Genomic DNA, 922,746 nt, shown 5'->3' with positions numbered 1-922,746 from the left:
AAATTCCGTGAAGTAACTGAAAAGATTTCAAAAATGCCACCACCAACGAATTTAATGGTAATTTGGCTTGATTTTGAAGAAGGAAAAGATTCATATAAAGCAGAATCTGCAAAACCGAATCCGAAGTTTTTATCAGCAGCAACAGTAAGCCAAGTATTTAACCAAGCTGAAGTATCTATCGTAGGTGGAAACTTTACAGTTGAAAGTGCGAAAGAACTTTCATCTTTATTAAATGCAGGTGCACTTCCTGTTGATTTAAAAGAAATGTATTCAACATCTGTTGGAGCGAAATTTGGTCAACAAGCATTAGAGCAAACGATTTTCGCTAGTGCGATCGGTATTGCTATTATCTTCTTATTCATGCTTGTATTCTACCGTTTACCAGGGCTTGTAGCGGTTATTATGTTAGGTTTATACATTTTCGTTACATTACTTGTCTTTAACTGGATGCATGCAGTTCTTACGTTACCGGGTATTGCGGCATTAGTGCTCGGGGTTGGTATCGCAGTTGATGCGAATATCATTACGTACGAGAGATTGAAGGAAGAGCTTAAAATTGGTAAGTCGATGATGTCAGCATTCCGTGCTGGTAACCATCGTTCATTAGCGACAATTTTAGATGCGAACATTACAACAATTGCAGCAGCTGGTGTATTATTCGCTTACGGTAATAGCTCTGTAAAAGGATTCGCAACAAGTTTAATCGTAAGTATTTTAGTTGGTTTCATTACGAACGTATTCGGTACTCGTTTCTTACTAGGTTTACTTGTAAAGAGCCGTTACTTTGATAAGAAACTATCTTACTTTGGTGTTAAGGAAAAGGATATTATTCCATTAACAAAAGGTGTAGTACATCCACCGACGAGATTTGATCGTATTAACTTCGTAAATATCGGTCATAAATTTTTCTTATTCTCAATTGTAGTTGTAATTGCTGGGGCAATTATATTACCGATTTTCAAAATGAATCTTGGTATTGACTTTGCAAGTGGTACACGTATCGACTTGCAATCAAAACAAGCAACTACTGTTTCTAATGTTCATAAAGATTTGAAAGAATTGAACATCGATGTGAAGGAAGAAGATATTGTACCGACCGGAGATGACAATAAAGGTTTCGCAGTTCGTACAGTAGGTGTTCTATCGAAAGATGAAATTGCGAAAACAAAAACATTCTTCCACGATAAATACGGTACAGATCCGAATGTAAGTACAGTTTCGCCGACAATCGGTAAAGAGATTGCACGAAATGCATTTATCGCAGTACTAATTGCTTCTGCAGTAATCGTTTTATACGTAAGTATTCGTTTCCGTCTTACGTACGCAGTATCTGCAGTAATCGCATTATTACATGATGCATTCGTTATGATTGTTGTATTTAGTCTTTTCCAGATAGAGGTAGACTTAACGTTTATCGCTGCGGTATTAACGATTATTGGTTACTCTATCAATGACTCGATTGTTACGTTTGATAGAAACCGTGAGTTATACAAACAGAAAAAACGAGTTCGCGACATAAAAGATTTAGAAGAAATCGTAAACTCAAGTATTCGTCAAACAATTGGTCGTTCAATTAATACAGTGTTAACAGTGTTATTCCCAGTAATCACACTACTTATTTTCGGTAGTGAATCACTGCGTAACTTCTCACTTGCATTATTAATTGGATTAGTTGTAGGTACGTACTCTTCTATTTTCGTTGCTTCTCAAATTTGGTTAATGCTTGAAAACCGTCGTTTGAAAAAGGGCAAAAACAAGAAGAAGGTTGAGAAAGAAGAACCTGAACCGCAAGTATAAAAAAGATGATGTCTCATTATGAGGCATCTCTTTTTTCGTTTGTGGATACAATAAGATAGCAACTTTTGAAAGAATGAAATGGAATAAAGTGGTGATGTTATCGCTGATTTTGTTAAAATAAAGTGAAACTTTAATAAGTGGGGGTTTTGTTCATCCCTACTTATTATTAGCCCTCACCAATCGGGCTTTTACGGGCAGTTGATCTCCCACCTAACTTCCTTGTATTTGCCGGATTTTGAGGTGGGGGGCTTACTGCCCGCAAATAGCGGGATAAAAAGATAGGTTAAGAAAAGAAGGGATTTCAATTATGGAAAAAGATGAACGTTTTAAACAGGCCGAGTTTGGTGCTATTGTCGGAATCGTTGGTAATATTATATTAGCGATTGTAAAAGCGGTAATTGGTTATATTGGAAACAGTAAGGCACTGTTAGCGGATGCAGTGCATTCTGGATCAGATGTAATTGGCTCGTTAGCTGTACTTTTTGGATTACGAGCGGCAAAGCAACCGCCTGATGAAGATCATCCGTATGGTCATGGTAAAGCGGAATCGATTTCAGCGATTATTGTTGCGGTATTATTATTTATTGTTGGAATAGAGATAGCGATTTCGTCTATAAAAGCTTTTTCACAAGATTTGGAACCACCAAAAGGAATTACGATTTTTGCAGTTATTCTTTCGATTGTAGTGAAAGAAGGGATGTTTCAGTATAAATATCGATTAGGGAAGAGGATAAATAGTGCTGCAATTATTGCAAATGCATATGAACATCGTTCGGATGTGTTTTCTTCAATTGCAGCTTTAATCGGCATTTGTGCAGCTATTATCGGCGGTAAGTTAGGTATAGATTGGCTTGTATATGCCGATCCAATTGCGGGATTATTTGTTTCAATTCTCGTTGCTAAGATGGCATGGAGTATTGGAGCAGAAGCTATTCATGCAACGCTCGATCATGTTCTGCATGAAGAAGATGTTGTTCCGCTTAGGGAGGCAGTTTTTCAAGTGGAAGGTGTGAAAAAAATCGGCTCTTTATATGCAAGAGAACATGGCCACTATGTTATTGTCGATATTAAAGTATCTGTAGATCCATATATCACTGTAGAAGAAGGGCACCGCATCGGAAAACATGTAAAAGAAAAACTTATGAAACAAGATAACGTACAAAACGTTTTTGTACATATTAATCCGTATTCTCCAAATTAAACATAACAGATATTTAATTATATAGATATCGAATCGTAGTTTGCATTATATTGTCACCCCTTAATCTGTCTTGTATAATGGATAGGTTAAGGGGTGATTTCGTGTTACAACCGAAGACGCGTTGGAAAGAAAAAGAATATAATGAGGAACTAGTGAGTGAATTAGCAAATAAATTGCAACTATCACCTCTTGTGACTTCATTATTTCTTGGCAGAGGCTTAAATACAGAAGATAAGATTGTAGACTTTTTAAATACAGCAGATCAAGAATTTCATGATCCATTTTTACTTGAAGGAATGGATCGGACTGTAGAACGTGTGAAAAAAGCTATTGAAAATGGAGAACAAATATTAATATTTGGCGATTACGATGCGGACGGAGTAAGTAGTACGACTGTGTTATATCTTGCTCTCAAAGAATTAGGTGCAGAAGTAGAGTTTTATATTCCAAATCGTTTTACTGAAGGCTATGGGCCAAATGAAGAAGCGTTTCGTTGGGCGCACAGTGCAGGGTTCTCACTAATTATTACTGTCGATACTGGTATCGCAGCGGTACATGAAGCGAAGGTAGCGAAGGAACTTGGAATAGATCTTATTATTACAGATCATCATGAGCCACCACCAGAATTACCAGAGGCACTTGCGATTATTCACCCGAAATTAGAAGGCGGTGTTTATCCGTTTCATTATTTAGCGGGTGTTGGTGTTGCATTTAAAGTTGCACATGCACTTTTGGGCCGTGTGCCAGAGCATTTGTTGGAAATTGCAGTAATCGGTACGGTAGCCGATTTAGTATCGCTTCATGGTGAAAATAGATTGTTAGTACAGCGTGGACTGAAGCATATGCGAATGACTCGGAATATCGGTTTAAAGGCGTTATTTAAAGTTGCTAACGTTTCGCAAAGCGAAATTACAGAAGAAAGCATCGGGTTCGCACTCGCACCTCGTATTAATGCAGTTGGTCGTTTGGAAGATGCAACACCTGCTGTACACCTTTTATTATCAGAAGATCCAGAGGAAGCGAAAGAGCTAGCTGAAGAAATTGATGAGCTGAACAAACTTCGAAAAGATATTGTAAAGCAAATTACTGAAGAAGCTATCGCTGAAGTCGAAAATAATTTCCCGCCAGAAGAAAATAAAGTATTAGTCCTTGCAAAAGAAGGTTGGAATCCAGGGGTAATTGGAATTGTCGCTTCTAAGTTAGTTGAACGTTTTTATCGTCCAACGATTGTATTAAGCATTGATCCTCATAAAGAAACAGCAAAGGGATCGGCTCGTAGTATTGCAGGATTTGATTTGTTTGCAAACCTTTCAGATTGCCGTGAATTGTTACCGCATTTCGGAGGTCATCCGATGGCAGCGGGAATGACGCTTAATATGAATGATGTGGATGAATTAAGACGCAGGTTAAATGAGCAAGCAGATGTAATTTTAACAGCAGAAGATTTTATTCCGATTACAGCAGTGGATGCATTTTGTAAAGTAGAGGATGTAACGCTTGCCGCGATTGAGGATATGCAAAAGTTAGCGCCATTTGGCGTAGGAAATCCGAAACCGCGTATTGCGGTGAAAGATGCCGAATTAGAAAGTATCCGTGCAATTGGATCTGATGGTTCGCATTTAAAAATGGCTCTTCGTGATGGACAAGCAACACTGGACACGATTGGATTTGGATTTGGTACTTATGCGAAAGAAATCTCTCCAGTTGCGAAGGTTTCTGTAGTAGGAGAAGTGTCCATTAATGAATGGAATAACTTTAAAAAGCCGCAATTAATGGTGCAAGATATTGCTGTAGAGGCATGGCAATTATTTGACTGGCGTAGTATGCGTAATGTAGAAGCAAATTTAGCAGAACTTCCGAAAGAAAAAATAACATTGGTGTATTTTTCTGAAGAGGTATTGAATAAATTTTCTTTAGAAGGCTATAAAGAACAGCTCGTGCATGCATCAGAGGTAGCTCATTTTGATGATCAATACATTGTGCTACTTGATTTGCCGAAAGGAACAGATGAATTAGGTGATGTATTTAAGGCTGGATTCCCAGCTCGAATTTACACGCTATTTTATCAAGAGAATAATCATTTATTTAGTACGGTCCCAACGAGGGAACATTTTAAATGGTACTATTCTTTCTTAAGCCAAAAAACACCATTTTCTTTAAGGCAATATGGGGAACAACTGTGTCGTCATAAAGGTTGGTCAAAAGATACAGTAAATTTCATGACACAGGTGTTTTTTGAGTTAGAATTTGTTACAATAAAAGACGGTGTCATTTTTATGGCAGACAAAAAACAAAAGCGTGATTTAATTGAATCGAACACATATCGTGAGAAAATGAACCACTTACAATTAGAGAAAGAATTGGTTTATAGCACATATCAGCAACTATATACATGGTTTGAAACGATTCGTGATCATAAATAAGTAGAACAGTTAGGGTAAAGGATTTGTATTTACAAACCTTTTATATCTGAGGAGGATTCAGAAATATGGATTTCAAGCAACATATCGCAATTGTACCAGATTATCCGAAAGAAGGTATTGTGTTTAAAGACATTACACCTTTAATGAACGACGGAAAAGCATATAAAGCAGCAACAGATGCAATCGTTGAGTATGCAAATAAAAGAGACATTGATGTTGTAGTAGGACCAGAAGCGCGTGGTTTTATTATTGGTTGCCCAGTTTCTTATGCATTAGAAGTAGGTTTCGCACCAGTTCGTAAATTAGGAAAATTACCACGTGAAGTAATTACAGTTGACTACGGTAAAGAATATGGAACGGATGTTTTAACAATCCATAAAGATGCAATTAAGCCCGGCCAACGTGTATTAATTACAGATGACTTATTAGCTACAGGTGGAACAATCGAAGCGACAATTAAACTAGTTGAAGAACTTGGTGGAGTTGTAGCAGGAATTGCATTTTTAGTAGAGCTTACTTACTTAGATGGTCGTAAAATGTTAGATGGTTACGATGTATTAGTATTAGAAAAATACTAATCATTATATAGGTGAAACTACGGTGATAAAAAAGTACCCGTGAATCTCTTGGAGAGGAGCGGGTACTTTTGTATAATTGCACAAAAAAACATGGTGAAATGTCAGTAAAATCTTTTCCTTTTCACAATTCACAATCATTGGGTTATAATGATAGAATATAATTTATTCTATTCAATAAAGATAAAGTCAATTTTCAATAAAAGGTGATTCGATGGCAAATGAGCAAGTACTAACAGCTGAACAGGTACTCGAGAAAGCAAGTCAATATTTAGCGGATGAAGATATTGAGCTAGTGGCACGTGCCTATGAATATGCGCGTGATGCACATAGCGAACAATATAGAAAATCGGGTGAACCATATATTATTCACCCAATTCAAGTTGCAGGTATTTTAGTTGATTTACACATGGATCCGGCTACAGTATCGGCAGGTTTCTTACATGATGTAGTGGAAGACACAGAAATTACATTAGAAGACATTGAACGGGAATTTAATAAAGAAATCGCTATGCTTGTCGATGGTGTTACAAAGCTTGGAAAGATTAAATACAAATCCCATGAGCAGCAACAAGCAGAAAACCATCGCAAAATGTTTATTGCAATGGCTCAAGATATTCGAGTTATTTTAATTAAACTAGCTGATCGTCTTCATAACATGCGTACATTGAAACATTTGCCTCAAGAGAAGCAGCGTCGCATTGCAAATGAAACGTTAGAAATCTTTGCACCTTTAGCACATAGACTCGGAATTAGTACTATTAAATGGGAGTTAGAGGATACTTCACTTCGCTATTTAAACCCGCAGCAATATTATCGTATTGTGAATTTAATGAAGCGTAAACGTGCAGAGCGTGAAGAATATTTAGATGAAGTAATGACTGGCATTCGCGAGAAATTAAAAGAGGTTTCAATTCAACCTGAGATTTCTGGAAGACCAAAACATATTTACAGTATTTATCGTAAAATGGCATTGCAAAATAAACAATTCAATGAAATTTACGATTTACTAGCTGTACGTGTCGTTGTGAATAGTATTAAAGATTGCTATGCGGTGCTTGGAATTATTCATACGTGCTGGAAACCAATGCCAGGTCGTTTTAAAGATTATATTGCAATGCCGAAAGCAAATTTATATCAATCTCTTCATACGACTGTAATTGGACCAAAAGGTGATCCGCTAGAAGTGCAAATTCGTACGAAAGAAATGCATGAGATTGCAGAATTCGGAATCGCGGCACATTGGGCGTATAAAGAAGGTAAAGCAGCAGAAACAACGGGTACATTAGAGAAGAAACTAACTTGGTTCCGTCAAATATTAGAATGGCAAAATGAAGCTTCTAATGCAGAAGAATTTATGGAGTCATTAAAAATTGATTTATTCTCTGACATGGTATTCGTCTTTACACCAAAAGGCGATGTAATGGAATTACCACTTGGCTCTGTTCCAATTGATTTTTCGTATCGTGTCCATTCGGAAATTGGAAACAAGACAATTGGTGCAAAAGTAAATGGGAAAATGGTGACGCTTGATTATAAGTTGAAAACTGGTGACATCATTGAAATTTTAACATCGAAACATTCGTATGGTCCAAGTCAAGATTGGGTAAAGCTTGCTCAAACATCTCATGCGAAAAATAAAATACGTCAATTCTTTAAGAAACAACGTAGAGATGAAAATATTGAAAAAGGCCGTGAACTTGTTGAAAAAGAAGTGCGTGGCTTAGAGTATGAGATGAAAGAAGTATTAGCGCTTGATAATTTAAAACGTGTCGCTGAGAAGTTTAACTTTGCAAATGAAGAAGATATGTTTGCAGCAGTTGGATATAACGGAATTACAGCAGCGCAAATTGTTACGCGACTAACGGACAAGTTCCGTAAACAACGTGAAGAAGAAGACATCGTTGAAGTTAAAGAAGTTCGTAAACCGATGAAAATTCGAAAATGGGATTCTGGTGTAAAGGTAAGTGGTGCAGATAATTTGTTAATTCGTTTATCAAAATGCTGTAACCCAGTTCCAGGCGATGATATCGTTGGGTATATTACGAAAGGTCGAGGCGTATCAATTCACCGTTGCGATTGCGTCAATGTGCATACAGAAGAAGCGGTGGAGCGTTTATTAGAAGTAGATTGGGAAGGTAGTCCTGAAAAAGAAATTGAGTACAATGTTGATATTGAAATTTCAGGCTATGATCGTCGTGGTTTATTGAATGAAGTATTACAAGCTGTTACAGAAACGAAGACGTATATCTCAGCTGTTTCTGGTAGAAGTGATCGTAATAAGATGGCAACGATTAACATGTCGATTTCTATTCGAAACTTACAACACTTGAAAAAAGTAGTAGAGCGCATTAAACGCGTTCCAGAAATTTATGCCGTACGACGCATGATGCATTAATAGGGAGTGTAGAAAAGATGAGAGTTGTTTTACAACGATCAAAGGAAGCGTCTGTCACAGTAGATGGCGAGATTGTAGGACAAATTCCATTCGGTTTAACATTACTAGTTGGCATTACGCATGAAGATACAGAAAAAGATGCAACTTATATCGCAGAAAAAATTGCAAACCTACGTATTTTTGAAGATGAGAGCGGAAAGATGAACCACTCTGTACTTGATATGAAGGGACAAGTTCTATCTATTTCGCAATTTACATTATACGGAGATTGCCGTAAAGGAAGACGTCCAAACTTTATGGATGCTGCGAAACCTGATTATGCAGAACATTTATATGATTTCTTTAATGAAGAAGTTCGTAAACAAGGACTGCATGTGGAGACAGGACAGTTCGGAGCAATGATGGACGTTTCTTTAATCAATGATGGTCCGGTGACCTTAATTGTAGAAAGTAAATAGTGTTGCCGGGGAAGAGAGGATTATAGGTCCTCTCTTTTTTCATACATTGTTGTATGTTTTGTTCATTTATCCCGCTATTTGTGGGAGATCCACTGCTCGTAAAAGCCTGATTAGTGAGGGCTAATAATGAGTGGCGATGGACAAAACCCCTATTCATTAAAGTTTCACTTTATTTGGAATCAATAGCTGTTTCGGTTATGTATAACTCTTTCATCAATATGGAACAATAAAAAGTAAAACATCTATATTGAATGTGAGGGATATACGTATGCGTATGAATGAAAAAGGGCATTCTGTTACAAATGGTGCAAATCAACTGTTTAACGTAAATTTTCATGATTTTATTTCAAAAGAGCAAAACAATACTTCAATGGAGCTCGCTTCTGAGTTTGGGATTTCTCTTCAAGATGTAAAGCGTCTAAAGAAGCAGATTGAGCGCTCTTAGAGTACTTGACAATCCTACTCAACAAACGTATAGTAATTTTATATTTACATATGAATATAACCGTTGATAGAGAAGAGTAAATGAGACACACATGGAAAGAGAAGAAATGTCTTAGGCTGAAAACATTTCTGCATGATGACTGATTGAATGACACTCTAGAGGTTTCAACTTGAACGGCATATATGCTTAGTAGAGATGAACGCAAATTTAAGCGTTATTAAAAAAGTGGAAGCATACGTGCTTCAATTAGGGTGGCACCACGGGTATAATACTCTCGTCCCTACTGTTCAAACAGTAGAGGCGGGAGTTTTTTTATTTTTATTAAGATTAAAACAATTTGAGGAGGAACTGAATATGTCTATTCAAATCCCACGCGGAACGCAAGATATTCTTCCAGGTAGCGTTGAGTTATGGCAGTATATCGAAGGGCAAGCACGCGAAATTTGCCGTCGTTACAATTATAAAGAAATTCGTACACCAATTTTTGAACACACTGAGCTATTTTTACGTGGTGTTGGTGATACGACAGATATCGTACAAAAAGAAATGTACTCATTCCAAGATCGTGGAGAGCGTAGTTTAACATTACGTCCAGAAGGTACTGCACCTGTTGTACGTTCTTACGTTGAAAACAAAATGTTCGGTGATGCAACACAACCAACAAAATTATACTATATCGGCCAAATGTTCCGTTATGAAAGACCACAAGCAGGTCGCTATCGTCAATTCGTACAATTCGGTATTGAAGCAATTGGTAGTAACGATCCAGCAATTGATGCAGAAGTAATTGCACTTGCTGTAGAGTTTTACCGCGGCATGGGCTTGAAAAATATTAAAGTTGTATTAAACAGCTTAGGTGATGCAGCGAGCCGTCAAGCGCACCGTGATGCGTTAATCGCACACTTCGAGCCACGTATCGGTGAGTTCTGTTCTGACTGCCAATCTCGTTTAGAAAAGAACCCTCTTCGTATTTTAGATTGTAAGAAGGACCGTAACCATGAATTAATGGGAACAGCACCATCTATTACAGAATACTTAAACGAAGATTCAGCAGTATACTACGACAAAGTACAAGAACTACTAACGATGATGGATGTTCCATTTGAGAAAGATCCGAATTTAGTACGTGGTTTAGACTACTACCAACACACTGTTTTTGAAATTATGAGTGAGGCAGAAGGTTTCGGTGCTATCACAACATTAAGTGGCGGTGGCCGTTATAACGGACTTGTACAAGAAATCGGTGGACCGGAAATGCCAGGTATCGGTTTTGCGATGAGTATTGAGCGTTTAATTATGGCGCTGAAGGCTGAAAATATTGAGTTACCAATTGAACATAGTATTGATTGTTACGTTGTAGCACTTGGTGAAAAAGCGAAAGACCGTGCTGCAAAAGTTGCGTTCGATCTTCGTAAAGCTGGATTATCAGTTGAAAAAGATTATTTAGATCGCAAAATGAAAGCACAATTTAAATCTGCAGATCGTTTAAATGCGAAATACGTAGCTGTATTAGGGGAAGATGAGCTAGATAAAGGCATCATTAACTTAAAAGATATGGCAACAGGCGGACAAGAAGAAGTAGCGTTAGATGTATTTGCTTCATATGTAGCAGAGAAATTAATATAGGGGGAACTTAAAGTGGCTGAAAGAACACATGCATGCGGAAAAGTAACAGTAGAAGCGGTTGGACAAACAGTTCAATTAAAAGGTTGGGTACAAAAACGCCGTGATTTAGGTGGATTAATCTTTATCGACTTACGTGACCGTACAGGTATCGTACAAGTTGTATTTAATCCAGAAACATCAAAAGAAGCGTTAGAAGTAGCAGAAACGATTCGTAGCGAATACGTATTGCACGTAGAAGGTACAGTTGTTGAACGTGGTGAAGGCGCAATTAATGATAATATGGCAACTGGTCGTATTGAAGTACAAGCATCGAAAGTAAATGTATTAAACGCAGCGAAAACAACGCCAATCATTATTGCTGATGATACAGATGCATCAGAAGATGTGCGTTTAAAATATCGTTACTTAGACTTACGTCGTCCTGCAATGTTTAACACATTCAAAATGCGTCATGACGTAACGAAAACAATTCGTAACTTCTTAGATACAGAAGAGTTCTTAGAAGTTGAAACACCAATTTTAACGAAGAGCACGCCAGAAGGAGCTCGCGACTATTTAGTACCAAGCCGTGTGCATGATGGTGAATTTTATGCATTACCTCAATCTCCGCAGCTATTTAAACAGCTTCTTATGGTCGGTGGATTTGAGCGTTACTATCAAGTAGCACGTTGTTTCCGTGACGAAGATTTACGTGCGGACCGTCAACCGGAATTCACGCAAATTGATATCGAGGCATCATTCTTAACACAAGATGAAATTTTAGAAATGATGGAGCGTATGATGACGAAAGTCATGAAGGATGCAAAAGGTGTAGAAGTTAGTGCACCATTCCCTCGTATGAAATATGCTGATGCAATGGCTCGCTTTGGTTCTGATAAGCCGGATACACGCTTTGAAATGGAACTAAAAGACCTATCTGAATTTGCAGTAGGTTGTGGATTTAAAGTATTTACAAGTGCTGTAGAAAACGGCGGACAAGTAAAAGCGATTAACGCAAAAGGTGCAGCGAGCAAATACTCTCGTAAAGACATCGATGCATTAACTGAATTCGCCAAAGTATACGGTGCAAAAGGTCTAGCTTGGCTTAAAGTTGAAGAAGACGGCTTAAAAGGACCGATTGCGAAATTCTTCGGTGAAGAAGAGGCAAACGTGTTAATGAGTACATTAGAAGCGGATGCTGGTGACTTATTACTATTCGTAGCAGATAAGAAAAGTGTTGTTGCAGATAGCTTAGGTGCACTTCGTTTACGTCTAGGTAAAGAACTTGAGTTAATTGACGAAAGTAAATTTAACTTCCTATGGGTAACTGATTGGCCACTTCTTGAGTACGATGAAGATGCAGATCGTTACTTCGCAGCTCACCACCCATTCACAATGCCATTCCGTGAAGACGTTGAGTTATTAGAAACAGCACCAGAAAAAGCACGTGCACAAGCATATGACCTTGTATTAAACGGTTATGAGCTTGGTGGTGGATCACTTCGTATTTACGAGCGTGACGTACAAGAAAAAATGTTCAAAGCACTTGGATTCTCACAAGAAGAAGCACAAGAACAATTCGGATTCTTATTAGAAGCATTCGAATACGGTACACCACCACACGGCGGAATCGCATTAGGTTTAGACCGTCTTGTTATGTTACTTGCAGGTCGTACGAACCTTCGTGATACAATTGCATTCCCGAAAACAGCAAGCGCAAGCTGCTTATTAACAGAAGCGCCAAGCCCAGTTGCAGAAGCTCAGCTTGAAGAGCTAAGCTTAAAATTGAGCTTGAAAGAAGAGAAGTAAGAATAGAGTCTAGATGGTTATACTAACCCCATCTAGGCTTTTTTTATAGAGGTTGTTTAAAAAGTCCGGTTTACATTATGTTTTCCTTGTTTGAAATATGTATTTTTAGGAATTCTATAACTTTTTCTATACAAATAGTCGGAAAAAGGCTAGAATACATGGTAGACCATTTTTGTAATAGGAGTGTAGAGCTGAATGTTACATCAATTTTCACGTAATGAATTAGCCTTTGGAAAAGAAGGCCTTGAAATATTAAAAAATAGTACAGTCGGTATTTTAGGTATTGGCGGCGTAGGATCATTTTCGGCAGAAGCGTTAGCACGTTCTGGCGTAGGACGTCTTGTATTAGTTGACAAAGATGTTGTAGATATTACAAACGTAAACCGTCAAATTCACGCGTTAGTATCTACTGTAGGACGTTCAAAAGTAGAATTAATGAAAGAGCGTATTGCAGATATTAATCCAGAGTGTGAAGTAATTGGACTAGAGATGTTTTATACAGATGAAACATATGAAGAGTTCTTTAAACACGGTTTAGATTTCGTAGTAGATGCATCTGATACGATTACGTTCAAAATTCATTTAATTAAACAATGTTTACGTCGTAAAATCAAAATTATCTCATGTATGGGTGCGGCAAATAAAATGGACCCAACTCGTTTCCGTATTGCGGACATTTCTAAAACACATACAGATCCAATTGCGAAAGTAATTCGTACGAAGCTTCGTAAAGATGGTATTAAAAAAGGTGTAAAAGTTGTCTTCTCTGACGAAAACCCAATCGTAATTCGTGAAGAAGTACGTAAAGAAATCGTACCAGACGAAAATGCAAAAATTCGTAAAGCGAAATTACCACCTTCTTCAAATGCGTTCGTACCATCTGTGGCTGGTTTAATTATGGCAAGTCACGTTGTACGTGAGCGTATTAAAAACGTAGAAGTGAAGCGTGTAGGGCAAGAATAAAAAGGAAGCATATATCGTTTAGGATATATGCTTTTTGTATGTTTTAAAGAAATGTCGATGTCGAATCGTTAATATAATTTCATTTACTGTGGTGCTTTTTCACTAAGGGAAAATAAACAGGGATGTCACTTAGTTGAAAAAGTGGCATCCCTGTTTTTAGTTTTCTGCAGAATATATAATATCTAAATTTCCATTTTGATCGGTTTTGAAAATCGGAGCAATTTGCTCTTCTTGTTCTTCGACCGAAACAAGTTTTCGAGCACGATCCATAATTCTAACAAGCATTGCATAATCTTCTTCGATTGCTTGTTGTTTTTTTGTGAGAACAGCTAATTTTGCTTCAAGTTCATTATTCATTTTTTGCAGGGAAGTGAGCTGATCTTGTAATACGTCATTTTCAGTTTGTAACTTTGCGAGTGAAGGGTTATTGTGCTCCAAGTTTTGCAAAAATGAGATGACATTTTGCATTGTAAGATCTTGTTTATTTGGGACAATATCTTCTGAAAACTCGGCATCGATTACGAGCTGCCGAGTTTGTGTGAACTGCTCTTTTTCTATTTTAGCTTCCGAACGCTTTAATTCTTTACGTTGTTTTTTTGCGATTTGCACCGCATCTTCATAATATGGTCTTACTTCAGCATTCCATCTAAAGCCACAAGCTGCTGAAGTTCGGTTTAATGTATCACCAACTTCATCGAATGCTTTTATTTGTGTACTTCCGCTGCGAATATGTCGTAAAACAGTTGCTGCTAAAAGGAGATCGTCTTCTTTTGTCCATGCATCTTGACGTGTTTTCATAAGCGAACCCTCCGTAATGGTGACGTTTTCGCTTATATTACCCTTTATTCTTCGTTTTATGCGAACTTTGTAATCTTTCATAAACAGTAGAAAGTACTTGTTCAAATTTTCCTGTCGTTTTCGGTTTATAATATTGCTTGTTTTTAATTTTATCAGGTAAGTATTGTTGTTGTACCCAACCGTTTGGGTGATCGTGTGGATATAAGTATCCGATGCCTCTTCCTAACGATTCGGCTCCTTTATAATGACTATCTTTTAAATGACTTGGAATATCGCCTGTTTGGCCATTACGTAAATCGTGTAGTGCGGCATCGAGTGCTTTATAGGCCGAGTTTGATTTCGGTGATAGACAAAGTTCAATAACAGCATTTGCAAGTGGTATGCGTGCCTCTGGGAAGCCGACCCGTTCAGCTGATTCAATCGCTGCAAGTGTACGTTGTCCAGCTTGTGGGCTAGCAAGTCCGATATCTTCATATGCCATAATAAGCAGACGTCTACCGATGCTTTGTAAGTCACCAGCTTCAATAAGACGTGCTAAATAATGAAGTGCGGCGTTCACATCACTTCCGCGTACTGATTTTTGAAAAGCAGATAAAACGTCATAGTGAGCATCGCCACCTTTGTCGTGAACGAAACTCTTTTTCTGTAAGCATTCTTCTGCGATTTCAAGTGTAATTTCCGCGGCTTTGTCGTCAGTTGTAAAGCTAGATAAAACAGCTAGTTCAAGTGCATTATAAGCTGAGCGCATATCTCCGCCTGACGCATTTGCAAAGTGATGTAATGCTTCATCCGTAACAGTTACATCATATTCCCCAAGCCCTTTTTCTTTATCTTCAAGCGCTCGTTTTAAGCCAATTAAAATATCATCTTCTGTTAATGCGTGTAATTCGAAGATTTGACAACGACTTCGAATAGCAGAATTAATAGCATGGAACGGATTGCTTGTCGTTGCACCAATTAAAGTAAGAAGTCCGCTTTCTAAATGGGGTAATAGAAAGTCTTGCTTCGCTTTATCTAGCCTATGAACTTCATCCAAAATTAAAACGAGGTGCCGATGCATCTTCGCTTCCTGTACGACAACTTCCATATCTTTTTTATTATGAGTAACAGCGTTTAAGAGGCGAAACAGGGTTCCAGTACTTCCTGCAATTGCGCTAGCGATTGATGTTTTTCCTGTGCCTGGAGGACCGTATAAAATCATTGATTGAAAATGATTTGCTTGGACCATACGCCATAAAATCTTGCCTTCACCAACTAAATGCTGTTGTCCGATAATTTCTTGAATATTTGTAGGGCGCATTCGATGTGCGAGTGGTTGTTTCATTTGACCCTCTCCCTTAATGTATAATCTCATTCTATCGTACCATTTTTTTTGATGAAATTTGAAATAGGATGCTGTTTTGTGGGGGGGATTAATATGAATATTCCTATTTTTCTTTCAATTGTAATAATTTCCGAGTTTTTCAATGTGATTTTATGTTATCATTTTGATACACAAGTTGAAATTTCTTATAATACTATATTATGCTATAATTTCATAGGATTTTAAATTGTGTTCTTTTATAAAGTGAAACTTTAATTAGTGGGGGTTTTGTTCATCCCCCACCTAACTTCTTTGCTCCAGCCGAATTTTGAGGTGGGAGTTTTACTGCCCGCAAATAGCGGGATAAATAAGATATAACCAATAGAAGTGAAAATTTGAAATGAGGTGCAAATAGATGAAGATTTCAACGAAAGGCCGCTACGGCTTAACAATTATGATCGACCTTGCAAAAAAGTTTGGTGAAGGCCCAATTTCATTAAAATCAATTGCACAGGCACATGACCTATCTGAGCATTACTTAGAGCAATTAATTTCACCACTTCGTAACGCTCGTCTTGTAAAGAGTACGCGTGGTGCATATGGCGGATATGTATTATCTGATCAGCCAGTCAACATTACAGCTGGAGATGTAATACGTGTACTAGAGGGTCCAATTAGTGTTGTAGAAATGATAGAAGAAGAAGAACCAGCACAACGCCAATTATGGATGCGTGTTCGTGATGCAGTGCAAGAAGTATTAGATAGTACAACTTTAGAAGATTTAGTACGTTATGAGGAAGAAAATCACGGGGGCTATATGTTTTACATTTAATTCCTTGTGAAACGATTTGGAAAGAAGGAGATTTAATGGAACGCATTTACTTAGATCATGCTGCGACATCTCCGACTCACCCAGAAGTGGTCGAAAAGATGATTCCATATATGACAGAAACATTTGGAAACCCGTCTAGTATTCACTTTTATGGGCGTCAAACGCGCCATGCGGTAGATGAGGCGAGACGTGTGTGTGCACGTAGCATTCACGCGAGTCCAAATGAAATTATATTCACGAGCGGTGGTACAGAAGCTGATAATTTAGCACTTATAGGTGTAGCGCGTGCGAATCGTCATAAAGGTAACCACGTTATTACAACGCAAATTGAACATCATGCGATTTTGCATACGTGTGAATTGTTAGAGCGTGAAGGATTTGAAGTGACGTATTTACCTGTTGATGAAACAGGGCGTGTTCAAGTTTCTGACATACAAAAGGCACTAACGGAAGAGACGATTCTTGTATCTATTATGTTCGGGAATAATGAAGTAGGGACAATACAGCCAATTGTGGAAATAGGTAAGCTGTTAAAAGAGCATCAAGCTTATTTCCACACAGATGCTGTACAAGCTTACGGTTTAATAGAAATAGATGTGAAAGAGTTTGGTATTGATTTATTATCGATTTCCGCTCACAAAATTAACGGCCCAAAAGGTGTAGGGTTCCTATATGCTGGTGCAAATGTGAAATTTGAACCGTTATTAATAGGCGGAGAGCAAGAAAGAAAACGTCGTGCTGGTACTGAAAATGTACCTAGTATTGTTGGACTTCAACATGCAGTTTCGCTAGCTGAAAAAACTCGTGAGCAAAAAAATGCCCAATATGAAGAGTTTAAAGATATAATGGTATCTGTCTTCAAAAATGAGGACATTCATTTCGAGGTAAACGGAGACTTGGAATATCGCTTACCACATGTGTTTAATATAAGTTTTACAGGAATGAATATTGAACCGTTTCTTGTAAACCTAGACTTAGCTGGTATTGCAGTATCAAGTGGTTCTGCTTGTACAGCTGGTTCGATTGATCCATCACATGTATTAGTGGCGATGTTCGGAAAAGAATCCGATCAAATACGTTCATCCGTACGCTTTAGTTTCGGACTTGGAAATACGAAAGAGCAAATTGAAAAAGCGGCGTACGAAACAGTGAAAATCGTGAAGCGATTAACACAAAATTAGCATGGGAGGTGACATGATGAACAAACTACCTCAAGAAACACGCGTTGTCATCGGGATGTCCGGTGGCGTCGATTCATCTGTAGCAGCTCTTTTATTAAAAGAGCAGGGTTATGATGTAATCGGAATTTTTATGAAAAACTGGGATGATACAGATGCAAATGGTGTCTGCACAGCAACAGAAGATTACAATGATGTAATTGAAGTGTGTAACCAAATCGGCATTCCGTATTATGCAGTAAACTTTGAAAAACAATACTGGGATAAAGTATTCACGTACTTTTTAGATGAGTACCGAGCTGGTCGTACACCAAACCCAGATGTAATGTGTAACAAAGAAATTAAATTTAAAGCATTTTTAGAGCATGCAATTGCACTTGGTGCTGATTATGTAGCAACAGGTCATTATGCACGCGTTGCTTATATGGACGGCGAATATAAAATGCTTCGTGGCGTTGATGACAATAAAGATCAAACATATTTCTTAAATCAATTAAGCCAAGAGCAACTATCAAAAACAATGTTCCCATTAGGTGAATTAAAGAAACCACAAATTCGCGAAATGGCGACAGAAGCTGGTTTAGCGACAGCGGCGAAGAAAGATAGTACTGGTATTTGCTTCATCGGTGAGCGTAACTTTAAAGATTTCTTAAGTAACTATTTACCGGCGCAACCAGGTGTGATGCAAACATTATCTGGTGAAGTGAAAGGGAAACATGATGGTTTAATGTATTATACAATTGGACAACGTCATGGCCTTGGTATTGGTGGTAATGGTGATCCGTGGTTTGCTGTGGGGAAAAACTTGAAAGAAAACATTTTATATGTTGATCAAGGATTCCATAACGAACTTCTATATGGTGATGAAGTTATTGCTACGAATGTAGGCTGGGTAAGTAATAAAGCGAAGGAAAAAGAATTTACGTGTACAGCGAAATTCCGTTATCGTCAAGCAGACAATAAAGTAACGGTTCAAATCGTTGATGAAAATACAGTTCGTATTCTTTGTGATGAGCCAATTCGTGCGATTACGCCAGGCCAAGCAGTTGTTTTCTATGATGGAGATGAGTGCTTAGGCGGCGCTACAATTGATGAAGTATATCATAGTGGTAAGAAATTAGATTATTTAGGATAACACGAGAAGCCTCTGCCGATTAGCGGTTAGAGGTTTCTTTTACATAAAGCGAATTTTTGTTCGCTTGGAAAATACATTCTTTGTTATAATTTGTTGTAGAGGTGAAGGATATGTCAAACAAACTTGAAACAGGTATTAAATATATGCAAGAAGGAAACTGGGAAGAAGCAGCTGAAAATTTCACAGAAGCAATCGAAGAAAACCCGAAAGATGCGCTTGGATACATTAACTTTGCGAATTTATTAGATGTATTAGGTGATAGTGAGCGAGCAATTTTATTTTATAAACGTGCATTAGAATTAGATGGTAAATCTGCGGCTGCTTATTATGGCTTAGGAAACGTATATTACGGTCAAGAGCAATTTGCAGAGGCGAAGGCTGTATTTGAACAAGCGATGCAAGTGGGATTACAATCAGCTGACGTAACATTTATGTTAGGTATCACACATGTGCAACTTGGAAATGATCGTCTTGCACTTCCATTTTTACAAAGAGCGACGGAATTAGATGAAGGCGATGTAGAAGCTGTTTTCCAATGCGGACTTTGCTTCGCACGACTAGAACATATTCAAGAGGCAAAACCTTATTTTGAAAAGGTGTTAGAAATGGATGAAGAGCATGCAGATGCGTATTATAATTTAGGTGTTGCGTACGTATTCGAGGAGAATAACGAGAAAGCTCTTACTTTATTTAAGAAAGCGACTGAAATTCAAGCAGACCACTTTTTAGCTGGTAATGGTATTCGTTTATTAGAGCAAGAAGCTGAATAAAGTGAAATTATAGTTTAATGCGCAGTTACCCCTCATCTAAAGATTGTGAAAGAGGTGGGGGATGTACTGCTCATTAAAGTGAAAAGAACTCGGAAAGGAGAGGAAATATGGGAAATCAACATGCAATGGATTTGTTTGAGGAAGAAAAAAAATTTATAAAAGCGCAAGTTCTTCATACCATTTTCCACAACGAAGAAAACCTCTATTCCGTTGTCAGTATGAAAGTCATTGAAACGAATGAAACATACGACGAAAAAAAAGTAATGATAAACGGTCATTTTCCCCGTATGCATGAAGATGAAGTGTTTACATTAACAGGTCATTTTAAAGACCACCCAAAGTATGGAAAACAATATTTAGTTGAAACGTTTAAAAAAGAATTGCCACAAACAAAAGCAGGTATGGTGCAATATTTAGCGAGCGATTTATTTAAAGGGATTGGAAAGCGTACAGCCGAAAAAATCGTGGACCATCTTGGTGAGCATGCGATTTCTAAAATTATGGATGATCCGGATGCGTTAAGTGGTGTTGTAAACAAGCAAAAAGCGCAGGAAATATATGAGACGATTATTGAGCATCAAGGGCTCGAGAAAGTGATGAGTTTTTTAAATGGTTACGGTTTTGGAACAAAACTTTCTATTAAAATTTATCAGCAATATAAAGAGATGACATTAGAAGTGATTCGTAATAATCCGTATAAACTTATTGAAGAAGTGGACGGAATTGGATTTGGAAGAGCAGATGATATAGGGCGTGCAATCGGAATAACGGGCAATCACGACGACCGTGTACGTGCAGGGTGTTTTTATACGTTAGAGAATATTTCATTACAACTCGGTCACGTGTATATGGAAAAAGGTCAGCTTGTAAGAGAAACGATGTCACTTTTAAATAATCAAGAAGGCGGAGTGACTGAGGAAGATATTGTAGGCTGCGTTGAAATGATGCAAGGTGAAGGGAAAGTCATCATAGAAGAAGAGCGTGTGTATTTAGCTTCGTTATTTTACTCTGAAAAAGGCGTTGTAAAGTCCATTCGCAGGCTTATGAATCAAGAGGAAACCCCTGCATTTCCTGAAGCAGAAGTGTTAAAGACATTAGGTGAAATTGAAGAACAGCTAAAGGTACAGTATGCACCGCTTCAGCAAGAAGCAGTTCAAACTGCACTTCATAAGCCGATGATGTTATTAACAGGTGGACCAGGAACGGGGAAAACTACAGTTATTAAAGGAATTGTTGAAATGTATGCGTCGCTTCACGGGCTATCACTAAATCTAAATGAATATAGTGATGACAATCCATTTCCAATACTATTAACGGCTCCAACAGGAAGAGCAGCGAAGCGAATGAGTGAATCGACGGGGCTTCCGGCGTGCACGATTCATCGCCTGCTTGGATGGACGCCAGAAGGGTCTTTCCAGCGCAATGAAACAGACCCTGTTCAAGGGAAGCTCCTTATTATTGATGAGTTTTCGATGGTAGATATTTGGCTGGCAAATCAATTGTTTAAATCCTTGCCGACGAACATCCAAGTAATCGTTGTAGGTGATGAAGACCAATTACCATCGGTAGGACCTGGACAAGTGTTGAAAGATTTATTTAATGCAGGTGCCATTCCAACGGTAAAACTCACAGAAATTTATCGTCAGGCAGAAGGTTCGTCTGTTATTCAGCTTGCCCATGCGATAAAAGACGGGACGCTCCCGCCAGATTTAGCACAAAATAAAAAAGATCGTTCATTTATCAGCTGTGCAGGTGCTCAAATTGTTGAGGTTGTTAAAAAGGTTTGTGAAAATGCTAAGACAAAAGGCTTTAGTGCAAGAGATGTACAAGTATTGGCACCAATGTATCGCGGACCAGCAGGTATTAATGTGTTAAATGAAGCTCTTCAAGAAGTGTTTAATCCGAAAAAAGAAAAGAGTAAAGAAATTGCCTACGGTGACGTTGTATACCGCAGAGGTGATAAAGTACTTCAATTAGTCAATCAGCCGGAAAGCCAAGTGTTTAATGGTGATATTGGAGAAATTGTTTCAGTATTTTATGCGAAAGAAAATGTCGAGCAACAAGATATGATTATCGTTTCATTTGATGGAATTGAAGTAACATATACAAAGCCGGATTTAAATCAAATTACGCATGCCTATTGCTGCTCGATTCATAAATCGCAAGGTAGTGAATTCCCAATAGTTATTATGCCGATTGTAAAGAGCTACTACCGTATGTTACGTCGTAATTTAATTTACACGGGTATTACAAGGAGTAAGAAATTCCTTATTATTTGCGGGGAGGAAGCAGCGTTTCAATCCGGTGTAAATCGCCTTGATGATGCAATGCGTCAAACGACTTTAGCTGGCCGATTGCAAGAATCACAAGGAGAAGTGCAGATGGTGACGGTTAATGGTGAAGAAATGGACGTGGAAAACATTTCACCGTATGATTTCATGTAACAAGGTGAAATTATATAGTGAAACTTTCAAACGTATAACGTTGAAAGGCTCTAGCAATGTATAAATGAATGCAGTTTGGACATAATGGCGAATAGAATCTGGGAGACTGTAAGGAGATGAAAGCCATATGTTCAGTTGTCCAAATTGCAAAGGGAAAGACATCGGAAAAATAGGTGTCAACCAATTTTATTGCTGGAATTGTTATATCGAATTATCGGTTTCAAAGGGGAAAATCCATACACATCAAGTAGAGGAAGATGGTTCATTAAGCTCTCTTGATGATTTATTTGATGATAATGAAAGAACGATCGGATAACGAAAAGGGGGATTTACTTTGAATCTACGCAATTCATTAATCGCATTAGGTGTTGGAGCTGCAGCATATCAATATGCTCGCAAACAAGATGTATTCTCAAAACGCAATGTGAAAAAAGCACGTAAGATGATTAAGTCTTATTTATAAGGCGTAAAAAACTCCCTTCATGATAAGGGAGTTTTTTTATGCGCTTGTATGCAAATATAAAAGTCCGATTTCAGAGAAGAGATAAGATAAACCGTAGCATCCAACGCCAAGCATTCCATAATGCCATAAGTGCTTAGCTCTTTCCTTTCGCGAGGAACGAATAAAGAAGCCTTTCCAAATACCAAACCCGATACAAATCCATTCAAGAAGCATAAAAAGTGCGGATAATGCAAGCATAAATAAGATCATTATGAGCCCTCCTGATTATATTTTGACATTTTGTATTTTCAGGGGTGGTTGTCCTTATTATGTTAAATATATGTACGTCTTTAAAAAACAGTATGGTCTGTATAAAAAGATTTTAAAACTTTTGCACATAACCTAACCTATTTATTTTCAAAATAAAGGTGGAGGAGGTTTTTCGTGTGAAGAATCTTAAAATCATTTGGATATATCGTTTAGGATTATTGTTACTCGTTTTTCTTTGTTTGCTCGTCTTTTTAAAAATCAAGCCACTATGGGCGCCGATTATTTTTGTATTTAAAGTGGCGATCACACCGTTCTTTATTGCTTGTTTTATTGCTTATTTATTACACCCTTTAATTGAAAAAATCCATAAGGAAGGAATGCCACGCACACTTGCTATTTTGCTCATTTATATTCTTTTCTTTGGCGGAATTGGCTATGGAATTTATAAAGGAACGCCAGTTGTTATTAAACAGTTACAAGAAATTAATGAACAATTTCCGCAGTTTACAAAAATGTACGATTCTTGGATGGATGGAGTTACAGAACAAACAGCGAATTTCCCATCATTTATTCATGAAAAGGTGAAACAAATTTTTGGTGGTGTAGAAACGAAGATTCAAGCGCTTTTAAATAAAGTCATGAGCACAGCTCGTGGTGTACTGGATTCATTGCTCATTATTTTCTTAATTCCGTTCATTGTATTTTACATATTAAAAGATTACGGTGAGTTTTATCATATTTTTTGGAAACTAGTTCCGAGTAAGTGGCGTAGTACGGGTCAAATGCTTGCGAAAGAAATTGATAAGTCACTCGGAAGTTATATTCGAGGACAGTTATTTGTTTGCTTAGTATTAGGAGGAGTATCTGTTCTTTCTTTTTGGTTTATCGGTATGAAATATCCGTTATTACTCGGTATTATTATTGGGGTAACGGATATAATCCCGTACTTTGGTCCTATTTTAGGGGCGATTCCGACGTTGATGATTGCAGCAACGGTATCAACGAGTTTACTCATTAAGGCGGGAATTACGATTGCTATTTTGCAATTTTTGGAAAGTAACATTTTATCGCCTTACATCGTTGGTAAGTCGCTTCGTATGCATCCTGTGATTATTATGTTTGCATTACTAGTAGGGGGAGAAGTTGCGGGGATTGTAGGATTACTAATATCGGTTCCTATTTTAGCGGTCATTCGGACAGTGGTCGTTCATGTGAGGCCTCTTTGGAAAAAAGAAGATGTGTAATATGATAGCCCTCTACTTATAAAAGTAGAGGGCTATCATTATTTAGAGAGTTGCTCGTGTATTTGTTGAACGAGAGAGCTTATATCATTTGTTTGAATATGTTTTATTTTTTTCCATTCATTATCGTACATAAATATAATTTGATTGCTGAAAAGACGCTTTTGCTCTTTTAGATTAGAAATGTTTGCAAAAGAGTACTCTTCAAATATTGGGTTCTTACTTACATCTGGTCCATAAAAGAAGAGCCGTTTGTTCGTTAAAATTAACAGTCCTGGTCTTGCGACGGAACGATATATAAATATATTTAATGAGCATGCTGCATAAAAAAGGATTTTTTCATCAGTTGTTAACATTTCTTTAGCTTGATTCAATAAGGTTGTCATTGTAATCGCTCCTTTATTGTTAATAATTTAATTATAACAAATAATGTAATATTTAGAAATTTGCATAAAGTATTTTTTGAGAGGAGATTCCTATTTAGTAATAAATGCATAATATATTTAAAGGCTGTTAAGAATGAATAGTAGAATAACTATGATTAATAAGCAATTGATACAATATAAATGATTATCTACATTGACAAACTTAAGAGAATTCTATTATATTTAGTCATATAATACATTAAATCAATGACGGAACAAGTACGTTACAGTCCATTTGTAGAGAGAAGCTTCCACTGGCTGAAAGGAGCTTTAAATGAAGGGTAACAGAAAGCTAATCCTGAGAGCAGCTAATCACTGCCGTCTTGCCACGTTACGGCACCATGAGGTGATGAATTGATTGTTATAATAATCAATTCATAATTAGGGTGGTATCGCGAGTTAACTCTCGTCCCTTTTATTAGGGGCGGGAGTTTTTTATATTTAAGGAGGAAAATACAATGAAACAACTAACAGGCGCACAAATTCGTCAAATGTTTTTAGACTTTTTCCAAGAAAAAGGACATGCAGTAGAACCAAGTGCATCACTAGTTCCTCATGAAGATCCATCTCTGTTATGGATTAATAGTGGTGTAGCGACATTAAAGAAATATTTTGATGGTCGTGTAATCCCGCAAAATCCACGTATTACAAATGCACAAAAATCAATTCGTACAAACGATATTGAAAACGTTGGGAAAACGGCTCGTCACCATACATTCTTTGAAATGTTAGGGAACTTCTCAATCGGTGATTACTTCAAAGAAGAAGCAATTACTTGGGCTTGGGAATTTCTAACGAGCGACAAATGGATCGGATTCGATAAAGAATTACTATCTGTTACAATTCATCCGGAAGATGAAGAAGCATTCACAATTTGGAATGAGAAAATGGGTGTTCCAAAAGAACGCATCATCCGTTTAGAAGAAAACTTCTGGGATATCGGTGAAGGACCAAGTGGACCGAATACAGAAATTTTCTATGACCGCGGTGAATCTTACGGTAATGACTTTAGTGACCCAGAATTATATCCGGGCGGAGAAAACGAGCGTTACTTAGAAGTATGGAACCTTGTATTCTCTCAATTTAACCATAATCCAGACGGTTCATATACGCCACTTCCTAAGAAAAACATCGATACAGGAATGGGGCTAGAGCGTATGACATCTATCGTTCAAGATGTACCTACGAACTTTGATACAGACCTATTCATGCCGATGATTGGTGCAACAGAATCAATTTCTGGTGAGAAATATCGTAATGGCGATTTAGAAAAAGATATGGCGTTTAAAGTAATTGCTGACCATATCCGTACAGTAACATTCGCTGTTGGTGACGGTGCTCTTCCATCTAACGAAGGCCGTGGTTATGTATTACGTCGTTTATTACGCCGTGCTGTTCGTTATTCTAAGAAATTAAACATCAACCGTCCGTTCATGTTTGAATTAGTACCGGTTGTTGGAGAAGTAATGAAAGACTTCTATCCAGAAGTACTTGAAAAGAAAGATTTCATCGCAAAAGTTGTGAAGAATGAAGAAGAGCGTTTCCATGAAACACTTCATGATGGTGAATCAATTTTAGCTGAAGTAATTGCAAAAGCGAAAGAAGAAAAAACAACTGTTATTTCTGGCGTAGATGCGTTCCGCCTATACGACACGTACGGTTTCCCAATTGAGTTAACAGAAGAATATGCAGAAGAAGCTGGTATGACAGTTGATCAAGCGGGCTTTGAAAATGAAATGGAGAAACAACGTGAGCGTGCACGTGCTGCTCGTCAAGACGTTGATTCTATGCAAGTTCAAGGCGGTGTACTTGGTGAAGTTAAAGTAGCGAGCGAATTCGTTGGTTACGGTACAGTTGCAACAGAAAGTAACGTTGTTGCCCTGGTGAAAAATGGTGAGTATACAGATAGCTTACAAGCAGGTGAAGAAGGACAATTAATGCTTGATGTAACGCCATTCTACGCTGAGAGCGGTGGGCAAATTGCAGACCGTGGTTACCTTCTTGCTGACGGCGTGAAAGTTGTTGTAAAAGACGTACAAAAAGCACCAAATGGTCAAAACTTACACAAAGTAGTTGTGGAAGAAGGTACATTAACGAAAGAAGCGGCTGTAAAAGCTCTTATCGATACGAAAAACCGTAGTAGCGTTGTGAAAAACCATACAGCAACTCACTTACTGCACCAAGCATTAAAAGATATACTTGGAACGCATGTTAACCAAGCTGGTTCTCTTGTAACATCTGAACGTTTACGTTTTGACTTCTCTCACTTCGGTCAAGTACAAGCTGATGAATTAGAAAAAATTGAGCGTATCGTAAACGAAAAAATTTGGGAAAGTATTGATGTTGCGATTTCTCAAAAAGCAATCGAAGAAGCGAAAGAAATGGGCGCAATGGCATTATTCGGTGAAAAATACGGTGATGTTGTACGCGTTGTGCAAGTAGGCGATTACAGCTTAGAGCTTTGCGGTGGTTGTCACGTTGATAACACAGCTTCTATCGGTATTTTCAAAATCGTTGCTGAGTCTGGTATCGGTGCAGGAACTCGTCGTATTGAGGCGGTAACTGGTAAGTCCGCATACGAATTAATGAACGATCAAGTAGGTTTATTAAAAGAAGCAGCAGGAAAAATGAAAACAAATCCAAAAGATATTTTAACAAGAGTTGATGGTTTATTTACTGAAGTAAAACAACTTCAAAAAGAAAACGAATCTCTTGCTGCGAAATTGAGCAATATCGAAGCTGGAAACTTAACTGATTCAGTAATGACAGTTGATGGCGTGAACGTATTAGCGGCGAAAGTAAATGTTGCAGATATGAACAACTTACGTACAATGATGGATGACCTTAAAAATAAATTAGAGTCTGCAGTTGTTGTATTAGCGTCTGTAAATGACGATAAGGTAAACATTTTAGCTGGCGTAACGAAAGATTTAATTAGTCAAGGTTACCATGCGGGTAAACTTGTGAAAGAAGTAGCTTCTCGTTGTGGAGGCGGCGGTGGTGGCCGTCCTGATATGGCACAAGCAGGCGGTAAAAACCCAGCGCAAGTAGAGGAAGCTTTAGCGTTTGTACAAGAGTACGTTAAATCTGTTTCAAAATAAAGAGATAGTAGTGTACAATGGTAGGGAGAGGAGAAGTTCTTCTCCCTATACTTACTACTTACAAGTGAGGTGCTTGAAATGGACGGTTTTGATAAGACAATGAAGTTTAGCATTCAAGATGAAAAACAGAGTGTCCATGTAAATGATGTACTTTTAACTGTGTATGATGCACTTCAAGAAAAAGGTTATAATCCGATTAACCAAATCGTCGGTTATTTATTAAGTGGAGATCCAGCATACATACCTCGCCATAAAGATGCACGAAGCATCGTTCGCAAGCTTGAACGTGATGAGATAATTGAAGAGCTTGTGAAGTCTTACTTGAAACATCATCGTGAGGAGTAGTTTATGCGGATATTAGGTTTAGATGTTGGTACTAAAACAGTCGGTGTTGCAATGAGCGATGAAATGGGCTGGACAGCACAAGGGCTGGAAACAATCAGGATTAACGAAGAACGAGGCCACTTTGGTTTTGACCGTATTTCTGAGTTGGTAAAACAGTACAATGTGGACAAAATAGTAGTAGGTTTACCTAAAAATATGAATGGTACAATCGGCCCTCGTGGTGAAGCGTGCCAGCAATTTGCAGAAAACCTGCGAAATCTGTTACAATTAGAAGTTGTAATGTGGGACGAGCGTTTGTCGACGATGGCAGCGGAACGTCTGCTCATTTCAGCTGATGTGAGCCGTAAGAAGCGAAAACAGGTAATCGATAAGATGGCTGCAGTCGTGATCTTACAAGGATTTTTAGATAGTAAATAAGAGGTGACCAAAATGGAAGAAAATCAAATTACAATTGTAGACGAAAAAGGAAACGAACATTTATGTGAAATTATTTTCACTTTTGATGCTGAAAAATTCGGCAAAAAATCTTATGTAGTCTTCTCTCCAATCGGTGAAGTAGACGAAGATGGAGACCAAATCTTCGATGCAATGGCATATGAGCAAAGTGAAGAAGAGGGTGGAACATTACTTTCAATTGAATCTGAAGAAGAGTGGGAAATGGTACAAGAAATGTTTAACACTCTTGCTGATGAGCAAGAAGAAGAATAGTAATGGATAAAAAGGCGAACTGTGTACACAGTTCGCCTTTTTTGTATTCATATGCAAAATGACAGATTTTTTGTCGAAACTACTTAATTGTTTATAGTATAATAAGACGGGTTGTATGAAAAAAGGCTTTAAATAAGTAGCTGTCACCGATTATTTAGAAATGATTGGTTTTGCTTTATGTTTGTAGGGCATTGTATAGAGGAAGTGTATACGGTCTACAATTGAATAAGGAGGAAGAATTTTGGTAGAGAATCAAGTGAAGAAGAAGCGTAGACGCATTTTTTTAATTTTGATTATCGCACTGCTTTTAGTTTGTGGATCAGTCTATGCGTATATTTCATCTGCATTAGGGCCAGTTGATAGTGGAAATAAAAAAGAGATTGAGGTAGAGATTCCAAAGGGGTCATCTACAAGTAAAATCGGTGAGATTTTAGAAGAAAAAGGTGCTGTGAAAAGCAGTACAGTTTTTAGTTTTTATACGAAATTTAAGTCGAAAAGCTTACAAGCAGGTACATATTTATTAAATCCTTCGATGAGCGCCAACGATGTCATTGAACAAATGTCATCTGGCAACGTACATCGTCCGGCTCTTTATAAAGTGACGATTAAAGAAGGGGCGCAAGTAACTGAAATTGCTGAAGTGATTGCGGCAGAATTAAAGTGGAATAAAGATGAGGTTGTGCGTCAATTAAACGATAAAGCATTTATCCAAAAAATGCAGCAAAAGTATCCGAAGCTATTAACGGATAAAATTTTTGATAGTAACATTAAATATCCACTAGAAGGATACTTATATCCAGCAACGTATTCTTTCTATAAAAAGGATACAAAATTAGAAGAAATTGTAATCCCGATGCTTGAGAAAACAAATGCAATTATTGTTCAAAATGAGGCGAAAATGAAAGCGAAGAACTGGGATGTTCATCAACTTCTCACGTTGTCTTCACTTATTGAAGAAGAGGCTACTGGCTTTACTGATCGCCAAAAAATCTCTAGTGTTTTCTATAATCGTTTAGCGAAAGGTATGCCGCTTCAAACGGATCCGACGGTATTATACGCGCTTGGAAAGCATAAACAACGTGTATTATACGAAGACTTGAAAGTAAACTCACCGTACAATACGTATGTTGTGAAAGGGTTGCCGGTTGGACCGATTGCAAACTCTGGTAAACATTCAGTGGAAGCAGCGTTAGATCCTGCGCAAACAGATTATTATTATTTCTTAGCTGCACCAAGTGGTGAAGTGTATTATGCGAAAACATTAGAAGAACATAATGCATTAAAGCAAAAATACATTACGAAAAAACAGTGAAATGGGGAGGGATAGCGAAAAGGGTCGCATATCCCTCTTTTTTGTGGTAAAATATATCGGGTTAAAAACTGGCAGAAGAATCGTTTTTAATATCAAAACGGGACGTACAAGCTAAGGGTGAAACTGGCTTGTATTTTTATTGCATTCTATGTGTGAAAAGACAAAGGTTGACGCGTCATAGAGGCACTTCTCCATGTAAATAAGGAGGACCAATTATGGAGGATACAGTTAACGAGTACCTATTATCATTTATTGATCCAAAAGATAAATTAATTCTTGAAATGGAAGAGTATGCAACTGAAAACCATGTGCCGATTATGGATCGACTTGGAATGGAATTTATGCTGCAATTTTTACGTTTAATTGGACCGGAAAGTATTTTAGAACTTGGAACAGCAATCGGTTATTCTAGTATTCGTATGATGCAAGCTATTCCGAACTCTCGCATTGTGACAGTAGAGCGCAATCGTGAACGATATGAAAAGGCACTTGAATATATAGAATGTTCCTCGGTAACAGACCGTATTTCTGTTATTTACGGTGATGCTTTAGAAACGGGCGAACAAGTGAAAGAACATGGAACATTTGATGTTATTTTTATTGATGCAGCGAAAGGGCAGTATCGTCGCTTTTTTGACTTATACGAACCGTTATTAAATCCTGGTGGCGTTATTATTTCAGATAACGTTATGTACCATGGTCTTGTGACGACAAAAGAGAAAATTGAAAATAGACGTACCCGTGGTTTGATTCGTCGTATTAAGACGTACAATGAATGGCTTATGAATCATGAAGGATATGATACAACGATTTTCCCAATTGGCGATGGAGTGGCTGTAAGTAAAAAGAGAGGGTGACAAAAGTATGAAGAAACCTGAATTGTTAGTAACGTCTAGAGCGGTGGCGGATATTGAACCTCTTGCGAAAGCAGGGGCAGATGCAGTAATGGTTGGTGAACAAAAGTTTGGTTTACGTTTGGCAGGAGAGTTTTCACGTGAAGATGTGAAACAAGCTGTAAACATTGCGCATGAAAATGGTGTGAAAGTATACGTTGCAATGAATGCGATGTTCCACAATGATAAAGTAGAAGAATTAACGGACTATGTTGCCTTTTTAAATGAGGTAAATGTAGATGCGATTGTTTTCGGAGATCCAGCGGTATTAATGGCTGTTCGTGAAGTTGCACCAAATATGCAACTTCACTGGAATACAGAAACGACAGCAACAAACTGGTTTACTTGTAACTATTGGGGGCAAAGAGGAGCGAAACGCGCTGTATTAGCTCGTGAGCTTAGCTTAGATGAAATTGCTGAATTAAAAGAAAATGCTGAAGTGGAACTTGAAGTACAAATTCACGGTATGACTTGCATGTTCCAATCGAAGCGTTCACTAGTAGGAAACTACTTTGAGTATCAAGGGCGTAATCTCGACATCGAAAAGAAAAAGTATGAAGAGAATATGTTCTTATACGACCCGGAACGTAATAACAAATATCCAATTTATGAAGATGAAAATGGTACTCACATTATGAGTCCGAATGATATTTGTTTCATCGATGAGTTAGAGGAACTAATCGATGCTGAAGTCGATAGCTTAAAAATTGATGGTGTCCTAAAAAGTTCTGAGTACATTATTGAGGTAACGAAGAAATATCGTAAGGCGATTGATTTATGTGTAGAAGATCGTGATGCGTATTATGACGTGAAAGATGATTTATTTAAAGAGATAGAAGAAATACAACCGGTAAATCGTCCGTTAGATACAGGATTCTTCTTTAAAGAAACGGTTTACTAAACGAGGAGGGTGTAGGAAATGACTGTACAAGAAATTTCACGAGTGATCGATGGCAAACGCGTTATTGTGAAAAAACCTGAACTGTTAATCCCTGCGGGTAACTTAGAAAAATTAAAAGTAGCTATCCATTATGGGGCAGATGCTGTATATTTAGGTGGACAAGAATTTGGTCTTCGTTCTAATGCAGGTAACTTTACGCTGGAAGACATGGCAGAAGGCGTTGAATTTGCAAAGAAATATGGAGCAAAAATATACGTAACAACAAATATTTTTGCACATAATGAAAATATGGATGGGCTAGAGGAATATTTAAAAGGGATTGAAAAAGCTGGCGTAACGGGAATTATCGTTGCCGATCCGCTTATTATTGAGACATGTAAACGTGTGGCGCCTTCTGTTGAGGTGCATTTAAGTACACAACAATCACTATCCAACTGGAAAGCAGCACAGTATTGGAAAGAAGAAGGTTTACATCGTCTTGTATTAGCTCGTGAAGCAAGCTATGAAGAAATGAAAGAAATTAAAGAAAAAGTTGATGTTGAAATTGAAGCATTCGTCCATGGTGCAATGTGTATCGCGTATTCAGGGAGATGTACATTAAGTAACCATATGACAGCGCGTGACTCTAACCGTGGTGGTTGTTGTCAATCTTGCCGCTGGGATTATGATTTAGTTCAAACGGTATCACAACATAAAGATGCAAAAGAGCTTCCTCTATTCCAAGAAGAAGATGCTCACTTTGCGATGAGCCCAAAAGATTTAAATTTAATCTTATCAATTCCGAAAATGATTGAAATTGGAATTGATAGCTTAAAAGTTGAAGGACGTATGAAATCTATCCATTACGTAGCGACTGTAGCAACTGTATATCGTAAAGTAATTGATGCGTATTGTGCGGATCCGGATAACTTTGAGTTTAAACAAGAATGGTTAGATGAACTTGATAAATGTGCAAATCGTGATACAGCTCCTGCATTCTTTGAAGGGGTTCCAGGACATCAAGAGCAAATGTTTGGAAATCATAGTAAGAAAACAACGTATGATTTTGCTGGTTTAGTGTTAGATTATAATGAAGAAACGGGCATCGTAACGCTTGAGCAACGTAATCACTTCAAACCAGGACATGAAGTGGAGTTCTTTGGGCCAGAAATAGAAAACTTTACGCAGACGGTGGAGAAAATTTGGGATGAGGATGGAAACGAATTAGATGCAGCGAGACATCCGTTGCAAATCGTGAAATTCAAAGTGGATCAACCAGTGTATGTGAATAATATGATGCGCAAAAACATACTTCAATAAGAAAGAGTGGTAGTCGAATGGGGACGAATAAGCCTGTTGTAATTGGAATCGCTGGTGGTTCAGGATCAGGAAAAACAAGTGTAACGAAAGCGATTTTTGACCATTTTAAAGGTCATTCCATTTTAATCTTGGAGCAAGATTATTATTACAAAGATCAAAGCCATTTACCAATGGAAGAACGTTTAAAAACAAATTACGATCATCCGTTAGCGTTTGATAATGATTTGTTAATTGACCATTTGCAGCAGTTGCTTGCATATGAGCAAGTGGAAAAGCCTATATATGACTATACATTGCATACGCGTTCAGAAAAAATTATTCCAGTTGAGCCGAAAGATGTAATCATTTTAGAAGGAATTCTTATTTTAGAAGACCCACGTCTTTGTGAGTTAATGGATATTAAGGTGTTCGTTGATACAGATGCAGACCTTCGTATTTTACGCCGCATGCAGCGCGATATTGAAGAGCGCGGTCGTACAATGGATTCAGTTATCGACCAATACGTAAACGTTGTACGTCCAATGCATAATCAATTTATTGAGCCTTCTAAGAAATTCGCGGATATTATTATCCCTGAAGGTGGACAAAACCATGTTGCAATTGATATTATGGTTACAAAAATTGCAACAATTCTTGAACAAAAAGTAAATTTGTAATAGCATAGTAAAAGATATACGATAGGAAGGGATTTTTTCCCTTCTTATCGAATACAATGAAACATGAAACCTCACCTACCAATAGGTGAGGGCATATTTATATCAACTTTCCATACATACCTTCTTTATATAAGGAAGAATTGGAGAATAAGGGGTTGTATGTGACAACTCCACTAGTGCTACGTGTGCTAGAAACCTCCGCTATATAAGCGGAGGAGTTTTCATATGGAACTCCTCTTTTTTTCGGGGGATTGGTATATAAAAGGAGTGGAAAACATGGCAACAGAAAAAACATACCCTATGACGCAAGAGGGTAAGCAAAAACTAGAGAACGAAGTTGAACAATTAAAAACAGTAAGACGTAAAGAAGTTGTAGAGCGTATTAAGATCGCACGTAGCTTCGGAGATCTTTCTGAGAACTCTGAGTACGATGCAGCGAAAGATGAGCAAGCATTCGTAGAAGGACGTATTACACAACTTGAAAACATGATTCGTAATGCGGTTATCATTGAAGACAATGGTGAAGAGTCTACAGTTGTAACATTAGGTAAAACAGTAATATTTAAAGAGTTACCAGGTGGAGACGAAGAAGCGTACATAATCGTAGGTAGCGCAGAAGCCGATCCATTTGAAGGGAGAATTTCTAACGATTCTCCAATCGCAAAAAGCTTATTAGGTAAGCAAATTGGTGAGAAGGTAGCAATCCAAACACCAGGTGGAGAAATGCAAGTAGAGATTATCTCTGTAAAATAACGTAAAAAATCACTCGTGTAAAAACGAGTGATTTTTTATTTGTATAAAAGGTGAAACACCTCGTCTAAACTACAATAGACGAGGTGTTTTTTATGAAAATGAAACGGAGAATTATAATTGTTTTAATTTGTTTTATGGGTGTGATTTTTTTATTACTTTGTCGTTTAATCCAAATACAGATTATAGATACGGAATCATTTACTGACCGAAATATCAATCTGATTGAAAAAAGTGTTACGCAACGAACACAATCACTTACAGTAGATAATGGAAGAGGGCATTTTACAGATCGAAATGGTAAGGAAATTGGTGAAGAGAAATATCCAGTCTTAATTGTTTTTCCATTTTTACAAATAAAAAATGACATGTTAGAGAAAATTGCGCATATCATTGGTGTGTCGAGACAAGAGATAAGACTGCAAATGAAAAATAAGAATCAAGCATTTATATTACGAAGGGAGAATACCCCATTTCAATTAACGCTCGAGCAGATGAAGAAGGTAAATGAATTAGATATTTTAGGTATTGTAGCAGCAGAAGTTCGACTGAAGCAAATGGGAGAGGCAGATCATTTAATTGGTGATGTGGGAGAGAATGAACAGGAATTTCAAAAGCGTTATGGAGAAATGAAAAAAACTTCGAAACAAACGCCAATTGGTATTTCTGGATTACAACAATCATTTGATGAATTTTTACTGACTGATGGAGAAGCGAAAGTACTATATCAAGTGGATCGACAAGGAGAACCGATTTTTGGGAAGCAGGCGAAATACACTTCACCAGGAAATCCATTTTATCCAGTTACTATTCAAACAACAATACATAAAACGTTGCAACGACGAGCAGAGAAGATTATAGATGAAAACGGAATAAAAAAAGGTGGGTTAGTATTACTAGACATAAAGAATAGTGAAGTTGTAGCAATGGTAAGTAGGCCTTCTTTACAGATGAATGATAGGAGGATATATAAAGCTACACTTGAAAATCAAATGTTAATTCCTCATTTTCCGGGGTCTGTTTTTAAAACAGTAGTTGCAGCAGCAGGAATTGATGAGAATTTGGTGCGGTTTAATCGTACATTTAACTGTAATACGGATTTATACGGTGAAAATCTTCCACAAGTTATGATGGGGTCATTAAACTTTAAGGAAAGCTTTGCTAGAAGCTGTAATCGAACGTTTGCCGTATTAGGTGGTGAACTAATGCAAAAGGATAGGGAAGTGTTAGAAACGTATTTAGAGGCCTTAGGAGCACGTGAGAAGGTAGGTTGGAAAGGTTCGGTATTTCATACACCAGAATTTGAGCAATTGCCAGAAGAAAAGAGTGCTATTATTTGGGGAAGCGAAGAAAATAAAGATAGTAGAAAAGCGATTGCTCAAACGATGGTCGGACAAAAAGATGTACGTGTGTCACCTCTAGCTATAGCGAATATGATGGCGACAATTGCTAGAGGTGGAGAGAAGATGGAAGTGAAAGCTGTGAAAAAAATAGTGTATAAAAATGGAACCGATTTTTTTACATTTGAAAATCATAAATTAAATGGGAAACAGCTTTCTTATGAAACGATGAAAAAATTACAACAGTTGTTAAGAGCCGTTGTAACGATGGAGAAAGGAACGGGAACCGCATTCCGTTCGTTGCCACTAACTGTCGCTGGAAAATCTGGGACGGCACAAACAGGAAAAGGAGAGAGGGTGAATCGCTGGTTTGCAGGTTATTTTCCATATGAAAACCCAAGATATGCTTTAGTTGTAGTTGATATAGAAACAGATAGTAATGAAAATGTAGTCACACCAGTTTTTGCAGAAATGGTAGAGGCAATTCATCAATTAGAAATTGAAAAGTAATCTTGCAATTATTTATGAAATGTTTTCATTTCGTGAAAATATTATTGTAAATGTTCAACCTTTCTAGATTTAATGTTACAATAGCAAGTATGAAAAACTGCATGGAGGTTTGAAGAATGGCAGGAGGATCTAGATTCCAACAGAAACAACAAAAACGTCGTCAAAACGGTGTTTTAAATATTGCAATCGCTATTGTATTAGTAGCAGTAGCTATTGTAGCATATCAATTGTTTGTTCCTGACACAAAAGAGCAAGCGTCTTCTAATGATAAAAAGGTAGCTCAGCAAACAACAAAAGAGAATAAAGCTGAGAAAGCTAAAGGTAAAGAAGAGCCGAAGAAGAATGAGCAAGATAAGACAGAGGCTAAGAAGAAGGAAGAAGAAGAGAAGCAAAAGGCTGAGGAAGAAAAGAAAAAAGCTGAAGAAGAAGCGAAAGCTAACGAGAAAGCACCAGCTGAAAAAACACAGTCACAGGCAACAGATGCTTATACGAAATCTTCTTGGAAGCCAGTAGGTACAGAGCAAGGTGCAACACCTGCGATGACGTTTAAAAAAGGTACAGCAGATTGGAATGAGATGAATCAAGCGATTTCAGCTGCAATTGACGTTCCAGTAAATCAATTAGTTATCCATAGAATTGGAAATAACGGTAAGAATAAAGCTTACGGTAACGTACAAGATAAACAATCAGGTAAAAAATATTATGTGAATATTGATTGGGTAGACAATGAGGGCTGGAAACCAGTACTCGTTCAAACTCTAAACTAAAAAAAGAGAGGCTCTTAAGAGCCTCTCTTTTTTTAGTTAGCGTAATTTCTTTAATTTAAAATGAACAACCGCACTATAATAAGGTCTTTTGCTTTCAGGATCCATAATCATTTGGTGAGAAATATGATGAACTTCGAGCATAAGTGCTTTATTATTATCAATTTGTTCGTTAATTTTTTTTTCTAGAGAAACTAAGTTTGCAGCCTCGAAAAATTCTACTTTATCTTCTAACATTTCAAAGGTAAATGACACGAAGATGCCCCCTCTCCTATGATAATCACCTATAGTGTAACAAAGAAAAGAAGGAAATACTACGTACATTTCAATTGACATTTTTAGAAAGAGAGAATATCATACTGATAAAACCGATAAGAAAAAGGGGAATTTTTATGGGAACAGAATTTAATGGTTTATTTGATGAATGGGCTCATACGTACGACTCATTTGTACAAGGCGAAGATATACAATATAAAGAAGTTTTCGCCCATTATGAGGACATTTTAGAGGATGTAGTTAACAAGTCATTTGGCAACGTATTAGAATTTGGTGTTGGTACTGGCAATTTAACAAATAAATTATTACTTGCTGGTCGCACAGTTTACGGTATAGAACCGTCACGCGAAATGCGTACTATTGCAAAAGAGAAATTACCAAAAGAATTTTCAATTACAGAGGGTGATTTTCTTTCATTTGAAGTCCCAAATTCAATCGATACTATTGTGAGCACTTACGCATTTCATCATTTAATAGATGAAGAAAAAGACGTAGCAATTGCGAAGTATAGTCAATTGCTAAACAAAGGTGGTAAAATAGTGTTTGCTGATACGATATTTGCAGATCAAGATGCATATGATAAAACTGTCGAAGTAGCAAAACAAAGAGGTTTTCATCAGTTAGCAAACGATTTGCAAACAGAATACTATACACGTATTCCGATCATGCAATCTATTTTTGAAAACAATGGCTTCCACGTAACGTTTACGAGATTAAATCATTTCGTTTGGGTAATGGAGGCAACTAAGCAATAGAAAGAGGGATTAGATTGAGAATTGCTGTAATTGGAGCAATGGAAGAAGAAGTACGTATTTTACGTGACAAACTAGAACAAGCAGAAACAGAAACTGTTGCAGGTTGTGAATTTACGAAAGGGCTATTGGCAGGAAATGAAGTAATCTTGCTAAAGTCTGGTATTGGTAAAGTAAATGCAGCGATGTCAACGACAATTTTATTAGAAAAATATAAGCCTGAAAAAGTAATTAATACTGGTTCAGCTGGTGGATTCCATCACTCTCTAAATGTTGGTGATGTAGTTATTTCAACAGAAGTTCGTCACCATGACGTAGATGTAACAGCATTTAACTACGAATATGGTCAAGTGCCAGGAATGCCACCTGGATTTAAAGCTGATGAGGCATTAGTTGCATTAGCTGAGAAATGTATGCAGGCAGAAGAAAATATTCAAGTCGTAAAAGGTATGATTGCAACAGGTGATTCATTTATGAGTGATCCGAACCGTGTTGCAGCAATTCGTGATAAATTTAAAGATCTTTATGCAGTAGAAATGGAAGCAGCAGCTGTTGCGCAAGTATGCCACCAATATGAAGTTCCGTTTGTTATTATTCGTGCACTTTCTGATATTGCTGGTAAAGAATCAAATGTTTCATTTGATCAATTTTTAGATCAAGCAGCTCTTCATTCTACAAACTTTATCGTAAAAGTACTAGAAGAGTTAAAGTAATGTAACAAAAAGGCAACTGTCTCATATAAAGAAAATACATACAGTTGCCTTTTCTTTATTGGCAAATAAGGGGGAGAACACGATGAATGTATATCGTGGAGTTCATGAGTTGATTGGCCATACACCAATCGTAGAAATTACTCGTTTTTCACTTCCGAAAGGAGTCCGTTTATTTGCAAAGCTTGAATTTTACAACCCAGGCGGAAGCGTTAAGGATCGTTTAGGAAGAGAATTAATTGAAGATGCGCTAGAAAAAGGGCTTGTTGCAGAGGGCGGAACAATTATTGAACCGACGGCTGGAAATACCGGCATTGGACTGGCACTTGCAGCGTTAGAACATGATTTACGCGTTATTGTTTGTGTACCAGAGAAATTTAGTATTGAAAAACAAGAAATAATGAAAGCACTAGGTGCAAAGGTCGTGCATACACCGACTGAGCAAGGAATGACCGGCGCAATTGCAAAGGCAAAAGAATTAGTAAATGAAATACCGAATTCATACTCTCCAAGTCAGTTTGCGAATGAAGCAAACCCTCGTGCTTATTTCAAAACATTAGGTCCTGAACTTTGGGATGCATTGAATGGAGAAATTAACATATTTGTTGCAGGGGCAGGAACTGGCGGTACGTTTATGGGAACTGCGTCTTATTTAAAAGAGAAAAACATTGATATTAAGACGGTTATTGTAGAACCAGAAGGATCTATTTTAAATGGTGGTAAAGCTGGTTCACATGAAACAGAAGGGATTGGTCTTGAATTCATCCCGCCATTTTTAAAAACATCTTATTTTGATGAAATTCATACAATTTCTGATCGACATGCATTTTTACGAGTGAAAGAGTTAGCGCAAAAAGAAGGCCTTCTCGTTGGAAGCTCTTCAGGAGCGGCATTTCATGCAAGCTTACTTGAGGCAGAAAACGCAGCACCAGGTACGAATATTGTAACGATTTTTCCTGATAGTAGTGAGCGCTATTTAAGTAAAGACATATACAAAGGATGGGAATAAAAAATGAGAGCAAAGACAAAGTTAATTCATGGTATTCGCATAGGAGAACCTTCAACTGGATCTGTAAACGTGCCGATATATCAAACGAGTACGTACAAACAAGAAGCAGTTGGTAAGCATCAAGGATATGAATATTCACGAACAGGTAATCCAACTCGTTCAGCTTTAGAAGAAATGATTGCAGTGTTAGAAAATGGTCATGCTGGATTTGCATTTGGTTCAGGGATGGCAGCTATTACAGCAACTATTATGCTATTCTCAAAAGGAGATCACGTCATTTTAACAGATGATGTTTATGGCGGTACGTATCGCGTTATTACAAAAGTACTAAACCGTTTCGGCATTGAGCATACATTTGTAGATACAACAAACCTAGAGGAAGTTGTAGAAGCAATTCGCCCAAATACGAAAGCGATTTATGTGGAAACACCAACGAATCCATTACTGAAAATTACTGATATTAAGAAAATATCCGCTCTTGCTAAAGAAAACGATTTATTAACAATTATTGATAACACATTCATGACGCCATATTGGCAGTCGCCAATTTCTTTAGGAGCAGACATTGTACTTCATAGTGCAACGAAATATTTAGGTGGGCATAGTGATGTAGTTGCAGGCCTAGTAGCTGTAAATAGCCCGCAACTAGCAGAAGACCTTCATTTCGTACAAAACTCAACAGGAGGTATTCTTGGACCACAAGACAGCTTCTTACTACTTCGTGGTTTAAAAACATTAGGAATTCGTATGGAGGAGCATGAAATAAATTCACGCGCAATTGCTGAGTTTTTAAATAACCATCCGAAAGTAAATAAAGTATATTATCCAGGTCTTGAATCACATCAAAATCATGAATTAGCAAAAGAACAGGCGAACGGATTTGGTGCAATCATCTCATTCGATGTAGATAGTGAAGAAACATTAAATAGAATACTTGAGAAGTTACAGTACTTTACACTTGCTGAAAGCTTAGGAGCAGTAGAAAGTTTAATTTCGATTCCATCACAAATGACACATGCATCAATCCCAGCAGATCGCCGTAAAGAATTAGGAATTACAGATACATTAATTCGAATCTCTGTTGGTATTGAAGATGGAGAAGATTTAATTGAAGATTTGGCACAAGCACTAGCATAATAAAAATGCACTGCTAATATAGAGCAGTGCATTTTATTATATTGATTTGTGAAATATTTCACAAATTAGACATACACAAATGAAATGATTTCATGTATATTGAATTCATGAAATGTTATTCACGAACAAACTTGTAAAATGTTTCACAATCAATGGGATTCATGTAGGAAGGTAACTCTATTTTTTTACGCTAATCGGGACTTTTTATGACCTATAGGGACTTATAAAGTCCAGAATAGCAGAATAGGAGGAAATTTACATGGTAGTCAAAGAGAAAGTTGTAAATGAAATGCAAGAGGTAAAAGAGATGATTGATACGTTAGTAGATAACGGTCAAAAAGCTTTACAAGCATTAGAAAGTTTTACACAAGAGCAAATTGACAACATTGTTCATGAAATGGCGCTTGCGGGTGTCGATCAACATATGCCGCTTGCGAAGTTGGCTGTTGAAGAAACGGGCCGTGGCGTATATGAAGATAAATGCATTAAAAATATTTTTGCCACTGAATATATTTGGCATAGTATAAAGAAAGATAAAACGGTAGGAATTATTCATGAAGATCCTCATGAAGAAATAATAGAAATCGCAGAACCTGTCGGTGTAGTAGCTGGGGTAACGCCAGTAACGAACCCAACATCGACAACAATGTTTAAAGCATTAATCGCGATAAAAACGAGAAATCCAATTATTTTCGCATTTCATCCTTCTGCACAAAACTGTTCCGTTGCAGCGGCAAAAACAGTATATGATGCAGCAGTGAAAGCTGGTGCACCAAAGCATTGTATTCAATGGATTGAAAGACCTTCTGTGGAAGCAACGAAACAATTAATGAACCATGATGGTGTCGCACTCGTTCTAGCAACTGGAGGGGCTGGTATGGTGAAATCGGCTTATTCTACTGGTAAACCGGCGCTAGGTGTAGGGCCAGGTAATGTACCATGTTATATAGAGAAATCGGCACATGTAAAACGTGCTGTTAATGATTTGATTTTATCGAAAACATTTGATAACGGTATGATTTGTGCGTCAGAACAAGCTATCATTGTAGATAAGGAAATCTATAATGATGTTAAAGCAGAAATGATTGCAAATAATTGTTATTTTGTAACAGAGGAAGAGAGAAAGAAATTAGAAAAGCTTGTTATTAATGAAAATACATGTGCAGTAAATAGTGATATTGTTGGGAAATCAGCACAGTATATTGCTGAATTAGTAGGAATTACTGTACCTGAACATACAAAAATGCTTGTAGCTGAAATTAAAGGCATCGGAGCAGCGTATCCACTATCTCGTGAGAAACTGAGCCCAGTGTTAGCTTGTGTAAAAGCAAATTCATTAGAAGAAGGATTTATATATTGCGAAGAAATGTTAGAGCTTGGTGGCCTAGGGCATTCAGCGGTTATCCATTCTACAAATAAAGAAGTACAAAAACAATTTGGGTTACGTATGAAAGCCTGCCGTCTCATTGTAAATGCACCTTCATCACAAGGTGGAATTGGTGATATATATAATGGATTTATTCCATCACTTACGCTTGGTTGTGGCTCCTACGGGAAAAACTCAGTTTCCCAAAACGTAACGGCGACTCATTTATTAAATATAAAAAGGTTGGCAAATAGAAAAAAGAATATGCAGTGGTTCAAATTACCACCCAAAATTTATTTTGAAAAACATGCGACAGCATATTTAGCAAACATGCCTAACATTTCCCGCGCATTTATTGTAACGGATCCAGGGATGGTTGAGCACGGTTATGTAGATACAGTTACGCACTATTTACGTAAGCATACAAATGATGTGAAAGTTGAAGTTTTCTTTGAAGTTGAGCCAGATCCATCAGATGAAACTGTATTTAAAGGTGCGGACATGATGAAAAGCTTTAAACCAGATGTAATTATCGCGCTTGGTGGCGGTTCAGCTATGGATGCAGCAAAAGGGATGTGGCTATTCTATGAGCACCCAGAAACGACATTCTATGGAATAAAACAGAAGTTTTTAGATATAAGAAAACGTACATGTAAGTATCCAAGCTTGGGAAATAAAGCACAATTTGTTGCCATTCCAACAACATCAGGGACGGGATCAGAAGTGACGCCATTTGCGGTTATTACAGATAAGAAAAATAATATTAAATACCCGCTTGCGGATTATGAATTAACACCAGATGTAGCGATTGTTGATCCGCAATTTGTAATGACAGTACCACCTCATGTGACGGCAGATACTGGTATGGACGTATTAACACATGCAATTGAAGCGTATGTGTCTGTTCTGGCAAATGACTATACTGATGGTTTAGCATTAAAAGCAATTGATCTCGTATTTAAATATTTACCGAGAGCATATAAAGATGGAAATGATGAAGAAGCACGAGAAAAAATGCATAATGCTTCCGCAATCGCAGGGATGGCATTTGCAAATGCTTTCCTAGGTATTAATCATAGTTTAGCACATAAAATTGGACCGGAATTCCATATTCCGCATGGACGTGCGAATGCAATTCTTATGCCGCACGTAGTTCGCTATAATGCTATTAAGCCAAGAAAACACGCATTGTTCCCAAAATATGAGCACTTTGTGGCTGATGAACGCTATGCACATATTGCGAGAATGCTCGGGCTTCCAGCAAGCTCAACAGCGGAAGGTGTGGAATCACTCGTCCAAGCAATTATTGAGCTTGGAAAAAGCTTAAATATAAATATGAGTATTGCAGGACAAGGAGTTGCTAAAGACCAATTTGAAGGGGTTGTTGGATTATTAGCAGAAAGAGCTTTTGAAGATCAATGTACAACAGCTAATCCAAAATTACCGCTCATTTCAGAGCTGAAAGAAATCTATATGGAAGCATATAAAGGCGTATAATAGATAAAAAAGAGCCGCGAGTAAGCGGCTCTTTTTTACTTTGGAAAACATCTCCCAGATTGGTTCTATTTACTTGTCTTTAAGCTTGATAGAATGTGATAAAGTGAGGATGGGAGTGATAAGCAGATGAAAGAATTACAAGAAAAAATAGCAGATTATACCCGGTTTGCACAAGTACTTTTAGCTATAAGTACATTTTTAATGATCGGTTTATTAATTCCAAGTGGAATAAAAAGTATGGTACAGTCTTTTGTTATGATGGGGAGTATTATTGTATTTTTAGTTCTTGCTTTTTTCTTCTTTAAGCGTGTTAGAACGATGCGTGATCAATTAGAGGAGAGCGAATATGAAGAAAATTGTTAAATAGGGCGCTACGAAAAGAAGAAATCTTTTTGTAGCGTTTTTTCATTTTTGTAGAAAATGTATGCGTTTCATATTGACAATGATAATCCTTATCAATTAAAGTAGAATAGTAGTTAATGATTATTATTATCAATTAGAGGTGAAAGAATGAACAAATCTATTACGCTGTTCACAGCGATCTTATCTATTTTTTTCTTATTAATAGGTTGCAGTGCAAAAGAAAACGAAAAAGCATCCGCAACAAAAACAGACAAAGGAACAGACAAAATCGAAATTACCGATCTCTCAGACAGAAAGATAACATTCAATAAAGTTCCTGAAAGTTTTGCTACGTTGAGTATGGGAGACATGGATATTATTCATGCTTTAGGTGGAAAAATAGTAGGTCGTCCGGATACAAAATTAACTCTCCCAGAGGAATTAAAGAAAGCACAAGTAATCGGGAATGCACATCAACCGAATTTTGAGCAAATTGCTAGTTTAAAACCGGATGTACTTGTTGCTAACAATGGATTCCAAAAGAACATTCCAACGGTCGAAGGACAAGGAACAAAAGTAATCATTTCTTCAGCCAACTCTGTAAAAGATATTCAAAAGGGTATTGAAATGTATGGAACAGTAATGAAGAAAGAAGATAAAGCAAAAGAGCTTAACAAAAAAATTAATGATCAAATGAAGAAATATGAGAAAAAGAGTGACGTTAAAGCGTTGCTAGTTTATGGAGCACCAGGCACTTATTTAGCAGCATTACCAACATCTCTATCAGGGGATATTTTAGAAAAAACAGGCGGGAAAAATATCGCAGCTAGTTTTCCAGAAATGAAAGAGTATCCGCAATATGCACAGCTAAGTGTAGAACGTATTATTGAAGCAAATCCAGATGTGATTTATTTAATTACACATGGAGATCCCAATAGTGTGAAAAAAGCATTTGAAGGCGAAATGATGAAAAATGAAGCATGGAAAAATTTAGATGCAGTAAAACAAAATCGTGTAGTTATTTTACCACCAGATTTATTTGGATCAAATCCTGGGACAAAAGTTACAGAAGCGATGGACTTTATGTATAAAAGTATACAAGATGTAAGGAAATGATAAGTATGGAGAGTAGTGAAATATTAAGAGAAAAGGAACATCCTTTTGCGAGAAAAAGGTGGATAATAACAGTTACTTTAGTCGTATTAACTGTTCTAGGTCTTTTTTATGGCCTTTTTGCAGGGAGCTTATCTTTTTCTTTACGAGACATTATAGAAGGTATACAAGATGAAGGTTCGACAGTTCATCGAATTGTATGGGATCTTCGTATACCGAGAGTGCTCGTTGGTTTTATAGTAGGAACGTGTTTAGCTGCATCAGGAGCATTATTGCAAGGGGTTATGAGAAATCCTCTTGCAGATCCTGGAATTATCGGAGTTTCATCAGGAGCAGGTCTTGTAGCAATTATAATCATGATTTTATTTCCTCAACATATGGCATTCTTACCACTAGGAGCGTTTTTAGGAGCTTTTATTACAGCAATGGTCATTTACGCACTATCATGGCAAAAGGGGGCGCCACCTTCACGAATTGTATTAGTAGGTGTTTCAATAAACGCATTAATTGGTGCAGCGACTTCAGCGCTAATGTTATTACATAGCGACAAAGTACAATCAGTTTTACCGTGGTTAGCTGGTGGTATTGGTGGTGTTAGTTGGGCACATTTAAATATGATTATTTACTATGCGATATTCGCTATTATATTAGCTTTCTTCGGTATTAAACATATTCGAGTATTAATGCTTGGGGATGAAATGGCAAAATTATTAGGGTATAACGTGGAAAGAAGTCGATTTTATTTAATAGTAGTAAGTACAATGTTAGCTGGAATAGCAGTTAGTGTTTCTGGTCTTATTGGATTTGTCGGTCTTGTTGTACCGCATATGTTACGTTTATTAGTTGGAAATGACTATAAATATTTACTGCCATTATCATGCCTTGGCGGTGGGATATTACTTGTTTTTGCGGATGCGATAGCTCGAAGTTGGTTCGATCCAATCGAATTGCCTGTTGGTATTTTATTGTCCTTCTTAGGTGGTCCGTTCTTCTTATATTTAATCCATAGAGGAGGAAAACAACGTGATTTCCGTTAACAAAGTGTTTTACGCACATTCTGAAAGATTTCAAATGCAAAATATGAATGTACATATTAAAGCTGGAGAAATCGTTAGTTTAATCGGCCCGAATGGATCGGGGAAATCTACTTTGCTTCGTTTAATAGCACGGCTACTTAAACAAAGCGAAGGAGACATCATTTTAGATGGGGAAAATATTTATACGATGAAGAGTGCAGATGTAGCGAAGCAATTAGCGATGTTACCACAAATGCACGATCATCAATTAGATTTAACAGTGAAAGAACTAATAGAGTTCGGAAGAGGTCCTCATAAATCATGGAGTAGTCGCTTAAATAAAGAAGATGAAGAAATTGTTGATTGGGCATTGTCTGTTACAAAGCTTGAAGGGTATGAATATCGTCTTTTACAATCCTTATCAGGAGGAGAAAGGCAACGTGCTTGGATTGCAATGACGCTTGCACAACGCACAAATGTCTTACTATTAGATGAACCAACAACCTTTTTAGATATCGTCCATCAGTTAGAAGTAATGGAACTTGTTAAACGATTAAACGAAGAGTTTGGTATGACGATTGTAATGGTTTTACATGATATTAATCAAGCGGCTCAATATAGCGATCGTTTACTCGTATTAAAACAAGGGAAGATTCAGTATGATGGCGTACCAGAAGAAGTACTATGTCATCAAATGTTTCAGCGTGTATTTGGAATTGAAGTTGATATATTCCAAGGGAGTGACAAGCCATTTTTTACACCGAAACGAATTTGTGAAAAGGGAGAAGAGAGATGCAAACAGACGAGCGTATTACCACTGAGTTAGTAAGAGAATTTGTTATGGCAGCTCACGGAGATCTAGAAAGAGTACAGGAGCTTTTGGCCGAATCATCGAGCTTACTTCATGCTTCTTATAATTGGGGTGGCTCAGATTGGGAAAGTGCCTTAGGAGCAGCGGCCCATGTAGGCCGTAAAGATATTGCTCTTTATTTACTGGAAAAGGGAGCTCGGATGGATATTTTTGCAGCAGCTATGCTGGGTGAACTTGAAGTCGTACAAGCCATTTTAGTAGCACAACCAGAAGCATTACGTGCATCTGGCCCACATGGCATCTCTCTTCTTCAACATGCACGAATGGGTGGAGAAAAAGCTCAGCGTGTATTTGAGTACTTAACAGTGCTTTCTTAATGACCGCAAAGTTCTTATGTGCGGTAAACTTTCCACTCAAAGGATTGGAAGGTTTACCGCCCGTTAGAACGGGATAAGTATCTAGTATATTTGAAAATCCTACACCCCCTCAATTGTAGTTTTCTTTATACTAGTTATGATATGGATGCAGTAGACACTCTTTTGTCTACTGCTTTTTTTTGATATAATACACTTTTATAAGATTGAATTTTCTTTCTTTTTGGTAACTTTCTTGATATGAATTATTCAACACTTACGTAGTTTGAAATATGTTGTTATGTAATGAGGTTCAAAATGATGGGAGTGAATAAAAGAGTGTTCCATACAGATCGCTTACAATTTCGCAAATATACAATGGATGATTTACCATTTTATGCTTCTTTATGGGGGGATGAGAAGGTAATGCGCTATATTGGAAATGGAACGTTAAAAACATTTATGCAATGTAAAAAAAGTTTGGAGGAGAGGGTACTTCCAAATTATAAAAATGGTCTCGGTTTATTTGTAATGATTGAAAAGGAAACAGGGATAAGAATTGGTCATGCAGGACTTGTCAAGCAGAAGGTAGATGGAAAAGAGGAAATTGAGATTGGCTATTGGCTACTTCCTAAATATTGGGGGAAAGGGTATGCGAAAGAGGCTGCGGCGGCTTTTCGAGACTATGGTTTTCAAGCATTACAAATGAATAAATTAATTTCACTTATTAATCCGAACCACCCAGCTTCAATATTTGTTGCTAGAAAAACAGGGCTTAGTTATGAGAAAACAACTTCATTTCATGAGATGGAAGTTCTCGTTTATTCCATTAAGCGGGTTGGATGAAAAAAGGTGAATTGCATTTTTTGGAGAATGGTATATAAAAAATAAAGGGAGGGATTACATGTATATTTATCATAATGGATTAATTATTCGTGAAGGAACGAATGGAGTGCCAGCATATGCGATTAAGACATTATTTGAAGATGCTGGCTGGAGTAATGATAATATCCCTTCTTGGCAAATTGAAAAGTTTACGATTGCATTTGAAAATTCAACATGGGCTTTCACAATTTGGGATGAAGAAGAAATGGTCGCGATGGTTAGAGTGATTTCTGATCAAATCATGGTTGCTAACATAGTAAATTTAGTTGTGAAGTGTGAGTATAGGGGGAAAGGGTTAGGTAAGAAACTTGTAGCTCTTTGTTTACAAAAGCTTCCGCATGGCGATTGGTTTGCGCATACGTCCGCTAACAATTTTGATTTTTATAGAAGTTGTGATTTTGAAGTAAGAGAGTTATCAAGAAATGGAACATGTGCGTACTATGGGTATCAAGTGGCCAAAGAGGAAGGGCATCGATAACTTATAAGGTAATAAAGAAAAAGGATTGCTATTTTAATAATATAAACTGAACTGAGACTCATTTTGTGATAAAATAAAAGAAAATTCAGTTTATTAAACGGGGGATAAAAATGAATGTAAAAGTTGGGGATATATTTAAATACGAAAGAAGATTTACCGAGGAAGAAGTTTTTGAATTTGCAAATATTACAGGCGATAAAGGTAGACATCATATGGAATATGATGAGAATGGAAGATTAATGGTCCATGGTTTATTGACTGCTAGCATTGGGACGAAAGTAGGCGAAGAGTTACATTACATAGCGAGGGAATTAGTAAGTGAGTTTATTAGACCAGTTTTTACAGGGGATACGGTTACTTGTGAATTAACTTTAACAAATATTGAGCAAATGGAAGGATATAAAAAAGTTTCAATTGAGTCAGTTTATCGCAATCAACATGAAAAGACCGTACTAGTTGGGACGAGTTATGGAATTATAAGGGGATAAAAAAGAAGCCTGTTACGAAACAGGCTTCTTTTTTATCGTTTAGTAAACACGTTTTCGATTTTCCGCATGACTAGAGATAAGTAATAATGCAGATTCTTCACCTATATTGCGAACAATATGAGGAACGCATGCATTCCAAGAGAAAGAATCACCTTCTTCTACAATCGCAATATCTTCTCCATGTTGAACTTCTAGTTTTCCGCGTAATACAAGATGACACTCTTCACCTTCATGAGCATTTGGTGAGTTTTCTTTCGGGAATCCGGCAGAAATTTCTACTAGAGATAGGCGGAGACCACCTTGCTCCGCAACATGCTCAATTCTTTGTTCATCTTTTCCATACACACTGTATTTACGCTCTTCTTTTTTTACAATTTTCAAACGATCTTTTTGTTCTAACAATAAATATGGAAGGGGGACATTTAAAAAATTAGCGATCATTTCTAAAGTTGGGATAGATGGTGATGTTTTATTGTTTTCAACCTGACTCATAAAGCCTTTAGAAAGACCTGTTCCTTCACAAATTTGGGCAATCGTAATTCCTCTACGTTGACGAATTTCACGAATCGCAGAACCGATATTCATAAAATCATGCTCCTTTTTGTAAACAACTATTTGTATCATAGCAAAAAAAAAATATTTTTTCTCATGAAAAATGAATTGACGAATAAAAATAATTAGTGTATGTTTTGTAATGTAAATAAAAGTTTTGTATAACAAAACTATAAAGGAGAGAAAGAAATGAATCAACATATTGGTAACTTAATTATTCGTATCGTGTTAGGGGTAACGTTCTTTATGCACGGTTTAACAAAATTCCAATCAGGAATTGACAATATTGCAGGGTGGTTTACAAGCATTGGTTTACCAGGAGGACTTGCATACGGTGTAGCAACAGTTGAATTAGTTGGAGGTCTATTGTTAATTCTAGGTTTAGGCGTAAGGTATATTGGCTTATTATTTGCACTTGTTATGGTTGGAGCGATTGTGAAAGTAAAATGGTCAGCTGGTTTGTTAGGAGACGGGAAAAATCCTGGATTTGAGTTAGAACTTGCATTATTAGCGATGGGTGCTTACTTATTTGTTGCGAAAGCTAATGGTTTTGTAGATAATTTCTTAAAAGAGAAAATGTTAAAGAAGAATTAATTAAAATGGGGGTATAACAAAATGGGCTTTCCACTTCATCCCGAAACAACACTTGGGGTTGTTCATTTATATGTATCAAATTTAAAGAAATCGCTAGAGTTTTATACAGAAGTATTGCGTATGAAGGTACTGGAAGAAAAAAGTACAATCGTTACGTTTGGTAATGAGGACAATGAGCCACTTCTCATAATAGAAGAAAAGGAAGACGCTCTTCCGAAGCAAAGAGGTCGAACTGGTTTATATCACTATGCAATTTTATTACCAAACAGACAAGACTTAGCAAATATTCTTCGTCATTTTGTTGAGAGAGTACACCCATTACATGGTGGGGCTGACCATTACTTTAGTGAAGCTCTTTATTTAGCTGATCCAGATGGAAACGGGATTGAAATTTATCATGATCGCCAAAAAGAAGTTTGGCATGATGAAAATGGAGAGCTACCATTTGTTAGTAACCCGTTAGACGGCGAAGGATTATTACAGCAAGGAAGTACATGGAATGGGTTCCCGGCTGGTACTGTGATGGGGCACATTCATTTACATGTAGCTGACTTAGAAGAAGCGAAACATTTCTATGTTGATGGCCTTGGTTTTGATGTAACGATTCCAGCTCGTAATGGAGCGTTGTTCGTATCAGCAGGTGGTTATCATCACCATGTCGGTTTAAATACATGGCAGGGTGAAGGTATACCACCACAAATGCCAAATTCCGTTGGTTTGAAATATTTCACAATTGTACTAGCAGATGAAAAACAAAAAGAGCAAGTGTGTGAAAGTTTAAAATATATTGGCGTAGTTGCTACGTATAAAGATGGAATATTACAGGCCAAGGATCCGTTTGGACATTGTATACATTTTAAAGTGAAAGGAGAAGCCTAAAAAGGCTTCTCTTTTTTCACTTTCTTATAATAGCTTTTTCATTTTGTAAAAATAGTTCATCAAATTGCTTTGCAAGGTCAAAATCTAGTTTCGTTAAACCTTTTGCATTCCATGATGACAAAGTAATAATGACTGCTTTATACTGGATAAGGATAAATGGGTGGTGATTATGTTCTTCTGATAGTTTGGCGGCTTCAGAGACAAATTCGACTCCTTTTAAGTAGTCGGAAAACATATATTTTCTTTCAATCCATTTTTCATCTTTCACTGTCCATTTATCCAGCTTTGTTAATTCCTCTTGTACTTCTTCATTAGTTAATCGTAGCATCATTTTTCACATCCTTTACCTGCAGTAACGCAAGACCATTGTTAATAAGACGTGTTACAGATTCTTCAGTTGTGAAAGTAGAAAGTTGTTGTAATAATGCTGCTGATGCTTCGTGTCCTTTGTTATGTTCTAAAAGCAATTCTAAAATTTCAAGACGAAGCAACCATTCTTTCGGATGAAATTTATTTAATACTTCTTGAATAGCTATTAATTGATCAGTATGAGTATCGTGTAAAATACTATCGTTACGTATATCTCGAACTGTTTGATACATACGTTCAAGCTTATTCAGTACAAGTGGATCAGGCGTTTCTTGTACTTCTTCATTCATCGGGAAAAATGCAGCCGCATCTGCCGCTCCTGGGAATACAGAAGTGATTTGTGAGCCGACAGCCATATCAAATGCTCCCCATGAAGGATCAAATAATAAGCGATCTTTATGAGTAACTGCACAATTTATAAAGGAGATAAGAGCAATTTTTTTATCATTTTTTACAATGTCTGTTACTGTTCCTTTTACATGAATGCCACTTGCAAAAGTAAAATCTGCACTGCTTCCAATTGTAATGCCTAATGATTGTAATTGTTCTTCTGTACAATTTTCTAATGCAATATCTCCATCTAGTAATCCGATTGGTGTCCCGAATCCATCGCTGTGCACAGATGTAGAATGATTTGCTAGTTGTTTATTATGAATTGCTAATGCAGTTGGTGAGCTTGTTCGTGTGTAAATAACTTCACCAGTATCATTTTTAATTGTCTCTGTAAATGTACCCGTAATTTGTAATCCACTACTTAGCTCAGTTGTAGCATGATTTTCGGAGCGGATTGCTTTTTCTAATCCTTCTGTTCCACCTGTTTTAAATGCCATCGTTGTAGAGAACTGCTCAAGGGCCTCAGTCAATTCTTCAAATGATTCACAAACAAATAGCTGTGGTTGCATTTTTGTTACATCATAAGTTGTCCCGGTGCAAGCTTCAATTGAGAATGGGACTTTCTTTACAGCGTTTGTTAAGCAATGCTTACTTTCACCGACAGAGGAAAGGAGACCAGCACCGTAAATTTTCGGATCATTTATATTGCCTATTAAGCCGTATTCCACTGTCCACCAGAATAAACGTGAAATTTGTTCTGCTTCTGATAAACCAGAAACTAAGTTTTGTTTTTCGATTACAGCATTTTCAGCAACTGTAACTTCTTCAGGTGTAGAAGTAGGGCTTTCTTTTACGATCGTTAATGTACGAACGGCTTCAAAAGCATCATGTTCTTCTTTTGTGGAGAAAGCTTTCGCTCCAATTTGTCCAAAGCGTTTCACATATTTTGCATATGTAGAATCAAGCAAAATCGGTGCGTGGCCTGCAGCTTCATGAACGATATCAGGAGCGGGTGTATACTCGATATTTTCTACTTTACGAATATCTGTTGCGATTGGTAGTAATCCATGCCCCTGAAAATCGAAGAATGCGACGCCGGGAATAAGTCCGTCAATCGTTACGGCACCCCAGCCGCTTGGTGCTAAACAGTCATTCATTTCTTCTACTTTTGGAATTGCATCTATATTAATACCAGATGATTGTAGTCCGTTAACATAGGATGGATGAGCAACATCTTTTAAGAAGCTATGGTTTTGTCTCATAATGTAACGCCAAACAGCGTGATTCACCGGTGTGTATTGATCATAATGCTGTGTGGATACGAATGGTTTTAAATGTGATGGAATTTCTTTTTTCTTTGTCATTTAGACGTCCTCCTTTTTCTCTATAAAAATGAATACCAGTTTTGTATAGCTTGTACCACCTCCTTTCAGAATTGTAAGCGCTTATAAAATTTTATCATAACATTCGAAATTCTTTAACAACTGTTTGCGTGAGAAATAGAAAAATCCCCTATCGGAAAATCCGATAGGGGCGAAAAAATCGCGGTACCACCCTATTTGTAAGTGAAAATATACTTACATCTCAACTAATGATAACGGAAAAATCCCGTCTTTTCCTTCATGCATAAAAGCACTACGAAAAAGAAGCTCCAGAATTGTAATTCGTACTTATATATGTGCTAATTCCCACCGACCATTAGCTCTCTGAAACAGGGATACAAGATACTACTGCGATTCTTTCAACGCGTATATATGAAGTTATTTAAAAGGGAAGGACGCAAAAAAGCCCCTATCGGAAAATCCGATAGGGACGATAAAAATCGCGGTACCACCCTATTTGTAAACAATTAATTGTTTACCACTTACTTTAAGATAACGGAAAGATCCGTCTTTCTCTTCATGCATAAAAAGCATTACGGGAAAGAAGCTCCAGAATTGTAATTCACGCTTGTATATGTACTGATTCGCACCAACCATCAGTTCTCTGAGACAGGGATATAAGTCGCTACTAGTATTCCTTCAAAGCCGATATATAATTCGTTCAACTAAACTATGTTTTGTATTATAAAACTATATTTAAAAGCTTGTCAACAATAATTTTATTATTTCACTTCTAAATCGACGTTTAAATTAGATTTATTTCCAGCTGCATCGGTTGCTACAATATGAATTGTATTCTTTCCTTGTTGTAATTGACTACGATCGAAATAAATTTCATAGTTTTTCTCCCAAGGATTTAGGTATGCACTTTCCCATGCTCCATTTCCGTTAATTTCATACTGTATCGTTACGGGATGTCCTGGAGCAACCCATCCGGATTCTGCCATCCAATCCAAAAGTATATCATCTACTTTACCTCTAATTACGAGGTTTTCTTGATCTACTTCAGACGATAATTTCGGTGCAGTACGATCGACAAACACAGCTCCTGTCTGTTTCGTTTCTCCACCAGAGTTAGAAGCAACAGCTTCGATTTGGTATAAGCCATCAGGTAGAGGAGATCCGTCGGTTTTCGTACCATTCCATTTGAAAGATTTATAACCAGGTGTTTCGTTTTTACCTTGATGTATCATGCCTTGATATGTTACACGGTCTTTCGTAATTAAATTAGCGTGAAATGTTACATCCTCCACTGGTGTAACTAAATAGTAATTGATCAGGTTGTCATCTAGTATTCCATCATTATTTGGACTAAAAGTAGAATTAACGATTTCAAGACCATCAATACGTTTGTATTCTTTCGGATCAATGCTAAACGTAAATGGAATACGCATTTCTTCAGTCTTACCTTGCTCTTTCACATATAGATTTCCCGTATATACACCTTGTGGTAAGGAGCTATCTACATTAATAGTAAAAGGCTTTTCGATGTTACTATTAGGTTTCACACTAATAGAAGAAGAGAAAGAAGTCTGGACTTTTGTTTTTGTATCTAGTAATTCAATGCGAGTTGAAAAGTTTTTCTTTTTGTTAGAAAGATTTTGTAATGTAATATTTTGTGTTAACTTCACTTTGCCGCTATTAGGTTTAATAAGACCGAAACTTACATTGTTAGGTTTCACTAATGCATCTGTTTGGGCTGCTTTTGGAATGTTAATTAAACCAGATCCTTGTGCCATGACAGGATATGTATTTTCATTGACATCCTTTAATGTTTTTGCAGTGTTGGCAAGAGCTGCTTTCAATTGTTCTGTCGTCCAATCAGGATGCATTTGACGCAGCAGGGCAACGGCTCCCGCCACTTGTGGCGCAGCCATACTTGTTCCGTTGTGAGATTCATAGCCACCTCTCGGCACTGTACTAGTAATTTGTACTCCAGGTGCAACAATATCAGGCTTTATTAGCCAACTACCTTGTGATGGTCCTCTTGAACTAAAGTTACCAATAAGTTCTGTTTGCTTTGGTTGTCCAATTTTTATATTTTTCTTTCGTTTTGTAATTAAAGTTTTTAACTCTTCGCCATTTGTATTTGATAGTTGCATAACTGGAAGAGCTACATCTTCACGTACAAAATATTCGGGCATAAGATTAATTTCTTTTTCGTTAGAAATTAGTAGCACGCCAAGAGCGCCAGCTTGTTTCGCTTGTTCTGCTTTTACTAACGTGCTTGAAGTTCCTTGTAAAACAAGGGCGAACTTACCTTTCACATCTTGTTTAGCGTAATCACTTGAATTACCGTAGCCAACATATACAAGCTGAGCATCGTTGCCTACTTGGAAATCTGATTTTGATAACGGTAATCCTTGGTAAGATTTATTGGAACCAGCTACTTGGAATGTTGGAAATGGAATAGAAACAGTAGATGCACCAACAGAGATGACACTACTTGCGTTACCAGGAGCGTCAACAGACCAAGGTTTTGGTCCATCATTTCCATTTGAGACGACTGCAGTAACACCAAGTTTTGCTGCGCGTTCTAACGTCATTGTTACAGGTTGATCAGGTACATTCAAATCTTGACCAAGAGATAGATTTAAAACATCGGCACCATCTTGAATAGCTCGCTCAATACCTTGAATAATATCATCGGTCGTACCGGTACCACCATCATTCATGACACGGTAAGCGAGTATAGAAGCATTCGGAGCAATCCCCTTTATTTTTCCGTTACCCGCAATAATTCCAGCAACATGGGTACCGTGGACATTTCCATCCATCGGATCATTATCTTCATCGACTGTATCATAGCCACCGATATAATTTGCTTGTAAATCAGGATGGGTATAGTCGACACCTGAATCGATAATAGCGACTTTCATCCCTTTCCCATCAAGGGGTATACCAGTTGGATCTTTTAAATTCCAAGCTTCAGGTGCACCAACTGTAGGGCCTCCTACGTTTGGTGTTTCTTGATCTGCTAGGCTTTTTGACGTTTCATGTAATTTATATGTTAAGTTCGGATAAATTGCTTTTACTTCAGGTAAAGAAGCTAGAGCGGCAATTTGATCCCCTGGGATAGAAATAGAAAATCCAGAAAATAACGTACTATACGTTTCTTTTATGGTTGCTTTCGGTGCTTTTTCTTTTATTTTCTTTGTTGTATCCTCTTGTGCTTTTTTTAGTTGTGCATGGTATGATTGCACATTGCTATTTTGTAGGTCCGGAGCATGTTGAATGTTACTTTGTGAAGCGAGTGGAGCATGTTGCAATTCTACAATAACTGAAATTTCTTTTGATGTTTTTGTTTCAACATTTTGCGCGATTTTGTTTTCTCCCCATTGTTCAATATTTGCTTTTAAATGTGGACTAAATTGCTTCTCTTTTTGCAGTGATTCAGCATGGGCGCTTAATGCTCCAAAGCTCGAAAAGACGAGCGCCATACTTAATAGTGTTGATGTAGTTTTCTTCATTGAAACTCCCCCTAATAAAAGTGCTAATTTTCCGAAAATAAATATTGCATTTTTATCGTTAATTATAGGTACGGATGTTGGCTAAACTATCCATTCGACATAATTCATACCAATCCTCTTTGAATTGAAAATTTCTTGGGAAATTTTTTGGGATTATGTCGAATAGCTAAAATTTGCATATAGTAAGCGGAATATGAGGAATGCTAAAGGGGAAAATGGGGGTGCTACATGAAAAGGTTTATAGTAAGTGGAATCGTGATTTTGTTCCTTTTTTTCTGTTCAAGTTCTATTACTAGCGCAGAAAACAATGGAGTGAAAGTTGCCTTTATTCGTAATCATAATCTATGGATTAAAGTCGGTGAAAAAGAAAAACAAATTACAAAAGGAGAGTACATAACAGGGCCGAAATGGTCACATAATGGAGAATGGCTTGCATATGCAAAAGGAAAGAAGCGAAACCACTTTGAACTGTATCGGCTAAAAGATGGAAAGAAAGTTAGACCATCTCAATCAGAAGCATCGAATTATCAATGGTCACCAACAGAGAATATAATTGCATTTGTATTTGCACGCACATTAAATACATTTGATGTTGAAAAAAAGAAAGCAGATTTTGAAAACGTAGCTAATGGTGTAGGTGACTATGCATGGTATCCTGATGGTAAGAAGTTTCTTGTATCATCAGAAGCGTACTTGCTTCCAACAGGATGGACAGGTGCTCAGTTATATGAAATACAAAAGGATGCAAATATGAATCCTCATAAGATGAAGCATTTATATGCACTACCGAATGAGCATGATGACTTTTTGGCATTAGTTGGAAGTGGATTTAATTGGTCGTCAGATCAAAAATGGATTTCGTTTTTGGCAGTACCAACAGCTTCTTTGTCAGCTGATAGTAATACCCTTTGCTTAATTCGATCAGACGGCAGTCGTTTTGAAACAGTAGATCAAATGTTATTAAACACACAATGGTTCAAATGGGCGCCATCAAAAAATATATTAGCCTATATTGAAGGAAGCGGGAGAGTTGCTTTAGAGAATAAGCATTTAAAAATAAAAGAATTGCCGGCTCTCCAGCAAAATACATTTACTCCAAAAGGCTATGTTGATTGGGATTTCACATGGAAGAACGAGAATGTAATTATCGTTTCAAGGGCAAAGGAAGCAGAGCTATCGGTCCCTCTAGAAAAAAGGCCACTACCATCTTTATATGAAATAAATAGTACAACAGATGAACAACATCAAATTACAAAGCCATCCAATAGCCAAGGCGATTATAACCCTATTTTTAGTAAGAAAAGCAACCAATTAATGTGGCTCCGTTCAAATCGTAAGAAAGCTGATGTATGGCTTGCTCATAACGATGGAAAACATGAAAAGAAATGGATTGAAAATATAGATGTACCAGAGTGGTATTATGAGAAATGGAATTGGGAAGATGTCGTTTCGGTTAAAGACGAGTAAAAAAACCTGCCTGAAATATAATTTCCAGGTAGGTTTTTCAATGTTATTTATGTGTTTTATTTGGCTTTTTTTTCGCAGGGTTTCCGTTCCCTTGGCGCTTTCTATTTTGTTCATCTTTTGCTTGTTTTTCATGTAATGTATCTAAAAAGTCATTTGAGTTACTCATTTTTATATCTCTCCTTTTTTCATTGCGTCCTAGTTACTATAACCATTTAGGAGGATAATCATGAGATAAAAGTTAAGCGCTTAGTTTTCTTCGGTAGTATAAGTAAAATAGTCCATACGTAATGAATAACATAAGTAAAACTTGTAACTCTACATTTTCTTTTAAAATAGTTGCGACAGAAGATGGTAAGTAAGGTGATGTATCGCTCGTTCCTAAACCTAACCATTTGTTTAAGAGGTTAATGATACAAAATATGAAAACACCGGACCAGCTTGCGATAATTGCTTTTTGTTTAATTTTTGTTTCACGCTCATCATCTGTAATCCAAGGATTAGCAGTTTTATCACTATTAAAAAAGCCATTTATGTATCCCCATATGATCATTCCCATAAAGACGATAATCCATTTCATATTTGTAATCCTCCTCTTCTTGTAAAAAATATTTTACATATATAATTGTAATATTTTCCAAATGTTGATGTCAAACACTTTTTACATTCTACTTTTTAAAATAGCAGGAGTAAAGAAAAAAATAGGGAAGAAATATGTGAGAACATTTTCTAGTGAGAGGAAGAGGAGAATGAAACTTATTTTTGTTCGGCATGGTGAAGGTGAACATACGAAAGATTTACCATTAAGTTTACAAGCAGTGAATCCGCCATTGACGGGCGTGGGAAAGAAGCAGGCTGAATTGCTTCAGTGCGATGTACCATTACAAGAAAAGGATATATTAATCGCTAGTCCTACACTTCGAACTTTACAAACTGCGACAATATGGAGTGCGGAAGTTGCTTGTCAAAAAATTGTTCACCCATATATATCCCCGCGAATTTTTCCTTATCGGGAATCCGCCAAAACATTACCGTGCGATCAATTGTTAGATCGAAAGATAATACAAAACTTATTTCCACATTTTTCATTAGAAGAAAGTAGAAATGAATTGTTATGGAATGAGGGAGTCAATATCATCTTGGAGATGGAATTTCAGCAAATAGTAGATGAATTTCTGCACTGGTGCTATCAGTTAAAAGCAGAAAAAATTTGTATCGTTGCACACGATGGAACAATTACAGCGTATAGGCAATATTTACAGAAAGTCGCTTTAACTAGAGCTGATTTTTTGAAAGAAACGGGTATATATGAAATGGACTTATAGGAGAGGAAATTTGTAATGGAAGAGTTAGGAGAAGATGTGTACGACTTAAATGAGCCGAGAGTATACTTTAGCGTAGCGGAAATTAAGTGATATGCAAAATTGCATATTACACATATTGTAAATGATTGGTATAAGTTTTTGGGGGTGAAACTAGTAGAATCCTTTTTATATAGTGGTGTAAAATCATATGTTGGATTGATAGATTATGTAGATGGAAATGTAGCACTTATGTTTACAATACGCCTATTTTACGGGTTTATTAACCATGACAAAACGTTAGAATAAGTTGTTCGAGAAGCGAGATTAACCGATGAGGAGACATGTACATTTGGAGTATATAAACAATATGAAACGGATTTATTCTATATTCGAATGAATGCGTTTCACATTTAACTCACAGTTTTTTTACATTTTCTTCAATGAAAATGATTATCACATGTGGTATGATATGTTCAAGTTTTTACAGGTAATAAAAGTTACTATATAAACGTTAGTATGTAATGTTTTTTATGTATGTCACAAATTATTCACGATTAACGTTTTAAAAGTAAGTAACTAATGTTATTATATTATCTGTAACTGAATTAATTACAACTTTAGGAGGAAGATATGATTATTCAATTTTTAAGAGAAAACAAAGCAGTTTCTTTTGTATTAGCGATAATTCGAGTGTATCTTGGTTACACATGGGTAATGGCTGGAATCGGTAAACTACAAGGGAAAGGCTTCGATGCAACTGGTTATTTACAAGGTGCAATTGAAAAATCTAAAGGAGCACAACCAGCTGTTCAATCTTGGTGGGCATCATTTTTACAAGATTTTGCAATTCCAAACGTTGATTTATTTAATACACTTGTGACGTGGGGAGAAATTTTAGTCGGAATTGGTTTAATTGTAGGCTGTTTAACAAAAACAGCGGTCTTTTTCGGTCTTGTAATGAACTTTTCCTATATGTTTAGTGGGTCAATTGGTGTGAACCCTGAAATGGTTATTTTATCCATGTTCGTTCTTGTTTCTGGTATGAATGCTGGAAAACTTGGAATTGATGGCTTAGTTATTCCAAAAGTACTAGGATCAAAAATTCAAAAACGCCAAAAGCAAGCTGCTTAATATATGAAAACGGGTATCTCAAAAGGAGATACCCGTTTATTTTTCAGCACTTATAGGATTTTTCTCGAAGAAATCTTTTACATACCCTACAAACTCTTGTGGCTCTTGACGAAATGGAGCATGATAACCTTTTTCAATAATATGGAAAGTGCTATTTTTTAAGAATTGATGATAAGTTTCTCCTTCTTTCCAAGAAACGCTACTATCATTTCTTCCCCATATAATTAAAGTTGGTTGCTTGATTTCAGTTGCATTGATTTGAAGACGCCTAGGCCATAATTTCATTTTATTATAATGCTCTTCATCATTACGCTTGAATTTAACTTTGCTCTCATCATAATCTGCAATAGAAGAAACGGCACTTAAATCAGTCGATAACTTTGGTTTTGGTGAACCTTGTTTATTAACGAACGTATGAGGGCCGCCTGTAGCATCAGTTAAAATAAGGTGGGTAACCGCTTCGGGGTATAAATATGTTAAATTAAGAGAAATTTCTCCGCCCATAGAATGTCCCAGTATTGCGAATGAGTTATACCCTAATTTTTTCATTAACTTATAATACAAATTTGCATGAGTTGGGAAAGAATAATAAAAATCCATCGGTTTAGAGGAACGTCCGAATCCTAAAGCATCAACAGAAATAATCGTATGATCTTTTGCTAAATCTGAGTAAACCTTTTGAAAACCATTGGATGATCCTCCAAATCCATGGATCATAAGTAAAGGTGGTTTTTCATCACCAATCTTTTTAAAGTAAATCGTTTGACCATCTATCTCTACCATTTTTTCCTCGGTAGCTAGTTTCGCTGTAATTGTATTTTTAACTTGTTTTACTTGTTCTACTGGCTTTTCTGCTGCACTACATCCTACTAATAGTGTAAGAGTAAGACAACCTACCATAAAATAGCTAAATCGCTTCAATTAGGTGTCCCCTTTCTAACATAACGCTGCATCTATCATAGCAAATAGTATATTACGATTTCCAGGAAGTTGATTACCATTCTTTATCATAAGAGGTGAAAGGAGCGTTTCCTGGAAATTTTCTGTTTGAAGAAATTGACGGAAAATGAATTGTGAGTGCGGAACATCAATGCGTATTGTCCCATTCCACGAGTTGCAAATTATTTCTAATAACTGAATAGCGTCTTTTTCTTTTTTTGAAATAAGTGGAGTGATACATAGTACATCTCCTTTTTGTATGCATAAAGCAAAAGCATCTATTTGATTATCCCGCTCTATTTTAAAGGAGTAAGTTGCTCTCGATAGTAGTGATAAATAAAGCTTAGAACGATCTGCACCAGTCGCAGTTTGATCAAGAAAAATGAGAGATTGAAGATCGGCTTGCTGAATTTGTTTTATGGGAAAAGAATTTGTACTTATATGAGCCGCTTGTTTTTCGAAACGATGAATTGTTGTTATTGATTGAAATCCATAAGATACATATAAGGATTCACCAGCTTTTGTTGCAATGAGTGTAATAGGGAGCGATGGATAAGTTACTTTTAAGCTATTGTTTAACAAAATACGGCCAATTCCTTTTCTTTGAAAATCAGGATGCACGATTAACATACCGATAGAAGAAAATCCAGGGGCAAACGAAAAGACCCCGCCCGCTGCAATAAGTTTATTCTCATGTACATAGCCAAAAATTGTGCCAATGGAAAGGTACATATGGAATTGCTCTTTCATAAAACTCGCATGCTGTAACCACCCAACTGATTCGCAAAGAGAGAGTAAGGCTGGAATGGAAGATTCGTCTAGTTTTACTGTTTTCATAAAGTTCACCATATTTCTATTTAAATTAGAAAAAATAAGAATAATATTAAGAAATGTAAAATAATAGGTTCGTATTAAAAGAAATCCAACATGTTTATATTTATCTTTGTAAAGGGGAGTATGCTTGATATGAAAAGACAAACTTATACAAATTATAACTTAAATTTACATAAGTTAACAAAAAATTTACATATAACTCATTTTCTCTTAACAGTCTTCTATTAAATTTGATAGTGGGAAATGAATAACCTAATTAGGGGGACAAGACAGTGAAAAAGTTTGTAAAAAAAGCATGGCCATTTGCAGTTGTGGCGTCGTTAGCAGTTACTTCGGTAGCAACATGGAATTTTACGCGTTCTAGTGAGGTTAATGCAGATGAGAACGGAAACAATGCAAAAATTAAAAATGTCATTGTATTAATTGGGGACGGTATGGGGCCTTCATATATGACAGCTCATCGTTATATGAAAGATAATCCAAAAACATTTGAGATGGAATCTACAGAATTTGATAAGCATCTTGTAGGAACACAAAAAACATATCCAGAAGATGAACATGAAAATATTACAGACTCTGCATCGGCAGCTACTGCGATGTCAGCAGGTATAAAAACATATAACGCAGCTATTGCAGTAGATAATGATAAAGCTGAAGTGAAAACAGTATTGGAGCAAGCGAAAGAAAAAGGGAAGTCAACGGGACTCGTTGCAACTTCTGAAATTACGCATGCAACACCAGCTGCATTCGGTGCACATGATATTAGTCGTAAAAATATGGACGCAATTGCAAATGATTACTTTGATGAAAAAATTAAAGGTAAGCATAAAATAGATGTTATGCTTGGCGGGGGCGTAAAGAACTTTGTTAGAAAAGACCGCAATCTTACAGAAGAATTTAAGAAGTCTGGTTATAGTTATGTAACAGATCGTAATCAATTATTAAATGATAAAAGCGATCAAGTTCTTGGCTTATTTGCACCAGGTGGTTTAGACAAAATGATTGACCGTACTGACAAAACACCTTCATTAGAAGATATGACAAATGCAGCGATTGAGCGCTTGAACAAAAATAAAGACGGTTTCTTCTTAATGGTCGAAGGTAGTCAAATTGATTGGGCTGGACATGATAATGATATTGTCGGTGCAATGAGTGAAATGGAAGACTTCGAAAAAGCGTTTAAAGCAGCAATTGAGTTTGCGAAAAAAGATAAGAACACATTAGTTGTTGCAACTGCAGACCATGCTACTGGCGGATTATCTTTAGGTGCGAATGGTGAGTATAACTTTAAAGTAGATCCGATTAAAGCTGCGAAACGTACGCCAGACTTTATGGCAAATGAGATTGTAAAAGGTGCAAATGTAGAAGAAACATTGAAAAAGTATATTGATCTACAATTAACACCAGAAGAAATTAAAGCTGTAAATGATATAGCTCCATCAAAAGATGTAACAAAGATTGATAATGCAATTGAAGATATCTTCAATAAGCGTTCGGTTACAGGTTGGACAACGGGTGGACATACAGGTGAAGATGTGAACGTATATGCATTCGGACCAGGTAAATACTTATTCTCTGGCGTTCAAGAGAATACAAATATAGCTAAACGTGTCTTTGACATCGTTGGCGGTGGCGATCCGAATAAAGGAAGACGCTAATTATAAATGAAAGTGAGGCGAAATGCCTCACTTTTCTTTTTAGGAGATGGAAAGATGAGCGTTTTTTTAGGGAAATTAAGATTCCTTCTAGTATTCGTATTATTGCTAGTTGGATGTCAATCTCAAGAGAATAATATAGAACAAAAATCTGCTGGGAAAACTGAGGAAAAGGTACATATAACGAAAGAAGAAGAGAAATCCATTCAAGATGTTATTGAGGCATTTGTACGGACAACGAATGAAAAAAATCTTGCTGAACATATGGAGTTATTTTCAAAGAAGATGCCTAGTGCTGAAGACTTAAAAACACAAAAGGAAGCGGCATTTCAAAAGGGAAATAAGAAAATAGAGTTAGAACATATGAATATGAAAGCTCTTAAAGGTGGGCTTGTTATTGTTGAAACGGAGGAAAAAGAAGTAGATGGAGGGGTTACTCTTCAGAAGAAAATGCAGTACGCACTTGGAAAAGAAGAAGAAGGGTGGAAGATTGAAGAGGTTCGTACGATAGAGAAGAAATAAAGTGAAACTTTAATCAGTGGGAGTCTTACTGCCCGCAAATAGCGGGATAAAAAGGTTCTCATAGGAGAGAACCTTTTAAAGTGGTAATAAAATTTGATTTGAACATGCTTCAATGTCATCAATATCTTGACGGATTGTTGCCATCTTATTATCGAGGTCTTCAGCTTTCATAGCAGCGTCATGTAGTTCATCTTTCAAATAGTCAGGTATATTTCCTTCATATTTGTAGTAAAGCTTATGTTCTAAACTTGCCCAAAAGTCCATGGCAAGTGTACGTAATTGAATTTCTGCAAAGACATCTTTCGTACCAGAATTTAGGGACAATGGATATTTAATAATCATATGCAAACTTTTATAGCCATTTCCTTTTGGATTAGCAATATAATCTTTTACTTCTACAATTTCCATATCTCCACGATTTTCAATAACTTCTTTTAAATGATAAATATCTTCTACAAAGCAACATGTAATACGGATGCCAATAATATCTTGTAATTGTGTTTGAGCATTTTCAACTGTTGGTGATAAGTTTTTACGCTCAAGCTTCCTAATGATACTTTCGGGTTGTTTAAGTCTTGTTTTTATATGTTCAAACGGGTTGTAGTCTTCTAAAAATTGAGCTTCCCGGTTCATAATTTCAAATTTAGTTTTTAACTCTTCTAAAGCGAATGTATAAGGTAATACAAAAGCTTTCCAGTAGTTAACTGTTGATTGGTTATATTCCATTTATATACACACCTTTTCTTATTTACAAGTGAAGTTGTTATTATACTAAACACCAAATCATGTAGGCGCAAGCAGCAAATGATGAGATCATAAAGCGATATTTAGTTTTCATCTTTTCAACCCCTTTCAAATGAAATTATATATGAATAAACGTCATTGTTAGTAATTTCACTATGTACAATTCCTATAGTAATAGATTCATGTGAAATTCGTATGAACTAATTGTTTCAGCTTTTTGTCTTTTTGCTAATGGTTTTTGGTTTTGTTTGTTATAATTACCTTAAATTGTAATAAAGGAGAGGGTATGATGAATCCAAAAGATAAAGCAAGAAAAGAGAAAGTGGCTCATATTATTGAAATTCCAGATGAATATAGGCTTGTTGTAGATGATCAAGAAGGAGTGGATGATCCTCATCATTTATTATGGTGGGGGCATAAAGAGGATGAGGAGAAACAGATACAAATTTCATTAAATAGGTATACTGGTAATTTATTTGAATTCAGGATAGATGATGAAAATTATTTTTCGAGTGATAAAGAAGCGATAGAGGAGAATAAGGCAAGAGAGATTGCAAATGTATTTATAAAAAAACATGTGGAAGAAGGATTAGAATTTTATACATATGTGTCAGTTAAGGATGACTGGCGTGGTTGGAAAGAAATAAATTATATGCAGGAAGTGAATGGATATCCATTGCCGAATACAGGATGTGTTGTGCGAATCCATCCTTCAGGTAATGTTGTGCATTTTCATTACAATGGACAAAAAGCTATAGAGAAAAAACCGTTATGGCCAATTGAAATTGTTGAGGAGAACGTCGTTTTAGAAACTTTGAGAGCTAGACAAGATATGAGACTTGTATTTGTGGATTTAACACATTCTTCATGTAAATATGAAAATGGTGAGGAAGTAAAAGGCTATCATCTTGTATATGAACCAGAACCTAGTCATGCGTTTATTGATGCAAGTACAGGTAAAGATTTGTTTGACCCAGATCATTATAAATTGCCTCCAACTGTAGCTGTTGAAAAACCGAAAAAAGGTAGTCAACAAGATGATATATTCGATTTATTTGACTGGGATAAAGAAAGTTTTACAAAAGTGGCTGAGACAGAAAATGAAGATGGAATAAGGATGAAATTTGTTTCGAAAGAGGAATTACAAAAACAGAAAGAAGAAAAGAATCCATATTTAATGAATGAATTCTTTAAAAAGCATTTACCGATGTTAAAATATAATAATTTAGTTGGCATTACGATTGATAAATCAACCAATGAATTAATTGGTTTTATAAAACTGGCAGACGATAAAGAAGTAAAACAAATACTGTCTAGAGAGGAATGTTTACAAAAAGCACTTCAATTTTTAGAACATGTTATTCCAGATGTTACACAATATCTTCGCCTTTGGGATGAACGTGACGAAGATGAAGGGATTGAAAGATTTGTCTTTTCAGTATATGTGAATGAAATTCCGGTAGAGTATAGGGAATTCATGGTCAACATTAATACAGAAAATGGTGCTGTGATGCACTACTCGGGAAAACCTAGCAATATAATAGAAGAGTTACTTGCACATGAAACAGCACCAAAAGTAACAAAAGAAAAAGCGTTAGAAATATATAAAGAGGTCATTCGAGTAAAATTAGAATGGTGTATAGATCATGATGCAGAGGAAATGAAATATAAACTGCTGTATAAACAAACGAGGAGTGAAAATCATAAAGAATCCGTCGATTGTAGTCGGAAAATTCGTTACATAGATGCGCAGACTGGAGAGAAAATTTGGAGTGAATATTAGTAAAAGCCAATCGATACATTTCGATTGGCTTTTACTATGTTTATAGAAAAATTTAATGATTAGCGTTGAGTGATTTAAGAATGCCATTAAGTTAAGAGTTCCATATTTACATCGTACAGACACAAACAACCTCATGCCCACATACACATAGTAAAGACCACTATTTTGGCGGAGGTGAAAGGTTTGAGTCTATTCGCCGCAATTGGATATATGGTTCGAGAAGTGTTTGTATTTGTTTCTTATGTGAAGAACAATGCGTTCCCGCAGCCGTTATCATCAGATGATGAGAGAAAGTACTTAGAGTTAATGGAGCAAGGTGATGCTCAAGCGAGAAATCTTTTAATTGAACATAATTTACGGCTTGTAGCTCATATTGTTAAGAAATTCGAAAACACTGGTGAAGATGCAGAAGATTTAATTTCAATTGGTACCATTGGGCTTATTAAAGCGATTGAAAGCTATTCAGCAGGGAAAGGAACTAAGCTTGCAACATATGCAGCACGCTGTATCGAAAATGAAATTTTGATGCATTTACGTGTGCTAAAGAAAACGAAAAAAGACGTTTCACTTCATGATCCGATTGGGCAAGATAAAGAGGGTAATGAAATATCACTTATTGATATATTAAAATCAGAATCTGAAGATGTAATTGATATGATTCAGCTTAGTATGGAGTTAGAAAAAATTAAAGAGTATATCGATATTTTGGACGAACGAGAGAAAGAAGTAATTGTGAAGCGTTTTGGACTTGGGCTTGATAAAGAGAAAACACAGAGGGAGATTGCGAAGGCACTCGGTATTTCAAGAAGCTACGTATCGCGAATTGAAAAGCGTGCTTTAATGAAAATGTTCCATGAATTTGTGCGGGCTGAGAAAGAGAAAAAAGCAAAAGAATAATGTGTATTGTAAGCAGCTACACTTTAAAAGTGGCTGCTTTTCTTTCGGGAAAACGGAAAGAAAACGAGCTGTTCTAAGAAGAAATACATGTTCACTGTTGAAAATGGCGGGTTCTATCTGTAATATTAGAAGGTGCTAAACAATTTAAGAATAAAAATTATACTTAGTTTTTCTTCGTGTATAACGAGACGGCTCCATTCTATATGTGGGAATAAGAACCAATTTTACATATGATATAGAGAGAAAAGAAGGGGAAACTAAAGTTATAGGCTGATTAGGAGGTTTCGTAATTTGCGACGGACATTATATCGACTTATGATCGAACTTACAAATGGTCGTTTTACTTCTTATATATTACGTAAATTTGCACAATCTCGTTTGAGCTCTATCATTATTCCATCGTATGTGAAAGTTTTTCAAATTAATCAAGATGAGATGGAAAAGGGTTTGAAGGAATATGGAACATTGCATGATTTATTTACACGTAGGCTAAAAGAAGGAAAGCGTAGTATTGATACTGATGCATCGAGTATCGTTAGTCCTGTTGATGGTGTTTTTGCTGATCAAGGTCCTATTGAGGATACAAAAACATTCGATATAAAAGGAAAGCGTTATTCAATTGTGGATATGCTAGGTAATGAAGAGCGTGCAAAGCGATATGCAGGCGGTACATATATGGTGATTTATTTGAGTCCAAGTCATTATCATCGCATTCATAGCCCGCTTTCTGGCTCTGTGACTGAAAGATTTGTACTCGGTAGAAAATCATATCCGGTAAATGCAGCGGGTATGGAGTATGGGAAAGAACCATTGTCAAAAAATTATCGCTCTGTTACAGAAGTAAATAGTGACGGCGAACATATGGCACTTGTAAAAGTAGGTGCTATGTTTGTTAATAGTATCGAGCTCCTTCATGAAAGAAGTACTGTTCAAAAAGGTGAAGAGATGGCATACTTTACATTTGGCTCAACAGTTGTTTTATTATTTGAAAAAGATATGATTAAAGCAGTGCAGGAATTGACAAGTGGGCAAGAGCTGCGTCTTGGTGAAAAAATTGCAACCCGAGTATCTCATAAGTAAAGAAAAGGTTTTATAATATACTTATGAAGCTCTAATTAAGAAATGTGGACAAAGATGCTTAATGAAGAAATCCCCTAGATGGGAGTACTTGTTTATTCGAGAGCCATCGCAGGATGGCTCTTTTTACAGGTCAATCAGCAATCTATATGTACTCAAGAAGATTTGACGAGCTTGTCCTCTAACGAGCGTCTAATAATTTCTTGTTTTATAAGTAAAATGAAGTCGGGATTTAATTTTAGTTCTTTTGCTTTATAATAAGACTCAGTGAGTAAATCAGTAGATAACTGTTCCATATGTTTTGTTTTCAAGGTGAGTCACCTCCTAATAATATAAGGATTGATTCGTTGTTGCATTTAATGTACCAAAAAAATATGACAGTCACAAACAAGAGGTTATCCACATAACTCAGTGGATAAAATGTGGATAGATTGTTAGTAAATTCCAAATTGACTGAAAAATTAACGTGGAAAGTGTGTACAAGTTTATCCACAGGTTATCTATCGAAAAATGTTGTCGAAAAATTTTATGAAAAATCCTCAAAGAGGTGAAAGAAATTGAAGTTATTTTTACCAAATGAATATGTGAAAAATATATATCATATTCAACCAGAAGATTTGAAAAAACGTGGAATTAAAGGAGTTATTACGGATTTAGATAACACTTTAATTGAATGGGATCGTCCAAACGCAACGCCACAGCTTGAAGAGTGGTTTTTGAAAATGAAAGAAAATGATATTCAAGTAACGGTCGTTTCAAATAACAACGAGCAACGCGTTAAAGACTTCGCTGACCCATTAGGTATTCCGTTTATTCATAGTGCGCGCAAACCGTTTGTTCGCGCATTTAAGCGTGCGATACATGAGATGCACCTGCAGCCAGATGAAGTTGTAGTAATTGGAGATCAGTTACTAACGGATGTGCTCGGCGGAAATCGTGTGGGACTTCATACAATTTTAGTTGTACCGGTAGCGCAAACGGACGGATTGGTGACACGATTTAATCGGAAAATTGAACGAAGAATTATGAGAAACATGAAGAAAAAAGGCTTAATTAACTGGGAGGAATAAAGTTTGACTGAAACAATTAAATGTATTGGTTGCGGTGTAGAAATTCAAACAGAAAATAAAAATGAAGTAGGATACGCTCCTGTATCATCTTTAGAAAAAGAACAAGTAATTTGCCAACGTTGTTTTCGTTTGAAACATTATAACGAAATTCAAGATGTATCTTTAACAGATGATGATTTCCTTCGTATTTTGAACGGAATTGGACAATCAGACGCACTAGTGGTTAAAATCGTAGATATTTTCGATTTCAATGGTAGCTGGTTACCGGGCTTACATCGTTTTGTAGGGAACAATAAAGTATTACTTGTAGGGAATAAGGCTGACTTAATTCCAAAGTCAGTTAAGCATGATAAAGTAAAACATTGGATGCGCTATAGTGCAAAGCAACTTGGTTTAAAACCAGAAGATGTCTTTTTAATTAGTGCAGCTAAAGGACAAGGAATCGCTGAACTTGCTGATGCAATTGAGCATTACCGCGAGGGTAAAGATGTTTATGTTGTTGGATGTACGAATGTTGGTAAATCAACATTTATTAATCGTATGATTAAAGAGTTTAGTGATGAGACTGAGAATGTAATTACAACATCACATTTCCCAGGAACAACGCTTGATTTAATTGATATCCCATTAGACGAAACGTCATCTTTATACGATACACCAGGTATTATTAATCATCATCAAATGGCGCATTATGTTGGGAAACAAAGCTTAAAGCTTATTACACCGACTACAGAAGTTAAGCCAATGGTATTCCAATTAAATGAAGAACAAACATTATTCTTTGGTGGATTAGCACGATTTGATTATGTAAGTGGGGGCCGTCGTGCATTCACTTGTCATTTCTCAAACCGTTTAACAATCCATCGTACAAAGCTTGAAAAGGCTGATGAATTGTACGAAAAACACGCTGGAGAATTATTGAATCCACCGACACCAGAAGAATTAGAAAATATGCCTAAGTTTGTGAAATATGAATTTAATATTCGTGAGCCGAAAACGGATGTTGTATTCTCTGGATTGGGCTGGGTTACTGTAAATGAATCAGGAGCGAAAATTGTTGCTCATGTACCAAAAGGAGTAAGTGTTTCATTACGTAAATCTTTAATTTAATATGGAGAGGGATTTATGAAACAATTATATGGTGTAATCGGAAATCCAATTGGACATTCATTATCACCCGTTATGCATAACGATGCATTTGAACACTTGAATATGGATGCCCATTACCATGCGTTTCTTGTAGAAGAAGAAGCGCTAGGGGAAGCAGTAAAAGGTTTGAAAGCATTAGGTATTTCAGGATTTAATGTAACGACTCCGCACAAAGTTGCAATTATGGAGTACTTGGATGAGATTGCCCCGTTAGCAAGGCAAATCGGTGCGGTAAATACAGTAGTTCATCGAGATGGAAAATTGATTGGGTATAATACAGATGGAATTGGTTTTGTTCGTGCCCTGCAGTCAATTAGTGAAGATCCACTTCAAGAGAAACGTATTTTATTAATCGGTGCAGGTGGTGCTAGCCGAGCTATTTACTTCTCGCTTGCCGATGTAGGTGTGAAAGAAATTGATATTGCTAATCGTACGAGAGATAAGGCGAAAAACCTTATCTCTGGGTGCATGGCAAATGTTAATTCGCATGCTCTATCGTTAGAATGTGCAGCAGAAAATCAAGGGGAATATGATATTATCATCCAAACAACAACGATAGGTATGCATCCACATGTTGAGTATACGCCGCTGGAAATTCGTTCATTGAAACAAGGAACGATTGTTTCTGATATTATTTATAATCCATTTGAGACGAAAATTTTAGGCGATGCGAAAGAACAAGGTGCAATAATTCAAAATGGAATCGATATGTTCGTTTATCAAGGTGCGCTTGCGTTTGAAATGTGGACAGGGTGTGTGCCGAATATTGATAGAATGAAACAATTAGTAATGAGAGAGCTTGGAGGCTAATTATATGTTAACAGGAAAACAAAAAAGATTTTTACGTGCAAAGGCACATCATTTAACACCGATTTTTCAAGTTGGAAAAGGTGGCGTGAATGAAAATATGGTGAAACAAATTGGAGAAGCATTAGAAGTTCGTGAACTATTTAAAGTGAGCGTATTACAAAACTGTGAATTTGATCGTAGTGAAGTTGCAGAAGAGCTTGCACAAGGTGCACGAGCTGAAATCGTTCAAGTAATCGGAAGCACAATTGTTTTATACAAAGAATCAAGAGAAAATAAGCAGATTAAGCTTCCTCGATAAAAGATATACGTGAGTTATTTCGTAATGGACGCTTGATATGTAGAAAGCGAAACCAATTGAACTTTTATTAACAGTGGGCTCTCTTCGAATTTGTATGGGGAGAGTTGCTGTATGTAAAAGGAAGGAGCGTTTCTTTTGAGAAAAATTGGCATTATTGGTGGCACGTTTGATCCACCTCATAATGGGCATTTGTTAATTGCAAATGAAGTGTATCATGCTTTAGGGTTGGAAGAGGTATGGTTTTTGCCGAATCAAGTTCCACCGCACAAGCAAGGACGTAACATTACGAGTGTGAAAAGTCGATTAAATATGCTGCAAATAGCGATTGAGGAAGAAGCATACTTTTCAATTTGTTTAGAAGAGCTAGACAGAGAAGGCCCATCTTATACGTACGATACTATGGTACAATTAACGGAGAAGTATCCGGATGTGCAGTTTCACTTTATTATTGGCGGAGACATGGTTGAGTATTTGCCGAAGTGGTATAACATTGAAAAGTTACTTAAGCTTGTGACTTTCGTTGGAGTTGCAAGACCAGGTTATACATTACATACGCCTTATGATATCGTAAAAGTGGAAATTCCGGAGTTTGCAGTTTCTTCTTCTCTGTTACGTGAGAGATATATGACGAAGAAAACGTGCAAATATTTACTCCCCGAAAAAGTACAGGTATATATCGAGAGGAATGGGTTGTATGAATCGTGAGGAAGCACTTAGTATTGTCAAACAACAAATGCATGAAAAACGTTATATACACACGGTTGGTGTAATGGAAACAGCGATTGAACTTGCCCGATTATATGGTGTAGATGAGAAAAAGGCAGAGACGGCTGCTATATTTCACGATTATGCAAAATGTAGAGCGATTCCAGAAATGGAAGAGATTATTAAGGGAGAAGCTTTGCCAAAGGATCTACTGCACTATAACAAAGAGTTATGGCATGCACCTGTTGGGGCATACTTAGTAGAAAAAGAAGTAGGCATTACTGATCCTGAAATTCTACAAGCTATTACATATCATACAAGTGGTCATGAAAAAATGACAATGTTAGATAAAGTTATTTATGTAGCAGATTACATTGAACCAGGACGTAAGTTTCCTGGTGTGGAAGAAGCGAGGAAACTCGCATATAAAGATATAAATCAAGCTTTACTGTTTGCTTTAAAGCGAACAATTCAATTTTTAATGGAAAAAGATCAAACGATTTATCCATTAACATTCCAAACATACAATGAAGTTATCAAGGAGGAAATTAATAAATGAAAGATAAAGAGTTATTAGTATTAGCGGCAAAAGCAGCTGATGATAAAAGAGCAGAAGATATGGTTGTACTAAATATGCAAGGTATTTCACCGATTGCAGACTATTTTATTATTTGTCACGGAAATTCAGACAAGCAAGTACAAGCAATTGCACGTGAAATTAAAGCGAAGGCACATGAGTTCGAAATTAACGTACAACGTATGGAAGGCTTTGATGAAGCGCGTTGGGTTTTAGTAGACCTTGGTGATGTGGTTGCTCATGTATTCCATAAAGATGAGCGTAATCACTATAATTTAGAGCGTCTATGGGGCGATGTGCCGCGTGAAGATATTGCAGATGAGCTAGATCAATGAAATACGAACAATTTGCTTTGCTGTATGACGAACTGATGAATGATGTCCCTTATGATAAATGGGTGGAATTCACAGAGGAAAGTTTACAACAGGCATCTATGAAAGAGGCAAGAATCCTTGACGTAGCATGTGGAACTGGTAACGTAACACTTCCGCTTGTGCGAAAAGGTTATGACTTAATTGGTGTAGATCTTTCGGAAGAAATGTTAACTGTCGCGCAGCAAAAATTGGGGGGAGAAGGCTATTTTATTCCTTTTTACCAACAAGACATGAGAGAACTCGATGTTCCTGGTGAATTTGATTGTGTGACAATCTTTTGTGACTCATTAAATTATGTATTGCAAGAAGATGGAGTGCAAGAAACATTTAGAAGAGTTTTCCACCATTTACGTCAGGATGGCTTGTTTTTATTCGATGTACACTCTTTATATAAAATACATCACGTATTTCAAAATGAAACATATACAGTGAACGGCGAAGAAATATCACTTATTTGGAACTGCTTCCCTGGAGAAGAATCAGATAGTGTGGAACATGATTTGACATTCTTTGTACAAGATTCAGAAGAAGATGTGTATCATCGTTTTGACGAATGTCACGTGCAACGTGCGTATTCAGTTGAAGTGTTAACAAAATGGCTTGAAGAAGCTGGGTTTACAGTGCTTCGCGTCACAGGTGACTTTGAACGAATTGAAGTGACAGAACAAACAGAGCGCATCTTTTTTATGGCGAAGAAGAATGGATAAAAGAAAAGCAACCGATAAGGTTGCTTTTGTTTTATAGAAAAGATGTAGTTTTAGTTCTAGAAAAATAAAAAGATGATATGTGTAAAGTGTAAAAATGCTAGTTTTAGTGAAAATGTAGTATGAAAAAGATAAGTATTAATAAAAAGGGTTTGGGATTACGATGGCGTATTTATTATGTGTGTTTATTGAATTGCTGCTCAACGCATTTTAAATCTTCATCAAATTTCTCATGTGTCCGTTCGATTAATTTATGAAACATATCCCCAACGTGCTCTTCTAAAATACGAATACCTTCTCCTGTAACACCGCCTTTAACGCATACCTTTTCTTGTAAAGTAGGTAATGTGAAAATTTCTTTTTCAAGTAATTTCCCCATTCCAATGACCATTTCACTTACTAAAGTAGTGGCTTCTTCATGTGTAATATTTGTTTTATCTACAGCAGCGTTAATGAAGCATTGTAATAAATAACTAAAAAAAGCAGGGCCGCAGCTTGCTATATCAGATGAAACGCGCGTTATATCTTCTTCTATAACAAGGGGAGTAGAAATGTTTTTGAATAGACGAAGTAGTTTTTGTTGCCATTCTAGAGAGCAGCTATTTCCAAATGTAAATAGTGATGCGCCGGATAAGGCGCGGTTTGTGATGCTTGGAATGATACGAGCGACGTGGCAAGGTATAAGTGTTTCTAATTGTGATGGAGATATGGGGCTTGTGATAGAAACTAAGCAATCTTCGTCTGAAAAATGGTCAGCGTATTTTTGTAGAATAGGGTATATATCTATCGGTTTTACGCAAATGAAAATAAGCTGGGATTGTTCGATTACCTCTTGGATTGTTTTGGCTATATGAACAGAAGGGTATTTTTCTTTTATATGATATGCTTTGGCAGGCGTCCGATTAATAATAGTAAGGCACGAAGGTTTGACAGCACGGGTTTCTAAAAATGCATCGATTAGTATACTCCCCATGTTCCCTGTCCCTATAATTCCTATGTTCAATGTTTCATCCCTCCTTCGTAACAGCTTTCTCCTAAACAATATGAATGATGTTATAAATTTATGATTAGAGGTGTAAAATGATGTGGGATTTTCCGAAAAAATGGTTGGGATTAGTGGTTATTATTGGCACTTTGATTTTTCTTTTTTTCTGGAAAACGAATCAGCAAACAGAGCGATCGCTCGTTACAACGGAAGTTCAAGTGAAAGATGTGGAGAAAAAAAGTAAACCGAAAGTATTGGATGCAAAGGAGCAGAAAAAAATAATTATAATTGATGTGAAAGGGGCGGTTTTTAAAGAGGGTGTGTATGAAATGAAGGAAGGGGACCGGGTGAAGGAGGCGGTTGAAAAAGCTGGTGGTTTGTTGCCGGATGCAGATGTGAAAAAAGTGAATTTGGCGCAAATGGTCCAAGACCAAATGCTTCTTTATGTTCCTAACAAGAATGAGCCAGTGCAAGAAGGGGCTACTTTTTCAAAAAGCGAGGGTAAAGTGCAAATAAATACAGCTTCTAAAGAGCAACTTGAAAAAATAACAGGCATTGGTTCTCGGAAAGCGGAAAGTATTTTGAAATATCGAGAAGAACATGGTCTGTTTCAGAAAATAGAAGATTTATTAGAAATTGATGGGATTGGTGCGAAGTCTTTAGAGAAAATAAAAGATCAAATTATTATTCCATAAAAGATTGACGAAGTTTTTCTTTTTTCGCTACACTACAAGTAGACAAAAAAGAAGGTGAAAAATATGGAACGAATTTCATGGGATCAATATTTTATGACGCAAAGCCATCTACTATCTTTACGTAGTACATGTACAAGGCTTGCGGTAGGAGCGACAATCGTTCGTGATAAACGAATTATTGCTGGTGGATATAACGGTTCAATTAAAGGTGGTGTGCATTGTATAGACGATGGTTGCTATGTCATTGATAATCATTGCGTTCGTACAATTCATGCTGAAATGAATGCTTTATTGCAATGTGCGAAATTTGGTGCAAAAACAGAGGAAGCGGAAATTTATGTCACACATTTTCCTTGTTTGCAGTGCTGTAAGGCGATTATTCAAAGTGGTGTTACAGCGGTTTATTATGCACAGGACTATAAAAATCATCCGTATGCCGTAGAGTTATTTGAACAAGCGAGTGTAACAGTAAAGCACGTTCCGCTAGAATACGATATTACATCGCTAGAGGAACAAGAGCGTCATTTACAGCTAAAGGAATTATTCGCAGCTTTAGAAAAAGATAATTTATCAATGGAAGAATTACAGCGTGTATTCACTAAAGCGAAAATGATGCTATAAGGAGTGAGTATGAGTTGAATGGGCAATGGGGCTATGTTGCAATCTCGTTTATAATTGGGATTGCAATTACCTTTTCCGCATCGCATTTGTTGGCTGCTTGTTGTTTCGTTTGTTATGTTTTATTTTGTTTGTATCGTACTTCGCGTAAAACCTTCATATTTTGTATAATAGCGTGTTTTAGTGGCGTTATGTACACCACGTATGTTCAGAGTCTAAATAAGCCGCTAGGGGAGTCCTATGAAGTTACACGAGGGGTCGTGCAAAATACACCTCTAATTAATGGGGATCGTCTCTCTTTTCAAATTGAAGATCAGAATAAAAACTTAGTGCAGTTAAATTATAAAATACAATCTGCTTCGGAAAAGAAGCAGTTGCAACAATTACATGTAGGTATATCGTGTACATTTAAAGGGGAGGTGAAAGAACCACAAACTGCCCGGAATTTTCATGTTTTTGATTATCGTAATTATTTATATCAGCAAAAAATACATTTTATATTTGATGTGACATACATTTCTGAATGTCACAAAACATCGTTGTCACTCGTGCAATGGATTTTCCTTCTCAGGCAACAAACAATCTCGAAAGTTACAGAAATGTTCCCGGAACAATCAGGTGCATTTATGAACGCATTATTATTTGGAGATCGACAACAAATGACGTTTGAAGTAGAAGAGCAATATCAACAATTTGGTCTTATACATTTGTTAGCAATTTCAGGATCGCATATCGTACTATTAATGGTTATAATGTATTTTGTTTTGCTAAGAAGTGGTGTGACGAAAGAGACAGCAACAGTATGCCTTATAGTTTGCATTCCTCTGTATATGATCATAGCTGGGGCGTCGCCATCTGTTGTGAGGGCTTCTATAACAGGAGTTTTATTATTGGTAGCTTTCATGTGCTCTGTTCGCTTATCTAGTCTAGACGCCTTAAGTATAACAGCTATATGTATGCTTATATACGATCCGTATCTTATTTTCAACATTGGATTTCAATTCTCATTTGTAGGTAGTTTTTCTTTACTACTATCTGCGCCGATATTATTAGGGCGTAGTAATGGGATAGTTCGAAATTCTATTTACATTTCTATAATTTCACAGCTCGCTAGTACCCCCATCTTGTTATATCATTTTGGTTATTTTTCTCCTTATAGCATTTTCCTCAATCTTATATATGTTCCTTTTCTATCCATTATTGTATTGCCGTGTAGCATCATTATTCTTATATGTATGCCGGTTATTCCATTTTTCGCAAAAGGAATTGCATATGTACTTTCACTATGTTTAACCATTTCTAATGATTTTCTAAGTTACTGTGAAAGTTTCCCTTTCATCCGACTTACTTTTGGTCAAACTACTTTATTTCTTGTGGCTATATATTGTTTTAGTATCGTTAGTATATTTGTGATTTGGGAAAGGGTAATAACGAAAAAAAATTTGTGCATAGTTGTGGGTGTGTTTCTTTTTATTAGTACTTGTCATTATGTATATCCATATTTTCGCGAAAGTGGGAGTGTTACATTTCTTGATGTTGGACAGGGAGATGCGATATTAATTCGTCTTCCATACGATAAAGAGGTTTATCTTATTGATACAGGAGGAGCCCTTCCTGTCAAGAAGGAAGCGTGGCAACAGAAAAAGCATGAATTTTCTGTTGGGCATGATATTCTTGTTCCTTTTTTACAAAAAGAAGGTATAAAAACGATTGATAAATTAATTGTAACGCACGGAGATGCGGATCATATAGGTGCTGCGCTGGATTTGCTGTCATCTATTATTGTAAAAGAAGTTGTATTTGGGAGAAAGGAACAAGATGCTGTATTGGAAAAAGTGGTGAAGAAAAAGGCGTTAGAAAAGAGCATGAAGATAAGTGTAGTAGGAGAAGGGGAAGGTTGGAGGGTAAATGAAGCGGAATTTTTCGTATTAGCTCCAAAGGGGAAAGAAAAGGGAGAAAATGACTCTTCGATTGTACTATGGGCCAGACTAGGGGGACTAACATGGCTATTTACGGGTGATCTAGAAGAAGAAGGAGAAAAGTTTATAGTATCAACATATCCTGATTTGCGGGCTAATATTTTAAAAGTTGCCCACCATGGGAGTAAAACATCGTCTACAGATCCATTTTTAAGCCTTGTACAGCCTGCTGTAGCGATTATTTCTGTGGGGGAGCGTAATAGGTATGGGCACCCGCATAAGGAAGTTATAGAGCGTTTTAAGAAGATGGGTATTGATATATGGCGTACGGATAAGCAAGGTGCTATTTCCTATGTTTTTAATGGAGAAAAAGGAACCTTTCAAAGTAAAATCACATATGATGAAACACATAGAAGATGAAAAAAAGAAGACTGCCGTTAAGCAGCAGCCTTTAAGAACCGATGAATTTAATAACAGTTGCAATAATGAAAAGTGTTGCGAAAAAACCAAATGAGACGATAAATCCTACCCCTGAATCAATAGCGTCATTGCGTTTACTTTGAACGTTTTGTTCAAAATCATTCATTTAGAATCCCTCCCCAACATTCCATTTTAGTATAAAATATTGTCAGAAAAAAATCTACAATTTCCATATGAAGTGAAATAGAGTATTTGTATACTTTTTCTAGTTAGTTAAGTAGCGTGAATTTTTCATTTCCAATCATGTTAACAGTTGGCACTTATACTAAGATTATTATTGTAAATAATAAAGGGAAGGTGATTACCGCACACCAATAAGAAATCCGGGGCTTATTGCGTGGCGTTTTATATAAATAAAGGGGCGGGTTATAAAGACCGTCCCTTTGTACTTGTAAAACAAAAGCTAGGGCATTAGTATAAATATATATTGCTAAGTTAGGGAGTAGGAAAAAATATGAGTGATATACATAAGAAGATTAAAAAGAAACAGTTCGCTCCGTTGTATGTACTGTATGGAACGGAAGCTTATTTTATAAATGAAACGATAAAGCTTATTACAACGGAAGCGCTTGAAGAGGAAGATCGAGAGTTTAATGTTGTGACATACGATTTGGAAGAAGCGTATTTAGAAGATGTAGTTGAGGATGCGCATACGCTTCCTTTTTTTGGAGAGCGTAAAGTTATATTAATAAAATCACCACTATTTTTAACGGCACAAAAAGAAAAATTAGAACAAAATATAAAAATTTTAGAAGAATATATTGGGGAGCCATCTCCTTTTTCTATTCTTGTTTTTGTTGCGCCTTATGAAAAATTAGACGAACGAAAAAAAATTACAAAACTATTAAAGAAAACAGCGGATGTAATAGAAGCAAATGCGATGCAAGTGCAGGATGTTCAGAAGTGGATTGTTTCTCGTGCGGATGAGGTGCATGTGCATATTGATAATGCAGCTGTTAGTTTATTGTTAGAGCTTGTGGGAAGTAATGTAACAATGTTGGCGAAGGAAATGGACAAGTTAACGTTATACGTCGGTATGGGCGGAGAAATTACGCCAAAACTTGTCACGGAACTTGTGCCGAAATCTGTTGAGCAAAACGTGTTTGCTTTAACAGAAAAAGTGGTGAAAAAAGATATCGCTGGTGCGATGCAAATTTTAGACGGATTATTTACACAGCAGGAAGAACCGATTAAACTGCTCGCTTTATTAGTAAGTCAGTTCCGCTTGCTGCATCAAGTGAAAGAGTTGCAACAGCGTGGTTACGGACAAAATCAAATCGCGTCCCATATTGGTGTACATCCGTACCGGGTAAAGTTGGCGATGAATCAAACGAAGTTTTTCTCTTTTGAAGAATTAAAAAAAGTTATTATAGAATTGGCGGAAGCTGATTATAGTATGAAGACTGGAAAGATGGATAAGAAACTTGTGCTTGAGTTTTTCTTAATGCGGTTAAATCATATGTAGTGACACAAAAAAGTTCACGTACTTAGTACGTGAACTTTTTTAAACGCCTTACGCGTTTACTTGTTTCGCTAAGCGAGATTTTTGACGAGCTGCAGCGTTTTGGTGGATAAGACCTTTACGAGCTGCTTTGTCAAGTTTTTTAGAAGCAGTTTTGAAAGCTTCTTTAGCATTTTCAAGATCGTTATTAGTAACTAAAGTTTCTACAGTTTTAACAGCAGTACGCATGTCAGACTTGATAGAAGCGTTATGTGAACGACGCTCTTCGCTAAGTTTAGCGCGTTTGATAGCAGATTTGATGTTTGCCATACTTTTCACCTCCCTGGTGCAATCGAATGACTCGATTCTTACATAGAACAAGTGATATTTTATCAAACGGTGAAGAGAATTGCAATAGTATATCAATGAAATTTCACGTAAAGGAAAGAATGACCTAATATAACTTGGGGAAATCTAACGATATTTACTATGAATTACGGAGGAGATACGATGAAAGAACCATTAGATTTAAGTAAATATAGTGTTAGAACTGACCTTGCTGTAGAGGCGCACCAAATGCTACAAGAGCGCCAAGAAGAACAAAAAGGGATACAGGGAGTTATTGTAAAAGAGAGGGAAGAAGAGGGAGTTACAATTACAAAAGTAACTATTGATGAAATTGCATCTGAGTCGATGGGGAAAAAACCTGGAAGTTATTTAACTCTTGAGGTGCAAGGTATACGACAACAAGATACGGAACTTCAGCAAAAGGTAGAGCGTATTTTTGCAAAAGAATTTTCTTATTTCTTAGAAGAGGTTGGAGTTTCAAAAGAAGCGAGTTGTTTAATCGTAGGTCTTGGGAATTGGAATGTAACGCCGGATGCACTCGGACCGATAGTTGTAGAGAACGTATTGGTGACGAGACATTTGTTTAAATTGCAGCCTGAAAGTGTGGAAGAGGGGTTTAGACCTGTTAGTGCCATTCGTCCAGGGGTAATGGGAATTACAGGGATTGAAACGAGCGATGTCATTTACGGAATTATTGAGAAGACAAAACCAGACTTTGTCATCGCAATTGATGCATTAGCTGCGCGTTCTATTGAACGAGTAAATAGTACGATACAAATTTCTGATACAGGAATTCATCCAGGATCTGGTGTTGGGAATAAGCGTAAGGAACTAAGTAAAGAAACATTAGGTATTCCTGTTATTGCAATTGGTGTGCCAACTGTGGTAGATGCTGTTTCGATTACGAGTGATACAATTGATTTTATTTTGAAACATTTTGGCCGGGAACTGAAAGAAGGAAACAAACCGTCACGCTCTTTATTGCCAGCAGGTTTTACATTTGGAGAAAAGAAAAAATTAACAGAAGAAGATATGCCAGATGAAAAGAGTCGAAATATGTTTTTAGGAGCTATTGGTACGTTAGAAGAAGAAGAAAAGAGAAAGTTAATTTATGAAGTGTTATCTCCTCTTGGTCATAATTTAATGGTAACTCCAAAAGAAGTAGATGCGTTTATTGAGGATATGGCAAATGTAATAGCCAGTGGTTTAAATGCAGCGCTGCATCATCAGATTGATCAGGATAATACAGGGGCATATACACATTGATGGAAAGAGGCAGAAATAGCTTGAGTCAATTTACGCTGTTATGTATATGCGGTACAGTCTTATGTTTGCTTATGATGATAGCTGGAGTGGGACTCGCTAATCATGGTCTAAAAAGTATGAAGGGATATCGTCAGCTGTCATATGAACAAATTGCTCATATGACAGGAACAGAAGGCGCTGGGGCTGAATCGGAAATTTCGGGAGAGACGTTTTCGGCTATTGAAAAACAAAAACAGTTAGAAAGCTTAAGAAGTTTTAATGTTGTAGAAGGTATCGGTATGGCGATAGCAAGTGTTGCTCGTGATATGACAAAGTTTGGAACGGATATAGTTGTTGGGGCAATAAAAGGAATTTTTAGTTAAGGGTAGCGGGAAGGATGGTTGTCTTATGTTTGTAAGAGAGCTGTCTTTTAATTTGAAAAAGGTTTGTCTCTTATGGTTTGTTCGCATAAGATATAGATAGAGTGATTTGTATTGTAAGCAGCACGAGTTTTCATTGAATCTTTGCTGCTCTATTGATATAATCAGTGCTAGTGTATATTGGCGAGACTATTAGGAGTTGAGAACATAGATGAATAAAGAAGAAAGAGCAAAAAGACAGTCCAAAATTCGTAACTTCTCCATCATTGCTCACATTGACCACGGGAAATCAACGTTGGCAGACCGTATTTTGGAGAAAACAAACGCGTTGGCACAGCGCGAAATGAAGGCGCAATTGCTTGACTCTATGGAGTTGGAGCGTGAGCGTGGTATTACAATTAAATTAAATGCAGTACAACTAACGTATAAAGCGAAAGACGGTGAAGAGTATATTCTTCACTTAATCGATACTCCAGGACACGTCGACTTTACGTACGAAGTATCTCGTAGTTTAGCGGCTTGTGAAGGTGCAATTCTTGTAGTGGATGCAGCGCAAGGAATTGAGGCGCAAACATTAGCGAACGTATATTTAGCGCTTGATAATAATTTAGAAATTTTACCAGTTATTAATAAAATCGACTTACCAAGTGCAGACCCAGAACGCGTACGTCAAGAGGTAGAAGATGTAATTGGTTTAGATGCATCGGAAGCTGTACTTGCTTCAGCGAAAGCTGGCATTGGTATTGAAGAAATTTTAGAACAAATCGTTGAAAAGGTACCAGCTCCAACAGGTGATTCAGAAGAGCCGTTACAATGTATGATTTTCGATTCTTTATATGATCCGTACCGTGGTGTAATTGCATATATCCGTGTTGTAAATGGAACGGTAAAAGTTGGCGATAAAGTACGTATGATGGCAACTGGAAAAGAATTTGAAGTAACAGAAGTAGGTGTGTTTACACCGAAAACGACGCAACGTGACGAGTTAACAGTAGGTGATGTAGGTTTCTTGGCAGCATCTATTAAAAATGTAGGTGATACACGCGTAGGTGATACGATCACACATGCGAAACGTCCGGCTGCAGAGCCGTTAAAAGGGTATCGAAAATTAAACCCAATGGTATTCTGTGGTTTATATCCAATCGATTCTGCACGTTATAACGACTTACGTGATGCGTTAGAAAAACTAGAATTGAATGATTCTGCTCTTGAATTTGAGCCTGAAACATCTCAAGCTTTAGGTTTTGGTTTCCGTTGTGGTTTCTTAGGGCTTCTTCACATGGAGATTATTCAAGAACGTATTGAACGTGAATTCAAGATTGACTTAATTACAACAGCGCCAAGTGTTATTTATAAAGTGTATTTAACAAACGGTGAAGATTTTATTGTTGATAATCCATCTAATATGCCAGATCCACAGACTATCGATCGTGTAGAAGAGCCGTTTGTGAAGGCTGCAATTATGGTTCCGAATGACTATGTTGGAGCTGTAATGGAAATTTGCCAAGGGAAACGTGGAACGTTTATTGATATGCAATATTTAGATGAAACACGTGTTACATTGACATATGAAATCCCGTTATCAGAAATCGTATATGATTTCTTCGATCAATTGAAATCAAATACGAAAGGATATGCATCATTTGACTACGAGTTAATTGGTTATAAACCATCTAAACTTGTGAAAATGGATATTCTTTTAAATAATGAACAAGTGGATGCTTTATCATTTATTGTACATCGTGATTCAGCGTATGACCGTGGTAAAGTAATTGTAGAGAAATTAAAGAAATTAATTCCAAGACAACAGTTTGAAGTGCCAATTCAGGCGACTATCGGAAATAAAGTTGTATCTCGTTCTACAATTAAGGCGATGCGTAAAAACGTACTTGCAAAATGTTACGGTGGTGACATTTCTCGTAAGCGTAAACTTCTTGATAAGCAAAAAGAAGGTAAAAAACGTATGAAGTCTGTTGGTTCTGTAGAAGTGCCGCAAGAAGCATTCATGGCTGTACTGAAAATGGATGATAACTAATGGAGTGAACTATAATTAGTGGGGATTTTTCTATTCTTCGCTAATTATTAGCCCGCACCAATCGTGATAAAAGTAGAAGCCGTTCGTTCGGCTTCTTTTTTATATGCTACTTTTTAGACATCTTAGCATCTCTCATTTACAATAGTGAGAGAGCTTTTTAGTGATTGATATAGAGTTAGGAGACTATTAATGTCCGAAAATATTCGAAAAGATATTCGAGAGAAAATACAAAAAGGTAATTTTAATTGCGAAAAGGAACTGACGCTTTCTATAATTAGTGGGAAGTGGAAAGTTGTGATATTGTGGCACTTAGGTGTGGAAGGTCCGCATCGTTTTAGTGAATTGCAACGTCTGTTCCCGAGCATTTCTCATAAAGTGTTGTCAAATCAATTGAAAGAGTTAATGGAGGACGGGATTGTTGATCGAACGGTATACCCGGAAATTCCTCCGCGTGTTGAGTACTATATGACGGAATTAGGTATGTCGCTTTTACCGATCGTTGAAATGATGTATGATTGGGGAAAAATGCGAATGGAACAAATCCGTAATACAGTAGAGAAGTAAAGAATCCTCCGGAGTGCGGAGGTTTTCTTTTTAGAAAGGTAGGAGTTATATTTGGTACAAGCTGCATATATTCATATTCCATTTTGTCAGCATATTTGTCACTATTGTGATTTTAATAAAGTATTTATTGAACGCCAACCGGTTGATCAATACTTACAATATTTAGAGAAAGAAATAATAAATACGGTTCAAAAAGTACCGTTTGAAAGTATGAAAACGATTTTTGTTGGCGGAGGAACTCCGACAGCTTTAAATATGGAGCAAACAAAAAAACTACTCGACATCATTAACCGTCGTTTGCGTCCATTTGCGCCGAATTGTGAATTAACATTTGAAGCGAATCCAGGTGATTTACCGAAAGAGAAGTTGAACGTATTGCTAGAAGGTGGAGTAAACCGAATTAGTTTTGGTGTGCAAACGTTTCGTGATGAGCTACTTGAGAAGATTGGACGCAGGCATACGAGAGAAGATGCATTCGTAGCAATTCGAGAAGCGCAGGAAGTTGGTTTTACAAATATTAATGTAGATTTAATTTATGCTCTGCCAGGACAGACGATAGAAGATGTAAAGGAAACATTAGACATTGCCTTTACGCTTGGTGTACAACATTTCTCGGCATATTCCTTAATTGTGGAACCGAAAACCGTATTTTATAACTTAATGAATAAAGGGAAATTAAGACTTCCAGGTGAAGACCATGAAGCGAAAATGTACGAAATGGTAATGGATGAAATGGAGAAACATGGTTATAACCAGTATGAGATTAGTAACTTCTCAAAAGGTAATAATGAAAGTAGACATAATCTCACATACTGGAATAATGAAGAGTATTATGGATTTGGAGCTGGAGCGCATAGCTATGTGAACGGGGAACGAATTCAAAATGTAGGTCCGCTCAAGCAATATTTCACTAAAATTGATGAGACAGGATTTCCATATTTAGATGTTCATCCAGTGACAGAGAAAGAAAAAATGGAAGAAGAGTTGTTCTTAGGACTTCGAAAAACAAAAGGTGTTTCTAAGTTAGAATTCCAAAAGAAATTTAATGTGGAGATGGACCATGTTTTTGCAAAGCAGTTACAAAGTAATCAAGAACAAGGATTACTTGAAAACAGAGATGGACATGTTTGTTTAACGAGGAAAGGGAAACTATTAGGGAATGAAGTATTCCAGTCATTTTTGATTGATTAATTAAATGTGCCATAAGCGTGAAAAATTTTTGTTATTTCGTGACGTTTCCGTTGACAATTGAATGTCAATTTTGGTAAGTTATTAATAGATTTAGCACTCGAAGACAAAGAGTGCTAACAGAGGTGATGATGAGATGCTTACGGAACGTCAGCTCTTAATTTTACAAACAATTGTTGATGACTTTATTGGATCAGCGCAACCAGTTGGTTCGAGGACGTTGGCTAAGAAAGATGAAATTACGTTTAGTTCAGCTACTATTCGAAATGAAATGGCTGATTTAGAAGAATTAGGATTTATTGAAAAAACGCATAGTTCTTCTGGGCGTGTTCCTTCTGAAAAAGGATACCGATTTTATGTAGACCATCTTTTAGCGCCGCAAAACTTACCGACCGATGAAATTGTACAAATTAAAGATTTATTTGCTGAAAGAATTTTTGAAGCAGAAAAAATTGCACAACAATCAGCTCAAATTTTATCAGAGCTTACGAATTATACGGCCATTGTTCTTGGTCCCAAATTGAGCACAAATAAACTTAAAAATGTACAAATTGTACCGCTTGATCGTCAAACAGCAGTCGCTATTATTGTAACAGATACAGGGCATGTGCAAAGTAAAACGATTACCGTTCCGGAATCTGTTGATTTATCAGATTTAGAAAAAATGGTTAATATTTTAAATGAAAAGCTATCTGGTATACCTATGGCAGAACTTCATAATAAAATCTTTAAAGAGATTGTTACAGTCTTGCGTGGGTATGTTCATAATTACGATAGTGCAATAAAAATGTTAGATGGTACATTTCAAGTCCCTTTATCGGAAAAGATATACTTTGGAGGAAAAGCAAATATGCTTTCGCAACCAGAGTTCCATGACATTCACAAAGTAAGATCTTTGCTGACGATGATTGATAATGAGGCTGCGTTTTATGACATTTTGCGTCATAAACAAGTCGGAATTCAAGTGAAAATTGGTAGAGAAAATTCTTCTACGGCAATGGAGGATTGCAGTTTGATTTCTGCAACGTATTCGATTGGAGAAGAGCAACTTGGAACAATTGCAATTTTAGGTCCGACGAGAATGCAATACTCTCGTGTAATTAGTTTACTGCAGTTATTTACAAGACAATTTACAGACGGACTTAAAAAGTAAATGAGAGTAATACATTCGCTCAAGTGATGAAATTTTCATTGCTGTGTGTAATATATAATGCTTAGGTAATCATGCTAAGCATGATACCTAATACCTTTTAAGGAGGTGAAAATTGTGGAAGAGCGTAACGAACAAGTGGTAGAAGAAGTGAAAGAAGCGCAAGTTGAAGAAGCTGTCACGCCAGAAAACAGTGAAAAAACTGTAGAAGAAAAAAGTGAGGCTGCTCTTTTACAAGAAAAAGTAGATGAGTTACAAGCGAAACTAACGGAAACGGAAGGTCGCACATTACGTCTACAAGCTGATTTTGAAAATTATAAGCGCCGTGTCCAAATGGATAAACAGGCTGCTGATAAATATAGAGCACAAAGTCTAGTTTCAGATATTTTGCCAGCTCTTGATAATTTTGAAAGAGCGATGCAAGTGGAAGCGACTGACGAGCAAACGAAATCCTTGTTACAAGGTATGGAAATGGTGCATCGTCAATTGCTAGAAGCGTTGACTAAAGAAGGTGTTGAAGCGATTGAAGCTGTTGGTAAACAGTTTGATCCGAATGAACACCAAGCTATTATGCAAGTGGAAGACAGTGAATTTGAATCAAACGCGGTAGTTGAAGAATTCCAAAAAGGTTATAAACTAAAAGACCGTGTGATTCGCCCATCAATGGTAAAAGTAAATCAATAATTTACATAAAAGTAGGAGGATTCGCCATGAGTAAAATTATCGGTATTGACTTAGGTACAACAAACTCTTGTGTAGCTGTTATGGAAGGTGGAGAACCAAAGGTTATCCCAAATCCAGAAGGAAACCGTACAACACCTTCTGTTGTAGCTTTCAAAAATGAAGAGCGTCAAGTTGGGGAAGTTGCGAAGCGTCAAGCAATTACAAACCCAAATACAATCATGTCTGTTAAACGTCATATGGGTACAGACTACAAAGTAGAAGTTGAAGGTAAAGATTTTACACCTCAAGAAATTTCTGCAATCATTTTACAAAACTTAAAAGCTTCTGCTGAAGCATACTTAGGTGAAACAGTAACGAAAGCTGTTATTACAGTACCTGCATACTTCAACGATGCAGAGCGTCAAGCAACGAAAGATGCTGGTCGTATCGCTGGTTTAGAAGTTGAGCGTATCATTAACGAACCAACAGCCGCAGCACTTGCTTACGGTTTAGAAAAACAAGATGAAGAGCAAAAAATCTTAGTATATGACTTAGGTGGCGGTACATTTGATGTATCTATCCTTGAGTTAGCAGACGGCACATTCGAAGTTATTTCAACTGCTGGTGACAACCGTCTTGGTGGAGATGACTTTGACCAAGTTATCATCGATCATTTAGTAGCTGAATTCAAAAAAGAAAATAGCATTGATTTAAGCCAAGATAAAATGGCACTTCAACGTCTGAAAGATGCAGCTGAAAAAGCGAAGAAAGATCTTTCTGGTGTAACACAAACACAAATTTCATTACCATTCATTAGTGCTGGAGCTGCTGGCCCATTACACTTAGAATTAACGTTAACAAGAGCTAAATTCGAAGAAATTTCAGCTGGTCTTGTTGAAAGAACATTAGAGCCAACTCGTCGTGCATTAAAAGACGCTGGTTTTGCTCCAAGCGAATTAGATAAAGTTATCCTTGTTGGTGGATCTACTCGTATCCCAGCTGTACAAGAAGCAATTAAACGTGAAACTGGTAAAGAGCCATACAAAGGTGTAAACCCAGATGAAGTTGTAGCATTAGGTGCTGCAGTTCAAGGTGGCGTACTTACTGGTGATGTAGAGGGCGTTCTATTATTAGACGTAACTCCACTCTCTTTAGGTATCGAAACTATGGGCGGTGTGTTCACGAAACTAATCGAGCGTAACACTACAATTCCGACAAGTAAGTCACAAGTATTCTCAACAGCTGCTGATAACCAACCAGCGGTAGACATTCACGTACTACAAGGTGAGCGTCCAATGTCAGCTGACAACAAAACGTTAGGTCGTTTCCAATTAACAGACCTTCCGCCAGCACCACGTGGAATTCCACAAATCGAAGTAACATTCGATATTGATGCGAACGGTATCGTTAACGTACGTGCAAAAGACTTAGGAACAAGCAAAGAGCAAACTATTACAATCCAATCTTCTTCAGGTCTTTCTGATGAAGAAGTAGATCGTATGGTACAAGAAGCTGAATCAAATGCTGATGCTGACCAAAAACGTAAGGAAGAAGTTGAACTTCGTAACGAAGCTGACCAACTTGTATTCCAAACAGACAAAGTTGTAAAAGATTTAGAAGGTAAAGTAGATGCAGCTGAAGTAGCGAAAGCAACGGAAGCGAAAGAAGCATTACAAGCGGCAATCGAGAAAAACGAACTTGAAGAAATCCGTGTGAAAAAAGATGCTCTTCAAGAAATCGTACAACAATTAACTGTTAAATTATACGAGCAAGCTCAAGCGGCTGCAGGGCAAGCAGAAGGTGCACAAGGAGCACAAGACGCTGGCGCGAAAAAAGATAATGTAGTAGACGCTGAGTTTGAAGAAGTAAAAGAAGACAAGTAATACAGTGAAATAAAATAAGTAAGATGACAAAAAGTCAAAGTCAAGCGTGCCTTGGCTTTGGCTTTTTTCACGAATAAGAAGAAATGTGTGAGGATCTTAAGTTTTTTATTTTGCATACTGTAAGTGAGGAAACTTTGTTGCAAAGCACTTTCTTTCGGTGTTAAAATTACGTTTATGTGAAAGATTCGGGGGTTGCAAATTTATGAATAAACGAGACTATTATGAGGTCCTTGGACTTAGCCAGGGCGCTTCAAAAGATGAAATTAAAAAAGCGTATCGTCGTTTGGCTAAAAAATATCATCCAGACGTAAGTAAAGAAGAAAATGCAATTGAAAAGTTTAAAGAAGTACAAGAGGCATACGAAGTATTGAGCGATGATCAAAAGCGTGCGCAGTATGATCAATTTGGTCACGCTGGTCCGAATCAAGGTTTCGGTGGCGGAGGAGACTTCGGCGGTGGCTTCGGTTTCGAAGATATCTTTAGTTCATTCTTTGGCGGTGGCGGCAGACGTCGTGATCCAAATGCTCCACGTCAAGGTGCTGATTTACAATATCAAGTTACTTTAGAGTTTGAAGAAGCTATTTTTGGTAAAGAATTAAACGTTGAGATTCCAGTGGAGGATCCATGTGATACTTGTAAGGGTAGTGGAGCAAAACCAGGGACTTCAAAAGAAACATGTAAACATTGTTCAGGATCAGGGCAAGTAAGTGTAGAACAAAATACACCATTTGGGCGTATTGTAAACCGTCAAGCTTGTGGACATTGTTCAGGAACAGGTCAAATGATTAAAGAGAAATGTACGACATGCCATGGTTCTGGTAAAGTTCGTAAACGTAAAAAAATCAATGTTAAAATTCCAGCGGGTATCGATAATGGTCAACAAATTCGTGTATCTGGAAAAGGTGAAGCAGGCGTAAATGGCGGACCGGCAGGTGACTTATATGTTGTTGTTCATGTGAGAAATCATGAATTCTTTGAACGCGAAGGGGATCACATTATTTGCGAAATGCCAATAACATTTGCGCAAATGGCACTTGGTGCGGAAGTAGAAGTTCCTACCGTTCATGGCAAAGTGAAGCTGAAAATTCCAGCTGGAACACAAACAGGAACAGAATTCCGCTTAAAAGGAAAAGGTGCTCCGAACGTACGTGGATATGGTCAAGGAGATCAATATGTAGTCGTTCGTGTTGTTGTGCCGACGAAATTAACTTCACATCAAAAAGATTTATTGCGTGAATTTGCAGGGCAAGAAGAGCAGGATGATAGCTTATTCAGAAAGCTTAAACGTGCTTTCAAAGGGGAATAATGGAAATAAAAAATGGAGTTGGTAAATTGTGAAATGGTCAGAAATTAGTATTCATACAACAGAAGAAGCAGTAGAAGCTGTCTCTCATATTTTGCATGAAGCAGGCGCTAGCGGGGTTGCGATTGAGGACCCAGCGGAGTTGACGAAAGAGCGCAAGCAACAATACGGTGAGATTTATGCACTTAACCCAGATGAATATCCAAGTGAGGGTGTTTTGGTAAAAGCATATTTCCCACAAACGGATTCTTTAAACGAAACGGTTGCAGGTGTAAAATCATCTATTGATGCACTACCATCTTTCGACATCGAAATTGGTAAAGGAACTATTACAATTAATGAAGTCGATGAGGAAGATTGGGCTACTGCTTGGAAGAAGTATTATCATCCAGTTCAAATTTCTGATACATTCACAATTGTGCCGACGTGGGAAGAGTATACACCGTCTTCTCCAGATGAAAAAATTATTGAATTAGATCCAGGTATGGCGTTTGGTACAGGGACACATCCAACAACGACGATGTGTATTCGTGCGTTAGAAAAAACGGTTCACCCAGGTGATACTGTGATTGATGTGGGGACAGGTTCGGGGGTACTTAGTATTGCTGCGGCAAAATTAGGTGCGGCTTCTGTTCAAGCGTATGATTTAGACCCAGTTGCAGTTGAAAGTGCAGAAATGAATGTGCGCTTAAATAAAACAGATGACATTGTCAATGTTGGACAGAATAGTCTATTAGAAGGTATTGAAGGTCCGGTTGATTTAATCGTAGCAAATTTACTAGCGGAAATCATTCTTCTATTCCCTGAAGATGCAGCGAGAGTTGTGAAGCCAGGTGGATTATTTATTACATCTGGTATTATTGGGGCGAAAGAAAAAGTAATTTCTGAAGCGTTAGAAACAGCTGGATTTTCAATTGAAGAAGTACTTCGAATGGAAGATTGGGTAGCAATTATTGCACGAAATGCGTAATATAGATTTTAGTCTATAAAGAACAGGGGAGTCTCTCACCGTATAAGGTGAGGGACTTACCGTTTGTTATATGAAAATGATAACGTTTCGTTCTTTTCGTAAGTGTTGACTTACGAAAGGAACGAAACTCTACTAAGGTGATTATATGCAACGTTATTTTGTAGAAGAGAAATATGTAAATGAGACAAGTATTCGCATAATGGGTGATGATGTCCATCATATCGCAAGAGTGATGCGTATGTCAGCTGGTGACCACATTTATTGCTGTGTAAATGGTAAAACAGCAGAGTGTTCAATTGCTGAAATTACCAGTGAATTTGTGGATACCACTATTGTAGAATGGGTAGAGGCGTCAAGCGAACTTCCTGTGTTCGTGACGATTGCAAGTGGACTGCCGAAAGGAGACAAGCTAGAGTTAATTTTTCAAAAAGGAACTGAGCTTGGGGCAGCTGCATTTTTACCATTTCAAGCATCTCGATCTATTGTAAAGTGGGATGCGAAAAAAGCAGATAAAAAAGTTGAGCGTTTGAAAAAAATTGTAAAAGAAGCTGCGGAACAATCGCATAGAAGTGAAATTCCAGAAGTACACGTTCCCTCATCATTTAAACAACTGCTGTCGATGAGTAGCGAGTATGATGTTTGTCTTGTTGCGTATGAGGAAGAAGCGAAACAAGGTGAGAAATCTAATTTTGCGAAAGCTTTAGCGACAATTAAACCAGGCCAAAAGCTGCTGATTGTATTTGGACCAGAAGGCGGTTTAGCGGAGGAAGAGATAACCGCACTTCGTGAACATAAATTTGTACCATGTAGTTTAGGACCAAGAATTTTAAGAACAGAAACGGCTCCGCTTTATGCGTTAAGTGCCGCTTCTTATCATTTTGAATTGATGGGGTGATAATCAATGGCAACTGTTGCGTTCCACACGTTAGGTTGTAAAGTAAACCACTATGAAACAGAAGCGATTTGGCAATTGTTTAAACAAGGTGGTTATGAAAGAACTGAATATGAAAAAAAATCTGATGTATACGTTATTAACACATGTACAGTAACGAATACTGGAGATAAAAAAAGCCGTCAAGTAATTAGACGTGCTGTACGTCAAAATCCAGATGCGGTAATTTGTGTAACGGGATGTTATGCACAAACATCTCCAGCGGAAATTATGGCGATTCCAGGTGTAGATATTGTTGTTGGTACGCAAGATCGTGAGAAGATGTTAGGATACATCGAAGAATTCCGTAAAGAGCGTCAACCAATTAATGCTGTCCGCAATATTATGAAAGCACGTGTATATGAAGAGCTCGATGTACCATATTTCACGGACCGTACACGTGCATCTTTAAAAATACAAGAAGGTTGTAATAACTTCTGTACATTTTGCATCATTCCTTGGGCGCGTGGTTTAATGCGTTCTCGTGATGGAAAAGAAGTTATTAAACAAGCGCAGCAATTAGTAGATGCGGGCTATAAAGAAATCGTATTAACAGGTATTCATACAGGTGGGTACGGTGAAGATATAAAAGAGTATAACTTAGCTGGATTACTGCGCGATATGGAAGCGGAAGTAGGCGGATTGAAACGCCTTCGTATTTCTTCTATTGAGGCGAGTCAAATTTCTGATGAAGTAATTGAAGTGTTAGATAAATCAGAAGTAGTTGTACGTCATTTGCATATTCCATTACAGTCAGGATCTAATACTGTATTGAAACGTATGCGCCGTAAGTATACGATGGAATTTTTCCAAGAGCGTTTAGATCGTTTGAAAGAAGCGTTACCAGGTCTTGCGATTACATCAGACGTAATTGTTGGATTTCCAGGCGAAACAGAAGAGGAATTCATGGAAACGTACAATTTCATTAAAGAGAATCGTTTCTCTGAATTACACGTTTTCCCTTATTCGAAACGTACAGGTACTCCAGCAGCACGTATGGAAGATCAAGTTCCTGAAGACGTGAAGAACGATCGTGTTCACCGTCTAATTGAGCTATCAAATCAATTAGCGAAAGAGTATGCTTCTAGATTTGAAGGTGAAGTACTTGAAATCATTCCGGAAGAGACATTTAAAGATGGTGACCGTGAAGGTTTATATGTAGGTTATACAGATAACTACTTAAAAATTGTGTTTGAAGGATCTGAAGAATTGATTGGTAAGCTAGTAAAAGTGAAAATTACAAAAGCTGGTTATCCATATAACGAAGCGCAGTTTGTTCGTGTTCTTGAAGATGATGTAAAAAAAGAATCAGCAAGCGCATAAAATGAAACTTTAATCAGTGGGGGATTTTGTTCATTCACGCTGATTATCAGCCTGACCCCACCTAAGTTTTTTGCTTTCGCTGAATTTTGAGGTGGGGGTCTTACTGTCCTGGCAAATAGCGGGATAAAAAGCATGCAAACGGAAATAATTTGCATGCTTTCTTTTTTTTTGGGGAGAAGTTAAGTACTGAAAAGGCAGGTACGTTGAATGAGTAGTTATTTAATGCTTTCTTGTATTAAAAAAGGTGTAATGATAAAAAATATAGTTGTCTTCAGGGGAAAAGGATAATAGCTATCTACATAGCTTTTGAACAGGTAAGGGCATCTATTCTTCTTTTATTCTGCCAAATAGTTGACCTGAAGTGATAAAATGTATTATAATCGTAAAAGACATGCTGAAGAAGGGTTTCTTTTTGCATGCTGAAATTAGTATGTAAGTGTGATGTTTCGGAGGGAGGGAAAGAGAATGTCAAAAACAGTCGTTCGTAAAAACGAGTCTTTGGAGGATGCACTTCGCCGTTTTAAAAGATCGGTTTCTAAAACTGGTACACTTGCTGAAGCAAGAAAGCGCGAGTTTTATGAAAAGCCAAGTGTAAAACGTAAGAAGAAATCTGAAGCGGCAAGAAAGCGTAAGTTCTAAGAGAGGGTGTAAGTTATGAGTCTTCTCGGTCGTTTAAACGATGATATGAAACAAGCGATGAAGAATAAACAAAAAGAAAAATTAACCGTTATTCGTATGGTTAAGGCTGCTTTACAAAATGAAGGTATTAAACTGCAACATACTCTTACTGAAGAAGAGGAATTAACAGTTTTAGCTCGTGAAGTAAAACAGTATAAGGACTCCCTCCTTGAATTTAAAAAAGCTGGTCGTGAAGACCTTGTTGATAAACTGCAAAGTGAAATTCAGATTTTAAGCGCATATTTGCCGGAGCAATTAACGGAAGAAGAACTAGCGGATATAATTAAGCAAGTTATTTCTGAAGTTGGTGCTACATCTAAAGCAGATATGGGTAAAGTGATGACTGCTGTTATGCCGAAAGTAAAAGGTAAAACAGACGGATCACTTGTGAATAAGCTGGTTATCCAGCTATTAGCATAAAAAAGCGTCTCATTTCGTATGAGACGTTTTTTTATGCTTTTTTCAGTTTGGACGTGATATTACAAGCTCTTTTTTCATACATATGGGATGAGAGGGGGTCTTTTGAGATGAAAAAAATAGAACAAATGAAGAATTGGTTAACGAAGCAAATAGACCTGCCAGTGGATGTGTTAATGGATCTACCTCGGATCACGCTTGTTGGGCAAGTACATATCTATATAGAAAATCATCGAGGATTATTAGTGTTTTCAGATAAAGAGGTAAGATTGCTATTGAAACATGGTCAATTATTAATTAAAGGTCAATCCTTTGTTATTAAAACAATCCTTCCAGAAGAACTGTTGCTTGAAGGGATTATTGAACAAGTGACGTTTTTAGAAAATGAAAAGAAAGAGGAGTGAGGAGAAACTTCCGTTTGTGGAGTTTTTCTTCGTTACCTTGTATTAACAGGCGGTAACGTTCTGGCCTCAATATTCGGTTCGTACAAAGAGGATAGGTGGGAATTGAGTTCCACGTAAAAAATTGGCTCGTGAAGGTTAATTATTAGTGAGGATCAAGGAATCTGCTAATTAAAATTTTAGTACGAGCTAGTTTGATAATCGAATTGAAAAGTAGTGTATCTACTTTTAGAAAGGTAGTGGAGATAGTCGATGAAAAATAAATGGTTTATAAAATGGCTTGGGTATGTAAAGGTGCGAATTGAAGGTAGAGGAGCGGAACGCTTTGTTAACGAGTGTGTGCGGAAGAAATTACTCGTTTGGGATGTAAAGAAGATAGCTGATGAAACGTTAGTTTTTTGTATGTTATTACGAGATGTGAAAAAGATAAAACCAATTTATAGAAAAAATGAATGTAAATTATATTTTATTGGACGTTACGGTTTTCCTTTTTGGAATAAGCGTGTAATTAAAAATAGTGGATTTTTAATTGGGTTTTTAATATTTTTTTTCGGAATGATCGCATTGTCAAATATGGTGTGGAAAATTGAAATTACAGGAGCAAAACCTGAAACGGAATATATATTGATGAAAGAATTGGACAAAATGGGTATAAAAAAAGGTAAATTACAATTCCAAATGCCGAGTGTAGAAGATGTTCAACGTCATTTGACAGACAATATTAATGCGATTACTTGGGCGGGATTAGAAATAAGAGGGACAACATATCATTTTAAGATTGTTGAAAAAAATGAACCGAAAAAAGAAAGTGAACAACAGCCACAAAACTTAGTAGCAAAAAAAGAAGGGATTATTACAAAAACATTTGTGGAAGTTGGGAAGCCGGTTGTCATGAAAAATGACCATGTAGAAAAGGGGCAACTTCTCGTATCCGGGATGTATGGTAATGAGGAGAATCCGACAGTTGTTTCGGCTAAAGGGATTGTATATGGAGAAACGTGGTATAAATCTGAGGTGGATGTTCCGTTAAAGACACAATTTCAAGTGTATACTGGTAATTCATACAATGAACATTTCCTTAAATTTGGGAGTACTAAAATAAAAATATGGGGATTTCTAAAGGATAAGTATAAGCGCTCTCGTACTGAAAGTGTAAAACATGATGTGAAATTATTTGGATTTACATTACCAATTGCATACGAGAAAGATATTGTACGAGAAGAGGAAGAAGCGAACCGAGAATATACCGAAAAACAAGCAATGAAAGTAGCGAAAGAGATGGCAGAAAAAGAACTGAAGAAAAAATTGGATGAACATGCTATGATTGTAAGTGATAACATTTTGAGTAAAGAGGTTGAGGCGGATCACCTAAAGGTCACATTACATTATACAGTGATTGAAAATATTGCAGAGCCACAACCAATATCTGAATCCGATATTCAAGGAGACTGAGTAATGGCAGAACAATTAGTAGAAATGAACCAACAATTGGAAAATCCCAACGAAGCAATCGCTCTTTTTGGGGTAAATGATGCTCATTTAAAAGTAATTGAACGAGAACTTAGTGTATCGATTGTGACTAGAGGAGAATCTGTTCGTGTATCTGGGGCAGATGAAACTGTGGTGCTCGTAGAAAAAATCTTACAACAGTTACTTGTTGTTATCCGTAAAGGTGTATCAATTTTGGAAAGAGATGTTGCGTATGCGATTCAGCTTGGGCAACAAGGGAAAATTGCTCAATTCGAAGAATTATATGAAGAGGAAATTTTTAAAACGGCAAAAGGTAAATCCATTCGTGTGAAAACGATGGGGCAAAGACGATATATTCATGCAATGAAAAAGAATGATATTGTATTTGGGATAGGACCTGCTGGGACAGGAAAAACATACTTAGCCGTAGTAATGGCTGTGAGAGCTTTAAAGCAAGGGTATGTAAAGAAAATTATTTTAACAAGACCTGCTGTAGAAGCTGGAGAGAGCTTAGGGTTTTTACCAGGTGATTTGAAAGAAAAAGTAGATCCGTATTTACGTCCACTATATGATGCGTTACATGATATTCTTGGACAAGAATATACACAACGTATGATGGAACGTGGTGTAATTGAAATTGCACCTCTTGCTTATATGAGAGGGCGTACTCTTGATGATTCATTTGTTATATTAGATGAGGCGCAAAATACAACTGGTGTTCAAATAAAAATGTTTTTAACACGATTAGGTTTTAGTTCTAAAATGGTTATTACGGGGGATCCCTCACAGCTAGACTTGCCAAAAGGGGTAAAGTCAGGTCTTTCTATTGCTGCTAATATTTTATCTGGTGTATCAGGTCTTTCGTTCATAACACTGGAACAAACAGACGTTGTGAGACACCCATTAGTGCAACGTATTATTGAGGCATATGATAAAATGGAATGATCCTATTTGTCAGGATCATTTCTTTTTGTATGATAAGGTTGGCGAATGACATATTTTTTACTATCATTAAAGACGAGGGAAATAAACTATAGGTGATAGTGGATAAAAATGTTGTCCAAAAAGTATCGTTACCTAGAAGAAATGAAAGCTATAAATAGTTTCACTTTATTTCTGGAGAGGAGAAGGTATTGAAATCATGTCAAGATCTCAAGAAATTTCTAAGTGGTTTCGTAATTTACAACATTCGAAAAAACTAAGTTGGATTTCTTACGTTTTATTAGGGGCAGTGCTGTTTTTTGCACTTATGAATAATGTAAAACCAGAGCAATTAGATGTTACAACATATTCTATTGCGAAAAAAACAATCCATTCTCCTATTAAAATTGAAGATAAAGTTACAACGGACAAAAAGAAAAAAGAAGCCGCTACAAAAGTTGAAGATCAATATACATATAAAAGTGAGTATAAACAAAATAAAGTGGATATTGTGAATGACGTCTTTGCTAAAGTAGATGAAGTGATACAAGAGATTAAAGCGGTTGGACCGGATGAGCAAAAAAAGATTACTGATGCTGAAAAATTGGACAAGTTGAAAAAAAAATTGCCTACTGATTTAACGAAAGAATTATCTGATTCAAACTTACTAAACTTAATTAATGCGGATTCGAACCAATTAGTATTAGCGAAAGATGCAACAGTTACAGCTATTAATAGTATCATGACTGAGCATGTTAAAATGGATGAATTGAAGGATGCGAAGGAACGATATGTAAGTGAGATGAATAGTGTTAATGTTGATAATGGTTTAAAGGAATCTATTAAGGCGTTAGGGAAATATGCGATTTCTGCAAACTATTTTTATGATCCGACCTTAACAAAAGAGAAGAGAAAAGCGGAAGAAGATTTAGTTCCACCTGTTTATATTCTTCAAGGGCAAGTCCTTGTTAGAGAAGGTGAAACGATTTCAAGTGATATGTACAATCAGTTGAAATTAGTTGGCCTGTTAGAAAAAGGGAACAGTTTTCAACCCTATGTTGGGTTAGCGGTACTCATTGGTGTGCTATTGTACTTTATGCATAAGCAGTTTGAAGTGTTTTTACAGCGGAAAAGAGAAGATAGGCCGTATGTCTTAGCGTATATTACAATTTTGTCTATCACGATTGTTTTAATGAAAATCATTAGTTTGTTTCAAAAGCTTGAGTATGCAGGAATCGCGTATGTTGTTCCAGTTGCAATGGGAACAATACTTGTAAAATTAATGATTGGTGATCGATTTGTATTTTTAACGAGTATGATCTTTTCTGTATGCGGAAGTATTATGTTTAATGAAGGTGTAACGAGTACACTGAATTATAGTGTGGGGATTTATGTTTTATTAAGTTCATTATCAGTTAGTATTTTCTTGAGAGAAAAAAATCGTCGTACGATGATTTTACAAGCTGGTATACTCGTTTCTGTATTAAATGTAGTCGTATTAGCGGCTTTGCTATTATTACGTAACGGGAATTTTTCGCCTCTTGAAATTGGGGTGCAATTATTAATGGCTGCTGTTTCGGGTATTATCTCTTCTGTTCTAGCTATGGGGATTTTACCGTATTTAGAAAGTGGTCTTGGGATTGTATCGAGTATGAAATTGATGGAACTTTCAAGTCCGAATCACCCGCTTTTGCGTAAAATTTTATTAGAAGCACCAGGTACATATCACCATAGTGTAATGGTAGCTAATCTCTCAGAAGCTGCTTGTGAAGCAGTTGGAGCAAATGGAGTATTAGCGCGTGTAGGGGCGTATTATCATGATGTAGGGAAAACGGTACAACCACAGTTTTTTATTGAAAACCAAATGGGTATTGAAAACCCGCATGATAGATTAGACCCTGTAACGAGCAAAGATATTATAATTGCTCATGTAACCGATGGGGTGAGAATGTTAGAAGAACACCATATACCTCAAGAAATTATCGATATTGCTGGTCAGCATCATGGTACAACGTTACTTAAATATTTTTATTATAATGCGATTAAAGAAGATAAAGAGAAATATACGGAGGAAATGTTCCGCTATCCAGGATCAAAAGCAACTTCTAAAGAGTCGGCGATCGTTGGTATTGCTGATAGTGTGGAAGCGGCGGTACGTTCGATGAACCATCCAACACCAGATCAGATTAATAATTTAGTGCAAAGTATTATTAAAGATCGCCTGCAAGATGGTCAATTTAGTGAATGTGATTTGACATTTAAGGAACTACAAATCGTTGGAAAAACGTTATGTGAAACGTTAAATGGTATTTTCCATTCCCGTATTACATATCCGGAACCGCCGGAAGAAAAGGAGAAAGAATGAGTTTATTAATTGATTTTATTGATGAAACAGAAGAAGTGAAAGACGAATATATAAGTTTGATTCGAGGTTTAGTAGAGAAAGCAGCCCAAATGGAGAACATAGAAGAAGGTGCAGAATTATCGGTTACATTTGTAGATAATGAACGTATTCGTGAAATAAACCGTGATTACCGAGATAAGGATCAGCCTACGGACGTTATTTCTTTTGCTATGGAAGAAATGGGAGAAGGCGAAATGGAAATTGTCGGTGCAGAGATGCCGCGTATGTTAGGAGATCTTATTATTTCTATTCCAAGAGCAAAAGAACAAGCTGAAGAATATGGACATTCTTTTGATCGAGAACTTGGGTTTTTAGCACTACATGGCTTTTTGCATTTGCTTGGTTATGATCATATCACAGAAGAAGATGAGAAAGAAATGTTTGGAAGACAAAAAGAAATTTTAGAGGCCTTTGGATTAGGACGATGAAAACAGGAAAACTTTTAGATAGTTTTGGATATGCTATAGCTGGTATATACTTTTGTCTTCGTCATGAACGAAATATGAAAATTCATTATTTAGCCGCAGTCATCGTTATATGCTGCGGCTTTTATTTCCATATTACAACAATGGAATGGATTGTCGTACTTATTGTGATAGGGATTGTAATGAGTTTAGAGATGGTGAATACGGCTATTGAAAAAACAGTAGACTTAGCAACCACCGATATTCATCCGGTTGCAAAAATTGCAAAGGATGTTGCAGCAGGGGCAGTTTTATTATTTGCAATTATAGCTGCTGTAATTGGTGCTATTATCTTTTTACCGTATATGGTATAGTTGCATTCCGAAGCTTTTATTAAGCTTTGGGAGCGCCGTGAAGGCCTTTAATGAAAGAGTGTATCTATTCACATCTATGAACGGAAAGGATGCGGGAATATGAATAGCAAACAATTAATTCAAGAAGCAACCGAAGCGCGTAAACGAGCGTACGTACCATATTCTAAATTTCAAGTAGGTGCAGCTTTACTAACTCAGGATGGAAAAATATATCGTGGATGTAATGTTGAAAATGCATCATATGGTTTATGTAACTGTGCAGAACGAACAGCTTTATTTAAGGCAATTTCTGAAGGGGATAACGAGTTTGTAGCTATTGCAGTCGTAGCGGATACAAAGCGTCCAGTACCTCCTTGTGGAGCATGTCGACAAGTTATGATAGAATTATGTAAACAGGATACGAAAGTATACCTATCAAACTTACATGGTGATGTTCAAGAGACAACAGTCGGAGAATTGTTACCAGGAGCATTTTTAGCGGAGGATTTACATGAATAGAAAAGGTTATAAATCAGGTTTTGTCTCTATTATTGGCAGACCGAATGTTGGGAAATCTACATTTTTAAATCGTATTATTGGCCAAAAAATTGCCATTATGAGCGATAAGCCACAAACAACTCGTAATAAAATTCAAGGTGTATATACAGAAAATGATTCACAAGTAGTTTTCATTGATACACCAGGAATACATAAACCTAAACATAAACTAGGCGATTTCATGGTGAAGATGGCTCAAACGACATTAAAAGAAGTTGATATTGTTTTGTTTATGGTCAATGCAACTGAAGGATATGGTCGTGGTGAGGAATTTATTATTGAGAAATTACAAGAAACGAAACAACCGGTATTTTTGGTAATTAATAAAATTGACCAACTTCATCCAGAGCAATTGCTGGAGTTGATTGATCAATATCGTAAATTATATGAGTTCGCGGAGATTGTGCCAATTTCTGCATTGGACGGTAATAACGTTGAAGCGTTAATCGGAGCAATTAAAAAGTATTTACCAGAAGGACCGCAATATTACCCGGATAATCAAGTAACGGATCATCCAGAGCGATTTATTATTTCAGAGCTTATTCGTGAAAAAGTATTACATTTAACACGTGAAGAAGTACCGCATTCTGTAGCGGTTGTTATTGATGCAATTCAAAAGCGTGAGGGCGGAGCGGTTTATATAAACGCAACGATTGTTGTTGAACGTGCATCACAAAAAGGAATTATTATAGGTAAGCAAGGGAAGATGTTAAAAGAAGTCGGTAAGAGAGCTCGTTTTGACATTGAAGCACTTCTTGGTTCTAAAGTATTTTTAGAAGTATGGGTGAAAGTGCAAAAAGATTGGCGTAATAAGATGTCACAGCTTCGTGACCTTGGTTTCCGTGAAGACGAGTATTAATATGAAGTAAAGTTGTGATCAGTGGATGTTTTGTTCATCCGCTGATTATTGGTTTTTATGAACCTTGATAAATTAGGAAAAATTTTTCTCACATGAAAATGAACAAAATGGGTCAACTTAATAACAACAAAAGAAATTGGTTTATAGGCTACGCTTATTGAGAAAGGTGGATTCTTATGCTAGATTTTACCTGGAAGTTTTTCTCCAAAACAGGAAGCATTGAAACGTATTTGCTTTTGAAAGAAATGGAAAAAGACGTAAACGATGAGATGGATCAACATGAAGAGGAGTTAGCGCATCTAGACTCTCCAATTTCTTGACCCGTTTTGTTCAAACCTTGGATGGTGACGAACATGTTTCAAAAAGTTGAGGGCATTGTTATCCGTACGACAGATTACGGAGAAACAAATAAGATTGTTACAATATACTCGCGGGAATTTGGTAAGGTAAGTGCAATGGCAAGAGGGGCGAAAAAGCCGAAGAGTCGGTTAGCAGCTATTTCGCAACTTATGACACATGGTCATTTTCTTATTCAAATGGGATCTGGACTTGGAACTTTGCAACAAGGCGAGATTATTTCATCTATGAAAGAAATTCGCGAGGATATATTTTTAACTGCTTATGCATCATTTATTATTGAATTAACCGATAAAGCAACAGAAGATAAGAAGCATAATCCGTATTTATTTGAAATGTTATATCAAACGTTGCATTATATGTGTGAGGGTGTTGATCCAGAAGTATTATCATTAATTTATCAAACGAAAATGCTTCCGGTATTAGGGATGCGCCCGTACTTTGATACATGTGCTATTTGTCATCAAGAAACAGATTTTGTCGCCTTCTCTGTCCGGGAAGGCGGTTTTCTGTGCTCGCGTCATGCGGAGCAAGATCCGTATCGTATTCCGGTGGGAGAGGCTGTTCATAAATTATTACGTCTCTTTTTTCACTTTGATTTACACCGGCTCGGTAATGTATCGGTGAAGGATAGTACAAAAAAACAAATGCGCACAGTATTGAATACATATTATGACGAATATTGTGGGATTTATTTGAAAACAAGGCGTTTCTTGGAACAACTTGATAAGTTTCAAATATAAAAAGGGCCGTATACGGTCCTTTTTACATACTTTCTTTTTCGAATAGCATATTTAGTATATAATATTTAAGAGATAGTATAACTTTTTTCGTTGTGCATTAAAGGTGGTGATTATCATAGAGCTGAATAAACGGCAAGAGCATATCATTCAGATTGTAAAAGATCACGGTCCTATTACAGGGGAGTCAATTGCTGGGCAATTGGGTTTAACACGTGCAACGCTAAGACCAGACTTAGCAATTTTAACGATGGCTGGTTATTTAGAAGCGCGTCCACGTGTAGGTTATTTTTATACGGGTAAAACCGGGGGACAGCTATTATCTGAAGCTGTTAAGAAAATTAAAGTGCAAGATTATCAATCTAGACCGGCTGTAATTGATAAAAATGTATCAGTATACGATGCAATCTGTACTATGTTTCTAGAGGACGTTGGTACATTATTTGTTGTAGATCAAGCTACTTTATTAGTTGGCGTTGTATCTCGTAAAGATTTATTACGAGCTAGCTTAGGAAAGCAGGATTTAACCTCTCTTCCGGTTAATATTATCATGACAAGGATGCCAAACATTGCGATGTGTCGCAGGGAGGATTCTTTATATGATATTGCGATGGAATTAATAGAAAGACAGATTGATGCGATGCCGGTTGTGAAGGATACGAAACAAGGTTTAGAAGTGATTGGACGAATTACAAAAACAAATATTACACGTGCGTTTGTAAATTTAGTAAATAACGAATAAGTGTAATTTGTTTAAAGTGAGGTAATGTAATGGATAATAAAATCGTATATGTCGTATCTGACTCTGTAGGAGAAACGGCTGATTTGGTTGTTAGAGCGGCAATGGGACAGTTCCCATTCGCTCCTGATATTAGGCGTGTACCGTATGTAGAAGATACAGGGACATTAAAAGAAGTAATCTCGATTGCCAAGAGCAATCAAGCGCTTATTTGTTTTACGTTAGTAAAGCCTGATATGCGTCAATATTTATTGGCAGAAGCGGCAAAAGAAGGAGTAGAGGCATACGATATTATCGGACCTCTTATCGATCAAATTGAAGAAATTACAGGGCAAGTACCAAGGTATGAGCCAGGTGTCGTTCGAAGATTAGATGAAGAGTACTTTAAAAAAATTGAAGCGATTGAATTTGCAGTTAAGTATGATGATGGTAGGGATGCACGTGGTATTTTAAAAGCTGATATCGTGTTGATTGGAATTTCACGTACATCAAAAACACCACTTTCACAATATTTAGCGCATAACAAACGTTTGAAAGTTGCTAATGTACCACTTGTACCGGAAGTGGATCCGCCTGAGGAATTATATCAAGTGGCAAAAGAGAAATGTTTCGGTTTGAAAATTATACCAGATAAGTTAAATCATATTCGAAAAGAACGATTGAAATCACTTGGATTAAGTGATGGAGCAACATATGCAAATATTAATCGTATTCAAGAAGAAATTGATCATTTTGAGGAAGTAATTAGTAAAATAAATTGTCAAGTGATTGATGTATCAAATAAGGCAATTGAAGAAACAGCAAATATTATTGTGAATGCAGTGCAAAACCAAAAAATGTTTTAGCACATTTACCAAAGGTGAATGTGCTTTTTTCGCTCGTGAGAAGGCGTTAGAGGAAGATGCGAAGTAGAGCATGAACTTTTGGCTTAGTAATAGAATATAGCGGAATGGTTATACTTATATTCTTCTGTTTTTTAATTATGCTAAAGGAACGATTTCGTTATCTTTAAGTGTAAGATGAAAATTAAAGGGATATGTAGCGTAGTTGAAGAAAATATATTATAATAAAAAATTGTGATAAAAACCTATATTTTACGTTTAGACTTTAATTTTTCAGAATAAACTAGGGATAGGATTTTCGAAAAAGACATGTATTTACGTTAAATCGACAAAATCTAGACAAGAAAACGCACATTATGGAAGGATTCACAGAAGGGATGTAGAATACAGAAATATGCAAAACATCAGATAAGATATTATTTGATGCAGATGCGTATCCCGTGAAGAATGCAATTGTGCAAGTTGGAACAAAATTTTATGTCGAAATTTTGTTTGTCGTATCCTATGCTCATCGTTCAAGAAAACAGCAAGGTAATTGGGTCTATGTAGATTCTGAGCAAGATGAAGTTGACTGTTATATTTATTAACATGCAAAAGCTACAGATCTCATGATCATACAGGCTATAGTGCTTCTTGCTAGTCTTCTTGTGAAAAAGGAGTATATGTATTGTCTCCAGGAGATACATTTGTAACAGATGAGCAAATGTATACAATTTTATATAGTAGTATGTATCTGCGAATTTACGTAGACTGGGGACTTATACGAAAGGTCCAAAATCGTTTACACAATGTGATCGACAGTACTTTCTAACAAATTTAGAAAAATATTGTCGAATTATAAAGGAATCTTTTAATTTATATCGAATACAAAATACGACACGGAGATGGAGTTATGGGGAACAGAATTCCTGAAGAAGTTGTTGAACAGATTCGGACATCATCCGATATTGTAGAAGTGATTGGTGAGTATGTTCAACTTAGAAAGCAGGGGCGTAACTATTTCGGCCTTTGTCCATTTCATGGTGAGAATTCTCCTTCATTCTCTGTTTCATCTGATAAGCAAATTTTTCATTGTTTCGGATGTGGAGAAGGTGGAAATGTATTTTCTTTTCTTATGAAAATGGAAGGACTTGCTTTCACAGAGGCTGTTCAAAAGCTTGGCGAAAGAAATGGAATTGCAGTTGCAGAATATAAATCAGGGCAAGGACAACAACAACAAGAAGACATATCTGATGACACTGTCATCATGCAACAGGCTCATGAACTTTTGAAAAAGTATTATCATCATTTATTAGTAAATACAGAAGAAGGAAATGAAGCACTTTCATATTTATTAAAACGTGGTATTACAAAAGAGATGATTGAGAAATTTGAAATTGGTTATGCATCACAAGCTTGGGATGCAGCAACGAAAATTTTACAAAAAAGAGGTTTGTCGCTATCTAGTATGGAACAGGCTGGCCTTCTTGTAAGAAGTGAGAAGGATGGCAGTCATTATGACCGCTTCCGCGGAAGAGTTATGTTTCCGATTTATACTTTACAAGGTAAGGTGATAGCGTTTAGTGGAAGGGCATTAGGCGATGACACTCCGAAATATTTGAATAGTCCTGAAACACCGATTTTTTACAAAAGTAAGCTGTTGTATAATTTCCACCAAGCAAGGCCGTTTATTAGAAAACGTGGGCAGGTTGTCCTTTTTGAAGGTTATGCCGATGTACTAGCCGCGGTGAAAAGTGGTGTGGAAGAAGCTGTTGCGACAATGGGAACAGCTTTAACTGAAGAACAAGCGAAACTTCTGCGACGTAACGTTGAAACTGTTGTTCTTTGCTATGATGGTGATAAAGCAGGGCGAGAAGCGACGATGAAAGCAGGGCAATTACTATTGCAAGTTGGTTGCCAAGTGAAAGTTACATCCTTGCCAGATAAGCTTGACCCTGATGAATATGTGCAACAATATGGGACAACCGCTTTTGAAAATCTTGTGAAATCAAGTATAAGTTTTGTTGGTTTCAAAATAAATTATTTGCGTTTAGGGAAAAATTTGCAAGATGAGTCTGGCAAAGAAGAATATGTAAAAAGTGTTTTAAAAGAGTTATCATTGCTACAGGATGCGATGCAGGCGGAATCATATTTAAAATCATTATCGCAAGAATTTTCGTATTCAATGGAAACACTTTTGAATCAATTGCACCAATATCGCAAAGAACAAAAGGTACAGCAAAAACAAATAAAGCAGGTTTCTAAGCCATCTCAAATTGTTCAAACGAAACCGAAATTAACAGGTTTTGAAAGGGCAGAAAGAGAAATTATTTACCATATGTTGCAAAGTGCAGAAGTGACAGTGCGTATGGAACCTCATATAGAAGATTTTTATACAGAAGAACATAAAGGGATTTTATATGAACTATACGCATATTATGAAAAGGGAAATGAACCTTCAGTCGGAACATTTTTAAGTTGGCTCTCTGATGAAAAGTTGAAAAATATTATTACTGATATTTCGACGGATGAATTTATTAATCCAGAGTACACAGAAGAAGCGTTACAAGGTCATTTGGAGGCGCTAAGACGCCATAAAGAAAAACTTGAAAAGATGGAAATTATCTTTAAAGTAAAACAAATGGAAAAAACAGATCCTGTAGAGGCTGCTAAATATTATGTGGCATATTTACAAAGTCAAAAAGCAAGAAAATAGCTTTTTCGATAAAGTTTTAGTATAATGAATGTTTGTATCTCGCGTAAGGAGGGGAACAGATGGCTGATAAACCAGCTCGTTCTAAACAAATTGAAACTGAAATGACCCTTGAGCAAGTGAAAGAACAACTCACTGAGCTCGGAAAAAAACGTGGCGTTCTTACATATGAAGAGATTGCAGAACGCATGAATGGATTTGAAATTGAATCCGATCAAATGGATGAATACTATGAATATTTAGGTGAACAAGGGATTGACTTAGTTGGTGACAATGACAACGACGAAGGTCCTAATAATCGTCAAATTACAAAAACGGAAGAAGAATTTGACCTTAATGATTTAAGTGTGCCGCCAGGTGTGAAAATCAATGACCCTGTTCGTATGTACTTAAAAGAAATTGGTCGTGTAGACTTACTATCTGCTGAAGAAGAAATTCGACTTGCGACACGTATTGAAGAAGGCGATGAAGAAGCAAAACGCCGTCTTGCAGAAGCAAACTTACGTCTTGTAGTAAGTATTGCAAAGCGTTACGTGGGCCGTGGTATGCTTTTCTTAGACTTAATCCAAGAAGGAAATATGGGTCTAATTAAGGCAGTTGAAAAGTTCGACTACCGTAAAGGTTTTAAATTTAGTACGTATGCAACTTGGTGGATTCGCCAAGCTATTACACGTGCGATTGCAGACCAAGCGCGAACAATTCGTATTCCAGTTCATATGGTTGAAACAATTAATAAGTTAATCCGTGTACAACGTCAATTATTACAAGATCTAGGACGCGAACCATCTCCTGAAGAGATTGGTGAAGAAATGGATCTTGCTCCAGAAAAAGTACGCGAAATCTTAAAGATTGCACAGGAGCCAGTTTCTCTTGAAACACCAATTGGTGAAGAAGACGACTCCCATTTAGGTGACTTTATCGAAGATCAAGAAGCAACATCGCCTGCGGACCATGCAGCGTATGAATTGCTAAAAGAACAATTAGAAGATGTGTTAGATACACTAACAGATCGTGAAGAAAATGTTCTGCGTCTTCGTTTTGGTTTAGATGATGGACGAACTCGTACGCTTGAAGAAGTTGGGAAAGTATTCGGCGTAACGAGAGAACGTATTCGTCAAATTGAAGCGAAAGCACTTCGCAAATTAAGACATCCAAGCCGTAGTAAGCGTCTTAAGGATTTCTTAGAATAGGCTACCTTTAAGTTTACTTCACTTTTGTGAAGTAAACTTTTTTGTTTTGTTAATTTTTGTTAAAATTTAGCTATCGGCAACGATTACAATTTCTTGTAATTTATTTTACAGAATTGTCTTTTGATTTGCAAATGCTCATTTTTCGATTTTTCGATTTATTTTGTTTATTATATACAAAATAATATGTAGAAAAGTAAAAAATATGATGAGAAACGTTAGTAATTATCGAAATAATATGCGATATAATAGTGAAAATCAATAAAATGAATTTACGGAATATTTTTAACAAGTAGTAGTTTGCTCTTTTCTGATAGGGCGTTTTCAAGTACAATATAAATGACTGAATCATCTAACTATTTAGCGGTATAGAGGGGGGAGAAGAGATATGAAACGTAATCCGTTGATTCCGTTCGCTCTTATTGCAGCATTAGGTATTATCGTTATGTTTGTATTTTCATTTCAGGGGCTAAATAAATCTAAAGAGTTAGCTGATGCAAAAAATGGTGGGAAACCAGCACAAACAGCATCAAAGCCAGAGGATATTGTAAAGCAAAGCTGTACGAGCTGTCATGGTGATCAGTTACAAGGAGCGGTAGGCCCTAATTTACAAAAAATTGGTGGGAAACTTTCAAAAGATGAAATTAAAGAAGTTATTTCAAAAGGAAAAGGAAATATGCCGCCAAATATAGTTCCAGCTGATCAAGCGGCAAAAGTAGCTGATTGGTTATCGAAGAAAAAATAAAGTATAGAAAAACAAGCCTTTTGCTTTTTGCAAAAGGCTTGTTTTTCTATACTATCTAAAATACGATTAGTAATAGAGAATTGAAGTATTGTTATGGACTTGCAACAACTACTATAAATTCATTATCATGGAGACAGACTGAGAAGAGAAGGAGTAATGGAAATACATGAATGAAGTAAAGCTTTCGAAACGATTAGAAGAAGTTGTGAGGGAGATTCCGGTAGGCTCTACAGTAGCTGATATTGGATCGGATCATGCGTATTTACCGTGTTATACAATTATAAATAATATTGCTACAAAAGCAGTTGCAGGAGAGGTTGTAGATGGACCGTTTCGCTCTGCACAAGCAACTGTAGCTGAAAGTGGCTTACAAGATAAAGTAGACGTTCGTAAAGGGAATGGATTAGCTGTTATAGTGCCAGGAGAAGTAGATGTTATTACGATTGCTGGTATGGGTGGAGCGTTAATTCGTGACATTTTAGAAAGTGGTAAAGAAAAATTAGAAGGTGTAACACGTTTAATCTTACAGCCGAATATTGCAGCACACCATATCCGTGAATGGTTTATTGAAAATGGATGGGAGCTTATCCGTGAGAAAATTGTAATAGAAGACGGAAAGATTTACGAGATTTTAGTCGGAGAGCGAGGAGATACTGCAGTACCTTACTCTGAAAATAAACAAGCTGAATTGTTTATGGGTCCATTTTTAATAAAAGAAAAAAGTGAAGCTTTTGTTGAAAAGTGGGAAGGGGAATTGAAAAACTTCCAAAATATTTTAAAACAGTTAGAACGTGCAGCAGAGTCTGAAGAGACAAAAGCGAAGCGTGCAGAAGTAGAAGCGAAAATGAAAATGATAGGAGAGGTTTTATCATGAGTAAAATTCCGAATGGTCATGAAATTATTTCTTTGTTTGAAGGTATGTATCCGAAGCATTTAGCGATGGAAGGGGATAAGATTGGCTTACAGATTGGAGCGCTTAATAAACCTGTCCAGCACGTATTAATCGCGTTAGATGTAACTGAGGAAGTTGTGGACGAGGCGATCCAATTAGGAGCGAATATCATTATAGCGCACCATCCTTTAATCTTTAATCCATTAAAAGCGATTCATACAGATAAGGCGTACGGAAGAATTATTGAAACGTGTATTAAAAATGATATTGCGGTTTATGCCGCACATACAAATGTAGATATTGCTAAGGGCGGGGTAAATGATTTACTTGCTGATGCGTTAGGGTTACAAAATACAGAAGTATTAGCTCCTACATATGCAGAAGAAATGAAAAAAATTGTTGTATTTGTTCCAGTAACCCATGCAGAAGAAGTGCGCAAAGCTCTTGGAGATGCGGATGCAGGTCATATCGGTAATTATAGCCACTGTACGTTCGGTAGCGAAGGGGTAGGTACGTTTATCCCTCAAGAAGGTACAAATCCTTATATCGGAGAAACTGGGCAGTTAGAACGTGTGGAAGAGATACGTGTCGAAACGATTATTCCAGCTTCATTACAAAGAAAGGTTATTAAAGCGATGTTGGCAGCCCATCCATATGAAGAAGTGGCATATGATGTATATCCGCTTGATAATAAAGGTGAAACATTAGGTCTTGGTAAAATAGGGTATTTACAAGAAGAAATGACGCTTGAGCAGTTTGCTTTACATGTGAAACAATCATTACATGTAAAGGGTGCAAGAGTTGTTGGAAAGTTAGATGATAAGGTGCGTAAAGTAGCTGTACTTGGTGGTGACGGTAATAAATATATAAACCAAGCGAAATTTAAAGGAGCAGATGTATATGTAACAGGTGATATGTATTATCATGTTGCTCACGATGCGATGATGATTGGTTTAAATATAGTCGATCCAGGACATAACGTTGAAAAAGTAATGAAGCAAGGTGTACAAAAACAATTGCAAGAAAAAGTAGATGTGAAGAAATTCAATGTACACATTCACGCTTCGCAGTTACATACAGATCCATTCACATTTGTATAAGAAAAATAAAAACCGTTGCTCATGTAGGCAACGGTTTTTATTATTGTTCTTTTTTCACTTTTACACGAGGTAGTATCTTTTGAAGTGGTACTTTTCGAATTCTTTCCCATGTAGCTGGATTCATTGGGTCATATTGATCTAAGAAAGCAATAACTTCTTTTGTAATTGGCGTTGGAGTAGAAGCACCTGCTGTAACAGCTACGTTTTCTACACCTTGTAGCCATTCTAATTGGATTTCACTTACGTCTGCAACGCGGTATGCTGTCGTACCAGCGATTTCTTGTGATACTTGTGCTAAACGGTTTGAGTTGTTACTTTTCGGATCACCGACAACAATTGTTAAATCTGCAACATCAGCTTGTTTAGCGACAGCTTCTTGGCGAACTTGAGTTGCTAAACAAATTTCCTTGTGGAATTCTGCTGTTGGGAATTTTTTCTGAATGTCCTCCATTAAATGTTGAACATCCCATTGACTCATTGTTGTTTGATTCGTAACTAAAATTTTATCCGTTGGAATTTCTAGTGTTTTTAAATCATCAGCTTTTTCGATAAGGTGAACGATATCAGGTGCGATACCAACTGCGCCTTCTGGTTCTGGATGATTTTTTTTGCCGATATAAATGACATGGTATCCTTCAGCTTTCTTTGCTTCGATAAGGTCATGTGTTTTTGTAACATCTGGACAAGTTGCATCAATTGTCGTTAAACCTTTTTCTTTTGCACGTTGTTTAACTTCTGGAGAAACACCGTGTGCAGTGAAAATAACAGTACCAGAATCGATTTTATCTAAAATTTCTAATCGACTTGGACCGTCTAATGTAATGATGCCATCCTCTTCGAAAGCATCTGTGACATGCTTATTGTGAACAATCATACCTAAAATATAAATGGGTCTCGGTAATGATTTATCTAATGCGGCGTTACGTGCAATAACCATTGCGTCAACAACACCGTAGCAATAACCACGAGGGGAAATTTTAACAATCTTCATGTGAGTAATCCTCTCCTTCTAAACAAGGGATACTTTTGTGCATAGTCCATTACATTATAAAGGAGGAGTGGATAGAAAACAAAGGATTGTTACACATATAGTTTTGGTTTTGTTGCTGATTGTTGAACGGGTTCTTTCGGAACCTCTTTTTCTATTACCGGTTCAAGCACTATTTTTTTTCGTTTCCTTTTTGGAGGTGGAGGAGGTGGAGTTGCTACCTCAACCTGTTCTGTTGCATCTTCAGTTTGATTTTCTTCCGTACTTTTTCCAGAGGTGAGGATTTTAACAATGCTTGGTAGACTACGCATAATGGGACCGTACTGTTCGACAACAGGACCGACAGATTGCACGACTTGAGATACTTTTTCGATATTATTTATCATATTAGTTGGGTTCGAAATTAAATTTGAAAAAAAACTACCGATGCCGCTGCTAGATGCCGCTGCAGTTGTAGCTGACGCAGCACCACGTGTATCATTTGATTCATACATTTGAGGTGGTATCATCTGCTCTGGATATTGCTGCATGTATGGCTGATATTGTTGTGTATATTGTTGTTGGTATGGCTGTTGCTGTTGATATTGGGGCGGCGGTTGTTGGTGCATCATCGGTGGCCCTTCCATTTGTCGATAAGGAGGGACCATTTGCATGAAAGGTTCGGTTGGATCGTGTTTTTTAAAGAGTTTAGCAAGGAAACCTTTCTTTTTTTGAGCCATCGGTGGTAGTTGTGGAATCGGATATGGTGTGTAAGATTGTTGTCCTCGATTCGGATACATTTGTCTTATAGGGGATTTCGGAAACATGTGGGAAATCCTCCTTTCTTCAGTTAGGTATATACACATACAATATGCAATGGAAGGAAAGAAGGTTAGTTTTTGAGATAAAAACCTAAACTAAAGATGGATTTTACTTGTAGATTTCGATATAATGTAGACTTGACTGATTTGTGCGCAGTAGAAATTTTAGAAAGAAGGTGTAACTTATGACACTACAAACTTTTACACAGTATGATTTTAAACCATTTTTAATAGATGCAGTTCGTGAACTACGCTTTACAGAGCCAACAGGAATTCAAAAGAAAATTTTCCCGGTCGTGAAAAAAGGTGTGAGTATAATTGGACAATCCCAAACTGGTTCTGGGAAAACACATGCATACTTACTTCCTACATTAAACAGAATTGATGCAAGTCGTGAAGAGGTACAACTTGTTATTACAGCGCCTACTCGTGAGTTAGCACAACAAATTTACGAAGAAATTGTGAAACTAACAAAGTTCTGTGCAGAAGATCAAATGATTACAGCACGCTGTTTAATTGGTGGAACTGATAAACAACGATCAATTGAAAAGTTGAAAAAACAACCTCATATTGTAGTTGGAACGCCAGGACGTATTAAAGATTTAGTAGAAGAAAAGGCGCTATTTGTTTATAAAGCGGATACTATTATTGTCGATGAAGCGGACTTAATGCTTGATATGGGATTCATTCAAGATGTAGATAAAATTGCGGCACGTATGCCTAAAAATCTGCAAATGTTAGTTTTCTCTGCAACAATTCCTCAAAAATTAAAACCATTTTTGAAGAAATATATGGAGAATCCAGAACATATTCATATTAATCCGAAGCAAGTTGCAGCAGGAAATATTGATCATTACCTTGTGCCTTCAAGACACCGTAATAAAACTGAATTAGTGAAAAATATGCTACTTCAATTTAAACCATATTTAGCAATTGTCTTTACAAACACAAAGAAGAAGGCTGACGAAGTAGCCGATGGATTAGCAGAACGTGGATTAAAAGTAGGGCGTATACACGGTGATTTATCACCACGTGATCGTAGAAAAATGATGAAACAAGTTCGTGATTTAGAGTTCCAATACATTGTCGCAACAGATTTGGCGGCACGCGGTATTGATATTGAAGGAATTAGCCATGTTATTAACTATGAACTTCCACCAGATTTAGATTTCTTCGTTCACCGTGTTGGAAGAACTGCACGTGCGGGTCATTCAGGTATTGCAGTGACGATTTATGATCCAGCAAATGAAGAAGCGTTAGATAGTTTGGAAAAACAACGTCATATCGAGTTTAAACATGTAGATTTACGCGGAGATGAATGGGCGGATTTAGGTGACCGTCGTCGTCGTAAGAGCCGTAAAAAACCAAGTGATGGACTAGATGTTATGGCAACAAAAGTTGTTAAGAAGCCGAAAAAAGTAAAACCAAACTATAAACGAAAACTTGCAACAGAACGTGACAAAGTGAAGAAAAAATATAGCAATAAAAAAAGATAAGGGATTTCCCTTATTTTTTTTATTTCACTGCTTGAGAGAAAGTCGATTAATGTAGACTAATAATTAGTGAGGGGTAGAAAAAACGTTGACTAAAGTTTCGCTTTATTGGGTTAATTTAAGTATAGAGTTCAGATTGTTTGAATAGTCCGTTTAATTTATGTAGTGCCTTTTGTGTGAACAAACAATTCGCTACATATTTCTACAAATTATGCTATCATTATATCTATTGTATATTGAAGAGGTGATTGTATGTTAAAGATTGGATCTCATGTTTCTATGAGTGGTAAGAAAATGTTATTAGCAGCAAGTGAAGAGGCTGTTTCATACGGTGCAACGACGTTTATGATTTATACAGGTGCACCGCAAAATACACGAAGAAAACCAATTGAAGAATTGAACATAGAAGCAGGAAGAAAACATATGGAACTAAACGGTATTGAAGAAATTATCGTACATGCGCCATACATTATTAATCTTGGGAATACGACGAAGCCAGAAACATTCCAATTAGGTGTAGACTTCCTTCGCATGGAAATTGAAAGAACATCGGCATTAGGTGTAGCGAAACAAATCGTTCTTCACCCAGGTGCGCACGTTGGTGCAGGAGCAGATGCTGGTATTCAACAAATTATTAAAGGGCTTAATGAAGTATTAACGCCAGAGCAGACGGTTAACATTGCGTTAGAAACGATGGCAGGAAAGGGAACGGAATGCGGTCGTAGCTTTGAAGAAATTGCGAAAATTATTGATGGTGTGAAATATAATGAAAAACTATCTGTATGTTTTGATACGTGTCATACGCATGATGCAGGTTATGACCTTGTAAATGATTTTGACGGTGTGTTAAACGAATTTGATAAAATTGTTGGGATAAATCGTTTACAAGTACTTCATATTAACGATAGCAAAAATGTACGCGGAGCTGGAAAAGACCGTCATGAAAATATTGGTTTTGGTCATATTGGCTATAAGGCATTGCATCAAATTGTGCATCACCCACAACTTACGCACGTACCAAAAATTCTTGAAACGCCGTATGTAGGTGAAGATAAAAAAGATAAGAAGCCACCATATAAATTAGAAATCGAAATGCTGAAAAATGGTACTTTTGATGAAGGAATTCTTGAAAAAATTAAAGAGCAATAAGGAGGGGATTTTCCCCTCCTTATTTTAATAGCTGCTGAAATAAAATATTTACTTGTTGGGCAGTGGCAGGAGTAGTTACTTTAGCGATTTGTTTTAACAAATCTAGTCGCTCGGTATTATCGTAAATGTTAATGTTTTTCCCTTTCATAAGTAAAACGATTTTATCAGCTTGTGCAGTTGTTATTGGAACTTCGTATTCTTTACTATATTTCAATAGTTCTTTTGTAGAAATATGGTTTAATTTTTTGTTCACAATTTGTTTAATGAGGTTCATCGTGTTGTCCTCCTTCACACGTTCTTCTATCGAAATATATGTAAGCATAGCTTGTACATATTCGTATCAAGGTGCATTTTTTCAATGGGAAAAAGAAGCTTATGTTATAATATAAGAACAAAACTATAGATAAAGAGTATAAGGAGGACTTATGGAAAAAAAGCAACATCGAAAAGAAAGTGTTATTCATCTTGTATATCGTTTAGTTATGATTGTCTTTGGGGCAGCGTGTGCGGCGGTAGCGATTGAACTGTTTTTAATGCCAAATAAAATTATTGATGGTGGAATTATTGGTATTTCTCTTATATTAGATTATCTTACTCCTAATATTTGGTGGTTAAGCTTTTCTACTTTAGTTGTTATCCTCAACATTCCTTTTATGTACTCCGGGTATAAGCAAATTGGAAAAACATTCATGTTATCTTCAGCATTTGGAATTGTAGCTTTAGCATTTATTGAATCAACGTTGCATGCTATCCCGCCATTTACAACAGAGCCGATTTTAGCAACAGTTTTCGGCGGTCTTATTTTAGGGATTGGTGTAGGACTTGTTATTCGTCATGGTGGATCGTTAGACGGGACCGAGATTATGGGAATTCTATTAACGAAGAAATTACCGTTTTCTGTTGGTGAATTCGTAATGTTTGTGAACTTATTCATTTTTGCATGGGCAGCATTTGTTTTTGGTGTTGAACAAGCGATGTATTCTGTTATGACGTACTATATCGCATTCAAAACAATTGATACGGTAATTCAAGGATTAGACGAAACGAAAGCAGTTTTAATAGTATCGGATCAATATGAGGAAGTATCAAATGCGATTTTACACCGCCTTGGTCGTGGAACAACAAAACTTGTTGCTAAAGGTGGCTATACAGATAAAGAAAAAGAAGTTATTTATGCAGTTGTAACACGTCTGGAAGTGACGAAGTTAAAATCAATTGTGCATGAAATTGATGAAAACGCATTTGTTACGATTATGAATACACAAGAGACAAATGGTGGTAAGTTTAAATCAGCAATTCACTAAAAAGTTAATTGTAATATCTTTTGAAAGCAGAGAATTATTCTCTGCTTTTTGTTATAATAATAAGGTTTCTTGAAATAAAGAATATATTTTAGGCAGATTGGTTTACAACTATAATAAGCTGTACTATAATTCAAATAGAGATAAATCGGAATCATTCTGAATTAAAATAGGTGAGATGCTATGAATAATATATTGGAAATAGAAGGATTAACGTTTCGGTATGAAGATCGCAACGTGTTAGAAGATATTAATTTGCAAGTTCCGAAGGGAGCTTTTTTAGGTTTAGTTGGACCGAATGGTTCAGGGAAATCGACTTTACTTAAATGCTTATTGGGTGTTTTAAAACCAAAGCAAGGAAGTATTAGATTGTTTGGCATTGATAGTAAGAAATTTAAAGAGTGGAATAAAGTTGGTTATGTATCCCAAAAGGCAAGTAGCTTTAACTCAGGTTTCCCGGCAACTGTTTTCGAGGTTGTTTCAATGGGGCTCGTTTCGAAAAAAGGGCTTTTTCGCTTTTTTACGAAAGACGATAATGCGAAAGTAGAAAAAGCGATTGCTGATGTAGGTATGAGCGAGTTTCGAGGTCGCAACATTGGAGAACTTTCTGGTGGACAACAACAGCGTGTATTTATTGCTCGTGCACTTGTAAGTGATCCGGAATTGCTTATTTTGGACGAGCCTACTGTTGGGATTGATGTGAAAAATGTGGCAAGTTTTTATGAGATACTAGAGGATTTAAACAAAAGATTGGGAATTACGTTAATTCTTGTTACGCACGATATGGGTGCTGTAACAGAGAAGGTGACGCATGTTGCATGTTTGAATCAGCATTTACATTTCCATGGGAATGTAGAGAAATTCCGAGAGTTAGAAGATGCAGAAATGTCGATTTTATATGGACATCATGTTCATCGCTTAGAACATGAACATGGGCATCACGGGAGGATATAATGATACAGGATTTTTTACAATATGATTTTTTACGTAATTCCTTATACGCTGGTATTTTAATAGGGCTTGTCGCACCACTTATCGGCGTGTTCGTTGTAATTCGCCGCATGTCGCTTATTGCGGATGCATTAAGTCATGTGACGTTATCAGGAATTGCAGCGAGTTTATTACTTGAAAAGACAATCTTTACCGGTGGGTTTTTAAACCCTTTATATATGGGGATGTTTTTTTCAATCGGTGGAGCATTGCTAATTGAAAAATTACGTACTGTATATAAACATTATCAAGAGTTAGCAATCCCGATTATACTTTCAGCAGGGATGGGGATTGGAGTTATCTTCATCTCACTTGCTAATGGATTCAATACGGATTTATTTAGTTATTTATTTGGTAGTGTAAGTGCTGTAACAAGTGCGGATTTAATTATTATTGGTATAGTAGCAATTGTTGTTATTGCGACGATTGTTTTATTATACAAAGAGTTGTTTTTACTATCATTTGATGAGGAATACGCTGTATCAACCGGTTTAAGTGCAAAGTGGATTCACTTTATCTTCATTATATTAGTTGCTCTTGTAATTGCGGTATCAATGCGTGTTGTAGGTGTTCTTCTCGTATCATCTTTAATGACGTTACCAGTTGCAGCAAGTATTCGTATTGCAAAAGGATTTAAACAAACAATTTTCTTTTCCATTTTATTTGGTGAAATTGCAGTAATTGGTGGAATGTTTGCTTCGTATCAACTTGATTTAGCTCCAGGTGGTACAATTGTTATGATAGCGGTTCTTATTTTAATTGGTGCAATTTTATGGAAAAAGAAAAAAACTGCATAAAGTAGGGATAGGTATGAATCTAACAGAAGCTTTACGCCTAATGAAGGAAAAGGGATACAAACATACAGGGAAAAGGGAAGAAATGCTGAGATTATTCGCAGCTCATAATCGTTATTTAACTGCGAAAGATGTTTTAGAGCATATGAAGGGTGATTATCCAGGACTTAGTTTTGATACGATTTATCGTAACTTAACGGTTTTTGCTGAAGTCGGTGTTTTAGAGAAAACGGAATTAAATGGTGAAAAGCATTTCCGTTTTACATGCTCCATTATGGAACATCATCATCATTTCATTTGTTTAGATTGTGGTGGTACAAAAGAGATTAATTCCTGCCCGATGGATTTTATGAATAAAGATTTTAAAGGTTATGAGGTAACGGGGCATAAGTTTGAAATATATGGTCGTTGCCCAAAATGTGCAAAATGAGAGGGCTCGTCAGTTATATAACTGACGAGTTTTTAATTTGAATGTAAAAAAAGGTTGCTCACAAAAATTGTGGCAACCTTCTTTTTATTGTTCTTGTTTTTCTTTTTGTTTTTCTTTTTCTCGTTCGGCAGCCATTTCAGCAGCGATTACATCAATTTCTTTTTTCAGTTCTTCTACCATTGTTTCTTCTGGTACTTTACGAACGACTTGCCCTTTACGGAATAATAAACCTTCTCCGCGTGCACCGGCAATACCGATGTCAGCTTCACGAGCTTCACCAGGACCGTTTACGGCACAGCCGAGTACTGCAACCTTAATTGGAACTTTAAGTGTGGAGATGTATTCTTCGACTTCATTAGCAATGCTAATTAGGTCGATTTCAATACGACCACAAGTTGGACAAGAAATAAGTGTTGCGGCATTAGATGCAAGACCGAATGATTTTAATAGTTCACGTGCAACTTTTACTTCTTCAACTGGATCAGCGCTTAAAGAGATACGAAGTGTATTTCCGATGCCTTTACTTAAAATTGCTCCAAGACCGGCGGCGCTTTTTACAGTCCCAGCAAACAATGTTCCTGATTCTGTAATACCTAAATGTAATGGATAATCAAAAGCGCGAGCAGCTTTTTCGTATGCTTCAATTGCTAAGTTAACATCAGAGGCTTTCATTGATACGATAATATCGTGGAAATCTAAGTCCTCTAAAATTTTAATATGGTGCAGTGCGCTCTCGACCATACCATCAGCAGTTGGATATCCATACTTTTCTAAAATATGACGTTCTAATGAGCCGGCATTTACACCGATACGGATTGGAATGCCACGCTCTTTCGCTGCATTTACAACAGCTTCTACTTTATGGCGACGTCCAATGTTACCTGGATTGATACGTACTTTATCAATGCCGCCTTCGATTGCTTTTAAAGCAAGGCGGTAATCAAAATGAATATCAGCAACAAGTGGAATGTTGATTTGTTTTTTAATATCAGCAATAGCATTTGCTGCGCGTTCGTCTGGAACAGCAACACGAACAACTTGACAGCCAGCTTCTTCTAAACGTTTAATTTCAGCAACTGTAGCCTCAACATCATGCGTTTTTGTTGTCGTCATACTTTGTATAATTAATTCATTGTTACCGCCAATTGTTAAATTACCGACTTTAACTGGACGTGTTTTTGTGCGTTGAGTCATTTCATTCACGAATTGATCGCTCTCCTTATAAAAGAAGTTTCTTATTTTAGTCCCTTACATCAATGCTAGTATGTGTGAGAAAGGGCTATAGAAACCAAAGTACTCGGTTTCACTTTTACTATTGTATCAGCGCCTTTATGTAATTGACAAGGATTAAGTGATTGCTTATTGATATAAGGGGAATTTATAAGACTTTCCAACTTGGATTTTTGTAGCAGATGTATTTTTATTTAATTGCTTAAAATCATCAATTACTTTTTCAATAGAAGGAATTTTTTTCTTATTAATCGCTTCTGTAATAGAAAGAACTGTATCGCCAGTTTTTACTTCGATTGCTTTATAAGCTGTATCCGTTTCTTTTTCTGTTTCTTTCTCTTTATTTTGTTTTGTATCTGTATTTTCTTTTTTTATCGTTTGGGCAGCAGATGTTTTTTTGTATGAACTTAACATCGGTAAAGTACCGATTTTTATGTCGTAATAAAATATATAACCGAGGACAAGCACGAATAAGAGTACACCTAATCTCTTCATATCCTTCACTCCTTTGCTAGGAATATATGCTTGTCCAAAAAAAAAATGCCTATTTAGGCATTTTTTTATAGTTCTTGTTTTTCTTTCGGCTTTGGAACTTCTTTAATTGTTAAGTATAGAACGATTAAAACAACTGCAATGTAAATGAATGTTGCGCCAGGTACGTTTATTTTGCATAAATCCATAATCATAAAGAAGATTGTTGGAATTGTGTAGCTGTAAGCAGTTAATGTCCAAACTTGTTTATAAGATAATTTGCGTTGACCGCTCATCGCAGAACCGATGAAGGCAAGCAATGTAACTCCTACAAAGGTAATAAATAATTGGAACAAGTACAGTAAGAACCCAATAACGAATAATAAGATTGGATAAATACTGTCAAATAACGAAATGAAATCTTGTAAATCTTTTTTCTCAAGAGATGCGCCTAATAAGTCATTATAGGAGTATGTTTGTGTTTGACCATTCCCCATGGAGACTACTTTATCTTTTAAAACAAATAAACCTGTTTTATTTTGATATTTTTCTAAGTCTGTTGAATTTGGATCAAATACGAAAAGGGCATTTCCATCTTCTTTTTCGATAGGTTGATCAATATCAGCTGTTAGCTCGCCATTTTCAATTTTAAAATCAGGTAAATCTTTTTCGATTACTTTATTTACCATGTTAACACCATCTTGAATAACGCTACCGTACAAGAAAGTTCTTGGAATAGTAGTGATTAGGCAAAGAAGCATAATATACAAAATGGTTTTACCGATTTTTTGAAAACGGAAAAGCGCCATATCTTTAGGCGAATATACGCTTTTTGCTAGCTGTTTAAAAATGGACATAGATTCACTTCCTTTATGTATGTATAAAATCATTGTAACGTACGAATCTAGAGAAGCTCAAGATATATTATATTTACATATAGTAGAGAGGACTGAATTCCTTCTTATTAATTTACTTCTTTTAGTAGAGAAAAATACAATTGACACTTTTCTTTCGTATATGGTAAATTTATCTTACATTTTTCAAACGATATATCCGATTGGAATTTAGTTATTTTTAATGGTACATACATAATCGTGGACCCTTAGCTCAGTTGGTTAGAGCAGACGGCTCATAACCGTCCGGTCGTAGGTTCGAGTCCTACAGGGTCCATATCCATTTCATATGTTTATTATGTCAGCAGGAAGCTTCCTTGTAGAAGGAAGCTTTTTTTCGGAAAATATGAGCATTTTAATTGAAAAGAAGTGGGAATTTTGCTACTTTAATGATAGCAAGACAAAGCGATTTATTTGTTTGCACCCTATGGCAATTAGGGTAGAATGAAGTTGTATGTCACTTAAGTGACAATACATAAACCGGGAGGAATATAACAATGGCAAAACACGAATTACCAAATTTACCTTATGCGTATGATGCTTTAGAACCTCACTTTGATAAAGAAACAATGAACATCCATCATACAAAACATCACAACACGTATATTACAAACTTAAACGCTGCTTTAGAAGGTCATGCAGAATTAGCTGACAAAAGCGTTGAAGAATTAGTTGCAAACTTAAACGAAGTACCTGAAGCAATCCGTACAGCAGTACGTAACAATGGTGGCGGACATGCTAACCATACATTCTTCTGGACAATCCTATCTCCAAACGGCGGGGGACAACCAGTAGGCGAACTTGCAACTGCGATTGAAGCGAAATTCGGTAGCTTCGATGCATTCAAAGCAGAATTCGCAAAAGCTGGCGCAACTCGCTTCGGTTCTGGTTGGGCTTGGTTAGTAGTAAACAATGGTGAGTTAGAAGTAACAAGCACTCCAAACCAAGATTCTCCTCTAACTGAAGGTAAAACTCCAGTTATCGGTTTAGATGTTTGGGAGCATGCTTACTACTTAAATTACCAAAACCGTCGTCCTGACTACATCGGTGCATTCTGGAACGTTGTAGATTGGAACGTTGCTGAAAAACTTTACCAAGAAGCAAAATAATTAAAGTTAATACAGCTAGAAAAAAGCTAGGGGGTTTTCTCCTAGCTTTTTTCTATGTTCTCCTTTTACATAATTGAGCTTGTCTTTGGAAGACTAGAATATGAAGTAAAGGAGAGTTGTGTATGAAGTGGAAACATGTAATCGGTGATGTTGAAGTGAATCGGGATTTAGTATTATTGCTCGTTATAGGAGGTTTATACACGCTCGCAATTTCTTTATCGAATACGTTTGTAAACATTTATTTATGGAAGCAAACACAAAATTATGTGAATCTGGGCTTGTATAATTTGGCCAGCGTTGTATTGCAGCCTCTAACATTTCTTGTGGGCGGGAAATTAGCGAAACGTATTGATCGCTCGATTTTATTGAGAATCGGTGTAGGCACGTTAGCTGTTTTTTTTATCGTCGTTTTAGTAGCGGGAAAAAGTGCATCTCACTATATTTTATTAATGGGAGCCCTTTTAGGAGTTGGTTACGGTTTTTATTGGCTCGCTTTTAACTTGTTAACATTTGAGATTACAGAACCAGAAACAAGAGATTTTTTTAACGGTTTTCTAGGACTTCTTACATCGTTCTCTGGAATGATTGGACCGATAGCAGCAGGATATACAATTTCACGTATGGAAAAATGGAGTGGTTATACTGTCGTTTTCTTCCTCTCGTTAATGCTATTTGCGGTTGCAGTCGTTCTAAGCTTTTTTTTATCGAAGAGGGAATGTGAAGGACGCTATGAAATTGTGCAAGTATTGAAAGAGCGGCAAGTTGATGAAAACTGGGGAAGAATTACGCGCGCTCATTTCTTCCAAGGTTTGAGAGAGGGAACGTTTATTTTCGTTATTTCGGTATATGTCTATTTAGCATCTGGTAGCGAGTTAGCACTAGGGAAATATAGTTTAGTGAATTCTGCAGTATCATTTGTATGCTATTATTTAGTTGCTCGTATGTTAAAGAAAGAATGGCGAAAAAAAGCAATTTTACTTGGCGGTATTATTTTATACGCGGTTGTATTTTTAGTTATTTTTAATGTTACATATACGAAATTACTTATTTATGCAGCATGTATTGCGGTTGCATATCCTATTTTACTCGTTCCGTACGGCTCCATGACATACGATGTAATTGGTAGAGCAAAACAGGCGAGAGAATGGCGTGTAGAATATATAGTGGTCAGGGAATTATGGTTAAATGCTGGAAGAATTTGTTCCATTTTAAGTTTTTTATGTGCTGTCATATTTTTTCCGCCTGAAAAAAGTTTACCTTTCTTACTATGTATTTTAGGAGCTGGACATTTCCTTATTTATTTTGCAGTTAAAAATGTCAAATATGATGAGGGGAATGTGAACAAAACCAGTGTTGTAGCGCAAGGGAGCACACAGAATCAAACTGAACCAGAAGGTTAACTTATCGCGTGTTTTATGCTAGAATAGAAAAAGATGTAAGACAGCAGTGAGGGCACCTGTATGAAGGTGTCCCTTTCACATTACATAGCTGTTGGTAGAGGGGGTTTGTATGAGCAAGAAGCAGAAAAAGAACCAGACAAAGAAAAAAAACCACGTTCCCTTTCGGTTAAACGTGTTGTTTTTTTGCGTGTTTTTAATGTTCTCCGCGGTTATTGTAAGGCTTGGATACGTACAAATTGTTCGTGGTGAGGAATATAAAAATGAAGTTGAGAAAAAAGAAAATTCAACGATAAGCAATCCTGTACCACGCGGGAAAATATTTGATCGTAATGGAGAAGCGGTCGTAGATAATGAGCCTATTCGTACAATTACATTTACAAAAATGAAGGGATCAACTGCAGCAGATCGCTTAGAAACGGCGAAAAAGTTAGCAGATTTAATTGAAGTCCCAACAGATAAGTTAACAGATCGCGATAAGAAAGATTATTGGCTTGCTTTACATAAAGAAGAAGCAGAAGCAAAAATCACAAAAAAAGATCGTGAAGATTTTAAAGCGAATAAAATTGAAGATAAAGAACTAGATGAACGTCAACGAAATCGTGTAACAGAAGAAGAGATTAATCAATTGTCAGCAAAAGATTTAGAAATATTGGCGATCAAAAGTAAGATGGAAAGCGGATATGCAATGACGCCGCAAATCGTTAAAAAAGGTGCAACAGAAGAAGAATACGCGATTATTAGTGAAAATTTGGCAAAATTGCCAGGTGTAGATACAAATGTCGACTGGGAACGAAAATATAAGTATGATGATATGTTCCGAAGTGTACTTGGTGGTGTAACTTCTTCTGATGAAGGGTTACCGAGAGAAAGATTAGATTACTATCTTGTTCGTGATTATAATCGTAATGATCGCGTAGGAAAAAGTTACCTTGAGCAACAGTACGAAGATAGTTTACACGGCACAAAAGCTGAAGTTAGAAATGTTACAGATAAAGATGGTAATATTTTAGAAACTATTAATGTGTCACAAGGACAACGAGGTAACGACCTGAATTTAACAATCGATATGGAATTACAAAAGCGCGTAGAAGAAATTCTTACGAAAAACTTAATGAGATTTAAAGGGAGCGAACCTCTTTTAGACCGTGCATTCGTTGTAATGATGAACCCGAAAAATGGTGAAGTTTTATCTATGGCGGGGAAACAATTAGTGGATAAAGACGGCGAAACGAAAGTAGAAGATTTTGCATTAGGAACGATGACGAGTTCGTATCCGATGGGTTCAACTGTAAAAGGTGCGACAGTACTTACGGGATATCAAACTGGCGCGATTCAACCTGGATCTGTACAGTTAGATGAACCAATTAAATTAAAAGGTACACAAACAAAATCATCATGGAAAACGATGGGATACATTAATGACCTGACAGCGTTAAAAATGTCTTCAAACGTTTATATGTTTAAAACAGCGATGAATATCGCTGGGGTTCCATATGTGCGAGGCGGTACGTTAGATATACCACAAAAATCATATGATACTATGCGTTACTATTTCGGTCAATTTGGACTTGGTGTAAAAACTGGCATTGATTTACCGAATGAAACGGCTGGACAAAGAGGTAGAACAGATCAGATACCAGGTTTCTTATTAGATTTATCAATTGGACAGTATGATACGTATACACCACTTCAATTAGCACAATATATTTCGACGATTGCGAATGGTGGATATCGTATGCAACCGCAAGTTGTAAAGGAAATACGTCAGCCATCGGCGAAGCCAGAGGAAGTTGGAAAAGTTGTTCAATCAATGGAACCGAAAGTATTAAATCGCATTGATATGCCTGAATCGCAAATTAAACGTGTACAAGAAGGATTTAGACAAGTGTATAACGATACAGGTGGTACAGCTACAAAATACTTTGCAGGCGCACCATATAAAGCAGCTGGGAAAACAGGTACAGCTCAAACTGTATATGGCGGAGATAAAGAGATTGGTAGAAATGCAAAAGGTGAGCGTCGTGAAACATATAATTTAACATTAGTAGGTTATGCGCCACTTGAAGATCCAGAAGTAGCATTTTCTGTTGTTGTACCATGGGTACATGATGATAAAACAGGAATTAACGGATATATTGGTCGTGAAATTATGGATGCTTATTTTGAGTTAAAACAACAAGCAATAACTGGTGAAGCTCCAAAAGATGAAAAAGAGAAAAAAAATAAAAATCAAGATGATGAATAAAAAAGTTGTAAAAAAAGCACACTATCTGAAAAGATAGTGTGCTTTTTTTTATGCCTTACGCATATGGTTTAGTAAATGTGGACAAGCATAAAATATTGAAAAAACATGTAGTTTCAAAAACGATGAACACAACAAGATTAGTGCATACGCTCTAAGTTTGTCTTGTGTGATAGGCGATAGCAGTTTTATCCCGCGTTTGAGGGCGGTAAAACTCCCACCTCAAAATTCAGCTGGAGCAAAGAAGTTAGGTGGGAGCCCTGCTGCCCGTAAACGCCCGATTGGTGAGGGCTAATAATCAGTGGGGGGATGAACAAAACCCCCACTGATTAAAGTTTCGCTTTATGGATGATTAGAAAATTTCCTGCATCTAAAGTACAAAAGTGAAAATAAAGTTTGTGTATACAGTTGTTTTTGTGGGACTTTACAAAACTTTTACAAATAATTAAAACCGAATTAATAGTTTAGCAGTATTCTTATATCTGTAATCCTGTTATTTCCGGTTACTTCTAGGAGGAAGAACACGTGAAATGGATGAGCGCATCGATTAAAGTTTTGACATTATCGACATGTTTCCTTTGTTTTAATATGTCTACTGCATTCGCTACAAATGAAATGGGAGAAGTGAGAGTTGATGGATCCTCAACGGTTTTCCCCATTATAGAGGCAGTAGCAGAGGAATATACAAAGGCCCATCCAAACGTGAAAATTTCTATTAGTATTTCTGGGACAGGGGGAGGATTTAATCGTTTCAGTAAAGGAGAAGTAGATATAAACAATGCTTCGAGATTGATGAAACCGGTAGAAGAAAATGCAATGCAGAAAAAATTCATTCAATTTACACCATTTGAGGTTGCTTATGACGGTCTAACGATTGTTGTGAATCGTCAAAATACGTGGGTAAACAATATGACGATAGACGAGTTACGTCTATTATGGAGTGAAAATGGAAGATTGAAACGATGGTCACAAATTCATTCATCATGGCCTCGTGAACAAGTTAAATTTTATGCGCCAGGCGTAGACTCTGGTACTTATGATTATTTCCAAAATGTTGTCTTACAAAATAATCGCCTTGTAAAAACGGTTTCTTTGTCTGAAGACGATCAAGTTATTATGCAAGGGGTAATGAATGATAAAAATGCCATTGCTTTTGTAGGATATGCTTATTATATGGCCAATCGAGATAAGGTAAAAGCAATACAGGTGGATGGTGTATTTCCAACGAAAGAGACCATTCAGTCGGGTACGTATAAGCCATTATCTAGGCCGCTATTTACGTATGTGAATCATGCATCTATCAGAAATAAAATTAATGTAGCAAATTATGTTGAGTTTATGATTAAGCATGTTGGAAGCCTTGCTGAAGAGGTCGGATATGTAAAATTACCAAAAGAAAAATATAATGAACAGCTGCGAATGTTAACAGAAATAAAAAGGTAATGTCAGGGTGGAAAGGGGTTTTCATCTTTGGCTCATAATGACAAAAGTCAAATTACATTTTCTGTACAACATTTGATTGAGAGAAATACAAATAGAAGAAAAAAAACGCAGCGAATCAATCGAATTGTTCCGTTAATACTAAAAGCCATTGCTAGCGTGTCCATTGTAACGACACTTGGAATTATTATTACGTTGGCAAATGAAACAATCATGTTTTTTCAAAAGATATCATTGTATTCTTTTTTGACAGAGAAGGAATGGTTACCTTTTTTTGAAGATCCAAAATTCGGTATATTACCACTTATATGTGGAACAATCCTTGTAACAGCAATTGCCATGTTCGTAGCAATTCCTATTGGTTTAGGTTGTGCCGTGTTTTTAAGCGAATACGCTTCGAATGGCGCTCGGAAAATATTAAAACCGTTGTTAGAGCTACTAGCAGGCATCCCGACAATTGTATATGGTTTTTTCGCGTTAACAGTTGTCACACCACTTTTACAACGGGTTATACCAGATTTGCAGTTTTTTAATGCTATTAGTCCAGGTATTGTTATAGGGTTTATGATGATACCGACGATTGCGTCTCTCTCTGAAGATGCGATGAGAGCTGTAGCGAAAGGAATTAAAGAAGCCTCATTAGCGCTAGGAGCAACTCGTTTTGAGATGGTAAAACAAGTGGTGTTTCCATCGGCTTTTACGGGCATAATGGCAGCGATTATATTAGCAGCTTCCAGGGCAATTGGTGAAACGATGATTGTTGTTATTGCAGCTGGATCAACACCTAATGTATCGATAGATCCGACTCATTCTATTCAAACATTAACAGCCTATATTGTACAAGTGAGTTTAGGTGATGCTCCGCACGGAACGATTACTTATTACAGCATGTATGCTGTAGGTGCAACGTTATTTATGTTTACTTTTATTATGAATATCATTTCGCAATATATTATGCGCCGTTTTAGGAGGGTGACATAATATGCGAATGTTAAACCATAAGAACATACAAGAAAATATGGCATCTCGTTTTTTAAAGGATCGGATTTACAAGTGTTTGTTTTATATAGCAATTTTGTTTTCAGTAGTAATACTTTTTATATTGCTTTTTCAAATTTTTGAAAAAGGTATAAGTTATCTTTCAATAGATTTCTTTACAAACTTCGCCTCACGTAATCCGAGAGAAGCTGGGATTGTCGCTGCTTTGTCAGGGACAATACTATTTATGAGCATTGTTATACCAGTCTCTTTTATATTTGGAGTCGGAACAGCTCTTTATTTAGAGCATTATGCGAAGGAGTCCGTTTTTAAAAAGTTAATTGAATTAAATAATCAAACATTAGCAGGGGTACCTTCCGTTGTGTTTGGTTTACTCGGGTTAACTATTTTCGTATACGCTCTCCATTTGGGAGAGAGCATAATGGCAGCGGCACTGACGATGAGTTTACTCGTCTTACCAACTGTTGTTGTAGCTAGTCAAGAAGCGATTAGAACTGTGCCGAGCTCATTACTAGAGGCTTCTTACGGATTAGGTGCTACGAAATGGCAAACGATGTATCGAATTGTATTGCCAGTCGCTTTGCCAGGGATTGTAACGGGATGTACGTTAGCGGTATCGAGAGCAATTGGTGAGGCAGCACCATTATTAGTTATTGGGGCCCTTGCCTTTGCAAATTATGTTCCGTTCAGTATGTTTGATAGATTTACGGTTTTACCAATTCAAATTTTTAATTGGATGAGTAGACCACAAGAAGAATTTCAGTATGTAGCAGCAGCTGGGATGATTGTTTTGCTAGGATTGTTGCTCTTTATAAATATATTTGTCTTATGGTTACGAAATCGAAAATAAGTTGGAAGTGGATGAAAGGGGAATTCAAATGGTAGCAACAGTAGTAAATGTACAGGTGAAAAATGAGAAAAAGATTGAGACAGCACCAAAAAAAATAGTATTTGATACGAAAAATTTAAATTTATGGTACGGAGAAGACCATGCTTTAAAAGATATCAACTTAAGTATTCATGAGAATGAAGTAACAGCGATTATCGGTCCGAGTGGTTGTGGGAAATCAACATACTTAAAAACGCTAAATCGTATGGTAGAGTTAGTGCCTATCGTTCGAACTACGGGCGTTATCGAATATAGAGAACGAAACATATTTGATAAATCATATCCGGTTGAAGAATTACGTACGCATGTGGGTATGGTGTTCCAAAAGCCAAATCCATTCCCAAAATCTATTTATGAAAATGTAGCATATGGTCCGAAAATCCATGGTGTTCGTGACAAAAAAACACTTGATGAAATTGTTGAAAATAGCTTGCGCGGCGCAGCTATTTGGGATGAGTTAAAAGATCGTTTGCATGATAATGCATACGGTTTATCTGGTGGTCAGCAACAACGTCTATGCATTGCACGCTGCTTAGCGATTGAGCCAGACGTAATTTTAATGGATGAGCCAACATCGGCGCTAGATCCAATTTCAACATCAAAAGTAGAAGAATTAATTCAGGAGTTAAAGAAAGATTTTAGTATTGTTATCGTAACGCACAACATGCAACAAGCAGCACGAATTTCAGATAAAACTGCTTTCTTCTTAAGTGGAGAAGTTGTGGAATATACAGATACGAACAAATTATTTACAACACCTGCAGATAAGCGTACAGAAGACTACATTACAGGACGATTTGGTTGATATCGCTAGCAAGGCTAAGAGTAAATGCCCTCTTAACAGAGGGCATTTCTCATTTTCACCTCATTTTAAATAGGGGAGTAATATTTCTCTTTTCTCAAGGCTTAATAAACATACAAGAGGCTGGGGAGGGGATTTATATAAAAGGGCACATAATATTGAGGGGGAAGAAACAATGGTAAGAGAACAGTTTCAATGTGATTTAAAAACGTTACAGCAAAAGGTGATCGAGCTTGGTGAGTTAGCAAGTGGAGCTTTATTGATTGCTATGGAAGGTCTTCACAACAGGGATGTAGAGAAAGCGTTAGAAGTCATTGATGGGGATTATCGCATGGATAATTTAGAAGAGGAAATAAATGACCTTGCGCTTATGCTTATTACAAAGCAGCAGCCTGTAGCAAGTGATTTAAGAAGAATTTTCATTTCAATTAAAACAGCGACAGATTTAGAACGTATTGCAGACCATGCTGTTAATATTGCGAAATCAACAATTCGTCTTGGTGAAAAAGAAGTGGTTGTTAGTTTGCATAATCTTGAGGAAATGTTTGAGATTGCTCATAAGATGTTAAATTTAGCATTAGAAGCATATGAGCAAGAAAATTTAACTTTTGCTAAACAAATTGCTGAAATGGATGATTCAGTTGATGAAATTTATGGGAAGGCGATTCGTGAATTTATTTCATCTATCCCTGGACAACCAGAAGCGATTACACAAATTACACAACTATCCTTTGTTGCAAGATATATTGAGCGTGTAGCAGACCATGTTACAAATATTGCCGAGAATGTATTTTATGTAGTAAAAGGAAAGCATTATTTATTGAATGAGTAGGGGGAAAAGTAGGTGATGAGAAATCACCTGCTTTTTTTAGTCAAAACATGACAAAAAAAGCTCGTTGTTTCCTTTAGTCTATGATGATAAGATGTATCATAATTAATGGGAAAATAAGTACATATATGTTAGTTACGTCTTATTAATTATTTTACCAAGTTAATGGTAAGCGCTTTCTTTTTGACGGGAGTTAAAAGGTACATTTATTTATAAAGTGAGGCTTTAATTAGTGGGGCTGTCTCTCGCTGATTGTTAGAGCATATCAAACCGGACTTTTACTGCAGTTAATGTGGGGTAAATGATATACGGAGTTCTTGAACATTATATAAGTGGAGGCTGAAGTATATGAAGGGGGTTATTTTAGCTGGAGGAAAAGGGAGACGCCTTAGACCATTAACATGTAATACTCCAAAACCGATGTTACCATTGTTAGAAAAACCAGTTCTTGAATATAATATTGAATTATTACGTCAGCATGGTATTCGTGAAATTGCAATTACAGTTCAATATATGAGTACTGCCATTAAGCAATACTTTGGTGATGGTAGTAAGTGGGGAGTTAACTTGTATTATTTTGAAGATTCTCCTCCGCTTGGAACAGCAGGGAGTATTAAGCAAGCGGAAAGTTTTTTAGATGAAACATTTGTTGTTATTAGTGGGGATGCACTAACTGACTTTCAATTATCAGAAGGAATTGCATTTCATGAACAGAAGAAGAGAATGGTAACGATGTTTGTGAAAGAAGTAGAAAACCCACTTTCATTTGGGTTAGTTGTAATGAATAAAGAACAAGAAATTATACGATATATAGAAAAGCCGAGCTGGAATGAGGTAGTTTCTAATATTGTGAATACAGGTATTTATATAATGGAGCCAGAAATCTTTTCTTACATACCATCCATGGAATTTTCGGATTTCAGTCATGATGTGTTTCCGTTATTGGCAAATAAAAATGCTTTATTTGCATATTTATCAGAAGACTATTGGCTAGATATTGGTACATTTGATCAATATCGGCAAGCTCAATTCGATTTGTTGACGAAAAAATTGAAGGTGCCTATTCCATATACAGAAGTATTACCAATGGTGTGGATGGGAGAAGGTGTAACGATAGGAAAAGGGACGAAAATTCATGGTCCTTCTTTTATTGGGGGAGGAGCAATGATTGGTGCAGGGGCTGTAATTGAACCGTACTCTATTATCGGGAAAAATAGTATCGTTTCAAGTTATTCTCATCTTCAAAAAAGCATCATTTTTGCAAACTCTCATATAGGGAAAAATTGTGAGTTGTTAGAAACAACAATAGGAGATCATACAATGGTCGAAGATGATGTTACACTTTTTCAAAAAAGTATTGTAGCGGATCATTGTCATATAGGGAAAAGTACAGTAATTAAGCAAAAAGGAAAAATATGGCCATATAAGGAGATAGATAGTCATTCGATAGTAGGTTCTGCCGGTGTTAAAGAGAGTGAAAAGAGTGCAGGATGGTTACAAAAAAGCCGGATTGTAGGAAGGGGTAATGTTGAAATTACTCCTCAATTTATTGTGAAAGTTGCAATGGCTTATGGATCTCTTTTTGCTAAAGGAGAGAGTATATTGATTGGAAGTCAGGAAAATATAGAAACAACTTCCTTTAAAAATTTATTCCTCCATGCCATTCATGGCAGCGGGATTCATACGATGGAATGTAAAGAAATGAATGAATCGCTTTTTCAGTATGCCATTCATAATTTGCAATGTGCAGGTGGAGTTTTCGTTCAAGTGGAAAGCGAAAGAGGAATTGTTATACAACTGTATGGCAAGGAGGGCTCGTTTTTAACGTATAAGCAGCAAAAAGCGATAGAACAAGTATATATGTCTGAGTCGTTTTATTACGCTTCTGAGAAAGAAATGGGGCGAAATAAGCTAGTTCACGTTTCTGTAAATAATTATGTAGAAGCTGTGTTAGAGCGTATTGATATTAAAACGATACAAAAACAGAAGTTTCATCTTCTTATTAATAAGAGAAATGATATGTTACAACATTTACTTATGATCTTTCTACAAAGGCTTGGATGCACAGTTACATGGATTTACGCGAGTGAACAAAAAGATCATGTGAAAGCTCTGATGAAATCGAGTAAAGCAAATATGGCGCTTATGTTTTCTGAATACGGAAATCGCTTCGAATTATATGACACTCACAGTAATATTTACCAAGGAACTGATTTTGAAGAAGTAGATATTCCAGATTTATTACTCGAATCAGCAGATAATGTTTACCCAATGTCTTTGAAATTAGGGGAATGTTATCTCCTCTTTTATATGCATAACGAAAAAAACTCTTTTCAATTAAGATGGAAACGAGATATTTTATATCGAATTGGAAAATTATTCGAATTAATAGCGTTGCAAGGAAAAACATTACTTAGCATAGCAGAGCAATCACCGCCACTGTATCTACTTTATGATGAAGTTGTATGTTCATGGAAGGAAAAAGGGAAAGTAATGAGGAAATTATTGGCCGATATGGAAAGAAAAGAAGAAGGTATATTTGAAGGGATACAGTTCAAATATACCGAAAAAGAGTGGTCTTATATCGTTTCTGATACAAAACAACCAAAAATTTTGGTGTATTCACATGCTAGAAACCCAGTAATAGCAAGGGAAAATATGAAAAATCTTATAGAAAAAATTAGACAATATCAAAAGGTGTAGAATTTTTATTTTAAAAGTGGTATTATAGTATAGTCTGATTTAAGTTATTAGTGACTGGAGGGAAATAAGAATGCGTGTGAATATTACTCTAGCATGTACAGAATGCGGAGATCGTAACTATATCTCAAAGAAAAATAAACGTAACAACGCTGAGCGTATCGAGCTTAAAAAGTATTGCAAGCGTGACAAGAAGTCTACGTTACACCGTGAAACAAAGTAAGCAGTGGGAATATTTTCCTACTGTTTCTTTTTTTTATGCGATTCCTACGTAAAAGTGATACACTATCTTCGTAGAGTAAAGTGTCACTGCAAGGGGGAAAAGTGTGTGAAAGAAGAGAAAATACGTTTACGCAAACAAATAATAGAACACATGAATTCTTTATCTGAAGAACAGTATACAACTTTATCGGAACAAATTGCAGTTTCGGTGTATGGACAAAAAGAGTGGGTTGAAGCTAAAACAATTGGAATCACTCTCTCGATGGAGCATGAAGTGAATACATATCCGATTATCGAAAAAGCTTGGGAAGAAGGAAAGAAAATTGTTGTTCCGAAGTGTAATAAAGGGACAAGAACGATGTCTTTTCGACAAATTAGTAATTTAAATCAATTAGAAACAGTATATATGAATTTACGTGAACCGATTCCAGCACTTACGGAAGAAGTGAATGCGTGTGAAATTGATCTTCTTATCGTGCCAGGAGTAGCTTATACACGCCGAGGAGAACGGATTGGATATGGCGGTGGCTACTATGATCGTTATCTCGTGCACTATAAAGGGAAAACGCTATCATTAGCTTATGATTTTCAAATTGTAAAACATATTCCGGTAGAGCCATTTGATAAAAATGTAGAAAAAATTATTACAGAAAAAGGAACAATGGTTATAAATGGGCTTGTATAGACAAATAAAAATTGACGAGACTTTTTCTTCTTGATTATAATAAAATATGTGAACGTTTTCTTATTATAATTTTTTTATAGTAAGTGAGCATAAAGGGTGATGAAATGATATCCATTTATGATATTCAGCAATTGCTAAAGAAATTTGGCACGATTATTTATACGGGTGATCGAATCGCTGATTTACAATTAATGCAAGATGAATTGCGTGAATTAAATCAATCACAGCTAATCGATCCACAAGACTATCAAACAGCTTTATTTTTGTTGAAGCAAGAAATTCAAAAAGAGATAAATAAGAAATAGATAAAGGTAGGTACGTAACATGGAAGAGAAATGGTTAGTTGGTGTTGACCTTGGTGGTACAACGATTAAATTAGCATTTATTAATGTGTACGGTGAAATTTTACATAAGTGGGAAATCCCTACGAATACAAATGAACAAGGAAAACATATTACACTTGATGTAGCGAAAGCTATTGATAAAAAGTTAGAAGAATTAGGTGAATTAAAAAGTAAGCTAATTGGTATTGGTATGGGAGCTCCTGGTCCTGTACATGTGGCATCTGGAATGATTTATGAAGCGGTTAATTTAGGATGGAAAAACTATCCGTTAAAAGATTTACTAGAAGTAGAAACGGGATTACCTGTTGTTATTGATAATGATGCAAACTTAGCGGCGCTTGGTGAAATGTGGAAAGGTGCCGGTGAAGGAGCAAAAGATTTAATTTGTATGACACTTGGCACTGGTGTTGGTGGTGGTGTTATCGCCAATGGTGAGATTGTACATGGTATAAGCGGTGCTGCTGGTGAGATTGGACATATTACGGTTGTTACAGAGAACGCTTTTCCATGTAATTGCGGGAAGTCGGGTTGTTTAGAAACGGTAGCCTCTGCAACAGGTATTGTGCGTGTTGCTATGCAACAAATACAAGAGACAGCTAAAGAAAGTGTTTTACGTTCTATGTTAGCAGAAGAAGGGCTTATTACATCAAAAGATGTGTTTGAAGCGCTTGGACAAGGTGACGAACTAGCAGGTGAAGTAGTGGAAAAAGTAGCTTCTTATTTAGGATTAGCTGTAGCGAACCTTGCTAGTACGTTGAACCCAGAGAAAATCGTAATTGGTGGTGGCGTATCTAAAGCTGGAGACGCACTATTAGAGCCAATTCAACGTTATTTCGAGCAATATGCTTTCTCTCGTGCTGTAAAGAGCACAAAGTTAGCAATTGCAATACTTGGTAATGATGCAGGTGTAATTGGAGGAGCGTGGCTTGTAAAAAAGCACAAATACGAGGCGAAGATGATATAAGTTGTGAATAATGAAAAGAGGAAGGGGCCCCCTTCCTCTTTTTATGCAAGATCTTGTTGGAGAATAAAAATGTAAATGGATTAAGCTGTTGGTGGGTACCCATTATATAGAACAGTCATGATTGTAAACCATCCGAAAACAAGTACGGTTGCAATAGCGAAGCCGCCCGCGAATAAGTTTTTTTCGCGAAGTGTTCTAAGCGTAGCAAATACAGCTAACAGAGTGACTAGCGTAAAAATAATAACAAGGCCCATACAATATCCTCCTCTGTCTACTCATTCCTTAGAATGAGTTTTTAGAATATTTACTCTTTTATATTGTACATGTTTTAAAAATGATTGTCGAGATAACACGCCTTCTTTTCCTAAGAGAAAGAAATGTTGTATCATTAAAAGTAAATTAAATAACTGGAGGAGATTTTCATATGAAATGGATACAAATGCCTTTAGGCCCATTACAAACAAATGCTTATATTTTAACGAATGATCAAAATGAGTGTATTATTTTTGATCCTGGTCATGAAGGAGAGAAACTTGTTACATATTTACAGGAAGCGCAGTTAAAGCCACTTGCGGTTTTATTAACACATGCTCACTTTGATCATATTGGTGCTGTTGATGCCGTGAGAGACGCTTTTCATATTCCGGTATACGTACACAAAGAAGAAGCGGATTGGTTAGGAGATGCAACTGTGAATGGCTCGCAAATTTTTATGATGAACCGCAGTATTACAGCGAAACCAGCAGATCATATTATCGATGCAGAGGGTACATTAACGATTGGTTCTTTTAGTTTTGAAATTTTTGAGACACCAGGACATTCTCCAGGAAGTATTTCTTATTACAGTAAAGCAGCGAATGCTGTATTTTCTGGTGATGTATTATTCCAAATGAGCATCGGAAGAACAGATTTGCCTGGCGGAAGCTTTGCTGAATTAATTGGAAGTATTGAAGAGAAGCTATTTGTATTACCAGATGAAACAGCAGTGCTATGTGGACACGGTCCAGAAACAAGTATTGGATTTGAAAAAGAAAATAATCCATTTTTACAATAAGGAGTCATTATGGGGATGGAGCTCATTTTAAGAGAATGGATGGAAAAAGAAAAGGATCATTCGATTTCATATAGTACGTATATGAACCTCGCATTATATGCAGAGGGACATGGGTATTATATGAGAGAACGTGAAAAAATTGGCAGACGGGGAGATTTTTTTACGAGTAGCAATGTATCCTCTGTATTTGCGAAGACTTTTGCTAAGTTTTTTATTCGGCTTGTTGAAAAGGGAGAAGTTTCTCCAAATATTTGTGAGATTGGTGGGGGAACAGGAAAGTTTGCCTATGATGTTTTACAAGAATGGAAACAATTATCTCCGGAAACCTTTATCAATTTAAACTATTCAATTATTGAAGTGAGCCCTTTTCATAGAAGATTGCAGCAGGAGAGGCTTTGCTCAGTTGATAATGTATCCTATTATACATCTTATATTGAAATGGGAGAGTCTTTCGAAGGAATTATTTTTTCGAATGAATTATTTGATTCGTTTCCTGTTGAAATAGTTGAGAAAAGAAATGGAATTTTGTATGAAGTACGTATCACGTATACAGATGAGGGGAACCTTACAGAAATATTTAGACCGATTGAGAAAAGAATCGGTCGTTACTTATTGAAATATAACATTCATATTGCGGAGGGACAGCGCTTTGAAGTGCCTATTGCAATGGAAGAGTATATAGAAGAGATTACGAAATGGTTTCAGAAAGGTATATGTATTACAGTTGATTATGGATATACAAAAGAAGAATGGATGCATCCTGCACATCAAGAAGGAAGTTTACGAGGATACTATCAGCATGAGCTAATACGGAATCCTCTAGAGCATCCAGGTGAAATGGATCTTACGACTCATATTCATTGGGATGAGCTGAAGGAGATTTTTAGCCTCCAAGGAATGGGTGCAGTATGGCATAAGAAGCAATCTGAATTTTTGTTAGCGGCAGGAATATTAGAACAGCTTACGAGTCATCAAGATACGAATCCATTTTCTGAAACTCAAAAACGAAATCGAGCAGTTCGTTCTATGATTTTGAACGGAGGCTTAGGAAGTGCTTTTGATGTTGTTATACATACGAAAGATATGAAGAATTTACATTTGAATCAATATTTAACAATATGAAAAAAAACAAGACACAGTATAATTCTGTGTCTTGTTTTTTAATACGACTTATGTAGTATTATATATTTCCTCTCATGATATATATTTATATTAAAGATATGAGATGAAAAATATAGAATACGTTCTTTTTCTCCGTCTATTAGTCCCTAACCTAATAATACGCGAACGAGTTGAATAATTGTTTCATTTTCTACTTTGTAGTAAATTTCTAATCCTTTTCTTTCACTAGAAACGATTTTAGCACTTTTTAACTTTGCTAAATGCTGTGAAATTGTAGATTGTGGCATGTTTAAGCCTGTGTACATTGTAGAAACATTGCTTGGGCCACGTTCAATTAATCCTTTTACAATACATAAGCGAACAGGATGAGCAAGCACTTTCAATAATTCTGCATTGCTTTCATATAGTTCTATTTCTTTTTGAAAGGTTTCTAACATGTTCTTTTCCACCTCCGTGTGAGCTGTTATACCATACTATACATACCAAAAATTTAAAGAAAAGAAAATAGTTGTTGCAGAAAAAGAGTCCTAAAGTAAAGAAATTGTAAGAAAAGAGACCCTGATGTAAATAAAATAGATAAATTAGCACAGTTTTGTAAAATGACATTTTTGGGTGAAAATTTTGATGCGTTTCAAAAATTGAAAGATATAGATATATTCGTAACACAATTTTATCATGATTTTCTTATTCTTTCAAATGAATATACAAAATTTTTAAAATAATATGACAAAGGAATTATAATGTTATATATAGAATATAAAACAGGTTAAAAGAAGTTGATTATAATCAGCTTCTTTATAATGGTGATAATGAAATATTTGAGTGTAGCTGATAAATCTTAGAATGATCAAACCATTAGTCATTTATTCTAGAGTTAATCTTGTATCAATTTTAAAAATCTGTGATTCCATATATTCTCATAAAAATTAATTGTCTCTTTTGCGGACATAAATGGATTATTTAATGTAGAGGTTGTTTTCTGTACCATGAAGTTTTTGTATCCTAGTCCATGGGCAAATTTAATCGTAGCATCCATACAGTACTCTGTTTGGGCACCACAAAATTCAATATGATGTACAGATAATTGGTCTAAAATCTCTTTTAAGTTCGTTTTATAAAATGAATTTGCATGTGTTTTTCTTACAAAAAAATCTTGTTCTTGAACATCTAGATCGGTATGAATAGCCCAAAGTTCTTTTTCGGGTACCAAATCATCATCACAATGTTGAACAAAAATGATTGGTTTATTTGATTTTCTGTATGAAGAAATTCTTTTATTTACTTTTGTAAGTAAATTTTGTAAATCGAATAAATGCTCTTCGCTATAACATACCCCATTTTGTAAATCGATAACGATTAAAATATCTGCACAAGTATCCATTATTTTTACCCCTTTTTTATTTCTTAATATATCAATTAATCCATTACTTGGAAATAGATAATGCATTTTTATTTTTTTATGGACTATAACAGAAAGAGAAACATTAAAATGAATATGCTAGACAGCATAAAAAGAAGATATAAAAACTTGATTTCATATCTTCTTTTCTCTCTATGCATTAATAGGTTCTTCGACATAAGAAAGAGCATTTTCGAAATCGGATATTAAATCGTTAACATTTTCAAGACCAACCGATAAACGAAGTAATGAATTGGAAATCCCTCTTTCATCACGTGCTTCCTGTGATAAAGCTGCATGTGACATTTTTGCTGGATATGAAAGAATAGATTCAACAGCTCCTAGACTAACCGCAAAAACGGGTAGTTTAACTTTTGATAAAAATTGGCGCAGTGCATCTTCGGATTGTAAGGTGAAAGATAAAACAGCCCCAGCTGATGTTGCTTGAGTTTGTTGAATACTATAGCCAAGATGTGATTGTAATCCAGGGTAATAGACATTTTGAACTTTAGAGTGCTCTTGTAAATAATGTGCGATTTTGTTGGCACCTGCAGCTGAATGTTCGAGACGTACATGCAATGTTTTAATGCCGCGAAGCACGAGAGAACAATCTTGCGGTCCTAAAATAGCGCCGAATGCATTTTGTAAAAATCCAAGTTTTTGAGCGAGTTCGGCATCTTTTACAACTGCTAATCCGGCAGTAACATCACTATGACCGGCAATGAATTTTGTGGCACTATGAAGAACGACATCGGCGCCAAGGTCAAGTGGCTTCTGGAATAGTGGTGTCAAAAATGTATTATCAACAAATGTAAGAGCACCAATAGATTTTGCGAGTTTAGAAACCTCGCGAATATCTGTCACTTTTAAAAGTGGGTTAGATGGTGTTTCTACATAAAAGAGCTTCGTATTCGGTTTGATATTTTGTTTTATTGCCTCTAAATTGGTCATATCAACAAATGTATGTGAAACACCGTAACGAGAGAGAACTTCAGTTATAATTCGGTAAGTGCCTCCATATACATCTTCTGAAATAAGAACATGGTCACCTTGTGAAAGAAGGAGAAATGCAGTAGAAATGGCTGCAATGCCTGATGCAAAGGCAAATCCTTTTGTCCCGCCTTCTAATAAAGCAATGATATCTTCAAGAGCTTCACGTGTTGGATTTCCAGATCTACTATAGTCATACTTTCCAAAAGCATCTACATCAAACTGATGGAATGTTGATGTGTTATAGATGGGAACGTTAACAGCTCCTGTGTGTGAGTCATGCTTGTATTGATTATGCAGTAAAAGCGTATCTATGGAATAACTCATATTCTTACACCTTCTTTTACAAGTTTAATTGCTTGCTTTAAGTCTTGAATTAAGTCGTTGCTATTTTCGATGCCGACTGAAAAACGGAGAAGACGATTACAAACACCACGTGCTGTTCGAACATCTTCTGGAATGTCGGCATGAGTTTGCGTTGCTGGATAAGTCATTAAACTTTCGACACCGCCAAGACTTTCAGCAAATGTAATTAAGGATAAAGATTGTAAGAAAGGATTAATCCAAGTTTCATCTTGAAGGCGAAATGAAATCATACCACCTCTTCCTGGATAAAATACATCTGTCACACCATCTTCATCATTTAAATAAGCAACAATTGCATGAGCGTTTTCTTCATGCTGTTTCATGCGAAGTGCTAAAGTCTTCATGCCTCGAATTAATAGCCATGAATCAAACGGGCTTAAGACAGCACCAGAGGCATTATGATAATGAGCAAGCTCCTCGCAAAGAGATTTCCCTTTCGCAACGACAAGTCCGCTTAGTACATCGTTATGACCGCCTAAATATTTAGTTGCGCTATGAAGGACGATGTTCGCACCTTCTGTTAATGGTTGCTGTATATAAGGTGTATAGAACGTGTTATCTACAATAAGAAGTAGTCCGTGCCTTTTCGCTACACTTGCTACACTTACGATATCAGTTACTTGCATTAATGGATTAGTCGATGTTTCTATGAAAATAGCCTTCGTTTGAGATGTGATTGCTTGCTCAATTTGTTTAATAGATTGTGTATCTACGTATCTACATCGAATATTCCACTTGTCTTCATGTTCGGAAAATAGACGATATGTTCCCCCGTATAAGTCTTCAGATACGATAAGCTCATCTCCGGAACGGAATAGTGAAAGGACAAGGAGAACAGCCGCCATTCCTGAACTACAGGCATACCCTTGCTCACCGCTTTCTAAGTCTGCAATTGCCTGTTCTAAAAGACCGCGAGTCGGATTTCCAGTTCTTGAATAGTCAAAGCCAGTAGATTTACCAATTCCTTCGTGACGATAAGCAGTTGAGAAATAAACAGGTGGATTAACAGTTCCTGTTGTAGTTTCGCTACGGTTCCCAATTTGTGCTAGTTTTGTTTCGATTGTTGACATGTGAAAATTCCCCCTTTTTAAAGTGAACGACTAAGTGAAAATAAAAAAAGCCTTCTAAGAAGAAGGCTTTCGGATTGAATAGAGTCTTCTTCTCATCTGTCAAATCTTTCACAATTTGCTGGAATTAGCACCTTATTAACGAATGAATGTTAATGGTTGCTGAGGCGTCAAAGGGCCAGTCCCTCTACCTCTCTAGATAAGAATGTTCGTATGAAATTTTATTATGGTTTTAACTTTACAACAAAAGATAATTGAATTGCAACTTTATTTTAAATAATTTTTATTTTTCCGCAAGTGTCATTGACTTTTATTTTAGTGCGTGCTAAATTTATAAAAAATTAACAAACATTGTTAAAAGGGGAACGTATTTCCTTTTAGCTACATAAATAAAATAATAAAGACAAACTCTTATTGAGAGCGGTGGAGGGAAAGGCCCTGTGAAACCCGGCAACCTTCAAACTAAATGTTTGAAACGGTGCTAAAACCTGCAAAACGTGTGTTTTGCATAATAAGAGGAGGAACAATTATGTCCCCCTCTTCAAAGTGAAGAGGGGGTTTTTATATTGATAGAAATGAGGGAGATTCGTGAAATTACTAGATTTATTATCAAAAGGAATTGTAATAGGTGATGGTGCGGTTGGAACGTTATTACATTCGCATGGTTTACAAAGTAGTTTTGAAGAATTGAATTTGTCTGATCCGGACTTAATTATATCGATCCATAAACAATATGTAGCTGCTGGAGCGGATGTTATTCAAACGAATACGTATGGTGCGAATGAAGCGAAACTCCGCATGTATGGTCTAGAGAATCAAGTTGTCCAAATTAATAAAGCGGCAGTGAATATTGCGAAAGCATCAGTAACAGATCGGAATGCAATTTTAGGGACAATTGGAGGTATGAAACATATTGGTGCTGTTACAACGACTGATATAGAGCGAGAATTTATGTTACTTGAGCAGGCAGGTGCTTTACTAGAAGAACAGGTTGATGGATTACTATTAGAAACTTTTTATGATGAATTTGAATTATTGCATGCCGTTAAAGTATTGCGTAAACAAACGAGTATTCCGATTGTTGCTCAGTTAGCGTTACATGAGGCAGGTACGACTCAAAATGGGAATGATGTCAATGAAATATTAAAACAGCTTTTGGATTACGGTGCCAATGTTGTTGGATTGAACTGTCAATTAGGGCCACTTCATATGACGGAAGCTTTCAAAATGATATCGATTCCTCAAAATGGCTATTTATCAGCATATCCGAATGCAGGTCTCCCGAATTATGTGGAAGGGCGTTACGTATATGAGGGAAGTCCAGCGTATTTTGAAGAGATGACACCGAAATTTATTGAACAAGGTATTCGTTTATTAGGTGGTTGTTGTGGTACTACCCCGGAACATATTGAAGGAATGAAACGTGCTATTGCAAATGTTGCACCTGTAATAGCAAAGGAGACGATTCAAAGGCCTAAAGTGGTCCATACACATGAGAAGCGTTCGAGAGCTCATGTTACTTTAGCAGAAAAGGCAAAGAAACAAACGACAGTTGTAGTGGAATTAGATCCACCGAAAACGTTAGACACGCAGCGTTTTTTTGAAGGGGCAAGAGCACTGAAAAGGGCTGGAGCGGATGCTATTACTCTAGCAGATAATTCATTAGCATCTCCTCGTGTTTCGAATATGGCTATGGGTGCACTATTAACGAAGCATGATATTCCAGTATTGACGCATTTAACGTGTAGAGACCATAACGTCATTGGACTACAGTCTCACTTACTTGGATTATCAGCATTAGGTATGGAGGAAGTGCTAGCTTTAACTGGTGATCCAGCGCGCGTTGGTGATTTCCCAGGTGCAACTTCTGTATATGATTTGTCATCGATAGAGCTCATTAAAATGATTAAAGAGATGAACGACGGTCGCTCTATTTTAGGGAAATCAATTGGTCCGGCAACAAGATTTTCTGTCGGAGGTGCATTCAATCCTCATGTAAGGCATTTAAAAGCAGCGGTCAAGCGAATGGAACGAAAAATTGATGCTGGTGCTGAATATTTCTTAACGCAGCCGATATATGATGTTGCTTTAATAGAAGAAGTATATGAAGCGACAAAGTATTTGGAACAACCTATCTTTATTGGAATTATGCCGTTAGTAAGTAAGCGGAACGCAGATTTTCTTCATTTTGAAGTGCCGGGTATTACTCTCCCTGAAGAGATAAGACAAAGAATGGATGGACATGAAACGAAAGAGGCAGCCATAGAGGAAGGGATTCGTATTTCACAAGAGTTGATCGATGCGGCGATGAAATACTTTAACGGTATTTATCTTATTACACCGTTTTTAAAATATGAAATTACAGAACATCTCGTGAAATATGTGAGAGAAAAGCAAGAAGTGAAAGAAGGTATTAATTGATGAAACGAATAGAAGAGAGATTACAACATGAAATTTTAATATTAGATGGTGCAATGGGAACGATGATCCAGCAAGAAGACTTAACAGCGGAAGATTTTGGAGGAGAAGAATACGAAGGTTGTAATGAATATTTAGTAAAAACAAGACCGGATGTTATTTTAAATATTCATAAAGTCTACATTGAAGCTGGAGCAGATATTATTGAAACGAATACGTTTGGTGCAACAAATATTGTATTAAGTGATTATGCATTGTCTCATTTAGATGAAGAGTTAAACGAAAGGGCAGCGCTTTTGGCGAAGCAAGCGGTTAAAGAAAGTGGGAAAGAAGTGTATGTTGCGGGAGCGATGGGACCAACGACGAAAGCGATTAGTGTTACAGGTGGTGTGACTTTTGAAGAGTTAATTGAAGCCTATACAAGGCAAGCGAGAGGACTATTAAGAGGAGAAGTTGATGTATTACTCGTTGAAACGAGTCAAGATATGCGTAATGTGAAAGCTGCGTACATTGGAATTCAATCGGCGTTTGAAGAACTAAACAAAATAGTACCTATTATGATTTCTGGAACAATTGAACCGATGGGAACGACTTTAGCGGGTCAAACGATCGAAGCCTTTTATTTATCGGTAGAGCATATGAAGCCATTATCGGTTGGATTAAACTGTGCTACTGGTCCAGAATTTATGAGGGAACATATACGTTCCCTATCTGATTTATCGGAGTGTTATATTTCGTGTTATCCAAACGCTGGTCTTCCTGATGAAGATGGGCATTATCACGAATCTCCAGCGTCACTTGCTGAAAAAGTAAAACGTTTTGCTGAAGAAGGATGGATTAATATTATTGGTGGTTGTTGTGGCACAACACCAGAACATATACGTGTAATGAAATCGGCGCTTGCCTCGATTAATCCTCGTGAGCATCATGAAAGGGTTGGACATGGAATTAGTGGACTAGAAGCGTTGCAATACGATGATTCTATGAGGCCTTTATTTGTTGGAGAAAGGACGAATGTAATTGGATCGCGTAAGTTTAAAAGATTAGTAGCAGAAGGGAAATTTGAAGAGGCTGCTGAAGTGGCAAGAGCGCAAGTGAAGAAAAATGCTCATATTATTGATATTTGTATGGCAGACCCTGATCGTGATGAAATAGAAGATATGGAAAGATTCTTGGCAGAAGTTACGAAAGTGTTAAAAGTACCGATTATGATTGATTCAACAGATGAAAATGTTATGGCGAAAGCTCTTACTTATATTCAAGGAAAAGGTGTTATCAATTCTATTAATTTAGAGGATGGAGAAGAACGTTTTGAAAAAGTGACACCCCTTCTTCGGAAATACGGTGCTGCGATAGTTGTAGGGACAATTGATGAAGATGGTATGGCAGTTAGTGCAGAAAGAAAGATAGAGATTGCTAAAAGAAGCTATGAATTACTAACGAAAAAGTATGGTATACGCCCATCTGATATTATTTTTGATGCGCTTGTGTTTCCTGTAGGAACAGGTGATGAAGAATATATAGGTTCAGCGGCAGCGACTATAGAAGGAATTCGTCTTATTAAAGAAGCGTTACCAGAATGTTTAACGATTCTAGGTGTGAGTAATATATCTTTTGGTTTACCACCAGCTGGACGTGAAGTATTAAACTCTGTCTTTCTATATCATGCAACGAAAGCAGGATTAGATTATGCGATTGTTAATACGGAAAAATTAGAACGCTATGCGTTAATTCCAGAGGAAGAAAAACGTCTTGCGGATGCATTATTATTTGAAACGACGAAAGAGACGTTAGAAAAATTTACAAACTTTTATCGTGTTGCCAAAAAGAAAGATGTCGTTATACAAGAAACGCTAACACTTGATGAACGACTGGCAAATTATATTGTAGAAGGTACGAAGCAAGGACTACAAGAAGATCTAAGTCTCGCGCTTACAGAAGGACGAAAACCTCTGGATATTATTAACGGGCCGCTTATGACAGGAATGGATGAGGTGGGGCGATTATTTAATGGTAATGAGCTTATCGTTGCTGAAGTATTGCAAAGTGCTGAAAGTATGAAAGCTGCCGTAAGTTATTTAGAGCCACATATGGAATCTAGTGAGAGTGCAAAAAAAGGGAAAGTATTATTAGCGACTGTTAAAGGAGACGTACATGATATTGGGAAAAACCTTGTTGAAATTATTTTATCAAATAACGGATATGAAATTATTAATTTAGGAATTAATGTTCGTTCGGATCGAATTGTTCAAGAAGTACAAGAAAAGAAACCTGATATTATTGGCCTTTCTGGTTTGTTAGTAAAATCAGCGCAACAAATGGTAACGACTGCTGAAGATTTAAAAGCAGCGAATATTGATATTCCAATTGTTGTAGGTGGTGCAGCACTAACGAGGAAATTTACAGATAATCGTATTTCTCCATCTTATAAAGGGCTCGTATGTTATGCAAGTGATGCAATGACAGGTCTTGATATTATTAACAAATTACAAAAAGAAGAAGAACGTGAAAAGATGAAGCGAGATAAAAAGGAACGCCATCTTCATATTGTGAAACAAGAGGAGAAAAAAATAGAAATTCCCGCAGTTATTGAGCCGTTGCCAAAAGCAACTGTTATGATACCAGATTCGACGAAACGAGTTGTATTACGGGATATTCCTGTCCTTCATCTTGCACCGTTTTTAAATAGACAAATGTTAATTGGACACCATCTTGGGTTAAAAGGAAACGTAAAAAAACTCTTGCAAGAAGGGGATAAAAGAGCACATGAGCTAAATGATTTAATTGATGAATTATTACAAGAAGGACAATCTTGGTTACGCCCAAAAGCGGTGTATCAATTTTTCCCGGCGCAAAGTGATGGACAAAATATAATTATATACGATCCGGAAGATCACACACGTATTATAGAGCGATTTGAATTTCCGAGACAAGGGAAAGCACCATACCGTACTTTAGGAGATTATATACGCCCGATTGGAGATGAGATGGATTATGTCGCTTTCTTATCTGTTACCGTTGGAGAAGGGGTTCGAGATATTGCAGAGGAATGGAAGGCGAAGGGAGATTATTTACGCAGTCATGCGATTCAGTCGTTAGCACTTGAATTAGCAGAAGGACTTGCTGAAAAAACACATATGCTCATTCGTGATCGTTGGGGAATTCCAGATTCACCTGAACTGACGATGGAAGAGAGATTCCGTACAAAATATAGAGGAATACGCGTATCATTTGGTTATCCAGCATGCCCAGAACTTGCTGATCAAGAAAAATTATTTCGCTTAATTCATCCAGAAAAAATAGGTATTTCATTAACAGAAGGATTTATGATGGAGCCAGAAGCGTCTGTAACGGCTATGGTATTTTCTCACCCTGAGGCAAGGTATTTTAGTGTACTATAGTGTAGAAGGGGGAGACGTATGAAAAAAATAGTCTTTACAGGTGGCGGTTCGGCCGGGCATGTAACACCTAATTTAGCAATTATTCCACATTTACAAAAGCAGAACTGGGATATCTCTTATATTGGTTCTCATCAAGGGATTGAGAAAACGATTATAGAAAAAGAAGGAATCCCATACCATAGTATTGCAAGCGGGAAGTTACGTCGTTATTTTGATTTGAAAAATATAAAAGATCCTTTTCTCGTGATGAAGGGTGTTATGGATGCGTACGTAACAATTCGTAAACTAAAACCGGATGTTATTTTTTCAAAAGGTGGTTTCGTATCCGTACCAGTCGTAATAGGAGGGTGGCTAAATAGGGTGCCAGTTTTATTACATGAATCTGATATGACACCTGGACTAGCAAATAAAATTGCGCTCCGTTTTGCCTCGAAAATATTTGTTACATTTGAAGAAGCAGCGAAACATTTACCGAAAGAAAAAGTAATATATACAGGATCGCCTGTACGTGAAGACGTACTAAGAGGAAATCTTGAAAAAGGTTTAAAGTTTCTAGGGTTTTCCCGGAAGAAATCAGTTATTACTGTTATGGGAGGAAGTTTAGGCGCAAAGAAAATTAATGAAACGGTTCGATCGGCACTTCTAGATCTTCTGAAAAATTATCAAATTGTGCATCTTTGCGGAAAAGGAAATCTTGATGAATCCTTACAAAATAAAGAAGGATATAGACAATTTGAATATGTACATGAAGAGTTGCCGGATATATTAGCAGCAACAGATTTTGTTATTTCACGTGCGGGATCCAACGCGATTTTTGAATTTTTAACAATGCAAAAGCCGATGGTTTTAATTCCGTTATCGAAATTTGCAAGCCGTGGAGATCAAATTTTAAATGCTGAATCCTTTAAAAGACAAGGGTATGCATCGGTATTATATGAAGAGGATGTAACGGTGAACTCACTTATAAAGCATATAGAAGAGCTATCTCATAATAATGAGACGTATAAAACAGCATTAAAAAAATATAATGGAAAAGAAGCGATTAAAACTATCATTCAACATATTTCAGAGGCATGATTAAACAATCATGTCTTTTTTAGTAGGATGAAAGATTCCAAGAATTGATATTTTTATGTTACAATAAAGTGAAATTTTAATCAGTGGGGGGTTCATCCCCACTGATTATTAGTTGAACCAATCGGGCTTTTACGGGCAGTTAATCCCACACCTAACTTCTTTGTTTTCGTTGAATTTTGAGGTGGGGGTCTTACTGCCCGTTAATGCGGGGTAACAAATGGTTAATAGGGAAATTCCAATTGATTAAGCGTGAAAATACGAATGGATTAGGAGTGACTGTGTTGGAGCTAAGTCTCTATGAAAATACTGCACTTATTATATGCTTTGTGTTGTACGTTGGTAGTGTTATTGTTTATATTTCACGGAAATTTTCACAAGAACGAGAGCTTGAAAAATCAGAAATAACAGCTGAACTAGAAATGTTAGCTGATGAAAGTTATAAAAAACAAAAAATAAAAGAAGATCATGAGGCACCCCATCATTGAAACGCAAATAAGTTCTAAGGATGGGGATTTTTTTGAAAAAATCCCATTAACGCTAAAAAAGGAGTTTCCCCATACATATTTAAGGAGTGAATATAAATGAAATTTTATATTGCTTCAGGATTTCAAAATAAACATCTTGTTCGTTTCGTATCAAGCCAGTTGAAAGAAGTGGGATGGCAGCATACATATGATTGGACGAAAAATGAAAGAGCAACCAATAGAGAACAATTGCAAAAGATTGGTGAAGAAGAACAAGAAGCGATACGAGAAGCTGATGTTTTCTTACTCATACTAGAGGGTGGGAATGGAAGTCATACAGAATTAGGGATAGCAATTGCTTTAGAAAAGAAAATTTATATATATCACAAGGGCAATGAGTTGCAAACGACATTCTACCATTTACGAGAAGTTGATATTTTCGAAGGAGAAATTGAGGGGCTTGTCTCATATATATTAAATAAAGTGGAATGTTAGACGTGGGAATGCAGCGAGAAATATTTCTTGCAAAAAAAGAGTGAAGGTTACCATTAGGCTATTTTGGGCACAGTTATTATAAGTAAAACATATAAAGGAGTTATAAATATGAAATTAGAAAATGGATGGGAAACAAGTTTTTTAGAGGTTGTACAAAACAGTGAATTTAAGAAAGATGCAATTCTTAGTCAATTGCTTTTTGCGGATAGTGAAGAAGTAGAAGAGCTTGTTGATGATTACGGTTATGAAGAGATTATTGAACGCGAACATGATGATGAGTTAGCAGGAATTTTAGGAGAAGAACTTTTCAGTGAGCTGGAGCGAAACTTATTCTTATCTCCACAGCCAGAAGAAAAACTTATTTCATTCGTAAATGGATTAGGTTTTCATGTGTTAGATTGGATTGTGCTTCTTGAAACAGAATTTGGCATTGATAGCGCAAACTTCACATCGGATGCAGTGAAAATGTTAGAAAAGCGCTTTAGACAGTTTCCCTATATAGAAGAGAAGACAATTTTTGATATGACGTTTGAAGAAGCGATGGGTGTATTAGAATCTGTTACAGGATTACAGCTGAAGGGGAAAATGAACGTATAATGAAAAAGAACGTGATAGCTTCACGTTCTTTTTTTTTTACATAATAATAATTTTATCATCTAGCTTTGTTTGTCCAGTAAGAAGTGCATTTAAATACTCTACTTTTCGTATGCAAGCTTGTATATGTCTTTCAACCTCTTGTAACTCTGCTTGGTGATGCGTTTCAATTGGATGAATTTGTACGTTAAATTTTTCGAATTGACTACTATATGTTATTTCTGCATAGCCGCTCATAATATCGGTTTCGTTATGAAATAAAAATTGCTTCGTTTCTTCACAGAATGATACATCCTGAAAGCCATATACTTTTAATGCTTCAATTACTTTGTTAATCATGTTTGTATTCATTTTTTAACCCTCTTTACGAAGTTCTACTTTTATATTATAACATAAAAAATTACGTAGAAAGCGCTTCCAAGTGTATTTTATTATAAACTTTACGTTTCAATCATAAAAATGAAACAAAGAAAAAATAATTGTAAAGAAGGAAGGACTCTTTTATTGTTTCGTCATATATATAGAGAAATAGTGCAATGAAAGGAAATTTTCCGAGGTGGAGATTGTATTTCCAATTTGAGCGCAGTAAAAGAGGTGAGAATCTTGAACTTTGATATTGTAGGACAAAAAGCATATATAAAAGATGGGCCGCATCGGAACCGAATTGGAACTGTAAAGAAAAATGAAAAACAATTAGAATCCCATTTTGCTATTGTAATTGGAGAACAAAGTATTGATGTAGAGCTAAAGGATATCGTGTTAGTTGGAGTAGATGTAGGACAATTTCATAAATGGTGCGAGCAAAATGGTTATTTGTGAAAGGGACGGGCTGTGAGATAATGAAATATATTTGAGAAAAGAGAATATGTTATTATATTCTCTTTTTCTATGTGTGGGGATACGGAAATGAAGTATAAAGAACAAGAGTTTACATTGGAGTTGAAAGAGAACATTAAAGGTATGGAAAAGGAAATCGAGCGAATATCACTTGGATTTTTTAAAGCGTATTCGCATTTATACATAGGGAAAAATATGAAATTAGATATGGGATTTGAAAGAGAAAAAGAGAATCCCTTTGAAATAGGATATTATTCATCAGTTTCTATAGCGATATTAGATGAAGAAGGAGAGATGATTGAATTTTACATTATTCCAATTTGGAGATGCGAAAATACTTTTTTAGGGATGCCAACTCAGTCGAGAGTTTGGGGGAGTAAGAAAGTAGGGGAACTTGTTGATGAATCTTGTTATGAGATTGAGGAAGAGTTAAAAGAGCAACTAGAAGAATACTTGGAGTGATAACTTTCAAGAGAAGATGTATAGAGATGGAACATAATAAAAAAGACGCTAACAGTATAAATTGTTAGCGTCCTTTTTTATTATGAAGCAATCTCACCAGTTTTTACATCATCTTGATTGTACGTATCCTGATCTAATTCACCAAGCCATTTACTAGAAATAAGACCAGCTGTCATAGAACCACTTACGTTAAGAGCTGTACGACCCATATCGATTAATGGTTCAACTGAGATAACAAGAGCGACAATGCCGATTGGTAAGTTCATTGTAGATAGTACGATTAACGCTGCGAATGTTGCACCGCCACCAACACCGGCAACACCGAATGAGCTAATAGCAACGACAGCGATTAAAGTTAAAATGAATTGTGGTTGTAATGGATCAATTCCTACAGTTGGAGCGACCATCATAGCAAGCATTGCTGGATAAATACCTGCGCAACCGTTTTGACCGATAGATACCCCAAAGGATGCAGCGAAGTTAGCGATTCCTTCAGAAATACCAAGCTTTTCTTTTTGAGCTTCAATATTTAATGGCATTGCACCAGCACTAGAGCGAGATGTAAATGCAAATGTTAATACAGGGAACACTTTTTTCAAATATTGAATTGGATTTAAACCAGATAATGCGATTAATAATAAGTGAATGATAAACATTACGATAAGAGCTACGTAAGATGCTAACACGAAGTTACCAAGTTTTAAAATAGCGTTAATATCGCTACCAGCAACTGTCTTTGCCATAAGAGCTAATACGCCGTATGGAGTAAGACGTAAAATTAATGTTACCATACGCATTACGATTGCATATACAGCATCAAGCATTTTCTTAAATAGCTCTGCTTGTTCTGGATATTTTCGTTTTACACCTATAAAGGCAATCCCGATAAAGGCTGCAAATATTACAACAGAAATTGTTGATGTTGGACGAGCACCTGTTAAATCAAGAAAAGGATTCGTAGGCAACAGTTCTAACAATTTGTCTGGAATTGTTGTCTTTTCAATAGAAGTAAATCTTTCTTCTACTAATTTCAGACGAGCAGATTCTGCATCACCTTGTTGTAATCCTGTTGCTGATACATCAAATCCTGCGCTTGCAGCTATACCGACAGCTGCGGCAATTCCTGTAGTAAGAATTAAAATTCCGATAATAAGACCACTGATTTTACCAAGGTTTTTCGTTAATTGTAATTTTGTAAATGCTGAAATAATAGATACTAAAATAAGTGGCATAACGATCATTTGAAGTAATTTCACATAACCGTTACCAATTAAACTAAACCAGGTATTTGATTCGATAATTACTTTAGAAGTAGGTTCATAAATAAATTGTAATATAAGACCAAAGATAATTCCGACTCCTAAAGCAGTAAATACACGTTTATTAAAAGATACATGCTTACGTTGCATATAATACAATACGCCAACTAAAATGAGCATGACTGTGATGTTAATCCCGACAAGCAGTGTATTCATGTTGATTCCCCCTAATTCCAATGTGTTATATAGAATATAAGGTAATAAAACCTATAAGTCAACTAGGGAATTGCGGAATTAAAAAAAGATGGCAATTTGCCATCTCTTAATGCCCAGCTCCAGGGACAAGTAAAAATGTTGTGTACCATGTAAATCCGATGAAGAAAACGGTTAAATATGCCCCGAATACGTATATATACATACGCTCTGTTAATTTTAAATAACTTAAAAGTACGAAGAATCCTGTTTGTCCTAAAAATAGTAGTGCGGTCGAATGCATATCCCCTACGTAAAACATAACCGAGAAAATTCCAGTCCAAAAGCCGAGAACGCGAAACATGCGCTCCATGCCATCTCCCTCCTTTTCTAAAAAAAGTAAAACCTCTTTTCATTATAGTTTATTTTTCTAACTATTGTAAATATTCATTCATATAAAAAAAGAAGCCAATTATAATATTGACTTCTTCTTAGTTGAAAAACTAAATTTGAACTTTATCCCGCATTAACGGGCAGTAAAACCCCCACCTCAAAATTCGGCAAAATGCGAGGAAGTTAGGTGGGAGATAACTGCCCGTAAAAGCCCGATTGGTGCGGGCTAATAATCAGTGGGGGAAGAACACCCCCCACTGATTAAAGTTTCACTTTATAGTTACAAGATTTGCATCCATCTAGTAGACTATCGTTTCGTGTTAATTCCACGTTCGGGAATAGGATTTCAAAAATCCCCTTCATCATATCTCCGTGCATATTACAAATTTCAGTCGGATGATGCGCAGCAACTTCTTTAAATGGACAATTGTGTACATCATAGAAAATTTTTGTGCCATCTGTACTTAATTCAAAAGCAGGAGATAAGCCAGCTGTTGAGAATGCTTCTTTTGCGATTAGCATTTTTTGTTCTATCGTCAATGCTTCTGCACTTACATTTAAGCGATGCATATGTTGTTGCATTAATTCTTTGCCGAATTGTTTCCCTGTTTCATATAGCGCTTTTTCACCAGCACTACCTAAGCTTAGCAGTGAATTAAATGCTATCTGCGCTAATAATTGATAATCGCGAAATGGGAATTGTAACTGGATGACATCTTGAGACAAGACGTATAGTCTGCTTGGTCTGCCGCCTTTCCCAGTTTTTTTTGTTTCTGATTTGAGCATATTAACATCTTCTAATTTAGATAAATGTAAACGCGCTACGTTTGGATGAATGTTAAACTCATCTGCAATTTCTTGTACAGTTACGTAATTATGTTTTTGCGAAATATATTTATAAATATAATAACGAGTAGGGTCAGATAATACACCTGTAATTTTTAAAGCTTGTTCCATGAGGATCTCCACCTTTATCACTTTATCCAAGATATTAACATTATAATACAGATAAACTTCTATATAGGTAATTTCAGACAATAATTCGGAAATTGTTCATAATTTCACAAACATATTTTTCCTTTTTCTCTTAGTGAAAATACAAAATCTCTAATTTTTCTTGTGCATTTTTTTATGATATATACATAGTGAGGAGGGAAACTTGATGAATAGTGTCGAGCTTTTTGCAAATATGATTATGAAAGAAGCTTGTAGGGTGCGAGCATCGGACTTACATATTGTGCCCAGGCAGAAGGATGTGGCGATTCAATTACGTATTGGAAAAGATTTAATTACGAAACGGTGTATTGAGAAAGAATTTGGAGAAAAGCTTGTTTCAAACTTTAAATTTTTAGCATCAATGGATATAGGAGAGAGGAGAAAACCTCAAAATGGTTCGTTGTACTTACAAATTGATGGACAAGAAGTGTATTTACGCCTTTCAACACTTCCAACAGTATATCAAGAAAGTCTCGTTATTCGCCTCCATTTACAAGCATCTGTACAGCCACTGTCTCATCTTTCGTTATTTCCAAGTTCAGCGGAAAAATTACTCTCTTTTTTAAAGCATTCTCATGGGTTACTCGTATTTACTGGGCCAACTGGTTCTGGAAAAACAACAACAATGTATGCGTTATTAGAAGTAGCTAGAAAATGGCAAACACGTCGCATTATTACACTGGAAGATCCAGTTGAGCAAAGAAAAGACGGTTTATTACAAATTCAAATAAATGAAAAAGCTGGTATCACATATAAAACGGGATTAAAGGCTATTTTGCGTCATGATCCAGATATTATTTTAGTTGGCGAAATTCGTGATGAAGAAACAGCAAAAGTAGCTGTAAGGGCCAGTTTGACGGGACATTTAGTAATGACAACCTTGCATACAAATGATGCGAAAGGAGCGATACTGCGATTTATGGATTATGGTATTACAAGGCAAGAAATTGAACAATCATTATTAGCAGTAGCTGCTCAGCGGCTCGTCGAATTAAAATGTCCATTTTGCAGAGGGAAGTGTGCAACTTTGTGTAAATCAATGAGGAAAGTGAGACAGGCAAGCATTTATGAACTGTTATATGGATATGAATTAAAACAAGCGATTAAAGAAGCAAGTGGAGAACATGTTACGTATCACTATAAAACGTTGGAAGCGTCGGTTCGAAAAGGGTATGCTTTAGGCTTTTTAGAAGAAGATGTATATGTTTAAGAGAAAATGGAGTTTAAGTGATCAAGCATTATTATGTAAAAGATTAAGTGATTTATTAGAGAAAGGTTACTCACTTTTGCAGGCGTTAGAATTTTTGCAGTTGCAACTACCATTAGGGAAGAAATTACAGTTACAGCGTATGATCGAGGGATTGAAAAATGGACAAAGTTTGCACGCTTCTTTTCACCAATTAATGTTTCACTCTGAGATGTTAAGTTATTTGTTTTATGCAGAGCGACATGGTGACATTTCTTTTGCTTTGCAACAAGGGAGCGTACTTCTTTACAAGAAAGATAAATATAGGAAAGATATGATGAAAGTAATGCGATATCCTATGTTTTTATCATTTTTTTTAATGATTATGCTTTCTGTTTTTAACCTCATTTTATTGCCTCAGTTTGAAATGATGTATAGTTCTTTACGTTCTACAGCACCACCACTTACGGAGCAAATTTTAGTTGCAATTAAATTATTACCCTACTTCATTTATATGATTTTTTTTATCGTTATAATGGGATTTAGTTTATATATATTTTATTTCCGAAAACTTCCGCCTACTCAAAAGGTAAAGATTATGATCCGTATTCCCCTTATGAAAACATTTCTTATTTTAAATCATTCGCATTATTTTTCCACTCAATTAAGTGGTTTATTACACGGTGGATTGTCGGTACACGAAGCATTAACAATAATGATGAAGCAAAAGTATCATCCGTTCTTTCAGTATGAAGCAGACCGAATTGAGCGGCAATTAATTGCAGGGGAACCGTTACAATCTATTATTGATAAAAGCGGTTATTACGAGAAAGAACTTTCTTATATCATTACGCATGGACAAGCAAACGGTAATTTAGCAAATGAGCTTGGTGATTACAGTGAGCTCATTATTGAAAAGGTAGAACAAAAAATTAAACGTATGTTATTTGTGATTCAACCCATTTTATTTACATGTCTTGGGGTTATAGTCATTTTGATGTACTTAGCGATGATTATGCCGATGTTTCAAATGATGAATTCTATATAGGGGGCATTTACATGCAGAATGAGGAGGGTTTTACTCTTTTAGAAATGTTATTAGTTATGGTTGTCATAACTGTATTATTACTATTAATTATTCCAAATGTAGTTACACAGCGCTCATCCGTCCAAGGAAAAGGATGTGCAGCCTATGTGAAATCTATAGAAGCACAAATACAAGCATATCACTTGCAACATAATAAGATTCCATCAATAGAGGAACTTGAAACAGGAAAGTATATTACTTCAAAAACTTGCCCGAAAGGTGAACCAATCCATATTTCCGATGATGGTACGGTATCAGCTGGGAAATCGTGAAGCAAAAAGGTTTTACTCTTTTAGAAATGCTACTTGTCTTATTTGCTATTTCTGTACTGAGTGTTGTTACGCATTTTAACGTTACTTCATTACATGAAAAACAAAAAGTTGAGCAGTTTTTGAAACAGTTTTCAAATGATATTTTGTATATGCAGCAGTTGGCGATTAAGCGTCAACAACATTATACGTTACGCTGGTTTAAAGGGAAACAGATGTATTATATTTCGGAATCGGAGACAGACCTTTTAATTGTTAAGAGAGAATATGATAAAGATGTCCAAATGGATTTGCATACCTTTCCAAATCCAATGACATATAATCCGAGCGGGAATATTAATAGGGGTGGTACGATTTTACTTTCCTATCGAGGGTATAAATATGAGATTGTATTTCAGCTTGGAAGAGGGAGATTTACGTATCGTGAAGTGTCAAAAAGGATCAGTAATGGTTGAAATGGTTGTAGCGTTAAGTTTAATGATGATGGCGGCATCGTTATTGCTCCCGCAAACATTATTAATTATGCAAGAAAGAAAAAATATAAAAATGAGCTATAAAGCATTAATATTATTAAAAAAAGAAGCGGCCTTATTTAAGTATGAGAATGAGGAAAAGCGAGTAAAAGAGCAAGTCATAAAAGGAATTGTATATTACACATATTGGAGAGGAGATGAAGTTTGTACGATGTGGAAAGATATGAGAGGAAAAGCGATGGAGCAATGCCTTTATGCAAAGGAAAAATAAAAAAGAAGCGGGATTTACATTAATAGAAATGATTGCATGTTTGTTGCTTTTATCAATGTTCTTTTTACTTTTACCGCGTCTTCATATTATGGGGATAGAAAATACACATTCAAAAGGATTAAATGACTGGGAGTGGGATGTGTTTTTAGGACAAATGCAATTAGAGTTTCGTGAAGTATTAAGTGGGAGGAAGATAGAGCTAGAAAACGGTGGGAATATTTTACGCTTCCAACTTCGTAATGGTGATCAGGTGACGTATGAAAAGTTGAATAGTAATTTAATAAGAAAAGTAAATATGCGCGGAAGGGAATTTATATTACAAAGGATTGAAGCGATTTCGTATAAATTAACACCTCATTTGTTATATATATATGTGAAAGATATAAGTGGTGAAATATATGAAGGCGTGGCTGTGCGCTATAGTGAAATTGAGATAGAAACATGAGAAAACAAGATGGATTTGCAATGCCAGGAACAATTATTTTTCTTATTTTATTCATTTCTTTTTTGATGTACGAAACGAATATGTTACTTTCGGATAAAAAATTTTATTCTGAAATAGAACAAAGTTTTTTCATGGAGGAACTTGTTGATCGCGCTATTTCAGATATAAAAAGAGAGTTACAGCAAAAAGAAAAAGAGGATGTTTTTTTATTTCAGTATGAAAGAGGAGAAGTGAGTGGAAAGTACGTCTTTGAAAATGATGTTATTATCATTTCGTTGCAATGTGTTACAAAACAGAGAGTTTTCTATACAGTGAGCTTTCGGTATAGGGAAAAGGATAATAAAATATTTGATTGGGTAGAAGGATAATATGTAAAATATATGGAGAAGAACCATGAGTTTCTATTGTGGAGGGAGTCAATTTCTTTGAGGAAAGGGATAAGAATAATGGTCAAAAGTTTAAATTTTCTCAAAAAAGAGAAAGGTAGAAAGAATATGATATATTCATGCTATCCAATCATTTTTTTCTAGGGAGATAAGGAAATGACAAATAACAATCAAATAGGTGAAAATAAGGAACAAACTATTTTTGATCATAAAGGAAATACGATTATGACAGAGGATAGGGAAATACAAATTATTTCAAAATTCGAAGAACCTCTTATTGTCGTATTAGCAAATGTATTAAGTGATGAAGAGTGCGATGAATTAATTGAATTGTCTAAAAGTAAGATGGAACGTTCTAAAGTTGGTTCATCACGTGATGTAAATGATATTCGAACAAGTAGTGGTGCATTTTTGGAAGAGAATGAACTAACTTCGAAGATTGAAAAACGAATTTCATCTATCACGAATGTTCCTGTAGCGCATGGAGAAGGATTGCACATTTTAAATTATGAAGTAGATCAAGAATATAAAGCGCACTATGATTATTTTGCGGAACATAGTAGATCAGCTGCTAATAATCGTATAAGTACTCTTGTGATGTACTTAAATGATGTAGAAGAAGGCGGAGAAACATTCTTTCCGAAATTAAATCTTTCTGTACACCCTAGAAAGGGAATGGCAGTATACTTTGAGTACTTTTATCAAGATCAATCACTAAATGAGCTTACGTTACATGGAGGGGCACCTGTTACGAAGGGCGAGAAATGGATTGCAACGCAGTGGGTGAGAAGAGGTACTTATAAGTAAAAGTGAGCCAGCTTGTTTGATTACGAGAAAATAGTGAGTATGTTACGTTTTGTTCTTCATAGTATAAGAAGAACAAAACGTTTTTTTATTAAATAAAGTAACATCTTTCGTTATAATAACAAATAATAACGGATGATTGAGAGGAACGAAAATGAAATCTATATACATAACCGGCTATATGGGAGTCGGGAAAACAACAATTGGAAAAGCGTTAAGTAAAGAACTCCATATGGAAGTTGTAGATACAGATCAAAAAATCGAAGAGCAGAAAGAGAAAGAGATTCGGTATATTTTTGCAGAAGAAGGCGAAATGGCTTTTCGTGAATATGAAAGTGAAATGTTACGTTCATTACCGGTTCAGAATGTAATTATGACAACTGGTGGAGGGATTATTGAACGAGAGGAAAATCGAAAGTGGATGAAGGAAAATGGAACTGTTGTGTATTTATATTGCGATCCACATGTAATTGCAGAAAGGCTTCGTGAAGATACGACACGTCCACTATTTCAGAAGAAAGATATAGATGCATTTATAACGAAATTTGAATCGCGCCGAGCTTATTATGAAGAGGCTGATATTCATATCGATACGACAAATAAGTCGGTAAAGCAAATTATGAATGAATTAAAGCAAAAGATTAATGAATAAAAAAGTGGACATACTAATCAAGTAGAGGTGATGATAATATGTCTACTAATGATTATGTACGCTTTGTGACACAGCAATTTGTGTCATATATGGATGCTCCAAAAGAGGATCGAAAACAACAGAAACAACAACGTCGTGCGGAGAAAGAGCCATTCTTAAATAAATGGTTTGGTGTTATGCCACTGAGCGCTGCTTTGTTTTATCGAAATGTAAAAAATAAAAGAAAAAAATCAAGCTAACTTTTTCGTAATATGTCTGGCAAAATAAAGATCCCCTAGTGCAACAAGCTGCTAGGGGATCTTTATTTATTGTTGCACAGATTCTTTTTCTTCAGTAACCGCATGTATCTTATTATTTACCCATACAAACCCTATTCCGATGCAAATAGAAATACCCCAGCCAACAGCGGTCATAATAGCTCTCATTTCACCATATCCATCTACACCGAAAACAGAGATGAAATAGATTTTCAAGAAGCTTTTTAATATAAATTGAAGGCCGAAAAATAGCGTTAAATATTGCAGTGCTGGATATATACGACTATCACGATAAAGCTCACGACTTTTATCACGATCATGACCTTGCAGTGCTGAAATATCCGCTGCGAAATATAACATAAGTGGTTTTTTTATAAAGATTGTACATATAACGATGCAGCCAAGTACGATATGATAATATGCATCATTCCATAGCATTCGTTCCGCTGATCCAGATATTAAGTCTACCGTTGTATTAGAAATGAGTGTAATTAAAATAAAGAACCCTGTAACGTTAAACTGTTTTTCTTTTTTAAAGGTATACAGTGTATAAATAATCCCCGGAACAGAGGAAATTAACATTGCGTAATAAGGATCGATATAAGGTTTTGCAAATTTCCAAATGAGGAATGGGAATACGAGATAAAAGACAAGATCTAATATAGCTTTTTTATTTTGATTCATACAAATCCTCCTTAAGTCATACATATATTTTATAATATAATTTCTGAAAATTGTATAAGGTTTAATAAAAAAAAGAAAAGTAGATGATTAGTAGATTAAAAAAATTGTCCCTAGCGTAGTAAGTTTTTTTAGTATATAATAAAGGAAACGCTTTCATTTTTTGATTTGTTCACAAAATGGATAGAAAATCACATATTTACTATTGATATGTTACTTTATAATGAAACTAATTAAATATACATGCATACAATATTGTGAAATAAATAACATAAATAATCTATATAAATGTAAACGTTATCAAAAGAGAGGTGGAGACAATGAGTAAATTTTTCTTCAATCATAATCCAGCAACATTAGAGGATGGAAGACTGGTTAAGTATGCTGAAATTATTTATGGAGAAGGTGGCCGTTCTGTATTAGAAAATTTAATGGTGAAGGCATCTATCAGATTACGTGATCGTTATCCGAATAAATCTGACGAACAGATCTCGAACCTCGTAAATCAAGGCATCCATGATATGTTTCAAAAATACGTGAATGAGTAAGAGCAGCTACTGGCTGCTCTTATTTTTTTGTATAAGGATTGTGCCTCTAGCTGAAAATAAAGATGCATTTTGAAACATGCAAAAAGGAGGCGAAAAAGATGAGTAATGGAATTGGTCGTTCAAAAGAGAATCTTCCAACTGATGCAAACCATGTAAGTGCAAAGGATCGTGCATATCAGAAACGTATGACAGAGAAAAAACAGCAAGGGCGTAATGAAGATAGAGAATAGGCTGGGAACATATCTTAAAGAAAGCTCCTTCAATCTGAAGGAGCTTTCTTTAAGATAGAAAATGATTTGCGGTAACATAAAAGAGACCACCGTTTATAATTTGTATTGTAATGCGTGGTTCGTATTGTTCTTGTAATGCTTGCTTTTCAATTTCATAGCTTTCTGGAAGTTCATCGCTATCTTCGTAAAATCGATTTAAAAGGTCTAAATCGTGATTCCAACGCACTCTCGCTTCTTTTGCCCACGTGTGGTCATCTTCAGCGATTATACTTTTTAAAGCATCCTCTATACGTTGTAAGCCACTTTGTGGCTTAATGATAGGTGAGAGGGTAAAACAAAAGTCAGGTATTTTCGGTGTGAGTTTGATCTCTGCTAAAGTGTCATGAAAGTTTGCAATCATTGTCCCGGAAATAAGATGAATACCGATGGAATGAAGTATGTCTTTTTTTCGGTCGCATTGATAAGATACTTTTATATTTACACCAAGCCAAGGATGAAGGGGGGTATGAGTTGCCCCGCTATGTTTCACTTCCTCATATAAACGTATGTATGAACCTAGTTCTTTTGTTGTTTCAAATATTTGATGCAAACGGGGTGAACCGTAATGAATAAGTTCACCGTCGTTTTCTTCGTTTTCTGGATTTGTAATAAGAGTAAGGCGCATCGGGTTCGGAACGCCTCCTGTTTTTTCAAGATAGTGCCAATAGAAAGGGCGGTTCATTAATAATTTATCCATTTCAATTGTTAACTGCACGTCTAATAGGTGAGGGGAACGTTCTAAAATTTCGCAGTTATTCGCCTCAAAAAAGTTATATAAGTAATTATGAATTTCATTTTGCTGCATAGTCTTGCACCTCTGCTTCATTGCGCTTCGCAAAATCGATAATAGATGTTAAATTTTCCATCTTGATTCGAATTTCACCTTCGCTTTTTGAATGCGCGAAAATTTCTTGAATATGCGCATCAATATTTTTCATGTTGATTCTCGTTAAAATTTCATCGAGTTCACCGATTACACGTTCAAATAAATTAATTTTTTCATATAGTAGTTTTAAAATGTGCTCTTCAACAGTGTGCTTTGTTGCTAAGTTATAAATATGAACATCATTTTTTTGTCCAAGACGGTGAATACGTCCAATCCTTTGCTCGAGTCGCATTGGATTCCACGGTAAGTCGTAATTAATCATATGGCTACAAAATTGTAAGTTAATTCCTTCACCACCAGCTTCGGTCGCAATTAATACTTGGGCATGATTTTGGAAAAGCTCCTTCATCCAATCTTTCTTCCCGCGCTTAAATCCACCGCGAAATGGAACAGAGGAAATGCCATGTTGTTGTAAGAACCATTGTAAATACATTTGTGAAGCTCTATATTCAGTGAAGATAATGACTTTATCGTCAACTTCTTTTATAAGCTCTAGTGCTTTATTTGCTTTGGAGTTGAACGGAATATGATTAATTTTGTCCATCAGCACATCAATATGTGGGTCCTTTATGTAGTGCTCATTTTCTTTCTGTCTTTTTTCTACATGTTTTTTTAGTGAATAGTAAACAGCTTCACGACTACTACATGCTTCCCGTTTTAAAGTTAAGGATGAGAAAGCAGATGTGACGGCATCTTGTCCACGCCAATTTTCAATTTCATTATACAAAGCTTGTTCTTCTTCATTGAATTCAACGAAGATTGTTCGTACATGCCTCTTCGGCCAATCAATGCCAGTGTTATTGCGTCTATTTCGAACCATTACTTTATTGATAAGAGCTTTTAAATCTTCATCGGATTCAGTGGAACGATTTTTGGAAGCGTAATATTCTTCAAAATTAGATTGATTGCCTAAATGACCTGGTTTTAATAAAGAAACGAGGTTGAAGATTTCATCGATTTTATTTTGAACAGGAGTTGCAGTTAGTAATAAACAAAACTTCTTTTTTAATCGCTGTGCAAATTCATAGTTTTTTGTTTTATTATTTTTTAGTTTATGTGCTTCATCGATAATAATAAGGTCATACTCTAGGTTTAAAACGATATCGCGATGCGGTGAACGTTTCGCAGTATCGATTGATGAAACGATGACATCAGCTTGTTCCCAAGAATAACTTTTCTTTTGAGCGACCGCAGGAATAAAAAATTTTGTGTTTAGTTCATACGCCCACTGAGATACGAGAGAAGCTGGAACGAGAATGAGTACCTTTTTTACAAGTCCTCGAACCATATATTCTTTTAAAATAAGTCCAGCTTCAATCGTTTTTCCAAGTCCGACTTCGTCTGCTAGAATCGCTTTACCATTCATTTGTTCAATGACATTTTGAGCGACCTCTAATTGATGTGGAAGCGGCGTGAAATGTGATAAATGTTTCGGTGCTTGCAATCCATCAAAAGTAGGGACGAGTAACGATTTCTCTGTTTTATAAGCTAAATGATATAAATCCCAATTTGTCCAAGGACCATCTTCATCAATTCTTTTTAAAAAATTGTTTTGCCACGTTCGATCTACGGAAATATCGACATTCATTAAGACTCTCCCACCTTTTATAAACTAAAGTGATTATTTAAAAAATCTTTATTATAAGCCTCGTAATAAGGCGCTATCACAATTACTAAAAGTTAAAGAATAGGCAATGATAAAGGGCTAAATTTCAAAATTTGTATTTAATAAGATTAAGAATGAAAAATTCTAAATTATTTTTTATGCTAGAATATTGATGAAATATAGCGAATAATGTTAGGATAATGGTGTGAAATGTGTGGAATCTTTCGTATTTTATCCAAGAAAGTAACTTTTTATTTACGCTTTCATAAAAAAATATACTGAGATTCCGTATAACCTTATCTTTTCAGAATGAAAATGTTTAGATATGGGAAGCAACTTTTATTGATTTGTCAGAGCATAAGGGGGAAAGAGCATGATTACATTACAACGTACACCGTTATTTGATGTATACGCGAAGTATGGTGGGAAAACAGTCGACTTCGGTGGTTGGGAATTACCAGTTCAATTTTCAAGCATTAAAGAGGAACATGAAGCTGTACGTACAGGAGCAGGTTTGTTCGATGTATCTCATATGGGAGAAGTAGAGGTAAAAGGTGTAGATAGTTTAGCATTTTTACAACGTGTTGTTACAAATGACGTATCTACCTTAAAGGTAGGGGGCGCACAATATACAGCTATGTGCTATGAAAATGGTGGCACAGTAGATGACTTATTAATCTACAAACGTGGTGAAGAAGACTATTTATTAGTAATCAATGCATCAAATATCGAGAAAGATTACGAATGGTTAGCTAGCCATGTAATTGGCGATGCGAAAGTAGTCAATGTTTCTAGTGAAGTTGCGCAGCTTGCAATTCAAGGACCAAAAGCAGAAGGCATTTTACAAAAAGTTGTGTCAGAAGATTTGAAAGAAATTAAGTTCTTTAAATTTAAAAATAATATTCTTGTAGATGGAATTCCTGCACTTGTATCTCGTACAGGTTACACAGGTGAAGATGGATTCGAAATTTACTGTAAGAGTGAAGATGCAGCAAAACTTTGGGAGAAACTTCTTGAAGTGGGAGCAGAAGAGGGCTTAAAACCATGTGGCTTAGGTGCTCGTGATACACTTCGCTTCGAAGCAACACTTCCGTTATACGGACAAGAGTTATCAAAAGATATTACACCGATTGAAGCGGGAATTGGCTTTGCGGTAAAACCAAATAAAGAAGCAGATTTCTTTGGAAAAGAAACGTTAAAAGAGCAAAAAGAAAACGGTGCATCTCGTAAATTAGTCGGCATCGAAGTAATCGAACGCGGTATTCCTCGTACGCATTACCCTGTATTGATAGGAGAAGAAAAAATCGGGGAAGTAACGAGTGGTACACAATCTCCAACGTTAAAGAAAAGCATTGGTTTAGCACTAATTGATGTAAAATACGCAGCAGTTGATACAGAAGTAGAAATTGAAATTCGTAATAAACGCGTCAAAGCAGTAGTTGTTCCAACACCATTTTATAAACGTTCAAAGTAACGGGGAGAGGGGTAGATTTCATGTTGCATCGTTATCTTCCAATGACAGAAGAAGACAAAAAAGAAATGTTACAAACGATCGGCGTTCAAACGATCGACGAATTATTCTCTGATATTCCAGAGAGTGTTCGTTTTAAAGGGGATTTAAAAATTAAAGAAGCAAAATCAGAGCCAGAGCTGTTAAAAGAGTTATCTCAAATGGCTAGTAAAAATGCTAATTTAAAAGAATATGCTTCTTTCTTAGGAGCAGGTGTATACGATCATTACGCTCCAGTAATTGTTGATCATGTTATTTCTCGTTCAGAGTTTTATACAGCTTACACACCATACCAACCAGAAATTTCACAAGGGGAATTACAAGCAATTTTTGAATTCCAAACAATGATTTGTGAATTAACAGGAATGGATGTAGCAAACTCTTCTATGTATGACGGAGGTACAGCTTTAGCTGAAGCGGCAATGCTAGCAGCTGGTCATACTCGCAAAAAGAAAATTCTTGTTTCAGCGGCAGTTCATCCAGAATCAAGAGCGGTACTTGAAACATATGCAAAAGGTCAAAATCTTGAAGTTGTTGAAATTGATCATAAAAACGGTGTAACAGATTTAGAAGTATTACAAAGTGAAGTAGATGATACAGTTGCTTGTGTAATCGTTCAATATCCAAACTTCTTCGGACAAGTGGAAAAGTTAGCTGATATCGAAAAAATCGTTCATCAACAAAAATCATTATTTATCGTTTCTTCAAATCCATTATCATTAGGCGCATTAACACCGCCAGGAAAATTCGGTGCTGATGTTGTAATCGGTGATGCACAACCATTCGGTATCCCAACGCAGTTTGGTGGACCGCACTGTGGTTACTTTGCAACAACGAAAGCATTTATGCGTAAAATTCCAGGACGTCTTGTCGGACAAACTGTAGATTCAGATGGTAAACGTGGATTTGTATTAACGTTACAAGCACGTGAACAGCATATTCGTCGTGATAAAGCGACGTCTAACATTTGTTCAAACCAAGCGTTAAATGCATTAGCAGCTTCTGTTGCAATGACGGCACTTGGCAAACAAGGTGTAAAAGAAATGGCACGTCAAAACATTTCTAAAGCACAATATGCAAAACGTCAATTTGAAGCGAAAGGTTTCACAGTAACGTTCGCTGGACCATTCTTTAATGAATTTGTTGTAGATTGTAAACGTCCAGTTAAAGAAATAAATGATGTATTAATACAAAAGAATATTATCGGTGGTTACGACCTAGGCCGTGATTATAAAGAGCATGAAAACCATATGCTTGTAGCGGTAACAGAGCTTCGTACAAAAGAGGAAATTGACACACTTGTAAACGAAATGGGGGCTATCCAATGAAGAACCAAGACCAAGCACTTATTTTTGAAGTGACTAAAGAAGGACGCGTAGGATATAGCTTACCCAAATTAGATGTAGAAGAAGTAAAATTAGAAGATGTGTTTGAGAGTGATTATATTCGAGTAGAAGATGCAGAGCTTCCAGAAGTATCTGAACTTGATATTATGCGCCATTACACAGCGCTTTCAAACCGTAACCACGGTGTGGATTCTGGATTCTATCCACTTGGGTCTTGTACGATGAAATATAATCCGAAAATTAATGAAAACGTAGCTCGTTTCGCAGGCTTTGCAAATATTCATCCACTTCAAGATGAAAAAACAGTGCAAGGTGCAATGGAATTAATGTATGACTTACAAGAACATTTAATTGAAATTACAGGTATGGATACTGTTACGTTACAACCAGCAGCTGGTGCACACGGAGAATGGACAGGATTAATGTTGATTCGTGCATATCATGAAGCGAACGGTGACTTTAACCGTACGAAAGTAATTGTTCCTGACTCTGCTCACGGAACAAACCCGGCGTCTGCAACAGTAGCTGGTTTTGAAACAATTACGGTGAAATCAAATGAACATGGTCTTGTTGACTTAGATGATTTAAAACGTGTTGTAAACGAAGAAACAGCAGCACTTATGTTAACAAATCCAAATACATTAGGCCTATTCGAAGAAAATATTTTAGAAATGGCAGAAATCGTCCATAACGCAGGCGGTAAATTATACTATGATGGTGCAAACTTAAATGCGGTATTAAGCCAAGCACGCCCAGGAGATATGGGATTTGACGTTGTGCATTTAAATCTTCATAAAACATTTACAGGTCCGCATGGCGGCGGTGGCCCAGGTTCTGGTCCAGTAGGTGTGAAAGCTGATTTAATTCCGTACTTACCAAAACCGATTTTAGAGAAAACAGAAAATGGCTATCACTTCAACTATGATCGTCCAGAAGCAATTGGGCGTGTGAAACCATTCTATGGTAACTTCGGAATTAACGTTCGTGCATACACATATATTCGTTCTATGGGCCCAGATGGCTTGCGTGCAGTAACTGAGTATGCTGTATTAAATGCGAACTATATGATGAGAAGATTAGCACCATTCTATGATCTTCCGTTCGATAGACATTGCAAGCATGAATTTGTATTATCAGGTCGTCGTCAAAAGAAACTTGGTGTACGTACATTAGATATTGCAAAACGTCTGCTTGATTTCGGTTACCATCCACCAACAATTTACTTCCCATTAAATGTGGAAGAATGTATTATGATTGAGCCAACAGAAACAGAATCAAAAGAAACATTAGATGGTTTCATTGATAAGATGATTCAAATTGCTAAAGAGGTAGAAGAAAATCCAGAAGTTGTACAAGAAGCACCACATACAACAGTAATAAAACGTTTAGATGAAACATTGGCTGCTCGTAAACCAGTTTTACGTTATGAAAAGCTAGCACCTGTACAAGTGTGATTGCAAAAAAAGAACTCGCTACATGCGGGTTCTTTTTTTTGCAACATTGGTGCAGCTAGAATGAAAAAAATGTTAAAAATTTATATTTTTTGTTTCATATTGCTGTAAAGATGCGGTTTTATAGGTGATTTTGTTGAAAAAGTCGGTTTGATAAAAGTATTTATTTTTGTTAGAATTTTATTGAAATTAAGAAGATGTGATGAGGTAGAAATTACTCATTTTTATGTATATGTGAAAAAACGAGCAAGACGGGGGTGGAAGCGTGGGATATCGATGTTATAGAATGGTATACCATTTAGAAAATGGAGAAACAATTAAAGATGTAAAAGAATTTTGTTACCGAGACCAAGGGAAAGTGTTAGAAAGAGTAGCACACCGTGTAATGGATAATAGAGAAGTGACAGCGATTGATAAACAAGGAACAATCATTTCAATAGCGTGTGAGGACATTGTAAAGGTAGAACTTGATTACATAACAGAAAGTTAACCTTGAGTCATATCGAATTATTCGATACAATATACTGTTGAATGGTGAAGAGAGAAGAGAGGAGTTTATCATGGGTAATACACGACACTTTTATATGTTTATTTTAGCGTTTGTTCTTGTTGTGGCGTTAACGATTTATTTAATTGTTGATAGCAGCTGGTACAATACAGTTCATCCAGCATTCCTTCTTTTTATGTATGTAGGAATTGCGGTTGTTAGTTTCGGAATGAGAGACGAAATGTTAGATCGCTTTGAAAAGTGATACATATACGAAAGACCAACAGGAAAATGTTGGTCTTTTTTTCTTGCCAAAAATAGGATACTGTGTATATACTGTATATATAAGGTATACACAGTATGTACACACACTGGAGGAAAACATGAATATTATTATTTCGAATTCTTCCCAAGACCCTATTTATGTGCAAATAAGAAAACAATTAAGCCAGCTTATTTTAAATGGTGGTTTAAAGGGTGGAGACCAATTACCGTCTATTCGTAGCTTAGCGAAGGAATTACAAGTTAGTGTAATTACAACGAAGCGTGCGTACGAGGAGCTTGAAAAAGAAGGATATATAGAAACTGTTGCTGGGAAAGGGACTTATGTTTCACGTAAAAATAATGAACTACTAAAAGAACAAAGGCTTCGTTTATTGGAAAGTAAAGCGGAAGAGATTGTGAATGAAAGTAAAGCGTTGCAGCTTTCACTGGAAGAGTTGCAAAAAATGATTGCGTGTTTATACGAGGGGGAATAAGAGATGTTAGAGCTAAAAAACGTTTGTAAAACTTATCAAGATTTCTCAGTGGAAAATGTAAGTTTTACATTGCCACGTGGATATATTATGGGATTTATCGGACCGAATGGAGCTGGGAAAAGTACGACGATCAAAATGATTATGAATTTAATCAGAAAAGAGAGCGGTGATATAAAAATTTTTGGTAAGGACAATAAGAAAGCCGAAAAGGAAATAAAACAAAATATCGGTTTTGTATATGATGAAAATCATTATTACGAAGATTTAACGTGTGAGCAAATGAAACGGATTATTGCACCGTTATATAAAAAGTGGGACGAAAAGCAGTATCAATCGTATATGCAGAGATTACAAGTTCCAAAGTCTAAAAAAATTAAAGAGTTATCCAAAGGGATGAAAATGAAATTTGCGATTGCAATCGCACTGTCACACCATGCGGAATTCATTATTATGGATGAACCAACAGCAGGATTAGACCCAGTTGTTCGAAGTGAATTACTTGATATGCTGCAAGAAATTGTAATGGAAGATGAAGTATCTGTATTATTCTCAACACACATTACAACAGACTTAGAGCGCATCGCGGATTATATTACGTTCATCAACGATGGAGAAATTATATTTACTGGTGAGAAAGATGAATTAATGGAGAATTACGTAATCGTAAAGGGAAACAATGATTTATTAGATCGAGAAGGAAAAGAACTATTTGTTGGCTTACGCAAAAATAAATTTGGTTTCGAAGGTTTAGCGAAGGATAAACAAGCAATTATCGATTGGTTTGGAAATGAGGTTGTATTAGAAAATCCTACATTAGATGATATTATCGTTTACACCGCGAAAGGGAGAGGTGCCTATGCGTCAGCTCATATATAAAGATTTGTTCTTTTTTCGGGTAACGTGGTTAGTGAATTTTGTTATGCCTCTTTTGTTATTTATGTTAGAGCCAAGTGGTGAATTGTTATTTCCGATGAGTTGTCTATTTATAACCCTTTCCTCGGTTATGACGTTAATCTATATGGATGAAAGGAATAAAAGTGACATTGTTATAAATAGTTTACCGTTAAGTCGAAAGGATATCATAATTGCTAGATATATTTCCTGTGCGATATTTATTGTAGGTGGGATAGTCTCAACTATGTTAGTTGTTTTTCTTATAAGAGGTGTCGCTGTTATTGATGATATCGGTGTATACCATCCTAATTTGTATATTGAAATTCCGTGGTATGGAGTAGTAAATGGGGCTGTTTACGCTTTGGTTTTTGTTGCGGCTTTTTTTCCTAGTTATTACGGAACCAAATCAAAGGTAGCAAGAAGTATCTTGTCAGGAGCATCGATGGCAGTAGCTGGAATTGCATGGATATTTATAGGGGATGGACTGAACGCAACAGCACCTTCATTCATTGAGTGGATTATGAATCCATCACATCATAGCTTATTTATAGTTGGAGGAATTATATTAGCTAGTGTATATATCGCTTCTATGTTTCTAACAATTAAAATTTATGGATCGCGTGATTTATAGAGAGGAGAATTCATATGAAACAGTTGATTTTAAAGGAGTTTTTCTTACATAAGAAGATGTTTCCTTTCTATTTTTTAATACCTATTTTCTCTGTTTTTAGGAATCCCGTCCAACCAATGGGGATTGCAATAGGATTATTTATAACATGTAGTACGATTATATATATTTCTTTTTATCATGAAGAGAAAAGTAAAGCAGAAAAAGTATTAGTGAGTTTGCCTATAACGAGAAAAGAGATAGTTATAGCTAAATATATTTCAAGCTCATTATTTATTATGACTGGTTTAAGTACAACTTTTATAGTCGTAATATTAGGAAATATTTTATTGAACAGAGACATAGCTATTCCTGGATATGCAATATTTTCAGCAATAGTAGCAACTTTGATCTATTGTGTTGTAACGATACCTGCTAATTACGTTGGAGGATATAAAGCTACTTCTGTTTTGAATGTTATTATGGTTTTGCCTTTAACGGGTATGATTGGCCTTATGTGCAATGTTTTTGGTGATAAAATAATTATGTTAAAAGTACTTCAATCTCAAGAGGCTACACTAGCAATGATTGTTCTTGGTATCGGAGTATTAGTAAGTATAGTCATATCAATGTTTCTCTCAATGAAAATGTTTCAGGAGGCAGAGTTATAGAAGGGACATTTTCATATTAGGAGGTGTAATACATGATCAAGCAATTAATTTTAAAAGATTTCATCATTCAATGGAAATTTTTAATTTGGTACATACTGTATCCTATTCTCTTTTATATGGCTTTAACAGATACGGAAAATCTATTCATAATTATGTCAGTAATTATTACAATTGGGGCAACAGTAAAAACATTTGAAGCAGATAGTAAAAATGAGAGTGAAGTTATAGTAAGTAGTTTGCCAATATTCAGGAAACAAATCGTGTATGCGAAATATATAGTAGCAATTATTATTCTTTTTATAAGCGTAACGGTCGGTTGTTTCACGATGGGAATGAAGAATGGGGTTAACCTATTTGAATTTATTGAAACGACAATGGTTGCTAGTATTAGCTTTATTTTAGTGTATTTAAGCTTTGTTTTACCGATATCGTTTTGGCTAGGGTATAAAAAAACTATTTTTATTACGCTTTTCATACTAATAGCACCGATAGCAATCTGTTCTATGTTCTTTCAAATCAACCTAGAACAAATTCAACTATATAACAGCGTGTTATTCGTTAGTTCAATTTGCATGTTCATAGTATCTATCTTCGTTTCAGTGAAATTGTATGAGAAGAGAGAATTTTAAAAGGTGCCTCGTAAAAGGCACCTTCTTCAATAACGGCAATACGAGAGCAAAAGTTTATAAACAGAAAGGCTATTAGGCACATCTTTCGGAGTATGTAATATAAAGCTGAAAACGATAACGAAAATGAGAAAGAGGAAAAATAAAAATAGGATCTGCTTATGTATAGAATTTTGCATATAACCCACTCCTTTTTTAGGTAGTATGTCCAAAAGAAAGAAGGATATGAAAAATTTTAGGAGGGAGAATGATGAACAAAAGAAAATGGTTATATAGAATAGGAGTACTTTTATTTTCAATAGGTCTCACATTAGCAAATTTTTACTCAGATATACCACCGCTACTTCCTAGTTTGCATAAAGGGATTGGTATGAGTGTTGTCATAGTTGGTCTGCTTTGTCTTATCGCATCAAATTTCTATAGAAAATCTAAATAGACATAAAAAAGGACAGTTACTTCTTTTCAGAAGAACTGTCCTTTTTAAATAACTTGTTCCAAAGCTTGGCGATGCTCCATATAATTACGATAGTAATGGAGGCAATAATTGACCAAACGATAGATGCAATTTCAAGTGCCATGTTAGGAAGGAATGTAAGAATGGATATTACTTTATGAAACAACCATTCTATTATATGAAAACTTATTTGCAATAGAATGATAATCCCGAGTGTGATCCATGTTAAGATTTGTTTTCCTTTTTCTTTCCACATGACATTCACCTCACGTTAGCCTAATAGTTTTAAGCCAACAGCACCGCATAGAATGCAGCTTAAGAAGGCAAGGCGGCGCCAATCCGCTGACTCGCGGAAAATAAGAATACCTAGAAGTGCACTTCCAGCAGTTCCGATTCCAGTCCAAATTGCGTAAGCAGTTCCCATCGGTAATGTGTTCATCGCAAGTGATAAGAAGAAGAAACTTACGCCGAAGTTAGCGATTAAAATAACTTTTGGTGCCCAGCCTTTCTTTTCAGTGGCTACTTTCATAAAGAGTACACCAACAATTTCACAAATACCAGCTAGAATTAAAAATACCCAAGCCATTTTATGCAGCCTCCTTCGATTCTTTTTCTTCTGTTACTCGTTTTAAGCCGATTACTCCGAAGAAGATTAAACCAATTAATAATACTTTTACGATAGAGAAAGGTTCTCCGAAGATGAAAATCTCTGTAAGAACGATTCCACCAGCTCCAATTCCTGTAAAGACTGCGTATACAGTGCCGACAGGTAAATCTTTATATGCTCTAAATAATAAGACGAAACTAATTGTAATTAATAGAGCAACACCAGCCCACTCAAGTGGTGCCTCCGCTTTTTTAAGTCCAATAACCCAAAAGATTTCAATAATACCAGCTATGATTACATAAATCCATGCCATATGTCATTTCTCCTTCCTACCAGTCGTTAGGTAAAGGGCTTAAAAACGACGCATTGCAAAGGAGCAATCCGTCAGTTTGAAAGTCCGCGCCAAAATACTTTCCAAGAAGCTTCTAAACGTGTCTCAAAACGATTTAAACCTGCGTATAGTAGTTCAACCATAAGGCCGTCAAGTAAGCATAAAAAAGCCTCCAAAGCGTCTTTTACTTCAATGTTATGCAGTTCATCTTGTTCGCTTGCTCTTTTAAACACAGGGAATAAAAGTTTTCCGACATTTTCAATGTGTACATTCGCTTTATCAATAATTTGTTCGCGAAATGCATCCGGCGGAAAATAAGAAGTTCGTAACCAAAACATTGATTCTTCACTTTCACCAAATCGTTTTGCATAGCCTTTTAACAAATTTAAGAGCAATTCTTCAGTAGACGATTTTGAAAAATTTTCGATATCGCCTGTGAAGCTTTGCAAATCTTTTTGAAGAGCGGATTCCAAGCATGTAAAATATAGCTCTTCTTTTCCTTTAAAGTGTGCGTAAATCGATGGTTTTTTAATCCCAACTTCTTGAGCAATATTTGCTAATGAAGTTCCTTCATAGCCGTAGCGTGCGAAATGAGAAAGTGCTACAGCTTTAATGCGGTTTGCTGTCATTTTCATCCCCTACCTACCGTTCGTTAGGTTCATTATATGAGATAAAAAATATAAAGTCAATAGGTGAAGAACTGAAAAAAGAGTGCTATGGTTGGCACTCTTTTCTAGACTGTTTTTCGCTCAATTAAATGGAATGAAAGTTCTTCTGAGTTTCCAATAATGTGTTCGTTTTGTATCTGTTTATGAAATAAAGAAAAAGCACGTGATCCCATTGTCAGCCCGGGATGCTCAATAGTTGTAATTTCTAATGCTTTTGAAATTTCATGGTTATCAAATCCCAGGATAGCGAGGTCTTCAGGTATGCGAATGCCATGTTTTTTTGCCTCTGTTAATAAACCAGCAGCTACTTGATCGTTCGCTGTGAAAATAGCGGTTGGACGATTTTTCATGTTTAAAATACGATGAAGTATTTTTGCCCCGTCCTGCATCGTATAACATTGATGAAAAACCCAATCAGGGTGCACTGTTTTTCCTTCTTGACGAAGAGTATCGGCGAAAGCTTTTTCACGATCGAGTGAATTAGCACTTGTTTTTCTTGCTAAACAAATGCCGATTTTTTCATGACCTTTACTGAGTAAATAGGAAGTACCAAGGCGGAATCCTTCGTAATGATCTACATAGACAGATGAAATGAGGGGGTGTTTCATTTTTTCACATGAAATAATAGGGGCAAATTTTGCGAACGGTTCAATTTGTTCCCATGAACTCGTGCGAGAGCAAATAATCATCCCGTCAAATTGCTTCATTTTCATCATTTCAAGAACGCGAATTTCTTCAATACTATCGTAATTCGTTTGGCATAAATTAATATGATATCCAGCTGCTAACGCTTCGTTTCCGATTCCTTCAATGATCGTGCTAAAGTACGGAAGATTAATAAAAGGTAGCATAACGCCAATTGTATATGTTTTACCCTTTATTAAATGGATAGCATTTATATTTTTTGCATAGTTCAATTCTTCAACTGCATCTAAAACACGCTTACGTTTTTCCTCTTTTACGTAAGGATGATTATTAAGGACACGAGAAACAGTTGATATAGATACACCAGCAGTTTTTGCAATTTGTTTTATATTGGCCATATGTATCACCTCTTTCCTTAATTATAAGGGGAAAATGATAAGAATGAAAAAAATCTTGACCTGAAAAGCTTTTCACAATCTATGTTATAAGCATGACTTCTGTTGTTCGCGTAACCTTTTTATTTGGGCGTAAGAATAGTGGGGTCTTTTTTGTATGTCTGCAAAGAATTTTTGTCAGAATGTGTGAGAATAACGTGGAAAGTTTTCGGAGGAGGCGTTTGATAACGAAGCGAATAGTAGAGAGTATAAACGCTTCACTCGTTAAGAGAGCGGTATGAAAGGGCGGAAACAAATTGAAAAAAGGAATCATTTGTTTCGTGTTTTCTAGTGTAATACTTAGCTCATGTTCATTTCAGCAAACGATGCAAGAAGAAAAAACATTTGTAGGAACAACAGGAGGGGCTAAGGACCGTGTTACTGATCCGATTCCGCTAAAGGAACTTCCAAAATATTTTCCGGCGAAGTTTAAAGTTCCAACGTTTTTACCTTATGACATTACGAGTGATGTGCAGGGAGAGGTAAGAACGATGGGAAAGAAGAATGCTGTCTTAACGATTAAATATAAGCAACAAGAGAAAGGAAGGCACGATTATATAGAATTAACAGTGGCCAACTTTTCTTACAGTTTTCCATACCTCGTAGAAGAAAATCGATTTCAAGAACAAATGAAATTGAATAATGGAGCACCTGCTTATTTTAAAAATAAGGATGATTACGAGCGAGGGGACGAATTTGCTACGCTTATATGGAAAGAGAAGGGGATTGAATATCAGCTATTATATCGTAATGTAGATGAGAAAGATGAAGATGTGATTAAACAAAATCTACTGTACATTGCGAACAATATGGAATAAAAAACTAGCTGTATCGTGCAGCTAGTTTTTGTATGTTATTTCTTTTTAATTTTGCCTGACCAAGATTTAAATCCACCTTTTAATTGGTAGAAATCTGTGTAGCCTTGTTTTTTTAAGTATTGAGCTGCACGACCTGTACGGAATCCGCTTTGGCAATATAAATAAACCGGTTGATCTTGGCGAAGTTCTTTGTGGCGAAGGCGAATTTGTGATAATGGAATGTTACGCGCACCTAAAATATGTCCCGCGTTAAATTCATCTGCTTCGCGAATATCGATAAGCTGTGCTTTACGGTAGCCAGCGCGAAATTCTTCTTCTGAAAGTGTTTTAATTAATTTTTTCTGATAGAAATACATCCATACAGTGTAGCCGATGAATGCTGCAATTGCGGCTAGTATAATAATCAAGTTTGTTGACACGATTCTATCGCTCCCTTTTTTCTTATCCTACTTTCAATATTATAATGCCCATATGTATTTATGCAACAGATTCATTTGTATATAAGAAGAAATTTCGTATTCTTTCACAAATTTTGTCGAATTTGGTAGACTAGAGAATGTGAAAAATAATTGGTTATATGAGGTGCAGGATGGGAAAAGAAAAATGGTGTTATATTAACTCTGGTCAATGTTCACCAGCATTTAATATGGCGTTAGATGAATGTTTATTAAATTGGCAAAGTGAAAAGAAAATGCCACCAACAATTCGTTTTTACGAATGGGAAGTACCAACATTAACAGTCGGGTATTTCCAGCGTGTTGAAAAAGATATAAATATGGATGTAGTTAACGAAAAAAAATATGGATTCGTTCGTCGTCAAACAGGCGGCAGGGGTGTACTACATGATAAAGAATTAACGTACAGTGTTATTGTGTCTGAAGATCATCCGGATATGCCAAAAACAGTTACAGAAGCATACCGCGTTATTTCGCAAGGCTTATTAGACGGTTTTAAGGCATTAGGATTAGAAGCGTATTATGCAGTTCCGAAAACAGAAGAGGATCGTGAGAATTTAAAAAATCCGCGTTCAGGAGTATGTTTTGATGCACCATCTTGGTATGAAATTGTAGTTGAAGGAAGAAAAATCGCAGGTAGTGCTCAAACACGTCAAAAAGGTGTTATCTTACAGCACGGTTCTATTCCGTTAGAAATAGATTTAGATGAGTTATACGATCTATTTTTATTCCCGAATGAACGTGTAAAAGAGCGTATGAAAAACATGTTTTCTTCTAAAGCGGTAGCGATTAATGAGTTGACAGACCGTACATTTACGATTGAACAGTTAATTAAAGCGTTTGAAACTGGATTTGAAAAAGGTTTAGATATAGAGCTTGTGCCGTATGAACTAACAGAAGAACAGCTTCATGAAGTTCAAACTTTAGCAAAAGAGAAGTATGAAAGTAATGAATGGAATTATAAAAAATAAGGAGATGGCGACCGCCATCTCCTTATTTTTATAGTAAATTAAGTACTTTTTCTACTTTGATTCCTTTATCTTGTAAAGAACGAAGGCGATTTACAACGTCCATAATTTCTTTGTCGAATGTAACGCTAATACCTTGGCTTTGTAGCTCTTTTTTTAATCCTTCAATAGAATCATCTATGTCGATGCCAAGCTCGTAATCTTGACAAACTTCAATTGTCTTTTTCACAAGTTTAACATAATTTTCTTGTAGTTTTGTATTTGTTTCAGTCAAAGCAGGTTGCTTCGGTTTTGCAGGAGTAACCGGTGCTGTCTCTTGCTTTGTAACTGGAGTAGGTACTGCTTTTTTCACAGGTGCTGGAGTAGATAGTTCTACAGCTGCTTCAACACTTACTGACTTCGGCGTTGGTACCGGAGTAGGCTTAGGTGTTATAGCGGGTGTTTCTACACGCATAACAGGTTTAGGAGCGGGTGTAACTGCTTTAGGAGCCTCTACAACTACTTCTTTGTTCGGAGTAGCTTCTACAACTGTTTCTTCTTGCTCAGCAGCTTCTTTATTTTCTTTGCTCCACATAACGCGTTCAATTTCTAGAGAAACATTGTTCTTATTCATCGCTGTTAATGTAACTTTACCAACTTCCGCGTTCCCAGTGAAATCAACAATTTTATAAATAACACTCTTGTTCCAATCCACGTTTCCGCTCAAAAATAATTCTTCGTTACATTTCGGCGTTAAGCCCTCGATTTTAATTTCTGCGTTTACACCGTTTTCACTGTATACCATAATTAGCGAAGCATTTACATCTTCGTCTGCTAACATTAGTTCACGTACCATTTTGCCGGTGCGTACTTGCGTTTTCTTCTTAACTGACATCTAATTTCTCCTCTCAAAAATTCAGTAATAATAAAAAAATCGTATAACGAAAAATAATTGCTCACGAAGATTTATGATACCGATAATAAAAGCATCACGTCAACAATTAACTTTAATTATTTTGCATTTTTCTTATTTTCTTTATGAAATTTTTCAATTTGTAAAATTAGACAGAAGAAAAACAGCCTTTTGAAAGGCTGTTAAAATTTAGATGTTTTATATAAAAATTTGTACAGAATATAAAAAGAAAGTGTAACAAGAGCACCTTGCCAAATAGACAAATTATAAAATAAGTATGGTTGTGTTTTAAAAAATACGTTTGAAAAAACTGATAAGATAAAAGGTATAAACACTGATAATAAGAGGAGTGCTTTTTGTTTCCAGGAAACCAGTATTGTAAAAGAAAAACGTCTAAATAACGAAAAAGTTATGAAAGCACCAATTGTTAAAACGATAGCAGATAATATTGTTCCAGGAATACTAAGTGGAATTCCTGAAGTGTTTGTATCTGTAAATAGTTTTTGCATAAGAGTAGTAAATGTATCGTATCCAATTTGAATAGCTAATAATAAACTAACTGCAAATCCAATAACGGTAGCTTGTTGGAAAGAATTTTGATGCTCTGAAGAGTTAATCAATTCGTCGCAGTAAGCTTTTAAATCTTCTCCGAAAATATCATGTGCATTTTTACCATCTTCTTGGGCTTCTAAAAGATGATCCAATATTTCTAAAAGCAGTTCTTCCATTTGCTTTTGCGGAACGCTAGTAAAGCGTAAATAAATAAGCATATCACCATAAGCAGCTTCGTTTTCAGGTGTTAATAATTTTCTTTTTTCATTGTTTAACTTAACCATTTCTTTTTCGGTCATAACCTCGTTACTCCTTTTTAAATTCTAAGTATTCTTTTTTGAAGAAAAGTTTATATAGTGCATAGCAAGAGATGGCAAGTAAAGCGCCAATCCAAGGTGAAATTTGCAAAGTAGTATAGGGCTTTTTTATAAATGAAAAGGAAATACCGATTAATAGTATCCATAGGCTATGGCGTATTAAAAAACTTCCTATATGCCTCCAAATAGTTGTTGTGTTTTTAAATAAATCAGTGTTAATAAAATCGAAAATAAAACGTATCATAAGATGTACCGACAAGATAAATGCGAGCAGATAAATGAAATCAATGTGTACAAATTTAAAACGTGCTTCATTTGAAAATAAGGGAAATACCAATGCAATTACGGAAGAAATAGCAAAGTATATTGCTAACAGGTAACTAGTTATAAATAAAGGAATCGATAATTGTTCCCATAAACTTTGCTTCGGTAGAGCAGCAATTAGCTCGTCACAGTACGCCTGTAAGTCGTCGCCAAAAATATCGTAAGCACTTTTTTCTTCTTGCTGGGCTTCAATAAGGTGATCTAGAATTTCAATTAGCAGTTCTTCTGCTTGGTACTCTGGCACTTTAGCTAGGCGGATGTATATTAACATGTCACTATAGGTGGTTTCATTTTCTGCATTTAATAATTTACGCTTTTGATTATTTAATTCGATTAAATCTTGCGCCTTCATCCCTATCACTCCCCTTGTAATAAGTTATTTATCGTCGTTGAAACCATTCCCCAACTTTTTTTAAATTCTTCAAGCTGTTCTAATCCTTTATCGGTTACGTGATAATATTTTCGTTTTGGACCGAGTGAGGAAGCTTTTAATGTTCCTTCAATAAGTTTCTCTTTTTGCATGCGTAACAATAAAGGATAGATGCTTCCTTCACTTACGAATGTAAAGCCGTGTTTATTTAATTTTGTACTTAGTTCATATCCGTACACTTCTTCTTGTGAAATGATATATAGAATGCAACCTTCTAGTACACCTTTTAACATTTGGCTGTGCATGATTTCACCACCTTTTATCCAGGTAACTTGCGTTGCAAGGTAGCTGTTATCTAAATTATAACAGTCAGTAACTTGCAACGCAAGTTACTGAAGTGGAAAACTTTAATCTGTGTTAATTTTCATGTGCTTCCCATACTAACGAGAGGAGGGAAGCACATGAAACCATTTATGCCAAAACTCGTTTACTTTGAACCGAGGGCACTCGAATATCCGCTTGGAAAAGAGCTTTATGAGAAGTTTACGAAGATGGGATTAGAAATTCGTGAAACGACATCACACAATCAAATTAGAAATTTTCCAGGGGAAAATGAATTGCAAAAGTATCGTAATGCAAAAGCAACACTTGTCGTTGGGGTGAGGAAGACGTTAAAGTTCGATACATCAAAACCTTCAGCTGAATATGCAATTCCGCTTGCAACAGGGTGTATGGGACATTGTCATTATTGTTATTTGCAAACGACACTTGGGAGTAAACCTTACGTAAGGGTGTATGTGAATCTAGATGAAATCTTTGAGAAGGCAAAGCAATATATGGATGAAAGGGCCCCTGAAATAACAAGATTTGAAGCTGCGTGTACATCAGACATCGTTGGAATTGATCATTTGACACATGCATTAAAGCGGGCGATAGAGTTTATCGGAGAAAGTGAACATGGACGTTTACGTTTCGTTACGAAATATTCGCATGTTGATCATTTATTAGATGCAAAGCATAATGGGAAAACGCGTTTTCGATTTAGTATTAATTCACGTTATGTGATTAAAAATTTTGAACCAGGGACATCGCCATTTGAAGAGCGAATTGAGGCTGCTCGTAAAGTAGCGGGGGCTAATTATCCTCTTGGCTTTATTGTTGCGCCAATTTATATGCATGAAGGGTGGGAAGAAGGGTACCGTGAATTGTTTGAACGATTGTACAATGAGTTAAAAGACATGACGATACCAAATTTAACGTTCGAATTAATTCAACATCGTTTTACGAAACCAGCCAAAAAAGTCATTCAAGAACGTTATCCGAATACGAAACTTGAAATGGATGAAGAGAAGCGGAAATATAAATGGGGACGATACGGTATTGGGAAATATGTATATCAAAAGGATGATGCAGAAGTATTGGAAGAAACAATACGAGGTTATATATATGAGTATTTTCCCGATGCAGAAATTCAATATTTTACATAAGGGGAATCTGGATTCTTTTTTTGTTTTATATATTTAGGCTCGTTTCCACCTTGTCACGTTATTCTTTCTGGTGTATCATTTTATTGATTGCTTCGTACGGAATAAGCAAAATGAAATTGGATGGAGGAAACCGATGCCTACCCCTAGTATGGAAGATTATATTGAACAAATTTATTTGTTGATTGATGAAAAGGGTTATGCCCGTGTATCTGATATTGCTGAAGCGCTTAGTGTACATCCATCCTCTGTAACAAAAATGGTACAAAAATTAGACAAAGACGAATATCTAATTTATGAAAAATATAGAGGGCTTGTATTAACATCAAAAGGTAAAAAAATCGGAGAACGTCTCGTATATCGTCATGAATTGTTAGAACAGTTTATGCGCATTATCGGTGTGGATGAAAGCAAAATTTATAATGATGTAGAAGGAATTGAACATCATTTAAGTTGGGAATCAATTGACCGTATCGGTGATTTAGTACAATACTTTGAACAAGATGAAGTTCGAGTAGAAACACTTCGTGGTGTTCAAAAAGCAAATGAAGAGAAAAGTAATTAAGGGGAACGTGTGGCGTTTCCTTTTTTATTTCAATCGAAAAGGACGGGAGAATCATGAAAGCGATTATTTTTGATTTTGATGGATTAATTGTGGACACAGAAACAATATGGTTTCACTCTTTCAGAGATGCTGTTCGTGAATACGGCAGCGAGTTACCTTTAGAGGAATTTGCGAAATGTATTGGAACGACAGATGAAGTGCTTTATGCATATTTAAAAGAGCAATTAAAAGAAAAGTTTAATGAGCATACATTAAAGGAAAAAGTAACAGCTTTACATAAAGAAAAAATGAAAATACCGAAAGCACGTGACGGTGTAAAAGAATATTTAGAAGAAGCGAAAGAACTTGGATTAAAAATCGCATTAGCCTCTAGCTCATCTAGAGAGTGGGTCGTTCTTTTTTTAGAAGAGTTACAGATTAGAGAGTATTTTGAAGTGATTAAAACGAGAGAAGATGTCGAGAAAGTAAAACCAGATCCAGCTCTTTATAAAGTTGCGATAGAAGAATTAGGAGTTGAACCATCGGAAGCTGTTGTATTTGAAGATTCATTAAATGGATTGAAAGCAGCAATTGCAGCAGGATTAAAATGTGTCGTCGTACCTAATGATGTGACAAGAAATTTACAATTTGAAAACCATCACCTTCGTATCGAAAGTATGAAAGATAAAAGTTTGAAAGAAGTACTTCAACATATAAAGTGAAACTTTAATCAGTCGGGGCTTTTCTCATCCCCACTGATTATTTGCCCATACTAATTGAGATAAAAAAGACCGTATTTCCTAAAAGGAAGCACGGTCTTTCTTTTTGTTTTTTTTACCTTCAATGACAGTTAAATGAGATTGTTTTCTTTTTCTTTTCAACGATGGAGAATTACCCTTTTTCCCCTTGTCATCAGAAGCATTTCGTTTCAAGAAAGAATTACTTAGGGGTGCTACATTTTGTTTCCCGTGTTTGCGGTTCGATTGTTTCGCTGCACGCTTATATGAGCTTTGCGAATTTGCAGAACCACTAGAGTTTGTAAACATTTTGTAGAGTAAGTAAAAGATACCGACGACAGCTAACATGATACCAATGTTTTTCAATACTCCCATTGGATCTGTAATAACAGATGAAACAAGGCCGAATATTGCTAATCCGATAATAAGCACAAATATAGCGAATGTAAACGAACGACCGTTCATAAGGGACACCTCCTAAAAACATATATTAAAATTAGTATATTAACGATGAGGAAAGGAGTTGAACACCATTTTTAAATAATTATTGTTTGTTTTCTAAACGTAATAATTCTTCAAACGATGCGATTGCAACTTCCGCTTGATCATCTGTTGGTTCTTTCGTTGTTAATAGTTGCAGCCATAATCCTGGATATCCAAGTACTCGCAAAACAGGGACATCTCGTAATCGATTGGTAAATTGTAATACTTCAAAAGAAATGCCGAGAACAACTGGAATTAATAAAATTCTGTTTACTACCCTTGCCCAAAGTGGATCTGTAGGAACTAGGAAATAAACAAACATTCCAATAATGACTGTAAATATTATAAAGCTACTGCCACAGCGATAATGGAGGCGAGTTTGCTTTTGAACATTTTCTACAGTCAGTGGAAGGTTATTCTCGTAAGCATTGATTACTTTATGTTCCGCACCGTGGTACTGAAATACCCGCTTAATAAGTGGGGTTAAAGAAATGAAGTATATATAGCTCAATAATAGCATGAGCTTAATGACACTTTCGACAATGATTTGCCCTGTATGAGATGGGAAAATCGGTCTCGTTAATTCAGCTAAAAGTGCAGGAACTGCTGTGAAAATTACTTTACCGAATATGAACGATAAAACGCCAACTGCTGCAACTCCTAATACCATCGTTAATTTTGATTGTTCTTCTTTTTTATTTGCAAGTTGTTCATCTTCTTCTGGGTGGACATCAAATCGTTCTGAAGCAAAGTTTAAATGTTTCGCTCCATTCGCACTTGCATCCACAATAGCGGCAATACCTCGTAAAAATGGAATTTTCTTTAGTAGAGATAATGCTTTATTACGAACGCGTGGTAAACGATAAAATTCAATCGATTTATCTTTACGACGAACCGCTGTAACAGTATATTCTCTACCGCCAAACATAACTCCTTCTATAACTGCCTGCCCGCCATATATTTGTTTTGACTCTTCTGCCATGTTAACACCAACCTGTATTTGTTTCTCTCTTATGTAGAAAAAGAGGCAATTGTCATACTTGGTTTTGTCATCTTGAAATAAGACAATCACCGAGTTTCCTTTATTTTATCGACAAATACAGGCAGATGACAAGGGAAAATGTTACGAGAGTCGGACATTTCTTATTCTTTTTATAGACAAATTTTGCAGGATTTAAACATGCCTCAAAATAGTTTCGGGCATACTAGTGAGCGGAGGTGTCAATGTGAATCAAGAACAATCAACAATAAGAAACTTTGTACAAATTGGTTTATTTGGTGGCTTATTTTGGGGAGGTATATGGTATTTCCTTCATATATTCTCATTTACAGAAGCTGGACCTAACTATTTACTTTTACCGTTTGCATTTGGAGATTGGAAAGAAGGGGTTTGGGGAAATGTACTAGGTATCGTTTGTATGGGACTTCTTTCAATTTTAGTGGCATTTCTCTATAAAGCCCTTTTTAAAAAGTTTGAAGGAGTATTCCCTGGCGTACTATACGGTTTGTTTTGGTGGGCATTATTATTTTTGGGGATGGGGCTAATGGCACCTGTTATTAAAAGTGCACTCCATTTACCGAAAGAAACAATTGTAACGACAATATGTATCTTTATATTATATGGTGTTTTTATTTCGTATTCTGTGGCATTCGAATCGAATAATACAAATAGAGGAGAAGGGGTCGAGAAGACAAACTATTCAAATAAGTGATTCCTATGTTAAAATGTCGTATAGACATTTTTTAATATTAAGGAGTTTTAAGAAAATGAAAAAGTTACTCCTCGTAAATGGTCCTAACCTAAATCGCCTTGGCGTTAGGGAAGTAAATGTATACGGAAAAGGAACGTTAGCGACGCTTGAAACAGATATGAAACACGAAGCAGAGAAAATGGGAGTGGAGTTAGAATGTTTCCAATCGAATCATGAAGGTGCTATTATCGATCGTCTTCATGAGGCTGAAGATATATATGAAGGGATCATTTTAAATCCTGGAGCATTTACGCATTATAGCTATGCGATTCGAGATGCAATTGCGAGCATTTCGATTCCTGTTATTGAAGTACATATTTCTAACATTCACCAGCGTGAATCGTTCCGTCACGAATCTGTGACGGCGGCTGTTTGTGCGGGACAAATTGTTGGATTTGGTTTTTATGGCTATAAGTTAGCGTTATTTGCATTAATGGAGAAATTGAGGGAGGCATAAAGTAATGGAAAAGATCGAGAGATTAAGAAGTGCGTTTGATGAGGCTGGTATTGACGGTATCGTATTAACGAATGAACATAGCCGTAGATATATGGCGAATTTCACAGGAACAGCTGGTGTTGTACTAATTTCAAAAGAGCGTGCTCTATTTATTACAGATTTCCGTTATGTAGAGCAAGCTAGTAAGCAAGCGGTTGGATACGAAATAGTGCAGCATGCAGGATTAATTCTTGATGAAGTTGCGAAACAAGTTAAAGAACTTGGAATTCAAAAGCTAGGATTTGAGCAAGATACTCTTACATATAGCTCTTACGTAACGCATAATGAAGCGATCGAAGCTGAATTCATCCCAACTTCTGGGCTTGTAGAAAAGTTACGCTTGATAAAGACTGATTCAGAGATTAAGATATTAAAGGAAGCTGCACAGATTGCAGATGCTGCCTTTGAGCATATTCTATCATTCATTCGCCCGGGAGTATCTGAAATTGAAGTGTCAAATGAACTTGAATTTTTCATGAGAAAACAAGGAGCAACATCTTCTTCGTTTGATATTATCGTTGCTTCAGGTCTTCGTTCGGCATTACCGCACGGCGTGGCATCTGAAAAAGTGATAGAAAAAGGAGATTTCGTTACATTAGACTTCGGCGCTTATTACAAAGGATATTGCTCTGATATTACTCGTACGATTGCAGTCGGTGAACCATCTGATAAATTAAAAGAAATTTATAATATTGTTTTAGAAGCACAACTACGTGGTGTGAACGGTATTAAAGCTGGTTTAACGGGTCGTGAGGCTGATGCATTAACGCGTGATTACATAACGGAAAAAGGATATGGTGAATACTTCGGACACTCTACTGGTCATGGAATCGGTCTTGAAATCCATGAAGCACCAGGTTTAGCGTTCCGTTCTGATACAGTACTTGAACCAGGTATGGCTGTAACAGTAGAACCAGGTATTTATATTCCAGGTGTTGGCGGGGTACGTATTGAAGATGATATCATTGTAACAAGTGAAGGTAATGAAGTAATAACGAAATCACCAAAAGAACTTATTATTTTGTAATACACAGGAGGATTTTTTTACATGATTTCAGTAAACGATTTTCGTACAGGTTTAACAATTTCAGTGGACAATGCCCTTTGGCAAGTAATGGATTTCCAACACGTAAAGCCAGGTAAAGGTGCTGCATTCGTTCGCTCTAAACTACGTAACCTTCGCACAGGATCTGTTCAAGAGAAAACATTCCGTGCAGGTGAAAAAGTAGAAAAAGCACACATCGAAAACCGTCGTATGCAATACTTATACGCGAGCGGTGAGTCTCACGTATTTATGGATAACGAAACTTATGAGCAAATCGAACTTGGTGAAAACCAAATCGAGCGCGAATTAAAATTCTTAAAAGAAAACATGGGAGTATCTATTATGACATACCAAGATGAAATACTTGGTGTTGAACTTCCGAACACAGTTGAATTAAAAGTTGCAGAAACAGAGCCTGGTATTAAAGGTGACACAGCTTCTAACGTAACAAAACCAGCTAAATTAGAAACTGGTCTTGTTGTACAAGTACCAATCTTCATTAACGAAGGCGAAATGCTTATCATCAACACTGGTGAAGGTAAATACGTTTCTCGTGCATAGTAGAAAAGCACTCGTGATTATCACGAGTGCTTTTTTTATAGGAAATAGGGCAGATAGTAAATTGCAGTTATAGCAAAACTAACTGTGACGAGTGAAAGGGTACCCATAATATATGGAGTCAAAACAATTTGAAACGGGCGTATTTCACCAGTTTCAATACCGGTAAAAGTTTTATTCGTTGCATGATCCATATTGTTATTTCTAAAGGTACTCATAATAATTAACCACGTAATTGCAAATATTGCTAGACTGCCAAGGAAAAAGCTCTCCATAAATGACCAGCCGACCATTTTTGAAAAAAGATAAATAATAGCTAATTCTACTACAATTGTTAAACTAATTTTCAATCCTTTCATATTTTCCCCCCTCATTTTGTACTTCCAACCAATTTGAAAATTTTTCGCATGATACAACATGCAGTACGCAAGGTGATTTTACTTCTTTCTCCAAAGCAGCGTGTACGTCTGGAAATTGTTTTTCCACATGTAATGAAATGTAAGATAGTTTCTCTTGTGCTTTTAAAGAGCGAATGTTATTCGTTTTAGCACCGGCAAATACGTATGTAAGTTGCAAGTCTAAAAAAGCGATTTTAAAGATCTCTTTTTTCGCAGATTCGTTATATCCTCTTCCCCAATATTGATAGCCGAGCCAACTTCCAATATGTGAGTGCTTTTGTTCGTAATTAATATGTTTAAGTGTCGTGAGGCCAATTATTTCATTTTCCTCACTTACAATCACTCTTGATAAGGAGTGTTTTTTTCGTTCCTCTCCAATTGCAAAAAGAATGAACGCCTTTGTATCTTCCACTGATTCTACTTTTATCCCTAATGCATTTTTTACATGTGGATTGCTGGATAGCTCAAAAAGCACATTTGCATATCGTAAATCGAGTGGTAGTAAAGTAACTTGCTTCATCATCTATGCTCCTTTTCTATTAAATATACCATATATTAATGAGAATATTCAGTTTTCTATAAAGTCGATAGAGAAAAATTATGTTTTTACTTCTGAAATAGACAACCTCTGCATATGGTTGTACAAATATATTCTTTTTCAGAATAAGGAAGTAGTAACTGTTATGGGAGAAGGTGGGAGAATGAAACAGTGGCTAGCGGCAATGGAAACATCCGTGCTTGTTATGGGGTTACTTCGGTTGTTTTCAGGAAGCGCGGAAATATTCGCCGCTCTGCTTATGCTTTACGTGAATGATGCGAAGAAAGCATTGTTTATAAATGGTATGTTGGCGTTTGTTGGACCGACCGTATTAATTTTAACAATGACAATTGGCATAGCGAGTGTAGCAAGTGAGATTTCTTTCTTGAAACTCTTTTTTCTAGCACTTGGAATTGGCTGCATTTTTATCGCGTTGTTGAAATAGTAAGTCGAGTATAGTGGGGAGAAGCTTATGAAAGAAGTATTAGAAGTTTTACCGAAAACGATGAAACAGTTAGTTGAAGGCTGTAAACAATACGATACTCTAGAGGAAATTCGCGTTCGAATTGGAAGGCCACTAGAGTGTATCGCACATGGAGAAGTGTTTTTCTATGACTATATCGCTACAGCGGAAGATGCGATCCATTTATTGAATAAATTAAGCCAATTCTCAATTTATACGATGGAAGAGGAATTGAAACGTGGATATGTGACACTACGAGGAGGACATAGAATTGGCCTAGCTGGAAAAGTCATTACAGAAAAAAGTGCAGTGAAAATGATTCGGGATGTCTCTTCTTTTAATATTCGTATTGCCCGTCAAAAAATAGGGATTGCTGAGCCGCTTCTGCCATATCTTTATGAATCGCGATGGTTAAACACGATGGTAATTGGCCCACCGCAAACGGGGAAAACAACACTTTTAAGAGATGTAGCACGCTGTATGAGTCAAGGTGTAAGTGCTTCGAAAATTCCTTCATGTAAAGTGGGGATTGTTGATGAACGATCAGAAATTGCGGGTTGTGTGAAAGGAATCCCACAATATGACTTTGGCGTGCGAGTAGATGTATTAGACGCTTGTCCAAAAGCTGAAGGAATGATGATGATGATTCGTTCTATGAGCCCAGACATATTAATCGTAGATGAAATTGGACGTAAAGAAGATAGTGAAGCGATTATGGAGGCGGTACATGCAGGTGTTCAGCTTTTTATAAGTGCACATGGATTTTCTTATGATGACGTTGTGAAACGTCCATCGTTACAGGCGGTGCTGGAACTTGGTGTATTTGATAGGTTTGTGGAATTATCAAAAGCGAGAGGGCCAGGAACAGTTATGCAAGTGAAAGATAGAGATGGAAAACCAGTATTATCCCATAGAAAGGTTCAAGGCGTATGGTGAAAATATTTGGTGCGGTATTAATAGTTGCTGTTAGCACTTTTTTCGGATTTTCATACGCTAAAAGGTACAGTGAGAGACCGCGGCAACTTAGGTTATTGAAGGCAGCATTGCAATCATTAGAAGCTGAAATTATGTATGGACACACGCCGTTATCTGAGGCTGCAGAGCGTTTAGTCAAACAAATGCCGAAGCCGTTAAATTGGATATTTCAAAGCTTTTCGAAACGGCTAGAGGACGGGGAGCAAACAGTTAGAGAAGCTTGGATTGATAGTTTGAAGGAGAACTGGACGTTAACGGCGTTTAAACAAACCGAGTATGAAATCTTACAACAATTTGGTGAAACACTTGGACAACATGATCGTGAATCACAGCAAAAACATATTCGCTTATGTATTACACATTTGGAGAGAGAAGAAGGAGAAGCGAAAGCATTACAACTACAATATGAAAAAATGATAAAGAGTTTAGGGGTACTAGCAGGGCTACTTATCGTAATTTTACTGCTATAGGGGGGAGAAAGGCGATGTCCATTGATGTTGGATTAATATTTCAAATCGCCGGAATCGGCATTGTTTTAGCTTTCATTCATACTGTACTAAAAGAATTAAAGCGAGAGGATATTGCAAATTGGGTTATCCTTGTCGGTTTTGTCGTTATTTTGTTTCATGTTGCATTTTTAATTAATACTCTATTCGACAAGATTAAAAGTGTCTTTCTCTTCCAGTAAAGGAGGCGGTTCGAATCGAAATTATACAAATTGTCGGATTAGGCCTCGTTGCTACATTTTTAGCTGCTGTTTTAAATCAGCATAAGTCTAGTATTACATCGTTATTTATTGTGTTCATTGGTAGCATGATGTTTCTTCTCTTAATCGATCAAATTCATTCTATTTTACAAATGATTGAGAGAGTGGCGAGTGAAGCGAAGGTTAGCAACGTATATGTAGAAACGTTATTGAAAATTATAGGGATTGCTTATATCGCTGAGTTTGGTGCGCAAATTACAAAGGATGCTGGTCAAGGTGCAATCGCTTCGAAAATTGAATTAGCTGGGAAAATCTTAATTCTCGTCATGGCAATTCCTATTTTGACGGTTGTAATTGAAACAATTCTCGGTTTTTTACCTACGGGATAAGGGGGAGTGAATGTTGAGGAAGTTTGGAGCTAAGCTATTATTTGCTTGCTTCCTTTTCTTTTCTTTACCGATTGTTGTACAAGCTTCTCCTATAGAAACAAACGTCGTTGATCAACAATTGGATAAGCTCGGAATTGAAGATGTGAAGCAATTTTGGGACGGGCTTGTTACAAAGTATGGAGGCTATTTACCAGAGAGTCAAAAAGGAAGCTTTATGGAGTTTGTAAAGGGAGAAAAAGAGTTCTCCATAAAAGAGTGGATGATAGGTCTACTAAAATATTTATTTCATGAGCTTGTTGCAAATGGAAAGTTACTTGGAACGCTCATTATGCTCACGATTTTCAGTGCATTGTTGCAATCGTTGCAATCTGCTTTTTCAAAGAGTAGCGTGAGTAAAATCGCTGATGCAGTCGTATACATGGTACTTATTATTTTCGCTTTAAATAGTTTTTATGTCGTCATGACATATGCAAGAGAGACGATACAAACAATGGTAGATTTCATACTAGCGTTATTACCAATTTTACTCGCACTCATAGCAACAGGCGGCGGTGTTGTTTCTGTATCGTTTTTTCATCCGATTATCATTTTCTTAATGAATACGAGTGGGCTTCTTATGAACTATATCGTTCTACCACTTTTATTACTTGCAACTATATTAAGTATTGTAAGCACGATGAGTGATCAATATAAAGTTACGAAATTGTCCAAGCTTTTGCAAAACGTTAGTGTTGGGATTATTGGTATCTTTTTGACGGTTTTTTTAGGCGTATTATCTGTACAGGGAACAGCGTCAGCCGTTGCTGATGGTATAGCTGTGAAAACGGCTAAATTTGTAACAGGAAACTTCATTCCTGTAGTAGGAAGGATGTTTACTGAGGCGGCGGATACTGTTATTAGTGCATCTGGATTATTAAAAAACACAGTCGGAATTATCGGGCTCGTTATTTTATGCTTAATTGTCGCTTTCCCAGCGATTCAAATTTTTTGTATCGCGTTTATTTATAAATTCGCAGCAGCAGTATTGCAACCGGTAGGCGGAGGAGCAATTATTCAATGTTTAGATATCATTGGACGAAGTATCATTTACGTATTTGCTTGCTTAGCTATCGTATCATTTATGTTCTTTTTAAGTATCACAATTATTATTGCTGCCGGGAACATTACTCTCATGATGCGGTAGGAGGTGAAGAGTATGCAATTTGTTACAGAGTGGATTAGAAATATTATCGTTTTTTTACTCTTAGCGACAATGCTTCATCTTATTCTTCCAAATTCAAATTTGCAAAAGTACGTTAAATTCGTTGTAAGTCTATTGTTAGTCGTATTAATTTTAACGCCTCTATTTAAGTTGTTACAAACAGATGTAAATGAAGTTATCGCAAATTTCAATGAGGAAAAGTACGTAGCAGATGGATCTGTAAAAAATTCGATAGATTCGAAGAAAAAAGAAATACAAGCTCTAACACGTGCATATAGTTTAGAAGAGATGGCTACCAAAATGAAAAAAGACGTAGGAAAAGAGTTTGAGAAAAAGTATGGTATGACAGTCTCTGAAATACAAATAGTCGCAGTGGAACATGCAGAAGAAGTAAAGTCAGCGAAAGATATTCAATCTGTTGTTGTGACGTTGAAAGAAAAAGAACGTAGTAAAAATGATGCAATCGAAACAGTAAAGCCAATTGAAATTAATATGAAAGAACCTCCAAAAAAAATAGAAGAAACGAATGTAGAAATGAAAGATTTCTTTTCAAGCAGGTGGCAACTAGAGGATAAACAAATCCAAGTTCAGATGGAAGGGAGGACAGGTAGCGTAAATGGACAATAAAGATAAAAATTCGAGGTTCTCATTTTTTCGAAACTTATTAAATGGGGATGGAAAAGAAAGTAATGAGAAGGGGAAAAAGGTAACACCTAAGTTTTTGCTTGTCCTACTCATACTTGGGATTGCGCTTATGTTTTCTAGTAATTTCTTATCACCTAAAAAAGAAGAAGTGCCTGTGTTTAAAGAAAAGACAAGTCAAAGCCAAGATAAAGATGTACCAACTTTCGGTCAAAAAAACAATGATAATATGTCAAATGTAGAAAAATACGAAAAAGCGTATGAACAAGAATTGAAAGCTTCTTTAGAAGAGATAGCCGGAGTAAAAGATGTAACTATTAAAGTGAACTTAGATTCATCTGAAGAAAAAATACTCGAGAAAAATACAGTAAAACGTTCACAAACGACAGGTGAAACTGATAAAGCAGGCGGGAAAAGGGAAGTAGAAGACGAGTCTCTTGATGAAAAGACAGTCATTATACGTGAAGGTGATAAAGAAACTCCAATTGTTTTGCGAACAGAGAAACCGAAAGTACGAGGTGTTCTGGTCGTAGCAAAGGGAGTGGATAATATACAAATAAAAGCAATGGTAAAAGAAGCTGTGACGCGATTATTAGATGTACCAGCTCATCGCGTTTCAGTATCACCGAAAAATTGATAGGGAGGAAATAAAGTGTTAAAAAAACAAACGGTTTGGCTATTAACGATGTTAAGTTTAGTGGTTGTACTATCTGTTTATTACGTAACAACTCCTGATAAAATGAATACAGCAGCACCGGCAACGGGTGAAAAGATGGGACAAGAAAAGCAAGGTGTTGATAAAGCAGTTACAAAAGAAACAACGAAAGAAACTACAAATAAAGAGACAACAAAAGAAAATACAAGCAAGGAAACTACAAATAAAGAAACAGACAAAAAAGAAACAAGTAAAAAAGAGGCTAGCGTAACAGTTCAATCAAGCGATGAGAATTTTACAGCGCTACGTATGCAAATGGAAGATCAGCGTAGTGTAGAGAAAGAAAAGTTACAAAATGTAATGAAGTCATCAAAATCTTCAGCAGAAGAAAAGAGTAAAGCGAAAGATAATCTTGATGCAATCACTACGATGGAAACGAAGCAACAATTACTTGAGACAGTGATTAAATCTCAAGGCGGATATAAGGATGCTCTTGTAAGAGCTGATGGAACGGACATTAAAGTAACAGTTAAATCGGCAAAGCATTCACAAAAAGAAGCGAATAAAATTATTCAGCTCGTAAGAAGTGAAGGTGGTTCAAAAGATGTAGGTGTGAAATTTGATCCATCAGTAAAATAAATTGAAATTATAATAGGTGTTGCTGCTTCAAATTAGATAAAAGAATAATAGAAAAAAGCTATCGTTTTCGATAGCTTTTTTCTATTTCATCTTTGCAGTTGTATTTAGTATTTTCAATTGGAAACGGGGAAATACGCTGTGAGTAAAAGATTAATGGTTCGTGATGATGGTGATTAGTTTTTCCAGATTTGACGTGAATGAAGAGGACCAATGTCCAAATCACTACGGCAGGCAAGAACAGGATGAGCCATATCATATGTCCGCACCTCACTACAATAAATTTGCTACACTTTGAACATACTATTCTTTTATGAAGGAAGAATGAACGGCGCGTAAACAAAAAAATAATATTTGGTAAAAATATGTTTTTTTACCGTAGATAAAATGAAGAATGCTGAGGGAATTACGTTTTTACACTTTGCAGTTTTGAAAAAGTAAAGAATGTTTTTTAGGAAGTGGTCTTGCCAATTTCGTGTGAAACTTGGTATTATTACTAGGTAATAATTTTTTAGTGGAATAATATTTTTACAGGAATTTCGATTTATAATAAAGAAATATAAATTGGAATGTTTAAAAAATTTAGCGTAAGATGGGAATAGTAAATATTTCTATTAGTAAATGTCATAGGAATAAATTTTCTAATAGAATGCATCGTATTTTTACAGTAAATCAGTTTGATGCCAATCTGTAAAAACGGGACAAACAAGAGTATGGGAGTGGATTTTACATGTTTAAAATTCAAGAAGTTCGTGAATTAATTAAATTAATTGATAGCTCTAATATTGATGAATTTGAATACAAAAAAGACGGTACAACAATCAAAATGAAAAAACGTGGTAATGAAGTAGTTACTGTGCAAGCACCGGTAACGAAACAGGTAGTACAGCCAGCAGCATCTGTCGAAGTAGAAACAGCAGTAGCGGCAGCGCAAGTAGAAGCGCCAAAACAAGAAGAGAAGACAGCTGTTCAAAATGAAAACCTACATAAAATCACATCACCGATGGTAGGGACATTTTATTCCTCTTCTTCGCCTGATACACCTCAATATGTAAGTGTTGGGGACAGAGTATCGAAAGATTCTATCGTATGTATTGTTGAGGCTATGAAATTATTTAACGAAATTGACGCAGATGTAGAGGGCGAAATTGTTGAAATTCTTGTTAATAATGGACAGCTTGTTGAGTATGGACAACCGCTATTTCTTGTAAAAGCGTAATAAGGGAGTCTTTGTGATGATAAAAAAAGTATTAATAGCCAATCGTGGGGAAATTGCTGTACGAATTATTCGTGCTTGTAAAGAAATGGATATTGAAACAGTTGCAATTTATTCAGAAGCAGACAAAGAGTCACTTCATGTGCAAATTGCAGATGAAGCGTATTGTGTTGGACCAACGATTTCAAAAGAAAGCTATTTAAATTTGACGAACATTATTAGTGTTGCGAAATTAACAGGTTGTGATGCAATTCATCCGGGATATGGATTTTTAGCAGAGAATGCAGATTTTGCAGAATTATGCCGTGAGTGTAACTTGATTTTTATCGGTCCAAGCCCAGAAGCCATTTCAAAGATGGGCACAAAAGACGTTGCACGTGATACAATGAAAGAAGCAGGGGTTCCGATTGTACCAGGTTCACAAGGGATTATTAAAAATACCGAAGAAGCGATCGAGCTTGCTAATCAACTTGGATATCCAGTTATCATTAAAGCGACTGCAGGTGGCGGCGGAAAAGGTATTCGTGTTGCGCGCCATGAAGAAGAGCTTGTAAAAGGAATTCAAATTACACAGCAAGAAGCCAGTACCGCTTTTGGGAACCCTGGTGTATACTTGGAGAAGTACGTTGAAGATTTCCGCCATGTTGAGATTCAAATAATGGCAGATACACATGGAAATGCCATTCATTTGGGAGAGCGTGATTGTACAATTCAGCGCCGTCTGCAAAAACTATTAGAAGAAAGTCCATCACCTGCACTTGATGAGAATATTCGCAAGCAAATGGGTGAGGCAGCAGTTAAAGCGGCGGTAGCGGTTGATTATACAGGTGCTGGTACGGTTGAGTTTATTTATGAATATAAAACGAAAAGCTTTTATTTCATGGAGATGAATACGAGAATCCAAGTTGAACATCCAGTTACTGAAATGGTAACAGGGATGGATTTAATTAAAGAACAAATTCTTGTTGCTTCTGGAGAAAAGTTATCGTTACAGCAAGAAGAAGTACAATTTAATGGTTGGGCAATGGAATGTCGAATTAATGCGGAAAACCCTGCCAAAAAATTTATGCCATCTCCAGGTAAAGTAGAAATGTACTTACCACCAGGCGGATTTGGTATTCGCGTCGATTCAGCTGTATATCCGGGATATTCAATACCACCTTTCTATGATTCGATGGTTGCTAAATTAATTGTTCACGGAAAAACACGTGAAGAGGCAATTGCAAAAATGAAGCGAGCGCTCAGTGAGTTTGTCATTGAAGGCGTACATACAACAATCCCGTTCCATTTGCAATTGCTAGAGCATCCTGATTTTGTAAAAGGTGAGTTTAACACGAAATTTTTGGAAGAGCATGAACTTGTGACGCAGTGATACATTAAAGGAGGTTTTTTTCATGGCTGAACATATGTTAGATATGGGTCAAGATACAACTCTTGGAAAAGTAGAAATTGCACCAGAAGTAATCGAAGTAATTGCAGGTATTGCAGCTGCTGAAGTAGAAGGTGTAGCGGCAATGCGTGGTAATTTTGCTACAGATGTTGTTGAGAAGTTAGGTAAGAAAAATCATGGTAAAGGTGTAAAGGTTGAATTAGCAAACGAAGATATTATTGTTGACCTTTATGTTGTGATGTATTTTGGTGTAGCGATTCCGGTTGTTGCACAAAAAATTCAAGACAATATTCGCCAAGCACTCTTTACAATGACAGGACTTGAGCCAAAAGAAGTGAACGTTCACATCGTTGGCGTAACATTCGAAACACAAAAAACAGAAATCGAACCAGTGTAAGAGTGGAAAAAGGTGCCTAGTAAAATAGGCATCTTTTTTATCGTTTCATTTCTTCACAAATTAAAACCCTCTAATTATTATACTATTTCAAAAAAAAAGAAAAATAAAACGGTATGTTTCATTTTTCCAAAAAACGTACATTGTGATAAGATATGGAACTTGAAGTTAATCTTTTTATTATTTTTCAGCCTTGTACCCCGTGTGTGAAACGATAAATTGTGTTATTATCATTGTATTATAAGGTTGGAAAATCAATGAAAACTGCAAGAGTAAGTGAATTGACGGCTTATAAATTATAATAATATAACAAAACATAAGGAAAGACTTGAAGTATAAAGGAGAGTTACAATGAAACGTAGGACGGCTAGAGAAAGAGCAATGCAAGCATTATACCAAATGGATATTACAGGTGAATTAGAACCGAAAGTAGCGGTGGAAAATACGCTAGATGAAGGCGAAGAAACAAATGAGTTTCTAGAATCACTTGTTGTAGGATTTGTAGACAACAAAGAAGAGATTGACGCAGCAATTCGTCAAAATTTAAAAAAGTGGAAGCTTGAGCGTATTAGTATTGTTGATCGCAGTATTTTACGTGTAGCTGTGTGTGAGATGAAATACATGGAAGAAATTCCGCACAATGTAACAATTAACGAAGCAATTGAAATCGCAAAAACATTTGGGGATGAGGAATCTCGTCGTTTTATTAACGGCGTTTTATCTAATATAAAAGATACACTGTAATTTCTTTAAGGGGGAAACTTAAAATGGTAGCAGTAATCATCAAAGGAAATGAAGTTGCGGAGAAAAAACGAGCACAATTAAAAGAAAAAGTTGTGAAGTTAAAAGAGCAAGGGATTGTACCAGGATTAGCAGTTATTTTAGTTGGAGAAGATCCAGCATCTCGTTCTTATGTAAAAGGAAAAGAAAAAGGCTGTGAGCAAGTAGGAATCTATTCAGAGCTAATAGAACTTCCTGAAACGATTACTGAGGAGCGTTTGCTTGCTGAAATCGATCGCTTAAATGGAGACGACCGCATTAATGGCATATTGGTACAATTACCTTTACCAAAACATATTGAAGAAAAAGCTATCATTGAAAGAATTTCACCGGAAAAGGATGTAGATGGATTTCACCCAATCAGCGTAGGACGTATGATGACGGGACAAGACACATTCCTTCCATGTACACCGCATGGCATTTTAGAATTAGTAAAAGAAACGAATCTTGATATTTCTGGAAAGCATGTTGTTGTAATTGGAAGAAGTAATATTGTTGGTAAACCAGTGGGGCAACTGTTTTTAAATGAAAATGCAACTGTCACATATTGTCATTCTAAGACGCAAAATATAAAAGAATTATCGAAGTTAGCTGATATTTTAATCGTAGCCGTTGGACGACCGAAAATGGTAACAGCTGACTATATTAAAGAGGGTGCGGTTGTAATTGATGTTGGTGTTAACCGTTTAGAAACAGGCAAACTTTGTGGTGATGTTGATTTTGACAATGTATTAGACGTTGCAGGTTACATTACGCCTGTGCCAAAAGGAGTCGGCCCAATGACTATTACAATGCTTCTTCACAACACTGTGGAGTCTGCAAAGCGTGCAGGTGTTGTTTGTCAATAATTTGAATCGGCTATGAGGAGAGAGAAATGGAGAAACAATATTTAACCGTTACAGCATTAACACGCTATATTAAAACAAAAATAGAGTATGATCCGCATTTACAGTCTGTTTGGTTAAAAGGAGAAATTTCCAACTTTAAATATCATAGTCGTGGTCATATGTATTTTACATTGAAAGATGAAAATGCAAGAATTGCAGCGGTTATGTTTGCGGGTCATAATCGTAACATTAAATTCAGACCGGAAAATGGAATGAAAGTACTTGTAAAAGGAAAGATTTCTGTTTATGAGGCGAGTGGTTCTTATCAAATTTATATTCAAGACATGCAGCCTGACGGAATTGGAAACTTGCATTTAGCTTATGAGCAATTAAAAGTTCGTTTAGAGGAAGAGGGCTTGTTTTCTCAAGTTTATAAAAAAATAATTCCTCCGTATGCTAAAACAATAGGTGTAATCACGTCGCCAACAGGAGCAGCAATTCGCGATATTATAACAACAATTAAACGTCGTTATCCAATTGGAAATGTTATTGTGTTTCCTGTACTTGTACAAGGGGAGTCAGCAGCTCCCTCGATTGTACAAGCAATTCGTACAGCGAATGAAATGGGAGATATTGATGTTTTAATTGTTGGGCGTGGTGGAGGCTCTATTGAAGAATTATGGGCCTTTAATGAGGAAGTAGTTGCAAGAGAAATTTTCACAAGTGAGATTCCGATTATTTCGGCTGTAGGCCATGAAACAGATTTTACAATCGCAGATTTTGTCGCGGATTTACGTGCACCAACACCGACTGCAGCAGCTGAGTTGGCGGTACCTAATACTATAGAGTTACAAGAAAAGGTATTACAAAGAACTCTGAGATTGCAAAGAGCAATGAGAGAGAGAGTACATAAAAAAGAAGAAAAACTGCAAGTGTTACAAAAATCTTATGCGTTCCGTTATCCAAGGCAAGTGTACGAGCAAAAAGAAGAGCAGTTAGACAGGGCTCTTGAACAACTTGTTTTAGCGAAAGAGCGTTATATAGATAAAAAAGTAAATCAATTAAAGCAACTTTCATTTTATTTAGAAAAGCACCACCCATCTCAAAAAATTATACAAACGAAAACGGCAATTGAAACGTTGCAAAAGCAGTTGCAACGTGAAATGCAAACATTACTTCAAACGAAGGAGTTCGTATTTGTGAGAGCGGCTCAAAAGCTTGAGGTATTAAGCCCGCTTAAAGTAATGATGAGAGGGTATGGGCTTGTATACGATGAAGAGAAACAAGTATTAAAAAGCGTGAAAGATGTTAGCCTTGGAGATGCTGTTTCGGTTCAATTACAAGATGGAATACTAGATTGTAGTGTATCAAGCATAGAGGAGCGTGAATTGAATAATGGAAAATAAGTTAAGCTTTGAAGAAGCAATTTCGCAGCTTGAGCATCTCGTTTCTAAGCTTGAACAAGGTGATGTACCTTTAGAGGAAGCAATTTCTTATTTTAAGGAAGGCATGGAATTATCTAAGCTTTGTGATGAGAAATTGAAAGATGTACAAGAACAAATGGCAGTTATCCTTGGGGAAGATGGAGAGCTTAAACCGTTTACTGCTTTAGGAGATGAAGCATAGTGACACATATAGCTTTTGATGCTTTTTTGAAAGAGAGTAAAACTTTCGTAGAAGAAAAGCTTGTAAGCTATGCAAATGAATTACAATGTCCAAATGTGCTTCGTGAAGCGATGGCATATTCTTTGGAAGCGGGTGGGAAACGTCTCCGCCCGTTACTTTTATTTGCAACGTTACAAGCGTTTGGGAAAGAAAGAAATCTTGGAGTGGGTGCAGCTTGTGCCCTTGAAATGATTCATACATATTCGTTAATTCATGATGATTTACCTTGTATGGATGATGATGATCTAAGACGAGGAAAGCCTACAAATCATAAAGTATTTGGTGAAGCAATGGCAGTTTTAGCGGGAGATGGTTTGTTGACATATGCTTTTCAAGTTATTATGGCATATGAGCAAAAAGAAATCTCTGCTGAAAAAAAAGTAAGACTTGTACTTGAGCTTGCGAAAGCAGCAGGACCTGAAGGAATGGTTGCTGGACAAGTGGCAGATATGGAAGCTGAAGGAAAACGACTTACAATTAATGAATTAGAGTACATTCATAATCATAAGACAGGTAAACTGCTTGAGTTTGCTGTACTTGCAGGCGCGATACTTTCTGATGCTACAGAAGAGCAAGAAGAGAAGTTACTTGCATTTGCGAAATATATCGGTCTAGCTTTCCAAATTAGAGATGATATTTTGGATGTAGAAGGAACAGAAGAAGAGATTGGAAAACCGATTGGTAGTGATGCTTCCAACGAGAAGAGCACATATACGACGTTATTTACTGTAGATAGAGCAAAATCTATTTTAGAGGAGAAAATTGCAAAAGCAAAAGATTCTATTAGCTCCTTACAATTACAAGATGAATATTTACTATCTATTTGTGATTTAATCGCAAAACGTAATAACTAATATAACAGCGTTTCCATTTGTTGAGTCATTCATCATTTTATGATATAAATGTAGGAAAAGGTTTTTCTTTTCTTGTTATTGGCAAAAATATATGTAGATTACATTGCCGTTATCACTTCGTGTTAGCGGCTATTTTTTTCATCACGTAAAGAAATATGATGTATAATATGATAAGTGAAAAAATGGAAGTGTTTTCTGAAAGCAGGACAAGATAAAAAGAATAGAAAAGATAATTTCTTGTGTTGTGTAAATGTTTCTTATAATATTTGACATGTTGACAGATTATGAAATGAAAGTGAGTGATCCATGTGGATCTAACGCAAATTCAAAACCCTAGTTTTTTGAAAGATATGTCTATCAGTGAACTAGAGGGGTTGAGTGAGGATATTCGTAAGTTTTTAATTGAAGAGCTCTCTCAAACAGGTGGACATATTGCACCTAATTTAGGTGTAGTAGAACTCACAATTGCTCTGCATAAATTATTTGATAGTCCGAAAGATAAGTTTTTATGGGACGTAGGACATCAATCCTATGTACATAAAATTTTAACAGGGCGTGCGAAAGAATTCGGCACATTAAGGCAATACCAAGGTCTATGTGGTTTTCCAAAACGCTGTGAGAGTGAGCATGATGTTTGGGAAACTGGTCATAGTTCAACGTCGTTATCTGCTGCAATGGGAATGGCTCTAGCACGTGATTTAAAGAAAACGGAAGAATACGTTATACCAATCATTGGCGATGGTGCATTAACAGGCGGAATGGCTTTAGAGGCATTGAACCACATTGGGCATGAAAAAACGGACATGATTGTTATTTTGAATGACAATGAAATGTCAATTGCACCAAACGTCGGTGCACTTCATAATGTACTTGGTCGTTTACGTACCGCAGGGAAGTACCATTGGGTAAAAGATGAACTAGAGTATATATTGAAGAAAATCCCAGCAGTCGGCGGGAAAGTTGCTGCGACAGCAGAGAAAATAAAAGATAGTCTAAAATATTTACTAGTATCAGGCGTCTTTTTTGAAGAATTAGGCTTTACATATTTAGGTCCGGTCGATGGGCATGATTATGAAAAGTTATTCGAAACGTTGCAATATGCAAAGAAAACAAAAGGCCCAGTACTTGTTCATGTTATTACGAAAAAAGGAAAAGGTTATAAACCAGCTGAAAGTGACGTTATTGGAACTTGGCATGGAACAGGATCGTATAAAATTGAGTCAGGTGACTTCGTTAAACCGAAAGAAGTTGCACCAGCATGGAGTGCTGTTGTTAGTGAAACAGTGCTTAAGCTAGCGAGAACGGATGAACGTATCGTTGCAATTACGCCTGCAATGCCTGTTGGATCGAAACTTGAGAAATTCCAAAAAGAATTTCCGGATCGCATGATTGATGTAGGTATTGCAGAGCAGCATGCTACAACAATGGCAGCTGGTATGGCAACACAAGGGATGAAGCCGTTCTTAGCAATTTATTCAACATTTTTACAAAGAGCATATGACCAAGTTGTTCATGATATTTGTCGCCAGAATTTAAACGTTTTTATTGGAATAGATCGCTCTGGATTAGTAGGAGCAGACGGTGAAACGCATCAAGGTGTATTTGACATCGCGTTTTTACGTCACTTGCCGAATATGGTGCTTATGATGCCGAAAGATGAAAATGAAGGTCAACATTTAGTATATACAGCGATGCAATACGAAGATGGGCCGATTGCTTTACGTTATGCACGCGGAAATGGACTTGGCGTTCAAATGGATGAAGAATTAAAGGCGATTCCAATCGGTACATGGGAAACGTTAAAAGAAGGCACACAAGCAGCAATTTTAACGTTTGGTACGACAATCCCGATGGCAATGGAAGCAGCTGAGCGTCTTGAACAAGCTGGAATATCAGTGAAAGTAGTGAATGCTCGCTTTATTAAGCCGATGGACGAAGCATATTTACATGAGCTTTTAGGGAAAAATATACCGATTTTAACGATTGAAGAGGCTTGTTTAATCGGTGGCTTTGGAACGGGAGTAGTTGAATTTGCTTCTGAGAACGGATACCATAGTGCTTTAATTGAACGAATGGGTATTCCTGATCGCTTCATAGAGCATGGTAGTGTAACAAAACTGTTAGAAGAAATTGGTTTAACAACAGATGCTGTTGTAGACCGTATTCATACAATGATTCCATCAAAACAAAAAAGGGCGTAACAAATGAGCGTAAAAAAAGAAAGAGTAGATGTACTATTAGTAGAGCGAGGGCTTATAGAAACGCGTGAGAAGGCTAAACGTGCTGTTATGGCAGGTCTTGTATATGCGAATGAAATGAGACTCGATAAGCCAGGGGAGAAAATCTCACAAGATACGGAGATTACGGTGAAAGGGCAAGTCATGCCGTATGTAAGCCGTGGTGGTTATAAGCTTGAAAAGGCATTAGAAACATTTCAACTTGATTTACAAGATAAGGTTATGATAGATATTGGTTCATCAACTGGTGGTTTTACAGACTGTGCGCTTCAAAATGGGGCGAAGTTATCCTACGCATTAGATGTAGGATATAATCAACTTGCGTGGAAATTGCGTCAAGATGAGCGTGTTGTTGTGATGGAACGAACGAACTTCCGTTACGTGACACCGGCAGATTTAGAGCGTGGTTTACCGCAGTTTGCAAGTATTGATGTTTCATTTATATCATTAAGGCTTATATTGCCGGTTTTAAAAACAATGCTTATGCCAAATGGTGATGTAGCTGCATTGATTAAACCTCAGTTTGAAGCTGGACGAGAACAAGTCGGGAAAAAAGGCATTGTTCGTGATAGAAAAGTACATGAAGCTGTCGTGGAAATGATTGTCGATTTTGCTCTTAAGGAAGGCTATAATATCGAAGGTTTAACATTCTCACCAATTACAGGCGGGGATGGAAATATTGAATTTTTAATTCATCTAAAGTGGCACGGTGAGCGTGAGAATGGCGAAAATCATTCTCCGGTTTCTATTGAGCAAGTTGTTACAGAAGCACATGATGTTCTAAAACAAAAAGGGAAAGGGGAATAACATATGTTGTTCCTCTTTTTGTTGTAATCGTATAATGATTGTAAAAACAATTGTGTACAAGTAATGGATTATACGGTAACATAAATAAATGAAGTATACCAATGTTTAAACTATGGTAAGAGATAGTGTGAGGTGCAAATGTATGAATAAAGGTCAGCGCCATATTAAAATCAGGGAAATTATTGCTAACAAAGAAATTGAAACACAAGATGAACTAGTTGATATTTTACGTAATGTGGGGTTTAATGTAACGCAAGCAACAGTATCGCGCGATATTAAAGAACTGCACTTAGTGAAGGTGCCATTACATGATGGCCGCTATAAATATAGCTTGCCAGCAGATCAACGATTTAATCCGTTGCAAAAATTAAAACGAAATCTAGTGGATTCATTTGTAAAATTAGACACGGCAGGACATATGCTTGTGCTAAAAACATTGCCTGGTAACGCTCATTCACTTGGGGCACTCATTGATCATTTAGAGTGGGATGAGATTGTCGGAACCATTTGTGGTGATGATACTTGCTTAATTATTTGCCGTACACCTGAAGATACAGGTGTTGTCTCTGATCGTTTCTTAAATATGCTTTAACAGAAAAATCTTGTTTACTTTCCTCTGTAAAGTGGAAAGTAAACAAGATATTTTTATTGGCGAAAAATACGGATTTTCAAATACAATACATTATTTTTTTTGAATGAAGTTAGAAAATAGGTGGATTGACCCGTAAAACGAATGTTTGGTACAATGGAGCGGGTTAGAAGAGTAATTTATACATACAAACATATAGTATAACTATTTGAATGAAGAATACTGAGAAAAGCCCTTAATAGGGGATTAGTTTATAACGAGGTGAATGGGGCATTGTTATCGGAATTATCGATCAGAAACTTTGCTATTATTGAGGCATTAAATATTTCTTTTCAAAAAGGTTTAACCGTTTTAAGTGGTGAAACAGGAGCTGGAAAATCCATTATTATTGATGCAATTAGTTTGCTTGTTGGTGGCCGTGGTTCAGCAGAATTTGTTCGATATGGAACAGAAAAGGCTGAGATAGAAGGCTTATTCTATGTAGAAGATGACAAACATCCATGTATCGCAAAGGCAGAAGAGTTAGATATAGAAATAGAAGATGGCATGATTATTTTGAAGCGTGACATCGCTGCGAACGGAAAAAGTGTCTGTCGTGTAAATGGGAAACTTGTTACACTCAGCATATTAAAAGAGATTGGAAAAACGCTAGTTGATATTCATGGACAGCATGAAACACAAGATTTAATGAATGAAGAGCGTCATATGTTTATGCTTGATCATTTTGATGGAAATCGCATTGTTAAACAATTGGGCATATATCAAAATGTATATACAGACTACGAGAAGTTAAAAAAACAGCTGAAATCTTTAAGTGAAAATGAACAACAAATGGCCCATCGTCTAGATTTAATTCAATTCCAACATGAAGAAATTCGTAAGGCGGATTTAAAAATGGATGAAGAATATGAATTGACTGAGGAACGATTAAAAATCTCCAATTTTGAAAAGATTTATAAAGCATTAGGAGATGCGTATCGTTCGTTAAGTGGAGACGGACAGGGATTGGATCACGTAAGAAATGCAATGGGACAAATGGAGAGTATTACGCACTTAGATGAAGCGTATCAAGAAAATCATGATTCTATTGCAAATAGTTATTACTTATTAGAAGAAGTTGCATACCAGCTTAGAGAAAAATTAGATATGATGGAATATGATCCGAAACGTCTAGATGAAATTGAAACACGTTTGAATGAAATCCGTATGTTAAAGAGAAAGTATGGAAATACTGTAGAAGAGATTTTAGCGTATGCTGATAAAATTGAACAAGAAATTTTTACGATTGAAAATAAAGACGTACATATTGAAACGACGAGAAAGCAGTTAACGAAATTAGAAGGTGTTATTGTAAAAGAAGCAACGTTGTTAAGTACTATGCGTCATGAGCTTGCAGATCATCTTACAAGCGCTATTCATCAAGAATTAAAAGAACTATATATGGAAAAAACGAAATTTGAAGTGAGAATTATGAAGAGGGTAGGAAATGTAGAAGAACCTCTCGTGGAAGGAACACCGGTAAAACTTACGGCGGATGGCTACGATCATGTGGAATTTTATATTTCAACGAATCCGGGTGAACCGTTAAAGCCACTTTCAAAGGTCGCTTCTGGCGGAGAGTTATCTCGTATTATTTTAGCTTTAAAAAGCATTTTTTCTAAGCATCAAGGTGTTGCATCTGTTATTTTTGATGAAGTGGATACGGGTGTGAGTGGTCGGGTTGCACAGGCTATTGCGGAAAAAATTTATCGTGTATCAGTAAACTCGCAAGTACTTTGTATTACGCACTTACCTCAAGTAGCTTCAATGGCGGACTCTCATTTATTTATTAGAAAACAAGTGGCGAATGATCGTACGATTACATCGGTTACTGTGTTAAGTACGGATGAAAAAGTAACAGAAATTGCTCGAATGATTTCTGGTGTTGAAATTACAGATTTAACGACAGAGCATGCGAAAGAGTTACTTACGCAAGCGCATCATTTCAAACAGACAGCAGAGGCTATCCAGTAATGGATAGCTTTTTTTTCTCAAATGACGATTTCTTAATTCTTCCGGTTATAAATAAAGCGCTGCAAGGAGAGATTAAAAAGTGAAGCCAAGAGGCTGAATGTGGGGTAGGAGCGAGGAGAGTGAACAAATTGAAATTAGAAAGATTTCGAAAAATAATAGGTCTTTGTCTCCTTGTTTCTCTAGTTTTTATTGGATGTTTTAAACCGCTTCGAACGTTTATTTCATCTCCGAAGCAACTTGTTGTTTTTGAAGGACAACAATCAGAAATAGCATCATTACCAGTTTTTAAGGCTGCATCTACAAATCGTAATGTATTTACTGTAAGTTCAAATGAACAAGAACTTATGGTAAATTCTCACCAAAATGGTGAAGCTGATATGGTGTTTCAACTTGCTGGTTTTCCAGTGAAAAAAGTAAATGTGAAAGTATTAAAAGATTTTAAAGTTATTCCAGGTGGACAATCGATTGGTGTAAAATTGAACACAAAAGGTGTACTTGTTGTAGGCCATCATTTAATTCAAACTGAAAAGGGTAAAGTATCTCCTGGTGAAACAGCTGGTGTACAGATTGGAGATATGATTACTGAAATCAATGGTAAAACAATTGAAAGAATGAGTGATGTAGCACCATTTATTCATAATAGTGGAGAAACAGGTGAACCGCTTAATCTTGTTTTATTAAGAGATGGAAAATATATTCGTGCTAAGCTAACACCACAAAAAGACAATGGTGAATCCTCTTACCGAATTGGACTGTATATTCGTGATTCAGCAGCTGGTATCGGAACGATGACATTCGTACATCCAGATTCCATGAAATATGGAGCGCTTGGTCATGTAATTTCCGATAATGATACAAAAAAGCCAATTCAAGTAGAAGATGGACAAATTATGCGTTCGACAGTAACGTCTATTGAAAGAGGAAGTCACGGGAACCCGGGAGAAAAATTAGCAAGATTTTCACCGGATCGTGAAGTGATTGGTAATATTACAATAAATAGCCCGTATGGTATTTTTGGGAAATTAAACACAGATATGACAAACGGCATAATGGATAAAGCAATGCCTATCGCATTATCCCATCAAGTAAAAGAAGGGCCAGCGAAAATATTAACAGTTATTGATCAAGATAAGGTGGAAGCGTTTGATATTGAAGTTGTTAGTACGGTACCACAAAAGTTCCCGGCTACAAAAGGTATGGTTATAAAAGTGACAGATAAACGTTTACTAGCAAAAACGGGTGGTATTGTACAAGGAATGAGTGGAAGTCCGATTGTACAAAATGGGAAAGTAATTGGTGCGGTTACACATGTATTTGTAAATGATCCAACGTCAGGATACGGTGTTCATATTGAATGGATGTTACATGAGGCTGGAATTAATATTTATGATCAAGAGAAAAAAGCGAGCTAATACATATTAGCTCGCTTTTCTTTTGAAAAATTCGTTGAAATTTTGTAAAAGCTCCGCAAGAGCTGTTTTTTGTTGTAAGATATAAGCAAAGGGTTGAACGTTTCGCTGTAATTCTATGATGGAATGTGTTGCGAAAGTAAAAAAATGAACGATAAACATATTTTTTTGTGATTTTATCGGAAAGTAAGAAACTTTAAAGGGAATTTTCACACAATTGTCGAACAATTCATGTAGCCTAGAAGCTTACACATGTCGGAAGAATCGATTCGGTAAGGGAGGAAAAACTGTGGAGAAAATTAAAGTATGTCTTGTGGATGATAATAAAGAATTGGTATCGATGCTAGAGAGTTATGTTGCTGCCCAAGATGATATGGAAGTTATCGGAATTGCTTACAATGGTCAAGAATGTTTAAACTTATTGAAAGAAAAGCAGCCTGATATACTCGTTTTAGACATTATTATGCCACATTTAGATGGTCTAGCTGTGCTAGAGAAAATGCGACATATTGAAAGGTTAAGACAACCTAGCGTTATTATGTTGACAGCATTCGGACAAGAAGATGTGACGAAAAAAGCGGTTGATTTAGGGGCATCATATTTCATATTAAAACCATTTGATATGGAGAATTTAACAAGTCATATTCGTCAAGTTAGTGGTAAGGAAAGTGCTACTATTAAACGTCCATTACCATCTTTCCGATCAGCAACAACGATCGATGGAAAACCGAAAAACTTAGATGCGAGTATTACAAGTATCATTCATGAAATTGGTGTACCCGCTCATATTAAAGGGTACATGTACTTACGAGAAGCAATCTCTATGGTGTACAATGATATCGAATTACTAGGATCTATTACGAAAGTATTATATCCAGATATTGCAAAGAAATATAATACAACAGCAAGCCGTGTCGAGCGCGCAATCCGTCACGCAATTGAAGTAGCTTGGAGCCGTGGGAATATTGATTCTATTTCGTCCTTATTTGGTTATACTGTATCCATGTCAAAAGCAAAACCTACGAATTCTGAGTTCATCGCAATGGTTGCGGATAAGCTAAGACTTGAACATAAGGCTAGCTGAGAGGAAAAGTAGTAAGGGATTTAAGTTTTAGTAGAGCTTAATAATTCTTGAAATTTATACTCGATATCAATTTTAAAACCAATAAACTTTTATTTAATGACCAATGAATTTTAGAATTCGTTGGTCTTTTTATTTTGTTGAGAAAAAGAGGGAGAAGTGATATCGATTTTATCAAAATTATTTGGGTAGATAAAAAGGGTTGTTTGATATTATGGAAAATAAAACCTGTTTTTAGTAATATTACATATAAGTGAGTTTTTTAAGGTAATTAAATAGGTATACAGAGGGAGAAGGAAAATGAAAAACAAAATATTAACTTGGCTAGGAATAGTAGCAGCTATGGGAGTTCTTGCTGTTGCAGTTACATTTGGAATGTTAGAGCTTGCCGATAATCCAGTAGATAAAGAAGTGAGTGCTCAAATAGATAAAAAAGAAGACCCAACGATAGTAGGTAGAGAGGTAGATGGAGTCTTTGTTGATGTGTATGTTACTGAAAATTCTACTGAAAGCGAAGTCATTACAGCGATGTATCACATGACTCATCAAAAAGTAGTGGCAGAACGAAAATCGGGATCCATCCCAATGATTCAAAATAACGCTGAAAAATTAAAAAAAATCATAAATAAGAGTAGTTTTGCGAAGAAAAATGAGCTTGTAGCAATTGCTGATAGATGGGCGAAAAAAGATTTTAGTAAAATTGTAGAAGATCACAATTTTTTCTCGGATGCTCAAGAGGGTAATGTTTGTAAAGCCACTAGAGCGATGGATGCGGTAGAAGAGCAACATTATATTTTAACTACATTCGGGGAGGAAAAAGCGAAAGAACTATACGAATCAGGGGATACTCCGCACATTCAATAAAAAATAATATGAAGGGCTTCTAGTTTTTTTATTACCTTGCTTTAAGGGGGCAATGGTGACTTGTGAATAAATATTCTGCTTTCTTTATGACTTGTAACAAAAAAGAAGATATATAATTCATTATTAAATGATGAAGTAAAGGCTAAATCGCATCGTAGTACATCTGTTAAAGGATTTTAGCGGGGAAGTCATCCATGATATAATAGATAATAATAAAAAGCCCTGCAAAACAGGACTATATTATTCTTCGTCTTTATTTTGTTTTTCTAATTCAACTAACTTTTGGATTAAAATATGCTGTGGCATATGCATAAGTTGTTCAAGTGGAACACCTAACGCTTTTGATAGGCGGACTGCAGTGTCTGGAGAAATTTGTAATGGTCTCATAGAAGTACCTCCTTTTTCGTATAGTATAGCATAAGATTGGGGGAGTGAGGATGACTCTTATATTTGCGCATCGTGGTGCGGCGGGAACGTATCCGGAAAATACAATGATTTCATTTGAAGCAGCAGAGGCTTTCGGGGCAGATGGAATTGAACTCGATGTTCAATTCACGAAAGATGGAAAAGTTGTCGTTATTCATGATGAAACGGTGGATCGGACAACAAATGGAAAAGGTGCGGTTCGAAATTATTTATATGAGGATTTATGTAAGTTGGATGCGAGTTATAAATTCGGTGACAAAGTAGGTTTTTGCAAAATACCTCTTCTAGAAGAGGTGTTAGAATGGCTCGCAAAAACGAAATTGCTACTCAATATTGAACTGAAAAATAATAAAATCCCATACAGAGGTTTAGAAGAAGAGGTTATAACACTTGTACGTAAGTTTAGTCTAGAGGATCGGATTGTGTTTTCTTCTTTTAATCACTACAGTATGAAGCGATGTCATATGATGGCTCCTGATATTCAAACAGCTATTTTGTATCGTGAAGGTTTGCATAGCCCGTGGGCATATGCAAAAAAGATGGGTGCTACTGCAGTACATCCGAATTATCGTTATCTTCAAGATGCTATCGCTGAATTAACGATGGGAAGTGGTGTGGAGGTTCGTCCTTACACGATAAATGAAGAAACGCTTATGCGTAAATATTTTGATATGAATATATCAGCGATTATTACTGATTATCCTGAAACAGCAAGAACTTTATTACCGATAAAAAAATGAGACCTAATATAATGGTCTCATTTTTTATTTATGATATGTGAAAACTTTGTTTTATCTTCTGAAGCGTGCTTGTACTTTATTTCTCTTACGATCTCTGTGTAAGACGAAGCCGCCGAAGATATAAAACCCGAGTGCGAAGCAAAGAGCGCCGATTAAAAATTGTAACCATAATATAGGGATTGGGGAGAACAAAATCCCAAATACAGTATCTCTCATTAGTTTAATACCAAGCACGGCTAATGAAATGGGGATGAGTGCTAATAATAGAGCGAGGTAACGCTGCATACATAACGCTCCTTTTCAGATTATTTTGTGTATTTTAATGATGTTATATGGAATGGGGGTTTGTCAAGAGGTTGCTGAACGAGTAAGATAAGAATGTGAAAAATTTTGCAGAGATACTTCGAGAGGAAGTGTAATGTATGAAACAAAATGTGTTAATTGTTGGAGCAGGTGAAGGTGGGAGTACACTGCTGAGTCTGTTGCAAAATTCGAATATATTTCAAATTATAGGAGTTATTGATAGTAATCCAATTGCGAAAGGATTACAAATCGCAAAGGAATATGGGGTTCCGATTGGTGATAGTGTAACTCCGTTTCTTTCTATGCATATTGATGTAATGTTTGATATGACAGGTGATTATGATTTACATAAAGTTTTATTGGGAAGCAAGCATAAAGACACCCTTCTTATACCAGGGGATATTGCAAAAATTGTTACGAGACTAGCGCATGAGAAGGAAAGCTTAATTGGAAAGCTAGAAGAACAGACGCAACAAGGGAATTTAATTTTAAATTCAACGCATGACGGTATGATTGTTATAGACCAAGAGGGACAAGTTCGTCTGTTTAATAAAAGCGCAGAGCGTATTACTGGATATAAAAAAGAGGAAGCAATAGGGAAATATATTTTAGAAGTTATTCCAACGAGTAAGTTGCTTCGTATTATACGCACGAAAAAAATAGAAGTGAATCATGAACTGACGTTAGAGAATGAAAAAAAGATTATTACAACGCGTATTCCGATATTAAAAGAAGGTGGAGAGGTTCAAGGGGCGTTTGCGATTTTTAAAGACATTACAGAAGTTGTAGATTTAGCGGAAGAAGTTACAGACTTAAAAGAAATTCAAACGCTACTTGAGGCGATTATTAACTCATCTGAGGAAGCAATTTCGGTTGTTGATGAGAAAGGAAGAGGACTAGTTATAAACCCTGCTTATACGAAGTTAACGGGTTTGACTGAAGAAGAAATTATTGGGAAGCCGGCTACAACTGATATTGTGGAAGGTGAAAGTATGCATATGAAAGTACTTCGGACGCGCCGAGCGGTACGAGGAATACATATGAAGATTGGGCAAAAAAAGCGAGATGTAATTGTAAACGTAGCACCGGTTATTGTCGATGGAATATTGAAAGGGAGCGTCGGGGTAATTCGCGATGTATCAGAAATTCAAAAGTTAACAAATGAATTGAATAGGGCAAGACAAATTATTCGAACGTTAGAAGCAAAATATTCATTTGATGATATTGTTGGTGATTCAGATGAAACGACGGCAGCTATTGAACAAGCAAAACTTGGAGCGAATACACCGGCAACAGTATTGCTTAGAGGGGAGTCTGGTACGGGGAAAGAGTTATTTGCACACGCTATTCATAACAGTAGTAATCGAAAATACAATAAGTTTGTACGAGTAAACTGTGCTGCTATTTCTGAGACCTTATTAGAAAGTGAATTATTCGGTTATGAGGAAGGCGCGTTTTCTGGAGCGAAAAGAGGCGGGAAACGAGGATTCTTTGAAGAAGCGAATAATGGAAGTGTTTTTTTAGATGAAATCGGAGAGTTATCTGCAAATACGCAAGCGAAGCTCCTTCGTGTGCTACAAGAAAAAGAAATTGTGAAAGTAGGGGGAACGAAAGCGATACCTATTAATGTCCGAGTAATTGCAGCAACACATGTGAATTTAGAAAAGGGCATTCTAGAAGGAGAGTTCAGAGAGGACTTATATTATCGTTTAAATAAAATCCCGATTCAAATTCCTTCCCTTCGTCAGCGTAAAGGAGATATACCAGCGATTGCAGAAAGGTTAATTCAAAAAATTAATCAAGATTATGGTCGTAATGTAGAAGGACTCACCGATTCAGCCGTTTCGTATTTGCAATCATATGAATGGCCAGGGAATGTTAGGGAACTTGAAAATATTTTAGGACGAGCTATTATCTTTATGAATTATAACGAAATATATATTGATGTACATCATTTACCGCCTTTACATAAAGAAGAACAAGTAGAGACGAAACAAAATAATTTATTACCTGAATTAGAAGAGAAGGCCCTTGAACACCTAGTGACAGAATTTGAGGGGAATATTATCCGTGAATATTTAGAGAAATTTGATGGGAACAAAACGAAGACTGCAAAAGCGTTAGGAATTTCAGTTCGAAACTTATATTACAAGCTAGAAAAGTATGACTGCGCAAAAAATAGCATGCAATAAATTGCATACCGTGCAATTTATTGCATGGTATACAAAAAGCGACAAAACGAGACAGAATATTTCGTTGTTTTTCAAAGTATTGATTTTACTGCATTTTGAATGCGTTTTCATTATTGGTAAGACCACTTTTGAAAGTTGGCACGGTATTTGCTTAATGAATAGACGAGGGACGACGGAAAGGGTTGATTACAAAATATGAAGTTAGAACACTTAATTGATCAAGCAGCAGGACAGCCTAAAAAAACTGTGGCTGTAGCAGTAGCTGAAGATCATGAAGTAATTGAAGCTGTAGCGAAAGCAATCAAGTTACAGCTAGCTCAATTTCGTCTATATGGAAATCAAGAGAAAATAATAGGGATGCTACAAGAGCATGGGTTACAAACTTCAGAACATATTGAAGTGATTGCAGCAGCGTCAAGTGCTGAGGCTGCAGAACTTTCTGTTAAATCTGTAAGCAATGGCGAAGCAGATGTGCTAATGAAGGGGAACATCCCAACAGCAAATATTTTGAAAGCTGTATTAAATAAAGAGTGGGGACTTCGTAAGGGCAGCGTGCTTTCACATGTTGCAGCGTTTGAAGTTCCAAATTACGATCGTCTTATTTTTGTTACAGACGCAGCGATGAACATTGCACCTGATGTAACACAAAAAGCTGCTATTATACAAAATACTGTAGAAGTTGCCCAGGCAATAGGAATTGATTTGCCAAAGGTAGCGCCAATTGCAGCGGTAGAGGTTGTTAATCCTGCGATGCAAGCGACAATTGATGCAGCGATGTTAACTCAAATGAATCGCCGCGGACAAATTAAAAATTGTGTCGTTGATGGACCACTTGCTTTAGATAATGCAGTATCACAAATTGCAGTAGAACATAAAGGCATAGTAAGTGATGTAGCAGGTAAGGCAGACATTTTACTCGTCCCAACGATTGAAGCTGGAAATGTGCTATATAAATCACTCGTCTACTTTGCAAATGCAAAGGTAGGAGCGATGATTGCTGGCGCTAAAGCACCGATTGTTTTAACATCACGTGCTGATTCAGCAGAAACAAAAGTATATTCATTAGCATTGGCAGTTGCGACTGCTTCAAAATAAACCAAATAGGGTAAAACAATTAGGGGGAAACGACAATGACATTAGAAATCTTCGAATACTTAGAAAAATATGATTATGAGCAAGTGGTATTTTGTCAAGATAAAGAATCTGGTTTAAAAGCAATCATTGCAATCCATGATACAACACTTGGACCAGCTCTTGGTGGAACAAGAATGTGGACATATGATTCTGAAGAAGCGGCGATTGAAGATGCATTGCGTCTTGCAAAAGGGATGACATACAAAAATGCAGCAGCTGGTTTAAACTTAGGTGGTGCAAAAACAGTAATTATCGGTGATCCACGTAAAGATAAAAGCGAAGCGATGTTCCGTGCATTAGGACGCTACATTCAAGGACTAAACGGACGTTACATTACAGCTGAAGATGTTGGTACAACAGTAGATGATATGGATATTATCCATGAGGAAACTGATTTTGTAACAGGGATTTCACCATCATTCGGTTCTTCTGGTAACCCATCTCCAGTAACTGCATACGGTGTTTACCGTGGTATGAAAGCAGCTGCAAAAGAAGCATTTGGTACAGATAACCTAGAAGGAAGAGTAATTTCTATTCAAGGTGTTGGTAATGTAGCATATCACCTATGCAAACATTTACACGCTGAAGGAGCAAAATTAATCGTTACAGATATTAATAAAGAAGCTGTACAACGTGCAGTAGAAGAATTCGGTGCAACAGCAGTTGAGCCAAATGAAATTTACGGTGTTGAATGTGATATTTACGCACCATGTGCATTAGGCGCAACAGTTAATGATGAAACTATTCCACAACTTAAAGCAAAAGTAATCGCAGGTTCTGCAAATAACCAATTAAAAGAAGATCGTCACGGCGACCTTATTCATGAAATGGGTATTGTATACGCACCAGACTATGTTATTAATGCAGGTGGCGTAATTAACGTAGCAGACGAATTATATGGATACAATAGAGAACGTGCATTAAAACGTGTTGAGTCTATTTATGACACAATTGCAAAAGTAATCGAAATTTCAAAACGCGATGGCATAGCAACTTATGTTGCAGCAGATCGTCTAGCTGAAGAGCGCATTGCAAGCTTGAAAAACTCTCGTAGCACATACTTACGCAACGGTCACGACATTATTAGCCGTCGCTAATCATTCATATATAACTTTTACAAAAGGTGTGGTTACCTCTTATGAGGTTTCCACTTCCTTTTAAATTTATTAGTGGAGGTAGCAACATTGTCTGTAAATCGAATTCTTGTTATTAACCCAGGTAGTACATCCACAAAGATTGGTGTTTTTGATAATGAAAGACCCGTTCTAGAAGAAACTATTCGTCATGACGTAGAACAGATTGGAAAATATAAGCGAATTATCGACCAATATGAGTTTCGTAAAGAAACGATTTTAGAAGTTCTACATTCTCATGGTATTAACATTTCAAAATTAAACGCTGTTTGTGGGCGTGGTGGATTACTTCGTCCAATCGAAGGCGGTACGTATACAGTAAACGATGCGATGTTAGAAGATTTAAAAAATGGGTTTAGCGGTCATCACGCTTCAAACCTTGGAGGCATTTTAGCATATGAAATCGCTTCTGGATTAAACATTCCTGCATTCATTGTGGATCCTGTCGTTGTAGATGAAATGGAACCGATTGCTCGTATTAGCGGTATTGCTGGTATGGAACGTAAAAGTATTTTCCATGCATTAAACCAAAAAGCGGTTGCTCGTAAAGTAGCAGATGAATTAAATCACAAATATGAGGATTTAAATTTATTAGTTACACATATGGGTGGTGGTATTACAGTTGGTGCTCATAAAAAAGGAAAAGTTATCGATGTTAATAATGGCTTAAACGGAGAAGGACCATTTAGTCCAGAGCGTGCTGGTACAGTACCAGTAGGACAATTAGTTGAAATGTGTTTTTCTGGTGAGTATTACCGAGACGAAATGGTTAAAAAACTTGTCGGACAAGGTGGACTTGTAAGTCTTATCGGTACAAACGATGCAATTAAAGTAGAACAAATGGTTGAAAAAGGTGATCCTGAAGCAACCCTTATTTATAAAGCAATGGCGTATCAAGTTGCAAAAGAGATTGGCGGAGCTAGTGCTGTACTTCACGGGAAAATCGATGCAATCGTATTAACTGGTGGACTTGCGTACAGTAAAATTCTTGTCGATGAAATAAAAGAACGTGTTCACTGGATTGCAGATGTTATCGTACATCCAGGAGAAGATGAATTACAAGCGTTAGCAGAAGGAGCACTTCGTGTATTACGTGAAGAAGAAGCTCCAAAAGAATATATTGTACGAGAAAAACAAACAGTAGCTAGGGGTTGAGATAATGGCAAGAGAATATGATTTAGTCATCGTTGGCGGCGGTACTGGTGGATATGTTGCTGCTATTCGTGCATCACAACTAGGGTTAAAAACTGCACTTGTTGAAAAAGAAAATCTTGGTGGTACTTGTTTACACAAAGGATGTATTCCTAGTAAAGCTCTTTTACGTAGTGCGGAAGTATACGCAACTGCTAAAAAAGGAGAAGAGTTCGGAGTTATTGCAAGTAATGTAGAACTAAACTTTGCTAAAGTACAAGAGCGTAAAGAGAAGATTGTAACGCAGCTTCACAAAGGCGTTCAGCATTTAATGAAACAAGGTAAAATTGATGTGTTTGAAGGTATTGGCCGTATTCTTGGCCCATCTATTTTCTCTCCAATGCCAGGTACAATTTCAGTTGAACTTGCAAGTGGAGAAGAGAATGAAATGTTAATTCCAAAAAATGTACTTGTTGCAACAGGTTCTCGTCCAAATTCATTACCAGGATTAGAGTTAGACGGAGAGTATGTAATGTCTTCGGATCATGCCCTAAAAATGGAAACGCTTCCTAGCTCAATCATTATCGTTGGTGGCGGTGTAATTGGTATTGAGTGGGCATCTATGCTTGCTGACTTCGGTGTAGAAGTTACTGTATTAGAATATGCGAAAAACATATTACCACTAGAAGATAATGACGTTTCAAAAGAAATGCAACGTCTATTCAAGAAAAAAGGTATTAAAGTGGTAACTGGTGCAAAAGTATTACCAGAAACATTGGTAAAAGATAATGGAGTAACAATTCAAGCTGAACATAACGGTGAGAACAAAGCATTTAAAGCAGAAAAAATGCTTGTATCTGTAGGAAGACAAGCGAATACGCAAAATATGGGCTTAGAGAACACAGATATTGTTGTGGAAAAAGGATACATTCAAACAAATGAGTTTTATCAAACGAAGGAATCTCATATTTACGCAATTGGAGATGTAATCGGTGGCTTGCAACTTGCTCACGTTGCTTCTCATGAAGGAATTGTTGCAGTAGAACATATCGCTGGTAAAGAAGTTGCACCAATTGATTATTCTATGGTATCAAAATGCGTATATAGTAGTCCAGAAGTTGCTTCTGTCGGCTTAACAGAACAAGAAGCAAAAGAAAAAGGCTATAAGTTAAAAGTAGGTAAGTTCTCATTCCGTGCAATCGGAAAGGCACTTGTATACGGAGAATCAGACGGTTTTGTAAAACTTGTAGTTGATGAAGAAACAAATGACATTCTCGGTGTTCATATGATCGGACCACATGTAACAGATATGATTTCTGAAGCTGGTCTTGCAAGAGTACTTGATGCAACACCTTGGGAAGTAGCACATACAATTCATCCGCATCCATCATTATCTGAGGCGATTGGTGAAGCTGCACTTGCTGTAGATGGAAGAGCGTTACACGCATAAAAATGTGGATTTAGGAGGTTATGAAAAATGGCAGAAGTAAAAGAAAAGCGCCATGAAGAGCTTGGCTTAAGTGATGAGCAAGTATTAGAAATGTTCCGTACGATGTTACTTGCACGTAAAATTGACGAACGTATGTGGTTATTAAACCGTGCAGGTAAAATTCCATTCGTAATTTCTTGTCAAGGACAAGAGGCTGCACAAGTTGGAGCGGCGTTCGCTCTTGATAGAGAGAAAGATTATGCATTACCATACTACCGTGATATGGGTGTTGTACTAGCGTTTGGTATGACAGCTAAAGAGCTTATGTTGTCTGCTTTCGCAAAAGCTGGAGATCCAAACTCTGGTGGTCGTCAAATGCCTGGTCACTTCGGTCAAAAGAAAAATCGTATTGTTACAGGCTCATCACCAGTAACAACGCAAGTACCACATGCAGTTGGTATTGCACTAGCTGGAAAAATGGAGAAGAAAGATTTAGTAACGTTCGTTACATTCGGAGAAGGCTCTTCAAACCAAGGTGACTTCCATGAAGGAGCAAACTTTGCTGGTGTACACAAACTACCTGTTATTTTCATGTGTGAAAATAATAAATACGCAATCTCTATTCCAGTTGAAAAACAATTAGCATGTAAAAACGTATCAGACCGTGCAATTGGTTACGGTATGCCTGGATATACAATAGACGGAAACGATCCGCTTGCAGTATATAAAGCTGTAAAAGAGGCAGCAAACCGCGGCCGTCGTGGTGAAGGCCCAACTTTAATTGAAACAGTATCATATCGTTTAACAGCACATTCTAGTGACGACGATGATCGTGTTTATCGTGATAAAGAAGAAGTAGAAGAAGCAAAGAAAAAAGATTCAATTATAACATTTGCAGCTTATTTAAAAGAAGCTGGCGTGTTAACTGAGGAATTTGAAAAACAAATGTTAGACGAAATTATGCATATCGTAAATGAAGCAACAGAATATGCAGAAAATGCTCCGTATGCAGCACCTGAAGATGCATTGAAGCACGTATACGCAGAATAGGGGGGAACGTTTCATGGCTGTAATGTCTTATATTGATGCTATTACATTAGCAATGCGCGAAGAAATGGAACGCGATGAGAAAGTATTTGTTTTAGGTGAAGATGTTGGTAAAAAAGGTGGCGTATTTAAAGCGACACACGGATTATATGATCAATTTGGTGAAGATCGTGCGCTTGATGCACCGCTTGCAGAATCTGCAATTGCTGGGGTAGCAATTGGTGCGGCAATGTATGGTATGCGTCCAATCGCTGAAATGCAGTTTGCTGATTTCATCATGCCAGCAGTAAACCAAATTGTTTCTGAGGCAGCAAAAATTCGTTATCGTTCTAATAACGATTGGACTTGTCCAGTTACAATTCGTGCGCCATTTGGCGGCGGTGTTCACGGTGCATTGTATCATTCACAATCTGTAGAAGCGATGTTTGCAAACCAACCAGGTTTAAAAATTGTTATCCCTTCTACACCATATGATGCAAAAGGCTTATTAAAAGCTGCAATTCGTGATGAAGATCCAGTATTATTCTTTGAGCATAAGCGTGCATATCGCTTAATTAAAGGTGAAGTGCCAGAAGATGACTATGTATTACCAATCGGAAAAGCAGATGTAAAACGCGAAGGTGATGATATTACTGTTATCACTTACGGATTATGTGTTCACTTTGCTCTTCAAGCAGCTGAAAAGTTAGCACAAGATGGAATCTCTGCACACATTCTTGATTTAAGAACGGTATATCCGTTAGATAAAGAAGCAATTATTGAAGCGGCTTCTAAAACAGGTAAAGTTCTTCTTGTAACAGAAGACAATAAAGAAGGAAGTATTATAAGTGAAGTGGCAGCTATTATCGCTGAAAACTGTCTGTTTGATTTAGATGCGCCAATCGCACGTCTTGCAGGTCCAGATGTTCCAGCAATGCCATATGCACCAACAATGGAAAAATTCTTTATGGTAAATCCAGATAAAGTTGAAAAAGCAATGCGTGAACTTGCGGAATTTTAATCGGGGGGACTATACATGGCTGTAGAAAATATCACAATGCCTCAGCTCGGGGAGAGCGTTACAGAGGGTACAATTAGTAAATGGCTCGTTAATGTTGGCGATCACGTAAACAAGTATGATCCGCTTGCAGAAGTAATGACTGATAAAGTAAATGCTGAAGTGCCATCTTCTTTCACTGGTATTGTGAAAGAATTAATCGCTGGTGAAGGTGAGACGTTAGCTGTAGGTGAAGTAGTTTGTGTTATTCAAGTAGAAGGCGCAGATGAAGTAGCAGCGACAGCTGTTGAGGAAAAAACAAAAGAAGAACCAAAGGCAGAAGTAGCTACGCCTGAAAAAGCACCGAAAGCAAAACAACCAACTGATGGAAAACCACGTTTTTCACCAGCTGTTTTAAAACTTGCAGGTGAGCATAATGTTGATTTAGATTTAGTAGAAGGTACGGGAGCAAATGGCCGTATCACTCGTAAAGATATTTTAAAGCTGGTGGAATCTGGAAATATTCCGCAAGCAGGTGCGAAGAAAGAGGAAGCGGTAGCAGTAGTAGAAGCGCGTCCAGAAGCACCAAAAGCAGCGCCAGTAGCACAAAAAGTAGAAGCTGTAAAACCAGTTTCTGTACCAACAATGCCTGGCGATATCGAAATTCCAGTAACAGGTGTGCGTAAAGCAATTGCAGCGAACATGTTACGTAGTAAACACGAAGCGCCACATGCTTGGATGATGATTGAAGTAGATGTGACAAACCTTGTGTCATACCGTAATTCAATTAAAGGTGATTTCAAAAAGCGCGAAGGCTTTAATTTAACGTTCTTTGCTTTCTTCGTAAAAGCAGTAGCGCAAGCGTTAAAAGAGTATCCTCAAATCAATTCAATGTGGGCTGGCGATAAGATCGTTCAGAAGAAAGATATTAACCTTTCTATCGCTGTTGCAACAGAGGACGAACTATTTGTACCAGTAATTAAACACGCGGATGAGAAGACGATTAAAGGTATCGCTCGTGAAATTACAGAGCTTGCAGGAAAAGTACGTACGAAATCGTTAAAAGCGGACGAAATGCAAGGTGGAACATTTACAATTAATAACACAGGATCATTCGGTTCTGTTCAATCTATGGGTATTATTAATTACCCACAAGCGGCTATTTTACAAGTTGAATCAATTGTAAAACGCCCAGTAATTATGGATAATGGTATGTTCGGTGCTCGCGACATGGTTAACTTATGTTTATCACTTGATCACCGTGTACTAGATGGCTTAATTTGTGGTAAGTTCTTAGGACGTGTAAAAGAAATTTTAGAAAATACGTCAGAAAATAATACATCTGTATATTAATAAAAAGCTCGCTTATGCGAGCTTTTTATCATCTTATTTCTTCATTTGCATCCTACTATATGTACAACACTTTTCCCGGCAATCTTACAATGAACGAGTATGTATTAGAAATTTACGAAAATACATTGCTGATATATGGTATATAGATATAAAATAAGAAAAGAATAATTTTTTTGGCAAATCTTACTGACGAAACTGTAGTATAATATATTGTATTGTATGAAAAAGAGAGTTATTCTATATAAGTGTTTTATAGATAATGTGTAATCAGTCGTCAAAACATGAAGAATGTTGACTCCTGGTTTTTTATTTTGCTGTAACAATGTTTCAGGAGGATGTCATGAAAAGAAGTACCGAGTTTCTAAAAAGTTTAGATGTAAAATTAATATTAATTTTGTTTGCATTATGTGTTACGAGTATAGCTGCTATATATAGCAGTCAGCAAACTGGACAATATGGGGCTGAGAATTTTGCTCTGAAACAAGGTGTTAACTACATAATTGGGATTGTAATGTTACTTCTTGTTGCAAGTGTTGATTCAGATCAGCTACAAAAACTATCTTGGCCATTGTATATTGCTACATTTGCTTCGATTATTTTGTTGAAGATATTACCAGTTTCAAACTTTACACCTGAAATACTTGGGGCGAAAAGATGGTTTAGGTTTCCGGTAATTGGATCTATTCAACCGTCGGAGTTTTTCAAAATTGCACTGGTTATGTTAGTAGCAAATTTAGCAGTAAAGCATAATGCACAGTATATGGTTCGAACATTTAAAACAGACCTAATATTAATAGGAAAGGTAATGTTAGTAGCTATTCCTCCTACGGCTGTTGTATATAGCCAACCGGATACAGGTATGGTATTCTTATATGCTGCTGCAATTGCATGTATTTTATTTATGTCAGGTATTCAGAAGAAATTGATAGCGTTATGTACAACTATTCCGGTGACCATAGTATCGGCGTTAATATTTATTTACGTAAGGTATGAGGATTTCTTCTTTAATAATTTAGTTATGTTACTAAAACCTCACCAACGATCACGTATTTTAGGTTGGTTAGATCCATTTGAACATACAGATCAAGGTTATCAAACACAGCAATCGATTTTAGCTGTAGGTAGTGGCGGTATGGAAGGGAAAGGATTTGGCGAAGGGAACGTCTATATCCCTGAGAAGCATACTGACTTTATTTTTGCTACAATTGCCGAAGAAGGTGGATTTATCGTAGCAGCGTTAGTTGTATTCTTATTCTTATTACTACTATATCGAACAATTATTATCGGTTATTCTGCTGATAATTTATTCGGTACATTATTATGTGCTGGATCAATTGGGATATTAACGGTTCAAATATTCCAAAACATCGGTATGATCGTTGGATTAATGCCTGTAAAAGGGATTGCATTACCGTTCTTATCATATGGGGGAAGTTCCTTGTTCTCGAATATGATTATGATGGGTCTCATATTATCCGTACGAAAAACGTATAAAAAGTATATGTTTTCTGTTAAGTAAAAAAGCTGATTCGTTTAAAAACGAATCAGCTTTTTTACATATATGCTCTTAAACGTTGCAAACTAAAACAAAGTAGCAGTTTGAGATGGGTAAGGAGTGCAAAGTGATGCATATGCATATTTTTGAAGGGGCACGGCATCTTTCTAATAGTGAATGGGTTATTCGGGCTATCATAGCATACATATTTTTAATATTAGTTGCGAAAGCGATGGGGCAAAGGTCCATCGCGCAACTTCGTTTTTTAGATGTTGTATTAGTGTTATTGCTTGGTGGGAATATTTCTAACGCATTATCTGATGAAAAAGTGGGATTACTCGGCTCGATGATTACAACGTTCATACTCGTTGTACTTCACATTATAAGCTCAGTCTTAATGTTGAAATGGGATAGATGGAGACGCTTTTTAGAGCCAGCACCTATTATTCTTATACATAATGGTTCCATTGATTTTAGCAATTTGAAAAAAGCGAGAATTACGGTGGAATATTTATTTTCGGAACTTCGTATGCGAAATGTGAGCGATATTCAAACGATTAAATTAGCATTGTGGGAAGCGAATGGTGTTGTTTCTATATTCCGGTATCCAGAATATGAAGCAGTTTCGCGGCTTGATCTGAAAGTGGCGGGAAGAAGATCTCCAATTTCTTTTGTATTAGTAAAGGACGGGAGGATTCAGCAAGATGTTCTAGCTTTAGTAGGAAAAACAGAAGAGTGGGCGAGAGAATTTCTAGAGAAGAATGCAGAAATTGAATCCATTATGTTAGCTACAGTAGATGAAGCACATAAAATAAATATTTTGTTAAAAAAATGAAAAATATACGCATTTTGTCGTTTCATACATATGATACAATAGTGTGGACAACGAAAAAGGAGGCGATACGATGGGATATGTAGAAGAATTACGAAAAATAGTTGGTCATCGCCCTTTAATTTTAGTTGGTGCTGTTGTACTCGTTATAAATGAAAGTGGATATGTATTATTACAGCAAAGAACAGAGCCGTACGGAAAATGGGGGTTGCCTGGCGGGCTAATGGAGCTTGGTGAATCACCAGAAGAAACAGCTTACCGTGAAGTATATGAAGAGACAGGAATAGAAGTAAAGAACCTCCGATTAATCAATGTATTTTCTGGAGCGAACTATTTTTCAAAATTAACAAACGGTGATGAGTTTCAATCCGTAACGACAGCCTATTATACCGATGAATACGAAGGGAATTTTGTTATGAATAAAGAAGAAGCGGTTCAGCTTAAATTCTTCCCGGTAACAGAGCTACCTGATTATATTGTAGGATCGCATAAAAAAATGATTGCGGAATATATGAAAATTATGGAAAAGTGACAAAAAGGTGTTAGAGCAAGGGCTCTAACACCTTTTCTATGCCTAAATACAAGTAAACTTACTTGTATTTCATAAACATTAACTGGTAAGATACAAATAGATAGTTTTAGAGGAGGGAAAAGATTGATTAATTTTAACTTTTTTATGAATGATGTTGTCCGCCAAGCGCGTGAAGAGATTGTCTCTGCTGGATATACAGAATTGACGACGCCGGAAGCAGTAGAAGAAGCGTTTAAAAGAAATGGAACAACACTTGTAATGGTAAACTCTGTATGTGGTTGTGCAGGTGGTATTGCTCGTCCTGCTGCTGCGCATTCCGTACATTATGATAAACGTCCTAACCATCTTGTAACGGTGTTTGCAGGTCAAGATAAAGAAGCAACAGCAACAGCTCGTGAATATTTCGAAGGATATCCACCTTCTTCTCCATCATTCGCTTTATTAAAAGATGGAAAAATTGTAACGATGGTAGAACGTCATGAAATTGAAGGTCATGAACCAATGCAAGTTATTGCAAAACTACAATCTTATTTCGAAGAGAATTGTGAAGAACTATAAATACAAGCGAAAAGGCGGTACGTCCACAATGAAGTGGATGTACCGCCTTTTTTATTTAGTTTTTAAAATAATTAAACATGCAGGAAGTTGTTGTTTTATGCATGTTTTCATGCATTAACAACAGCTTTAATGCTGTTTTTTTATTTATTTTTATTTTAAATATTGCATAAAAATGAAAGTGCTGATACAATACAAACATCGAATAAATATTCTATTAAACTTTTAAATATACATTATTAGGGGGAAGAAAGATGAAGAAGTTGTTATCAATATCGTTTGCACTTATTTTAATTGTAAGTATATTCAGTGCTTGTAGTAATGGGGAAGAAAAGGCTACTGGAAAAAATAAAAAAGTACTCGTTATGGGGACGTCAGCAGACTATAAACCGTATGAATACGTAGAAGCTTCAAAAAGTGATGAAATTATCGGCTTTGATGTTGATATTGCCAAATATATCGGAAAAGAACTTGGATACGAAGTGAAAGTGAAAGACATGGATTTCGGCGGATTATTAGCATCTCTTAATTCAGGAAAAGTTGATTTCGTTATGGCGGGTATGACGCCAACTGCAGAGCGTAAAAATAATGCTGATTTCACAGATATATATTTTGTTGCAAAAAATATGATCGTTTCAAAAAAGGGCTCTAATATTAAATCGTTAGAAGATTTAAAAGGGAAAAAAGTAGGAGTACAAACAGGATCAATTCAAGAAGAAAAGGCAAAAGAATTTCAGAAACAAGTCGATTTCAAAGCTGAGGGACGTGACCGTATACCAGAAATCGTACAAGAAATTAAAGCTGGTCGTTTTGACGCTGCAATTATAGAAGACACAGTTGCAAAAAATTATTTAGAAAAAATGAAAGAGCTACAAGGAATTGAAATTCAAGAAGCACCAGAAGAAGTAGGTGCAGCAATTGCTCTTCCGAAAAATAGTGATAAAACAGAAGAATTTAATAAAGTAATTAAGAAAATGCAAGAAAATGGAGAAATGGATAAATTAGTGAAGAAATGGTTTGGCAGCGGAAAATAAGCTGCCTTTCACTTTTCTGTGAGGGGAATGAAAAGGATGAATCTAGATTTTTCGGCAATTACGCCTTCAATACCATATATATTAAAGGGATTAGAAGTTACATTAAAAATTGTAGCTGCATCAGCTGTGGTAGGATTTATTTTAGGAACGTTATTAGCACTTTGCAAAATTGCTAGAATACGAGTATTAAATATTGCAGCAGATATTTATACGTCAATATTTCGTGGCACACCGCTAGTATTACAATTAATGATTATTTATTTCGGTGTTCCGCAAATGATGGGTTATGAGATACCGGCCTTTTTAGCAGCTGTACTTGCATTTAGCTTAAATTCAGGTGCATATATGTCAGAAGTAATTCGTGCCGGCATTCAAGCAGTCGATAAAGGACAAACAGAAGCAGCAATGGCTTTAGGTATTCCGTACAGTAAAATGATGAGAAATATTATTTTTCCTCAAGCTTTAAAAAATATATTACCAGCACTTGTGAATGAGTTTGCGACACTTACGAAAGAGTCGGCTGTAGTAACCGTAATAGGAGCGACTGATTTAATGCGCCGTGCTTATATTGTAGGTGGTGAAACATTTAAATATCTTGAGCCATTACTTTTTGTTGGACTTATTTATTATATATTAGTAATTATTCTTACATTAGTCGGGAAAGCCATTGAAGGGAGAATGAAGAAAAGTGATTAAAATTGACAACCTTCATAAATCATTTGGGAAAAATGAAGTATTAAAAGGAATTACAACAACGATTGAGAAAGGAGAGGTTGTTGCAATTATTGGACCGTCTGGATCTGGAAAGTCAACGTTTTTACGCTGTATGAATGTATTAGAAGCGCCGACAGATGGTCACATTTGGATTGGAACGGAAGAAGTAACGAATCCGAAAACAAATATTATGCACGTTCGTGAAAATGTCGGAATGGTATTTCAACATTTTCACTTATTCCCTCATATGACTGTATTAGAAAATATTACGTATGCTCCTATCAATGTAAAAGAAGTAACGAAGCAAGAAGCTGAAAAAAAAGCTGAGAAACTTCTAGAAAAAGTGGGGTTATTAGATAAGAAAGATGCATATCCAAATCGTCTTTCAGGAGGACAAAAGCAACGTGTAGCAATTGCAAGAGCGTTAGCGATGGAACCGGAAGTTATGTTATTTGATGAACCTACCTCTGCGCTAGATCCAGAAATGGTGAAAGAAGTGTTAGAAGTTATGAAATCATTAGTTACGACAGGAATGACGATGGCAATCGTTACACATGAAATGGGATTTGCAAAAGAAGTAGCAGACCGTGTTCTCTTTTTAGATGGTGGAAAGCTCGTAGAAGATAGTAATCCGGAAGAGTTTTTTACAGCACCAAAAAGTGACCGTGCAAAAGAATTTTTGCAAAAGATATTGTAATATGTGAAGGGTACGTGAATAATAGGTAGAAAAGGATGACATTGCGTCATCCTTTTTTTATACTATTTTTAAATACATTTATACATATAGGAGTAATGATATGTTTAAAATTGGATATAGAACAGTGAAAACAGCGCTTGGAACGGGAGCGGCAGTTTTTATTGCTCAGTTATTAGGATTAGAATTTTATAGTTCAGCTGGTATTTTAGTCATTTTATGTGTGCAAAATACGAAACGAAAATCCGTTCAAGTATCGTTGCACCGTTTTTTAGCTTGTGTATTATCGATGGTATTTGCGTTTTGTATTTTTGAAACGATTGGTTATACACCACTAGCGATTAGCGTATTACTGCTTACCTTTATTCCAACTGCAGTTATGTGCAAAATTCAAGAAGGGATTGTCACGAGTTCGGTTATCGTTATGCATCTGTATTCATTAAAGCAAATTACATGGTCTATAGTTGGTAATGAAATTGCTATATTAACGATTGGAATTAGTGTCGCTTTATTAGTAAACATGTACATGCCAAGCAGTGAGAATAAACTGAAAGAGTATCAAGGAAAAATAGAAGAGCATTTCAGAACGATTTTGTTTGAAATGGTCGTTTATTTACGGAATCGAGATAGTAATTGGAGTGGGGCCGAATTAATTGAAACAGAAATGATGCTGAAAGAAGCGAAAGATTTATCATTTAAAAAACTTGAGAATGAATTTATGCGTGAAGATGACTATTATTATCGGTATTTTGATATGCGTATGCAACAATTTGAAATTTTGGAGCGCATGATACCATTAGCTGCATCACTATCTTGGACGTATGAACAAGCTGATATGATTGCAGACGTAATTGAAAATATAGGGAATTCTATTCGACCTGAAAGTACAGGGGTCATTTCGTTAAGACAACTTCAAGAAATGCGAGAAGTATTTAGAGAAATGCCTTTACCAGTCTCGCGAGAAGAATTTGAAATACGTGCAAAACTTGTTCAACTTGTTTATGAGATGGAGCAATATTTACTCATTAAAAGTCGTTTTAAGGGAAAGGATAATATAAAAGAACTTATTTAGAAGGTAGGAACTATATATGCCGTATCTTCTTTCTTTATTATTATGTCTTTCTCTATCACCGATCTGGCCTCTTGGTGATAACCCACGTGCTGGAGATCCTTTTATAATTGTAAATAAAGCAACGAATAAACTAGCTTACATCGATGATGGGAAGATCCAAAAGGTTTTTCCAGTAGCGACAGGGAAAACAAATGAATTAACCCCAGAAGGAACTTTTGACATTGTATTGAAGGCGAAGGATCCCTATTATATTGCGAAGGATATTCCTGGGGGCTCTCCAAAAAATCCACTTGGATCGAGGTGGATGGGATTTAATGCAAGAGGAACGGATGGAAGTAAGTATGGGATACACGGGACAAACCAGCCTAGTTCAATTGGAAAATATATTTCGCAAGGATGTATAAGAATGAAGAAACATGATGTGGAATATTTGTTTGATCGTATTCCAATTGGAACGAAAGTATCGATTGTGAAATCGAAAAAAACATTTCAGCAATTGGCGAAGGAAAAAGGGGCCATAGTATTTGGAAAAGTCAACGAAACGGTTGGCTTTTTCTTTTATTATAAGTTGTCTTGACATGTGTACATAACCATGCGTTAATGAGAATATATAAAGATAATTGAGTAAAGGGGTTGCTCATATGTATTTAAATCCAAAAATTTCTTACATGCAGTTTTGTGTTGGTTTTCTATTTGTTATTACATTCATATTGGCAACTTTTAATATATGTTCTTACGTTGTAGCGATTGTATTTATGGCATTACTCAATCTTACTTTTGTTATTGGGGCATTTCAGCAGAAACAATATACAAGTTTTGTAATAGCACTTGTAATGGCCTTTTCCTTTAGCATTGTAGCAATTGTAATATATATAAAATAAAATGTTCATTACAAGATAGACTATCTCGATTTCGAGATGGTCTATTTTGTATGTGTAAGCAGTAAAAAAAGGACGAGTGAATCGTCCTTTTTACCAAAACATACTTGCGCCAGTAAGTAATGTTGTTACAAGCATAGAAATTAGCATTATATAAACCATAATTTTTTGAGCTTTTTTATGCATCGTTAAACCTCCTTGCAAATCAGTACAATTTCATTGTAACGAGAAATGAAATTGTGGACAAGGGGAGAGAAAGGACAAAATTCGGGAAGGGGGTGCAAAATATTACAGGAAATTTGAGCATACGTAGAGAATATGTTAAAAGATAGATTATTAATTTTTTTTTATGCAAGCTGAAGAATGGAGATACAATGATGAAAATATACGAGACAGATCGTTTACATTTAAGAGAAATTGATGAGTCGTATGCGGAAAAAGTTCTTCAATATTACGACAAAAATCGTGAATTTTTAAAAGCGTGGGAAGAGTATAGACCGGAGGGGTTTTTCACGTTAGATTATCAAAAGAAAAAGTTACAAAAGGATAGAAAAGAGTTCGCGGAAGGCAAGATTATCAGGCTTTGGATTTTTAAAAAGGGTGATGATACAAAAATTATTGGATGTATTTCATTTAATCTAATTGTTCGCGGAATTTATCAATCTTGTGTACTCGGTTATAAATTAGATAAGGAAGAATTGAATAAAGGTTACACAACAGAAGCGCTTAGAAAAGCAATTCAAGTTACCTTTGAAGAATTTCATTTACATCGTATAGAAGCACCAATTATGCCACGAAATTTAGCATCTATACAAGTAGTGACGAAGATAGGATTTCAATATGAAGGTGTATCTCGAAAAATGCTAATGGTAAATGGCATCTGGGAAGATCATATGCGCTGGGTATTGTTAAACGAGTAATAGAAGGCAGATGGGTATCTAGATGTGTTAACCATCTGTTTTTTGTCTTGTATTTCGAAACTTTTGCGAAATTCTGTTATAATTAATGTTGTTATATACATAATGGTAGTGCAGGAGGCGCAGTCTTATGATTAATCAAGAACGTTTAGTAAATGAATTTATGGAATTAGTACAAGTAGATTCTGAAACAAAATTTGAAGCAGAAATTTGCAAAGTGTTAACAGAGAAATTTACTGCTTTAGGTGTAGAAGTATTTGAGGATGACACGATGGGTGTGACTGGTCATGGTGCAGGTAACTTAATTTGTACTTTACCAGCAACAAAAGACGGTGTTGATACAATTTATTTCACTTCTCATATGGATACAGTAGTTCCTGGTAATGGAATTAAGCCTTCTATTAAAGATGGATATATCGTATCAGATGGTACTACAATTTTAGGAGCCGATGACAAAGCTGGATTAGCATCTATGTTTGAAGCAATTCGTGTCTTAAAAGAGAAAAACATTCCTCATGGTAAAATTGAATTTATTATTACAGTTGGAGAAGAATCTGGTCTTATTGGCGCAAAAGCGTTAGATCGCGAGCGCATTACAGCAAAATATGGTTATGCATTAGATAGTGATGGAAAAGTTGGTGAAATTGTAGTTGCAGCGCCAACACAAGCGAAAGTGAATGCGATTATTCGCGGGAAAACAGCTCATGCTGGCGTAGCACCAGAAAAAGGTGTATCTGCAATTACTATCGCAGCAAAAGCAATCGCAAAGATGCCACTTGGTCGTATCGATTCTGAAACAACTGCAAATATTGGACGTTTTGAAGGTGGTACACAAACAAATATCGTTTGCGATCATGTTCAAATCTTTGCAGAAGCTCGTTCTTTAATAAATGAGAAAATGGAAGCACAAGTTGCAAAAATGAAAGAAGCATTTGAAACAACTGCAAAAGAAATGGGTGGTCATGCAGACGTTGAAGTAAACGTTATGTATCCAGGATTTAAGTTTGCTGCTGGCGATCACGTTGTAGAAGTTGCGAAACGTGCAGCTCAAAACATTGGTCGTACGCCTTCTCTTCACCAAAGTGGTGGCGGAAGTGATGCGAACGTAATCGCAGGACATGGTATCCCAACAGTTAACTTAGCAGTTGGTTATGAAGAAATTCATACAACAAATGAAAAAATTCCTGTTGAAGAATTAGCGAAAACAGCAGAATTAGTTGTAGCTATTATCGAAGAAGTAGCGAAGTAAGTAATAAAGTCAAAAAGACGTGTGAACCAATTATGGTTTACACGTCTTTTTTTATTTTGATTCAATTGCTTTCACAAGGCGGATAAGCCAATATAAGAAGACCCACGGAAGTACATAAGTTGTTGCAAAACGTATGAAATGAGAGAAGATTCCTAAAGCGTAAATGTTAATGTTAAAAAGGGGAAGTAACAAATAATTAATCGCAAGGATTACTATAATAATAATAAATACATAATTGAGTTTATTATGTTGTTTCATAACGATTCACCTCATTTACAATAATATCCATTTGTTACGTACAGTATAGCAAAGAATAGATAGAGAAAAGCCAATAATTATTATAACGTGTAAAGAAATTTGATATAATGAAGGAACGAATGTTCTTTAAGGGGTGAGTAGTATGCGAGAAATGTATCCGAAAAATGGACGTGTTATTTTACATGTAGATATGAATTGTTTTTTCGCATCTGTCGAAATTGCTCATGACCCATCATTACAAGGAAAGCCATTAGCGATTGCGGGGAATGAAAAAGAGAGAAAAGGGATTATCATAACATGTAGTTATGAGGCGAGAGAATATGGAATACGTACGACGATGCCTCTATGGGAAGCGAAGCGATTATGCCCGCAATTAGTTGTGAGGCACCCTAATTTTACATTATATCGAGAAGCTTCATTTCAAATGTTTCAAATTCTTTCCCGTTTTACAGAAAAAATACAACCGTTTTCTATAGATGAAGGGTATTTAGATATTACAGATTGCTATGCGCTCGGTTCGCCTCTTGAAATAGCGAAGATGATTCAACAAGCGTTACTAACAGAGTTACAGCTTCCATGTAGCATTGGGATTGCCCCAAACCTTTTCCTAGCAAAGACTGCTTCAGATATGAAAAAACCTCTTGGAATTACAGTACTTCGAAAACGTGATATCCCAGAAATTATTTGGCCACGATCAGTTGCAGAGATGCATGGAATCGGAGAGAAAACAGCTGAAAAACTAAAAGACATTCATATACATACAATTGAACAGTTAGCAAAAGGAGACGAGCATATCATTCGCGCTAAAATTGGAAAGCACGGTGTTGATTTACAAAAACGTGCAAAAGGTATGGATGACAGGGAAGTTGATCCGAATCAAATGGGACAACATAAAAGCGTTGGAAATTCGATGACTTTCTCAAAGGATATGGACGAAGAAAAAGAATTACTTGATATGTTAGAAAGATTATCGAAATCAGTAAGCAAAAGGCTACAAAAACGAACTCTCGTTAGTTATAACATTCAAATTATGATTAAATACCATGATCGTCGCACGGTAACACGGAGTAAACAATTGAAAAATGCAATATGGGAAGAACGGGTTATTTTCCAAGCAGCATCACGTTTATGGAAGCAACACTGGGATGGTGATTCTGTTCGTCTGTTAGGTGTTACAGCTACTGAATTAGAGTGGAAGACAGAATCAGTGAAACAGTTAGATTTGTTTTCATTCGAAGAAGATGCGAAAGAAGAGCCGTTACTTGCTGTTATTGATCAAATTAATGAAAAGTATGGAACACCTCTTTTACAGAGAGGTAGTCAATTATTGCGTAAGCAAGAAAAGTCGTTTCAGCAAAAATTAGAAAATAAGTTTATGTAGAAGGTTTTAGAGATTTAAACCCTTCTTTTTTAGATGGAAGAGAGGGTCCAGCCATTCGATGTCTCCATTGTCTTTCCATTCCGATGCAAGCTCCTACAATAATTGCTATAAATAACCTTAATACGATGTCATACCATATCATCATGGTTACCTCCATACATATAAGTACATGTTATATTTTTTGAGAATGAGTGAGAAATACCCACTCATTCTCATTTTTACAACCAGCTGTGGAATTTTTTAATATAAAGCTTTTTCAGGAATTGTGTTAAGAAAGCATAACCTAATAATATTCCTATGAGCCACGGGAAGTAGCTTAGTGGTAATGCTTGTAAACCAATTGCTGCACCAAGTGGTGAGAATGGAATGTAAATTCCGATTGCCATAATACAAGCGGTTAATATAAGAACTGGTATTGATGCTGTACTTTGAATGAACGGAATTTTCTGTGTTCTAATCATATGGACAATTAATGTTTGAGTTAGCAACCCAACGACAAACCAACCAGATTGGAATAGCGATTGTTCTCCAGGTGTATTTGCACCGAACACATTCCACATGACAACGAATGTGATAATATCGAATATAGAGCTAATTGGACCGATGCAAATAATGAAGTTACGCAAGTTTGCAGTATCCCATTTTCTAGGCTTCTCTAGAAATTCCTTATCCATTTTATCCCATGGAATTGAAAGCTGTGAAATATCATAAAGTAAGTTTTGAATTAAGAGATGAATTGCAAGCATCGGTAAAAATGGAATGAAAGCACTTGCCACTAATACACTAAATACATTTCCAAAGTTAGAGCTAGCTGTCATTTTTATATATTTTAAAATATTGCCGAAAGTAGTGCGTCCTTCTAAAATACCTGCTTCTAATATAGTTAAACTTTTTTCAAGTAAAATAATATCGGAAGATTCTTTTGCAATGTCAGTAGCAGTATCAACAGATATTCCAACATCAGCATCACGTAGTGCAACGGCATCGTTAATACCATCCCCCATATAACCTACAGTATGACCATTACCTTGCAATACGCGAATGATGCGGGACTTTTGCATTGGATTTAGTTTTGCGAACACTGTTGTTTCTTCTGCCAGTGTTGCTAATGTTTTATCTGGTAAAGAATCAATTTCGTAACCGAGGACAGGCTCACCTATATTTAATCCCACTTCTTTACAAACTTTTTTTGTAACAATTTCGTTATCGCCTGTTAAGATTTTCACTTGTACGCCATGTTTTTGCAATGCTTGAATTGCAGAAGCAGCAGATGGTTTAGGTGGATCTAAAAAGCCGATATATCCAGTAAGGATCATAGTGGATTCATCTTGTACTGCATAAGCTTTATGATAAGGTTTGTTATCGTTCTTGTATGCTACAGCGATGACACGCATTCCTTCACTATTTAAAGTTTCGCTGAGATGTTTTACATTTACTCTCATTTCTTCAGTGAGAGGGACAATTTGTCCATCAACTTCAGTGTAGTTACAAATTGATAAAATTTCTTCTACGGCACCTTTACAAACCATTGTATGTTCACCTAAAATATTTTTCACGATGACAGACATGCGACGCCGAGCAAAATCGAATGGAATTTCATCTAGCTTTTGAAAAGCTGATGGATCAAATTTATGGTTCTCCTCTGTATGTTCAATAACAGCTTTATCTATTAAATTTTTCAATCCAGTTTGATAGAAGCTATTTAAATAGGCAAAGTGTAATACACGATCGCATTCATTTCCGTTAGGATCTAAATGACGAACTAGGACAACTTTATCTTCTGTTAAAGTTCCAGTTTTATCTGTGCAAAGAATGTTCATAGCACCTAAGTTTTGAATTGAGTTGAGCTGTTTTACAATTACTTTTTGTTTAGACATGTTCACGGCGCCTTTAGCTAAATTAGCAGTTACAATCATTGGCAGCATTTCAGGTGTAAGGCCAACTGCAACAGCAATAGCAAAGAAGAAAGCTTCTTGCCAATCTCCTTTTGTGAATCCATTAATGAGAAGGACAATGGGTGCCATAATAAGCATGAATGTGATTAAGAGCCAACTTACTTTGTTTACGCCTTTATCAAAGTTTGTTTCTGCACGTTTTCCGATAACCTTTTTTGCTAAAGAGCCGAAATACGTATCCGTACTAGTTGAAACAACAACAGCTTTTGCGCTACCGCTAACAATATTTGTACCCATAAAGCAAAGGTTTTCCATATCGAGCGGATTGTAATTTTTTTTCATGTTTTTCGGTAATATATGTTTATTTTCCGTATGGTAGCAGTTTTCGTATTTTTCTACAGGAAGTGCTTCCCCGGTTAAAGAAGACTGATTAACAAATAAATCTTTTGCGGATAAAATACGCACATCAGCTGGCACGATATCACCAGCTGAAAGTGAAATAATATCGCCAGGTACAAGTTCTTCAATTGGAATTTCTGTTGTGTAATTTCGATTTAAATTTGTTACGTTTTTTGTTTCGTGTACAAATCCATCTATTCTAAAGACACTCGCAGTTGTTCGAACCATAGCCTTTAACTTATCCGCCGCTTTCTGAGAGCGGAATTCTTGTGAAAAGCGAATCGTTGCACTTAGCAGTACCATTACAGATACGACAATTGTTCCTTGTATATCATCTGTGAAAAAAGAGAGTGCTCCAAGAGCTAACAAAACAAAAATAAATGGATTTTTAAATGCCAGCAGAAATTGAATGTACCACGGCAATGTTTTATTATGAGCGATTTCGTTCGGACCATATAAAGAAAGTCTACGAGACGCTTCTTGTTTAGAGAGTCCATCTTGTGTTGTTTCTAAGAGTTTTAACGCAGAGTTTACATCCTGTGTTGCAACTTCCACTAATAATTCGTTATTTGCTTTCATGCTATCTTGATCGTAAGCATGCTTCGTTTCTTGTTTTTGTAAATTTAACATTGGTAGTTCCTCCTTTTCATGAAGGAGGAAACAATCTGTTACTCGACTATTTTAAACAGGGAGGAACAGCTTCTTTCCTACCTACATGATGAAATATAAATGTAAAACATATGGGTATCTGGGCCGAATCATCACTTGACACTGTTCCTCACCTCCATACAATTTAATAGTTTCTGAATATGCTATGTTTGTTTCATAGTAGGGTGCATAAAGATATAAAAAAGACCTTTACTCAAAACGAGTAAAGGTCTGAATTCATAGTCAAAAAGAGTCAACAACAAAGACTGTTAGTAAACATAGATAAAAACAGTTTTTGTGTATGACAAAACATACGCACCTCTCCCTCGTTGAGTTTTAGCACTGTATAGCATAGGTACTGAAACCAGCTACGTTAAGAAAGGCCTTCATTCCGACCTTTCCTGTTGACCCATTGGCGTCTCTCGACATTTTTGGGCAGCAGCGTTTCTCTATACAGGAGCCTCACCTAACAGAGACCATATTCAATTACACGTTGAATATTAGCACTGTAAAATCGTAGTGTCAATATCTTTTTAATCTGTTTTTTTGAAAAATCAAATAGATTTATGATGGCTATATAGTAGGAAATAAGCGGAGTTTTTTGAAATAAGGCGGGAAAATAAATACTTTAATGAACATAAATAAAAAGCACTGATTACAGTGCTTTTTATTATAGATTATGAGATTGTAGGATTTTCAAAAATAACAATTTCTGAGTTACTTGTTGTTGAAACGCGTTGTGCGTAATATGTTAAAGCTGAAGAAATATATGTTGGTAACGTCTCATTTGTATGTGATGTTGTATATTCATGGATTAATTCTTTTAAAGTCGTCCATTCTAATTGTGCTGGGTGATCAGAAACGAAAGAACTTACCCAGCGATCAAATGAAGATGAAAAATCAGTTTGTAAACGAAATACTTCTTTCATAATAAAACGCTCCCTTAAAATGTAGTACAATCATTTTACCACAAAATACGAACGATAGCTAAATTTTTTAAGTATAATGTTCGTGTTATATAGTTGTCTAGATGATTGGTTATACAAATTCAATTTGCCATTTGAAATAACATTCCGTAAGATGAAAGATAGATTATATAAAGAGCTGGAGGAAAGAAAGTGGAATTTGTATTTTTAGGGACTGGTGCAGGTGTTCCTTCAAAAGGAAGGAATGTTTCAGCAATTGCTTTGCAGTTGTTAGAAGAACGAGGACAGACTTGGTTATTTGACTGTGGCGAGGCGACGCAACATCAAATACTACATACGTCTGTACGTCCACGCCGCATTGAAAAAATATTTATTACGCATTTACATGGCGATCATATTTTTGGATTGCCGGGTTTATTGGGTAGCCGTTCGTTTCAAGGTGGAACAACAAAATTAACAGTGTACGGACCAAAAGGAATTAAACAATTTATTGAAGTGGCATTATTAGTAAGTACGACACATGTTAAATATCCACTTGAAATCGTTGAGATTACGGAAGAAGGTATTGTGTTTGAGGATAATGAATTTTGTGTAGAAACAAAAAGGTTATCACATGGAATTGAATGCTTCGGATATCGAATTGTAGAGAAAGATATACAGGGAGCTCTTTTAGTGGATAAGTTACTGGGAATGGGTGTGAAACCTGGTCCAGTTTTTAAACGCTTAAAAGATGGTGAAGTAGTTGAATTAGAGAATGGCACAGTGTTAGATGGAAAAGATTTTATTGGCCCGCCTCAAAAAGGAAGAGTTATTACAATTTTAGGCGATACACGATATTGCGAAGCGAGTAGAGAGCTTGCGCAAGATGCTGACGTACTTGTTCATGAAGCGACTTTTGCGGCAGAAGATGAACAACAAGCGTATGATTATTTTCATTCCACATCTAAGCAAGCTGCGAGTATTGCACTTCAGGCAAATGCAAAACGCTTAATATTGACTCATATTAGTTCTCGTTATCAAGGAGATACATATAAGGAATTATTGAAAGAGGCAAGAGAGCTATTTTCTAATACAGAAATAGCTACGGATTTAAAATCATTTCCAGTAGAAAGATAATAATGTTGTGAAAAAATGGTGACGATAGGTTGCCATTTTTTTTATTTCTAAAAAAAATTAAAAATAAAACTGTTATCATTTTATTTTTATATAGGATGACACAGAAAGTTTTAATGATGTGAAGATATAGGATAAAAATACATAATGCCGATTATTTAGAAAAACTGTTATATAAGTCAGACGACATACGAGTGGTACAAGTAGCGAAAATGGATTTTTATTCAGAACTTTTAAAATTCATTAAAAGTAAGCGTTTTATTAAAAACAAGCTATAATGAGGGCAGATTATAATTTATCCCGCATTAACGGGCAGTAAGACTCCCACCTCAGAATTCGGTGAATGCGAGGAAGTTAGGTGGGAGATAACTGCCCGTAAAAGCCCGATTGGTTCAACTAATAATCAGTGGGGGATGGACAAAACCCCCACTGATTAAAGTTTCACTTTATTGTAGGCTACATGCGTTTTAGCCATTTGTCATAACAAGTGAAGTTGACTAAATCGTGAGAGAGCAACATGGAAATTATAATAGGAAGGATATTACTATTATTTGTACTAAGTCTTTTTTTCCTTTTTAGCTTTAAAATATCAAAAGGTATGAAAGCAATGGGAGTTTCACTTGTTTATGCTATGCTTGTAAGGGGTTCTGTGTTAAACTTTGGATTGCTACCAGACTTTATTGTGGACTATCTTATATTATTTTTAAATGCAGGTAATGCTAAGTTTCTTATTTATTATTATAACTGGTATTATTTCAGGATATATTGCTTCACTGTTATTCAAAAACTATCCAATTCTTACAGCGGAACAAATTCGTGGTACGACTGGAACAGCAACCGATTCGGTAGCTTAATAGAATAGTAAATAATTTTTTCATAGAGGTTTAGGGGGAGTTATGATGAAGTATCGCTCAGTGTTTGATATTATTGGTCCGGTTATGATTGGTCCATCAAGTTCACATACAGCAGGTGCGGCAAGAATGGGGCAAGTTGCTCGTCAGCTGTTTCGTCATGAACCAGAGAGAGTTAGCATTTCATTATATGGTTCATTTGCAAAAACATACCGTGGTCACGGTACGGATGTAGCGCTAATCGGTGGAATACTAGGATTTGAAACAGATGATTTACGTATTCCAAGTGCGTTAGATATTGCAAAAGAACGCGGGATTGAAGTGGAATTCATTGAAGAAGATGCAAATGCTCCGCATCCAAATACAGCGAAAATTCGTCTGTATAAAGGTGAAGAGGAAATTGAAGTTGTTGCTTGCTCAATTGGTGGCGGTAAAATTGAAGTTGTAGAATTAAACGGATTCGATCTTCAATTAACAGGCACGAGTCCAGCACTACTTATTGTAAATAACGATCGCTTTGGTGCTATCGCAGCTGTAGCTTCAATCCTTGCTAAGCATGAGATTAACATAAGTACAATGAGTGTTTCTCGTAAAGAAAAAGGAAGAAGAGCGCTTATGGTCATTGAAACAGATGAATTATTAGCAGATGAAGTAATTGCGGAAATAAATGGGCAACAAAATATTTGTCAAGTAACTATTATGGATTAATTGCAGGGGGGACACACCATGTTTCGGAACGCAGCGGAACTAGTGGCGCAAGCTAAAGAGCAAAATGTAAAAATCGCAGAAATTATGATTCAATGTGAAATGCAAACAAGAAATATCTCACGTGAAGAAGTAATTGCTGGAATGGAAAAGAACTTAGTCGTGATGGAACAAGCAGTAGAACGCGGTATTCGTGGTGTAAAATCACCGACTGGTTTAACTGGCGGGGATGCTGTGAAAGTCCAAGCGTATATGCAGAGTGGAAAAGGTTTATCTGGAGATACGATTTTGGACGCAGTGAGTAAAGCTGTTGCGACAAATGAAGTAAATGCGGCGATGGGAATTATTTGTGCAACACCAACAGCAGGATCTGCTGGAACAGTGCCAGGTGTACTGTTTGCACTGCAAGAAAAATTACAGCCGACACGCGAAGAAATGATTGAATTTTTATTTACAGCAGGAGCTTTCGGTATGGTTGTTGCGAATAATGCTTGTATTTCTGGCGCGGCAGGAGGTTGCCAAGCTGAAGTAGGTTCAGCAAGTGGAATGGCAGCTGCAGCAGCAGTTGAGATGGCTGGTGGAACACAAGATCAAGCAGCTACAGCGATGGCGATTTCATTAAAGAATATGCTTGGTTTAGTATGTGATCCTGTTGCAGGGCTTGTAGAAGTACCTTGTGTAAAACGTAATGCAGCAGGAGCTGCGAATGCCATGATTTCAGCTGATTTATCATTAGCTGGTGTAACTAGTACAATTCCATGTGATGAAGTCATTGAGGCGATGTTTAGAATTGGACAAACGATGCCAGTAGCACTTCGTGAGACAGCAGAAGGTGGCCTTGCAGCAACACCGACAGGTCGTCGTTTGCAAGAAGAGATTTTTGGTAAGAGTAATAACTAAAACCATAGCATATGATTAAAGTAAAAACGGAGCTCAAATAAAGTTGAGCTCCGTTTTTTATTTTTCTTTTGCTATTTCTTCTAATGTTTTTCCAAGATCGTGTGATCGTTTCGTTGCTTGTGTAATACATGAGATTAATGCTTGTTGAAAATTATGCTCCTTTAATACTTCAATACCTGCTTCAGTTGTTCCGCCAGGAGAAGTAATTTCTTTTCGCAAAATAGAAGGGTGTTTTTCGCTTGCTTTTAGCATTTCAGCAGAACCAATCATCGTCTGAAGAATAAGAGATTTTGCAACATCTTCTTTTAAACCAATTTTTTTTGCTGCCTCTTCCAGTGCCTCTACCACGTAATAAATATAAGCTGGTCCACTTCCAGATAATGCAGTGATAGCATGCATATCTTCTTCTTCTACAACAGAGACGAGACCAATCGTTTCAAATAAAGATGTTGCAGTACGAATATGTTCCTCCGTTGTGTGTTCTGAAGGTGAGATAGCGGTAGCGGATTTTAAAATGGCTGCAGATGTATTTGGCATTGCACGAATAATCGGAACGTCTTTTTGAAGTAGGTTTCTAATTGAATGAGTAGAAACACCTGCTAATAACGAAATAATAAGCAAGTCATTATTTATGTATTCTTTAAGAGGAATAACCGCTTCTGCGACATCTTTTGGCTTCATAGCTAGAAAAAGAATGTTTGCATCAGCAAGTAATTCCTTTTTATTATGTGTACCTTTGACACCGTATTTTTTATGTAACTCCTGTAATCTTGTCTCGTTAGAACGATTACTTACAGTGACGTGTTCTCCCTTAACAACATTTGCGTTTAATAAGCCACCAATAATCGCTTCGGCAATAGAGCCTGCACCGAGAAAGGAAATGTTTTGCATAGACATGATGTGCCTCCTTTAAATTTGGTTAGAAATACTTATAAATGTACATACATTCGTTTTTTTATGGAAAAGACCTCTTTTTATCTGAAAATAATGACAAATTTATAGGGAAGTTGTAAACTGAAGAGGTATTCATTTTTGAACCGGAAAAAGACAGGGGGGCTAAGCATGACGGCGATTCATCGAATGGAGATTCCTGTTCCATTTGCAGTTGAGACAGTGAATGTGTTTTTAGTTGAGGGAGAAACATTAACGTTAATTGATACAGGGACAAATACAGAAGAAGCAAAGAAAGCACTAGAAAGTCAATTAGGTGCATTAGGATATAAGATAGAAGATATTGAAACGGTAGTGATTACGCATCACCATGCGGATCATTGCGGACTTTTAAATACATTTTCTGAAAAAGTAAAGATTATCGGACATCCTTGGAATGAACCGTGGATTACACAGAATGCTGAATTTTTAAAGAGGTATCATGAATTTTTTAAAGAGACAGCCTTGCAGTTCGGCGTTCCAGCAGTATTTCTGAATGGTGAGGCGTTATTGACGACGAAGACACTTAAATATTCTTGTAATAGATCGTTAACACATACCGTGAGAGAGGGAGATCGTATAGATTCGTTACCTGGATTTACAGTGATTGAAACCCCGGGTCATGCTTCCACTCATATTTCATTATATAGAGAATCTGATGGAATATTAATTGGTGGGGATGCTCTCATTAGTCATATTTCTTCAAATCCAATATTAGAACCACCATATGAAGGGCAAACAGAAAGAGCGCATCCCTTATTGCAGTACAATCAAACGTTAAAACGTTTAAGTGAAATGAATATTTCACGGATTTTATCAGGGCATGGGGAAGATGTTATGAATGTGAAACAACTTATTGAAACAAGATTACAAAAGCAAGAGACACGTGCTTTTAAAGTGCTTGAACTATTAAAGGAAAAGCCAATGACAGCATTTGAGGTGTGTGTAAAACTATTTCCGGTATTATATAAAGAGCAATTACCACTTACTATCTCAGAAACTGTTGGACAATTAGACTTTTTAGCATATAATCAACAGGTGATGATTGATGAATCTTCACAACAATTGATTTATTATGCAAAGTAGGTGACAGCAATGACGGGACGTTTACAAGAAAAAGTAATCGTCATTACAGGTGCTTCTAGTGGAATTGGAGAGCAAGTCGCAATGCAGGTTGCAGAGCAAGGGGCGACGCCGGTATTAATGGCTCGAACAGAAGAGAAGCTACAAGCATTAGCAGACAAAATTAAAGTAACTTATAATACGCCTTGCTATTACTATGTATTAGATGTAAGTGAAGAAACGAAAGTACAATCTGTTTTTTCAAAGGTATTACAAGAAGTAGGACGTATTGATATATTGGTAAATAATGCTGGGTTTGGTATTTTTAAAACGTTTGAAGATGCTTCAATGGATGAAGTAAAGGATATGTTTCAAGTAAATGTATTTGGATTAGTAGCTTGTACGAAAGCGGTATTACCTAATATGGTAAAAAGGAACGAAGGACAAATTATTAATATTGCTTCATTGGCTGGAAAAATTGCAACTCCGAAGTCGAGTGCTTATGCAGCAACAAAACACGCTGTATTAGGATTTACGAATAGTTTACGTATGGAGTTATCTAACACAAATGTGTATGTAACAGCAATTAACCCAGGACCGATAGAAACGAACTTTTTTGAAATAGCCGATCAATCAGGTACATATGTGAAAAATATGGGACGTTACATGTTAAAACCAACATATGTAGCAGAAAAAATCGTAAAGGCGATGCAAACGAAAAAACGTGAAGTAAACTTGCCGAAGTGGATGGGAATGGGGCCAAAGCTCTACGCATTATTCCCAGGTTTATTTGAACGCGTTGCAGGCAAATCATTAAGTAAAAAATAGGAGATTTCCATATGGAAATCTCCTATTTTTTATTTTCCAGTCACATAATCGTAAACGATATCCTCAACAGCCTCGTATACATCAATTTCAGTATTTGAATGAATTATCATTTGAATATGTTTAATTAGCATTTCCTGATCCTCTTTTGAAACAGGATTACATTGATATTGCCGAAAACTTTTTATAATCATTTTCTCAATTAATTTTTTATTCATGTTTTTCCCCGCCTGTATGTATACATGTATTGTTTTATTGTACTTGAAGTGAAATGAAAATACTACTATGCAATATTTTTGCATAAAAATCCACTTGTGTATATTGCTTTTATAGCGAGAATAATATTTTGAAGTTTTTTAAAATTATAAATATTTAATTGACTTTATAATTATGCAATATTATAATCAAACTTAATTTAAAGAATAGATATGAGGAGGAGCTTATGAAAGTCGCAATTATTGGAGCAACTGGATATGGAGGTATTGAGTTAATTCGGTTATTAGAGCAACATCCATATTTTTCGATAGCATCTCTCCATTCTTTTTCACAAGTTGGTGAATTTATAACAAATGTATACCCGCATTTTCGAAATGTTCTTGTCCATACGTTACAAGAAATTGATGCGGAGAAAATAGAGAAGGAAGCTGAAATTGTATTTTTAGCAACCCCAGCGGGAGTATCGGCAGAGTTAACACCAAAATTATTGGCAGTAGGTTTAAAAGTAATTGACCTATCTGGAGACTTTCGTATGATAGATCCCTCGTCATATGAATTGTGGTATAAAAGGCCAGCTGCACAGGAAGAACTTCTTAGGAAAGCAGTATATGGATTAAGTGAATGGAAAAGGCCTGAGATCCAAAATGCAAATTTAATTGCAAACCCAGGATGTTTTGCTACAGCTGCATTATTAGCGGTAGCGCCGTTAGTACGTAGCGGCATGATTGAAGAAGCTTCGATTATTATTGATGCGAAATCAGGAGTATCTGGAGCGGGCAAAACGCCAACAACAATGACTCACTTTCCTGAGTTATACGATAACTTACACATTTATAAAGTTAATCAGCATCAGCACGTTCCTGAGATTGAGCAAATGCTTGCAGAGTGGAATCGTGAAACGAGGCCAATCACGTTTAGTACACATTTAATACCGATATCACGAGGGATTATGATTACACTTTATGCGAAAGTGAAAAAGGAAATGAAAATAGAGCAACTTCAAAAGTTGTATGAAGAAACGTATGAATACTCAGCTTTCGTTCGAGTTCGCTCGCAAGGAGAATTTCCAAGTCCGAAAGAAGTAAGGGGCTCAAATTATTGTGATATTGGGATAGCTTACGATGAAAGAACAGAAAAAGTTACGGTCGTTTCTGTTATAGACAATATGATGAAAGGTGCGGCAGGGCAAGCAGTTCAAAATGCAAATTTATTAGCGGGACTAGAAGAGACAACGGGTTTACAGCATATGCCGCTTTATCCATAAGGGGGAAATTATGATTAAAGCATCGTCTATTACAAAATTAGCAAATGGTTCAATTGTTACACCAAAAGGCTTTTTGGCAATCGGTACTGCAAATGGTCTGAAAAAGGTGAAAAAGGATATGGGTGCAATCGTTTGTGAGGTGCCAGCATCATGTGCCGCTGTGTATACAACAAATCAAATACAAGCAGCGCCGTTGCAAGTAACGAAGGATAGCATAGCAGCAGAAGGGAAATTACAAGCAATTGTTGTAAATAGCGGCAATGCAAATGCTTGTACGGGGATGAAAGGATTGCAAGATGCTTATGAGATGCGAACATTAGGAGCGGAACACTTTGGAATAAAAGAAAAGTACGTCGCAGTCGCTTCAACAGGTGTAATTGGAGTACCTTTACCGATGGATATCATTCGAAAGGGAATTGAATCTCTTGTGCCAACAAAGGAAGTAAGTGAAGCTTATTCTTTTTGTGAAGCAATTTTAACGACAGATCTTATAACGAAAGAAACTTGCTATGAGATGATAATTGATGGGAAAGCAGTGATCATTGCTGGGGTCGCAAAAGGATCAGGGATGATCAAACCGAATATGGCAACGATGCTTAGTTTTATTACAACAGACGCCAATATAGAGCATGAAGTATTGCAAACAGCATTATCACAAATTACGAATCATACGTTTAATCAAATTACGGTGGACGGAGATACTTCTACAAATGATATGGTCATCGCTATGGCAAGTGGATTATCAGAAACGAAAACGATGAATATGGAACATGAAGACTGGGAAACTTTCGTAGTTGCTTTACAAAAGGTATGTGAAGATTTAGCGAAAAAAATTGCACAAGATGGTGAAGGTGCTACGAAGTTAATAGAAGTAAACGTGTTAGGGGCTAGAACAAATGAAGAAGCAAAGAAAATTGCAAAACAAATAGTCGGTTCCAGTCTTGTGAAAACAGCGATATACGGTGAGGACCCAAATTGGGGACGAATTATTAGTAGTACTGGACAGAGTGAAGTAATTATTAACCCAAATACAATTGATATCACTCTTCAATCTATCGCCGTATTAAAAAATAGTGAGCCTCAAATGTTTTCTGAAGAGGAAATGACAAAGAAATTACAAGAACATGAAATAAAAATTGATGTGTGTTTACATTTAGGAGATGAAACGGGATCAGCTTGGGGCTGCGACTTAAGTTATGAATATGTGAAAATAAATGCTTGTTATCGTACATAAGGAGAGAGAAGATGAGTGATTATATTGTAGTTAAATGTGGCGGTAGCATGTTGAATCGATTAAATAGTGTCTTTTTTGATTGTATAAAGAAATTGCAAAATAAGTATAAGGTTGTTATTGTCCATGGCGGTGGCCCAGAAATTGATGCCAAGTTAGAAGACTCTAATATCGAGATAGAAAAGAAAGATGGATTAAGAGTAACACCAAAAGAGGTTATGGATGTTGTTCAAATGGTGCTATGCGGAAGTACGAATAAAAAATTCGTAATGAATTTACAAAAACATGATTTACTTGCGGTGGGGCTTTCAGGATGTGACGGTAATTTACTTCAAGTTCAACCTGTTGGCGAAGCGATAGGATATGTAGGAGAAGTAAGTTATGTAGAAACAGCCCTATTGAAAGGGTTGATAGATATGAATTATATTCCTGTCATTGCCCCTATTGGGATAAATGGTAATGAGGTTTATAACATAAATGCAGATACCGCTGCAGCTGGAATTGCAGCCGCACTATCCGCAAAAGAACTCATTTTTATAACGGACGTAGATGGAGTATTACACGAAGGAAGATTGGTAAAGAAAACGGATGAATATGAAATTCTTACTTTTATAGAACAAGGCGTCATTACAGGTGGAATGATTCCGAAAGTACAGGCGGCACTTACATCGTTAAAAATGGGAGTGGAAAAGGCTAGTATCGTAAATGGTACAAAGGATTTTACTGAGGTTACAGGAGAGTGTGTTGGAACTACGGTAACAAAAGGAGTGAGTATCGTATGACAAACCATCTTTTTCAAACATATGGAAGAAGAGAAATTGAATTTCTAAAGGGCAATGGGGCTAAAGTTATTGATAAAAGTGGTGAGCAATATTTAGATTTCACTTCTGGTATTGGAGTATGTAACTTAGGACATTGTCATCCTACGGTTGTAAAGGCAGTAGAAAAGCAACTTAGAAATATATGGCATATATCTAACTTATTTACGAACTCCCTACAAGAAGAGGTCGCATCATTATTAACAGAAGATACAGCATTAGATCATGTGTTTTTTTGTAATAGCGGGGCGGAGGCAAATGAAGCGGCTTTAAAGCTAGCACGTAAGCATACTGGAAAATCTCTCGTAGTAACATGTGAGCAATCTTTCCACGGGAGAACATTTGGAACGATGAGTGCAACAGGGCAAGATAAAGTGAAAGAAGGATTCGGTCCATTACTTCCGTCTTTTTTACATATACCATTTAACGACATACGAGCATTAGAGGAAGTAATGAATGAAGAAGTTGCGGCGGTAATGGTAGAAGTTATTCAAGGAGAAGGAGGAGTAATATTAGCTGATCCATCCTTTTTGAAGGAAATTGAAAAACTATGTAATCAGTACAATGCTCTTTTTATTATAGATGAAGTACAAACTGGAATAGGCAGAACAGGAACACTATTCGCTTATGAGCAAATGGGAATAGTTCCTGATATCGTTACCATCGCAAAGGCGCTTGGGAATGGTATTCCAGTTGGAGCGATGATTGGCCGAAAAGAACTAGGTTCTTCTTTTACTGCCGGGTCACACGGTTCAACTTTCGGTGGGAATTATATTGCTATGACTGCAGCGAAAGAAGTATTGCAATTCATTAAGGAGCAATCGTTTTTTAAAGAGGTACAGGAAAAGGGCGAGTACGTATTAAAGAAATTGCAAGAAGAATTACGACACGTTGAATGTGTTCAAAATATTCGTGGTAAGGGACTTATGATTGGAATCGAATGCAAGCATGAGGTTGCAAATGTCATAGAACAACTAGAAAAAGCAGGACTTCTCGTATTACAAGCAGGGCCTAATGTTATAAGACTACTACCACCACTTATTGTAACGAATGAAGAGCTAGAACAGGCAATATATATGATAAAAAGAGTGGTTTGTACAAAAAATGCATCAATAATATAAGGGGGAAATTTCATGTCAACTGTACAAGTACCGAAATTAAATACGAAAGATCTTTTAACGTTAGAAGAATTGACGCAAGAAGAAATCATTTCTTTAATTGAGTTCGCTATATATTTAAAAAAGAACAAGCAGGAGCCTTTATTACAAGGGAAAATATTAGGTCTCATTTTTGATAAACATTCAACCCGTACTCGCGTTTCTTTTGAAGCAGGAATGGTACAGCTCGGAGGACATGGAATGTTTTTAAGTGGAAAAGAGATGCAAATTGGTAGAGGAGAAACGGTGTCAGATACTGCGAAAGTACTATCTCATTATATTGATGGAATTATGATACGCACATTTTCGCATGCGGATGTAGAGGAGCTTGCAAAAGAGTCCAGTATCCCAGTTATTAACGGTTTAACTGATGATCATCATCCTTGCCAAGCATTGGCAGATTTAATGACGATATATGAAGAAGTTCATACGTTTAAAGGAGTTAAATTAGCTTATGTAGGTGATGGGAATAATGTATGTCATTCACTATTGCTAGCGAGTGCAAAAGTCGGAATGAATATGACTGTTGCAACTCCTGTAGGGTATGAGCCGAATGAAGAAATTGTTAAAAAAGCATTAGCGATTGCTGATGAAACAGGGGCTGAAATTGAAATTTTGCATAATCCTGAATTAGCGGTAAGTGGAGCAGATTTTATTTATACTGACGTTTGGATGAGTATGGGCCAAGAAGGAGAAGCAGAAAAATATACTTTATTCCAGCCTTTCCAAGTAAATAAAGAGCTTGTTATACATGCAAAGCAAACATATCGTTTCCTGCACTGCCTGCCCGCTCATCGTGAAGAAGAAGTAACTGGAGAGATTATAGATGGGCCACAGTCTATCGTTTTTGAGCAAGCTGGTAACAGGTTGCACGCGCAAAAAGCTTTATTAGTGAGTTTATTTAAAAATATAGAAGAGCCTTCCTAAAAGGGAGGTTTTTTTATATGGAAATGTCGGATGTATATTTAGTTAATTATCTCTATATCATTTATAATAAAAAGAGCAAACTAAATTTGTTTTTCATATCATGTAAGGACATACTAGATAAAAAAATATAGTTAAAGAGATGATGAATTTGAAAACAACTAAGAAAACATATTCGTTTTTTCAGCGGATGTGGAGAATATTAAAGTTTCAATATTTTAAGTTGCTTCGATCGCCAGAAGGAGCAAAGAAAGTGTCGCTAGGTTTTGCTATTGGATTTGGTTTAGAAATGTTGGTGATTTATACGGCATCGCTCGTATATTTAATATTTTATCCAATTGTAAGGTTAGCAAAGGGATCTTTTCCAGCCGCAGTCATTGGTAATATTATTGGGAAAATATCGTTTCTCCCAGTATTTTTATTTCCGTTTGCTTATGCGCTAGGAAAAATGATTTACCCATTTCATGTACAGAAAATACATCATGAACCATTTACGATATCAGATTTGTTTTCGAGCCATATTTTTACGATGTTAAAGAGCTTATTACAGAGTGAAGTATATGTATTAATTGGTATGACGATAATAGGAATTGTGTGTGGGGTAATTTCATATTTCGTTGTGCATTATTTATATGAAAAGAATCGTAAGTTACGTTTGAAGAAAAGAAAGAAACAAGTGAGAGAACCACTTGTTCAAATATAAAGAATGTCACATTCATTTTCTCCTTTGAATATGTTTAAGAAAAAGGGGGAGAGAATGAATGTATTATTATTACGTACCGCAAGTATACCCATATGTAAATTATTATCCGGTTTATGATATGAGTAGACAATACGAGTTATATCGACAACAACAATTACAGCAAATACCACAAATACCACAACAACAGCCTACGCAAGAACAAAAACCATATTTAACGACATGGCCGTATTCAAATGTATACTATGGTAATTATTACGAATCATAAAGCTGCTTCTATTTAGAAGCAGCTTTATGCGTTTGTTTTCAAAATTAAATTTTGAATGGTTTTAAGAGAATAAATGAGCTTTTCACGCTCTTCCTCAGATAATGTTTGAAAATTTTCTTTTAGTTTGCCTAAAATGAATTGCTGATACTGACTTACTAACACTTTCCCTTCAGTTGTTAGGGAAATTAAAATGACCCTTCGATCTTTTTCGCTATAATGACGCTCTATTAGCTCTTCTTGAATAAGTTTGTTTAATAGAGGGGTCATGTTAGGCCGTGAAATCGCTAGCCGCTTGCCAATTTCTGAAACTGCTAATGTACCATTTTCATGCAAAAGCAGTAACACTTGCGTATGCGATGGCGGCATATGTCTTTGAGAAGAAAACTCTCCAGGAAGCATAAATTTGCGATAAAAAAGAGGCACTAGCGAAAGAAGATGATCAACAATACGTTCCCACTCGCGTGATTCCATATAACGGCCCCCTTCCACTATCATTGTAACAAAAAAGACAAGGTATAAAAATAGAATTGTTTCATGGTAGCCTTAATATTTGTAGGATAACACTTGCTTTGTAAATGTATTGGCAATAATCGCATAACCGTTATCATTTGGGTGTACTTGGTCAAATAGTAACTCTTTTTTATCATTCGATATTAATTTGCGAATTGGTAAAACGATCGACGGTTGATGTGCTTTTGAAATAGAATAAATAGAATCATTCCAACCGTCTAAAAACATATCTGCATAACTTGCGATGGAGTCCTCTAGTTGTAAAGGGTTATAGAGTTCAGAGAGAATGAGTAAAGCATTCGGATTTTGATCTCGAACGGTCTTTACAATATTTTTTACATCCGTTTCAAAACGGGCTTTTTCTTTATTTAACATTTTAATACCATCTATAACACCTACATCACGATTTAAGCGGAATAAATTATTTCCTCCAATACTAATAGTAATGATATTTGCTTCCCTAATTTTTTGTTGAACATCTTCTGATTGAACTTTTTTTACGAGACGATCTGTAGTAAGACCGTTTATCCCAAGGTTTTCTACTGTAATTGGTTTGTGAATTTGTGTTTCTATTTGTCTAGAAGCTAATTCGGCAAATCCCCCTTGTGTAGATCCATATCCTTTTGCAAGTGAATCACCTAATACGAGGTGATAAAAAGAGTCATTCGTTTGCTTATAAATCCAACTGGGAGCAGATGTTTTTTCTGCTTTTCCTTCAGTTTCTTTTTGTTCTATCTCATCGTTCTTTTCAAAATTAGAACAAGAAATGATTAGAAGGAGGAGACAAACAATTGTTAAGATGATTTTTTTCATAAATTCATCCTCCTTGTAATTGGTAATTGTATCATATTCAGCAGTATAAGCAATGTAAGGGCATATTATATATTTATGAAAAATTCACAATAACTTTACAGAAAATTTGTAGAAGTATGTCAAAAAATATTGACGGTATGAAAGAACTTTAGATATGATAATGTCAGATAAGGTGAAAATCATCGCTCTAATAGAAGAAAAAGGTATGTGATTAGGGACTGATAGAGATTCATTTCATTATTTTGGGGTAATTGTATAAGGGGGATCTTTTGTGAAAAAGTCAAAAAAAATGCTAGCTGGAGCAACACTTGCTATTGGCGTTATAGCACCGCAAGTGTTGCCGACAACAGCTCATGCAGAGGAAAAAGCTGGGGAGAGTACAGTTAACTTACGAATTTTAGAAACATCAGATATTCACGTTAACTTAATGAATTACGATTATTATCAAACGAAAACAGATAATAAAGTAGGTCTCGTGCAAACTGCAACACTTGTGAATAAAGCACGTGAAGAAGCGAAGAACTCTGTCTTATTTGATGATGGGGATGCATTACAAGGGACACCGCTTGGAGATTATGTAGCGAATAAAATAAATGATCCGAAGAAGCCTGTGGATCCTAGTTATACACATCCATTATATCGTGTAATGAATTTAATGAAGTATGACGTCATCTCTCTTGGGAATCATGAATTTAACTACGGTTTAGACTATTTAAACAAAGTAATTAGTAAAACAGAGTTCCCGGTTATTAACTCGAACGTCTATAAGGATGATAAAGATAATAATGAAGAGAACGACCAAAACTACTTTAAACCATATCATGTTTTTGAAAAAGAAGTAGAAGATGAATCAGGTCAAAAACAAAAAGTGAAAATTGGCGTAATGGGATTTGTTCCACCTCAAGTTATGAACTGGGATAAAGCGAATTTAGAAGGAAAAGTGAAAGCGAAAGATATTGTTGATACAGCGGAAAAGTTAGTTCCAGAAATGAAGGCGCAAGGTGCGGACGTTATTGTTGCATTAGCCCATTCAGGTGTCGATAAGAGCGGCCGTAGCCCCAAAATGGAAAATGCTTCATATTATTTAACAGAGGTTCCTGGTGTAGATGCAGTATTAATGGGACATTCACATACTGAAGTGAAGGATGTATTTAATGGTGTTCCTGTTGTAATGCCTGGTGTTTTTGGAAGTAACTTAGGTATTATTGATATGCAATTGAAAAAGGTAAACGGAAAATGGGAAGTACAAAAAGAGCAATCGAATCCGCAACTTCGTCCGATTGCTGATAGTAAAGGGAACCCATTAGTACAATCTGATCAAAGATTAGTTAATGAAATTAAGGATGATCATCAAGCGACAATTGATTATGTGAATACAGCTGTAGGAAAAACGACAGCGCCAATTAATAGTTATTTCTCATTAGTACAAGATGATCCTTCTGTACAACTTGTGACAAATGCACAAAAATGGTATGTAGAAAAGCTATTCGCTGAAAACGGACAATATAGTAAATATAAAGGAATTCCAGTATTATCTGCAGGAGCACCATTTAAAGCGGGTGGCCGAAACGGTGCTACATATTATACGGATATTCCAGCAGGGACGTTAGCAATTAAAAACGTAGCGGATTTATATGTATATCCAAATACGTTATATGCTGTAAAAGTAAACGGGGCACAAGTAAAAGAATGGCTTGAAATGTCTGCTGGTCAGTTTAATAAAATTGATCCAGCGAAAACAGAAGAGCAGCCACTAGTAAATATAGGTTATCCTACATATAATTTTGATATTTTAGATGGTCTAAAATACGAAATTGACGTGACGCAACCAGCGAAATACGATAAAGATGGTAAAGTTGTAAATGGAAATACGAATCGTATTGTAAATATGACGTATGAAGGTAAGCCTGTAGCTGACAATCAAGAGTTCATCGTAGCTACAAATAACTATCGTGGAAGTAGCCAAACGTTCCCTGGTGTAAGTAAAGGGGAAGTTGTATACCAATCACAAGATGAAACACGTCAAATCATTGTGAAATATATGCAAGAAACACCAATTATTGATCCAGCAGCAGATCAAAACTGGACATTTAAGCCGATTGTTGCAGATAAATTAAATACAACATTTGATTCTTCACCAAATGCACAAAACCATATAAAGAAAGATGGAAAGATATCATATGTTGGACCATCTGAAAATGAATTTGCTAAATATGCAATTGATATAACGAAGAAGAATGATGATAAGGAAACTGGTGGAGAGAATCCAACGATACCGCCAACAGGTGAAGGCAATAACGGAGAGAATCCAACGACACCACCAACAGGTGAAGGCAATAACGGAGAGAATCCAACAACACCGCCAACAGGTGAAGGCAATAACGGAGAAAATCCAACGACACCACCAACAGGTGAAGGCAATAATGGAAATGAACCAAAACAAGATGGAAATAATACAGGATCTGGACAAACTACAACGGATAATCAAAACTCAAAAGAAACAACAACTGTAAGTGAAAATAAAGAAGAACGTGATTTACCGAAAACAGGTACAAGTGTTGCTTCTACAATTGGAGCAGGTTTGGCGTTTGTTGGAGCGGGATTACTTCTGTTATTTAGAAGAAAGAAAGCGAATAGATAGTACAGTATTGTAAAAAGGATTACCGTAATCGGTAATCCTTTTTTCCGTATATATTATGAAACTGGTACTGCTTTTTCTTTCTTCCATGAAAGGCCAAATCCAGTAAAGCCGACGATAATCGTTAAGACTGGGCAAGCTAAACAGAAGATTGCGTATGGAAGGTAATCGAATGTTGGAACGCTAAGGACGTTTGTTAAGAATACGCCACTTACACCCCATGGTACGAGCGGGTTAATAACTGTACCTGCATCTTCTAATACGCGTGATAAATTACGACGTTCTAAACCGACTTCATCGTATTTGTTAGCGAATGCTTGTCCTGTTAAAACGATTGATAAGTATTGTTCGCCAAGTAGGAAGTTTACACCAATTGCAGTTGAAGCAGTAGAAATAATTAAGCGTGTGCTATTTTTTACAAAGCTAGAGATAATATTCATCAGCTGCGCTATAATACCCATTCCTTGTAATAATCCTCCCATACAAAGAGCTAGGAAAATAAGAGCAATCGACATCATCATACTTTGTAGACCACCGCGAGATAGTAAGCTATCAATGTCTTTAATACCAGTTTTAGAAACGTAGCCGTCTTGCATAATTTTCATTAAATCAGCTAAAGAAGTGCTAGGTTTAAAAATAAAGAGAATAATAATTCCTACAACAATTCCTGCAAGCAATGTTGGAACTGCTGGAACCTTTTTAAATGCGAATAGGAACAGTAATAAAATTGGAATAAGTGTAACGATAGAAATCGTTGTGTTTTTTTCTAACGTGCTAATAAAGTTTGTGAAGTCAACGTCTCCACTAATACCGCTTCCTAAAATGAAAAATGCGATAAAAGCAATAATGAAAGCAGGAACTGTTGTCCAAAGCATGTTGCGAATATGCTCAAATAAATCTACACCCGTTACAGCAGGAGCTAAGTTTGTTGTATCAGATAAAGGAGACATTTTATCTCCAAAGAATGCGCCAGAAATAATTGCACCAGCGATTAGAGCTGGATCGTATCCGAGAGCACTACCCATACCCATAAAGGCAAGTCCTACAGTTGCGGCAGTTGTAAAGGCACTACCGATACTTGTTCCAACAATTGCACAAACTACAAAAACAGTTGGAACGAAAATTTTAGGAGATACAATCTGGAAGCCGTATACCATTAAAGTTGGAATTGTTCCAGCAGCGATCCAAACACTAATTAATACGCCTACAAGTAAGAAAATAAAAATAGATGGAATACCAGCTGAAATACTACTGATCATCCCTTTTTCCATAGTAGACCAAGAGATTTTTTTCATAAATCCAAATGCTAATAAAAGAACGATACCAAATAAAATTGGGATGTGTGGTGAAACTTCTAATTGGATAACACTAAAGCCAATACAGAAAAAGATAAATAATGTTAAAAGAACAGATTCAATTTTTGAAACCATTGTTTTTCCCTCCTAAGTAATCTAAAATAGCTCTTTTTTATATAAAATTCGCCAATATTGTATATTTCCTTCTAAAATTTAGAATTTTGTGACAAATTACCGGTAATTGTCAACATCTCAATATGATACGGAAATGATTGGATAAAAAAACGCCCCTGCATATAATTATGCAGGGACGAAGAAATCGCGGTACCACCCTAGCTTGTGAAAGGAATGTATCACAAAATAAAGGGTCATATGATATGCGCTCATAAAATAAAAACGCCCCTGCAATATATGCAGGGACGAAAAATTCGCGGTACCACCCTAAATTGTGAAACAGTTTCATTTCACCACTCTTTAGACATAACGGTCTAAACCGTCTTTCACTACTCCTCACGTTTCGTAAAAGAAGCTCCAGGGGGTAATTCATAAATCGCTCTGTACTGGTTCGCACCGACCACCAGCTCTCTGAAATCAGAAAACGAAATACTACTAAATCCTATCAACGCCGATTCATATGATGTTAGTTAAATTTTTATCATATATTCATCATACATGTCAATAAAAACATTCGATATTTTTTTAGGGAAATAAAGGAGAAATGTTTTTCATACTGTAAAAATGTGCGTTATAATGAATTTGAAAGGGGAGGAAAGAGTGAAGAAAAAAATAATTCTTTTTACCACCTTACTAGTCGTTGGCGGAAGTGCTGGAATTTACACAGCTTTTGCAGCTGAATCAGAGCAGTCGAAACAAAAGCAAATACAGCAGTCAGAAGTGAAGAAAGTGAAAGAAACTGAAGAGAAGAAATCGATGGAAAAAGCAGCTACGAAACTAGGAGTTTCTACTGAGGGGAAAACAAAAGAAGAGGTTACAAAAGAAGTAGATACCGCTAGATTTGAGCAGCGCCATGATTTGTTAATTGAGCATGCTAAGCAACTTGGAATTGATACAGAAGGAAAAAAAGATGAAGAGATTATTTTAGAAATTGGAAAGATACAACATGGAAAGTAGAACAACTTATCGTACGATAGGTTGTTCTTTTTTGAGAACTATTTGATTTAAAAATAATTGACAGTCATTTGTTTTTAATGTTAACTATATTTATAAATAAGTTAACATTAGGGGTGACAATTGTGGCTGTTAATAGTAACACGAGTGAAAAATCGTTTTATACATATGAAGAATTATCGAAGAAGAATAAAGATTACGTATGGCACCCATTTACACAAATGAAAGATTATTTAGAAGAAGATCCTGTCATTATTGAACGTGGAGAGGGAAGAAAGCTATACGATGTAAATGGAAATGAATATTGGGACGGTGTTTCATCTATTTGGTTAAATGTTCATGGGCATCAAGTACCAGAACTTGATGAGGCAATTCGCGAGCAATTAAATAAAATTGCTCATTCTACTATGCTAGGACTTGCTAACGTTCCATCTATTTTATTAGCAGAAAAAATAATTGAAGTTGTACCAGAAGGTTTGAAGAAAGTATTCTATTCAGACTCTGGTTCTAGCGCCGTTGAAATTGCAATTAAGATGGCTTTTCAATATTGGCAGCATAAAGGAAAACCGAAAAAACAAAGATTTGTTACATTAAAAGAAGCATATCACGGTGATACGATAGGTGCTGTTTCAGTAGGAGCAATAGACTTGTTTCACCAAGTGTATAGTTCACTATTATTTGAGGCAATTAAAATGCCGTATCCATATACATATCGTTCTCCTTATGGAGATAATAAGGAACAAATTGTAAAGAAACATTTAGAAGAAATGGAAGAAATGCTACAAGAAAAACATGAAGAAGTAGCAGCTATTATTGTGGAGCCATTAATGCAAGGTGCTGGTGGGATGATTACAATGCCAAAAGGATACTTAAAAGGGCTTCGCGATTTATGTACAAAATACAATGTATTATTTATTACAGATGAGGTAGCGACTGGATTTGGGCGTACCGGGAAAATGTTTGCATGTGAACACGAGGATGTAACGCCAGACATTTTAACAGCCGGAAAAGGTTTAACAGGTGGTTATTTACCGGTGGCAATTACGGTAACGACAGATGAAATTTATAATGCCTTTTTAGGAGGCTATGAAGAACAAAAAACGTTTTTCCATGGTCATAGTTATACAGGGAATCCGTTAGGGTGTGCCGTAGCAATTGCAAATTTAGAACTATATGAAAAAACTAATTTAATAGAAGCTGTTGCGCATAAAGCAGAATATGTAGCGGCACAATTAGAAGCTCTTAATGAATATAAGCACGTAGGAGATATTCGTCAGTGTGGGCTAATGGTTGGTATTGAACTTGTGAAGAATAAGGAAATGAAAGAATCGTTTGAATGGACAGAAAGAGTCGGTGTTCAAGTATGTAAACGTTCAAGAGAGCTGGGCATGATTTTGCGACCACTCGGTAATACGATTGTATTTATGCCTCCTCTTGCATCTACGGTGGCTGAGATTGATGAGATGTTACGCATTTTATATAAAGCAATCTCGGATGTTACGGAGGGAGAGTAATGAGTGGTTTCTTTATAACAGCAACGGATACAGAAGTTGGCAAAACGGTAGTGACAGGAGCATTGGCAGGTATATTTCGAGAGCGTGGATATAATGTTGGTGTATATAAACCGTTGCAAAGTGGACATGTTGCATCAAATCCTGAGGGTGATGCAGCAAGATTAAAAGCATTATCGGGTGTACCGACAGAAGAAGATGAAATTTGTCCTTATTCCATTGAAGAACCACTTGCTCCGAGACTTGCCATGAAAAGAGCTGGAAGGACAGTAACGTTAAAAGAAATTACTGATCACTATAATGAACTACTAAAAAAGTTTAATAGCCTATTTGTAGAAGGGGCTGGTGGGCTTGCAGTTCCATATACAGAAGATGCTTTAGTGATTGATTTTGCAAAAGAATTACAGCTTCCTCTTATTGTAGTAGCGCGTCCTACGCTTGGGACAGTTAATCATACTATTTTAACAATTTCTTATGCAAAAGCACATGGATTAAAAGTAGCAGGTGTAATTTTATCTGGATGTAAAGGATATGAAAAAGAAAGAGTGCAAGAAAATAAAATAATGATTGAGGAGTTAAGTGGCGTGCCGGTTTTAGGGTTATTACCATTCCTTGAAGGAGAGTTTACAAAGGAAGAATTATTAGGGGCGGCAAAAGAGCATATTATGATTTCAAAATTAGAGGAGCTCATCCAAAATGAATCAAATGTGGTACACGCATCTTCAATCTAAAGTAGAACAATTAAAGGAGCAAGGGCAGTATCGTAATTTACATGTAACAGAGAAAGCGGAAGAGACATGGCTTATTCGAAATAAGAAAAAGATGCTAAATTTAGCATCGAATAATTATTTAGGATTAGCTGGAGATGAAAGGTTGAACGAAGCTGCTATTGCCTGCACGAGAAAATATGGAACTGGAGCGACAGCATCTCGTCTCGTTGTAGGAAATTATCCATTGTATGAAGAGGTTGAGAAAATTATATGCAACTGGAAAGGTACTGAAAGAGCATTAATTGTAAATAGTGGGTATACAGCAAATGTAGGTGCTATATCTGCTTTAGCCTGTCGTCACGATATGGTTTTTAGTGATAAATTAAATCACGCAAGTATTGTTGATGGAATTATATTAAGCGGAGCAGAGCATAAAAGATATCGTCATAATGATTTGGATCATTTAGAAAAGATGTTGCAAATAGCGTCACCAGAAAAGAGAAAATTAATCGTAACAGATACTGTTTTTAGTATGGATGGAGATATTGCATATTTGAGAGGCTTAGTTCAGCTGAAAGAGAAATACGGGGCAATCATTATAGTTGATGAAGCACATGCAAGTGGAATATATGGAATCGGTGGAGCTGGACTATCTCATATAGAAAAAGATATCGCTCAAAAAATTGATATACATATGGGGACGTTTAGTAAGGCTTTAGGGTGTTATGGTGCGTATTTAACGGGTGATTCCATTTATATAGAGTATTTACAAAATATGATGAGAAGCTTGATTTTTACTACAGCTTTACCACCAGGAACATTAGGGGCGATCCGAAAAGCAATTGAAATTGTGAAAGAAGATAACGAAAGAAGAGAGCGACTTATAGAGAATGGTGCATATTTCAGGACGCATTTACAAGAAGCTGGTTTTGATATTGGGAATAGCTCAACTCATATTGTACCGATTGTAGTTGGGTCAAATGAAAATACTTTACGGTTTAGTGAAAGGTTACAAGAGGTAGGTATCGCAGCCATTGCAATTCGTCCGCCGACTGTTCCGGTTGGTAGTTCTCGAGTCCGTTTTGCAGTTACGTCACAACATACAATAGCCGATTTAAAATGGGCTATTCAGCATATTATACGCATTGGTAAAGAAGAGGGGTTTTTAGTATGAAAGAGCTAAAGCTTATTTTTATTCCAGGATGGGGAATGGAAGAAGATGTTTGGACTTTGGTTCTGCCGTATTTTAAAGGATATTCTGTTCAATGTATAGATTGGCGTAACGTGAAAGAACAAAGTGAATTTGCGGGGCGAATAATAGATATAGCGCAGGATGAAAATGTAATTTTAGTTGGATGGTCACTAGGAGCGTTAGCGGCAGTACAAGCTTATAAAAAGATTAAGGCCCAAGGTATGGTACTAATTGGTGGTACCGCTAAATTTACCAATACAAGTGACTATACAAGTGGATGGAATTCCTTGCATATAGAACGTATGAAAAAGAATTTAACGAGAAAAAAAGAAGATACTTTGAAGCGTTTCTATGAAAATATGTTTACAAAAAGTGAGCTGAGGGAGAATACGAGTTTTGAAGAGATTGCGCAGAAGTTTAAAGGAGACTCGATTCAGTCTTTACAATTAGGCTTAGATTATTTAATAGAAACAGATATGAGAAATGAAGTAATAGATATGAAAGCCCCGCTGTTACTCCTTCATGGAGAGCAGGATGTAATATGTCCATTGTCTGCAGCCCATAGTATGGCGAATAATACGAATGCCAATCTAAAAGTAGTAAGCGGTGCTGGGCATGCATTATGTGTAACGAATTTTGAATATTGCGCAAATGAAATTATTCAATTTGTAGAGGGGATACGACATGATCAACAAAACGTTACTGCAAAAACGGTTTAACGGGGCGGCTATATCCTACGATCAATATGCAAATGTACAAAAAAAGATGGCGCATTCGTTACTTTCTACATTGAAGGAACGATATAGTGAAACATCATCGATACGTATTTTAGAACTTGGATGCGGGACAGGATATGTAACAGAGCAATTATCAAATTTATTTCCGAAAGCTCATATTACAGCTGTGGATTTTGCTGATGAGATGATTGCAGTCGCGAAAACTAGAAAAAGTTTGGAAAATGTGATGTTTCGATGTGAAGATATTGAACAATTAAAATTAGAAAATCCATATGATGTCATCATTTCAAATGCTACATTTCAATGGCTTAATGATTTAAAAGAGACAGTGAAAAATTTATTTAACTATTTGTCTGAAGAAGGAATATTATTATTTTCCACGTTTGGTAATACGACTTTTCAAGAATTGCATACGTCTTTTCAGCGTGCTAAGAAAGAAAAGGGGATACACAATTGTACTTCAATAGGACAACGATTCGTTTCGAAAGAACAGTTAGTGAATATATGCAAAAATCCATTAGGAAATGTACATGTTTCTGAAACGTGTTACATAGAAAGCTTTACAGAAGTTAGGGAGTTTCTACATTCTATTCGAAAAGTAGGGGCAACCAATAGTAATGAAGAGTCTTACTGTCAAAGCCCTTCACTCTTTCGTACGATGCTTCGTATATACGAAAGAGACTTCACGGGAAAAGAAGGGATAATGGCAACATATCATGCTTTATTTACGTATATAACAAAAGAGGGGAAGAGATGAAATGAAACAAGTACAAACAAAAAGGGATTGGAAAAAACTTGCATACGACGTAGTAGAAGAGAAAATGATTACGAAAGAAGATGCAATTGCAATATTAGAAGCTGATGATACAGAGGTTTTAGAAATTATGAATGCAGCTTACATCATTCGCCATCATCATTTTGGTAAGAAAGTAAAGTTGAACATGATTATAAATACGAAATCTGGATTATGTCCTGAAGATTGCGGGTATTGTTCACAGTCTATTATTTCAGAAGCACCGATTGATAAGTATGCATGGTTAACACAAGAGAAAATTGTTGAAGGAGCGCACGAAGCAATTCGTCGTAAAGCAGGTACATATTGTATTGTTGCATCTGGTCGTCGTCCGACGAATAAAGAAGTAAATCACGTTATTGGAGCAGTTAAGGAAATTCGTGAAACGACAGATTTAAAAATTTGCTGTTGTTTAGGATTTTTAAATGAAGATCAAGCAGGTCAGTTAGCAGAAGCTGGTGTGCATCGTTATAATCACAATTTAAATACGCATGCCAACAATTATGATAGCATTTGTTCAACGCATACGTATGACGATCGTGTTGATACAGTCCAAAAAGCGAAGCAAGCCGGTATTTCTCCATGCTCTGGAGCAATTTTCGGAATGGGAGAAACGATTGAACAGCGCGCTGAAATTGCATTTGAATTACAACGTTTAGATGCAGATTCTATTCCATGTAATTTCCTTGTTGCTGTAAAGGGTACTCCGCTTGAAGGACAAAAAGAATTAACACCTGTAGAATGTTTAAAAGTGCTGGCGATGATGCGTTTTGTAAATCCAACAAAAGAAATTCGTATTTCAGGTGGTCGAGAACTTAATTTACGTTCTGTACAGCCACTTGGTTTATTTGCAGCAAACTCTATCTTTGTCGGGGACTATTTAACAACAGCTGGACAAGAGCCGACTGCGGACTGGGGTATGATTGAAGATTTAGGATTTGAGATTGAAGAATGTGCGCTATAAGATAGATGAAAAGCAAACTCTTTAAAGGGTTTGCTTTTTTTGTAAATAAAATGTAATAAAAGTCCATTAACGCTTGATAGTAGTCACTTTTGGACGAGAAAAATAATTTTGTGGACGAATTTTCCAAGCCCTAATTGTACATAGTAAAAATGTAATTTATATCGGGTTGGAGGATTTTACATGTACAAATACATATTAACTATTATGACCTGTCTGATTTTAATAAAAGCGATAAGTGCTGATCCAGTTAAGGCGGCTGAAAATCCTGAACAAAAAGAAATGCAACAAAGAATTGAACAGCATTTTCGAACGAAAGCTGAACATTTTGGGCTTGAAACAGAAGGAAAAGATTTAAAAGAAGTGAGGAAGGAAATTTCTATTATAGAAGAAGCGGAAAAGAGAGAAAATGTGTGGAGAACAGCACAAGCTCTTCGTATAAAAACAGAAGGAAAAACGATGGATGAATTAATAGAAGATGTACGAAAAAAGGTGAGAAAATAAAAAAAGAGGCCGTAGCCTCTTTTTTAAGCCCATTGTTTTGATAAATGAGCCATTTCGATCGCAGCAACTGCCGATTCATATCCTTTATTACCAGCTTTTGTACCTGCACGTTCAATCGCTTGTTCAATTGTTTCTGTCGTTAATACACCGAAAATAACTGGAATGTCCGTTTGTAGTGATAAAGACGCAACACCTTTTGCTACTTCATTACAAACGTAATCGTAATGTGTTGTAGCACCGCGAATTACTGTACCTAATGTAATAACAGCATCATATTTTCCGCTATTGGCCATCTTTTTAGCGATTAAAGGAATTTCAAATGCACCAGGAACCCATGCAACATCAATATCATTCTCTTCTACACCGTGACGCTTTAATCCATCTAAAGCTCCGCCAAGTAACTTACTTGTAATAAACTCATTAAAACGTCCAACAACAACCCCAACTTTTAATCCTGTACCAACTAAATGACCTTCGAATACCATAATGTATCTCTCCCTTAATTATAAGTTTAGTAAATGTCCTAATTTGCTTGCTTTCGTTTGTAAATACGTTTTATTTTCTTCTTTTGTTGGCATTTGCAACGGTACACGCTCGGTTACTTCTAAATCGTAACCTTGTAAGCCAGCAATTTTTCGTGGATTATTCGTTAATAATCGTAAACTTTGTAAGCCTAAATCTTTTAAAATTTGAGCGCCAATACCGTAATCACGAAGATCAGCTGGGAACCCAAGTTTTTCATTTGCTTCTACAGTATCTAACCCTTCTTCTTGTAACTTATAAGCGCGAAGCTTATTCAGAAGGCCAATTCCTCGTCCTTCTTGTCTCATATAGAGAAGAACACCTTTTCCTTCACGCTCAATTTGAGCAAGTGCAGCATGTAGCTGTGGTCCGCAATCACAGCGGCACGAACCAAATACATCTCCTGTTAAGCATTCTGAATGAACGCGTACAAGTACAGGTTCGCCTGTTGAAATATCACCTTTTACGAGCGCGATATGTTCTTTCATATCTAATGAGTTAGAATAGCCAATTGCATGGAAAGTACCGAAATCTGTAGGTAATGTAATTTCCACTTCTCTCGTCACAAGTGTTTCGTGATGGCGGCGATAAGCAATTAAATCTTCTATTGTAATCATTTTTATATCAAATTGTTTTGCGCACTCTAGTAAATCAGGTACACGTGCCATCGTACCGTCCTCATTTATAATTTCGCAAATGACTCCAGCTGGTTCTGCTCCGCAAAGTTTGGCTAAATCGACAGCGGCTTCTGTATGACCAGCACGGCGCAGTACACCGCCTTCTTTCGCAATTAATGGAAAGATATGTCCAGGGCGATTGAAATCAGCGCCTTTTGATGCAGGGTTTAACAATTCTTGTATCGTAGTTGCACGTTCATGAGCGCTAATCCCTGTTGTTGTAGAAACATGATCAATGCTCACTGTAAACGCAGTGTGATGTGAATCTGTATTATGAGATACCATTGGTTCTAACTGTAGACGTTCTGCGTACTCCTCCGTAATGGGTACACAAACGAGACCACGACCGTGTGTAATCATAAAATTAATCGTTTCTGGTGTAATGTACTCTGCTAAAGCAATAAAATCGCCTTCATTTTCTCGGTTTTCATCATCACATACGATAACAACTTTTCCTTGTTTTAAATCTTCTAGAGCTTCTTCAATACGATGAAACATTGTGCTTCCTCCTTATAGAAATCCGTTTTCTTGTAAAAAGCTTTCGGTCATTGAACCAGTTCTTTTTGCGGGCTTTGAGATAAAGCGTTCAATATATTTTCCAATCATGTCACACTCAATGTTTACGATGTCCCCGGCTTTTTTTTCTCCGATTATAGACTCGCTTACTGTGTGGGGGATGAGTGAAATTATAATTGAAGATTCGTCTATATCAAATATTGTTAAGCTAGTGCCATCAACAGCAACGGATCCTTTATGCAAACAATAGCGTAGTAATTCATCAGAAATTGCTATTTTGTAATAGATGGCATTGTAATGTTGTTTTTTAGTTAAAATCGTACCGATGCCATCGATATGTCCGGTGACGAAATGTCCACCGAATCGTCCGTTCGCAGCCATCGCCCGTTCTAAATTCACTTTGGCACTTGGCTTTAGCATACGAAGTGATGTTGCTTTCATTGTTTCAGGCATTGCGTCGACAGTGAATGAAGTAGTCGTAAAAGTAGTTACTGTTAAGCAAATGCCGTTAACTGCGATACTATCACCCAATTTGACATCCGATAAAATTTGCTTTGCGCTAATAGTTAGCTTCATTGCTTCACCACTTTGAGTCATGCTTGATATCGTTCCTAACTCTTCTACGATTCCTGTAAACATTCCGTCACCTCGCTTTTTAAGGTTGCAACAATTTTTATATCATTACCGATTTGTTTCATCTCTTGAATTGTTAAGGAAAGTGCATCTTGTAACTTCGAAAAACCAGCTCCGCCAAATAAGGTGGGGGCATCTTTTCCACCAATTAATTTCGGGCTTATATAGGTCACGATTTCATTAAAACTATTTGTTTTTAAGAAGTTTGCATGCACCGTTTGACCACCTTCAACGAACAGAGAAAGAATTTGTTTCTCACCGAGTAGGGATAGGACATCTTGTATTTCAATTTGCTGTGTTTTCATTTGGAATACAGCTATATTGTTAGATTCATAAGACGCTATTTTCTCTTTGCTTACATCCTTACCGACAATAATCCATGTCGGAGTTAAGCCATCTGTTATGACATGAGAAGATGGCGGCGTTCGTAAGTGGGTATCTAAAATAACGCGTATAGGATGTTTACCTCCGTTTGGAATTCGTGTTGTTAAGTGTGGATTGTCAGTTAGAACTGTATTCACACCGACTAGGATAGCATCATGTATATGACGATATTGGTGAACGTCAGCGCGTGCTTCTTCGCCTGTAATCCACTTACTTTCACCGGTTACAGTTGCTGTTTTTCCATCTAAGCTCATTGCTGTTTTTATTGTTACAAAGGGACGTTTCGTTTTCATATAGTGAAAAAAGTATCGATTTAATAAAGTGGCTTCCGCCCCAAGAACACCAGTAGTTACCTTGATTCCAGCTTCTTCCAATATTCTTTTTCCATTGCCGGAAACGAGTGGATTGCAATCAAGAGTAGCAATTACAACACGCTGAACTCCTTTTTCAATGAGTAATTCACAGCAAGGGGGTGTTTTTCCAAAATGGCTACACGGTTCAAGTGTTACATAAACGGTAGCGTCTTTTGCTCTTTCACCAGCCATGTGAAGAGCATGAACTTCAGCATGTTCTTCACCAGCACGCATGTGGGCACCCATTCCAACGATTTTCCCATCTTTAACAACAACGGCACCAACCATAGGATTTGGGCTTGTTTGTCCCGATGTTCCTTGTGCTAACTGCAAGGCAATCCTCATATATTCTTGATCTGTCATTCTTTTCACCTCTCCTGAAAAAATCAAAAAACCCCAAGGATTTTATATCCTTGGGGTTTGGGAGACGTGATTTCTAGAAATATAGTTCGAATACGAAAGTATAGGAAAGAAACCTAACGATGACTGATATTTTGGCATAAGGAAAAAACCTAGCAAAATATCAAATTCTTTCAACGCTAGTCGTATCTTTTTATTTCAGTATAGAAACATAACTATACAAAATAAAACATATATAAAGATTCAAAATGAAAATTTTAAAATATGCATACTGAAATAAAAGTGTATTCGCTATATAAAATTACTAGAAAACATATCCTTCTCCCATCCAGACTATACTGTCGGCCCTAGAGTTTCACTAGATCCACCGTTTTCGCGTTGAAAACGGGTCACGGACTTAGAAGCTATCGCTTCATCACCGCCGGTTGGGAATTTCACCCGACCCCGAAGGATGTTGTTTGCTCACATTATAGCACAAAAAAGAAAAAAGCATAGTAAAAAATGTTCGAATGTGAAGAATTGTTTGAAAATACATGCCGATTTGAATGGGGACGAAAGTAATAGAAATGTTGAAAGGGGAAGGGCTGTATAGGCTTTGATCAAAAGAAAAAACATACACAAATAAATGTGCATGCTCTTTAAATATTTATTCTGCCTCTGGTGCTCTAACAACAGACTCGAATTTGCCTTTATGCGAAGCATCGCAATAAGGCATGTTTTTTGATAAACCACAACGACATAAAGAAAATGCTGGTTTTGCTGGGAATACATTCCCTTGTGAGTCAACTAATTCCACGTCCCCTGTAACGCGAAAAGAGCCATTATCATTCACTTTAATTTGTACTTTTGCCAACGTTATCCCTCCTTTCCAAACGCTTACTCTCATCATATAATTAGGGAGAGTACTTGACAATATAAAAAGAGCACTTTGTTTGAGAGAGAAGAGAGTGTTATAATAGTTTTTATAACTGACTAGAGTAAGGTGACGAAAGATGGATAAAAAATTACACACACTACAAAATATTGCAAATGAGCGCACATGGGCATCATTTTTGAATGATAATCATCCATATAGTTTACTTCATTGGTCAATCGCAGGTGTAGGACAAGAACCGAAAGATGTTTGGTTACTTCAAGATGAGGTAACTTTTCAAACGACGGAATTCCCAACGCTAGACGAGGCAGTAAAGTGGATTTCTGAAAATATGGAACAAGTTACAGACGTTTTAGCGCAGTAAAAAAACAGGCTTATGCAAGCCTGTTTTTTGTTTCTTTTACATATGTGTTTAAAAATTGATCGATGGCATCTTCGTACTCTTCTTTATTTTCATTATAAGAGCAAGCGTGTGCACCATGTTCTGCAATATAAAGCTGTTTATTATTTTCTTTCGCTTCATAAAGTGATTTCGTCATATCAGATAAAATATAGTCATCATCTTTACTATGAATAAAGAGAACCGGATTGTTAATATTTTTTATACAATCAATTGGTGAAACTTCACGAATTGTATAGCCATCACGAACTTTTAAAAAGGCATTTGCTAAAGGTAATAAAGGCCATTTTGGCAAATGAAACTCAACTTTCAAACGATGTTGTAACTGTCCATAAAAATCAGAGAAAGGACAATCAGCAATATAAAAATCAGCACCATCTTCTACAAGTCCTGCATATTGAAGAAGAGTTGCAGCACCCATAGACTCACCATGAATTCCGAGTGTAATATTCGTTCCGAAACGATCTTTTAGCCAGTCAACTACTGACTTTAAATCATGTTTTTCATAATAGCCATAACTTGTTGTTTTACCACCGGTTTTACCATGACGGCGATGATCATAAATAAATACGTTATATCCTCTATTTAAAAATAAGTTTGCATATTTAACGGAATTCATTTTATTTACAGTCACACCGTGGCAAAAAATCATAAATTTATTGGAATGACCAGCTGGCATGTAATATCCGTGAAGTTCGTATCCGAATTGAGAAGGGATGTGAACCTCTTCTTTTTGAATAGCCTTAAAATCGTCCAAATGAAAATGCTTTTTCGTTTCGCGTTCTAAAACTTCTTCCTCTGTTTTTTTCTTCAAGTACATAACTTTATTTGTAAAGAAAATCCCAATCGCAGTTAGTGCACCTAGTATAGTAAACAATGCTGTAAAAAAACGTTTCATACTTTACCTCATCCTCCAAATACCTCTACATGTGATACACTAACATTGTATCACAATGATGTGAAAAGGGGAGAAATTGTGTATGGTTCATATACAAAAAATCACACCAGAAATGAAAGAAGCAATTCAGGATTTTATGTGTGAAAACTGGGGAAGCTCAATGATGGTCTCGCGAGGCAGAGTACATCAATTAGAAGAATTACCTGGTTTTATTGCACTTAGAAATAACAGAATAGTGGGAATTATAACATGTAAAGTGATAGAAAACATGTGTGAAATTGTATCGTTAAATAGTTTTGAGGAAGGGAAGGGGATTGGTACAAAACTGGTGGATTGTGTATTGCGAGTGGCAAAAGAGAACGAATGTAAAAAAGTGTGGCTTATTACGACGAATGATAATATGAACGCACTTCGTTTTTATCAAAAACGTAACTTCATGATGACAAACTTGTATATTGATGCGGTAAAGGAAGCACGAAAAATAAAGAAAGAAATTCCGTTTATTGGTTATGATAATATCGCGATTTCACATGAAATTCAGCTGGAGTATATTTTCTGAGTAGAGTGGAAATTGTGTAACAATTTTCAGAAATATAAAACAATAACCTTGACGAATGTTATATTTTGGTTTAATTTAAAATTGTAATCTATTACCATATTAAGGGGTGACGATGTGGCAACTATACGTGATGTTGCAAAATTGGCCGGTGTTTCAGTTGCAACCGTTTCAAGAGTCATTAACGAAAAAGGATATGTCCATGAAGATACGGTGAAACAAGTAAAAAAAGCAATTGAAGAATTACATTATAGACCGAATGCTACAGCAAAGCCTTTATTTAAACAACCTTCAACGGTGATTGCATTACTTGTAGATAATTTGCATAATCCATCATACATCACTTTGCTCCGTTTCGTTGAGGAAATAGCATACAAAGAAGGGTATCAAGTAATAGTTTGTAATATAGAAAATAAGAATAGATACATAGATATGTTGGAGCAAAATAACATTGCAGGCGTTATAATGACGAAATCTGTTTTTCGAAGTATAGGAGAAATCTCACTTCCTTTCGCTGTGCTTGAAGAACGACAATCTCTTATGAGCTATTATGAAAGTGGACAGAAAGCTGTTTCTTTATTAAAAGAGAAAGGCTGCCAGTTTCTTGCTTATATCGGTGAGGGAGTAGAGAGTGAAGAAATGGAAGAGCATGTGGCAGGATTTCTAGATACTGCTTGGAAAGAAGGACTTTCTTATCGAGAGGAAATTGTACAAGGGTATACGAATCAACAGTTTCTTGAATTGTTACAAAAGCATCCATACATAGATGGGGTTGTAGCTTCAAGTGATAAGGTCGCTATTGAGCTAATCAGGGCGGCGAAAACTCTTAATATTCATATACCAGGTAAGTTACAAATCATTGGATTTAACGGGAGTGTAGAGGGTGAATGGATAAGTCCATCATTAACGACGATTGGAAGTTATATCGAAGAAAATGGGGAAATAGCTTTTCAACAGTTAATAGGAAAAATAAAGAAGAAACAAGTGCGACAAGAAGAAGTGGAAACAGAATTTAGGTGCATTGAGAGAGAAACAACAAAGTAAAAGGTGCGTTTTTAAAACGCACCTTTTATAGTGTAATTGCGGCAATAAAGCCGGATATAAGTAACGGTATATTATAGTGTAGAAATGTTGGGACACATGTATCCCATATATGATGGTGCTGACCATCAGCATTTAAACCGGACGTTGGTCCAAGTGTACTATCAGATGCTGGAGAACCTGCATCACCAAGTGCACCAGCTGTACCGATAATTGCGATTGTAGCCATGGGACTAAATCCGAGCTGGACGCATAATGGTACGAAAATTGTTGTTAAGATTGGGATGGTTGAAAAGGAAGAGCCAATTCCCATCGTAACGAGAAGTCCAATAATGAGCATAAGAAATGCAGCAAGCGGTTTATTATTTCCGATTATATGTGCACTCGTTTGCACAAGAGATTCAACATGTCCAGTTTTTCGAAGAACAGCGCCAAATCCAGCGGCAGAAATCATAACAAATCCGATAAAGGACATCATACGCATTCCACTCGTTAAAATAGCATCGGCTTCTTTAAGAGGGAGGCTACCGCTAACTGATAAGACGATAATACCTGCTAAAGCACCAAAAATCATTGATTCTGTTGCTAATTGCACAGTTAATGTAGCGAGTATTGATAATAAACCCAAAGTAATGCTTCTTTTCGTATAGGGAACGATTTCATTCTGTGCAGAATGAATTTGTTCTGTTTCATATGTACGTGGTTTTCGGTATGTAATGAAAACCGCTACACATAATCCGATAATCATACCGATTGCTGGAATAGTCATCGCTTTTGGAATAAGTGCGACATCAAATGTAAGACCGCTTTGCGCAGCATTTGTTTGCAATACGTCATGATAAATTTTTCCGAACCCTGCTGGAACCCACATGTAAGGGGTAATTAACCCAAATGTAATAAGACATGTTACAAGCCTACGATCCACCCTCAGCTCATTTAATACTTTTAAAAGTGCTGGAATTAAGATTGGGATGAAGGCGATATGAACAGGGATAATATTTTGTGAGAAACAAGCCATTGTTAAAATGATAAATAATATAAGTATTTTAGAATAGACTTGTTTTTTCGTGTCTTGTTCGTTGCCGATCCATTTTAAAGCTGATTGGATCATTGCATCAGGAAGTCCTGTTTTTGAAAGGGAAATAGCAAATCCACCGAGCATTGCGTAGCTTAATGCGATAGGAGCACTGTTCCCAAGACCGGCTGTAAAAGTACTAATTGTTTCTGAAATACCGAGTCCGCCGATAAGTCCGCCTGTTAAAGCTCCAACGATAATGGCGACAATGACTTGGACACGTAACAAACTAAGCAGTAGCATGACTGCTACTGCGATGAGTACAGCGTTCATAATAAATGTAATCTCCCTAATTTTTATTCTGTTAAGGCAAGCAAGTGTTTGTAGTGACATATACTTGCGACATATCATTATAAAATGTTTTCTATGAAATGTAAAAGCGCCTTTTGTTATTAATGTTGAAAAGATAGTTCTTGTTTAATTGATTGTAAAGATTTAGCGAATAACTCAGGCTCTTCTAAATCTGGAGAATGTGCCGAGTTTGGAAACCAAATCATCTTTTTAATAGGAGCTTGAATGATATCGCAATATTGTTGAACGAGTGCATAAGGAGTTTGATAATCATAGCGACCAGAACAAAAATAAACAGGAATAGATAAACTTGAAATAGATGAAAAGAAATCGATTGTCAGCATCTCTTCCCATAAAACTCCGGATTTTAAATTTCCTGCGAGAAATTTGAACCAATCTAATAGCGTATATTCAGGAGAAAAGAAGCCTTTTCGTATGAAAGAAAAGGAAGATCCATTTTGGATTGCTCCTCCGAATGTACCAAGCCACTTTCTTTGAATAATGAGGCGTCTCGTATCTAAAAAGGGTGGTTTCCCTAATTTTAAAAGAGAAGCTAATGCCTTTTTATGGTCATGTTTTTTGGCAGAGCTAATTAAATGTTGATATAGTAATTCTTCATTTTGCTTCATATGTACGATTTGACCGATGCCGATGTATGCTTCTATATATTCGGGACATTGATTAGCGATTTGTAGTCCGATAATACTTCCCCAAGAATGACCTGCGAGAAATAGTTTTTGCTTATTAAAGCGTTTGAGAAGATATTGAATAACCTTTTTTGCATCTGAAAAAAATTGATCAATCGTAAGATTTGTTTGGATGTCCCGCCATAAAAAGGATTTACCTGCCCCTCGCTGATCCCAATTAATAACGATAAAGTGCTTTTCTAACTCTTTTTGAAAATGGCGAATAAAGCCGATTTGTGCCATACCAGGGCCGCCGTGACAGCATAATAAAATAGGCTGTTCCACGTTTTGACCGCGTATAAGGAGAGATTGTTTCCGGTCATTAATCATAACGCTTTCTATCGTAGCGATACTGTTAGGGATTAGTTGCTTTTTTTCGTTGTAAAACTGAGGGGTATGGCTACGAAAAAGCATATGTAGACCTCCTTTTCTTAAATGGTATGAATCGCACAGGCTCTTTCTTTTGCATATACTACTAGAAAATCATTGTATCATAACATACTGGTTTGATTTCAAGTTTAGGCGATTAAGAGAGGAGGGAGAATGTGACGATTGGAGAAATTATTGATTCTTTAAATAGACGCGAATCAATCGCTATTATAGCGAAACGGCTTGAAATGAGCCCATATACATTATCAAAGAAATTAAGGGTGATTGGATATGAATATGATGGAGAGCAGAAAAAACGTATCTTTATAGGTGATGGCGAAGAGCCACGTCATTTGCAAATCCAAGAAGCTACTGCCCTTCAATATGCAAAAACAGACTATCAATTACTAATTTATGAACAATTACAAAGCATTTATGAATTGCTAAGAAAAAGAGAAGAAGTAAGTGTTCAAATTATAAGTAAGAGCACAGAGAAAAAGAAACGAACCTTTTCGATTAATATAGAAGTATTAGCAAGACTAGATGTTATATCGGAATCAAAAGGGATTCAAAAGTCTAAAATTGTAGAAGAAGCACTACAGGAATTTTTGCAACGGTATGATGTTAATCATGAAACGTATCCAGAGAAATAAAAGAAAGGATACTATGTTCCATATAAGAGCGTGTATCCTTTCTTTTATTTCATTTTTTGTTTTGTTTCGAAAAGTAATATAGGAACCAAACGGCATGATTTTGTTCATCAGCTGCTGCGCGCCGAAATGTTTCTTTCACTTGTTGATTTGTCGTTTCGTCAGCAATTTCTAAGTAAAAATCAACTGTTCGTTGCTCATCTTGCCGAATTTCAAGGATTTGAGTTCGTTCATTTATGTCTGGAGCTAAAGTAGCTAATCTAGCATAAAAATGAATGGCGCTATATTCTCCATTAATTGCTTTCTCAATACTACGAATGTGTTTGTCGATACAATGTATCGTCATTGTTTGATAGAAATACATACAAATTTCCCCATTATAGTTTTCTATATACTACGAAGAAACAAGGGGCTATGTGCGTATCCTTTACTGCACTAGAAAAATGACAATACGTATGACTCTAAAAGAAGAAGCTCCTTGCATATAAAAGGAGCTTCTTCTTTCGAGTGTCACGCACTAGTTTGAATAGTATTTAATTGTTTTTTTGAATACGTCCATCAATAATCGGCTGAATTGGTTCTTTCACTTGTTTTACATAATCGACTAATGCTTCAAAATCGTTTGGACCAGTTTCAGCATTTTTTCCATTTTTAAAGGATACGAATCCATCGCCGCCAGAAGCTAGGAAAGCATTTGCAACTACGCTATACGTTTTAGAGGGAACTAATTCTTCACCATTTGTTAAACGGATATTCGTAACCTTTTCGTTATTTGGTTTGTTTGCATCCCAAGTGTATTGAATACCTGAAATTTGAAGCATTCTCGTTGCTCCTTTTTGCCATTGTTGATTTAATATATCACGAATATCTTGACCTGTTAGATCTACTTTAATTAATTGGTTTCCGAAAGGCTGAATGCCGTATAATTCGCCCCATGTAATATCTCCAGCGTCTAGATCATTACGAATTCCACCAGGATTCATAAGAGCGATTTGTGTTTGCATAGTTTGGCGCTGGGCATCCGCAACTAAATTTCCAAGTGTAGATTCACCAGCATCGTTTTGTTTACGGTCGATAGGTGCTGTAGATTTTCCGACTACTTCATTTACAAGAGGTGCGATTTTTTCTTTATATTGATCTAACTTTTGTTTTACTTGTTTATCAGGCTCTACACCTTCATGGTACGTTGTAATAACTTCAGCTTTTTTCTTCATAATATCTTTTGTTTTTCTATCAATCGTTACATCTACATCAGAGAAAGCCATCCCGTAAGAGTTCGCTTGCACGATAAGTTTATTATTTACAGTACCATTTACGTACGTATGACTATGTCCGCCGAAAATAACATCAACTTCGGGATCTGTTTCATTTGCAATTCGAGTGAGGTCTCCATTTGTTACACCAGACTCATCAGTTGTTCCGCCGACATGTGCAAGGACTACGATAGATTTAACGCCGAGACGCTTTAATTGTTGTGTGGATTTATTAATAGCCTCTACTTCATCAGTGATTTCTACATTTTTAAGCATAGTAGGCATAACGACATTCGGTGTATCCGTTGTAACAACTCCAATGAACCCTACAGGAACTCCGTCAACCATTTTTACAGTGAATGGTGGTAAAAATAAGCGGCCAGTTGATTTATTATAGAAGTTTGCAGCGACATAAGGGAAGTTTGCTCCTTTGAAATTCCCTGTTTTTTCGTGATATCCACCGTAAATGAGGCGTTTCATTTCATCGATACCTTCATCAAATTCATGGTTTCCGATTGTACCAACATCAAACTTTAAGTCATTTAAAAATTCAATTGTTGGTTCGTCTTGTAATAATGCGGAAACTGGTGGGCTGGCTCCGACAATATCACCGGCATGTACGAGAAGTGTATTAGGGTTTTGTTTTTTGCGTTCTTTTAAATAAGTAGCTAAATAATCAGCGCCACCAGCTTCTTTATTGTTAACTTTTTTTACAGTATCTAGTTGACCATGTAAATCATTAATACCAAGCATTTGTACGTCTATGTATCGGTTTTGTTCGGCAGGAGTCTGAGATGGAGGAGCGGCGAATACGCTTGAAAAAGTAATAGTACTTAAAACAGCAACAGCAGGAATAATTTTTTTCCACATAATTAATTTCTCCTTTTTTTTATAATCTGACATCATACGACATAATTTTAATAGATTAATAGGATTATATCTATAGTTAAATTTAGTTTTTTCGAAAAATTAACATATTTACAAAAAATGAATAATAGAGAATGTGAGAGTAATGAACCTTTTTTATTGTCGATTTCGCCGTGTATCCTCTATAATGGAGAAAAAAGTAAAAGGTGAGTAGTATGAAGAAAAAGAAGCAAAGACAAACACAAAGACACTCTCAAATGAATCAACCAGAGAAAGAATCACTTACACTAGGTGATCAATTGAACGATTCGTTAATGCAACAATTAAAGAATAAGAAAAAAGAGTTGCAAGTGAGAGAAGAGAAAAAAGAGGCAGCAGAACAAGAAAGAAAGCGTAAGGAACAAAAAGAACGTGAAAAGAATAAATCATTTGAAGAACTGTTAAGTGAAAGTAGCCTTACTTGGAAAGACTTTAAATAATAAAAAGATGATCAGTGAAATGCCGCTGATCATTTTTTTGACGAGTTTGTAAGAAAAGGGGAGTTAGAATGAGGGAAATTGTAGTCGTTCCGTATGAAAATCATTGGAGTGAGAAATTCCAAATGGAAGCCGAAAGATTAAAATCGGCGATGCCAGAAATGGTGAAAGTCCATCATATTGGAAGTACGTCAGTGCCAGGACTGGCAGCTAAACCTATTATAGATATGATTATGGAAGTAGAGAGTATCGACAGAGTAGATCATTGGAATGAACGTTTTAAAGAGCTTGGTTACATCGTAAAAGGGGAAAATGGTATTTCAAGACGTCGTTATTTTATTCATGGGACTGAGGAAAAACGCTCGTATCATTTGCACGTATTTGAAAAAGGGAATCCTGAGATAGTAAGGCATTTATCGTTTCGTGATTACATGATGGCTCATTGCGAAGAAGCAGAGGCATATGCAAATTTAAAGAAAGAACTAGCGGAAAAATATACATATGATGGCACGATGTATACGGAAGGAAAAAATGAGTTTGTACGTAATGTTGATGAAAAAGCGAAAGAATGGAAAGGAAATAACGTGAATGACTGAGTTCACGTTATTTTTTAAAATGTGTATAAAAGTATTATGTAAACTGTACGTATGTTTTGACTTTTTGGATGAATCTTGTTGAAATAAAGTGGTGGTTTATAAAAATGTAACAATGAAAGGGAGAACGAGTGTGCATATTCCAACAACTACACTTCATAATGGTGTGAAAATGCCGATGATTGGTCTAGGCGTTTATAAAGCGAAAGAAGGCAACGAGGTTAAACAAGCAGTAAAAACAGCATTAGAATTTGGATACCGTTCGATTGATACAGCAACTGTATATGAAAATGAAAGCGGTGTCGGAGAAGCGGTTCGTGAATCAGGGATTCCGAGAGAAGACATATTTATTACAACAAAAGTTTGGAACGACGATCAAGGATACGAGGAAACACTTGAGGCGTTTGAAAAAAGCTTAAAGAAATTACAAATGGACTATGTAGATTTATATTTAATACATTGGCCAATAAGAGGGAAGTATGTCGATACGTACCGAGCGCTAGAAAAATTGTATGAAGAAGGTAAAGTGCGCGCGATTGGTGTTTCTAATTTTCATAAACATCATTTAGAACTGTTATTACCAAATTGTAAAGTGAAGCCGATGGTCAACCAAGTGGAACTTCATCCGATGTTAGCGCAATTTGAATTGCGTGATTTCTGTCAAGGTGAGCATATTCAAATGGAAGCGTGGAGTCCTTTAATGAGAGGCGGCGAAGTATTCCAGCATCCAATTATTCAGGCTATTTCTAAAAAATATGAAAAGTCACCTGCACAAGTTATATTAAGGTGGGATATTCAAAGTGGGATTGTGACTATTCCTAAATCTGTTACGCCATCTCGTATTAAAGAGAACTTTACTATTTTTGATTTCTCATTAACTGAAGAAGAGATGGATCAAATTAATACGTTAAATCGTAATTTACATGTAGGAACGAATCCTGATAAATATGATACGTTATAAAAAAAGACTGCCGCCTAGTGTTGGGGGCAGTCTTTTGCTTTTATCGGTATCAATATTTTAGCGATGCAAAGCATATGAATCATACTTAACAATCTTTTGAAGTTGTACATATTCTTCTTTTGTTAAAGATAACTGTTGGCTAGCTTGTATATTTTCTTGCAATTGTTGAATAGAGCTTGCACCAGGTATAACAGCTGCAACAGTTTCGTTATGTAAGCAATATTGAATAGCCGTTCCTGTTAAAGAGCTTTCTCCGATTATTTCTTTTACACTCGCGAGTGTCGAATATAACTCATCGTAAGAATAAGAGAGGTAATCTTTTTCTTTTACTCTTTCTATCTTTCTTGCATTATTGTTAGTTAAAATCCCTTTTGCAAGTGGTCCGCGAGCAATAACGCTAATTTGCTGTTCATTAAGAAGCGGGAACCATTCTTCAGGGCGACGATTTAAAAGGCTGTATTCCATTAATATGCTAACGATATTTGATCGTTTTGCATACTCACGAATGACATTTGGACGTATAGAAGAGATACCATAATGACGAATAATCCCTTCTTTTTTTAATTCTTCAAAGGCTTCAACTGTTTCATCTATAGGATCTTCAATCGTCCCGCCATGCAGTTGATATAAATCAATATAATCTGTTTGAAGTCTACGTAAACTCTCTTTTACTTCGGCCTTTATATAAGCTTTAGAAGGATCCCAAGACCAACCGTTTTTTTCTTCTGTCCATCGATTTCCAACCTTTGTTGTAAGAACAATTTGGTCACGTTTTCCTTTCAGAGCTTTTCCAACAAATTCTTCATTTAATCCATAATCGTATAAGTCCGCTGTATCAAAAAAATTAATTCCTAAATCGATTGCCTCATCGATAATACGCATAGCTTCAGCCTCAGATGCACCGAGAGACATACAGCCAAATCCAATTTCCGTAACATATAAATCTGAGTTTCCTAATTGACGTTTTTTCATAGGTCAACCTCCTTACCTTTATTGTACGAAAGGGGAAGGAGGTTGACAAACGTTTACTTTTTGCCCCGCATTAACTGCCCGTAAAAGCCCGATTGGTTCAACTAATAATCAGAGGGGATGCCCCCCTCTGATTAAAGTTTCACTTTATTTGCTGTAATCCACTCTTGTACAGTTGTATACTCTTTTCCATATTGTTTTAGCTTATGACGAATTTGCCATGCTTTGCCGACTAAAGTGACGCGATTTGGTAAAATGTAAACTTTCATTTCTATCACGCTCCTTTCAATGTGGTAAAATGTATGAAGAACGATTAGGAAATAGAACAGGGAGATGAAGTAGTATGAGTAATCTTGCAGAAAGAACAGTAAAAACTGAACCGATTTTTGATGGTAGAGTTATAAAAGTTCGTGTTGATGATGTAGTATTACCAAATGGAGAAATGAGTAAACGTGAAATCGTAAATCACCCTGGGGCAGTTGCTATTATTGCTATTACTGATGAGGGGAAAATTGTACTCGTTGAGCAGTATCGTAAAGCTCTCGAAAAGGCAATTGTGGAAATTCCTGCTGGGAAGTTAGAACCTGGGGAAAAGCCAGAGGTAACAGCAGTTCGTGAATTAGAAGAAGAAACAGGATATGTATGTGAAAATATGGAGCTTATTACATCTTTCTATACATCACCTGGTTTTGCAGATGAGATTTTATATGTATATAAAGCGACAGGATTAAAACAAAAAGAAAATAAAGCAGCTTTAGATGAAGATGAATTTGTGGAATTAATGGAAGTGTCATTAGAAGAAGCGATTGATCTTATGAAAGACCTTCGCATACATGATGCTAAAACGATGTTTGCAGTACAATATTTACAATTACAAAAATAAACACTCGCCTAAGGCGAGTGTTTTTAGTTGATTTTTGCATATACACGTGCATCGCGTAAGCTGCCATCGGGTGCTAGGAAATCATTTTCCATTGTACCTTCTAAAATAAATTCTAGACGTTCTGCTAAGTTACATGCATTTATATTTGTTGCATCAGTACGAATTTCAATTCTTCTAGCACCTAGTTTATCAAATGCAAATTGAATCGCACCTTTAATGGCTTCTGTCATATAGCCATGCTTTGTATAAGCGCTATGTAGCCAAAAGTGAAGTGAAAACTTTGGAATATCCCAGTTTTCAGGCTTGAGCGTAATAGCTCCGATGAATGTACCAGATACTTTATCGTATAAGTGGAAATCAAGTGTTTCACGAAGTAAAAACTGTCCGTGAGCTTCGCGAACAATTTCTTCAGCACGTTCTTCTGTTTCAGCTGTAATTGGCATCCATGGTAATAAGTCTTCTAGCGAAGCTTGGATTGCTTCATATACTTCTGTGCCATCACCTGGAAACGGCTTACGTACTTGCAAGCGCTCAGTTTGAAATAATGTTGGAAAATCTAATAATAATGGTTTCAAGAGAAATCCCTCCTATTCTCTACTTTTTAGTTTAGCAAAGTAGAGCGGAATTTCAATGCTAATTCGTCATACTTTTTTTCTTTCTTTCATACATTTTTAGTAAGAGTGTGAACGGAGGGAAGGAAAATGTGGCGAAAAACGTGGCAAGACCGTTTAATGTCTCACATACAGGAAAATTCTTCACTATATATATTTAATGCGGTTTTATTACTGATGGGAGTAATATTTGGAGCGATTCTTGTGAATAGTTTACAAATAAACCAAAAGCAAGATTTATCATTTTATTTACAGCGTTTTTTTGGACAAGTTTCTAAAGGAGAATTTGCTGTCGCAGGCGAAATGTTTCGAGAAAGTTACTTTTCGCAATTAAAATATATCGGTTTTATTTGGATTTTGGGGATTTCAATTATTGGGTTGCCGCTCATTTTTATCTTACTATTTTTAAAAGGGGTAGTTGTTGGATTTACAGTAGGTTTTTTAGTAAGTCAGCACGGATGGAATGGACTATTATTAGCATTTGTATCTGTATTGCCACAAAATTTAATTATAATTCCTGTATTTCTCGTAATGACAACAATTGCTGCAAGCTTTTCCTTACGCATGATTAGGCATCAATTTATTCGGAAAATAACTGAGCCACTATTACCGTTATTAATTCGCTATACATGCTTTTTTCTCGTGATTGGAGCGGTATTAGCTATTGCTTCCAGTGTCGAAGTGTATGCATCACCAGTTTTAATGAAAGAAGTTGTGGAGGCTATTAACAAACAATAAATACTTTTTGAGAATAATTATCAATTTGTTTTTATTGTTTTTCTTTTGACAGGAGCCCTTCTTCTGATATAATGGTGTAAGAGTGGCGAGGAGGGAGTAGTACCGAATGGAAGAAAGAATTGAACGAATTAAGAAGCAATTACATGCAGCGAGCTATAAATTGACACCACAACGTGAAGCAACAGTTCGTGTGCTGCTAGAAAATGAAGAAGATCATTTAAGCGCAGAAGATGTATACCTCCTTGTAAAAGAAAAGTCGCCAGAGATCGGATTAGCAACCGTTTATCGAACTTTAGAGTTATTGTCTGAGTTGAAAGTTGTCGATAAAATTAACTTTGGAGACGGTGTTTCGCGTTATGACTTACGCCAAGAAGGTGCACAGCGTTTCCATCATCATTTAATCTGTACACAATGCGGTGCTGTACAAGAAATACAAGAAGATTTACTTGGTGAAGTGGAGAATAAAGTGGAACGAGACTGGAGCTTTAAGGTGAAAGATCATCGTTTAACATTCCATGGGATTTGTAAAAATTGTCAAGAAAATGAAACGGATGAAAAATAACCTTTTCCTATTTAACTAGGAAGAGGTTTTTTATTTGAATAAGGTATAAATTGGTGAAAGCTTGGCATATGTTGTAATAACTTATATTTTGGAGGAATTTACAATGCGCCGAGCTTTAAAATTAACTTTTGATGGGATGAAAGTATTTTTATTATTTACAAGTTGTACGATTTTGTTTTATTTCGCTATACTATGGATAAATGAAGAATATGAAAGTTACCATCGTTATGAAAAGCCAAAAGAAGAGACTGTAGAAAAAGTATCAGGGAATGAGGAGCCGGAAAAGGATGCTTTCGTAAATAGAATGATGTTTTTCTATGAAAATGGGGAGTAGTGTAGATTGGAAGATCAATTAAAAGATTTTATTCATTATATGATTGTTGAAAAAGGTTTAGCGAAAAATACAGTTGTATCTTATGAACGCGATTTAAAAAGCTATGTGAAGTATTTGCAAAATGTAGAACAAACGAAGACGTTTCATGAAGTGACACGCTTGCATATTGTTAACTTTTTGCAGCATTTAAAAGAAAACGGGAAATCTTCAAAAACATTGGCGCGTCATATTGCATCGATTCGTTCGTTTCATCAATTTTTACTTCGTGAACGAGCAGTGGAGCATGACCCATCGGTACATATTGAAACGCCACAAGGGGAACGGAAATTACCAAAAGTATTATCAATCGACGAAGTGGAAGCATTACTTCAAACACCGAAAACGGCAAGTGCTTTTGGGATTCGTGATAAGGCAATGTTAGAGTTGTTGTATGCAACAGGACTTCGTGTTTCAGAATTAATTGCATTAAATTTAGAAGATGTGCACTTAACGATGGGATTTGTTCGCTGTATCGGGAAAGGGAACAAAGAAAGAATTATTCCACTAGGAAGCTTAGCGACAGAAGCGATTCAAAAGTATATTGAAAAAGGAAGAAGAGAATTGATGGGTAAAAAAGCAGTAGATGCGCTCTTTTTAAACCATCATGGTAATCGATTATCGAGACAGGGATTTTGGAAAATTTTAAAACGGCTAGCGAAAGAAGCGAATATTGCAAAAGAGCTTACACCGCATACGTTGCGTCACTCTTTTGCTACGCATCTATTAGAAAATGGGGCAGATTTGCGTGCTGTACAGGAAATGCTTGGACATGCAGATATTTCGACGACACAAATTTATACGCACGTTTCAAAAACTAGATTAAAAGATGTATATAAACAGTTTCACCCGAGAGCATAGTCACTATGCTCTTTTTTCATAGATTAAGAAGAGTGAACCATTTCACAGAAACTTCACAAACATTTCGTACATTGTTTTCAGCAGAAGACTAGAATATTACAATGTATTTCCTCTATACTAAGGAAAGTATGAAGGAGGAAATGAAGATGAAAAAACTTATTATTACATTATTTATCGCGATGCTAGCATTGGCTGGCTGTAATACAAACAAAGAAGAACCGAAAAAAGGACAGAAACTTGAAGGTATAGACGTAGCGGTTCAAACGAATCCGAAAGAAATTAAACCTGGTGAAAAAACAGAAGTACAAGCACTTGTTACACAAGGAAAAGAAAGAGTAACGGATGCTGATGACGTAAAGTTTGAGATTTGGAAAGATGGCGACGAGAAACACGAGATGTTAGATGGTAAGCATAAAGGAAAAGGTGTTTATGCAGTAGAGAAAACATTTGAAACTGATGGAGTATATCATATTATTCCTCATACAAATGCACGTGATATACACGTTATGCCAGAACACAAAGTTGCTGTAGGGAATGCGAAAGTAGAAGATGCGAAAAAAGAAAGTGGTGATCATAATGCAGGACACGGTGATCATAAAAGTGACACAATGATTCATCTTATGGCCGGTGACATAAAAGCAAATGCTGAATCAACAATGAAAGTCCATTTAAAACAAAAAGAAGAAGCGTTAACTGGTGCTGAAGTACAACTTGAGATTTGGAAAGACGGCGTTGAAAAACACGAATTTATTCCGGCGAAAGAAGGGAATAAAGGGGAGTATGAAAGTAAACATACTTTCAAAGAGAATGGTGCTTATAAAGTGAAAGTTCATGTAAGAAAAGGTGAACTACATGAACATAAAGAAGAAACAGTAGAAGTAAAATAAAAAGTAGCTCTTTAGAGCTGCTTTTTATTTTTATATTAGGAAATATGTTATAAAATGATTAGCACTTCTTTGCAGAATGGATTACAATAGAAGGGTAAAGAAAATGAGAAATTCTACGAAAATGTATTAAAAAGAAAGCGTAAACATGGTATGATATCAATATCAGATGTCTGACATCTGACTTAGAAAAAACTAGAAATTTTTTTGATTCGTTTGAAAGTAAAACGAAAAAGTTAGAGACTGGTTTAAAGCAGTACTGTTTGATAATGAGGACGAAAGATAATTCCCATTGATAACAGTTTCACTTTATAGCGTTTTGAACATACTACAAGAAGTAGAACTGAACATATAGGAGGTTGCAGTTATGAATAAATATAAACGTATTTTCCTAGTCGTAATGGACTCTGTGGGAATCGGTGAAGCACCAGATGCTGAGCAGTTTGGTGATTTAGGTTCTGATACAATTGGTCATATCGCTGAACATATGAATGGATTACACATGCCAAACATGGTGAAATTAGGCCTTGGTAATATTCGTGAAATGAAAGGAATCTCTAAAGTAGAGAAACCGCTTGGATATTATACAAAAATGCAAGAGAAATCTACAGGTAAAGATACAATGACAGGTCACTGGGAAATCATGGGCCTTTACATTGATACACCATTCCAAGTGTTTCCTGAAGGATTCCCGAAAGAATTACTTGATGAATTAGAAGAAAAGACAGGTCGTAAAATTATCGGTAATAAACCAGCCTCTGGAACAGAGGTACTTGTTGAGCTTGGTCAAGAACAAATGGAAACAGGTTCTTTAATTGTTTACACTTCTGCTGATAGTGTATTACAGATCGCAGCTCATGAAGAAGTAGTACCACTTGAAGAGCTATATAAAATTTGTAAAATCGCACGTGAATTAACATTAGATGAGAAGTACATGGTAGGGCGTGTTATTGCTCGTCCGTTTGTTGGAGAGCCAGGAAACTTCACACGTACACCAAATCGTCATGACTATGCGTTAAAACCATTTGGTCGCACAGTAATGAATGAACTTAAAGATAGCGATTATGATGTAATTGCTATTGGTAAAATTGCTGACATTTATGATGGAGAAGGTGTAACTGAATCACTTCGTACGAAATCAAATATGGATGGAATGGACAAGCTTGTAGATACATTAAATATGGACTTTACAGGTATTAGCTTCTTAAACTTAGTTGACTTTGATGCCTTATTTGGTCATCGTCGTGACCCACAAGGGTACGGAGAAGCATTGCAAGAATATGACGCACGTCTTCCAGAAGTATTCGAAAAACTAAAAGAAGATGATCTATTATTAATTACAGCAGACCATGGTAATGATCCAGTACATCCTGGTACTGATCATACACGTGAATATGTACCGTTATTAGCATATAGCCCAAGCATGAAAGAAGGCGGACAAGAGTTATCACTTCGTCAAACATTTGCTGATATTGGTGCAACTGTAGCAGAAAACTTTAATGTTAAAATGCCAGAACATGGAACAAGCTTCTTAAACGAGCTAAAGAAATAGGGGGATAAACAGATGAATCGTGAACTAATTACAAAATCAGCTTCATACTTAAAAGAGAAATTTCAAGAGACACCACAAGTAGGACTAATCCTTGGATCTGGACTAGGTGTATTAGCAGATGAAATCGAGAACGCAGTAACAGTACCATACAGTGAAATCCCTGAATTCCCAGTTTCAACTGTAGAAGGACATGCAGGTCAACTTGTATTCGGTACACTTCAAGGTGTAACAGTAGTAGCAATGCAAGGACGTTTCCATTTCTACGAAGGATACGATATGCAAAAAGTAACATTCCCAGTTCGTGTTATGAAAGAACTAGGTGTAGAAACAGTTGTTGTAACGAACGCAGCTGGTGGTGTAAATACATCATTTGAACCAGGCGATCTTATGTTAATTTCAGACCATATTAACTTCATGGGTACGAACCCATTAATCGGACCAAATGATTCTGAAATGGGTGTACGTTTCCCTGATATGTCTACATCATATACGCCAGAACTTCGCGAAATGGCGAAACAAGTTGCAGCAGATTTAAATATTAAAGTACAAGAAGGTGTATATGTTGGAATGACAGGTCCTGTATATGAAACACCTGCTGAAATTCGTATGCTTCGTACACTTGGCGGAGATGCAGTTGGTATGTCAACAGTACCGGAAGTAATTGTAGCTCGTCATGCAGGTATGAAAGTACTAGGTATTTCTTGTATTTCAAATATGGCAGCTGGTATTTTAGATCAACCACTTCATCACGATGAAGTAATTGAAACGACAGAACGTGTTAAAGCTAATTTCTTAGCATTAGTAAAAGCAATTGTAAAACAAATGAAGGGGTGACTTCACAATGAGAATGGTGGACCTAATTGCAAAAAAACGTGATGGACATGCATTAACGACAGAAGAAATTAACTTTATCGTTGAAGGATATACAAATGGTAGTATTCCAGATTATCAAATGAGTTCACTTGCAATGACAATTTTCTTCCAAGATATGAATGATCAAGAACGTGCAGATTTAACGATGGCAATGGTAAATAGCGGTGATACAATTGACTTATCAGCCATTGAAGGGGTAAAAGTAGATAAGCATTCAACGGGTGGAGTTGGTGATACAACGACACTTGTATTAGGTCCATTAGTAGCTGCTTTAGGTGTACCAGTTGCGAAAATGTCTGGACGAGGTCTAGGACATACGGGTGGTACAATTGATAAATTAGAAGCAGTACCAGGATTCCATGTGGAAATTGAAAATGATGAATTCATGCGTCTTGTAAATGAAAATAAAATCGCTGTTATTGGTCAAAGTGGAAACTTAACACCTGCTGATAAAAAGTTATATGCGCTTCGTGATGTAACTGCAACAGTAAATTCAATTCCTCTTATCGCTAGCTCAATTATGAGTAAGAAAATTGCTGCTGGTGCAGATGCAATTGTTCTTGATGTAAAAACTGGAGCAGGCGCGTTTATGAAAACGGATGAAGATGCAAAGCGTTTAGCAGAAGCAATGGTACGCATCGGTAATAACGTTGGTCGTAATACGATGGCGGTTATTTCTGATATGAGTCAGCCGCTTGGTGAAGCAATTGGTAATGCATTAGAAGTACAAGAAGCAATTGATACATTACAAGGTAAGGGACCGAAAGATTTAGAAGAGTTATGTTTAACACTTGGAAGTCAGATGGTGTACCTTGCTGGACAAGCTTCATCTTTAGAAGATGCACGTGAAAAGTTAATTGAAGTAATGAACAATGGTAAAGCGCTAGAATCATTTAAAACGTTCTTATCGGCGCAAGGCGGCGATGCATCTGTTGTTGATGATCCTTCTAAATTGCCACAAGCACAATTTAAAATTGAAGTGGAAGCGAAAGAAGACGGTTACGTATCGGAAATCGTTGCAGATGAAATCGGAACAGCAGCAATGCTTTTAGGAGCAGGGCGTGCAACGAAAGAGTCTGAAATTGATTTAGCAGTTGGTCTAATGCTTCGCAAAAAAGTAGGCGATAGCGTGAAAAAAGGTGACTCTCTTGTTACAATTTACGCAAACCGCGAAAATGTTGAAGACGTAAAAGCGAAAATTTATGAGAACATGAAAATCGCTAAAGATCACGTAGATGCACCAACTTTAGTACACGGTATTGTAACGAAGTAATAAAGTGAAACTTTAATCAGTGGGGGCTTTATCCCCACTGATTATTAGCCTTCACCAATCGGGCATTTACGGGCAGCCCGACCCAGACCTAACTTCTTTGCTTTCGCTGAATTTTGAGGTAGGGGTCTTACTGCCCGCAAATAGCGGGATAAAAAAAGCTGAGGAGATTTCTCCTTGGCTTTTTTTACTATTTTTTGTTTATAATAGTAATGGGTGAAATTATGATTAGAATTTGTGCAATAACGAAAAAAAATGAAGTTTTATATGATGTTTCGCTAGAAGAAACGAAAAAAGAGAACATCATATGGTATTGGCTTGATTTATATAAGCCAACGAAAGAGGAGTATACATATATTTTACAAGATCACTTCAAGTTCCATCCCCTTGCAATTGAAGATTGTGTAGAGTATGTACAGAGACCAAAGGTAGATTTTTATGATGGATATAACTTTTTAGTTCTTCATGCATTCGGAGAAGACGGATTAGAACCGCATGAAATCGATTTATTTATTAGTGATCGATATATAGTCTCTTTCCATTTCTCTCATAATAATGCGATTGAAAGAGTATGGAAAACGCTCGGTGAAAAGAAACGTATTAAGAAGAGTCCTTTGCATGTAGCACATACAATTATTGACCAAATTGTAGATGATTATTTCGCACCTGTTTATTACATCGAAGACCATTTAAATGCAATTGATGATAATTTAACGGGTGAGACAGCAGGAAGTGTGCTAGAAGAAGTATTTGATATTCGTGCAGATTTATCTAAGCTAAGGCGTACAATTATTCCGATGCGTGATTTATTGTATCGTATATTAAATTCAACACGTTTTTACGGTATAAGCGATCATGAAATTTATTTTAAAGATATACATGATCATTTGCTTAAACTGACAGAGATGATTGAAGCGAGCCGTGAATTAACAGCAGATATTCGAGATAGTTACTTTTCGTTGAATTCCCACCATATGAACAATATTATGAAAACATTAACTGTTTTCTCAACTATTTTCATGCCGTTAACATTTATTGCAGGGGTATACGGCATGAACTTCGCACATATGCCAGAGCTTGGCGGGAAGTATAGTTATTTTATTTGCTTAATTTTAATGGCATTAATTGGCGGTGGAATGATGGCTTGGTTTTATAAAAAAGGTTGGTTTAAGTAAAAAAACACCGAGGATTTCCTCGGTGTTTTTTTCTTAGCCAATAGCGTGTAATACGAACATGGCTAAGAATAAGCATGTAATAATATACATGGACGGTGCGACTTCTTTACGCTTTCCAAGTGCAACTTTCAAGATAGGATAAGCAATAAATCCGAACGCAATGCCATCAGCGATACTATATGTGAGCGGGATCATAACGATAATTAAAAACGCTGGAAATCCTTCTGAAAAGTCGTTCAGAGGAATTTGTTGAATGCTTGTAATCATCAGCCCGCCAATAATAATTAAGATTGGTGCAATGGCACTGTCAGGAATTATTTTGACAAACGGAAGCGCAAACAGTGATGCGAAGAATAACAACCCTGTAACGATAGACGTCAGACCTGTCTTTCCGCCTGCAGTAATACCTGCGGCACTCTCTACTGTTGAAACGGTAGGGCTTGTGCCAAATAGACCACATGTCATTGCTGAAATTGCATTTGCTTGGTAAGCACGTGGGAATTTACGATCATCTTCTAATAAACCATGTAAAAGTCCCATGTTCTCAAAAATAAGCACCATGCTTAAGGAGAATGTTGCAATCCAAAATGGCAAGGAAGAAAGTTTCCCAAATGACATAGCTCCAAACACATCGCCATAATTAGCGAATGAAAACGAACTATTTCCCATTTGACTCGTATCAACAAGACCAAACAGCCATGCAATACCAGTTCCAATTGCAATCGTCCATAAAAAGCTTCCACGTACGTTACGCGCAAATAGTACAAGTGCGACAATAAGAGTAAGTAGTGTGGCAAGAACGACAGGACTACTTAATTTTCCCATTGCAACAGCAGTATTAGGATGCGAAACGACTAAACCACCTTTTTGCAAGCCGATGAAAGCTAAAAACAACCCGATACCGACAGTGATCGCTTCCTTTAATGACTTTGGAATCGATACCGAAAGCACGCGAGCAATCGGTGTAAAAGCAGCAATTGCAAAAATAATACCGGCGATAAAAACAGCTGCCAATGCTTCTTGCCAAGTTAAACCGAGCGTATGCACAGCAGTGTACGTGAAGAATGCATTTACACCCATGCCAGGGACAAGAATAGCAGGTGCATTTGCCCAAAATGCCATGAGTAGACATCCGACAAATGAACTAAAAACAGTTGCCAAAATTCCTGCCTCAAGAGGAATGCCGGCATCTGATAAGATTGACGCATTTACAATCATAATATAAACAATTGTGAAAAATGACGTGACTCCAGCTAAAACTTCTTGTTTTGGTGATGTTTGGTGTAAGTCTAATTTAAATGTTCTTTCAAGTATTCCTTTCATGTTAAACCTTCTTTTTCATATCCCTCTCCCACCCGTGATATCTCTTATGTAAGAGCTCACCGTCCTTTATTATATCAGAACATCATGTTTTTACAACAACGAAAATGATAACGGTTACTTATAAATGAGTTTATTTATAAATACGTAAAAATTGCCCGGATAGATGAAATGATTTCTAGTTCTCCTGATTGAATGGGCGGAGCTGCTTGCGCATGCAAAGTAGCATATGATGAGATCTCCCGTGGTAATTGGGCAGATTCTTCAACGAGTGAGAGGGGAACAGGATTAATATTTAAATTGTAGGTACTCGCAATTGTACGAGCTTTGTCTACTGCTTGGTGCAGAGCTTGAATGAGAGCTTGCTCATAATATTTATTTGGATGAGATATTCGAAAACGTAATCCTTTTGCTACGTTTGCACCATTTGTAACGGCTATATCATATACTTCCCCTGCTTTTTGCACATTTAAAACGGTAATTTCATACAAATGCTCCACACGGTAGCCTTGTAGTAATGCTTTATCATTTACATATTCGTATTGAGGAGTAATTGTATAAGAAATGGTTTCTATATCTTTATCGGCAATACCTAGCTGTTTGAGTGCATCAAGCAATTGTTTCGATTGCACTGCATTTTCTTCTTGCGCCTGTTTTACATTTTTACTATCTGTTCGAATGCCCAGTGTTAATATGACAACATTTGGTTTTGCCTTTATAATGCCTTCTCCTTGTACAGTAATAGTAGCTTCTTTACCAGTATTCGTCGTACGGATATTATGTAAATACGGATTCATTCCACTTTGCATTTATGCTCACCATCCTTTTTTATATGTATATGTGTGAACAAAAAAGAAAATCTTATGAAAAAAGTTACATAAATGAGAATGTTGAGGGAAGAAAGCATATACAATATAGGTATTTATAGATTATAATATGTGTAAATATGATAAAAAAGGGACGAGGCTAGTGAACGAAAATAGAGAAACACTGATTTTAGATCTATCTGCATCATTTCGAAAGATGATACGTTTATTACAAAATGATATTAATACACGTTTTTCAGAGCATATGCCATATAATGAATTCTCTGTATTACGTGCGTTATTTTTAAAAAGTCCACAGATGGCTTCGCAAATTGCGAGTGAAGTAAACGTAACCTCCAGTCATATTACAGCTGTAACAGATCGTCTCGTGCGAAAAGGGTTTGTTGAAAGAAAACGTTCAAATTCGGACCGTCGTATCGTATACTTAGAAATTACTGAAAACGGACGAGAAGTAACTGAAAAGCTTGAAGCTGTGCGTAAAGAATATTATAAAGAGAAATTTAAAGGTTGGAGCGACCAAGAGATAGAAATGGTTTTAGAACTATTTGGCCGCGTATTATAATAAATGAGGATAGGAAGCGAGAGCTTTCCTATCCTTTTTCTTTTGAATAAAAATATTTTGAAACTCCGATACTTTAATTAAACAGATCGGAGGAAAGATTATGAAATATATTGCTGCACTTACCATTTTACTTGGAAGTTTTTTCTGCTTTCATACATTCATGTACGCTGATAGCCCTATCCAAGTGGTGCAAAAAGAAGTGAAGTACATTGAGAATGATAATACCGTCTTGTATTCGAAATTATGGGTTCGTTCTATGCAAAACGCAGTATTATTTCATCATAGCGATAATGTTCGTAATCAGGACACTTTGCGTAATGTAACAAGTTCATCGCTCGTTAAAGCGAAGCAATTACCATTTAAGAAAGCATCAATGTACATTCCAAGATTATCGCAATACGTATCAAAAGCAGGGAAAGAAAATATTCAAGTGCACTACATTGCGGTGCACTATAATGTGAAAAAAGAAAATGCGTATCAATTAAATGGCATGAACTATTTTCTGCAAGTATTTGTGAAAGAGCGCGGCGAATGGAAAATTGCTGAAAGTGTAGTCGCGCCGACAGAGCAAATTGTGCAAAACGGTGATGGGTTTGGGATGAAAGAAGAGATGGTGTATGGGGATAGGAGAGAGAATGTAAAATAACCTCCTTTTGAGAGGAGGTTATTTCGTATGAAGTAAAAATTTTTTATTTATCAAATAGTGAAGTATTACATAGCCAAATAGTCCTATTATTATGAACCCAGCGTAATAACTTAATAGCGGATCGTTTTTTCCACCTGTTATCCGGCCTCCTAATAGAGCAAAACATATTGTAACACAAGGTATAAATAGTCGATGTAGTTTAGTGAATAATAATATTTTACCGTTATTTTCATTAGGAGTCCGATTATACAAAAATACTCCTAATGGTAAAAGAATGAGAATATATAGAATCGGAGTGATAAGCTTCCAGATGGGCTGGAATTGATGCTGCTCCTTAACGGATTCTTTTAAATTATTAATGTCTACTTCCTTTACTTCTGGATTAAATGTATAAGATATATAAGTATTATTAGTAGGTGCAAAAACTTCAATATTCTCTATATATGATGCATAATTCGCTTTCTTAAGGAAAAATTCAGTTGTAGATACATTTGTGTGAATCCAAGCAAAATGAAACAGTAACATGCCTATTCCAGATGGTAATATAATGAAAATTAAGCTTAATATACTATGCGAAATGACATTGCCAGCAATTGTTCCGATAAAAATAGCTATTGTAAAAATCGCAATCCATGTAATGGTAACATAACATAATAATGTACCCATTGGCCCGAAAGATTGGTATTGGCTAAAAAGATTAATCTTTAGGATGAAATAAATTAAGATGCCATTAAGACTCATTATGAATAGAATTGCGATTGTCCCGAACAGCCACTTAGAAAGAAAAAGCTCTTTTCTCGTGAATGGCATTGCAAATAACAGATAGTCTGTTTGATTTTGTCTCTTCCAACTGATTAATGAACAGGCGAGTAATATGAAAATTGGAATGAAGGGGATGATAAGAGTATCCCCATTTAAACTATAGTAGAAATAGCCAGCTTCGTTTGGTTGAACCTGTAAATCATTAAAGTAGCTAATAGGTAAAAACCAAAAACTACTACAAGCAAAGAGTAAAAGAATGTACTTACTTTGCTTGTAATGATGGAGCCATAAAGCTTTATGAAACATGTAATCCCTCCAGTACAAAATTGTGATAATGATGAGTTTATTTAGCGTTCCAAGAGAACTTCCATTTCAATAGTTTGGATAGAAGAAAATAGCTAATTATGCTTGCCCCAAAAAATCCAATGTAAAAATTAAGTAATGATTTGTCTCCCCTTAAGACTAAACCACCAACTATTCCTATAACGAAAATACCAATGCTCATAATTATTTTTTGTAACTTCGGATATAGGAGGAAGTTTCCATTTAGCTCATTGACTGAACGAACATATAAATATATACCGAGTGGTAATAAAATAATGATATATGTGATAGGTGCAATCAATAATTTTGCTGAAGGGATTTTTGTAAAGTTTGGTTCATTATGACGCACTCCATCTGGATCGGTATAGGCACTATGTGGATCATAATCAAATCTAATACGAAAATCTTCTGCTGGACCAGAAATACGTATGTTTTCTAAGAAATGGTTCATATTATTACTGTTCTCATGAAAATCTATATTTGAGTGAACAGCGATGACTCCTGAGACTAGAGATGGAAGTAACAATGGAAACATGAATATAGCTGCAGTGAGAAGTCCCTGCGAGATAATATGCCCTGTAATTGTTCCAATACATAATGCAAGTGTATAAATAGCGATTAATACAATTAACATATATATAAAATAAGAATGGAATGGGGAAAATACTTGATATTTATTATGAAAAGTTATCTCTTTCATAATAGCAAATAGACCCCAGTTTATACTGACAACTGCTACAATGTTACAAATACCAAACAACCATTTCGTCATAAAAAAGTGTGAGCGTTTAAAAGGCAGAGACCAAAGAAAATCAATGGAGTTATTTTGTCTTTCCCATCCGATTAACGTACAAGCTAAAATGATAAGTGCAACACCTTGGAATATAACAGGATCCATTAGTGATAAACCAAACTGGTAGTGATATGTATAGTTGTCTTCTTTTGGCATCGTTAGAAAGTGTTGTTGTTCAATAGCTGCCATATAGTATTTGTATGACAAATTGTAGAAGCTAACGAACCAAAACAACCACACAACATATTTACTTTGTTGATATGTTCTTAGCCATAGTGCTTTTTGAAACATAGGCCCCCTCCTTTAAAAAACTTTATAATTTGTTAGACGTGATAGTACAACATAAGTAATGATTCCAGCGAGAAGCAAACTGATGTAATAGTTAAGTAAGAAATTAAATTGATTTATTTTATAGCCACCTAGTAATGCAAAATAAATGGTTGTCCCCCATATCCATATTCGTAAATGTTTTTGGAAAATAAATATCTTTTGACTATTTTCATTTGGAGAACGTTTGTATAAATATGTGCCAAGTATTAAGTAAAATATTGTATAGAAAATAGGGACTAACATGGATTTAGCCGAATAGTACCTATAAGATGCTGGATCTCTTAAAGTGGTTGAATCGTTTTCTTTTTCACGTGATTTTGGATCATAATCGTAATAAATAGAAAAATTATATATTGGTGCAACTATATTTGTTTTATTATTTATTTCAGAAAGACTTTCATATAAGGAAGAATTTCTATTATTCTGAGCATCTAAATGATTTATTGTAAAATTGTATAGTAATGAAATAAATGTAAGACCCATTAGTAACCAAGGAATACAAAAAACGATTTGTGAAACAACGCTTCCAGTAAAGGCACCAATACATAATGCAGCTGTATATACTGCAACATATGAAACAATTGCATAAAGAAAGTATCGATGAAATGGTTCGAATGATTGATAATCCAAATGAATTGTTGTTCTATAAATAAAGTACATAACAATCCAGTTTACAAGAAGAGACCCCACAATCCAGAATGAACCGAAAGCCCATTTAGATAAGAAAACATCTTTTCTTTTAAATGGCATTGTCATAAGTAGTGCATTAGACTGGTTGCTACGTTCCCATCCTATTAATAGACAAGCAATAGAAATAATAAGAATAGTTATCGAAAAACTATTACCTGTATTTGACGAAAAAACATAATCATAATAGAACGTTCCCTTTTCATGTAATTTATAATAATTAGCAAGTTGTTGCTGAGCTGCTTTATAGTATCCGAAAGATAGAAGATAAAGAGTATAAAAGAAGAACAGTAGTACAGCATATTTCCCACGCTTCCAATTCCACATCCACAACGCCTTATGAAACATACCCATCCTCCTCAAGTGTCGTAACGAAGACATCTTCAAGTGACATTGATAATTCTTCAATGAGTATTGGTTGCTCTTTATAAAACTTCTCCAGTGTTGTAGCCACATTTTCCTCAATTAAGATTGTATATACTTTTCCTGTTTGGTTTAATATTTTAATATTGCTTAAGTTTTCTAGTTTTTGAGGTAATGAACGTTCATAAGCAACTTGTATTTTGGCAAATCGTGATTTTGCATCATCTAGTGATGTAATAGAATCTACTGTATGTCCTTTTAAAATAATGATTGTATCGGCAATTTTTTCAACTTCATCTAAATGGTGAGTGGAGATGAAAATTGTAATTTCTTTTTCTGCTACTTCTTCAACGAGAAATTGTAGAATCTGTCTTTTGACGATAGGATCAAGTCCGTTTGTCGGTTCATCTAAAATGACATATTCTGCTTTTGCAGCGAAAGCTAAAATGATCGCAAGCAGTGCTTTCATTCCTTTTGAGTAACTACGAATACGTTTGTTTGGTAAATTAAAACGTTCTAATATTTCATAAAAATATTGTTCATCAAATGCTGTATAAACCGCTTTATAAAACTTTACGATTTCTTTTACTGTATATCCGTTCAGTATGTTAGTAGAGTCTGGAACGTATACAACTTTTTGTTTAATTTCAGGATGCATATGAACATCTGTATTCTCATATGTAACAGTTCCTTCATCGGGGTCTAAAATGCCGACCATCGTTCGTAATAAAGTTGTTTTCCCCGCACCGTTTCTTCCGAGCAATCCGACGATACTACCTTTTTGTAATGTGAAAGAAACATCGTCTAAAATCGTTTGGTTATCAATTGTTTTCTTCAAGTTTGTCACTTTCAACATCTGTATTTCCTCCAATCTCTTTATAGTATGAATCTATCCAATCGTGAATTTTATCTTTCGTAATCCCAAGATAAGAGGCTTCTAGTAATAATTGATGAAATTGCTTTTCAACCATAGCGATTTTCCTTTCGTCTAATGTTGGGGTAATCGATTGGGCTACAAATGTTCCTTTTCCTCGTAATGTTTCAATAATCCCTTGTCGCTCTAATTCTTGATAAGCTTTACTTACTGTATTTGGATTTATAACGAGCAAAGAAGCAAGCTCGCGTACAGAAGGAAGTTTATCACTTGGAGCTAACATATTTTTTAGTACGAGCTCTTTTATATTTTGAACAATTTGTTCCCATATCGGAGTGTTGCTTCTTGGATCAAGTTGAATATGCAAGAGCAATGTCTCCTTCCTGATGAGTATTAAGTGTACTACTACGTGTAATACACTTAATACAATATAGGCAAGGAATTTATTTGTCAACTGAAAATAATAGAAAAATATGGTATTAAAAATGTATAAATTGGAAAAAATAAGTTTGATATAGAATGGAGGGTTAGTCATGAAGCGAGTTTTTGGAATACTTGTTTGTTTCATGTTATTGCTTTCTGGTACTTCAGTTAGTTTCGCACAATCTGAGAAAACGAAGCAGGAAAAAACAGAAGAAACCACGCCGAAGTTAGCGGAACAAGCGTCATCAGCGATCGTAATTGAGCAAGATACAGGTAAAGTTTTGTTTGATAAAAATCCGAATGAAAAGTTACCACCTGCTAGTATGACAAAGATTATGACAATGCTATTAATTATGGAACAAGTTGAAAAAGGAAAACTAAAACTAAACGATAAAGTTAGAGCGAGTGAACACGCAGCTTCAATGGGCGGATCACAAATTTTTCTAGAACCTGGGGAAGAGATGACTGTAAATGAAATGTTAAAGGGCATTGCAATTGCATCTGGAAATGATGCATCGGTTGCAGTAGCTGAGCATATCGCTGGTTCAGAAGAAGGTTTCGTAAATATGATGAACAAAAAAGCGAAAGATCTAGGATTGAAAAATACACATTTTCAAAATCCGACAGGTCTTCCAGCGAAAGATCATTATTCTACAGCGAATGATATGGCTATTATGGCGAAAGAGTTGATGAAGTATCCACTTATTCGAAAATACACAGGTAAATATGAAGACTATTTACGTGAAAATACGGATAAGAAGTTTTGGCTTGTTAATACGAATAAGCTAGTACGTTTTTATCCTGGAGTAGATGGAGTGAAAACAGGCTTTACGAAAGAAGCGAAATATTGTTTAACGGCATCGGCTGAGAAAAATGGTATGCGTGTTATTTCAGTTGTAATGGGAGCACCTACATCAAAAGAGCGGAACAATCAAGTAACGAAGCTTCTTGATTATGCATTTGGACAATACATGACAAAGAAATTATATACACGTGGTGAGAAAATTAAGACTGTACAAGTAGGAAAAGGTAAGGAAGAAAAAGTAGATTTAGTTGCGTCAGACAATGTGTCTCTTCTTATGAAGAAGGGCGAAAATATGGACAAAGTTAAACAAGAAGTGATTGCTGAAAAGAAAGTGAAGGCACCGATTAAAAAAGGTGATGCACTTGGCACACTTGTTATTAAAAGAGATAAAGATGTTTTATTAAAACAAACAATTGTAGCGAAAGAAGATGTTGAGGCAGCGAGCTGGTGGGAGTTATTTAAAAGAAGTTTTGGGATGTTTTCAACATCAAAATAGCGGCGGAAATTTTGATGTTTTTCTGTTCGTATTTACTGAAATAATTGCTGAAAGGTTTCACTTTATGACGAAATAGTTCTTCTTTTGTCAGTAGGAAGGATTCTGATTTTATATCACGAAAATCTTATGTTAATGAGTAAAGTTTGAGCATAAGGAGGAAATCGTGTGAGTCTTTCCATGCATTTAGAAGTAAAACGTGACGTCTTATGTGTGAGGCTAGAGGGCGAGTTAGATCATCATACTGCTGAAGAGTTGCGAACGAAAGTCACAGATATGATTGAGACACATGGTGTTCATCATATTATTTTGAGCCTAGAGAACTTAACATTTATGGATAGTTCTGGTTTAGGCGTTATATTAGGCCGATATAAACATGTAAAGGGATTAGGTGGAGAGATGGTTGTCTGTGCAATTTCACCGCCCGTTAAACGTTTATTTGAAATGTCAGGTCTATTCAAAATTGTTCGTTTAGAAGAAAGTGAAGCGCATGCGCTCGCGACGTTGGGGGTGGCGTAGATGAGAAATGAAATGAACCTTCAATTTTCAGCGTTAAGCCAGAATGAATCATTCGCTCGTGTTACGGTAGCTGCTTTTATTGCGCAATTAGACCCGACGATGGAAGAACTAACAGAGATTAAAACAGTTGTGTCAGAAGCGGTTACAAATGCAATTATTCATGGGTATGAAGGAAATGCAGAAGGTGTTGTTTATATTTCAGTGATTTTGGAAGAAGCGATGGTGAAACTCACGATTCGAGATGAAGGGATTGGTATCTTTAACTTAGATGAAGCAAGACAACCCCTTTTTACAACTAAACCTGAATTAGAGCGTTCCGGAATGGGATTTACTATCATGGAAAATTTTATGGATGAAGTAGAAGTTATTTCAAACGAATCTTTCGGGACAACAATCCATTTGACAAAATACTTATCAAATAGTAACGCTCTATGCAATTAAGGAGAATAGCCAATGGACATAGAGGTCAGAAATGAGAAGAAGAAACCTCAGTTAAAGGACCACGAGCTAAAAGCGTTAATTCAAAAAAGTCAAGATGGAGATCAACAAGCGAGAGATACAATCGTTCAAAGTAATATGCGTCTCGTATGGTCGGTTGTACAGCGATTTCTTAATCGAGGATACGAACCAGACGATTTATTTCAAATTGGATGTATTGGACTCTTAAAATCGGTAGATAAATTTGATTTATCTTTCGACGTGAAATTTTCAACATATGCAGTTCCAATGATTATCGGTGAAATACAACGATTTTTACGTGACGATGGATCAGTGAAAGTAAGTAGATCTTTAAAAGAAACAGGAAACAAAGTCCGAAAGATGAGAGACGAGCTTTCGAAAGAATTTGGAAGGGCTCCAACGATTAATGAGGTAGCACAGGCTCTTGAACTAACGCCGGAAGAAGTTGTTCTGGCGCAAGAAGCGAGTCGTGCTCCTTCGTCGATACATGAAACTGTGTATGAAAACGACGGAGATCCAATTACTATTTTAGATCAAATTGCAGATCAATCGGAAACGAAATGGTTTGATAAAATTGCTTTAAAAGAAGCAATTAGAGAATTGGATGAACGAGAAAGGCTAATTGTGTATTTGCGCTATTATAAAGACCAAACCCAATCAGAAGTAGCGGAGCGAATAGGCATTTCGCAAGTACAAGTTTCAAGACTTGAAAAGAAAATATTAAAACAGATGAAAGATCGAATAGATGAATAGCTATCTATTCGATTTTTTTGTTGTAACGTATGGTTGGTCGATAGCGGCAGCATTCCTTCTAGTCGCGTTAGTTATTGGTCTGAAAAAATGGAATGCACAAATACATTCAGACTCTGTCCAGCTTGAAAAAGAATGGAAGGACCGAGGTGTTTCATGATGAGTGGATCAGTAATTATGATGATGGTTATAGGTATGGTAGTCATTTGGGGAGGACTTGCATTAAGTATTGCAAATTTATTTAAGAAAAAGGCATAAGCTAAAAACATCTGTACCGAAATGGTACAGATGTTTTTTTATGAAAAAATTGTATTAGAAAAAATTCCAATAACCATACTACAACTACGAGGAAGAGTGAAGGGGTGAATGAAAATTGGAACAAACGATTTATATTAAAATGCGCAATCGCTTAAAAGTGTCTCCTACGTATGAAGTAAAGCTGAGCGATGTTGCTCAACTTGCCGGAGATTCTTTTGTAGTTGAGTTGTTACAAAATGAAATAGTCTACAAAATAACAGCGCATGATAAAACACATGTTGTAATTGATGTTATGAAAGTGATTGAGATTATTCAACAAAAAGCGGCTCACATACAAATTAATTTACTTGGTTCTGGACAAACTCTTGTTGAAATTATATACGAAAAAAAGAAAGTGCATCCGGTTTTCTTCGGACTTGTATGGTTGTTACTTTTCATTGGAGCGGCCCTTGCGATCATTTATTTCCATGAAGATGTAAGTATGCAACAAGTACACCAACGGTTATATTACATGATTACTGGAGAATTTAAGGCGCAACCACTTTTATTTCAAATTCCTTATTCATTAGGTCTTGGATTAGGTATGGTCTTATTTTTTAATCATGTATTTCAAAAGAGAATTAATGAAGAGCCGAGCCCGTTAGAAGTTGAGATGTTTCAATATCAGCAGTCGCTTGATCAATATGTAATTGTTCATGAAAACAAGGATAATATGAAACAGATTGCTGATGATTGAGTGTGCATTTGTTGTATTAATTGGCTTAGCTGGAGGAATTGCAGTAGGTAGCGGATATGTCGCGTTTTTAGCTGTACTTGGTATAATCCCTCGTTTAGCTCAATTAACGAGAAGTGGAAAGCATATTCAATACTTTGAGTGGGCGGTCATTGCAGGTACTTTAACAGGGGCTTGGTGTAGTTTGAAAAATATTACATTTCAAACGTCACAATATTGGCTTGTTATATTAGGGATATTTTGTGGCACATTCATTGGAATGCTCGCTGCGGCGTTAACGGAAGTGTTAAACGTTTTACCTATTTTAGCGAAACGAGTAAGGGTAGAGGAGAAAATTATTGTTTTACTCGTTGCTCTTGTACTTGGGAAAGTAATAGGCTCGTTGTTTCACTGGATTTATTTCGTAAAGTAGGAGGCAATATATATGGCAGGGCGAAAATTGAAGGACGATTACATAAATAAAGTGAAGGAGTACCATCCAAAACCGAACTATTTCATAAATTGTGTGAAGGCATTTCTTGTTGGTGGACTCATTTGTACGGTAGGAGAAGTGTTGATGAAATTTTATATACATTACTTTCACTTTAGTGAGAAAGAGGCAGGAAACCCTACAGTTGCAACTCTTGTTTTACTATCAGCGATTTTAACAGGGTGTGGTGTATATGATAAAATCGGGCAGTTTTCTGGAGCGGGATCAGCAGTACCAGTTACTGGATTTGCGAATTCTATGGCGAGTGCCGCACTAGAGCATAGGAGTGAAGGGATTGTTCTAGGAATCGCTACTAACATGTTTAAGCTTGCAGGAAGTGTCATTGTATTTGGAGTCGTCGGTGCATACATTATCGGGTTAATAAGATATACATTTCAAATTTTAATGTCTTAAAGGAGGGGTGGGTATGAGATTGACAGGAAAACAAACGTGGGTATTTCAAAATGATATCTTCGTGAATGCAACTGGTACTGCTGTCGGTCCGAAAGAAGCTGAAGGCCCTCTTGGAAAGGATTTTGATATTTCATATTCTGACTTACATTGCGGAGAGGAAAACTGGGAACTTGCTGAACGAAGGTTAATGTCAGACTCAATTCAACAAGCGATGCAAAAAGGGAATATAAAAAAATCGCAAATTGATTTCTTTTTAGCGGGAGATTTATTAAACCAAACAGTGACAGCAAATTATGTTGCTCGTGAGTATGGTATTCCTTTTTTAGGGATGTTCAGCGCTTGTGCGACGTCAATGGAAACTTTGGCGATTGGATCAGCTTTTATAGATGGTGGATTTGCGAATCGTATTTTAGCTACAGTAAGTAGTCATAATGCGACGGCTGAAAGACAATTTCGTTCCCCGACAGAATACGGAGGACAAAAGCCAGGGACAGCAAACTCAACTGTTACCGGAGCAGGGTCAATATTAATTAGCAATGAGGAGAGTGCAATTAAAATAACAGCAGCAACAATTGGTAAAGTGCAAGATTTAGGAATTGCTAATCCTTTAGATATGGGATCAGCGATGGCACCAGCTGCTGCTCATACAATTCAACAACATTTTGAAGATTTGAGAAGAAGTGCAGCTGATTATGATCTTATTGTTACTGGTGATTTATCGGCTGTTGGGACACCAATTGCGAAACAACTTTTACTTGAGGAAGGGTATGATTTGGGGAATGTATACAATGATTGTGGATTAATGATTTACAATTCAAATCAAGAAGAAGTGTTTGCAGGGGGCAGTGGTTGTGCTTGTTCAGCTGTTGTAACATACGGCCATTTATTGCGTGAAATGCAAAAAGGGAATTTACAAAGAATTTTTGTCGTTGCAACTGGAGCTCTATTAAGTCCCATGATGATACAACAGAAGGAAACGATTCCAACGATTGCGCATGGTGTTGTGTTTGAAAGCGTTAAAGGAGAGTGAATTGTGGATTTTATATATGCATTTCTTGTAGGAGGAGCTATTTGTGTAATTGGACAAGTGTTGCTAGATTTCGCAAAGTTAACACCGGCACATTTAATGGCAACTTTTGTAGTCGCCGGAGCTATTTTAGACGGATTCGGATTGTACGATAAGCTTATAAAATTTGCAGGTGCTGGGGCAACAGTCCCTATTACAAGTTTTGGACACTCACTATTGCACGGGGCAATGCATGCGGCAGAAAAACATGGATATTTAGGAATTGGAATCGGTATGTTTAGCTTAACGTCTGCGGGGATTTCAGCAGCGATATTATTTTCATTTTTTGTTGCACTTATATGTAAACCGAAAGGATAAATCAAATGAGACGAAGGGTTGTTTTGGTCACAGATGGAGATGAATATGCAAAGCGGACAATTGAGCTGTTAACAAAGGAATTTGGGGGGAGGTGTATTTCAGCATCGCAAAGTAATCCGACCAAATTGACAGGGAAGAAAGTTGTTGAGCTTATTATGCAAACGCCATATGACCCTGTATTTGTCATGTTTGATGACAGCGGATTTATAGGAGAAGGATCTGGTGAAAAGGCGTTAAAGTATGTCGCAACACATAAACAAGTTGATGTACTCGGTATTTTAGCAGTAGCATCTAATACACATCATTGGGAATGGGCGCGTGTAGATGTAAGTGTAGATCGGAATGGGAATTTGACAGAATATGGCGTTGATAAATTTGGACTCCCAGATGGTGAAATTGGCAGGATTAGTGGGGATACGATTTATTGTTTAGATGGTCTGAATGTTCCTGTCATAGTGGGGGTCGGTGATATTGGCAAGATGTGCGGAAATGATGAATGGGAGAGAGGATCACCTATTACTAGAAAGGCGATTCAATTAATTTTGGAAAGGAGTGGCTTTTATGACGAAGCCTAAAAAAGTGAATATCCCGATTTCATCTTTTTTAAGTGATAATGAAAATTATTTAAAGCAAACAGTTGGACTTGGTGTTACATACGATGTTGGTATTCGTAAATTTAAAATTTTAAATAAAGAAATTGGTGTGTTATTTGTAAATGGACTTTGTGATACGAATTATATTATCCCTATTTTAGAAGAAGCGGTGGATACAAATGAAATAAGGGATGTAGAAGAAGATACAGTAAAGCTTTTAGAGAATCGTTTAATTCATCAACAAGTAAGTAAAGTAAAAACGATGGATGATGTAATGCTCCAAGTATTATCAGGACTCATTGTTATATTTGTGGAAGGTGAAACTGAAGCGTTCGCAATAGATGTTCGTAGTTATCCGGGCCGGACACCGACAGAACCAGATACAGAAAAGGTAGTGCGTGGTGCAAGGGATGGATTTGTTGAAAATATCGTTGTAAATACAGCGTTAATTCGTAGAAGAATACGCGATCCACGTCTTCGAAATGAAATGATTCGAGTAGGGGATAGATCGCAAACGGATATTTGTATTACATATGTACAAGATGTTGCAAATCCGGATTTAGTGAAGATTATAAAACAAGAATTAAATAATATTGAAGTAGATGGGATTACGATGGCGGATAAAACGGTAGAAGAATTTGTAGTGAAACAAGGTTATAATCCATTCCCGCTTATCCGATACACAGAGAGACCAGATGTAGCAGCAAATCATCTGTTAGAAGGACATGTGTTAGTACTCGTTGATACATCACCAAGTGCTATGATCACTCCAACAACATATTTTCACCATTTACAGCATGCAGAAGAGTTTAGACAAAATCCAGCTGTAGGTACATTTTTACGTTGGGTACGTTTTTTAGGTGTTATATTTTCGCTATTCTTACTGCCATTTTGGCTAGTTTTTGTTTTTGATCCGACTCTTTTACCGGAAAGTCTTGCTTTCATTGGACCAAATAAGATGACGCATTTACCGATTTTATTACAAATTTTGATGGCGGAAGTCGGACTCGAATTTTTAAGAATGGCTGCCATTCATACACCGACATCATTGTCGTCGGCAGCAGGATTAATTTCTGCCATATTAATTGGTCAAATTGCAATTGATGTAGGTTTGTTTGTACCAGAAGTTATTTTGTACGTAGCAGTTTCTATGATTGGAGCATACGCTACGCCAAGTTATGAACTAGGGCTTGGGAATAAGATAGGAAAATTGTTTGTCATTATTTTAACAGGCATATTTCATGAAATGGGATTTGTCATTGGAATGACGATATTGATTCTATTTTTAACATCTATAAAAAGCTTGCAAACACCGTATTTATGGCCGTTTTTACCGTTTGATTGGGGCGCGTTAACGAAAATTTTACTTCGTCCAACTATGTCTAGTTTAAAGGTTCGTCCAAGTATTGTAAGACCTCAAAATGTGCGAAGACAAAAATAAGCGGGATTATGCTCCGCTTATTTTTTATTGAAAATTTATTATTTTTTTAACAAAAATCAAACATTTTTTTTGTACAATTAGAGTAGATATTGTGTATGGAAGGGGAAGAGGACATGATTAAACTATTTGTAAGTGATTTAGATGATACACTCGTTTACAATATGAATGATATGCAAAAAGAAGATGAACGAGCGCTTTGTTGGCTAGCTGAAAACGGGACAAATATTTGTTTTGCCTCTGGCCGTTTTACTCACCGAATTGATGAGGCGGTAAAAAGGTTTTCGTTCCCGTATTACACAACTAGTTTAAATGGAGCGACAATGATACTACCGGATGGAAAAGTATTTCATGAATCGAGTTTTGAAGATGGGGTTGCCCAGGAAATATATCGATATATACATAAAAAGGGACTAGCAGATATTGTTTGTGCAAATGAGCAGCGATATACAAAAAGGAAGAATGAACATCACCATACTTTTGAAGAGTATATGGGAGTGCATATTGCTGAAATCGAAGAGTTAGAAGAGGAATTTGGGAAGACTGTACATCCTGCGAAATTATTTGTTTTTGGCGAAGAAGAAAAAATTGTAGCATTAGATCAAGAGTTGAGAGATACATTTCATAGCGAAGCGGAAGTCTTTATATCGGGTAAGCGATATGTTGACATTATGCCAAGAGGTGTAAGTAAAGGAAGCGCTCTGAAGCGATTAATGGAACATTTACAAATTGAAGCAAATGAAGTTGCATGTATTGGAGATTCTTTCAATGATATTTCTATGTTTGAAGTAACCCCGCACTCCTTCACCCTCCATCATGCTCATCCGTATGTGAAGGAGAAATCAAATTATGTTGTCCGTTCGGTTGAAGAAGCTATTATGAAATTACCGTTACTTGTATAAAAAAGAAGCTCGTCACTGGCGAGCTTCTTTTTTACTTGAATAAAGATTTAACGAAATCAATGATACTAGAGAAGAAATCTTTTACTTTATCTAGGAAACTTTGCCCTTCTTCAGATCCTAAGAAGGCAGACACATGGTCTTTTGCTTTCTCTAATTGGCTACCAACTTGGTTCCAATCGATATTAAGATTTTTCATTTTATCAAATAACGCTACTAGGCTATCCAACTGTTCATCTGTTAATGTAATACCGAGTTGATCAGCAATTTTTTTAATTAATGTACGTAAATCTTCAGTTGTTTTTGGCTGTTCTTTTGCAATTTCTTCTTTAATTTTTGCAACAAGTTGAACTGCTTTTTCTTCGCCGATTTTATCACCAAGCTGGGCTGTTTGTACCATTTCTTCATTGGCTACTTTTTTTACTTCTTCAGGAATGGCTTTGTTTGATGTTGTTTCATAGGCCTTCATTAAACCTGTTAAAGCAGCAGTTCCTGAAACTTTAAATGGTGCAGTAATTTGAATCTCTGCATCTTTCACACCTGCTGTAATAAGTGCATTTGTGTACATTGCATCTGTTATCGAATTAATGTTTTTTGAGCGTACAATGAGACCTGACCCTGGTTTTGTGTATGTAATCATAGAAGAGGAAATAGCTCTCGTACCAATTTGCGCTTTTGGAACGATGCCCTCTAGAAATTTATGTTCTTCCGCATTAGATACAGTAATAATTTGTGCATCTTTTGGTGCTTTCATTTCTTTCAAAAGATCTTGTTTCTGTTGTTCAGATAAGTTTTCTCCTAGTGTAACAATTGATTCTCCCTCAATGATGTCTGCAAATGAAGCTGTTGGCATAATAAATACGGCTACAGCTAATAGCAGAGCTAGTAATTTCGTTTTCACGAAAAATCGCTCCCTTTCTCTTTCTTAAATTTTCGGGCAACACAGTTATTATAGTATATTTTTCTTATTTGTCACCTAGCTTCTTCCACATTTCAAAAAAGAAGTATGCAGATTGTCGGATTCTTTTTGTTTCTCGTCATGAATATGGTAATATAGTGCTGAGATAGTTGAAAGGAGACATATACATATGAAAACTTTAGGATACATATTAATGGAAAATGGCGAAAAAATCGATTTAGAATTTTTCCCAGAAGAGGCACCAAAAACAGTAGAAAACTTTAAAAAATTAGCAGAGCAAGGATTTTATGATGGTGTGACATTCCACCGCGTTATTCCTGGCTTCGTAAGCCAAGGTGGAGACCCAACAGGCACAGGAGCAGGTGGCCCAGGTTACTCTATCCCATGTGAAACTGATGGAAATCCTCATAGACATCTTGTTGGCTCACTTTCTATGGCACATGCTGGCCGTAATACAGGTGGTAGCCAATTCTTTGTTGTTCATGAGCCACAACCGCATTTAGATGGCGTACATACTGTATTCGGTAAAGCAACAAGCGGTATTGAAACAGTATTAAACATGCGTCAAGGCGATGTAATGAAAGAAGTTAAAGTTTGGGAAGAATAAGTTACGAGAAAAGGAGAGCGATTTTGCTCTCTTTTTTTATTTCCTATAAACAGGGTTGGTATATATTTTAAAGTATATGACACAAATAGGACGGCTACTAACGTTAAATTATATTGTTCATGAGAACACACTTTTAACAAAATACATAGGATGGAGTACGAATTATATGCTTCAATAAATGTATTTCTCTTAACATATTGCTTTTAGTAGAACTACTTTGTTCAAAAGTGGTTAATAAGTGAAATGTGATGAGAAAGGGATTTTCCTTTTAGTTCCTATATAGTATTGTCTCTTTTTTGAGCGGTGTAATAGAAAGAAATAGCGTGGAAACATATATTTGACTTTCTTCTTAACGCTTTGTATGATTATCAAGTTGTTTCAGCCCCTTCTCACTCTGGTAAAAATATTGTAGAATGAATGTGATATGAAAAGAGTGATTGAGGGGATAAATAGTTTGTAACTTTTGTAAGAAGGGATAAGGGTTATGTTAATTCGTTTTAAAAAAAGTTATGAAAAAATTGCAATGGGGCTTCTTTCATTTATGCCAACTGAAAAAGATGTAAAAACATTACAATTGACAATGAAAGAATATGAAGCGAAAGAGGATTGGCAATTGTATTTGTGGAAACAAAATGAAGATTTTGTTGGGATAATGGGGATTATAAAAAAAGAAGATCAGGTATTGGAAATTCAGCATTTGAGCGTGAATCCGTCTCACCGTCATATGGGGATTGGGACGAAGATGGTTCAAGAGCTTAAGAGTAAATTTCTTGAGTTTACAATTTGCGGAAATGAGCAAACAGCAAGTTTTTGCAAAAAGTGTAAAGAGCTTGAACAAAATATACATTCATGAAAGCAGGGATAAGTAGTTTATTATCTCTGCTTTCTTTTTTGTAGTTGCTCGTGTCGCTCAGAAATGACTTCTGTTCGATCACGCAATGTGTGCTTACTTATGATGTATTCACCAGGAATGACGTTCACATCTTTCCAAGAGAGGTTTTGTTTCTTACATAACTGTATGCATTGTTTTTCTAACGATACGTCTAACAATGGTAAAAATAACGGCGCAAAAATTTCCTTTTTGTGGATAGAGTGTAATCTTTCATTTAATAAGAACACAAGTTGTTTATGATCTATTCCTAATTGATGTAAAGATGTACTGTTCTTTTCTAAAAGTGCTATTGCGCTTTTTATCATCTTCTCTGCACCATTCCAGTTGGATCGTCTGTGATGGTATAAGGAAACAGCAATTTGAATGAGACCGACTAAGTAATTGTCGCGTTCTCCTCTAGGTTTTAATTTCCAATACTCTTCTAATATTTCATGACATTCAAAATAATCATAGTCTCCGTGAAAATGAATTAAAAATTGTATGTACTCGGTAGGATACATTTTATTCGCTCCTGTCTAACGGTTATATGTACAGTTTATCATAGAAATATTAACAATAAGCGACTAGGGAAATATCCCTAGTCGCTTTATTGCGTCCTATTAGCAGAAGCAAGCTGCTCCTACAATGATTAGTAAAATGAACAGTACAACAAGTAATGCGAACCCACCGCTAAAACCGCAATCAACGTGACCCATAGTTTTTTGACCTCCTACATTGTTCTTACTACATTGTTATCATATGAAGCGGTGGGCATTATGACATGGGCATAGGTCTATTTTTAATTAAATTTCTTAAAAAGGTTGGATAGAACATGAGTATGCTCTATACTTATGGTGTTATAGAAAAAATGTGGTGGGATGCTTTGTGCAGTATAATTTTAAAGTAGAGGCTTTTGAAGGGCCTTTAGATCTATTGTTACACTTAATAAATCGTTACGAAATTGATATATATAATATTCCTGTAGCGAAAATTACAGAGCAATATCTATCTTATGTCCATACGATGAAAGAATTACAATTAGATGTTGCCAGTGAGTATTTAGTAATGGCTGCAACGTTATTACAAATTAAAAGTAAAATGTTGTTACCGAAACAAGAAGAAGATGTACCTGATAACGGTGAAGACTTTATAGATGATCCTCGTCAAGAATTGATGGAGAGGTTAATTGAATATAAGAAATATAAGCAAGTTGCTACTGAGTTAAAAGAAAGAGAACAAGAAAGAGCACAGCTATATACACGTCCGCCAATTGATTTTACATCATTTCAACAAGAAGAGGAGACAAGCTTACCTCTTGATGTTACGTTATATGATATGTTAGCGGCATTTCAAAAGCTAATGCGTCGTAAAAAAGCAAAAACCCCCGTAACAACGCGAATTACTCGCCAAGAAATACCAATTGCACAGCGAATGACTGATATTCTACAACAGTTAGAAGTAAGAGGCGGTCGTCAAAGCTTTTATGATTTGTTTGCTGATGAAGAACGTGAAATAATGGTTGTAACATTTTTAGCGGTTCTTGAGCTAATGAAAAATCAACAAATCATAATTGAGCAGGAACATAATTTTGATGAAATTTTCGTATCAAGCTCTAATAAATCCGTATAGAGTTGATGTGAAGATGGGATAGAAATATTTTATCTCATGTTAGGTTTTAATGTATCGTTTGGAACGAGAGAAGAAATATTGAACCGAACGCATTTACTGTGATTCGGTTTTTTTATGTGTGTTTTTTATGGGAAATAGGAGAAAGGAGTTCGTAAAATGGATAGAAAAGAACAAAAATCGATTATTGAAGGGCTTTTATTTGTTGCAGGTGACGAAGGGATTTATCCGGAACAGATAGCTAAAGTTCTGGAAGTTGAAGTGGAAGAAGTAATAAACAGTATAGAGGAAATGCAAAAAGAATGCGAAGGATCGAATCGCGGTTTGCAAATTGTACAATATGCAAAAGTGTATCGTTTTGCAACAAAGAAAGAACATGCTTCGTACTATCAAAAATTAATAGATACTCCAACCGCGGCTTCACTTTCTCAAGCAGCTCTTGAAACGTTGGCAATCGTTGCGTACCGTCAACCGATTACAAGGACAGAAATGGAAGAGATTAGAGGTGTGAAAACGGACAAGGCATTACAAACGTTAGTTTCACACTTACTTATAAAAGAAACGGGAAGAGCGGAAGGACCAGGGCGCCCTATTTTATACGGAACGACGAAAGAATTTTTAGATACGTTTGGATTGAAAACATTAGATGATTTACCACCTCTTTCGGAAGAAAATGAACAAATGAATGAAGCAGATTTGTTCTTTGGTTCTTTACAGGAATTATCAAAATAAAAGCTTAGCATTTTGCTAAGCTTTTTTTGTATATCAATTACAGAGCGTGCCATACTAAATGAAAAAAGGAGACGAGTTATGAAAGGTGTACGGAGTATTCTATTGTTGGTTTCTGTTTTATTATGTTTTTCGTTAAACAGCGCATCGGCTAAAAGATATATGATGTCTATTCATACTGCGTCTTCTATACATATGCATCGGCAACATTTTGGTAAAATGAAAGTGAGTTTTTTAAAAGTTGGACAAGGTGATGCGACACTTATTACATTGCCAAATGGTCAAACGATGTTAATAGATGGGGGCCCTTATGAAGCGGGAGAGGTTATTATTCAAAAACTAATTGAAAAAGGAATTAATCATTTAGATGTGATTGTAAGTACTCATCCTGATATGGACCATATAGGGGGGCTTATTCCAATTGTAGAACAAATGCCGGTTTCACTCGTATTAGATAGTGGAAAAACATATAGTTCATTTACTTATCATACGTATCGGAATAATATTAAAAAAAGGGGTATACCTTTCATTTCAGTGAAGGAAGGACAATATATACCGTTAGATCCACATGTTTCTATACAAGTATTAAACAATGGTAAATCGAAAGACGAGAATAACGAGTCCTCAATTGTGTTAAAGATTCGATATGGTAAAGCGGACTTTTTATTAATGGGTGATGCTGATATACGGACGGAAAATGAAATATTAAAGCGATTTGATGTACATGCAGATGTATTAAAAGTTGGGCATCATGGCTCGTATACTTCAACGAGTGAAACATTCTTAAAAAAAGTAGATCCACAATTCGCTATTCTTTCGTACGGGAGTAGAAATCCGTATGGGCATCCTCATCAGAGTGTAGTAAGACGATTAAAACAGCGTGGTATAATGATATATGGAACAAACAAGCGAACTGTGGAAATAGAAACAGATGGTGAACATATTACTATGGGGGCAAGCGGTCTTATGCCATTACTTAAGTAACTAATTATATTAAGAGATTATTATCCATTTTGGTAAAAATGGATAATATATATTAGAATGAAAAAGAAATCAATTTCCTTTTTTCGCTGAACGAAGAGGAAATTTCATTAGAATGTATAGACAACTACTTGTGTGTATATTAAGATGGAATTAGGCGAATAAGGTAATAATAATAAGTAGGTATTTCATGGGAAAGGGTCGATGAAAATGAAAACGCAAGTTGTCATCAATGCCGAAATTTATACAGGTAAAGAAGTAGTGGGAAACGGATTTATTCGTTACACAGAAACAGTTAAAGAAATTGGTTTGATGGCTCAATATGTATCACAAGAAAATGAAACTGTGTTAGATGTGGCAGGAAAGATTGTGATTCCAGGTATGATTGATGTTCATATTCATGGTGGATACGATATTGATGCGATGGATGCAAATAGCGATGGATTAGTAACTCTTGGTAAAGAAATGTTAAAAGAAGGAGTTACAACTTACTTCCCAACAACAATGACACAAGCTCCAGAAGCGATTGAAGCGGCGCTAAGTGCTGCGAAGGAAGCGAAAGACAAAGGAGCACATTTCGAATATATTCACTTAGAAGGACCATATGTTTCAAAAAAACGTGCGGGTGCACAACCACTTGAACATATTGTTCCTGCGAGTATCGAGCAATTTAAACAATGGCAGGAAGCAAGCGGTAATCTAATTAAATTAGTAACATATGCACCGGAAGAAGAAGGTGCGTTAGAGTTTGAACAGTATCTTGCTGAAACAGGTGTTGTTGGCACAATGGGGCATACAGATGCAATTGATGCACAACTGAAAAATAGAAACATTACACATGCAACACATTTATACAATCAAATGCGTGGATTACATCATCGTGAACCAGGAGTTGTTGGTCATGTGTTATTAAATCCAGATGTAATGGTTGAAGTAATTACAGATGGTATTCACATTCACCCTGATATGGTGAAATTAGCATATAAATTAAAAGGACCGAAAAAAGTAAGTGTCATTACAGATGCAATGCGTGCAAAAGGTCTTGAAGAAGGATTATATGAGCTTGGCGGACAGCCAGTACATGTAAAAGATGGCAGTGCCCGATTAGAAGATGGAACGTTAGCTGGTAGTATTTTAAAAATGGATCAAGCTTTCCGAAATGTAATTGAATTTACAGGATGTTCAATCGAGGAGGCAGTGTTAATGACATCAGTTAACCAAGCAGAAGAATTTGGATTAAATAATAAAGGCGCGTTAGCGGTAGGTAAAGATGCAGACTTTGTTGTTATGACTGAAGAATTACATGTATATGATACGGTTCGTTTAGGAATTCATATGAAGGAAGGGAAGTAATTAGATGAATATTCTTGTTGTAAAAACTCCAGAAGAATTAGCAGAAGCAGGTTATAAGTTAATTAAAGAGGTTGTAAAATCAAAAGAAAATCCAACTTTAGGAATGGCTACAGGAAGCTCTCCATTAGGTATTTATGCAGAAATGCGAAAAAATAAACTTGATACAAGTCATGCAACCACTGTAAACTTAGATGAGTACGTAAATTTACCACACGAAGATAAAAACAGCTATCACTATTTCATGCAAGAACAGTTGTTTGATCATCTTCCATTTAAACAAACTTATGTACCGAATGGGATGGCAAGTGATTTAGAGGAAGAGTGCAAGCGTTATGAAGGCATTCTAGTAGCTAACCCAGTTGACTTACAGATTCTTGGAATCGGTGAAAACGGTCACATCGGATTTAATGAGCCAGGAACACCATTTAATTCTCCAACTAACATTGTAGAATTAACAGAATCTACACGCCAAGCAAACCTTCGCTTCTTTGAAAATGAAGAAGATGTGCCGACTCATGCGATTACAATGGGAATTGGAAGTATTATGAAAGCGAAACAAATTCTACTTGTTGCTATGGGATCTAAAAAGGCAGAAGCTATTAAAGAATTATTGCAAGGTGAATGTAGTGAGGCGTGTCCTGCTACAGTTTTACAACGTCATCCGAATGTAACCGTAATCGCAGATCCAGAAGCTCTATCTTTATGCAGTGAGGCGATTGCTGATGAACATCGACAAGTATTCACCATTTCCGATTTATTATCAGATTCAAGAGTGGGTGAAACAGCTAATTGAGGAAGGCGAATGGAAGCCGGGAGATAAAATTCCATCTGAGAATGAACTTTGTGATAAGTTCGAAGTGAGTCGTATGACAATCAGACAGGCGATTAATAACTTAGTGGAACAAGGTTATTTATACCGGAAACGTGGGATTGGAACGTTCGTCCAACTTCCGAAAGTGGAGCAAAAGTTGCAAGGAATGACGGGATTCACAGAAGATATGATATCTCGTGGTATGAAGCCGAGCAGCCAGTTATTAAGTTTCCGCCTAGTTCCAGCTACTGCTAAAATAGCAGACCGGCTGAGAATACAAGAGGGAGAATCGGTTTATGAAGTGAGGCGTACGCGCTTAGCTGATGACGAACCGATTGCATTTGAGACGACATATTTGTCGCCAACTCTTGTGAAAGATATTAACGAAGAAATATTACAACAATCTTTATATGAACATTTAGAGAAAAAACTGGGCTTTAAGCTTGTTCGCGCTACTCAATCAATTGAAGCTTCAATTGCAACGGATAATGAAGCTGAACATCTGCATATTCCTAAAAAGGCGCCTGTACTTGTAATGCGTCAATGGTCATATTCAGAAGGTGAGTTACCGTTAGAGTATGTGAAATGTATTTATCGTGGGGATCGTTACAAGTTTATTACGAACATCGCACGTAACAAGTAATATATTTCAGTTTGTGAAGTACAGTGAACTTTGATGTTTTCAACATGTAAAGAAATAAAAATACGACTCATCCTTATAAGGATCGAGTCGTATTTTTATTTGCTTCTTCATTATAAACAAGTACTTGGTTAACGGCATCTTTGACAGCATCTACTACATAGTGAGCGTGCTCTTTTACCGCATCATCAGCTTGAGACATAGCAAAACTATGAGGAGTTAAGGAAAACATTGGAATATCATTGTAAGAATCCCCTATGCATGCAACCTCCTCTGGTTGTATTTGAAACTCTTGTAATAAAACAGAAATAGCAGAACCTTTACTAATATTTGGTGGCATTACATCTAAACATTGTTCAGCTGAAATGAAAGTACTAACTTTTCCATGGAATTTTTCATCGATCTTTTTTTGAAGGAGTTGTAAGTTTTCCTTTGTTCCACCGATAGAAATTTTATTTGGAAAAATTGTATCATCGATTTTCTGTAATAAATTTGGTTCTTCAACAGAAGTCATTGCTACTTGTTTTTCGAGTTCATGAATAAAAGGTGTCTTTTCTTCAATATAGTAATTATGCTCATCACTTACATAACGGAAATAAGGGTCTTGATTTGTCATAGCTAGTAAATCAGGAAGAATGCTGGAATCAAAATTTGCGGATAATAGTTGCTTATTTTCATTAGTGTATACAAACACACCATTTACACTAATACGATGGAAATTTGTATTTACAGCTTTCATTAAGTCTGCGATTTCATTATCAAGTCGTCCAGAAGCGAAGCAAAGAATAACATTTTGCTCAGCAAGACTGCGAAGTGCCGCAACATCCTGTTCATCAATCAGACCTCCATGCTGCATCATTGTACCGTCAATATCACTTACAAACATTTTAATCATGTTGCTATCTCCTTTCTATGTACAGTTGCTCTTACATTATACGTATCATATACAAACATGTCTAAAAAATGAATTTTTATCAAATGGTAGATGTTTTACATTGACGACAAAGAAGAATGTTCTGTAACATAAAAGTAGGCTATTTAAGTACGAGGGTGGTGTTATATGAGTAATTATCTAGAAATTAAAAAAGTTTTAAATAATAATGTCATCATTGCTAGCCATCCTGAACACGAGGAAGTAGTAGTGATCGGTAAAGGAATTGGATTTGGAAAAAAGGCTGAAGATGTGTTGGAGCAAGAACAAATTGAGAAAATGTTTGTTTTAAAAAATGAACGTGATCGAGAACAATACAAACTTTTAGTGCCGCATGTGAGTGAAAAGCTAATTGAATTGATGAATGATATTATGTTATACATTCAAGAAAAAGCGGAGTCTCCATTAAATGAACATATTCATATCGCTTTAACAGATCATATTTCTTTTGCAATTAAAAGGCTGAAACAAGGACTTACAATAGATAATCCTTTTTTAGTTGAAACGAAAATGCTATATCCAGAGGAATATGAAATTGCTGAAGGAGTTGTGAAACTTTTAAATTCTCGTTTGCAAATTACATTACCAGAAGGAGAAGTTGGCTTTATCGCACTCCATATTTATAGCTCGCTTACAAACTCTGATTTATCTTCTGTTAATCAAAATTCTCGTCTTATTGCACAACTTGTGTCTTTAATTGAGACAAACCTACAAATTACATTAGACCAAGAAAGCATTCATTATTTACGCCTTATTCGCCATTTACAATATGCTATTGAACGGGTGAAAAAAGGAGAAAAAGTAGAAGAAGCACAAAGTTTTGCTGATTTATTAAAATTAGAATATCCAGTTTGTTACAATTTGGCGTGGAAGCTAGTCAAAGTAATGCAGAACGAATTACAACTTCCTGTTTATGAAGCGGAGAGTATTTATTTAACGATGCATTTACAACGATTAGTGAAAGCAGAACATGTGTAAAAAGACATATATTTTTGTCTAAAATGAAAACGTTAAAAAAAATGATTGAATCGCTTACAATAGTTATGTATAATAACTATTGCAAAGTTATACAAAATTCGACAAACACATTAAGGTAAATAACGAAAACGTTTGCTTTAATTATAGTGAACTTATACGTAATCCTATTTTTGACACGTGTTACTGATTCGATCAGGCATGAGTGGAGAAAAGTTGGGAATGTAAGCTAAAGAAAGGGACATACTACCCTTTGTATAGCTATCGTTCTATCTTTTTTTTCCTCATGCCTTTTTGGCGTTTGTCGAAAAGTATCAATATAGATAAGAGAGGAAGGGTTTCCATGTTTAAGAAGATCTTTGGTGTTCTTCAAAAAGTCGGAAAAGCGCTTATGCTTCCAGTAGCGATTTTACCGGCAGCAGGTATTTTACTTGGATTTGGTAATGCATTTCAAAATCCACAACTAACAAATGTTATCCCTGCTTTAAAAGCAGATTGGTTCGTAATGGTTGCAAAAATTATGGAACAATCTGGCGATATTATTTTCGCTAACCTTGCGCTATTATTCGCAGTTGGGGTAGCGATCGGTTTAGCTGGTGGAGACGGAGTAGCTGGTTTAGCAGCGTTCGTCGGATACTTAATTATGAACAAAACGATGAGTGTGTTCTTAGAAGTAGATAAACTAGTGAAAGTAACAAGCACTGGAACAGATCCAGTGAAAATTGGATTTTCAGATCCAGCATATGCAAACGTATTAGGAATTCCAACGCTGCAAACAGGAGTGTTTGGTGGTATTATCGTCGGGATAGTAGCGGCATATTGTTATAATAAATACTTCAACATTGAATTACCATCATACTTAGGTTTCTTTGCAGGTAAGCGTTTCGTACCAATCGCAACTGCAACATTCTCTTTAGTGGTAGGTATTATCATGTGCTTCATTTGGCCATACATTCAGGGTGGCTTAAATACGTTCTCACATCAAATGATTGATGCAAATAGAACGATAGCAGCATTTATATTCGGTTTAATCGAACGTTCATTAATTCCATTTGGATTACATCATATTTTCTATTCACCGTTCTGGTTCGAATTCGGTCAGTATACAAATGCAGCTGGCGAATTAATCCGTGGTGACCAAAAAATCTTTATGGCACAGTTAAAAGACGGCGTAGAATTGACAGCAGGTACATTTACAACTGGTAAGTATCCGTTCATGATGTTCGGTCTTCCAGCAGCAGCTTTAGCAATGTACCATGAAGCACGTCCGGAAAATAAAAAATTAGCAGCTGGTATTTTAGGATCTGCTGCATTAACATCTTTCTTAACAGGTATTACAGAACCGCTTGAATTTTCATTCTTATTCGTAGCACCAGTATTATTCGGAATTCATGCAGTATTCGCTGGTCTATCATTTATGACAATGCAAATTTTAGGTGTTAAAATTGGTATGACATTCTCTGGTGGTTTAATTGACTTCATATTATTCGGTGTACTACCAGGTCGTACGGCATGGTGGTGGGTAATTATTGTTGGTCTTGTACTAGCAGTTATTTACTACTTCGGATTCCGTTTCGCAATCCGTAAATGGAACTTAAAAACACCTGGTCGTGAAGTAGCGAATGCTAATGAAGGCGCAGGGAAAACAGAAGCAGGAGAACTTCCACGTGAAGTATTAGTAGCACTTGGTGGTAAAGAAAATATTGCTTCGTTAGATGCTTGTATTACTCGTTTACGCGTTCAAGTTAACGAACAAAAAGATGTAAATAAAGACCGCTTAAAAGAGCTTGGAGCAGCCGGTGTACTTGAAGTTGGAAATAACATTCAAGCTATTTTCGGACCGAAATCTGACACATTAAAATCACAAATTCATGATATTATGTCAGGTCGTACACCTCATGTTGAAAAAGAAGCGCCTGTAAAAGTGGAAGAAGCTCCTCAACAGGTTGATGAAAATGAAACAATCGTTTCACCAATTGAAGGGAAAATCTTACCGATTACAGAAGTACCTGACCAAGTATTCTCAGGGAAAATGATGGGAGATGGATTTGCGATTGAGCCAACAGAAGGAACAGTAGTTTCTCCGGTTAATGGTGAGATTGTAAATGTATTCCCTACAAAACATGCGATTGGTATTCAGTCTGAAGGCGGAAAAGAAATTTTAATCCACTTCGGTATTGATACTGTAAAATTAAATGGTGAAGGCTTTGAAGCGCTTGTAGCACAAGGTGATAAAGTGAAGCAAGGACAACCATTATTAAAAGTAGATCTTGCATTTGTAAAAGAAAATGCACCATCTATTATTACACCAATCGTCTTTACGAATTTACAACAAGGGCAACAAGTCGAATTGAAAAAAGATGGAAATGTTAAGAAGGGCGAAAACGCTATTATTGACATTCAGTAGGAATTTGACGCAAAATGTTTATAATTATAATAGGCGATGTGGTTGACCGAACATCGCCTATTATATACAATAGATGATGTAGTACTCACGTCTATACAACTAAAAAAATAATGTATTTGAAGGAGATAAATTATCATGGAAAAAATCTTTAAAGTAACTAGCGACTCAGGAATTCATGCTCGTCCAGCAACTCTACTTGTAAACACTGCAAGCAAATTTGGTTCTGACATCAACTTAGAGTATAACGGAAAAAACGTTAACTTAAAATCAATCATGGGTGTTATGTCTTTAGGAATTCAACAAGGCGCGGAAATTAAGGTCACTGCAAATGGTGATGATGCAGCTCAAGCACTAGCAGCTATCGAAGAAACTATGAAAAACGAAGGATTAGGAGAATAATGACTCTTAACATTCAAGGGATCGCTGCATCAAGTGGGATTGCTATTGCAAAGGCTTTCAGACTTGAGAATCCTGAATTTAACATTGAAAAGAAATCAATTACAAACGAAGCTGCTGAAATTGCACGCTTAGACGCTGCGCTTGAGAAAGCAAAATCTGAACTAGAAGCTATTAAGGACCACGCTTTTGCTGAGCTAGGTGCTGATAAAGCTGCTATCTTTGAAGCACATTTATTAGTATTAAATGATCCGGAATTAGTAAATCCAGTAAAAGATAAAGTAAATAGCGAAAAAGTAAATGCTGAATTTGCAATGGATGAAGTTGCATCAATGTTTATTTCTATGTTTGAAAACATGGATAACGAATACATGAAAGAACGTGCTGCGGATATTCGCGACGTAACAAAACGTGTTCTTGCGCATTTACTAGGAATTAACTTCTCAAACCCTGGTACAATTTCTGAAGAAGTAATCATCATTGCTGAAGATTTAACACCATCTGATACAGCTCAGTTAAACCGTAAGTATGCAAAAGGTTTCACAACTGATATCGGTGGACGTACATCTCACTCTGCAATTATGGCTCGTTCTATGGAAATTCCGGCTGTTGTTGGTACGAAGGTTGTTATGGAGAAAATCCAAAACGGCGATATCGTAATCATTGACGGTTTAGATGGAGAAGTAATTGTAAACCCATCTGAAGAAACTCTTCGTTCTTTTGAAGAAAAGAAAGCGAAATTTGAAGAGCAAAAAGCTGTATGGGCAAAATTAAAAGACCAAGCAACTGTAACAAGTGATGGACATCACGTTGAGCTTGTTGCTAATATCGGAACACCAAATGATGTACAAGGTATTATCGATAATGGCGGAGAAGGCGTTGGTTTATACCGTACAGAATTCTTATACATGGGCCGTGACAATCTTCCAACAGAAGAAGAGCAGTTCGAAGCGTATAAAGCAGTTCTTGAAGGTGTAAAAGAAGATCAACCAGTCGTTGTTCGTACACTTGACATCGGTGGAGATAAAGAGCTTCCATACTTACATTTACCAAAAGAAATGAACCCATTCTTAGGATACCGTGCAATTCGCTTATGTCTTGATGAGCAAGATGTGTTCCGTACACAACTTCGTGCATTACTTCGTGCTAGCGTATACGGTAACTTAAAAATTATGTTCCCAATGATTGCAACTCTTGATGAGTTCCGTCAAGCGAAAGCAATCTTATTAGAAGAGAAAGAAAGACTTGTTCAAGCGGGTACAACTGTTTCTGATTCTATTGAAGTTGGTATGATGGTTGAAATTCCAGCTTCAGCAGTATTAGCAGATCAGTTCGCAAAAGAAGTTGATTTCTTCTCTATCGGAACAAATGACTTAATCCAATACACAATGGCTGCAGACCGTATGAACGAACAAGTAGCTTACTTATACCAACCATATAACCCATCTATTTTACGTCTTGTAAAAATGGTTATCGATGCTGCTCATAAAGAGGGCAAATGGGCTGGTATGTGTGGTGAGATGGCGGGAGATTCACTTGCTATCCCATTATTATTAGGCTTAGGTTTAGATGAGTTCAGTATGAGTGCAACATCTATTCTTCCTGCAAGAACACAACTAAGCAAGTTGTCAAAAGCAGAAATGGAAACATTAGCAGAAAAAGCATTAATGATGTCAACTGCTGAAGAAGTTGTTGAATTAGTTAAAAGCATATAATAGTAAAAAAACCTGAGTCGATTCGAAATCGATCTCAGGTTTTTTTGCTACATATACCTTAGGTGATTTTATTGTTTAAACTTATCTTAAAGAGCAATTGCGATAACATCTTCTGGGCAAACACGTAAAATCCCTTCAAATCTATCGTCATTACGATTGTTTCCATTCTTATCATCTTTGTTGTTGTCTTTGTCGTCATCTCTTCTTAATGCAGAGAATAGAGCAATACCGTTACAGAACCCCTCAAAAACTAAATTGCGGAATGTTCCATTTCCTTTTAGTTTAAGAAGCGAAATCTCAGTGCCTATAGAAAGATGTGCAAGTACGTTACATACAGCAGCTCGTTGTGGTCTAACTTCTTCTCTCTCTTTCTCGCGATGTTCGCGATGGTCACACTCTCTTTCACGATGATGACAGTCTCTAAAGTTATCACAGCATCCAAATGATCCAAACATAATCCTCATCACCCCCTTCACACTTATAATCTATGTAAGTTCGGTAGTCGGTGACTGGACAGATAATGAAAATTTTTCTAGGGGATTTTCTCATTTTAAATGACTAGATGGGTATTTAGTATGGAATGATGTTTAAAATAGGGGAAATATCACAAAAAAATGTAAAGACCACCTCAATGAAATAAATTAGGTAGCCTTTACACTTTTTTGCTTTTATATAAAACGATGATATATACAGGAAGAGCTAGGAGTAGTGGTGCAATGGATCGTGCAGTGTGTTTTTCTGCTTCTAATTGTAACGCTTCTTCTTTTGGGAATTGTAACACTGATATGTTTGCAGCATCGCCAATAAAATATAGCAGTAGTACAGTTACTATGTAACTTAAAAGTGCGATAAAGCTTCCGTATGAACTCAATGAAAATCCCTCTCTTGTTATCTATTTGTTATCATTGTATCACAATTGTAACAAAAATACACGGTTATATTTCAATGCTTTAACAAATTTCGACACAAAACGCCATATTTGTTTATAGTGATAGCGTAAAAATTACAATTTCTCTATGTGTAGATGTCGAATAATACATTGTAATATTACGGATGTGTGACAGAATATAAAAAAACGAAGGTAATGAAATTACCTTCGTTTTTATTATTTCGCCCATTCACTTACTTGTTCTACGCTCATGCGCGGTGCAGGGTGACCTTTTAAAGTGGATTCACCAATTGTAATAAGCATAATTGGTACGTAACGAGATGAAACATTAAATTCTTCCATTAGTGCTTGTGGGTTGAAACCACCAATTGCGCAAGTATCCCAGCCAGTTGCTTTAGCAGCAAGCATAAGTTGCATTGCTGCTAAAGCAGCATTTGAAAAGGCAGCATCTCGTGGGTATTGCTCACGAGTATATGCAGATTCAATATTTTTAGCTAAGCGCTCTTTTGCGTCTGCTTTCATAAATCCTTGTTCTACAATTGGACCGTAAACAGGTTCAACATTTTTATATGCCTCTAAATCACCTAAAATAGCGACTACGGCAGAAGCATCAAGAATTTGTTGTTGGTTATAGGCAATTGGGTGTAATCGTTTTTGTACATCTTCGCCTTGGAAAACAAGGAATTTCCAGTGTTGCAAGTTCCAAGCAGAAGGTGCTTGCGCAGCTGCTTTTAAAATTTCATGTAACTCTGTAGATGAAATTTCTTTTTCAGGGTTGAATGCACGTGTAGATGTGCGTTCATATAAAACGTTAAAAAAGTCATTGTTTGTCATTATATATCCTCCAAATTACATATCAACTTAATATAAAATAAATGTAATATACTCTACTTACATTTTGTAAGTTATTGAATTTAAGAATATAATACCTTTATTTTAATTGTCAAGTTTTAAATAGTAAGGCAGGGCATTCATACAAACGATACAATTCATATAATCATACACTAAAAAAGGAATTTCCAGAGCAGATAAGCGAAGATAACATTCTCAATTAGCTTGTTAATATGAGTTCCTCATAATTCTTTATAAAATGATTGTGAGGAATTCAGTAGAACAAGATATATGAAGTGAGTGAAGACTAGTGATGAACATACTACATTTTTTATTAGAGAATACTGTTTTCCAAAATGTATTACAAGATCTTCAGTTGAATGTCCTTTATATAGAAGATGGATGTACACATCAACAAACGATAGAAAACGTCCATCCAAAATGTATGTTTATAGCAAATAGTTTTGAAGAAGGAGAAATATTGTTTCATAGAACTAGACCACATATTGTAATTATGTATGTAACAGATTTTGCTCAAATAAAATATATAAAGAATATATATGATTCACGGAGTACATTCATTATCATTTGGGATCAACAGATAAACAATGAGTTTGCAGATTTACTACTGTTAGGAATACGTAATATTGTTATAGCACCAGTAACCCCACAAGTGGTACTAGAGGAAGTGAATAAGAGTTTATATCAACTTTCTTTAGTGCGGCAAGTAGGTTTACAACAAGAATTACTTCAAACGATGTTTGATTTTCAAAATGATTTATTATTTATAGTAGAAGATGATGAGATTGTTGATTGTAACACGAATTTTTTACAATTCTTCGGACATGATAATTTATTTACGTATCGTGAAAAACATTTAGTGTTTGCAGAACATCTTATTAGAGAGAACGGATATTATTCGACGACTCACGATATAACATGGCTGGATGATACTTTATCAAATGGAAGAAGAATTAAAATGTATAATTATGAAGGAGAAGCATTTACTTTTCTATTACGTGCGACACCATTACCAGAAGACTTATCACGATTTATAGTAAAATGCACAGAGATTACAGAATTAGATGAAATCTATCAAGAGCAAGAAAGATTGGCTATGATAGATTCATTGACAGAAATATATAATCGCTTGAAATTCCAACAAATATTGGAGACAGAGTGGGAGAATGTATTACGTAATGATGAAAAAGTTGCACTTATTTTGTTTGATATAGATAATTTTAAATCAGTAAATGACACATATGGTCATGATTTTGGCGATTTAGCATTAGTACAACTTGCAGATCTTATGAAATCTAAAGTTGAAGATCAACATGTATTTGCAAGATGGGGAGGAGAGGAATTTATAATATTAGTGACAAATACGGTAGAAAAAGAAGCGTTTCAAGTTGCGGAATCATTGCGATTTTTCATTGAAACAAAGCATTTCTCTGGAATTTCGAAATTAACAGCGAGTTTTGGAGTTGCGTTATATGAGCAAGGGATTACAAGAGAAGAGTTAATGCAAAGAGCGGATATTGCGTTATATGAAGCGAAAAAAAATGGGAAAAATCAAGTATGTATATATAGAAAAGAAAAAATGTGATTTTTCGCAACAAATTGTTGCGATTTTTTTTTATTACTTGATAATAGAATATGGGGGCCATTTTAACCGAGAAGCCCCCACTTCAAGTAAGCTCGCAAGAGAGACTAAGTGGTGGGTAGTTCACATGAAGTAATTACGGAGGAACAATATGATAAAAAAAATAATGGTTATGGCTTCACTGTCTGCTGTAGTTTGCGGCGGAGTATACTATTTTCTCTATAGTCCCGATTCAAAGGAACAAGCAGTATTAACAACAAAGGTAACTCCTGCTATTGAGTCAGAGGTACAGGATAATATAGAAGAAGTACAAAAAATTGATTATGCTAGTATATCTCAAAAGTTAAATCAGTATTTAGTAGGAAAGCAATTTAATGGGACAGTTTTGGTGACAGATAAAGAGCATGTTATATTGAATAAAGGATATGGATATGCTGATGTTCAAAATAAAATAGAAAATACGCCTCAAACAAAATATCGTATCGGTTCTATTACGAAAACAGTTGTTGCTACATCCATTCTACAGTTACAAGAACAAGGGAAGTTAAATATCCAAGATAATGTAAATAAATACATTCCTTCATTTCCAGCAGATAAACACATCACGTTATATCACTTATTAACGCATACATCTGGTTTACCGGAAAATGGGGAAGGGAAGGTTAATGTAGCTTCACGTATAAATTTAGTAACTTGGATTGGAAGTCAAAAATTAGAGTTTCCACCAGGAACAGGTTGGAAGTATACGGATTATAATTATATGGTGCTCGCTTATATTATAGAAAATATAACGAAAAAGCCTTTAGGAGACTATGTAAAAGAAAATATATTTACAAAGGCCGAGATGCATGAATCAGGTATGGGAAATATGGTGCCTGGAGATAAAAACTTCACGAAGGGGTATGTGAAGAAAGATCAAGAGCTTGTACTAGCACAAAAATTAGGAATGGACTGGTTATATGGATCGGGTGAGATGTATACGACAGTAGGGGATATGAAAAAATTAGATGAAGCGATTATAAATGGAAAGCTTCTTTCTGAACAAAGTATACAAGCGATGTTTACACCTTCACAAGAAAGAAAATATGCATTTAGTTTTTACATATATCCAGATTATTTCCATAACCATGGTGTACTATCTGGTTGGAACACTTTCAATAATTTTAATAAAGAAAAAGGAACTTTTGTTATTTTATTTTCAAATGTGAAAAATAGTATGGATGATGATTTTAATAAAGAGTTCCGAAAGATGGTAAATGATTTATTAGAACAAAGGGGATGAGAAGATGGAAAATAAAAATTTATCAATAGGTTTCATTGGTATTGGTGTAATGGGAAAAAGTATGGTACATCATTTAATGCAAGGCGGTCATAAAGTATATGTATATAATAGAACGAAAGCGAAGGCAGCTTCTTTAGTGCAAGAGGGTGCGACTTGGTGTTATACACCGAAAGCGTTAGTAAAGCAAGTTGATGTTGTTATGACGATGGTTGGTTATCCTCATGATGTAGAAGAAGTGTACTTTGGGATTGATGGAATTTTAGAACATGCAAATGAAGGTACGATAGCAATTGACTTTACAACATCTACACCAACATTGGCAAAACGTATTAATGAAGTTGCGAAAAGCAAGAATATATATACATTAGATGCACCAGTATCTGGCGGGGACATTGGGGCTAAAGAAGCAAGACTAGCAATTATGGTCGGTGGAGAGAACAGAATATATGATATTTGCTTACCTCTATTTGAAAAACTAGGAACAAATATTCAGTTGCAAGGCCCTGCTGGGAGTGGACAACATACAAAAATGTGCAATCAAATAGCAATTGCTTCTAACATGATAGGAGTATGTGAAGCGGTAGCATATGCGAAAAAGGCTGGACTTAATGCAGATAAAGTATTAGAGAGTATTTCGACAGGAGCAGCAGGTAGCTGGTCATTAAGTAATTTAGCTCCTCGAATGTTAAAAGGAGATTTTGAACCTGGCTTTTATGTAAAGCATTTTATGAAAGATATGAAGATTGCTTTAGATGAAGCTGAAAAATTACAATTACCAGTACCGGGTTTAACCCTAGCGAAGGAATTGTATGAAGAGCTAATCGCAGATGGAAAAGAGAATAGCGGAACACAAGTATTATACAAAAAGTATATAAGGGGGTAAATGGAATGGATCTCCAAAAGTTTGACGAGATGATTGATGCTGTGCAGCGAGCAACTTGTGTACAGATTAATGATAAGCAAAAAGAAGCTTTTAAACAAAAATACGATTTTGGACCAGATTTTGAATATGGAAGAGATGAGAAAGGGCATTATGTTATCCGAAGCTCGAAAAAGATGTTAGAGGAAATGGAGTTTTATTTGGCATTGAAATATGATCGAGATGGAATTGTCCTTTATATGCATGCTGAGATTGAAGGGACATGTCATGTATCCGTTAGCTACAGTGAAGATGCACTTCATTTGCAAGAATTGTTTCAATTTCTAGAAGAAAATAAATAAAAAGTCCTCATTTGAGGACTTTTTATTTATTTAGGCAGGCATAATATTTAAGTTGGATAATTTATCCCGCTATTTGTGGGCAGTAAAACTCCCACTGATTAAAGTTTCACTTTATAGGCTGGAAGCGCGGCGGCATCGTTCAATTGGGAATGGAATAACTTGGGCAATGTGATTAGGGCCGAGCTGTTTCGCGCGAGCATGGCGTAGTATATAAAATGCGCACAGAATAGAAACAGGAATAGCACCATATAAACCGAAAAATAAAGCGCTTACACATGATGCGACAAAACCTAAAACACCAACTTCTAATTCTTCCATAATAGCTCCTAAAATGACAGGAATAGCTCCGCATGTAACTCCTAGTATAAGTGCGATAAGTAAACTCATGATTATCCCCCTCTGTTTGCAATATTCTTTTCCTTCTTATTAGTTGTAGTATATCATACGTAAAACAGAATTTTCAGAAAAATTTCAAAAAAAGTTCAATAAATGTTCAAAAAAAATTCCGAAATATACTTGATAAAGTGGAATTGTGATTCGAGATATTTGATTTAAACAAACGAAAGGGAAAAATCATTTCAGTAAATAAAAAATCAGGCTTACTTCAATGTTATGAAATAAGCCTGGTCCATAGGAGGATGTATATATGTAGAGTGAATAAAAGGTTGGAAAAGGGGTTCCAAGTTCTTTTATTCAACTAGCTACCTTAATAAATTGGAACCCAACCTTCTGTTGTAACAAAAATACGAATAGCTACAACTTGGCGATCATCTTGTAAGGTGAAATAGTGTCTTGCATTTTCAGGCACAGATATAAGATCACCAGGCTCGAGTTCAACGTCAAAGAATCGACCATCTTTTCCTTCAATAGCGAAGATGCCATGACCGCTGACAATAAAGCGAACTTCATCGTCAGTATGATGGTGTTCTTTTTGGAAATTAATTAATAACTCGTCAAGGTTAGGTGTGCTATTTGAAAGTGAAATCACATCATATGCTTTATAACCTCTGCGCTCTGAAACATCAGCAATTTCTTTTGAAAACAACGTTAATATTTCAGCTTTGTTTTCATCTGTTAAGGAGTAATTTTCTTTTAAATGAGTAGGAAGTTTAGAAATATTCCATTTCTTATATAAAACATCTTCTCCTTGTAGAAAGTTTGATACTGCTACTTCATTTTCAATACGAGTATTTTCCTCATGAATACGAATTTGCGCCATTAGAAACGCCTCCTTGAATTGATAATAATTTTATATGAAATTGGAATAAAAACTCATAAGCTTCTAATCTTTTTTTTGCATCAAAGCTATCACGGCCCCATACGGTAATGCCATGGTTTCGAATTAATACTGCTCCTGAATCTCCTTGTATATGCTTTCGGAATTTCTCTCCAAGCGTCGGGATATGAGCATCATTTTCGATAATAGGAATGTTAATCGTTGCACCTTCTTCCCAAATATCAAGAGCTTTAATAATCTCTTGATTTTGAAGGGTGACTGCATCACTATACAAATTTGTGATGACATTGTTATCAGTTGTATGAACATGAAGTACGCACCCGGCGTTCGTATTGTTATAAATATGTGTATGCAATATTGTTTCTGCCGAAGGGCGTAACTCAGTTTCTAAAACGGGAACTCCTTGATGATTTACTAATAAAAAATCATCTGGAGTGGTTTTGGTTTTATCTTTGCCACTTGCTGTAATAAGAAAAGTAAGGGGATCATGACTGACTTTTATAGAAATATTTCCACTCGTTGCTGGAAACCAATTCCGAGTTGTTAATTCTTTTTTAATTTCACTTAAGTCATACCATTGACGAAAAAGTTGTTTCATAATTTCACCTCCAACAAATGTTTTAGTTCAGCTAGAACATCGTGAAATGTTTCAAACGGTGTATAAGCAATACGATTTTCTTCACACTGTGTAATAAGGAAGTCACGGGCGAATACTTTATCTGCTTGTTTTGTTGCTTGTAAATCAGTAATAGAATCTCCAATCACAATATGAAAATCATCTTTAGAGCTTAGTTCACGAATTAATGATGATTTACAGAGACCACAACTATGCTGACATTGCTCGTCACAAGGGTGCGGCCATTTCACTTCAACAAATTCTCCTGAAAAGTCAGTTGCATTACAATAAATTTGTTCTTTAGGGATTATTTCTTGTAAGAGTGGATAGACGAAGAAATCCATTCCACCTGATATAACGTAAAAGGAAATGTTATTTTCATTAATGAATTGTATGAATTCATGAAAACCTGTACGGATTTCAGCAGTTTCTTGTAAAAACTGAATAATATCATCGTGTAGATTAATAGGTATTAATCGAAATAATTGAGAAACACCTTCTTGAATAGAAAGTTCTTGCGATAAAATTTTTTGCTTTATTTCCTCTGCTTCTGGTGGTGCGAATTTTTCCATAATGGACATGATATTATCGTTATTTGTAATCGTACCATCGAAATCACAAAATACTTGAATACTCATAATTTCACCTCATGAGAAGGATTTCCCCATATTTGTAGTGCGCTATGCAAATTTATTTCATCCACTTCATGGAGTGGTTTACCTTGTAAAGTAGCTTCAATTGCAGCACGGAAAGCTTTGCCACCACCTTGAGCTCCATTTGGATGCCCATGAATCCCGCCGCCGGCATTAATAACAACATCCTTACCAAAATCTCGTAAAATAAAGGGAACGAAACCAGGATGAATTCCAGCAGATGGAACAGAAAAACTTTTCTTGAAATAGTGGTCTTCCTCAGTTAATGCTTCTGTAATGAGAAGAGCTTCCTCTTTTTCTAATGCAACGTTGCCGTATGGTGATGGGAATAAAGAGAAATCAGCACCAGCGTAACGTAGTAATTTTCCAAGTAGTAATGGAGAAGAGAAACCGTATAGTTTCGATGATGAATATGCACCACTTACAGCAGGGTGTGCCATAATAGGAATTGGAATTTCATCGTCTTCTACAAGTGCTTGCAGTACATCTAATCCATAAGAAAATACATTAAATAAAAGAATGTCTGCTCCAGCTACCACCGCACGTTTCGCGTTTTCTTTTAAATCATAAGTTCGACCTGTTAAATTTACTGCGTATAAAGTTTTATGCCCGTAAGTTTCGTATACAGATTGTAAAACTTCTTTCCCAGATTCAATTCTTTTTATAAGTGGTGTTAATGAGTTTTCGAATAAAATTTCATCATCTTTTACAATATCTACGCCTCCAATTGCCTGATCGCGTAGTTGAGTTTTTAAATATCCAATATTCCGTCCTATCATCCCTTTGAAAATACTCATTAGAAGAGGTCGATCTTGAACTTGTAAAAGGTTTCGGATGCCTTCAATTCCAAATTTTGGTCCAGGGAACTGTTTCTTTAATTCGTCTGAGAATGTTAAATCAATTAGTTTAATTTCTCCATCTAACGAAAGTTTTCCAAATGTTGTTGTCAAAATGGCTGGTAAGTCAGGGCTAAAGTTCAGCGATGGATAATGAATTTTAATGAGTCCACGTGATACTTTTTTGCCAAGGTAAGAGTTAATATGTTCTTGTTCGTCTAACGCTTCAATATGAATGACATTGCCTTTATGTTGTTTTAATTGTTCTTGTAATAAGTGTGGTAAATGAGTCCATGAACCAATTGTTAAACCGATTGCAATTTGTTCTGCTTTCTTTTCTAAGTTGTGAGAATCATCGTGGATTAAATATGTCGCTATAATTCCGCTCATTGTTATACCCTCCTAGTTAAATAAAAAAACCTCTCAGCTAAGGAGAGGTTTTTTTACAACCAGCTCCTTATCTGTCAGCGTAACGCTGCGAGAATTAGCACCGTGTCTACAATTGTAGATCGGTTGCCGGGTTTCGTCGGGCTCGTCCCTCCACCTGCTCTTGATAAGAAGTATTTAGAAATGTTTAAATTTTTAAGATAACTGAATTTTGTCAGATATTTTTTATGTTGTCAATGACTTTTTGAAAAAATTTAATTTATCAATTCGATTAATTGCTTCTCGTAATCTATCTTCTGTATGCAAGAGACCAACACGGACATACCCTTCGCCGTGCTCACCAAATCCAACACCAGGAGCAACTGCAACGTGTGCTTTTTCTAGTAAAATGTCAGAAAATTGCTCAGATGTATATCCTCTTGGAACAGGAAGCCATGCAAAGAATGATCCTGTTGGAATGTTTACTTTCCAACCAATTGAGTGACAAGCTGAAATAAGAGCATTTCTCCGAGATTCATAACTATTAACAAGATCTACCACACAAGACTGCGAGCCTAATAGTGCTTCGCGGGCAGCATCTTGAACTGCACCAAAAATACTAACATACATATGATCTTGCAATAGGTTAATAGTTTCGATGACACTTTCATTTCCTACTGCAAAAGCAATACGCCATCCAGCCATATTGAAAGTTTTCGATAAAGTGTAAATCTCAATACCTGTATCTTTAGCGCCGTCTGCTTGCAAGAAACTAACAGGCTTTTGACCATCGAATCCGATAGCACCGTAAGCAAAATCGTGAACAACTAATATATTATGTTTATTAGCAAAATGAATGGTTGCATCAAAAAAATCTTTTGATGCAGTAGCGCCGGTAGGGTTATTTGGATAGTTTAAAAACATTAACTTTGCTCGCTCCGCAACAGAGTCATCAATTTTTGTATAATCCGGTAAAAAATTATTTTCTGCAATAAGCGGCATTGTTTCAAATTGTGCTTTTGCTAAAGCAACTCCTGATAAATAATCTGGATAGCCTGGATCTGGAACGAGAATAGTATCACCAGGGTTTGTAAAACAAACTGGTAATTCTACTAATCCAGCCTTTCCGCCAAACAAAATAGCAACTTCAGTTTTTGGATTTACTACTACATCATATTCACGTTGATAGAATGTTGCCACGGCTTCTTTTAAGCTTTCGTGTCCGCGAAATGGCGGATATTTATGATGAATGGTCTTTTCAGCAGCATCTTGTAAAGCTTTAACGATATGCTGCGGTGTTGGTTGATCTGGATTACCTTGACCTAGATTAATAACATCGTGACCAGCTGCAACGACTTTGTTAACTTTTGCAACAAGTGAAGCGAAAAATTGTGTTGGCAATGATGTTACTATCTCAGAAGGTTGAAATGATTTCATACTTTCCACCTCTTTTGAAAGTTGTTACAATTCTAGTGACAAATGATATAATCTTTCCAGTATTTTGTAAAGAAAAAAATGAGAATGGGGCTGAAAAAATGAAAGTCGCATGTATTCAAATGGATATTGTCTTTGGAGATGTAGAGAAAAATATTGAGAACGCTAAAAAAAAAATAAGTGAAGCGATGAAAGAAAGACCAGATGTTATCGTCTTACCAGAACTATGGACAACAGGATATGATTTAACGAGACTTTCTGAAATTGCAGATACGGATGGATTAGAAACGAAAGAAAAGTTGAAAGAATGGTCGAAGCAATATGGTGTACATATTGTTGGTGGTTCCATAGCAAAGCAAACAGAGCAAGGGGTTACAAATACAATGTATGTTGTAAACAATGAAGGGAATCTAGTCAATGAATATAGTAAAGTACATTTATTTCAGCTGATGGATGAACATAAATATTTAATTGCTGGTAATGAGACAGGTGAATTTAAGTTAGATGATGTAGAGTGTGCTGGTACAATTTGTTATGATATTCGTTTTCCAGAGTGGATGCGCGTTCATACTGCTAAAGGTGCAAAAGTTTTATTTGTTGTAGCAGAATGGCCATTAGTACGTTTAGCACATTGGCGTTTGCTTTTACAGGCGAGAGCAGTTGAAAATCAGTGTTATGTTGTTGCGTGCAATAGAGCAGGAAAGGATCCGAATAATGAGTTTGCAGGTCATTCTCTAATTGTGGATCCTTGGGGTGAAGTTGTGGTAGAGGCAAATGAAGAGGAATCAATTTTATTTGGAGAACTTAAATTCGAGAAAATTAAAGAGGTACGTAAAGGAATTCCAGTTTTTGCAGATCGTCGTCCAGAATTATACAAATAAAATGTTGACAAGTGATTTTTATTCTTGGTATAGTCTTCATCATAAAGTTAAAAATTCTAAAAATTATAAAACTCTTATCAAGAGCAGGTGGAGGGATTTGGCCCGATGAAGCCCAGCAACCGACCGTAATACCATTGTGAAATGGGGCGTTTATGACGCCAAAAGGCACGGTGCTAATTCCAGCAGAAAGTAAACTTTCTGGCAGATAAGAGGGGAGAAGATAAACTTCAAACCTCTTTCTTTGTGGAAAGGGGTTTTTCTATTTTAGAAAAACCTCTGAATGAAAAGGAGGAGAAGACGATGGGATATTATTCATTAACTGAAACAACAGCTATACAATATGCGAAAGAACACGGTTATTTTGAAAAGAAAGCAAATGTAGTTTGTCATGAAATTGGAGATGGAAATTTAAATTACGTGTTCAAATTAGATGGTGGAGAGAAGTCTATTATAATAAAACAAGCACTGCCATATGCGAAAGTAGTTGGTGAGAGCTGGCCACTGTCTATAAAAAGAGCGACGATTGAAAGTAAAGCATTACAAATTTTTGCGAAGTATGTGCCAGATTATGTTCCGGTAGTGTACAGTCATGATGAAGAGTTAGCAGTTACAGTAATAGAAGACTTATCAAGACTAACAATTACAAGAAAAGGATTAATAGATGGAGAAGGATATCCACTTTTATCCCAGCATATCGGTCGTTTTCTAGCACATGTTTTGTTTTATACTTCAGATTTCGGTTTACAGTCAGAAGAGAAAAGGGTACTAGAAGGTACATTTGTAAATCCAGACCTTAGTAAAATTACAGAAGATTTAGTTTTTACCGATCCATTTGGACATTATGATACGAATGATTATGAGTCAGATTTACAGTCAGTGATTGATGAACTTTGGAGTGACAAAACTTTAAAACTAAAAGTAGCACAATATAAATATAAGTTTTTAACGAGAAAAGAAGCGCTTATTCATGGTGATTTACATACTGGTAGTATTTTTTCATCACCTTCTGAAACGAAAGTGATCGATCCAGAATTTGCAACGTACGGTCCATTTGGGTTTGATATCGGTCAATTTATTGCAAATCTATTATTAAATGCTTTATCTAGAGAAGAAGAAAAGAGAAGTGTACTATTTTTCCATATAGAAAAGACATGGAGTTATTTTGTAGAAAACTTTACGAAGTTATGGATTGGAGAAGGTGTAGAAGCATATACGAAAGAAAAACAATGGTTACCAATTATTTTGCAAAATATCTTTACTGATGCCGTCGGATTTGCCGGATGTGAACTGATTCGTAGAACAATTGGCTTAGCTCATGTAGCGGATTTAGATGGGATAGCAAATAAAGAAAATAGAATTCAAGCTAAAAAACAAGCGTTATCCTTAGGTAGAGAACTAATAAAATATGAAGCCAAGGGTGCTGATATTCAACTGTTTCGAACATTATTTCAACAGACAGTTGGAGGCGTAAAAGCATGAGTACAATTATTACTATTCCGAGATCTGTAAGTTGGAAAGGCGATGCAATTGCAGTATTAAATCAAACAAAGTTGCCGCATGTCACTGAATACAAAACATTAACGAATATTGAAGATGTATGGAAAAGTATCATTATGTTAGAAGTACGAGGAGCGCCTGCAATTGGAATTGTAGCTGCGTTTGGTTTGGCGCTTGCGGCAAAGAAATACGATGCTATAAATATCTATGAGTTTCAGAAGAAGTTTAATAGAGATTGTAACTATTTAGGAACATCACGCCCGACAGCAGTCAATTTATTTTGGGCAATCGATCGTATGAGAGAATCTATTCGAGAGATTACTACAATAAAAGAAGCTCAAAAAATATTAGAAGAAGAAGCGCTTCATATTCAGCAAGAGGATGAAATGGTGTGCCGAAGTATTGGAGAACATGCTTTAACATGTTTTAAAGACGGTGATAAAATTTTAACAATTTGTAACGCTGGAAGTATTGCGACTGCTAGATATGGAACAGCATTAGCCCCATTTTATATTGGGAAAGAGAAGGGTGTGCGTTTACATGCGTATGCGTGTGAAACGAGGCCGGTTTTACAAGGTGGTCGTTTAACGACATGGGAATTGAAACAAGCAGACATTAATGTAACGCTTATTACGGATAATACTGCAGCACATGCAATTCGAACGAAAGAAATTAATGCGATTATCGTAGGGGCAGATCGAATCGTTGAAAACGGTGATACTGCTAATAAAATAGGAACATTAAATTTAGCTATATTAGCAAAGTATTTCGGTATCCCATTTTACGTTGCAGCACCGTTATCTACATTTGATACTACGAAACAAACAGGTGCTGAAATTGTCATTGAAGAAAGAGATGAAACAGAAGTTACGAAAATTTTTGGGAAACAAGTGGCGCCACTTGGAACGCCTGTATTTAACCCTGCATTTGATGTAACACCGCATGAATTAATTACGGGGATTATTACTGAGAAAGGTATTTTACGTGGAGATTATAAGCAAAAAATTACATCATTATTTGAAAAAATAAGCTAACTGCTCAGTCGCTATATAAAAAAACGGTAGAAAAGCATGTTTTTAAATGGTCGAGAGGGACTGGCTATGTATAGGAGCGGTAAGTGCCTGTTCCTACCACGCGCAACGTTTTAAAACAAAGAAAGGTAGCAAGGTGTAGGACCATTTGTATCTTCATGGTAGCAATCTATATGCTGAAAAATGAAATGTATGGCTGAGTAGTTAAAAAACAAGCTAATAAAAAATAGCTTGTTTTTTATGCCTTAAGTCTTCGTTTCCTCTTATTTATGTAATGAAGGGAGGAGAGAAAGATGGAAGAGTGGATCGGGATGATAGGTAATGTGGGCTTTCCAATTGTTGTAACGCTATATTTACTACATCGCATTGAAAGTAAATTAGACGGAGTGATTGTAGCAATTGAGAAGCTCCCTAAACAATTACTAAAGTAGGAAGATCCTCGCGATAGAAAGTAAAATAAAGTTTGCTCGCGAAGAGCAAACTTTATTTTTTATCCCGCATTAACGGGCAGTAAAAGCCCGATTGGTGAAGGCTAATAATTAGTGGGGATGAACAAAACCCCCACTGATTAAAGTTTCACTTTATTGAGCAGTATAACCACCATCGATAACGACAGCTTGACCAGTTATACCTTTTGCTTTTTCACTCGCTAAAAACATAGCATAATCAGCAATTTCTTGTACTTGTAGCAAACGCTTCTGTGGTACAAGAGGATAAATGACATCTTCTAAAACATTTTCAAGTGGTACATTTCGCGTAGTTGCTAAGTCTTGTAGTTGATTTCGTACAAGAGGGGTATCAACATATCCGGGACAAAGAGCATTTACAGTAATTCCATGAGTTGCTCCCTCTAAAGCAGCAACTTTTGTTAATCCAATTACACCATGTTTCGCACTATTATAGGCAGCTTTTCCAGCGAATCCAACAAGTCCGTTAATCGAAGCAACATTAATAATACGACCATATTTTTGCTTTTTCATAATCGGAAAGGCATGTTTGATGGCGATAAATGGAGCGATTTGCATAATTTTAATAAGAAGCTCGAATTTATCAGTTGGAAAATCTTCAATCGGTGAAACATGTTGCATTCCTGCGTTGTTAATTAATACATCTAATGAACCGAAATGACGAACTGTTTGAGAAAGTGCTGCTGTAATTTCTTCTTCAGATGTAACGTCACATTTTAAACCAATGGCTTGATAGCCTTCTTTTTGCAATTGTTCAGCAGCTTCTTTTGCACGATCTTCAAGGCGATCACTAATGACAACTTTCGCACCTTCTTTTGCGAAAGCACTTCCCATTTCATAACCAATACCGCTCGCAGCACCTGTTAAAAAGACAACTCGATTTGTAACCATGATGAAAAACACTCCTTCATAATAAAAGTTCTCTTATTGCTCTATTTAGAGAGGTGATAATAAAATCCCTGCAAACATTTGGAAAAATATCTTTAGCTATCTTGTTTTGCAAAATAGTCTCTGCTATACTATTTTGTAAAGCAAGGTACTTACGCTTATCTATCTTGTAAAACAAGATAGCAGGAGGATTTCAATTATGTCGACAAGTCAAATGCTGAAAGGGATTTTAGAAGGATGCTTACTTGCTATTATTTCTGAAGGTGAAATATACGGTTATGAAATGAGTGAAAGATTAGCGAAGTATGGTTTTACAATGGCGAGTGAGGGAAGTATTTATCCGTTATTAATACGAATGCAAAAGGAAGGGTTAATAACAAGTGTAATGAAGGAATCTCCATCTGGCCCAAAGCGAAAATATTATACATTAACAGAAAAAGGTGAGGAAGCACTGGATGAATTTATGGATCGCTGGGAAGCGATGCAAAGTAGTGTAGAGCGTCTACTTGAAGGGAAGGGGAGAAAAAAATAATGTTATCAAATGAAGCGCGAAATTTTTTATTAGATATGAGATTATTTTTAACTGCAAAGAGTGTGAAAAAAAGCGATATTGAAAGCTTTTTAGAAGATGCAGAGTTGCATTTAATAGAAGGTGAGGGTGAAGGGAAAAGTGTAGAAGATATTTTCGGAAGTTCACCGAAAGAATATGCGAATGAACTTGTAAAAGTGATGGAAAGGGATAGAAAGGAAAATTGGAAGCAAATTGGTTTTACGGTAATGAATATCGTATCGTTTTGGTTTATTGCTTCTATCTTAATAGTGAATAACGGAATTCTACAGATTTCACTTATTCAGTGTATTGGCTATAGCTTTACATTGATCGTAGCTGTAATGGGTCCAAATTTTCTGCTTCGTAAAATGACATTTGTAACAAGTTTTACAAAAACGTGGTTTTCCATGTGGTTTTTAGTCATGATTGCGCCAATGTTTTTATTAGGAGCAGTTCCGATATTAGATATGATATATCCTACAACGATGTTTACGTTGACTCTAGTCCAAAGTTATATATTAGCTGGAGGGATCTTTATCCTCACGGTAGCTATAAATATATATTTTGAAGGATGGTTTAAAAATTTATATTTAATTATTCCGCTTTCTATTATGTTAGTTTTTAAAACGTTCACATCGGAAGATCTCGTGCCAATGTTATTTCAAATTATATGTTTATACGGAAGTTTGTTTATTTTAATCTTCCTTGAAATTATGATGAAGGCAAATAGAAGAGAAACGGTTAAATAAGGGAGGGGGGAATGGGATGCTTTCTCAAGAGTCACGAGATTTTCTGGCAAATACAAGTACTTATTTAACAGCAAAAGGGATAAGTGAAAAAGATATTGAATCCTTTTTAGAAGATGCAGAATTGCATTTAACTGAAGGTGAAAAAAGGGGCAAGAGTGTAGAGGATATATTTGGTGATTCACCAAAGGAATATGCAAATCAACTTGTAAAAGAAATGCAAGTTGATTATAAACGGAATTTAGGATGGCTAGCTACAGCTATTATGAGCATATTATGCTATTGGGCTGTTCCAGATCTTTTATTTCGAAATTTAAATGAGCCTTATACCATTTCTTTAATAGGGTTGATTGGATATCCGATTATCTTAGTGTTAATGATTGTGGGAGGAATTTTATTTTTAAGAGGTGCTAGTTTTCAAAGGAGTATGTTGAAAAAGGGTTTACTGCTATTTGGAGCAGTAATACTTACTTATTTACCAGTATTAATAATGTTTTTAAAAGATTGGTATAGTTTTCCTTCCTATGAAGTCCCTCAATTAGGAAGATATTTAATTGGAGGGGTTATGCTAGTGATAACAACGATTGTGAATGTTCGGTCTCTTGGTTGGAGTGGTTTGTTTGTGTTAGGAATTCCAATTTTTATGATAGTGATGGTTGAACAACTAGTAAGAGTATTTTTCTAATGAGAAGCTCTAGAAATAAAAGAAGAGGATGAGCATATATGTAAATCATACTTATATGTATATTAACTATTATGTTTCTAGGATTAATGACTTTAGGAATTTATACTGCCTTCACCAAAAGAGCATAATGAATATTTTAAACATCACGATATATTTTATTCTTCAGTTTAATAGGAAAGTGGCTGCTCTGGATATACAAAAAATTATTTCCAAAGAAATACTATATTTTGATTTTTAGAAGGATTATGCTTAGGTGTATAGTGTATCCTTTGCAGCCGAAATCTGGTTTGTTGATTTGAATATATTGTTTTAAACAGTAACAATATCGTTACTGTTTTTTTCTTTGTAATAAAGGACTTTGTAAAGAGAGCGCTTTTTGTTCATTTGTTAATAATGAATTGATGTGAACGTTATTAGGGCTAGGGACTATAGGGTACATAAGGTTCGATGGTGAATGGTGATGTTCAGAACCGGTTGGAGAGTGGGGATCTGCGTGCGTAAGTTTTCCATGAATTCGTCTTGTAAATAAAATATGACCAATTTCGTGAGCGAGGGTGTATATATTTTTCATTGGAGCAGCTGAGTTTGTTAAAACGATGTAACCAGTAAGTTGTTGTTGTTTCGCTAGAGAGTAAGCGCAAGCGATTACTGCGGTTTCTTTGAAATAATCACTACCAATATAACAAATATAAAGGTCGCATTCAGGAGCTTCGTTAACACAAGTTTGAAAAAAAGATGATAATTTTTCCTGACTTTGAATGGAGTTTTTATAACTAATTTCCCGATTAGAAAAACGGAAAAGGTCGTTTAGTACAATTACTTCTTTAATTTTAAATGTAATGGGATGCCAAATTGATTCTGCAACTGCTAAATCTTTTGCAATACGGTCGTCAGAAATATCTGCGCCTGGAGTAATGCAAACACATATATTAACGTATGAATTCATAAGGAACACCTCAAATGAAAAAATTCTTTCTATAATATATGTGGGGGAAAGGTCCTATGTATGGATAAACGCCTTGTTTATTACACGAATATATAGACTATAAGTCGAAAAAATTTCATAGTTCTATAACGTAGTATGGTCTGCTTTTTGATATAGTAAAGAAAAGGGGGAGAATATATGTATACATTAAAAATCGTTTCAGACAGAGAAGCTCTGTATCAATTTGCGAGCTATGTAAGAGTTGTGCAAGGGGTTGAAGATGTATATGTGGAGGTGGGAGAACCTTTATATGAACATCCATTAATGAAGTTTTATGTACATATTACAATTGAAGAAACATATGATCAGCATAAAGCATTGCAAGAAATAGCTAGATTAGTAGAATTAGGGCGTTTTACATATGTCCATTATCATAATGAGGAAATTGAAGAAGCTTTTGAAGTTGTAAAATACGAAAGCTTTAAAAAATAACGGTAAAAAAAGGAAGCGGAAGCTTCCTTTTTTATTGAAAATTACAGCAACAAAAGGAAGAGAATTTTGTTATGATAAGGAAGGATGAGGAAAGGAGAGTTTACATATTGGGGTATATTGAAGAGTTACGCAAAGTAGTTGGTACGAGACCACTTATTTTAGTAGGATCAGCAATTATTATATTAAATGATAATCAAGAAGTATTGCTTCAATATCGTTCAGATACATATGATTGGGGTGTGCCTGGCGGGGCAATGGAACTGGGAGAAACGACAGAAGAAACTGCTCGTAGAGAATTATTCGAGGAGACGGGACTAAGTGCAAAAATAATGCAATTTCTTGGTGTTCTTTCAGGAAAGGAAGTTTATTTCCGTTATCCAAATGGAGATGAAATTTTTAATGTGATTCATCTGTATCAGGCACATCATGTAGGCGGAGAATTAAAGCTCGATCATGAAGGGTTAGAGCTTCAATATTTTCCAGTAGATAAGTTACCAAAATTGAATGAAACGACAGAGAAGATATTACAAAAATTCTTATACGCATTGACAGAATAGAAGGTTAATTCCTTCTATTTTTATTATATTAAATATTTTGATTTTTTGGTATGTTTATAGTATGATAATTTTAGAAATACAACTTATGGAATTTCACCTAAAAACTTACTAGGGTACATAAGAGAGGGGCAAGTACAAAATGCATAATGTTGTCATTACAGCTGCAGTTCGTTCACCAATTGGAACTTTCGGAGGAGCACTAAAAAATATAACACCAGTAGAATTAGCTGTTCCTGTACTTCAGGAAGCTGTAAAAAGAGGCGGAGTAGAGCCACATGAAGTTGATGAAGTAATTTTAGGTCATTGTATTCAAAGAACTGATGAAGCAAATACGGCAAGAACAGCTGCATTAGCGGCAGGATTTCCTGACACAGTTACTGGCTATACAATTCAACGTCAATGTTCTTCAGGTATGCAAGCAATTATGTCTGCTGCAATGCAAATCCAATTAGGTGTAAGTGATATTGTTGTTGCAGGTGGAGTAGAAGCAATGAGCTCGAGCCCTTATGCATTAAAACAACACCGCTGGGGACAACGTCTACAGCACGGAGAAATTCGTGATACGGTGTGGGAAGTTTTAGAAGATCCGATTCACCATATTATGATGGGTGAAACAGCGGAAAATTTAGTTGAACAATATGAAATTACAAGAGAGGAACAAGATGAAGTTGCGCTTCGTAGTCATACATTAGCGTTGCAAGCAATTGAGTCTGGACACTTTGACGATCAAATTGTTCCTATTTCGATAAAAGAACGTAGAAAAGAAGTTGTATTTTCGAAGGATGAACATCCACGTGCAGATATTACAGCGGAAAAATTAGCAGGATTAAAACCAGCTTTCCGTAAAGATGGATCAGTAACTGCAGGGAATTCATCTGGTCTTAATGATGGAAGTGCCGTTTTAGTATTAATGAGTGAAGAAAAGGCGAAAGAAAAAGGTTTACAACCGTTAGCTCGAATTGTTGGATATTCAGTAGCAGGTGTAGATCCGAAAATTATGGGTATTGGACCAGCACCAGCAATTCGCAAAGGATTAGAAAAAGTAGAGTGGTCATTAGAAGATGCAGACTTACTTGAAATTAATGAAGCTTTCGCTGCACAATACCTAGCTGTAGAGAAAGAGTTAGGGTTAGACCGTGAGAAAGTGAATGTAAACGGTAGTGGGGTAGGACTTGGACATCCAATTGGTTGTACAGGAGCTCGTATTACGGTAAGTTTAATTCACGAATTAAAAAGACGTGGATTAGAGAAAGGTATTGCCTCTCTATGCGTTGGAGGCGGTATTGGAGTAGCTTTATTTATAGAAGCATTATAAAAAAAGAGGCAGCGATTGCTGCCTCTTTTTTATGACTCAAATAAGTGATGAAATAATCGATCGCGATTTTCAAAGAAAAGTTTTGTTGTTTGGTAATGCTCCGTTTCTTCTAATGTCGATTCGTGAATCCCCTCTTGAGTTAAAGAGTATATAGTAGATTCAGGATAAGCCATTAAAATGGGAGAATGCGTCGCGATAACAAATTGTGAACCTTGTTCAGCTAGTTCGTGCATGCGAATGAGCATTGAAAGTTGTCTCATCGGGGATAAAGCTGCCTCAGGCTCATCTAAAATGTATAAACCTTTTCCTGAAAAACGATTCATAAATAATGAGAAGAATGATTCGCCGTGTGATTGTTCGTGAAGTGAAACGCCGCCGTAAGATTTTATAGCATCTATTTCATCGATATAAGAAGCAACGTTATAAAATGATTCAGCGCGAAGAAAGAAACCGTCGTTTGGTGTATTGAAACTTTTTGAAATTCGAAGGTATTCATGTAAAGATGAATGGGAATCGTTTGTGCTAAATCGGAAATTTTTTGTTCCACCTTCTGCATTAAAACCTAAAGCCACTGCAATTCCTTCGAGTAATGTTGATTTACCTGTTCCATTCTCTCCAATAATGAATGTTACATTTGGGTGGAAAGCTAGTGATTGTAAAGTTCGAATAGCGGGTAGACAGTAAGGGTATGCGGAAAAGCTAGGGATATTTTCTTTTTTTAATGTGACATTTTTTAAAAAGGGTACGTCAATCAATATATAAACCTCAATTCATAACGGATTTTGATTCTAAAAAAGCGGCAAATACTAATGTAAGACAACTTGCTAATAGTATTGTATATTGAAGTGCGCCAAAACCGAGACCTTCCCAGCCGAAAGCCATTCTCTTTCCTATAAAAAATGATAAGAACGTTCATAAATCCATATATATTTTATAATTTTGTAGTGCTTCCATATAAAGAATCCGATGTATGTACTTAAAAACAATATAAACAAAACAAGAAAAAAGACAAGTGTTAATGACACGTGAACACTTCCTTATTTTCTGAATATTTTATGTGGATTATAACACGTAAACTATCATATTCCAATGTGAAAATAAACATTGCATCAAGATTAATTCTCTCGTTATGATAGATGGTATTATATTAGAAATATGAAGAGGAGTATTAATATGCCGTTTACATTTGCACATCCAGCAGCTGTTCTCCCTTTTGCTAAGAAACATTCTAGTTATATTTCGGTGACGGCTCTTATATTGGGTAGTATGGCACCTGATTTTGAATATTTTTTATATTTTAGGCCATACGGTATTATTGGCCATACATGGGCTGGTTTCTTCTATTTGAATTTACCACTCGTTTTTTTATTAGCATATGCATATCATTTTATTTTAAAAGGACCATTTATAACACATTTACCTAAGCCTTTTGCTAGTTACTATAAATATGTAGTAGATGCGAAGTGGGGGCTATATACTTGGAAGAATTTTTTTGTATTTTGCTATTCTGCTTTATTCGGTATGGTGACGCATGTCGTTTTGGATGCTTTTACTCATAAGACAGGCTATTTTGTTATGGAAATGCCGCTGTTACAGCAAGAAGTATATAGTATTCCAATTTATAAATTTTTACAACATGGGAGTACATGTTTTGGTCTACTATTACTAATATATGTACTATGGAAATATAGGAGGGAAACTGATCAAGATACTAGTTTAACTTCGGAAAAAAAGAAATATTGGGCTTCATCTATCGTTGTGGCGGCCATTATATTTATCGTTCACGCGTTATTAGACCCCTATTTTCATATTTTCCAAATAGGAGGTATAATAGTATCTGGACTGACAAGTTCGTTTTGTGGACTTCTTATTGTTTCTATAGTTTACAAATCAAGGGACTAATTTATATTAATGAATGATAGTGTTAGGAGAAATTAAATGATGAAAGCATGGAAAAGTATTTTTGTTTTATGCAGTTTTCTTCTTATGTTAAGTGGTTGCTTCCAGCAAGAAGAAAAGAAGGCAGAACCTAAAAAGAAAGAATCTATTCCAGAAACAAAAGAGTATGGTGGGCGTGAGCTTAAAAAAGTAGGACAAAAAGTGAAAGAAAAAGGGTGGGGGACATTTGAATTAGAACAGATTCATTCTGTGAATCAGACATTTGAAGTAGCCCCAATGAAAATTCACGTACAAGATGTTAAAGTTATCTCATTATCACAAATGAGCAAAGAGGCAAAAAATACATTGAAAGTGTATACTGCATTAACTCCTGAAGAAGTAAAGCGTAGATTGGGAGATAAAGTGAGTCAAGAAGATGCTGAATTATATGCATCGTTAAGTGGAACAGAGATTAGCGATACGATTCGGTATGTTGAAATTACATATAAGGTAGAGAATAGTGGAGATAAGAACATGCAATTTTTCTCTATGAATGATGTTGCTATAAATGACAAACAACATTTTAATGTAGCGACTCAAAACTTTTTATATGATGAAGATACGCTCGTTGGTACAAAGAGTGTTTCAAGGGAAGATTATAGGCCTGGTGAGACACGAGAAGGAATTATCGGTTTAATACTTGATGATGGAAAAGAAAAAGTAAAGGATATTAAGTTTACGACAGATGATTTAGCAGCAGGAGACACAAATGAAGCTGTTAAAGAACCGCAAACTTTTAATATTGCACTCTCTAAATAAAGTGTCTTTATAATAATTTAAGCAAAAACAGTCAGCATAAAAAGTTATGCTGACTGTTTTTTTAGCTCTTTCACATATGAATCTACACTTTGAAAAGGCACTGTAATTTTAAAAGCATCTTTTTGCTCGTTAAATTGTTTTTCATTATAAGGACCAAATCGTTTATTATGCTTTACATCGATAATCCAATAATGTTCAATTTTTTTATTTGTAATTGCTGCGTCAGGATTGTTTGGATCTGATTTTTCCTCAATTTGCTTTGTGATAATGTATTTATCGTCCCAAGCAATTTCTGTAATTTTTGCAGGGATGTATTGTGTAGCATATACAGCATCCTGCGATGGGAAAAGTTCAAATGCATCTCCAGAAGTATGTATGAGTTCATATTCATCGTTAATTGTATAGGTTAAATGGTTTGTATTGCCTGTGCAACCTGTTAATAAGAGTGCGGCAAATAGGATTATCCATCTTTTCAATATGGGAACCTCCTTTATAATGCTGTTGTAACACATTGTACAAGAAAAGTAAGCGAAACGCCAGTTTACAATGTTTTTTAGAAGTGGTACGATGAAACGGGTAAAGAAGGATATGAAGGAGTCGACACAAAATGAAGTTAAAGATGCATCGTCCAGCGCTTGTAATGAATCGCATAGGTGCTTCCCTTATTGACATGTTTTTAATCTCGGTTACGTACGGTGCAGTAGTAGCTATTATTACAGGAAACTATAGTGCTATTTTTAATCGTTTTAATATAAGTTTAGGGGACTATAGATATGACCTTACACTTGTTTTCGTATTAATGGCTATAAATTTTATTCTGTTACCTTTTCTTTGGAACGGTTCTACACTTGGTAAAAAGGTAACAAGAACAAAAATAATCTCGTTAACAAGTGAAAAACTAACGTTACAAACATTAATAATACGATTTTTGGTATTATTATTACCAAGCATATTATTACTTGGAGTTCCATTAATATGCAATGTATATATGATGTTATTCCGCAAAGATAATTGTGGCTTCCATGATGTAATTGCAAAGACAAAAGTGATGAGTCTTGTATAATTAATATTTAGAGTATACGTGCTACTAATGAAATAAGACTTTTTATTGTTTGTATATAAAAAGTCTTATTTTTAATTTCATGAAAAATTCCATAAATGGAATTGATATAGGGCGGATATTTCCTATATAATACCCTCCATATTATTGATGGATGTTTAAAGAAGCTGTAGCTAATTCAAACATCCTATTTTCGTTTTGAATAGATTGAAAATTGAGAGAATGATATAATGGGTATAAATAATATCGTTATATAACAAAGGGGGATTTGGAATGACTGGAGGTAGCTTAATATTTTGGGGAATTCTTATTTTTATTGGTTTAACCTTCGATCAATATAATAGTAAGAAAAAAAAAGAAATAAAAAAGTAATCGCTTACAAGCTGTAGCGTGAACTTTTCCTGCTTGCAGACTAATCTAATAAAGGAGTATACTGAATGACGGTAAGACTTATAGAAGGGGTAATGAAAATGAAGCTTGCAGGAAAGGTTGCCATTGTAACTGGTGGTGGCATCGGTATTGGACGTAGTACAGCTCTTTTGTTGGCTAAGCAAGGCGCAAAAGTAATTGTGACGGACATTGATCAAGAAAGTGGACAAGCAACAGCTGAGGAAATTACGGATTTAGGCGGAGAAGCACTTTTTGTATCCTACGATATGGGGAAACAAGGAGATTGGCAACGTGTTATTAGTTTTGCTATGGAGGCATACAGTCGTATTGATATGCTTTTTCAAAATGCTGGTCTATATAAAATAGATTCTATTTTTTCTCGCCAACAAGAGAACGATTCCAATGTACTTTGTATTAATGACGTTTGGATAGAGATAAAACAATTAACGTCATCTTTTATGAAACAGCAAGAAGAAGTGGTGCTTAGTGATTTACCTGTTTTTGGTATTATTAGCACGAGAGGACAATCATTTCATACAATAGAAGCCCTAGTATAATAATGGAAAACCGCCCCCAGTATATATGTGGACGGTTTTTTTGTATGTTCTATTATAGAACTTTATTTTTTAACGAATACGTTGTTCGGTTTGGCTATCAAAGAAATGTGCTTTATTCATATCAAAAGCAAGTTTAATTTGGTCACCAGGTGAAAAAGTATGTCTTGCATCAACACGTGCTGCAAAATCTTGATTTCCAAGTTTCATATATAAAATGGATTCAGCCCCTAACAACTCTGCAACTTCAATTTTTGTTGTGAAAGTAGTAGATTGTGAAGCTTCTAAAAATAATAGTTCATCATGAATATCTTCTGGACGAATACCTAAAACAATTTCTTTATTTACATAGCCTTGTTCGCGTAATAACTTCATTTTTCCTTCAGATACTTTAAACTTTAGTGAACTGTCTATAACGAAATCGGTTTCAGTTAATTTTCCATGGAAGAAATTCATTGCGGGTGAACCGATAAAACCACCAACGAAAATATTTTCAGGTGTTTCATATACTTCTTTTGGAGTTCCAATTTGTTGGATTTTGCCGTCTTTCATAACAACAAGGCGTGAAGCCATTGTCATTGCCTCAGTTTGATCATGTGTTACATAAATTGTCGTTGTGCCAAGGCGGTGGTGTAATTTAGAAATTTCTGATCGCATTGCAACACGTAGTTTAGCGTCTAAGTTTGATAATGGTTCATCCATTAAGAAGACTTTTGCGTCTCGAACAATTGCTCTACCTAATGCAACACGTTGACGTTGTCCACCTGATAAAGCTTTCGGTTTTCTATCTAAATATTGTTCAAGCCCTAAAATTTGAGCTGCATGTTTCACTCGACGGTCGATTTCATCTTTCGGTATTTTTCGAAGTTTTAATCCAAATGCCATATTATCATACACACTCATATGTGGATAAAGAGCGTAGTTTTGGAAGACCATTGCGATATCTCGATCTTTTGGAGGAACATCGTTCATTAGCTTACCATCAATTGAAAATTCTCCTTTTGAAATATCTTCAAGTCCAGCTACCATTCGTAGTGTTGTAGATTTTCCGCATCCAGAAGGACCAACGAATACGATAAATTCTTTATCTTGAATGTGTAAGTTAAAATCTGTTACGGCTGTTACGTTATTATCATATATTTTATAAATATTTTCTAATTTAAGTTCTGCCATGATATTTCCCCCTAGAAAGTTTATGCAAACGTTTTCTTTGGATTTATTATAAACGAATAGATTCAAAAAAGAAATAAAAACACTATAAAAAAATAAAACGTTTTCATTACCCCTATGAATATATAATAAGTTCCACATGTTTTATTAGAAAAAGAAAATAAATATTGTAAGCGCTATTTTAAATTTGGATAGAATCTGTTATCATTCAGTAATGAAAACGTTTGCGCCTTAAAAAAAGAAAAAAGAATCAATAGTATAGATGAAATGGGGTAGCATAATGGGAAAACAATGGTGGAAAGAAAGTGTAGTATATCAAATTTATCCTCGTAGTTTTATGGATAGTAATGGTGATGGTATAGGTGATCTTCGTGGTATTCTTGCGAAGCTAGACTACTTAAAAGAATTAGGTATTGATGTAATTTGGTTATCACCAGTCTATGAATCTCCAAACGATGATAATGGTTACGATATAAGTGATTATTGTAAAATTATGAACGAGTTCGGAACAATGGAAGATTGGGATGAACTATTACATGAAATGCATAAACGTAATATGAAACTTATGATGGACTTAGTTGTTAATCATACTTCAGATGAACATAATTGGTTTATTGAATCATGTAAATCGAAAGATAATAAATATAGAGACTATTATATATGGCGCCCTGGAAAAGAAGGGAAAGAGCCGAATAACTGGGGAGCAGCATTTAGTGGATCTGCATGGCAATATGATGAAATGACAGATGAATATTATTTGCATCTGTTTTCTAAAAAACAGCCAGATTTAAACTGGGATAATGAAAAGGTAAGACAAGATGTTTATGACATGATGAAGTTTTGGTTAGAAAAAGGAATTGATGGGTTCCGTATGGATGTTATTAATTTTATTTCTAAAGAAGATGGCTTACCATCTGTTGAAACGGATGAAGAAGGATATGTTTCAGGGCATAAACATTTTATGAACGGTCCGAATATTCATAAGTATTTGCATGAAATGAATGAAGACGTATTGTCTCAGTATGACATTATGACGGTTGGGGAAATGCCTGGTGTAACGACAGAAGAGGCTAAATTGTATACAGGGGAAGCTAGAAAAGAACTGCAAATGGTATTCCAATTTGAACATATGGATTTAGATTCTGGAGAAGGCGGGAAATGGGATGTAAAACCATGCTCACTTCTTACTTTGAAACAAAATTTAACAAAGTGGCAAAAAGCATTAGAACAAACAGGATGGAATAGCCTTTATTGGAATAACCATGACCAGCCTCGCGTTGTATCTCGTTTTGGTAATGATGGAGCTTATCATACTGAATCAGCAAAAATGTTAGCGACAGTACTTCATATGATGAAAGGGACACCATATATTTATCAAGGAGAAGAAATCGGAATGACCAATGTTCGATTTGAATCAATTGATGAATACCGAGATATTGAAACACTAAATATGTATAAAGAAAAAGTTATAGAGCGCGGCGAAGATATAGATAAAGTGATGCAGTCTATATATATAAAGGGCCGAGATAATGCTAGAACTCCGATGCAGTGGGATGATAGAGAACATGCTGGATTCACAACGGGTGAGCCTTGGATTGCGGTAAATCCTAACTACAAAGAGATTAATGTGAAACAGGCAATCCAAGATGAAGAATCAATTTTTTATTACTATAAAAAATTGATTGAATTACGTAAAAACAATGAAATAGTTGTGTATGGAACATATGATTTAATATTAGAAAATAACCCTTCTATTTTTGCTTATGTAAGAACATATGGAGAAGAAAAGCTTCTGGTGATTGCAAACTTTACTGCAGATGAATGTGTATTTGAATTGCCTGAGGACATTATTTATAGTGAAGCAGAGTTATTAATACACAATTATGATGTAGAAAATGTATTGATAGAAAACATTACATTACGACCGTATGAAGCAATGGTATTTAAATTGAAATAAGAAAAGCCTTATGCCACCCTGGCATAAGGCTTTTACTATTACCATTTTAAAATAGAGAATCCATACGGTGGAAGTGTAACTTGTAATACACTTGCTTCCGCTGAAAATTCTTCGTTTGTATAAATGTTAATTATTTTCTTCCTGGTAATATGAAGAGGGAGTGAAGTTGTAACTTCACTGTTAGTAGGATTTAAAACGAAAAAGATAGTTTCATCTTCATATGTTTTTGTATAAGAAATATAATTATGTTCATCATTTGCCTCAATGAATTGAAAAGTACCATTTCCTCCAAATGCTTTATGTTGTTTCCGTAATGAAATTAATGTTTGTATATGTGTAAATAAAAGAGTATCTTGTTCTTTTTCATCCCATATCATACATTTGCGGCAGTCAGGATCCATTCTACCATCCATACCGATTTCATCGCCGTAATAAATACAAGGAGAACCGATGAAAGAAAGGTGAAATACATAGAGTAACTTTAACTTATTTTTATCCCCGTTACATGTTGCTAAAATTCTAGGTGTGTCATGACTGTCTAATAAATGAAATGCCGCTTCATTTACATTCATAGAGTAGGAATGTAGAGAATCGGTAATTTGTTTCATAAATTCACTTGCATGAATGGATTCGTTAGCAAAGTAAGAAAGTAGAGCGTTTGTAACAGGATAGCTCATTACAGCATCAAATTGGTCACCTTGTAGCCATGGGAGTGCATCGTGCCAAATTTCACCTAAAATATATACTTCAGGATTTAATGCTTTTATTTCACTTCGGAATTCTCTCCAAAAACTGTGATCGACTTCATTTGCTACATCAAGGCGCCAACCGTCTATATTGAATTCTCTTACCCAATAACGCCCTACTTCAAGTAAATATTCTTTTACATCTGGGTGTGCTGTATTTAATTTAGGCATATACGGTGTAAATGCGAAAGTATCATAATTGGGAAGTGGCTCGGTTATAATTGGAAATTCATGAATATGGAACCAATCTTTATAGGCGGAATTTTCACCTTGTTCCAGCACGTCTTGAAATTTATCAAAGAAGTACCCGCTATGATTAAAAACAGCGTCGAGCATTACTTTTATACCATGTTTATGACACTCCTGAACGAGTTCTTTGAAAGTTTCTTTCGTCCCAAATTGTGGATCGATTTCCATGTAATCAATTGTGTCATATTTATGATTCGAATGAGCTTTGAAAATAGGAGTGAAATATATTCCGGAAATTCCAAGCTTCACAAGGTAATCAAGGTTTTGAATAATACCAGCAAAATCTCCGCCAAAAAAATTAGTTGGAGTTGGTTCGGTACTTCCCCAAGGGAGGGTGTTTGCTGGATTTAATGTGTTATCCCCGTTAGCGAATCGTTCCGGGAAAATTTGATACCATACTGTGTCTTTAATCCAGGATGGTGCCCTGAAAACGTCTTTTGCATGAACAAATGGAAAGCAGAAAAAGTTACCGACATCGTCATTTGGGATATTAGAAAAAAATCCTCGTTCTGTATAAATAAAAGTTTCTACGTCGTTTTTTAATTCGAATCCATAACGTAAGCGTTTAAATTTTGGTTTGATTGAAACGGACCAATAATCAAATAACTCAGTAGATCCAGTTTTTTTCATCGGTGTACTCGCTGTAATCCATTTCCCGTCCTGCCATTCGTACGGGTCACCGTAGATGAGAGCGGCGTTGTGAACATCATCTCTTTTTGTGTGTATTCGGATGTGAATTGTTTTTTCGTCGTAAGCGTATGCATAATTATCTTTTGGCCTATGATAGATCGCTTCTTTAAGCATATAGAAAATCCCCCTTTAATATCTCTATACATATAGTTCCCTTAAACGAAATAATAAAGATTATGTTGCAAACGATTGCCTTCCACATAACTTTAATATTGCTTATAAGAGTAGTATTCATTTTATGTAAAGTCAATGAATAAAGAGTATGATAAGATTATTTTGAAAATTAATATTTGCAAAATGAATAAAAGGATGTATAATGATAGACAAATAGCGCAAACGTTTTCATAGATTTAGATATTGTTTGCGCTTCTATTAAACAATCAAATGCAAGCGTTTTCAATTAAAGAGGTACATAGACAATTTAGGGAGGTTTTTGGGATGAAGAAAGCATTATCACTATTAACGATTTCAGCATTGTCAATTGGCATGTTATCTGCATGTGGACCGAAAGATTCAGGAAAAAAAGAGGAAAGTAAAGCGAAGAAAGACTATGATCTTCTCGTTTGGGAAGATGATAAAAAAGGTGTTGGTTTAGAACCAGCAGTGAAAAGCTTTGAGGAAAAATATAAAGTAAAAGTAAAAGTTGTTGAAATGCAAATGACAGATCAAGTGAAAAAGTTACGTCTTGATGGACCAGCGGGGACGGGACCAGATGTTGTAACATTGCCACACGATCAAATCGGAAATGCAGTAACAGAAGGCTTAATTTCTGAAGTAAAAGCAGATGATGCTGTGAAGAGTAAATTTACTGACTTATCAATAAAGGCACAAACATACAACGGGAAATTATATGGTTTACCAAAAGCAATTGAAACACCAATTTTTATTTACAATAAAAAATTAATGCAAAAAGCTCCAGAAACGATGGACGAGCTATTTAACTTCTCAAAAGACTTTACGAAGGATGGCAAGTACGGATTTTTAACATTAGGAGATAACTTCTACTTTGCTAACGCGTTTATGGCAGGTATGGGCGGATATGTATTTGGTGAGAAAGACGGAAAGCCAAATGCAAGTGATGTTGGATTAAATAATAGCGGAGCAGTACAAGGTGCTGAATATCTTCAAAAATGGTACAAAGAAAAGTTATTCCCGAAAGGTATTATCGGTGAATCTGGTGGACCTGCTGCTGACGGATTATTCAATGAAGGAAAAGCAGCATCTATTATGAATGGACCGTGGGCGTTCCAAGCGATGGAAAAGAACGGAATTGATTATGGTGTTGCTCCAATGCCGAAATTACCAAATGGTCAACCGATGAAAACATTTGTTGGGGTAAAAGGATGGCATGTAACAAGCTTCTCTAAACAAAATGATTTAGCTACAAAGTTCACTGAGTGGGTAACAAATGAAGAAAATGCAAAAATTCGATTTGAGAAGACAAAAGAGATTCCTCCAGTAAAATCAGTAATGGAAGATCCAATTATTAAAGATAATGAAGCTGCAAAAGCAGTTGCAACTCAATCAGAAAATGGAATTCCAATGCCGAATATTCCAGAAATGCAAGAAGTATGGAAACCAGCTGGAGACGCTCTTCAGTTAGTTGTTACAGAAAAAGAGGCACCAAAATCCGCGCTTGATAGTGCAGTGAAACAAATTAAAGGAAATATTGAGGCAAATCATAGTAAGAAAAAATAAGGTGAAATTCGTGCCTCTAATAGGAGAGGCACGAATTCTCTCCCTTCCAAGTAGGAAGAAAAAAGGGGGAAGGAACATGCAAACATCTATGGAACCAATGAAAGATATGAATGGTTCGAAACATAGGAAAATGGCGACCATGTTATCTATTATTCCAGGCATGGGCCAAATATATAATAAACAATTTGTAAAAGGTCTTATTTTTCTAGTATTAACAGGTTCATTTATTATAGCATTTGCTGATTTGTTAAATATGGGATTATGGGGAATTGTAACGCTCGGTACAGAAGTTCCACGTGACCATTCTGTCTTTCTATTAGTAGAAGGGATTTTGGCACTTATCGTCATAGTGTTTGGACTCGGAATATATGGATTTAACTTATATGATGCATACCAAAATGGGAAGAAACGTGATATAGGAACACCATTAAACTCAGTAAAAGAGCAATACCGTAACTTATTAGATCAAGGTTTTCCATATTTAATGGTTTCACCAGGATTTCTATTACTAATCTTTGTAGTTGTATTTCCAATCATTTTTGTAATCTTAATTGGATTTACGAACTATGACTTATATCACTCTCCTCCAGCTAAATTAGTAGATTGGGTGGGCTTTAAAAACTTTATTGATATTTTCACATTACCAATGTGGAGAGAGGCATTTTTAAGTGTATTTTCTTGGACTGTCATTTGGACATTTGTTGCAACAACATTACAAGTTGCACTTGGTATTTTCTTAGCGATTATCGTAAATCAGCCTGGTATTAAAGGTAAGGCAATTATTCGAACAATCTTCATTTTACCGTGGGCTGTTCCAGCATTCGTATCTATTCTTGTCTTCTCGGGTATGTTTAATGAAACATTTGGAGCAATTAATAATCAAGTATTAGCTTTATTCGGGATTGAAAAGATTGCTTGGATGACAGATCCGTTTTGGGCGAAGATTGCTTTAATTATGATCCAAACGTGGCTCGGTTTCCCATTCGTATTTGCAATGACAACAGGTATATTGCAATCGATTCCAGGAGAATTATATGAAGCGGCTACAGTAGATGGAGCAACTGCTTGGCAACAGTTCCGCAAAATTACATTGCCACTTGTTTTATACGCAACAGCACCAATTTTAATTACACAATATACGTTTAACTTTAATAACTTTAGTATCATTTATCTATTTAACGGCGGAGGTCCTGCTGTAGCGGGGCAAGATGCAGGTGGAACGGATATTTTAATTTCATGGATTTATAAGTTAACGATGACTTCAGCGCAGTACGGAAAAGCAGCAGCTCTTACAATGATTTTATCGTTAATCGTTATTACAGTTGCGTTATGGCAATTTAAGAGAACAAAATCATTCCAAGAAGAGGATATGATGTAAATGAATATTAAACGACAAAAGATGTTACGTCTTTCATTAAGTTATTTGGTTATCTTCATAATGTGTGCGATTATTTTCTATCCATTACTATGGATTATTGGTTCATCGTTTAATCCAGGAGATAGTTTGTCTGGTTCTAGCATTATTCCAAAAAATGCTACGTTAGATCATTATCGTAAGCTACTTGATCTTGATTCAAGTAATTACTTACTTTGGTATAAAAATACGTTAAAAGTTAGTGTTATGACGATGATTTTTTCGGTGTTAGCAATTAGCTTTACTGCTTATGCATTTTCGAGATATCGTTTTGTCGGAAGAAAAAATGGTTTATTAACATTTTTAATTCTACAAATGATTCCGAACTTTGCAGCGTTAATCGCACTATATGTATTAGCGCAGTTAACAGGATTAATTGATACACATCTTGCATTAATTTTAATTTATGTAGGTGGAGCAATTCCAATGAATACTTGGCTTATGAAAGGGTATTTTGATACGATTCCGAAAGAGTTGGATGAGTCAGCCCGCATGGATGGAGCAGGACACTTCCGTATTTTTTGGCAAATCATTATGCCGCTTGCAAAGCCAATCGTAGCGGTTGTAGCATTATTCACTTTCATCGGTCCATTTACAGATTTCATTTTAGCAAGTATTATTTTACGCACGCCGGAAAATTACACTTTAGCAGTTGGACTCTATGAAATGGTAGCGAAGAAATTTGGTAATGAATTTACGACGTTTGCGGCTGGTTCCGTATTAATTGCAATCCCGATTTCGATTTTATTCTTATCACTACAAAAATACTTTATTTCTGGTTTAACAGCTGGAGGTACGAAAGGATGAGAAATGGGACATTATGTCCCATTTTTCTTTTCATCTCTCTATAAAAAAATTATAGAGAGATGAAAAGAGATTTGACATCGCATATGAAAAGAAGTGAAATAAATAGTATATTATAGTATAGGAAAAAAGAGCTATATCCCTTACAATACATGGAGAGGGAGAATATGATAAGTTTTGCAAGATAGAATAAATAAATGACAGTTTATGACTTCTCCTATGACTTGCAACGGGTGCAAGATAAAATATATGAAAATGGCAGAGAAGTGAAAGGAGGGGATTTTTATGACAGTTACAATTAAAGATGTGGCGAAGAAGGCGAACGTAGCACCATCAACTGTTTCTCGTGTAATTGCTGATAATCCAAGTATAAGTGAAAAGACAAAGCGCCGTGTTCGAAAAGTAATGAGTGAATTAGGGTATCATCCAAATTTAAATGCAAGAAACCTTGCGAACCAAACGACGAAGACACTTGGTCTTGTTATGCCGAGTTCTGCAAGTAAAGCTTTTCAAAATCCATTTTTCCCAGAAGTTATAAGAGGAATTAGTTCATTTGCACATGTGGAAGGGTATGCGCTTTATATGTCGACTGGTGAAACGGAAGATGAAATTTTTAATGGTGTTGTAAAAATGGTACAAGGGCGTCAAATCGGTGGTATTATTCTTTTATATTCAAGAGAGAACGATCGGATTATTCAATACTTGCATGACCAAAACTTCCCGTTTGTTTTAATTGGAAAACCATATGATCGAAAAGATGAAATTACATATGTAGATAATGACAATTATACAGCTGCAAGAGAAGTAGCGGAATATTTGATTTCATTAGGCCATAAACAAATCGCATTCATCGGCGGGGGATCAGATTTACTTGTAACGAGAGATCGTTTGGCGGGGATGAGTGATGCTTTGAAACTAGCAGATATTCTATTGCCGAAAGAGTATATTTTACACTTTGATTTTTCAAGAGAGAGTGGTCAACAGGCTGTTGAGGAATTAATGGGACTAAAGCAACCACCGACGGCAATTATGGCAACGGATGATTTAATTGGACTTGGCGTGTTAAGTGCGCTTTCTAAAAAAGGATTTGTTGTACCGAAAGATGTTTCGATTGTAAGCTTTAACAATGCTTTATTATCAGAAATTGCTAGTCCACCACTTTCGACAGTTGATGTGAATATTTATCAATTAGGGTATGAAGCGGCAAAAGCTTTAGTTGATAAGGTGGAGCATTCTGAATCTACTTCAAAATGCATTATTATTCCGCATAAATTATTGAAGCGTCAAACTTGTGATCATTATGCAACAAAAAGCTAAGAGTTTAACTCTTAGCTTTTTTCTTTAGAAAGGCTTCTAAACGGTCACAGCCTTCTTTTAAAGTTTCAATACTGTAAGCATAGGAAAGGCGAAGGTAGCCTTCACCGTATTCGGAAAATGCGGTTCCAGGAACAACGGCTAGCCCAGCCTCTTTTACAAGATCAAGTGCAAAATCAAATGATGAAGATGTTAAATGTCCAACATATGGGAATAAATAAAATGCACCTGTTGGCTTCTCAACCGTTAAACCCATTTGAATGAGTCTATTATATACGTAATCACAGCGTTTTTTGTATTGATAGCGCATCATCTTCGGAGCATCTTTAGCAGCTGTTAAAGCTTCGATTGCAGCATACTGAGCGATTGAAGTAGCGCATGTAACATTGTATTGATGAACTTTTAATATGTGTTTTGCTAAATATTCTGGAGCAAATAAAAGTCCGATACGCCAGCCGGTCATAGAATGTGATTTTGATAAGCCGTTAATGACAATCGTCTTATCACGCATTTCTGGGAAATGAGCGATAGATGTGTGTTTTTCTTCATATACAAGTTCACTATAAATTTCATCAGAAAGAACGAAAATATTTTTATCTTTTAAGACAGATACAATATCTTCTAATTCTTCTTTTGATAAGGTAACACCAGTTGGATTAGAAGGATACGGTAAAACGACGCATCTTGTTCGTTCTGTAATTGCATGTTGCAATGCTTCAGCTGTTAAACGAAATCCAGTTTCGCGAACATCTATAAAAATAGGAGTTGCACCACATAGTCGAATAATCGGCTCGTAACCAGGGTAAATAGGAGCAGGTAAAATTACTTCCGTTCCTGGTTCTAAAATAGTTCGGAATGCAACATCGATCGCTTCACTAGCACCGATTGTAACAATGGTTTCGTTTTCAGGTGAATAATGTAAATTGTAGTTGTCCTTTACAAAGTTACAAGCTGCCTTGCGTAATTCTAGTAAACCAGCGTTATGTGTATAGCTTGTATAATTTTCTGTAATGGCCCGTTTAGCTGCTTCTTTTACTAGAGAAGGTGTAGGGAAATCGGGTTGCCCAATTGTTAAAGAGATAAGATTATCATAGTTTTGAATCATATTAGAGAACTGACGGATTCCAGAAATTTGGATGTCCTTCACTCTAGGATTAATGAATTGTTCCATTGTATCTCCCTTTCTTCCGTTTGAAAATTAAGTTCATTTTATCATATTTTCAACTATTACGCTTTGTTTATAAAATTTCCCCCGCTATTTGTGAAAGATAAGAATCGTATCTTAAAATTCAGTGGAAGTAAGAAATTATGTGAGGGTTCAAATGTCTATAAGAGTATAAGCTGTGTGAGTTAATTAAAGTTTCACTTAAGCATAAACACAAAAAAAGCCGCTGCAAGCGACTTTTTAATAACCGTATTCCCAATCTATTTCATCTTCGTTCCAAAGTACGGAAGATACTTTGCCAAGATGGACAACGGATTCATTTACAGCACATGTACAGTCTTCGTCCCCTGCTTTATGTTGCAATTCTTCGTATACTGATTTTTCAACGTTTTCTAGCACAACCAAATTTTCTTCTTTTAAAACAAGCGTAGTACCCGCCATATTTATCTTCCTCCTACTAAAGTAATGATCACTTATTTGTAAACATAGATAGTATGGATTATATGCTGTATTTTGCGATAGTTGTCCGTCTAGTGAAGTGTTTTTTATTTTCTTTGTAATCCGTATTCATTGTATACTGCACGAAGGAAATTTGGTACAGGGTTTACAATCATTTCGGAAATTTGTAACATTTATTATTAGTTGTTAACAAATAATTAACAAAGATGTTAAGAAAAATCAAAATTTTGAAACAAATAGACTTATAAAATGATATAATCATATCAAAATACATATAGGGGATGAGAGGCTATGGAGCTGATTCGTGATTTAATGATCCAAATTGCCATCATTATTTTACCACTATTTTTATATGAAGCGATTCGTTTAAATCGTTATCAAGGAATGCTTCCGAAGCCTAATCGCTACTTTATTATGTTTTTATCTAGCGTTACACTCGTTCTCTCCATGACATACTCTATTTGTTTTGGTACCGTTTGCGGATACAATTTTCATCCAGTCCCAATTGTTAGTGGTTTTTTATATGGTGGGATTGTTGGGCTCATCCCTGCCATTATTTATGTTGCATATGAATGGATTTTTAAGGGGCTTAGTTGGTTGCCTATGGTAGAAGTTATATTTCTTTCGATAATTCCATTATTTTTGTCAAAGAAATGGTCTCTTTTTTCAAGAGATAAGAAGCTAATATTAGCTTTTATGATTGCATCATTTTATGTTCTTGTTTCATTAGTAGTCGGGATGTTGAATGTCCTTTTAGAAACAGGTTTTACACCGTACATATCTAATCTATATAGTGGGTATATATTTGCATCACTTATTATGGTTATGACAATGGTATTTCAAGTGTATTTGACTGAGTATTTAAACGAAAATGCATTATTGCGTACAGAAATGCAAAAATCAGAAAAACTTAATATTGTAAGTGAGTTAGCTGCAAGTGTTGCACATGAAGTTCGAAACCCTCTCACTGTTGTACGAGGGTTTATTCAATTGCTAGAGAGTACGGAAGACGTAAAAAACAAAGATTATATGCGTCTCGTATTAGCTGAACTGGATCGTGCTGAACAGATTATTTCAGATTATTTAAATTTAGCAAGGCCTCAAATTGAAAAAAAAGAACATATTTGTTTATCAGCACAATTAATTGAAATGACAACTCTTATGTCATCATTTGCAGCGATGCAGGGCGTTTATTTGCAAGTTGAGATTTCTGAGAGCCTTTATACTATCGGCGATAAGACGAAATTGAAGCAAGCTATTATGAATGTTGTTAAAAACGGTATTGAAGCAATTCAAGGAAACAAAGGGTATTTAAAAGTAACAGCTATTCAAAAAGATGAATTGATAATAATAAGAGTTAAAGATAGTGGTGTTGGAATGACAAAAGAACAGTTAGTAAGGCTTGGACAACCGTATTATTCTTTAAAAGAAAAAGGAACAGGATTAGGCCTTATGGTAACATTTAGTATTTTACAAGCGCATAATGGCACATTGGAATATAAAAGTGAAAGCGGAAAAGGAACTGAAGCTATTATTATATTGCCAGCTGTACGATATAAGGAATAAAAGTTACCGATAGAAGGTAACTTTTTATTTTATCGTGCATTAGAAAAAGATACAAAATTTCATTCATTTATTTTTTCTTGTTTTGTTCGAACGAATAAACTTTTAAATGATTGAAAGAAGCTTTGCTCTTTTGAGGCGGCGACTAATCTTTTTGTTTCTTGAATTTCGCGAATAACTTGCATAAGTTGTGTATCACGGTTGCTATCTTTATTGTAAATTTGATTGACAAGTTTATTCATTTTTTCTTCTTGTTTGGATTCTCGCTTATACATATGATTCATTAATAAGTCCATCTTTTCTTTTTGGAGTGCATCTGTTTGAGCGGCGTGAACAACTAGATCTTGTAACATTTTTTCTTGTGAGCCTTCTTTTACATAAACTTGTTGCATTAGTTCATCTAATTTCTCGTCTTTTAAACGATTTTGTGTAATGAGAGTAGAGTTTTGATGAATAATTGCTTCATTTAATTGAGCAAGCATTTCAAGTTTTAGCATGAACTCCTCAAAGTTACGCCCATCTTCTTTTGGTTGCACTTCTTGCTTATCTTGAATAACAGGTACAGGTGGGGCCTCTTTTTCTTTTAAAATAATAGGTATTGTTTCTGAAATGTCCTCTTGTAATGTAGCAGCTCTTTCATGTATAGATTTCAATAGTTTTAAATCATCCAATTTATAAATACGAGCATCAGCTGTTTTTGAAATGATATAACCGTGTTCCTCTAAGAGTTGGCTATATTTTCGGACTATATGTTTTGGGATACCTGTTTTATTTGTAACATCTTTCGTTTTATAAATAGCTTCCATGATAGTTCCTCCCCAAAAAGTATCGTATATATCATTTCAACCTTTTATGTGGACTTCCTTTGAAAAAGAATGTCGGAAGGTTATTAGTTTTCTACAGCATTAGTGAAAAGATGAAGAAAAATGAATGTTTTTGGCGGAATGGAGAGGAAGAGCTAAAATAATGTCTGAAAACATACATAGAAGAAGTTTGTTATAATAACTGAGGAAAAGAAATTGGTAGGAACACGGAGGTACACATGAAGCAATTTAAAGGTATTATCATTTCAATTATTGCAATTCTTTCTCTTTTGGTAGCGGTATATGAAGTACTTGTGCCAGAGGAGACAAGTACTAAAAAAACAACTACGTATGATCAAATTCTAGAGTTCCCGAAAGAACGATATCCAGAGACCGGGAAACATATAACGGATGCTATAAAAGAAGGACATTCGGAAATGTGTACAATTGATCGTAATGGTGCAGCGGATAGAAGGAAATTATCGTTAGCGCCATATCCGACGAAGAAAGGTTATGATCGTGATGAATGGCCGATGGCGATGTGTAAGGAAGGCGGAAAAGGAGCTCATATTGAATATATAAGTCCAGCAGATAACCGCGGTGCAGGTTCTTGGGTAGGGAATAAGCTAGACAAATATCCAGATGGTACGCGTGTGAAATTTGAAGTGAAATAGTAATTGGCATACATTTCATAGTGGAGAGAGGGATAGTTATGGAATTAACAATTTCATATTCGCAATTAATGATAATGAACTATGATGGTCAGCAGCCTTATGTAGATTGGGCTCCTGAAGATTTTGAAAGAGGCTATGCTGAGGTGGATGGAGCTATTATTTTTGAAGCAATCTCTGACTATACTTGTGAAGTGGAAGTTACTTGTGGAAATCATATTGAGAAAGAAGAAGTGGTTAGAACGATATCAGTTCCTTTCACAGTGAAGAATGAAGAAGTATATATAACAAGTATTCTTTCTAATAAATATCATATTCCTATTCCGAACGGGGAATATATGATAGTCTTGCAGGCAACTCCTCTTGAAGAGCCATCAGACGATGAATTGTATAAAGTACAATACGACTTCTATTTTGAGAGTGTAGAATAAAAAAACGTGTTATCCTTTTTGAAGGATAACACGTTTTTTATTATGCGTTTGTTTTTAGGAGAGAACGAGCGTCTTTTGCTGCCTGAACCATGTGCTCTAAAGCAGGTATAACTTCCTCAGTTCTTCGTGTTTTTAAACCACAGTCTGGATTAATCCAGAAATATTTAGGGTCACATACTTGTAAAGATTGTTCTACGATTGTGAACATTTCATCTTTACTTGGGACACGTGGGCTATGAATATCATATACCCCTAGACCAATTCCTTTTTCATATGTTGTATGCTTTAATGTATTAATAAATTCTCCATGACTTCTTGATGTTTCGATAGAAATAACATCTGCGTCTAACGCTCGAATTGCATCTACAATATCTTCGAAGTTACTATAACACATATGAGTATGAATTTGTGTTTCATTTTCTACAGAAGATGTTGCTAAAAGGAATGATTGAACTGCCCATGTAATGTATGCATCCCAATCTTTTTCTTTTAACGGCATACCTTCACGAAGTGCAGGTTCATCGACTTGGATTACTCTAATTCCGGAAGATTCAAGTAACTCAATTTCATGACGAAGTGCTAATGCAATTTGATATGAAACTTCTTTTCTTGAAATATCATTTCGAACGAATGACCAATTTAAAATAGTGACAGGTCCAGTTAGCATACCTTTTACTACTTTCTCTGTTAAGCTTTGTGCATATACAGTTTCTTTAATAGTCATTCCACTTATAAAGGCAACATCACCATAAATAACAGGTGGTTTTACGCAACGAGAACCGTATGATTGTACCCATCCGTTTTTAGTAAAGGAGAAACCAGCAAGTCTTTCTCCAAAATATTCCACCATGTCAGTTCTTTCGAATTCACCATGTACTAGTACATCAAGACCAATATCTTCTTGGTAACGAATCCACTTTGCAGTTTCTTTTTCAATGAATTGATTATATTGTTCATTTGTAATATCGCCGTTACGCCACTGTTTACGTGTTTGACGAACTTCAGATGTTTGCGGGAAGCTACCAATAGTTGTTGTTGGTAACAACGGTAATTGTAAAGCTACTTGCTGTAGTTCATATCGTTTTTCAAATGGAAGAGGACGTGAGAAATCATCTTCTTTAAGTGATGTACGTGCCACTTTTACATCTTCACGATTACGTGCAGCTGATGAGCGGATTGCATGATGTGCATTACGATATGTTGTTAAATCGCTACTGATGCTTTCTACACCTTTAGTAAGAGCAGAATGGATAAGGACTAGTTCTTCTAATTTTTGATTAGCAAATGCAAGTGCATCAAATAATTCACTTGTTAAGTGCGTTTCTTCCGTTTTATCAATTGGAGTATGCAATAAGCTACAAGAAGGTTGAACAATTAAACCTTTTGCTGTGATTTGATTTTGTAATGTTGTAAATAAAGAAAGTACATCATCAAGATCAGCTCTCCAAATGTTACGGCCATCTATACAACCGATAGCTAAAATTTTATCAGCTGGGAATCCGTATTTTGAAATAGCATTTACATTACCTTCTTTGCCATGAACAAAGTCTAATCCAATACCAGAAACAGGGAATGCAATAATTTCTTCATAGTTCTCTTCTACACTGTCAAAATATGTTTGTAGAAGAAGATTAGCATTTGGAACCTCTTTATGAATAGCTTCGTAAAGTTCTTTCGCTTGATTAATTTCATCTTTTGTTAAAGAGGCGAAGATTGGTTCGTCAACTTGAATAATTTGTGCTCCAGCTGCGTGTAATTCAGAGAGTAATTGTACATAAGGTGCAACTAGCTCTTTTAAAATAGTGGCAAATTGCTCTTCGTTATAACCTTTTGCTAGTTTTAGGAATGTATAAGGGCCTAAAATAACTGGTTTTCCATCAACGCCTAACTCTTTTTTCGCTTCTTCATATAAACGAAGAGGACGATTGTCTTTTAAAGAGATTTGTAATCCTTCTTCATATTCAGGAACAATGTAATGATAGTTTGTGTTAAACCATTTTGTCATTTCAGAAGCAACGTGATCTTTAGAGCCGCGTGCCATTGCAAAATATACATCAAGGTAAGAGGTAAACTCTGAAAAACGTGACGGGATGAATCCTAACATGTAGGCCGTATCCAGAACGTGGTCATAATATGTAAAATCGCCAACTGGAATTAATTCAATTCCCTTTTCTTGCTGTACTTTGACGTGTTGAAGGCGAATTTCTTTCATTGTCGTTAAAAATTGTTCTTCATCAATTTTATTGGACCAAAAAGCTTCCAATGTTTTTTTCCACTCTCGTTGTAGTCCGATACGTGGATAACCTAAGTTACTTGTTTGAATTGCCATTTTAAATTCCTCCCTAATTGAAAGTAAGCATTTCCGTTTACTCGGAAATACCTATAACAAAAAGCATAAAGGCATAGAAAAATAAGCCTTCCTTTTTGTTCTTAACACCTCATCATCATCCGTGAGTCTATCAGTGTTGTTAAAATAGGCAGGTATCCTGACTTATGCTTCATATAATTTCTTTCACCTTCCCGTTTTCACAGTGGCACAAAAAAGAAATCTCAGCATTTACAGTGGCGGGACCGTGTTGGAGTTTCACCAAACTTCCCTTTTAAACACGAAGTGAAATATTCGTGTACCTATTTTCCTTTTGAAAGGAATTTAACAAGCGATATGATATTGAAACAAATTCTAACACAATTTTCGGAATTTTGTCCACTGTTTTAAAATAAGAAAATTCTAAAGTTTTTTATTTCTTTTTATTCGGAAAATTAAGTTTTTTCAATGTTTATTTATTATTAAAATGAGGGTGTTTTGAGTTGCGAGGAATAATTATAGTGTTAAGTTTTTCTAGAAGAGGAGGCACCTCTTTTAGAAAAACTTAATCATTATCTACACCTATTTCTGAAAGACGACCTGCAGTTGCATCTTGTAAGAGCGTGTTTAGCCAACGTAATTCAACATTAATATGCTCAATGACGCTTTGTAAAATATATAGTTGAGCACGAGGAACTAGTTGTTTATTATGATCGTATATCGTTTGCATTGTATGTAAATAGAGCATTGTATCATCTCTCTTTTTTTTCAAAATAGGAACTAGAGCTTGTTCGTCGCTAAAGTGAGCGAAAGAGAGCGCTGAATAAATAGGTTTATATATTTGGTTTTTCGCTTCAAATTGTTTTAATAATAAGGTGTGGAAAAGGGCTTTTCCTTCCTCTGTTATATGGAAGATTGTTTTATCTGGTCTATTCGTATCTCTAACAATATTGGTAATGCTAATCGCACCTTGTTTTTCTAATTGCTCGAAGGCGTAGTATAGCGATCCCTTGGCATATTTAATATAACAATCCATTTGTCTTTCTTTCATTATGTGCTGCACTTCATAGGGATGTTTATCTCCTTCGAGTAACAAGCCGAGAATGACTAACTTCATGCTCATGCTGTCTCAACTCCTGTATATAGAAACTTTATATATATTATAAACGGTATATCCTCTTTCATAAAGGGATATACCGTTTCGTTTTTCTATATTAGCTTACTTGTTTTTGTTTTTGCTTTGTTTTTGGTCCTGTTAAAAGACGTTCATTTCCCATAAGTAAAATACAAATTATACTTAGCGTAGCTGGGATAAGTGCCCAGAAAAATGTATTAGCAATAGATGTTGCAAGAGCCTCTTTAATTCCGCTCATTACTTCAGGAGGTAGCTTTTCAGTAGCATTTGGTGATAATAAAAAGCTTGTGTCTCCACCTTTAGGAGCCATTTTTTCTAGTTCAGGAGGGAAGACTGCTTTTAATTTATCAGTGAAAACATGATTTTGAATCGTACCGAAAATCGTGACGCCAAGGGTCATTCCAAGTGAACGGAAGAATGAGTTCGTGGATGTAGCAGAACCGCGATCTCTCATTTCTAATTTGTGGATAGATGCCATACTTAAAACTGAGAAGGAGAATCCAACTCCAAGTCCAGCAAGCACCATAAACATTGTTACGAGTGTACGAGGTGTTTCCATAGTTAAAGTACTTAGTAAATAAATACCAAGAACGAAGAAAACTCCAGATACTGTCATGATGTTACGATAACTTGTTCGTGAAGCTAATTGTCCACCAGTTTGACTTCCGATTACAGATCCTACCATCATAGGTGTCAAAATTAACCCAGCATTTGAGGCTGAACCACCGAGAACACCTTGAACGAAGATTGGAATATAAACTGTACAGATGATAAAAGCTGCGCCATAGAAAAAGGCAACACCTTGGCTAGCTGCAAATAAAGGTTTTTTAAATAAATGGAAAGAAATAATAGGCTCGGTTGCGTTTCTTTCTACGAAGAAGAAAATAATAAGCAGAATAACAACAGTTGAAAATAAACCAATAATCACATTAGAGTCCCATGCATATTCTTTACCACCAAGTTCTAAAGCAAACATTAAGCAAACGATACTAATGACAAGCGTAATAGCACCAGCCCAGTCAATTTTTTGTTTTCGATATTCTAGAGACTCGCTATAGTATTTAGTAATGAAGAAGAAGGAAATAAGTCCTAACGGAATATTAATATAGAAGACCCAGTGCCAACTTATATAATCTGTAATGTAAGCACCTAATAAAGGTCCGAAAACACTAGATGTTCCGAAAACAGCACCAAATAGTCCGGTCATTTTTCCTCGTTTTTCAGGCGGGAATATATCATACATAATTGTAAATGCGATAGGCATAAGAGCGCCGCCACCAATTCCTTGAATGGCTCTATAAATACTTAGTTGTTCAATACTTGATGCTGTCCCGCAAAGTGCAGAACCAAATAAGAAGAGAATTAATCCGCCAATAAAAAAGCGTTTCCGTCCGTACATATCAGACAGCTTACCGAAAATAGGCATTCCGGCCATTGTTGCTACCATGTAGGCGGATGTGACCCAAACGAATTTGTCGAACCCTCCTAAGTCTCCGACAATCGTTGCCATCGCAGTTGCGACGATTGTGTTATCCATTGCTGCCATTAGAATACCAAGTAGTAAACCAGCAACAACAAATTTTGTTTTACTTGAATCGTTTTTTGATAGTTGTGCTTCCAAAAGTAGCCCTCCTTTAATAAAAATTAAACTAACTTAAGTTTTTTAGTGCAATGCATAAAAAAACTTTATGTACAGTTTGTATAGTTCCTCTTCATTTTATAAAAAATTGCACTGACATGATATAAAGGATGGAAATCATAAATTATATTATAGTCAAATTTGACTAAAAGGCAAATGTTTTCTACCGCCAAATTATTTTATCCCGCTTTAACTGCCCGTTAAAGCCCGATTGGTAAAAGCTAATAATCAGTGGGGGATGGACAAAACCCCCACTGATTAAAGTTTCACTTTATTATATTGACCAAAAGAGAGTAAGAATTTATTTTGTTATGTAGTCAAGGAAGGAAATTGTAAAAAAATATTTAATAAAGTATAACCTGTGTCAACCTATTAAAAATGGTTTTTTCTTTATATTGTCGAATAGGATAAAAGGAAAAGAAAAATTTAATATGATTTGTAACAAGCTAAATATTTTTTCTAAGTGTAGTTCATTGCATCGAGAGGCAGAATACAGTTGTATAGATGATATATCTGGAATGAGGTGAATATATTATGAAAATATGGAAACGAATTTCGGATCAAGGAAGGTATTCTATACCGTTACAGCCGGTTTTGTGGATTGATGGTTCTAAAAAGGACACGGAAGCATCCGATGTAGCAGTCACATTGCAAATCCGTAGTATGTATAAAGAAAAATTTTCGTATGAGATGATCTATGATGTTAATGACATACTAATTATTCGACTTGAAGTTGAAAATAAAGGCGTTGAAATGATTTCGCGAGTAGTTGTAAGTCATATGATTCGTGATTATTTCGCGTATATCCCAAACTCTTTAAAAGCAGATAAGGGAATAAGTGAGTTTTTATTTCAGCTTGTAAGGTGGCGAATCGATAATTTATCACCGAATGAAAAGGTAGAATTAATTTGTCAAATAAAAGCAAATAAAGATAAAGCTCCTCCCAATGCATTATTTCAGGCTACATATACATTTCAATATAAAGGTGTATCATATGGACCGCTACAAACAAATGAAGTGGTTGTCAGAAAATGATAAGAAGGAACCTGTGCGAAAGGTTCCTTCTTTAATGAAGATTGTGCTTCTTGAGTAATTTCTTTTGTTCCACTCCCTTTTTTCCAATATAGTTATTTTTGTATCCAAAATATAGAATGAATAGAAATGAAATAACATTTACTATAGCGTCAATTTGATCGTTTGTAATGAAGTTTATTCCGAAAGAGTTAAATAGTAATTTTAATGATAACAAAAAGCCAGCTAGTAAGCGCATAATATCTAATAGATTTTCTTTTTGAGGCATATAGGTCACTCCTTCCTAAAAACGATATATAGTATATATATGAAATAAAATAGAAAAGGTATACAAGCTTAAGTAGAAATGTACATTAAATATGTACATTTTTTATTTTATAGAAAAACATTATTGTTATAGAAACATATATTGGTATAAAAGGGGGAGAGTATGAAACATAAAGGGAAAATTAGTGGGTTATTACTTGGGAACACAGTTGCGGTTACAGAATGGATTGCACTTCAGGATGTAATTGCTAAGCTAGATTCGAGATCATTTTTAACCGTCTTTATTATTTATATATTGCAAATGATACTAAGCTATTATTTTGGACATTGGTACGATAAAAGAACGAATACGCGTGTAAATATTGAAGTAGGAGGAATGACGAATAACGATTTTGTCGTTGATTTTTTTGGAAAAGTAGCTGCTTTATCAGAAAGAGATTCTCGTAATATTACAGTGTATATTCTTTCCGTAAAAGAATGGGATGTATTAAAAGACACAGTGCAAGAAAAAAAGTTAGATGAGCTAGTCCAAAGAGTAGAACGTACAATTGTAAAGACAGTTCGAAAAGGCGATGTAGTTACGAGGTGGGATGAAAATAAATATGTTATCGTAGCTGTTGATAATGGCTATGAAAAGTCAACAATAACAAGTAGATTAATCAAAAATATTCAAAATGAAATAGCGAATGATTTATTAAGTGTCACACTATTATTTGGGGCTGCAAGTTATCCTATAGAAGGGAAAACTTTTGAAGATTTGTTTAGAAAGGCACAAAATCAATTGTATAATTATAGAAACTTGCAAAGTCATGAATGAAACTTTGATTTAAAGAAGTATGAAATAAAGATTTTTTGTAACATTTTTTTGTCTTTTGTTACAAGAAAACTTTTTTTTGTAACAAAAGTCTTTAAAAATATATGAAATCAGCATATAATTGTGTGTGGATGTGTCAATGCATTTTGCACAATGTTTTCATTTTAAAAGTGTAGAGGAAAACATGCTCTACACTTTTCCTTTTTAAGAAATTAAAAGAATCTTTGTAAGAGTTGCGAGGTCCCCTTTGCACTATGTAAAATGGACAAAGAGGTTATTTGATAGAAAGTGAGAAAGGGAATGATAGACGTGAGAGGTCAACGATCATCTTTTATCAGGTGAAACATTATAGTGTTTCTTGCAGTAGGTAAGATTAAGGAAAATACCTTTATGTTTTAAGACATTACATAATTTTAAGTACGAAAATTGTACAAGCAGTATAAATAATTATTGATGATCTTCGTAAAAAGATGCGAGCGTGAAATAGCTAACGAAGTTACATGTTTTTCATGGGATTTTTGGCACGATGGTCGTTTATTAATAGGGGGAAAAGATGTTGAAATATAATAAATTAGCAATTGTAACTGCATTATCAATGACTTTACTAGCTGGTTGTTTTGGCCCAAAACCAGAAGAGGAGCTATATGTTGCATTTGAAAATGCTGCCAAGCAAGAAAAAACAATGTTTGAAGATGCGAAAAAATTAGAGTCATTAGAGAAAGAGGGGCAAGTATTATATAATCAAATTGTCCAAGAAGGAAAAGATAATAATCAGGCTGTTAAGGATAAGCTTGATCAAGCGGTGAAAAATACAGCTGAACGAGAAAAAGTTCTTATTAAAGAAAAAGAGGCGTTAAATAAAGCGCAAGAAGAAGTGAAGTCAGCTGATAAGCATGTGAAGAAAATTGAAGATAATAAATTAAAAGAACAGGCTGATAAAGTAAAGAGTACTTATGAGAAACGACATGATTCATTCCAAAAGATGTACGATAGCTATAATAAATCTTTAAAGCAAGAAAAAGAATTATATACAATGCTACAAGATAAAGGTACAAAATTAAAAGATATTAGCGAGAAAGTAAAGGTAGTAAACCAAGCATATAAAGATATTGAGACAGAAAAAGATAAGTTTAATGAATATACGAAATCATATAATACAGAAAAAGTTGCATTCTATAAACAAGCTAATATTAAAATTAAGGAAGATAAAAAATAAAACAGTTTGGCCTAATATTAGGCCAAACTGTTTTATTTTTTTGTATAGGTACGGCTATACCATGGAACTGGTTCGCTTAATTTTTTTTCCTGTTTTAATGCTTCAGGACCAATATAATCTTGAAGTGTTTTTTTTGCTATTGTTAAAGATAAGGTTGTTTTCGGATTTCGATAGGAGGATTCAAGGTGACCAAGATGCGGTAGGGTGCGAAAATCATCTTTCGTAGGAGGGATATGGAAAAAATAATCACCTAAACGTATAAGAACATCGGATTGTTGTTGACTAAAACGTGGATTTCTAGAAAAATGTAATCCTTCTTTGATAGCCTTTTTTTCAGTAATTAAGCGTTCTAAAGCAGTCTTTTTTAACCAATATAAGTACTTAGGGTTAGTTGCAGCTTTAGCATGACGATTCACAACGAAAATAGATTGAGCTAGTCTATTAATAGAATGTTGATTATGCAATGGAGATTGTGGTTGTGAAGGTTTCATATTGACTCTCCTTTCAATTTTTCCTTATTATAGCATAAATAAAATGGGTTTTTATTATATGCAAAAAGTAATTGTATATATTTTCAATATTAAAGCAATATTGTTACAAAAAACAACTATTTTGTATAATAGTGATAGAATATGTTTCAGAAATTTGATAATGAAAGAGTGAGAAGTTTGAAAGAAATATTAAAATTACAATATGCCATTATAGATATTGGATCTAATACAATGCGTTTAGTTATTTATGAAAAGCAAAATGGAGGTTTTTATAAAGAAATTGAAAATACGAAAGTGGTTGCTCGGTTAAGAAATTATTTAATCGATGGTGTTTTGAATGAAGAAGGTAAAGAAGTATTGTTACAAACATTATTTCAATTTCAAGAAAGTACAATATTCCATCAGTTGCATCATGTACTTTGTGTTGCAACGGCAACAATTAGACAGGCTGAGAATCAAGAGGAGATTAAAAAACTTGTTGAAGGACAAACAGACTTTACTCTTAGAGTATTATCAGAATATGAGGAAGCACGTTACGGCTATTTAGCAGTTATGAATTCTACTTCGTTTTCGGAAGGAATAACAGTAGATATTGGTGGCGGAAGTACGGAAGTTACATATATTAAAAATAGAGAGATTTTAGAGTACCATAGTTTTCCTTTTGGTGCGCTTTCTTTAAAACATCTATTTATTAAAGGTGATATTCCTACTAAAGATGAATTAGAGGAAATTCGAGAGTATTTAGAGTGTCAATTTCGAACGTTACCATGGTTAATTGATAAGAAATTGCCTCTTATTGCAATTGGTGGTAGTGCGAGAAACTTAGCGAAAATCCACCAAAATTTAACAAACTATCCTATAGCGGGAGTACATTTATACAAAATGAAAGAAGAAGATATTGAAAATGTAAAAGGTGCATTGGAAAAACAATCGTTTATCGAACTTCAGAAAATGGAAGGATTGGCAAAAGATCGAGCTGATACAATTATTCCAGCGGTTGAAGTATTTCATAAACTTGTAAATATTACAGAAGCAACGGCATTTGTATTAAGCAAAAAAGGATTAAGAGAAGGTGTTTTCTATGAAGAGTTGACGAAAGATTTAGGGATTTCATATTATCCGAATGTAGTTGAAGAAAGCTTACATTTGTTATCACACGAATATGAAATGGATATGGAATTTGTCATTCAACTTATTAAACATGGAAGATTGATTTGTAAACAACTCGAAGAAATGGGACTGATTTCTGTTTCAATAAAAGACTGGGAAGCATTCCATCAAGCAGCGAAAGTATTTAATATTGGAAAATATATAGACGAAGAAGCGAGTCGTTTACACACGTTTTATTTATTGGCAAATAAAACAATTGACGGCATGATGCATAAAGATCGAGTGAGGTTAGCACTTATTGCATCTTATAAATCAAAAATGCTATTTAAACAACATTTATCTCCATTTGAAGGTTGGTTTGATAAAAGCGAACAAAAAAAAATCCGCCTATTAGGCGCTGTTTTACAATTTTCAGCTGCTTTAAATGTAAGACAAAGATCGCTTGTTGATACGATATCCATAACAGAAAATAAAGAAGGATTAACGTTTAGAATTTTATGTGAGCAATCGGCATTAGCAGAAAAAGTACAAGCTGAAAAACAAAAAAAGCAGCTAGAAAGAGTATTGAAAACAAATATTCACTTATCATTCGAATCAAAACGTTAAGTTGTACGGATGTCTTTACAGAAAATTAACACTTTGGAATATTGTAATTTGATAAAATGAAAGTAACTAAATTATAGTGAAAAAGTTTCAAAGGGAAGTGTGAAGAGAATGGAATTGCTAAAGGGGAATTTAGTAAATTTAAATGATACAGCGTATTATAATAATCGTGAATTAAGCTGGCTAGCATTTAATGAACGTGTATTACAAGAAGCGCAAGATGAAAATAATCCACTATTAGAAAGACTAAAGTTTATTAGTATTTTTAGTTCGAATTTAGATGAATTTTTTATGGTGCGCGTAGCAGGTTTGAAAGATCAAGTAAGTGCGGGATTTAATCAGCCAGAAAATAAAGCAGGTTTAACACCAAAGAAACAGTTAAATAAGATTGCGATAAAATCGCATGAGTTAATGACTGTGCAGTATGAAACGTTTAAAAATTATGTATTGCCAGCGCTTGAACTAGAGGGGATTGAGCGTTTAACATTCCATGATTTGACGAAAGAGCAAAGGGAATTTATCGAGGAGTATTTTGATGAACAAATATTTCCGGTTTTAACCCCTGTATCTATTGATGCGTATCGTCCATTTCCAATGTTATTAAATAAAAGTTTGAATTTAGCTACTATTTTATATGATGAGCAACAGGCTGAGGAAGAAAATCGTACGAAGTTAGGAATTGTACAAGTGCCTTCATTACTGGAGCGTTTCATATTTTTACCGAGTGAAGGGCAAAAACATAAATTTATTTTATTAGAAGATGTAATTAGTGGTTTTACTCATAAACTATTCACAGGATATAACGTATCACCTGTTACTCGTTTCCGTATTACACGTAATGCGGATTTAACGATCCATGAAGAAGGTGCACGCGATTTATTAAAAGTAATTGAAAAAGAATTGAAAAAGCGTAAGTGGGGAGCTGCCGTTCGTTTAGAAGTTGGTAAAGAACACATTGATGAAAGAGTGTTAGCGTTATTGTATGATGTGTTAGAAGTAAAAGATGAAGATGTGTACATGATGGATGGACCGTTAGATTTAACATGTTTATTCTCCTTATATAAAAAATTAGCGCCTTTATATGAACATCTAGTATATCCGGCTCTTATTCCTCAACCTCCTCAAGATTTAGGTGATGAGGAAGATGTATTTGAAAAAGCGATAGAACATGATATTTTATTACACCATCCCTTTGAGTCGTTTCAGCCAGTCGTTGATTTTGTCCGTGATGCGGCAGATGACTCGAATGTACTTGCGATCAAACAAACATTATATCGTGTAAGTGGAGATTCTCCAATAATTCAGGCGCTGAAGGTAGCAGCTGAAAAAGGAAAACAAGTGACGGTATTGGTTGAGTTAAAGGCAAGGTTTGATGAAGAGAATAATGTTCATTGGGCTAAAGAATTGGAACAGGCCGGATGTCACGTTATTTACGGAGTAAGTCACTTGAAAACGCATAGTAAAATTACGTTAGTTGTAAGAAGAAGAAACGGAAAAATTGAAAGGTTTGTACATCTTGGAACCGGAAATTATAATGATGCAACAGCGAAGTTGTATACCGATTTTGGATATATTACATCGCGAAAAGACTTTGGTGTAGATGCAACAAATTTCTTTAATTATTTGAGTGGTTATACAAAAAAACCGCATTTTCATCATTTATCTGTTGCCCCGTTTGATATAAGAGAGCAGTTTATGGAGTTAATAGATGAGGAAATCCGTTATCATAGACAATATGGAAATGGATATATTATCGCTAAAATGAATTCGTTAACAGATAAACCATTAATAAAAAAAATGTATGAAGCATCACAAGCTGGGGTAAGGGTAGAGCTCATCGTTAGAGGGACATGTTGTTTAAGACCTGGGATTCCGAATGTAAGTGAAAATATTCGTGTAGTTAGTGTTGTTGGAAGATATTTAGAACATAGTCGTATTTATTATTTCCATCATAATGGAGATGAAAAAATATATTTATCTTCAGCTGATTTGATGACGCGAAATATGGAAAAACGAGTAGAAATATCCTTCCCAATTTTAGATATTGAAATGAAAGCGAGAATAAAGGCAATTTTACAGCTGGTTTTAGCTGATAATGTGAAAACACGTGAACAAAATAAAGATGGTGACTATTATTATATAATTAATAGTAGTATAGAAGAAATTGATAGCCAAGTGAATTTATTTAAGATGGCGTATCAAAATACAGACGCTGAATAGTGTGAAAAAAGTAAAAACCTCTTATTGAATTTAAGAGGTTTTTACTTTTTTTCTCTACTCATATATTCTCAAAATGGAAGGATGAGTAGAGAGAATAGTTTTTATTATAGGCGTGTGATGAGTTGGTTCGTTGAGAGAAAAACATTAGAAGAATGGTTGGTTTAAATTAATAATAGTATGGTTGTTGACAAGGCCCTCCGTAACAAGGAAAAGGTGCTGGTGGTGGGAAAGGCGGTGGATAAGGCGGATAAAACGGTCTAGGCCCGAAAGCTAATGCTCCACCGAGCAATCCTCCAGCAATTCCAGCTAGAAATGGAACACCGAAAAATGGAAAGAAGCGTGAGTCGCCTGCTGGGCCAAAAGGTGCTGAACGAACTGGGATCGGTTGATAATATGGATACATGAACAAACCTCCTTTACTGGACTCATTTTTATCATATGGTGGACCAAGCGTGGATGAGCGCGTACAAGGAAGGATATGTAAGGAAATAGGCGAATTGTTACGAATGTTGTAGGATGAAGAGTGTAATTTCAGGTTTTGACATAAAGCGGAATGGGACACGTGTTCTTCCAATACCTCGATTGACATAGAGAGTCAAACCTTGAATGTTATAGAAACCTTCAATATATTCTTTTGCAAGCGACGGGGTAATAATAGCACCTAAAAAAGGAATTTGTACTTGTCCGCCATGGCTATGACCAGAAAGTTGAAGATTGATTGGATATGTAGCGATTTGTGGCGCGATATCTGGTTCGTGAACGAGAACAATTGTATAAATATTTTGTTTTGCATGTTGTAAAGTTTCCGCTATTTTTGGTTTACCCAGTAGCATATCATCGAGTCCGAAAATAGAAATTTCACTATTATCCAGTAAACGAATTCGCTTTTCGCTATTTTGCAAAAGTTCAAATCCAGATTCGCGCATGATGTGATCATAGTATTCAGTTCCATATCCGCCATGGTCGTGGTTACCATAAATAGAAAATTTACCGAAGGGTGCCTGTATATTCTTTAAAATGGATGCAACAAAAGAAGCCTCGGTATATGTTTGGTAATCATCAATGAGGTCACCAGTAAAAAGGACAATATCTGGCTTTTCAGCATTAATCTTGGAAACGATTTGAGATAAATGTTGGAGAGAGAAATAGTATCCTAGATGTAAATCGCTAAATTGAAGGATCTTCATACCATGAAAACCTTTTGGTATGAGCGGTGATTTAAGTGTGTGTTGCGTAAAAGAAAGCAAATAGGGCTCTATATATTTAGCATAATAATAGCCGATGCTTGCGGTTATAAATGAATATAGACAAGTGCGTATTCCAGATTTTAAAAAATTTCTTCTTGTAATTTTCTTCATATACAGGTTACTCGAACCTCCCTTCAGTTTTTTAAAAATATATTTTAAATACTAAAAAAGTAGTATAGATTACGAAAAAAATGAACGAAAAGAAACCTCTTTACGTTAAAATATCAGAAAAATTGAAAAATATAAAGATTTCTATCAAATAAAGTGATAAAATGAATATGTATTCATTTTTTGGAGGGGATGTATGTGAAAGAGAAGGTAGTTATTATAACAGGTGGATCAAGTGGAATGGGAAAAGGGATGGCGATACGTTTTGCGAAAGAAGGGGCACGTGTTGTTATTACAGGGCGTACAAAAGAAAAGCTAGAAGAAGCAAAGTTAGAAATTGAACAGTTTCCAGGGCAAGTATTATCTGTACAAATGGATGTACGAAATACTGATGATATTCAAAAAATGATTGAACATATTGATGAGAAGTTTGGACGAATTGATATTTTAATAAATAATGCAGCTGGAAACTTTATTTGTCCAGCAGAGGACTTATCTGTGAATGGCTGGAATTCGGTAATTAATATTGTATTAAATGGTACATTTTATTGCAGTCAGGCTATTGGGAAATATTGGATTGAAAAAGGTATAAAAGGAAATATTATTAACATGGTGGCAACATATGCATGGGATGCAGGCCCAGGGGTTATCCATTCGGCAGCAGCTAAAGCTGGTGTACTAGCGATGACAAAAACTCTTGCTGTTGAGTGGGGACGTAAATATGGAATACGAGTTAACGCTATCGCACCAGGACCAATTGAGCGTACAGGTGGTGCCGATAAATTATGGATTTCAGAAGAAATGGCTAAGCGTACATTGCAAAGTGTTCCACTTGGTAGAATGGGTACACCAGAAGAAATTGCGGGTCTAGCTTATTATTTATGTTCAGATGAAGCTGCATACATAAATGGAACTTGTATGACAATGGATGGTGGCCAGCATTTGCATCAATATCCATTTTAAAAGGAAAGAAAAATGAATGATTCATTAATTTTTCTTTGGTGAAATGTGACGAAGTTGTGACACGTGAGAGAAATGTGTTTACAAAGGGGAATATATAGGTTATATTTAAGACCTCTTTTTTCTTCATAGTAGAATTGCTAATTCCCCTTAGCATTTTACCCCTCTAATCCCTTCAGGAAAACTGAAGGGATTTTTTATTATTTTTCCGTAAATATCGTGTTATAATTTTTGAAAAGTAAAGGGAGGGAAGCACGTTGATAGATGCATTAGATGTAATGAGTAACTTGGATAAAGTCCTTCCTTATTATCAAGCTATTTTTAGTGCTGATGAGCATACAGTAATTGGATATGAAGTTGTAGGACGTATTCAAACAGAAGAGGGCATACAAAGTTTAGCATCTTTCTTCCATGATGATTCTATTCCGAGTGAGTTCCAACTTGAAGCGGATAACATCATCGTAGAAAAAGCGTTAAATAGGTATTTAGAAACGGATCAAAAATTATTATTATTTATACATCGGAATGCTAATGTATTAATGAATGATGAAGATGAAAGTTTACTTCAACTTTTGCTGATGTATGAAGAACAAGGTTTGAACTTACAACGCATTGTTCTGGAAATAACAGAACATGAATGTAAAGAAGATATAGAACAATTTAATCATTTACTCATGTATTATCGTACATATGGTATTCAAATTTCGATAAATAAAGTCGGAACGGGTACAAGTAATTTAGAGCGTATTAGCGTGTTAGCACCGGATATTTTAAAAGTAGATTTAACAAATTTAAGGCAAACTGCACTTTTACAATCTTATCAAGATATTTTATATTCCTTATCTTTACTTGCTAGAAGAATTGGTGCGACATTGTTATATGAAGAAATTGATGCTTTTTATCAACTACAATATGCTTGGAAAAACGGTGGTAGATATTATCAAGGTAATTATTTGAAAGAATGTTTACCTGATTTTATTGAAACGAATGTTTTAAAAGAGCGACTTGGTAATGAATGTCATCAATTTATTCTGCATGAGAAGAAGAAGTTGCAAAAAATTTATAATTTAACAGAGATGTTACGTGATCGAATTGGTGATGTTCTGTCAAAACAAAAAAAGAATGAAGATATAAATGATTGGTTATTACAATTTAGCCAAAGCATATCACAATATAGTTTTCGGATATTTATTTGTAATGAAGATGGTTTTCAACAATCGGGTAATATTATGAAAAAAGATGGTGGATGGATCATTATGCCAGAGTATTATATGAAGAACTGGAGCTGGCGCCCGTATTTTCTAGAAAATATAATGAAAATGCGTTTTGAGAATAAGGCAAGACTTTCAGATTTATATGCTGATATCGAAACTGGTGAAATGGTACGAACATTTTCATTCCCGATTGATGATGAAAACTTTTTATTTATAGATTTATCGTACGAATATTTATATGAAGAAGATGTTTTATTTTAATGCACGAAGAAATTCGTGTATTTTTTTGTTTGTTTTTATCATAAATTGGTAATAGTGAAAATGATGATGAAAATGCTGTCTATCGTTGTAAAGATTTTACGAACGAAATCATCCCTTTCTTTGCATAATCATTGTTACAATGAATACTACAAAGACAAGCTCTTTTAAAAGGAAGGTGAAAAAATGAAGAAATATGGAATATGGTTTGTTCTATTTATATGTGTTGCCTTTCTAGTTGGCTATAGTGTCACAACTGTTTTAGGAAAAGAAGAAGTGAAAGTGGATCGGAAAGAAGTGTTTACAACGATACAAAAAGGTTATGAGACGCAATTTTCAATCCGCGGGAAGCAAATACCTACGAATAAGATGATAGAGACGTTATCACCATATTTTACAAATAATTTCCTTCAAGTTTTTACAGATGAAAACAGTAGAAATGAAAAACAAAGTGGTGAATATTTACTTCCAGCAAAAGAAGCTCCATTTTCTTTTAATTCAGAAACAAAAATGTCTTATGATGAAGAACATAAAAATTTATATGTCTATGAGCGGACAAAGAGTGGACAATATCAAATTGTGACATTGCAAAAGGATAATGGAAAATGGAAATTAGCAGGGTATCATGAAAGTCAGGAACTGTTGACTGAAATAAAAAGGTTACAACAATTATGAGAATAGGAATAGGTGTCGCCTATTCCTATTCTATACCGAGTAGCTGTTGTAATTTTTCAATTTGAAAACCTGCCACAACTTCTTCGTCAATTACAACTGTTGGAGTTGAATAGGATTCATAGTCATATAAAAGACGATTGCGTGCAGCAGCGTCTTTTTTTATGTCAAATTCTTCATATACAACGTTATTATGTTTTAAAAATTCTTTTACAATGGTACAAGGCGGACAATCAGGTTGTGTATAAACCTCAATTTTTTTCATTGTAATTCCTCCCTTTTTCTGTTGTTTATTATATTCTGCCAGTATAAAAAGCGCAATAAAGAAGTAAAAAGATGCTCTTTCATCTTTTTACTTCTTATTTCGACAAATTTTAGTTGAGTTTCTTGCCAAGAACCTTTATCCTAGATTGTGGAACGTTTTTTCTGTTATGACGGATAGAATGAGTATAGCTGTAAAACCTATTGGTAGGAAGATCAGAGAAAGGAGAGATTTCATGTCTCTACTCCAAGGAATTTTAACTCGACTTGTTAGTCTACAAGAACAAGCTGAAAGCGGTGAAGTAGCACAACGCTATTTTGAAGTGAACGGTGAGCGCAAATGTAGCGTGAAATTTTTCGATAAAAGTGAAATGTATGAGTTAGAAGTGTATCAACAAGGTGAAAAACCTCAAGTGTATCAATTCGATAACATCGATATGGTTGCAATTGAGATTTACGATATCATTTCTTGATACATATAAAAAAGGTACTGCCAAATGGCGGTACCTTTTTTAGTTATATTAATTAATGGGCTATATAGGTAGTAGAAGTTTCAATTTAAGTCGCGATTAAATAAAAGAGTTTTTATAAATGTATATGTATAGGAATTTTTCATTTTTCCTACAATGATAGTAAATATTAATAGGAGGTGCAAAGGATGGAACGCTTACCGATTGTTATTTGTCCTAATTGTCACAGTCATGCTGAAATTAATCACGTATTAACCGCCCAATCTAATCAAAATGTAATATATACATGTAGGTTTTGTAATTATGTAATTCGAAATATTGAAACGAATAAAGGGTAGTAAGTTATAATTTTTGTTTTTGTCCCATACAATGAGAATACGAAAAGTCTGTCTAATTGAAAGGACGTGACTATGTGGACGGTGAGCATACATTTTATAATGTTTCAGAGAGACATTTGAATTTTGATATGGTATTTAACCATATTTGTAGTTTCATTGAAAAGGATCCGCGAAATTTATATCGATTATCTATTGGGACAGACTCACAAGCGCATCAAAAGGATACGAGGTTTATTACAGCGATACATATTCATCGTGTTGGAAAAGGAGCATGGGGATGTTTGCATCATAAATCAGTGAAAAATAAGCCAGCAACGTTGCGAGAGAAAATATATTTAGAAACACAGTTTAGTCAAGAAATCGCCTATCTATTTACTCCCAATCATATACAAGCGATATGGGATTTATTGCACCCATACGCTCAAGATGGAGCAGGATTCATAATGGAGATTCATTTAGATATCGGGAATGATGGTTTAACAAAAGAATTTATTTTAGATATGACGATGAAAATTCAAGCAATGGGATTAACAGCAAAAATTAAACCAGATGCTTATGCGGCATTTAGTTACGCAAACAGATATACAAAATAATGTGAAATGATGTCTATATATTCGCAGTCGTTAAGTATTTCTAACAAAAACTGAATATTACATCTGTTAAATAGACTGAAAAATTTATATAATGAGAGTGATGATGCGAGTACAAGGAGAGGAGCATATGGAAAAGGAATTTGTTTTAACAAGAGAAGAAGAAAATTTATTGTTGGATATTCTGTTTCAGCAAAATTACGCGAGCGAAATTTTAGCGGTGGAGCTTACAGACATTGAGAATGGTTTAAAACAGATAGATGTGACGCAATATAAAAAAATCACAAGATTGTTTTACCGATTAAAAAATAAAGGGTATTAAGCACTACCGGAATGGTAGTCTTTTTTTTATGTTATATGCTAAAATAGTTATGTATTTTTATTAGAAGAATGTCAGGACAAAATAATAATATGAAAACGCTATCATAAAATGTGAATAGGACCGGAGAATATTAGCAGGAAAAAGGGAAAATGGGGGATGTAACATGATTAGTATTCCGAAAGACGAGTTTCAACAAATTCTTGTGAAGGATTTAATGATTTCATCAGATAAAGTAGCACATGTACAAATAGGGAATGGTCTAGAACATGCTTTACTCGTTCTTGTGAAATCTGGATATTCGGCGATTCCTGTTTTAGACCCTATGTATAAATTACATGGGTTAATTAGTACTGCTATGATTTTAGATGGTATTTTAGGATTAGAGCGTATTGAGTTCGAAAGACTTGAGAATATGAAAGTGGAACAAGTGATGAAGGAAGAGATTCCAGTTCTTATGTTAGAAGATTCTTTTGCAAAAGCTTTAGAAATGACAATTGATCATCCTTTTATTTGCGCTGTCAATGAAGAAGGTTACTTCGAGGGTATTTTAACACGGCGGGCTATTTTAAAATTGTTGAATAAAAAAGTGAGACAGCATAATCGATAACGTAGGGAAAGTGACTTCACAGAAAAGGCGAAGTCACTTTTTTTCGTGCATATCAGTTGTGTATGTATTATATTTAAAAAGACATAAAGCATAAGAAAAGTTTGAACTAACAAACCGTTCTAATGTATAAAAGTATGCAATTAAATTAAGGATGAAATACTTATTAAAATTAGGTGTATGGAAGCTAAGGAAAGAGGGAGAAAGTTGCAAATTGATGATTTTCAAATGATGGTTGTGTTAGCTCAGGAATCAAATATGAGAAAAGCGGCGGAACGTTTATTTGTTTCCCAACCTGCGCTTAGTCAACGATTACAATCTATGGAGAAACAATGGGGAATGAAATTTTTTATTCGTTCACAAAAAGGATTAACAATTACACCTGAAGGGGAAAAAGTTGCAAATTATGCAAAAGAAATGTTACAACGGGAAGAGGGTATTAAAAGTGAACTGGCTCTTTTTAGAACCGAAACATACGGTACGTTAAAAATAGCTGTTGCATCAGTCATTGGGCAATATTGGCTTCCACCTGTTTTGAAAAAATTTGTGCATAAGTATCCTTCTGTGAAGATATCTCTGTTTACTGGCTGGAGTAGTGAAGTGCAAAAGCAATTTTATGAAGGAGACGTTCATGTTGCTATACTGAGAGGATCACAAGAATACAAAGGGCAGAAACAACAATTATTTGAAGATGAATTATATTTAGTTGATAAAGAAATAAAAGATATTTCGATGTTAAAAGAGACAAATAGACCATTTATTCAATTTAAAAGTGATTCGACCTACTATGGACAAATACAAAATTGGTGGTATGGATTATTTTCAAATCCACCTAAGCGAACGATTGTAGTTGACCAAATTGAAACGTGCAAACAGCTTGTTTTAAATGGAATAGGTTATGCTCTTTTACCTTCGACTGTTTTAAAAGAAGTGCAGGAAAATATGTATAAAACACCTGTTCAATTAACGAGAGAAACATGGTTATTGACGAGTGACTCGGCAAGGCAGTTGAAGCAAGTACAAGCATTTTTAGAAATTATAGAAGAAATTCAAATGGGAAAATAAGATTATTGTCTTGCTACTCGCTCTATCGTTTGGTAGAGTAACATTATAAATGGATTTAGGAGGCAACAAGAATGAAAATGATGGACGCTAACGAAATTATTTCGTTTATTCAAAACAGTGAAAAGAAAACTCCTGTAAAGGTATACATAAAAGGGGATTTAAAAGAGGTAACATTCCCTGAAACAGTACAAGCATTTGTAAATAAAAAATCTGGTGTATTATTCGGAGAATGGTCTGAAATTAAGACAATTCTTGATGAAAATAGCAAGCACATTGTTGACTATGTAGTTGAGAATGACCGTCGTAATTCTGCAATTCCAATGCTTGATTTAAAAGGTATTAAAGCTCGTATTGAGCCAGGCGCGATTATTCGTGACCATGTAGAAATTGGTGACAACGCTGTTATCATGATGAATGCAACAATTAACATCGGTGCTGTAATTGGTGAAGGTACTATGATCGACATGAACGCAGTGCTTGGTGGACGTGCAACAGTTGGTAAGAACTGTCACGTAGGTGCAGGTGCTGTACTTGCCGGTGTTATTGAGCCACCTTCTGCAAAACCAGTTATCGTTGAAGATGATGTTGTAATTGGTGCAAATGTAGTTGTTCTAGAAGGCGTTACAGTAGGTAAAGGTGCAGTTGTAGCAGCAGGAGCTGTTGTAACAGAAGATGTGCCTCCATATACAGTTGTTGCGGGAACTCCGGCACGTGTAATTAAAGAAATTGATGAGAAGACAAAAGCAAAAACTGAAATTAAACAAGAGCTTCGTCAATTAAACCCAGAGAAATAAAAAATAAAAAGCGTAAGAGCATGAATGTGCTCTTACGCTTTTTATAGATAGAGGTGCAAAAATGACAGTAAGCAAATTTGTCCAAGTTCGTAGAGATTTACATAAAATTCCGGAGATTGGATTTAAAGAGTGGAAAACACAACAGTATATTTTAGATTATATAGGAACGCTTCCTAATGAATATTTGGAAGTGAAAACATGGAAAACAGGTGTAATTGTTAAAGTAAATGGAAAAAATCCAGAAAAAATAATAGGTTATCGTGCAGATATAGACGGTCTACCAATTACAGAGGAAACTGGATATGAATTCTCTTCTGTCCATGAAGGAATGATGCATGCATGTGGACATGATTTGCATGCAACAATCGGTTTAGGACTTCTAACAGCGGCTGTAAGCGAAAGAATAGATGATGATCTTGTGTTTATATTCCAACCAGCTGAAGAAGGTCCAGGTGGTGCACTTCCTATGTTAGAAAGCGATGAGTTAAAAGAATGGAAGCCTAATATGATTCTTGGACTTCATATTGCGCCTGAATACTCTGTGGGAACAATCGCGACAAAAGAAGGTTTATTATTTGCGAATACATCAGAGCTATACGTTGATTTAAAAGGAAAAGGTGGACATGCTGCATATCCGCATACAGCAAATGATATGATTGTTGCAGCGAGTCATCTCGTTACACAACTTCAATCAGTTATTAGTCGTAATGTGAACCCTCTTGACAGTGCGGTAATTACAATTGGGAAAATTACAGGTGGTACAGTTCAAAACATTATCGCAGAAAAGTCTCGTTTAGAAGGAACAATTCGAACGCTATCAGTGGAATCAATGAAACGTGTTAAAAGCCGAATTGAGGCAATTGTTGCGGGAATAGAAGCTTCTTTTCAATGTGAAGCTGTTATTGACTACGGAGCGATGTATCATCAAGTGTATAACCATGAGGAGCTAACGAGAGAGTTTATGCAATTTACACGTGAACAAACGACTATGGACGTAATTACGTGTACGGAGGCAATGACAGGTGAAGACTTTGGTTATATGCTTCGAGAGATACCTGGATTTATGTTTTGGCTTGGAGTAAATTCAGAATATGGTTTACATCATGCGAAATTAAAACCAGACGAAGAGGTTATTGAGAAAGCAATTGTATTTTTAAATCAATATGTGAAGTGGAAGGGAAATAGAAAGTGAACTTACTCGCTAATTGTGCAATAGTTTAGAGTGGGGACTTCTTAGTTCAGAGACGAAAACATCTTTCGTATTCGTTAGTGTTAGACATCTTCATACAAATGAGTAAAGTTAAATTTGACGTCTTAATAATGAGCAGGGGGGTTTTTAGCCACTGCTCATTATTAATTATTGCTAATAGGGAAGATAATTATTTAACTACCCTATATATGTTTACTTTTAGTATGAAAAGTGTGTAAAATCAATGTGATACATAGAAAAAAGGGTGGGGAATTACGTGCAAATTAGCAGTGCGATTTTATGTTTCGTCTTATATGCATATGTTATTATTGCGGCGGTTTATTTTGGGATAAGTTTTTACGCCTATCGTTTAGCAAATAATAGTGAATATGAAGAAACATACAAATGGGTGAAAAGATATTTGTCACCTGTACTAGAAATTATGAATGGATTTGTTCTTTTTTTATTTATTGGATTAATTGCTTTCTCAACGAGTTTAGTAGGGAATAAGACTACGTTATTTGTACTAGGTATCATTATTTTTATGCTATTAGGAATTCGGATTGGTAATACGGTGTTTTGGAACGAAAGGAAAATAGATGGTTGGACAGGGATGTTTATTCCATGTATGTTAGCTGCAATTGTGACGAATATAGAACATGAATATTATCAATTACATTTTTGGCTTATCATTGTTTTAACAATCCTCTCTGTTTTGTATATAAGTACTGTCGTGCTAACATACATCGCAAATGAAAAAGGAGATGCAAAAGGTGCGCACTTCTTTAGAGGGCGTGCATTATTATGGAGTGTGCCGACGATGGCAGTTATAGGAATTATTGCGATATTAGTAAATGGATATCAATTTACTAATTGGCAATTGTTTTTAGAAACTTGGTGGATCTTCATTGTTTCGCTTGTAGCTTTTTTAGGCGCAACACATTATTTATTCCATCAACATCATTACATATTGGCACTGTTATTCGCATTTACACAACTTTTATTTGCTTTTTTCGGACAAGAAACGCTATTGTTCGTTTTTGAAACATTTAGTTCATTTGGAAATATATTTGTATTTGGTATGTTAATTTTCGGTATCGCGTTTTATTTACAACAGTATTTTTATATGCAAAAACAAAAATAAGAAGTATATACAGGTTTTTGTAGCGAATTTAAAGTATGTTACAATAAAAGTACATAGTATTTGATGTTATTGGAGGAATTCCTGTGGGCGAAAAAGAGAAAGAATTTGCTGTTATTGGGCTTGGCCGTTTTGGTGGAAGTATTTGCCGTGAATTAGCTCAATTAGGTATGGAAGTAATGGCAATTGACTCAGATGAGGATAAAATTAATGAGTTTGCAAATATAGCTTCGCATGCTGTAATTGCAGATTCAACAGATGAGATGGTATTAAAAAGTCTTGGTATTCGTAATTTTGATCATGTAGTCGTTGCTATTGGAGATAATTTGAATTCAAGTATTTTAACAACGTTAATTTTGAAAGAATTAGGTGTGAAAAATATTACTGTAAAAGCTCAAAATGACTATCATGAAAAAGTGTTAAGTAAAATAGGGGCAGATCATATTGTGCATCCAGAACGAGATATGGGAAAAAGGATTGCTAATAATATCGCATCAAGTAATGTGTTAGATTACCTAGAGCTTTCAGATGAGCATAGTATTGTAGAGATTATCGCAAATAAAAAAATTGATGGGCACTCTTTAATTGAATTAGATATTCGTGCGAAGTTTGGTTTGAACATTGTAGCAATTAAACGTGGAAAAGAAGTTATCGTATCTCCTCGAGCTACAGAAAATGTTCAGGCGGGAGATATATTAATTGTAATTGGTCATGACGATGAAGTAGATCGTTTTAAGCATTTTTTAAGATAAGAGAAAAGGACAATGCCGAGGAGGCATTGTCCTTTTTCTTATATTTCCATAATGATTGGTAAAATCATTGGACGACGTTTCGTTTTTTCGTATAGGAATGGTGCTAATGTGTCTGTAATCTCATTTTTAATTTCAGACCATTGTGTTGTTTTTCGCTCCATTACTTTTTCTAAATGTGTTGTAATTAATGTTTGAGCATCGTTGATTAAATCGCTGCTTTCACGCATATAAACGAAACCACGCGAGATGATATCAGGTCCTGCTGCAACTTTAAATTCTTTCATATCAATGCTTACAACTACAATAACAAGTCCTTCTTCAGAAAGAATGCGACGATCACGTAATACGATATTACCGATATCTCCAATACCATTTCCATCGATATAGACAGAGCCAGATGGGATTTTCCCAGCTACGCTTGCTTCATCAGAACGTAAAGCAAGAACATCTCCATTATCCATAATGAAACAATTTTCTTCTGGAATACCACAATCATTCGCTAATTTCATATGCATACGTTGCATACGATATTCACCATGAATTGGCATGAAATATTTCGGCTTAATAAGACGTAGCATTAACTTTTGTTCTTCTTGTCCACCGTGTCCACTCGTATGAATATTTGAGAGTTTACCATGGATTACATCAGCACCAGCGCGGTACAACATGTTAATTGTACGACTTACACTAATTGTATTGCCTGGGATTGGTGAAGAAGAGAAAACAACTGTATCGCCAGGGATAATTTGAATTTGACGATGTGTACCATTGGCAATACGTGAAAGTGCTGCCATCGGTTCCCCTTGACTACCTGTACATAACATAACAACTTTATTAGCTGGTAGGCGGTTTAGCTGAGCTGTGTCTATGAATGTATCCTTTGGACACCGGATATAACCAAGGTTTTGTCCGATTTCAATAGCCGCTTCCATACTTCGACCGAATACAGCTACTTTACGATTGTTTTCAACAGCAGCCTCAACAACTTGTTGTAAGCGATGGATATTCGATGCAAAGGTTGCGAATATAATACGACCGTCTACTTTGCGGAATATATCTTGAATACTATCACCAACGCGGCGCTCAGACATCGTAAAGTTTGGCACTTCACTGTTTGTACTATCAGATAAGAGACAAAGTACACCGTCTTTTCCGATTTCGGCCATTTTTGTTAAATCTGCTGGCTCACCTACTGGTGTGAAATCAAATTTGAAATCACCTGTATGAACGACTTGTCCTTGAGGTGTTTTCACAACAACTCCGTATGAATCCGGAATACTGTGAGTTGTACGGAAGAAGGAAACAGATGTCTTTTTAAATTTAATAACATCATCTTCTTGAATTTCATAAAGTTTTGCTTTACGAAGTAATCCGTGCTCTTCTAATTTGTTTTTTATTAGGGCAATTGCTAATTTTCCACCGTAAATTGGAATGTTTACTTGACGTAATAGATAAGGAATTCCACCGATATGATCTTCGTGACCATGTGTAATGAATAACCCTTTAATTTTATCTTCGTTTCGCACAAAATAAGTGTAATCTGGTATTACATAATCGATCCCGAGGAGTTCGTCTTCTGGAAATTTAATTCCAGCATCAATTATAATAATTTCATCTTGAAATTGAACAGCATATGTATTTTTACCGATTTCACCAAGACCACCGAGTGCAAAAACGGCAGCTTGATCATTTTTTAGGAATTTCATATGACTATACGATCTCCGCTAATATTAAATCAGCGTTTTGTTTTTCATATTCAAGATGAGCACCAGTAACAGACTGAACGAACTCGATATTATATGCGAACTTATTTAATTTTTTACGAACATCCTTTTGAGACGTAGCCTCTAAATATAAAACTTTTGTATTTTCACGTACTGGGACCTCAGTTAATTTTTCTTGATAAAATACTTTAAAAATCATTGGGAAAACCTCTCCTTGTCTATGTTTTGCATTATCTGTTACTTATTATAAAGCAAACAGTCACGATTTTCATGTTTTTTCGAATGAGAATGAAGAAAAAGCCCGAAATGGGCACAATTTAAGCGATTGTCTTCTTACGGACTAAATCGTTTAAATAACGCTTGAGCTTTTTCTTCAGCTTCTTCAGCATGATTACTCCTTCCTTTCCTTATTTAAAACATGCATATTACTAATGATAACTCTGTCTCCCATACAAGAAAGAAGATTAGAAGTGAATAGTGAATCTTGTTCTTTTTAGTATAGTGTAAGTTATCTTGTAGTAACGATTAGTAGCCGTTAGTTATAGATATAGTATGAGGAAGAATAGAAAAGAAAATTCATCCGAACAAGTATCCACATTTTTTCACTAATAGTATATGCACATTTTATAAATAAGGTCAGAAAGTGAACGCTTTCTTCACAGATGTTTAATATGTTATACTTTTTTTTGAAATTTGAAAAGTGATAATCAAAATAGGAATATAGAGTGCCAGAAAGGATTTTGACAAATGAATGATAAAATTGTCTTTTTTGATATTGATGGAACATTATTAGATCATGATAAGAAAATTCCGCAATCTACAAGAGATGCAGTAAGAGATTTACAAGAAAAAGGTGTGCATGTAGCGATTGCAACAGGGCGTGCGCCATTTATGTTTGAAGATATTCGTGAGGAACTCAATATACATAATTATGTTAGTTTTAACGGGCAGTATGTTGTATTTGAGGATGAGGTATTATTTAATAATCCATTACATCCTGATGCTCTACATAAGTTTACTCAGTTTGCAAAACAAGAAGGATATCCACTTGTATATCTTGACCATCAAGAAATGAGAGCGTCAGTGGAATATCATGATTATGTAAAAGAAGGTTTTGGAAGCTTACAATTCGAGCATCCGGCATATGAACCTGATTTTTATGAGAAACGCGATATTTATCAAACGCTTCTTTTTTGTGAAGTAAACGAAGAAGAAAAGTTTATTCATCATTATCCAGATTTTCATTTTATACGCTGGCATGCATATTCAATGGATATTATCCCTAATGGTGGTTCTAAGGCAAAAGGGATTGAGAAGTTTATTGAGAAAATAGGATTTAATCGTGAACAAGTATATGCATTTGGGGACGGATTAAATGATTTAGAAATGATTGAAGCAGTAGGAACGGGCATTGTGATGGGGAATGGTCATGAGGATTTGAAAAAACTTGCTAATTATGTGACAAAAGATGTTAATGAAGACGGTATTTATCACGGATTAAAGTGGGCTGGCTTGTTATAAGTAAGTGTGGAACCCATTTCACATAATAAAAAGGCGGAAGATTAACTTCCGCCTTTTTACTATTATCGCTCGAGAGGTTTTGAATCATCGGGAGCCACAAATGGATTGTCTTTATTAATATGGTCATAGAACATAACACCGTTTAAATGGTCGATTTCATGTTGGAATACAATTGCTGGTAAACCTTTTAATCGCAGTTTTACGTCTTCACCGTTAATCGTTGTTGCCTTTACTGTAATTCTCGTGTAACGAGGGACATAACCAGGTACTTCACGGTCTACAGATAGACAGCCTTCACCATTTTGTAAATATGTACGTTCAACAGAATGACTAATGATTTTTGGGTTAAATAATGCGTAGCTATATAACGTATCGTTCGTATCAGTTACATGAACCGCAATCATTTTCTTTGAAATACCGATTTGCGGAGCCGCTAATCCGATTCCGGGGCGTAAATTATATTTTTCAGCCATTTCAGGGTCCTGGCTATTTATTACAAATTCAATCATTTCTTTAAGAGTATTTGTATCTTCCTCGCTAGCAGGTAAGGAGACCTCTTCTGCGACGTCGCGCAAAATAGGATTTCCTTCACGAATTACCTCATTCATTGTAAGCATATGTAATCTCTCCTTTCTCCTTTAGTCTACCAAAGGAGATAAAAAAAGTCATCGGCAAGTAAGGAAGAGCTACTTGGAAACAAATCTTCTACAGATAAGTTATGTAATAAAAAGAAAAGACGGCAAAGCCGTCTGTTTCTTTCCATAGTTGTTTCATTTTACATTAATTAGCGAATGCAAGCAGCACCAACGATAATTAAAAGGATAAACAACACAACGATTAAGGCGAAGCCGCTTCCAGATCCGCCACAAGAACCGCCATAACCGTAGGAAGGATATGAACAAGTTGTTGGATAGCAATATGAGTATCCGTACATGAGATGACCTCCTTTATCATTTCCCGCTAATACTGCGGTTACTATAATGTATGGAGGAATGATCAGAAATGTATAGGTATTTACCTATAAAAGGAAGAAGTGTTTGTATAATTTTCTTGAGAAGAGAGAAAAACTAAGGAGAATTAAATCGTTTACATATTATTCTAAGAGAAAAAATAAGTTAAAAAGGGAATAATATAACAGCAGGTTATTGCTTACTAATACAGATGTGAAAAATAAAAACACGTTTGTGTAGAGGAAACCGGCATATTATTTATAAAAAAACGTATTCAAAGTAATTGACATCGTAATTAGAATAGTTGTAAACTAAAAAACGTGATCAAGATTGTATTAATATGTTTTTGAAAAAACATTAGTACAGATTGTTAGGTACACAAAATTATTCTCAACCGACAAACAAATTTGTTGGTTTACATTGTTGCGCTTTCAGTCTAGCTAATAGATAGTGAAAGCGTTTCAGAATATGGTTCAAGAGAGGAAGAGGTGAACGGAATGGGTACTAAAACAAAAAAGACCCTATTTAATGTTGATGAGCAAATGAAAGCTATCGCAGCTCAATTTGAAACATTACAAATTTTAAATGAAAAAGGCGAAGTTGTGAATGAAGCAGCTATGCCTGAATTATCTGATGATCAATTAAAAGAATTAATGCGCCGTATGGTGTATACTCGCGTACTAGATCAACGTTCTATTTCTTTAAACCGTCAAGGACGTTTAGGTTTCTACGCACCAACTGCTGGACAAGAGGCTTCTCAATTAGCAAGTCATTTCGCACTTGAAGCAGAAGATTTCATCTTACCAGGATATCGTGACGTTCCACAATTAGTGTGGCACGGTCTACCATTATACCAAGCATTCTTATTCTCTCGTGGACATTTCATGGGTAACCAAATGCCTGAGAATGTAAATGCACTTGCTCCACAAATCATTATCGGTGCGCAAATCATCCAAACTGCTGGTGTTGCGTTAGGTATGAAATTACGTGGTAAAAAATCTGTTGCAATTACTTACACTGGTGACGGTGGTGCTTCACAAGGTGACTTCTACGAAGGTATGAACTTTGCGGGTGCATTCAAAGCTCCAGCAATCTTCGTTGTACAAAACAACCGTTATGCAATCTCTACTCCAGTAGAAAAGCAATCTGCAGCTAAAACTGTAGCACAAAAAGCAGTAGCAGCAGGTATTTACGGAATTCAAGTAGACGGTATGGATCCATTAGCTGTATACGCAGCAACTGCTTTCGCTCGTGAGCGCGCAGTAAATGGCGAAGGTCCTACTTTAATCGAGACTTTAACATTCCGTTATGGTCCACATACAATGGCTGGTGATGACCCAACTCGTTACCGTACAAAAGATATCGAAAACGAATGGGAACAAAAAGATCCAATCGTACGCTTCCGTGCATTCTTAGAAAACAAAGGCCTATGGTCTCAAGAAGTTGAAGAGAAAGTTATCGAAGAAGCAAAAGAAGATATCAAACAAGCAATTGCTAAGGCTGACCAAGCTCCAAAACAAAAAGTTACTGATTTAATGGAAATTATGTACGAAAAAATGCCTTACAACTTAGCTGAACAATATGAAATTTACAAAGAAAAGGAGTCGAAGTAAGCCATGGCTCAAATGACAATGATTCAAGCAATCACTGATGCTTTACGCGTTGAAATGAAAAATGATCCTAACGTACTTGTGTTTGGTGAAGACGTTGGTGTAAACGGCGGAGTATTCCGTGCTACTGAAGGTTTACAAGCTGAATTCGGTGAAGATCGTGTAATGGATACTCCACTTGCAGAGTCTGGTATTGGTGGACTTGCAGTTGGACTTGCACTTGAAGGCTTCCGTCCAGTTCCAGAAATCCAATTCTTCGGTTTCATTTATGAAGTAATGGATTCAGTTTCTGGTCAATTAGCTCGTATGCGTTACCGTTCTGGTGGACGTTGGACTGCTCCAGTAACAATTCGTTCTCCATTCGGTGGTGGTGTTCATACTCCTGAACTACATGCTGATAGCTTAGAAGGATTAGTGGCACAACAACCTGGTCTAAAAGTTGTTATTCCATCTACTCCATACGATGCAAAAGGTCTTTTAATCTCTGCGATTCGTGACAACGATCCAGTTATCTACTTAGAGCATATGAAATTGTACCGTTCATTCCGTCAAGATGTACCAGAAGGTGATTACACAATTGATTTAGGCAAAGCTGACATCAAACGTGAAGGTACAGATGTATCTGTTATCGCTTATGGTGCTATGGTTCATGCTGCATTAAAAGCTGCTGAAGAACTTGAAAAAGAAGGTATCTCTTTAGAGGTTGTTGACTTACGTACAGTTCAACCATTAGATATCGAAACAATCATCGCTTCTGTTGAAAAAACAGGCCGCGTAGTTGTAGTTCAAGAAGCTCAAAAACAAGCTGGTATTGCAGCTAACGTTGTAGCGGAAATTAACGACCGTGCAATCTTAAACTTAGAAGCTCCAGTTGTACGTGTTGCAGCTGCTGATACAGTATTCCCATTCTCTCAAGCTGAGAGCGTATGGTTACCAAACCATAAAGATATTGTTGAAGCTGTTAACAAAGTAATGAACTTCTAATTTTTAGTTTTTCATGTGCAAAAGAAATCAGCACATGCTGGTTTCTTTTGTACATATTCCATAATAATGAAATGAATCAGGGGGCTGAATTCCGTGGCATTTGAATTTAAACTACCAGATATCGGTGAAGGTATCCACGAAGGTGAAATCGTAAAATGGTTTATTAAACCAGGCGATGAAGTAAATGAAGATGATGTACTTCTTGAAGTACAAAATGATAAAGCAGTAGTAGAAATCCCTTCTCCTGTTAAAGGTAAAGTACTTGAAGTACTTGTAGAAGAAGGAACAGTTGCAATTGTAGGAGATACATTAATTAAATTTGATGCTCCTGGATACGAAAACCTTAAATTTAAAGGTGACGATCATGATGAAGCTCCAAAAGCTGAAGAAGCAGCAGTAGAAGCTCCAGCAGCGGAAACTACTCCAGCAGCAACTGCAGAAGTAGTAAATGAGCGTGTAATCGCTATGCCATCTGTTCGTAAATATGCTCGTGAAAAAGGTGTAGATATTCATAAAGTAGCTGGTTCTGGTAAGAACGGCCGTGTTGTGAAAACTGACATCGATGCATTTGCAAATGGTGGACAAACTGTAGCAGCAACTGAGGCTCCAGCAGCAGTAGAAGCTACTCCAGCAGCAGCAGCGAAAGAAGAAGCACCAAAAGCACAACCAATCCCAGCTGGTGAATATCCAGAAACTCGTGAGAAAATGAGTGGTATCCGTAAAGCGATTGCGAAAGCAATGGTTAACTCTAAGCATACAGCTCCTCACGTAACATTAATGGATGAAGTAGATGTAACAGAACTTGTTGCTCACCGTAAGAAGTTCAAAGCTGTTGCAGCTGACAAAGGTATTAAATTAACTTACCTTCCATACGTTGTAAAAGCTTTAACATCTGCATTACGTGAATTCCCAATGTTGAATACTGCTTTAGACGATGCTTCTCAAGAAATCGTTCATAAACATTACTTCAACATCGGTATCGCAGCTGATACAGACAAAGGTCTATTAGTACCAGTTGTTAAAGATACAGATCGTAAATCTATCTTTACTATTTCTAACGAGATCAATGAACTTGCTGGTAAAGCACGTGATGGTCGTTTAGCTCCAACTGAAATGAAAGGTGCTTCTTGCACAATTACAAACATTGGTTCTGCAGGTGGACAATGGTTCACTCCAGTTATCAATCACCCAGAAGTAGCAATCCTTGGTATCGGCCGTATCGCTGAGAAACCAGTTGTGAAAAACGGTGAAATCGTTGCAGCTCCAGTATTAGCATTATCTCTAAGCTTTGACCATCGTTTAATTGACGGCGCAACTGCTCAAAAAGCATTAAACCAAATTAAACGTCTATTGAATGACCCACAATTATTAGTAATGGAGGCGTAATAACAATGGTAGTAGGAGATTTCCCAATTGAATTAGATACAGTCGTTGTTGGTGCAGGTCCTGGTGGATACGTTGCGGCAATTCGTGCAGCACAATTAGGTCAAAAGGTAGCGATTATTGAAAAATCTAACCTTGGTGGCGTATGCTTAAACGTTGGATGTATTCCTTCAAAAGCGTTAATCAATGCAGGTCATCGTTATGAGAATGCAATGCATTCTGATGACATGGGTATCACTGCAGAGAACGTAAAAGTTGACTTTACAAAAGTTCAAGAATGGAAAAACGGCGTAGTTAAGAAATTAACTGGCGGTGTTGAAGGCCTTCTTAAAGGTAACAAAGTTGAAATCATTCGCGGTGAAGCTTACTTCGTAGATGCTAACACATTACGCGTAATGACTGAAGATGCAGCACAAACTTATACGTTTAAAAATGCTGTTCTTGCAACTGGTTCTACACCAATCGAAATTCCAGGATTCAAATACTCTAAACGTGTTATCAACTCTACAGGCGCTTTAAGCTTACCTGAAATTCCTAAAAAACTTGTTGTAATCGGCGGCGGTTACATCGGTATGGAATTAGGTACTGCATATGCTAACTTCGGTACAGAAGTTACTGTAGTAGAAGCTGGCGACGAAATCTTAGCTGGTTTCGAAAAAGCTATGAGCTCTGTTGTTAAACGTGCTCTACAGAAAAAAGGTAACGTAAATATCCATACAAAAGCTATGGCTAAAGGCGTTGAAGAAACAGAAACTGGCGTAAAAGTTAGCTTTGAAGTTAACGGTGAAATCCAAACTGTAGAAGCAGATTACGTATTAGTAACTGTAGGTCGTCGTCCAAACACTCAAGAAATCGGTCTTGAGCAAGTTGGAATTAAAATGACTGACCGTGGCATTATCGAAATTGATGAGCAATGCCGTACAAATATTTCAAACATCTATGCAATCGGTGATATCGTTCCTGGACCACCATTAGCTCACAAAGCTTCTTACGAAGGTAAAGTAGCTGTTGAAGTAATTAGTGGCCATGCATCAGCAATCGATTACATCGGAATTCCTGCAGTATGCTTCACTGATCCAGAATTAGCATCTGTTGGTTACACTAAGAAACAAGCTGAAGAAGCAGGAATGACAGTAGCTGTATCTAAGTTCCCATTCGCTGCAAACGGTCGTGCGTTATCATTAAACAGCACTGACGGTTTCTTACAACTTGTAACGCGTAAAGAAGATGGTCTTCTTGTAGGCGCGCAAGTTGCAGGTGCAGGTGCTTCTGATATTATCTCTGAGATTGGTTTAGCTATCGAAGCTGGAATGACAGCTGAAGATATCGCTCAAACAATCCATGCTCACCCAACATTAGGGGAAATCACAATGGAAGCAGCTGAAGTTGCTCTTGGAATGCCAATTCACATTGTAAAATAATTTAAGTAATGTAAATACCCCATCTCTTATTTAAAGAGATGGGGTATTTTTATTTTCATAAAATGACTTGCAAGGTCTTTATATGTACTTGTCGAATGAATATATAATACTTTAAATGAACCGTTATATAATATGTAATTGATTCAAACTTAATCCCATATATTAATAAAATAGAGCATGTCAAAGGAGAAGGTTCCATGAGAATATTACATGTTATATTTTATCATTTTCTATTATGGAGTGGTTTTTCCATTGTATTAACATTATCGAATGGTGATAAGTTTCATTATAAAGTAATTCTCTTTTTCGTATTTCTTTATTTGGCATATGTGATTGCATGTTTTGTATTACACGTAAGAAAGCAGGCATTATTCCTTACGTGTTCAAATTGCATACTTTTTTTAATCATATTCTCTATTTTTTAAATTAACGTTTATAGAAATACATTGTTCTTCCATTAAATAGTTGTAACTCTCCTTCTAATTTCTTCGCTAGAAAACGGCTAAATTCATTTGCTTTTCCTTTATCACCAAATGTTGCTGTAGTAGGCAAAGAAACCTGAATAAAAGATTGTTCCTTTTCTATTCCAATCCCAACATAAATAGAATCATATCGATCGTGACTCGATTGGAGTTTTAATGTTGTTGCTGATGTATCTAATATTTCATAAGGAAAAGCTGTATTTGTATAAGCATAATTAATTTGATTACCAGTCTTGGAAGTAACGGTTTTATAGTTATGAAAAAGGTGTTTAACATCTTCTATTGAAACAGATTGTTGATTGGATTTAGGTACAAGTGTGATAAAGGCGTGTTGCATACAAATTCCCCCTTAGCTTAGTAGAATAATATCATTCTACATCCTACTGAATTTTTTGACAATTAAAAGGAGTATTACTTTTTTTGTTTAATATATTAATGAGTAGGAAGTGTTATTTAGAAAGGTGGAAACTCATGTTTGAAAAATTGTATGATGAGCATGAAAGTGTGAAGGTACGATTTTTAGGATTTATGACGCATGATACACGTTATGATTTTGGAGTTATTTATACAAATATGTTTTTTGGAAAGCCACTTATTGTTTGTATGCAAACAGGGAGATCTACTTTGCTTGGGAGAGATGATGTAGAAAATGTTCCATATATACAGGAAACTTTTAAGTTAGGATCGGAAGAGGAGGCGGAGGAGTTAGCTCAATTTTTTAAATTTCTTGTTCCGTCTACTTCTTTGCATGCGGAGTATGAAGAATAATTAACAAGAAACAGTCGTACGTATGAGATATGGCTGTTTTTTTGTGTTAATATCGCATACTAATTTAATTTTAAAATATTTAATGTGTTATACTAAAAACCTATTGACGTAAAAAGTATAACATATTAAAATAAAGACAGAAAGTTAAGCGGTTACAAAAGTTTTTGGGATTATAAACTTAGGGGGAAATGAAAAATGGGAACAATCGTATGTCAAGATTGTGAAGGTACAATTGCACACTTCGAGGATGAGAAAGTAACGGTACTTTACGGGAAATGTGGATCTTGCGGATGTGATCACACAGAACATACAAAAGCCCAATAATTGATAGGAAATTGACAGCTAAAAGTTTTTAGGACCATAAACTTAGGGGGAAATGAAAAATGGGAACAATCGTATGTCAAGTTTGCGAAGGAACAATCGGACATTTTGAGGATGAGAAAACGACAGTACTTTATGGGAAATGTGGTTCCAATTGTGACTGTGCTAGTAGAGACAATGCGAAAGCTTAATCATATATAAGTAGATTATTCTTAAAAATCAGGGGGAAATGAAGATGGGAACAATCGTATGCCAAGTTTGTGAAGGAACAATCGCACATTTTGAAGATGAAAAATCAACAGTACTTTATGGGAAATGTGGATCTCATTGCGAATGTGACCATAAAGAACATACAAAAGCTTAATAATTAAGAAAAAACGCCTACACATGTAGGCGTTTTTTTAATAGATTGTAGTTGTATGTCCGACTGTTGCAACAATTGCATCATCTCTAATAGGAATAAATCCAATTGATGTTTGTGGCGTGTTAGGGGGGGCATATTGACTCATCATACGGCTATCAATACGAGTAATAAAATCGGTTAAATAAGCTGAAATAAAAGCATAAGGGATCCTTCGTTCATTTAATGAATAAATAATTTCCTCTTTCGTTTTTACGCCTACGCCATGTCCGTAAAAAAAGAAGTTTCCTAGATAGATTGTATTTTCTCCTTGCCACTCAATCGTAGCTGGATTAACTTGTGGGTTTTTAAAGTAAACGAGGTCACCTGGAACGATATCGCCACTCGTTTTTGTTATGAGCTTTAAGTCGCGATCGTAGTCCCATGTATAAAGTAAGAGGTTTGCGAATAGACGGTTGAAAGTTTTTTCCTCATATAATGATAGTAATGCTTTGTAAAAAATGATAATCATTGCGGTGGCACATTCAGTTCCATATAGTTTTCCGTTTTTAAAAATATCTTGGATGGCAATGGAAGGGGCTATGTTTGGAAGTAGTTGAAATCCGCCAAGTGATGTTCTTTCCCAAAACTGAGGATTGCAAAAAGATTGTTGAAACGTACGAAACTGAAATCCACTTTGAAAAAGTTCTAGCGCGGAAGTAATAATATTAACTCGTAAATTAAGATCAAAGCTGAGTTCATCGGCTGTTCGGAAGGAATAAACTTCTTGATTTCCCGCCATTATGGATAAAATCTGTTGTTTTTCAGCTGCAAATGGCTCATATTCATTTGTGATATAAGGGTGTACAATAGAACGGCCTATCACAATCATAATGGTATCCCCACCTATACGTTACAGATTTCGCGATACGGGAAAGCCTATATTGGACTTTAGACATAGGATGAAAGTATCGCTTTTTCATAGAAAAACATTTATCCCGCTATTTGCGGGCAGTAAGAATTCCACCTCAAAATTCGGCTGGAGCCCTGCTGCCCGTAAACGCCCGATTGGTGAAGGCTAATAATCAGTGGGGATGAACAAAACCCCACTGATTAAAGTTTCACTTTATATTTTGGTAGACTTTAACTACAGACAAGTACAAGTCTTTAAAACGCCAATGTGTTCTTTGAAAAAAGATAGCATAGGGAGTTCGATAGCCGAATTCAAGCTATCGGTAAAATGATATGTGTCGTCAAGAACAAGACGCTAAAACACCTGAACACGAATCTGTACGGTATGGTATAAGTACCGTAGCTCACGAACCTATACGGTCTGTTGTGAGAGTGGTGATGGCACACCGCAATCTTGCACGTCAGCGATACCAGAAATGGACTTCGCCTTAGGTAGCAAGAATCCCACTGATGTTAGTCAGCTTGCCCCATTAGGGTGGGAATGTCAAATTCTTTAGTATCGTATGAAAAAAAGAGAAAAAAGGTGAAAGAAAAGCCTATCAACTGATAGGCTTGTACTCTTTAATAACACGTAATGTTTGTAATGTCATATCTTCAGGACCTTGTACAGGTAACCCAGCTTCTAAATTTTTAAGAATATACTCTAAGTTATCTTGTGTAATAATTTCCCCCGGAGTAAAGATTGGAATCCCTGGCGGATAAACCATAACAAAATCAGCTATAATACGACCTGCTGCGTTTTCAAATGGAATGACTTCTGTTTCTGAATAAAAAGCATCTCTAGGAGAAAGTGCTAGCACAGGTATTTCTGGTATTTCTACTTGTACTTGAACACCTTTGTCTGCTCTATTTCTATATGTTGCTGCTAAATCTTGTAATGCTGTAATAAGTGTATCTGTTTCACTTTCTGTATCTCCAAATGTGATAAGACAAAGTATGTTATATAAATCAGAGAGTTCTACTTCAATGTTGTAATGTTCTCTAAGCCATACTTCAGCCTGATGGCCTGTAATACCTATATCTTTTACAGATACAATTATCTTTGTAGGATCATAGTTAAAAGTAGCATCTGTTCCTAGCATTTCTTTTCCGGGACAATAAAGATGCTCAATAGCATTAATAGCATCACGAACATGCTCAGCTAATTGTATTGTTTGTTCTATGAGAGCTGTTCCTTCTGTAGCAAGACGTTTTCTAGCAACATCAAGGGATGCTAACAAAATGTAAGAAGTTGATGTAGTCGTAAGCATGCTAATAATGGATTGGACATGCTTTACGTTCACAAGACCTTCTTTTACATTAAGAATAGAGCTTTGGGTTAAAGACCCACCTAATTTGTGAACACTTGTTGCTGCCATATCTGCACCTGCTTGCATAGCTGATATTGGTAGTTCATCATGAAAATGGATATGAACACCGTGAGCCTCATCAACAAGTACAGGAATATCGTAAGAATGAGCTAATTCTACAATCTGCTCTAAATCTGCAGCAAACCCAAAATATGTTGGATTTATAACAAGTAAGCCTTTCGCATCTGAGTGCTCTTCAAGAGCCTTTTTGACAGATTGAATTGTGATCCCATGTGAAATACCGAGCTTCGGATCAATCTCAGGATGCATGAAAATTGGTTTTGCACCTGAGAAAATAATAGCTGACATTACTGATTTATGCACATTCCGTGGCACGAGGATTTTATCCCCAGGACCGCACACGCTCATCACCATTGTCATAATTGCACCACTTGTACCTTGAATAGAAAAGAACGTATGATCTGCACCGAAAGCAGCGGCTGCTAAATCCTGTGCTTCTTTAATCATACCTTTTGGATGATGTAAATCATCGAGCGGCGCAATATTAATTAAATCAATTGCTAATGCATTATGCCCAATAAATTCGCGAAATGTAGGATCCATGCCCTGTCCTTTTTTATGACCAGGAATATGGAATTGAACTGGATTTCGCTTACTGTGCTCAACTAAAGCGGTAAACAATGGTGTTTCGTATTGGGACAATCTATACACCCCTTCTTCTTCGTAATATTTATTAGAGTTTGTTTTATATGATTTCATCTCATTCTAAAAGGAAATTAAGATGACAAACTTTTAGAACTTGACTTGTTTTTCTGCCATTCGCAAAAGCCTTTTTGGGGATGGTAGTCTCACTTTATTCTCTATAAAACAAAAGCATTATATCACCAATAATTATAGATGTATAGAAAAATCGCATTTTCAAGGTGAGTATGTTTAATAGTTATATTTTAAATACTGCAAAGAGGAAGACAATTCCATTGAAATGGATAAATGGTGTATAATGCAGAGTGGCTATAGTGAAGAATAAAAGGTTGTCTTAAAGGTAGCATAATGGAAAAAGAAAGAATACTGAATGAGGTGCAAAAATGGAATATCAATATCCACTTGATTACAATTGGTCAAATGAAGAAATGGTAGCAGTTGTAAAGTTTTATGAAGCGATTGAAAAGGTATATGAAAAAGGAGTTTTGAGAGAAGATTTGATGGAATTATATCGTCGTTTTAAAGAGATTGTGCCATCGAAGGCAGCGGAGAAAAAAATTGATAAAGAATTTCAAGAAGTAAGTGGATATTCTATATATCGTACGATTCAAAGAGCAAAAGAAGTAGCGGAAAAAAAGATTGTAAAAATGTAAAAATATTTTGAAAATTAAAATGCAAAGTGCTATAATGTGATAACAACTAAAAACGGACAATATAAATTGTCCGTTTTCTACTATCGATTACAAAGTGCATATAAAGGAAGGAGTGGTTGCATCGTAGATTCAATCTTAGCAAGGAATTGTTCGTTGGTCATTGCTGAAAACTCCTCTGGTGATATATGAATACCGACTAATAACTCTGCTTTTTTCACAGTAGCTAAACGTTCAATCATCTTTTGTAAGTCTTCCGTTTCAAGCGTTTTATGTAGTTTTACACCTGGTTTAGTATGGTCAATGGACCAAACGAAGTCATTTGGAATATTTGTTTTTAAATCATTTAAATGTTCTAAGAAGGCGTGAGCCGTCTCCACTTTTTGTGGACACTCATAGATTAAACCAAAGTATATGAAGGCGTGAGTACCCCATAAACCAATTTGAAAGTGTGGTAACATTTTATATCCACGTTTATTTGTTGAAAAAGCAACCCAAGTATCGTTTGGTGGATTGACTTTGCGGCGTGCATGTTTTGCTACATGGTAGAAAAAGTTTTCATCAGTTTGTTGTGATAAATATTCTGCAAATTGTTCCCCTAAAGCTTCTAGCTTAGGATGAATATTCGTTTTAATTGCGCTCATTCGTTCTTCAAGACCATCAACAGTAAAGACTTCAAAATCAGTTGATGTGAATGTTTGTAGTGTCATGATTGTTCCTCCAACTCCTATTTTGTTTTAATTTTAGCATAGCTTGTACTATTCATAAAAAAAACATCACAAAAAAATTTAAATAAAAAAATATAATTTTGTTGCATAGATGATTTATCCAACATAGTATAGTATAAAACAAAAAATCAGAAAATTGAATCAATTCTAGTCCGAGGGCAGACGAATATTGGGAGGAGGCAAAAAAATGAGACAGGTGATTAATGCGTTAAAGAGAACAGATGCTGAAAAGAGAATTCCGGTGCTACGTTTGGAGCTAGATTATGAATTAGCAACTTTATATGATGCGATGATGGATAACGACAAACAGAAAAAAGAAGAGTGCGTACAAAAATTAGAAGTGTTAAGACTTGAAATGATCCGTTTAGAAGCGTAATAATAGTATATGTATAAATAATTAGTTGGTGCGAACCTTATAAAGGGTTCGTTTTTTCTGTGAACAGTATAGATCGGAGTGTTTAAACATGCAAGAAGTATGGAAAGACATCGATACACACGCGAAACAGTGGATTCGAGAAGCCGGAGAACAATTAATGGCGTCACTGAAAAAAACACTTATTATAGAAACAAAGTCAAATGCAGCTGATCTAGTAACAAATATGGACCGAGAAACGGAGCAGTTTTTAATTGGGAAAATTAAAGAAACATTCCCGGCTCATAACATTTTAGGAGAAGAAGGCTATGGAGATGAGATTACCTCTTCTAATGGGGTTGTTTGGTTAATTGATCCAATTGATGGCACGATGAACTTTGTTCATCAAAAAAGAAATTTCGCAATCTCAATCGGGATTTATGAGAACGGTATCGGAAAGATTGGTCTTATTTATGATCCAGTTCATGACGAACTATATCATGCGGTAAAGGGAGAAGGGGCTTTTTGCAATGATTTAGCTATTCCCATGTTGGAAAAAGGAACGGTAGAGCATGGAGTTATAGCTTTGAATGCGATATGGCTTACTGATAATCCATTGCTTAATATGGAAAAAATGATGATGCTCGTTAAGAAGGCGAGAGGTACGAGGTCATATGGTTGTGCAGCGTTAGAAATGGTATATGTTGCCACGGGAAGATTAGACGCATATGTAACACCGCGCTTATCGCCATGGGACTTTGGCGGGGGACAGATTATTGTAGAGGAAGTTGGCGGTAAAGTGACAACGTTCTTGGGAACGCCTCTTTCTATTGTAGAGAAAAGCAGTGTGTTAGTTGCAAAACCAGGAGTATACGAAGAATTATTACCATTTGTATCGCAATAATGAAAAAAGTAAGAGGCATAAAGAAGCTTCTTACTTTTTAATGTTATTGCGATTTACGCATTTTTCTTTTTGTTACAAAACCGTATCCAACTGTAACAAATGTGCCGATAATGCAAATAATAATGCCGATGGGACTATTTTCAGCAATCATAATTCCGATACCAATTAAGAAGATAACACCGATAATTGCTGTTAATAAAAAGCGATATTGAATGTGTTCCATTTCTTCACCCTCCAATCTTATTTTACTTTCACAAAAGTAAGAATACAACTATATTTTCATTCTTGATTTTATTTTGATTGCCATTGTATCCCCTTCGCTCTTATAATAGAGAAGGATTAAAAAGACATTAGGAGTTGGACATGTTGAAAAAACGACAAGATTTACGAAATATAGCAATTATTGCCCACGTTGACCATGGTAAAACAACACTTGTTGACCAGTTATTACGTCAAGCGGGGACGTTCCGTGCGAATGAACATATTGAAGAACGCGCAATGGACTCAAATGATCTAGAAAGAGAACGTGGTATTACAATTTTAGCGAAGAATACTGCGATTCACTATGAAGATAAAAGAATTAACATTTTAGATACACCTGGTCACGCTGACTTCGGTGGAGAAGTAGAACGTATCATGAAAATGGTTGATGGTGTTCTACTTGTAGTTGATGCATATGAAGGTTGTATGCCACAAACACGATTTGTTTTAAAGAAAGCTCTTGAGCAAAACTTAACTCCGATCGTTGTTGTAAACAAAATTGACCGTGACTTCGCTCGCCCTGATGAAGTAGTTGATGAAGTAGTTGACTTATTCATCGAACTTGGTGCAAACGAAGATCAATTAGAGTTCCCAGTTGTATTTGCATCAGCAATGAACGGAACAGCAAGCTTAGATTCAAATCCAGCAAATCAAGAAGAGAATATGAAATCATTGTTTGACACAATCATTGAACATATTCCAGCACCAATTGATAACAGCGAAGAGCCACTTCAATTCCAAGTAGCACTTCTTGATTACAATGACTATGTTGGTCGTATTGGGGTTGGACGCGTATTCCGCGGTACAATGAAAGTAGGACAACAAGTTGCATTAATGAAAGTTGACGGAAGTGTAAAACAATTCCGTGTAACTAAATTATTTGGTTACATTGGATTAAAACGTCAAGAAATTGAAGAAGCAAAAGCTGGAGATTTAGTAGCTGTTTCAGGTATGGAAGACATTAACGTAGGTGAAACGGTATGTCCGGTTGAGCATGAAGAGGCTTTACCATTATTACGTATTGATGAGCCAACATTACAAATGACATTCCTTGTAAATAACAGCCCATTTGCAGGTCGTGAAGGTAAATTCATTACTTCTCGTAAAATTGAAGAGCGTCTTCGTTCACAATTAGAGACAGATGTAAGTTTACGTGTAGATAATACAGATTCTCCTGATGCATGGATCGTATCTGGACGCGGAGAGTTACATTTATCAATCTTAATTGAAAACATGCGTCGTGAAGGTTATGAACTACAAGTATCTAAGCCTGAAGTAATTATTAAAGATGTCGATGGCGTAAGAAGTGAGCCTGTAGAGCGCGTACAAATTGATGTTCCTGAAGAATACACTGGTTCTATTATGGAATCAATGGGCGCACGTAAAGGTGAAATGTTAGATATGGTGAATAACGGAAACGGTCAAGTTCGCCTTACTTTCATGGTTCCAGCACGTGGGTTAATTGGTTACACAACAGAATTCCTAACATTAACTCGTGGTTATGGTATTTTAAACCACACATTTGATTGCTACCAACCAGTACATGCTGGACAAGTGGGTGGACGTCGTCAAGGTGTTCTAGTTTCACTTGAAGCAGGAAAAGCATCACAATACGGTATTATGCAAGTTGAAGACCGTGGTGTAATCTTCGTTGAACCAGGTACAGAAGTATATGCTGGTATGATCGTTGGAGAACATACACGTGAGAATGATTTAACAGTTAACGTTGTAAAAATGAAACAACAAACTAACATTCGTTCTGCGACGAAAGATCAAACTTCAACAATGAAAAAACCACGCTTAATGACTTTAGAAGAGTCATTAGAGTACTTAAACGATGACGAGTTCTGTGAAGTAACTCCAGAATCAATTCGTCTACGTAAAAAGATTCTTGATAAGAGTGAGCGCGAAAGAGCTGCTAAGAAAAAGAAATCTGTTGAAGCATAAAATAATAGAACAGCTACCTTTTATAAAGGTAGCTGTTTTTTTGTTTTATGTTTATTTTTTTAGAATATTTACTCTTTTTTGTAGACAGTATTTTTTTTGCGAGTTACTCTTGTATTAAGTACATAAAGAGAATTTGTTTCATGAGAAGGGGTGAAAGATAGTGTTAGAAAGAATGTCATTTTTCGCGAAACTTTGTAAAGTTGATGAAAATCCAGAGTTAGGGATGTGGTTACTTTATGGAACAATAATTTTATTAAGTGCACTTGTATATAATTTAGGATTTGCAAGGAAGCTATCGGTGCTAAAAAATATAGTGATATATATTTCTTTAGCAATTGGATGCACGGTATTAACTTTTTTTGCAGTTTTTTTACCCGTTGGAGAGGGGCTCGTTGTAGCGGCAATTGTACTTGGAATTTATAGACTGCGTTTACGTCAAGCTAAACAACAAAAAACAGGGTGAAAAAAGGAGGGGCTTTCATGCGCTCAGTACAAGATGCATTATATAATTGGTTAACAATTAAAACGGTTGCGGAAGCACGTCCAGATGATAGAGCTGCACAAGAAACGTATGTATTATTTCAAAATATGATATATGAAGAGCATAAATTACGAAATGTAGAAGTTGAAAAGAACGAGGAAATGTATTTGATTACATATGAAATTGATGGGGAAATAAGGTGTGCAAGATTTCCGGTAGAAGCCATTGATTGTTTTTTGGATCAGATGAATCGTGAACCAGAAAAATACAAATAAGTCCTTATCTATATGATTAAGGACTTATTTCCGGTTTACCAATCGTCTTCTACTTTTTTATCACGATATAATCGGAAATTACCACTCGCATGGCGTTCCATAGTACGCTCTGCAATTCGTTCCGTACATTCCATGCACATATATGTATGAATAGGGCGATTACGCAGTTTTTTTGCCATAGGATTTTCGTCATCTAACATATCTTTTTTATCACAAATCATACATCTGACTCTCATTTCGTCACCTCAATACGAATTCTATCAGTATAAGTATATCATGGAAGCATAATGTTTTTGAATAATAGCGGGAAAAAATAATATTTTCGCAATTCGAAAAATAGGTTATGATAAGGATATATAAATAATATTTGGAGGTGGAAATATGGCGAATGTAGTTGAGCCTACATTGACAGGTGATTTAGTACAATCTTTGCGTAAAGAGTGTATCGTTATGATAGCAACAACAGATTTCGAAAAACAAATTCCTAACGTAAGTGCTATTTCTTGGGTATATGCAGTGAGTGAAACTAGTATTCGATTTGCGGTAGATCAACGCTCACGTATTGTGGGGAATATACGGCATAATGCAGGGGTTGTATTGACTATAATGGCGAATGAATCCGTATTTTCCATAAGTGGTGAAAGTGAAATTTTAACAGATAGAATGGAAGGGATTCCTCTAAAATTAACGGTAGTAGAAGTGAATGTACAAGAAGTTCGTGATGTTATGTTTTATGGTGCGAAACTTGCTACTGAACCAACATATGAAAAAACATATGATCTTCGAGCAGCTAAAAAGCTTGATAACCAAGTATTAGTAGGAATGAAAGAATTATAAAGAAGATGAATAGGAACATCGTTCATAAACATTTACAAGTGAGTATTGTGATTTAATGTGAAAAATTATAATAAAAAGTAATATATTGAATAGAAATGAATAAAAAATAAAGAAAAGGTTTAATTTCTATGAATTTCGATTCTACCTCGTTTTTACGGTACATATAATTATAACAATGGTTCGTCCATATTTTATGGATGAAACCCTTGTTCTACAAATTTAAAAGTGGAGTCAGGGGGTAACAGGTTGGATAAAATTTATGTGTTAGATACGAATGTACTTTTGCAGGATCCTTTATCTATTTTTTCATTTGCAACAAATGAAGTAGTGATTCCAGCAGTTGTATTAGAAGAGGTTGATTCGAAAAAACGTTATATGGATGAAGTAGGACGAAATGCTCGCTATGTATCTAAGTTAATCGACAAATTTCGCGAAATAGGAAAGCTGCATGAAAGTATTCCGTTAGAAAACGGCGGTACATTTCGTATTGAATTAAATCATCGCTCATTTGTTCAACTGCAAGATATTTTTGTAGAAAAAACAAATGATAATCGAATTTTAGCGGTAGCGAAAAACCTCTCTTTAGAAGAACAAGAAAAAGAGGACGGGAAATCAGTTATTTTAGTAAGTAAAGATGTACTCGTAAGGGTAAAAGCTGATGCAATCGGATTGCAGGCCGAAGATTATTTAAGTGACCGAGTAATCGAAGTGGAAAATATATATTCAGGATTTTTAGAAGGGTATATATCAAAAGAACAGTTAGATTATTTTTATGAAAAAGGTGAACTACCTTTATCTGAAATCGCAAATCATCCTTTTTATCCAAATCAGTTTGTTGTAATGAAAGATGCACTAGGGGGTTCTAGTTCTGCACTTGGGATTGTGGATCATTTAGGTAAGAAGGTAAAAAAACTTATTTTTCACAATGAACAAGTGTGGGGGATACGCCCACGAAACGTGCAGCAAATTATGGGATTAGAATTGCTACTTCGGGAAGATATTCCACTTGTAACGTTAACAGGGAAAGCAGGTACAGGAAAAACGTTACTTGCATTAGCTTCGGGACTAATGCAAACGGAAGATTTAGGGTTATATAAAAAACTACTTGTCGCGAGACCAATTGTACCGGTAGGGAAAGATATAGGCTATTTACCAGGAGAGAAAGAGGAAAAATTAAGACCGTGGATGCAGCCGATTTTTGATAATCTAGAGTATTTATTCAATACGAAAAAGCCTGGGGAGCTAGATGCTATTTTAGCTGGAATGGGTTCGATTGAAGTAGAAGCGCTTACCTATATACGCGGGAGAAGTATTCCAGACCAGTTCATTATAATTGACGAGGCACAAAATTTAACGAAGCATGAAGTAAAGACGATACTAACAAGGGTAGGCGAAAAAAGTAAGATTGTATTAATGGGGGATCCTCAGCAAATTGATCACCCGTATTTAGATGAATATAATAACGGTTTAACATATGTTGTAGAGAAGTTTAAAGAACAACGTATTAGTGGTCATGTAAAGTTTGTTAAAGGAGAGCGTTCTAATTTAGCACAACTAGCAGCGGATTTATTATAAAAAGGAGTGAGCTTAAGCTCACTCCTTTTTTGCCTTTTAATTATACAATTTAAATGATTGTAAATTTACGGATGTTACGAATCGGATTTTGTCTATTAGATCCATCATGGAAATATAGATGAACAGGCCCGTCTTCTCGTAATGGTTTACCTTCTTTTGAAAAACCGAGAATAGCTTTATGGGCTGTTTCTAACGGAAGTGTAATTGTATTGTCTGTGGTTTCAATTTCGACATGAGTAGCATCTTCTAAAATTTCAGCATTTTTTAGAAATGGATGAAGTGGTATGCCAAAGGTCCCGTTAATAAGCTGTTCTTTTTTATATTTCTTTACACTTTGTTGTATTGGCGGGAAGGCAGCACCATCACGGATTTCGCGATCCCAATGCTCTGAAGTATGTTTTAAGTATGTTTCTAATTCGGATGATTCTTCTCTAGTTTCATCAAAGTAGGTTGTCAAATCTATTTTTCGATCATCGAAAATCCATACAGTTGGATCGATAGTGATTGGAAAACGAACTTTTCCATTAATAAATAAAATTTCGCTCATTGTTGTTCCCCCATTTGTGTTATACTCCCACTTTTCAGTATAATAGTATTAGACACTGTTGTCACAAAAAATGTTTCTATTGCAATTTATTAAAACTATCGCTAATATTAATAGATATGAGAGAGTAGGACGGAAACGGAGGGAATCAATTTGGCGTCTGAGACAGTATCAAATCATCAGGAAAAGGCACTAGCCCTTCTACAAGCGGATGCAGAGAAGATTTTAAGACTTATTAAGGTACAAATGGACAATCTTACAATGCCGCAATGTCCATTATATGAAGAAGTTTTAGACACACAAATGTTTGGACTATCCCGCGAGGTCGATTTTGCGGTTCGCCTTGGTCTTATTGCAGAAGAACAAGGGAAAGCAATGTTAGGAGAGCTCGAACGTGAGTTGTCTGCACTTCATGAAGCATTTACAAACAAACAACAATAACGGGTTCAAATAAGGGGGCTCAAACTGAAATAGTTTGGGCTTTTTATTTGTATAATAAAGAAGGAAGAACCTATATACATATGGAATACAACAATAATTAAATTGAAACAGAAAGAGGAAATGAAATGAAAAAAGTATGGAAATCGATGGATTATTCCTTATTACTTCCTCTTGTTATCTTATGTGTGTTGGGAGTTATAATGGTATATAGTTCTAGTTCCATTGTTGCGATTTCGTCGAGACATAACTGGCCAGCAGATTACTTTTTTAAAAAACAATTATTTGCTCTAGCTGTTGGAACGATAATGTTAGCGATTATCGTTGCCATTCCTTATAAGTTGTGGAGAAAGCGAATAGTTTTGATCGCAATGGGAATAGGGAGTATTGGTCTATTAGCAGCAGCCTTTCTTTTCGGTCAGGTCATAAATGGTGCAAAAGGATGGATATTAGGTATACAACCAGCTGAGTTTGTGAAAATAACGGTTATTATTACGCTAGCAAACTTTTTTGCTAAGAAACAAGAAACGCAAACAGCTTTTGTACAAGGGATAATTCCTCCTCTAGCTGTTGTCGGTGGAGCGATGGGATTAATTTTACTTCAAAATGACTTAGGGACCGATATACTAATAGGTGGAACTGTACTGATTATGTTCTTTTGTTCAGGAGTTAATGTTAATTTAAGTATAAAGCGATTCCTCTTAACGTCTATAATATGGATTCCAGCGTTATATTTTATTGGGAACTATAAGTTAAGTCAGTACCAAAAAGCTCGGTTTTCAGTTTTTCTTGATCCATTTAACGATCCTCAAAATGATGGGTTCCAATTAATAAATTCTTTTATTGGAATTGCTTCAGGAGGGCTAAATGGTCGAGGGTTAGGGAACAGTGTGCAAAAATATGGATACTTACCAGAACCGCAAACAGATTTTATTATGGCAATTATATCTGAAGAACTTGGATTTATAGGCGTAGCTGTCATTTTAATCTGTTTACTACTTATTATTATTCGGGCATTTAGGGTTGCACAAAAGTGCAGAGATCCGTTTGGAAGTTTAATAGCAATTGGAATTGCAAGTTTGTTTGGAGTTCAAACTTTTATAAATGTTGGTGGTATGTCTGGGTTAATACCGCTTACAGGGGTACCATTACCGTTTATAAGTTATGGTGGTAGTTCTTTATTGGCTAATTTACTTGCAATGGGTATACTGTTAAATATTGCTAGTTATGTAAAACGACAAGAGAAACAACAAAACAAATTGACTAACGAAATAGAACAAGGTGGACCGCATCTTGTTGTTGTAAAATAAAAAACACATTGAGCTCTAGAGTTCAATGTGTTTTTTATTTTGTTAGATTTTAAATGTGATACAATATTGATTGTTATAAAACGAAAAGTATATTACATTTAAGTGAATGTGATATACAATATTGTTGTTAGAAAAGGAAGAGGTATGCTATACTATTTTTGTGAAACAAATCGATCAGAAAACTTATCATTTGTTGAAAAATAAGGTATGATGGATAAAAATAAAGTGAAGCTTTCTAAGTATAATATAATGTAGAAAGTGAAGAACTTCACGCTCTTTAGAGTGTGTATGTATTTTATCTCTAGAGTGGTAGGAAAATAGAGGGGGAAAATCATGACAAAGCTGCAACGTATTCAAAAAGTATTGGTAGCTAACCGTGGAGAGATAGCAATTCGTGTGTTCCGAGCATGTTCAGAACTTGGATTAAACACAGTTGCGATCTATTCTAAAGAGGATAGCGGTTCTTATCATCGCTATAAAGCCGATGAGTCCTATTTAGTTGGGGAAGGGAAAAAGCCAATTGATGCTTATCTAGATATTGAAGGCATTATTGAGATTGCGAAAAGTAATCATGTAGATGCAATCCACCCTGGATATGGTTTCTTGTCAGAAAATATTCAATTTGCAAAACGTTGTGAAGAAGAAGGGATTATCTTTATCGGTCCAAAAAGTAAGCATTTGGACATGTTTGGAGATAAAGTTAAAGCAAGAACACAAGCGCAGCTAGCACAAATTCCAATTATTCCTGGTAGTGATGGTCCAGTAAATTCAATAGAAGAAGTTGAAGAATTTGCTGAAAAGTATGATTACCCGATTATTATTAAAGCATCCCTTGGTGGCGGCGGTCGCGGTATGCGTATTGTACGTGCTAGTGAAGAATTAAGAGAATCGTATAATCGCGCGAAATCAGAAGCAAAAGCAGCCTTTGGTAATGATGAAGTGTACGTTGAAAAATTCGTTGAAAAACCTAAACATATAGAAGTACAAATTTTAGCAGATGAAGAAGGTAATGTTGTTCATTTGTATGAGCGTGATTGCTCTGTACAACGACGCCATCAAAAAGTAGTTGAAATTGCACCGAGCGTGTCGCTTTCAGATGATTTGCGTCAGCGTATTTGTGATGCTGCAGTAAAGTTAACGAAAAATGTAAATTATTTAAATGCTGGAACGGTAGAATTCCTTGTAAAAGGTGATGAGTTTTACTTCATTGAAGTAAACCCACGTGTTCAAGTTGAACATACGATTACAGAGATGATTACAGGAGTGGATATCGTTCAATCGCAAATTTTAATAGCTGATGGACATGCATTACATAGCAAAATGGTAGGTGTTCCTAAGCAAGAGGAAGTGGTTGTGCATGGATTTGCAATCCAATCTCGTGTAACAACAGAAGACCCACTTAATAACTTTATGCCTGATACAGGAAAGATTATGGCGTACCGATCAGGCGGTGGTTTTGGTGTTCGTCTTGATACAGGTAATAGTTTCCAAGGTGCAGTTATTACACCGTACTACGATTCTTTACTTGTAAAAGTTACTACTTGGGCACTTACTTTTGAACAAGCCGCTGCAAAAATGGAACGTAACTTAAAAGAATTCCGTATTCGTGGTATTAAAACAAATATTCCATTCCTAGAGAATGTAGTAAAACATAAAAACTTCTTATCAGGAGAATATGACACTTCATTTATTGACGCGTCACCTGAACTATTTTTGTTCCCGAAACGTAAAGACCGCGGAACAAAAATGTTGAATTATATTGGTACAGTAACAGTAAATGGCTTCCCAGGAGTAGGGAAAAAAGAGAAACCAATTTTCCCAGATGCTCGTATACCAAATGTGATACACTCAGAGCCAATGCAAAATGGAACGAAACAAATTTTGGATGAGCGTGGAGCGGATGGATTAGTAAAGTGGGTACAAGATCAAAAGCGTGTACTTTTAACTGATACAACATTCCGTGATGCACATCAGTCATTACTTGCAACTCGTGTTCGTACAAAAGATTTACATCACATTGCAGAGCCGACAGCGAGAATGTTACCAAACTTATTCTCAGCAGAAATGTGGGGCGGTGCAACGTTTGATGTTGCATATCGTTTCTTGAAAGAAGATCCATGGGAACGATTACTAGATCTTCGTGAAAAAATGCCAAACGTTTTATTCCAAATGTTACTTCGTTCTTCAAACGCAGTTGGATACAAAAACTATCCAGATAATTTAATTCAAAAATTTGTAGAATGTTCCGCGCAAGCCGGAATTGATGTGTTCCGTATTTTTGATAGCTTAAACTGGGTAGAAGGCATGAGAGTTGCAATTGATGCTGTACGAGATACTGGTAAGATTGCAGAAGCAACAATGTGTTACACAGGAGACATTCATGATCCGTTACGCAGTAAATATGATTTAAATTATTATAAAAATTTAGCAAAAGAGTTGGAAGCATCAGGAGCTCACATTTTAGGAATTAAAGATATGGCGGGCTTACTAAAGCCAAACGCAGCATATGATTTAGTTTCAGCACTAAAAGAGACGGTGTCGATTCCAATTCACCTGCATACACACGATACGAGCGGAAATGGTATTTTAACGTATACGAAGGCGATTGAAGCAGGTGTTGATATTGTCGATGTAGCGGTGAGTTCTATGGCTGGTCAAACGTCACAGCCGAGTGCGAATACATTATACTATGCGTTAGGTGGAAACGAAAGACAACCAGATGTTAATATAGACTCATTAGAAAAACTATCTCATTATTGGGAAGATGTACGAAAATACTATGCTCCATTTGAAAGTGGTATGAATGCTCCTCACACAGAGGTATATATGCATGAAATGCCGGGTGGACAGTATAGTAATCTTCAACAACAAGCAAAAGCGGTTGGTTTAGGAGATCGCTTTGATGAAGTTAAAGTGATGTATCGCCGTGTTAATGATATGTTTGGCGATATTGTAAAAGTAACACCATCATCTAAAGTTGTCGGTGATATGGCATTATTTATGGTTCAAAATCACCTAACAGAACAAGATATTTTAGAACGTGGACATGCTATGGACTTCCCAGGATCTGTTGTTGAAATGTTCTCTGGAGATTTAGGACAACCATATGGTGGTTTCCCGAAAGAATTACAAAAAATTATTTTAAAAGGGAAAGAGCCATTAACAGTAAGACCGGGTGAATTATTAGAACCAGTAGATTTTGATGCTTTAAAAGAAGAGTTATTCCACAAACTTGGACGCGAAGTAACAATTTTTGATGTAGTCGCATATGCATTGTATCCAAAAGTATTTATGGACTACGAAAAAGTTGCTGGGATTTATGGAAATGTATCTGTGCTTGATACACCGACATTCTTCTATGGTATGAGACTTGGTGAAGAAATTGATGTGGAAATCGAGCAAGGTAAAACATTGATGGTTAAACTAGTTTCCATTGGGGAGCCACAGCCAGATGGAAATCGTGTGCTTTACCTGGAGTTTAATGGACAACCGCGTGAAATCGTAGTGAAAGATGAAAGCGTGAAATCAACTGTTGCACAGCGTGTGAAGGGGAATCGTGAAAATCCAAATCATATTAGCGCAACGATGCCGGGAACTGTTATTAAAGTAGTTGTAAAAGAAGGCGATGAAGTGAAAAAAGGTGATTCCATGGCAATTACAGAAGCTATGAAAATGGAAACGACGGTTCAAGCGCCATTTAGTGGTAAAGTGAAAAAAGTATATGTAAATGATGGGGATGCAATTCAAACGGGAGATTTACTCATTGAATTAGATCATTAAAATAAAGAAAAAGAGCTGTGCGAAAGCAGCTCTTTTTTGTGTGTAAATAATACCTTGCCGAATTGGCAAGGTATTAAAGTTTTACTTTATTTTGTTTGCTTAGAAGTTGATTCAGTTTCTTTTGCATTGACTGTACTTCTTGTACCTATCATAACTAAATAGCATAGTACAGCAAACAGGCAAGAAATGAAGAGCGAATGTAATAATGCCATTGCTAAACTAGCATTTGTAAATACGACTAAAATCCCTACTATAGCTTGAAGTGTAACAAGGATAAATGAAATAATCCATCCCCAGTATACTACACGCTGCTGCTTGTAATGGCGAATAGCGATAATCATCGCATATAGTATCCAAGCGAAAATTAACATCGCTGCAACTCTATGTCCCATTTGAACCCACTCATGTAGTTGAGTTGGCATAGGTCTATTTTTGCTACATAAAGGGAAGTCTGGACAGGCTAAGGTAGCTCGTTCGTGACGTACTAAAGCTCCTGTGTAGACAACGATATAACTGTAAATTGTTACACCATAAATATGAAATTTCATTTTTTTGTCCATAATGAGTGAACGTGCATCAAATTTCTGATCAATTTCAAAAATAAGACACGTTAACAAGATGACAGAAGCAAATGAAATTAAGGAAATACCGAAATGAATAGCTAATACAGCAGGCATTTGACCCCAAACAACCGCCGCCGCCCCCATTAATGCTTGTGCAACTAAAAATACGAAGGATAAAATTGCTAACGTCTTTGTTTCGCGCACATGTTTATAATATTTCCAGGACAAGATACAAAGAAGAGTAACAAGGATTCCTGCTGATCCAGATGTTAAGCGGTGACTTAGCTCAATAATAGTCTCCATTGATAAATTAGATGGAACAAATTCACCGTTACAAAGAGGCCATGATTTGCCGCATCCTTGGCCTGAACCCGTTTTTGTAACTAAAGCGCCTCCTAGTAAAACTACTAATAAATCGAGACTTGTAATGACTGCTAACCATTTAATAAAGCGTTGCAATCTCTTTCACCATCTTTCTGCTATGAAGTTATTGCGAAATATTTTCATTCCATTATGTATAGAATAAAACGTGCTACAGTCCTATGATATATAAAAAATAATAAAATAGCAAAGAAATGGAGGGCGAGGACAACGTACGTATTATAAAGAAAAAAATGGGATTTAAAATACATATTTTAGGAGTAATTTAGGCTATTTTGAAAAGAAATGGGGAGAATACATGCTAAATATGACAAAATAGTTTATTATAGAAGATAACATCATGTTATGATAAGGATAAATTAGAATAAAGTTTTTTAATGTTCGACACAAAAAGTTCATGTTTTCTTCACAAAATGTTCGGGAAATGTGATTTAATATATTGGAGTATGGGCGTAGATTAGTAGTAGAATGGGTTAACAATATTTCTACTGTAATAATATTGCTATATAGAAGCGAAATATTTCACATGAAATATATGCTTAGAAAGATGATAGGTTTAAGAGGGGGTTAAAGTGATGAACCATGCAACAAGTGAGCTGCATGATGAGTCAGCTGTTTCAATTGTACCGGAAACAACTCGGTTACAAGATTTATCAGCGCTCGTTAAAATGGGGATTGTAAACTCAAATACACTTACTGTATTTACAGGATTTTGGTTGGCTTTACATTTTAATGGATTGAGTGTTATGGACAATCTAGATAAGTTATTTTTCACAATCGTTGGTTCGGCATTAATTATGGCAGGGGTATGTTGTTTAAATAACTACATTGACCGAGATATCGATCCATTAATGGAAAGAACAAAAAACCGTCCAACGGTAACAGGTAAATATAAACCTGGCTTTGCACTTGCATTTGGACTTGTAATTTTACTTCTGGGCTTTGCATTTTTATTACTTACTACACCGATGGCAGTGTTAATCTCATTTATTGGTGCCTTCACATATGTTGTTTTATATACGTTATGGACGAAGAGAAAATATACGTTAAATACTGTTGTAGGTAGTATATCAGGAGCAGTTCCACCTTTAATTGGATGGGCGGCAATTGATCCGTCTTTAAATCATCCAATTGCTTGGATGTTATTTTTAATTATGTTTATTTGGCAAATCCCACATTTCCTCGCATTAGCGATGAAGCGTGTTGATGAATATCGAAATGCAGGAATCCCAATGCTTCCTGTTGTACAGGGATTTGATATTACGAAACGTCAGATTATGATTTGGACAGTATGTTTATTACCACTACCATTTTATATGAGTGGACTTGGAATAACATTCATGGTAATTGCAACATTGCTTAACATCGGATGGATCGCATTAGGGCTTTATGGCTTCCGTCAGCAAGATGACATCAAGTGGTCCGTAAAAATGTTTGTTTATTCCCTGAATTACTTAACAATCTTATTTGTGTCAATGATTGTAGTTACATTCTTCTAAGACAACGACATGATTGGATTTCTTTACGTTGAGATTTACTTTACTTAACTATAAAGTACAATCTAATTCACAAAGAAAGTGGGGGTTGTTTGTATGAAGAAACAGTGGCGACTGCTTTCGTTCGTTTCACTGCTGGCTTTACTGTTAGGGGGATGCGGTAAAGCTTTTCAGTCTACTTTAATTCCGCAAGGGGAAGTAGCAAAAATGCAATATGATTTGCTCTTACTAGCGAGTGCAATCATGGTAGGAGTAGTACTTGTAGTTACTATTATTTTCTTATATGTAATTGTGCGTTTCCGACAAAAAAAGGGTGAGGAAGATTATATTCCAGAGCAAGTTGAAGGAAATCACAAACTAGAAATTATATGGACAGTCATTCCGATTATTCTTTTGTTAATCTTGGCTGTTCCGACTGTTACATATACATTCAAGCTTGCTGATGTAAGTGCGATGGAGAAAAAGAATATTGATAAAGATACTATCGTTGTTGATGTAACAGCGAATCTTTATTGGTGGGAATTTTCTTATAAATCAGAAAAAATAGTAACTTCTCAAGATTTAGTTATCCCCACAGGTAAGAAAGTGTATTTGAATTTGAAGGGTGCCGATATTAAACATTCGTTTTGGGTTCCATCTTTAGCTGGGAAAATGGATACAAATACAGATAATGTAAACAAAATGTGGTTAAAGGCAGATAAATCGGGCACTTATAATGGTTTTTGTACAGAATTTTGTGGCCCATCACATTCTTTAATGCAGTTCAAAGTGAAAGCTCTGGATGAAAGCGAGTACAAAAAGTGGCTTGCTGACATGAAGAAGATTGATGGAAAAAAAGAAGTAGCTTCTACAAAGGCGCAAGAGGGTCAAGAAATATTTAATAAAAGCTGTATTGGTTGTCATGCAGTTGGATCAAATGATAGTAGACCACCTTCTGCTCGTATCGCACCGAACTTAGCAAACTTCGCAGATCGCGATATGGTTGCTGGTATTGCCGAAAATAATGAAGAGAACTTAAAAAAATGGCTCAAAGATCCTGAAAATATGAAACCAGGTAATAAAATGACTGGTAAATATGGCAACTTAACGGATGATCAAATTAATGCATTAAATGCATATTTACAAACGTTAAAGATTGAAAAATAAAGAGGGATCATTTGCGAAGGGGAGGTTGAAAACGTGAGTTCTGTAGCAAAAAAACAGGGGATGGGTGCTGTCATATGGGATTATTTAACGACAGTAGACCATAAAAAGATTGCCATTCTCTATTTAATTGCAGGTGGATTGTTTTTTGTAATAGGTGGAATAGAAGCACTATTTATTCGCCTGCAGTTAGCGATTCCTAACAATGCTTTTCTTGTTGGGGATGCTTATAATCAAGTATTAACGATGCACGGTACAACAATGATTTTCCTCGCAGCTATGCCACTCGTGTTTGCATTTATGAACGCCGCTGTACCACTTCAAATTGGAGCACGTGATGTGGCGTTCCCGTTTTTGAATTCGCTCGGATTTTGGTTATTTTTCTTTGGTGGATTATTTTTAAATTTAAGTTGGTTTTTAGGAGGAGCGCCTGATGCAGGGTGGACATCGTATGCATCTTTAGCTTTAGCCTCTAAAGGACATGGTGTTGATTTTTATGTACTCGGCTTGCAAATATCAGGTATTGGTACATTAATTGGAGGTATTAACTTCCTTGTTACAATTATTAATATGCGCGCGCCAGGGATGACGTACATGCGCATGCCGATGTTTACATGGACAACATTTGTAACATCTTCACTTATTTTATTTGCATTTCCACCATTAACTGTAGGATTAGGACTTTTAATGTTAGATCGTTTATTTGGCACAAGTTTCTTTAATCCGGCACTAGGTGGGAACACGATTATATGGGAGCATTTATTCTGGATCTTCGGTCATCCGGAAGTATACATTCTTATACTCCCAGCTTTCGGAATATTCTCAGAAATCTTCGCCACATTTTCGAAAAAACGATTATTCGGTTATTCCTCTATGGTGTTCGCGACAGTATTAATAGGGTTTTTAGGATTTATGGTATGGGCGCATCATATGTTTACTGTTGGTCTTGGGCCTGTTGCAAATGCTATCTTCTCGGTTGCAACAATGGCGATTGCAGTTCCAACGGGTATTAAAATATTTAACTGGCTCTTTACAATGTGGGGTGGAAGTATTAGGTTTACAACACCAATGATGTGGGCGGTAGCTTTTATTCCATCCTTCGTTATGGGTGGAGTTACAGGTGTTATGCTTGCTTCTGCACCAGCTGATTATCAGTTTCATGATAATTATTTCGTAGTAGCACACTTTCATTATGTAATTGTTGGTGGTGTTGTATTTGGTTTACTTGCAGGTGCGCATTATTATTGGCCACTTATGTTTAATAAAGTATTAAATGAAACATTAGGTAAGATAACATTTTGGTTATTCTTTATCGGTTTCCATTTAACATTCTTTATTCAGCATTTCCTTGGATTGATTGGTATGCCACGTCGTTACTACACATATCTTGAGGGCCAAGGGTTGGAAATGGGGAATATGATTAGTTCTATCGGAGCTGTGTTTATGGCTCTTGGAACGATTGTTCTTTTATTCAATGTAATAAAAACAACGGTATCAAAAGAGAAGGCTGGCCGTGATCCATGGGATGGACGTACATTAGAATGGACAATGCCAGCACCAACACCGGAATACAATTTTAAACAATTGCCATTTGTTCGCGGGTTAGATCCGTTTTGGATTGAAAAACGTGAAGGCAATAAAGAGATGACAGCAGCGGAACCAGTTGGTGATATTCATATGCCAAATGCTTCATTTTCACCATTTATCATTTCTCTAGGCTTATTCATAGCAGCATTCGGTGCGATGTATATGCAGGGTGGCAAAGATAAATTTTGGTTATTAGTAGCGATTATCGGTTTAATCATTACGTTTGGTACAATGTTCCTTCGTTCAGTAATTGATGATCATGGATATCATATTCATAAGGAAGATTTAGATGATAAGGGGGGCAAGGCGTAATGCATGTAGATGAGAAATTAACGAATGAAACATTTCCAGCAGAGCCTGAAAAAGCAACCCTTGAGGGGAAAAATAAGTTTGTTGGTTTTTGGTTATTTCTTGGAGGCGAAACAGTGTTGTTCGCTTCCTTATTTGGCACATATTTAGCGTTAAAGAACTCTACAAATGGTGGACCAACATCTCAAGAGATGTTTCAAATGCCACTCGTTTTCATTATGACGATGCTTTTGTTAACAAGTAGTTTAACGAGTGTATACGCAATGTATCATATGAAAAATTTTAACTTTAAGAAAATGCAACTTTGGTTACTTGTAACAGTGTTGCTTGGCTTAGGATTTTTGGGGTTTGAAATATATGAGTTTTATCATTATACGCATGAATTTAAGCATACTATGAGAAGTAGTGCATTTGGTTCTGCATTTTATGCTCTTGTTGGTACACACGGGCTCCACGTGTTGTTTGGATTATGTTGGATTTTAACATTAATCTTTAGAAACGCGAAGAGAGGCTTAAATTTATACAACGCACCAAAGTTTTATGTTGCATCAATTTATTGGCACTTTATTGACGTAGTTTGGGTGTTTATTTTCACTGTAGTATATTTGATGGGAATGGTGGGATAAACAATGGCGGTTAAGCAAACGAATAATCCTAAGGTGGATCTTGTTTATCGGAAGAGAAAAAGTGCAGAGGAAATGAAGCACCAAGTTGTTACATTTTCACTAATGATTTTTTTAACATTAGTTGCATTTGCAGCGGTGGCATATCCGAAAACATTTAGCCCGATTTTTTCGGTTCCATTTATATTATTGTTAGCAGTCATTCAAGTTATATTTCAGTTATATTATTTCATGCATATGAGTCATAAAGGGCATGAAGCGGCGAGTTTCTTCTTGTACTCTGGATTGTTAATTGGTTTATTAACAATATTAGCCTTTATGACAATTGTGTGGATTTAAACAGTGATAGTAGGGGGCTCTGATATATCAAAGCCCTCTTTTTATATGAAATATAAGAATTTTGAAAAGGTAGGTGTGGAAATGGAAAACTTATGGGTATTTGGTTTTCAAGCTTTATGGAGTCCAATTTTTTTATTATTTATGATCTCGATTCTTATTAGTTATTTTTTAATTATTGGACCGTATAGAACGCGATTTGAAAATGCGACGAAGGTAAGTAAGAAGCAAATTTTTTATTTTACGACCGGGATTGTTCTTTTGTATGTTGTAAAGGGAGGACCTATTGATTTAATTGGTCATATCATATTTAGTGCACATATGTTTGAGATGGCAGTAATGTATATTGCGGTGCCTCCGTTATTACTGCTTGGTATACCTGTTTGGTTATATCGTTATATTACTTCTTTTAAGTTCGTTCAAATTGTGATAAAGTTTTTTGCTAAGCCGCTTATTGCGTTGTTTGTATTTAATGGCCTGTTTTCCTTTTATCATTTGCCAATTGTTTTTGATGCAGTAAAACAAAGTCAAATAGCGCATCCTATTTGCCTTGCTATATTGTTTTTTGCAGCAATGATGATGTGGTGGCCAATGTTAAATCCACTGCCAGAATATCAAACTTTAAGTGATATTAAGAAGCTTGGTTACATGTTTGCTAATGGTATTTTATTAACGCCAGCTTGTGCGTTAATAATTTTTGCGACTGCACCATTATTTGCAACATATACAGATCCGGCCGCTTGGATGAAGGCAATGGAACTCTGTGTACCGGCGGGTACTTTATCAGATTTAAATATAACTGGACCAGAATTTTTACATTGGATGCCGGTAGTACAAGACCAGCAAACAGGTGGTATTATTATGAAAATTGTCCAGGAAATAGTGTACGGTACGATTATCGGTTATGTGTTCTTTAAATGGGCACGTAGAGAGCGTGAAAAGGATAAAGAGCAGCTGCAAGAGTTACCTCCTTATTTGCAGACGAAATAAAAACTAGCGCATCGTGTTAATGCGCTAGTTTTTTTGTTATTCAATAATTTGAAATTCTTTTAACTCTTTTTCAATATTTTGTAGGAGTTGTTCGCTTTTTTGAAGTACATTCGTTGGAAAAATCTCATCATCGCCATATTCAACGCCATGAGGATAATAATGTTTTCCTAATAAGGGTGGCAATAGTTTTACTTGAGCGTGTCTGCCGCCGATGTCACCTTCAACAGCAAATCCTTGTACACGTAAATAATAAATATCCTTTAATATTTCAAATTTATAATCATATGTAACGCGTTCGTAATCCCATTGTCCGGCAAGTACAAAATGATTGTTTTCCATAATCTCAGTTAAAAGAGTTAGATCAACGACTGCATCAGTAAAGTTTGTATTTGTAAATTGCATAGAATACCTCCTTATTTTTAATGTTAGTTCATTATTTTTATAATAGTACGAATAATAAGAAAGTGCAATTCGTATTGCGAGAAAAGGGATAATCCAGACTTTTTTCGTGAAAATATGATATAGTGAAAAGAGTACGGTACACACAAAAAAGGAAAAAAAAGGATTTGTGTATATCTCGATTTTATGCTTTGTTCAGGAGGTATATCGTTTGAAGAAATTATTGCGTATCGTAATGATTACATTTTTAATTTTAGCTGTTGATTTATACGGGAAGTTACTCGTGTCACAATATATATTAACCCCATCTCACTCTAAGCAAGAAAATAAAATTGTGAAAAAGAAGAAGCAAGTAAATGAAGAATCCACAGACACTGTTTTAAATATGATCGGTGGGGACTCTGAGAATTTATTAGCGAAGTGGGGCGAACCATCTCGAATAGAGCCGTCTGCTTATGGATATGAATGGTGGGTGTATAATCAAGATTTAGCTCAGTATGTTCAATTTGGAGTTGCTGAACGTAAAGTTGTAACGGCGTATGTTGCTGGTGAGCAAGTTAAGGTGGCTCCCTATTATATAAATGAAAAGTATGAAGAGGTATATAAAAAGAATCCACTTTCACATGAGATTTCATTAAAAAGAGGAAAGAATAGTTATCAATTTGAGTTATCTGATACGGAAGTAATGGAACAACCGCTAGTACCTGTAGAAGATGGATGGGCACAATTATACTTTGATCACTTTACACATGAGCTTGTTGGTCTTCGTTATATGGATGATGAAACGCTATTACGACAAAGACCATATCAACTTGTTTATTCAGGTGAATTAATAGCGGAACAGCCGCTGACGCCAGAAAAAATGAAGCAAGTAGAAAATGGAAATATGCAACAAATTCTCGATTTAACAAATATTATTCGGAGTCGTCATCAATTACCGTTGTTAACGTTGGATCAACAAACTGCAGATGTTGCATTTGGCCATAGTAAAGATATGAAGGATAATAATTATTTTTCACACGATTCACCTACTTTTGGTACGTTAGGAGATCGCTTGCAACGTGGGCAAGTGGCTTTTCAACTTGCTGGTGAGAATATAGCGGCGCAACATAGCGATGGAATTGCGGCGGTACAAGGTTGGTTAAATAGTGAGGGTCACAGAAAGAATTTATTAAATGAGCAATTTACTGGATTAGGTGTTGGGGTATATGATAAATTTTATACTCAAAACTTTATCCGAAAATAAAATGAAACTTTAATCAGTGGAGGGCATCCTTCAATGATTATTAGCCTTCACCAATCGGGCTTTAACTGTCCACAAATAGGAAGGTAAAAAGGTGCATGAATCGTCTAAAAATAGGCGAACCATGTGCCTTTTTTTTCTTACAATATAGTAGATATACATGAAGAGGTGAGGATTATGCCAACAACAAAAGGGCCGTTACATCCATCGGTTCAACAGTTTAAAGAGTTTGTAAACCATCACCCTAAAATGGTTCATGAGGTTAGAAGTGGTCAAAAAAATTGGCAGCAATTTTATGAAGAATGGTACTTACTTGGTGAAGAAGATCAAATATGGACAGCATATAGACCTGATGGAGCACCTGCTTTTTCTTCGGTAAAAGAAAATAAAGAAGAAAAAGAAAATCGAACAGAAGAGGAAAAAACTGCTGATGTGATGGGGCAAATGCTTTCTTTCTTTAAAAAGCTAGACGTAGAACAAATGCAACATCATTTAGCAAATGTAACGAGTGCGATTGGTAGCGTGCAACAAGTTATTCAACAATTTCAAGGAAACCGTGCGCAGCAAGAACAAAGTACTTCTGAAAATAATCCTTTTTTCTTTCAAAAGGATTAGGGGGAAAGAGAATGAGAGCAGAGCTTATGGAGTTTATAAAAGCTGATGAGGATTTAGCTCGCTATATTCGAGAACAGCCATACTGGTACCGGAAATTGACGCGTAACCCAGAAGAAAAAGAAGCTTTTGAGTTAGCTGCCATGCAGCATTTCAAAAAAACGATACCAGATAAAGTGGAAAAATTTCAAAATCAATTGGCCGTTGCTTCAATTATGATTGATATGTTCCAGTATATGAAGCAGCAAAATACGACGTAATTGGAAGGGAAAACTATGTCCGTTATGCAAAACTTTTGTTACAATAGAATCGGATTATTTAAAAAAGGAGTTGCAGCATGACGGAAATTTGTTTAGTACGACATGGACAAACTGATTGGAACTTTCAAGAGATTATTCAAGGGCGCGAAGATATTCCACTCAATGAAGTTGGGAAGAAGCAAGCGAGTCAAAGTGCAGCTGCCTTGCAAGCGGAATCGTGGGATATAATTATAAGTAGCCCGTTAATTAGAGCGCAAGAAACAGCTAAGGAAATTGCTGGGGCTATTGGATTACCATCTATTTTATTAGATGAGCGATTTATGGAACGTAATTTTGGCGAAGCTTCTGGGAAACCAGTTGCGGCCGTTAGAGAGTTAATTACAGAAGGTAATGTAGAAGGAATGGAGCAGGATGAAGAAATTGTAGAGCGCTGTTTTACGGCTTTACAACAGGTTGCAGCAGCACATGGAGATAAACGTATTATCATTGTTGCGCATTCACATGCAATAAAAGCTATTTTACACGCAATTGCACCAAATGAAATTACATTTAAAACGCCGTTAAAAAACGCATGTATTAGCTACGTGAAAGAGAATAGCGGGAAATGGGATGTTCTTAAATATAATATTGCGGAGCATATTAGTGTATAAGAGTGCAAGGAGATTGTATGAAAAGTAATTAGAATCATATCTTTCTTTTAGGTGAGACACTTCAATTAGTAGTTCTGTTCCAAATGTGTTATGATGAATACTCGGAGGTGTCTCTCATGATTGTAGCGACGCTGGAAAGCGTATTGATTTTAGATAAGGCAGAGCAGCTTGCAAAAGCGATCATCTGTTCAGATATAGCAGAAGATTACCGTAAGTATTATAAGGATTTACAAGAAGATATAGAAGTTCAGACGCTAATTCAGCAATTTACAGCGATGAAAGAGCGATACGAAGAAGTGCAACGTTTTGGTAAATATCATCCTGATTATACTTTCGTTTCGACGAAAATGAGGGAATTAAAGCGTTCTGTAGATATGCATGATAAGGTTGCGACCTTTAAAAGAGCAGAAACAACTTTACAGAAGTTATTAGATGAAGTTAGTGTAGCAATTGGTTCTGAGGTGTCTTCTTCCGTTAAAGTTCCAACAGGAAATCCGTTTTTTGATGCGGGTGGCTGTGGCGGTGGTTGTGGTACCGGAGGCGGTTGTGGTTGTAAAAAAACGGGGTAATTTACCCCGTTTTTTAGAATATAGAAGAAAACGTATACAGAGTTTGTTCTTTAATGTCATAAATTTATGATTGGTTTTCATAAAATATAAGAATATAAGTTTTTAAAAGGAGAAGATGGAGAAGATTATGTTCGGGCAACGACAAAGTATGATTGTTTATTTACATTCATTGAAACATGCCAAGATTTTAAGGAAATATGGTAACATTCATTACATATCAAAACGTTTGAAATATGCCGTTGTATATTGTGATATGGAACAAATTGAGCATATGATGCAAAAATTGAATAAACTTCCTTTTGTAAAAAAAGTAGAACAGTCGTATCGCCCATTTTTAAAAACGGAATTCGAAAATTCGCGTCCTGATCGGGCAAAAGAATACGATTATAGCTAAGTAAAAAAATCCCCTGCTAAATTTAGCAGGGGATTTTTTTACTTGAAATAATGTGTTATTTCATTGGAGGAATGAAATTGTTCATTCGTAAAATACCAATTAGATGATTAAAAAATAGTTCTTTTTCAGGGAAAGTTGTTGATGGTTTTACAGTAAAGGGAGTAACTTTTTTCCCTATTTGTTCCGCCATTTCTTCAAATAAAACGACACGTTTACTTTTTTTATTTTCAAGTACAGGAATGCCTTCACGACATATGTATAATGGTTGGAAATCACCAGTAGTTGTCGGTTTTAGTATTACAACAAGTGAACACACGTTTTTTTCGTTTTTTACAGTTTCGAATTGTAACATATGTGTTACACGTTCTTGGTTTGTTTTGGCAATTTCAAGTAATTCATATAAGTCAGAGTAGCCTTCTCCGAGTTCTATAAAGCGTTGAATCATATTTTTTCCTCCTCTTTCTTTTACTGTACCACCTGACTTTTTAAATGAAAAGTAGACAAATAAAAAAACCCTGCAAAGCAGGGCCCTTCTAATACTAGTATGTACTACTAGTAAGAAGGCAAAGGGAGAGGAGAAACCGGAGGAAGAACTTATGGGGAAACGTAAGTCTTCTCCGCGGTTGGCAACAACATCGAAAATGATGTTGTTATATTTATTTATGTCCAATCTAAAATGAAGATATACATAATGAAATTAAAATTTATGTTAGGCTTTTTATTTTTCTTTTTTTTATTTTATGATAGGATAAAAAAGGTAAAGTGGAACTGATGTACATAGAGGGTTGTTGCTTGCAAATAGTGAAATGGATATGAAAGAAATAGCGAGCGATTATTTTAACTGAGGTTTTCAATTAGTTAAATAACAGATTAATGAAAAAATGTATGAAATAGTATGAATCGGTAGCGGTTACCGAATTGAAATGAATTTGCTGTAATCGCTCTATAGATTGAAATAAAGGTAGTGACAACAGATGAGAGTAGTTTCAGGAAAATGTAAAGGGCACCCACTTAAAGCGGTACCTGGTAATACAACGCGTCCAACGACAGATAAAGTGAAAGAATCTATTTTTAATATGATAGGTCCTTATTATGATGGTGGTATCGCTCTTGATTTATTTGGTGGTAGCGGTGGTCTTGGAATTGAGGCCATAAGTAGAGGGATTGATAAAGCGATTTTTGTTGACCGAGATAGTAAAGCAATAAAAGTCATTCATAAAAATTTAGAAAGCTGTAGACTACAAGAACAAGCTGAAGTGTACCGAAATGATGCAGAGCGTGCGGTAAAGGCGCTTATAAAGCGTGAAATATCATTCGATCTTATACTAATAGACCCTCCATATAAAGCTCAAAAAATTGTGTCTTTAGTTAGTGTAATGGATCAACATGGATTGTTAAATAAAGATGGCATCATTATGGCAGAGCATGGGGATGACGTGGTTTTACCTGATTCTATAGGAGAGCTTGTAAAAGTACGGGCAGAAAACTACGGGATTACAGCAATTTCGATTTATAAGTATGAAGGTGAGGGGACAGAATGACAAGTATAGCTATTTCTTCAGGGAGTTTTGATCCAATTACCCTTGGACATTTGGATATTATTAAAAGGGGAGCAAAAGTATTTGATGAAGTATATGTAGTTGTTTTAAACAATTCATCAAAAAAACCATTCTTTTCGGTAGAAGAACGCCTAGAGTTAATTCGAGAGGCGACAAAGGATATTCCGAATGTAAAAGTTGATTCACATAGTGGATTATTGGTGGAATATGCAAAAATGCGTAATGCAAATGCAATATTACGTGGTTTGCGAGCAGTTTCTGATTTTGAATATGAGATGCAAATTACTTCAATGAATCGAAAATTAGACGAAAATATCGAAACTTTCTTCATTATGACAAATAATCAATATTCATTTTTAAGTTCAAGTATTGTGAAAGAAGTTGCGAGATATGGTGGGAGTGTAGTAGACCTTGTTCCTCCGATTGTAGAGCGTGCTTTAAAAGAAAAGTTTAAAACCCCGTTAAAGTGAACGGGGTTTTTCTTTATGAATGCGTAAAAGCAATAAGATGACATACAAATATAAACAAAATAAGGTGAAGATTGGTCCGTAGTGTATAAATGATGTCCAAATATCAGTTAGTGTATAAGAATGATTCAATAAAAATACGGGAAGATCTTCTTGCGTAGGCGAGAAAGAATGAACTTTTTCATAAAATGGTCCCCAAAATATAAAAGTGAAAATAGGAGCGAGAATACTTTGGATAATTCGAGCTAAAAAATATGGTTTAAAGCGGATATCTGTCTCCGCTAATATGCTTGCTACTTGTGCCTGAATAGAAAGACCGCTAAATGCTAAAATGAAGCTTGTTACCATCGCTTGTTGAAGAAGTGTTGATTCATTAATTTGACTAATCATTTGGCTTCCAAGCGTCATTTCAAAAATACCGGATAATATCGGAATACTAAATTGGGATGTAAGTTGGAAGAATGATAAAATATGTTGCATAATAAAAGAAAGCGCTTCTGTAATTTTGAAAACAGTAATCATTTTATTTAAAACAGAGAATAAAATAATAAACCCACCAATCATGAGCAATGTTTGAATAGAAGAAACGATAGCGTCACCGAGTAGTTTTCCGATTGGTCTTTTTTCTTGCATACGTGTTTGGTGGAGGATGGAAAAAGGGTTTTGAAAGGCACGCTTTTGATTCGTATGTTTGTCTTTTATGTAAGTATCGTTATTACCATAAAAGCGCATAAGTAATCCGACGATAAAGTTACTTATATAATGTGCTGCTGCTAATACGAGTCCTAATTTCGGATTATTGAAAAAACCAATAGAAACCGCTCCGAAAATAAAAAGTGGATTAGAAGAATTTGTGAAAGATACGAGTCGTTCCGCTTCAATTTGTGTTAGTTGATTGCTCTTGCGTAGTCTAGCGCTTAATTTGGCGCCAGCGGGGAATCCTGAAGCCATTCCCATTGCCCAAACAAATCCGCCTACCCCTGGAACACGAAACAGTGGACGCATTAGTGGTTCTAATATAACACCGATAAATTTTACAATACCAATACTGATTAGAAGTTCCGCAATGATGAAAAACGGTAGTAGTGAAGGGAATACAACTTCCCACCATATATTTAACCCGCGAATTGAAGCTTGCAAAGCATCTTGGGGGTGAAGTACAAGAGAAAAGGTTAAAAATAACATTGATATGGTAAGAAAAGCAGTTTTCCATTTTTCGTACATGTAAGAAAATCCCCCTTTGTCCCAAAAACGTTCATTTCAGTATACGTGGATATGTGGTGAATTTAGACCATAAGTATGAAAAAGGAATGAAAAAAATTAAAGGGTGAGAAAAATGAAGGAACCAAAAATCGGTTTAGCGCTTGGATCCGGAGGTGCAAAAGGTTTTGCTCACATAGGGGTAATAAAAGTGTTGAGGGAAGCTGGCATCCCTATTCACATGATAGCAGGTAGTAGTATAGGGGCATTAATTGGTACATTTTATGCAGCGAGTTGTAACGTTGAAAGACTGTATAAATTGGCAGCTGTTTTCAAAAGGAAATATTATTTGGATTTTACAGTTCCTAAAATGGGATTTATTGCTGGAAAACGTATTAAAGATATGATTAAAATGTTTACATATAATAAAAATTTAGAAGAGTTAGATATCCCGACAGCTGTTGTGGCTACTGACATTTTGAAGGGGGAGAAAGTTGTTTTTACAAGTGGTCCGATTGCGGAGGCGGTTCGAGCTAGTATATCTGTACCAGGGGTGTTTGTTCCAGAAAAAATAGATGGCCGCTTATTAGTGGATGGAGGGGTAATTGACCGTATTCCAGTATCGGTTGTAAAAGATTTAGGTGCTGATATTGTTATTGCTGTTGATGTATCTCCAATTAAGGTGAATGGAGAGGTTACATCGATTTATGATGTAATTATGCAAAGTATTGAAATTATGCAACATGAACTTGTGATGAATCGGCAAATAGCATCAGATTTAATGATGCGGCCAGCAGTGGAACAATTTAGTTCGCGTGCTTTTACACATATTGAAGACATTATTAGGGTCGGAGAAGTGGAAGCGGAAAAACATATTTCAAACATTTATTTACTAATTGAGCAGTGGAAGGAGAAACATAATGTTTAAGCGTTTTCGGTTTATATATGCAATTTTAATAGGGGTTATATTGGCGATGCTACTTGTTTATGTGCGCTTGCCGTATTATGTGACAAAACCAGGTATGGCCGCGAAATTAGCGCCGTACGTGCAAGTTGACGGTGGAACTAAAGAGTCTGGCGATTTCATGCTTGTCACTGTCTCAATGGGACCTGCTAATGTGGTGAACTTAATAGCCGCGCAATTTAATAAATATACACACGTTTCGAAGGCGGAAGAAATATTGCAAAAAGGCGAGAGTGATGAAGAATATCAATTTCGCCAAAATTATGCAATGAAAGATTCGCAAAATGCAGCAATCTATAATGCTTATAAGCGTGCAAAACGCTCTGTTTCTTTTGAAAATAAAGGTGTACTGGTTGCTGGTGTAGCAAAGGGTATGCCGTCAGAGGGAAAGCTTAAGCTTGGAGATGTTATTATAGCTGTCGATGGAAAAATATTCGACAAGACGGAACAATTTATTGAGTATATGACAGGGAAAAAAGAAGGGGACACAGTAAATATTGAATACAAGCGGGGTGGAAAACAGTTTAAAGAAAATTTAAATGTAAAGACGATCCCTAATGGGAATGGACGCGTCGGTATAGGGGTCTCTATCGTTACAGAAAGAGAGTTAGTAGTAGATCCGAAAGTGAAAATCGATTCCCATGAAATAGGCGGTCCATCAGCGGGGTTAATGTTTACACTAGAAATTTATAATCAGCTCGTTGAAGAAGATTTAACAAACGGACATGAAATAGCTGGAACAGGTACAATCAATGATAAAGGAGAAATTGGTCCAATTGGTGGTATTCAGCAAAAAGTAGTAGCTGCTAGTGATGCGGGAGCTGAAGTGTTTTTTGCGCCAAATGAAAAAGGTGTAGAGAAATCGAATTATAAAGATGCTCTTGAAGCTGCGAAAGATATTAAAACGAAGATGAAAATTGTACCGGTGGACACACTGGATGATGCATTAACTTATTTGGAAAAAATGGGTAAAACAAAGTAAACCTCTCTGAAGAAGAGAGGTTTTTCTTATAGGAATTTTTTCGTTATTTCATCATAACGAATTGGATGATGCGTTGCGTCTTGTTTTAGCAGTTGTGTCCGCAAAGGTTCTTGCATTATGGAGAAATATACAGCATTTGATTTTCGTTCTATATCTAAAGTTGGATGTTCGAATGTTTTTGTATGAGTAAGGATTGGGAGTTCTATTTTTTTCTTATTTCTAGAAAGATAAGTTTGTCCTTTTTGTGACATTCCGAGAAGACGGATATACGGCGCATGTTGCTCTATATTTGCTTTGTGTATTTCTTCCTTCGTTGTATTTGTTAAAATATGTGTACAAGCTCTTTGCAATCTAGTCCATGTATAACGTTTTGTTTTTAATGCTTCCATGAATGAATAGAAAGATGAACTGTTTTGTATTTTTGATAAAATACGATGCTCTAAACCTTCTTCCATTTCATATATATGTTGTAAGTCCTCTGAAGACATCGTCATAAGTTTGTATTTAAAAAATGAAAAGTATTTTTCCCAGTTATGTAACGTCCCGTAGTTTTGCTTGTAGTTTTCTAAAAGAGAAGCAGTCATTTTCGGGATAAAAGGCTCAATAGTTGTAGAGGAACTGTTTTCATTAAATAGCTGTTTGCGAATACTTGTTGCACTTGCAATATGTTGATCGTGAAATGTTTCATCATGATAATGAGAGGCGAATCTTTTTATAGTTTGTGCTTGCATCGAACTGTTTTGTAAGAGAATTGCTTTAATGTACTGTAAGCCTAAAATGTTATTTGGTTGTGACATATCTACGTTTTTTTCGGGTGGTAAGATGTGTAGAAAGGCTTCAGATGTAGCTTTTGCATAACTATTACCTGCATTCATAAATTGCTTCACAAGACGATTAAAAGTCTCTTCTTCATTTTTTTGTATAGCGATGGTATTGTAGAAATTTTCAGCTTGTCCATCTTCACTACCGAAACAAATTTCAGAAACACCAAGGGCGTTTAAAATCGAAATTGCGCCATTTGCGAAAGTTTCGGCCTTTTGTGTTGCGAATGCATATGGAAGCTCTACAACGAGGTCTACGCCGTTTGTTAAGGCCATTTTGGTACGATACCATTTGGAGATGAGTGCGGGCTCACCACGCTGCAAAAAAGGACCACTCATAACGGCGATAATAATATCAGACTGTGTTAACTTTTTTGTTTGTTGCACATGATAAGCATGACCGTTATGAAAAGGGTTATATTCAACAACAATACCACTGGATTTTATGGTAATCTCTCCTTTCGATGTAGCATCTTTTTGGAAAACGTGATAGTCTATATATTATTTCCTATGATGACTTCATTATAGTGTAAAGAAAAAACATTGACAAATATAAAATGGCTAGCTATAATTTTGTTTGTTGCCTTGAGGTGATATGATATGAAATGGTCCATCCATCAATTGAATAAATTGAGAAATAAAGGATTGACATTAAATGAAATGGTAGATGTAAGTGAACTAAAAGAGGTCGAGAAAGATATTCGTGAAATTAATCCTGCTCATGTAACAGGAAGAGTTGATTTTGGCTCCGGTAAGTTTACGTTTCATCTACATATAACTGGAAGCATGGTTTTACCATGTTCTCGCTCTTTAGTAGATGTGACATTACCATTTGACATTAAAACAACTGAGGTGTTCCAAACTTCGGAAGAAGAATTTGAAACAGAAGCTGAAATTCATTGTTTAGAAGGAGAAGTACTTGACTTACTGCCCGTAATCAAGGAAAATATACTTTTGGAGATTCCAATGCAAATTTTCAGTGATGATGTTTCTGGTGGAGCACCGATGCAAGGTCAAGACTGGCAAGTGATTTCGGAAGAAAACAAAGAAAAGACTGTTGATCCACGATTAGCAGGACTTGCAAAGTTTTTTGACAAATAATCGGAAGACTGGTTTAGGCCTTCATATGAAAATAACTATTTCTTTTAAGGAGGTGGGAAGAATGGCTGTACCTTTTAGAAGAACTTCTAAAACAGTAAAAAGAAAGCGTCGTACGCATTTCAAATTATCAGTACCTGGTATGGTAGAGTGCCCAAGCTGTGGTGAAGCGAAATTAGCTCACCGTGTATGTAAAGCATGCGGTACTTACAAAGGTAAAGAAGTAATCAGCAAGTAATTGCGGGAAAATAAACGTAGAAGATATCTTCTACGTTTATTTTTTTTTGTCTTATTCTTTATTTGTTGTATTCTATCTTTTCTAGTAACTGCATATGCTTAATAAAAAATGCATAGGGAGGACTAGAGAGATGGCGACAACAAGACAAGATGCTTGGACTGATGATGAAGATTTGCTTCTGGCAGAAGTAGTACTCCGGCATATTCAAGAAGGTGGAACGCAACTTTCTGCCTTTAAAGAAGTGGGGAGACATTTGTCTCGCACACCAGCAGCATGTGGATTTAGGTGGAATTCTTATGTTAGAAAGCAATACAAAGAACGTATTGAAGAAGCAAAGCAACTTCGTAAAGTAGAAAATTATGAAGTGAAAGAGACAAAGGTATTAGAGCCTACATCAATTACATTGAATGATGTTATTGAATTCTTGCGAAATTATAAAGATGAAAGCTCTTTAATGGTGTTGCAACAACAAATTGAATCGTTACAAACAGAGAAAGAACGTCTTCTGGAGCGATTATCAGTATATGAGGAAGAATATAGAACATTACTTGATTATATCGATCAAAAAAGAAGTGTAATGGTAGCGGAAAGAAATGGCGCTCGCTCGAATGGAGAATTAGAAAAATTAAAGAAATAAAAACAGCTGCGTAACAGCTGTTTTTTTTGTTTCTTATGCAGATTCTTCGTTTGTAATCGCATTCGAATTTGTTTCTGGATGCCAAATATAAAAATCACCATCAGTTACTGATACTGGCTGGAAACTTAATTTATCCCAAAAACCAGATGACTGGATACGTGCTATCGTTTTAATTGGGAATTGTAGTTGTTTCGCATAATTAACAAGCATTTGTCCGAATCCTTGTTTTTGAAAAGTCGGCAATACTTCAAGTTTATAAAGTTCTAGGTAAGTACCTGTAATTTCAAATGGTTCTCCACCGTTCCTTTTCATATATAGACTCATACGTGCGATTAGCGATCCACCATAATAAATACCGTAAAATGGAGACTCACTATCATTTTCAATAATGTTTGCTTGTAATTCTTCCAACATGGATAGTTCTTGAGCTCCGCACCCTTTAAACTTTTTAAATTCATCTAATGTTTTATAATTGATGAGCAAGCGTTCAACTTTTGGGAATCCCATTACATCACGTCCTTTTCTTATCTTGTTGAATGCAGAAAAGTTAAAATATTTATAATAATATTATAACTCATTTTTAAATTTTTATGAAGAAGATAGAATATTTCTTTCATTATTTTTTTGAGGATTTGCTAAACTAAGAATAGAACTATGTATATAGGTAGTATATACGTAGTGAAAGAAGAGGTTGCATTTGTTAAAAGATAATTGAATCCTCAACTATGTAATTGTAATTTAATAAGATATAAAGGGGGAAAGGCAAGGGAACTTATATCACTTGTTAATATGAGTTCTTTGTGTGAAGATGAAAATTGGAATTGTTGGACCGGGAGCTATTGGTCTCCTATATACATTTTATTTACAAAAAAGTAATCAAGATGTTACGTTGTTTACAAGAAACGATAAGCAAGCAGAAGAATTAAACTTAACGGGTGTAACTTGTATTAGGAATGGAGAACGTGAAACGGTATTTCCATCTATTTTACCGATAGAAAGTATGCTGGATAAACAGTTAGATTATACATTTATTGCTGTAAAGCAATATCATGTAACTGATATATTACCTTTTGTGCAGGGAGAATCGTCATTAATCTTTTTGCAAAATGGAATGTCACATCTTCACGTTATGCAAAAAATAGGAAATGAACGTATAGCAGTCGGGATTGTGGAGCATGGTGCAAAAAAAGAGGATGGACATACAGTTCGTCATACTGGAATAGGTGTTACAAAGTTTGGTGTAGTGCGTGGTCAATCTAGTTGTTTTAAAAAGGTATTTAATTGTTTTCCTTTTGATTATTTTCCGATTCAGATAGAAGATGATTGGAAGGGGATTATGCGTAATAAATTAGTAGTCAATGTATGTATTAATCCGTTGACGGCATTATTGCGGGTTGAGAACGGGGAGTTAATTTCAAACCCGCTTTTTTATCAAATGATGGAGCAAGTATTTCAGGAAGTTGCATTTCTTGTTAAAGAAGAAGATAAGGAAATGCTATGGAAAATGGTATGCCAAGTATGTGAAAAAACATCCCATAATACTTCATCTATGTTAGCGGACGTAAGAGCGAATAGACAAACGGAAGTTAACGCGATTGTTGGATATGTATTAGAAGAAGCTAAGGAACAACAACAATCTGTTCCGACACTTCGATTTTTGTTCAATGCAATAAAAGGAATGGAATTATAAGTGTTTTTCTTTGCTTTTACGTGAAACATTGAATACAATGTGGGTTGGTGAGAGAACAGGATACGAAAGGAAGAATTATATGGAGATAAAAGAAATCTCTGTTCCACTACAAGGTGTTGTAGCGGACTATATGAACGGTAAAAAAGAGATACAGTCATGTTTTGATTATCTGTTAACAGAGGATGCTTTTAAACAGCGTTTACATGATTTACGTGAGAGAGAGTTTTTCCGTCAAGATTTAGTAACGCATTTATTAGAATATAATACACAATTGCAAGCGGGAGAATTTACAATTCAAAATATAAAAGCGCTTGAAGATGAAAATACATATGTAGTTATAGCTGGACAACAAGCTGGGTTATTAACTGGTCCGCTTTATACAGTTCATAAGATCATTTCAATTTTACAGCTTGCAAAAGAAAAAGAAGAGAGCTTAGGGGTTCGGGTTGTTCCTGTCTTTTGGATTGCTGGTGAAGACCATGATATGGATGAAATTAATCATACATTTGTAACGAAAAATAAAAAAATAAAAAAGACCATTTTTCATGATCGTTATCCGAAAAAGGCGAGTGCTTCTGAGTCTGAGTTTTCTATTGAAGACTGTAGAAAATGGGTCGAAGAGATTTTTAAAACATATCCGGAAACGAATTTTACAAAGGATGTATTACAATTTGTTGATGATGCTTTAGGTAAATCGCATACATATGTAGATTTCTTTGCGCACCTTATTACGAAAATGTTCGCAAATTCTGGTTTAATTCTTGTAGATTCACATCATCCTGCATTAAGAAAATTAGAAGTGCCGTTTTTACAACAAATTATAAGTAAATATAAAGAAATTCAAGTAGGGCTTCGTAATCAACAGGAAGTACTTAAGGAATTAGGATTTAAACCGATTATTGAAACGAAGACAAATGCAGTGCATATATTTATGGAAATTGATAATGAGCGAGTATTGCTTGAAGAGAATCAAGGGAAGTTTATTGGAAAAGATGGAGTGCATTCATTTTCGTATGAAGAATTGATGGAAGAGATGGAAAGAAGTCCAGAACGTTTTAGTAATAATGTTGTAACGCGCCCTCTTATGCAAGAATATGTGTTTCCTACGTTAGCGTTTATTGGCGGTCCAGGGGAGTTAGCTTATTGGAGTGAATTGCAACAAGTGTTTCATACGGCAGGTTTCCAAATGCCACCTGTTGTTCCGCGGCTTACAATTACTTATATGGAGCGAGATATAGCGACAGATTTATATGATTTAGATTTGCAAGAAATTGATCCATTTCTAAATAATATAGATAATCTGCGTGACAATTGGCTTTCTAATCAAATAGAGGAACCGATAGACGAGCGATTTATAGAAGCGAAAAAAGAAATAATGGATATTCATACATCATTACAACAATTCGTGAAAAAAATAGATCCAGGGTTAAATGAGTTTGCGGGGAAAAATGAACTGAAAATTAATGAGCAAATTGAACTGTTAGAAAAAATGTTGAAAAGAAATGTTGAGAAGAAACATGAGGTTCAACTGAATAAATTCCGCCGTTTACAATTCGCGCTTCGTCCATTAGGAGCACCGCAAGAACGTGTGTGGAATGTGTGTTATTATTTAAATCAGTTCGGCCTTGATTTTGTTGACCGGGTAATGGAACAATCTTTTTCGTGGGATGGAAAACATCATGTAATAAAACTATAGAATCTTGCTCTTTTGAGCAGGATTTTATTTTTATTCTGTTGAATTAACTGTGAAGTGAAATATTTCTGAATTATCCATCTTGTGTTAATGTAATGAATCGCTATGTATCAGGTATATATATATGACAAAATAGCACAAAATGTAAACGGATTAATATCTTTTTCGACAGGTTTTTGTTTAAATTCCCGCAAAAAATGATAAAATTTAGTATATAATAAAATAAAATAGCGATTTGTATAGCGTACTACCTTGTTGGAAGTTAAATGAGTCGTTCTTTAGTAGCATTTCATCCTCTAGTAGTAAATTGTGTTTGTAGAGTGAGAAATGTATTTAACATAATTAATTGGAAAAAGAGTAGGTGCAGCAATGTTCAAACACGTAACAGTACTTTTGAAAGAAACAGTAGATGGCTTAGATATAAAACCGAGTGGTACATATGTAGATTGTACACTGGGTGGAGGAGGACATAGTTCTTATTTATTATCTCAGCTAACAGATGGTGGAAAGTTAATAGCATTTGATCAAGATGAAATAGCGATTCAAAATGCGAAGGAAAAATTTTCTTCTTATGGTGAACAATTTGTAACAGTGAAGAGCAACTTCCGTTATTTATCTGAAAAACTACATGAATTAGGTATCACAGAAGTAGACGGGATTTTATTCGATTTAGGTGTTTCATCCCCACAATTAGATACACCAGAGCGTGGCTTTAGTTATCATCATGATGCACCGTTAGATATGCGGATGGATCAAGATGCCCCATTAACAGCATATGATGTTGTGAACAGCTGGTCATATGAACAACTCGTAAGAATTTTCTTCCAATACGGAGAAGAAAAATTTTCAAAGCAAATAACAAGGAAAATTGAAGCTTATCGCGAGAATAAGGCTATTGAAACGACAGGAGAATTAGTGGAATTAATTAAAGAAGGTATTCCAGCTCCGGCACGTAGAACAGGTGGACATCCTGCGAAGCGAGTATTTCAAGCGATTCGTATTGCTGTAAATGATGAATTAAAAGTATTTGAAGAGGCGTTGGAATCTGCAATTGATATGGTCAAGCCTGGTGGAAGAGTTAGTGTTATAACATTCCATTCTTTAGAAGATCGTATTTGTAAAACGACGTTTAAGCGAAATAGCACAACGCCGCAATTACCACAGGGACTACCGATTATTCCGGATGAATTTAAGCCGAAATTAAAGCTTATTACAAGGAAACCGATTTTACCTTCTGACATTGAATTAGAAGAAAATAATCGAGCGCGTTCTGCGAAGTTGAGAATCGCTGAAAAACGATAAAAAGGAGAGAGAGGTATGACTAATTTAGCTGTAAAGTATAAACAACAGGCGCAAGAAGAGGTACAAATTCAAGCGCCGCCACAGCAGATGGTTAAGCCAAAAGTTAAAACGAAAATTACAAGAATTGAAAAGCTATTGTACGTAACGTTTATTGGATTTTTATTATATGCTTGTGTAGCTTTTATTGGGAATAAAGCGGGTCTATATCAAGTTAATGTAGAAGCAGCGACGATAGAAGAACAAATTGTGAAAAAACAAAAGGAAAATCAAGAATTGCAGGCTGAAGTAGAAAAGTTAAGTCGTTATGAACGTATCGCTGAAGTTGCAAAAAAACACGGGCTAGAAATTAATGCGAATAATGTGAAAGGCCTAAAGTAAGGCAAATAGGTGTGAAGAAAAGATGAAGAGAAATATGACCAAATTTCATACCAATAAGGGAGCAGGTTATTTTATGATATTTTTCCTCCTGCTCTTTTTGCTGTTATTAGCCCGATTTTTTTACATACAAGCAACAGGAACAGTGGACAATCATGATTTGAAAAAACTTGCTGAGCAGAAACATAGTAAAAAGGGAGTTCTCGAAGCGAATCGAGGAACAATTTATGATCAAAATGGTCATGTCCTAGCGCAAGATGCAAATTCTTATAAACTTGTAGCCGAGTTAAAAGGGGCTAACGCCGTTAAGGATAAAGAGGATACTGCAAAGAAAATCGCAGGAGTACTCGGAAAAGATGAAGATAAAATTTTAGCTACTTTAAATAAAGAAGGCAAAAGTCAAGTGGAATTTGGAACATTGGGTAAGGACTTGACGAAAGAAAAGAAAGAACAAATAGAAGCATTGAAATTGCCGGGAATATCTTTTATTACCGAAAATGCGAGAGTTTATCCAAACGGTGATTTTGCATCTTACGTCATAGGTCATGCGAAACCTGATGAAAATGGAATCTCAGTCGGTCAATTTGGCTTAGAAAAGAGTTTGGATAAATATTTAGGTGCTTCTAATGGTGAGGTAGCTTATACAGGTGACCGTAAAGGAGTATCTCTTGACGGTGGGAAAGTGAATGTAAAGGCACCTAAAAATGGAGATAATGTGTATTTAACGCTTGATCAACGTATTCAAAGTTATTTAGAAGACGCAATGAAAGAAGCGAGTAAACATTATGAACCAGAAAATTTAATAGGGATTGTTGCGGATCCGAAGACAGGGAAAATATTAGCGATGTCTAGTAAACCTAGTTATGATCCTAATGATCGTCAAATTAAATATTTCTTCAACGACGCCATTGCAAATGCGTTTGAACCGGGATCAACAATGAAAATTTTCACATTAGCGGCGGCCATTAATGAAGGTGTATACAATGGGCAAGACTTTTATCAGTCTGGTACATATCAAGTTGGTAATCGCAAAATAAAAGATCATAACGGCGGCGCCGGATGGGGTTCTATTACTTTTGATGAAGGGGTAGAGCGATCTTCAAACGTAGCGTTCGCAATTTTAGGGGATCAAAAACTTGGTCCAGAGCGTTTTCGAAAATATATTCACAGTTTTGGATTAGATGAAAAAACAAACATTGATTTATCTGGTGAAGGGTCAAATACAATTTTATTTGATCAACAAATACAACAAGTAACAACAGCGTTTGGACAAGGTTCTACAGTTACACCAATTCAACTTGTACAAGCTGCAACAGCGATTGCAAATGATGGGAAAATGATGAAACCTTATACAATTGATAAAATTGTGGATCCAATAACAGGTAAAGTACAGCTAGAGCATAAACCAAAAGAAGTAGGGAAACCTGTTTCCAAAGAGACAGCAGCGCAAGTAAGGCAATTACTAGAACGTGTTGTTACATCACCGAAAGGAACAGGAACTGCATATAAAGTTGATGGGTACTCAGTCGGGGGGAAAACAGGTACAGCACAAATTCCTGACGGGAAAGGTGGCTATATGACGGGAAGAGAGAATTATATATTCTCATTCTTAGGTATGGCACCGATGGACGATCCGCAACTTGTTGTGTATGTGTCCGTTAAACAACCAAAATTAAAAGATGATGAAAACGGGGCTAAACCTTTAGCAGATATCTTTAAATATGTAACGAAAAATAGCTTAGAGTATTTAAAGATTAAGCCGAATGAAGTAAAAGACCCGAAAAAATATGTGAAAGAACAACAAACTGTCGTTCCAGATGTAACCGGAAAAACGATGGAAGAAGCGAAAAAAACAATTGATAAAGCAAAACTTCGTCCAATCGTATTAGGTGAAGGTAAAGTGCAGCAGCAAGTGCCAAAAGCAACTGAACAAACATTAAAGGGTGATCGAGTCTTCTTAGTAGGAGATAAGCCTACAATGCCAAATATACAGGGATGGGCACTGCGTGATGTTATGAATTTAGCAAAAACATTAAAGCTTAACTTAAAACCTTCTGGTACAGGATATGTAACCGAGCAAAGTGTAGCGGAAGGGACATTGTTGCAACCTGGTACAGAATTAGGTGTAACACTCGTACCACCACTTGAACCGCAGCAAGAAGCAGAAAAGCCATAATGGTAATAGGGAAGAAGTTCTAATTAAATAAGTACAAGCATATATTGGAACAAGCTAGGCGTAAGGGAGGCTTGTTCCAATATGCGTGTATCAAATGTAACAGTTAGAAAACGACTTATTTTTATACTTATATCGGGTATACTCATTTTCACCATTATCGATATTCGTCTTGGATATGTGCAATTTTTTCTTGGAAATATGTTAACGGATCGTGCGAAGGATTCATGGAGTCGTAATATTACTTTTGAACCAGAGCGAGGGAAAATTTTAGATCGAAATGGTGTGGAGCTTGCTACGAATAAAAGTGCACCGACCGTCTTTGTTGTGCCGAGGCAAATTGAAAAACCAGCAGAGACTGCAGAGAAGTTAGCTGCAGTATTAGGTGTGGAAAAAGATGATGTTTATAAGCGGATTACAAAAAAAGAATCGATTGTAAGGCTTGATAAAGGCGGAAGGAAAATATCGCATGACAAAGCGAAAGAAGTACGCGGATTAAGTTTAAAGGGTGTGTACATCGCAGAGGATTCTATCCGGTACTATCCATTCGGTAATTTTTTATCACACGTATTAGGATTTGCGGGCAGTGATAATCAAGGGCTTATGGGACTAGAGAAATATTATGATAAAGAGCTAAATGGTGATAAAGGTCATGTGCGATTTTTTGCAGATGCGAAAGGACAGAGAATGCCTAACGTTGGAGATGATTTCAAAAAACCAGAAGCCGGCTTGAATTTAGGATTAACAATTGATTCACGCATTACGAGGATTATGGAGAGAGAAATGAATATTGCGGAATCAACGTATAATCCTGACGGTATGATAGCAATTGCAATGAATCCGAAAAATGGTGAGATTTTAGGTATGTCAAGTCGGCCAAGTTTTGATCCAGCAGATTTCCAAAGTGTTTCTCCGGAAGTATATAACAGAAACTTACCTGTATGGAGTACGTATGAGCCGGGGTCAACATTTAAGATTATTACATTAGCTGCAGCCTTGAATGAAAATTTAGTAGACTTAGAGAAAGATACGTTTTATGATGATGGAGCAGCTGAAGTTGGTGGAGCTAGATTGCGATGTTGGAAAGCTGGAGGCCATGGTAGCCAAACGTTTTTAGAGGTAGTTCAAAACTCTTGTAACCCAGGATTTATTGAACTCGGTGATCGTCTTGGTAAAGATCGATTGTTTAAATACATTCGTAATTTCGGGTTTGGCCAGAAGACCGGAATTGACTTACAAGGTGAAGGTAGCGGGATTTTATTTAATTTAGATAAAGTTGGTCCAGTTGAGCAAGCGACGACTTCATTTGGGCAAGGTGTTTCTGTTACACCGATTCAGCAAGTAGCAGCTGTAGCGGCCGCTGTAAATGGTGGAACTTTGTATCAGCCATATATAGCGAAGGAATTTATCGATCCGAAGAATAATCAAGTTGTCAGCAAAAAGACACCTGTTGCGAAAAGGGAAGTTATTTCCAAGGAAACTTCAGAGAAAGTTCGTTACGCGTTAGAGAATGTTGTAGCGAAAGGTTCTGGTAAAGGGGCTTATATTGATGGATATCGTGTAGGTGGAAAAACTGGAACTGCTCAAAAGGTGAAAGATGGAAAATATTTAGATAATAACTATATTGTATCATTTATCGGTTTTGCTCCAGCTGACGATCCGCAAATTGTTGTTTATGTAGCAGTGGATAATCCAAAAGGAGTCACTCAATTTGGTGGAGTTGTAGCAGCACCTATTGTTGGGAATATTCTTCGTGACGCACTTCCTGTAATGGGAGTAGAACCGAGAAAAGAGCAAGTTGAGAAAGAATATAAATGGGGCGATACACCAACTGTGGAAGTTCCTAATTTAATTGGTATGAAAAAGAAAGATTTACAAACGCAACTTGTAGACTTGAAGCTTGATATAAGTGGTGATGGTGGGAAAGTAATTAAACAATCACCAGAAGCAGGAGCTAAAGTAAAAGAGGGTTCAAAAGTTAGAATTTACTTCGGGAATTAAAGGTAACTGATTGTGTTTTATGGTACAATTGGTGGAAGTGAGTTCTTTATAGAAAAATTGCTTTATTTGAGACGATAAGTGTCTCATTAATAAATAAATCTATTGATTAGACTATAGTAGCACTTACCTCCTATTTTTATATAACTAGGAGGTAATGTGTTACTTGCTAAAATAAGAGATAAATAAACAATGTAGAGAGGGTTTAGTGAAATGAAGTTGCATACACTTGTATCATGTTTGCATGATTTTCCAGTTGTTCCAACAGAAAATCCAGAAATAACATCTATTGAAGCGGATTCACGTAAAGTGAAAGAGGGAAGCTTATTTATATGTATGAAAGGATATACGGTTGATAGCCATGACTTTGCTAAGCAAGCAGCCGCACAAGGAGCGGCTGCTATTGTTGCGGAAAGACCAATTGATGTTGACGTTCCAGTTGTACTTGTGAAAAATACTTTTCGTTCGCTAGCGGTTTTAGCTGATTATTTTTATGGCCAACCAACACACAAGTTACATTTAATCGGTATTACAGGTACAAATGGAAAGACAACAACATCGCATATTATGGATGAAATTATGCGCGCACATGGTCATAAAACAGGGCTAATTGGAACGATTAATATGAAAATCGGTGATGAAACATTTGAGGTGAAAAATACAACACCAGATGCACTAACACTTCAACAGACGTTTTCAAAAATGGTTGAACAAGGTGTGGATAGCACAGTAATGGAAGTTTCATCTCATGCTTTAGATCTTGGTCGTGTACACGGGTGCGATTATGATGTTGCAGTATTTACGAATTTAACACAAGATCATTTAGACTATCATAAAACGATGGAAGAATATAAACATGCAAAAGGGTTGCTTTTCGCACAGCTTGGCAATAGTTATCATCATAATCGTGAAAAATACGCTATATTAAACAGTGATGATTCAGTAGCAGAAGAGTATATGAGAAGTACAGCAGCTACTGTTGTAACATACGGTATAGATGTTGCAAGCGACATTATGGCACGAGATATCGTAATGACGAGTGGCGGTACAACATTTACACTTGTAACACCGTACGAAACTGTAAATGTTACGATGAAATTAATTGGTAAGTTTAATGTATACAACGTGTTAGCTGCTACAGCAGCAGGTCTTGTTTCAGGAGTGAGCTTACAAACAATTATTGATGTAATTAAAGAACTTGCTGGCGTTCCTGGACGTTTTGAAGTTGTTGATGGTGGACAAAATTACACAGTTATTGTTGACTATGCACATACACCTGATAGCTTAGAGAACGTACTAAAAACAGCAAAACAGTTTGCAAAAGGTGATGTCTATTGTATCGTTGGTTGCGGTGGTGATAGAGATAGAACGAAAAGACCAATAATGGCAAGTGTTGCAACCGAATATGCAACTCATGCAATTTATACATCAGATAATCCAAGAAGTGAAGATCCGAAGGCTATTTTAGATGATATGGTAAATGATGCAAATGGGAATAATTATGAAGTAATTGTTGATCGAAAAGAAGCGATACGTTCCGCTATCTCGAAAGTGAAAGCAGAAGATATTATTATTATTGCTGGTAAAGGGCATGAAACGTATCAAATTATTGGTAAAGAAGTTCATCATTTTGATGATCGTGAAGTCGCTAAAGAAGCAATCACGGAGCGTTTAAACAACGAAGTGTAACAGCATGAGAGGAGGACTACATGTGCTTGAACAAGGTTTATTAGTAACGGCTGGGGTAGCATTCTTAATTTCTGTTGCCCTTTCGCCATTATTTATTCCATTTTTACGAAAGTTAAAGTTCGGACAGAGTATTCGTGACGAAGGACCGAAGTCACACCAAAAGAAATCAGGGACACCAACGATGGGTGGTATTGTCATATATGTATCTATGATGGTGACTACGCTTATTATGGCGATTAAATTTAACCATTTAGGTGCAGAAGTATCATTGCTATTATTAGTTACATTTGGATACGGATTAATCGGATTTTTAGATGACTACATAAAAGTAGTAAAGAAAAGAAATCTTGGTTTAACATCAAAACAAAAATTGATTGGTCAGCTTGTAATTGCTATTGCGTTCTTTTTAATTGGAAAAGGGCAAGCATTTCACACGTATATCATGATTCCAGGAACTGATGTTAAATTTGAATTAGGCTGGGCGTATTTTGTTCTCGTATTATTTATGCTTATTGGTGGATCAAATGCGGTTAATTTAACAGATGGTTTAGATGGTTTATTATCAGGAACAGCTGCTATTGCATTCGGAGCATTTAGTATTATTGCTGTAGCTCAAGAACAATTTGGGGTAGCGATTTTCTGTATGGCAGTTGTAGGAGCTGTACTTGGATTTTTAGTATTCAATGCGAATCCAGCGAAAGTATTTATGGGGGATACAGGTTCTCTAGCTTTAGGTGGTGCTATCGCAGCTGTAGCGATTTTGTTAAAACAAGAATTGTTACTCGTTATTATTGGCGGTGTATTCGTAGCGGAAACTTTATCTGTTATTATCCAAGTTATTTCGTTCAAAACAACAGGAAAGCGTGTCTTTAAAATGAGCCCATTACATCATCATTATGAATTATGTGGTTGGTCAGAGTGGCGCGTTGTTGTAACGTTTTGGTCTGTAGGATTTTTATTAGCTGTGCTAGGAATTTATATCGGGGTGTGGATGTAATTGAAAACTGTAACTGAATATCAAAATAAAAATGTTCTTGTATTAGGTATTGCTAAAAGTGGTTATGCAGCAGCTACTTTATTAAAAAAGTTAGGGGCAAACGTCATTGTAAATGATGGGAAACCATTAGCGGGTAATGTGCTTGCAGCTGAGTTACAAGCGGAAGGAATGGATGTTGTGTGTGGTGGGCATCCATTAGAATTGCTGGAGAGAAACATTTCACTTGTCGTAAAAAATCCAGGAATTCCATATTCTAACCCACTCTTAGTGGCGGCGAAAGAAAAACAAATTCCAATTGTAACTGAGGTTGAATTAGCATATTCCATTTCAGCAGCACCGTTTGTTGGGATTACGGGATCTAACGGTAAAACAACAACGACAATGTTAACGTTTGAAATGTTAAAAGAAGGACAAAAGCACCCAGTTATTGCGGGGAATATAGGTACTGTAGCTTGTGAAGTTGCACAATTGGCGAAGGAAAATGAAGTTGTCGTTACGGAACTTTCATCGTTTCAATTGATGGGAGTGGAATCGTTCCAACCAAAAATTGCAGCCTTTTTAAATTTATTTGAAGCGCATTTAGATTATCACGGGACGAAGAAAGAATATGGTTTGGCGAAAGCGAATATTTTCAAAAACCAAACTGAAGCAGATTATAGTATAATTAACGCAGATGATGCAGATGTCATGGCGTTATCGGCATATAGTAAAGGACAGAAAGTATTATTTTCGACGACGAAAGAAATTGAAGATGGTGCGTATATAAAAGATAACGCTCTTTATTTTAAAGGCGAAAAAGTAGTTAAAGTAAGTGATATTGTTTTACCTGGTAAGCACAATTTAGAAAATATTTTAGCAGCAATGAGTATTGCTAAATTACTAGGTGTTTCTAATGAAGCAATTACTGCTGTGTTAAAAAGTTTTACAGGTGTAAAACATCGCTTAGAATATGTAACAACGATTAATAATCGTAAATTTTATAATGATTCAAAAGCGACGAATATGCTAGCGACAGAAAAAGCATTATCTGCATTTACACAACCGATTGTATTATTGGCTGGTGGACTTGATCGTGGTAATGAATTTGATGATTTAATTCCATATTTTAAACATGTCAAAGCGATTGTGACATTTGGACAAACTGCACCAAAATTAGTAAGAGCGGCAGAAAAAGCAGGATTAGATGTAATTGAAAGTGTCGATACTTTAGATGATGCAGTAGTGAAAGCTTATGCTCATTCTACCGATGGTGATGTAATTCTTCTTTCACCAGCATGTGCAAGCTGGGATCAATTTAAAACATTTGAAGAAAGAGGAGACATTTTTATACAAGCTGTGCATAAACTTATATAAAGTAAATCAAAACATCAGTAGGCTAACACCTACTGATGTTTTGTTACATAGGGCAAAGGTTCTGCCCAAAGAGGTGGTGTTCATGGCTAATGAAGAAAACGCCTGATTTTATTCTCATCATCGTTACACTTGCATTGTTAACAATCGGAATGATTATGGTTTATAGTGCGAGTGCGGTTTGGGCCTCTTATAAAATGGGGGATTCATTCTTTTTTGCAAAAAGACAATTGTTATTTGCAAGTCTTGGGGTAGTAGCTATGTTTTTTCTGATGAAAATTGATTATTGGGTATGGCGTACGTATTCAAAAGTAATTTTACTAGTTTGTTTCGTTCTTCTTATTCTCGTTCTTATTCCTGGAGTAGGTCTCGTTCGTGGAGGGGCGCGAAGTTGGATTGGAATCGGGGCATTTTCTATCCAACCGTCAGAGTTTATGAAATTCGCGATGATTATTTTCTTAGCAAAATTTTTAGCGGAACGACAAAAATTAATTACATCTTTTAAACGAGGTTTACTACCGGCTCTTAGTTTTGTATTTCTTGCTTTTGGGATAATTATGTTACAGCCAGATCTTGGTACGGGAACGGTAATGATTGGGACATGTATTATTATGATATTTATTTCGGGAGCAAGGGTCTTTCACTTTGCAATGTTTGGTTTGCTTGGTGCAGCGGGATTTGTAGGGTTAATTGCATCAGCGCCATATCGAATGAAACGCATCACATCATATTTAGATCCGTGGTCGGATCCGCTCGGAAGTGGATTTCAAATTATCCAATCGTTACTCGCAATTGGACCTGGTGGTTTATTTGGGCTTGGACTTGGACAAAGTAGACAAAAATTTCTCTATTTACCTGAACCACAAACAGACTTTATATTTGCAATCTTATCTGAGGAATTAGGTTTTATTGGTGGTTCATTTGTGTTATTATTATTTAGTCTATTATTATGGCGTGGGATTCGTATAGCATTAGGAGCGCCAGATTTATATGGTACGTTTTTAGCAGTAGGTATTGTGGCGATGATTGCGATTCAAGTAATGATTAATGTTGGTGTTGTAACAGGACTGATGCCTGTTACCGGTATTACTTTGCCATTTTTAAGTTATGGTGGATCAAGTTTGACCTTAATGTTAATGGCAGTAGGTGTATTATTGAATATAAGTCGCCATTCTCGCTATTAAACCCTGTTTAAAAGACAGGGTTTTTCGTGTGTGTGTGAAAATACAATATGTATATAGAAATAAATACGATTGAATAAGAACAGGGAAGTGGAGGAATCAGTAGTGCGAGTATTAGTAAGTGGTGGGGGTACTGGAGGACATATTTATCCAGCTCTTGCTTTAATTAGAGAAATAAAAAAACTAAATCCTGAAGCAAGATTTTTATACATTGGTACAGAGAATGGATTAGAGAGTACCATCGTACCGAAAGCGGGTATTCCGTTCCAATCTATTGTTATAAGTGGATTTAAACGAAAAATATCTCTTGATAATGTAAAAACAGTGATGCGTTTCCTAAAAGGTGTTCAAGATAGTAAACGATATATTCGTCGTTTTAACCCTGATATTGTGATTGGTACGGGTGGATACGTATGTGGGCCAGTTGTATATGCTGCGGCTAAATTAGGTATTCCGACTATTGTCCATGAACAAAATAGTGTACCTGGTGTAACGAATAAATTTTTAAGTCGTTATGTCGATAAAGTTGCAGTTTGTTTTGAAGCAGCTGCAGAACATTTTCCACAGTCAAAAGTGGTTATGACAGGTAATCCACGTGCATCAGAAGTAATGGACCAAAATGGAATGAAAGGAAAACGTTCGGTAGGACTATCCCTTTCTAAAAAATCCGTGCTTATTTTTGGTGGGAGCCGCGGGGCTAGACCGATTAACGATGCTTTTGTAGAAGCGATTGAACAATTTGGGAATAAAAGTTACGAAGTATTATATGTAACAGGCGAAGTACATTATGATAAAGTTATGGAAGCCGTGAAACAAAAAGGGAATCCGAATAATGTTATTATTAAACCTTTTATTCATAATATGCCAGAGGTACTGACGGGTGTAGACCTTGTTGTTTCAAGGGCAGGGGCTACAACGCTTGCAGAATTAACAGCGTTAGGAAAGCCGAGTGTATTAATTCCAAGTCCGTACGTAACAAATAACCATCAAGAAAAAAATGCACGATCAGTTGTTGATAAAGGAGCAGCTAAAATGCTACTTGAAAAAGATTTAACATCTGAAACGCTTATTCGTGACATTGATGAGATTTTATTGGATACACAAACATTACAAAATATGAAACTGGCTACTAAGCAACTTGGTATTCCAGATGCAGCAAATAAGCTATATGAAGTAATGAACAAGCTTATTAAAAAATAACATTAGGTGAACGCCCTGCATATTACTGTAATAAGGAGACTTGATATGGGGGAGATTGTCTATGGAACAATTAGTAAAAGAGCTTTTAGAAGCAAATGTTGGTCGCGTGTTAGTTAATGAACCGTTAGCGCGTTACACGACTATGAAAATAGGCGGACCAGCTGATATTTTAATTGTACCAAAGCATGTTGCTGGTATTGAGAAGACTCTAGAGTTAGTAAAGAAGTACAAGACAGGGTGGACTGCAATTGGTCGTGGTTCAAATCTTCTCGTATCTGATCAAGGTATAGAAGGTGTGGTTATTCGTTTAGGAGAAGGATTAGACCATTTAGAAGTCGAAAAACATAGAGTAAGAGTCGGTGCTGGATATCCCCTTATTAAATTGTCAACTTTACTTAGTCGACAGGGATTAGCGGGCCTGGAATTTGCAAGTGGTATTCCAGGAAGTGTTGGCGGTGCAGTGTATATGAATGCAGGCGCTCATAAGTCCGACATATCGAGTGTATTAACGAAAGCTCGTATTTTGTTTGACAATGGAACAATTAATTGGTTGACGAATACCGAAATGGGCTTTTCTTATCGCACATCTGTATTGCAAATGAAACGCCCTGGTATTGTTTTGGAAGCTGAATTCCAATTGGAGGTAGGCGAACGCGAGGGAATTGTAAGAAGCATGCAAAAGAATAAAGAGTATCGCCGTGAAACGCAGCCTTGGAATCACCCTTGTGCAGGAAGTATATTTCGAAATCCAGTCCCCTATTTTGCAGGAGATTTAATAGAAAAATCAGGGCTTCGTGGCTATAAGATAGGTGGAGCTCAAATTTCTGAAATGCATGGGAATTTTATTGTTAATACTGGTGTGGCATCAGCGCAAGACGTATTAGACTTAATCGCATTGGTAAAGCGTACAATTAAAGATAAATTTGGTGTTGATATGCATACAGAGGTAGAAATAATTGGAAGATAACGGTTGTTCGTTCCGCTCATTATCATTTATGTTATAATAAGAAGATAAGAACGGCATGAGGAACATGCCGTTCTTTATGTTACATAGGGGGATCGTACATGAAAAATAGTAAAGTGATTAAACTACAAGATCGTGTACCAAAATTAAAGAATCAAAATAAAAAAAATAAGAAACCTGTTAATCATCGGTTAATTTTATACATATCGATTTTATTTTTATTAGTACTCTTTTTAATTTATTTTCGGTCTCCGCTTAGTAATATAAAAAAGATAAGTGTCTTTGGAAATCATTATATGACAGATGAACAAGTTATGAAGGAATCAGGTGTGACATATGATACGAGTTATTTCCGAGTAACAGCACATAAAGCAGAAGAAAACTTAACGAAACGAAAAGAAATTAAAGAGGTAAATGTAAAAAAACGTTTCCCAAACAAAATTGATGTTCATATCGAAGAATATTTAACAATTGGCTATATAAACAAAGATGGGAAATTACAACCGTTATTAGAAAATGGGAAAACACTCGATGTACTTCCGAACGGAAAGCTTCCAGTTGCAGCACCAATTTTTGAACCATTTAAAGAGGAAAAAATGAAGGAATTAATTGCAGAACTAGAAAAATTAACGCCAACTATTTTAAGGTCTATTTCTGAAATTCGTTATACACCAACGAACGCAAATGAAGATCATCTTACTTTATATATGAATGAAGGATATGAAGTGAGCACCACTATTCAAAATTTCGCAAAGCGAATGGAAGCTTATCCACTTATTTTAAAAACAATTGAACCTGGTAAGAAGGTTTTAATTGACTTAGAAGTGGGTGCATATACGAAGGAACTAGGTGCTGAAGAAAAGAAAGAATAGAATGATAGTTTTTACTGCGTTATTAAGTATGAAATGAAACAAACGTTCTTTTATATGGATGCTAATTTGCAAGAATGCTTAATTTGATGAAAAAAATGTAAATTTTCTTAGATTCATACTAGGATTGGTACAAGTTTCACTTTTCTACAAGTACATCTTAGTGTAGACTTATACTTGGCGGTAATCTTTACACTTGAAATATAATTATTTCAAGATAGAGCAGTTATTCACAGGTTACTGCGATATTCTTAAATGAATGTTAAATAAAAATAAGAAAAATATAGGGTTAAAAAAGGGAAACGTACAAAGACGTTGAATATTTTTCTTATAAATAGTAAAGTTGCGATTGTTGTTCCATATATTGAGTTGTATGGTATAAATAAAGAAGGAGGTGCCAAAGAATGAACAGCAATGAAATATATGTTAGTCTTGACATCGGTACATCCAATGTTAAAGTCATCATTGGTGAAATGGTTAATGATAGCTTAAACATTATTGGTGTTGGAAACGTAAAATCAAATGGTTTGAAAAAGGGATCGATAGTTGATATAGATGAAACTGTTCGATCAATTAAAAAAGCAATTGAACAAGCTGAGCGCATGGTGGGTATCCACATTGAGCAAGTTGTAGTAGGTGTCAATGCAAACCAGGTACAGTTGCTCCCGTGTCACGGAGTAGTCGCTGTTTCAAATGAAGATCGTGAAATCGGGAATGAAGATGTCTTACGCGTTCTAGATGCAGCGCAAGTTGTGTCAATTGCTCCTGAACGTGAATTTATTGATGTGGTACCTCGACAGTTCATTGTAGACGGTCTTGACGAGATTAACGATCCACGCGGGATGATCGGTGTAAGATTAGAAATGGAAGGTACACTTATTACAGGCTCGAGAACTTTACTACATAACCTACTTCGTTGTGTAGAAAAAGCAGGTCTTGAAATTGTTGATATTTGTCTGCAACCTTTAGCGGCAGCGACAGTTGCTTTATCTTCGGATGAAAGAAATAGAGGGGTAGCCCTTGTTGATATGGGTGGAGGATCTACAACCTTATCTATTTTTAAAGATGGAGAGTTGCAAGCAACGAGCGTATTGCCATTAGGTGGAGATCATATAACGAAGGATATAGCGATTGGGCTGAAAACTTCAACAGAAAATGCAGATCAAATTAAGCTGAAATATGGACATGCTTTTTATGATACAGCATCTGAAGAAGAGATGTTTACGGTTCCTATTATGGGAAGCGATCAAACAGAACAATATTCTCAGTTGGAATTATCGGATATAATAGAGGCTCGTGTAGAGGAAATTTTAATGTTTGTTCAAGATGAAGTGCATAAGTTAGGAGTAAAGCAAGCTGCTTCTGGATATGTACTAACTGGTGGGATAGCTTCTATGCCAGGTGTTCTTGATCTTGCATACGATATTTTACATGAAAATGTTCGTATAGCAACTCCTGATTATATTGGTGTTCGTGAGCCTCAATATACAAGTGGAGTTGGATTAATTAAACATTCTTATCAAAAAGCTAAATTACGTGGGAAAAATGTGCAGGAAAAGCAAGAACATTTTGAACCAGTACCAGCACCAATGCCGGTACAACAGCAACCTGCGAAACAAAAAACTCGTAATCAAAACAATACTAATCAAAATGATGACCGCATGATGTCAAAAGTAAAACGTGCATTCCGTTATTTATGGGATTAAAATTGGACACGAAAAATGAGGTTCTAGGGGGATTTCGACATGTTAGAGTTTGATACTACTCAAGATCAATTAGCGAATATAAAAGTTATCGGTGTCGGCGGTGGCGGAAACAATGCTGTAAACCGTATGATTGAACACGGTGTACAAGGTGTAGACTTTATCGCTGTGAATACTGATGCACAAGCATTAAATCTATCAAAAGCTGAAACGAAAATGCAAATTGGTGGAAAATTAACGCGTGGACTTGGTGCAGGCGCAAACCCTGAAGTAGGGAAAAAAGCTGCAGAAGAAAGTAAAGAACAGATTCAAGAAGCGCTTCGTGGCGCGGATATGGTCTTCGTAACTGCTGGTATGGGCGGTGGAACTGGAACTGGTGCAGCTCCAGTTGTTGCTCAAGTTGCAAAAGAACTAGGCGCGTTAACAGTTGGTGTTGTAACACGTCCATTTACATTTGAAGGGCGTAAGCGTGCAACTCAAGCTGCATCTGGTATTGCGTCATTTAAAGAAAATGTAGATACACTTATCGTAATTCCAAATGATCGCTTATTAGAGATTGTTGATAAAAATACGCCAATGTTAGAAGCGTTCCGTGAAGCAGATAACGTATTACGTCAAGGTGTTCAAGGTATTTCTGATTTAATTGCTACACCAGGTCTAATTAACTTAGACTTTGCAGACGTAAAAACAATTATGTCTAATAGAGGTTCTGCTTTAATGGGTATCGGTTCTGGTAATGGTGAAAATCGTGCTGCTGAAGCTGCGAAAAAAGCGATTTCTAGTCCATTACTAGAAACATCTATTGATGGAGCTCAAGGTGTTATTATGAACATTACGGGCGGCGCAAACTTAAGTTTATATGAAGTACAAGAAGCAGCAGACATTGTAGCTTCAGCTTCGGATCCAGAAGTAAATATGATCTTCGGTTCTGTTATTAATGAAGGATTAAAAGATGATATCGTTGTCACTGTAATTGCAACTGGTTTTGATGATAGTGCTTCGACACAACCACCAAAACCAATTATCCGTCCGACTGCGAATCACACGCAACAGCAACAACAACCAGTAGCTCAACCTTCAAAACAACGTGAAGTTAAGCGTGAAATGAAACGTGAAGAGCCGGTTGTGCATGATCGTCATACTGATTCAGATGACATCGATATTCCAGCATTCTTACGTAACCGTCGTAGACGATAAAAGAAAAGGAGCTTTCATGCTCCTTTTTTTTGTTGTCTAAATGGAAAAGATCTGCTAAGCAGATCTTTTTTTATTATTTTGCATATGGAGAGCCCAGTCCTATTTTTAAACCATAAGCTGTGATAAATAAATTGAAACTTTAATTAGTCGGGGGTGTTCATCCAAAAATGATTGTTAGCCCGACGCCCACTTAACTTCTGTCCTTTTTTATAGCTGAATTTTGAGGCAGGGTCTTACTGCCCGCAAATAGCAAGATAAACTTTGTATATATATAATTCAATTATTATGTATACAAGTAAAAAATTTATATTATTCTATGAAAAATACACTTTTATTTTTTACCGACAGATTATGTCTAGAAATCACAAAATAACAAAAAAATCCCTCCACCAATTGACACACTTTCCTATTGGATATGCATTATACTAGTCTCAACTTAAAAAAAGAGGTGAATTGTTTGGTTGTTTACGCCGACATCGTTTGGTTGTTAAACGCCTGCATTGATTTTCTTTTACTTTTATTAACAGCCACCGTGTTAAAAAAGAGAATCAAAAGATGGAGGCTTGTGTTAGGGGCATTTATAGGTTCAACTATTGTTATTTTCGCCTTTACGCCTTTTGCTTCTATGATGACACATCCAATTATGAAACTATTGTACTCGTTACTTATTGTGTATACAGCATTTGGGTTTTCGACATTTAGAAATTATACACAAACTGTTTTTACTTTCTATTTTGTAACCTTTATGGTTGGTGGAGGATTAATTGGAACGCATTACTTTTTGCAAACGAACGAAATGGTAAATGGATTAGTTCAATCTAAATCAGTTTCTTACGGTGATCCAATTAGTTGGGTATTTGTTATTTTTGGTTTTCCAGTAATTTATTATTTTTCTAAAAAGCGTATAGAAAGCGTAGAGGTCACAAAGATACACTATGATCAAATCGTGAAAGTGGAAATTCAATTAGCTGGAGAGGAACTAGAATTAGCAGGTCTAATTGATAGTGGGAACCAACTTTATGACCCGTTAACGAAAACACCCGTTATGATTATGCATATTTCATCATTAGAACATTGTTTGCCAGCTTGGTTAACAGAACAAATTTATTCCAAAACAGAAATTCCTCAAATACCAGAAAATGATTCTGGATGGGCGACGAAACTACGTTTAATTCCTTTCCGAGCAGTAGGAGTAGAGAATCAATTTTTATGGGCAATTAAGCCAGATTGTGTGCGAGTTTATCATGAAGGTAGTTCGGTTGTTGTAAACAAAGTACTGATTGGATTAAATACACAACAATTATCTACTAATGGAGAGTATCAATGCATTGTACATCCGAAAATGTTGATTTCGCAAAAGATGGTAATTGCTTAATTATGAGAGGCGGGATAATATGGTGAAATTTAAATTTTATTTGGTATACCTTTGGTATAAAGTATTGCTGAAATTAGGAATTAAGACCGATGAAATTTATTATATTGGTGGAAGTGAAGCGTTGCCACCGCCGTTAACGAAAGAAGAAGAGGCAGTTCTTTTGAATAAATTGCCAAATGGAGATCAAGCTGCGAGGTCGATGCTTATTGAACGTAACCTAAGGCTTGTTGTATATATAGCAAGAAAATTTGAAAATACAGGGATCAATATTGAGGATTTGATTAGTATAGGAACAATTGGTCTTATTAAGGCAGTGAATACATTTAATCCAGAAAAGAAAATTAAATTAGCAACATATGCATCTCGTTGTATAGAAAATGAAATTTTAATGCATTTGCGTCGAAATAATAAAAATCGTTCGGAAGTTTCTTTTGATGAACCGCTTAACATTGATTGGGACGGAAATGAACTGTTACTATCAGATGTTTTAGGTACAGATGATGACATTATTACAAAAGATTTAGAAGCTACTGTAGATCGTCATCTTTTAATGAAAGCATTGCATCAATTAAATGACCGTGAAAAACAAATTATGGAGCTTCGGTTTGGACTCGCTGGTGGCGAAGAGAAGACACAAAAAGATGTGGCTGATATGCTTGGAATTTCACAGTCTTATATTTCTCGTTTGGAAAAAAGAATTATAAAAAGATTACGAAAAGAATTTAATAAAATGGTGTGAAGAATAAGACCAGTCGGTATCTAGACTGGTCTTATTCTTTTTTTGTGCATGAGGAAATATGATATTTGTGAAAAATGATGGAAAAACCGTATGCATAAAATCCCCTTCAAAGGAAATACTTTACACTGTACAGCAACTCCCGATAGGAGGGAACACTTTGACGAGAAACAAAGTAGAAATTTGCGGTGTTGATACAGCTAAACTTCCAGTACTAAAAAATGAAGAGATGCGTAAATTATTTCGTGAAATGCAAAGTGGAGAGATAAGCGCCAGAGAGAAATTAGTGAATGGAAACTTACGTCTTGTACTGAGCGTCATCCAAAGATTTAATAACAGAGGAGAATATGTTGATGATTTATTTCAAGTTGGTTGCATTGGACTTATGAAATCCATTGATAACTTTGATTTAGGCCAAAATGTAAAGTTTTCAACGTATGCTGTGCCGATGATTATTGGAGAAATACGCAGATATTTGCGTGATAACAATCCAATTCGTGTATCTCGCTCATTACGAGATATTGCGTATAAAGCGTTGCAAGTAAGAGAAAAATTGATTGCTGAAAATTCAAAAGAACCAACAGCAATGGATATTGCGAAAGTTCTTGAAGTGACACATGAAGAGATTGTTTTTGCACTAGATGCGATTCAAGATCCGGTTTCATTATTTGAACCGATTTATAACGATGGAGGAGATCCTATCTTTGTTATGGATCAATTAAAGGATGAAAAACAAAAGGACGAGCAGTGGGTTGAAGAACTGGCGTTGAAAGAAGGAATGAAGCGTTTAAATGATCGTGAAAAAATGATTATTCGAAAACGTTTCTTTCAAGGAAAGACACAGATGGAAGTTGCCGAAGAAATTGGGATTTCTCAAGCGCAAGTATCACGTTTGGAGAAGTCTGCTATTAAGCAAATGAATAAGACGATTCAAGGATAAGGTCCTCACCAGTTATGGTGAGGTCTTTTTTATATATAATATTTTGCGCTCATAGTAGATTGGGTAGGTTCATATAATGAAAATAAAATGGATGTTCTATTAGTAGCGGTTATATACTGTTTATCCGCTTCGAAATTAGGCTGAAGTAAAAAGTTAGATGGAAGCGGGACTGCCCGTAAAAGTCCGATTGGCATGGGTTAATAATCAGTAGGGATGGGGATAATCTCACTGATTAAGGTTTCACTTTATTTGAGAGCGTACTTACGATTCATGATATAAGGGAGAGGATGAATATGATACGGATTTCGGAGTTTCAAATGAAGGATGTTGTAAATGTTTCAGATGGAAAGAGGCTTGGGAATATTGGAGATATTGATATTGATATAGACACAGGAAAGATTAGGGCGGTTATTATTTCTAAGCAGGCACGAATGCTTGGACTCTTTGGAAAGGAAGTAGAATTTGTGATTCCTTGGGAGCAAATTATGAAAATTGGAGAAGATGTCATACTTGTAAAAGTAGATCATGTTAATTCTGTAACAGAATCAATACAAACACCGACAATTTCATAAAGAATATTACAAATTCCTCTTTTTTTTCTGTTGTCATTATGAAAAAATAAAAGTATGGTAAAATAGACAGGAAGTACCATACTTTTTTCTGTTATTTTAATTAAAAGGAGTCGCTTTATGAGAGAACCATTTAAATATGCGGACGGTATACTGTATTTACAAGCGTGGAAAGAACTTGGAAACATTACTGTTGGATTTACGACAAAAGATGGTGGAGTAAGTACAGGCTCCTTTCATGCGATGAATTTAGGATTACATGTGAATGATATCGTGGAGAATGTTCATGAAAACAGACGCATTTTAGCTAATAAGTTACAAAAACCATTAGAAAAATGGATTTGCTCTGAACAAGTTCATGACCATCATGTTGAGAAAGTAGGACTGCAAGAAAAAGGGAAAGGCGTTTATTCATATGAAGACGGTATTCCAAAAACGGATGGCATTTATACGACTAACAAAGATGTTCTCTTAACATCTTGTTACGCTGATTGTGTTCCGCTCTATTTTTATGCACCATCACATGATATGATAGGACTTGCGCATGCTGGGTGGAAAGGGACTGTAACAGAGATTGCGAAAGAAATGATTCAAAAGTGGAATGCAGAAGGTGTTTCAAGTGATGAAATTCATGTCGCAATTGGTCCTGCAATCGGATCATGTTGTTATGTTGTTGATGATCGTGTATTAACAGCAGCACAGCAAGTAGTAAACGGATCTGTTCCTCATAAAGTAATTTCTGATGGTCAGTATGCAATTAATTTAAAAGAAGTTAATCGTATTTTATGTGTACAAGCAGGCATAAAAGAAGAACATATTGTAATGTCATCTCTTTGTACAAGCTGTGAAGAACAATTATTTTTCTCTCATCGTCGTGATCAAGGTAAGACGGGGAGAATGTTGAGTTTCATAGGTTTTAAGGAGGAGTGAAGTAAGTGACAGTGCAAGGGAATTTAGCAGATGTAAACGAAGTAATTAAAGAATCTTGTGTACGAGCTGGACGTTCGATGAAAGATATTAAGCTCGTTGCAGTTACAAAAACTGTAGGGATTGAAAAAACAAGCGAAGTAATTGAAACAGGAATTATTGATTTAGGTGAAAATAGAAATGAAGGTTTCTTACAAAAATACGAGCATTTCGGTTCAAAAGTGAATTGGCATTTTATTGGATCATTGCAAACGAGAAAAGTAAAAGAAATCATTAATGAGATTGATTATTTACATTCATTAGATCGTCTTTCGCTTGCAAAAGAAATTCAAAAACGTGCTGATAAGAAAGTTAAATGCTTTATTCAAGTGAAAACATCATCTGAAGAATCAAAGCAAGGATTGGCGATAGAAGAAACAATTTCTTTTATTCAAAGTTTGCAAGAATTGGATAAGATTGAAGTGGTAGGATTAATGACAATGGCTCCGTTTACAGGAGAAGAGGAAGAGATTCGTCGCTGCTTTAAGGAATTGCGCATGCTACAAACAGAGGTGCAGGAGCTAGAATTATTACATGCACCATGTAAAGAATTATCAATGGGAATGTCAAATGATTACACGATTGCAATTGAGGAAGGCGCTACATATATTCGTTTGGGAACGGTTTTAGTAGGAAAAGCGTAGGAGGAAGGAGAAAGTTATTATGAGTTGGTCAAAAGTAAAATACTTCTTTTTTGACACACCGGAAGAAAAAGAAGCAGCTCAATATAGTTATGAAAAGGAGCAAACAGACATGAAAAAGCAACAAGATCCCCCAGAACAACAAGATGTTCCGTTTGCGAAAGTGCAACCGAAGCAAAATGTAGTGAGTATTGAAACAGCGAAGCAATCTTCAAAAGTTGTTTTACTAGAACCACGTACATATTCGGAAGCGCAAGGCATTTCGGATCACTTAAAAGGTAGACGAGCTGTTGTAATTAATTTGCAAAGAATGTCTACAGATCAAGCTGTACGTATCGTTGACTTTTTAAGTGGTACTGTATACGCTATAGGCGGGGATATTCAAAAAATAGGCCCGAAAACATTTATGTGTACACCTGAAAATGTTGATATCGTTGGTGCGATTTCAGAGTTATTCGGTGAAGAAGAAGAGACAAATATAAAGAGGTGGTAATACGCCATGACAACAGTTTTAACAGTGTTACTTACTGCTATCGAGATTTACTCGTGGGCACTAATTATTTACATTCTCCTATCATGGTTTCCTGGCGCAAAGGAATCAGCTTTTGGAGATTTTCTTGCGCGTATTTGCGAACCGTATTTAGAGCCGTTTAGGAGGTTTATTCCACCATTTGGTATGATTGATATTTCTCCACTTGTTGCTATTGTTGCCTTGAAACTTGCTAGAGGTGGTTTAGTGAGTTTATTCAACTATTTTTTATAGTGTGAGGTTAAATACATGAGCATCTATGAGCATTTTAGACCTGATGAAGAGGTCTTTGTGGATAAAGTATTAGAGTGGAAACAGGCTGCTGAGTACCATCAAGTCAAGTTAACAGATTTTCTTGATCCAAGACAGCAACAAATTGTTTCTATGGTAATAGGGCAAGGAGATGTAGCTGTACGGTTTGATGGTGCGATGCCTGAAGCCGAACGGAAAAGAGCACTAATTTATCCAGATTATCTAGAATTAAATGAAGAGGAATTTCAAGTAGAAGTATTAGAAATTGACTATCCTTCCAAGTTTTTTACGCTAGAACATAGGCAAATATTAGGTGCATTCATGTCGCTTGGTTTAACAAGGGAAAAATGTGGTGATATTTTGCTTCAAGAAGACCGTGCCCAAATTGCAGTTGCCAAAGAAGTTGTATCGTATATTGAAATGAACTTACAATTAATAGGGAAAATGAAAGTCACACTCTCTCCTATACAAGTAGAGAAAATTTTGCGTGTAGGTGAAAAATGGGGAGAAAAATCTGGGACTGTTTCGTCACTTCGTCTAGATGTTTTATTAGCTGAAATGCTACATATATCTAGGCAGAAGGTACAGCCTCTTATAAAAGGTGGCTTAGTAAAAGTCAATTGGAAAACAGTAGAGCAAACTTCGTATGAATGTTTTCCAGGGGATGTTTTCTCGGTTAGAGGGTATGGACGAAGTAAATTATTTTCTGTAGAAGGTAAAACGAAGCGCGACAAATGGAGAGTTTTGTATGGTATACTAAAATGATTGGTTTTTTAGAAGGAAATTCTCTTATTTTGTCGAAGAAAAGATATAATTGAAAGAGGAAATTTAGATAACTACTTGGAGGTGGCGTTGTGCCGTTAACACCATTAGATATTCATAACAAAGAATTTGGTCGCGGGTTTCGTGGCTACGATGAAGATCAAGTAAATGAGTTTCTTGATCAAATCATCAAAGATTATGAATTAGTCATTCGTGAGAAAAAAGCTTTAGAAGAAAAGGTTGCACAATTAGAAGGAAAGTTAGATCATTTTTCTAATATTGAAGATACGCTGAACAAATCTATCATTGTCGCACAAGAAGCTGCTGAAGAAGTGAAGCGTAATGCACAAAAAGAAGCAAAATTAATTGTACGTGAAGCAGAAAAAAATGCAGATCGTATCATTAATGAAGCGTTAGTGAAATCAAGAAAAGTTGCTTTTGATATTGAAGAGTTGAAGAAACAAGCGAAAGTATTCCGAACTCGTTTCCGTATGTTATTAGAAACACAACTTGAAATGTTAAACAACGATGATTGGGATAAACTAATTGAATTAGAAGACGAAGTGGACGAACTGTTGAAAAAAGAAGAAACAGTGTAAGCTTGACGTTTTTCTCATTATTACATATAATTTTAAACAGCATATTTATTAAGAAAAACGAAGATAGGGATAAGTACCTTTTTCATACCTTATATAGCGAACTGAGGATGGTGTAAGCTCAGGATAAGGAGATAATGGGAATATCACCCTGGAGTTCCGCGCTGAACAAATTTAGTAAGCGTAGGCGTATATTCGCGTTAAGAATATAAAGAGGACCTTATGCATTTGTATATGGTCTACTAGGGTGGTACCGCGGGAGACTTTCTCGTCCCTTTTTGGGGATGAGAGGTCTCTTTTTTATTCCCTTTTTTAAGGTCTGTCGTTTATATATTTAAGGAGGAATTGAGCATGGAGTACAAAAATACATTACTAATGCCAAAAACAGAATTCCCGATGCGTGGGAATTTACCGAAACGTGAGCCTGCAATGCAAGAAAAATGGGCTGAAATGAATATTTATGAAAAGGTACAAGAACATACGAAAGGCCGTCCTTTATTTGTACTACATGATGGACCTCCATATGCAAATGGTGACATCCATATGGGACACGCACTAAATAAAGTGTTAAAAGACTTTATTGTTCGTTTTAAATCAATGACTGGATACTGTGCACCATATGTACCAGGTTGGGATACACACGGTTTACCAATTGAGCAAGCTTTAACAAATAAAGGTGTAAAGCGTAAAGAAATGACAGTTGCTGAGTTCCGTAAGTTATGTGCAAAGTATGCATATGAGCAAGTGGAACGTCAACGTGAACAATTTAAGCGTTTAGGTGTACGTGCAGATTGGGATAATCCATATATTACTTTAGAGCCAGCTTATGAAGCACAACAAATTAAAGTGTTTGGTGACATGGCGAAAAAAGGTTATATCTATAAAGGACAAAAACCAGTTTACTGGTCTCCAACAAGTGAATCAGCTTTAGCAGAAGCTGAAATTGAATATCAAGATAAAAAATCAGCATCTATTTACGTAGCATTCCCTGTAAAAGATGGAAAGAACGTATTAGAAGGTGATGAGAAATACATTATTTGGACAACAACGCCTTGGACGTTACCTGCAAACTTAGGTATTTCTGTTCACCCAGAACTTGAATATGCTATTGTGAAAGTAAATGATGAGAAATATATCATCGCTTCTGAACTATTTGAGACAGTTGCAAAAACGTTAGAGTGGGAAAATGCTGAAGTTGTGAAAACGGTAAAAGGTAGCGAACTTGAGTATACAGTTGCAAAACATCCATTCTACGATCGTGACTCATTAGTTATGCTAGGAGAGCACGTAACAACAGATGCAGGTACAGGTTGTGTTCATACAGCACCAGGACACGGGGAAGATGACTTCGTTGTTGGTAAAAAGTATGGCTTAGAAGTACTTTGCCCAGTTGATGATAAAGGTGTATTAACAAATGAAGCACCTGGATTTGAAGGCTTATTCTATGATAAAGCTAACAAGCCAATTACGGAAAAATTAGAAGAAGTAGGCGCGTTACTGAAACTAACATTCATTACGCATTCATACCCACATGATTGGAGAACGAAAAAACCAATTATTTTCCGTGCGACAGCGCAGTGGTTTGCATCTATTGAAGCGTTCCGTAAAGAATTATTAGAAGCTGTTGCGGAAACAAAATGGGTACCAGCATGGGGAGAAACTCGTCTTCATAATATGGTTCGTGACCGTGGTGACTGGTGTATTTCTCGTCAGCGTGCATGGGGTGTGCCAATTCCTGTATTCTATGCAGAAAATGGTGATCCAATTATTACAGATGAAACAATTAATCATGTAGCAGATTTATTCCGTGAGCACGGTTCTAACGTATGGTTCGAGCGTGAAGCGAAAGATTTATTACCAGAAGGATTTACACATACAGGTAGCCCAAATGGTGAATTCCGTAAAGAAACAGACATCATGGATGTATGGTTCGATTCAGGTTCTTCTCACCAAGCGGTATTAGAAGAGCGCGAAGACTTACAACGTCCAGCTGATTTATATTTAGAAGGATCTGACCAGTATCGTGGTTGGTTTAACTCTTCATTATCAACAGCAGTTGCTGTAACTGGTAAAGCTCCATATAAAGGCGTACTAAGCCATGGTTTCGTACTAGATGGTGAAGGACGTAAAATGAGTAAGTCGATTGGAAACATCGTCGTACCGAAGAAAATTATGGATCAATTAGGCGGAGACATTTTACGCTTATGGGTATCTTCTGTTGACTATCAATCTGATGTACGTATTTCAGATGATATTTTAAAACAAGTAGCAGAAGTGTATCGTAAAATCCGTAACACATTCCGTTTCTTATTAGGAAACTTAGATGATTTTAATCCAAGTGAAAATACAGTAGCGGTAGCTGAACTTCGTGAAGTAGATCGTTACATGTTAGTGAAGTTAAATGACTTAATTACAAAAGTAAAAGATGCATATGAAACATATGACTTTGCTGCTGTATATCATGCAATTCACAACTTCTGTACAATTGATCTAAGTTCATTCTACTTAGACTTTGCAAAAGACATTTTATACATTGAAGGTGCAGATCACGCGGATCGTCGTGCAATTCAAACTGTATTATATGATGTTCTTGTTGCATTAACGAAACTTGTAACGCCAATCTTACCTCATACAGCTGATGAAGTATGGCCATATGTTCCTGGTGCAGAAGAAGAAAGCGTACAGTTAACTAATATGCCAGAAGCTACAGAAGTAGAGGGTTCAGAAGCGTTAAGAGCAAAATGGGATGCATTTATGACATTACGTGATGACGTTTTAAAAGCGTTAGAAGTAGCTCGTAATGAGAAAGTAATTGGTAAGTCATTAAATGCGAGCATTACGCTATATCCGACTGCAGAAATGAAGGCTATGTTAGAGTCTATTAGCGAAGACTTAAAGCAATTATTCATCGTCTCTGAGTATAAACCTGGTGGTACAATTGAAGAAGCGCCAACAGAAGCACCAAAGTATGAGCATACAGCTGTAGTTGTAGCACAGGCGACAGGTGAGACGTGTGAACGTTGTTGGGTTGTTTCAGAAACAATTGGTAAAGATGCAGAACATGAAACATTATGTGAGCGTTGTGCAACGGTTGTTAAAGAAAATTATGTAAAATAATGAAAAAAAGCTGACTGCTCATAATAGCAGTCAGTTTTTTGTTGATGATATATCGAAATAACTTTCACTCTCTTTCCTATGAAGGAAAAATGTGTGTGAGGTAAGCGTGGAAATTTCGGACACACTAATTGTACATTGCAGCTGGGAGGAATGTACACGTGAATGAAATTTATATGGAAATAAAAGAAGAATTGCAATTGATGAGAAAAGAGTTGCAAGATAGATTGGCGAAAGAAGTAATGCACACATACTATATGGAATTTGGGCAAGAACTTGGATACGAAATAAAGGAAGAGACAAAGAAAAAATTGCTATTACATGATATAAAAGAGGATTTAAAAGATGTAGAACGTGCATTGTTTAAAATGGAAATAGATATGTACGGTATTTGTGAAGAAACTGGAAGAGCGATTTCTACAAAACAAATGAAAACAATGCCGACTGCTCGTACTATTCATGAATTTTTCTATGAAAAGGTAAATGTATGAAATACGCACAACGATATTATGTTACCTTTTTTTAATTTATTTTATTCTTCTACAAAGGTTCATTGTGAAAAGGTAGCAGCTATGCTAAAATTTTGAGGTACACTGTCTTTGTGGGGGAAATGAAAATGATATATTATGTAATAGCGTTATTTGTCATTGCCATCGATCAAATATCGAAGTGGCTAATTGTAAAGAACATGGAATTGGGTACGAGCATTCCGATTATCGATAATGTATTATACATAACATCTCATCGAAATAGAGGAGCTGCCTGGGGTATTTTAGAAAATAAAATGTGGTTTTTCTACATTATTACAGTCATTTTCGTAGCATTTATCGTATTTTATATGAAAAAATATGCGAAAACGGACAAGCTTCTAGGTATTTCATTAGGTCTAATTTTAGGCGGAGCAATTGGCAATTTTATTGATCGTGTATTTAGACAAGAAGTAGTGGATTTCATTCACGTGTATATTTTCTCGTACAACTATCCGGTATTCAATATAGCTGACTCAGCATTATGTATTGGAGTTGTATTAATTATTATTCAAACAGTATTAGAAGGAAAGAAAGCGAAGGAGTAATTGAATGAGTGAAGTAGTACAAGTAACAGTTGCAGAAGAACAAAAAAGCGAGCGAATTGATAAATTCGTTGCAGAAATAAACAGTGAATGGTCACGTTCACAAGTGCAGCAATGGATTAAAGATGCTGTTGTGACAGTAAATGGGAAATCAGTTAAAGGGAATTATAAAGTAAAAGGAAATGATGAAATTACAGTAACAATTCCCGAGCCAGAAGAGTTAGATATTCAACCGGAAGATATGAATTTAGAAGTTTATTATGAAGATGCCGATGTACTAGTTGTAAATAAGCCGCGTGGCATGGTAGTACATCCAGCACCAGGGCATACGAAGGGTACGCTTGTAAACGGACTTATGCATCATTGTACAGACCTATCAGGTATTAACGGTGTAATGCGTCCTGGTATAGTACACCGTATTGATAAGGATACATCTGGATTATTAATGGTTGCTAAAAATGATATGGCGCATGAATCACTTGTAAATCAACTTGTAGCAAAAACGGTAACAAGACGTTATAAAGCGATTGTACATGGTGTAATTCCACATGATAAAGGAATAATTGACGCTCCAATTGGTCGTGATAAAAAAGAACGTCAAAGTATGACTGTTGATGAAAATGGTAAGAATGCAGTTACACATTTCCAAGTGTTAGAGCGATTTAAGGATTTCACACTTGTAGAATGCCGCTTAGAAACGGGACGTACACACCAAATTCGTGTTCATATGAAATATATTGGTTATCCACTTGCAGGAGATCCAAAGTATGGTCCGAAGAAAACATTAGATATGAATGGACAAGCACTTCATGCAGGGATTTTAGGTTTCGATCACCCTCGTACTGGTGAATATATTGAGTTTGAGGCACCGATTCCAGAAGTGTTTGAAGAAGCGCTAAATGTTTTACGGAAATAGTATTGACAAATCATAAGAAAACTGAGATACTGACAACAGTTAAATAATGATCCTTTAACACAGCCCCGTGAGGTTGAGAAGGTAACGGTTTGAAATACTTAGGGTATGTTGTACCCTTTTTTCAAAAGTCCTCTCGCACACGCTGAGAGGACTTTTTTTATACCATTACTCTCACGCAAGAAAAAAAGCTTGGAGGTGTAGAGCATGCAAGAGAAAGCTGTCGTTTTAGATGACCAAATGATTCGCCGCGCTTTAACACGAATTAGTCATGAAATCGTGGAACGAAATAAAGGTGTCGATAATTGTGTTCTTGTCGGAATAAAAACACGTGGAATTTTTATTGCACAACGTTTGGCAGAACGAATTGGTCAAATTGAAGGAAAAGAGATGGAAGTAGGAGAGTTAGATATTACGTTATATCGTGATGATTTAACACTACAATCGAAACATAAAGAACCACTTGTAAAAGGTTCTGATATTCCTGTAGATATTACGAAGAAAAAAGTTATCCTTGTGGATGATGTGTTATATACAGGTAGAACAGTTCGAGCAGCAATGGATGCTCTTATGGATTTAGGTAGACCATCACAAATCCAATTGGCTGTTCTTGTTGATAGAGGTCATCGTGAATTACCAATTCGCGCTGATTATGTAGGAAAGAACATTCCAACATCTAGTGAAGAGCGTATCGAAGTTGATTTGCAAGAGACAGATCAACAAGATCGAGTAAGCATATACGATAAGTAAAGCCCTTTTAAATGTAGTCCTGTGAGGCTGCCAAAGGGTCTTGGCTTTCATATGTCAAATTTGGCATACGAAAGTGTAGGACTCTTTGTGCACAGGCACAAAGAGTTTTTTTATTGCAAAAATTAAAACTGAAGGAGGATGTAACAATGGAGCAAAAGCCAGTGTTAGACATTCATGAAGTACCGAAACCGGGAAAATGGTTATTATTAAGTATACAACATTTGTTCGCGATGTTTGGATCAACAGTGCTTGTTCCGTTTTTAACAGGACTGAATCCATCAGTAGCTTTAATATCAAGTGGATTAGGAACGCTAGCGTTTCTTCTAATAACGAAAGGTCAAGTACCAGCATATTTAGGATCATCATTCGCCTTTATTGCACCAATTATTACAGCGAAAACAGCAGGTGGACCTGGAGCAGCGATGCTTGGAGGAATGCTTGCGGGACTTGTTTACATCTTAATCTCACTCGGAATTAAGAAATCTGGGTCAGAATGGATTATGAAATTACTTCCGCCAATCGTAGTTGGGCCAGTCGTAATGGTAATCGGTTTATCTTTAGCACATACAGCAGTGAACATGGCGATGAACGGTGCGGATGGTAAGTATAGCATTACACACTTTTCAGTAGCATTAGTAACATTAGCAATTACAATCATTTGCTCCATATTCGGGAGAGGATTTTTCAGTATCATACCAGTGCTACTTGGAATCATCGGCGGGTATATATTCGCTTACTTCCAAGGGCTAGTAGATTTAAAGTCAGTAGCTGAGGCAAAATGGTTTGTCATACCAGACTTCACAGTACCGTTTGTAACATATACTCCGGAGTTTTCATGGAAAATTGTACTCTTAATGGTGCCAGTTGCACTTGTAACAATTTCAGAACATATCGGACATCAAATTGTACTTGGAAATGTTATTAAAAGAGATTTAATTGAAAAACCAGGTTTACATCGTTCAATCTTCGGTGATGGGATAGCAACATTGATCGCATCACTAATAGGAGGACCACCGAATACAACGTACGGTGAAAACATCGGTGTGCTAGCAATTACGAGAGCATACAGTGTATACTTATTCATCGGTTCAGCAGTGTTCGCAATCATGTTTGGATTTATCGGGAAGATTTCAGCACTGATTCATTCGATTCCAACACCAGTTATGGGTGGTGTATCAATCTTACTCTTCGGTGTAATCGCATCAAGTGGTTTACGTATGATGGTAGACGATAAAACAGACTTAGGTGACAAACGAAACTTAATGATTGCATCAGTTATACTAGTAATCGGTATTGGCGGAGCGGTACTGCACGTAGGTGAATCGTTCCAAGTAGAAGGAATGGCGTTAGCAGCAATTGTAGGTGTACTATTAAATCTACTACTACCAGAGACAAAACAAACAAATAAAACAAAACAATCTAAGCAGATTGCTTCATAAAAATAACCTTTTAATTCAGTCCTGTGAGATAGAAAAGGGTGGCTACTTTAACGCACCCTAGTCTCAAAGACTAGGGTATTTTTATACAGTTATTGTTATATAAATTCAATGGTGTTATCATAAAAAACAGAAAGATGAGGGATGACGATGAGCCATTTGTTAACGATGAGTGAATTATCGGAACAAGAAATTTCAGAAATCCTAAAAGACGCAGAAGATTTCGCGAATGGAAAAGAGAGAAAAACGACAGAGCAAACATTTGTTGCGAACTTGTTCTTTGAGAATAGTACGAGGACGAGATTTAGCTTTGAAGTTGCTGAGAAGAGATTAGGACTTGAAGTATTAGACTTTTCCGCAGATGCATCTAGCGTACAAAAAGGAGAAACTTTATACGATACGATAAGAACACTAGAATCAATCGGAACAAAAGCGATAGTCATCCGCCATGAGCAAGATCGTTACTTCGATGAATTAAAAGATCAGGTGAATATCCCAATCTTGAACGCTGGAGATGGATGTGGAAATCATCCAACGCAATGTCTACTCGATCTTCTAACAATTAAACAAGAGTTTGGAAGATTTGAAGGTTTGAAGATTGCAATAGTTGGGGATGTTCGTCATAGCCGAGTAGCACGTTCTAATGCAGAAGCATTAACGAAACTGGGCGCGACAATTTACTTTGCAAGCCCAGAAGAGTGGAAAGATGAAGAGAACACATTTGGAACGTACAAGAGTTTAGATGAACTTGTTCCAGAAGTGGATGTGATGATGTTACTTCGTGTACAACATGAGCGTCATGACCATTATGAAACAGACATTATGAAAGAGTATCACGAGCAACATGGGTTAACAGTTGAAAGGGAAAAACGTATGAAAGAAGGAAGCATTATTATGCATCCAGCCCCTGTAAACCGTGATGTTGAAATTGCGAGTGAACTTGTCGAGTGTGAACGCTCACGCATATTCAAGCAAATGGAAAACGGGGTCTACGTAAGAATGGCTGTACTAAAACGCGCATTACCAAATGTATTAGGAGGAATGAAACATGAATTATTTGTTTAAAAATGGTCGTTATATGAATGCAGAAGGAACAATCGTAGCAACAGATCTTCTCGTACAAGACGGTAAAATTGCGAAGGTAGCAGAAAATATTACGGCAGATAATGCTGAAGTAATCGATGTAAATGGAAAGTTAATCGCACCTGGATTAGTAGATGTACACGTTCATCTTCGTGAACCAGGTGGTGAACATAAAGAAACAATTGAAACAGGAACACTTGCAGCAGCAAAAGGTGGATTTACTACAATTTGCGCAATGCCAAACACACGCCCAGTACCAGATTGTAAAGAACATATGGAAGACCTGCAAAAGCGTATTAAAGAAAAAGCACATGTAAATGTATTACCATATGGAGCAATTACAGTACGTCAAGCAGGTTCTGAAATGACCGATTTTGAAACGTTAAAAGAACTTGGAGCGTTTGCTTTCACTGATGATGGCGTAGGCGTGCAAGATGCAAGCATGATGTTAGCTGCAATGAAGCGTGCATCGAAATTAAATATGGCAGTTGTTGCACACTGTGAAGAGAACACACTTATTAATAAAGGATGTGTACATGAAGGGAAGTTTTCTGAGAAACACGGATTAAACGGTATCCCATCAGTATGTGAATCCGTACATATTGCTCGGGACATCTTACTTGCGGAAGCTGCAAATTGTCACTACCACGTATGTCATGTAAGTACAAAAGGATCTGTACGTGTAATCCGTGACGCGAAACGTGCTGGAATTAAGGTGACAGCAGAAGTAACACCGCATCACTTAGTATTATGTGAAGATGATATCCCATCGGCTGATCCTAACTTTAAAATGAATCCACCGCTTCGAGGAAAAGAAGATCATGCAGCGTTAATTGAAGGACTATTAGATGGAACAATTGATATGATCGCAACTGACCATGCACCGCATACTGCAGAAGAGAAAGCGCAAGGGATTGAAAGAGCACCGTTCGGAATTACTGGTTTTGAAACAGCATTCCCGCTTTTATATACGAACCTTGTGAAAAAAGGAATCATTACATTAGAGCAACTGATTCAATTCTTAACAGAAAAACCAGCTGACACATTCGGTTTAGAAGCAGGGCGCCTAACAGAAGGTAGAACAGCTGATATTACAATTATCGATTTAGAACAAGAAGAAGAAATTGATCCAACAACATTCTTATCAAAAGGAAAAAACACACCATTCGCAGGTTGGAAATGCCAAGGTTGGCCGGTTATGACAATCGTTGGTGGTAAGATCGCATGGCAAAAGGAGAGTGCATTAGTATGAAAAGACAACTTATCTTAGAAGATGGAACAGTATTAATTGGAAAAGGTTTCGGAGGAGAAATAGAAAAGTCAGGTGAGGTTGTATTTACAACTGGGATGACTGGATATCAAGAAACTTTATCTGATCCATCATACTGCGGTCAAATCGTAACATTTACGTATCCATTAATCGGAAACTACGGCATTAACCGTGATGATTTTGAATCAATTCACCCATCTGTAAATGGTTTAATCGTAAACGAAATTTGTGATCACCCATCAAACTTCCGTAATGAAATTTCGCTAAATGATTACTTGAAAGAAAGAAATATCCCAGGATTAGCAGGAATTGATACGAGAAAATTAACAAGAAAAATTCGTCAATATGGAACTTTACGCGGACGTCTTTGCAATATGGATGTGGATGTAGAGGACATCGTTAGCCAATTGAAAGCAACTGTCTTTACAGATCATGTGAAACGCGTATCAACAAAAGATCCATATCCAAGTCCAGGCCGTGGACACCGAGTTGTACTTGTAGACTTCGGAATGAAACATGGTATTTTACGAGAATTAAATAAGCGTGATTGTGATGTAATTGTTGTACCTTACAATACAACAGCAGAAGAAATTCTACGCCTTAGCCCAGATGGAATTATGTTAAGTAATGGACCTGGGGACCCAAAAGATGTACCAGAAGCAATTGAAATGTTAAAAGAAATTATTGGTAAAGTTCCTTTATTCGGAATTTGCCTAGGACATCAATTGTTCGCCCTGGCATCTGGTGCGAATACAAGTAAGTTAAAATTCGGTCACCGTGGTTTAAATCATCCAGTAAAAAATCTTGCAACTGGAAAAGTAGCAATTACATCTCAAAACCATGGTTACGCAGTAGAAGAAGAATCAGTTGGAAATACAGAACTGGAAATTACACATGTTGCTTTAAATGATGGAACAGTAGAAGGTCTTCGTCATACGAAGTTCCCAGCATTTACAGTGCAATACCATCCAGAAGCTTCTGCAGGACCAGAAGATGCAAATGATTTATTCGAAGATTTCTTAGCAATGATTGAAAACTTCAAGAAAGAAGGGGAAGAGTTATGCCAAAACGCCTAGACATTAACACAATTTTAGTAATCGGATCAGGACCAATTGTAATTGGGCAAGCAGCAGAGTTTGATTACTCTGGTACACAAGCTTGTCAATCTCTTAGAGAAGAAGGTTACAAAGTAATCCTTGTTAACTCTAACCCAGCAACAATTATGACAGATACTGCAACAGCAGATAAAGTATATATAGAACCATTAACATTAGAATTCGTAAGCCGTATAATTCGTAAAGAACGTCCAGATGCACTTCTACCAACATTAGGTGGTCAAACAGGCCTAAACATGGCTGTTGAACTTGCGAAATCAGGCATACTTGAAGAGTGCGGAGTTGAAATTTTAGGAACAAAATTATCAGCAATCGAGCAAGCCGAGGATCGTGATTTATTCCGTACATTAATGCAGGAATTAAATGAACCAATTCCATCTAGCACGATTATTCATACGCTGGAAGAAGCACATGAATTTGTAAAAGAAATTGGTTATCCAGTTATTGTTCGCCCAGCATTTACAATGGGGGGAACAGGTGGCGGAATCTGTAATAATGAAGAAGAACTAATTGAAATCGTATCAGGTGGATTAAAACATAGTCCAGTAACACAATGTTTATTAGAAAAGAGTATTGCCGGTTGTAAGGAAATTGAATATGAAGTAATGCGTGATTCGAATGATAACGCGATTGTAGTATGTAACATGGAAAATATCGATCCGGTTGGGGTTCACACAGGTGATTCTATCGTTGTAGCACCGAGCCAAACATTAAGTGACCGTGAGTATCAAATGTTACGAAACACTTCATTAAGAATTATTCGTGCATTAGGAATTGAAGGTGGATGTAACGTTCAGCTTGCACTTGATCCACATAGCTTCCAATACTATGTAATCGAAGTAAACCCGCGTGTGAGTCGTTCGTCTGCACTAGCATCTAAAGCAACTGGATATCCAATTGCGAAGCTAGCGGCGAAAATTGCAGTCGGTTTAACATTAGATGAAATTGTAAACCCAGTAACACAAAAAACATATGCTTGCTTCGAGCCAGCATTAGACTATGTTGTTTCAAAAATTCCACGTTGGCCATTTGATAAGTTTGAATCAGCAAACAGAACACTTGGTACACAAATGAAGGCAACTGGTGAAGTTATGTCAATCGGACGTAACTTAGAACAATCATTATTAAAAGCGATTCGTTCTTTAGAGCTTGGCGTTTATCACCTAGAGTTAGACCACTTAAAAGAGCTTGATAAAGAAACGATGAAAAAGCGTATTATAAAAGCTGATGACGAGCGTCTGTTCGTTGTAGCAGAAGCAATCCGTCAAGGTGTAACGAAAGAAGAAATCAACGAATGGTGTGAAATGGACTTCTTCTTCTTACAAAAAATTGAAAATATCGTAAACATGGAACGCGAAGTAAAAGCGAATGTAGGAAATATGGAAGTGTTACAATCTGCTAAAGAAATGGGCTTCAGTGACCATTACATCGCCAATGCTTGGAACAAAACAGAGCGTGAAATTTACGATATGCGTAAAGAAAGCAATATGACTCCTGTTTATAAGATGGTAGATACTTGTGCGGCAGAGTTTGAATCTGCAACACCATACTACTACAGCACATATGGTGACGAGAATGAATCGATTGTAACAGATCGTAAGAGTGTAGTTGTACTAGGATCTGGTCCAATCCGTATTGGTCAAGGTGTTGAGTTTGATTATGCAACAGTTCACTCTGTATGGGCAATAAAAGAAGCTGGATATGAGGCAATCATTGTTAATAACAACCCAGAAACAGTTTCAACAGACTTCAGTATTTCTGACAAATTATACTTTGAACCATTAACAATCGAAGATGTAATGCACATTATCGATTTAGAAAAGCCAGAAGGTGTTATCGTCCAATTCGGTGGACAAACGGCAATTAACTTAGCGGCTAAATTAGAAGCACACGGTGTAAAAATCTTAGGAACATCACTTGAAGATTTAGACCGTGCAGAAGATCGTGATAAGTTTGAAGCAGCTTTAACAAAGCTTGGTATCCCGCAACCAGTTGGTAAAACAGCAACGACTGTAGAGCAAGCAGTAGCGATCGCTGACAAAATTGGTTACCCAGTATTAGTAAGACCATCTTACGTACTAGGTGGACGTGCGATGGAAATCGTATATCGTCAAGAAGAATTACTGCACTACATGAAAAATGCGGTTAAAGTTCACGCAGATCACCCAGTATTAATCGACCGTTATATGGTTGGTAAAGAAATTGAAGTAGATGCAATTTCAGACGGTGAGAATGTATTCATTCCAGGTATTATGGAACATATCGAACGCGCTGGAGTTCACTCTGGGGATTCAATTGGAGTATATCCACCACAGAGCTTATCTGAAAAACTAAAAGAACAAATTATTGAACATACAATTGGGCTTGGAAAAGGTTTAAACATTGTTGGATTACTAAACATTCAGTTTGTAGTATTCAAAGATGAAGTGTATGTAATTGAAGTAAATCCACGTGCGAGCCGTACAGTACCATTCTTAAGTAAAATTACAGGCGTACCGATGGCAAATATCGCAACGAAAGTTATTTTAGGTCAAAACCTTGTAGAACAAGGATATGGAACTGGCTATCACCCAGAAGAGAAGGAAGTGTATGTAAAAGCACCGGTATTCTCATTTGCGAAACTACGCTCAGTTGATACAACATTAGGGCCTGAAATGAAATCAACAGGGGAAGTAATGGGTAAAGATTTAACGCTTGAAAAAGCATTATATAAAGGACTTGTTGCTTCAGGAATTAACATTCCAACGCACGGATCAGTAATCATCACTGTAGCGGATAAAGATAAAGAAGAAGCGCTGGAAATTGCAAAACGCTTCCATGAAATCGGCTATAACTTATTAGCAACAGCAGGAACAGCACAATCGCTAACAGAACAAAACATTCCGGTGCAAGTTGTAAACAAAATTGATTCTGAAGACTACAACTTACTTGATATTATCCGTCAAGGGAAAGCGCAGTTTGTAATCAATACATTAACAAAAGGAAAACAGCCAGCGCGTGATGGTTTCCGCATTCGCCGTGAATCAGTAGAAAATGGTGTGGCTTGCTTAACATCACTTGATACAACGAGAGCAATCTTGAGAGTATTAGAATCTATGACATTCTCAGCTCATTCAATGAAAGAAATTACGCAAACGAAGCGTCACGAGGTGGTACATGCATGATGCAAAAGCAAAATATGATCGTCGTTAACCAAAAAGAAATCGCAAAAAACATTTACGAATTAGTGCTTCAAGGGGATTTAGTGCAGCAAATGAACGATCCAGGGCAGTTTGTACACATTAAGGTAGCAGAGGGCATTACGCCTCTTCTGCGCCGCCCAATTAGTATTTGTAATGTCGATCAAGACAAGAACGAATTTACAATGCTATATCGTGCGGAAGGACAAGGGACAAAAACATTAGCGAAAAGAAAACAAGGTGAACTTGTAGATGTGTTAGGACCACTTGGTCATGGATTTCCTGTAGAAGAAGCGGAATCTGGACAAACGGCTCTATTAGTTGGTGGGGGAATTGGTGTACCACCACTATATGAATTGTCACAGCGTCTTGTAGCAAAAGGAGTACGCGTTATTCACATCTTAGGTTTCCAAACGAAAGATGTTGTCTTCTATGAAGAGAAATTCGCAGAACTTGGTGATACGTATGTTGCAACAGTTGATGGTACACATGGTACAAAAGGGTTTGTAACAGATGTAATCGATAGCTATGGAATTGACTTTGACATTCTCTACTCATGTGGACCTTTAGCGATGCTTCGTGCATTAGAAGGACGCTATAAGGAGAGAAAAGCCTACATTTCATTAGAAGAACGTATGGGCTGTGGTATCGGAGCATGTTTCGCATGTGTATGCCATTTGCAAGCAGATCCGAGTGGGCATTCTTACAAGAAGGTGTGTAGCGACGGACCAGTATTTCCAATCGGGGAGGTTGTACTATGAACAGATTGCAAGTTGAATTACCAGGGTTATCATTAAAAAATCCAATCATCCCAGCATCTGGTTGCTTCGGATTTGGTCGTGAGTATGCACAGTTCTATGATTTAAGTGTACTTGGATCAATTATGATTAAAGCGACAACAGAACAACCTCGTTATGGAAACCCAACGCCTCGTGTTGCTGAAACACCAGGCGGAATGCTAAATGCAATCGGGCTTCAAAATCCTGGATTAGAAAAGGTAATGAATTCTGAATTACCTTTTCTCGAGCAATTTGATCTTCCGATTATTGCAAACGTTGCGGGTTCACAAGCTGAGGATTACGTAGCGGTTGCGAAGGCGATTTCAAAGGCACCTAATGTTCATGCGCTAGAATTAAATATTTCTTGTCCAAACGTAAAAACGGGTGGTATCGCTTTTGGTACAAATCCTGAAATTGCTGCTGATTTAACGAAGCGAGTAAAAGAGGTTTCTGAAGTACCGGTATATGTGAAATTGTCACCGAACGTGGCAAACATTGTGGAAATTGCAAAAGCAATTGAAAATGCGGGTGCGGACGGTTTAACGATGATTAATACATTGCTTGGTATGCGTCTAGATTTAAAAACTGCAAAACCAATTTTAGCAAACCGTACGGGCGGACTATCAGGGCCTGCGATTAAGCCAGTAGCAATTCGTATGGTACATGAAGTAAGTCAAGCGGTTAACATTCCGATCATCGGAATGGGTGGTATTGAAACAGCGGAAGATGTAATTGAATTCTTCTATGCGGGCGCAAGCGCGGTCGCAGTTGGAACGGCGAACTTTATCGATCCGTTCGTATGTCCGACAATTATTGAAGAATTACCAGCATTACTAGATGAATTAGGATTTGATCATATTTCGGAATGTCAAGGAAGGAGCTGGAAGCAAACATGTCACAGTCGTTAATCGTTGCACTAGATTTTCCAGGGAAACAAGAGGTAGAACAATTCTTACACCACTTTGAAGGGGAAGAGTTATTTGTCAAAGTGGGTATGGAGTTATTTTACAAAGAGGGTCCTGCAATTATTACGCACTTAAAAGAAAAAGGACATAAGATTTTTCTAGATTTAAAACTTCATGATATTCCGAATACGGTAAAAAGCGCTATGCGTAGCCTAGCTAGTCTAGATGTAGATATGGTAAATGTTCATGCTGCTGGGGGAAGTAGTATGATGAAAGCTGCGATTGAGGGATTAGAGGAAGGTAAGCAAGAAGGAAAAGAGAGACCGATTTGTATTGCAGTTACACAACTAACAAGCACTTCGGAAGCTATGATGAAAAAAGAGATTGGTATTGAGAAAACGTTAGAAGAAGCGGTTGCTCATTATGCAAAATTAACGAAAGAAAGTGGACTTGATGGCGTTGTTTGTTCAACACTTGAAGTACCAAAATTACGTGAAGTATGCGGAAATGAATTTGTAACAGTAACACCGGGGATTCGTCTTGCAAGCGATGATGTAAATGACCAGGTGCGCGTAGCAACACCGAAACGTGCGAGGGAACTTGGCTCAAGCTACATCGTAGTTGGACGTAGTATTACAAAAGCAGAAAATCCGCTTGAAGCGTATAAAACAGTAAAACAACAGTGGGAAGGTGTAACAGTATGAAAAAAGAAATCGCATCGCATTTATTAGAAATTGGAGCAGTATTTTTACAACCGAATGATCCATTTACTTGGTCTTCTGGTATGAAATCACCAATTTATTGTGATAATCGTTTAACTTTATCTTATCCAAAAGTACGCCAAGCGATTGCAGCTGGATTAGAAGAGTTAATTAAAGAGCACTTCCCAACTGTAGAAGTTATTGCAGGAACAGCAACTGCTGGTATTGCGCACGCTGCATGGGTAAGCGATCGTATGGATTTACCAATGTGCTACGTACGTAGTAAAGCAAAAGGTCACGGTAAAGGGAACCAAATCGAAGGAAAAGCTGAAAAAGGTCAAAAAGTAGTAGTAGTAGAAGACTTAATTTCAACTGGCGGTAGTGCAATTACATGTGTAGAAGCACTTCGCGAAGCTGGCTGTGAAGTATTAGGAATCGTATCAATCTTCACGTACGAGCTTGAGTCAGGAAAAGAGAAACTAGAAGCAGCAAACGTAGCATCATATTCTTTAAGTGATTACAGTGCATTAACTGAAGTTGCAGCAGAAAAAGGTATGATCGGACAAGCTGAAACGAAAAAATTACAAGAGTGGCGTAAAAATCCAGCTGACGAAGCTTGGGTTACAGCGTAATACGAAAAAAGACGACTGCGGGGGGAAACGCGGTCGTTTTTTTTATATCATTGTTAAAAATTCATGTAAAGAACATATAGTAGGAACAGCGCACTTGAGTTGCGAGTTATCCCGATTTAACCATATCCCTTGCATTCCAGCTGCTGTACTACTAATTGCATCAGTTTCTAATCGATCGCCAATATAATAGCAGTCTTGCATTTCAAGATTCGATTGTAATACGGCTCTGTGAAATATTTCAGGGTCTGGTTTCGATATACCAATTTCACTAGAAGTAAAAATATATTTGAAATATTGTAGAATGTTTAGAGCTCTTAATTTTTCGATTTGTTGTTCATAGTCACCATTACTAATGATACCTAACGAGTATCCTCTTTGCTGCAAAGTTTGCAATGTATAGAGGACATCTTCAAACGTGGTCCAGTTCTTCTTATATAGTTCTATATATTGATTAAATCTGTGCTGAGATTCCTCGAGTGATAAGTTTACTTCATATACTTTAAATAAATGAGACATTCGCAACCTTTGTTGGTCTTGAAAAGATAATTCTTTGGATAAAAATTTATTGAAATATTGTTCGGATAATTCATGCCATAGTTTCGTAGCCTCTAATTCGTTTCCTGAGAAAATATCATTATACTTTTGGAAGAAATGTGAGATACCATTTTTCTCAGCAGTGTCGTAATCAAGTAAAGTTCCATCGATATCAAAGAAAATCATAGTAAAATCTCCTTACTAGTAACTACTTAGCGTTTTCTACAACTTCATATCCTCTCACAAACAAGAGAGTCATATAAGAAACAATAAATGAGAAGATGCTGTACATACCAATCCAAAAGAAAAACTTTGGGGTAAAGGCGAAAACACCTATTATTAAAAAACTAGCAAACGTTACAATCGGCATTACGTAATACGTTTTCGTTCTACGTGTTCCAATAACAGAAACGATAAAGATAAGTAATGGACAAATTAATAAGACGAAAATCAATTCATTCATAGTTATGTCCCCTTTTCTAATTGAGGTAATCTGTTGCTCGTAAACGTTTTGAAATAAATACTCTCCTAATATAACTTCGCTAACATATAAATAACCCCTTTTGAAAGTCAGTAATAAATGATGGATTTCACAATAAAAAACGTAAGCAAGAGAACACTTGCTTACGTTATAGAATAAACATCGCAACGATAGTGGTGACGATTAAGCCAATCACAACCGGTAAAAAGTTTCGGCGTGCAAGCTCAAACGGATCTACTTTGCATATCGCAGCGGCAGGAATAAGCGCCCAAGGAATTAAAGTCCCGCCCCCGGTCCAGATTGCTGCAATTTGCCCGAGTGCTGTTAATGTAGCTGTTCCATGCCCAAGTGCTGTTCCGAAAAGATTGGCAATCGAACCAGCAAGTGATATACCGGAAAAGCCAGATCCATCTAAGCCTGTTATGACACCAACAATAGTTAATGTTCCTGCCGATACATATTGGTTTAAAGGAACAGTTTGAGATAAGGCGATTCCTAAGTCGTTAATGATTCCATGTGAACCTTTCGGTAAATAGTCCCCGATAATTTTCACAAAGCCGCTATCTCCTAAATAAAAGAGTGCAGCAATTGGGATAACTGGACCAAAGATTTTAAATCCAAATTGGAGCCCTTCTATAAAATAATCGGTCGTTTTATTTAGTCCATTACCTTTGTAGGCGATGAGAGAAATGATGATAATCATAATAACAGTCGTCCCGCCGATAAGTGCAGTTGCGTCGCTTCCTTGTAGTTTAAATTGAATCATGCAAAGAATATCTATGGCATATACGATCGGAATACAAATAGCGAGCCATTTTTTTGTCTGAGGAGATAATGAAGTGAGCGTTTTAGAAGACTCAGTTGATGGAGTAGATTCTTGTATAGATAAGCCTATATGAAATTCTTTTCGTAAGAAGAAAAATGCAACGGAAGTTGTTACAATACCCATAACAATAACGAGGGGAACACTGGCTGAAACAACGCTGGAAACAGGAAGACCAGCAGCGTCTGCAGTTAATTTCGGTGCACCTTGAATTACGAAGTCACCAGATAAGGCGATGCCGTGTCCGAATAAGTTCATAGCAATGGCAACACCAATTGGCGGAAGGCCAACGCGTACAGCGACGGGTAATAAAATAGCCCCCATTAAGGCGACAGCTGGAGAAGGCCAAAAGAAGAAAGAAATTGTCATCATTAAAAGTCCGATAATCCAATAGGCGAGGGTAGGTGTACGAATCATTTTTGTAAATGGTGAAATCATCGTATCATTTATGCCGGTATGAACGAGTAGATTGCTCATTGATACGATAATGGAGATGATTAATATAGTTGGTAATAGCTCAGTAATGGCGTAAATGAAACTGTGAAAAATACCGCTAATAGCAAGAGGGATAGAGCTTGTAGCGGTTAATGCTAATAAAAAGATAAAAACGATACAAATAATCGTCGTATCTTTCCGGAGAATAAAAAAGGTAATAATAGTGAGTAAACAAAGAATATAGAGAGTATGCAACAGCGTTAATTCAACTCCCATAACATTCACATCCTTTAGGCATTCGTGTAGTTTATTGTATGAAAGCAGTGAAAGTATGTGAGTATAGGAAAAAGAAAAAGTGAAATTTCATGTACTGTAATGGTAAGAATAGTAAATGGATGTTATAATACAATTAAGCCTAAAAATGGAATTTGAGGGGGCATATGCGCAAACAAATTGGATTTTGGGGATTCATCCTCTCTTGTAGTCTATTAATCATTTTAAATCTGTTCACAAACAATGAATGGATCAGTATCATACCTGTTTTCGGGTTTGTATTTGTACTTTTATATAACTGGGATGATATGAAACAATATAGCAAGAAAAGTATTGGAATTATGATAGGTATCATTGTTGTTAGTTTGTTTGTCGTAGGTTTTATTTTAATAGAAGGTCAGAAGCAAATGGAGAAAATGTCTATTTTTCAACAATGGTTGTCGTCTGCAAAAGCTCTTTATCTTGTAATTGTAGTTGTTATTTTGCTAAGAATTGTTATAAGTATAGCAAGTTACATATTAAAGAAGAAGTAGAATGGGGGAGTACGAATGAGAGAGAAAATAGGGTAACTAACTGTTACGATTTATTTAACCAATTATAACCAAAGTTAATTAAATATATCAGTAAGCCCTGCTAGTCAAGTGATTGGCTAGTAGTGAGGGTTAACTGCGGGCAATCCCTAAAGCTGATTGAACTACAACGTGGCTAGAAATAGCGAGCGTGAATGTCGCGAAAGCAGAAAAAATCAATCAGATCGTGCAAGGTTAAATCCTAAACATTAGAACAATGGGTCTTCCGCCTCGAATCATCTAAGTCAAAATGGATAAGATGAACGTTCAACGACTATCTCGTATAACTGACGAGAGTACATCACAAGCCTATGGTGGTGAAAAAATCCTCTATCTTTAAGTAGATAACATATAGTCTGCGCTCATGTGAAAACATGAGAAGTTCATAAGAGAACTGGCTAAGGAATTGCGCCCTTAGTTGAACAAGATAAATTTTATTGAATCTATCAAACTTTATTGAAAATATCGAACGTACGTTCTGTGTTAGGTTCAATGAGGTGAGAATAATAATGAAATTTTCACGAGTTAGTCAAGTATCGGAATTAACAGGTTTGTATCCTAGTAGTCTTAGGAGAATGCTGATGGAACACGCTACTATTCAGAAGGATCAATCTTTCGTTATCTAAAAGGTGAGTGCTCGAATAATCGCACAGTAAAGGAGTAGGCTTCTGATGATATTGGCGAAGAAAGTTAGACTGATTCCAACGCCTGAACAAGAAAAAGTGCTTAGAAACCATGCTGGTGCTGCAAGATTCGCTTATAACTATTGTAAAAGAATGAGTGATAGATATTATAAGCTATTTGGAAAATCTGTTTCACAGTTAGCTTTACAGAAACGATTTACAAAGATCAAGAAGCGAAAGAGATATGAGTGGTTAAATGACATCAACGCACAAGTTCCCAAACAGGCTTCAAAAGATTTTGATACGGCGAGGAAACATTCGTTCAAAAAGTACAAAAATGGTTATCACACTTCTTATAAATCTAAAAAAGATTTAATCCAAGGATTTTATGCCAATTATGAAAGACTGATTATAGGAAAGAAAGTAGTTCATATTCAGTCCATTGGAGAAGTGAAAACAAGCCAACAACTACCAAGAAACAAAAAACCATCCAATCCAAGAGTTACATTTGATGGTCGTCACTGGTGGATTAGTGTAGGGTTCCAAGAAGATTTTGAATCTCAAGAACTAACCAATGAGTCGATTGGTGTGGATGTTGGTTTAAAAGAGCTGTTTGTAGCTTCTAATGGTACGAAAGAACGAAATATAAACAAAGATGCTAAGGTTAAAAAACTTTTGAAAAGGAAAAAGTCAGCGCAAAGAGATATGTCTAGGAGATTTAAAAAAGGTGTAAAAATTCAATCTGCCGGATATGAAAAAGCTAAAACTGAGCACCTGCGGTTATCTAGGAAAATTACGAATATCCGAAATAACCATATCCATCAAGCAACAGCTAAATTGGTGAAAACCAAACCAATGAGAATTGTTGTGGAAGACTTACCTATCTCAAACCTGTTAAAAAACAAAAAACTATCGAAAGCATTTTTATTTCAAAAATTAAACTTCTTCTTTCAATGTTTGTCATACAAGTGCGAGAAGTATGGCATTGAGTATGTAAAAGCTGATAAATGGTTCGCCTCAAGCAAGATTTGCTCATGTTGCGGAGTAAAATACGACCATTCAGTTCAACCAGAAGGACAGTGGAGTTTAAAAATACGTGAGTGGCGTTGTGTTGGGTGCAATAGCCATCATGATAGAGATTTAAATGCTTCGATAAATTTATCAAGATGGGTAAAATAAAAGCTTGATAATAGGAGGTAACGATACTGCCTCGTGTGGAGTGTTATACCCCTCGTCCCTTCGGGGTTGCGAGAACACGATGAAGCACTAACTTGTGTAAATTTGATTGAATTGCATAGATTTAGTTAAGTTTATCGTATCGGTATTATGGTGTGCTCGTTTGTTTACTATTATCAGTTATTTCAGGGCAATTTCTTAAAAGTGAATGGGTGCCAGTTATATTATGTATAGGAGTATTGATTTTTGCACCTATGTATCGCTGGAAGGAATGGAAAGCATATAGCCGAAAAAAGAAAATTGTTTTCAGCATCGAGTTTGTCTTTATAATTAGCACAATTCCGTTTTTGTTATTGAAAGGAAATGAGATAATAGATGGAATTGTAATGTTTCAAGGGTGGTTATTTATTGCGAAATTGCTATATTTAATATGTATATTAATGTCGGTAGCGGTAATCGCTAAAAAAGTAAACGAAAAGCTATTCGCTAATGAATAAAAGAAAATGCCACCTTATTCGGTGGCATTTTTTTCTATGATTTTAACAAGGGATAACAATTAGTTCCCGATTTGATTTTGTAATAACTTCATATCCGTCTTTTGTAATGACGATATCATCTTCAATTCTACAACCGCCCCAGTTCGGTATGTAAATACCAGGTTCAACGGTAACAACCATACCTTCTTCTAAAGTAGCCTTACTTTCTTGGGATAGGCGAAGAGGTTCATGTATTTCTAACCCAAGACCATGACCGGTAGAGTGTCCAAAATATTGACCGTATCCATGTTCTGTAATGTAATCTCTCGTTATATCATCGATACTTTTCGCAGTTTCCCCAGGTTTAATTGCTTCCGTCCCACGTTTTAACGCTTCTCGTACAACATTGTATATCTTTTTGAATTCTTCTGATGGTTCCCCAATTGCTACAGTACGTGTTATATCGGAACAATATCCATCGTAAAGTGCACCGAAATCTAATGTAACGACGTCGCCTCGTTCGATTATTTTATTTGATGCAACTCCATGAGGAAGTGAAGAACGAACACCAGAAGCTACAATGATTTGAAATGAAGAGGATGTAGCCCCTTTTTTTCGCATGAAAAATTCTAACTCATCTCGTACATCATTTTCACTTATTCCTGGTTTTAGAAACGTAAGGATGTGGTGAAATGCTTCGTCAGCAATATTAGCTGCGATTTTCATTGTTTCTATTTCAGGCATGTCTTTAATAATACGAATATTTTCGATGATTTCGCACACTTGAACCATTTCCGCATGTACGTATTTTTGTAAGTTTTTATATTGTTGTAATGTCATGTTATTTTCTTCAATTCCAAGTTTTTGAATGTTTAATTTCGATACTTGATTTGCAACTTCTTTCTCTAAATTTCCTTTATGCATAACAATTTCAGCGTCTTTTATTTGTGATTTCGCTTGATCTACGTAGCGAAAATCAGTTATAAAAACCGCTTTATCCGCAGAGATTAAGACGACGCCAGCGCTGCCTGTAAAGCCTGTTGCATATTGGCGATTTTCTTTTTTTGTAATAAGTAATCCGTCAATTTCATATTTTTGTAGTTGATTTTGGATTTTATTAATTCTTAAAGTCATGTTAATTTCCCCCTTTTCACAGTATTGAATAAAGCAAATAGCGTGCCAAAATATATATTTGAGGAAAAAAGATAGTAGGAACTACATATGTTTTAGGGGAGATGAAAAATTAGCCCGCTATTTGTGAGAGGCGGTTTGTTCATAAAATCAAGATTACTTCAATAATCAGTGGGGGGATGAAAAAATATTGATTGGAGGTGCACTTTATATACATACTGTAAAAAAATTTATACAGATGTGAAATGACACTGTCAATTTTTTTGACAATATTGAAGGGAAGAAAGATGTTATGAATGAGTGAATGGATATATGAACTGAATTGAAACCATATAAAAAATGCGTCGCTTGCAAGCAACGCATTTTTTAATATTTACGCTTTTAATTTCATTACTGTATCAGCATCTGGTGTTACATATAATGTTTGTTGATTGTCATATGTAACAAATCCAAGTTTTGCACCGCTCGGTTTTTTGACATGGCGTACCTTTGTGAAATCTACAGGAACAGAACTAGAATCTTTTGCTTTACTGTAATAAGCAGCGATTTTAGCGGCCTCTTGTAAAGTCTCTTCCGTAGGTTCAAGAGAACGAATGACAACGTGGGACCCAGGTATGTCTTTCGTATGTAACCAAATTTCATCACGACGGGAGAATTTCGTTGTTAAATAATCATTTTGCTTATTGTTTTTACCGACGAAAATTTCTGTGCCATCACTAGCTAAATATTTGTCCAATACTGGTTTTGTCGGTTTTTTCTTTGAGTTTTTCTTCTTACGATTACGTACATAACCTTCTTCGGTCAGTTCTTCACGAATCTCTTCAATATCTTTTGAAGAAGCAACCTCCATTTGTTGAAGTAAGCTATCGAAATAAAGAATTTCTTCATTTGTTTTTACGATTTGTTCTTCTACAATAGCAACTGAATTTTTCGCTTTTTGGTACTTTTGGAAATAGCGTTGTGCATTTTCAGATGGTGTTTTTAAAGGATTTAATGTGATTTTTACAGTCCCACCATTTTCGTCGTAATAGTTAACGACTTCTATCTCTTTATCACCTTTTTTCAAAGCGTACATATTGGCTGTAAGTAGCTCTCCAAATAGTTGATATTTATCTGCTTTTCCGGCATCTTGTAATGTTTTTTCTAGTTTAATTAGCTTCTTTTCATTTTTTGTTTTTTCATTTTGCATAAAGCGTTCTAAATCGTGAGCTTGTTGTTTTACACGATCGCGCTCTGCTTTACCAAAGAAGAAACGATCTAATAATTCACTAACAGATGAAAATGTTTTTTCGTTTCCTTGTAAGTGAGAAAGAGGGAATAGGTAAAAGAACTCTTTTCCATTTGCTGTTATCATTGCTGGCACGTACTGATGTGTTAGCAAAGGTTTTTGCAAGCTGAAGAAAGCTTCAGATAATGCTTTTTCATTTGCCATACCTGCTTTTTTTACAACTTCTTTTGCAAATAATGGGGAAATTCCCATGAATGCTCCGACAAGTTGTTTGTCCATGTTGCCAGATAAAAAGTCTAGCGGTTTAATAAAATCATCTTCTGTTTCGATAAGAAGCGGATTAACTTTATGTTGTGCCGGTGGGGCAACATATTCAGCTCCAGCATATACAGTACGATGTCGGTTTACCGCTAAAGAAACGTGTTTTAAGCTATCTAAAATAACATTTGTTTTCGTATCTACTAAGATAATATTACTGTGTCGTCCCATTATTTCGATTACTAATGTTTTTACTGATTCGTCACCGATTTCATTGCGACTGCGGACTGTAATTTGAATAATACGTTCTAAGTCAATTTGTTCAATTTTTTCAATAAATCCACCTTCTAAATGTTTGCGAAGAAGCATACAAAACATCGGCGGTAGCGCTGGTGAATTGTAGTTTTGATTTGTTAAGTGCATACGCGCATATGTAGGGTGAGATGAAAGAATTAGTTTTTGGTTTTTTCCGTTTGCTCGAATATGTAATAAAACTTCATATTTTGAGGGTTGATATATTTTTGAAATTCTTCCTGTTTGAAGAGAATTTGCAATTTCATGTGTAATTGCTCTTGTAAATAATCCATCGAATGCCATGAATGAACACTCCTTTCTAACTAAAAGTTAATTATAGCATTTTTTTGGACGAGGCTGAATAAGCTTTCATTAGAGTATGTCTGGAATCAGGAGGTCGATGGCAGGATGAACTGGTATGAAATGCGAGCACATGAAGTGGAGGAAAGAACGAATACGAATGTGGAGGTAGGTCTTACAGAGCAAGAAGCAGAGGGCCGATTAAAGAAATTTGGCACAAATGAATTGCAAGAAGCAAAGCGGCCTTCTGCGCTTATGGTGTTTTTAGCGCAATTTAAAGATTTTATGGTACTTGTTTTATTTGGTGCTACAATTATTTCAGCTTTTTTAGGAGAGTATATTGATTCGATTGCAATTGTTGCAATTGTTATTATTAATGGTGTCCTCGGTTTCTTCCAAGAGAGGAAAGCTGAAAAATCGTTGGAAGCTTTAAAAGAATTGGCAGCTCCTCAAGTTACTGTACTAAGAAATGGGAAGTGGATAAAAGCACCGTCAAAAGCGCTTGTACTGGGTGATATTATTAAATTTTCTAGTGGTGACCGTATTGGCGCGGATGTTCGCCTTGTGGAATCTTCAAGTTTATATATTGAAGAATCGGCTCTTACAGGAGAGTCATTGCCTGTACAAAAGAAGGTAGATGCGTTACAAGGTCAAGATGTTTCAATTGGTGATCAAAAAAACATGGCATTTATGGGGACGATGATAACGAGAGGTGCTGGAACAGGGGTAGTCGTAGCAACTGGAATGAATACAGCTATGGGGCAAATTGCAAATATGTTGCAAAATGCTGAGCAAATGGAAACGCCATTACAAAGAAGATTAGAACAGCTTGGAAAAATTTTAATTATTGTTGCTCTTATTTTGACGGCTCTTGTTGTACTAGCTGGTGTATATCAAGGGAATGAAGTGTATCACATGTTTTTGGCTGGGGTTTCGCTTGCTGTTGCAGCTATTCCAGAAGGATTGCCAGCTATCGTTACGGTTGCGCTATCACTTGGTGTACAGCGTATGATTAAAAAGAAGGCAATTGTGCGAAAGTTGCCAGCTGTAGAAACGTTAGGCTGTGCTTCTGTTATTTGCTCAGATAAAACAGGAACAATGACACAAAATAAAATGATGGTAACACATATGTGGTCAGGCGGAGAATTGTGGAAAGTAACAGGTCAAGGCTATGAGCCAACAGGTTCGTTTATGAAAGGTGAAGAAGTAATTGACCCTACTAAGACGAAATCACTGTATCAACTACTTACATTTGGCTGTTTATGTAATAATGCGAATGTTATTCAAAAGAAAAAGACGTATGTGTTAGATGGAGATCCAACAGAGGGAGCTCTCGTTGCTGCTGCAATGAAGGCGGGAATATCACGTGAAGCTCTTAAAGGAAAGTTTGAAGTCATTCGTGAATTTCCTTTTGATTCAACTAGAAAAATGATGAGCGTTATCGTTCGTGATCGTGAAGGTAAAAAATTTGTTATTACAAAAGGAGCACCAGATGTTCTTTTGCAGATGAGTCAAACAATTTTGTGGGGAAATAAGCAGCAGCCTTTAAGTGAAATGTATCGAAAAGAAGTGCAGGCAGCGATTCATAGTTTAGGAAGTCAAGCTTTACGAACGATTGCGGTGGCATTTAAACCGTTAAAAGCTACAGATTCAATTGAACATGAAAGAGAAGTCGAGCAGGATTTTATGCTTGTTGGAATACAAGGAATGATAGATCCGCCAAGACTAGAAGTGGCGCAAGCGGTGAAAGAGTGTAAGGAAGCTGGTATTAGAACGGTAATGATTACGGGAGATCATAAAGTGACGGCAATGGCAATTGCGGAACAGCTAGGGGTTTTACCGGCGGGTGGACGCGTTGTTGAAGGTGTAGAACTTGCGAATATGGATGTAGAGGCATTAGAAGATATTGTAGAAGATACGTATGTATTCGCTCGTGTGTCTCCTGAGCATAAATTGAAAATCGTTAAGGCGCTGCAAAATAAGGGACATATAGTAGCTATGACAGGTGATGGAGTGAACGATGCTCCAGCTATTAAAACAGCTGATATAGGGATTGCGATGGGAATTACAGGGACAGATGTTGCAAAAGAAGCTTCTTCACTTGTGTTGTTAGATGATAACTTTGCTACGATTAAATCGGCGATTAAAGAAGGTAGAAACATATATGAAAATATTCGGAAGTTTATTCGGTATTTGTTAGCATCTAACGTTGGTGAAATTTTAGTTATGTTATTTGCGATGTTACTTGCACTGCCATTGCCGATGGTTCCAATTCAAATTTTATGGGTGAACTTAGTTACTGACGGTTTACCAGCGATGGCATTAGGTTTGGATAAGGCTGAAGGAGATGTGATGAAGAGAACACCACGCCATCCGAAAGAAGGGGTGTTCGCTAGAGGGCTTGCGTGGAAAATTATAAGTCGTGGTTTTTTAATCGGAGCAGTGACATTAGTAGCGTTTATTATTGCATTTAACCAGCATCCGAATGAATTGAAGTATGCACAAACGGTAGCCTTCGCAACATTAGTACTGGCTCAGCTTATTCATGTATTTGATTGTCGTAGTGAACATTCTATATTTCATCGCAACCCGTTTGGAAATATATATTTAGTAGGGGCGGTTATTATTTCTTTACTGTTAATGCTTGTAGTTATATATTATCCACCATTACAGCCGATTTTTAGCACAATGCCGATACAAGCACGAGATTGGTTGTTAATTGGAGGATTATCATCTATTCCGACCTTCTTATTAGTAGGATCCTTATTAACAAGAAAAAAGGGGGAAAAGAAAAAGCCGCTGTTATATAAGAAGGGATTAAACTTGAAATAGTCAATGATATGAAAATATGATATAATTTACAGAAGGTAGTAGAGTCGCATCTCTATTGCCTTTTTCATTGAGTTATTTCATGGCTTGGATGTGATAAAGATGATTTGTAGTATGACAGGATTTGGAAGATCGAAGGTAGAAAACGATACTTTTCAAATAACAGTAGAAATGAAGTCGGTGAACCATCGTTTTTTAGAAATGAGTATTCGGCTTCCGAAGCAAATGATGGCGTTTGAAGACAAGATTCGTAAAATAATTGCAAAGCAAGTTCGCCGTGGACGTATTGAAGTGTCTATTAGTATAACAGGCGAAGGGCTTGTTGAAAGAAAACTAACTGTGAATTGGGAACTTCTCAAGCAGTACCAATCCATTATGGAAGATATAAAAGGGAAATTTCAATTACAAGATTCTATTACACTCGGGCAACTAATGGGAATGCCAGAAGTAACGGCAGTTGAAGAAATAGAAAATGTAAATGAACAATTTGAAACCGGTTTATATGAAGCTGTTCGTCAAGCTGCTCATATGTTGAAAACGATGAGAGATGGCGAAGGAGAACGATTACATAAAGATATAGCATATCGTTTGCAAGAGATTCATAATTGTGTAAATGCAATTATTCCACATGCACCAATTGTTACACAAAAATATCGTGAACGATTAGAAAATCGCTTAAAAGAATTACATAACCAAGATTTAGATGAACAACGATTGCTGACAGAAGTAGCAATATTTGCAGAGCGTTCAGATATTCACGAAGAATTAGTTCGATTACAAAGTCATTTAGATCAATTTCGTGAAGCACTGCAAATTACAGAGCCTGTTGGAAGGAAAATGGACTTCATCGTGCAAGAGATGCATAGGGAAGTTAATACGATAGGTTCTAAGGCAAATGACTTAACAATTTCAAAATATGTCGTAGAAATGAAAAATAACCTTGAAAAAATTCGTGAACAAGTACAAAATATTGAGTAGCTTTCAAAAAATATATAAAGTTATACGTGGTGGAGAAATCGGATAGACTTACTAGGAGGCGCAAACTATGGCCATGCGGTTTTTAAATATTGGATACGGAAATATTGTATCTGCTCATCGAATTATTGCTATTGTAAGTCCGGAGTCAGCTCCTATTAAACGGACAGTACAGGAAGCGCGTGAACATAATGCTTTGCTTGATGCTACGTATGGGAGAAAAACAAGGGCGGTTATTGTTATGGATGATGGGCATGTAGTATTAAGTCCAATTCAGCCAGAGACGATTGCACATCGTTTGAATAATAAAGAAGATTTAAGTGAGGAAGGGTAGGTTTTACATATTTATGAGAAGTAGAAGAGGATTGCTCATCGTTCTTTCGGGACCTTCTGGTGTCGGGAAAGGAACGGTTCGAAAAGAGCTGTTTAGCCATGAAGACACACGTTTTCAGTACTCTATTTCAGTAACGACACGTAAACCGCGTGAAGGTGAAGTAGATGGTGTGGATTATTTCTTTAAAGAGAGAGAAGAATTTGAAGAAATGATTCGTAATGAAAAGTTACTTGAATGGGCTGAGTTCGTTGGTAATTATTACGGAACACCGATTGATTATGTTGAAAAAACGTTACAAGAAGGAAAAGATGTGTTCTTAGAAATTGAAGTGCAAGGAGCAATTCAAGTTAAGAAAGCCTTCCCAGCAGGTGTATTTATTTTCTTAGCACCTCCAAGTTTATCTGAACTAAAGAACCGAATTGTCGGCCGTGGTACAGAAACTGAAGATGTTATTGAAAATCGTTTAACTGTAGCGAAAGAAGAAATCGAAATGATGGACGCTTATGACTATGTTGTAGAAAACGATCAAGTTGAATTAGCTTGCGACCGAATTAAAGCAATTGTGGTTGGTGAACATTGCCGCCGCGAAAGAGTGGCAAAATACTATAAAGAAATGACGGAGGGTCTATAATTATGTTAAATCCATCAATTGACTCATTATTAACAAAAATCGATTCTAAATATACACTTGTAACAGTAGCTGCAAAGCGTGCACGTGAAATGCAAATTGCTGACAATTGTGTTATTGAAAAGCCTGTTTCTTATAAATGTGTAGGTAAAGCATTAGAAGAAATCGATTTAGAAGTATTAAAATATGTACCAAGCGATGACACAATAATTGATTAAGACATTCTTTTCGACAAATTAAAACATAGACTTTATAATTTTCTATGTAACGGTAACAACCTATTTACAAGTAGGTTGTTATTTTTTTACGATAGGGATGAAAAGGAATCGAAAAAGACGGAACGAAATACTGGTACTGACGAGCTGGAAATTCTATTTCAGTAGAATAAGTTTGAAAAAGAAAGAGGACGAGTCATATGCTAAAAGGGAAAAAGATACTTCTATGTGTAACAGGAGGCATTGCAGTTTTTAAAGCGGCTGCGTTAACAAGTAAATTGACACAAGCTGGCGCTCTTGTAAAAGTAATGATGAGTGAGTCGGCAATGAAGTTTGTTACGCCTCTTACATTTCAAGCACTTTCTCGCCATGATGTATATACGGATACGTTTGATGAGAGAGACTCCGCTGTTATTGCTCATATTGATTTAGCGGATTGGGCAGATGTTGTACTTGTTGCACCTGCTACAGCTAATTGCATTGGAAAGTTAGCTGGCGGTATTGCTGATGATATGATTACAACTACTTTGTTAGCTACTACAGCTCCAGTGTGGATTGCACCTGCTATGAATGTGCATATGTATGAAAATAAAATTGTTCAAAAAAACATGATGACGTTAAAAACATTAGGATATACATTTATTGAGCCTGGGGAAGGTTTTTTAGCATGTGGTTATGTAGCAAAAGGAAGACTGGAAGAACCTGAAGCAATTATTGGACGATTAGAAGAGGCTTTCTCGGAACAACAACCATTGCAAGGAAAACGAATATTAATAACAGCTGGACCGACACGTGAAAAGATTGATCCGGTTCGTTTTATGACGAATTTTTCTTCTGGAAAGATGGGGTATGCGATCGCAGAAGTTGCAGCAGGCTTAGGTGCTGATGTCATACTTGTGTCAGGACCGACAGCATTAGAGTCACCATTACATGTCACAACAATACAAGTGGAATCTGCACAAGATATGTTAGAGGCAGTCCTTCAGCATTATCAGAGTGTGGATGTTGTCATCAAAACAGCAGCCGTTGCAGATTACCGTCCGAAATATGTTCATGATAATAAAATGAAAAAGAAAAATGGCGATGCTGTAATTGAATTAGAAAGAACAGTGGATATTTTAAAAACGTTAGGTGAGAAGAAGGACCGACAGTTACTTATCGGTTTCGCAGCTGAAACGACAAACATAGAGGAATACGCAACGAGAAAATTACATGAGAAAAATGCAAATATGATTGTTGCGAATGACGTGAAAGCGCAAGGAGCTGGGTTTGGTACGGATACAAATATTGTGACAATGTATAGAAAAGATGGAGAAATCATTGAGCTGCCACTTTTAACGAAGAAAGAAGTGGCTCGTGAAATATTAAAGCAAATAGAAATGATGTTAGAAGATGATTATGTATGAAGTTTGCAAGTGTAATTGTTGATGTACCTGCACGTCAAACAGATCGACCGTTTGATTATATTATCCCTAAAAAATGGGAAGATATCGTGCAAACAGGAATGCGTGTAGTAGTCCCATTCGGTCCGAGGAAATTGCAAGGTTTTATTATTGGCATAAAGGATTCGGTTGAACTAGAAAGTAAAAAGTTAAAAGCGTTGTATGAAATATTAGATGTCACTCCGGTTTTAAATGATGAATTATTAAAACTTGGGTATTGGCTTACAAGTGAAACGTTATGTTATATGATTTCAGCTTTTCAGGTGATGCTTCCGACGGCGATTAAAGCAACATATAAAAAGCGTCTGCAACTTCGTAACCGAGAAGAAGTAGCACCAGAAATTCTTTCTTTATTTCAAGGGAAGGAAACGATAGATTGGGAAGTTATCGAAGCACAGCCGCACCTATATCGCACTATTCAACAAGAAATTAAAAATGGTACGACTGAATTGGTTTATCAAGTAAAGGATAAAGTGCAGAAGAAGAAACAAAGAGTAGTTCAACCGGAGTTGCCGGCAGATAAATTGGAATTAGCAGCATTTGAACTGAAAAGTAAAAAACAACAAGATGTACTCTATTATTTTGTAGAAAACTACAAAAGTGTACCGTTAAAAAATTTAACAGAAGAATTACAAATAACAGATGCTCCAATAAAAGCACTTGTTAAAAAGGGTCTAATCTCAGAAAAGTATGTAGAGGTATACCGGAGTCCGTATGACGATGATGATTTTGAACAAACGAAACCATTTCCGCTTACTGAGGAACAAAAACAAGTAATTACACCGATTTTGTCATCAATTACAAATGAAACTTACAATCCATTTTTACTATATGGTGTTACAGGAAGTGGTAAGACTGAAGTGTATTTACAATCTATAGCAGCGGTGCTCGAGAAAGGAAAAGAAGCAATTGTGCTTGTTCCTGAAATTGCGCTAACGCCCCAGATGGTAGATCGCTTTAAAGGTAGGTTCGGTTCGCAAGTTGCAGTTCTTCACAGTGCGCTTTCTGTTGGCGAGAAATATGATGAATGGCGAAAGATATTAAGAAAAGAAGTGAAAGTTGTAGTTGGTGCGCGTTCAGCTATTTTTGCTCCATTCGAAAATTTAGGAATCATTATTATTGATGAAGAGCATGAATCAAGTTATAAGCAAGAGGATAACCCAAAGTATCATGCAAGAGATGTAGCAGTGTGGAGAGGACAATACCATAAGTGTCCAATCGTTCTCGGAAGTGCAACGCCGACACTTGAATCGTTTGCTAGAGCGAAAAAAGGTGTCTATGGGTTGCTTACAATGGAAAAACGTATGAACAAACAAGCTTTGCCGACTGTAGAAATTGTTGATATGCGTGAAGAGCTTCGTGATGGAAATCGCTCAATGTTTTCAAAGGCACTGCATGAAAAAATAGCAGATCGATTAGAAAAAAAAGAACAAATGGTTCTCTTTTTAAATAGAAGGGGTCATTCTACGTTTGTGATGTGTCGTGATTGTGGGTATGTCGTACAATGTCCGCATTGTGATATTTCGTTGACATATCACAAAATGAACCATCGTTTAAAGTGTCATTATTGTAGTCATGAGGAAAATATGCCAACGGAGTGTCCTGCTTGTAATAGTACGTATATTCGTTTCTTTGGTACAGGGACGCAAAAGGTTGAAGAAGAAATCACAAAACTATTCCCTGAGGCGCGGGTCATTCGAATGGATGTGGATACAACAAGCCGTAAAGGAATGCATGAAAAATTATTAAAGGCGTTTGGTGAAGAGAAAGCAGATATATTACTTGGAACACAAATGATTGCAAAAGGGCTTGATTTTCCGAAGGTGACGCTTGTTGGCGTTTTAACGGCGGATACGATGCTTCATCTACCTGATTTTCGGGCGAGTGAAAAGACGTATCAGCTATTGACACAAGTGAGTGGACGTGCAGGAAGACATGAATTGCCAGGTGAAGTTGTAATTCAAACGTATACGCCGGAACATTACAGTGTAGAATTAGCAAAGAATCAACAATATGATGTATTTTATGAGCACGAAATGCAAATGAGGCAAATGAGACAATATCCGCCATATTACTACGTTGTACTTGTAACTGTATCTCATCCGGAGTTATTAAAGGCAGTCCAAGTGACGGAAAAAATTGTCGGTCATTTACGAACGCATTGTTCAAGGCAAACGATGGTGTTAGGGCCGGTTGCTTCAGCAATTCCAAGGATAAAAGATAGATATCGTTACCAATGCATGATAAAATACAAACGGGAACCAAACTTAAAGAACGTGCTCAAAATGGTAAATGAACATTATCAAGCAGAAATGCAAAAAGAGCTACAAATCTCAATTGATTTTAATCCAACAATGTTAATGTAGCGGAGGGAAATATGGCAGTTTTAGAAATTGTAAAGCATCCAAATGAAGTGTTAGAAACACCATGCGAAAGAGTAATTAACTTTGATAAAAAGTTAGTGAAATTGTTAAAAGATATGCATGAAACAATGTTAATTGCAGACGGAGTTGGTTTAGCTGCGCCACAAGTGGGTGTAAGCTTACAAGTTGCTGTTGTTGATATAGGTGATGATACGGGTAAAATTGAATTAATTAATCCTGTTATTTTAGAAAAACGTGGTGAACAAGTAGGTCCCGAAGGCTGCTTAAGCTTTCCGGGACTTTATGGTGAAGTGGAGCGTGCAGATTACATTAAAGTACGTGCACAAAATCGTCGCGGTAAAATATTTTTATTAGAAGCGGATGACTTCTTAGCGCGTGCAATTCAGCATGAAATCGATCATTTACACGGTGTTTTATTTACATCTAAAGTGAAAAGGTATTATGAAGCAGGCGAATTAGAATAGGTTTAAAAGGAGCGGTTTTTGAATGATGAAAGTAGTATTTATGGGGACACCGGACTTTTCTGTGCCGGTGCTTCGTCGTCTTATCGAGGACGGATATGACGTAGTTGGTGTTGTAACGCAACCTGATCGTCCAGTTGGTAGAAAAAAGGTTTTAACACCTACTCCTGTTAAAGTAGAAGCGGAGAAACATGGTATTCCAGTAGTACAGCCGTTAAAAATTCGTGAAAAAGACGAATATGAAAAAGTATTAGCACTAGAGCCAGACTTAATTGTAACAGCAGCATTTGGACAAATCGTACCGAATGAAATTTTAGAAGCGCCAAAGTATGGATGTATTAATGTCCACGCATCATTACTTCCAGAACTTCGCGGTGGTGCACCAATTCATTATGCGATCATGGAAGGTAAAGAGAAAACAGGTATTACAATTATGTATATGGTAGAAAAATTAGATGCGGGCGATATATTAACGCAAGTAGAAGTAGAAATTGAAGAGCGTGAAACAACAGGGTCATTATTTGATAAGTTAAGCGAAGCAGGAGCACACCTGTTATCTAAAACGGTTCCTTTACTAATTCAGGGTAAACTAGAACCAATTAAACAAAGTGAAGCTGAAGTGACGTTTGCATATAATATAAAACGTGAGCAAGAGATAATTGATTGGACAAAAACAGGTGAAGAAGTATACAATCACATTCGCGGATTGAATCCATGGCCAGTTGCTTATACGACTTTGGCAGGACAAGTTATTAAAGTATGGTGGGGAGAGAAGGTCTCTATTACAGAGAAAGCTGAACCAGGTACAATAGTAGCTCTTGAAGAAGATGGATTTGTTGTTGCAACAGGGAACGAGACAGGCGTTAAAATCACTGAATTGCAACCATCTGGTAAAAAGCGTATGAGTTGTTCACAATTTTTACGTGGAACAAAACCTGAAATTGGTACGAAGTTAGGAGAAAATGCATGAGACAAAATGTTCGTGAGTTAGCTCTGGATGGCTTAATTCAAGTAGAAAAAAGTGGTGCATATAGCAACTTACTTTTAAATAATTTGATTGAAAAAAATACAATTGACAGAAAAGATATTGGTTTATTAACTGAAATGGTATATGGAACAATTCAACGTCGTGACACACTAGATTATTATTTACAACCATTTTTAAGAAAAAAGGTTGAAGCGTGGGTAAGAGTGTTGCTTCGCCTATCTCTATATCAAATGCTATATTTAGACCGAGTTCCAGAAAGAGCGGCTATTCATGAAGCAGTTGAGATTGCAAAGCGTCGTGGGCATAAAGGGATTTCAGGCATGGTGAACGGAGTATTGCGTTCAATTCAGCGAGAAGGTGTACCTTCGTTAGAAGAAATCGAAAATCCAGTAGAACGTCTTGCGATTGCAACGAGTCATCCAATGTGGCTTGTACAAGAATGGGCATCCGAATATGGTTTAGAGACAGCAGAGAAAATGTGTGAAGTAAATATGTTGCCACCTGTACCAACAGCACGTGTAAATGTTGATAAAGTAACGGTAGAAGAAGCGGTTGCGTTATTAGCTGATGAGGGTATAGAAGCAAAACGTGGTGAATTGTCAGAGGATGCAATTCAAATTGAAAGAGGAAATGTCGCACATACAGAAGCGTTCAAAAAAGGTTTCCTTTCTATTCAAGATGAAAGCTCAATGCTTGTAGCACGTGCTTTAGAACCGAATAAAGGAGATACAGTTCTAGATAGTTGTGCTGCTCCTGGCGGAAAAACAACTCATATTGCAGAGCGTTTGGACGGAACTGGTAAGGTAATGTCGCTTGATTTACACGCACATAAAGTACGTTTAATTGAACAACAGGCGAAGAGACTTGGTTTAGAAAATGTAGAAACGATGGCTTTAGATGCTAGAAAAGTTCAAGAGCATTTTGCAAATGAATCTTTTGACAAAATATTAGTAGATGCACCATGTTCTGGATTTGGTGTTATTAGACGTAAACCTGATATTAAGTTAGGTAAAGATAAGGGCGATAGTGAAAGGTTATCAACGATTCAACTTGCGATACTAGAAAAAATAGCACCATTGTTAAAACAAGGTGGTCGCCTTGTTTATAGTACGTGCACAATTGAAAAAATAGAAAATGAACAAGTAATAAAGCAATTTTTACAAGAGCATCCTGAATTTGAATGGGATACTACGATAAAAGATCGCATGCCAGAAAAGTTAAATCCGTATATTGATGAAGGTCAAGTACGAATTTTACCGCATTATTTTGCAACAGATGGCTTTTATATTGCTTGTTTAAGAAAGAAGGTGTAGCATCATGGAAACGACTGTAAAAAAACAAAAGAAAAATCTAGAAACAAAGAAACCATCAATTTATTCTTTACAACTTCATGAAATGCAAGATTGGTTAAAGGAACAAGGAGAACCTAAGTTCCGTGCAGGACAAATTTTTGATTGGCTATATAAAAAACGTGTAAAAAATTATGAGGATATGTCAAACCTTGCTAAAGGATTGCGCGATAAATTGTCGAATTCCTTTGATATTACTACTTTAAACACTTTAGTAAAACAAACGTCTTCGGATGGAACGATTAAATTCCTATTCCAGTTATACGATGGATACTCTATTGAAACTGTACTAATGCGACATGAATATGGAAATTCCATTTGTGTAACAACACAGGTGGGTTGCCGCATTGGCTGTACGTTCTGTGCTTCTACACTTGGTGGGTTAAAACGAAACTTAGAGGCTGGAGAAATTGTAGCGCAAGTAGTAGAAGTTCAGCGTGCGCTTGATGAAACAGAAGAACGTGTAAGTTCTCTTGTTGTTATGGGAATTGGAGAGCCATTTGATAATTATGATAACTTAATGTCATTCTTACGCATTGTAAATCATGAAAAAGGAATTCACATTGGTGCAAGACATATGACAGTTTCAACAAGTGGAATTGTTCCAAAAATTTATAAGTTTGCTGAAGAAGATATGCAAATTAATTTTGCGATTTCATTGCATGCTGCAAATACAGAGATACGTTCAAAATTAATGCCGATCAACCGTGCTTATAAGCTACCTGATTTAATGGAAGCTGTTAAATACTATGTAAATAGAACAGGGCGTCGTATTACATTTGAATATGGCTTATTTGGAGGAGAAAATGACCAAGTTGAGCACGCTGAAGAACTTGCTGCGCTCTTAAAAGGTGTAAAATGTCATGTAAACTTAATTCCGGTAAACTACGTGCCAGAACGTGATTATGTACGTACGCCACGAGAGCAAATTTTCTTATTTGAAAAGACGCTAAAAGATCGTGGAGTGAATGTAACCATTCGCCGTGAACAAGGTCATGATATTGATGCAGCCTGCGGTCAGTTGCGTGCAAAGGAGCGCAAAGAAGAGACGAGGTGACTAGATGAAAGCCGTGTTTCTATCGGATAAAGGAAAAGTTCGTCAACATAATGAAGATAGTGCAGGAGTTTTTCGCAATTTAGATGGAAATATTTTAGCGGTAGTAGCAGATGGAATGGGAGGTCATCGAGCTGGCGATGTAGCTAGCTCGATGGCTATTCAATTATTCCATGATTATTGGAAGCAAACGCATAATATGAATGAGCCTAAAAAGGTAGAAAAGTGGTTACATACTAACGTTGGAATTATTAATGAGCGCATATATGCTTACTCTCAGCAGCATGCAGAATGTAATGGCATGGGAACAACACTTATAATAGCCATTTGTACATCGAATTTTGTGACGATAGGTCATATAGGAGATAGTCGTTGTTATATGGTATCAGAGGGGAAAATGACGCTTGTAACGGAAGATCATTCGCTTGTAAATGAACTTGTAAGACATGGCGAAATTTCAAAGGAAGATGCAGAATATCACCCGAAAAAGAATGTTTTGTTAAGAGCATTAGGAAATGAAGAAACAGTTGGATTAGATGTTAAAACATTGGTGCTTGAAGAAGATGATCAATTACTTCTTTGCTCGGATGGATTGTCTAACAAAGTTTCTATTGCTGATATGCAACAAATTTTACAATTGAATGAACAGCTCGAGGCGAAGGGAGAGCATCTCATTCAATTAGCAAATGATCGTGGTGGAGAAGATAATATTACCCTCGTTATTATTGATTATACGGATTCGACAAACGAAAGTAGGTGAAGTGCAACGTGCTGATTGGAAAACGCTTAAATGACCGTTATAAGCTGCTGAAAATGATTGGCGGTGGAGGAATGGCCAATGTATATTTAGCTCATGATGATATACTCGGCCGAGATGTAGCGGTAAAAATATTAAGACTCGACTATTCAAATAATGAAGAGTTTATTAAACGTTTCCATCGAGAAGCGCAATCTGTTACAACGTTGTCGCATCCAAATATTGTGAATATGTATGATGTTGGGGAAGAGGATGATATATATTATCTTGTAATGGAATATGTACCTGGACGAACATTGAAGCAATACATAATTGATCGAGGGATGTTACCGATAGGAGAGGCTCTTGATATAATGGAGCAGTTAACGTCCGCTATGGCACACGCCCATCATTTTGAGATTGTACATCGTGATATTAAACCGCACAATATTTTGATTCGAGATGACGGAGTGGTCAAAGTAACAGACTTTGGAATTGCGACAGCTACAAGTGCAGCAACAATTACACATACAAATTCGGTGCTCGGTTCGGTGCATTATTTATCACCAGAACAAGCGCGCGGCGGTATAGCGAATAAACAATCAGATATTTATTCACTTGGGATTGTTATGTTTGAATTGTTAACAGGAAGACAACCGTTTTCTGGTGAATCTGCTGTTGCAATTGCGTTAAAACATTTACAAAATGAAATGCCATCTCCAAAAAGATGGAATGACAATATTCCACAAAGTGTTGAAAATATTATATTAAAGGCAACTGCGAAAGATCCGTTCCATCGATATCAATCTGCTAACGCGATGAAACGAGATATTGAAACAGCACTATACCCAGAACGAATAAATGAACAACCATTTTACATACCAGAAGATATGGAAGCAACGAAAGCGATTCCAATTATTCAACAAGAACAACTATTTCAAAATGTAAGTGATGAAACGATTGTATTAAAAGGAAGTAAAGTGGATGAACAAGTAAGAAAAGAAGAGACCAAATCAGGTAAGAAGAAAAAGCGAAATAATAAATGGCTGAAAGTTTTAATTACAACATTTTTACTTTTAGCGATAGGGATAACATTAGCACTTACTGTTATTCCAGGCTTCTTTATTCCGAAAGATGTGAAGGTTCCTGATGTGGCTGGTATGAAATATACGACAGCTGTAAATACATTAGTTGAAAAAGGTTTTGAAGTTACTGAACCTAATCTTGTATATACAGATGATGTTGAAGCCGGAAAAGTGATAAAAACAGATCCTATAGCAGGAAGAGTAGTGAAAGAAAACTCTAAAATTACTATCTATCAATCAGGTGGGAAAAAGAAAAGTAAGATGCGTGATTTGACAGGAAAAGATTTCGAGAGTATAAGAGCTGAGTTAGAAGAAGAATATAAACAAGTTACAATAAATTATATTGAAAATGATAAGCCGAAAGGTGAAATTGTAGAGCAAATACCAACGCCTGATCAAATGGTTATAGAGACAGAACAAGAACTGAAAATTTGGGTAAGTAAAGGACCTTATCAAATAAGACCAGGTGATTTTTCAGGATGGACTGAAAATAGTGTAAAAGGTTATTTAAATGAAAGAAAGCTTGTTTCTGATATAAAAAGAGAGTATTCAGATACGGTTGATAAAGGTCTTGTTATTTCACAGTTACCAAAGCCTGGGACACCTTTAAAAGAAGGAGATAAAGTATCGATTGTTATCTCCGATGGTCCGAAGCCTAAAGTGACGAAAACGGTAAAAGTGGATAACATTTCTATCCCATATGAGGCTTCTGCAACAGGTGAGAAAAAGCCGCAAACAATAGAAATTTATAAAGAAGATATGCAGCAAAAAATGGATAAACCAGTTGAAACGAGAACAATTACTGAGTCAGCGATTATTTCTTTAGAATTTGTAATTCAAGAAGGTGCAAAGGGACACTATAAAATTGTCCGAGATGGAGTAACGATTATGGACAAGGAAGTACCATATCCAGCTCAATAATAGTGAATTCCATCGTCCTTATATAGAAGATGGAATTTATTACTCTTGCCTGTTATGCTGTCTACATCGTGGACTGTATAACAGGCAAAAATATATGATTCAAAAAGCTGTAAAAGTGATACTGTTGTAAATAATATTTCAAATTTGATGGTAGATTAAATATATGAACCTGGATATATATTTGGTGGGCTTTGAACTAATTGTTTAAAGAACGCTAGTCTATTCATATTTAATTGCAGTTTCATTTTATACAAAATAAAGGAGAATTATATGCCAGAAGGAAAAATTGTAAAAGCTCTAAGTGGGTTTTATTATGTGCAGAATGAGGAAGGGATTACACAATGTCGTGGGCGTGGTGTATTTAGAAAGAATAAAATTACGCCACTTGTAGGAGACCAAGTTGTTTTTCAAGCGGATAATCCGAATGAAGGTTATGTGTTAGAAGTATTTGATCGGAAAAATGAACTTGTTAGACCTCCTATTGCTAATGTTGATCAAGCTATTCTTGTTTTCTCTGCGGTAGAACCAGATTTTAATCCAGGACTGTTAGATCGATTTTTAGTATTAATTGAATATCATAACATTAAACCGATTATTTGTATTAGTAAGATGGATTTAGTAGATGAAAAAATGAGAGAAACTGTTGAATCTTATGCAAATGATTATCGTGAAATGGGTTATGATGTGTTGTTTACTTCTATAAATACATCGGAAAGTATTGATATTCTGAAACCATTCTTAGAAGGTTGTATTTCCGTCGTTGCAGGCCAATCTGGTGTTGGGAAATCTTCAATGCTAAACGTATTACGTCCAGATTTAGAATTGAAAACTAATGATATTTCTTCACATTTAGGACGTGGAAAGCATACGACAAGACACGTAGAATTAATTACAGTTGGAAGCGGACTTGTTGCGGATACACCTGGTTTTAGTTCGCTTGATTTCATAGATATAGAGGTAGAAGATCTTACATATTGTTTTCCAGAGTTGAAAGAAGCGAGCCAATACTGTAAATTTAGAGGGTGTACACACCTTGCTGAACCGAAATGTGCGGTGAAAGCTGCGGTTGAAGAAGGAAAGATTACCGAATATCGTTATAAGAATTACAAACAATTCGTAGAAGAAATTAGAGAGAGAAAGCCGAGGTATTAGTCATGATTAAAATTGCACCATCGATTTTATCAGCAGATTTTTCAAGATTAGGGGAAGAGATTAAAGATGTAGAAAAAGGCGGAGCTGACTACATTCACGTCGATGTAATGGATGGGCATTTCGTACCAAATATTACGATTGGACCATTAATTGTAGAAGCAATCCGTCCGATTACATCATTACCGTTAGATGTACATTTAATGATTGAAAATCCTGATAACTATATCCCAACTTTCGCAAAAGCGGGAGCGGATATTATTACTGTTCATGTAGAAGCGTGTCCTCATTTACATCGTACAATTCAGTTAATTAAATCTCATGACATTAAAGCAGGGGTTGTATTAAATCCGCATACTCCAGTTTCAACGATTGAGCATGTATTAGAAGATATAGACATGGTATTACTTATGACAGTAAATCCTGGATTTGGCGGGCAGAAGTTTATTCATTCTGTATTACCGAAAATCAAACAAATTGCAGAAATGGTTAAAGAGCGAAATCTAGAAGTGGAAATTGAAGTTGATGGTGGTGTCAACGCTGAAACGGCAAGACTTTGTATTGAAGCAGGAGCGAATGTTCTTGTAGCGGGATCAGCAGTATACAATCAAAAAGACCGCGGTGAAGCAATTCGTGTAATTCGCGGATAAAGAATGAACGAACCTTTATCCTAGTGAAGCTTCTAGTTCATTAAGACTTCACTATTTATACATGTTAGAGTGGCAAATAAGGAGAAAGGCAATCTACCGAATGGCAGATTGCCTTTTTACAATAGAAGGGGAAGGAAAAATGATTATTCATATTTTAGCGGGAGGACCTGCAGAATACTGCGCAGATTTTTCGCGGTATGAAAATGAAGAAGTAGTTTGGGCGGCCGTTGATAGAGGAGTGTACCGTTTGTTGAAAAGAGGAATCACTCCGGCTGTTGCGTTTGGGGATTATGATTCAGTTACTGATGAGGAATTAGCATGGATGAGGCAACAAACAAATGAATTACATATCGTCCCGCGAGAAAAAGATCAAACAGATTTAGAAATTGCAATTAGCTGGGCTTTAGAACAGAAACCAAAATTAATTCGTATTTTTGGTGCTACTGGTGGAAGACTTGATCATGGTTTAGCAAATATTCAGATGCTTTTAAAGGGATTAGAAGTAAATATAGAAATGTGTATTGTGGACAATAAAAATGAAATAATGGTGAAAAAGTTTGGTATGTATATAATTGAAGGAAACGAACATTTTCCATACGTATCATTTGTACCAGTTACTGAAAGGGTAGAAGGTATTACACTTCACGGTTTTAAGTATCCCCTTATTAATAAAACAATAGAGTGGGGATCGACACTTTGTATTAGTAATGAACTCGTTGAGGAAAAAGGTACTTTTTCATTCACTTCTGGCATATTAATGATGATAAGAAGCACTGATTGAAGAAACAATTTTGCTCCTTGCATCATATAGTGAACAAGTGGAGTAATGGGGATTAGGAGGGAAACCATGAGATTTTATACAATTAAGTTACCTAAATTTCTTGGTGGAATTGTTCGTGCGATGTTAAATACCTTCAAAAAAGACTAAAAAAAGCACCTATTACCGGTGCTTTTTCCAATGGTATAATAAAAAAAGAGCCTAGCGGCTCTTTTTTTTATTATTAAACACGTTCGATTTTGCCAGATTTTAATGCTCTAGCAGAAACGTAAACACGTTGAACTTTTCCGTCGATGCGTACGCGAACTTTTTGAAGGTTAGCGCCCCATTTACGTTTTGTAGCGTTCATTGCGTGAGAACGAGAGTTACCAGAACGAGCTTTTCTTCCAGTGATAGCACAAACACGAGCCATTTATATTTCCCTCCCTTAACTACCGTAACATACGTAATTTTTCAATATTAGTCTTTTATGCGATGCTAAAAACACTACTATAATTTAACACAACTAAAAAGAGAATGCAACACCGTAGGAAAAAGAAATCAAGAAAAAATACTTGACACTATATGTCAATGAAGAAAAGGTGAAATCAAGAAAAATTGCTTGACATATTATAGTGGTACATGTTGTATAATAACAATGGACTATTTTGCTCATCATAAAAAAATGTAATTTAAAACATAAAATATGAGAGTGAAAAAGAAAGAACGATGGAATTTTCTTTAAAAAGATTATATGATAGTAACTAAAGTAGTCTAGCTCACTTTCACCATTTATGAAGGGGGAAACGAGATGTCAATTGAAATTAAAACGAAGTACGGTCAAATTGATATTAGTACAGATGTAATTGCAACAATTGCTGGAGGTGCCGCAGTAGATTGCTACGGTATCGTAGGTATGGCATCAAAAAATCAGTTAAAAGATGGATTAACAGAGATTTTACGAAAAGAAAACTTCACTAGAGGCGTTATTGTTCGTAAAAATGAAGATGAAGTACATATTGATATGTATATTATTGTGAGCTATGGTACGAAAATTTCAGAAGTAGCACATAACGTGCAGACTAAAGTGAAATATACATTAGATCAAACTGTAGGACTAGCAGTAGATTCTGTAAACATCTACGTACAAGGAGTTAAAGTAATAAACTTGTAATGTGCATTAAGGAGGAAAATCTGTGTCAATTCAAAAAATTGATGGAAAACGTTTATCACAAATGATCATTCAAGGAGCCAATAATTTAACAAATAATGTTCAGCTTGTTGATGCATTAAACGTATTCCCAGTTCCAGATGGCGATACCGGTACAAACATGAACTTATCAATGACTTCAGGCGCACGTGAAGTGAAAGCAAATCCTTCACAGCATGCTGGTAAAGTCGGTGTAAGTTTAGCCAAAGGATTATTAATGGGAGCTCGTGGTAACTCTGGGGTTATTTTATCTCAGTTATTCCGTGGTTTCTCTAAATCCATTGAACAAAAAGAAGAATTAACGACAGTTGATTTTGCTGCAGCTTTAGAAGCAGGAGTAGAGGCAGCTTACAAAGCGGTTATGAAACCAATTGAAGGAACGATTTTAACGGTTGCAAGAGAAACGGGTAAATATGCAGTGACAGTTGCGAAAAAACAGCGCGACTTTGTTTTGTTTATGGAAGACGTTGTAAAAGAAGCAAACGCATCGTTAAATCGTACGCCAGATTTATTACCTGTATTAAAACAAGTTGGCGTTGTAGATAGCGGTGGTAAAGGTCTTGTTGTTGTATATGAAGGATTTTTAGCTGACTTAAAAGGAGAAACGATTTCTTCTAATATGCCTGCCCAACCATCTATGAATGACATGGTACGTGCAGAACATCACCGTAGTGTACAAAGCCAATTGAGTACAGAAGATATTAAGTATGGATATTGTACGGAATTCATGGTGAAATTAGAGCCTGGAAAAATGAAGGAACATAATTTCTCTGAACAAAAATTCCGTGAAGATATTAGTGTGTACGGAGATTCACTACTTGTTGTATCGGATGATGAGGTTGTAAAGGTTCATATTCATGCGGAACATCCTGGAGATCCTATGAACTATGGACAACGTTACGGTAGTCTAATTAAGATTAAAGTAGAAAATATGCGTGAACAGCATACTGCTTTATTAGATGAACCTACCATGGTACCTGAACAAACGAATCAGCCAATAGAGAAACAACCGTATGGTATTGTAACTGTAGCTATGGGATCGGGTATTAAAACTCTATTTGAGAGCATTGGTGCAACGAAAGTTATCGAAGGTGGCCAAACGATGAATCCGAGTACGGAGGATATTGTGAAGGCGATTGAAGAGGCAAATGCTGAAAAAATCATCATCTTACCAAATAACGGGAATATCGTGATGGCAGCAGAACAAGCAGCGTCAGTTGTAGAACAAGAAGTTATTGTTATTCGTTCAAAAACAGTTCCTCAAGGTATGGCTGCAATGTTAGCATTTAATCCAGTTGGAACGCTAGAAGAGAATGAAGAAAACATGAAAGAAGCTTTAACTCATGTGAAAACAGGTCAGATTACGTATGCTGTTCGTGATACGGAAATTGACGGTGTAGCGATTCAAAAAGATGATTTCATGTGTATTGCAGATGGGAAAATTGTATCTACAAATGCTGAGAAAGTAGGAGCTGCAAAGCAATTACTAGAAGCGCTAATTGATGAGGATTCTGAAATCGTAACGATTCTACAAGGTGAAGATGGAACAGATGAAGAAGTGGCTAAATTAGTTGCGTTTGTAGAAGAGAACTTTGAAGATGCAGAAGTAGAAGTACATGCAGGGAACCAACCGGTGTATTCTTTCATCTTCTCTGTAGAATAAGAAAAGATTCGATTTGAAAATAAATGGGTTACTTACTTGCTAATGGATAAGAAATAGTGATATGAAGTTTATTACTAGTTTTTATTCAAAAGGCTAGCATATTGATGATAGAAAAGAGCCTTGCTGCTAATAGTGAGGCTCTTTTCTTACGTATTGTACAACTTTGTTTTATCCCGCTATTTGTGGGCAGTAAAACTTCCACCCCCTATATTCGGCTGGAGCAAAGAAGTTAAGTGGGAGATTAACTGCCCGTAAACGCCCACTGATTATAGTTTCACTTTATACAGAGGGATTAGAGTAGTTTCTCTTAGAATGCCTATGATAGAATATATAAGGTGAAAGAGAGCGATTACAGATGTCAACGATAATAATGGATAATCAATAGAATGAATCAAAGAAAATAATGTGACGGAGCGTGAGAATCTTGAATGAAGTTGTACAAGTTCCTGTTACGGATGTAAAGGGAATCGGAGGAGAAACATCTGAGTTGTTACACGAGATGGGAATTTATACAGTTTCTCATCTATTAGAACATTTTCCGTACCGCTATGAAGACTATGCGATGAAAGATCTTGCTGAAGTAAAGCATGACGAGCGTGTAACGGTTGAGGGGAAAGTTCATAGTGCTCCTTTACTGCAATATTATGGGAAGAAGAAGTCACGTCTTACAGTTCGTGTTCTCGTCGGTCGTTATTTAATTACAGCTGTATGTTTTAATAGACCATACTATAAACAAAAGTTAAATTTAGATGAAACGGTAACGATTACTGGTAAATGGGATCAGCATCGCCAAACAATTGCTGTATCAGAACTGAATTTTGGACCGGTTGTACGACAACAAGAAGTAGAACCTGTATATTCAGTGAAAGGAAAACTGACAGTAAAACAGATGCGCCGGTTTGTTGCACAAGCATTTAAGGAGTATGGAGATTCTATAGTCGAAGTGTTACCAGATGGTTTGTTAAGTCGATATAAATTATTATCACGCTATGAAGCGCTCAGAGGGTTACATTTTCCAGTGGGACAGGAAGACTTAAAGCAAGCGCGTCGCCGTTTTGTATATGAGGAGTTTTTCTTGTTTCAGTTGAAAATGCAAACATTACGGAAAATGGAAAGGGAAAACTCGAAAGGGACGAAAAAGGAAATTTCATTAGTAGAATTGCAAGAGTTTACTGATGCGCTTCCGTTTCCATTAACTGGCGCACAACGCCGGGTTGTAGATGAAATAATGAAAGATATGATATCTCCGTACCGAATGAATCGATTATTGCAAGGGGATGTAGGTTCTGGGAAAACAGTTGTTGCTGCGATTGCTCTTTATGCGGCGAAATTGGCTCATTATCAAGGTGCTTTGATGGTTCCTACAGAAATTTTAGCCGAGCAACATTATCAGTCGCTCGCGGAGACGTTTTCACATTTCGGTATGAAGGTTGAATTGCTAACAAGTTCTGTTAAAGGTGCGAGACGTCGAGAAATTTTGTCGAGATTAGAACAAGGAGAAGTAGACATCCTTGTTGGAACGCACGCTTTAATTCAAGACGAAGTTATATTTCATAGGTTAGGTCTCGTTATTACCGATGAACAGCATCGATTTGGTGTGGCGCAGCGCCGGGTTTTACGTGAGAAAGGTGAAAGTCCAGATGTATTGTTTATGACGGCGACCCCAATCCCGCGTACGTTAGCTATCACTGCATTTGGAGAGATGGACGTTTCTATTATCGACGAAATGCCAGCTGGTAGAAAGGTAATCGAAACGTACTGGGCAAAACATGATATGTTAGATCGTGTCCTCGGCTTTGTGGAGAAAGAGATAAAAAAAGGAAGACAGGCATATGTTATTTGCCCTCTTATTGAAGAGTCTGAGAAGCTTGATGTACAAAATGCTATCGACTTACATAGTATGCTGACTCATCATTATCAAGGGAAATGCCAAGTTGGATTAATGCATGGGAGACTATCATCTCAAGAAAAAGAAGAGATAATGGGACAGTTTAGTGAAAATAAAGTGCAAATTCTTGTGTCGACAACAGTTGTTGAAGTAGGCGTGAATGTACCAAATGCGACTGTTATGGTTATTTATGACGCGGAACGTTTCGGTTTATCACAGCTCCATCAGCTGAGGGGGCGTGTTGGGCGTGGTAGTGAACAATCATATTGTTTATTAATTGCGGACCCGAAATCAGAAACGGGAAAAGAAAGAATGCGCATTATGACTGAAACAAATGATGGATTTGTATTGTCAGAAAAAGATTTAGAGTTACGAGGTCCTGGGGATTTCTTTGGAAGTAAGCAAAGTGGTCTACCAGAATTTAAGGTTGCTGATATGGTACATGATTATCGGGCGTTAGAAACAGCAAGACAAGATGCAGCGATACTAGTTGATTCAGAAGCGTTTTGGCATAATGATCAGTATGCTTCGCTACGTACTTATCTTGATGGGACAGGTGTGTTCCAGGGAGAGAAGCTCGATTAAAAGTAGTCTGCAAAAGTTTTTGTTGCATTCTACTTTTAATGATTATATACTACTTTTAGTACCTAGTCATAAAAATGGATGGTGCGGTATGAAAAAAAGAAGAAGTAAAAAAGAAAGACAAGAATTATTACAACAAACAATAGAAACGAATCCTTTTATAACGGATGAAGATTTAGCGGAAAAATTTCAAGTGAGCATACAAACTGTTCGTCTTGATCGTATGGAATTATCTATTCCTGAATTAAGAGAACGAATTAAGCATGTGGCTACAAAACAACATGAAGAAGATGTGAAATCTTTACCGTTAGAAGAGGTTGTCGGAGAAATTATTGATATAGAATTAGATAGACATGCGATTTCTATCTTTGAAGTAAAGGTAGAACATGTATTTAAAAGAAATCAAATTGCTCGTGGGCATCATTTGTTTGCACAAGCAAACTCACTAGCTGTTGCGGTTATTGATGAAGAATTAGCTTTAACTGCAAAGTCCACCATTCGATATATTCGTCCTGTAAAATTAGGAGAGCGTGTTGTTGCAAAAGTACGTGTTGAAGATGTAGAGAATGATAAAGGACGGACGGTTGTCAAAGTGCGTAGTTTTGTTGGAGAAGAACTTGTCTTTACAGGCACTTTTGAAATGTATCGATCTAGTAATTATAGTGAGGAAGGTAACAACTTATGAAAATCGCAATAGATGCAATGGGCGGCGATCATGCACCAAAGGCTGTAGTATTAGGAGCAATGAAAGCTATTAAGGAATACTCAGATTTACATATTACGTTAGTAGGGAAAGAAGAGGGAATTCGTCAATATTTAACGAGTGAAGAGCGAATTACTATACTTCATACGGACGAAAAAATTGAATCGACAGACGAACCAGTAAGAGCGGTTCGTCGAAAAAAACAAGCTTCAATGGTACTAGCGGCGCAGCAAGTAAAAGACGGCGTAGCGGATGCTTGTATATCAGCAGGTAGTACAGGAGCTTTGATGGCAGCTGGATTGTTTGTTGTTGGTCGTATGGAAGGAATTGAACGACCAGCTTTATCACCTACAATGCCAACTGTTGATGGAGAAGGTTTTGTTATGTTAGATGTTGGAGCCAACGTTGATGCAAAACCAATTCATTTATATCAATATGCAGTAATGGGCTCTGTTTACGCAGAGAAGGTAAGAGGAATTAAAAATCCACGCGTTGGACTTTTAAACGTTGGAACAGAGGATGGTAAAGGAAACGAGCTTTCAAAACAAGTCTTTGCTATGCTCAAGGATGCACCAATTAATTTCGTTGGAAACGTTGAATCAAGAGATTTATTGCAAGGTGTAGCAGACGTTGTTGTATGTGATGGTTTTACGGGTAATGTAGCGCTAAAATCATTAGAAGGAACAGCACTTGCGTTATTCTCTATGTTAAAAGAACAATTAATGAGTTCGTTTACGAGCAAATTAGCAGCAGCGGTATTAAAACCAAAACTTATGGTATTGAAAGATAAAATGGATTATTCGGAGTATGGGGGAGCGGCGTTGTTTGGATTGAAAGCTCCTGTCATTAAGGCTCACGGTTCTTCTAATGACCAATCGATATTTAGTGCGATTCGTCAAACGAGAGAAATGGTAGCGAAAGAAGTAATTCCTACAATTTCAAGTGTAATGGAGAAGGAGCCGCTTCAATAAGAGGAGGATTTGAAATGGGAAAAATAGCATTTCTTTTTCCGGGCCAAGGTTCACAGGCAGTTGGAATGGGTAGACAGTTAGCGGAGAATAATAAAGAGGTTGCGAAAGTGTTTGCAAAAGCGGATGAGGTTTTGCATGATTCTCTTTCAGAAGTGATTTTTGAAGGACCGCAAGAAAAGTTAACATTAACGACAAATGCGCAGCCGGCACTATTAACAACGAGCTTTGCAATTTTAACAGCTTTGAAGGAGTATGATATTACACCTGATTTTGTCGCAGGACATAGTTTAGGTGAATATAGCGCTCTTGTAGCTGCTGGTGCATTAACATTCGAAGACGCTGTATATGCTGTAAGGAAACGCGGGGAATATATGGAAGAAGCTGTTCCAGGCGGGGAAGGTGCAATGGCAGCTATTTTAGGTGCGGATCCGGATATGCTGAAACGAGTTACAGAAGAAGTAACAAGTGAAGGATATGCAGTACAAATTGCTAATATGAATAGTACGAAGCAAATTGTTATTTCTGGAACAAAGCAAGGAGTAGAACTTGCTTCTCAAAGAGCGAAAGAAAATGGTGCTAAAAGAGCAATTCCGCTCAAAGTAAGTGGACCGTTTCATTCCTCGCTTATGAAACCGGCTGCTGAGAAATTCCAAAGTGTTTTAAATGAAATTACAATTCAAGACACGAATATTCCTGTTATTGCAAATGTTACGGCAGATGTTATTACACGTGGTACAGATATTCAAGCAAAGCTAATTGAACAGCTCTATTCACCTGTATTATGGTACCCATCTATTGAGTATATGGTGAATCAAGGGGTAGATACATTTATTGAAATCGGACCTGGAAAAGTACTTGCTGGTCTTATGAAGTCGATTGATTCTTCAGTGAAAGCATATGCGGTATATGATGAAGAGACATTAAAAGATACCATTTCAAATTTGAGAGGAGAAAGCTGATGTTAAAAGGGAAAGTAGCATTAGTAACTGGTGCTTCACGTGGGATTGGTCGTGCGATTGCTATTGATTTAGCGAAACAAGGGGCAAATGTTGTAGTAAATTATGCTGGTAATGAGCAAAAGGCGAATGAAGTAGTTGATGAAATAAAGAAATTAGGTTCAGATGCCATTGCAGTAAGAGCAGATGTTGCAAATGCTGATGATGTTACTGCAATGGTGAAACAAACTGTAGATACGTTTGGACAAGTTGATATTCTTGTAAATAACGCTGGTGTAACAAAAGATAATTTATTAATGCGTATGAAAGAAGAAGAATGGGATACAGTTATTAATACAAACTTAAAAGGTGTTTTCTTATGTACGAAAGCAGTATCGCGCTATATGATGCGTCAACGTCATGGACGTATTATTAATATCGCTTCTGTTGTTGGTGTAACAGGAAACCCAGGACAAGCAAATTATGTTGCTGCTAAAGCTGGTGTAATTGGATTAACAAAAACATCAGCAAAAGAATTAGCGAGCCGAAATATTACTGTAAATGCAATTGCTCCAGGGTTTATTGCAACTGATATGACGGATGTATTAGATGAAAATATAAAAGCCGAAATGTTAAAATTAATTCCTGCAGCTCAGTTTGGAGAAGCACAAGATATCGCAAATACTGTAACGTTTTTTGCTTCTGATCAAAGTAAATATGTTACAGGTCAAACGTTAAATGTTGATGGCGGTATGGTAATGTAATAAAAGAATCGATTTCAACTAGTTTTTTTGGACAATATTTTATATAATATTTGAGGGGAGGTGAATAGAATGGCAGATGTTTTAGAGCGTGTAACCAAAATTGTCGTTGATCGTTTAGGAGTAGAAGAAACTGAAGTAGTACCAGCTGCAAGCTTCAAAGAAGATTTAGGCGCAGACTCCCTAGATGTAGTAGAACTTGTAATGCAATTAGAAGATGAATTCGAAATGGAAATTTCTGATGAAGATGCTGAAAAGATTGCTACTGTTGGCGATGCTGTGACTTACATAGAGAGTCATCTATAATGCTTAAGTGAAGTCCCGTTTTTTAACGGGGCTTCTCGGCTTATATCTGGAGGGACCTATGCCGTACCGAAAACATAGAGAAAAAAAATACGAAGCAAAATATCGTGAAGCTTTTAAAGTATTTCAAGAAGAGATAGGTATTACGTTTACAGATGAAAAATTATTGATTCAAGCGTTTACGCATTCATCGTATGTGAATGAGCATCGAAAAAAACCGCATGAGGACAATGAGCGTCTTGAGTTTCTTGGCGATGCTGTATTGGAACTCACTGTATCACAGTATCTGTTTCAAAAATATCCGACAATGAGCGAAGGAGAGTTAACAAAACTACGTGCAGCTATTGTATGTGAGCCATCTCTTGTTCGTTTTGCAAACGAAATGTCATTTGGTAGCCTTGTTTTATTAGGGAAAGGTGAGGAAATGACGGGTGGACGTGAACGACCAGCTTTATTAGCGGATGTCTTTGAAGCGTTTATTGGTGCCCTTTATCTTGATCAAGGGCTAGAAACAGTTTGGGGATACTTAAAAGAAGTTGTATATCCAAAAATTAATGAAGGTGCTTTTTCTCATGTGATGGATTATAAGAGTCAATTGCAAGAATTGATTCAGCGTGATGGTAGTGGCAATGTTGAGTATCAAATTTTGCAAGAAAAAGGACCGGCCCACAACCGAGAATTTGTGTCCCGTGTAACTTTAAATAATGAGGCATTAGGTCTTGGAAGTGGTAAGTCAAAAAAAGAGGCAGAGCAACAAGCTGCTGCAGAAGCATTGAAAAAATTAAAAGAACAATCATGAGGAATCCCCCTTTGAATAAGGGGGGTTCCTTATGCATAGAATGAAACTTTCCTTTTATTTATAAATAAAAGGAGTGGGAAATCCGTATAGTAGTTTGTTTTCGTACAGACAACGTTTACAACAACGGAGAATAGGAGGAAGGCCTTTCGTGTTTTTAAAAAGATTAGAAATAGCAGGATTTAAGTCTTTTGCTGAGCGTGTATCTGTCGATTTTGTTCCAGGTGTAACTTCTGTAGTAGGACCTAACGGGAGCGGGAAAAGTAATATTACTGATGCAATTCGCTGGGTACTTGGTGAACAATCTGCAAAGTCATTACGCGGTGCAAAGATGGAGGATATTATTTTTGCCGGCAGTGATACGAGAAGAGCGGTTAATGTTGCTGAAGTTACATTAACTTTAAATAATGAAGACCAACGCTTACCGATTGAGTATAACGAGGTGTGTGTAACGCGTCGTGTATCTCGTTCGGGTGATAGTGATTTTTATATTAATAAACAATCTTGTAGATTAAAAGATATTATTGATTTATTTATGGACTCTGGTATGGGAAGGGAAGCTTTTTCGATTATTAGCCAGGGGAAAGTCGAAGAGATTTTGAGTAGTAAATCAGAAGAACGTCGTGGTGTATTTGAAGAAGCTGCGGGTGTGCTGAAATATAAACTTCGTAAAAAGAAAGCTGAAGGGAAATTGGCGGAAACACAAGAAAACTTAAATCGTGTACAAGATATTATTCACGAATTAAGTAGTCAAGTAGAACCACTAGAAAGACAAGCTTCTATTGCGAAAGATTATCTTGAGAAAAAAGAAGAATTAGAGAAAGTAGAAGCTGCGCTTATTGTACATGAAATTGAAGAATTACATGAAAAGTGGGAAGCGCTTCGAAATCAATTTGGGCATAATAAAGATGAAGAAGCTAAAATGTCGGCGAACTTACAAAAAAGTGAAGAAGAGCTTGAGGAATTACGCGGGCAATTACAAGCCGTTGATGAATCTGTAAATTCTTTACAAGAAGTTCTACTTCTGTCTAGTAAAGAACTAGAAAAACTAGAAGGGCAACGCGAGCTGTTAAAGGAAAGAAAGCAAAATGCAACGACACATTGTGCGCAGCTTGAAAAGCTAATTGTTGAGTTAACAGAGAAAACTACAAGTTATGATGGCGAAATTGAAACAAGTACAGAAGCTTTAATGCAATTTGTGAATCAAGTAAAAGAATTGGAGAAGAAATTGCATGATAACGAGCAATTACTTGCGACTTTTGCTGAGAATTTAGAGGAACAAATTGAGAATTTAAAAGGTGACTATATTGAACTTTTAAATCAACAAGCAAGTCTTCGTAATGAATTATCTATGATTGAAGAACAATCAAAACAGCAAAACTCTAAAAACGAACGACTTGATGAAGAAAATGAAAAGTATGTACAGATGCGTGTGGAAATTACAGCGAAAAAGGCGAAACTTGTAGACAGTTATGAGCAAGCGAGAGAGAAAATAGCTGGCATTATTTCTAATATACAGAAGACAGAAACGGCACTTGGGAAATGTAAGTCACAGTATAGTGAAAATGAAACGAAACTGTATCAAGCGTATCAATTTGTGCAACAGGCGCGCTCTCGGAAAGAAATGTTAGAAGAGATGCAAGAGGACTACTCTGGCTTCTATCAAGGGGTACGTGAAGTATTAAAGGCTAGAGAAAATAGACTACAAGGTATTGAGGGAGCTGTTGCAGAACTTCTGACTGTGCCGAAAGAATATGAAATCGCAATGGAAATCGCCCTTGGGGCAGCGATGCAACATATCGTAGTACAAACAGAAGAGCATGCTCGTAATGCAATTGCATTTTTAAAGCAAAATAAACATGGCCGTGCAACGTTTTTACCTCAAGCTGTTATTAAAAGCCGATCGCTATCATTTGATCAATTACGCATTGTGAATCAGCATCCATCGTTTGTCGGTGTAGCGGCAGAACTTGTGCAGTACAATAATAAATATGAGAATGTAGTTTCAAGTTTATTAGGTACAGTTGTTGTTGCGAAAGATTTACGCGGAGCAAATGAGTTAGCGAAACAACTGCAATACCGCTATCGTATTGTAACACTCGAAGGTGACGTAGTGAACCCGGGTGGTTCTATGACGGGTGGAGCTGTAAAACAGGCGAAATCCTCTTTATTGGGACGTCAACGTGAACTTGAAGAGTGGACTAAAAAACTAACTGACATGGAAGAAAAAACAACGAAGCTAGAAAACTTTGTTAAAGCAGTAAAGCAAGAGATTCAAGAAAAAGAAGTACAAATACGAGAGTTACGCCAAGGTGTAGAGACCGAACGTGTAGATGAACAGAAGCTAAGAGAAGAAATTAATCGTTTAGAATTAGATGAACATCGTATTAATGATCGTTTATCGATTTACGATTTAGAGATTGAAGGATTTTTACAAGATCAAGTAAAAATGCAAGGGCGCAAAGAAGAATTAGAAAAGATTTTAGCGACTCTTCAAGCTGAGATTGGGGAATTAGATAGCAAAATCGTCGTTTTAACGAAACAAAAAAGTGAACAATATTCTTCAAAAGAAAAAGTTCAGAAGGAAATGACGGAGCTAAAAGTACAAGCTGCTGAACAACAACAACGTTTGTCTAATCAAAAAGAAAAAGTCGAACGATTGACGAAGGAAAAAGAAGAGACTGATGCGACGCTTGTAAAAACGAAAGAAGATTTAGCGTTCTTAAAGCAAGAGATGACATCTAATTCAAGTGGCGAAGAACAAATTACGAATATGATTGAGAAGAAAGCGTATGATCGTAATCAAACTTCGGAGTTAATTCGTTCTCGTCGTGAACAACGCGTATCATTGCAAGAAAGAGTCGAGCATTTAGAGCGCGGTGTGAAAGCAACAATAGGTAAACATAAATATATTCTTGAGATGCTGAAAGATCAAGAAGTGAAAATTAACCGACTTGATGTAGAGCTGGAAAATAGATTGCAACATTTACGTGAAACATATACTATTTCATTTGAAGCAGCAAAACTTAAGTATACAATGATGATGCCTGCAGAAGATGCACGTAAAAAGGTGAAACTAATTAAACTATCCATTGAAGAGTTAGGCGCAGTAAATTTAGGGGCAATTGATGAGTATGAACGTGTAGCAGAGCGCCATACATTCTTATTAGAGCAAAGAGATGACCTAGAAGAAGCGAAATCGACATTGCATCAACTTATTACGGAAATGGATGAAGAGATGAAAAAACGCTTTTCTACTACATTCGAAGGGATTCGAACAGAGTTTCAATCTGTATTCTCTGAATTATTCGGAGGTGGAAGAGCGGATTTAGTAATGACAAACCCAGAAGATTTACTAAATACGGGTATTGATATTGTAGCGCAACCACCAGGGAAGAAACTACAAAATTTAGGTTTACTTTCAGGGGGAGAGCGTGCTTTAACGGCAATTGCGCTCTTATTTGGTATTTTAAAAGTACGCCCAGTTCCATTCTGTGTTCTAGATGAAGTGGAAGCAGCTCTTGATGAGGCAAACGTTGCTCGTTTTGCGCAGTATTTAAAGAAATTTAGTGATGAAACGCAGTTTATTGTAATTACACACCGAAAAGGTACAATGGAAGAGTCTGATGTATTGTACGGTGTAACAATGCAAGAATCAGGGGTGTCGAAGCTTGTTTCTGTTCGTTTAGATGATGGCGAAGAACTTGTTGCAAGTAGATAGGAAGGATGGGAAGTATGAGCTTTTTAAAAAAATTAAAAGAAAAAATTTCAAAACAAACGGATACGGTAACAGAGAAGTTTAAACAAGGATTAGAAAAAACGAGAAATTCATTTGCTGATAAAGTAAATGACTTAGTGTACCGTTACCGCAAAATAGACGAAGATTTCTTTGAAGAATTAGAAGAAATTTTAATTAGTGCGGATGTCGGAGTTTCGACAGTGATGGAATTAATTGATCAGTTGAAAGAAGAAGTGCAACGTCGTAACATTCAAGATCCGAAAGAAGTACAGGCTGTTATTTCTGAAAAGCTAGTGGGCATTTACAAAGGTGACAGCGATTTTAGTAATGAAGTTAATATACAAGAGGATCAATTAACAGTAGTTTTATTTGTTGGTGTGAATGGTGTGGGGAAAACGACGACGATTGGTAAGCTTGCACATAAATTTAAATCAGAAGGTAAGTCTGTCCTATTGGCGGCAGGAGATACATTCCGTGCTGGGGCGATTGAGCAATTAGAAGTATGGGGCGATCGTGTTGGTGTAGAAGTAATTAAACAAGGGTCAGGATCTGATCCAGCGGCTGTTATGTATGATGCTGTACAAGCGGCAAAGGCCCGTAAAGTGGATGTATTGCTATGTGATACAGCGGGACGCTTACAAAATAAAGTAAACTTAATGAATGAGTTAGAGAAAGTGAAGCGCGTAATTGAGCGTGAAGTACCAGGGGCTCCTCATGAAGTATTACTTGTTATTGATGCAACAACAGGGCAAAATGGTTTAAGTCAAGCGAAAACATTCCGCGAAGCCACGAATGTTACTGGTATTGTTTTAACGAAGTTAGATGGAACTGCTAAAGGTGGTATCGTCTTAGCGATTCGTAACGAAATGGATGTTCCGGTGAAATTTGTTGGGCTAGGAGAGCAAATGGATGATCTGCAACAGTTTGATCCAGAACAATATGTTTATGGTTTGTTTGCGAACGTAGTAGAAACAGAAGAAGTGTAAGTGAAAGAAGCGGTATTTCCGCTTCTTTTTTTATAAAAATATGTGATGTTAAGAAAAAAACTTGACACTCTTTTATACTCCATGTAAACTAAGTCATGTAAAGGGAAATCACTTAACAAAGGATGATCCAACATGCTCGAGAAAACAACGAGAATGAACTATTTATTTGATTTTTATCAATCGTTGTTAACGCAAAAACAAAGAAGTTATATGTCGCTTTATTATCTAGATGATTTATCTCTTGGTGAAATTGCGGAAGAATTTGATGTAAGTCGCCAAGCCGTGTATGATAACATTAAACGGACTGAAGCGATGCTTGAAGAATATGAAGATAAATTAGTATTACTTCAAAAGTTTCAAGAGCGACAGCGACTTGTTGCAAAGCTAAAACAGCTAATCAGCGAAGAAGAGCATGTAAATGAAGAAATGAAACAAGTTGTTGAAGCTATCGAAAAATTAGATTAGGAGGGCGGCAATATGGCATTTGAAGGATTAGCCGACCGACTTCAACAGACAATGCAAAAAATCCGCGGCAAAGGAAAAGTTTCTGAAGCCGATGTAAAAGAAATGATGAGAGAAGTTCGTCTAGCTCTTTTAGAAGCGGATGTTAACTTTAAAGTAGTAAAAGATTTTATAAAGCGTGTGTCTGAGCGTGCTGTCGGACAAGATGTAATGAAAAGTTTGACACCTGGACAACAAGTAATTAAAATCGTACAGGAAGAACTTACAGAACTTATGGGCGGAGAGCAAAGCAAAATTGCTGTTGCTAATAAGCCACCTACTGTTATAATGATGGTTGGTCTGCAAGGTGCGGGTAAAACAACGACGACAGGTAAGCTTGCAAATTTGCTTCGTAAAAAGCATAATCGTAAACCGATGCTTGTTGCAGCGGATATTTACCGTCCAGCAGCGATTAAACAGCTTGAAACATTAGGGAAGCAATTGGACATGCCTGTTTTCTCCTTAGGAGATCAAGTAAGTCCGGTTGAAATTGCGAAACAAGCGATTGCGAAAGCAAAAGAAGATCATCACGATTACGTTTTAATCGATACAGCGGGTCGCCTGCATATTGATGAAGAACTAATGGGTGAATTAGCGAAAGTCAAAGAAGTTGCGAAACCGGATGAAATTTTCCTTGTTGTCGATGCGATGACAGGACAAGACGCGGTAAATGTAGCACAAAGTTTCCATGAACAGTTAGGATTAACAGGTGTTGTATTAACGAAATTAGATGGTGATACGCGCGGTGGTGCGGCATTATCTATTAAGGCTGTAACAAATACACCAATTAAATTTGCTGGTATGGGTGAAAAACTAGATGCAATTGAAGCGTTCCATCCAGAACGTATGGCATCCCGTATTTTAGGGATGGGCGACGTCTTAACATTAATTGAAAAAGCGCAAGCTACAGTTGATGAAGAGAAAGCAAAAGAACTTGAGCAAAAAATGCGTACGCTTTCGTTTACGCTTGACGATTTCCTAGAACAACTTGGACAAGTGCGTCAACTTGGACCGCTTGACGAATTGTTAGGAATGCTTCCTGGTGCAAATAAAATTAAAGGGCTGAAAAATGCACAAGTTGATGAAAAACAAATTGGGCATATTGAGGCAATTATTCGTTCTATGACTAAAGTAGAACGAGAACAACCGGAAATAATCAATGCTAGTCGTAAAAAGCGCATTGCCAAAGGTAGCGGTACAACGGTACAAGAAATCAATCGTCTAATCAAGCAATTTGATGATATGAAAAAAATGATGAAGACGATGACGGGAATGCAAAAAGGTAAGAAAAAAGGACTAGGTGGATTGAAGTTTCCATTCATGTAAGGAAAAAAGATGGCTCTGTTAAGAAAAAATACTTTACAAAGCAATAGTCTTTTTGCTAATATAATTATCTGTGTGAAATAAATTCGGAGGTGCTTTATAAATGGCAGTTAAAATTCGTTTAAAACGTATGGGAGCTAAAAAAACTCCTTTCTATCGTGTAGTTGTTGCAGATTCTCGTTCTCCTCGTGACGGACGTTTCATTGAGGAAATCGGTACTTACAATCCGGTTGCTCAACCAGCGGAAGTTAAGATCAACGAAGAAGCAGCATTAAAATGGTTAGGAAATGGTGCTAAACCATCTGATACAGTTCGTAACCTTTTCTCTAACCAAGGTATCATGGAGAAATTCCACTTATCTAAACAAGGTAAGTAATTGAGGCAATGACAATGAAAATGTTAGTCGAGACAATTGTTAAACCTCTTGTGGATCATCCTGGAGATGTAAAAGTTACACAGGAACTTTGCAACGGAGAAATAAAGTATCGATTAACTGTACATCCTGAGGATGTTGGAAAAGTCATTGGAAAGCAAGGGAAAGTTGCGAAAGCGATTAGAATGCTCTTGTATTCAGTGGGACATCATAATGATGAGAACGTCACACTGGAAATTCAATAAACGTAAAAAGGGCGAGGAGTTATTTCCTCTCCCTTTTTTAACATTTAAAGAGAAATTGCATGTTCCATATATAAAATGGAAATGCTTAATTTATATAGAAACCAGGGGTGACATACTATTTATGACAAAATGGTTTAATGTAGGGAAAATTGTAAATACTCATGGCGTAAAAGGAGAAATTCGTGTTATTTCTCGTACTGATTTTCCAGAAGAGCGATATAAAGTAGGGAACACGTTATACATATGGGATGAGAAAGGTACAGACTATCTTACAGTGAAGGTAACTTCTCATCGTCAACATAAGACATTTGATTTATTAACACTTGAAGGATACAACAATGTAGATGAAGTAGAGAAGTTAAAAGGTTCTTTAATAAAAGTACCAGAAGAGCAGTTAGGCGAACTAGCTGAAGGTGAATACTACTACCATGAAATTATTGGTTGCAACGTTGTAACGGAAGAAGGAGAAGCGTTAGGGACAATCAAAGAGATTCTATCTCCTGGTGCGAATGACGTTTGGGTGATTAAACGTCCAAAGGGTCAAGATTTGTTAATTCCTTATATTGATGACGTTGTACTTCAAGTTAACATTGAAAATAAATTAGTAACCATTCATGTAATGGAAGGGCTACTATAATGAAAATTGACATTTTAACATTGTTTCCAGATATGTTTACGGGTGTATTTGGTTCTTCAATTTTAAAGAAAGCACAAGAAAAAGAAGCGGTAGAGCTTCGTGTTGTCAATTTTCGTGAGTATACAACTAGTAAGCATAATAGTGTAGATGATTATCCGTATGGTGGGGGCGCTGGTATGGTATTAACCCCACAGCCTATCTTTGACGCAGTAGAAGAGTTAACTAAGGAAACAGACCGTAAGCCGAGAATCGTCTTAATGTGTCCACAAGGAGAGCGTTTCACGCAGAAGAAGGCAGAAGAGCTTGCTGGAGAAGAGCATGTTATTTTTGTATGTGGCCATTATGAAGGATACGATGAACGAATTCGTGAGCATCTTGTAACAGATGAGATTTCTATTGGGGATTACGTATTAACGGGTGGAGAATTGGCTTCTATGGTAGTCACTGACAGTGTTGTACGTCTTTTGCCAGGAGTGCTTGGGAATCAAACGTCACAAGTGGAAGACTCTTTTAGCACAGGTTTGTTAGAACACCCACATTATACACGTCCTGCTGATTTTCGTGGTATGAAGGTACCGGATGTACTAATGTCAGGAAATCATAAAAACATTGATGAATGGCGCCATAAAGAGTCGCTACGTCGTACGTACACACGTAGACCGGATTTACTGGAAGAACGAGAATTATCTAAGCAAGAAGAGAAATGGCTGGAACAGATTAAAGAAGACCGATAAGGGCTTGATATATTTTCTATTGCAACAGTCCTGGCAATATGCTATTATAACATTTGTGCTACTGAAATCAGTAGCCGTATTAACGATGTTCCGCTGTAATTTAATAAGACTTTATAAGAGCATCTGTTTAAAGGAGAGAATTTAATATGCAACAATTAATCACAGAAATCACAAAAGGCCAATTGAAAACTGACCTTCCTTCATTCCGTCCTGGAGACACTTTACGTGTACACGTAAAAGTAGTTGAGGGAACTCGTGAAAGAATTCAGCTTTTCGAAGGTGTTGTAATTAAACGTCGTGGTGGCGGAATCAGTGAAACATTCACAGTTCGTAAGATTTCTTACGGTGTAGGTGTTGAGCGTACATTCCCAGTTCACACGCCAAGAATCGCGAACATCGAAGTACTTCGCCGTGGTAAAGTACGTCGTGCTAAGTTATACTACTTACGTAACCTTCGCGGTAAAAAAGCACGTATTAAAGAAATTCGATAAGACATGTATGGGAGCTTGTAAATACACAAGCTCCCTTTTTCCAATCTATATGAAATTTTGGTATAATACGAGCAGCTTACATAACAGTGGAGGGGAAAGCATGAAGAAAGAGAAGAGCTCACTTTGGGAATGGATCAAAGCAATTTTGATTGCTGTTGTATTAGCGGGCGTAATTAGACAGTTTTTCTTTGCCCCAATTCTCGTAGACGGTGTATCGATGTCGCCGACTTTACATGACCGTGATCGAATGATTGTTAATAAAATTGGCTATCACATAGGTGATCCGAAACGCTTTGATATTATTGTATTCCGAGCGACGGAAGAAAAAGATTATATTAAGCGTATTATTGGCCTGCCAGGCGACGAAATCGAATACCGTAATGATAAACTATATGTTAACGGGAAACCTTATGAGGAGCCGTATTTAGATAAGCAGAAAAAACAACTTGCTGACGGACCGCTTACATATGATTTTACTCTTGAAGAAATGACAGGAAAGAAAACTGTTCCAGAAGGTCAATTATTTGTTTTAGGCGATAATCGTCGTTTTAGTAAAGATAGCCGTTCGATTGGTACAATTTCAATGGACCAAGTGATTGGTAAAGCAAATATGCTATATTGGCCGTTAAAAGATGCACGTATTGTGAAATAAAAGAAAAAGAAGGTGGCAACATGGTAATTCAATGGTTCCCAGGACATATGGCAAAGGCTAGACGCCAAGTAACAGAAAAATTAAAGTTAATTGATGTTGTAATTGAGCTTGTAGATGCTCGATTACCTTTATCTTCTCGTAATCCAATGATTGATGAAATTATTACACATAAACCAAGGCTTGTTGTTTTAAATAAAGCGGATATGGCGGATGATCGTCTTACAAAGCAGTGGATTGCATATTTTGATGAAAGAGGTCAAAAGGCAATTTCAATTAATGCGCAAGCTGGACAAGGTATGAAAGAAATTGCAGCAGCTTGTAAAGTTCTTGTCAAAGAAAAATTCGATAAAATGGTTGCTAAAGGCATTAGACCAAGAGCAATTCGTGCTTTAATTGTAGGTATTCCAAACGTTGGTAAATCTACACTAATTAATAAATTAGCGAAGAAGAATATAGCAAAAACAGGAGATCGTCCTGGTGTGACAACCGCCCAGCAGTGGATTAAAGTTGGGAAAGAAATGGAATTATTAGATACACCAGGTATTTTGTGGCCTAAATTTGAAGATGAATTAGTTGGTCTTCGTTTAGCGACGACTGGTGCAATTAAAGATTCTATATTAAATCTACAGGATGTAGCTATTTATGCGTTACGTTTTATGGAAAAACATTATCCAGAACGTTTAAAAGAGAGATATAATTTAAATGACATTCCAGAAGAAATTGTGGAGTTATTTGATGCAATTGGAAAAAATAGAGGTTGCTTAATGGGCGGCGGAATGATTGATTATGATAAAACATCTGAGCTTATACTTCGTGAGCTTCGTGGTGGAAGATTTGGAAAAATGACGTTTGAAACACCAGAAGAGTTTGCAGAGCAGGTAGAAGATGCGGAAAAAGTAGAAGAAGTATAAGACGTGCGTTTGTACGTCTTTTCTTTTTGGTTACGTTTAAAAGGAGTGTAAATAGATGCAAAAAATGACTATTCATGAAGCGGAATGTTTGCTGCAAGAAATTATGAATGAAGAAGACGAGCGTTTTCAAATGTTAGTGAAAGATGAGCGAAAAGGTGTTCAAAAACTAATTTTGAAGTGGTATAAACAAAAAGAGTTAGCGCAAAAAGAAAGAGAAAAATTTCTAGAAATGTCAAAGTACGAAAATGAGTTACGTGAAAAAGGGCTCACATACATTGCTGGTATTGATGAAGTGGGGCGTGGGCCGTTAGCAGGACCGGTTGTGACGGCGGCTGTCGTCCTTCCGGAAGATTTTTATATTCCAGGATTAAATGACTCGAAAAAATTAAGTGAAGCGAAACGTGAGCGTTTTTATGATGAAATTAAAGAGCATGCAATTGCGATTGGAGTTGGAATTATATCACCACAAGTTATTGATGAAATAAATATTTATCAAGCGACGAAGCAAGCGATGTTAGATGCCGTTGCTAATTTATCATGTACACCAGAATATTTATTAATCGATGCGATGAAGCTTCCTACATCAATTCCGCAAACATCAATCATTAAAGGTGATGCGAAAAGTGTCTCTATTTCAGCTGCATCTATTATTGCGAAAGTGACGAGAGACCGCATGATGAAAGAGTTAGGAGGAAAGTATCCTGCATATGGATTCGAACAACATATGGGATATGGGACGAAACAGCATTTAGAAGCGATTGAAGTACATGGAGTATTAGAGGAACATCGAAAATCATTCGCGCCAATTAAAGATATGATTCAAAAATAAGCTGTATATTCACAGCTTATTTTTTATTTTGGTATATAAACATTATTATTTTCGAAAAAGAATAAAGCGATTTCAGTTTTCTGACACTTTATTGTAGACAGCGTGCCAATCATCTTATACAATGGCAATGTAATGTTTTTTAAACATTAAAAAACTTTTCGAGTAAAACAGGAAAACAGGGGAGGATGGGACCATGAATATCCATGAGTACCAAGGTAAGGCAGTCCTTAGAAGCTATGGGGTTAGCGTTCCGAACGGGAAGGTTGCATTTACAGTAGAAGAAGCTGTAGAAGCAGCGAAAGAATTAGGAACGGAAGTATGTGTAGTTAAAGCGCAAATTCACGCTGGTGGACGCGGCAAAGCTGGCGGTGTAAAAGTTGCGAAAAATTTAGAAGAAGTTCGTACATATGCAGAAAGCATTTTAGGAACTACACTTGTGACGCATCAAACAGGTCCTGAAGGTAAGGAAGTAAAGCGCTTACTTATTGAAGAAGGTTGCGATATTAAAAAAGAATATTATGTAGGTCTTGTATTAGATCGTGCAACTTCTCAAGTTGTTTTAATGGCATCTGAAGAAGGTGGAACAGAAATTGAAGAAGTAGCAGAAAAAACGCCTGAAAAAATCTTTAAAGAATATATTGATCCAGCAGTAGGTTTACAAGGTTTCCAAGCGCGTAGAATCGCGTTTAACATCAATATTCCAAAAGAACTTGTAGGACAAGCTGTGAAGTTTATGATGGGCTTATACAGTGCGTTTATCGAAAAAGATTGCTCTATCGCTGAGATTAATCCACTTGTTACAACAGGTGACGGTAAAGTTATGGCGTTAGATGCAAAATTAAACTTTGATTCTAATGCGTTATATCGCAATAAAGATATTTTAGAACTTCGTGATCTTGAAGAAGAAGATTCAAAAGAAATTGAAGCTTCTAAATATGACTTAAACTACATTCCTTTAGATGGAAATATCGGTTGTATGGTTAATGGTGCAGGTTTAGCAATGGCTACAATGGATATCATTAAACATTACCATGGTGACCCAGCTAACTTCTTAGATGTTGGTGGCGGCGCAACAGCTGAAAAAGTTACAGAAGCATTCAAAATTATCCTTTCTGACAAAAATGTAAAAGGTATCTTCGTTAACATTTTTGGTGGCATTATGAAGTGTGATGTTATCGCAGAAGGTGTTATTGAAGCGACGAAGCAGGTAGGTCTTGAGTTGCCTTTAGTTGTACGTCTTGAAGGTACAAACGTAGAGCTAGGAAAGAAAATTTTAAATGAGTCTGGTTTAAATATTGTTGCAGCAGAATCTATGGCAGACGGTGCACAAAAAATTGTTTCACTAGTGGGCTAATAGAAAGCGGGGGAGAAAAATGAGCGTATTAGTTAATAAAGATACAAAAGTTATTGTTCAAGGTATTACAGGTTCTCAAGGGTTATTCCATACAAAGCAAATGATTGAATACGGTACGAAAATTGTAGGTGGTGTAACACCAGGTAAAGGTGGCACTGATATTGAAGGCGTACCAGTATTTGATACAGTAGAAGATGCTGTGAAAGCAACAGGCGCAAACGCTTCAGTTGTATACGTTCCACCCGCTTTTGCGGCTGATGCAATTATGGAAGCTGTTGATGCAAAGGTTGATTTAGTAGTATGTATTACTGAAGGAATCCCTGTATTAGATATGGTAAACGTAAAGAGATATATGGCGGGTAAACATACACGTTTACTTGGACCAAACTGCCCTGGTGTCATTACACCTGACGAATGTAAAATTGGTATTATGCCAGGATATATTCACAAAAAAGGTCATGTTGGTATCGTATCTCGCTCTGGTACATTAACGTATGAAGCTGTACATCAGTTAACGCAAGAAGGTATTGGCCAATCTACTGCTGTAGGTATCGGGGGAGACCCTGTTAACGGTACGGACTTTATTGATGCGTTAAAAGCATTTAATGAAGATGAAGAAACGCATGCTGTAATTATGATTGGTGAAATCGGCGGTACGGCAGAAGAAGAAGCAGCAGAATGGGTACAAGCTAATATGACAAAACCAGTTGTAGGCTTCATTGGTGGTCAAACAGCGCCTGAAGGCAAACGTATGGGTCATGCTGGGGCGATCATTTCTGGCGGCAAAGGAACTGCTGCTGAAAAGATTAAAACAATGGAAGCTTGTGGTATTAAAGTAGCGGAAACACCAGCTGTTATGGGTGAAACATTAATCTCTGTTTTAAAAGAAAAGGGATTATTTGAGACTTGTAAAAACTACTAATCTTTTTGAAAGACACCTTCTTATTAGAGGGTGTCTTTTTACACATTTTTTGTTTACATAATAAAAATTATGGGTAAGGAGAATTGAGATGAAAAGAGAACGTTTATTGCACCTTCATTACATGTTGGCGGATCATTGGAAGGCGATGGAGAGACTACTATATGTTGATCCAGAACTGAAGGGAATATACACTTTTAGTCCGGAACAATTTGAATATTACGCTGGAATATCCTCGGAAAAATCTTTAGAACTAGTAAATTTTCTTCAAATTTCAAATCTCCAACAATATGTATCCCAGTTAGAAAAAAAGAGAATATTTTATATAACAATATGGGATAAGGACTATCCACAATTACTGCGAGAAATACAAGATCCCCCTTTTGTTTTATACGGAAAAGGAGAAAGAGATTTTCTAAATAAAGTAAATAAATTAGCGATTGTTGGAACGAGAGAACCGTCTTTATATGGAAAGGAGAGTATGAAGTTTATTTTACAACCTTTACTTGAAAAAGAATGGCTTATTGTTAGTGGGTTTGCAAGAGGGATAGATACAATTGCTCATGAAGTTACAGTAAGGCAGCATTGCCCGACCATTGCAATATTAGGACACGGATTATCTTATATGTATCCAAAGGAGAATAGAGGTTTGTATGACACGTGGAAAGATTATATATTGTTATTGACAGAGTATCCGCCTCATTATGTGCCGAAAAAATGGTATTTCCCAAAAAGAAATCGAATTATTAGCGGTATAAGTAAAGGTGTTTTAGTTGTAGAAGCAAAAACGAGAAGTGGATCCCTTATTACTGCAGACCTTGCGCTAGAACAAAATAGAGAGGTGTTTGCGCTTCCTGGACCTATATTTATAGAGAGTGCAGCGGGAACGAATCATCTAATTCAACAAGGCGCAAAGCTAGTAAGAAATGCGGAGGATATCCTTGAAGAAATTTTAAATTAACCATATATTTTTATGTTTTTATTAAACAATTATTGACAAATGGTAGATTGTCGCTGTATGGTATATTCATTCTTGATTGACAAAAACAAGAGAAATCAATAAGATTGATGAAGACTTGAATCCACCTCTTAAGGAGGCACTAGCATGTCAGATTACCTCGTAATCGTGGAGTCGCCTTCTAAGGCGAAGACCATTGAAAAATATTTAGGGAAAAAATACAAAGTCGTCGCGTCCATGGGACATGTCCGCGATTTACCTAAAAGCCAAATGGGGATAGAAGTAAAGAATAACTTCACCCCGAAGTATATTACCATTCGTGGTAAGGGTCCCGTTTTAAAAGATTTAAAATCAGCGGCAAAAAAAGCAAAGAAAGTCTATCTCGCGGCCGATCCGGATCGTGAAGGAGAAGCAATTGCTTGGCATTTAGCAAATACGTTAAATGTGGACGTGGAATCAGATTGCCGAGTTGTATTTAATGAGATTACAAAAGATGCAATAAAAGAATCATTTAAATATCCTCGTGCAATTAATATGGATTTAGTAGATGCACAACAGGCAAGACGTATACTCGATCGTCTTGTTGGTTACAATATTAGTCCTTTATTATGGAAGAAAGTAAAAAAAGGATTAAGTGCAGGACGCGTACAATCTGTAGCAGTTCGTTTAATCATCGAACGTGAAAAAGAAATTCAAAGTTTTGAACCTGAAGAATTCTGGACAATTAAAACAGAATTTGTGAAAGGGAAAGACACATTTGAAGCAAGCTTTTACGGTGTAGATGGTGAAAAAGTTCAATTAACGAACGAAGCACAAGTGAACGAAATAATCGAAAAGATGAAAGACAATGCGTTTTCGGTTGAAAATGTAACGCGAAAAGAGCGAAAGCGTAACCCTGCATTACCGTTTACAACATCTTCCTTGCAACAAGAGGCAGCGCGTAAGTTAAATATGCGAGCAAAGAAAACAATGATGCTTGCACAGCAGCTGTATGAAGGGATAGATCTTGGAAAACAAGGGACTGTAGGTCTTATTACGTATATGAGAACTGATTCAACACGTATCTCAGAAACAGCTCAAACAGAGGCTCGTGATTACATTACTGAGGCGTTTGGTGCGGAATACATAGGAACAGAGAAGAGGAAAGAAACGAAAAAGTCGAAAGCACAAGATGCGCATGAGGCGATTCGTCCTACTTCGGTAATGAGAAAGCCAGAGGAACTAAAAAGTTTCTTAAGTCGTGATCAACTCCGTTTGTATAAACTGATTTGGGAGCGATTTGTTGCAAGTCAAATGGCATCTGCTATAATGGATACTGTTACAGCGAAACTCATTAATAACAATGTTCAGTTCCGTGCAAGTGGATCAGTTGTAAAGTTCCCAGGATTTATGAAAGTGTACGTAGAGTCGAAAGATGATGGTGCGGAAGAAAAGGATAAGATGTTGCCACCGTTAGAAGTAGGTGAAACTGTATTTTCAAAAGATATAGAACCAAAGCAACATTACACACAGCCTCCGCCGCGTTATACAGAGGCTCGTCTAGTAAGAACACTTGAAGAGCTTGGAATTGGGAGACCGTCTACTTATGTACCGACACTTGAAACAATCCAAAAACGAGGATACGTTGCTTTAGATAATAAACGCTTCGTTCCGACTGAGCTTGGTGGAATAGTAATCGAACTTATTTTAGAGTTTTTCCCAGAAATTATTAACATTGAATTTACTGCCAATATGGAGCAAAGCCTTGATGAAGTAGAAGAAGGAAATGCAAATTGGGTGAAAATTGTTGATGATTTCTACGTAGGATTTGAACCGCGCTTAGAAAAAGCGGAAAAAGAAATGCGTGAAGTGGAAATTAAAGATGAACCAGCTGGGGAAGACTGTGAATTATGTAGTCACCCGATGGTCTTTAAAATGGGTAAATATGGGAAGTTTATGGCTTGTTCAAATTTCCCGGAATGTCGTAATACAAAACCGATTGTAAAAGAAATCGGTGTTACTTGTCCGAAGTGTGATAAAGGGCAAATTATTGAACGCCGTAGTAATAAAAAGAAACGCCTTTTCTACGGATGCGGTACGTATCCAGAATGTGACTTTGTATCTTGGGATAAGCCGATTGGTCGTAAATGTCCGAAGTGTGAAGGTATGCTCGTAGAGAAAAAGTTAAAAAAAGGCGTGCAAGTACAATGTATTTCGTGTGATTATGAAGAAGAACAACAAATGTGAGCGTAACTGCTCACATTTTTTTCGGGAAGAAAAGGAAAGGTGATATATATGACAACACAAGTAGTAAACGTCATTGGCGCAGGTCTTGCAGGAAGCGAAGCAGCTTACCAAATTGCAAAGCGTGGTGTCCAAGTAAAATTATATGAAATGAGACCAGTAAGGCAAACACCAGCTCATCATACAGATAAATTTGCTGAATTAGTATGTAGTAACTCACTTCGTGCAAACACATTAACAAATGCTGTTGGTGTTATTAAAGAAGAAATGCGTCTAATGGATTCTGTCATTATTCGTGCAGCCGATGAGTGCTCTGTACCAGCAGGAGGTGCTTTAGCTGTAGACCGTCATGAATTCGCGGCGAAAGTGACTGAATATGTGAAAAATCATCCGAACGTAACTGTAATGAATGAGGAAATCACTGAAATTCCAGAGGGACCAACTGTTATTGCGACAGGTCCACTTACGTCTCCTGATCTTTCTGCACAATTAAAAAAACTAACAGGTGAAGATTATTTTTATTTCTATGATGCTGCCGCGCCAATCGTTGAGAAAGACAGCATTGACATGAATAAAGTATATTTAAAATCCCGTTATGATAAAGGTGAAGCGGCATATTTAAACTGTCCAATGACAGAAGAAGAGTTTGATCGTTTTTATGAGGCTTTAATTGCTGCTGAGACAGTGCCTTTAAAAGAATTTGAAAAAGAAATTTTCTTTGAAGGTTGTATGCCAGTAGAAGTTATGGCAAGTAGAGGAAGACAGACGTTAGTATTTGGGCCGATGAAGCCTGTTGGGTTAGAAGATCCGAAAACAGGGAAAACACCGTATGCGGTTGTTCAGTTACGTCAAGATGATGCAGCAGGAACATTATACAATATTGTAGGCTTCCAAACACATTTAAAGTGGGGGCCACAAAAAGAAGTGTTACAGCTAATTCCAGGACTAGAAAACGCAGAGATTGTACGTTATGGTGTAATGCATCGTAATACGTTTATTAATTCGCCTAATTTGCTTCGTCCAACATATCAATATAAACAACGTGATGATTTATTCTTCGCTGGTCAAATGACTGGTGTAGAGGGTTATGTTGAATCAGCAGCATCAGGATTATTAGCGGGTATTAACGCTGCTCGACTTGTACAAGGTGAAGAGCCAGTTGTATTACCACCTGTAACTGCAATGGGAAGTATGGCAAATTATATTACTGCGACAAATGCGAAAAACTTCCAGCCAATGAATGCAAACTTCGGTTTATTTACACCGTTAGAGAAGAAAATTAAAAAGAAACAAGAGCGAAATGAAGCATATGCTACACGCGCTTTGGAAACAATTCAAAATTTTGTAAATATTTAATTAAATTTCTTGCAAAGGCTACTAAGTTGTGATACGATTTAGTAGCCTTTATTGAGGTGAATTATATGGATGTGAATGTGAAGAAATTGTTACAATTATTCGTTGGATATTTACAAATTGAAAGAAATTATTCAAAATATACAATTGCAAGTTATCAAAATGATTTAGAACATTTTGTGCAATTTATGGAGCGAGAAGGCATATCCTCTTTTTTAGATGTTACATACGCGGATGTTCGTTTATACTTGACGACGTTGCACGATCAGAAGTTAGCCCGTAAATCTGTCGCAAGGAAAGTATCAAGCTTACGAAGTTTATATCGTTTTTTGATGCGTGAAGGTTATCAAAAAGATAATCCGTTTGCACTTGCGTCACTTCCCAAGAAAGAATTGTCAATCCCAAAGTTTTTATATGCTGAAGAGTTAGAGGAATTGTTTGAAGTTTCTGATACAGGGGCACCATTAGGTCAAAGGAATCAAGCTTTATTAGAGTTGATGTATGCAACTGGGATTCGTGTAAGCGAATGCGTTAATTTGCAACTTACCGACATTGACTTTGCAGTGGGAACAATTTTAGTGATGGGAAAAGGGAAAAAACAAAGATATATTCCGTTCGGAAGCTATGCACAAGATGCTTTAATTACTTATATAGAGAACGGGAGAAAACAGTTAGCTCAAAAGACTGAAGAACAATCTCATATGGTATTTTTAAATGCGAAAGGTAAGCCGTTAACAGATCAGGGTGTACGTTATGTTTTGAACGAACTCATTAAGAAAGCTTCACTTACAATGCGGATAAGTCCCCATATGTTAAGGCATACATTTGCTACACATATGTTGGATGAAGGAGCGGATTTACGTACTGTGCAGGAGCTATTAGGTCATGAGAATTTGTCAACCACACAAATTTATACGCATGTCTCTAAAGAAAGATTGCGTTCTGTGTACATGAAGCATCACCCGCGGGCATAAATTGCTTTTAAGGCTATAAAAACATATAAAGGAGTTTTTTCTATGGGAAATTTCCACGCTACAACGATATTTGCAGTTCATCATAATGGAGAATGTGCAATGGCTGGAGATGGTCAGGTAACGATGGGGAATGCTGTTGTAATGAAACATACAGCTCGCAAAGTTCGCAAACTTTTCCAAGGGAAGGTTTTAGCTGGTTTTGCAGGATCAGTTGCTGATGCATTTACTCTTTTTGAAATGTTTGAAGGAAAATTAGAAGAGTATAATGGCAATTTGCAGCGCGCTGCAGTTGAGATGGCGAAACAATGGCGTGGTGATAAAATGCTACGTCAGCTAGAAGCAATGCTCATTGTCATGGATAAAACAACGATGCTCCTTGTTTCAGGTACAGGAGAAGTGATTGAACCAGATGATGGTATTTTAGCAATTGGTTCAGGCGGACATTATGCACTTGCTGCTGGTCGTGCTTTAAAGCAACATGCAAGTGAACATTTAACAGCGAAACAAATTGCGAAGGCCAGTTTAGAAATTGCAGGCGATATTTGTGTTTATACGAACCACAACATAATTGTTGAAGAATTGTAGAATCGTAAGGGAGGCATTTTATATGCATTTACATTTTACTCCGCGTCAAATTGTGGAAAAATTAGATCAATACATCATCGGTCAAAAAGATGCAAAGAAAGCGGTTGCTGTAGCTCTACGAAATCGATACCGTCGCAGTAAATTAGTTGAAAATTTACGTGATGAAATTGCACCTAAAAACATTTTAATGATTGGACCGACAGGTGTTGGTAAAACAGAGGTAGCACGGCGAATGGCGAAACTCGTTGGAGCACCTTTTATTAAGGTTGAAGCGACGAAATTTACAGAAGTTGGATATGTGGGTCGAGATGTAGAGTCGATGGTCCGCGACCTTGTTGAAACGTCTGTTCGCATTGTGAAAGAGGAAATGGTAGTTAAAGTTCAAGATAAAGCAGAAGAGCAAGCGAATCAACGTCTTGTTGAAATTTTAGTGCCGATTCCGGAGAAACAATCTGGATTTAAAAATCCATTAGAAATGCTTTTTGGTGGTAATCAAAATTCAAACCAAACATCTGATGCACAGGAAGATGATGAAATCGAAAAGAAACGTCAAGATGTGGAAAGAAAGCTTGCGGCAGGCCTTCTTGAAGATGAAGTGATATCGATCGAAGTGACGGAACAACAGTCTTCTATGTTTGATATGTTGCAAGGAACTGGCATGGAGCAAATGGGAATGAATTTCCAAGATGCACTAGGAAGTATCATGCCGAAAAAAACGAAAAAACGTAAACTTTCTGTAAAAGAAGCAAGAAAACTCTTGACAAATGAAGAGGCACAGCGCTTAATTGATATGGATGAAGTTACACAAGAGGCTGTTTATCGTGCTGAACAGCTCGGGATTATTTTTATCGATGAAATTGACAAAATTGCTGGTAAGCAGTCGAATAGCGTAGATGTATCGCGTGAAGGTGTGCAACGTGACATTTTACCGATTGTAGAAGGGTCGAATGTAGCAACGAAATACGGATCAGTAAAAACGGATTATATTTTATTTGTTGCAGCTGGAGCGTTCCATATGTCTAAACCGTCGGATTTAATTCCGGAATTGCAAGGGAGATTTCCGATTCGAGTAGAATTAACAAAATTATCGGCGGATGATTTTGTTAAAATATTAATCGAGCCTGACAATGCGCTAATTAAACAGTACACGGCGTTATTAGCGACTGAAGGTATAGAAATTGAATTTTCAGACGAAGCTATTCGTAAGATTGCTGAGATTGCTTATCAAGTTAATCAGGATACAGATAATATTGGAGCGAGAAGACTTCATACTGTTATGGAGAAGCTCCTTGAAGATTTATCGTTTGAGGCATCTGAAATTACGTTAGAGAAAATAACGATAACACCTCAATATGTTGAGGAAAAATTAGCGACAATAGCTAAAAATAAAGATGTGAGCCAGTTTATTTTGTAATAGTGTCATCAGGTGACTCGCCCTAGTTTCCAAGTGATGAAAAAATATGTAAGTAACATGTAGGAGGAAATTTTGAAATGGAATTATTAGCAAAAACGAGAAAATTAAATGCGTTATTACAGAGCGCAGCAGGAAAGCCTGTAAACTTTAGAGAGATGTCTGACACAATGTGTGAAGTAATTGAAGCGAACGTGTTCGTTGTAAGTCGTCGCGGTAAATTATTAGGATATGCGATTCACCAACAAATCGAAAACGAACGTATGAAGCACATGCTTGCAGAGCGTCAATTCCCAGAAGAGTATACGCAAAGTTTATTCAATGTTACAGAAACATCTTCAAATTTAGGTGTGGATAGTGACTACACAGCATTCCCGGTAGAAAATAGAGAATTATTCGGTCAAGGTTTAACTACAATCGTACCAATCGTTGGTGGAGGTGAGCGTCTAGGTACACTAGTATTAGCTCGTCTTGGTCAAGAGTTCTTAGACGATGATTTAATTCTTGCTGAATACAGCTCAACTGTTGTAGGTATGGAAATCTTACGTGAAAAAGCAGAAGAAATCGAAGAGGAAGCACGTAGTAAAGCTGTTGTTCAAATGGCGATTAGCTCATTATCTTACAGTGAGTTAGAAGCAATCGAGCATATCTTCGAAGAATTAAATGGAACAGAAGGTTTACTTGTTGCAAGTAAAATTGCTGATCGCGTCGGAATTACTCGTTCGGTAATCGTAAATGCACTACGTAAATTAGAAAGTGCTGGTGTTATTGAGTCTCGCTCTTTAGGTATGAAAGGAACATACATTAAAGTGCTAAACGACAAGTTTCTACAGGAACTTGCTAAATTAAAAACAAACTAATTTATAAAAAAACTCTCCTCGCTTGAGGAGAGTTTTTTGTTTTTTTAAGTGAATGATTTTGCTTACGTAAGGCGTCATGACAACATTCATTAGAAAACTATTAATTAACCTTCAATTCCTTGCTTAAAGGAATTGAAGGTTGGTAATACTAGAATTTGAGCGTGAAAAAAAGAAAGTTTTACATTGTTCGCATTTTCGACTTGATTGTAATATTTCAGTATGATATAGTAAGCAGTGGTGTCAGTACAAAGTACACACGTTTACTGATTTAAGTGTTGGTGCTACGTTCGTAGTTTCGCTTAGAGATGAAGTAAACGGAGGATATCAAAAAACCATTTAGGAGGAACTAAATTATGTCAGTAATTTCTATGAAACAATTGCTTGAAGCTGGTGTTCATTTCGGACATCAAACTCGTCGTTGGAACCCAAAAATGAAGCGTTACATCTTCACAGAGCGTAACGGTATCTACATCATCGACTTACAAAAAACTGTGAAAAAAGTTGAGGAAGCTTACAGAACGATGCGTGACATCGCTGCTGAAGGTGGAGACATTTTATTCGTAGGTACTAAAAAACAAGCACAAGAAGCTATTAAAGAAGAAGCAACTCGTGCTGGTATGTACTTCGTTAACCAACGTTGGTTAGGTGGAACTTTAACAAACTTCCAAACAATCCAAAAGCGTATCAAGCGTCTTAAAGATATCGAAAGAATGCAAGAAGATGGTACTTTCGAAGTACTTCCTAAGAAAGAAGTTGTTCAACTTAAAAAAGAGTTAGAGCGTCTTGAGAAATTCTTAGGCGGTATTAAAGATATGAAAGGTCTTCCAAGTGCATTATTCGTAGTAGACCCTCGTAAAGAGCGTATTGCAGTTGCTGAAGCGCGCAAATTACACATTCCAATCATCGGTATCGTTGATACAAACTGTGATCCAGACGAAATCGATCACGTTATCCCAGCAAACGATGATGCAATTCGTGCTGTAAAACTTCTTACATCTAAAATGGCAGACGCGATCCTTGAATCAAAACAAGGTGAAGAAACTGTTACTGCGTAACAAATTTGGAAAGGTGATAAGGGGTTCGGCCTTTTATCACCTTTTTTAAGGTATAAATACATATTTTAGGAGGATGAAAAACATGGCAATCACTGCACAAATGGTAAAAGAACTTCGTGAAAAAACTGGCGCAGGTATGATGGACTGCAAAAAAGCTTTAACAGAAACTAACGGCGACATGGAGAAAGCAATTGACTTCTTACGTGAAAAAGGTATTGCGAAAGCTGCTAAAAAAGCAGACCGCATCGCTGCTGAAGGTTTAACTTTCATCGAAACAAACGGTAACGAAGGTTTAATCTTAGAATTAAACTCTGAGACTGATTTCGTTGCGAAAAACGAAGGTTTCCAAGCGTTAATTAAAGAATTAGCTGCTCACTTATTAGCTAACAAACCTGCTAACGTTGAAGAAGCTATGGCTCAAACAATCGAAGGCGGCAAAACAGTAGAAGAGCACATCAACGAAGCAATCGCTAAAATTGGTGAAAAACTTACACTTCGTCGTTTCGAAATCGTATCAAAAACTGATGCTGATGCATTCGGCGCTTACCTACACATGGGTGGACGTATTGGTGTATTAACAGTTCTTGAAGGTTCTACTGATGAAGCAGCTGCTAAAGATGTAGCAATGCACATCGCAGCAGTTAACCCTAAATACATCGACCGCGATGCTGTAACAGCTGAAGAAGTTGAGCATGAGCGTCAAGTATTAACACAACAAGCTTTAAACGAAGGCAAGCCTGAAAAAATCGTTGCGAAAATGGTAGAAGGCCGTCTTGGCAAATTCTTTGAAGAGATTTGCTTACTTGACCAAACATTCGTTAAGAATCCTGACATGAAAGTTCGTCAATTCGTTGAGTCTAAAGGCGGAACATTAAAAGGATTCGTTCGCTACGCTGTTGGTGAAGGTATCGAAAAACGCGAAGACAACTTTGCTGAAGAAGTAATGAACCAAGTAAAAGGTAACAACTAATACAGATTAGGGAACACATTGTGTTCCCTTTTTTAAAATAAAGATGTAAGCAATTGGAGGTTCATTATGAGTAAACCGAAATATAATCGTGTCGTTTTAAAGCTGAGCGGAGAAGCTTTAGCTGGCGAGCAAGGATTTGGAATTAACCCAGCTGTTATTAAGTCAGTTGCGGAACAAGTGAAAGAAATTGCAGAACTTGATGTAGAGGTTGCAGTTGTTGTTGGTGGCGGTAACATTTGGCGTGGGAAAATTGGAAGCGAAATGGGCATGGATCGTGCAGGAGCAGATTACATGGGCATGTTAGCAACAGTTATGAATTCATTAGCTCTTCAAGATAGCTTAGAGAATATCGGAATTCAAACTCGCGTACAAACTTCAATTGAGATGCGTCAAGTGGCAGAGCCTTACATTCGTCGTAAAGCAATTCGTCACTTAGAGAAAAAACGTGTTGTTATCTTTGCTGCAGGTACAGGTAACCCATACTTCTCTACAGATACAACAGCAGCATTACGTGCAGCTGAAATCGAAGCGGACGTTATTTTAATGGCGAAAAATAATGTGGATGGCGTATATAGTGCAGATCCATCTATTGACCCAACAGCTACGAAATACGAAACACTTACTTACTTAGATGTATTAAAAGCAGGTTTAGGTGTAATGGATTCTACAGCTTCTTCTTTATGTATGGATAATGATATTTCATTAATTGTATTCTCGGTTATGGAAAAAGGTAACATTAAACGTGCCGTTTTAGGCGAAAATATTGGAACAGTTGTAAGGGGGAAATAAATTATGGGACAACAAGTATTGAAGTCTTCAAATGAAAAAATGGAAAAAGCAGTTGCTGCTTATTCTCGTGAATTAGCAACAGTTCGCGCTGGTCGTGCAAGCTCGTCTGTATTAGATAAGGTACAAGTTGATTACTATGGTGCACCAACACCAGTTGTGCAATTAGCGAACATTACAGTTCCAGAAGCACGTTTGCTTGTAATTCAACCTTATGATAAAACTTCTATCGGTGATATTGAAAAAGCAATTTTAAAAGCAGATTTAGGCTTAAACCCTTCTAATGATGGAACTGTAATTCGTATTGCATTCCCTGCATTAACAGAAGAGCGTCGTCGCGATCTTGTAAAAGTTGTGAAGAAATATGCTGAGGAAGCAAAAGTTGCTGTTCGTAACGTACGTCGTGACAGTAATGATGACCTTAAGAAGCTTGAAAAAGCTGGCGACATTACAGAAGATGATTTAAGAGGATATACTGAAGATATCCAAAAAGAAACAGATAAATATATTGCAAAAGTTGACGAAATCGCAAAAAACAAAGAAAAAGAAATTATGGAAGTGTAATAGCGATAATTTCGCAAATATGACCCTCTTCTTAAGGGGGTCTTTTTACACTTTTAGGCATACGTCTGCTTGTTGGAGGGTATGAATGATGTTTAAAAAGTTTCCTTTTTTTAAAAGTAAAAAGGTCACATCGTTTGATCATCTCATTGAAAAAGTGAAAAAAGGATATATCCCAGAACATATTGCTATTATTATGGATGGTAATGGAAGATGGGCAAAGAGAAGAGCCATGCCTCGCATTGCTGGTCATCATGAAGGTATGCAAGTTGTGAAGAAAATCACAAAATTTGCAAGTAAGCTTGATGTGAAAGTATTAACTCTTTATGCTTTTTCGACTGAGAACTGGAAAAGACCGAAAAAAGAAGTTGATTATTTGATGAAGCTTCCAGAAGAATTTTTAGGTGCATTTTTACCAGAGTTGATTGAAGAAAACGTACAAGTCCGAGTAATAGGGCAAAAAGATCGTCTTCCTACGCATACGCGCAGAGCGATGGAAAAAGCCATGGAAGATACGAAAGAGAATACGGGATTAATTCTTAATTTCGCGTTAAACTATGGAAGTCGAGATGAAATCGTTTCTGCTGTGCAACATATGATGAAAGATAGTGAGGAAGGAAAAATTCGTTCGGAAGAAATAAGTGAAGAAAAGATTTCTTCTTACTTAATGACGAGTTCTTTACCTGATCCAGAGTTGTTAATCCGTACAAGCGGAGAGCTACGTATTAGTAATTTCATGTTATGGCAAATTGCTTATTCGGAATTTTGGTTTACAGATGTGTATTGGCCAGATTTTACCGAGGAACATTTGCTAAATGCGATTACAGACTTTCAACATAGAGGGCGCAGATTCGGAGGCGTGTAGAAAGAGAGGGTTTGGTAGTGAAACAGAGAATTATTACTGGAGTGATTGCTGCCGCGCTATTCATTCCCATCGTAATTTACGGTGGCGTGCCTTTTACAGTTTTAGTGTATGCACTTGCTTCTATAGGTTTATATGAATTAATTCGTATGAACAAGCTTACGCTTATTTCGGTACCAACAGTTTTAGCTGCAGTATTATTGTGGATTATTTTAATTCCGAGTAGTGCATCAGAACTGTTTACGTGGATTGGGTTAGGTAAATTAGAAATCACATTTGTGATTGTTTTATTACTTTTATCATATACAGTCCTTTCTAAGAATACATTTACTTTTGACAATGCTTCATTTTTACTTATGGCAACGACATATGTTGGAATGGGATTCTTATATTTAAATGAAACGAGAATATTAGGAATCAAATATGTGTTCTGTGCACTATTTGTCATATGGGCAACTGATTCAGGTGCATATTTCATAGGAAAAGCATTTGGAAGAAGAAAATTATGGCCAGAAATTAGTCCGAATAAAACGATTGAAGGTTCATTAGGCGGTATTGTTTGTGGAATTGTTGTTGCACTTGTTTACAATATGTTCTTCCCAGTTGAAGCGAATGTAGGAGTTTTAATCGTTCTGACGATTATCATTTCTATTTTTGGACAAATTGGTGATTTAGTGCAATCTGCATTTAAACGCCATTATGGTGTAAAGGATTCAGGTACAATTTTACCTGGACATGGTGGTATTTTAGATCGAACAGATAGTTGGTTATTTGTGTTACCAATTCTATACTTCTTATTACAATACAATTAATAAATGAACGAGGGGTTGGAGTCATGAAAAACATTAGTTTACTAGGTGCAAGCGGATCAATCGGTACACAAACATTAGATGTGTTACGCTCGCACCCAGACCAATTCCGTCTCGTTGCTTTTTCTGTAGGGAAAAATGTTGATTATGCAGTAAAGGTAATTCAAGAATTTTCCCCGCAAATTGTCTCTGTGCAAAGAGAGGAAGATGTTTTAAAATTACAAGCTGTTTCTGGTAATACAAAAGTAGTATATGGTAGCGAAGGCTTATTAGAAGTAGCGCTGCACCCAGATACAGAAATTGTAGTGAATGCTGTTGTAGGTAGCGTAGGGTTGTTACCGACACTCCGCGCAATTGAGGCGAAAAAAACAATTGGAATTGCAAATAAAGAAACGTTAGTAACTGCAGGGCATCTTGTAATGGAAGCAGCACGAAAACATAATGTATCGTTACTTCCAGTAGACAGTGAACATTCAGCTATTTTTCAATGCTTGAATGGTGAAAATGAAAAAAGAATCTCTCGCTTAATTATAACTGCTTCAGGCGGAAGTTTTCGTGATAAAACGAGAGATGAATTGCATCAAGTGACCGTAGAAGATGCACTTCGTCATCCAAACTGGTCAATGGGTTCGAAAATTACAATTGATTCTGCTACAATGATGAATAAGGGGCTAGAAGTAATTGAAGCACACTGGCTTTTTGGTATCCCTTATGAGCAAATCGATGTTGTTCTACATAAAGAAAGTATTATTCATTCTATGGTTGAATTTGAAGATCGTAGTGTAATGGCACAGCTTGGCTCACCTGATATGCGAGTACCGATTCAATACGCGCTTACATATCCTGATAGATTGCCTCTTTCAGACACGAAACAGTTAAATTTATGGGAAATGGGAACATTGCATTTTGAGAAAATGAATCAAGAGCGTTTCCGTTGTCTACGTTTTGCGTATGAAGCTGGAAAGACAGGTGGAAGTATGCCGGCTGTAATGAACGCGGCAAATGAAGTAGCTGTTGAAGCTTTTTTACAAAAGAGAATTGGTTTCTTAACAGTGGAAGACCTCATTGAAAAAGCAATGCACCATCACACTGTCATTGCACGTCCGAGCTTAGAGGAAATTCAGGAAATTGACGCAGCCACAAGACGGTTTGTGATGGAACAAATTTAGCAAAGGTGGTTATGGAATTGAATACAGCGATTGCCTTTATATTAATTTTCGGTGCACTCGTATTTTTCCATGAGCTAGGGCATCTATATTTCGCAAAAAGAGCAGGTATTTTGTGCCGCGAGTTCGCGATTGGTTTTGGTCCGAAAATATTCTCATTTGAAAAGAATGAAACGGTGTATACGATTCGATTACTGCCCCTTGGTGGCTATGTAAGAATGGCTGGCGAGGATGCGGACACAGTTGAGTTAAAACCTGGAAAAAAGGTTGGACTTGTATTAAATGAAAAAGACGAAGTTGTGAAATTAGTTTTTGACGGACATGAAAAATATCCAAATGTTCGTGTCATTGAAGTCGAACAAGCTGATTTAGAGCATAATCTTACAATTTTGGGTTATGAAGAGTACGAGGAAGAGCTGCAAACATTCCGAGTAAATGAAAAAGCTCGTATCATTTCTACGGGAGAAGAAATTCAAATCGCTCCGTACAATAGACAATTTGGCTCTAAAAAATTGGGCCAACGTGCTCTAACAATCTTTGCAGGTCCTGCAATGAACTTTATTCTAGCATTTGTTATTTTTGTGATTCTTGGATTTGTACAAGGAGTTCCTGTTGACAAACCAATGGTCGGAAAAGTAATGGAGAATAGTGCTGCAGAACAAGCTGGATTAAAAGAAAACGATACGATTCAAGCAATCAATGGGAAGAACACTAGTACATGGAAAGATGTTGTAACGATTGTACGTGAAAACCCAAATAAAGAAATTACGTTACATGTAAAGCGTGATAGTGAGCAATTTAATGTGAAAGTAACACCAACGCTTGATAAAGAAGGAAAAGACGAAGTTGGTAGAATTGGTGTTTATTCTCCTGTAGAGAAAACAGTGATGGGTTCTATTAAATCAGGGTTTGAACAAACTTACGAATGGACGAAACTAATTTTTGATTCTCTTGTGAAATTAGTAACGGGTCAATTTTCTATTAATGAGTTGTCAGGTCCAGTAGGAATTTATAATCTAACAGATCAAGTTGTAGATTATGGATTTACGCGTGTACTAAGTTTAGCGGCAGTTTTAAGTATTAACCTTGGTTTATTTAATTTATTACCAGTCCCAGCTTTAGACGGTGGACGTTTGTTCTTCTTCTTAATTGAAGCATTACGAGGAAAACCAATTGATCGTCAAAAAGAAGGAATGGTTCACTTTATTGGGTTTGCATTATTAATGTTGCTTATGTTAGTTGTAACATGGAATGACATCCGTAAGTTTTTCTTGTAAAATAAGAAGAAGTTTATAATGAAATAGAGCTCATAGAATAAAATCCCTCACCTAACTCGAGGTGAGGGGTTTTATTGCGTGTAAGAGTAAAATGAAGAGGTGCGAATAAATGAAACAAAGTATGGTATTCAGTCCTACATTACGTGAAGTTCCAGCAGATGCTGAAATTAAGAGTCATCAATTATTACTTCGCGCAGGGTTTATGCGTCAAAATGCTTCTGGTATTTATAGTTTTCTACCATTTGGTTTAAAAGTGTTACACAAAGTAGAACGTATTGTTCGTGAAGAAATGGAGCGCGCAGGGGCAGTAGAACTATTAATGCCAGCTATGCAAGCTTCTGAATTATGGCAAGAATCAGGTCGTTGGTATTCTTACGGATCAGAATTAATGCGTATGAAAGATCGTAATGCTCGCGAGTTTGCGCTAGGGGCAACTCATGAGGAAGTAATTACAGATCTTGTACGTGATGAAATTAAATCATACAAAAAACTACCATTAACATTATATCAAATTCAAACAAAATTCCGTGATGAGCAAAGACCACGTTTCGGTTTATTACGCGGAAGAGAATTTTTAATGAAAGATGCGTATTCTTTCCATGCAACACAAGAAAGTTTGGATGAAGTATATAGCGGTTTATACAAAGCGTATTCTAATATCTTTGCTCGTTGTGGTTTGAATTTCCGTGCAGTTATCGCTGATTCTGGAGCAATGGGTGGAAAAGATACACACGAATTTATGGTGTTATCTGATGTAGGTGAAGATACAATTGCGTATTCTGATACATCTGATTATGCGGCAAATATTGAAATGGCTCCTGTTGTTGCTACGTATACGAAGAGTGATGAAGCCGAAAAAGCACTTGAAAAAGTAGCAACTCCAGATCAAAAAGCTATTGAAGAAGTATCTGCATTCTTAAATATCGCAGCAGAAAAATGCATTAAATCTATGGTGTTTAAAGTAGATGCGAAATTAGTAGTAGTACTTGTTCGTGGCGATCATGAAGTCAATGATATAAAAGTGAAGAATGTATACGGAGCTTCAGTCGTTGAGCTTGCTTCACATGAAGAAATAAAAGAGTTATTAAACTGTGAAGTGGGTTCTTTAGGACCGATTGGTGTTACAGGGGATATCGAAATTATCGCTGACCATGCTGTAGCATCAATTGTCAACGGATGTTCAGGAGCGAACGAAGAAGGATTCCATTATGTAAATGTAAATCCAGAACGTGACTTTAAAGTAAGTCAATATACAGATTTACGCTTCATCCAAGAAGGAGACCAATCTCCAGATGGAAATGGAACAATTCTTTTCGCACGTGGAATTGAAGTTGGTCATGTATTCAAATTAGGAACTCGTTATAGTGAAGCAATGAACGCAACGTTCCTAGATGAAAACGGAAAAACAAAACCACTTATTATGGGTTGTTACGGTATCGGTGTATCTCGTACAGTGGCAGCAATTGCAGAGCAGTTTAATGATGAGAATGGTTTAGTTTGGCCAAAATCTGTTGCACCGTTCCATGTGCATGTAATTCCAGTAAATATGAAATCTGATGCACAACGTGAAATGGGTGGAAATATCTATAACTCATTACAAGAGCAAGGATACGAAGTATTACTAGATGATCGTGCAGAACGTGCAGGTGTTAAATTTGCAGATGCAGATTTATTCGGCCTTCCAGTTCGTGTTACAGTTGGTAAAAAAGCAGATGAAGGTATTGTAGAAGTGAAAGTACGTGCTACAGGCGAGTCTGAAGAAGTGAAAGTAGAAGAACTTCAAACATATATTGCTAATATTTTAAAATAAGAAGAGGTACCTCGTAATGAGGTACCTTCTCTTTCTTTGTAAACGTATTTTGTAAAAGAAGAAGGAAGAAATCTTTCTTTGTAGTACGTTTCAATTTATAATAGCAAATGGAAGGAGAGTGCTTATGTCATTAACAAATGAACAACAAGAGCGATTTCAAATTTTGCTCCAACAGTTGCAAATACCAGAAGACCTTATAAATCAATATTTACATGGCGGTGGTATTGAAAAGCTAGTTATTGATAAAGCGAATAAAAGTTGGCATTTTGACTTACAAGTGCCACGTATTTTGCCGACAGAATTATATGAGTTGCTAGAAACAAAGCTTAAGCAATCATTTTCTCATATTGCAAGAACAACATTTGCATTAGAAGCAGAGAATAAACAATTTACAGAAGAAGAAGTGAAGGCATATTGGCCGCTTTGTACAGAACGAATTACATTTTCACCTATGTTCGCGTACTTAAAGAAGCAACTTCCGCAGGTCAATGGCGTGAAGTTGCTATTAAATGTGAATAATGAGCTGGAATCTACTACTTTAAAGAAAAACGTTGCGAAACCAGTAGGTGATCAATACGAAGCTTTTGGATTCCCGCGTTTTCAGTTAGACACACATATAAAGCAAAATGCAGAAGAAATGCAAAAGTTTCGTGAGCAAACACAGGAAGAAGATCGTCAACGAGTTATACAGGCTATGGAAGAGATGGCTAAAAGGCAAGCTGAAGAAAGTGATGTTGTTCATGAAGGACCAGTTGTGCTTGGTTATCTTATTAAGCCAGATGAAGAGATTACGCCGCTGCGTGAAATTCAAGATGAAGAAAGAAGAAAAACCGTTCAAGGGTATGTTTTCCATGTAGAGACGAAAGAACTTCGTAGTGGACGTACATTATTAACTTTAAAGATAACTGACTATACGGATTCTATTATGATTAAGATGTTCTCACGTGATAAAGAAGATATCCCGATGTTACAATCCTTGAAAAAAGGAACTTGGGTAAAAGCGCGTGGTTCAGTTCAAAATGATACATTCGTGCGTGATTTAGTTATGATCGCAAATGATATAAATGAAATAACGGGACCTTCTCGTAAAGATAAAGCAAAAGAAGGGGAAAAAAGAGTAGAACTTCATCTTCATACTCCAATGAGTCAAATGGATGCTGTTACTTCTGTGTCTAAGCTCGTTGCCCAAGCCGGAAAATGGGGGCATGAGGCTATTGCAGTTACAGACCATGCTGTTGCACAGTCGTTCCCAGAAGCATATTCTGCTGGTAAAAAGGCTGGAGTTAAAGTTCTATATGGTGTAGAAGCAAATTTAGTTAATGATGGTGTGCCGATAGCATATAACGAAGCACATCGTCTACTTGCAGAAGAAACATATGTTGTCTTTGACGTTGAGACAACAGGGTTATCTGCTGTATATGATACAGTCATTGAGTTAGCTGCTGTAAAGGTAAAAGGTGGAGAAATTATTGATCGCTTTGAATCTTTCGCAAATCCTCATCAACCATTATCGGCGACGATTATTGAATTAACAGGTATTACAGATGATATGTTAACTGATGCACCAGAAGTGGACGAAGTGTTTAAAAAGTTTGAGGAATGGATGGGTGACCATACACTTGTTGCTCATAACGCAAGCTTCGATATGGGCTTTATTAACGTAGGTTTTAAAAAGGCTGGGATAGAAAAAACGAAAAATCCAGTTATTGATACGTTAGAACTTGCACGGTTCTTATTCCCAGAAATGAAAAATCATCGATTAAATACGATGTGTAAAAAGCTTGATATTGAATTAACGCAACATCACCGTGCGATTTATGATACAGAAGCAACGGGATATTTACTTGTGAAGATGTTAAAAGATGTGATTGAAAAGGGATTTGAATATCACGATCAACTAAACGATAGTATGGGACAAGGGGATGCGTATAAACGTGGGCGTCCAAGTCATCTGACGTTACTTGCCACATCAGATGTTGGGTTGAAAAACTTATATAAACTTGTTTCATATTCTCACTTGAATTACTTTTATCGTGTACCACGTGTACCACGATCACTATTAAAAAAATATCGCGAAGGCATTTTAGTAGGAACAGCTTGTGACAAAGGTGAAGTATTTGAAGCTATGATGCAAAAAGCGCCTGAAGAAGTAGAAGAAATTGCACAGTTTTACGATTACATTGAGGTTATGCCTCCAGAAGTGTTACGTCATTTAGTGGAACGTGAACTCGTTCGAGATGAAGGACAGTTAAAAACAATAATTTCTAACTTAGTAAAACTAGGTGAGACGTTAGATAAGCCAGTTGTTGCTACTGGGAATGTGCATTATTTAGATCCAGAGGACGCGATATATCGGAAAATTTTAGTCAGTTCGCAGGGAGGAGCTAATCCGTTAAATCGCCATTCATTACCGCCTGTACATTTCCGTACAACAAATGAAATGCTAGATTGTTTTTCATTCTTAGGTGAAGACAAAGCAAAAGAAATTGTTGTGACAAATACACACAAGATCGCGTCATTAATTGGTGATGTTCGTCCAGTAAAAGATGATTTATACACACCGAAAATTGAAGGTGCTGATGATGAAACACGTGATATGAGCTATATAATGGCAAGAAGTATCTATGGAGATGAACTACCGGAAATTGTAGAAGCTCGTTTGGAAAAAGAATTGAAAAGTATTATTGGACATGGATTCGCCGTTATTTATTTAATTTCACATAAGCTTGTGAAAAAATCGTTAGTGGACGGTTATCTAGTAGGTTCGCGTGGATCGGTAGGTTCATCATTTGTTGCAACGATGATGGAAATTACAGAAGTAAACCCATTACCACCGCACTATGTATGTCCAAAGTGTAAACAATCAGAGTTCTTTAATGACGGTTCTGTAGGTTCTGGTTTTGATTTACCAGATAAAGAATGCCCAACATGTAATGTTCCATATGTGAAAGATGGGCATGACATTCCTTTCGAAACGTTCCTTGGATTTAAAGGGGATAAGGTACCGGATATCGATTTGAATTTCTCCGGAGAATACCAACCACGCGCCCATAACTATACGAAATTACTGTTCGGTGAAGATTATGTATACCGCGCAGGAACAATTGGTACGGTTGCGGAAAAAACCGCTTATGGGTATGTGAAAGGTTATGCTAATGATCATAACTTAACAATTCGAAATGCAGAGATTGATCGCTTAGTTGCGGGATGTACAGGTGTAAAGCGTACGACCGGACAGCATCCAGGTGGTATTATCGTTGTACCAGATTACATGGATATTTTTGACTTTTCACCAATTCAGTTTCCGGCTGATTCAATAGGTGCTGAGTGGAGAACAACGCACTTTGACTTCCACTCAATTCATGATAATTTATTGAAACTTGATATATTAGGACACGATGATCCGACTGTTATTCGTATGCTTCAAGATTTAAGTGGTATTGACCCGAAAACAATCCCAACGGATGATCCAGAAGTAATGAAAATTTTCTCTGGTCCAGAGTCTTTAGGGGTAACGGAAGAACAAATTAACTGTAAAACAGGTACACTTGGTATACCAGAGTTTGGTACGAAATTCGTAAGACAAATGTTAGAAGAAACGAAACCAACGACGTTTTCAGAGCTTGTCCAAATTTCTGGACTGTCCCATGGTACAGATGTATGGTTAGGTAATGCGAATGAATTAATTTATAACGGTACGTGTACACTGAGTGAAGTTATCGGTTGTCGTGATGACATCATGGTATATTTAATTTATCAAGGCTTGGATCCATCATTAGCCTTCAAAATCATGGAGTCGGTGCGTAAAGGTAAAGGTGTACCAGAAGAATGGGAAGAGGAAATGAGAAATAACAATGTACCAGGTTGGTATATTGATTCATGTAAGAAGATTAAGTACATGTTCCCTAAAGCCCATGCGGCTGCTTACGTACTTATGGCTGTACGTATTGCATACTTTAAAGTACATTTCGCACTTTTATTCTATGCGGCATATTTTACAGTTCGTGCAGATGACTTTGATGTAGAGGCGATGGCGAAAGGTTCAGCATCCATACGTGTAAAAATTGATGAAATTGCACAAAAAGGATTGGATGCAGCACCGAAAGAGAAGAGTTTATTAACGGTACTAGAAATGACACTTGAAATGTGTGAGCGTGGTTATTCATTCCAAAAGGTTGATTTATACCGCTCGCATGCAACCGAATTTATAATTGATGGGGATACTTTAATTCCTCCATTTAATGCAGTTCCCGGTCTTGGTACAAACGCAGCTTTCAGTATTGTTGAAGCTCGTAAAAATGGTGATTTCTTATCAAAAGAAGACTTACAGCAGCGCAGTAAGGTTTCTAAAACGATTATTGAGTATTTAGATGGTCAAGGTTGTCTAGGAGATTTACCGGATCAAAACCAATTGTCACTGTTCTAATAGGTAGGAAAAATCTTTGCAAATCAACATTTGCTATGGTATACTATAAACCGAGATAACCATGTCATGTATATTTTGTGAAAAAGAGAGTGGGGAAACCCACTCTTTCGTGTTACTATCTACATTTTGCTTATGTAGATAGTAAAGATATTTCTGTCGTATATACATATTTTGTTACAAGTTTTACTTCTTAAATTTGGTAATACTAAGACAGATATTCCCTGCTTAACGGCAGGGGCTTTTGTTAGCTAACGAGAAAGAATAAGATAGACCGTCTTTATGAACGGGATCTTTTCTTGTAAATGGTACATGGCGGCAGGAAGGAGGCTGTTTATGGATAAGAAAGTCACAGAAATTGTAGAAGCATTTGCGCAGCCAATCGTTGAAGAGTTAAATCTTGAACTTGTAGATGTAGAGTATGTGCAAGAAGGACAAGACTGGTTCTTACGCGTATTCATCGATTCTGAAAAGGGAGTCGAAATTGAAGAATGCGGTGCGGTAAGTGAACGTTTAAGCGAAGCTTTAGATAAAGAGGATCCAATTCCTCATCTTTACTTTTTGGATGTATCATCTCCTGGAGCGGAACGTCCATTAAAGAAAGAGAAAGACTTCCAGCAAGCGGTAGGAAAACAAGTGGCAATTAAAACATATAAGCCGATTGATGGTGAGAAGATGTTTGAAGGAAAGCTACTTTCCTACGACGGTAATACAATTACACTACTATTAACAATTAAAACACGTAAAAAAGAAATCCAAATTCCAATGGATAAAGTTGCAAATGCGCGACTTGCTGTTACGTTTTAGTAAGAAGGGGGATCTTCATGAGCACTGAGTTGTTAGATGCTTTGCTCGTATTAGAGTCAGAAAAAGGTATTAGCAAAGATATTATTATTGATGCGATTGAAGCAGCATTAATCTCTGCTTATAAACGCAATTTTAACCAAGCACAAAACGTTCGTGTGAGCTTTAACCCAGAAGTGGGAACAATTCAAGTTTTAGCACGTAAGGACGTTGTAGATAATGTGTTTGATCCACGTCTTGAAATCTCTGTAGAAGAGGCAAGACAAATTAATCCAAACTACCAAGATGGTGACGTACTAGAAATTGAAGTAACGCCAAAAGATTTTGGTCGTATTGCAGCGCAAACTGCAAAACAAGTTGTAACACAACGAGTTCGTGAGGCGGAACGTGGTGTAATTTATTCAGAATTTAGTGATCGTGAAGAAGACATTATGGTTGGTATTGTACAGCGCCAAGATGCTCGTTTCATCTATGTAAGCTTAGGTAAAGTAGAAGCTTTATTACCTGTAAGTGAGCAAATGCCAAATGAGCAATATAAACCACATGATCGTATTCGCGTATTTATTACAAAAGTAGAAAAGACAACAAAAGGACCACAAATTTACGTATCACGTACACATCCTGGTCTTTTAAAACGTTTATTCGAAATGGAAGTTCCAGAAATTTATGATGGAACTGTAGAAATTCGCTCTGTAGCACGTGAAGCAGGCGACCGTTCTAAAATTTCTGTATATGCAGAGAATATCGATGTTGATCCAGTAGGTTCTTGTGTAGGACCGAAAGGACAACGTGTACAACGCGTTGTAGATGAACTAAAAGGTGAAAAGATTGACATCGTTCGCTGGTCGAATGACCCAGTTGAATATGTTGCAAATGCTTTAAGTCCATCACAGGTTGTTAAAGTACTTGTAGATGAAGCAGAGAAAGCAACAACTGTTGTTGTTCCAGACCACCAGCTTTCATTAGCGATTGGTAAGCGTGGACAAAATGCGCGTCTTGCAGCTAAATTAACAGGCTGGAAAATTGATATTAAAAGTGAGTCTGATGCGAAACAACTTGGTATTGTGACAGAAGAAGATAGCGTAATCGCATTCGGATTCGATTCAGCTGAAGACGAAATCGAATAGAGGTGATGAGTATGAGCAATCGAAAAGTTCCGTTACGAAAATGTATTGCGACGCAAGAGATGAAATCAAAACGAGAGCTAGTTCGCATTGTTCGTTCCAAAGAGGGCGAAGTGTCTATTGATTTATCAGGAAAAAAATCAGGACGAGGTGCATATTTATCAAAAGATAAAGAAAGCATTATTCAAGCCCAAAAGAAAAACATTTTGGAACATCATCTAAAAGCGAAAATCGACAGTTCTCTGTACGAAGAGCTTCTTGAGCTTGTTGAGAAGGAGTCGAAATAAGTGTCTGATTGGAAATCATTTTTAGGACTAGCAAACCGCGCTCGAAAAATTATTTCGGGTGAAGAACTCGTTTTAAAAGAAGTACGAAGTGGCAAAGCAAAGCTAGTATTGCTTTCTGAAGATGCGTCAGCGAACACTACAAAACGTATCATTGATAAAACCACGTACTACAACATACCAATGAGAAAAGTCGAAAATCGACAACAATTAGGGCATGCGATTGGGAGAGACGAGCGAGTCGTTGTAGCTGTTTTAGATGAAGGCTTTGCGAAAAAGCTACGTAGCATGCTCGATACAAATTACCGGGGGTGAAGGTATGAGTAAAATTCGAGTACATGAATATGCAAAAAAAAATAATATCTCAAGTAAAGATCTTATGACAAAACTAAAAGAGATGAATATCGAGGTTTCGAATCATATGACAATGTTAGAAGATGAAGTAGTAAACAAATTAGATAATCAATATAGCGCTGGAGCGGAAAAACCTTCTGTTGCAGATGAGTTTGAAGTAGAAGAGAAAGTTGTTCGCAGTAAAAAGAACAGCAATAAGAATAAGAAAAAAGGCAAAGCAAATGAAGATAAACGTCAAGATAACTTTGCTGGAAGACAACAAACACCAATAGTAGAAACACCAGATAAAATCACTTTCTCTGGAAGCCTTACAGTAGGTGACCTTGCTAAAAAGTTAAGCAAAGAGCCATCTGAAATTATTAAAAAGCTCTTCATGCTAGGAATTATGGCGACAATTAACCAAGACTTAGATAAAGATACAATTGAGTTAATTGCTACTGATTACGGTATTGAAGTAGAAGAAGAAGTAGTTGTAAGTGAAACTGAATTTGAAACATTCATCGATGAGCAAGATGATGAAGAAAACTTAAAAGAACGTCCAGCTGTTGTTACAATTATGGGACACGTTGACCATGGTAAAACAACATTGCTTGACTCTATCCGTAATTCAAAAGTAACTGCTGGCGAAGCTGGTGGAATTACTCAGCATATCGGTGCATACCAAGTTGATGTAAATGATAAGAAAATTACGTTCTTAGATACACCAGGTCACGCGGCATTTACAACAATGCGTGCTCGTGGTGCACAAGTAACAGATATTACAATTCTTGTTGTTGCAGCTGATGACGGTGTTATGCCACAAACAGTTGAAGCGATTAGCCATGCGAAAGCAGCTGGAGTACCAATTATTGTTGCTGTGAATAAAATGGATAAACCAGCGGCAAATCCTGATCGTGTAATGCAAGAATTAACAGAATATGAATTAGTTCCAGAAGCTTGGGGCGGAGACACGATTTTCGTACCAATTTCTGCGATTCAAGGCGAGGGAATTGACAACTTACTAGAAATGATCCTTCTTGTGAGTGAAGTAGAAGAATATAAAGCAAATCCAAATCGCTATGCAGCTGGTACTGTAATTGAAGCACAGCTTGATAAAGGTAAAGGAACTATCGCGACATTACTTGTTCAAAATGGTACACTTCGAGTTGGAGATCCAATTGTTGTTGGAACATCATTCGGTCGTGTTCGTGCAATGGTAAGTGATATTGGTCGTCGTGTAAAAGTTGCTGGGCCATCAACTCCTGTTGAAATTACAGGTTTAAATGAAGTGCCACAAGCGGGAGATCGTTTCATGGCATTCGCTGATGAGAAGAAAGCTCGTCAAATCGGTGAATCACGTGCACAAGAAGCATTAGTTGCACAACGTGGTGAGAAATCTAAATTCAGCCTGGAAGATTTATTCCAACAAATCCAAGAGGGCGATGTAAAAGAAATTAACTTAATTGTGAAAGCAGACGTACAAGGTTCTGTAGAAGCAATGGCAGCATCACTTCGTAAAATTGATGTTGAAGGCGTAAAAGTGAAAATTATCCATACAGGCGTAGGTGCGATTACAGAATCTGATATTATTTTAGCTTCTGCATCTAATGCAATTGTAATTGGATTTAACGTACGCCCTGATGTGAATGCGAAGCGTACAGCTGAATTAGAGAAAGTTGATGTTCGTTTACACCGTATTATCTATAAAGTAATCGAAGAAATTGAATCAGCAATGCAAGGTATGCTGGATCCAGAATTCGAAGAAAAAGTAATCGGTCAAGCGGAAGTTCGTCAAACATTCAAAGTAACAAAAGTTGGAACAATCGCAGGTTGTTACGTAATAGACGGTAAAATTACACGTGATAGTGGCGTTCGTATTATCCGTGATGGCGTAGTAGTCTTCGAAGGAAAACTTGATACGTTAAAACGTTTCAAAGACGATGTAAAAGAAGTTGCACAAAACTATGAGTGTGGTATTACAATTGAGAGATATAATGATCTTAAAGAAGGGGACATCATTGAAGCATACGTTATGGAAGAAGTGAAGCGATGATTATCGCTTCACTCTCATTCGAGTGTATGATTTACGATGTGCATTCTTTAAAAGAGAAACGAGCAATTTTGCAACGTGTGTTAACTCGTGTGAAACAGCGCTATAATGTAGCTGTTTCTGAAGTTGGGCATCAAGATGTATGGCAACGTACAGAAATTGCAATTGTTTCCGTATCCTCAAATCGTGTTGTCTGTGAAAAAGAAATGAATCGTGTACTTGAGTATATCGATTCATTTCCTGAAATTGAACGTACGATAACACATTTGGAATGGTATTGAATGAGGTGAAGAGTTATGAAATTACGTGCGAACCGTGTGGGCGAGCAAATGAAAAAAGAATTAGGCGACATTATCAGTCGTAAAATTAAAGACCCACGTATTGGATTTGTTACAGTAACAGATGTACAAGTGAGTGGAGATTTACAAATTGCTAAAGTATACATTTCTGTTTTAGGTGACGAAGAACAGAAAGAAAATACATTAAAAGGTTTAGCGAAGGCAAAAGGCTTTATTCGTTCAGAAATTGGCCAACGTATTCGTCTTCGTAAAACACCAGAAATTACCTTTGAGTTTGATGAGTCTATCGGATATGGTCATCGAATTGATACACTTTTACATGAAATTAATAAAGACGGTAAACGTGAAGAATAATGGATAGACATTTGTCTATCCATTTTTTCAATGTAAAATAAGTTTTGCATAATTGCAATTACTACAAAAGAATAATGATGAGGTGAGTATATGGAAGGTGTAGTATTATTACATAAGCCAAAGGGAATGACATCACATGATTGTGTGTTCAAATTAAGAAAGATATTGCGTGAGAAACGAATTGGTCATACAGGGACACTGGATCCAGATGTAACAGGAGTATTACCTATTTGCGTTGGGCGTGCAACAAAAATTGCGCAATTTTTAACAAGTGAAACAAAAACATACGAAGGTGAAGTGACATTAGGATTTTCAACAACAACAGAAGATGCTTCTGGTGAAGTTGTGGAGAAACAAGATGTAAATCGTGTCATTACACGTAAAGAAGTAGAAGAGGTACTAGCGGAATTAACAGGGACAATTGAACAAATGCCGCCGATGTTCTCAGCTGTAAAAGTTAACGGAAAAAAACTATACGAATATGCAAGGGCAGGACAAGAAGTTGAACGTCCAGTTCGTACAATTACAATTCATGAATTTGTATTACTTGATGAACGTGAAGTTTTTGAAGGGGAAAATATTTCATTTCGTTTCCGTGTAACGTGTAGTAAAGGAACATATGTAAGAACACTAGCAGTAATGATAGGTGAAAAACTTGGATTTCCATCACATATGTCTCACCTTGTAAGAACAGCATCTGGTGAATTTTTACTAGAAGATTGCATATCATTTGAAGAAATTGAAGAAAACGTGCAAAATGGAACAGTAGAGTCTATTTTCATCTCAATTGATGAGGCGCTAAGTAAGTTTCCAAAAATGGTTGTAGATGAAAAGCAAGCTGAAAAAATAAAGAACGGTATGTTCTTAAACAATGAATTAGAAACAACAGCACCATTTATTACAGTATTTGATAAAAATGATCGTTGCTTAGCAATTTATGAGCATCACCCAAAACACCCTGGAATGCTAAAGCCAATGAAAGTACTTGTGAATAATCAAGAACTAAAGCTATAATGAATTATTGGAAGGATTATTACAGAAAAAGGTGAATTCAAGCGTGAAACTTATTCATTTAACTCATCCACATGAACAAAATAAAATAGAATTACCACCTACTGTAATGGCATTAGGATATTTTGATGGCATTCATTTAGGACATCAACGTGTGATTCGAACAGCGAAAAAAATAGCGGATGAAAGAGGATGTAAAAGTGCTGTCATGACGTTCCATCCACACCCATCTGTTGTATTAGGAAAAAAAGAAGCGCATGTGGAGTATATTACACCGATGCGCCTTAAAGAAGAAATCATCGCAAGTTTAGGAATTGATATCTTATATGTGGTGAAATTCGATGAGCCATTTGCTGGATTATTACCACAGCAGTTTGTCGATGAGTATATTATTGGTTTAAATGTAAAGCATGTAGTAGCAGGCTTTGATTATTCATATGGACGTTTAGGAAAAGGGAAGATGGAGACTTTACCATTTCATGCAAGAGGGGAGTTTACACAGACCGTGATCGAAAAAGTTGAATATCAAGAAGAAAAAGTAAGTTCTACTTCATTACGAAAGTTAATTCGAAACGGTGAAATGGAACAAATTCCATCTATTTTAGGGAGAGCTTACACGGTAGAAGGAACAGTTGTACACGGTGATAAGCGTGGACGTCAAATTGGTTTCCCAACTGCAAATGTAGGTTTAAGTGATGAATATTTGTTGCCACCTGTAGGTGTATATGCGGTAAGATTGAAGGTTCATGATGAATGGCATGATGGTGTATGTAATATCGGATATAAACCAACTTTCAAAGAGAATGAGCGTCAATTATCTATTGAAGTGCATCTATTTGAATTTAATAAAGACATATACGATCAAAGTGTTACAGTGGAATGGCACATGCGTATAAGAGAAGAAAAAAAGTTTAATGGAATTGATGAGTTAGTTGCTCAAATCGCTCAAGATAAAAAGGTTGCCCAAGAATATTTTGCGAGCGTAAAGAATATACTTGCTTTTTCAAATGAAAAGTAGTATTCTATGTTATGTACTTTATGACAACCATTACTTGGCATTGCGACTCACCGATGCTTGCTAGGTAACTGGGGGTTTAATTATTAGGAGGTGAAATAGGATGGCTTTAACACAAGAGCGTAAAAATGAAATCATTGCACAATTTAGAACTCATGAGACTGATACTGGTTCTCCAGAGGTTCAAATTGCTGTCCTAACGGAGCAAATTAACACTCTAAACGAGCACTTACGTACTCACAAGAAGGATCATCATTCACGTCGTGGTCTATTAAAGATGGTTGGTAAACGTCGTAACTTACTTACTTACCTTCGTAATAGCGATATCACACGTTACCGTGAATTAATCACAAAGCTTGGCTTACGTCGATAGTCAAAGAAGCGGGAATATTCCCGCTTTTTTGTTAGGTAAAAATATATCTTCTACTCTTTATAGCTTACTTAATTTTCGGCAATACTAGAGGAAAGAATATTGTGATATACTATCCATTTACATAGAAGAATTGAATATTTTAAATTGAGAGGGGTACTTAAATGAGTCAGGAAAAGCAAGTCTTCTCGATAGATTTAGCTGGTCGTCAGCTAACAATTGAAACAAGTCAGCTTGCAAAACAAGCAAACGGAGCAGTATTAGTAAGATACGGCGACACAGCAGTTCTATCTACAGCAACTGCATCAAAAGAGCCAAAAAATGTAGATTTCTTCCCGCTTACAGTAAACTATGAAGAGCGTTTATATGCAGTTGGAAAAATCCCAGGCGGTTTTATTAAGCGCGAAGGCCGTCCAAGTGAAAAAGCAATTTTAGCAAGTCGTTTAATTGACCGTCCAATCCGTCCACTTTTCGCAGATGGTTTCCGTAATGAAGTACAAGTTGTCAGCATCGTAATGAGTGTTGATCAAGACTGTTCTTCTGAAATGGCAGCTATGCTTGGTTCTTCATTAGCATTATCTATTTCAGATATTCCATTTGAAGGTCCAATCGCAGGTGCGACAGTTGGTCGTATTAATGGCGAGTTCGTTATTAATCCAACAGTAGAACAGCAAGAACAAAGTGATATGCACCTTGTTGTAGCTGGTACGAAAGATGCAATTAACATGGTTGAAGCAGGAGCGGATCAAGTACCTGAAGAAACAATGTTAGAAGCAATTATGTTTGGACACGATGAAATTAAACGTCTAATTGCATTCCAAGAAGAGATTGTACAAGCTGTCGGTAAAGAGAAAACAGCAGTGAAACTTTATGAAGTGGATGCTGATTTGAACCAAGCTGTACGTGAAATGGCTGAGACAGATATGCATTCTGCAATTCAAGTGCACGAAAAACATGCACGTGAAGATGCAATTAGCGTAGTGAAAAAGCGTGTAATTGAGCATTACGAAGCTGAGGAAGCTGATGCTGATACATTAGGACAAGTAAGTGAGATTTTATATAAAATTGTAAAAGAAGAAGTACGTCGTCTTATTACAGTTGAAAAAATCCGCCCAGATGGTCGTAAAGGTGACGAAATTCGTCCTTTAGCATCAGAGGTTGGCATTTTATCTCGTACACATGGTTCTGGTCTATTCACACGTGGACAAACGCAAGCATTAAGTATTTGTACATTAGGTGCATTAGGCGATGTGCAAATTTTAGATGGTCTAGGTGTAGAAGAGTCAAAACGCTTTATGCACCATTATAATTTCCCTTCATTTAGTGTTGGTGAAACAAGACCAATGCGTGGACCAGGTCGTCGTGAAATTGGTCACGGAGCACTAGGAGAACGTGCTCTTGAACCTGTACTTCCATCTGAAAAGGATTTCCCATATACAGTTCGTCTTGTATCTGAAGTATTAGAGTCAAATGGTTCTACTTCACAAGCGAGTATTTGCGGTAGTACATTAGCGATGATGGATGCGGGTGTACCACTTAAAGCACCAGTTGCTGGTATTGCAATGGGTCTAGTGAAATCTGGTGAGCATTATACAATTTTAACAGATATTCAAGGAATGGAAGACCATTTAGGTGATATGGACTTTAAAGTAGCAGGTACTGCAAAAGGTGTAACTGCACTACAAATGGACATTAAAATCGATGGTTTATCTCGTGAGATTTTAGAAGAAGCATTACAACAAGCGAAAGTTGGTCGTATGCACATTCTAAATCACATGTTATCTGTTATCGCTGAACCTCGCATTGAGTTATCTGCGTATGCTCCGAAGATTATTACAATGGCAATTAACCCAGATAAAATTCGTGATGTTATTGGACCAAGTGGTAAACAGATCAATAAAATCATTGAAGAAACTGGCGTTAAAATTGACATCGAGCAAGATGGTACAGTATTCATTTCATCAATTAATCAAGAGATGAATGAAAAAGCGAAGAAAATTATCGAAGATATCGTTCGCGAAGTACAAGTAGGCGAAATCTACTTAGGAAAAGTTAAACGCGTTGAAAAATTCGGTGCGTTCGTTGAATTATTTAGCGGTAAAGATGGACTTGTTCACATTTCTGAACTTGCACTTGAGCGTGTAGGTAAGGTAGAAGACGTTGTGAAAATCGGTGATGAGATTTCAGTTAAAGTTATCGAGATTGACAAACAAGGTCGTGTAAACTTATCTAGAAAAGTATTGCTAAAAGAAGAGCAAGAAAAAGAAGCAGCTAAAGAAGAAGCAGCTAAAGAAGAAAACGCACAAGAGCAACAATAAGTGAAAGCCAGTATAGCTGGCTTTTTTTGTTATGTAAAAAATGTGATTCATTTAGATTTTTATGTGAGTATAGGTATAGTTTTCATCATAACGCTCAAATTAACAAAGATAAGAAGAAAATGGTTTCTTTTTTATAGTTAATGGGAGGGTTTATATGAAAGCTCGTATATTAGCGTACATATTTATATTTTCTTTATATATGGGTTGTGGCTCTTATTCCGTTTTTGCGCAGGATAACTTGTATGAAGAGATTCAAAAGCATGTAAAACAGTACGAGATTATGCCGCAAAATGCGATGATTGATAAGATTTGGAAGGCGACGCCTGGGTATAATGGAAAACAAGTGGATATAGAAGCGTCCTATAATAATATGAAGAAAATCAAGAAGTTTGATCAAAAACAACTTGAATTTAAGGAAGTATCACCGAGTGTTCACTTAGAAGATTTACCACCAGCTCCCATTTATCGAGGACATCCAAATAAAAAGATGGTGGGATTAACAATTAATGTGGCCTGGGGTAATGAGTATTTGCCACGTATATTAGAGATATTGAAAAAACATGATGTGAAGGCGACTTTCTTTTTAGAAGGACGCTGGGTGAAAGAAAACTTACGATTTGCCAAAATGATTGTCGATGCAAATCAAGAAGTAGGAAATCATTCTTACACACACCCTAATATGAAAACGCTGTCTACAGATGAAATACGAGATCAATTACAAAAAACGAATCGAATGATAGAAGCAGCTACAAATCAGAAAGTGAGATGGTTTGCTCCGCCAAGTGGAAGCTTTCGGGATGAGGTAGTAAAAATAGCGGATGATTTCCAAATGGGGACGATTATGTGGACTGTAGATACAATTGATTGGAAGCGGCCAGAACCGGGTGTGCTATTGCAGAGAGTAATGCGAAAAATACATCCAGGTGCTATTGTGCTAATGCATCCTACTTCATCTACAACAGAAGCGCTAGATACTATGATTAAAAATTTAAAGGAACAAGGATATAAAGTGGGGAATATTACAGAATTACTAGATGAAAAACGTGTGGATTAAATACATTTGCATGACATTCATCTCTAAACTTGTTATCATTAAATAATAGCAATTATTTAGAGAAACTGGCATTAGGAGGAAAGTTTTTGATTAAAAAATATACGTGTAAAAATGGTGTAAGAATTGTTATGGAGAATATACCAACTGTACGCTCGGTTGCGATTGGTATATGGATCCACGCAGGTTCAAGAAATGAAAATGAAAAAAATAATGGGGTTTCGCACTTTTTGGAACATATGTTCTTTAAAGGGACAGAAACGCGAAGTGCAAGAGAGATTGCAGAATCATTTGATAGCATTGGTGGACAAGTAAATGCTTTTACTTCAAAAGAATATACATGTTACTATGCGAAAGTGCTAGATGAGCATGCTAAATATGCATTAGATGTTTTAGCAGATATGTTCTTTAATTCAACATTTGATGAGGAAGAACTGAAAAAAGAGAAGAATGTTGTATGTGAAGAAATAAAAATGTACGAAGATGCGCCAGATGATATTGTGCATGATATGTTAACGAAAGCAACATATGAAACGCATCCGCTTGGATATCCTATTTTAGGAACAGAAGAAACGCTTGAAACATTTACAGGTGATACGTTACGTCAATATATGAAAGATCATTACACACCTGAAAATGTTGTTGTATCAATTGCAGGGAATATTGATGAAGCATTTTTACAAACTGTAGAGCAATATTTCGGTAGTTACGAAGGGACAACAAATCGTGAACAAGTACATAGCCCAATTTTCCATTTCAATAAAGTAGCACGTAAGAAGGAAACAGAACAAGCTCATTTATGTTTAGGATATAAAGGCTTGCAAATGGGACACGAAGATATTTATAATTTAATTGTATTAAATAATGTTTTAGGCGGTAGTATGAGTAGCCGTTTATTCCAAGAAGTACGTGAGCAACGTGGATTGGCGTACTCAGTATTCTCTTATCACTCTTCTTATGAAGATACAGGAATGTTAACACTTTACGGTGGAACAGGTAGTAAACAATTAGATACACTGTATGAAACAATGCAAGAAACGTTAAATACGTTGAAAAATACAGGTATTACAGAAAAAGAGCTTGTTAATAGTAAAGAACAATTAAAAGGAAACTTAATGTTAAGTTTAGAAAGTACGAATAGTCGTATGAGCCGTAATGGTAAAAACGAATTGCTTCTTCGTAAACATCGTTCTCTTGATGAGATTATTGAAAGTGTAAACACTGTAACAAAGCAAAATGTAGACGAGTTAATTCGCAATATGTTTACCGATGAATTCTCTGCGGCACTTATTAGTCCAGATGGAAAACTGCCAAAAGGAATGAAACTTTAATCGATCTTGTAATTCATTCGCTTTCGGAAATAACCGTATCTCTTTTATATGAGATACGGTTATTTTTTTTATATATGCAGAATAGGTACTTATTATAGGATAACCTTCATAAAAAGTAGGATAGGGGGAGATTTAATGCGTTTAAGTGAATTAAGTGGCAAAGAGATTGTGGATTTAGAAAGAGCAGAAAAAATGGGAGTTTTAGGTCATGCAGATTTAGAAATTGATGAGAGAGATGGAAAAATACAAGCGCTTATTATACCTGCTGGGAAATGGGGAGGTTTTAAAAGAGAACAGCAAGAAGTGAGAGTAGAATGGAGCAAAATAAAGAAGGTTGGAAATGATATGATACTTTGCGATCTTACGAACCATTCAAGATCATAGTGAAAGATGACCATTTTGGTTGTCTTTTTTTTATCTTTATATAAAGAAGATAAATCACGTGTGCTTTTTGTTTTTCAATCACCTCAAACTCGTACATTACATATGATGTGGAGGAAAAAGAAAAAGTAGGCATTTTTCTTATAAATGAAAGAAAAAGAAGGTGAATTAGGGAATGTTGACTGAGATGCATATTGCTGTCATAGGAGGAGATGCACGGCAGCTAGAAGTAATTCGCAAGCTAGTCGAACTGGACGCGAAACTTTCATTAATAGGGTTTGAACAGTTAGATCATGGCTTCACAGGGGCAGCAAAGGAAAGTATACAAGATTTAAATTTCACTTCTTTAGATGCAATTATTTTGCCGGTTGCAGGGACGAATGCCAGAGGAGAAGTAGATACTATTTTTTCAAATGAGAAAGTTTCCATAACGAAAGAACAAATTGAAAAGACACCAGAAAACTTCACTATATATTCAGGTATTGGTACACCTTACTTGGAAAATCTCGTAGCTACTACAAATCGCAAACTTGTAAAATTATTTGATCGTGATGATGTTGCAATCTATAACTCTATTCCGACCGTAGAAGGTACACTAATGATGGTTATTCAACATACTGATTACACAATTCATGGATCGAATGTAATGGTTTTAGGATTTGGTAGAACTGGTATGAGTGTTGCAAGAGCCTTTCAATCATTAGGAGCACATGTCAAAGTTGGAGCGAGACGTTCGGAACATATTGCTCGTATTACAGAAATGATGTTTTCTCCTTTTCATATGCAAGACATAGAGAAAGAAGTAGGTAATATCGATATTGTTATTAATACAATTCCGCATCTCGTTGTGACAGCGAATGTTATTTCAAAAATGCCAGCTCATACGCTAGTTATTGATTTAGCTTCTAAGCCAGGTGGCACGGACTTTCGCTATGCGGAGAAGCGTGGAGTGAAGGCATTATTAGCACCTGGTCTTCCTGGGATTGTTGCACCGAAAACAGCAGGACAAATATTAGCGAATGTTCTTTCTCAGTTATTAATAGCGGATGCAATCGCAAAGGAGGATGATGAGAAATGAGTTTGAAGGGAAAACGAATTGGTTTCGGATTTACAGGGTCACATTGTACGTATGAAGAAGTTATGCCACATTTAGAGAAGTTAATTGCAGAAGGTGCAGAAGTACGTCCCGTTGTTTCTTATACTGTCCAATCAACAAATACTAGATTTGGCGAAGGGGAAGAATGGATTAAAAAGATCGAAGAAATAACCGGTTTTAAGGCAATTAATTCAATCGTTGGCGCAGAGCCACTAGGACCGAAAATTCCACTAGATTGCATGGTGATCGCACCACTAACAGGGAATTCGATGAGTAAATTTGCAAATGCAATGACAGACTCTCCAGTATTAATGGCAGCAAAAGCGACGCTTAGAAATGGGAAGCCTGTTGTGTTAGCTGTTTCGACGAATGATGCGTTGGGGCTTAATGGAGTAAATCTAATGCGCCTAATGGCTACAAAAGACATCTACTTCGTACCATTTGGCCAAGATGCACCAGAGAAAAAACCGAACTCAATGGTAGCTCGTATGGAGTTACTTGAAGATACAGTATTGGAAGCGCTACAAGGAAAACAATTACAACCTGTTGTTGTAGAAAAATTCAGATATATGAATTAAAAAACGAAAAAAACGTACAATTTTTGTTGAAACCATCATTCTTACTGTAGAATATGATAAAATTAACGTTATTAAGATTAGAGGGGGCATTGTAAGCTCCTTCTAATTCTAAGTTATAGAAGGATTGGTATCTAGAAAGGGGCATAGTGATGGAAAAGCAAAAAACTTTTCATGTCGCTGTAGTTGGAGCAACCGGCGCAGTTGGTGAACAAATGTTAAATACTTTAGAGAAACGAGAATTTCCAATTGGGAAGTTAACGTTACTTTCATCTAAACGATCTGCAGGTAAGAAACTTGTATTTAAAGGCGAAGAATTTACAGTTCAAGAGGCAACTCCTGAAAGTTTTGAAGGAGTAGATATTGCACTATTTAGTGCAGGTGGATCTGTATCGAAACAATTAGCACCAGAAGCAGCAAAGCGCGGTGCAATTGTTGTTGATAATACAAGTGCATTCCGTATGACAGAAAACGTGCCACTTGTTGTACCTGAAGTAAATGAAAATGATTTAAAAGAACATAATGGTATTATTGCAAATCCAAACTGTTCTACAATTCAAATGGTAGTAGCTCTTGAGCCAGTTCGCCAGCAATATGGTTTAAAACGAGTAATCGTTTCCACATATCAAGCTGTATCAGGTGCTGGTGCGGCAGCTATTGAAGAACTTCATGAACAATCACAAGCAATCTTAAATGGCGAAGAAGTAAAGGCGAATGTTTTACCTGTATCAGGTGACGAAAAGCATTTCCAAATCGCTTTTAATGCTATTCCACAGATTGATAAATTCCAAGATAATGGATTTACATTCGAAGAAATGAAAATGATTAATGAAACGAAAAAAATTATGCATATGCCTGAATTAGAAGTAGCTGCGACATGTGTACGTTTACCAGTTGTATCGGGTCATTCCGAGTCTGTATACATTGAAGTAGATAAAGAAGGCGTAACAGTAGAAGAAATGAAAAACTTACTTGCAAATGCAGAAGGTATTGTACTGCAAGATAATCCAGCAGAGCAGTTATATCCAATGCCAGCTACTGCAGTAGGTAAAAATGAAGTATTCGTTGGAAGAATCCGTAAAGATTTAAATAATGATAAAGGATTCCACCTTTGGGTCGTATCTGATAACTTATTAAAAGGCGCTGCATGGAATTCTGTTCAAATTGCAGAGCGCTTAGTAAAATTACAATTAGTGTAAACGGCTAAGAGAAGGTGCAAAATATGAAAATTATTGTTCAAAAATTTGGTGGTACATCAGTACGTGATGACAATGGGCGCAAGCATGCGCTTCACCATATAAAAAAATCGTTAGCTGCTGGTTATAAAGTAGTTACTGTTGTATCAGCAATGGGCCGTAAAGGTGAACCGTATGCAACTGATACGTTATTAAGTCTTGTAAATCAAGAGGAACCTAATATTTCTAAACGTGAGCAAGATTTATTATTATCATGCGGAGAATTAATCTCAGCAATTGTTTTCTCTAACATGTTGAATGAGAATGGTATAAAAGCAGCAGCATTAAATGGTGCGCAAGCTGGTTTTGTAACGAATAATGACTTTACGAATGCTAAGATTATTGAAATGAATTGCGATCGTATACATGAAGAGTTACAAAATGTAGATGTTATCGTCGTGACTGGATTCCAAGGTCAAACGAAAAATGGAGATACGACAACACTTGGACGCGGAGGTAGTGATACCTCAGCTTCAGCATTAGGTGTTGCGCTTCATGCTGAATATATCGATATCTTCACAGATGTTGAAGGTGTTATGACTGCGGATCCTCGTATCGTAAAAGATGCACGTCATCTTCAAACTGTAACATATAACGAGATTTGTAACATGGCTTATCAGGGTGCGAAAGTTGTTCATCCACGTGCGGTTGAAATTGCGATGCATGCAAAAGTACCACTTCGTGTACGTTCTACGTATTCTGATAGTGAAGGTACGCTTATTGCGGCATATGATGGTGCTACAAAAGGGCAGGATGTAGAAGAACGTCCTGTTACAGGGATTGCCCATGTGTCAAACGTAACGCAAATTAAAGTGCTTGCAAAAGAAACTGCATATGATTTACAACAACACGTGTTTAAAGAAATGGCTAATGAAGGGATTAGTGTGGACTTAATTAACATTTCTCCTACTGGTGTAGCTTACACAGTAAAGGATAGTGTATCAGCGCGTGCAGTTGAGGTTTTAAAGCAACTTGGATATGATCCAGTGGTGACAGAGCATTGTGCGAAGGTTTCTATCGTTGGTGCTGGAATGGCAGGTATTCCAGGGGTTACAGCGAAAATTGTCACAGCTTTAGCGGAAAAAGGTATTCAAATTCTGCAATCAGCAGATAGTCATACGACAATTTGGGTTCTTGTAAAAGAAGCCGATTTAGTGGAGGCTGTGAATGCATTACATAGTGCATTTGAGCTTTCAAAAGAAAAGCAACTGGAACAATAAGGAGTGAGATCATGATAGATTTTGGGACAATTGCAACCGCGATGGTAACACCGTTTGATAAAAATGGTAATATCGATTTTGCAAAGACAACGAAATTGGTAAATTATTTAATTGATAACGGTACAACAGCAATCGTGGTAGGAGGGACGACTGGAGAATCTCCTACATTAACATCAGAAGAAAAAGTAGCGTTATATCGCCATGTCGTATCTGTTGTCGATAAAAGGGTGCCCGTCATCGCTGGAACAGGTAGCAATAATACGCATGCTTCTGTCGATTTAACAAAAAAGGCAACTGAAGTTGGTGTTGATGCAGTTATGCTAGTGGCACCGTATTATAATAAACCGAGTCAAGAAGGGATGTACCAGCACTTTAAAACAATCGCTGAAAGCACTCCGCTTCCGGTAATGCTATATAATGTTCCAGGACGATCTATTGTACAAATCTCCGTTGATACAGTTGTTCGTTTATCAGAAATAGAAAACATTGTTGCGATTAAAGATGCAGGTGGCGATGTATTAACAATGACAGAAATCATTGAAAAAACAGCGGACGACTTTGCAGTATACAGCGGTGATGATGGTTTAACATTACCAGCTATGGCAATTGGAGCAAAAGGTATTGTTTCTGTAGCATCTCATGTTATCGGGAATGAAATGCAAGAAATGATTGCTGCATTCCAAGCTGGAGAGTTTAAAAAAGCGCAGAAATTACATCAATTACTAGTAAAAGTAACGGATGCACTATTTATGGCGCCGAGCCCAACACCAGTAAAAACAGCATTACAAATGGTGGGATTAGATGTAGGTTCTGTACGTTTGCCACTTCTTCCATTAACGGAAGAAGAAAGAATAACGTTACAATCCGTAATGCAATCTATTCCTCGTTAATAAAAATGACCTAGTGTGAAACTAGGTCATTTTTATTTTGACTAACTATATGTAAGTGATGAAAATTAGCTATAGTTAATAGGCTGTAATAAGAAGGGGGTGGCAGGGGGGAGAATTAGTAAGAAACTGATTACAGAGATAAGATTTTTTTAGTGAATATCGTTTCATGTTTATGTAAAGAATTTACATGAATATTTTTCCATCAAACTCTTATTACGTAGGGAAAATAGTAAAACTGATATGAATTTTGCCCTCTTAAATTATAATCTCATTTTAATGTCTTCTCTTGTCTTTCGCATAATTTAACTTGTGTTCTATTTCTTGTATCAGTTATAATATGGCTAAGTAGCTTAGTACGGGTATGCTTAGCAAAATTGGTAAAAATTAAGATTTAATGAAATTTTCATATCATATCGAATAAGATATTTGATTTATATAATGAAAGAGAGGTGAAACCTGGTTTAAAAAATTAACAAGGACATGATATCGCATAACGGTAAGGACATTCGTCTTGGACGGTGAATATATGGTGGTTGTAGAGTTTCCCCTGGTGTCTCTGCAATTTTAGTGAAATCAGTGTTTGCAAGATTTTTAAACCAGGCAACAACATGAAGAGAAAAGAGAATGAGTCTGTTAAAGTATTTGCTCTTGGCGGAGTAGGTGAAATCGGAAAAAACATGTACTGTGTTGAAATTGATTCTGAAATCTTTATTGTAGATGCCGGATTGATGTTCCCGGGAGATGAAATGTTTGGGATTGATATTGTTATTCCTGACATTACATATTTAGTAGAAAATCAAGAGCGAGTAAAAGGACTATTTATTACCCATGGTCATGAAGATCATATTGGTGGAATTGTTTATGTGCTTCGTAAATTATCTATTCCAGTATATGCGACGAAATTAACGGTAGGACTTATACAAGAAAAGCTTGGCGAAGCAGGAATGTTAGGCCGTGTAGACTTAAAAACAATTGACTCGAATTCAACAGTAGAGTTTAATTCAACAAATGTGTCATTCTTCGGAACGACACATAGTATTCCGGATTCTGTGGGTGTTTGTTTCCATACATCAAAAGGTGCTGTAGTATATACAGGAGACTTTAAATTTGATCAAACTCCAATCGGAAATAGTGGAGCAGATCTTGGGAAAATGGCGCAAATTGGAAATGAAGGCGTACTTTGCTTGTTATCTGATAGTACAAACGCTGAACGTCCTGGTTATACAGGTTCGGAAAAAGAAGTTGGTATAGAGATTTCTAAAGTATTCTATAGTTCAGAAGGGCGTATTATTGTTGCTTCATTTGCCTCCAATGTACACCGTATTCAACAAGTGTTTGATGCAGCTGCTGAAACTGGAAGGAAAGTAGCGGTAGTAGGACGTAGCATGGTGAAAGTGGTAGATATTGCAAGACGTCTTGGTTATTTAGATGTTCCAGAAGGTATGGTTATTTCATTACAAGAAATAGACAATTTCCCGGAAAAAAAGGTAGCCATCTTAACGACTGGTAGTCAAGGGGAACCGATGGCAGCCCTTTCTAGAATGGCGAAACAAGCTCATAAACAAATTTCAATTCGTAAAGGTGATACTGTTATTATTGCAGCTTCTCCAATTCCAGGAAATGAAGTATCTGTATCAAAAATTATTGACTTGTTATTTAGATCTGGTGCTGAGGTTATTTATTACGGTGAAAGAAAAGTTCACGTTTCAGGTCATGGTAGCCAAGAAGAATTAAAGCTGATGATAAATTTAATGAAGCCGAAGTATTTTGTACCCGTACATGGTGAGTTCCGTATGCAAAAAGCACATGCGTATTTAGCGGAAGATGTAGGTGTTGCGAGAGAGAATATCTTTATCGTAGAAAAAGGCGATGTAATTGCTTTTGGTGACGATGAAGCAAAATTAGCTGGTAAAGTGCAAGCTGGTAATGTTTTAATTGATGGATTAGGTGTAGGTGACGTCGGTAACATCGTTCTTCGAGATAGAAAGATGTTATCTCAAGATGGAATTTTAGTTGTTGTTGTAACACTTGGTAAGGATGAAAAGAAAATAATCTCTGGTCCAGAAATTATTTCACGCGGCTTTGTATATGTTCGTGAATCAGAAGCATTAATCGAACGATCCACAGATATTGTACGTATGATTGTTGAACAATCAATTAAAGAATATACAATTGAATGGTCTATGTTGAAACAAAATATTCGTGAATTATTAGGGCAGTTCTTGTACGAAGAAACGAAGAGAAAGCCAATGATTTTACCGATTATTATGGAAGTATAAAGAAGGTCACCTTTACAGGTGATCTTTTTCTTTTTTAACCCTATCGAATGAAATTCATAACTTAAGAAATAATAGTTATATACGAGTGAAAGGGGATGCGATATGACAGAACGTGATCGTTATACAAATGAAGAAAAAGAAGCTGAGCCGAAAGAAGTTCCAAAAGAGGCTTCTATAGTGGAGAAAATTCAGCAACTTGGACAGACAAATGTACCACAAATGAATGAATCGCGTATTCATTGCTTAACAATTGTTGGGCAGGTGGAAGGTCATATTCAGTTGCCACCACAAAATAAAACAACAAAATATGAACACATCATTCCGCAAATTGTCGCGATTGAACAAAATCCGAAAATTGAAGGTTTACTGTTAATATTAAATACAGTTGGGGGTGACGTTGAAGCTGGATTAGCGATTTCTGAAATGGTGGCTTCGCTTTCAAAACCAACTGTATCTCTTGTTTTAGGAGGAGGGCATTCAATCGGTGTACCGATTGCGGTCTCAACTGATTATTCATTTATTGCCGAAACAGCGACGATGACAATTCATCCAATTCGTTTAACAGGTCTTGTTATAGGTGTGCCACAAACATTTGAGTATTTGGATAAAATGCAAGAACGAGTCATTCGATTTGTGACAAAGCATTCGAAAGTAACGGAAGATCGTTTTAAAGAGCTTATGTTTGCAAAAGGGAATTTGACGCGAGATATTGGGACGAATGTAATAGGTGGAGATGCAGTGAAGTATGGTCTTATAGATGGTGTCGGTGGTATTGGTAGCGCACTTCGAAAATTAAACGAATTAATTGATGAACGCAAGGATAATAGTACAGAAGGGACAATGCTACAATGATTTTATATACAATTATGCCAGAGCAACTTGTGTATCCGGCCGATTATTCACAATGCGAAAGCCAAAAAGTTGTGAATATAAATGGCGTGGAATTAGTGGTTTCTGAGGAGGATAATCAATGTTACTCTATTGTACGTGTATTAAGTACGAATCCGTCTCACTACCTAGAGTTTGAGCCTGGACAGAAAATTACCTTTTAGCAAAAAGAAGGATTTTGTTTAGGAGCTATGGTATAATATAAAAAACAAGACGGTTGAGCAGCCATGAGTAGGCTGCTTTCTTCTGTTTATTTAACATTTTACAAGAAGTGTAAAAATAGAAGATATAAAGACCTGAAAAATAGAGAGAAAGACATGTAAGTAGATCTTTTTTATAAGAAAGTTGTACTTAATTTCTAGAACACGAGGTGAAGAAATGGCAAAACAAAAGCAAAGAGGGACGAAGGCTAAGGCAAGACGTACGATAAAGCCAACTTTGTATTATGAAATCGTCGGGTTGACTCTTTTTGCACTTTCGATTATTACGATTTTACAGCTAGGTGTTGTAGGGAAATCGTTTGTGTTATTTTTTCGCTTCTTCTTTGGTGAGTGGTACATAATTGGTGTGTTAGGTGTAATAGCTTTATCTGTTGCGTTTGTAATAAAGCGGGGATGGCCCAACCTTTTAAATAAACGGCTAATAGGTGTTTATTTAATTGTACTAGCAATATTAATGTTTAGTCATATTACATTATTTAACCTGCTTACGAAAGATGGAGCTGTGCAAAATACTTCTGTAATTGTTAGTACAAAAGATTACTTCTTCCTTGAAATGAAAAAGGGCCCGGATAGTGTTCATTTAGGTGGTGGTATGTTCGGTGCATTGATGTTCGCAACGTGCTACTTCTTATTTGACGAAGTAGGGGCATATATCATTGGAATTATTTTAGTTATTCTTGGAATACTTTGTATAACAAATAAACATATTGGAGAAGTACTTGCTCCGGTAGGGAGAATTCTTAGAAGTCAGTTTCAAGTAATGCAAGGGGATTATAAAGATTGGAAATCTCAAAGGGTCGCCGAGCAAACTGAAAAGAAAAAAACAACAAGAAGCAAGAGGCGTGAACGTGTTGCTGAACAAGAAGAAGCTATTGAGCCAGTAGAAGAAATAGAAATTGGTCCACCAATTATTTCGAATTTTACTGAGAATTATCCAGTACGTGAAGAGACGGAAAAGCAGATAGAAGAAAATGATTTAATCACTCCTCCGTTTATTGAAGAGGCAGTTCCGCCTGCGCCAGAAGAACAACCTCACAAGAAACGAGGAGAAAAAATCGTTGAATCGCTAGAAGGTGAAACGAAAGCACCTCCTATGCAATTTTCTAATGTGGAAAATAAAGATTATAAGCTTCCTTCGCTTGATATATTAAAGTTTCCCCAAAATAAGCAAGTTACAAATGAAAATGCGGAAATTTATGAAAATGCTCGTAAATTGGAACGTACATTCCAAAGTTTTGGTGTGAAAGCGAAAGTAACAAAAGTACATAGAGGTCCTGCAGTTACGAAATATGAAGTGTATCCTGATATGGGAGTAAAGGTAAGTAAAATTGTTAGTTTAAGTGATGATTTAGCGCTTGCTTTAGCAGCGAAAGACATTCGTATTGAAGCACCTATTCCCGGGAAATCAGCTGTAGGGATTGAGGTTCCGAATTCAGAAGTTTCTATGGTAACGCTGAGAGAAGTTCTTGATTCAAAGGCGAATAACCACCCAGAAGAGAAGTTATTAATCGGTCTTGGACGTGATGTTACAGGAGAGGCTGTATTGGCACGTTTAAATAAAATGCCCCATTTATTAGTAGCTGGTGCGACTGGTAGTGGAAAGAGTGTATGTATTAATGGAATTATTGTAAGTATTTTAATGCGTGCAAAACCGCATGAAGTAAAATTAATGATGATTGATCCGAAAATGGTAGAGTTAAATGTATATAACGGTGTTCCGCACTTATTAACACCAGTCGTAACTGATCCGAAAAAAGCATCACAGGCTTTGAAGAAAGTTGTGAGTGAAATGGAGCGTCGTTATGAATTATTCGCGCATAGCGGTACGCGTAACATTGAAGGATATAATGATTATATTAAAGAACATAATAGCCAATCGGAAGCGAAACAACCTGAATTACCATATATTGTAGTAATTGTGGACGAGTTAGCTGATTTAATGATGGTTGCTTCTTCGGATGTAGAAGATGCGATTATGCGTTTAGCGCAAATGGCACGTGCTGCTGGTATTCATTTAATTATTGCGACTCAGCGCCCGTCAGTTGATGTTATCACAGGTGTTATTAAAGCGAATATTCCATCGCGTATTGCATTTGCTGTATCTTCCCAAATAGATTCTCGAACGATTCTTGACGGTGGTGGTGCAGAAAAGTTGCTAGGTCGTGGAGATATGTTATTCATACCAATTGGTGCATCGAAACCTGTTCGTGTACAAGGGGCATTTTTATCAGATGATGAAGTTGAGAGAGTCGTAGAAGCTGTTATTGCGCAGCAAAAAGCGCAATATCAAGAGGATATGATTCCACAAGATGTTCCTGAAACAAAGCAGGAAGTAGAAGATGAATTATACGATGAAGCGGTTCAGCTTGTAGTAGAAATGCAAACAGCATCTGTTTCTATGTTACAACGTAGATTTAGAGTAGGATATACGCGAGCAGCTCGTTTAATTGATGCCATGGAAATGAATGGTGTAGTAGGTCCTTATGAAGGTAGTAAACCAAGGGGAGTACTCATTAAAGATGTGCAAGAAAAAAGTTCTTAAAAAAAGCCTAATTGTTTTTACAATTAGGCTTTTTTATATGCTGTTTTTGTTATATACTATAGTCACTGGCTAAGAAAGGGCTTACATTTTTAAGGGTCCTTTAGAATACGAATGCTTATCGTTTTGATTTTCAAAACGTTCGATATTTAATGTAGAAAAATGTTGAAATCTGTTGACACATATGGGAGCAAGTGGTAAGATTACTTCGAAAAGAATCACTGCCTCATATAATCTTGGAGATAAGGTCCATAAGTTTCTACCTGGCAACCATGAATTGCTAGACTATGAGGGGAAAAGTGTGTAACAAAGGATGTAAGGAATCTTTGTGCCGAACTTTTTCTCTATATGAGAAATGTTTATGGTACAAAGTTTTTTTTATGGAATAAAGTGTGAAAATTTCATCTTGAAAAATTATTAATATTTATTCGATAATTACGCTTATTTTTAGTATTTAGTAATTTATACTATGTTGTAAGTTGAAAAAAGAGAAAAGAAGTCTTACATCAGAGGTCGAATAATTGAAATGCGGGGGAGTCTTATGTCAGTAAAATCCGATAGTCGTCACCTATATTTGCGGGTGATTGATCACATCAAAGGAAAAATTAAAGATGGGGCTTACAAAGAAAAACAAAAGTTACCTTCAGAGTTTGATCTAGCGAAAGAACTTGGTGTAAGTAGGGCAACTTTAAGGGAAGCACTACGTATTTTAGAAGAAGAAAATGTTGTTATTCGTAGACATGGTGTAGGGACATTTGTAAATGCGAAGCCGTTATTTTCTTCCGGAATAGAGCAACTTTCTAGTATTACAGATATGATTTCTAGTGTGGGGAAAACACCAGGAACAATCTTTTTATCATCATCTACAACAACTTTAACAGAAGAAGAAAAAGAGAAATTTAATTGTGAAGATGCTTTTAGCGCAGTAATGATTGAACGTGTTCGTACAGCGGATGGGGAACCAGTTGTATATTGTATTGATAAACTGGCAAAAGAGATATTACCAGATTTATCGGGATACAATGAGGAATCGCTGCTTACAGTAATACATAATAATACGCACAAGCGTATCACATACGCAGTTGCTCACATTGAACCGATTGGTTATCACCCGAAAATTTCACCGATTTTAGAATGTGAACCTGAAACGGCACTGCTAGTTTTAAAACAAATGCACTATGATCAAAATGATGAGCCAATCTTATATTCTATTAATTACTTTAGAGCTGATAAGTTTAGCTTCCACGTATTAAGAAAACGTATGTAGGGAAGTTCCTTTTTAGGGAGGTGACAGCAAGAAGTAAGGGACAGCAGCGTATGAATCATTAGACAAAACATTTCAGGAGGGGTTTCTAGTATGAAGAAAAAAACAGGTCTTTTATTATCGTTAACGTTAGCAGCAAGTACAGTGTTAGGTGCATGTGGTAACTCGGATAAAGCGGATAGTGACAAAAAAGGGGATAAAGAGTTTAAGGTTGGTATGGTTACAGATGTTGGGGGCGTTGATGACAAATCATTTAACCAATCAGCTTGGGAAGGTTTAACAAAATTCGGTAAAGACAACGATTTAAAGAAAAATGAAGGATATCGTTACCTTCAATCAAGTAAAGATGCTGATTACATTCCAAATTTAACGAAATTTGCGAAAGATCATTATAACACAACATTTGGTATTGGATACTTAATGGAAAAATCAATTGAAAAGGTGGCTGAACAGTATCCAAAAGAGCAATTTGCGATTGTAGATACTGTTGTAAAGAAGCCGAACGTAACAAGTATTACATTTAAAGACCATGAAGGTTCATTCCTAGTCGGAGCTGTAGCAGCGATGACAACAAAATCAAATAAAGTTGGTTTTGTTGGTGGTGTGAAGAGTCCGTTAATTACAAAATTCGAATCAGGTTTTAAAGCTGGTGCAAAAGCAGTAAATCCAAATATCGAAATTGTATCACAATATGCTGATGCATTTGATAAGCCAGAAAAAGGATCTGTATTAGCTTCAGCAATGTACGGTCAAGGCGTTGACGTAATTTACCATGCTTCAGGTGCAACTGGTAACGGTGTATTCACAGAAGCGAAAAACCGTAAGAAAAAAGGTGAAAATGTTTGGGTAATCGGTGTTGACCGTGACCAAAATCAAGAAGGCATGCCTGAAAACGTAACTTTAACTTCAATGGTAAAACGTGTTGATGTTGCAGTAGCAAAAGTAGCGCAAGAAGCGAAAGATGGTAAGTTAAAAGGCGGTAAAGTAGAAGAGTTCGGCTTAAAAGATGATGGCGTTGGTATTGCGAAAACAACTGATAATGTGAAAAAAGTAAACCCAGAAATTTTAACAAAAATAGAAGAGTTTGAGAAGAAAATCACTGCTGGTGAAATTAAAGTACCTGCGACTGATGATGAATATAAAGCATACGAAGCTGCTCTAAAGAAATAATGATAGAGCAATAGCAAAGGTTAGTTCTTAGAACTAACCTTTGTATATATAAAAATACTTTTAATAGAGTGTAATTGGGGAGTGTTCCCTGCTAGAAGGAGGAACAAAATGGAATACGTAATTGAGATGAACAATATTACAAAAGTATTCCCAGGTATTGTAGCGAATGACGATATTACGCTGCAAGTAAAACAGGGAGAGATACACGCTTTACTTGGAGAAAATGGTGCAGGGAAATCAACGTTGATGAATGTACTGTTCGGTTTGTATCAACCAGAACAGGGCGAAATTAAAATTAAAGGAACCCCTGTAAAAATTACAAATCCGAATATAGCAAATGACCTTGGAATTGGGATGGTCCATCAGCACTTTATGCTTGTTCATAATTTTACAGTTACAGAGAATATCATTCTTGGAAATGAGCCGAAGAGAAAAGGGAAAATAGCTGTTGAAGAGGCTGCAAAAGAAATTAAACAATTATCTGAACAGTACGGTTTAGCTGTTGATCCAAATGCAAAGATTGAAGATATTTCGGTTGGGATGCAGCAAAGGGTTGAAATATTAAAGACGCTTTATCGTGGTGCGGAGATTTTAATATTCGATGAACCGACTGCAGTGTTAACTCCTCAAGAAATTCATGAGTTGATTCAAATTATGAAAAAGCTTGTGCAAGAAGGAAAATCTATCATTCTTATTACACATAAATTAAAAGAAATTATGGAAGTTTGCGATCGTTGCACAATTATTCGTAAAGGTAAAGGAATTGGTACAGTTGACGTTGCGAAAATGGATGAACATAAACTTGCAGAATTAATGGTCGGACGTCAAGTGAATTTTAAAACAGAAAAAATAGGGGCCAAACCGAAAGAGGAGGTTCTGTCTGTTGCGAATCTTGTCGTTCATGATGCACGCCAATTACCTGCTGTAAAAGGCCTTGACTTAACTGTTCGTGCAGGAGAAATCGTTGGTATTGCAGGGATTGATGGAAATGGTCAAAGTGAATTAATAGAGGCGATTACTGGTTTACGAAAAGTTGAGTCAGGTTCTATTGCAATTAAAGGAAAAGAAATAACGAATTGGCCTGTTCGAAGAATTACAGAGGAAGGAATTGGTCATATTCCAGAAGACCGTCATAAACACGGGCTAGTTCTTGATTTTTCTGTTAAAGACAATATAGTTTTGCAAACATACTATAAAAATCCATTTTCAAAGAAGGGGATTTTAAACTTTAGCAAAATCACAGAGAAAGCAAAGGCGCTTATTGAACAGTTTGATGTACGTACGCCTAGCGAACAAACATTAGCGCGTGCTCTATCAGGTGGAAATCAGCAGAAAGCTATCATTGCACGTGAAGTAGATCGTAATCCAGATTTATTAATTGCAGCACAACCAACACGTGGTTTAGATGTAGGTGCGATTGAATTTATTCATAAAAAATTAATCGAGCAGAGAGATAATGGGAAAGCAGTATTACTTCTATCGCTAGAACTGGATGAAATTTTAAATGTAAGTGATCGAGTTGCTGTTATATATGAAGGTAAAATTGTAGCAATTGTCGATGCGAAAGAAACAAATGAACAACAGCTTGGTTTGTTGATGGCTGGCGGAACGGAGAAAGAGAAGGTGAATACAAATGGCTAAAAAATTTTTAACGGAGCGAACAATTAACATTTTAGTTCCTGTATTATCCGTTATTTTTGGTTTACTTGTTGGTGCCATTGTAATGTTAGTTAGTGGATATGATCCAATTGTTGGGTATGCAGCGCTTTGGGAAGGAATGGTTGGAAATCCGCAGGCTATCGGTGAGACGCTACGTACGATGATTCCGCTCGTGTTAGCTGGTCTGTCTGTTGCATTTGCGTTTCGTACAGGTCTCTTTAACATTGGGGTAGAAGGACAATTATTAGTTGGATGGCTTGCCGCTGTCTGGTTTGGATATGCAGTATCGTTACCAGCATTTTTGCATATTCCGTTATCTATTTTAGTAGCCGCGATTGCCGGTGGTTTATGGGGATTTATACCTGGATATTTAAAAGGAAAGCTTAAAGTAAATGAAGTAATTGTCACAATTATGATGAACTACATTGCACTTTATGTTACGTATGATCTTATTAAACGTTTTATACATGAAGGTAATGAGAAATCTTATGATGTACAAGCGAGTGCTTCATTAGCTTCTGATTGGCTATCTTCATTGACAGATGGATCTCGTTTGCACTGGGGAATTGTTGTAGCTATTTTAATTGCTATTGTAATGTGGTTCGTATTAGATAGAACTACGTTAGGATATGAGTTGAAATCGGTTGGTTTTAACCAAAATGCATCGCAATATGCAGGGATGAAAGTCTCTCGTAATGTTGTATTATCAATGACAATTGCTGGCGCTTTTGCTGGAATTGGTGGGGCAATGGAAGGTCTAGGAACATTCCAAAGTATGACGGCAATGACATCGTTTACTGGTATTGGATTCGATGGGATTGCGGTAGCTCTTCTTGGAGGAAATAATCCGTTTGGTATATTATTATCGGCTTTACTGTTCGGTGGTTTGAAAAGTGCAGCCCCGCAAATGAATTTTGAAGCAGATGTACCTTCTGAGTTAATTAATGTTATTATCGCATGTATTATTTTCTTTGTTGCTTGCAGTTATGTTTTACGCTGGGCACTTACACGCATGAGCAAGGAGGGGAAATAAATGAGCTTTATAGATATTTTAGCCATTCTTGTGACTGGTACTTTATATACGGCAGCGCCACTTATTTTTACGGCGTTAGGTGGAGTGTTCAGTGAACGTTCTGGGGTTGTAAATATAGCCTTAGAAGGTTTAATGTTATTTGGTGCATTTACTGGTATCGTTACAACGTTATTAATGGGTGATACGTGGGGAGCAATGACTCCTTGGATTGCACTATTATTTGCAGCTATTGGTAGTGGGTTATTTGCACTTCTTCACGCAGTAGCGTCCATTACATTCCGCGCGGATCAAGTAGTAAGCGGGGTAGCGATTAACTTTTTGGCTCTCGGTTTAACAGTATTTGCGATTAAGAAAATCTTTGGTAAAGGACAGACTGATTTTATTCAATACCGAATTGAAAAAATCGATGTTCCAGGACTTTCGGATATTCCGGTAATCGGGGAAATCTTTTTCTCAAATGTACCGTTAACGTCGTATATTGCCATTATTTTAGCATTTGTTGTTTGGTACATTATTTATAAAACACCGTTCGGTCTTCGTCTTCGTGCTGTTGGTGAACATCCAATGGCAGCAGATACGATGGGGATTAATGTATATAAAATGCGTTATATTGCAGTTTGTATATCTGGAATGTTTGCAGGAGTGGGTGGTGCGGTCTTCGCAATGTCGATTTCTGGTAACTTCTCAGGTGCTACAATTACTGGACAAGGTTTCTTAGCACTAGCAGCTATGATCTTTGGTAAATGGAATCCACTTGGTGCTCTTGGAGCAGCGCTGTTCTTCGGATTTGCTCAATCACTTGGGATAACAGGTGGTACAATTCCTATATTAAAAGAAATTCCAAGTGTATTCTTAACGATATTACCGTATGTATTTACAATATTAGCACTCGTTGGTTTTGTAGGCCGATCTGAAGCTCCGAAAGCATTAGGAACGCCTTATGAAAAAGGAAAACGATGAGTATTTAGAAAGTATAAAAAAAGCTCGCACATTAGTGCGGGCTTTTTTACATAGAATATATTTAATACGGAATTTTACTATGTTCCTTACATATTAAAGTTTTTAGAAAGACTCAAATGTAAGCATAATAAGGAAGAAAATTTGATTTTTTATTTCTAAAAACTGTATATTGAAGAGGAATATTCCTACATACGTAAAGGAGGGCTATTAATGAAACTAATGGAACAGCAACTGCATGAATTAGGTGGCTTGCGAGTACATATTATTCCGACTGATAAATTTAAAACAAATACCTTTGTATTTCGTTTTAAAGCACCTTTAAATGAGGAGACGGTGACAGAGCGTGCCCTATTGCCGTACGTATTGCAAAGTGCGACAGAAAAACTGCCTTCTGTAATTCGTCTTCGTCAATATTTAGAAGAATTATATGGATCTTCTTTAGCGGTAGATGTAAGTAAAAAAGGAGAAGACCATATCATCTCTATTTATGTAGACATTGCAAATGAAACATATTTACGCGATGCACCACCGTTATTTGAAAAAGCGCTTTCTATGTTATCTGATATTGTTTTACATCCAGCAACAGAAGGGGACGGTTTTCTATCTTCTATTGTAGAAAGTGAGAAACGAGCACTCTTGCAACGAATTGAAGCTACTTATGATGATAAAATGCGTTATGCAAACGAGCGTTTAATTGCAGAAATGTGCAAAGTAGAACCATATCGCTTAAGTGCAAATGGAAAAAAAGAAAGTGTTGCTTCTATTACAAATGAAAGTTTGTATCAATATTATCAAAAAGTGTTAGCTGAAGATGAAATGGATTTATATATCATTGGTGATATTTCAGAAGATGCTGTGGAGCTTGTAAATAAGTATTTTTCGATTTCACCTCGCGCTATGAAAGAGAGAAATGTACTTCTTCATAAACGAAATAATGAAGAAAAAGAAATTGTTGAAAAACAAGAACTAAAGCAAAGTAAATTAAATATCGGCTATCGCACATTCATTACGTATAAAGATGAAGATTATTTTGCATTACAATTGTTTAACGGATTATTTGGAGGGTTTTCTCATTCGAAGTTATTCGTAAATGTCCGTGAAAAAAATAGTTTAGCGTACTATGCAGCATCGAGATTTGAAAGTCATAAAGGTTTGCTCTTCGTTATGTCTGGAATTGAAGCGAAGAACTTTGAAAAAGCTGTTGAAATTATTAAAGAACAGATGAAAGCAATGCAAAGCGGTGATTTTTCAGAGGAAGAGATTCAGCAAACGAAAAGTGTAATTCAAAATCAAATCTTAGAGGCAATTGATACACCACGTGGTTTTGTTGAAATGCTTTATCACGGGGTGATTTCAGAGCGTACGCGTCCAGTTGAAGAATGGCTAACGGGCATAGAAAGCGTGACGAAAGAAGAGATTGTGAAAGTTGCTAATAATATTGAACTAGATACAATTTACTTTTTACATGGAACGGAGGGAGAATAAATGGAGAAAATTGTGTATGAGCAATTAAAAGAGACGCTATATTATGAAAAACTTCCGAACGGATTAGACGTATATATCTTACCGAAACAAGGCTTCAACAAAACATTTGCAACATTTACGACGAAGTACGGTTCTGTTGATAATACATTTGTACCGCTTGGAAAAGAAGACATGACTCGTGTACCAGATGGAATTGCTCATTTCCTTGAGCATAAATTGTTTGAAAAAGAGGACCATGATGCGTTTCAATTGTTTAGTAAACAAGGTGCTTCAGCGAACGCTTTTACATCTTTTACAAGAACCGCTTATCTCTTTTCCTGTACATCAAATGTAGAAAGAAATTTAAATACGTTGTTAGACTTTGTACAAGAACCGTATTTCTCTGAAAAAACGGTTGAAAAAGAAAAAGGTATTATCGGTCAAGAAATTCAAATGTACCAAGATAACCCAGACTGGCGTTTATACTTTGGGTTAATCGATAGTTTGTTTGTGAAACATCCAATTAAAATTGATATTGCAGGGACAATTGAGTCCATTAGTAAAATTACAAAAGACCTACTGTATGAATGTTATGAGACTTTTTACCATCCGAGCAACATGTTATTATTTGTTGTTGGAGCGATTGATCCTGAAAAAACAATGGATTTAGTTCGTGAAAATCAAGCGAAAAAAGATTACGAAAATCAACCAGAAATCGTTCGCTCTTTTGAAGAGGAACCAGAAGAAGTAAATGAAAAGAAAAAGATTATTTCAATGCCTGTTCAAACTCCAAAATGTTTAGTTGGTATTAAGGCAACGAATTTAAAAGAAAAAGGGCAAGCTCTGTTAAAACAAGAAATTGCACTTACATTACTTTTAGATTATTTATTTGGAAAAGGGTCAGTTCATTACGAATCTTTATATAATGAAGGTCTTATTGATGATTCGTTCTCGTATGACTATACAGAAGAAAATAACTTCGGTTTTGCAATGGTTGGTGGAGATACGAAGCACCCTGATGAATTGGCAGAGCGATTAAAAGGTATTTTACTACAAACGAATTATGATCAGTTAGATGAGACTGCGCTGGAACGGGTGAAGAAAAAGAAAATTGGCGGATTTTTACGATCGTTGAATTCACCTGAATATATTGCAAATCAGTTTACACGATATGCGTTTAATGAATCTAGTTTATTTGATGCTCTTACAGTGTTAGAAGGATTAACTGTTCAAGACCTACAACAAGCAGCAAAAACATTATTAATTGAAGAGAAAATGAGTGTCTGCCAAGTGTTACCAAAAAAATGAAGTAATATGTGAATAAAAAACGCAGTATCTATATCCCTCATCTAACGTTTGGTTATTGCCAAATGGTAAGATGAGGGTATTATTTATTTATACATAAAAAGATAAGAGAGGGAATTTATGAAAAAGTATGCATTAGTAACTGGAGGAAGCGGAGGGATTGGCTCTGCTATTTCGAAGCAGTTAATCGAGGATGGTTATACAGTCTATATTCATTACAATAAAAGCGAAGAGAAGATAAGGGGGTTACAAAAGGAGTTTGATGCAGTGATTCCTGTGCAAGCAAATTTAGCTTCTATCGATGGAGCAGAGAAATTGTGGGGACAAATCGAACATCCTATTGATGTTATTGTATACGCAGCTGGAAAGAGTATATTTGGATTAGTAACAGATGTTACGAATGAAGAATTAGATTATATGGTGGAGCTTCAAGTGAAGAGTGTATATAGACTTTTATCGATGGCGCTTCCACCGATGATCGGGCGGAGAAGTGGTAATGTTGTTGTTATTTCATCCATTTGGGGGCAAATAGGAGCGTCTTGTGAGGTGCTGTACTCAATGGTGAAAGGTGCACAAAATTCATATGTGAAGGCTTTAGCGAAAGAAGTTTCTCTAAGTGGATTGCGCGTTAATGCGGTAGCGCCAGGTGCGATCGAAACAGAAATGTTAAATGTATTTTCAGAAGATGATAAAAATGAAATTGCTGAAGATATTCCATTAGGTAGAATAGGACTACCCGAAGAAGTAGCAAAAACAGTATCATTCCTCGTTTCGCCAGGAGCTTCTTATATTACGGGGCAAATTATCGGAGTGAATGGCGGTTGGCATTGCTAAAAAATTCTTACATAAAAAACAAGAAATTGTACAAATTAAGCATGATTCTATTACTAAAATAGTGAGGTGCTTAAACATGTCAGTGTTAGATAATTTTGATCAGTGGAAGAGCTTTTTAGGAGAACGTTTAGAACAAGCGGGGGGAAAAGGGCTTGATGGTGGTGCCGTATCAGATATGGCATTTCGTGTTGGTGATTATTTAGCAAATGAAGTAGAAGCGCGCAACGATCAAGAAAAATTATTGTCTGAGCTTTGGAAAGTTGCTGATGAACAAGAGCAACATACAATTGCAAATTTAATGGTGAAGTTTGTACAACATAAGTAAAAGTAGAGAGGAGCTTCTCCTCTCTACTTTTTTTGTATAGTAATTAGGAGGAATAGATTATACATTTAGCTTCCCTATTAAGGTGAAATCATATAATATAGTACGTAGGTGTAAAGTAAGCGTAGGGGAGTGATCTTGGATGATTGAATGGTATTTTGAATATGAAATACATAAAAACCGACCTGGCTTACTTGGTGACGTTTCTTCGTTAATCGGTATGCTTGGCATCAATATTGTCACAATTAATGGTGTAGATAATGCACGACGTGGACTTTTGCTTATGTGTGATAATCAAGAACAAATCTCTAGACTTGAATCAATTTTAAATACGATGGATAATATAACGGTAACGAAATATCGTCCGCCAAAGCTTAGAGATAAGCTAGCAGTTAGACATGGTAGGTACATACAACGAGATGCAGATGATAAGAAAACATTTCGATTTGTGCGTGATGAATTAGGATTGCTTGTAGACTTTATGGCGGAGATAATGAAAAAAGAAGGTCATAAATTAATTGGGATACGAGGAATGCCTCGTGTCGGAAAAACAGAATCTATTGTTGCCGCAAGTGTTTGTGCAAATAAGAGATGGTTATTCGTATCATCTACTCTCATTAAGCAAACTGTTCGTAGCCAATTGATTGAAGATGAGTATAGCGACGATAATATTTTCATACTAGATGGAATTGTGTCGACAAAGCGTGCAAATGAAAGACACTGGCAGCTCGTTCGTGAAATCATGAGATTGCCTGCAACGAAAGTTGTGGAACATCCGGATGTGTTTGTGAGTCAGTCAGAATACACATTGGATGATTTTGATTATATTATCGAATTGCGTAACGATTATGATGAAGAAATTCAATATAATTTAGTAGATGAAATTGAGCAAGGTACGCAAAACAATTTCTCTATGTTCGACTTTTAAAGAAATATTGAGGTGTTAGTAGTGACGGAATTAGGACAAAAGCTGACAGAAGCAAGAGAAGCGAAAGGCTTATCTATTGATCAGCTGCATGAGATTACAAAAATTCAAAAACGCCATTTAGTAGCGATTGAAGAAGGCAATTATGATGTGTTGCCAGGAGCTTTTTATGCGCGTGCATTCATTAAACAATATGCAGATGCTGTTGGATTAAATGGAGAGGAACTGCTTGTGGAATATCAGAGTACGATACCACAGTCTGAAAAACGTGAAGTTCCACAAGTATCAACTGGACAAAAAACACAAGAAACAATGCAAAAATCTTCATCATGGCCAATTGCGGATCATATGCCCAAAATTTTGATTGCGTTGTTAGTAATCGCATTTGGAGTGGTAGTCTGGTTTGTTATTCAAGCGTTAACTGGAAAAGATGATAGGCAAGTTCCAAATGCTCAAAGTGAGAAAATTGAGGTTCAAAAAGCAAAAAATTCTCCGTTAGATACGAAGAAAGATGAAGCGAAAGCGGAAGAACCAAAAAAAGAAGAACCAAAGAAAGAAGAACCAAAGAAAGAAGAGCAACCAGCGCAACCAACTGGACAACAAGAAGTGAAGGTAGTTGGAACAAGTGGTAAGGTATCTACTTTGGAAATTCATAATAATAAAACATTAGAACTGGAAATTTCAGCGAAGGGTGCAAGCTATGTAGATGTTAAAGATGATGCGGGTAACGAAATTCTAAACACTACAGTACAAAGTGGTCAAACAGAAAAACGTGATTTATCAACAGTAAAAGAAGTGCGGCTTAATATTGGAAGTGCACCGAATGTTGAAATTAAACTGAATGGCCAAGTGGTTACTTTCCCATTAGATCCAGCAAAAGAATATCACCAAAGATTGGTGATAAAAAACCAAGGGATAGGGCAAGCTGCGCAATAACAGTCATCGCTTCGATGACTTTTTTCAATGAACAAATGTTTTTGACATGATGGAGGAATAGCTGTGAATTTACCAAATAAAATTACAATATCTAGAATCTTCTTAATTCCAATTTTTATGGTAATTATGTTAGCGCCCTTTGAGTGGGGCTCATTTATAATTGGTGATGTAGAGTTACCAATTCAACATTTAGTAGGGGCACTTATCTTTATTATTGCTTCGGCTACAGATTGGATTGATGGACATTATGCAAGAAAGTATAATCTTGTAACGAATTTAGGGAAATTCCTTGACCCGTTAGCAGATAAATTACTTGTTTCGGCAGCACTTATCACATTGGTAGAAATGCAATATGTACCTGCTTGGATCGTTATTGTAATTATAAGCCGTGAGTTTGCAGTAACAGGTTTACGCCTTGTACTTGCTGGGACAGGAGAAGTAGTTGCAGCAAATCAGCTAGGGAAAATTAAGACATGGACACAAATTATTGCGATTGCAGCATACTTATTACATGATGTACCGTTAAATCTACTTCATATTCCAGTTGCAGATATTTTCATATGGATTGCATTATTCTTTACCGTTATTTCAGGATGGGATTATTTCTGGAAAAATAAAGATGCTTTTGTAAACTCAAAATAGAAGTTTATGGGGGAATTGGGATGAATGCTGAAATTATTGCGGTTGGAACGGAATTATTACTTGGACAAATTGCAAATACAAATGCCCAGTTTTTATCTGAAAAGTTAGCTTCAATCGGAATTAACGTGTACTACCATACTGTTGTTGGGGATAATAACAAGCGATTACAGAAGGCAATTGAATTGGCTGAAGAACGAGCTGATATGCTCATTTTTACAGGTGGATTAGGACCGACAAAAGATGATTTAACGAAAGAAACAATAGCGTCTAGTTTAGATGAAGAGCTTGTGTATGATGAAAAGGCATTAACATCGATAAGCGATTATTTTAAGCGTACAGGCCGTGAATTTACGGAGAATAATAAAAAGCAGGCGCTCGTTTTAAATGGATCGACTGTATTTGCGAATGATCACGGTATGGCGCCTGGTATGGGATTAAATACGAACGGAAAAGTTTATATTTTATTACCAGGACCACCAAAAGAAATGAAGCCGATGTATATAAGTTACGTAGAGCCTTTTTTATGTAAGTTTACAACGGGGGAAAATATTTATTCTCGTGTTCTTCGTTTTTTTGGTATTGGGGAATCTCAATTAGAGGTGAAAGTTCAAGATTTAATTGATGGACAAACGAACCCAACCATTGCACCACTTGCAAATGATGGCGAAGTGACATTACGTTTAACTGCCAAACATCATGATGCTGATGAGGCGGAGAAACTGATTCAGCATGTGGAAGATTTGATTTTAGAAAGAGTAGGAGAATTTTTCTACGGATATGACCAAGATTTCCTTCATTACAAGGCAATAAGGCTATTGAAGGAAAAAGGGTTAACTTTAGCGTGTGCAGAAAGTTTAACAGGTGGTCTTTTTGGAAATCAAGTAACAGAAAATGCTGGTGTTTCATCTGTATTTAAAGGCGGTGTCATTTGTTATCAAAATGATGTGAAGCAACAAATTTTACATGTACCTGAAGAAGTGTTACGTACTGATGGCGCGGTTAGTAAACAGTGTGCTCGCTATCTTGCTGAAAATGTAAAGGAACTGTTAAATGCAGATATCGGAATTAGTTTCACTGGGGTGGCAGGACCGGATGCTTCAGAGCATAAAGAACCAGGAACAGTATTTATTGGATTGGTGATTAAAGATGAACCAGCTGTAGTCTTCTCGCTTAATTTAAGTGGAAGTCGTCAACAAATTAGAGAACGCTCTACAAAATATGGATTTTATCATTTATTTAAAAAGCTAGAAGAGATATAAATTTCTTCTAGTTTTTTTTGTTGGAAAACCTAGTTTTATTCGATATAAAATAAAAAAACGAATAAATGTTCGATTTTTGTTGGCAAATTGAATTGAAAATAGGTATAATAAGATTAGCAATTTAGTTAAGGAGGAATTTTGAATGAGCGATCGTCAAGCGGCATTAGATATGGCGTTAAAACAAATAGAGAAGCAATTCGGTAAAGGTTCAATTATGAAATTAGGAGAACAAGCGGAGCGTAGAATTTCTACAATTTCAAGTGGTTCTTTAGCACTTGATGTGGCACTAGGGGTAGGCGGATACCCACGTGGCCGTGTTATTGAAATTTATGGACCTGAAAGTTCAGGTAAAACAACAGTTTCATTACACGCAATCGCGGAAGTACAGCGTCAAGGTGGACAAGCAGCGTTCATTGATGCGGAGCATGCAATGGATCCTGTATATGCACAAAAATTAGGTGTTAACATAGATGAATTACTATTATCACAGCCTGATACAGGGGAGCAAGGACTAGAAATCGCAGAAGCACTTGTACGAAGTGGAGCGGTTGATATTATCGTAATTGACTCTGTGGCAGCTCTTGTACCGAAAGCTGAGATCGAAGGGGACATGGGTGACTCTCACGTTGGTTTACAAGCACGTTTAATGTCACAAGCACTTCGTAAACTTTCAGGTGCAATCAACAAATCAAAAACAATCGCAATCTTTATCAACCAAATTCGTGAAAAAGTTGGGGTTATGTTCGGGAACCCAGAAACAACTCCAGGTGGTCGTGCGTTGAAATTCTATTCAACTGTCCGTCTTGAAGTACGTCGTGCTGAGCAGTTAAAGCAAGGTAACGATATTGTTGGTAATAAAACGAAAGTAAAAGTAGTTAAAAATAAAGTAGCACCGCCATTCCGTGTTGCTGAAGTTGATATTATGTACGGAGAAGGTATTTCAAGAGAAGGTGAAATCTTAGATATGGCTTCTGAACTTGATATCGTTCAAAAGAGCGGTGCTTGGTACTCTTATAATGAAGAACGCTTAGGACAAGGTCGTGAAAATTCGAAGCAATTCTTAAAAGAGAATACGGATTTAAGAGAAGAAATTGCCTTCTTTGTTCGTGAACATCACGGAATTGGTGAAAACTCTGGTGTTGAAGACACGGAAGATTCAACTCGTCAAGATTAAAAAATAAAAGACACGGTCCCGTGTCTTTTATTTTTTAATCCACTATGAAAGCGTTGTATATAGCTGGAGATAAAATATTTATTCTATCCAAAAGGCTATGTGTAAAGGGGAATATTCATATATTTTAAGTGAATGAATTGGGATTTTCTAAGGTTTTCCAGGATAATATGCCGTCTGTTTTTTTAATCCATATAAGATTCAGGGCTGAAGGTAAAGAAAGTAAAAGTAGACAACGCTTGACAATGAAAATTGCGATAGATACAATGAGAATGTATATTTTTTCTTATATACGATATACTCTTCTCAAGAAGAGAAGTAATATTCGGAGTAAGACTTAAATCTTGCCGAAATAATAATATGACATTTTAATTGTGAAATGAAGAAAGTCCCTTAAAAAAGCGGGACGACGGTCTTTGCTGTACGTTGTAATTCAATGTACATGCCGACAGTCTTTTTTCATTCATAGCAAGGGGAGGTGAAATCATGAGTAGTAGTACAGTTTGGATACTCATCTCCATTTTGCTTGCAACAGTCGGTGCAGTTGTTGGCTTTTTTGTTCGAAAGTCTATTGCTGAAGCGAAGATTAATGGTGCAGCTAATGAAGCAAAACGTATTCTAGACGAAGCGAATCGTGATGCTGAAGCACTTAAGAAAGAAGCGCTTTTAGAAGCAAAGGATGAAATTCATACACTTCGTACAGAAGCTGAATTAGAAATTCGTGACCGTAGAAGCGAATTACAAAAACAAGAAAATCGTTTAATGCAAAAAGAAGAGAACCTTGATCGTAAAGACGAAACGCTCGATAACCGCGAGCGACAGTTAGAAAAGAAAGAGGAATCTCTTGTAGCGAAACAACAACAGATTGAAGAGTTGGAAAGCAAAGTGGGAGAGTTAGTTCAAAAGCAACAAACAGAATTAGAGCGCATTTCCAATCTGACCCGCGAACAAGCGAAAGCAATTATTCTTGGTAAAGTGGAAAGTGAAGTTTCTCATGAAATTGCCGTTATGGTAAAAGAAAGTGAAGTTCGCGCGAAAGAAGAAGCGGATAAGAAGGCAAAAGAGATTTTATCTCTTGCAATGCAAAGATGTGCAGCTGATCATGTTGCTGAAACAACCGTTTCGGTTGTAAATCTTCCAAATGACGAAATGAAGGGACGTATTATCGGACGTGAAGGTCGTAACATTCGTACGTTAGAAACGTTAACAGGTATTGACCTTATTATCGATGATACACCAGAAGCTGTAATTCTATCAGGATTTGACCCGATTCGTCGTGAAACAGCTCGTATCGCTCTTGATAAACTAGTACAGGACGGACGTATTCACCCAGCGCGTATTGAAGAGATGGTCGAAAAATCAAGACGTGAAGTGGACGAGTATATTCGTGAAGTCGGAGAGCAAACAACGTTTGAAGTGGGTGTTCATGGCTTACATCCAGATTTAATTAAAATTTTAGGTCGTTTAAAATACCGTACAAGTTACGGACAAAACGTCTTAAAACACTCTATGGAAGTTGCATACTTAACTGGACTTATGGCAGCGGAGCTTGGTGAGGATGAAAAACTAGCAAGACGTGCTGGTCTATTACATGATATCGGAAAAGCAATCGATCATGAAGTAGAAGGTAGCCACGTTGAAATTGGTGTTGAACTCGCAACGAAATATAAAGAGCATCCTGTTGTAATAAACAGTATCGCATCTCACCATGGTGACACAGAACCAACTTCTATCATTGCAGTTCTAGTTGCTGCAGCAGATGCATTATCAGCTGCAAGACCGGGAGCTCGTAGTGAAACGCTTGAGAATTACATTCGTCGTCTTGAAAAGTTAGAAGAAATTTCAGAGTCTTATGAAGGCGTAGAAAAATCTTTCGCAATTCAAGCAGGACGTGAAGTTCGTATTCTGGTAAAACCAGATACAATTGATGATTTAGAAGCTCATCGTTTAGCTCGTGATATTCGAAAACGTATTGAAAATGAACTGGATTATCCAGGACATATTAAAGTAACTGTTATTCGTGAAACACGTGCAGTGGAATACGCAAAATAAAGTGGTGAAACACCACTTTATTTTTTTGTGTTGGAATTGGGTAAAATAAAGAAAATTATTTATGAGCAGTATGCAAGTGAAAGAAACTTATAATAGATAAATTGTAACTGTTGTAAGGAAATAGCTTTAAGGTTATAGTATGGTAATAAAAAATGTAGTACATAGAAAGGGTAAGACATATGAGAATATTATTTGTTGGGGATGTAGTAGGATCTCCTGGTAGAGACATGATTCAACAGTACGTACCGGCATTAAAGAAGAAATATACACCGACAGTAACAATTATTAATGGAGAAAATGCTGCGGGTGGACGTGGAATTACTGAAAAAATATATCGAAACTTTTTAGAGTGCGGGGCACAAGCGGTTACGCTTGGAAACCACGCTTGGGATAACCGTGAAGTATTTGAATTTATCGATGATGCAAAATATCTTGCAAGACCAGCTAACTTCCCAGAAGGAACGCCGGGAAAAGGGCTTATCTTTGTAAATTGTAATGGAACAGAAGTTGCAGTTATTAACTTACAAGGACGTACTTTCCTTCCTCCAATTGATTGTCCATTTCGTAAAGTGGATGAGTTAATCAGTATTGCAAAAAAACGTACAAACATTATCTTTGTTGATTTTCATGCTGAAACAACAAGTGAGAAGCAGGCGTTAGGTTGGTATGTAGACGGTCGTGCTACAGCGGTAGTAGGTACACATACACACGTTCCTACAGCTGATAATCGTATTTTACCAAGCGGAACAGCTTATATTACAGATGTTGGTATGACAGGCCCATATGATGGGATTTTAGGTATGGATCGCGAAGCGGTATTGAAGAAGTTTTTAACGAACTTACCAGTGCGTTTTGAAGTGACGAATGGTAGAACACAATTAAGTGCAGTGTTAATTGATGTGGATCCTAATACAGGGAAAGCAAAGAAAATTGAGCGCATTTTAATTAATGATGACCAGCCATTTTTTGACTGATTTTTAACAAAAAGTTAGAGAATTCGTTATATTTTAATTTTTTAGAAAAATTACAGAAATTTAGCAGGAATACGTGCCATTCCTCGTGAATATAAGTTAAAGTGAAATAATTGCTATTACTTTTTATAGAAACGAGGAGGAAACGCGGAATGGAAATATTAAAAGTTAAAGCAACGTCGGTCCCTAATTCTGTAGCTGGTGCACTTGCAGGTGTTATTCGCGAACGCGGAACAGCAGAAATTCAAGCTATTGGTGCAGGTGCATTAAACCAAGCGGTAAAGGCAGTAGCAATTGCAAGAGGATTTGTAGCGCCTAGCGGTTTGGACTTGATTTGTATCCCAGCGTTTACAGATATTATGATTGATGGTGAAGAGCGTACAGCGATAAAATTAATTGTAGAACCTCGTTAAGTTGAAACAACCTGTTTGCATGTATGCAAACAGGTTGTTTTTGTAATGGAGGAATGAAAATGAAAATTTTTGATGCACATTGCGATGTACTCTTTCAGTTATGGAGTGCAAAGGGAAAAAAAGACTTTCAAAACGATTCACAATTACATATTACATTTGAACAATTAATGAAAAGAAAAGGAAGTATACAATGCTTTGCTATATATATACCAGAAACAGTAGCGTATGAAAAGCGTTTTGAAGTTGCGCTGCAAATGATAGATATTTTTCATAATGAAATTCTATCGCTACCAGGAATGAAGTTTATTCAGACAAAAAACGATATTAACATGCTAAAACAGGACGAGATTGGAGCATTATTAACATTAGAAGGATGCGAAGCAATTGGAAAAGAAGCGATGAAATTACGTTTGTTTTATCGCTTAGGTGTACGTTCCTTTGGATTGACATGGAACTATGCCAATCTGTTAGCTGATGGAGCGCTAGAGGCACGTGGAGCAGGTTTAACTACATTTGGTAGACAAGTTGTACAAGAACTTAATACGTTACATTTATGGACCGATGTGTCTCACTTAAATGAAAGAAGCTTTTGGGATGTTATTGAAATTGCTAAAAACCCAATTGCATCTCATTCAAACTGTTATCAACTTTGTGGGCATCCACGCAATTTAACCGATGAACAAATAAGAGCCCTTATAAAGAAAAATAGCATTATTGGTATTACTTTCGTACCGCAGTTTTTAACGAATGAAAGACAAGCGAATATAGCAGATATATTAAGGCATGTGGAATATATTTGTTCATTAGGTGGAGAAAAAAATATAGGATTCGGTTCTGATTTTGATGGGATTTTAGAAACTGTTGTAGGTGTAGAAGCATATAGGGATTATGAAAATATAATGAATCAACTGTGTAAAAAGTATAATGAATCAACTGTAGAGCGATTTTTGTATAAAAATTTTGTTGACTGTATAACGTTCTAAAGAATATGTTTTAAAAATTCAGAAAAATTAAAATAAACTTAATTGAATTTATTGATTTTTTTAAGACCTAATACTAGAATGGTAAACGAAATAGCATTATACTAAAGATTAAGGGAAATCAGAAGAGGCATAATTTGCGTCCATTGTAGTTTATTTGCATAAAAAATGCTAAACTATTACTGTAAAAAAATACACTACAATGAATGCAGCCAAAAGGGGTGTAGGAGATGATTAGTCAACTTTCATGGAAAGTTGGAGGCCAACAAGGTGAAGGAATTGAAAGTACAGGAGAAATCTTCTGTATTGCATTAAACCGATTAGGATATTACCTATACGGTTACCGCCACTTCTCATCACGTATTAAAGGCGGCCATACAAATAATAAAATTCGCGTAAGTACAACAGAAGTACGTGCGATCTCAGATGATTTAGATATTTTAATTGCTTTTGATCAAGAAACAATTGATTTTAACTTCCACGAACTACGTCCGGGCGGAATTGTAGTTGCAGATGCGAAATTTAATCCGACAATACCTGATAATACAGATGTAAATCTATATGTGATACCGTTTACGGATATCGCTTCAGAATTAGGCACATCTTTAATGAAAAACATGGTTGCTGTTGGGGCATCTAGTGCGGTATTAGGATTAGACGAAACAGCTTATTTAGAGGTTGTTGAAGAAATCTTTGGTCGTAAAGGAGAGCAAGTCGTTCAAAAGAATATGGAAGCAATTAAACGCGGCTCTCAATACATGAAAGAATTGCTTGGTGAGAAAGTAAACATGATGCAGCTTGAAAAAGCTGATGGTCAGAAACGCATGTTTATGATTGGAAACGACGCAATCGCATTTGGTGCGGTAGCTGGTGGTGCTCGCTTTATGTCTGCATATCCAATCACACCTGCATCTGAAATTATGGAATATTTAATTAAAAAGTTACCAAAAGTCGGCGGAACAGTAATCCAAACTGAGGATGAAATCGCAGCTTGTACAATGGCGATCGGTGCAAACTACGCTGGTGTTCGTACATTAACAGCATCTGCTGGTCCTGGTCTTTCTTTAATGATGGAAGCAATTGGTTTAGCAGGTATTACTGAAACACCGCTAGTTATCATTGATACACAACGCGGTGGCCCAAGTACGGGCTTACCAACAAAACAAGAGCAGTCTGACTTAATGGCTATGATTTACGGAACGCATGGTGAAATTCCAAAAATCGTAATGGCGCCAAGTACAGTTGAAGAAGCTTTCTATGATATTGTAGAAGCGTTTAACTTAGCAGAAGAATATCAAGTGCCTGTTATTTTCTTAACAGATTTACAGCTTTCTTTAGGAAAGCAAACAGTAGAACCACTTAAGTTAGATAAAGTGGAAATTCGTCGTGGTAAGCTTGATTTAGAAGTAGAATTACCAGAACGTGAAAATAAAGCATACTTCAAGCGTTATGAAGTAACAGAAGATGGGATTTCACCACGTGTTTTACCTGGTATGAAAAATGGTATTCACCATGTTACAGGTGTAGAACATGATGAAACGGGTAAACCATCTGAATCAGCGTTAAATCGTAAAGATCAAATGGACAAACGTTTCCGTAAAATGGCGAATTTACAGTTTAATACCCCTATTTACAAAAATGCTAAGCATGATGACGCAGACGTATTGTTAGTAGGCTTTAACTCAACTCGTGGTGCGATCGAAGAGGCAATGCAGCGTTTAGAACAAGAAGGAATGAAAGTAAACCATGCCCATGTACGTTTAATTCATCCGTTCCCAACAGCTGAAATCGATCCACTTGTGAAAAAAGCGAAGCGTGTTGTAGTAGTAGAAAACAATGCAACTGGTCAGCTTGCTAACATTATGAAAATGAATCTTGGCAATGGTGAGAAAATTTCTAGTCTTTTAAAATACGATGGAAATCCATTCTTGCCGAAAGAGATTTACAACGAATGTAAAAAAGGGGTTGTATTAAATGGCAACATTTAAGGACTTTCGTAACAGTGTAAAACCAAACTGGTGCCCAGGTTGCGGAGACTTCTCGGTGCAGGCTGCGATTCAGCGTGCGGCAGCTAACGTTGGTTTAAATCCAGATGAGCTAGCTGTTATTTCTGGCATCGGCTGTTCCGGTCGTATTTCAGGGTATATTAATTCATATGGTTTGCATAGTATTCACGGACGTGCTCTTCCAATTGCACAAGGTGTGAAAATGGCAAATCGTGATTTAACAGTTATTGCATCCGGTGGTGACGGTGATGGTTTTGCGATTGGTATGGGACATACAATCCATTCTATTCGTCGTAACATTGATATTACGTACATCGTAATGGATAACCAAATTTACGGATTAACAAAAGGTCAAACTTCACCACGTAGTGAAGCTGGATTTAAAACGAAAAGTACACCACAAGGTTCAATTGAACCATCACTAAATGTTATGGAAATGGCTTTAACAGCTGGTGCGACATTTGTGGCGCAAAGCTTTTCAAGTGATTTAAAAGAATTAACGCAAATTATTGAAGCTGGTATTAACCATAAAGGCTTTTCATTAATTAATGTATTTAGTCCATGTGTTACTTATAATAAAGTAAATACTTATGATTGGTTTAAAGAGAATTTAACGAAACTAAGTACAGTAGAAGGATATGATCCATCTAACCGCATGATGGCTATGCAAACATTAATGGAAAAGAACGGGTTAGTAACAGGTTTAATTTATCAAAACACAAAGCAGCCTTCTTACCAAGAGCTTGTAAAAGACTATAGTGAAAAACCTTTAGTGCAAGCTGATTTGAATATGGATCAGAAAATGTTTGATGAGCTTGTTGCTGAATTTATGTAATGATCGGAGAGAAGGTTGCCGCTTGGTAACCTTCTTTTTGAGTGAATAAAAATAATTAATAGATTTGTTTACTTAGAAAATTCAGAATGATAAAATAATATATAAATCGTTGTATAAAAATAGCATGTTCATTAACTGTGAAATGAAATATAGGATAAGAAGCCTTCTTCGTTAAAGTTGGCTAAAGGCTCTATACTATGATAATGTGTATAGGGATAAAGCAATATACTTTTGGGTAGGACAAGATGAAATAAAAAAAAGGGAATGTCTATTTGTGTGGGGAAGACTTCATTCTTACGGATGATTAGATCGATTACTCAAGTTTCAAAGGGCAAGTTATCTCTCATGCTATCTAACATCATTGAGATGGGTCTAAGCGCATTAAAATGGACTACAGAGTGTGTGTATAGTTAAGGGTGAAAGGAGATTACCGATGAACGAGCAACAACGATTAGCAAGTCGACAAGCAAATTCCTCTACGAAAAAAGAAGAGAAAGATTATAGTAAATACTTTGAAAGTGTATACCAACCACCTTCCTTGAAATTGGCGAAAAAGCGTGGGAAAGAAGAAGTTAAAATTGAAAGAGATTTTGGCCTACCTGAAGAGTTTCGCAATTTTGGCGCAGGAAGAAAGTTTTACATTCGTACATATGGCTGTCAAATGAATGAGCATGATACAGAAGTAATGGCTGGGATTTTTACAACACTTGGATATGAGCCAACCTTTTCAACTGAAGAGGCAGATGTAATTTTATTAAATACTTGTGCAATTCGTGAAAATGCTGAAAATAAAGTGTTCGGTGAACTTGGTCATTTAAAATCATTAAAGCGAAGAAATCCGGATCTTATAATTGGTGTATGTGGTTGTATGTCTCAAGAGGAATCTGTTGTAAATAAAATTATGCAAAAAAATCAGCATGTAGATATGGTGTTTGGTACACACAATATTCATAGATTACCGTATATTCTAAAGGACGCAATGTTCTCAAAAGAGACGGTAGTTGAAGTTTGGTCAAAAGAAGGGGATGTAATTGAAAACCTTCCGAAAGTACGTCGTGGTGATATTAAAGCTTGGGTAAATATTATGTATGGCTGTGATAAGTTTTGTACATATTGTATTGTACCGTATACACGCGGAAAAGAGCGCAGCAGACGTCCAGAAGATATTATTAAAGAAATTCGCCATTTAGCTGCGAACGGTTATAAAGAAATTACGTTACTTGGACAAAACGTAAACGCATACGGTAAAGACTTTGAAGATATACAATATGGTCTTGGCGATTTAATGGATGAACTTCGTAAAATCGATATCGCGCGTATTCGTTTTACAACAAGTCATCCACGTGATTTTGACAATCATTTAATTGATGTTCTTGGAAAAGGTGGTAACCTAGTAGAACATATCCACTTACCGGTTCAATCTGGTAGTACAGATATGCTTAAAATTATGGCGCGTAAATATTCGCGAGAACACTATTTAGAGCTTGTACGAAAAATTAAAGAAACAATTCCGAATGCAGTGCTAACGACTGATATTATCGTTGGTTTCCCAAATGAAACGGATGAGCAGTTTGAAGAGACGATGTCGTTATATCGTGAAGTAGGATTTGATACGGCATTTACATTTATTTATTCTCCGCGTGAAGGTACACCAGCTGCAAAAATGCAAGATAATGTTCCGATGGAAGTGAAGAAAGAGCGATTACAACGCTTAAATACACTAGTGAATGAATATGCAGTTAATAAGAATAAGTGTTATATAGGTCAAATTGTAGAAGTATTAGTTGAGGGAGAAAGTAAGAATAATCCTGAAGTACTTGCGGGATATACACGTACGAATAAACTTGTAAACTTTGTTGCTTCAAAATCTTTAATTGGTCAGCTTGTGAAAGTAAAAATAACGGAAGCAAAAACTTGGTCTCTTAACGGGGAATTGGTTAAGGAGCCGATTGAGGTGAAATAATAGATGAAAGTATATACGAAAGATGAAATTGTTGAGCAAGCGAAAGAATTAGCAAAAATGATCTCTGAAACAGAAGAAGTCGATTTCTTTAAGCGAGCAGAAGCACAAATTCATAAAAATGAAAATGTAAAGCGAGCAATTGATGAAATAAAAGCTTTGCAAAAACAAGCAGTAAACTTGCAACATTATGGGAAATGGGAAGCTTTGAAAAAAGTAGAAGCTGAAATTGATGCACTTCAAGATAAGTTAGATAATATCCCAGTTGTACAGGAGTTTAAATCTTCACAAACATATGTAAATGACTTACTACAGCTAGTTGCTAGTACCATTTCTAACAATGTAACAGATGAAATATTAGTTTCAACTGGCGGCGATGTGTTGAAGGGCGAAACTGGTGCAGCAGTAGAAAGTAAAAAAGGAAATTGTGGTTGTTAAAGAGATGTCTTATTGACATCTCTTTTTTTTAGTGGGTTATATCGGAAATTCTTCTCAAAAAAAAGAATGACACATTCCGCTATTGTCACGCATATGATTAAGTGAATAGTGATTGAGGAGGGTTACGAATGTCCGAATTTAGAGAGATTATTACAAAAGCAGTGGTTGGAAAAGGACGTAAGTATACAAAGTCAACGCATACATGTGAATCGAATAATGAGCCAACAAGTATTTTAGGGTGCTGGGTAATTAACCATTCGTACGAAGCGAGAAAGAATGGAAAACATGTGGAAATTGAAGGTTTCTATGATGTAAACACTTGGTATTCATTTGATGGAAACACAAAGACTGAAGTTGTAACAGAACGTGTTAACTACAATGATGAAGTAAGTATTGGGTATCGTGATAAAAACTTCTCTGGTGACGATTTAGAAATTATCGCTCGTGTAATTCAGCCGCCAAATTGTTTAGAAGCTCTTGTATCGCCAAATGGTAATAAAATTGTTGTGACGGTAGAACGTGAATTTGTAACAGAAGTAGTTGGGGAAACGAAAATTTGTGTAAGTGTAAATCCTGAAGGTTGCGTAGAATCAGACGAGGATTTCCAAGTCGATGATGATGAGTTTGAAGAATTAGATCCGAACTTTATCGTCGATGCAGAAGAAGAGTAAGAGAAAGCTAGGGAGAAGTTCTTCCTAGCTTTTTACAGTACATAAGTGGTTCTGCATGAACATGATTCCTTATGAAATGTGCTATAATGAGGAGAGACTCCTGGAATAGGAGATATGGATGTCCGTGAAGTGTGACATATATGAATATAGATTATTATGTAAGAATTATGGAGGAAAGACATGACGCAATATACGCCTATGATACAGCAATACTTAAAGGTTAAGGCAGACTATCAAGATGCCTTTTTATTTTTCCGATTAGGTGATTTTTATGAAATGTTCTTTGAAGATGCGGTTAAAGCAGCTCATGAACTTGAAATTACATTAACGAGCCGAGATGGTGGTAGTAGTGAACGTATACCGATGTGTGGTGTACCGCATCATGCAGCTAAAAATTATATTGAACAACTTGTTGAAAAAGGATATAAAGTAGCTGTTTGTGAGCAAGTGGAAGACCCAAAAACAGCTAAAGGTGTAGTACGTCGTGAAGTAGTACAACTAATTACGCCAGGAACGATGATGGAAGGGCGTACAATAGACGAGAAGGAGAATAACTTCTTAGCAGCATTAACACATTTCGAAGATGGATCTTATGCGCTAGCTTGTAATGACTTAACGACTGGACAAAATACAGTGACGTTATTAACTGGTTCAGTAGAAGATATTTTATTAGAAGTGTATGCGACTGGTTCAAAAGAAATTGTTGTAGATTCTACATTTTCAAAAGATGAATTAAATAAGTTAACTGAAACATTAAAAATGACGATTTCGTATGAAGATGCAACAACTATTCCAGAAGGATTAGAACATCTTGTGAAAAGTGTTTCCCAAGCAAAATTAATTAAAGCAATTGGACGCTTATTTAACTATGTGATAAGAACACAAAAACGTTCGTTAGATCACTTGCAACCAGTAGAAATTTATTACACGAATCAATTTATGAAAATTGATGTGCATTCAAAACGTAATTTAGAGTTAACAGAGACTCTTCGCACGAAGGAAAAGACAGGCTCATTATTATGGCTATTAGACAAAACAAAAACGGCTATGGGTGGGCGTATGTTAAAACAGTGGATGGAACGTCCGCTTATCCAGAAAGAAAAAGTTGAAGAGCGTTTAGAAATGGTTGAAACGTTTGTAAATGATTACTTCTTACGTGAAGATTTAAAAGAAAAGTTAAAAGAAGTATATGATTTAGAGCGTTTAGCAGGGAAAGTTGCATTTGGTAATGTAAATGCACGGGACTTATTACAATTAAGACGTTCTTTACTGCAAGTACCAGCTATTTTAGAAGCGATTAGTCTTTTAGATAATGCTTATGCAGCAAGGTTAATTCAAGGTGCAGATCCATGTGAGAGCTTAACTGAATTACTAGGAAGAAGTATTCAAGAAAACCCACCGCTTTCTATTAAAGATGGAGATATTATTAAAGATGGCTATAATGATAAGCTTGATCAATATCGTTACGTTAGTAAAAACGGAAAAACGTGGATTGCTGAGCTTGAAAAACGAGAGCGTGATATTACAGGGGTTAAATCATTAAAAATTGGGTACAACCGTATTTTCGGCTACTATATTGAAGTGACGAAGGCTAATCTTGCAGCACTTCCAGAAGGGCGCTATGAGCGTAAACAAACACTTGCAAATGCAGAGCGTTTCATAACAGATGAGCTAAAAGAAAAAGAAACATTAATCTTAGAAGCAGAAGAGAAAATTGTACAATTAGAATACGATTTATTTACAGCACTTCGCGAAGAAGTAAAAGTATTCATTCCGAAATTACAGCATTTAGCGAAAGTAATTAGTGAACTAGACGTACTGCAAAGCTTTGCGACAGTTAGTGAAGAAGAGCAGTTTGTAAAACCTGTTTTAACAAATAAGCGCGAAATCTTTATTAAAGATGGTCGTCATCCTGTCGTTGAAAAAGTATTGAACGGGAAATTGTATGTACCGAATGATTGTATTATGCCGGAGAAGATGGATGTCTTTTTAATTACAGGACCGAACATGTCTGGTAAAAGTACGTATATGAGACAATTAGCACTTGTTACTGTTATGTCACAAATTGGTTGTTTTGTACCAGCGACAGAAGCAGTATTACCTGTCTTCGATCAAATCTTTACGAGAATTGGTGCAGCGGATGATTTAATCTCAGGTCAAAGTACATTTATGGTTGAAATGTTAGAAGCGAAAAATGCAATTGCAAATGCATCAGAGAGAAGTTTAATTTTATTCGATGAAATTGGACGCGGTACATCCACGTATGATGGTATGGCACTTGCGCAAGCAATCATTGAACATATTCATGACCAAATTGGTGCGAAAACATTATTCTCTACACATTATCATGAATTAACAGTGTTAGAAGAAAGTTTAGACCAACTAAAGAATGTACATGTTTCAGCAATTGAAGAAAATGGAAAAGTAGTTTTCCTTCATAAAATTCAAGATGGAGCGGCTGATAAAAGTTACGGAATTCACGTTGCTCAACTTGCCGAGCTTCCAGAGAGCTTAATCGCTCGCGCGAAAGAAGTGTTAGCACAACTAGAAGGACAGGAAGAAATTGTTATTCCGAAACGAGTAGAAGTGAAAGTGCCAGAAGTCGCTCCAGAACCAGTTGTTGTAAAAGAAGAACCAGCAGAAATACAAGAAAAGAAAGAAGAGACTGAAGAAGATTCACAACTATCTTTCTTTGGAGGAGAACAGTCTTCGAAAAATCAAGACAAGCCTGTGCTAAATCCAAAAGAAACGGCAGTACTTGCACAAATTAAAAAGATTGATTTACTCGATATGACGCCTTTAGAAGCGATGAATGAACTGTATCGTTTACAGAAAAAGTTAAAGAAAGGATGAGTAAGTAGATGGGGAAAATTCGCAAACTCGATGATCAACTCTCTAACTTAATTGCGGCAGGGGAAGTAGTAGAGCGCCCGGCCTCAGTTGTAAAAGAACTCGTGGAAAATTCCATCGATGCGAATAGTACATCTATTGAAATCCACTTAGAAGAAGCTGGATTATCGAAGATTCGCATCATCGATAATGGAGATGGTATTGCTGAAGAAGATTGTATCGTTGCATTTGAACGACACGCAACGAGTAAAATTAAAGATGAAAATGATTTATTTCGTATAAGAACGCTCGGTTTCCGCGGAGAGGCCCTGCCGAGTATTGCCTCAGTGAGTGAATTAGAATTAATTACGAGCACAGGTGATGCGCCTGGTACACACCTTAGTATTAAAGGTGGAGACATTATAAAACAAGAGAAAACGGCAAGCCGAAAAGGAACAGATATTACTGTACAAAACTTATTTTTTAATACACCAGCGCGTCTTAAATATATGAAAACTATTCATACAGAGCTTGGGAACATTACAGATATCGTGTATCGTATTGCAATGTCTCATCCAGAAGTATCGTTAAAACTGTTTCATAATGAAAAGAAATTGCTTCATACATCAGGGAATGGTGATGTAAGACAAGTACTTGCATCGATTTACAGCATTCAAGTTGCGAAGAAGCTTATTCCGATTGAAGCTGAATCTCTAGACTTTACAATTAAAGGATATGTAACATTACCAGAAGTAACGAGAGCGTCGCGTAACTATATGTCAACGATTGTAAATGGCCGTTACGTTCGAAATTTCGTATTAATGAAAGCCATTCAGCAAGGATATCATACGTTATTGCCAATCGGACGATACCCAATCGGCTTCTTATCAATTGAAATGGATCCAATGCTTGTTGATGTCAACGTACATCCAGCAAAATTAGAAGTACGCTTTAGTAAAGAACAAGAATTGCTAAAGCTTATCGAAGAAACATTGCAAGCTGCATTCAAAAAAATACAACTCATTCCAGATGCTGGTGTAACAACGAGGAAAAAAGAAAAAGATGAAAGTGTGCAAGAACAGTTCAAGTTTGAGCATACAAAACCGAGAGAATCATCTATGCCTAACATCGTTTTACCAACAGGAATGGATGAGAAACAAGAAGAAACAACGACTGTAAAACAACCAGCACAACTGTGGCAACCGCCGAAGCAAGAATGGCAACCACCACAGTCACTAGTAAGAGAAGAGCAAAGCTGGCAGCCATCCTCTAAGCCGGTAATAGAACAAACGGTTCGAGAGGAAAAGGAATGGACTAGCAACGATGACGATTTTGAATTAGAGGAATTGGAAGACGAAGTTCACGAAATAAAAGAGATTGAAATGAACGGTAACGATTTACCACCACTTTATCCAATTGGACAGATGCACGGAACATATATTTTCGCTCAAAATGATAACGGGCTATATATGATTGATCAGCATGCTGCGCAGGAGCGCATCAATTATGAATATTTCCGTGATAAAGTGGGACGAGTTACGCAAGAAGTACAAGAATTACTTGTACCGTACCGCATAGATTTATCTCTTACCGAATTTTTACGTGTCGAAGAGCAGTTAGAAGAACTAAAAAAAGTCGGACTATTTTTAGAGCAGTTTGGCCATCAATCCTTTATCGTTCGTTCGCATCCAACGTGGTTCCCGAAAGGACAAGAAACAGAAATCATTGATGAGATGATGGAGCAAGTCGTAAAACTGAAAAAAGTAGACATAAAAAAACTACGCGAAGAAGCAGCGATTATGATGAGCTGTAAAGCTTCAATTAAAGCAAATCAATATTTAACGAACGATCAAATATTCGCTTTACTCGAAGAACTACGTACAACAACAAATCCATACACATGTCCGCATGGAAGACCGATTCTGGTGCATCATTCTACTTATGAGTTGGAGAAGATGTTTAAGAGGGTTATGTAGGATTAATGTCCAAAGAGAAAAAGTTCGTTCCTAGTTATTTGAAGCGGTTTGAAAGTGCCTAGTATTATTTATATGTGTTAAAATAAATATGTAATAGCAATGTTCTCTACAGTTATTTTAATAAAATATTGAGAGAAATAAAAAGGAGCGATAGTAACAAGTCGCTCCTTTTTAATATAATTCTTTTGCAACTATATTTTAAAAATTCATTTATAAACTAGAGATAACCTATTTGTAATTTATATGTGCTTCCTCATTTTTTTGTAAGGAAAGGGGTTTTAATTTACAGATTTATCAGAATTATGTAAAGTGTATATAAAACCATAAAATGGGGTGTTCTTTATGTGTACTAGTTTGACATTACAGACAAAAAACGGTCAGCACCTTTTTGCAAGAACGATGGATTTTACATTAGATTTGAATCAAGAAGTAATAATCATTCCTAGACATTACCAGTGGAATAATATAACTGGTGAAATCATTAATACGAAACATGCTACGGTCGGAATGGGGATTAATCATCAAGGAAGGGTCATTATGGCGGACGGAGTAAATGAAGCAGGTATGACATGTGCAACACTCTATTTTCCAGGATTCGCTACTTATAGTAAAAGTATAGATAATAACAAAACGAATTTGGCTCCATTTGATTTTGTGACTTGGAGTCTCACACAATTCAATTCTGTCAAAGAGTTAAAGAAATCTGTAGATAGCATTACCTTTTTGGATATACCATTACCGGATTTAGGACTTACGCCGCCACTCCATTGGATTTTAGCGGATAAATGGGGAGATTGCATTGTACTGGAGCCAACAAATGAAGGATTAAAAATGTATGACAACCCACTAGGAGTGATGACGAATAGTCCGGAGTTTAGTTGGCATTTACAAAATTTAAGACAATATATTGGCCTTAAATCGCAGCCATTCGCGCCAACAGAGTGGAGTAATGTACCATTAAGTGCTTTTGGTCAGGGCTCAGGTTCAATGGGACTTCCAGGGGATTTCACCCCGCCATCAAGGTTTGTGCGAGCAGCATATGGCAAACAAAACATTCAAGGTATAGATAGTGAAGAAGAGGGAGTATCGGCCCTTTTTCATATCTTATCAAATTGCGAGGTTCCTAAAGGCGGAGTAATAACAGAAGAAGGTGCATTAGATAATACCATTTATACAAGCGTAATGTGTATGGAGTCCGGAACATATTATTATCATACTTACGATTGTAGACAAATTATAGCCATTCATTTATTTCATGAAAATTTAGATACAGATGAGATTAAAGCCTATCCGTTCCAACGGAAACAAAAAATATTTTATGAAAACTAAGTAGCTTTGAAACAACGCTTAGTAAATTTTCAAATATATATAATAGAGCAATAATGACCTATAAAAAGTAGGAATCGGAAGGAATATAATTGATAATCTAATAAGTAACCCGAATAAATACCCCTTAAGAAAAAATAGACGCAAAATATTCAAGGTATTATATAAATTCAATCCAATGACTCCTACCAGTAAAATTCTGCTGGTAGGGGCAGGTGCATTGGCTAAGAAACTTATTTTTTCATTAAACTAGCTTTTATTTCTTCTAGAAGGCCCATTAAAGTGCTATTAGGTAAAATAAACATGGACGTACTACTCCATTTATAAATAGCAAAGCACAAAAAAGGTGTGGAAAATATCCATACCTTTTTTGTGCTTCTATTATCTATGTATAAAAAAGCGCCGTATATCAGCACTTTTTAAAGGTACGTAAATTGTATAATAAGGATTTCTACATTATTAAACACATAACTATGCATGGCCAAATATAGATTCTTATTTGGTTAATTGTTATAAGGATCTATACAGTTATTTATTTTTATTATTATTAATTTTTTCAGTATATAAAACCTGCTCTTTATAATGCTTTTTAATTGGGAAGTTATGTGTACCAGAGCCGTTTTTGAAAGTTTTATTGATGGGGTTTTTTAGAGGGACTGTTGTAGTTTCAGTAAATTCATATGGGTAATTTATTTTAGATTTATCTTCAAACATGAAAATGCCTCCTTTTTAGGATTTCCTGAATTCTTTACTATAACATGATATGCATATAGATTTTTTTTGGACTAGTTATTTATATAGGTTAATGGAATTTAATTACGTAACTACTGAAATATTTCAAAGGAAAACAATGTGAGAAATATATTATAATGATTTCTTTTATTTATTAGCGAAGGGAATCTTGCATATATATTCGTTATAGATTGTTTTTATAATGTAATATATATATAGTTTTCCTGATAATATAATGTGGAATATTATAGTGTTATTAGGTTATTAGGAACATTTAATGTTGTTTCACAACTGAAAGGGAATTGAAAAAAAACTGAAACTTTTCTCATAAAAATTCAATCTTACTTGAAAAATGAAAGGAAAATGAAATTTTCTAAAAGGAATTCTTTGTTAAGATAAAAAGCATACATATAAAAAAGTATTGACATATCTCAAAAATGTATTTTCGAGATATAGTGGGGGAAAAGATGAGATTAGAAAAACAATTAATAAAAAAGATGTATTATGAAACATTCCTAATGGAGAATGAAACACACCCACCTCTTCAAGTACTTGGAGAAGCTTATGTAAACGAAGAAAAAAATGAGATTTCTGATGGATCTTATATTCGTTTTGCACAAGGTGAATTTTATTATCACCATCAAGATTTTGAAGCAGCTATTTTTAAATGGGAGAAAGTTAGTAATGAACTAGCACCATGGGCACAAAAAAATATTGCGGATGCTTACTTCGAACTTAACCAATTATCAGTTGCTGAAAATGTGTATACTTCCATTACTACTGATAACAAAATACTTATGACCGAAATTGTGCTGCAATTACTGTCTCTTTACATCGAGCAAAATAATTTTGATTCAGCTTTCGCTGTTATAAAAGAAGCGGTTTCTTTAAATCCCGATTATCCAAACGTCACAACAATTGCTCGTTCCTTTTATGAAGAACAGCAAGATTCTGATAGTGCAGTAGAGCTTGCTGTGAACGAGTTAATTCGAACAGAATCTTATCCGTGGTTTGAGGTTCTAAAAGAATATATCGATAAAGGATTTACTAAAAATATTTCACCAGACTATTTTTATAAAGTATTAGTTACATTAAATAATGTAGATCAAGTACAATTTACGCAAATTGTTTCATCACTTTGGCACAGCTATAAAGATGAACAAAATTACTTATTATGGCTCAACACAATAAATGAATTTTTCATACATATCGAAATACATTCGTCCGATATATGGGACGAAATTTCTTCTCTTTACGAAGAAACATACTTTGAATTAATTCAAGGTCAATATATGCTTAGACAATTACACGATATCATTCCAAACCTGTTAACAAATTGGTTAAAGGTAGTCAATCCCTCTCATGCTGTATTTCCATCTGCAGCAGTATTGGCATGGGATGAGATTTTTCCTTCTAAAATAGATTCAGCGGATATAAAAGATGCAGAAGACCTACTGTCATATTCTATTAATCATGTGAATGGCTTAGAGTATAGTTTACATCTTTTTGAATCTATTACACACTGGGCACAAGAACATGATTTAGAAATGGGTAACCGATTTAGCTGGTTAGTTGGTGAGCTTGCAGATTTAAGAACAAATCGCCTATTAGTAACTGGAACTTCAGGGAACGGAAAAGCTTCATTTATTAACTCTATTTTAGGAGAAAATATATTAGAAAACTCAATCTCAAATGTAGTTGTTTTTAAAAATGACGCTTATACAGAAATTAACGCTATAACAGATTCGGAAATTACAACAACTGAGAATTTCTCTGATTTCCATAACATGATGGCAGTGCATCGTCAAACATATAGAGATAGAGCGTGTGTTGAATTTAAATTACCATGCAGGTTTTTAAGTAAAAATAAACTTACATTCGTTGTTACACCTAGCTTTAATAGGAACAATGACGCGAGAGATGAGGTGTTTGAATATTTAAACTCTGTAGATGAATTATTATTCGTATTGAATACGGATTCACCTTTTACTGACAAAGAACGTGACATTCTATTAAGTATCCAAGAACATACACCAAATCTACAAGTTCATTTCTTATTAAATAAAATCGATAACATTTACAATGAAGCAGAAGCAAAAAGAGTTATACAAGATACGCAAGTGAGAATAAATACATATTTCCCTAATGCAAGAGTTTTCCCTTATTCTTCGTTATATACAAATAGTAAACAACTAAACGATTTAACTGAGTTTATTCATTTTAACTTTAACCATAAAAATATCGATGTAGAACGTACTGAAAAGCTATTGTTTTTCATTCGAAAAACAATTACATATCTTTTGGATAAACGTGTCGAGAGGGAAAATAATCTAGTGGATTCTATTAATTGGAATGAAGATATGTTAGTTAAACTAAATGCTTGTATTAATAACCTTACTGCTTTTGAGAAGGAAAAAATTCATTTAATTACAGAAGCATATCGTACAATGAAAAACGAAATTACTAATGATCTTACAGAACATATTCCGAAACTATTGCAGAGTTGTTCCGATTTAATTAGTGAAGAAAGTGATTTTGGGCACATTGATATTGAACTAAATACAGCGATGAATGAAAGGGTGCAACAATATCTAGAACAAACTGTATTACCTAATCTTGCTCGCTCTATGCAAAATTGGATTGCGGCTTCTAATAACGAGCTCCTTCAAAGTCAATTGTACTTAGCAGAAACCAGTGAAGGACTTAATTCTTTATTTGGAGAAAATCGAATACAGTTAGAATGTGACTTTAAAGTAATTGATGACTGGCGAAGAGATACTGATAGAATGACAACTAGAATACAAATGGAAGAAGTAAATATTTTACGCCGATTTACGCCAGCACAATTTTTACTGAAAAGTGCCGGTAAATTATTTGGAGTTCTTCCTAAAAATAAAGCTATGCTATATAACAAATACAAACAGTATTTAGAAAATGAAGATTATACCGATGTAACGGCTTCTATTATGAAGAAATTTTTCTTGCAGTTTGAGCTATTTGAAAACACACAAGAGCGGGATATTAATATGTTCTTTAGAAATCCATTTGGCTCGTTGGAACAAGCTGTAAAAAACACTCATTTAGAAATAAAAGAAAAACAAGATAAACTGCATAAAATGAAATCAAACCCTGAAGTTTATCATGATCCTATAACGCTCTTTGAATTGAGATTACGTCAATGTGAAGTAATCTTGAATATAGGTGAGGATAATTCCTATACAGATTTACCTTTAGAAACAATCATAGAATAAACGTAAAGTAACTCCAAAATATACAATAAAAGTTGATTTTGGAGTTGTTTTTTGTTTACATCTGTATAATATGTACGTTCTTTTTAATAGCAGATTGCATCATGTGTTATAAGAGAAGTAATAGGGAAAAGGGAGCAATAGCAATTAGCTGCTCCCTTTCCATTTAATTAGAGTATTTAAATGTCTGATAAATATTTTCCAACATGCAGACCACTTGCAGCTGCTTGAGATAATGAATGAGTGACGCCTGAACAATCTCCAATTAAAAATAGCCCATCCATACTTGTTTCAAAATGGTTATTGATTTTTATTGTAGGAGCATAGAACTTTCCATCAATTCCATATAATAAAGTATCTTTATCGATAGGTTCTTGGATAAATTGTTCTAAACGTAATAAAAATTTTTTGAGTCCTTCAATATATAATGGAGGAATTTCTTCATTCAAATCTCCATAATCTCCGTGTAGTGTAGGCTGTATACGATTATGTTTCATGTTGTTCTCGGCTGTAGGTTGTTTCTTTATTAAGTCCTCTAAACGCTGTATAACAATCCGATCTCGTCCTTGGTTAATGCTTTTAATAATTGAACTTGCGTATACATTTGCTTCTTTGAGAGTTGGAAAATAGCGCGGGATAAATAAAGTGAAATTTAAGTTAGAAGTGCCAGTTCCTTGCTCTCGAAAATTTTGACCGTCAGGCATAACTAAACCTTCTTCATACTTTCGAATAATGCGTCCTTTTGGATTCATACAGTAAGTAGTAGCCGTGAAATGTTCATGCTGATAAGAAAGTTTCGTCTCAAATGTATCTTTTAATATAGAACGTAATTGATGTTCTTTCATCTCTACCCTAATACCTAAATCTATACGGGTTTGTTCCTGTGCAATTTCAAGGGAAGAGCACATTTCTTTTAACCAATCCGTTCCAGAACGCCCAGTTGCAAATACTAATTGCTTAGAATGGACAGTTCCTTGATTTGTAGATATTTTAAAATGGTCTTGCTGCTTAACGACATGTTGTACATCTATATGAAATCGGATATCTATTTTGTTAAGTAAAAATTCATAGAGCTGCTGAAAAATGTTACTTGAAAGTGTAGTGCCAAGATGCCTTACTTCTGTTGTGAGCATTTGTAAACCACACGCTTCAGCTCTCTTAGTGAGATTTAGATTTTCTGTAGAATATTTTGAAACCGAACTTCCGCCAAACTGACATAGAATTTTATCTACTTCAGCCATGAGTTGTATAAAAGCTTTTTTACCTACTTTTTGCTCAAGTTCGCCACCAAATCCATTTGTATAATTAAATTTCCCTTCAGATTTTCCTAAACCACCAAATCCGAAATATTTATCACATGTAGTACAATTACACACTTTTCCTTGGTCTAAAGGACAATGGCGATCTTTTAGCGCTTTACCTTTATCAAGAATTAAAATCTTTTTGTTACTTTGGGCTAATGAATAAGCCATAAAGATGCTACTTACTCCAGCTCCGATAATTGTAACATCATACATATTCTTTCACCTGCTAACGAATAGTTTGTTTTTTATTTTCTTAGTGTATAACACTTTTATGAAGTTAAGAAATAGCTTTTATTAATAAAGAGGGAGTTTTTGAACTTGATGCTTTTTTAATTTCTCTGAGTGGTGGAGTAAATACAAATGTTTTTATTTGAAAGAAGAAATAGATTTAAATGATCACTATGTCATATGATTAATAAAATCTTACATATAAAAAAACAGACCTTTTAAGTAAAGAGGTCTGCTAATCATTGGAAATAGTTGTTAAGTGCATAAATTTGAAGAGAATTATAGTTTTATTTAGCGAAGACGTGGTTACCGATTAACGCTACTGTTTGACGTGTCGTAATCCATTTGTTTGTTGAAGTTTTTGGATTATAAAAATAAAGCCAATCAGAATGTATTCCATTTGTAGAGATAGCCTCTTCTACTGCCATTTTTGCTTCTGCGCTTGCAGGCTGATTAATTCTACCATCGGTAACAGGAGTAAATGCATATCCGCGTTTAATAGGTTCATAAATAACACCTGTTATTGTATTTGGAAAACCATTTGCATTTACACGATTCAAGATAACTTTCGCCACCGCTACTTTTCCTTTATATGATTCGCCACCTGCCTCAGCAGTAACTAAGCGTGCCATTAAGTCTTTTTCTTTTTCTGAAATACTTGAATTGATTTTTAAATGTTGTCCTGTATAAAGCTTGTTTCCGACTGTATTGTTAATTTGTTTTATAGATTGAACGGTAACATTGTAACGCTTTGCTATAATTTCTAATGAATCTCCCGGCTGTACTTGATAAATAATTTGTCCAGAGATGTTCTTAGGTTTGTCGTTTTGATGAACAGTGACCTCATTTGATTTCATGGATCCTGGAATATGTAACTGTTCACCAATAAAAGTTTGATCTTTTCCTTTATTATTTGCTTGTTTAATAGATTGTATTGAAACTCCATATTGTTTACTGATACCCCAAAGTGTATCATTCTTTTTTACTGTATGAATGGTGGAAGCCTCAGCTACACCTTGATTACATACGAATGTAATTGCTGCCGCAGATAAAGGAATTATATGTTTTATTTTTAATAATTGCATTGTAAATCCTCCCAATAAAAAATTAAGTTTTAACTGTTGAGTAATGTAGTTCAGAGTATATAAGATATGTTTTTATATTTTAATATAAATATATTAGCACGTATAGAATGAATAATCATTATAAGTTTTTTATTTATATCATGTAGGACCCAAATATGAAATATTGCATATGAAAGCCCATTGAAGTTCGAGTTGTTGCTTACTATAATTTATCTAGTGAAAAGGGATATTAAATTTTTTTAATGCATTGAGATGAGAATATGTGGATGTTTTTAAATTTTACTTCTATGCAATATTCCATATTTATGAAACATTATTTATTAAGTAGCTTATATTATATTCAATAAGTTTGATATAAAACAGAAAAAGAGAGGGATAAAAATGAGCAATAAGAAGTTTATTTTGAAATTATTCATATGTAGTACTATACTTAGCACATTTGTATTTGCTTTCAATGATAAGCAAGCAGTTGCTGCTAGCGCTGGTAATGGGCTTGAAAACTGGTCAAAATGGATGCAACCTATACCCGATAACGTACCGTTAGCACGAATTTCAATTCCAGGAACACATGATAGTGGAACGTTCAAGTTGCAAAATCCGATAAAGCAAGTATGGGGAATGACGCAAGAATATAATTTTCGTTACCAAATGGATCACGGAGCTAGAATTTTTGATATTAGAGGGCGTTTAACAGATGATAATACGATAGTTCTTCATCATGGGCCATTATATCTTTATGTAACATTGCATGAATTTATAAATGAAGCGAAACAATTTTTAAAAGATAATCCAAGTGAAACGATTATTATGTCTTTAAAAAAAGAGTATGAGGATATGAAAGGGGCAGAAGATTCATTTAGTAGTACGTTTGAAAAAAAATATTTTCCTGATCCTATCTTTTTAAAAACAGAAGGGAATATAAGACTTGGAGATGCTCGAGGAAAAATTGTGCTACTAAAAAGATACAGTGGTAGTAATGAATCTGGAGGATATAATAATTTTTATTGGCCAGATAATGAGACGTTTACGACAACTGTAAATCAAAATGTAAATGTAACAGTACAAGATAAATATAAAGTGAGTTATGATGAGAAAGTAAAATCTATTAAAGATACGATAAATGAAACGATTAACAACAGTGAAGATTGTAATCATCTATATATTAATTTTACAAGCTTGTCTTCTGGTGGTACAGCATGGAATAGTCCATATTATTATGCGTCCTACATAAATCCTGAAATTGCAAACTATATGAAGCAAAAGAATCCTACGAGAGTGGGCTGGGTAATTCAAGATTATATAAATGAAAAATGGTCCCCAATACTTTATGAAGAAGTTATAAGAGCGAATAAGTCACTTGTAAAAGAGTAAAGATTGTCATAGTAAGAAGCGATGAAATACATCGCTTCTTTTTTGTTTTCTAAAAATTAACATCAAATATAGCTTTACATATCGTACGTTCATGATAGAAAAAAATCGAAACTTAAGCTATAATTACTACATATAAAATTTGTACCCATAAATTTTATATGTAGTAATGAATTTGATTTATTGTAATGAAACGGAGGTATATATTATGAAGTTTCCACATGATTTTTTATTCGGGGCTGCTTCAGCTTCTTATCAAGTAGAAGGTGCATGGAATGAGGATGGAAAAGGTGTTACGAATTGGGATGAGTTTTCAAAAATTCCTGGCAAAACATACGATGGAACAAATGGTGATATAGCGGTTGATCATTATCATCGATATAAGGAAGATGTTCGTTTAATGGCTGAGATGGGATTGGAATCGTATCGTTTTTCGATTTCTTGGGCGAGAATATTGCCGACTGGAGATGGAGAGGTAAATGAAAAAGGAATTGAATTTTATAACAATTTAATTGATGAATGTTTAAAGTACGGGATTGTACCGTTTGCCACTTTATATCATTGGGATCTACCATTACCGTTAGAAAAAGATGGTGGGTGGACGAATAAACGAACAGCAGAGGCTTTTGTAAAGTATGCAGAAATTTGCTTTAAGGCATTTGGTGATAGAGTGAAACATTGGATTACTTTTAATGAAACAGTAATGTTTTGTGGATTAGGCTATTTAAAAGGTGCACATCCACCAGGAATACAAAATGATGTTCCAAAGTATTTTCAAGCGACTCATTATGTATTTTATGCGCATGCGAAAACAGTTGCGGTGTACAAGCAGCTGAAACAGTATGGGGAGATTGGGATTACACATGTTTTCTTACCTGCTTATAGTGTGGATGATCAAAAAGAAAATATACTAGCAGCAAATCATGCGAATGAATATGAAACGTACTGGTACTACGATTCAGTTTTAAAAGGTGAGTATCCGTCTTATGTTGTACAACAATTAAAGGAAAATGGGTGGACTCCTAATTGGACGGTTGAAGAATTAGAAATCATTAAACAAAATGCTGAAAAAAATGATTTTATTGGCTTGAATTATTATCAGCCAATACGAGTAGAAAGATATGATATGGATATAAAGAGCGAGGAGCATTCTCGAGAAAACTCAACACTTGCTCCAGGTAATCCTTCTTTCGATGGTTTTTATCGAACAGTAAAAATGGATGATAAAACATATACCAAATGGGGGTGGGAAATATCTCCCGAAGGTTTCTTAGATGGATTGCATATGTTGAAAGCGCGTTACGGTGACATAAAGATGTATGTAACGGAAAATGGACTTGGTGATGAAGATCCAATCATTGACGGAGAAATTGTAGATGTTCCGCGAATTAAATTTATTGAAGAGCATTTAAAAGTAATGAAGCGTGCAATTCAAGAGGGAATTAATTTAAAAGGTTATTATGCATGGTCAGTTATTGATTTATTAAGTTGGTTAAATGGATATAAAAAGCAATATGGCTTTATTTTTGTCGATCATAATGATAACTTAAAACGTAAGAAGAAACTTTCGTTTCATTGGTATAAACATGTGATCGAAACGAGAGGAGAAGAGTTATAACAGATAAAAGAGTATTTTAGGAGAAAGTGTATGAGTGCAAAGTATAAACAAATTGCAGATGTGTTAGAGCAAAACATTCGAGATGGGCTTTTTAATGAAACGAAAAAATTACCTACAGAAGAAGCGTTGATGAATCGATTTGAAGTAAGCCGTAATACGATACGTAAAGTAATTAGTCAGCTTGTGAATAGAGGTTATATTTTTCAAGTGCAAGGTAGTGGTATGTTTTTACGTGAAACTTCTGTAACAGATTACATTAATTTAGGAAGTTTACGTGGATTAACGAAAAATCTCGTTTCACAAAATATTGAAACGAAAGTGCTAGAGATTGAAGTAATAGAGGCAAATGAAGAGATAGTAGAACGGATGCAATGCGAGATTGGAACTAGGTTATATTTCTTGAAGCGCGTAAGAATTGTAGATGGGAAACCATTCTCTATTGAAGTAAGTTATTTCAAAAAAGATATCATTCCTTATTTGAATGAAGAAATAGCATTAAGTTCTGTATACAGTTATTTCATTGAGGATTTACGATTAAATATTGGCTTTGCCGATAAAGTTATTAGTTGTGAAAAAATAAATAAAGAAAATGCAAAGCTTTTAGAACTAAATGAAGGTGATCCAGCGCTTCTTATTGAAAATACAGTTTATCTTGTAAATGGAACAATTTTCGAGCTATCTCAATCAATGTTTCATTATGAAAAGACCAAGCTTTTAAATCGAATTAATTTTAATTGAAAATGAATATAAGTAGCCTTGTAAAAAAGCAACTGGTCCTAAGTGAGCAGTTGCTTTTTATTTTTAAAGTGGATGAGCAAAAAAACACAAAAGTGGTTGGTCCGTTTTTTACAAACTTCTATTATGATAAGAGAAGAAAGGTAGTATTTTATTCATGCTTTAAAATAGACTGGCCTTAGAGAGGTGGAAGACAATGAGTTTTGCGATTTCACTAGTTGTTATTATTGTAGTTGTATCACTATTTGGGACCGTACTAGTCGCACGAAATGTAGAAGAGAATTACGGTAAGTCTACAAAGAGGAATGTAAAAAACTTATCTGCTATCTATATCATTCTTCTTTTAGGGCTTCTTGTGGGAGTTACTTGGTATGCGGTCGTTATTTTATAGAGTGTGTATATGATGAAGGAGTTAATGCATTGATGAAAAATGAGCGCCATGTTTTAGTTGTTTTCCCGCATCCAGATGATGAGTCGTATTGTGTGGCTGGCACAATTTTGGCTTATACGGAGCAGAAAGTCCCTCTTACCTATGTTTGCTTAACACTTGGTGAAATGGGGAGAGCGATGGGGAATCCACCTTTTGCAACTCGTGAATCTTTATATACAATTAGAGAGAAAGAGTTAAAGCGAGCTACAAATATTTTAGGGATTGAAGATTTACGTATGATGGGATATCGTGATAAAACTCTTGAATTTGAAGAGCCTGGAAAATTAAGAAGCTTGATTCAAAACTGTATTGAAGAATTGAATCCTTCTGTAGTTATTTCTTTCTATCCTGGGTATGCAGTTCATCCGGATCACGATGCAACAGGGGAAGCAGTAGTAGAGGTCTTAGCTAATATTTCGGAAAGTAAACGACCAGCCTTTTATGCTGTAGCTTTTTCGAAAAATCATGAAGACGAAATAGGACCTCCAGATTTTAAAAATGAAGTGAAAAAATATGTTTCGAAAAAATTGGAAGCATTACGAGCACATGCATCACAATTTACAACTAAAGTGGATGAGCTGGAAAGGGAGTATGAAGACGGTATTTCAGGCACAGTTGAGTGGTTAGAAAGAGAACCGTTTTGGATATATTCATTCAAAGATAAAAATATGTGATGCTACATCTGAAGGTGATGAATATGTATTTTGAATATAAGAATCGAAAGATTTTTTACAATATAGAAGGATCGGGTCCTGTCATATTGTTTTTACACGGTCTTGGAGGAAATTCGAATAATTGGTTATATCAAAGAAAATACTTCAAGAAGACATGGACCGTAATCTCACTCGATTTACCTGGGCATGGGAAATCCGAAGGGATGGAAATTAGTTTTAAAGAATATTCAAATGTTTTATATGAGTTATGTAATCATTTAAAGCTAAAATCAGTAACAATTTGTGGTCTTTCAAAAGGAGCTAGAGTGGGTATCGATTTTGCTATTCAATATCCACGTTTTATTTCTAGCTTAATTGTTGTAAATGCATTTCCCTATTTAGAACCGGCAGATCGTAAAGAACGACTTGAAGTATATGATTTACTTAGCTTGCAGGATAAAGGGAAAACTTGGGCTGATACGTTATTGAGAGCAATGGGAATAGAAGATAATGATGCAATTGTCCGAGGATTTCATCAATCCCTACAAATGATTCATCCGACGCATATTCAAAGGCTATTCGCTGAATTAGTTGATTACGATCAAAGACCATACCTCTCTAACATTGCATGTCCTGCATTAATAATACGAGGAGAGAATGATTATTTTGTTCCGGAAAAGTATGTGAGAGAATTTGAAAAACACCTGAGAAACGTGACCTTCGTTGAGTTGAAAAATAGTGGGCACTTGCCTTATTTAGAACAGCCTACTAGCTTTAATGTGACGGTAGAGGCATTTTTAAATCATGCGCTTGATTAATACCATTTTTGCAGTGAATACTGTTATTAATGAGTTCAGGGCACCAGCTTGGAGAGGAGGGAACTAAATGGAATGGCAACCGAATCGTGAAGATAAGATACCAGTTTATAAACAAATTGCTGATTACATTGAAAGAGGCATTTCTACCGGTGAATTCCCTTCTGATAGAAAATTACCTTCCGAGCGTATGTTAGCACAGAATTTACAAGTGAACCGGAGTACGGTCGTAGCTGCTTATGAGGAATTGAAATCACTTGGGGTAGTAGAACGGAAAAAAGGAAGCGGCACTCGGGTGAATACAGATATATGGGGTGTGTCACATAAACGAATACCGAACTGGGGTAGGTACGTTGAGGATGGATCGTTCTTACCTAATGTACCACTTGTTCAACAAATTCGAACGGAAACACAAAAAGATGATTTAATCAATTTAGCGAGTGGTGAATTGTCATCAGATTTAATTCCGAGTGATAGATTTCGAACAATTTTGTCGGAGAAAACATTTATGGGAAATCTCGGTTATGACCATCCGCTTGGAAATGAAATGTTGCGAAAAACCATTGCGGCACATGTCGAGCAATATAAACAAATAGAAGCAGATTCAAGCTCTATTCTTATTACATCTGGAGCTCAGCAAGCACTTAATCTTATCGTTCAATGTTTGTTAAAGCCTGGAGATGCGATTGCAATTGAGGATCCCTCCTATTGTTATTCACTTCCGATGTTTAAATCAGCAGGTTTAAAAATATTCCGTTTACCAGTTGATCAGCATGGTATGAATCCAGATGACTTAATCGATTTGCACAAAAAGCATCGCATTCGTATGGTGTTTTTAAATCCGGATTATCAAAATCCAACTGGAACGGTACTTTCATTGGCAAGACGTAAAAAGGTTTTAGAACTATCTTCTGAATTTGGTATACCGATTGTAGAAGATGATCCGTATAGTTTGACTTCTTTTAATGGAGAAGTGAATCCAACATTGAAATCGATGGATCAAAATGGGAATGTTCTTTATGTGAGCTCATTATCAAAAATTGTTGCATCAGGATTACGTATTGGTTGGGTAATTGGCCCCACGCGCGTAATTGAGAGATTGGCAGATGCGAAGCAGCAAGTTGATTTCGGTCATAGTGTATTTACACAGTGGGTAGCGAACCAATTTTTAGAATCTGAGGATTTTCATACGCATATTACGTTGCTTCGTGGACAACTGAAACAAAGAAGAGATGAGTTAATTAGAAAGCTTGAAGAAATATTAGGGGATCAGATTGAATTTTTTGTTCCTGAGGGCGGAATACATTTATGGTGCAAAGTGCAAGGAACGTTTGATGAATATCATTTACTAGGTGAATCTATACAAAATGGTGTAGCATTTGTCCCAGGAAGCGTCCTAGGTTCGAAAAGTGAATATGTCCGATTTACTTTCGGCAGAGCGAATGTAGAACAAATTCAGCTTGGAGTTACAAGGTTTGCGGAAACATTAAATGAGATTTCATAATAGTGAAGCGTAATATGGAAATGAGGGAAAGAAATGAAGTACGTGACGCTTTTACTTCAAGTAGGCGTGCTATATGTGTTTAGCTTAGCTGGTACGTGGATTCAAGGAGTATTCCATCTGTCGATGCCAGGAAGTTTAATAGGGATGTTAATATTGTTTCTACTCCTTTCTACTCGTATTTTTCCATTAAAGTGGTTTGAGGTAGGGGCAGAAAAGTTAATAGTATTTTTACCGTTATTTCTAATTCCTTCGACAACAGGATTAATGGAATATGGATCTTTTCTTTTAAGTAAGGGGAGTGTTATATTCCTTTTAGTAGTTGCAAGTACGGTAGTAACATTGATTGTTTCAGGGTATGTAAGTCAATTATTAGTAACATCAAAAAAATAAAATCGACAAGGTGCACGATTCAAATGGTCTTAATTATTATTACTGTAGTAATTTATTTATTGGCGACAAAGTTATATAAAAAATTTACGTCTCCATTTACGTTACCGGTATTAACAGTTACAGCAATTATGATTTGCTTATTTTTGATATTTGGTATTTCTCATCATGAGTATAAGGAAAATGGGGGAGACATTCTTTCAGGTTTTTTGAGTCCTGCAATTGTAGCGTTAGCCATACCTCTATTTAAAGAGCGAGAGATACTTATGAAAAACTTTTTAGCGATACTAATCGGCGTAGTGATAGGTATAGTGGCTTTAACGAGTATGAATGTAGTGATTGGTGGAATTTTAAATATAGATAAGGAACTTATATTAACAACTTTACCACAATTAGCGACAATGCCTATTGCCATTTCATTAGCGGATCAAATTGGTGGCATTCCATCTATGACTTCTAGTTTTGTAGTTGTTGCAGGAATAACAGGTGCTATTATCGGACCGACAGTACTTAAGTTTTTCCGAATAACAAGTACGATTGGAAAAGGAGTGGGGATGGGCTGTGCATCACATATTATTGGTGTGAGCCGTCTAGTGAAAGAAGGAGAGAAAGAGGCAACTATCGGTTCGGTAACGATGATTGTAACAGGGATACTTATTAGTATATTAGTACCTTATGGAGTGAAATTTTTATTTTGAAAATTAATGAATCGTAATAAGGAGCATAACACTACTCATTTTAGAGCGTAATGGAGATGATTAAAATGACAACATGGTTTATAGTTACATTATTTATTTTTGGTGCTCTTAAAGTACTAGTTTCTAGTATGCCAACTTCTGTTGTAGAATCAATTATTAGTAGATTTGAGTTACACCAAAAACTTGATGAGGAAAATACTACTGTAACGGTAGATGGGGAAAGTATAGAAGGAGAAATGAAACTTCAAGTTATTCATGAATTTAACGAGGCTTTATTTTTAGATAAACATTATTTTCCGCCGCAAGGGAATGGTACACCGATAGTCATGGAGACGAAGAAAGGAAAAAGAGAGATTAGATTTTCTATATATAGCTACGAGGAACACGTTGATGTAGTAAAGCAATATAAGAAGAAAGTAGTTGCATATCGTTTGCGATCAAAAAGCCTTCAAAGTCGTTCAGTAGCAGTGACTGAAGATTATGCTTAAGGAGAGACCGTTATTATAACGGTCTCTTTATTTTTGCATCCAAGTATATAATTTCCAAATAAGAGAAAAGAAAATGATATATCCAAATAAAGAATAAGCATGATGCCAATTCCCGTTATGTACAAATAAACCTAACCGCTCAGCAACTTGTTCAAAAATACTAGCACAAAGCCCTATTAAAATAATAAATATAGTTCTAGAAACTGCAGATAATGTTTTTGAAATTTGTATAAAAATGATTGTTAAAATTGGTAGCACAAACAACGTAAAGCCTATGTTAACTGAAAATATAGATGAGAAAGGTCTAACTGGAAAGGAATATATTTGTGTATGCACAAAGAAAGCATCTAAGCAAGTTCCAATAATAGAAGAAAGTAAGACTGTAACTAATAATGCTAAAAAATCATTCTTCTTCTCGAAGGAGGACATTTTTCTTTGCGAGAATTGCGAGTTCAATTTTTTCGAGTGTTTTGCAGTAGTCTTCTGTAATTTTTCCATTTATATTTTCCTCCTTATCAACTAAATAATTTACAACTTGCCAATCGTTAAACCAATCTTCATTTTCAACTTCTTCATGTTTCATATCCCGCCATGCATAGATGAGTGCAGGGCTGTATATACGATACGCGTCACTACGTAACTGGCATTTCTTTATTCGGCGTTTATAAAACTCACGTGAAAAAGATTCATTTACACTAGAAAATAAATGAGGCCAGTAATCTTTTCTTGAGCCTGTATGTGGATGGTGATGGACCCAGTTTATTATTTGAGATAAAATATGTGTATCCCGAAATAACAATGAATACAACCGTTTTCCAAGTGAAATTCGTTCATGCAAAGAAGTGAAATGTTTCATTGTATCACCAAATAGTAATACTTTTTGCTTTTTATCATTTTCGTAAAATGGGAAAAGGATATGATTAAACTGAAAAAAATCAAAGAGTTTAAATCCAATACTATTTAATACAGTCTTTTTAAAGTGTGCATTTTGAATAACTCTTTTTTCTAAGTAGTTTTGTTCATTAATAATAGTTGCGATCGCTAATGTTTTTTTGTTACCTGTTTTCCAAAAATCGTTCCACATTGTTTCCATAAATGTAGAAACATTTAAGTGAGTGAGAAGGTGAAATAGCTTTTTTGATTTTTTTACACTTTGCTCATATAGTAAAAATTGAGGATATACATCTTGGAAAATGAGCCAATTTCCTCTTTCTAAAAAAGAGAAAAATGTAATTTGATCTTTCTCGGATAAAAGCCTCGTATATAAATCTCCCTTTAAATCTGTCATATTCCAGCCACCGTTACGTGATACGATATGCCCAAGTAGTGCCCAATGTATTTCTGGATATTGAATGTAAAATTGGTAGTATGCACGTGTTCTTGTGACGTTATTTTTATTTAGTTCTTTTGTCTGAGCTTTAATTTTATCGATGATAAGTTGCTCTTCTTTCGTTAATTTATATTTGGTAACAGAAGAGATGAGATCGCTTTTTTGTTGTAACTCGTTTTTCACGTCGAATAGGGAGAGAGGGAGTGCTTTTGAGAATTCTTTAGATGTATTGTTTGAATTGCTTTGGTACATTCCATTACCTCCCTTTTCTATGAGTTTAAATGTGGTATTGGTTATGAATCATTCCATTTATCTCGCTATTAACGAGCAGTAAGACTCCCATCTCAAAAGTCGGCTAAAGCAAAGAAGTTAGGTGAGGGTGGGGCTGCTCGTAAAAGCCCGACTGATTCAACTAATAATCAGTCGGGGATGGACAAAATCCCCACTAATTAAAGTTTCACTTTATTTTATTACGAGCATAAGAAATAAATGAGCGGTGTTTTTTAAACCAGTAATATAGTTATCATTCAAACAGTATAAAGAAAATCTAATTGCTAAGAAGTGAAATGAAAAACAGAAACTATTAAAAAATAGTTTCTGTTTTTTTATTTTGTCAATTAAATGTAACAAACGACGATTATGATTTGAATCAATTGAAAATAATTCAATAACCTTAATAAATACAATTTGAATTGAAATATATGGTAGGAGGAAAAGGAATGCTTAATAAAATAATTTTAATTACTGGTGGTACAGGTTCGTGGGGACATGAACTTATAAAACAACTATTAGAAAAATCACCGAAAGAAATTAGAGTTTTTTCAAGGAATGAAACGGTTCAGTTTGAAATGCAGCAACAGTTTATAAATGAAGAGAGATTGAAATTTATTATTGGAGATATTCGTGATAAAGAGCAACTAGTATATGCTTGCCAAGGTGTACATTATGTATTTCATCTTGCAGCTTTAAAGCATGTTCCAGTATGTGAATATTATCCTTATGAAGCTATAAAAACAAATATACATGGTACGCAAAATGTAATTGAAGCATCTATCCAGAATCAAGTTGAGAAAGTTATATATGTTTCAACTGATAAAGCGGCCGATCCATCAAATACGTATGGGATGACAAAAGCAATTGGTGAAAAATTAATGGTTCATGCGAATGTGCAAACGAAGAAAACAAAATTCATTTGTGTTCGTGGCGGAAATGTTTTAGGAACGAGTGGAAGTGTGGTACCGCTTTTTAAAAAGCAAATTAAGCAATCTTCAAAAGTAGGGATTACCGATGCAAATATGACTAGATTTTTCTTAATCATTGAAGATGCTGTTGGATTGTTATTTAAAGCAGCATCTGAAGGAAGAGGAGGAGAAATCTTTGTTATGAAAATGCCAGCATGTAAAATAACGGATTTAGCAAGAATATTGATTGAAGATTCAAAAAAAGAAAACGTGAAGATAAAAGAGGTAGGGATAAGACCTGGTGAAAAATTAAGTGAAATGCTTTTATCTGAGGTAGAGAGTAAAACAAGTATTAGTTTTGATCAAAATTATTTTGTGGTACTACCGACTATTCCTATAGAAGGACTTCAAGAATATTATGCTAGTTATCCGCTTGTGGATGTGAAGAGTTTTAGTTCTCAACAAGACTTACTTACAAAACATGAGGTGAAACAAATGTTAGAAAAAGGAGGGTTTTTACGATGAAAAGAAATGCGAGCCTTTTAATAACTGGTGCAAATGGCTTCACAGGACGTCATGCTTGCCAATATTTTTTAGAGCAGGGCTTTCATGTAATTCCTATGTTTCAAAATCGTTCACATAGAGAAAAAATCGAAAATGGTATTACTTGTGATTTAACAAATAAGAGTGAAGTAATGAAGGTAATTAAACAAATAAAACCAGACTATGTATTGCATTTAGCAGGAAGAAACTCAGTTAATGAGTCTTGGACAGCTTCTCTGGAATATATAGAGATTAACGTAATAGGGACTTTATATTTATTAGAAGCCATTAAGCAGGAAGCCTCGCATTGTAAAACATTAGTTATAGGATCTGCATTGCAAGCAGATAGTATGAAAAACATAAAAGTTTCAAATCCATATAGTTTAAGTAAAACTATGCAAGTCATTATTGCGGAGGCTTGGGGCGGATTAATGGATTCAAATATTATCATTGCAAAGCCCTCAAATTTAATTGGTCCAGGAGTATCGAATGGTGTTTGTTCAATTCTCGCAAAAAAAATGATAGATATAGAATCAGGTAGAAGTAAAGCGATTATTGAAGTAAACAGTTTGAAAGATAGTAGAGACTTTCTAGATGTACGTGATGCAGTTAAAGCGTATCATGTGTTATTACGTGATGGTATAAATGGAAAACAATATAATATTGGATCAGGAGTAAAACGCTCTTTATTAGATGTATTGGAACAATATAAAGGATTAACACAGTTGAATTTTACTATAAAAGAAACAGAGAATAGTGAGAGCGGCTCAAATGAAAGTTTAGTATTAGAGGATATAAAAAAGTTAGGTTGGGTTCCAGAAATCCCATTTCAGCAATCATTAAAAGATGTACTTGAGTATGCGAAGTGTAGTGACATCTGCATTTAATGAAAAATATAAAAGGATGTAAGAAATATATGAATTGTTATGAGACTATAAATAATCAAAATATGCTATCGCTTTCGATTGTTGATACGCTGGATTGGAAAGATGAAGAAGAACACGTTTTGCGCATCTATGAGGCGATAAATACATGTCGAGCATATGTGGAAAAGGTTAATCGAAACCCCAAAACAATATATACAGGAACTAGGCCTGTAATCCAAGTCTTTACTCAGTATGAATGTAGTGAGTATGGAAATGATTTTTATGAACTCATCAAAGATCTTTTGCAAGACATAGGTCTGGAGTTAAAGATTTATATAAATCATAGTAAGTTAATGTGCATTTGAAAGATTACTATAAAGCTAGACTTTTAATGATAAAGGTGGGATATAAGCTATGAATAAAACGATTCTCTTTACTGGGGGCGGTACAGCCGGACACGTAATGATTAATATGGTATTGATTCCTAAATTTATAGAAAAAGGATGGGGAGTTGAGTATATTGGATCTCAAAATGGAATTGAAAAATTATTAGTTCAAAATGTTAAGTACAATAGTATTTCAACGGGGAAGCTCCGGAGATATTGGGATTGGGAGAACTTTAAAGATCCTTTTAAAATTATAAAAGGCTGCTTACAAAGTTATAAATTAATTAAGAAAATAAAGCCTGACGTTATCTTTTCTGCAGGAGGATTTGTTTCAGTTCCTGTAGTTGTAGGGGCATGGTTAAATAGTGTACCTATCGTAATACGTGAACCAGATAGCACGTTAGGACTTGCAAATAAAATAGCATTACCTTTTGCTACAAAACTATGCACAACATTTCCTCATACAGGGAAGAATGTAAGTAATGAGAAAAAGGTTTATGTAGGACCAATTGTAAGGGAAGAAATTGAGAGAGGTAACGTATTACGAGGAAGAAGGTATTGTGAATTTCAGCAAGATAAGCCAGTATTGTTAATAATGGGTGGGAGTCAAGGTGCTAAGTGGATAAATGATATGGTAAGGAAAAGTTTAGATACATTATTATTAAGTTTTAATATTGTTCATATGTGTGGTAAAGGGAAGGTGGATCCTTCTATCGGAATGGAAGGTTATATGCAATTTGAATATATAGGAGAAGAGTTGCCACATATACTGAATATGGCAAGTGTTGTAGTTTCCAGAGCGGGTTCTACTGCTATTTCTGAATTGTTATTTTTGAAGAAACCGATGTTGCTTATTCCGTTAACTAATGGTTCCAGTAGAGGGGATCAAGTTTTAAATGCTGACTATTTTTCTAGGCAAGGGTATGCGGAAGTATTACTTCAAGATAGAATAAGCACCAGTACATTTACAGATGTGGTAAATAAGTTGTATGTAAATAAGGAGAGATATATTCAAAACATGAATGGATTTAAGAAAACAAATGAGGAGGGAATTCATCAATTAATAGATTTAATAAATGAAGTAGTTAAATAATAAAAAAAGGAAAGAAATTATTTTCTTTCCTTTTTACTATAGTTGTTCAAATTCATTATTACCTATAACGATTACATTCAGTATAGAGTTATATGCATTTTGATTTACTATGGACGAATACCGTTTTCTAACAGCTTAGTAAATGCATTGGCATAAATAGGTTTACTGTAATAGTAACCTTGAATAAACTGACATTTATTTTTTTGAAGGAAATTTACGTGTTCTTTCGTTTCTACGCCTTCAGCAATGACGGACATTCCTAATGTATTTGCTAATGTGATGATTGTTTTAATGATTTCCATTCCATCTTCACACGTTTCAGACATTGTAATAAATTCTCTTGGGATTTTTAACGTATCGATTGGATATAAAGGTAAGTAGGCTAGGGAAGAATAGCCTGTACCAAAGTCGTCGATTGAAATGTGAATCCCTAAACTTTTTAGTGTACGCAGTTTTATCAATGTTTCTCTCTCATCCATCATTGCAATTCGTTCTGTTAATTCTAGATCAAGGGAACTTGCTGGTAAGCCTGTAGTTGCTAAAGTAGAAGAAATAGATTTTACAAATCCTTCTTGTTCAAATTCTTTAGCAGATAAATTTACCCCTATTTTTAAATGCGAATATCCGAGTGCATGCCAACGTTTCATTTGCTCACAAGCCTGCTGTAATGTCCATTTTCCTATTGGAATAATTTGTAGTGTTTCTTCTGCAATCGGAATAAACTCGTATGGAGAAATAACACCTAATTCAGGATGATTCCACCTGATTAAAGCTTCTGCACCGATAATTTTATTAGATTCACTATCAACTTGAGGTTGATACAAAAGGAACAATTCTTCATTTTGTATTGCGTTTGGTAAATCTTTTTCTAATCGTAATCGTCTTTCGATTTTTTTAGCGATTACATCGTCATAAATAGAGACAGAGTTAAGCTCTTTTGCCTTTGCATCATACATTGCAACATTAGCGTTTTTCAGAAGTGTAGCGGTATCGATTCCGGAATGTGGATAAATGGAGATACCGATACTCAGTGATAAAGTTAATTTATGCTCATGTATGACAAACGGCTTTTCCATGCTTTCAAATAATTGGTTACATAACTCGAATAAGGAATATTCGTCAGTATAGTTTTCAATTAAGATTGTAAACTCATCACCACCGATTCTTGACAGATGAGTATGTGATGGAAGACATGATTGGAATCGCTTTGCTACTTCTTCTAATATGTAATCACCTGACGAATGTCCAAGTGTATCGTTAATTACTTTAAAGCGATCTAAATCTAAATATAATAATGCAAACTCACTTTGTGTTGTTTGAGCATTTTTTATAAATTTTCTTAGCTTCCTATGGAAAAAGGATCGATTCCCAATTTTCGTTACAGTATCGTGGAATGCTAAATATTTTATTTCTTCTTGTTGTTTTTTTAGTGAGGTAATATCCTTTACCATAATATAGCTTCCTGAAATTTGTCCATCTATCATAATAGGAACGATGGTAACGTATAAAAAATAAGTAAAGCCATCTTTATATTGAGAACTAAGTTGTAAGGATGCTGATTCTTGTTGTTTAACTTTTTCTAATGCAGATATCAGTTTATGTTTATCTGCATCTAAAATAATAGAAAAACATGTCTCACCAAGTAACTCGTTCGTTGGTGCTCCAAGTAGTATACTTCCTGCTTTATTTACATTTAAGAATATTCCATTTAAATCAATCGTAAAAATGGGATCAGGATGATATTCATATAATGATTTGAATTTTTGTTGTTTCTGAGATAGGGCCTCTGATTTATGGACTAAATCAGAAGTTCTTAAAGTAACTTTTTCTTCTAGTTGAGCATTAAATACTTGTAAACGTTTTGTTAGGGTGTCGTTTTGCATACGCACAATAGAATGGCGAATAAGTACGAAAACAAAAGCGATACAATTTCCTGTAATGAGAGTTGAAGACGATGTTTGTTCTTTTAATGTAAACCCGATTAGTATTGCAACAGCAAGATAGGGAAATACGACTAAAACTTTCTTTCCTAGTATAGGGTTTACAATGAAATAATTTTTATGGCTATTATCATCTTCTGAAATAGACCCAGCTATTGCGATAAGCAATATAGGTATTCTATATAAAAGACGTAAAAATGTTATAGTGTCAGTTGATAAATGGGTATTTAAGTAAAAATAAATATAGTTAAAAGTTGCAGAACTAATTAATACAAAAATAAAGATATAAATTTTCCGCTTGGACTTAAAAATTGTTGGGCGGAAAAAGAGACTAACACCTAGTAGAAGAAATAATAGATCTGCAATTGGATATAGAAATGAAAGGAAAATATCTGCGAGTGAAAGTGAGAATATATTTAAATTTGGCTGATTAAATAAATACCATTCTAATGTGAATATGGAAGTAAGTACTATACATATATCACAAATAAAGAAAGCTTTTTCCCATTTATTGCATTCTTTTAAGATCTTATAGCAAAAAGCGATAAGGCAGAAGAATAGAAAAAACATGTAAAATACATCAGAAATAGTAAAATGATGTATTGGAAGTTCGAAAAAGGTATCTTGATACGTATATACTACTTTTCCTAATAAAAAACTACCAATTGCAATTGTAATACATATCCAAAAAGGATTTGAACTAACTTTTTTAGAGTATATAGAGTAAATTAGCGATATAAATGTAATGACTTCAACGATGAGTGAAGCGAAGCGTACATTGAAATTTGAAAAATTAGTAGGGAACAGAAAGAAAAACATAAAATAGATTGAATAGCATATTAATGTTGTGATTAATATACATAGCTGTAAATTTTTATTTAATTTCAAAAAAATCACCTTCTTTAAGTATGTACTATATTCGTAATATCTATACGTAATAATATTACTTAAGGATTGTATCAGATTTCCTTATAAAAAGCATGCTTATAAGGAAAAAAACAAGAGTGCAATAATTCTTGAAAATGAAAAAACACTACATTTAATGATTTTTAGTGTATCAAGATTTTAGATGGGAATTGTATATTTAGTCATCCAGTATATTTTAAAGGTTTTTTAGTGCTTTGCAAGTGGAGATGCAAATTTGCATATAAAATGATGGGATTTTCTTTCTAGGTGAGTTTTTGATTGTTATAGGCTAGTAAGGAACACCTTTGTATGTATCTATTTTCATACTAATGAGGGATTTCAAAAATGTTTTAAGAATATACAATAAAATATAGTCATTCATTACGTTTTTAGTATGGGAGGAAAAGCATGAAAAATTGGGTGAAGTTTCGAATAGCACGTCCAACAGATAAGTTTGAAGAGGTTATAGCATTCTATGAAAAAGGATTAGGTTTAAAGCGTATAGGTGAATTTTACGGTCATGAAGGTTACGATGGCGTCATGTTTGGACTACCAGATGAAGAATATCATTTAGAATTTACAAGATATATAGATGGGAGCCCATGTCCAGCTCCAACAAAAGATAACTTACTTGTATTTTACATGCGAGAAGATAGTGAAATGAAAAAAGTGAGTAAAAGGCTGCATACAATGGGGTATGGTGAAGTAGAACCAGAAAATCCGTATTGGAAAGAAAAGGGGATAACGATAGAAGATCCGGATGGTTGGAGAATTGTATTGATGAAAATAGAAGAATGAGGTGTGGCGAAACTAGAGGAGAAAGACGTTTCGAGTTTTGATAGTGTAAAAGAAAATATATATAAGCTTCCTTGAAGGGGATAAAATCAAGGGGAAGCTTTTTTGTGAATTTATCTGAAAATTAACATTTGATAATTTGTTCTGGAAAGATATGAAATAAGAACGTATATTCTTATGGGTTGATAGTCATGTCTTTAAAGAGGGATATAGAAAAGGGAGGAATTATGAATACATATATCTATATGGTTAGGCATGGTGAATCGCCAAAATTAGAAGGAAATGAAAGAACACGTGGATTAACTGAGAAGGGAATTTTAGATGCTCAAAGAATAACTGAGATATTAGAAACAGAGGGAATTAATACTTTCATTTCAAGTCCGTATAAGAGGGCTATGTTAACGATAGAAGAGTCAGCGAATCTCCATGAAAAAGAAATGTTAGTATATGAAGGTCTTAAAGAGTGTAAGTTTTCAAATGAAAATAAAATTATATCGGATAAGGAAGTGTACCCACTTGTAAAGGAGATGTTTTTTAATCCAGAATATGCACTGACGGATGGAGAGTCATATGCGGATTGTCAGCGAAGAGTAGTGAGAGTGTTAAAAGAAATATTAATGAATTTTCAAGGACATAAAATTGTAATTGGTACACATGGGCTTGTAATGACACTAATGATGAACTATTTTGATAATCAATATGGACTTGAATTTTTAATGAATACATCCAAACCGGATATATATAAGCTAGAATTTAAAGAAGAGCAATTAATGAATGTAGAGAGATTATGGAGAGAAGAATGAAATGGGGTATATGGAGTGTGTTTTAAAAATTACTTTTAAAACACACTCTTTTGCATTAAGTTGAGTTTTAAATATTTTCACTAATACGTTCTTTGTTTTTGTTATTTAAAGTATGTAAGAGTTTTTGAAATACCTTAAATGAATGCTGGAATATTGGACTTTGAATAAAAGTGTATAGAAAAGTTACGATAAAAACAGGACCTCCTAGCATGTATCCAATGACTAGTACAAAGCATTCTACAATAATTCGAGCACGGCTAATAGATAACCCAGTTTTGTCAGAAATGGTAAGCATGAATCCATCGCGGGGTCCAGCACCAATGCCAGCCGCAACGTACATGCCGCCCCCAATGCCTGTAATTGCAATACCAGAAAATAAAATGAGTAAGTTTATCCATAAATAATCACTAGCGTTTGGAAGGATCTTTGATTGTAAAAAAAAGTCCATAATAGGACCGATAAGTAGTGCATTTAAAAATGTGCCCACGTTTATATATTTTCGATCTACTAGTAAAGAGATAAGAACGAGACATAATCCACATATGACACTCCAAGTGCCAATTGTCCACCCAAATCGTTGGTAGAGAGCCATATTTAAAACTTCCCAAGGGTGTAAACCGAGGAATTTAACTTTGACTGCGAGAGCATTTCCAAGTCCAAAAAAAATTAATCCTAGGAAAAAAAGAAAATAGCGAAAGAGAGTTAGCCTCATCTTTAAAACCTCCCAATATATAATGATGTATATTACATGTTTGAATTTAAATGTACAAATGTTATGTCTTTTTATGATTTATTAAAAATGTAAATGGATATATATTTTCACAGTCAAAAAAGTTAAAATATTTCGTTATAAGGATTATAATAGAGAGAGAACTATAAAAGGAGTGAACGAATTTGAAACAAGAACTTATTGAAAGATTTACGAGATATGTAAAGATTGATACACAATCAAATGAAGAAAGTCATACAGTGCCTACAACACCAGGGCAAATTGAGTTTGGTAAGTTATTAGTGGAAGAGTTGAAAGAGATTGGGTTATCAGAAGTGACGATGGATGAAAATGGTTACGTAATGGCAACACTGCCTGCTAATACAGATAAGGATGTTCCTGTAATCGGCTTTTTAGCTCATTTAGACACAGCAACAGATTTTACAGGGGAAAACGTAAAACCACAAATTCATGAAAATTTTGATGGTAATGCGATTACGTTAAATGAAGAATTAAATGTTGTGTTAACACCTGAACAGTTCCCGGAATTACCATCATATAAAGGACATACAATTATTACAACTGATGGTACAACACTTCTTGGAGCAGATGATAAAGCTGGTCTTACAGAAATCATGGTCGCAATGAATTATTTAATACATAATCCGCAAATTAAGCATGGAAAAATAAGAGTAGCATTTACACCGGATGAAGAAATTGGCCGTGGACCATCGCATTTTGATGTAGAAGCGTTTGGTGCATCGTTTGCTTATACAATGGACGGAGGTCCATTAGGTGGTTTAGAATATGAGAGTTTTAACGCTGCAAGTGCCAAATTAACTTTTAGAGGGACAAATACACATCCTGGAACAGCGAAAAACAAAATGCGTAACGCAAGTAAACTCGCTATGGAATTCGATAGACAGTTACCAGTAGAAGAGGCGCCAGAATATACAGAGGGATATGAAGGGTTTTATCATTTACTCTCTTTAAATGGTGATGTCGAGCAAAGTAAAGCTTACTATATTATTCGAGATTTTGATCGTAATCATTTTGAAGCGCGTAAAAATAATATTAAAGATATTGTGAAAAACATGCAAGAGAAGTACGGCGAAGATGCAATCGTTTTAGAGATGAATGATCAGTATTATAATATGCTTGAAAAAATTGAACCGGTGAGAGAAATTGTTGATATTGCGTATGAGGCAATGAAAAGTTTAAATATTGAACCGAATATTCATCCAATTCGCGGTGGAACAGATGGATCGCAATTATCATATATGGGATTACCAACGCCAAATATTTTCACTGGTGGTGAAAACTATCACGGTAAATTTGAGTATGTTTCGGTAGATACTATGGAAAAAGCTGTTCAAGTAATTGTAGAAATCGCAAGACGATTTGAAGAACAAGCTTAAAAAGAGAACCAAGTAGTAATGAAGTGCTACTTGGTTCTTTTCTATAGTAAAAATACAAAGTGAAACTTGTTACAAGACGTTTGTAAAAGGGGGAAATGTTATGAGTGAAAATCAGTTTCATGGTTATATAGGGACATATACCAAAGCAGAGAGTAAGGGGATTTATAAATTTATACTTGATACGAACATCGGAGAACTTAAAGGGATTGAATTAGCAGCTCATATAGGAAGTCCGACATATGTAACGATTAGTCATAACAACGAGTACCTTTATTCTGTTGCGAAAGATAATGGGTTAGGTGGAATTGCTAGTTTTTCTATTCATAATAAATCCGGTAATCTAAATTCGATTAGCATGCAAGTTTTAGAAGGGGCATCGCCGTGTTATGTAAGTGTGAATCGGGAGAATAGTATAGTAGTAGCAGCTAATTATCATAAAGGAACAGTAGAGTCCTATTTAGTGAAAAAGGATAATGGAAGTTTAAATGCTGCTACGGTAATTGTAGAACATAAAGGGTCAGGACCAAATAAGGAAAGGCAAGAAAAGGCACATGCTCATTATATAGATTTTACTCCTGATGAAAAATATGTAGTAGCAGTTGATTTAGGAATAGACAAGGTGATTACATATAAAGAAAGTGATGGAGAACTAATAGAAGTTACACGGTTATCTGTAAAACATGGTAGTGGTCCAAGGCATCTTATATTTCATCCAAGTGCGCAGTATGCATATGTTATGACAGAATTAAGTTCAGAGATTATTGTACTTCAATATGATGCAAAGAGTGGCAGTTTTAAAGAAAAACAATACATTTCTACATTACCTGAAGATTTTAGAAAAGATAGTTACGGAAGTGCAATTCACATTTCTTCTGATGGCAAGTTTGTTTACGCAGCAAATAGGGGACATAATAGTATCGCGGTTTTCCGAGTGAATGAGCACAATGGAGAGCTCGCTTTTATTGAAACAGTATCGACAGAAGGGGATTGGCCACGTGATTTTTCTTTAGATCCGGATGGGAAATTTTTAATTGCAGCGAATGAAAGATCTAATACTTTGACTTTATTTGCTAGGGATGAAATGACAGGGGAGCTAACGCTTGTACAGACGGACGTAAATGTTCCAGAGCCAGTATGTGTGAAGTTTTTACATGTGAAAAAATAGATAGGTTTCCCTATCTATTTTTTATTAGGAAATTTTAATATAGCACCCGCCACAAATAAAAAGTCGCGTAAGACTCCCAATTTGTCCAATTTGATGCAAATTCTTTTATTTCATTTTTAGTCGGTTTCTTTTCGGAACCTGTTATAAATTTAATTGCATTATGCAAACCAACATCATCAATTGGAAAAGCTGAAGGGAATCGTAAACAACGCATCAAAACATAGTGAGCTGTCCATGGCCCTATACCGCGAATGCTAGTTAATTGTTTTTCAGCTTGCTTCACATCTTGTATTTGTAATAGAGATTCTTTTGATAATTTACCTTCTGTAATGAGCTGCGCGACGTCAATTAAGTATTCGCACTTTCTTGTAGTCATTTTTAATGTTGCGAGATCTTCTACATCTAAATTTGCTATTACTTCAGGTGATGGGAATATCCAATGTTTTCTACCGTTCCAATCTACATAATCGCCAAAATTTTCGACTAATCTTCTTTTTAGAGTATAGGCATATGTGAGGTTGATTTGTTGACCTAGAATCCCCCAGCATAGTGCTTCAAATAAATCCGGAATTCCCAAAGTACGAAGACCGTAAAATTCTTTAATGGGTTTTTGAAGGAGTGGGTCGTGTTTAGCTAATTTATAGAAGGGAGCTAAATCAGTAGTTAAATCAAACCACTCTTTTACATAGTTAGATACGGCATCGTGTGCCCATTTTTCAGAGACATATGATGCTCCTAAAAAACGTATTTGAATATTACTATTGGCATTCAAACCAATTTCAACTAATGGATTTATGTTTTGAACAGGAATGACTTTATAGATTTTATTGTTTTCAATATGAAACATACATTCATTTTTAGAACGCGATAGATAGCGTAAGTTTTCTTGAAAACTAAATTCTTTTGGAACGACTAAAGACAATATTTCATTACAATCCTCTGTCATATTTACTCCTCCCGAAGCGCTTCTAATTTGAGCAATTCTTTTTTCATTTCTAAACCACCTCTAAAACCGGTAAGTTTACCATTTTTCCCAATAACGCGGTGACAAGGAATAGTGATAAGCAGAGGATTTGCCCCAACGGCAGTCCCAACGGCACGTACAGCTGTAGGTTTTTGAATTCTTTCTGCAATTTCTGAATAAGAATATGTTTTTCCATAAGGAATTTCACGTACCGTATTCCAAACAGATAATTGAAATTCAGTTCCGTAAGCATCAATAGGGAATGTAAAAGTTTCTCGCTTGTTTTCTAAATACTCGATAACTTCTTTCGTATATGTTAGCAGGTAATCTGGATTGTGAGTCAATATATGCTGTGGCAGTTTTTTTCTAGCCCACAAATTTAGTTCTTCAAAGTTTTCGTCTTGAGATCCAATGAAACATAGTCCATTTTCAGTTGCAGCAATATGCAAGCACCAATTTTTATGTGTAATTAGCGCCCAATATATAGATTTATTTTTATAGGAATTCATTATTGTATCCCTCTTTCATTTCGTTCTTTTTTCGATATTCAGTAGGAGTAAATCCGGTTTTCTTTTTAAATAAAGTTGCGAAATACTCCGAGTTTTCTATCCCGACAGCAGTACTAATTTCCTTAACGGATTGATTTGTATGTGAAAGATATTCTGCCGCTTTTTTAATTCTGAATTGCTGTATATATTCTATTGGACTAATCCCTACAATTTTCTTGAAAGTGCGTTGTAGATGATAAGGGCTACCATGGCATATTTCTGCGAGTAAGTCGAGGGTTAGCACGTCACAATAATGTTTTTGGATATATTCTTTAATTTGCTCTACCCATTCTTCATTAGGTAAAGTTAGCCCGTTTGGTTTACAACGTTTACACGGACGAAAATTTTCATGTAATGCTTGCTCTGCCTTAAGAAAAATACGTACATTGTTTTTATTCGGTATTCTCGATTTACATGATGGTCGGCAAAAAATACCGGTTGATTTTACAGCGTAAAAGAATTTGTCATCATATATGGAGTCATTATGAATAATTGCTTGCCAATACTCATTTGTTACTGTGAACTCTTCATTATGCACAGAACATCACCTCTGGCATTAGTATAACCTGAATAAAGTACGTATGTACGTATTTACGAATGTAAGAGCAAGATTACAAAGATGAAACTATGATAGGGTATCTATTTTGTGTTAGCATGAAAATTGAAAATGCACATCAAGAGGAGGAACATAGATGAAGTTGATTTCATGGAATGTAAATGGTTTGCGAGCAGTTATTGCAAAAGGTGGATTTCTAGAATATCTAGAAGAATCTAATGCAGATATATTTTGTTTACAGGAAATTAAATTACAAAGTGGACAAATTGATTTAAATCCCGAGGGATATTATACATATTGGAATTATGCTGTGAAAAAAGGCTACTCAGGAACGGCTATTTTCACGAAAAAAGAACCGATTTCTGTTACATATGGTTTAGGGATTGAAGAGCATGATCAAGAAGGACGAGTTATTACGTTAGAATTCGAAGATTTTTATATGATAACGTTATATACACCAAATTCAAAACGTGGATTAGAACGATTAGATTATAGAATGAAATGGGAAGATGATTTCCGGGCGTATATTAAGCGGTTAGATGAGAAGAAACCAGTTGTTTTTTGCGGTGATTTAAACGTTGCTCATAAAGAAATCGATTTAAAAAATCCGAAAAGTAATCGGAAAAATCCTGGTTTTTCGGATGAAGAAAGAGAGAAATTCACATGTGTTTTAGAGGCGGGATTCATTGATACGTATCGCTATCTTTATCCTGATCAAGAAGGAGCGTACTCATGGTGGTCATATCGTATGGGTGCAAGAGCGAAAAATATCGGTTGGCGTTTAGACTACTTTGTGATTTCTGAAAGGCTAAAACATAAAATTACCGATGTGAAAATTAATAGTGAAGTGATGGGATCGGACCATTGTCCAGTTGAATTACATATAGATTTCTAAAAAAAGAAGTATCTTCCTGAAAAAAGGAGATACTTCTTTTTTGTTCAGTTTGTTAAAATTTTTCAAATCATTCTTGAAATAATCTGATATTAAATATATACTTAATAACGATAATCATTATCACTGTTAGTGATTATCGTGGGATGAGGGTTGTAAAGAATTTAATACTAGGGGAAGTGAACGAGAATGGCTCTCCATTTTACGTAGATTTATTAATGATGTGAAATATAGATGAGGATTATGTTTCATATAATTAAGTTTCATTGTTGAAATAATATATTTGAAGATTTCGAGAGGAGATATATAAAGATGAACAAGAAGTTATTTACATTAGGGATGGTTACAGTTTTAAGTGTTGGTTTAGCAGCATGTAATAGTGCAGACAAAACTTCTGGGGAACAAAAACAACAGACAAAGGCTACGGAAACGAAAAAAGACGAAAAGCGAAAGATTACATATTTAGGTAAAGAATATACAGTACCAGCAAAAGTAGATAAAATTGCGACAGCTAGTTTAGAGTCAATGGAAGATGCGGCAGTACTTGGAATTAAACCGGTAGGTGCAATTACGGTTGGTGGGAAATTACCAGGGAACGTTGCAAAAGATTTAGAAGGTGCGAAATCTGTCGGTGAGAAAATGGAACCCAACTTTGAAACATTACTTCAATTAAAACCTGATGTTATTACATCAAGTACGAAATTCCCAGCAGAAGCGGCTGAGAAATTTACGAAGGTAGCTCCAACAATCCCAATATCACATGTTTCTACAGATTGGGAAGAAAACTTAAAATTAATGGGAGAACTATCTGGTAAAAAAGACAAAGCAGAAAAAATTATTAAGGATTATAAAGCAGACGCTGAAAAAGCGAAAGCAAAAATTGGAGATAAGTTAAAAGATAAAAAGGTACTTGTAATAAGATTAAGAGCGAATACATTATTCGTTTATCCAGAAGGAGTATACTTCAACCCTGTAATTTATAAAGACCTTGGATTAACTGCTCCAGAACAACTTAAAAATGTAAAAGCGCAAGAGAAACTCTCTTTAGAACAACTGGCTCAAATAAATCCAGATTACGTATTTTTACAATATGAAGCAAGTGAAAATAATAAACCAAAAGTACTAGAAGAAATAGAAAGTAATCCAATTTGGCAAAGTGTAAATGCTGTAAAAGAGAAGAAAGTATTTGTAAATACTGTAGATCCTATTGCACAAGGTGGTACTGCTTGGAGTAAAACAGTATTTTTAAAAGAAGCAGTGAAAAATTTGACTAAATAATAAAATTAGTAAGGTGCGTTGAATGATATGCGGAAAATAAATTCACTTCCAATGATAATTTTATGCTTAGCACCCATATGTATTTTACTTACTGTTATTTTATCTATCTTATATGGGACAAAAAATATCGATTTTGAAACGACGTGGAATGCATTGTTTCATTTTGATTCGAGTAATGTAAATCATAATATTATTGTTACATCTCGTTTACCAAGGGTAATTGGAGCTCTTTTAGTTGGAGCTTTTCTAGCCATATCAGGAGCACTTATGCAGGGGATGACAAGGAATTATCTTGCATCCCCTTCTATTATGGGTGTGACGGATGGTTCTGCTTTTGTTATTACAATGTGTATGGTATTCCTTCCGGGAATGTCTTCAGTCAACATGATTTTATGTTCTATGCTGGGTTCAGCATTAGGCGCGGGGATTGTTTTTGGATTTGGTTCACTGCTTAGAAACGGATTGTCACCTGTAAGATTAGCAATTATAGGAACCGTGATAGGGACATTTTTAAGTAGTCTTTCTGCCGCAATTGCTTCTTATTTTCAAGTCTCTCAAAATATTAGTTTTTGGTACAATGCGAAATTAGATCAAGTAGATCCCAATATACTTAAATTAGCAATTCCTTTTGGTATAGTTGGTATTATTTTAGCACTTCTTATTTCAAAATCTATTACAATCCTTTCATTGGGAGAAGAAGTGTCTATTAATTTAGGACAGCGTACGAAAATTATAAAAATGACTGCAATTTTATCTGTTGTATTTCTGACTGGCACAGCAGTTGCTTTAGTAGGGAAAATAGGTTTTGTAGGACTAATTATTCCTCATATTACCCGCTTTTTAATCGGTGTAGATTATAAATGGATTGTGCCTTGTGCTGGAGTAATTGGTGGTGTGTTTCTTGCTTTATGTGATGTGTTAAGCAGATTTGTAAACTATCCATTTGAAACACCAATAGGCGTTGTTACGTCTCTAATTGGAATTCCTTTCTTCCTTTATTTAATTCGTACAAGAGGGGGAGAGAGACATGCTTAAAGGCTCAAGTCAGCGTTTTGTAATGACTATGGGTACTATTATACTTTTAATTTTATGTACCATTTATATTAGCTTAACGAATGGTACATTTGATATTACAATTATGGACGTCTTTCGAACAATTTTTCGGATTGATCCAGTCCCAGAACATGATTTAGTTATATTTGATTTTAGACTGCCGCGAATCATAATTGCTGGCCTAGTAGGATTAGGTCTAGGGATAGCTGGCGCTGTTATTCAAGGGATTACGAGAAATGGTTTAGCAGATCCGGGTATTTTAGGAGTAAATGCTGGTGCAGGAACTGCAATCGTAATTTTTATGTTCTTTTTCCAAGGACAAATAAAGAGTACGGATTGGATTTCTATAATGATGATGCCGATGTTTGGCTTAGTTGGAGGGTTAGGCGCGGCTATATTAATTTATATATTTTCTTGGCGAAATGGAAAGTTAGATTCACAGCGTCTGTTACTAACAGGGATCGCAATAGGGTCAGGTTTCGGAGCGTTTTCTATGTATTTATCATTGAAAATGAAAGCAACTGACTTTGAAATGGCAGCTGTCTGGGTTTCAGGTAGCATATATAATGCAAACTGGAAATACATTATTGCAATGTTGCCGTGGCTTATTATATTAATTCCAATTATAAAAAAGAAAGCTTATTTGCTAGATTTATTTCAATTGGAAGAAACGAGTATTACAAGTCTAGGTGTTTCAGTAGAAAGAGAGAAGTCTATTCTATTATTAAGCAGTATTGGACTTGTAAGTGCATGTGTTGCTGTTTCAGGAAGTATTGGATTTATTGGTCTAATGGCGCCACATATAGCCAAAAGACTTGTTGGCATTCAACATAAATATGTAATTCCTACATGCGGAGTAATTGGGATGCTACTTGTAATTGCTTCAGATTTTATCGCAAAAACAATTTTTATGCCTGCAGAATTGCCTGTAGGGATTGTTATTGCTATTGTCGGTGTACCGTATTTCTTATATTTACTTTATAAGGCGAAAGCGTAAGAGGAGGAAATACAAGTGAATATTTTAAGTGCAAAAAACTTGGAAGCAAATTATGAAAAACTTACAGTGTTTCGCGATTTAAATGTGGAAATACAAAAGGGAAAAGTAACGACAATTATAGGTCCAAATGGATGCGGAAAATCGACATTATTAAAAACGATGGGAAGAATTTTAAAACAAAAAAGCGGTAAAGTATATTTACAAGGACAAGATTTAAATACGATTTCAACGAAAGAAATCGCGAAACAGTTAGCTTTGCTTCCGCAAAATCCGATTGCCCCGGGAGAGATTAAGGTAGAAGAGTTGGTTTCTTATGGGCGTTATCCACATCGTAATAACGTGAATAAGTTAACTTCAAAAGATAAAGAAATGATTGATTGGGCATTAGATATTACCAAAACATCAGCGTTTCGAACGAGACAAATTGCGAATTTATCAGGTGGACAAAGACAAAAAGTATGGCTAGCGATGGCATTAGCACAAGAGACAGAAGTGTTACTACTAGATGAACCAACGACATATCTTGATATGTCTCATCAATTAGATGTATTACAAATTGTGGAGAAGTTAAATAAAGAACATAATTGTACGGTCGTTATGGTATTACATGATATTAACCATGCAGCGAGGTTTTCAGATGAAATTATTGCAATGAAGGAAGGGGAAATCGTTACAACTGGAAGCCCCGAAGAGATTATTACAAATGAAGTATTAAAAGAAGTATTTCATATTGATGCGCGTGTCATGATTGATCCGTATAATGGGTCTCCTGTTTGTTTTGGATACGATAGCGTTATATCTCAAGAAGAGAAAGTAGAAATATATGTAACGAGTTAAGAAGGGGGGATGTAAGATGAATACTACTATTGAAAAACAGCAGATTATTACATCTAATACAGAACAGTGGAAAATGTATTCAAAATTAGAAGGTAAGGAATATCAAATTCATATTTCAAAGCCGAGGCAGCCGGCACCAGAGTCAGGATATCCTGTTATATACGTATTAGATGGCAATGCCTTTTTTCAAACATTCCATGAAGCGGTTAAAATACAATCAGTTAGAGCAGAAAAAACAGGTGTTTCACCAGCCATTATAGTAGGTATTGGTTATCGTATTGAAGGGGCATTTTCAGGTGAAGAAAGATGCTATGATTTTACGCCTAGCGTAATTTCAAAAGATGCTCCTTTAAAACCGGATGGTAAACCGTGGCCTAAAACAGGAGGGGCACATAACTTCTTTACGTTTATTGAAGAAGAATTGAAACCACAAATTGAAAATAATTTTGAAATTGATAAAGAGAAACAAACGTTATTTGGACATTCTCTAGGTGGATTATTTGCATTACATGTACTATTTACAAATGTAAATGCTTTTCAAAATTATTTTATTAGTAGTCCGTCTATTTGGTGGAATAATCAATCCGTACTTGAAAAAGAAGAGAACCTTATAAATGAATTAAACAATGCTAAGTTTGAAACAGGGGTATTCCTTACAGTTGGGTCACTAGAACGAGAGCATATGGTTGTAGGTGCAAATGAATTATCAGAGCGCCTTCTCCAAGTAACACATGATAAACTTAAATTTAAGTTTTATGAAGCGGAAGGGGAGAATCACGCATCTGTTGTCCCAACGTCTTTAAGTAAAGGATTGCGATTTATTAGTCAAGTGTAGAAGACGTATATGAAAAAAGGTAAGCAATTGCTTACCTTTTTTCATTATTGTTTTATTGCCACGTACCCATCAATTAAAAAGCTAGTGAAAAAACGAGTGATTTGAGTAAAGCCACATTCCTCCATGATAGTTAGTAAATCTGTTTCAGAAATAGGAAACATTTCTTTTTCAAAAGAATTTTCAAATCGTTCCCAATCTTTTAATGGAATTTGATTTTGCATCATATGGTTGCGCCAAGCATTTAATTGTGCAGAAAACATACTTGTATGGGGTATACCATTTATTGAAGAGAGAAAGAATGGAGCACCGGTCTTTAAGCGACTACTAATTTCATTAAGTAACTCTTTTTTCCCCTTCATAGTTGGGATGAAGTGCAGAACAAGCATACAGGTGGCAGCGTCAAATAATGGATTGGTTAATAATGAATGAACAGTTCCATGTACAAAGTGAATTTGATTTTGTATGCCTGCGTTTTCAATTCTTTTTTTAGCTAACTGTAGCATGCTTTCAGATGGATCAACACCTGTAAAATAAAAATTGCTATTTTGTTTGCCTATTGAGAGGATTTCTTGTCCACCACCAGCACCTATAATTAGTAACTTTGGATTCATATTTTCTTTAGGGAGTGTAGTAAATAAGAAATGATTCATCATTTCTTATAGGGTAAAATATCCAGGGATTTTCAACGGAATTGTTCGTTCATACATATGTACAGTACAATCATTCCAGCTCATTTTTTAACCTCCTCTTTTACAATAAAGTTTCACTTTATTATGAAATGAAATGGTTAGAGGAAACAATCCCATAAATCTGGGGGGAATAAAGATGATTTATGAACAGGCAACGAAAGAAATAACAGTGTTAATGAAAAGCGAGAGCTCAACTAGACAATTCCAAAAAGGGTTTTTAAATATATTAAAAAAGTTAATTCCATTTGATGCTTCCTGCTTCACCGCTATAGACCCACGCACATTTTTATCAACCGGGGCATATACAGATCGAATAATTGAACAGCTGCATTCGCTGTTATTTATGAATGAATTTTTAGAGGATGATTACAACAAATTTAAAGATTTAGCACGAAAGGCCCCCCATGTTGGCGCGATACGTATTGTCACAAATGATAATCCGATAAAAAGCGCTAGGTATCGAAATATTTTAAAACCAGCCGGTTTTATAGATGAAGTAAGAGTGGTTTGTATGAGTAAAGGAAAATGTTTTGGACACTTAAGTTTGTTTCGAGATAATACAAGAGTATCTTTTCAACAAAATGAATGTGAGTATTTATCAAAAATAAGCTCTATTGTGGGAGATACATTAAGAAAATCATTTATAACATGTTCAGAGGAACAAGTGGAAGTAGTAGGAACGGGTACGATTATATTAAATGAAAAATTTGACCTACTATATTGGGATCAAAATGGAAAGGCGTGGCTATCCACTCTTAGAACATATGAACAATTGAATGAAGATGACGTTCCAAGGCCAATACGTGCGGTTTGTTCAAGAGTGAAAGCCAACGAATCTAATAGGGAAGCAGCAGATGAAGGGGAAATGGTAGGTATTGGTTTATCTTGTGGACAATTTTTAGTTATTCGCGCGAGTAGGTTAGAAGGTTACGGTAGTTGTAATGATGGCTATATAGTTTTGTTTGAAAGAGCGAGGCCGGAAGAAGTTTTTCCCCTTATTGCAGATTCTTATAGTCTTTCTCAAAGAGAGAAGCAAGTGATAGTAGGGATTGTTAGAGGAATGTCAACAAAAGACGTGGCGGAAGAATTGCATATTTCTACGTATACAGTTCAAGATCATTTTAAATCCATTTTTGAAAAGGTAGGGGTATGTAGTAGAAATGAACTTATATGGGAGGTTTTTTCGAAGTTTTGTTTTTCTAAAGAGAAGTAATAATAGAAAAGAATCCAAAGTCATTTAGGATTCTTTTTTTATAATTTTTTTTTAGGATAACCGAAAACATTCAAATGAACATTTGAATGTTTTCGGTTAATAAGGTATACTGTATACATAATCAAATATATACTTGAATAAGAGGTGTTACTTATGAAAGAAGAACATTGTGAACTTTGTTATCACGATGAGCAAAAAGTAAAGCATGCAAGTGACATGTTGGAGAAAGAAAATATAAGTAGTGTAGCGAAAATGTTTAAGGCACTTGCAGATGAAACACGTTTGAAAATTGCTTATGCGCTGTATACGGAAAATGAGCTTTGCGTACGAGATGTCGCAAGTATTATTCATAGCAGTATTGCAACGGCATCGCATCATTTAAGACTATTACAAACAATAGGATTAGCGAAAAAGCGTAAAGAAGGGAAACTTGTTTTTTATTCATTAGATGACTCTCACGTAAATGGATTAATTGAATTAGCGTTTAGTCATAGTAGTGAAATGAACAAGAAAGAACTTGATATGTAATCATGCATTTTCATAAAGATACTTCTTTATGAAAATGCAACTTTAAAAGGAGAGGAGATAATAAGTATGGTAAAGCTAGTTTTAATACGGCACGGACAAAGTGAATGGAATGTTGAAAATCGGTTTACAGGTTGGACGGATGTAGACTTATCAAATGCTGGTCTTCGAGAAGCAAGAGAAGCTGGGGAGATTTTGAAAGCCGATGGATTCTCATTCGATATAGCATATACATCTGTTTTAAAAAGAGCGATGCGTACTTTGTGGATTACTCTTGAGGAAATGGATTTGATGTGGATACCTATTCATAAAACCTGGAAATTAAATGAGAGACATTACGGTGCACTTCAAGGATTAAATAAAGAAGAAACAGCGAGAAAATATGGTGATGAGAGAGTAACTTTATGGAGACGTTCAACAAATGTACGCCCACCAGCTCTTACAAAAGATGATGAGAGATATGAAGCGGCACATCCGAAGTATAGAGATTTAAAAGAAAATAAGTTTCCCCTTACAGAAAATCTAGAAGATACAGAAAAACGAGTTGTTTCATATTGGGATGAAGAAATAGCCCCTAATTTAAAAGGTGGAAAAAAAGTGATTATTGCAGCGCATGGAAATACAATACGAGCTTTAGTAAAACATTTAGATCAAATTTCAGATGAAGATATAGAATATGTAAACATTCCAACAGGAACACCATTAGTTTATGAATTAGATAACGATTTAAAACCGATATGTCATTATTATTTAAGGGGAAAAGGAGAAGTGATAGAAAGAAAAATAGTGTAAAATAATCATTTCTATATACCCTACCTTAGTATTGTATGAGATTAATGGAGGTAACAAATATTGTTACATTATACTGTTGTAAATAAAGAAACTTGTGAATCATGTGGATTATGCTGCTCTATAGCACCAGATATATATCAATTGGATTGTAAAAGTAAAGCATTTGGTGCATTAGATCACAATGAAGGAATAATTGGAATTCCAACTACATTTTTGAATGCAATGGTGGCAGCATATGAAAGTTGTCCGACAAATTCGATTCGAGTAGGAAAAGAGTCGTTTGAAAATCAAAAATTAGAAAATGGTATGAGAATGGATTAAAGCCGCGTTTCTATATTAATAAAAGCAATAGACAGATAGAAGTGGTGAATTTCAGAACAAATGTTAATAGATTAATAAAAGGAGGAATTTATATGGGACATCATCACGGTCACCAACATCATGGGCATTCCCACGGACATCACCATTTTGAAGAGAGTAGAGAAGGGAATAAGAAAGGTTTAATTACGGCATTAGTAATTACGGCAATTATTATGTTTCTTGAATTTTTTGGAGGACTAGTTACAAATAGTTTAGCCTTATTATCTGATTCAGGACATATGTTAAGTGATACAAGTTCGTTATTATTAAGTTTAATTGCCATTGGATTAGCAGCTAGAACAGTTACTTCTACAAAAACGTATGGATATTATCGTTTTGAAATTTTAGCTGCATTAATTAATGGAATTACATTATTTGTTGTGGCGGGACTTATCGTGTGGGAAGCAATCGGAAGGTTTTTTGAACCACCAACTGTAGCGAGTGGTCCAATGATGTTAATCGCATCAATTGGTTTACTAGCGAATTTAATTAGTGCAGGGGCTCTTATGAGACAAGGTGATGTGAAAAATAACGTCAATTTACGTAGCGCATATTTACATGTTCTTGGAGATGCTTTAGGTTCAGTTGGTGCGTTAGTAGCTGGTGCACTTATGTCTTTATTTTCATGGTATATTGCAGATCCAATTATCTCAGTAATTGTAGCGCTATTAATTTTAAAGAGTGCATGGGGAGTAACAAAACATTCCATTCATATACTTATGGAGGGTACACCTGTTTCAATTGAGATAGAACAAGTTAAGCAAGCTATTAAAGAAGTAGAGGGTGTACGTGATATACACGATCTCCACATTTGGACAATTACATCAGGATTAGATGCATTAAGTGTCCATGTAATGATCGATAAAAAACAGGACGATCAAGAAGTGCTTCAAAATATTATTACTATGTTAAAACAGGAGTTCCATATTGAACACGCTACAATTCAAATTGAAACGCTTAAGATTAAGCATAGTGAAATGGTCATTTAATAAAATTGAACAAAAAGGCTATGGAGGAAATTCTCCATAGCCTTTTTGTTCACGTAAGTAGAATTGTCCTTTTTGAACGTTTTGTTTCAACTTTTCGTCTAAAGAGACAAAAAGTTGTCACAATTCCGTCACAATTAGCATAAACATAAAATAGACGAAATGAACTTACTTCCAAAAGGGCTTGGTTAATTCAATTTATGATTAGTAAAGCTGAAAAAGCGCGGATTTAAAGTTCACTATATTCTCAAGGAGGTAGATCGTATGAAAACTATTCTTGCTATCGCTGGGCTTATTTGGGTTTTATCACATGGCATTCCAATTTATGAAGGAGAACAAATTCGCAGTGCTCTGAATAAAAATTTTAATGAATATCATATCATTGATCGGCAAGATAATGTTGTGACAGTTCGTGTAAATGACTGTTTTCATACGGTAACCGTTGAAGGAACTTCAGTAGTGAATGATACAAAAGTATGTGATCAGCAATAATTATATATAGGAAGAAAAAAGTCTCAATTTACACGTGTGAAAATTGAGACTTTTATATTTGTGGATGAATAATAAGCGGGGATGGACAATCCCTGCTTATTATTGTTTTTTTGAAAAAAAGAAAGGGTATCATATTAATTGAGACTGAGAAGCTAATGATGTGTTAAGAATAATCATAAAGCGAAAATATACTCATATGGGGTATCCTACATAGATATTTGATGATATAATTGGTATACTCATAAAAGCAATTGTTTTATTGGATGAAGAGAAACTTTAAGAAGGTGATAATATGGATCATAAGGACCATGAATCAGTAACACATAGATCAGAAAAAGAAAAAGAACAAATTATAAATAGATTAAAGAGAATTGAAGGCCAAGTCCGTGGTATTCAAAATATGATTGAAAATGATCGTTATTGCGTGGATATTTTAGTTCAAATTTCTGCGATTAATGCAGCGATGAAAAAAGTAGGAATGGGTGTCTTAAAAAATCATACGAGTCATTGTGTTTCAGGAGCTATTAAAAATGGTAATGGTGACGAAGCAATTGAAGAATTAATGACAGTATTTGAACGTTTTTCAAAAGCATAAAAGCCAAGCTAGTATTTGACTAGCTTGGCTTTTGTTTATATAGGAGAAGATATATAAATTCATAATTGGAGCAAAAAAATAAAAATCATGATACAAAACCATTGATTACCTTAGGGGGGTATGGTAAGATGTAGTTGTGATTAATAAACAATGAATAAACAAGAGGAGGATTTTAAATGGAACAGTTAACATTAAAAGTTGAGGGTATGTCTTGTGGGCATTGTGTAAATTCTATTGAAAGTAATGTGAAAGAACTAAACGGCGTTGAACAAGTAAAAGTTCAATTAGCAGAAGGAACTGTTGAAGTTACTATCGACTCATCAGTTGTAACGTTAAAAGATATCGTTGCTGTAATTGAAGATCAAGGCTATGAAATTCAATAATAATTTTTAATATAGAAATAAATCGTACTTTATATGGAGTACGATTTATTTTGCTGAAAATTATACCTTATAAGGGTATATAGAGGTGAGAGACATGAATGAACAAAAAGAGGCCAATCTCCAAATATCAGGCATGACATGTGCAGCCTGTGCAAATAGAATTGAAAAAGGCCTGAAAAAAGTAGAAGGTGTTCATGATGCAAATGTAAATTTTGCACTTGAAAAAACAAAAATAATGTATGATCCCCATAAAACAAATCCACAACAATTTAAGGAAAAAGTTGAGTCGCTAGGATATGGAATTGTAAGTGATAAAGCTGAGTTTACTGTTTCAGGGATGACATGCGCAGCATGTGCGAATAGAGTAGAAAAGCGTTTAAATAAGTTAGAAGGTGTGAACGGAGCGACAGTAAATTTCGCTTTGGAATCAGCTACAGTAGATTTTAATCCTGATGAAATTAATGTAAATGAAATGAAGAGTGCAATCACGAAATTAGGATATAAATTGGAAGTGAAATCAGATGAGCAAGATGGATCAACTGATCATCGCTTACAAGAAATTGAACGACAAAAGAAGAAATTTATCATTTCGTTTATTTTATCATTCCCGTTATTGTGGGCAATGGTGAGCCACTTCTCATTTACATCGTTTATTTATTTACCTGATGTGCTTATGAACCCTTGGGTGCAGCTAGCTCTTGCAACTCCGGTTCAGTTTATCATTGGAGGCCAGTTTTATATTGGTGCTTATAAAGCGCTACGCAATAAAAGTGCAAACATGGATGTTCTTGTGGCACTTGGAACGTCCGCAGCTTATTTCTATAGTGTGTATTTAAGTATTAGGTCGATTGGTTCTTCAGAACATATGACAGATTTATATTTTGAAACGAGTGCGGTACTTATTACTTTAATTATTTTAGGTAAATTATTTGAGGCGAGAGCAAAAGGGCGTTCATCAGAAGCTATTAAAAAGTTGATGGGACTACAAGCGAAAACTGCCACAGTTGTGCGAGATGGAACAGAGATGAAAATTTTAATCGAAGAAGTGGTAGCTGGTGATGTTGTCTATGTTAAACCTGGTGAAAAAATCCCAGTAGATGGAGAAATTGTAGAAGGAAAATCAGCGATAGATGAATCGATGTTAACAGGCGAGAGTATTCCAGTTGATAAAACAATTGGGGATGTAGTAATTGGCTCTACAATGAATAAAAATGGATTTTTAAAAGTTAAAGCAACTAAGGTAGGAAGAGATACTGCATTAGCTCAAATTATTAAAGTAGTAGAAGAGGCTCAAGGTTCAAAAGCTCCTATTCAAAGGGTAGCTGATCAAATTTCTGGTATTTTCGTACCAGTTGTAGTTGTAATTGCTATTATCACATTTGCAGTGTGGATGCTATTTGTTACACCTGGTGATTTTGGCGGAGCACTTGAGAAAATGATAGCAGTACTTGTTATCGCTTGTCCGTGTGCATTAGGTCTTGCGACACCTACATCTATTATGGCTGGATCAGGAAGATCGGCTGAGTATGGCATTTTATTTAAAGGCGGGGAGCATTTAGAAGCAACCCACCGATTAGATACAGTTATTCTAGATAAAACAGGTACTGTGACAAATGGGAAGCCGGTGTTAACAGATGTAATTGTAGCAGATGGATTCCATGAAGAAGAAATACTACGTTTAGTAGGTGCGGCAGAAAAAAATTCTGAACACCCACTTGCAGAAGCGATTGTAGAAGGAATTAAAGAAAAGAAAATTGTTATCCCAAGTTCAGAAACATTTGAAGCGATTCCGGGATTCGGCATCGAATCAGTTGTAGAAGGGAAACAATTATTAATTGGTACACGTCGATTAATGAAGAAATTCGATATTGATATTGAAGAAGTTTCTAAATCGATGGAAGCGCTAGAACGAGAAGGAAAAACAGCAATGCTTATTGCGATTAATAAAGAATATGCTGGTATAGTGGCTGTTGCGGATACTGTAAAAGATACTTCAAAAGCAGCTATCGCAAGACTTAAGAAAATGGGTCTAGACGTTGTTATGATTACAGGAGATAATACACAAACTGCTCAGGCAATCGCTAAGCAAGTTGGTATTGATCACGTAATTGCAGAAGTATTACCAGAAGGAAAAGCAGAAGAAGTGAAAAAACTGCAAGCGCAAGGTAAGAAAGTAGCAATGGTTGGAGATGGAATAAATGATGCTCCTGCACTGGCTACGGCGGATATCGGTATGGCAATTGGAACCGGAACGGATGTAGCGATGGAAGCGGCAGATATTACGTTAATCCGTGGTGATTTAAATAGTATTGCTGATGCAATTTTTATGAGTAAAATGACGATTAGAAATATTAAGCAAAATCTATTCTGGGCGTTAGCTTATAACGGCCTAGGAATTCCAATTGCGGCGCTCGGTTTCTTAGCACCTTGGGTTGCAGGTGCAGCAATGGCATTTAGCTCTGTATCAGTCGTATTAAATGCATTAAGATTACAAAGAGTTAAATTGAAATCTTAAACACTTTCAGCTATAAAGCGAATTTAATATGCTTTTTTACAATAAACAATACTTTGTATAAGTATTGTTTATTGTTCGTTTAGAAGGAAAAGTCGATATAATATAGAAAGAGCAGAAGTAGAATCATATATAGTGGAAGAAACTGCTTCGAAAATAAACACGAAATAATTATCCGGATAACCGAAATAAAAGAGTTAGTTTGATAAGGAGTTTTACATATGTTTAAAGATATTAAAATTAGAACATTCCAGAAAGAGGATTTAGAGCAAGTATTACAATTGTTCTATGAAACGGTTCATACGGTGAATGCAAAAGATTATAACGAGTTACAGCTACAGGCGTGGGCCCCAGAGCGACTAGATAGAGAGAGATGGCTACAGTCTTTAGAAAAGAATATTTGTTACGTTGCTGATTATAAAGGTGTGATAGTGGGATTTGGGGATTATAATGATGATCATTACGTAGATCGCTTATTTACGCATAAAGATTATCAAGGAAAAAGGATAGCATCATACATACTACAGAAGTTAGAAAAAGAAGCAGTGAACTTGCAGCATAGGGATATATATACAGAGGCGAGTATTACAGCAAAACCTTTCTTTGAAAGCAAAGGTTTTATTTGCATAAAGGAACAAAATAAGCAGCATAATGGTCAGATTTTTATTAATTATGTCATGAAAAAAATAGCCTTCTCATAAATGAGAAGGCTATTTTTCATTATTTTACAGCTTCTTTTAGTTCTTTACCAGCTTTAAAAGCAGGTACTTTAGAAGCTGCGATTTGCATTTCTTCACCCGTTTGTGGGTTACGGCCTGTACGAGCAGCTCTTTCACGAACTTCGAATGTACCGAATCCGATAAGTTGTACTTTTTCGCCAGCAGCTAAAGAGTTAGTGATTGATTCTACTACAGTTTGTAAAACTACAGTAGCTTCTTTTTGAGAAATCTCAGCGTTTTGTGCTACGTTTTTAATTAATTCTGTCTTATTCATGTTTTTCACCTCATATGTAAATAATGCTATTTAAGTTGTTATTATAACGTATAAAACATTCGAGAACAAGTGTACGTACATATATTCGCAAAAAAAATGAAATTTGTAATATTTTTTAGGACCAATTTATAGACATTCAATTTAAGCGGATACAGATTTTTTCTTTAATGCAGTTTGCTCTTTATTGGAAGGTAGTTTCTTATTATAAGATATGAAATAAGGTAATGCTACAAATAACATACCCCCTACTAAGTTTCCGAAGAAAACAAAAATGAAGTTTGGAAAATATTCAATCCAAGTTAAATGACCAGAAAAAATTGCAGCTGGGATGACAAACATATTGGCTACAACGTGTTGAAATCCAATCGCAACAAAAGTCATAACAGGGAACCAAATCCCGACAATCTTTCCGATAAATTCTTTACTTCCCATACTGAGCCAAACAGCTAAACAAACGAGCCAATTACACCCGATTGCAGAAATGAAGGCTTGCAGTGGTGTATCTTGTAGTTTAGCTTGTGCAATAGAAACTGTTTTTGCTAAAAAAGCTCCCTCCGTTAAGCCGACGATATGACCAAAAAAATAAGCGACGAATATAGCACCTATGAAGTTGCTAAACGTAACAATAACTAAATTTCGTATGAAGTGAAATAAGTCGATTCTTTTGTGAAGCCATGCCATTGAAACGGTCATCATGTTGCCAGTTACTAATTCACCGCCTGCAAGGATAACGAGTATAAGACCGATAGGGAATACGGCAGCACCTAAAAAGCTAGTAAATGATCCCCAAGATTTTGGCATTGTTCCGATAACATGGATATCAAGTAAATATCCTAATGCTATGAAAGCACCACCAAAAAAACCGAGAATTAGCATAGGGAGCAATGATAAATGAGCTTTTTTTCTTCCAGAATTAGCAGCAAGTTCCGTAATTTCTTCTGGTGTAAATACAGACATGAATAATCTCTCCTCAATAAAATGATAGAATGAATAGAAGGAACATTTTAAAGAATCTATGTATGATAAAAATATGATATGACTTCTGTATAAATTTGTCAAAGTGAATGGGGATGAAATTGGATATAACGAACATTGTTCATGTTGTCACATTAATGTAACAATAAGGATTTAAAGTGATTTTAGAGGTGAAAACATGAATACGCATCATGTAAAAAAAGAACGAAAAAAATCAATCGTAAAGATATTTATTATTAGTTTCATAAGTATATTAATGATACCAGTAAGTTTGTATTTCTATGCGACTGAAATAGAAAGAAGACTAGTAACAGTTACGTGGAATGAAATAGAAGCTCCTACAATTCCTAAAGAGTTTAATAATAAAAAAATATTGCAGTTCTCAGATGTACATTTAGGACCAGATTTTACATTGAAACAACTAGAAAATTTGGTGGAGAAGATGAATGAATTACATCCAGATATAGTAGTTTTTACAGGAGATTTAATAGATAAGTTTGGATCCTATAGTGCGGAAAGAGAAGAAGCAAAGGTTATTTTGCAGAAAATTACAGCTCCCCTAGGAAAATATGCTGTGTTTGGGAATCATGATAGAGGTGGGGGCGGTAGTTTATTTTACAAAAAGTATATGGAGGAAGCTGGTTTTTCTGTGTTAGTAAATGAAGTGCAGAAAATTAAAGCGGAAAACGGCAAGTATATTACAATATCAGGTTTGGATGATTTTTTATTAGGGAAGCCACAAATAGACTCGACTTTAAAAAACTTAAGACAACAAGATTTCAATATGCTATTAATACATGAGCCGGATGTTGTAGATAAAGTATCTCGTTATCCAGTCGATTTTCAAATGTCAGGACATAGTCACGGAGGACAAGTTCAAATTCCTTTTGTAGGTCCTTTAATTACTACAAAACTAGCTGAGAGTCATGTTGAAGGTATGTATGAATTAGAAGGGAAGAGTAAGCTGTTACATTTATACGTAAATCGTGGTATTGGGACAACCCGAATGCCTGTTAGATTTTTGAGTGTACCGGAACTCTCACTATTTGTATTGAAGCAAAGTAGTGACTGAAGTAGAACGTTTAATATTTTGAAGAATTAAGAGTACTTTTAAAGAAAGTTCTCTTTTTTTATTGATTAAATACAGAATATTATGTATTTTTTATTTAAACTGTTAAAAAGAAAGGGGAATTTCTATGATAGAAACATGGCATAAAGAATTGGAAAGTTTATACAATCAAATGGTTTCGTGGCGAAGAGATTTTCATCAATACCCAGAGCTATCGTTTCAAGAAATAGAAACACCGAAAAAAATAGCTGAAATTTTAAAAAGTTTTCATATTGATGTGAAAACAGATGTCGGGGGAAGAGGGGTAATCGGCGTAATTGAAGGTGGAATACCTGGGAAGACGATGGCGCTACGTGCTGATTTTGATGCACTACCTATTCAAGATGAAAAGAAAGTTTCATATAAATCAAAGGTTCCTGGTGTAATGCACGCTTGTGGCCATGATGGACATACAGCAACACTTTTAGGAGTTGCAAAAATATTAAGTGATAACAGAGACCAACTTTCAGGAAAAATAGTCCTTATTCATCAACATGCAGAAGAGAAAGAGCCTGGCGGAGCAATTGCCATGATTGAGGATGGTTGTTTAGAAGGAGTAGATGTTGTTTTTGGTACACATTTATCTTCTCAGATGCCTTTAGGAATTGTTGGAACGAAAGCTGGAGCAATGATGGCGGCAGCTGATACTTTTGAAGTGAAGATTCAAGGGCGAGGCGGTCACGGCGGTATGCCACATCATACTGTAGATGCTATTATCGTTGCAACACAAGTTATTAATCAGTTGCAACTTTTAGTGAGTAGAAAAGTCGATCCACTTCAATCAGCAGTTTTAACAGTTGGTACATTCCATGCCGGGCAAGCCGATAATATTATTGCGGATACTGCTACGTTTACAGGAACCATTCGAACGTTAGATCCTGAAGTGAGAGAATATATGGAGAAGGAATTTAGACGAGTTGTTGAGGGGATTTGTCAGTCCCTTCATGCTGAAGTTAATATTCAATATAAACGAGGCTATCCAATATTAATAAATCATGTAGCTGAAACACGTCATTTTATGACGGTTGCGGAACACGATCTTGGCAAAGAAAGGGTCATGGAAGTACCACCTATTATGGGCGGAGAAGATTTTGCATACTACTTAGAACATGTTCCAGGAGCATTTTTCTTCACAGGTGCCGGTAATGAAGAAATAGGGGCAACATATCCACACCATCATCCTCAATTCGATTTTGATGAACGTGCGATGTTGGTTGGTGGGAAGTTGCTTTTAAGTCTTGTGAATAGTTATTCAAGAGATGGAAAAGGATTTCTTCATCATGTAGAAGTGAAAAAGTAATTTACATAAATAAAAAACAACAATAGGTCATATAAAACCTATTGTTGTTTTTTATTATTTTTGCAAGGAAAGACTATCAAAATATGTTCTATAGTTATTAGAGAATTCAAAGTTGTTTTTTGCATCCCAATTAATAGACCAAGACATTAGGCCACGGAATGCAGGATAGCCACTCTGACTTGAAAGTTTATACTTTCCTCCGAAAGGAATTCCTTTAATGATATAATCTAAAGCTTTTTTCATTTCAGTTGGAGAAATATATCCGCCACTTGGAGCGGCCGCTGGTGCTGCAGGAAGTCCAATCATGACTTGATCCGAACGAAGAGGCGGGAAAATGTTATTTGCATTACCACCTACAGGAAAACCATGTAAGAGCATATCTGCCATAGCGACTTCGTAGTCTGCAGTACCTTGATTGTAGTTATTACCGTCCATTCCAATCCCGCTACCAGCGTTGTAGTGTTGAACGTGAATGTATGTTAGTTTGTCTTTCACTCCGTAAATAATCGGTAAATATGCACCCCAGATGCTTCCATATGCGCTATAGCCGCCTTGAACATAAGCTGTTTCAGGAGCCATGCTTAATAGAAAATTTGGACCATAATGATCTGAGATTGTCCGAATAGCCGAAATAAGATTTACGATTTGAGGAGTCGTTGGGTTTTTGAAATTAGTGTCATTACCGTTTAAGTAAATTCCTGATTCAAGGTCAATATCTATTCCATCAAAACCGTATTTATCAATTAGAGATTGTATGGAATTAATAAAACGTTGTTTAGCAGCATTGTCAGGAAGTAAAACGACCCCATTTTGTCCACCTATTGAAAGAACTACTTTTTTTCCTTTACTTTTTAAATAGGAAATATCAGATTTGAATTCTGCATCTGTACCATACACAGGGGAAAATTCAACAGTGGAACGATCACCACCAGTTTCACCGAAAGATACATTGAGTACATCCCATTTTGGTGAAACGTCTCTTAATTTAATAATGCCAGTACCGTTATCAAAGTTATGCCAGTATCCAACGAGTAATTTTGATCCTAAATTGTTTGCTGCTTGTGCTTGAAAGGGAGCTAGCGGTAGCAGTAAGAAAATTACTAAAGTACAACAAATGAATTTGAACTTGTTTAACATATCAACACTCCTATACAAAAAGTTGTCTAGATGTATAATCTTGTTTATTTAATAATATCTGAAAATTCATTCTCTTGTAAGGTGACTATAATTTTCTCAACAATTGTGTATGGGAAATTATTAAACCTAATGAAATAATTTTTGAAGGAGGTCGAATTACGATTGTTAAATTCAGAATATTTTGATATATTTTAAAGTATAGGATAAGATTTTTCACATAATACTCTTACGTAAATTTCAAAATTAAGTTTGGAAGGGGATGTACAAGAGTTGGATAAAAATCTTAAGAAAGACCTCAAAATACGACACATTACAATGATTTCCATTGGTGGCGTAATAGGAGCTGGTTTGTTTGTTGGAAGTGGTGCGGTTGTGCATTCAGCAGGTCCAGGTTCTATCGTTTCATATGCATTAGCAGGACTTCTAGTTATTTTCGTTATGAGAATGCTAGGAGAAATGGCAGCTATTAATCCGACAAGTGGTTCATTTGCAACATATGCAAGAGAGGCAATTGGTCCATGGGCAGGTTATACAATTGGGTGGCTATATTGGTTTTTCTGGGTAATTGTTATTGCAATAGAAGCTACAGCAGGTGCTGGTATTATTCAATACTGGATTCCAGAAATCCCACTCTGGTTATTAAGCTTAATATTAACGATTTTATTAACGTTGACGAATGTTTTCTCGGTGAAATCATTTGGAGAATTTGAATATTGGTTTTCATTTATTAAAGTAATAAGTATTGTTTTGTTCCTTTGTCTTGGACTAGCTGTTATTTTAGGATTTGTACCAGGAACGGAAGCACCTGGCACTTCGAATTTGGTAGGTCAAGGAGGATTTATGCCAAATGGTATAAGTTCGGTGTTACTTGGAATCACCGTCGTTATATTTTCATTTATGGGATCTGAGATTGTTGCAGTGGCCGCTGGAGAGTCTGCCGAACCTGTAAAGGCAGTCAAAACAGCAACAAATAGTGTAATTTGGCGTATTCTCGTATTTTTCATTGGATCGATCGCTGTAGTTGTTACACTCCTTCCGTGGAATTCGGCGAACATACTAAAAAGCCCATTTGTGGCGGTACTGGAACATATAGGGATACCAGCGGCAGCGCAAATTATGAATTTTATCGTTTTAACAGCTGTACTTTCTTGTTTAAATTCGGGTTTATATACGAACTCAAGAATGCTTTTTTCAATGGCAGAAAGAGGAGATGCGCCAAAGGCATTTTTGAAATTGAATAGTAGTGGTGTTCCAGTTCGGGCGGTTTTATTTGGAACTTTCTTTGCTTACATTGGAGTTGTTTTTAGTTACATATCTCCAGATAAAGTATTTTTATTTTTAGTGAATGCATCTGGCGGGATTGCGTTACTCGTTTATCTCGTTATAGCAGTTTCACATTTCAAGATACGTAAAAAAATGGGGAAAGCGGAACAACAAAATTTGAAAGTGAAAATGTGGCTTTTTCCATATGTAACATATGTTACAATTGCTGCGATTATAGCAGTTTTAGTTGCCATGCTCGCAATTGAATCTTTACGTTCACAAGCGCTTTTAACAATGCTTGTTACTGTTCTTATAATAATTTCTTATTTTATTTTTAATAGAAATAAAAATAGTACATTGTTGAATCCTAAAAGTAAGAATGAGGAATCTGTTCGATTCTAATTTCTTGTTTTAGAAGAGAGTTACACCCAATCATTGCTATAAAAGAATCATATATAATCATAGAAACAAGTAATTACTATTGTCATAGTGAATATAAACTTTTTTCTTGACTTTTTATATGAAGGCGAGCAAAATGGTAAAAAAGGAAGGGGGGATGACGATGGAAGAGTACGTATTAGAGCTGTATAACTTTTTATATACGACAGAATGGCAAGATATTGTTTCATTTCTAGGAATAATGTTTTGTATGAAAATTGTAATTGTATATATGGAAGAGCAAGGTATGTTCTATTCCTTCTCATCTCCGTTCGATGTGCAGCGCGAGCCGTTGCCAAACTATGCCAAGGTAAATTACGAACAATTTCCTTTTGTGATTTTCTTTATGATTCGATTTATAACAGCAATTGTAAAGAAAAAGGAAAGTGACGATGAAGAGTGCCACTCAACTTGTAATATAGCGACTGCTTTTTAAGCTAAATACAAGGAGGAGATTTATATGTGGTTTCGATTTCTTATGATTGGTTTCTTTTCATTAACAGCAATTTCATTAATGGGATATCAAGTGTCTGAAATATATCAAGCGTATAGCAGTACGTTTTTTAACAAAAACTAATCGCATTGCTATTTGAATAATAAAGCGATAAAATCCTTCTTAAGAAGTATTGTTAAGAAGGGTTTTTTCTTTGCCCTGTCTTACTGTGTCAAACTATTGTCACATTTACACTGTGAATAATATGTTAAAATAGTGAGGTTACGTATACATATTTGAAGGAAGAGGAGTGACCATTTTGGTGGATCAATCAACGAATCAGAAAAGCTATGCTCCTATTGTGATAACGCTTTCTGTAATTGTAAATGCGATTATTTTATTTTTGTTCTTTGGACCTGTTGGCTATGAAGGAGAAGTACATTTTGATGTAACAATTTTACCAATGTTAAATGCAATTTTTAATAGCTTTACGTTCGTATTCTTATTAGCAGCTTTATACTCTATTATTAAGAAGAATGTGAAAATGCACCGTGGTTTCATCCTAGCAGCATTTACAACGACGTTGCTATTTTGTGTTTCTTATTTATCGTATCATTACTTGGCGCCAGCAACACATTTTGGCGGAGAAGGATTCATTAAATATGTGTATTTCATCATTTTAATTACACATATTATCCTTGCAGCAATTATTGTACCGCTTGCATTGTTTGCACTTGTGTTTGGTTTTACGAATCAATTAACACGTCACCGTAAAATTGTACGTTGGACGATGCCGATTTGGTTATATGTAAGTTTATCTGGTGTTATTGTTTACTTAATGATCTCACCTTACTATCAATAAAAAAAATCTCAGCCTGTAGGCTGGGATTTTTTTATTAGGCAAATATTTTTGTGAAATGAAAAAATTGTGGTATACAAAAGTATAGTTGCTTTTTATATAGAAGGGATGGTAAAGATATATGCAAAATTTTGTATTTCGTAATCCGACAAAACTTATTTTTGGTAAAGGACAGTTAGAGCAGTTAAAAACGGAAATTCCACAGTTCGGTAAAAAAGTTCTTCTCGTGTATGGAGGAGGCAGCATTAAAAGAAATGGTATTTATGATAATGTGATTTCTATTTTAAAGGATATAAATGCGGAAGTATTTGAGTTGACAGGAGTTGAACCGAATCCTCGTTTATCAACAGTAAAGAAAGGGATTCAAATTTGTAAAGACAATGGAGTCGAATTTATTTTAGCGGTTGGCGGAGGAAGTGTAATCGACTGTACGAAGGCGATTGCTGCTGGTAGTAAATATGATGGAGATGTATGGGATATTGTAACGAAAAAATCATTTGCTAGCGAGGCGTTACCGTTCGGTACTGTACTCACTCTTGCGGCAACAGGTTCTGAAATGAATGCAGGATCTGTAATTACAAACTGGGAAACGAATGAAAAGTACGGCTGGGGCAGTCCAGTTACATTCCCTCAGTTTTCAATTTTAGATCCACTACATACTTCGTCTGTGCCGAGAGATCAAACGATTTATGGTATGGTCGATATTATGTCGCACGTATTAGAGCAATATTTCCATCACGGCATGAATACAGAATTACAAGATCGTTATTGTGAATCTGTTTTAAGAACAGTAATTGAAACAGCTCCTAAGCTTTTAAGTGATCTAGAAAATTATGAGCATAGGGAAACAATTTTATATTGCGGTACTATGGCGTTAAACGGCATTTTAGCGATGGGAGTAAAAGGAGATTGGGCAACTCATAATATTGAGCATGCAGTTTCTGCTGTTCATGACATACCGCATGGGGGCGGACTCGCTATTCTATTCCCAAATTGGATGAAGCATGTTATAGATGAAAATGTGAGTCGCTTTAAACAGTTCGCTATTCGTGTATTCGATGTAGAAACAGATGGGAAGACAGATAAAGAGGTTGCATTAGAGGGAATTGAGGTGTTACGTCAATTTTGGACTTCAATTGAAGCTCCAGTAACATTAGCTGATTACGCTATTAGAGAAAGTGAAATTGACTTAATGGCGGATAAAGCGATGGCTTATGGTGAATTCGGTAACTTTAAAAAATTAAATAAAGATGATGTTCTTGCAATTTATAAAGCTTCTTTATAAGTGGAGCGAGAGAAGAAACCTATTTGATTGTTGTATCAAATAGGTTTCTTTTTTTTGTTTATAACCGGTTTTGATTGATAGTGACTATTTTTGACTGTTTATGGTTGATTTTTGTGGTCGTTTTCATTATACTGTAATCAAAGAAGAGGTGAATAAAATGTTAACTCCTGAACGTCATCAAATGATATTGCAACTTGTAAAAGAGCAGAAGGTTGTTAAATTACAACAATTAGTTGAAAGAACAGAAAGCTCTGAATCGACAATTCGTCGTGATTTAGCACAATTAGAAAAACAAAGGTTATTAAAAAGAGTTCATGGTGGTGCCTCTGTTTTAACAGGAAAAGGACAGGAGCCAACGATGATTGAAAAATCATCCAAAAACATTCAAATAAAACAACAAATTGCCAAGTATGCGGCTAGTATTGTTGAACAAGGGGATTGCGTTTATTTAGATGCAGGAAGTACAACATTTGAAATGATTCCATTTTTAATAAACAAAGATGTTACTGTCGTAACGAATGGACTTATGCATATTGAAGCTTTAGTTGAAAATAATATTCGTGCGTATTTACTAGGCGGGATGATGAAGAGTAGGACGAAAGCTTTAATTGGTGCTATGGCACAGGAAAGTATGCAAAAGTACCGTTTTGATAAATGTTTCTTAGGAGCAAATGGTGTACATGAACAGCTTGGTTTTACAACTCCAGATCCAGAAGAGGCACTTTTAAAACAAATGGCATTAACATTTGCGAACGAAGGATATTTCTTAATTGATGAAAGTAAGTTCTCAGAAGTTGCATTTGCGAAAATTGCCAATGTTGAAGAAGCGAATATTATTACAAACCATTTAGAAATTGATTTAGAAAAATATAAAAGACAAACCAATGTAATTGAGGCTGATAAACAATGATCTATACAGTTACTTTAAACCCATCTATTGATTATGTAGTACAAGTTAATTCCTTCGATTTAGGCGCAGTAAATCGAGCAGAGAAAGATATGAAATTTCCTGGAGGGAAAGGCATTAACGTTTCTCGTGTTCTTCATCGTTTAGGTGTTGAAAATGTAGCGCTTGGATTTACTGGTGGATTTACCGGTCGATTTATTAAAGATGTATTACAGGCGGAAGGTGTAACAACAAACTTCGTCCAAGTAGACGGTGATTCACGAATTAATGTGAAAATAAAAGGGCAAGAAGAGACAGAATTAAATGGGCAAGGTCCTAATGTGACAAATGAACAATTTGAACAATTAATGAAACAAATCGAAAGTATGAGGCAGGGAGATTGTGTTGTACTAGCTGGAAGTGTACCGGCGTCTATCTCAACTACTTTTTATGAATCAATCGCAGCGCTCGGAGCTGAGAAAGGTATTCGCGTAGTAGTCGATGCAAGTGGAAGTGCGCTGCAGCATGTAATTAAAAATAAACCATTTTTAATAAAGCCTAATCATCATGAACTTGGTGAGTTATTCGGAGTAGAGATTTCAACAGTAGAAGATGTTTTACCGTTTGGAAGAAAATTAGTTGAACAAGGTGTAGAGCATGTTATCGTATCAATGGCTGGAGATGGGGCTTTATTATTTACGGCACAAGGTATATATGAAGCAACTGTTCCAAAAGGTGTTGTAATTAATTCGGTTGGGGCCGGAGATTCTCTCGTTGCAGGATTTGTAGGTAAATATGAACAGACAAAAGATATTGAAAAGGCATTTCAATATGGCGTTGCAACAGGGAGTGCAACAGCATTTTCAGCTGATTTATGTGAAAAAGAAAAAGTAGAAGAATTATTGTCGCAAGTAATTGTAACTAAGCAATAGGGGGAAGTAACATATGAAAATTACAGAACTATTAAAAAGGGATACAGTTATTATGAACTTGACAGCTTCAAATAAAGAAGCTGTCATAGATGAATTAGTTGAGAAATTAGACGGAGCAAATCGTTTAAATAGTAAAGCTGAATTTAAAGAATCTATTTTAAAGCGGGAGTCACAAAGTACAACTGGCATAGGGGAAGGGATTGCTATACCTCATGCGAAGACGAATGCCGTTAAACAACCATCGATTTGTTTTGGTAGAAGTGTAAGCGGTATCAACTATGAGTCGCTTGATGGACAGCCTGCACATCTGTTTTTTATGATTGCTGCGAGTGAAGGGGCGAATAATACTCATTTAGAAACGTTATCTCGTCTCTCTACGTTATTGATGGATGAAGGGTTCCGCAAGCAATTATTAGAAGCAAAGGATGAGGATGAGCTTCTCCGTTTATTTGATGAAAAAGAGAATGAAAAAGAAGACGAAGAAGAAGTTGAAGTAGCAAAGCCAGAAGGGAATGAGCCATACGTATTAGCTGTTACAGCTTGTCCGACTGGTATCGCTCACACATATATGGCTGCGGATAGTTTGAAAGCAAAAGCAGCAGAGTTAGGAATAGCGATTAAAGTTGAAACGAATGGATCAACAGGTGTTAAAAACGATTTAACGAAAGAGGACATTGAACGCGCAACGGCTATTATTGTAGCTGCAGATAAACAAGTAGAAATGAATCGTTTTGCTGGGAAGCATGTCATTCAAGTACCAGTCGCCGATGGGATTAGAAAAACTGAAATCCTTCTTAATCGAGCTATAAAACAAGATGCACCAATCTTTAAAGGGGTAAAAGAGGATGGGAAGGCAGAAAATGTAGAGAAAGAAAAAGGGCTAGGAATTTATAAGCATTTAATGAGCGGTGTAAGTAATATGCTTCCGTTCGTTGTTGGTGGTGGAATTTTAATTGCACTAGCGTTTTCGTTTGGTGGTATAAAAGCGGAAGGTCCTTTAGCTGAATTGTTCATGTCTATTGGGGGAGGAAAAACAGGTGCGTTTTTATTCCTTGTACCAATCTTAGCTGGATTTATTGCGAGTTCTATTGCTGATCGTCCTGGTTTTATGCCTGGTGTTGTAGGTGGGTTTTTAGCAGCACAAGCGAATGCGGGATTTTTAGGTGGATTAATTGCTGGTTTCTTAGCTGGATATGTTGTTTTAGGATTGAAAAGATTATTTTCAGGATTACCAGTACAGTTAGAAGGAATTAAACCTGTTTTGTTATATCCAGTCTTTGGATTGTTGATTACAGGAGTTGTTATGCAAAAAGTAGTAAATCCGCCTGTAGTAGCATTAAATGAAATGTTAACAGGATGGTTAAATGGTTTGAACGGTACGAATGCTATATTATTAGGTCTTATTTTAGGTGGTATGATGGCAATTGATATGGGTGGTCCAATTAATAAAGCGGCATTTACATTTGGTATTGCTGCAATAGAAGCGCAGAATTTTGGAGTGCACTCAGCAGTTATGGCTGGTGGTATGGTACCGCCACTTGCGATTGCATTCGCAACCACATTCTTTAAAACAAAATTTACAGAAGCAGAACGTAAATCTGGTTTAACAAATTATATTATGGGAGCATCGTTTATTACAGAAGGTGCGATTCCATTTGCAGCTGCCGATCCGGTTCGAGTAATAGTAAGTTGTGTTGTTGGTTCAAGTATCGCGGGTGCCTTATCTATGTTATTCCAAATTACATTGCCGGCACCGCATGGTGGATTGTTTGTTATCGGATTAGTGAATAAACCGTTGCTATATATTGTTTCTATATTAATTGGAACGATTGTTTCAGCTATTATGATAGGTGTTTGGAAGAAGAAAGTTAAATAAAAGATAAAAAGGGACAGCTAATAGGAGTTGTTCCTTTTTCGTTACAAAAAGTAATTTAATAATTGGATTATGATGGATTTTGGTAAAAGATGTAATGAAAAGTGATTTTTTTGTAACAAAAAAGTAATACTGTAATTTTTTCTGGAAAAAAATTCTTATACTAATTTGTGAGAAATATATGAAAACTATTGCTAATTTTGGTAGAAATACAATTTTTTAATATGGAAATTTATGTTACAAATCATTAATCGTTTATTACGAATGCTTTGTAATTGTGTGATTTTCGAAATTCTACAAAAAACTGTTGCTATAATGAGAACACGAAAACAAAGCAAATGGAGGCTATTCATGAAAAAATTATTAGGTATAGCAACAGCAGCAGTTTTTGGTCTTGGGATTTTTGCAGGTTCTGCTAAAGCGGAAACGATTGTAACAACAGATGTATTAAACGTTAGAGAAAACCCAACTGTAGAATCAAAACTTGTAGGTAAAATGTTAAGTGGAAATAAATTAGATGTTATAAATACAGAAAACGGATGGTCCAAAATTAAATTAGATGGTAAAGAAGCTTTTGTAAGTGCTGAGTTTACGAAAAGTTCTTATTATGTAACAGCAAACGTATTAAACATTCGTGCTGGAGCGAATACTGATTCAGAAATTCTTGGCACGCTTAAAAAAGATGACTTGATTGAAACGACAAATCAAGTACAAAACGAATGGTTACAATTCGAATATGGCGGGAAAGCGGCGTATGTTCACATACCATTTTTAACAGGTACAGCACCTGTTATTGAAAGAAAAGAAGTTCCAGCTCAAGATGAAGCGCCAACTAAGGTGAAAACGGCGGTTAAAAATGATACATCAGTTAAGGAGAAAGCGCCGGCTAAAAATGATACGGCAGTTAATGGAAAAGAATCAGTTAAAAGTGGAGCATCAAGTAAACCAGTAGCGCAAGCGAAGCCGGCAACTAAGCCAGTGGCAAAATCTACTGAAACAAGTGAACCTGCTGGTCGTGAAATAACAGTAGAAGCGACAGCTTACACAGCTCACCCGAGTGAAAATGGCACATATGGTGGTCGTGTGTTAACTGCGATGGGGCATGATTTAACAGCGAATCCAAATATGAAAGTTATTGCTGTTGATCCGAAAGTAATTCCTCTCGGATCAACAGTGTGGGTGGAAGGATATGGAGAAGCAATTGCTGGAGATACTGGTGGTGCGATTAAAGGAAACCGTATTGATGTTTTAGTTGGTTCAGATAGCACTGCTGATAGTTGGGGTCGTAAATCCGTTAAAGTGAAAGTTATAAAATAATTTATTAAAATAAAAAACGGCTGCTTAAAAATGTCTAAGCGGCCGCTTTTTTTATATAAGAATTATTGAAAAGGGTAAATTGTTTTACCTGTAATAATTTTATACGCGGTGCAAAATTGAGTTTGCATATACTCTGTATTTTTATTTTCTGGATGTAACGTTGTTTCTTGAAGAGTAGAATGAAAGGAACGTAGTAAACAATTTAGTGCGAAGTATAATTCTTCTTGTGAACAATTTTGTTCTTTTTTAGCAGTAGCTAAAATAAGGTCTTTTATTAATAAGGGAAAATCGATAGTCGCTTGTTTCATAGTCATTGCACCCTCTCCGAGCTATTTTTAATCATGTATATGCAGAATTGGACAAGCTATGCTCTTTTTTTTTGTGTAATTTCATGTACTGGATTCAAAGAACTTGCAATCATGCCGTTAAAATTGGTAAGATTGGGTATAATCAATAGATGGAGTATATTACATAAAGAGAGTTGAATGATATGGGAGAAGTGCAACGTGAAAAAGTTGCTGTCATCATTGGGCCAACTGCTGTCGGAAAGACGAAATTAAGTATCGATCTTGCAAAAGCGTTGAATGGTGAGATTATTAGTGGTGATTCCATGCAAATTTATCGTACGATGGATATCGGGACTGCAAAGGTGACGATAGATGAGATGGACGGAATTCCGCATTATATGATTGATATAAAAAATCCGGAAGATTCATTTTCTGTGGCGGAATTTCAAGAACGTGTCCGTAAGTGCATTCGAGAAATTACAGAGCGCGGGAAATTACCAATTATTGTTGGTGGAACCGGTCTTTATATACAATCTGTTCTATTCGATTACCAGTTTACAGATGAGGCTGGGGACGCTACATACCGAGAACAGATGGAAAAGTTAGCATTAGAACACGGTGTGGAATATGTACATAAAAAGTTACAAGAAGTAGATCCAGAAAGTGCGGAGCGTATTCATGCCAATAATGTAAGGCGTGTTATTCGGGCGTTAGAAATTTTTCACACGACGGGTGAAAAAATGAGTAACCAGCTCGAAAAACAAGAAAATGAGTTACTGTACGATGTTTCATTAATTGGCTTGACAATGGATCGAGAAATGCTATACGATCGCATTAACTTACGTGTTAACCTAATGATTGAACAAGGTTTATTAGAAGAAGTAAAAGGTTTACATGAAAGAGGAGTGCGAGATTGTCAATCTATTCAAGCGATTGGTTATAAAGAGATATATGATTATTTTGAGAATCGTGTATCTTTAGAAGAAGCGGTATCACAATTAAAGACGAATTCACGCCGTTATGCAAAACGTCAATTAACGTGGTTCCGTAATAAGATGGATGTCACGTGGTTCGATGTTACTGATGGTGAAAAAACGTCAGAAATTTTACGATACATAGAAGGAAAGCTACAACTAAAGTCGAATAATAGGTAAGTAGAGAAAAAGAGGAGGATTCGACATGAAGCAATCAATCAATATTCAAGATCAGTTTTTAAATCAACTCCGTAAAGAGAATACGTTCGTTACGCTGTACTTATTAAATGGTTTCCAGCTTCGTGGATTAATTAAAGGATTTGATAATTTTACAGTCCTGCTGGAAACAGAAGGTAAGCAACAGCTTATTTATAAACATGCAATTTCTACATTTGTGCCACAAAAAAATGTTTCAATTGAATTAGAGTAGTAATGAATTATTGTACATAACAAAAAAAGAGCGAGTTTCTCGCTCTTTTTTTTATTTGTCATAAACAATAAATAGTGAAATTTAAGCGATTCTAAATACAGTAAGACGAATGTTAGTGTTTCCTGTTGCAGGGATCGTAATCTCGTTAAGAGTAGATTGGACAGAAATGTTTGCTCCAGCAGCTAATGTTTCGATTGTAGTAAATGAAAGTGAGTCGCCTATTAGATTTGAAGAGAAGTTGTCAGTAGCAACAGCTCCATTAATTGAAATTCCTACTCCAAGTGGAGCGCATCCTGGCGCAGTTGTAGAAATAGATACGCTAATTACATAAATACCAGCGTTAATAACAGTAACTGTATTTGTGCCGTTAAAGATAATATTGTTTACGTTAATTGCAGTACTAAAAATAAAGTTATTAAATTGGAGTACTGTTTGTTGGATGTTGTTTGTTACAACGATTGTTGCTACTGGGAAGCTAGGTCCAGTAGGTCCGGTAACTCCTATACCAGTAGCACCCGTTGGTCCTTGAACACCTTGAGGTCCGGTAGCACCCGTGTTACCTTGAACACCTTGAGGTCCAGTGGCACCTGTATTACCTTGAACACCTTGAGGTCCGGTAGCACCCGTGTTACCTTGAACACCTTGAGGTCCAGTAGCACCCGTGTTACCTTGAACACCTTGAGGTCCAGTGGCACCTGTATTACCTTGAGCACCTTGAGGTCCAGTGGCACCGGTAGCGCCTGTGTTACCTTGCGCACCTTGAGGTCCAGTGGAACCAGTAGCACCTGTGTTACCTTGAGCACCTTGAGGTCCAGTGGCACCAGTAGCGCCCGTGTTACCTTGAGCACCTTGAGGTCCAGTAGCACCTGTGTTACCTTGAGGTCCAGGAGGCCCACCAGAAGGTCCAGTAGGTCCGGTAACTCCTATACCAGTAGCACCTGTGTTACCTTGAAGACCTTGAGGTCCGGTAGCACCCGTGTTACCTTGAAGACCTTGAGGTCCGGTAGCACCCGTGTTACCTTGAAGACCTTGAGGTCCGGTAGCACCCGTGTTACCTTGAAGACCTTGAGGTCCGGTAGCACCCGTGTTACCTTGAAGACCTTGAGGTCCAGTGGAACCAGTAGCGCCTGTGTTACCTTGCGCACCTTGAGGTCCAGTGGAACCAGTAGCACCTGTGTTACCTTGCGCACCTTGAGGTCCAGTAGCACCTGTGTTACCTTGAATGCCTTGAGGTCCAGTAGCACCCGTGTTACCTTGAAGACCTTGAGGTCCAGTAGCACCCGTGTTACCTTGAAGACCTTGAGGTCCAGTGGAACCAGTAGCGCCCGTGTTACCTTGAACGCCTTGAGGTCCAGTGGAACCGGTAGCACCTGTGTTACCTTGAACGCCTTGAGGTCCAGTAGCACCCGTGTTACCTTGCGCACCTTGAGGTCCAGTGGCACCAGTAGCACCTGTGTTACCTTGCGCACCTTGAGGTCCAGTGGCACCTGTGTTACCTTGCGCACCTTGAGGTCCAGTGGAACCAGTAGCACCTGTGTTACCTTGAGCACCTTGAGGTCCAGTGGAACCAGTAGCGCCCGTGTTACCTTGAACGCCTTGAGGTCCAGTGGAACCGGTAGCGCCCGTGTTACCTTGCGCGCCTTGAGGTCCAGTGGAACCAGTAGCACCTGTGTTACCTTGAACGCCTTGAGGTCCAGTGGAACCGGTAGCACCTGTGTTACCTTGAACGCCTTGAGGTCCAGTGGAACCGGTAGCACCTGTGTTACCTTGAACGCCTTGAGGTCCAGTAGCACCCGTGTTACCTTGAGCACCTTGAGGTCCAGTGGAACCAGTAGCACCTGTGTTACCTTGAACACCTTGAGGTCCAGTGGAACCAGTAGCACCTGTGTTACCTTGAACACCTTGAGGTCCAGTGGAACCAGTAGCACCTGTGTTACCTTGCGCACCTTGAGGTCCAGTGGAACCAGTAGCACCTGTGTTACCTTGAAGACCTTGAGGTCCAGTAGCACCCGTGTTACCTTGCACACCTTGAGGTCCAGTAGCACCTGTGTTACCTTGAAGACCTTGAGGTCCAGTAGCACCCGTGTTACCTTGAAGACCTTGAGGTCCAGTAGCACCCGTGTTACCTTGCACACCTTGAGGTCCAGTGGAACCAGTAGCGCCCGTGTTACCTTGAACGCCTTGAGGTCCAGTGGAACCGGTAGCACCCGTGTTACCTTGCGCGCCTTGAGGTCCAGTGGAACCAGTAGCACCCGTGTTACCTTGCGCGCCTTGAGGTCCAGTGGAACCAGTAGCACCTGTGTTACCTTGCGCGCCTTGAGGTCCAGTGGAACCAGTAGCACCTGTGTTACCTTGAACGCCTTGAGGTCCAGTGGAACCAGTAGCACCTGTGTTACCTTGAACGCCTTGAGGTCCAGTAGCACCCGTGTTACCTTGCGCACCTTGAGGTCCAGTGGAACCAGTAGCACCTGTGTTACCTTGAACGCCTTGAGGTCCAGTGGAACCGGTAGCACCTGTGTTACCTTGAACGCCTTGAGGTCCAGTAGCACCCGTGTTACCTTGAGCACCTTGAGGTCCCAGAGGTAGCACCAGTAGCACCTGTGTTACCTTGAACACCTTGAGGTCCAGTGGAACCAGTAGCACCAGTAGCACCAGTAGCACCTGTGTTACCTTGAACGCCTTGAGGTCCAGTGGAACCAGTAGCGCCCGTGTTACCTCTAGGTCCGGTCGCACCGGTAGCACCTGTGTTACCTCTAGGTCCGGTCGCACCAGTAGCACCTGTGTTACCTCTAGGTCCGGTCGCACCAGTAGCACCTGTGTTACCTCTAGGTCCGGTCGCACCAGTAGCGCCCGTGTTACCTCTAGGTCCGGTCGCACCAGTAGCGCCCGTGTTACCTCTAGGTCCGGTCGCGCCAGTAGCGCCCGTGTTACCTCTAGGTCCGGTCGCACCAGTAGCACCTGTGTTACCTCTAGGTCCGGTCGCACCAGTAGCGCCCGTGTTACCTCTAGGTCCGGTCGCACCAGTAGCGCCCGTGTTACCTCTAGGTCCGGTCGCACCAGTAGCGCCCGTGTTACCTCTAGGTCCGGTCGCACCAGTAGCACCTGTGTTACCTCTAGGTCCGGTCGCACCAGTAGCGCCCGTGTTACCTCTAGGTCCAGTAGGTCCAGTAGGTCCAGTAGGTCCTCTGCCGAACGAAGCTGAATTAACTAGAGTAGTTTGTAACTCTGCAATTAATTTAAGGAGTTCTTGGAATGTACAAGGATCAATTCGGAATAACTTTGTAATGTAAAGTAAATAATTAATTAAAATTTGAAGTTCAACAAATACAGCACTTGCTACGAAGGTTGGATTTTTTAATACAGTTATTAAGTTTTTAATGATGGCTAATCCTTGTGCTTTCAGAGCGGAAGTAGTGTCTAGTGAACAGATGAATTTGCTTAGTAGGTGCAATGTATCTATTAGATTCTCAATGTTTTTGGGAGATGGATTGGCGAAAAGTTTAGGGATTATTTTTATTAAATCGTTAATGATTGCACGGAATGTTCTAATTTGCGCTTTAGTAATTGGAATCGTTGGGGTAGTTGGAATTCGTCCAGCGCTAGTTGGAAAGCATGGATTGGAGTATTTATTTTGATTGTCGTTAAAGCGAGACATTAAATCTCTCCTTTCTGATAAGAATGTGAACGAAACTCATCATAGTAGATGCAGGGAATAGCTAAATGGTCATAGTGAAATTGAGTGTTTCGAGAAAAAAATAAAAAAACGCCTTATTATAGGGCGTTTTTTTTATTTTCAGCATATTGATAATATCGCTTTAGTGAAATTTTTGATTTGAAGCCAACTAATTTTATGATTTCTGGCTCTGGGGTTTGTTTTTTTATTAGGCGTAAAATAAACGTGTTCCGGAAATGTTGTCCAGAAATGCCTTTACGTAAATTGGCTCTTGCTACTTCAAGTCGGATCATTTTTTGGATAGCGATTTCTGTTAGTGCTTTTGGTGCATCGTTTTCGTATACCCATCTGTATGTTCCGCGGTTAAAATCGAATGCAACAAACAACGGGTCATTACTATGGTATTTAGGACGAACTGGTTCTGGAATACTTTTATAATATGTGTACAGTTGTTTTTTGTCTTCGATTGCTAATGTGATTGTTCTTTCTACTCCTGCGGTTGCTGGAATAGAAAGTGTATTAGTTTCAAAATGAACGTGATGCATAGTTAATGCTGTAAGCTCTTGTAAGGATAGTCCGTAGTCGATTAATATACTTAAAATAGCGATATTACGATCCATTAATAATGGACGAACGGGACGTTGTTTTTCTGAAAGTCCTTCTAATGAAGTGACTATATGCTTTAATCTTTTTTCTTCATCGGATGAAATGAAATCTTCATTACGCAATGCACGGTTTGGTTGAATAGTAATTTCCATATCATTCAATGGATTTGGAATGTTAAGAAAATGATGCATTCTATTTAATACAATAAATACACGATGCATTGTTTTCTCAGAGTAGTGTCGATTCTTTTTTAAGTCTGAAAAGTAATCTTCATAGTCTTTTGTACAAAGTGTTGCCCATATATTACTGGAAGGGAGCTTTTTGTTTTTTTCTAACCAATGTCCAAAATCTTCAATGTCATAAACATAACGTTTAATGGTTGAAGACTTTCGGCCTTTATTCAATAAAAAAATAGAAAAGGCTTGTATTGTATCATGGAATTCCGTTGTTTCCATAGTCCCACCACCTTGATTATTTCTTATATTATAGCAAACTTTTCTGAAAATAGGCATTTGCAAGAGGGACTGGAATAATAATATTTGGTGAGTGGATAAAATGAGGTGATTGTATGGAACAATCGATGCGTAAGAAAAATAACAATCAAATTAATATTGTATTAAACCATCGAAAGAAAATTTCGTTACCGGCATCAGAAAATAAAACGGTAATTTCAAGTGAAACCACTACTAAACATGAGATGTTGCAGAGAATTGAAGAAGAGATGGGAAAGCTTGTTGGGATGGATGAAATAAAAAAGATAATAAAAGAAATTTATGCTTGGATTTATGTAAATAAAAAAAGACAAGAGATGGGGTTGAAATCTGAGAAGCAAGTGCTTCACATGTTATTTAGGGGAAATCCCGGTACTGGGAAGACAACCGTTGCTAGAATGATAGGGAAATTGTTGTTTGAGATGAATATTTTATCGAAGGGGCATTTAGTTGAAGCAGAACGTGCTGATCTTGTGGGGGAGTATATCGGTCATACAGCGCAAAAGACGAGAGATTTAATAAAAAAGGCCATGGGAGGTATTTTGTTTATTGATGAGGCGTATTCTTTAGCGCGGGGGGGAGAGAAGGATTTTGGAAAGGAAGCTATTGATACACTTGTGAAGCATATGGAAGATAAGCAGCACGGTTTTGTATTAATTTTAGCTGGATATTCAAGAGAGATGAATCATTTTCTTTCATTAAATCCAGGGTTACAATCTCGTTTTCCATTTATTATTGAATTTGCGGATTACTCGGTAAATCAGCTGTTGGAAATTGGAAAGAGAATGTATGAGGAGCGTGAATATCAGTTATCTAAAGAAGCGGAGTGGAAATTTCGAGATCATTTACATGCGGTAAAGTATTCGTCGCAAATTACATCGTTTAGTAATGGGCGATACGTACGGAATATTGTTGAAAAATCGATTCGTACACAAGCTATGCGATTGTTACAAGAGGATACGTATGATAAATATGATTTAATTGGGATATCAAGTATGGATTTAATGCTTGAAGAGGAGACGCACAGTACGTAAACTGTGCGTCTGTTTTTATGCATAAGTTCGTTTACTCTTTTTTTGCTTTTTCTTGGTGAGTTTTATGAAGACGTTCCATTTTAGCGCTCTTTTCGTGCGCTGAATTTGGATCATGTCCAAATTGGTTTACTGAGCTTTTTTGAGCTCCTTTATTAACATGGTTTGTCATTTGCATTCACCTCGCTTTAAAAATTAGTATAAACATTATGTAAAGAAAAACTCGTTAGAAAAGAAAAACCTCTTTACGATATGTAAAGAGGTTAGATTGCTATTTATGCATTGAGCGCTCCTTTGTATCGATGCGTCTATGCGGTAAATACCATTTGTAATGAATAGAAACCATGCGGAAGCAAACAATTAAAATGAATAAGGTGTATAGAGCCCAATCGCTAACGATGACTTTAGCGCCAATCAAAAAACCGGCTAAAATCGTCCAAAACGCATATACATCAGCTCGAAGGACGAGAGGTTTTCTACGTGCTAAAAGATCACGAATAATACCGCCGCCAATGCCAGTTAAAACAGCAGCTACAATTGTAGCGCTAATTGGTAAATTTAATTTTTGGGCGTATAGAGCTCCTTGTACGGCGAACGCTGATAAGCCGATGGCATCTGTGATGTTTTCCCACTTTTTCCAATGCTTAATTAATTTATTAGGAAAAAGAAAAATGATCGTCATTGATAATAGTGCGATTTGGAATAACATGTCTTGTTGCCAAAACGCGACGATTGGATAACCGATTAATAAATTACGAAGGGCACCTCCCCCAAATGCGGTTGCCATTCCTAAAATATATACCCCGAAAATATCATAATCCTCTTCCATTGCAACAATGGCTCCGCTTAGTGCGAAAGCGATTGTGCCTATGATGCTAAAAATCTCCCATGCCATGAATTTTCTCCCCCGCTAACTAGATGAAATGTGCTTCCTCTGCTATTATATTAGAAGGTTTAAATTTCGAAAAGGATGAGTGAACATATTTGATGGAAGAAAAAGAAAAAATCATATTAGTTGGCTGTCAATTGCCACAAGATGATGATGAAAAATTTATGCATTCCATGAAAGAGCTTGCATCGCTAGCGAAAACTGCGCGAGCGGAAGTGTTAGTATCAACGACGCAAAAGCGCCCGAAGTTTCATCCGGCGACTTATATAGGAAAAGGTAAACTAGAAGAGCTTGCAGCGTTGACGGAAGAATTAGAACCAGCTGTTATTGTTTTTAATAATGAGTTAACACCAAGTCAAATTCGGAATTTATCTTCAGTATTAGATGCGAGAGTGATTGACCGAACGCAGTTAATACTAGATATTTTTGCGCAACGTGCGAAATCGAGAGAGGGTAAGCTTCAAGTAGAATTAGCTCAATTGCAATATACAATGCCGCGCCTTATGGGACAAGGTCTTGCTTTATCGCGTCTTGGTGGTGGAATTGGTACAAGGGGACCAGGAGAGACGAAGCTTGAGACAGATCGTCGTTATATTCGATCTCGTATTGATGAAATAAAGAGACAACTTGCGGTTGTTGTGGAGCATCGAAAGAGATATCGTGAGAGAAGAAAAGATAATAAAGTGTTTCAAGTTGCGTTAATTGGGTATACAAATGCAGGAAAATCTACGTTGTTTAATAGATTAACGGAAGCTGATACGTTTGAAGAAAACTTATTGTTTGCAACGCTAGATCCGACGACAAGAAAGATGCCGTTACCTTCTGGTTATACAGTGCTTTTGACTGATACGGTTGGTTTTATACAAGATTTACCTACGTCACTAATTGCTGCTTTTCGATCTACGTTAGAAGAAGCTGGGGAAGCGGATGTTATTTTACATGTTGTTGATTCTGCAGATCCTAATTATGTAGGGCATGAGCAGACAGTAAAACAATTATTGTCGGACCTTGAAATTAATCGTATTCCTATTATTACGTTATATAATAAAAAAGATAAATTGCATCAAAACTTCATTCCATTTCCGAAAAGTGATTTCTTAATGACTAGTGCTTTTGAAGAAAGTGATTTATTGCGTATAAAAGAAGCGCTAGAAACGAAGATGAAGGAAGAAATGGATGATTATCAAGTGGAAATCCCTCCGAGTGAAGGTAGGTTATTAACGCTTTTAAAGACAGAAACAATATTAACTAAAATGGAGTTTCTAGAAGATAAATTTGTATATGATTGTACAGGGTATATATTTGCTCATTCATCGCTTAAGGGGCAATTAAAGAGATTTTTAGTGGAAGAAGGAGAAAATAATGTTTGATCGTTTGAAAAATGGAGAAAAAATTGCTCCAATCGTAAAAGAAGTAGAAAGTCAAATTATAGAAGTACATAAACATGTGGATGAAGTGATTGAGAGTAACCAATTTCGTGTATTAGAAAGTTTTCGTAAACACAAAATTAGCGATTCGCATTTTATTCCGACGACAGGTTATGGTTATGATGATATTGGTCGTGACACGTTAGAAAAAGTGTATGCTGATGTATTTGGGGCAGAAGCGGGTCTTGTTCGTCCGCAAATTATTTCAGGTACTCACGCAATTTCGACAGCTCTATTCGGTATTTTACGTCCAGGAGATGAACTGCTATACATAACAGGAAAACCATATGATACGTTAGAAGAAATCGTTGGTGTACGCGGAAAAGGTGTAGGCTCATTTAAAGAATATAATATTGGTTATAACGCAGTTCCGTTAACTGAAGAGGGATTTGTGGACTTTGAAGCTGTTGCAACTGCGATCCATAGTAATACGAAGATGATTGGTATTCAGCGTTCAAAAGGATATGCTACTCGTCCGTCGTTTACTGTTTCACAAATTAAAGAGATGATTGCGTTTGTGAAAGAGATTAAACCTGATGTTGTTGTATTTGTAGATAACTGCTATGGCGAATTTATTGAAGAAGAAGAGCCATGTCATGTTGGTGCGGACTTAATGGCAGGCTCTCTTATTAAGAATCCTGGCGGTGGAATTGTTAAAACTGGTGGTTACATTGTTGGTAAAGAGCAGTATGTTGAAGCGTGTGCATATCGTCTAACATCTCCAGGAATCGGTGCGGAAGCAGGGGCATCTTTATACAGTTTGCAAGAAATGTATCAAGGTTTCTTCTTAGCGCCGCATGTAGCGGGACAAGCGCTAAAAGGTGCGATTTTTACAGCTGCATTTTTAGGAAAGTTAGGGATGAATACATCACCAGCTTGGAATGCACCAAGAACAGATTTAATTCAGTCTGTTCAATTTGATGATAAAGATCGTATGATTGCGTTCTGTCAAGCGATTCAATATGCATCTCCAATTAATTCTCATTTCACTCCATATGCAAACTATATGCCGGGTTATGAAGATGATGTAATTATGGCTGCGGGGACGTTTATTCAAGGTGCAAGTATTGAGCTGTCGGCTGATGGTCCGATTCGTCCGCCTTATGTTGCTTACGTGCAAGGTGGGTTAACTTATTCGCATGTAAAGATTGCGATTTGTTCTGCGATTGATGCGTTAATTGAAAAAAAACTATTAACAATTTCTTAAAGGAAAGCTGTCGATTTCGGCAGCTTTTTTTCGTGTGAAAGTAATGATTTGTGCCATTAGAAAAAAATGAAAAAATTCACAAAAAAATCATGTAAGAAAAGCTAACATCTATTGACACTAAACATAACATGGTGTAAAATGAGAAACAGTTAAGGCGAAGGAGGAACTGAAACAATGAAAGAAGATAGACGTTCTGCTCCGCTGTTTCCAATTGGTATTGTAATGGATTTAACACAATTATCTGCACGTCAAATTCGCTACTATGAAGAGCATAATCTTATTTTTCCAACCCGTACAAAAGGGAATCGTAGATTATTTTCATTTAACGATGTAGATAAATTGTTGGAAATTAAAGATTTGTTAGATCAAGGCTTAAATATGGCTGGAATTAAACAAGTATTGCAAATGAAAGAAAATCAAACAGAAGCAGTGAAAGTAAAAGAAGAAACGAAAGAAATTTCAAAATCCGAGCTTCGCAAAATTCTTCGAGATGAACTACAACATACAGGTAGATTTAATCGGACCTCATTGCGACAAGGTGACATTTCAAGGTTTTTTCACTAAAGATAACTGATTCTGAAGGTGTTTAGAGGGACTAAGGAGGAATTTATAATGGCTAGGTACACAAAAGAAGATATTTTCCGTTTGGCGAAAGAAGAGAATGTAAAGTATATCCGTCTGCAATTTACGGACCTTTTAGGGGTAATTAAAAACGTAGAAATTCCAGTGAGCCAATTAACAAAAGCTCTTGATAACAAAATGATGTTTGATGGATCTTCTATTGAAGGTTTCGTACGTATTGAAGAATCTGATATGTATTTATATCCGGATTTAGATACTTGGGTAATTTTCCCTTGGACAGCTGAAAAAGGTAAAGTAGCTCGTTTAATCTGTGATATTTACAATGCTGATGGTACTCCATTTGATGGCGACCCACGTAACAACTTAAAGCGTGTGTTAAAAGAAATGGAAGCATTAGGATTCTCAGATTTCAATCTTGGACCAGAGCCAGAATTCTTCCTATTTAAAGTTGATGAAAAAGGAAATCCAACACTGGAATTGAACGATAACGGTGGATACTTCGACCTTGCGCCGATGGATCTAGGGGAAAACTGTCGTCGTGATATCGTTCTTGAACTTGAAGAAATGGGCTTTGAAATTGAAGCATCTCACCATGAGGTTGCGCCAGGTCAACATGAAATTGACTTTAAATATGCAAATGCAATTCGCTCATGTGATGACATTCAAACATTCAAGCTTGTTGTAAGAACGATTGCTCGTAAACATGGTTTACACGCAACATTTATGCCGAAACCATTATACGGTGTGAACGGTTCAGGTATGCACTGTAACTTATCACTATTTAAAAATGGTGAGAACGTATTCTTCGATCAAAACGGTGATTTACAATTAAGTGATGATGCTCGTCACTTCATCGCAGGTATTTTAAAACATGCGCCAGCATTTACAGCGGTAGCAAACCCAACTGTAAACTCTTACAAGCGTTTAGTACCTGGATATGAAGCTCCATGTTACGTAGCATGGTCTGCACAAAACCGTAGTCCATTAGTGCGTATTCCTGCATCTCGTGGTATTAGTACACGCGTAGAAGTACGTAGTGTTGACCCAGCTGCGAACCCATATTTAGTAATGGCTACATTATTAGCAGCAGGTCTTGATGGAATTAAAAATAAATTAACTCCACCAGCTGCAGTAGACCGTAACATCTACGTAATGACAAAAGAAGAGCGTGAAGAAGCAGGTATCGTTGACTTACCAGCAACATTAGCGCAAGCGTTAGTTACTTTACAATCTAATGAAATCGTATGTGGCGCATTAGGTGATCATTTACTTGAGCACTTCATTGAAGCAAAAGAAATTGAGTGGGATATTTTCCGCACGCAAGTTCACCAATGGGAACGCGACCAATATATGTCTCTATACTAAGAGAGAAAAAAGCCCTAATACTACGGTATTAGGGCTTTTTCGTCATTTATCTACAGTGAAAAAACGCGAATATTGTCGCATTTTTTTTAGTGTCATCAGGAAGTAATTTAGTGAAAATAATTTGTGTTGACTCGTTCTGTATAAAGAACTAAAATGGCATTAACTAGAAATGTTTGTATATTAAAAAGAATGAAAATATTGTTTTTTTCTTAAGTTTTCGATGCCAATTTCAAGTTGAAGCTCATTGGTTTTAAATGAGGAGGGAAGTTATGGATAAGGAAATAAATTTGAAAAATTTATTTACTATTATACGGAAAAGAATTTGGATCATTCTATTATTTACAACTCTCACAACAGTAGCAGGAGCGATGTATACTATATATGTAAAAACACCATTATATGCCTCTTCAGCAAGAGTTATTGTTCAAGCTAATGCTGAAACGATGAATACATTGAAAGCGATGGTAAATGAGCCTGTAATTTTAGAAAAAGTGGCTGCTGAATTGAATATTAACAGATCTGCAGGTGCATTAAGTGGACAAATAAGTACAGAAAGTGTGCAAGGGTCCCAGATTATGAGAATAAATGTAGTGGATATAGATCCTGTGCTTGCTCATAAAATTGCAAATACTACAGCCGTTGTTTATAAGAAAGAAGTAGCGAATATACTGAATTTTAATAATGTGAGTATATTACCAGAAGACCCAGTTCAAAAAAATTCTATGCCTATAAATATAAATCACTTTAAGACGATACTAATTGCATTCTCTATAGGTATGGTGCTCAGTATTGGATTCATTTTTTTATTGGATTCACTTGATGAGAGAATCAAATCGGAACGGCGAATTGAACAATTGTTAGATGTCCCTGTTTTGGGCGGAATATCTAAAATGAATAGAAAAAATGTGAAAGACAAATTCAGTAAAAAAAATACGGTATTATTGGGGGAGGGAACGGAGTGGCTTACAAAAATAGACGAAAAACAAATAAAGTTAAAGGAGAAAGTATAATTGTACATACCGCTCCAAGATCGAAAATTTCGGAGCAGTATCGTTCGCTTCGAACAAACCTTCAATTATCTTCATCTATTCATAAAAGCAGAACTATAGTTATTACTTCTCCGAGGTATGGTGAAGGAAAATCAACGATTACAGTTAATTTAGCAGTCTCAATAGCACAAAAAGGTGAAAAAGTATTGGTAATAGATGCAAATTTACGAACACCAACGATTCATGAAATGTTTGGAGTAGAAAATACAATTGGATTAATTGATATATTGAACGGAAAAACAACTTTAGAGGGCGCCGTGAAAAAAACAGAGATGGAAAGTCTGGATGTATTAACTAGCGGACCAGTACCATTTAATCCATCTGAAGTGCTTAGTTCAGATGCAATGGATATGTTAATTCAAAAGGCGCTGGAACGATACGATATTATATTATTTGATTCTTCTCCTGTACTAGAAGTAACGGATACGAGTGTATTGGCTGATAAATGTGAAGGTGTATTATTGGTGATCCGTTATAATCATACTGTGAATGAAGATGCGCTTGAAACGAAAAGGGCGTTAAGTTTTACGAAAAGTAGGATATTAGGTGCGATTTTGAATGGAAAAGTATAAATAACATAAATGCACTTTAGAAAAATGAATTTAATATCCTTATATCAGGATGTTCTTTATAAAGAATTTTTTAAAGGGATACGATGTGGTGATGTCTCCTTACCGCTATCAACGGAGGCACTCGATTATGCTGTGGGTTGTGAAAACAACCTTAGATGCGAGTCATCAAGAGTGTAATGTGAGGGAGGGTTAGATGCCCCTATTTTATTAAAGTTTCTAACTATGTGTTTTTAATAAAGAGAATATAGTTAGAAACTTTAAATTTGAAAGAGTTAAGTATGGAATTGATTAAAGGAGGAAGTTACATGACGTATCGACGGAGGATATCGTTATTGCTTTTAATGGATTCAATGATTGTGTTAAGTGCTATTTTCTTTAGTTATTTCTTTGTAAATGCTAGCTTTAGTGTTATCACTTTATCATCAATTATTAGCTCTATCACTCTACTAGTCAGTCATCATTTATTTGCTTTAATATATAAGTTGTATAATAAAGCTTGGGAATATGCAAGTATAGGAGAATTACTCATTATATGCAAAGTGGTTACATTTTCTATAATTGCTACAGCGGTTGTGCAGCAACTAATCATGCAAAAAATGTATTTTCGGCTGTTAGTTGTAACTTGGATGATTCATATTTTATTAATTGGTGGTTCACGTTTTATATGGAGAATGTACAGAGATATTTATTATGTAAAAAAGGGTGATAAAAAAAGAACGTTAATTGTTGGTGCGGGATCTGCTGGGACAATGGTTGCAAGGCAGTTGTTAAAGAATAGTGCTGCCGAATTAATGCCAGTCGCATTTATTGATGATAATGTAAAAAAACATAACCTTGATATTTGGGGTATTCCAGTAATTGGTGGTAAGAATCAAATTGAGTATGCTGTTAAAAAACTGAATATTGAAATAATAATTCTAGCAATTCCTTCATTAAACAAAAGAGAGCAAAATGTTATTTTGAAAAGATGTTTAAAAACAGAAGTGAAAACTCAAATTCTTCCGATGTTAGAAGACTTAGTAACGGGTAAAGTATCGGTGAACGAATTCAGGGATGTTCAAGTAGAGGATTTATTAGGGCGTGATCCTGTAGAACTTGATGTGGATATTATTTCAGATTATATAACTGACAAGGTTATTTTAGTTACTGGTGCAGGAGGTTCGATTGGTTCGGAAATTTGTAGACAAATTGCAAAATTTAGGCCGAAAAGGTTGATTTTACTAGGGCATGGGGAGAACAGTATTTATTCTATAGAAATGGAATTAAACAGAAAATATGGAGATATGAAAGGCACGTTTATTCCTGAAATCGCAGATATACAAGATGAAAAAAAGATGAATTCAATAATGAATAAACATCTTCCAAATGTTGTATATCATGCAGCTGCACATAAACATGTACCACTAATGGAGAATAATCCTGAAGAGGCTGTTAAAAATAATTTGATTGGAACTATGAATGTATCAGAGGCAGCGAGAGCACATGGAGTAGGAACGTTTGTTATGATTTCCTCTGATAAAGCTGTGAACCCGACGAGTGTTATGGGAGCAACAAAGAAATTAGCTGAGATGGTAATTCAACATAAAGATAAAATAAGTCATACAAAGTTTGTTACTGTACGCTTTGGGAATGTCTTAGGAAGTAGAGGGAGTGTTATACCTTTATTTAAGAAGCAAATTCAAAATGGTGGACCAGTTACAGTTACTCATCCTGATATGGTTCGGTATTTTATGACAATCCCGGAAGCATCAAGACTCGTAGTGCAAGCTGGTGCTTTAGCTAAAGGTGGAGAGATTTTTGTATTGGATATGGGAGAACCAGTGAAAATAGTCGACCTTGCCAAAAATCTTATTCGATTATCAGGAAATTCTGTGGATGAAATAGGAATAGAATTTACTGGTATACGCCCAGGGGAGAAACTTTTTGAAGAATTACTAAAAGAAGATGAAATGAATGAAAAGCAAATTCATCCGAGGATTTACGTAGGACAAGAAATGAATGTTCGTATAGAAGAAATTGAAGAGTTTATTTCAAGTTATACAGATTTAAACGAAGTAGAATTAAGAAAACGATTGTTAAAGTTAGTAAATCAGCGTAAAACTTTAAAACTGTTAATACCTGTATCAGGTCAATAGAAAAAATTTATATAAGACGGGTGCGTGGGATGGTGTCTAAAAAAGTTCTGTTTTGTGCAACTGTAGATTATCATTTTAAGGCTTTTCATTTACCGTATTTGAAATGGTTTTCAGAACAAGGATGGGAAGTACATGTTGCAGCGAATGGGAATATACATCTTCCGTACGTAACTCGAAAATATAATATTCCTATTCAAAGGTCACCTCTTAGTATACAAAACATCCACGCATATAAAAAACTAAAATCAATTATTGATCAAAATAAATATCATATCATTCATTGTCATACGCCTATGGGAGGAGTAATTGCTCGTTTAGCTGCTCAGAAAGCCAGGCGGCAAGGAACGAAAGTCGTATATACAGCACATGGATTTCACTTTTGTAAAGGATCACCGTATATGAATTGGTTGCTTTATTATCCGATTGAAAGAATTCTAGCTTCTCATACGGATTGTCTAATAACAATTAACCAAGAAGATTATGATTTAGCAGTTAAACATCGCTTTCCAGTGAAAGATATTAAGCTAGTTCACGGTGTAGGAATAGATGTACAACGGTTTACTCTTGTAACTGAAATTGAGAAACGAGAATTAAAGCTACAATGTGGCTATAAATCAGAAGATTTTTTAATGTTTTATGCTGCTGAATTTAATAAGAATAAAAATCAAAGCTTTTTAATCCGTGTATTGGCACAATTAAAAAATGAAATGCCACATGCGAAGCTTTTGCTTGCTGGAGAAGGACCGTTAATGGAAGAGTGCAAAAAAATAACGACTCAACTAGGCGTGAGTAATATGGTTCACTTTCTTGGTTATAGAAATGATATAGCCTCTTTGTTACAGATGTCTGATCTTGCAGTTGCATCGAGTTACCGGGAAGGTTTACCAGTTAATATTATGGAAGCTATGGCTTGTGGAATTCCGGTTATCGCTACGGACAATCGGGGACATAGGGAGCTAATTATTAGTAATAAAAATGGTTGGATTATAGATCGTGATGATATAAAGACGATGTCTGAAAGAATAAATACTATTTCTAAAAATACTAAATTACAAGCTCAGTTTGGACAGTGTGGACGTACTATTATTACAAGTGAATATTCAGTTAACGAAGTGTTGAAAGAGAAACAAGAAATTTATACAACATATATGGATGGAATGGAGGATTTAAATTGGGCACTCCATTGAGAGTATTACATGTAGTCGTAAATATGAATAGAGGCGGAGCCGAAACTTTAATTATGAATTTATATCGCAATATAGATCGTTCCAAAGTTCAATTTGATTTTTTAACATGTAAAGAAGGAGTGTTTGATGAAGAAATAGTAAAGTTGGGCGGAAAAGTTCATAGAATTCCATATGTCACGGATGTTGGTCATAGAGGCTATATAAAGGCATTAAATATCTTCTTTAGCTCTCATCCGCAATATAAAATCGTTCATTCACATATGGATAAAATGAGTGGATTGGTACTTCGTTCAGCTAAAAAAGCAAGGGTGCCAGTTAGGATTGCACATAGTCACAATACTAGTAGTGAAGGTGGTGCTACTGCAAAAATCTATAAATGGTATGCAGGAAAATCTATAGGTACATGTGCAACGCATTTGTTAGCATGCTCAAATGCAGCTGCGAGATGGTTATTTGCAGATAAAGCTGATACAGCTAGAATCTTAAAAAATGGAATTGATTGTGATAGATTTTTGTTCATTCCAGAAATGAGAAAACATGTAAGAGAAGAATTACAGCTTGAGCAAGACGCTCTTGTTATTGGCCATGTTGGAAGGTTTGCTCATCAAAAAAATCATGCTTACCTTATAGAAGTATTTGCGCAGTTAACTCGATTTAGGCCGAATTCAATTCTTTTATTAGCTGGCGAAGGGCCACTTCGTATGGAAATTGAAAATCAAGTGAGGGAATTAAATTTGGAGAAGCATATAAGGTTTCTTGGGATACGAGCTGATATAGAAAGGATACTTCAAGCATTTGATGTATTTGTTTTTCCATCCATACATGAGGGATTGCCACTTACTCTCATAGAGGCGCAAGGAGTTGGTTTGCCTTGTATTATATCGGATGCTATTACGAAAGAAGTGGATTTGGGAATGAATCTAGTTGAACATGTTCCTCTAGCAGATAAAATGGCTTGGATAGAAAAAATGAAAAATATAGAAATTAGTAATTTTCCGAGGGAAATACCAGCTCAAGTATTTTTGGAGAAAGGCTACGATATAAAACATACGGCAGAATTAACTCACGACTATTATTCCGTACTTTCGAGGTGAGTAATTTGGAGAATTTAACGATTTTCACCCCTACTTATAATAGAGCATATTGTCTTACAAATTGTTATGAGAGTTTAAAACGTCAAACATGTAAGAATTTTATTTGGTTAATAATAGATGATGGATCTAGTGATAACACAAAAGAATTGGTGGATAGCTGGATTGCTGAAAAATATATAAAAATTATGTATCATTGGCAACAAAATCAAGGGATGCATGGTGCTCACAATACAGCATACGAAATGATTGATACGGAGTTAAATATTTGTATTGATTCTGATGATTATATGCCAGACGATGCTGTAGAAAAAATCCTTTCTTTTTGGAGTAGATATGGGAATGATGAAGTTAGTGGGATAATTGGATTGGATTTGTATACAAATGGGCAAATAATTGGCTCAAAGTTACCAGAAAACCTTAAATATTCCACGTTGTTTAATCTTTACAACAAACATGGTGTCACAGGTGATAAAAAATTGGTCTATCGCACAGAATTGACTAAGAAATATCCATACCCAATTTTTAAAAATGAAAAATATGTTGGGTTAGCATATAAATATTATATGTTAGATCAGCAGTATGAGATGTTACTGATGAACGAACCTCTTTGCTATGTTGAATACATGCCTGACGGTTCATCAATGAATATGCTAAATCAATATCGTAAAAATCCAAGAGGTTTTGCTTTTTATCGTAAGGAACTTATGAAATTACCATTTACTAATCGAGTATTCAAGTATAGGCAAGCTGTACATTATGTATCTAGTAGTTTTATAGCGAAAAATAAAAGATTTATGCAAGAGTCGCCATGCAAAGGTCTTACGATTTGCGCATTGCCATTTGGAGTTATTCTTTATAGTTACATTACAATGAAAACAAGAATGGAAGTAAATATATAGGGATTTACTTAGTAAGTAAATGAGAGGACATAATAATGACTATACTTTGGATGAATCTTTTTATCGTATTCATACTCGCATTTTTTGCAAGGTATTTTGCTATACCTGTAACTAATAATTTTACATTGATAAAGCCAAATAGATTATTGGTTTTAATGGCGGCTCTATCACTTGTATTGGTAGCGGGACTTCGGAATAATATTGGGGATACTTATTTTTATATGCATGCATATAAAATAACGGAGTTTAATTGGGAGTATGTTCAAACTAACAAAGACATGGGCTTTAATATTTTTCAAATGGTTTTGAAAAAATATGCGGATGATCCTCAAGTAATGGTTTTTACTACAGCATTGATAACAAATGTACTCATTGTAGCAACACTATATAAATATTCAAGACTAATTGAATTGAGTTTATATGTTTATATTACGTCGGGTATGTATTTAACATCAATGAATGGGATTAGGCAATATTTAGCCGCTGCAATTATTTTTGCTGCCACAAAATATATTTTTGAAGGAAAATGGAAAAAATATATGGCAATTGTATTATGCGCATCAACATTTCATGCAAGTGCATTAGTTCTTATGCCAATCTACTTTTTTGTAAGAAAAAAAGCCTGGTCAGGAACGACATATTTGCTTCTTTTTTTAGCAGTATGTGTAGTTATAGGTTTTAATCAGTTTTCGGAAGTTTTATTTTCGGCAATTGGAAATACTCAATATGGTCAATATAAGGAATTTCATGAAGGTGGTGCCAATATACTTAGGGTTGCTGTGAGTATAGTGCCAATTATACTGGCTTACCTTGGGAAAGATAAAATGAGGGCGTTATTCCCTGAAAGTGATTATATTGTAAATATGTCTATATTAGGTCTTGTTTTTATGATTATTTCAACACAAAATTGGATATTTGCTAGATTCTCCATATATTTTGGATTGTATCAGTTAATATTAATTTCTTGGGTTGTGAAGTCATTTACAGATAAAGATCAAAAGTTGATTTATTATGCAGTTCTAGTGTGCTATTTTATTTATTTTGTATATGAACATGTAATTACTCTGGGAATTATCTATAAGAGTAACCTACTTTGATAATAAAGTGCAAGATGCTGGGAGAGGATTGTTAAATGGGGATAGATTCTAAGCTTAGACCTAAAAATAAAAAGAAGGTTTTACACATTGTCAGCGCTCTGAATCGCGGGGGAGCTGAAACGTTACTAATGAATATATATAGGAAAATAGATAAGAGGCAGCTTCAGTTTGATTTTGTATCTCATCGAAATGAGAAAAATGATTATGAAGATGAAATAATGGCGTTAGGTGGGAGAATATATAAGGTACCTAGTTTAGGACAAATAGGACCTTTTTCCTATGTTAAAGAACTTGTGAAAATTATGTCGGATAATCAATATGAAGTTGTACATGCACATACGGATTATCAAGGTGGTTTCGTTGCTGTAGCGGCAAAAATAGCTGGTATAAAAAAGAGGATTTGTCATTCGCATAGTAATAATTGGCCACAAGACTCTGGAATAAAAGCAAGAGTTATCCTAAAGGTTTTGCAATCTATTATTAAATATGCTGGAACTAATTATTGTGCGTGCAGCGTTGAAGCAGCACGTTTTTTATTTGGCGAAAGGATGCTTCATAGTGAGAGGATAGAACTAATTAAAAACGGTATAGATATTAATCAATTTACTGATATAGACGCTGGGAGTAGTGTCAGCGTAAGAAGGGAACTTAATATACCGAATGCAACAAAATTAATAGGACATATAGGAAGTTTTTCAGAGTCAAAGAATCATATTTTTATCCTAAAAGTTTTAAAGCAAATTTTAAAACGAGATTCAAATTTTGTTGCTATTTTAGTAGGAGATGGCCCGTTAAGGATTTCTATTGAATTAAAAGCAAAGCAATTAGGGATTTTTGAAAATATTAGATTTTTGGGGGTTAGGAAGGATATTCCACGACTCATGAAGAGTTTTGATGTTTTTATTTTTCCTTCTTTGTTTGAGGGGTTTGGTATTGTAACTTTAGAAGCGCAATCTGCAGGTGTACCATGTGTTGTAGCAGATACGCTACCTAATAATACTGATATGGGGTTAGGGATAATGTCATTTGTTGACTTAGATGAAGAAATTGAAATATGGTGTAAAGAAATTTATAAAGCCTTGTTAAAAGAAAGACCTGACAGGGAATTCATAATTAACAATATATCGAAATTAGGCTTTGATATTAACGATAACATTTACGAGTGGCTATCGTTATATGGAATTGTGCGCAAGGAAGAAATAGGATAATCTAATTTATTTTCATTTTATATGTCTGATGTATAAGGAGATTTGTTGAGCGTAACAGCAAAATACAAATATAAAATGAGGAAGAGAAATCAATAATAGATTTTGTGAGGTATCCTATAATGAAAAAGAAAAGAATATTAATTACATCTTTTGATATGGAAATTGGTGGAGTAGAAAGAAGTTTGATTGGTTTATTAAATACAATTGATTACAGTAAGTATGATATAGATTTAATGTTATTTAAACATGAAGGTGGATTTTTCTCTTTACTACCTAAAGAGCCGAATTTATTAGAGGAATTGCAACAATATACTACTTTTAGAAAATCAATTAAGCAGATATTACAAGAAGGGCATTACTCAATTGGGATTACTAGGATAATAGGGAGAATTATGGGCGTTATGCATGGGCGATATGTAAATAGTAAAGAACCTGGATACTTCGTCATTCAATATGGATGGAGAATATCTCTTCCATTTCTTCCAAAGTTGAGAGAAGAGTACGATGTTGCGATAAGTTTTTTATGGCCGCATTATTTTATAGGGGATAAAGTTCGAGCGAAAAGAAAAATTGGGTGGATTCATACTGATTATTCGAACATACAACTTAACAAAGAAATGGAATGTAAAATGTGGAGGAAAATGGATGATATTGTGGCGGTTTCCGAAAGTTGTAGAGATACATTCCTGAATAGTCTGCCTTATATTAATAAAAAGGTGCAAGTGATAGAAAATATAATAGATTCTGAATTTGTTCGCGAACAATCTAATGAAGGAGATATTACTCAGGAAATACCAATAAATAGAGAGCGAATCAAGTTAGTTACTGTTGCTAGACTTTCTCATGCTAAGGGAATTGATGACGCTATATATGCGCTTAGAAAACTATTAGATCAAGGGTATGATATCGAGTGGTACATAGTTGGATATGGGCCTCAAGAAGCGGAACTTAAATTGTTGATAGATAAATTAGGACTTCAAGATGAATTTGTTTTACTAGGTAAGAAGATTAATCCGTACCCGTACATAAAAGCATGTGATATTTATGTACAACCTTCTAGATACGAAGGGAAGGCAGTAACAGTTCGGGAAGCGCAAATTCTTAAGAAACCAGTATTAATAACTAATTTTTCAACTGCCAAAAGTCAGCTGGAGAACGGGGTAGATGGATATATTTGTCCAATGGGTATAAAGGGAATTGTCGAAGGAATAAAAAAAATGATTGATGATGTTGAATTCAGAAGTGAAATTGTTAATAATGTAAGCCAAAAAAATTATGGTAATGAAATAGAAGTGGAAAAGATATATAGGTTAATTGAATTAGAATAGATTAAGTTATAAAACTAAAAAATCTTTTACTATTTATAAAAGATACTTGGGGGAATTATTTTTATGGAGAATGTTTTAGTATTAGATACATCGGTAGGTTCTCTTAACAAGGGTGACGATATAATAATGAAGTGTGTAAAGCATCATCTTTCTGATATAACTAAAAATGCATATGTTTTAACATTACCTACTCATGTTTCACCTTTTCATTGGTACCAAGTAGCGAGAAAATCAAATAGGGTAAAGATTTATAGTGATGCGAAATATAAGTTTGTAGGTGGTTCGAATTTGCTAGCAATGGATATGTTTACGCACTTTCCGCAGTGGAATATTAATATATTTAATTATGGTCCTTTAAAGGGGAGTATTCTGGTTGGAGTTGGTGCAGGAAAAGGGAATAAAATAAATCCCTATACAAAAATGTTATATAGAAAAGTTTTATCACATGAATATATACATAGCGTTAGAGATGAAAGAACAAAAAAAATTTTAGAAGAAATGGGCTTTAAAGCTCTAAATACTGGTTGTGCAACTTTGTGGTCTTTTACGCATGATTTTTGTAGGGGAATTCCAAGTGGAAAATCGGAATCGGTTGTTTTTACACTAACCCATCATTCTAAAAATCGTGAAAAAGATCAATTATTGATAGATACACTTAACAAAAGTTATGAAAATGTATATTTTTGGATACAAGACGCTGATGATTTTGAATATTTAAAAACTTTAGAGGGTATACAGGACATAAAAATTATACCTCCTACTATAGAGGCGTATGAAAAAATCCTAAATACAGCCGTCGATTATATTGGAACACGTTTACATGGCGGCATATTTGCTATGCGTCATAAAAAACGTGCAATAATTATCTCCATAGATGAAAGAGCTAAGGGGATGGGCGAAACGTATAATTTAAATCTGATTGATAGAGAAGATTTAAATAATCTTGAAAAAATGATAAATTCAGAGTTTATCACGGATGTTCAAGTGAATTTTGATGTAGTAAATCAATGGTTAAAACAGTTCTCTAATTAATAAATGTACTTTGATAAAAATGGCGATTTATTAGGAGGCTCAAATGAATAGTATAATTCTCGATAAAATTGTCGTAAGAAATAATAGAGTTGATTATTCTTTTAGTATTAAGGGGGATTTACAAAAGTATTTTAAGACAAGTAATCATATGTTTCTTGAATATAACTATGATGTATCTGATATCCCTTTAAGTATTTTGGCTATTCCGTTTGTTGCAAATGTAGTTCCTCTTGTATGGATTACTAATTCAACAATAGTAATAAATGAACTAGATAAATCTTTTTATATTTGTTTAAATAATATAAAAAATGCATATCAAAACATGTTTCCTGGTGTGAAATTTAAAGGATCCGTGGATGTAGGAGAAATTATTGATAATGTTTACATTCCGGAATTTGAAGCGGCATCTTTATTTAGTGGGGGATTAGATGCACTTACTACATTTATAAGAATAAAAGATAAAAAACCCTTGCTAGTTACTGAATATGGATGGCATGAAAATGAAATAGAGGGTAGTAAAGTATGGGAGGCAGATAAAGAAAATGCCATAAATTTTGTAAAGGATAATGGACTAGAAAATATTTTTATACAATCCAACTATGGGACCTTTATAATTGCAGGGAACATTGACCATGATTTTAGAGAAAAGTTAAACGATACATGGTGGCATGGATTGCATCATGGTCTAGCGATAATATCTGCAGCTATTCCAATAGCTTTTAAACTTAAGATAAAATGTATATACATTGCAAGCTCTAATTCTCCATTATATCAAGTTACTTGTGCATCTGATCCAACTGTGGATAATGAAATAAAATATGCATCTGGAACAGTATTTCATGATGGATACGAACTTACTAGGCAAGAAAAGATTAAAGTTGTTGTGGACCATTATTCAGCTAGTAAAGAACCTGTTAATATCAGGGTATGTTTTAAAAATGAAGAAAATTGTTGTAAATGTGAAAAATGTTTAAGAACAATTATGGGAATTATTGCTGAAGGGAGAGATCCTCGTGAATATGGTTTTAATATTCCAAGTAATCTTTATCAGTACGTTAAAACTTCTTTAAATAGTGAGGTGAAGTTTTTTACTAATACATTCATTGAAATGTATTGGAATTTAATCCAAGTGCGAATGAAACAAAATTGTGATTGTATTACAGATAAAAATTTACTAAATTGGTTTCTAGATTATGATTTCAAGGCGCAACGAAGAAAAGCGTTATTAAAATACAGGATAACAAAGTTTTTCCCTATTTTAAAGAGGAAGATTAGTGCCAAATTTAGTAGAGTGGGTACGCAAAACAACTAAAATATAGAAGGTATTACGATGAGAATACAAAATTCCTTAAAAAATATTTTATTCGGTTTGTCTGGACAAATAATTAGTATTGGCATGGGATTTGTTGTTCGAACTGTTTTTATTTATACACTCGGTATAGAATATTTAGGTGTGGATGGGCTTTTTACAAGTATACTATTGATGTTTTCCCTAGCTAATTTAGGCTTTGATACAGCTATAATTTATAGTTTATATAGGCCATTAGCTGAGAAGGATATCTATAAAATACAGGCATTAATGAATTTATATCAAAAAGCATACAGATTAATAGGAGTAGTAGTTTTATTATTAGGGTTATCTCTATTACCATTTCTTGATTATTTAGTGAATGCAGATACTATGATTAAAGACATTAACATTATCTATCTTTTATTTTTAATAAGTTCGGTGTCATCATATTATTTTGTATATAAGCAATCTATTATTATTGCTGATCAAAGTAACTATATCATTTCTAAAATACACACTTTGTTCATAATTATATCTAACGCATTACAAATTGTTTTATTAATAATTATTAGTGATTACATTGTAGTACTGATAGTTCAATTAACATTGAAAGTAATTGAGAATGTATATATTGCAAATAAGGCAAATAAATTATATCCATTTTTAAAAGAAAAAAATAATGCGAAATTATCTAAGGCAGACAGACGAGAGTTTTTTGAGAATTTGTATTCCTTGTTACTATATAAAATTAGTGGTGTAGTAATTAATGCAACAGATAATATAATTATATCGAAATTCATTGGAATTATTTGGGTTGGTGTGTATTCAAATTATTTGTTGATCTTAAATACATTAAATACCTTATTAGGCTATTTGTTTTATTCTATCACTGCTAGTGTTGGAAATTTGAATGTGAAAGAAAATGCAGAAAAAAAATATTTTATTTTTCGTGTAATTAACTTTTTTAATTTTTGGATATATGGATTTTGTACAGTTTGCCTTTGGAATTTGATAAATCCATTTATAACACTCTGGTTAGGTGAGGAATATGTGTTTAATAAGTATGTATTATTTTTCATATTACTTAATTTTTTCACTTCAGGAATGCAAAATACAACTACAATTTTTAGAGAAACCACAGGTTTATTTAAAAAAGGGAAGTATAGACCTATCATAGCGGCAATTATAAATATTGTAGTTTCTATAATTCTCGCGAAACAAATAGGAATAGCAGGAGTGCTTTTAGGGACTGTTATTAGTAGATTATGTACTTACTTTTGGTATGATCCTTATATTATATTTAAAATGATTTTTAAAAAATCTGTAAAAGTATATTTTATTAGATATATTTTGTTTGTAGTGCTTGTATTATTTTCTGTTATAGCAACGGATTTTATTGGTTATATTTTTCACATAAATATATTTATGGACATGGTAATACGTAGTATTTTGTGCCTGATTATTCCGAATTTGATCTTTTGGATGGTATTTAAAGAGGCGGAAGAGTATAGATATTTCCTTAATTTAACCCGAATATTAATAAAAAAAATAAAGTCGAAAATATTAACTCGGAAAGTTTCGAATGATAATTATCCATAAATTATTATTTTATTTTTTCCATATCACAGTAAAGAATGCTTTATTTACGGAAGAGATTTTAGGTTGTTCTGAAAATAATAGTAGGGGAGTTATGTATAAAGAGCATAGTGTCTTTTTAATAAAATTGTAAGTTTAAATAGTATAAATAAAAGGGTATTGAAATAAAAACAGCTAGTAAGAATAGATCTATTTAGGAAGGAGAAAGGAATTGTGAAAAGACTTTCTAAATAATGGATCTCTAAAAACAATAAAAAGTGATGTTACTTCTCTTATATCCAATCAATTTACCTTATGAAACATAAGATGTAGAAAAGCAAAAAAGAGGTGTGAATTGATGTGGAGAAGAAGGGATAATCTTGGGAATTTGAATGATTTAGATTTGGTGTCCAAGCCTCCTTTTCATAATGACATTTTAACTTATGATAGTACGCAATTAAAATGGATTCCAAAATCATTTGAAGCTACAAATTCTACAAGTATATATGTATTAGAATTAGATAGATGGGATGTTAAGAATGATGGGACTGATGCTATCAATACTTCCAAAGGTATTAATAATGCTTTAGTTTGGGCGGCTCAACAAGGTTATACGGAAGTTGTGTTACCTAGAGGGATATATTTGATTGATAAACAAACACCCATCGAACCACCAAGTCATTTAACTTTGAATCTAAACGGTTCAACATTAAAAATGGAAACAAATAATTTGACTGGATATGCAATTATAAGTTTTCGTAGAAATCAAGTATATTCTAGGATAACAAATGGTATTATCCAAGGAGATAGATATACACATGATTATTCTAGTGGGGGAACACATGAGGCAGGGTACGGCATTGAATTGGGGAGTTTTACTCCACCTGCTGATGGGGGGAACAATACACGGTTTGTATCTTTAGATAATCTAGATATTTTAGATTGTACAGGAGATGCCATTACACTGAACAGTACTTTTGGGCAGATTTCACCTTTTCCTACAGCATTAGCAAGTTCATTTGAACAGGGAGCAATTAATACAACAGATGGTTCATTAGTAAGTAGTACAACAAAGATACGTTCCAATTTGCAAATTGATATGACCCAAGTGGCTATTGTAAAGTATGGTTACTTTGGATTATATGGAAATGGATTTGGAGCATTGGGTTCTGAAATAAAATGCGATTATTATGATGTCATTTTTTACACTTCAAATAATATATTTTTATCTTCAAAAACCAATGTACAATTCTTTGATGAAGTAGAAGTCCCTAATGGAGCAAGTTATGCTAAAATTGTTTTGCATCAAGGGAATGTTCCTGCTCCTGCAAATTGTTTAATAAATGTTCGGGTGCCTTCTTTTTCACAATATACTTATATAGAAAAATGTAATTTACATGATTGCCGTAGACAAGGGATTAGTGTATGTGGGGCAAAGAATGTATATATTCGAGATAATGATATTCATCACATCGCAGGTACCAATCCACAAAGTGGACTAGATATTGAAGATGGATATGATTTAAATCAATATATATACATTGAAAGAAATAATTTTCATGATAATAAAAATTATAATATTATTGTTGTAAATGGGAAATTTATCTATATATCGAATAATTCTATTATGAATACCATTTCAAATGCTTATGTTGGGCTATCTATTAATGGTGGTGCAGATAGGGTAATCGTAACAGGGAATAATATCCGATTAACCAAGGTCTCTTTGTTAGGAGATGTTATTTTTTCCAATAATTATGTATACGGAGCGCAAGTAAATGTTCAAGGTGTATATGTAAATCGATCTATTAATATATTAGATAATATTTTTTCTAATAGTAAAATGATTATTGATACCCCCTTTCCATATGCGGTTAAAGTTGATTCCTGTCGCTTTATAAACGATGCAGATAAACTAAATTCCTTGTCATCATTGTATCAGTGGACATTAGAGATGAAAAATGAGCCGCAAACTATCTCAAATTGTATATTTGAAGGACAAGACGTTTTGTATTTAAATTATGTACCAGTAGGAACAGTTAAATCAGGATGGATATTTGAAAATATTATATTTAATAATGTTAAAAACCCAACCTTAGTTGCAGGGACATATACAAATTGCTTTTTTAAGGACGTAACCTTTTTGGGGATAACAAGTACAGGAAGCACTTTAGAATTAAAAGATTGCAAGTTCTTTAGTATAGATAGAAATAACACGTTATTTACAGTGAATAACCTCAAAGCATTCAAGATGATGGATTGTCATATAGAAAAACCAAATGGTACGGTCTTGAATATTCAAAATGTATCTGATGAAATAGTGTTAGGGGGAAATACTATAAAAATTACAAATGATACTCTTCAGAGAGCTATTATTGTTTTGGATGCAGCGTTTACTGGTAAGCAAGTGATAATTCAAAATAATATTATAAATTCCACAAATTTGATGCAAGTTGGGATAGATAATAGAACAACGAGTATTACACCCCTAGTAGTAATTCAAAACAACGTGTTGAATAATGCGAAAATTACAATTACAGGGAGGGAATTTCTGCAAGGGAATATAGTTAATGGTGTAATAGATCCAAATTAATGCATGGTGATAATTAAATTTGAATAGTTTCAAAAAATTATGAGAAATGAAGTAGAGTGGCTCTTAATAAATATGTCCATAAAGTATTATATAATGGTACATGGAAGGATTTTGTCCAATGTAATTATTCGAAATAGTCTAATTCCTAATAGATAATAGGTTTATTGACTTTTAGTTACTACTATAGAATAGAGAAAAGCTATTATGTTTTTTATAAACATAATAGCTTTTTATTATTACGTTAACTGCATACTAAAAAATAGTGTGTAGGAGAATTTTTAAATAATAAATGGATTTTTTAATATACTACTAAGCGTTGTTTATAAAACTGTGTTTGTGAATATATTTTTTGAGATTTTTACAGTGTGTAATAGTCTCTTGGATAAGCATTTGGAAAAATATATTTTGCACCTATGTGTATTGCTTTCTTCTACTTATTAAGTTTTAAAGCTGTGTACTATAGAAAATGTTTGCAGGTGATAAATAAAGAGAAATTGAATACAATTCTTTAATTACAACTTAAGAATACTTGATTTCAATCCGTAATGAATACTTTGTAGATTATTTAACTTTGGAAAAGCATTTGTAATAATTTAAGATGGGGGAATGATTGGTAATGAAGAGACTGTTTGATATCTTTATTTCTTTATTATTATTAATTTGCTTTTTTTTCGTTATTCTTTTAGTAGCAATTATAGTTAAAACTCAGATAGGATCACCCATTTTATTTAGACAACAACGTCCAGGGTTACATGGAAAACCTTTTTATCTTTATAAATTTCGTACGATGACCAATGAGCGAGATCGTAATGGGGAGCTGTTACAAGATCACGCTAGATTAACTAAAGTTGGAAAATTTCTTAGAAAATATAGTTTAGACGAATTACCACAATTAATAAATGTGCTAAAAGGTCAATTAAGTTTGGTGGGCCCCCGCCCATTATTAATAGAATATATGCCTTTATATTCGAAAGAGCAAGCTAAAAGGCATAATGTAAGACCCGGAATCACTGGATGGGCTCAAGTTAATGGAAGAAATAGTATCTCATGGGATGAGAAATTTAAATTAGATGTATGGTATGTTGAGAATCAAAGTTTTCTTTTAGATTTGAAAATTTTATATCTAACTTTTAGTAAGGTTTTAAAGTCGGAAGGGATAACAAATAATAAGCATGTGACTATGCCAGTTTTTAAGGGGGGAATCGAGCATGGGGGGGAATAAAATGAATATTTTGTTTACTAGCTCTGGTAGGAGGGTCACCTTAATTAAAAAATTTAAGGAAGTACTTAAACAAGAAGGAATCAAAGGAAAAATCTTTACTGCAGACTTAAAAGAAACTGCTCCCACCATTTACTTTAGCGATAAGCATTTTATTGTTCCGCGTGTAAATGAAGAGGGATATATAAATGAATTATTAAAAATATGTAAATCTGAAATGATAAATCTAATAATTCCGTTAATTGATACAGAATTAACCCTTATGGCTAATAATTCGAAGGTTTTCGAAGGTATTGGTGTAAAAGTATTAGTTTCTAGTATGGAATTAAATAAGATTGCTAATAACAAAAAATACACATATAACTTTTTTGCATCTAATAATATACCAACACCTAGAGTATATAGTGATGAAGAGATTGGAAGAAAAGAATATCAATTTCCACTATTAATTAAACCTTATGATGGCAGTTCTAGTAAAGGTGTAACAAAAATAATGAATGAAAAGGAATTGGAATTTTTTAAGGATTATATACCTAACGCTATGATACAAGAATACGTTTCAGGAGAAGAATACACTATAGATGTCATGGTAGATTTCTGTGGGAATATAAAAACAATCGTTCCTAGATTGCGTATAGAGACACGAGCAGGTGAGGTAAGTAAAGGTATAACCAAGAAGGATTTTGATATCATCCAAGCAGCAGAAACTGTAATAAAAGCTCTTCCTAATCCTATTGGGTGTATTACTTTACAATGTTTTAAAAAGGAGGATGGACAAATTACGTTTATTGAAATAAACCCTCGTTTTGGAGGAGGAATACCACTATCAATAGAAGCAGGAGCGAATTTTCCACTTTGGACAATTAAAATGTGTCAGGGGGAAGTCTTTATAGATAAGGACTTTAATTGGAGAGAAAATTTAACAATGCTTAGATATGATGAAGCGGTTTTTATGGAGAGTATTTAAGATGATGATTAAAGCAATTGTTTTTGATATGGATGATACTTTATATAAAGAGAAAGATTATGTTGTAAGTGGTTTTAAAGCAGTGGATGATTGGATTAAAGAGAAGTATAAGAAAACCGGATTTTATAATATTGCAATTCAATTATTCGATTCGGGGGAAAGAAGGTTCGTGTTTAATGAAACACTAGAAAAGTTAAACATTCCTTACGATGAAAAATTGATTAGTAATTTGATAGAACAGTATAGGTTTCATAAACCAGATATTCAATTGTTGGATGAAGCGGATTGGGTACTAAATAATTTAGTTAATACCGTTAAAATAGGACTTATTTCAGACGGATATTTAGTTGCCCAAGAAAAGAAAATTAATGCATTAAAGTTAAAAGAGAGATTTCATTCGATAATTCTCACTGATGAGCTGGGAAAAGAATATTGGAAGCCGAGCCAAATTCCTTATGAAAAAATAAGTAAGGAACTACAGGTGCCTCATCAGCAATGTGTCTATATAGGAGATAATTTAAGTAAGGATTTTATAACAGCCAAGAAATTGAAATGGTTAACGATCCATATTAATAGAGAAGGTGGAATTCACCATAATCTTATAGTTGAGCAAGCTTATAAAGCACATTATACAATTGATAATTTAAGGAGATTATCTGATATATCTGTATTAGAGCATATGTTTTTAGATACATAGTATTTAAATATGTATAAAGGATGTGTTTACATGCACACAGTTCAGCATAAAAAGCGAATTTACCTTTCCTCTCCGCACATGAGTAGGAATGAACAAAAATATATTCAAAATGCATTTGATACAAACTGGATTGCCCCTCTTGGCCCAAATGTTGATGGATTTGAAAGAGAACTTGCATCTTTTGTAGGAGTGAAAGGTGGGGCTGCAGTTAGTTCAGGTACGGCTGCTATTCATTTAGCTTTGCGATTATTAGATGTCCAAAAGGGAGATACAGTGTTTTGTTCAAGTTTTACTTTTGTAGCGAGTGCGAATCCGATTGTTTATTTGGGAGCTGAACCAGTATTTATTGACTCAGAACCGGAAACATGGAATATGTCACCGAATGCATTGGCACATGCATTGTATGAAGCTAATAAAGTGGGGAAATTACCAAAGGCTATCATTCTTGTTCATTTATATGGTCAGAGTGCTAAACTAGATGAAATTCTTTCACTTTGTAATCAATATAATGTTCCTATAGTTGAGGATGCAGCAGAATCTCTAGGTTCTACATATAAAGGAAAAGCAAGCGGTACATTTGGGAGGTTTGGGGTTTATTCATTTAACGGAAATAAAATCATTACAACTTCGGGTGGTGGAATGCTAGTTTCTAATGATGTAGAAGCATTAGAGAGAGCGAAGTTTTTAGCGACACAAGCAAAGGATCCAGCTCCACATTATGAGCATAGTGAGATAGGATATAATTATCGAATGAGTAATATTTTAGCTGGTATTGGTAGAGGACAATTAGAAGTGTTAGAAGATAGGGTGAGAGCTAGAAGATTTATATATAAACGGTATTATGAAGCGCTATCTCACATGCCAGGATTTTATTTTATGCCTGAATTAGAAAATACTCGCTCTAATCGTTGGCTTACTACATTGACAATTGATGAAAAGGAATCCGGGATCACTATTGGGAAATTGTTGAGAACTTTAGCAGAAGAGAATATTGAAGCGCGTCCTATGTGGAAGCCACTTCATATGCAGTCGCTCTTTAAAGAGAAGAAGTATTATCCGCATAGTAAAAATGAAGATGTGTCGCATTCCTTATTTCAAAGTGGAATTTGTTTGCCTTCAGGATCTAATATGTTAGCTGAAGATCAACAAAGGGTAATTCAAAGCATTTTAAAAGCAGTAGAATGGAAGAATTAAAAGAAAAGTAAGTAAAATTGGAATTAGATTTGTATATGTACCACTATTTGTTCTTTATAGTGAATTCCAAAGGGGATTGTTTGGGAACATTCAGTTTCAATTGACATAAAAAAGGGATAATTATAGGCTTTTAATATCTATATCTTAGTCTGAAAGTAAATTTAAGCATGTAATTGAGAAAGTAATAAAACAAATAATTTCGTTCGTTAAAAAGAATGATAAAGAGGTATGTTTAACGAATTTAATATGTAAATAGTATTTGTAGTAACTTTTCATATATTAGGAGGAAGAAATGAGCGCTATAGCTGGCATTATTCACTTTACTAATGAGCCTGTATCAATTGAGCACGGAAGAGAAGTAATGAGTCGTTTATACAAATATCCTGCCGATGATATTCAAATATGGCACAAAGAAAATGCTTTTCTAGGATGTCATGCACAATGGATTACACCAGAGTCAGTTGGTGAACAATTACCCTTTTATAATTATGAAAAGCAACTGGCAATTACAGCAGATGCTATTATTGATAATCGTGATGAGTTATTTGAAAAATTACAAGTGGATTATTCGGATAGAAAAAACATGACAGATAGCGAGTTAATTTTACTCTCTTATCAGAAATGGGGGGAAGCGGCTCCAAAATATTTGGTAGGCGATTTTGCCTTTATGATTTGGGATGAGAAAAAACAAATTCTTTTTGGTGCCAGAGATTTTTCAGGAAGTCGGACACTTTATTTTTATCGTGGTGAGGAAAAATTTACTTTTTGTACTATTATAAATCCGTTATTTTCTCTACCATATGTTGAGAAGAAATTGAATAAGCAGTGGATTGCTGAATTTCTAGCTATACCTGTAAATTTCGAAACGGTAGATCCACAGTTAACAGTTTACAAATATATAGAACAAGTGCCTCCATCACACACTATTTTGGTAAAGGAAGGCGAAGTGAAGTTTTCGCGATACTATACACCAACTGTTGGGGAAATGCTTAATTTAAAATCAAATGAAGAGTATGAAGAGGCGTTTCGAGAGGTGTATCAAAGTGCAGTGAAGGCACGTTTACGAACACATCACCAAGTAGGAGCTCATTTGAGCGGAGGGCTAGACTCAGGTTCTGTCGTTAGTTTTGCTGCAAGTGATTTACGGGCTGAAAATAAAAAATTACATACGTACAGTTATGTTCCAGTAGAAGGATTTGAAGATTGGACACACAAAGGTAGAATAGCTGACGAAAGACCATTTATTCAATCGACTGTCGAGCATGTAGGGAATATACAGGATTATTATTTAGAATTGCCGGAGAGAAGCCCACTATCGGAAATTGATGATTGGTTGGAAACAATGGAGATGCCATATAAATTTTTTGAGAATACTTTTTGGTTGAGTGGAGTTTATGAAAAAGCATCTCAGAATGGAATAGGAGTACTTCTTAGTGGTCAAAGAGGTAATTGGACAGTATCGTGGGGACCTATTTTAGATTACCAGGCAATGTTATTGAAAAAGCTACATTGGATTCGTTTTTATCGTGAACTACATTTATATAGTAGAAATATAGGAGTGAAAAAATCACGTATTTTTGAAGTGGTAAGACGAAAGGCATTTCCATTTTTGCATCAGTTACTTTTTTCAGGGAAACAAGATGCAAATTCCGCAATAATTAATCCGGAATTTGCAAGGGAAATGAATGTTTTTGACAGACTCAGAGAACAAGACATCGATATAACAGGCACCTCTATCTCTAATGCATATGACATGAAAAGAGAACAGTTTGAAAAACCATATTATTGGAGCATAAATGGAACGTATGAAACGAAATTATCATTACGTTATGCTTTATGGGATCGTGATCCCACAAATGACTTACGATTGATTCAATTTTGTTTGTCAGTTCCAGAAGAACAGTATGTTCAAAATGGTTTGGATCGAGCCCTGATCCGGAGAGCCACAAAGAATTTCCTTCCTGATAAAGTACGATTGAATCAACGGGTTCGAGGTATTCAAGGTGCAGATGGTGTTTACCGTATGGCTCCTTTTTGGAATGAATTTATTGAGGAAGTTGAAGAACTTAGTGTAGATCCAGTAATTTCTGAATTTCTAAATGTCGAGGTAATTAAGAAAGCTATCTCAAAAATTTGTAAAGAACCTCGACCAGAATATGCATTTGATTTAGATTTTAGAATTTTAATGCGTAGCTTAATCTTCTATCGATTTATAAAAAAAGCAATGTGAAAGGAGGTGATACGTATGAAAAAGGAATGGAAACAACCTGTATTAGAAGTACTTAATATTAATATGACTATGGCGGGGCCTGGGCATAAATATCCAGATGCTGTTCAACCTGACCCAGATGATCCAGTGAAGTACAGTTAAGTCATTGGAAAAATAAAGCTCTTATATAGCTTTATTATATAAGAGCTTTCAAAAAATTGACAATGTGGGGGGATAGGATGTTTGATTCTATGGGGAATGTGTTATATCAAGCCTTCGGGTTAAAAATAGTAAGTGAAATCCCATTACCTGAATTGTCTCAGCTGAATGAAAAAAAAGAGATGGCGGATGTTCAAGTTGAAATAACTGATTTGTCAGAACAGTGGGGTGAATATAGCGCAGAAAAGCAAAAAACGATAGTAGTGGAGGATGATATAGTTATGTTTCATGTTCCTCAAACTGCAATATTCGCTATACAATCAGGTGAGAAAATCACCTTTTCACCTATGGCAAATGCAGAAGAAGATAAAATTCGACTATATATTTTGGGAACTTGTATGGGGGCGCTGTTAATGCAACGTAAAATACTCCCATTGCATGGGAGTGTAATTGCTATAGATGGGAAAGCATATGCATTAATTGGTGATTCAGGAGCTGGAAAATCAACGTTAGCCTCGGCTTTTTTGAATAAAGGATATAAGCTTTTAAGTGATGATGTAGTTGCTGTGTCTCTTTTGAATAAAAATACTGCAATAGTTCATCCTTCTTACGCACAACAAAAATTATGGCAAGAGAGCATAAATGAGTTAGGAATGGAAGTAGCGCAATTTAGCCCTTTATTTGAAAGGGAAACGAAGTATGCTGTTCCTGTGAATTCTCAATTCTTTCCTGATCCATTACCTCTTGCTGGTGTTATTGAATTAGTAAAAACGCAGGGAGAAGATATCGAGATGACCCGTATAGAAGGGCTCGCACGCTTGTATAAATTATACCGCCATACTTTTAGGAATTCTTTGATTTCTAAATTAGGATTGATGGAATGGCATTTTGAAACTTCATCTAATATTGCAAGTGGAATGGAAATATTTCAAGTAAGCCGCCCGGCTTCAAGATTTACAGCTCATGAGCTTGTGGAAGTTATTTTAAATACTATACAGAAAGGGAGTATGGTTGATGGTTGTCCACTCGAGAAAAATATCATTAGAACATAACGTTGTCCAAAGTAAGGGTAATATAGTAAGCGATATGGATGGAGAAAAAGTTATGTTAAATGTCCAGAAAGGAAATTACTATAACTTAGGTGAAATAGGCGGAGAAATATGGGAGCTTATTGAAAAGCCAATAATAATTAATCAGCTTGTTACTATGCTAGTATCTAACTATGATATTGAACGAAAAGATTGTGAAGAGCAAGTTCTTTCCTTTTTAGAGTGTTTGTTTCAAGAAGGGTTAATTCAAATAAAAGATCAGCCTAATAGATAGATTCGTAATTTCAAAAGAACTGTTAGGAAGGGATTAATAAATATTGTGAAAAGGTTAAGGATGTTTTTATCACTAAACATGAAAACAAAGCTCTTATTTTTAGAGGCTTTTATTTTTTTAGGATGGGCACGTGTACTAAAAAATATTACATTTTCCAAAGTTGCACCTTCTTTAGGGGATTACATGAGTGAAACCTCAAGTACTCATATTCAACCGCACGGAGATACGCTAAAAAAGGTGTCCGAAGCAATTTCTATTATGAGTTGTTATACTTTTTGGGAAAGTCAATGTCTCGTTAAAGCTATAGCTGGGATGAAAATGCTTGAAAAACGTCACATTGAGAGTACTCTTTATTTAGGAATGGCTAAGGATAATAGTGGGGAACTAATTGCACATGCATGGTTACGTAGCGGTTCTTTTTATGTTACTGGATCGGAAGGAATGGAGAAATTCACTGTCGTTGGATCATTTGCAAAGAGGCTAAGTGAGAACACTATTAAAGGAGAGTAAAATGGAGAAAGATTTTGGTCTTAATGTAGAGTTCATGTCTAAGGAATTGAAACTTCTTTTTGCAATTTTGAAGTTACAAGATGACGAAACAATGCAAACTTACAGTAATGAATGGTTTTCGGATATTGATTGGGAAGTATTTCTTGAGCAAGCCGTGCATCATCGCGTTTATCCGGTGATATATCAAAAACTTAAACAGGTGGACAAGGAGCTGATTCCTTCACATATTGTACAAACCTTGACTAGAAAATATAAAAGAAATACATTTCAAATGCTTTATTTAAGTGCTGAAATGGAACGAATAAATAAATTATGTAATGAAAATGAGATTCGTACGATTTTTCTAAAAGGGCCTGTACTATCTCAGGACTTATATGGAGATCTTTCTTTACGAACATCCTGTGATTTGGACGTTCTCATCCCTATTCAAAATTTAGAAAAAGCAGAAAAACTACTTTTAGAGCAAGGGTATGTGAAAGATGATTATATTCAAACGATATTAAGTGATTGGAAATGGAGGCATCACCATATAACATTTTTCCACCCAACAAGGCGGATCAAACTTGAAATTCATTGGAGATTAAATCCCGGACCGGGTAAGGAACCTGGGTTTGAAGAGCTTTGGAAGCGAAAGAGAAAAAGTACACTTACGAGTAATTCGGTATATATGTTAGGGAAGGAAGACTTATTTTTATTTCTTGTATCTCATGGTGCCAGACATGGTTGGTCCAGGCTACGTTGGTTAGTAGACATAAAAAAAATTGTCGATCAAGATCTTAATTGGAGTGAGATTCATAAATTAATGAGAAAATATCAAATGCTTCATTTAGGAGGACAAGCGTTAATTTTGGCATCTCAATTGCTAGGTGTACGACTAGATGAAAGAATGATGGAATTAGTAACTAAAAAACATTCAAAACAGTTAGCGCAAGAAGCGTTGTTTTATTTCAAGCAAATGATAAACTTGCATACCGACCCTGTGCCAAAAGAAGTACTTGCTTATCATAGTCGACATTTATTTTCACTAATGTCTAATCAGCAAAAGATTTTATATATTATGAGCCAACTATATCCTTATCCAATTGATGCAAAAACATTGCCGTTACCTAAATTCCTTCATTTTTTATATTTTCCTTTACGTCCGTTTCTATGTCTTTGGAGGAAAACAAAGAAGCTTGCTTTGTTATAGGGGGAACATCGATGAATCATATTATATATTTTATGAAGAAATTATATTCTTCTGCAGGGAAAATTCTGTATGTGAATTTGTTTGGTATGGTTTTAATAAGTTTACTTGAAGGGATAGGTATTATTTTATTAATTCCTATGATAAGTATGACTGGAATAATTAATATAGGTGAGGAGACTGCTTTTATTGCACCTGTCTATAGATTTTTGCAGGATTTCCCTAAAACAACAAGTCTAATTTCTATTTTAGGTATATATATACTAATAGTGTTAGGTCAAAATCTATTACAACGAAACATAACGCTAAGGGATGCGAGAACGCAACAAGCTTTTGTACGAGAATTAAGAATAGAAACATATAGTATGATTCTAAAAGCGAAGTGGAGTTTTTTTTTAGAGAAAAGGAAAACAAATCTAATAAATATATTAACTACAGAATTAGCTCGCGTAAGTTATGGGGTTAATTTAATTTTACAATTGTTAGCTGTTATTCTGTTTACATTCATACAGGTGGGGCTTGCGTTTTTATTATCTCCCCAAATAACTATATTTGTTTTGGTCTTTGGCTTATTATTCTTAGTAGCTTCTCGTGCTTTTATAAAAAAAGCACGAATACTAGGCGGTAAGACCTCGAAATTAGCACAAGACTATCTTTCTGGTATAACAGATCATTTTAATGGAATTAAAGATATAAAGAGTAATACTTTGGAAGCATCACGTTTAGATTGGTTACAATCTATAACAGAAAAGATGAGTAATGAACAAATGGAGTATATGAGAATAAGGTCGAACTCTCAATTGTTTTATAAAGTTTCAATGGCTATTTTAATTGCATTTTTTATATTATTATCAGTAAGTATATTTAAAGCTCAACCCACCCAATTACTATTAATCATACTCATCTTTTCGAGACTATGGCCACGATTTATGACAATTCAGTCAAATTTAGAACAGCTTGCTGCAAGCATTCCTGCTTTTAAGTCATTATGGGAATTACAAGGGGAATGTAATGAAGCAATTGAAATGCAGGATATACATCAGCAAAAACATATAAAGCCGATTTGTATAGAGCAGGGTATTGAATGTAAGGGTATTTATTTTCGATATAATAAGAAGGAGCATTTGTATGCACTTCAAAATATTAATGTGAAAATACCAATCAATAGTATGACGGCTATTGTGGGACATTCGGGAGCTGGGAAGAGTACATTAATCGATGTTTTAATGGGATTGATTCAGCCAGAGAAAGGTCAAGTATTAATAGATGGAACTCCTCTTACAAGTGAAAATTTATTGTCATTGAGACGGGCTATTAGTTATGTGCCACAAGATCCTTTTTTATTTAATGCAAGCATAAGAGAAAATTTATTGATGATTGAGCCGAATGCGAGTGAAGAACAAATTTGGACTGCATTAGATTTTGCGGCGGCAGCTGAATTTGTACGAATGCTTCCAAAAGGGCTTGATACTCTCATTGGAGATCGTGGAGTGAGACTTTCAGGTGGTGAACGTCAACGACTTGTACTAGCTCGAGCTATTTTAAGACAACCATCCATTTTAGTATTAGATGAAGCTACGAGTGCATTAGATACTGAAAATGAAGTAAAAATTCAATCAGCAATAGAAAGGTTGAAAGGAACGATGACTATTGTTGTTATTGCGCATCGGTTATCTACGATCCGCAATGCAGATCAAGTTATTGTTTTAGGAAAAGGTGAGATTGTTCAAAAAGGTGAATTTAATCAATTGGCTAAAGAGAGAAAAGGTGTATTTCGAAATTTATTAGGGTCACAAATGGAAGTGGGTTCATAGAGGAGAAAGATTGAATGAAATCTTGTAGTATTGTAATTCGAGTTGAATGAAAGCCGGGATAATGGTCAGTTACAACAGATCTTATTCGGGCTTTTATATTTGTGTTTTCTAAATTTAGGGAATAAATATAATTCAGTACCTTGCAATAAACAATACTAAGTGGTATATTATGGATAAAATAGCTACCGTTTATTGAACAGTACTAAAATGAGAAAGGGGGATCGTCCTTGAACGTTCAGTTTAAAAAAGGTGTGTTAGAACTGTGTGTATTGGCACTTGTAAAACGTAAGGATTGTTATGGATATGAACTTGTTCAGCAAATCTCTAATAAATTTTTAATATCGGAAGGTTCTGTATATCCGTTATTACGTCGTTTAACGAAAGAGGGATATTTTCAAACGTATTTAAAAGAATCCACGGAAGGACCGCCCCGTAAATATTATCAACTAACAGAGCAAGGAGAGATGCAACTTACTTTATTAGTAACAGAGTGGCGTGATTTTGCTAAAGGTGTTCAAGAAATTATTGAAGGGGTGGAATGGGATGAGTAAAGAGCAGTTTCTTAAAGAATTATCAAGTCATCTTAGAAAGTTACCAGAAGAAGAGCGACAAGATATTTTATTTGATTATGAAGAGCACTTTCAGTTTGGGATGGAAGAGGGGAAAACTGAATCAGAAATAATAAAGGGACTTGGCTCTCCGAAAGTAATTGCGAAAGACTTACTTGCGATGTATCGATTTGATGAAATGAAAAAAGATCCGTCGACTTCAAATGTGACAAGAGCTGTCATGGCAGCGGTTGGACTTAGTTTGTTTAATTTTATTATTGTGTTAGGCCCGTTAGTTGCAATTATAGCTTTTATATTTTCCTTTTGGGTCGGTGGGATTGCTAGTGTAGTGACACCATTTTTCGTTATTGTAAAAGTATTTATGGGCACTTTTATATGGTTGGATCTTTTCGTTAGTATAACGTTTGTCGGAGTAGGTTTGTTGTTATGTATTGTAGCTTATTATAGTACGAAGTGGTTTAAAAGATTATGTGTACGCTATGTAGTCTGGAACTTCAAAATGATAAAAGGGGAGTAGATGATGAAAAAGATATTATTAGTAGCTATCGCTTGTATCATTATTGGAGTAATAGGGATTTCACAAACATATGAAAAAGCAGTACAAACTGCAGAGAAAGGAGATAAAGAGGACGTAATTAAAAACGAAACGCTAAAAAATGTAGAAGTTAAGTTAGATGCTGGAGATATTGTTGTCCAAAAATCTCCTGATTCCTCTTTTTATGTAAAGCAAAAAGGAGACGTAAGTAAACAGGAGATTCGTATTGCTGAAGATGGTGATACATTAAAAATCATAGGGGAAATAGAAAAAGGTGTTTCATTTGATTTTTCATTTTACAATTTCGGATTTCAAACGCCTACATTGACTATATTAGTACCTGAACGTTCTTATCAAGAGATAAAAGTAAATTCATCCGCTGGACAAATAGGAATAAGTAATGTGAAAAGTGACCGCGTAAGTGTTGAAACACTCGCCGGAGAAGTGGATTTGAAACATGTAACAGCAAAGAGTGTGGAGGGGTCTACAAAAGCTGGTGAGGTGAATTTTAAAAAAGTAATAGGGAAAGTAACAGCAAAAACGGCTAGTGGGGATATAGATATTATTGATCATGATTCTAAATATGATTTAGAGGTAAGTTCAACTGCTGGAGATGTAGATATTACTTTATTGGAAAAACCACAAGATGCAGTTATAACTGGGCAAACTGCTGCTGGAGACGTGACAATTTTTAATGAAGACAATAAAAATATAACGATTGGTAATGGTAGTAAAAAGATTAGCGGTAAAACCGCTGCTGGAGATGTTACTATTGAAACGCGTTAATAATTAATGAAACGCATTCTTTTGAATGAACGGAAATCTATCAAAATATAAAAAGAAGATAATTACCTATATAAATAAGGGAATTATCTTCTTTTTATTATTTTTAATGTAAATCACGATATACGCCAATTACTTTTCCAATAACTGACACTTGTTTTAAAATAATAGGTTCTAGTGAAGAGTTTTCCGGTTGTAGACGGAAATGATCTTTTTCTTTATAGAAACGTTTAACAGTTGCTTCGTTATCTTCTGTTAAAGCAACTACAATTTCACCGTTGTATGCAGACTGTTGTTGGCGAACAACAACTAAATCACCATCAAAGATACCGGCTTCAATCATGCTATCTCCAGAAATGCGTAACATAAACACTTGATCTGCTCCAGCAACGATACTAGCTGGAAGTGGGAAGTGATCTTCTACACTTTCGACTGCTGTAATCGGTAAACCGGCAGTAACTTTTCCGATGATTGGAACTTGAATAACAGATTGTGTTTCCGTTCGGTTGTCACCTAAAATTTCAATTGCGCGTGGTTTTGTTGGATCGCGTCGAATATATCCCTTTTCTTCTAGTCGTGATAAATGTCCGTGCACTGTAGAACTAGAAGCAAGGCCGACTGCTTGACCGATTTCACGTACGGAAGGTGGATATCCTTTTTCTTGTACTTTTAGCTTAATAAAGTCGAGAATGTCTTGCTGGCGTTTCGTTAACTTTTCCATGTTTTCTAACACCTCGTTTTCTTTCATTTTTCTTATTATTAAGTATAACATGCGAAAAAACATTCTACAAACATAAGTTCGAACGAAAGGCAAATTTATGATACACTATAAGGAAAATATAGTGAGAAAGAAGGGTTCAAAATGAATGCAATTATTTATGCACGTGTGAGCACAACAAAAGAAGAACAGGAAACATCATTATTGCGTCAAAAAGATGAATTATTGCATTTAGCTGAGCGCTATCAAATGGATGTTACAAAGGTAATTGAGGAGCAGGCTAGCGGTTATACAATTGAACGTGATGGCATATTAGAAGTGCTAGATACAATTCGAGATGAACAAGTTGATGTACTACTTATACAAGATGAAACGCGTCTTGGTAGAGGAAATGCAAAGATTGCATTAATGCATTGTTTACATAAAGAGGGGATAAAAGTTTATACACACACACATAGTGGTGAATTACAGCTTTCAGATTCTGATTCGATGGTGCTAAATATAATTGGGATCGTTGAAGAGTATCAAAGAAAGATCCACAATTTAAAAATTAAACGTGGCATGCAAAGAGCAGTGGAGAAAGGATTTCGTCCAGAAAATAATTTGAAAAATCGTCATTTAAGCGTAGGACGTGAGAAAAAAGAAGTGCCAATTGAGGAAATTGTACGTTTGCGCCGGAATGAATTAACTTTTGAAGAAATTGCAGCAACACTTCGTGGTTTTGGTCATGATGTTTCAAAAGCAACTGTACATCGAAGGTATGTAGAATATACAAAGCAATTGCTTGATAAAGAGGACTAACTATTGTATGATAATAATCAGTTTTGAGTAGAAGGGGGATTCGAGATGCCAAGTCAAGAACTCATTGAACGCATTAACTTCTTAGCGAAAAAAGCAAAAGCTGAAGGCTTAACTGAAGAAGAACAACGTGAGCGCCAATCGCTTCGTGAACAATATTTAAAAGGATTTCGTCAAAATATGTTAAACGAATTAAAAGGAATTAAAGTCGTTAACGAAGAAGGCACGGACGTTACACCGGCGAAATTAAAAGCTTTAAAAAAGCAGGATAATGCAAAATTAAATTAAAAGATGGGCATAGCCCATCTTTTTTTATTTGTTAAAATTGTTATTTAATAACTTTCCAGTTTTCATTTTTCGTTGCTTCTATCCTTTTATGCTTCAATATATAGTTAGCGATAAGTTCAGACATATCTGTTGGTATGTCTTTTACTACTGGTTTATTTTGAAACATAAAGAAGTTCCCGCCACCGCTTGCACGATAATTATTCATAACAACGTCATATTCTTCATTCATATTAAGAGGAGCGCCTTTATACTGCAAAGACTCTACTCTCTCTCCAATTGGTTTTGAAATGTTTAATACATACGAAATCCCTTCCCACATATCGTAATTATAGTGTTGTGGTTTTGGTTCTATATAGGTAGGGTTTACGATGATGGTTCCATCTGCTTTTAATGTGAAATAAGAAGCAGAGAGTTCGAGAGCATTTTTTATATCCGCTCCGGTTATTCTAATTACTTTTAATGTATTTGGATAAATATAATTAGAAACGATGTCACGCATTGTTACATGTTTAGGGAAACCTGGAGATGTATTATGAAACAAACTTGTACAAGAAATTGAAACATTAGCTATATCCATCTGTATTTTATTTATGAATTCAATAAAAGGATGGTCTTGCAAACGTGTTTGCATAGCATCGGAAATTTGCATATCCCCATAAATTATTCCAATAGGTTTATCAAGCCAATTTTGTGTTTTCTCTTCATAATTGGCAACCAAGGAAAGAACATCTTGGTCTGCCGCAATTCCTTGTACGGGCAATAACTCTGAATAACTCTCTTTTTTCACCCATTTTTGTTCTGCTTTTTCGAATGTTACTGTTACTTTTCCAACTGAGTGTCCATTGCATCCGGTCTGTAAAATTGTTACACCATTAATCACGGTGTGAGCGATTTCTCGGTGTTGGTGGCCTGTTAGTAAAATATCTATGCCTTCAATTTCATGGCACATTGCATATCCTTGGTTTTCACCTGTTAAAACTTCAGTCGGTACTCCGGTTTGTAAATCACGTTCAAATCCCCCGTGATAGGCTACGACTAGTAAATCTGGTTTTTCATGTTTACGGATGTAAGAAACCCATTTTTTTGTTGTTTCAAATGCATCTTCAAATTGTAAATCTTTAATATGATGTGCTTGTTCCCAATGGGGGATGTAATGCGTTGTCACCCCTAAAATAGCAATTTTTATATTTGATTCAATATGTTTTATTATATATGGTTTTCCGAAATAAGGTTCTTTTCTGTTTTTATCTAAAATGTTTGCTGATAGATAAGGGGAATTTGCAGTAGTCACAGCATTATTTAATATATCCATTCCGTAATTAAATTCATGATTTCCGATAATTGCAATGTCATACTCTAAGTAGTTGGCTAATAAGGACATTGGGTTTTCCATATCTTTTTCGTATGTAGCGTAATGATAAGTAAATGGTGTTCCTTGAATGAAGTCCCCGTTATCAATCAGAAGAACGTTTGCATTTTGAGAACGTTCTTTTTTTATGAGAGTAGAAATTTTAGCTAAACCAATTTCTGCTTTGGAGTTATCTTGGTAGTGAATTGGATACACAGTACCATGTACATCGCTTGTTAATAAAATATTTAAAGTTACAATTTGATTTTGATTCAACGCCATTCACCTTTTCTATAGTTATCTTTCAATTAATCATATCAAATATATGAAAAGAATTTTAATGTGAATGTATAGAATATGTAAAGATTCTGTAAATAAGCAATTATTTGTAAAAATATGTGATATATTTCTTCATGTTTATGGAAGGTTATTTTATAACAACGAAAAATGGAGGCATTAACATGTTGAAAAAAGTTTTTGCAATGAGCACAACAGTTGTACTAGCAGCGGGATTATTAAGTGGATGTGGAACGAAGGAATCAAGTGCAAGTAAAAATGAAGATACGAAAAAAGGTTATGTACCGAAGACACTAAATGTTCAATTTGTTCCTTCTCAAAATGCAGATACGTTAGAGGCGAAGGCAAAACCATTGGAAAAGCTATTAAGTGATAAATTAAACATTCCGGTAAAAGTTAGTATTTCAACGAATTACAATACAATTGTAGAAGCGATGGCATCTAAGCAAGTAGATGTAGGATTTTTACCTCCAACAGCGTATGTGTTAGCGCATGAGAAAAAGGCTGCAAACGTAATTTTACAGGCGCAACGTTTTGGGGTAGATGATGAAACTGGAGCTCCCACAAAGGATTTAGTAGATGTTTATAAATCAGAGTTTGTTGTTAAGAAAGATTCTAATATTAATAGTGTAAAAGATTTAAAAGGTAAAAAAATTGGCTATCAAGATGTAACATCATCAGCGGGTTATGTATGGCCTGCGGCTGTATTGTTAAAAGAGGGAATCGATCCGTTGAAAGATGTGAAACCTGTTACATTAAAAGGTCATGATCAGTCACTTATTGCTCTTTTAAATGGTGATGTAGATGCAGCTGTTGTATTCCAAGATGCTCGTAATATTGTAAAAAAAGATTATCCGAATATATTCGATCAAACGAAAATAGTAAAATTTACGGAGAAAATTCCAAACGATACGATTTCTGTACGTTCTGATTTAGATGCAGAGTGGAGCAAGAAATTACAGGATGCTTTCATTGAAATAGGAAAGAATGAGGAAGGGCACAAAATCATTAAAGAAGTATACTCACATGAAGGATACGTTAAATCTGATGATAGTAAATTTGATATCGTTCGTGAATATGGAAAGAAAGTGAAAACGCAATAATACATATGGAAATGGCGACTAACTGGAAAGTGTGTGATTTCAGTTAGTTTGCCGTTTTTCAGTTATTGATAATACATAGAAGGTAGGTAAGATGTGTGATAGAGTTTCGAAATGTTTCCAAAGTGTATCCGAATGGTACAAAAGGATTGAATAATATAAACTTGAAAATTCAAAAAGGTGAGTTTGTTGTAATGGTCGGGCTATCCGGTGCTGGAAAATCAACACTTCTCAGATCGGTAAATCGCCTTCATGAAATCACAGAAGGAGAAATCATTATTGAAGGGGAGTCTATTACTGCTGCAAAAGGAAAAGGATTACGACGCATGCGCCGAGATATTGGTATGATTTTTCAAAGCTTTAACCTTGTGAAGCGATCAACGGTACTGAAGAATGTATTAGCTGGGCGGGTTGGATATCATTCTACATTGCGTACAACGTTAGGTCTGTTTCCGAAAGAGGATGTGGAGCTTGCATTCCAGGCGCTGAATAGAGTGAATATCTCAGAAAAAGCATATGCACGAGCTGATGAATTATCAGGGGGACAACAGCAACGTGTATCAATTGCTAGAGCATTGGCACAAGAAGCGAAAATCATATTGGCAGATGAGCCTGTTGCTTCGTTAGATCCTCTGACAACAAAGCAAGTAATGGATGATTTGAAGAAAATTAATGAAGATTTTGGAATTACGACAATTGTAAACTTACATTCTATTGATTTAGCGAGGCAATATGCTACTCGTATTATTGGATTACATGCTGGTGAAATTGTTTTTGATGGATTAGTAGAAGAGGCAACGGATGAAAAATTCGCTGAAATTTATGGGGACGTAGCTCAGAAAAGCGCATTATTAGAGGTGGCAGCTAAATGAATGAAGTGACGATATATTCGAAATCGATACCGAAGCCGCCGAGTAAATTGAAACATATGTTAACGGTTATTTTAGTTATTTTACTGTTGTGGGGTAGTAGTGTACAGGTCGACGCATCATTTTCAAAACTAGTAGTTGGTTTTCCGAATATGATGGATTTATTGAAGGAAATGGTGCCACCAGATTGGAGTTATTTTCAAATTATTACAACAGCAATGTTAGATACAATACGTATGGCGATTATTGGAACGACTTTAGGGGCGATTTTAGCCATTCCACTTGCACTATTTGCGGCAAGTAACGTATTTACTAGTGTATTTTTGTACAGTCCAGCTCGATTGATTTTAAATTTTATACGAACAATACCAGATTTATTATTAGCGGCTATTTTTGTAGCGATTTTTGGAATAGGACCACTTCCAGGTATTTTGGCTCTTACTTGTTTCTCCGTTGGACTCGTAGCGAAATTATTGTATGAGTCAATTGAATCAATTGATCCAGGTCCATTAGAAGCGATGACAGCTGTAGGAGCGAATAAGGTGCAATGGATAGTTTATGGGGTCATTCCGCAAGTGAAAGCGCACTTCGTCTCCTATGTACTTTATACATTTGAGGTGAATGTACGTGCAGCAGCTGTTCTAGGTTTAGTAGGAGCAGGTGGGATTGGATTATATTATGATCGTACACTTGGATTTTTACAATATCAACAAACTGCTTCTATTATTATTTATACCCTTGTTGTTGTATTGCTAATTGATTATATAAGTACAGCGTTGCGGGGGAAATTATAATGAGTAAAACGACAATAATCGTACCAAAACCGAAGAAACCGAGTATATATCGCTGGATTATTTTTATAGCACTTACAGTTATATATGTATGGGCCTTTTCAGGAGTCCCGTTAGAGGGAATAAAGAATACGGCGGGAGAAATTACAAAAGCAATTATGACAGGCGTATTGAACCCAGATTGGTCGTATGTATCTTTGCCAGATGGTGAAGATTTATTACACGGTTTAATTGATACGTTGGCAATTGCGATATTAGGTACATTTATTTCTGCTTTTTTATCTGTTCCATTTGCTTTTTGGGCGGCAACGAATATGAGTAGTGGAAAATTAACTTCAGGAACTGGGAAATTTGTACTTAGTTTTGTTCGTACATTTCCTGAATTAGTTATGGCTCTTTTATTTATAAAAGCTGTTGGTCCAGGCTCTTTTGCCGGAGTTCTAGCTTTAGGGTTACACTCTATCGGAATGTTAGGGAAACTATATTCGGAAGGAATTGAAAATATAGATAAGGGACCGACGGAAGCGTTAATAGCAACGGGTGCAAATCGGTTTCAAATACTTTGGTATGCCGTATTACCACAAGTGTTACCGGATTTTCTATCGTATACGTTATACAGGTTTGAAATTAATGTACGATCCGCTGCGATTTTAGGTGTTATTGGAGCAGGTGGTATTGGTACGCCATTAATTTTTGCACTTAGTTCACGTAATTGGTCTCGTGTGGGAATTATTTTATTAGGTATCATTTTAATGGTAATTATAATTGATTTTATTTCAAGTTCTATTCGTAAGCGGATTATTTAATTTGTTTTAAAAGCATCTAATTCAGATGCTTTTTTGTATTTTTAAAGGTTATCAAAAAAGAGATATATCAGAAATTAGTATATTTGTATAAATATACAGATAATTATCTTTATTTTTAAAATAAAAACAATTAAAAAGTATGTCATATTGAATGCCCATACATTCCCTGAATCACTGTATTTTTTATGAAAAATCAAAAAAACATCAACATATTTGTCGATACATGTTGTATAATCTTGCGTGGGAAGCTATCATATAAATGTATAAAACGTTTACTAACATACGCGAAGGGAAGAATAGCATGTCACATTCAATCGAACAACTTTCTATCAACACGATTCGCACATTATCCATTGATGCGATTGAAAAAGCAAACTCTGGTCACCCAGGAATGCCAATGGGTGCAGCACCAATGGCTTATACATTATGGACTCAATTTATGAAACACAATCCAAATAACCCAACGTGGTTTAACCGCGATCGTTTCGTATTATCTGCAGGTCATGGTTCAATGTTACTATACAGCCTACTTCATCTATCTGGTTATGACTTAACAATGGATGATTTAAAGAACTTCCGTCAATGGGGAAGCAAAACTCCAGGACATCCTGAGTACGGTCACACAGCAGGTGTAGACGCAACAACTGGTCCACTTGGACAAGGTATTGCAACTGCTGTTGGTATGGCGATGGCTGAAAGACATTTAGCGGCTAAATACAACCGTGATGCGTATAATGTAGTAGATCATCATACATACGCTATTTGTGGTGATGGAGATTTAATGGAAGGCGTTTCTGCTGAAGCATCTTCATTAGCTGCTCATTTACAATTAGGTCGTCTTGTAGTACTTTACGATTCAAACGATATTTCATTAGATGGCGATTTAAATCGTTCATTCTCTGAAAGTGTAGAAGATCGTTACAAAGCATACGGATGGCAAGTAATCCGTGTTGAGGATGGAAACGATATTGAAGCAATCGCAAAAGCAATTGAAGAAGCGAAAGCTGACGAAAAACGCCCAACGCTAATTGAAGTAAGAACGACAATTGGTTTCGGTTCTCCAAACAAATCAGGAAAATCAGCTTCACATGGTTCTCCACTTGGTGTAGACGAAACAAAATTAACGAAAGAAGCATACGCTTGGACTGCTGAACAAGACTTCCATGTAGCAGAAGAAGTATATGACAACTTCCGTAAAACAGTACAAGATGTTGGTGAAACGACGCAAGCTGCGTGGAACACGATGCTCGGTGAATATGCACAAGCATATCCAGAATTAGCAAACGAACTGCAAGCAGCAATGAACGGTCTTCTTCCAGAAGGTTGGGAACAAAGCTTACCAACTTATGAATTAGGATCAAAAGCAGCAACACGTAATTCTTCAGGTGCTGTAATTAATGCAATTGCAGAGTCTGTACCATCATTCTTTGGTGGATCAGCTGACCTTGCTGGTTCTAACAAAACATATATGAATAACGAAAAAGACTTCACAAGAGCTGATTACAGCGGTAAAAACATTTGGTACGGTGTTCGTGAGTTTGCGATGGGTGCAGCAATGAACGGTATTGCACTACATGGCGGTTTAAAAACTTACGGTGGTACGTTCTTCGTATTCTCTGACTACTTACGTCCAGCAATTCGCCTTGCAGCATTAATGCAATTGCCTGTAACGTATGTATTCACACATGATAGTATCGCTGTTGGTGAAGATGGTCCAACACATGAGCCGGTTGAACAATTAGCAGCACTTCGTGCAATGCCAAACGTTTCTGTTATTCGTCCAGCAGACGGTAACGAATCAGTTGCAGCTTGGAGACTAGCTCTAGAATCAACAAAAACACCAACTGCATTAGTGTTAACTCGTCAAGATCTTCCAACATTAGAAGGTGCAAAAGACGATACTTATGAAAAAGTAGCAAAAGGTGCATATGTAGTTTCTGCAAGCAAGAAAGAAACTGCTGATGTAATCTTAATTGCAACTGGATCTGAAGTAAGCTTAGCAATCGAAGCGCAAAAAGCTCTAGCAGCAGACGGCGTTGATGCAGCTGTTGTTAGCATGCCATCTATGGATCGCTTTGAAGCTCAAACTGCTGAGTACAAAGAATCTGTACTACCAAAAGCAGTAACGAAACGTTTCGCAATTGAAATGGGTGCTACAATGGGATGGCACCGTTATGTAGGTCTTGATGGAGATGTACTAGGTATTGACACATTCGGTGCTTCTGCTCCTGGTGAGAAGATTATGGAAGAGTATGGATTTACTGTAGAGAACGTTGTTCGTAAAGTAAAAGAAATGCTTTAATGATTTTAGAAAAATCTCTCCAGCATGGGGAGATTTTTCTATGTAATTGAGTTTTTTCGACAGGAAAAGTTTTTTCTCTCTCCGTAGTCAGACAATCATTGCAAATCTTCTCTTATATAATGTAGGGAAAAGGTTGTCCAGATCGGGAGGGGAAAAATGAAAACGTATGAATTGTATTTAATTCAAGAGGATATTGCGAAAGCTTACTTTGGTCGTGAATATTTGTTTTTTGATTTATTTGCTCGATTTTCAGAATCTGGGTTCCTTTCGGAGAAGAAAGTATTATATAAACAAATGACGTATATTACGATGCCGTTACAAGTAATGAAAATTCATCATAAATTAGAACAAGCTTTGCGTGTTCTTGGTAAATATGAAAGAAAAAATCATACTCATACGCTGTATACAGGAGCCGAATACGGAGAAATAATGGTGAAACCACAATATATTCGAATAAACACTTCTGGAAATGTATCCATGGAAACAACTTTCTTTGAGGTGCTTAGAAAGTGTGAGTTAACATTTTTAGCGATGGATTATGAAAATAAAAAGTACGGTTGGTTAAATCCTCTCAAACAAGTACGAACATATGTGTAAAAAATGTCGAATAGTATCTTGTCTTATTGAAAAGGTTTTAGTACACTGTAAGGTAGACAACATGAAGGAGGAAAAGATATGCCAATGTGGTTAGGTATTCTAGTGGGCGTAGTAGCACTAGTAGCAGGCGTGGCGTTAGGATTTTTCATTGCCCGCAAATACATGATGAATTACTTACAAAAAAATCCACCAATTAACGAACAAATGTTAAAAATGATGATGATGCAAATGGGACAAAAACCTTCCCAAAAGAAAATCAATCAAATGATGAGCGCGATGAACAAGCAACAAACGAAATAAGCGCCAAAGGGCACTCTTACCGAGTGCCCTTTTCTTTTGGTTATAAAAGATATTTAAAACTTTTAAAAATTCTGTGTTTTTGGTAAACTGAAAACATCGCTCATTTTAAGGGAGGAGGATAAATATGAAAGTGTTTTTTAATTTAGCTTGGTTTTTTAAGCAAGAAAAACGAGCGTACATAATCGGAATTATTATGTTATTTGGTGTCGCGCTTCTTGAACTTGTAGCGCCAAGAGTACTGGGCATTGTAGTAGATGAAATTAATAATGGAACATTAACGTCTGAAAAATTGTTGAACTGGGTTATTCTATTAGTAGTTGTAGGAATTACGATGTATATATTACGTTACTTATGGCGTATTATGATTTTTGGATCTTCTTTAAAACTAGCTCGTCAACTGCGAAAGAATCTATATGAACATTTTACTAAGATGAGCCCATCCTTTTATCAATCACGTCGCACAGGCGATTTGATGGCACATGCGACAAATGATATTCAGGCGATTCAGCAAACTGCGGGGGCAGGTGTTTTAACACTCGTTGATTCATTAGCTGTTGGAGGATGTGTACTCGTAGCGATGGGATTTACAATTAGTTGGAAGTTAACGTTATTAAGTTTAATTCCGATGCCAATTGTAGCTATTTCTACAAATTATTATGGAACTTTATTGCATAGAAGATTTCATAAGGCACAGCAATCGTTTTCTGAAATCAATGATAAAGTACAAGAAAGTATGAGTGGGATGAAGGTAATTCGCTCACTTGGACAAGAGAAAGAGGATTTACAAGCGTTTCGGAAGAAATCTGAAGATGTCGTACATAAAAATATGCTAGTTGCACGTATTGACTCGTTATTCGATCCAACGATTTCCCTAATTGTCGGATTTTCATTTTTGATCGCAATTTGTTACGGATCATTATTAGTCGTACGAGGTGAATTAACTGTAGGGGAATTAGTAACATTTACAACGTACTTAGGGACACTTGTATGGCCAATGTTAGCGTTTGGATGGCTATTTAATATTATGGAGCGTGGACGTGCTTCGTATGATCGTGTGGAGAAAATACTTTCACAAACTTCAGATGTAGTGAATAGGGACAATGCTATAAATACTATAGCAAGTGGTGATGTTTCGTTTGCTGTTGATTCGTTTTCTTATAAAAAGAATGAACTATTAAACTTAAAAGATATTTACTTTAACTTAAGAAAAGGTGAAACATTAGGAGTTGTAGGGCGTACCGGTGCAGGGAAGACGACGTTATTAAAATGTTTAATTCGAGAGTATGATCATTTTAATGGTGAATTAAAAGTTGGGGAGCGGGATATTCGAGATTTAACACTTCACGGTGTGCGTTCTGCAATTTCATATGTACCGCAAGATCACTTTTTATTTTCAGCGAGTATTGGGGAGAACATTGCTTTTGGAAAGGCCGATGCTACATATAAAGAAATTAGCCGAGCTGCTGATATTGCTTGTATTCATAATGATATATTTCAATTTCCAGAAGGGTATGACACTGTAGTAGGTGAAAGGGGCGTTTCACTATCAGGAGGTCAAAAACAGAGAATCTCTATTGCGCGTGCATTATTAACAAATGCTGAAATTTTAATATTAGATGATTGTTTATCAGCCGTAGATGCAAAAACAGAAGAAACTATTTTAACTGCATTGAAACGAGAAAGGGCAGAGAAAACGACGATTATTACTGCCCATCGTTTAAGTGCTATTCAGCATGCAAATCTTATTCTTGTTATTGATGAAGGTAGGGTTATGCAGCGAGGGACACATGAGCAATTAATGAAAGAAAATGGTTGGTATAAAGAAATGTACGAAAGCCAGCAGTTAGAGGCATTAGTAGAGAAAGGAGGCGTATGATGGCTGAGAAAAAACGGAGTGATTTAAGAAGGTTGCTTTCTTATATGAGGCCCTATAAAGGGTTATTGGCGGTAGCATTTTTATTTCTAGTTGGTGCAACTGTAACTGAAATGATGGGTCCTTTTTTAATTAAACAATTTCTTGATGAACACTTAGTGCCAGGTAACTTTGAACAATCAGCACTTGTAACCCTATTTGTAGTGTATATTATTGCTCATTTATTAAAAGTATTATTTACTTATTTAGACTTATTGTACTTTCAAAATATCGCTTTTAAGATTGTCCAAGATATGCGAGTTGAAGTGTATGAACATGTTCAAAAATTGTCATTAAGCTTCTTTGATCGTACGCCGATTGGTACGCTCGTATCTCGCATAACGAATGATACAGAAGCGATTAAGGATTTTTATGTTAGTGTACTATCAACATTCGTGAAAAATGTAGTCTTTTTAGTAGGGATTTTAGTAGCGATGTTTTTATTAGATGTAAAATTAGCGCTATTTTCGCTCATATTAATTCCGGTAATGTTTGCAATTATGGTGTTGTATCAACGGAAAAGTGCAGCTTTTTATTTAGAGGTACGTAATCAGCTGAGTATATTAAATGCAAAGTTAAATGAGTCCATTCAAGGTATGAATATTGTTCAGGTGTTCCGGCAAGAAAAGCGGATGAGAAAAGAATTTGAAGAAGTGAACAATAAACATTTTAGTGCTGGACGTCGTACATTGAAATTAGATGCATTACTTTTACGTCCAGCAACAGATCTTGTTCATATTGTAGCAATTGCGGTAGTACTTGGTTTATTCGGAATCGATGCTTTAAAGAGTCCTGTTGAAGTAGGGGTTTTATATGCTTTCGTTAACTATATTCATCGTTTCTTCCAGCCGGTAAATGAGATGATGATGAAACTATCTTTCTTCCAGCAAGCGCTTGTTTCATCATCGCGTGTATTTCATTTAATGGATGATAAAGATTTAGCTCCTATTCAAATGGGGAGTGAACAGCCACGAGTAGCTAACGGGGAAATTCAGTTTAAAGATGTTACTTTTTCATATGATGGAAAGCGTGACGTTTTAAAAAATGTATCTTTTCACGTAAAGTCAGGGCAAACGGTTGCTTTCGTAGGGCATACTGGTAGCGGAAAGAGTACGATTATGAATTTATTAATGAGATTTTACAATATTAAATCAGGAAATATAGTAATAGACGGAGTAGATTTAGAGAAGTTCGAAGAACAAGAAATTCGAAAGAAAATTGGTCTTGTGCTGCAAGATGCATTTTTATTTGCTGGAAATGTAAAGCAAAATATTCGTATGTATAATGAAGAGATTACGGATGAAGAGATAGAGGAAGCGGCAAAGTTTGTGCAAGCGAATACGTTTATTGAAAAATTACCAGAGCAGTATGATACAGAAGTTGTCGAAAGAGGAGCTGCATTTTCTAGTGGTCAAAGGCAATTAATTGCTTTTGCTAGAACGATAGCAACCAATCCGAAAGTATTAGTGTTAGATGAAGCGACGGCAAATATTGATACAGAAACAGAGGAGGCTATCCAAACGGCATTGCAGCAAATGCGAAAAGGTAGAACAACGATAGCGATTGCGCACAGATTGTCTACAATCCAAGATGCGGATCAAATATTTGTTATGCATGAAGGGGAAATTGTAGAAAGTGGAACACATCAAGAGTTACTTAGTAAACAAGGACTTTACTACAATATGTACTTGCTACAAAATAAAGGGAGTTTGCAACAGGCCTTGTAGAATTACAAGGTCTTTTTTCTATTCTCTCAGATATTAAAATGTAATAAAATTTTCGGAATATGTGAGAGATTTGTCGTGTCCTTTAACTAGAGTTGTACATATTGTATATAGAATAACAAAATTTGATAGGAGCTTTTATATGCAAAATAGATCCAGTTCAAATATTACATTTATTGATGTGTCTCATTGGGAAGGAAACATTAATTGGAATGCTGTGAAGTCATCTGGCATTCCAGCGGCGTATGCAAAAGCGACGGAAGGTGTGAACTATATTGACCCTACTTTCGTTCAAAATGTACAAGCTGCGAGAGATGCGAATGTATTAATTGGTGCATATCATTTTGCGCACCCAGAACAAAATGATGCCATTTCAGAAGCGAAACATTTTGTGAATATATTACAGAGTAATCAGACGGACTTAATCCCTGTTTTAGATTTAGAATCGCCAACGGATACTAGCAATAGTAGTTTAACGGGTGCGACTATATCGAATTGGGCAAGAAGTTTCGTAAATTATGTGAAACAAGCTACTGGGAAAAATGTAATGTTATATACAGGAGTTTGGTATATTAATGAATTTGGAATTAGCGGGTTAAGTGACATTCCACTTTGGATTTCCAAATATTCTAGTATACCGCCTGCTGATGCTGGTGGATGGACAGAGTGGACAGCATGGCAGTACACAGATTCTGGGCAAATTTCAGGTGTAGGAAATTGTGACGTATCAGCAGCTGTTTCATTAGAAGTTTTACAAGGAAATGGAGCAAGTGGTGGAGGGAATGTTTCCACGCCTAATAATGCGACTCCAGTATACGGAGTTGCTGTAATTAATGGAGATAATGTGAATTTACGAAGTGGACCATCTTTACAGTCTAGTGTAATTCGCCAATTGAATCGTGGCGAATCATATGAAGTTTGGGGAGAACAAAATGGATGGCTCTGCTTAGGGACAAATCAGTGGGTATATAATGATTCAAGTTATATTCAGTATAAACATTATGTAGCAACTATTACTGGCGATAATGTGAATCTGCGAGATGCTCCATCATTAAACGGGAATGTTATAAGACAGTTACATCATGGTGAATCATATCGAGTATGGAGTAAGCAAGATGGATGGCTTTGCTTAGGGACAAATCAATGGGTATACTATGATTCAAGTTATATTCAGTATGGTGTACAATAAAGTGAATCTAAAAGGTATCTCGACTGAGGTGCCTTTTATGAAAAATATATAATTTTTACAAAGTATATATTGATAACATAGTATAATGTAATTGATATATGTTTAAAAATAATCGGAGATGAAATAAAGGAGTAATAATATGGAGTATGTGCTAATAGGTGGGATTTTAATATTATTAGCTGTAGTGTTTGTACTGTTTTATAAAAATAAACAGTTAGAATCAGAGAGTCAGCAAGTAGAGTTTGAAAAGAAACAAGCGATTGAAACGTATGAAAATGAGATTGCAGCTACGATTACAGGGCATAAAGAACAACAGGATACTTTAAAGAATATGGAACAGAAAAAATATAATGATTTACAAGTGAATACAGCTAGAGAACTTGAAAATATGCGTATGATGAAAAATCAATTGGCTGTTCAACATAGTAAAGAACGTAGTGAAATGCAAGATAAGCATAGTAGTGAAGTACATATGTTTCAAAATTTAATTGCGGATTTACGAGAATATACCAAAAATGGTGCTGAAGTGAATGCGCATGAAATATTACATTATATGAAGCGAGGTTTCGTTGAGCAAGGAATAATACTAGAAGAAGAGTTTCATATTATACCGAACGTTTTTATGATACGCAATAAATATAGAGATAAACGTGACATAAATGATAATCGAATTCATCACCTTATCTTATGTAAAACTGGTATTTATCTACTTGAGACGAAAGAATGGACAGGGAAATTAATCCATGGCTTAACGAAAGAAAATGCGGGTATATATTCATTTATGATTGAGGAAATTGGTAAGTATCAACATGAAATTGAAAAAGAAGAGACATTTGAATTTATTACGGATGGAACTTCATTAACTTTGCAAGTAAGAAATGAAGGGAATCCAGCGTATAAAGCGAAAATGCTATCTCAAACTTTATATAATTGTTTGGAAGAAATGCAAGTAGATATTGTAAAGGAAAAAGTAAAACCAATTGTATATTTTGAAAATGAGAGTGGAAAAGAAGTTATTGATCTTTCTAATGAAGAATTGCCGAGATTTAAAGATAGAGAGCAAATTGTAACGTTTTTCAGAAATGAAGTTTTAACAAGTAAAGTAATATATACAGCACGAGAACTACAAAAGATTAGAGATATGATTGGCCAGATGAATTATGTTGCGAAGTGAAAAATAAAGTAAAACTTTAATTAGTGGGGGTTTATGGGCAACCCGACTTCTACCCTTTACAGCCGAATTTTGAGGTGGGAGTCTAACTGCCCGCAAATAGCGGGATAAAGTAGGTGTTATTTGGGTGGAGAAAGGTAAAAGCTCTATATTGTGGGGAATGTTGTACATTTATTTTTGTTTGCATATATTAATGTACATTGCGTTTATTTTCGTTATTGATATGGTTCATGTGTCATTGAGTGTAATGAGTATTTTGGTGGTAGTAATGCCTTTTATTTTATTAGTTATTATTCAAAAGTCTATCTTACATGTTTCGGCAAGACGTGATAAAGGTAAGAAACAACTGTTCACTATAATGATGGTAGGTCTCATTCCATTGCTAGTATGCACCGTACAATTAAGTATAAATAAATACACTTCAAATTTTAATCAGGATCGGTGGTTAAATTATGAAGAAAAACGAGTACATATGGTAGATGACCTATTACAGGAGCATAAATTGATAGGGAAATCAAACGAGGAAATTACAAAATTGTTAGGGGCCCCTACGAAAACAAGCAGTTTGGAAACGGGAATTACTACACTATACTATCTTGGGAATGAACGTGGTTTCATTCCTATAGATAGTGAATGTCTTGTTTTGCAATTTGATAAAGATGGTAGAGTTATAGAGTATAAGGTACAACGAGATTGAAATAGTGAGAGGAGAAGCTATATCTTTTATAGCTTCTTTTCTATATTCCAATATAGAAAAAGTAGGCAAATAGTAGTCATTCCTATCTATACGAATGAGATAGAGTTTGTTATATTGTAAAGGGTTATTTAGTTTAGAAGTCTGCTAGATAGCCTTAAATATTTTAGATTAGGGGGGGAAGTTAACACGAATTAAGATATAAACGTGTTAAATAATTAGTATGAAAAAAGAATTTTATAATGTTTTAGCTGCATCAATTGTATTTAGTATGGTAACGATTCCAAGTTTTTCCTATGCAGACACAGTAGAAAAGACCGTAACAATTTCAACAGACGAGCAAGCATTAAAAAGTATTGAAAGCCATATGAAAGATGAAGATGGACGTGGAGAGAGCAAAGGAATAACAAATGAAGTACAAGGAGATTTTTTTGTACATATAATAGGTTCAGCATCTTTATTTGATTCTGCTGAGTTACAAAAAGCGACAGGTGTTCAGCTTTCTAATCAAGTAGTGAAAGCCGAAAAACAAAAAGGAAACGCTTACTATATACAAACAGAATCTGGAGCTGGGTGGATACAAAGTAGTGAAGGAAATGTAGAGGTTAAGGAAGTTTATCACTTGGCAAACGAAAAATTAGTAATTAATGAAGAGACAGCCACATATTCCGCACCATTTAATTCATATAAAGACGAGAAAGTGTTACAACCGCAAACAATTATTGCAATTGGACAAGTTGGAGAGTGGTTCCAAGTCCAAATAGATAATGAGGTGAAATGGATTTATGCACCTTCAGCAAAATTTGAGGGTACAAAAGCATCTCTTATTCAAAGCACAACTCCAACTCGTACGAAACGTGCAGCGGTTATGTATACTGCACCAATAGAAGAGAAAACAACGGATATTTACGGTGTACCATTAAAGGAAATGATTGTACCAACAGGTAATGAAAATATTCGTCCAGGTTATGCGATGAAACCAAAATACATTACAATTCATGAGACAGATAATTATAGTGTTGGAGCAAATGCTAGAAACCATGCACAATATTTATACAGTCAAGCAACAGGAACGACTGATCGTTCAGCATCTTGGCATTTTACAGTAGATGATAAAGAAATTTATCAACATCTACCATTAAATGAAAATGGTTGGCATGCTGGAGATGGATCAGAAGGAACCGGTAACAGAGAATCAATTGCAATTGAAATTGCTGTCAATCAAGATGGTGATTATAATAAAGCTGTGGAAAATGCTCGCAAACTAGCAGCCTATTTAATGGGGGAATTAAATATTCCTTTAGAAAATGTAAAAAAACATCAATTTTGGAGCGGAAAGAATTGTCCGGCCATTATGATAAGGAATAATGCGTGGGAGCCATTTTTACAGGGAACGAAAGCTTATTATGATGCGAATCATAAAGATGATATAACTGGCGGTTGGTATGAAGCAGATATTCGTGAATTAGATAAAAGAGGTATTATGGTTGGAGACGGGAAGGGTTCTTACTGGCCAGAACGTCTTGTAACACGTGGTGAATTTGCGAATTTAGTTTCAAGATCATTGCAATTACCAGAGGGGAAATCGAATTTCAAAGATTTAAGCACAGCTCATCCATCGCTAGTAGATGGTATTAATCGTGCAGCTAGTGCTGGGATTATAAGTGGACGAGGAAATGATATATTTGCTCCGAATGATACGATTAAACGTGATGAAGCTGTCATTATGATTGATCGTGCATTGCAATTCAAAAATATTAAAGGTAATTTAGTTCCATTACCATTTACGGATCAAAATTTAGCGTATGATAAACAGGCGGTTCAACGTGTTTATGGGTTAGGTATCGTAAAAGGGAATGAGAATAATGAGTTTATGCCAAAAGGCTCTGCAACACGTGGGGAATCGGCAGCATTTATTAATAGAATGTTAAAAGTAATAGAGAGTAAATAATGGAAAGGCATTCGCTTTGGCGAGTGCTTTTTTATTTTTCAATATGTTATAGAAAGGTGATGTGAATTTTGACTGGAATAAGGAATGAAAGCGGAGGTGATGCATATATTTAGATGCATTGGGTAGTTTTTTGTAATTTTGTATAAAATGAAAAGGAGGTAGGACGGTGAAATCAATACCGACTGAAGTCCTGAGTAAGGAATTGATGGAAAGAGAAGGGGTTATATCTATTACAGTGATGGAATTTGAAAAGATAGAAGTGGCCGGAGTAGTTGTTTCTGGTCCAGCTGTTATTTTAATTAATCAAGATTAAGTACATATTATCAATAAAGAAAAGTAGTCAGAGCATCCGCTTAGGGTGCTTTTTGTTTGTATAGAAGTGTGTATATGATAGATAATTGGGATATTGGAGGGGAATTATGTGGCAATTATTATAACAATGTTATTAATGGGAGTTTTATTAGGATTTGTCGGGGCAGGGGGAGCAGGATTTATCATCGCGATACTCACTCTAGTATTCCATATCCCTATTCATGTTGCTCTTGCAACATCTTTAACTGCGATGGCATTTACGACATTATCTGGAGTAGTAAGTCATTACCGAGAAGGGAATGTTGTGCTTGTAATAGGCGGAGTTATTGGGGGATTTGGCGCGATTGGTTCCTTTATTGGTTCAAAGTTTGGTTCGTTAATACCAGCACATCTGTTGCATTGGTTTACAGCTGGTATGTTATTTTTATCGGCAATTTTTATGTTTATTCGGTTGATTATGTTTCAAAAAAGATCACAGTCGTCTTTAAAAGGGCATAAAGAACTTTCGAAAGATAACGTGATTAAATGTATATTCCTCGGATTGGTGACTGGAATTTTAGCAGGTGCATTTGGTATTGGCTCAGCACCTTTTATCCAACTCGGATTAATGGTTCTATTAGGTTTAACAATCCGTCAATCTGTAGGGACGACAATGCTCGTTATATTACCAATCGCAATTGGAGGTGGGTTTGGATATAGTTCGGAAGGGTATTTAGATTATGTATTATTAGTACAAGTTTTAATCGGGACAATGTTAGGAGCGTATATAGGAGCTAAGTTTACAAATTATGCACCTCGCATGCTTCTAAGGTTTTCGATGATTATGACACCAATATTAGCTGGATGTATGTTGTTAGTAGATTAAAGAGAATATATAGAAATCTATTAATATATTTTACGAATGAATTATGTAAGTAATTCATATTTCTCATATAAAAGGATTTGCTTTAATATAATGAGTATAAAGTTCGAGTATTCGAAGTATTACTTGAATTATATCCCTATCCCTTTTCTAAAAATGCGAACAAGTTTTGCCCTATTCTATTCAATAGTTTATTGTATAGAAATATATTGTTCGATGACCATTATGGAACGCACATAATGGGTAAATCCCGATCCTTAAAGAGGATGCCCCTAATCTTCATGTGAAAATATGATCGGATAAGAAAGCTGGCCAATTTATGGTCAGCTTTCTTTTTGTTCAATGAGTAAGTCTTCTTTAATTTCTGTTTGCAATAATAAAGTTTTTCCGAAGCGACGTTTACATTCAGCTCGTACTTTTTGAATGGCTAGTAGCTGAGAAGTAGCAGGCACTGTGACAATGGATTGCCGAGGTTTTCGGTTTTCTTCACAAAAAACACATTCCACAACATATTTAGAAATCATAATTTCATCCTTCCGGTTTGAATTTCTAAGAAGGGACTGCTCATGAAGTTGATGTAAACTTTCGGCATCTTTTTACTTATTTCCTCTTTTTTTTCAAAGGGGAAATAAAAAAGAAGGTGAATTTTAGTAGGGGAGGGATGTATATGGAGAGATGGATAGGTACGGCAGCTATTTGTATGAATGAAAGAAATGAAATTTTAATGGTATTGCAAGGAAAAGAAGGGGAAGAAAAAAGGTGGTCTGTCCCAAGTGGAGGACTTGAAAAGGGAGAAACACTAGAAGAATGTTGTATCAGGGAAGTTTGGGAGGAAACAGGATACAATGTGGAGGTTGTAAATAAAATATACGAAAAAGAAGGTATTACATACGGGATTCCGGTGTATGTTCATTATTACTTTGTTAAAAAAATAGGCGGTAATATGAAAATCCAAGATCCGGATGAGTTAATACATGAGATTGATTGGAAAGGGATACATGAAGTTGGAAAATTATCATTAGCTTTTCCAGAGGATTACGAGCTAATATACCGATATGTAAATAAAAAAGCAAGTGTGTAAATACTTGCTTTTTTATTGTATCCAAGATAAGAAAAGTGGAACGATAACTAAACTAGCTCCAGCTGTTAAAAGCATTGATAAACTTGCAATTGTACCTTCTACAGGACCGATTTCAAATGCTTTTGATGTTCCGGTCCCATTCGCGCTAGTACCTAGCATTATACCTTTTGCGAGCGCTGTTTTAATACGGCATATGCGTATGAGTGTAGGACCGAATAACGCTCCAGTTAAGGCAGTTAATACAACGAAAACTGCTGTTAATTGTGACATGCCGCCAATCATTTCTGAAATAGCCATTGCAATAGGTGTTGTTACAATGTGCGGTGCTAAACTTTGTTCTATTGTAGAGTCAATTTGAAAAAAATTAGCTAGTAGTGCGGAAGTAATAACAGATAGAAAAGAACCGACAATGACATTAATTAAAATAGCAGTGCCGTGTTTTTTTAATAGATCAAAATGTTTATAGATTGGCCATGCGAAAGCAACTGTTGCAGGTTTTAATAATTCTGTTAGCCAATGACTACCAGATTCGTAGGTTTCGTATGGTGTATCTAATCCAAGTAATAAAGCTATTAAAATGATTGGGCATACAAGAAGGGGAGAAAGCAGACTCCAATTCCAGCGTTGATACATTTTTTTAGATACCCAATATGTGAATAGTGTTAATAGTAAACAAAGAAAGCCGATCATTGTGTTGATCCTTTCCGCTTTAATAGCAATTCTGTTAAAAGTCCTGTTACGAGAGTAACACAAAGTGTACTAATCACGATAATTAAAATGAGATCGATTCCATATTGTGATAATGTATCTTTGTAACGAATGACAGCGACTGCAGAAGGGATGAAAAATAAAATAAGTTCTTTTAATAAAAAGTCTGCACCGTCTTGTATCCATTCTTTTTTCACTATATTAAATTTTAATGAGATTAACAATAAAAAAATACCGATTATACTTCCTGGAACTGGGAGGTGTGCCTGTTTTGCAATCCATTCACCTGTCCAAGCGAAACAAAATAATAATAAAATTTGTCCGCTTAACTTCCACCATTTCATACAGTAACCACCTCTTTGTTTTTTACATAAAAATTGTAAAAAAGAATTAACAATTTCTACTATACGTTCATTCGAAATATTTGTCTAATATATAAATTATATGTTATTAATATATTAGATGTATTAATAGAAAGTGAAAAGGGTGTCCAAAATGGAATTACGGCATTTGCAATATTTTGTTGTAGTGGCAGAGGAATTACACTTTGGACGAGCAGCTGCTCGTTTACAAATGACACAACCACCGCTTAGTCAACAAATTCAGCAATTAGAAAAAGAAATGGGAGTTATGTTATTTTCAAGAACGAAGAGAAAGGTTGAATTAACAGAAGCAGGAGAAATGTTTTTAAAAGAAGTAAAAAAAGCGTTTGAACAAATTGAAAAAGCAGTAGAAGTTGCACAAAGTGCTCAAAGGGGAGAAGTTGGATCACTTTCAATTGGTTTTGTAGGTGCGGCGATATATGATATTTTACCGTCAATCGTCAGAGAGTATAGAAAGAAATTTCCGAGAGTGTCTGTCGCATTACATGAATTGTCCACACCGGATCAGGTGCATGCACTTCATGATAATCGAATTGATATTGGATTTTTACGTCCGCCAATTCCAACGCAATTACTTGAGTTAGAACCAATTCAAAAACTTTCATGTACGTTATGTTTACCGAAGGCACATCCTCTTGCTGAAAAGGACGAAATACATATCGAAGATTTAAGGGATGAACCGTTCGTATTTATTACGAGACCAGTATGGCCAGCGTTATATGATACAATTTTATCGCTTTGCCGTGATGTAGGTTTTAGTCCGCACATTGTACAAGAAGCAACGGAGTATCAAACTGTTATGGGGCTTGTAGCGGCAGGTATTGGAATTACGGTAATACCTGTATCCGCAAATAAATTGTATAGAACAGAAGTTGTATATAAAGAGTTATGTGATTCTAATTTTGTTGCAGAAATGTCAGTGGCTTATAAAAAAATGAATAACAATCCAGAGTTGTTAGAGTTTTTGAAAATTGCAAGAGAGAAAAAAAGGATTGAAGTGGAAGATGCGAAGGCTGAATAGTTGATGAAGTTACAGGGTAGTCATGATAATTAAGTTATATAAAGATTCACCTCATTAAACAAAAAACGGAAATGTAACTAAAGTGCATTTCCGTTTTTTGTTTTTTATTCAATGCTAAGGAGATCAATATGCGTGGTTTCTAGGACTAAAGGCTTAGTAAAGATTCCGATTGAAGTGCGATGTTTAAAATGTCATATTTTTATACACTAGTAGTATAGAATGCGTATGTTATGAAGCAAGGTAGGGGGAAATTATGTCTTTATTTCGGTTAGCGAGAAAAAATATACAAACATTTGCTGCCCAAAGGTTAAAACAATTTATGTGGATTGCTATGAATACAATGCTTTGTTTTTTTATGATATCATTCCGATTCAATGAAGTTGTAATAAGTAAAGCGGAATATACACCTATATTTGTAAAGTGGTTTTATGCTATGTTTCTATTTATAGTTTTTGTGTGTATTTTCATTACATATAAAATGACAGCTTCTCTTTTACAGAGAAGAAAAGAGGAGTTTACATCGAATGAAGTGATGCATATGACAGGAAAAGAAATGTTATGTTTATTATGTCAGGAGCAATTACTAACTTACGGAGGAGCTTTTGTTTTCGGATTAATTCATGGTATGTTATTTTTGAAATTATTTATTATTATTTTTATGAAAGCAGTAGGAATCCAAGGGATAACCAATGCACCGATTACGATGTATGCGTTAGTGATAACAGCAGTTGTTATGCTAACCGTCATTATAATATCAATGTGGCAATGTTGTAGGTTTACACAAAGGTTAAAGGGTGAAAAGTCATATGAAACGAGGAGAAAGGCATGAGAAATCATGGCTTTTTCTTCATTTTACACATGTTATTAATCATGATACAGTGGGAAGAACTGAAAAAAAGAGTTAAGAAGAAAGGTTGTATGGAATGATAAATGAGCAAGCGATCGTAAAAGTTGATCGATTAACAAAGCGAATTGGTTCAAAGACGTTAGTAGAAAATATTAGTTTTGAAGTGAAAAAAGGTGAAGTAGTTGGCTTATTAGGACCAAATGGTGCTGGAAAAACGACATTAATGCGAATGATGGTCGGAATGATTCGTATGACAGAAGGAGAAGTATGGATTGATGGTCAATCTGTAAAACAGCAATTTGAAAAAACTGCTGCGAAAATTGGTGCTGTAATTGAGACACCAGAATTTTATCCTTTCTTAAGCGGCTATGAAAATTTAACATATTTCGGACGAATGAATGGGAATGTGACTGAAGAGCGTATCGATGAAGTAGTGCAATTGTTAGGAATGGGACAAGTAATTGACCGTAAAGTAAAAGCATATTCACTCGGTATGAGACAGCGTTTAGGAATTGCTCAGGCACTTATACATAATCCAGATGTATTAATACTAGACGAACCGACGAACGGATTAGATCCTAGTGGTATACATGAAATGCGGATGTACATAAAGAAAATTGCGCATGAACAAGGAAAAGCTGTTCTTGTTTCTAGTCACTTACTCTCAGAAGTTGAATTAATGTGTGACAGGGTTATTATTATTCAGCATGGAGAATATGTCGCAACACAAAATATTCAAAGTGATAAAAAGGAAGAAAAAGAAGAAATACATATACGTGTAGATGATGCGAATAAAGCGGCAGAGGTTTTAGAATACGATGTTTTAGTAAAAGAAAACGAATTAATTATAAACGTGAAAGATGAAGAAGTTCCAAATATTCTTCGTACATTGATGGAGAAAAACATTCAAGTTTATCGTGTATATGAAGAAAGAAAAACGCTAGAAGAGCAGTTTTTAGAATTAACAGGAGGAAAAGATATTGTTTAATTTAGTTTATAACGAGCTGTATAAAATATTTAAGCGAAAGCGAACGATTATTCCTTTTGCAGTTATTGCGGTATTAATTATTGGATTAGGATGGGTTACGGTAAAATATTTAGAGCCAGAAACAAAAGGGTGGAAAGCGGATTATACAGAACGCACTGTAGAAATTGAGAAAAAGCTCGGCATGAAAAAAGAGGATATTTTAACAGAAAAGTCAGGAGACGAGCTTGTAAAGGAATACCAGCTTAAAATGAAGCATTTAGATACGAATACAGCGCCAGCAAGTAGTTCTCCGCTTTCATTTATGAGAGATACAGGTTTTATCGTATTTCCAATTTTACTTCCGTTTATTCTCGTATATGCGAGTACGATTTTTGCGAATGAATATAGCTGGGGAACATATAAATTTTTAACAATTCGTCCAGCGAGCCGATTTAAAATTTTAACATCTAAGTTTTTGGCAATCGTTATATTTGCGGCATTATTATTTATATTTAATATGATTTTTTCCGTATTATGCGGGTTGATTATTTATAAATTCCAACAACCAGCTTGGGCTGAATTTGTCGTTCAAAATGGAAATATAATAAAACAAAATATTTTCGTAGAAGCAAGTAAATATTATATTTTATCTTGGTTACCAACTCTTGTGTATGCTGCATTTGCCTTTATGATTTCCGTTTTAACGAGATCGAGCGGAGGTGCAATCGGGATTTCTTTATTTCTTGCATTATCAGGGGGAATAGCGCTAATTCCGGCAGCAAGATATGAATGGGCGAAATATTTATTACCAGCGAATACAGATTTATATGGGCTTTTAAAGGGTGGAAGCTTTATTGATGGAGTAACATTCCCATTTGCTTCTTGTATGCTTCTTCTATACTTAGCTGTATTTTTAGGGGTTTCCTATACTGTATTTATAAAACGAGATTTAACAGCATAAACAAAAAGCCGTTAAGGGTAACTTAACGGCTTTTTGTTTGTAATAATTGATGAATAGCTTCTTCGGCTAATAGGGCGAAATACTCTGCGCTAATAGGCAATGCTTTTTCATCTACTGTAAAAGCTGGATGATGCCATTCATGTGTACCACTTGTTCCCATAAAGACGAATGAACCTGGTATTTCTTGTTGGTAAAAAGAAAAGTCTTCTCCTGCCATTGATGGTGTAGGAGAGATAACGTTTAGATTCATTTTCTCTGCAATATGAATAGAAAAATCAGTGAGTACTTTATCGTTTTGAACAGCAGGAGGACCTGGATAAAATCGGAATTCTGTTTTTACACCTAATGCATCAGAAACGCCATTAATGATACGTTTCATTAATGCCGGAATCTTTTCACGTGTTTCAGCTTGGAATGTACGGACAGTTCCTTCTAATATTGCTTTTTCGGGAATAACGTTCCACGTATTCCCTGAATGAATGTTTGTTACACTTACGACAGCGTTATGAGAAGAACTAATATTTCGGCTTACAATCGTTTGAAGTGCCATAACGATTTGAGATGATGCAACGATAGGATCGACGCCGGCATCAGGCACAGCTGCATGTGTACCAACACCATGGATTTCAATTTCAAATCGATCAACTCCGGCCATTAGTGGCCCATCTTTAATACCGATTGTACCTACTGGTAAATCAGGTTTATTATGCATACCGAAAATAGCTTGCACGCCACGTAAATGCCCAGCTTCAATAACTTTGCAAGCACCATTACTACTTTCTTCAGCTGGCTGGAATATAAGGCGGACAATTCCATTAAGAGAAGCTTCTTTTTCTTTTAATAAGTAAGCCGCACCCAATACAGCAGCTGTATGAAAATCATGCCCACAAGCATGCATTTTACCTTGTATTTTTGAAGTGTATGGAAGGTCAGTTTCTTCCTGGATAGGAAGGGCATCGATATCAGCACGAAGCGCTACAACCGGTCCGTTTTTATTACCAGAAATTTCAGCGATAACTCCTGTTTCTAAATTGGAATCAATAATAGTGATATTGGCCTCGTCTAACCAATTTTTTATCGCTTTTGTCGTTTCAAATTCTTCGTATGATAGTTCTGGATTTTCATGTAAATGCCGACGAATGGAAATAAGTTTTTCTGTTAATTGATCAGGAATAGATGCCACTTATTATGCCCTCTTTCTTAAGTGAAGTATTTGTATTAATTATACAATAATAAAAGAGAGGATTCTCAAATGAAAATCCTCTCTCGTTTTATGCTGCAACTTTTTTATGAGTATGCTGTTTTCGATAACGCCCACGCATTGCGTATGCAATTTGCGGGATTGCGATACCGATTAAAATAAGTGATACACCGAACCATTGTGAAGATAGTACAGCTTCTTTTAAAACGAATACAGACATAATAGTTGTAACTGGTAGTTCTGCTGCACCAAGAATAGTTGCTAATCCAGAACCGATTTTTGGAATGCCAATTGTAAAGGCAATGGACGGAATAACGATACTAAATATTCCTAATCCTAAGCCGTATTTCCAAAGGCCTTGAGAGATCGCCCCGTTAAAAATAAATGTTGGCGGGAATACGATCATGACTAAAGTTAAAGCGCCAGCCATTAAAAGGACACCACGTGGTAAAGAAGGTACTTCAACGGCAACTTTCCCGCTTACGAAAATGTATGTTGCAAATGTAATAGCAGATAATAAGCCTAAAATGATTCCAGTCGTATCGAAATCACCAGCTGATGTTTCTAATAACCCACTTGATAAAAATGTACCTGCAAGTAAGAAGATTACTGAAATAACTTTTTCTCTTGAAGGTAATGTTTTTGTTGCGACTGCTTCAATGATAATTCCAACCCAAACGAACTGGAATAAAAGTATAATTGCAATAGAAGCTGGTACAGTTTTTAAAGAAGCGTAATAAAAAATTCCAGTAAAACTTGCAGACGTTCCTGCGACGAATAAAATTAACATTTGTTTTAGTGGAACACGATGTCTAGAAAATAGAAGTGTAATAGCAAGTAAAATAATCCAACCGAACAAATACTGGCTACCAATTACCTCTCCAAGTGAAAACCCTTCTGCATATGCAAGTTTAACAAAAATAGCTAAAACCCCATAACTACACGCTCCTAATAAAACTAAAAGAGAATAACGAAGCATGAAAAATTCCTCCCATCTATATGAAATTGTTCCGTAACGTACATATATAACTAGAGGGAAGTATACAAAATTAAAAATGAAGGGTCAAATGAAAGAAAAGTGCAAAATTTTATAGAATAATAATAAAAGTATGATATTTATGCATAATCTTGAAATTAATAATAATTAAAGTATTGTAAAATCAGCTTTATGTTGTATAAAGACAGCATTTGAAAAAAATTTTAAGGCCAATAGGTGTGAAGTCAATTGTAATGTGCTAATCATTTGAGAAACTGTGGAACCTTTGTTATGTTAGTAACAATTAGAAAGAGTTTCATAATTCAATTGAGATTTTTCTATATAATAGAAGGGAATGAAAACGTTTTATTAGAAAATGTGTGAAAGGGTAGTTTTTCTTATTGTCATGTTGGAAAAGTGAATTCATGAAATGTCCATAGTATTTTCAATTGTTTTTGCTACAATATTGAAGAGGAGAGGAGTGGAATAATGCAAGATATTAGTATTTTTTTAGCGTTTGGAGCTGGGTTCTTATCATTTATATCCCCATGTTGCTTACCGCTTTATCCGGCATTTTTATCATACATAACAGGTATGTCGGTTTCTGAATTGAAAGAAGAAAATGCAATGCTTCGCAAAAGAAGTATGATACATACAGCGTTTTTCTTACTTGGTTTTTCAATTATTTTTATTGCAATTGGATTTGGTACAAGTTTTATTGGAGGCATCTTTACAAATTATAAAGATTTAATTAGACAGTTAGGCGGTATATTTATCATCGTGTTTGGTCTTATTATTGTCGGTGTATTTAAGCCGAAGTTTTTAATGCAAGACCGTAAATTTACGTTTAAAAATCGTCCGAGTGGTTATTTTGGTTCAGTTTTAATTGGATTGGCTTTTGCTGCTGGATGGACACCTTGTACTGGACCTATATTAGTGTCTGTAATTGGATTAGCTGCAACAAATCCAGAATCGGCAATGATTTATATGATTGCTTACATACTTGGATTTGCTATCCCGTTTTTCCTACTTTCATTCTTTATTACGAAAATGTCTTGGATTAAAAGAAATAGTATGAAATTCATGAAGATTGGAGGATACGTTATGATTGTCATGGGTATCTTCCTATATTTTAACTGGATGACGAAAATTATCGTATATTTCTCAAGTTTATTTGGTGGTTTTACCGGTTTTTAGTATTATTCTGTGAAAATGTTGGAAATACTAACGGAAAAGCATATAATAAAATTATATTTTGCATATAGCCACAAAAAAGGATGAGAAAATATGAACATAGTTCTGTTATCAAGTATCGTTGCTGTTTGTATGGCTGTCGGTGCGATGTTTATTCGTTTAAAAGCAGCTAAGAAACCTGCAACATTGAAAAAAATTATACTTCCCCCATTTTTTATGAGCACGGGAGCGTTGATGTTTGTTTTTCCTGAATTTCGATTAACTCCAGCAGAAATGTTAGAAGCAATTGGCGTCGGTTTGTTTTTCTCTATTTTTCTTATTAAAACATCTAAATTTGAAATTAGAGGACAAGAGATTTATTTGAAGCGTTCAAAAGCATTTGTTTTTATACTAATTGGATTACTTGTCGTGCGGATTGTATTTAAAACATACTTAAGCCAATCTCTTGATTTAGGACAACTTAGTGGCATGTTCTTCTTACTGGCGTTCGCGATGATTGTGTCATGGAGAATTGCAATGTACCGTTCCTTTACGAAATTACAGAAGGAAATGGAAAAAGAAGACGGTTTTTATAATGAAAAAGATATGAAGTTAACGTAAAGAGTGTTATATGTATAAAGAAACAACGTCTGATTAGACGTTGTTTTTTGTTAATCACTGAAAGGTAACTTCCTCAATTCTAGTTGTGATGTATAAATTGTCGACCATCGAAGAAGCAATTTAAGTTTGACGTTATGAATGGACCGATATAAGGAATACTATTTGGTTTGAAGTTTTATCACCGGTAATTGGTGGCTAAGTTAGATTAGGTTGGATCGTATAGGAGACGTTCCTTCATTAACAATTACTCCACTTGATGGTACTGATACAACATGAAAGTGGAATGTTAATGACGAAATTTCGCTTAGCTTAAGTGTCTTGAGCCGAATCTAATATTGCAAATATAAATGCAACAGGATGAATTGCTGCGAATACAACATATACCTCTGTAAATATTACAGGTACTGGTGATACGATTTATACGAGTGCTGTAGGGTTACAGATAGATTTAGCGAAAGCGAGATTAATTGCTACAAAATCAGTAACTGTAAGTTGAGCTTATAAAAAAGATTGCTATAAAATAGCAATCTTTTTTATAAGGAATAATGGGCTTACTTTGCAAGTAAAGCTTTATAGTTAGAATAATCAATCTCTTTTTCTTGTAGTTTCTTAATTAAAAATTTATGATCGCGCTTCGGTGTGGCAACGATATATCCTTGTATGATTAAATCTTGTGTAATTTTTGGAGCGTTTTCCTTTATTGCAAGTTCCCCAATTTTACCGGCAATTTTTGACTTAGCAACATCGCGAAATAATTCCGGAACGGGACTTACTAGTTCTTCTAACAATTGTTTTTGTTCGTCAGCCCATAAGTGTCTTGTTTTATTAATATAGTGATCTTCCCAATCCAAAATGGACATACCGTCTTCTTTTGGCAACCGTTTTAGGAATTTTCTGAACATGAAATATCCACCAATGGACATAAGCCCTAATAATACAACAGTCCAAACGACTATAAACCAACTAAACCATCCTTCAAGCAATTGTATGCCCTCCTTTAACGAAAGCAATATTTTGTATTTTATTTATATTATAAGCAATGAGATTCATAGAAAGCAAGAACGCTTGATCATTTTGACCAAGCGTTGTGATTTAAACGAAGTATAGTTGTTCAACACATAAAATATCATTGTCATTTTCTACATATTCAATGATGAGTGTGCCAACTTTACGATCTTTATCTTCAGTTGTGAAAATAGAGTAAGAAGTAAAACGTGTTGTTGATAGGCCGCTTATATGTGTAGGTAAAGGAATGTAGTCGTTATCGCGGAAGAATTCCATCAGTTCAATATCTTCAAATTCTTTTCGGTCAACTTGTTTGTTTGTATAGCGGCGTTGAAGTTGTTTTAAAGATGCATTCCAAGAAATTGCTTTTGTGTCGTATACCATTGTTCTATCTCCTTACTGTATGTAATTATTAAGAACATACGTTCTAATCTAGTATACTCTTTTTATAAGAAAAGGGAAAGCAAAAAATAATGTAAGCTTGGATTTCCAAGCTTACATTATTTTGCGTCCGTCATAATCTCTATTTTTTATTATAAGTTAGATAAGAATAAGAAACAAGATGATATATATCTTGTTGATAGTTTTCAAAATTCTGTTTATTATTTATGTAATACAGTACAAGGGAATGAGAGGGATGACATACGTAATTTCACTCCAAGGACCGATGGCAAGTGGGAAAACAACATTGGCAAAAAGGTTAGAGCAATATGAGCTTTCAATTATATACGAAAATCCATATCCAATTGTAGAAAAAAGAAAAGAATTACATTTAGATATGAACTCAAAAGAGGGGTTTATTACAAATCAAAAAATGTTTATTGAAGCAAAAATAAAAGAGTTTCAAAATGTGAAAAGCTCAGTCGTGATTTTTGATCGTGGACCAGAAGATATTGAATTTTATACACTCTTTTATCCGAAGATGATAGGGAAAGATTGGGGTATAGAAACAGAATTAAAAGATGAATTGTATAAATTAAGAGAATGCCGTTCGGATGCAATTTTTTATTTAGATGTTTCGAAAGAGAGTTTGTATGATAGGAGAAATAATGATAGGACAAGAAATCGAAGTACATTTGAGGAACAATTTAAATTAGTAGAAGTTGAAAAAGAATGGTATAAACAATTTCCCGTAACTTATGTGGACACTAATATATTATCAGTGGACGAATTAGAGGCATATTTTATAGGGTGGCTAAGGGAGAAAAGGCTATGAAAAAAATATTATTATTCATATACCCGACATTTGCAGAGTTTGAAATAACGGTAGCAACAGCATTGCTGAAAAAGAAATATGAAATCATTACAGCGGGTTTAACAAAAGAAATGATTATAAGTGAAACAGGCTTACAAGTACAGCCGCATATAGAATTAAGTGAAGTGCGTGTAGAAGAATATGAGGGGATTATCATTCCGGGCGGAGATGAAATACATATGAAAGAGGCGAAACTGCTTTTTTCAGTTATTCGTCAATTTTCTGAGCAAGGAAAATTAGTGGCAGCGATTTGTGCTGGACCGTATGCGTTAGCAAGGGCAGGTTTACTAAAAGAAATCTCTTATACAGTGACCATAGATTATCAAAAATTAGATTGTTTTCCAGTAGAAAATTTTGTGTATACAGAAGTTGTACAGCACGCAAATATTATTACAGCACAAGGACATGCATTTGTGCCATTTGGACTAGCGATTGCCTCCTATTTTGGAGTAGTGAATGAACATAATACAAATTTTTATAGTGGAAAGGGCAATATAATGATGGAGAATCTTTTACCGGAAAACGTGTAAAAGCTAGCGATGCTAGCTCTTTTCTTTTTTACATCGATAAATCACTAACGTTTTCGGATCGCGCCATATACCGTTATGAAATGATAAATCATTTTCTATTTCTTCTTTTAGCCATTCCTTCATTTCGGTGTGAAGGGACATATTATCAGGTATATTCAACGACGGGAACATGCTAGAAATATAGTTAACGATTGGAGTGGCATGATGAAAAACAAGTGCATTATGAATAATTGTTTCTTCAACAGTTGAAAAAACAGAGTGTAATAGATCTTTACCATTTTCTAAACAAAATGGAGCTACTGACGGTGATGTTTTTGGTAAATCAAATGTGACTAACATTTTGTTACACATTTCATCTATACGAGGTAATGAAACTTTAGAATTTGTTGTAGCTAAAAGGGCGCCGCCAGGACGAATTATCTTATGGAATCCTTGAATAGTTTTTTCGACATCTTTCATGTGGTATAACATATGCCTTGCGATTAGCAGGTCATAACAATTAGCTTCGAAAGGAAGTTTACTAGCGTCACCGAGTTTCCATTCAATCATATTATTCGTTATAGCAGCTTCAGAAAGCATAGTTTCGGATTGATCAAAACCAGTTAGATGTCCTTTATGACCATTAGTTTGCAAAAGGGAAAGAAATTTTCCGTTAGCACACCCGACCTCTAATATTTTTTCTTCCCCTTGGAGTTGTAAATGTTCAATGACGACTTCATCTACATTCACTTGTTTTTCTTCGTAATGTTTATGCGTATCGATACGTGTTTGTAAATGGTTACTTACGTTGTATTGGCGTTTTACATCATTCATTTTTTCACATTCCACCTTTATGCAAAATTGCTGAATCGCATGTGTTAATACATCTGTTTTATTTAAACCTTCGTAATGGAGTGCGTCTTCAAACCTTGTAAGTAATTTTTCTTCAATTCGAAAATGAATATCTTTTCGCTTCGCCACTGAAATTTCGCCCCTTTGCATCTGTTAGTGAGACTATAGCACGTCTGAAAAAAATCTGTAAATAAATTGTGTACACAAGTACAAGTATGAGAGGGATAAAAAATTGCTTGAATAATATTTTAAACTATTGACGATTTAACCGTTTTCATATATTCTTAAATTAAGTAATATTCAAATAATTCAAAAGAAATGAGAGAGTCACATGCTTCTTCAAGGAACACATCGAATTGGTCGTATGGCCATGCTGTTGGCACTTGCGGATGAGAATGAAAGTCCCGTATTATCTATTCCGAAAGGTTGGAAATATTGTACTGGGAAAGTTGGTTCTATGAATTCGCAAAAAGTAGTAGCAGCAATGGAAACAGCGGCTAAGAGCAACCGAGTTATTGAAACAGATGTTTACAGAGAAACACATGCACTTTATCATGCAATTATGGAAGCTTTGTACGGAGTGACGAGAGGTCAAATTCAGTTAGCAGACGTTCTTCGTACAGTAGGACTTCGCTTTGCGATTGTGCGCGGTACACCATACGACGGAAAAAAAGAAGGCGAATGGGTTGCTGTTGCACTTTATGGAACGATTGGTGCACCTGTAAAAGGATCTGAGCATGAGGCGATTGGTTTAGGAATTAATCACATATGATTTGCCCATAGTCTATTAGTTAGAAGGGGGCCTTATTTTTTAGGACAGAAGTCTGTCTTAAAAAGATAAGGTCCCCTTTTGCCTTTATAAGGAGGAAAAAGAATGATTACGTTAACAGGACACACATTGACAGTTGAAGAAATGAAGAGGTTGTTACTTGAAGGTGAAGGTGTAACAGCTTGCCCAACTAGTATGCAAAAAGTGGCAGAGTGCCGCGAAGTTGTCGAGAAAATTGTAGAGGACGGAAAAGTCGTTTACGGTATTACAACTGGATTTGGAAAGTTTAGTGATGTACTTATTCAAAAAGATGATGTAAAAGCACTTCAACACAACTTAATTCAGTCACATGCGTGCGGAATAGGCGATCCATTCCCTGAAGAAGTATCACGCGGTATGTTGATTTTACGAGCTAATACGATGTTAAAAGGAGTATCGGGTGTTAGACCACTTGTTGTAAACATGCTTCTTGAGTTTGTAAATCGTAAAATTCATCCAGTCGTTCCGCAACAAGGATCACTAGGAGCGAGCGGTGATTTAGCACCTTTATCTCATCTTGCTCTCGTTTTATTAGGTGAAGGTGAAGTGTTCTACAAAGGAAAACGAGTTCATGCGATGGTTGCTCTTACAGAAGAAGGACTTGAACCTATTGAACTTGAAGCAAAAGAAGGTCTTGCGTTAATCAATGGTACGCAGGCAATGACAGCGCAAGGGGTTCTTTCTTATATAGAAGCTGAAGCAAGTGCTTATCAATCAGAATTAATTGCATCGATGACAATGGAAGGATTACGCGGCATTATTGATGCATTCGATGAAAATGTTCATAAAGCGCGTGGTTATAAAGAGCAAGTCGAAGTGGCAAGCAGAATTCGTGATATTCTTCATGATAGTAAACTTGTGACAAAACAAGGGGAACTTCGTGTACAAGATGCATATTCACTTCGTTGTATCCCGCAAGTTCACGGTGCTTCTTGGCAAGTTTTAAATTATGTGAAAGAAAAATTAGAAATTGAAATGAATGCAGCAACAGATAATCCACTTATTTTTGATGGCGGTGAAAAAGTAATCTCTGGTGGTAATTTCCACGGACAACCAATTGCATTTGCAATGGACTTCTTAAAAGTAGGGATGGCGGAGCTTGCAAATATTTCAGAGCGCCGTATTGAACGCCTAGTAAATCCGCAATTAAATGACTTACCACCATTTTTAAGTCCAGAACCAGGACTTCAATCAGGTGCCATGATTATGCAATATGCAGCGGCTTCACTCGTTTCAGAAAATAAAACGTTAGCTCATCCAGCGAGTGTAGATTCAATTCCGTCTTCAGCTAACCAAGAAGATCACGTAAGTATGGGAACAATCGCTTCACGTCATGCGCATCAAATTATTCAAAATGCAAGACGTGTTCTTGCAATTGAGATGATCTGTGCGATGCAAGCAGCAGAATATCGCGGAATTGAAAACATGAGTACAGTTACAAAAACGTTCTATCATCAAGGTCGTCAGCAAGTGCCTTCTATTACAAATGACCGTATATTCTCAACGGATATTGAAAATATCGCGCATTGGTTAAAAACGAATTATTCAATAAAGGAAAGATTGGATGTAAATGCAGCACTATAAAACGAGAAAAGGGAGAGATTGAAATGGAAAAAGTACAACAAACAATTCGTGCGGCAAGAGGTACTGAGTTACAAACGAAAGGATGGGTTCAAGAAGCTGCACTTCGAATGTTAATGAACAATTTAGATCCTGAAGTAGCTGAAAAACCAGAAGAATTAGTTGTATATGGCGGAATTGGCCGTGCAGCTCGTAATTGGGAAAGCTACCATGCAATTGTTGATTCATTAAAAACGTTAGAAAACGATGAAACGTTACTTGTTCAATCAGGAAAACCGGTAGCAATTTTTAAATCACATGAAGATGCGCCTCGCGTTCTTTTAGCGAACTCAAACTTAGTACCGAAGTGGGCGAACTGGGATCACTTCCGTGAACTAGAGAAAAAAGGTCTTATGATGTACGGACAAATGACAGCGGGTAGCTGGATTTACATTGGGACACAAGGGATTTTACAAGGAACATATGAAACATTTGGTGAAGCGGCACGTCAACATTTCGATGGTTCATTAAAAGGTACTGTAACGATTACTGCTGGTTTAGGTGGCATGGGTGGCGCACAACCGCTTGCTGTAACGATGAACGGCGGTGTTGTAATTGCTATTGATGTAGATAAGCGTAGTATCGATCGTCGTATTGAAAAGAGATATTGTGATAAGTATACAGAATCATTAGAAGAAGCATTGGCTATTGCAAACGAATATAAAGAGAAGAAAGAGCCTATTTCAATTGGATTATTAGGTAATGCAGCAGAAATTTTACCTGAGTTAGTAAACCGTAATATTATCCCTGACTTAGTTACGGATCAAACTTCTGCCCATGATCCATTAAACGGTTATATTCCAGTAGGTTACACAGTAGAAGAAGCAGCGAAGCTTCGTGAAGAAGATCCAGAACGTTACGTACAATTATCAAAAGAAAGTATGAAAAAACATGTAGAAGCAATGCTTGCAATGCAAGAAAAAGGCGCGATTACATTTGATTACGGAAATAACATTCGCCAAGTTGCTTTCGATGAAGGATTAAAAAATGCTTTCGATTTCCCGGGATTCGTTCCAGCATTTATCCGTCCATTATTCTGTGAAGGAAAAGGACCATTCCGCTGGGTAGCACTTTCTGGTGATCCAGAAGATATTTATAAAACAGACGAAGTTATTTTACGCGAGTTCGCGGATAATGAGCATTTATGTAATTGGATTCGTATGGCACGTCAGCAAGTTGAGTTCCAAGGTCTTCCATCACGTATTTGTTGGCTTGGTTATGGCGAGCGTGCGAAATTTGGCCGCATTATTAATGAAATGGTGGCTAATGGTGAATTATCAGCACCGATCGTTATCGGCCGTGACCATTTAGATTGTGGATCAGTAGCATCTCCAAACCGTGAAACAGAATCTATGAAAGACGGTAGTGATGCAGTAGCAGACTGGCCAATTTTAAATGCATTAATTAACAGTGTAAACGGTGCAAGCTGGGTGTCTGTTCATCACGGTGGTGGCGTTGGTATGGGTTATTCACTTCACGCTGGAATGGTTATCGTTGCAGATGGAACAGAAGCAGCGGCAAAACGTATTGAACGCGTATTAACTTCTGACCCTGGTATGGGTGTTGTTCGTCACGTTGATGCAGGCTATGACTTAGCGGTTCAAACTGCGAAAGAAAAAGGCGTTAACATTCCAATGATGAAATAAGGAGGAAGAAACATGCTGGACACTTTACTAATAAATATCGGTCAATTACTAACAATGGATCAAGAAGATGGCTTGTTAAGACGGGAAGCGATGAATACGCTTCCTGTTATTGAAAACGGTGCGGTTGGAATTGAAAATGGTGTAATTACTTTCGTTGGAACAGCGGAAGAAGCTAAAGGATTACAAGCGAAAGAGGTTATTGATTGCGGTGGGAAAATGGTTTCTCCTGGTCTTGTTGATCCGCATACTCATCTTGTATTTGGTGGATCTCGTGAAAATGAAATCGCGCTAAAACTACAAGGAGTTCCGTACTTGGAAATTTTAGAACAAGGTGGAGGTATTCTTTCAACTGTAAATGCAACGAAACAAGCGTCGAAAGAAGAACTTGTTCAAAAAGCTAAATTCCATTTAGACCGTATGCTATCTTTCGGAGTTACAACTGTAGAAGCGAAGAGTGGTTACGGATTGGATGATGAGACAGAATGGAAACAATTAGAGGCAACTGCACAATTACAAAAAGAGCATCCAATCGATTTAGTTTCAACATTTTTAGGTGCTCATGCAGTTCCGAAAGAGTACAAAGGAAAATCGAAAGAATTTTTACAATGGATGCTAGATCTATTGCCAGAAATGAAAGAGAAGCAATTAGCTGAGTTCGTTGATATTTTCTGTGAAACAGGTGTGTTCTCTGTAGAAGAATCAAAAGAATTTTTATTAAAAGCGAAAGAGCTTGGCTTTGATGTGAAAATTCATGCAGATGAAATCGACCCTCTTGGTGGTGCGGAAGCAGCGGCTGAAATTGGTGCAGCATCAGCGGACCATTTAGTTGGCGCTTCTGATAAAGGAATTGAAATGCTTGCGAATTCTAATACAGTAGCAACTTTATTACCAGGAACAACTTTCTATTTAAATAAAGAAAGCTTCGCACGCGGCCGCAAAATGATTGATGAAGGTGTTGCAGTTGCTTTAGCTACAGACTTTAACCCAGGTAGCTGTCCAACTGAAAACATTCAGCTTATTATGAGCATTGCGATGCTGAAACTGAAAATGACACCAGAAGAAGTTTGGAATGCGGTAACAGTGAACTCATCTTATGCCATTAATCGAGGCGATGTAGCTGGGAAAATTAGAGTTGGTCGTAAGGCGGATTTAGTTTTATGGGATGCTTATAATTACGCTTACGTACCGTACCATTACGGCGTAAGTCATGTAAATACAGTATGGAAGAATGGGAATATCGCATATACAAGAGGTGAACAATCGTGGAGCACGGCCACTATTTAAAGAAAAATGCAAAGTTTATCGATCGTGAAGTGACGAAGTGGAGCGAAATGATTAAAAATTGGGAGGAAGGTGTGGAAATATTCGGTGCTGCCTTAATTGGAGCGCCCCTTTCTAAACCATCTATTAGTCATTCAGGAGCATGTTTTGCACCAAAAACAATTCGTTCAATGTTGGATGCATATAGCACGTACGCAATTACAGAAGAACACGATATGAAAGAAAGTGTTCTTCATGATTGTGGTGATATTACGATGCATGTGACAGATATAAAAGAGAGTCATAACCGAATTGCGAAAACAGTTGGTCACTTGACGAAATTAAATCCGAAAATGATACCAATCGTTCTTGGTGGTGACCACTCGATTAGTTTTCCGAGTATAACTGGTTTTGCAAATAGTAAAGGGAAGGTCGGTATTATTCAATTTGATGCCCATCATGATTTACGTAATTTAGATGATGGTGGTCCATCAAATGGTACACCGTTCCGTAGTTTGCTAGAAAATGATGTGATTACAGGAAAACAGCTCGTTCAAATTGGGATTCGTAATTTTTCAAATGCACGAGCGTACCATGAATATGCAAAAGAGCATGGCGTGACAGTGTATACAATGAAAGATGTAAGAGAGCGAAAAATAAAAGATCTTATTTCAGAAAGTATTGAAGTATTAAGAAAACAAGATGTGACTTCTATTTATATTTCTCTTGATATGGACGTACTAGACCAAGCGTTTGCGCCGGGCTGTCCAGCAATTGGCCCTGGTGGGATGGATAGTACAACTTTACTTGATGCAATTGAATTCCTTGGTAAAGAGCCACTCGTTCAAGGGATGGATATAGTAGAGATTGATCCAACTCTTGATTTTAGGGATATGACGAGTAGAGTAGCTGCGCAAGTGATTATGAGTTTTCTTTTAGCGCGAGAAACGATTAGTAAACAGGTTAGTATATAAGCGAAGGATCGTGTGTGAAGTTTTGAAGCAACCGTTTTTGTCATTATATAAAAATACATCGCTACTTATATGTAGTGATGTGTTTTTTTTGTTTTACAAGGTATATAAAATTGGAGAAAATGGGTGTAGAAATGTAACAAAATCGCGGGTTTTTTAGTGTTTCTGTACAGCCTGAATTTTTATGTGTAAATAAATTGACATAGAAAATAATTTTGTGATATTATAAAAATTTTGCTAAAAAAATAAATGTGTGTTAAGATTGAGAAGGTTACCATATATGGAGGTGGATTATTTGTTTCAAATTGGCGATAACATCGTTTATCCAATGCACGGAGCAGGTATAATTAAAGCCATAGAAGAAAAGGAAATCTCAGGAGAAAAAAGACAGTATTATGTTATAAAAATGTCGGCTAGTAATATGGAAGTAATGATTCCTATGGGGAAAATATTGAGTTCAAATATACGACCAGTTACAGATATAAAGGCATTAACAAACATAATAGATATTTTTCAGCATGGGGAATCAGATAGATTACTTACGTGGAAACAAAGGTATAAATTGAACACTGATAAAATAAAAACGGGTAAAATACAAGAAGGTGCTGAAGTTGTACGTGATTTATTACGTATGCAGAAAGAAAAAGCACTTAATGCAAGCGAAAAGAAAATGTTAGATAACGCACATGAATTTTTGATTAGTGAGCTGGGATTAATTGAAGGTATCACAGAAAATCAAATAAAAAGCTTTTGTTAAGATTCATTGTAGATAATGTATTACATCCCAAAAAAGATCTTGAATTTTTTGGGAATATAATTATAGAAAATCAATCATTTCAAAGACATTCAACTCTTTCAAACCACTTTTAGAGCATTAACCTCTTTTGTTATTACTACAATTTAATCCATTTTTATTTTTTAATTTCTTTTACGAATGTTCGAAGTTTAATTAAATAACTCGATAAAATAGTTACTTGATTTTTGCAATCCTGATTCACACTGGCACGGACGAGGAGCCGTAAGGATGAAAGAGAGGTAGGGCTTTCATTGTTTTAGGTATATAAGTTATTATTTTTAGAAGAATACTGAACCACTCCCACTTCTATTGTTAAGAGATTTTCCATATGTGAGGAGATAATAATTGTTTATTTTCTTTATTTAAAAGAGATAAACGAATTGTTAGCCTTATATGGTCAACTAAAAAAGGTTTCCTACTTAGGAAACCTTTTTAATTTTATTTATTCCATTTCAGGATATTTTTGTTTTGTTAGTTATCGGGAAAAAGTAAACAAATGTTACTCCATTACGATAATAGGTTTAATCGTTTTTCCTGTTTTAGAATCTTCAAATGCTTGAGCAATTTCTTCAAAAGAATAGAATTGTACAAACTTATCGAATGGGAATAGTCCTTTTTGATAGAAATTAATTAATTTTGGAATGAATAGTTGTGGTACTGCATCACCTTCAACTACCCCTTTAATTGTAATAGCTTTTACGACAATTTCATTTGTTACGTTTAAAGTTAAATCCTTTTTACCAACAGCAACAGTTGCCATTGTACCTTTTACTCGTAAGCATTGAATGGATTGCAGTGTAACAATATTTACGCCAGTTGTTTCAAATGAGTAATTAGCTCCACCGTTTGTAATTTCTTTAATTTTGGCAACTGGATCTTCGTTTAAGCTATTAATCGTGTGTGTAGCCCCTAATTCCTTCGCTAATTCTAAACGACTATCATGAATATCAATGGCAATAATTGTAGTACATCCAGCAATTTTAGCTGCCATTAAGCCACTAAGGCCAACAGCACCGGTTCCAAATACAACTAGGCTACTACCTGGTTTTGGCTGTAATGAATTTAGGATCGTACCGCTACCAGTCATAATTCCACAACCAAGTGGTCCTAATAAACGTATATCAACATCTTTTGGTACTTTTACAGCATTATTCTCATTAACAACGGCATGGTATGCGAATGAAGATTGGCCGAAGAATTGAGAAATGTCATTATTGTTAAGATCGTGTATAGGTGTTACATGGCGTTTGTTTTTTCCAGAGAAGTTTAATTCAATCATATTTTCGCAAGCGGCAGCATTACCATCTAAGCAATTTTCACAATGACCACAGTAAGAAAATCCAAGTACAACATGGTCACCAGGTTTAACCGATGTTACATTACTTCCCACTTTTTCCACGATACCAGAACCTTCATGTCCTAAAACAACTGGTTTTGGTGTTGGCATTGTACCGTCTAAAACTGTTGCATCTGTATGACATATACCCGAAGCGATAATTTTTACTAATACTTCATCGTCTTTAATCTCGTCTAAGTATACTTCTTGCATATTAAAATTTTTTTCAGGTGTAGAAACGATAGCTTTTGTTTTCAATGTTATCCTTCTTTCTAAAAGTTAAATAAGAAAAAATACTTTCAACTATCTAGGAGTCTTTTATTAGTTCCTAAAATTTCGTTGGTATAATTAAAAAACAAATGAATTATTGAAACCTCGTTAGTGTAAGTTTGAACATAGTACATTGGAAACAGGTTCTTTTTGGTTAGTAAATAGTTAAATAATTAATTACCAATATATTCTATAGTAATAAAACTAGAAAAAAAGAAAACATCCACTTAATAAGTATTTTCCTCATCCACTTACTGGACATTAGAATAAACAGTAGATTCTTGAATTTCAGAACCCTTAAAGTTAAAAACGGTTAGTTTTATTATACGAATATTCCTACGTAAGAGCGTATAAATTGACGTTACTATCTAAAAGTAAGTATGATGCGATTATAGTTAGATTTTTTTAGGGGGAAGAAAAATGACAAGTTCGAATAATAAAGCGGCAAGTATTTATGAAGGAACAAATATAAACGCTTGGGGGTCTTTTGAAAATATTGAAGAAACGAAGTTATTTCATCCGATTCAAATTGGATCTTGGTCTCTTCGTAATCGCATAGCGATGGCACCGATGACGAGATGTTTTGCAAATAATGAGACTGGAGTCGTTGGTGCTGACGTAGTCGAATATTACCGAAAACGTGCTGCTGATGGGATTGGACTAATTATTACAGAAGGAATTGTCATTAGCCCGAGAGCAAAAGGGAATCCAGGAGTACCAGGTATTTATACACAAGCGCAAGTCGATTCTTGGAAACCTGTTACAGAGGCAGTACATAAAGAAGGCGGAACGATTATTGCTCAAATATGGCATGTTGGACGTATGAGTCATCACGAAATAATTGGTGATCAAATGCCGCAAGCACCTTCTGCTATTGCTGCGGAGGGGAATGTTCCGCGTTTTCGTAAACCGTTTGATACACCAGAAGCAATGACAATAGAAGAAATAAAAGAAGTTATCGGTCAATATGCACAAGCCGCAAAGAATGCGATAGAAGCTGGATTTGATGGTGTAGAAATTCACGGTGCACACGGATATTTAATTGACCAATTTACTTATGAATTTGCGAATAAGCGTATTGATAAATACGGCGGTGACTTAAAACAAAGGTTAACGTTTATGAAAGAAGTTGTTCAGGCTGTAATTGAAGCAGTTGGAGCTGATAAAACGCTTCTTCGCTTCTCTGCCTTTAAAGGTGATAATCCTACTTATATGTGGGAACATCCTGAACTTGCAATTGAAACGTTTGTAAATATGTTTAAAGAAGTTGGATTAACGATGATTCACCCTTCAACGATGAATTATACGCAAGTTATTGCTGACGGCAAGAATTTTCATCAATTAGTAAGAAAGTATTGGGATAGTACTATCGTAGGAGTAGGTAATTTGAATCCGAAAGAGGCAGAAGAAGCACTGCAAGAAGGAACAATTGATGTAGCGGCGTTCGGAAGACCATTAATCGCTAATCCAGATTTTGTTCAGCGAATTAAAAATGCTGAAAGTTTGGTTGAATATGACGCGAAAGAGCATCTTGCTACGTTAGTGTGAATAAGGATAAAAAGAGAACACATGGAGTGTTCTCTTTTTATTATGGAATTTCATATATAGGGGGAAGCGGAATGAGTGAAGCGCTACTCATTATTATTAGTATATTGCTCTTTTTGATGCTACTTTTAATTGTCTTTTTTATCATTACATTTTTTATTAAAAAACGGACGCATCATTCTATATTAAAACTGCATCCATACTTAGGTAGAATGCGCTATTTACTCGAAAAAATAGGCCCGGAATTTCGGCAATATTGGTTTGATCATGATACTGACGGAAAGCCCTTTTCGCGCTACGATTTTCAAAGTGTTATGTTTCTAGCAAAATACCGTTCTGAAATACTTGGTTTTGGATCAAAACGAGATTTTGAGGAATCTGGCTATTATATTGCTAATACATTATTCCCCACATTAACAGATGAATTAAGTGTGAATCTCACGCAAGAACGTGAGGGGAAAAAATATATGATTCATAAAGAAGGGTTATTTTCAAGAAGAGAAAAATTGACAGCGGATACAACAAACCTTTGGTTGTATGAAGAAGAAGATGCAATTATAGTGGGCGAAAATCGTAAATATCCATGGAAACTGTATGGGATGTTTGGAGCGTCAGCGACATCTTACGGTGCGATTGGAGAAAATTATATTTTATCAGCTGGGTTTGGTGCAAAAATGGCAGGTGGTTCGTGGATTAATACTGGGGAAGGGGGCGTCATTCCAGAACATTTACATACGGGTGCAAATATCGTTGCCCAAATTGGTCCGGGATTATTTGGATACCGTGACGAGGACGGGAATTTTTCGATGAAGGAATTTATGGAGAAGGCGAAAGAAAGTAATATTAAAGCGTTTGAATTGAAATTTGGGCAAGGAGCAAAAATACGTGGTGGTCATTTAGAAGGACAGAAGGTAAATGAGAAAATCGCTTCCGTTCGGAAAGTACGAGAAGGAGAAACGATTAATTCGCCAAATCGTTTTTCATTTATTAGTAGTGCCGCAGAGGCTTTATATTTTATTCAAGATTTACAAGAAAACGGTGGTAAACCAGTGGGCATGAAAATTGTAATTGGTCAACAGAAGCCTTTGGAAGATTTATTAAAAGCAATGAAAGAATTAAACATCTATCCAGATTTTATTACAATCGACGGTTCAGAAGGTGGATCAGGGGCAACATATAAATCGATGGCAGATAGTATGGGGCTGCCGCTTATACCGGCATTACTTACATTTATTGATACAGCAAATCATTACGGTGTCAGGGATAAATTAAAGGTGTTTGCCTCCGGGAAATTAATCACGCCAGATAAAGTGGCGATTGCTTTAGCTATCGGTGCAGATGCCGTAAATTCAGCACGCGGATTTATGATGGCAAGCGGTTGTATTATGGCACTTCAATGTAATTCAGGGCAATGCCCATCTGGGGTTGCAACCACGAATCCACACTACCAAAAAGCATTAGATCCGTATGAGAAAAAATGGCGAGTAATGAACTATGTTATTAGTATGAGATATAGTTTGTTTTCATTAGCGGCAGCAGCAGGGGTAAAGAGCCCGCGCCATTTAACGAGAGAGCATATTGTGTTTAAAGATGAGATGGGGAAAGTAGTTCCACTTTCGGAATTGTTTCCTTCCGTAATTGGGAAGTGAATATGTAGCTGAACAAAAAATAATCAAAAAAGTCATACATTTGTATGGCTTTTTTGGTTATGGGAAAAGTAGAAATTTATTACATGGATGTTCCCGTTTTTCGGTTGCTCTTTTTCAAACAAATTATTTGATGGAGATGAGTTGTCAGAATATTGTTTTTGATGAAAAAATGAAACGATATCTGCATTGACAATAAAAACTAATTAGACTATAATAAATCTCGAATTCAAGATATTTTTTGAAGGATAGTCAAAATCATAAAATCAATATTTAAAATATAATCATAAGAACTGTAGTTTTTTTTGTGAATTATCTCGAATTCGAGATAATTTTTGAACTAAATGAAATGTGTTAGTTTTTTAGAGAGATACCTCAATTTTGTAAAAGATAGTATTGCGGATTGAACTTTATCATATGGACAAAATGAATAATGAATTTTAGCGAATAAACGTTTTTTGTAATGAAATAAAAAAAGGGGTGGAGAAAGTGGAAAAGAAAACGATGGGAATTCATCACATTACAGCAATCGTAGGTCACCCACAAGAAAATGTAGATTTTTATGCAGGTGTATTAGGATTGCGTTTAGTAAAACAAACAGTGAATTTTGATGATCCAGGTACGTATCATCTTTATTTTGGTAATACAGGAGGAAAGCCTGGAACAATTATTACGTTTTTTCCATGGGCAGGTGCTCGTCAAGGTATTATTGGGGACGGTCAAGTAGGCATTACGTCTTATGCCGTACCAAAAGGTACAATGGAGTTTTGGGAAAATAGATTAGAAAAATTCGACGTACCGTATACAAAAATGACTCGGTTTGGAGAACAGTATATAGAATTTGATGATCCACATGGTTTGCATATAGAATTAGTTGAAAGAGAAGAGGGCGAATTAAATAATTGGACTTTTGGGGAAGTTACGCCAGAAGTAGCAATTAAAGGATTTGGCGGTGCTGTTCTTTTATCTGCACAACCTCAAAAAACTGCTGAATTGTTAGAGCATGTTATGGGTCTTGAGAAAGTAGGAGAAGAGGGAGAGTTTATGCGGTTCCGTTCTTCTGCTGATATTGGAAATATTATCGATTTGAGATTATCAACAATTGGACGTGGGCAAATGGGTGTTGGTACAGTTCATCATATTGCTTGGAGAGCGAGTGATGATGCTGATCAATTAGACTGGAAAGAGCATGTGTCTCGCTTTGGATATGGTGTAACCCCTGTACAAGACCGAAACTATTTTAACGCAATTTATTTTAGAGAACACGGCGAAATCTTATTTGAAATTGCAACAGACCCTCCTGGTTTTGCCCATGACGAATCTTTAGAGACGATGGGTGAGGAGTTAAAATTACCGGATCGATATGAACAACATAGAAAACAAATTGAACAGACACTCTTACCATTTGAAGTGAGAAATCTAGATTAAAGTGATTGAAAGGGGAAAAGGAATATGATGAAACATGTTTTTCAAAAAGGAAAAGATACGTCAAAACCAGTGTTGTTATTGCTTCATGGTACAGGAGGAAATGAATTAGATTTATTACCGCTTGCAGAAAGAATTGATCGGGAAGCTTCTGTATTAAGTGTTCGTGGAAATGTATTAGAAAATGGGATGCCTCGTTTCTTCCGCCGATTAGCAGAAGGTATTTTTGATGAAGAGGATCTTGTTTTCCGTACGAAGGAATTAAATGAATTTTTAAATGAAGCAGCAAAAACATATGAATTTGATAGAGATAATATCGTAGCTGTTGGGTATTCAAATGGAGCAAATATTGCGGCGAGCTTATTATTCCATTACGAAAATGCATTAAAAGGTGCAGTCCTTCATCACCCAATGGTGCCTAGAAGAGGAATACAATTACCTAATTTAGCAGAGAAATTCGTATTTATCGCTGCTGGAACAAATGATCCAATTTGTTCACCTTCTGAGTCAGAGGAATTGAAGATGCTATTAGAAAATGTAGATGCTAATGTAACAATGCATTGGGAAAATAGAGGACATCAATTAACGATGAATGAAGTAGAGAAGGCAACAGAATGGTATGAAAAAATATTTTCACATGCATAAATAGTAGACTAAATCGAGTGTAAAATCATAAAGATTTTATACTCGATTTTTTTGTTGTAATTTAAGGGGTTAAAAGAGAATAGGAAAGTTATGTTAAAATATAAAGAAAATATAGAATAATGGAGGGGGACTATTAAATGTCAAACTACGAAAATGAAGAAATGCTAACGGGAGGGAATGTCTCAAACGTATATCGTTCGGAAGATACTGTTCGACGAGAATTAAAGAAAGGCAGTACCCGAATTCATAAGCTATTAAACCATTTGGAAAACAAAGGTTTTAGTTATGCACCAAAGTTTTTAGGTATTGATGATAAAGATAGAGAGATATTATCATTTATTGAAGGAGAAGCTGGTAATTACCCTTTAAAAGAGTACATGTGGTCTAATGATGTTTTAAAAGAAATAGCGAAGATGCTCCGTCTTTATCATGATGCTGTGAGTGATTTCCCGTTATCAGATGATTGGAAACCGATGGATAATACTCCAAATAAAATAGAGGTTGTATGCCACAATGATTTTGCAATATACAACATTATTTTTAATAACGAAAAACCAGTAGGTATTATTGATTTTGATGTTGCTGGTCCTGGACCAAGACTTTGGGACATAGCCTATACTCTTTACACTTGTGTCCCATTAAGTAGAGTTTATTATAAGGAAACAGGTGCGGCGGTTTATTATAATTCATTACAGCATGCAGACCGCATAAAGCAAAGAGTTAAATTGTTTTTTGAGTCCTATAAAAGTGATGGCATCGCCGAGGATTATTTGGAGATGGTACTTCTACGATTAGAAGGATTATGTAAATACATGAAAAGAAAAGCACTAGAAGGCGATATGAACTTCCAAAAGATGATAGATGAAGGGCATCTTGAACATTATGAAAATGATATTCAGTTTATTCGTAAACATGGAAAAGAGTGGATTTAATAAAATAAATCGTATACAAAAATAAAGCTCAGAGTCATATAGGGACTTTGAGCTTTTTAACGTATTAGTGTAGATGTTTTCCACAATAACCCGACTACTTATAACAGATGTCTTTTACTATATTAATGTAGCATAGTTAAGAGTTTGTTACAGGCTGAGCTGTAGCAATCGGTAATTGGATATCGACAGTTGTTCCTATGTTTAATTCACTGGAAATGAATAATTTTCCGTGATGCTCTTGAATGATTTTATAGCACATCATTAAGCCAAGGCCAGTTCCTTTTTCTTTCAAGCTATAAAAAGGTTCGCCAAGACGAGCCATGCGCTCTTCAGGAATCCCACAACCTTCATCCATAATGCGTATTGAAACAAAATCATTTTCTAACGAAGCTGTTTGAATGAATATGTTACCACCAGCAGGCATCGCCTCGATTGCATTTTTTAATATGTTAATCAAAACTTGTTTTAATTGATTACTGTCACATTGAATGTCAGAAATATAATCGAAATGATCCATGATGATATGAACGCTATGCATAACTGCTGTTGGTAAAATAAAAGTTACAACTTCTTCAATTAATGTTTGTACGTTGCATGTATGAATAGATAACACTTGTGGTTTAGACATCGCCATAAATTGGCTTGTTATAGATTCCATTTGTGAAATCTCACTCAACATAACGTCCACATACCATTTATTTTCCTCATTTATTTCTGGATGTAATAACGTTAAAAATCCTTTTAATGAAGTGAGCGGGTTTCTAATTTCATGGGCAATTCCGGCTGTCAGTTGTCCTACTACTGCAAGTTTTTCGGATTTCCGTAATAACTTTTCAGTTTCTTTTAGTTCGGTAACGTCTCTTCCCATCACTATAAGACCTTTGCGTGAGCCATCAGGATGGAAGAGTGGGACTTTTGAAATGCTTAAAACTAAGTCGAAATCATTTCTATGTATAATAAATTCCTCTCCGTGAAGAATTTGTCTTTTTTGCCATGTTAGTTCATCGACTTCTTCACAATGCAAAAAAGATTCGCGGTATGCTTCGTTATATTGAATGAGTTCATTATCTTTTTTTCCATGATAAGGAACGTTATGGAAATTGAAACAAGAAAGCGCATAGTCATTCGCTTCAAGCCAGCGTCCTTCATGATCCTTAAAAATAACAAATGCAGGCATTGAATTCATTAATGTGCGTAATCGTTTCTCACTCTCTTGTAATACTTTCTCAATTCTTTCTGATTTTTCAAGGGGTTTCATAATGGCGTATACACCTGTTAAACGGTTTTTAACAAAAATAGGAACTAATTTTGTTACGACATCTAGTAAATATCCGTCTTTATGATAAATAGAGACGATATACTCTTTTTGATTGTCAGCTGCAGCATTTTTTATGTATTGTAGCACTTGATCAGAAATATGTGCTTCTAAAATAGAAGTGATTGTTTTTCGCTCTAATTCGTTAGAAGTATAACCTAATATTCTTTCCGCAGAGGGGTTAATATGTAAAATAACTCCTTCTAAATTCAATGAAATAATACTATCAGGGTTATGTTCAAAAAGAGATGCATACATTTCTGCTAAAGAACGATTTTGTATATGGTTTCGCAGGCGTCCAGATACGTTCGGATGACGCTTTTTTTGAGTAGATGAATATTTTTTACGACTCATAATATTTCCTCCGTACAATTAGCATCTAAAAAAGATGGATCTATTAATAACTATAATATAGGTGTGACGTTTATTTCTATAAAAAATGGAAATTACAGAATAAATTTTCTTTTTTTTATTATTAGTGGAAGGTATAAAAGGTAGTAATAAGAGAATCTTATATTGCGTAATTAATTTTCTGTAAGTTACATGAATGTGTTTTCGTTATACGATTAGACTAGAAGAGGGGGAAGGAATATGAAAAATTATATTCAAGGAATTGATCATGTACAAGTAGCTGCGCCCGTAGGGTGTGAAGAAGAAGCGCGAGAATTTTATGGTAATAAAATTGGAATGGAGGAAATTCCAAAGCCAGAGGAATTAAAGAAGCGTGGTGGGTGTTGGTTTAAGTGTGGAAATCAAGAGATTCATATCGGAGTTGAGCAAAACTTTAATCCAGCTAAAAAAGCGCATCCAGCTTTTTATGTTTTAAAAATTGATGAATTTAAACAAGAGTTAATAAAGCAAGATGTTGAAGTAATAGATGATCATGCGCGACCAGATATAATCAGATTTTACGTGTCAGATCCGTTTGGAAATCGAATTGAATTTATGGAAAATAAAAACTAGGTGAAGGTCCACCTAGTTTTTTACACTTTTCTAAACAATCCTAATACTTCAACAGTCTCCGTAATATTAACGAATGCATGAGGATCAATTTCCGAAATCGTTAGTTTCATACTTGCTAATTCTTCACGTGAAACGACTGTCATAAGTACACGTTTTTTCTCGTTTGAATAAGCACCTTCACCATCAAGTAACGTAATTCCACGTACTACAGTTGAAAGAAGCTTTTTTTTCATTTCTTCTGCTTGATTTGTTACAATCATAAGTGTAACTTTACGATGTTTCGTATGAACGGCATCAATTACTTTACCAGTTACATAAATTGAAAGTAAGCTTGTAAGGGCAACATCCCAAGTGAAGAAAAATCCTGCAATGACAACAACAACAGTATTTAATGCAATAAGGAATCCACCAAGTTTAATATCTCGCTTACGAGATAACAACATACCGATAATATCAAATCCACCAGTTGAACCATGGCAGTTAAAGACAAGACCAATACCAGCTCCGGCGATGACACCGCCAAATACAGATGATAAAAGTGGATCTGTTGCTACGACTTTTACTGGAACATAGTATAATGCAACAGATAATACAATTACAGAAACAACCGTGTTAAAAATTACTTTTTTTCCAAGACCTATGTATCCTAAAATAAGGATAGGTAAGTTCAATACAAAGTTAATAATACCTGTGTTTACAGGGGTTACAATCCCTAAAATAATAGCAATTCCGCCAATTCCACTACTTAAAATTTTATGGGGGATAAGGAAAAGATTAAAGGCAATTGCGATAATAATAGAACCAAAAATAACACCAAGAAATCTGACCATCTCTTTCCCGTCCTTCACTAAATAATCATATTATTTCAAGATTATATATGAAATTGAAAGTTTTTTGGGAAAACAGTTTATTTTGGAAAATTAGATTAATCTAAATAGTTCGAGTGTTTGATAAATTGGGAGGGGATACAGATATGAAGATAACGACGTATCAACAGAAGAGTCCTTTAAAACAAGAGTGTGAGGATTCATTTTTTTGTAATGAAGATAAAATGATTTACGGTGTATGCGATGGAGCAACACCGTTAGTTCCATTTTGTGATGAAGAAGGACATAATGGAGCATACATCGCTTCACATTTATTTGCAAGTCATTTTACTTCGCTACGAGAGATCAATAGTTTACAAGATGAAGTTGCAAAAGCGAATGAATTATTGCAAAACAAGATGCTAGAGTACAAGGTTGATACGAGAAAAAAAGACCATCTGTGGTGTACATGTATTGCAGCAGTTCAAATAGAAGGCGATAAACTTGAATATGCACAATTAGGTGATTGTATGATCGTTGCAATACTTCAGGATGGAGCGATAAGAGTATTAACGAAAGATACAGTTAAGGGAATTAGTAAACGCGCAAAAAAGAAGAGGGAAGAGGATCGTAAAAAAGGATTACCAGTCCCGGAAGAACACGTTTTTCAAGATGTTCGGGAGCAGTTAAAATACAATCGCTATCTTGCAAATATGCCAAACGGCTATTCAGTTGCAAATGGGATGAAAGAAGCTATGGATTATTTACAATATGGTGAATTACAGGTAGCTGAAGTAAGTGGGATTTTTATTTGTTCAGACGGATTGTTTCACCCAGAATGGTCGTTAGAACAAACTGTAGCATATATAAGAAAGAATAGTATAAAAGAATATGTAGCAATCATTGAAAGGTTAGAAGGAGAAAATAGAATAAGACCAGATGATAAAACAGTTATTATGATCGATTTGTAAGAGGAGGATGTTCATATGGAAATTAAATGTGCAAATTTAACGTTTCAAAATGAGTTAGTTCCTTTAGAAAAAGTAAATAAACTGATTATCCACCATACGTCAGAAGATGGCTGGGATGTGTATAAAACTCACGAATTTCATCAAAAGGTAAGAGGATGGAGCGGGATTGGTTACAATTATTTTATTGAAGAAGATGGAACTTTAGTCGAAGGACGAGGTTTACATATTGGAGCACATGCGAAAGATAATAATAGTAATACAATTGGAATATGTATGACGGGAAATTTTGATAAATATGATCCAACTACTGCACAAATGAATTCATTATATTCTTTATGTAAAATGTTTATGAAGCAGTTTGCCATAGAGAAAGGGAATATACTCGGCCATAGGGAGTTAGAAGGGGTTACAAAAACTTGTCCAGGAAATCGCTTTTCTATGGTAGAGTTAAGAAAAGTATTATCTTAAATATAGAGGAGTAACTCATGATGATGAACATAAAAATACCGACTGATAAAAAAGAAGAGCTTGTAGCACAAATTCAGCAATTTTTCGTTGAAGAAGATTTAGATGAAATTGGACGTTTCCAAGCAGAACGTTTAATAGAGGAAATGATTAAATTAGTTGGACCATTTGCATACAATCAAGCAATTGGAGATGCAAGAAAGCTTGTAAGTGAGAAATTAACGAATATTGAAGAAGACTTGTATGTGTTAGAGAAGAATGAAGGGAAATAAAAAAAGACTAGAAATTCTAGTCTTTTTTTATTTGATTAGCAGAAAAAAACATGGAGAAAACACGGAAAGGACATTGGAAGTACATCTTTTGTTTTTAGAATATTCTTAGTTTTAAAATATTTTAGAAAGGAAGATTGTAATGAGATTAACTCCAAGAGAAATTGATAAACTGCTGGTAGTTGTTGCGGCTGATTTAGCTTATCGACGAAAGGAGAGAGGGCTTAAGTTAAACTATCCAGAAAGTATCGCTATTATTACGTATGAAATTTTGGAAGGAGCAAGAGATGGTAAAAATGTAGCGGAATTAATGGAGCTTGGAAAAAATATTTTAAGTGCTGAAGATGTTATGGATGGTATTGCAGACATGATATCAGATATTCAAGTTGAGGCAACTTTTCCTGATGGAACAAAATTAGTAACTATTCATCAACCAATTCATTAAAGGAAGTGAATGTTATGATTCCAGGGCAATATATCCTTGCGAAAGAAGACATAGTATGTAATGGAAATAAAAAAGAAACGAAAGTTAAGGTGTTAAATCAGGGAGATAGACCGATTCAAATTGGATCCCATTACCACTTTTATGAAGTGAATGAGGCGTTAAAGTTCAATCGTAGTGTAGCAATTGGACAACATTTAAATATTCCAGCGGGTACAGCGGTAAGATTCGAGCCTGGGGATGAAAAAACGATTGAATTAGTTCCGTACTCAGGGAAGCAAGAAGTATATGGATTTAAAAATAAAGTGGATGGCGATATTGAATCTTATAAAAAAAGAGGGAGATAGCATGAGTTTTAAGATGTCACGTAAACAATATGCTGATTTATATGGTCCAACTACAGGAGATTCTATTCGTTTAGCGGATACACAATTATTCGCACATATTGATCGAAATTACACCGTATATGGTGATGAAGCTGTCTTTGGTGGAGGAAAATCAATTAGGGATGGTATGGGACAAAATTCGCAACTTACAAGGGAACAGGGTGTTGTGGATGTTGTTATTACGAATGCAATTATTATTGATTATACAGGAGTATATAAAGCGGATATTGGTATAAAAGATGGAAAGATTTCAGCAATTGGTAAGAGTGGTAATCCTTCAGTTATGGATAATATTGATATCATCATTGGAACATCAACGGAAGTAATTTCTGGCGAACGAAAAATCGTTACAGCTGGAGGTATTGATACACACGTGCATTTCATATCCCCACAACAAATTGATACAGCATTAGCTTCAGGTATAACAACTTTAATTGGTGGAGGAACAGGACCGGCAGAGGGTACTAAGGCAACTACAATAACGCCTGGATCTTGGAATTTAAGAAAAATGCTAGAGGCAGCAGAAGCTTTTCCTATAAATATTGGGTTTTTAGGGAAAGGAAATAGTTCAAGTTTACCTGCCCTGGAAGAACAAATATTTGCAGGAGCTATTGGATTAAAAATTCATGAAGATTGGGGAGCGACTTCTTCAGCAATTAATCACTCGTTACAGATTGCTGATAAATATGATATTCAAGTTGCTATTCATACTGATACGTTAAATGAATGTGGTTTTGTGGAAGAAACGATAAAGGCTATTGATAATCGTGTTATTCATACGTACCACACTGAAGGGGCTGGTGGTGGGCATGCACCAGATATTATAAAGATTGCTGCACTGAATAATATTTTACCTTCTTCAACGAACCCGACCTTGCCATATACAGTGAATACGTTGGATGAACATTTAGATATGCTCATGGTATGTCATCATTTAAAAGCAAATATTCCAGAAGATGTAATGTTTGCGGATTCAAGGATTCGAAAAGAAACAATTGCGGCAGAGGATATTTTGCAAGATTTAGGGGTTTTCAGCATGATTAGCTCTGACTCGCAGGCGATGGGAAGGGTTGGAGAGGTTATTATTCGCAATTGGCAAACCGCCGATAAAATGAAAAAGCAGATTGGTAGTTTAGAGGGAGATAAAGAGTATAACGATAATAATAGAATTCAACGCTATATAGCTAAGTATACAATTAATCCAGCTATTACACATGGGATTTCAGAATATGTCGGCTCTATTGAAGCTGGGAAATATGCAGACCTTGTAATATGGGATCCACAATTTTTCGGTGTTAAGCCAGATATGGTTTTGAAAAACGGGATGGTAGTGATGGCATTAATGGGAGACGAGAATGCTTCGATCCCCACACCACAACCATATTATGAAAAAAAGATGTTTGGTGCATATGGAAAAGCGGTACAGTCAAGTTCGATTACATTTGTATCTAAAGTAGCTTATGAGAATAATATTAAAGAAAAATTAGGTTTAAATAAAGTTGTATTACCTGTTAGAAATACGAGAGAGATTTCTAAGCAAGATATGAAGCTGAATAATGCAACACCAGAAATTGAAGTAGATCCGCAGACATATGAAGTTAAAGTTGATGGACAAGTTATTACGTGTGAAGCAGTAGATGTATTACCTATGGCTCAAAGATATTTTTTATTTTGATATAACGGAGGAGATAAAATGATTATTGAAAAAATTAATAACAACGTATGCAATATGAATGATTTTGCAAATACAAAAAAGCATCTTGATAGAATATTGATTTCTAGTGAGCTTTTACTAAAGAGGGTTCAGAAATTATATTCAGAATCTGGTTTTGAAATTGGGGTGTCTTTAGATAATGGAGAAACATTAAAGAACGGTGATATTTTATATGAAGATGAACATCGTATTGTATATATTGAAGTGTTACCAGAAGAGGTAATTGTAATTACTCCAACGTCAATAAAAGAAATGGGAATTATTGCGCATAACTTAGGAAATAGACATTTGCCAGCACAATTCGATGAAGGGTGTATGATTTTGGCGAACGACTACTTAGTAGAAGATTTACTCAAAAAGGAAGGTGTTCCTTATCAAAAAGAAAATAGAGTATTACCCAAACCGTTCAAGCATGCTTCACACAAACATATTTAACCTACTTAACCTACTCCAAATTAGTGATTCGAACTTCCCAACAGGAAGTTTTAGTCACTCTTTTGGATTAGAAACATTTATTCAAGAGGGACAAGTTACAAATAAAGGCGAATTTTTCAAATGGATTAATCGATATGTAAAAGTGCAATTAACACACACGGACGGCTTAATTTGCAAATATACTTACGAAGCCACTAAGAATAATGATGGAAAACAAATTACATTTTTAGATGATTTAATAACAGCACAAACATTGCCTTTTGAATGTAGAAGAGCAAATAGAATGATTAGTAAAAGTACTTCTAAACTATTGTGTGAACTGTTCTCATTTGCAAATTTAAATATATACAAAGAAGATGTTATGGGTAATAAATTACAAGGTCATCCGAGTATCGTATACGGAATATTAGGGGCGGAATTGAAAATGACAATAGAAGAAACGCTCTTAGTTTTCTTATATTCAAGTGTTGGAAGCATAATTCAAAATGGTGTGAGAGCCATTCCTCTTGGACAAACAGATGGTCAAAAACTATTACAAGAATGCCATGAATTGATCTGTGAATCTATTGATAGAATTCAAATACTTTCATTAGAGAATTTTGGATTGAATGATCCTGAATTCGAAATAAATCAAATGCAACATGAAGATGTAAATGTAAGAGTCTTCATGTCATAGGGAGGGAAAATAAAATGATAAAACCTATTAAAATTGGTATTGGTGGCCCCGTAGGTGCTGGGAAAACAATGTTAGTTGAAAAGTTAACAAAATATTTAAATACAGATTATGAAATTGCAGCAATTACAAACGATATTTATACGAAAGAAGATGCAAAGATTTTATTGAAAACGGGTGTTTTACCAGAAGATAGAATTATTGGTGTAGAGACAGGAGGGTGTCCACATACAGCAATTCGAGAGGATGCTTCTATGAATTTTGAAGCAATTGAAGAGCTCATGATTAGACATAGTAATTTAGATATTATTTTTATTGAAAGTGGGGGTGATAATTTAGCTGCCACATTTAGTCCAGAGCTAGTGGATTTTTCAATTTATATTATTGATGTAGCACAAGGGGAAAAGATTCCTCGTAAAGGTGGACAAGGAATGATCAAATCTGATGTATTTGTGATTAATAAAACGGATTTGGCACCTTATGTAGGGGCTGATCTTGGAGTTATGGAGCAGGATACGAAAAATTACCGACATAATAAACCATATTTTTTTACAAATTTGAAGGATGAGGAAGGCTTACAGGGATTAATAAATTGGATGCGACAAAACATCATGTTAGAAGGATTGAAGAAATGAAAGCCCCTACAGGTGTCTTAAACATTGATGTGATGGAAAAGAGACATAAAACGGTACCTATTAAGGTTTATCATAAAGATGCCTTAAAAGTAACGCAGCCAATATATTTGGACGATTATGGTAGAGCATATTACTATATCATGAATTCTGGTGGAGGTTATTTAAAAGGAGACTTCTATTCTATAAATATAAATGTTCATGAAGATGCGAAAACATATATAACAAGCCAATCAGCAACGAAAGTTTACAAGACTCCAAATAGTTATGCTTTGCAAGAATTGAATGTTTATATTGGTGAAAATGCTGTTATGGAGTATTTACCAGATCCGTTGATTATGTACAAGGATGCAGCATATAAGCAAAAAACAAATATATATATGCAAAATAATTCTACATTGATTTTATGCGATTCAGTTACGCCTGGTTGGTCTCCAAATATGGAGAAGTTCACATACCAGTATTTTGATTCGCTAACAAAAATATATATGGAAAACAAACTTGTAGTTTACGATCATCTATTGTTAAACCCTTTCAAAGAGTCGTTAGATCAAATGGGAATATTAAATCAATATTCCCATTATGGTACTTTCATGGTTATTAATGAGAACATTACAAATGATTTAATTGCAGCATTGAAAACTTCGCTTTCTAACACTAACAATATGAAGATTGGAATATCTTCTATGCCATGTAAAGGCTTTGTCATACGCATACTTAGTCATAATACAGAGGATATGGAGTCTATATTTTTTCAGTGTCATCGTTTTGTTAGAGAGAATTGTCTGCATGAAGAATTAACATCCTATCGAAAATATTAAGTAGGAGAAGGGGATACTATGACTAATGTGGGATTATTATTTGTCGGTGCAGTTCTATTTATGAATGCACTAGCAGCTTTTAAACTCATTGATAGCAAAAGTGTAGGGTACTTCAATTTATTTGTAGGGGCATTACAAACTTTGACACCATTATATTTATTATTTACAGGAAGTCAATCTAATGAGTGGACTATCCTATCTAATGGAACTATTTTTTTATTTGGTTTTACTTATTTATATGTTGGCCTTACGAATATATTAGAACTTGATTCTTCAGGTGTAGGTTACTATTCTCTTTGGGTTGCTATTATTGCAACGGTTATGGGAATAGCGAATCAATTACATGAGAGTGGAAGTCTACAAAGTACAATAATTTGGTTCTTTTGGGCGTTCCTTTGGTTTTTATTTTTCCTGCAAGATGGGTTGAAAAAGAAGATTCATATTTATGTAGGGATTGTTTGCTTCATTGAATCTTGGATTACTGCAACGATACCAGCCCTGTTAACACTTACAAATCATACAGGCATGTTAAATGATTTTGTAATTATTTTAGTGACTATTATAACGATTGTAGTTTTTATTATGGCACTTTTCTTTTTCAAGAGTATTCAATCTAAAGTAGAAAGGGTTAGTAACTATGTGGAAAAGTGAACTGAAAAAAGCAACTAATTTTTTTGTTATTATTATATTTCTTCATGTGCTTGGAATTCTCTTATTATTACCTGCACTGTATAAAGGCAATAGCATAATTGGAATGGCTATTATTGCATATTCTTTAGGATTGCGTCATGCGTTTGATAGTGATCATATTGTCGCAATTGATAATACTGTTCGGAAATTAATTGAAAAAGGTAAAAACTCACAGGGGGTGGGGTTTTACTTCTCATTAGGACACTCTACTGTAGTATTTGTGATGATCGTATTAATTGCTTTAATTGGAAAAACAGCAAAACATGGAATGGAGAGTTTTTCTACTATAGGCGGTATTATCGGCACAATTGTTTCTAGTACATTTCTTATTATTATTGGGCTTACGAATCTGTTGTACCTTATTAAAGTGTTACGAAGCCAAGAGGATAAGCAACCAGAAAACTTAGGATTTATATATCGTTTCACGCAGCGCTTATTTAGGTTTATTGATAGTCAAAAGCAATTGTATATGATCGGTTTTTTATTTGGGCTTGGTTTTGATACAGCAAGTGAAATCGGATTAATTGCTCTTTCTACAGTAACTGCAACAAGTCAATCTATCCCGCTTGTAAGTATATTTGCTTTTCCCATTTTGTTTGCTGCAGGAATGTCGTTGATGGATACATTAGATAGTACATTCATGAATACGAATTATAAGTGGGCAATGGAAAATAGTCGAATTAGAAATTCATATAACGTATTAATTACCTCAATATCTGTTATAACGGCTTTTTTAATAGGGGGTTATCAACTATTATCTTTACTTATTGAAAGCTATAATTTACAGGGACCGTTTTGGAATCTCATTCAGGTAGTTAATTTTGATTATTTGGGTATATGTCTTGTTGTATTCTTTATTATTTCTCTTATTGTTTTTGCTGTATGGAATAGAAATGCATTTAAAGAACCACTTACAAAGAGTATAGAGAAATAAAAATATACCGTGTGATATTTGGTTAATTATGTATATAAACTGAAATAAAAAACACGTTAGATGAAAATGCATCTAACGTGTTTTTTTATTATTTATGTTCCTTATATTCATGTGCTTTTTCTTTTATATTACCAACCGTATCTTTAGCAGTGCCTTTCATTTTATCCCATTTTCCCTCGGCTTGTAATTTTTTATTGTCCGTTACTTTCCCGACAACTTCCTTTACTTCACCCTTTACCTTATCAATAGCACCTTCTACTTTTTCTTTTAAACCATGATCATGTTTAGTCATACATTTCTCCTCCTTGTAGTTTGAGTAGAATTCTCTTTTCATATTGCAAGTTGAATGATGTATCTAGTAATAGCGTAACAAATTTAGTTTGAATATTCAAATGAATAACAGGATAGAAAGGTAATTGTCATAAAATGTATACATTCGTAATGGAAAGAAAAAGAAAGTTAATTATATGTCTTTCGCAGTCCATATTGATTTTGTATAAGCAATTTTCATATGGGCACGTTCCATATTATTTTGACTGCCGCTACCGAATCTTGCTTGTCCAACTATTAAATTGCAATTGGATGCAAGAGCGGTCTCAATTCGTTTTTGAATTAATGCGGTATGACAACCTTTACGTTGAAATTCTGGCAAAGTAGCAGAAGCAGCTAATGAAGCAACACCTTTATTTATATAAAGTACCCCTATACTAGCAGGAGTGTTTTGAACTTCGGCTATGAAAAAATGCCATCCTGGTTTATTGTAAAGAATTTCATTATTTTGACGAACGCCATTTTTTGCAAAGGATGGCATGTTAAATCCACGTACATATATGTCTGCAAAAATATCAAATTCATTTTCTTTTAGTTGGCGTACTGAAATGTTAGAAGGCAGCAGCGATGAGTCTTCTCTTGGTAAACTATATAAAGCGGTATGGAAGCTAGATTGATAAAAACCTTTTTGAGATAAGTATTGAAATAATTCAGTTGTACCTTGAGCCGGTGTAATTTCAAAACGGCAAGGGATTTGTAGTGATTGATAATAAGCGATGATTTCATCTATCTCATCTGTATTTGTAAATGTAATGCCCTTTACTGTATTAAAAGCAGGACCAGCAATTATTTTTGATGAAAAGGCAGTGGCACTCTCGAACTTTTTCATTTGTACTTGCATTGGATTTCCGCTTATTTCTTGTAGTGCCTCTAATCTAGAAGAAAGCATATCTATTTCTGCGTTCTCAATTTCTTGTGCTGTATTGACTGTCATAATTGTACTCATACGATTCCTCCGTCAATAAATATATTTCATAGTACATATACGATGTTTGTTCTGAGATTCCTGTTGAAATGTAAGAGAATAAGAAGGTTTTTGGAAGGTAAATGGAAGTGAACTGTCGAAGGGAGTAGAAACAGATTAAAGGTGGTGCTCTCATGAAACAGGAAGACGTGCAGACATGCTCTCATTGCGGTTCTCAAAACATAGGAGAAGGTGAGTTTATCGGTTATGCACAGATACGGAAAAAGGAAACGATGTTCACATCTTCACCAGTGGATGCTTATATTTGTACAGATTGCGGGAATATCCTTTCATTAAAGGTACGGAATTATGAAAAGTTTAAGCAGAAGCCGCTATGATTGTTAAGAAGTGGTAATATAAAACGTCGTATACGAAAGATCTTACATTAAGTTAATTTAATATAAGTGACATTTTACATATATATGAGTACGCCTTAAAAAAAGAGATAAAAACATATACTGTATGAGATGCTCATCATTCATTACATGAAACAGAAAAATATATAGAAGAAAAAGTAGTCATCTTAGAATGGTTCATAACGAAAACTCCTTTAAATGAATAAAGGAGTTTTTTTATTTTTTTATAACAATAATTCCCTTTAATTGTTATAATTGGTCATTGAGAGTAATTATTTTATTAACGCCATAATTATAGAAGAAAAACAGCTAAATCGTATACAAAACCGCTATATAACACAATCGCAACTGTAAGTTGACAAAGTGCAACCACAGGAAGATAGAGATAAGAGCAATGTTTACATACAATTTAGTCAAGAAAACAAAGGGGGACACACATATGGAATTTGGTGAGAAGCTTTTTAAATTAAGAAAGGAAAAAGGCCTTTCTCAAGAAGCGTTAGCTGAGAAATTAAACACAACAAGACAAGCGGTTAGTAAATGGGAAAATGGTCAAGGTTTTCCTGAAACCGAAAAACTAATAATGATTGGAAATGTATTTGAAGTATCTCTTGATTACTTATTAAAAGAAACTGCTGAGCAAAGTAATGAAAAGGAAAATGGTTATTATGTAAGTAAGGAAATGGCGGAAGGGTATATAGTGTATGGGCAAAAAATTTCTAAATATATCGCATTAGGATTTAGCTTGCTTATTTTATCTACAATACCGTATTTATTATTTAAAGAAAATGCAACAATGTCTACATTCCTTGTCATTATCATTGCTGTCCTTGGAATTGGAGCGATGATGGTACCTGTAACGATAGAAGAGAGTCGATACAATGTATTAAAAAAAGAAGAATTACTATTTGATCAAAACTTTCTAAAAGAATTGACAAAAAGATATGAAGTAATTAAGAAGAAGTATGCTGCAGTAATGATCGTTGGATTTTGTTTTATAGCAGCAGGAGCGATACCATTTTTATTTGAGAAAAAGCATATCACTTCAGGAGAATTAGTGCAGTATTATCCGTACTGTGTTGTACTTATTGCTATTGGAGTCTATCTTTTTGTTCGTGTTGTAGGAGTGTGGGAGATGTATCGAATTTTAGTAGAAAATAAGGAATACAGTAATCGTTTTATTTTTAAAATGAAAAAGAAAGTAAGAAAAAAGGTAGATAGTTTATAAAAAATAAAAAACATGTTTCGAATCAATGTATTCAAAATATGTTTTTTATCGTTCTGAATTATTTCCAAAGAAATAATTCAGAAAATACAGAAAAAATATCGTAATTATTTGTAGAAGTCTGTTATAATATACAGAAATGAAAACGCTTTAAAGGGGGATATAACCAATATGATGATGAATGTACCGCTAACAATTAGTTCTATGATGGAAAGAGCAGAAAAACTGTTTTCAAAGAAAGAAATTGTTTCACGGACACATGACACAGTTACGACATTAACGTATAAGCAGTTAGGTGAAAGGACGAGAAGGCTTTCTAGTGCGTTAAAAAAATTAGGAATTAAAGAAGGCGAGCGTATAGGAACGTTAGCGTGGAATCATCATCGACATGTGGAAGCGTATTTTGCTATTCCTGGTATTACTTCCGTTTTACACACAATTAATATTCGTTTATCTCCTCAACATATTTCATACATTATTCAGCACGCAGAAGATCGAATTCTACTTATAGATGAAGATCTCGTACCACTTGTTGAAAATATTCAATCACAATTATCAACTGTACAAGCCTACATTATTATGACTGATAAAGATGAACTTCCCAATACTACGCTAGAACCTGTATATCATTATGAAAAGCTATTAGAAGAAGGCGATCCAACTTTCCAATTTGTAAAAGATATTGATGAAAATACACCTGCTGGTATGTGTTATACGTCAGCGACTACAGGAAACCCAAAAGGTGTTGTATATACGCATCGTAGTACTGTATTGCATTGTATGGCACTCGGTTTAGCGGATACAGCTGCTTTATCGGAAAGTGATGCGGCGATGGCAATTGTACCGATGTTCCATGTGAACGCTTGGGGGCTTCCTTTTGCAGCTACTTGGTTTGGAACTAAACAAGTTCTGCCAGGACCAATGTTTACTCCGAAAATTTTATTAGAGATGATTCAAACTGAAAAAGTAACGATAGCAGCAGGTGTGCCGACAATTTGGCTCGGTGTATTACAAGAGTTAGAAAATAATAGTTACGATTTATCTAGTATAACGAGAATATTATGCGGTGGTGCTGCTGCACCGAAAAGCGTTATTAAAGCATTTGAGCAAAAATATAATGTTCCTTTCGTACATGCATATGGTATGACTGAAACAAGCCCACTCGTAACACTTGCACGTTTAAAAAGTTATGAAACAGAATTATCATATGAAGAGCAATTAGAAATCCGCTCAAAACAAGGATATCTTGTCCCTGGTGTAGAGATGAAAGTAGTCGGTACAAACGGTGAAGTGAAGTGGGATGGTACTGAGATGGGAGAGTTATGTTTACGAGCACCTTGGATCGCTGAAAGCTATTATAACGATGATCGTACTGTCGAAGGATTCCGAGACGGTTGGTTATATACTGGTGATGTTGTTACAGTTGATGAGGAAGGCTGCGTGAAAATTGTTGATCGTACGAAAGATGTTATTAAAAGCGGGGGAGAATGGATTTCTTCAGTGGATCTTGAAAATGCTTTAATGGCACATGATGCTATATTTGAAGCGGCTGTCGTTGCAATTCCTCATCCGCAGTGGCAAGAACGCCCAGTTGCCTGCGTTGTTCAAAAGAAAAATAGTACGGTTACGAAAGAAGAAATATATGAGTTTTTAAAACCGCAGTTTGCGAAGTGGTGGTTACCAGATGATATTGTATTTATGGAAGAAATACCGAAAACATCTGTTGGGAAGTTTTTAAAACAGGCACTTCGAAAAGAACTTGAGCATTTGCATAAAGAGAAATAACCAAACTTTTATTTGTAAACTTATTTTTAATTACGGTTGACAAACGTCGAAGGGAAAGATAATATAACTCCTATAATATGTTATCTAAAATCCATTTCAAGTTTACAAATAGGAGAAGCAAATATGAATACAAAAAACTTAGTTTTCGTCGCTTTATTTAGTTCTATTATGGGAGTGTTAGGGTTAATACCTCCAATTGCTCTTGCTATTACACCAGTTCCGATTACATTACAATCACTCGGTGTTATGCTTGCTGGTGGATTGTTAGGATCACGTCTTGGTGCGTTAAGTCAGCTTATTTTCTTACTTATAGTTGGAGTTGGAGCACCATTACTTGCTGGTGGACGCGGTGGTCCAGGCGTATTTGTTGGGCCAAGTGCAGGATATTTACTTGGTTATATCGTTGGAGCGTTTGTCATTGGTTATTTAATTGAGCGTTTACGTGAAGTTTCTATAATAAAGGTATTATGTATTAATATAATTGGTGGTATTTTCGTAGTTTATGTATTTGGTATCATTGTCCAAGCTTTCGTAATGGATATTTCCGTATGGGAAACGATGAAAGTAAGTGTCGCATTTTTACCAGGTGATTGCATAAAGGCGACTATAGCAGCGATTCTTGTGACAAGATTACATCGCTCATTGAAACATATTATTACGCCTGCTTTGAAGAATAAAAAAATTACAAATGCAGGGTAAGAAAAAGGAGAAACACGTTACTTGCGTGTTTCTTTTTATTATTTTGTAAAGAAAGGACGTCTCATATGGGGATTACAAAAGAATATAAAAAGTATGCCTCTTTACAACCAAATAAAATAGCGATTAAAGAAAATGATAGAGTATTAACATATAAAGAATGGTTTGAGTCAGTGTGTAAAGTAGCAAACTGGTTGAATGAAAAAGAATCGCAGAATAAAACGATAGCAATTTTATTAGAGAATAGTATGGAATTTTTACAACTATTTGCGGGTTCCGCTATGGCTGGATGGGTTTGTGTGCCGCTAGATATAAAATGGAAACGAGATGAACTTAAAGAAAGAATAGCGATTAGTAAACCGGATATTATTGTGGCGGAGCAGTATAGGCTTAGTGATATATCGTGCGAAGAAGGAAGGATTATTGAGATTGAAGAATGGAAAGAAATGATTGAGAACTATCTTCCTGCATATCATTCTGTAGAAAATGTACAAAACGCTCCTTTTTATATGGGATTTACATCAGGATCGACTGGAAAAGCAAAAGCGTTTTTACGTGCTCAACAGTCGTGGGTACATAGTTTTGATTGTAATGTACATGACTTTCATATGAAAAAGGAAAATTCTATTTTAATAGCTGGGACGCTTGTTCATTCTCTTTTCTTATACGGGGCAATAAGTGCATTGTTTTTAGGGCAAACGGTACACATAATGAGAAAGTTTGTACCAGTTCAAGTGCTATCTAGTATAAGGGTAGAGAATATTTCTGTAATGTATACAGTTCCTACAATGCTTGAGTCTTTGTATAAAGAAAATAAAGTAATTGAAAGTGAAATGAAAATTATTTCGTCAGGAGCCAAATGGGAAGCTGAAGCAAAAGAGAAGATGAAGAATGTGTTTCCTTATGCAAAAAGATATGAGTTTTATGGTGCGTCTGAGCTAAGCTTTGTAACGGCATTGGTTGATGAAGAGAGTGAAAGAAAACCGAATTCAGTAGGGAAACCTTGTCATAATGTACAAGTTCGAATATGTAATGAAGCAGGAGAAGAAGTACAGACAGGTGAGATAGGAACTGTGTATGTGAAAAGTGATCAATTTTTTATGGGCTATGTATCGGATGGAGCTATAATCCCGCAATTGTCCGAAGGTGGCTGGATGACAGTGCAGGATGTGGGCTACCAAGATGAAGAAGGCTTTATATATATTGTTGGTAGAGAGAAGAATATGATTTTATTTGGAGGAATCAATATTTTCCCAGAAGAAATAGAAAGGGTATTACAGACACATCCAGCTGTTGAAGAAATAGTTGTGGTTGGTGTAGAAGATAGTTACTGGGGTGAAAAGCCTGTCGCTATCGTAAAAGGAAGTGCTACAAAGCAACAATTAAAAAGTTTTTGCTTACAACGATTATCATCTTTTAAAATACCGAAAGAATGGTACTTTGTTGATGAAATACCTTATACAAATAGCGGGAAAATAGCTCGCAATGCAGCAAAAAGTATGATTGAAAACCGGGAGAAGATATATGAATAGGGCGGTTATTGTAGAAGCGAAAAGAACACCTATTGGTAAAAAAAACGGGATGTTGAAAGATTATGAAGTTCAGCAATTAGCAGCACCACTTCTTACGTTTTTAAGTAAAGGAATTGAGAGAGAAATAGACGATGTTATATTAGGGAATGTTGTTGGACCGGGAGGTAATGTTGCAAGATTATCTGCTTTAGAAGCTGGGCTTGGTTATCATATACCTGGTGTAACGATTGACCGGCAATGCGGAGCTGGATTGGAAGCAATTCGTACTGCGTGTCATTTTATTCAAGGGGATGCAGGTAATTGTTATATTGCTGGGGGCGTAGAGAGTACAAGTACGTCACCTTTTCAAAATAGAGCGCGGTTTTCACCTGAAACAATTGGGGATCCAGATATGGGATTGGCGGCTGAGTATGTTGCAGAGCAATATAACATAACAAAAGAGATGCAAGATGAATATGCTTGTCTTAGCTATAAAAGAACGCTGCAAGCATTAGAAAAAGGATATATACAAGAAGAGATATTACCTCATTATTTTAATGGATTATTAGATGAATCTATAAAGCGGGAAATGAATTATGAAAGAATGATTAAGAGAACGAAACCTGTATTTTTACAAAATGGAACGGTAACAGCAGGTAATTCGTGCGGTGTAAATGATGGAGCATGTGCTGTTCTTGTAATGGAAGAGGGGCAAGCACAGAAATTAGGGTACAAGCCAGTTCTTCGTTTCGTTCGTAGTGCTGTAGTTGGCGTGGATCCAAATCTTCCAGGGACTGGTCCGATATTTGCGGTGAACAAATTATTAAACGAAATGAATATGAAAGTAGAGGACATCGATTATTTTGAAATAAATGAAGCATTTGCTTCAAAAATTGTTGCTTGTGCAAAGGAGTTACAAATTCCTTTTGAAAAATTAAATGTAAATGGTGGAGCAATTGCGCTCGGTCATCCGTACGGTGCATCTGGAGCTATGCTTGTGACACGTTTGTTTTATCAAGCACAAAGAGAGCATATGAGATATGGAATTACGACGTTAGGAATTGGTGGTGGAATAGGGCTTGCGCTATTATTTGAGAAAGTAGAAAACTAGAAAGGGACTAGTTTTCTACTTTTTGAGGAACATAAGCATTACTACCAGGTTTTGCTTTTATTTCATTCCAAGCAGCGATAGCATCAGCTTTTGATTTCCCTTTGTTATTTGGATCTTCGAAAAAGTCGCGAGTGAAACGATTGTATTCAAACTGCGCGCTGATAGTTGTTTTGTATGTAGGATCTTTTTTTTCGTTCGTTTTCTTCATACCAAAACGTTATCGCGTCTTCATATGTTTTTCCAACATTCTCTTTTAAAAATTTTTGAAGAGCTACTGTAAAGCGGAAGTTCGCTCCGATTTTTTCTTTGAAAAAAGCACGAACATCTTCGCTACAGCGGTGATTGTTAGTAATAATCGTTTGAAGAGAAAGTTCTTTATAAGAGAGGGAAGCTTTACTCACCTTTTGACTAGAGCTGTTTTTTAATATTTTACCAGTATGTAAATAATGTGAGATACGCTCGGTTATTTCAATCTTAGAGCCACTAGCTGACAAACCATGCTCACGACAAAATGTTTGCAGTTCTGCTTTTAACCAATAAAAGTTTTGGAAATCTTCAAGTGATATAGACTTTGTTAAAGGTGGACGCATAGATGTAACAACTTCTTTCTTCCATAATTTTCTTTAATTATAAAACATACGTTCTTTTTGTGGAAGGATTAATTTGTAAATATAACGGGAAGAGGAGATTACATATGGAAAGTGTAATGCAAGTTCGTGTTACGGGAATTTTAATTGAAGATGAAAAAGTATTGCTAGTAAAGCAAAAAGTTGCTAATCGCAATTGGTCTTTACCTGGGGGAAGGGTAGAGAATGGTGAAACGTTAGAAGAAGCGATGATTCGAGAAATGAGAGAAGAAACAGAATTAGAAGTTAAAATTAAGAAGCTACTCTATGTTTGTGATAAACCAGATGCTAGTCCATCTTTATTACATATTACGTTTCTGCTTGAAAGGATTGAAGGTGAAATTACGCTACCTTCTAATGAATTTGATCTTAATCCAATTCATGATGTACAAATGGTAGTGATTAAAGACTTAAGTCATTATGGTTTTTCGGAAACTTTTATAACTCTTATAAGTGAAGGTTTTGCAAGTGCAGGGAGTTATCAAGGCTTGAAACAAAATATAGGCCTGTAAATAATTGAAGGATAGCCGTTAGCTACCCTTCATAAACATGTTTTACACTGCTGACTGTAAAGAAGAAACAAGTTGATTTAAAAACTCATCTCTACTCATAATTGCTTTCCCACCGCCACGAGCACTCTTTTTATTTCCTCCGCCTTTTCCTTCAATAGAAGGGAGGGCATCTTTTAAAAGAGCATTCATATCGAGTGTCACTGCTTTACCACAAGCAAGAATACATTGTAATTTGTCCTCATTTTCAATAACGAAGTATGTAATTGCGTGTTCTTGTTGTTCTGTAATAATGGCAGCTAGTTTTGCGACTTCTTGCATAGAGCGATTTGTAAATGCTCGAGAGATAAGTGTTCCAGCATGTATTTCTTCCGATTGTTGTAATAGTTCATTTGCTTCTACAAATAATAGTTTTTCATTCATTGCTTGTATTGCCTTTTCGTTTTCTTTTTGAGAGGTAAGAAGTTGTGCTACTTTTGCTGGAATATCAGTTTCGCTACTGTTCAATTGCTTAGAAACATCGGTTAATATTTGTTGATGTTGTCCCATTAATTTAAGAGAACGCCAACCAGCTATAAATGTTAAGCGTATACCACCTTTATTGCGCTCCCATCCTAGTACTTGAATAGGACCTACTTCACCAGTGTGTTTCGGATGCGTTCCGCCACAGCCGTTGTAATCATAATTTGCGATAATAACAACGCGTATATTTTCTGTCATAGTTGGTTCTTTGCGAAGGGGTAATGCTTTGGCCTCTTCTAAGTTCATCCATTTAATACGAATAGGGTGGTTTTCAAAAACAATTTGATTAGCAATTTGTGCGGCCTTCTCAACAGTTTCTGTAGAAAGATTGGCAGTTTCTAAATCAATGGTTATAGTTTCTTTTCCAAGATGGAACCCGATCGTCGGTATGTTAAAGTGATCCCAAAAAGCAGCGGATAAAATGTGCTGAGCCGTATGTTGTTGCATATGGTCAAAACGGCGCTCCCAATCTATTTTACCCTCTACTTCTTCTGTATGTAATTGTTCTATTATGAAATGACGAATTTCTCCATTTACTTCTTCAACGTTACTTACCGGAATACCATTTAAAGTTCCAGTGTCATGTGGTTGTCCGCCGCCTGTTGGATAAAATGCAGTTTCATTTAAGACAACATATAAGTTTCCTTCTGTATCATGCTCTTGTTTTATAACTTTAGTAGTAAAGTCTTTCTTATAAGCGTCGATGTAATATAATTTTTTCTCCAATTTTCTTTCCCCTTTCGTGTTAGTTAGTTTCATTGTAAAGCAATTGAAATTAGTTTCCTAATATTTCAGAAGAAAGAAACTTTTTTTAGAATTTTCTTGCTATAATAAGAAGAAAATGCGGGGGGAATGAAAATGCCATATGAAAACGGCGTAGATAAGTTGCTTAGTTTAAGCAGAAATATTTCCGAATTATATCGAGAATTAAATGAGATGACCCGGATTTTAACGGATTGTAATCGAGAAAGTGTGAAATTTGATCGGTTATATGTAAAGGAGTTACTTTGGAAAAAAGAAGATGTCATAGAGAAGTATGAACAATTACTCGTCCAGCTTTGTATTAATGAATGCTTTGATTTAAAAAGTGTAATTACTGGCGAATATAAGTATACATATGAAGAAGTAGAAAGCATTGTTTTAGAATTTAATGAAAAGTATAATGTAGCTATTTTGATTAAAGATGTTTGTAAAGAACTACAGTTTACATACGGAATTGATATGGAAATAACGAGAACAGCTCGGGTATAAACATCTCAAGTATAGAAAAAGGAAAAAGAAAGCAGATCCTTTGCTTTCTTTTTTTATGTAAGAAAAGGGAGAGTAGGTTTAAAGATGAAGGGGAAGTTACAAAATATTCATCCACTTGGAATGAGTATCATTATAGGGACATTATTTGCTAGGTTTGCAACTTCAATGAGCATTCCTTTTTTAGCGATTTATTTAACGACTGTTAAAGACGTATCGGCTGGAATGACCGGTGCTATCATTGGAACGAGTGCGCTTGTTGGAGTGTTAGCTAGTTTTATTGGAGGCAATTTATCGGATCGATTTGGTCGAAAGATGATTATAATATGGTCCATGATTGTTTGGGTGTTTGTATTTATAGGATTTTCAGTTGCAGATCATGTTTTGAGTTTCTTTCTATTAAACGCTTTGAATGGATTATGTCGTTCTTTTTTTGAACCGACATCAAGAGCTTTATTATCAGATTTAACGAAACCAGAGTATCGTTTACTCGTATATAATTTGCGTTACGGTGCAATAAATGTTGGAGTAGCGATGGGTCCACTTGTTGGATTACAGATTGGAAGTGCAAAATCAACGATTCCTTTTTTAGTAGCCGCTGGAGTGTACATTTTATATACAGTTATATTAGCGTTTCAATTTAAGAAATATCCACTTGATAAAAAGAAAGTAACTACAGAAAATCCGGTCACAATGTTAAGTGCGGTTCGGATTTTGCGAAAAGACATAGTATTTTTAGTTGCTTTAGTCGGAATCATTTTGAGTAATAGTGGTTTTTCACATTTAACGACGACACTATCTCAATATTTTGCAAACGCACATATATTTCAAGATGGAGTAAAGTTGTTCTCATATATGCTAACTTTAAATGCGGTTACAGTAGTAGTTATTCAATACCCTGTTATTCAAATGTGTAAAAAGTATACGCCGTTAGCATCTATTATGGTTGGAACGTTATTTGTGAGCGGGGGATTGTTTGGATTTGGACTAGTAGAATCTATGTTAGGGGCTGCTATATGTACAATTATTTTTACATTCGGAGAAGTATTAATGTTTTCAATGACAGATGTATTTATTGATGAGATAGCTGTTTCGCATTTGAAAGGGACATATTTTGGAGCTATGGGCTTTTCGGGAATTGGAGTAGTAATTGGTCCTTGGTTTGGCGGGATACTTCTCGATCATTATGGATATCAAAATGGCTTTATTGTATTTTTTATATTAGCTGTTTTTTCAACCACTGCATTTCCAGTCCTATTAGTTACAAAAAGCTTAATGAAAAAAAGATATATTAGAAATTCTAAAATAGAAATACATGCGAAATAACATAAGCCCCAGCAAACTAAAAGGTTGCTGGGGCTTATGTTTGTATTTATATTAATCGTTAATTCGAAAAAAGACTTTCTCTTCATGCGTGTTGGCAACTTCATTTTTGGAAATATGAATGGCTAAATATCCATTCTCTAAGCAGGCTAGCATCTTCTTATAAATAATATTAGCAGGTAAAGGAATTATCCGCTGTAAAGAATTATTTTTATGAAGTATGCAAATGTTTAGGCCTGTCTCCATCTTTTTAATGAGTACATCTTGTTCAGTTACATTTAGTACATCTGTTTCCAAAATGTATTCTTGTTCTGTTTCACAAAGGTCAATATGAATTTGATTTGGAAAACTAAAGTTACTATAAGAATCGGAACAAAATTGATCCATCCATTCTTCGAAACCATCAACATGAAAAAGACAATCCTTCTTTTTCTTGCCCATGAAAGACACCCTCCGTAAAATCTCAATTCATACTATGTTATGCATGAATGAAATAGAGGTGAAGAACAAATAGAAAAATATAAACATTTTATGTGAAAGATACAGTGTGTGTGAATACTTTTGCTTTACATATCATGATGTGCATGATTTTTTTGACGTGAATGATTACGGTTTTTAACTTTATGAGATCCACTTAAAGGCTCGGGCTGTCCAGAAGATTGCCCTTTTTTCTCGTTTTGACGATTAGACTGATTATTGTTTTTACCCATTGTATTTTACACCTCCTCTCCCTATTTAGAATGAGAGAAGTTTGCGAATTTATACGAGAATGTTTTTTGAGAAATGGGTAAAGATAAGTAGGACTAACTCATATAGGAAGGGGAAAGTGTTATGCCATATCATAAAGATAAGCAACAGGCTTTTCAGGCCGCGCAGCAAGGGGTTGTTCAAGCGGAAAATATATTCAATAATATTGTGAAAAATGACCCGAATTACGGCCATGATTTAAAAGAGTTACGCCAAGAAGTGCAAGAGGCGTACGAACAGATTCAAAATGCACTTGAAGTAGCATCAGAAACGCAGCGTCCACAACTTGAGCAATATGAAAGTAATCTCCAAAATATTATGCGAAATGTAGATCAAATAGAAAAGTGAAAAAGGTTGTTGTGAATTCAACAACCTCATTACTTTTAGTGCTACTATGCTGAAACGAAAAATTATTCTATCAATTTTTTCTTTAATTTGTGCAGTACATATATTTCAAGTGGACAAAGTGGAAGCTAAAATGTTGTTAAGAAAAGAGCTAGAGCCAACTGGCTATGTAACATGGGAAGTGCCAAATAATGAAAAAATTATCGCAATTACATTTGATGATGGACCGGACCCAACTTATACACCGCAAGTATTAGAGTTATTACGTCAATATAAAGCGGAAGCGACTTTTTTTATGATTGGCTTTCGAGTTCAGCGTAATCCGTACTTAGTAAAGCAAGTGTTGAAAGAAGGGCATGAAATCGGAAATCATACGATGAATCATTTGTATGCGAGTAATTCATCAGATGAAAAATTAGAACATGATATTTTAAATGGAAAGAAATATTTTGAAAAATGGGTGAAAGAACCTTTATTGTTCCGTCCGCCAGGTGGATATATTAATGATGCTGTATTTACTACGGCAAAAAAAGCTGGGTATCAAATTGTTCTATGGTCATGGCATCAAGACCCTCGTGATTGGGCGAATCCGGGTACAGAATCCATAGTAAATCATGTTGTGAAAAATGCTAAAAGTGGAGATATTGTACTGTTGCACGATGGAGGAAGTGATCGTAGTCAAACAGTGGCGGCATTAGCAAAAATTTTACCTGAACTGAAAAAGCAGGGTTATCGATTTGTAACAGTTTCGGAGTTGTTACGTTATAAACATTAGAGAAAATCCCAAAAGGTATACCTTTTGGGATTTTTCGTTACTGATTCTTTTTTCGTTTCTTATTATTTTGTCGCTCTGCCGGAGTTAAAGGTTCATTTGCGAACTCTTCATTATAGCCAGTTCCTTGCCCTTGGGCGGATGCAGCATTCATTCCTGAAATAATATGATTGGCTTTTCTTTTACCCATTTTTCTCACCTCTATAATGTTTTTTATAGACGAACCATGAGTCGTTCATAGCATATATGAACGTAAAGTAAAACACTGAAAGAGTGCTTTACTTTATAGTAATAGTATTAATAAAGAGCATGGACACTATTCAAATTTAGAAAGATAAAGAAAACTTATGATAATCCATAAGTTTCTTATTATTTACTTATTTAGAAAGTTGTAATAAGATATTATCGTAAGGTATTGAAAAGTTTGTCTACATTTTATATTCAGACAAATTAGTCACGTTTAACAGGGGGGAAACATAATGGTCAAACATAATCCATTTCAATCACGTGCAACTTTTGAACTAGATGGAAAGACGTATCATTATTATCAATTGAAAGCGCTTGAAAACGCAGGGGTTGGCAACATATCTCAATTACCATATTCCGTGAAAGTTTTACTTGAATCTGTACTTCGTCAAGTAGACGGACGCGTAATTACAGAAGAACATGTTACAAATTTAGCGAAATGGGGAACGAAAGATGTTCAAGATATCGATGTTCCGTTTAAACCATCTCGCGTAATCTTACAAGACTTCACAGGTGTTCCAGCTGTTGTAGATTTGGCTTCGCTTCGTAAAGCAATGGCAGATATGGGCGGAGATCCTGATAAAATTAATCCAGAAATTACTGTAGACCTTGTAATTGACCACTCTGTACAGGTTGATAGAGCGGGTACAGCGGACTCGCTTGCATTCAACATGGACTTAGAGTTTAAACGTAATGAAGAACGTTATAAATTTTTAAGCTGGGCACAGAAATCATTTGATAACTACCGTGCAGTTCCACCAGCAACAGGTATTGTACACCAAGTAAATCTTGAATATTTAGCACCGGTTGTTCATGCGGTGAAAAATGCTGAAGGTGACTTAGTTGCATACCCAGATTCATTAGTTGGAACTGACTCACATACAACAATGATTAATGGTATTGGTGTTCTTGGATGGGGCGTTGGTGGTATTGAAGCAGAAGCAGGAATGCTTGGACAGCCTTCATATTTCCCAGTACCTGAAGTAATCGGTGTGAAATTAACTGGTACACTTCCAAGTGGTACAACAGCAACTGACGTTGCATTAAAAGTAACACAAGTGTTACGTCAAAAAGGTGTAGTTGGTAAATTTGTTGAGTTCTTCGGTAATGGACTAAAGAGCATGCCTTTAGCTGACCGTGCAACAATTTCAAATATGGCACCAGAATACGGTGCAACTTGTGGATTCTTCCCAATCGACGATATTTCATTAGAATACTTACGTTTAACAGGTAGAGATGAAGAGCAAATTCGCGTTGTTGAAGAATATTGTAAAGCAAATGGCTTATTCTATACAGCAGACAGTAAAGATCCAATTTATACTGATCTTGTTGAAATTGATTTAAATACAATCGAATCTAATCTTTCTGGACCGAAACGTCCGCAAGATTTAATCCCACTTTCAAATATGAAAGAGGAGTTCCATAAAGCTGTTGTAGCACCAGTTGGAACACAAGGGCTTGGATTCAATGAGCAAGAGTTTGATAAAGAAGTGAAAGTTACATTGAAAGATCAAGAAGTAACGATGAAAACAGGTGGAATTGCAATCGCTGCAATTACAAGCTGTACAAATACGTCAAATCCGTACGTGTTAATTGGAGCAGGGTTAGTTGCGAAGAAAGCAATTGAAAAAGGACTTAAAGTACCTGGTTACGTAAAAACATCGTTAGCACCAGGATCTAAAGTTGTTACAGAGTACTTAGATAAGTCTGGTTTAACAACGTATTTAGATCAATTAGGTTTCCAAACAGTTGGTTACGGCTGTACGACTTGTATCGGTAACTCTGGTCCATTAGCAGAGGAATTAGAAGAAGCAATCGCAGCAAATGATTTATTAGTAACATCTGTTTTATCTGGTAACCGTAACTTTGAAGGTCGTATTCACCCACTTGTAAAGGCAAACTACTTAGCATCACCACCACTTGTTGTGGCATATGCACTTGCAGGTACTGTTGATATTGACCTGAAAAATGATGAAATCGGTAAAGATGTAAATGGTAATGCTGTTTACTTTAATGATATTTGGCCATCAGCTAAAGAAATTGAAGATGTAGTTCAAAGTGTTGTTACATCTGAATTGTTCAAAAAAGAATATGCACAAGTATTTAACAGCAATGAGCGCTGGAATGAAATCCAAACTTCAAATGAAGCTTTATATACTTGGGATAATGATTCAACATACATTCAAAACCCACCGTTCTTCGAAGGATTATCTAAAGAGCCAGGTGAAGTTGAAACGTTATCAGGTTTACGCATAGTTGGTAAATTTGGTGATTCTGTAACGACAGACCACATTTCACCAGCAGGTTCAATTGGTAAGCACACGCCAGCTGGACGTTATTTACTAGAAAACGGCGTACAACCAGTCGACTTTAACTCTTACGGTTCTCGTCGTGGTAACCATGAAGTTATGATGCGTGGTACATTTGCAAACATCCGTATTAAAAACCAAATCGCACCAGGAACAGAAGGCGGATATACAACATATTGGCCAACTGGTGAAGTAACATCTATCTATGATGCTGCGATGAAATATAAAGAAGATAGCACAGGCCTTCTAGTTGTTGCTGGTAAAGACTACGGTATGGGAAGTTCTCGTGACTGGGCTGCGAAAGGTACAAACTTATTAGGTATTAAAGCAGTAATCGCAGAAAGCTTCGAGCGTATTCACCGCAGTAACTTAGTATTAATGGGCGTATTACCATTACAATTTAAAGATGGCGACAGTGCTGAAACATTAGGTCTTGTTGGTGACGAGTCATTTGAAATTCAAATTGACAAAACGGTTAGACCACGCGATCTTGTAAAAGTAGTTGCAATCGATGCAGAAGGAAAAGAGAAGCAATTTGAAGTAGTAGCTCGTTTCGATAGTGAAGTTGAAATTGACTACTACCGTCACGGTGGTATCTTGCAAATGGTTCTTCGTTCGAAAATCGAAGAGTCTAAAGTGTCAAACTAAATAATTGAAATGAATGATAAGGAAGCTAACATTTGTTAGCTTCCTTACTTTATGTACAGAGGGAAAGGGATGAAACCATTTGGTTTCATCCCTTTCCTTTTATTATGCAAAATTGGGGGAATGACAATGAATGAGTATAGAAGAATAATGTTGCCGCTGTTGCAAGAAAAGCTATTGCTAATTAGTGCGATTTGTAGCGGAATAGTAGCTGCCATTTTAAATTTATCCCGTCCGCTATTTATGGGGCTAATTGTAGATAACATTATTCAGCGGGAGTTAAAAGGTACGTATGTATATATTGCTTTGTTTACGGGGAGTCGATTTTTGATGTGGGTGAACAATCTGTTATTTGATTATGTAAGCTCAAAAGTAAGTCAGCGAATATTACGAGAGAAGCGTATAGATGTATTACGTCATTTTTTCTTATTACCGTTTGAAGAAAGTGAGAAGGTAAAACAAGGGGAGTTAGAAACATTAGTCGTTTCTAATATTCCGAATTGGGTAAGGTTATATGGATCTATATTAATAGAATACATCCACGCCATTGCACAATTTATTGGTGCGTTCATAGCTCTACAACATATCGATGTACAGTTCATATGGTGGATAACCCCGTTTTTATTTTTAAGTGCAATTGTTCCAATGCTTATGGGGGGAAAAGTAAGAAATATTGCAAGTATTGCTCAAAAAAATCAATCAAGTGTTGTAGAGATGATGTCACAGTTTGTAAAAGGTATACAAGATTTACGTAGCTTACAAAAAGAAAAATGGGCAATTCATTTGTTTAAAGGAGTGACGGCACAATCTTATAAAACAGAAGTAAGGAAGACGATGATACAACATTGTATTGGGATAGTTGGAACGGTAATAGAAACAGGAGCATATATAGTTGTTCTTATTATAGGAGCAAAAAAAATAATAAAAGGGGATATGGAAGTCGGTTCGCTTGTGGCGGTATTAGCTACAATTGAGATGTTATTTTTTCCTGTTCGTTATGCAAGTGATTTATTAATGATGACACAAGTTGCTATTGCTTCGGCAAATCGAGTTTTTTGTTTTTTAAATATAGGAGCTGAATTCAGAAATGTAGAGAGAGCGATGGGAATGAGATTAACAAATGTTTCATTTCAAGAGAACGTCGAAGAGAGATGTAGAATTAAAAATATTCATTTGCAAATTAATCCTGGTGAACTCGTCATTATTGTAGGAGAAAGTGGTGCAGGAAAAACAACGCTTTTAAAATTAATAACGGGTGTGTATAAACCATCTAACGGTAGCATTGTTTATTATGGGTAATGGGGCTCGTATGACTACAGTGTGGCAAGAACCTCGTTTCTTTCGGACGACAATAAAAGAGAATATGTATTTCGGTGAAGAGTATTTAGAAAACCAGTTAGCAAAAAATATTGAACTTGTAAATGTGAAGCCGATTATTAGGGATTTACCTGAAGGGATTCAAACTGTACTACATAAAAGCGGTGAAGAGTTTTCGGGAGGAGAGAGAAAACGTCTTGCGTTATTGCGAGCGATTGTATCAAATCCGAATCTTATTATTTTAGATGAACCGACTGCGGGATTAGATCCGAGCAATCAAGAAGTGGTTTGGAATATGCTTAAAGGGCTAGGGGGGAATGTAACGAGAATTGTGACGACACATGATGTAGAGAATGCGATGATAGCGGATCGGGTGGTTGTTATGAATAATGGGAGTATTGTGGAATGCGGGGATCCTAGAGAATTATTAACGTGTAAGTCATTGTTTAAAGAGATGCTAATAAAAAGATAAGAGCTATATAGCGCTCTTATCTTTATTCACTCTTATTAAGTTGATACGTATAAGACTCAGTATCGTTAGTGCTAAACTCTTTGACTAGAGTAAGTTGATTTGTATCCGGATTATACTTGAAAATCTTGACTATACGTTCGCTACTTAGTGTTGGATTATATTCTTGAATAGCAAATGTATTTTCAGCAATCTGTGTCATATTACTGGTGGAAATATTTTCTATGGAATCATGATTTGTAGAAATTTCAACGACTCGTTCACCGTTGAAAAATAAAAGAACGATTACTAAAATAACTAAACATATGCGTATATAGCGAAGTTCTTTACTAATAGGGTGTTCTCCCAAAACAATCATCCTTTCTGTAACTATTGTATAGTAGTGGTGGTAGTCATCGTGAAGAAACTAAGAATACCGAGACCAGCTAAAAGGATAAATGAGATTAAAGCGATATAGAGACAAATACGTCCCACTTGCTTTTTTTCAGGATCTTTACTGAAGAGCGAGATGATCCAAGTGATAATCCCGATTGGTGAAAATATAAAACTAAGAATATATAATAGTATTTTTTCAAATAAATTCATAAAAATCCCCCTTTTTGAAAGCTCTACATGTGCAGTTTTCTTCGTATTAGCGCTGCTGTTATGTAGGAAAGTACAGAATAAACAGCACTATAAACAATCCAAGCGTCTAAGTTTTGTAAAGCTAGGTGTATATTAAATTTAGAGACGATAATGAAAAATATAAGTGGAACAGTAAAAGAAATAATAATTGCAGCCCATTTGAATTTGTATAGTAAGGTGCTAAAAAAAATACATAGTAATGGTAAAGTGAAAAAAACAAAAGTGAAAGGGTTGATAAGTAATTGTAAAATACATATCACCTCGCAAATTTTGTATTTATTTCTAATTATATGATAAAAAGGGAAATATTTCATCTGGACTATAAGTATTCTAACTATTTCGACTGTGAATATTTCCAAGCTTGTCCGTATAAGCTAAAATAAGGTATATAGTATTTTGGTGATTATGTAATAAGAAGATAAACACGTAAGGGTGATATAATATGTGGCGGAAGCTTACCATTATTGTAGTGTTACTTTGTTTAGCGGGATATGCAGCTTATGAACAGTTTGGTAAAGAGGATCAAGTAATGCAAGAAAAGCCTGCCAAAAGTGAAGCTGCTATGAAAGAGATTTTCGCAAGGAACGGTATTGAAATTGGAAAGAGCGCACCAGATTTTGAATTAGCAAAGATAGATGGAACGAATGTAAAGTTATCCAATTTAAAAGGAAAGAAAGTTATTTTAAACTTTTGGGCAACGTGGTGTGGGCCTTGTCAGCAAGAAATGCCTGATATGGAGGCCTTTTATAAAGAACATAAAGAAAACGTAGAAATTTTAGCTATAAACTATACTCCTTCAGAAAAAGGAGGGGGAGAAGAAAAGGTAAGGAACTTCGCTAAAGAAAAAGGAATTACTTTTCCTATTTTATTGGACAAGAACATTGATGTGACAACAGCGTATAAAGTAATTACCATTCCAACTTCTTATTTTATTGATACAGAAGGTGTCATTCAAGATAAGTTCATTGGACCGATGACGCAAAAAGAGATGGAGAAACGGATTGCTAAATTAAAATAACGGTGAAAAGGTAGAGGTGGAAAGTTACCATTTCTGCCTTTTCTTTTTCACGTAGTGATAGCAGCATGTTATGATAAAAGAAATATAAACGTTTAGAGGTAAAGGAGTGTTTGGAGTGGGGAATATATCCTTACCGTTAGATTATGTTGTAATTGATTTTGAAACAACAGGATTTAACCCTTATAATGATAAAATTATTCAAGTCGCAGCAGTGAAATATCATAATCATGAACTAGTAGATCAATTTGTTTCCTATGTGAATCCAGAGCGTTCAATTCCGGACCGAATAACGAGTTTAACAGGTATTACAAATTATCGTGTTTCAGATGCACCGACGATTGAAGAAGTATTACCTTTATTTTTAGCATTTTTACATACAAATGTTATTGTCGCTCATAATGCATCTTTTGATATGCGTTTTTTAAAAAGTAATGTAAATATGCTTGGACTACCTGAGCCTAAAAATAACGTTATTGATACTGTGTTTTTAGCGAAAAAATATATGAAGCATGCGCCTAATCATAAACTTGAAACGTTAAAACGAATGCTTGGAATTCGATTAAGTTCTCATAATGCATTTGACGACTGTATTACGTGTGCGGCTGTTTATCAAAAATGTGCAGCGGTTGAAGAAGAAGGAAAAAGAAAAGCGAATAAGGAAGTACTTGATGAAACAGCGGTATTTGAAGCAGTAAAAGAAATGCTTGTACGAAATAAACGTGATATTGAGTGGATTCGTTGTATGAATGTTGGGAGTTATTTAGATATAAAAGCCTTTTACCCAATTATAAGGTTAAAGGTCAAAGGGCGAAAGAAATATGTGTTAACAGAAAAAATGGAAGACGATGTAAGAGAAATTTGTACGAGCTTAACACACGAGGCAGCATTGAAAAGTGAGATTGGCAACACGAGAATTATGATTGACAGTGTAGAGGACATTTTGAAGCTAGAGAGCTACATTGTAGCAGAATACGATTCTGTATTACGAGCGCTGGATGAGTATAGAGCAAATAAAGTAAATGCGGATGAAGAAATTAAAAAATATTTAAATACGATGGTGTAAAAAATCCCATGTGCAATATATGCGCATGGGATTTTTTATCAAAACATAAAATTTTCTTACAAATCTGATTAAAGAGTTTTTCATTTGCTCATACTATGTAATAAGAAAGCGTAGAAGAAAGGGTGAGCAACATGAGAAGAAGTCGCCGTAGATCGTTTGAAGAACTTGTAAATGAAAATAAACAACAATTATTAAGCGATCGTGATGCAATGGATCGAATTGAAAAACGAATTGAAAAACGTTATGAAATGAAACTTTTTAAGCAGGCTGAATAATTCTTAACACTAGTACGATACTAGTGTTAAGGAGGCGATAGTAATGGGTAATCCGAAAAAGAATTCAAAAGACTTTGCACCAAATCAAATTGGAACACAATCGAAAAAAGCTGGTGGCAACAAAGGAAAGCAAATGCAAGACCAAACTGGCAAACAACCAATTGTTGATAACGGTTAAAAAAAGGAGAATGTCATCATTCTCCTTTTTGTGTGTTTGGATAATATTATAAAAATATTTAAAAAGCTGACTTTCGTCAGCCTTTTTTCGTAATTGTAAAGTTTTCAACGAGTAAACGCCAATTTTGTGGGAATGGTAGACCGATCTTCCAGTAACTAATACCGCCAATGCCTTGTTCTTTCATTAAATTGAATTTACTTTGAATAGACCTCGAATCTTCAAACCAAACCTCGTGTTGTACGCCGTTTTCATCAAAGTAATTAAAATGTGGAGCTTGGGCTGTGAAATCATAGCGGATAGGAACATTGTATTTACGAGCAAGTGCAACAGCTGCGACAGAGCTAACTGCTTTTGCGGGTGGGTTCCCTTGTTTGAAAGGGAGTTTCCAATCAAATCCATATAAATTTTGCCCCATCATAATTTTTTGTGGGGGCATTTGAGATTTTGCATATTGAAGTACTTCTTTTACAGGACCAATAGGGGAAATCGCCATCGGTGGTCCACCTTGCCAACCCCAGTCGTATGTCATAATGACGACGAAATCAACAATTTGTCCTTGTGCTTTATAATCGTGAGCCTCAAAAAATTTCCCTTTTTGATTTGAGCTCGTTTTCGGTACAAGTGTTGTACTTAATGTGTACCCGCTAGGTAATCGTGTTTTCACATTTCGTAAAAAACGATTATACGCTTCGCGATCTTCAGGTGCCACACTCTCGAAATCGAAATGAATGTCTCGCATGCCATATTTTTCAGCTGTTTGCAAAATGTTAGTAATAAACTTGTTTTGAATTGTTGCATCGCGTAAAATAACCGAGGTCAGATCGGCACTGAAATTTCCATTTTCAATATTTGTAATAACGAGCATAGGGATGGTGTTACCTTGCGTTGCAATATTAGCGATTTTCGCTGTTTCCGTCGGTTCTTTTAAAGTGCCGTCTCTTTTTGCTTCAAAGCTGAAGTAGGCTAAATATGTTAAAAATGGATTAATAGCACGTGTAGCATTTACTAAACTTTCTTTTATCGGTATTGTTGAAGGCTGTAAATAAGCAATGGATTCTACTGCTCGTTTTGTTCCTTTCGGTATATATAATTGCTGTCCGACATGGAGAATAGATTTTAATGAAAGGTTATTAACTTTAGCTAAACTGGCGAGAGGGACGTTATACGTTTGAGAAATTCGATAAAGGCTGTCACCTGGCTGTACATAATAATTATTGCCTTTTGTATTAACGATAAGTGCCTGACCAACAACGAGTGTTTCAGCTGGATTTAGTCCATTGTCTTTTACAATTTCTTCAGGTGTAGATCCGTACTTTGATGCTAAACCATAAACACTATCACCGCTACGAACAGTTACAATTTGGATCATGTGCTTGCCCCTTTCGGTAAAAGATTCACTGTTTTTATTTTATTTTTGATTCCTCTGTATTATGATTAAATGTATGCAAGGTAGCAGAAGTGAAAGAAGGCGAATAGAAATGTTTGTAGCAGAACATGAAGTTGAAATCCGCTATGCGGAAACAGACCAGATGGGTGTTGTTTACCATTCAAACTATTTAGTGTGGCTAGAACTTGGGCGCACTAAACTTATACAAGAATTAGGATTTTCATATGTTGAAATGGAGAAAGAGGGAATTATTTCTCCTGTATTAGACTTGCAAATTTCATATCGTAAAGCGATGCGTTACGGAGAAAAAGCTATTGTGAAAACGTGGGTTGATACTGTGAGCCCGCTCCGCGTTGTATATGGATATGAAATTTATAATGGTGATGGCGAACTTTGTATTACTGCAAGCACGACGAATATTTGTGCGAAAAAAGAAGGGTTCCGCCCTGTATCATTTAAAAAATTATATCCTGAGTGGTATGCGAAATATGAGGAAATTAAAAAGAAATAAAGTGAAACTTTAATCAGTGGGGGTCTTACTACCCGCAAATAGCGGGATAAAAAAAGCGTGGCAGAAGCCACGCTTTTTTATTTTTCATAATTAAATTGAGGGAAATCATCACCGTCGTTAAGTGTAACTAATAAATTATGTCCATCGAAGAACCACTCATCATCGCCTTCAATAAAGAAGTTAATACCTTCTTCTTGAGTTTGAACAGCAGGGTGCGCAGGGTCATCTTTACGAATACCTAAAGAAAGTCCTTTTTGCACAGTACTGCAACCGCCGTATTGTACGAAAAGGCGGATTGTTTCACCCGATTGTAAGTTTAATTCGTTTTTATACCATTGTGCTGCTTCTTTTGTTACGGAAAGATTCATGTATAGTTCCTCCAAATTATGTTGCTTTTTCTTTTAGTATAAAAAATAACGCAAAAAGACGCTATTAATATGCTTCACGTTTTCTTTTTGCGTTATGTGGGTTACGATCTTATTTTTGCTTTTTTGAAAAGTTTGCTTTTGGTTCAGTTTTATTTATAATTCGTCCGATATTTGCACGGTGTTTATAAATAACCATACCTGCTAATAAACACATCGCAATAATGAAGATTTTATCCCCGCTAACAATGGATGCAATAACAGCAACGACAGCTGTTATCATAGAAGAAAGTGATACGTATCTTGTTGTAAATAAAAGGCTGAAAAAGACAACAGCTAATATTGCAAAAACAACTGGTGAATAGCATAATAGCACCCCAGCAGAAGTTGCAACTGCTTTCCCCCCGCGGAATTTTGCGAAGATCGGATAGACATGTCCAAGAACAGCGGCTAATCCAAACCATAGTGGGTGAATATCTGACCCGAAAATAATCGGTAGACCTGTTGCTAATGTACCTTTTAAAATGTCAGCAATTGTTACGATAAAACCTGCTTTTTTCCCTAATGTACGGAATGTATTTGTTCCGCCTAGATTACCGCTTCCATGCTCACGAATGTCGATTCCATAACCAATTTTTCCAACGACTAATGCAAATGGAATCGAACCGAGTAGATAGGCAACGATAAATAAAAGATATGTAATAACCATGAGTTCATTCTCCTTTATACAAATGTGTTGATAAAGGGTAAAAAGAGTTTTTCCCATTTATTGTACCATACATTTGTAAAGAGCACATTTCTTTTTTATAAATGAAAAAGTCATTAATTTTTAAAAAAACTTTCACAGGAATGTTACATTTTTCACAGGAACAGAAGAACTATATGTTGTATGATTTTAATCAAAAGACAACAACATGTTGGTGGAGGGTTATGAATGTTGAAACAAAATTTACGTGGAGAAGAATTAATGAAAGTATTTGAGACAATTATCCACGGTAATGAACAAGATTTAATGCAGGAAAATGCAAATGTAGATGGTCGATCTCCAATGGGAGTAATGGGAACGTTCGCATCTGAGAGCGCAAAGTATTATGCAGTAGAAAAATTATTATCAGATCAAGTGAAAAAAGCGATAGATCAAAATATATTATATCCACATGATTTAGATTTTTATGCAACAGGAACGACGACTTGTTCGCAAATTCCGTTAGCGCAAATGCTAGCTAACGGTTTTCATACTGGACATGGACATATGAGACAACCGCAAGACATTAAAAGTGCGTTGGCGCTTTCTTCAATTATTTTTCAGGCGAATCAAAATATGCAGCACGGTGGTCAATCGTTTGCACTCTTTGATATTGATTTAGCTCCATATGTGAGAAAAACAGTAAAGAGACATAAAAAACGACTACAGTCATATCCGCTTACGAAAGAACAAATAGAGGAATTTGCATGGAAAGAGACAGAAAATGATACGTATCAGGCGTGTGAGGCTTTCGTTCATAATTCAAATAGTATGCATAGTAGGGGTGGGGGGCAAGTACCATTTATTTCCATTAACTACGGAACAGACACATCGAAAGAGGGAAGACTTTTAATTAAGCAACTTTTAAAAGCGACGCAAGCTGGACTTGGTAAAGGGGAAACACCGATTTTTCCTATTCAAATTTTCAAAATGAAAAAAGGCGTGAACTTTGAAGAGTGTGATCCGAACTATGATTTATTTGAATTAGCGTTAGAAACGACCGCTGAGCGATTATTCCCTAACTTTTCGTTTTTAGATGCTCCGTTTAATGCTGTGCATTATGATGGTCGACCTGAAAGTGAAGTATGTTATATGGGGTGCCGTACTCGTGTTATGTCTAATATACATGGGGAAGAAACAGCAATTGGAAGAGGGAATTTATCGTTTACTTCTATTAATTTAGTGAAATTAGCGCTAATTAGTGGTTCAAAAGAAGCGTTTTTTGAAGCTCTAAGTTATTATTTAGATTTAGGCGTTAAGCAATTATTAGAGAGATTTGCTTATCAATGTACAAAGAGAGCAAGAGATTTTCAGTTCTTATATTCACAAGGTGTATGGCGTGGTGGAGAGACGTTACAACCTGAAGATGCTGTGGCACCGATTTTAAAACAAGGGACGTTAAGTCTTGGTTTTATCGGTCTTGCAGAATGTTTAGTAGCGTTAACTGGAAAGCATCATGGAGAAAATGAAGAATCGTGGAAGCTTGGATATGAAATTATTTCCTTTATGAGAGAGAGAATGGATAAGGTGATGGAAGAACATCAACTCAATTTCTCTGTAATTGCAACGCCAGCAGAAGGGTTATCAGGAAAGTTTGTGAAAAAAGATAGAGAAGAATTTGGTGTAATTAGCGGTGTGACAAATCATAATTATTATACAAATTCGTTCCATGTACCGGTGTATTACAATATTCAAGCGATAGATAAAATTCGATTAGAAGGACCGTTCCACGCTCTTTGTAATGGCGGACATATTACGTACATTGAACTAGATGGTGCAGCTGTGCATAATCAAAAAGCGTTAAAGCAAATTGTACAAGCGATGGCGCAGTACGGAGTGGGGTACGGTTCAATTAACCATCCTGTTGATCGTTGTAAGTGCTGTAGTTATCATGGCATTATCGGGAATGAATGTCCGAGTTGCGGGAATGAAGATGAGAATGAAATAGAAAGAATTCGCCGCATAACAGGATATCTTGTTGGAGATATGTCAAAGTGGAATAGCGCGAAACGTAGTGAAGAGATGGATCGGGTGAAGCATAAATGAAAGTTATGAATATCATTCATGATAGTGTAGTAGATGGAGAAGGATTGCGGACAGTCGTGTTTTTTGCGGGCTGTCCGCATCGTTGTATCGGTTGCCATAATCCGCAATCATGGAATGTTTGCAATGGAACTGAAATGACGGTAGAAGAAATTGTGAAAGAGATTGAAAAAAATTCATTAACCGATGTAACATTTTCAGGCGGAGATCCATTTTTTCAAGCTGCTGAAGTGAAAAAAGTAGCAAAAGCAGTGAAGGATTTGAGAAAAAATCTATGGATTTATACAGGTTACAGGTTAGAAGAGATACAGAGTGCTCAAAATAATGATATGATAGAATTGTTACATTATGGGGATGTTTTGGTCGATGGAAGATTTGAACTTGATAAAAAAGATTTAACACTTCCATTTCGCGGAAGCTCCAATCAACGTATAATTCGATTGAAAGAGTAAAAAGGCGGGATAGGTTATATGAATAAAACAGTATTACTTGTTGAAGATGAAAGAAGATTACGTGAAATTGTTAGTGATTATTTTCGTAATGAAGGCTTTGAAGTAATCGAAGCGGAAGATGGAAAAAAAGCGCTAGAATTATTTGCTGAACATACAATTGATTTAATTATGTTAGATATTATGTTACCAGAAATAGATGGTTGGTCTGTTTGTAGACGAATTAGAAAAGAGTCAGCGGTACCAATTATTATGCTGACAGCACGTTCTGATGAGGATGATACATTACTAGGCTTTGAACTAGGTGCAGATGAGTATGTAACAAAACCTTTTAGTCCGAAAGTGTTAGTAGCTCGTGCAAAGACGTTATTGAAACGTGCGGATGGAGCGGTAGGAGTATCAGAAGAAAATACTATGTCTTTAGCTGGAATAGAAGTAAATCGACTATCTAGAACAGTTTTAGTAGATGGTGAAGAAATTATATTGACACATAAGGAGTTTGAACTTCTTGTTTATTTAATGGAGAACAAAGGAATTGTGTTGTCACGTCAACATTTATTAGATCAGTTATGGGGATATGATTACTACGGTGATGACCGAACGGTTGATACACATATTAAAAAACTGCGAAATAAGCTAGGAGATAAGGCGAGGCATATCGGCACTGTTATTCGAGTAGGTTACAAATTCGAAGAATAACCTTTAAGTTACTATGCATCCCGGCTTTGGGATATAGCAAATTTACACTCTCCTTTGTAGGTGGAATGTACAAAAAATACTTTTCTTGTCTACAATGGTAGATAGGAGTATTTTTTTAATTGGATTTCACGATGAGTTCACAAGAAGGACACAAAATGTGACTATACTGAAAGTACGAATTCACCAGGGAGGGGAAATAAAACATGGGATATTACGACGGACCGAATTTGAATGAAGAGCATAGTGAAACGAGAGAAGTGAAAAAATCAGGTAGTAAAAAAGGATATTTTTTCACAGGTTTAGTTGGAGCTGTAGTCGGGGCGGTTTCGATTAGTTTTGCAGCACCGTACATGCCATGGGTGCAAAATAATGATGCAGCTGTTTCGTCATTCAATTCTAATAAACAAGTAGAAGGAACTGTAGTTCCAGTTGTAAATAAAGCGAAAAATGAAACTGATTTACCGGGAATGATCGAAGGCGCGAAGGATGTTGTTGTAGGTGTTATTAATATGCAACAAAGTGTTGATCCATTTGCAATGCAACCGACAGGCCAAGAGCAACAAGCTGGCTCAGGATCAGGTGTTATTTATAAAAAAGCAGGAAATAAAGCGTATATTGTAACGAACAACCATGTAGTAGATGGAGCAAATAAACTTGCTGTAAAACTAAGTGATGGTAAAAAGGTAGATGCAAAGCTTGTAGGGAAAGACCCTTGGTTAGATTTAGCGGTTGTAGAAATTGATGGATCTAATGTAAATAAAGTTGCCACTTTAGGTGATTCAAGTAAACTTCGTGCGGGTGAAAAAGCGATTGCAATCGGTAACCCACTAGGGTTTGATGGAAGTGTAACAGAAGGTATTATTAGTAGCAAAGAACGTGAAATTCCAGTAGATATTGATGGCGATAAGCGTGCAGATTGGAATGCTCAAGTTATTCAAACAGATGCAGCGATTAACCCAGGTAATAGTGGTGGTGCGTTATTTAACCAAAACGGTGAAATAATTGGGATTAATTCAAGTAAAATTGCACAACAAGAAGTTGAAGGAATTGGATTTGCTATTCCAATTAATATTGCAAAGCCAGTTATTGAATCCCTTGAAAAAGACGGAGTAGTGAAGCGTCCAGCTCTTGGAGTAGGTGTCGTTTCATTAGAAGATGTGCAAGCTTATGCAGTAAATCAATTAAAGGTGCCAAAAGAAGTAACAAATGGAGTTGTATTAGGTAAAATCTATCCAATATCACCAGCGGAAAAAGCTGGTTTAGAGCAATATGATATAGTAGTAGCGTTAGATGATCAAAAAGTAGAGAATTCACTTCAATTCCGTAAATATTTATATGAAAAGAAAAAAGTAGGCGAGAAAGTAGAAGTTACATTCTACCGAAACGGTCAAAAAATGACGAAAACAGCTACATTAGCAGATAATTCAGCTACAAAGAATCAATAATCGGAATAAAAGAAAGTCTCTTTCATGTTGAAAGAGACTTTCTTTATCGGATATACTAAAGGAATAGGAGGGATAAATTATGATAATTGAAAACCCAACTCGTACGGAAATTGGTGAAGTATTAAAGAAAAGTAAAACGATTGCAGTTGTTGGATTATCAGATAAGCCAGAACGCACATCGTATATGGTTTCAAAAGCAATGCAAGATGCTGGGTACCGCATTATTCCAGTAAATCCAACAGTAGATGAAGTACTCGGAGAAAAGGCAGTTTCTTCACTGACGGATATTAAAGAACATGTTGATATTGTAAATGTGTTTCGTCGCTCAGAATTTTTAAAGGATGTTGCGAAAGAGTTTGTAGAGATTGATGCAGATGTTTTCTGGGCACAATTAGGAGTACAAGATGAAGATACATATAAACTTTTACAAGAAAAAGGCTACACAGTAATAATGGATCGTTGCATTAAAGTAGAGCATGTAATGACAAAATAGTATAGATTTTAAAGATAGAAAGATTGATTCAGCCCTCACTTTTTACATAAGTAGGGCGGATGAACGAGGTGTTCATCATGAGATTTTTTAAAGGCTGTTTTTGGGGATTGTTACTTGTTATCCCATTTTGGATATTGATCATTTGGATCATGATAAAGGTTTGGAATGTATAATGTTGGAATACATATCCATTTCTCGTTGACAAACGATTATTTTTCTGAAATAGTAGCCTAGAGGAATCCTTGTGAAAAAAAACAAGGATTTTTCTATTGAAAATAGTATATAAAAGAGATAAGATAACTTGCCAAAACTATAGTCGAGGCGTTATTCTATAATAGAAACATATGTTCTGATTTGATTAGGAAAGGGGCAAGGAGTTTGGTGAAGCATCAGTTCCAATATAATGAAGATGCAATTCAAGTGTTAGAAGGACTTGAAGCCGTTCGAAAACGCCCGGGTATGTATATCGGGAGTACGGATAGCCGTGGATTGCATCATTTAGTATATGAAATAGTAGATAACTCCGTTGATGAAGCATTAGCGGGATTTGGCGACGAAATTTCTGTCGTAATACATAAAGATAATAGTATTAGCGTAATTGATAAAGGGCGAGGAATGCCTACGGGAATGCATAAGCTTGGAAAGCCGACACCTGAAGTTATTTTAACTGTACTTCATGCTGGTGGTAAGTTTGGCCAAGGAGGCTATAAAACGAGTGGTGGTTTACACGGTGTTGGGGCATCAGTTGTAAACGCCTTATCAGAATGGCTAGTAGTAACGATTAAGCGAGATGGTAGCATTTATGAACAACGCTTTGAAAATGGTGGTACTCCTGCAACGACGTTAGAGAAAATCGGGAAAACGAAAGAGTCTGGTACAACGATGCACTTCAAACCAGATACAACTATTTTCAGCACAACAAATTATAATTATGAAACATTATGTGAGAGATTACGTGAATCTGCATTCTTATTAAAAGGAATGAAAATCTCGATAAAAGATGAACGTAATGATTTAGAAGATGTGTTTCATTATGAAACAGGAATTGAGGCTTTCGTTTCATACTTAAACGAAGAGAAAGATTCGATTCATTCAGTTGTATATTTCTCGGGTGAGCAAAATGGAATTGAAGCAGAGTTAGCGTTTCAGTTTAATGATGGTTACTCAGAAAACATTCTTTCGTTTGTAAATAATGTACGTACAAAAGACGGTGGTACACACGAAGCTGGATTTAAAACAGCAATGACACGTGTGTTCAATGAGTATGCTCGTAAAGTTTCTTTATTAAAAGAAAAAGACAAAAATTTAGAGGGTACAGATATTCGAGAAGGATTAGCTTCGATCGTTTCTGTACGTGTACCAGAAGACGTACTCCAGTTTGAAGGGCAAACGAAAGGGAAACTAGGTACAAGTGAAGCTCGTTCTTCAATTGATGCAATTGTATCTGAGCATTTAGCTTACTTTTTAGAAGAAAACCCGGATGTAGCTACACTTCTTGTGAGAAAGGCAATTAAAGCAGCACAAGCACGTGAGGCTGCTCGTAAAGCGAGAGAAGAAGCGCGTACTGGTAAGAAGAAGAAAAAATCAGAAGGTACTTTAAGCGGGAAGTTAACACCTGCACAATCACGTAATCCTCAGAAAAACGAATTGTATTTAGTAGAGGGTGACTCGGCTGGTGGTTCAGCAAAGCAAGGGCGAGATCGTCGTTTCCAAGCGGTACTACCATTACGTGGTAAAGTAATTAACACGGAAAAAGCAAAGCTTGCTGATATTTTTAAGAACGAAGAGATCAATACGATTATTTACGCAATTGGCGGTGGCGTAGGGAATGAGTTCGCTGTTGAAGATATTAACTACGATAAAGTTGTTATTATGACCGATGCAGATACGGATGGAGCACATATTCAAGTGTTACTACTGACGTTCTTCTACCGTTATATGAAACCACTTATTGAAGCTGGTAAAGTATTTATCGCACTTCCACCTTTATATAAAGTAAGTAAAGGAAAAGGGAAAAGTGAAGTAATTGAATATGCATGGTCTGATGAAGAATTGGGTGATGTAACGAAAAAGGTCGGTAAAGGCTACATGTTGCAGCGCTATAAAGGACTTGGCGAAATGAATGCCGATCAATTATGGGAAACAACGATGAACCCTGAAACACGTACGTTAATCCGTGTGAAAATTGACGATGCATCAAGAGCTGAGCGCCGAGTTACGACATTGATGGGGGATAAAGTAGAACCTCGCCGTAAATGGATTGAGCGTAATGTACAATTTGGTATGCAAGAAGAAGGAAATATTTTAGAAAATGAAATGATTATGGAGACGGAGGTGGAATAACATGCAGGCAGAGAAGTTTCATGACCTCCCGCTTGAAGACGTGTTAGGTGACCGCTTTGCACGTTATAGTAAATATATTATTCAAGACCGCGCGCTTCCAGATGCGCGTGACGGTTTAAAACCGGTACAAAGACGTATTTTATATTCTATGTATGTAGAAGGAAACGTACATGATAAAGCGTTTCGTAAATCAGCTAAAACAGTAGGTAATGTTATCGGTAATTATCATCCACATGGTGATTCCTCTGTATATGAGGCGATGGTCCGTTTAAGTCAAACTTGGAAAGTACGTAATGTTTTAGTTGAAATGCACGGAAATAACGGTAGTGTTGATGGGGATCCAGCAGCGGCAATGCGTTATACGGAAGCACGTTTATCACCAATCGCATCTGAGTTATTACGTGATCTTGATAAAGAAACAGTAGAATTCGTGTCAAACTTTGATGATACGAGTGAAGAACCTATTGTATTACCGGCAATGTTCCCGAACTTATTAGTGAACGGATCTACAGGGATTTCCGCTGGTTATGCAACAGAAATTCCACCGCATCATCTTGGAGAAGTAATTGATGCTACAATTATGCGTATCGATCAACCGAATAGTTCTGTGGAGGACTTGTTAACAGTTATTAAAGGACCAGATTTCCCTACAGGTGGTATTATACAAGGGATAGATGGCATTAAAAAAGCGTATGAAACAGGTAAAGGTAAAATTATTATTCGCGGAAAAGCAGAGGTTGAAACGATTCGTGGCGGGAAGCAACAAATCGTTATTACAGAAATTCCGTACGAAGTAAATAAAGCGAATCTTGTTAAGAAAATGGATGAATTACGTATAGATAAAAAGCTAGATGGAATTGCTGAAGTACGTGATGAGACAGATCGTACAGGTCTTCGTATCGTTGTAGAATTAAAAAAAGAAGCGAATGCTGAAGGTATTTTAAATTATTTATATAAAAATACAGATTTACAAATTCCATACAACTTTAATATGGTAGCGATAAATAATCGTCGTCCGACACTTATGACATTACCTAAGATTTTGGATGCATATATTGGACATCAGAAAGAAGTTGTTACAAGACGCTCACAATATGAATTAAGAAAAGCAGAAAATCGTCAGCATATTGTAGAAGGTTTAAAGAAAGCATTATCAATTTTAGATGAAGTGATTGAAACGATCCGTGGGTCTAAAGATAAGCGTAATGCGAAAGATAATTTAAGTGCGAAATTTGGATTTACAGAGGCGCAGTCAGAAGCAATTGTTTCACTGCAATTATATCGTTTAACAAATACAGATATTACAGCGCTAGAGCAAGAAGCAGCGGAACTTAGTAAGAAAATTATAGAGTTACAGTCAATTTTACAAAGTGAAAAAAGACTTTTTCAAGTTATTAAAACAGATTTGAAGAGAGTAAAGAAAACATATAGTGATAATCGCCGTGCGATAATTGAAGAGGAAATTGAAGAAATTAAAATCGATGTGGAAGTTATGATTCCGCAAGAAGATGTCATCGTTACTGTAACGAAAGAAGGCTATGTGAAACGAACAGGTTGGCGTTCGCATAATGCATCGAACGGGAAATACTTCGGTATGAAAGAGGGTGACATCTTACTTGAGCGTTTCGATACAAACACGACAGAAACCGTTCTTTTATTTACGAACAAAGGAAATTATATTTATCTTCCTGTGTATGAAATGCCAGAAATTCGTTGGAAAGATTTAGGTCAACACGTTGCGAATCTTGTTTCACTCGAGCGAGATGAATCGTTAATTTGGGCAACAGTCGTACCGAATTTTGAAGAAGAAAAACGATTTATCGTATTTGTTACACGAAACGGTATGATTAAGAAAACAGAATTAAACCAATATAAAGTGCAGCGTTATTCACGGGCATTCGTTGCTGTAAACTTGAAAAAAGATGATGAAGTTGTTGATATATTTGCGACAGATGGGACAAGTGATATTGTTCTTGCAACACATGGTGCATATGCACTTGTATTCAATGAAGAAGAAGTAAGTCCAGTTGGTGTCAGAGCAGCTGGTGTGAAAGCAATTAATTTAAAAGAAGATGACTATGTTGCTTCTGGTAAACCGTTAAATGGTGAAAAAGATCAACTTATTCTCGTTACGCAGCGAGGTGCTGTGAAACGTATAAAGGCATCGGCAATTGAGAAATCAACGAGGGCGAAGCGAGGCCTTGTAATTTTTAAAGAGTTAAAACGTAATCCGTACCGCATTGTCGGTATTGAAATTGTTCGAGATGATGAATTAGTTTACATGAAGACAGAGAAACACATTGTAGAAGAAATTGATCCGAAAGCGTTTCGAAATAAAGACCGGTATAGTAATGGTAGTTTAGTACTAGATGTTAATGATACTGGTGAAGTAATTGAAACGTGGACAAAGAAAAGAACGGAATAAAGTGAAACTTTAATCAGTGGTTTTTTTTCCATCCCCCACTGATTATTAGCCTTCACCAATCGGGCTTTTACGGGCAGTTGGTCTCCCGCCTAACTTCCCTCGCATTCGCCTTATTTTGAGGTGGGAGTCTTACTGCGCGTTAATGCGGGATAAAGGGAGCATCTTGCTATGAATGATAGCAAGATGCTTTTTTCTAAGCAAATCATTATGTATATAAAAATAATCTTGTTATAATAATGAAATGAAATCGTTCTCATAAAGTGAAACTTTAATCAGTGGGAATTTTCTTTATCCCCACTGATTATTAGTTGAACCAATCGGGCTTTTACGAGCAGTTGATTCCTCACCTAATTTCTTTGCTTTCGCTGAATTTTGAGTTAGGAATCTTACTGCCCGTTAAAGCGGGACAAATGGAGGGGCAACATGAAAAAAATAGGTGTAGGGATTGTAGGATTTGGATTTTCTAGTACAACATTTCACATCCCGTTATTACAAACGATAGAAGAATACGATATTCGTGCTATTTTATCATCAAAAGAAGAAGTAGTGAAACAAGCATTACCAAATGCTGAAGTTGTTGGTACAATTGATGAATTAGTAAATCGAGCTGATATTGACTTAGTGGTCATTACTTCGCCGAATACAACCCATTTTCCATATGTAAAAGAAGCAATTGTACACGGTAAGCATGTTGTTGTGGAAAAACCATTCGTTGTTTCAATTGAAGAAGGAGAAGAACTTATTTCATTAGCGAACCGACATAATGTCGTTTTAAGTGTGTATCATAATCGTCGTTTGGATAATGATTTCTTAACGATAAAGAAATTATTACAAGAAAAAAGAATAGGGAATGTATACGCATATGAAGCGCATTTCGATCGTTTCCGCCCACATGTACGCGATCGCTGGAGAGAAAAGAACTTACCAGGATCAGGTATATTATATGATTTAGGATCGCATTTAATTGACCAAGCATTATCATTATTTGGGAAACCAGATGCGATAAGCGCAGATGTAATAAAACAACGACCAGGTGCAGAAGTGGATGATTACTTCCATGTTGTACTTCACTATGGAGTGAAGCGCGTTATTTTACATAGTAGCAGTTACGTAAAGCAAGCTGGACCACATTTTACACTGCATGGAGATAAAGGCTCTATCGTGAAGTATGGTATGGATTCACAGGAAGAACAATTAAAGACTGGAATGAAGCCAGGGGATAATGGTTATGGAGCAGACTCTGAAGAGAATTTTGCTACTTTAGAAACAGAAGAAAGCTTAGAGCGTATTCCAACAGAAGTCGGCTGCTATGACATGTATTATAAAGGCGTGCGAGATAGCATATTAAATGGTGAAAAGCTACCTGTAACTGCTCAAGAAGGTTTAGACGTTATTAAATTGATTCAATTGGCGACTGAGAGTAGTGAAACGGGTAGAGTCATTGCGGTAAAATAAAAAAGACACGAATTTCGTGTCTTTTTTATTAGGAACATATGAATATGACTCATTATTTAGTTTAATCGTTTATCATACATTAACTGGATTTGTATGCCGAAAGGATCTTCAATAATACCATATGCTTCACTAAATATATTTTTTTCTAATGGAGAGATTATTTTCACATACTTATCGGAAATTAAATTATTATAAAATCTTTGTATTTCTTCTAAATTAGCACTTTGAATGCAAAGTGACATGTTATTTCCAACGCTATAACGTTCAGTAGGGTTCATTGTATCTTCGGCTATCATTAGCTTTGTATTCCCAATTTGTAAAACAGAGTGGGCAATATGATCTTTATTTTCATTTGTAATTTCAAAAGAACTATCTCTTTTGGCCAGTTCTTCATACGTAACAATCATTAACTTCTTGGCTTCTAAATTACGTGTATAAAAATTAATTGCCTCCTTTGCTTGCCCATCCATTGAAAGAAAAATAGCTATTTCTAATGTCATAAATATATAACTCCTTTATTAGTTAATAATTATAATATAGACTAAAAAGGTTTCAATACATGACACCTTTTATGGAGGGAAATATGAAAAAAACTGAACGAATAAATGATATGCTTATTTTCTTAAATAATAAAAGACATTTTAATTTAAAAGATTTAATGGTTAGATATGATATTTCTAAAAGTACCGCTCTACGAGATATTCAATCATTAGAAGAAATAGGTGTACCAATATATTCTGAACTAGGTAGAAATGGAAGTTATAAAATTATAGAAAATAGTGTGTTATCACCAATATATTTTAGTGTGGATGAAATGTATGCGTTATACTTTTCGATTCTTACATTAAATGGATACAAAACAAAGCCATTTAATATAGAAAGTATTGCGCTTGAAAATAAATTTAAACATGTATTACCTGATAATGTGAGTAAAAATATTTCAATCATGGAACGAACGCTTTCCTTTGAAGTAACAAATCATAGTAACTTTAGTCCGTTCTTAAAAGAACTTTTACAGGGGATTTTTGCTGAACGGGTTTATCGTTTAACATATTTGAAAAAAGATGAGGAGAAAGCATTGGTCGCCCAATTTATTCGAATAGAATCTAAATTTGGACAGTGGTATGCTAAAATTTTTAATTTTGAGACAAGTAATGTTCAAATAATTAGATGTGATAAAATTCTCTCTATTATGGAAACAAGCAATACTAATCCAAAAAAGCTCGAAGAACTATTAAGTTATCTTACTACTTTTCACAGAAAGCCTGATGCAATTGATTTTATTGTCATTGTTAATCAAGAAGGAAAAGACATTTTTGATAAAGAGAATTATCCTTCCATGAGGATACAAAAAGAAAAAGAAAATTACATTATAACAGGCTATTTTAACAAGAAAGAAATTGATTTTATTTCAAGTTATTTTTTGAATTTCGGAAAAACGATTATCTCAATTCAGCCTGTCATGCTGAAAGATTTAATCTATAATAAGGTAGTATCTATAAAACATCATTTAACTTCTTTGAGATAAAGTTAGTTTTAATAATTCTTTTCGACATGAAAAAGCCCTTGAGATTTAAATATCCAAAGGGCTTTTTTATGATTTTGTTTGTTCTTTAGAAAAAATTATTTTTCTGGGACGGAAAGTCCATAAAAAAACATCGTAACTACATCTTGTATATGTTTTTCTCGATCTCCTTCAAGAAGCTGTGCCCCGAAATCATCACCTAATTTAGTGAACATTTGAATGTAAAGTAACATCATTTCTTTTGAAAGGTGTGGATTAATTTCATTTTTGCGCTGTGCTTGTTCTAATATTTCTAAATACCAAGGCAAGATTTTTTCGTTTTGATAACTATAAATAAATTCTCGGAGCGCTTCGTCTCTTTGCATCATTTGTAGTAACATATCAGGCTGAAATAACCCCCCAGTATTCATTTTTCTTACAATCATTTTTTGCATCATATCATGAAAAGGTAATTTTCCTTCTGCAAGCTCTTTATAATATTGTAATTCAGATATTATAAATTCTTGTATAAGTTCCCTAAATAACGCATCTTTACTTCCGAAATGATTATAAATTGTCACTTGAGAAACGTTTGCTTTTTTTGCAATATGTTCTATTTTCACTTCATTAAATCCACGTTCTGAAAATAATTTAAAGGCCGCATCCTTAATGGCACGTTTTTTCTTTTCTTTCACTTTTTCAAAGCCGTTCAATACAATCACCTCATTTAAAATATACAAGAAAAAATAATTGAAAACAATATTTTTGAAATATGGACATATAAATATTTCAAAAAGTTGTTGCGAATATGAAAGATGAGGAGTACAATAATTTTGAAATATCACATGTTAAATATTTCAAAAAATGAGGTGGGTTTATGATTTCAGTTCAAAATGTCACAAAACAGTTTTCAAATGGAAAAGGCTTGTTTGATATTACATTTGAAGTGAAAGAAGGAGAAGTTTTTGGCTACTTAGGACCAAATGGTGCTGGGAAATCAACAACGATTCGTAATTTAATGGGATTTATAAAACCGACGGCTGGTAAAGCGACAATTTTCGGATTAGATTGTTGGGAAGATGCTGCGAAAATTCAAAGAGAAGTTGGCTATTTACCAGGAGAGATTTCTTTTATTGAAGGAATGAATGGATTAGAGTTTTTAAATTTGATGCAAGGAATGCGTGGGTTAAAAAATATAAAAAGACGAGATGAATTGATAGAACGTTTGCAGTTCGATGTGAAAACACCAATTCGAAAAATGTCTAAAGGAATGAAACAAAAAGTAGGTATAGTTGCGGCATTTATGCATGATCCAGAAGTGTTAATTTTAGATGAACCGACATCAGGACTCGATCCACTTATGCAACAAGTATTTATAGATTTAATATTAGAGGAAAAGCAAAGAGGAAAAACAATCCTTATGTCATCACATATTTTCACTGAAATTGAGAGAACTTGTGACAGAGTAGCTATTATTAAAGATGGTTGTCTTGTAACGGTTGAAAATATTCATGATTTACAAGGCATGAGAAGACAGGTGATAGATGTAACAGTATCATCTCAAGAAGAAATCGAGTCTCTTAAACAATGTGATTTGCAATTTGAAGGAGTGAAAGCTAGAGAGGCGTCAATTATTGTGCAAGGAAACTATCAAACTGTTTTACAAATACTTTCAAACTATAATGTAACTGCACTTCAAACGAGAGCGACGGATTTAGAACATTTATTTATGCATTATTACGAGAAGAAAGAAGGGGTAAAGCATGAATAAACAACTATTTTTAGCTGGTTTGAAAGAAACGAAAAAAAGTATATTGAGCTATGCTACTGGTGCAGCTCTTTATTTATGGTTATTAATTTGGATATTCCCATCGATGGTTTCAGCCAAAGGTTTAAATGAATTAATAAGTGCCATGCCTGATAGTGTGAAAAAAATTGTTGGAATGGAAAGTCCGATTCAAAATGTAATGGATTTTTTAGCTGGTGAATATTATAGTCTATTGTTTATTATCATTTTAACAATTTTTTGTGTCACGGTTGCAACGCATTTAATTGCTCGTCATGTAGATAAAGGGGCGATGGCATATTTATTAGCAACACCTGTATCAAGGATGCAAATTGCAATTACACAAGCTGCTGTTCTCATATTGGGGCTACTAATAATTGTAATTGTTACTTATGTAGCTGGTATATTAGGTGCAGAATGGTTTTTAAAAGATAATAACTTAAATCGAGAATTATTTTTGAAAATAAACATAGTCGGAGGGCTTATATTTTTAGTAGTTAGTGCCTATTCATTTTTCTTTTCTTGTATATGTAATGATGAAAGAAAGGCACTTAGCTACTCAGCCAGTTTAACAATCTTATTTTTCGTATTAGATATGGTAGGGAAATTAAGTGATAAGTTAGAGTGGATGAGAAATATATCTTTATTTACATTGTTTCGTCCGAAAGAAATTGCTGAAGGAACATATAATATATGGCCAGTAAGTATAGGCTTAACTGCTGGAGCGCTTTGTATCTTCATAGTAGCAATTGTAGTGTTTAGGAAGAGGGATTTACCGTTGTAAATTAGAAAGTCCACTTAATTAGTGGGCTTTTTTCGTTTGTAAATTCGAAGGGATATCTTTTAGAGAAACATTTAAGTAGATCGTCAAAATGGAATGTTTACATTTTTTCTTGTAGAAATATTCAAAAAGAAGTGAACCTTTTTCTAGGATACTCCGTCTAATATGTGTAAAGTTTAATTAATAGAGAGGCTGAAACAGGAGGACCAATTGTGAAAGTAATTCCTTTATATAAGATGATTGTAAAAGAAGAAACGGATGTTTCTTTAGCAAAAAAGGGTAATCATGAGGCTTTTATGACACTTATACATACAGAAAAAGTAAAGATGTATCGCATTGCGAAGGCGATGTTACGTGATGAGACGAATATAGAGGATGCAATGCAGGCAACAATTTTAAAAGCTTATGAAAATATAAAAAAACTGAAAAAGGAAGAGTTTTTTCAAACGTGGCTAATTAGAATTTTAATAAATGAGTGTAACAATATAATTCGCTCTTATAAAAAAGTAATTGTAATTGAGGATCATGATAGTAATATGGTGGCGTTCGATCGATATGAAGATATTGATCTTTGTAATGCTATTCAGTCTTTAACGGAAGAACTAAGAGCTGTAACTGTACTTTATTATTATGAAGATATGAATCAAGAAAGTATTGCAACGCTTTTAGAAATTCCAAAAGGCACGGTTAAATCAAGATTGTCACGTGCAAGGGAACAATTAGAAGAGCGATTAAAGATGGAGTAGGAGGTGGTTAAAATGGATAAAGAAAAATCATTTGATGAAAAATTAAAAAAGAGAATAGAAAAGGATAATACCGTATTGCCACAGGCACTAAATGAAAAAATTAATGATACACTTCATAATCTTCCTGTAAAAAGAAAGAGTTATAGAGTACATATGATGTTTATTAGTGCCGCTGTTCTAACGCTATCAATTGTATCTATGTCTGAGTTTTCTATACAGAGCTTTGCACAAAATGGAGGGATGTTTAATTACGTAAAGAAGAATGCGTTTTCTGATTATGAGAATGAAGAAGAAATAAAGTCGAACGTCAATTATCCAGATAAGGAGAAGATTCATCAAAAGATGCTTGATTCAATTGATCATTTCCAAAATGTTTCAGGGCAATTCGAAGAATATTCTAGCTCTACAAGAATTGCTACAACATATAAATATGTGATTGATACGGAGAAACAAAGTGGTATTTCATCTAAAGAAGACAAACTATCGAAAAAAAGCACGATTATTTATAACGAGGACGGAAAAAAAGAGTTTAATGATAAGAATAATACGTATAAAGAGACGAGATGGATCCCTAAAAAAAGAAATAATGAACTATTAAAATTAAGCCCTATGGAAAGGTTGTTGAGAAAATCAGGTGAGAAGAAACGGTATGATGACGAATATGTGGGATTCGCTAAGTACAGTATTCAATCAGAATTTGCTGATCTATTAATTCGATATAAAGATTGGAGTTATAAAGAAACGAAGTATCTTGGACTCGATTGCTACAAAATAGAAGGGGTAATAAACATAGAAATGCCTGTAAGTACATCTGAAGATTTGAGTGGGAAATTTGAAATGGTTGTAGAGAAAAATACGGGGATTATGTTGAAGTTCCTTAGTTTCCATGAAGGTATGATTCAATATTCGATTACGACTGAATGGATACAAATAAACAAAGGATTGAAAGAGAATGTATTTCAAAAGGATAGCACTAATTATGAAAAATTGAAAAACATATTAGATGAATAGAAAACGGAGGGAACTATATGGAGAATACCTCTCCTTCAAGAGAAAAGAAAAATAAACGAAAATATAAAAAGACAACGATCATAAGTGTATTGTTAGGAGTATTACTATTTGGCGGAGTGGGGTATGGTGCTTATGTATATATGAAAACTTCTAATCTCGTACAAAAATCTAATTTGAACTTATCGCGTGGTGAAAAATCAAATTTACGTGAGAAAGCTGTAAAGCCAATTACACACAACGTTTCAATGTTAATTATGGGGATTGATGAAAATCAAGAACGGCAAAAGGGCTATAATGGTGCATTTCATACGGATGCATTATTGTTAGCTACGTTTAATAAAGAAGATAAGACAGTGAAATTAACCAGTATACCAAGAGATACTTATACATATGTTCCAATCGAAAAGAAAAAAGATAAAATAACACACGCATATGGAAGTGGTTTCGTTAAAAACGGAAAGGATGGAGGGCCACAAGCTTCTGTTGAGGCAGTAGAAAAGTTGCTGCAAGTACCGGTAGATTATTTTGTGAAATTTAATTTTGGGTCATTTATTAAAATTGTCGATGGGCTCGATGGTGTTGAGGTAGATGTCCCGGTTGAATTTACTGAACAAAATAGTAAAGATGAACCTGATACGATTCACTTGAAAAAAGGGGTTCAAAAATTAACGAGAGAAGAAGCACTTGCTTTGGCGAGAACTCGTCATATTGATAGTGATGCAATGAGGGGACAGCGCCAACAACTTGTTATTGAGGCGATTTTAAGTAAATTAAAAAGTGTAGGGTCTATTACAAAACTGGAGAAAATGGTTGAGGCCGTCGATGGCGATTTTAAAACAAATTTAGCATTGGATGATATTTTATCTTTTTATAAATATGGTTTAGATTGTTCAGTTGAGAAGATTCAACTGAACGGTGATGATTTATATTTACCAAATGGCCCAAATGGGAAGCGTGTATATTATTATAATCCTAATAAAAAAGACTTGCAAAATTTGAGTAATACACTCAGAACACATCTTGGATTAAGTGAGAAGCAAATTGAGGGAAATTAAAGCGGATGTTATATCTGCTTTTTTTGTTTTTGTAGGAAAGAGATCTCTAGAATATACATTATTTATTAACGACAATCTACAGTCTATTTATTGGAAAGTATCATTAACACTATTAAATTAGTGTATATGTAACGATAATAAATGATGTTAAAAAACTATATGGAATTTTTATGAATATTACTGTAAGAAAATAATTTTTTAACAATTTTCAATAATAACACTTTACAAATTTTAAAAAATTAGTAGAATAAGAAGTAGTAAGAATCGTCTGATAAATATATAAAGAAAAACAGAATTATCAGAAAATTCTTAAATAGCTATCGTTTAGAATTAGGGAGGGTACAAAAATGAAAAAGAAAAAAATGAAAAAACTAACAGCAGTTGTAGTACCGGTTTTAGCAATGAGCATGGCATTAACAGCATGTTCTACATCAGGCGGAGATAAAAAGACAAGCACAAACTCAAGTGGAGATAGCAAGTCAGAGGGAAAATTAGCGGCAAAACAAGTGTTGAATCGAACAGTAAACCAAGAGATTCCAACGATGGATTCTTCTAAATCAACAGATACAGTATCTTCACAAATGCTAGGGAATACGATGGAAGGATTATATCGTCTGGATAAAGATAATAAGCCTATTCCAGCTGCAGCAGAATCTAGCACGAAAAGTGAAGATGGTAAAAAATATACATTTAAACTGCGTAAAGATGCAAAATGGTCAAATGGAGATCCAGTAACGGCGAAAGATTTCGTATATGCTTGGCAACGTCTATTAGATCCAAAAACAGCTGCTGAGTATGCATTTATCGCATTCCCAATTAAAAATGCAGAAGTGGTTAATAAAGGTGAAAAACCTGTAGCTGAATTAGGAGTGAAAGCGGTAGATGATCTTACGCTTGAAGTTGAATTAGAGCAAGCGGTACCGTACTTCTTAAACTTAGTAGCATTCCCATCGTACTACCCATTAAATGAAAAATTCGTAAAAGAAAAAGGGGAGAAGTTCGGTATAGAGTCTGATACAACAGTTTATAATGGACCGTTCGTTCTTAAAGATTGGAAGCATGAACAAGGATGGCAATTAAAGAAAAATGATCAATATTGGGATAAAAAGACTGTAAAACTTGAAGAAGTTAACTTCAGTGTTGTTAAAGAACCAGCAACTCTTATCAATTTATATGATAGCGGTCAAGTTGACTTTGCTTTATTAACTGGAGAGTTCGTAGATAAATACAGAAATAAGAAAGATGAATTCGGAACATATTCACAAGTGAGTACGTATTTCATTCGTATGAACCAAAAACGTGATGGACAAGATACACCATTAAAGAGTAAAAAGTTACGTGAAGCAATTGCACTATCAGTTGATAAAAAGAATTTAGCAAACGTAATTTTAAATGATGGATCAAAAGAAGCTGACTTCTTAGTACCAAAAGGTTTAGCAACTGGACCAGACGGTAAAGACTTCCAAGAAACGTTTAAAAATGGTTTAAAACCAAATGCTAAAAAAGCTGCTGCAGCTTGGGAAGAAGCGAAAAAAGAGCTTGGTAAAGAACAAGTTACAATTGAATTCTTAAACTATGATACTGGTAATGCGAAAAAAGTTGGAGAATATATTAAGGACCAAATTGAGAAGAACTTAAAAGGTGTAACAGTTAACATTAAACTTCAACCATTTAAGCAAAAACTAAAATTAGAATCTGAGCAACAATATGATATTTCATACGGTGGTTGGAATCCAGATTATGCAGATCCAATGACGTTCTTAGATATGTTTGAGACTGGACATTCTCATAACCAAATGAGCTTCTCTGACCCTAAATATGACGGCATGGTGAAAAAAGCTGGAACGGAATTAATGAGCGATGCGAAGAAACGTTGGGAAGAGTTAGGAAAAGCTGAAAAAACATTACTTGAAGAAGATGTAGCGATTGTACCTTTATATCAACGTGGGGATTCTTATGTTTTACAACCAAATGTAAAAGGTGTAGTAAAACATAATATCAGTCCAGAATTTAGCTTTAAGTGGGCATACGTGACTGAAAAATAATAGAGTTAAAAAAGCATTTCAAAGTAGCTTAGCTACTTTGAAATGCTTTTTTTAGTTCAGTTAAATAGAGAAGAATAAGGCGTATAGTACGTACATATAGTAGATGGGGGATAAATCATACTAATTTATGAAGATAAAAATCAGAATATTTAAAATAAAACTATTTACAAACGTGAAAAAAAGAGTAGAATAACATTAGTTATAATTTTCTGAAAAATAAATCGTTAACAAGGGGTCTCTCAAGGGTTGGTAATGTACATATAATTAGGGAGGGTATAAAAATGAAGAGAAAAAAGATGAAAAAATTAACAGCGGTTGTAGTACCAGTTTTAGCAATGAGTGTTGCATTGACAGCGTGCTCTGGATCAGGTGGGGAGAAGAAAACGACTACTACATCTAATAGTGGGGAAGAAAAAAAATCTGATATTAAATATGCAGCGAAGCAAGTATTAAATCGTACGGAAAACCAAGAGATTCCAACGATGGATACTTCTAAATCTACTGATACGTTAGGGGCACAAATTTTAGGGAACACAATGGAAGGATTATATCGTCTTGATAAAGATAATAAGCCTATTCCGGCTGCTGCAGAATCAAGTACGAAAAGCGAAGATGGTAAAAAATATACGTTTAAACTGCGTAAAGATGCGAAATGGTCAAATGGAGATCCTGTAACAGCGAAAGATTTCGTATATGGATGGCAGCGCTTACTTGATAAAAACACAGCGGCAGAATATGCATTTATTGCTTACTATATTAAAAATGCAGAAGCGATTAATAAAGGTGAAAAACCTGCAACAGAATTAGGAGCAAAAGCTGTAGATGATTATACACTAGAAGTAGAATTAGAAAAACCGGTACCGTACTTCTTAAACCTATTAGCATTCCCGTCATATTATCCTTTAAATGAAAAGTTCGTAAAAGAAAAAGGAGAGAAATTCGGTTTAGAAGCAGATACAACATTGTATAACGGGCCATTTGTAATGGCATCGTGGAAACATGAACAAGGTTGGCAGCTGAAGAAAAATGATAAGTATTGGGATAATAAGACTGTGAAATTAGAAGAAATTAATTACAGCGTTGTAAAAGAAGTGGCTACAAAAGTAAATTTATATGATACAGGATCGATTGACTTTACATTACTGTCAGGAGAATTTGTAGATAAATATAAATCGAATAAAGATGAATACGGTGAGTATGCAGAATCAAGTACATTCTTCTTACGTTTAAATCAAAAGCGTAACGGACAAGATACACCGTTAAAGAGCAAAAAACTTCGTGAAGCAATTGCGTTATCAGTTGATAAAAAGGGCTTAGCAAACGTTATTTTAAATAATGGATCAAAAGCAACAGATCAATTGGTTCCAAAAGGGCTTGCGACAGGACCTGATGGTAAAGATTACCAAGATACGTTTAAAAATGGTCTGAAACAAGATACGAAAAAAGCAGCAGCTGCATGGGAAGAAGCGAAAAAGGAACTTGGAAAAGATCAAGTTACAATTGAATTACTAAGCTATGATGATGGAACTGCGAAAAAGATTGCTGATTATGTTAAAGATCAAATTGAGAAAAATTTAAAAGGTGTAACGATTAATACGAAAATTCAGCCGTTCAAACAAAAATTAAAATTAGAGTCAGCGCAAGATTATGAAATCTCTTATGCAGGCTGGAGCCCAGATTATGCGGATCCAATGACATTTATTGATATGTTTGACTCGAAGAGCCCGTATAACCAAATGGGTTATTCAAACCCGAAATACGATGAAATGGTACAAAAAGCAGGTAATGAATTACTGTCTGATCCGAAGAAACGTTGGGAAGCGTTAGGAAAAGCAGAAAAATTATTCCTTGAAGAAGATGCAGGGTTAGTTCCTTTATATCAAACAGGAAGATCGTATGTAATGAAACCGAATGTAAAAGGAATTGTGAAACACAACATTAGTCCAGAATATAGCTTTAAGTGGGCGTATGTAACTGAGGATGGCGGAAAGAAATAATATGAAAGCATTTCAAAAGTGGTTAATATGCTTTTGAAATGCTTTTTTTGTATGAATATGAGAATAAGACACATGGGAATTTTGAGGTCACCTTTAAAATTCTACTGTAGGAATAGTAGAAGGGATTCAATAAAATAGCTAGTGATATCATTTTTATAAGAAAAATATAGAACTTAGCAATAGCGAAGAATAAGAGGAGATATGTTTACATATAGTAGACGGGGGATAATTCATATAGTAGTTAAAACAACAAGTTACTATCATAAAAAAATAAATATTTAGAAAGTTTACAAAACTACTTTACAAAACTCGAAAAAACAGTAGAATATTAATTAATAAGAATTTTCTGATAACGAAAGTTAATAGAGAATCTCTAAATGTTAATATCGTACATATAATTGGGGAGGGTACAAAAAAATGAAGAGAAAAAAGATGACAAAATTAACAGCGGTTGTAGCACCAGTTCTAGTAATGAGTATGGCATTAACAGCTTGCTCTGGATCAGGGGAAAAAGATAAGGCAAGCACAACACCAAAAAGCGGTGAAAAAGAAGGCGGAAAATTAGCAGCGAAGCAAGTGTTGAATTTAACAGAGAGCCAAGAGATTCCATCTATGGATTCTGCTAAAGCGACAGACCAAGTATCGTTTCTTGCTTTAAACAACGTAATGGAAGGTTTATATCGACTGGATAAAGATAATAAAGCAACACCAGGGGTTGCTGAATCATATAAAAAGAGTGATGATGGTAAAAAATATACATTTACATTAAATAAAAATGCAAAATGGTCAAATGGAGAGCCTGTAACAGCGAAAGATTTCGTATTCTCTTGGAAACGTGCGGTAGATAAAAATACAGCAGCGGAATATGCATACATTATGTTTGATGTGAAAAATGCAAAAGCAATTAATGAAGGAAAAGCAGAGCTTGATACGCTAGGCGTAAAAGCTGTAGATGACTACACATTAGAAGTAGAATTAGAAAATCCAGTTCCTTACTTTGTTGAATTAACTTCATTCGGAACATTCTATCCGTTAAATGAAAAATTCGTAAAAGAAAAAGGGGAAAAGTATGGTTTGGAATCAGATACAACGTTATACAACGGACCATTTACATTAACAGACTGGAAACATGAAGAAGGTTGGAAATTAAAGAAAAATGCACAATACTGGGATAATAAAACAGTTAAGTTAGAAGAAATCAACTTTAACGTAGTAAAAGATAGCGGTACACGTGTAAACTTATATGAAAGTGGACAAATTGATCGTTCAGGACTTACATCTGAATTTGTTGACAAATATAAATCAAATCCTGATTTCTTTACACAAAAAACACCGTCAACTTACTTCTTACGTTTAAACCAAAAACGTGGTGGGCAAGATACAGTGTTAAAGAGTAAAGATTTACGTTTAGCGATTGCAAAGGCGTATGATAAAAAAGGTTTAACGAATGTTATTTTAAATGACGGGTCTACACCGGCAGATTACTTAGTACCAAAAGAATTTGCGAAGAGTCCAGATGGAAAAGACTTCCGTAAAGAAAATGGAGATATTTTAAAAACAGATTTGAAAAAGGCCAAAGAGCATTGGGAAAAAGCGAAAAAAGAGCTTGGAAAAGATCAAGTAACAGTAGAATTATTAAATTATGATGGTGATGGTGCGAAAAAAGTAGGAGAGTTCTTAAAAGGAGAACTTGAGAAGAATTTACCAGGATTAACAGTGAATTTGAAAAATCAGCCGTTTAAACAAAAATTAAAATTAGAATCAGATCTAGATTATGATTTATCTTACGCTGGTTGGGGGCCTGACTACTTAGATCCAATGACATTCATTGATATGTTCGTTACAAACGGACCTCATAACCAAACTGGATATTCAAATCCGAAATATGATGAAATTGTAGAAAAAGGTAAAGGCGAGCTATTAACGAAAACGAAAGAGCGTTGGGATAGCTTACTGAAAGCTGAGAAAATGTTACTTGAAGATGCAGCAATTGCACCATTATATCAACGTGGTGATGCTATCGTTCAAAGAGCAAAAGTAAAAGGTATTGTTCACCACCCAGTTGGTGGAGATTATAGCTACAAATGGGCATATATCGGTGAGGAAAAATAAGCTGAGAGGGCGCGTGATGCGCCCTTTTTTCTATGCACTTTTCTTTCTTCCTTGAATATATAAAATAAAAAAGGGAGAATCCCATGGAACGAAATACTTACATCGATTTCTTAGCTTATTACGGAATAGGAAGTGCTCATCCTGGTGGTTTTACGTTAACAAAACAATTGCTAGCACAACTGCCTCTAAAACAAGGAGCGGATGTCCTTGAGATAGGTTGTGGTACGGGGAAAACAGCGGCTTACATGACAAAAGAATTCGGTTATAAAGTAACAGCGATTGAAAAGAATGAAATTATGATTCAAAAAGCGAAAGATAGATGGTTGTTTGATGGTTTAAATATACAATTGATTCAAGGCGATGTAGAAGGGTTACCGTGTTTAAATGATTCTTTTGAGCTTGTACTTGGAGAATCTATACTCGCTTTTACAAATAAAGAAAAGGTTATTTCGGAATGTTATCGTGTATTACAAAAGGATGGAAAGCTTGTTGTCATTGAAATGATTACCGAAAAACATATTGAGAAGAAAGAGGAGGAAAAGATTGGACAGTTATACGGTATGAAAGAATTATTAACTGAGAATGAGTGGATTCATTTATTTAAAGCAGCAAATTTTAAAAGAATTACAATTGGGGGTGGCGGAACTATTGCAGAAACAGTTGCAGGACATATGGAAGAGCCAGAGTGGAATGTATCACCGTTTATTCCGGAAGAATTGTATGAGGCGTGGGTGCAACACGAACAAGTACTGCTTATGTATCAACATATTTTAGGGCATCGCATTTTTATATGTGAGAAATAGAGAAAAAGAGTTGGCTAAAGATAGTCAACTCTTTACTATGTTAGATGAAAAATAATGCAGCCAAAGTAATTCCGAAAATAAAGCCAAATCCGAGTTCAAATCCCCAGCCGCCACCAAAGCCACAACCGCCGCAACCACGACGGCCACATCCGCAGCCACCGAATCCACCACTGAATCCACCATCGAATCCACCACCACATCCAAATCCACAGTTATCACATCTGCTAAGACCGCCGCAAATATCACATCCGCCGTTTGAATATGCGCCATGGTATCCAAATCCTGTATCAAAAGATGAACGCTGCTGTACTGGCTCAATCCAAACAGAATCATTTGTCACGTCTATTATTTTTCCTAAATGGATATGACCATCACGATCTTCAATTCGAACAACTTTTCCGAAATAACGTTGGCATGTATTATAACATTTTTGTCTATGCATGTTCTTTCCTCCTTCCCCCATTACAGTAATACGATATGTAAGGGGGACAAGTGCGGCTTGTACGAATGACCTATCTATCATAATTGTTATAGGAAAGGGGAAATATACGAACAGGATATATAGTGAGGAGGAAATGAAATGAAATCTACAGATCAATTTCAGACGTACGAAGTTCCTTGGGAAGAATTTATAGAAGCATTGCGAGGTGAAATGAAGAAGCAAGTAGGAGCGGATATTATAGATACAGTAGTTTGTAATTTGGAAGATGGTTTTGAAGTGTATACATATGTGCAGGGTGATTTGGATTTCGAGTATACAGAAGCTCTTGAACGAAAATATGGGAGTGATGCGAAAATACCGAATTTGTTAACAGTTATGCTGGTAGCTAGCATTTATAATACGGGTGAAGAGAATATACGTTTACATGCAGATAATAAAGATAATCCAATTGTTGAGGTATATGTGAAGCAATGAAACACGCTGTGAAAGGCGTGTTTTTTATTTATATGATAAAATGTTAGAAAATTAAGAAAGAAGGTGAGTGAATTGAAAATTAATCATCTTAATTTAACAGTTACAGATGTAACAGCTGCTAGAGAATTTTTAGAAAAGTATTTTGGTTTAACTTGTGGTGGAACAACGGGAAATGGCTTCGCAGTTATGCGTGATAATGATGGGTTTATATTAACCTTAATGAAGGGAAAAGAAGTTCATTATCCAAAAACATTTCATGTAGGATTTCCACAAAAAAATGAAGAACAAGTTAATAAAATTAATCAAAGATTGAAGAAAGACGGATTTTCAGTCGAACCGCCTAAACATGCACATGCGTATACGTTTTATGTCGAAGCACCTGGAGGATATACAATTGAAGTGATGTGCTGATTAAAAATCAAACTTTTTGTTAAGAGTTTTCAATTTTAAAAGTAGGAAAAGTCTGTTTTAAGGGTGGAGCTTAAACAGGCTTTTTTACCTATATAATTGGATAGAAAATGCTAGAAGGAATATTACCAAGTTATATATATGTTTACATAATAAAGTTAAGGTGCGTTCGTTGTCCTAAAATACAAGTCATATATCTTGTTTCCTCTCATAAATTTAAACATAGGAATTTGTCTACAAAGGTGGCGAAGCCTCATCATGAAAATTCGAATTTGTGCCACGTTCATGCTGTTTCTATTTATATGTTTACCTTTTTCAGTTTTTGCAAAAGGAGAGGAGGCAAAGGAAAGGGTCGTTTCACTTGTATATGATGATTCGGGCAGCATGAGAAATAACGATCGCTGGAAGTATGCCAATTACGCCTTGCAAAGTTTAGTTGCGCTATTAGATGAGAAAGATAAATTTTCTTACGTTCCAATGAGTAAGCCGGATGCTCCATTAAACATTTCATTAACAAAGGATCAAAGGCAAACAGAAATTGAGGGGATTGGGGCGTGGAAAACATATTTAAATACTCCATTTAGCGCAGTAGAAACGGCGATGCAATCTATAAAAAAGGAAGCAGATATAGATGGGAAACGTGAATTTTGGCTTATTGTATTAACTGACGGGGCATTTAATGATTTGGAGAAAGATAAGATTGGCGGAAAAGAACAAATTACACAGAAGTTAGCGCAGTTTAAGAAAGAAATGGATTCGAAAAAGATCTCTTTACATCCAGTTTTAATCACGATGGAAGAGGATTTAGGGCAGCAAGAGAAGCTGCAGTTAAATACGTTTAAAGAGATTTGGAAAAAAGAAATGAATGGAGTTGTCATGCCGTCTAGCGGTGAGGATGGTATTGTACAAAGTGTGAATCAAGTGGCAGCATTAGTTGCAAATCGTGATCCATTTTCTTCTGTTGAATCGATTGTCAAAACGAAAATAGTAGGGAAAAAAGTAGAGATTACAACACCGTTTCCATTAAAGCGTATGACGCTTGTACGACAATCACCTTCTTTGTCTAATTATAAAGTTATGCAACTTTCCAAACCGTTACAATTGCAGTCTTCTTTTTCTATACATGCACCAGGAGAAGCTAAATTATTCGGAAATATAGTGCATGTAAGTACAGCGAATCAGGAAGTGATTAAGCCAGGGACATATACGATAGAAGTGGATCAGGACATTGAGAAAGAGGGATTACAAGTACTTGTTGAACCAGCGCTTAATTATACTGTTTCTACGTACGACAAAGATGATAAAGATAGAAAAAATGTTGAGAAAATGTATGAAGGTGTGACAGCTGTTATTGAAGCGAAACCTACTGAATTACCAATTCAAACTTCTTATTTCGAAGCAGAAGTAGAAATAGACGGAAAGCAGTATCCGATGAAGTGGGATGATAAAAGACATGTGTTTTATTACGAGACAAAGATTGGTAAAGAGTTAGTACGTGGGAAAGTCCATATGAATATAAAGGGATTTTATAGACAGACGAAAGAATTCAAGATTGAACCAGCTGAAAAACCAAAATTAACACTTCAAGCTGTTACGAAAGATTATGAAGAAAAGGTAACAAATTTAGAAAATAGTAAACCATTTATTTTACAGCCCCAGTTAAATGGTAAACCGATGACAGAAGAGGCTGTAAAGAAACTATTAAAATCTACTGGTGTCACATCGAATCAATCGATCAACTATGAATTAAAACAGCATGGTAGTCAAGTTTATGTTTATCCTCGACCTTATTACTCCGACACATTCAATTTTACAGATACCGGCACCGTAGAGGCTACCATCACGATCAATGATTCAAAATTACAAGAAGTAAAGGAAAAGATTGTATTGCACATTGAAAATGCGCCGTTTTTTGAGAAGTATGCGCTCGTTTTTAAATTTGTAATTCCTATTACTTTATTACTTTTAATAGTAGGAATTATTATTTTAGGATGGATTGTTCGTCCGAGATTTCATCGGAAAGCATTACTATATTACGAATGGGATCAAGAAGTAGCGAAAGATTGGCTTTATCAATCTGAACCAGAGTTACTTAAAAATAAATGGTGGAAGCACTATTTTGGCATTCCATTCCGAGCAGAAAGAAAGACGGTGCAATCTGTAACATTAATAGCGAAAAAAGGATCGAAATCTATATTTGTAGCAAAAGAATCGCAAGTGGTTGGGATGATTATTGATGGGATGTTTATAACAGAGGAAGAGGTAGGAATGGAGCATAAGACGTTGTATCCAAATGAACTTTTAGTAATTGATAGAGGATATGGTAAGGAGATTTACCGGTACGAATGTGAATAGTAGATAGGGTGTAAGAGGGGCGGAGGAGGCCCGGCTCTCTTTATTCTTCTTTTCAAACAAGCAAGAATAGGAAGGTGGTTCACATGACATTACAAGTTCCAACAATTTTAATTGGCTTAGGTGGAATCGGTAGTACTGTCACACATCAAATATATGAAAGATTACCTGAGGAGCGTCGTAAAAAGGTAGCGATGCATGTATTTGATACAGATGTGAATACATTGAGTAAATTTGATCATATTCGGAAGTTTAAGACGCAAACGAGCTCGAGTAAAACACCGAGAGAGTATATTGCGGGAGATCCAACGATTCCAGAGTGGTTTCCGATGGACCCGACTATACTCGATAAACCGTTAACAGAAGGGGCTGGACAGTTACGCGTCATTTCACGGTTAGCGTTACGTGCTGCGATGAAAGAAGATAAACTCACATCATTTTGGCAAGAAATCGAGAAGATTTTTCCAGTTACAAGTGATCAGACCGAATATGGTGTACGTGTCATTATTGTAACGTCACTAGCCGGCGGAACAGGTTCAGGGATGTTTTTACAAATCGCATTATATTTGCGTGAGATGCTCCGGAAGAAATTGCAGCATCATAACATTTTAATTCGCGGTGCGTTTTTAATGCCAGATGTTTTAGTTAAGACGAGAACGGTTAGTGCGAAAGAGTTTGAAACTGTGCAAGCGAATGGTTATGCATCGTTAAAAGAGTTGCACGCTATTACGCTTGGGTCGACTGGTGAATTATCAAAACGAGGCGGCGTAACGATTGAATTAGAATATCGTCCTGATCAAGTGGATGAAGATGGAAGAACAAACCATACGATAAAGCAGCATCATTTACCGTACAATTATTGTTTCTTATATGATTATGAAAATTTACATGGGCACCATTTGCACAATTTATCGGATTATATGGAGCAAATGGCAAATACGATTTATTTACAGTTATTTAGTCCAATGTCTGCAAATCATTTTGCACAAGAAGATAATCAAATTCAGCAATTGGCAGAATCGAGTGGGAAAGGGAGATATTGCGGAGCAGGAACGGCAAAACTTATTTATCCGTATGAGCACGTTTTGAAATACTGTGCTTTAAAATGGGCGGTTCAAGGCTTAGATGAATCTTGGCTTCATTTAGATCAACTATTTCAAGAGAAGAGGCAAAGATACGATCAAGATGTAAAACGCGGTATGCAGCGTGAAAAGCCAGAGCGCGGGAAAAGTTATTTAGAAGACTTAGAGCATCTTGCTACTCGGCCAGAACAAGCTCATATTTTTTATAGACAAATGTACCATGAAACACGTGAAGGGGCAGAGGGTGGTAAGCCCGGTGTTGCAAAATCAAAATTGTTTTTAGATGCTGTAGAGAGTTACGTACACCGTACAGTGCAAAAAGATGAGGAATTAAACCGCCTGCAGCATGAGTGCAAAATATCGGCCGCGAAGCTTAAAATGATGGAACAAATGAAGGGGGAAGTAGCGAGAGTTGATCATGCGGTTCGTTTATATGCTTATGCCATTCCGAGCCGTGTACATGAGCATGTTACTACCCTTTTATATGACATGATCGAATCAGACCGCTTTACACCGAGTGGCTCAGAAGGACAGTCTTACCAATTAAATACATGGTTTTTAAAGAAAACGGATCCAGTTCATCCAGTTGCAGCACGTTTTATGCTGTATGAAATTCGTAAGCAGTTAGTAGAGAAGATGAATCGACTACATGAAAATAATGAACAAAAGCGTAATTTAATTCAAAACTACGATAAGAAATTTAATGTGAGTAATATTGATGGAACTGTAACGGCTGTTCGCCGCGTTGAAATTGCGCAGCAACAAGGCTGGTTTGGAAAAATGATTAATAATCAGCAGCGTTTGTTTAAAAAAGAATTTGAAGATATTGTAACGCAGTACGTACACAAATTAAGTGAGTATCGTAAAGAAATGTTGTTAGAACTCGTGTATCAATCGCTATACCAAGCAGTTGATAAAATGATTCAATATTGGGAAAGATTCTTTGATAATTTATACGAAACACGTGAAAATTTATTGTTTGAAATCCAAAAACGAAGCAAGGAATTTGAGGGGAAAACGAACCCGACGAATGTATACGTATTAGCTGAAGAGAAATTGCAAGAAAAGATTTGGCAAGATATGCAGCAACATTTAAATTTAGGTGTATTACCGAAAGATATATCGTCCGAAATTTATATGAGCTTGTACGGGGAATATTGTCGTGATGCGAAAGCCGAAGAAATTCAGTCGAAAAAGGTGGAAGACTTCTATCGTGAACATATATTGAGTTATTGTTATGACGAACTTCAAGTGCGCTATCGTGACAAATTAGAGCTTAATATCGTTGAAGCATTGCGAAAAGAAGCAGATTTCAAGAAGCGTGATCGTGATGAATACGTTCGTGAAAAAATTGAAGATCTTTTCCATTTAGCAAGTCCGTTCGTTCCGAAAGTTTCTCATCATAGAGAATTACAATATTGGGGCGTACATCCATCTTTAAAACAAGAATTGCAAGAAGAGTTATTGCAAGAAATGTTTAAAGAAAAAGATACGGTAAACGAGGCGTTTTCACCATTTGAAGTGATTTGTTATCGTGCTCATTACGGATTATCGCTACAAGATTTTCCTAAGCTTTCATCTGGACATATTGCGAATGGTTTTATGAACGATAAAGGTGATTATTTTCAATCGTATTATCGCCGCGTGAACAAATTAAATAGTAAAAAATCTAGTTTGACGCCGCATTTAGATAAATATTGGCACTTACCAGCCTTTATGCCAGACTTGAATGCAACGCAAACGAAGTTAGATTACGATAAATGTAATCGTGCTCTTCTATACGCGTATATGTATCGCTGGATTAGCTTAGTTGCTGTTGATGGACAGTTCGTGTATCAATATAACGGTGTCGGCCGTAGCTTTTTAATTCAGTCGATGGGGAAAAATATTTCAAGTGAAAGTTATAAGTTGCACAGAGCATTGCTTCATAATCCGTTTATTTATGAAAACATCTTGTCACGATTTGAAGAAGAACAAGAAAAGGCAATGATACAAGGTGGACATTTATATACACATGCATTTGTATTAGGCGCTCAAGATATAAGATGGCTCCGTAAAGAGCATGTTCATAATATTTTAGATATGATTTTAATGTATGACCGTGAGGCAAAATATGACCCGACGTTAGAAGAAACATCTGACGATTTGTTAAGGCTATTCCTTGATGAAATTGAGCTGTATTTCCAAAACTATTACGGAACAGGTGCAGATATGGTTGCGAAGAAAGAGAAAGAGATGTTTATGAAACAATTGTGGGATCGTTCATATGCGAAAGGGTATGTGGATCCAAATAGTGCGCCTTATAAAAAATGGCAAAATATATTACATGTTCCCGATGAAGAAGAAGTGCCAAAAACGAATGTATAATGAGTGAAAAGGGAATCCTTAAGAATGACAATACAACTTAAGAAATGAGGGATTCCGATGCCATTTTTAGGAAGTGTATATCAAATATTTGGATTATATCCAGAAATTTATTATGGAATGATTTCAGCAGAGCTGCAAGAAGAAGCTCAAAAGGAACATATCGATAATAATAGTACAGAAATTGAAGCGGAAGAATAAAGCGCAGATGAACATCTGCGCTTTTTTTATTGTCTTAAGTGAAAATACTGTTTGTAATTTGCAGGAAAGTTAATTGCTCTAATAAGATGAATAGTTATTTCTGTATAACAAATCGACTGATTTTATCATGTTTGCATACGGGGATTACATTGAGTTAAATGTATAAAAATGAATTTTGGAATAATGAAAATTGTATTAAAATGGGAATCAGCAGTGTTCGTGAGTGGTATCGTATATTTTGGAATGCTATTTTATTTATAATTATTCAATTCGGGTGAATTAATTATATTGTTGACAATATAATTAATCCTGTGATAAATTCAATCAATCTTCTAAAAACAAGCCTGTTAACAAGCTTGTTTTTAGAAGATTGATTTTTCTGATTTTAAATTATGTAATTTGTGGAGTCTATATAGGGAGTGAAAGTAAAGCATGAATATTATTAATGTGTAATAGCAACAGTAATAAAGATTGTAATGAGTAAGGGATAATTTTGAAAAAGAGGTTTCTACGAATGAGTTTATTTATAAAGAAAGCAATGAATGAAGAAAAGAAAAAAGTGTTAAAGCAAACTTTAGGAGCAATTGATTTAACGCTTTTAGGAATTGGAGCAATTATTGGTACAGGTATTTTCGTATTAACAGGTATTGTAGCTGCGAAACATGCTGGTCCAGCAATTGTATTATCTTTTATGTTAGCTGCAATTGTATGTGCTTGTGTAGCCTTTTGTTATGCTGAATTTGCATCTACAGTCCCGGTCTCAGGAAGTGTGTATTCGTATACGTATATGACATTAGGTGAGATTTTTGCTTTTATAGTTGGCTGGTGTGTCATGTTAGAGTACTTATTAGCTACTTCTGCGGTGGCGGCGGGATGGTCAGCCTATTTTCAGTCATTGCTACTAGGGTTTAATATTCATATTCCGGCAATCATTGCTTCTGCACCAGGGATGGGGAATGGCGGGATTATCGACTTGCCAGCGGTTATTATTATTTTAATTGTTACATTTTTACTAAGTCGTGGTGTGAAAGAAAGTGCACGTATAAATAATATAATGGTTATTATTAAACTGGCTGTTATTTTAGTATTTATTATTGTAGGAGCAAACTATGTCAAGCCAGAGAATTGGCAGCCGTTTCTTCCTTTTGGATACCATGGTGTTATTGGAGGAGCTGCGACTGTATTTTTTGCCTTTTTAGGTTTCGATGCAGTTGCAACAGCAGCAGAGGAAGTGAAACGCCCACAACGTAACGTTCCAATTGGATTACTTGTCTCTTTATGCATTTGTACAATTCTTTATGTTGGTGTTTCATTCGTGTTAACTGGAATGGTTCCATTTACGGATCTGAATGTAGCTGATCCAGTTGCATATGCACTGCGTATTGTAGGAGAGGATAGAATTGCTGGTCTATTATCAGTTGGAGCGATAGCTGGTTTAACAACAGTTCTGTTAGTTGCTATGTTCGCATTTGTTCGAGTATCATACTCGATGAGCCGAGATGGATTGTTACCAAAAAGATTTTCGAGTGTTCATAAACGTTATCAAACACCATTTTTTAATACATGGATTACGGGTATTCTTGCGGCTGTATTAGCAGGTTTATTGGACTTGAATTTGTTGGCAAATTTAGTGAATGTGGGAACGATAACAGCTTTCATATTTGTATCTATAGCTGTAATTGTATTAAGGAAGACACATCCTAATTTGAAAAGACCGTTCCGTGCTCCGTTAGTTCCATTCTTACCTATACTTGCGATAGTAAGTTGTTTATATTTAGCATTAAATCTTTCTAAAACCACTTTAATCAGTTTTGCAATTTGGGTTATTGTAGGTATTTTTATTTATTTTATATACGCGAAAAAACATAGTAAGATTAGAAATAGAGTATAAGGTATTACAATTATGGCTGTAGGCTAAAGTTTTTTTACCTATAGCCATTTTTATTTGTGCGCACCTTATTTTCGTGTTAACATAAAGCGGATTTTTTAAGGGAGAGAAAGAGATGAAATGGATTTATTTTATTATTATCAACGTTATAGCATTTAGTATGATGGGGCTTGATAAGCGAAAAGCAAAGAAAAAGCAGTGGAGAACGCCAGAAAGTACGTTGTTTTTATCAGCTGCAGCTGGAGGAGCGGTTGGAGCTTGGATTGGTATGTATAGGTTTCATCATAAGACACATAAAAGTAAATTTGTCTTCGGTATTCCAGTGCTCGTTATTATAACAGTAGGAGTGTTTTTATACATATAAAGGATTTGCAAGAGGAATGTCGAAAGAAATGCAGATTGAATATTGGTAAAGTAAGTATGTGAGACTTTATAATGAAGAAAAAAAGAGAAGAGGAGAAAAAGGAAGATGGGGAGTCAAACAACAGAGCAAAAGCAGGGGATTATATATGCAGCAGGTGCGTATACGATGTGGGGAGTCCTTCCGATTTATTGGAAATGGGTGGAGGAAGTACCGGCAGATGAAATATTAGCGCATCGCATCGTTTGGGCATTTGTTTTTATGTTGTTAGTTTTAGGAGTAACGAAGAGGTTTCGTCAGTTTGGTGGGGAGTTAGTGGCCCTTTTTAAACGACCTAAATTATTAATGTCATTAACAATTGCTTCGGTACTTATTAGTGGAAACTGGTTTGTATACATATGGGCCGTAAATCATAACCATGTAATCGAAGCAAGTCTTGGGTATTATATTAATCCACTTATAAGTATTTTACTTGGTACAGTTGTTTTAAAAGAGAAGCTTAATTTTTGGCAATATGTTGCGGTTGGTTTAGCTGGATTGGGCGTTGTTATTTTAACGATACGTTTCGGATCAATTCCATGGGTTTCTCTTTCACTTGCTTTTTCATTTGGATTATATGGATTAACAAAAAAATTATTAAATTATGATGCAACAATTGGGCTTACGATGGAAACGATGTTAGTGACGCCATTTGCACTTATATATTTGTTTATGACAGGAGTTCATGGCTTTGGTTCGTTCGGTTCTATTTCGGCAATATCAACGTTTCTTTTAATAGGGGCAGGTATTGTTACAGCGTTACCACTCTTTTATTTTGCTAAAGGAGCACAACTTATTCCGCTCTATATGATAGGATTTTTACAATACATCGCGCCGACTATTAGTTTAATTTTAGGTGTGTTCGTTTTTGGTGAACATTTCACATCTACTCATATGATTGCGTTTTTCTGTATATGGATTGCTTTATTTGTCTTTTCAATGGCGAAAACAAAGTTTCTACTACAGAAGCAACCAAAATTTATTAAAAATAAATCAGCAAAAGTATCATAATGCGTAGTATTTTCTACGCATTTTTCTTTATACTTATATTATATAGAAATTCCATTATAGTCAGTGAGGAGCTGAAAAACATGGAAACAATTTTACATAATGATCCACTTATAGCAGCTATAATTTCTTGGTTTTTAGCACAGTTAACGAAAGTCGTTTTTAAATTAATAAAAACAGGCGAGTTTGATTTTGCTAAGTTCTTTGCTTCAGGTGGAATGCCAAGTTCGCATGCTTCGACTGTTACTGCACTTGCTACAGGTGTCGGAGTGGTGGAAGGTGTGGAGAGTCCAATATTTGCGGTTGCCGCTATTTTTGCCATTATTGTTATGTACGATGCTTCAGGAGTAAGGCTTGCGGTAAGTAAGCAAGCGAAAATATTGAATGATTTTTTTCATGGTAGACAAACAGAATATAAAAAGTTAAATGAGCTCGTTGGACATACACCGTATCAAGTTGTTGTTGGTGCACTATTAGGAATTGTTGTCGGGGTTGGGTATTGTTTGTAAGCAGAATGTGTGTAATGCACGTTCTGCTTTTCTTTGTTTTCATACATATTTAGATGAGTTTTCGAATATCGTATACGGACTTAGAAAGGGTGGGTGAGCGGTGTGCTACTATATGACAAAGTGCATGAGGAGATAGAGCGGAGAACGACTGCACTTCAAACGATGCAAAGGCAAGACGGAACGTGGCAATTTTGTTTTGAAGGAGCTTTGCTAACGGATTGTCACATGATTTTTTTACTCAAATTATTAGGGCGAAATGACGAAATAGAACCGTTTGTGAAAAGGTTAGTATCTCTTCAAACAAATGAAGGGACTTGGAAATTATACGAAGATGAAAAGGGAGGGAATTTATCCGCGACGATTCAAGCATATGCTGCTTTACTTGCTTCGGAAAGATATTCGAAAGAAGCTATGAATATGAGGCGAGCTGAAATGTTTATTAAGGAACACGGGGGAGTTTCTCGTGCTCATTTTATGACGAAATTTTTATTAGCGATTCATGGAGAATATGAATTTCCTGCGCTTTTTCACTTTCCAACGCCAATCTTATTTTTACAAGATGACTCCCCCCTCAGTATATTTGGGCTAAGCAGCTCAGCGCGTATACATTTAATTCCGATGATGATTTGTATGAATAAGAGATTCCGTGTAGAGAAAAAGTTATTGCCAAATTTAAATCATATTGCAGGCGGGGGTGGACAATGGTTTCGAGAGGAGCGGTCTCCGCTGTTTCAATCGTTTTTAGGTGATGTGAAAAAGGTAATATCTTATCCATTATCGTTACATCATAAAGGATACGAAGAAGTAGAGCGCTTTATGAAGGAGCGTATAGATGAAAATGGAACATTATATAGTTACGCCAGTGCTACGTTTTATATGATTTATGCTTTGCTTGCATTAGGGCACTCTATTCAGTCTCCAATTATTGAGAAAGCTGTGACAGGATTAAAATCTTATATATGGAAGATGGACAGAGGAAGTCATTTGCAAAATTCTCCTTCTACCGTATGGGATACTGCTTTACTTAGCTATTCATTGCAAGAAGCTAAAGTTACAAATGAAAATAAGATGATTCAAAAGGCGACGGAGTATTTATTGCAAAAACAACAAACTAAAAAGGTAGATTGGAGCGTACATGCATCATCACTTGTAGCTGGCGGTTGGGGATTTTCAGATGTTAATACGACGATCCCTGATATAGACGATACTACAGCTGCCCTTAGAGCGTTAGCGCGAAGTAGAGGGAATGATAGAGTAGATGATGCGTGGGGAAGAGGCGTGGAATGGGTGAAAGGATTGCAAAACAATGATGGCGGCTGGGGAGCTTTTGAACGAGGGGTAACGAGCAAGTTACTATCGAATTTGCCGATTGAAAATGCGAGTGATATGATAACCGATCCGTCCACACCAGATATTACAGGTAGGGTGTTAGAATTATTCGGAACGTATGCACCGAATGAGTTGCTTGAAGAGCAAAAAAAGAAAGCTATCAAATGGTTAATGGATGTACAGGAACAGAATGGATCATGGTATGGAAAATGGGGGATATGTTATATATATGGGACATGGGCAACGATGACAGGCTTACGTGCATTAGGAGTGCCTTCTACTCATCCAGCGTTGAAAAAAGCCGCTTCATGGCTCGAACATTTGCAGCATGAAGACGGAGGGTGGGGAGAATCCTGTCAAAGTAGTGTAGAGAAAAAATTTATTTCTTTACCTTTTAGTACGCCGTCACAAACAGCGTGGGCACTTGATGCACTCATTTCTTACTACGATCAAGAAACACCGATTATTCGAAAAGGAATTTCATATTTGCTCGCGCAGTCTACTATGAATGAAAAATATCCTACTGGTACAGGGTTACCGGGGGGCTTTTATATTCGCTATCATAGTTATGGACATATATATCCGTTACTTGCTTTAGCGCACTACGTAAAGAAATATAGAAAATAAACCGAGAGATACTCTCGGTTTATTTTGATGGGTAGTAGGTCCCTGTTGAAAAGAATAAGGAACGTTGTAGTTCCTTATTTTTCTGTTGATTGGCGTTTTTGACGTGCATCAGCGGCATTTGCACGTGCGTTTGCTTCTAAGTCATTGTGGTCAGCGAGTTCGCGAGCGAACTCAACATCAATGCCATCGGCAGCTTTGTTTCGATCTACATTCTTTTTTTTCATTCGAAACAATCTCCTTGTGTTTTATGCGGCGTTGCAAAGTTAGTTTGACACAAATAGACTTTTTTATACAAAGAGGATTTGGAAAGCATAGAGCCGAAATATACAATATAACTAATAGAAATGGGGGATAGGGATGGACTTGTTGAATGGGAAAACAGCTGTTGTAACGGGTGCTGCGCAGGGGATTGGAAAAGAAATCGCACGAGTTTTTGCAAAACTAGGGGCCAAAGTATTAATTAGTGATGTAAATGAAGAGAAGCTACAAAAAACGACACGTGAATTATCAGATGAAGGGTATGATGTGAGTTTATATCGATGTGATGTGAGTAATCAAAATGAAGCGAAGTCGTTAATTGAATATGCGGTGCAAAAATTTGGTACATTACATATTTTAGTGAATAACGCTGGAATTACAAAAGATGCAATGTTACATAAGATGGAGAAATCAGCTTGGGAACAAGTATTACAAGTGAACTTAACTGGCGTTTTTTACTGTATGCAGCCAGCGCTTCTTTATATGAGGCAACAAGGGTATGGGCGGATTATTAATATTTCTTCTATTAGTAGGGAAGGAAATATTGGACAAGCAAATTATGCGGCTACAAAAGCAGGGGTTGTAGGTTTAACAAAAACAGCAGCGAAAGAGGTTGGAAGTTTTGGTATTACGTGTAATGCGATTTGTCCAGGATTTATGGATACTGATATGACAAAAACAATACCGGATAAAGTAAAAGAGAAAATGGTTGGAGCGATTCCAGTTGGAAGAATCGGAACGCCGGAAGATATTGCAAACGCAGCTGCCTTTTTAGCATCAGAGTATGCGTCTTACATTACAGGAGAGGTATTAAATGTGAGCGGTGGGTTGCAAGTGTAAATGAATACATAATGAAAAGAACCTGACCGAGTAGGTCAGGTTCTTTCTCGTTAATTTAAGTTAATCCAAACGCTCTTCACTTCTGTATAGTTGTTCAGCGCGTAAGATCCCATTTCGCGGCCAAGACCGGATTGTTTAAATCCTCCAAATGGAGATGCTGCATCAAAGACGTTATAACAGTTTACCCATACAGTACCAGCACGTACTTTACTTGCAACATAGTGTGCTGTTTTAACATTTTCTGTCCACACACCAGCCGCTAAGCCGAATTGTGATTTATTTGCACGTTCAATCACTTCATCAATATCGTTAAAAGGTATTGCAGAAATAACTGGACCGAAAATTTCTTCTTTTGCGATCGTCATTTCGTCATTTACGTCAGCGAATACTGTAGGAGAAACGAAGTAGCCTTGATCGAATGGATTACTTCCTCCGCAAAGTACTTCAGCGCCTTCTTCAATCCCTTTTTCAATGTAGCTCATTACACGTTTTTGTTGTTCTTCGGAAACGAGAGGACCGATTGTTGTTTCAGGGTTAAGACCGGCACCTTGATTTAGTTTTTTAGAATAGAGGACGAGATCAGCCATGACATTATCATACATTTTCTTTGGGATAAATAAGCGTGATCCAGCAGAGCATACTTGTCCTTGGTTAAACATAACACCAGAAAGTGCACCAGGAATCGCGCGAGATAAGTCGGCGTCTGGTAAAATAATGTTCGGTGATTTACCGCCAAGCTCTAAAGTAACACGTTTCAATGATTCAGATGCTTGTCGCATAATTTGTTTACCGACTGGAGTAGAACCAGTAAATGCAATTTTATCAACGAGTGGATGATTAACAAGTGCTTGTCCAGCTGATTCACCGAATCCAGGAACGATATTAATAACACCTTTCGGGAATCCAGCTTCTTCAATTAATTCAGCTAAGTATAGAGCGGATAGTGGAGTTTGTTCTGCAGGTTTTAAAACGATTGTACATCCTGTAGCAAGCGCAGCTCCCATTTTCCACATTGCCATAAGAAGTGGGAAGTTCCAAGGGATAATTTGACCGACGACACCAACAGCCTCATGGCGTGTATAGTTAAAGTAATCACCGGAAACAGGAATTGTTTGACCAACAATTTTCGTCGCCCAGCCAGCATAATAGCGCATATGCTCAATTGCAAGTGGTATGTCTGCCGCCATTGTTTCACGGATTGGCTTTCCGTTATCTAACGTTTCGAGCTGTGCGAGCTCTTCTTTATGCCCTTCCATTAAATCAGCGAGCTTGTACATAAGACGGCTGCGTTCAGCAGTGCTCATGCGTGACCAAGGACCTTCATCGAAAGCCATTCGAGCAGCTACCACAGCTTTATGAATGTCTTCGCGACCAGCTTCAGCAACGATAGCGAGTGTTTCACCAGTTGCTGGGTTAGGAGTTTTAAATGTTTTTCCGGAAGCGCTTTCGATGAACGCTCCGTTCACATATAGTTTCTTTGTGCCCTGAAGAAATTTCTCTACCTTTTCATGAAGATTTACAGCTAGTTGACTCATTGTATAACCCCCTTGAAAATATAATTTAAACGCAGTACGAGACGGCGTTTATTCCGAAATCAAGGATGTGGGAACTAGATGAAAAGCCTCTACTTAAAATCATAAATAAAAAATGCTGAAAATTCAAATTTCATTTTCGTTACAATTGTAAAAAATATGTAATGAAACATTGTATTCTATATAATTACAAAAAATCCTGCGCGTTTTTGTTTTCTAGTAGGAAAAACTAGAAAAACAGTGGTACAATTATACATCGTGAGAGGAGGGAGAAAATGAAGAATTATCATGATGATCCGCGCTTTCGAGTTGCCCATAGAGAAGCGTTAATTGGTCTTGGATTAGCTATTATTAATTTTATAATATGGTATGGATTTGCTTATGGGCTTGGAAGTAAGGATCCGAGTGAATATACATATGTATTAGGTTTTCCAGCATGGTTTTTTTATAGCTGTATCGTTGGATTTATCGTAATGGTTATTTTGCTTATTTTAGTTGTTCGTTTTTTATTTCAAGATATTTCACTCGATGAGGAAGAAAAAAGTGAGGAATGATAGATGAATTGGTATGTAATAATCCCAATGATAATTTCTTTTATCGTTGTGTTTTTAATTGGTGTATATGCATCAAGACGTGTACAAGCAACCGCTAATAATAAATTTTTACAAGAATATTTTCTTGGTGGGCGTGAACTTGGTGGCTTATTATTAGCTATGACGATGATTGCTACGTACGGTAGTGCAAGTAGCTTTATCGGCGGGCCTGGTATTGCTTACAATATGGGTCTTGGATGGGTGCTGTTATCAGCGATTCAAGTTGTAACAGGATATATCGTTTTAACGGTTATTGGTAAAAAGTTTGCTATTATCGCTAGAAAGATGGAAGCAATTACGCTTATTGATTATTTAAAGGGCAGATACAATAATAAAGCGGTAGTTGTTCTTTCTGCGTTATGTATTATAATCTTTTTGTTCTCAGCAACAGTAGCCCAGTGGGTTGGCGGCGGACGATTAATTGAGTCGCTAACAGGACTTTCCTACACAACGGCACTATTTTTATTTACATTTTCTGTACTTGTGTATGTGTTAATTGGTGGATTTCGTGCAGTCGCTTTATCAGATACGTTATTAGGAATCATTATGTTAGTCGGAACAACAATCATTTTAATTGCTACTGTCATTGCTGGTGGCGGAGTTGAAAAGATTATGCAGGAACTTATTCAAATTAATCCGAATCTAATAACACCGTTCGGAGCGGATGGAAGTTTAACGAAATCATATGTCACATCATTTTGGATTTTAATTGGGATTGGTGTCGTGGGATTACCGCAAATTAGTGTGCGTGCTATGTCTTATAAAAATTCAAAAGCTATGCACCAAGCATTAATCATTGGAACGGTTGTCGTCGGTACAATTATGATTGGTATGCATTTAACAGGTGTGTTTGCAAGAGTAGTCCTTCCAGGCATAACGGTACCAGATAAAGTAATGCCGCTACTCGCAATGGAAGTGTTGCCACCTTGGTTAGCTGGAGTTTTCTTAGCTGCACCAATGGCAGCGATAATGTCTACTGTGAACTCATTATTATTACTTGTAAGTTCGTCAATTATTAAAGATATATATGTGAACTACATAAATAAAGATGCCGCGGATAGTACGATAAAGAAAGGTAGCCTATTGATTACTGGTATCGTAGGATTACTCGTATATGCTGCCGCTATTAAGCCACCAGACTTTTTAATTTGGTTAAATTTATTTTCTTTCGGTGGTTTAGAAGCAGCGTTCATTTGGCCGATTGTGTTAGGTTTATATTGGAAAAAAGGAAATGCAACTGGAGCTCTCGCATCTATTTTAGTTGGAGTAGGTTCCTATATGTTTATTCACCTTTGCTACCCTAATCCATTCGGTATACATACAGTTGTTTTCCCGATTTGCTTTGCATTTATCTCTTATATAATTGGTAGTATGGTTACGATGAAAAAAGTAGCATAAAAATATAGAAAAACGTAGGAACTTCTAATATGAAGTTCCTACGTTTTTTGTTTATACAAAATTTATCTTTTTCATTCTGTATTCCGTCATGTATTCATAAAGTAATAACAATTGATGGGATGGAGTTGAGGTCTATGAAAAAAATATTATTTTTAGGAGACCCAGGAATTGATGACTCTTTAGCAATTATGTATGGATTATTGCATCCTGATATTGATATTGTTGGAGTAGTAACAGGATATGGGAATGTAACGCAGGAAAAGGCGACGAGTAATGCGGCGTATTTATTGCAAATGGCGGGCCGGGAAGATATACCTGTTATTAATGGAGCGAAAATTCCTTTATCTGGGGATTTTGTAACATATTATCCGGAAATTCATGGGGTAGACGGTTTGGGACCTATTAAGCCTCCTAAAAATTTTTCTCCCAATATTAAACCTTTTTGTGCATTTTTCGATATCATTGAAAAATATAAAGGAGAACTAATCATTGTTGATGCCGGCAGATCAACAACATTAGCGACGGCCTTTATTTTAGAAAAACCAATGATGAAGTATGTGAAAGAATATTATATAATGGGCGGAGCTTTTTTAATGCCCGGAAATGTTACACCGGTCGCGGAAGCCAATTTTCATGGTGACCCAATTGCATCACAATTAGTTATGCAAAATGCGAAAAATGTGACATTAATACCGCTTAACGTTACATCAGAAGCGATTATTACACCGGAGATGGTGAAATACATTACGAAACATTCTAAAACGAATTTCAAGAAATTAATAGAACCGATTTTCGATTATTATTATAAAGCTTATAAAAATCTGAATCCTAAAATAACAGGGAGCCCAGTGCATGATGTAGTAACGATGATGGTAGCGGCAAATCCATCTCTTTTAGATTACGTGTATCGTCGTGTTGATGTAGATACGGTTGGAGTTGCGAAAGGGGAAAGTATCGCTGATTTTCGCCCGCAACCTGAAGCAAAAGCGTTGAAAAATTGGGTTAAAATTGGCTGGTCTTTACATTATAAAAAGTTTCTAGAGGATTTTGTGAAAATTATGACGTAGACATAATAGTAGCATACAAGTTAAAATAATGGAGATGATTGTTTAAATAATCATCTCCATTATTTTGTTTTTAAGAGATAAATAGAGAAGAGTTACACAATAGGAGAGGAATTTTACTTGAAAAAAACTATAGTATGCGCAGTGATTGTGGGTATTTTTGTTTTGCTGATATCAGGTAACTTTTTAGTGAAAAAAGTGTGGAGTTCAAATAATGATGATGCGCAGTACATAGCATCCTTTATTGAAGAACATAAAGATGAAAAGAATAGTGCACTTTTAATAAAAAGAAATGATAAAGTCGTGTATTCTGTAAATCCCGATGTTGTATTGCCAGTTGCTAGTACGATGAAGTTAATTGTGGCGCTTGAATATACGAAACAAGTTACAGAGGGGAAAATCGATCCGTCTAGTTTCGTTTCAATTAATGATGTGAATCGTTATTATGTGCCGGGTACAGATGGTGGTGCACAAGATAGATGGCAAAATTATTTGCAAAAAAAAGAAAAGATAACTGAAGGAGCGGTTTCTTTAGAAGAAGTTGCAAAAGGAATGGTTAAGTTTAGTTCTAATGCAAATACTGAATATTTAATGGAGGTATTAGGATTAGACAATATTAATCGGAATTTACAAAGTTTAGCACTTCCTGCACATCAACCGCTATTTCCGATTGTTTCATCTTTATACATTCCGGGATATTTGCATAAAGAATTACATGTTCCAAAATATAAAATAGAGAAAAAGTTAAAAGAAATGTCTCAAGAGCAATATCGTGAATATGCTATGATTATTCATGAACGCTTAAAAAAGAAGGGGCCATTATTACAGAAGGAAATTCCTCTGTATTTAGAGGAACGTTATGACAAAATTTGGTCGGATAGATTGCCGGCTGCTTCCGCTAACGATTATATGGTACTGCTTCAAAAGGCAAATCATCAAGGTGGTCTTACAGAAGCGGAAGAAAAAGTGTGGGCGAATATCGTTGAAACAGATATGAGCGCAAAGAAATATCGTAAAACATTCAGACATGCTGGACAAAAGAATGGTTATACACCATGGACGGTAACAAAAGCAGTTTATGCAATGGATAAACGCGGAAACTGTACAGAAATTGTTTTCTTGGCAAATAATTTAAATGAAGATGACAGTGCTGAAATACGTAAACATTTAGCAAATCTACACTTTCAAGTGTTGCAAAGTGATAAGTATGATGCGACTTTTATTAAATAAACTCGGTGCTATGAGCGCCGAGTTTATTTTTATGTACAAGCACTTTTTCACCATCCTTGGGTATGATGGGTAGTAACACTTAGGCGAAAGGGGAAAAGGTGATGAAACAGAGTAAAGAAGAGTTTATTAAGAATGAAGGCGCTGATTTCCCTGGGAAAACATATGTAGATTGTGTATTACAGCACGTATTTAATTTTCAGCGTAATTATTTATTAAAAGATATGTTTCAAGTGCATAGGGCACATATTACTATGTTAACTGAAGAGAAGTTAATGAAAAGAGAAGAAGCGAAAGTTATATTAATCGCACTTAAAAAAGTAGAGGGGATTCCAAAGGAGAAGTTGCTATATACAGAGCAACATGAAGATCTTTTTTTCTTAGTTGAACATTTGCTTTCTCAAGAAGCAAAGTGTGAATTTGTAAGTAATATGCATATCGGTAGAAGTAGAAATGATATGGGTGTAACGATGTATCGCATGAGTTTACGGCAATTTGTATTGCGGTTAATGGAACATCATTTATTGCTGCAAGAAAGTATGCTGGAGCTCGCCGGTGAACATATGGAAACAATTATGCCCGCGTATACACATACACAACCGGCGCAGCCGACAACATTTGGTCATTATATTTTGGCAATTTATGATACGATGCAACGAGATTTAGAAAGAATGAAAAAAGCGTATCATCTTTTAAATCATTCTCCAATGGGGGCAGCTGCGCTTTCTACAACAAGCTTCCCAATTAAGAGAAAACGAGTGGCACAGTTACTTGGGTTTACAAATGTAATTGAGAACTCATATGATGCTGTTGCTGGAGCAGATTATTTATTAGAAGTTAGCTCGTTACTAATGGTTATTATGACGAATACGAGTAGATGGATTCATGATTTTTTACTATTAGCGACGAAAGAATATGATGGGATTACTGTAGCGAAGCCATATGTGCAAATAAGTAGTATTATGCCGCAAAAACGAAATCCTGTTTCAATAGAACATGCCCGTGCTATTACGAGTAGTGCTTTAGGGGAAGCATTTACTGTATTTCAAATGATTCATAATACACCATTTGGCGATATTGTCGATACGGAGGATGACTTGCAGCCGTATTTATATAAAGGAATCGAAAAGGCGATTCGTGTTTTTTGTATGATGAACGCAGTTATTCGAACGATGAAAGTAGAAGAGGAAACGTTAAAAAGTCGTTCATATAAACACGCGATTACGATTACAGATTTCGCAGATGTTTTAACGAAAAACTATGAAATACCATTTCGGCATGCACATCATGCAGCAAGTGCGATTGCGAATATGTCATTGGAGCAGAAAAAGGAGTTACATGAATTAAATTTCAAAGAGATAAATGTATACTTACAAGAAAATTTGAAAGTAAATTTATTAGAAGAAGAGTGGAAAGAAATTATATCACCAGAAGCTTTTATTCAAAAAAGAAATGTATATGGTGGACCGAGTAAAAAAGAGATTGAGCGTATGATTAAAAATCGAAAAGAGTCATTTCAAAAAGAAGAAGAGGTATTTGAAAAGGAAAAACAAAGAATTTTACAAGCTGAAAATGATTTGAATACGTTAGCTTCGAACATTATTAAATCGTAAAAGAAGGATTTGATGAATTAATCGCCAATACTTAATGAAACTATAAATAGAGAGAAGAGATTGTCGATGATTCAACTACATGTATATGAAGAGATTCTTAATTTTACAGAAGAGGTTAAACCATTTTTAGAGAAGAATGAGCAGGAAAATAATCTCATATTAGGTGTATTACAAATGGTCCAAGAACCGATATTTATAGGAGTAGCAAAACAAGAGGAAGAAATTGCAGCTGTATTTCTTCAAACAGAAGAAAAGAAACAAATAATTGTTGCTACGTCTGAGATTTCGGCAGTAGCTATTAAGGAACTTGCAAAAGAGTTAACGAAAGTATATCCACATATTCCTGGATTGATTGGTAATAAAAAAATCGTACAGAAATTAGCGGAAGAGATTGCAGTGTTAGAGAATAAGAAAACTAATGTTGCAATGGAGCAAGGTATATATGAATTAAAACAAGTAAAGAAAAAGTGGAACGGAGATGGAATCTTTCGAGAAGTAAGTAGTGATGAGCTAACATTAATAGAGCAGTGGATATATCAATTTTGCGAAGATGTGAAGATTCCTACTACGAAAGAAGAAGCGAAACAAACTGCTCATACATTAATTACTAATCGTTGTCTATTTGGTTTAGAAGTAGACGGGAAGATTGTTTCTGTAGCTGCAAAAACGAGACCGACTACAAACAATATAACAGTTAATTTTGTATATACACCGAAAGAAGCTCGGAAAAAAGGGTACGCATCTAGTTGTGTCGCTGCACTTAGTCAACGTATGTTAGATGAAGGCTACAAAACAACGACATTATATACGGACCTGGCAAATCCGACATCAAATAAAATTTATCAAGAAATTGGTTATGAGAAGATTATGGAGTCTGTACTTATATTTTTAGAGAAATAGAATGAAAAGGCACGCTATTATAGCGTGCCTCTTTGTTATTCATCAATTCGAATTACTTCACCCTGCGGGAAATTCTCAGTTTCTAGTAAGTTACGAATAGCTTTCGCAACATATTCAGGTGACAGCAGCTTTCCTTCTTCTTTTAATGCGGTGAATCGATCTAAATTAATAAAGTCTTCCTTATTTGTTTCACGAATTTGTGCTTGCATATTTGTATCAACAACACCGGGTGCGAAAGCGACAGTTTTTACAGGATATTCTTTCTCCACTTCTTCAGTAGCTACGCACTGTGTAAACATATTTACACCGGCTTTCGTTGTACAATAAGCTCCCCATCCGAAATAAGGATTTTTTCCTGCTCCAGATGAAATATTTATAATGCGTTTTTCTACTTTCCAGTCTTTCGTATGTTTCATGAAAGTGGAAGTAAGAATCATTGGTGCGATTAAATTAATATGAACGTTCGTAATGAATTGTTCACTTTCTGACTTTTCAATAGGTTTCATTGGTGCAAGTGTTCCTGCATTATTAATTAAATGAATCGATGAGACATTGTCTTTTTGAATAGATGAAAAGACTTCGTTAAAATGAGTTTCTAAATTATGTACATCTTGAAGATCTATGGAATGGAAAATATAATTGCTGTCGTTTTGCTCTGCGAGTTTTGCAAGCTGTTTATTTTCTCTCCTAGAAATAGAGATAACGGTTGTATTTTCTTCTAACAATTGCACGGCGATTGCCTCACCTAAACCTTGTGAAGTTCCTGTTACGATAACGTAGCGCATAGTATAGTAAACTCCTCTCCATATATGTGGAATTTTGTTGGACAACGTACATTATATAGTTTGTCTACATTTTATAGTATAGAGCACTTTTTACTATAAATGAAATGAGATGATTGTGTGCCTTTTATGAATCGTTTTACAACAACAGTAACTGGTGCTGTCACGTTCACTGGGAACACGTTGGGACTAAGTCCTACATCACCTGCACCAAACAATAACTTCGGCACGATTGATGTGTTTACAACGATAAATACATCGCTTCAAGTGCCTGGATTCCCGGCAGGAACAACGAATGACTGGCCATTAAATTCTTCAAGTGCAATTTTGAACCTTCCAGCAGGGAGTAGTGTTTTATACGCAGAACTAGTATGGGCCGGCACATACCGAACCGATACAGAGGATGTTACAGCATTTTTAAATGATAATATTTCATTTACAACACCAGCAGGAACATTTTCTGTTGCACCAGATCCTGCAACTGCGCAGCAAGGTTCAGTTGGGAACCAGTTTTATTATGTTCGCTCTGCTAATGTAACGAATCTTGTAAGTGCAGGTGGGGCAGGCACATATACAACAGGTGCCGTGCCAGCTGCAAGAACTTCAGCTGATCCAACAATCAGTCGTTCAGCTGGCTGGACGCTTGAGGTAGTTTATCAAAATGCAAGTTTACCACTTCGGAATTTGTCAGTATATGCAGGTCAAGAGATTATCGATGCTTCATCCCCGCCAGTTGATGCTACTATTTCAGGATTTGCTACTCCGGCAACAGGAGCTGTTACAGGAAGAGTGCTCGTAACTGCTCAAGAAGGTGATTCTAACATTGTTGGAGATCAGCTTCGCTTTGGACCGAATGCAAATGCTACAGTCGCATTATTCGGTCCGAGAAACCCCGCGAATAATTTCTTTCAATCACAAATTTGTAATGATAGTGGCAATCTAGATACGAGCGGCACATTTGGAGATTTGAATCAGCCGTTAGGAATCGCTTTAGCGGTCCGAAGACAAGGGTGGGATATTACGAATGTAGATGCCTCATCTTCTTTAGTAAACAATCAAACGTCAGCAACTGTTCGCTTTGTCACAAATGGAGATGGATACGCTGCAGCTGGTTTTGGTGTTCAAATTGATGCGACAGGTCCAATCATTAATCCTGTTAAATCGGTTAATAGAACAGTTGCAGGGGTAGGGGATACTCTCACCTATACGATTACGGTCCCGAACACAGGAACAGGAAGTGCAGAAAACGTTGTATTACAAGATAGTATTCCGAACGGAACGACATTTGTAGCAGGTAGTGTAACGGTAGGTGGAGTAACACAACCGAGTGCGAATCCAGCGAATGGAATTAATTTAGGTACAATCCCAAATAACACGCAAAGAATTGTTACATTTCAAGTTCGAATAACATCGTTCCCGAACCCAAACCCTATTCCAAATCGTGCAATGGTGTCATACCAATTCCGTCCTTTTGTTGGAAGTCCTCCTATCACAAGTACAGCTTCTTCAAATACAGTACAGACGACGGTAAATCGCGCAAATGTAAGTTTGCAAAAATCTGTAGATTTACAGACGGCAACACTTAATGATGTATTAACGTACACAGTTAATGTGACGAATAATGGGAATGTCGCTGCAAATAATGTGATTTTTGTTGATAGTATACCTGCTGGAACAACATTTGTCTCAAATAGTGTTACGGTAAATGGAGTAGCACGTCCAGGAGCGAATCCATCAAGTAGTATTAATCTTGGAAGTATTAATGCTTCACAAACGACTGTAGTACGCTTTCAAGTTCGAGTAACATCTAATCCTCTTGTAAATCCAATTCCGAACCGTGCAAGTGTAACATTTAACTTTACTCCAGTGCCTGGCCAACAACCAATTTCAGGTCAAGCGACAAGTAATACTGTATTTACTACTATTAATATAGCTGATATAAGAACGAGAAAAACAGTGGATAGAGCTTTTGCGACAGTTAATGACGTTCTTACGTACACCGTTACAATTGAAAATACAGGAAATGTACTTGCGACAAATGTTATTTTTCAAGATCCGATCCCAACTGGAACGACTTTTATACCAAATAGTGTAACTGTAGATGGGGTTTCACAGCCTGGAGCAAATCCTGCGACTGGGTTTACAGTAGCGAATATATCTCCAGGTGGAAGTAGGACAGTGACTTTTCAAGTACGAGTCACATCTACCCCATCAGGAGGGACGATTGCGAATCGTGGAAATGTATCGGCTAATTTCGTCGTTATTCCGAATCAGCCGCCAGTAACGATTAATAGACAAACGAATACAGTTGTAACACAAGTTAATACAGGTGGTTTAAATGTAATAAAGGAAGTGAATACAACGCAAGCGGCAGTAGGGGACACTTTAACATACACGATTGCCGTCCAAAATACAGGAAACGTTCCGTTAACAAATGTGTTTTTCCAAGACACTATTTCTTCCGCTGTTTCATTTGTTGCAAATACTGTAACGATTAATGGAGTACCGCAAAGTGGATTGAATCCGAATACAGGATTTTCTCTTCCAAATATTCCTGCGGCTCAAACCGTTGTAGTCACATTTGACGTATTAATTGTACAGGATCCAGAAAATGAAGATATTTTAAATCAAGCAAATGTAACAGCAAGTTTTCAAGTGAATCCGAGCGAACCGCCAGTAACAATCAATGTTCCTAGTAACATTGTGAATACAACTGTACAATCAGGGAATTTTGAAGTTGTGAAAGCAGTGAATACGGATGTTGCAACGGTAGGGGATGTTTTAGTATATACAATCGAAGTCATAAATGCAGGTAGTGTACCAGCTACAAATGTATTTTTCCAAGATTCAATTCCACAAGGGACATTATTTATTGAAAACAGTGTATTTGTTAATGGTGTTTTACAAGAAGGGGCAGATCCAGAACTTGGATTCCCATTAAATAATTTGCCTACTGGCGCGAGTGTAATTGTTACGTTTGAAGTATTAATTGATGAAATTCCCCAAGGAAATAATGTCGTAAATAATGCGAATGTAACTGGAGATTTCCTTGTAAATCCAACAGAGCCACCGATTACTGTAACAGTACCAAGTAATACTGTTATGACAGTCGTGAATTCTTCAGGGTTAAATGTAATGAAGAGCGTAAGCGCTACTGAAGCAGGTGTAGGAGATACGTTAACGTATACAGTTCGTATACAAAATAGTGGAACAGTAGCAGCGACAAATGTGTCATTCCTTGATCCAATTCCATCTGGAACAACGTTTGTTGCGAATAGTGTAACAATAAACGGGATATCTCAACCCGGTTTAAACCCAACAACTGGATTTCCACTTGCTAATATTCCAGTAGGAGGGATGGTAACAGTTACTTTTCAAGTGACGATCACGAGTGTACCACCAAATAGAGTTCTTCCGAATAATGCGAATGTAACTGCGGATTTCCAAGTAAGTCCTCTCCAGCCACCAATTACAATTGTAACGATTAGTAATATTGTTGTGACGCGATTGAATGTAGGATCAATTAATGTAATAAAGAGTGTAAACACACCGCAAGCAGGTGTAGGAGATACGTTAACGTATACGATTCTTATTCAAAATACAGGAACTGTTCCTGCAACAAATATTATTTTTCAAGATCCGATTCCTGTTGGAACTGCGTTTGTAGCGAATAGTGTCACGATAAATGGAGTTGTTCAGCAAGGTGCAGACCCTGTGGTAGGTTTTCCAGTTCCGAATATTCCAGTTGGGCAAACCGTTACAGTTACGTTTCAAGTTATAGTGACGAGTGTCCCGAGTGGTGGAAATATTAGAAACCAATCAAACGTTACTGCAAGTTTTCTTATAAATCCAGCTAATCCTCCAATAACGACTGTTACGAATAGCAATTTCGTCGTGACGCAAGTAAACACAGCACAGTTAAATATACAAAAATCTTCATCTGTACAACAAGCGGCACTTGGAGAAATTTACACGTATTCTGTTGTCATTAGAAATAATGGAACGGTAACAGCAACGAATGTCTCTTTCATTGATCCAATTGCTCTAGAAACAACATTTGTAGCAAATAGTGTAACGATAAATGGAACTCCTCAACCTGGATTTGATCCAAATATAGGTTTTACGCTTCCTAATATAGCTGCTGGCACATCATTGACTGTAGCGTTCCAAGTAACAGTAGTTGCGCCATCCACGCGTGGAGCCGTACTAAACACGGCAGCTGCTACGGCCACTTTTTTATTAAATCCTTTACAGCCCCCTGTAACAACGACAAATTCAAGTAATACGACAGTAGTTACGATACCGTTACCTCCTCCTGGTGAAGTAACAGCAACCAAAACAGTTGACGTTGCAACTGGAGCGGTTGGGGATGTATTAACGTATACCGTGCTAATTTCAAACGTAGGAATTATACCTGTTACAGATGTGTTCTTCCAAGATGTCATACCAGAAGGAACGACATTTGTAGAAGATAGTGTAACGATAGGTGGGGTGCAGCAACTTGGTTTAAATCCAGAAATAGGATTTACAGTTACTCCATTATTAATTAATGGTGGAAGTATTGAGGTAACGTTCCGAGTGACGATTACAGAAATTCCAGATAATGAAGTCATATTAAATGATGCAGACGTTACATTTACTTCACAACCAAATCCGCAGGAACCACCGATTACGGAAACGATATTAACAAATTTAGTCGTTACGACAATTAATATAGCGTTTATTTTTCCGTTAAAACTAGTAGATAAAGAAGTAGCGACTGTAGGAGAAATTTTAACGTATGATGTATTGATTTTTAATTTTGGAACAGTGGCAGCGACGAATGTTCAATTTATAGATACTACTTCCGCGGGTGTAGCATTTGTACCAGGAAGTGTGAGCATAAACGGGGTACCAGCACCAGGATTAGATCCTTTTATCGGTTTTACAGTTCCAGATATACCTGTAGATGATTTTGTACTTGTCACATATCAAGAGATGGTAACGAGCATACCAGAAGGTGGAACAGTTGTTAACTTTGTAGATGTTACGGCTACATTTGCTGTAAGTGAAACAGAGCCGCCTATTACTGAAACAACGACAAGTAACACGACATTAACCGAAATAAATGAACCTGGTTTGAATGTTTTAAAATCAGTAAGTGAGCCAATTGTTGCAGTAGGCGATACAATCACATATACGACAGTAGTTCAAAATACAGGGACAGTGACAGCGACGAATATTCAATATAGTGATGTATTACCTTCCTCTATAGCATTCGTGCCGAATAGTGTAACGATAGGTGGTGTGATACAACCTGGGTTCAATCCTAATAATGGATTCCCACTTCCAGATATAAATTCAGGGGGAAGTGTAGAAGTCACATTCCAAGTAACCGTTGTTAGTGTTCCATCAAACGGAACAATTGCCAATACGGCAAATGTTACTGGAAGCTTTATATTAGTACCAGGAGAACCACCAGTTATAGTAAATCAGCCAAGTAACACAACGCTCACAACTGTAAATAGAGGACGCTTTAATGTTATTAAACAAGTCAATAGAGCTGCTACCTTAGTTGGAGATGTATTAACGTATACAGTGCAAATAACGAATACAGGAACAGTAACAGCTAACGATGTTCAGTTTATTGATACGATTTCAGCAGGAGCGTCATTTGTACCAAATAGTGTAACGGTAAATGGAACTCCGCAACCTGGTTTGAATCCGATTACTGGGTTTGGAATTGGCGATATACTTGTTGGCAATACGACTATAGTGACGTTCCAAGCGATAGTGACAAATATTCCATCTTCAGGAACGATAACGAATGTTGCAAATATAACAGGAAGTTTTACTTTAGTACCAGGAGAACCACCAGTTGTAGTAACAGAGCCGAGTAATACGACAATAACAAGGGTAAATAGAGGGCGATTCAATGTTATAAAAACTGTCAACAAACAGGCGACACGATTAGGAGATACGTTAACGTATAGTGTGCAAGTTACAAATACAGGAACGGTAACAGCGACAAATGTGCAATTTATTGACGTTCCATCACCTAGTTTAGAATTCGTTCCAGGGAGTGTACAGATAAATGGGATTCCACAAGTAGGTTTAGATCCTTTTGTAGGCTTTTCATTACCGGATCTTGCAGTAGGAGATAGCATACTAATCACATTTGAAGTAAATGTAATCGTAATTCCGCCTTCTAGTAGCATTATGAATACAGTGAGAGTAACTGGAGATTTTGAATTGATTCCAGGAGAACCACCGTTTACAATTACGAATTCAAGTAATACGACAGTCACACCAGTAAATAGAGGCAGTTTAGATATGCTGAAAGAAGTAGATCATTCAATTGTTGGAGTAGGAGAAACGGTAACGTACCGTGTTCGCATATTAAATACTGGTACGGCTGATGCAATGAATGTTCAATTTATTGATGTGTTATCTCCGGAAGCGGCTTTTGTACCAAATAGTGTAACGGTAAATGGAGTAGCACGTCCAGGAGTAAATCCGCAGGTTGGATTTACGATTTTAGACATTCCAGTCGGTGAGACGGCGATTGTAACATATGAAGCTACAATTACAAGTTTTCCAGATGGTGGTACAGTAGTGAACGTTGCTGGGGCATCGGCAGAATATATTTTAGTACCAGGGGAACCGCCAGTTACAGTGATGGACACGAGTAATACAGTTATTGTAACGGTAAATACTGCAATCTTATTTGTTGCAAAAGGAGCAAACTTTGAAGTAGCAATGGTAGGAGATGTTGTCACTTACGGAATTGCTGTTATAAATGATAGTACAGTTCCTGTGACGAATATTATTTTAACAGACATCATTGACCCAAATACGTTATTTATAAATGGCACGGTAACGGTAAATGATGTACCTTTTCCATTTGCCAATCCGAATACCGGTATCCTTTTAGGTGATTTTCAGCCGAATGATGCAGCAATTATTAATTTCCAAGTTGTAATAACAGGAGGGCAAATAAATAACTTAGTAACAAATACAGCTACAGCGAATGGGCTTGCAACTGTAAATCCTAATGAGCCGCCAGTAGTAGTTGAAGGCGATAGTAATACAGTTGTTATCCCGTTTATTCCTCAAAATGTTTCAACAACAGTCGTAAAAACGGCAGATCTTCAATCAGCAACAATTGGAGATGTTATTACGTTTACGACAGTTATTACGAATACGGGGGATACAGCGATACAAAATATTCGTTTTCAAGATATGTTAGATAGTAGTTTTCGATTTGTTCCTGGAAGTGTAACTGTTGATAATACGCCAGTGCCAAATGTAAGCCCAGTATCAGGGTTTCTTATAGGAAGTTTAAATCCAGGTGAAGCACGGACAGTTTCGTTCCAAGTAACAGTTCAGAGTGCACCAAGTGGTTCAGGAAATTATATTAATCAAGCGAGTATTCGCTTCGAACATCAAGTAGGCACAGTATTGCGACCTGTTACACAAATAATAGATAGTAACATAGTTGTCATTCCATTTGTTCCAACGATAGAACAAATTTGTGAAACAAACTTTAATTGTTTAGACAAAATTCCATTTCACTGTTCTCCGTGTAATCAGTTGCGAATAAATAAAAAATAAACACAAAAAGAGCATCCTGAAAGAATAGGATGCTCTTTTTGTTTAGATCAAGTAGCTTCTTCTTCGGGAGAAGTGAAAAATTCGTTGACTTTGTTGGAGAGTAGAAATGGAATAGCTCCTTTTATAACGGAAATGTCCCAGTCCCACCATGCAAGGTTTTCTAGTTTTTTAATGATTTCTTGCGGGAAACGATATCGAACTAGTTTGGCAGGATTACCAGCGACGATTGCATATGGAGGTACGTCTTTTGTAACAACACTCTTGGCCCCGATAATGGCCCCGTTACCAATTGTAACACCAGATAAAATGCAGGATTGATAACCAATCCATACATCATTGCCGACTACGATATCACCTTTTGAAGAAGGATGACCAGTAATGTGTGCTCCTTCTTCGAAGAGGACATTAAATGGATAAGTTGTTATCCAATCAGCACGATGTTCACCGCCAAGTACGAAAACGACTTCTTCTCCTAATGAACAAAACTTACCTATTTTTAATTTTGTTTCATCATTCCAAGAAAAAATAATAGGGCCTACTTTACTGTAAGTATAATCACCGATATCATATTTATTATATTCAGGTTTTTGATTTAAATATAACATACCAATTTTAGCATCCTCTCTAAAGAAAGTAATGGATATGGAGCATTATATGTAAGGTGAAGTAAGGCGAACTATGTTGTATGAAATAGTAATGTGCAAAAATGTTAGTAGGCAAGATGAATAAAAGGGAGTGAAATGTATGAGATACGAAATGGGATTATATAATAAACCTTTTCAGTCGATTCAATTAGGAAAAAAAGTATATGAAGTACGCTTATACGATAAAAAACGTCAACTTATAAAACAAGACGATGAAATTGTATTTACGAACCTTACGACAGCAGAAACGATGGCTGTAAAAGTAACGGAGATAAAACGATACGAAAGCTTTAAAGCAATGTACGAACAAATTGATAAAAAATTATTTGATTGTGAAGAACTTAGTATAAAAGAAATGTTAGAAAGTACATACGGAATATATACGAAAGAACAAGAAAAAGAATGGGGAACAGTTGCGATTGGTGTTGAGGTAATAAAGTGAGAAGAAATCGCGGTGCAGCTATAATTATACAAGGTGGTAAAATCGCTCTTATAAAACGTGTTCGAGAAGGTGAGATGTATTTTGTTTTTCCAGGCGGGGGAATTGAAGAAGGAGAAACGCCTGAAGAAGCAACGAAGCGAGAGGTTTATGAAGAATTAGGGGTACATATACAAGTGGAGCATCTGATTGCAAAGGTGGAGTATAAAGGTACGGAGTATTATTATAATGCCCATATTATAGGTGGAGTTTTCGGAAGTGGTAAAGGCGAGGAGTTCAAGCTGAAAGATAGAGGGAGTTATATTCCTTTATGGATGCCGGTAAATGAGTTGCCAAATTTAAATGTAAAACCTTATGATGTGGCCAAATGTGTATTTGATTATTATGGAATATAAGGTCTGACAACATACAAAAAAAACCATTGACATAGCCTTCTGATTTAAGTATTGTATTCGAGTATGTTTATAATCAGGAGGTTTATATGAGCAATCAAACTACTACACATCATGTGAAAATGACAACAGCAGATCCATCTGGAATCGGTCTATTTGGATTAGCGATGGTAACACTTGTAGCATCGTCTCAAAAGTTAGGCTTAACAGATGGCGTTTCACTTGTATTACCATGGGCAATCTTTTTAGGAGGATTTGCACAAATCTTTGCATGCATTCACGATGCAAAGCACAACAATACGTTCGGTACAACAGCATTTGGTGCGTACGGCCTATTTTGGTTAGGTGTTGGAATGACTTGGTTAATTCAACTTGGAGTATTTGGCGAAAAATTAGCCCAAACTGCAGATTCAAAACAGCTCGGTGTAGCCTTTATCGGATACTTGATTTTCACGATCTTTATGACAATTGGTGCAATGGAAACACATAAAGTATTATTTATGATTTTCGTCCTTATTGATTTCTTATTTATCGGTCTTTCATTAAGTACTTTAGGTGTTATGCCGCACGCAATGCATAATTTAGCAGCGTATTCTGAACTATGTATTTCATTATTATCTTTCTATGGTTCAGCAGCAGCTGTGTTAAATACACACTTCGGAAAAGTTGTATTACCAGTTGGAAAACCCTTTGGTATTTTTAAAAAGTAATAAAAAAGAACAGATGATTGTATAGTCATCTGTTCTTTTTTTTATGGAATAAAATAAAATAGCAAAAAATATAATTGAAATTGATTCTCATTATTAATATAATGAGAATGAGAATCATTTATTGTAAGAGGGGGATGCCAAAGTGGCGAAAATTTTAATAGCGTATGCAAGTATGTCAGGAAATACAGAGAGTATTGCTGATTTAATTAAAGTAAGTTTAGATGCCTTTGATCATGAAGTAGTATTACAAGAGATGGAAGGTATGGATGCTGAAGAATTATTAGCGTATGATGGAATCATTTTAGGATCTTATACGTGGGGTGATGGTGAATTACCATTTGAAGCGGAAGATTTCCATGATGAGTTAGAAAATATAGATTTAACGGGTAAAAAAGTGGCTGTTTTTGGATCAGGTGATACGGCGTATGAGCTGTTTTGTGAAGCGGTAACGATATTTGAAGAACGTCTTGTAAAATGTGGGGCAGAACTTGTACAAGAAGGATTGAAAATTGAATTAGCTCCAGAAGATAAAGAAGACGTTGAAAAATGCAGTGATTTTGCAATTGCTTTTGCCGAGAAGTTCTAGGAACGGGAGTGTCAACGTGGAAACAATGTTAAGTGCAACTGCTATTACAAAGTTAAGAGATGGAAAGCTTTTGTTAGCTACTACATATAATGGTTTATTCATTGAAAAAGATGGAGAATGGAAACAGGCTTTAACTGGTTTCCAAAAACGAATTCGAGATTTACATAGTGAAGGTAACGTAGTTTACGGAGTAGGAGACGAAGGAGTTTTTATTCGTAGTATGAATGGTGGAGAAACGTGGACGATCCAGCGCTTTCCAACGAAAGCAACGAGCTGGAATGTATGTAGTAATGAGAATGGAACAGTAATTGCTCATGGAGATAAAACACTGTATCATTCTAATAATTTTGGTTCCACATGGGAGACTATTCAGCCATTTCTTAATTACGGTAGTGAGGCACCATCTATTCGATCATTATTTTTATATAAACATTACTTATTTATCGGTACGAAAATACATACTAAATATGGTGGTGTTTGGCTTTTTGATTTAGAGACACGTAAATTAAAAAGGATTAAAATAGCGATGAATCAGATGATTTCTGCGTTGACTATACATAATTCCTATTTAGTAGCGGCAAGTGGATCGTGCAAGGGGATTAGCGGAAATATTTCTTTTTGCAGAATAAATGAGAGTATCGAAAGTGATAAAATAGGTTGGCATACATGTCAAAGTGAACAAAAAGCGAGTAGTTATTTAGATTTAAGTGTGGATCAACATGTGTTATATACAACGTCAACGCAAAATAAGGCGGGAATTAGCACTGTTTGCCGTGTGCTTCTTGAAGAAGGAATTGTTACAGTATGTGATTCGGTTAAAGGGCATGGTTGGCGCATTGTTAATGAAAAAGAAGGCTATGTTGTAGCTGGATCAGGTGAATTAAAAACGATGCAGTGGAAAAAAAAAGCTGTATAACTTAAAAAAAACTTTACTTTTATTATATTGGTATGATATAGTTACTTTAAACCATTTTACTTTTAATAATATAGAGATTTAAATGAGCTGTAACTTCCGAGGAGGATAGCAATGTTAAATCTCCTCTGGGGTTGCAGTTTTTTAATATATGATGTATTATTGTAAAGTGGTTGAAAATGAATATGTACATATAGGTACATTGTAGGAGGATTTTTTAAATGCAAAACGGTAAAGTAAAATGGTTTAACGCAGAAAAAGGTTTCGGTTTCATCGAGGTTGAAGGCGGAGAAGACGTATTCGTTCATTTCTCAGCTATCCAAGGCGACGGCTTCAAATCTTTAGAAGAAGGTCAAGAAGTTACTTTCGAAGTAGAACAAGGTAACCGTGGACCTCAAGCTACAAACGTAAACAAGAAGTAATTATGAAAAAAGAAGGGCTTGCCCTTCTTTTTTTTTGCGTTTTTATTGAATATCCTCCTATGTACATGTAATAATAAGACTGAATTTTTGATTTTTATGCGAAGTTTTTCATGCATAAAGTGCATTAATAAATAAATACTGAAAATAAAGTATGTGTGTGAAAAGGAATTTAGAAAGAGGTAAATAAATTGAAAAACGCTACACACTTCATTGTGTTTGATATTGAAAGGAATTTTAGGCCGTATAAATCAGAAGATCCGTCAGAAATAGTTGATATTGGAGCTGTAAAAATAGATGTGAGTACAATGAAGGTTATTGGAGAATTTTCAGAGTTAGTAAAACCAAGTGCCCCATTAACTCGTCATACAACAAAATTAACTGGAATTACAAAGAAAGATTTAATAGGTGTAGGGAATTTCCCTCAAATTATAGAGAAATTTATTCAGTTCATCGGAGAAGATTCAATATTTGTTTCATGGGGAAAAGAAGATTACCGTTTTCTATCTCAAGATTGTACATTATACGGTGTAGAATGCCCATGTATGGAAAAAGAGAGTAGATTTGATGTGCAAAAATTTGTTTTTCAGGCGTATGAAGAATTATTTGAGCATACACCAAGTTTACAATTAGCAGTGGATCAGCTCGGCTTAACGTGGGAAGGGAAGCAGCACCGGGCTTTAGCAGATGCTGAGAATACAGCAAATATCTTTCTGAAAGTATATGGCGAGAGAGATATTAACAAGCGATACAAGAGACATGGTGAGCTTGAACTTGTAAAGAACGGAAAACTAACAGAAAAAGCGAAAAAAAGGATGCGAAAATGGGTGTTTAAAGAACTGAGAAAAAATACAGAGCGTCCTTTTGTATGGAGTGCATTTGAAAGTAGTGACACGTGGGAAGGTATAACGGAAAGATATTATATAAGTGAATCAGCAGTAGAACTTCTGAAAAAACACTTTCCTACTGCGGTGAGAAAAGCGGAGCGGCAGCTTAGGTATTTGGCTGAGATGGAGAAAGTAGTAGAAGAAAGTTAGTAATAAAATTTATTTTATTCATATGTACAACTAGACTTCAGGATTAAGTTGCTGAAGTTTAGTTGGAAAATTCACGGCTTGTCCTGTATTGTTAATGGAATATTTTGTTGTTTTTAGTACGGATATACATAGAAAAGAGTGTAGTTTAATGGAAGCAATCTTTAACATTTTAACCGTTTTAGTTTTTTTGATAATATTTACCACACTATTTGCACTAATTACACTTCCTTTCATAGCAAAGAAGAAGAATTGGAAAAAGCTTAATATATCTTTAGCTCGTGGTGTATTAAAGATTAAAATCGAAGAGTAAGGTAAGAGTCTTATACAAGGGAGGTGTGATAGTGATAGACTTGGAAATCAAAGATGTCACCGTACAGATGGAATTAAATGGTGTCTTTTGGAATGAGGATGGAATTGCTGAAATGATGGTGACTACAAAAGCGGAGCATTCTCTTATTCTTCGTCTAGTAGTTGACTTAGAAAGTAAAACGATTCGTGCGATGAATGCCGAGATAGTGGGTGGGTTCTGTCCTCTATGTAAACAGAAAAGGAACGAATGTAGTGAACTTAATGACGTGCAAAATAAAATGGATATTTTAGAAGAAGCCTACGATTGGGTGAGAGAGCATCCGGAATATCGTTTTCAATTATCTTTTTACGAGTACAATAAATTTGAGGTAGTAAAGTGAAATTTTCATTTTAACAACATACATAATGACTAAAAGGAAAAACACCAAAAACTTATAGAAGGACTTGGTCAACTAGGAATATTGAAGTAGATGTCTCTCATGGAAATACGCTTGTACAACAAGGAAGGAATCTGCTTGATTCTACAAGAAATGTCATCTTGGAGCAAAAATATTTTTTGAAAATAAGCATATTTGTTATAAAGAAGAAAAACCGATTCTTAGTAGAATCGGTTTTTAGTATAAATGTCAACTATGTCCCAAATAAAAGAGCGCTTGTTAATAGAGCTCAGTAAAAATAGGTATATGGAAGCATTTATTCGATCCCATTCGGATCATAAGAATACTGCTGTTTATTCTCAATCCGCTCAATTACGTCTTGTAATTCATCCGGCTTCAGAAACTCAATGGGAGAGAAGCCTTTCTCAAAAGTAAGTGTGTCAGCCTCAATCATTAATACATATCGGTCGTTTACCTTTGCGATATGTATTAGGTCTCCGAAATCAGCAAGCAAAGCCTTCACAGAGATATGATCTGCTTTTAGCTTTAATTCCACTTCAGGGGCGTGCTCGACGATTTGAGCGGTAGCTTCCATTACTTCTTCTGTTGAAAATTGTTCCATAATTTCGCGTTTCGGACTGGCAGCCCATACTTCCATCGCTTGGTCGAACTGTTCACGTTCTTCAGTACCTTCTTCAAATACATCTTCAATTTGGTCGTATACCATGTCCATTACTTGTGTTTTCATAATTTCAGGCATAGAGCGTTCGTATTCGACGAATTTTAAGAAGTCTTCAAAGTAGCGGGCGTGTGATGCTTGGTGTATTTTTAGTTCGCCAGGCTCCACCATACCTTCTTCAGGCATGTATGGGTACTGGATAGATTTCATATTCTTTGTTGTGATGGCCATTTCAACGTTACGAATAAGTGTTGATTCATCAGAAATGGAAGCAACCTTTGGTTCGAAGTCACATTTCATTACGAATACGAATGGATCATCAAAGTATTTGCGTAGTTTTGCTTGAGCGATTAAAAACACACCACCACGTACAGCGCTTGTGTCAAGGTATGTATAAACGAGAGGTTCGCTCATATCTTTGAAGTTTTCTTTTGTTTCTGCAAAGCGAATACGATTAAATAAGTTGTAATGAGGGTTTGAATCGAGTTCATGCCCTTCTTCTACAATAAAGCGACCGATCTTCGTTGGGGCTTGTTCTGTTTTTGCGTGACGTTCTACTTTTCGCTTTGAAATTTTTAATAATTCACCATTCAAAAATTCTTTTAAAGAGCTATCTTCATACTCTTCAGCGTCTAATGTTTGAAAATGTTTATAGCGCTTATCAACTGCTTCACCTTTTCCTTCTACTTGTACTACATAAAAGGAAAGAAAATTTATTTCAAAATCCATATTTATCACCTTGTTTCATTTCATTAACTCTTATCAGTATAGAGATGGAAAAAACTTTCGTCAATTTATATAAGGAAGGGGGAGCCCCTTCCTTATATATTTGTTATTTTCGAAATTAAAATCCGTCTTCTAATGCTGAAAATGGAATATTTAGCCTATTTTCTACTGTACGTAAACGCTGATTTAAGCGGTTTAATCTACGCGTATGACGCTCAACTGTGTTTTCTAGTTGACGTACTCTTTGCTCAAGCTCATTTACTCGTCTTTCTAATTGACGGTTTCCAGTACCAGGGAAAGAGATTGGAAGTTGAAATTGTCGATTTTGATCATATGGATTAAATTGTTCTGTTTGATCTATATATTGTTGGTATTGTGCCTGTAAATCATACTGAGGTTGGTAACCATATTGGTTATATGAATCATAAGGATTGTAGGGATACATAAAAACATCCTCCATTTCTTTATAATAGGTTAAATTCATCATAATGTATGTGCAAAAGCGGAGTAGTGGCACGGCAAATACCTATATACACTGAAGCGAATGATTGTTTTTACCTATAAAAGCTCGGTTTAAGTTGTTTAATAATGATCACATATGAAAAATCGGTATTACGGTTTCTAAAGCATGCAGGTGAATAGAGAGGTGAAATGAAAGGGTGTTACATTTGTATTTCATCTGTTGAATGGTATATACTGGATGGAGATAGGTTGCATAAAAGTTACAATTTTATCAAACTCGAAAATTTATATAAATATGTATAGACATTTACAAAAGAAAAGAGTAATTTTAATAGAGTAAAAAACAACTTGTAACATTTTCTAAATATATTGTAAAATGATTGTAACAAAAGATACATAAAAATGAAATAATACATAAGAAATAATGTTGGGGAAAAGGAGAGAGTATATTGTTCCGAAAAATAAAGGGTATATTAGTAGGGGTGCTATGCGTAGCTGTAGTAAGTGGTTGTGGTACAAAAGTAAGTGATGTGGCATTAGTAAGTGATTTTGGTGGGAATGTTGTAGAGGCTAAGGCTGATGTACAGGATTCAATTAGCTTAGTGGATGGGCGTACTGGTACTGAAGTGAAAAAAATAGACTTATCGAGTTTAGGTTATTTTGAAGATGAGGCGAAATTCAAAAAATCCGTAACGAAGGTTGCAGGTGAAGTCGGGAAAAGTGTTGACAAAAAGATGGTCCCTTCACGTATAGCATCTGATGGATCATGGCAAGAAGGAAAGCCTTCTTTTGAATTAATGGAAAAAGAATTAGTAGATAAATTATTAAACGTTGGTATGTGGGATTCTTCATATCAGTTACCTATCGTTGAGAAAAAGCCTACCGCAACATTAAGTGATGCGCAAGGAAGTGGCACGGTAATTGGTAGATATGAAACGAATTTAGGTGGATCAGCAGGTGGCCGTATTGAGAATATTCGTTTGTCGGCAGCGAGCATAAATGGAGTTGTATTAGCAAAAGGAGACAGTTTCTCTTTCAATGCATTAATCGGTGATACAACGCCAGATAAAGGATATCAATTAGGTAAAGAAATTGTAGATGGTAAATTAGTAGATGGTTATGGTGGTGGCGTTTGTCAAACATCATCAACGCTATACAATGCAGCAGATCAAGCTGGTTTGAAAATGGTAGAGAGAACTACACATTCTAAAACAGTAGGTTATGTCCCTCAGGGAAGAGATGCTACAATTGCTTATCCATATTTAGACTTAGTATTTGAAAATACGAATGATGCTCCTGTTAAGCTTTATATGGGCATTCAAGGCGGAAAGTTAGTTGCTGAAGTACATAAGATGAAATAAATATGTAGTTAAAGGATAAGAAAGTAAAATATTTATAGTTTCTATAATTGAAGCCATCTCTTCTGAATTTCAGAGGAGATGGCTTTTTGTCATTAATGGCCTTCTTAAAAAACTATGAATTCTGATTTTTCTTATTTACATAGTGTGTTTTTAGTTGTATCCTTCATAGTAACGGCGATGTTAGTTTGTTTTGAAATAAAGGATTAGGAGAGGAAGTTATTCATGGTACAAATTCATCCGAAAACACGTATTGGTCATGTCGAATTTAAAGTAAAAGATTTAGAGCGTCAAATTGCTTTTTATGAGAATGTAGTAGGGTTAGAGGTAAGTAAGGAAGAGGGGAATAAAGCATATTTAACAGGAAAAGGTGGTAAGAATACGTTACTTGTTCTTGAGCAGTTGGAAGATGCAGCGCTACAAGAACCGCGTACGACGGGTATATATCACGTAGCCTTTTTAGTTCCGACTCGTGAAGCTTTTGCTTCGGCACTATTTGGTGTTATTCGCAATAAGAATGTCATTGAAAGTCCAGCTGAGCAAGAAGGGCGTTATACATATTCAAATGAAATTTTGCCAATTTCAAGATTTAATAGTGCAAGTGATCATACGTATAGTGAGGCGTTTTATTTACAAGATTTAGAGGGGAATGGTATCGAGATTTATGCAGATCGCCCTCGAGGTCAATGGGGAGAAGGGCCAGGGGGAAGTACGCCACTAGATTTAAAAGAACTGGCAACACTCGTTAATTATGAGTTTGATGGATTACCTGCTGACACTGTCGTTGGGCACGTCCATTTACGAATAGCTGATGTAGGAAAGTCACATGAGTTTTATGTAGATACAGTAGGTTTTGAAGTACAACAGCGTGAAGATGATTGCTTATTTATTTCGGCAGGAGGCTATCATCACCATATTGGTGCAAATACGTGGAACGGAGTAAATAATCCGTATCCACCAGCACATGCAACTGGACTAAAAGTGTATACGATAGTACTACCGCATAAAGAAGCGTTAGATGAAGTGAAAGAAAGATTAATAGAAAAACAACATGAAATAAATGAAACTACAAATGGATTTACTGTAGTAGATCCAAGTGGTATTACAGTGCAGTTTGAAATAGAAGCAGTATAAAGTGAAACTTTAATCAGTGGGGGTTTTGTTCATCCCCCACTGATTATTAGCCTTCACCAATCGGGCGTTTATGGGCAGTTAATCTCCCACCTAACTTCTTTGTTCCAGCTGAATTTTGAGGTGGGAGTTGTACTGCCCGTTAACGCGGGATAAAACAAGCCAGAAAGTGTTTAATCACTTTCTGGCTTGTTTTTGATTATTTAGAGCTCAATCCAATACCTTCTCACAACATTCCCATCTTCTTCAGTGAAATCATCATCACGGAGACCGCCGTTATGTAAAATCGTTTTCTCTGAAGCAGTATTCACCTCGTCGCAAACGACAAGTGCTTTCGTGATGTTTAATTCTTTCGTTTTTTCTAATGATAACTCTAGTAACTTTGTAGCATAACCTTTTCTTCTTTCAGAAGGGCGAATACCATAACCGATATGGCCTCCAGCATTAAATAAATGCTCCGTCAAACTATGACGAATATTAACAACTCCTACAATTTTATTTTCATTTGTAACAAGCCAATAAGTAGAATCTGGTACCCAAGTTTCAGGAATATTTATTCCGTTATGTGCGTCGTGTAATTCTTGAATCATTGCCGTGAAATTAGAAGGATTTTTTGAAATAACCCATGGAATCATCGTTTCACCGCTATCTTTCCATTCGTTATAAAAATCTAAGTATTCTTCTTGTAAATCAGTAGTAGGTGTAAGTAAAGAGACGTTCATTGTTAGTAAGCTCCTTTTATTTATGTTTTATTTCACAAAAATTATGATATAAAATGAAAGCGTTTCCTGAATTTCTCAACCTCATTTCACGCAACTCATATGCCATTTTTAACTGAAAATAAGTTAGACGTTGAACTTTAAAGTTTTTTGTATGAGAAGTAGGTTGTTTCATTTATGTTAATATTTAAAATATTAACATAAAATCACTGGGATATTAAATGTATTTTAATAAAATGCTTTTATATCGATGGGTAGATGCATGTGATAATTTTTGTTTTATCTCTCTATAATGAATAAAAGGGGGAAGTGCTCGTGAGCTTACATATTGATTTTATTATACGAATCGGTGTTGCTGGTTTGTTAGGGGCGATAATCGGTATTGAAAGGGAAATTCGCTCAAAAGAAGCTGGATTAAAAACACATTTCCTAGTAGCCGTAGGGAGTGCTTTAATAATGGTCGTTTCGAAATATGCTTTTTCGGATATTGTGTTTGAAGAACATATGGCTCTTGATCCGAGCCGGATTGCAGCGCAAGTTGTTAGTGGAGTTGGATTTTTAGGTGCAGGTACAATCATTATTCAAAAGCAGGCAGTGAAAGGATTAACGACAGCGGCTGGTTTATGGGCTACAGCAGGAATAGGGCTAGCAATTGGAGCAGGTATGTATGTTGTAGGGATTGGAGCGATGATTCTCGTTTTGATTGGTTTAGAGATTGTAAGTCGTATTTTTAAGGTGCAATTTTTATTTCCGCAAAATATAACAGTGCAAATGTGTATAAATAAACACGAAGCGGTACAACAAATAGTAGAGACTCTACGAGTGAAAGGTATTCCAATACTTTCATATGAAGTTGAAGCTTTACAGCAAGATACAGAAATAGTTTATAAGGTAGGAATGCAATTGAAAAATATATCGTCAGAAGAAAAGAATGCATTTATTCAGCATATGCAAACATTGCCGGAAATTACGTTTATAAAGTTAAAATCATAGTGTTGAAATAGAGGATAGATGTAGCAGGAATTTCGCTATTATCTATCTTTTTTTGACATAAATCACATGTGAAGTCAAGTGTTAATTTCGCTTTGAGTGGATACATGTGTGAACGTTCCCTTCTTTTTTCTCAATACAGAATAAATAGTCAGAATAGTAAAATAATGGAGCGGGACACTAAAAAATGTAAGGTAGGGGAGAGCATGAAAGGCTATTCAAAAAAAGTTTTAGTAGGGGTAAGTTTTGCTAGTTTAATGTTAGGGAGTTTTCAAGGAAGCATATTGGCGGAAGATACTAAGGGAGAGCAAGTTTCATATCGAAATGTGCTAAAAATGGAGCCGGTTGGTGTACAACTACCAGTGGAAGAATTAGCTCATTCATCGAAAGTATTAGAAAGCAAGTCTTTTGAGAAAAGGCTACAATTTGCTGATTTATCGCAAAGACCGCCTGAAGTAAAAAAGGAAAGTAAGCAATTAGCTGTAGCGAAAACTTATACAATTGCTGAATTAAATCAATTAAGCAATCAACAATTAGTAGATTTACTTGTAACAATCGATTGGGAGCAAATTACGGGGCTATTTCAGTTTAATAAGGACAGTCTTGCATTCTATCAAAATGATAGTAGGATGCAGGCAATTATTGATAAATTGAAGCAGCAAGGACAGGCTTATACGCAAGACGATTCAAAAGGGATTGAGACATTAGTGGAAGTTTTGCGATCAGGGTTTTATTTAGGGTTTTATAATACAGAATTAAGTAAACAAAATGAACGTAGCTATCATGACAAGTGCTTACCTGCATTAAAAACGATTGCGAACAATCCAAATTTCAAACTCGGTACGTTAGAACAAAATAAAGTTGTATCATCATATGGGAAATTAATAGGAAATGCTTCGAGTGATGTGGAAACGATAACATCGGCTGCAAAGATTTTTAAGCAATATAATGATAATTTTTCTACATTGGTAGATAATCTTTCAGCTGGAAATGCGATTTACGATATTATGCAAGGTGTTGATTACGATATTCAATCGTATTTGTACGATACGAGAAAAGCACCGAAAGATACAGTATGGTACCAAAAAATAGATAGCTATATTAATGAATTAAGTAGATTCGCGTTAATGGGAACGATTACAGAGAAAAACGGATGGCTTATTAATAATGGCATTTATTATACAGGTAGACTCGGCACATTCCATAGTACAGGGACAAAAGGATTACAAGTTGTAACAGATGCGATGAAAATCTATCCTTATTTAGGTGAGCAATATTTCGTAGCAGCTGAGCAAATTACGACGAATTATGGCGGGAAAGATGCAAACGGTAACGTTGTTAATTTAGATCAAATACGAGAAGATGGGAAGAAAAAGTATTTGCCGAAAACGTATACGTTTGATGATGGTGCAATTGTTTTAAAAGCGGGAGATAAAGTGACTGAGGAGAAAGTTAAACGTTTATATTGGGCAGCAAAAGAAGTGAAGGCACAATTCCATCGTACGGTTGAAAGTGACCAACCGTTAGAAAAAGGAAATCCAGATGATGTATTAACGATGGTTATTTATAATAGCCCGGCTGAATATCAATTTAATCGTCAATTGTACGGGTATGAAACGAATAACGGCGGTCTTTATATAGAAGGAACAGGTACGTTCTTTACTTATGAACGTACGCCAGAAGAAAGTATTTATAGTTTAGAAGAATTGTTCCGACATGAATTCACGCATTATTTACAAGGTAGATATGAAGTGCCAGGACTTTGGGGACAAGGTAAGATGTATGAGAATGAGAGATTATCTTGGTTTGAAGAAGGGAATGCTGAGTTTTTTGCAGGTGCAACGAGAACGGACAACGTCGTTCCAAGAAAGAGTATTATAGGAGGACTATCTTCGAATCCAGCAGAACGTTATACCGCAGAGCGAACGTTAAATGCAAAGTATGGAACGTGGGATTTCTACAATTATTCCTTTGCTTTACAATCGTATATGTACAATAAGAGATACGATATGTTTGATAAAGTTCATGATCTTATTAGGAAAAATGATGTAACAGCATATGATGCATACCGCTCTGCTTTAAGTAAAGATGCGAATTTAAATAAAGAGTATCAAGACTATATGCAAATGTTAGTAGACAATCGTGAGAAATATAATGTTCCGTTAGTGTCAGATGATTATTTAGCAACTCATGCACCGAAACCAGTTTCGGATATTGCGGCAGAAATTACAGCGGAAGCAAAATTAAGTAATGTATCAGTTAAGAAAAATAAATCACAGTTCTTTAATACATTTACACTACAAGGAACGTATACAGGTACTACTGCAAAAGGAGAATATGAAGACTGGAAAACAATTACACAAAACGTGAATGATACGTTAAAGCGTTTAAGTGCAAAAGAATGGACAGGCTATAAAACAGTAACAGCGTACTTTGTAAATTACCGTGTGAATGCATCAGGACAATTTGAATATGATGTTGTATTCCATGGTATTAATACAGAAGAAGGTGCTGCGAATAAAGCACCAGTTGCGGTAATAAATGGTCCGTATAGCGGAAATGTAAATGAAGCAATCTCGTTTAAAAGCGATGGATCAAAAGATGAAGATGGGAAAATTGCTTCTTATAAATGGGAGTTTGGCGATGGTACTGAAAGTAGTGAACAAAATCCAACTCACGTATATACAAAAGAAGGAACATATACAGCAAAATTAACAGTAACAGACGATAAAGGATTAACTAATACTGCTACAGCAAGTGTAACTGTTCAAAAGAAAGAAGATAACAGTGTAGAAAAAGAGCCGAATAATTCATTCCAAACAGCGAATAAACTGCAGTTAAACCAATTGTTACGTGCAAGTTTAGGAAACGGTGATACAAGTGATTACTTTGAAATAAATGTGGAAACAGCTAGGAATCTCCAAATTAACGTAACGAAGGAAAATAATATTGGGGTAAACTGGGTTCTTTATTCAGCAGCAGATTTAAATAATTATGTTACGTATGCTCAGACGCAAGGAAATAAATTAGTGGGCAGCTACAATGCGCATCCAGGTAAGTATTATTTACATGTATATCAATATGGTGGGGGAACAGGGAATTATACGGTAGAAGTGAAGTAACAAAAAGGTCGCCATGAATGGCGACCTTTTTTATTATGCGTTATACCCGAATAATTTTAGATCTTCTCCGGAGTCTGAAATTATTTTTTCGAATCGCAATCCTACTTTTTCTAACAGATTGCCTGAAGCAGCATTATCTATAGAAGTAATTGCTACAATTCGTTTCATACCTAGCTTATGTACACCGTATTCGATTACCGCAGCAGCTGATTCATAGCCGTACCCTTTCGAACGGAATTTTTCTAAAAAGGCAAAGCCGATATCAACATCTTCTAATGAATCTCTTTTAATAAGGCCGCACATGCCAAGTGGAGTGAGATCTTCTTTTCGTTCAACTAAGTAAAGACCAAAGCCCATTTTATTATACATATCGACCGGACCGTTTAAAATATAATTTTGAGCATCTTCTAGGTTTCTAACCCTTTTATCACCAATAAACTGAATCCATGCAGGATCGTTTACTAACTCAAGAATAAACGGAGCATCTTGTATATCGAACCAACGAAGAGTGAGTCGTTCAGTTTCAAGAACTATCAATCTATTGCACCACCTTTATAAGTTATAATAATTAGTATGGATTGTGTAACACAAAAGCGCAACATATTTTAATAGAGTCCTGCTTGTTCACATAAAGTTCGATTGTTTTGTATAAAAGGATATTTTATAATTAGGATTGACTTTAAAGAGTGAGATGCTTATACAATGACTCCTAGGAAACTAGGAGTTTTTACTATATAACTATCATTATTACTAAATATGACACATTACACATTCTACTTAAGGAGGTACATAATGAAGAAATTATATAACGCATCGTTTACGTATTTAATTATTGGTTTACTATCAGGAATATTCGCTAGGGAGTATGGGAAATTTAAAGGAATACTAGGATCTACACTATTAAATCTTTTGCATACACATACGTTAGTACTTGGCTTTTTCTTCTTTTTAATTGCTTTAGGATTAGCGAAAGTATTCGCTTTTCATGAAGTGAAAGGATTTAATAAATGGTTTGTTTTACATAATATCGCATTAACTTTAATGTTAGGATCGCTGGCAGCGAGAGGACTTCTTCAACTAAATGGAGCGGACTTTAAAGGGTTAACTTATATTGTAGGGTTCTCTCATTCTCTGATGGCATTTACTTTAGTTTGGTTTATGATTTTATTGAAAAAATCGTCTAAAATATAGTTTCAAAAAAGAACTTGTAGGGAATACTGCAAGTTCTTTTTTGTATATAAAATTTCATAAATTTAACTATTCTAATTATTTTGTATAAAAATGGTATAATTAATGTAGAGTAAATAATATAAAAGGAGAGTATGTAATGGAAATAACAATTGAGCGTTTAGTAAATGAATTAAAGGATGTACTTCCTGAAGATCAAGTAGTGGTTAATAAGACAGTAAGAGAGTTACATAGTAAAGATGAATCTTACCATAATAGTAGTTTACCTGATGTAGTTGTTTTTCCAAAAACGATGGAAGAGGTTAGAGCAATAATGAAAGTAGCGAGTGAGCATAAAAAACCTGTCATTCCATTTGGAGTAGGTTCTAGTTTAGAAGGTCATATAATTCCTTATGAAAAGGGGATTACAGTTGATTTTTCATTAATGAACAAAATACTTGAAATAAGAGAGAAAGATTTTCTTGTGAAAGTACAACCGGGAGTGACACGCTCTCAGCTCAATAAAGAATTGAAAAAGTACGGTCTGTTCTTTAGTGTAGACCCAGGTGCAGATGCAACGTTAGGTGGAATGGCTGCTACGAATGCAAGCGGAACGACAGCGGTGAGATATGGAGTTATGCGTGATCAAGTTCGTGATTTAGAGGTGGTACTTGCTGATGGGGAAGTAATACATACTGGAAATTTAGCAGCGAAGTCATCATCAGGTTATCATTTAAATGGAATTTTCGTAGGATCAGAAGGTACGCTTGGATGCTTTACAGAGTTAACATTAAAAGTATACGGCATACCAGAACATGTTATGGCTGCGAGAGCATCGTTTCCAACTATAAATGATGCAGTAGAAGCTGTTATTAATATACTACAAGCTGGTATTCCAATTGCGAGAATAGAACTTGTTGATGAATTATCTATGAAACAAGTAAATCATTACAATGAAACAAATTACAGAGAAGAACCAACACTGTTTTTAGAGTTTCACGGTAATGAAGCTGGGCTAAAGCAAGACATTGAATTTACGAAGGAAATTGTTTTTGATCATAAATGTAAAGAAGTTGCTTTTGAAACGGAAACTGCGGCGAGAAATAAATTATGGGATGCACGGCATAATCTAGCGTACTCTTACGTGCATAGCTATCCTGGTAAAAAGCTTATGAGTACAGACGTATGTGTACCAATTTCAGAATTAGCGGGTGCAATCCAACATGCGAAAGAGACATTAGATAAAGTAGGTCTTGTTGGTGGTATTCTTGGCCATGTAGGAGACGGGAATTTCCACGTGCTCTTAATGGTTGATCCAAACGATAAAGAAGAAGTGGAAAAAGCGGATGAAATAAATGAAAGTATCGTTTTATATGCTCTTAAACGTGGTGGAACGTGTACGGGAGAACATGGTGTTGGAATCGGAAAACGGAAGTATCAAGAAGAAGAACATGGCGCGGCATTATTGGTAATGGAGAAAATAAAGAAAGCTCTTGATCCGCAAAATATTTTAAATCCGAATAAAATTTTCAAGCTAACAGATAAGGAATGATGAATTTTGGAGAAACGAATTATACACTTTGAAGGATTGGTCGTCTTATTAGCTGCGATTTATATATATGCATTATGTGGATTTAGTTGGTTATTATTTATCGTATTACTTTTTGCACCTGATTTAGCAATGGTGGCGTACGCTATTAACAAACGTGTTGGTGCACAAATTTATAATCTATTTCACACATATATCATATCAATATTACTCGTTTTAATAGGGGTCTATTTAAAGATGGATACAATTTTAATGGTTGGTTTAATATGGACAGCACATATTGGAATGGATCGAATGCTTGGGTATGGATTGAAGTATGAAACTGATTTTAAGGATACGCATATTCAGAGGTTATAAAAGTGATTTGAGAAGGGTGGTCAATTGAAACAATTTATTACTGTTGAGAAATATAATACACAATGGGAAAGTGAATTTTGTAAATTACAGACGTTGATTAATAACGTAATGGGAGAACTCATTTTTTCTATAGAGCACGTTGGGAGTACATCTGTTAAAGGCCTTGCTTCTAAACCGATATTAGATGTCGATGTTGTAATAGAAGATTATGATGTTTTTCCGAAAGTAATAAAGAGGCTTGAACAGATAGGTTATTTTCATCAAGAAGAGTGGAGTTTTAAGGGGAGAGAAGCTTTTGGGAGAAAGGATCAATATGTTCCGAGGGACGGGAAGAATACAATTTGGATGGAACATCATTTATATGTATGCGATAAGAATAGTGAAGAGTTAAGAAGACATGTGGCGTTTCGTGATTACCTTCGTGGAAATCCAAACGTTGTTATTGAATATGGAAAGCTAAAGAAAGAATTAGCAGAAACGGCGGAAAATCGCTTAAGTTATAGCTTAGGCAAAACGGAATTTATTGAAGCTGTATTAGAAAAAGCTATGAAGGATAGTTGAATAGAAGAGTTTGTATCAATACGAAAATAGACTAAGGTGGCAGAAATCATATAATGCCACCTATTGTTTTTGAAGAAGAGGTTTTACTATATGAACTGACCTTATAAAACAATTACAATCTGCCCCTGCCAAATAATAAATCTCGTAAATATAATGAGAAATAAGAAGATAAGAAAAGAGGGAGCTTATGTACATACCAAAACATTTCACTATACAAGATGAAGAGACGAAGTACGAAATTATTGAACAAAATAGCTTTGCAACTTTATTTTCTCAACATAACGGAGCACCGTACGCAACGCATTTACCGTTATTGTTAAATAGGGAAACACTTACTTTATCCGGGCATTTTGCACGTCCAAATGAGCAATGGAAAGATAGTGAAAATCAACAAGTGTTAGCTGTTTTTCAAGGACCACATAGTTACATCTCTCCGTCATGGTATGAAACAAATAAAGCAGTACCAACATGGAACTATGTTGCGGTCCATGTATATGGAGAGTTAGAAATTGTTGAAGATGAACAGGAATTAATAGATTCTCTTCAAGATTTAGTACATAAATATGAAAACTCAAAGAGCACCTACTCACTGAAGGATGTAGATCCGAATTATATGGAAGGATTAAGTAGGGGAATAGTTGGGTTCAAAATAAAGATAAATAATATAGAAGGAAAAGCGAAGTTAAGTCAAAATCATTCTGGGCAAAGACGGAAATTAGTTGTGGAGGAACTTGAGAAAGTTGGTAGTGAGGGGAGTAGGGGGATTGCTGATTTGATGAAAGAAATAGAGTGATTTCATATGAAGTAAAGGGATATTTCTATTTTTGTAGAAATATCTTTTACTTGAAAGAAAAACTGCCTCCGTAGCTCTAGAAGGGAAGAGCGCCGGAAAACAGTGTAGAACCGGGTCGCAAGGCGAAGGTTTCAGAAGCACCGAAAAGCAAATAAGCTGAGACAGGTGAAACTCCTGTCGGTGAAATTCCGTAGGGAAGCGTGTTCCCCTTAGCCTATGCTTACGAAAGGAGTACGGGTTCGAATCCCGTCGGAGGCATATAGAAAACCGTATATTAAGAAATAGTTTGTCTTTGTTATACTCATTTAATGGTAAAATTAAAGTTAGGATATTTTATAGTGGGAAACAAAATGGAAGTGTTTTTAGTAGCCATCTTTTCAGCGACTATCATAATGATGACTGTTTTTGTTATAACAAAGGCTTGTTTTACGGGGTACAAGAGGAATGATATATCATTTCGGAAATTTATTTTTTTATTAAGTGTTTCAATTATGATAGGCTGTTTAGTATCATGGGTGTTACCATTTGGCTATGAAAAAATATTGGATTATATTAACTAAATAAGCGCATTTAAAAAGACCTTCTTAATTGAAGGTCTTTCATTTTTTAAAGTGCTTTTTCAGCTGTTGTCGTGTTGTAGTCTTTACTAACGTCAACTGATTGAACAAAATCAGGTCTTTGTGGTGCAGGAAGATCGGCATGACTTGCTTGATATGTAAATGAACTATTTATTCCAATAGACACAATACCAATAACAGATAATCCTAAAACGAGAGAACTAATTTTTTTAATCATTTTAGAGCTCCTTTCTCAAACGTTTTTTCTTTTGCTTGTAACGCTTTATGAAAATATTCACTCGCCTTTATATGATTATTTTCATCATAAAATTTAACAGCTAGTTTCTCTGAATACTCTTGAGTGTAGTTATATAAAGATTCTTTGTCGAAATAAGTAATTCCTTCAAGAATAATTTTTTCTAGATCTTCAGTTGACTCATTATTGTTAAATGAATTTAAATTTTTAAAATGAAGTATATATTCTTCATTATTTAGTTCTGTACAAACTTTTAATCCTTTTTTAATAAGTTCTTCCGCAATATTTATTTCACCAAGTTTAGAATGTTCTCTAGCTTGTAAAAAGGTCGCTTTAAAATGTGTAGGTATTTTTGTTGTAACTTCTGATAAATGTCGAATTGCTAGAGGAGAAAGGTTTTGACTTGCATAGAGCCAACCTAGATTATTGCGAACACTTAAAACTAAAGCATTCTCGTTGAATTTTTGTAAAATAGAAAGAGCAGAATTGAATTTTTCCTCTGCTTGTTCATATTGTTTTAAAAATACACATGAAGAACCAATTATGTTGTCACAAAGCGCTAATTTTATTTCAAATCCTTTTTCAGTAATGAAAATTTCTCTGGCTTTTGTTGCTTGCTGAATTGCTTCAATAGGTTTATAAAAATGTTGATTAAAGATAGCGAATCGATAATTGAATTCTGCTTCCTCTAATTTATCTGAAATATTGACTAATAGTTTCTCTGCCTTTTCATAATGTTTACTCGCTAAGTTATAATTTGTTGTTAAAGTAGCATAAATCGCTTTAAACAAATTATAGTAATAAGAAAGTGGATGATTAGATGAGATGGTATAAGAATCTATCTTATCAAAACTATCTTTAGTAATACTTAAACTAGCTGTTAAAATTTTATAGCGAAAATCTAGTAAGGAATAGTATAATGCTAAATTTTCGTCTTCTTTAAAATGTAGTTCCTTTTCCTCAATTTCATGCTTTAAATTCGTCGCCTGTGAAACATCTTGCTTTAGCATAGCTAAATACCAATCATTAAATAGTTTTGTAATTTGTTCATTACCTTGTAGTTGAACGTTCATGAAATCCCCTCACTTTTTGAATATTCTTATAAAACATATTATCAAAAATAATAATATTTAGAAATGGGGTTTTATATTTCTCAATATTTGTTTAGTGGATTTATTATTAAACAAATTGGAATAAAGTCAGTTTTGTTCTTTAGTTTAAGGGAGGGGAGTGTGGAATATAGTAAGGATAACTATAAGATGCTTCAGTCTATCTGTTTAAAAGGGAAGTGTATAAAAAAAGTGTGTTCACACAATTTGTATGAACACACCTTTTTACATATTAAACAATCACGTCCCACAAAAAGTACGATAAGGACGATTCGACGGCGCTGGAGGCGTGCAGTAATCCGCTTGTTCTTGAGAATATTCATAAGGATTTGCTAAAGCTTGAAGAAGTTTCTCCATTACGCTATAGTCTCCATTTTTAACAGCTGCTTCTAGTGCTTCTTCTACTCGGTGGTTGCGAGGGATGATTACTGGGTTGTTATTTTTCATTAATTTGTATGCATCATCTTTCGATTCTTTTTGTCTTTCTAACCGAGATTGCCATAGCTCGTACCATTCTTTAAATTCAGGACTTTCAAATAAAGGTGCATTTTCTAATATATTGTCAGTTAATGCACGGAATGTATTTGTATAATCTGCTTTATATTTTTCCATTGCTTTTAAAAGTTTCTCAATAAGTGATTGATCTTGCTCTTCATTGCTAAATAGTCCTAATTTCTTCTTCGTTCCGAGGAACCAATTGTTTTCGTACTGCACACTGAACTTTGAAATTTCATCTTGTGCAATTTTTAGTGCTTCTTCTTCATCTTCATGTAGTATCGGTATTAAAGATTCAGCTAAACGTGCGAGATCCCATGCAGCCATATATGGTTGATTTCCGTATGCATAACGGCCTTGTGTGTCAATAGAGCTAAATACTGTTCCTTGATTATAACTATCCATAAAGGCACATGGACCGTAATCAATCGTTTCACCGCTAATCGTTATATTGTCAGTGTTCATTACGCCGTGAATGAAGCCAACGAGTTGCCATTTTGCGATAAGGCTTGCTTGTCTCTTAATGACTTCTTGTAGTAGTGCGACATATGGATTTTCAGTAGATTCCACCTCTGGATAATGTCTTTTTATCGTATAATCAGCTAAAGCTTTGAGATCTTCGATTGAGCCTCGAGCTGCGGCGTATTGGAATGTTCCAACGCGTATATGACTGCTTGCAACTCTAGTTAAAATAGCTCCAGGTAACTTCGTTTCGCGATAGATTGGTTCGCCAGTTGAGACTACTGCTAAACTGCGAGTAGTTGGAATATCAAGCGCGTACATCGCTTCACTAATAATATACTCACGTAGCATTGGACCGAGTGCAGCGCGACCATCACCGCGGCGTGAATATGGAGTTGGACCGGAACCTTTCAATTGAATATCAAACCGTTCGCCTGAAGGAGTAATTTGTTCTCCAATTAAAAGGGCACGACCATCTCCTAACATGTTGAAATGACCAAATTGGTGCCCAGCATACGCTTGAGCTAGTGGATGAGCTCCTTCTGGAATAGTATTACCAGCTAAAATGGCGATTTCAGCGTCCTTTTTTAGTTCCTCAGGATTAAAGCCAAGAGATATTGCTAAAGAATTATTTAGTTTAATTAACTCCGGTGAGTGTACAGGAGTTGGGGGGATTTCTGTATAAAATGATTGTGGTAAAGTCGTATAACTATTATCTAAATTCCAACCTGCTTCATTATTTTTAGTCATTTTATCTCCTCCTTGTTTATTTTTTTATTATGTATTTGTACGTATGTATTCTTTGTAAAATTAGCTAAAAGTATAATATGATATTTCCCCTTGAAATCTATTGTAAGGACTTCACTGCACTATGTCTATTTAACAGCAAATAATAAAACTCCATTTTAAAAAAATGGAGTTTTATTATTATTTGATTTTTACAATTATCTTTCCTTTTGCTCTTCCAGACTCTGAATATTCCATTGCTTTTTGAGTATCTTCAAAATGGAAAATGCGATCGATTATAGGTTTGATTTGTCCAGATTCAATATACTTTGCAATTATACGTAATTGATCTCCGCTTGGTTTCATAAACAAAAACGAATATTGAGCATTATGCTTTTTTTCAAGTGCAGTAAGTTTTTTGCTTGCTAATGAAAATAAGAGTGTTTTGAAAAATCCTGAACCAAATTCTTTACCGAAGCGAGCATTCGGCATTCCTGAAACGGAAACAATGTTCCCTTCGCTTTTTATAATATCGAATGATTTTTCAAGTGTTGTACCGCCAAGTGTATCAAATACCGCATCATAATTTTTCAGTATATCTTCAAACTTTTCTTTTTTGTAATTAATAATTTCATCTGCGCCAAGAGACTTTACTAAATTTTCACCAGCTTCACTAGCAGTTGTTGCAACAGTGGCACCCATTATTTTTGCTAACTGAATTGCGAAAGTACCAACACCGCCGGATCCAGCGTGAATCAAAATCTTTTGTCCTTTTTGTAATTGCATGATGTCATGTAATGCTTGATATGATGTTAAGCCAACGAGTGGAATCGACGCCGCTTCCTCAAAAGTTAAATTTTTCGGTTTTAAGGCTATATCATCTTCATGAATGGCTATATATTCCGCAAAAGTACCGATCTTATCTTTTCTTGGACGTGCATATATTTCATCACCAACTTTAAATTGAGTCACCTTTGTTCCGACTTTTATAATGACACCAGAAAAGTCATTACCAAGAATAAGGGGCATTTTATATTTAAGTAACAACTTCACTTTTCCATCGCGTATTTTAAAATCAATTGGGTTAATGCTAGCTGCATGAATTTCTGCGAGCACCTCATACTGATTTATTTCAGGGGTGGGCATCTCAGTCATACGCATTGGAACTTTCCCGTACTTATCAATCACCATTGCTCTCATTTCTTATACCTCCAAAGTTCAATAAAAGTTTTGCAGTAGCTTCTCAATATCTAATACAAGATTTTTTAATAATCCTAATTTTGTACGTATGTCAATATAATAAAAGTTCTTTGTACCTTCTTTACGCATTAAAATAATACCAGCTTCTCGTAAAATCTTAAGGTGATGTGATACTGCTGGTCGAGAAAGGTGTGTTTGTTTAGTGATTTCGCCAACACGTAATCCAGTTTGACATTCTGTTTTCATTAGAACTAATAAAATAGCTTGACGTGTTTCATCACCAATTGCCAGTAATACTTTTTGACAATTAATAAAATCTTCTTTAATAACATTTAATTGTTCTTGTTTATTCATTTCAATCACTATACCTCCAATAATTAGTCGAAAGGTTTAAGATGATGAACCATTACATCGATACGGTAATGCTACATGAATGTTGTATGAGCTGCAATATTGAGAAAGAAAATCGAGACGAATCCATTTTTACGTATTGAAAATTATGGAGTAGTTATTATAGGGAATAGAAAATAATGGAGTTGAAAGGTAGAAAATGATTTAACAATACGATGTCTGCCGAGGATAAAGGGTAGCCATTTAACAATAAAATAAGCGGTCGTAACCTTGTATAATTTACAAGGTTACGACCGCTTATAATGTTTTTATTATTTTTGATGTCTATATCAGAGAATAGTTCAAAGTAAAGTAGGGCCTTCTTTTTTATCCTTTCATACACACACAAATTAAGTGACTTGTAGATGTATGAAAGGATAAAAGTAATTTGGGGCGTAATCTATCTATATGATAATTCAAAATGAAATATAAGTCTATATTTTTGTTGGTTTTTTGATTATATTTATGTCACTGAGCTCAGAAGAATATATGTGGAGGGAAAATGTATGGAATCGAAACATGTACCAGTTTTAATTGTTGGAGGGGGATTATCAGGATTATCGTCTGCATTATTTCTTGCGAAACATAACATTGATTATGTACTTATTGAAAGGCATCCGTCTACTGCGATTCATCCGAAAGCGGGTGGAATTACATTTCGCACAATGGAATTATTCCGAGAACTGGGTCTAGAAAAAGGAATTAGATTAGCTGGTAAAGCATTAGAGAATTGTCACGGGAGAATTGCAGTTCAAACAATAGCTGAGGTAAAGCATGAAGAGTTGGAACAAATAAGGGCGGCGCAGTATGAAAATAACGAAAATTTATTTCGTAAAGTGGAAGAGATTAGCCCATCAAAACAAACTGCTTGTTATCAAATTACTTTAGAGGAGATGATGTTACAAGAAGCACAGAGATTAGGCGGGAAGCTATCTTTTTATCATGAACTAGTTTCTTATGAGCAAAATGGAAACGGAGTAATAGCAACGATTCGAAATCGTAAAACGAAAGAAGAGAGCATGATTCATTGTGATTATGTAATTGCAGCAGATGGAGCGAAAAGTAAAATACGTGAACAGTTAGGTATTTTAACCGAGGGCCGTGGTACAATCGGTGGTTATTATATGAACATATATTTTGAAGCGGATTTGAGTGAATTTATTAAAGGAGACGCATTCGGTTTTACTATGATACTCCATCCAGAAGTAATTGGTGCGCTTATTCCAGTCGATAACGAAAGTAAATGGATTTATCATGTAGCTTATGATCCAGTAAAAGGGGAGCGACCAGAGGATTTCTCTATAGAACGCTGTAAACAAATTATTCAAACTGCAATTGGAAGTACGGATATTAAGCCAGAAATAGTAAGTGTTTTGCCGTGGGAAGCGAGTGAAAGTACAGCGGTAAAATTTCAGGACAATCGCATCTTTTTAGTTGGTGACTCGGCGCATATTATGCCGCCAACAGGAGGATTCGGTTCAAATACAGGAATACAAGATGCACATAATTTAGCTTGGAAATTAGCGGCTGTTATAAAAGGGAAAGCAAATCCAAAATTGTTAGAAACCTATCATGACGAGAGATATCCTGTTGCAAAATTAACGACGGACCATGCGAGTAGTATATTATTTCGTGCTGCGAATAGAGAGGAAGGTAATTTGAGTAATATGGATAGTTTAGCTGTCACTGCTGGTTATCAGTATTGCTCAGAAGCAATTATAGACGAATGTAACACACCGCATAGAATGAATATAGTTGATTTGAACGGACGCCCGGGAACGCGTGCGCCACATTTTTGGGGAACTTATGAAGGAAAAGAAGTTTCTATACTTGATCTATTTGGTAGCAACTTTGTGTTACTTACTGGAGCAGAGCCTAGTACTTGGACTGAAGCTGCAAATGTTGTTTCATCTGGATTAGGAGTAAAGATAAAAGTGTATCAGGTAGGTTTAACTGGTGATTTTATCCATCAAGGTAACTTTTTTAGAAAACTATATGGGATAGAAAATGGAGGAGCGGTAGTAATAAGACCAGATGGATTTATTGGATGGCGTACGGAAAATGAGGTAGTAAAGCCGGGTATATTACTTGAAGAGATAATGAATCGTTTATTATGTAATTAAATATAAAAACACCGCTTGTATTTCAAAAGCAGAAGAACCACTGAATTATGGTGGCTTTCATATAACAACTATTACTTCTCAAAAGAGTAAGCATCTTTTAAGTTACACGAATATGATGCCAGTATACGCTAATAAACTACCTCATAAGGATGAGGCAGAGAAAATAGCGATGGATGTAATGGAAAAGGTTGATCGACAATATGCAAAGGGCCTAACTTTACTTCGTATAGAAAAACAAACTAGACATTATGTTGACGGGGGACAAACTGTGGAGTTTCCTGTTCTATGGATAAAGATGATGCATAATAACGGAAGTTTTAACTGGGTGACAATTGGTGGTGACGGACAAATCATTGAATTTGAGCGAGAAGTACGCTGGGATTATATGATGAGTCGTCGCCAAACAGAAATGTGGTATTACGATGATTGGGTATTGGCACGCACCGGGGAAGGACCACAATTATTGCCGCCAGCTGCGTTGGCTTAATATGTTAAACAATATGTGTACAATGGTAGGCGTCTATGTGGGGGAATGAAAAAGGAAAAGTAATTTTAGTGTTATTTATGCATCATTAGAATATTCAGGAAGCCTTTATATTGGCTTCCCGATATTTTTTATGTTGAAAAAATATTATGCAAGATGTTGGTAATATACTACGTATTTTTCTAATCCTTCAATCTGTTTCTCAGGAGGTTCAATTCCACCTTTTCGGCCGTAGCAAACATTTCTCAAGTATTCGCCGAAAATCATAGAGCGACTTTTCTCGTTTTCCATCCAATTATATCTATTAATTATAAAATCACCATCAAAACTTGTATCAAATGTATATGGAATACAAGTTATATGTTTTGGTAAATGTTTTTTTAATACTCTATATTGCCGGCCTGCTCCTAAGCTTTTACATACAAATAGTAAACTATTAATTGTTGTAAAATCAAAGATCTTCTTAGCTTCAATTACATTTGCGATAGAATGGAGAGAGTTTTTCTCGAAAATGATAGCATCTTCCGGTACACCGTGTTCAATTAACTTGTTAACAATTACTTCTGATTCTGATAAATCTCCATAATGCCAGTTTGGATGTTTCATTCCATGTAAACTAGTACCACCTGTGACGATAATTTGTGCACCTAAACCTTGTTGATAAGCATGTAAAGGAGCTTGCCAATTACCAGGATGGGAACCACCGAAAACGAAAATTGCATCACACTGTTGTGGTGTTGATTTTTTTAGGAAAGCGATTTCGGTTATTTCTTCAATTTGTTTTTTCGTAAGATGTGGGACTTCAGGATATTTAGGGATTACCATATGAAAACCTCCTATATAGTGAAATGTTAAATTCATTATATAGCGATTTTGTTTAGTAGAAAAAGGGAAGCTTTTCATTTGGCAGTTCCCCTTTTATGATAACTCTCCTATAAACAAAAGTTCTCCTTCATCATAAAATCCATCTTCATCATGGATTATCTCTTGGAAATGCAATGTTTGGATGCTGTTAGAAATTGATATTTTCCATTCATGCCCGAAGTCGGAAGCATTGGAGAGGGGAATCCATTTTTGAAATTCGTTATCTCTATTGAAAAAATTTTGAAAGTAGTCATCGTTTTTAAATATGATGATTTGTGAGTTCCATAAGCTTGCTATTTTGATCATAACAACGACTCGATATGTATTTGTATCGTTCGGTTTCATTGTCATTAATTGATTCGCTTGATTTAACAGGGCTTGAATGCACAATCGCTTTACTTTCCTAGGTGTTGTACTAGAATCGATAAAAGCTTGAGAGCCTGGTAAAGGCATATGCCAGTATTCATCGTTATAGAAAGTAGACGGAAATGCTTTAGTAGAGTCTTCAATTCTTTTTATAAGAGTTTGTGTTCTTCGTTTCATACCACGTATTTTCTGTTCACGCATTGTTGATCATCTCCATAAATTTTTGCAAGGCAGCTGAGTGAAAAATGTCTTTTCGAGTAATAAAGGTAGTAGGAACCTTTTTAAAGTGATTTGGTAATGTATTTAAAGATACACCATGTTCATAATCTGGAATAATGGATTTCATCATAATAGCCGCGCCCATACCTGATTTTACACATGCAAGTATTGCTTCAATTGTTCCGAACTCTAGTATTCTTTTAGGTGAAACCCCTTCTTCTTGAAGCCAGTTTTCTAATAGTTTTCTGTAATAACATCCTTGACTAAAAGCGAGTAAATTCAGTTCTCCTATTGTTTTAAAGGAAGATAGAGGAGTCTTACTAATGAGAACGAGTTCTTCTTCTCGAAATAAAAGGGTATGAAGTTCAACATGCTGAATATTTCCAGCGATGAATGCTCCATCCAGTTGACGGTCTAAGACGAGTTGAGTTAACCATTCGGTCGTATTTGTTTCTAAAATAAATTCGACTTCTGGATACTTTTCATAATAGGTCGTTAATATAGGTGTGAGACGAACGGCTGTTGTAGATTCTGTGCACCCGATTTTTAATGTGCCTTTCGGATGGGTTCTGCTACTTTGAACAGCTTTAATGGATTGATCCATTAAGTGGATAATTTGTTTTGCATATGTTAATAAAATTTCTCCGTTAGAAGTTAAAGTAACACCTTTTCCGTTTCGATAAAATAGTGGTACGCCTAATTCGTTTTCTAGTTGTTTTATACGCATCGTTACACCTGATTGTACATAGTTTAAGTTTTTAGCGGCATGAGATATATTTCCTTCTTTCGCAACTTCAAAAAAAACCGTTAAATCTTTAATGTCCATTTATTATCACCCCGAAAAAGGTATCAATTTTTTTGATGGATTCTATTAATAACACTTATTTTACATGATATCAGAACCTTCATACAATGAAAGGTATATGGGGGAGATAACGTTGATAAGTGAAGAAAAAATTGAAAAGTACAGTAGTTATAATAAATGGATCATGTTAACTTTGGCAACGGTAGCACAGGCAAGTGCAACACTTATAACATATGGAGTAGGGGTACTCGCTTTATTTTGGAAACAGAAATATGCACTTTCGAATATGCAGGTTGGGTTGTTAATAAGTGCTGTAAATATTGGTCCGTTGTTTTGTATGCTTTTTGCCGGAAGGTTACTTGATCGATATAATGAAAGAATATTAATTGGAGCGAGTGCCGTATTACTTGGCGGGGCGCTTTTACTTGCTCATATGGCAAGGGGATTTATTGGGTTATTATTTGTCCTTTTTTTAATAGGGACTTTTTATAGCGTATCCCAGCCAGGGGGAAGTAAAGTAATCTTGAAATGGTTTCCGAAAGAGATTCGCGGATTAGCTATGGGAATACGGCAAGCTGGTATACCTATTGGCGGGGCGTTAGCAGGAGTAATAATCCCTTTGCTTACAATTAAATTTAGTTTAGCTTATACGATAAATGTAATTGCAACTATATGTATAATAGGCGGGTTATTGTTTTTCATATTTTATAAGGAATCGTACGTACGAGAACACACGAGCCAAGAAAATGTAAGTATTTCTTTTTGGATGCAGTTAAAAAAGGTAATATGTAAAAAAGAGCTGTATCCAATTTTTATTACAGGTATTTGCATGATTTCTTTACAAATGATATTAGTCGGACATTTTATAAAATTTTTAGTCATTGAAAAATCGATAACACCTATTGTAGCAGGGAAAGTATTTTCAGTTATGCTATTTGCAGGAATGATTGGGCGAATTATATTAGCTACAATAAGTGATACATATTACAAAGGTGATCGTCGTACACCTTTATTAATAACTGTATGTATTTCTTGTTGCTTAATTTTAGTTGTTGTAATGAGTATAAACACAATGACACTTGAGGCATTGTTTGTGATGAGCGGACTGCTAGGATTCTTTGCGATCGGTTGGTTTAGTCTTTTTATGGTTGAAGTTGCTGAGTCTGCAAGTGAGGAATTGGTAGGTCTAACAGTGAGTTTTGCGCTTACACTTAATCAAATTGCTATTATCTTTGCACCTGCTTTGTTTGGTTATATAGTAGATGGAAAAGGCTACACATATGCATGGATGGGGATAGCTGCATTACTAAGCGTTTCAGCAGTGAGTTTATGTAAAAGTAAACGAATATTAAAAATGTAAATCTTTTATGAAGAAAATCTAAAGAAATGTCGTGGGAGTGACATTTTTTTTTAAATATGTTGTATAATCAAGTTATAAATGAGATTCGTTTTCATTAACACTCATTCCCTCTTTTGAAATTACCTGTAATTTTAGCCATAATAAGCTGTTTTTCTTTTTCGTTACTTGCCCGATTTATTTTGTTTAAAAATTTTTCAGCATCATTTCCTTTTAAAATTATAATCTATTTTCCGTAATATTCAATTAAAACTATATTGTTTTTTGTTACTCGATAATGAAACATCATATCATCTAAACGATTGCGCTTATCGGTCTTTTTCAAATTAACGCCTCCATTCTTGTTAATGTGTAACGAATGTTACATAAAAAATTAAAATTAAAGTTGGATGTATCCGATTGTAAGGTGGAAATTTTGTAAAAAAGAACTACAATAGAGAGTAGTTAAAATTTGAACGTTAGAAAAAGGAATCTAGTTTACTATGAGGAATAATAGAGTAGATAGATTATAAGATATTTAAAAACTAAAAGATATAGAATAGAATGGAAAAGTATAAAGTGAAACTAGATAAAAGAGGGTTCCCATATGTTTAAGAAATGGTTAATCGCTTTCTTTGTTTTTGCTATTTTTTGTGGGAGTGTCGCTGCACTCATACATGCAAATAAAGAAAAGAAATACAGTTTGAAGGCATTTTCAAATTTTGAGGATAAAGTTGGAAATGTTCAACCGAAAGTTGATGCGAATCAGCAAAAACGTTATGATATTGCAGCAACGAAACTCGATCAATATTTAAAAGATAAAGGATTTAACGGGACGGTTCTCGTAACGGATAAAAATAATGTGGTTTTACGAAAAGGCTACGGGTATGCGAATGTAAAAGATAAAGTTTTAACAACGCCAAGAACAAAATATCGCATCGGTTCCATAACGAAAACAGTAGTTGCAATATCTATATTACAGCTAAGAGAAAAAGGGAAATTGAATATTGAAGACAATGTAAATAAGTATATTCCATCGTTTCCAGCAGATAAAAACATTACGTTACGAAATTTGTTAACACATACGTCCGGGTTACCAGATCAGGGACAAGGTAGTGTTGATGCGGCATCACGTTTAAAGTTAGTAACGTGGATTGGAGCGCAAAAGTTGCAATTTCCTGCAGGGACAGGATGGAAATATACAGATTATAATTATATGGTACTTGCGTATATTGTAGAAAAGATATCGAATAAACCGCTTGCTGAATATGTGAAAGAAAACATTTTTACTCCTGTTGAAATGAATGAATCTGGTATGGGTGCAACTCTCCCTGAAGATATTTTCTTAGCAGAAGGTTACACGAAAAAAGATAATGAGTTAATAGCTACACCCCGCTTAAAAATGAACTGGCTGTATGGTTGTGGTGAAATGTATACGACCGTTGAAGATATGAAAAGATTAGATGAGGCTATTATGGATGGAAAGCTGATTTCTAAACAAAGCTTATCAGATATGTTTACAGTATCACCTGCGAGAAAATATGGATTTAGCTTCTATATTTACCCAGATTATTATCATAACCATGGTGTATTAGCTGGCTGGAACACTTTTAATAATTTTAACTGGGATAAAAGAACGTTTGTAATATTATTCTCTAACGTACAAAATGGTATGAATGATACATTTAATCAAGAGTTTAGGAAATTAGCGAATGATTTAATAGAAGGAAAATAATTATTTGAAAATCGGTATTGATATAAAATTATCAATACCGATTTTTTTATTTAGTGAACAAGCATGTATGAGAGGGGATTAGTATTAGAATAAATTTATGAAGGAAGTTAAATGATATGGATGTTAAATATAGGAAGTGTATTTTGTGAATGTCATCTATTTGTATTGAAATTATGTGATTATCATGCGGAAGAATAATTGGTAATTTTTACATTGATGAAAAAGCTTGAGCTTCACACTATGTTAAGCCTTACAGTATTGTAGACATGAACAGGAGGTTGAAAAGTGAAAAAAATAGTAAAGTTTTGTTTAATAGCTACATTATCTACAACGATTATTAGTGGATGTTCTTTTGAAGGGAATAATGAAAATGCCAAAGGGAAAGAGAAAGAGGATAAAAAAGTAGAGGTACAGAAAAACGCTGGAAAATATACGATGCCGGATGAAAAAGATAAACATGAAGGTACATGGCTACAATGGCCTCATGAATACACATATGGTCAAGAGTATAAACAAGAAGTTGAACCTATTTGGATTAAGATGGCAAGTGCTTTAACTGAGGGTGAAAAAGTCCACATTGTTGCATATGATGAGGAAGAGAAAGAGCGAATCAATAAGCTTTTAATAGATAAGGGGCTGAATATGGATAAAGTTGATTTCTTTATCGCTCCTACTGATGATGTGTGGGCAAGAGATAGTGGACCGATTTTTGTTTATGACAATAATAAAAATCTAAAAATATTAGATCCAGCATTTAATGGTTGGGGAAAGAAAACTCCATATAAAAATGATGCCCGTATACGTGAGAATGTTAGTAAACAATTAGGGATTGAAAGAATTGATTGGGGGAAATTTGTCCTTGAAGGTGGCGCAATTGAATTAGACAGCAATGGGACTGCTTTATTAACTCGAAGCGCAGTAACGAATAAAAATAGAAATCCTGATTTATCAGAAGCGGAAATTGAAAAATATATAAGTGACCTTGGGGTGACAAACTTTATTTGGTTAGATGGAGTGCCTAATTTAGATATTACTGATTTTCATATTGATGGATTTGCTAAATTCCATGATAAATCTACAATCGTAACGATGGCAGAAGATGACTTGGCTGAATGGGGCTTGTCAAACAAAGATATGGATAAATTGTTAGATGCAAAAAATGCTTCAGGACAGAAATATAAGTACGAATACTTACCGCTTAGTAAAGATAAAGTTACTTTAGAAGGTGGAAAAACTCTAGATTATAAGGGGTCGTATATCAATTATTATGTTGGGAATACAGTTGTATTGGTTCCTAACTATAATGATCCAAATGACAAAATCGCAAACGATACGATTCAGAAATTATACCCGGATCGTAAAGTAGTGGGAATTGATGTGAGAGAGCTTTATAAAAATGGCGGAATGATCCATTGTGTGACACAGCAACAACCGATTCAATTGAAGTAATCGATTATAGTTTCGTTATGTTGCTTTATAGACAAAATAGGTGAAATGCTATCTTTACTTATTTTGTCTTGTTTTAACATCTGTAACAAGAACGGAATGTATAATTTTAATGTAACGATAATTGAATAAAAGTATATTGTCATTATTGGTTTATATGGAAAAGGAGAAAAATGTTTGTGGTAAAGAATTTTAAAAAAGTATTTTCGTTTTTCCCTATCGTTCTACAGTACATTATAAATGTAGCTTTAATCTGTTTGGGAATTGTTTTAAGTGTGTTTCTTATGAAAGAAGTCATTCAATTTATACAAGAACTTAAATTAAATAGTGAGGAATCTATTTATCATTTAATTGATAGCATTGTCGTATTTTTTTTATATTTTGAATTCATCGTAATGATTATAAAGTATTTTCAAATGAACTTTCATTTTCCATTACGTTATTTTATATATATAGGTATTACGGCTATTGTTCGTCTAATTATTATAGACCATGATAGTCCAATGGATTCATTGATATATGCTTGCGCGATTCTTGTATTAATTAGTGCTTTATTCATTGCAAATTCTAAAATAATGCGTCGTGATTTAGAAGAGTGAACGTTTGTTGTTTAAATCAAAAAAGATGTTTTATCTTTTGGTAAAAAGGAGTAACAGTATTGAAAGAAATAATCTTAACCAGTTTTATAATAATAGGGTTTATGATTCTACTATTTAATTGTATACTTTCATAATTTAAAAGAATAAAAGGTTAATAAGGAAAGAGGTTTTTGTAAATATGGTTCATTACAATAATCAAAATAATTTACATCAAATATTTACATTAAAGGGAACAGTTATAAGAGATATTTTCCCGCAAATTTTATTATATATATGTATTTCAACGATAGTAACTGTGATTAATTATTATTATGTAGAAATAAAAATTAATCAAACTCCTTGGGTAATTGTTGGAGGAGCTTTAGGTCTACTGTTAGTTTTTCGTACTAACACTGCCTATGATAGGTATTGGGAAGGTAGAAAGTTATTTGGCACGGTTGGTGCTTGTACTAGAAATTTGGCAGTTAGTTTTTTATGTTATTGGGAGTCTGAAGGGAAAAAGACGGATCAGGAAAAATTGAAATTTTTACATTTGTTAATTGCTTTTCCAAAGATAGCGAAAGGACATTTGAGAGACGAAAAAGATTTATCCGAAATAAAAGCATTGTTTGATATTTGTTCTGAGAAGGAAAAAGAAATGTTGGCTGAGTCTATTCATTTACCGATTAGTATAGTTTTTATGTTAAAAACTATACTATCAAAAGGTTTGAAAACGGGTCAAATTCACCCAAATGCAATAATTAATATGGAAGCTGATTTGAATACTCTGCTTACGGCTGTGGGTGGATGTGATCGGATCAAAACAACGCCTATTCCTTTTGCATATTTTGCTCATATTAAAATTTTACTGCTCATATTTTGCGGGACTTTATCGATTGGTCTTGTTGATAGTCTTGGATGGTTTACAGTACTTGCAACTACGTTTATAAGTTTTGCATTTATAGGGATTGAAGCAATAGGAGTTGAAATTGAGGATCCATTTGGTCAAGATCCAAACGATCTGCCGCTAGAAGGGATTTGCAATGGTGTAGAAACGCATTTAGTGAATTTATATAATCAAAACGCTCTATTAGAAGTAATGGATTTGAATCTTGATAAAAAAATCATCTAATCCTTCATTGTGTACGACGATTAAAATTTAAAAATCTTGTCAAGAGTCAGTTTACGGCTTAACGACGTCTTTATATTTTTTATATAAATATATAATATTTCTCCGTGCTATAATCCATTCATGAAATGTGCACGTTTCAAAAATTGTAATGAAAAGAGAAATGAATTGGGGAATAGTTGGCTTATTGAAAACAGTTATTCAATCATTATTAAAAAGCGAGGTAAGTAATATGGAACAAAAACATAGTGGCATTATTTTTACTGCAATACCAGATGAATCGAATGAATATTATCGACCATTTTATGAAGACATTATTTATTTTAATGAATACTTAAATGAAAATAAAGCATTTACCGATCAACTTATATCTTTATCTGTTGAAGAGCAAGACTTTCATACAAACTTTTTTGAGTATGATGATATTTGGCTAAGAGATGTTGCACCAGTTGTAACAAATCATCTAGTTAAATTCAAATATCAACCGAATTACTTACCGAAAGATCAAGGACGATATTTAGATCAACAATTTAATAAATGGCTGAAAAAGAACGATTTTGAATATGTGACATCTCCATTGATATTAGACGGTGGAAATCTTATTTGGAATAAAAAAGATACCGTTATATTAACGGAACGCATATTTGATGATAATTATGATTGGACGGAAGAAGAAATTATAGAGCAACTGGAATGGGATTTAGATGTGAGTCGGGTTATTATTATTCCTGCTGAAGAGGGAGATGTACTTGCACACGCAGACGGGATGGTTAAATTTATTGATGAACATACAATGTTTATTAGTGATTTTTTAGGGGATCATGAATTTAGATATAAGGTTCAAGAGATTATTCAAGAGCAAATGCCAGAGGCTGAATTTATAGTTGTTCCTTCGTCATATACAGAGAAGGGTCAATACGATGAAGAGATAGCGTCAGCAAAAGGTTTATATATAAATATGTTAGAAACATGTGATACGCTTTACGTTCCTAAGTTTGGATTAGCTAAAGATGAGGAAGTTTTAAGATATATTCAACAGCATACTGAGAAACAAGTTATTCAAAGTCATGTAGGAGAAATATCGACAATGGGAGGCGCGATGAATTGTTTAACGTGGTATTGTCCTAGTCATTTGTTACCTTCAAAAATGAAAAGGCTGGACGATCAGAATGAAGGTTCTTCAATCAGAAAAATATTTGATTGGTTTTAATAAATAAGCTTATATATAAGAGAATGTATTCAAGGGGTATTTATATGTATACAATTACTGAGTTTTCGCGGATTTGTAAAATGAGTACACGGATGCTAAGGCATTATGATAAAGAGGAAATATTGAAACCAGCATATGTGAATCCGGTAAATGGATATAGATATTATGAGCAAGGGCAGCTTGAAATAGCGCTGAAAATTAAAAAGCTAAGGGAGTATAAGTTTCCTTTACCGAAAATCAAAATAATTCTTCAATCATCAGATCAAGATTCATTTATTAAACATATGCAATCACAAATTATAGAGTTGTCTCATGAGGTGAAACAAAATTTACAGGTTATTTCAGAAATGAATGAAATGGTAAATATGAATCATGGTCTAAATATTGCTCGCCATAGAAGTTACGATATATTAATTGGAATGAGAAATGAAATGACGGTAATTACTCAAAGACTACAAATAGATATAGATGATATGGATGATTATTTTTATGACTTATATGAAAAAGTACAAAAGCATAACTTACAAATGGTCGGTTCGCCCTCTACGGTCTTTTATGATGAAGAGTATATTCCAAATGAAAGTGATGTTGAATTAAGGATTCCGGTCATGCATGGGAACAATAAAGATGTAGTACAAGAATATGAAATAAAAAAATTAAATCCACATCAAATCGTTACTACTATGCATTATGGAAGTTATGACTATATAGGCTACGCTTATATTGCGTTAGAAAAATGGATTGAAAGAAATGGTTATGTAATAGATGGTTCACCATATGAGGTCTACATAAAGGGACCTGAATGTGATTGTTTAGTAGAGGAGTATGTGACACAAATTTGTTTTTTAGTTATGAAAATAGACTGAGAATAAGGATTGACATTAACATTATGTCAATCCTTATTCTATTTATGTAAGTAATTCATCATAATAAAAAGGAGAAAGAATATGAAAAGAACAATCATGATTATTTGTCTGATTCTAAGTATGACATGGTTTTCAGCGTGTACTCCTGGAGTAGGAGAAGGTGAGAATGGTAGCTTCGTTCTACCAAATCAGTTGCCAAAAAATGTAGTGTTTAAAAATGGTACAATCTATACTTCAAATGACAAGCAAGACATTGTAGAGGCTGTAGCCGTTAAAGAAGGGAAAATTACATTTGTTGGTTCAAACAAAGATGTAGAAGGATTTATAAATGAAGATACGAAAGTGGTGGATTTACAAGGACGTTTTATTCTTCCTGGTTTTGTGGACAATCACAATCATATATTTGAGGCGAAATCACCAGCAGCAGGGAATTGTAGTGTTTCACCGGATGCTGCGCTGCAAGAACAACGCTCGTATTTAAAGGCTTGTAAAAAAGATGTGAAAGATGGCGAATGGATAAGCGGAACAGGATTTAGTTTGGAAGAGCTGTTAAAAGATATGGACGAAAAATCAGAACAACAAACGCCATTACAAGTTCTTGATGAGTTATTTCCTAATAACCCTGTATTAATTATGGAAAGAACTTCTCATTCTGTATGGGTTAACTCAAAAGCATTGGAAGTAGCGGGAATAAATAAAGAGACGAAAGATCCGCAAGGCGGAAGAATCATCCGGGATCCAGAAACAGGAGAACCTTTCGGGCTTCTGTATGATACAGCAGGGGATATCGTGATGGAAAAAGCATGGAATTCCCAGCCCAATCTCTTTGAAAAAAATTATGAAGGTTTGTTAGACGGTTTAGATGAGGTTGCGAAGAATGGTATTACTACAGTCGGCGATGGACGTCTTTATTGGAAACGAGGCTGGTTAGATGTTTGGAATAAAGTTAATGATGAGAAAAAGTTAACGTCGCGAGTAGTACTTCGTCCGTGGGTATATCCGAACTTAAATGAAGCAGAGCAAATGGAGTATTTCAAAAAAATTAAGCGTGATGATGTATCATCTAGAATGCTTATTAATCAAGTGAAGATGTATAGTGATGGAATTAGCATTAACAGCACAGCTAAAATACTAGAAAAATATAAATTTGAGTGGTTTAAAGGAACACCGTACGGTTTGAACTATATTCCAGAAGAAAAAATGAAGTGGTGGTTGAGTGAACTCAATAAAATTGGTTACGGTGCACTCATCCACACAATTGGAGATGGCGGAGTAAGAGAAAGTTTAAATGCAATTGAAGCAGCGAAAAAAGAAGGGGCGAATCAACCTTATACGCTTACACATGTGGAAATGGTAGAAGATAGTGATATAAATCGTTTTGCTAAGTTAGGTATTAGTGCTGATTTCCAAGTAGGCCATGATTTTGCAGAAGATCCTAAACAAAGCTGGGCAAGTGCGTATTTTTCAAATCAACAGATGAAACGAATTATGCCGTTAGGACGCATTTGGAAAACAGGAGCAAACGTATCACTTAGTAGTGATTGGGATGTAAATGAACTAAATCCACTTGTGACGATTTCGAATGCACTAAGTATTGATGAAAAGGGCTTGTCTGATGTATACGCAGCTATTGATGCATATACAATTAAGCCCGCCAAAGCATTAGGTCTTGATAATATTACTGGTTCAATTGAAGTAGGTAAATCAGCCGATATGGTATTACTAAATGAAGATATTACTAAAATGAGTGCCGATAAGATTCCGAATGCGAAAGTTTTAGTGACGGTTTTACAAGGAGAAGTAGTGTATCACAAGGGAAAATAAAGAATCAGTTTATGAAGTAGTTAATATATTTCTGTTGACCTTAACACGATGTCAAAGTTTAGACTGAACTTACATTCGAAGAAGGGGTGAACATGTATGAGAAATATGGGAAATAGTTTATATTATATGCCTGCTGAGTGGGAAAAACATGAGGGAACATGGCTCCAATGGCCTCATGATAAGGCTCATAGAGGCGAAGGTTACAGATCTAAGCTAGATGATATTTGGGTAACGATGGCAAAGGAGCTTCATTACGGAGAGAATGTGCATATTGTTGTATTTGATGAGGAAGAAAAAGTACATGTACAATCGAAGTTAATTGAAGCGAATGTAGATATGGATAAAATTGATTTTTTAATTGAAGAAACGGATGATGTTTGGATAAGAGATAATGGACCGATCTTTGTAAAAGATAAGGAAGGCAATCTCTGTTTAGCACACTGGGTATTTAATGGTTGGGGGGATAAATATCCGTATGAAAATGATGCTGTTATTCCGGGAAAAATAAGTGAAATGTATAGCATTCCAAAAGTTAAATCTAGTGTCTGTATAGAAGGTGGAGGAATAGAGATAAATGGAAATGGCACCTTAATGGCGGCAAAAACTTCTATTATAAATGAAAATCGAAATCCTACACTAAATCAGGAAGAGATTGAAATAGAGTTAACGAAGTATTTGGGAGTAACGAATTTTATATGGATAACTGGTATTCGCGGAGAGGATAATTATGATGAAGATACAGATTACCATATTGATGGGGCAGCGCGTTTTGTAAATGAAAATACAATTCTTTATGAATATGATCCTTTTGGGGAAGGAGAGTCGTACCTTTTGGAGGCGCAGGAAAAGCATTATCAAGAATTGCGACAAGCGAGAAATATAGATGGAAATCCATTTCAGCTCATACCAGTACCGGTGACAAGAAAAGTGGTAAAAGAGGCAGACTGTAAAGGTTCGTATTTGAACTTTTATATTGGAAATGAAGTTGTATTGGTTCCTATATACGGTGATGAACATGATAAGTTAGGACTTCAAATCATTGAAGGGCAGTTTCCAGGAAGAAGAATTGTCGGTGTTTATGTAAATGAACTGTATGCGTATGGTGGTATGATTCATTGTGTGACGCAGCAACAAGTGAATAAATGAAATGTATATTTTATATGAAAAAGCATGCAGATTCTATAATCTGCATGCTTTTTTCTATAATGCTGAAAACTCTTCAACAAGTTGGGTGAATCGATTTAATGCACTTTCAATCGGTTCTGGTGTAGTTAAATCAACGCCAGCTTTTTTCAGTAGGTTTAATGGATAGTCAGAACTTCCGCCTTTAAGGAATTCAATATAGTTTTTCTGAGCATTTGGATCACCGCTTAATAATTTATCGGCGATTTGAATGGCAGAAGCGAATCCAGTTGCGTATTTGTATACGTAAAATGGACGGTAGAAATGAGGGATTCTAGACCAGCCATATTTTACTTCTTCGTCAAATACGAGGGAGTCGCCATTATATTCTCTAAATAAGTTTTCGTAAATTTCACTAAAGACTTTGGCATTTAATGGTTTACCTTGTTCGGCCATTTCATGTGTGATTTTTTCAAATTCTGCAAACATGATTTGTGTAAAGAAAGTACCTTTAAAGCTATCGATAAAGTAGTTAATTAAATGATTACGTACGTTCGTTTCTTTTGCTTCTTTTAATAAATAATGAATTAATAACACTTCATTTACTGTAGAAGCGACTTCTGCAACAAAAATGGAATAGTGTGCAGAAATTCTTGGTTGGTATCCGTGTGAGTAATGCGTATGCATACCGTGCCCGCATTCATGAGTAAGGGTGAAAAGGCTATTTAAATCATCATGATGATTTAAAAGAATGAAAGGATGAACACCGTATACACCAAAGTTATAAGCGCCAGAACGTTTTCCTGGTGTTTCTCTCACGTCTATATAGCGTTTATCTTTAAAGTTTTTTAATGTTTCGATATATTCTTTACCTAAAGGAGCTAGTGACGCGATCATTATATCAAACGCTTCGTCGTATGGAATGTCTTGTTTTACACCTTTTACTAAATCAACACTCAAGTCGTATTGTCGTAGTTCATCTACATTTAATTTTTCTTTTCTAAGTTCATTATACGTATGTAATGATTGAATGTTTTTTTTCGTTGTCTCAATTAAATTTTCATATACTTCTTTCGGAACCATGTCGCCAAATAATGATTTTTCTAAAGCTGATGGATATTTTCGTAGCTTTGAGACAGTAACATTGTTTTTAATAGCTGCGGACAAAGTAGAAGCGATAGAATTCTTTAATTGAACGTATGGTTTGTAATAAGCTTTATAGGCTTCTTCACGTTTCTCACGATTCTCATCTTCTATTAGCTTTGAATACATTCCACGTGTTAAGTTTACTTTTTCTCCATCATCAGTAGTCACTTCACCAAAAATTATATCTGCATTATTTAACATGCCAAATGTATGCTGCGGGGAGGAGAGTGCTTCACCCATTTGTGATAAAATCTCTTCTTGGTCTTTATTCAAAACGTGTTTTTTATAACGGTATAGCTCAAATAAGTCTTCTTTGTAATAGTGTAAGCCTTCGGTTTCTTCTATGTAAGAATGTAATGTGTTTTCATCTACACTAAGTAAGAATGGGGAAAAGAAAGATTTAGCCGCACTTACTTTCACGTGTAATTGTGATACTTTATCGACAAGGGATTGAGCGTCAGTATCGCGTGTATCAAGATCGGATTGTAATCGTGCATAAGCGAACATTAAAGATATTATGCTAGATATTTCTTCACTCTTTGTTAAATAAGCTAATAAACTATTGCCATCGTGAATATTTCCATTAAACTTGTGTAATTCATTCGTTAATACTTCAATTTTATGAAAATCGCTTTCCCAATCTTCAATTGTATGGTAAATATCCGTTAAATCCCATTTTTCTTTATCAGTTACTTGTAGTCGATCTTTAAGTTCAGTCATAATCATTTCCTTTCTAAATATGTAGTTATATTCCTATATAACTATGAAATACAACAAATTGCAAAAAATCCCTGCTGGAAAATAAAAAGCCTTGCCGAGAATGGCGAGGCTTTAAAAGTTATAATGTAATGCCGAACGTTGAATGAAGGAGGTTTGTATATTGCTCTTTTGTAATTGTTTCTTTTGTTTTATTTCTATTTTTCGTTACTGTAAGGCTATCTTTTGTTAATGATGCGTGCCCGTCATGAGTAAGTTTTACAACAAGAGGTACTTTGTTAAATGGTGAACCTTCATGTTCAACAATAATTTTTTGTGCTGCATTTGCTTTCGTTTCATCCACTTCTTCCAAGTAAAATGCATAACCTACTGTCCAATCATCAGTAGAAGATTGATCTAGAAACTCATTGCTTTTACGCATTTCTAAAATATAATTACCTTTTTCAGTCGTTTCTTTACGAATACGATAGTCGCCTGTTACAGAATGAACGATCTCACCTGAGAAAGGAACAGGGGAAAGGGGTAAATATGATCCGAAACCTACTTCAATTAAGTAAAGTTCATTATGATGTTGTAAAACAGTTGCGATATGCCCTGAATCTACAGCCCATATAGAATTTGCAGCGTTATAAACTGTTCCTGAAACGAGATGGACATCGAATTTAGAGTCTTTAAGGAAGTAATACATAGCCGGATTCAATTCATAACAAAGGCCGCCACGGTTGTTTATTAAAATTTTTTCTTTTAGATTTTCTTTTGATATTTCTTTAAAGTTGTTTTCGAGAATATTTAAGTTTTCAAAAGGGACAGATTGTGACATTTCATACATAATGTGAGATAAATCTTCAAATGAAACTTTGTGTTTTTCTTCTATATTTAATCTTGCAAAAAATTGTTTTTGAAAGTCGGTCATAGAAATCCCTCCGTTATGCTTTTATAGATAAATTGTAAACAATTTTGAATCCGATGTGAATTTTAAACTATATGGGGTACTTGTGGAATAGTTGAATTCATATTTTGAAAAATAATGTGAGAGATTAAAAGATTGTTACTTTACTAACTGTAGAACGAATATTATAATAACTTTAATAAATTATGCAAACGTTTTCTTGAAAGGGATGGTGTAAATATGTTGAAAAGGATTACGGTAGTCTGTTTATTGTTTATTTTGCTTTTTCCTAATATATATGAGGGAAATAAGGCAGAAGCAGCAACAGTGAACAATGGAACATTAATGCAGTATTTTGAGTGGTACGCTCCGAATGATGGGAATCATTGGAATCGTTTGCGTTCCGATGCTGAAAGTTTAGCTCATAAAGGAATCACATCTGTATGGATACCACCTGCATATAAAGGGACTTCGCAAAATGATGTAGGGTATGGGGCCTATGATTTATATGATTTAGGGGAGTTCAATCAAAAAGGAACGGTGCGGACGAAATATGGGACAAAAGCACAGTTGAAATCTGCAATTGACGCTTTACATAAGCAAAACATCGACGTATACGGTGATGTAGTTATGAATCATAAAGGTGGGGCTGATTATACTGAAACCGTAACAGCTGTTGAGGTAGACCGTAACAATCGAAATATTGAAGTATCAGGTGATTATCAAATTAGTGCATGGACGGGGTTTAATTTTCCAGGGCGCGGAGATGCTTATTCTAATTTCAAATGGAAATGGTATCATTTTGACGGAACGGATTGGGATGAAGGAAGGAAATTAAATCGAATTTATAAATTTAGGGGTGTAGATAAAGCGTGGGATTGGGAAGTGTCTAGCGAAAATGGAAATTATGATTATTTGATGTATGCAGATCTTGATTTTGATCATCCTGATGTTGCGAATGAGATGAAAAATTGGGGAACATGGTATGCGAATGAATTAAATTTAGATGGCTTTCGTTTGGACGCTGTTAAACATATTGATCATGAATATTTACGCGATTGGGTAAATCATGCCAGACAGCAAACGGGGAGAGAAATGTTTACAGTAGCTGAATATTGGCAAAATGATGTTCAGGCTTTAAACAATTATTTAGCGAAAGTCAATTATAATCAATCTGTGTTTGATGCACCGCTTCATTACAATTTTCATTATGCTTCAACAGGAAATGGGAATTATGATATGAGAAATATTTTAAATGGAACAGTAATGAAAAATCACCCTGCACTCGCAGTTACTCTCGTTGAGAATCATGATTCTCAGCCTGGGCAGTCATTGGAATCTGTAGTAAGTCCGTGGTTTAAGCCGCTGGCATATGCATTTATTTTAACTCGTGCAGAGGGCTATCCTTCAGTTTTCTATGGTGATTACTATGGGACAAGCGGAAATAGTAGTTATGAAATTCCAGCGTTAAAAGATAAAATTGATCCAATTTTGACGGCACGAAAAAACTTTGCATATGGTACGCAGCGTGATTATTTAGACCATCCAGATGTGATTGGCTGGACAAGAGAAGGCGATGGTGTACATGCTAATTCTGGTTTAGCGACATTACTCTCGGACGGACCAGGAGGATCAAAGTGGATGGATGTTGGAAAGAATAACGCTGGGGAAGTATGGTACGATATTACGGGTAATCAAACAAATACTGTAACAATTAATAAGGACGGATGGGGGCAATTCCATGTAAGTGGAGGCTCAGTTTCCATATATGTTCAGCGGTAAATTGGTGATGAAAAGAAGAGGTAGACTGAAATATAAGTTTCCTCTTCTTTTTTACATTCTGCATAGTTATTAAAGTATGACACCTTTACTTCTTATAAAACATATAGTATGATGATTTCAATAAATTAGATTTCAATGAACATAAAATATAAATTAATGAGAGGTGCTTTTTGTGAGTGCGGTAGGTACTAAATAGGAAAAATTTAATGAAATAAATCGGATAAGACCAGGGGATTTTTATGTATATCATACCCCTAATTTTGTCATGCATTTATTTCGAAACCTATGAAGATACCTACAATACTTTATAAAGCGTGTAATAAGGGGAGTGCCATCTGTTTTTATGGCTTATTTTCTCATATGTTATTACACATGCCTTGTAAATGTAAAAGCTGCGGTATCCCCGCAGCTTTTTTGTATATATTTATGATGTATAAAAATGGTAATTGAATAATGTAGAACTCATTGGAATCTAATGAGTAGGTATCTTCATTTATGATATAAATCAATCATAGTGAGGAGAAACAAAATGAATACGATGACTTTTGAAAAGTTACAATATAACGAATTAATGGAAATAGTGAAATCATATTGTATAAGTGGATTAGGTAAGGAATTATTAAATAAATTAGAGCCGAGTACGAGTATAAAAGTAGTGAGAAATCGCTTAAATGAAACGACAGAAGCACGAGCTATAGTAGATGCAGAAGGGCATGTGCCTTTCTTCGGAATTTCTAATATCGCTAGTACAATTCAAAAATTAGAAAAAGGGATGATTTTAGATCCAGCAGAGTTAGTGAGTGTTTCAGACTTTTTACGTGGATGTAGAAAGATTAAAAAATTTATGTTAGATAAAGAATTTTTTGCACCAGTATTAGCTTCTTATGCGAATTCGATGACTGAATTTAAAAGTATTGAAGAGGAAATTAACTTTTCCATTAAAGGTAATAGCATTGATGCAGCGGCTAGTAAAGAGTTAAAACGAATTCGAAATAACATTGATTCTGTAGATGGAAAAATAAAAGAACGTTTAACGAAGTTTTTAAATAGTAGTGCAAATAAGAAGTATATTCAGGAATTCTTTATTAGTAAAAAGGATGATCGCTATACGATTCCGATTAAATCTTCCTATAAAAATCAAGTTGCTGGAAGTATTGTTGAAGCTTCTGCAAAAGGTTCTACTGTATTTATAGAACCGCATACGGTTACAAAGTTAAATGCGGAACTCGCGGGTTTGAAAGCAGAAGAAGCGATGGAAGAGTATCAAATTTTAGCGACTTTATCAGGAATGGTATTAGAAAATATTTATCATATAAAAATTAATATGGAACTAATTAGCCAATATGATATGGTATTTGCGAAAGCGAAGTTTAGTAAATCAATTGATGGAATAGAGCCGAAGTTAAATGATCATGGCTACATTCATTTAGTAAATTGTAAGCATCCGCTTTTAAGCGGAAAAGTAGTACCGTTACACTTTGAAATCGGTCAAAACTATCGTAGTTTAATTATTACAGGACCAAATGCAGGCGGGAAAACAATTGTATTAAAAACAATCGGATTGTTAACTTTAGCGACGATGTCAGGATTGCACATCGCTGGAGATAAAGAAACAGAAATTGCTATTTTCGAAAATATATTTGTAGACATTGGTGATAACCAAAGTATCGAAAATGCACTAAGTACATTTTCATCTCATATGAAAAATCTTTCTGAAATCATGAGGATGTCAAATAATAATACGTTACTGTTATTTGACGAAATAGGAAGCGGCACAGAACCAAATGAAGGTGCGGCTTTTGCGATATCTATTTTAGAAGAGTTTTATCTATCGGGATGTATTACAATTGCGAGTACGCATTACGGTGAAATAAAACGATTTTCAGAAATGCACGGTGATTTTATGAACGCAGCAATGCAATTTAATAGTGAGACATTGGAGCCTCTTTATAAATTAGTGATCGGTAAATCTGGTGAAAGCAATGCACTTTGGATTGCAAATAAAATGAATGTAAAAGAACATGTACTGCAAAGAGCGAAAGAGTATATGGGAAATAAAGAATACGCTATAGAAAAAGTGAATGAAAGTAAAATTAGAAAACCGAAATTCGTGCAAGAAAAAAGAGAAAATGACTATGAATATAAAATTGGCGACCGTGTGAATTTGTTAGATCATAACGATTTCGGGATTGTATATAAGGAAAAAGATAATTTCTATAATGTTGTTGTATATTATAACGGTGAATTCGTTGAAGTGAATGTAAAACGTATTACTTTAGAGGTAGCGGCGAAAGAATTATACCCAGAAGGATATGATTTAAATACACTATTTGTCGATTATAAAGAAAGAAAAATGCAGCATGATATTGAGCGCGGATCGAAAAAAGCGCTTCGTAAAATTGAAAAAGAAATAAGAAAGAATAGAGGATAATATAGAATGGTAACGATTAGACAAGAACAAAAAAACGATTATAGAAAAACAGAAGAAGTTGTACAACAAGCATTTTTAAATGAAGAATTTAGCGATAAAAAGGAACATGAACTTGTAAAACGTATTAGAGAATGTGACGCATTTATTCCAGAGTTATCAATTGTTGCGGTAGATGAGGAAATCGTTGGTCACATTATGTTATCGAAAATTACAATAGAAAAAGATGGGGCTTCTGTAGATTCATTAGCGCTTGCGCCAGTATCAGTTTCTCCAAGCTATCAGAAAAAAGGAATCGGCGGAAAACTAATCGCTTCTGCTTTAGAAAAGGCGGAAGAACTTGGATACGGATCAGTTGTTGTGTTAGGGCATCAAGAGTATTATCCAAAGTTTGGATTTAAGAAAGCAAGTGAGTGGAATATAAAAGCACCATTTGAAGTGCCAGATGAAGTGTTTATGGTGATTGAGTTAAGTGAGAACGCTCTGCAAGGTGTAGAAGGAATTGTACAGTATTCGAGTGCTTTTGCTGAGTAGGAGTATCAGTTAAGAAATGTAATCATAAAAGATGCTATCTTTTTGTAGAGATATACAGAAAGATAGCTTTTTTTATTTAGCAAATTCACTTACGTATATTTTGCTCAATGAATAATTAAGGTGGTAAAATTGATATAGAAATGTAAAGGGAGAGAATAGAATGAAGAATCGAGAAACAGATAGCAATGAGAATGTAGTTACGTTATATGTTACAAGACACGGAAAAACAATATTAAATACGAATCATCGCGCGCAAGGCTGGGCAGACTCCCCGTTAGTAGAAAAAGGTGTGGAAGTTGCCTCTAATTTAGGAACGGGATTAAAAGATGTTCATTTTATGAATGCATATAGTAGTGATAGCGGCCGAGCGATTGAAACTGCTAATTTAGTATTAAAATATAGTGAGCAATCAAAGTTAAAACTTGAGAAAAGAAAAAAATTACGAGAATTAAATTTTGGTATTTTTGAAGGTGAAAAACTTGAAAATATGTGGGATGTGGTTGGAAAAGCTGCAGGCGTTGCATCACCAGAAGAACTTATGAAGTTCTCTATTCAAGAAGTGATTAATCTTATTAGAGCAGCAGACCCTACGAAACAAGCGGAAGATTGGGAATTATTTTCTACTCGCATAAAAACAGAGATGGATAAAATTAGTGAAGAAGCTGCTAAAAATGGAGGTGGCAACGTTTTAGTTGTCGTTCATGGGCTTTTGATTACTGCCTTAATAGAAATGTTAGACAGTAGTAAAACAAAACTGGGAGTAGAGAATGCAAGTGTAACGAAAGTTGTATATCAAGATGGGGAATATACAGTAGAATCGGTTGGAGATATGAGTTATGTTGCAAAAGGGAAAGAAAGTGTGGAAATTTAACAGGGTGTATTACGATTCCTTTTAGATTTTCAAAATGGGGGAATAATGGATTTTCAAGATTTGATGGAATTTAAAGGATATATATATTTAAACAAATTGTTTGAACCTGAAGAAAATTTATTGAGGGTACTTATTGATAGGTGCAAAGTTAATAAAACTAAGGGACTTATGAAAATTAAAGATGAGGTTGAAATAGAAGCATCATCCATTGATGTTGATGACAATCTGCCAATTGTGCAATTGGATTTTGAATCGTATATTGCTTACTCCGTTACTAATGAATCGTTTACTGTAATGGATGACTACGAAATTTCAGATGGTAGAATTTTTAGAGTTTACTCAAAATCAAGATATTTGGATTTTGTTAAAGCAGGAACAATTGCTGAATTTATATTTCCTGAAGAGCAGTTCGTTCACTATCAAATTCCTTGTTTGAACCATATCATCGACATTATTTCATATGATGAGCCGAAAATTACTGGAATAAAAAGAAACTAACAAAATTCCATACTAAAAGAGCATCGGAATCGATGCTCTTTTATATGCTTATCTTTTCTTTTTTTTATTGTAAAGATTACGGAATTAATAAAATCTTCCCAGTACTTTTTCGGCTCTCTAATAATTCATGTGCAAGAGCACCATCTTGTAAAGAGAATGTAGTAGGACTCGCGATGTTTAATTTTCTACTAGCAATCCAATCAAATAATTGAGCGGAGCGCTGCTTACGTTCCTCAAAAGTAGTAAGTACATTCCAAAGGTCTCCACCTGTTAAAGTCTTTGAAGTATCCATAAGCATACGTGGATCTACAGGTATAGGATTACCGCCGGCCATTCCGTAAAATACGACAGTACCGCCAATTTTAGTAGCGTTAAAACTTTCCACGAGTGTAGAACCTACTGATTCATACACAACATTTACTCCGGCACCATTAGTCACCTCAAGTACTTTCGTATGCCATGCTTCAGTATATAAAAATACGTGATCAGCACCAGCTAACGTAGCTACTTGTGCTTTTTCTTTTGATGATGTAAGACCGATTACTGTTCCGCCCAGTAGTTTAATCATTTGAACGAGAAGTTGACCAACGCCACCAGCTGCAGCGTGTACTAAAGCTATATCGCCTTGTTTTATTTGATAGCTATCTTTCGTTAAATAATGTGCTGTTAGACCTTGCAATAAGACAGAAGCGGCTGTTTCAAAAGAAATAGAGTCTGGAAGTGTAATTGCTTTTTCAGATGGAACCGCAACTAATTCTGCATTTGAGAATGGAACGTCAGCAAATGCAATGTGGTCTCCGGGATTGATAGTAGTAACGTTAGCTCCTACTTTTTCAACAATACCAGCGCCTTCATAACCTAATATATAAGGCGGGTTACCAGCGAGATGATAATCGCCGCGGCGTCTATAAATATCAGCGAAGTTTAATCCGATTGCTTGCATGCGAACAAGAACTTCATTTGGATTTATGATTGGATCATGTATTTCTTTATATTGTAGTACATCTGGACTTCCAAACTGTTCGAAACAAAGTGCTTTCATATGGAATACCTCCATTTTATTGTTTGTCGATGCTATTTATCATACAATACAAATATCAATAGAAAAAGAGGATTATTTCGATGGAATCAATCGGAAATACCGATTGAAAAGAGGGATGATAAATGGAGATAAAACAGTTAATTACATTTAAAGTAGCAGCGGACACTTTGAACTTTACGCAAACTGCGAAGAAATTGAACTTTGCTCAATCGAGTGTAACGGCGCAAATTAAAACGTTAGAGGCTGAGCTCGGTACGCCATTATTTGAAAGATTAGGAAAACGTCTTTTCTTAACTGAAGCAGGCAGGAAGTTTCAACTATATGCTGATAAGATGATTGCACTTAGTAACGAAGCGAAAATGGCTGTGAAAGATGATGAGGAAATAGCGGGTACGTTAATAATCGGTGCACAAGAAAGTCAATGTACATATAGGCTTCCATCTATATTAAAGAAATTTAAAGCACAATTTCCCCAAATAAAGCTTATATTTAAACCTGCACATTCCAATAAAGATGCGAAGGAACAATTGATGGAGGGGAAAGTAGATCTTGTATTTATTTTGGACGAATGTAAAACAGAGGATGTTTTACATGTGGAGCCACTTATGAAAGAAGAATTAAAAGTAGTAGCTGCTCCTACGCATCGTTTACTTGAACAACCTTCCGTTTCTACAAAAGATTTAGAAAGCGAAACACTTTTACTAACAGAACTAGGTTGCTCGTATCGGACTTTATTTGAAGAGTTATTCCGTGCGGAAGATGTATACCCAGCAAATAAGATTGAATTTGTTAGTGTCGAGGCAATTAAACAATGCGTTATTGCAGATTTAGGTATAGCTGTGTTACCAGCGATAGTAGTAGAAAAAGATATACGAGAAGGAACGATAAAAGAGTTACATTTAGAAAATACAATCGCTCCGATTTATACGCAAATCGCATGGCATAAAGATAAATGGATGACATCGCCACTGCAGCAATTTATTGAGGTAACGAGGGAATCTTTTAATTAACAGGTGTTATAGGTGAGGAAGTAATATAATAAACGATTAACTTATTTACGGAAAGAAAGAGCATGTTTTGAAAAATATTAATCAAAACGGGCTCTTTCTTTTTGTGTTTATCCCGCTATTTGTGGGCAGTAAGACTCCCACCTTAAAATTTGGCTGGAGCAAAGAAGTTAGGTGGGAGATCAACTGCCCGTAAACGCCCGATTGGTGAAGGCTAATAATGAGTGGAGGACGAACAAAGCCCTCACTGATTAAAGTTTCACTTTATTAAGTTCAGTTGCAGTAATTAACTAACTAAGGTCTGTGTCAGGAGGAGTGTATCCGAGGTGACGAGCCATTGATACAATTTGACCTTTATGATGAAATTCATGTGTTTCCGCATGAGTTAAAAGCCATAGAGGAGTTGTGCTCCAAGGTTCTTTTTGCCATTTCACTTCATTTGCTATATTTTCGAGCCACCGGTCATTGTATTCATCTAAAAAGCGTTGTACAGTCTCATCTACTATCTTAAATCTAGCACGGACTTTTGTGACATCTGCATGTTCAATTTCATAATCGCTAGCAAATGAGAAATCTGCTCGTTTTTGGTTAAATGCGAATGTTCCAAGCCAGTATCGATAGCAATCGGCTACATGAATATGCGTCTTCATAATGCTACCGCTTCCGAAATTAGGAACCGTGCTGTGCAATTTTTCTCGTGGGATTTCTTCTAAAAACGAAAATAGAGTTTCTCTTGTAGAGCTAATAAGATTATATTGCTGTTTTAAAACATGTAACATGCAACTACACTCCTCTTTTATTTACTAAACTATTTGTGTAGTAAGTAATTCTATATTTACGAGGGGTGAACCTTTTTATTATTTTTACTAAGCATATTAGATGTTTTTCTTAATTGTTTCTGATAGATTAAACAAGGTGAAACTTTAATAAGTTTAACATCCTTAGTTCATAATAAATTGTACATAAAAAAGGAGACGATAAAATGAATAGAATAATTGGTTTAAAACAATTTGAAATAACGCGTGGGGCATTACTTCAATTTATGGAAACGTTAGATGATAAAACTGCGGATACGCAGCCGGAGGGCTTTAACAATACAATTCGCTGGCATATCGGTCACGTGTTAACGGCGGCAGAAACTTTCATGTTTGGAAGAGAATTTAAACAATTACCAACTGAATATCCAGGTATGTTTGGATATGGTTCAAGACCATCTAAATGGAAAACAGAAGGGCCATCATTAGAAGTGTTAACGGTTCAATTAAAAGAACAAGCGAAGCGCATTCAAGAAATTCCAGCAGAAGCATTTGAAAATAAACTTCCAGAGCCATTTTTAGGGTTGGAAACAGTTGGAGAGCTTTACGGTATGATGCTTTATCATGAAGCAGACCATATTGGGCAAATGAAGGCGATGGAACGTATTATTAAGGCTCTTTAGTTTTTGGTAATGTTAAATAATATATAGACAAAAAAGGGTAGATAATTTATTATCTATCTTTTTTGTTGTTGAACTTCTTGAAGGATTAAGGATTATGAACGCTAATCATCGTGATGCTGATGAAGAAGGAAAGAAAACCAACCAATTAGGATAAAGAAACATCCTAAGTTTTATGGTAGTTATTATTTTTTTTGTATTACTTAATAGAAAAATATTGAAAATAATACAGAAGAAAGTATAAGGTTGCAAAATCTGTATGAAATAGGGTATTCCTAAATATGGAATATACGTATAATAAAAGAGAGGAACTAGAAAATGGGGGAATACTATGATTACATTGGAACAAAAGTTGGAGCAATACACACATACATATGCACAGTTAAAGGGAGAACTAAAATGGAAAACGAGTGATTCTCGAACAGGTATGATGATTGCTGCTATGTATGCAGGTAGTGATAAACTGTTTGATCTCGGACGTTTTTTAGAAATTAGTAGTTATATTAAGAATCAGGTAGGGATGTTTTCATACTTAAAGTCTTATCATCGCTTTGTGGTGTCCGCAACATTAGATATTCACTTTACAGATTACAAGGAAGCTTTTCAGAGGTTTTTAGATTTATATGAACAATTGGTCGCTGGTGGCTTTAGCCGGAGTATATTTACTTATCTCGCAGCAGCTGTGCTTTTAACAGAAGAAAATGAACAGCATGGCACGCACATTCAGCGTTCGATGCAAGTATATAAACGGATGAAAGAGGATCATCTTTTTCTTACAGGTACAAATGATTATCCGCTCGCGGTTTTACTAGCAGGACAATCAGAGAATGTAGAAACACTTATGGACCGAGTGGAACGTCTGTATCAGAAACTAGCGAAAGCTGGTTTGCGTAAAGGGAATGATCTTCAGTTTTTAAGTCATATCCTCTCACTAAAGAAGGATGTCCGTGAAGAAATGTTAGTTGCAAAATGCACAAACATATGGAAGTTGTTAAAACAAGAAAAGGTAAAAGTGAAACAGATGCATTATCCAGCTATCGGGCTACTAGCGTTACTTGAGGATGGAGAAAAAGAGATTCATTCTATTAAAGCATTGATTGAAAAATTGCAAGGGGAGAAATTTTTCCGTTGGCATACAGATACGAATATTCTTATTGCTATTCAACTGTTTGTAAGTCAGAAAGGTGAGGAGAGTAAAGCTACCAACACAGGTTTACAAACTATGATAGAAGTCCTCATACAAGCACAACAGGCAGCTATGATGGCAACGATTGCCGCTTCATCTGCAGCAACCTCTTCTGCTAGTACTAGTTCATAATGTGCAACTGCTTATGCTCTCGTAAATTATGATGAACCTATAATGCCTTTGATGAGGATGGTTTAAAAAAGGCCCATCACTCTCTAATGAGTGATGGGCTAACTGTTTTTACATAATCAGCATTATCTTTTCGACTGCTTCAAATGTTTGAGTTGTGTAACAATCATAATGCTAATAACAACGAGTAAAAACCATGAGCTAATTTTGCTAAGGTGAACGAGGCTCCATGTTTCCCGTTGATTTGGATATTGCCATGCTCCGAAGAAGGTAGCGATGTTTTCTGCAATCCAAATAAAGAATCCGATAAGGAAAAATGAGAGTACGAGCGGCATTTTATATGTAACGCCTCGTAATGAAAATTCCACAAATGTGCGAAAGAAAACAATGAATAAAATTAAAGTTAATACCCATCTAAAGTCATATAGAAAATGATGTGTAAAAAAATTAAAGTAAATCATTGCTCCTAGAGGTATTGCAAAAGTAGCTTTCGGCCAATGATGCATTTGTAAATGCAATCTTCTCCACGCTTGGCATATGTAACTTGCGACACTCGCATACATAAAACCGCTGTAAAGCGGAACTCCGAAAACTTTTGAATACGCCTCTTCAGGATAACTCCATGAACCGAAATGTACTTTATATATTTCTAGTAAAAGGCCGATGAGGTGGAAGACAGTAATTACTTTTAGTTCGTCTTTCGTTTCAAGACCAGTCTTGTACATAATCCACTGCATAAGAAGGCATACGATGAGTATGAAATCATATCGGTACAGCCCTGGAATCGAAATGATTTTTGAAAGAGCAAGTGTTAAAAAATAACGACAGGGAACAAACAGGATAATGCTTGTTCATAAGTAAAATAGAGTAGTTGTTTTACATAAAACATGTTTTCACCTTCAGGATTATTATTTGAAAAATCAAAATAATAACTTAGTATACTACAAATTCGAAAATAAAACAGTACGTCATTTTGCATGTATTTGGAAGTTTTAGAAGGAAATTGTAATAAGTATTTTGATAGTTTAACAAAGTAAAAAAATAGTTTGCTATTTAAAAAAAGTGGGGATATAATATCTAAATGAAAATGATAATTATTATCAATAATGATTATAAATAAAAAATAATTATAAAAAAGAACTGAATATAAAGGATGAAATGAAACATGTTACATAAGTCTACTGTACATGCTGGCAATAATCGCTGGATACATATTAAGTTCATATGTTTCATGAGCTTAACAATTATATGTTTAATTGGAGCTATATTTTTAGCCGTTGCATTTGGTGCAAAGGATATCCATTTGCAAACTGTGTGGGCAGCGGTTTTTGATTATAATCCGAAATTAACACAGCATCAAATTATTTATGAATTAAGGCTCCCAAGGGTAATTGGCGCAGCAGTTGTAGGAGCTGCTTTTGCAGTCGCTGGAGCTGTTATGCAAGGGGTAACACGAAATCCTTTAGCTGATGCAGGTGTACTCGGAATAAATGCAGGTGCGATGTTTGTAGTAGCACTTAGTTTTGCTTTTTTCCCGCATATGCCGTATTCCTATTTAATGATTGTCTCCTTTATTGGAGCAGTTTTAAGTACAGTACTCATTTTTATTATTGGATCAGCAACATCAGGCGGGCTAACGCCGATGAGGTTAACGATTGCAGGGGCAGTTATGGCCGCGCTTTTACATTCGTTAAGTTCAGGTGTCGCGATTTATTATGACTTAAGCCAAGATTTAGCGTTTTGGTATGCTGGTGGTGTTGCGGGGGTTAAGTGGGAACACTTGAAATTTTTAGTGCCTATTATTCTCATAACAATTGTTTTTGCGACAGCGCTAGGGCGATCTATTTCACTCATATCCATGGGGGATGATGTCGCTACAAATTTAGGTGTAAAAACGAACCGAACGAGAATACTCGGGATGATTATGGTAGTGATTCTAGCAGGTGTTTCTGTTTCAGCTGTTGGTTCCATTGGATTTGTAGGATTGGTCATCCCGCACATTGCTAGAAAATTAGTAGGTGTTAATTATCAACTTATTATTCCTATGTCAGCATTATTAGGAGCTATTTTATTAGTTTTAGCTGATTTAGGAGCAAGAACAGTAAATCCTCCTAAAGAACTTGCGATAGGAATTATGGTAGCTCTTGTTGGAGTTCCGTTCTTCCTTTATATAGCACGTAAAGTTGGGAGGGAGTTATAAGTGAAGGATCTTTTTAGCACGGATAAAAAGAGAGCTATTACTGTAACTACAATTTTCGGATGTATAAGTATCGCTGTAATTTTGATTAGCTTAAATACGGGAACGCTGAGCATCGCACCGCTCAAAGTAATTCAAACGCTTTTTGGCTATGGTGATTTTGAGAGTGCAACAGTGCTATACGATTATCGTATGCCAAGAATTATAATCACAATGTTAGCAGGTATTGGCCTTGGGGTTTCCGGTGCGATTTTGCAAGGATTATCTCGGAATGCTCTCGCAGATCCTGGTATTCTTGGATTACACTCGGGTGCATCTTTCGGGATTATTGTATTCGTTACTCTCTTTCATTCTATTAACGAGAGTGCATCGATTTTAATACCGTTATTTACATTTGGCGGAGGAGTGTTAGCTGCATTTCTTATTGTTTTGCTTGCGAGTGATCGGTCGAAAGGTTTACTTCCCATTAGACTTATTCTTGTTGGTATTGCAGTTTCAGCTGGTTTTAGTGCACTTTCGTTATTTTTCTCGCTCAAGTTAAATGATGAGACGTATACATTCGCTTCTAGGTGGTTAGTTGGTAACGTGTGGGGAAGAGATTGGATTCATGTCCTAGCGTTATTACCTTGGATTTTGATACTAACTCCGTACGCATGGCTGAAATCCAAAACGTTAAATGCACTGTCACTAGGTGATAGTGTAGCAGCAGGACTTGGTGTATCTGTTCAAAAAGAACGGTTACTGCTTTTAGCTACAGCGGTAGGATTGTCTTGTGCAAGTGTATCAATGGCAGGGGGAATTGGCTTTATCGGCTTAGTTTCTCCGCATATCGCAAGAAAGTTAGTAGGTAGTACATATCAACATTTCCTTCCGTTAGCTGGCATAATTGGAATGATTATTTTAGTACTCGCGGATACGATAGGGCGATCTTTATTTGAGCCAAACTCTATTCCAGCTGGCGTAGTAGTAGCGGCTTTAGGTGCGCCATATTTTCTTTATTTACTTACAAAAACAAAATAAATACTTCAAAGAGGAGAACATATGAAAAAGAAACTTACTATTTTATTTAGCATTATGTTTATTTTAGTATTATCAGCATGTGGTCAAACGAAATCTAGTGAAGAGGCAACTAAAAAAACTGAAAAAAGTAATGATCCAAAAATTGCTTCTATGTCTATTCATTTAACGAATAACTTACTTGCATTAGGAATTACACCGGTAGGTTCTGTAATTGGTGGAGATTTAAAAGATTTCTTACCTCACGTGAAAGAACAGTTGAAAGATACGAAGAAACTGGGCGTTGTAACAGATCCGAATATGGAAGCATTACTACAATTAAAACCATCTGAAATTTATGTGGATGAAAAATATGCTGGCAAAGATTTAGCGAAATACGAAAAAATTGCAAAAACACATACTTTTAATTTAGATGAAGGTACGTGGAGAGATCATTTAAAAGAAGTAGGTAAACTTGTAAACCGTGAGAAAGAAGCAGATAAATATATTCAAGACTATGAAGAACAATCAAAACGAGTAAAAAGTTTAATAGATAAAGAGTTAGGTAATAACGAAAAAGTAATGGCAATTCGCGTTACTGCAAAAGAATTACGTGTATTTAGTACGAAAAGACCGATGGGACCAATTCTATTCCAAGACTTAGGATTACAACCTGCAAATGGTGTAGAGAAAATTGATGGAAACCGTCCTTTCGAAGTAATTTCACAAGAAGTATTACCTGACTTTGATGCGGATGCTATTTTCGTTGTCGTAAACAGAGACGATAAAGCAAAAGCAGCATTTAAACAACTGCAAGAAACACCAATTTGGAAAGACTTAAAAGCTGTTAAAGGTAAGCACGTATACATTATTAATGATCAACCATGGCTTGACTATTCTGCTTTAGGTAACAAAATGGCAATGGATGAAGCAGAGAAAATGTTTACGAAATAATACAGTTTTGCTATTAGGAAAGGCCCTCTAAATTAGGAGGGTCTTTTTATTGTTGTTATTGTTAGAATAAATGAAAAATTATACAATGAAGTTAATTCAATGCAAGGGAGATGTGCCAATGTCAGCGCTTATTGTAAGTATCCCGTTAAAAAAACAGTTTATGGAACAAGGGGATAAAGTGAAACTTTAATCAGTGGGGGTTTTGTTCATCCCCCACTGATTATTAGCCTTCACCAATCGGGCGTTTACGGGCAGTTGATCTCCCACCTAACTTCTTCGCTCCAGCTGAATTTTGAGGTGGGAGTCTTACTGCCCGTTAATGCGGGATAAATAGGCTAGAATTATTGTCCCCGCTATTTAAAAAAGGGGGAGTTTTAGATGACGATGAATCTTTTTCAAAATAAAACTATTAAGTTATCAGCTATTAGAGAAGCAGATGCTGAAGTAATGGCTATGTGGCAAGAGGATAGTGAGTACTTAAGAAATGTAGATACAGACTTGGCATTCCCGCAATCGTTACATGAAATAGCGAGTGATGGGCTATTAAAGGGACGGAGATCGAATAGTGTTTCTTTCATGTTAAGAACAGTTCAAGATGATCGCTTAATTGGTTTTGTTGCAATTCACGGCATAGAGTGGAATAACAGAACAGGTCTATTAGCAATTGGTATAGGAGAGGCAAATGATAGAGGAAAAGGGTTTGGGAGAGAAGCAGTGCATCTTATTTTAAAGTATGCGTTCTATGAAATGAATCTACACCGCGTCGGTCTCGATGTTATTTCTTATAATAAAGCAGCCATTGTACTGTATAAAAAGATGGGATTTCAGATGGAAGGATGTATGAGGGAAGCAGTTCAAAGAGATGGAAAGTGTTTTGATCGTATGATTATGGGGATATTGCGTGATGAATGGATAGAGCTGCAGAACTAGCAAAAACATACAGAATAATTGTGTAGTGTAGAGTGAAAAGTTGTAATATTTGGGTAATGATGAGCGGAGGAGTGTACTAATGGAAGGTTTATCTTCATTAAGAGAGTGTTTATATCAGCTAGAGGAACGATTACTTAAACCAGGGGTTCGCACATCTCAAAAGGAGCTTAAAAAGATACTTGCCGCTGATTTTTTTGAGTTTGGGAGTTCTGGTAAAGTTTTATATAAAAATGAGGATATCGATAAAAATGGAATTGGTGTGGTAAAAATGACTTTGAGTGATTTTGAAGTACATCCATTATCCAAAGATGTAGCATTAACTACTTATCAAATATTCAATGAAATGAATAATCAACACTCGTTACGTAGTTCGATATGGAAATTTAGAGAAGGAAGATGGCAAATGTATTTTCATCAAGGTACACCTGCTAAATTTTAGTGAAGCTTTTTGTATGAAAAAGAAACTATAAAGAATAGAATTGTTGAATATATTAGTCCTATATATATATATATATATATAAAGAACTAATGAAAGTTGTCTTTCTAAAATATCTAAATTTGTTCTTAAAAGGGTCTTGTTAATAAAGGTACATTCCATATTATATATGTAGTATGCAGGAGATATAACGATAATTGGCGAAAATTTACAGTGAACTGATTGAATTTATAAGGAGTTATGCGAGATGAACTTAGAAAAAAGTAAGCCAGTAAATGAAGAGGTCGCTGAATTAAAAGAACTAATTAAAGAACTACACGGAAGTGTACATCAACTTCAAAGTGAAGTGCAGCAACTAAGGCACGAAAGACCAGTTGTTGAAGTGAGAAAAGGTGTTCAACTATCACCAACAATCATCGGACAAATTGGTGGTATGATTTTAGGTGGATTAGCAATTATAGGTATATTTTGGTGATGAAAAAAGGTTTGTAGCATAGTGCTGCAAACCTTTTTTATTTGACGACATAATTTCATGCAATACAACTTCTACATTAAATAACGTAAATAAATGTAAGCATGTGATAACAATAGCGCAATGATCGTTAAGGGGAAACCGATTTTTAAGAAGTCCATATAAGAGAACCCATGTCCTTCACGTTTTGCAATACCAGCAACGACTACGTTTGCTGATGCTCCAATTAATGTTCCGTTGCCTCCTAGGCAAGCTCCAAGTGATAACGCCCACCATAGTACTTCAATTTGCGGAGAATCGACAGATAGTCCGAGTCCTGTAGCTAAATCTTGAATAAGTGGAATCATCGTTGCGACAAATGGGATGTTATCAATTGTCGCAGATGCGATGCCAGATACCCATAAGATAAGTATAGCAGCGAAACCGATATCGCCATTTGTTACGTCGAGTACTTCTTTTGCGAGTGAAGAAATAAGTCCGATATCAATTAATCCGCCAACGAGAACGAATAGTCCAGCGAAGAAGAAAATTGTTACCCATTCAACGTGGGCAAATACATCTTCAATATCATGTTCTTTCACACCGATTAACATAAGAAGTGTAGCACCTGTCATCGCAATAACGGCAGCGTCTACATGAATAATAGAATGAAGTACAAAGCCTAAAATAGTTAGTCCTAAAATCGTAATGGATTTTAAAAGGAGGCTCTGATCTTTAATATAATCTTTTTCATTTAATGCCATTAGCTTTTCGATTTGCTCAGGCGTTGTTTTTAGTTTGTTGCGATACATGAAGTAAATAATGCCAAGTGTAACGATAGAAATAATGATTACGATTGGAGCTAAGTTTAGTAAAAAGGCATTAAAGTCTAAATGCTTATTAGCTGATCCAATCATAATGTTCGGCGGGTCACCAATTAATGTTGCTGTTCCGCCTATATTTGAAAATAGTACTTCTGAAATTAAATAAGGAACAGGATTTACTTTTAAAATACGTGTAATGGATAGTGTAACAGGTACGATTAATAATACGGTTGTTACGTTGTCCAAAAATGCAGAACCGACAGCAGTTAATAGGGATAGTAATAATAAAATGCGGATTGGTTTTCCGCCAGCTGCTTTTGCTGCTTTTATGGCTACAAATTCAAATACGCCTGATTGACTCGTAATATGTACGAGAATCATCATCCCAATTAAAAGGGTAATCGTTTCCCATTGAATATGCGATGTGAAAGCAGTATGTAAATCTACAATTCCAAAAATAATCATAATAGCAGCACCGAATAGTGCGATTACAGCACGATTCAATTTCTCAGAAATAATAAAACCGTACGTGACTAAAAATACGGCAATTGTAAAATAATATTGCCAATTTGCTACTTCATGTGCTGATTGTTCCAATCATGTCACCTTCTTTAAAGTATGTATTCAATTGTCGAAATGTATCTCGCTGTATTAATACGGGATAAAATATATTGTAGCAAATTCAAAAAAGAAAGAAAACTATTTAACAAAGTGAAGGAAAAAATGTGATTTTTACATATCATATAAAAAATATAAAAAACACAGTGCAAATTATTAGGAAAAGTGGGCGTTGTCCTCTAATATAGAGATAGCAATTTACATTATTTTTGCGTAAAATGGTTTAAAGAGGTGAATTCCGATGGAAATAGTAAAAGATAGTTCTCTTATTCAAAATGAAATTGAACGTTTTGTAAATAAAGATGTATATATTCATTTAGAAACGACGAATGGAGCGTATGCGTCACACTTTAATGAAAAGATGATGACAGTAGGAGCATTCATTCGAAATGCAATTATTCGCTTTGAGCGTGGGAAAATAACTGGAACAAACCCATACCGAGTTGGTTTGAAAATGGATCATGGCTGGGTATATGCAGAAGGCATTACGCACTGGGAAGTAGACGATAAAGAGCGTTTATTACTAGCAGGGCATGATAACCAAGGCCGCTTAGCGGTAGCGCTTGAGCTAAGCTTAACGCCATTTAAGTAAGAAGGAGGGAAACTTATGGAGAGACATGTACTTGTTGTATTTCCGCATCCAGATGATGAAGCATTTGCTGCGGGAGGAACAATTCGCTTATTAACAGATCAAGGAGTACCTGTAACGTACGCATGTGGTACTCTTGGACAAATGGGACGTAACATGGGGAAAAACGTATTCGCTAACCGTGAAACGATTCCAAATATACGTGAAAAAGAATTAAAAGATGCATGTGAAGCGATGGGGATTCAAGATTTAAGAATGCTCGGTTTCCATGATAAAACGTTAGAATTTGAAGATGTTGATTTTGTTGCCGATAAAATCGAAGCGATTATTCAAGAAGTAAATCCATCTCGAATTATTACATTTTATCCAGAACACGGCGTACATCCGGATCATGATGCATTTGGCCGCGCTGTAGTTCGCGCTGTATCACGTATGCCTAAAGAAGAACGTCCAGCCATTCATGCGGTTGCGATTACGAGAAATCGCGAAGCAGTACTCGGTGAACCGGATGTTGTAAATAATATTAGTGAAGTATTTGAACATAAATTAGCTGCACTAGGCGCGCATCGTTCACAAACGGAAGCGATGCTAGAAGAAACGCATGCAAAAATAAAAAACAAAGACGCAGCAACATTAAAATGGCTGCAACTTGAACAGTTTTGGACTTATAAATGGGAGTAGGCTAGAAGGGTACCTTCTAGTAGCTCTTACATAGAAAAAGCGCCGTCACTTGTGATGGCGCTTTTTGTGCTATTGTTTCGTATTAGCCAAATACATGAGCATGTGGAATTTTTCGTCTCTTACATGATAATCGAAATAAGGTCCTGGATCTGTACAGTAACCGATATTTTCATTTTGCATGATTTGAAATCCGTTAACTGATAAATTTTCTTCTAAGTATTTTGGATGTAAAATATGCTCATGGGAATTTGGATATAAGGCTGAAATATTTTTCAAGGATTTGGCCGAGTTATCATAATACGAGTATCCACCGACAATTGTTGAACTGTTATGTAAATAGTTTTTTAGAACATGACTTGGGAACTCTGGGTTGAGCAGTGAAAAATCAGTTATTGTAAAACTATCCACAAAAACATCGATGCTAAGCGGTTTCAATGGTAGATTTAAATCGGAATTCAAAATATAAAGGACGCGTGGCTTCGGATTCACACGCTCAATTCTATTTCTCACCTTCTTGAGCATTGCAAGCGAATAGCCACTGAATACATAGTTTGCGCTTGGTTCAAGAACATCGATATATTTAGGTAGTGATACAAAAGCATCAACGTTTGTTTCCACAATTAATTTGTTTTTCAAATCTATATTTTGTAGAACTTTTTGAAATCGAAAATTACTTTTTTCAAATAAGTTAATCATTTTGGGATTGATCTCTTTAATCGTTTCTTTATCGTAAAAATAAGATGGATAAGGAGACGTCTCGTACAAGTTCGCGGTAATGATAATACCCTCCTCAATAGCTGCTTCGTATCCACAGCTACAAGTTAAACTCCCCGTGTGAATGTAGACTTTTTTAATCGTTACATCTTTCATTTCAAGTGGAATGCGGCATTTTGGACAATAGAGAAAATTTACAAAGTCAAGCGGGATTCCTGTAATACTTCCTTCTTTGGATGAAGGCGAGCTAGTTTGAACCGCTTTTTCAATCAATTGGATAGCTTTTGATATGTCTTCTTTTTTCTTGGTTAGCTCGTCCTTTTTATCAATGAGCGAGTTGTTGTAGTAGTCGATATCCTCATGGTCCGAGAAGTTTGTGACACGTCGATATGATAAAATTCGTTGGATTTCTATCAATGAAAAATGAAATTTTTTCAGCTCAGTAATAAAAGCCATGTCGTCGAAACACAATTGGTTCATTTGATACTGAGTGTTTTTTTTGTCTGGTATTAATAATCCTAGTTCAATGTAATAACGAACGGTATCAGTCGTAACATGAAAAAGCTTCGCAAATGTACCAATTTTCATAGATGTACCCCCCAATGAAAAAAGTGGAGTTACTCCACTTTTTTCGCAAAATGAATTCAAAAAACTCTCAAATAGCTATTGACTTGGAGGAAACTCTAAGTCATATTATTAACTCAATAAGTTTGAATATTAAGAATATTTTTGACTGTATTGTAACATACATGTCACGAAGGGAGAAGGATTAGCTATGGATAAGATGGATCATATGGATACACTCTCACTATGGACAGCGACTGCAAACAGATATGACAAAGGAAAACCTCTTGAAGGAAATGAAGAGGCGGATGTTGTCATTATTGGCGCAGGTTTCACAGGTCTCTCTTCTGCATATCATTTGCAAAAGTTAGGGAAGAGTGTCATTGTCCTTGAGCAGGAAACAATCGGATATGGCGCAAGCGGTCGCAACGGCGGGATGGTATTGCCAGGCTATAAGTCAACGATGCAGGAGCTTGCCAAGAAGTATGGTGCCGAAGAGGCGAGGCAGCTTAACGATCTTTCTCTGCTTAGTGTTGAATTAGTTAAAAACATTATTGACGAGCATCAAATCAACTGTAACTTCAGAAAGACAGGTCACATTGTGGCGGCTTACAAAGCCAAGCATTTTGAAGGGTTGAAACTTGAAAGTGAATACTTAAACAAAAATTTTGGATATGACTGTAGCGTGCTTAATCGAAGTCAGTTGCATCAAGAAATTGATTCCCCGCAATATTATGGTTGCTTAGTCGACGACTCGAGTTACTCGTTCCAACCGCTGAACTATGCAATTGGTTTGGGAGAAGCAGCTAAATCGATCGGTGCAAAAACCTTTGAGCATTCGAAAGCACTATCTATTGAGTACGGCCGAAATAGTGTGAAAGTTATTACAGAAAAAGGTACTGTTACAGCGAAAGACATTATTGTGGCTACAGATGGTTACTCCGGAAAAATTATGGCTGAATTGAATAAAGGCGTACTGCCAATTTCGGCACGTATTATTGGTACTGAACAGCTTCCAGAATCATTGGTGAATAGCGTCATTCCTAAAGATCGCATGGTTTTTGATACAAGCAGTTTCCTTTACTATTTCAGGCGTACACCAGATAATCGGATCATATTTGGCGGTGGCGATATTCGTCCAAACTTAGGTGATGCTGTTTATCAAAATGTTTACGATGCCATGGTTAAAATAATGCCAAAACTAGAAGGAAGCAAGATTGATTACAGGTGGGGTGGATTTATCGGGGTTACAATTGATACGTTCCCGGTTATCGGTAGATCCAAAGAAGGCGCATATTTTGCAACGGGTTATACGGGACATGGCGCGTCTCTCTCGACATTGTTTGGTAAGTTATTGGCACAATGGATCGTTACGGGGAGTGCAGGTGGATATCGATTTGAAAAAGAACGCCTTAAATCATTCCCATTCTATAATCAGAAAACGATGCTGGTCAATATAGCACATATTGGTTTCAAACTGGTAGATATTATCGCGTAAAGGAGAGGTGTTTATGAAAATTAACATGTTCATTGACGGGAAATGGGTAGAAGCATTATCGGGTGCTAGACGAAACATTATCAATCCTGCAACCGAAGAGGTTATCGCAACGTCTGCTCATGGATCAGCAGATGATGCGAAGATAGCAATTAAGGCGGCTCGTAAAGCGTTTGATAGCGGGATCTGGTCGGATTTATCGGCTGATGAAAGAGCTGACTATCTATATAAGATTGCAGACCGTCTTGAAGAGAATACAGCTGAAATTGCCCGTTTGGAAACTGCAAATAACGGTAAGGTTATCCGTGCAACAACCTATGTAGATATTCCTGTATCGATTCAATGCTTCCGCTATTATGCTGACTTGATTAAAGGTATGAAAAAGGAATCTTACACTCGTGATGATGCTTCAGAAACGATTATTATTCATGAACCGATTGGTGTTTGTGGACTTATTGTACCTTGGAATTTCCCGCTTATGTTAGCTGTTTGGCAAATTGCTCCTGCACTTGCCGCAGGGAATACAATTGTAATTAAGCCTGCTGACGTCACTCCTGTAAGTGTATTCAAATTATTTGAAATTATCGAAGAGGTTGGACTTCCGGATGGAGTAGCAAACTTAGTATTGGGACCTGGTTCAAAGGTTGGGAATGAGCTTGCAGAGAGCCATGATGTCGACAAAATTGCCTTTACTGGTGGAACAAAAACAGGTCAAAGTATTATGCGCGCAGCTGCAGGCAATATGAAAAAAATCACACTTGAACTAGGTGGTAAATCTCCACTTATTGTGTTCGACGATGTGGATTTTGAAACCGCAGTTGATAATGCGATGTTTGGTATTTTCCACAACGCTGGGCAAGTTTGTTCAGCTGCATCTCGTTTACTTGTACAAGAGACTATTTATGATAAGTTTGTTGAAAGATTGGCCGAGCGTGCGAACAAAATTGTAGTTGGCAACGGGGAAAGTGAGAATATTGAAATGGGAGCGCTTACAAACGAGTCTCATATGAATGAAGTTTTACATTATATTCAGAGAGGAATCGAAGAAGGTGCAAAATTAGTTTGTGGTGGTAAGCGCTTAACAGAAAATGGGCTCGATCGAGGGTTTTTCATTGCACCAACAATCTTTGCTGATGTAAATGAGAATATGTGTATTGTGAAGGAAGAGATTTTTGGCCCAGTCCTTGTTGTACAGAAATTTAAAGATGAGGAAGATGCCATCCAAAAAGCGAATGATTCTATTTATGGATTAGCCGGTGCTGTATTTACGGAAGATATGGACCTGGCAAAACGTGTCATTAGTAAATTGCGTGCGGGAATTACTTGGATTAATAGTTATCATCTCGCTTATGTGGAAGGTCCTTGGGGAGGGTATAAGCAAAGTGGCATCGGCAGAGCGTTAGGTGTTGCCGGACTGGAGCACTTTATGGAAACGAAGCAAATCAATATCCACCAGCATGCAAATCCGGTAGGGTGGTATGCGAATTAATTGAGCAAAACGTGCTATATAAATTATTTATAAGGGGATATGCTCATGAAAATAGTGGACAACGGTCCGTCATCAAAAATAGAGCAACCAGAAGTAATGAATAAGCCGGTGGATGATTCAGTGCTAGGAACCAAAAGTATTCCGTTACTATATTTACGGTTTGCTTTGGCGGGAATTATGGCTAACGTAATTTTAGGAGTTGTATCGGTTGTTGATGGCTATTTCGTCAGTGGCTTTCAGGAGCTGGAAGTCGAAGGGATCGGAATTGGATTTACGGTCATGGTTATTACCCGTATGATTGGTGTTCTTTTAGGTGTGGGAGCCGGAGCGGTCATTTCACTTCGACTGGGGAAAGGGAAAATCGAAGAAGCTAGAAGTATTATGGGACAAACTTTATGGTTTACTCTTTTCCTATCTTCTTTGTTAGCTATACTTGGGTTGGTCTTTGAAAATGATATTATGATTTTATTCGGAGCAAGTGATGAAGCACTTCCGTATGCGGTGCAATATAGCCGACTGCTATGGATTTCGTTGCCATTAACGATATTGGCCGTTGTATTAAGTATTTTAGCTAATATCGATGAAAAGCCTATATTATCAATGAACAGTTGGTTAGTCGCAGCGGTTGTTGCTGGGACTATGGAATGGATTATGGTAGTGAAGTATGACATGGGGATGATGGGTTCTTCATGGGCTAATACGATTTCGCAATCGATTCCTGTTCTCCTAATCTTTTATTTCTGGTTTGGTAAAACAAAACTTAAGCCAAAAATGAAAGATATGATGATTAATCTCAAGAAGATTGGTGAAGTGGTTTGGACGGGCTTTGCATCTTTCTCGAGTCAGTTCATGATGTTTATTGCAATTATTTTCACCAACAACTTACTGCAAAGCTACGGTGGTGGTCTACACGTTGCAGCTTTCACGATTCAAAACGGTTATATTACAAATCTCCTCGCCTTAGCAGCGCTTGGTGGGATGACAGGGCTTCAACCGATTATTAGTTATAATTACGGTGCGGGCAACCTTGATCGTGTGAAACAAGCAATTAAGATGGGACTCATTTTTACAGTTTCCTTCTTTGTAATCGTGACAGCCATACTAGTCATTTTTGCAGATCCAATTGTGTCATTTTTTTCCGGTGGTAATCCTGAATTGCAAAAACTGGGCATTTGGACGACAGTTGTATTCAATTGTTTGTTTACGCTTAGTGCAGTTAGCCTGCTTATCTCCGGTTATTTCGAATCGCAAGAGAGAAACTGGTCCGCAACGTTTATTAGTGTAAGCAAAATATTGTTGTTCATGTTACCGTTTCTATTTATTTTCCCGAAATTCTGGGGTGTAGAAGGTGTATGGTACGCTGCTCCTGCTGCAGAAATTCCAGGTGTTCTCATTGCCATATACTTTATGAAAAAAGAGTTTAAACGTTTAAAAAATCCAAGTGTTAAGGCAGTAGATTTATAGACTTATTCCTTCAAAATTATCAATACGAAAGAGAGAGGATTGTCATGTTTTTTGCGAAAAAACTTACAGCAGAAGAAGCAGAGCAACTAGGTGCCAACGCATGGGAACCGTGGGTAGGCGAACCGAATAAAGGAACGTGGCATGTAGAAGATCAGGAAGTTTTCTATGTGACAGATGGTGAAGTGTTTATTACTGTTGATGGGGAAAAGTATCATATTACAAAGGACTGGATCGTTTCCTTGGCTAAGGACCTTGTTTGTGAATGGGATTGCCCAGTATTTTTGAAAAAGAATTATAAGATGAACCATGAGATCCATCTGAAATAATGTGAACTGGGGAGTGGACAAATGCTAAGCAGATGACTGCTCCTGCGTATTCAATGAATAAGATTAATAATGTTGAAGAAATGTATGTAAATAAGTTTACATACCGTCAAATGAATGCGCTTTCTTTTTAGGGGTGATAACATAGGACGGTTATCTTAAAATAGGAGGCTTCACCATGGTAGTAATGAAAAATGTACAAACGTTGAAAAATTATATTGGCGGACAATGGATAGAATCCACAAGTAAGCAAGTTGAAGATGTACCAAATCCAGCAACAGGAGAGATTATTGCTCGTGTGCCTCTTTCGACTAAAGAAGATTTAGATAGAGCTGTAGCAACTGCGAAAGAAGCATTCAAAACATGGAGAAAGGTCGCTGTGCCTCGGCGTGCTCGGATTCTATTTCGCTATCAACAGCTATTGATTGAAAACTGGGAAGAGTTAGCTAAACTCGTAACCTTGGAAAACGGAAAAAGTTATAAGGAAGCATACGGTGAAGTGCAGCGGGGGATTGAATGTGTTGAATTTGCCGCAGGCGCACCCACTTTAATGATGGGAGAGCAACTTCCCGATATTGCTACTGGTGTTGAATCAGGGATGTATCGTTATCCGATCGGAGTAATCGCAGGAATAACGCCATTTAACTTTCCGATGATGGTGCCATGCTGGATGTTTCCACTCGCGATTGCATGCGGGAATACATTTGTATTAAAACCATCTGAAAGAACACCGCTATTGGCTAATCGCATAGCTGAACTGTTTAAAGAAGCAGGTCTTCCAGATGGAGTACTAAATATTGTGCATGGTGCACATGACGTCGTTAACGGCATTCTTGACAATGAGGATGTGAAAGCTGTATCTTTCGTTGGTTCTCAACCTGTGGCTGAGTATATATATATAACAGCAGCAGCTAACGGTAAACGTGTACAAGCTCTTGCAGGGGCAAAAAATCATTCGATCGTA

General features: G+C 35.9%; 936 protein-coding genes, 1 tRNA gene, 10 pseudogenes, 8 riboswitches and 6 other annotated features (2 of these 961 cut by a window edge). Of the genes and pseudogenes, 739 read left to right on the top strand and 208 right to left on the bottom strand.

All coding sequences use genetic code 11. The annotated features are described in order from the left end of the window. The 10 genes from secDF to MHH59_RS22020 all read left to right on the top strand — a co-directional run. On the top strand, positions 1-1,797 hold the 3' portion of the coding sequence (gene secDF / locus MHH59_RS22065; protein ID WP_003191552.1) for a protein translocase subunit SecDF. Its footprint begins 468 nt before the window's first position; only the last 1,797 of its 2,265 coding nucleotides appear in the window; its start codon lies beyond the left edge, outside the window; it ends in the stop codon at positions 1,795-1,797. A gap of 307 nt (positions 1,798-2,104) precedes the next feature. After that, complete coding sequence (locus MHH59_RS22060) at positions 2,105-2,998, top strand: cation diffusion facilitator family transporter (RefSeq protein ID WP_002034095.1); 894 nt, start codon at positions 2,105-2,107, stop codon at positions 2,996-2,998. Positions 2,999-3,099: 101 nt separating this feature from the next. Next, positions 3,100-5,421, top strand: coding sequence for a single-stranded-DNA-specific exonuclease RecJ (gene recJ, locus MHH59_RS22055; RefSeq protein ID WP_050000290.1), 2,322 nt, complete (start codon positions 3,100-3,102; stop codon positions 5,419-5,421). A gap of 65 nt (positions 5,422-5,486) precedes the next feature. Continuing rightward, positions 5,487-5,999, top strand: coding sequence for an adenine phosphoribosyltransferase (locus MHH59_RS22050; protein ID WP_002015305.1), 513 nt, complete (start codon positions 5,487-5,489; stop codon positions 5,997-5,999). 211 nt (positions 6,000-6,210) lie between these two features. Further along, positions 6,211-8,394 (top strand): GTP diphosphokinase, encoded by a 2,184-nt coding sequence (gene relA, locus MHH59_RS22045; protein WP_002167636.1) that lies wholly within the window; start codon positions 6,211-6,213, stop codon positions 8,392-8,394. A gap of 17 nt (positions 8,395-8,411) precedes the next feature. After that, positions 8,412-8,852, top strand: coding sequence for a D-tyrosyl-tRNA(Tyr) deacylase (locus MHH59_RS22040; protein ID WP_002015302.1), 441 nt, complete (start codon positions 8,412-8,414; stop codon positions 8,850-8,852). 268 nt (positions 8,853-9,120) lie between these two features. Next, complete coding sequence (locus MHH59_RS22035; RefSeq protein WP_001242605.1) at positions 9,121-9,297, top strand: hypothetical protein; 177 nt, start codon at positions 9,121-9,123, stop codon at positions 9,295-9,297. Positions 9,298-9,351: 54 nt separating this feature from the next. Further along, positions 9,352-9,582, top strand: a binding site (T-box leader). 69 nt (positions 9,583-9,651) lie between these two features. Then, the gene (gene hisS, locus MHH59_RS22030; RefSeq protein WP_033728251.1) at positions 9,652-10,923 is read left to right on the top strand and encodes a histidine--tRNA ligase; all 1,272 of its coding nucleotides are present in this window, start codon (positions 9,652-9,654) and stop codon (positions 10,921-10,923) included. Between the two features lie 12 nt (positions 10,924-10,935). After that, positions 10,936-12,711 carry an aspartate--tRNA ligase gene (aspS, locus tag MHH59_RS22025; protein WP_002015297.1) on the top strand — a complete coding sequence of 592 codons (1,776 nt, stop codon included), beginning with the start codon at positions 10,936-10,938 and terminating at the stop codon, positions 12,709-12,711. A gap of 195 nt (positions 12,712-12,906) precedes the next feature. Continuing rightward, positions 12,907-13,674, top strand: coding sequence for a tRNA threonylcarbamoyladenosine dehydratase (locus MHH59_RS22020; RefSeq protein WP_000903181.1), 768 nt, complete (start codon positions 12,907-12,909; stop codon positions 13,672-13,674). A 156-nt stretch (positions 13,675-13,830) separates the two neighbouring features. Here the strand turns inward: MHH59_RS22020 and MHH59_RS22015 are convergent, their stop codons facing one another. Beyond that, positions 13,831-14,472 carry an RsfA family transcriptional regulator gene (locus tag MHH59_RS22015; RefSeq protein WP_002190745.1) on the bottom strand — a complete coding sequence of 214 codons (642 nt, stop codon included), beginning with the start codon at positions 14,470-14,472 and terminating at the stop codon, positions 13,831-13,833. Positions 14,473-14,509: 37 nt separating this feature from the next. Beyond that, complete coding sequence (locus tag MHH59_RS22010; RefSeq protein ID WP_002167638.1) at positions 14,510-15,796, bottom strand: replication-associated recombination protein A; 1,287 nt, start codon at positions 15,794-15,796, stop codon at positions 14,510-14,512. A 394-nt stretch (positions 15,797-16,190) separates the two neighbouring features. Here MHH59_RS22010 and cymR point away from each other — a divergent pair, with 394 nt between their 5' ends. The 7 genes from cymR (at position 16,191) to MHH59_RS21975 (ending at position 22,597) form a co-directional block, all read left to right on the top strand. After that, positions 16,191-16,607, top strand: a complete 417-nt coding sequence (gene cymR, locus MHH59_RS22005; protein ID WP_000704117.1) for a cysteine metabolism transcriptional regulator CymR — start codon at positions 16,191-16,193, stop codon at positions 16,605-16,607. Positions 16,608-16,642: 35 nt separating this feature from the next. Next, positions 16,643-17,788 carry a cysteine desulfurase family protein gene (locus MHH59_RS22000; protein ID WP_087995792.1) on the top strand — a complete coding sequence of 382 codons (1,146 nt, stop codon included), beginning with the start codon at positions 16,643-16,645 and terminating at the stop codon, positions 17,786-17,788. A gap of 16 nt (positions 17,789-17,804) precedes the next feature. Then, positions 17,805-18,920, top strand: coding sequence for a tRNA 2-thiouridine(34) synthase MnmA (mnmA, locus tag MHH59_RS21995; protein ID WP_002088752.1), 1,116 nt, complete (start codon positions 17,805-17,807; stop codon positions 18,918-18,920). Positions 18,921-19,030: 110 nt separating this feature from the next. Continuing rightward, positions 19,031-19,690, top strand: coding sequence for a tetratricopeptide repeat protein (locus MHH59_RS21990; RefSeq protein ID WP_002088750.1), 660 nt, complete (start codon positions 19,031-19,033; stop codon positions 19,688-19,690). 107 nt (positions 19,691-19,797) lie between these two features. Then, positions 19,798-22,134 (top strand): SF1B family DNA helicase RecD2, encoded by a 2,337-nt coding sequence (gene recD2 / locus MHH59_RS21985; protein ID WP_340852337.1) that lies wholly within the window; start codon positions 19,798-19,800, stop codon positions 22,132-22,134. Positions 22,135-22,261: 127 nt separating this feature from the next. Continuing rightward, positions 22,262-22,450: a hypothetical protein gene (locus MHH59_RS21980; RefSeq protein WP_002015288.1), complete on the top strand. Its 189-nt coding sequence runs from the start codon at positions 22,262-22,264 to the stop codon at positions 22,448-22,450. Positions 22,451-22,468: 18 nt separating this feature from the next. Next, a complete protein-coding gene (locus MHH59_RS21975; RefSeq protein WP_002015286.1) occupies positions 22,469-22,597 on the top strand; it encodes a YrzQ family protein in 129 nt (42 codons plus the stop codon). 36 nt (positions 22,598-22,633) lie between these two features. Here the strand turns inward: MHH59_RS21975 and MHH59_RS21970 are convergent, their stop codons facing one another. Then, the gene (locus MHH59_RS21970) at positions 22,634-22,846 is read right to left on the bottom strand and encodes a hypothetical protein (protein WP_002015285.1); all 213 of its coding nucleotides are present in this window, start codon (positions 22,844-22,846) and stop codon (positions 22,634-22,636) included. Between the two features lie 176 nt (positions 22,847-23,022). On the opposite strand from MHH59_RS21970, the gene MHH59_RS21965 reads away from it, so the two are divergent. After that, entirely contained in the window at positions 23,023-24,090 is a 1,068-nt protein-coding gene (locus tag MHH59_RS21965) for an AI-2E family transporter (protein ID WP_002129216.1), read from the top strand. Between the two features lie 38 nt (positions 24,091-24,128). Here the strand turns inward: MHH59_RS21965 and MHH59_RS21960 are convergent, their stop codons facing one another. Continuing rightward, complete coding sequence (locus MHH59_RS21960; RefSeq protein WP_002129215.1) at positions 24,129-24,473, bottom strand: PH domain-containing protein; 345 nt, start codon at positions 24,471-24,473, stop codon at positions 24,129-24,131. 237 nt (positions 24,474-24,710) lie between these two features. Next, positions 24,711-24,929: a binding site (T-box leader), on the top strand. Positions 24,930-24,970: 41 nt separating this feature from the next. Between MHH59_RS21960 and alaS the strand changes: the two genes are divergently transcribed. The 12 genes from alaS to MHH59_RS21900 all read left to right on the top strand — a co-directional run bounded on the left by alaS (position 24,971) and on the right by MHH59_RS21900 (position 37,094). Then, positions 24,971-27,613 (top strand): alanine--tRNA ligase, encoded by a 2,643-nt coding sequence (alaS, locus tag MHH59_RS21955; protein ID WP_002015283.1) that lies wholly within the window; start codon positions 24,971-24,973, stop codon positions 27,611-27,613. Positions 27,614-27,691: 78 nt separating this feature from the next. Then, complete coding sequence (locus MHH59_RS21950) at positions 27,692-27,958, top strand: IreB family regulatory phosphoprotein (protein ID WP_000348591.1); 267 nt, start codon at positions 27,692-27,694, stop codon at positions 27,956-27,958. Positions 27,959-27,961: 3 nt separating this feature from the next. After that, positions 27,962-28,375 carry a Holliday junction resolvase RuvX gene (gene ruvX / locus MHH59_RS21945; protein WP_001221204.1) on the top strand — a complete coding sequence of 138 codons (414 nt, stop codon included), beginning with the start codon at positions 27,962-27,964 and terminating at the stop codon, positions 28,373-28,375. 12 nt (positions 28,376-28,387) lie between these two features. Continuing rightward, a complete protein-coding gene (locus MHH59_RS21940; RefSeq protein WP_002034112.1) occupies positions 28,388-28,666 on the top strand; it encodes a DUF1292 domain-containing protein in 279 nt (92 codons plus the stop codon). Positions 28,667-28,907: 241 nt separating this feature from the next. Further along, a complete protein-coding gene (gene mltG / locus MHH59_RS21935; protein WP_340852334.1) occupies positions 28,908-29,978 on the top strand; it encodes an endolytic transglycosylase MltG in 1,071 nt (356 codons plus the stop codon). Between the two features lie 215 nt (positions 29,979-30,193). After that, positions 30,194-30,835, top strand: a complete 642-nt coding sequence (locus MHH59_RS21930) for an O-methyltransferase (protein WP_002129210.1) — start codon at positions 30,194-30,196, stop codon at positions 30,833-30,835. A 7-nt stretch (positions 30,836-30,842) separates the two neighbouring features. Beyond that, positions 30,843-31,772, top strand: a complete 930-nt coding sequence (locus MHH59_RS21925; protein WP_078177925.1) for a peptidase U32 family protein — start codon at positions 30,843-30,845, stop codon at positions 31,770-31,772. An 18-nt stretch (positions 31,773-31,790) separates the two neighbouring features. Then, positions 31,791-33,071 (top strand): peptidase U32 family protein, encoded by a 1,281-nt coding sequence (locus tag MHH59_RS21920; protein WP_002015275.1) that lies wholly within the window; start codon positions 31,791-31,793, stop codon positions 33,069-33,071. Positions 33,072-33,088: 17 nt separating this feature from the next. Then, positions 33,089-33,727 (top strand): uridine kinase, encoded by a 639-nt coding sequence (gene udk, locus MHH59_RS21915; RefSeq protein ID WP_002015274.1) that lies wholly within the window; start codon positions 33,089-33,091, stop codon positions 33,725-33,727. A 276-nt stretch (positions 33,728-34,003) separates the two neighbouring features. Beyond that, positions 34,004-34,480, top strand: coding sequence for a transcription elongation factor GreA (greA, locus tag MHH59_RS21910; RefSeq protein WP_078213491.1), 477 nt, complete (start codon positions 34,004-34,006; stop codon positions 34,478-34,480). A gap of 92 nt (positions 34,481-34,572) precedes the next feature. Then, positions 34,573-36,327, top strand: coding sequence for a peptidoglycan D,D-transpeptidase FtsI family protein (locus MHH59_RS21905; RefSeq protein ID WP_002129205.1), 1,755 nt, complete (start codon positions 34,573-34,575; stop codon positions 36,325-36,327). Positions 36,328-36,443: 116 nt separating this feature from the next. Then, positions 36,444-37,094, top strand: coding sequence for a YrrS family protein (locus MHH59_RS21900; protein WP_002138429.1), 651 nt, complete (start codon positions 36,444-36,446; stop codon positions 37,092-37,094). 36 nt (positions 37,095-37,130) lie between these two features. Here the strand turns inward: MHH59_RS21900 and MHH59_RS21895 are convergent, their stop codons facing one another. Further along, positions 37,131-37,346 carry a YrzA family protein gene (locus MHH59_RS21895; RefSeq protein WP_002015268.1) on the bottom strand — a complete coding sequence of 72 codons (216 nt, stop codon included), beginning with the start codon at positions 37,344-37,346 and terminating at the stop codon, positions 37,131-37,133. A gap of 137 nt (positions 37,347-37,483) precedes the next feature. On the opposite strand from MHH59_RS21895, the gene MHH59_RS21890 reads away from it, so the two are divergent. From MHH59_RS21890 to MHH59_RS21830, 13 genes are all read left to right on the top strand, one after another. Next, positions 37,484-38,122 (top strand): class I SAM-dependent DNA methyltransferase, encoded by a 639-nt coding sequence (locus MHH59_RS21890; protein WP_002015267.1) that lies wholly within the window; start codon positions 37,484-37,486, stop codon positions 38,120-38,122. 14 nt (positions 38,123-38,136) lie between these two features. Beyond that, the gene (gene mtnN / locus MHH59_RS21885; RefSeq protein WP_340852330.1) at positions 38,137-38,832 is read left to right on the top strand and encodes a 5'-methylthioadenosine/S-adenosylhomocysteine nucleosidase; all 696 of its coding nucleotides are present in this window, start codon (positions 38,137-38,139) and stop codon (positions 38,830-38,832) included. A gap of 82 nt (positions 38,833-38,914) precedes the next feature. Continuing rightward, on the top strand, positions 38,915-39,838 hold the full coding sequence (locus MHH59_RS21880) for an O-acetylserine dependent cystathionine beta-synthase (RefSeq protein ID WP_201056932.1): 924 nt from the start codon (positions 38,915-38,917) through the stop codon (positions 39,836-39,838). 3 nt (positions 39,839-39,841) lie between these two features. Next, on the top strand, positions 39,842-40,975 hold the full coding sequence (locus MHH59_RS21875; protein ID WP_002143204.1) for a bifunctional cystathionine gamma-lyase/homocysteine desulfhydrase: 1,134 nt from the start codon (positions 39,842-39,844) through the stop codon (positions 40,973-40,975). A 259-nt stretch (positions 40,976-41,234) separates the two neighbouring features. Continuing rightward, on the top strand, positions 41,235-43,838 hold the full coding sequence (adhE, locus tag MHH59_RS21870) for a bifunctional acetaldehyde-CoA/alcohol dehydrogenase (RefSeq protein WP_201056931.1): 2,604 nt from the start codon (positions 41,235-41,237) through the stop codon (positions 43,836-43,838). A 126-nt stretch (positions 43,839-43,964) separates the two neighbouring features. Then, complete coding sequence (locus tag MHH59_RS21865; RefSeq protein ID WP_002034123.1) at positions 43,965-44,201, top strand: YrhC family protein; 237 nt, start codon at positions 43,965-43,967, stop codon at positions 44,199-44,201. Positions 44,202-44,348: 147 nt separating this feature from the next. Beyond that, on the top strand, positions 44,349-45,296 hold the full coding sequence (locus MHH59_RS21860) for an ABC transporter substrate-binding protein (RefSeq protein WP_201052991.1): 948 nt from the start codon (positions 44,349-44,351) through the stop codon (positions 45,294-45,296). A gap of 5 nt (positions 45,297-45,301) precedes the next feature. Next, a complete protein-coding gene (locus MHH59_RS21855) occupies positions 45,302-46,330 on the top strand; it encodes a FecCD family ABC transporter permease (protein ID WP_078177920.1) in 1,029 nt (342 codons plus the stop codon). After that, positions 46,317-47,135, top strand: a complete 819-nt coding sequence (locus tag MHH59_RS21850) for an ABC transporter ATP-binding protein (RefSeq protein ID WP_002129193.1) — start codon at positions 46,317-46,319, stop codon at positions 47,133-47,135. The genes MHH59_RS21855 and MHH59_RS21850 overlap by 14 nt, the downstream gene beginning before the upstream one ends. Beyond that, complete coding sequence (locus MHH59_RS21845; RefSeq protein ID WP_078177919.1) at positions 47,102-47,497, top strand: ankyrin repeat domain-containing protein; 396 nt, start codon at positions 47,102-47,104, stop codon at positions 47,495-47,497. The genes MHH59_RS21850 and MHH59_RS21845 overlap by 34 nt, the downstream gene beginning before the upstream one ends. Before the next feature lie 294 nt (positions 47,498-47,791). Beyond that, a complete protein-coding gene (locus MHH59_RS21840) occupies positions 47,792-48,319 on the top strand; it encodes a GNAT family N-acetyltransferase (RefSeq protein ID WP_002129191.1) in 528 nt (175 codons plus the stop codon). A 58-nt stretch (positions 48,320-48,377) separates the two neighbouring features. Then, positions 48,378-48,836 (top strand): GNAT family N-acetyltransferase, encoded by a 459-nt coding sequence (locus tag MHH59_RS21835; RefSeq protein WP_002129190.1) that lies wholly within the window; start codon positions 48,378-48,380, stop codon positions 48,834-48,836. Positions 48,837-48,946: 110 nt separating this feature from the next. Beyond that, entirely contained in the window at positions 48,947-49,324 is a 378-nt protein-coding gene (locus MHH59_RS21830; RefSeq protein WP_002129189.1) for a MaoC/PaaZ C-terminal domain-containing protein, read from the top strand. A gap of 39 nt (positions 49,325-49,363) precedes the next feature. Here the strand turns inward: MHH59_RS21830 and MHH59_RS21825 are convergent, their stop codons facing one another. Then, positions 49,364-49,909 (bottom strand): helix-turn-helix domain-containing protein, encoded by a 546-nt coding sequence (locus MHH59_RS21825; RefSeq protein ID WP_340852321.1) that lies wholly within the window; start codon positions 49,907-49,909, stop codon positions 49,364-49,366. A gap of 156 nt (positions 49,910-50,065) precedes the next feature. On the opposite strand from MHH59_RS21825, the gene MHH59_RS21820 reads away from it, so the two are divergent. Both MHH59_RS21820 and MHH59_RS21815 read left to right on the top strand, forming a co-directional pair. Beyond that, the gene (locus MHH59_RS21820) at positions 50,066-50,470 is read left to right on the top strand and encodes a DoxX family protein (RefSeq protein WP_002015248.1); all 405 of its coding nucleotides are present in this window, start codon (positions 50,066-50,068) and stop codon (positions 50,468-50,470) included. A gap of 21 nt (positions 50,471-50,491) precedes the next feature. Further along, positions 50,492-51,349 carry a VOC family protein gene (locus MHH59_RS21815; protein WP_050000293.1) on the top strand — a complete coding sequence of 286 codons (858 nt, stop codon included), beginning with the start codon at positions 50,492-50,494 and terminating at the stop codon, positions 51,347-51,349. A gap of 16 nt (positions 51,350-51,365) precedes the next feature. On the opposite strand, the gene MHH59_RS21810 is transcribed toward MHH59_RS21815, so the two are convergent. From MHH59_RS21810 to MHH59_RS21800, 3 genes are all read right to left on the bottom strand, one after another. After that, entirely contained in the window at positions 51,366-51,680 is a 315-nt protein-coding gene (locus MHH59_RS21810) for a 4a-hydroxytetrahydrobiopterin dehydratase (RefSeq protein WP_002167644.1), read from the bottom strand. Then, positions 51,661-53,415, bottom strand: coding sequence for an aromatic amino acid hydroxylase (locus MHH59_RS21805; protein ID WP_078177917.1), 1,755 nt, complete (start codon positions 53,413-53,415; stop codon positions 51,661-51,663). Before MHH59_RS21805 ends, MHH59_RS21810 begins: the two co-directional genes overlap by 20 nt. A 162-nt stretch (positions 53,416-53,577) precedes the next feature. Further along, positions 53,578-53,805 (bottom strand) — a binding site (T-box leader). 51 nt (positions 53,806-53,856) lie between these two features. Beyond that, positions 53,857-54,085: a binding site (T-box leader), on the bottom strand. A 70-nt stretch (positions 54,086-54,155) separates the two neighbouring features. Further along, positions 54,156-56,903: a S8 family peptidase gene (locus tag MHH59_RS21800; RefSeq protein ID WP_078177916.1), complete on the bottom strand. Its 2,748-nt coding sequence runs from the start codon at positions 56,901-56,903 to the stop codon at positions 54,156-54,158. Positions 56,904-57,131: 228 nt separating this feature from the next. Between MHH59_RS21800 and MHH59_RS21795 the strand changes: the two genes are divergently transcribed. Next, the gene (locus MHH59_RS21795) at positions 57,132-58,370 is read left to right on the top strand and encodes a TolB family protein (protein ID WP_340852317.1); all 1,239 of its coding nucleotides are present in this window, start codon (positions 57,132-57,134) and stop codon (positions 58,368-58,370) included. Between the two features lie 43 nt (positions 58,371-58,413). Here the strand turns inward: MHH59_RS21795 and MHH59_RS21790 are convergent, their stop codons facing one another. Beyond that, the gene (locus MHH59_RS21790; protein WP_000071861.1) at positions 58,414-58,536 is read right to left on the bottom strand and encodes a DUF4023 domain-containing protein; all 123 of its coding nucleotides are present in this window, start codon (positions 58,534-58,536) and stop codon (positions 58,414-58,416) included. Positions 58,537-58,608: 72 nt separating this feature from the next. Beyond that, the gene (locus MHH59_RS21785; protein WP_002167648.1) at positions 58,609-58,947 is read right to left on the bottom strand and encodes a hypothetical protein; all 339 of its coding nucleotides are present in this window, start codon (positions 58,945-58,947) and stop codon (positions 58,609-58,611) included. A 169-nt stretch (positions 58,948-59,116) separates the two neighbouring features. Here MHH59_RS21785 and MHH59_RS21780 point away from each other — a divergent pair, with 169 nt between their 5' ends. From MHH59_RS21780 to MHH59_RS21770, 3 genes and pseudogenes are all read left to right on the top strand, one after another. Continuing rightward, positions 59,117-59,692 (top strand): histidine phosphatase family protein, encoded by a 576-nt coding sequence (locus tag MHH59_RS21780; protein ID WP_002129176.1) that lies wholly within the window; start codon positions 59,117-59,119, stop codon positions 59,690-59,692. Further along, a pseudogene (locus MHH59_RS21775) lies at positions 59,693-59,977 on the top strand (delta-aminolevulinic acid dehydratase); the annotation flags it as partial. Positions 59,978-60,301: 324 nt separating this feature from the next. Next, positions 60,302-60,802 carry a DoxX family protein gene (locus MHH59_RS21770; RefSeq protein WP_002015237.1) on the top strand — a complete coding sequence of 167 codons (501 nt, stop codon included), beginning with the start codon at positions 60,302-60,304 and terminating at the stop codon, positions 60,800-60,802. Positions 60,803-60,838: 36 nt separating this feature from the next. Here MHH59_RS21770 and MHH59_RS21765 read toward each other — a convergent pair whose 3' ends face one another. Together MHH59_RS21765 and MHH59_RS21760 are read right to left on the bottom strand one after the other, a co-directional pair. Beyond that, the gene (locus tag MHH59_RS21765; protein ID WP_050000297.1) at positions 60,839-61,723 is read right to left on the bottom strand and encodes an alpha/beta fold hydrolase; all 885 of its coding nucleotides are present in this window, start codon (positions 61,721-61,723) and stop codon (positions 60,839-60,841) included. Positions 61,724-61,738: 15 nt separating this feature from the next. After that, entirely contained in the window at positions 61,739-62,578 is an 840-nt protein-coding gene (locus MHH59_RS21760; protein WP_002129172.1) for a GNAT family N-acetyltransferase, read from the bottom strand. Positions 62,579-62,847: 269 nt separating this feature from the next. Here MHH59_RS21760 and MHH59_RS21755 point away from each other — a divergent pair, with 269 nt between their 5' ends. After that, positions 62,848-64,233, top strand: coding sequence for an alkaline phosphatase (locus MHH59_RS21755; protein ID WP_340852314.1), 1,386 nt, complete (start codon positions 62,848-62,850; stop codon positions 64,231-64,233). A gap of 54 nt (positions 64,234-64,287) precedes the next feature. Next, entirely contained in the window at positions 64,288-64,752 is a 465-nt protein-coding gene (locus MHH59_RS21750) for a hypothetical protein (RefSeq protein ID WP_002129170.1), read from the top strand. A gap of 75 nt (positions 64,753-64,827) precedes the next feature. Here the strand turns inward: MHH59_RS21750 and MHH59_RS21745 are convergent, their stop codons facing one another. Next, entirely contained in the window at positions 64,828-65,478 is a 651-nt protein-coding gene (locus tag MHH59_RS21745; RefSeq protein WP_002015229.1) for a GTP pyrophosphokinase, read from the bottom strand. 304 nt (positions 65,479-65,782) lie between these two features. On the opposite strand from MHH59_RS21745, the gene MHH59_RS21740 reads away from it, so the two are divergent. The 3 genes from MHH59_RS21740 to MHH59_RS21730 all read left to right on the top strand — a co-directional run bounded on the left by MHH59_RS21740 (position 65,783) and on the right by MHH59_RS21730 (position 69,256). Next, a complete protein-coding gene (locus MHH59_RS21740) occupies positions 65,783-67,279 on the top strand; it encodes a YcdB/YcdC domain-containing protein (protein ID WP_340852311.1) in 1,497 nt (498 codons plus the stop codon). A 183-nt stretch (positions 67,280-67,462) separates the two neighbouring features. Next, positions 67,463-68,176: an RNA polymerase sporulation sigma factor SigK gene (sigK, locus tag MHH59_RS21735; protein ID WP_000051382.1), complete on the top strand. Its 714-nt coding sequence runs from the start codon at positions 67,463-67,465 to the stop codon at positions 68,174-68,176. Positions 68,177-68,467: 291 nt separating this feature from the next. Beyond that, a complete protein-coding gene (locus MHH59_RS21730) occupies positions 68,468-69,256 on the top strand; it encodes a phosphatidylserine decarboxylase (protein ID WP_002129166.1) in 789 nt (262 codons plus the stop codon). Positions 69,257-69,408: 152 nt separating this feature from the next. Here MHH59_RS21730 and MHH59_RS21725 read toward each other — a convergent pair whose 3' ends face one another. Then, entirely contained in the window at positions 69,409-69,564 is a 156-nt protein-coding gene (locus tag MHH59_RS21725; RefSeq protein ID WP_002015226.1) for a sporulation histidine kinase inhibitor Sda, read from the bottom strand. A gap of 246 nt (positions 69,565-69,810) precedes the next feature. Between MHH59_RS21725 and MHH59_RS21720 the strand changes: the two genes are divergently transcribed. The 8 genes from MHH59_RS21720 to MHH59_RS21685 all read left to right on the top strand — a co-directional run bounded on the left by MHH59_RS21720 (position 69,811) and on the right by MHH59_RS21685 (position 74,943). Further along, positions 69,811-70,323: a YqeG family HAD IIIA-type phosphatase gene (locus tag MHH59_RS21720; protein ID WP_002015225.1), complete on the top strand. Its 513-nt coding sequence runs from the start codon at positions 69,811-69,813 to the stop codon at positions 70,321-70,323. Positions 70,324-70,326: 3 nt separating this feature from the next. Beyond that, positions 70,327-71,433 carry a ribosome biogenesis GTPase YqeH gene (gene yqeH, locus MHH59_RS21715; protein WP_002015224.1) on the top strand — a complete coding sequence of 369 codons (1,107 nt, stop codon included), beginning with the start codon at positions 70,327-70,329 and terminating at the stop codon, positions 71,431-71,433. A gap of 15 nt (positions 71,434-71,448) precedes the next feature. Then, positions 71,449-72,282: a shikimate dehydrogenase gene (gene aroE / locus MHH59_RS21710; RefSeq protein WP_002015222.1), complete on the top strand. Its 834-nt coding sequence runs from the start codon at positions 71,449-71,451 to the stop codon at positions 72,280-72,282. Positions 72,283-72,286: 4 nt separating this feature from the next. Beyond that, a complete protein-coding gene (gene yhbY / locus MHH59_RS21705; RefSeq protein ID WP_002015220.1) occupies positions 72,287-72,580 on the top strand; it encodes a ribosome assembly RNA-binding protein YhbY in 294 nt (97 codons plus the stop codon). Positions 72,581-72,715: 135 nt separating this feature from the next. After that, positions 72,716-73,285, top strand: a complete 570-nt coding sequence (locus MHH59_RS21700; protein WP_002015218.1) for a nicotinate-nucleotide adenylyltransferase — start codon at positions 72,716-72,718, stop codon at positions 73,283-73,285. Then, complete coding sequence (gene yqeK / locus MHH59_RS21695) at positions 73,275-73,844, top strand: bis(5'-nucleosyl)-tetraphosphatase (symmetrical) YqeK (protein ID WP_002129163.1); 570 nt, start codon at positions 73,275-73,277, stop codon at positions 73,842-73,844. Before MHH59_RS21700 ends, yqeK begins: the two co-directional genes overlap by 11 nt. Next, the gene (gene rsfS, locus MHH59_RS21690; RefSeq protein ID WP_000653209.1) at positions 73,841-74,197 is read left to right on the top strand and encodes a ribosome silencing factor; all 357 of its coding nucleotides are present in this window, start codon (positions 73,841-73,843) and stop codon (positions 74,195-74,197) included. The genes yqeK and rsfS overlap by 4 nt, the downstream gene beginning before the upstream one ends. After that, the gene (locus MHH59_RS21685) at positions 74,194-74,943 is read left to right on the top strand and encodes a class I SAM-dependent DNA methyltransferase (RefSeq protein WP_002088700.1); all 750 of its coding nucleotides are present in this window, start codon (positions 74,194-74,196) and stop codon (positions 74,941-74,943) included. Before rsfS ends, MHH59_RS21685 begins: the two co-directional genes overlap by 4 nt. Before the next feature lie 172 nt (positions 74,944-75,115). On the opposite strand, the gene comER is transcribed toward MHH59_RS21685, so the two are convergent. Then, positions 75,116-75,943, bottom strand: coding sequence for a late competence protein ComER (gene comER / locus MHH59_RS21680; RefSeq protein WP_033731293.1), 828 nt, complete (start codon positions 75,941-75,943; stop codon positions 75,116-75,118). 77 nt (positions 75,944-76,020) lie between these two features. Between comER and MHH59_RS21675 the strand changes: the two genes are divergently transcribed. The 3 genes from MHH59_RS21675 (at position 76,021) to MHH59_RS21665 (ending at position 79,577) form a co-directional block, all read left to right on the top strand. Further along, positions 76,021-76,620 carry a helix-hairpin-helix domain-containing protein gene (locus tag MHH59_RS21675; protein ID WP_002015211.1) on the top strand — a complete coding sequence of 200 codons (600 nt, stop codon included), beginning with the start codon at positions 76,021-76,023 and terminating at the stop codon, positions 76,618-76,620. Positions 76,621-76,683: 63 nt separating this feature from the next. Further along, a complete protein-coding gene (locus tag MHH59_RS21670) occupies positions 76,684-77,241 on the top strand; it encodes a ComE operon protein 2 (RefSeq protein WP_002088698.1) in 558 nt (185 codons plus the stop codon). 14 nt (positions 77,242-77,255) lie between these two features. Beyond that, positions 77,256-79,577, top strand: a complete 2,322-nt coding sequence (locus MHH59_RS21665; RefSeq protein ID WP_340852308.1) for a DNA internalization-related competence protein ComEC/Rec2 — start codon at positions 77,256-77,258, stop codon at positions 79,575-79,577. Between the two features lie 31 nt (positions 79,578-79,608). On the opposite strand, the gene MHH59_RS21660 is transcribed toward MHH59_RS21665, so the two are convergent. Beyond that, positions 79,609-79,743 carry a YqzM family protein gene (locus MHH59_RS21660; RefSeq protein ID WP_000997609.1) on the bottom strand — a complete coding sequence of 45 codons (135 nt, stop codon included), beginning with the start codon at positions 79,741-79,743 and terminating at the stop codon, positions 79,609-79,611. 348 nt (positions 79,744-80,091) lie between these two features. Between MHH59_RS21660 and holA the strand changes: the two genes are divergently transcribed. Next, positions 80,092-81,102 (top strand): DNA polymerase III subunit delta, encoded by a 1,011-nt coding sequence (gene holA, locus MHH59_RS21655; protein WP_002034073.1) that lies wholly within the window; start codon positions 80,092-80,094, stop codon positions 81,100-81,102. Positions 81,103-81,150: 48 nt separating this feature from the next. On the opposite strand, the gene rpsT is transcribed toward holA, so the two are convergent. After that, entirely contained in the window at positions 81,151-81,408 is a 258-nt protein-coding gene (rpsT, locus tag MHH59_RS21650) for a 30S ribosomal protein S20 (RefSeq protein WP_002088694.1), read from the bottom strand. Positions 81,409-81,588: 180 nt separating this feature from the next. Here rpsT and gpr point away from each other — a divergent pair, with 180 nt between their 5' ends. From gpr to MHH59_RS21495, 31 genes are all read left to right on the top strand, one after another. Beyond that, positions 81,589-82,692, top strand: a complete 1,104-nt coding sequence (gene gpr / locus MHH59_RS21645; RefSeq protein ID WP_002088693.1) for a GPR endopeptidase — start codon at positions 81,589-81,591, stop codon at positions 82,690-82,692. Next, positions 82,692-83,054 (top strand): DUF3679 domain-containing protein, encoded by a 363-nt coding sequence (locus MHH59_RS21640; RefSeq protein WP_063607626.1) that lies wholly within the window; start codon positions 82,692-82,694, stop codon positions 83,052-83,054. The genes gpr and MHH59_RS21640 overlap by 1 nt, the downstream gene beginning before the upstream one ends. A gap of 208 nt (positions 83,055-83,262) precedes the next feature. Further along, a complete protein-coding gene (gene lepA / locus MHH59_RS21635) occupies positions 83,263-85,086 on the top strand; it encodes an elongation factor 4 (RefSeq protein WP_002015204.1) in 1,824 nt (607 codons plus the stop codon). A 189-nt stretch (positions 85,087-85,275) separates the two neighbouring features. Beyond that, complete coding sequence (locus MHH59_RS21630) at positions 85,276-85,650, top strand: winged helix-turn-helix transcriptional regulator (protein ID WP_002015203.1); 375 nt, start codon at positions 85,276-85,278, stop codon at positions 85,648-85,650. A gap of 51 nt (positions 85,651-85,701) precedes the next feature. Further along, the gene (gene hemW / locus MHH59_RS21625; RefSeq protein ID WP_002015202.1) at positions 85,702-86,841 is read left to right on the top strand and encodes a radical SAM family heme chaperone HemW; all 1,140 of its coding nucleotides are present in this window, start codon (positions 85,702-85,704) and stop codon (positions 86,839-86,841) included. 133 nt (positions 86,842-86,974) lie between these two features. Continuing rightward, positions 86,975-87,991, top strand: a complete 1,017-nt coding sequence (gene hrcA, locus MHH59_RS21620) for a heat-inducible transcriptional repressor HrcA (protein ID WP_002015201.1) — start codon at positions 86,975-86,977, stop codon at positions 87,989-87,991. Positions 87,992-88,105: 114 nt separating this feature from the next. Further along, complete coding sequence (gene grpE, locus MHH59_RS21615; RefSeq protein WP_000392715.1) at positions 88,106-88,672, top strand: nucleotide exchange factor GrpE; 567 nt, start codon at positions 88,106-88,108, stop codon at positions 88,670-88,672. A 26-nt stretch (positions 88,673-88,698) separates the two neighbouring features. Beyond that, positions 88,699-90,534: a chaperone protein DnaK gene (gene dnaK / locus MHH59_RS21610; protein ID WP_002015198.1), complete on the top strand. Its 1,836-nt coding sequence runs from the start codon at positions 88,699-88,701 to the stop codon at positions 90,532-90,534. 202 nt (positions 90,535-90,736) lie between these two features. Beyond that, on the top strand, positions 90,737-91,840 hold the full coding sequence (gene dnaJ, locus MHH59_RS21605) for a chaperone protein DnaJ (protein ID WP_002129144.1): 1,104 nt from the start codon (positions 90,737-90,739) through the stop codon (positions 91,838-91,840). A gap of 28 nt (positions 91,841-91,868) precedes the next feature. Continuing rightward, positions 91,869-92,807: a 50S ribosomal protein L11 methyltransferase gene (prmA, locus tag MHH59_RS21600; protein WP_002129142.1), complete on the top strand. Its 939-nt coding sequence runs from the start codon at positions 91,869-91,871 to the stop codon at positions 92,805-92,807. 145 nt (positions 92,808-92,952) lie between these two features. After that, complete coding sequence (locus MHH59_RS21595; protein ID WP_002015195.1) at positions 92,953-93,702, top strand: 16S rRNA (uracil(1498)-N(3))-methyltransferase; 750 nt, start codon at positions 92,953-92,955, stop codon at positions 93,700-93,702. A gap of 6 nt (positions 93,703-93,708) precedes the next feature. Beyond that, the gene (mtaB, locus tag MHH59_RS21590; RefSeq protein ID WP_078177912.1) at positions 93,709-95,061 is read left to right on the top strand and encodes a tRNA (N(6)-L-threonylcarbamoyladenosine(37)-C(2))-methylthiotransferase MtaB; all 1,353 of its coding nucleotides are present in this window, start codon (positions 93,709-93,711) and stop codon (positions 95,059-95,061) included. Between the two features lie 465 nt (positions 95,062-95,526). After that, positions 95,527-95,700, top strand: a complete 174-nt coding sequence (rpsU, locus tag MHH59_RS21585; RefSeq protein ID WP_000048061.1) for a 30S ribosomal protein S21 — start codon at positions 95,527-95,529, stop codon at positions 95,698-95,700. Positions 95,701-95,715: 15 nt separating this feature from the next. After that, positions 95,716-96,159, top strand: a complete 444-nt coding sequence (locus MHH59_RS21580; RefSeq protein ID WP_000054578.1) for a GatB/YqeY domain-containing protein — start codon at positions 95,716-95,718, stop codon at positions 96,157-96,159. 107 nt (positions 96,160-96,266) lie between these two features. Further along, positions 96,267-96,560 (top strand): sporulation protein YqfC, encoded by a 294-nt coding sequence (gene yqfC, locus MHH59_RS21575; RefSeq protein ID WP_002067170.1) that lies wholly within the window; start codon positions 96,267-96,269, stop codon positions 96,558-96,560. Positions 96,561-96,809: 249 nt separating this feature from the next. Beyond that, positions 96,810-98,009 carry a sporulation protein YqfD gene (gene yqfD / locus MHH59_RS21570; protein WP_002184946.1) on the top strand — a complete coding sequence of 400 codons (1,200 nt, stop codon included), beginning with the start codon at positions 96,810-96,812 and terminating at the stop codon, positions 98,007-98,009. A gap of 3 nt (positions 98,010-98,012) precedes the next feature. Next, positions 98,013-98,972, top strand: a complete 960-nt coding sequence (locus MHH59_RS21565; protein ID WP_340852306.1) for a PhoH family protein — start codon at positions 98,013-98,015, stop codon at positions 98,970-98,972. 196 nt (positions 98,973-99,168) lie between these two features. Further along, positions 99,169-101,313 carry an HD family phosphohydrolase gene (locus MHH59_RS21560; RefSeq protein WP_340852304.1) on the top strand — a complete coding sequence of 715 codons (2,145 nt, stop codon included), beginning with the start codon at positions 99,169-99,171 and terminating at the stop codon, positions 101,311-101,313. Next, positions 101,310-101,780, top strand: a complete 471-nt coding sequence (gene ybeY / locus MHH59_RS21555; RefSeq protein WP_193656093.1) for an rRNA maturation RNase YbeY — start codon at positions 101,310-101,312, stop codon at positions 101,778-101,780. Before MHH59_RS21560 ends, ybeY begins: the two co-directional genes overlap by 4 nt. After that, the gene (locus MHH59_RS21550) at positions 101,777-102,130 is read left to right on the top strand and encodes a diacylglycerol kinase family protein (protein ID WP_002129138.1); all 354 of its coding nucleotides are present in this window, start codon (positions 101,777-101,779) and stop codon (positions 102,128-102,130) included. Before ybeY ends, MHH59_RS21550 begins: the two co-directional genes overlap by 4 nt. 99 nt (positions 102,131-102,229) lie before the next feature. Continuing rightward, positions 102,230-102,628: a cytidine deaminase gene (locus MHH59_RS21545; protein ID WP_002015184.1), complete on the top strand. Its 399-nt coding sequence runs from the start codon at positions 102,230-102,232 to the stop codon at positions 102,626-102,628. Further along, positions 102,621-103,526 (top strand): GTPase Era, encoded by a 906-nt coding sequence (gene era / locus MHH59_RS21540; protein ID WP_002088672.1) that lies wholly within the window; start codon positions 102,621-102,623, stop codon positions 103,524-103,526. The genes MHH59_RS21545 and era overlap by 8 nt, the downstream gene beginning before the upstream one ends. 176 nt (positions 103,527-103,702) lie before the next feature. After that, complete coding sequence (locus MHH59_RS21535) at positions 103,703-103,846, top strand: YqzL family protein (protein WP_000883924.1); 144 nt, start codon at positions 103,703-103,705, stop codon at positions 103,844-103,846. Between the two features lie 33 nt (positions 103,847-103,879). Next, on the top strand, positions 103,880-104,626 hold the full coding sequence (gene recO / locus MHH59_RS21530) for a DNA repair protein RecO (protein WP_002129136.1): 747 nt from the start codon (positions 103,880-103,882) through the stop codon (positions 104,624-104,626). Positions 104,627-104,732: 106 nt separating this feature from the next. Continuing rightward, a complete protein-coding gene (locus MHH59_RS21525; RefSeq protein WP_002015181.1) occupies positions 104,733-105,365 on the top strand; it encodes a helix-turn-helix transcriptional regulator in 633 nt (210 codons plus the stop codon). 29 nt (positions 105,366-105,394) lie between these two features. After that, complete coding sequence (locus tag MHH59_RS21520) at positions 105,395-106,207, top strand: pyruvate, water dikinase regulatory protein (protein ID WP_002184948.1); 813 nt, start codon at positions 105,395-105,397, stop codon at positions 106,205-106,207. 889 nt (positions 106,208-107,096) lie between these two features. Further along, the gene (gene dnaG, locus MHH59_RS21515) at positions 107,097-108,899 is read left to right on the top strand and encodes a DNA primase (protein ID WP_002167658.1); all 1,803 of its coding nucleotides are present in this window, start codon (positions 107,097-107,099) and stop codon (positions 108,897-108,899) included. A 59-nt stretch (positions 108,900-108,958) separates the two neighbouring features. Continuing rightward, positions 108,959-110,086, top strand: a complete 1,128-nt coding sequence (gene rpoD, locus MHH59_RS21510; protein ID WP_000764062.1) for an RNA polymerase sigma factor RpoD — start codon at positions 108,959-108,961, stop codon at positions 110,084-110,086. A gap of 385 nt (positions 110,087-110,471) precedes the next feature. Further along, a complete protein-coding gene (cccA, locus tag MHH59_RS21505) occupies positions 110,472-110,828 on the top strand; it encodes a cytochrome c550 (RefSeq protein ID WP_002129130.1) in 357 nt (118 codons plus the stop codon). Between the two features lie 166 nt (positions 110,829-110,994). After that, complete coding sequence (locus MHH59_RS21500; RefSeq protein WP_002129129.1) at positions 110,995-111,702, top strand: tRNA (adenine(22)-N(1))-methyltransferase; 708 nt, start codon at positions 110,995-110,997, stop codon at positions 111,700-111,702. Beyond that, the gene (locus tag MHH59_RS21495; protein WP_002129128.1) at positions 111,699-112,820 is read left to right on the top strand and encodes a Nif3-like dinuclear metal center hexameric protein; all 1,122 of its coding nucleotides are present in this window, start codon (positions 111,699-111,701) and stop codon (positions 112,818-112,820) included. Before MHH59_RS21500 ends, MHH59_RS21495 begins: the two co-directional genes overlap by 4 nt. Positions 112,821-112,860: 40 nt before the next feature. Here the strand turns inward: MHH59_RS21495 and MHH59_RS21490 are convergent, their stop codons facing one another. Further along, entirely contained in the window at positions 112,861-113,811 is a 951-nt protein-coding gene (locus tag MHH59_RS21490; RefSeq protein ID WP_002067184.1) for a 4-hydroxy-3-methylbut-2-enyl diphosphate reductase, read from the bottom strand. 89 nt (positions 113,812-113,900) lie between these two features. Next, positions 113,901-114,614, bottom strand: coding sequence for a VrrA/YqfQ family protein (gene vrrA, locus MHH59_RS21485; RefSeq protein ID WP_002138368.1), 714 nt, complete (start codon positions 114,612-114,614; stop codon positions 113,901-113,903). Positions 114,615-114,793: 179 nt separating this feature from the next. Between vrrA and MHH59_RS21480 the strand changes: the two genes are divergently transcribed. Then, positions 114,794-116,104, top strand: coding sequence for a DEAD/DEAH box helicase (locus MHH59_RS21480; RefSeq protein ID WP_002015172.1), 1,311 nt, complete (start codon positions 114,794-114,796; stop codon positions 116,102-116,104). A 249-nt stretch (positions 116,105-116,353) separates the two neighbouring features. Further along, the gene (locus tag MHH59_RS21475) at positions 116,354-117,250 is read left to right on the top strand and encodes a deoxyribonuclease IV (RefSeq protein WP_002129124.1); all 897 of its coding nucleotides are present in this window, start codon (positions 116,354-116,356) and stop codon (positions 117,248-117,250) included. A 19-nt stretch (positions 117,251-117,269) separates the two neighbouring features. Here MHH59_RS21475 and MHH59_RS21470 read toward each other — a convergent pair whose 3' ends face one another. Then, positions 117,270-117,524 (bottom strand): DUF2624 domain-containing protein, encoded by a 255-nt coding sequence (locus tag MHH59_RS21470; RefSeq protein WP_002088657.1) that lies wholly within the window; start codon positions 117,522-117,524, stop codon positions 117,270-117,272. A 151-nt stretch (positions 117,525-117,675) separates the two neighbouring features. Here MHH59_RS21470 and MHH59_RS21465 point away from each other — a divergent pair, with 151 nt between their 5' ends. From MHH59_RS21465 to MHH59_RS21450, 4 genes are all read left to right on the top strand, one after another. Then, the gene (locus MHH59_RS21465; protein ID WP_002015168.1) at positions 117,676-118,554 is read left to right on the top strand and encodes a YitT family protein; all 879 of its coding nucleotides are present in this window, start codon (positions 117,676-117,678) and stop codon (positions 118,552-118,554) included. A gap of 180 nt (positions 118,555-118,734) precedes the next feature. Continuing rightward, positions 118,735-119,505: a metal ABC transporter ATP-binding protein gene (locus tag MHH59_RS21460; protein WP_002015167.1), complete on the top strand. Its 771-nt coding sequence runs from the start codon at positions 118,735-118,737 to the stop codon at positions 119,503-119,505. Continuing rightward, on the top strand, positions 119,505-120,338 hold the full coding sequence (locus MHH59_RS21455; RefSeq protein WP_002015165.1) for a metal ABC transporter permease: 834 nt from the start codon (positions 119,505-119,507) through the stop codon (positions 120,336-120,338). The genes MHH59_RS21460 and MHH59_RS21455 overlap by 1 nt, the downstream gene beginning before the upstream one ends. Positions 120,339-120,351: 13 nt before the next feature. Beyond that, complete coding sequence (locus MHH59_RS21450; protein ID WP_078177932.1) at positions 120,352-120,765, top strand: Fur family transcriptional regulator; 414 nt, start codon at positions 120,352-120,354, stop codon at positions 120,763-120,765. Between the two features lie 84 nt (positions 120,766-120,849). On the opposite strand, the gene ispG is transcribed toward MHH59_RS21450, so the two are convergent. The 3 genes from ispG to MHH59_RS21435 form a co-directional block, all read right to left on the bottom strand. After that, positions 120,850-121,959, bottom strand: coding sequence for a flavodoxin-dependent (E)-4-hydroxy-3-methylbut-2-enyl-diphosphate synthase (ispG, locus tag MHH59_RS21445; protein WP_129146754.1), 1,110 nt, complete (start codon positions 121,957-121,959; stop codon positions 120,850-120,852). A 165-nt stretch (positions 121,960-122,124) separates the two neighbouring features. Continuing rightward, positions 122,125-122,490 carry a hypothetical protein gene (locus MHH59_RS21440; RefSeq protein ID WP_002129120.1) on the bottom strand — a complete coding sequence of 122 codons (366 nt, stop codon included), beginning with the start codon at positions 122,488-122,490 and terminating at the stop codon, positions 122,125-122,127. Positions 122,491-122,555: 65 nt separating this feature from the next. Next, positions 122,556-123,323, bottom strand: coding sequence for a DUF1189 domain-containing protein (locus tag MHH59_RS21435; protein WP_002129119.1), 768 nt, complete (start codon positions 123,321-123,323; stop codon positions 122,556-122,558). Between the two features lie 239 nt (positions 123,324-123,562). Between MHH59_RS21435 and MHH59_RS21430 the strand changes: the two genes are divergently transcribed. The 14 genes from MHH59_RS21430 to glcK all read left to right on the top strand — a co-directional run bounded on the left by MHH59_RS21430 (position 123,563) and on the right by glcK (position 137,984). Continuing rightward, positions 123,563-123,636: transfer RNA gene (locus MHH59_RS21430), tRNA-Ile, on the top strand. Between the two features lie 220 nt (positions 123,637-123,856). Then, on the top strand, positions 123,857-124,468 hold the full coding sequence (gene sodA / locus MHH59_RS21425) for a superoxide dismutase [Mn] (RefSeq protein WP_001052029.1): 612 nt from the start codon (positions 123,857-123,859) through the stop codon (positions 124,466-124,468). Positions 124,469-124,590: 122 nt separating this feature from the next. Then, entirely contained in the window at positions 124,591-125,868 is a 1,278-nt protein-coding gene (locus tag MHH59_RS21420; RefSeq protein WP_002015154.1) for an MFS transporter, read from the top strand. A gap of 109 nt (positions 125,869-125,977) precedes the next feature. Next, complete coding sequence (locus MHH59_RS21415; protein ID WP_002184953.1) at positions 125,978-128,113, top strand: peptidoglycan D,D-transpeptidase FtsI family protein; 2,136 nt, start codon at positions 125,978-125,980, stop codon at positions 128,111-128,113. Positions 128,114-128,635: 522 nt separating this feature from the next. Next, a complete protein-coding gene (locus tag MHH59_RS21410; RefSeq protein ID WP_002190684.1) occupies positions 128,636-129,553 on the top strand; it encodes a PstS family phosphate ABC transporter substrate-binding protein in 918 nt (305 codons plus the stop codon). Between the two features lie 27 nt (positions 129,554-129,580). Continuing rightward, positions 129,581-130,531: a phosphate ABC transporter permease subunit PstC gene (gene pstC, locus MHH59_RS21405; protein ID WP_002167664.1), complete on the top strand. Its 951-nt coding sequence runs from the start codon at positions 129,581-129,583 to the stop codon at positions 130,529-130,531. Position 130,532: 1 nt separating this feature from the next. Then, entirely contained in the window at positions 130,533-131,399 is an 867-nt protein-coding gene (gene pstA / locus MHH59_RS21400) for a phosphate ABC transporter permease PstA (protein WP_002167665.1), read from the top strand. Positions 131,400-131,427: 28 nt separating this feature from the next. Next, positions 131,428-132,243, top strand: coding sequence for a phosphate ABC transporter ATP-binding protein (pstB, locus tag MHH59_RS21395; RefSeq protein ID WP_002088644.1), 816 nt, complete (start codon positions 131,428-131,430; stop codon positions 132,241-132,243). Positions 132,244-132,415: 172 nt separating this feature from the next. Further along, complete coding sequence (gene phoU / locus MHH59_RS21390; protein ID WP_002015145.1) at positions 132,416-133,072, top strand: phosphate signaling complex protein PhoU; 657 nt, start codon at positions 132,416-132,418, stop codon at positions 133,070-133,072. Positions 133,073-133,417: 345 nt separating this feature from the next. Continuing rightward, positions 133,418-135,772, top strand: coding sequence for a sugar phosphate nucleotidyltransferase (locus MHH59_RS21385; protein WP_340852295.1), 2,355 nt, complete (start codon positions 133,418-133,420; stop codon positions 135,770-135,772). Positions 135,773-135,842: 70 nt separating this feature from the next. Further along, positions 135,843-135,992 (top strand): 50S ribosomal protein L33, encoded by a 150-nt coding sequence (rpmG, locus tag MHH59_RS21380; protein ID WP_001265616.1) that lies wholly within the window; start codon positions 135,843-135,845, stop codon positions 135,990-135,992. Positions 135,993-136,097: 105 nt separating this feature from the next. Beyond that, positions 136,098-136,676: a 5-formyltetrahydrofolate cyclo-ligase gene (locus MHH59_RS21375; RefSeq protein WP_002015142.1), complete on the top strand. Its 579-nt coding sequence runs from the start codon at positions 136,098-136,100 to the stop codon at positions 136,674-136,676. 104 nt (positions 136,677-136,780) lie between these two features. Next, complete coding sequence (locus tag MHH59_RS21370; protein ID WP_002015140.1) at positions 136,781-136,981, top strand: YqgQ family protein; 201 nt, start codon at positions 136,781-136,783, stop codon at positions 136,979-136,981. A 19-nt stretch (positions 136,982-137,000) separates the two neighbouring features. Then, positions 137,001-137,984, top strand: coding sequence for a glucokinase (glcK, locus tag MHH59_RS21365; protein ID WP_002015139.1), 984 nt, complete (start codon positions 137,001-137,003; stop codon positions 137,982-137,984). Between the two features lie 80 nt (positions 137,985-138,064). On the opposite strand, the gene MHH59_RS21360 is transcribed toward glcK, so the two are convergent. Beyond that, positions 138,065-138,238, bottom strand: a complete 174-nt coding sequence (locus MHH59_RS21360) for a DUF2759 domain-containing protein (RefSeq protein ID WP_002015138.1) — start codon at positions 138,236-138,238, stop codon at positions 138,065-138,067. A gap of 170 nt (positions 138,239-138,408) precedes the next feature. On the opposite strand from MHH59_RS21360, the gene MHH59_RS21355 reads away from it, so the two are divergent. Together MHH59_RS21355 and MHH59_RS21350 are read left to right on the top strand one after the other, a co-directional pair. Beyond that, positions 138,409-139,038 (top strand): MBL fold metallo-hydrolase, encoded by a 630-nt coding sequence (locus MHH59_RS21355; protein ID WP_002129110.1) that lies wholly within the window; start codon positions 138,409-138,411, stop codon positions 139,036-139,038. Between the two features lie 9 nt (positions 139,039-139,047). Continuing rightward, positions 139,048-140,160: a class I SAM-dependent methyltransferase gene (locus tag MHH59_RS21350; protein ID WP_002129109.1), complete on the top strand. Its 1,113-nt coding sequence runs from the start codon at positions 139,048-139,050 to the stop codon at positions 140,158-140,160. Between the two features lie 146 nt (positions 140,161-140,306). On the opposite strand, the gene MHH59_RS21345 is transcribed toward MHH59_RS21350, so the two are convergent. The 4 genes from MHH59_RS21345 to metI all read right to left on the bottom strand — a co-directional run bounded on the left by MHH59_RS21345 (position 140,307) and on the right by metI (position 143,985). Next, positions 140,307-140,597, bottom strand: a complete 291-nt coding sequence (locus MHH59_RS21345; RefSeq protein ID WP_000894375.1) for an ArsR/SmtB family transcription factor — start codon at positions 140,595-140,597, stop codon at positions 140,307-140,309. Between the two features lie 437 nt (positions 140,598-141,034). Then, the gene (locus MHH59_RS21340) at positions 141,035-141,541 is read right to left on the bottom strand and encodes a cysteine hydrolase family protein (protein ID WP_340852292.1); all 507 of its coding nucleotides are present in this window, start codon (positions 141,539-141,541) and stop codon (positions 141,035-141,037) included. A 171-nt stretch (positions 141,542-141,712) separates the two neighbouring features. Further along, positions 141,713-142,876 (bottom strand): cystathionine beta-lyase, encoded by a 1,164-nt coding sequence (metC, locus tag MHH59_RS21335; protein ID WP_002129107.1) that lies wholly within the window; start codon positions 142,874-142,876, stop codon positions 141,713-141,715. Next, on the bottom strand, positions 142,873-143,985 hold the full coding sequence (gene metI, locus MHH59_RS21330; RefSeq protein WP_340852290.1) for a cystathionine gamma-synthase/O-acetylhomoserine thiolyase: 1,113 nt from the start codon (positions 143,983-143,985) through the stop codon (positions 142,873-142,875). The genes metC and metI overlap by 4 nt, the downstream gene beginning before the upstream one ends. An 89-nt stretch (positions 143,986-144,074) precedes the next feature. Beyond that, a riboswitch (SAM riboswitch) is annotated at positions 144,075-144,188 on the bottom strand. A 202-nt stretch (positions 144,189-144,390) separates the two neighbouring features. Then, positions 144,391-144,500, top strand: a riboswitch (SAM riboswitch). Positions 144,501-144,570: 70 nt separating this feature from the next. Here metI and MHH59_RS21325 point away from each other — a divergent pair. The 6 genes from MHH59_RS21325 to MHH59_RS21300 all read left to right on the top strand — a co-directional run bounded on the left by MHH59_RS21325 (position 144,571) and on the right by MHH59_RS21300 (position 152,434). Next, positions 144,571-146,403 carry a bifunctional homocysteine S-methyltransferase/methylenetetrahydrofolate reductase gene (locus MHH59_RS21325; RefSeq protein WP_340852288.1) on the top strand — a complete coding sequence of 611 codons (1,833 nt, stop codon included), beginning with the start codon at positions 144,571-144,573 and terminating at the stop codon, positions 146,401-146,403. Further along, positions 146,403-149,801, top strand: a complete 3,399-nt coding sequence (gene metH, locus MHH59_RS21320; protein ID WP_340852286.1) for a methionine synthase — start codon at positions 146,403-146,405, stop codon at positions 149,799-149,801. Before MHH59_RS21325 ends, metH begins: the two co-directional genes overlap by 1 nt. Positions 149,802-149,819: 18 nt before the next feature. After that, positions 149,820-150,878: an undecaprenyldiphospho-muramoylpentapeptide beta-N-acetylglucosaminyltransferase gene (locus MHH59_RS21315; protein ID WP_340852284.1), complete on the top strand. Its 1,059-nt coding sequence runs from the start codon at positions 149,820-149,822 to the stop codon at positions 150,876-150,878. Positions 150,879-151,120: 242 nt separating this feature from the next. Further along, positions 151,121-151,363 carry a DUF3966 domain-containing protein gene (locus tag MHH59_RS21310; protein ID WP_085960924.1) on the top strand — a complete coding sequence of 81 codons (243 nt, stop codon included), beginning with the start codon at positions 151,121-151,123 and terminating at the stop codon, positions 151,361-151,363. A 96-nt stretch (positions 151,364-151,459) separates the two neighbouring features. Beyond that, a complete protein-coding gene (locus MHH59_RS21305) occupies positions 151,460-151,837 on the top strand; it encodes a nucleoside 2-deoxyribosyltransferase (protein WP_078213473.1) in 378 nt (125 codons plus the stop codon). Between the two features lie 108 nt (positions 151,838-151,945). Beyond that, positions 151,946-152,434 (top strand): hypothetical protein, encoded by a 489-nt coding sequence (locus MHH59_RS21300; protein ID WP_340852282.1) that lies wholly within the window; start codon positions 151,946-151,948, stop codon positions 152,432-152,434. A gap of 36 nt (positions 152,435-152,470) precedes the next feature. On the opposite strand, the gene MHH59_RS21295 is transcribed toward MHH59_RS21300, so the two are convergent. Beyond that, positions 152,471-152,782: a hypothetical protein gene (locus MHH59_RS21295; protein WP_002129099.1), complete on the bottom strand. Its 312-nt coding sequence runs from the start codon at positions 152,780-152,782 to the stop codon at positions 152,471-152,473. Positions 152,783-153,034: 252 nt separating this feature from the next. On the opposite strand from MHH59_RS21295, the gene MHH59_RS21290 reads away from it, so the two are divergent. Both MHH59_RS21290 and MHH59_RS21285 read left to right on the top strand, forming a co-directional pair. Next, the gene (locus MHH59_RS21290; protein WP_002067106.1) at positions 153,035-153,250 is read left to right on the top strand and encodes a DUF3912 family protein; all 216 of its coding nucleotides are present in this window, start codon (positions 153,035-153,037) and stop codon (positions 153,248-153,250) included. An 87-nt stretch (positions 153,251-153,337) separates the two neighbouring features. Further along, on the top strand, positions 153,338-153,730 hold the full coding sequence (locus tag MHH59_RS21285; protein WP_002190672.1) for a hypothetical protein: 393 nt from the start codon (positions 153,338-153,340) through the stop codon (positions 153,728-153,730). A gap of 80 nt (positions 153,731-153,810) precedes the next feature. On the opposite strand, the gene MHH59_RS21280 is transcribed toward MHH59_RS21285, so the two are convergent. The 3 genes from MHH59_RS21280 to MHH59_RS21270 form a co-directional block, all read right to left on the bottom strand. Then, positions 153,811-155,205 carry an L-cystine transporter gene (locus tag MHH59_RS21280; RefSeq protein WP_002138338.1) on the bottom strand — a complete coding sequence of 465 codons (1,395 nt, stop codon included), beginning with the start codon at positions 155,203-155,205 and terminating at the stop codon, positions 153,811-153,813. A 106-nt stretch (positions 155,206-155,311) separates the two neighbouring features. Then, positions 155,312-155,554, bottom strand: coding sequence for a DUF2626 domain-containing protein (locus tag MHH59_RS21275; RefSeq protein ID WP_002015110.1), 243 nt, complete (start codon positions 155,552-155,554; stop codon positions 155,312-155,314). Positions 155,555-155,835: 281 nt separating this feature from the next. Further along, positions 155,836-156,531 (bottom strand): helix-turn-helix transcriptional regulator, encoded by a 696-nt coding sequence (locus MHH59_RS21270; protein ID WP_002014995.1) that lies wholly within the window; start codon positions 156,529-156,531, stop codon positions 155,836-155,838. Positions 156,532-156,736: 205 nt separating this feature from the next. On the opposite strand from MHH59_RS21270, the gene comGA reads away from it, so the two are divergent. The 10 genes from comGA (at position 156,737) to MHH59_RS21220 (ending at position 162,382) form a co-directional block, all read left to right on the top strand. Continuing rightward, complete coding sequence (gene comGA, locus MHH59_RS21265) at positions 156,737-157,780, top strand: competence type IV pilus ATPase ComGA (protein ID WP_340852278.1); 1,044 nt, start codon at positions 156,737-156,739, stop codon at positions 157,778-157,780. Continuing rightward, complete coding sequence (gene comGB, locus MHH59_RS21260; protein WP_002129092.1) at positions 157,767-158,804, top strand: competence type IV pilus assembly protein ComGB; 1,038 nt, start codon at positions 157,767-157,769, stop codon at positions 158,802-158,804. The genes comGA and comGB overlap by 14 nt, the downstream gene beginning before the upstream one ends. An 11-nt stretch (positions 158,805-158,815) precedes the next feature. Continuing rightward, positions 158,816-159,115 carry a competence type IV pilus major pilin ComGC gene (gene comGC, locus MHH59_RS21255; protein ID WP_002088623.1) on the top strand — a complete coding sequence of 100 codons (300 nt, stop codon included), beginning with the start codon at positions 158,816-158,818 and terminating at the stop codon, positions 159,113-159,115. Then, on the top strand, positions 159,112-159,567 hold the full coding sequence (comGD, locus tag MHH59_RS21250; protein WP_002129089.1) for a competence type IV pilus minor pilin ComGD: 456 nt from the start codon (positions 159,112-159,114) through the stop codon (positions 159,565-159,567). The genes comGC and comGD overlap by 4 nt, the downstream gene beginning before the upstream one ends. Continuing rightward, positions 159,560-159,856, top strand: coding sequence for a type II secretion system protein (locus tag MHH59_RS21245; RefSeq protein ID WP_328016936.1), 297 nt, complete (start codon positions 159,560-159,562; stop codon positions 159,854-159,856). Before comGD ends, MHH59_RS21245 begins: the two co-directional genes overlap by 8 nt. Then, positions 159,840-160,301, top strand: coding sequence for a competence type IV pilus minor pilin ComGF (comGF, locus tag MHH59_RS21240; RefSeq protein ID WP_002088620.1), 462 nt, complete (start codon positions 159,840-159,842; stop codon positions 160,299-160,301). The genes MHH59_RS21245 and comGF overlap by 17 nt, the downstream gene beginning before the upstream one ends. Continuing rightward, the gene (gene comGG, locus MHH59_RS21235) at positions 160,298-160,669 is read left to right on the top strand and encodes a competence type IV pilus minor pilin ComGG (RefSeq protein WP_002167676.1); all 372 of its coding nucleotides are present in this window, start codon (positions 160,298-160,300) and stop codon (positions 160,667-160,669) included. Before comGF ends, comGG begins: the two co-directional genes overlap by 4 nt. 174 nt (positions 160,670-160,843) lie before the next feature. Further along, a complete protein-coding gene (locus tag MHH59_RS21230; RefSeq protein WP_002131210.1) occupies positions 160,844-161,494 on the top strand; it encodes a 2OG-Fe(II) oxygenase in 651 nt (216 codons plus the stop codon). Between the two features lie 151 nt (positions 161,495-161,645). Beyond that, a complete protein-coding gene (locus MHH59_RS21225) occupies positions 161,646-162,143 on the top strand; it encodes a shikimate kinase (protein WP_002167678.1) in 498 nt (165 codons plus the stop codon). Positions 162,144-162,181: 38 nt separating this feature from the next. Next, entirely contained in the window at positions 162,182-162,382 is a 201-nt protein-coding gene (locus MHH59_RS21220; RefSeq protein WP_002015009.1) for a YqzE family protein, read from the top strand. A 66-nt stretch (positions 162,383-162,448) separates the two neighbouring features. Here MHH59_RS21220 and MHH59_RS21215 read toward each other — a convergent pair whose 3' ends face one another. After that, entirely contained in the window at positions 162,449-163,084 is a 636-nt protein-coding gene (locus MHH59_RS21215) for a VC0807 family protein (RefSeq protein WP_002015010.1), read from the bottom strand. Between the two features lie 317 nt (positions 163,085-163,401). Between MHH59_RS21215 and MHH59_RS21210 the strand changes: the two genes are divergently transcribed. Further along, on the top strand, positions 163,402-163,629 hold the full coding sequence (locus MHH59_RS21210) for a hypothetical protein (protein ID WP_000032698.1): 228 nt from the start codon (positions 163,402-163,404) through the stop codon (positions 163,627-163,629). Positions 163,630-163,727: 98 nt separating this feature from the next. After that, entirely contained in the window at positions 163,728-163,859 is a 132-nt protein-coding gene (locus MHH59_RS21205) for a hypothetical protein (RefSeq protein ID WP_002129080.1), read from the top strand. Between the two features lie 49 nt (positions 163,860-163,908). Here MHH59_RS21205 and MHH59_RS21200 read toward each other — a convergent pair whose 3' ends face one another. Next, complete coding sequence (locus MHH59_RS21200; RefSeq protein WP_002088611.1) at positions 163,909-164,703, bottom strand: YqhG family protein; 795 nt, start codon at positions 164,701-164,703, stop codon at positions 163,909-163,911. Next, on the bottom strand, positions 164,690-166,372 hold the full coding sequence (locus tag MHH59_RS21195; protein ID WP_016120803.1) for a DEAD/DEAH box helicase: 1,683 nt from the start codon (positions 166,370-166,372) through the stop codon (positions 164,690-164,692). Before MHH59_RS21195 ends, MHH59_RS21200 begins: the two co-directional genes overlap by 14 nt. A gap of 391 nt (positions 166,373-166,763) precedes the next feature. On the opposite strand from MHH59_RS21195, the gene gcvT reads away from it, so the two are divergent. From gcvT to MHH59_RS21140, 11 genes are all read left to right on the top strand, one after another. Then, a complete protein-coding gene (gene gcvT / locus MHH59_RS21190) occupies positions 166,764-167,864 on the top strand; it encodes a glycine cleavage system aminomethyltransferase GcvT (protein WP_340852275.1) in 1,101 nt (366 codons plus the stop codon). Between the two features lie 20 nt (positions 167,865-167,884). Then, positions 167,885-169,228 carry an aminomethyl-transferring glycine dehydrogenase subunit 1 gene (gene gcvPA, locus MHH59_RS21185; protein ID WP_002015020.1) on the top strand — a complete coding sequence of 448 codons (1,344 nt, stop codon included), beginning with the start codon at positions 167,885-167,887 and terminating at the stop codon, positions 169,226-169,228. Then, positions 169,225-170,700, top strand: a complete 1,476-nt coding sequence (gene gcvPB, locus MHH59_RS21180) for an aminomethyl-transferring glycine dehydrogenase subunit 2 (RefSeq protein ID WP_002122485.1) — start codon at positions 169,225-169,227, stop codon at positions 170,698-170,700. Before gcvPA ends, gcvPB begins: the two co-directional genes overlap by 4 nt. Before the next feature lie 283 nt (positions 170,701-170,983). Further along, on the top strand, positions 170,984-171,187 hold the full coding sequence (locus tag MHH59_RS21175; RefSeq protein ID WP_000262495.1) for a DUF3929 family protein: 204 nt from the start codon (positions 170,984-170,986) through the stop codon (positions 171,185-171,187). A gap of 70 nt (positions 171,188-171,257) precedes the next feature. Continuing rightward, complete coding sequence (locus MHH59_RS21170; RefSeq protein WP_002088608.1) at positions 171,258-171,449, top strand: hypothetical protein; 192 nt, start codon at positions 171,258-171,260, stop codon at positions 171,447-171,449. Between the two features lie 118 nt (positions 171,450-171,567). After that, positions 171,568-171,942, top strand: a complete 375-nt coding sequence (locus tag MHH59_RS21165) for a GntR family transcriptional regulator (RefSeq protein ID WP_002129076.1) — start codon at positions 171,568-171,570, stop codon at positions 171,940-171,942. Positions 171,943-171,945: 3 nt separating this feature from the next. Beyond that, positions 171,946-172,818 (top strand): ABC transporter ATP-binding protein, encoded by an 873-nt coding sequence (locus MHH59_RS21160; RefSeq protein WP_078213470.1) that lies wholly within the window; start codon positions 171,946-171,948, stop codon positions 172,816-172,818. Beyond that, positions 172,799-173,467: an ABC-2 transporter permease gene (locus MHH59_RS21155; protein WP_340852272.1), complete on the top strand. Its 669-nt coding sequence runs from the start codon at positions 172,799-172,801 to the stop codon at positions 173,465-173,467. Before MHH59_RS21160 ends, MHH59_RS21155 begins: the two co-directional genes overlap by 20 nt. A gap of 14 nt (positions 173,468-173,481) precedes the next feature. Then, positions 173,482-174,114 (top strand): ABC-2 transporter permease, encoded by a 633-nt coding sequence (locus tag MHH59_RS21150; protein ID WP_078213468.1) that lies wholly within the window; start codon positions 173,482-173,484, stop codon positions 174,112-174,114. Positions 174,115-174,146: 32 nt separating this feature from the next. Beyond that, positions 174,147-174,743, top strand: coding sequence for an ABC-2 transporter permease (locus MHH59_RS21145; RefSeq protein WP_078213467.1), 597 nt, complete (start codon positions 174,147-174,149; stop codon positions 174,741-174,743). Positions 174,744-174,990: 247 nt separating this feature from the next. Then, positions 174,991-175,176, top strand: coding sequence for a hypothetical protein (locus tag MHH59_RS21140; protein ID WP_078213466.1), 186 nt, complete (start codon positions 174,991-174,993; stop codon positions 175,174-175,176). A 16-nt stretch (positions 175,177-175,192) separates the two neighbouring features. Here the strand turns inward: MHH59_RS21140 and MHH59_RS21135 are convergent, their stop codons facing one another. The 5 genes from MHH59_RS21135 to MHH59_RS21115 all read right to left on the bottom strand — a co-directional run bounded on the left by MHH59_RS21135 (position 175,193) and on the right by MHH59_RS21115 (position 177,843). Next, positions 175,193-175,450 carry a DUF3975 family protein gene (locus MHH59_RS21135; RefSeq protein WP_002167685.1) on the bottom strand — a complete coding sequence of 86 codons (258 nt, stop codon included), beginning with the start codon at positions 175,448-175,450 and terminating at the stop codon, positions 175,193-175,195. Positions 175,451-175,465: 15 nt separating this feature from the next. After that, positions 175,466-175,780 (bottom strand): DMT family transporter, encoded by a 315-nt coding sequence (locus tag MHH59_RS21130; RefSeq protein ID WP_002015033.1) that lies wholly within the window; start codon positions 175,778-175,780, stop codon positions 175,466-175,468. A 1-nt stretch (position 175,781) separates the two neighbouring features. After that, the gene (locus MHH59_RS21125) at positions 175,782-176,114 is read right to left on the bottom strand and encodes a DMT family transporter (protein WP_002111782.1); all 333 of its coding nucleotides are present in this window, start codon (positions 176,112-176,114) and stop codon (positions 175,782-175,784) included. Between the two features lie 71 nt (positions 176,115-176,185). Continuing rightward, positions 176,186-176,767 (bottom strand): TetR/AcrR family transcriptional regulator, encoded by a 582-nt coding sequence (locus tag MHH59_RS21120; protein WP_003191412.1) that lies wholly within the window; start codon positions 176,765-176,767, stop codon positions 176,186-176,188. Between the two features lie 98 nt (positions 176,768-176,865). Then, on the bottom strand, positions 176,866-177,843 hold the full coding sequence (locus tag MHH59_RS21115; RefSeq protein WP_340852266.1) for a LacI family DNA-binding transcriptional regulator: 978 nt from the start codon (positions 177,841-177,843) through the stop codon (positions 176,866-176,868). A 317-nt stretch (positions 177,844-178,160) separates the two neighbouring features. Here MHH59_RS21115 and MHH59_RS21110 point away from each other — a divergent pair, with 317 nt between their 5' ends. Further along, a complete protein-coding gene (locus tag MHH59_RS21110) occupies positions 178,161-178,697 on the top strand; it encodes a hypothetical protein (protein ID WP_016100627.1) in 537 nt (178 codons plus the stop codon). Positions 178,698-178,732: 35 nt separating this feature from the next. On the opposite strand, the gene MHH59_RS21105 is transcribed toward MHH59_RS21110, so the two are convergent. Then, positions 178,733-179,116, bottom strand: a complete 384-nt coding sequence (locus MHH59_RS21105) for a rhodanese-like domain-containing protein (protein WP_002034000.1) — start codon at positions 179,114-179,116, stop codon at positions 178,733-178,735. 170 nt (positions 179,117-179,286) lie between these two features. Between MHH59_RS21105 and MHH59_RS21100 the strand changes: the two genes are divergently transcribed. Next, positions 179,287-180,123 carry a lipoate--protein ligase family protein gene (locus MHH59_RS21100; RefSeq protein WP_016120796.1) on the top strand — a complete coding sequence of 279 codons (837 nt, stop codon included), beginning with the start codon at positions 179,287-179,289 and terminating at the stop codon, positions 180,121-180,123. 28 nt (positions 180,124-180,151) lie between these two features. Here the strand turns inward: MHH59_RS21100 and MHH59_RS21095 are convergent, their stop codons facing one another. The 4 genes from MHH59_RS21095 to MHH59_RS21080 form a co-directional block, all read right to left on the bottom strand. Next, on the bottom strand, positions 180,152-180,994 hold the full coding sequence (locus MHH59_RS21095; protein WP_002111777.1) for a hypothetical protein: 843 nt from the start codon (positions 180,992-180,994) through the stop codon (positions 180,152-180,154). 200 nt (positions 180,995-181,194) lie between these two features. Next, a complete protein-coding gene (locus tag MHH59_RS21090) occupies positions 181,195-181,863 on the bottom strand; it encodes a DUF1048 domain-containing protein (RefSeq protein ID WP_002145779.1) in 669 nt (222 codons plus the stop codon). A 7-nt stretch (positions 181,864-181,870) separates the two neighbouring features. After that, entirely contained in the window at positions 181,871-182,557 is a 687-nt protein-coding gene (locus tag MHH59_RS21085; RefSeq protein ID WP_002129059.1) for a DUF1129 family protein, read from the bottom strand. Positions 182,558-182,562: 5 nt separating this feature from the next. After that, positions 182,563-182,880, bottom strand: coding sequence for a PadR family transcriptional regulator (locus MHH59_RS21080; protein ID WP_340852260.1), 318 nt, complete (start codon positions 182,878-182,880; stop codon positions 182,563-182,565). A gap of 156 nt (positions 182,881-183,036) precedes the next feature. Between MHH59_RS21080 and splB the strand changes: the two genes are divergently transcribed. The 3 genes from splB to MHH59_RS21065 all read left to right on the top strand — a co-directional run bounded on the left by splB (position 183,037) and on the right by MHH59_RS21065 (position 185,325). After that, positions 183,037-184,062: a spore photoproduct lyase gene (gene splB / locus MHH59_RS21075; protein WP_002067092.1), complete on the top strand. Its 1,026-nt coding sequence runs from the start codon at positions 183,037-183,039 to the stop codon at positions 184,060-184,062. Positions 184,063-184,195: 133 nt separating this feature from the next. Continuing rightward, positions 184,196-184,624, top strand: a complete 429-nt coding sequence (gene mntR, locus MHH59_RS21070; protein ID WP_001143080.1) for a transcriptional regulator MntR — start codon at positions 184,196-184,198, stop codon at positions 184,622-184,624. Positions 184,625-184,677: 53 nt separating this feature from the next. Further along, positions 184,678-185,325 (top strand): HAD family hydrolase, encoded by a 648-nt coding sequence (locus MHH59_RS21065; RefSeq protein ID WP_033731250.1) that lies wholly within the window; start codon positions 184,678-184,680, stop codon positions 185,323-185,325. Between the two features lie 78 nt (positions 185,326-185,403). On the opposite strand, the gene MHH59_RS21060 is transcribed toward MHH59_RS21065, so the two are convergent. Next, positions 185,404-185,805, bottom strand: coding sequence for an SA1362 family protein (locus tag MHH59_RS21060; protein WP_002129056.1), 402 nt, complete (start codon positions 185,803-185,805; stop codon positions 185,404-185,406). 79 nt (positions 185,806-185,884) lie between these two features. Further along, positions 185,885-186,805 (bottom strand): DUF1385 domain-containing protein, encoded by a 921-nt coding sequence (locus MHH59_RS21055; protein WP_002015047.1) that lies wholly within the window; start codon positions 186,803-186,805, stop codon positions 185,885-185,887. A gap of 244 nt (positions 186,806-187,049) precedes the next feature. Between MHH59_RS21055 and MHH59_RS21050 the strand changes: the two genes are divergently transcribed. Genes MHH59_RS21050 through efp form a run of 4 tightly spaced genes read left to right on the top strand, consistent with a single transcriptional unit; the run spans position 187,050 to position 189,676 of the window. Beyond that, positions 187,050-187,535 (top strand): YqhR family membrane protein, encoded by a 486-nt coding sequence (locus MHH59_RS21050; protein WP_002015048.1) that lies wholly within the window; start codon positions 187,050-187,052, stop codon positions 187,533-187,535. A gap of 55 nt (positions 187,536-187,590) precedes the next feature. Continuing rightward, complete coding sequence (aroQ, locus tag MHH59_RS21045; RefSeq protein WP_002015049.1) at positions 187,591-188,031, top strand: type II 3-dehydroquinate dehydratase; 441 nt, start codon at positions 187,591-187,593, stop codon at positions 188,029-188,031. Between the two features lie 4 nt (positions 188,032-188,035). Next, positions 188,036-189,097: a Xaa-Pro dipeptidase gene (gene pepQ / locus MHH59_RS21040; RefSeq protein ID WP_002015050.1), complete on the top strand. Its 1,062-nt coding sequence runs from the start codon at positions 188,036-188,038 to the stop codon at positions 189,095-189,097. Positions 189,098-189,118: 21 nt separating this feature from the next. Further along, positions 189,119-189,676, top strand: a complete 558-nt coding sequence (gene efp / locus MHH59_RS21035; RefSeq protein WP_002129052.1) for an elongation factor P — start codon at positions 189,119-189,121, stop codon at positions 189,674-189,676. A gap of 35 nt (positions 189,677-189,711) precedes the next feature. Here the strand turns inward: efp and MHH59_RS21030 are convergent, their stop codons facing one another. Next, a complete protein-coding gene (locus tag MHH59_RS21030) occupies positions 189,712-190,032 on the bottom strand; it encodes a hypothetical protein (RefSeq protein WP_002129051.1) in 321 nt (106 codons plus the stop codon). Next, on the bottom strand, positions 190,013-190,594 hold the full coding sequence (locus MHH59_RS21025; RefSeq protein WP_002129049.1) for a GNAT family N-acetyltransferase: 582 nt from the start codon (positions 190,592-190,594) through the stop codon (positions 190,013-190,015). Before MHH59_RS21025 ends, MHH59_RS21030 begins: the two co-directional genes overlap by 20 nt. Positions 190,595-190,772: 178 nt before the next feature. Here MHH59_RS21025 and MHH59_RS21020 point away from each other — a divergent pair, with 178 nt between their 5' ends. From MHH59_RS21020 to MHH59_RS20980, 9 genes are read left to right on the top strand one after another with little or no spacing between them, the layout of a single operon-like run. Further along, positions 190,773-191,054 carry a YqhV family protein gene (locus MHH59_RS21020; protein ID WP_000816054.1) on the top strand — a complete coding sequence of 94 codons (282 nt, stop codon included), beginning with the start codon at positions 190,773-190,775 and terminating at the stop codon, positions 191,052-191,054. A gap of 27 nt (positions 191,055-191,081) precedes the next feature. Further along, entirely contained in the window at positions 191,082-192,008 is a 927-nt protein-coding gene (spoIIIAA, locus tag MHH59_RS21015) for a stage III sporulation protein AA (RefSeq protein WP_002088576.1), read from the top strand. Beyond that, the gene (gene spoIIIAB, locus MHH59_RS21010; RefSeq protein ID WP_002088574.1) at positions 192,002-192,517 is read left to right on the top strand and encodes a stage III sporulation protein SpoIIIAB; all 516 of its coding nucleotides are present in this window, start codon (positions 192,002-192,004) and stop codon (positions 192,515-192,517) included. Before spoIIIAA ends, spoIIIAB begins: the two co-directional genes overlap by 7 nt. 14 nt (positions 192,518-192,531) lie before the next feature. Further along, on the top strand, positions 192,532-192,735 hold the full coding sequence (gene spoIIIAC / locus MHH59_RS21005; RefSeq protein ID WP_000020914.1) for a stage III sporulation protein AC: 204 nt from the start codon (positions 192,532-192,534) through the stop codon (positions 192,733-192,735). A gap of 23 nt (positions 192,736-192,758) precedes the next feature. Continuing rightward, positions 192,759-193,142: a stage III sporulation protein AD gene (spoIIIAD, locus tag MHH59_RS21000; RefSeq protein ID WP_078172833.1), complete on the top strand. Its 384-nt coding sequence runs from the start codon at positions 192,759-192,761 to the stop codon at positions 193,140-193,142. Positions 193,143-193,152: 10 nt separating this feature from the next. Further along, positions 193,153-194,325, top strand: coding sequence for a stage III sporulation protein AE (gene spoIIIAE, locus MHH59_RS20995; RefSeq protein WP_002033983.1), 1,173 nt, complete (start codon positions 193,153-193,155; stop codon positions 194,323-194,325). Positions 194,326-194,337: 12 nt separating this feature from the next. Continuing rightward, positions 194,338-194,970 (top strand): stage III sporulation protein AF, encoded by a 633-nt coding sequence (gene spoIIIAF, locus MHH59_RS20990; RefSeq protein ID WP_002015059.1) that lies wholly within the window; start codon positions 194,338-194,340, stop codon positions 194,968-194,970. Then, positions 194,960-195,622 carry a stage III sporulation protein AG gene (gene spoIIIAG / locus MHH59_RS20985; protein ID WP_002088572.1) on the top strand — a complete coding sequence of 221 codons (663 nt, stop codon included), beginning with the start codon at positions 194,960-194,962 and terminating at the stop codon, positions 195,620-195,622. The genes spoIIIAF and spoIIIAG overlap by 11 nt, the downstream gene beginning before the upstream one ends. Before the next feature lie 15 nt (positions 195,623-195,637). Next, positions 195,638-196,279, top strand: a complete 642-nt coding sequence (locus MHH59_RS20980; protein WP_340852254.1) for a SpoIIIAH-like family protein — start codon at positions 195,638-195,640, stop codon at positions 196,277-196,279. A gap of 58 nt (positions 196,280-196,337) precedes the next feature. On the opposite strand, the gene MHH59_RS20975 is transcribed toward MHH59_RS20980, so the two are convergent. Next, a complete protein-coding gene (locus MHH59_RS20975; protein WP_012261697.1) occupies positions 196,338-196,535 on the bottom strand; it encodes a hypothetical protein in 198 nt (65 codons plus the stop codon). A 471-nt stretch (positions 196,536-197,006) separates the two neighbouring features. On the opposite strand from MHH59_RS20975, the gene accB reads away from it, so the two are divergent. The 15 genes from accB (at position 197,007) to MHH59_RS20900 (ending at position 212,402) form a co-directional block, all read left to right on the top strand. Beyond that, the gene (accB, locus tag MHH59_RS20970) at positions 197,007-197,495 is read left to right on the top strand and encodes an acetyl-CoA carboxylase biotin carboxyl carrier protein (protein ID WP_002129047.1); all 489 of its coding nucleotides are present in this window, start codon (positions 197,007-197,009) and stop codon (positions 197,493-197,495) included. A 16-nt stretch (positions 197,496-197,511) separates the two neighbouring features. Then, entirely contained in the window at positions 197,512-198,864 is a 1,353-nt protein-coding gene (accC, locus tag MHH59_RS20965; RefSeq protein WP_002015065.1) for an acetyl-CoA carboxylase biotin carboxylase subunit, read from the top strand. A 22-nt stretch (positions 198,865-198,886) separates the two neighbouring features. Then, positions 198,887-199,279: an Asp23/Gls24 family envelope stress response protein gene (locus tag MHH59_RS20960; RefSeq protein WP_000807630.1), complete on the top strand. Its 393-nt coding sequence runs from the start codon at positions 198,887-198,889 to the stop codon at positions 199,277-199,279. A 348-nt stretch (positions 199,280-199,627) separates the two neighbouring features. Further along, complete coding sequence (gene nusB / locus MHH59_RS20955) at positions 199,628-200,020, top strand: N utilization substance protein NusB (protein ID WP_002067080.1); 393 nt, start codon at positions 199,628-199,630, stop codon at positions 200,018-200,020. A gap of 23 nt (positions 200,021-200,043) precedes the next feature. After that, a complete protein-coding gene (gene folD, locus MHH59_RS20950; protein ID WP_002067081.1) occupies positions 200,044-200,904 on the top strand; it encodes a bifunctional methylenetetrahydrofolate dehydrogenase/methenyltetrahydrofolate cyclohydrolase FolD in 861 nt (286 codons plus the stop codon). Positions 200,905-200,930: 26 nt separating this feature from the next. Further along, complete coding sequence (xseA, locus tag MHH59_RS20945; RefSeq protein WP_002015068.1) at positions 200,931-202,289, top strand: exodeoxyribonuclease VII large subunit; 1,359 nt, start codon at positions 200,931-200,933, stop codon at positions 202,287-202,289. Continuing rightward, positions 202,279-202,509, top strand: coding sequence for an exodeoxyribonuclease VII small subunit (gene xseB / locus MHH59_RS20940; RefSeq protein ID WP_000428422.1), 231 nt, complete (start codon positions 202,279-202,281; stop codon positions 202,507-202,509). Before xseA ends, xseB begins: the two co-directional genes overlap by 11 nt. Then, complete coding sequence (gene ispA / locus MHH59_RS20935; RefSeq protein ID WP_002015072.1) at positions 202,509-203,402, top strand: (2E,6E)-farnesyl diphosphate synthase; 894 nt, start codon at positions 202,509-202,511, stop codon at positions 203,400-203,402. Before xseB ends, ispA begins: the two co-directional genes overlap by 1 nt. 308 nt (positions 203,403-203,710) lie before the next feature. Further along, positions 203,711-205,603 carry a 1-deoxy-D-xylulose-5-phosphate synthase gene (dxs, locus tag MHH59_RS20930; protein WP_002129043.1) on the top strand — a complete coding sequence of 631 codons (1,893 nt, stop codon included), beginning with the start codon at positions 203,711-203,713 and terminating at the stop codon, positions 205,601-205,603. Positions 205,604-205,606: 3 nt separating this feature from the next. Beyond that, positions 205,607-206,446 (top strand): TlyA family RNA methyltransferase, encoded by an 840-nt coding sequence (locus tag MHH59_RS20925; protein ID WP_002015074.1) that lies wholly within the window; start codon positions 205,607-205,609, stop codon positions 206,444-206,446. Positions 206,447-206,588: 142 nt separating this feature from the next. Continuing rightward, positions 206,589-207,038 (top strand): arginine repressor ArgR, encoded by a 450-nt coding sequence (gene argR, locus MHH59_RS20920; RefSeq protein WP_002015076.1) that lies wholly within the window; start codon positions 206,589-206,591, stop codon positions 207,036-207,038. A 270-nt stretch (positions 207,039-207,308) separates the two neighbouring features. Continuing rightward, positions 207,309-209,048 (top strand): DNA repair protein RecN, encoded by a 1,740-nt coding sequence (recN, locus tag MHH59_RS20915; RefSeq protein ID WP_002088564.1) that lies wholly within the window; start codon positions 207,309-207,311, stop codon positions 209,046-209,048. 119 nt (positions 209,049-209,167) lie between these two features. Continuing rightward, positions 209,168-210,460, top strand: a complete 1,293-nt coding sequence (gene spoIVB / locus MHH59_RS20910) for a SpoIVB peptidase (RefSeq protein WP_002015079.1) — start codon at positions 209,168-209,170, stop codon at positions 210,458-210,460. 286 nt (positions 210,461-210,746) lie between these two features. Further along, positions 210,747-211,541, top strand: coding sequence for a sporulation transcription factor Spo0A (gene spo0A / locus MHH59_RS20905; RefSeq protein ID WP_002015081.1), 795 nt, complete (start codon positions 210,747-210,749; stop codon positions 211,539-211,541). A gap of 297 nt (positions 211,542-211,838) precedes the next feature. Beyond that, a complete protein-coding gene (locus tag MHH59_RS20900) occupies positions 211,839-212,402 on the top strand; it encodes a PRK06770 family protein (RefSeq protein ID WP_002167694.1) in 564 nt (187 codons plus the stop codon). 240 nt (positions 212,403-212,642) lie between these two features. Here the strand turns inward: MHH59_RS20900 and MHH59_RS20895 are convergent, their stop codons facing one another. Continuing rightward, the gene (locus MHH59_RS20895) at positions 212,643-212,789 is read right to left on the bottom strand and encodes a YycC family protein (RefSeq protein WP_001247671.1); all 147 of its coding nucleotides are present in this window, start codon (positions 212,787-212,789) and stop codon (positions 212,643-212,645) included. Positions 212,790-212,839: 50 nt separating this feature from the next. On the opposite strand from MHH59_RS20895, the gene MHH59_RS20890 reads away from it, so the two are divergent. Beyond that, positions 212,840-213,568, top strand: a complete 729-nt coding sequence (locus tag MHH59_RS20890; RefSeq protein ID WP_002033957.1) for a glycerophosphodiester phosphodiesterase — start codon at positions 212,840-212,842, stop codon at positions 213,566-213,568. A gap of 51 nt (positions 213,569-213,619) precedes the next feature. Here the strand turns inward: MHH59_RS20890 and MHH59_RS20885 are convergent, their stop codons facing one another. After that, positions 213,620-213,853, bottom strand: a complete 234-nt coding sequence (locus MHH59_RS20885) for a DUF2627 domain-containing protein (RefSeq protein ID WP_001190193.1) — start codon at positions 213,851-213,853, stop codon at positions 213,620-213,622. Between the two features lie 137 nt (positions 213,854-213,990). Here MHH59_RS20885 and MHH59_RS20880 point away from each other — a divergent pair, with 137 nt between their 5' ends. From MHH59_RS20880 to MHH59_RS20795, 18 genes are all read left to right on the top strand, one after another. Next, entirely contained in the window at positions 213,991-216,063 is a 2,073-nt protein-coding gene (locus MHH59_RS20880; RefSeq protein ID WP_002129032.1) for a sigma 54-interacting transcriptional regulator, read from the top strand. Positions 216,064-216,258: 195 nt separating this feature from the next. Further along, positions 216,259-217,158 carry a phosphate butyryltransferase gene (yqiS, locus tag MHH59_RS20875; protein WP_002015087.1) on the top strand — a complete coding sequence of 300 codons (900 nt, stop codon included), beginning with the start codon at positions 216,259-216,261 and terminating at the stop codon, positions 217,156-217,158. Between the two features lie 35 nt (positions 217,159-217,193). After that, positions 217,194-218,294: a leucine dehydrogenase gene (locus tag MHH59_RS20870; RefSeq protein WP_002015088.1), complete on the top strand. Its 1,101-nt coding sequence runs from the start codon at positions 217,194-217,196 to the stop codon at positions 218,292-218,294. Positions 218,295-218,381: 87 nt separating this feature from the next. Continuing rightward, a complete protein-coding gene (buk, locus tag MHH59_RS20865; RefSeq protein WP_002088555.1) occupies positions 218,382-219,485 on the top strand; it encodes a butyrate kinase in 1,104 nt (367 codons plus the stop codon). A gap of 4 nt (positions 219,486-219,489) precedes the next feature. Continuing rightward, entirely contained in the window at positions 219,490-220,911 is a 1,422-nt protein-coding gene (gene lpdA, locus MHH59_RS20860; RefSeq protein WP_002015090.1) for a dihydrolipoyl dehydrogenase, read from the top strand. Positions 220,912-220,938: 27 nt separating this feature from the next. Continuing rightward, the gene (gene bfmBAA, locus MHH59_RS20855; protein WP_002167697.1) at positions 220,939-221,940 is read left to right on the top strand and encodes a 3-methyl-2-oxobutanoate dehydrogenase subunit alpha; all 1,002 of its coding nucleotides are present in this window, start codon (positions 220,939-220,941) and stop codon (positions 221,938-221,940) included. Positions 221,941-221,953: 13 nt separating this feature from the next. Then, positions 221,954-222,937: a 3-methyl-2-oxobutanoate dehydrogenase subunit beta gene (bfmBAB, locus tag MHH59_RS20850; protein ID WP_000290070.1), complete on the top strand. Its 984-nt coding sequence runs from the start codon at positions 221,954-221,956 to the stop codon at positions 222,935-222,937. Positions 222,938-222,952: 15 nt separating this feature from the next. Then, positions 222,953-224,266: a dihydrolipoamide acetyltransferase family protein gene (locus tag MHH59_RS20845; protein WP_050000321.1), complete on the top strand. Its 1,314-nt coding sequence runs from the start codon at positions 222,953-222,955 to the stop codon at positions 224,264-224,266. A 340-nt stretch (positions 224,267-224,606) separates the two neighbouring features. Continuing rightward, the gene (locus MHH59_RS20840; RefSeq protein WP_033731238.1) at positions 224,607-225,785 is read left to right on the top strand and encodes an FtsW/RodA/SpoVE family cell cycle protein; all 1,179 of its coding nucleotides are present in this window, start codon (positions 224,607-224,609) and stop codon (positions 225,783-225,785) included. A 106-nt stretch (positions 225,786-225,891) separates the two neighbouring features. After that, positions 225,892-226,596: a DUF421 domain-containing protein gene (locus MHH59_RS20835; RefSeq protein WP_340852244.1), complete on the top strand. Its 705-nt coding sequence runs from the start codon at positions 225,892-225,894 to the stop codon at positions 226,594-226,596. Between the two features lie 70 nt (positions 226,597-226,666). Beyond that, the gene (locus tag MHH59_RS20830; RefSeq protein ID WP_033709417.1) at positions 226,667-227,125 is read left to right on the top strand and encodes an NUDIX hydrolase; all 459 of its coding nucleotides are present in this window, start codon (positions 226,667-226,669) and stop codon (positions 227,123-227,125) included. A 144-nt stretch (positions 227,126-227,269) separates the two neighbouring features. Beyond that, on the top strand, positions 227,270-227,683 hold the full coding sequence (locus MHH59_RS20825) for a BrxA/BrxB family bacilliredoxin (RefSeq protein ID WP_002008492.1): 414 nt from the start codon (positions 227,270-227,272) through the stop codon (positions 227,681-227,683). Positions 227,684-227,934: 251 nt separating this feature from the next. Next, entirely contained in the window at positions 227,935-228,714 is a 780-nt protein-coding gene (locus MHH59_RS20820; protein ID WP_002129023.1) for a transporter substrate-binding domain-containing protein, read from the top strand. A gap of 36 nt (positions 228,715-228,750) precedes the next feature. Further along, positions 228,751-229,410 carry an amino acid ABC transporter permease gene (locus MHH59_RS20815; protein WP_002067073.1) on the top strand — a complete coding sequence of 220 codons (660 nt, stop codon included), beginning with the start codon at positions 228,751-228,753 and terminating at the stop codon, positions 229,408-229,410. Further along, a complete protein-coding gene (locus tag MHH59_RS20810; protein ID WP_002088545.1) occupies positions 229,403-230,125 on the top strand; it encodes an amino acid ABC transporter ATP-binding protein in 723 nt (240 codons plus the stop codon). The genes MHH59_RS20815 and MHH59_RS20810 overlap by 8 nt, the downstream gene beginning before the upstream one ends. A gap of 100 nt (positions 230,126-230,225) precedes the next feature. Further along, complete coding sequence (locus tag MHH59_RS20805; protein ID WP_002033971.1) at positions 230,226-231,194, top strand: aromatic acid exporter family protein; 969 nt, start codon at positions 230,226-230,228, stop codon at positions 231,192-231,194. 16 nt (positions 231,195-231,210) lie between these two features. Continuing rightward, positions 231,211-231,771, top strand: coding sequence for a L,D-transpeptidase (locus tag MHH59_RS20800; RefSeq protein ID WP_002015103.1), 561 nt, complete (start codon positions 231,211-231,213; stop codon positions 231,769-231,771). 64 nt (positions 231,772-231,835) lie between these two features. Then, positions 231,836-232,075: a DUF3894 domain-containing protein gene (locus MHH59_RS20795; protein ID WP_002088543.1), complete on the top strand. Its 240-nt coding sequence runs from the start codon at positions 231,836-231,838 to the stop codon at positions 232,073-232,075. Between the two features lie 90 nt (positions 232,076-232,165). On the opposite strand, the gene prli42 is transcribed toward MHH59_RS20795, so the two are convergent. Then, the gene (gene prli42 / locus MHH59_RS20790) at positions 232,166-232,258 is read right to left on the bottom strand and encodes a stressosome-associated protein Prli42 (protein WP_000549036.1); all 93 of its coding nucleotides are present in this window, start codon (positions 232,256-232,258) and stop codon (positions 232,166-232,168) included. A 188-nt stretch (positions 232,259-232,446) separates the two neighbouring features. Here prli42 and MHH59_RS20785 point away from each other — a divergent pair, with 188 nt between their 5' ends. Beyond that, a complete protein-coding gene (locus MHH59_RS20785; protein WP_002015105.1) occupies positions 232,447-232,992 on the top strand; it encodes a GNAT family N-acetyltransferase in 546 nt (181 codons plus the stop codon). A gap of 127 nt (positions 232,993-233,119) precedes the next feature. Further along, the gene (locus tag MHH59_RS20780) at positions 233,120-234,238 is read left to right on the top strand and encodes a tripeptidase T (RefSeq protein ID WP_050000324.1); all 1,119 of its coding nucleotides are present in this window, start codon (positions 233,120-233,122) and stop codon (positions 234,236-234,238) included. Between the two features lie 51 nt (positions 234,239-234,289). On the opposite strand, the gene MHH59_RS20775 is transcribed toward MHH59_RS20780, so the two are convergent. Beyond that, positions 234,290-234,496: a hypothetical protein gene (locus MHH59_RS20775; RefSeq protein WP_002129020.1), complete on the bottom strand. Its 207-nt coding sequence runs from the start codon at positions 234,494-234,496 to the stop codon at positions 234,290-234,292. A 142-nt stretch (positions 234,497-234,638) separates the two neighbouring features. On the opposite strand from MHH59_RS20775, the gene MHH59_RS20770 reads away from it, so the two are divergent. Then, a complete protein-coding gene (locus MHH59_RS20770) occupies positions 234,639-235,877 on the top strand; it encodes a DNA polymerase IV (protein ID WP_002088539.1) in 1,239 nt (412 codons plus the stop codon). Here the strand turns inward: MHH59_RS20770 and MHH59_RS20765 are convergent. From MHH59_RS20765 to MHH59_RS20755, 3 genes are all read right to left on the bottom strand, one after another. After that, positions 235,870-236,019: a hypothetical protein gene (locus MHH59_RS20765; RefSeq protein ID WP_162208024.1), complete on the bottom strand. Its 150-nt coding sequence runs from the start codon at positions 236,017-236,019 to the stop codon at positions 235,870-235,872. The two genes, MHH59_RS20770 and MHH59_RS20765, sit on opposite strands and share 8 nt — an antisense overlap. Before the next feature lie 76 nt (positions 236,020-236,095). Further along, positions 236,096-238,801, bottom strand: coding sequence for a magnesium-translocating P-type ATPase (gene mgtA / locus MHH59_RS20760; protein WP_078178712.1), 2,706 nt, complete (start codon positions 238,799-238,801; stop codon positions 236,096-236,098). Between the two features lie 331 nt (positions 238,802-239,132). Continuing rightward, positions 239,133-239,300: riboswitch (M-box (ykoK) riboswitch) on the bottom strand. Positions 239,301-239,496: 196 nt separating this feature from the next. Beyond that, complete coding sequence (locus MHH59_RS20755) at positions 239,497-239,748, bottom strand: DUF3932 family protein (RefSeq protein ID WP_000665712.1); 252 nt, start codon at positions 239,746-239,748, stop codon at positions 239,497-239,499. Positions 239,749-239,937: 189 nt separating this feature from the next. Here MHH59_RS20755 and rnz point away from each other — a divergent pair, with 189 nt between their 5' ends. The 4 genes from rnz to sdaAA all read left to right on the top strand — a co-directional run bounded on the left by rnz (position 239,938) and on the right by sdaAA (position 243,314). Then, positions 239,938-240,861: a ribonuclease Z gene (gene rnz / locus MHH59_RS20750; protein ID WP_002014952.1), complete on the top strand. Its 924-nt coding sequence runs from the start codon at positions 239,938-239,940 to the stop codon at positions 240,859-240,861. A 713-nt stretch (positions 240,862-241,574) separates the two neighbouring features. Then, complete coding sequence (locus tag MHH59_RS20745) at positions 241,575-241,712, top strand: hypothetical protein (protein WP_002066987.1); 138 nt, start codon at positions 241,575-241,577, stop codon at positions 241,710-241,712. 45 nt (positions 241,713-241,757) lie between these two features. Next, complete coding sequence (gene sdaAB, locus MHH59_RS20740) at positions 241,758-242,417, top strand: L-serine ammonia-lyase, iron-sulfur-dependent subunit beta (protein ID WP_002088527.1); 660 nt, start codon at positions 241,758-241,760, stop codon at positions 242,415-242,417. An 18-nt stretch (positions 242,418-242,435) separates the two neighbouring features. Next, complete coding sequence (sdaAA, locus tag MHH59_RS20735; RefSeq protein WP_002033842.1) at positions 242,436-243,314, top strand: L-serine ammonia-lyase, iron-sulfur-dependent, subunit alpha; 879 nt, start codon at positions 242,436-242,438, stop codon at positions 243,312-243,314. Positions 243,315-243,371: 57 nt separating this feature from the next. Here sdaAA and proI read toward each other — a convergent pair whose 3' ends face one another. Continuing rightward, the gene (gene proI, locus MHH59_RS20730) at positions 243,372-244,211 is read right to left on the bottom strand and encodes a pyrroline-5-carboxylate reductase ProI (protein WP_002066991.1); all 840 of its coding nucleotides are present in this window, start codon (positions 244,209-244,211) and stop codon (positions 243,372-243,374) included. A 165-nt stretch (positions 244,212-244,376) separates the two neighbouring features. Between proI and MHH59_RS20725 the strand changes: the two genes are divergently transcribed. Both MHH59_RS20725 and MHH59_RS20720 read left to right on the top strand, forming a co-directional pair. Then, complete coding sequence (locus MHH59_RS20725; protein ID WP_201056898.1) at positions 244,377-245,330, top strand: MBL fold metallo-hydrolase; 954 nt, start codon at positions 244,377-244,379, stop codon at positions 245,328-245,330. 9 nt (positions 245,331-245,339) lie between these two features. Continuing rightward, the gene (locus MHH59_RS20720) at positions 245,340-246,134 is read left to right on the top strand and encodes an SDR family oxidoreductase (protein WP_340852237.1); all 795 of its coding nucleotides are present in this window, start codon (positions 245,340-245,342) and stop codon (positions 246,132-246,134) included. 29 nt (positions 246,135-246,163) lie between these two features. Here MHH59_RS20720 and MHH59_RS20715 read toward each other — a convergent pair whose 3' ends face one another. Continuing rightward, a complete protein-coding gene (locus MHH59_RS20715) occupies positions 246,164-246,349 on the bottom strand; it encodes a YqzH family protein (RefSeq protein ID WP_002014960.1) in 186 nt (61 codons plus the stop codon). 224 nt (positions 246,350-246,573) lie between these two features. On the opposite strand from MHH59_RS20715, the gene argC reads away from it, so the two are divergent. The 7 genes from argC (at position 246,574) to MHH59_RS20680 (ending at position 252,709) form a co-directional block, all read left to right on the top strand. Continuing rightward, on the top strand, positions 246,574-247,611 hold the full coding sequence (argC, locus tag MHH59_RS20710; protein WP_003191291.1) for an N-acetyl-gamma-glutamyl-phosphate reductase: 1,038 nt from the start codon (positions 246,574-246,576) through the stop codon (positions 247,609-247,611). A gap of 10 nt (positions 247,612-247,621) precedes the next feature. Beyond that, on the top strand, positions 247,622-248,845 hold the full coding sequence (argJ, locus tag MHH59_RS20705) for a bifunctional glutamate N-acetyltransferase/amino-acid acetyltransferase ArgJ (protein ID WP_078213450.1): 1,224 nt from the start codon (positions 247,622-247,624) through the stop codon (positions 248,843-248,845). A gap of 11 nt (positions 248,846-248,856) precedes the next feature. After that, positions 248,857-249,624, top strand: coding sequence for an acetylglutamate kinase (gene argB, locus MHH59_RS20700; RefSeq protein WP_033731234.1), 768 nt, complete (start codon positions 248,857-248,859; stop codon positions 249,622-249,624). Further along, positions 249,621-250,781 carry an acetylornithine transaminase gene (locus MHH59_RS20695; protein ID WP_002129009.1) on the top strand — a complete coding sequence of 387 codons (1,161 nt, stop codon included), beginning with the start codon at positions 249,621-249,623 and terminating at the stop codon, positions 250,779-250,781. Before argB ends, MHH59_RS20695 begins: the two co-directional genes overlap by 4 nt. Positions 250,782-250,793: 12 nt before the next feature. After that, the gene (gene argF / locus MHH59_RS20690; RefSeq protein ID WP_002014968.1) at positions 250,794-251,744 is read left to right on the top strand and encodes an ornithine carbamoyltransferase; all 951 of its coding nucleotides are present in this window, start codon (positions 250,794-250,796) and stop codon (positions 251,742-251,744) included. Positions 251,745-251,892: 148 nt separating this feature from the next. Then, complete coding sequence (locus MHH59_RS20685; protein WP_002167705.1) at positions 251,893-252,444, top strand: DUF2062 domain-containing protein; 552 nt, start codon at positions 251,893-251,895, stop codon at positions 252,442-252,444. A 58-nt stretch (positions 252,445-252,502) separates the two neighbouring features. Then, a complete protein-coding gene (locus MHH59_RS20680; protein WP_002167706.1) occupies positions 252,503-252,709 on the top strand; it encodes a hypothetical protein in 207 nt (68 codons plus the stop codon). A gap of 24 nt (positions 252,710-252,733) precedes the next feature. Here MHH59_RS20680 and MHH59_RS20675 read toward each other — a convergent pair whose 3' ends face one another. Together MHH59_RS20675 and MHH59_RS20670 are read right to left on the bottom strand one after the other, a co-directional pair. Next, entirely contained in the window at positions 252,734-253,180 is a 447-nt protein-coding gene (locus MHH59_RS20675; RefSeq protein WP_002129002.1) for a MarR family winged helix-turn-helix transcriptional regulator, read from the bottom strand. Between the two features lie 72 nt (positions 253,181-253,252). Then, the gene (locus MHH59_RS20670; RefSeq protein WP_201056896.1) at positions 253,253-254,032 is read right to left on the bottom strand and encodes a GDSL-type esterase/lipase family protein; all 780 of its coding nucleotides are present in this window, start codon (positions 254,030-254,032) and stop codon (positions 253,253-253,255) included. 271 nt (positions 254,033-254,303) lie between these two features. Between MHH59_RS20670 and cpdB the strand changes: the two genes are divergently transcribed. Next, positions 254,304-256,673: a bifunctional 2',3'-cyclic-nucleotide 2'-phosphodiesterase/3'-nucleotidase gene (gene cpdB / locus MHH59_RS20665; protein ID WP_078213447.1), complete on the top strand. Its 2,370-nt coding sequence runs from the start codon at positions 254,304-254,306 to the stop codon at positions 256,671-256,673. Between the two features lie 53 nt (positions 256,674-256,726). On the opposite strand, the gene nhaC is transcribed toward cpdB, so the two are convergent. Then, a complete protein-coding gene (gene nhaC, locus MHH59_RS20660) occupies positions 256,727-258,100 on the bottom strand; it encodes a Na+/H+ antiporter NhaC (protein ID WP_002128996.1) in 1,374 nt (457 codons plus the stop codon). 277 nt (positions 258,101-258,377) lie between these two features. Further along, positions 258,378-258,597 (bottom strand) — a binding site (T-box leader). Positions 258,598-258,739: 142 nt separating this feature from the next. Here nhaC and MHH59_RS20655 point away from each other — a divergent pair. From MHH59_RS20655 to MHH59_RS20620, 8 genes are all read left to right on the top strand, one after another. After that, the gene (locus MHH59_RS20655; protein WP_002128995.1) at positions 258,740-259,096 is read left to right on the top strand and encodes a hypothetical protein; all 357 of its coding nucleotides are present in this window, start codon (positions 258,740-258,742) and stop codon (positions 259,094-259,096) included. A 77-nt stretch (positions 259,097-259,173) separates the two neighbouring features. Continuing rightward, a complete protein-coding gene (gene bioA / locus MHH59_RS20650) occupies positions 259,174-260,607 on the top strand; it encodes an adenosylmethionine--8-amino-7-oxononanoate transaminase (protein WP_201056895.1) in 1,434 nt (477 codons plus the stop codon). After that, positions 260,607-261,335, top strand: a complete 729-nt coding sequence (gene bioD / locus MHH59_RS20645) for a dethiobiotin synthase (protein ID WP_201056894.1) — start codon at positions 260,607-260,609, stop codon at positions 261,333-261,335. The genes bioA and bioD overlap by 1 nt, the downstream gene beginning before the upstream one ends. Next, positions 261,301-262,488: an 8-amino-7-oxononanoate synthase gene (gene bioF / locus MHH59_RS20640; protein WP_098632782.1), complete on the top strand. Its 1,188-nt coding sequence runs from the start codon at positions 261,301-261,303 to the stop codon at positions 262,486-262,488. Before bioD ends, bioF begins: the two co-directional genes overlap by 35 nt. Further along, positions 262,485-263,225, top strand: a complete 741-nt coding sequence (locus MHH59_RS20635) for an alpha/beta fold hydrolase (RefSeq protein WP_002185005.1) — start codon at positions 262,485-262,487, stop codon at positions 263,223-263,225. Before bioF ends, MHH59_RS20635 begins: the two co-directional genes overlap by 4 nt. Beyond that, complete coding sequence (gene bioC / locus MHH59_RS20630) at positions 263,191-264,000, top strand: malonyl-ACP O-methyltransferase BioC (protein ID WP_002128987.1); 810 nt, start codon at positions 263,191-263,193, stop codon at positions 263,998-264,000. The genes MHH59_RS20635 and bioC overlap by 35 nt, the downstream gene beginning before the upstream one ends. 1 nt (position 264,001) lies before the next feature. Next, positions 264,002-265,000 carry a biotin synthase gene (bioB, locus tag MHH59_RS20625; protein ID WP_002014986.1) on the top strand — a complete coding sequence of 333 codons (999 nt, stop codon included), beginning with the start codon at positions 264,002-264,004 and terminating at the stop codon, positions 264,998-265,000. Positions 265,001-265,180: 180 nt separating this feature from the next. Next, on the top strand, positions 265,181-265,501 hold the full coding sequence (locus MHH59_RS20620; RefSeq protein WP_002088493.1) for a hypothetical protein: 321 nt from the start codon (positions 265,181-265,183) through the stop codon (positions 265,499-265,501). Positions 265,502-265,524: 23 nt separating this feature from the next. Here the strand turns inward: MHH59_RS20620 and ribH are convergent, their stop codons facing one another. From ribH to MHH59_RS20595, 5 genes are all read right to left on the bottom strand, one after another. After that, positions 265,525-265,986, bottom strand: a complete 462-nt coding sequence (gene ribH, locus MHH59_RS20615) for a 6,7-dimethyl-8-ribityllumazine synthase (RefSeq protein WP_000230892.1) — start codon at positions 265,984-265,986, stop codon at positions 265,525-265,527. Between the two features lie 18 nt (positions 265,987-266,004). Further along, the gene (gene ribBA / locus MHH59_RS20610; protein WP_002167711.1) at positions 266,005-267,198 is read right to left on the bottom strand and encodes a bifunctional 3,4-dihydroxy-2-butanone 4-phosphate synthase/GTP cyclohydrolase II; all 1,194 of its coding nucleotides are present in this window, start codon (positions 267,196-267,198) and stop codon (positions 266,005-266,007) included. Between the two features lie 12 nt (positions 267,199-267,210). Next, entirely contained in the window at positions 267,211-267,855 is a 645-nt protein-coding gene (gene ribE, locus MHH59_RS20605) for a riboflavin synthase (RefSeq protein ID WP_340852224.1), read from the bottom strand. Continuing rightward, a complete protein-coding gene (gene ribD, locus MHH59_RS20600) occupies positions 267,837-268,949 on the bottom strand; it encodes a bifunctional diaminohydroxyphosphoribosylaminopyrimidine deaminase/5-amino-6-(5-phosphoribosylamino)uracil reductase RibD (protein ID WP_002167712.1) in 1,113 nt (370 codons plus the stop codon). The genes ribE and ribD overlap by 19 nt, the downstream gene beginning before the upstream one ends. Before the next feature lie 309 nt (positions 268,950-269,258). Continuing rightward, positions 269,259-269,402: riboswitch (FMN riboswitch) on the bottom strand. Between the two features lie 190 nt (positions 269,403-269,592). Next, positions 269,593-269,799, bottom strand: coding sequence for a CDGSH iron-sulfur domain-containing protein (locus MHH59_RS20595; protein WP_001151582.1), 207 nt, complete (start codon positions 269,797-269,799; stop codon positions 269,593-269,595). Between the two features lie 139 nt (positions 269,800-269,938). Here MHH59_RS20595 and MHH59_RS20590 point away from each other — a divergent pair, with 139 nt between their 5' ends. Beyond that, complete coding sequence (locus tag MHH59_RS20590; RefSeq protein WP_002014992.1) at positions 269,939-270,184, top strand: DUF2552 family protein; 246 nt, start codon at positions 269,939-269,941, stop codon at positions 270,182-270,184. 10 nt (positions 270,185-270,194) lie between these two features. On the opposite strand, the gene MHH59_RS20585 is transcribed toward MHH59_RS20590, so the two are convergent. After that, positions 270,195-271,118: an alpha/beta hydrolase gene (locus tag MHH59_RS20585; RefSeq protein WP_002014993.1), complete on the bottom strand. Its 924-nt coding sequence runs from the start codon at positions 271,116-271,118 to the stop codon at positions 270,195-270,197. Positions 271,119-271,200: 82 nt separating this feature from the next. On the opposite strand from MHH59_RS20585, the gene MHH59_RS20580 reads away from it, so the two are divergent. Both MHH59_RS20580 and MHH59_RS20575 read left to right on the top strand, forming a co-directional pair. Beyond that, positions 271,201-271,677, top strand: a complete 477-nt coding sequence (locus tag MHH59_RS20580; RefSeq protein ID WP_002128979.1) for a GNAT family N-acetyltransferase — start codon at positions 271,201-271,203, stop codon at positions 271,675-271,677. A gap of 114 nt (positions 271,678-271,791) precedes the next feature. Beyond that, positions 271,792-272,718, top strand: a complete 927-nt coding sequence (locus MHH59_RS20575) for a LacI family DNA-binding transcriptional regulator (RefSeq protein ID WP_002014951.1) — start codon at positions 271,792-271,794, stop codon at positions 272,716-272,718. A gap of 25 nt (positions 272,719-272,743) precedes the next feature. On the opposite strand, the gene MHH59_RS20570 is transcribed toward MHH59_RS20575, so the two are convergent. Beyond that, positions 272,744-274,063 carry a Na+/H+ antiporter family protein gene (locus MHH59_RS20570; RefSeq protein WP_340852219.1) on the bottom strand — a complete coding sequence of 440 codons (1,320 nt, stop codon included), beginning with the start codon at positions 274,061-274,063 and terminating at the stop codon, positions 272,744-272,746. A gap of 119 nt (positions 274,064-274,182) precedes the next feature. Next, positions 274,183-275,181 carry an alpha/beta fold hydrolase gene (locus MHH59_RS20565; protein WP_002128974.1) on the bottom strand — a complete coding sequence of 333 codons (999 nt, stop codon included), beginning with the start codon at positions 275,179-275,181 and terminating at the stop codon, positions 274,183-274,185. Positions 275,182-275,312: 131 nt separating this feature from the next. On the opposite strand from MHH59_RS20565, the gene MHH59_RS20560 reads away from it, so the two are divergent. Beyond that, a complete protein-coding gene (locus tag MHH59_RS20560; protein WP_002014948.1) occupies positions 275,313-275,789 on the top strand; it encodes a ribbon-helix-helix domain-containing protein in 477 nt (158 codons plus the stop codon). Between the two features lie 49 nt (positions 275,790-275,838). Here the strand turns inward: MHH59_RS20560 and MHH59_RS20555 are convergent, their stop codons facing one another. Further along, on the bottom strand, positions 275,839-276,150 hold the full coding sequence (locus MHH59_RS20555) for a ferritin-like domain-containing protein (RefSeq protein ID WP_002014947.1): 312 nt from the start codon (positions 276,148-276,150) through the stop codon (positions 275,839-275,841). A gap of 169 nt (positions 276,151-276,319) precedes the next feature. Continuing rightward, positions 276,320-277,909: a bifunctional metallophosphatase/5'-nucleotidase gene (locus MHH59_RS20550; RefSeq protein ID WP_002128971.1), complete on the bottom strand. Its 1,590-nt coding sequence runs from the start codon at positions 277,907-277,909 to the stop codon at positions 276,320-276,322. 212 nt (positions 277,910-278,121) lie between these two features. Between MHH59_RS20550 and MHH59_RS20545 the strand changes: the two genes are divergently transcribed. The 3 genes from MHH59_RS20545 (at position 278,122) to MHH59_RS20535 (ending at position 279,936) form a co-directional block, all read left to right on the top strand. Then, positions 278,122-278,385, top strand: coding sequence for a YqkE family protein (locus tag MHH59_RS20545; RefSeq protein WP_002014945.1), 264 nt, complete (start codon positions 278,122-278,124; stop codon positions 278,383-278,385). Between the two features lie 68 nt (positions 278,386-278,453). Then, complete coding sequence (locus MHH59_RS20540) at positions 278,454-278,978, top strand: GrpB family protein (protein ID WP_002167715.1); 525 nt, start codon at positions 278,454-278,456, stop codon at positions 278,976-278,978. A gap of 130 nt (positions 278,979-279,108) precedes the next feature. Further along, positions 279,109-279,936: an aldo/keto reductase gene (locus MHH59_RS20535; RefSeq protein ID WP_078177772.1), complete on the top strand. Its 828-nt coding sequence runs from the start codon at positions 279,109-279,111 to the stop codon at positions 279,934-279,936. Positions 279,937-279,993: 57 nt separating this feature from the next. Here MHH59_RS20535 and MHH59_RS20530 read toward each other — a convergent pair whose 3' ends face one another. Together MHH59_RS20530 and mciZ are read right to left on the bottom strand one after the other, a co-directional pair. Then, a complete protein-coding gene (locus tag MHH59_RS20530) occupies positions 279,994-280,908 on the bottom strand; it encodes an aldo/keto reductase (RefSeq protein ID WP_002088476.1) in 915 nt (304 codons plus the stop codon). A 131-nt stretch (positions 280,909-281,039) separates the two neighbouring features. After that, the gene (gene mciZ / locus MHH59_RS20525) at positions 281,040-281,174 is read right to left on the bottom strand and encodes a Z-ring formation inhibitor MciZ (protein ID WP_000870297.1); all 135 of its coding nucleotides are present in this window, start codon (positions 281,172-281,174) and stop codon (positions 281,040-281,042) included. A 74-nt stretch (positions 281,175-281,248) separates the two neighbouring features. Here mciZ and MHH59_RS20520 point away from each other — a divergent pair, with 74 nt between their 5' ends. Beyond that, a complete protein-coding gene (locus MHH59_RS20520) occupies positions 281,249-281,788 on the top strand; it encodes an NUDIX domain-containing protein (RefSeq protein WP_002014941.1) in 540 nt (179 codons plus the stop codon). A 23-nt stretch (positions 281,789-281,811) separates the two neighbouring features. On the opposite strand, the gene MHH59_RS20515 is transcribed toward MHH59_RS20520, so the two are convergent. Beyond that, positions 281,812-282,363 (bottom strand): GNAT family N-acetyltransferase, encoded by a 552-nt coding sequence (locus tag MHH59_RS20515; RefSeq protein ID WP_002033881.1) that lies wholly within the window; start codon positions 282,361-282,363, stop codon positions 281,812-281,814. A 126-nt stretch (positions 282,364-282,489) separates the two neighbouring features. Between MHH59_RS20515 and spoIIM the strand changes: the two genes are divergently transcribed. The 9 genes from spoIIM to corA all read left to right on the top strand — a co-directional run bounded on the left by spoIIM (position 282,490) and on the right by corA (position 290,684). After that, entirely contained in the window at positions 282,490-283,137 is a 648-nt protein-coding gene (gene spoIIM, locus MHH59_RS20510) for a stage II sporulation protein M (protein WP_002167716.1), read from the top strand. Between the two features lie 106 nt (positions 283,138-283,243). Next, positions 283,244-283,699 (top strand): ferric iron uptake transcriptional regulator, encoded by a 456-nt coding sequence (gene fur, locus MHH59_RS20505; protein ID WP_000392654.1) that lies wholly within the window; start codon positions 283,244-283,246, stop codon positions 283,697-283,699. Positions 283,700-283,802: 103 nt separating this feature from the next. Beyond that, positions 283,803-284,033 (top strand): YqzK family protein, encoded by a 231-nt coding sequence (locus MHH59_RS20500; protein WP_002088473.1) that lies wholly within the window; start codon positions 283,803-283,805, stop codon positions 284,031-284,033. Between the two features lie 6 nt (positions 284,034-284,039). Continuing rightward, positions 284,040-284,930, top strand: a complete 891-nt coding sequence (gene xerD / locus MHH59_RS20495; protein WP_002067028.1) for a site-specific tyrosine recombinase XerD — start codon at positions 284,040-284,042, stop codon at positions 284,928-284,930. 146 nt (positions 284,931-285,076) lie between these two features. Beyond that, positions 285,077-285,817, top strand: a complete 741-nt coding sequence (locus tag MHH59_RS20490; RefSeq protein ID WP_002167718.1) for a FixH family protein — start codon at positions 285,077-285,079, stop codon at positions 285,815-285,817. A 364-nt stretch (positions 285,818-286,181) separates the two neighbouring features. After that, positions 286,182-287,366: a phosphopentomutase gene (gene deoB, locus MHH59_RS20485; protein ID WP_002014935.1), complete on the top strand. Its 1,185-nt coding sequence runs from the start codon at positions 286,182-286,184 to the stop codon at positions 287,364-287,366. 12 nt (positions 287,367-287,378) lie between these two features. Then, positions 287,379-288,200, top strand: a complete 822-nt coding sequence (locus MHH59_RS20480; protein WP_001078443.1) for a purine-nucleoside phosphorylase — start codon at positions 287,379-287,381, stop codon at positions 288,198-288,200. 7 nt (positions 288,201-288,207) lie between these two features. Next, entirely contained in the window at positions 288,208-289,512 is a 1,305-nt protein-coding gene (locus MHH59_RS20475; RefSeq protein WP_078177775.1) for a pyrimidine-nucleoside phosphorylase, read from the top strand. A gap of 209 nt (positions 289,513-289,721) precedes the next feature. Then, entirely contained in the window at positions 289,722-290,684 is a 963-nt protein-coding gene (gene corA / locus MHH59_RS20470) for a magnesium/cobalt transporter CorA (RefSeq protein ID WP_002067031.1), read from the top strand. A gap of 33 nt (positions 290,685-290,717) precedes the next feature. On the opposite strand, the gene MHH59_RS20465 is transcribed toward corA, so the two are convergent. Both MHH59_RS20465 and MHH59_RS20460 read right to left on the bottom strand, forming a co-directional pair. Next, the gene (locus MHH59_RS20465) at positions 290,718-292,007 is read right to left on the bottom strand and encodes an NCS2 family permease (RefSeq protein WP_002033892.1); all 1,290 of its coding nucleotides are present in this window, start codon (positions 292,005-292,007) and stop codon (positions 290,718-290,720) included. Positions 292,008-292,141: 134 nt separating this feature from the next. Then, positions 292,142-292,813, bottom strand: a complete 672-nt coding sequence (locus tag MHH59_RS20460; protein ID WP_098632785.1) for an SIMPL domain-containing protein — start codon at positions 292,811-292,813, stop codon at positions 292,142-292,144. A gap of 160 nt (positions 292,814-292,973) precedes the next feature. Between MHH59_RS20460 and MHH59_RS20455 the strand changes: the two genes are divergently transcribed. Together MHH59_RS20455 and MHH59_RS20450 are read left to right on the top strand one after the other, a co-directional pair. Further along, the gene (locus MHH59_RS20455; RefSeq protein WP_002088468.1) at positions 292,974-293,393 is read left to right on the top strand and encodes a MarR family winged helix-turn-helix transcriptional regulator; all 420 of its coding nucleotides are present in this window, start codon (positions 292,974-292,976) and stop codon (positions 293,391-293,393) included. Positions 293,394-293,493: 100 nt separating this feature from the next. Beyond that, positions 293,494-294,039, top strand: a complete 546-nt coding sequence (locus MHH59_RS20450; RefSeq protein WP_002128961.1) for a hypothetical protein — start codon at positions 293,494-293,496, stop codon at positions 294,037-294,039. 18 nt (positions 294,040-294,057) lie between these two features. On the opposite strand, the gene MHH59_RS20445 is transcribed toward MHH59_RS20450, so the two are convergent. Genes MHH59_RS20445 through MHH59_RS20425 form a run of 5 tightly spaced genes read right to left on the bottom strand, consistent with a single transcriptional unit; the run spans position 294,058 to position 298,539 of the window. Then, positions 294,058-295,107 (bottom strand): ABC-2 transporter permease, encoded by a 1,050-nt coding sequence (locus MHH59_RS20445; RefSeq protein ID WP_340852211.1) that lies wholly within the window; start codon positions 295,105-295,107, stop codon positions 294,058-294,060. Between the two features lie 37 nt (positions 295,108-295,144). Further along, positions 295,145-296,209, bottom strand: coding sequence for an ABC transporter permease subunit (locus MHH59_RS20440; protein ID WP_078213441.1), 1,065 nt, complete (start codon positions 296,207-296,209; stop codon positions 295,145-295,147). A gap of 12 nt (positions 296,210-296,221) precedes the next feature. Next, positions 296,222-297,283 (bottom strand): ABC transporter permease subunit, encoded by a 1,062-nt coding sequence (locus tag MHH59_RS20435; RefSeq protein WP_002128959.1) that lies wholly within the window; start codon positions 297,281-297,283, stop codon positions 296,222-296,224. After that, positions 297,273-298,154: an ABC transporter ATP-binding protein gene (locus MHH59_RS20430; protein WP_002128958.1), complete on the bottom strand. Its 882-nt coding sequence runs from the start codon at positions 298,152-298,154 to the stop codon at positions 297,273-297,275. The genes MHH59_RS20435 and MHH59_RS20430 overlap by 11 nt, the downstream gene beginning before the upstream one ends. Continuing rightward, complete coding sequence (locus MHH59_RS20425) at positions 298,120-298,539, bottom strand: GntR family transcriptional regulator (RefSeq protein ID WP_002033900.1); 420 nt, start codon at positions 298,537-298,539, stop codon at positions 298,120-298,122. Before MHH59_RS20425 ends, MHH59_RS20430 begins: the two co-directional genes overlap by 35 nt. 166 nt (positions 298,540-298,705) lie before the next feature. Between MHH59_RS20425 and dacF the strand changes: the two genes are divergently transcribed. From dacF to MHH59_RS20355, 14 genes are all read left to right on the top strand, one after another. Then, entirely contained in the window at positions 298,706-299,896 is a 1,191-nt protein-coding gene (gene dacF, locus MHH59_RS20420; RefSeq protein ID WP_340852207.1) for a serine-type D-Ala-D-Ala carboxypeptidase DacF, read from the top strand. Between the two features lie 165 nt (positions 299,897-300,061). After that, on the top strand, positions 300,062-300,412 hold the full coding sequence (gene spoIIAA / locus MHH59_RS20415; protein WP_002128957.1) for an anti-sigma F factor antagonist: 351 nt from the start codon (positions 300,062-300,064) through the stop codon (positions 300,410-300,412). Continuing rightward, positions 300,413-300,853, top strand: a complete 441-nt coding sequence (gene spoIIAB, locus MHH59_RS20410) for an anti-sigma F factor (RefSeq protein ID WP_001243400.1) — start codon at positions 300,413-300,415, stop codon at positions 300,851-300,853. It begins immediately after the preceding gene. 12 nt (positions 300,854-300,865) lie between these two features. Next, positions 300,866-301,624 (top strand): RNA polymerase sporulation sigma factor SigF, encoded by a 759-nt coding sequence (gene sigF, locus MHH59_RS20405; protein WP_002014922.1) that lies wholly within the window; start codon positions 300,866-300,868, stop codon positions 301,622-301,624. Further along, positions 301,617-301,781: a hypothetical protein gene (locus tag MHH59_RS20400; protein ID WP_165758152.1), complete on the top strand. Its 165-nt coding sequence runs from the start codon at positions 301,617-301,619 to the stop codon at positions 301,779-301,781. Before sigF ends, MHH59_RS20400 begins: the two co-directional genes overlap by 8 nt. Continuing rightward, positions 301,781-301,879, top strand: coding sequence for a methionine/alanine import family NSS transporter small subunit (locus MHH59_RS20395; protein WP_201052927.1), 99 nt, complete (start codon positions 301,781-301,783; stop codon positions 301,877-301,879). The genes MHH59_RS20400 and MHH59_RS20395 overlap by 1 nt, the downstream gene beginning before the upstream one ends. Positions 301,880-301,994: 115 nt before the next feature. Next, complete coding sequence (locus tag MHH59_RS20390; RefSeq protein WP_002067040.1) at positions 301,995-302,615, top strand: stage V sporulation protein AA; 621 nt, start codon at positions 301,995-301,997, stop codon at positions 302,613-302,615. Then, entirely contained in the window at positions 302,608-303,024 is a 417-nt protein-coding gene (spoVAB, locus tag MHH59_RS20385; protein ID WP_016092269.1) for a stage V sporulation protein SpoVAB, read from the top strand. The genes MHH59_RS20390 and spoVAB overlap by 8 nt, the downstream gene beginning before the upstream one ends. Before the next feature lie 12 nt (positions 303,025-303,036). After that, complete coding sequence (gene spoVAC / locus MHH59_RS20380) at positions 303,037-303,495, top strand: stage V sporulation protein AC (protein ID WP_002128953.1); 459 nt, start codon at positions 303,037-303,039, stop codon at positions 303,493-303,495. 13 nt (positions 303,496-303,508) lie between these two features. Next, complete coding sequence (gene spoVAD / locus MHH59_RS20375; protein WP_002165116.1) at positions 303,509-304,525, top strand: stage V sporulation protein AD; 1,017 nt, start codon at positions 303,509-303,511, stop codon at positions 304,523-304,525. A 3-nt stretch (positions 304,526-304,528) separates the two neighbouring features. Beyond that, positions 304,529-304,879, top strand: coding sequence for a stage V sporulation protein AE (gene spoVAE / locus MHH59_RS20370; protein ID WP_002014916.1), 351 nt, complete (start codon positions 304,529-304,531; stop codon positions 304,877-304,879). Positions 304,880-304,884: 5 nt separating this feature from the next. Continuing rightward, positions 304,885-305,454 (top strand): stage V sporulation protein AE, encoded by a 570-nt coding sequence (locus MHH59_RS20365; protein WP_002088445.1) that lies wholly within the window; start codon positions 304,885-304,887, stop codon positions 305,452-305,454. After that, on the top strand, positions 305,441-306,913 hold the full coding sequence (gene spoVAF / locus MHH59_RS20360) for a spore germination protein SpoVAF (protein ID WP_002143032.1): 1,473 nt from the start codon (positions 305,441-305,443) through the stop codon (positions 306,911-306,913). The genes MHH59_RS20365 and spoVAF overlap by 14 nt, the downstream gene beginning before the upstream one ends. Before the next feature lie 95 nt (positions 306,914-307,008). Continuing rightward, positions 307,009-307,812: a Cof-type HAD-IIB family hydrolase gene (locus MHH59_RS20355; RefSeq protein WP_078177780.1), complete on the top strand. Its 804-nt coding sequence runs from the start codon at positions 307,009-307,011 to the stop codon at positions 307,810-307,812. Between the two features lie 31 nt (positions 307,813-307,843). On the opposite strand, the gene MHH59_RS20350 is transcribed toward MHH59_RS20355, so the two are convergent. After that, positions 307,844-308,710 (bottom strand): DUF1002 domain-containing protein, encoded by an 867-nt coding sequence (locus MHH59_RS20350; protein WP_002014912.1) that lies wholly within the window; start codon positions 308,708-308,710, stop codon positions 307,844-307,846. Between the two features lie 187 nt (positions 308,711-308,897). Between MHH59_RS20350 and MHH59_RS20345 the strand changes: the two genes are divergently transcribed. Together MHH59_RS20345 and ribT are read left to right on the top strand one after the other, a co-directional pair. Next, on the top strand, positions 308,898-309,335 hold the full coding sequence (locus tag MHH59_RS20345) for a peptidylprolyl isomerase (RefSeq protein WP_000853785.1): 438 nt from the start codon (positions 308,898-308,900) through the stop codon (positions 309,333-309,335). Positions 309,336-309,819: 484 nt separating this feature from the next. Beyond that, entirely contained in the window at positions 309,820-310,188 is a 369-nt protein-coding gene (gene ribT / locus MHH59_RS20340) for a GNAT family N-acetyltransferase RibT (RefSeq protein WP_000908403.1), read from the top strand. Positions 310,189-310,208: 20 nt separating this feature from the next. Here the strand turns inward: ribT and MHH59_RS20335 are convergent, their stop codons facing one another. Further along, on the bottom strand, positions 310,209-310,727 hold the full coding sequence (locus MHH59_RS20335; RefSeq protein WP_201056887.1) for a DUF309 domain-containing protein: 519 nt from the start codon (positions 310,725-310,727) through the stop codon (positions 310,209-310,211). A gap of 99 nt (positions 310,728-310,826) precedes the next feature. Beyond that, positions 310,827-310,922 carry a YjcZ family sporulation protein gene (locus tag MHH59_RS20330; protein WP_000510194.1) on the bottom strand — a complete coding sequence of 32 codons (96 nt, stop codon included), beginning with the start codon at positions 310,920-310,922 and terminating at the stop codon, positions 310,827-310,829. A 169-nt stretch (positions 310,923-311,091) separates the two neighbouring features. Between MHH59_RS20330 and MHH59_RS20325 the strand changes: the two genes are divergently transcribed. From MHH59_RS20325 to phnF, 6 genes are all read left to right on the top strand, one after another. Then, complete coding sequence (locus tag MHH59_RS20325; protein WP_002143025.1) at positions 311,092-311,835, top strand: segregation/condensation protein A; 744 nt, start codon at positions 311,092-311,094, stop codon at positions 311,833-311,835. 156 nt (positions 311,836-311,991) lie between these two features. Then, positions 311,992-312,564, top strand: a complete 573-nt coding sequence (gene scpB, locus MHH59_RS20320; RefSeq protein WP_002128944.1) for an SMC-Scp complex subunit ScpB — start codon at positions 311,992-311,994, stop codon at positions 312,562-312,564. A 78-nt stretch (positions 312,565-312,642) separates the two neighbouring features. Next, positions 312,643-313,545 (top strand): ComEC/Rec2 family competence protein, encoded by a 903-nt coding sequence (locus MHH59_RS20315; protein WP_201056886.1) that lies wholly within the window; start codon positions 312,643-312,645, stop codon positions 313,543-313,545. A gap of 207 nt (positions 313,546-313,752) precedes the next feature. Next, the gene (nagA, locus tag MHH59_RS20310; protein ID WP_201053674.1) at positions 313,753-314,895 is read left to right on the top strand and encodes an N-acetylglucosamine-6-phosphate deacetylase; all 1,143 of its coding nucleotides are present in this window, start codon (positions 313,753-313,755) and stop codon (positions 314,893-314,895) included. Between the two features lie 4 nt (positions 314,896-314,899). After that, the gene (gene nagB / locus MHH59_RS20305; protein ID WP_201052923.1) at positions 314,900-315,688 is read left to right on the top strand and encodes a glucosamine-6-phosphate deaminase; all 789 of its coding nucleotides are present in this window, start codon (positions 314,900-314,902) and stop codon (positions 315,686-315,688) included. Beyond that, the gene (gene phnF / locus MHH59_RS20300; protein ID WP_078172874.1) at positions 315,618-316,349 is read left to right on the top strand and encodes a phosphonate metabolism transcriptional regulator PhnF; all 732 of its coding nucleotides are present in this window, start codon (positions 315,618-315,620) and stop codon (positions 316,347-316,349) included. The genes nagB and phnF overlap by 71 nt, the downstream gene beginning before the upstream one ends. A gap of 73 nt (positions 316,350-316,422) precedes the next feature. Here the strand turns inward: phnF and MHH59_RS20295 are convergent, their stop codons facing one another. Next, a complete protein-coding gene (locus MHH59_RS20295; RefSeq protein ID WP_002014903.1) occupies positions 316,423-317,241 on the bottom strand; it encodes a Cof-type HAD-IIB family hydrolase in 819 nt (272 codons plus the stop codon). Between the two features lie 165 nt (positions 317,242-317,406). Between MHH59_RS20295 and glcT the strand changes: the two genes are divergently transcribed. The 4 genes from glcT to ptsP all read left to right on the top strand — a co-directional run bounded on the left by glcT (position 317,407) and on the right by ptsP (position 322,770). Beyond that, the gene (gene glcT, locus MHH59_RS20290; protein WP_002033914.1) at positions 317,407-318,255 is read left to right on the top strand and encodes a glucose PTS transporter transcription antiterminator GlcT; all 849 of its coding nucleotides are present in this window, start codon (positions 317,407-317,409) and stop codon (positions 318,253-318,255) included. Positions 318,256-318,595: 340 nt separating this feature from the next. After that, on the top strand, positions 318,596-320,659 hold the full coding sequence (ptsG, locus tag MHH59_RS20285) for a PTS glucose transporter subunit IIABC (protein WP_078177782.1): 2,064 nt from the start codon (positions 318,596-318,598) through the stop codon (positions 320,657-320,659). Between the two features lie 135 nt (positions 320,660-320,794). Further along, positions 320,795-321,058 (top strand): phosphocarrier protein HPr, encoded by a 264-nt coding sequence (ptsH, locus tag MHH59_RS20280; RefSeq protein ID WP_002033915.1) that lies wholly within the window; start codon positions 320,795-320,797, stop codon positions 321,056-321,058. After that, positions 321,058-322,770, top strand: coding sequence for a phosphoenolpyruvate--protein phosphotransferase (ptsP, locus tag MHH59_RS20275; RefSeq protein ID WP_201052914.1), 1,713 nt, complete (start codon positions 321,058-321,060; stop codon positions 322,768-322,770). Before ptsH ends, ptsP begins: the two co-directional genes overlap by 1 nt. 86 nt (positions 322,771-322,856) lie before the next feature. On the opposite strand, the gene MHH59_RS20270 is transcribed toward ptsP, so the two are convergent. The 3 genes from MHH59_RS20270 to MHH59_RS20260 form a co-directional block, all read right to left on the bottom strand. After that, entirely contained in the window at positions 322,857-323,225 is a 369-nt protein-coding gene (locus MHH59_RS20270) for a DUF3915 family protein (RefSeq protein WP_050000339.1), read from the bottom strand. Between the two features lie 197 nt (positions 323,226-323,422). Continuing rightward, positions 323,423-323,641: a hypothetical protein gene (locus MHH59_RS20265; protein WP_002088422.1), complete on the bottom strand. Its 219-nt coding sequence runs from the start codon at positions 323,639-323,641 to the stop codon at positions 323,423-323,425. 234 nt (positions 323,642-323,875) lie between these two features. Continuing rightward, positions 323,876-324,493 carry a nitroreductase family protein gene (locus MHH59_RS20260; RefSeq protein ID WP_002033918.1) on the bottom strand — a complete coding sequence of 206 codons (618 nt, stop codon included), beginning with the start codon at positions 324,491-324,493 and terminating at the stop codon, positions 323,876-323,878. A 310-nt stretch (positions 324,494-324,803) separates the two neighbouring features. On the opposite strand from MHH59_RS20260, the gene MHH59_RS20255 reads away from it, so the two are divergent. From MHH59_RS20255 to MHH59_RS20240, 4 genes are all read left to right on the top strand, one after another. Then, positions 324,804-326,096, top strand: a complete 1,293-nt coding sequence (locus MHH59_RS20255) for a sensor domain-containing diguanylate cyclase (RefSeq protein ID WP_078177784.1) — start codon at positions 324,804-324,806, stop codon at positions 326,094-326,096. Positions 326,097-326,244: 148 nt separating this feature from the next. Further along, positions 326,245-327,375, top strand: a complete 1,131-nt coding sequence (locus tag MHH59_RS20250; RefSeq protein ID WP_050000341.1) for a serine hydrolase domain-containing protein — start codon at positions 326,245-326,247, stop codon at positions 327,373-327,375. A 4-nt stretch (positions 327,376-327,379) separates the two neighbouring features. Beyond that, positions 327,380-328,258, top strand: a complete 879-nt coding sequence (locus MHH59_RS20245) for an NAD(P)-dependent oxidoreductase (protein ID WP_340852199.1) — start codon at positions 327,380-327,382, stop codon at positions 328,256-328,258. A 5-nt stretch (positions 328,259-328,263) separates the two neighbouring features. After that, positions 328,264-328,596: a DUF3909 family protein gene (locus tag MHH59_RS20240; protein WP_002014892.1), complete on the top strand. Its 333-nt coding sequence runs from the start codon at positions 328,264-328,266 to the stop codon at positions 328,594-328,596. Between the two features lie 111 nt (positions 328,597-328,707). Here the strand turns inward: MHH59_RS20240 and MHH59_RS20235 are convergent, their stop codons facing one another. The 6 genes from MHH59_RS20235 to MHH59_RS20210 all read right to left on the bottom strand — a co-directional run bounded on the left by MHH59_RS20235 (position 328,708) and on the right by MHH59_RS20210 (position 333,741). Then, a complete protein-coding gene (locus MHH59_RS20235) occupies positions 328,708-328,983 on the bottom strand; it encodes a hypothetical protein (protein WP_002014891.1) in 276 nt (91 codons plus the stop codon). A gap of 319 nt (positions 328,984-329,302) precedes the next feature. Further along, positions 329,303-329,815: a 1,2-dihydroxy-3-keto-5-methylthiopentene dioxygenase gene (locus tag MHH59_RS20230; protein WP_340852197.1), complete on the bottom strand. Its 513-nt coding sequence runs from the start codon at positions 329,813-329,815 to the stop codon at positions 329,303-329,305. Next, positions 329,793-330,431 (bottom strand): methylthioribulose 1-phosphate dehydratase, encoded by a 639-nt coding sequence (locus tag MHH59_RS20225; protein WP_002128926.1) that lies wholly within the window; start codon positions 330,429-330,431, stop codon positions 329,793-329,795. The genes MHH59_RS20230 and MHH59_RS20225 overlap by 23 nt, the downstream gene beginning before the upstream one ends. Beyond that, positions 330,428-331,087: a 2-hydroxy-3-keto-5-methylthiopentenyl-1-phosphate phosphatase gene (locus tag MHH59_RS20220; RefSeq protein ID WP_340852195.1), complete on the bottom strand. Its 660-nt coding sequence runs from the start codon at positions 331,085-331,087 to the stop codon at positions 330,428-330,430. The genes MHH59_RS20225 and MHH59_RS20220 overlap by 4 nt, the downstream gene beginning before the upstream one ends. Beyond that, positions 331,084-332,328 (bottom strand): 2,3-diketo-5-methylthiopentyl-1-phosphate enolase, encoded by a 1,245-nt coding sequence (gene mtnW, locus MHH59_RS20215; RefSeq protein ID WP_002167727.1) that lies wholly within the window; start codon positions 332,326-332,328, stop codon positions 331,084-331,086. Before mtnW ends, MHH59_RS20220 begins: the two co-directional genes overlap by 4 nt. Positions 332,329-332,392: 64 nt before the next feature. Further along, a riboswitch (SAM riboswitch) is annotated at positions 332,393-332,498 on the bottom strand. 52 nt (positions 332,499-332,550) lie between these two features. Next, positions 332,551-333,741 carry a pyridoxal phosphate-dependent aminotransferase gene (locus MHH59_RS20210; protein WP_201056884.1) on the bottom strand — a complete coding sequence of 397 codons (1,191 nt, stop codon included), beginning with the start codon at positions 333,739-333,741 and terminating at the stop codon, positions 332,551-332,553. A gap of 14 nt (positions 333,742-333,755) precedes the next feature. On the opposite strand from MHH59_RS20210, the gene MHH59_RS20205 reads away from it, so the two are divergent. The 4 genes from MHH59_RS20205 (at position 333,756) to MHH59_RS20190 (ending at position 337,578) form a co-directional block, all read left to right on the top strand. Continuing rightward, a complete protein-coding gene (locus tag MHH59_RS20205; protein ID WP_201057162.1) occupies positions 333,756-334,619 on the top strand; it encodes a carbon-nitrogen family hydrolase in 864 nt (287 codons plus the stop codon). A gap of 71 nt (positions 334,620-334,690) precedes the next feature. Further along, a riboswitch (SAM riboswitch) is annotated at positions 334,691-334,831 on the top strand. An 88-nt stretch (positions 334,832-334,919) separates the two neighbouring features. Continuing rightward, positions 334,920-336,098, top strand: a complete 1,179-nt coding sequence (gene mtnK, locus MHH59_RS20200) for an S-methyl-5-thioribose kinase (RefSeq protein WP_201056883.1) — start codon at positions 334,920-334,922, stop codon at positions 336,096-336,098. Then, positions 336,095-337,150 (top strand): S-methyl-5-thioribose-1-phosphate isomerase, encoded by a 1,056-nt coding sequence (mtnA, locus tag MHH59_RS20195; RefSeq protein WP_033731215.1) that lies wholly within the window; start codon positions 336,095-336,097, stop codon positions 337,148-337,150. The genes mtnK and mtnA overlap by 4 nt, the downstream gene beginning before the upstream one ends. 290 nt (positions 337,151-337,440) lie before the next feature. After that, positions 337,441-337,578: a YvrJ family protein gene (locus MHH59_RS20190; RefSeq protein WP_002014881.1), complete on the top strand. Its 138-nt coding sequence runs from the start codon at positions 337,441-337,443 to the stop codon at positions 337,576-337,578. Between the two features lie 150 nt (positions 337,579-337,728). On the opposite strand, the gene MHH59_RS20185 is transcribed toward MHH59_RS20190, so the two are convergent. Beyond that, positions 337,729-338,505: a 3-hydroxybutyrate dehydrogenase gene (locus tag MHH59_RS20185; RefSeq protein ID WP_002128918.1), complete on the bottom strand. Its 777-nt coding sequence runs from the start codon at positions 338,503-338,505 to the stop codon at positions 337,729-337,731. Between the two features lie 196 nt (positions 338,506-338,701). On the opposite strand from MHH59_RS20185, the gene MHH59_RS20180 reads away from it, so the two are divergent. The 4 genes and pseudogenes from MHH59_RS20180 to MHH59_RS20165 all read left to right on the top strand — a co-directional run bounded on the left by MHH59_RS20180 (position 338,702) and on the right by MHH59_RS20165 (position 340,796). Continuing rightward, a complete protein-coding gene (locus MHH59_RS20180) occupies positions 338,702-339,034 on the top strand; it encodes a PadR family transcriptional regulator (protein WP_002014879.1) in 333 nt (110 codons plus the stop codon). Then, positions 339,034-339,801, top strand: coding sequence for a DUF1129 domain-containing protein (locus MHH59_RS20175; protein ID WP_340852191.1), 768 nt, complete (start codon positions 339,034-339,036; stop codon positions 339,799-339,801). The genes MHH59_RS20180 and MHH59_RS20175 overlap by 1 nt, the downstream gene beginning before the upstream one ends. 16 nt (positions 339,802-339,817) lie before the next feature. Next, positions 339,818-340,483, top strand: coding sequence for a DUF1129 domain-containing protein (locus MHH59_RS20170; RefSeq protein ID WP_003191228.1), 666 nt, complete (start codon positions 339,818-339,820; stop codon positions 340,481-340,483). A gap of 71 nt (positions 340,484-340,554) precedes the next feature. Continuing rightward, positions 340,555-340,796: pseudogene (locus MHH59_RS20165) on the top strand (DNA-binding protein). A gap of 15 nt (positions 340,797-340,811) precedes the next feature. Here MHH59_RS20165 and MHH59_RS20160 read toward each other — a convergent pair. Beyond that, positions 340,812-341,429 carry an ImmA/IrrE family metallo-endopeptidase gene (locus MHH59_RS20160; protein ID WP_002128913.1) on the bottom strand — a complete coding sequence of 206 codons (618 nt, stop codon included), beginning with the start codon at positions 341,427-341,429 and terminating at the stop codon, positions 340,812-340,814. Positions 341,430-341,606: 177 nt separating this feature from the next. Between MHH59_RS20160 and MHH59_RS20155 the strand changes: the two genes are divergently transcribed. The 3 genes from MHH59_RS20155 (at position 341,607) to MHH59_RS20145 (ending at position 343,772) form a co-directional block, all read left to right on the top strand. After that, the gene (locus MHH59_RS20155; RefSeq protein WP_002088390.1) at positions 341,607-341,900 is read left to right on the top strand and encodes a DUF3928 family protein; all 294 of its coding nucleotides are present in this window, start codon (positions 341,607-341,609) and stop codon (positions 341,898-341,900) included. A 107-nt stretch (positions 341,901-342,007) separates the two neighbouring features. Then, positions 342,008-342,457: an NUDIX hydrolase gene (locus tag MHH59_RS20150; protein WP_002066949.1), complete on the top strand. Its 450-nt coding sequence runs from the start codon at positions 342,008-342,010 to the stop codon at positions 342,455-342,457. A 139-nt stretch (positions 342,458-342,596) separates the two neighbouring features. Then, positions 342,597-343,772 carry an acetyl-CoA C-acetyltransferase gene (locus MHH59_RS20145; protein ID WP_002111558.1) on the top strand — a complete coding sequence of 392 codons (1,176 nt, stop codon included), beginning with the start codon at positions 342,597-342,599 and terminating at the stop codon, positions 343,770-343,772. 29 nt (positions 343,773-343,801) lie between these two features. Here the strand turns inward: MHH59_RS20145 and MHH59_RS20140 are convergent, their stop codons facing one another. Both MHH59_RS20140 and MHH59_RS20135 read right to left on the bottom strand, forming a co-directional pair. Next, entirely contained in the window at positions 343,802-344,527 is a 726-nt protein-coding gene (locus tag MHH59_RS20140) for an AAA family ATPase (protein WP_003191233.1), read from the bottom strand. 10 nt (positions 344,528-344,537) lie between these two features. After that, positions 344,538-344,797 (bottom strand): annotated as a pseudogene (locus tag MHH59_RS20135) (hypothetical protein). A 148-nt stretch (positions 344,798-344,945) separates the two neighbouring features. Here MHH59_RS20135 and MHH59_RS20130 point away from each other — a divergent pair. Together MHH59_RS20130 and MHH59_RS20125 are read left to right on the top strand one after the other, a co-directional pair. After that, entirely contained in the window at positions 344,946-345,674 is a 729-nt protein-coding gene (locus MHH59_RS20130) for a DUF4184 family protein (protein ID WP_201056879.1), read from the top strand. Positions 345,675-345,710: 36 nt separating this feature from the next. Beyond that, positions 345,711-346,469: a hypothetical protein gene (locus tag MHH59_RS20125; RefSeq protein WP_201056878.1), complete on the top strand. Its 759-nt coding sequence runs from the start codon at positions 345,711-345,713 to the stop codon at positions 346,467-346,469. A 44-nt stretch (positions 346,470-346,513) separates the two neighbouring features. On the opposite strand, the gene MHH59_RS20120 is transcribed toward MHH59_RS20125, so the two are convergent. Continuing rightward, positions 346,514-346,945, bottom strand: a complete 432-nt coding sequence (locus MHH59_RS20120) for a DUF3997 domain-containing protein (protein ID WP_002128907.1) — start codon at positions 346,943-346,945, stop codon at positions 346,514-346,516. Between the two features lie 131 nt (positions 346,946-347,076). Between MHH59_RS20120 and MHH59_RS20115 the strand changes: the two genes are divergently transcribed. The 3 genes from MHH59_RS20115 to MHH59_RS20105 all read left to right on the top strand — a co-directional run bounded on the left by MHH59_RS20115 (position 347,077) and on the right by MHH59_RS20105 (position 348,476). After that, positions 347,077-347,532 carry an RDD family protein gene (locus MHH59_RS20115; RefSeq protein ID WP_078213430.1) on the top strand — a complete coding sequence of 152 codons (456 nt, stop codon included), beginning with the start codon at positions 347,077-347,079 and terminating at the stop codon, positions 347,530-347,532. A 270-nt stretch (positions 347,533-347,802) separates the two neighbouring features. Continuing rightward, positions 347,803-347,901 (top strand): hypothetical protein, encoded by a 99-nt coding sequence (locus tag MHH59_RS20110; protein ID WP_002111552.1) that lies wholly within the window; start codon positions 347,803-347,805, stop codon positions 347,899-347,901. 65 nt (positions 347,902-347,966) lie between these two features. Continuing rightward, positions 347,967-348,476, top strand: a complete 510-nt coding sequence (locus MHH59_RS20105) for an SDR family NAD(P)-dependent oxidoreductase (protein ID WP_002066937.1) — start codon at positions 347,967-347,969, stop codon at positions 348,474-348,476. A 69-nt stretch (positions 348,477-348,545) separates the two neighbouring features. Here the strand turns inward: MHH59_RS20105 and MHH59_RS20100 are convergent, their stop codons facing one another. Then, positions 348,546-349,646: an ABC transporter ATP-binding protein gene (locus MHH59_RS20100; RefSeq protein WP_003191240.1), complete on the bottom strand. Its 1,101-nt coding sequence runs from the start codon at positions 349,644-349,646 to the stop codon at positions 348,546-348,548. Between the two features lie 277 nt (positions 349,647-349,923). On the opposite strand from MHH59_RS20100, the gene malL reads away from it, so the two are divergent. After that, positions 349,924-351,600 (top strand): oligo-1,6-glucosidase, encoded by a 1,677-nt coding sequence (gene malL, locus MHH59_RS20095; RefSeq protein ID WP_002128902.1) that lies wholly within the window; start codon positions 349,924-349,926, stop codon positions 351,598-351,600. A gap of 38 nt (positions 351,601-351,638) precedes the next feature. On the opposite strand, the gene MHH59_RS20090 is transcribed toward malL, so the two are convergent. After that, complete coding sequence (locus MHH59_RS20090) at positions 351,639-353,399, bottom strand: alpha-glycosidase (RefSeq protein ID WP_003191242.1); 1,761 nt, start codon at positions 353,397-353,399, stop codon at positions 351,639-351,641. Positions 353,400-353,723: 324 nt separating this feature from the next. Between MHH59_RS20090 and MHH59_RS20085 the strand changes: the two genes are divergently transcribed. The 4 genes from MHH59_RS20085 to malR all read left to right on the top strand — a co-directional run bounded on the left by MHH59_RS20085 (position 353,724) and on the right by malR (position 358,518). Continuing rightward, positions 353,724-354,983 (top strand): extracellular solute-binding protein, encoded by a 1,260-nt coding sequence (locus MHH59_RS20085; RefSeq protein WP_002128900.1) that lies wholly within the window; start codon positions 353,724-353,726, stop codon positions 354,981-354,983. Positions 354,984-355,059: 76 nt separating this feature from the next. Continuing rightward, positions 355,060-356,361, top strand: a complete 1,302-nt coding sequence (malC, locus tag MHH59_RS20080) for a maltosaccharide ABC transporter permease MalC (RefSeq protein ID WP_340852182.1) — start codon at positions 355,060-355,062, stop codon at positions 356,359-356,361. After that, positions 356,362-357,204: a maltosaccharide ABC transporter permease MalD gene (malD, locus tag MHH59_RS20075; protein ID WP_002088365.1), complete on the top strand. Its 843-nt coding sequence runs from the start codon at positions 356,362-356,364 to the stop codon at positions 357,202-357,204. 282 nt (positions 357,205-357,486) lie between these two features. Next, positions 357,487-358,518: a maltose operon transcriptional repressor MalR gene (gene malR, locus MHH59_RS20070; protein ID WP_002014809.1), complete on the top strand. Its 1,032-nt coding sequence runs from the start codon at positions 357,487-357,489 to the stop codon at positions 358,516-358,518. Between the two features lie 4 nt (positions 358,519-358,522). On the opposite strand, the gene MHH59_RS20065 is transcribed toward malR, so the two are convergent. Next, positions 358,523-359,686, bottom strand: a complete 1,164-nt coding sequence (locus MHH59_RS20065) for an aminotransferase A (protein ID WP_002128899.1) — start codon at positions 359,684-359,686, stop codon at positions 358,523-358,525. Positions 359,687-359,920: 234 nt separating this feature from the next. After that, positions 359,921-360,121: a hypothetical protein gene (locus tag MHH59_RS20060; protein ID WP_000929276.1), complete on the bottom strand. Its 201-nt coding sequence runs from the start codon at positions 360,119-360,121 to the stop codon at positions 359,921-359,923. Positions 360,122-360,430: 309 nt separating this feature from the next. Between MHH59_RS20060 and MHH59_RS20055 the strand changes: the two genes are divergently transcribed. Further along, positions 360,431-361,705: a sensor histidine kinase gene (locus tag MHH59_RS20055; RefSeq protein WP_002014814.1), complete on the top strand. Its 1,275-nt coding sequence runs from the start codon at positions 360,431-360,433 to the stop codon at positions 361,703-361,705. Positions 361,706-361,764: 59 nt separating this feature from the next. Here MHH59_RS20055 and MHH59_RS20050 read toward each other — a convergent pair whose 3' ends face one another. Further along, entirely contained in the window at positions 361,765-362,508 is a 744-nt protein-coding gene (locus MHH59_RS20050; protein ID WP_002014816.1) for a DUF3967 domain-containing protein, read from the bottom strand. A gap of 236 nt (positions 362,509-362,744) precedes the next feature. Between MHH59_RS20050 and nucA the strand changes: the two genes are divergently transcribed. Both nucA and comJ read left to right on the top strand, forming a co-directional pair. After that, on the top strand, positions 362,745-363,179 hold the full coding sequence (gene nucA, locus MHH59_RS20045) for a DNA-entry nuclease (protein WP_002014817.1): 435 nt from the start codon (positions 362,745-362,747) through the stop codon (positions 363,177-363,179). A gap of 38 nt (positions 363,180-363,217) precedes the next feature. Further along, complete coding sequence (gene comJ, locus MHH59_RS20040) at positions 363,218-363,607, top strand: competence protein ComJ (protein WP_078177790.1); 390 nt, start codon at positions 363,218-363,220, stop codon at positions 363,605-363,607. A 40-nt stretch (positions 363,608-363,647) separates the two neighbouring features. Here comJ and metE read toward each other — a convergent pair whose 3' ends face one another. From metE to MHH59_RS20025, 3 genes are all read right to left on the bottom strand, one after another. Next, entirely contained in the window at positions 363,648-365,936 is a 2,289-nt protein-coding gene (gene metE / locus MHH59_RS20035; RefSeq protein WP_078177791.1) for a 5-methyltetrahydropteroyltriglutamate--homocysteine S-methyltransferase, read from the bottom strand. Positions 365,937-366,066: 130 nt separating this feature from the next. Further along, positions 366,067-366,254: riboswitch (cobalamin riboswitch) on the bottom strand. A gap of 223 nt (positions 366,255-366,477) precedes the next feature. Beyond that, entirely contained in the window at positions 366,478-367,035 is a 558-nt protein-coding gene (locus tag MHH59_RS20030) for a PadR family transcriptional regulator (protein WP_002128898.1), read from the bottom strand. A 91-nt stretch (positions 367,036-367,126) separates the two neighbouring features. Then, positions 367,127-368,668 (bottom strand): MDR family MFS transporter, encoded by a 1,542-nt coding sequence (locus tag MHH59_RS20025; RefSeq protein WP_340852178.1) that lies wholly within the window; start codon positions 368,666-368,668, stop codon positions 367,127-367,129. Positions 368,669-369,220: 552 nt separating this feature from the next. Between MHH59_RS20025 and MHH59_RS20020 the strand changes: the two genes are divergently transcribed. Next, a complete protein-coding gene (locus tag MHH59_RS20020; RefSeq protein ID WP_078177792.1) occupies positions 369,221-369,721 on the top strand; it encodes a hypothetical protein in 501 nt (166 codons plus the stop codon). 31 nt (positions 369,722-369,752) lie between these two features. On the opposite strand, the gene MHH59_RS20015 is transcribed toward MHH59_RS20020, so the two are convergent. Then, positions 369,753-369,986, bottom strand: a complete 234-nt coding sequence (locus tag MHH59_RS20015) for a phage holin (protein ID WP_002014824.1) — start codon at positions 369,984-369,986, stop codon at positions 369,753-369,755. A gap of 162 nt (positions 369,987-370,148) precedes the next feature. Between MHH59_RS20015 and MHH59_RS20010 the strand changes: the two genes are divergently transcribed. Next, on the top strand, positions 370,149-370,802 hold the full coding sequence (locus MHH59_RS20010; protein ID WP_002033822.1) for a diguanylate cyclase domain-containing protein: 654 nt from the start codon (positions 370,149-370,151) through the stop codon (positions 370,800-370,802). A 550-nt stretch (positions 370,803-371,352) separates the two neighbouring features. Continuing rightward, positions 371,353-372,015, top strand: coding sequence for a YkyA family protein (locus MHH59_RS20005; protein WP_002014826.1), 663 nt, complete (start codon positions 371,353-371,355; stop codon positions 372,013-372,015). Between the two features lie 32 nt (positions 372,016-372,047). Here the strand turns inward: MHH59_RS20005 and MHH59_RS20000 are convergent, their stop codons facing one another. Beyond that, complete coding sequence (locus MHH59_RS20000) at positions 372,048-372,506, bottom strand: YkyB family protein (RefSeq protein ID WP_002014827.1); 459 nt, start codon at positions 372,504-372,506, stop codon at positions 372,048-372,050. Between the two features lie 141 nt (positions 372,507-372,647). Here MHH59_RS20000 and MHH59_RS19995 point away from each other — a divergent pair, with 141 nt between their 5' ends. Both MHH59_RS19995 and MHH59_RS19990 read left to right on the top strand, forming a co-directional pair. Further along, positions 372,648-374,222, top strand: a complete 1,575-nt coding sequence (locus tag MHH59_RS19995) for a Ppx/GppA family phosphatase (protein ID WP_328016827.1) — start codon at positions 372,648-372,650, stop codon at positions 374,220-374,222. A 108-nt stretch (positions 374,223-374,330) separates the two neighbouring features. Then, positions 374,331-376,439: a polyphosphate kinase gene (locus MHH59_RS19990; RefSeq protein WP_002014829.1), complete on the top strand. Its 2,109-nt coding sequence runs from the start codon at positions 374,331-374,333 to the stop codon at positions 376,437-376,439. 166 nt (positions 376,440-376,605) lie between these two features. Here MHH59_RS19990 and MHH59_RS19985 read toward each other — a convergent pair whose 3' ends face one another. Then, on the bottom strand, positions 376,606-376,842 hold the full coding sequence (locus MHH59_RS19985) for a hypothetical protein (RefSeq protein WP_002014830.1): 237 nt from the start codon (positions 376,840-376,842) through the stop codon (positions 376,606-376,608). A 97-nt stretch (positions 376,843-376,939) separates the two neighbouring features. Further along, on the bottom strand, positions 376,940-377,797 hold the full coding sequence (locus MHH59_RS19980) for a metallophosphoesterase (protein ID WP_002014831.1): 858 nt from the start codon (positions 377,795-377,797) through the stop codon (positions 376,940-376,942). Positions 377,798-377,992: 195 nt separating this feature from the next. On the opposite strand from MHH59_RS19980, the gene fadH reads away from it, so the two are divergent. From fadH to MHH59_RS19965, 3 genes are all read left to right on the top strand, one after another. After that, positions 377,993-378,757 carry a 2,4-dienoyl-CoA reductase gene (gene fadH, locus MHH59_RS19975; RefSeq protein ID WP_002128892.1) on the top strand — a complete coding sequence of 255 codons (765 nt, stop codon included), beginning with the start codon at positions 377,993-377,995 and terminating at the stop codon, positions 378,755-378,757. A gap of 254 nt (positions 378,758-379,011) precedes the next feature. Next, on the top strand, positions 379,012-380,229 hold the full coding sequence (locus tag MHH59_RS19970) for an EAL domain-containing protein (RefSeq protein WP_002128891.1): 1,218 nt from the start codon (positions 379,012-379,014) through the stop codon (positions 380,227-380,229). A gap of 183 nt (positions 380,230-380,412) precedes the next feature. Then, a complete protein-coding gene (locus MHH59_RS19965; protein ID WP_002128890.1) occupies positions 380,413-380,901 on the top strand; it encodes a DUF3993 domain-containing protein in 489 nt (162 codons plus the stop codon). Between the two features lie 25 nt (positions 380,902-380,926). Here MHH59_RS19965 and MHH59_RS19960 read toward each other — a convergent pair whose 3' ends face one another. Continuing rightward, complete coding sequence (locus MHH59_RS19960) at positions 380,927-381,163, bottom strand: glutaredoxin domain-containing protein (RefSeq protein ID WP_002014835.1); 237 nt, start codon at positions 381,161-381,163, stop codon at positions 380,927-380,929. Between the two features lie 232 nt (positions 381,164-381,395). On the opposite strand from MHH59_RS19960, the gene MHH59_RS19955 reads away from it, so the two are divergent. From MHH59_RS19955 to MHH59_RS19910, 10 genes are all read left to right on the top strand, one after another. Then, the gene (locus MHH59_RS19955) at positions 381,396-381,632 is read left to right on the top strand and encodes a YkuJ family protein (protein ID WP_000055151.1); all 237 of its coding nucleotides are present in this window, start codon (positions 381,396-381,398) and stop codon (positions 381,630-381,632) included. 185 nt (positions 381,633-381,817) lie between these two features. Beyond that, positions 381,818-381,967, top strand: a complete 150-nt coding sequence (locus MHH59_RS19950) for a hypothetical protein (RefSeq protein ID WP_002033828.1) — start codon at positions 381,818-381,820, stop codon at positions 381,965-381,967. Positions 381,968-382,041: 74 nt separating this feature from the next. Next, on the top strand, positions 382,042-382,560 hold the full coding sequence (locus tag MHH59_RS19945; RefSeq protein ID WP_340852170.1) for a ribonuclease H-like YkuK family protein: 519 nt from the start codon (positions 382,042-382,044) through the stop codon (positions 382,558-382,560). Positions 382,561-382,687: 127 nt separating this feature from the next. Further along, complete coding sequence (gene abbA / locus MHH59_RS19940) at positions 382,688-382,879, top strand: antirepressor AbbA (protein ID WP_033708000.1); 192 nt, start codon at positions 382,688-382,690, stop codon at positions 382,877-382,879. Between the two features lie 163 nt (positions 382,880-383,042). Next, positions 383,043-383,486 carry a cyclic-di-AMP-binding protein CbpB gene (gene cbpB / locus MHH59_RS19935; RefSeq protein WP_002066926.1) on the top strand — a complete coding sequence of 148 codons (444 nt, stop codon included), beginning with the start codon at positions 383,043-383,045 and terminating at the stop codon, positions 383,484-383,486. 177 nt (positions 383,487-383,663) lie between these two features. Next, the gene (locus MHH59_RS19930) at positions 383,664-384,548 is read left to right on the top strand and encodes a LysR family transcriptional regulator (protein WP_003191095.1); all 885 of its coding nucleotides are present in this window, start codon (positions 383,664-383,666) and stop codon (positions 384,546-384,548) included. Between the two features lie 71 nt (positions 384,549-384,619). Continuing rightward, complete coding sequence (gene dapD, locus MHH59_RS19925) at positions 384,620-385,342, top strand: 2,3,4,5-tetrahydropyridine-2,6-dicarboxylate N-acetyltransferase (protein WP_002128886.1); 723 nt, start codon at positions 384,620-384,622, stop codon at positions 385,340-385,342. 61 nt (positions 385,343-385,403) lie between these two features. Then, complete coding sequence (locus MHH59_RS19920; RefSeq protein ID WP_002033831.1) at positions 385,404-386,534, top strand: N-acetyldiaminopimelate deacetylase; 1,131 nt, start codon at positions 385,404-385,406, stop codon at positions 386,532-386,534. Positions 386,535-386,808: 274 nt separating this feature from the next. Beyond that, entirely contained in the window at positions 386,809-387,675 is an 867-nt protein-coding gene (locus tag MHH59_RS19915; RefSeq protein ID WP_002014843.1) for a hypothetical protein, read from the top strand. A gap of 83 nt (positions 387,676-387,758) precedes the next feature. Further along, positions 387,759-388,424: a potassium channel family protein gene (locus MHH59_RS19910; protein WP_000504033.1), complete on the top strand. Its 666-nt coding sequence runs from the start codon at positions 387,759-387,761 to the stop codon at positions 388,422-388,424. Positions 388,425-388,462: 38 nt separating this feature from the next. Here MHH59_RS19910 and rnjA read toward each other — a convergent pair whose 3' ends face one another. Together rnjA and MHH59_RS19900 are read right to left on the bottom strand one after the other, a co-directional pair. Beyond that, complete coding sequence (gene rnjA / locus MHH59_RS19905) at positions 388,463-390,130, bottom strand: ribonuclease J1 (protein ID WP_002033834.1); 1,668 nt, start codon at positions 390,128-390,130, stop codon at positions 388,463-388,465. Positions 390,131-390,134: 4 nt separating this feature from the next. Beyond that, positions 390,135-390,347 (bottom strand): DNA-dependent RNA polymerase subunit epsilon, encoded by a 213-nt coding sequence (locus tag MHH59_RS19900; protein ID WP_000576436.1) that lies wholly within the window; start codon positions 390,345-390,347, stop codon positions 390,135-390,137. Positions 390,348-390,895: 548 nt separating this feature from the next. Between MHH59_RS19900 and MHH59_RS19895 the strand changes: the two genes are divergently transcribed. Continuing rightward, positions 390,896-391,669 carry a Cof-type HAD-IIB family hydrolase gene (locus tag MHH59_RS19895; protein ID WP_002014845.1) on the top strand — a complete coding sequence of 258 codons (774 nt, stop codon included), beginning with the start codon at positions 390,896-390,898 and terminating at the stop codon, positions 391,667-391,669. A 62-nt stretch (positions 391,670-391,731) separates the two neighbouring features. Here MHH59_RS19895 and def (MHH59_RS19890) read toward each other — a convergent pair whose 3' ends face one another. Both def (MHH59_RS19890) and MHH59_RS19885 read right to left on the bottom strand, forming a co-directional pair. Continuing rightward, complete coding sequence (gene def / locus MHH59_RS19890; protein ID WP_002014846.1) at positions 391,732-392,286, bottom strand: peptide deformylase; 555 nt, start codon at positions 392,284-392,286, stop codon at positions 391,732-391,734. Between the two features lie 167 nt (positions 392,287-392,453). Continuing rightward, a complete protein-coding gene (locus MHH59_RS19885) occupies positions 392,454-392,603 on the bottom strand; it encodes a YjcZ family sporulation protein (protein ID WP_002014847.1) in 150 nt (49 codons plus the stop codon). 513 nt (positions 392,604-393,116) lie between these two features. On the opposite strand from MHH59_RS19885, the gene pdhA reads away from it, so the two are divergent. The 5 genes from pdhA (at position 393,117) to MHH59_RS19860 (ending at position 398,442) form a co-directional block, all read left to right on the top strand. Continuing rightward, a complete protein-coding gene (gene pdhA / locus MHH59_RS19880) occupies positions 393,117-394,232 on the top strand; it encodes a pyruvate dehydrogenase E1 component subunit alpha (protein ID WP_000536893.1) in 1,116 nt (371 codons plus the stop codon). Positions 394,233-394,235: 3 nt separating this feature from the next. Beyond that, positions 394,236-395,213 (top strand): pyruvate dehydrogenase complex E1 component subunit beta, encoded by a 978-nt coding sequence (pdhB, locus tag MHH59_RS19875; RefSeq protein ID WP_000068162.1) that lies wholly within the window; start codon positions 394,236-394,238, stop codon positions 395,211-395,213. A 93-nt stretch (positions 395,214-395,306) separates the two neighbouring features. After that, the gene (pdhC, locus tag MHH59_RS19870) at positions 395,307-396,599 is read left to right on the top strand and encodes a pyruvate dehydrogenase complex dihydrolipoyllysine-residue acetyltransferase (protein WP_002033838.1); all 1,293 of its coding nucleotides are present in this window, start codon (positions 395,307-395,309) and stop codon (positions 396,597-396,599) included. 5 nt (positions 396,600-396,604) lie between these two features. Beyond that, entirely contained in the window at positions 396,605-398,017 is a 1,413-nt protein-coding gene (gene lpdA, locus MHH59_RS19865; RefSeq protein ID WP_002014851.1) for a dihydrolipoyl dehydrogenase, read from the top strand. Between the two features lie 197 nt (positions 398,018-398,214). Next, positions 398,215-398,442: a hypothetical protein gene (locus MHH59_RS19860; protein ID WP_002088334.1), complete on the top strand. Its 228-nt coding sequence runs from the start codon at positions 398,215-398,217 to the stop codon at positions 398,440-398,442. A 1-nt stretch (position 398,443) separates the two neighbouring features. Here the strand turns inward: MHH59_RS19860 and MHH59_RS19855 are convergent, their stop codons facing one another. Then, positions 398,444-398,836 carry a DUF1885 family protein gene (locus tag MHH59_RS19855; RefSeq protein ID WP_002128879.1) on the bottom strand — a complete coding sequence of 131 codons (393 nt, stop codon included), beginning with the start codon at positions 398,834-398,836 and terminating at the stop codon, positions 398,444-398,446. 134 nt (positions 398,837-398,970) lie between these two features. On the opposite strand from MHH59_RS19855, the gene MHH59_RS19850 reads away from it, so the two are divergent. The 4 genes from MHH59_RS19850 to MHH59_RS19835 all read left to right on the top strand — a co-directional run bounded on the left by MHH59_RS19850 (position 398,971) and on the right by MHH59_RS19835 (position 399,952). Then, on the top strand, positions 398,971-399,267 hold the full coding sequence (locus MHH59_RS19850) for a DUF3055 domain-containing protein (protein WP_000462037.1): 297 nt from the start codon (positions 398,971-398,973) through the stop codon (positions 399,265-399,267). Positions 399,268-399,462: 195 nt separating this feature from the next. Beyond that, positions 399,463-399,591 (top strand): GapA-binding peptide SR1P, encoded by a 129-nt coding sequence (locus MHH59_RS19845; protein WP_000536778.1) that lies wholly within the window; start codon positions 399,463-399,465, stop codon positions 399,589-399,591. A 59-nt stretch (positions 399,592-399,650) separates the two neighbouring features. After that, a complete protein-coding gene (locus tag MHH59_RS19840) occupies positions 399,651-399,779 on the top strand; it encodes a GapA-binding peptide SR1P (protein WP_002033839.1) in 129 nt (42 codons plus the stop codon). Positions 399,780-399,823: 44 nt separating this feature from the next. Next, positions 399,824-399,952 (top strand): GapA-binding peptide SR1P, encoded by a 129-nt coding sequence (locus MHH59_RS19835; RefSeq protein WP_000536785.1) that lies wholly within the window; start codon positions 399,824-399,826, stop codon positions 399,950-399,952. A 37-nt stretch (positions 399,953-399,989) separates the two neighbouring features. Here MHH59_RS19835 and MHH59_RS19830 read toward each other — a convergent pair whose 3' ends face one another. After that, positions 399,990-400,820, bottom strand: a complete 831-nt coding sequence (locus tag MHH59_RS19830; protein WP_002066931.1) for a protein-glutamine gamma-glutamyltransferase — start codon at positions 400,818-400,820, stop codon at positions 399,990-399,992. 619 nt (positions 400,821-401,439) lie between these two features. Further along, positions 401,440-402,912 (bottom strand): arginine decarboxylase, encoded by a 1,473-nt coding sequence (gene speA / locus MHH59_RS19825; protein ID WP_078213762.1) that lies wholly within the window; start codon positions 402,910-402,912, stop codon positions 401,440-401,442. 383 nt (positions 402,913-403,295) lie between these two features. On the opposite strand from speA, the gene MHH59_RS19820 reads away from it, so the two are divergent. Continuing rightward, on the top strand, positions 403,296-403,565 hold the full coding sequence (locus tag MHH59_RS19820) for a UPF0223 family protein (RefSeq protein WP_002014862.1): 270 nt from the start codon (positions 403,296-403,298) through the stop codon (positions 403,563-403,565). 80 nt (positions 403,566-403,645) lie between these two features. On the opposite strand, the gene MHH59_RS19815 is transcribed toward MHH59_RS19820, so the two are convergent. After that, on the bottom strand, positions 403,646-404,272 hold the full coding sequence (locus MHH59_RS19815; protein WP_002014864.1) for a YktB family protein: 627 nt from the start codon (positions 404,270-404,272) through the stop codon (positions 403,646-403,648). A 205-nt stretch (positions 404,273-404,477) separates the two neighbouring features. Here MHH59_RS19815 and MHH59_RS19810 point away from each other — a divergent pair, with 205 nt between their 5' ends. After that, complete coding sequence (locus MHH59_RS19810) at positions 404,478-404,666, top strand: hypothetical protein (protein ID WP_002121995.1); 189 nt, start codon at positions 404,478-404,480, stop codon at positions 404,664-404,666. Between the two features lie 88 nt (positions 404,667-404,754). Next, a complete protein-coding gene (locus tag MHH59_RS19805) occupies positions 404,755-405,546 on the top strand; it encodes an inositol monophosphatase family protein (protein WP_002033721.1) in 792 nt (263 codons plus the stop codon). Between the two features lie 43 nt (positions 405,547-405,589). Here the strand turns inward: MHH59_RS19805 and MHH59_RS19800 are convergent, their stop codons facing one another. After that, on the bottom strand, positions 405,590-405,769 hold the full coding sequence (locus MHH59_RS19800) for a DUF5325 family protein (RefSeq protein WP_000400127.1): 180 nt from the start codon (positions 405,767-405,769) through the stop codon (positions 405,590-405,592). Positions 405,770-405,909: 140 nt separating this feature from the next. Between MHH59_RS19800 and typA the strand changes: the two genes are divergently transcribed. The 3 genes from typA to MHH59_RS19785 all read left to right on the top strand — a co-directional run bounded on the left by typA (position 405,910) and on the right by MHH59_RS19785 (position 408,510). Beyond that, positions 405,910-407,754 carry a translational GTPase TypA gene (typA, locus tag MHH59_RS19795; protein ID WP_002014867.1) on the top strand — a complete coding sequence of 615 codons (1,845 nt, stop codon included), beginning with the start codon at positions 405,910-405,912 and terminating at the stop codon, positions 407,752-407,754. Positions 407,755-407,914: 160 nt separating this feature from the next. Beyond that, a complete protein-coding gene (locus MHH59_RS19790) occupies positions 407,915-408,217 on the top strand; it encodes a YlaH-like family protein (RefSeq protein WP_002014795.1) in 303 nt (100 codons plus the stop codon). Positions 408,218-408,234: 17 nt separating this feature from the next. Beyond that, positions 408,235-408,510, top strand: a complete 276-nt coding sequence (locus MHH59_RS19785) for a hypothetical protein (protein WP_002014793.1) — start codon at positions 408,235-408,237, stop codon at positions 408,508-408,510. Between the two features lie 35 nt (positions 408,511-408,545). On the opposite strand, the gene MHH59_RS19780 is transcribed toward MHH59_RS19785, so the two are convergent. Next, on the bottom strand, positions 408,546-408,746 hold the full coding sequence (locus tag MHH59_RS19780) for a YlaI family protein (protein ID WP_002094429.1): 201 nt from the start codon (positions 408,744-408,746) through the stop codon (positions 408,546-408,548). 145 nt (positions 408,747-408,891) lie between these two features. Between MHH59_RS19780 and MHH59_RS19775 the strand changes: the two genes are divergently transcribed. Further along, positions 408,892-409,347: a pyridoxamine 5'-phosphate oxidase family protein gene (locus tag MHH59_RS19775; RefSeq protein WP_201056873.1), complete on the top strand. Its 456-nt coding sequence runs from the start codon at positions 408,892-408,894 to the stop codon at positions 409,345-409,347. 246 nt (positions 409,348-409,593) lie between these two features. Then, positions 409,594-410,922 (top strand): PhoH family protein, encoded by a 1,329-nt coding sequence (locus tag MHH59_RS19770; protein ID WP_002088317.1) that lies wholly within the window; start codon positions 409,594-409,596, stop codon positions 410,920-410,922. A 49-nt stretch (positions 410,923-410,971) separates the two neighbouring features. Here the strand turns inward: MHH59_RS19770 and MHH59_RS19765 are convergent, their stop codons facing one another. Further along, positions 410,972-411,469: a hypothetical protein gene (locus tag MHH59_RS19765; RefSeq protein ID WP_002014789.1), complete on the bottom strand. Its 498-nt coding sequence runs from the start codon at positions 411,467-411,469 to the stop codon at positions 410,972-410,974. A gap of 150 nt (positions 411,470-411,619) precedes the next feature. On the opposite strand from MHH59_RS19765, the gene MHH59_RS19760 reads away from it, so the two are divergent. The 3 genes from MHH59_RS19760 (at position 411,620) to pyc (ending at position 416,994) form a co-directional block, all read left to right on the top strand. Continuing rightward, a complete protein-coding gene (locus MHH59_RS19760; RefSeq protein WP_000135698.1) occupies positions 411,620-411,907 on the top strand; it encodes a YlaN family protein in 288 nt (95 codons plus the stop codon). 125 nt (positions 411,908-412,032) lie between these two features. Then, positions 412,033-413,214, top strand: coding sequence for an FtsW/RodA/SpoVE family cell cycle protein (locus MHH59_RS19755; protein ID WP_002033727.1), 1,182 nt, complete (start codon positions 412,033-412,035; stop codon positions 413,212-413,214). A gap of 333 nt (positions 413,215-413,547) precedes the next feature. Then, positions 413,548-416,994, top strand: a complete 3,447-nt coding sequence (gene pyc / locus MHH59_RS19750) for a pyruvate carboxylase (RefSeq protein WP_002167744.1) — start codon at positions 413,548-413,550, stop codon at positions 416,992-416,994. A gap of 86 nt (positions 416,995-417,080) precedes the next feature. Here the strand turns inward: pyc and ctaA are convergent, their stop codons facing one another. Continuing rightward, positions 417,081-418,016 (bottom strand): heme A synthase, encoded by a 936-nt coding sequence (ctaA, locus tag MHH59_RS19745; protein ID WP_002014781.1) that lies wholly within the window; start codon positions 418,014-418,016, stop codon positions 417,081-417,083. A 497-nt stretch (positions 418,017-418,513) separates the two neighbouring features. On the opposite strand from ctaA, the gene cyoE reads away from it, so the two are divergent. The 6 genes from cyoE (at position 418,514) to ctaG (ending at position 424,422) form a co-directional block, all read left to right on the top strand. Continuing rightward, complete coding sequence (cyoE, locus tag MHH59_RS19740; protein WP_002033731.1) at positions 418,514-419,437, top strand: heme o synthase; 924 nt, start codon at positions 418,514-418,516, stop codon at positions 419,435-419,437. A 93-nt stretch (positions 419,438-419,530) separates the two neighbouring features. Beyond that, positions 419,531-420,580, top strand: coding sequence for a cytochrome c oxidase subunit II (gene coxB, locus MHH59_RS19735; protein WP_002088304.1), 1,050 nt, complete (start codon positions 419,531-419,533; stop codon positions 420,578-420,580). Positions 420,581-420,640: 60 nt separating this feature from the next. Continuing rightward, positions 420,641-422,476, top strand: a complete 1,836-nt coding sequence (gene ctaD, locus MHH59_RS19730; RefSeq protein ID WP_002014777.1) for a cytochrome c oxidase subunit I — start codon at positions 420,641-420,643, stop codon at positions 422,474-422,476. After that, positions 422,476-423,099, top strand: coding sequence for a cytochrome c oxidase subunit III (gene ctaE, locus MHH59_RS19725; protein ID WP_000557861.1), 624 nt, complete (start codon positions 422,476-422,478; stop codon positions 423,097-423,099). The genes ctaD and ctaE overlap by 1 nt, the downstream gene beginning before the upstream one ends. 3 nt (positions 423,100-423,102) lie before the next feature. Then, positions 423,103-423,435 (top strand): cytochrome c oxidase subunit IVB, encoded by a 333-nt coding sequence (gene ctaF, locus MHH59_RS19720; RefSeq protein WP_002014776.1) that lies wholly within the window; start codon positions 423,103-423,105, stop codon positions 423,433-423,435. An 81-nt stretch (positions 423,436-423,516) separates the two neighbouring features. After that, positions 423,517-424,422, top strand: coding sequence for a cytochrome c oxidase assembly factor CtaG (ctaG, locus tag MHH59_RS19715; RefSeq protein WP_033708188.1), 906 nt, complete (start codon positions 423,517-423,519; stop codon positions 424,420-424,422). Between the two features lie 36 nt (positions 424,423-424,458). Here the strand turns inward: ctaG and MHH59_RS19710 are convergent, their stop codons facing one another. Further along, on the bottom strand, positions 424,459-424,824 hold the full coding sequence (locus tag MHH59_RS19710; RefSeq protein WP_002014773.1) for a YugN family protein: 366 nt from the start codon (positions 424,822-424,824) through the stop codon (positions 424,459-424,461). Positions 424,825-425,032: 208 nt separating this feature from the next. On the opposite strand from MHH59_RS19710, the gene MHH59_RS19705 reads away from it, so the two are divergent. The 6 genes from MHH59_RS19705 (at position 425,033) to MHH59_RS19680 (ending at position 428,549) form a co-directional block, all read left to right on the top strand. Then, positions 425,033-426,067, top strand: coding sequence for a CAP domain-containing protein (locus tag MHH59_RS19705; RefSeq protein ID WP_002088298.1), 1,035 nt, complete (start codon positions 425,033-425,035; stop codon positions 426,065-426,067). 174 nt (positions 426,068-426,241) lie between these two features. Further along, positions 426,242-426,679, top strand: coding sequence for a YlbD family protein (locus MHH59_RS19700; RefSeq protein WP_340852166.1), 438 nt, complete (start codon positions 426,242-426,244; stop codon positions 426,677-426,679). Positions 426,680-426,690: 11 nt separating this feature from the next. Then, positions 426,691-426,936: a YlbE-like family protein gene (locus MHH59_RS19695; protein ID WP_002014770.1), complete on the top strand. Its 246-nt coding sequence runs from the start codon at positions 426,691-426,693 to the stop codon at positions 426,934-426,936. A gap of 77 nt (positions 426,937-427,013) precedes the next feature. Then, positions 427,014-427,586, top strand: coding sequence for a histidine phosphatase family protein (locus tag MHH59_RS19690; RefSeq protein WP_002014767.1), 573 nt, complete (start codon positions 427,014-427,016; stop codon positions 427,584-427,586). 116 nt (positions 427,587-427,702) lie between these two features. Further along, complete coding sequence (locus MHH59_RS19685; RefSeq protein WP_002128868.1) at positions 427,703-428,155, top strand: YlbF family regulator; 453 nt, start codon at positions 427,703-427,705, stop codon at positions 428,153-428,155. A 127-nt stretch (positions 428,156-428,282) separates the two neighbouring features. Then, positions 428,283-428,549 (top strand): YlbG family protein, encoded by a 267-nt coding sequence (locus MHH59_RS19680; protein WP_002088292.1) that lies wholly within the window; start codon positions 428,283-428,285, stop codon positions 428,547-428,549. Between the two features lie 55 nt (positions 428,550-428,604). Here the strand turns inward: MHH59_RS19680 and MHH59_RS19675 are convergent, their stop codons facing one another. Then, positions 428,605-428,994: a DUF7147 family protein gene (locus MHH59_RS19675; protein WP_078177797.1), complete on the bottom strand. Its 390-nt coding sequence runs from the start codon at positions 428,992-428,994 to the stop codon at positions 428,605-428,607. A gap of 529 nt (positions 428,995-429,523) precedes the next feature. Between MHH59_RS19675 and rsmD the strand changes: the two genes are divergently transcribed. Together rsmD and coaD are read left to right on the top strand one after the other, a co-directional pair. Next, entirely contained in the window at positions 429,524-430,090 is a 567-nt protein-coding gene (gene rsmD / locus MHH59_RS19670) for a 16S rRNA (guanine(966)-N(2))-methyltransferase RsmD (protein WP_340852164.1), read from the top strand. Further along, complete coding sequence (gene coaD / locus MHH59_RS19665) at positions 430,087-430,578, top strand: pantetheine-phosphate adenylyltransferase (RefSeq protein ID WP_002128865.1); 492 nt, start codon at positions 430,087-430,089, stop codon at positions 430,576-430,578. The genes rsmD and coaD overlap by 4 nt, the downstream gene beginning before the upstream one ends. Here the strand turns inward: coaD and ylbJ are convergent. Beyond that, on the bottom strand, positions 430,570-431,799 hold the full coding sequence (gene ylbJ / locus MHH59_RS19660) for a sporulation integral membrane protein YlbJ (RefSeq protein WP_078177798.1): 1,230 nt from the start codon (positions 431,797-431,799) through the stop codon (positions 430,570-430,572). The two genes, coaD and ylbJ, sit on opposite strands and share 9 nt — an antisense overlap. Before the next feature lie 112 nt (positions 431,800-431,911). Here ylbJ and MHH59_RS19655 point away from each other — a divergent pair, with 112 nt between their 5' ends. Beyond that, complete coding sequence (locus MHH59_RS19655; protein WP_002088284.1) at positions 431,912-432,703, top strand: patatin-like phospholipase family protein; 792 nt, start codon at positions 431,912-431,914, stop codon at positions 432,701-432,703. Then, positions 432,696-433,721, top strand: a complete 1,026-nt coding sequence (locus MHH59_RS19650) for a SepM family pheromone-processing serine protease (RefSeq protein WP_078177799.1) — start codon at positions 432,696-432,698, stop codon at positions 433,719-433,721. Before MHH59_RS19655 ends, MHH59_RS19650 begins: the two co-directional genes overlap by 8 nt. A 26-nt stretch (positions 433,722-433,747) precedes the next feature. Here MHH59_RS19650 and MHH59_RS19645 read toward each other — a convergent pair whose 3' ends face one another. Next, positions 433,748-434,989 carry a nucleotidyltransferase gene (locus MHH59_RS19645; protein ID WP_164081469.1) on the bottom strand — a complete coding sequence of 414 codons (1,242 nt, stop codon included), beginning with the start codon at positions 434,987-434,989 and terminating at the stop codon, positions 433,748-433,750. Between the two features lie 153 nt (positions 434,990-435,142). On the opposite strand from MHH59_RS19645, the gene MHH59_RS19640 reads away from it, so the two are divergent. The 3 genes from MHH59_RS19640 to MHH59_RS19630 all read left to right on the top strand — a co-directional run bounded on the left by MHH59_RS19640 (position 435,143) and on the right by MHH59_RS19630 (position 436,515). Continuing rightward, the gene (locus MHH59_RS19640; RefSeq protein ID WP_002014753.1) at positions 435,143-435,643 is read left to right on the top strand and encodes a YceD family protein; all 501 of its coding nucleotides are present in this window, start codon (positions 435,143-435,145) and stop codon (positions 435,641-435,643) included. Positions 435,644-435,704: 61 nt separating this feature from the next. Beyond that, positions 435,705-435,878, top strand: a complete 174-nt coding sequence (rpmF, locus tag MHH59_RS19635; protein ID WP_001984764.1) for a 50S ribosomal protein L32 — start codon at positions 435,705-435,707, stop codon at positions 435,876-435,878. Between the two features lie 130 nt (positions 435,879-436,008). Beyond that, a complete protein-coding gene (locus MHH59_RS19630; RefSeq protein ID WP_002066865.1) occupies positions 436,009-436,515 on the top strand; it encodes an RsfA family transcriptional regulator in 507 nt (168 codons plus the stop codon). Positions 436,516-436,548: 33 nt separating this feature from the next. Here the strand turns inward: MHH59_RS19630 and MHH59_RS19625 are convergent, their stop codons facing one another. After that, positions 436,549-437,022, bottom strand: coding sequence for an N-acetyltransferase (locus MHH59_RS19625; RefSeq protein WP_002014751.1), 474 nt, complete (start codon positions 437,020-437,022; stop codon positions 436,549-436,551). 295 nt (positions 437,023-437,317) lie between these two features. On the opposite strand from MHH59_RS19625, the gene panE reads away from it, so the two are divergent. The 39 genes from panE (at position 437,318) to pyrE (ending at position 481,211) form a co-directional block, all read left to right on the top strand. Beyond that, on the top strand, positions 437,318-438,205 hold the full coding sequence (panE, locus tag MHH59_RS19620) for a 2-dehydropantoate 2-reductase (protein ID WP_002128863.1): 888 nt from the start codon (positions 437,318-437,320) through the stop codon (positions 438,203-438,205). 79 nt (positions 438,206-438,284) lie between these two features. Then, a complete protein-coding gene (bshC, locus tag MHH59_RS19615) occupies positions 438,285-439,901 on the top strand; it encodes a bacillithiol biosynthesis cysteine-adding enzyme BshC (protein ID WP_002128861.1) in 1,617 nt (538 codons plus the stop codon). Between the two features lie 366 nt (positions 439,902-440,267). Further along, a complete protein-coding gene (rsmH, locus tag MHH59_RS19610; protein WP_002014746.1) occupies positions 440,268-441,200 on the top strand; it encodes a 16S rRNA (cytosine(1402)-N(4))-methyltransferase RsmH in 933 nt (310 codons plus the stop codon). 15 nt (positions 441,201-441,215) lie between these two features. Next, positions 441,216-441,578, top strand: a complete 363-nt coding sequence (gene ftsL, locus MHH59_RS19605) for a cell division protein FtsL (protein WP_002014745.1) — start codon at positions 441,216-441,218, stop codon at positions 441,576-441,578. Positions 441,579-441,600: 22 nt separating this feature from the next. Then, on the top strand, positions 441,601-443,751 hold the full coding sequence (locus MHH59_RS19600) for a PASTA domain-containing penicillin-binding protein (RefSeq protein ID WP_087995836.1): 2,151 nt from the start codon (positions 441,601-441,603) through the stop codon (positions 443,749-443,751). 81 nt (positions 443,752-443,832) lie between these two features. Continuing rightward, positions 443,833-445,749: a stage V sporulation protein D gene (locus tag MHH59_RS19595; RefSeq protein ID WP_002014741.1), complete on the top strand. Its 1,917-nt coding sequence runs from the start codon at positions 443,833-443,835 to the stop codon at positions 445,747-445,749. A gap of 210 nt (positions 445,750-445,959) precedes the next feature. Then, a complete protein-coding gene (gene murE, locus MHH59_RS19590) occupies positions 445,960-447,435 on the top strand; it encodes a UDP-N-acetylmuramoyl-L-alanyl-D-glutamate--2,6-diaminopimelate ligase (RefSeq protein ID WP_340852159.1) in 1,476 nt (491 codons plus the stop codon). 22 nt (positions 447,436-447,457) lie between these two features. Continuing rightward, positions 447,458-448,432, top strand: a complete 975-nt coding sequence (mraY, locus tag MHH59_RS19585) for a phospho-N-acetylmuramoyl-pentapeptide-transferase (protein WP_002121906.1) — start codon at positions 447,458-447,460, stop codon at positions 448,430-448,432. Beyond that, positions 448,433-449,785 carry a UDP-N-acetylmuramoyl-L-alanine--D-glutamate ligase gene (gene murD, locus MHH59_RS19580; protein WP_002142942.1) on the top strand — a complete coding sequence of 451 codons (1,353 nt, stop codon included), beginning with the start codon at positions 448,433-448,435 and terminating at the stop codon, positions 449,783-449,785. It abuts the gene before it with no gap. A gap of 89 nt (positions 449,786-449,874) precedes the next feature. Next, positions 449,875-450,966, top strand: coding sequence for a stage V sporulation protein E (gene spoVE, locus MHH59_RS19575; protein ID WP_002014736.1), 1,092 nt, complete (start codon positions 449,875-449,877; stop codon positions 450,964-450,966). A gap of 102 nt (positions 450,967-451,068) precedes the next feature. Further along, positions 451,069-452,163, top strand: a complete 1,095-nt coding sequence (gene murG, locus MHH59_RS19570; RefSeq protein WP_002088269.1) for an undecaprenyldiphospho-muramoylpentapeptide beta-N-acetylglucosaminyltransferase — start codon at positions 451,069-451,071, stop codon at positions 452,161-452,163. Positions 452,164-452,224: 61 nt separating this feature from the next. Then, positions 452,225-453,130: a UDP-N-acetylmuramate dehydrogenase gene (murB, locus tag MHH59_RS19565; protein ID WP_002137997.1), complete on the top strand. Its 906-nt coding sequence runs from the start codon at positions 452,225-452,227 to the stop codon at positions 453,128-453,130. 98 nt (positions 453,131-453,228) lie between these two features. Continuing rightward, positions 453,229-453,999, top strand: coding sequence for a cell division protein DivIB (gene divIB / locus MHH59_RS19560; protein WP_002014733.1), 771 nt, complete (start codon positions 453,229-453,231; stop codon positions 453,997-453,999). A gap of 401 nt (positions 454,000-454,400) precedes the next feature. After that, positions 454,401-455,702: a cell division protein FtsA gene (gene ftsA / locus MHH59_RS19555; protein ID WP_002014731.1), complete on the top strand. Its 1,302-nt coding sequence runs from the start codon at positions 454,401-454,403 to the stop codon at positions 455,700-455,702. A gap of 39 nt (positions 455,703-455,741) precedes the next feature. After that, positions 455,742-456,896: a cell division protein FtsZ gene (ftsZ, locus tag MHH59_RS19550; RefSeq protein ID WP_002014730.1), complete on the top strand. Its 1,155-nt coding sequence runs from the start codon at positions 455,742-455,744 to the stop codon at positions 456,894-456,896. 457 nt (positions 456,897-457,353) lie between these two features. After that, a complete protein-coding gene (spoIIGA, locus tag MHH59_RS19545) occupies positions 457,354-458,271 on the top strand; it encodes a sigma-E processing peptidase SpoIIGA (protein ID WP_002165147.1) in 918 nt (305 codons plus the stop codon). A gap of 19 nt (positions 458,272-458,290) precedes the next feature. Continuing rightward, positions 458,291-459,010, top strand: a complete 720-nt coding sequence (gene sigE, locus MHH59_RS19540; RefSeq protein WP_002128857.1) for an RNA polymerase sporulation sigma factor SigE — start codon at positions 458,291-458,293, stop codon at positions 459,008-459,010. A 157-nt stretch (positions 459,011-459,167) separates the two neighbouring features. Beyond that, complete coding sequence (gene sigG, locus MHH59_RS19535; RefSeq protein ID WP_002014725.1) at positions 459,168-459,947, top strand: RNA polymerase sporulation sigma factor SigG; 780 nt, start codon at positions 459,168-459,170, stop codon at positions 459,945-459,947. 293 nt (positions 459,948-460,240) lie between these two features. Then, positions 460,241-460,519, top strand: a complete 279-nt coding sequence (locus MHH59_RS19530) for a YlmC/YmxH family sporulation protein (RefSeq protein ID WP_012261605.1) — start codon at positions 460,241-460,243, stop codon at positions 460,517-460,519. Positions 460,520-460,636: 117 nt separating this feature from the next. Beyond that, entirely contained in the window at positions 460,637-461,446 is an 810-nt protein-coding gene (pgeF, locus tag MHH59_RS19525) for a peptidoglycan editing factor PgeF (protein WP_002128855.1), read from the top strand. A gap of 5 nt (positions 461,447-461,451) precedes the next feature. Beyond that, positions 461,452-462,126, top strand: coding sequence for a YggS family pyridoxal phosphate-dependent enzyme (locus tag MHH59_RS19520; protein ID WP_002033757.1), 675 nt, complete (start codon positions 461,452-461,454; stop codon positions 462,124-462,126). A 19-nt stretch (positions 462,127-462,145) separates the two neighbouring features. Beyond that, positions 462,146-462,616, top strand: coding sequence for a cell division protein SepF (locus MHH59_RS19515; RefSeq protein WP_002014721.1), 471 nt, complete (start codon positions 462,146-462,148; stop codon positions 462,614-462,616). A gap of 6 nt (positions 462,617-462,622) precedes the next feature. Beyond that, positions 462,623-462,886 carry a YggT family protein gene (locus MHH59_RS19510; RefSeq protein WP_002014720.1) on the top strand — a complete coding sequence of 88 codons (264 nt, stop codon included), beginning with the start codon at positions 462,623-462,625 and terminating at the stop codon, positions 462,884-462,886. A 15-nt stretch (positions 462,887-462,901) separates the two neighbouring features. Further along, positions 462,902-463,669: a YlmH family RNA-binding protein gene (locus MHH59_RS19505; RefSeq protein WP_340852156.1), complete on the top strand. Its 768-nt coding sequence runs from the start codon at positions 462,902-462,904 to the stop codon at positions 463,667-463,669. Between the two features lie 89 nt (positions 463,670-463,758). Beyond that, positions 463,759-464,265 carry a septum site-determining protein DivIVA gene (gene divIVA / locus MHH59_RS19500; RefSeq protein WP_001131609.1) on the top strand — a complete coding sequence of 169 codons (507 nt, stop codon included), beginning with the start codon at positions 463,759-463,761 and terminating at the stop codon, positions 464,263-464,265. A 51-nt stretch (positions 464,266-464,316) separates the two neighbouring features. Continuing rightward, positions 464,317-464,541: a binding site (T-box leader), on the top strand. Between the two features lie 72 nt (positions 464,542-464,613). Continuing rightward, positions 464,614-467,379: an isoleucine--tRNA ligase gene (gene ileS2, locus MHH59_RS19495; RefSeq protein WP_340852154.1), complete on the top strand. Its 2,766-nt coding sequence runs from the start codon at positions 464,614-464,616 to the stop codon at positions 467,377-467,379. Between the two features lie 158 nt (positions 467,380-467,537). Next, the gene (locus tag MHH59_RS19490) at positions 467,538-467,867 is read left to right on the top strand and encodes a hypothetical protein (protein ID WP_002014715.1); all 330 of its coding nucleotides are present in this window, start codon (positions 467,538-467,540) and stop codon (positions 467,865-467,867) included. A gap of 125 nt (positions 467,868-467,992) precedes the next feature. Then, positions 467,993-468,451: a lipoprotein signal peptidase LspA gene (gene lspA / locus MHH59_RS19485; protein WP_002128849.1), complete on the top strand. Its 459-nt coding sequence runs from the start codon at positions 467,993-467,995 to the stop codon at positions 468,449-468,451. 4 nt (positions 468,452-468,455) lie between these two features. Further along, complete coding sequence (locus MHH59_RS19480; protein ID WP_002128848.1) at positions 468,456-469,364, top strand: RluA family pseudouridine synthase; 909 nt, start codon at positions 468,456-468,458, stop codon at positions 469,362-469,364. A 204-nt stretch (positions 469,365-469,568) separates the two neighbouring features. Continuing rightward, complete coding sequence (gene pyrR / locus MHH59_RS19475; protein WP_001156489.1) at positions 469,569-470,111, top strand: bifunctional pyrimidine operon transcriptional regulator/uracil phosphoribosyltransferase; 543 nt, start codon at positions 469,569-469,571, stop codon at positions 470,109-470,111. A gap of 146 nt (positions 470,112-470,257) precedes the next feature. Then, positions 470,258-471,550 (top strand): uracil permease, encoded by a 1,293-nt coding sequence (gene uraA / locus MHH59_RS19470; RefSeq protein WP_340852151.1) that lies wholly within the window; start codon positions 470,258-470,260, stop codon positions 471,548-471,550. 147 nt (positions 471,551-471,697) lie between these two features. Continuing rightward, complete coding sequence (gene pyrB, locus MHH59_RS19465) at positions 471,698-472,612, top strand: aspartate carbamoyltransferase (RefSeq protein WP_340852149.1); 915 nt, start codon at positions 471,698-471,700, stop codon at positions 472,610-472,612. Next, positions 472,596-473,882, top strand: coding sequence for a dihydroorotase (gene pyrC, locus MHH59_RS19460; RefSeq protein WP_002088243.1), 1,287 nt, complete (start codon positions 472,596-472,598; stop codon positions 473,880-473,882). Before pyrB ends, pyrC begins: the two co-directional genes overlap by 17 nt. Then, positions 473,879-474,976, top strand: coding sequence for a carbamoyl phosphate synthase small subunit (locus tag MHH59_RS19455; RefSeq protein WP_002111416.1), 1,098 nt, complete (start codon positions 473,879-473,881; stop codon positions 474,974-474,976). Before pyrC ends, MHH59_RS19455 begins: the two co-directional genes overlap by 4 nt. Beyond that, positions 474,961-478,179, top strand: coding sequence for a carbamoyl-phosphate synthase large subunit (gene carB / locus MHH59_RS19450; RefSeq protein ID WP_201056867.1), 3,219 nt, complete (start codon positions 474,961-474,963; stop codon positions 478,177-478,179). Before MHH59_RS19455 ends, carB begins: the two co-directional genes overlap by 16 nt. Next, entirely contained in the window at positions 478,176-478,955 is a 780-nt protein-coding gene (gene pyrK / locus MHH59_RS19445) for a dihydroorotate oxidase B electron transfer subunit (protein WP_002088239.1), read from the top strand. Before carB ends, pyrK begins: the two co-directional genes overlap by 4 nt. Next, positions 478,952-479,881 (top strand): dihydroorotate oxidase B catalytic subunit, encoded by a 930-nt coding sequence (gene pyrD / locus MHH59_RS19440; protein ID WP_002088238.1) that lies wholly within the window; start codon positions 478,952-478,954, stop codon positions 479,879-479,881. The genes pyrK and pyrD overlap by 4 nt, the downstream gene beginning before the upstream one ends. Then, positions 479,866-480,582, top strand: coding sequence for an orotidine-5'-phosphate decarboxylase (gene pyrF, locus MHH59_RS19435; RefSeq protein ID WP_340852148.1), 717 nt, complete (start codon positions 479,866-479,868; stop codon positions 480,580-480,582). The genes pyrD and pyrF overlap by 16 nt, the downstream gene beginning before the upstream one ends. Beyond that, entirely contained in the window at positions 480,579-481,211 is a 633-nt protein-coding gene (gene pyrE, locus MHH59_RS19430) for an orotate phosphoribosyltransferase (protein ID WP_000711455.1), read from the top strand. Before pyrF ends, pyrE begins: the two co-directional genes overlap by 4 nt. A 42-nt stretch (positions 481,212-481,253) precedes the next feature. Here pyrE and MHH59_RS19425 read toward each other — a convergent pair whose 3' ends face one another. From MHH59_RS19425 to MHH59_RS19415, 3 genes are all read right to left on the bottom strand, one after another. After that, positions 481,254-481,931 carry an HAD family hydrolase gene (locus MHH59_RS19425; protein WP_340852146.1) on the bottom strand — a complete coding sequence of 226 codons (678 nt, stop codon included), beginning with the start codon at positions 481,929-481,931 and terminating at the stop codon, positions 481,254-481,256. Positions 481,932-481,953: 22 nt separating this feature from the next. Next, the gene (locus MHH59_RS19420; RefSeq protein WP_002014701.1) at positions 481,954-482,208 is read right to left on the bottom strand and encodes a YbeF family protein; all 255 of its coding nucleotides are present in this window, start codon (positions 482,206-482,208) and stop codon (positions 481,954-481,956) included. A gap of 166 nt (positions 482,209-482,374) precedes the next feature. Next, positions 482,375-483,760, bottom strand: coding sequence for a hypothetical protein (locus tag MHH59_RS19415; RefSeq protein ID WP_002014700.1), 1,386 nt, complete (start codon positions 483,758-483,760; stop codon positions 482,375-482,377). A gap of 164 nt (positions 483,761-483,924) precedes the next feature. On the opposite strand from MHH59_RS19415, the gene MHH59_RS19410 reads away from it, so the two are divergent. The 3 genes from MHH59_RS19410 to MHH59_RS19400 all read left to right on the top strand — a co-directional run bounded on the left by MHH59_RS19410 (position 483,925) and on the right by MHH59_RS19400 (position 486,622). Continuing rightward, a complete protein-coding gene (locus MHH59_RS19410; protein WP_340852143.1) occupies positions 483,925-484,290 on the top strand; it encodes a YoqO family protein in 366 nt (121 codons plus the stop codon). Positions 484,291-484,997: 707 nt separating this feature from the next. Further along, the gene (locus MHH59_RS19405; protein WP_002128841.1) at positions 484,998-486,128 is read left to right on the top strand and encodes an RNA-guided endonuclease InsQ/TnpB family protein; all 1,131 of its coding nucleotides are present in this window, start codon (positions 484,998-485,000) and stop codon (positions 486,126-486,128) included. A 152-nt stretch (positions 486,129-486,280) separates the two neighbouring features. Beyond that, positions 486,281-486,622 (top strand): YoqO family protein, encoded by a 342-nt coding sequence (locus MHH59_RS19400; protein WP_340852142.1) that lies wholly within the window; start codon positions 486,281-486,283, stop codon positions 486,620-486,622. Between the two features lie 42 nt (positions 486,623-486,664). On the opposite strand, the gene MHH59_RS19395 is transcribed toward MHH59_RS19400, so the two are convergent. Beyond that, positions 486,665-487,735: a M24 family metallopeptidase gene (locus tag MHH59_RS19395; protein WP_002128840.1), complete on the bottom strand. Its 1,071-nt coding sequence runs from the start codon at positions 487,733-487,735 to the stop codon at positions 486,665-486,667. Positions 487,736-488,105: 370 nt separating this feature from the next. Beyond that, positions 488,106-489,815, bottom strand: a complete 1,710-nt coding sequence (locus MHH59_RS19390) for an Rqc2 family fibronectin-binding protein (RefSeq protein WP_002128838.1) — start codon at positions 489,813-489,815, stop codon at positions 488,106-488,108. A 105-nt stretch (positions 489,816-489,920) separates the two neighbouring features. On the opposite strand from MHH59_RS19390, the gene MHH59_RS19385 reads away from it, so the two are divergent. The 17 genes from MHH59_RS19385 (at position 489,921) to spoVM (ending at position 507,940) form a co-directional block, all read left to right on the top strand. Beyond that, positions 489,921-492,644 (top strand): calcium-translocating P-type ATPase, SERCA-type, encoded by a 2,724-nt coding sequence (locus MHH59_RS19385; protein WP_340852138.1) that lies wholly within the window; start codon positions 489,921-489,923, stop codon positions 492,642-492,644. A gap of 99 nt (positions 492,645-492,743) precedes the next feature. Next, positions 492,744-493,619, top strand: a complete 876-nt coding sequence (locus MHH59_RS19380; RefSeq protein ID WP_002088227.1) for a YicC/YloC family endoribonuclease — start codon at positions 492,744-492,746, stop codon at positions 493,617-493,619. 67 nt (positions 493,620-493,686) lie between these two features. After that, positions 493,687-493,950, top strand: coding sequence for an extracellular matrix/biofilm regulator RemA (gene remA / locus MHH59_RS19375; RefSeq protein ID WP_001251456.1), 264 nt, complete (start codon positions 493,687-493,689; stop codon positions 493,948-493,950). Positions 493,951-493,963: 13 nt separating this feature from the next. After that, positions 493,964-494,581 (top strand): guanylate kinase, encoded by a 618-nt coding sequence (gmk, locus tag MHH59_RS19370; protein ID WP_002014492.1) that lies wholly within the window; start codon positions 493,964-493,966, stop codon positions 494,579-494,581. Between the two features lie 2 nt (positions 494,582-494,583). Beyond that, positions 494,584-494,796, top strand: a complete 213-nt coding sequence (gene rpoZ / locus MHH59_RS19365) for a DNA-directed RNA polymerase subunit omega (RefSeq protein ID WP_002014493.1) — start codon at positions 494,584-494,586, stop codon at positions 494,794-494,796. Positions 494,797-494,993: 197 nt separating this feature from the next. Further along, entirely contained in the window at positions 494,994-496,199 is a 1,206-nt protein-coding gene (gene coaBC / locus MHH59_RS19360; protein ID WP_340852136.1) for a bifunctional phosphopantothenoylcysteine decarboxylase/phosphopantothenate--cysteine ligase CoaBC, read from the top strand. Continuing rightward, a complete protein-coding gene (gene priA, locus MHH59_RS19355) occupies positions 496,196-498,601 on the top strand; it encodes a primosomal protein N' (RefSeq protein ID WP_201056865.1) in 2,406 nt (801 codons plus the stop codon). The genes coaBC and priA overlap by 4 nt, the downstream gene beginning before the upstream one ends. 11 nt (positions 498,602-498,612) lie before the next feature. Next, on the top strand, positions 498,613-499,083 hold the full coding sequence (gene def / locus MHH59_RS19350) for a peptide deformylase (protein WP_002014496.1): 471 nt from the start codon (positions 498,613-498,615) through the stop codon (positions 499,081-499,083). Positions 499,084-499,105: 22 nt separating this feature from the next. Then, positions 499,106-500,050, top strand: a complete 945-nt coding sequence (fmt, locus tag MHH59_RS19345; RefSeq protein WP_002014498.1) for a methionyl-tRNA formyltransferase — start codon at positions 499,106-499,108, stop codon at positions 500,048-500,050. Beyond that, complete coding sequence (rsmB, locus tag MHH59_RS19340; RefSeq protein WP_002128834.1) at positions 500,047-501,381, top strand: 16S rRNA (cytosine(967)-C(5))-methyltransferase RsmB; 1,335 nt, start codon at positions 500,047-500,049, stop codon at positions 501,379-501,381. Before fmt ends, rsmB begins: the two co-directional genes overlap by 4 nt. A gap of 4 nt (positions 501,382-501,385) precedes the next feature. Then, the gene (rlmN, locus tag MHH59_RS19335) at positions 501,386-502,474 is read left to right on the top strand and encodes a 23S rRNA (adenine(2503)-C(2))-methyltransferase RlmN (RefSeq protein WP_002014500.1); all 1,089 of its coding nucleotides are present in this window, start codon (positions 501,386-501,388) and stop codon (positions 502,472-502,474) included. 4 nt (positions 502,475-502,478) lie between these two features. After that, entirely contained in the window at positions 502,479-503,231 is a 753-nt protein-coding gene (locus tag MHH59_RS19330) for a Stp1/IreP family PP2C-type Ser/Thr phosphatase (protein ID WP_002066780.1), read from the top strand. A gap of 8 nt (positions 503,232-503,239) precedes the next feature. Further along, positions 503,240-505,213 carry a Stk1 family PASTA domain-containing Ser/Thr kinase gene (gene pknB / locus MHH59_RS19325; protein ID WP_002014502.1) on the top strand — a complete coding sequence of 658 codons (1,974 nt, stop codon included), beginning with the start codon at positions 503,240-503,242 and terminating at the stop codon, positions 505,211-505,213. Positions 505,214-505,483: 270 nt separating this feature from the next. Further along, entirely contained in the window at positions 505,484-506,365 is an 882-nt protein-coding gene (gene rsgA / locus MHH59_RS19320) for a ribosome small subunit-dependent GTPase A (protein ID WP_002014503.1), read from the top strand. Positions 506,366-506,367: 2 nt separating this feature from the next. Then, positions 506,368-507,012: a ribulose-phosphate 3-epimerase gene (gene rpe, locus MHH59_RS19315; protein ID WP_002185059.1), complete on the top strand. Its 645-nt coding sequence runs from the start codon at positions 506,368-506,370 to the stop codon at positions 507,010-507,012. A 100-nt stretch (positions 507,013-507,112) separates the two neighbouring features. Further along, complete coding sequence (locus MHH59_RS19310) at positions 507,113-507,793, top strand: thiamine diphosphokinase (RefSeq protein ID WP_340852131.1); 681 nt, start codon at positions 507,113-507,115, stop codon at positions 507,791-507,793. A 66-nt stretch (positions 507,794-507,859) separates the two neighbouring features. Further along, positions 507,860-507,940: a stage V sporulation protein SpoVM gene (gene spoVM, locus MHH59_RS19305; RefSeq protein ID WP_001213599.1), complete on the top strand. Its 81-nt coding sequence runs from the start codon at positions 507,860-507,862 to the stop codon at positions 507,938-507,940. A gap of 73 nt (positions 507,941-508,013) precedes the next feature. Here the strand turns inward: spoVM and rpmB are convergent, their stop codons facing one another. After that, positions 508,014-508,202, bottom strand: a complete 189-nt coding sequence (gene rpmB / locus MHH59_RS19300; RefSeq protein ID WP_000124776.1) for a 50S ribosomal protein L28 — start codon at positions 508,200-508,202, stop codon at positions 508,014-508,016. 378 nt (positions 508,203-508,580) lie between these two features. On the opposite strand from rpmB, the gene MHH59_RS19295 reads away from it, so the two are divergent. The 89 genes from MHH59_RS19295 (at position 508,581) to MHH59_RS18855 (ending at position 608,430) form a co-directional block, all read left to right on the top strand. Beyond that, a complete protein-coding gene (locus tag MHH59_RS19295) occupies positions 508,581-508,943 on the top strand; it encodes an Asp23/Gls24 family envelope stress response protein (RefSeq protein WP_002014507.1) in 363 nt (120 codons plus the stop codon). A gap of 22 nt (positions 508,944-508,965) precedes the next feature. Further along, positions 508,966-510,642 (top strand): DAK2 domain-containing protein, encoded by a 1,677-nt coding sequence (locus MHH59_RS19290; protein WP_340852129.1) that lies wholly within the window; start codon positions 508,966-508,968, stop codon positions 510,640-510,642. 424 nt (positions 510,643-511,066) lie between these two features. Next, the gene (gene recG, locus MHH59_RS19285) at positions 511,067-513,115 is read left to right on the top strand and encodes an ATP-dependent DNA helicase RecG (RefSeq protein ID WP_002014510.1); all 2,049 of its coding nucleotides are present in this window, start codon (positions 511,067-511,069) and stop codon (positions 513,113-513,115) included. An 88-nt stretch (positions 513,116-513,203) separates the two neighbouring features. Beyond that, positions 513,204-513,797, top strand: a complete 594-nt coding sequence (gene fapR, locus MHH59_RS19280) for a transcription factor FapR (protein ID WP_000747354.1) — start codon at positions 513,204-513,206, stop codon at positions 513,795-513,797. Continuing rightward, a complete protein-coding gene (plsX, locus tag MHH59_RS19275; RefSeq protein ID WP_002128828.1) occupies positions 513,794-514,786 on the top strand; it encodes a phosphate acyltransferase PlsX in 993 nt (330 codons plus the stop codon). The genes fapR and plsX overlap by 4 nt, the downstream gene beginning before the upstream one ends. A 14-nt stretch (positions 514,787-514,800) precedes the next feature. Further along, positions 514,801-515,745, top strand: a complete 945-nt coding sequence (gene fabD, locus MHH59_RS19270) for an ACP S-malonyltransferase (protein WP_002128825.1) — start codon at positions 514,801-514,803, stop codon at positions 515,743-515,745. Continuing rightward, on the top strand, positions 515,745-516,485 hold the full coding sequence (gene fabG / locus MHH59_RS19265; RefSeq protein ID WP_002014514.1) for a 3-oxoacyl-[acyl-carrier-protein] reductase: 741 nt from the start codon (positions 515,745-515,747) through the stop codon (positions 516,483-516,485). Before fabD ends, fabG (MHH59_RS19265) begins: the two co-directional genes overlap by 1 nt. Before the next feature lie 69 nt (positions 516,486-516,554). Then, on the top strand, positions 516,555-516,788 hold the full coding sequence (gene acpP, locus MHH59_RS19260; RefSeq protein ID WP_002014515.1) for an acyl carrier protein: 234 nt from the start codon (positions 516,555-516,557) through the stop codon (positions 516,786-516,788). A 58-nt stretch (positions 516,789-516,846) separates the two neighbouring features. Continuing rightward, positions 516,847-517,584 (top strand): ribonuclease III, encoded by a 738-nt coding sequence (gene rncS, locus MHH59_RS19255; protein ID WP_002033792.1) that lies wholly within the window; start codon positions 516,847-516,849, stop codon positions 517,582-517,584. 148 nt (positions 517,585-517,732) lie between these two features. Beyond that, positions 517,733-521,302, top strand: a complete 3,570-nt coding sequence (smc, locus tag MHH59_RS19250; RefSeq protein WP_201056863.1) for a chromosome segregation protein SMC — start codon at positions 517,733-517,735, stop codon at positions 521,300-521,302. Positions 521,303-521,316: 14 nt separating this feature from the next. Next, the gene (gene ftsY / locus MHH59_RS19245; RefSeq protein ID WP_002088200.1) at positions 521,317-522,306 is read left to right on the top strand and encodes a signal recognition particle-docking protein FtsY; all 990 of its coding nucleotides are present in this window, start codon (positions 521,317-521,319) and stop codon (positions 522,304-522,306) included. Positions 522,307-522,438: 132 nt separating this feature from the next. After that, complete coding sequence (locus tag MHH59_RS19240) at positions 522,439-522,771, top strand: putative DNA-binding protein (protein ID WP_000891061.1); 333 nt, start codon at positions 522,439-522,441, stop codon at positions 522,769-522,771. A 12-nt stretch (positions 522,772-522,783) separates the two neighbouring features. Then, a complete protein-coding gene (ffh, locus tag MHH59_RS19235) occupies positions 522,784-524,133 on the top strand; it encodes a signal recognition particle protein (protein WP_002014519.1) in 1,350 nt (449 codons plus the stop codon). Positions 524,134-524,233: 100 nt separating this feature from the next. Next, positions 524,234-524,506 carry a 30S ribosomal protein S16 gene (gene rpsP / locus MHH59_RS19230; protein ID WP_000268750.1) on the top strand — a complete coding sequence of 91 codons (273 nt, stop codon included), beginning with the start codon at positions 524,234-524,236 and terminating at the stop codon, positions 524,504-524,506. A gap of 14 nt (positions 524,507-524,520) precedes the next feature. Then, positions 524,521-524,748: a KH domain-containing protein gene (locus tag MHH59_RS19225; protein ID WP_002088196.1), complete on the top strand. Its 228-nt coding sequence runs from the start codon at positions 524,521-524,523 to the stop codon at positions 524,746-524,748. 121 nt (positions 524,749-524,869) lie between these two features. Further along, a complete protein-coding gene (gene rimM / locus MHH59_RS19220) occupies positions 524,870-525,385 on the top strand; it encodes a ribosome maturation factor RimM (RefSeq protein ID WP_002014521.1) in 516 nt (171 codons plus the stop codon). Next, entirely contained in the window at positions 525,385-526,119 is a 735-nt protein-coding gene (trmD, locus tag MHH59_RS19215; RefSeq protein WP_002014522.1) for a tRNA (guanosine(37)-N1)-methyltransferase TrmD, read from the top strand. Before rimM ends, trmD begins: the two co-directional genes overlap by 1 nt. A gap of 146 nt (positions 526,120-526,265) precedes the next feature. After that, positions 526,266-526,610, top strand: coding sequence for a 50S ribosomal protein L19 (gene rplS, locus MHH59_RS19210; RefSeq protein WP_002014524.1), 345 nt, complete (start codon positions 526,266-526,268; stop codon positions 526,608-526,610). 100 nt (positions 526,611-526,710) lie between these two features. Then, positions 526,711-527,262 carry a signal peptidase I gene (lepB, locus tag MHH59_RS19205; protein ID WP_002066791.1) on the top strand — a complete coding sequence of 184 codons (552 nt, stop codon included), beginning with the start codon at positions 526,711-526,713 and terminating at the stop codon, positions 527,260-527,262. A gap of 20 nt (positions 527,263-527,282) precedes the next feature. Continuing rightward, positions 527,283-528,173: a ribosome biogenesis GTPase YlqF gene (gene ylqF / locus MHH59_RS19200; RefSeq protein WP_002128821.1), complete on the top strand. Its 891-nt coding sequence runs from the start codon at positions 527,283-527,285 to the stop codon at positions 528,171-528,173. A gap of 55 nt (positions 528,174-528,228) precedes the next feature. Further along, complete coding sequence (locus tag MHH59_RS19195) at positions 528,229-529,002, top strand: ribonuclease HII (protein ID WP_002014527.1); 774 nt, start codon at positions 528,229-528,231, stop codon at positions 529,000-529,002. 193 nt (positions 529,003-529,195) lie between these two features. Next, a complete protein-coding gene (gene sucC / locus MHH59_RS19190) occupies positions 529,196-530,356 on the top strand; it encodes an ADP-forming succinate--CoA ligase subunit beta (RefSeq protein ID WP_002014529.1) in 1,161 nt (386 codons plus the stop codon). A gap of 19 nt (positions 530,357-530,375) precedes the next feature. Next, positions 530,376-531,278: a succinate--CoA ligase subunit alpha gene (gene sucD / locus MHH59_RS19185; protein WP_002033796.1), complete on the top strand. Its 903-nt coding sequence runs from the start codon at positions 530,376-530,378 to the stop codon at positions 531,276-531,278. Positions 531,279-531,366: 88 nt separating this feature from the next. Continuing rightward, complete coding sequence (gene dprA / locus MHH59_RS19180; RefSeq protein ID WP_002167750.1) at positions 531,367-532,236, top strand: DNA-processing protein DprA; 870 nt, start codon at positions 531,367-531,369, stop codon at positions 532,234-532,236. A gap of 144 nt (positions 532,237-532,380) precedes the next feature. Beyond that, positions 532,381-534,459, top strand: a complete 2,079-nt coding sequence (gene topA, locus MHH59_RS19175; RefSeq protein WP_002088184.1) for a type I DNA topoisomerase — start codon at positions 532,381-532,383, stop codon at positions 534,457-534,459. Positions 534,460-534,507: 48 nt separating this feature from the next. Beyond that, positions 534,508-535,812: an FADH(2)-oxidizing methylenetetrahydrofolate--tRNA-(uracil(54)-C(5))-methyltransferase TrmFO gene (gene trmFO / locus MHH59_RS19170; protein ID WP_002066796.1), complete on the top strand. Its 1,305-nt coding sequence runs from the start codon at positions 534,508-534,510 to the stop codon at positions 535,810-535,812. Between the two features lie 71 nt (positions 535,813-535,883). Beyond that, positions 535,884-536,783 carry a tyrosine recombinase XerC gene (gene xerC, locus MHH59_RS19165; RefSeq protein ID WP_078175468.1) on the top strand — a complete coding sequence of 300 codons (900 nt, stop codon included), beginning with the start codon at positions 535,884-535,886 and terminating at the stop codon, positions 536,781-536,783. Positions 536,784-536,825: 42 nt separating this feature from the next. Then, positions 536,826-537,368, top strand: a complete 543-nt coding sequence (hslV, locus tag MHH59_RS19160; protein ID WP_002014538.1) for an ATP-dependent protease proteolytic subunit HslV — start codon at positions 536,826-536,828, stop codon at positions 537,366-537,368. Between the two features lie 22 nt (positions 537,369-537,390). Next, positions 537,391-538,782: an ATP-dependent protease ATPase subunit HslU gene (gene hslU, locus MHH59_RS19155; RefSeq protein ID WP_340852126.1), complete on the top strand. Its 1,392-nt coding sequence runs from the start codon at positions 537,391-537,393 to the stop codon at positions 538,780-538,782. Positions 538,783-538,859: 77 nt separating this feature from the next. Further along, the gene (gene codY / locus MHH59_RS19150; protein ID WP_002014541.1) at positions 538,860-539,639 is read left to right on the top strand and encodes a GTP-sensing pleiotropic transcriptional regulator CodY; all 780 of its coding nucleotides are present in this window, start codon (positions 538,860-538,862) and stop codon (positions 539,637-539,639) included. A 353-nt stretch (positions 539,640-539,992) separates the two neighbouring features. Continuing rightward, the gene (rpsB, locus tag MHH59_RS19145) at positions 539,993-540,694 is read left to right on the top strand and encodes a 30S ribosomal protein S2 (protein WP_002185070.1); all 702 of its coding nucleotides are present in this window, start codon (positions 539,993-539,995) and stop codon (positions 540,692-540,694) included. A gap of 82 nt (positions 540,695-540,776) precedes the next feature. After that, positions 540,777-541,664, top strand: a complete 888-nt coding sequence (gene tsf / locus MHH59_RS19140; protein WP_002088177.1) for a translation elongation factor Ts — start codon at positions 540,777-540,779, stop codon at positions 541,662-541,664. A gap of 66 nt (positions 541,665-541,730) precedes the next feature. Next, a complete protein-coding gene (gene pyrH / locus MHH59_RS19135; RefSeq protein ID WP_002014544.1) occupies positions 541,731-542,453 on the top strand; it encodes a UMP kinase in 723 nt (240 codons plus the stop codon). 3 nt (positions 542,454-542,456) lie between these two features. Further along, on the top strand, positions 542,457-543,014 hold the full coding sequence (gene frr, locus MHH59_RS19130) for a ribosome recycling factor (RefSeq protein ID WP_000531506.1): 558 nt from the start codon (positions 542,457-542,459) through the stop codon (positions 543,012-543,014). Between the two features lie 85 nt (positions 543,015-543,099). Then, on the top strand, positions 543,100-543,876 hold the full coding sequence (locus MHH59_RS19125; RefSeq protein WP_002014545.1) for an isoprenyl transferase: 777 nt from the start codon (positions 543,100-543,102) through the stop codon (positions 543,874-543,876). A 17-nt stretch (positions 543,877-543,893) separates the two neighbouring features. Then, positions 543,894-544,685, top strand: a complete 792-nt coding sequence (gene cdsA, locus MHH59_RS19120; protein ID WP_340852123.1) for a phosphatidate cytidylyltransferase — start codon at positions 543,894-543,896, stop codon at positions 544,683-544,685. A gap of 23 nt (positions 544,686-544,708) precedes the next feature. After that, the gene (gene dxr / locus MHH59_RS19115) at positions 544,709-545,851 is read left to right on the top strand and encodes a 1-deoxy-D-xylulose-5-phosphate reductoisomerase (protein ID WP_002014547.1); all 1,143 of its coding nucleotides are present in this window, start codon (positions 544,709-544,711) and stop codon (positions 545,849-545,851) included. Positions 545,852-545,868: 17 nt separating this feature from the next. After that, entirely contained in the window at positions 545,869-547,125 is a 1,257-nt protein-coding gene (gene rseP, locus MHH59_RS19110) for an RIP metalloprotease RseP (protein ID WP_340852121.1), read from the top strand. Between the two features lie 109 nt (positions 547,126-547,234). Next, positions 547,235-548,935 carry a proline--tRNA ligase gene (locus MHH59_RS19105; protein ID WP_340852119.1) on the top strand — a complete coding sequence of 567 codons (1,701 nt, stop codon included), beginning with the start codon at positions 547,235-547,237 and terminating at the stop codon, positions 548,933-548,935. Between the two features lie 124 nt (positions 548,936-549,059). Further along, positions 549,060-553,361: a PolC-type DNA polymerase III gene (locus MHH59_RS19100; protein WP_002185075.1), complete on the top strand. Its 4,302-nt coding sequence runs from the start codon at positions 549,060-549,062 to the stop codon at positions 553,359-553,361. A gap of 333 nt (positions 553,362-553,694) precedes the next feature. After that, entirely contained in the window at positions 553,695-554,165 is a 471-nt protein-coding gene (rimP, locus tag MHH59_RS19095) for a ribosome maturation factor RimP (RefSeq protein ID WP_002088165.1), read from the top strand. Between the two features lie 17 nt (positions 554,166-554,182). After that, positions 554,183-555,289 carry a transcription termination factor NusA gene (gene nusA, locus MHH59_RS19090; RefSeq protein ID WP_002014554.1) on the top strand — a complete coding sequence of 369 codons (1,107 nt, stop codon included), beginning with the start codon at positions 554,183-554,185 and terminating at the stop codon, positions 555,287-555,289. 11 nt (positions 555,290-555,300) lie between these two features. After that, on the top strand, positions 555,301-555,573 hold the full coding sequence (gene rnpM, locus MHH59_RS19085; protein WP_002088161.1) for an RNase P modulator RnpM: 273 nt from the start codon (positions 555,301-555,303) through the stop codon (positions 555,571-555,573). Then, entirely contained in the window at positions 555,574-555,885 is a 312-nt protein-coding gene (locus MHH59_RS19080; protein ID WP_001286519.1) for a YlxQ family RNA-binding protein, read from the top strand. A gap of 4 nt (positions 555,886-555,889) precedes the next feature. After that, complete coding sequence (gene infB, locus MHH59_RS19075) at positions 555,890-557,956, top strand: translation initiation factor IF-2 (protein ID WP_002014558.1); 2,067 nt, start codon at positions 555,890-555,892, stop codon at positions 557,954-557,956. Continuing rightward, positions 557,953-558,234, top strand: coding sequence for a DUF503 domain-containing protein (locus MHH59_RS19070; RefSeq protein WP_002088157.1), 282 nt, complete (start codon positions 557,953-557,955; stop codon positions 558,232-558,234). The genes infB and MHH59_RS19070 overlap by 4 nt, the downstream gene beginning before the upstream one ends. Positions 558,235-558,249: 15 nt before the next feature. Beyond that, the gene (rbfA, locus tag MHH59_RS19065) at positions 558,250-558,606 is read left to right on the top strand and encodes a 30S ribosome-binding factor RbfA (RefSeq protein ID WP_000776437.1); all 357 of its coding nucleotides are present in this window, start codon (positions 558,250-558,252) and stop codon (positions 558,604-558,606) included. A gap of 90 nt (positions 558,607-558,696) precedes the next feature. Continuing rightward, positions 558,697-559,620: a tRNA pseudouridine(55) synthase TruB gene (truB, locus tag MHH59_RS19060; RefSeq protein ID WP_002014562.1), complete on the top strand. Its 924-nt coding sequence runs from the start codon at positions 558,697-558,699 to the stop codon at positions 559,618-559,620. Between the two features lie 43 nt (positions 559,621-559,663). Beyond that, a complete protein-coding gene (gene ribF, locus MHH59_RS19055) occupies positions 559,664-560,635 on the top strand; it encodes a bifunctional riboflavin kinase/FAD synthetase (RefSeq protein WP_002128800.1) in 972 nt (323 codons plus the stop codon). Between the two features lie 100 nt (positions 560,636-560,735). Continuing rightward, positions 560,736-561,005, top strand: a complete 270-nt coding sequence (gene rpsO, locus MHH59_RS19050) for a 30S ribosomal protein S15 (protein ID WP_001229392.1) — start codon at positions 560,736-560,738, stop codon at positions 561,003-561,005. Between the two features lie 161 nt (positions 561,006-561,166). After that, on the top strand, positions 561,167-563,320 hold the full coding sequence (pnp, locus tag MHH59_RS19045; protein WP_002033682.1) for a polyribonucleotide nucleotidyltransferase: 2,154 nt from the start codon (positions 561,167-561,169) through the stop codon (positions 563,318-563,320). 154 nt (positions 563,321-563,474) lie between these two features. Then, positions 563,475-564,374 carry a polysaccharide deacetylase family protein gene (locus MHH59_RS19040; RefSeq protein WP_002128798.1) on the top strand — a complete coding sequence of 300 codons (900 nt, stop codon included), beginning with the start codon at positions 563,475-563,477 and terminating at the stop codon, positions 564,372-564,374. An 86-nt stretch (positions 564,375-564,460) separates the two neighbouring features. Then, the gene (locus MHH59_RS19035; protein ID WP_002088150.1) at positions 564,461-565,702 is read left to right on the top strand and encodes a M16 family metallopeptidase; all 1,242 of its coding nucleotides are present in this window, start codon (positions 564,461-564,463) and stop codon (positions 565,700-565,702) included. A gap of 135 nt (positions 565,703-565,837) precedes the next feature. Next, the gene (locus MHH59_RS19030; protein ID WP_002014571.1) at positions 565,838-566,086 is read left to right on the top strand and encodes a YlmC/YmxH family sporulation protein; all 249 of its coding nucleotides are present in this window, start codon (positions 565,838-565,840) and stop codon (positions 566,084-566,086) included. A gap of 172 nt (positions 566,087-566,258) precedes the next feature. Continuing rightward, positions 566,259-567,161 carry a dipicolinic acid synthetase subunit A gene (gene dpaA, locus MHH59_RS19025; RefSeq protein ID WP_002128797.1) on the top strand — a complete coding sequence of 301 codons (903 nt, stop codon included), beginning with the start codon at positions 566,259-566,261 and terminating at the stop codon, positions 567,159-567,161. Next, the gene (gene dpaB / locus MHH59_RS19020; RefSeq protein ID WP_002111357.1) at positions 567,158-567,757 is read left to right on the top strand and encodes a dipicolinate synthase subunit B; all 600 of its coding nucleotides are present in this window, start codon (positions 567,158-567,160) and stop codon (positions 567,755-567,757) included. Before dpaA ends, dpaB begins: the two co-directional genes overlap by 4 nt. A 149-nt stretch (positions 567,758-567,906) precedes the next feature. After that, complete coding sequence (asd, locus tag MHH59_RS19015; protein WP_002014577.1) at positions 567,907-568,953, top strand: aspartate-semialdehyde dehydrogenase; 1,047 nt, start codon at positions 567,907-567,909, stop codon at positions 568,951-568,953. A gap of 23 nt (positions 568,954-568,976) precedes the next feature. Next, a complete protein-coding gene (gene dapG / locus MHH59_RS19010; protein ID WP_002088068.1) occupies positions 568,977-570,209 on the top strand; it encodes an aspartate kinase in 1,233 nt (410 codons plus the stop codon). Between the two features lie 11 nt (positions 570,210-570,220). Continuing rightward, the gene (gene dapA / locus MHH59_RS19005; protein ID WP_002014579.1) at positions 570,221-571,099 is read left to right on the top strand and encodes a 4-hydroxy-tetrahydrodipicolinate synthase; all 879 of its coding nucleotides are present in this window, start codon (positions 570,221-570,223) and stop codon (positions 571,097-571,099) included. A 608-nt stretch (positions 571,100-571,707) separates the two neighbouring features. Further along, positions 571,708-573,378: a ribonuclease J gene (locus MHH59_RS19000; RefSeq protein WP_002088065.1), complete on the top strand. Its 1,671-nt coding sequence runs from the start codon at positions 571,708-571,710 to the stop codon at positions 573,376-573,378. 102 nt (positions 573,379-573,480) lie between these two features. Continuing rightward, complete coding sequence (tepA, locus tag MHH59_RS18995) at positions 573,481-574,230, top strand: translocation-enhancing protein TepA (protein WP_002014582.1); 750 nt, start codon at positions 573,481-573,483, stop codon at positions 574,228-574,230. Then, the gene (locus tag MHH59_RS18990) at positions 574,227-574,430 is read left to right on the top strand and encodes a YlzJ-like family protein (RefSeq protein ID WP_002088064.1); all 204 of its coding nucleotides are present in this window, start codon (positions 574,227-574,229) and stop codon (positions 574,428-574,430) included. Before tepA ends, MHH59_RS18990 begins: the two co-directional genes overlap by 4 nt. 214 nt (positions 574,431-574,644) lie before the next feature. Then, entirely contained in the window at positions 574,645-577,029 is a 2,385-nt protein-coding gene (locus tag MHH59_RS18985) for a DNA translocase FtsK (protein ID WP_033731189.1), read from the top strand. 203 nt (positions 577,030-577,232) lie between these two features. Next, positions 577,233-577,334, top strand: a riboswitch (purine riboswitch). A 233-nt stretch (positions 577,335-577,567) separates the two neighbouring features. Next, complete coding sequence (locus MHH59_RS18980; RefSeq protein ID WP_002088063.1) at positions 577,568-578,293, top strand: GntR family transcriptional regulator; 726 nt, start codon at positions 577,568-577,570, stop codon at positions 578,291-578,293. A gap of 90 nt (positions 578,294-578,383) precedes the next feature. Continuing rightward, positions 578,384-579,460, top strand: a complete 1,077-nt coding sequence (locus tag MHH59_RS18975) for a BMP family lipoprotein (RefSeq protein ID WP_002128714.1) — start codon at positions 578,384-578,386, stop codon at positions 579,458-579,460. Positions 579,461-579,568: 108 nt separating this feature from the next. Continuing rightward, complete coding sequence (locus tag MHH59_RS18970) at positions 579,569-581,101, top strand: ABC transporter ATP-binding protein (protein ID WP_002128712.1); 1,533 nt, start codon at positions 579,569-579,571, stop codon at positions 581,099-581,101. Next, the gene (locus MHH59_RS18965) at positions 581,094-582,152 is read left to right on the top strand and encodes an ABC transporter permease (protein ID WP_002088061.1); all 1,059 of its coding nucleotides are present in this window, start codon (positions 581,094-581,096) and stop codon (positions 582,150-582,152) included. The genes MHH59_RS18970 and MHH59_RS18965 overlap by 8 nt, the downstream gene beginning before the upstream one ends. Further along, positions 582,153-583,112: an ABC transporter permease gene (locus MHH59_RS18960; RefSeq protein ID WP_201056832.1), complete on the top strand. Its 960-nt coding sequence runs from the start codon at positions 582,153-582,155 to the stop codon at positions 583,110-583,112. 210 nt (positions 583,113-583,322) lie between these two features. Next, on the top strand, positions 583,323-584,597 hold the full coding sequence (gene yfmF, locus MHH59_RS18955) for an EF-P 5-aminopentanol modification-associated protein YfmF (protein ID WP_002033691.1): 1,275 nt from the start codon (positions 583,323-583,325) through the stop codon (positions 584,595-584,597). After that, positions 584,598-585,884, top strand: coding sequence for an EF-P 5-aminopentanol modification-associated protein YfmH (yfmH, locus tag MHH59_RS18950; protein ID WP_002014592.1), 1,287 nt, complete (start codon positions 584,598-584,600; stop codon positions 585,882-585,884). A 117-nt stretch (positions 585,885-586,001) separates the two neighbouring features. After that, positions 586,002-586,715, top strand: coding sequence for an elongation factor P 5-aminopentanone reductase (gene ymfI / locus MHH59_RS18945; protein ID WP_002014593.1), 714 nt, complete (start codon positions 586,002-586,004; stop codon positions 586,713-586,715). 76 nt (positions 586,716-586,791) lie between these two features. Then, positions 586,792-587,040: a DUF3243 domain-containing protein gene (locus tag MHH59_RS18940; RefSeq protein WP_000114449.1), complete on the top strand. Its 249-nt coding sequence runs from the start codon at positions 586,792-586,794 to the stop codon at positions 587,038-587,040. A 139-nt stretch (positions 587,041-587,179) separates the two neighbouring features. Next, positions 587,180-587,965 (top strand): DUF3388 domain-containing protein, encoded by a 786-nt coding sequence (locus MHH59_RS18935; protein WP_000574107.1) that lies wholly within the window; start codon positions 587,180-587,182, stop codon positions 587,963-587,965. Between the two features lie 21 nt (positions 587,966-587,986). Beyond that, positions 587,987-588,898: a helix-turn-helix domain-containing protein gene (locus MHH59_RS18930; protein ID WP_002128706.1), complete on the top strand. Its 912-nt coding sequence runs from the start codon at positions 587,987-587,989 to the stop codon at positions 588,896-588,898. A gap of 63 nt (positions 588,899-588,961) precedes the next feature. Further along, the gene (gene pgsA, locus MHH59_RS18925; RefSeq protein ID WP_002014596.1) at positions 588,962-589,540 is read left to right on the top strand and encodes a CDP-diacylglycerol--glycerol-3-phosphate 3-phosphatidyltransferase; all 579 of its coding nucleotides are present in this window, start codon (positions 588,962-588,964) and stop codon (positions 589,538-589,540) included. 20 nt (positions 589,541-589,560) lie between these two features. Continuing rightward, complete coding sequence (locus MHH59_RS18920) at positions 589,561-590,799, top strand: competence/damage-inducible protein A (RefSeq protein WP_078178533.1); 1,239 nt, start codon at positions 589,561-589,563, stop codon at positions 590,797-590,799. A 142-nt stretch (positions 590,800-590,941) separates the two neighbouring features. Beyond that, complete coding sequence (recA, locus tag MHH59_RS18915; protein ID WP_002014599.1) at positions 590,942-591,973, top strand: recombinase RecA; 1,032 nt, start codon at positions 590,942-590,944, stop codon at positions 591,971-591,973. 483 nt (positions 591,974-592,456) lie between these two features. Beyond that, on the top strand, positions 592,457-594,022 hold the full coding sequence (rny, locus tag MHH59_RS18910; RefSeq protein ID WP_002014600.1) for a ribonuclease Y: 1,566 nt from the start codon (positions 592,457-592,459) through the stop codon (positions 594,020-594,022). 179 nt (positions 594,023-594,201) lie between these two features. After that, entirely contained in the window at positions 594,202-594,996 is a 795-nt protein-coding gene (locus MHH59_RS18905) for a TIGR00282 family metallophosphoesterase (protein ID WP_002014601.1), read from the top strand. Between the two features lie 149 nt (positions 594,997-595,145). Further along, positions 595,146-595,406: a stage V sporulation protein SpoVS gene (gene spoVS, locus MHH59_RS18900; protein WP_000404341.1), complete on the top strand. Its 261-nt coding sequence runs from the start codon at positions 595,146-595,148 to the stop codon at positions 595,404-595,406. Between the two features lie 59 nt (positions 595,407-595,465). Next, positions 595,466-596,389, top strand: coding sequence for a dipeptidase (locus tag MHH59_RS18895; protein ID WP_016092175.1), 924 nt, complete (start codon positions 595,466-595,468; stop codon positions 596,387-596,389). A gap of 227 nt (positions 596,390-596,616) precedes the next feature. Continuing rightward, positions 596,617-598,374 (top strand): 2-oxoacid:acceptor oxidoreductase subunit alpha, encoded by a 1,758-nt coding sequence (locus MHH59_RS18890; protein WP_016092174.1) that lies wholly within the window; start codon positions 596,617-596,619, stop codon positions 598,372-598,374. Further along, positions 598,361-599,227 (top strand): 2-oxoacid:ferredoxin oxidoreductase subunit beta, encoded by an 867-nt coding sequence (locus tag MHH59_RS18885; RefSeq protein ID WP_002088040.1) that lies wholly within the window; start codon positions 598,361-598,363, stop codon positions 599,225-599,227. Before MHH59_RS18890 ends, MHH59_RS18885 begins: the two co-directional genes overlap by 14 nt. Before the next feature lie 433 nt (positions 599,228-599,660). After that, entirely contained in the window at positions 599,661-601,190 is a 1,530-nt protein-coding gene (gene miaB / locus MHH59_RS18880; protein ID WP_002128700.1) for a tRNA (N6-isopentenyl adenosine(37)-C2)-methylthiotransferase MiaB, read from the top strand. Between the two features lie 3 nt (positions 601,191-601,193). Then, positions 601,194-601,625 carry a RicAFT regulatory complex protein RicA family protein gene (locus MHH59_RS18875; RefSeq protein WP_002033698.1) on the top strand — a complete coding sequence of 144 codons (432 nt, stop codon included), beginning with the start codon at positions 601,194-601,196 and terminating at the stop codon, positions 601,623-601,625. Between the two features lie 128 nt (positions 601,626-601,753). Next, positions 601,754-602,296 carry an outer spore coat protein CotE gene (gene cotE, locus MHH59_RS18870; protein WP_002014610.1) on the top strand — a complete coding sequence of 181 codons (543 nt, stop codon included), beginning with the start codon at positions 601,754-601,756 and terminating at the stop codon, positions 602,294-602,296. A 180-nt stretch (positions 602,297-602,476) separates the two neighbouring features. After that, positions 602,477-605,149 carry a DNA mismatch repair protein MutS gene (gene mutS, locus MHH59_RS18865; protein ID WP_002128699.1) on the top strand — a complete coding sequence of 891 codons (2,673 nt, stop codon included), beginning with the start codon at positions 602,477-602,479 and terminating at the stop codon, positions 605,147-605,149. 8 nt (positions 605,150-605,157) lie between these two features. Then, positions 605,158-607,101: a DNA mismatch repair endonuclease MutL gene (gene mutL, locus MHH59_RS18860; protein WP_078178535.1), complete on the top strand. Its 1,944-nt coding sequence runs from the start codon at positions 605,158-605,160 to the stop codon at positions 607,099-607,101. 342 nt (positions 607,102-607,443) lie between these two features. Further along, positions 607,444-608,430 carry a choloylglycine hydrolase family protein gene (locus MHH59_RS18855; RefSeq protein ID WP_002185086.1) on the top strand — a complete coding sequence of 329 codons (987 nt, stop codon included), beginning with the start codon at positions 607,444-607,446 and terminating at the stop codon, positions 608,428-608,430. Between the two features lie 525 nt (positions 608,431-608,955). Here MHH59_RS18855 and MHH59_RS18850 read toward each other — a convergent pair. Next, the gene (locus MHH59_RS18850) at positions 608,956-609,141 is read right to left on the bottom strand and encodes a hypothetical protein (RefSeq protein ID WP_000461142.1); all 186 of its coding nucleotides are present in this window, start codon (positions 609,139-609,141) and stop codon (positions 608,956-608,958) included. A 485-nt stretch (positions 609,142-609,626) separates the two neighbouring features. Here MHH59_RS18850 and MHH59_RS18845 point away from each other — a divergent pair, with 485 nt between their 5' ends. After that, positions 609,627-612,410 carry a dynamin family protein gene (locus tag MHH59_RS18845; RefSeq protein ID WP_340852113.1) on the top strand — a complete coding sequence of 928 codons (2,784 nt, stop codon included), beginning with the start codon at positions 609,627-609,629 and terminating at the stop codon, positions 612,408-612,410. A gap of 176 nt (positions 612,411-612,586) precedes the next feature. Here the strand turns inward: MHH59_RS18845 and MHH59_RS18840 are convergent, their stop codons facing one another. After that, positions 612,587-613,924 (bottom strand): NAD(P)/FAD-dependent oxidoreductase, encoded by a 1,338-nt coding sequence (locus MHH59_RS18840; protein ID WP_033731171.1) that lies wholly within the window; start codon positions 613,922-613,924, stop codon positions 612,587-612,589. A 302-nt stretch (positions 613,925-614,226) separates the two neighbouring features. Then, complete coding sequence (locus tag MHH59_RS18835; RefSeq protein WP_340852110.1) at positions 614,227-615,024, bottom strand: cell wall hydrolase; 798 nt, start codon at positions 615,022-615,024, stop codon at positions 614,227-614,229. A 381-nt stretch (positions 615,025-615,405) separates the two neighbouring features. Here MHH59_RS18835 and MHH59_RS18830 point away from each other — a divergent pair, with 381 nt between their 5' ends. The 10 genes from MHH59_RS18830 (at position 615,406) to MHH59_RS18785 (ending at position 623,720) form a co-directional block, all read left to right on the top strand. Continuing rightward, complete coding sequence (locus MHH59_RS18830) at positions 615,406-616,395, top strand: phosphatidylinositol-specific phospholipase C (protein WP_002128693.1); 990 nt, start codon at positions 615,406-615,408, stop codon at positions 616,393-616,395. A 205-nt stretch (positions 616,396-616,600) separates the two neighbouring features. Beyond that, positions 616,601-618,010: a glycoside hydrolase family 1 protein gene (locus MHH59_RS18825; protein WP_002167763.1), complete on the top strand. Its 1,410-nt coding sequence runs from the start codon at positions 616,601-616,603 to the stop codon at positions 618,008-618,010. A gap of 30 nt (positions 618,011-618,040) precedes the next feature. Then, on the top strand, positions 618,041-618,748 hold the full coding sequence (locus MHH59_RS18820) for a GntR family transcriptional regulator (protein ID WP_002088023.1): 708 nt from the start codon (positions 618,041-618,043) through the stop codon (positions 618,746-618,748). A gap of 193 nt (positions 618,749-618,941) precedes the next feature. Continuing rightward, on the top strand, positions 618,942-619,136 hold the full coding sequence (locus MHH59_RS18815; protein ID WP_002014626.1) for a hypothetical protein: 195 nt from the start codon (positions 618,942-618,944) through the stop codon (positions 619,134-619,136). Positions 619,137-619,168: 32 nt separating this feature from the next. Continuing rightward, complete coding sequence (bshB2, locus tag MHH59_RS18810) at positions 619,169-619,849, top strand: bacillithiol biosynthesis deacetylase BshB2 (RefSeq protein WP_002167764.1); 681 nt, start codon at positions 619,169-619,171, stop codon at positions 619,847-619,849. Further along, positions 619,849-620,646, top strand: a complete 798-nt coding sequence (locus tag MHH59_RS18805; RefSeq protein ID WP_340852984.1) for an alpha/beta fold hydrolase — start codon at positions 619,849-619,851, stop codon at positions 620,644-620,646. Before bshB2 (MHH59_RS18810) ends, MHH59_RS18805 begins: the two co-directional genes overlap by 1 nt. 67 nt (positions 620,647-620,713) lie before the next feature. Continuing rightward, positions 620,714-622,147: a MocR-like pyridoxine biosynthesis transcription factor PdxR gene (gene pdxR, locus MHH59_RS18800; RefSeq protein ID WP_002033714.1), complete on the top strand. Its 1,434-nt coding sequence runs from the start codon at positions 620,714-620,716 to the stop codon at positions 622,145-622,147. A gap of 33 nt (positions 622,148-622,180) precedes the next feature. Next, the gene (locus MHH59_RS18795) at positions 622,181-622,537 is read left to right on the top strand and encodes a CidA/LrgA family holin-like protein (RefSeq protein WP_002014630.1); all 357 of its coding nucleotides are present in this window, start codon (positions 622,181-622,183) and stop codon (positions 622,535-622,537) included. A gap of 23 nt (positions 622,538-622,560) precedes the next feature. Next, positions 622,561-623,232 carry an LrgB family protein gene (locus MHH59_RS18790; protein ID WP_002185096.1) on the top strand — a complete coding sequence of 224 codons (672 nt, stop codon included), beginning with the start codon at positions 622,561-622,563 and terminating at the stop codon, positions 623,230-623,232. A 65-nt stretch (positions 623,233-623,297) separates the two neighbouring features. Continuing rightward, positions 623,298-623,720, top strand: a complete 423-nt coding sequence (locus MHH59_RS18785) for a YfmQ family protein (protein ID WP_002088014.1) — start codon at positions 623,298-623,300, stop codon at positions 623,718-623,720. A gap of 27 nt (positions 623,721-623,747) precedes the next feature. Here MHH59_RS18785 and MHH59_RS18780 read toward each other — a convergent pair whose 3' ends face one another. Further along, a complete protein-coding gene (locus MHH59_RS18780) occupies positions 623,748-624,149 on the bottom strand; it encodes a CBO0543 family protein (RefSeq protein WP_002128679.1) in 402 nt (133 codons plus the stop codon). Continuing rightward, positions 624,124-625,302, bottom strand: coding sequence for a DUF2515 domain-containing protein (locus tag MHH59_RS18775; RefSeq protein WP_340852108.1), 1,179 nt, complete (start codon positions 625,300-625,302; stop codon positions 624,124-624,126). Before MHH59_RS18775 ends, MHH59_RS18780 begins: the two co-directional genes overlap by 26 nt. Before the next feature lie 467 nt (positions 625,303-625,769). On the opposite strand from MHH59_RS18775, the gene MHH59_RS18770 reads away from it, so the two are divergent. Genes MHH59_RS18770 through MHH59_RS18755 form a run of 4 tightly spaced genes read left to right on the top strand, consistent with a single transcriptional unit; the run spans position 625,770 to position 629,119 of the window. Further along, entirely contained in the window at positions 625,770-626,756 is a 987-nt protein-coding gene (locus MHH59_RS18770) for a UDP-N-acetylglucosamine 4,6-dehydratase family protein (RefSeq protein WP_340852106.1), read from the top strand. After that, positions 626,753-627,661, top strand: coding sequence for an NAD-dependent epimerase/dehydratase family protein (locus MHH59_RS18765; protein WP_002128673.1), 909 nt, complete (start codon positions 626,753-626,755; stop codon positions 627,659-627,661). The genes MHH59_RS18770 and MHH59_RS18765 overlap by 4 nt, the downstream gene beginning before the upstream one ends. Continuing rightward, entirely contained in the window at positions 627,661-628,005 is a 345-nt protein-coding gene (locus MHH59_RS18760) for a DUF6572 domain-containing protein (protein WP_340852103.1), read from the top strand. The genes MHH59_RS18765 and MHH59_RS18760 overlap by 1 nt, the downstream gene beginning before the upstream one ends. A 49-nt stretch (positions 628,006-628,054) precedes the next feature. After that, entirely contained in the window at positions 628,055-629,119 is a 1,065-nt protein-coding gene (locus MHH59_RS18755) for an undecaprenyldiphospho-muramoylpentapeptide beta-N-acetylglucosaminyltransferase (RefSeq protein ID WP_002128671.1), read from the top strand. 107 nt (positions 629,120-629,226) lie between these two features. Here the strand turns inward: MHH59_RS18755 and MHH59_RS18750 are convergent, their stop codons facing one another. Further along, positions 629,227-631,947, bottom strand: a complete 2,721-nt coding sequence (locus tag MHH59_RS18750) for a putative bifunctional diguanylate cyclase/phosphodiesterase (protein ID WP_340852101.1) — start codon at positions 631,945-631,947, stop codon at positions 629,227-629,229. 426 nt (positions 631,948-632,373) lie between these two features. Here MHH59_RS18750 and MHH59_RS18745 point away from each other — a divergent pair, with 426 nt between their 5' ends. Next, positions 632,374-632,763: a VOC family protein gene (locus MHH59_RS18745; protein ID WP_002014647.1), complete on the top strand. Its 390-nt coding sequence runs from the start codon at positions 632,374-632,376 to the stop codon at positions 632,761-632,763. A gap of 224 nt (positions 632,764-632,987) precedes the next feature. Continuing rightward, positions 632,988-633,563 carry a histidine phosphatase family protein gene (locus MHH59_RS18740; protein ID WP_002128669.1) on the top strand — a complete coding sequence of 192 codons (576 nt, stop codon included), beginning with the start codon at positions 632,988-632,990 and terminating at the stop codon, positions 633,561-633,563. A gap of 67 nt (positions 633,564-633,630) precedes the next feature. Here MHH59_RS18740 and MHH59_RS18735 read toward each other — a convergent pair whose 3' ends face one another. After that, positions 633,631-634,275 carry a YczE/YyaS/YitT family protein gene (locus MHH59_RS18735; RefSeq protein WP_002128666.1) on the bottom strand — a complete coding sequence of 215 codons (645 nt, stop codon included), beginning with the start codon at positions 634,273-634,275 and terminating at the stop codon, positions 633,631-633,633. A gap of 182 nt (positions 634,276-634,457) precedes the next feature. On the opposite strand from MHH59_RS18735, the gene pepT reads away from it, so the two are divergent. Further along, positions 634,458-635,690 (top strand): peptidase T, encoded by a 1,233-nt coding sequence (pepT, locus tag MHH59_RS18730; protein ID WP_002128664.1) that lies wholly within the window; start codon positions 634,458-634,460, stop codon positions 635,688-635,690. A gap of 100 nt (positions 635,691-635,790) precedes the next feature. Continuing rightward, a complete protein-coding gene (locus MHH59_RS18725; RefSeq protein ID WP_002128663.1) occupies positions 635,791-636,855 on the top strand; it encodes a lactonase family protein in 1,065 nt (354 codons plus the stop codon). Between the two features lie 34 nt (positions 636,856-636,889). On the opposite strand, the gene MHH59_RS18720 is transcribed toward MHH59_RS18725, so the two are convergent. From MHH59_RS18720 to MHH59_RS18710, 3 genes are read right to left on the bottom strand one after another with little or no spacing between them, the layout of a single operon-like run. After that, on the bottom strand, positions 636,890-637,801 hold the full coding sequence (locus MHH59_RS18720) for a DNA-3-methyladenine glycosylase 2 (RefSeq protein ID WP_340852099.1): 912 nt from the start codon (positions 637,799-637,801) through the stop codon (positions 636,890-636,892). Positions 637,802-637,803: 2 nt separating this feature from the next. After that, the gene (locus MHH59_RS18715) at positions 637,804-638,328 is read right to left on the bottom strand and encodes a methylated-DNA--[protein]-cysteine S-methyltransferase (protein ID WP_016120666.1); all 525 of its coding nucleotides are present in this window, start codon (positions 638,326-638,328) and stop codon (positions 637,804-637,806) included. Further along, a complete protein-coding gene (locus tag MHH59_RS18710; RefSeq protein ID WP_033731160.1) occupies positions 638,315-638,905 on the bottom strand; it encodes a bifunctional transcriptional activator/DNA repair enzyme AdaA in 591 nt (196 codons plus the stop codon). Before MHH59_RS18710 ends, MHH59_RS18715 begins: the two co-directional genes overlap by 14 nt. Before the next feature lie 154 nt (positions 638,906-639,059). Here MHH59_RS18710 and MHH59_RS18705 point away from each other — a divergent pair, with 154 nt between their 5' ends. The 6 genes from MHH59_RS18705 to MHH59_RS18680 all read left to right on the top strand — a co-directional run bounded on the left by MHH59_RS18705 (position 639,060) and on the right by MHH59_RS18680 (position 644,815). Further along, the gene (locus MHH59_RS18705; RefSeq protein ID WP_340852097.1) at positions 639,060-639,818 is read left to right on the top strand and encodes an exodeoxyribonuclease III; all 759 of its coding nucleotides are present in this window, start codon (positions 639,060-639,062) and stop codon (positions 639,816-639,818) included. Between the two features lie 309 nt (positions 639,819-640,127). Continuing rightward, complete coding sequence (locus MHH59_RS18700) at positions 640,128-641,093, top strand: iron-hydroxamate ABC transporter substrate-binding protein (RefSeq protein ID WP_002087985.1); 966 nt, start codon at positions 640,128-640,130, stop codon at positions 641,091-641,093. Positions 641,094-641,120: 27 nt separating this feature from the next. After that, on the top strand, positions 641,121-642,128 hold the full coding sequence (locus MHH59_RS18695) for a FecCD family ABC transporter permease (RefSeq protein WP_002066739.1): 1,008 nt from the start codon (positions 641,121-641,123) through the stop codon (positions 642,126-642,128). Beyond that, on the top strand, positions 642,121-643,143 hold the full coding sequence (locus MHH59_RS18690; RefSeq protein ID WP_002087982.1) for a FecCD family ABC transporter permease: 1,023 nt from the start codon (positions 642,121-642,123) through the stop codon (positions 643,141-643,143). Before MHH59_RS18695 ends, MHH59_RS18690 begins: the two co-directional genes overlap by 8 nt. Positions 643,144-643,158: 15 nt before the next feature. Then, positions 643,159-643,980 carry an ABC transporter ATP-binding protein gene (locus MHH59_RS18685; RefSeq protein ID WP_033731158.1) on the top strand — a complete coding sequence of 274 codons (822 nt, stop codon included), beginning with the start codon at positions 643,159-643,161 and terminating at the stop codon, positions 643,978-643,980. Positions 643,981-643,996: 16 nt separating this feature from the next. Next, positions 643,997-644,815: an alpha/beta hydrolase gene (locus MHH59_RS18680; protein ID WP_340852095.1), complete on the top strand. Its 819-nt coding sequence runs from the start codon at positions 643,997-643,999 to the stop codon at positions 644,813-644,815. A gap of 44 nt (positions 644,816-644,859) precedes the next feature. On the opposite strand, the pseudogene MHH59_RS18675 reads toward MHH59_RS18680, so the two are convergent. Further along, positions 644,860-645,549 (bottom strand): annotated as a pseudogene (locus MHH59_RS18675) (class I SAM-dependent methyltransferase). 91 nt (positions 645,550-645,640) lie between these two features. Here MHH59_RS18675 and MHH59_RS18670 point away from each other — a divergent pair. The 10 genes from MHH59_RS18670 (at position 645,641) to MHH59_RS18625 (ending at position 654,063) form a co-directional block, all read left to right on the top strand. Then, positions 645,641-646,717 carry a helix-turn-helix transcriptional regulator gene (locus MHH59_RS18670; protein WP_002128649.1) on the top strand — a complete coding sequence of 359 codons (1,077 nt, stop codon included), beginning with the start codon at positions 645,641-645,643 and terminating at the stop codon, positions 646,715-646,717. 153 nt (positions 646,718-646,870) lie between these two features. Beyond that, the gene (locus MHH59_RS18665; protein ID WP_002066747.1) at positions 646,871-647,245 is read left to right on the top strand and encodes an ArsR/SmtB family transcription factor; all 375 of its coding nucleotides are present in this window, start codon (positions 646,871-646,873) and stop codon (positions 647,243-647,245) included. A 66-nt stretch (positions 647,246-647,311) separates the two neighbouring features. After that, positions 647,312-648,034 carry a 2,3-diphosphoglycerate-dependent phosphoglycerate mutase gene (gene gpmA / locus MHH59_RS18660; protein ID WP_033731155.1) on the top strand — a complete coding sequence of 241 codons (723 nt, stop codon included), beginning with the start codon at positions 647,312-647,314 and terminating at the stop codon, positions 648,032-648,034. A gap of 60 nt (positions 648,035-648,094) precedes the next feature. Beyond that, entirely contained in the window at positions 648,095-648,355 is a 261-nt protein-coding gene (locus MHH59_RS18655) for a ferredoxin (RefSeq protein ID WP_078178286.1), read from the top strand. Between the two features lie 92 nt (positions 648,356-648,447). Then, a complete protein-coding gene (locus tag MHH59_RS18650; RefSeq protein ID WP_002167777.1) occupies positions 648,448-649,383 on the top strand; it encodes a cation diffusion facilitator family transporter in 936 nt (311 codons plus the stop codon). Between the two features lie 261 nt (positions 649,384-649,644). Then, the gene (locus MHH59_RS18645) at positions 649,645-649,872 is read left to right on the top strand and encodes a hypothetical protein (RefSeq protein WP_000849103.1); all 228 of its coding nucleotides are present in this window, start codon (positions 649,645-649,647) and stop codon (positions 649,870-649,872) included. 292 nt (positions 649,873-650,164) lie between these two features. After that, positions 650,165-650,467 (top strand): metal-sensing transcriptional repressor, encoded by a 303-nt coding sequence (locus MHH59_RS18640; RefSeq protein ID WP_002014668.1) that lies wholly within the window; start codon positions 650,165-650,167, stop codon positions 650,465-650,467. 176 nt (positions 650,468-650,643) lie between these two features. Then, a complete protein-coding gene (copZ, locus tag MHH59_RS18635; RefSeq protein WP_002033654.1) occupies positions 650,644-650,850 on the top strand; it encodes a copper chaperone CopZ in 207 nt (68 codons plus the stop codon). A 94-nt stretch (positions 650,851-650,944) separates the two neighbouring features. After that, positions 650,945-653,365, top strand: a complete 2,421-nt coding sequence (locus MHH59_RS18630) for a heavy metal translocating P-type ATPase (protein WP_002128640.1) — start codon at positions 650,945-650,947, stop codon at positions 653,363-653,365. A gap of 218 nt (positions 653,366-653,583) precedes the next feature. Then, a complete protein-coding gene (locus MHH59_RS18625) occupies positions 653,584-654,063 on the top strand; it encodes a GNAT family N-acetyltransferase (protein WP_002033656.1) in 480 nt (159 codons plus the stop codon). A 19-nt stretch (positions 654,064-654,082) separates the two neighbouring features. Here MHH59_RS18625 and MHH59_RS18620 read toward each other — a convergent pair whose 3' ends face one another. Then, entirely contained in the window at positions 654,083-654,355 is a 273-nt protein-coding gene (locus tag MHH59_RS18620; RefSeq protein WP_002033657.1) for an HU family DNA-binding protein, read from the bottom strand. Positions 654,356-654,496: 141 nt separating this feature from the next. After that, positions 654,497-655,312, bottom strand: coding sequence for a formate/nitrite transporter family protein (locus MHH59_RS18615; protein ID WP_340852088.1), 816 nt, complete (start codon positions 655,310-655,312; stop codon positions 654,497-654,499). 196 nt (positions 655,313-655,508) lie between these two features. Between MHH59_RS18615 and MHH59_RS18610 the strand changes: the two genes are divergently transcribed. Both MHH59_RS18610 and MHH59_RS18605 read left to right on the top strand, forming a co-directional pair. Then, positions 655,509-656,402: a metallophosphoesterase gene (locus MHH59_RS18610; RefSeq protein ID WP_002167779.1), complete on the top strand. Its 894-nt coding sequence runs from the start codon at positions 655,509-655,511 to the stop codon at positions 656,400-656,402. Positions 656,403-656,526: 124 nt separating this feature from the next. Continuing rightward, the gene (locus MHH59_RS18605; protein ID WP_002128635.1) at positions 656,527-657,738 is read left to right on the top strand and encodes a M20 metallopeptidase family protein; all 1,212 of its coding nucleotides are present in this window, start codon (positions 656,527-656,529) and stop codon (positions 657,736-657,738) included. A 54-nt stretch (positions 657,739-657,792) separates the two neighbouring features. On the opposite strand, the gene MHH59_RS18600 is transcribed toward MHH59_RS18605, so the two are convergent. Next, positions 657,793-658,875 carry a chitinase gene (locus MHH59_RS18600; protein WP_340852083.1) on the bottom strand — a complete coding sequence of 361 codons (1,083 nt, stop codon included), beginning with the start codon at positions 658,873-658,875 and terminating at the stop codon, positions 657,793-657,795. Positions 658,876-659,145: 270 nt separating this feature from the next. Between MHH59_RS18600 and gabP the strand changes: the two genes are divergently transcribed. The 8 genes from gabP to MHH59_RS18560 all read left to right on the top strand — a co-directional run bounded on the left by gabP (position 659,146) and on the right by MHH59_RS18560 (position 668,161). Further along, entirely contained in the window at positions 659,146-660,540 is a 1,395-nt protein-coding gene (gene gabP / locus MHH59_RS18595) for a GABA permease (protein ID WP_000360102.1), read from the top strand. A 133-nt stretch (positions 660,541-660,673) separates the two neighbouring features. Then, complete coding sequence (locus tag MHH59_RS18590) at positions 660,674-661,012, top strand: hypothetical protein (protein ID WP_078175321.1); 339 nt, start codon at positions 660,674-660,676, stop codon at positions 661,010-661,012. 316 nt (positions 661,013-661,328) lie between these two features. Then, positions 661,329-661,871, top strand: coding sequence for a DUF420 domain-containing protein (locus MHH59_RS18585; RefSeq protein ID WP_000228316.1), 543 nt, complete (start codon positions 661,329-661,331; stop codon positions 661,869-661,871). Between the two features lie 118 nt (positions 661,872-661,989). Continuing rightward, complete coding sequence (locus MHH59_RS18580) at positions 661,990-663,153, top strand: iron-containing alcohol dehydrogenase (RefSeq protein WP_201056819.1); 1,164 nt, start codon at positions 661,990-661,992, stop codon at positions 663,151-663,153. A gap of 157 nt (positions 663,154-663,310) precedes the next feature. Then, on the top strand, positions 663,311-664,063 hold the full coding sequence (locus MHH59_RS18575) for a DeoR/GlpR family DNA-binding transcription regulator (protein WP_002128628.1): 753 nt from the start codon (positions 663,311-663,313) through the stop codon (positions 664,061-664,063). Then, positions 664,060-664,971, top strand: a complete 912-nt coding sequence (gene pfkB, locus MHH59_RS18570; RefSeq protein ID WP_340852082.1) for a 1-phosphofructokinase — start codon at positions 664,060-664,062, stop codon at positions 664,969-664,971. Before MHH59_RS18575 ends, pfkB begins: the two co-directional genes overlap by 4 nt. A 13-nt stretch (positions 664,972-664,984) precedes the next feature. Further along, positions 664,985-666,847, top strand: coding sequence for a PTS fructose transporter subunit IIABC (locus MHH59_RS18565; protein WP_340852079.1), 1,863 nt, complete (start codon positions 664,985-664,987; stop codon positions 666,845-666,847). 348 nt (positions 666,848-667,195) lie between these two features. Continuing rightward, entirely contained in the window at positions 667,196-668,161 is a 966-nt protein-coding gene (locus MHH59_RS18560) for a 3D domain-containing protein (protein WP_078178279.1), read from the top strand. Positions 668,162-668,223: 62 nt separating this feature from the next. Here the strand turns inward: MHH59_RS18560 and MHH59_RS18555 are convergent, their stop codons facing one another. Further along, positions 668,224-668,469, bottom strand: a complete 246-nt coding sequence (locus MHH59_RS18555; protein WP_340852981.1) for a hypothetical protein — start codon at positions 668,467-668,469, stop codon at positions 668,224-668,226. A 182-nt stretch (positions 668,470-668,651) separates the two neighbouring features. On the opposite strand from MHH59_RS18555, the gene miaA reads away from it, so the two are divergent. Together miaA and hfq are read left to right on the top strand one after the other, a co-directional pair. After that, on the top strand, positions 668,652-669,602 hold the full coding sequence (gene miaA / locus MHH59_RS18550; RefSeq protein WP_340852078.1) for a tRNA (adenosine(37)-N6)-dimethylallyltransferase MiaA: 951 nt from the start codon (positions 668,652-668,654) through the stop codon (positions 669,600-669,602). A gap of 25 nt (positions 669,603-669,627) precedes the next feature. Beyond that, positions 669,628-669,852: an RNA chaperone Hfq gene (hfq, locus tag MHH59_RS18545; protein ID WP_000813896.1), complete on the top strand. Its 225-nt coding sequence runs from the start codon at positions 669,628-669,630 to the stop codon at positions 669,850-669,852. Positions 669,853-669,933: 81 nt separating this feature from the next. Here the strand turns inward: hfq and MHH59_RS18540 are convergent. Next, a pseudogene (locus MHH59_RS18540) lies at positions 669,934-673,507 on the bottom strand (Gly-Xaa-Xaa repeat protein). Between the two features lie 116 nt (positions 673,508-673,623). Then, positions 673,624-674,586, bottom strand: coding sequence for a tyrosine-type recombinase/integrase (locus tag MHH59_RS18530; RefSeq protein ID WP_002128613.1), 963 nt, complete (start codon positions 674,584-674,586; stop codon positions 673,624-673,626). 113 nt (positions 674,587-674,699) lie between these two features. Between MHH59_RS18530 and spoVK the strand changes: the two genes are divergently transcribed. Next, a complete protein-coding gene (spoVK, locus tag MHH59_RS18525) occupies positions 674,700-675,656 on the top strand; it encodes a stage V sporulation protein K (RefSeq protein WP_002014481.1) in 957 nt (318 codons plus the stop codon). A 31-nt stretch (positions 675,657-675,687) separates the two neighbouring features. Here the strand turns inward: spoVK and MHH59_RS18520 are convergent, their stop codons facing one another. Together MHH59_RS18520 and MHH59_RS18515 are read right to left on the bottom strand one after the other, a co-directional pair. After that, positions 675,688-675,825: a hypothetical protein gene (locus MHH59_RS18520; RefSeq protein WP_002087943.1), complete on the bottom strand. Its 138-nt coding sequence runs from the start codon at positions 675,823-675,825 to the stop codon at positions 675,688-675,690. 99 nt (positions 675,826-675,924) lie between these two features. Next, positions 675,925-676,548 (bottom strand): trimeric intracellular cation channel family protein, encoded by a 624-nt coding sequence (locus MHH59_RS18515; protein ID WP_340852073.1) that lies wholly within the window; start codon positions 676,546-676,548, stop codon positions 675,925-675,927. A 92-nt stretch (positions 676,549-676,640) separates the two neighbouring features. Between MHH59_RS18515 and hflX the strand changes: the two genes are divergently transcribed. The 31 genes from hflX to MHH59_RS18360 all read left to right on the top strand — a co-directional run bounded on the left by hflX (position 676,641) and on the right by MHH59_RS18360 (position 711,351). After that, complete coding sequence (gene hflX / locus MHH59_RS18510) at positions 676,641-677,912, top strand: GTPase HflX (RefSeq protein ID WP_340852978.1); 1,272 nt, start codon at positions 676,641-676,643, stop codon at positions 677,910-677,912. Further along, positions 677,905-679,176: a methionine gamma-lyase family protein gene (locus MHH59_RS18505; RefSeq protein ID WP_340852072.1), complete on the top strand. Its 1,272-nt coding sequence runs from the start codon at positions 677,905-677,907 to the stop codon at positions 679,174-679,176. Before hflX ends, MHH59_RS18505 begins: the two co-directional genes overlap by 8 nt. 174 nt (positions 679,177-679,350) lie before the next feature. After that, complete coding sequence (gene glnR, locus MHH59_RS18500; protein ID WP_002014475.1) at positions 679,351-679,740, top strand: transcriptional repressor GlnR; 390 nt, start codon at positions 679,351-679,353, stop codon at positions 679,738-679,740. 48 nt (positions 679,741-679,788) lie between these two features. After that, complete coding sequence (gene glnA / locus MHH59_RS18495) at positions 679,789-681,123, top strand: type I glutamate--ammonia ligase (RefSeq protein WP_002014472.1); 1,335 nt, start codon at positions 679,789-679,791, stop codon at positions 681,121-681,123. Positions 681,124-681,392: 269 nt separating this feature from the next. Beyond that, the gene (locus MHH59_RS18490) at positions 681,393-682,133 is read left to right on the top strand and encodes a YveK family protein (protein ID WP_002128610.1); all 741 of its coding nucleotides are present in this window, start codon (positions 681,393-681,395) and stop codon (positions 682,131-682,133) included. Further along, positions 682,082-682,744, top strand: a complete 663-nt coding sequence (locus tag MHH59_RS18485; protein WP_002128609.1) for a CpsD/CapB family tyrosine-protein kinase — start codon at positions 682,082-682,084, stop codon at positions 682,742-682,744. The genes MHH59_RS18490 and MHH59_RS18485 overlap by 52 nt, the downstream gene beginning before the upstream one ends. A 305-nt stretch (positions 682,745-683,049) precedes the next feature. Then, positions 683,050-684,879: a polysaccharide biosynthesis protein gene (locus tag MHH59_RS18480; protein ID WP_002167788.1), complete on the top strand. Its 1,830-nt coding sequence runs from the start codon at positions 683,050-683,052 to the stop codon at positions 684,877-684,879. A 29-nt stretch (positions 684,880-684,908) separates the two neighbouring features. Then, positions 684,909-686,066, top strand: coding sequence for a glycosyltransferase family 4 protein (locus MHH59_RS18475; protein WP_050000627.1), 1,158 nt, complete (start codon positions 684,909-684,911; stop codon positions 686,064-686,066). Then, positions 686,051-687,160, top strand: a complete 1,110-nt coding sequence (locus tag MHH59_RS18470) for a glycosyltransferase family 1 protein (protein ID WP_340852068.1) — start codon at positions 686,051-686,053, stop codon at positions 687,158-687,160. The genes MHH59_RS18475 and MHH59_RS18470 overlap by 16 nt, the downstream gene beginning before the upstream one ends. Positions 687,161-687,165: 5 nt before the next feature. Continuing rightward, complete coding sequence (locus MHH59_RS18465) at positions 687,166-688,059, top strand: glycosyltransferase family 2 protein (RefSeq protein WP_002128603.1); 894 nt, start codon at positions 687,166-687,168, stop codon at positions 688,057-688,059. Between the two features lie 35 nt (positions 688,060-688,094). Continuing rightward, positions 688,095-689,156: an EpsG family protein gene (locus MHH59_RS18460; RefSeq protein ID WP_002014464.1), complete on the top strand. Its 1,062-nt coding sequence runs from the start codon at positions 688,095-688,097 to the stop codon at positions 689,154-689,156. A 35-nt stretch (positions 689,157-689,191) separates the two neighbouring features. Then, positions 689,192-690,364 (top strand): glycosyltransferase family 1 protein, encoded by a 1,173-nt coding sequence (locus MHH59_RS18455; protein ID WP_002128602.1) that lies wholly within the window; start codon positions 689,192-689,194, stop codon positions 690,362-690,364. Between the two features lie 119 nt (positions 690,365-690,483). Further along, the gene (locus MHH59_RS18450; protein ID WP_002014461.1) at positions 690,484-691,692 is read left to right on the top strand and encodes a glycosyltransferase; all 1,209 of its coding nucleotides are present in this window, start codon (positions 690,484-690,486) and stop codon (positions 691,690-691,692) included. A gap of 63 nt (positions 691,693-691,755) precedes the next feature. Further along, a complete protein-coding gene (locus MHH59_RS18445) occupies positions 691,756-692,724 on the top strand; it encodes a polysaccharide pyruvyl transferase family protein (RefSeq protein WP_002014459.1) in 969 nt (322 codons plus the stop codon). A gap of 43 nt (positions 692,725-692,767) precedes the next feature. Continuing rightward, positions 692,768-694,036: a hypothetical protein gene (locus MHH59_RS18440; RefSeq protein WP_016120649.1), complete on the top strand. Its 1,269-nt coding sequence runs from the start codon at positions 692,768-692,770 to the stop codon at positions 694,034-694,036. Positions 694,037-694,054: 18 nt separating this feature from the next. Beyond that, a complete protein-coding gene (locus MHH59_RS18435; protein WP_016120648.1) occupies positions 694,055-695,614 on the top strand; it encodes a lipopolysaccharide biosynthesis protein in 1,560 nt (519 codons plus the stop codon). Positions 695,615-695,948: 334 nt separating this feature from the next. Then, positions 695,949-698,183, top strand: a complete 2,235-nt coding sequence (locus MHH59_RS18430; RefSeq protein WP_002014456.1) for a right-handed parallel beta-helix repeat-containing protein — start codon at positions 695,949-695,951, stop codon at positions 698,181-698,183. Positions 698,184-698,799: 616 nt separating this feature from the next. Then, positions 698,800-699,405, top strand: a complete 606-nt coding sequence (locus MHH59_RS18425; protein ID WP_002128595.1) for a sugar transferase — start codon at positions 698,800-698,802, stop codon at positions 699,403-699,405. Next, entirely contained in the window at positions 699,392-700,369 is a 978-nt protein-coding gene (locus tag MHH59_RS18420; RefSeq protein ID WP_033729827.1) for an ATP-grasp domain-containing protein, read from the top strand. Before MHH59_RS18425 ends, MHH59_RS18420 begins: the two co-directional genes overlap by 14 nt. A gap of 1 nt (position 700,370) precedes the next feature. After that, the gene (locus tag MHH59_RS18415) at positions 700,371-701,066 is read left to right on the top strand and encodes an HAD family hydrolase (RefSeq protein ID WP_002128593.1); all 696 of its coding nucleotides are present in this window, start codon (positions 700,371-700,373) and stop codon (positions 701,064-701,066) included. A gap of 30 nt (positions 701,067-701,096) precedes the next feature. Then, positions 701,097-702,260 (top strand): aminotransferase class I/II-fold pyridoxal phosphate-dependent enzyme, encoded by a 1,164-nt coding sequence (locus tag MHH59_RS18410; RefSeq protein ID WP_201052762.1) that lies wholly within the window; start codon positions 701,097-701,099, stop codon positions 702,258-702,260. Between the two features lie 292 nt (positions 702,261-702,552). Further along, entirely contained in the window at positions 702,553-704,490 is a 1,938-nt protein-coding gene (locus MHH59_RS18405) for a lasso peptide isopeptide bond-forming cyclase (protein WP_340852061.1), read from the top strand. 15 nt (positions 704,491-704,505) lie between these two features. Further along, on the top strand, positions 704,506-704,631 hold the full coding sequence (locus MHH59_RS18400) for a paeninodin family lasso peptide (RefSeq protein WP_000712621.1): 126 nt from the start codon (positions 704,506-704,508) through the stop codon (positions 704,629-704,631). A gap of 77 nt (positions 704,632-704,708) precedes the next feature. After that, positions 704,709-705,680, top strand: a complete 972-nt coding sequence (locus MHH59_RS18395) for an aldolase (protein ID WP_002128587.1) — start codon at positions 704,709-704,711, stop codon at positions 705,678-705,680. Beyond that, positions 705,643-705,951, top strand: coding sequence for a lasso peptide biosynthesis PqqD family chaperone (locus MHH59_RS18390; RefSeq protein ID WP_002128586.1), 309 nt, complete (start codon positions 705,643-705,645; stop codon positions 705,949-705,951). Before MHH59_RS18395 ends, MHH59_RS18390 begins: the two co-directional genes overlap by 38 nt. A gap of 36 nt (positions 705,952-705,987) precedes the next feature. After that, the gene (locus tag MHH59_RS18385) at positions 705,988-706,461 is read left to right on the top strand and encodes a lasso peptide biosynthesis B2 protein (protein ID WP_340852976.1); all 474 of its coding nucleotides are present in this window, start codon (positions 705,988-705,990) and stop codon (positions 706,459-706,461) included. Position 706,462: 1 nt separating this feature from the next. After that, the gene (locus MHH59_RS18380) at positions 706,463-707,650 is read left to right on the top strand and encodes a nucleotidyltransferase domain-containing protein (protein WP_201052761.1); all 1,188 of its coding nucleotides are present in this window, start codon (positions 706,463-706,465) and stop codon (positions 707,648-707,650) included. A gap of 11 nt (positions 707,651-707,661) precedes the next feature. After that, on the top strand, positions 707,662-709,461 hold the full coding sequence (locus MHH59_RS18375) for an ABC transporter ATP-binding protein (protein ID WP_215577298.1): 1,800 nt from the start codon (positions 707,662-707,664) through the stop codon (positions 709,459-709,461). Positions 709,462-709,688: 227 nt separating this feature from the next. After that, positions 709,689-710,012, top strand: coding sequence for a PadR family transcriptional regulator (locus MHH59_RS18370; RefSeq protein ID WP_002066545.1), 324 nt, complete (start codon positions 709,689-709,691; stop codon positions 710,010-710,012). Next, positions 710,005-710,547 carry a DUF1700 domain-containing protein gene (locus MHH59_RS18365; protein ID WP_002128581.1) on the top strand — a complete coding sequence of 181 codons (543 nt, stop codon included), beginning with the start codon at positions 710,005-710,007 and terminating at the stop codon, positions 710,545-710,547. The genes MHH59_RS18370 and MHH59_RS18365 overlap by 8 nt, the downstream gene beginning before the upstream one ends. Continuing rightward, complete coding sequence (locus MHH59_RS18360) at positions 710,548-711,351, top strand: DUF4097 family beta strand repeat-containing protein (protein WP_201052759.1); 804 nt, start codon at positions 710,548-710,550, stop codon at positions 711,349-711,351. A gap of 103 nt (positions 711,352-711,454) precedes the next feature. On the opposite strand, the gene lexA is transcribed toward MHH59_RS18360, so the two are convergent. Continuing rightward, positions 711,455-712,069, bottom strand: coding sequence for a transcriptional repressor LexA (gene lexA / locus MHH59_RS18355; protein WP_002087894.1), 615 nt, complete (start codon positions 712,067-712,069; stop codon positions 711,455-711,457). Positions 712,070-712,210: 141 nt separating this feature from the next. Between lexA and MHH59_RS18350 the strand changes: the two genes are divergently transcribed. Both MHH59_RS18350 and MHH59_RS18345 read left to right on the top strand, forming a co-directional pair. Beyond that, on the top strand, positions 712,211-712,867 hold the full coding sequence (locus MHH59_RS18350; protein ID WP_002128580.1) for a YneB family resolvase-like protein: 657 nt from the start codon (positions 712,211-712,213) through the stop codon (positions 712,865-712,867). Between the two features lie 45 nt (positions 712,868-712,912). Continuing rightward, entirely contained in the window at positions 712,913-713,152 is a 240-nt protein-coding gene (locus MHH59_RS18345) for a DUF896 domain-containing protein (RefSeq protein WP_002014431.1), read from the top strand. A 40-nt stretch (positions 713,153-713,192) separates the two neighbouring features. Here the strand turns inward: MHH59_RS18345 and MHH59_RS18340 are convergent, their stop codons facing one another. After that, positions 713,193-714,776, bottom strand: a complete 1,584-nt coding sequence (locus tag MHH59_RS18340; protein ID WP_002128579.1) for a bifunctional metallophosphatase/5'-nucleotidase — start codon at positions 714,774-714,776, stop codon at positions 713,193-713,195. A 185-nt stretch (positions 714,777-714,961) separates the two neighbouring features. Here MHH59_RS18340 and MHH59_RS18335 point away from each other — a divergent pair, with 185 nt between their 5' ends. The 15 genes from MHH59_RS18335 (at position 714,962) to MHH59_RS18265 (ending at position 731,380) form a co-directional block, all read left to right on the top strand. Then, positions 714,962-715,900, top strand: a complete 939-nt coding sequence (locus MHH59_RS18335) for a phosphate/phosphite/phosphonate ABC transporter substrate-binding protein (protein ID WP_002137777.1) — start codon at positions 714,962-714,964, stop codon at positions 715,898-715,900. A gap of 95 nt (positions 715,901-715,995) precedes the next feature. Next, the gene (gene phnC, locus MHH59_RS18330; protein WP_002033479.1) at positions 715,996-716,769 is read left to right on the top strand and encodes a phosphonate ABC transporter ATP-binding protein; all 774 of its coding nucleotides are present in this window, start codon (positions 715,996-715,998) and stop codon (positions 716,767-716,769) included. After that, the gene (phnE, locus tag MHH59_RS18325) at positions 716,766-717,560 is read left to right on the top strand and encodes a phosphonate ABC transporter, permease protein PhnE (protein WP_002137773.1); all 795 of its coding nucleotides are present in this window, start codon (positions 716,766-716,768) and stop codon (positions 717,558-717,560) included. The genes phnC and phnE (MHH59_RS18325) overlap by 4 nt, the downstream gene beginning before the upstream one ends. Beyond that, on the top strand, positions 717,560-718,363 hold the full coding sequence (gene phnE, locus MHH59_RS18320; protein WP_002066554.1) for a phosphonate ABC transporter, permease protein PhnE: 804 nt from the start codon (positions 717,560-717,562) through the stop codon (positions 718,361-718,363). Before phnE (MHH59_RS18325) ends, phnE (MHH59_RS18320) begins: the two co-directional genes overlap by 1 nt. A gap of 301 nt (positions 718,364-718,664) precedes the next feature. Next, positions 718,665-720,665: a transketolase gene (gene tkt / locus MHH59_RS18315; protein ID WP_016092115.1), complete on the top strand. Its 2,001-nt coding sequence runs from the start codon at positions 718,665-718,667 to the stop codon at positions 720,663-720,665. Positions 720,666-720,821: 156 nt separating this feature from the next. After that, the gene (sirA, locus tag MHH59_RS18310; RefSeq protein WP_078178530.1) at positions 720,822-721,262 is read left to right on the top strand and encodes a sporulation inhibitor of replication protein SirA; all 441 of its coding nucleotides are present in this window, start codon (positions 720,822-720,824) and stop codon (positions 721,260-721,262) included. Positions 721,263-721,340: 78 nt separating this feature from the next. After that, entirely contained in the window at positions 721,341-721,562 is a 222-nt protein-coding gene (locus MHH59_RS18305) for a YneF family protein (RefSeq protein WP_001132292.1), read from the top strand. A 124-nt stretch (positions 721,563-721,686) separates the two neighbouring features. Next, a complete protein-coding gene (locus MHH59_RS18300) occupies positions 721,687-723,438 on the top strand; it encodes an ABC transporter transmembrane domain-containing protein (protein WP_002128572.1) in 1,752 nt (583 codons plus the stop codon). Beyond that, positions 723,438-725,201, top strand: a complete 1,764-nt coding sequence (locus MHH59_RS18295; protein WP_002167811.1) for an ABC transporter ATP-binding protein — start codon at positions 723,438-723,440, stop codon at positions 725,199-725,201. Before MHH59_RS18300 ends, MHH59_RS18295 begins: the two co-directional genes overlap by 1 nt. A 139-nt stretch (positions 725,202-725,340) precedes the next feature. Further along, the gene (locus MHH59_RS18290) at positions 725,341-726,387 is read left to right on the top strand and encodes a GH25 family lysozyme (RefSeq protein WP_340852054.1); all 1,047 of its coding nucleotides are present in this window, start codon (positions 725,341-725,343) and stop codon (positions 726,385-726,387) included. Between the two features lie 139 nt (positions 726,388-726,526). Next, a complete protein-coding gene (locus MHH59_RS18285; RefSeq protein WP_002185132.1) occupies positions 726,527-727,561 on the top strand; it encodes a nuclease-related domain-containing protein in 1,035 nt (344 codons plus the stop codon). A 124-nt stretch (positions 727,562-727,685) separates the two neighbouring features. Beyond that, the gene (locus MHH59_RS18280) at positions 727,686-728,255 is read left to right on the top strand and encodes a hypothetical protein (RefSeq protein WP_002167814.1); all 570 of its coding nucleotides are present in this window, start codon (positions 727,686-727,688) and stop codon (positions 728,253-728,255) included. A 220-nt stretch (positions 728,256-728,475) separates the two neighbouring features. Then, positions 728,476-730,203 carry an S-layer homology domain-containing protein gene (locus MHH59_RS18275; protein WP_002167815.1) on the top strand — a complete coding sequence of 576 codons (1,728 nt, stop codon included), beginning with the start codon at positions 728,476-728,478 and terminating at the stop codon, positions 730,201-730,203. 166 nt (positions 730,204-730,369) lie between these two features. Then, positions 730,370-730,516 carry a BC1881 family protein gene (locus tag MHH59_RS18270; RefSeq protein WP_002014405.1) on the top strand — a complete coding sequence of 49 codons (147 nt, stop codon included), beginning with the start codon at positions 730,370-730,372 and terminating at the stop codon, positions 730,514-730,516. Between the two features lie 108 nt (positions 730,517-730,624). Then, positions 730,625-731,380 carry a sulfite exporter TauE/SafE family protein gene (locus MHH59_RS18265; RefSeq protein ID WP_340852052.1) on the top strand — a complete coding sequence of 252 codons (756 nt, stop codon included), beginning with the start codon at positions 730,625-730,627 and terminating at the stop codon, positions 731,378-731,380. 320 nt (positions 731,381-731,700) lie between these two features. Here MHH59_RS18265 and MHH59_RS18260 read toward each other — a convergent pair whose 3' ends face one another. Next, a complete protein-coding gene (locus MHH59_RS18260) occupies positions 731,701-731,901 on the bottom strand; it encodes a DUF3903 domain-containing protein (protein ID WP_002167816.1) in 201 nt (66 codons plus the stop codon). A 143-nt stretch (positions 731,902-732,044) separates the two neighbouring features. Here MHH59_RS18260 and MHH59_RS18255 point away from each other — a divergent pair, with 143 nt between their 5' ends. Continuing rightward, a complete protein-coding gene (locus tag MHH59_RS18255; RefSeq protein WP_002137764.1) occupies positions 732,045-732,458 on the top strand; it encodes an NUDIX hydrolase in 414 nt (137 codons plus the stop codon). Positions 732,459-732,470: 12 nt separating this feature from the next. Here MHH59_RS18255 and MHH59_RS18250 read toward each other — a convergent pair whose 3' ends face one another. Both MHH59_RS18250 and MHH59_RS18245 read right to left on the bottom strand, forming a co-directional pair. Then, entirely contained in the window at positions 732,471-733,148 is a 678-nt protein-coding gene (locus tag MHH59_RS18250) for an LrgB family protein (RefSeq protein ID WP_098632834.1), read from the bottom strand. Beyond that, on the bottom strand, positions 733,145-733,510 hold the full coding sequence (locus MHH59_RS18245; RefSeq protein ID WP_000872360.1) for a CidA/LrgA family holin-like protein: 366 nt from the start codon (positions 733,508-733,510) through the stop codon (positions 733,145-733,147). The genes MHH59_RS18250 and MHH59_RS18245 overlap by 4 nt, the downstream gene beginning before the upstream one ends. Before the next feature lie 151 nt (positions 733,511-733,661). Here MHH59_RS18245 and alsR point away from each other — a divergent pair, with 151 nt between their 5' ends. The 4 genes from alsR (at position 733,662) to MHH59_RS18225 (ending at position 737,345) form a co-directional block, all read left to right on the top strand. Next, the gene (alsR, locus tag MHH59_RS18240) at positions 733,662-734,570 is read left to right on the top strand and encodes an acetoin biosynthesis transcriptional regulator AlsR (RefSeq protein ID WP_002128558.1); all 909 of its coding nucleotides are present in this window, start codon (positions 733,662-733,664) and stop codon (positions 734,568-734,570) included. 253 nt (positions 734,571-734,823) lie between these two features. Continuing rightward, positions 734,824-735,399, top strand: a complete 576-nt coding sequence (locus tag MHH59_RS18235) for an FtsX-like permease family protein (protein ID WP_340852050.1) — start codon at positions 734,824-734,826, stop codon at positions 735,397-735,399. Positions 735,400-735,493: 94 nt separating this feature from the next. Then, positions 735,494-736,405 carry an ABC transporter ATP-binding protein gene (locus tag MHH59_RS18230; RefSeq protein WP_002167820.1) on the top strand — a complete coding sequence of 304 codons (912 nt, stop codon included), beginning with the start codon at positions 735,494-735,496 and terminating at the stop codon, positions 736,403-736,405. Next, complete coding sequence (locus MHH59_RS18225; RefSeq protein WP_002128553.1) at positions 736,398-737,345, top strand: ABC transporter permease; 948 nt, start codon at positions 736,398-736,400, stop codon at positions 737,343-737,345. The genes MHH59_RS18230 and MHH59_RS18225 overlap by 8 nt, the downstream gene beginning before the upstream one ends. Positions 737,346-737,367: 22 nt before the next feature. Here MHH59_RS18225 and MHH59_RS18220 read toward each other — a convergent pair whose 3' ends face one another. Continuing rightward, a complete protein-coding gene (locus tag MHH59_RS18220) occupies positions 737,368-738,528 on the bottom strand; it encodes a M20 peptidase aminoacylase family protein (RefSeq protein WP_002128552.1) in 1,161 nt (386 codons plus the stop codon). Between the two features lie 88 nt (positions 738,529-738,616). Further along, positions 738,617-739,525, bottom strand: coding sequence for an EamA family transporter (locus tag MHH59_RS18215; RefSeq protein WP_002128551.1), 909 nt, complete (start codon positions 739,523-739,525; stop codon positions 738,617-738,619). 486 nt (positions 739,526-740,011) lie between these two features. Between MHH59_RS18215 and ccdA the strand changes: the two genes are divergently transcribed. Further along, positions 740,012-740,719 (top strand): cytochrome c-type biogenesis protein CcdA, encoded by a 708-nt coding sequence (gene ccdA, locus MHH59_RS18210; protein ID WP_033729854.1) that lies wholly within the window; start codon positions 740,012-740,014, stop codon positions 740,717-740,719. Between the two features lie 90 nt (positions 740,720-740,809). Beyond that, positions 740,810-741,316, top strand: coding sequence for a CcdC family protein (locus tag MHH59_RS18205; protein WP_002014224.1), 507 nt, complete (start codon positions 740,810-740,812; stop codon positions 741,314-741,316). 551 nt (positions 741,317-741,867) lie between these two features. Here the strand turns inward: MHH59_RS18205 and MHH59_RS18200 are convergent. Continuing rightward, positions 741,868-742,299: a DUF2621 domain-containing protein gene (locus MHH59_RS18200; protein WP_002128549.1), complete on the bottom strand. Its 432-nt coding sequence runs from the start codon at positions 742,297-742,299 to the stop codon at positions 741,868-741,870. A 109-nt stretch (positions 742,300-742,408) separates the two neighbouring features. Beyond that, on the bottom strand, positions 742,409-742,705 hold the full coding sequence (locus MHH59_RS18195; protein WP_002033506.1) for a hypothetical protein: 297 nt from the start codon (positions 742,703-742,705) through the stop codon (positions 742,409-742,411). A gap of 253 nt (positions 742,706-742,958) precedes the next feature. On the opposite strand from MHH59_RS18195, the gene MHH59_RS18190 reads away from it, so the two are divergent. Together MHH59_RS18190 and MHH59_RS18185 are read left to right on the top strand one after the other, a co-directional pair. After that, positions 742,959-743,537 carry an AAA family ATPase gene (locus MHH59_RS18190; protein WP_340852047.1) on the top strand — a complete coding sequence of 193 codons (579 nt, stop codon included), beginning with the start codon at positions 742,959-742,961 and terminating at the stop codon, positions 743,535-743,537. Next, positions 743,534-744,106, top strand: coding sequence for a DJ-1/PfpI family protein (locus tag MHH59_RS18185; protein ID WP_103458643.1), 573 nt, complete (start codon positions 743,534-743,536; stop codon positions 744,104-744,106). Before MHH59_RS18190 ends, MHH59_RS18185 begins: the two co-directional genes overlap by 4 nt. A gap of 12 nt (positions 744,107-744,118) precedes the next feature. Here the strand turns inward: MHH59_RS18185 and MHH59_RS18180 are convergent, their stop codons facing one another. Further along, complete coding sequence (locus MHH59_RS18180; RefSeq protein WP_085960791.1) at positions 744,119-745,087, bottom strand: class I SAM-dependent methyltransferase; 969 nt, start codon at positions 745,085-745,087, stop codon at positions 744,119-744,121. 181 nt (positions 745,088-745,268) lie between these two features. Between MHH59_RS18180 and hutP the strand changes: the two genes are divergently transcribed. From hutP to MHH59_RS18150, 6 genes are all read left to right on the top strand, one after another. Then, positions 745,269-745,709: a hut operon transcriptional regulator HutP gene (gene hutP, locus MHH59_RS18175; protein ID WP_000926519.1), complete on the top strand. Its 441-nt coding sequence runs from the start codon at positions 745,269-745,271 to the stop codon at positions 745,707-745,709. 102 nt (positions 745,710-745,811) lie between these two features. Continuing rightward, the gene (hutH, locus tag MHH59_RS18170) at positions 745,812-747,329 is read left to right on the top strand and encodes a histidine ammonia-lyase (protein WP_002033511.1); all 1,518 of its coding nucleotides are present in this window, start codon (positions 745,812-745,814) and stop codon (positions 747,327-747,329) included. A gap of 23 nt (positions 747,330-747,352) precedes the next feature. Next, positions 747,353-749,011 carry a urocanate hydratase gene (hutU, locus tag MHH59_RS18165; protein ID WP_002033512.1) on the top strand — a complete coding sequence of 553 codons (1,659 nt, stop codon included), beginning with the start codon at positions 747,353-747,355 and terminating at the stop codon, positions 749,009-749,011. Between the two features lie 12 nt (positions 749,012-749,023). Beyond that, entirely contained in the window at positions 749,024-750,295 is a 1,272-nt protein-coding gene (hutI, locus tag MHH59_RS18160) for an imidazolonepropionase (protein WP_002128543.1), read from the top strand. Then, positions 750,274-751,245: a formimidoylglutamase gene (gene hutG / locus MHH59_RS18155; protein ID WP_340852042.1), complete on the top strand. Its 972-nt coding sequence runs from the start codon at positions 750,274-750,276 to the stop codon at positions 751,243-751,245. Before hutI ends, hutG begins: the two co-directional genes overlap by 22 nt. Before the next feature lie 292 nt (positions 751,246-751,537). Beyond that, positions 751,538-751,999, top strand: a complete 462-nt coding sequence (locus tag MHH59_RS18150) for a CarD family transcriptional regulator (protein WP_170935206.1) — start codon at positions 751,538-751,540, stop codon at positions 751,997-751,999. Between the two features lie 538 nt (positions 752,000-752,537). On the opposite strand, the gene MHH59_RS18145 is transcribed toward MHH59_RS18150, so the two are convergent. Beyond that, positions 752,538-753,632 (bottom strand): NAD(P)-dependent alcohol dehydrogenase, encoded by a 1,095-nt coding sequence (locus MHH59_RS18145; RefSeq protein ID WP_050000640.1) that lies wholly within the window; start codon positions 753,630-753,632, stop codon positions 752,538-752,540. Between the two features lie 432 nt (positions 753,633-754,064). Here MHH59_RS18145 and MHH59_RS18140 point away from each other — a divergent pair, with 432 nt between their 5' ends. From MHH59_RS18140 to MHH59_RS18120, 5 genes are all read left to right on the top strand, one after another. Then, entirely contained in the window at positions 754,065-755,192 is a 1,128-nt protein-coding gene (locus tag MHH59_RS18140) for an alkene reductase (RefSeq protein WP_002128540.1), read from the top strand. 71 nt (positions 755,193-755,263) lie between these two features. Next, positions 755,264-756,838, top strand: coding sequence for an FMN-binding glutamate synthase family protein (locus tag MHH59_RS18135; RefSeq protein ID WP_002128539.1), 1,575 nt, complete (start codon positions 755,264-755,266; stop codon positions 756,836-756,838). A gap of 486 nt (positions 756,839-757,324) precedes the next feature. After that, positions 757,325-758,263 (top strand): ring-cleaving dioxygenase, encoded by a 939-nt coding sequence (locus MHH59_RS18130; RefSeq protein ID WP_340852040.1) that lies wholly within the window; start codon positions 757,325-757,327, stop codon positions 758,261-758,263. A gap of 27 nt (positions 758,264-758,290) precedes the next feature. Next, a complete protein-coding gene (locus MHH59_RS18125) occupies positions 758,291-758,905 on the top strand; it encodes an alpha/beta hydrolase (RefSeq protein WP_002128536.1) in 615 nt (204 codons plus the stop codon). Positions 758,906-759,042: 137 nt separating this feature from the next. Continuing rightward, entirely contained in the window at positions 759,043-759,837 is a 795-nt protein-coding gene (locus tag MHH59_RS18120; RefSeq protein ID WP_033729858.1) for a phosphotransferase, read from the top strand. 136 nt (positions 759,838-759,973) lie between these two features. Here MHH59_RS18120 and MHH59_RS18115 read toward each other — a convergent pair whose 3' ends face one another. Continuing rightward, positions 759,974-761,506 (bottom strand): BA3702 family sensor histidine kinase, encoded by a 1,533-nt coding sequence (locus MHH59_RS18115; RefSeq protein WP_098632831.1) that lies wholly within the window; start codon positions 761,504-761,506, stop codon positions 759,974-759,976. Between the two features lie 237 nt (positions 761,507-761,743). On the opposite strand from MHH59_RS18115, the gene MHH59_RS18110 reads away from it, so the two are divergent. Further along, on the top strand, positions 761,744-762,115 hold the full coding sequence (locus tag MHH59_RS18110; RefSeq protein WP_002128532.1) for a VOC family protein: 372 nt from the start codon (positions 761,744-761,746) through the stop codon (positions 762,113-762,115). Between the two features lie 20 nt (positions 762,116-762,135). On the opposite strand, the gene MHH59_RS18105 is transcribed toward MHH59_RS18110, so the two are convergent. Next, on the bottom strand, positions 762,136-762,945 hold the full coding sequence (locus MHH59_RS18105) for a YitT family protein (RefSeq protein WP_000251329.1): 810 nt from the start codon (positions 762,943-762,945) through the stop codon (positions 762,136-762,138). Positions 762,946-763,088: 143 nt separating this feature from the next. Here MHH59_RS18105 and MHH59_RS18100 point away from each other — a divergent pair, with 143 nt between their 5' ends. From MHH59_RS18100 to MHH59_RS18045, 12 genes are all read left to right on the top strand, one after another. Further along, positions 763,089-763,892: a protein phosphatase 2C domain-containing protein gene (locus MHH59_RS18100; protein ID WP_050000641.1), complete on the top strand. Its 804-nt coding sequence runs from the start codon at positions 763,089-763,091 to the stop codon at positions 763,890-763,892. Positions 763,893-763,907: 15 nt separating this feature from the next. Beyond that, a complete protein-coding gene (locus tag MHH59_RS18095; protein WP_340852035.1) occupies positions 763,908-764,360 on the top strand; it encodes a peptidoglycan recognition protein family protein in 453 nt (150 codons plus the stop codon). A 17-nt stretch (positions 764,361-764,377) separates the two neighbouring features. After that, positions 764,378-764,629, top strand: coding sequence for a DUF2164 domain-containing protein (locus MHH59_RS18090; RefSeq protein WP_002087817.1), 252 nt, complete (start codon positions 764,378-764,380; stop codon positions 764,627-764,629). 139 nt (positions 764,630-764,768) lie between these two features. Then, complete coding sequence (locus tag MHH59_RS18085) at positions 764,769-765,071, top strand: urease subunit gamma (RefSeq protein WP_001241327.1); 303 nt, start codon at positions 764,769-764,771, stop codon at positions 765,069-765,071. Between the two features lie 14 nt (positions 765,072-765,085). Then, positions 765,086-765,415, top strand: a complete 330-nt coding sequence (locus tag MHH59_RS18080) for an urease subunit beta (protein WP_002128527.1) — start codon at positions 765,086-765,088, stop codon at positions 765,413-765,415. A gap of 1 nt (position 765,416) precedes the next feature. Beyond that, positions 765,417-767,129 carry an urease subunit alpha gene (ureC, locus tag MHH59_RS18075; RefSeq protein ID WP_002128526.1) on the top strand — a complete coding sequence of 571 codons (1,713 nt, stop codon included), beginning with the start codon at positions 765,417-765,419 and terminating at the stop codon, positions 767,127-767,129. An 18-nt stretch (positions 767,130-767,147) separates the two neighbouring features. Further along, positions 767,148-767,603, top strand: a complete 456-nt coding sequence (locus MHH59_RS18070; protein ID WP_000582803.1) for an urease accessory protein UreE — start codon at positions 767,148-767,150, stop codon at positions 767,601-767,603. After that, the gene (locus MHH59_RS18065; RefSeq protein WP_002128524.1) at positions 767,581-768,279 is read left to right on the top strand and encodes an urease accessory protein UreF; all 699 of its coding nucleotides are present in this window, start codon (positions 767,581-767,583) and stop codon (positions 768,277-768,279) included. The genes MHH59_RS18070 and MHH59_RS18065 overlap by 23 nt, the downstream gene beginning before the upstream one ends. 14 nt (positions 768,280-768,293) lie before the next feature. Further along, on the top strand, positions 768,294-768,911 hold the full coding sequence (gene ureG, locus MHH59_RS18060; RefSeq protein WP_000594929.1) for an urease accessory protein UreG: 618 nt from the start codon (positions 768,294-768,296) through the stop codon (positions 768,909-768,911). After that, complete coding sequence (locus MHH59_RS18055; RefSeq protein WP_002087810.1) at positions 768,908-769,729, top strand: urease accessory protein UreD; 822 nt, start codon at positions 768,908-768,910, stop codon at positions 769,727-769,729. The genes ureG and MHH59_RS18055 overlap by 4 nt, the downstream gene beginning before the upstream one ends. Positions 769,730-769,747: 18 nt before the next feature. Continuing rightward, positions 769,748-770,380 carry an AmiS/UreI family transporter gene (locus tag MHH59_RS18050; RefSeq protein WP_002087808.1) on the top strand — a complete coding sequence of 211 codons (633 nt, stop codon included), beginning with the start codon at positions 769,748-769,750 and terminating at the stop codon, positions 770,378-770,380. Next, complete coding sequence (locus MHH59_RS18045) at positions 770,367-771,353, top strand: HoxN/HupN/NixA family nickel/cobalt transporter (protein WP_002128522.1); 987 nt, start codon at positions 770,367-770,369, stop codon at positions 771,351-771,353. Before MHH59_RS18050 ends, MHH59_RS18045 begins: the two co-directional genes overlap by 14 nt. Positions 771,354-771,441: 88 nt before the next feature. Here the strand turns inward: MHH59_RS18045 and MHH59_RS18040 are convergent, their stop codons facing one another. Continuing rightward, entirely contained in the window at positions 771,442-771,645 is a 204-nt protein-coding gene (locus tag MHH59_RS18040) for a CsbD family protein (protein WP_016120632.1), read from the bottom strand. A gap of 171 nt (positions 771,646-771,816) precedes the next feature. Next, positions 771,817-772,629, bottom strand: coding sequence for a GNAT family N-acetyltransferase (locus MHH59_RS18035; protein WP_050000642.1), 813 nt, complete (start codon positions 772,627-772,629; stop codon positions 771,817-771,819). A gap of 152 nt (positions 772,630-772,781) precedes the next feature. On the opposite strand from MHH59_RS18035, the gene MHH59_RS18030 reads away from it, so the two are divergent. The 6 genes from MHH59_RS18030 to MHH59_RS18000 all read left to right on the top strand — a co-directional run bounded on the left by MHH59_RS18030 (position 772,782) and on the right by MHH59_RS18000 (position 779,331). Then, positions 772,782-772,985, top strand: coding sequence for a hypothetical protein (locus MHH59_RS18030; protein WP_002185166.1), 204 nt, complete (start codon positions 772,782-772,784; stop codon positions 772,983-772,985). Between the two features lie 457 nt (positions 772,986-773,442). Further along, complete coding sequence (locus MHH59_RS18020; protein ID WP_002128517.1) at positions 773,443-774,231, top strand: helix-turn-helix domain-containing protein; 789 nt, start codon at positions 773,443-773,445, stop codon at positions 774,229-774,231. A gap of 168 nt (positions 774,232-774,399) precedes the next feature. Next, positions 774,400-776,013: a long-chain fatty acid--CoA ligase gene (locus MHH59_RS18015; RefSeq protein ID WP_340852025.1), complete on the top strand. Its 1,614-nt coding sequence runs from the start codon at positions 774,400-774,402 to the stop codon at positions 776,011-776,013. Positions 776,014-776,136: 123 nt separating this feature from the next. Next, a complete protein-coding gene (locus MHH59_RS18010) occupies positions 776,137-776,712 on the top strand; it encodes a biotin transporter BioY (protein WP_002014265.1) in 576 nt (191 codons plus the stop codon). A gap of 65 nt (positions 776,713-776,777) precedes the next feature. Next, positions 776,778-778,241 (top strand): acyl-CoA synthetase, encoded by a 1,464-nt coding sequence (locus MHH59_RS18005; protein ID WP_340852022.1) that lies wholly within the window; start codon positions 776,778-776,780, stop codon positions 778,239-778,241. After that, the gene (locus MHH59_RS18000; protein WP_340852020.1) at positions 778,234-779,331 is read left to right on the top strand and encodes an acetyl-CoA C-acyltransferase; all 1,098 of its coding nucleotides are present in this window, start codon (positions 778,234-778,236) and stop codon (positions 779,329-779,331) included. Before MHH59_RS18005 ends, MHH59_RS18000 begins: the two co-directional genes overlap by 8 nt. Before the next feature lie 7 nt (positions 779,332-779,338). Here the strand turns inward: MHH59_RS18000 and MHH59_RS17995 are convergent. Continuing rightward, a pseudogene (locus MHH59_RS17995) lies at positions 779,339-779,921 on the bottom strand (DUF6434 domain-containing protein). A 104-nt stretch (positions 779,922-780,025) separates the two neighbouring features. On the opposite strand from MHH59_RS17995, the gene MHH59_RS17990 reads away from it, so the two are divergent. Further along, entirely contained in the window at positions 780,026-780,469 is a 444-nt protein-coding gene (locus MHH59_RS17990; protein WP_340852018.1) for an NUDIX hydrolase, read from the top strand. Between the two features lie 42 nt (positions 780,470-780,511). On the opposite strand, the gene MHH59_RS17985 is transcribed toward MHH59_RS17990, so the two are convergent. Then, positions 780,512-781,714: an alanyl-tRNA editing protein gene (locus MHH59_RS17985; RefSeq protein ID WP_148312556.1), complete on the bottom strand. Its 1,203-nt coding sequence runs from the start codon at positions 781,712-781,714 to the stop codon at positions 780,512-780,514. Positions 781,715-781,846: 132 nt separating this feature from the next. On the opposite strand from MHH59_RS17985, the gene MHH59_RS17980 reads away from it, so the two are divergent. Next, entirely contained in the window at positions 781,847-782,239 is a 393-nt protein-coding gene (locus tag MHH59_RS17980) for a hypothetical protein (RefSeq protein WP_002137716.1), read from the top strand. A gap of 84 nt (positions 782,240-782,323) precedes the next feature. After that, positions 782,324-783,562 (top strand): MDR family MFS transporter, encoded by a 1,239-nt coding sequence (locus MHH59_RS17975; protein ID WP_340852014.1) that lies wholly within the window; start codon positions 782,324-782,326, stop codon positions 783,560-783,562. 51 nt (positions 783,563-783,613) lie between these two features. Here the strand turns inward: MHH59_RS17975 and MHH59_RS17970 are convergent, their stop codons facing one another. Beyond that, a complete protein-coding gene (locus tag MHH59_RS17970) occupies positions 783,614-784,000 on the bottom strand; it encodes an Hsp20/alpha crystallin family protein (protein ID WP_002066632.1) in 387 nt (128 codons plus the stop codon). A gap of 125 nt (positions 784,001-784,125) precedes the next feature. Beyond that, positions 784,126-784,269, bottom strand: a complete 144-nt coding sequence (locus MHH59_RS17965) for a small acid-soluble spore protein P (RefSeq protein WP_002014281.1) — start codon at positions 784,267-784,269, stop codon at positions 784,126-784,128. 121 nt (positions 784,270-784,390) lie between these two features. Between MHH59_RS17965 and MHH59_RS17960 the strand changes: the two genes are divergently transcribed. Continuing rightward, entirely contained in the window at positions 784,391-784,654 is a 264-nt protein-coding gene (locus tag MHH59_RS17960; RefSeq protein ID WP_002014282.1) for a hypothetical protein, read from the top strand. 46 nt (positions 784,655-784,700) lie between these two features. Beyond that, positions 784,701-785,426, top strand: coding sequence for a polysaccharide deacetylase family sporulation protein PdaB (gene pdaB / locus MHH59_RS17955; protein ID WP_002066634.1), 726 nt, complete (start codon positions 784,701-784,703; stop codon positions 785,424-785,426). Between the two features lie 37 nt (positions 785,427-785,463). On the opposite strand, the gene sspO is transcribed toward pdaB, so the two are convergent. Next, complete coding sequence (gene sspO / locus MHH59_RS17950) at positions 785,464-785,613, bottom strand: small acid-soluble spore protein O (protein WP_002033549.1); 150 nt, start codon at positions 785,611-785,613, stop codon at positions 785,464-785,466. 289 nt (positions 785,614-785,902) lie between these two features. Here sspO and acnA point away from each other — a divergent pair, with 289 nt between their 5' ends. Then, positions 785,903-788,626, top strand: a complete 2,724-nt coding sequence (gene acnA / locus MHH59_RS17945) for an aconitate hydratase AcnA (RefSeq protein ID WP_340852013.1) — start codon at positions 785,903-785,905, stop codon at positions 788,624-788,626. A 69-nt stretch (positions 788,627-788,695) separates the two neighbouring features. Next, positions 788,696-790,412, top strand: a pseudogene (locus MHH59_RS17940) (ABC transporter ATP-binding protein). Positions 790,413-790,434: 22 nt separating this feature from the next. On the opposite strand, the gene MHH59_RS17935 reads toward MHH59_RS17940, so the two are convergent. Next, a complete protein-coding gene (locus MHH59_RS17935; protein WP_340852009.1) occupies positions 790,435-790,767 on the bottom strand; it encodes a YmzC family protein in 333 nt (110 codons plus the stop codon). 11 nt (positions 790,768-790,778) lie between these two features. Continuing rightward, positions 790,779-790,994, bottom strand: a complete 216-nt coding sequence (locus MHH59_RS17930) for a hypothetical protein (protein ID WP_002121369.1) — start codon at positions 790,992-790,994, stop codon at positions 790,779-790,781. Between the two features lie 481 nt (positions 790,995-791,475). On the opposite strand from MHH59_RS17930, the gene MHH59_RS17925 reads away from it, so the two are divergent. The 4 genes from MHH59_RS17925 (at position 791,476) to sspN (ending at position 793,567) form a co-directional block, all read left to right on the top strand. Further along, positions 791,476-792,051, top strand: coding sequence for a TlpA family protein disulfide reductase (locus MHH59_RS17925; protein ID WP_002128499.1), 576 nt, complete (start codon positions 791,476-791,478; stop codon positions 792,049-792,051). A 115-nt stretch (positions 792,052-792,166) separates the two neighbouring features. After that, a complete protein-coding gene (locus MHH59_RS17920; protein ID WP_002167838.1) occupies positions 792,167-793,114 on the top strand; it encodes a 3'-5' exonuclease in 948 nt (315 codons plus the stop codon). A 131-nt stretch (positions 793,115-793,245) separates the two neighbouring features. Further along, positions 793,246-793,389 carry an FbpB family small basic protein gene (locus tag MHH59_RS17915; RefSeq protein WP_002014298.1) on the top strand — a complete coding sequence of 48 codons (144 nt, stop codon included), beginning with the start codon at positions 793,246-793,248 and terminating at the stop codon, positions 793,387-793,389. Positions 793,390-793,432: 43 nt separating this feature from the next. Then, complete coding sequence (gene sspN, locus MHH59_RS17910) at positions 793,433-793,567, top strand: acid-soluble spore protein SspN (protein ID WP_000527988.1); 135 nt, start codon at positions 793,433-793,435, stop codon at positions 793,565-793,567. A 76-nt stretch (positions 793,568-793,643) separates the two neighbouring features. On the opposite strand, the gene MHH59_RS17905 is transcribed toward sspN, so the two are convergent. Then, complete coding sequence (locus MHH59_RS17905) at positions 793,644-794,936, bottom strand: glycosyl hydrolase family 18 protein (protein WP_002066644.1); 1,293 nt, start codon at positions 794,934-794,936, stop codon at positions 793,644-793,646. A gap of 109 nt (positions 794,937-795,045) precedes the next feature. Between MHH59_RS17905 and MHH59_RS17900 the strand changes: the two genes are divergently transcribed. After that, positions 795,046-795,465, top strand: a complete 420-nt coding sequence (locus tag MHH59_RS17900) for an acyl-CoA thioesterase (protein ID WP_002128497.1) — start codon at positions 795,046-795,048, stop codon at positions 795,463-795,465. A gap of 77 nt (positions 795,466-795,542) precedes the next feature. Here the strand turns inward: MHH59_RS17900 and MHH59_RS17895 are convergent, their stop codons facing one another. Together MHH59_RS17895 and plsY are read right to left on the bottom strand one after the other, a co-directional pair. Next, positions 795,543-795,833, bottom strand: coding sequence for a HesB/YadR/YfhF family protein (locus tag MHH59_RS17895; protein ID WP_002033558.1), 291 nt, complete (start codon positions 795,831-795,833; stop codon positions 795,543-795,545). A 109-nt stretch (positions 795,834-795,942) separates the two neighbouring features. Continuing rightward, positions 795,943-796,539, bottom strand: coding sequence for a glycerol-3-phosphate 1-O-acyltransferase PlsY (plsY, locus tag MHH59_RS17890; protein WP_002014306.1), 597 nt, complete (start codon positions 796,537-796,539; stop codon positions 795,943-795,945). Positions 796,540-796,764: 225 nt separating this feature from the next. Between plsY and MHH59_RS17885 the strand changes: the two genes are divergently transcribed. The 8 genes from MHH59_RS17885 to MHH59_RS17850 all read left to right on the top strand — a co-directional run bounded on the left by MHH59_RS17885 (position 796,765) and on the right by MHH59_RS17850 (position 807,927). Further along, entirely contained in the window at positions 796,765-798,621 is a 1,857-nt protein-coding gene (locus tag MHH59_RS17885) for an anaerobic ribonucleoside triphosphate reductase (protein WP_340852008.1), read from the top strand. Then, positions 798,618-799,070 carry an anaerobic ribonucleoside-triphosphate reductase activating protein gene (gene nrdG / locus MHH59_RS17880; RefSeq protein ID WP_002185180.1) on the top strand — a complete coding sequence of 151 codons (453 nt, stop codon included), beginning with the start codon at positions 798,618-798,620 and terminating at the stop codon, positions 799,068-799,070. The genes MHH59_RS17885 and nrdG overlap by 4 nt, the downstream gene beginning before the upstream one ends. Before the next feature lie 18 nt (positions 799,071-799,088). Then, a complete protein-coding gene (locus MHH59_RS17875; protein WP_002185181.1) occupies positions 799,089-799,766 on the top strand; it encodes a response regulator transcription factor in 678 nt (225 codons plus the stop codon). Between the two features lie 203 nt (positions 799,767-799,969). Further along, positions 799,970-801,211 (top strand): S1C family serine protease, encoded by a 1,242-nt coding sequence (locus MHH59_RS17870; RefSeq protein ID WP_002185182.1) that lies wholly within the window; start codon positions 799,970-799,972, stop codon positions 801,209-801,211. 79 nt (positions 801,212-801,290) lie between these two features. After that, a complete protein-coding gene (locus MHH59_RS17865; RefSeq protein ID WP_002014313.1) occupies positions 801,291-801,704 on the top strand; it encodes a CoA-binding protein in 414 nt (137 codons plus the stop codon). A gap of 378 nt (positions 801,705-802,082) precedes the next feature. Next, complete coding sequence (gene parE / locus MHH59_RS17860; protein ID WP_340852002.1) at positions 802,083-804,047, top strand: DNA topoisomerase IV subunit B; 1,965 nt, start codon at positions 802,083-802,085, stop codon at positions 804,045-804,047. 1 nt (position 804,048) lies between these two features. Continuing rightward, complete coding sequence (parC, locus tag MHH59_RS17855; RefSeq protein WP_340852000.1) at positions 804,049-806,472, top strand: DNA topoisomerase IV subunit A; 2,424 nt, start codon at positions 804,049-804,051, stop codon at positions 806,470-806,472. A 423-nt stretch (positions 806,473-806,895) separates the two neighbouring features. Then, on the top strand, positions 806,896-807,927 hold the full coding sequence (locus MHH59_RS17850) for an oxidoreductase (RefSeq protein ID WP_002128492.1): 1,032 nt from the start codon (positions 806,896-806,898) through the stop codon (positions 807,925-807,927). A 56-nt stretch (positions 807,928-807,983) separates the two neighbouring features. Here the strand turns inward: MHH59_RS17850 and MHH59_RS17845 are convergent, their stop codons facing one another. After that, complete coding sequence (locus tag MHH59_RS17845) at positions 807,984-808,427, bottom strand: VOC family protein (RefSeq protein WP_078185259.1); 444 nt, start codon at positions 808,425-808,427, stop codon at positions 807,984-807,986. A gap of 59 nt (positions 808,428-808,486) precedes the next feature. Here MHH59_RS17845 and MHH59_RS17840 point away from each other — a divergent pair, with 59 nt between their 5' ends. Next, positions 808,487-809,455 (top strand): helix-turn-helix transcriptional regulator, encoded by a 969-nt coding sequence (locus MHH59_RS17840; protein ID WP_078185260.1) that lies wholly within the window; start codon positions 808,487-808,489, stop codon positions 809,453-809,455. A 95-nt stretch (positions 809,456-809,550) separates the two neighbouring features. On the opposite strand, the gene MHH59_RS17835 is transcribed toward MHH59_RS17840, so the two are convergent. Continuing rightward, on the bottom strand, positions 809,551-810,144 hold the full coding sequence (locus MHH59_RS17835; protein WP_340851997.1) for a TetR/AcrR family transcriptional regulator: 594 nt from the start codon (positions 810,142-810,144) through the stop codon (positions 809,551-809,553). Between the two features lie 164 nt (positions 810,145-810,308). On the opposite strand from MHH59_RS17835, the gene MHH59_RS17830 reads away from it, so the two are divergent. From MHH59_RS17830 to MHH59_RS17790, 9 genes are all read left to right on the top strand, one after another. Further along, positions 810,309-811,202 carry an ABC transporter ATP-binding protein gene (locus tag MHH59_RS17830; RefSeq protein ID WP_002167840.1) on the top strand — a complete coding sequence of 298 codons (894 nt, stop codon included), beginning with the start codon at positions 810,309-810,311 and terminating at the stop codon, positions 811,200-811,202. Further along, entirely contained in the window at positions 811,195-812,001 is an 807-nt protein-coding gene (locus MHH59_RS17825; protein WP_340851995.1) for an ABC transporter permease subunit, read from the top strand. Before MHH59_RS17830 ends, MHH59_RS17825 begins: the two co-directional genes overlap by 8 nt. Before the next feature lie 209 nt (positions 812,002-812,210). Beyond that, positions 812,211-812,744 carry an RNA polymerase sigma factor gene (locus tag MHH59_RS17820; RefSeq protein WP_000864747.1) on the top strand — a complete coding sequence of 178 codons (534 nt, stop codon included), beginning with the start codon at positions 812,211-812,213 and terminating at the stop codon, positions 812,742-812,744. 12 nt (positions 812,745-812,756) lie between these two features. Beyond that, complete coding sequence (locus tag MHH59_RS17815; protein WP_002128480.1) at positions 812,757-813,755, top strand: hypothetical protein; 999 nt, start codon at positions 812,757-812,759, stop codon at positions 813,753-813,755. A gap of 17 nt (positions 813,756-813,772) precedes the next feature. Then, positions 813,773-814,810: an LCP family protein gene (locus tag MHH59_RS17810; RefSeq protein WP_340851993.1), complete on the top strand. Its 1,038-nt coding sequence runs from the start codon at positions 813,773-813,775 to the stop codon at positions 814,808-814,810. Positions 814,811-815,157: 347 nt separating this feature from the next. After that, positions 815,158-816,855, top strand: a complete 1,698-nt coding sequence (locus MHH59_RS17805) for a peptide ABC transporter substrate-binding protein (RefSeq protein ID WP_078178700.1) — start codon at positions 815,158-815,160, stop codon at positions 816,853-816,855. Between the two features lie 281 nt (positions 816,856-817,136). Next, complete coding sequence (locus MHH59_RS17800) at positions 817,137-818,852, top strand: peptide ABC transporter substrate-binding protein (protein ID WP_078178701.1); 1,716 nt, start codon at positions 817,137-817,139, stop codon at positions 818,850-818,852. Between the two features lie 417 nt (positions 818,853-819,269). Next, the gene (locus tag MHH59_RS17795) at positions 819,270-820,964 is read left to right on the top strand and encodes a peptide ABC transporter substrate-binding protein (protein WP_002167846.1); all 1,695 of its coding nucleotides are present in this window, start codon (positions 819,270-819,272) and stop codon (positions 820,962-820,964) included. An 83-nt stretch (positions 820,965-821,047) separates the two neighbouring features. Continuing rightward, positions 821,048-821,767, top strand: coding sequence for a class I SAM-dependent methyltransferase (locus tag MHH59_RS17790; RefSeq protein ID WP_340851990.1), 720 nt, complete (start codon positions 821,048-821,050; stop codon positions 821,765-821,767). A 40-nt stretch (positions 821,768-821,807) separates the two neighbouring features. Here the strand turns inward: MHH59_RS17790 and MHH59_RS17785 are convergent, their stop codons facing one another. Then, positions 821,808-822,209: a hypothetical protein gene (locus tag MHH59_RS17785; protein ID WP_016096373.1), complete on the bottom strand. Its 402-nt coding sequence runs from the start codon at positions 822,207-822,209 to the stop codon at positions 821,808-821,810. A 138-nt stretch (positions 822,210-822,347) separates the two neighbouring features. Between MHH59_RS17785 and MHH59_RS17780 the strand changes: the two genes are divergently transcribed. From MHH59_RS17780 to MHH59_RS17735, 10 genes are all read left to right on the top strand, one after another. Beyond that, positions 822,348-822,683 (top strand): hypothetical protein, encoded by a 336-nt coding sequence (locus MHH59_RS17780; protein WP_002185200.1) that lies wholly within the window; start codon positions 822,348-822,350, stop codon positions 822,681-822,683. A gap of 72 nt (positions 822,684-822,755) precedes the next feature. Beyond that, a complete protein-coding gene (locus tag MHH59_RS17775) occupies positions 822,756-823,094 on the top strand; it encodes a VOC family protein (RefSeq protein WP_002185202.1) in 339 nt (112 codons plus the stop codon). Between the two features lie 255 nt (positions 823,095-823,349). Then, complete coding sequence (locus MHH59_RS17770) at positions 823,350-825,446, top strand: vWA domain-containing protein (protein ID WP_098632817.1); 2,097 nt, start codon at positions 823,350-823,352, stop codon at positions 825,444-825,446. A gap of 83 nt (positions 825,447-825,529) precedes the next feature. Continuing rightward, positions 825,530-828,892 carry a tubulin-like doman-containing protein gene (locus tag MHH59_RS17765; protein ID WP_016127404.1) on the top strand — a complete coding sequence of 1,121 codons (3,363 nt, stop codon included), beginning with the start codon at positions 825,530-825,532 and terminating at the stop codon, positions 828,890-828,892. A gap of 57 nt (positions 828,893-828,949) precedes the next feature. Beyond that, on the top strand, positions 828,950-829,090 hold the full coding sequence (locus MHH59_RS17760) for a hypothetical protein (protein WP_002128471.1): 141 nt from the start codon (positions 828,950-828,952) through the stop codon (positions 829,088-829,090). A gap of 514 nt (positions 829,091-829,604) precedes the next feature. Continuing rightward, positions 829,605-830,981, top strand: coding sequence for an APC family permease (locus MHH59_RS17755; RefSeq protein WP_002128470.1), 1,377 nt, complete (start codon positions 829,605-829,607; stop codon positions 830,979-830,981). 112 nt (positions 830,982-831,093) lie between these two features. Beyond that, the gene (locus MHH59_RS17750) at positions 831,094-831,342 is read left to right on the top strand and encodes a DUF1294 domain-containing protein (RefSeq protein WP_016127403.1); all 249 of its coding nucleotides are present in this window, start codon (positions 831,094-831,096) and stop codon (positions 831,340-831,342) included. A gap of 105 nt (positions 831,343-831,447) precedes the next feature. After that, positions 831,448-832,389 (top strand): EamA family transporter RarD, encoded by a 942-nt coding sequence (gene rarD / locus MHH59_RS17745; protein ID WP_016127402.1) that lies wholly within the window; start codon positions 831,448-831,450, stop codon positions 832,387-832,389. A gap of 80 nt (positions 832,390-832,469) precedes the next feature. Further along, positions 832,470-832,895, top strand: a complete 426-nt coding sequence (locus MHH59_RS17740; RefSeq protein WP_000447809.1) for a divergent PAP2 family protein — start codon at positions 832,470-832,472, stop codon at positions 832,893-832,895. A gap of 102 nt (positions 832,896-832,997) precedes the next feature. Beyond that, positions 832,998-834,851 (top strand): terpene cyclase/mutase family protein, encoded by a 1,854-nt coding sequence (locus tag MHH59_RS17735; protein WP_016127401.1) that lies wholly within the window; start codon positions 832,998-833,000, stop codon positions 834,849-834,851. 74 nt (positions 834,852-834,925) lie between these two features. Here the strand turns inward: MHH59_RS17735 and MHH59_RS17730 are convergent, their stop codons facing one another. After that, the gene (locus MHH59_RS17730) at positions 834,926-835,075 is read right to left on the bottom strand and encodes a YfhD family protein (RefSeq protein ID WP_002128468.1); all 150 of its coding nucleotides are present in this window, start codon (positions 835,073-835,075) and stop codon (positions 834,926-834,928) included. 133 nt (positions 835,076-835,208) lie between these two features. Between MHH59_RS17730 and fabG (MHH59_RS17725) the strand changes: the two genes are divergently transcribed. Continuing rightward, complete coding sequence (gene fabG, locus MHH59_RS17725) at positions 835,209-835,949, top strand: 3-oxoacyl-ACP reductase FabG (RefSeq protein WP_002128467.1); 741 nt, start codon at positions 835,209-835,211, stop codon at positions 835,947-835,949. 50 nt (positions 835,950-835,999) lie between these two features. On the opposite strand, the gene dhaS is transcribed toward fabG (MHH59_RS17725), so the two are convergent. Beyond that, on the bottom strand, positions 836,000-837,484 hold the full coding sequence (dhaS, locus tag MHH59_RS17720) for an aldehyde dehydrogenase DhaS (RefSeq protein WP_340851987.1): 1,485 nt from the start codon (positions 837,482-837,484) through the stop codon (positions 836,000-836,002). Between the two features lie 272 nt (positions 837,485-837,756). Between dhaS and MHH59_RS17715 the strand changes: the two genes are divergently transcribed. The 6 genes from MHH59_RS17715 (at position 837,757) to MHH59_RS17690 (ending at position 844,276) form a co-directional block, all read left to right on the top strand. Further along, positions 837,757-838,035 (top strand): YhdT family protein, encoded by a 279-nt coding sequence (locus MHH59_RS17715; protein WP_002014357.1) that lies wholly within the window; start codon positions 837,757-837,759, stop codon positions 838,033-838,035. A gap of 3 nt (positions 838,036-838,038) precedes the next feature. Then, the gene (panF, locus tag MHH59_RS17710; protein WP_002087740.1) at positions 838,039-839,472 is read left to right on the top strand and encodes a sodium/pantothenate symporter; all 1,434 of its coding nucleotides are present in this window, start codon (positions 838,039-838,041) and stop codon (positions 839,470-839,472) included. A gap of 134 nt (positions 839,473-839,606) precedes the next feature. After that, entirely contained in the window at positions 839,607-840,539 is a 933-nt protein-coding gene (locus tag MHH59_RS17705; protein ID WP_012261383.1) for a nucleoside hydrolase, read from the top strand. Positions 840,540-840,656: 117 nt separating this feature from the next. Further along, a complete protein-coding gene (locus MHH59_RS17700; RefSeq protein WP_002128464.1) occupies positions 840,657-841,766 on the top strand; it encodes a serine hydrolase in 1,110 nt (369 codons plus the stop codon). A 101-nt stretch (positions 841,767-841,867) separates the two neighbouring features. Continuing rightward, on the top strand, positions 841,868-843,376 hold the full coding sequence (gene argH, locus MHH59_RS17695) for an argininosuccinate lyase (protein ID WP_016127399.1): 1,509 nt from the start codon (positions 841,868-841,870) through the stop codon (positions 843,374-843,376). Positions 843,377-843,442: 66 nt separating this feature from the next. Continuing rightward, complete coding sequence (locus MHH59_RS17690) at positions 843,443-844,276, top strand: GNAT family N-acetyltransferase (RefSeq protein ID WP_340851984.1); 834 nt, start codon at positions 843,443-843,445, stop codon at positions 844,274-844,276. A gap of 35 nt (positions 844,277-844,311) precedes the next feature. Here the strand turns inward: MHH59_RS17690 and MHH59_RS17685 are convergent, their stop codons facing one another. Next, positions 844,312-845,061: a (S)-benzoin forming benzil reductase gene (locus tag MHH59_RS17685; protein ID WP_002128461.1), complete on the bottom strand. Its 750-nt coding sequence runs from the start codon at positions 845,059-845,061 to the stop codon at positions 844,312-844,314. A gap of 117 nt (positions 845,062-845,178) precedes the next feature. Here MHH59_RS17685 and MHH59_RS17680 point away from each other — a divergent pair, with 117 nt between their 5' ends. Then, positions 845,179-852,651 (top strand): DUF7507 domain-containing protein, encoded by a 7,473-nt coding sequence (locus MHH59_RS17680; protein ID WP_340851981.1) that lies wholly within the window; start codon positions 845,179-845,181, stop codon positions 852,649-852,651. A 47-nt stretch (positions 852,652-852,698) separates the two neighbouring features. Here MHH59_RS17680 and MHH59_RS17675 read toward each other — a convergent pair whose 3' ends face one another. After that, positions 852,699-853,256, bottom strand: a complete 558-nt coding sequence (locus tag MHH59_RS17675) for a CatB-related O-acetyltransferase (protein WP_016127396.1) — start codon at positions 853,254-853,256, stop codon at positions 852,699-852,701. A 139-nt stretch (positions 853,257-853,395) separates the two neighbouring features. Between MHH59_RS17675 and MHH59_RS17670 the strand changes: the two genes are divergently transcribed. The 8 genes from MHH59_RS17670 (at position 853,396) to MHH59_RS17635 (ending at position 858,480) form a co-directional block, all read left to right on the top strand. Then, positions 853,396-853,737: an ASCH domain-containing protein gene (locus MHH59_RS17670; protein WP_002128458.1), complete on the top strand. Its 342-nt coding sequence runs from the start codon at positions 853,396-853,398 to the stop codon at positions 853,735-853,737. Beyond that, the gene (locus tag MHH59_RS17665) at positions 853,734-854,129 is read left to right on the top strand and encodes an NUDIX hydrolase (protein ID WP_340851978.1); all 396 of its coding nucleotides are present in this window, start codon (positions 853,734-853,736) and stop codon (positions 854,127-854,129) included. Before MHH59_RS17670 ends, MHH59_RS17665 begins: the two co-directional genes overlap by 4 nt. 86 nt (positions 854,130-854,215) lie before the next feature. After that, on the top strand, positions 854,216-854,836 hold the full coding sequence (locus MHH59_RS17660; RefSeq protein ID WP_000070943.1) for an acetate uptake transporter: 621 nt from the start codon (positions 854,216-854,218) through the stop codon (positions 854,834-854,836). Positions 854,837-854,978: 142 nt separating this feature from the next. Then, positions 854,979-855,422, top strand: a complete 444-nt coding sequence (locus MHH59_RS17655; protein WP_001062757.1) for a flavodoxin — start codon at positions 854,979-854,981, stop codon at positions 855,420-855,422. Between the two features lie 16 nt (positions 855,423-855,438). Further along, positions 855,439-856,338: a WD40/YVTN/BNR-like repeat-containing protein gene (locus tag MHH59_RS17650; RefSeq protein ID WP_002087724.1), complete on the top strand. Its 900-nt coding sequence runs from the start codon at positions 855,439-855,441 to the stop codon at positions 856,336-856,338. A gap of 218 nt (positions 856,339-856,556) precedes the next feature. Further along, the gene (gene cspB, locus MHH59_RS17645; protein WP_001179147.1) at positions 856,557-856,757 is read left to right on the top strand and encodes a cold shock-like protein CspB; all 201 of its coding nucleotides are present in this window, start codon (positions 856,557-856,559) and stop codon (positions 856,755-856,757) included. Positions 856,758-856,945: 188 nt separating this feature from the next. Next, the gene (locus tag MHH59_RS17640) at positions 856,946-857,791 is read left to right on the top strand and encodes an exonuclease (protein WP_002167856.1); all 846 of its coding nucleotides are present in this window, start codon (positions 856,946-856,948) and stop codon (positions 857,789-857,791) included. A gap of 341 nt (positions 857,792-858,132) precedes the next feature. Beyond that, positions 858,133-858,480, top strand: coding sequence for a hypothetical protein (locus MHH59_RS17635; RefSeq protein WP_002087722.1), 348 nt, complete (start codon positions 858,133-858,135; stop codon positions 858,478-858,480). A gap of 313 nt (positions 858,481-858,793) precedes the next feature. Here MHH59_RS17635 and MHH59_RS17630 read toward each other — a convergent pair whose 3' ends face one another. After that, the gene (locus tag MHH59_RS17630) at positions 858,794-859,885 is read right to left on the bottom strand and encodes a DUF3900 domain-containing protein (protein ID WP_002014380.1); all 1,092 of its coding nucleotides are present in this window, start codon (positions 859,883-859,885) and stop codon (positions 858,794-858,796) included. A 115-nt stretch (positions 859,886-860,000) separates the two neighbouring features. Beyond that, on the bottom strand, positions 860,001-860,327 hold the full coding sequence (locus tag MHH59_RS17625; RefSeq protein WP_002190339.1) for a hypothetical protein: 327 nt from the start codon (positions 860,325-860,327) through the stop codon (positions 860,001-860,003). Between the two features lie 466 nt (positions 860,328-860,793). Between MHH59_RS17625 and MHH59_RS17620 the strand changes: the two genes are divergently transcribed. Together MHH59_RS17620 and MHH59_RS17615 are read left to right on the top strand one after the other, a co-directional pair. Further along, on the top strand, positions 860,794-861,705 hold the full coding sequence (locus MHH59_RS17620) for a VanW family protein (RefSeq protein ID WP_002128453.1): 912 nt from the start codon (positions 860,794-860,796) through the stop codon (positions 861,703-861,705). Between the two features lie 222 nt (positions 861,706-861,927). Beyond that, positions 861,928-862,836 carry a VOC family protein gene (locus MHH59_RS17615; RefSeq protein WP_002128451.1) on the top strand — a complete coding sequence of 303 codons (909 nt, stop codon included), beginning with the start codon at positions 861,928-861,930 and terminating at the stop codon, positions 862,834-862,836. A 200-nt stretch (positions 862,837-863,036) separates the two neighbouring features. On the opposite strand, the gene MHH59_RS17610 is transcribed toward MHH59_RS17615, so the two are convergent. After that, positions 863,037-863,555, bottom strand: coding sequence for a GNAT family N-acetyltransferase (locus tag MHH59_RS17610; RefSeq protein WP_002087711.1), 519 nt, complete (start codon positions 863,553-863,555; stop codon positions 863,037-863,039). A gap of 312 nt (positions 863,556-863,867) precedes the next feature. On the opposite strand from MHH59_RS17610, the gene MHH59_RS17605 reads away from it, so the two are divergent. Next, a complete protein-coding gene (locus tag MHH59_RS17605) occupies positions 863,868-864,545 on the top strand; it encodes an MgtC/SapB family protein (RefSeq protein WP_002066498.1) in 678 nt (225 codons plus the stop codon). 203 nt (positions 864,546-864,748) lie between these two features. After that, positions 864,749-867,664 carry a collagenase ColA gene (gene colA / locus MHH59_RS17600; protein WP_340851974.1) on the top strand — a complete coding sequence of 972 codons (2,916 nt, stop codon included), beginning with the start codon at positions 864,749-864,751 and terminating at the stop codon, positions 867,662-867,664. Positions 867,665-867,697: 33 nt separating this feature from the next. Here the strand turns inward: colA and MHH59_RS17595 are convergent, their stop codons facing one another. Continuing rightward, positions 867,698-868,201 (bottom strand): GNAT family N-acetyltransferase, encoded by a 504-nt coding sequence (locus MHH59_RS17595; protein ID WP_000636220.1) that lies wholly within the window; start codon positions 868,199-868,201, stop codon positions 867,698-867,700. Positions 868,202-868,456: 255 nt separating this feature from the next. Here MHH59_RS17595 and MHH59_RS17590 point away from each other — a divergent pair, with 255 nt between their 5' ends. The 6 genes from MHH59_RS17590 (at position 868,457) to MHH59_RS17565 (ending at position 872,651) form a co-directional block, all read left to right on the top strand. Then, positions 868,457-868,855 carry a DUF2871 family protein gene (locus MHH59_RS17590; RefSeq protein WP_002146401.1) on the top strand — a complete coding sequence of 133 codons (399 nt, stop codon included), beginning with the start codon at positions 868,457-868,459 and terminating at the stop codon, positions 868,853-868,855. Positions 868,856-868,991: 136 nt separating this feature from the next. Continuing rightward, the gene (locus MHH59_RS17585; RefSeq protein WP_340851972.1) at positions 868,992-870,383 is read left to right on the top strand and encodes an FAD-binding oxidoreductase; all 1,392 of its coding nucleotides are present in this window, start codon (positions 868,992-868,994) and stop codon (positions 870,381-870,383) included. Between the two features lie 6 nt (positions 870,384-870,389). Continuing rightward, positions 870,390-870,737 carry a DUF4260 domain-containing protein gene (locus tag MHH59_RS17580; protein WP_000415340.1) on the top strand — a complete coding sequence of 116 codons (348 nt, stop codon included), beginning with the start codon at positions 870,390-870,392 and terminating at the stop codon, positions 870,735-870,737. Between the two features lie 24 nt (positions 870,738-870,761). Next, positions 870,762-871,298, top strand: coding sequence for a GrpB family protein (locus tag MHH59_RS17575; protein ID WP_000808566.1), 537 nt, complete (start codon positions 870,762-870,764; stop codon positions 871,296-871,298). A gap of 187 nt (positions 871,299-871,485) precedes the next feature. Further along, on the top strand, positions 871,486-872,091 hold the full coding sequence (locus MHH59_RS17570) for an FMN-binding negative transcriptional regulator (protein WP_000275775.1): 606 nt from the start codon (positions 871,486-871,488) through the stop codon (positions 872,089-872,091). A gap of 350 nt (positions 872,092-872,441) precedes the next feature. Continuing rightward, positions 872,442-872,651 (top strand): hypothetical protein, encoded by a 210-nt coding sequence (locus MHH59_RS17565; RefSeq protein WP_016120604.1) that lies wholly within the window; start codon positions 872,442-872,444, stop codon positions 872,649-872,651. Between the two features lie 46 nt (positions 872,652-872,697). On the opposite strand, the gene MHH59_RS17560 is transcribed toward MHH59_RS17565, so the two are convergent. The 5 genes from MHH59_RS17560 to MHH59_RS17540 all read right to left on the bottom strand — a co-directional run bounded on the left by MHH59_RS17560 (position 872,698) and on the right by MHH59_RS17540 (position 877,259). Next, positions 872,698-872,886 (bottom strand): Phr family secreted Rap phosphatase inhibitor, encoded by a 189-nt coding sequence (locus MHH59_RS17560; RefSeq protein WP_000592011.1) that lies wholly within the window; start codon positions 872,884-872,886, stop codon positions 872,698-872,700. Continuing rightward, entirely contained in the window at positions 872,883-873,977 is a 1,095-nt protein-coding gene (locus MHH59_RS17555; protein ID WP_001102705.1) for a response regulator aspartate phosphatase, read from the bottom strand. The genes MHH59_RS17560 and MHH59_RS17555 overlap by 4 nt, the downstream gene beginning before the upstream one ends. Positions 873,978-874,253: 276 nt before the next feature. Beyond that, positions 874,254-875,720: a protein adenylyltransferase SelO gene (locus MHH59_RS17550; protein WP_002128441.1), complete on the bottom strand. Its 1,467-nt coding sequence runs from the start codon at positions 875,718-875,720 to the stop codon at positions 874,254-874,256. 177 nt (positions 875,721-875,897) lie between these two features. Then, positions 875,898-876,896, bottom strand: a complete 999-nt coding sequence (locus tag MHH59_RS17545; protein WP_033729921.1) for an NADP-dependent oxidoreductase — start codon at positions 876,894-876,896, stop codon at positions 875,898-875,900. Positions 876,897-876,914: 18 nt separating this feature from the next. Then, entirely contained in the window at positions 876,915-877,259 is a 345-nt protein-coding gene (locus MHH59_RS17540; RefSeq protein ID WP_002167867.1) for an ArsR/SmtB family transcription factor, read from the bottom strand. A 533-nt stretch (positions 877,260-877,792) separates the two neighbouring features. On the opposite strand from MHH59_RS17540, the gene MHH59_RS17535 reads away from it, so the two are divergent. Both MHH59_RS17535 and MHH59_RS17530 read left to right on the top strand, forming a co-directional pair. Further along, complete coding sequence (locus tag MHH59_RS17535) at positions 877,793-879,409, top strand: FAD-dependent oxidoreductase (RefSeq protein ID WP_078203392.1); 1,617 nt, start codon at positions 877,793-877,795, stop codon at positions 879,407-879,409. A 112-nt stretch (positions 879,410-879,521) separates the two neighbouring features. After that, positions 879,522-879,896, top strand: coding sequence for a hypothetical protein (locus MHH59_RS17530; RefSeq protein ID WP_233147358.1), 375 nt, complete (start codon positions 879,522-879,524; stop codon positions 879,894-879,896). A 144-nt stretch (positions 879,897-880,040) separates the two neighbouring features. Here MHH59_RS17530 and MHH59_RS17525 read toward each other — a convergent pair whose 3' ends face one another. The 3 genes from MHH59_RS17525 to MHH59_RS17515 all read right to left on the bottom strand — a co-directional run bounded on the left by MHH59_RS17525 (position 880,041) and on the right by MHH59_RS17515 (position 882,168). Next, positions 880,041-880,718, bottom strand: coding sequence for a YdcF family protein (locus tag MHH59_RS17525; protein WP_340851963.1), 678 nt, complete (start codon positions 880,716-880,718; stop codon positions 880,041-880,043). Between the two features lie 93 nt (positions 880,719-880,811). Further along, on the bottom strand, positions 880,812-881,324 hold the full coding sequence (locus tag MHH59_RS17520; protein WP_016127385.1) for a DUF3916 domain-containing protein: 513 nt from the start codon (positions 881,322-881,324) through the stop codon (positions 880,812-880,814). After that, positions 881,317-882,168: a LysR family transcriptional regulator gene (locus tag MHH59_RS17515; protein ID WP_078178924.1), complete on the bottom strand. Its 852-nt coding sequence runs from the start codon at positions 882,166-882,168 to the stop codon at positions 881,317-881,319. The genes MHH59_RS17520 and MHH59_RS17515 overlap by 8 nt, the downstream gene beginning before the upstream one ends. Positions 882,169-882,280: 112 nt before the next feature. On the opposite strand from MHH59_RS17515, the gene MHH59_RS17510 reads away from it, so the two are divergent. Further along, complete coding sequence (locus tag MHH59_RS17510; protein ID WP_078178923.1) at positions 882,281-883,507, top strand: MFS transporter; 1,227 nt, start codon at positions 882,281-882,283, stop codon at positions 883,505-883,507. Between the two features lie 94 nt (positions 883,508-883,601). Here the strand turns inward: MHH59_RS17510 and MHH59_RS17505 are convergent. Beyond that, positions 883,602-883,829, bottom strand: a pseudogene (locus tag MHH59_RS17505) (hypothetical protein). Positions 883,830-884,090: 261 nt separating this feature from the next. Here MHH59_RS17505 and MHH59_RS17500 point away from each other — a divergent pair. From MHH59_RS17500 to MHH59_RS17465, 8 genes are all read left to right on the top strand, one after another. Next, the gene (locus MHH59_RS17500) at positions 884,091-885,218 is read left to right on the top strand and encodes a serine hydrolase domain-containing protein (RefSeq protein ID WP_002128430.1); all 1,128 of its coding nucleotides are present in this window, start codon (positions 884,091-884,093) and stop codon (positions 885,216-885,218) included. Between the two features lie 285 nt (positions 885,219-885,503). Further along, on the top strand, positions 885,504-886,667 hold the full coding sequence (locus MHH59_RS17495; RefSeq protein ID WP_002167874.1) for an agmatine deiminase family protein: 1,164 nt from the start codon (positions 885,504-885,506) through the stop codon (positions 886,665-886,667). 176 nt (positions 886,668-886,843) lie between these two features. Further along, positions 886,844-887,263: a phosphate-starvation-inducible protein PsiE gene (gene psiE / locus MHH59_RS17490; RefSeq protein ID WP_147740265.1), complete on the top strand. Its 420-nt coding sequence runs from the start codon at positions 886,844-886,846 to the stop codon at positions 887,261-887,263. 178 nt (positions 887,264-887,441) lie between these two features. After that, on the top strand, positions 887,442-888,374 hold the full coding sequence (locus MHH59_RS17485) for a bestrophin family protein (protein WP_147740264.1): 933 nt from the start codon (positions 887,442-887,444) through the stop codon (positions 888,372-888,374). A 229-nt stretch (positions 888,375-888,603) separates the two neighbouring features. Beyond that, entirely contained in the window at positions 888,604-889,581 is a 978-nt protein-coding gene (locus MHH59_RS17480; protein WP_340852973.1) for an agmatine deiminase family protein, read from the top strand. A 44-nt stretch (positions 889,582-889,625) separates the two neighbouring features. Further along, positions 889,626-890,447 carry a MerR family transcriptional regulator gene (locus tag MHH59_RS17475; protein ID WP_078178790.1) on the top strand — a complete coding sequence of 274 codons (822 nt, stop codon included), beginning with the start codon at positions 889,626-889,628 and terminating at the stop codon, positions 890,445-890,447. Positions 890,448-890,528: 81 nt separating this feature from the next. Beyond that, complete coding sequence (locus MHH59_RS17470; protein ID WP_201056786.1) at positions 890,529-892,271, top strand: amidohydrolase; 1,743 nt, start codon at positions 890,529-890,531, stop codon at positions 892,269-892,271. A 96-nt stretch (positions 892,272-892,367) separates the two neighbouring features. Continuing rightward, positions 892,368-893,417 carry an agmatine deiminase family protein gene (locus MHH59_RS17465; RefSeq protein WP_078178792.1) on the top strand — a complete coding sequence of 350 codons (1,050 nt, stop codon included), beginning with the start codon at positions 892,368-892,370 and terminating at the stop codon, positions 893,415-893,417. 54 nt (positions 893,418-893,471) lie between these two features. Here MHH59_RS17465 and pepF read toward each other — a convergent pair whose 3' ends face one another. After that, positions 893,472-895,259, bottom strand: a complete 1,788-nt coding sequence (gene pepF, locus MHH59_RS17460) for an oligoendopeptidase F (RefSeq protein ID WP_078178793.1) — start codon at positions 895,257-895,259, stop codon at positions 893,472-893,474. A gap of 118 nt (positions 895,260-895,377) precedes the next feature. Then, positions 895,378-896,169, bottom strand: a complete 792-nt coding sequence (locus MHH59_RS17455; protein ID WP_078178794.1) for an arylamine N-acetyltransferase family protein — start codon at positions 896,167-896,169, stop codon at positions 895,378-895,380. 216 nt (positions 896,170-896,385) lie between these two features. Between MHH59_RS17455 and amyS the strand changes: the two genes are divergently transcribed. From amyS to MHH59_RS17430, 5 genes are all read left to right on the top strand, one after another. Then, the gene (gene amyS / locus MHH59_RS17450) at positions 896,386-897,927 is read left to right on the top strand and encodes an alpha-amylase (RefSeq protein ID WP_340851954.1); all 1,542 of its coding nucleotides are present in this window, start codon (positions 896,386-896,388) and stop codon (positions 897,925-897,927) included. Positions 897,928-898,456: 529 nt separating this feature from the next. Further along, complete coding sequence (locus MHH59_RS17445) at positions 898,457-900,358, top strand: endonuclease MutS2 (protein WP_340851952.1); 1,902 nt, start codon at positions 898,457-898,459, stop codon at positions 900,356-900,358. Between the two features lie 6 nt (positions 900,359-900,364). After that, a complete protein-coding gene (locus tag MHH59_RS17440) occupies positions 900,365-900,889 on the top strand; it encodes a GNAT family N-acetyltransferase (RefSeq protein WP_016127371.1) in 525 nt (174 codons plus the stop codon). Between the two features lie 160 nt (positions 900,890-901,049). After that, complete coding sequence (locus tag MHH59_RS17435) at positions 901,050-901,760, top strand: histidine phosphatase family protein (protein WP_016127370.1); 711 nt, start codon at positions 901,050-901,052, stop codon at positions 901,758-901,760. A gap of 45 nt (positions 901,761-901,805) precedes the next feature. Continuing rightward, on the top strand, positions 901,806-902,258 hold the full coding sequence (locus MHH59_RS17430) for a hypothetical protein (protein WP_016127369.1): 453 nt from the start codon (positions 901,806-901,808) through the stop codon (positions 902,256-902,258). A 76-nt stretch (positions 902,259-902,334) separates the two neighbouring features. Here the strand turns inward: MHH59_RS17430 and MHH59_RS17425 are convergent, their stop codons facing one another. Beyond that, complete coding sequence (locus tag MHH59_RS17425; RefSeq protein ID WP_002128409.1) at positions 902,335-903,300, bottom strand: quinone oxidoreductase family protein; 966 nt, start codon at positions 903,298-903,300, stop codon at positions 902,335-902,337. A 122-nt stretch (positions 903,301-903,422) separates the two neighbouring features. Between MHH59_RS17425 and MHH59_RS17420 the strand changes: the two genes are divergently transcribed. Next, entirely contained in the window at positions 903,423-904,310 is an 888-nt protein-coding gene (locus MHH59_RS17420) for a LysR family transcriptional regulator (RefSeq protein WP_016127368.1), read from the top strand. 287 nt (positions 904,311-904,597) lie between these two features. Here the strand turns inward: MHH59_RS17420 and MHH59_RS17415 are convergent, their stop codons facing one another. After that, the gene (locus MHH59_RS17415; RefSeq protein WP_033729937.1) at positions 904,598-905,086 is read right to left on the bottom strand and encodes a DinB family protein; all 489 of its coding nucleotides are present in this window, start codon (positions 905,084-905,086) and stop codon (positions 904,598-904,600) included. A 203-nt stretch (positions 905,087-905,289) separates the two neighbouring features. Between MHH59_RS17415 and MHH59_RS17410 the strand changes: the two genes are divergently transcribed. Beyond that, positions 905,290-905,745 (top strand): DinB family protein, encoded by a 456-nt coding sequence (locus tag MHH59_RS17410; protein WP_002014205.1) that lies wholly within the window; start codon positions 905,290-905,292, stop codon positions 905,743-905,745. Between the two features lie 278 nt (positions 905,746-906,023). Further along, a pseudogene (locus tag MHH59_RS17405) lies at positions 906,024-907,060 on the top strand (DUF4003 domain-containing protein). Positions 907,061-907,182: 122 nt separating this feature from the next. Here the strand turns inward: MHH59_RS17405 and MHH59_RS17400 are convergent. Continuing rightward, positions 907,183-907,946: pseudogene (locus MHH59_RS17400) on the bottom strand (DUF817 domain-containing protein). A gap of 276 nt (positions 907,947-908,222) precedes the next feature. Between MHH59_RS17400 and MHH59_RS17395 the strand changes: the two are divergent. The 6 genes from MHH59_RS17395 to MHH59_RS17370 all read left to right on the top strand — a co-directional run bounded on the left by MHH59_RS17395 (position 908,223) and on the right by MHH59_RS17370 (position 913,045). Then, entirely contained in the window at positions 908,223-909,257 is a 1,035-nt protein-coding gene (locus MHH59_RS17395; RefSeq protein ID WP_002128403.1) for a FecCD family ABC transporter permease, read from the top strand. Then, complete coding sequence (locus MHH59_RS17390) at positions 909,258-910,274, top strand: FecCD family ABC transporter permease (RefSeq protein WP_002014212.1); 1,017 nt, start codon at positions 909,258-909,260, stop codon at positions 910,272-910,274. It begins immediately after the preceding gene. Positions 910,275-910,295: 21 nt separating this feature from the next. Beyond that, positions 910,296-911,204: an iron-hydroxamate ABC transporter substrate-binding protein gene (locus MHH59_RS17385; protein WP_002014213.1), complete on the top strand. Its 909-nt coding sequence runs from the start codon at positions 910,296-910,298 to the stop codon at positions 911,202-911,204. Between the two features lie 378 nt (positions 911,205-911,582). Then, positions 911,583-912,134, top strand: coding sequence for a GNAT family N-acetyltransferase (locus MHH59_RS17380; RefSeq protein ID WP_002128401.1), 552 nt, complete (start codon positions 911,583-911,585; stop codon positions 912,132-912,134). A 79-nt stretch (positions 912,135-912,213) separates the two neighbouring features. Next, positions 912,214-912,573: a nuclear transport factor 2 family protein gene (locus MHH59_RS17375; protein WP_002128400.1), complete on the top strand. Its 360-nt coding sequence runs from the start codon at positions 912,214-912,216 to the stop codon at positions 912,571-912,573. Positions 912,574-912,817: 244 nt separating this feature from the next. After that, positions 912,818-913,045 (top strand): hypothetical protein, encoded by a 228-nt coding sequence (locus MHH59_RS17370; protein ID WP_002033458.1) that lies wholly within the window; start codon positions 912,818-912,820, stop codon positions 913,043-913,045. A gap of 71 nt (positions 913,046-913,116) precedes the next feature. On the opposite strand, the gene MHH59_RS17365 is transcribed toward MHH59_RS17370, so the two are convergent. Beyond that, on the bottom strand, positions 913,117-914,442 hold the full coding sequence (locus tag MHH59_RS17365; protein WP_002014220.1) for an ArsB/NhaD family transporter: 1,326 nt from the start codon (positions 914,440-914,442) through the stop codon (positions 913,117-913,119). 262 nt (positions 914,443-914,704) lie between these two features. Here MHH59_RS17365 and MHH59_RS17360 point away from each other — a divergent pair, with 262 nt between their 5' ends. Both MHH59_RS17360 and bshB2 (MHH59_RS17355) read left to right on the top strand, forming a co-directional pair. Beyond that, positions 914,705-915,055 (top strand): YojF family protein, encoded by a 351-nt coding sequence (locus tag MHH59_RS17360; protein ID WP_000407039.1) that lies wholly within the window; start codon positions 914,705-914,707, stop codon positions 915,053-915,055. A gap of 15 nt (positions 915,056-915,070) precedes the next feature. Continuing rightward, entirely contained in the window at positions 915,071-915,733 is a 663-nt protein-coding gene (gene bshB2, locus MHH59_RS17355) for a bacillithiol biosynthesis deacetylase BshB2 (RefSeq protein WP_000439465.1), read from the top strand. A 69-nt stretch (positions 915,734-915,802) separates the two neighbouring features. Here bshB2 (MHH59_RS17355) and MHH59_RS17350 read toward each other — a convergent pair whose 3' ends face one another. Further along, positions 915,803-917,035 (bottom strand): MerR family transcriptional regulator, encoded by a 1,233-nt coding sequence (locus MHH59_RS17350; RefSeq protein WP_340851946.1) that lies wholly within the window; start codon positions 917,033-917,035, stop codon positions 915,803-915,805. Between the two features lie 187 nt (positions 917,036-917,222). On the opposite strand from MHH59_RS17350, the gene MHH59_RS17345 reads away from it, so the two are divergent. The 5 genes from MHH59_RS17345 to MHH59_RS17325 form a co-directional block, all read left to right on the top strand. Then, positions 917,223-918,509, top strand: a complete 1,287-nt coding sequence (locus MHH59_RS17345; RefSeq protein ID WP_340851943.1) for an NAD(P)/FAD-dependent oxidoreductase — start codon at positions 917,223-917,225, stop codon at positions 918,507-918,509. A gap of 13 nt (positions 918,510-918,522) precedes the next feature. Beyond that, a complete protein-coding gene (locus MHH59_RS17340) occupies positions 918,523-919,995 on the top strand; it encodes an aldehyde dehydrogenase family protein (RefSeq protein ID WP_002128396.1) in 1,473 nt (490 codons plus the stop codon). A 45-nt stretch (positions 919,996-920,040) separates the two neighbouring features. Beyond that, positions 920,041-921,459 (top strand): MATE family efflux transporter, encoded by a 1,419-nt coding sequence (locus MHH59_RS17335; protein ID WP_002128395.1) that lies wholly within the window; start codon positions 920,041-920,043, stop codon positions 921,457-921,459. A gap of 44 nt (positions 921,460-921,503) precedes the next feature. Next, positions 921,504-921,785 (top strand): cupin domain-containing protein, encoded by a 282-nt coding sequence (locus MHH59_RS17330; RefSeq protein ID WP_002128394.1) that lies wholly within the window; start codon positions 921,504-921,506, stop codon positions 921,783-921,785. 175 nt (positions 921,786-921,960) lie between these two features. Beyond that, positions 921,961-922,746, top strand: the 5' portion of a protein-coding gene (locus MHH59_RS17325; protein WP_340851940.1) for a CoA-acylating methylmalonate-semialdehyde dehydrogenase. It continues 675 nt past the right edge of the window; only the first 786 of its 1,461 coding nucleotides appear in the window; the start codon lies at positions 921,961-921,963; its stop codon lies off the right edge, out of view.

This window comes from Bacillus sp. FSL E2-0195, assembly GCF_038003645.1.
GTDB lineage: Bacteria > Bacillota > Bacilli > Bacillales > Bacillaceae_G > Bacillus_A > Bacillus_A mycoides.
Note: the sequence above shows the minus strand (reverse complement) of the source record. Positions and strands in the feature narration are given on the sequence as shown.

Bases quoted from the DNA above. Each gene is read 5' to 3' on its own strand.
- MHH59_RS22060 (WP_002034095.1), top strand. From the start codon at position 2,105: ATGGAAAAAGATGAACGTTTTAAACAGGCCGAGTTTGGTGCTATTGTC.
- MHH59_RS22050 (WP_002015305.1), top strand. From the start codon at position 5,487: ATGGATTTCAAGCAACATATCGCAATTGTACCAGATTATCCGAAAGAA.
- relA (WP_002167636.1), top strand. From the start codon at position 6,211: ATGGCAAATGAGCAAGTACTAACAGCTGAACAGGTACTCGAGAAAGCA.
- MHH59_RS22040 (WP_002015302.1), top strand. From the start codon at position 8,412: ATGAGAGTTGTTTTACAACGATCAAAGGAAGCGTCTGTCACAGTAGAT.
- MHH59_RS22035 (WP_001242605.1), top strand. From the start codon at position 9,121: ATGCGTATGAATGAAAAAGGGCATTCTGTTACAAATGGTGCAAATCAA.
- hisS (WP_033728251.1), top strand. From the start codon at position 9,652: ATGTCTATTCAAATCCCACGCGGAACGCAAGATATTCTTCCAGGTAGC.
- MHH59_RS22020 (WP_000903181.1), top strand. From the start codon at position 12,907: ATGTTACATCAATTTTCACGTAATGAATTAGCCTTTGGAAAAGAAGGC.
- MHH59_RS22015 (WP_002190745.1), bottom strand. From the start codon at position 14,472: ATGAAAACACGTCAAGATGCATGGACAAAAGAAGACGATCTCCTTTTA.
- MHH59_RS22010 (WP_002167638.1), bottom strand. From the start codon at position 15,796: ATGAAACAACCACTCGCACATCGAATGCGCCCTACAAATATTCAAGAA.
- cymR (WP_000704117.1), top strand. From the start codon at position 16,191: ATGAAGATTTCAACGAAAGGCCGCTACGGCTTAACAATTATGATCGAC.
- MHH59_RS22000 (WP_087995792.1), top strand. From the start codon at position 16,643: ATGGAACGCATTTACTTAGATCATGCTGCGACATCTCCGACTCACCCA.
- mnmA (WP_002088752.1), top strand. From the start codon at position 17,805: ATGAACAAACTACCTCAAGAAACACGCGTTGTCATCGGGATGTCCGGT.
- MHH59_RS21990 (WP_002088750.1), top strand. From the start codon at position 19,031: ATGTCAAACAAACTTGAAACAGGTATTAAATATATGCAAGAAGGAAAC.
- recD2 (WP_340852337.1), top strand. From the start codon at position 19,798: ATGGGAAATCAACATGCAATGGATTTGTTTGAGGAAGAAAAAAAATTT.
- MHH59_RS21980 (WP_002015288.1), top strand. From the start codon at position 22,262: ATGTTCAGTTGTCCAAATTGCAAAGGGAAAGACATCGGAAAAATAGGT.
- MHH59_RS21970 (WP_002015285.1), bottom strand. From the start codon at position 22,846: ATGATCTTATTTATGCTTGCATTATCCGCACTTTTTATGCTTCTTGAA.
- MHH59_RS21960 (WP_002129215.1), bottom strand. From the start codon at position 24,473: ATGACAACCTTATTGAATCAAGCTAAAGAAATGTTAACAACTGATGAA.
- alaS (WP_002015283.1), top strand. From the start codon at position 24,971: ATGAAACAACTAACAGGCGCACAAATTCGTCAAATGTTTTTAGACTTT.
- MHH59_RS21950 (WP_000348591.1), top strand. From the start codon at position 27,692: ATGGACGGTTTTGATAAGACAATGAAGTTTAGCATTCAAGATGAAAAA.
- ruvX (WP_001221204.1), top strand. From the start codon at position 27,962: ATGCGGATATTAGGTTTAGATGTTGGTACTAAAACAGTCGGTGTTGCA.
- MHH59_RS21940 (WP_002034112.1), top strand. From the start codon at position 28,388: ATGGAAGAAAATCAAATTACAATTGTAGACGAAAAAGGAAACGAACAT.
- MHH59_RS21930 (WP_002129210.1), top strand. From the start codon at position 30,194: ATGGAGGATACAGTTAACGAGTACCTATTATCATTTATTGATCCAAAA.
- MHH59_RS21925 (WP_078177925.1), top strand. From the start codon at position 30,843: ATGAAGAAACCTGAATTGTTAGTAACGTCTAGAGCGGTGGCGGATATT.
- MHH59_RS21920 (WP_002015275.1), top strand. From the start codon at position 31,791: ATGACTGTACAAGAAATTTCACGAGTGATCGATGGCAAACGCGTTATT.
- udk (WP_002015274.1), top strand. From the start codon at position 33,089: ATGGGGACGAATAAGCCTGTTGTAATTGGAATCGCTGGTGGTTCAGGA.
- greA (WP_078213491.1), top strand. From the start codon at position 34,004: ATGGCAACAGAAAAAACATACCCTATGACGCAAGAGGGTAAGCAAAAA.
- MHH59_RS21905 (WP_002129205.1), top strand. From the start codon at position 34,573: ATGAAAATGAAACGGAGAATTATAATTGTTTTAATTTGTTTTATGGGT.
- MHH59_RS21900 (WP_002138429.1), top strand. From the start codon at position 36,444: ATGGCAGGAGGATCTAGATTCCAACAGAAACAACAAAAACGTCGTCAA.
- MHH59_RS21890 (WP_002015267.1), top strand. From the start codon at position 37,484: ATGGGAACAGAATTTAATGGTTTATTTGATGAATGGGCTCATACGTAC.
- MHH59_RS21880 (WP_201056932.1), top strand. From the start codon at position 38,915: ATGAATGTATATCGTGGAGTTCATGAGTTGATTGGCCATACACCAATC.
- MHH59_RS21875 (WP_002143204.1), top strand. From the start codon at position 39,842: ATGAGAGCAAAGACAAAGTTAATTCATGGTATTCGCATAGGAGAACCT.
- adhE (WP_201056931.1), top strand. From the start codon at position 41,235: ATGGTAGTCAAAGAGAAAGTTGTAAATGAAATGCAAGAGGTAAAAGAG.
- MHH59_RS21865 (WP_002034123.1), top strand. From the start codon at position 43,965: ATGAAAGAATTACAAGAAAAAATAGCAGATTATACCCGGTTTGCACAA.
- MHH59_RS21860 (WP_201052991.1), top strand. From the start codon at position 44,349: ATGAACAAATCTATTACGCTGTTCACAGCGATCTTATCTATTTTTTTC.
- MHH59_RS21855 (WP_078177920.1), top strand. From the start codon at position 45,302: ATGGAGAGTAGTGAAATATTAAGAGAAAAGGAACATCCTTTTGCGAGA.
- MHH59_RS21845 (WP_078177919.1), top strand. From the start codon at position 47,102: ATGCAAACAGACGAGCGTATTACCACTGAGTTAGTAAGAGAATTTGTT.
- MHH59_RS21840 (WP_002129191.1), top strand. From the start codon at position 47,792: ATGATGGGAGTGAATAAAAGAGTGTTCCATACAGATCGCTTACAATTT.
- MHH59_RS21835 (WP_002129190.1), top strand. From the start codon at position 48,378: ATGTATATTTATCATAATGGATTAATTATTCGTGAAGGAACGAATGGA.
- MHH59_RS21830 (WP_002129189.1), top strand. From the start codon at position 48,947: ATGAATGTAAAAGTTGGGGATATATTTAAATACGAAAGAAGATTTACC.
- MHH59_RS21825 (WP_340852321.1), bottom strand. From the start codon at position 49,909: ATGAATATCGGTTCTGCGATTCGTGAAATTCGTCAACGTAGAGGAATT.
- MHH59_RS21820 (WP_002015248.1), top strand. From the start codon at position 50,066: ATGAATCAACATATTGGTAACTTAATTATTCGTATCGTGTTAGGGGTA.
- MHH59_RS21815 (WP_050000293.1), top strand. From the start codon at position 50,492: ATGGGCTTTCCACTTCATCCCGAAACAACACTTGGGGTTGTTCATTTA.
- MHH59_RS21810 (WP_002167644.1), bottom strand. From the start codon at position 51,680: ATGATGCTACGATTAACTAATGAAGAAGTACAAGAGGAATTAACAAAG.
- MHH59_RS21805 (WP_078177917.1), bottom strand. From the start codon at position 53,415: ATGACAAAGAAAAAAGAAATTCCATCACATTTAAAACCATTCGTATCC.
- MHH59_RS21800 (WP_078177916.1), bottom strand. From the start codon at position 56,903: ATGAAGAAAACTACATCAACACTATTAAGTATGGCGCTCGTCTTTTCG.
- MHH59_RS21795 (WP_340852317.1), top strand. From the start codon at position 57,132: ATGAAAAGGTTTATAGTAAGTGGAATCGTGATTTTGTTCCTTTTTTTC.
- MHH59_RS21790 (WP_000071861.1), bottom strand. From the start codon at position 58,536: ATGAGTAACTCAAATGACTTTTTAGATACATTACATGAAAAACAAGCA.
- MHH59_RS21785 (WP_002167648.1), bottom strand. From the start codon at position 58,947: ATGAAATGGATTATCGTCTTTATGGGAATGATCATATGGGGATACATA.
- MHH59_RS21780 (WP_002129176.1), top strand. From the start codon at position 59,117: ATGAAACTTATTTTTGTTCGGCATGGTGAAGGTGAACATACGAAAGAT.
- MHH59_RS21770 (WP_002015237.1), top strand. From the start codon at position 60,302: ATGATTATTCAATTTTTAAGAGAAAACAAAGCAGTTTCTTTTGTATTA.
- MHH59_RS21760 (WP_002129172.1), bottom strand. From the start codon at position 62,578: ATGAAAACAGTAAAACTAGACGAATCTTCCATTCCAGCCTTACTCTCT.
- MHH59_RS21750 (WP_002129170.1), top strand. From the start codon at position 64,288: ATGAGCGTTTTTTTAGGGAAATTAAGATTCCTTCTAGTATTCGTATTA.
- MHH59_RS21745 (WP_002015229.1), bottom strand. From the start codon at position 65,478: ATGGAATATAACCAATCAACAGTTAACTACTGGAAAGCTTTTGTATTA.
- MHH59_RS21740 (WP_340852311.1), top strand. From the start codon at position 65,783: ATGATGAATCCAAAAGATAAAGCAAGAAAAGAGAAAGTGGCTCATATT.
- aroE (WP_002015222.1), top strand. From the start codon at position 71,449: ATGAAACAATTATATGGTGTAATCGGAAATCCAATTGGACATTCATTA.
- yhbY (WP_002015220.1), top strand. From the start codon at position 72,287: ATGTTAACAGGAAAACAAAAAAGATTTTTACGTGCAAAGGCACATCAT.
- yqeK (WP_002129163.1), top strand. From the start codon at position 73,275: ATGAATCGTGAGGAAGCACTTAGTATTGTCAAACAACAAATGCATGAA.
- rsfS (WP_000653209.1), top strand. From the start codon at position 73,841: ATGAAAGATAAAGAGTTATTAGTATTAGCGGCAAAAGCAGCTGATGAT.
- MHH59_RS21685 (WP_002088700.1), top strand. From the start codon at position 74,194: ATGAAATACGAACAATTTGCTTTGCTGTATGACGAACTGATGAATGAT.
- MHH59_RS21675 (WP_002015211.1), top strand. From the start codon at position 76,021: ATGATGTGGGATTTTCCGAAAAAATGGTTGGGATTAGTGGTTATTATT.
- MHH59_RS21670 (WP_002088698.1), top strand. From the start codon at position 76,684: ATGGAACGAATTTCATGGGATCAATATTTTATGACGCAAAGCCATCTA.
- MHH59_RS21660 (WP_000997609.1), bottom strand. From the start codon at position 79,743: ATGAATGATTTTGAACAAAACGTTCAAAGTAAACGCAATGACGCTATT.
- holA (WP_002034073.1), top strand. From the start codon at position 80,092: ATGAGTGATATACATAAGAAGATTAAAAAGAAACAGTTCGCTCCGTTG.
- rpsT (WP_002088694.1), bottom strand. From the start codon at position 81,408: ATGGCAAACATCAAATCTGCTATCAAACGCGCTAAACTTAGCGAAGAG.
- gpr (WP_002088693.1), top strand. From the start codon at position 81,589: ATGAAAGAACCATTAGATTTAAGTAAATATAGTGTTAGAACTGACCTT.
- MHH59_RS21640 (WP_063607626.1), top strand. From the start codon at position 82,692: ATGGAAAGAGGCAGAAATAGCTTGAGTCAATTTACGCTGTTATGTATA.
- lepA (WP_002015204.1), top strand. From the start codon at position 83,263: ATGAATAAAGAAGAAAGAGCAAAAAGACAGTCCAAAATTCGTAACTTC.
- MHH59_RS21630 (WP_002015203.1), top strand. From the start codon at position 85,276: ATGTCCGAAAATATTCGAAAAGATATTCGAGAGAAAATACAAAAAGGT.
- hrcA (WP_002015201.1), top strand. From the start codon at position 86,975: ATGCTTACGGAACGTCAGCTCTTAATTTTACAAACAATTGTTGATGAC.
- dnaK (WP_002015198.1), top strand. From the start codon at position 88,699: ATGAGTAAAATTATCGGTATTGACTTAGGTACAACAAACTCTTGTGTA.
- dnaJ (WP_002129144.1), top strand. From the start codon at position 90,737: ATGAATAAACGAGACTATTATGAGGTCCTTGGACTTAGCCAGGGCGCT.
- MHH59_RS21595 (WP_002015195.1), top strand. From the start codon at position 92,953: ATGCAACGTTATTTTGTAGAAGAGAAATATGTAAATGAGACAAGTATT.
- mtaB (WP_078177912.1), top strand. From the start codon at position 93,709: ATGGCAACTGTTGCGTTCCACACGTTAGGTTGTAAAGTAAACCACTAT.
- rpsU (WP_000048061.1), top strand. From the start codon at position 95,527: ATGTCAAAAACAGTCGTTCGTAAAAACGAGTCTTTGGAGGATGCACTT.
- MHH59_RS21580 (WP_000054578.1), top strand. From the start codon at position 95,716: ATGAGTCTTCTCGGTCGTTTAAACGATGATATGAAACAAGCGATGAAG.
- yqfC (WP_002067170.1), top strand. From the start codon at position 96,267: ATGAAAAAAATAGAACAAATGAAGAATTGGTTAACGAAGCAAATAGAC.
- yqfD (WP_002184946.1), top strand. From the start codon at position 96,810: ATGAAAAATAAATGGTTTATAAAATGGCTTGGGTATGTAAAGGTGCGA.
- MHH59_RS21565 (WP_340852306.1), top strand. From the start codon at position 98,013: ATGGCAGAACAATTAGTAGAAATGAACCAACAATTGGAAAATCCCAAC.
- MHH59_RS21560 (WP_340852304.1), top strand. From the start codon at position 99,169: ATGTCAAGATCTCAAGAAATTTCTAAGTGGTTTCGTAATTTACAACAT.
- ybeY (WP_193656093.1), top strand. From the start codon at position 101,310: ATGAGTTTATTAATTGATTTTATTGATGAAACAGAAGAAGTGAAAGAC.
- MHH59_RS21550 (WP_002129138.1), top strand. From the start codon at position 101,777: ATGAAAACAGGAAAACTTTTAGATAGTTTTGGATATGCTATAGCTGGT.
- MHH59_RS21545 (WP_002015184.1), top strand. From the start codon at position 102,230: ATGAATAGCAAACAATTAATTCAAGAAGCAACCGAAGCGCGTAAACGA.
- era (WP_002088672.1), top strand. From the start codon at position 102,621: ATGAATAGAAAAGGTTATAAATCAGGTTTTGTCTCTATTATTGGCAGA.
- MHH59_RS21535 (WP_000883924.1), top strand. From the start codon at position 103,703: ATGCTAGATTTTACCTGGAAGTTTTTCTCCAAAACAGGAAGCATTGAA.
- recO (WP_002129136.1), top strand. From the start codon at position 103,880: ATGTTTCAAAAAGTTGAGGGCATTGTTATCCGTACGACAGATTACGGA.
- MHH59_RS21520 (WP_002184948.1), top strand. From the start codon at position 105,395: ATGGATAATAAAATCGTATATGTCGTATCTGACTCTGTAGGAGAAACG.
- dnaG (WP_002167658.1), top strand. From the start codon at position 107,097: ATGGGGAACAGAATTCCTGAAGAAGTTGTTGAACAGATTCGGACATCA.
- rpoD (WP_000764062.1), top strand. From the start codon at position 108,959: ATGGCTGATAAACCAGCTCGTTCTAAACAAATTGAAACTGAAATGACC.
- cccA (WP_002129130.1), top strand. From the start codon at position 110,472: ATGAAACGTAATCCGTTGATTCCGTTCGCTCTTATTGCAGCATTAGGT.
- MHH59_RS21500 (WP_002129129.1), top strand. From the start codon at position 110,995: ATGAATGAAGTAAAGCTTTCGAAACGATTAGAAGAAGTTGTGAGGGAG.
- MHH59_RS21495 (WP_002129128.1), top strand. From the start codon at position 111,699: ATGAGTAAAATTCCGAATGGTCATGAAATTATTTCTTTGTTTGAAGGT.
- MHH59_RS21490 (WP_002067184.1), bottom strand. From the start codon at position 113,811: ATGAAGATTGTTAAAATTTCCCCTCGTGGTTATTGCTACGGTGTTGTT.
- vrrA (WP_002138368.1), bottom strand. From the start codon at position 114,614: ATGTTTCCGAAATCCCCTATAAGACAAATGTATCCGAATCGAGGACAA.
- MHH59_RS21480 (WP_002015172.1), top strand. From the start codon at position 114,794: ATGACACTACAAACTTTTACACAGTATGATTTTAAACCATTTTTAATA.
- MHH59_RS21475 (WP_002129124.1), top strand. From the start codon at position 116,354: ATGTTAAAGATTGGATCTCATGTTTCTATGAGTGGTAAGAAAATGTTA.
- MHH59_RS21470 (WP_002088657.1), bottom strand. From the start codon at position 117,524: ATGAACCTCATTAAACAAATTGTGAACAAAAAATTAAACCATATTTCT.
- MHH59_RS21465 (WP_002015168.1), top strand. From the start codon at position 117,676: ATGGAAAAAAAGCAACATCGAAAAGAAAGTGTTATTCATCTTGTATAT.
- MHH59_RS21460 (WP_002015167.1), top strand. From the start codon at position 118,735: ATGAATAATATATTGGAAATAGAAGGATTAACGTTTCGGTATGAAGAT.
- MHH59_RS21455 (WP_002015165.1), top strand. From the start codon at position 119,505: ATGATACAGGATTTTTTACAATATGATTTTTTACGTAATTCCTTATAC.
- MHH59_RS21450 (WP_078177932.1), top strand. From the start codon at position 120,352: ATGAATCTAACAGAAGCTTTACGCCTAATGAAGGAAAAGGGATACAAA.
- ispG (WP_129146754.1), bottom strand. From the start codon at position 121,959: ATGACTCAACGCACAAAAACACGTCCAGTTAAAGTCGGTAATTTAACA.
- MHH59_RS21440 (WP_002129120.1), bottom strand. From the start codon at position 122,490: ATGAAGAGATTAGGTGTACTCTTATTCGTGCTTGTCCTCGGTTATATA.
- MHH59_RS21435 (WP_002129119.1), bottom strand. From the start codon at position 123,323: ATGTCCATTTTTAAACAGCTAGCAAAAAGCGTATATTCGCCTAAAGAT.
- sodA (WP_001052029.1), top strand. From the start codon at position 123,857: ATGGCAAAACACGAATTACCAAATTTACCTTATGCGTATGATGCTTTA.
- MHH59_RS21420 (WP_002015154.1), top strand. From the start codon at position 124,591: ATGAAGTGGAAACATGTAATCGGTGATGTTGAAGTGAATCGGGATTTA.
- MHH59_RS21415 (WP_002184953.1), top strand. From the start codon at position 125,978: ATGAGCAAGAAGCAGAAAAAGAACCAGACAAAGAAAAAAAACCACGTT.
- pstA (WP_002167665.1), top strand. From the start codon at position 130,533: ATGCGAATGTTAAACCATAAGAACATACAAGAAAATATGGCATCTCGT.
- pstB (WP_002088644.1), top strand. From the start codon at position 131,428: ATGGTAGCAACAGTAGTAAATGTACAGGTGAAAAATGAGAAAAAGATT.
- phoU (WP_002015145.1), top strand. From the start codon at position 132,416: ATGGTAAGAGAACAGTTTCAATGTGATTTAAAAACGTTACAGCAAAAG.
- MHH59_RS21385 (WP_340852295.1), top strand. From the start codon at position 133,418: ATGAAGGGGGTTATTTTAGCTGGAGGAAAAGGGAGACGCCTTAGACCA.
- rpmG (WP_001265616.1), top strand. From the start codon at position 135,843: ATGCGTGTGAATATTACTCTAGCATGTACAGAATGCGGAGATCGTAAC.
- MHH59_RS21370 (WP_002015140.1), top strand. From the start codon at position 136,781: ATGATATCCATTTATGATATTCAGCAATTGCTAAAGAAATTTGGCACG.
- glcK (WP_002015139.1), top strand. From the start codon at position 137,001: ATGGAAGAGAAATGGTTAGTTGGTGTTGACCTTGGTGGTACAACGATT.
- MHH59_RS21360 (WP_002015138.1), bottom strand. From the start codon at position 138,238: ATGGGCCTTGTTATTATTTTTACGCTAGTCACTCTGTTAGCTGTATTT.
- MHH59_RS21355 (WP_002129110.1), top strand. From the start codon at position 138,409: ATGAAATGGATACAAATGCCTTTAGGCCCATTACAAACAAATGCTTAT.
- MHH59_RS21350 (WP_002129109.1), top strand. From the start codon at position 139,048: ATGGGGATGGAGCTCATTTTAAGAGAATGGATGGAAAAAGAAAAGGAT.
- MHH59_RS21345 (WP_000894375.1), bottom strand. From the start codon at position 140,597: ATGTTAGAAACCTTTCAAAAAGAAATAGAACTATATGAAAGCAATGCA.
- MHH59_RS21340 (WP_340852292.1), bottom strand. From the start codon at position 141,541: ATGGATACTTGTGCAGATATTTTAATCGTTATCGATTTACAAAATGGG.
- metC (WP_002129107.1), bottom strand. From the start codon at position 142,876: ATGAGTTATTCCATAGATACGCTTTTACTGCATAATCAATACAAGCAT.
- metI (WP_340852290.1), bottom strand. From the start codon at position 143,985: ATGTCAACAATCGAAACAAAACTAGCACAAATTGGGAACCGTAGCGAA.
- metH (WP_340852286.1), top strand. From the start codon at position 146,403: ATGAAACGAATAGAAGAGAGATTACAACATGAAATTTTAATATTAGAT.
- MHH59_RS21315 (WP_340852284.1), top strand. From the start codon at position 149,820: ATGAAAAAAATAGTCTTTACAGGTGGCGGTTCGGCCGGGCATGTAACA.
- MHH59_RS21305 (WP_078213473.1), top strand. From the start codon at position 151,460: ATGAAATTTTATATTGCTTCAGGATTTCAAAATAAACATCTTGTTCGT.
- MHH59_RS21300 (WP_340852282.1), top strand. From the start codon at position 151,946: ATGAAATTAGAAAATGGATGGGAAACAAGTTTTTTAGAGGTTGTACAA.
- MHH59_RS21295 (WP_002129099.1), bottom strand. From the start codon at position 152,782: ATGAATACAAACATGATTAACAAAGTAATTGAAGCATTAAAAGTATAT.
- MHH59_RS21285 (WP_002190672.1), top strand. From the start codon at position 153,338: ATGAAGTATAAAGAACAAGAGTTTACATTGGAGTTGAAAGAGAACATT.
- MHH59_RS21280 (WP_002138338.1), bottom strand. From the start codon at position 155,205: ATGAATACACTGCTTGTCGGGATTAACATCACAGTCATGCTCATTTTA.
- MHH59_RS21275 (WP_002015110.1), bottom strand. From the start codon at position 155,554: ATGGAGCGCATGTTTCGCGTTCTCGGCTTTTGGACTGGAATTTTCTCG.
- MHH59_RS21270 (WP_002014995.1), bottom strand. From the start codon at position 156,531: ATGGAACAAGCTTTAAAAATTACAGGTGTATTATCTGACCCTACTCGT.
- comGA (WP_340852278.1), top strand. From the start codon at position 156,737: ATGAATAGTGTCGAGCTTTTTGCAAATATGATTATGAAAGAAGCTTGT.
- comGB (WP_002129092.1), top strand. From the start codon at position 157,767: ATGTATATGTTTAAGAGAAAATGGAGTTTAAGTGATCAAGCATTATTA.
- comGC (WP_002088623.1), top strand. From the start codon at position 158,816: ATGCAGAATGAGGAGGGTTTTACTCTTTTAGAAATGTTATTAGTTATG.
- MHH59_RS21245 (WP_328016936.1), top strand. From the start codon at position 159,560: ATGGTTGAAATGGTTGTAGCGTTAAGTTTAATGATGATGGCGGCATCG.
- comGF (WP_002088620.1), top strand. From the start codon at position 159,840: ATGCAAAGGAAAAATAAAAAAGAAGCGGGATTTACATTAATAGAAATG.
- comGG (WP_002167676.1), top strand. From the start codon at position 160,298: ATGAGAAAACAAGATGGATTTGCAATGCCAGGAACAATTATTTTTCTT.
- MHH59_RS21230 (WP_002131210.1), top strand. From the start codon at position 160,844: ATGACAAATAACAATCAAATAGGTGAAAATAAGGAACAAACTATTTTT.
- MHH59_RS21225 (WP_002167678.1), top strand. From the start codon at position 161,646: ATGAAATCTATATACATAACCGGCTATATGGGAGTCGGGAAAACAACA.
- MHH59_RS21220 (WP_002015009.1), top strand. From the start codon at position 162,182: ATGTCTACTAATGATTATGTACGCTTTGTGACACAGCAATTTGTGTCA.
- MHH59_RS21215 (WP_002015010.1), bottom strand. From the start codon at position 163,084: ATGAATCAAAATAAAAAAGCTATATTAGATCTTGTCTTTTATCTCGTA.
- MHH59_RS21210 (WP_000032698.1), top strand. From the start codon at position 163,402: ATGAGTAAATTTTTCTTCAATCATAATCCAGCAACATTAGAGGATGGA.
- MHH59_RS21205 (WP_002129080.1), top strand. From the start codon at position 163,728: ATGAGTAATGGAATTGGTCGTTCAAAAGAGAATCTTCCAACTGATGCA.
- MHH59_RS21200 (WP_002088611.1), bottom strand. From the start codon at position 164,703: ATGCAGCAAAATGAAATTCATAATTACTTATATAACTTTTTTGAGGCG.
- MHH59_RS21195 (WP_016120803.1), bottom strand. From the start codon at position 166,372: ATGAATGTCGATATTTCCGTAGATCGAACGTGGCAAAACAATTTTTTA.
- gcvT (WP_340852275.1), top strand. From the start codon at position 166,764: ATGATTACATTACAACGTACACCGTTATTTGATGTATACGCGAAGTAT.
- gcvPA (WP_002015020.1), top strand. From the start codon at position 167,885: ATGTTGCATCGTTATCTTCCAATGACAGAAGAAGACAAAAAAGAAATG.
- gcvPB (WP_002122485.1), top strand. From the start codon at position 169,225: ATGAAGAACCAAGACCAAGCACTTATTTTTGAAGTGACTAAAGAAGGA.
- MHH59_RS21175 (WP_000262495.1), top strand. From the start codon at position 170,984: ATGGTATACCATTTAGAAAATGGAGAAACAATTAAAGATGTAAAAGAA.
- MHH59_RS21170 (WP_002088608.1), top strand. From the start codon at position 171,258: ATGGGTAATACACGACACTTTTATATGTTTATTTTAGCGTTTGTTCTT.
- MHH59_RS21165 (WP_002129076.1), top strand. From the start codon at position 171,568: ATGAATATTATTATTTCGAATTCTTCCCAAGACCCTATTTATGTGCAA.
- MHH59_RS21160 (WP_078213470.1), top strand. From the start codon at position 171,946: ATGTTAGAGCTAAAAAACGTTTGTAAAACTTATCAAGATTTCTCAGTG.
- MHH59_RS21155 (WP_340852272.1), top strand. From the start codon at position 172,799: ATGCGTCAGCTCATATATAAAGATTTGTTCTTTTTTCGGGTAACGTGG.
- MHH59_RS21150 (WP_078213468.1), top strand. From the start codon at position 173,482: ATGAAACAGTTGATTTTAAAGGAGTTTTTCTTACATAAGAAGATGTTT.
- MHH59_RS21145 (WP_078213467.1), top strand. From the start codon at position 174,147: ATGATCAAGCAATTAATTTTAAAAGATTTCATCATTCAATGGAAATTT.
- MHH59_RS21140 (WP_078213466.1), top strand. From the start codon at position 174,991: ATGAACAAAAGAAAATGGTTATATAGAATAGGAGTACTTTTATTTTCA.
- MHH59_RS21135 (WP_002167685.1), bottom strand. From the start codon at position 175,450: ATGTGGAAAGAAAAAGGAAAACAAATCTTAACATGGATCACACTCGGG.
- MHH59_RS21130 (WP_002015033.1), bottom strand. From the start codon at position 175,780: ATGGCTTGGGTATTTTTAATTCTAGCTGGTATTTGTGAAATTGTTGGT.
- MHH59_RS21125 (WP_002111782.1), bottom strand. From the start codon at position 176,114: ATGGCATGGATTTATGTAATCATAGCTGGTATTATTGAAATCTTTTGG.
- MHH59_RS21120 (WP_003191412.1), bottom strand. From the start codon at position 176,767: ATGAAAATGACAGCAAACCGCATTAAAGCTGTAGCACTTTCTCATTTC.
- MHH59_RS21115 (WP_340852266.1), bottom strand. From the start codon at position 177,843: ATGGCCAATATAAAACAAATTGCAAAAACTGCTGGTGTATCTATATCA.
- MHH59_RS21100 (WP_016120796.1), top strand. From the start codon at position 179,287: ATGGGAAAAGAAAAATGGTGTTATATTAACTCTGGTCAATGTTCACCA.
- MHH59_RS21095 (WP_002111777.1), bottom strand. From the start codon at position 180,994: ATGTCAGTTAAGAAGAAAACGCAAGTACGCACCGGCAAAATGGTACGT.
- MHH59_RS21090 (WP_002145779.1), bottom strand. From the start codon at position 181,863: ATGACCGAAAAAGAAATGGTTAAGTTAAACAATGAAAAAAGAAAATTA.
- MHH59_RS21085 (WP_002129059.1), bottom strand. From the start codon at position 182,557: ATGAAGGCGCAAGATTTAATCGAATTAAATAATCAAAAGCGTAAATTA.
- MHH59_RS21080 (WP_340852260.1), bottom strand. From the start codon at position 182,880: ATGCACAGCCAAATGTTAAAAGGTGTACTAGAAGGTTGCATTCTATAT.
- splB (WP_002067092.1), top strand. From the start codon at position 183,037: ATGAAACCATTTATGCCAAAACTCGTTTACTTTGAACCGAGGGCACTC.
- mntR (WP_001143080.1), top strand. From the start codon at position 184,196: ATGCCTACCCCTAGTATGGAAGATTATATTGAACAAATTTATTTGTTG.
- MHH59_RS21065 (WP_033731250.1), top strand. From the start codon at position 184,678: ATGAAAGCGATTATTTTTGATTTTGATGGATTAATTGTGGACACAGAA.
- MHH59_RS21060 (WP_002129056.1), bottom strand. From the start codon at position 185,805: ATGAACGGTCGTTCGTTTACATTCGCTATATTTGTGCTTATTATCGGA.
- MHH59_RS21055 (WP_002015047.1), bottom strand. From the start codon at position 186,805: ATGGCAGAAGAGTCAAAACAAATATATGGCGGGCAGGCAGTTATAGAA.
- aroQ (WP_002015049.1), top strand. From the start codon at position 187,591: ATGAAAAAGTTACTCCTCGTAAATGGTCCTAACCTAAATCGCCTTGGC.
- pepQ (WP_002015050.1), top strand. From the start codon at position 188,036: ATGGAAAAGATCGAGAGATTAAGAAGTGCGTTTGATGAGGCTGGTATT.
- efp (WP_002129052.1), top strand. From the start codon at position 189,119: ATGATTTCAGTAAACGATTTTCGTACAGGTTTAACAATTTCAGTGGAC.
- MHH59_RS21030 (WP_002129051.1), bottom strand. From the start codon at position 190,032: ATGAAAGGATTGAAAATTAGTTTAACAATTGTAGTAGAATTAGCTATT.
- MHH59_RS21025 (WP_002129049.1), bottom strand. From the start codon at position 190,594: ATGATGAAGCAAGTTACTTTACTACCACTCGATTTACGATATGCAAAT.
- MHH59_RS21020 (WP_000816054.1), top strand. From the start codon at position 190,773: ATGAAACAGTGGCTAGCGGCAATGGAAACATCCGTGCTTGTTATGGGG.
- spoIIIAA (WP_002088576.1), top strand. From the start codon at position 191,082: ATGAAAGAAGTATTAGAAGTTTTACCGAAAACGATGAAACAGTTAGTT.
- spoIIIAB (WP_002088574.1), top strand. From the start codon at position 192,002: ATGGTGAAAATATTTGGTGCGGTATTAATAGTTGCTGTTAGCACTTTT.
- spoIIIAC (WP_000020914.1), top strand. From the start codon at position 192,532: ATGTCCATTGATGTTGGATTAATATTTCAAATCGCCGGAATCGGCATT.
- spoIIIAE (WP_002033983.1), top strand. From the start codon at position 193,153: ATGTTGAGGAAGTTTGGAGCTAAGCTATTATTTGCTTGCTTCCTTTTC.
- spoIIIAF (WP_002015059.1), top strand. From the start codon at position 194,338: ATGCAATTTGTTACAGAGTGGATTAGAAATATTATCGTTTTTTTACTC.
- spoIIIAG (WP_002088572.1), top strand. From the start codon at position 194,960: ATGGACAATAAAGATAAAAATTCGAGGTTCTCATTTTTTCGAAACTTA.
- MHH59_RS20975 (WP_012261697.1), bottom strand. From the start codon at position 196,535: ATGATATGGCTCATCCTGTTCTTGCCTGCCGTAGTGATTTGGACATTG.
- accB (WP_002129047.1), top strand. From the start codon at position 197,007: ATGTTTAAAATTCAAGAAGTTCGTGAATTAATTAAATTAATTGATAGC.
- accC (WP_002015065.1), top strand. From the start codon at position 197,512: ATGATAAAAAAAGTATTAATAGCCAATCGTGGGGAAATTGCTGTACGA.
- MHH59_RS20960 (WP_000807630.1), top strand. From the start codon at position 198,887: ATGGCTGAACATATGTTAGATATGGGTCAAGATACAACTCTTGGAAAA.
- nusB (WP_002067080.1), top strand. From the start codon at position 199,628: ATGAAACGTAGGACGGCTAGAGAAAGAGCAATGCAAGCATTATACCAA.
- folD (WP_002067081.1), top strand. From the start codon at position 200,044: ATGGTAGCAGTAATCATCAAAGGAAATGAAGTTGCGGAGAAAAAACGA.
- xseA (WP_002015068.1), top strand. From the start codon at position 200,931: ATGGAGAAACAATATTTAACCGTTACAGCATTAACACGCTATATTAAA.
- xseB (WP_000428422.1), top strand. From the start codon at position 202,279: ATGGAAAATAAGTTAAGCTTTGAAGAAGCAATTTCGCAGCTTGAGCAT.
- MHH59_RS20925 (WP_002015074.1), top strand. From the start codon at position 205,607: ATGAGCGTAAAAAAAGAAAGAGTAGATGTACTATTAGTAGAGCGAGGG.
- argR (WP_002015076.1), top strand. From the start codon at position 206,589: ATGAATAAAGGTCAGCGCCATATTAAAATCAGGGAAATTATTGCTAAC.
- MHH59_RS20900 (WP_002167694.1), top strand. From the start codon at position 211,839: ATGAAAAACAAAATATTAACTTGGCTAGGAATAGTAGCAGCTATGGGA.
- MHH59_RS20895 (WP_001247671.1), bottom strand. From the start codon at position 212,789: ATGAGACCATTACAAATTTCTCCAGACACTGCAGTCCGCCTATCAAAA.
- MHH59_RS20890 (WP_002033957.1), top strand. From the start codon at position 212,840: ATGACTCTTATATTTGCGCATCGTGGTGCGGCGGGAACGTATCCGGAA.
- MHH59_RS20885 (WP_001190193.1), bottom strand. From the start codon at position 213,853: ATGCAGCGTTACCTCGCTCTATTATTAGCACTCATCCCCATTTCATTA.
- MHH59_RS20880 (WP_002129032.1), top strand. From the start codon at position 213,991: ATGAAACAAAATGTGTTAATTGTTGGAGCAGGTGAAGGTGGGAGTACA.
- yqiS (WP_002015087.1), top strand. From the start codon at position 216,259: ATGAAGTTAGAACACTTAATTGATCAAGCAGCAGGACAGCCTAAAAAA.
- MHH59_RS20870 (WP_002015088.1), top strand. From the start codon at position 217,194: ATGACATTAGAAATCTTCGAATACTTAGAAAAATATGATTATGAGCAA.
- lpdA (WP_002015090.1), top strand. From the start codon at position 219,490: ATGGCAAGAGAATATGATTTAGTCATCGTTGGCGGCGGTACTGGTGGA.
- bfmBAA (WP_002167697.1), top strand. From the start codon at position 220,939: ATGGCAGAAGTAAAAGAAAAGCGCCATGAAGAGCTTGGCTTAAGTGAT.
- bfmBAB (WP_000290070.1), top strand. From the start codon at position 221,954: ATGGCTGTAATGTCTTATATTGATGCTATTACATTAGCAATGCGCGAA.
- MHH59_RS20845 (WP_050000321.1), top strand. From the start codon at position 222,953: ATGGCTGTAGAAAATATCACAATGCCTCAGCTCGGGGAGAGCGTTACA.
- MHH59_RS20840 (WP_033731238.1), top strand. From the start codon at position 224,607: ATGAAAAGAAGTACCGAGTTTCTAAAAAGTTTAGATGTAAAATTAATA.
- MHH59_RS20835 (WP_340852244.1), top strand. From the start codon at position 225,892: ATGCATATGCATATTTTTGAAGGGGCACGGCATCTTTCTAATAGTGAA.
- MHH59_RS20830 (WP_033709417.1), top strand. From the start codon at position 226,667: ATGGGATATGTAGAAGAATTACGAAAAATAGTTGGTCATCGCCCTTTA.
- MHH59_RS20825 (WP_002008492.1), top strand. From the start codon at position 227,270: ATGAATGATGTTGTCCGCCAAGCGCGTGAAGAGATTGTCTCTGCTGGA.
- MHH59_RS20820 (WP_002129023.1), top strand. From the start codon at position 227,935: ATGAAGAAGTTGTTATCAATATCGTTTGCACTTATTTTAATTGTAAGT.
- MHH59_RS20815 (WP_002067073.1), top strand. From the start codon at position 228,751: ATGAATCTAGATTTTTCGGCAATTACGCCTTCAATACCATATATATTA.
- MHH59_RS20805 (WP_002033971.1), top strand. From the start codon at position 230,226: ATGTTTAAAATTGGATATAGAACAGTGAAAACAGCGCTTGGAACGGGA.
- MHH59_RS20800 (WP_002015103.1), top strand. From the start codon at position 231,211: ATGCCGTATCTTCTTTCTTTATTATTATGTCTTTCTCTATCACCGATC.
- MHH59_RS20795 (WP_002088543.1), top strand. From the start codon at position 231,836: ATGTATTTAAATCCAAAAATTTCTTACATGCAGTTTTGTGTTGGTTTT.
- prli42 (WP_000549036.1), bottom strand. From the start codon at position 232,258: ATGCATAAAAAAGCTCAAAAAATTATGGTTTATATAATGCTAATTTCT.
- MHH59_RS20785 (WP_002015105.1), top strand. From the start codon at position 232,447: ATGATGAAAATATACGAGACAGATCGTTTACATTTAAGAGAAATTGAT.
- MHH59_RS20780 (WP_050000324.1), top strand. From the start codon at position 233,120: ATGATTAATCAAGAACGTTTAGTAAATGAATTTATGGAATTAGTACAA.
- MHH59_RS20775 (WP_002129020.1), bottom strand. From the start codon at position 234,496: ATGAAACAACATAATAAACTCAATTATGTATTTATTATTATTATAGTA.
- MHH59_RS20770 (WP_002088539.1), top strand. From the start codon at position 234,639: ATGCGAGAAATGTATCCGAAAAATGGACGTGTTATTTTACATGTAGAT.
- MHH59_RS20765 (WP_162208024.1), bottom strand. From the start codon at position 236,019: ATGATATGGTATGACATCGTATTAAGGTTATTTATAGCAATTATTGTA.
- mgtA (WP_078178712.1), bottom strand. From the start codon at position 238,801: ATGTTAAATTTACAAAAACAAGAAACGAAGCATGCTTACGATCAAGAT.
- MHH59_RS20755 (WP_000665712.1), bottom strand. From the start codon at position 239,748: ATGAAAGAAGTATTTCGTTTACAAACTGATTTTTCATCTTCATTTGAT.
- MHH59_RS20745 (WP_002066987.1), top strand. From the start codon at position 241,575: ATGCTAAGTTTCTTATTTATTATTATAACTGGTATTATTTCAGGATAT.
- sdaAB (WP_002088527.1), top strand. From the start codon at position 241,758: ATGAAGTATCGCTCAGTGTTTGATATTATTGGTCCGGTTATGATTGGT.
- sdaAA (WP_002033842.1), top strand. From the start codon at position 242,436: ATGTTTCGGAACGCAGCGGAACTAGTGGCGCAAGCTAAAGAGCAAAAT.
- proI (WP_002066991.1), bottom strand. From the start codon at position 244,211: ATGTCTATGCAAAACATTTCCTTTCTCGGTGCAGGCTCTATTGCCGAA.
- MHH59_RS20725 (WP_201056898.1), top strand. From the start codon at position 244,377: ATGACGGCGATTCATCGAATGGAGATTCCTGTTCCATTTGCAGTTGAG.
- MHH59_RS20720 (WP_340852237.1), top strand. From the start codon at position 245,340: ATGACGGGACGTTTACAAGAAAAAGTAATCGTCATTACAGGTGCTTCT.
- MHH59_RS20715 (WP_002014960.1), bottom strand. From the start codon at position 246,349: ATGAATAAAAAATTAATTGAGAAAATGATTATAAAAAGTTTTCGGCAA.
- argC (WP_003191291.1), top strand. From the start codon at position 246,574: ATGAAAGTCGCAATTATTGGAGCAACTGGATATGGAGGTATTGAGTTA.
- argJ (WP_078213450.1), top strand. From the start codon at position 247,622: ATGATTAAAGCATCGTCTATTACAAAATTAGCAAATGGTTCAATTGTT.
- argB (WP_033731234.1), top strand. From the start codon at position 248,857: ATGAGTGATTATATTGTAGTTAAATGTGGCGGTAGCATGTTGAATCGA.
- MHH59_RS20695 (WP_002129009.1), top strand. From the start codon at position 249,621: ATGACAAACCATCTTTTTCAAACATATGGAAGAAGAGAAATTGAATTT.
- argF (WP_002014968.1), top strand. From the start codon at position 250,794: ATGTCAACTGTACAAGTACCGAAATTAAATACGAAAGATCTTTTAACG.
- MHH59_RS20680 (WP_002167706.1), top strand. From the start codon at position 252,503: ATGTATTATTATTACGTACCGCAAGTATACCCATATGTAAATTATTAT.
- MHH59_RS20675 (WP_002129002.1), bottom strand. From the start codon at position 253,180: ATGGAATCACGCGAGTGGGAACGTATTGTTGATCATCTTCTTTCGCTA.
- MHH59_RS20670 (WP_201056896.1), bottom strand. From the start codon at position 254,032: ATGAAAAAAATCATCTTAACAATTGTTTGTCTCCTCCTTCTAATCATT.
- nhaC (WP_002128996.1), bottom strand. From the start codon at position 258,100: ATGGTTTCAAAAATTGAATCTGTTCTTTTAACATTATTTATCTTTTTC.
- bioA (WP_201056895.1), top strand. From the start codon at position 259,174: ATGTTAACTATATTTATAAATAAGTTAACATTAGGGGTGACAATTGTG.
- bioD (WP_201056894.1), top strand. From the start codon at position 260,607: ATGAGTGGTTTCTTTATAACAGCAACGGATACAGAAGTTGGCAAAACG.
- bioF (WP_098632782.1), top strand. From the start codon at position 261,301: ATGAATCAAATGTGGTACACGCATCTTCAATCTAAAGTAGAACAATTA.
- MHH59_RS20635 (WP_002185005.1), top strand. From the start codon at position 262,485: ATGAAAGAGCTAAAGCTTATTTTTATTCCAGGATGGGGAATGGAAGAA.
- bioC (WP_002128987.1), top strand. From the start codon at position 263,191: ATGATCAACAAAACGTTACTGCAAAAACGGTTTAACGGGGCGGCTATA.
- bioB (WP_002014986.1), top strand. From the start codon at position 264,002: ATGAAACAAGTACAAACAAAAAGGGATTGGAAAAAACTTGCATACGAC.
- MHH59_RS20620 (WP_002088493.1), top strand. From the start codon at position 265,181: ATGTACAAATACATATTAACTATTATGACCTGTCTGATTTTAATAAAA.
- ribH (WP_000230892.1), bottom strand. From the start codon at position 265,986: ATGGTATTCGAAGGTCATTTAGTTGGTACAGGATTAAAAGTTGGGGTT.
- ribBA (WP_002167711.1), bottom strand. From the start codon at position 267,198: ATGTTTCATCGTATTGAAGAAGCTCTAGAAGATTTAAAACAAGGAAAA.
- ribE (WP_340852224.1), bottom strand. From the start codon at position 267,855: ATGTTTACAGGAATCGTAGAAGAGTTAGGAACGATATCAAGCATGACT.
- ribD (WP_002167712.1), bottom strand. From the start codon at position 268,949: ATGACAGATCAAGAATATATGAGGATTGCCTTGCAGTTAGCACAAGGA.
- MHH59_RS20590 (WP_002014992.1), top strand. From the start codon at position 269,939: ATGGATAAAAAATTACACACACTACAAAATATTGCAAATGAGCGCACA.
- MHH59_RS20585 (WP_002014993.1), bottom strand. From the start codon at position 271,118: ATGAAACGTTTTTTTACAGCATTGTTTACTATACTAGGTGCACTAACT.
- MHH59_RS20580 (WP_002128979.1), top strand. From the start codon at position 271,201: ATGGTTCATATACAAAAAATCACACCAGAAATGAAAGAAGCAATTCAG.
- MHH59_RS20570 (WP_340852219.1), bottom strand. From the start codon at position 274,063: ATGAACGCTGTACTCATCGCAGTAGCAGTCATGCTACTGCTTAGTTTG.
- MHH59_RS20565 (WP_002128974.1), bottom strand. From the start codon at position 275,181: ATGCTTTTTCGTAGCCATACCCCTCAGTTTTACAACGAAAAAAAGCAA.
- MHH59_RS20555 (WP_002014947.1), bottom strand. From the start codon at position 276,150: ATGTATTTCTATCAAACAATGACGATACATTGTATCGACAAACACATT.
- MHH59_RS20550 (WP_002128971.1), bottom strand. From the start codon at position 277,909: ATGTGGAAAAAAATTATTCCTGCTGTTGCTGTTTTAAGTACTATTACT.
- MHH59_RS20545 (WP_002014945.1), top strand. From the start codon at position 278,122: ATGAAGAAAAAGAAGCAAAGACAAACACAAAGACACTCTCAAATGAAT.
- MHH59_RS20540 (WP_002167715.1), top strand. From the start codon at position 278,454: ATGAGGGAAATTGTAGTCGTTCCGTATGAAAATCATTGGAGTGAGAAA.
- MHH59_RS20530 (WP_002088476.1), bottom strand. From the start codon at position 280,908: ATGAAAAAACGTCAATTAGGAAACTCAGATTTATATGTTACGGAAATT.
- mciZ (WP_000870297.1), bottom strand. From the start codon at position 281,174: ATGAAAGTTTACATTTTACCAAATCGCGTCACTTTAGTCGGCAAAGCA.
- MHH59_RS20520 (WP_002014941.1), top strand. From the start codon at position 281,249: ATGAGTAATCTTGCAGAAAGAACAGTAAAAACTGAACCGATTTTTGAT.
- spoIIM (WP_002167716.1), top strand. From the start codon at position 282,490: ATGTGGCGAAAAACGTGGCAAGACCGTTTAATGTCTCACATACAGGAA.
- fur (WP_000392654.1), top strand. From the start codon at position 283,244: ATGGAAGAAAGAATTGAACGAATTAAGAAGCAATTACATGCAGCGAGC.
- MHH59_RS20500 (WP_002088473.1), top strand. From the start codon at position 283,803: ATGCGCCGAGCTTTAAAATTAACTTTTGATGGGATGAAAGTATTTTTA.
- MHH59_RS20490 (WP_002167718.1), top strand. From the start codon at position 285,077: ATGAAAAAACTTATTATTACATTATTTATCGCGATGCTAGCATTGGCT.
- deoB (WP_002014935.1), top strand. From the start codon at position 286,182: ATGAATAAATATAAACGTATTTTCCTAGTCGTAATGGACTCTGTGGGA.
- MHH59_RS20480 (WP_001078443.1), top strand. From the start codon at position 287,379: ATGAATCGTGAACTAATTACAAAATCAGCTTCATACTTAAAAGAGAAA.
- MHH59_RS20475 (WP_078177775.1), top strand. From the start codon at position 288,208: ATGAGAATGGTGGACCTAATTGCAAAAAAACGTGATGGACATGCATTA.
- corA (WP_002067031.1), top strand. From the start codon at position 289,722: ATGGGTGAAATTATGATTAGAATTTGTGCAATAACGAAAAAAAATGAA.
- MHH59_RS20465 (WP_002033892.1), bottom strand. From the start codon at position 292,007: ATGAAAGGAATACTTGAAAGAACATTTAAATTAGACTTACACCAAACA.
- MHH59_RS20460 (WP_098632785.1), bottom strand. From the start codon at position 292,813: ATGCAAAGTGGAATGAATCCGTATTTACATAATATCCGTACGACGAAT.
- MHH59_RS20450 (WP_002128961.1), top strand. From the start codon at position 293,494: ATGAAATATATTGCTGCACTTACCATTTTACTTGGAAGTTTTTTCTGC.
- MHH59_RS20445 (WP_340852211.1), bottom strand. From the start codon at position 295,107: ATGTTTCATAAAGCTTTATGGCTCCATCATTACAAGCAAAGTAAGTAC.
- MHH59_RS20440 (WP_078213441.1), bottom strand. From the start codon at position 296,209: ATGTTTCAAAAAGCACTATGGCTAAGAACATATCAACAAAGTAAATAT.
- MHH59_RS20435 (WP_002128959.1), bottom strand. From the start codon at position 297,283: ATGTTTCATAAGGCGTTGTGGATGTGGAATTGGAAGCGTGGGAAATAT.
- MHH59_RS20430 (WP_002128958.1), bottom strand. From the start codon at position 298,154: ATGTTGAAAGTGACAAACTTGAAGAAAACAATTGATAACCAAACGATT.
- dacF (WP_340852207.1), top strand. From the start codon at position 298,706: ATGAAGCGAGTTTTTGGAATACTTGTTTGTTTCATGTTATTGCTTTCT.
- spoIIAB (WP_001243400.1), top strand. From the start codon at position 300,413: ATGAGAAATGAAATGAACCTTCAATTTTCAGCGTTAAGCCAGAATGAA.
- sigF (WP_002014922.1), top strand. From the start codon at position 300,866: ATGGACATAGAGGTCAGAAATGAGAAGAAGAAACCTCAGTTAAAGGAC.
- MHH59_RS20400 (WP_165758152.1), top strand. From the start codon at position 301,617: ATGAATAGCTATCTATTCGATTTTTTTGTTGTAACGTATGGTTGGTCG.
- MHH59_RS20395 (WP_201052927.1), top strand. From the start codon at position 301,781: ATGAGTGGATCAGTAATTATGATGATGGTTATAGGTATGGTAGTCATT.
- spoVAB (WP_016092269.1), top strand. From the start codon at position 302,608: ATGATTGAGTGTGCATTTGTTGTATTAATTGGCTTAGCTGGAGGAATT.
- spoVAC (WP_002128953.1), top strand. From the start codon at position 303,037: ATGGCAGGGCGAAAATTGAAGGACGATTACATAAATAAAGTGAAGGAG.
- spoVAD (WP_002165116.1), top strand. From the start codon at position 303,509: ATGAGATTGACAGGAAAACAAACGTGGGTATTTCAAAATGATATCTTC.
- MHH59_RS20365 (WP_002088445.1), top strand. From the start codon at position 304,885: ATGAGACGAAGGGTTGTTTTGGTCACAGATGGAGATGAATATGCAAAG.
- spoVAF (WP_002143032.1), top strand. From the start codon at position 305,441: ATGACGAAGCCTAAAAAAGTGAATATCCCGATTTCATCTTTTTTAAGT.
- MHH59_RS20355 (WP_078177780.1), top strand. From the start codon at position 307,009: ATGGAAGGGGAAGAGGACATGATTAAACTATTTGTAAGTGATTTAGAT.
- MHH59_RS20345 (WP_000853785.1), top strand. From the start codon at position 308,898: ATGAAAACTTTAGGATACATATTAATGGAAAATGGCGAAAAAATCGAT.
- ribT (WP_000908403.1), top strand. From the start codon at position 309,820: ATGTTAATTCGTTTTAAAAAAAGTTATGAAAAAATTGCAATGGGGCTT.
- MHH59_RS20335 (WP_201056887.1), bottom strand. From the start codon at position 310,727: ATGTATCCTACCGAGTACATACAATTTTTAATTCATTTTCACGGAGAC.
- MHH59_RS20330 (WP_000510194.1), bottom strand. From the start codon at position 310,922: ATGGGTCACGTTGATTGCGGTTTTAGCGGTGGGTTCGCATTACTTGTT.
- scpB (WP_002128944.1), top strand. From the start codon at position 311,992: ATGGATAGAAAAGAACAAAAATCGATTATTGAAGGGCTTTTATTTGTT.
- MHH59_RS20315 (WP_201056886.1), top strand. From the start codon at position 312,643: ATGAAAGGTGTACGGAGTATTCTATTGTTGGTTTCTGTTTTATTATGT.
- nagA (WP_201053674.1), top strand. From the start codon at position 313,753: ATGAAAACGCAAGTTGTCATCAATGCCGAAATTTATACAGGTAAAGAA.
- nagB (WP_201052923.1), top strand. From the start codon at position 314,900: ATGAATATTCTTGTTGTAAAAACTCCAGAAGAATTAGCAGAAGCAGGT.
- phnF (WP_078172874.1), top strand. From the start codon at position 315,618: ATGAACATCGACAAGTATTCACCATTTCCGATTTATTATCAGATTCAA.
- MHH59_RS20295 (WP_002014903.1), bottom strand. From the start codon at position 317,241: ATGATTAAAATGTTTGTAAGTGATATTGACGGTACAATGATGCAGCAT.
- glcT (WP_002033914.1), top strand. From the start codon at position 317,407: ATGAGTAATTATCTAGAAATTAAAAAAGTTTTAAATAATAATGTCATC.
- ptsG (WP_078177782.1), top strand. From the start codon at position 318,596: ATGTTTAAGAAGATCTTTGGTGTTCTTCAAAAAGTCGGAAAAGCGCTT.
- ptsH (WP_002033915.1), top strand. From the start codon at position 320,795: ATGGAAAAAATCTTTAAAGTAACTAGCGACTCAGGAATTCATGCTCGT.
- ptsP (WP_201052914.1), top strand. From the start codon at position 321,058: ATGACTCTTAACATTCAAGGGATCGCTGCATCAAGTGGGATTGCTATT.
- MHH59_RS20270 (WP_050000339.1), bottom strand. From the start codon at position 323,225: ATGTTTGGATCATTTGGATGCTGTGATAACTTTAGAGACTGTCATCAT.
- MHH59_RS20260 (WP_002033918.1), bottom strand. From the start codon at position 324,493: ATGACAAACAATGACTTTTTTAACGTTTTATATGAACGCACATCTACA.
- MHH59_RS20255 (WP_078177784.1), top strand. From the start codon at position 324,804: ATGAACATACTACATTTTTTATTAGAGAATACTGTTTTCCAAAATGTA.
- MHH59_RS20250 (WP_050000341.1), top strand. From the start codon at position 326,245: ATGATAAAAAAAATAATGGTTATGGCTTCACTGTCTGCTGTAGTTTGC.
- MHH59_RS20245 (WP_340852199.1), top strand. From the start codon at position 327,380: ATGGAAAATAAAAATTTATCAATAGGTTTCATTGGTATTGGTGTAATG.
- MHH59_RS20240 (WP_002014892.1), top strand. From the start codon at position 328,264: ATGGATCTCCAAAAGTTTGACGAGATGATTGATGCTGTGCAGCGAGCA.
- MHH59_RS20235 (WP_002014891.1), bottom strand. From the start codon at position 328,983: ATGAGTTTACTTATCGCACTTATACTAGGAGTTACATGCGGAGCTATT.
- MHH59_RS20230 (WP_340852197.1), bottom strand. From the start codon at position 329,815: ATGGCGCAAATTCGTATTCATGAGGAAAATACTCGTATTGAAAATGAA.
- MHH59_RS20225 (WP_002128926.1), bottom strand. From the start codon at position 330,431: ATGAAACAACTTTTTCGTCAATGGTATGACTTAAGTGAAATTAAAAAA.
- MHH59_RS20220 (WP_340852195.1), bottom strand. From the start codon at position 331,087: ATGAGTATTCAAGTATTTTGTGATTTCGATGGTACGATTACAAATAAC.
- mtnW (WP_002167727.1), bottom strand. From the start codon at position 332,328: ATGAGCGGAATTATAGCGACATATTTAATCCACGATGATTCTCACAAC.
- MHH59_RS20210 (WP_201056884.1), bottom strand. From the start codon at position 333,741: ATGAAATCATTTCAACCTTCTGAGATAGTAACATCATTGCCAACACAA.
- mtnK (WP_201056883.1), top strand. From the start codon at position 334,920: ATGGGATATTATTCATTAACTGAAACAACAGCTATACAATATGCGAAA.
- mtnA (WP_033731215.1), top strand. From the start codon at position 336,095: ATGAGTACAATTATTACTATTCCGAGATCTGTAAGTTGGAAAGGCGAT.
- MHH59_RS20190 (WP_002014881.1), top strand. From the start codon at position 337,441: ATGGAAGAGTGGATCGGGATGATAGGTAATGTGGGCTTTCCAATTGTT.
- MHH59_RS20185 (WP_002128918.1), bottom strand. From the start codon at position 338,505: ATGGTTACAAATCGAGTTGTCTTTTTAACAGGTGCTGCGAGCGGTATT.
- MHH59_RS20180 (WP_002014879.1), top strand. From the start codon at position 338,702: ATGTCGACAAGTCAAATGCTGAAAGGGATTTTAGAAGGATGCTTACTT.
- MHH59_RS20175 (WP_340852191.1), top strand. From the start codon at position 339,034: ATGTTATCAAATGAAGCGCGAAATTTTTTATTAGATATGAGATTATTT.
- MHH59_RS20170 (WP_003191228.1), top strand. From the start codon at position 339,818: ATGCTTTCTCAAGAGTCACGAGATTTTCTGGCAAATACAAGTACTTAT.
- MHH59_RS20160 (WP_002128913.1), bottom strand. From the start codon at position 341,429: ATGAATTCATACGTTAATATATGTGTTTGCATTACTCCAGGCGCAGAT.
- MHH59_RS20155 (WP_002088390.1), top strand. From the start codon at position 341,607: ATGTATACATTAAAAATCGTTTCAGACAGAGAAGCTCTGTATCAATTT.
- MHH59_RS20145 (WP_002111558.1), top strand. From the start codon at position 342,597: ATGCATAATGTTGTCATTACAGCTGCAGTTCGTTCACCAATTGGAACT.
- MHH59_RS20130 (WP_201056879.1), top strand. From the start codon at position 344,946: ATGCCGTTTACATTTGCACATCCAGCAGCTGTTCTCCCTTTTGCTAAG.
- MHH59_RS20125 (WP_201056878.1), top strand. From the start codon at position 345,711: ATGATGAAAGCATGGAAAAGTATTTTTGTTTTATGCAGTTTTCTTCTT.
- MHH59_RS20115 (WP_078213430.1), top strand. From the start codon at position 347,077: ATGAAGTTAAAGATGCATCGTCCAGCGCTTGTAATGAATCGCATAGGT.
- MHH59_RS20110 (WP_002111552.1), top strand. From the start codon at position 347,803: ATGACTGGAGGTAGCTTAATATTTTGGGGAATTCTTATTTTTATTGGT.
- MHH59_RS20105 (WP_002066937.1), top strand. From the start codon at position 347,967: ATGACGGTAAGACTTATAGAAGGGGTAATGAAAATGAAGCTTGCAGGA.
- MHH59_RS20100 (WP_003191240.1), bottom strand. From the start codon at position 349,646: ATGGCAGAACTTAAATTAGAAAATATTTATAAAATATATGATAATAAC.
- malL (WP_002128902.1), top strand. From the start codon at position 349,924: ATGGGAAAACAATGGTGGAAAGAAAGTGTAGTATATCAAATTTATCCT.
- MHH59_RS20090 (WP_003191242.1), bottom strand. From the start codon at position 353,399: ATGCTTAAAGAAGCGATCTATCATAGGCCAAAAGATAATTATGCATAC.
- MHH59_RS20085 (WP_002128900.1), top strand. From the start codon at position 353,724: ATGAAGAAAGCATTATCACTATTAACGATTTCAGCATTGTCAATTGGC.
- malC (WP_340852182.1), top strand. From the start codon at position 355,060: ATGCAAACATCTATGGAACCAATGAAAGATATGAATGGTTCGAAACAT.
- malD (WP_002088365.1), top strand. From the start codon at position 356,362: ATGAATATTAAACGACAAAAGATGTTACGTCTTTCATTAAGTTATTTG.
- malR (WP_002014809.1), top strand. From the start codon at position 357,487: ATGACAGTTACAATTAAAGATGTGGCGAAGAAGGCGAACGTAGCACCA.
- MHH59_RS20065 (WP_002128899.1), bottom strand. From the start codon at position 359,686: ATGGAACAATTCATTAATCCTAGAGTGAAGGACATCCAAATTTCTGGA.
- MHH59_RS20060 (WP_000929276.1), bottom strand. From the start codon at position 360,121: ATGGCGGGTACTACGCTTGTTTTAAAAGAAGAAAATTTGGTTGTGCTA.
- MHH59_RS20055 (WP_002014814.1), top strand. From the start codon at position 360,431: ATGGAGCTGATTCGTGATTTAATGATCCAAATTGCCATCATTATTTTA.
- MHH59_RS20050 (WP_002014816.1), bottom strand. From the start codon at position 362,508: ATGGAAGCTATTTATAAAACGAAAGATGTTACAAATAAAACAGGTATC.
- nucA (WP_002014817.1), top strand. From the start codon at position 362,745: ATGAAGCAATTTAAAGGTATTATCATTTCAATTATTGCAATTCTTTCT.
- comJ (WP_078177790.1), top strand. From the start codon at position 363,218: ATGGAATTAACAATTTCATATTCGCAATTAATGATAATGAACTATGAT.
- metE (WP_078177791.1), bottom strand. From the start codon at position 365,936: ATGGCAATTCAAACAAGTAACTTAGGTTATCCACGTATCGGACTACAA.
- MHH59_RS20030 (WP_002128898.1), bottom strand. From the start codon at position 367,035: ATGAGCATGAAGTTAGTCATTCTCGGCTTGTTACTCGAAGGAGATAAA.
- MHH59_RS20020 (WP_078177792.1), top strand. From the start codon at position 369,221: ATGAAAATATGGAAACGAATTTCGGATCAAGGAAGGTATTCTATACCG.
- MHH59_RS20015 (WP_002014824.1), bottom strand. From the start codon at position 369,986: ATGCCTCAAAAAGAAAATCTATTAGATATTATGCGCTTACTAGCTGGC.
- MHH59_RS20010 (WP_002033822.1), top strand. From the start codon at position 370,149: ATGAAACATAAAGGGAAAATTAGTGGGTTATTACTTGGGAACACAGTT.
- MHH59_RS20005 (WP_002014826.1), top strand. From the start codon at position 371,353: ATGTTGAAATATAATAAATTAGCAATTGTAACTGCATTATCAATGACT.
- MHH59_RS20000 (WP_002014827.1), bottom strand. From the start codon at position 372,506: ATGAAACCTTCACAACCACAATCTCCATTGCATAATCAACATTCTATT.
- MHH59_RS19995 (WP_328016827.1), top strand. From the start codon at position 372,648: ATGTTTCAGAAATTTGATAATGAAAGAGTGAGAAGTTTGAAAGAAATA.
- MHH59_RS19990 (WP_002014829.1), top strand. From the start codon at position 374,331: ATGGAATTGCTAAAGGGGAATTTAGTAAATTTAAATGATACAGCGTAT.
- MHH59_RS19985 (WP_002014830.1), bottom strand. From the start codon at position 376,842: ATGTATCCATATTATCAACCGATCCCAGTTCGTTCAGCACCTTTTGGC.
- MHH59_RS19980 (WP_002014831.1), bottom strand. From the start codon at position 377,797: ATGAAGAAAATTACAAGAAGAAATTTTTTAAAATCTGGAATACGCACT.
- MHH59_RS19965 (WP_002128890.1), top strand. From the start codon at position 380,413: ATGAAGAAATATGGAATATGGTTTGTTCTATTTATATGTGTTGCCTTT.
- MHH59_RS19960 (WP_002014835.1), bottom strand. From the start codon at position 381,163: ATGAAAAAAATTGAGGTTTATACACAACCTGATTGTCCGCCTTGTACC.
- MHH59_RS19955 (WP_000055151.1), top strand. From the start codon at position 381,396: ATGTCTCTACTCCAAGGAATTTTAACTCGACTTGTTAGTCTACAAGAA.
- MHH59_RS19950 (WP_002033828.1), top strand. From the start codon at position 381,818: ATGGAACGCTTACCGATTGTTATTTGTCCTAATTGTCACAGTCATGCT.
- abbA (WP_033708000.1), top strand. From the start codon at position 382,688: ATGGAAAAGGAATTTGTTTTAACAAGAGAAGAAGAAAATTTATTGTTG.
- cbpB (WP_002066926.1), top strand. From the start codon at position 383,043: ATGATTAGTATTCCGAAAGACGAGTTTCAACAAATTCTTGTGAAGGAT.
- MHH59_RS19930 (WP_003191095.1), top strand. From the start codon at position 383,664: ATGGAAGCTAAGGAAAGAGGGAGAAAGTTGCAAATTGATGATTTTCAA.
- dapD (WP_002128886.1), top strand. From the start codon at position 384,620: ATGAAAATGATGGACGCTAACGAAATTATTTCGTTTATTCAAAACAGT.
- MHH59_RS19920 (WP_002033831.1), top strand. From the start codon at position 385,404: ATGACAGTAAGCAAATTTGTCCAAGTTCGTAGAGATTTACATAAAATT.
- rnjA (WP_002033834.1), bottom strand. From the start codon at position 390,130: ATGAAATTCCTAAAAAATGATCAAGCTGCCGTTTTTGCACTCGGTGGT.
- MHH59_RS19900 (WP_000576436.1), bottom strand. From the start codon at position 390,347: ATGATTTTTAAAGTATTTTATCAAGAAAAATTAACTGAGGTCCCAGTA.
- MHH59_RS19895 (WP_002014845.1), top strand. From the start codon at position 390,896: ATGAATGATAAAATTGTCTTTTTTGATATTGATGGAACATTATTAGAT.
- def (WP_002014846.1), bottom strand. From the start codon at position 392,286: ATGCTTACAATGAATGAGGTAATTCGTGAAGGAAATCCTATTTTGCGC.
- MHH59_RS19885 (WP_002014847.1), bottom strand. From the start codon at position 392,603: ATGTACGGATACTCATATTGCTATCCAACAACTTGTTCATATCCTTCC.
- pdhA (WP_000536893.1), top strand. From the start codon at position 393,117: ATGGGTACTAAAACAAAAAAGACCCTATTTAATGTTGATGAGCAAATG.
- pdhB (WP_000068162.1), top strand. From the start codon at position 394,236: ATGGCTCAAATGACAATGATTCAAGCAATCACTGATGCTTTACGCGTT.
- lpdA (WP_002014851.1), top strand. From the start codon at position 396,605: ATGGTAGTAGGAGATTTCCCAATTGAATTAGATACAGTCGTTGTTGGT.
- MHH59_RS19860 (WP_002088334.1), top strand. From the start codon at position 398,215: ATGAGAATATTACATGTTATATTTTATCATTTTCTATTATGGAGTGGT.
- MHH59_RS19855 (WP_002128879.1), bottom strand. From the start codon at position 398,836: ATGCAACACGCCTTTATCACACTTGTACCTAAATCCAATCAACAATCT.
- MHH59_RS19850 (WP_000462037.1), top strand. From the start codon at position 398,971: ATGTTTGAAAAATTGTATGATGAGCATGAAAGTGTGAAGGTACGATTT.
- MHH59_RS19845 (WP_000536778.1), top strand. From the start codon at position 399,463: ATGGGAACAATCGTATGTCAAGATTGTGAAGGTACAATTGCACACTTC.
- MHH59_RS19840 (WP_002033839.1), top strand. From the start codon at position 399,651: ATGGGAACAATCGTATGTCAAGTTTGCGAAGGAACAATCGGACATTTT.
- MHH59_RS19835 (WP_000536785.1), top strand. From the start codon at position 399,824: ATGGGAACAATCGTATGCCAAGTTTGTGAAGGAACAATCGCACATTTT.
- MHH59_RS19830 (WP_002066931.1), bottom strand. From the start codon at position 400,820: ATGATTGTGATAGGCCGTTCTATTGTACACCCTTATATCACAAATGAA.
- MHH59_RS19820 (WP_002014862.1), top strand. From the start codon at position 403,296: ATGGAATATCAATATCCACTTGATTACAATTGGTCAAATGAAGAAATG.
- MHH59_RS19815 (WP_002014864.1), bottom strand. From the start codon at position 404,272: ATGACACTACAAACATTCACATCAACTGATTTTGAAGTCTTTACTGTT.
- MHH59_RS19810 (WP_002121995.1), top strand. From the start codon at position 404,478: ATGAGACAGGTGATTAATGCGTTAAAGAGAACAGATGCTGAAAAGAGA.
- MHH59_RS19805 (WP_002033721.1), top strand. From the start codon at position 404,755: ATGCAAGAAGTATGGAAAGACATCGATACACACGCGAAACAGTGGATT.
- MHH59_RS19800 (WP_000400127.1), bottom strand. From the start codon at position 405,769: ATGGAACACATTCAATATCGCTTTTTATTAACAGCAATTATCGGTGTT.
- typA (WP_002014867.1), top strand. From the start codon at position 405,910: ATGTTGAAAAAACGACAAGATTTACGAAATATAGCAATTATTGCCCAC.
- MHH59_RS19785 (WP_002014793.1), top strand. From the start codon at position 408,235: ATGCGCTCAGTACAAGATGCATTATATAATTGGTTAACAATTAAAACG.
- MHH59_RS19780 (WP_002094429.1), bottom strand. From the start codon at position 408,746: ATGAGAGTCAGATGTATGATTTGTGATAAAAAAGATATGTTAGATGAC.
- MHH59_RS19775 (WP_201056873.1), top strand. From the start codon at position 408,892: ATGGCGAATGTAGTTGAGCCTACATTGACAGGTGATTTAGTACAATCT.
- MHH59_RS19765 (WP_002014789.1), bottom strand. From the start codon at position 411,469: ATGAGCGAAATTTTATTTATTAATGGAAAAGTTCGTTTTCCAATCACT.
- MHH59_RS19755 (WP_002033727.1), top strand. From the start codon at position 412,033: ATGAAAAAAGTATGGAAATCGATGGATTATTCCTTATTACTTCCTCTT.
- pyc (WP_002167744.1), top strand. From the start codon at position 413,548: ATGACAAAGCTGCAACGTATTCAAAAAGTATTGGTAGCTAACCGTGGA.
- cyoE (WP_002033731.1), top strand. From the start codon at position 418,514: ATGAACCATGCAACAAGTGAGCTGCATGATGAGTCAGCTGTTTCAATT.
- coxB (WP_002088304.1), top strand. From the start codon at position 419,531: ATGAAGAAACAGTGGCGACTGCTTTCGTTCGTTTCACTGCTGGCTTTA.
- ctaD (WP_002014777.1), top strand. From the start codon at position 420,641: ATGGGTGCTGTCATATGGGATTATTTAACGACAGTAGACCATAAAAAG.
- ctaE (WP_000557861.1), top strand. From the start codon at position 422,476: ATGCATGTAGATGAGAAATTAACGAATGAAACATTTCCAGCAGAGCCT.
- ctaF (WP_002014776.1), top strand. From the start codon at position 423,103: ATGGCGGTTAAGCAAACGAATAATCCTAAGGTGGATCTTGTTTATCGG.
- ctaG (WP_033708188.1), top strand. From the start codon at position 423,517: ATGGAAAACTTATGGGTATTTGGTTTTCAAGCTTTATGGAGTCCAATT.
- MHH59_RS19710 (WP_002014773.1), bottom strand. From the start codon at position 424,824: ATGCAATTTACAAATACAAACTTTACTGATGCAGTCGTTGATCTAACT.
- MHH59_RS19700 (WP_340852166.1), top strand. From the start codon at position 426,242: ATGCCAACAACAAAAGGGCCGTTACATCCATCGGTTCAACAGTTTAAA.
- MHH59_RS19695 (WP_002014770.1), top strand. From the start codon at position 426,691: ATGAGAGCAGAGCTTATGGAGTTTATAAAAGCTGATGAGGATTTAGCT.
- MHH59_RS19690 (WP_002014767.1), top strand. From the start codon at position 427,014: ATGACGGAAATTTGTTTAGTACGACATGGACAAACTGATTGGAACTTT.
- MHH59_RS19685 (WP_002128868.1), top strand. From the start codon at position 427,703: ATGATTGTAGCGACGCTGGAAAGCGTATTGATTTTAGATAAGGCAGAG.
- MHH59_RS19680 (WP_002088292.1), top strand. From the start codon at position 428,283: ATGTTCGGGCAACGACAAAGTATGATTGTTTATTTACATTCATTGAAA.
- MHH59_RS19675 (WP_078177797.1), bottom strand. From the start codon at position 428,994: ATGATTCAACGCTTTATAGAACTCGGAGAAGGCTACTCTGACTTATAT.
- rsmD (WP_340852164.1), top strand. From the start codon at position 429,524: ATGAGAGTAGTTTCAGGAAAATGTAAAGGGCACCCACTTAAAGCGGTA.
- coaD (WP_002128865.1), top strand. From the start codon at position 430,087: ATGACAAGTATAGCTATTTCTTCAGGGAGTTTTGATCCAATTACCCTT.
- ylbJ (WP_078177798.1), bottom strand. From the start codon at position 431,799: ATGTACGAAAAATGGAAAACTGCTTTTCTTACCATATCAATGTTATTT.
- MHH59_RS19655 (WP_002088284.1), top strand. From the start codon at position 431,912: ATGAAGGAACCAAAAATCGGTTTAGCGCTTGGATCCGGAGGTGCAAAA.
- MHH59_RS19650 (WP_078177799.1), top strand. From the start codon at position 432,696: ATGTTTAAGCGTTTTCGGTTTATATATGCAATTTTAATAGGGGTTATA.
- MHH59_RS19640 (WP_002014753.1), top strand. From the start codon at position 435,143: ATGAAATGGTCCATCCATCAATTGAATAAATTGAGAAATAAAGGATTG.
- rpmF (WP_001984764.1), top strand. From the start codon at position 435,705: ATGGCTGTACCTTTTAGAAGAACTTCTAAAACAGTAAAAAGAAAGCGT.
- MHH59_RS19630 (WP_002066865.1), top strand. From the start codon at position 436,009: ATGGCGACAACAAGACAAGATGCTTGGACTGATGATGAAGATTTGCTT.
- MHH59_RS19625 (WP_002014751.1), bottom strand. From the start codon at position 437,022: ATGGGATTCCCAAAAGTTGAACGCTTGCTCATCAATTATAAAACATTA.
- bshC (WP_002128861.1), top strand. From the start codon at position 438,285: ATGGAGATAAAAGAAATCTCTGTTCCACTACAAGGTGTTGTAGCGGAC.
- rsmH (WP_002014746.1), top strand. From the start codon at position 440,268: ATGTTCAAACACGTAACAGTACTTTTGAAAGAAACAGTAGATGGCTTA.
- ftsL (WP_002014745.1), top strand. From the start codon at position 441,216: ATGACTAATTTAGCTGTAAAGTATAAACAACAGGCGCAAGAAGAGGTA.
- MHH59_RS19600 (WP_087995836.1), top strand. From the start codon at position 441,601: ATGAAGAGAAATATGACCAAATTTCATACCAATAAGGGAGCAGGTTAT.
- MHH59_RS19595 (WP_002014741.1), top strand. From the start codon at position 443,833: ATGCGTGTATCAAATGTAACAGTTAGAAAACGACTTATTTTTATACTT.
- murE (WP_340852159.1), top strand. From the start codon at position 445,960: ATGAAGTTGCATACACTTGTATCATGTTTGCATGATTTTCCAGTTGTT.
- spoVE (WP_002014736.1), top strand. From the start codon at position 449,875: ATGAAGAAAACGCCTGATTTTATTCTCATCATCGTTACACTTGCATTG.
- murB (WP_002137997.1), top strand. From the start codon at position 452,225: ATGGAACAATTAGTAAAAGAGCTTTTAGAAGCAAATGTTGGTCGCGTG.
- divIB (WP_002014733.1), top strand. From the start codon at position 453,229: ATGAAAAATAGTAAAGTGATTAAACTACAAGATCGTGTACCAAAATTA.
- ftsA (WP_002014731.1), top strand. From the start codon at position 454,401: ATGAACAGCAATGAAATATATGTTAGTCTTGACATCGGTACATCCAAT.
- ftsZ (WP_002014730.1), top strand. From the start codon at position 455,742: ATGTTAGAGTTTGATACTACTCAAGATCAATTAGCGAATATAAAAGTT.
- sigE (WP_002128857.1), top strand. From the start codon at position 458,291: ATGGTGAAATTTAAATTTTATTTGGTATACCTTTGGTATAAAGTATTG.
- MHH59_RS19530 (WP_012261605.1), top strand. From the start codon at position 460,241: ATGATACGGATTTCGGAGTTTCAAATGAAGGATGTTGTAAATGTTTCA.
- pgeF (WP_002128855.1), top strand. From the start codon at position 460,637: ATGAGAGAACCATTTAAATATGCGGACGGTATACTGTATTTACAAGCG.
- MHH59_RS19515 (WP_002014721.1), top strand. From the start codon at position 462,146: ATGAGTTGGTCAAAAGTAAAATACTTCTTTTTTGACACACCGGAAGAA.
- MHH59_RS19510 (WP_002014720.1), top strand. From the start codon at position 462,623: ATGACAACAGTTTTAACAGTGTTACTTACTGCTATCGAGATTTACTCG.
- MHH59_RS19505 (WP_340852156.1), top strand. From the start codon at position 462,902: ATGAGCATCTATGAGCATTTTAGACCTGATGAAGAGGTCTTTGTGGAT.
- ileS2 (WP_340852154.1), top strand. From the start codon at position 464,614: ATGGAGTACAAAAATACATTACTAATGCCAAAAACAGAATTCCCGATG.
- lspA (WP_002128849.1), top strand. From the start codon at position 467,993: ATGATATATTATGTAATAGCGTTATTTGTCATTGCCATCGATCAAATA.
- MHH59_RS19480 (WP_002128848.1), top strand. From the start codon at position 468,456: ATGAGTGAAGTAGTACAAGTAACAGTTGCAGAAGAACAAAAAAGCGAG.
- pyrR (WP_001156489.1), top strand. From the start codon at position 469,569: ATGCAAGAGAAAGCTGTCGTTTTAGATGACCAAATGATTCGCCGCGCT.
- uraA (WP_340852151.1), top strand. From the start codon at position 470,258: ATGGAGCAAAAGCCAGTGTTAGACATTCATGAAGTACCGAAACCGGGA.
- pyrB (WP_340852149.1), top strand. From the start codon at position 471,698: ATGAGCCATTTGTTAACGATGAGTGAATTATCGGAACAAGAAATTTCA.
- pyrC (WP_002088243.1), top strand. From the start codon at position 472,596: ATGAATTATTTGTTTAAAAATGGTCGTTATATGAATGCAGAAGGAACA.
- MHH59_RS19455 (WP_002111416.1), top strand. From the start codon at position 473,879: ATGAAAAGACAACTTATCTTAGAAGATGGAACAGTATTAATTGGAAAA.
- carB (WP_201056867.1), top strand. From the start codon at position 474,961: ATGCCAAAACGCCTAGACATTAACACAATTTTAGTAATCGGATCAGGA.
- pyrK (WP_002088239.1), top strand. From the start codon at position 478,176: ATGATGCAAAAGCAAAATATGATCGTCGTTAACCAAAAAGAAATCGCA.
- pyrD (WP_002088238.1), top strand. From the start codon at position 478,952: ATGAACAGATTGCAAGTTGAATTACCAGGGTTATCATTAAAAAATCCA.
- pyrF (WP_340852148.1), top strand. From the start codon at position 479,866: ATGTCACAGTCGTTAATCGTTGCACTAGATTTTCCAGGGAAACAAGAG.
- pyrE (WP_000711455.1), top strand. From the start codon at position 480,579: ATGAAAAAAGAAATCGCATCGCATTTATTAGAAATTGGAGCAGTATTT.
- MHH59_RS19425 (WP_340852146.1), bottom strand. From the start codon at position 481,931: ATGATTTTCTTTGATATCGATGGAACTTTACTTGATTACGACACTGCT.
- MHH59_RS19420 (WP_002014701.1), bottom strand. From the start codon at position 482,208: ATGAATGAATTGATTTTCGTCTTATTAATTTGTCCATTACTTATCTTT.
- MHH59_RS19415 (WP_002014700.1), bottom strand. From the start codon at position 483,760: ATGGGAGTTGAATTAACGCTGTTGCATACTCTCTATATTCTTTGTTTA.
- MHH59_RS19410 (WP_340852143.1), top strand. From the start codon at position 483,925: ATGCGCAAACAAATTGGATTTTGGGGATTCATCCTCTCTTGTAGTCTA.
- MHH59_RS19405 (WP_002128841.1), top strand. From the start codon at position 484,998: ATGATATTGGCGAAGAAAGTTAGACTGATTCCAACGCCTGAACAAGAA.
- MHH59_RS19395 (WP_002128840.1), bottom strand. From the start codon at position 487,735: ATGACTTTAAGAATTAATAAAATCCAAAATCAACTACAAAAATATGAA.
- MHH59_RS19390 (WP_002128838.1), bottom strand. From the start codon at position 489,815: ATGGCATTCGATGGATTATTTACAAGAGCAATTACACATGAAATTGCA.
- MHH59_RS19385 (WP_340852138.1), top strand. From the start codon at position 489,921: ATGAACTGGTATGAAATGCGAGCACATGAAGTGGAGGAAAGAACGAAT.
- MHH59_RS19380 (WP_002088227.1), top strand. From the start codon at position 492,744: ATGATTTGTAGTATGACAGGATTTGGAAGATCGAAGGTAGAAAACGAT.
- remA (WP_001251456.1), top strand. From the start codon at position 493,687: ATGGCCATGCGGTTTTTAAATATTGGATACGGAAATATTGTATCTGCT.
- gmk (WP_002014492.1), top strand. From the start codon at position 493,964: ATGAGAAGTAGAAGAGGATTGCTCATCGTTCTTTCGGGACCTTCTGGT.
- rpoZ (WP_002014493.1), top strand. From the start codon at position 494,584: ATGTTAAATCCATCAATTGACTCATTATTAACAAAAATCGATTCTAAA.
- coaBC (WP_340852136.1), top strand. From the start codon at position 494,994: ATGCTAAAAGGGAAAAAGATACTTCTATGTGTAACAGGAGGCATTGCA.
- priA (WP_201056865.1), top strand. From the start codon at position 496,196: ATGAAGTTTGCAAGTGTAATTGTTGATGTACCTGCACGTCAAACAGAT.
- def (WP_002014496.1), top strand. From the start codon at position 498,613: ATGGCAGTTTTAGAAATTGTAAAGCATCCAAATGAAGTGTTAGAAACA.
- fmt (WP_002014498.1), top strand. From the start codon at position 499,106: ATGATGAAAGTAGTATTTATGGGGACACCGGACTTTTCTGTGCCGGTG.
- rsmB (WP_002128834.1), top strand. From the start codon at position 500,047: ATGAGACAAAATGTTCGTGAGTTAGCTCTGGATGGCTTAATTCAAGTA.
- rlmN (WP_002014500.1), top strand. From the start codon at position 501,386: ATGGAAACGACTGTAAAAAAACAAAAGAAAAATCTAGAAACAAAGAAA.
- MHH59_RS19330 (WP_002066780.1), top strand. From the start codon at position 502,479: ATGAAAGCCGTGTTTCTATCGGATAAAGGAAAAGTTCGTCAACATAAT.
- rsgA (WP_002014503.1), top strand. From the start codon at position 505,484: ATGCCAGAAGGAAAAATTGTAAAAGCTCTAAGTGGGTTTTATTATGTG.
- rpe (WP_002185059.1), top strand. From the start codon at position 506,368: ATGATTAAAATTGCACCATCGATTTTATCAGCAGATTTTTCAAGATTA.
- MHH59_RS19310 (WP_340852131.1), top strand. From the start codon at position 507,113: ATGGCAGATTGCCTTTTTACAATAGAAGGGGAAGGAAAAATGATTATT.
- spoVM (WP_001213599.1), top strand. From the start codon at position 507,860: ATGAGATTTTATACAATTAAGTTACCTAAATTTCTTGGTGGAATTGTT.
- rpmB (WP_000124776.1), bottom strand. From the start codon at position 508,202: ATGGCTCGTGTTTGTGCTATCACTGGAAGAAAAGCTCGTTCTGGTAAC.
- MHH59_RS19295 (WP_002014507.1), top strand. From the start codon at position 508,581: ATGTCAATTGAAATTAAAACGAAGTACGGTCAAATTGATATTAGTACA.
- fapR (WP_000747354.1), top strand. From the start codon at position 513,204: ATGAAAAAAAGAAGAAGTAAAAAAGAAAGACAAGAATTATTACAACAA.
- plsX (WP_002128828.1), top strand. From the start codon at position 513,794: ATGAAAATCGCAATAGATGCAATGGGCGGCGATCATGCACCAAAGGCT.
- fabD (WP_002128825.1), top strand. From the start codon at position 514,801: ATGGGAAAAATAGCATTTCTTTTTCCGGGCCAAGGTTCACAGGCAGTT.
- fabG (WP_002014514.1), top strand. From the start codon at position 515,745: ATGTTAAAAGGGAAAGTAGCATTAGTAACTGGTGCTTCACGTGGGATT.
- acpP (WP_002014515.1), top strand. From the start codon at position 516,555: ATGGCAGATGTTTTAGAGCGTGTAACCAAAATTGTCGTTGATCGTTTA.
- rncS (WP_002033792.1), top strand. From the start codon at position 516,847: ATGCCGTACCGAAAACATAGAGAAAAAAAATACGAAGCAAAATATCGT.
- ftsY (WP_002088200.1), top strand. From the start codon at position 521,317: ATGAGCTTTTTAAAAAAATTAAAAGAAAAAATTTCAAAACAAACGGAT.
- MHH59_RS19240 (WP_000891061.1), top strand. From the start codon at position 522,439: ATGCTCGAGAAAACAACGAGAATGAACTATTTATTTGATTTTTATCAA.
- ffh (WP_002014519.1), top strand. From the start codon at position 522,784: ATGGCATTTGAAGGATTAGCCGACCGACTTCAACAGACAATGCAAAAA.
- rpsP (WP_000268750.1), top strand. From the start codon at position 524,234: ATGGCAGTTAAAATTCGTTTAAAACGTATGGGAGCTAAAAAAACTCCT.
- MHH59_RS19225 (WP_002088196.1), top strand. From the start codon at position 524,521: ATGAAAATGTTAGTCGAGACAATTGTTAAACCTCTTGTGGATCATCCT.
- rimM (WP_002014521.1), top strand. From the start codon at position 524,870: ATGACAAAATGGTTTAATGTAGGGAAAATTGTAAATACTCATGGCGTA.
- trmD (WP_002014522.1), top strand. From the start codon at position 525,385: ATGAAAATTGACATTTTAACATTGTTTCCAGATATGTTTACGGGTGTA.
- rplS (WP_002014524.1), top strand. From the start codon at position 526,266: ATGCAACAATTAATCACAGAAATCACAAAAGGCCAATTGAAAACTGAC.
- lepB (WP_002066791.1), top strand. From the start codon at position 526,711: ATGAAGAAAGAGAAGAGCTCACTTTGGGAATGGATCAAAGCAATTTTG.
- ylqF (WP_002128821.1), top strand. From the start codon at position 527,283: ATGGTAATTCAATGGTTCCCAGGACATATGGCAAAGGCTAGACGCCAA.
- MHH59_RS19195 (WP_002014527.1), top strand. From the start codon at position 528,229: ATGCAAAAAATGACTATTCATGAAGCGGAATGTTTGCTGCAAGAAATT.
- sucC (WP_002014529.1), top strand. From the start codon at position 529,196: ATGAATATCCATGAGTACCAAGGTAAGGCAGTCCTTAGAAGCTATGGG.
- sucD (WP_002033796.1), top strand. From the start codon at position 530,376: ATGAGCGTATTAGTTAATAAAGATACAAAAGTTATTGTTCAAGGTATT.
- dprA (WP_002167750.1), top strand. From the start codon at position 531,367: ATGAAAAGAGAACGTTTATTGCACCTTCATTACATGTTGGCGGATCAT.
- topA (WP_002088184.1), top strand. From the start codon at position 532,381: ATGTCAGATTACCTCGTAATCGTGGAGTCGCCTTCTAAGGCGAAGACC.
- trmFO (WP_002066796.1), top strand. From the start codon at position 534,508: ATGACAACACAAGTAGTAAACGTCATTGGCGCAGGTCTTGCAGGAAGC.
- hslV (WP_002014538.1), top strand. From the start codon at position 536,826: ATGGGAAATTTCCACGCTACAACGATATTTGCAGTTCATCATAATGGA.
- hslU (WP_340852126.1), top strand. From the start codon at position 537,391: ATGCATTTACATTTTACTCCGCGTCAAATTGTGGAAAAATTAGATCAA.
- codY (WP_002014541.1), top strand. From the start codon at position 538,860: ATGGAATTATTAGCAAAAACGAGAAAATTAAATGCGTTATTACAGAGC.
- rpsB (WP_002185070.1), top strand. From the start codon at position 539,993: ATGTCAGTAATTTCTATGAAACAATTGCTTGAAGCTGGTGTTCATTTC.
- tsf (WP_002088177.1), top strand. From the start codon at position 540,777: ATGGCAATCACTGCACAAATGGTAAAAGAACTTCGTGAAAAAACTGGC.
- pyrH (WP_002014544.1), top strand. From the start codon at position 541,731: ATGAGTAAACCGAAATATAATCGTGTCGTTTTAAAGCTGAGCGGAGAA.
- frr (WP_000531506.1), top strand. From the start codon at position 542,457: ATGGGACAACAAGTATTGAAGTCTTCAAATGAAAAAATGGAAAAAGCA.
- MHH59_RS19125 (WP_002014545.1), top strand. From the start codon at position 543,100: ATGATGTTTAAAAAGTTTCCTTTTTTTAAAAGTAAAAAGGTCACATCG.
- dxr (WP_002014547.1), top strand. From the start codon at position 544,709: ATGAAAAACATTAGTTTACTAGGTGCAAGCGGATCAATCGGTACACAA.
- MHH59_RS19105 (WP_340852119.1), top strand. From the start codon at position 547,235: ATGAAACAAAGTATGGTATTCAGTCCTACATTACGTGAAGTTCCAGCA.
- MHH59_RS19100 (WP_002185075.1), top strand. From the start codon at position 549,060: ATGTCATTAACAAATGAACAACAAGAGCGATTTCAAATTTTGCTCCAA.
- rimP (WP_002088165.1), top strand. From the start codon at position 553,695: ATGGATAAGAAAGTCACAGAAATTGTAGAAGCATTTGCGCAGCCAATC.
- nusA (WP_002014554.1), top strand. From the start codon at position 554,183: ATGAGCACTGAGTTGTTAGATGCTTTGCTCGTATTAGAGTCAGAAAAA.
- rnpM (WP_002088161.1), top strand. From the start codon at position 555,301: ATGAGCAATCGAAAAGTTCCGTTACGAAAATGTATTGCGACGCAAGAG.
- infB (WP_002014558.1), top strand. From the start codon at position 555,890: ATGAGTAAAATTCGAGTACATGAATATGCAAAAAAAAATAATATCTCA.
- MHH59_RS19070 (WP_002088157.1), top strand. From the start codon at position 557,953: ATGATTATCGCTTCACTCTCATTCGAGTGTATGATTTACGATGTGCAT.
- rbfA (WP_000776437.1), top strand. From the start codon at position 558,250: ATGAAATTACGTGCGAACCGTGTGGGCGAGCAAATGAAAAAAGAATTA.
- truB (WP_002014562.1), top strand. From the start codon at position 558,697: ATGGAAGGTGTAGTATTATTACATAAGCCAAAGGGAATGACATCACAT.
- rpsO (WP_001229392.1), top strand. From the start codon at position 560,736: ATGGCTTTAACACAAGAGCGTAAAAATGAAATCATTGCACAATTTAGA.
- pnp (WP_002033682.1), top strand. From the start codon at position 561,167: ATGAGTCAGGAAAAGCAAGTCTTCTCGATAGATTTAGCTGGTCGTCAG.
- MHH59_RS19040 (WP_002128798.1), top strand. From the start codon at position 563,475: ATGAAAGCTCGTATATTAGCGTACATATTTATATTTTCTTTATATATG.
- MHH59_RS19030 (WP_002014571.1), top strand. From the start codon at position 565,838: ATGCGTTTAAGTGAATTAAGTGGCAAAGAGATTGTGGATTTAGAAAGA.
- dpaA (WP_002128797.1), top strand. From the start codon at position 566,259: ATGTTGACTGAGATGCATATTGCTGTCATAGGAGGAGATGCACGGCAG.
- dpaB (WP_002111357.1), top strand. From the start codon at position 567,158: ATGAGTTTGAAGGGAAAACGAATTGGTTTCGGATTTACAGGGTCACAT.
- asd (WP_002014577.1), top strand. From the start codon at position 567,907: ATGGAAAAGCAAAAAACTTTTCATGTCGCTGTAGTTGGAGCAACCGGC.
- dapG (WP_002088068.1), top strand. From the start codon at position 568,977: ATGAAAATTATTGTTCAAAAATTTGGTGGTACATCAGTACGTGATGAC.
- dapA (WP_002014579.1), top strand. From the start codon at position 570,221: ATGATAGATTTTGGGACAATTGCAACCGCGATGGTAACACCGTTTGAT.
- MHH59_RS19000 (WP_002088065.1), top strand. From the start codon at position 571,708: ATGAAGAGAAAAGAGAATGAGTCTGTTAAAGTATTTGCTCTTGGCGGA.
- tepA (WP_002014582.1), top strand. From the start codon at position 573,481: ATGACAGAACGTGATCGTTATACAAATGAAGAAAAAGAAGCTGAGCCG.
- MHH59_RS18990 (WP_002088064.1), top strand. From the start codon at position 574,227: ATGATTTTATATACAATTATGCCAGAGCAACTTGTGTATCCGGCCGAT.
- MHH59_RS18985 (WP_033731189.1), top strand. From the start codon at position 574,645: ATGGCAAAACAAAAGCAAAGAGGGACGAAGGCTAAGGCAAGACGTACG.
- MHH59_RS18980 (WP_002088063.1), top strand. From the start codon at position 577,568: ATGTCAGTAAAATCCGATAGTCGTCACCTATATTTGCGGGTGATTGAT.
- MHH59_RS18975 (WP_002128714.1), top strand. From the start codon at position 578,384: ATGAAGAAAAAAACAGGTCTTTTATTATCGTTAACGTTAGCAGCAAGT.
- MHH59_RS18970 (WP_002128712.1), top strand. From the start codon at position 579,569: ATGGAATACGTAATTGAGATGAACAATATTACAAAAGTATTCCCAGGT.
- MHH59_RS18965 (WP_002088061.1), top strand. From the start codon at position 581,094: ATGGCTAAAAAATTTTTAACGGAGCGAACAATTAACATTTTAGTTCCT.
- MHH59_RS18960 (WP_201056832.1), top strand. From the start codon at position 582,153: ATGAGCTTTATAGATATTTTAGCCATTCTTGTGACTGGTACTTTATAT.
- yfmF (WP_002033691.1), top strand. From the start codon at position 583,323: ATGAAACTAATGGAACAGCAACTGCATGAATTAGGTGGCTTGCGAGTA.
- yfmH (WP_002014592.1), top strand. From the start codon at position 584,598: ATGGAGAAAATTGTGTATGAGCAATTAAAAGAGACGCTATATTATGAA.
- ymfI (WP_002014593.1), top strand. From the start codon at position 586,002: ATGAAAAAGTATGCATTAGTAACTGGAGGAAGCGGAGGGATTGGCTCT.
- MHH59_RS18940 (WP_000114449.1), top strand. From the start codon at position 586,792: ATGTCAGTGTTAGATAATTTTGATCAGTGGAAGAGCTTTTTAGGAGAA.
- MHH59_RS18935 (WP_000574107.1), top strand. From the start codon at position 587,180: ATGATTGAATGGTATTTTGAATATGAAATACATAAAAACCGACCTGGC.
- MHH59_RS18920 (WP_078178533.1), top strand. From the start codon at position 589,561: ATGAATGCTGAAATTATTGCGGTTGGAACGGAATTATTACTTGGACAA.
- recA (WP_002014599.1), top strand. From the start codon at position 590,942: ATGAGCGATCGTCAAGCGGCATTAGATATGGCGTTAAAACAAATAGAG.
- rny (WP_002014600.1), top strand. From the start codon at position 592,457: ATGAGTAGTAGTACAGTTTGGATACTCATCTCCATTTTGCTTGCAACA.
- MHH59_RS18905 (WP_002014601.1), top strand. From the start codon at position 594,202: ATGAGAATATTATTTGTTGGGGATGTAGTAGGATCTCCTGGTAGAGAC.
- spoVS (WP_000404341.1), top strand. From the start codon at position 595,146: ATGGAAATATTAAAAGTTAAAGCAACGTCGGTCCCTAATTCTGTAGCT.
- MHH59_RS18895 (WP_016092175.1), top strand. From the start codon at position 595,466: ATGAAAATTTTTGATGCACATTGCGATGTACTCTTTCAGTTATGGAGT.
- MHH59_RS18890 (WP_016092174.1), top strand. From the start codon at position 596,617: ATGATTAGTCAACTTTCATGGAAAGTTGGAGGCCAACAAGGTGAAGGA.
- MHH59_RS18885 (WP_002088040.1), top strand. From the start codon at position 598,361: ATGGCAACATTTAAGGACTTTCGTAACAGTGTAAAACCAAACTGGTGC.
- miaB (WP_002128700.1), top strand. From the start codon at position 599,661: ATGAACGAGCAACAACGATTAGCAAGTCGACAAGCAAATTCCTCTACG.
- MHH59_RS18875 (WP_002033698.1), top strand. From the start codon at position 601,194: ATGAAAGTATATACGAAAGATGAAATTGTTGAGCAAGCGAAAGAATTA.
- cotE (WP_002014610.1), top strand. From the start codon at position 601,754: ATGTCCGAATTTAGAGAGATTATTACAAAAGCAGTGGTTGGAAAAGGA.
- mutS (WP_002128699.1), top strand. From the start codon at position 602,477: ATGACGCAATATACGCCTATGATACAGCAATACTTAAAGGTTAAGGCA.
- mutL (WP_078178535.1), top strand. From the start codon at position 605,158: ATGGGGAAAATTCGCAAACTCGATGATCAACTCTCTAACTTAATTGCG.
- MHH59_RS18855 (WP_002185086.1), top strand. From the start codon at position 607,444: ATGTGTACTAGTTTGACATTACAGACAAAAAACGGTCAGCACCTTTTT.
- MHH59_RS18850 (WP_000461142.1), bottom strand. From the start codon at position 609,141: ATGTTTGAAGATAAATCTAAAATAAATTACCCATATGAATTTACTGAA.
- MHH59_RS18845 (WP_340852113.1), top strand. From the start codon at position 609,627: ATGAGATTAGAAAAACAATTAATAAAAAAGATGTATTATGAAACATTC.
- MHH59_RS18840 (WP_033731171.1), bottom strand. From the start codon at position 613,924: ATGTATGATGTTACAATTATCGGAGCTGGAGTAAGTAGCATCTTTATG.
- MHH59_RS18835 (WP_340852110.1), bottom strand. From the start codon at position 615,024: ATGCAATTATTAAAAATAAAACATATAATTCCTTTATCTGCGGCAGCA.
- MHH59_RS18830 (WP_002128693.1), top strand. From the start codon at position 615,406: ATGAGCAATAAGAAGTTTATTTTGAAATTATTCATATGTAGTACTATA.
- MHH59_RS18825 (WP_002167763.1), top strand. From the start codon at position 616,601: ATGAAGTTTCCACATGATTTTTTATTCGGGGCTGCTTCAGCTTCTTAT.
- MHH59_RS18820 (WP_002088023.1), top strand. From the start codon at position 618,041: ATGAGTGCAAAGTATAAACAAATTGCAGATGTGTTAGAGCAAAACATT.
- MHH59_RS18815 (WP_002014626.1), top strand. From the start codon at position 618,942: ATGAGTTTTGCGATTTCACTAGTTGTTATTATTGTAGTTGTATCACTA.
- bshB2 (WP_002167764.1), top strand. From the start codon at position 619,169: ATGAAAAATGAGCGCCATGTTTTAGTTGTTTTCCCGCATCCAGATGAT.
- MHH59_RS18805 (WP_340852984.1), top strand. From the start codon at position 619,849: ATGCTACATCTGAAGGTGATGAATATGTATTTTGAATATAAGAATCGA.
- pdxR (WP_002033714.1), top strand. From the start codon at position 620,714: ATGGAATGGCAACCGAATCGTGAAGATAAGATACCAGTTTATAAACAA.
- MHH59_RS18795 (WP_002014630.1), top strand. From the start codon at position 622,181: ATGAAGTACGTGACGCTTTTACTTCAAGTAGGCGTGCTATATGTGTTT.
- MHH59_RS18790 (WP_002185096.1), top strand. From the start codon at position 622,561: ATGGTCTTAATTATTATTACTGTAGTAATTTATTTATTGGCGACAAAG.
- MHH59_RS18785 (WP_002088014.1), top strand. From the start codon at position 623,298: ATGACAACATGGTTTATAGTTACATTATTTATTTTTGGTGCTCTTAAA.
- MHH59_RS18780 (WP_002128679.1), bottom strand. From the start codon at position 624,149: ATGTCCTCCTTCGAGAAGAAGAATGATTTTTTAGCATTATTAGTTACA.
- MHH59_RS18775 (WP_340852108.1), bottom strand. From the start codon at position 625,302: ATGTACCAAAGCAATTCAAACAATACATCTAAAGAATTCTCAAAAGCA.
- MHH59_RS18770 (WP_340852106.1), top strand. From the start codon at position 625,770: ATGCTTAATAAAATAATTTTAATTACTGGTGGTACAGGTTCGTGGGGA.
- MHH59_RS18765 (WP_002128673.1), top strand. From the start codon at position 626,753: ATGAAAAGAAATGCGAGCCTTTTAATAACTGGTGCAAATGGCTTCACA.
- MHH59_RS18760 (WP_340852103.1), top strand. From the start codon at position 627,661: ATGAAAAATATAAAAGGATGTAAGAAATATATGAATTGTTATGAGACT.
- MHH59_RS18755 (WP_002128671.1), top strand. From the start codon at position 628,055: ATGAATAAAACGATTCTCTTTACTGGGGGCGGTACAGCCGGACACGTA.
- MHH59_RS18745 (WP_002014647.1), top strand. From the start codon at position 632,374: ATGAAAAATTGGGTGAAGTTTCGAATAGCACGTCCAACAGATAAGTTT.
- MHH59_RS18740 (WP_002128669.1), top strand. From the start codon at position 632,988: ATGAATACATATATCTATATGGTTAGGCATGGTGAATCGCCAAAATTA.
- MHH59_RS18735 (WP_002128666.1), bottom strand. From the start codon at position 634,275: ATGAGGCTAACTCTCTTTCGCTATTTTCTTTTTTTCCTAGGATTAATT.
- MHH59_RS18725 (WP_002128663.1), top strand. From the start codon at position 635,791: ATGAGTGAAAATCAGTTTCATGGTTATATAGGGACATATACCAAAGCA.
- MHH59_RS18720 (WP_340852099.1), bottom strand. From the start codon at position 637,801: ATGACAGAGGATTGTAATGAAATATTGTCTTTAGTCGTTCCAAAAGAA.
- MHH59_RS18715 (WP_016120666.1), bottom strand. From the start codon at position 638,328: ATGAATTCCTATAAAAATAAATCTATATATTGGGCGCTAATTACACAT.
- MHH59_RS18705 (WP_340852097.1), top strand. From the start codon at position 639,060: ATGAAGTTGATTTCATGGAATGTAAATGGTTTGCGAGCAGTTATTGCA.
- MHH59_RS18700 (WP_002087985.1), top strand. From the start codon at position 640,128: ATGAACAAGAAGTTATTTACATTAGGGATGGTTACAGTTTTAAGTGTT.
- MHH59_RS18695 (WP_002066739.1), top strand. From the start codon at position 641,121: ATGCGGAAAATAAATTCACTTCCAATGATAATTTTATGCTTAGCACCC.
- MHH59_RS18690 (WP_002087982.1), top strand. From the start codon at position 642,121: ATGCTTAAAGGCTCAAGTCAGCGTTTTGTAATGACTATGGGTACTATT.
- MHH59_RS18680 (WP_340852095.1), top strand. From the start codon at position 643,997: ATGAATACTACTATTGAAAAACAGCAGATTATTACATCTAATACAGAA.
- MHH59_RS18670 (WP_002128649.1), top strand. From the start codon at position 645,641: ATGATTTATGAACAGGCAACGAAAGAAATAACAGTGTTAATGAAAAGC.
- MHH59_RS18665 (WP_002066747.1), top strand. From the start codon at position 646,871: ATGAAAGAAGAACATTGTGAACTTTGTTATCACGATGAGCAAAAAGTA.
- gpmA (WP_033731155.1), top strand. From the start codon at position 647,312: ATGGTAAAGCTAGTTTTAATACGGCACGGACAAAGTGAATGGAATGTT.
- MHH59_RS18650 (WP_002167777.1), top strand. From the start codon at position 648,448: ATGGGACATCATCACGGTCACCAACATCATGGGCATTCCCACGGACAT.
- MHH59_RS18645 (WP_000849103.1), top strand. From the start codon at position 649,645: ATGAAAACTATTCTTGCTATCGCTGGGCTTATTTGGGTTTTATCACAT.
- MHH59_RS18640 (WP_002014668.1), top strand. From the start codon at position 650,165: ATGGATCATAAGGACCATGAATCAGTAACACATAGATCAGAAAAAGAA.
- copZ (WP_002033654.1), top strand. From the start codon at position 650,644: ATGGAACAGTTAACATTAAAAGTTGAGGGTATGTCTTGTGGGCATTGT.
- MHH59_RS18630 (WP_002128640.1), top strand. From the start codon at position 650,945: ATGAATGAACAAAAAGAGGCCAATCTCCAAATATCAGGCATGACATGT.
- MHH59_RS18625 (WP_002033656.1), top strand. From the start codon at position 653,584: ATGTTTAAAGATATTAAAATTAGAACATTCCAGAAAGAGGATTTAGAG.
- MHH59_RS18620 (WP_002033657.1), bottom strand. From the start codon at position 654,355: ATGAATAAGACAGAATTAATTAAAAACGTAGCACAAAACGCTGAGATT.
- MHH59_RS18615 (WP_340852088.1), bottom strand. From the start codon at position 655,312: ATGTCTGTATTTACACCAGAAGAAATTACGGAACTTGCTGCTAATTCT.
- MHH59_RS18610 (WP_002167779.1), top strand. From the start codon at position 655,509: ATGAATACGCATCATGTAAAAAAAGAACGAAAAAAATCAATCGTAAAG.
- MHH59_RS18605 (WP_002128635.1), top strand. From the start codon at position 656,527: ATGATAGAAACATGGCATAAAGAATTGGAAAGTTTATACAATCAAATG.
- MHH59_RS18600 (WP_340852083.1), bottom strand. From the start codon at position 658,875: ATGTTAAACAAGTTCAAATTCATTTGTTGTACTTTAGTAATTTTCTTA.
- MHH59_RS18590 (WP_078175321.1), top strand. From the start codon at position 660,674: ATGGTAAAAAAGGAAGGGGGGATGACGATGGAAGAGTACGTATTAGAG.
- MHH59_RS18580 (WP_201056819.1), top strand. From the start codon at position 661,990: ATGCAAAATTTTGTATTTCGTAATCCGACAAAACTTATTTTTGGTAAA.
- MHH59_RS18575 (WP_002128628.1), top strand. From the start codon at position 663,311: ATGTTAACTCCTGAACGTCATCAAATGATATTGCAACTTGTAAAAGAG.
- pfkB (WP_340852082.1), top strand. From the start codon at position 664,060: ATGATCTATACAGTTACTTTAAACCCATCTATTGATTATGTAGTACAA.
- MHH59_RS18565 (WP_340852079.1), top strand. From the start codon at position 664,985: ATGAAAATTACAGAACTATTAAAAAGGGATACAGTTATTATGAACTTG.
- MHH59_RS18560 (WP_078178279.1), top strand. From the start codon at position 667,196: ATGAAAAAATTATTAGGTATAGCAACAGCAGCAGTTTTTGGTCTTGGG.
- MHH59_RS18555 (WP_340852981.1), bottom strand. From the start codon at position 668,469: ATGAAACAAGCGACTATCGATTTTCCCTTATTAATAAAAGACCTTATT.
- miaA (WP_340852078.1), top strand. From the start codon at position 668,652: ATGGGAGAAGTGCAACGTGAAAAAGTTGCTGTCATCATTGGGCCAACT.
- hfq (WP_000813896.1), top strand. From the start codon at position 669,628: ATGAAGCAATCAATCAATATTCAAGATCAGTTTTTAAATCAACTCCGT.
- MHH59_RS18530 (WP_002128613.1), bottom strand. From the start codon at position 674,586: ATGGAAACAACGGAATTCCATGATACAATACAAGCCTTTTCTATTTTT.
- spoVK (WP_002014481.1), top strand. From the start codon at position 674,700: ATGGAACAATCGATGCGTAAGAAAAATAACAATCAAATTAATATTGTA.
- MHH59_RS18520 (WP_002087943.1), bottom strand. From the start codon at position 675,825: ATGACAAACCATGTTAATAAAGGAGCTCAAAAAAGCTCAGTAAACCAA.
- MHH59_RS18515 (WP_340852073.1), bottom strand. From the start codon at position 676,548: ATGGCATGGGAGATTTTTAGCATCATAGGCACAATCGCTTTCGCACTA.
- hflX (WP_340852978.1), top strand. From the start codon at position 676,641: ATGGAAGAAAAAGAAAAAATCATATTAGTTGGCTGTCAATTGCCACAA.
- MHH59_RS18505 (WP_340852072.1), top strand. From the start codon at position 677,905: ATGTTTGATCGTTTGAAAAATGGAGAAAAAATTGCTCCAATCGTAAAA.
- glnR (WP_002014475.1), top strand. From the start codon at position 679,351: ATGAAAGAAGATAGACGTTCTGCTCCGCTGTTTCCAATTGGTATTGTA.
- glnA (WP_002014472.1), top strand. From the start codon at position 679,789: ATGGCTAGGTACACAAAAGAAGATATTTTCCGTTTGGCGAAAGAAGAG.
- MHH59_RS18490 (WP_002128610.1), top strand. From the start codon at position 681,393: ATGGATAAGGAAATAAATTTGAAAAATTTATTTACTATTATACGGAAA.
- MHH59_RS18480 (WP_002167788.1), top strand. From the start codon at position 683,050: ATGACGTATCGACGGAGGATATCGTTATTGCTTTTAATGGATTCAATG.
- MHH59_RS18475 (WP_050000627.1), top strand. From the start codon at position 684,909: ATGGTGTCTAAAAAAGTTCTGTTTTGTGCAACTGTAGATTATCATTTT.
- MHH59_RS18460 (WP_002014464.1), top strand. From the start codon at position 688,095: ATGACTATACTTTGGATGAATCTTTTTATCGTATTCATACTCGCATTT.
- MHH59_RS18455 (WP_002128602.1), top strand. From the start codon at position 689,192: ATGGGGATAGATTCTAAGCTTAGACCTAAAAATAAAAAGAAGGTTTTA.
- MHH59_RS18450 (WP_002014461.1), top strand. From the start codon at position 690,484: ATGAAAAAGAAAAGAATATTAATTACATCTTTTGATATGGAAATTGGT.
- MHH59_RS18445 (WP_002014459.1), top strand. From the start codon at position 691,756: ATGGAGAATGTTTTAGTATTAGATACATCGGTAGGTTCTCTTAACAAG.
- MHH59_RS18440 (WP_016120649.1), top strand. From the start codon at position 692,768: ATGAATAGTATAATTCTCGATAAAATTGTCGTAAGAAATAATAGAGTT.
- MHH59_RS18435 (WP_016120648.1), top strand. From the start codon at position 694,055: ATGAGAATACAAAATTCCTTAAAAAATATTTTATTCGGTTTGTCTGGA.
- MHH59_RS18430 (WP_002014456.1), top strand. From the start codon at position 695,949: ATGTGGAGAAGAAGGGATAATCTTGGGAATTTGAATGATTTAGATTTG.
- MHH59_RS18425 (WP_002128595.1), top strand. From the start codon at position 698,800: ATGAAGAGACTGTTTGATATCTTTATTTCTTTATTATTATTAATTTGC.
- MHH59_RS18420 (WP_033729827.1), top strand. From the start codon at position 699,392: ATGGGGGGGAATAAAATGAATATTTTGTTTACTAGCTCTGGTAGGAGG.
- MHH59_RS18415 (WP_002128593.1), top strand. From the start codon at position 700,371: ATGATGATTAAAGCAATTGTTTTTGATATGGATGATACTTTATATAAA.
- MHH59_RS18410 (WP_201052762.1), top strand. From the start codon at position 701,097: ATGCACACAGTTCAGCATAAAAAGCGAATTTACCTTTCCTCTCCGCAC.
- MHH59_RS18405 (WP_340852061.1), top strand. From the start codon at position 702,553: ATGAGCGCTATAGCTGGCATTATTCACTTTACTAATGAGCCTGTATCA.
- MHH59_RS18400 (WP_000712621.1), top strand. From the start codon at position 704,506: ATGAAAAAGGAATGGAAACAACCTGTATTAGAAGTACTTAATATTAAT.
- MHH59_RS18395 (WP_002128587.1), top strand. From the start codon at position 704,709: ATGTTTGATTCTATGGGGAATGTGTTATATCAAGCCTTCGGGTTAAAA.
- MHH59_RS18390 (WP_002128586.1), top strand. From the start codon at position 705,643: ATGGTTGTCCACTCGAGAAAAATATCATTAGAACATAACGTTGTCCAA.
- MHH59_RS18380 (WP_201052761.1), top strand. From the start codon at position 706,463: ATGGAGAAAGATTTTGGTCTTAATGTAGAGTTCATGTCTAAGGAATTG.
- MHH59_RS18375 (WP_215577298.1), top strand. From the start codon at position 707,662: ATGAATCATATTATATATTTTATGAAGAAATTATATTCTTCTGCAGGG.
- MHH59_RS18365 (WP_002128581.1), top strand. From the start codon at position 710,005: ATGAGTAAAGAGCAGTTTCTTAAAGAATTATCAAGTCATCTTAGAAAG.
- MHH59_RS18360 (WP_201052759.1), top strand. From the start codon at position 710,548: ATGATGAAAAAGATATTATTAGTAGCTATCGCTTGTATCATTATTGGA.
- lexA (WP_002087894.1), bottom strand. From the start codon at position 712,069: ATGGAAAAGTTAACGAAACGCCAGCAAGACATTCTCGACTTTATTAAG.
- MHH59_RS18350 (WP_002128580.1), top strand. From the start codon at position 712,211: ATGAATGCAATTATTTATGCACGTGTGAGCACAACAAAAGAAGAACAG.
- MHH59_RS18345 (WP_002014431.1), top strand. From the start codon at position 712,913: ATGCCAAGTCAAGAACTCATTGAACGCATTAACTTCTTAGCGAAAAAA.
- MHH59_RS18335 (WP_002137777.1), top strand. From the start codon at position 714,962: ATGTTGAAAAAAGTTTTTGCAATGAGCACAACAGTTGTACTAGCAGCG.
- phnE (WP_002137773.1), top strand. From the start codon at position 716,766: ATGAATGAAGTGACGATATATTCGAAATCGATACCGAAGCCGCCGAGT.
- phnE (WP_002066554.1), top strand. From the start codon at position 717,560: ATGAGTAAAACGACAATAATCGTACCAAAACCGAAGAAACCGAGTATA.
- tkt (WP_016092115.1), top strand. From the start codon at position 718,665: ATGTCACATTCAATCGAACAACTTTCTATCAACACGATTCGCACATTA.
- sirA (WP_078178530.1), top strand. From the start codon at position 720,822: ATGAAAACGTATGAATTGTATTTAATTCAAGAGGATATTGCGAAAGCT.
- MHH59_RS18305 (WP_001132292.1), top strand. From the start codon at position 721,341: ATGCCAATGTGGTTAGGTATTCTAGTGGGCGTAGTAGCACTAGTAGCA.
- MHH59_RS18300 (WP_002128572.1), top strand. From the start codon at position 721,687: ATGAAAGTGTTTTTTAATTTAGCTTGGTTTTTTAAGCAAGAAAAACGA.
- MHH59_RS18295 (WP_002167811.1), top strand. From the start codon at position 723,438: ATGGCTGAGAAAAAACGGAGTGATTTAAGAAGGTTGCTTTCTTATATG.
- MHH59_RS18290 (WP_340852054.1), top strand. From the start codon at position 725,341: ATGCAAAATAGATCCAGTTCAAATATTACATTTATTGATGTGTCTCAT.
- MHH59_RS18285 (WP_002185132.1), top strand. From the start codon at position 726,527: ATGGAGTATGTGCTAATAGGTGGGATTTTAATATTATTAGCTGTAGTG.
- MHH59_RS18275 (WP_002167815.1), top strand. From the start codon at position 728,476: ATGAAAAAAGAATTTTATAATGTTTTAGCTGCATCAATTGTATTTAGT.
- MHH59_RS18260 (WP_002167816.1), bottom strand. From the start codon at position 731,901: ATGATTTCTAAATATGTTGTGGAATGTGTTTTTTGTGAAGAAAACCGA.
- MHH59_RS18255 (WP_002137764.1), top strand. From the start codon at position 732,045: ATGGAGAGATGGATAGGTACGGCAGCTATTTGTATGAATGAAAGAAAT.
- MHH59_RS18250 (WP_098632834.1), bottom strand. From the start codon at position 733,148: ATGATCGGCTTTCTTTGTTTACTATTAACACTATTCACATATTGGGTA.
- MHH59_RS18245 (WP_000872360.1), bottom strand. From the start codon at position 733,510: ATGAAATGGTGGAAGTTAAGCGGACAAATTTTATTATTATTTTGTTTC.
- alsR (WP_002128558.1), top strand. From the start codon at position 733,662: ATGGAATTACGGCATTTGCAATATTTTGTTGTAGTGGCAGAGGAATTA.
- MHH59_RS18235 (WP_340852050.1), top strand. From the start codon at position 734,824: ATGTCTTTATTTCGGTTAGCGAGAAAAAATATACAAACATTTGCTGCC.
- MHH59_RS18230 (WP_002167820.1), top strand. From the start codon at position 735,494: ATGATAAATGAGCAAGCGATCGTAAAAGTTGATCGATTAACAAAGCGA.
- MHH59_RS18215 (WP_002128551.1), bottom strand. From the start codon at position 739,525: ATGCTTCGTTATTCTCTTTTAGTTTTATTAGGAGCGTGTAGTTATGGG.
- ccdA (WP_033729854.1), top strand. From the start codon at position 740,012: ATGCAAGATATTAGTATTTTTTTAGCGTTTGGAGCTGGGTTCTTATCA.
- MHH59_RS18205 (WP_002014224.1), top strand. From the start codon at position 740,810: ATGAACATAGTTCTGTTATCAAGTATCGTTGCTGTTTGTATGGCTGTC.
- MHH59_RS18195 (WP_002033506.1), bottom strand. From the start codon at position 742,705: ATGGTATACGACACAAAAGCAATTTCTTGGAATGCATCTTTAAAACAA.
- MHH59_RS18190 (WP_340852047.1), top strand. From the start codon at position 742,959: ATGACATACGTAATTTCACTCCAAGGACCGATGGCAAGTGGGAAAACA.
- MHH59_RS18185 (WP_103458643.1), top strand. From the start codon at position 743,534: ATGAAAAAAATATTATTATTCATATACCCGACATTTGCAGAGTTTGAA.
- MHH59_RS18180 (WP_085960791.1), bottom strand. From the start codon at position 745,087: ATGCAAAGGGGCGAAATTTCAGTGGCGAAGCGAAAAGATATTCATTTT.
- hutP (WP_000926519.1), top strand. From the start codon at position 745,269: ATGCTTCTTCAAGGAACACATCGAATTGGTCGTATGGCCATGCTGTTG.
- hutH (WP_002033511.1), top strand. From the start codon at position 745,812: ATGATTACGTTAACAGGACACACATTGACAGTTGAAGAAATGAAGAGG.
- hutU (WP_002033512.1), top strand. From the start codon at position 747,353: ATGGAAAAAGTACAACAAACAATTCGTGCGGCAAGAGGTACTGAGTTA.
- hutI (WP_002128543.1), top strand. From the start codon at position 749,024: ATGCTGGACACTTTACTAATAAATATCGGTCAATTACTAACAATGGAT.
- MHH59_RS18140 (WP_002128540.1), top strand. From the start codon at position 754,065: ATGACAAGTTCGAATAATAAAGCGGCAAGTATTTATGAAGGAACAAAT.
- MHH59_RS18135 (WP_002128539.1), top strand. From the start codon at position 755,264: ATGAGTGAAGCGCTACTCATTATTATTAGTATATTGCTCTTTTTGATG.
- MHH59_RS18125 (WP_002128536.1), top strand. From the start codon at position 758,291: ATGAAACATGTTTTTCAAAAAGGAAAAGATACGTCAAAACCAGTGTTG.
- MHH59_RS18120 (WP_033729858.1), top strand. From the start codon at position 759,043: ATGTCAAACTACGAAAATGAAGAAATGCTAACGGGAGGGAATGTCTCA.
- MHH59_RS18115 (WP_098632831.1), bottom strand. From the start codon at position 761,506: ATGAGTCGTAAAAAATATTCATCTACTCAAAAAAAGCGTCATCCGAAC.
- MHH59_RS18110 (WP_002128532.1), top strand. From the start codon at position 761,744: ATGAAAAATTATATTCAAGGAATTGATCATGTACAAGTAGCTGCGCCC.
- MHH59_RS18105 (WP_000251329.1), bottom strand. From the start codon at position 762,945: ATGGTCAGATTTCTTGGTGTTATTTTTGGTTCTATTATTATCGCAATT.
- MHH59_RS18100 (WP_050000641.1), top strand. From the start codon at position 763,089: ATGAAGATAACGACGTATCAACAGAAGAGTCCTTTAAAACAAGAGTGT.
- MHH59_RS18095 (WP_340852035.1), top strand. From the start codon at position 763,908: ATGGAAATTAAATGTGCAAATTTAACGTTTCAAAATGAGTTAGTTCCT.
- MHH59_RS18090 (WP_002087817.1), top strand. From the start codon at position 764,378: ATGATGATGAACATAAAAATACCGACTGATAAAAAAGAAGAGCTTGTA.
- MHH59_RS18085 (WP_001241327.1), top strand. From the start codon at position 764,769: ATGAGATTAACTCCAAGAGAAATTGATAAACTGCTGGTAGTTGTTGCG.
- MHH59_RS18080 (WP_002128527.1), top strand. From the start codon at position 765,086: ATGATTCCAGGGCAATATATCCTTGCGAAAGAAGACATAGTATGTAAT.
- ureC (WP_002128526.1), top strand. From the start codon at position 765,417: ATGAGTTTTAAGATGTCACGTAAACAATATGCTGATTTATATGGTCCA.
- MHH59_RS18070 (WP_000582803.1), top strand. From the start codon at position 767,148: ATGATTATTGAAAAAATTAATAACAACGTATGCAATATGAATGATTTT.
- MHH59_RS18065 (WP_002128524.1), top strand. From the start codon at position 767,581: ATGCTTCACACAAACATATTTAACCTACTTAACCTACTCCAAATTAGT.
- ureG (WP_000594929.1), top strand. From the start codon at position 768,294: ATGATAAAACCTATTAAAATTGGTATTGGTGGCCCCGTAGGTGCTGGG.
- MHH59_RS18055 (WP_002087810.1), top strand. From the start codon at position 768,908: ATGAAAGCCCCTACAGGTGTCTTAAACATTGATGTGATGGAAAAGAGA.
- MHH59_RS18050 (WP_002087808.1), top strand. From the start codon at position 769,748: ATGACTAATGTGGGATTATTATTTGTCGGTGCAGTTCTATTTATGAAT.
- MHH59_RS18045 (WP_002128522.1), top strand. From the start codon at position 770,367: ATGTGGAAAAGTGAACTGAAAAAAGCAACTAATTTTTTTGTTATTATT.
- MHH59_RS18040 (WP_016120632.1), bottom strand. From the start codon at position 771,645: ATGACTAAACATGATCATGGTTTAAAAGAAAAAGTAGAAGGTGCTATT.
- MHH59_RS18035 (WP_050000642.1), bottom strand. From the start codon at position 772,629: ATGAGTACAATTATGACAGTCAATACAGCACAAGAAATTGAGAACGCA.
- MHH59_RS18030 (WP_002185166.1), top strand. From the start codon at position 772,782: ATGAAACAGGAAGACGTGCAGACATGCTCTCATTGCGGTTCTCAAAAC.
- MHH59_RS18020 (WP_002128517.1), top strand. From the start codon at position 773,443: ATGGAATTTGGTGAGAAGCTTTTTAAATTAAGAAAGGAAAAAGGCCTT.
- MHH59_RS18015 (WP_340852025.1), top strand. From the start codon at position 774,400: ATGATGATGAATGTACCGCTAACAATTAGTTCTATGATGGAAAGAGCA.
- MHH59_RS18010 (WP_002014265.1), top strand. From the start codon at position 776,137: ATGAATACAAAAAACTTAGTTTTCGTCGCTTTATTTAGTTCTATTATG.
- MHH59_RS18005 (WP_340852022.1), top strand. From the start codon at position 776,778: ATGGGGATTACAAAAGAATATAAAAAGTATGCCTCTTTACAACCAAAT.
- MHH59_RS18000 (WP_340852020.1), top strand. From the start codon at position 778,234: ATGAATAGGGCGGTTATTGTAGAAGCGAAAAGAACACCTATTGGTAAA.
- MHH59_RS17990 (WP_340852018.1), top strand. From the start codon at position 780,026: ATGGAAAGTGTAATGCAAGTTCGTGTTACGGGAATTTTAATTGAAGAT.
- MHH59_RS17980 (WP_002137716.1), top strand. From the start codon at position 781,847: ATGCCATATGAAAACGGCGTAGATAAGTTGCTTAGTTTAAGCAGAAAT.
- MHH59_RS17975 (WP_340852014.1), top strand. From the start codon at position 782,324: ATGAAGGGGAAGTTACAAAATATTCATCCACTTGGAATGAGTATCATT.
- MHH59_RS17970 (WP_002066632.1), bottom strand. From the start codon at position 784,000: ATGGGCAAGAAAAAGAAGGATTGTCTTTTTCATGTTGATGGTTTCGAA.
- MHH59_RS17965 (WP_002014281.1), bottom strand. From the start codon at position 784,269: ATGGGTAAAAACAATAATCAGTCTAATCGTCAAAACGAGAAAAAAGGG.
- MHH59_RS17960 (WP_002014282.1), top strand. From the start codon at position 784,391: ATGCCATATCATAAAGATAAGCAACAGGCTTTTCAGGCCGCGCAGCAA.
- pdaB (WP_002066634.1), top strand. From the start codon at position 784,701: ATGCTGAAACGAAAAATTATTCTATCAATTTTTTCTTTAATTTGTGCA.
- sspO (WP_002033549.1), bottom strand. From the start codon at position 785,613: ATGGGTAAAAGAAAAGCCAATCATATTATTTCAGGAATGAATGCTGCA.
- acnA (WP_340852013.1), top strand. From the start codon at position 785,903: ATGGTCAAACATAATCCATTTCAATCACGTGCAACTTTTGAACTAGAT.
- MHH59_RS17935 (WP_340852009.1), bottom strand. From the start codon at position 790,767: ATGATTGTTTTGGGAGAACACCCTATTAGTAAAGAACTTCGCTATATA.
- MHH59_RS17930 (WP_002121369.1), bottom strand. From the start codon at position 790,994: ATGAATTTATTTGAAAAAATACTATTATATATTCTTAGTTTTATATTT.
- MHH59_RS17925 (WP_002128499.1), top strand. From the start codon at position 791,476: ATGTGGCGGAAGCTTACCATTATTGTAGTGTTACTTTGTTTAGCGGGA.
- MHH59_RS17915 (WP_002014298.1), top strand. From the start codon at position 793,246: ATGAGAAGAAGTCGCCGTAGATCGTTTGAAGAACTTGTAAATGAAAAT.
- sspN (WP_000527988.1), top strand. From the start codon at position 793,433: ATGGGTAATCCGAAAAAGAATTCAAAAGACTTTGCACCAAATCAAATT.
- MHH59_RS17905 (WP_002066644.1), bottom strand. From the start codon at position 794,936: ATGATCCAAATTGTAACTGTTCGTAGCGGTGATAGTGTTTATGGTTTA.
- MHH59_RS17900 (WP_002128497.1), top strand. From the start codon at position 795,046: ATGTTTGTAGCAGAACATGAAGTTGAAATCCGCTATGCGGAAACAGAC.
- MHH59_RS17895 (WP_002033558.1), bottom strand. From the start codon at position 795,833: ATGAATCTTTCCGTAACAAAAGAAGCAGCACAATGGTATAAAAACGAA.
- plsY (WP_002014306.1), bottom strand. From the start codon at position 796,539: ATGGTTATTACATATCTTTTATTTATCGTTGCCTATCTACTCGGTTCG.
- MHH59_RS17885 (WP_340852008.1), top strand. From the start codon at position 796,765: ATGTTGAAACAAAATTTACGTGGAGAAGAATTAATGAAAGTATTTGAG.
- nrdG (WP_002185180.1), top strand. From the start codon at position 798,618: ATGAAAGTTATGAATATCATTCATGATAGTGTAGTAGATGGAGAAGGA.
- MHH59_RS17875 (WP_002185181.1), top strand. From the start codon at position 799,089: ATGAATAAAACAGTATTACTTGTTGAAGATGAAAGAAGATTACGTGAA.
- MHH59_RS17870 (WP_002185182.1), top strand. From the start codon at position 799,970: ATGGGATATTACGACGGACCGAATTTGAATGAAGAGCATAGTGAAACG.
- MHH59_RS17865 (WP_002014313.1), top strand. From the start codon at position 801,291: ATGATAATTGAAAACCCAACTCGTACGGAAATTGGTGAAGTATTAAAG.
- parC (WP_340852000.1), top strand. From the start codon at position 804,049: ATGCAGGCAGAGAAGTTTCATGACCTCCCGCTTGAAGACGTGTTAGGT.
- MHH59_RS17850 (WP_002128492.1), top strand. From the start codon at position 806,896: ATGAAAAAAATAGGTGTAGGGATTGTAGGATTTGGATTTTCTAGTACA.
- MHH59_RS17845 (WP_078185259.1), bottom strand. From the start codon at position 808,427: ATGACATTAGAAATAGCTATTTTTCTTTCAATGGATGGGCAAGCAAAG.
- MHH59_RS17840 (WP_078185260.1), top strand. From the start codon at position 808,487: ATGACACCTTTTATGGAGGGAAATATGAAAAAAACTGAACGAATAAAT.
- MHH59_RS17830 (WP_002167840.1), top strand. From the start codon at position 810,309: ATGATTTCAGTTCAAAATGTCACAAAACAGTTTTCAAATGGAAAAGGC.
- MHH59_RS17825 (WP_340851995.1), top strand. From the start codon at position 811,195: ATGAATAAACAACTATTTTTAGCTGGTTTGAAAGAAACGAAAAAAAGT.
- MHH59_RS17815 (WP_002128480.1), top strand. From the start codon at position 812,757: ATGGATAAAGAAAAATCATTTGATGAAAAATTAAAAAAGAGAATAGAA.
- MHH59_RS17810 (WP_340851993.1), top strand. From the start codon at position 813,773: ATGGAGAATACCTCTCCTTCAAGAGAAAAGAAAAATAAACGAAAATAT.
- MHH59_RS17805 (WP_078178700.1), top strand. From the start codon at position 815,158: ATGAAAAAGAAAAAAATGAAAAAACTAACAGCAGTTGTAGTACCGGTT.
- MHH59_RS17800 (WP_078178701.1), top strand. From the start codon at position 817,137: ATGAAGAGAAAAAAGATGAAAAAATTAACAGCGGTTGTAGTACCAGTT.
- MHH59_RS17795 (WP_002167846.1), top strand. From the start codon at position 819,270: ATGAAGAGAAAAAAGATGACAAAATTAACAGCGGTTGTAGCACCAGTT.
- MHH59_RS17790 (WP_340851990.1), top strand. From the start codon at position 821,048: ATGGAACGAAATACTTACATCGATTTCTTAGCTTATTACGGAATAGGA.
- MHH59_RS17785 (WP_016096373.1), bottom strand. From the start codon at position 822,209: ATGCATAGACAAAAATGTTATAATACATGCCAACGTTATTTCGGAAAA.
- MHH59_RS17780 (WP_002185200.1), top strand. From the start codon at position 822,348: ATGAAATCTACAGATCAATTTCAGACGTACGAAGTTCCTTGGGAAGAA.
- MHH59_RS17770 (WP_098632817.1), top strand. From the start codon at position 823,350: ATGAAAATTCGAATTTGTGCCACGTTCATGCTGTTTCTATTTATATGT.
- MHH59_RS17765 (WP_016127404.1), top strand. From the start codon at position 825,530: ATGACATTACAAGTTCCAACAATTTTAATTGGCTTAGGTGGAATCGGT.
- MHH59_RS17760 (WP_002128471.1), top strand. From the start codon at position 828,950: ATGCCATTTTTAGGAAGTGTATATCAAATATTTGGATTATATCCAGAA.
- MHH59_RS17755 (WP_002128470.1), top strand. From the start codon at position 829,605: ATGAGTTTATTTATAAAGAAAGCAATGAATGAAGAAAAGAAAAAAGTG.
- MHH59_RS17750 (WP_016127403.1), top strand. From the start codon at position 831,094: ATGAAATGGATTTATTTTATTATTATCAACGTTATAGCATTTAGTATG.
- rarD (WP_016127402.1), top strand. From the start codon at position 831,448: ATGGGGAGTCAAACAACAGAGCAAAAGCAGGGGATTATATATGCAGCA.
- MHH59_RS17740 (WP_000447809.1), top strand. From the start codon at position 832,470: ATGGAAACAATTTTACATAATGATCCACTTATAGCAGCTATAATTTCT.
- MHH59_RS17730 (WP_002128468.1), bottom strand. From the start codon at position 835,075: ATGAAAAAAAAGAATGTAGATCGAAACAAAGCTGCCGATGGCATTGAT.
- fabG (WP_002128467.1), top strand. From the start codon at position 835,209: ATGGACTTGTTGAATGGGAAAACAGCTGTTGTAACGGGTGCTGCGCAG.
- dhaS (WP_340851987.1), bottom strand. From the start codon at position 837,484: ATGAGTCAACTAGCTGTAAATCTTCATGAAAAGGTAGAGAAATTTCTT.
- MHH59_RS17715 (WP_002014357.1), top strand. From the start codon at position 837,757: ATGAAGAATTATCATGATGATCCGCGCTTTCGAGTTGCCCATAGAGAA.
- panF (WP_002087740.1), top strand. From the start codon at position 838,039: ATGAATTGGTATGTAATAATCCCAATGATAATTTCTTTTATCGTTGTG.
- MHH59_RS17705 (WP_012261383.1), top strand. From the start codon at position 839,607: ATGAAAAAAATATTATTTTTAGGAGACCCAGGAATTGATGACTCTTTA.
- argH (WP_016127399.1), top strand. From the start codon at position 841,868: ATGAAACAGAGTAAAGAAGAGTTTATTAAGAATGAAGGCGCTGATTTC.
- MHH59_RS17690 (WP_340851984.1), top strand. From the start codon at position 843,443: ATGATTCAACTACATGTATATGAAGAGATTCTTAATTTTACAGAAGAG.
- MHH59_RS17685 (WP_002128461.1), bottom strand. From the start codon at position 845,061: ATGCGCTACGTTATCGTAACAGGAACTTCACAAGGTTTAGGTGAGGCA.
- MHH59_RS17675 (WP_016127396.1), bottom strand. From the start codon at position 853,256: ATGTTATATTTAAATCAAAAACCTGAATATAATAAATATGATATCGGT.
- MHH59_RS17670 (WP_002128458.1), top strand. From the start codon at position 853,396: ATGAGATACGAAATGGGATTATATAATAAACCTTTTCAGTCGATTCAA.
- MHH59_RS17660 (WP_000070943.1), top strand. From the start codon at position 854,216: ATGAGCAATCAAACTACTACACATCATGTGAAAATGACAACAGCAGAT.
- cspB (WP_001179147.1), top strand. From the start codon at position 856,557: ATGCAAAACGGTAAAGTAAAATGGTTTAACGCAGAAAAAGGTTTCGGT.
- MHH59_RS17630 (WP_002014380.1), bottom strand. From the start codon at position 859,885: ATGGATTTTGAAATAAATTTTCTTTCCTTTTATGTAGTACAAGTAGAA.
- MHH59_RS17625 (WP_002190339.1), bottom strand. From the start codon at position 860,327: ATGTATCCCTACAATCCTTATGATTCATATAACCAATATGGTTACCAA.
- MHH59_RS17615 (WP_002128451.1), top strand. From the start codon at position 861,928: ATGGTACAAATTCATCCGAAAACACGTATTGGTCATGTCGAATTTAAA.
- MHH59_RS17610 (WP_002087711.1), bottom strand. From the start codon at position 863,555: ATGAACGTCTCTTTACTTACACCTACTACTGATTTACAAGAAGAATAC.
- colA (WP_340851974.1), top strand. From the start codon at position 864,749: ATGAAAGGCTATTCAAAAAAAGTTTTAGTAGGGGTAAGTTTTGCTAGT.
- MHH59_RS17590 (WP_002146401.1), top strand. From the start codon at position 868,457: ATGAAGAAATTATATAACGCATCGTTTACGTATTTAATTATTGGTTTA.
- MHH59_RS17585 (WP_340851972.1), top strand. From the start codon at position 868,992: ATGGAAATAACAATTGAGCGTTTAGTAAATGAATTAAAGGATGTACTT.
- MHH59_RS17570 (WP_000275775.1), top strand. From the start codon at position 871,486: ATGTACATACCAAAACATTTCACTATACAAGATGAAGAGACGAAGTAC.
- MHH59_RS17565 (WP_016120604.1), top strand. From the start codon at position 872,442: ATGGAAGTGTTTTTAGTAGCCATCTTTTCAGCGACTATCATAATGATG.
- MHH59_RS17560 (WP_000592011.1), bottom strand. From the start codon at position 872,886: ATGATTAAAAAAATTAGTTCTCTCGTTTTAGGATTATCTGTTATTGGT.
- MHH59_RS17555 (WP_001102705.1), bottom strand. From the start codon at position 873,977: ATGAACGTTCAACTACAAGGTAATGAACAAATTACAAAACTATTTAAT.
- MHH59_RS17550 (WP_002128441.1), bottom strand. From the start codon at position 875,720: ATGACTAAAAATAATGAAGCAGGTTGGAATTTAGATAATAGTTATACG.
- MHH59_RS17545 (WP_033729921.1), bottom strand. From the start codon at position 876,896: ATGAGAGCAATGGTGATTGATAAGTACGGGAAAGTTCCAATGCGTATG.
- MHH59_RS17535 (WP_078203392.1), top strand. From the start codon at position 877,793: ATGGAATCGAAACATGTACCAGTTTTAATTGTTGGAGGGGGATTATCA.
- MHH59_RS17530 (WP_233147358.1), top strand. From the start codon at position 879,522: ATGATGCCAGTATACGCTAATAAACTACCTCATAAGGATGAGGCAGAG.
- MHH59_RS17525 (WP_340851963.1), bottom strand. From the start codon at position 880,718: ATGGTAATCCCTAAATATCCTGAAGTCCCACATCTTACGAAAAAACAA.
- MHH59_RS17520 (WP_016127385.1), bottom strand. From the start codon at position 881,324: ATGCGTGAACAGAAAATACGTGGTATGAAACGAAGAACACAAACTCTT.
- MHH59_RS17515 (WP_078178924.1), bottom strand. From the start codon at position 882,168: ATGGACATTAAAGATTTAACGGTTTTTTTTGAAGTTGCGAAAGAAGGA.
- MHH59_RS17500 (WP_002128430.1), top strand. From the start codon at position 884,091: ATGTTTAAGAAATGGTTAATCGCTTTCTTTGTTTTTGCTATTTTTTGT.
- MHH59_RS17485 (WP_147740264.1), top strand. From the start codon at position 887,442: ATGGTTCATTACAATAATCAAAATAATTTACATCAAATATTTACATTA.
- MHH59_RS17480 (WP_340852973.1), top strand. From the start codon at position 888,604: ATGGAACAAAAACATAGTGGCATTATTTTTACTGCAATACCAGATGAA.
- MHH59_RS17475 (WP_078178790.1), top strand. From the start codon at position 889,626: ATGTATACAATTACTGAGTTTTCGCGGATTTGTAAAATGAGTACACGG.
- MHH59_RS17470 (WP_201056786.1), top strand. From the start codon at position 890,529: ATGAAAAGAACAATCATGATTATTTGTCTGATTCTAAGTATGACATGG.
- MHH59_RS17465 (WP_078178792.1), top strand. From the start codon at position 892,368: ATGAGAAATATGGGAAATAGTTTATATTATATGCCTGCTGAGTGGGAA.
- pepF (WP_078178793.1), bottom strand. From the start codon at position 895,259: ATGACTGAACTTAAAGATCGACTACAAGTAACTGATAAAGAAAAATGG.
- MHH59_RS17455 (WP_078178794.1), bottom strand. From the start codon at position 896,169: ATGACCGACTTTCAAAAACAATTTTTTGCAAGATTAAATATAGAAGAA.
- amyS (WP_340851954.1), top strand. From the start codon at position 896,386: ATGTTGAAAAGGATTACGGTAGTCTGTTTATTGTTTATTTTGCTTTTT.
- MHH59_RS17445 (WP_340851952.1), top strand. From the start codon at position 898,457: ATGAATACGATGACTTTTGAAAAGTTACAATATAACGAATTAATGGAA.
- MHH59_RS17440 (WP_016127371.1), top strand. From the start codon at position 900,365: ATGGTAACGATTAGACAAGAACAAAAAAACGATTATAGAAAAACAGAA.
- MHH59_RS17435 (WP_016127370.1), top strand. From the start codon at position 901,050: ATGAAGAATCGAGAAACAGATAGCAATGAGAATGTAGTTACGTTATAT.
- MHH59_RS17430 (WP_016127369.1), top strand. From the start codon at position 901,806: ATGGATTTTCAAGATTTGATGGAATTTAAAGGATATATATATTTAAAC.
- MHH59_RS17425 (WP_002128409.1), bottom strand. From the start codon at position 903,300: ATGAAAGCACTTTGTTTCGAACAGTTTGGAAGTCCAGATGTACTACAA.
- MHH59_RS17420 (WP_016127368.1), top strand. From the start codon at position 903,423: ATGGAGATAAAACAGTTAATTACATTTAAAGTAGCAGCGGACACTTTG.
- MHH59_RS17415 (WP_033729937.1), bottom strand. From the start codon at position 905,086: ATGTTACATGTTTTAAAACAGCAATATAATCTTATTAGCTCTACAAGA.
- MHH59_RS17410 (WP_002014205.1), top strand. From the start codon at position 905,290: ATGAATAGAATAATTGGTTTAAAACAATTTGAAATAACGCGTGGGGCA.
- MHH59_RS17395 (WP_002128403.1), top strand. From the start codon at position 908,223: ATGTTACATAAGTCTACTGTACATGCTGGCAATAATCGCTGGATACAT.
- MHH59_RS17385 (WP_002014213.1), top strand. From the start codon at position 910,296: ATGAAAAAGAAACTTACTATTTTATTTAGCATTATGTTTATTTTAGTA.
- MHH59_RS17380 (WP_002128401.1), top strand. From the start codon at position 911,583: ATGACGATGAATCTTTTTCAAAATAAAACTATTAAGTTATCAGCTATT.
- MHH59_RS17375 (WP_002128400.1), top strand. From the start codon at position 912,214: ATGGAAGGTTTATCTTCATTAAGAGAGTGTTTATATCAGCTAGAGGAA.
- MHH59_RS17370 (WP_002033458.1), top strand. From the start codon at position 912,818: ATGAACTTAGAAAAAAGTAAGCCAGTAAATGAAGAGGTCGCTGAATTA.
- MHH59_RS17360 (WP_000407039.1), top strand. From the start codon at position 914,705: ATGGAAATAGTAAAAGATAGTTCTCTTATTCAAAATGAAATTGAACGT.
- bshB2 (WP_000439465.1), top strand. From the start codon at position 915,071: ATGGAGAGACATGTACTTGTTGTATTTCCGCATCCAGATGATGAAGCA.
- MHH59_RS17350 (WP_340851946.1), bottom strand. From the start codon at position 917,035: ATGAAAATTGGTACATTTGCGAAGCTTTTTCATGTTACGACTGATACC.
- MHH59_RS17345 (WP_340851943.1), top strand. From the start codon at position 917,223: ATGGATAAGATGGATCATATGGATACACTCTCACTATGGACAGCGACT.
- MHH59_RS17340 (WP_002128396.1), top strand. From the start codon at position 918,523: ATGAAAATTAACATGTTCATTGACGGGAAATGGGTAGAAGCATTATCG.
- MHH59_RS17335 (WP_002128395.1), top strand. From the start codon at position 920,041: ATGAAAATAGTGGACAACGGTCCGTCATCAAAAATAGAGCAACCAGAA.
- MHH59_RS17330 (WP_002128394.1), top strand. From the start codon at position 921,504: ATGTTTTTTGCGAAAAAACTTACAGCAGAAGAAGCAGAGCAACTAGGT.